The sequence below is a fragment of the Synechococcus sp. PCC 6312 genome (assembly GCF_000316685.1).
Taxonomy (GTDB): Bacteria; Cyanobacteriota; Cyanobacteriia; order Thermosynechococcales; family Thermosynechococcaceae; genus Pseudocalidococcus.
The window spans coordinates 642,644-1,565,389 of record NC_019680.1 but is presented as its reverse complement, the minus strand read 5'-3'; the positions used below and the strand labels follow the sequence as shown (position 1 = coordinate 1,565,389).

Below are 922,746 nucleotides of genomic sequence, written 5' to 3'. Positions count from 1 at the left end.
TGAAATTGTTGTGTGGCATCTACACCAGTGATGGTTAAGGCCGTGCCGCCATCAATGAGTAAAACCGGCCAACCATAGGTTACTCCGGCTCCCCAGGCCCCTAAAGCCCGATCTACCCCCAACGTTGGATAACAATTTTGTAAGGGAACATCAGCTAAGTTTAATAAATGTAAGTGGGGATAATCGAGCCATTTTTTAGTTTCTTGGGGAACAACACTCGCTAACCACAACTCAGGCCATTGGTGAGAATGAGGATCAAGAAGATAGTCTGTATTTTGGGAATATAACGGTTGAAAAGTTTTGGAGAGTTGATTGATTTCTTTCCACGTTTTAATAAGTTTGCGTCCTCTAAATATTGCCCAATAATGATGGGTATTGCCTATGCTGAGAGCTAACCATCGATTATTGAGATTCATAGCGTATTTGTCATTGTCTTATGAACTTAAAATTGAAATAAATCTAGGGTTAAAAATACATTCAGTTTTGATATATATTCTCTTTTTTCTGATTATAACTGCACCTTCAAGTGTTTAATTAAACGGGTATTATTCTATTGCCTTATCAGATTTAAAATTACCAGAATCATAGTAAAAATAGGTGAAGTAACGGGATATTGCCAATCATCAAGTATTGTTGCACGACAGGGGAGGATCGGCAGTCAGATTCCCGAAAGCAGTTATGGTTTTAAGTAGTTTAATCGCAAGCGAGACATCAGCGATGAAGTTGGCGTATTGGATGTATGCAGGCCCGGCCCACATTGGCACCTTACGAATTGCCAGTTCGTTCAAAAATGTTCACGGAATTATGCACGCGCCCATTGGTGATGATTATTTCAACGTCATGCGCTCGATGCTGGAACGGGAGCGAAACTTTACCCCAGTTACCACCAGCGTTGTGGATCGCCATGTCCTCTCTCGCGGTTCCCAAGAAAAGGTTGTGGATAACATCACCCGTAAAGATAGCGAAGAACACCCCGACCTCATTGTCCTCACCCCCACCTGCACCTCCAGCATCCTCCAAGAAGATTTAGAGAATTTTGTCGAGCGGGCCTCCCAAACTACGGTGTCCGATGTCATTTTGGCTGATGTCAATCACTACCGCGTTAATGAACTCCAGGCAGCGGATCGGACGCTTGAACAAATTATTCAGTTCTATATTGCCAAAGCCCGCAAAAATGGCGATCTCGTTACAGCAAAAACTCCCGAACCCTCCGTGAATATCCTCGGGCCAACCACCCTTGGGTTTCATAATCAGCACGATGTCCGAGAATTACGGAAACTGATGGCTGACTTGGGGATTACAATCAACGCGGTGATCCCGGATGGAGCTTCTGTCAATGATCTGAAAACTCTCCCCCAGGCCTGGTTTAATTTAGTTCCTTATCGGGAAATTGGCCCCTTGACGGCCCGTTATTTACAACAGGAATTTAATCAACCCTTTGTGGACATTACGCCGATGGGGGTGGTGGAAACGGCCCGCTGTATTCGCCAGATTCAAACCCTCCTCAACCAACAGGGAGCCACTGTCAATTACGAAGACTTTATCCAGTCCCAAACTCTCCATGTTTCCCAGGCCGCCTGGTTTTCCCGCTCCATTGACTGTCAGAATTTAACGGGTAAAAAGGCCGTTGTCTTTGGGGATAATACCCACGCTGCTGCCATTACGAAAATCCTCAGTCGGGAAATGGGCATTCACGTGGCCTGGGCCGGAACCTATTGTAAATACGATGGGGATTGGTTCCGGGAGCAGGTGAAAGACTTCTGTGATGAGGTGATTATTACCGATGATCATGGGGCGATTGGGGATGCAATTGCCAGGGTTGAACCCGCCGCGATTTTTGGCACTCAGATGGAACGTCATGTTGGCAAACGCTTAGATACGCCCTGTGGTGTGATTGCTGCCCCGATTCACATTCAAAACTTCCCGATTGGCTACAAACCGTTTCTCGGCTATGAAGGCAGTAATCAGATTGTGGATTTAATCTACAACTCCTTTACCTTGGGGATGGAAGATCATCTCCTAGAAATCTTTGGCGGTCACGATACCAAGGAAGTGATTCACAAGGGCATCTCTGCCGATTCGGATCTCAATTGGACCAGCGATGGCCTGGCAGAACTGAATAAAATTCCGGGCTTTGTCCGCAGCAAGGTCAAACGTAATACGGAAAAATTTGCCCGTGAGCGGAATATTAGCCACATTAATGTGGAAGTCCTTTACGCAGCAAAAGAAGCGGTGGGAGCTTAAAAATTGGGGTGGAAAGGCGAGGGTCTTTCATCGTCCTCAGGGCGGCAGCTTTGGCTTGATTGCCATGGACTGAGGTCAACCTTCGCAGAACTAACTCGTCTCCATCCAATCAAAAATTTGATCCAGTTGCTCAATGGAAACCAGGCCATATTTCCACAAGACCACGGGCAATAAATTAATTTTCTCGTCACAATGCTTCAGACCAAGGGCGATGGAAGAACTAGGTAGGGCCATTTCTCCTTGCAGATATTCAATGAGTTGTTTCCAACGGGGGGATTGCATCGCTAAAACGCCAATGGAATTATTTAAGGTTGCCACATTACCCCTTAACCTTAACGGCTATTCTGAGAAAATGCAACACTTCTTTACAAAAGGTGGGGACTTGTTTATATTCCTGAATGGGGAATTGTTTTATCTTGCTCTTTGGCGCACTGGGCTGTCATCCTCCAACTGGGCTAGGCTAAGGGCAAACAACCGCAACGTTAGATTAATTAATTAAAAGTGCAGGAAAAAAATGGTGAGTCTTTGCTTAACCTGGTTAGACCTGAACTCCTGGCTGGTGGAATTGGACAATCAGCGCATCCTCATTGATCCCTGGCTCGTGGGGCCGATGACCTTTGGCTTACCGGCCTGGTTATTACAGTTCACCCGACTCACCTCCAGGCCCTGCCCTGAAAGGATAGACCTAATTTTACTTTCCCAGGGTTTACCCGATCACACCCATGCCCCCAGCTTGCAACAGTTAGACCCCCAAATCCCCCTCCTTTGCCCCCCCAGTGCCTCAGAAATTGTCCAAAAACTCGGATTTCAACAGGTTACAGTTCTAGATCATGGGGACAGGTACTCCTTAGGTGAGATTCACGTTCACGCGACCCTCGGCTCGCCCATTGGGCCACTCCGGCAAGAAAATGGCTATGTCCTCAAATCCCAGGCCTCCGGTTGCTCTCTCTATTACGAACCCCACGGCTACCATGATCCGGCTTTAAGCAACTTTGCTCCTATTGATGTGGTGATTACGCCCATTAGTGATGTCAATCTACCGCTGCTGGGAACAATTATTGCCGGGAAAAGCCATGGTTTGGAGTTAGTGACTGCGGTAAACCCCCAAGTGATTGTCCCCACAGCCCAACCTGGCGAGATTCAAGCTACGGGGCTGCTAGCGAGGTTACTCCATGCCTTGGACATGAGCGAAACCTTAGAAACAGCTCTCGCCCAATTCGCCCACCCGCCTCAGGTTCTGCACCTCAGCCCCGGCCAACGTCATGAAATATCCTTAAAGCCAAGTCCTGCATTGATCTAGGCATGATTGAGTCCCGTTATATTCTTGGCACAAGGGTAGATGTCACCACCTATGACCAGGCCTGGGAGATATTCGGAACTTGGATCGCCCAAGAACAATGGGGCTATGTGGTGGCGGCTAATGTCCATGTCGTGATGTCCGGGGTTTGGCATCGCGCCTTCCAGAGGGTTGTGAATCAAGCGGCACTGGTGACGGCCGATGGAATGCCCTTGGTTTGGGCCTTAAAAGCCTTGGGAGTCAAAAATCCCCAGCGAGTCTATGGGCCGGATTTAATGTTAGCGGGCTGTGCTTGGGCTGCCAAAAATGGAACAGCGATTTATCTCTATGGCAGTGACGAAAATGGCTTAAGTCAACTCCAGGCCCAGGTATCACACCAATTCCCCTCCTTGATCATTGCTGGTAGCCATGCCCCGCCCTTCCAAACCCGATTTCCAGCCAACGATCTAGCCTTAATCCAAGACTGTCAAAGAATTGCGGCCTCAGGAGCCAAAATTGTTTTTGTCGGGTTGGGATGTCCAAAGCAGGAGTATTGGCTGGCGGATTATGCCCCTTTGATTCCGGCAATTGTTCTGGGAGTTGGGGCCGCGTTTGCGTTTCACAGTGGTCAAGTCAAACAGGCTCCCCGCTGGATGATGGGCCGAGGCCTGGAGTGGCTGTTTCGCCTAATTCAAGAACCTCGACGTTTATGGCAACGATATTTATTCAATAACCCGCTGTTTCTAATCCTCCTGGCCTGGCAGTTACTACGGGAAAATCGTCAATAAATCCATAGCTGGTCTGGGGTGTCACTGTACCTGAGATCACAAGATAAATTGAGATGCAGCGACTATTCCAACTGTTAAGCCCCCGTTCAATACCCTAGACAGGCCTGGAATCGGCTTCAATATTTTGACTCTATCGCGTTACGCAGACTGTTCCGAGAGAGTAGAAATCTTAAAAAGACTGCCCATCAAGCATGTTCTGACTTGTGCCAATAAGTGCCCTAAATGAGTAACGCTATAGTTCTAACCTCGATTTGCTACAGATGATTCAGGAGCGGTTACGGCTTGTTGAGCCTCAGCCATGGCCTGGAGCACGACCCCCGGATTCACCAGTTGCCCTTGATGGCGTAATGTCCAATGTAGGTGTGGCCCCGTTGTCCGGCCCGTCATGCCTACCCGCCCAATCCGCATCCCGGTCGCTAAGGTCTGTCCCTGCCAAATTTCTACACCCCCAGCCCGATCCACCATGACTCGCCCCCGTGGTTCTATTTCTACCTGTCCTTTCATGTGGCAATAGACGTGCTGCCAGGCCCCAGATTGTACCCGCACCAAGGTTCCACAGGCCGTATCATCAGAAACCTCAATCACTTTTCCGGCCCACCAATTGCGAATGTAACTACCCTCAGGCGCGGCAAAATCCAGCCCATTGTGAAACTCAGTCCCATACCCTCCAGTCGGCGAGGCCCGATAGCCAAAGGGCGAGGAATAGGTTTGAAAATTCTCCACCGGGAAAGACCCCAGTTCCCACCCGAGGCCAGTTAAATCTTGCGCCACTGAAGGCAGGAGCAGCCCTGGTTTAACCAGCATGAGCATGAGCAGTCCCACAACCATTAGCCCCAAACTTAACGGCCTAACTCGCACTCGAAACCCACCTATCTTGGCCATAACCACTTAACCCAGGACTCTCATTCTCATCAAACTTTCTGACTGAGGTCACTAGTCATGCAAATCTTGACTCAGGCCTGGGGAATTTGTTCTCTAAATGCGGGTTGAATTCGATCCCCAAACCCAAGAATGTGTCGGCGATTTCTTTCTGGTTAAGATACCAACGTTAGCTGACCCGGAGGGAAACTTTGAAATTATAATCCGGCAACATCTCATGGTAGAAGGCTTCTAAGGCATCCACATTGTGACTAAGGCTATATTTTTCCACGACCCGTTGACGCGCCTTTTGCCCCAGCATCGGAATCATTTCTGGATGTTGATGAAACAGGGGCAGCAGGGTTTGCAGTTGGGACTTGACATACTGAGGATTCAAAATTATTCCAGCCCCGTCTAAGACCTCCCCATCCGCGCCCACATCGGTTGCTAAACAGGCCAGACCACAGGCCATCCCCTCCAACAACGATAGAGACAACCCCTCGACAAAGGAGGGCAAAATAAAGACATCCGCCCCGCGCAGGAGTTCAATCCGCCGTTGTTCATCCAAAATCGTTCCCAACCACAGCACATTTTGCTCTGGCCCATAGGTTGAAATCAACGAAGACATCAGGGAGCCCCCCCCGACCATTAACAATTTGCAATTCGCTGGCAATTTGGCTTTACACCAGGCCCGCAATAGGGATTCAACATTTTTCTCAATCGCAATGCGCCCTTGGTAAATATAAATCCGCTCGGCGTTGTACTCTTGTTTAGCCCGAGAGGGGCCAGGAGAATATTTTTGAATATCTACCCCATTGGGAATCACGACCACTCGCTGGGGCGGCACACCTAACCGAATCAATAACTCCCGTTGGGGCTGGGAAAAAATAATGATCCGGTCATAATGGGCTAAAAACGGGGCATACAACTGGTACATCACCAATTGGGTTCCCGAGGACAGGTTCCGATATTTGTCGCTATAGGCCGGATGAAAGGTGGCTACCAGGGGAATCCCCAATTCTTCGCAAATTTCTGGCAATAAAAAATCCAGCGGCGATAGGGTCAAGGAGGCATGGACAATATCGGGTTGTAATTGCCGCAGTGAAGAAGCTAAGACTTTACTGGCCCGTAAGGAGGGAATCGTATACACCTGGGACTTATATAAGCAGGGGAGGGGGACTTCTTGCCCATCGCCAGGATGAAGGGGCCGGTCTAGGGCTTCACTCTCCGTGTCCTGAACAAAATGGAGAAAGCTGACCTGATGCCCGCGATCTTGCAGCGCGTTCGTAATTTCCCGGCTATAGGTGACATTGCCACAGGGGGGAGATTTTTTACCAAGCCAAGCAATATGAAGAGCCAAGGAATTTCGCTGGATGTGAACGGGATGCCTCAAGATTATCCCAAATCTATGGGCCGATATCAGAATTGTTGACGGGGCTGAGGAGCAAGTGTCTCTCACAGGCAGACGGATTCCCACGGACAAGCATGAGCAGGTCGGGAATGCCCCCAAACTTGTTAACCCCGTTATAGCTTTTCCTTAACCTCAGATTGTTAGATTTCCTGTGGGCTTCCACAGCTATTAAGACGGTTCTACAGCCGAGGCAGGCCTGGGGGATGAATGGCACAGCTTCAAGAACTGACTAGTCGGATGAATCAGCATTTAACACCGCAATCCACCTTGAATGTGCTTCCTACCCATGGCAGTTGTTTCACAGGTGATGTGATCGGGCAATCAATTCTGGAGCAGTTCCAGGCCCAACCCGAACTCCCTGGAGTGATCATCCTCGAAAACGACAAACCCCTGGCTCTTATCCCCCAGGCCAAGTTCTATGCCCGCCTGAATCAACCCTTTGGCCGGGAACTTTATCTCAAGCGTCCAATCCGGATTCTCCTGGAGGGCAGTGAGCTAGAGACATTCCCTCTGGTTTTGCCGGATAGTTGCCCAATTATCACCGCAGTTACGACAGCTTTATCTCAAAACAGTGAATTTGTGTATGACCCGATTATCCTGGAAGCGGCGGGGGATTATGTGCTCTTGAGTTGCCATACTCTTCTCTTAGCCCAGGCCCAGATTCTCCAGCAAATTCACCGCTTTATGGCCCAGCAAGAGGATGAGAAACAACAATTGACCCAGGCCCTCACCGCCGCCCAAGCCCAAGCCGAAACCTATGCCCAGCAATTGGCCCAAAGCCAGATCGACAACCACCACCACCAGGAAATCCTTGAACATCAAAATCAGGAATTGCGGGCCCAGGCCAAGGAAATCAGCCGGATGAATCAACAGCTATTGGGAATGGGGCAACTGGTTTCCCAGGAAAGTCAACAGGCGATGCAAGGAACCATAACCTCTGCCAATAACTTGATGCGGGAATTTAATCAGGTGTTGCGCTTAGGTGGAGTTTTAGATCAAGAACTGGAAATTATCGATGGGGCCAGCATTGAGATTGAACATATTAGCCGCCAAGTCAAGCATTTAGCCTTGCAAGCCAGTTTGATTATTGGGCGGGCGGGTGGGCAGTTCAGTGCCTTTGATTTTATTACAACAGAAATTAACAAATTGGGTGAGCAATGCGTCCATGCCAACCAACAAATTGTCGGGATTGCGCAACGATTTCGCCAACGCATCCCAGAGGTGATTCAAGCTGCCCAGACCGGGGAAGCCACCGCCCGCGACCTGATTCAGCACACACGCCCCGCAGAACTGGCCTGGAATCAGTTTGGGAGTTTAGTAAAACAATGGGCAAACCCGACTTAAGGAACTGGGAGAGCCGTTAAGATCAAAAGGCTTTGCCTTCCAAATTGAGGCCAACTGGCTGTGGATAAACCAACCCAACCTATACCGGCGGCCGTGATGGCCTGGGGATTTTTAGCTCCGGCTTTGATTTTTCTAGGAATTTTTGTCTTTATCCCAATTCTTTACCTCGGAGTTTTAAGCTTTACGGGGGGCAGCTTTACCCGTTCCGGTGTCTATGGTGTCGGTTGGCAGAATTATCAACGCCTTTTCTTGAGTCCCGACTTCTGGCAAGTTTTAGGCAACACCGTTTATTTCACCATCGCCACGGTGATTCCTAGCCTCATTCTTCCCCTCCTAATTGCGGTGGGCTTAAATGGGCCAATTTGGGGCCGGACAACCCTAAGAACCGCCTATTTTTTACCTTCTGTGACTTCGATTGTGGCTGCCGGATTGGGGTTTCGCTGGCTCTTTCAAACTGATGGGCCGGTGAATGGGCTATTGGAACACTTCGGGGTAGAGGCAATTTCCTGGTTGGGGAGTACCACCTGGGCCATGCCCGTCTTAATCCTGTTGAGTATTTGGAAGCAACTGGGGTTTAATATGGTTGTTTTTCTGGCCGGCCTGCAAACCATTCCCCTCAGTCTCTATGAAGCCGCCCGTTTGGATGGGGCCGGGGCCTGGCAACAATTTCGCTATGTCACCCTCCCAGGCCTGCAACCCACCCTTGTCTTAACCGCAGTGACAACGACAATTTTCACCCTTCGCAGCTTTGAACAGGTCTATGTGGTGACGGGTGGCGGCCCCCTTAACTCAACAAATTTATTGGTCTATTACATCTATCAACAGGCCTTTGGGATGTTTGATTTTGGTTACGCGGCCGCGGCGGCCATGGTGTTACTCGTGGCTACCTTGGTGTTAATTTGGATCCAACTCAGAACCTGGCAACAATCCTAAGCCTAACGCGATGAAACTTGCCTTCACTAAAAACGACCTCTTGGGAGCAATCCTCACTGCTGGAGCTTTAGTGGTGGTGGCCTGGATGCAACAAGCCTCCCTAAAAACCCTCCAAACCCAGGCCCAGGAGTCCCTATCTCCAGAGGTCTATCAGCGGGAAGTGGCCCAACTGAAGCCGCAACTGGAAATTTTGGCGAAGATGCCCAGCTTTGGCTTTGATAATGTGATGGGGGACTGGAGCTTTCTCCAATTTCTGCAATATTTTGGCGATTGGCGGGCCCGCGATGTCACAGGCTACGATCTTTCTCCTAACTTTTTTCAAGTGACCGTTCCCCGCGACCCCAAATTTGTCCGGGCCTACGTGTTTCTCTCCACCTCCACCACCCTCTTCGCAGGACAACCCCAAATCACCGTAGATTTGATGACTCAAGGCTTAAAAAAACTCGACCCAAAAGTATTTGATCAGGCCTACTTAATTTGGGTTTACAAGGCCATTGACGAACTACTCTATCTTGGGAATCAAAAAGCCGCCCAGCACTCTTATGAGATGGCCGCCCAATGGGTCAGTCTCCAAAACACGGCAAAGGCCAAAGAGTCAGCCGCCTTTTATCAACGAATGGCAAACTTCCTCCGGACTAATCCCGACAGCAAGCAGGCCCAAATTAACTCTTGGCTGATGGTTCTGGGCAATGCTGTAACTGGACGCGGTCAACAGGCTGCCATTGAAAATCTCCGCCGCTTAGGGGTCAACGTCACCATTGATCCAGGGGGGAACGTTAAGGTCGAACCCTAGAACAGGTTAGGATACAAGTAAAATTCCCTTGCCCCCAGCCTTGTTTGGAGTGTTGATTCTATGCCGCCCCGTTGGCCCCGCAAACCCGACCCCCAGGATCCAGCCTATCGTCGTCTCGAAGACCGGATTAACTTTGCGGTCCATGTTGCTTTGTTTGCGGCCACCAATTCCGGAATTTGGTTTTTTGACATATTCCTAGATAAAAATTGGCCCTGGCCGGCCTGGTTAACGGGGATTTGGCTCCTAGGTTTACTCACCCACGCCCTGTATATCTTCAAGCTTTCGGACTACGGCACAACCCCAATGGAAAATAAACCCTAGATCATTGAGTTGCCTCGGCGAAAAATATGGCAATTCCCAGGCCAGGGACTAGACTAGAAAGGAGCAGTCTGGTTCAGTAAACTCGCTTCCAGTTTGGCCTAATGTCCTTTCGGGCCAGTTCAATTATCTAAATTAATCTCTCATCCAGCGGTGATGACATGAGCATCAAATATCCTCCCCAGGCCATTGACCGGATTTTAATTTTCGATACCACGCTGCGTGATGGGGAACAATCTCCCGGCGCGTCCCTCAATGTGGATGAAAAGCTGGTCATCGCTAAACAACTGGCCAAATTGGGGGTGGATATTATTGAAGCCGGATTTCCCTTTGCCAGCCCCGGCGATTTTGAAGCCGTTCAACGAATTGCGGCCATTGTTGGCATCGAAACCGGCCCCGTCATTTGTGGTTTAGCCCGGGCCACCCAGGCCGATATTAAAGCCGCCGCCCAGGCCTTGGCTCCAGCCCATTTCAAACGCATCCACACCTTCATTGCCACCTCGGATATTCATTTAGAATTCAAGCTGAAAAAGAGCCGGGCCGAAGTCCTCAAAATTGCCGCAGAGATGGTGGCCTATGCTAAGTCCTTTGTCGAGGATGTCGAGTTTTCCCCGGAAGATGCCGGCCGTTCGGATCCGGAATTTCTCTATCAAGTCCTCGAAGCTGCCATTGCCGCCGGAGCCACGACGATCAACATTCCCGACACGGTGGGTTATACGACTCCGGCCGAATTTGGCGCGTTGATTAAAGGGATTAAAGATAATGTCCCCAACATTGACCAGGCCATTATTTCGGTGCATGGGCATAACGATCTGGGCCTGGCGGTGGCGAACTTCTTGAAAGCGGCGAAAAACGGGGCCCGGCAACTGGAATGTACGATCAACGGTATTGGTGAGCGGGCCGGTAATGCAGCCTTAGAAGAATTGGTCATGGCCCTCCATGTCCGGCGGCAATACTTCAACCCGTTCTTAGGGCGCGCGATCGATTCCGAAGACCCCCTAACCAACATTGATACCCGCCAAATCTACAAAACTTCGCGATTGGTCTCCAACTTGACCGGGATGTTGATTCAGCCCAATAAAGCCATCGTCGGGGCCAACGCCTTTGCCCATGAGTCGGGAATTCATCAGGATGGGGTGCTCAAACACAAGCTCACCTACGAAATCATGGATGCCCAACTGATTGGCCTGGCGGAAAACCAGATCGTCTTGGGGAAACTGTCGGGACGAAATGCCTTTGCCAGTCGTTTGCGGGAATTGGGCTTTGAACTCTCAGAGTCGGATTTGAATCGGGCCTTTGTTCGGTTTAAGGAAGTCGCCGACAAAAAACGGGAAATTACGGATTGGGACTTGGAAGCTATTGTCAACGATGAAACCCAGGCCAGTGATCCCGGTGGTTATGTCTTGGAATTTGTCCAAGTGGCCTGTGGTGATCATGCCAAACCCACCGCAACCGTGATTGTCCGGACTCCAGACGGAGAAGAACTCACCGATGCGGCTATTGGAACAGGGCCAGTGGATGCGGTCTATCGGGCGATTAATCGGGTAATTGATCTGCCAAATCGCTTAATTGAATACTCGGTGCAGTCAGTGACCGCCGGGATTGATGCCATGGGAGAAGTGACGATTCGGCTGCAACATGAAGATCGGATTTATTCCGGTCATGCGGCCAACACCGATGTGATTGTGGCTTCGGCCCAGGCCTACATGAATGCCCTCAATCGTTTGGCGCGGGGTTTGAAGCAACAGCCCTTGCATCCGCAAACAGTAGCCTCGGCAGGGGTCTAAAACGAAGTCGTCTAGGGAATGTCCAAGGTGTATTTATTTCCCTAAGTAGTGTTCTTAGCCCCCCGCTTAGTCAGTTCCCTTCATTCATCCTGAGACATATATAATTGGCATAATTGGCACTCTCATCCAGTTCAATTTTCTGCACCAGACATTTGCGAGACCATTCATGACAGCCGAATCTACTCCAAAACGGACAAAGCCGAAGTCCAGCTCAGGCGCACCAGAAATTATCAGTATTAAAAAAACGGTATCGCCGCCGCCCCCGCCGCCACCAGCGTCTTCTCCCGATCCCACTCCACCCCCCCCGCCTGGTCCAGAATCCACTGTAACTCGCCTACACCCAATTCCAGCAGTCAGTGAACGGCTTCAGTATCGGGCCATTGGCCTGGTCAAAGGCATTTATAAGCCCGACCCAGAGCAGTTCAATCGTGGCATCCTCGTCACCAGTGACGGTCAGGAAATTGAAACAGTACTCTTGGGGCAGGTTATGAATCTGATCAAGAAATATCTCGATCTCAATGAAGCACATCTTTGGGTCGTTTATCCCCGCACTCGAGATTTGGCAAGAGAAAAGAAAAAAGAAATCAGGAAAGACTCCCGTAGAAGTAGTCAACCCCAGGCCCCTAGCCCAGAAGATATTATCCTACATCTACAAATTGTTGGGGTATGGGAGCCTGACATTCTCCAGCAAGACAGCCCAGTTGCCACAGAGTCAGTCGCTGCGTCTGTAGAATCCGATGATGGCTATTTTTCAATCCGGGGCGAAGTTATTTTCAACTCTCAAGATAAGAAATTCGTCATGGTCAAGATTCAACAGCAACCCCGTAAAAATGCTGACAAAGGTAAAGCTTTTAAGGTGCGTCTTGAAGGAGTTGTGGAAATGAAATCCCCTGGATATTTCTGGGATTTACATGCCCAACGCCAAGGAAACCGCTTAGTGATTCAAGAAGCCAACCCCGTAGGCGTGCTGCCACCTCGGAAAGCCCCCAAATCAGCCCGGCCAGCCCAGCCTCCCTTCCGCAAACGCACGAGTGAGCACCCGACTTCAACCACTCCCGAGCGGCATTCCCTGCCTCCACGCCCCATTCGCCGGACTCCGAGCAACCCGAGTTCGTGATAGCTTAACAACAAAGATCAGGAAGAATATGGTGAACATTGAACTTGGGCGAGGCCGTATAGCCCGCAGAGCCTATGGCATTGATGAAATTGCCCTAGTCCCCGGCCGCCGAACATTAGATCCACAATTAGCGAATACGTCTTGGCAACTCGGGACATTGACTCGGGACATTCCGATTATTGCCAGTGCTATGGATGGGGTTGTGGATGTCGCCATGGCGGTTAAGCTCAGTCAACTGGGGGCCTTAGGAGTCTTAAACCTAGAAGGAATTCAAACCCGTTACCCCGATCCAAATCCCATCTTGGATCAAATTGCGGCGGTGGACACTGCTGAGTTTGTCCCTTTGATGCAATCCCTCTATGCTCAGCCCATTCAACCAGAACTGATTACCCAACGGATTCAAGAAATCAAGGCCCAAGGGGGAATTGCCGCAGTCAGTGCCACCCCAGCTGGAGCCAGTAAGTTTGGGCAGGTGGTTGCGGCGGCTGGTGCAGACCTATTTTTCATCCAGGCCACGGTAGTTTCCACAGCCCATTTGTCTCCCGAAAGCGTCACCCCATTAGACTTAGCTCAATTCTGCCAAGAAATGCCAATTCCGGTGGTTCTCGGCAACTGTGTCACCTATGATGTGGCATTGAGTTTGATGAAAGCAGGGGCGGCGGCGATTTTAGTTGGGATTGGCCCAGGTGCGGCTTGTACCTCCCGCGGGGTCTTAGGAGTCGGAATTCCCCAGGCCACTGCCGTTGCGGATTGTGCCGCAGCCCGCCAAGACTTTTACCAGGAAACCGGCCAGTACATCCCAGTGATTGCCGATGGCGGCCTCGTGACGGGTGGCGATGTCTGTAAATGTATTGCCTGTGGGGCTGATGCTGTGATGATGGGCTCTCCCTTTGCGCGGGCCGCTGAAGCACCAGGCCGGGGCTACCATTGGGGTATGGCCACACCCAGTCCAGTTCTTCCCAGGGGGACACGGATTCGAGTCGGGACAACCGGCACTCTTGAGCAGATTCTCCGCGGCCCCGCCCAACTGGATGATGGAACTCATAATTTCTTGGGTGCTCTCCAAACCAGCATGGGAACCCTAGGAGCAAAAAATATTACCGAAATGCAGCAGGTTGAGATCGTGATTGCCCCCTCTCTCCTAACTGAGGGTAAAGTTTATCAAAAAGCTCAAAAACTGGGTATGGGCCGCTAAGGATTTTGACTGAGTTTGTTATGGAACTCCTGATTTCCTAATTATGTGTAGGAAAAATCAGCAAAATCAACAAATTAAATTAGACCCTGGGAACTAGAGCAGTTCAGCAACCGTCACTTAGAATAGTAGTTAGCGGAGACACATGTTTCCGTTCACTCCTCACACCACACCCCGCCTGGACTTCGGTTTAGGCGGTTTCCTTTTTTATCGGTTCAAAAATGACCTGGGAAAACCAACGGGTCTGGGACTTGGCTGTATTGAAGCACTCCTGAGGGTAGATGTTCCCCACAGGCCAGATGGTGGTCGGAAACCGCAATAAAATGTAACACCCAACGGCCCAGAAACACCGAATCACCCGGTCTGGAGCCATAGAACAGTGTGATAGGATAGACAACGAAAGGGACAGAGAAAGAATAGTCGCTTTTTTGTTTTGCTCGTTTGGATTTTGCCCTATGTCCTCAGCCGTTTCAGTTACAGATGCCACCTTTAAAGACGAAGTTCTCGACAGTGAAGTACCTGTACTTGTGGACTTCTGGGCACCTTGGTGTGGGCCATGCCGGATGGTGGCTCCCGTTGTCGAAGAAATTGCTAATGAGTACGATGGCAAAGTAAAAGTCGTCAAAGTGAATACCGATGAAAATTCTGCAGTTGCCTCTCAATATGGGATTCGCAGCATTCCAACCTTAATGATTTTTAAGGGGGGGCAGAAAGTTGACTTGTTAGTTGGGGCTGTTCCCAAAACTAAGATTGAAGCCACACTGGATCAGTTCCTCTAGGGAGCAATAAACATTAAAAGACCGGGGCTGGGATACACCACCTGATAAAATAAAGGTTCGCTCCCACCAGGCCACCCCATGAGTCAAACATTCGAGGCCCTAGCCTCACTCCAAGCCGATTTAGCCCAACTGATTCCAAAGCTTAATACGGTTACAAATGGGGATTTAATTCAAACCGTATTAGCAACAGTGATTCGATTAGCTGAAGAAGATTTAGACCGACTGGATTGGAAGGTAATTCGCTCCTCCTTACGGGACATGGAACGAGCCTTGCAAGTTTTTGCCCCCTATCGTCACACTCGGAAAATTTCGGTTTTTGGTTCGGCCCGGACACAACCCGATGCCCGAGAATATCAAATGGCCCATGACTTTGCCCACCAGGCCACAGAACAGGGCTTTATGATTATGACGGGGGCCGGGCCAGGGATTATGGAAGCGGGTAATAAAGGCGCCGCGCCTGGACATTCCTTTGGTTTGAATATTGAGTTACCCTTTGAACCCGGTGCTAACAGCTTTATTGAGGGTGATCCCCGCCTGATTCATTTTAAATATTTCTTCACCCGTAAGCTCTTTTTGCTCAAGGAAAGTGATGCCGTTGCCATTTTTCCAGGCGGCTTTGGGACACTCGATGAGGCCTTTGAATGTCTCACCCTCTGTCAAACGGGTAAATCTCCCCCCATCCCGATGGTTTTAGTCGATAGGCCGGGTGGAACCTATTGGCAAAATTGGCATGATTATATTCAACGGGAGCTTAAAGGCAATGGTTTAATCAGTGATGAAGATGATCAGCTTTATACGATTACCGATAGCGTTGAGCAAGCTTTAACTAATCTGGGTAATTTCTATCGAGTTTATCACTCGTGCCGCTATGTCAATGAATATCTCATCTTGCGTTTGAATCAAGAGCTAAACGATGGGCAAATTGCGGTACTCAATCAAGACTTTGCTGATATTTTAGACAGTGGTAGGATTGAAAAAACAACCGCATCCCCCCAAGAACTCCGAGACGAGCAACCGGATCATCGTCCTAACTTTATTCATACGGCCCATTTACCCCGCCTGAAACTCCACTTTAATCAGCGAGACTTTGGCCGCCTCTATCAACTCATTCTGCGCTTAAACCAAATGGGGGCAGGCCATGCCGCAAGTCACCCTGAACGGAAATAGCTTTTTTGATCCCATGCAGTTTTCTGGCCTTTTACCAACCCCTTAGTAACTCTCTATGATTGAACGTTATACCTTGGCCCCGATGGGCGAAATTTGGACAGATGCTTACAAGTTAAAAACTTGGCTACAAGTTGAAATTGCGGCCTGTGAAGCTCAAGCTGAGTTAGGTTTAATTCCAACTGAACCTGTGGAGAGGATCAAAGCCAACGCTAATTTTGATCTCCAGCGGGTGTTGGAAATTGAGGCGGAAGTTAAGCATGACGTTATTGCGTTCTTGACCAATGTGAACGAGTATGTGGGGGATGCTGGGCGGTATATTCATCTGGGGATGACCAGTTCCGATGTTTTGGATACCGGGTTAGCTTTGCAGTTAGTGGCTAGCTTGGCGATTCTTTCGACCCAGTTAGAGCAGTTAATCCAGGCCGTGCGAACCCAGGCCCAGTCACATCGCTACACAATCATGGTGGGTCGCAGTCATGGCATCCACGCCGAACCGATTACCTTGGGCTTTAAGCTTGCAGGCTGGTTAGCAGAACTCTTACGGCAACGGCAACGGCTCTGTCAGCTTCATCAAACCATTGCAGTTGGGAAAATTTCTGGGGCCGTAGGAACCTATGCCAACATTAGTCCCCAAGTTGAGGCTCTCACCTGTCAAAAATTGGGACTCCAGCCCGACCCCGCCTCTACCCAAGTCATTTCTCGGGATCGTCACGCTGACTATGTCCAAGTTCTTGCCCTTCTCGGTGCTAGCTTAGAACGGTTTGCCGTGGAAATTCGCAACCTTCAGCGCACCGATGTTTTAGAGGTAGAAGAGTATTTCTCCAAGGGACAGAAAGGCTCCTCGGCCATGCCCCACAAACGGAACCCGATTCGCTCGGAACGACTCACTGGCCTGGCCCGGCTGTTACGGGGCAATGCGATGGTGGCGTTGGAAAATGTTGCCCTTTGGCACGAACGAGACATTTCCCACAGTGCAGCGGAACGGGTGATTTTACCCGACAGTTCCATTACGGCTCACTTTATGTTGGTGGAAGCCACAGAACTGATTCGGACGCTCCAGGTTTATCCCGAAAACATGGCCCGGAATATGAACCTTTACGGTGGCGTAATTTTCAGTCAACGGGTTTTGTTAGCCCTAGTTGAAAAAGGCCTGACTCGAGAAGCTGCCTATGGCCTCGTCCAACGTCATGCCCACCAGGCCTGGAATCAAGAAGGTGGTAACTTTCGCCAATCCCTGGCAACGGATGCAGAAATTAGCCAACATCTTTCCGAAAAAGAACTAGCTGATTGCTTTGATCCGAAACAACATCTTAGTCATTTAGAGGAAATTTACTCACGGCTTGGCATTTAAATCATGTCATGTCTCAGATATTGATGGCTTGATCTAGGGTGGGGAGATAAGCGCGGGGGGCATGGCAACCACTTTTCCTGCTTTATCCTAAAGTTAGAGGCAGATCGATTAGATTTGATGCAGGATCAAACGATGGCAACCACATCAGCAGAAGTTTGGCAGTTATTGGGAGAACTAGTCGAAGCGCAAAGGCAAACTGAACGCGAATGCCAAGCAACTAGGCGAATCCTGAAAGAGCAATCCCAAGAAACTGAGCGGCTGATGCAAAAACAGTCTGAAATCACGGATCAAAAAATTCAAGCTGTCAGTCAAGAAGTTCGAGCGGTTAGTCAGCAAATTAAGAATGTGAACCAGCAAATTAGCTTTGGGGGGCATCGGTTTGGCGAGTTCCCTGAGTCTCAGGTGCGATTAGGTGTTGTGCCCTTGTTGCGGGCGCGGGTCATTTCTAATTTATGGGTTCAAAGGGGGCGGAACGAGAGTGAGATTGATTTATTCGTGATCAATGGCAGTGATGTAATTGTTGTAGAAGTTAAAATTAAACTAACCCAAGCAGATGCGGACGACCATCTAGAGCGATTACAAACGTTTAAGCCGTTAATGCCCAAATATAACGATAAACGCGCCTTGGGAGCAGTGGCTGGGATGGTGATTGCTCAAGATGTGGATCCCTATGACTATCGCAAAGGGTTATTTGTTTTGGCTCTCTCTGGTGCTCAGGGGGAGATTCTGAATGATGATAAGTTTCAACCCCAGGCCTGGTAATCGTCCCCTCAATTCAATTTATATCAATGGTGAAAGCTATGCTCGCCTCAACTCCTGAATCTTTAACCGATTTACTAGACTCTACTTCTGCTGTCCTGCACAATGTCAGTTGGGAGACTTTTGAAAAACTAATTGCAGAGACGGGAGAGGATCGCAAGGCTCGATTTTTTTATCTTGATGGCAACTTAGAAATTACAGCCCCCCGAATTTTGCATCATGTCAGTTGGGAAACATTTGAGCAGTTAATCGCCGAAACAGGTGAAGATCGCAAAGCTCGATTTTTTTATCTTGATGGTGAACTGGAAATTATGCCGCCACTTGCTTTTCATGAGGGGAGTAAATGCTTTTTAAGTGCTTTGATTAGAACCTTTTGCGATGAACTGGGAATTAATATTCGGGAACTTGGCTCAACTCTCCTAAAAACTGGTGATATTGATACGGGCTGTGAACCAGATTCCTGTTATTACATTCAACATGAACCGATGATCCGCAGCAAAGTCAATGTGGATTTACGGGCTGGGGATCCACCGCCGGATTTAGTTGTAGAAGTTGATGCCACCAGTTCTTCTCTGCCCCGCTTACCTATTTATGCCAGTTTAGGTATTCCCGAAGTTTGGAGATACGATGGAAAGAGTTTGGAATATTATCACCTTGAACAAGAAACCTATGTCTCCAGGCTTGTGAGTTTGACATTTCCTCAGTTGCCTGCTTCAGTCCTAGTTGAATTTCTCCAAAAACGTTTAGTAAGTGGTGAGACGCGAACCCTAAAACAATTCCGGGCCTGGGTACAAGCAAACTATCCATCTTCCCCAGAGTCAGCCCTATGAGTTTAGAAACAATGGCCTTATCAGAACCTGAAATGAGCGAAATTCTCCAAAAGCTCCGCCGCAAAGAAGGGAATTGGCTGGATTGGGCCAGTGATTGTCAACAATTGCAAAAATCAGGCCTCTCACCCCAGGCCATTTTTGAAGCGACAGGCTTTGAACCCATTCATCAAAATCAAATCATTACCGCCATTCAAGTTTTTAAGAGTCTTGAAGCTGGGCCAGCCAATAGCGAAACCCTGGCCTATTTCCAACAGCGGGCCAGTGATTGTCTCTACGAATTACGGATTCTGAATCAACAGGAACGAGTCTGGGGCGCGGAGTTAATTCAAGATCGGGGCCTGGACTCTGATGGGGCCCATGAGATCGCCAATGCCCTCAAAAACGCTGGCCGGATCACGATTCCAGAATCCTTTAGCCAAACTGGGGGAGATCGGGTGGCCGCTTATTACTGGAATTTAGCTCGCCAACAGGTTGATTTAGTAGAGCGGTCTCGCCTAATTGTCCAAGGTCTCAGCTATGCCCAGGCCAGCCCAGCCCGCAAAGCATTGGAAGCCCTCCTCTTAAACACCACCGTTCCCGCGGCCAAAACTGCCCCGCGTCTGCCGTTTTATCGCTTGGAATCAGAAGAGGAAATGCCCCGAATTGTCCCTCTGGTTGGGCAACTGCCCCTCACCGCCCAGGCCCTAGCTCAAGTGCCGCAATTTACAGAAACAGGTGCCTTTGCAACGCTCAAATCAACCCAGGCCGGAGCCTTTGTCCCGATCCCAGGGTGGCAGGTCATTCGCCAAGCCATAGAACCGATGGCCATTTTATCGAAAACGACCAATCTTCCCAATGTCCCGGCGGATCAGCCCTGCGAAGAGGTTTTAGTCATTGTGGATCGGGGGCAGAGGGCCTGGGATCCCGAACGCTATGTTTTAGTGATGGAGGGTGAAGATATCCGCTTGGCCTGGTTAGAGACAGAAGCAGAGGTGGAAATTTTGGGGCAGGTTATCCTCGTTTTACGACCGAAGCGAATTTTGGATGAAACCGCAACCTTTAATTCCTGGCTCATTGATGAGTAACCGGTTTTGGCTTGCTCTACTCTTAGTTGCCTGACTTAAGATTGGGAGGATTATTGGAACATCGGTTGCCTGCTTCTGCGTCTGGTAGTAACCATCAAGACTGGTTTGATTCGTTTTGTTGCGTTACACAGGGGGGGCTAGACCACTAGAAACGTTGAGCAGCCCTGGAGATAATGCCTCGCCTACTTTGCCTTGATTTATCTTTCGTTCATTTATCCTTTGTCCAGCCATCAATGGATCATGCTCCCGAATGACGTCCCCGCCTTTAGTGAGTTCAACCATTGCCTACCAAGTTGGCGGAAGCTTACCCAATTCGGCGCGTACCTATGTGCAACGGGCGGCGGATATTGCCCTCTTGGATGGACTCCTGGCCGGGGAATTTTGTTATGTCCTCAATGCCCGCCAGATGGGAAAGTCGAGTTTGCGGGTACAGGTGATGCAACGGTTACAAGCCGCAGGGGTGGCCTGTGCGGCCGTCGATATTACCAAGATTGGTAGCCAAAACATCAATAGCGATCAATGGTATGCCAGCTTGATTGGGGCTTTAGTGCAGGGGTTTGGCTTGGGAGACCAGTTTCAATTACGGGCCTGGTGGCGTGAACGAGCTTATTTAGGCCCGGTTCAGCGTTTAGGGGACTTTGTTGAAACCGTCTTATTAGACCTGATCACCACCCCACTGGTCATTTTCATTGATGAAATTGATAGCCTCCTGAGTTTGCCCTTCGCCACCGATGACTTTTTTACCTGGATGCGGGCCTGTTACAACCAACGGGTGGATAATCCAGCGTTTAATCGGCTCACGTTTGCGCTCATGGGCGTGACGACCCCTGCCAATTTAATTCAAGATAAGCAACGGACTCCCTTTAATATTGGGCGAGCCATTCCCCTAGAGGGTTTAGCATTACCGGCCGCTGCCCCCCTGGCCCAAGGCCTGGCCGATCTCAGTCCGAACCCAGAAACCGTGCTCCAGGCCATTTTGGATTGGACGGGGGGGCAACCCTTTCTGACCCAAAAACTCTGCCGCTTGGCCCAACAGCACCTTCTAGAACCCATTCCCCCAGGCCAGGAAGCCGCCACAATTTGCCAACTGGTGCAGGCCTGGGTGTTAACCGATTGGGAGCATCACGATGAACCAGAACATTTAAAAACAATCCGCAACCGAATTTTGGCGAATGAGCAACGGGCCGGGCGCATTTTAGGTCTCTATCAACACTTGCTCCAGGCCGGGGCAATTCCTGCCGATGACAGTAGCGAACAAATTGAATTGCGCTTAACGGGCCTAGTGGCCTATCAACAGGGGCAGTTACGGGTCTTTAATCCGATCTATGCCCAGGTGTTTGACTTGGCCTGGGTCGAGTTGCAATTGGGGCAATTGCGGCCCTATGGGATATTACTCCAGGCCTGGGTGGAGTCGGGCTGTAGTGATACCTCTCGGTTATTGCGGGGTGAAAGTCTCAAAGAGGCCTTGAGTTGGGCCAGTGACAAAAGTTTGAGTGACCAGGATTATCAATTTTTAGCCGCCTCCCAAGATTGGCAACAGCAGGAAACCCAGCGAACGCTGATCATTGAACGCCAAGAAAAAGAAGCAATCGTCAGGGCAAATCGAATCCTCGGTCAAGCCAGTCAGCAGGCCCGTCGCCTCGTCCAACGCTCCCTAGTGGGGTTGGGCCTGGTTTCGGTGATTGCGATTGTAGTCGGCACAGGCCTGATTCGCACCAGCCAAGAACTGCAAAGCTCCCAAGCCAGTTTGGGTCTTGAGCAAGACAGCATTAATATCCTCAACCAATTTCCCTCCCAACCCTTATCTTCTCTGGTGGCAGCGATTGAGAATGGGCGTGAACTATTGCGGCTTGTGGGCCAGGAACCCCTGAGTCAATATCCGACCACCCGCCCGATTCTGACTCTGAATACAATTCTCAGCCGCATCCTCGCCCGCAACCAATGGAACATTGCCAAACCCTTAATTGGCAGCAGTCTCACCCAAGATGGACAAGTGCTGACGGTACTGGCAGATGGACAGGTTCAACGCTGGACTAGACAAGGGGAGAAACTCGCCCAGACCCAACTCTCAAACCAGACCCTCGTGGGTATGCGGTTTAATCCTGAACGTGAGCAACTGGCTGTTTTTACCCAGGCCGGCACGGGTGAAGTTTGGAGTCTGGCAGGTCGTCCCCAAAAATTATTTACTTTGGGCAATTTCGCAACAGGCCTGGCTAGCTTTAAGTTCAGTCCGACCCATGCAACCCTTGCTGGACTGACTAATCAGGGCGAAGTGCTGGTTTGGGCTGCCAATGGTCAGGTACAGGCACGATTTTCCACCCAAGCCAGTAGAGGATTCAGTCTTGCCTATGCTCCCAATGGCCAAACCCTCGTCACGACGGGCAGTGATGGCCTGATTCGGGTTTGGACATTATCGGGGCAATTAGTGCGGGACTGGCAGGCGGGTCTGGGTCAACCCGTGATCCAAAAAAGCGTCATCTTTATTGACAACGAGACCATTGCTAGTGTGGGTGAAGATGGGATTCTCCGGCTTTGGACGACTCAAGGCAAGCAAATTAACCAGTGGCGGGTCAGTTTAACCCCAGCTTATTTAGTCGGGGCTAGTCCCTCTGGGGAAACATTATTAACTCTGAGCGAAGACAATATAATTCGCCTCTGGACCGTGAATGGCTTACTCCAAAATGAGCTATCGGGTCATGAACGGTTTGTCACCAGTGTGGATTTCAATCAGCGAACGAAAACACTCCTGAGTAGTGATCCCAGTGGTCGGTTGTTCCTGTGGGATTTTCAACCCCGAGATCAAGTCTGGAGCACAGGCCAGGCCAGTGTGTGGCACGTTAACTTTTCTCCCCAAGGAGATCACCTGGCCACGGCGGGGAAAGATGGCAGCATTAAGCTTTGGCAACTCGATGGACAACTCCGCCAACAGATCCAGGCCAGTTCCCAGGGAATCAATACCGTGAAATTTAGCCCCGCTGGCCAGCACCTCGCCTTTGGTGGTGATGATGGTACGGTTGGAATTTGGCCCCTCCAGCAGCACCCCAATTCTGTTCTATCCCTGCAACCGCCTGGGCCAGCCATCTATGCCGTTGACTTTAGTGGGGATGGCCACTATTTGGCGGCGGCGGGGAAAACAGGGGAGATTCTGGTTTGGTCAGGCCCTCAGTCCCCAGCTTGGCCACCTCAGTCTGCTCGTAAGTTCCACGCCCATACTGGGGCAATTTGGGGGCTACGCTTTTTACCCCAACCTCCGGGGGGCGAAAACTCCCCAGTGCCAACCCTAGTGAGTACAGGGCAAGATGGTTGGGTGCGCTTTTGGAATGTGGAGACCGGCGAGTTAATTCGAGAATTCAACCCCCGGCAAGGTTGGCTCACCAGCTTAAACATCACTCCCGATAGAAAAACCGTGATTGTGGCCGGAGAAGGTGGGATCATTGGCCTGTGGGAACTGAACGGTCGTAAAATCCGTCAATTTAGGGGTCACATGAGTAGTATTCTCAGCTTAGGATTGAGTCAAGATGGCGAAATGATTGTCAGTGCTGGGCAGGATGGAATTGTCAGTGTTTGGGCCTTGAGTGGTCAACCGATTGCAACTGTCAATGATCAGGCCGGTATTTCCTATACCCTCGATGTCAGTCCGGCCGCCTCCCAACACCTAGCGGTTGCCGGCCAAAATGACCAAGTTTATCTGATGCCTCTTTATTCCCTCCCTGACTTGATCCAGCAAGGATGCCGTTGGTTACAAGACTATCGAGTTACCCATATCACTGCCCAAACTGCTTGCCCTGCGCCCCCCAATAGACACTAAAAATGATGTTTTCCCCTACCTTCTCCCCAGTTAACCCTTCTTCAGAGGTCTCTACCATGCCCTATGTAATTGCGATTGTTGTGAGTCTCGTTTGCCTCAGCCTAGCCTGGGGATTTAGCCGCCCCACCTCCGGTTCTCCCCTTGAACAGGCTAACCGGACAACCCCCACCCTGATTGCTGATTCCCCACCCCCAGAAGATCAAGGTACACCCGGCCGCCGTTCTTAGGGTTGAGAAATTTTAGGCGTTTCGGCGACCCATTGGAATTGATTAAATCTTCCTAGAAAATTCTTGTCGGTTTGGGGGAGTTTTTGCAGGATAATTGATTTCCAAACCTAGAAGTTTAATAAATACCATGCATCTATTAATTCCGGCAGCCGGCCTGGGCAAACGAATGGGCAGTCACCGGAATAAGCTCCTCCTAGACCTGTTGGGTCGGCCACTTTTGGCCTGGACGTTGACGGCGATTAGAGCTACCCCAGATATTACTTGGCTTGGAATTATTGGCCAACCTGGAGATTTTTCTGACTGGCAGGTGTTACTGGCGGAATTTGATTTTCCCTACCCCACTGTTTTAATTCCGGGGGGAAACACGCGTCAAGAGTCAGTCTATAACGGTCTGCAAGCTTTACCGAATCATGCGACAAGGGTTTTAATCCACGATGGGGCCCGCTGTTTAGCCACGCCTGATTTATTCCACCGCTGTGCCCAGGCCCTTGAGAACTGCTCTGGCTTTGTGGCGGCAATTCCGGTCAAAGACACGATTAAAATTGTTAACTCGGAAAAAATTGTCACCGCAACCCCCAATCGGGACTTTCTATGGGCAGCTCAAACTCCTCAGGGGTTCTGGGTTAAAGAATTGAAAGACTGCCATCAAAAGGGACAAGACCTAGGCCTGGAAGTCACCGATGATGCGGCCCTCTTTGAAAAATTTGATTTGCCTGTCCAGATTGTCATGGGAGAGGAAACCAACCTGAAGATCACAACTCCGGCTGATTTAGCTCTAGCAGAACTGATTCTCAAAGGCCGCAAAAACCCTTAATTCAGTAATTCCCGAACATCCGTGACCGTTCCAGTTACAGCCGCCGCCGCCACCATTGCTGGACTCATCAACAAAGTCCGTCCTGAAGCCGATCCCTGCCGACCCTTGAAATTACGGTTAGAGGAAGAAGCACTGATTTGGCTGCCTTGGAGTTTATCGGGATTCATCGCCAAACACATGGAACAGCCAGGTTCGCGCCATTCAAATCCAGCGGCGGTAAAAATTTGATCCAGGCCCTCCGCTTCGGCTTGTTGCTTAACTCGTTCGGAACCGGGGACAACAAAAGCTTTAATGCCATCTGCAACCTGACGACCTTGGGCAATTTGGGCCGCTTCCCGGAGATCACTAATCCGGCCATTCGTACAACTGCCGATAAAGCAGACATCAATTTTTGTCCCTTGAATTGGTTGGCCAGGTTCCAAGCGCATATATTGGTAGGCTTCCTGAGCTAGGGCTTGTTCAGAATCCGGCAGATATTCTGGTTGGGGAATGGCTTCATTAATACCAATGCCCTGGCCGGGTGTAATTCCCCAGGTGACAGTTGGGACTATGTCGGCCGCATCAAAGACCACCACATCGTCATAGACGGCATCGAGATCACTTGCTAAACTCTGCCACCAGGCCACGGCTTGATCCCAGGCCTCTCCTTTCGGGGCATGATCTCGGCCTTGGAGATAATCAAATGTGACCTGATCGGGATTGACATACCCACAACGGGCCCCGCCTTCAATCGCCATATTGCACACGGTCATCCGCTCTTCCATTGTCATCTGGGCAAAGGTTGAACCCGCGAACTCGTAGGCATAGCCGACACCGCCCTTAACCCCGAGCTTACGGATAATATGCAAAATCACATCCTTGGCATAGACACCCGGCCGGAGATTTCCATTCACCTCAATCTTGCGGACTTTGAGTTTGGCCAAGGCCAAGGTTTGGGAGGCGAGAACATCGCGAACTTGACTGGTGCCAATCCCAAAGGCAATTGCGCCAAAGGCCCCGTGGGTAGAGGTATGGCTATCCCCGCAAGCAATCGTCATGCCGGGTTGAGTTAAGCCTTGTTCTGGGGCAATGACATGGACAATGCCTTGATTTCCCGAGCCAATGTTGTAAAAGCAAATGTTGTAGTCCTGGCAGTTTTTCTCCAAGGCCTGGAGCATTTCTTCGGCTAAGGAGTCTGCTAGGGGGCGGGCCTGGTTATCCGTGGGGACAATATGATCCACAGTGGCGACTGTGCGCTCTGGAAATAAGACTGGTAAATTCCGCTCTCGAATCATGGCAAAGGCCTGGGGACTGGTGACTTCATGAATTAGATGCAAGCCAATAAAAAGCTGGGTTTGACCAGAGGGAAGAGTCCCAACTGTATGTAAATCCCAAACTTTGTCGAAAAGTGTGCCGCGACTCATGGCGTTATTGCTGTGGGGTGAAGATTAAGTATCCTAAGCTACTAATTATAACCGCTTGGCTAAAATTCCTAGGCCTGGGCTAAATTTTCCTAAAAGTGCCTATGCTTTGGGAAGAGTGTCTGCCTGCCGGTTGCCTTTTGTCGCTGCCCCTTTCTGACGATCTATGACTGGATCAATCTCACCCAATGCCTTTACAGGGCCAACTCTCTATCCCTGGTCAGTTGGGCCGGATGTGGTGGAATTACAGGAATTACTCAAGGCCCACGGGTTTACCCTCAAGGTGGATGGGGATTTTGGCAGTCGCACCGAAGAAGCCCTCAAGCGTTATCAGCGGAAATTTGGCTTGCGAATTGATGGAGTGGCGGGGCCAGAAACATGGTTTTCCCTCAAGGATAAAGTCCCACTGGGAGAGCGGGTTCTACGCCAAGGCTTAACAGGTCGGGATGTCTATCAATTACAAACCTTGCTCCAGGTGAACGGCTATCGGGTCGAACGCCAGGGGATTTTTGATGGGAAGACCAAGGAAGCGGTGGCAGAGTTTCAGCGCAAACATAAGTTAGATATCACCGGGGTGGTTGAGCGGATGACCTGGACGTTATTGTGCAATCGAACAAAATAGGCCTGGCTATGTCATCCCTTTTTCCAGCCACTGGTGTGATTCTCCCTGAGGGGCTTGGGGTAAAATTGACCTAGATTTCTGATTTAAGCAAGTTTATTCAAAATTTTCAGCTTATAGCGTTGTACTCACTGTTTTAAGGGAAAAGTAGCCTAACCCAGGTTTCCCGATTTATTGCTGTCTGGCTTGATCAGGGTGATGCTATAGATTTTCTTTTTTGTCCTGTTTATTGAGGTTGGTATGCCAGAAACGGTTACGCCTAGTCAGCTTTCGCCGGAGCAAATTGGGATATGGTTACGGGGGCTCCTCAGCGTGGCCTGGGCCGATGGGCATTTTGACCCGGAAGAAAAAGACCTGATTGCCAATCTGATGCAGGAACAAATTACCCCAGGCCTGGATTTAGATCATTTTCAACCCCTGACCCCCACGGAACTTAAAAGCGCCCTAGGAGCCGATGGTAGTCTCGCTGAAAATTTTCTGCGTACCGCCGTCATGGTTGGGTTAGCCAATGGTGTGTATTCCCAAGCCGAAGATGATGTAATTCAAACCTACTGCCAGGCCCTCGGCTTAAAAATCCCGGCCCTCAAAAATCTCCGCCTTACTCTTGATGGGCAGCATGAAGATCTGATTCCCAAAGATGGTATTCACCCTCTAGAGCCGATGCGGCATTGGCTAGATGGGATGCAAGTTCATGATCCGAAAGTGGCCAAATTCCTCTGTCGGCTGATTCCGCCCCAATGCCCCTTTGAACGAGACATTAAACTCTTTGGACGTAAAATTGTCCATATCCCACCCTTATGCAAACTCAACCCCCTCTATGACCAATTAGTTGGGCTGCGGTTTCGGGCCTTGAGTTATCTGGCTGATGAGTGTCAAGAGGATATTACCCCCTACTGCTAAACTAACGGGAGAAAACTAGACATCGGCAACGAGCAATGAGGAGAGAACAACGGGGAAATAGCAGATCGTGAAACGAAACAAGTTAATTCCTTGACTCCTAACGACTCAAGCCTCAATCCTTCTGGGAACAAATGACTCAAACCATCGCGCAATTGTTTGTGAATGGCCTGGCCCTGGGTTCGATTATTGCTTTAGCGGCCATTGGTCTTAGCTTGACCTTTGGAATTTTACGCCTACCGAACTTTGCCCACGGTGACTTTATGACCTTGGGAGCGTATTTAATTTTGGTCGCTAACGGAGCCGGATTATCCATTTGGCCAGCCATTGGAATTGGAGCAGTTTTAACGGCCGTGGGGATGGTGATCTGTGAAAAACTCATTTGGTCGCCGATGCGAACCCGCCGGGCCACTTCCACTACCTTGGTGATTATTTCAATTGGCCTATCCCTCTTTATCCGCAATGGAGTCATTCTTATTTGGGGCGGGGAAAATAAATCCCTCCGACTGCCGATTGTCCCAGCTATTGATCTCGGTGGGATCAAAGTTGTCTATTACAATCTCATTGTCATGGGCCTGGCAGTCTTAGCAATTATTGGCATTCACCTCTTATTGCAACGCACCAAAGTGGGCAAGGCAATGCGGGCCGTGGCTGATGATCTGGATCTGGCGCGAGTGACCGGAATAGATGTGGAGCGAGTTGTTCTCTGGACTTGGGGGATTACGGGGGTGCTGACGGGGGTTAGTGGGGGTCTCTATGGCCTGATTACGGCAATTCGTCCCAATATGGGCTGGTTTTTAATCTTGCCGATGTTTGCAGCCGTGATCCTAGGTGGCATTGGGAATCCCTATGGAGCCATTGCAGGGGCCTTGATTATTGGCGTGGCGCAAGAACTGAGTACCTTATTCATTCCAACTGAGTATAAATTAGCCGTGGCTTTGGTTTTAATGATGCTAGTCTTGCTGGTGCGTCCCCAAGGCTTATTTAGAGGCACACTTTAATAGATCGCAAGGATTTTGAGAAATTATTCTAGTGATTCTCTTGACCCAAATTGACTAAAAGGTCTCGACCAAACTCAAGCGATGCCACCTCACAGGCCAGTTTGATAATTTTTTCTATACCTTGCTTACTATAGTTTGTTCCCATCCACCAACCGGAACTTAACTGATGTGCAGAGGATTCACACAGGTCTTGCCGTTCGGGGTAAAGGTCATAACGCGAGCGAGCAATATAACGTCTTTTTTTCCATGTTTCCGGGCGGCAAAACGGTCTAAAAATGTTGGGTCTTTCTCGGACAACATCTCAAAAATCTGGCACATCACATCTCGTCCACTTCTGGCTGGATAGGGGTTTCCGTGTATTGCAAAGCCAATGGGGAGATTGCCTGGACTATTTGACCTAGAAGTTACTGGGGTTGCTTTTGGCAGATTTACTTGAGTTTTTGGGGATCGGTTGGTCAGTTGCAGGTTGGCCTGGGTAAGTTTCACTACGGAACTGCTTTGCCGACTAATGAATTCAGTCACAATCTCAACATTAGGCTTAAAACCACAAAGATTTTCGACCTGCTCACTTAATAAATTGACTAGGGGTTCATCTGCCTCTGCCAATAAACGCTCCCAGGCTCGAGGTAAGGTCAACTCAATTTGGCGTTCCTTGGCAATTCCTTGATAATCTTCCCGTGCGTCCTTGAGAGCTTGTCCCTGGCACCAGGCCTGGTAACTGAGATAACGGCGCAATCGCTGCTCGGACTCGGTAATCTCCCGTTCTAAAATATCCAGCTTATAAACCCGCCGCTCTTGATAATTACCTTGTTCACCCGGTAAATAGAAATGCCATTCTTGCCCATCTGTTAAAACAGCCATCGGCACCCCTTGATGAAAGGCATATTGAAATAGCTGTTGATCGGCTCCTTCACTTTGTCCGACTTTCTTCACCTCAATAAAAACCTGGGACTTGGCCTGGGGATGACAGAGCGCAAAATCAACCCGACCTCCGGCAAGGCTATATTCCGGCGCAACGACCTGGGTATCAAATACCGGCCAGGCCAGGAAATGCAAAATCGGCAAAACAATTCCTTGAGAAACCGAAGCTTCATTGGCAAAGTGACCACCCCTTAATTTTCGCTGGATGTCACTGAGTAGTTGGTGGAGACTCATTGAGGCTAGACAGGCCTGTGATCGAGGTTATTTCAATTTCTATATAGCAATTCTACTGGGTTGCTCGACCGATTAGCTGGCCTGGAAAAACCTAATTCAGAAGCAAGAAACACGATAAATCATTAACCTGGCCTAGGCTTGAGCCGGACATTGCATAAATCATCGCCAGGCCTTTACAGAACTTAAACACCTGTGCTAAAACTTTTTTAGATAACGAACGTTCGAGATAACAAAAAATCTGTTCCTAGAATTGTCCCAATGCCCAAGATTGTTGACCATGACCAATACCGCCGTGAGTTGTTGAATCAGTGCTTTGACTTATTTGCCGAGCAGGGGTACGCCGCCTTAACCATGCGCCAAATTGCCCAGGCCTTGGGGGTGTCCACGGGTACGCTCTATCACTATTTTTCTAGCAAGGAGGATTTATTCGAGCAACTGGTGGCGGACATGGTGGAGCAGGATATTTACAGCTTTGCCGCGGAACTGGAAAAACTCCCCACCTTTGGCGAACGTCTTGAGGCTGCTTTTCGATTTCTGGAGCGCAATGAAACTCGCTGTCGGCAACAAACCCTGATCTCGATTGAGTTTTATCAACAGCAGGGGGCCGATAAAGTCCAACAAAATGCGGCCTTAAAGAAGGTTTCAGACCATGTGGAACAGGCCTTGGTGGATGTGCTCAAACTAGAGGATCGGCGACTGATTCGCTTACTGATGTGCTTTGTGGATGGCCTGTTAATGCACCGAATGTTTGAGGGAGAAGCCGTGTCGATGACTGAACAATTAGCCTTGATGCGCCAAGTGATTACAACCTATCTCGACCAGCAGCAGGTCAGGAGTCCAGGTGATGTTGATTAAATTGAAGCCTAAGGGTTGGAAAGTTCCTGCTTTAGTTGGCAGCCTGTTAGTTGTCACGGGCGGGATTATTGCCTATGGTGCGAGCCAAGTTGCTCAATTTTCCCAGGCCAATGGCACCAGCGAAATGACGGCGACTCCCAGCCCACCCGCCCAAGTTACCGCCCTTGGCCGTTTAGAACCCCTCTCAGAAGTGATCCAAGTTGCTGCTCCCTTGGCTTTGGATGGCGATCGCGTGGCGGAATTACGGGTGAAACGGGGCGATCGGGTCAAAACTGGACAAGTGATTGCAGTGCTTGATTCTGCCCAACGCCTCCAGGCCGCGCTCAACCAGGCCCAGCAGGAAGTTCAAGTGGCCCAGGCCCGCCTCGCCCAAGTTAAAGCCGGAGCCAAATCCGGGGAAATCCAGGCCCAGCAAGCCACCATCACCCGCGTTAATGCCGAACTAGACGGAACCATTGCCACCCAAAAAGCGACCATCGCCCGCTGGCAATCCCAAGTCCGCACCGCCCAATCAGAATATGAACGCTTTAATGCCATCTATCAAGAGGGGGCCATTTCCACCTCGCAATTGGATGCCAAACGCTTGGATTTAGAAACCGCCCAGGCCCAACTCAAGGAAGCCCAGGCCGCCCTGAATCGTTCCATGAATACCCTAGCGGCCCAACAACGGGAAGCCAACGCCACCTTAGATCGGATTGCGGAAGTTCGCCCGGTGGATATTCAAGTCGCCCAGGCCGAAGTCGAACGCGCCATTGCCAATCAACGCCAACTGCAAACCCAATTGGAACAGGCCTATATTCGCTCTCCGATCAACGGTACCGTCTTAAAAGTTCATGTCCAGCCGGGGGAATCCTTGGGAGATGAAGGGATTGTGAGCTTGGGGACGACTCAACAAATGATGGTTGTGGCCGAAGTCTATCAAACCGATATTGCCCGCGTCCGGCCTGGACAAGTTGCCGAAATTACCGGACAAGCCTTTGCGGATCAACTCACCGGAACTGTGGTTGAAATTGGGCAACAGGTGGAACGGCAAGCCATTTTCAGTAACGAACCTGGAGAAAATTTGGATCGGCGGGTGGTGGAAGTCAAAATCCAACTTTCTCCCGAATCTAGTCCCATCGCCGCTCGTTTCAGTAATCTCCAAGTCCAGACCGCGATTCAAGTTTCAGAGCCAGTTTCCCAACTAATTCAATCGAGGTGAGGTAATGATGATCTCTTGGCCCCGGACTAAACTTCAATTGGCCTATCTCTGCTTATGTTTACTCGGAACTGTTTTGCCAGTTGCCCAACTTGTACGCTTTATTAAGGATTATGGCCTGGATGTAGTCCTATTTTTCCAACAGGTTTTTGCTAACCCAGCCGCCAGTATGTTTGGCTTTGATGTGGGAGTCTCTCTCATCGCTCTCTGGGCGTTGATCTTAGTTGAAGGCAGACGGTTAAATCTCTCCTTCCTTTGGTTGCCTTTAGTTGCCAGCGTCACGGTGGGCGTTTCCCTGGGTTTACCTTTATTTTTGTTAATCCGTCAGTCTCATCTTGATTGAGTGAAAAGTCGTATTTTGCCCTGACCTGAAGCATAACGAACATTCGATTTAACAGGTATGACATCATGCCCCTGCATCAAGCCCTGAAGGAATATCTCTTCCCTTGGATCATGCTCTTCACCGCCATCGGTAAACTCCTGTGGCTTGAGGACCCAACCGCCATCCACCAGGAAAAAGCCCGGCTCCTCTATGGCCTGGGGTTGCTCAACTATCTGGAAATTTATGCCTTTATCGAGGATTTACCCTGGTGGTTTTTATAACTTATTTAACTCAAGGAATTAACCTATGACCATCGTTTATCCCTATCTCAACCAGGCCCAGACTACGGCCCACCTGAAGCGTCAAGACCTCCCCGCCGCGATTGATGCCCTGACCCAGGCCTTTGCTGATTATCCCTTTTTGCAATACCTAGTCCCCGATGCCGATGCCCGCCAAAAAGAATCCTTAATTCGTCAATTCTGTGCGACCACCGTCAACTACGCCCTGCCCTATCGCTATACCTACACCACTCCAGAGTCAATTAAAGGCGTGGCGGCCTGGATTCCCCCCGGCGAAAAAGAAATTCATTGGTGGCGGTTTTTACAGGCCGGGTATTACAAAATGCCGTTTTTATTGGGCTGGCAAGGCTGGCAGCGGCTGAACCATTTGATGCAGCTTGATCAATATCGCCATCAAGATTTACCTGAACCCCATTGGTATTTGATGATTTTGGGCGTGGTGCCAGAATTTCAAGGCCAAGGGATTGCCAAACAACTCCTGCAACCGATTCTGACCCAGGCCGACCAAACCGAGCGCAAGTGCTATTTAGAAACGGGAACTCAGGCTGCAGTCAAGTTCTATGAAAAACTCGGTTTTCGCATCCAACGCCAGGAATTTCTTGGTCAGACTGATATTCCCTTTTGGACGATGATTCGCAATCCCCAACCCCTGTGAGGCCCTTAAGATGTTACGCAAATTTTGGAAGAAAACGCCCTTGGCCTGGTTGCAACTAACTCGGCAGAAAAGTCGTTTTTTCGTAGCCCTTGCCGGGATTGCCTTTGCCGATATGTTGATTTTCATCCAAATGGGGTTTGAAGGAGCCTTAATGGATGCCGCCGTGAAGCCCCACATGGCCCTGAATGCCGATTTAGTCCTGGTTAACCCGCAACTGCAAACCCTCTTTTCCGTCCAAAGTTTTGCCCGCGAACATCTCTACCAGGCCCTGGCCATTGAAGACGTAAAATCCGTCAGTCCGCTCTATTTTTCGACGGGGCAATGGCGCAATCCTGAAACCCGCCTCAGTCGCAACATTTTAGTTTGGGGTATTGATCCGGCTCAGTCTCCCTTTAAACTACCGGATGTTAATGCCAACTTGGATCGGATTAAGCCCTTGGGACAGGTAATCTATGACCAGGCCGGGCGACCGGAATTTGGCAACATTGCTGCGTTGTACCAGACTGGAGACCCCTTAGAAACCGAAATTGGTACTAAACGGATTCAAGTCGCGGGCCTGTTTACGATGGGAGCCTCCTTTGCCGCCGATGGAAATGTGATTGCCAGTGATTCGACATTTTTACATTTATTCAATCGCAACCCGGAACAAATTGAAGTCGGCTTAATTCATCTCCGGCCGGGTGCAGATTTGTTAGAAGTTCAAAAAGAATTACGCCAGCATTTACCGAGCAATATTAATGTTTTAACCATTGAGGAATTTGCCAAGATTGAGCGCACCTATTGGGCAGAAGGAACCGGAATTGGTTTCATCTTTGGCCTGGGGGTAATCATGGGCTTTATTGTTGGGATTGTGATTGTCTATCAGATTCTCTATTCCGATGTTTCCGACCACTTACCCGAATATGCCACCTTGAAAGCAATGGGCTACGGCGATAACTATTTACTCGGTGTGTTAATGCAGGAGGCGTTAATTCTGGCAGTTTTAGGATTTATTCCCAGCTTGGCGTTAGCCACTGGCCTGTATCAATTAACCTATGCCGCCACAATGCTACCCATTTTCATGAAAACTGAACGGGCGGTGAATGTGTTTGTCTTAACCGTGGTCATGTGCTTTATTTCCGGGGCAATTGCGATGCGAAAACTGCAAGCGGCAGATCCGGCTGATATTTTCTAAAAACTGATCAGGACAGGGTTTGATTGCTGATTTTGGCGTCTCTAAAAACAGTTCAATGGCTTCTTTGATGTTGGCAAATGCTTCGGATTCTGTCTCCCCTTGGCTGACCACATCAATTTCTAAACACTGAGCGATATACCAATTCTCCTCTTGCCAAATCCCCACCGATAATTGTTGTTTCATGGAGTATTAACCAATGACGACTACTTTAGATTCTAAGGCCTGGCCTGGGGTTGATTCTAATTTGCTTAATCCTGTGATTAAAATTAGTAACTTAGATCATTTCTTTGGCACAGGTAACACCCGCAAACAGGTGCTATTTGAGATTAATTTAGAAATCCAGGCCGGGGAAATTATTATCATGACCGGGCCATCGGGTTCTGGAAAAACAACGCTGCTAACACTCATGGGAGGTTTACGGTCAGCCCAGGCCGGGAGTTTGCAAATTCTCAATCAGGAAATTAACGGAGCCAGTAAACAACAACTGACGCAACTCCGCAACAATATTGGCTATATTTTCCAGGCTCACAACCTCATGTCGTTTCTAACCGCTAAACAAAATGTCCGGATGTCCCTGGAGTTACACGATCACTATTTAGATGGGGATTTAGATCAGCAAGCGATTGCCATGTTAGAAGCGGTTGGCCTGGGGCATCGGGTGGATTATTTTCCCCATGACTTATCCGGTGGGCAAAAACAACGGGTGGCCATTGCCAGGGCCTTAGCCAGTCGTCCAAAAATTGTCTTAGCTGATGAACCCACCGCTGCTTTAGATAAAAAATCAGGCCGGGATGTGGTAGAACTCATGCAAACCCTAGCCAAAGAACAGGGCTGCACGATTTTGATTGTGACTCACGATAACCGAATTTTAGATATTGCGGATCGTTTGATTTATATGGAAGATGGTCGGCTTTCGGAAAACACAGCTACAACTAAGTCCATATCTTGAGTCACTCACTTCGGCATCACTCAGGTGTGTACCTGGTAGCTTCCGAGTACCCATGACGCTTGCCCCAGCCATTTGATAACTGGGACGTAATTACTCTTTTTTGGACATTAAGCAAAGCAACGGGCTGCCTCTGAAGATTGACCATACCAACGCTCAGCCAAGCTATATAAATCTCCCAGAATAGCAATTAATTCTGTTCCTTTAGCCGTTAGCTCGTAACTCACCTGAGGTGGAATCGTGGCCTGGTAATGTCGTTGAACGATCCCCTCTCGCTCCAGCATCCGCAATCGTTCGGTTAACATCTTTGTTGAAATTCCGGAAATCTCTTGCTTCAAAACGCCAAAGCGAGTTGCTCCCTGCTGAGACAATACCCAAATCAAATACAGTGTCCAGGGGCCAGCCAGAACAGTCATTAAGCGACTCAATGGACACACCTTGTCTTCAGAAGCTACTTGTTCCACCACTCAACTCTCCTAGTTACTAATGACATTCTTAGTTACTTTATAGTACCTACTTTACTTTAGTAAGTATGCTTTCTTAAAATCAGACAGATTCTATGCAGTCGTTGCTAGCGAGGTCTTCATGTCAAGTATTGCTATTGTTTATTTCTCTGGAGGGGGACATACCCACCGATTGGCAGAAGCCATTGCCGCCGGAGTCCAAGAAAGTGGTGTCCAAGTTGAATTACTGAGAATTACGGGTGAGCAGATTGTCAATGGTCGCTGGCAAGATCCAGAAATTATGGCCAAGCTGAACCAAGCCCAAGGTATCGTTTTTGGCAGCCCAACCTATATGGGGGGTGTCGCAGCCCAGTTTAAGGCATTTATTGATGCATCTAGCGAGGCCTGGTTTTCTCAACAGTGGAAAGATAAGATTGCGGCTGGGTTTACCCATTCGAGTTCTCTCAGTGGCGATAAACAGGGAACATTGCTATATCTGGCCATTAATGCGGCCCAACACAGCATGATTTGGGTTGGAGCTGGGGATTTACCAAGTCACTACCTCGGCAAGGATGATGGCGTGAACCGTTTGGGGTCATTTCTAGGGGTGATGGCTCAAAGTCCAATGGGGCCTGGTGGGACAGCAGCAACACTCGATCCAGGGGATACAATTACGGCTCACCAGTTTGGGCAGCGTCTAGCCGGGGCAGTAAAACGCTGGAATTCCTGCCCCTAGATATTTGGGTTAAGCCAGGGATACTAATGAACTCACTTTTTTAATCTGAATTCTGTCGCCGACTTGCACCCCCAATATCCCTGCTTGTCCGGCCCCAATTTCCAAAACCGCATCAACGGGGCCTGGAGATGGATAAACAGGACAAGGATTTTCGTGGCAGGGGGGAACATGGGCCGTAATTCCAATGACCTGGCCTTGGCGTAAAAAAATCATATCCAGGGGGATCAAACAGTTTTTCATCCAAAAGCTGACGGGTTGGGGTGGACTAAAGGGAAATAGCATCCCCCGATCCGGGGCTAGTTCTGTGCGATACATCAGGCCTTTGCTTTGTTCCGGTAAGGTGCGGGCGACTTCCAGATTAATGACAGCATTACCAATCACGGCCTGGGCGGTAATTGGTAATGTTTGGGCCTTAACCATTAACACATTGGGGGTAGCCTGGGAGTTGAGGAGCAATATGGGACTGAAGATTGTTAAGGCTAAAAGAGCCAATAGGCAGACTCCCCCAATCCATCCGTTACGCTTCCCGAAGAACATACCCCACCCCTCGGACTGTATGAATGAGCCGTTTATCACTTTCGTCTTCAATCTTGATCCGTAAGTAGCGGACATATACTTCAATCACATTGGATTCGCCCATGAAGTCGTAGCCCCAGACATTTTCTAATATCTGCTCCCGACTGAGAACCTGTCGCGGATGTTCCATGAGGTATTTCAGCAGTTCGTACTCCTTCATGGTTAACTCAATCATCCGCCCATTCCGTTCGGCCCGGCGTGTGGCTAAGTCGAGGGTTAAATTATCAAACCGCAACAGTTCATTACTTTCTTGGGCTGGTTGTAGATAAAACTCCACCAAAACGAGAAAGCTTTGGGGGTTATAGGGCATGAGGATATAATCATCGGCACCCGCAACCAGAGAAGCAACTCGTTCCTCCACTCCATCCCGATGGGTGATAATCAACAAGGGTAGAGTAACTCCCTGTTGACGTAAATCCTGGCAGAGATCCAATCCGCTAGTTTTGCCAACAATCGTATCAATGACAATTAAAGAGGGCTGCCAGTGATCAAGGGCCAATCCACACTCCACCCCTGATGTGGCCACCACCGGATCATAGCCAGCTACTTGTAAGTCATGCCCCATGGACTGGGCCAGAGTCGAGTTACTACTGATCAAGAGAATACGGGGCTGAATATTGGCCGGAGTCGGTTCCATCAGGGCATAACTTCTTTGACGTGAGAGGCCTAAGGTCTAGGGTAGCCTACAAGTTGCCACTCCCTGCCGTTAGTTGCTAAGAGTCAATCAATGGCCTGAGGCAAAACTCAAGTTAGCAACATCAGATGGACTCATTACGTCTGCATTGACTGAAATGATCCGGTATATTTCTTCTTCCTAGTAGAAATCTAACTTTTTTCAGAAGCTCTGTGACTCGATATGCTGGAATGACAAGCCGATTTTCTGCGACTCCCTTGCTGAAAAACTTCACCCAAACCGTCACCCAGGCCCTGCAAGCTGCCCAGGCCCAATTTGATTGGAGTCGGATTCACCTTAAACAGCAGGCTCAAGTTCCGACCCTTGAGGTCTTTGATCCCGAATCTGGCCAGGCCCAACCTTACCCTCTCTTAGGAGATCGCTACATTCTTGGCCGCAGTCAGACCAAGGCAGATATTAAAATTGATAGCTCTATTGTCAGTGGCGTTCATGCCCAGTTAACTCGGTTAGGGCCGGGTAGTTCTGTTTTTCAGATTGAGGATTTAGATTCCAGTAATGGTATTTTTCGCGGTCGCCGCCGAATAGAAGTAGGCGAATTACACGATGGCGATACATTGACCTTAGGCCCCCCAGATGAAGCCCGGGCTGTCCAACTGACTTTTTTAAATCCGCCCCCCTTAGCCGTCAAAATTTTCATTTGGGGCCTGGGTGGAACCGCCGCTTTAGTCAGTCTGGGCCTAATCTGGTTGGGAGTCGAATGGACCAAAATTCCGGTCCGACCTTTACCGGCAATGACCCAAGGGCCAGTGATTATTTTGTCAGCCGATGGCAAACCCCTCGCCCCTGTGGAGCAACACCCCCATGTGGAACTCCGCCAACTTTCCGACTATTCGTCTTACCTAGCCAAGGGAGTGATTGCCTCGGAAGATAGTCGTTACTACTGGCATTTTGGGGTGGATCCGCTGGGAATTTTGCGGGCGGTTGTAACCAATATTGGTGGTGGTGAACTCCGGGAGGGCGCAAGTACCCTCAGCCAGCAGGTGGCCCGGACGCTTTACCGCAATTATGTGGGCAGTGAAGATTCCTTGGGGCGTAAACTCCGGGAAATGATCGTCGCTCTGAAGTTAGAAGCCACCTACAGCAAAGATGAGTTGTTGCTGGCCTATTTAAATCGAGTCTATCTGGGCCTGGGTAATAATGGCTTTGCTGATGCGGCGAGGTTTTATTTCAATAAGCCACCTAAGGATCTAACCCTGGCAGAGGCGGCAACCTTAGTGGGGATTTTACCTGCGCCCAATAGCTTTAATCCGATTCGGGACTATGATGCCGCAATTGATTATCGCAATCGGGTCATCAGTCGCATGGCGGAACAGGGCTATATTTCTGCGGTGGAGGCTGATCGAGCGCGGCGGTCACGCATTGAAGTCAGTCCAGAGGCTGAAAAAGCCCTCGCTATCCAACCCGCAGCCTACTACACGGATCAGGTCTATGCGGACTTGGCAACGTTGTTAGGAAAGGATTTAGCTCAGGAAGGGAATTTGATCGTCACCACGGGACTCAACCCGGCCTGGCAAGAGATTGCCGAAAAGACCCTGAAAGCTAATTTGCAACAATGGGGCCATTCCGCAGGTATCGGCCAAGGGGCAATGCTGACCATTCATCCCGAAACGGGGTTGATTGCGGCGTTAGTCGGGGGAAAAGACTATGGACAAAGTCAATTTAACCGTGCCACCCAGGCCCAGCGACAACCCGGTTCAACCTTTAAGGTGATTTTATTCACGGCGGCCTTAATGCGGGGAATTTCCCTGGGGCAAACCTACTCCTGCGGGCCATTTTTTTGGCAAGGGCAGCAGTTTGCCGGCTGTCGGCATGGCAGTGGTGCTATGGATTTATACCAGGGCCTAGCTCTTTCCGAAAACCCCATTGCTCTACGCTTAGCCCAGCAAGTTGGCTTACAACGAGTGGTGGATTTAGCTCACCGAATGGGAATTAAAAGTCCATTGCAAGCTGTCCCAGGCCTGGTTTTGGGGCAAAATGAAACCACTCTTCTCGAAATGTGTAGCGCGCTGTCCGTTTTAGCGAATCAAGGCCGTTACTTGCCTCCCACAACGATTAGTCGTGTTCAAGATGGTGGAGATTGCTCTAACCCCGATGATTTCCAGACCTGTCGGATCATTTTTGAGCGAGATGCCCAAGACTTACGGGGGGAACCTGTTGTTCCGGCTGATGTGGCGGCAACCATGACCCAGGCCCTAACGGCAGTTGTGCGAGCAGGAACAGGACGGGCGGCGGCGATTGGCCTAAGGGCAGCGGGTAAAACGGGAACCACCAATGACTATCGAGATTTATGGTTTATTGGCTATGTCCCCAGCCGGAATGTCTTAACTGGGGTCTGGCTTGGCAATGATAACAATAGTCCAACTCAGGGCAGTAGTGGGGATGCAGCCGCAATTTGGGGAGATTTTATGGGCCAGATTTTACGTTAGGAGCAGCGGATACCGGCCTGGGAAGGCTTAAACCTGAGGAGAAAAATGTTGCAAATGGTTTCTGGGCCTGGCATATTTCTGGATGCAGTTTGTATGCTAAAGGGGCCTGCTTTTCGGCAAAATTGTCCGGTGAATTTTTAACCTAAGTGTTTGCAAACTATCCCGTGACGCTCCCGAACGCCCATAAGGTTGACCCCGCTGCTCACTACCCTTGTCCCTGTCGCCAAAATGGGGAATTAATCCCAATCGTCTTAACCGAGGCTTTGGGATGTCAACGCTGCCAGCAAATTTTTGTTGTCCGTCCCGATGGCTATTCCATTGAACAATTAGTCGTCACCTATCCTTACAAGCGGATTTGGTATTGGACTGGCTTACAGTGGCAAGCCCTGCGGCGGGGCCTGGGAGATCAGCCTTGGCTTTATACCTTGGGACTACTCATCTTCTTACTTTTGCCGATTTTGCTCTGGGTACCGCTCCTGTTCCAAGCTTCACTAAAACTGGAAATCATGATTTGGGTCGTTCTGGCCATTGCAATGATGCTCTTCCCGGCCCTGCTGATCTGGGTTGCGCTCTCCCGCCACTAGTCGATAATGACAGAATGACCCATTCCTGCCCCGTACCTCTCTCCGTTGCCGAATGCTTTACTGCTGCCCACCAGGCCCAGCCGCTGATTGCCACTTGTTCGGCCGCTGTGCGTGATCAGGTTTTGCACCTGCTTGGGCAACAATTACGGGAGAATGCCTCAGCCATTTTAGAAGCCAATACCCTGGACCTAGAATCCAGCCGCGATTTAGCAACGTCCCCAACCATTTTGGCCTGGTTACGGCTGACCCACGAACGCTTAAAGATGGGTGGGGCCTGGTTAGAGCGACTGTTATCGGCCCCGGATCCACTCGCAGTTTCTCACGGCATGGCTGGGCATATGTTTCCCATTCCTATTGGTCTAGTTGGCCTGGTCTATGAAGGGTTTCCCTTAATGCCATTGCTAACAGCCAGTCTGTGTCTTAAAACTGGTAATGCCTTAATTGTGCGCCCCTCACCAGAAACGAGCTACACCAACCAGGCCTTGCTGGATCTAATCCATACAGCCTTGGCCAAAGCCAACCTCCCGATCACCACCATCCAATCCCTGGCCCCTGAAGTCCCGCTGAAGGAGATTACGGCAGCTCCATCTGGTCTGAATTTGCTAATCCCCTATGGCCGTCCCAGTTTTGTCTGGCAAGTTCAGCAGCAAACTAGTGGCCAAACCCTTCCCATTGCGATTGGAAATAACTATCTATTTTGGGGGGCATCTGGCCAGCCGGAACTAGTCTTAGAAATGATTTACCGGAGTCACCAGGCCGAGCCGGATGCAGTGGTCGCCATCGAAAAAGTTCTAGTCCCGCCGGAGTTAAATCGCTCCCTCCTGGCCTGGCTCTGGGATAGTTTGGGGCAACAAGGCTTTGAGATACGGTTAGGAACGGCATTAAAAGCCGAATTTGGGCAATTCAAGATAGTGGATGCAGAGGAATGGCAAGGGGCTTATCTCAAGAAAATTGTCGCCTTTGAAGCCGTACCCAATTTGGAAGCCGGAATTACTTGGATCAATCAGTATGGTCGCGGCCCAGTTTGTGCCGTTGCCAGTGAATCTTACCGAGAATGTTTAACCCTCAGCCAACGGGTACGCTCACCCCAAATTTGGTTGAATCGGCCCCCAGAGTTTTCTCGTTTAGAAACATTATCCCTAGGGATTTCTGCCCAAGCGGGACTGTATCGGGGCCTGGTCGGCCTGGGGCAATTGGTTAGCCATCAACGGTTATTTTTTGCTTAACTATCCCGATAATCAGTTAGGATTTGGGGCGGAACTGAGGAGTTAACCCTATGGACTTAAAATCGTTAATCCGTGATGTGCCTGATTTTCCTAAGCCTGGAATTTTATTTCGGGATATCACCACCCTCCTGCAAAATGAAGCCGGCCTGCGCTATGTGATTGACCAACTCCATGATCACCATGCTGATGCGGGAATTGACTACATTGCTGGGATTGAGTCGCGGGGGTTTATCTTCGGCGCGCCCTTGGCCTATTGCTTAGGAGCCGGATTTGTCCCAATTCGTAAACCCGGTAAGCTTTGCCAGGCCGTGTATAGTGTCGAATACAGCTTGGAGTATGGCACTGATAAACTCGAAATTCACCAGGATGCTGTTCAACCGGGGAGTCGGGTTCTGATTGTGGATGATTTGATGGCCACCGGAGGAACCGCCGCGGCGGCCGCCCAACTGGTTGACCAGGCCCAGGGGGAACTTGCTGGCTTTGCCTTTATTGTCGAGTTAGAAGATTTAGGCGGGCGGAAATTACTCCCCGATGTGCCGATTAAAACCCTAGTAACTTACTAAAGTAGCTCGTCCAAAATCACATCCCCTTGCCTGTCTCTCCCTGGGTCTGGATCTATTTCTATGAACATAATTAGGATTTTGATGGATCGTAATTAGGGTTTTCAGGAGGGACAGGTTATGATGCAGGCAATAAGTATTTTTACTTCAGGCTCTTAATTTTCGGTTTTTTTAAATGAACATTCTTCTAATTTATCCCCAGTTCCCCCAGAGCTTCTGGTCCTTTGAAAAAACCTTAGAACTTGTCAATCTCAAGGCTCAATTGCCCCCCTTAGGGATGATTACGGTTGCGGCGTTACTGCCCCAGGCCTGGAACTTTAAGCTGGTGGATCGCAATGTCCGAGATGTCACAAGGGAAGAATGGGCCTGGGCCGATGTGGTGATTCTATCGGCGATGATTGTGCAAAAAGCTGATTTCGCCGCTCAGATTCAAGCTGCAAAGGCCCAGGGAAAATTAGTTGCGGTGGGTGGCCCCTATGCAACCGCCTTGCCTGAAGAAAGCCTAGCTGCGGGTGCGGATTTCCTCATTTTGGATGAAGGGGAAATTACCCTACCCCTGTTTGTTGAAGCCTTAGAAAATGGGCAAACTCAAGGGATTTTTCGAGCCAATGGCGAACGCCCGGATGTCACCAGCACACCCATCCCTCGGTTTGATTTACTGGATTTATCGGCCTATGCGGAGATGTCTGTCCAGTTTTCCCGCGGTTGCCCCTTCCAATGTGAATTTTGCGACATTATTGTTCTTTACGGCCGTAAGCCCCGCACCAAAACCCCAGAGCAACTCCTGGCTGAATTGCAATCTCTTTACGACTTAGGGTGGCGGAAAAGTATTTTTGTTGTGGATGACAACTTTATTGGCAACAAGCGCAACGTCAAGCTGCTCCTCAAAGCTCTCAAACCTTGGCTAGCCGAGCACAGATATCCATTTTCCTTTGGCACAGAAGCCTCTGTAGATTTGGCTCAAGATCCTGAATTGATGCAACTGATGGTGGAGGCTAATTTTGGCACGGTGTTTTTAGGGATTGAAACCCCCGATAGTGATAGTTTGGCCTTAACAAAAAAATTCCAAAATAATCGGGATCCTCTGGTGGAATCTGTGTTGTCCATTAGCCAGGCCGGGTTGCGGGTGATGGCTGGATTTATTATTGGCTTTGATGGTGAAAAATCTGGGGCCGGGCAACGGGTGGTCAAATTTGTCGAGGAAACAACCATTCCCACTGCCATGTTTAGTATGCTCCAGGCCCTCCCTGACACTGCGCTCTGGCATCGCCTTAACCGAGAAGGTCGTTTACGCGCCGCCGGGGAGGGGACGGGCAACCAAGTCACATTGATGAATTTCACCCCAACTCGCCCCATCGAAGAAATTGCCCAAGAGTACATTGATGGCTTTTGGCAACTGTATGAACCCCTTACTTTTTTGAACCGCACCTATCGCCACTTTTTAATCTTAGGAGCAGCCCGGAAGCGAAACTATGCCAAGCGGCCCCAGGCCCGAGAAAAATTGGCGATTGATTGGGTAGCCATTCGGGCATTGCTTATCCTGATTTGGCGACAAGGAATTCTCCGCTCCACCCGTTGGCAGTTTTGGTTAAATTTGGTCAGCTTGGCCTGGCAGTATCCCATGGTAGTCGTCAGTTATTTATCAGTTTGCGCCCAGGCCGAACACTTTATTGACTATCGCCAGCGGGTACGGGGAGAAATTGAAGCCCAACTTGCGGCATACCTGGCCCAACAACCCCAATCCCTCGCGACTCCTGTTGCGGCTCAATCTGCTGCCTAGGATTAGACTGAGACTTCTAAGTCGTGAAAGGTATTAGGAAGATGATCTGGTCGTCATGCTTGGCCTGGGTGGCGATCATCGTCTTACCCAGCTGGCTTGAAAACAACACCAGTTCAGCATTTTCTCGGTTGATTGTGTTAGCTTCTGAAGATTTAATTCAACTCCAAAACAAAAAGACGGAAGTGAATACCTCCGCCTTCAAGTTGATTAACTCATTTGGGATAGTTGAGTTTTAACGTTAACTAAAAGTCCCAATTGGGGTCTTAGTAGTCAAAGTCTCCACCCATGCCCGCACCGGCCCCAGCAGGAGCAGCGTCTTTGGGTTCGGGTTTATCGACAATGATACACTCGGTAGTCAAGACCATACCGGCAATAGAAGCCGCATTTTGCAAGGCAGACCGGGTGACTTTGGCGGGGTCAACAATCCCAGCAACAAACATATCGACAAACTCATTGATGGCCGCATCGTAGCCAACATTGAAGTCCTTCTCTTTCACCCGCTCAGAGATGATCGCTCCATTTTGACCGGCGTTTTCGGCAATCCGGCGCAGAGGAGCAGTTAAGGCCCGCTCGACAATGCCAGCCCCAATCAATTCCTCGGCCTGGAGGTTTGCCGCGGCCCAAGTCCCCAACTCTGGGCCCAAGTGAGCCAAGGTTGTCCCACCACCAGGAACAATCCCTTCTTCCACCGCAGCTTTGGTGGCGTTGATGGCATCTTCCAAGCGGAGTTTGCGATCCTTCATTTCGGTTTCGGTAGCAGCCCCGACTTTAATCACGGCCACACCACCAGCGAGTTTAGCCAAGCGCTCTTGGAGCTTCTCTTTGTCGTAGGAAGATTCAGTTTCTTCCATTTGACGGCGGATTTGCTCACAGCGGGCTTTGACTTGCTTCTCATTGCCTTCAGCGACCAACGTGGTATTGTCTTTGGTGATTGTGATCCGGCGGGCTTTACCCAACATTTCCAATTTGGCAGCGTCGAGTTTCAAGCCAGCATCTTCGGTAATTACTTGCCCACCAGTGAGGACAGCAATATCTTCCAGCATGGCTTTGCGGCGATCCCCAAACCCAGGAGCCTTGACAGCGGCCACATTCAGAACACCCCGTAAGCGGTTGACCACCAAGGTAGCCAGGGCTTCTTTTTCGATATCTTCAGCAATGATCACCAAGGGCCGACCAGCGCGGGCAACTTGCTCCAGAATCGGCACCAAGTCTTGGACGAGGGTGATTTTCTTGTCGGTGATCAAGATAAACGGCTCATCTAAAACTGCTTCCATCCGCTCGGTGTCGGTGGCGAAGTAGGGCGAGATGTAGCCTTTGTCAAAGCGCATCCCCTCGGTGACTTCCAATTCAGTCGTCATAGATTTGCCTTCTTCCAGGGAGATAACCCCTTCTTTGCCGACTTTATCCATGGCCGAGGCGATCATTTGACCGACTTCTTCGTCATTACCAGCCGAGATAGCAGCAACTTGGGCAATAGACTTAGAATCTTCCACTTGCCGGGCGTGGGCCGCAATCTTATCCACCAGGAATTGGGTGGCTTTATCAATCCCGCGTTTTAAGGAGATGGGATTAGCACCGGCCGCAACGTTCCGCAGGCCTTCTTTGACCATGGCATGGGCCAAAACGGTAGCCGTGGTGGTACCATCTCCAGCAGCATCATTGGTTTTGGAGGCAGCTTGCCGAATTAAAGCCACACCTGTGTTTTCGATGTGATCTTCGAGTTCAATTTCTTTGGCAATGGTGACACCGTCATTGACGATTTGGGGAGCACCAAATTTTTTCTCAAGGACGACATTCCGACCTTTGGGGCCGAGGGTAACGGCCACTGATTCGGCCAAAATATCCATCCCTTTTTCGAGGGCGCGCCGGGCGTTTTCGTTATAAATGATCCGCTTAGCCATAGGTTTAATCCTGTTTTAACAATTCAACAATGGTTTGATTGAGGCAAAAAGATGTGCAATCAGATGTGTGAGGTGCTCAGGGGAGCAAACTTAGGCCACAACTGCCAGGATGTCTTTTTCGGACAAGAGAATATATTCTTCACCCGCCAACTTAACTTCAGTGCCGGCGTATTTGGAGTAAAGAACTTTATCGCCAACTTTGACATCGAGTTCTTGGCGAGTACCGTCATCACTGCGCTTCCCAGGCCCCACGGCGGTGACTTCTCCCACTTGAGGTTTTTCTTGGGCATTATCGGGTAAAAGAATCCCACCCGCGGTTTTGGCTTCGGCTTCGCTGACCTTGATAAAAATCCGGTCACCGAGGGGTTTTACCGTTGAAACACTCAAAGATACTGCTGCCATACGGACTATGTCTCCCAACAATTAGAGTTGATTGAGTAAAAGGAGGGTGATGAACAAGTTCAGGAAACTGATGCACATCAGTGGCCCCAAACTCGTTAGGATGGAAAGATTAACTGCCAAGTCCCAAAGCTTCATTAAGAGCATCCGTCGAGATTTAGCACTCTCCACCTCTGACTGCTAACTTACCGAGAAACCCCTATCCATAGCAATCACATCTTGAGTACGGCTTCCCGAACTAGGGTCTTGATGGGTGAATTTATTTAGACAAGGGCTTGATACAAGGTCAAGTTCTCGGAAGTTGTACCCAGGGGACTTGAGGACAGATGTCTTTAAGGAATGAGACTTCGATATACTGCAATCATTCACCTGGGCCATGCTTTGTGTCGGTCAATCGCCTGAGGACAACACTGACTACCATGTTTGAAAGCCACACTGGGGTTAGAGACTTAAGTTCATCAGAGTTAGCATTTCGGAGTATTTTCGAGAATGCTGCCGAAGGGATTTTCCAGACGGATTTGGCTGGACGCTATATTCGAGCTAACTATTCGTTGGCAAAAATTTATGGTTATGATTCTCCAGAGGCTTTAATTCAAGATCAGCCTAATGCCAAGGCCGGTTTGTATGTGGAACCCCAGCGGCGGCAAGAGTTTATTACCTTGATGGCCCAGCGGGATACCCTGACTGATTTTGAATCGGCGATTTATCGGCGGGATAGGAGCATTATTTGGATTTCCGAAACCTGTCGGGTGGTGCGTGATCAGCAGGGACAAGTCCAATATTATGAAGGTTTTGTTCGAGATATTACTCAGCAACGGTTGGCCATGGATCAACTGAAGTCCACGGAAGCCCGTCTCCAACAACGAAATCAAGAACTTGCTGAAGCCTTAAGCCAACTCCAAAACACGCAGCGAGAACTTGTTCATTCCGAGAAGATGGCGGCTTTGGGGCAGTTAGTAGCGGGGGTAGCCCATGAAATTAATACGCCCTTGGGGGCCATTCGATCATCCATTGAGACCATTGATTTATTTGCTCAGCGCACTCTCCCAACTCTGCCAGATGTATTGCGGAACCTCTCCCCCGAATTGTTTGCGGCCTTTACATCCCTAAGACAGTCTTGCCTCCAGGATACATTGCAACTCTCCAGCCGCGAGCGACGACAACATAAACGGCGCATTGTTCCGATTTTAGAGGAGTTGGCGGTTGAAAACCCTGATGGTTGGGCTGATACCCTGATTGATATTGGAGTTTTGGGAGACTTAGCCCCGTTTTTGCCCTTACTCCAGGCCCCAACGGGGTTAGAGGTTATCGAATTAGCCCATCAATTAGCCCTATTAGAACGCAGCACCCACACGATTACCACCGCCATTGAACGGGCCGCCAAAGTCGTCTTTGCCCTAAAAACCTATGCCCGTTTTGATCAATCCGGTCAAAAAGTGGTGGCGCAGGTGACGGATGGGATTGAAACCGTCTTAACCCTCTATCACAACAAACTGAAGCATGGAGTCGAGGTAATGCGGGAGTATGAGCCAGTTCCCTTAATTCCCTGTTATCCCGATGAACTCACCCAGGTGTGGACAAATTTAATCCACAATGCGCTCCAGGCCATGGACGAACGGGGCCGCCTCGAAATCCAGGTTAAAAACCAACTCCAGGCCATTGAAATTCAAATTACCGATAGTGGGCCGGGAATTCCCGATGAAGTCATGCCCCGGATTTTTGAACCCTTTTTTACGACCAAACCCATTGGTGAGGGCAATGGCTTAGGCTTAGATATTGTCCGCAAAATTATTGACAAGCACCAGGGAACAATTGCGGTTAACTCCCGGCCTGGGGAAACAACCTTTACGATTACCCTACCTGTTCAGGAGTCTGTCGGCCATGCCTAAGCCGGTAATTTTATGTGTGGATGATGAACGGGTGATTTTGGAAAGTTTACGCACCCAACTAAAAAACGCATTTGGAGACAAATATCTCTACGAAACTGCCGAGAGTGCCGATGAAGCAATGGAACTGATTGATGAACTCCAAGATGAAAATTCTGACGTGATTGTGATTGTCTCCGATTGGCTGATGCCGCGAGTGCGGGGGGATGAATTTTTGATCCAAGTCCATCAAAAATTTCCCAAGGTTGTCAAAGTGATGTTAACCGGCCAGGCTGATGAAGCGGCGGTTCAACGGGCCCTCGAGCAAGCTAATCTCCATCGCTGTCTAAGTAAACCGTGGCATAGTGAAGAATTGGTAGAAACAATTATTTCGGGCCTGGGGCCACAGCCGTTTTAAGGGCGGTAGTTTCGGTAAATCTGCGGTAGTCGTTTGATAGATTAGCCCCTAAGATATTGGATAGACTGAGCCTTTAGTTTTTTGTCCCATTGGAACTTACCCTTGTCTGGCCCACCCCCCCACACCCCAAAACCAGTTGTCATCTGTATTGATGATGAGCCAGCGGTTTTAGAGAGTTTGCGGATTGAACTCCGGCGAGCGTTGGGGGATGAGTGTGTGATTGAAACGGCTGAGGGGGCTGAAGACGCGTTATCCCTGATGGAAGAACTACGTCAGGATGACTGTGAGATTGCCCTTGTCCTTTCGGACTACATCATGCCGGATCTAAAGGGGGATGAGTTACTGGGCCGCATTCATCAGATGTCGCCGAACACCTTAAAAATTATGCTGACCGGGCAGGCAAACTTAGAAGCGGTGAGTAATGCCCTCAAGTTATCTAAGCTTTATCGCTATATTTCTAAACCTTGGAATCCTGAAGACTTAAAGTTAACTGTCTTAGATGCTGTCCATAGTTACTTGCAAGATCGCAAAATTGATGAACAGAACTACCGCTTGATGCAGTTGAATCAGGAACTAGCCCAAGCCAACCAAGAACTTAAACGGCTTGTTGAAGAACAGTCGGAAATTATTGCGGCTCGGACGGCGGAATTGGAACGGGCTAATCAGGAACTTATGCGCTTGTCAATTACTGATAGTTTGACGGATTTAGCCAACCGCCGCCATTTTGATGCCGTCCTCAGTCAAGAATGGTTAAGTGCAATTCGGGAAAAAACGTCCTTGGCCATGATTTTGGCTGATGTGGACTTTTTCAAGCTCTACAACGATCAGTATGGGCATCATGCTGGAGATATCTGTTTGCAACGGGTCGCGCGGGTTATTCAACAGGCGGTGCATCGCCCCCGAGACTTGGTAGCTCGCTATGGTGGGGAAGAGTTTGTGATTGTTCTCCCCAACACCGATATTCAAGGGGCGGCGTTAATTGCTGAGCATATTCGTCAGATCATCTACACCGAGCAAATTCCCCACCAAGCCTCCTTAGTTAAACCCTATCTCACCCTCAGTTTTGGGATTGCTGCTCTACTACCGGCTCCCCAAGAATCTCCCCTTGTCCTGTTTAACGCAGCTGATCAGTCTCTCTATCAAGCTAAACATCAAGGGCGAAATCAGATAGTAACAGCGCAACAGTTTAAGACTCCTTTGGCTTCCTAGGAGATGTAAGAAATTAACACGAACACCCTCAGGATTACTGATACCCACCATTGAGCTTAATGAAGACTGGACTGACGTGCCAAATATCCTGGCAATAGTCTTGAATGGAGCGATCTGAGGAAAATTTACCCATCCGGGCCGTATTCAAAATGGACATGGCTAACCACTGTTCACGGTTTTGATAGGTCTGACTGACTTGCTGTTGGCAATCCATATAACTCTGATAGTCTGCCATTAGATAATATTTATCTTGATTCCAGAGGCCGTTCAAAAGGGGTTGAAACAGACTAGTATCTCCGTGGGAAAAGTGACCACTGGCAATTAAGTCTAAAACACCCTTGAGTTGGGGATTATTGTGAATATAGTCCCAAGGCTGATAGCCCTTTGCCCCCAACGCCTGGACTTCTGGAGTGGTTAAGCCAAAGAGAAAAAAGTTTTCGGCCCCCACCTCCTCCCGGATTTCCACATTTGCCCCGTCTAGTGTCCCAATGGTTAAGGCCCCGTTCATGGAGAATTTCATATTCCCTGTTCCTGATGCCTCCAGGCCTGCCGTGGAAATTTGCTCGGATAAATCTGCGGCTGGGTACACCCGTTGTCCAAAGGTGACGTTATAGTCAGGCAAAAAGACAACCTTTAATCGTCCAGCCACATCCGGATCCCGATTAACCACATCCCCCACCGCCGTAATTAACTTAATCATCAACTTGGCCGTGAAATAGCCGGGTGCAGCTTTGCCACCAAAAATGAAGGTTCGGGGCGTGATATCTAGATGGGGATTATCTTTGATTTGCTGATAAAGGGTAATGATATGCAGAACATTTAAGTGTTGCCGCTTGTACTCATGGATGCGCTTGACTTGAATATCAAAGAGAGAGTTGGGATCAACAATAATCCCCGTTTTGGTCTGGATATGTTCGGCAAGAGCTACTTTGTTGTCATGTTTGGTCTTACCCCAGCAGGAGCGAAAATGATGATCATTGGCGAGAGGTTCTAGTTGCCGCAGTTGATCCAAATCCTTAATCCAGCCATCCCCAATCTGCTCCGAAATCAACCCAGTCAGGCCTGGATTACTGAGGACAACCCACCGCCGCGGCGTTACCCCATTGGTTTTATTACTGAAGCGTTCAGGATAGAGTTTGTAAAAGTCATGTAAAACCGTGGCTTTCAGTAATTCTGTGTGCAGAGCGGCCACGCCATTAATTGCATAACTGCCCACACAGGCCAAATTCGCCATCCGCACATAGCGCTCACCAGACTCATCAATAATGGACAGCCGGGTTAGGGGTTCGCTTTGGCCGGGATAATGCAGACGGACTTGATCCAAGAAACGCTGATTAATCTCAAAAATAATTTCTAGATGTCGCGGTAATAAATACTGAAACAGAGCAATGGGCCATTTTTCCAAAGCTTCCGGTAGCAGGGTGTGATTGGTATAAGCAAAGGTGTGTTGGGTTACATTCCAAGCTGTATCCCAATCCAGATGATGATCATCCACTAACAGCCGCATCAACTCGGCGACAGAAATAGCTGGATGGGTATCGTTTAGCTGTACTGTAAATTTTTCATGGAACTTCGCTAAATCCTGATTGTGCTGGAGATAAATCCGAACCATATCCTGCAACGAACAGGAGGAGAAAAAGTATTGTTGAGAGAGCCGCAGTTCTTTCCCCTGCAGAGGTTCATCGTTAGGATAGAGGACTTTAGTAATATTTTCCGAGGTGATTTTATCCCGAACTGCCCCGTAGTAGTTGCCTGTGTTAAAGGCCTGGAAATCAAAGGACTCAACTGCTTCAGCCCGCCACAGCCGGAGCGTATTGGCCGTATTGACCCGGTAACCCAAGATGGGTGTATCGTAAGCAACCCCTTCCACCACATGATGGGGATCCCAAATCACCCGGTAATGACCCTCACTATCGGTATAGCTGCGGGTATGGCCGCCAAATTTCACCGGCATCCGCACTTCTGGGCGGGGGATTTCCCAAGGATTGCCATAGCGTAACCAGCGATCCGTAACCTCCACTTGCCAGCCATCTCGAATTTCTTGATCAAAAATGCCAAACTCATAGCGAATCCCATAGCCAAAACTGGGAATTTCGAGGCTGGCCATCGAATCCAAATAGCAAGCTGCTAGCCGTCCCAAGCCCCCATTCCCCAGGCCTGGTTCTTCTTCTTGGTTTAACAGTTCTTCAATATCTAGTCCCAATTCATTAACGGCCTCTTCCACCTCCTTGCTAATCCCCAAATTGATCAGGTTATTGCCTAAATGGGGGCCAAGTAGAAATTCTGCCGAGAAATAACAAACCGTGCGACTGCCCTGCTGTAAATAGGTTTCTGCCGTAGAAATCCAGCGTTGAAGCAGACGATCCCGTACCGTGTAGGACAAGGCCATGTAAAAGTCATTGCGGGAGGCCACAGTGGGAAAGCGGGCCTGGAGATAAAACAAGTTATCCATAATTGCCCGTTTGAGAGTTTCCAGGCTTGTGCCAGTCCGATCATCCTCAACGGCAACGATGGGGCAACCTTCAGGAATGAGTGAGGTCATACAACTACCAGCCTAAGTGAGATACAAGGGACTAAACCAGACTAAACCAGAGGAGAAGTAGCAATGAAACTAACTAATCATCACACCTACCTCTTTTTGGTTATACCCTAGAGAGGAAATCTGCATCTAAAACTTAAAGAAATCTTCCAATCACGGGGTTTTGTTAACCATTTCTTAGGATCATAATCATGAAATATATTTCCATAAGTTTATAATATCAAATTTGTCATAGTTAATATTAGATTCATATTCACTTTTTAAGGATTCTATCATGATCAAATCTCTGGTTTTATCTGAGTGATTTTCATACATGACCCTATAGCTAATCTTGCTAGGATGGAGTCTTTTAATCTTTCTCAATTTTCCACACGGTCTAGGTAGCCTAAGCTTGGGATCAGGGAAAACTAAGAAAATCAAGTCATAAAGAGTCTTTAATCAGTTAGGGTATGACACCTTTGCTATTTCTTAATCTTCTTAACTAACTTTCAATACTTGTACGCATAGAGCAAGTAGCAGTGCAATTGAGAATTGAAGGTGATTCCTATGTTTTGCGTTATCAATAAAAGCATCAAACTCTAGGGCTAGGTTTACAAGTGTAGAATTTACCGGACAGGCCTTTTCCCAACACCCAATTCAATTGTTTCAGCTAAGTTTCAAGTTCTTCCTAAACTTAACCTAATCCTAACCATATCTTGAACCAAAGATCAGTTGAAATCCTGTAGGGTCTGTAAGTGGCAATATTTCTCAAGGTTGGCTTTAACTATATTTAAGCTATTTTCCAGAGAAATCTAGAAAGAATCTAGCTTGATAGGGATTTAGATGCTTTCGCTGTCCAAAATTCTAAACTTATCCTTTGCAATGGGGAAATGGGATTTTCCTTAGTTTCCCTCGATTTTAGGCTCGGGTATTTATGAGGAGATGATTCAGGATATGGCAGACGTTTTAACGAAAATTGGCGGTTACGCTAGCAGCAATGGAGCCGAAATTGCCGCCTTTGATCCGGGTAGCGACCGTCTCTTTCTAGTGGCCGGTGATGTGGTAGAGATCCTTAACCTTACTAATCTCACTAGCCCAACTAAAGTTTCTGATCTGCCTCTAGACACCAGTACTCTGCCCAACGGATTTAACCTTGTTCCCAACAGTGTCGCGGTGGGTAAAGTGGGCACTATCAGCGCAGGAATTGTGGCGGTTGCCCTGGCAGTCCGGGATACCCTCAATAACCAACAGGCCGGAGAAGTACAGTTCTTCCGAGCTTCAGATGGGAGCTTCTTGGGCAAGGAGTCCGTAGGATATTTACCTGATATGGTGGCCTTCACCCCCGATGGTACTAGGGTATTAACCGCCAATGAAGGAGAACCGAACGAAACCTACACCAGCGATCCCGAAGGTTCCGTTAGCATTATTGACATTTCTGGTGGCATCGCAACAGCTACCGTACAAAATGCAACCTTCACGGCCTTTAATGCCCAACAGGCCAGCTTAGAAGCCGCCGGGGTTCGTATTTTTGGGCAGATTTTTAATGATGCAGGCCAAGTCGTCCGTGACTCCACCGTTGCCGAAGATGTGGAGCCAGAGTACATCACCTTTAATAAAGATGGCACCAAGGCCTGGGTAACCTTGCAGGAAAACAATGCCTTTGCTGTGGTGGACATTGCCACGGCAACCGTAGAGCAGATTCTTCCCCTGGGTTTTAAAGACCATAGCTTACCGGGCAATGGCCTTGATGCCAGTGATCGGGATGTGGATGGCAGTAGTGGGGCGGGGGGCAAAATCAATATTCAAAACTGGCCCGTGCTGGGAATGTATCAACCCGATGCAATCGCCTCCTATACCGTGGGCGGGCAAACCTTCTACGTCACCGCTAATGAAGGGGATGCCCGGATTCGACCAACGGATAATGAAGCAGCTCTGGACTTATTAGGCCTGGAAGAAGGGGACATTTTCAACGAAGAAACCAGTGTAGGCGATGTCACCCTCGATCCTACGGCTTTTCCCAACGCCGAGACCCTTCAGGAAAATATAAATCTGGGCCGCCTCACCATCACCAACACCCTAGGCGATACCGATGGGGATGGAGATTTTGACCAACTCTATTCCTATGGTGCCCGTTCCTTCTCCATCTGGGACAGCAATGGAAACCTGGTGTTTGATAGTGGCGATGACTTTGAACAAATTACGGCTGCTGCTTTCCCAGACTTCTTCAACGCTAGCAATAGCAACAACACCCTCGATAATCGCAGTGATAACAAAGGGCCGGAACCTGAAGGAGTCACAGTCGGAACGGTCGGTGGGCGTAACTATGCCTTCGTTGGCCTGGAGCGCATTGGGGGAGTCATGGTTTATGACGTAACCATTCCTACTGCCCCCACATTCATCCAGTACCTCAACGATCGAGACTTTACGGCAGACCCGGAAACTAATGCCACCGACTCAGGCCCGGAAGGGTTATTGTTCATTCCGGCTGCGGACAGTCCCAATGGTGAAAACCTGTTAGTAGTCACCAATGAAGTCAGCAAAACAGTGGCTGTCATGGAATTTACCCCTCCACCCTCTCCGTTTACCCTGCAACTGCTCCACGTCACGGATCAGGAAGCCACAACCCCCAACTCGAATATCACCAACCTGTCGGCAGTCCTCAATGCCTTAGAAAATCAAGATGCGGATGGGAATGGTGCGGCTGACTACAACAATACTCTGCGCCTCTCTTCCGGTGATGCCATTATTCCCGGACTCTTCTACGATGCTTCTGGCCCAGTCTTTGGCTCCCGCGGCATTGCAGATATTCAGATTCAGAATGAACTGGGTTTCCAAGCCATTGCTTTTGGCAACCACGAATTTGACTTTGGTACCGAAGCAATTGCGGGCCTGATTAATGGTTCGGCTCCGGGGAATCTTTTCGGGGCTGACTTCACTGGGACAAATTTCCCCTACCTTTCTACCAACCTAGATTTCTCTACTGACCCTAATCTTGCGCCTTTGGTCGTTCCAGGTGGGGAGGCTCCCCAGGCCAAGACAGTCACCTCCTCAGTGATCATTGATGTCAATGGGGAAAATATTGGGGTCATCGGGGCAACTACCCCCACCCTAGCTAGTATCTCTTCTCCGGGTGGTGTCAGCATTTCACCCAGTCCGTTTAACTCCACTCCCACAGATCAGCAAATTGCTGCTCTGGCCGCAGAAATTCAGCTTGAAGTGGATGCCCTGCTGGAAGCAAATCCCAGACTGAACAAGATTGTGCTCTTGTCCCACATGCAGCAGATCGAGATTGAATATCGTCTGGCTCAACTCCTAGAGAACGTAGACATCATTGTTGCAGGTGGGTCTAACACCCGTCTGTTTGATGAAAACGATCGCATCCGGCCTGGAGATAGCAACCAAGGTGAGTATCCTCGCTTCATTGCTAATGCAGGCGGCACTCAAACCGCTGTAGTCAACACCGACGGCAGCTATAAGTATGTGGGCCGTTTAGTAATTGACTTTGATGCTGCGGGTAACATCATCCCTGACAGCTATGATCCGACGGTTTCTGGTGCTTATGCTACGGATGCGGAAGGGGTAGCTGCGCTCAATGCTGCGGGCCTGGTTGACCCTGAAATTCAGGCGATTGTAGAAGCGATTGAAGCCCAGATCATCATCACCGAATCTAACATTCTGGGAATTGCGAATGTATTCCTCAACGGTAACCGCTCTGGTAATGGCACTAGTAGCGATCCTGATGGAGTTCGTACCCAGGAAACTAACTTAGGTAACTTGACCGCTGATGCTAACTTGGCAGAAGCAAAGAAAACTGACCCAACCGTTCTGGTTTCCCTCAAAAATGGTGGTGGGATTCGGGATTCTATCGGTGAGATTATTGTTCCGCCGGGTGGGACTGCGGCCGTGCGTGGGCCTAATCCAGAGCTAGTGGATAGCCAAGGCAATGTGATCAAACCAGAGGGGGGGATCAGCCAAACTGATGTGCAATCAGCCCTGGCCTTCAACAATGACCTCGTATTATTGACCCTGACCAAAGAAGAATTAGTTGCAATTTTGGAGCATGGTGTCGCTGCTCTGCCGAGTGCCAACGGTCGCTTTCCCCAAATTTCTGGTCTCAAGTTCTCCTTCGACCCCGATCAGGAGCAGGGGGAGCAGATTCAGAATGCGGGTATCTTTGACGAAGACGATAATCTGGTGGCCGAACTCGTGCGAGATGGGTTGCTGGTCGGCGATCCAAAAGAAACTTTCCGCATTGTCACCCTAGGCTTCTTGGCAAATTCTAACTTTGACAGCAACGGCAACTTTATCGGTGGTGGGGATGGCTATCCCTTCCCGAACTTGAACACTGACCCAACCAAGGGGGCTGTGGGCGATCCTGCTGTGATTGCACGGGTTAACTTGGTGGAACTAGATGCCGCGGGAACCAAGACAGGTAATGCCACCTTTGCGACCGATGGCACGGAACAAGATGCTCTAGCGGAGTACTTGCTGGCAAACTTTGCTACGGATGACACTGCATTCGATCAAGCGGATGTTGGCCCTGAGTTGGACAATCGCATTCAAAACATCGACTTCCGGGAAGATACAGTATTCGAGGGAACGGCGGAAATTGATTTGGAAAATAGCAATGGAGAGAAGGGAGTCATTGCTTTCACTAGTCCATTACTCCTGAGCTTCCAAACTATTACAACCAACACATCCTTTGTGAATGAGCTAGTGGTCTTCAAGGTTGAGGATAGTCAAGGTCGGGTTGCCAACAGTGATGGCAGTATTGTTGGTCCTGATGCTCAGGGGAACTATTTAGCAGCTATTCTCAATGCCAACACAACCAGGGTTGTCCTTTCATCCCTCAACAGTTCAGATGATTTGCCCAATGACTTCCTCGGTGCGTTTGGGAATTTGGAGGGTTTGAGCAGTGAACTCTTGCTTGACTCTGCCGCTAGACTCGGCTTTATGCTGGTGGTTGATGGCACTTTGGATGACGTGAGGGCAGGGAAGGATCGGGATGTTCTCCTCTCTACCCAAGACGAGGCGCAATTAACTGACCTGAGCAACAACGGATTTTCCTTGACATTTGGTGAAGGTGGTAGTAGCTCTAATGACCTGATCTTTAATGTCAGCACCTCTAACTTTGATAACACGATCAATCTGGCGAATGAAGCTGATCGAGTGGGTCGTAACGTGGCTATCAACGGTGCAACTATTGAGGCAATCGACTTAGTGAACTTGAACTTGGATGCCAATGGAGATGGCATAGCAGATGACCTAACTGGTCTAACAGCTAATGTTGGGCTAACGTTTTATCGAGAAGCTGCTTACGATAACCTGATTGGCTTTTATATTGCGGATGCTGTTACGGGTGCAGTTAATGGAGTTCTTCCCACAGGTGATCCTCTTGCTTATGCTCAGGCTGCTTTTGACAATGCCGTTGCTAGTTTCAATGCGCCTCTTAACGAGAGCAAGCTGGACATTAGTCTCCAAAATCTTGCCTTTGGCAACCTGATTTTGCCTTTTATCATTTCCAATGGCACAACACCTAACGCTGACTTCAGCAATATGTACCTCCCCTTCCTGAATCTTAATCAGGATCGAATAGACCATATTCGTCTGTTGGGAAGTGGCGTGTTTGGCTTTGAGGATTTGCCTGGTGGTGGTGATCAGGACTTTGATGACATCATTGCCCAAATTACAACGGTTACGATTAACCCCTAGGAAGCTTATACCCTAGTCCTGCTTTGGACAAGAGCGTATCAATACGGCGTTTCATGGTGGTGAGATTCCCAATGGCTAATCTACCCACGTCAGCAAAAAACGCCACCGCCGGGGTAAACAAAACTATCCGTGCGTCAACTGTGGTCGTCAATTTGTTTTTTCGTTCGTCCTGTTGCGATTCAAACAACTGCTGTCCCCATTTTGACCCGCCCTACAGACAGATGGGAACGGATTGGATTTCTAGTTTTGCATCTGTTTGCTTATTGTTCGGGCTTAGTGGCTGGGGAAGGAGGTGAATCGGAAAGTAGAACAAACTCAAGATTTTGTGAACGGATTTGGGCGGCGGGTTCATCATAGAAAAAGTTGAGGAGGACATAGCGGCCGCCTTGGGTGACAGGGGTGGCTTCGTGGAGGAGGGAACAGGAAAAAATCACAGCTTCCCCAACGCCAGGCCGATAGAGATGAGGCCCAAATTCAGGAAACCGCAGATACCCCCCTTCATAGTCACCCGTGTTGAGATTGAGGGTCATGGCAAAACGGCGGTGAGCGGTGCCTTTGGTGGTGTCATCTCGATGACGATTAAAAAATCCTTGGCTTTCCTCCTCATAACAGGCCACCAGGTATCGTTCAAAGCGGGTTATGTCAAACTGAAAGGCTTTGCGAATTTCCGGGCGCAGACGGCGGGCCATTAAGGCATTGAGGTGGGCCAGCAATTGCTCATCCGTAATCAGTAAATCTCGTCGCCGCTTAAAGCCATCATCCATAATTTCTACAGTTTTGCCATCCACTTGTCGCATAAATCCAGAGGGCCGACCGCCATCCGCTTCATAGAGGGCAATCAGTTTTTGGCAAAGGCTAGGTTCAAGGAGATGGGGAACAAATAAAACTGGGGCCTGGGGCGTGGCAATGGTTAAGGGCGGGTCTGGGGGGAGTTTCCGGGCAAGATCAACAATTTGGGCTGGAAAATTGGCTTGGCCTTGGATGGGAAAAATTCCGACAATTTGCAGCCGTTGATTCAGGATAAAAGCTTGAGGATGATATTGGTCTTGCCCTTTTTTATCGGTTTGAATCACCCCATATAGGCGGCTCACATCTCGCTCAAAATCCCAAAGAAATTTGCAATAGCTATTGGGATCAACCAGGGACTGAAGGGGCTGATCATGGGGGTCAATACTGATGGCAAAAAGAGGGATGCCCGCAGTGGCTAGTTCGGTTTGGAGAGCCAGAAACCCTTCTAAAACCCGTTTGACTGTTGGCACACTACAGTGACCTAAGAACAGCAAAATTGTCCGATGACCGCCCACTGTATCAATGTTGTATTGGGGATTAACGGAACTGGGTAAGGTAAACCAGGGGGCGGGTTCCCCCAGGAGAAGTCTGGCCATAGTCAACTGCTGCAACCTTAAGACAGGGAGTTACGACCGAACCAGTCGGATAAATCTACATTACCACCGCTTAAAATGACTCCAATTCGTTGTCCAGCCCAGGCCCCAGATGTAGCGAGTTCTAAAAGGGCGGCGGTGGCCAAGGCTCCGGTGGGTTCAACAACCAGTTTCAGATAGGTTCCCAGAAAGCGACAGGCCTGGACAATGGCTGCTTCTGATACGGTTAACATCTGATCCACGGTTTCTAAAACAATGGGAAAGGTATAGGTTCCTAGGCTAGGGGTTCTGGCTCCATCGGCAATTGTGGGGGGATTCAGCACGGTTTGGAGTTGACCACCATAAAAGGAACGGGTCGCGTCATCAGCCAATTTGGGTTCTACACCAATCACGCGACAGGATGGGACAAACTCCTTTAAGACAAGGGCACAGCCAGACAGGAGTCCGCCACCCCCACAACAGACTAAAACAACATCTAAGGCATCAACGGATTGCAAAAGCTCTAGGGCCGTGGTTCCTTGTCCCGCAATCACATGGGGATGATCGTAGGGCGGAATGATGGTCAAGTCGCGTTCCCTAGCCAATTGTTGTCCAAGGCTTTCACGGCTGGTCTGGTTGCGGTCATAGGGAATAATTTCGGCTCCATATTGCTGAGTTGCGGCTAATTTAACAGCAGGAGCATCGGTAGGCATGACAATAGTGGTGGGGATTCCCAAGCGTTTTCCGGCAAGGGCAAGGGCCTGAGCATGGTTCCCGGATGAGTAGGTTAAAACTCCCTGTTCTTGTTGGCTGTCAGTCAGTTGGCAAAGGGCGTTGTAAGCTCCTCGGAATTTGAAGGAACCTGTCCGTTGGAAATTTTCACACTTAAAGAAAACCTGGGCTTGGGTCAGGGTATCAACGGTTTGGGAGGTAATGACCGGGGTGCGGTGGGCAATGGATTGGAGGCGATGACTGGCCTGGAGGATATCGGCGGCAGTAACAGTTTCGGAAATAGGGGCCATGAATGGGTTGGGACTTAATCGGTTGTGCATCCTAGCTTACGATCACATTAATCACCCAAGGTGCGGATATATTTGTGAGCCAAAAAACTGTTGATCAATTGGTGGGCAACTATGGGCGGTTTGGGGTGCGCTTGGGGTTAGAAACCATCCAGGTCTTCCTCAAGGAACTTGGCAATCCCCAGGCCCATGTGCCGATCATTCATGTTGCAGGTACGAATGGCAAGGGGTCGGTTTGTGCCTATCTATCCGCTATTTTGACCGCAGCCGGGTATTGTGTGGGTTGTTATACCTCCCCCCATTTGGTGGATTGGACAGAACGGATCACCCTGAATCAAGTGGCCATTGCTTCCGATGACTTGGTCACGCTCTTGAAGGATGTGATTGCTGCTACCACTGCCTTAGAGGAAAGTCCGACCCAGTTTGAAATCATTACGGCTGTGGCCTGGCTGTATTTTGCCCGTCAAAAGGTAGATATTGCCGTCATTGAGGTGGGCCTGGGGGGGCGGTTAGATGCGACCAATGTGTGTGATTTGCCCCTTGTGACTGTCATTACTTCAATTGGTCGGGATCATTGGCAGCGTTTAGGCAATACCTTGGCGGAAATTGCAACAGAAAAAGCTGGCATTCTTAAGCCCCACCGCCCTGCCATTATTGGCCCCATGCCGACTACGGCCCAAACTGTCATCCTCGAACGCGCCCAGGCCCTCCATTGTCCGATCTTCAGCCCCGCACCAGCCGAATATCTGAGTGGGATCTTTACGCAACAGGCCTGGGGAATGTGGCGCGACTATCGGTTTCCCCTCCCCTTAGCGGGTGATGTGCAACTGGTGAATGCGGCCTTGGCCCTAGCCACGATTGACTGCTTAAAGTCTCAAGGTTGGCAGATTTCTGGCCAGGCCGTCACCACGGGAATGGCTAAAACTCGCTGGCCGGGGCGGTTACAATGGCTGGCCTGGCGGGGACAACGAATCCTCTTAGACGGGGCCCACAACGAACCAGCCGCCCACCTACTCCGGCAATATTTAGATCAACAGGGCCTTGCTCCCGTCACCTGGATGATAGGAATTCTCGCCAGCAAAGATGCCCAGGCCCTTCTCACCGCCCTCTTACGCCCCCAGGATCATCTCCATCTCGTTCCCATCCCAGGCCATGATGCCTTCAACCCACTGGAGTTAAAGACCCTCGCTGAGAGAATTGGCCATGATTTGCCCGTGGTAATGACCCATCCTGATTTAGCCACCGCCCTCCAGGCCACCCTTACCCCAGCCCCCCCACCCCAGCCCCTCGTTTTAACGGGTTCTCTTTATTTGATTGGTGAATTTCTGAGAGAGAAAAATAGGCTTCTCGAATCCATACCCTAACGAGAACATCATCGGGGAAGTTAGCTTAAAATGCTCAACTCCAAGCTCTGTGAGATTTCTTCCAATAGGGCCAAGCTCCAGACAGAATTACCCGTCTCATCCAAGAGAGGACTATACACAGCTATGGCACCGGCCTGGGGAATAATCGCAACCATAGCTCCACTCACCCCTGACTTCATGGGTAGGCCAATGTGGGCCATCATTTGGGCCGAGTCTTCGTACAGTCCGCAGGTGAGCATAATCCCATTCACTAACTGCCGATATTTAGGGCCAATCTGGGGATTTTTTCCCGCCAGAACCAGGCCAAGGGCCGCTAAATCGGTTACCGTTGTCCGTAAACAGCAAATTTGATTGTAGCTATCCAAGACTAACTGGGGATGCTCAAAATGACCCGCCAAATTTAACAGGTGAGTAATTCCCCGATTTTGCCAGTTGGGATGGGCATTGACTTGGGCTAAAACCTGCTGATCAAGGACGAGTTGGGCCCCCGAAACGTGATTCAGCCAATGCCTTAACGCGTCACATTTCGCGGTTGCGGATTCCCCTGGCAATAAACTCGCCAGACAGATGGCCCCACTGTTAATCATTGGATTGCGGGGCCAGCCCTGATCAATTTCCAATTCCACGACCGAGTTATAGGGCCGGGCGGAAGGTTGTATCCCGACTTTCTGAAAAACGACCTCAGCCCCCAAAGTCTCCAGTAAGTAGAGTAATAAAAATGGCTTGACCACACTCATCAGCGGAAAGGTTGCCCCAGTACTGCCCCAGGCCAAGCGATGATCATCGAGGCTGGCAATGGCAATAGTGGCTTCTTGGGGATCACTGGGTAAGCGTTCGAGTATTTTTCCGGAAAGTTTTTTCCCTTGAACGGATTCTGCCCACCTCTCCAATTGCAACAGGTCAAGTTGATTTAACCGATCTCGAGATGTTATGGCCACAAACGTTTAGATCCCAGGCATCAAGTGCGACTCAGTTCTAACATACGCTGAATGGGTTTGCGGGCCGCCGCGGCAATGTCTGGGGGAACGGTAACTTCTGGGGACTGATTCACCATACAGGAATAGAGTTTTTCCAGGGTATTCAGCCGCATATAGGGACACTCATTACAGTTGCAATTACTCATCGAGGGGGCGGGAATATAGGTTTTTTCAGGATTAGCCCGCTGCATTTGATGAATAATCCCCGGCTCAGTGGCGACAATAAAGGTTTGTTCCGGGCTGGTTTGGGTATACTTCAGCAAGGCTGTTGTCGAACCAATATAGTCAGCATGGCGCAGAATGGCGGGTTCACATTCCGGGTGGGCAATGAGCTTGGCATCGGGATAGTCCAGCCCCAGTTCAATGATCCGCTTTTCGGAAAAAGTTTCATGGACAATACAACTGCCATCCCAAAGCAGCAACTCCCGCCCAGTTTGCGCCATGACATAGCGGCCTAAGTTACGGTCAGGGGCAAAAATAATCGGTTGCTCTGCGGGAATCTGCTGGAGGATTTTGACGGCGTTGGCACTGGTGCAGATAATATCACTGAGGGCTTTAACCTCTGCGGTGCAATTGATATAGGAAATGACCAAGTGGTTTGGGTGGGCTGCCTTAAACGCCGCAAATTCTGCCGCCGGACAACTATCCGCCAGAGAACAACCGGCCGCTAAATCGGGAAGTAACACCTGTTTATCCGGATTCAAAATTTTGGCCGTCTCAGCCATGAAGTGTACCCCAGCAAAGACAATCACCTGGGCTGAGGTTTGGGCCGCCTGTTGGGATAACCCCAAGGAATCCCCGATGTAATCCGCCACATCCTGAATCCCTGGCTCCTGGTAGTAGTGGGCCAAAATCACCGCATTGAGATCTGTCTTAAGGGCCTGGATCGCCGCAACTAAGGCATGGGCATCGAGGGTTGGCCTGGGGGGAGCAAGGGTTGCAAACACAGGAGTTGGGGTGGGTAACGTTAACTGTTTTTAATTATAGTAGTTTTTACCATAATCTACCCCCATTGAGTCTGGCCATAAGTCCCCCTAAACCCAGGCCAAAGATTTATCAATCTCAAACATGAAGCTAGGTCAAATAGATTTGTTACTATGACTCTGGGCAAACGATTCCAGGCCTGGGAAACGGTCATCTTTGTAGATGTCAGAGAATTGTCCCCATCCCCCTTGAAGAGACCAGCCCCTAGAGATGATCTCGGCCGAGAATGACTTCACTGGATAGCACCAGCTCGTTTAAGGCTGTTTCAGGGTCGTTCTAGAATTGAGTTGGTGGTATGGCCCCTCCTCGGCATATCGGTAATCGTCATACCCGGTCTCTCGTCTTAGAACAGTCTCTGTAACGTTATATTCTGTGATTAGCCTCTGACTTCATTTCTGCCTCTCCCTTTCCTTAGCTGAGTGAACACCCATGACCAATACCACTGTGCCAACCATTCAGAATCCGATCTCTCGCCCGGAAGTTCCCCAAGAGTTAGGGGAGAATATCATCCTCACCTCCTTAAATGATGTTTATGACTGGGCCAGGCTTTCCAGTTTATGGCCCCTCCTCTATGGCACAGCCTGCTGTTTTATTGAATTTGCCGCCATGATTGGCTCTCGGTTCGACTTTGACCGCTTTGGCTTAGTTCCCCGATCCAGTCCCCGCCAGGCTGACCTGATCATTACCTCTGGTACTATCACCATGAAGATGGCCCCAGCCCTTGTCCGCCTCTATGACCAAATGCCTGAACCCAAATATGTGATTGCCATGGGAGCTTGCACCATTACTGGGGGGATGTTTAGCTCGGATTCCTACTCGGCCGTGCGGGGCGTTGATAAGTTGATTCCCGTAGATGTCTATTTGCCCGGTTGCCCTCCCCGCCCAGAGGCAATTATGGATGCTATTGTCAAACTGCGGAAAAAAATTGCCAACGAGCATCTCAACGAGCGGGGAAATTTCCAACAGGCCCAACGTCTATTTACGGTTAAGCACGAAATGAAAGCCGTTGCCCCAATTTTAACTGGGGAATATCTCAATGCCGCCAGCCGCCAAGCCCCACCTCCAGAACTAGCCGCCGCCCTCAGTCAACCCGTTCCCGCCGCTTTAACCGCTGCCCCTGTGGATGTGCCGGCCCAGGCCTAGGGAGACATCACTGACTTATTTGCTGACTAGTGGCCCATTGGCTTCTGGAGAGGCATAGACCCGCCGATTATCCTGGAGTTAAGGGGTGTATCAGGTCGTTGTGATAGGGGCCGGGTCAGAGATAAACTGAGTTAACTGCAAACCAAAAACTCAGCCCATCCTCTGACAGTGATTCCCTTTGATATTCGCAATCAGGCTGATGGGAGAAGGTGATGTCAAACCTTGCTGATTGTTCCCTGTTCTCAATTATGATGGCTAAGGCGATTGTTACTCCTCGGCATCTTTAGCTAGTCGTCTTTAGGTTAGAGTTTTGTCCTCGCCTGACTTGTTTTCTGTTGCTGTCGATGGGGCTGAATCTCCCCTTAAGTTGTTGTTGTTTGTCGATCAACGACCAGGAATTAGGGAGCGGGTGCAAGAAATTCAAGCCCACCTCCAATCTTTGCCTTCCCCCTATGGCTTTGACCTCAAGGTGATCTCAGTCTGTGAGCATCCCTACTTGGTTGAGCATTTCAAGTTAATTGCGACTCCAGCCTTGGTAAAAATTAGCCCAGAACCCCGGCAAACCCTAGCGGGGCAAAAACTCCTCCAAAAAGTCGATCATTGGTGGCCCCGCTGGCAACAGGAACTAGAGAGCCAGGCCAATCGAGGTAGTGCGGAAACAGGCGCGATGGCCGCGTCCCTGAGCTACACCACTGAATTTATGCGGATGGCCGATGAAATTTTCCAACTCACCCAGGACATTGAAAGCCTCCGGGATCACCTCAAGTTTAAGGATCGGATTATTAGTCTGTTGGCCCATGAATTGCGGAATCCCTTAACTGCGGTCAGTTTAGCCCTAGAAACCTTAGATAATTATTGGCATCCAGAGTCAGAAACCGTTACTAGCGAAATGGAACCCGCCACCCTGGATCGACTGCTTCACCATGCCCGCTATCAGACCACTGTGATTGAGCACATGATCACAGATTTACTCTTGGCCGCCCGTGGCAGTAGCTCAACCTTGCATATTCATCCCCGCAAACTAGACCTCAATCATCTCTGTCGGGGCGTGCTGGCGGATTTACGGGATAGTTTCATCCAAAAGAAACAGAAAATCACGACTGACCTCCCCAGTGATATTCCCCCCGTCCATGCAGATCGGGATCGGGTGCGCCAGGTGTTAGTCAATATTCTGGATAATGCCCATAAATACACACCAGAAGGGGGGCAGATTCACCTCAGCGCGCTCCATCGCACCACCCAAAAAGTGCAGGTTAGTATCTCCGATACGGGGCCTGGGATTCCCCGGGAGCAGCAGGAAAAGGTCTTTGAAGAGCAGTATCGCCTCCACGCCAACCCGGAAGTTGATGGCTATGGAATTGGCCTATCCTTATGTCGGGAAATTATTCGGGCCCACTATGGGCAAATTTGGGTCGATTCAACCGGACAAGGCAGTAATTTTCAGTTTACGTTGCCGGTGTATCGGGGTTAGGACAAGCTATTTTAGGACATTGACGGCCCATGAACTGAGCCTCAGCCTAGAGGTAGTGGGATAGTTGGCCAGCCAGGGCAATCAGGGCTGTGACGATCAGGGCGTAACAATCTGGGCGGGAATCAGTCGGATGATAGGGGGGCACTGTAGAGTGAAGGGCCGTTCCAGAACCGCGGGCGGCCATGGCCTGGTAAATCCGTTCTCCCCGTTCGTAGGTGCGAATAAACAAACTTCCAATGCTATGGCTGATCACTAAACGGATTGTTCCAGGAGTTGTCATTAAGTTCCGGGCCTGGGCGGCGCGATGGGTCGCTTGAAATTCTGAAATTAGCAATCCCAGATAGCGATACATCGCCCCTAAAACCCCGATAAGCAAGGGGGGAACCTTGAGGCGGGCCAGGCCATGGATTAAGTCACTAACGGACGTTGTCAGGGTCAAAATATTCAACAGTATCAGGGATAAAAGCATCTTGGCGGCCACACTGCCCATAATCACCAGGCCTTGGCTAGTCATGCGAATTAGCCCATAACTCCAAACCACATCCCCGCCACTGCGAAAGAGCGTCCCAAGGATAATCATATTTAAAAATAACAACTCCACTGCCAGCCGCTTCCCCAAGTCCCCCAGGTTAATCTGGCTCAAGATCACCAGGCCAAGGACAGCCAAACCATAAACCAACCAAGTCAACCATTGGCCATTGGGGGTTAAGGCAATGGCAAACACACCCAATCCAGCACACAAAATCCGACCGGGAGGCGTTAAAGTTTGCCAGGGGGTTGAGTTTACGGCGGCCTGGATTGGTAAAACCGAATGAATGTGGAGGAGCATGGGCTAGAGCCAGAACAGTTTAGCTTTCAGGAGGGTCAGCGGGAGATTTTTGACTCGGAATCACCAGTTTTCCCAGCCCCCAAGCCAAGCCAAAGGTAACCAGAGTCCCAATTAAACCAGCTAAGGGCGTTGCTAGGCCTGTGGGGACACCCTGTAGGGCATATTCATCAAAGACTTGGGCAAAGGGTAACTGGCGGGCGGGCGGGTTTTCATGGGCTTGGCCATCAAACTTCAAATCCTGGGCCACCCGATCCAACCCATCAGGATTTTGACTGGCTAAGGGAGACATAAATACAGCAATGACCAAAGCTGCCCCCAGGCCGATTAGCCAAGGGAGACGATTTTTAGGCGGAAGATCAGATGGAGTCATAGGGCGTTACACAAACTATTTAGAAAATCTCAGAAAATTTCCCCGGAAATTACAGAAATTATTCATACTGCAAGGCTTTTTTGGGGTGATGGGGGGGATCAAAGAAGAGATCCGGACGAGTTTTCCAGATATAGCTCAGGGCCATGACCGTAATAATGGCTTCTCCAATCCCAATCACGATATGCCACCCCAGCATCGCCACCAGGGCCACCTGTAATTGCACCGTTCCCGATAGGGCCAGTTCCAAAGCCACCACTAAAGCCGCCACCACCACACTGAGCCAGCCAGCCAGTCCAGCCCCAATGGCCAGCCCCCGCCAGCGTTGGAAGCCAAACATTCGCCGTAAAATTAAATACACATAGTAGCCGCCGAACGTACCAATTAAGCCCATATTGACAATGTTGGCGCCCAAAACCGTCAGCCCCCCATCCTGGAAAAACACAGCTTGAACAATAAAGACCACCGTCATCACCAATGTCCCGGCCCAAGGGCCCACCAGTACCCCCGCTAGGGTTCCCCCCAGCAAATGCCCAGAGGTCCCACCGGGAATCGGAAAATTAATCATCTGAACGGCAAAAATGAACGCCGCCACCACTCCCATCAAGGGGACAGTCCGGTCTTGGTAGCTCTCCTTTACCCGCCGCAGCGAAACTGCAATCAACCCCAAGGCAATTCCCCAATTCACCAAACTCACCGGCCAAGAGAGATAGCCATCGGGAATATGCATGGCCAAGGGGCAAGGGAGGGGAAAGGCTAAACCAAACATGAGACATTACTCACAAAATTGAACCAGGCCGGTGGGGGTGTCCCTTTGGGTCGGGGGATCACTCGAGTTGAGACTAGCCATCTCTGGGTAAGATAAACTCTTTCACTCGTTAAATTCAATGGGGGCGGGGGGCATGGCCGGGACGGCGAATCAACAGGCAATGGCGAGTGCCACCGGTGAGAGGGGTTTGCCAGGAAAGAACCTGTTCTAAGGTTGCCTGCCAATGACTGAGTTCTTTTTCCAGATCATGGTTATCACTCGCTTGAAATTGGCCCCGATAAAGGATGACTAAGCCCCCAGGTTTAACTAAGGGTAGGGCGAAATGCAAACATTGCTGAATATTCCCCACCGCTCGTACCAAAGCCAAATCAAAACTGGCCTGGGGGTGATAGTCTTCGGCCCGACTCCAAACCGCGTTCACATTGGTCAGACCTAAGAGTTGGGGCAAGGATTCCAAAAAACTGACCTTTTTGCGGCGGGCCTCTAGGAGGGTAACCTGCCAATCGGGTCGGGCCAGGGCCACGGGGATACCCGGCACACCAGCCCCACTGCCAATATCCACCACCAATGCTCCCGGATTTAGGGTCAGATCCGTTAACCAAGGTTGTATCCCACTGAGGGCATCCCAAAGATGTTTTTCCCAGAAGTCCTTGGCATCGGTGATGCGGGTCAGGTTGAATTGGGAGTTGGCTGTCAGCATGGCCTGGTAAAAGGCGGCAAATTTTTGCTGTTGTTGTTCATTCGGTTGCCAGGCCAAGGTATTTTGCCAAATCTCGGCAGCGTTTGGTAAATCAGAAAACGGCACGATCTTTTCCCTGCATCATGAATATCCTACCCATAGACTTTCCTCTTTAGAAGAGGCTGACAAAGTTTTTGAGAATTTTCAAGCCAGTGGTAGCCGATTTCTCAGGGTGGAATTGCACAGCCATTACGTTATTTTGGGCAATGGCGGCGGTGACGGTCTGTTGGCCATGGGTGACAGTCGCGGCCGTTAATGTCGGCTCTCTGGGGGCAACATAGAAGGAGTGGACAAAATAGAGCCAAGGTTCCGGTTCCAAGCCCTGCCAGAGGGGTAATTGGGGTTGACTCAAATGGAGTTGATTCCAGCCCATGTGGGGAATGGTTAAGTCGGGTTCAGCCTGGAAGCGATTCACGGTTCCGGCAAAAATACCCAGGCCAGGGGCTTGTCCCTCTTCACTCTTTTCAAATAAAATCTGTAAGCCCAGACAAATGCCTAAAAATGGTTTTCCTTGGGCAATGACCTGTGGCAAGAGTTCCCCCAAATTACGACGGTGGAGATGGGCCATGGCTGGATCAAAGGCCCCTACCCCAGGTAACACAACCGCAGCGGCATCAAGAATATCCTTGGCCTGATCCGTCACGATTGGCTCTACTCCGGCAAACTCCAGTCCCTTACAAACCGAGTGTAAATTGCCCATATCGTAATCAATCACGGCCACTGTTTTCATAGATTTTTCCCAGGAATTAAACGCAAGATTTTTTACCCCAACCAGGCCTGGAATGCCGCCAGATCTGGAAAATCCAACAGAGCATCGGCCAACGCTTCCAATTCCGTCACAGACAAGGCCCGCACTTTAGTCATCAATTCTGGAGAAAGCTCACCAAAACGGCGATAGAGTAGGCGGACCACCACCGCAACCTCTCCCTGTTGTAGTCCTTGCTGTACCCCCTGTTTAATTCCTTGGGTGACTCCCTTTTGCAAAATATCCTGATACGTTACCGATTCCTGCATAATCTCCTCCCGAAAGATGGCATGAATCAAGTCCTTCTCAAATCGTAGCCCAGCCAAGACATCACAGCAGGCCATGAGTTGGGCCCGTCCAGATGGAGTTGGGACTTGATTGAGTTTAGTCGCAACCTGTTCTAAAAGTTGGCGAGGATTGCTGGTTTGGCAAAGGGTGGCGAAAGGCAATAAGCCAGGGTTTTGGAGAAAAGGACTTGGCTCTTGTTCCCACATTCGGACAACTTGATACTGATGGCTAAGTTGCGGGTCTTGATAAGTTGTGATTTGGCATCTTGGGTCATTGGTCGGTTTAAGGAAAATTAAAACTTGAACAATCTGGCTCTCAGGATAAAGACGCTTAAGGCGGATATAGTAATCAACCATCCGAAACGGCAAATCAGGTTGGGATTGGGGCAGGGTCTGGAATTCGAGATGGAGGAGAGTATTGGCACGTTGGAGAATGATAATGCTATCGGCACGGATCGGCTCAACAGCTAATTCAGTTTTGAGGGGTTCCCAAAGCGGGTCAACGCCATCAAATTCCCCCAACAGCTAAGTGGCAAAAGCATGGGGATAGGTTTCAGCCAGGAACTTACAGATGTTATCGGCAGCCATGCTCCTTAAACTGTCCAGAAATTAGTGAGTGGCCTGGAGGCGGAACTGCGTGTTGTTATCACTGAGGTCGGGGCAACCCGTAGGAGGCACATGGCTAAAGCTCTCAAAATAAGCCCGAACGGGTTGGGGTAAGTCCGGTAGCTCCACTCTGGCATCACCCGCAGAAACCTGGGCCCAAACCTGTTGCAGTTGGGGGGCCAGACGCTCGGCCTGGACTTGATCCAAACTTAAGGGCGGCAAAGTTAAGTACCAGGCCATAAACCCCAAACTGCGATTAACCAACCACTGGCGAGAATGGGTCTGTAGATCTGGGGCCGTGGGGACGGCTTGGACATAGTGGGTGGTGATTTTGACTTCCGGTTCGAGAGCGTCTAACTGGGGGATTTCAACGAGGCGATAGGGATGGGGATAACTGGCGAGGGAACCCGTTGTGATCTCATACAATCCCTCGGCATAGGCAATATTCTGCACATGGAGGTGTCCGGTAATTAACAAAGGCGCTTGGTGCTGTTTCAGGAGTTGTCGCAAAGGAGCCGCATTGGCCAAAATATAACGACGACTGAGGATATGTTCCGCTTGGTCGGGGAGGTGGGGGATGACATTGTGGTGGATCATCACCATCGTCAGGGTTGGTTCCGGTAACGGTGAGCGTAAGATTTCCTCTAGCCAGGCCCACTGTTCTAAATCAAGGTGGCCAATTTGTTTCCCCTGGTCATTAAAGGTATTGGAATTGAGGGCCACTAAACGTAGGCCTGGGGCCGGGTAGCAACGATAGTAATGCTGATGGGGATCCCCATAACCGGCCTGGAGATAAAACTGGGGAAACTCCGCAAAGCCAATGGAGCGACCATCCGGTTCCGGCACGGGCAGATCATGATTTCCGGGGATGACATAGGAGGGGAAAGGCAGTTTTTGGAGACGCTCCCCCAACCAGCGATGATTTTCTGGCTCTCCATGCTGGGTTAGATCTCCGGGTAATAGGAGAAAATCAATCCCTAACTGGGTTAAATCAGCCAAGGCAACTTCAAAAGCCGGAATACTAAATTCCACTAAGGGAAAGCGGCGACTAGGCTCGGGCAGGGTTTCAGGCAGGGCAATATGGGGATCACTAATAATGCCAAAACGCACCATGATGGCAACCTGGGCTTTAATGCCGGAAATAGCGACGATTCGTGAACACCATCACCAGGCCGAGCTCATTGGCTGCTTGGATGGACTCTTGATCTCGTAAACTGCCCCCCGGTTGAACAATTGCCTTCACTCCGGCGGCGGCGGCGGTTTGGACAGAATCAGCAAAGGGGAAAAAGCCATCACTGGCCAAAACAGCCCCTTGGGCAGCCGCAGCCGCATCGGCCAAGGCAATTTGCACCGAACCAACTCGATTCATTTGCCCAGCCCCAATGCCTAGGGTTTGTGACTGTTTGGCGACAACGATGGCATTAGACTTGACGTGCTTAACCACTTTCCAGGCAAAAATTAAATCCTGCCACTGCTCTGGAGTGGGCTGGGACTGGGTGACAATTCCCCATTCATCAGGGTTTGGCGCATGATCGCTGGCTCCTTGGGCTAAAAATCCCCCAGCAATGGTACGAATGACTACGGGTGGCCCGACTGCCAAATCTGGAGCCACTAAAACTCGGACTTTGGGCTTGTGGGCTAACTGGGCCTGGGCTTCCAGTTCGCAGCTTGGCACAACCACACATTCCAAAAAAGTTTGGGTCAATAATTCACTAGTTTCTGCATCCAAGGGGCGATTCAGGGCCACAATGCCCCCAAAGGCGGAAACACTATCGGCGGCGAATGCTCGCTCATAGGCTGACTTGAGGGTTGAGGCAGTGGCAACCCCACAGGGATTTGTGTGCTTAACAATGACGGCGGTGGGCTGATCGGAAAATTCCGCCACCAGGGAGCGGGCCGCCTCTAGGTCTAAGAGATTGTTATAGCTCAGTTCTTTGCCTTGGAGGAGTCTGGCGGCGGCCCAACCGGTGGGAGTTGTTCCTGTTCGATACCAGGCCGCAGCTTGATGGGGGTTTTCACCGTAGCGCAAGGTTTGCTGAATCACACCACTCAAGGTAAAGCTCGTGGGTAAAGGCTCTTCCAGGTCAGAATCAGTGGCGCTCAGGAGGTAACTGGCAATGGCCTGGTCATATTCGGCGGTGTGGGCAAAGGCGGCCTGGGCACATTTGAGGCGAAATTCTGGAGTAGGGCTGGCTCCTTCTTGCCGCAACTGCTGGAGATAGGCATCGTATTGATTGGGATTGGAGAGAACCGTGACATGGGCATGATTTTTAGCGGCGGCGCGGATTAAAGTCGGCCCACCAATGTCAATATTTTCAATCGCATCCCCAAAGGAGACATCGGCTTTGGCAATGGTGGCTTGAAAGGGGTAAAGATTGACCACAACCAAATCAATAGGTTCGATGGCCTGGGCGGCCAAGTCCGCTAAATCTAGCTCTAAGTTTCGCCGCGCTAGAATCCCCCCATGAATTTTCGGATGGAGAGTTTTGACGCGCCCCCCCAGGATTTCTGGAGATTGAGTATAGTCTGAAACTTTAGTGACGGGGATATTGGCGGCGGCTAAGGTTGCGGCTGTCCCACCACTGCTGAGGAGTTGAAACCCAAATTCTTCAACTAGGGTTTTAGCCAAATCAACCAGGCCAGATTTATCGGAGGTGCTGAGAAGTGCCAGGCGGGTCATGAACGTATCCAATCGCTACCTTCCAGCATAGATAACTTTGGACACAGTAGGATAATACCGTACTTGCCGGAATCAATCAGGGATCGCCTTGCCCCAGCATTATCTAATCTTCTACAAACCCTATGGGGTGCTCAGCCAATTTAGCCCAGAACCAGGATCTTCCCACCCCACCCTGAAGGAGTTTATTCCCATCCCTGATGTCTATCCAGTTGGGCGTTTAGATCACGATAGCGAGGGCCTACTCCTCCTGACCGATAATGGGCGATTGCAGCATTTTCTCAGTGATCCCCGCTACGGGCACCGCCGCACCTATTGGGTGCAAGTTGAAGGGCAACCCACCCCAACTCAACTGCAACAACTGCGCCAAGGGGGATTGAAAATTCAAAACTATTTAACCCGTCCAACCCTCGTCCAACACCTGGCCATTCCCCCGGATTTACCGCCCCGTGAGCCGCCAATTCGCTCTCGAGCCAAAATTCCGACAGCCTGGTTAGAGTTGACCCTTAGGGAAGGTCGCAATCGCCAAGTGAGACGGATGACGGCTGCGGTGGGCCTGCCAACATTGCGCTTAGTCCGATGCCAAATTGAGCACCTCTCCTTAGCAGGACTCACTCCAGGCCAATGGCGACCCTTAACGACCCAAGAGTTACGGTCTATTCAGCCAACACGGTAATATATGCCCCCTAAGAAGTCCGAGCCACCGCGGGTAATTCTTGATTTAACTTGCCACTGCGAAAGCCTTCTAAATCCAATGTCACATAGGTAAAGCCCCATTCCTGCCAGGCCTGGACGAGCGCCTCTAAATCTGTTTCAGCAATAAATTGCTTAATTTGCTCAGGCGGGAGTTCAATGCGGGCGGTTGTGGCCTGGGAACGCACTCGTAATTCTCGCCAGCCTAATTTGCGGAGATATTGTTCAGCCCGCCCCACTCGTTGCAGTTTTTCCAGAGTAATTTCTTCGCCATAGGGAAAACGAGAGCTTAAGCAGGGTTGGGCCGGCTTATCCCACCAGGCCAGGCCGAGTTCTTTGGCTAACTGCCGCACCTCTAACTTGGAAATTCCCACTTCTGCCAAGGGCGACCTCACCCCTCGTTCCTGGGCCGCCTGAATCCCCGGACGATAATCTTGGAGATCATCGGCGTTTACCCCATCTACCACATAGTCATAGCCAAGGGCTTGAGCCAAGGGTTTTAAGGTGTCGTGCAGTTCACTTTTGCAGAAATAGCAGCGATTGACGGGATTAGCCGCATAGCCGGGCCGAGAGAGTTCTTGGGTTTCGACAAGCTTGTGGAGAATGCCAATTTCGGCCGCATGATCCTCAGCCTCGACCAATTCTTCGGGTAATAGAGAAGGAGAAACCGCCGTGACAGCAAGGGCCTTATCTCCCAAAACATCCCAGGCCACCTTGGCGACCAAAGAACTATCGACTCCCCCGGAATAGGCCACCAGGGCCCGGCCCATTTCCGTAAACAGGGTTTTCAGTTGAGTGAGTTTAATCTCAAGAGATGGAGAAACTGTCATGAATTGCACAACCAGCAAAATTATAGAGTTGAAAAATTGAGTCTGGCCCCAGCAGCCTCTCTTCTGCATTTTATCCCGCTCCCTCCAGCTACTCTCACCGAGAGATTGATCCCCAACTTGACCCGGCCTGGTTCAAAACTGCAAGGACTGAGTTAGACTCTAACGTATCAGCCATATATTTTGTCCTGATAGTTTTCTTTATCTTCCTTTATATTCCCCTCATCAACTGCCCATGTTTGGACTTATTGGTCATCTCACCAGCCTCGATCATGCTCAATCTGTTGCCCGAGACTTAGGTTATCCCGAATACGCAGATCAAGGCCTGGAGTTTTGGTGTATGGCCCCGCCCCAGATTGTTGATGAGATTATGGTTACGAGCATCACCGGTAAAACCATTCAGGGAAAATATGTCGAATCCTGCTTCTTGCCGGAAATGCTGGCCCAACAACGGATTAAAGCTGCAACCCGTAAAATTATTAATGCTATGGCCCACGCCCAAAAACATGGAATTGACATCACCGCTTTAGGCGGATTTTCCTCAATTATTTTTGAAAATTTTAATCTCGAAAAAATGCCCCAAGTTCGCAATGTTGAACTAGACTTCAGCAAATTCACCACGGGCAATACCCACACCGCCTATGTCATCTGCCGACAGGTTGAACAAGCCTCGGCCCAACTTGGTATTGACCTATCCCAGGCCACGGTGGCGGTTTGTGGGGCAACAGGGGATATCGGCAGTGCGGTCTGTCGCTGGTTAGATAGTCGGTTAGATGTCGCTGATCTGCTGTTAGTGGCCCGGAACTCCGAACGCCTTCAGTCCCTCCAAGATGAACTGGGTCGCGGCAAAGTCTTACCCCTAGAAGAAGCCTTACCCCTAGCCGACATTGTAGTCTGGGTCGCCAGTATGCCCAAGGGTGTAGACATTCAAGCCGAGACCCTCAAGGAAACCTGTTTGATGATTGATGGTGGCTACCCAAAAAACCTAGGTACAAAGCTTCAACGACCTGGGGTCTATGTCCTTAATGGCGGCATTGTTGAGCACAGCTTAGATATTGATTGGCGCATTATGTCCATTGTGAATATGGATGTTCCCTCCCGGCAGATGTTTGCCTGTTTTGCTGAAGCGATGCTCTTAGATTTTGAAGGTTGGCACACTAATTTTTCTTGGGGACGGAATCAAATTACTGTCGAGGCGATGCAGAAAATTGGTGACGTTTCTCAAAAACATGGATTCGTACCGCTGTTGTTAGGGATTTAGGCGCAGAGCCTGGTTTGTGGTTGGGAAGTTTTGACTGCTTTACCCCAAATAGTGTTGAGAACTGACTCTATCAGACCGATTGTTATGGCTAATGTATAAATTCTAAGGAAACTCAAGACATGGCTCCCCCTGAACGCCGCCTCTTATTGGAGTTTGAAAAACCCCTGGTCGAACTCGAAGCCCAAATTCAACAAGTCCGCGACAAATCCTCTGAGTTAGGGGTAGATGTGGCCGAGCAAGTCCGGCAATTAGAGCAACGGGCCGCCCAAGTCCGGCGAGAAATTTTCAGCCAACTCACCCCAGGCCAGAAACTCCAAGTCGCTCGCCATCCCCGCCGCCCCAGCACCCTCGACTATATCCAGGCCATCAGCGATGAATGGATGGAACTTCACGGCGATCGGCGAGGTACAGATGATCCAGCCATTGTCGGGGGAGTTGGTCGTGTGGATGGACAGCCCGTCGTGTTGTTAGGCCATCAAAAAGGCCGGGACACCAAAGATAATGTCTTGCGGAATTTTGGCATGGCCTCCCCCGGTGGTTATCGAAAAGCCATGCGGTTAATGGATCATGCAGATCGCTTTGGGATGCCCATCTTGACCTTTATTGATACCCCGGCGGCCTGGGCTGGAGTCGATGCGGAGAAATTTGGCCAGGGGGAGGCGATTGCCTGTAATTTGCGGGAAATGTTTCGCCTGAATGTACCAATTATTTGTACGGTCATCGGGGAAGGGGGTTCCGGTGGAGCCTTGGGGATCGGGGTGGGGGATCGGGTCTTAATGTTTGAGCACTCCGTCTATAGTGTTGCTCCCCCTGAGGCCTGTGCAGCTATTCTCTGGCGAGATGCCCAAAAAGCACCCCAGGCCGCAGAAAGTTTGAAAATTACGGCGACAGATTTGCAACGGTTGGGGATTATTGATGAAATTCTGGCTGAACCCGTTGGTGCTACCCACAGTGATCCCGTCCAGGCCGCTGATAGTCTCAAGACAGCCATTCTACGTCACTTAAGCGAACTCCAGGCCATGAGTGGAGCCGAACGTCGCGAATTGCGGTATCAAAAATTCCGCCGCATGGGAGTCTTTACCCAGGCCAGCTAAACTACCCCATTCATTCACTACACCCCCCAGTTTATGTCCTCCTCCTCACCCCAACGCGCCCTCATTACTGGAGCCAGTAGCGGAATTGGTGCTGCCACTGCCTTAGCTCTTGCCCAGGCCGGGATTAACTTAGTTCTCGTAGGGCGTAATCAAGAAAAGTTGGCCCAGGTAGCGGCAAAGGCCATCGCCCTCGGTGTCAAAGCCCCCACCTTTAGCCTCGATTTAGCGGATATCCCCAACGTCAAAGCTGAAATAACAAAGGTTCTAGATCAAGTAGGGCCGGTACAAATTCTGATTAATAGTGCTGGCATTGCTCAAACCGCCCCCCTTGCAGAAATGTCCTTAGAGGCCTGGCAAGCAATTATGAACCTGAATGTCACCAGCGTCTGGCAAATCACCCAGGCCCTGATCCCCTCCCTCCGATCCCAGGGTTGCGGTACGATAATGAATGTGGTTTCTATTGCTGGGCAACAGGTATTTCCGAACTGGGGAGCCTACTGTGCGAGTAAGTTTGCCTTAATGGGACTCACAAAAGCTTTAGCCGCTGAAGAACGTCAACATGGAATTCGCGTCATTGCCCTTTGTCCGGGTGCTGTGGATACTCCCATCTGGGATCAAGGAACCATTGAAGGGAACTTTGACCGCACGGCCATGTTGTCGCCGGAAAGCGTAGCCCAGTCTATTCTCTATGCCATTCAACTCCCGCCCCAGGCCCTTGTGGAAGAACTCGTCTTAATGCCCTTGGGTGGAGCCTTATAAACACTTTGACACGATCTCATCCTTGACTGCGCTTGTTTTTGTTCTTTAACTTATTACTCTCATTACCCTTATCGCCATGACGATTTCTACCAACACGCTTAATTTGCCCGATCCTCCTGCCAACGGAAAACGCCTCACCACTGCCCCGATCTTGCCGGATCGCAATACCCATCAAGGCAAAGAACCCCTGATTCAAGCCCCACCCGCTGATGTAGCCAAAGATGAAATGATGGCTGCTGTCAAAACCATGCTCCTGAGTGTTGGGGAAGATCCGGATCGAGAAGGGCTATTGAAAACCCCGAAACGGGTGGCTGAGGCGATGCAGTTTCTCACCAGTGGTTATTCCCAGTCCCTAGAAGCATTGGTCAATGGGGCAGTCTTTGATGAAGGCCATGATGAGATGGTGTTGGTGCGTGATATCAGCGCCTTTAGCCTCTGTGAACACCATATGCTCCCCTTTATCGGCAAAGTTCATGTGGCCTATATTCCCAATCAACGGGTCATTGGCCTGAGCAAATTGGCTCGGATTGTCGAGATGTATGCCCGCCGCCTCCAGGTGCAAGAACGCCTAACTCGCCAAATTGCCGAAGCCGTGAATGAAGTCCTCGACCCGCAAGGTGTGGCCGTGGTCATGGAAGCCTCCCATATGTGTATGGTGATGCGAGGAGTTCAGAAACCTGGCTCTTGGACGGTAACAAGTTCCATGTTAGGCGTATTCCGGGAAGATCAAAAAACGCGGGAAGAATTTCTCAACCTGGTGCGGCATCAACAAAACTTTTAAGCTCTCCTACAACTGATTCTCGTGTTCCCTGCCGATTCAATAGTTAGACCGCTGAGTTACAGATGAGTTACAAAAATGAAGGGGACGGAAATTACAGCATGTGAGGAATTTAACTGACGTGCTGGTATAAGCCCTAAATCTATTGCACATGAGTGAAACCGTCTATATCGAAACCAGCATTGTTGGCTATCTCACAGCTAGATCAACTAAAAATCTAATTCTCGCTGCGAACACGGAGATTACAAAAGACTGGTGGGAATCTCGTCGAAGTGCCTTCACTCTCTACACTTCAGAGGCTGTTCTAGACGAAGTGGCGCAGGGAGACGAAGAGATTGCCGCTCAACGATTGGAAATTCTCCGCGATTTTCCCTTAGTAGCACTGAACCAAGCTGTACAAGGTTTAGCGGCACAATTCCTAACTCGAAGCAACCTCCCTCCAAAAGCGAGAGTTGACGCAATTCACATTGCCGCCGCAACCATTCACGGCATGGACTATCTGCTAACGTGGAATTGTAAACATATTGCGAATGCTCAAATCCAGGGAAAGCTGGCGGAGATTAGTCTTGATTTCGGCTATGTGCTGCCTATTCTCTGCACACCAAACGAACTGATGGGAGATTAGCTCATGTGGCAAGATGAGATTGTTGAAGAAATCCACCAAATCCGCGAAGCATATGCAAAGTCTTTCAACTACGACCTAGACGCAATATTTGAAGACTTACGCAAGAAGGAAGCTGCAAGCGGTAGAGAAGTTGTGAGCTTATCGCGAAAGCGCGGCCTAAAAACACGTTGGAGTGGACAGACGAGAGATATTGGTAGGGATGTCGAGAGTACTAGCCGCCGTTTAACCTAGCCGCTATGCTGCAAGTCCTCGGTGGAGGTGCAATCGAAAAATTGTCGATGGGACAGTACTTTCAGCGCAACAGTGAGACAAGCAAGGCGAGCACCTATACTGACAGCAAAAGCCCAGCCCCTTTCTTAAGATTATGACTGCCTCTCTCACTCCAGTTCTGACGCTTGAAGAGTTTCTCCGCCTTCCCTATATAGAGGAATCTCCGGCCTGGGAATACATCGATGGGGTTGCGATGCAAAAGCCAATGCCCAAAACTCGACACTCGATTCTCCAAATGCGATTGCTGAGTGAGATTAACCGTCATAGTCAAACTCATACAGCATTACCTGAACTGCGCTGTACGTTTGCTGGGCGATCTGTTGTGCCTGATATTGCCGTCATCCCATGGAATCGAATTCAAGTGAATGAGGTCGGAGAGCCAGAAGATAATTTTATCGTCGCCCCGGATTGGTCAATCGAAATCCTTTCACCTGCACAGAAGGCAAGTCGCGTCATCGATAACCTTTTACATTGCATCAAACATGGCTGTCGTTTGGGGTGGATGCTTGATCCAGATGATTATTCTGTCCTAATTTTTGCCCCAAACAAAGAACCCGCTGTTTGTCGGGGTGTTTCTCAGCTTCAACTCCTAGAGGACGTTCATTTAGAGCTAACCGCCGAGGAAGTTTTTGGATGGCTCAAAATGGATCAGCGTTAATGTATTCAGGAATAAAATAAGGTAGTTGCAGCGGATTGAGTATGTCAGAACAACAACCCATTCATGTTATTGGCGGAGGCTTGGCTGGAACCGAGGCGGCCTGGCAAATTGCCCGTGCGGGTTGGCCGGTGATTCTTTGGGAAATGCGCCCGACTCAGCAAACCCCGGCCCATCACAGCGAACATCTGGCAGAACTGGTCTGTAGTAACTCCTTTGGCGCAATGGCCAGTGATCGGGCGGCGGGGTTATTGCACCATGAATTACGGCAATTGGGTTCCTTGGTAATTCAAAAAGCCGATCAACATCAAGTCCCGGCCGGGGGCGCCTTAGCGGTTGATCGGGGCCAATTTAGCCAAGATTTAACCCAGGCCCTAGAGCAACATCCCTTAGTTGAGCTGCGGCGGCAAGAACTTCCAGAAATTCCCCGATCTGGTATTGTCGTGCTCTGTACCGGCCCGCTGACTAGTCCGGCCTTGGCAGCAGATTTGCAACGGTTCACGGGCCTGGAGTATTTAAGTTTTTTTGATGCGGCCAGTCCGATTGTGGTCGGGGATAGTATTAACCAGGATATTGCGTTTCTCGCCTCTCGCTATGACCGGGGGGAAGCCGCTTACCTGAACTGTCCCTTGACCCAGGCCGAGTATCAAGCCTTTTGGGAAGCCCTAAACTCTGCAGAACAAGCCCCCTTAAAGGATTTTGACCGGGAGACGGCGAAATTTTTTGAAGCCTGCTTACCCATTGAAGAACAGGCCCGCCGTGGGATTGAGACATTGACGTTTGGCCCGCTAAAACCCGTCGGACTCAGTGATCCGCGTTATCCCGATCAGCCCAGGCCCTATGCGGTGGCTCAACTGCGGCAAGAGGATAAGGCCGGGCAACTCTGGAACTTGGTCGGGTTTCAAACCAATTTACGTTGGGGCGAGCAACAACGGGTGTTTCGGATGATTCCTGGCCTGGAAAATGCCGAGTTTGTCCGCTTAGGCGTGATGCACCGCAATACCTTTTTGAACGCCCCAAAACTCCTGACAGCTACGCTTCAATTTCAAGATCAACCCAATTGGTTGGCGGCCGGGCAATTAGTGGGCACAGAAGGGTATACGGCAGCGGTAGCAGGAGGCTGGTTGGCGGGAACCAATGCGGTACGATTAGCCCAAAATCTTGAACCTGTGACATTACCGGAAACTACGATGAGCGGGGCCTTGATTCACTACATTAGTACCGCCGATGTTAAACATTTCCAACCGATGCCGCCAAATTTTGGGATTATGCCACCCTTGGAAAAACGAATTCGTGCTAAACAGGAACGCTATGGAGCCTATCGAAATCGGGCCTTGGCGGATTTGGGGGCCTGGTATGGTGAACTCATTAAGGATCTAGTCCCAGCGAGTTAGTGAAAGAAATACCAGCGGCAATTCTGGATCATCACTAGCCGGACTAGATACTCTATCAGTGAGATATTCCGATTCTTTGACAACGGGCGGGCTGAACTCAAAACACAATCATCTGCCAGGCCGGGTATCAATTCCCCAATCAAACAAGCCTGGAATAGAAAAATCCCATAGAATAGCTATCAGTCTTCACCTCGGCCTCTATGATCCAGTGGCTTGCCCTAACCAGGCCAGTTGAGTATTCCCAGTTGTTTGCACTTCCCCAGGCCCGGCATCGAGAATAAAAAAGACCACGCCACTGCTACAGGTAATATCTTGGACAGCGTGCCATTGCCCCTCTACTAAAATTTTGACCGCTCTGACTGCCCCTCGCCGCCAACTTCGCCAAACTTCACTCGCTGGAGATTCATACAACTGATCTCCTTCTGGAATCGTAATTTGGATGAAGGGAACCAAGGGAGTTTTAAGGGCTTTAATATCAGGAAAAAATGAGAATTGCCCCAAGGTTTGCCGAAGCTCGTCCCAACAATTAATATGGCGTTTGACCGATAGTTTAATTGGGTTTTCCCCAAGCTTTACCGTGGCAATCACACCAGACTTATTATCTACTAATTGCAGTGTCCCAAAGGCCGACTCAACCCGATAACTAGGATTTGAAGCAAGAGTAGATTCTCCTTGAAGCAGGGCTTGAATAAAGGCAGTAAAAAGCTCTTGATCATTCATTATTGGGCTTTGGGAATCTGTATTGTTAATTAGAATACTATAGCGTTATCCAAGTAAAGGGACATTGCAGCGAGGGAGGAATCTATAAATTCCCAGGCCGTGATTTCTCTAACTACTGCAAGCCGTACCTTTGTCTAAGCGAATGGCGCCCAACAAGGTTACAACCCTCACACAACGCTGACTAGCGGTTAAATTACCTTCACGGGGTTGAAACGTAATCCGGCCCGGAACCGTATTTCCAGCACTGACCTGACCATTGTACTCAAAGGTATATTGATATGTGCCAGTTGCTAGGGTGAAGTTAGTGGCCGTGGTACTAATTTGAATCTGATTGGCACTATCTCCTGTTAAGTCTGTCCAATTCCAATCTGTGACCGGGGTTGTAGAGCGATTGGCTGTCCATTGAACCCGATTGTTATTCGTCCGAAATGCCACCGTCCAAGGTAATTTTTCTCGGCGCGCCCCTGCCTGGGCTAGACGAATTGCAGAAACAGCACCGGATTGGGCTACTCGCATTCGCTGGTTACTCAGAAAACCCAACCAACTGGGAATCCCAATTGCTGCCATAATTGCAATGATTGCCACAATGACGAAAATTTCGGCAGAGGAGAAACCCGCATGATGACGTTTAGATAACAGAGAAGTCATAAATTTTTAGCCTAGAAGGTAGAGCAATAATCACCTAATCGTATGGATTGTTATCAGAAACACCTTTACTGAGGATAATAGCTGTAACAACCGGGCGAACCCCGGAATTGGGGGAGGTGAACCCTGGTTTGCCTTGGGTATTTCCCCGTAAGTAAACAAAGGTAGAGGTATTTTTGCCAACCCCGGCATCTGTTGAGGTTGAACCACTTGCTGCCGTATCAGAGCGGTTCAAAACACAGGCATAAAAACTGTTCACTTGGCCAGTAACCGAAGCTAAGGGAGTCCGCACATAGTTGGTTCGGCACGCAACCGGGGTTGCCCCTAAGGAGGCCAAGTTGCCGTCAACATAATCTGCGACCACTGGGGCCAACGCCAAGCTAGCCGAAGGGGCTGTTGCTTGTTGGTTGGTGTTGTTGCCATCGTAGGGCCAGCGCCGAAAAAATGCTGAACCAGCCGTAGCCGGAAAGGGATCCACATAGCCCGTAGTTAAGGAAAGGCTAGATGAAGTTAGGGTTGCATATTTACGAAGCACGTACCGCCGCAACCGGGCCGGGCCTGTAAAGTCAGCACTGGTACTAGTATCCATGTAATAAACAACTAACGTATAGGCTCTCCGGGCACTCTGGAGGTTTTGGCAATCTACTTGCAATGCTCCTGATGGGCAAGTGGTAGGAATCTGCCCCGTAATCCCAAAGTAGGGTACTAAATCCAGCACCCACATCGCCAAAACAGGATAAATATTAGTCCCAAAGTTGGGAATATGATTCACCAGGCCTGGACAGAAGTTGGCATCACTAGTAGTCCCTTGTCCTTGTAAGCAGCTACCGTCATAGACGTAAACGGCCTGACCTAAATCCGAAGTTACATAGTTCAGGGTTGACTGAATATCTTGCTCCACCTCAGTTTGGGAAGTTTGACGCACATCATCACTGAGGATATTAACCAAAATTGAGCCGAGGGTGACAGTAATAAGTACCCCAATCACCAAGGCAACCAATAATTCAACCAGAGTAAAACCTAGGAGCCGTTTCTGTTTTACTCCGTAAGGGAAGCGAGATAGTTTGGATTTAGGCTTCATAAACTATCCTAAGGCGAAGGACTGGGAGAGGGGCTTGGTTCTTGGATTAAGCAACGCAGATCACTGGTAGAGGTGTCTGTGGCTTGACAAAAACTGCCTTTGATAATGTTAGTCGTCAGGACAACCAAAGCACGGCGACTGGCCTCCGGTGATGCAGTCAGTGCAGCCGTTAAAGGTGTTGCCGGATCAGTTGTCACAGGCCCGCCCATTCCCTGCCATAGCCGCCGACTATAAACCCTAACTTGCATATCAAAATTACTAAAGTCTCTGCGGGCAACACCGGAAGTACGAAACTGTTGGACAACATATTCATGACGACCAAGGGTACGAATACAGCCGACCGAAGGACTAGAGGGCATCCCTGAACAATTTTGAATTGAAGTGGGTGGGGCTTGGGCATCCAGACTACCCGTTACAGTAGGGGGTAAGACGGCCCGAAACGCTGCATCCGTGGTAAAAAGTGTAGTGTCGCTGGAGAGGGTCGCAACCTTTACCCCAACGTCATCTATTTCCCCTTGGGCAACAGTTGTAGCTTGCTCAATGCGTTCATTTTGAACTCGGGTGGCCTGGAGCATCAGCACGACAGGGGGTAAAAACGCAATCAAAGCATTGGTGATGATAACAGCTACCAGGGCTTCGGCCATGGTGAGGCCGTGATGACGCAGCCAAAACCGTGAACCCCGATTCGTTGGAAAAATGCTCATAACGACTGTCCTGCGAGCTAGGTTGGACATCCAGTCACCGTTGGGTCAATTCGGCCACCACCAGAACGGGAGGCACATCGGAGGTTAAGAATATAGGGATCGTTGGCTGGTAATTCATTAAAGAAAACACTTCGGGAGTTGAGTTTACGCAAGAACCGTTCCGCCACAGGTCCGGCTGGAGCTAACTGTAAGCCTGGGTCATATCCCCAACGCCGTGTCGGTGCACCGTAATAGTTAATGCGTTCATTACCCTCATCCCCCGCCACGTTGTAGGCCGTTAAAGCAGGTACGCCAGAACTTGACTCCCATTGATCCTGGTCAAAGGGGCCTGTGGCCTGGGTGGAGAAGTTGAGTTGCAAGAAGGAGCCAGAAATCCAAAGGTTTCCCCAGCCTTGGAGAAAGCGGGGGAAGTTGTGCATTCCACCATAGGACTGCCCAGGCCGGGAGGCCACTGTCGCACTAATAATCACCGCATTAACCCGCGTATCTTGCACACCCCCAGCGTTACGGCCATTACTGCCAGTAAAGGCATTCCACCAAGAGCCAGTGGCATTCGTAAAGGTATTCCACAGGCCCGTGGTGTAATCTACCTGCAAAGGTAGCCCGTTGGAATTGATGTAAACCGGAGTACTAGGATCAAAGGGATCTTCCCGCAGCCAAACATTATTAACAGGTAAGCCACCAGTTGCAGTTCCTTCTGTCCCATCACCCCTAGGACGATTAGAGTTCAGAAATGAAGTGACTAAGTTATTAGTATTATTATTGCACTGCAAATAAACTCGGTTGCCTGTCCCAGTATTATTCACTACCTCCCCTGTTCCGGTGCCACTTTTGGGATAGGTAGTCACTAAGTTTTCCGGGGAGTTTGCTGCCAAGTTGACCACTGTCAGATTGTAGGCCTCAGCAAAGTAATCATTGGCTGTTCCTGGACAGAAGTCTTGAGAAATAATGGAGACGGCATCCGCTAAAACTTCCGTTGGTCGCCAGGTGTCCGTTGTCGGCCGGGCAAAGTTAGTGTTTCGAGTGGTTCGATTCGTATAAAACTCGGTTACGTTATACAAACTACCTGTGGGCAGCTTTTGGGTAAACTCTTCGATCCGGTTGCCTTCTGCATTCGTCCCATTCGTGCTATGCCAATTAAAATCCCCTTGAATGTAAGCTGGGTTATCACTTATAAAGGTCAGGCCCCGAATGTTTTTGGAGGCAGCAATCCCGGAGCGATCTACTCGAATCCCATTCCGTAAACGGAACCCATGGGGACGGCGCATCGGATCAGCAAAGAAATCCACAGGTTTAATGGAAATCCCAAAGGTTGCTAGGGTTGGATCTGTGCCTGGGTTCGCCGCTGCATTCATCCAAGTTCCCGCTGGCCGAGCAATCCCATCTTCTCGGAGGGCATCTTCTCGGAAGGCGTAAACCATTCCACTCATCGGCAGCCAGGTATCACCGCCAATGGTTGCTCCCCGCAGCATACCCAAGTTGATATCCATCGTTCGCACAGCCATCTCTTCCCGGCCATTGAACATGGTGTTATCCAGGAAAGCTACGTTATAGACCTGATCCGCTGCTGCCGGGCCAACAATTTGGTTGTAGGTCGTCAGAGCGGTAGCTGTACTGGTTGGCGTTACCCAAGAACCGATGGCGCGAGGGGAGGCGGCAATGTCGTTGGGGTTTACCGCTGTGCCACCAGGGGGATTAAACAAGGGTTGGAGTGCCGTATATTTGCGAGCAGTATTGAAGGTGTAAAGAGGTAAGCGGTTGGTACTGGTACTTCCGGCGGGGGAAGGAGCCTCAATCAAGGCAATTGGGATTGTTCCACTGTTGGGAAAGGTTGGATTAGAAAGAGTACCCGATGTATTGCGGATATCGCTGATTGTCAAGTTTCCACTACCCGTTGGAGATGCAGTAACTACGCCAATATAGTTTGTGCCACTAATCCGAAAACCAACTCGATATTGATTGAGAGTATCAGCACTTTGCAGGCTACTAGGCAACAGATCTCGATTGATCCGAGCTACAGGAATATTAACTGCACCAGAAGTAGCTGTGTAAGAAGTGGCTGCTCCATTGTAGTTAAAGGTGAACCCTGGCGTAACCGTAACCCCAGTTGGTAAGCTACTCCAAGCAAAAGCTCCACTGTAGCCCCCTGTTGTGTTTGACGCACCGAACTGCCCAATTTCCAGGATGGGGCTAGTGGTAGCAGCATCTACAACTAACTGACGAGTCGCCGAGTTCCAACTGACAAAGGGATAAACCCCTCTTCCACTGAGAAAAACAGAATCCCCAGGTGCCAGCCGATCAAGCCAGGCTAAGTCATAGTTATAGTTCAAGTTTGAATCATTGGCCGCAATCGTAATCGTGGATCGAAAGGCACTGGCAACAGGTGTAGTTGCACTGGTGATCACTGCTCCAAATTTTCCGGGCAACCAAGTGGCTTTATTGGTTGCGTTATACCCCACAGCATTCCCTGATCCGGCTGCCCCAACTTCTCCTAAACAGAATAGAGTCCGTAAATTCGGGCGATCAGCGGGAATACCACACTGGTAACTAGTAGGATTGAGGTCGTAGGCGGCTTGCTCACGAATAGCCACAAGTCGGGCTAAACGAGTGTTGTTTTGTTCATTAGCAATTACCCCAGTTGTCCCTGGCCGGGCTGCCCAGTCGGAAACTAACCCGCTCACATACCTCTCTGCTGGAGAATAGCCAGAACTGGTAGCTAGATTAGTACTAATCCCTTGTCGTCTCAACGTCAGCACTGGGCGACCGCTGGCATCAATACTGGCCCTAGCTTCCGGGTTATTGGATGCAATCAATCCATCAAAAAGCAGAGGCACACCCCGATCTGTACTCGATGCAGTGGCATTGGAATCAAGGTTTAGAAGCTGACTACCAGTTCCGTTACCCAAGGTCGTTGTGTAAAAGTCATCAGCAGTTGTGTTGGTGTTATCCGGCCCTTGTAAAATATCAAGATTGTAGGCTAACATTCCCACACCACAGGCTGCTGACTGGATGTAAGATTGATCCGCCATGCTGAGGGTAGAAATATCCCCCAACTGTAAGGCCCGATAGAGATTAGAAAAGTCGCCGTGGGTAATATTGGCAAAGTTGGGATGCACTGTGCCCCCCGCTGCCTCTTGGACAGGTGGGAATGCCCCCATATACCGAGAACCACTGATGGAACGATCTGCCGAAAAACTGGTCAGGTTGGTGAGGGCCTGCAACATATTCGTGTTGATGCTCGGCGGGTTAAATTCCCAGCCATCTGTACCACGGCCGGTTAAAAAGTCAGGGAAAACCGTGTCTGTAATTCCCGTAACACCCCGATATTCATTAAAGCGAATACTCCGCAAGTGGGTTTGGGGTGTACCGCCGTGATGCGTACTAGCAATACAGGCCATCGGCGCATAACCGCCTGTGGTGTTGTTAGTATAAGACCCCCCAATCGGATCAGAGAGAGTTGAATCTGCCGTAGCCGCGCCTGTTACAGCCCCCACCCCCTTGTAGTGATAAAGCACCGTTCCTTGCACTGCCGCCAAATTATCCCGCAAAGCCCGATGTTGCATAAATTCATTGGCCCGCCCAGTTGTCCAGGCATTGGGAATATCTAAGGGCTTACCAACTTCCAACCGTTGTCCAACGATTAATCGCAACCCCTCAGCTCTGGCCCGGCGTTCCCAGTAACCATCCAAGCCAATTTCTTCCTTGGGTTTGTTGTCATCGGCCGCATCGTCCGGATCATTGTAGGGAGTATCCGTTAGAAGCTTCCAATTCGTACCGGGGATTAACTCACCCACCACAGAGCCAGAGGGAATTCTTAAATCTGGATCAGGGGTATTGAGATCCTTTCCATAAACCGGCTTAGGCCCATAGCGATTATCAGCCCGGTAAGTATCATCCACATAGGGCTTGTCACTGTCATCATTGTAAAGACGCTTGTACTGAGTGTAGTATTGGGTCGGCCAAGCAGAGTCCTTGATGGCCTGGTTCAGTAAATCTCCACTAGAGCGGGAAACACTCACATCTTCCGTAATAATTTTGACGGGGTTTAAGGCAATAGAAGCCGCCGTCCGCCCCCCAGGGTTAACTGAGTCACGAGCGGCTGTATAAGTCACATTTTGGGCCGGCGGATTGGCATCTCCAGAGGTAATTAGACCATCACCAGCACCAATAGAGTGAACAACCGTTGTGCCGTTATAGTTGTTGTCCCGTAAGGTACCATTGATAAACTGGCCCAAAAATTTGGTCGAATCATCTAGGCTACCGGGAACTGTAATTTCTGAAGAATCCCGAGAATAAATACAAGATTTTGGCGCGCTGACAAGATATGCGGAAAAGCTACTACCTCCCCCCATGTAAACACTACCTTCTGAGTGCATCGCCCCATTCCAGTTAAAGGCCGGGCCGGGAAAGATTTCTAAATCATTTCTGAACCAAGCTCCCCATTTATTCCCTTGTTCATAGCGGCGTTCCTGCATGGTTTCCACGGTTGCCAAGGCCCGCCCACCTCCGCGCTCAGTAAAGACAAAGGCATCAATCTGAAAGTTCTTGCGAACTTGGGAGGTAATTTTATCCCAGCCTGCCCCTGTCCCCAAACCAGCCCCAACTTCCGTCGAAACTGAGCATTCTCCGGCCCCTTCCGCCGAGGTGCGTAGGGGACGACTCCGAGTCACTAAGGCTGCTGCTTTTTGGGCATCGGTTTGATTGAGTTGAGTATCTGAAGGCCGACCAACTGTAATTGAATAGGCAATGACTGAGCTAGGGTCATCAGTAGGAATAAAATACCAAGCATTATCGAGAGTGCCATCCCCATTTATATCAATCCGGGTCTCACCTGTAAGGGTATATTCTGGGTTGTCCCGCATAATCTCTCGGAGCAAATCTTGGCCCGGAATCCCTTGGGGTAGGCGAGGATCAACCCTAAATAAATATTCCAGTTTTGATTTAGCTCGTTCAATGGCTGGCGTGGCCTGGTTTACCACCTCTAAGTCCTGACGTTGTCCAGAAACCTGGGTTGTCCGATTTAAGCTCCGAATTAAGAGCGCTCCAACAGTAATTGTCACAACTAAAATTACGAGAACCGCCGTCGGTAACACAAATCCTCTCGCTCGCCCTAAACGCAATCCCCGTTGATTTTGGCGTTGACCGCCCTTGAGCCGCCGCCGCATCCACTGGCCGAGCTGCCGAAACAGATGGCGTAACGTCCCCATTAACTTACGATAGGTACGCTTGCTCAGGCCAAATCGGTCATTACGCTTACTCATTAGAACATCAACCTTGGGAAATCAATAAACTGGACTCAATTCTGTCAATCAGCCAAAAAACACACCGGAAATACTTCCATTCTGAACACTCCCATACAAAAAATTTGCACAAGTTGCTAGTTTGATACAAATTCGTAACATTGAATAAAATCCAAAGAAAGATTATGGAGCCATTAAGAAGGCGTCAGCCCTTAATTATCTGTGACTGAACCAGGCCTGGGTGTGATTTTAATCACAATCTTTTCGGACAAAATTGGTCAATAACCAAAATAGTCCGCACTCTACGGAGAGGGGGGGATTCGAACCCCCGGAAGGTGTGACCCTTCAACAGATTTCGAGTCTGCCGCATTCGACCACTCTGCCACCTCTCCAGGCCCTAAGGCATTCTCTATTGTAGGGCGGCGGGCTACCAGAGAATTATTTAATAAAAAGCAGTATCGCCAGCAACTAAAGCCACCAGTCAGAAATCTCTGAGATAATGCCAGTGTTAGCCCCGCACGAAGAAATTTTTATGTCTGCTGCCTCTGATCTAGCTCCAGAATTTGAAATTGATCCGAAACAACTGGTAGCCGAACGGCTGACCCAGGCCGAGTATGTTGAAATCGTCAAACGCTTAGGACGTAAACCCAATCCGGCCGAGTTGGGCATGTTTGGCGTGATGTGGTCAGAGCATTGCTGCTATAAAAATTCCCGGCCCTTACTCAAGCAATTTCCAACCACTGGGGAACGGGTCTTGGTCGGGCCTGGGGAAAATGCCGGCGTAGTAGATTTAGGCGAAGGGTTGCGGTTGGCGTTTAAGATCGAATCCCACAATCACCCTTCCGCCGTAGAACCCTTTCAAGGTGCGGCAACCGGAGTTGGCGGGATTTTACGGGACATTTTCACCATGGGAGCCAGGCCGATTGCTCTCTTAAACTCCCTTCGCTTTGGGGATTTAGCCGATCCAAAAACTCAACGATTAGTGCATGGGGTTGTGGCGGGGATTTCTCACTACGGGAATTGTGTGGGTGTGCCGACAGTCGGGGGTGAAGTTTACTTTGATGCGGCCTATTCCGGTAATCCCCTGGTTAATGTCATGGCATTGGGTCTGATGGAAACCGCAGAAATTGTTAAATCCGGGGCGGCGGGGATTGGTAATCCAGTCATCTATGTGGGTTCAACTACCGGCCGGGATGGCATGGGCGGGGCCAGTTTTGCCAGTGCGGAATTGAGTGAAGAGTCGCAAGCGGATCGGCCAGCGGTGCAAGTGGGAGACCCATTCTTAGAAAAGTCCTTAATCGAGGCCTGTTTAGAAGCCTTTCAAACCGGAGCGATTGTGGCAGCCCAGGATATGGGAGCGGCGGGCTTAACCTGTTCCACGGCAGAAATGGCGGCTAAGGGGGGCGTGGGCATTGATCTGGATTTGGATTTAATTCCGGCCCGTGAATCCGGGATGATCCCCTACGAATATTTGCTGTCGGAATCCCAGGAGCGGATGTTATTTGTGGCCCAGGCCGGGCGGGAACAGGAAATCATTGATATTTTCCAACGCTGGGAACTCCATGCGGTTGTTGCCGGAACTGTGATTGCTGAACCGATTGTCCGCATCCGTCATCAGGGCAAAATTGCCGCGGAAATTCCGGCCCAGGCCCTGGCTGAAAATACGCCGATTTATCACCGGGAATCCCTAATTGAGCCGCCGGATTATGTCAAAGCTGCCCAGGCCTGGTCAATGTCATTGCTCCCCAACGCATCAGAAACAGGGATTGAGGTAGAGTCAGGATTTTTGTCTTGGTCGGAAGTCTTATTACAACTCCTCGCTTCTCCCACGGTGGCATCCAAGGCCTGGGTTTATCGCCAATACGATCACCACGTCCAAAACAATACGGTCAAGGGGCCTGGGGCAGCAGATGCAGCGGTGATTCGATTGCGGCCAGTGACTGGGGACAAACTCGCTAATCCCTATGTCGGTGTTGCGGCAACCGTGGACTGTAATCCCCGCTATGTCTATCTCAATCCCTATCAAGGAGCCATTGCCGCTGTTGCCGAAGCCGCCCGGAATCTGAGTTGTGTTGGGGCCGAACCCTTGGCGGTGACGGATAACCTCAATTTTGGTAGTCCAGAACAACCCTTGGGCTATTGGCAACTATCAGAAGCCTGTCGAGGATTGTCCCAGGCCTGTCGTAGTCTCAATACCCCAGTCACCGGCGGCAATGTTTCTCTTTATAACGAAACCTTAGATGCTGACGGGAAACCCCAGGCCATCTATCCAACACCCGTCGTGGGCATGGTTGGTCGTGTGGAGGATATTCGCAAAACTGTTGGGCAAGGGTGGCAGCAAACGGGGGATTTAATTTATCTCCTCGGACAACCTCTAACCCCCAACATCACAACTGAGAGTATTTCCCTGGGTGGCTCGGAATATCTGGCCACGATCTATAACCAAGTCACAGGTCAACCACCGATCCTGGATTTAGAGCTTGAGCAACTGGTTCAAAAAATTTGTCGTGAGGGCATTACCCAGGCCTGGATCCGGTCAGCCCATGATCTGAGTGAAGGAGGCTTAGCCGTAGCTCTGGCGGAATCCTGTATCAGTGGCAATTTCGGGGCAACGATTACTTTACCTTGGGCCTTGTCTGACACGATCTCCCGTTGGGATGAATTGCTCTTTGGGGAGGGAGGATCGCGGATTTTGGTAGCGGTTGATCCAAGTCAAAAGGGGGCCTGGGAAAAATATCTGAAAACTCAAGGCAATCCTCCAATTCAGGAGATTGGAATCGTGACTGGAACCGCAGCAGAACTGCAAATTTCAACAGCCGATAACCAGGCCTTAATCAAGGTTAGGATTGAGGAGTTACGGGATCAGTGGGCCAATGGGCTAGGAACTTACCTAAGTGCGTAGAACTAAACCCACTGGGAAAGAAAATTAAGGTTGTGATTCTTGGCCTGGAGTGGCATGGGGGAAATGAAACAGTAGGAGATGCGTCACTTGTGAATTTGACTGGAATGCAATATGCGATTCTTAATGCTTATCAGTTTATTGATCTTGTGGAGTATACCTATCGAGATGAAGAGACTGGGGTGTTGTGGGTCTGCCTTGTTGGGCCGCTTACAATCGTAGTAGGGATCGAGTCTGATGGACAGTTAATTCGAGGGGAAAAGGATCGTGTCTGACACTACCACACCCACCACAGAGCAACCACCGCAGCCCTATAGTGAACAGATTCAAATTATATTTCAACTGGGTGAGAAGCGGGCCAGAACAGCAGGACATTTGGGGATTGTTCACATGAATGATTGGCTTTCCAAGGAAGAGCAAAAGCAACTGAGTGCCGCATTGAGGTCTATGCCTGTTATACGCTCACCTAGGCCGCCCCAAGATGTCTAAGATTCAGGGCAATACTTGACGGAAAGGCATCTAAACTCGGAGTGAGACCGGATTCGTCAAAATTTACTTAATTTATTTAGCTGTAGTTTCGTTAATCTTTTCTTAAGCCCATTTTTCCCCTTTTTTGCCTTTTTGTTTGCGATATTTGTGAGCCTTGGTCTTTCTTGTCCCTTCAGCCCGTGCATAGCGGTTAGGTAACTCTCCCAATGTCTGAATCCACCCTTGTCTCTGACTCCAGTCAGATGAACCCTGTTGTTGACTGTGATACTTGTGGCCACCACCTGCTTGAGTCCCCTGACAAACCGGAAGAGGCTTGTGGGGTTTTTGGGATTTATGGCCCAGGCCTGGAAGTGGCTAAACTCACCTATTTTGGCCTGTATGCCCTCCAACACCGCGGCCAAGAATCTGCGGGAATTGCTACTTTTACCGGCGCCGATGTTCACCTCCATAAAGATATGGGCCTGGTCTCCCAAGTCTTTGATGAATCGACTCTCCAACACATGGGCGGTACCTTAGCCGTTGGCCATACCCGCTATTCCACAACCGGGTCTAGTCGGATTGTTAACGCCCAACCTGTCCTGGTTCCCACCGCCCTCGGCCCCCTGGCACTCGCCCATAACGGCAATCTGGTAAATACCCAGGCCCTGCGTCAAACCGTCGCGGCCCAAATGCCTAGCCAGGCCAGCTTGATTAGTACGACCGATTCGGAAGTTATGGCCTGGGCCATTGCCAATCAAGTCAATGCTGGCCTGGATTGGATTGATGCCAGTGTCAATGCCATGCGCCAGTTTCAGGGGGCGTTTAGTTTAGTCATCGGGACACCCAACGGCCTGATGGGCGTGCGGGATAGTCATGGCGTGCGGCCCTTGGTGATTGGCATTTTAGCAGGGGAAAATTCAGGTCAGTCCTATTATGTGCTGGCCTCAGAAACCTGTGCCCTGGATATCATCGGAGCTGAATTTGTCCGAGATGTCCAACCGGGGGAACTGGTTTGGATTGATGACCAGGGCCTGAAGTCCCACATCTGGAGTCCACCAGAGCATAAACTTTGCATTTTCGAGATGATTTATTTTGCTCGCCCGGATAGCCTTATGGAAGGTCATACCCTCTACAGTTATCGCCAACGCCTAGGGCAACAATTGGGGCGAGAGTCAGCCATACCCGCAGATTTAGTCATTGCTGTTCCCGATTCAGGGGTTCCGGCCGCCATTGGATATTCCCAGGCCACGGGAGTTCCCTATGCAGAAGGGCTGATCAAAAATCGTTATGTCGGCCGCACCTTCATTCAACCCACCCAGGCCATGCGGGAAGCGGGGATTCGGATGAAGCTTAACCCCTTAAAGGATGTTTTGGAAGGCAAACGCATTGTGATTGTGGATGATTCGATTGTCCGAGGAACGACGAGCCGCAAAATTGTCCGCGCCCTACGGGAAGCCGGAGCCAAGGAAGTTCATATGCGGATTTCTTCGCCTCCCGTCACTCACCCCTGTTTCTATGGCATTGATACCGATAACCAGGATCAACTGATTGCGGCAACTAAAACCATTGCGGAAATTGCGGCTCAAATCGGGGTAGATTCCTTAAGTTACCTAACTTGGGCGGGGATGATTGCGGCCACTCAAGCTCAGCAGGGGAGTCAATTTTGTTCGGCCTGTTTTACGGGGGACTATCCAATTACGATTCCGGATCCGGTGAAACGCTCCAAACTGGTACTAGAAAAGTCGCTCGCTAATTAAGTTAATCAAGAGTACGTTCCGCTTGTCTTGGGCCTGGCAACAATGGTGACACAGCGTCTACTCAATATTCTGGCAATGGTGCTTCTGGTAAATTCAGCCGTACCTAGAGTTTTAGCCCAGGCCCCGGCCAGGTTTTTTCAGACCCTCAGCCGCCCCACTAACCAAACAACTTGTGAAACGATGGACTGCTGGCTGGAAGCTACTCGATCCTGTACCCCTAGCAAATTCTTAACGGATCTCTCTATCGGGATTGCTGCGACCAATAGTGTTTATGAACTTTGGGGGCCAACGGCCGCGGGGGGGTGCGTTTATTATCAGTTTGTGAAAAGCTTAGAAGCCTTTGGGCAAAATGTTCCTGATAGCACCGGCATGGAGATCCTCTGTGTTTATCCCCAGGCCGATGACCTGACCCTCGAATGGGAAGTATTTTTAGGGAAACGAGATGGCAGCTTTGGCGGAACAGGCGGACTTGTAAATGCCAAAACTCGGATTAGTATTAGTAGCAAAACCTTGAATGATCGCCAGGTAGCCCAGTGCGCTATCAAAAGCCCCTAGAAATTTCCTGAGCTATGGGTTCTACTGCTGGGCTGGTTCGCATCTGGATCTCATCTAGATAATGTGATGACTGGAACTGAACAGAATCCGAATCTGCCCAGGCCCGAAGTACCAGCCTCAATCATCAGTTGCAAAAATGTTTAAGCCGCTTGGGCAATGGTACTCAAGGGTTGCCATTTCACTTCCCGGGCCCCACCAACTTCAACAACGATTTTCAACCGGGGTTCTTGCTGAGTTAGCAATGACAGGTAAGCAAGTTCTTGGCGAGATAGCTTTTTGCCATCAATTAACCAGAGCGCAAGTCCCTTGGCCTGGGGAGGTAAGTTTTCTAGGTGATAGGTGACCAGGGGAGGACGGAAATAGACCCGAATATTTTCTTTCCCTGTATGGGCCGGACGGATGCCATGAACTTGGGTAAGATAGGCAGATAAATCTCCCAGGCCTGGGGCTGACAAATGCAGAGTTGGGTAGCCAGCAGTCCGCAATCGGCGTTGGTAACGTCCTTCAAACCCACCTTCTGGGGGAACATACATGGCCAACGCACCAGCCTGGTCTAGATCTCGGACAAACTGATTACCTGCTAACAATAAGCCCATAACCCCTACCCAAATTGTTGTGATGATGGTGTAAACACACGCACTGCTGCCAACAATATACCAGGCCTCGCTTCGGTTTTTTGTAGATCCGGTGATTGAAAAAATTGCAGCTTAGGCTTAAGAAATTCCTATCAAAGCCGCTTCAGCGCTGCCATTCTCTGGAGTAAAGCAATCCTAACGGCTGTGGTGGGCCAGGAGACGTTCTTCTAAGGCCGCAATTTGGTTGTAAGCCGCGGTGAGTTGGGCCGTCAGGCGTTGAATTTGTACCTCGTTGGTCATGTAACGTTCACCACTGTAGCTGCGGAAGTTGTGGGGTTCGTCGTCACTCAAAATATCTTTATGCTCAAGACTGGTATGGACAGGAGAGGCAAAGGCCTGGGCAGTTCCCCCAACCCAATCAGCCGTTTCATCACAGTCTGGCATGATTTCTGCAACGACGATACTGGGCTTGATTTTACCTTCATTGATAGCCAGGGATAGCTTTTGATTCAGTTGCTCAACAATGACATACAACGAATCAATTTTGCTGCTCAGGGCCGCTATTTGTTGACTTAATAAATCCAATGCCGAATCCTCGCAGCGGGTACAGATACGATCAATACTAGAAATAACATTGCTGACTTAGCCAGATTTTGAACGATATTTAAGCATGAATTAAGATTTCTCAAACCCATGCATTACGATCAGCAATGGCTAAATTCATTACCTACTCTGGGATTACCCAATTTAATCAAAGATACGGCGGAATTAAAATTCACATTGCTTTACATCGTTTTGTTGGCAAAATTCAGTTAATAAGTGCAGCCTGAAGCCAGGGATCGTCAATGTCTTTACTGATGGCAGATATCTTAATTAGGTATAAATAACTAACTCGCTATCTGCAAACTAGCCTCTCTTTAGTATTATCCAGGGAATGAGAATATTACTGTGATGCACAAATTCAAGATTTCAAGATCCAGGCCTGGTGAACTCTGGTGATCGCGGTGGAATATCCTCTCCCTGACCCAGAGCCGCTAGCAGGTTAAGAGATGATTAATTATCTTGTGGTAATTAAAGATACATCTTAGGATGGTTTTACATTTAGGCCCCCTGATTAACTGTGCTGTTCCAAATGAGTCAAACTATCCAGATCGGTGTAACCTCGATTTCTGGTGATGAACTGATCCATTATCTAACTCGGTATCAATTGCTCCCCCAATTTCTGGAAGAATTCACCATTGACCAGGCCCTCCAGGACATTACCCTCACACCCGAAGAAGCCCAGCATTCCCTCAATCACTTTCGCCAAAATCAACAAATTACGACCCCAGAACTAGAAGAACAGTATTGTCAACGCTATCGAATCTCCCCAGAGCAGTTTCAGCAGCGGGCCTACCAACTGGGCAAAATTGAAAAATATAAGCAAGCAACTTGGGGGCGGGGAATTGATCAAGAATTTATGCAGACCAAGCAACAGTATGACCGGTTTGTTTACTCACTCTTAAGAACTAATAATCCAGAACTAGCTCAGGAACTCTATTTTCGGATTAAGGAAGGGGAAACCAACTTTGCGGATGTGGCCCGTCAGTATTCCCAGGGAGCAGAACAGGAGTCTGGTGGTTTAGTCGGGCCGGTAGAAGCCAGAACCTTACATCCCCAATTAGTCCAAATGTTAGCCTCCTCGCCCTTAGGTAAAATCTTGCCACCCACACGTCTAGGAGACTGGGTTGTGATTGTCCGTCCTGAGAAAGTTATTCCGGCCCAACTGGACGAGGGAATGCGGCAACGGCTACTGCAACAATGCTGGCAACGCTGGCTCCAAGCCCAGACCCAGGCCCTAACGGTAAATATCTCGGCCCCAGTCACCCCATGAATACCTTTGATCTCAAAAGTGCTGTCCAAGAATTTTTAGCCCATACCCCGCCCTTTGGGGAACTCTCAGCCGCAACTCAGTTGGCCTTGTCCCAGCAGTTTCAGCCGCAGCGGTTTCCGATGGGCCGGGGAATGTTGGCTCCCAATAAGCGTCCGAGCCAGTTCTACCTGATTTTTCAGGGACAAGTCCGGCTGCTGGGGCGAGACCAAAACCAAGATGTACCGCCAACACTGAAAATGCTCCAACCGGGAGAGGCAGTTGGCTGGAGTGGCCTGGTGCGACAACATGGCTGTGAAGGGGCGATTGCTTCCACGGATACGATTGCTTTGGTTTTAACGGGATCAGAATTTTTGGCCTGGTTAGCCCAGGAACCCCATTTAGATCAGTACTATCGGGAGCGGGCAAGTTTAGCCGAGGTTTATGAACTATTGGGTCATGCCTTGGGCCCCCAGGCCTTGGAACCGCAAAAAATGCGCCACTTGCTGACGGACATTTATCCCCAGGCCCAACTCAAAATTATTCCAGCCACCACATCACAACCCCCTCTCCGACTGGAACTAGAACCGGATTATCGCTGGTTACTCAGTAGTGGCACTTGGCCCGGCCTGGAGATTGGGCAGAGCATTTCCCCGACACTCACCAGCGCGCCCCAAAATAACAACAACCCCGTTCGTCTGATTGGCTTACCCATTGCCGCCCTGCCCCAAATCCAACCTCAAGCCCCTGCCGCCTCACTATCCATCCCTGCGGCCCAGACCACGATCCCCACCACTGCAACAACCCTGGCCTGGGAGATGATTCCGGAAGCCCCCCTCGAACCACCCGAACCGGAATTGACAGACCGGCAAACACCCACTAATTATCCGTTTATTGCTGGAAAAGGCTCTCTAGACGCATCCCAGGCCTGTTTTGCCATGTTGGCTGAGCACTTTAATCTGCCTTTTCGTAAAGATATTATCCGCCGGGTGCTTGAAAATCAACTCGGACAACAGGACAATAAAATCTCCCTGACCACGGCTGGAGTCATTAGTGAACTCATGGGTCTGCGGGCGCAACTGTTAGAGGTTCCCAAAACGGTCATCCAACGGGTTCCGACTCCCTTTCTGGCCTGTTGGGACAGTCAACTCCTCTTGGTTTATGAAATTTCGGCCCAAGGGGTGGTGGTGGCGGCTCCTGAGCAGGGCTTACTCCGGCAAACGTTACCGGTCTTCTTAGCTCCTTGGGATGGCGAGACGATTTCCTTAATTCAACTGGAAAAAACCGGCGATACACCCCAGAAAAAGTTTGATTGGCGTTGGTTTCTCCCAGCAATTCAAAAGCATCGGCGAGTTTTAATTGAAGTTTTTATTGCCTCGTTCTTCGTCCAACTCTTTGGCCTGGCTAATCCCCTCGTCACCCAAGTCATTATTGATAAAGTTCTGGTCAAAAACAGTCCCGATTCTCTCCATGTCTTGGGAATTCTCTTGGTGGTTGTGGCCGTCTTTGAAGCCCTCCTCAGCAGTTTCCGCACCTATTTGTTTGTGGATACCACCAACCGCATTGACTTAACTTTGGGAACTCAGGTTATTGATCATCTGTTGCGCCTACCGTTGAAATATTTTGACCGCCGGCCTGTGGGGGAACTGGCTACCCGCGTCAATGAATTGGAAAACATTCGCCAATTTTTAACCGGAACCGCCCTGACCGTGGTCTTAGATGCCGTCTTTTCGGTGATCTATATCGTGGTCATGATCCTCTATAGCTGGTTACTGACTCTGATTGCCTTAGCCACTGTGCCAATTTTTGGCCTGTTGACCTTTATTTTCTCCCCCGTAATTCGCAATCAAGTCCGCGTCAAAGCCGAGCGCAACGCCGAAACCCAGGCCTACTTTACGGAAGTGATCACGGGCATCCAAACCGTTAAATCCCAAAACATTGAACTCAAATCCCGTTGGCAGTGGCAAGACCGTTATTCCCGGTTTGTTTCGGCTGGTTTTAATGCGGTGATTACCTCGACGACAGCGGGTTCCATGAGTCGGTTTCTCAGTCAGTTGTCTAACTTACTCCTGCTCTGGGTCGGAGCCTATCTCGTCCTTGAGCAAAAATTAACCTTAGGAGAATTAATTGCCTTTCGGATTTTGGCCGGCTATGCCACAAGTCCCCTTTTGCGCCTGATTCAACTGTGGCAAAACTTCCAGGAAACGGCCCTCTCCTTAGAACGGCTCAGCGATATTTTAGATTCTCCCCAAGAAGTCAAGGAAGAAGACCGGGGCAACATTCCTCTGCCAGCCATCCAAGGGGCCATTTGCTTTCAGGATGTTTGTTTCAGCTTTGCGGGCAAAGGCAATCTTCAACTCAAGCATATTCATCTGAACGTTGAGCCGGGAACCTTTGTCGGGATCGTTGGTCAAAGCGGCTCCGGCAAAAGCACCCTGATGAAACTATTAATGCGTCTCTACGAGGTTGATAGCGGGCAAATCACCATTGATCAATACGATGTCAGTAAGGTGGACCTCTATTCCCTCCGTCAACAGGTGGGGATGGTGCTACAGGATAGTTTGCTCTTTGATGGCACGGTACAAGACAATATTGCCCTGGCTCGCCCCGATGCTACTCCTGAAGAAATTGTCACCGCGGCCAAGCTCGCCTATGCCCACGACTTTATTATGGATTTGCCTGTGGGCTATAACAGTCGGGTCGGTGAACGGGGAGCAGCCCTTTCGGGAGGACAACGTCAACGGATTGCCATTGCCAGGGTCATTCTCCAAGACCCGAGGCTATTAATTTTAGATGAAGCCACCAGTGCCTTAGACTACTTGGCGGAACATACGGTCTTTACAAATCTGCGTCAAACCTTTGGGGATCGGACAGTCTTTTTCGTGACCCATCGGCTGCGGAGTTTAGTCGGGGCGGATCGAATTGTGATGATGGATCAAGGCACGGTGGTCGAGCAAGGAACCCATGCCGAATTAATGGATTTACGGGGTCAATACTATTGTCTTTACCAACAACAGGAAGCCGCTGCGGTATAAACCTATGACTGATTTGCCCTCCTTACCTCCATCACCTAAGTCTAATCCGCCCTTATCTCCCACCTTTGACCGGCCGGTAATTTTGCAGCAGGCCCCCACTTGGTCACGGGCTATTGTTTGGGGCATTGTTGGGGTGAGTGGGAGTTTATTGCTTTGGGCGAGTTTCTTCCAAATTGAGGAGGCAGTTCCAGCGATGGGGCAACTTGAACCCGAGGGGGTTGTTAAGGATATTTCCTCTCCCAGTAGTGGTATTTTGAGCAATATTTATGTCCGCAATGGCCAGCAAGTCACAGCCGGAGAACCTCTGTTTCAGTTAGATCCCGCCACATCAGAATCGGAGTTGGCGGCCCAGTTAAGTTTGCGCCAGGCCCTGCAACAGGAAAATCAGTTTTATCAACAACAACTTACCGGAAGTAACACCCAGGCCCCAGCCACCATTCCCGCCACGATGCGTCTTCTCGCCCAAAATCGTCAGGCCCTGCTGGCAGAAAATCAACTTTTTCGGTCTCAATTAGTCGGGAATACTCAGGGAGTCACCTTAACGGACGAACAGCGATTACGTTGGGACTCTAACCAAGAAGAGGCTCGTTCCCGAATTGCGACAGTCCGTTTACAAATTGATCAACTCCAAAAACAACTGACCCAGGCCCAGGGACAACTGAAAAGCCAGCAACAAATTCTCAAGGTGAATCAGGACATTTTGGCCGACCTAGAACCCGTCGCGAAGGAAGGTGCTATTGCCCGTGTTCAATATTTACGCCAAGTTCAGGAGGTGCAACGGGGCCTGGCGGAAGTGGATCGGTTTCAGCAGGATGTGAATCGGTTGCAAGTAGCCATTGCCGAAGCCAAAGAGAAACTGAAAAATACGACGGTGACGGTGACGCGAGACCTGTATGGAGCCATTTCTGAAAACGACAAACGGATCGCCGAAATTGATACCCAGTTTAGTCGGACGATTGTAGAAAATAATAAAAAGCTGGCGGAAATTCTGGCCAAGGTCAAACAACTCCAAACAGGCTTAAATTATCAAACGGTACGCGCGCCTGTAACTGGAACCGTCTTTGATCTCCAGGCCCATTCCCCCGGATTTGTAGTGACACCGGATAAGCCGATGCTCAAGGTTGTTCCCAAAGATGCCCTGGTGGCTGAGGTTTATATTACAAATCGGGACATTGGCTTTGTCAATTCAGGTATGCGGGCAGATGTGCGGATCGATTCCTTTCCCTTCAGTGAGTTTGGTGATATCAAGGGGGAGTTGATTGGGATTGCGGCCGATGCCCTCCCCCCGACCCCAGAGCGAAATTTTTATAGCTTTCCGGCCCGGATCAAGTTGGATCAGCAATATTTGAAAATTAACGATAAACAGATTCCCTTGCAGTCGGGGATGGCGGTGAGTGCCAATATCAAAATTCGTAAACGCACGGTGATGAGCCTGATTACGGACTTGTTTACGCGGGAAGTCGAAAGCTTAAACCATTTACGTTAATGGACATGAAAAAAGAGATGTATTATTTGCTACTTGGACTCTTAATTAAAGACGATGAGGTTGCTAAACTGTCCCTATGCCAATATTGAATCCGCTCTAGCCATAGCCTTTTATCTATTGTCGGAATTGGATTTAGTGGCGTTTCTTGTGTGAGGAGTACGAGGTTTCGGAGTGAATAATTGGCGTAGGTCGTCCTATCGGGAAATTTCGGCCGGTCGGATTGGTGTGTTTGACAGTGGCCTGGGTGGACTGACGGTTTTGAAAGCCTTACAAGCCCAGCTACCCCATGAATCATTTTTATACTTTGGCGATACGGCTCACTTGCCTTATGGGGAACGGTCGGCGGCGGAAATTACTACCTTTGTGCGGCAAATTCTGGCCTGGATGCAGCAGTCAGGGGTGAAGTTAGGGGTGATGGCCTGTAATACCAGTTCAGCCTTGGCCCTTGAGCAAGTGCGCCGTGAATTTGATTTTCCGATCATTGGTTTAATTTTGCCCGCGGCTCAAGTCGCTGTGAAGAAGGGGAAACGCATCGGGATCATGGCGACTTCGGCGACAGTGAATAGTCAAAGTTATCCCCAGGCCCTCCAAGAGCAAAAGCCAACGATTCAGGTCTGTCAAGTGGCCTGCCCAGAGTTTGTCCCCCTCATCGAGCAAAATCGCTGTCAGGATCCCTATCTCCGGCAAGTGGCCCAGGCCTATTTAGAACCGCTGATTGAGTTTGGCCTGGATACCCTCATCTATGGCTGTACCCATTACCCCCATATTGCCGATGTGATTACCGCTCTCCTGCCAGCTCAAGTCAGGCAAATTGATCCAGCCCAGGCCGTAGCTCAAGCCGCGATTCAAGAGCTAGAACTATTGGGTTTGCGTCAATATCGGCGAGGGAGGGGAACCGCTAAGTTTGCAGTCAGTGGCAATCCTGAACAATTCGCCCATTTAGCCAGTCGTTGGTTAGGCTATTTCCCTTACGTTGAAAAAGTTGATTTGACAGCGATTCATCTATCTCAAGTTTCCATGGCAGTTCCCCCAACACCGGCCAGTTAAGCTAGGAAAGCAACATCCGCGGTTGAAGGGTTTATGTCTTTGAAACGAATTTTGTTGGTGGCATTAACGGCCATTGTTGTCTTTTTAGTCTCCGCAGAATTACTCAGTAGCCTGACTGAACCCCAAGTTCAAGGACAGATTAGCCTCTATCAAACAAATCTTGTTCTCCAGGCCAATGAATGGTCAGGATTTCAAGAGTATCCTCAGGCCAAAGCTCTCTTAGGTCGTGATCCCCAGGCCGATGCTCGCCGGGCCTATCAAAAAACCATTCAATCCCTGGGTGAACTCCCCACCATCACAGCCCAACAGTCCCAGCAGATCAGCCAAGCCCAACTGAATTTGGGGATTCTGGAGGCCGTTGGGGCTGAGACTTTAGCTGCGGCTCCTAAAACTTGGGCGGCGGCGGCAACTGGCCCAGACTCAGACCGACAACTGGCCCAGACTCTTCAGCAACTCTGGCAAACACCGCCGATCATCATGCCCCAGGCCGAGATACTGATCACAACCCATCTCACGGGCTGGTTTCAAGCGCAGGCCTTACAAAGACTCTATCAAGTTGAGAATAACTCTGCCCAACTGAGTGCCCTCCAGCAAACCGTGCAAGAATTGGCCCAGGCCGCCGTCATTCGTTTGGCTTTAGTGGCGGTGCTGCCCTTAGCTGGGAGTGTTTTGGGGATTTTTTTATTGGTTGGTTGGGGTGTTAACCAATACCGACAACGGGAGCAAGTTTTACGGCATCTCAATCTAGATATTCCCTGGTCATCAGAAACCACATTAGCCGTCATGGTGGGCTGGTTTGTGGCCTTTTTCGGGATCAGCTTTCTGATTGTGCCCCTAGCTTTAGAGTTAATCGGTGGGCGGGGCCTGGTAGCAACTCCCTTTGGCCAGGCCATTTATGCGCTCATAACCTATAGCTTGATGGTGGTGGCTGGGTTTGGCATCCTCATTTACACCTGGAAGCAATATCCCAAACCCATTTTCCAGTGGCTTTCATTTTCGGGAAAAACCCGTTGGTGGGCCTGGAGCATCGGAGCCTATTTTGTTGCTTTACCCCTTGTCCTCCTCACCTCCCTACTCAGTCAACAACTCCTCAACAATCAAGGCGGTGGAAATCCCCTTTTGGAAGTTATTCTAGCCAGTCATGATTACCGTAGTTTTGCGATTTTGTGGTTGATGGTTGCTGTCATGGCCCCAGTTTTTGAGGAAACTCTGTTTCGGGGGTTTTTACTACCCTCACTGCTGCCGAGAATGCGACCAGTGACAGCAATGTTGACCAGTGGCGGCCTGTTTGCCATTGCCCATTTGAATGCCGCAGATTTATTGCCCCTGGCGGTTTTGGGGACTATCTTGGGCTACGTCTATTGGCGTTCGGGAAATTTACTCGCCTCAATGTTGCTCCACGGGATTTGGAATAGTGGTTCATTCATCGGGCTTTTATTACTTTCACCCTGATTTTAAGGGACAGTTTGGGGCCTGGCCATGGTCGGTTTATGCTGGATTAGGTAAATCGTTATGAACCCAATACCCATGAGCTTAGACTTATCGCGGATTCCGGCTCAACCCAAACCCGGCCTGGTCAATGTCCTGATTGAAATTGTTGGGGGCAGTCGCAATAAATATGAATTTGACAAGGATATGAACGCCTTTATCTTGGATCGGGTGCTCTATTCCTCAGTGCAATATCCCTTTGACTATGGCTTTATTCCCAACACGCTTGGAGATGATGGGGATCCCCTGGATGGCCTGGTGATGATGGACGAGCCAACCTTTCCTGGTTGTGTGATTGCCGCCCGGCCCATTGGTTACTTAGAGATGATTGATGGCGGCGACCGGGATGAGAAAATTCTTTGTGTGCCGGCCGATGATCCCCGCTATGCCGAAGTAAAATCACTCAAAGATATTGCCCCGCACCGATTGGCTGAAGTGGCGGAGTTTTTCCGGACTTATAAAAACCTCCAAAAGAAAGTCACTGAAATTCTCGATTGGCAGGATGCGGAGAAAGTCCAGGCCTTGGTTGATCACGGTATCAAAGCCTATAAAGGTTAATGAATCCGGCCCGGGCACAATTGGGATTGAAAATTAGAGTCATTTTGCTTAGGAATGAAATACAAAAATACTTGAGACCTTTTATGGATAGTAGTTTTGAGTATCTCAGTTTTGGCAGAAATGACTATATAACTGGGGGGTGAGGCAATTTGGCGGCGGATAATCGCTCTAAATATCTGGCTGAAACCTCCCCCCAGGCCTTACCAAAGTTATCCTCATGTCTAGCTTGACAGGAAGTAATAGGTATGTCGCTACAACACACGATTAAGTCCTTCATCCGTCCAGGAGAGCAAAGTGGCTATGTGGCTGAATGCTTGGAGATTTTAGTCGTGACTCAGGGCCAAACACTGGATGAGGTCGTTAAAAATTTACAAGAAGCCATTACCCTGCATTTAGAGGGGGAAGATGCGGCCGAGTTTGGTTTGGTTCCTAATCCGACTGTTCTTGTGACCTTTGAATTACAGCCCACCTATGCCTAGACTTAAACGATTATCCGGTGCTGAAGTCGTTAGAATCCTGGAGAAATTTGGTTTTCAGGTTCACAGTCAAAGAGGGAGTCATATTAAATTGCGGCGAGATCGCGAAACAGGCCAAGAAACCCTTACCATTCCTAACCATCGACAACTCGATACGGGTACTTGTCGAGCAATTTATCGCCAGGCCTGTCGCTATATTCCTGAGACAGACCTCTTTCCACATTTTTATCAAAAGTAAAAAGTTAATTAACAAATTGAGCAGCTAATTATGGTTTTATTAACAGGCCAAACTGTTTTAATCACCGGAGCCAGTAGCGGCATTGGCCAGGACTGTGGGATGGTCTTTGGGGCAGCGGGTTGTCGGTTAATTCTTTTGTCTCGGCGTTTATCTCGCTTGGAGGAATTGGCTGAATCCTTAAAAACTCAATACCAAACCGACTGTCTTTGCTTGGCGGGGGATGTTAGTAACCCAAATGAAATTATCCCCTTATTAAAATCTCTCCCGACAGCCTGGCAAAAGATTGACATTTTGATTAATAATGCGGGCTTAAGTCGGGGCCTGGAGCGATTTGATCAGGCCTTACTGTCTGATTGGGAGGAGATGATTGATACCAACATCAAGGGCTTACTCTATGTCACTCATACCCTTTTGCCAGGAATGTTAGCGCGAGGCCAGGGGCAGATTATCAATATTGGTTCGATTGCGGGGTTACAAGTCTATCCAGGCGGTCATGTCTATTGCGCAACCAAAGCAGCCGTGCAAGCGATTACAGAAGGTTTAAAACAGGATTTATTGGGGACACCGATTCGCGTCAGTTGTATTGATCCCGGCCTGGTGGCAACAGAATTTAGCCAAGTCCGTTTTCATGGGGACACCGAGCGAGCTGAAAAAGTCTATCAGGGCCTGGAGCCACTCACCGGGATGGATGTAGCCGAGGTCATCCTTTTTTGCGCCACCCGCCCGGCCCATGTCAATCTCAATCAAATCGTTTTGATGCCCACGGCCCAGGCCAGCACAACTCGCGTCCATCGAGAAGCCAATCTAAACTAACTCTCTGACAAAATCCGCCAGGCGTTCCAGGCCCCGTTCAATGGTGGTGACATCGGTGGCATAGGATAAGCGAATATGATCATCGGTTCCAAAGGCTTTACCGGGGATTAACGCCACTTGTTTTTCATCCAATAACCGTTCGGCAAACTCCAGAGACCCCAGGCCCGTCTGACTGATATTGACATAGGCATAAAAGGCTCCAGTGGGTTTAACAATGCCTAGGCCAGGGATCGCTGACAACAAACCCATCATCACTTCCCGCCGTTTCGCAAAGGCCGCCAACATCACCGCCACACAATCTTGAGACCCAGATAATGCCGCCATCGCCCCATACTGTGCAAAGGTACAAACATTCGAGGTGCTGTGGCCCTGAACCGTAGTGGTGGCTTTAATTAACTCTAGTGGCCCAGCTAAATAACCCACCCGCCAGCCCGTCATCGCATAGGCCTTGGCAAAACCACTGCTAACAATGGTGTGTTGAAATGCCGCCTCACTGACTGCCCCAATACTTAAATGCTCCAGGCCGTCGTAGCGAATTTTTTCGTAAATTTCATCGGACACAACCCAAATATCCGCAGCGATAATTACCTCAGCCAAGGCCCGAATTTCGTCCGGGGGGTAAATCATCCCTGTGGGGTTGCTGGGAGAGTTGAGGACAAAGAGTTTCGTGCGGGGGGTGATGGCCGCCTTCAGTTGCGCTGGGGTAATCCGATACCCGGTTGCGGCCGTAGTTGGGATAATCACCGGGACACCGCCAGCCAAGTAAACCATTTCCGGATAGCTTAACCAGTAGGGGGCCGGAATAATCACCTCATCCCCAGGGTTAATCAGGGCCATCATTAAGTTAAACAGGGATTGCTTGCCGCCATTGGTGACAATAATGTTTTCCGGCTTGAAGGGCAGATTGTTGTCTCGGTTGAGTTTTTCGGCAATCAGTTCCCGGAGTTTAGGTTCCCCGGCGGCCGGGCCGTAACGAGTTTTGCCCTCTTCCAAAGCCTGTTGGGCGGCGTTTTTGATATGTTCAGGTGTATTAAAATCGGGTTCACCGGCACTAAAGCTACAAATATCAATCCCCGCGGCTCGCATGGCTTTGGCTTTGGAGTCAATGGCCAGGGTAATGGAGGGAGTAACTTGATAAATCCGGGTGGCTAGTTCCATGCCGCTGCTCCAATAACACTGCTGTATTTTAGGCTAAACTTCTCCGCCATCGTTGTTTCTATGCCAGATCTCTGTTTCCACGATACCCTTTGGATTTGCGATGCTCAAAACTCTTGCGTTGGGGAGCACATCAGGTCGGCAAGGGACATAAAACAAATTGGGCCGGTTCTAGGCGATGTAAAAATTGGCGGACATAGGTTAAGGCCTGGCTGGGGGTCAGGGGTTCACAGGTGGTCAAGTTGCAGGGGCAAATTTGTAACCAACGTTTGACTAAAAATTCCACCGATTGGGGCCCGGCAAAGAGGGGCAATAGGCAACTCAGCACCAAGCTATCCACATAAACCGGAGTTGTCGAAGTCAGGCTGAGGAATGTCCCCAAATCCACCACGACTCGGTCTTGAATGTATTGCGCCCACTTGGCCTGGATGGTTTCGGTGCACAGTTGGGGATGCAAATACACCTGAGCCTTGAGGATAACGTTATCCGGCCAATCTTCCGGGAGAGATGGGGACAACTCTGATGGGGTCTGGGGCCTGTGACACCAAAAATCCAAAAGGCGATGCACAGGATGAATGAGTTCGTAGAGTTCCAGTTGGGTTTGTTGGGGCACATCCGGTAAGCTCAAGGCCAAAAAGGAGGGCAAGTTTTCCGGATCTTTAAAGAGGTTTTCCAGTGACCATTGCCGCCAGTTCACCATGGCAATAAAGTCCAGGCCGGCCTGATCGAGGAAATTAAACATATCCCGAACATTAAAGGCCTGATCACCGATCAGTAAATGATTGGCTAACAGCGCTTCGGCAGCATCTTCTTGTTGATATTTGGGATTCCAGGCCCGGGCTTTTAAATCTACTCCATCTTTCAACTCGGCCATAATTTCCTGCACCAGTTTCATTTCCATCTCTTCCGGGTTGTTGTCCATGATGCCCATAATCCGAAAAACAGCCTGGGCCCGGAAATACGCTGCACGTTGGAGATAGCTATGGAGATTGGCGCGGATAATCCCTTGAGGCTTAAGGACAGAACCCATGGCCTGGAGCGCCTTGACTGGATCGGGAACTAAGTATAAGACTTCATCACAATTAATATAGTCAAATGCCAACCCCAGGCCTGGGACTTCCTCAATCGTCATCCTATGGAATTCAACATTCTCAAACTGATGATAAGCCAATCGTTCCTGGGACATTTTGACAGAGGCTTCCGAGAGATCAATCCCGACAATTTTGGCCCCTGGATTCGCAATCGCCAACAACAGGGATTTGTAACCACTGCCACAGCCTGCGTCTAAGATAACCAAATTTTCAGGTTTAATAACCGTTTGATAGGCTAAGTAATAGGCCGTTACAACATTGTGAATAAACAGGCTATTGGTGTCATCTTTGGGAAATTTGTCGAGGGGAATTCGGGGATAGGGGCCAAAATCAAATTGACGACGGATTCGTTCCAGTTCCACAGCGTTTGTTATGGCGGTTGTGGTTGTCATGGTAGCCCCTGATGTTACCCAATTCAAACTGTTTTAGCATACCAGGCCAGGGATAATGGCTCTAATGTTCTTTCGCTAGTTTTTATGGTTGATGTTTTAATTTCCACATCACTCCGGCAGCCCAGTTGGTGAGAGTATGAGCCAGAACCGGAACGAGAAGATTCCCACTGGCCACGGCACTATACCCCAAAATCCCCCCAACCATCGTGGCCCAAATCGCGTAGGGCCATTGCTGTTTACCCCCCATATGAAGGATGCCAAAGCAAATTGCCGAGCCAATAATCCCATACCAATCCAGGCCCAGGGTTGGCAGCAACACACCGCGAAAGAGTAGTTCTTCACTCAGGCCCGGAAGTAGCCCTAACCAAAAGACATCAGCCCAGACGAGGGGACGAATCACCAACTCCAAGTAGAAATCTGCCGCCGCTCGATAGGTGGGCCAAAATTGATAGAGCAAACTGCTAGCCAAGACAATTCCCGTTGCAATTAACGTCCCAACCATGAGGGCCTGGGGTTGCCAAATGAGGGGGAGCAGACCACCTGCAAAAGGAGTTTGTAAAAGAGCTTTAGATAGAATCAGCCAAAGAATTGCCGTCAAACCCATCGCAACTAAAATCTGGGTGCGACTGAGGGGTTCAAGCTCCGGCTGTGGGCTAACAGGTTCCATTAGGACGATGACAGGGGTGGCAATGGGGCAGACAGGATTGGCGCAGAGTCCAGCAGTTGGGCCGCCAGATTCGCAATCTTAGCCGCGGCTCCGGCCTCACCCCGAATCCGTTGGAGGTGTTGACGCATTTCCATAAGGGTCTGGGGTTGGCTTAAGAGGCCGGCAATTTGTTCAGCCAGGCCGAGGGGATCGAGGGGGCCCACTAATTCTGGCACAATTTCCTGGTTCGCCCAAATATTCGGCCAGGCCCGCAAGCCTAATCCCTGCTTAATCAATGTCCAATCCAATGGTTTTTGGGTGAGTAACCGCCAGGCCTGGGCCCTGGTTAATCCCTGTAAGACCATTAACCAAAACATCAAGACCGACCCCCATCGCTGAAGTCCAGGCAGGCCAATCATCAATCCACCCAGGCCATCGGCAACGATCCCCTGCTTGAGTTGGAGTTGTTCTTGGGGTAATAAAACCATCATCGGCACCGCCAAGGCCCCCAATTCCGCCGTGTTGGCCCCCACCGTCGTTAAGCAAAGTTGACAGCGACTGAGGAGATCATAGTTAGGAAGCTTTTGCCAGAGATAGATTTTGGTTCCGGTGGTGGTTTCTAAGTAGGGTAAGCCTTGCTCCGGTTCCAATAGTTGAGCGGCAATTCCATCAATCAGATGAAAATCTGGATTAGTAGTGGGGTTGGCGTAGTTGGCCAAGGTTTGTAGGTTTAGGGTTGGGGCCACAGGAATCACAAACCGGGCCTGGGGTTGGAGTTGCTGGAGATGGGCCGCAATTGTCACCATGAAAGGCACACCCAGATGCAACTTAATCGGCTTAGAACCTGGTAATAATCCAATTAAGGGCGTGGTTGGGCTGAGGTTTAATAATTCCTCAATCTGTGCCTGAGTGGTGGGAGTTAACAGGGCCTGGCTCTCGGTCATCAAATCACCAACTACGGAAATTTTATCTTCATAGGCCTTGGTGACAGGGATAGACCGCCGGGCGGCAAATTGATCAATCTGGGCTAACCATCGGGCTTCCCATTCCGCATAAATCAAACTGCGATAGCCGAGCCGCTTTGCTAAGACAACCGTAAAAAACTGATCGCCGCCCAAAAATAACACCAGGCCCCGCGGTCGCCAATCCCAATTTTCTTGAGTTCGGCCCCAAATTAAGAATGGCCAAAAATGAGCACCCCCTTGAACCCGATCTATCCCCGAAATCTTCGCCCCCGCAACCGCTTCTTGGCCACTGGCATGGGGACAGGGTGAAAGCACCAGGGAAATTCGCACCTGGGTTGTGTCTTGCCCCAATCGCTCTCGGAGGGCCTGCACCACCGGATAAACCCACGTGGCCAACTCCCCCGGCCCATTCGAGAGAATCAAAATATCAAGGGGTGTTGACATGGGCATCATCAAACCTTAGAGAAGCCTCAAAACTAAGTTCTGACTAAAAAAGTTCGCTCTACAATGGTAACGGTTACTGCTAACTTGTCCGATCTTTAGTTCGTTCCCTGCGCTAGATTAGGACAAATTCCGGTTTAATAACTTTAATCACTTTTTCCATCACCCGCTGATTAACCAAAGGTTGCGTCCCGTGAGTCCAATTACTGTTCTTTCTGACTTGTCAGTAACTCATCCCCAAACCCCAGTCCTTGATGCCCCCTACAATCGCAGCGACTTTGATCGGGATGTGATGAACACCTATGCCCGGTTTCCGCTCACCTTAGTCAAAGGCTCTGGCTGCACCGTTTGGGATGATCAGGGTAAAGCGTATTTAGATTTTGTCGCCGGAATTGCCACCTGTACCCTTGGCCATGCCCATCCCGCCCTCGTCAAAACCGTCACGGAGCAAATCCAAACCCTGCACCATGTTTCTAATCTGTATTACATTCCCCAACAGGGCGACTTGGCCACCTGGCTGGTGAATCATTCCTGTGCCGACCGGGTGTTTTTCTGTAATTCTGGGGCCGAAGCCAATGAAGGGGCGATTAAACTGGCCCGGAAATATGCCCATACGGTTTTGAACATTGCCAATCCCGTAATCATTACGGCCCAGGCCAGCTTCCACGGTCGGACTTTAGCTACCATCACCGCCACCGGCCAACCCAAATATCAGAAAAACTTTGATCCCCTCGTGCCTGGCTTTGCCTATGTGGATTACAACGACATTGAAGCCCTAGAAACCAAGATTGCTGAATTAGACAAGGATGAACGCCAAGTTGCCGCGATTCTTTTGGAGCCATTGCAAGGAGAAGGGGGAGTTCGTCCGGGAGATTTACCTTATTTCCAACGGGTGCGCCAGATTTGCGACGAAAAAGGTATTCTCCTGATTTTTGATGAAGTCCAAGTTGGCATGGGCCGCACCGGCAATCTTTGGGGTCATCAAACTCTTGGCGTTGAACCGGATGTGTTTACCTCGGCCAAGGGCCTGGCGGGAGGAGTTCCCATTGGGGCCATGCTCTGTAAATCCTTCTGTGATGTGTTTCAACCCGGTGATCATGCGAGTACGTTTGGCGGTAATCCCTTGGCCTGTGCCGCGGCGTTAACCGTGTGTCAAACCATTGAACGGGATCACTTGCTGAAAAATGCCCAGGCCCGCGGGGAACAGTTGCGTGCTGGCTTAAAAGAAATTCCCAATCAGTATGCTGGCCTGGTGAAAGAAGTGCGGGGTTGGGGATTGATCAATGGCCTGGAAATTGAGGCAGACTCACCGATTACGGCCCCTGACATTGTCAAAGCTGCCATTGCTGAAGGATTGTTACTGGTTCCCGCTGGCCCGAAAGTTGTCCGGTTTGTCCCGCCGTTGATTGTTTCATCTGAAGAAATTGATCAGGCCCTAGCCGCCATTAACCAAGCTTTAGCCGCGTTGCTGTAACAGCCCTTCCTTTCGGTGTTGTCAAAAGCTCTAAGTTTCAGTGAAAAATACCATTCCAGGATTTTTAATAAAAAAATTCCAAAATGACAAGCTTTTCATTATTCTCTCATCCTCCCAAGGGTTAGAAGCATTAAGTTCTTCAAAGGTTACAATTTCTGGCCACCGAACTAGAGAGTGAAGCTCGTCTAACAAGTTTTCAATGGCTTTTTGAACTCATCAGATAAATTAAGGTAATCATTAAATCGCCTTGAGTAAGCCGCTAATAGGTGCGCTCTGATATAAATATATAAAATTAGAATAATATCTATATCTTCTGTTTTAACATCCCACTTTTCCTCAATGCACAACCGTGAATAGAAAGCATATTGACAGGCCATGGTACTGACTGAGCCAATCTGACTCTTGAACGCCACATACTCTTTCCATAACGTTCTTAAATCCTTTTACTATAGTTTTGTCTCATTTTCCGATGGGTCGGGATGATTTCTCCTTTTCTCGAAGTCATCCAACCATGCTTTAAGGTTGCCTGTGAGTATTTACAGTTCAATATCTCGATAAAGCATTTCCGCATAAGTGCGATTAACGGAATTATCAGGCAATCCCAAACTTAGGCAATGTCTTTTTCCTGTGTGGCTGAACGAAACCATCCATCGGGGCATGGTTGAATTTCCTTTGTCCTGAAAAATACTGACTTTGCCCATGTCATACCCCTATTTTGAAGGACAAAAGATGTTAAAAAATGCTCAAATGACGTTAGGAAAATATGGTAAAAGTGATTATTGGCAGGTTAGAAGGTATTTAGTTGAAAACCCCGAAAGCGTTATTTTGCAAGAGTTTCATATCTCAAGCTGGTGACGGGATTTGAACCTGCGACCGGCTGATTACAAATCAGCTGCTCTACCCCTGAGCTACACCAGCAATTCAGCTTCCCTATTTTACTAGACACTTCCGCAAATTGGCCTAATCTTTTCTAATTTCATGATATTTCCCCAGGCCCTCCGAATAGTCCCTTAGGCAAGCTGCAACAAACTTGTAAAAGCTCCAGCCCCTAGGCCCTGTTCAGGACTCAGACGATACCCCCTAAATTGCGGCGATGCCCCCCAAGGAGATTGGTAGTCGGTAAGAGCAGGAACCGCCAAGGATTGAAATGCCGGAAACCGCTGGACAAACCAATCTAAGACTCCTTCATTTTCCTCTGTTGAAAACGTGCAGGTGCTGTAGAGCAAATACCCCCCGGGTCGGACAAGCTGACTCGCAGTGGCAATAATCTTCTTCTGGCGTTGGGCATTGTGATTAATGGTGCGGGGGTGGAAACAACCCAAAACATCGGTTCCCTTTGCCAATAGAGATTGTCCCGAACAAGGTGCATCCACAATCACGACATCAGCCAACTGCCCATATTCCGCCACCAGGCCGGCCACATTTAAATGGGTCACTTTCCCACAGGCCACATGGCAGCGCTTCAGATTCGAGGTGAGCATTCCCAAACGTTTCCCAATCACCTCATTCGCCACCAGTAAGTCGGGTTGCAAACTGCGCCAGGCCAAAATAGACTTTCCCCCCGGAGCGGCACAAACATCAATGACTAACTTGGGAGGCTGGAGAAAGGTCAGGGATTGGAGAGGAACAGCAGCAAACACAGAAGAAAAATCTAGGACGTAATAGGCCCCTTGGTGATGGAGATGATGTTGGCCGGGTTTTGTCCCCAGAGCAAGTCGATCAACCCAGTCCGGTTGCCAAACCACAGGGGCAACAACATCAAAGGGGAAGGGATTAGGGCGCGGCTGGCACCAGAGAATTGCTGGCGGATAGGGCTTGGGGGTAAGTAGGGCTGTTAGAAAGTTCTCCCGATGTACCGGATCAGGATATAACTTCCGACTAAACTTTTCTAGCAAGGCAGAGGGGGATTGTTTGGTTTTCTGCAACTTCAACCTAGCTGATGGTGACCTCCCGCGGTTCACTCTGGTCGGCTTCGGCTTTCGTCGTGATAATTTCTGAACGAGCTTCAGCCACTAAATCTTGAAAGGATTCACTCGCTTCAGCCATGCTGGCCTGGGCTTTTTCATAGGTTTCAAAGGCCCAAACTAAACCTTGCTTGGCTGCATTCCGGGCTGATTCGGTTAGAGAATGTCCTGTCATCGAATCCACGGCCCCAACCACTGGAGCGACCGCTGCGGCCCCAATGCCCACCGCCAAAACGGCCAAAGGCTCAATACCCAACAGGAGTGCTTCAAATTCCATGAGAGAGTTCCTAACTGGAGAACAAAAATTTTCTGAGTCGGCTCTAATGATAACAAACAGCCTTGGGAAATCAAGGGGAATGAATACAAACCGCCCGATCATTATTCGTTTTCCCCTCTGCCTTTATCCAAAAATTATGTTACCGGATCCAACGATTGGGTAAGTTTAGTAGCGTTGTGGCACTCACTCCAGTCCCCAAGCTGCCATGACTTCTCTCCATTTAGATTAGATGACCCTGTCCCCAAGAACGATTTTCTACACAGTCATTGCCCTATCCCTCGTTCTCGCTATAATGGTAAAGCTGCATTCTTAATAAGACCCAAAACTCCATGGCCAAAAAGAGCATGATCGAGCGGGAAAAAAAACGGCAACGCTTGGTTGAAAAATACGCTGCTAAACGTGCTGAACTGAAAGAGCAAATTGCTTACGCTGAAAACCCAGACGAGCAACTCACGCTCCATCGCCAACTCCAACAACTCCCCCGCAACGGTGCCCAAACTCGCTTACGAAATCGCTGCTGGCTAACCGGTCGGCCACGGGGATATTTCCGGGATTTTGGCTTGTGCCGGAACGCCTTACGGGATATGGCTCACCAAGGGTTGTTACCTGGCCTGGTTAAATCTAGTTGGTAATTACATACCAGCCAGATAATAACTTATTTTCATCTGAAGATGCGTGATGAGAGCCTTAGCTAGGCTTCGAATCAATTTGAAAAGGGCTGTCTATGTAGATAGCCTTATTTTTTATTGTTCTATGTTGGAACTTCATCATTGGTGTAGGTGTGACTAATACCCATACCTTATATACGTTCGATCCTCATCCTTGTCGAGCCTTGCTCCAGGGAATTTCAGCCCGATATCGGTAGAGTACTACTTCGATCAATTAAACGGTTATCTGTTGCAGTTCGACCGACATGACTCTGTCACCCCAGTCAATGAAGTTCTATTTTTGCCCACTGGTCATCTCTCAAGGCATAGCATCGTATAGGAGTAAGCTGGCTCAAGTCACGTCTGATCACCGACCCACTTTTGCCCCTTTGTGTCAACTCTTACAATTGATGACAGATCCTAGATCAATAGCCAGATCAAACTCGTCAGTGGATAGGGCATAGAGATCGTAGGTGACTTTCCAGCCATCATTTTTGAGACCATTTTTAACAGTGTCATGGAATAAATCACGGGCTGACATAGCTAAACTCCCTTTAGAATTTGAGTCTATTCCACTTTTCTAAACCAGGCCCTTAAGTTGGTAAAGAATATCGTCTTATAGCGGCCAATAATCCTCCAGGCCAGCAGGATATGATGAAGATTGCTGAGGGTTGTCAATAGTGCATGACCCTGAGACTTCCTGTCTTGAGTTCTAAGTAACGTTACCCTATGTCTGAATCATCTAGCTATCACATCATTACCTTTGGCTGTCAGATGAACAAGGCCGACTCGGAGCGAATGGCAGGCATTTTAGAGGGTCTGGGCTATGGCTGGGTGGAGGATCCCAATCAAGCGGATTTAATTCTCTACAATACCTGTTCCATTCGCGACAACGCCGAACATAAGGTTTATAGTTATCTCGGTCGCCAGGCCAAGCGGAAACAAGAAAACCCTAACTTAAAGCTTGTCGTGGCCGGCTGTGTTGCCCAACAGGAAGGAGAAGCCCTCTTACGCCGAATGCCGGAGCTAGATCTCATCATGGGGCCGCAATATGCCAATCGCTTGGATGAATTACTCGCCCAAGTTGAAAGTGGTCTCCAAGTTGTGGCCACCGAACCCGTGGAAATCATGGAAGACATTACAAAACCGCGGCGAGAAAGCACCGTCACGGCCTGGGTCAATGTCATCTATGGCTGTAATGAACGCTGTACCTACTGTGTTGTCCCTGGAACCCGTGGCATTGAGCAATCCCGCACGCCCCAGGCCATCAAAGCCGAAATTGAAGAGTTAGCCGCCCAAGGGTACAAAGAAATTACGCTCTTGGGGCAAAACATTGATGCCTATGGTCGGGATTTACCCGGAATTTCCCCCGAAGGCCGCCGCCAAAATACCCTCACAGATTTGCTTTACACCATTCATGATGTGCCGGGCATTGAACGGATTCGCTTTGCCACCAGCCACCCCCGCTACTTTACCGAACGTCTGATCCAGGCCTGTGCCGAACTCCCGAAGGTCTGCGAGCATTTCCATATTCCCTTTCAATCGGGCGATAACGACATCCTCAAAGCGATGGCTCGGGGCTACACTCGGGAAAAATATCTGCGGATTATTGAAACCATTCGCCGTTATGTCCCTGATGCTGCCCTGAGTGCGGATGTGATCGTTGGTTTTCCAGGGGAAACCCCGGCCCAGTTTGAGCGCACCCTCGAGTTAGTTGAGATGATTGGCTTTGATTTACTGAATACGGCGGCCTACTCTCCCCGGCCGGGAACCCCAGCAGCCCTTTGGTCAAACCAAGTTCCAGAAGCGATCAAAGATGAACGTTTGCAACAACTGAATGATTTAGTGGGTCGCCAGGCTGCCGAGCGTTCGGCCCGTTATTTAGGGCGTGTTGAAGAAATTTTAGTAGAGGCTGTTAACCCTCGAGATTCCAGCCAAGTCATGGGCCGGACGCGGGGCAATCGTCTCACCTTTTTACCAGGGGATATACAAACTCTCCGGGGACAACTCGTTTCCGTAGAAATTACGACAACCCGGCCCTTTAGTTTGACCGGAACCCTAATCAACACGCCAGTGATGCCTGTCTTAGTGGCTTAACCAGCCTTCGGGTCTGTCATCCATAGATTTTCATGGGTCAGACTAGTTTATTTATCTGATGCCATGCTGATAACTAGGGGCAAAACTAGAGATGAGAATCTATCTTCTTGTGAGTTCAATAATATCAATAATAATTGAGTCATTCCCTCTCCGTCCCCAAATGAGTAGGCCGATGAATCCCCAGAGAATTCCAGGCCACAGAGATTTGATACACTGGTGTTTAATCTTGTTTGATGGGCAAAATTGCCTAGTATTGCTCAATTACACATCCCTTGAAGCTTGTAAGTCCTATGACATCTTCTTCTCAGATTTCCGAACGCGCCCTGCCTGAAATTCTATTGCCGGATGATCTAATTACACGGGAAGAAGGATTCATCCTCTACGAAGATATGGTTCTGGGGCGTACCTTCGAGGATAAATGTGCCGAAATGTATTACCGCGGCAAGATGTTTGGCTTTGTCCACCTCTATAACGGGCAAGAAGCTGTTTCCACGGGTATTACGAAGGCGATGCGCCCGGATGATTTTGTCTGTAGTACCTATCGGGATCACGTTCATGCCCTCAGTGCTGGAGTTCCCGCCCGTCAAGTCATGGCCGAGTTATTTGGCAAAGCCACAGGATGCAGTCAAGGCCGAGGGGGATCCATGCACCTGTTTTCCTCGGAGCATAATCTTTTGGGGGGCTTTGCCTTTGTGGCGGAAGGAATTCCAGTGGCCACCGGAGCCGCTTTTCAGAGTAAGTATCGCCGGGAAGTGATGGGAGAAGCTGGAGCTGATCAAGTCACCGCCTGTTTTTTTGGGGATGGGGCCAGCAACAACGGGCAGTTTTTTGAATGTTTGAATATGGCTTCCCTCTGGAAACTGCCGATTCTTTACGTTGTTGAAAATAATAAATGGGCAATTGGGATGGCGCACCACCGGGCCAGTTCTGAAACAGAGATTTTCCAAAAGGGGAAAGCCTTCGGGATTGTCGGCGTGGAAGTGGATGGGATGGATGTTTTGGCGGTGCGGGCTGTGGCCAAAGAAGCCGTGGCGCGGGCGCGGGCCGGAGAAGGACCAACCTTAATTGAAGCTTTGACCTATCGGTTTCGGGGGCATTCCTTGGCGGATCCCGATGAGTTGCGCTCTAAGGAAGAAAAAGATTTTTGGTTTACTCGGGATCCAATCAAGAAATTAGCGGCCTATATGATCGAGAAAAAGTTAGCAACGGCCGCCGAGCTTAAGGATATTGACAACAAGATTCAAGCGGTTGTAGATGATGCTGTAGAATTTGCCGAGGCCAGCCCGGAGCCAGATACCAGTGAATTACACCACTACATTTTTGCGGATTAAGCCCTTTGGGGGAACCTGGTTGTATCGCCCCTGGCTTGTTTTGGGACTGGGTAGTTTATTTTGGGCGGCGGGCCTGGGGGTGAAGGCACAGGTATTTTCCAATGGACAACTGATTCCGACTTTAATTTCAATTCCTGACTACACCAGTCCTAATGCCTTAATTCCGCCCTTGATTCCCCAACTCATTCCCACGCTGCCTGGGGACACAACTTGTAGCCCATTTCAGCACAACTTAAGTCAGTGCTTGAACCAGTATCGCAATACGACAATCCCGGAACCGGTTTTGCGCTCTATTTTGCCCCGGACGGCTGCCCCTCCCTCGGAGATGCCAACACCCGCCCCCAATCCAGCCCCTCAGGTTGTGAATCGGCCGCCGCCTTTGCCTGCCCCAGGAACGGTGACTGAAGAAAATTGTCCGAGGGGGACGAGTTTGGTGCTATTGCCCGGAGGCTATGCCTGCATACAAGCCCCAAATTAGGATGATATCTGTAGCAGAAGATTAAGGAATAGTGGCCTGGCCTGGGCGACCCCTTACAATAGGTAGAGACGAGGTTGCTGCTTCAAGGGTTGGACTTTGGACATTAAGGCGTAACTTGGTCAGTTTGGTTTTGATGGAGGGATGTCATGATGGCTCAAACCGCACACCCAGACCCAGATTTAAGTGCCTATACGGTGGCGGATGTCTCCCAGCTGGCTCAACGCTTGGAGGAAGATGATTACGAAACTCCCTTTGCGGCCCTAGAGGATTGGCATTTGTTGCGGGCTTTGGCCTTTCAACGCCCTGAGTTAACCCAGTCCTACCTGTATTTGCTTGATTTAGAGGCCTTTGATGAGTCCTAAGTGGCAGTGACCTCTGGCTATTTTGTCCCTGTGATGGTTGTTGTTCAGGCATAGCAACAGTGACTCAGTCCCAGCGAATCTTAGTAGCAGTTGGTGGCGGGATTGCGGCCTATAAAGTCTGCGAAATTGTCTCCTCACTCATCCAGGCCGGTCATTCAGTGCGGGTGATTTTAACGGAAACAGCCCAGAAATTTATTACGCCCCTCACCTTTAGTACCCTTGCCCGCCATCCTGCTTATCCGGATCAAGAGTTTTGGCATCCTGACCAGGCCCGCCCCTTACATATTGAATTGGGGGAATGGGCAGAGGTATTTTTGATCGCCCCCTTAACGGCCCATACCCTCGCCAAACTGAGTCAGGGATTAGCGGATGATTTGCTCACCAGTACGGTCTTGGCATCAACTTGTCCGATTGTCTTGGCTCCAGCGATGAATACAGTCATGTGGTCACAGGCAGTGGTGCAACGGAATTGGGCGGTTCTCACCGATGATCCTCGTTACCATTGGTTGGGTCCGCGGTCGGGTCGCTTGGCCTGTGATGCTGTTGGGCCCGGACGGATGGCTGAACCAGAGGAACTGTTGGCGTTACTGGACTCGCTGCTGCTAACTGGGGGCAAACGGGACTTAAGGGGTAAAAAGATTTTAATTACGGGCGGGGGGACACGGGAGCATTTGGATGCCGTTCGCTTTTTGGGTAATCCGGCTTCGGGAAAAATGGGACTTGCGTTGGCCCAGGCCGGGCAGGCCCGCGGTGCAGAAGTTTTACTTGTCCATGGCCCCCAAGCCTTAGGGATTCCCCCGGAAATTGACCATATGGCGGTGACGAGTGGGTTGGAGATGGCTGAGAGATTAAACCAGGCCTGGGGGAATTTTGACTGGTTAATTATGGCGGCGGCGGTGGGGGATGTCCGGCCCAAGACAAATTCAACGATAAAACTTCCTAAAGACCAGATTCCCAACCCCTTACCCTTGGAATTTATTCCCGATTTAGTCAAACATTTGGCCAGCCAGAAACGCCCGGAACAACAGGTGATTGGTTTTGCGGCCCAAACGGAAGATATTGCCACACCGGCCTGGGCAAAGCTCCAAGATAAGGGTTTAGATTTGATTGTCGCCAATCCGATTGATCGCCCGGAGTCTGGATTTAACAGCCCCACTAACCAGGCCTTGATCTTCCATAAATCCGGTGCAAAAATTACAGTCCCCTTAACCACAAAACTCAGGCTAGCCCATGAACTTTATGATCTGATTCTCCGCTTTGCTGAGTAAGTTTCCCGATGCCCTCTCCTGTTCATTGTCATTCTTTTTCCGGTGCGGAACTCCAGGCCTGGGCTAACTGGGCCAAAACCATGATTCCAGCGGCAGAGATGTCCATAGGGTTAGGAGAATTACGCTATTTACTCCGAGAAGTGACCCATTTGGATGGTCTAAGTTTAGTCCGATACTTACGGCAGAGTGATGCTAACGGGGTCGGGAATGATGACAGTCAAATCAACAGTTTTTATAGCCTGGAGGAACTGACCCACCTCTGGCGACAACGCTGGCAACATCGGGTTCCGCTGCACTATCTCTTGGGTTGGGTCTTTTGGCGAGACTTCAAGCTGACTGTCACCCCTGATGTTCTGATTCCCCGCCCGGAAACGGAGTATTTGATTGATTTGGCCGCACGATTCAATCCGGATCCAGATCAGGGGGGAATTTGGGTGGATCTGGGCACAGGTTCAGGGGCGATTGCCATTGGCCTGGGGGCAGTTTTTCCGAAGGCAACGATTTATGGCGTAGATGTCAGTCCAGCCGCGTTAAGGGTAGCAGCCGCTAATATTCAGCAAAACAATCCTCAAGCCCCGATTAAACTTTTACAAGGATCGTGGTGGCAGCCCTTAGTTGGCTTAGAAGGTCAGATAACGGGACTTGTCAGTAATCCCCCCTATATTCCCCAGGCCGAGATTGCCAACCTGCAACCGGAAGTCCAAAACCATGAACCCCATTTAGCCTTGAGTGGTGGCGCGGATGGCCTGGGGGCAGTTCAGGAAATTGTGGCCGGGGCCAAGACGTTTATCCGACCGGGTGGGATTCTCGTGTTAGAAATCATGGCCGGGCAAGGGGCAGCGGTTAAAAAATTACTAGAGTCTAGCCAGGCTTTTTGTGAGACACACATTTTCACTGATTTAGCTGGCCATGATCGCTATGCCTACGGTCTGAGGAGGGAGTAATGCACTTTAAGGAAGTATCTGTATGGATTGGGCTAGAGCTATTAATCATGGTGAGAGGCCAGTTAGAAGTTAAGGGCGTTTTGGGTGACAGCGGCAATGGCCTGGTCGGTCGCTTTGGGCAGATGATAATATTTTCCCCCGGCCTGGGCTGCTAGTTCTTTACCAAACCCCGTCGAGATAAATTTATTTTCCGTATCCACCACCAACAGCTTTAGCCCCAGGCCCCGGATTTTACCGGCAATGTCCAGTAACTCGGCTTTGATATCAGGTTTTTCCCCTTCTGGAATGGGTTCACCCAAAGATTTTGCTAAGGGAATATTGCCCCGGCCATCGGTAATCGCCACGATCATCACCTGTCCCACGTCCCCGGATTGCTGAGCATTGAGTCCAACTCGGACGGCCTGGGTTAAACCATGAGCCAAAGGAGAGCCACCCCCACAGGGCAAGGTATCTAATCTCCGGCGAGCCGCTTCGATCGAGCGCGTTGGGGGTAACAAGACATCGGCCTGGTCACCGCGGAAGGGAATCAAGGAAATCATGTCCCGATTTTGGTAGGCCTGGGTGAGTAAGCGTAAAACCGCTCCCTTGGCTGCATTCATCCGATTTAAGGCCATGGAACCCGATGCATCCACAACAAAGATAATCAACGCCCCAGATTTGCGCGCCAACCGTTTAATTCGCACATCCCCGGATTCGACAATGACTCGCCGTTGGGGTTGCTTGGCCCGTCGGGATTTTTGATAGGGAGCCGCCGTCCTCAAGGTTGCATCCACCGCAATACGCCCGCCCCGTCCCTTAGGAATCATCGGCCGTACATACCGCCCCCGATCCTGGGAATAGACTAAACTCCGACTTCCCGACTTCCCTTGACGTTGGGCCGATTGGGCAAAATACAAGACCGACTCATCCAAAATTACCCCTTCTGCTTCAAAGACAAACTCTTCTGGGATACTGGGGGGTTCGGCCTGTTGCTCTTCGTTGTCTTCCGGTTCGTCTTCATCTTCTTGGTCGGGTTCCTCCTGATCCTCGGCCTGGTTTGGTTGGGGCGGCGGCGGGGCGAGTTGCTCTGGGGGAATATCAATGAGGGTGGCCCGCGGCACAATCACCAATTCCACGGCCCGGCGCAAATCTTCGGCGGTGACTTCGGAACGACCATTCAGGGCCGCATGAGCTTTGGCCACCCGGACTGCAAACAACTCAGCCCGATGCCCCTCAACTCCCCCCCGGATTGCTTCAGTGACGAGATAGGCAATTTGCTGGCGGTGAATTTTGACATCCTTGAGCCATTCCCGCGCCAAAATAATCTGAGTTTGCAGGTCTTCCAACTCGGTGCCATATTGGGCCATGAAGGCCTGGGGCGAATTGGCAAATTCCGTGGCTTGATCGACGGCCTGGACTCGCTCATCTAACCCCAACACCGCATCAGCACTCAGAGCAATGGCAATTCGATCCAGTAAATGGGGTCGTAGTGGGCCTTCTTCCGGGTTGTAGGTTGCTAATAACAAAGGCTGGCAGGGGTGCTGAAAACTAATCCCTTCTCGTTCAATTTGGTTGCGTCCTTCCGTTAAGACCGTCAGCAAGAGATTGGCAATCTGCTCCTCTAGGAGGTTAATTTCGTCCACATAAAGAACTCCGCGGTGGGCAGAGGCTAACAGGCCGGGTTGAAAAATGGCTTCTCCTTTCTGCACCGATTGACTGACATCTACGGCCCCAATCAGCCGATCTTCCGTAATTCCCAAAGGAATTTGAATAAATGGAGCCGGAATGACCTCGGTTGGGGGAGGAGACTCGATTTCACCCGCTTGAATTTGCTCAATTAACCGTTTATCCCAGGCCCCAGGGTTAGCTGGATCACAATTACTCAGGGAGCCTTTGACGATTTCAATCGGAGGTAACAAGGCATGAATCGCCCGGGCCATGACGGATTTAGCTGTGCCCCGCCGCCCGGCAATGACGACACCCCCCAGGCCTGGATCAACTGCCGCTAATAACAGTGCAAGTTTAATCGCCTCCTGTCCAACAACGGCCGTCAGGGGAAAAGTCGGAGCAATGGGTAAAGCAGCAACCATTGGGATATTGATCAGGCAAAGGACTATCCCCATTGTCACTGTTAGGGTTCATCTTTAGCCAGTCAGAAAAGTTCCCTCATCCGTCCCAAAGAGTTGGCCCCAGGGGAAGACCATAAAGGAGGGTTTAGGCCGTGACCGGATAAGGATTCAGGACAGTTTGCTGATACTGGCGATAGCGTCCCAAGGCCGTGAGGGGGAAATGCTGTTGATAAAGGTGATATTTCAAATAAAAGTGACAAGGGAAGCCAGTCCCAGTGAAATAGTCTTCATTCCAAGTCCCATCGGCTCGTTGGGTGGCAATCAGGTGTTCTACCCCACGTCTAATGGCATCTGTGGCATATTCACCCACTGCTTCTCCAGCCGCCAACAGGCCAATCAATGCCCAGGCCGTTTGGGAGGGGGTACTCTCGCCTTTCCCTTTTAAGCTTGGATCGTTATAGCTGCGACAGGTTTCGCCCCAACCGCCATCTGAATTTTGGACAGAGACTAACCACTTGACGGCCCGCCGTAATCGCCACCGATCATAGGGAGGAGCCACTAAGGCCAATGCCGCCAACACGCCACTGGTGCCATAGACATAGTTCACGCCCCAACGCCCATACCAACAGCCTTCCGGTTCCTGTTCCGTCCGCAAATAGGCTAAGGCCTTGTCAACGCTGGCTTCTCCGGTGGTCATGTCGGTGCGGCCAATCATTTCTAAGACACGGGCTGTGACATCCGCTGTATTGGGGTCAATCATCGCCCGCAAGTCGCCATAGGGAATGTCGTTGAGCCAATCTTGATCGTTATCAATATCAAAGGCCGCCCAACCCCCAGGCTTACACTGCATCGTTGCAATCCAATCCACAGCCCGCTGCATTGCCTCTTGTTTGAGTTTTTCATCGGGGAGTTTGACGGCTTCCAGGGCCATGACCACCACGGCTGTATCATCCACATCGGGGTAAAAGCGATTTTCAAACTCAAAGGCCCAGGCCCCAGGTTTACCGATTTTATTCTTAACCGCCCAATCGCCATAATCGAGAATTTGCTTTTCAATCAGCCAGTTGCCGCCAGTGACCAATGCAGGATGATCCGGCTCCAGGCCAGAATCCACCAACGCCCGCATGACTAAGGCCGTATCCCACACCGGCGAGACACAGGGCTGCACCCGATACCAATCCTCAGTTTCAATGGCAAAGCGATCCACACTTTCCAGGCCCCGTTGGACAATCGGATCATGGGCGTTATACCCCAAGGCCCGCAACGCCAAGAGGGAATTCAACATCGCCGGAATAATGCCACCCCAATCGCCACTAGCTTCCTGACGTTCTAAAACCCATTTTTCCGCCGCTTGGAGTCCTTCTTCCCGCAAGGGGGTTAAATTCCACTCCTCACAAAACTTGAAAACATTATCTAGTTCCAGAAATAAATCAGTCCAATCGCCTTTCCGGGGTAAGCTCCAATTCACATTTGCCCGGCCTTCGAGATAAAGCTCATCCACATTCACGCCCGGATTCGTGACATAGACTGGCTTACGATCCATGACGATCAACAGCGGAACGGTGCTACCGCGGGCCCAACTGGACATTTCATAGATCGTAAATGGCCCCCACTCCGGCAACAACATCACCCAGGGCGGCAACGAGGGAATTCCCCGCCAGTCATAACAGCCAATTAGAGCCAAATGCAGCTTGGTAAAAATCCGGGTTTTGCTGATGCCACCTTTAGCGAGAATAAAATCCTTGGCTCGCACCATATCCGGATCATTCGCCGCAACGCCCAACAGTCGCAATGCCGTATAGGTTTCCACCGAGGTGCTGAGGTCGCCGCCATCCCCATAGAACAGTTCCCAGCCGCCATGTTCCCGTTGTTGGGATTGTAAAAAGGTTTTGGCTTTGGCTAAGGGTCGGTTTTTATCAGTCCCCCAAATTTTGTGGAGCAAGACTGCTTCTGCTGTCATCGTGCAGTTGGATTCCAGTTCTGAACACCAGTAGCCGTCTTTGTATTGTTGGGAGAGGAGATAGTTTTGGCTGGCCTGGATCGCGGCATCAAGGGGAGAGAGGGGAGCAGTCAACGTCTCAGGAATCCGGTCTTGGGTCTGCATAGAGTCTGGGGATCATCTTAAAAGGCTAATTCCGATTTATTATACGCTCTTCGCTTTCCCAGGCCTGGATCAAATCCTCTCGTTATTTGCTGATTGGAGGCTGTCGTCATTAACTCATCTATGAACCTTACTGACTCAACCACGTAATTGTTTCCCGTAACCAGGCTTCGGCATCGGCATTTTTGGCTAAGGCCGTTGATTGTCCAACTGCGTCCAAGGCCTGGCGGATTTCCTGGGCCGTATACCCCAAAGCCAAGAGGGTCATTTCCACATCTTCTTGAATGGCCGCCATTGGCCCGGCAGCGGGAGTAGTCACCAGGCCGGTTTGATCTCGCCAGGCCGCAAGTTTCGTTTTTAGTTCCAAGGCCAAGCGTTCCGCCGTTTTTGTCCCGACCCCAGGAGTCCGACTCAGGAGGCGCGTATTGCCGCTGACAATGGCCTGGATCAACTCTGATAATCCCAAGCTGTCTAAGAGGGCGAGTCCTAACTGGGGACCAACCCCACTGACACTAATCAACTGCCGAAATAAATCCCGTTCTGGCGCGGAACCAAACCCATACAGCAGGAGTTGATCATCGCGCACTTGCAGATGGGTAAACAGGGCCACGGGTTCAGCTACGGGCGGGAGTGCGTTGAGGACACGAGTTGTGATTAAGAGGTCATAGCCTACGCCTTGAACGTCCAAGCAGAGAATAATTCGGTTGACTCCGAGTTTTTGGGTACCAAGAATTGTCCCGCGCAAAAAACCAATCATTAGCGTCTAAGGAGCCGGAGTTGGACTATCAGTTGAGCTAGGGGCAGGGCTGGTGGCGGTATTCGGGGTGTTGGCGGCCGCAAGTCGTTTAATTTGATCCTTGACTTGGGGGGGGGCCAAGCTGACAGCCTGATTAAAGAGGGGGGCAGCATCCGCACTTTTCCCTTCACTTTTGAGCGCAATGGCCTGGCCGAGGATGGGGCGGAAGTCATTCGGGTGATCTTGAGCGAGTTGGGTAAAGTGGGTCAGGGCCTGGGCGTAGTCCTGTCTAGACATATAAATATCCCCCAAAATTAAGTTGACAGCCAGTAAATTTTCCTGAGATTCGGGGGTTTCGGGGGCAGCTTTCAGAGATTGAATGGCATCTTGCACCAGGCCAAGGGCCGCTTCTGGCCGCTCTTGTTTTAGTTCCAGTTGGGCCAGGCCCCGTAAGGCGTTGATATTGGTTGGATTCTTGTCTAATACGGTCTGATAGGTGCGTGCAGCCTCCTCCGGTTTGCCAGCTTGTTCCTGGGCCTGGGCGAGGAGGACAGCATATTGGGGTTGGGTCGGGTTGAGGGTTGTCAATCGTTCCAGGGGGGTAATGATGGTCTCCACCGGGCGTTTACCCAGGCCAATCAGCTGGAGGCGCGCATTGATTAACCCTTCCAAAGCAGCAATATTATCCGGTTCCCGCTCCAAGACGGCCTGGTATCCCGTTTCCTCAGCCTCATACTTTTTGACCGTATCAGCAGCTTGGGCGGTGGGGGAGGGTGTGGTGATGGGCGCGGTTGGGCCAGTCCGAAAAATTGAACCGATCAGGGGTGCAAGGGAAATGACCAAAAACGGGAGAATGCCAATCACCAGAACAATCAGGGTGAACAGTTTCCGCCGATTCATGCCCGCTTTTTCCATGATTTTTATCCTAAATATCTCTGGCGTTCTGCCTAGTAAACTGTTTGGAAATATCCTTCGCCACCTTAACCCAGAGAGGCCCCTTCCCAAAATAGCGACTCGATCATTCTTTTGGTGATTTTTACTTCTCCAGAACAGTCCCAACCACGCCCTATCATCGCATTTTATCTGACTCGTGATCGGCCCCAATCTCCCAGGCCCCACAGATTTGCGTCCAGGCCCCGGAGTTCGTTAAAACTAGAGGGTAGGCGTAAGTTTAAGGCAGTCTTATTTTTTTGGGGAACTAGCCGCATCAGGGGGTGCAATGTGACCACCAAGTTAGTCCAACCACCGTTTAACAAACCGACTCAGGAAAAAACAGCCCGCAAAACTCGACTCAAAAGCCAAATTGCCGATCTTGTCCTCGCTGGCCTGGTGAGTGGCCCGATTGCTGCCCCGTTTTTAGCCGCCAGTGGCTTACCCGTCCTAACCCAGATTGCTGACATTATTTACACGATGGGTTTGTTTGTCTGTCCCCAGCCGGAAATGAGTTTGATGCTCTGGCCCCACTGGTTAATGGCGGTTTGTATGCGCTGTTATGGTACGGTTTTGGCTCTGGTATTTTGTCGGTGGCTATGGAGTCGTAGTTCTGGCCAGGAAGCCTATTGGTTGGGGCAGTATGGGGTTTGGGGCGGTCTGATTGCCGTAGTGATGATGTTGTTCTATCCCCTGGAATGGTGGTTGCAGCAGGTGGGGGTTTGGGATTACATGAATTGGGTTGTGTTTCCCTTTGGTTGGGTTGCGGGCCTGGGCCTGGGATTGTGGGTTGCCCCAGCGTTGTATTCACGCCCCCATGCCTGAATATCGTTTGAGTCCCTTGCGCCACAACCAGCGATTGAGGATCCAGACAATCCCTAACCATAGCAAACTCACCCCAACGGCCTGGAGCCAATTGACGGGTAAACCCACCAATACACTGGCAGGGATATAGATCAGATAGGGAAAGGGAGTCCACATCAGCACCGCAGCTAGGCCGGGGGGATAGAGAGATAAGGGAGCAATCATTCCTGAAAGAAATAGGTAAAACAAGTACCAAAACTGCTCTAGGGCCGTAGCTCGTTCCGTCCAAAACGCCAAGAGAGCCAGGGTGTATTGAATCAGAAAGCGCAGGGCAAAGGTCAGCAAAATTAAGGGGACAAACAGCAAAAGCCGCCCCCCTTCGGGAATCCAAGCTGCTTCGGGGTAGAGAAGAAAAAAGAGGGGAATCAGGGCAAAACTAAAGGGCAAGCGAGCCACCCGTTCTCCTAAATGACCAGCGACATGATGCCAAACCGGGTCTATGGGCTGGAGGAGGCGCGGTGATAATGTCCCCTCAACCACTTCCTTTTCAAAGTCATAAATGACCCAGACCACCGTAAACTGTCGGGTGAGAAATACGGCCAAAAAGTACCGCGCCAAGGCAATGGGGGTCATCCCAAAGTTACCCTGTTCAGCCGCTTGCACCCAAACCCCCATGAGAATTAAAGGTAAGGAACCGGACAGCATCCAGAGCAGTAACTCGGCTCGATATTCGTTCATGTAGGCGTAATAGACCGTGAGCATCACCCAGGCCTGGTGGGCGCGTAGTTTGATTTTGAGGGCCATGAAATTTTTATCTCAGGTTATCTAATCGGATCCGACTGGTTTCATTTTGCCGCTTCAGACGCGATGGTGTTATAGTCCTGCTTAGGCTGGCCTGGAGTTGCAGTTGTGAACAAAATCCCATCTCTCCTTTTGGTACGGCAATTATCGGCTAAATTGGCTGGGTTAAACCCTTTGAGTCAAGTCCGAGTTTGGCTTATCATGGGCCTGGTGACCTTGGTTTTGGGCTTATCAGGATGTGTCCAGGCCGACTTAGCAATTCAAATCAAGGGCCAGGCCGGCGGTGAAATTCAGCAACATCTCCAAGTCTCCCGTTCTGCTCGTCCATTTCTAGAGCAACTCCAACAGCAAGCCGGCAAACTGGGGGGAACGAGCAAACGCCAAAATGGGCAAACCCTTGATCTTCGCATCCCCTTTGAGCGCCCGGAAGATTTAGCCAGCAAACTCAATGGCCTCTTAGCTCCCCTGACTCAAACTGAGGCCCCGAACGTACCGACCCTTCCCGCCCAGGCCGAGGTGACGGATCAAAATCTTTTATTGTTTATCCGGGGACAGTTTGACTACACCATAGATTTACGTGCTTTTGGGATTGCCTCTGGCAGTCGTTCTGATGCGGTTGTCCTCAGTCCCCAGGAATTAGTTGCCTTAACCATTAGCTTAGAAACGCCTTGGGGGGCCAGGCCTGGGCAAGCATCAGCCAAAGATAACAGCCTCACCCTCATCAATCCCCATCTGGTCAAGCACGGACATACCCTGACTTGGACATTAGAACCGGGCTATATCAATCATCTCCAAGCGGTCTTTATTTATCCCAGTTTGGTGGGTTGGGGCGCGCTAGGCATTGTTGGGTTGCTGTCCCTGGCCTGGTATTGGCGGTATCGGCCCTTAGCTCTAGCTGCCCAAAAATTAACTAATCGTAACCCTGCTGCATCCTGATGAATTGGTTAGGGCCACGCCACTCCTTACAACGCTATTTAACCCTAGCGGGCCTGGGGCCGATCATTGCCCTGAATTTATGGGTTTGGCATCAGCTATTTCTCTATTTTGAATATCTCCTGTCTGTACTGATCATTGCCGCAATTTTGGCCTATTTATTGAACGGGCTGGCGGCCTGGTTACAACGCTTTTCCCTAACTCGGCTCCAGGCCATGATTATGGTGTTGGGTTTTGTCCTGATTATTTTTACGGTGGTGGGATTCACCTTAATTCCGGCCATTGCAACCCAGTCCCAGCAGCTCATTGAACGTTTACCGGAAATTGTTAATTCTGGCAATGATAGCTTGCAGGGCGTGATTGCCTTTGGGCATCGGTTTCGGTTTCCTTTTAATTTTGAACAGATAACGGAAGAATTACTAAATCAATTGAAGGTGATTTTGAGTGTTTTACCGGATTTGGCGTTTACAACCTTGGGCCGGTTTGTGGATGCGCTTTTGGTACTGGTCTTAACCGTTTATATGCTGTTCTATGGGGGACAACTGTGGGGAGCTTTAGTTAGTTCTATTCCCCAGCCTTGGGGGCCGATTATTGATCAATCATTGCGGCTGAATATTCAAAAGTTCTTTTCGGCCCAGTTGGTCTTGGGACTATTCATGTTTCTAGCCCTCTTGCCCGTGATGATTTATTTGGGAGTTAACTTTAGCCTCTTGTTTGCCTTAATCATTGGCCTGGCCCAGTTAATTCCAGTCATTGGAGCCACCGTTGGCATTGGCCTGGTGGTTTTGGTGGTGCTGTTTCAGGATGTTTGGTTGGCGGTGAATGTGCTGGTGATAGCCGTCTTTTTTCAGCAAATCAAGGACAACATTCTTGCCCCCCGACTGTTGGGGAATATTATTGGCTTGAATCCCCTCTGGCAGTTTATTGCTCTTTTAATTGGGGGACGAGTTGCGGGATTATTAGGAGTTTTTCTCTCCATTCCCATTGCTGCCACCATCAAAGCCACGATTGAGAAGATTCGTGAACTAGAAGCGGACAGCCTGGAAAAAACAACACCCTAGTTAAGCTATCTCTAATTGACCAGGCCCCGCCCTTGACTGAGTTTTAAGTTGATTAACGATAGGATAAAAATAACCAGGAACAAGACTAAACCAATCGTACAGGCATAACTCACTTCTAAATCCATGAATGCTTTTTCATAGAGATAGTAAACAATCGTTTTCGAGCTATTTAAGGGGCCGCCTTGGGTCATCACATAGACCTCTTCAAAGACTTTTGTGGCCGAAATAGCTGAAATTACCCCCACCAAGAGCAAGTAGGGCCGCATTAAGGGCAAGGTAATATCCCAATGTTTACGCCAGCCATCGGAACCATCTAGGGCGGCCGCTTCATAGAGATCCTCGGAAATGCCCTGTAAGCCAGCTAAATAAATGACCATGTAATAGCCCAGGCCTTTCCAAATTGTTACCGCCATGACGCTAAATAGGGCCAGTTGCGGACTGGTTAACCAAGGGACGGCCGTTTGTACCCACCCTAATTCCTTCAGGAGTTGATTGAAAAGTCCCTCTTGGGCATAGAGCCACCGCCAGGCAATTCCCGCCACCACCATGGAAATAATGACTGGAGTGTAATAGGCTGTCCGAAACCAGTGCATTCCCGGCAGTTTTCGATTGACCAGAATCGCTAAGACTAGGGGCATGAAGACTAGAATCGGCACAACCCCAACTAAATACACCAGGGAATTGCCCAACGTTTGCCAAAAGACCCGATCCTGGGCCAATTGTTGAAAATTTGCTAAACCAACCCATTCCGGGGCCTGGGTGAGATCGTATTCAAAGCGGGTAAAGCTTAAGTAAAACGCCTGAATCGCTGGCCAAAACACCGTCAACCCCATCAGGAGTAAGGCTGGTATCAAGAAAAAATAAGGAGTTCCCCGCTGGAAATATTGCCGGAACAGCCCTGAGCGTTGAGACGAAGACACCTTAGATGCAGGCATGGGTCAGATCAGTAAATTCTTTGAACACAGTTTATCATGCTGCCCTTTACAATAGTCCTAGCTTTGCTTAATGCTCCTTGGTGTATTCATTTTCCCTGAAATTTATGCAGTACTGGTTAATGAAATCTGAGCCAAATACTTTTTCTTGGGCAGACCTAAAAGCCGCTCCAGGCCAGACTACCTGTTGGGAAGGGGTGCGAAATTACCAGGCCCGGAATTTAATGCGTGATGTCATGAAGCAAGGGGATCAGGTCTTTTTCTATCACAGTAATGCCAACCCTCCAGCGATCATGGGCATTGCCAAGGTTGTCCGAGAAGCCTATGCCGATCATTTTGCCTTTGACCCCAGGAGTCAGTACTACGACCCCAAAAGTACCCCTGAAAAACCCATTTGGCTGATGGTAGATATTCAGTACTGGCAAGATATTATCTCGCCGATTACATTACCCGAATTACGCACTGTTCCCGGCCTGGAGTCCATGATGTTATTGCAAAAAGGCAGTCGGCTCTCGGTGCAGCCCGTTACCCCCCAGGCCTGGGAAATTATTCAACAATTGCGGGCAAGGAGCTAATCAATGGGTCAGGGTCAGCCTTGTTCAAAACATCTGCAATTCCTGATTTTGGCTCTCGGTCTTGGGGGGAGTCTTATGGGGGGACATGATCAGGCCTGGGCTGCACCCGTGACAATCTTGCCGGAAAATGTAATTTTTGTCCTCGGTACAGAAACCCAAGGTCAGGTGATTCAGAGTAACGCGCCGTCTGAATTTGGTTTGACCGTACCCAGTTTGTGGTGGGCTGTCCGGCAATTTGGGCAAAACCTAGTGCGCAATTGGGCCGCCTATCCAGCCGCAAATCGAGTTGGGGGACGGGTTGAAGTCTATGTGTCCGGCCAGGCCTGGGGGCAGTTAGACTACTTAAATCGCTATTCCGTATCTAAACGAATGGGTACCGCAGCCAGTGATTTTGGCTATAACCTATTAGTTATGGACAGCTTACGCACCATCCTAGGGGCCTATACCTGTAATTTCCAGGCCTGGCCAACCCCCTTAATTCCAGGGATGAAAGACTTCCAAGGCCAACCCGTACCGGATTTTGTCAGTGGCGCGACCCCCGTTCCCTTGCAATGCCAGGTTTGGATTAACCCTGCGATTCCCGTGAGTGTCTTCTAAATCATTTTCAGTTCTGATTCCCCAGGGGCCAATGAGTTCTACCCTCGATACCGAAACACCAGTTGTTGAGCAAAATCTAGCCCTCGCCTCTGATCTAGATTTAGAGGATGAACCGACTGATCCCAATGATGAGCGACCCTTTGAAGTGGAAATGGGCTTGTTCGACCACCTTGAAGAACTCCGACAACGAATTTTCTACGGGTTTATCGCCGTGGCGGTTGGGATCATTGGCTGCTTCACCCAAGTCCGGCAAATTGTCCAACTCCTGCAGGTACCTGCCCAAGGAGCCAAGTTCTTACAGTTGGGGCCTGGAGAATACTTTTTTGTCTCCTGTAAGGTGGCGGCCTATTGCGGCATTTTAGTCGCCAGCCCGGTGATTATGTATCAGGTCATTCGCTTTGTTTTGCCCGGTTTAACCCGCCGTGAGCAGCGTTTATTGGGCCCGGCTGTGTTTGGTTCAGCGGCTCTCTTTGCGGCTGGCCTGGCCTTTGCCTATGGCTTACTAATTCCGGCGGCATTGCGCTTTTTCATTAGCTACGGGGCGGATGTGGTCGAGCAAATTTGGTCTATTGATAAATACTTTGATTTTGTTTTATTGCTGTTATTCGCCACAGGCCTGGCCTTTCAAATTCCGGTTTTACAGCTATTACTGATTGCCTTAGGTATTGTTTCCGTGCCACAAATGGTATCGGGTTGGCGATTTGTCATTGTTGCAGCCGTGATTCTGGGCGCAGTCTTAACTCCTTCCATTGATCCGATTACCCAAGGTTTGTTTGGTGGTGCGCTGGTGTTTTTATATTTCACCGGCATTGGCCTGGGGATTTTATTTCAACGCTCTACAGGTTTCACCCAGGCCCCCAATTAAATGGCTCTAGAAGGGAGTTTTATCCGCCTGTTTAAACTTTGCCGCCACATTGCCCGATAGCTCCAGATTATCAGGGTCAAGAGTTAACACTGGGGCTCCATTTCTAAGATCGAGCTTATCGAGATCAACCCAAATCACATTCGGGCTTAGGCTTAACTCAAAAAAGTAACGCCGATGGGTCAGGTCAATCGCAGTGCGATATTCCGTGTTGTACAGGGAGCCAGGGATATTATTCGGGGCCCCAAAGGGAACGGAGACATTTCGGGCAATGGCTAAAATACCGGCAATGGCTTCCTGTTGCGTTTTCGGCTCTGGCAGCATCATTTGGTAATAGGTGGCCCGGACAAAGCGATCTTTCGGATCCACATTGCCGGGGAGGGGAGTTTGCCGCGTCGCATTCGTAAAGTCCCAATTCTTCAGAAATGCTAGCTGTTGGTCATAGGGGGGATCATTGGTCATGATCCGATACTCTGGGCCATGGTGGATAACTAGATTGCCGTTAATATATTCCAGAATTGCTGAATCTCCGCTGGCATCCTCAATCGCTAAATGAACAGTTGACTTCATGCCATCAATCGCAACCATGACCGGCTGAATCTGATTCATCAAGGCAATAGCGTCTTTAACCGTGGCGGCATTATCTAATAAATATTGTCCCCACAGGCCGGCCTGCACCCCCGCTTTACTCGGATTCCGAGGCCCAAACTCTGTCGCTGTTAGATAGAGCATATGCATCCCCAGGCCCTTTTCATTCAGGCCATCTGCTGTCCCCATTCCATAGACAGTGGTGACAAGGCTCCCATATTTAGATGTCCATTGAGCCGGATTTTCTGGTACGACTAGGGTTGGCCCCAAAAGTCCGCCATTCCGTTTCATTCCGCGGGGAAAGACCGTCAGGATGGGTTCCGTAGATTCTGGCCAGTCCATGGTTCGCCCCACCACCACAGCCAATTTATTGTTATTCCACAAAATCCGGGTACAGGCCTGGGCTGGAGAAGACAAAAGTGTCGCTTCTAGAACTAGAGCCGAAAGCACCGCCAATAGGGTACTTCCCAGGAATTGAATATTTATTGTCATTGTCCACATTCCTTCGACAGTGTAGGGGATGATACTCTTCACTGTTTATGATGATGACATATTCTTTTTTGTTATCCTAAGTGTGGAGGAGATGGTGTGATTTTGGCTCCTCTCTCTTGCTAAATATAGGAAGTGACCATCAAGCAATCCGGCCTGGTTATAGAACTTTTAAACGTTAGAAATCCTCTTATGTCCAGGTTCTAGGGTTTGGAAATCAAAAAGGGTTGCTATAGTTCTTGATTCAAGATTAATGACGATAGGATTGGGCTTTGCTAACTGAAAACCACCGTGTTATTTCCCTAATTCCCAGTGCGACTGAAATTGTGGCGGCGTTGGGCGGCGAACTCTTCTTAGTGGGGCGTTCCCATGAGTGCGACTATCCAGAAACCGTTAAACAGTTGCCCATTTGTACCGCTCCCAACTTTAATCCTCAAGGGAATAGCCAGGCCATTCATGAACGGGTGACAGAACTCTTAGAAAAAGCTCTCAGTATTTATCGAGTTGATCTAGAGCAATTGAAACAGTTAAACCCGACCCATATTATTACTCAGGCCCAGTGTGAGGTCTGTGCCGTTAGCCTCGGGGATGTCCAGGCCGCGGTGAATCAATTAACCGAAACAGCCCCAGAAATTATTTCTCTCCAACCCCGAACATTGGCCGATGTCTATCAGGATATTCAAACCGTAGCCCAGGCCTTGCATCTTGATCCCAAGCCTGTTCTTGATGACATTGAAACTCGCCTCACAATTGTCAATCTAGAATCTCGAACTCCTGATTTATTTCAAACTCAAACGAATACAAATCCCCTCAAGGTGGCCTGTATTGAATGGACAGATCCCCTCATGGCCGCCGGAAATTGGGTACCGGAATTAGTTGAATTAGCCGGTGGTCAAAACCTGCTTGGACAAGTTGGTGAACATTCCCCTTGGCTCGATTTTCAGGAATTGGTCAAGCATCAACCCGATGTAATCATTTTTATGCCCTGTGGATTTAATTTATTCCAAACCCAAATAGCGGTGCAGGAGTTGTTGAGTCAACCGGCCTGGGTAAATCTTCTAGCAAGAGAACATCCTAAACTCTATGCCGTAGATGGCAATCAATATTTCAACCGTCCCGGCCCAAGACTGGTGGATTCGGCGGAAATTATCGGGGAAATTTTACACGCTGCCCGGAGTCCTGAGGGAAAATTGAATCAAGGCAAATTTGCGTCCCAAGGGGCCTGGGCTACCATCCCAACCGAGGCTGATCGAGTTACTCAGGCGATTGTCCAAGGGTAGAAACTCTGGGTGTTATTGCAGTTCTTTGATCAAAACAGACAGGAAGCCTAAGCCCAGTTACTGGACTCTACTGCTGAAGAGGGGGGATTGGACTGGCTCAATCTCTCCAGGGAAATTTCGGCAGCAGCTTTCACTTGAGGGTGGTCATCCTTAGCTAAGTATTTCAGAGCAGACTCGGCTTTCATATCCCCCAGAAACCCTAGACTTTCTGCCACCCGTTGCCGCAAGAGCCAATCTTCGGCCTGGACAAACTTCAAGATATGGGGCACAGCCGCAGGATTCCCAATTTCCCCTAAAGCAGCAATCGCTCCTTGGAGTAACAACACATCCTCAGATTTCAAGGCTTCAATTAATACGTCATAACCCCGCGGATCCCGCAAGTTCCCCAGAGAGACCGCCGCACTAAATCGGACGAGCCAATCCGTATCCTCATAAAAGGCCCGCGCCAGGGGTTCAAAGGCCCGTCCATCTTCCAGATACCCCAATGCCCCTGCTGCATCGGCCCGAATCCCATAATCGGACTCATTTTCCAGTAAATCAACGAGGATGCCATAACACTCTGGCGTTTGTTTAATCCCCAAGGCAAACACCGCCATTGAGCGAATCTGTAATACCTCATCCTGCAAAACTTTTTTAATCAGTGGCACCGCATCCACCGCCGGGACATCCCGCAACGCCGCCAGGGCCAACATCCGGTCACGGGAATTTTGGCTGTCGAGTTTTTCAGAGATTTCAACCAAGGGGGCATTCATGAGAATCACGTTACATCTGTTTACATTCACCTTTTCATTCTAAGCAACTTTCCCAGGCCTGGATTAATCCCAATCTAAAAATATTTCTGGGGCCTGGAGGTGTGACAATTCTGAGAATTAAGTTAAATTTGATTAAGAACCGTATCATCTCGGTGGCATTGCCCTATGAAATTTCCGTGGAAAACAGCACTGTTATGGCTTTTACCGGCCCTCATTATTGGATTCTTTATTTGGCAGGGGGCCTTTAATGTCATTCCCAGCCAGCAGCAACCCCCGGTAAACACCGCCAGTACCCGCATGAGCTATGGCCGCTTCCTAGATTATTTGGATAATCAGCGGATCAGTAAAGTGGACTTATTTGATGGCGGACGCACAGCGATTGTGGAAGTGTCTGATCCAGAAATTACGGGTGGGCGGCCCTTACGCGTCAGAGTTGATATGCCCGGTGCCAGTCCCCAGTTCATTACTAAGTTACGAGACCAGCACATTGACTTAGATGTTCACCCAGCCCGGAATGACGGTGCGGTTTGGGGGCTGTTGGGTAATCTAATTTTTCCAGTCTTGTTGATTACAGGCCTTTTCTTCTTATTCCGGCGGTCTAATAATATGCCCGGTGGCCCAGGCCAGGCCATGAGTTTTGGTAAATCTCGGGCCCGCTTTCAAATGGAAGCTAAAACTGGCGTGATGTTTGACGATGTCGCGGGTGTCGATGAAGCTAAAGAAGAACTCGAAGAAGTTGTTACCTTCCTGAAAAAACCGGAAAAATTCACCGCCGTTGGGGCCAAAATTCCCAAGGGTGTTTTACTCGTTGGTCCCCCAGGAACCGGGAAAACCATGCTTGCCAAAGCCATTGCGGGGGAAGCCGGCGTACCCTTCTTCTCCATTTCCGGTTCTGAATTTGTCGAGATGTTTGTCGGTGTGGGGGCTTCCCGTGTCCGTGACCTGTTCAAAAAAGCTAAGGAAAATGCCCCCTGTTTGATCTTCATTGATGAAATTGATGCGGTGGGTCGGCAGCGGGGGGCTGGCATTGGTGGGGGAAATGATGAACGGGAACAAACCCTGAACCAACTCCTGACCGAAATGGATGGCTTTGAAGGGAACACTGGGATTATCATCATCGCCGCCACAAACCGCCCCGATGTTTTGGATTCTGCTCTATTGCGTCCCGGCCGATTTGATCGCCAAGTCACAGTGGATGCCCCGGACATTAAAGGTCGCTTGTCAATTCTCAATGTCCATGCCCGCAACAAAAAGCTCGCTGCGGAAATTTCCTTAGAAGCCATTGCTCGCCGAACTCCTGGTTTCACAGGGGCAGATCTGGCCAACTTACTCAACGAAGCGGCAATTTTGACGGCCCGGCGGCGCAAACCTGCAATCACGATGTTGGAAATTGATGATGCCGTGGATCGGGTTGTGGCTGGGATGGAAGGCACGCCTTTAGTGGATGGGAAAAGCAAACGCCTAATTGCCTATCACGAAGTTGGCCATGCCATTGTCGGAACCCTGCTCAAAGATCACGATCCCGTCCAAAAAGTCACCCTAGTTCCCCGTGGCCAGGCCCGTGGGTTAACCTGGTTCATGCCCTCGGAAGATTCAGGTTTAATTTCTCGCTCACAGTTAACCTCTCGGATGGCCGGGGCGTTGGGTGGCCGGGCCGCAGAATATGTCGTCTTTGGGGATTCGGAAGTCACGACAGGCGCGGGCGGTGATCTGCAACAAGTCACAAGCATGGCGCGGCAGATGGTGACTCGGTTTGGGATGTCAGATCTTGGCCCCCTGTCTTTGGAAACTCAAAATGGGGAAGTGTTCTTGGGCCGGGATTTGGTCTCTCGCTCTGAATATTCTGAAGAAATTGCCGCTCGGATTGATGCCCAGGTGCGGGAGTTAATTCAACATAGCTATGAACTGGCAGTCAAAATTGTCCGGGAAAATCGGGATGTGATTGACCGCTTAGTAGATTTGTTAATTGACAAAGAAACCATTGACGGGGAAGAGTTCCGGCAAATTGTGGCGGAATATACAGTAGTTCCTGATAAGGAGCGCTTTGTGCCCCAGATTTAAGCCCTAAATTACTCCTACTAAGCTTCTAATCCCTCATGTCACCAGGCCTGGGGGATTTTTTTCTTGCCTTGATCTCCTCTGGCCTGGACAGGGGGCTACACCTGAATTGGCTTTGGCAGCTTTTCAGCACGAAGGGTCTTAAATGAAGATGCCAGGAACCAGACTTGAACTGGTGACACGTGGATTTTCAGTCCACTGCTCTACCAACTGAGCTATCCCGGCTTAAAAAGGGCTTTATGATTATAACCACAAAACCAAGATTAAGTTAAGGGAAAATAGACAGACAACCAGGCCAACGCTGCTTCTGGGGATGTGACAACTCCATCTAAACAGGCAATTCGTAGAGCTTTGAGGATTTCAGCAAAGATCGGGCCGCGAGGATACCCTAATTGCTGGAGGTCATGGCCGGATAAAGGAGGAGTAAAATCTCGCCACTGATTTAAATATTGTTCAATTAACCCCTGGGCGGGGGGAGTTTGACTGGCTAACAGGATTAAGTTGTCTAAGTTTAAGGCATCCCAGGCCTGGCAAAGTTGGCTCGGTCGAGGGGATGTTGTCATGAGTCCGGCCAAGAGAGCGAGGTGATGGGGTAAACCGGCTAAACGGGCCTGGGCGGGGCCAGAGAGGTGAAGTTGTTGGGCCATCCGCAAGGGGAGATTTTCCAGATCCGAGATCGGTGAGATTGGGCTTAAGGCAGCGAGTAATACCGTTAGTAAGATTTCCCAGGCCCCCTGTCGCTCACTTGGGGATCCGTAGGTTTGGAGGCAAGTCCAGGCCCAGGATAACCGGCCCCATAAATCTGGGGGAAGCATAATTTTGGGATGGAGACATTGAAGCGCATTGAGTTGAGCCAATTGTCGCAGAGCTTTTTCCCCAGGAAAGCAATCGGTTGGGCCCATCTGGAGTTGCAAAATATAGCGCAGTTCGTTGCGGAGGCGACTTTGGAGGGAGGGCCGTTTTTGCTCCCGTTGTGGCATGGCGTCAAACACTCCACTGGTCAGGGCAGATTGAATCAGGTCTTGACTGCCTGGATCCAACTGAAATCCTAAGCGGACGGCAAAGCGGACAGCCCGAAAAATCCGAGTTGGATCTTCAATAAAGCTATTGGGATGTAAAACACGAATTTGCTTAGTTTTTAAATCCTGCCAACCGCCAAAAAAGTCTAAGAGTTCTCCGGCCTGGGGTGATGTTAGCCGAATGGCCAGGGCATTAATCGTAAAATCCCGGCGGTACAAATCTTGGCGGATGGAACTGGCGGTCACTTCCGGGTGGGCGGCGGGATAGGGGTAAAACTCACTGCGGGCCGTAGCAATATCAACGGCAAAGCGCGAATGTTGCGATCCGTGGGGCCAATGGAGAGCCGCCGTTTGAAATCGTCCATAGACTTGGAGTTCCGTTTCGGGATACTGGGCTTGCAAGGCCTGGGCTAAGACAACTCCGGCTCCAGTTTGTTGCATCTGATCCATCCCATCCACCACTAGATCAAATTCTCGGACTGCTGAGGTGTAGCTTGTATCCTGAAGCCGTAAAAAGTAATCTCGCACGGCCCCACCGACTAGATATAACTGCCAGCCGTGAGTTTGGGCTAGGGTCGCGGCGGTGACTAAAATCTCTCCCAGGCCAGGTGGGAATCCAGTTAACCAGTCAGCGGGTAAATGATGGGGCGGTTGATCCACAGGTTGCTTCGGGCGATGGAGTTGATAGAGTTGGCGGAGAACATCAGTCCGGGTGACAATGCCCACCAGGCCCCGCTGTGAATCTACTACAGGAAGCCGGCCAATGTCATAGGTGACCATTAAGCGTTGAATCTCGTTCAGGGGAGTTTCGGGGTTAATGGTACGGACAGGCTTTTTCATATATCCTTTCACTGGTGCGTGACCAAACCCATGATGTAAGGCAATATCCAAGTCGCGCCGGGAAATCACACCCACTAAATCACCGCCATCTGTGACGACTGATAAGCCTGAATGGCCATAGCGCAATAACACCCGCTGGGCCTGGTCAATGGGACTTTCGGGACGAATGGTGCGAACCGGGGCGGACATCAAAATTTGGGCTGTGGGGGCGGCGGGAATGGCAGCTTTGATTTGCGACCAGAGGGTTTTGAGAACGGTTTGGGGATCAGGGGTTTTGACGGTTACGGCCGCGGCCTGGGCATGGCCACCCCCACCGAGGGGTTGAAAGAGTTGGGCCAGGTCTAAGCCAGGGATTTGACTCCGGCCGATGATCGCTAAATGACACCCCACTGCCTGCCAACGATAACAATGGCCCAGCAAACAGAAATCACTTTCACTGGCACTGACCAAGGCTGAAACCAAGGAGGATAGCCCCGGCAAGTAATTCGGTGTTTCTAGGAGGACCCAACTGAGCCGATAGCCCTGAATCGTTTCTTGTTGGAGTTGGGCTAAACCCTCATTCAATAACGGCTGTAAATCCCGTTCCAGGCCAGCCCCGGCAAACTCTTGAATGGTGAGTTGGTTCGCCCCTTGCTGTAATAACCAGGCCAAGGCCGCCGCATCCCGAGGCTTAGTCGCGGCAAAGGTGAGAGACCCCGTATCGGCATGGATTCCCAGAGCTAAAACCGTTGCGATTGAAGGCGTTAAGGCAATTCCCTGGGCCTGGAGAATTTCGCTAATGAGGGTACTGGTGGCTCCTACAGGTTCGATAATCGCCTGATGTGGGGGTAAATCACTCTCTTGGCCAAGATGATGATCATAAACAACAATTTCAACGGTGGGTTGCTCTAGCCAAGATGTTGCACTGCCCAAGAGTTGCCGGGCTTGAGTATCGACAATCCAAAGTTTTTGAATCCGGCGTGGCTCGACGGCGCGGGCGGCAATGATGGGAAACTCGTCCCGATACACAGCCAGAAAATCTCTCACCCGCGGATGGGCCCCACCCGTTAAAACAATCCGTGTCCCTGGATGAAGATAGGCTAATCCGGCCGCTGCCCCCAACGTATCAAAATCTGCGGTGACGTGACACAGAACAATATCCACGCTGAACAAGCCTTTTTAAGGTGAAATAAAAATTTGTTGTTGATAACTTTAAGATACCGTAAAGACCCGAATAAACCCATTAGTGGATGTCAATAACTTAACAATCGAGTACGGTGATCCAAAGTCGGCCTGGGGGTAAAACCGAACTTATTAAACCCAGATGATGGACTAGATTAAGAATGTAGGTTAGCTCAAAAAAGGAGCGTGTTAATTATGGCTCTTGTTCGTTGGCAACCCTTTCGAGAAATTGATGAAATGCAACGAGAATTAAATCGCATCTTTGATAGTTTGTCCTCTAGTCAAACCGATGGTGTTGGCCTGGCATTTTCTCCCAAAGCCGAACTCACCGAAACTCCCGAAGCCTATGAGTTGCGCTTAGAATTGCCGGGGATTAAATCGGAAGATTTGGATATCCAAGCAACCGCTAGTGCTGTTTCGATCTCTGGTGAACGCAAATCTGAAACCAAAGTCGAAGAAGGGGGCATGACTCGGACTGAGTTCCACTATGGCAAATTCCAACGGGTGATTCCGCTCCCCGGCCGGGTCAATCATCAAACTGTGGCGGCTGACTATAAAGATGGGATTCTTCGGCTGACACTCCCCAAAGCGGAAGAAGAAAAAAATAAAGTGGTTCGAGTTAGCTTGCCTCAATCTCAATAATCAAGGTTGTTGCGTTCTGTTTTGATTGTGTTCCCTACTCTTTTCTCATCAATACAGGCCTGTAAAACGATCCTATTCTTCTTGTCTTCACCCAAGTTAAACCTGTTAATGACTGAGAAATCAATTAACCATAGCGTTACTCCATCCTGGCAAAATTCCATAGGGGGCAGTTAGGTTTAACAACTGTTTCCGAGTGAGTATTTTCTAGGGGCTGACCGTTAGCAGCAGGGGTAAGGCTATTTTCTTTAGGGATCAATCATTGCCAGTGTTGTTAGACAGCTAATCAATACCTCTGAGAACCGTCAATATTTGAGTCTTGGCCTTAAAATAACAGTCTGGCAGCGTTAGCCCTACTGGAGATCAACGTGCAAGTCCCCCCCTCTATCCCCCCCCAGGCCTGGCAACGATCCATTGGTCAAGGTTGGGAAAAGCCCTACACCGTCCGTTATGCCAGTAATTTAGACGATGGCCCTTGGCACGGAATGCCCCTAGGTGGGTTTGGAGCGGGTTGTATTGGGCGATCTTCACGGGGAGATTTTAACCTCTGGCATTTGGATGGCGGCGAACATATTTTCCAAACCATGCCCGGCTGTCAGTTTTCTGTGTTTGAACAAGCTGGCGATCACTCCCAGGCCTATGCCCTTTGTACCGAACCGCCGTCAGATGGAACCCTCGGGGCCTGGAATTGGTATCCGACCGCAAAAGGAACCTATGGCGCGCTCTATCCCCGCAGTTGGTTTCAGTATCAGGGGGTGTTCCAGGCCGGTTTAACCTGTGAGCAGTTTTCGCCGATTATTCCCGATAACTATCAAGAGACCAGTTATCCCGTTGCCGTGTTTGTTTGGGCAGCCCATAACCCCACAGATCAGCCGATCACCCTCAGCATCATGCTCAGTTGGCAAAATCTGGTCGGTTGGTTTAGTAATGCCACGCCAGCCTCAGAAATTCGCATCCGGGATGATGGCAGTCCGGTTTATGACTACACGCCACGCTTGGGGCAAAGTCAGGGGAATTACAACAGTTTTCATCAATCCCAAACCCAGGCCAGTTGTTTACTCCAACGTCAGCGGGATCCGCATACAGCCATTAAAGAAGGCGAGGGCGAATGGGCGTTTTCAGTACCCGTGAGAGATGATCTCGAAATTTTCTACCATACCCGTTGGAACCCAGTTGGCGATGGGGGGGAACTTTGGTCATCCTTTAGTCGGGATGGTTCACTCAGTAATCTTGAAAATAATCAACCGGCATCGGATATCGAACAAATTGGGGCGACGTTGGCAGTCCGGTTTACCTTGGCTCCCGGTGAATCCAAAGAAATTCCCTTTGGCCTGGCCTGGGATTTGCCGGTGACGGAATTTGCCCCAAATGTTAATTACTTTCGCCGTTATACGGATTTCTGGAATCGCTCGGGAACCAATGCTGAAACGATTGCTCAAGTTGCTTTAGAAAACTATCAGAAATGGAGTGAACAGATCGGGGCCTGGCAACAACCAATTTTAGAGCATCCCGATTGGCCCGATGACTTCAAAATGGCTCTGATTAATGAGCTTTATGATTTGACCAGTGGCGGCAGTTTATGGACAGCAGCATCGGAACTTGATCCTTTGGGACAATATGCGGTTTTGGAATGTTTGGATTATCGCTGGTATGAAAGTTTAGATGTTCGACTCTATGGTTCTTTTGCTCTACTTTACTTGTGGCCAGAATTGGAAAAAGGGGTGATGCGGGCCTTTGCCAGAGCGATTCCCACGGAAGACCCCAAACTCCGGATCATTGGCTACTACTACCAAGGCGATCCCGAAACAGCCCATAGAGCACCCCGGAAAATTGCCCATGCCACGCCCCACGATCTCGGCGCACCCAACGAACATCCCTGGCAAGCGAGCAATTACACCAGTTATCAAGACTGCAACCTTTGGAAAGATTTAGCCTCGGATTTTGTCTTGTTGGTCTATCGGGATTACCTATTAACGGGCGCAACGGATCTTGAGTTTTTAACCGATTGCTGGCCCGCGATTGTCAGTAGTTTGGATTACTTGAAAACCTTTGATACGGATGGGGATGGCTTACCGGAAAACAGTGGCGCACCGGATCAAACCTATGATGATTGGCAACTCAAAGGAGTCAGTGCCTATTGTGGGGGCCTGTGGATTGCAGCCTTAGAAGCAGCTTTGGCCATTGCCCAGATTTTAGAGAAACAGGGAAATAATACAAAACTCGAACAAGAGAAATGGCAGGCCTGGCTCAGTCAATCCCGCCCCACTTATCAAGCGAAACTCTGGAACGGTCAGTTTTATCGTCTGGATAGTGATAGTAACTCCCAAGTAGTGATGGCGGATCAACTCTGTGGCCAATACTATGCCAGGTTACTCAATTTACCGGATGTTGTCCCGATTGAATGTGCTGAGTCGGCCTTAAAAACCGTTTATGATGTCTGTTTTTTGAAGTTCCATGAGGGTCAATTTGGGGCGGCCAATGGCCTGTTACCCGATGGTTCCCCGGAAAAACCCAATGCCACTCACCCGCTCGAAGTTTGGATTGGAATTAACTATGGCCTGGCTGCTTTCTTGTATCAAATGGGTTTAGAAGACGGGGCCTGGCGGTTAACGCAAACCGTGATTCGGCAAATTTATGACAATGGCCTGCAATTTCGGACTCCGGAAGCGATTACGGCTGTGGGAACCTTTCGGGCCTGTATGTATCTGCGACCGATGGCGATTTGGGCGATGTATGGACAACTTAAGAGTTTACATAAATCACATTAATATAGATTTATCCGTAAAAATATAGTTATTAATTAGCTTTCCATGAGTCTCACATTTCTAGAGTTAGCGCTAAAAGTATTATCAGAGGAGGATACGGCCTTAACGCCTGCAGAAATTTGGAAAATTGGAGAAGAAAAGGGATATGACAAACTTGTAAACTCTTCTGGGAAAACACCAACAGCCACCCTAAGTACAACTCTATATCACTATCTACTAAGGAGTGAAGATTCTGAGATATACATCCACTCTGAAAATCCAAAACGTTATGCCCTAAGTAAACCTGGTGTCACTAAAACATTTGTGAGTGAAATTATTTCAAAACAGTCCAAGCTTGATTTTTTAGAAAAAGATTTACACCCAGTTCTGGCTTACTTTGTTTATAATCACCTCAACGTGTATTCAAAAACAATTAATCATAGTAGATCAACTAAAAAAGGCTTTAACGAGTGGATTCACCCGGATGTTGTTGGCTGTTACTTCCCATTTCAGGAGTGGAGAGAAGAAGTATTTAATGTGAGTACTTTGATGGCAAACTCAGCAATTAAACTATATTCCTTTGAAATCAAAAGAGAGTTATCAGATGCCAACTTACGAGAGTCTTTCTTTCAAGCTGTTTCCAACTCGTCATGGGCAAATGAAGGATATCTCGTTGCCTCTTTGATTGACTCTAATGAAGAATTTCTCAATGAGTTAAAAAGACTCTGCACAGCCTTTGGTATTGGCCTGATTCGCCTTGAGATTGCTGATCCTAATTCATCTAAAATCATGTTTCCTGCAAAGGCAAAAGACTTTGTTGACTGGGAGACTGTCAATAAGCTCGCAAAGTTAAACCCAGATTTCAAAGGTTTCCTGGAACGCATCAAAAGAGATATTGAAACTCGTGAAGTTAGGGAAGAACTATACGACAAATTTAAAATGTAGTTCTCATCTGTTTTGTCTTGCTTAATCAATCCTTAAGACTGACGTTGCTCTAACCAGGCCTGGGCATCTTCTAATTGCGTAAAATCAAAAATTGCCTCAGCTAAATTCTCAAGCTCAGGAATAGCAAGGGTAGATACTTTTTCGACTAAATTCATCGGCAGATCACCCAGCCACCGCCTAAATAATCGCGAAATCACTTGAGACTCTCCCTCTTGCAGTCCTTCCTGTATTCCCTCTGTCAGAGTTTCCTAATAAATGACTGACTCTCGCATCACGCCCTCCCGAAAGATTGCCTGAATTAACTCTTTCTTTTACTTTAACCCAGCCAGTAATTGGGTGACGGTACTCACTTCTTGGCGTAAAGTTTGGGATTCAATCCCGGCAGCTCGTCCAGCCACTGCTTGTTAAGGTTTGGCTGCTTTCACCTTTGGCCAGGCCAAGCCTCCCCCCTCTTCGGGTGTCTGAGCTATGATCAAAGCTACTGCTGGTCTGACTTAAACAATGGGGATCATGCTGCGAATCCTGAACTGCCTTGAAGATATTCGCTCCGAATTGCGGCGCATCTGTGATCGTATCCACGATGATCAGGTGATTCATAAAGAGGCGACCGTTCAGCAAATTCTCCAAACGGTTCAGCGACAAAAAGACCTCGCCCTCATCCATTACACCGCCGAATTTGATCACGTTGAATTGACTGTGGATTCCTTGCGGGTCAGTGGTGCCGAATTGGATGCAGCCTATCAACAGGTCTCCAAAGAACTCCTAGATGCCATCCGCCTTGCCCATCAGCAAATTAAAGCCTTCCATGAACAACGGATTCCCAAAAACTGGATCCAATTTCCTGCCGAGGGAGTCGTTTTAGGCAAACGTTATACCCCAGTAGATGCGGCGGGTTTATATATCCCCGGTGGGCGGGCGGCCTATCCCAGTACGGTATTGATGAACGCAATCCCGGCAAAAGTGGCAGGGGTCAAACGGATCATTATGGTCACTCCCCCCGGAGTCAATACAACAATCAATCCGGCGATTTTAGTGGCGGCCCAAGAAGCAGGGGTGGATGAAATTTATCGGGTTGGGGGAGCCCAGGCCATTGCGGCGATGGCTTACGGAACAGAAACAATTGCCCCTGTGAATTTAATTACCGGGCCTGGGAATATTTATGTGACCTTAGCAAAAAAACTAGTCTTTGGCACTGTGGGGATTGACTCCTTGGCTGGCCCCTCAGAAGTTTTAGTCATTGCAGACGAAACCGCCCATCCTGTCCATCTAGCCGCAGATCTGCTGGCCCAGGCCGAGCATGACCCCTTGGCTGCTTCAATCTTGCTGACCACCAACGCCGCTTTAGCCCAAAAAGTCGCTCGCGAAGTTCTGCACCAGTTGGAATATCACCCCCGCCGGGAACCAACTGAAAAATCCATCGCCCATTTTGGCCTGGTGGGGGTTGTGGAATCCCTAGAAGTGGCGGCTCAGTTGTCCAATGAATTTGCCCCGGAGCACTTAGAACTGCAAATTGCTGCCCCCTGGGACTTGCTGGATAAAATCCGTCATGCGGGAGCTATTTTTCTAGGGAAATCCACCCCCGAAGCGGTGGGCGATTACTTAGCCGGCCCGAACCACACTTTACCCACATCCGGCGCAGCCCGTTACGCATCACCTTTAAGTGTAGAAACGTTTTTAAAACATTCAAGCTTAATTGAATATTCAGCCAATGCCTTAATTAAAATGGCCCCAGCTATCATGACACTAGCCGAGGCCGAAGGACTTCCTGCCCATGGAGACTCTGTCCGCTTACGATTGGAGCAACCCGAACAAAATTCCTAGGCGGAAATGCAAACCTATACTTAGATTAACGACCTAAGGCCCCACCTAAAAGCGCACCCAGGCCCTCCGTCTGACTAAAGAGTTTGGAGATTCCCCGCAGATCAACTTCAATAGTTTCGGCAGGATAGGACTCCAAAAAGCTGAGCAGACCCAACCCATCTTTAGAACCAGCCGCAGTCAGTAACGCACCACTGATAGCAAAAGTACCTGCTTTATCCCGCCGTAAAATGACCGGAGAGACTTTTTCAACCACTTGTTTGCCAATGGGAGAGTTCAGGAGTTTATTGACTTGGACAACGCCAATGGGAAGTTTCAGGCGCAGAGCTTTAAGTAGTTCCTCTTGCTCATTTTTGGGGACTAAGCGCAACAGAGCTTGTAACCGTCCCGTGGCCTGGCCAGTTTCGGCAAAAGAGCTAACTTCTGACATCGGTACTGAGCGTTGAAAGGGGCCATAAACCAAGGAAAGATTTTGGGCAGACCGGGCAGGTAGTGTTGTAGTCAAAATGCCGACGGGCAACGATAGCAATAAGAACCAACGGCTTAAACGGTGTAACATCCTTAAAAACTCCTACTAAAAAATGACAGATGTCATTATCGCTATGAAGTATAACAGCAAAAATCCGTAGGGCGACAATCCATAGATATACCTTTACCTTTGACTTTATCTAGAGCGTTGCGCCAGAGTAGAAATATCGGCAGTATTGAGCATCCATCCTTGTCTAGTTAGATTCTGCTCTCCAAACACCGACAGATCGCCCATCTGGGTAACGCTATAACTTGGGTGACTATATTGAGACTTGGAAGAAACCGATGCAAATTGGGATTGTTGGCTTGGGTCTGATTGGCGGATCTTTGGGGTTAGATTTACGGGGCCTGGGGCATGAGGTTTTTGGACTCAGTCGGCAAAAGAAGACCTGTGAAGTGGCCCGAGAACGCGGCATCGTCAACCAGGCCAGCCCCGATCCAAGAATTTTAAGCACCTGTGATCTTGTTTTTCTCTGTCCACCTTTGGGGCAGATGGTTTCAGTGGCGCAACAGATTCAACCCGTCTTACACCCCCAGGCCATCCTCACGGATGTTGGCTCTGTCAAGGGGGCCATTTGTCAAACCCTGACCCACGTTTGGCCACGCTTTATCGGTGGACATCCCATGGCCGGAACCGCTGCATCTGGGGTTTTAGCTGCTCAAGAACATCTCTTTGATCAACGTCCCTATGTCTTGACCCCCATCCCAGAAACAGATCCCGAAGCCTTGGCACTACTAAGTCAGCTTGTGGATGCCCTCGGTGCGACGCGTTATCTCTGCTCTCCTGAAGCCCATGACCGAGCCGTAGCCTGGATTTCCCATTTACCCGTGATGGTCAGTGCCGCCTTGATTGGAGCCGGTGGTCAAGAACCAGAATTAGCCCAATTAGCCCAGGCCTTGGCCAGTTCGGGATTTCGCGATACAAGCCGGGTGGGGGGCGGGAATCCAGAATTGGGACGGATGATGGCGGAATTTAATCAGGCGGAGTTATTATTCTGTTTAAGGATTTATCAACAGGAATTAACGGCACTAGTTGAGAAAATTGCCGCTGGAGATTGGCCAGGCCTGGAGCAGTACTTAACAATGACAAAAAAATTAAGAGAACAATATTCTCTAGATTGACCAGACAACCGACTTAGATGGCCACCAGTTGACGTTTGGGAAAGCGGCGTTCCAGTTGGCTTAAATCTTGATCAATGGCCTGGGCAAGGGCCGGGTTGTGGGGATCTGCCTGTCGAGCTTGGTTGAGATAATAACAGGCCTGGGCGGATTGTCCTTGTTTGATTAACTCTCGGGCCCAGCAGTGATAGGTAATCCCTTGCCATTGTTTCACCTCTGGATCAGTCGGGAGGGCTTGGCGTAATCCTTCTGTCAAGATAGTAGCTCGTTCAAAGCGCCGATAGCGGAGAAGTTCTTGGAGTTGCTGATAGGAGCGTCTTTTTAGTTGTTGCTCAAAGGGCGTTAGGGAAACCCGATCAGCAGTGGGGGGAGATGACACAGGAATTTTAGGCAACGTTGGCAATTTAGAGCGATCATCAGGGGCCTGGGTTGGGGCAGTGGTTGCTTGTGGGGTAGGGATGGGGAAGGGTTGGGGATTAACCGGGGAATAGGGTTTAGAGGGGCGACGTTGGGGAACTGGGCCTGGGGAAGATGGCACAACGGTAGTTTTTGGGGCCTGTGGGGCTTGGGAGGGGGTGTCCGGAGTCTTTTCCTGCGGGCGTGGGGCTTGATGCACTGGAGAACTGGCTTGAGGAGTCCGATAGGGGGCATCGGGTTGTTTCACCTCTAGGCGGATTGGGGTTGGGGCCGATTGGACAGGTTTGGGTGGGGGGGCCACTTTTCTGTCCGGGGGTAAGACTTGGCGGAGGGTTTGGTAGGCCTGGTGAATTTGGATAAAGTAATCCTGGGACTGTGCCTGATTGCTATCCGGGTGGTACTGCCGGGCTAAACGCCGATAACTTTGCTTGACTTGGGTCAGGGTGGCATAGGGAGGCAGACCTAAAACTCGATAACAATCCGCTAAGTTCATAGGAGATGCTGCACCAACAAGAACGTTTGATCAATTCCTAATGCCTTAACTACCCCAGTTCTGTTTAAGCCATGCAAGATCTTAAGAACCGACCTGAGTCAGCGCAGTTAATAGGTAGCCATGATTTTATCAAGCCAGGGAATATAAAAGGAAACCCGGGTATCGCCAAAAATTTCACCAAAGCTGCCGTTGTTATCAATGCTGTCAATATCGGCAATATTCCCCTTAAAAAAGCCCCGATCACTGTAGCCCCAAGAACTGATTCCAGCGATTTTGCCCCCAATAAACGATGGGCCAGCCGAATCGCCATTGCCTGTGCCAATTTCCATCTCACCCAGGCCTGCATCTGCCAGTTTTGGGAAATGCCGACCCAGGGCATCATGGGTTGAACGACCACTATCAAAGTCAAACAGGAGCTGACTCCCCAACACTAATTCCGAAAAGTCTGATTCGGTTGAGTTCCTGAGAATATCAATCACGGCTTCATAGCGATTTTGCCCAGCATAGCGACGAATTGCAGTATTAGATGAATCATCTTGGCCCTGAGACCCTGTGCCCAGATAGCCGTAGCCCACTTTTGTGAAGACTTGCCCAACTTCATCTTTGCGCCGGTAAAGTTCATACTGTTCAGCATCAGGGGGAGCAAGCCGTTTTAACTTGAGCAGGGCAATATCATGACCAACTTCCGATGTATAGCCCGTCCAGCCCGGATGAACGATATGCAGGCCAACAGGAATTTTCTCAACAGAGCCAGGCAGCTTAAAAACAACGGTCACATTTTCGTCTGGGCTGGTGCGACCCTCGTTTAAACAATGGGCTGCGGTCAAAACATACATCCCACCTTTGAGGAGCGAACCACTACAGGCCACAGGGTCAAGATAAACAACACCCGTGTATTGGTTCAAGGGCAATGGTTTCCGGGTTGGGCTTTGGCCTGTGGCACTAATAATTCCCCAACAGGGCCATTGGAACCCCACAATCAAAACCAGGGTAAAAACAGCTAAACCCAAGCCAGCCCGAAGTTTGGATGTACTAACCATCAAAATCTGCCAAGTTATGGAATGCTCTTACCCTAGACGGGACTAACTCGCCAAGACCCAATTCACCAAGGTCTGCACGCCAAACCCTGTCCCCCCTGGATTGAGGTAGCCATCCTCTTTTTCAACCCACACAGGCCCAGCAATATCTAGATGGGCCCAAGGAGTAGATTGGATAAATTGTTTCAAAAAGAGAGCCGCGGTAATCGATCCCCCGGCCCGGGGCCCTGTATTTTTCATATCGGCAATGGGAGATTTCATCCCCTCAAAATATTTTTCTTCCATGGGCATTTGCCAGAACTTTTCCCCCGCCTGATTTGCTGCGGTTAAGAGATGATCCGCAAGCGGTTGATCTGTCGCCCATAATCCAGCAATACTTTCGCCCAAGGCAACAATACAAGCTCCGGTCAGGGTGGCTAAATCCACAATCGCGTCTACACCCAACTTTTCGGCAAAGATCAGGGCATCGGCTAAGGTTAACCGCCCTTCCGCATCGGTGTTATTAATTTCGATGGTTTTGCCGTTGGCGGCTGTGAGAATATCGCCGGGGTGCATCGCCTTGCCACTGATCATGTTTTCGGTCGCGGCAACAATAAAGTGAACTTCGGCACTGGGTTTGAGTTGGGCAATCACTTGGGCCGCGCCTAAAACTGCTGCGGATCCAGCCATGTCCATTTTCATGGTTTCGATACCACTCCCGGAAACTTTCAGGTTTAGACCACCAGAATCAAAAGTCAGGCCTTTGCCAATAATCGCTAGTTTTCGAGTGGCTGTTCCCTGGGGTCTGTAGGTGAGATGGATAAATTTTGGCGGTAAATCCGAGGCCTGGGCCACTCCAAGGTAAGCTCCCATGCCCAAGGCTTCGCAATCCGCTTGTTCTAAAATTTCTGACTCTAAACCATAGGTGCTGGCAATGGCCTGGGCTTTTTCGGCTAAGGTCACAGGGGTGATCACATTGGCCGGGGCATTGACTAACTCCCGCGCTAGGATCACCCCCTCAGCCCGAATCGCCGCAATGGGTAAGGCCTCTTGAACGACTCCAGGCCCGAGGAGGTCAATGGATTCTGGAAAAGCAAGATTTTCTTTAGCTTCAGGATCAGACTTAAACCGGAGATCCTGATGGAGTCCTAAGTGAATCCCTTCGGCCAAGGCCTGGGTGGGATCGTTGTCATAGATAGGAACGTACAGGCCGACAGTTTTGTCGTGATCTTTACGAGCAGATTTAACAACCGTAGCAGCAGCCCGGCGAAGCGTCTCTAAGGTGAAGTCAGAAGCTGCCCCCAGGCCAACGAGCATGATTTTTTTAACTGGAGATTTAGGACTGAGCCTGACCGTCAATGAAGTTCCCGCTTTGCCTTGAAATTTTGCGTCATGGATTAGCTCAGGTAAGATGCCATCCCAGGCCTGGGGTAACTCAGCTAACTCTGCTGGCCAAACTACCGCATCCGACTCGGTAAAAAATCCAAAGGCAATTAAGTCACCTGACCAATTCAGCACAGCAGTTGTGGGGGCCTGGATATTCATAGAAAACTAAGTACGCATTTAAATGTTTCTATTCTTCAAGCTACTGTAAATCTCCCCATTAGTAAAACCCCAGCATTTTCTTATTTTCCAGTCTGCTCCAAGTGGCGACTCAACCAAGACAACCCAAAACAAAACAGCCAATATAGAAAACCAATAAATAGATAGACTTCCCCATATCGCCCTAGATAATTGGGTTGAGCCAAAATCGCTCGGGCAATCCCCGTCAATTCCAGAAGGGCAAATAAGGATAAGAGGGCCGTGTCTTTCAGGAGCGCAATAAACTGTCCGGCAATGGCAGGCACACTAATTCGCAAGGCCTGGGGCAAGATCACCAAACCAATCACTAGACTGGGGTTCAAACCCAATGCCGCCGCTGCTTCAAATTGCCCCCGCGGAATCGCCTGCCACCCCCCGCGAATATTCTCAGCCAAGTAGGCCGCATTAAAAAGCACCAGGCCCGCCACTGCCCGTAAGAGCCGATCCAACTGCCAAGCTCCCGGTAGTACAAGCGGTAACATCACTTGGGCCATGAATAAAATCCCAATCAAGGGCAACCCCCGCACCAACTCGATATAAACCGTGGCCCCATATCGCCATACTGGTAAAGAACTTTGCCGCCCCACTGCCAAGACAATTCCGAGGGGAAATGCCAAAACAATACTCGCGACCGCGACGATCAACGTTAAAAGCAGCCCTGTCCAAAGATTAGTCGGCACAACCGTTAAGCCCAGGCCCCCGGCAATCAGCCAGCCAGCCAGGCCAAATCCAATTAGGATACCCGCCCAGCGGTTAACATGCCGGAAATATTGGCCAATTCCCCAGAGGCATAGCCCCAGAACAAGCAACAAACCAATCCGCCAGGCCTGGTCGAGGGGATACCGCCCAATTAAAAATCGGAGCCAATTTTGCCCAATGACCTGCCACTGGGCCTGGAACAATAGCCAGTCTAGTAACTGCCACCCTCCCCAAAGGATGCCAATAGCCACAACAAGAGTCAAGCTTGTATCCAACCCAGTGGCAAACAAATTCTTACGCAGCCAGGCCTGGGGAGAAGTTGATCGAGACAATAGCGGCGATGGCATCAGTGGCTTACCAACTGCATCCGGCGATTGAGATAGTTAACTACTGCTGAAATAATTAAACTCAAGCTCAAGTAACTAGCCATAATTAACGCCATCACCTCCAAGGCTCGCCCCGTTTGGTTATAAGTTGTGGAAGCGACAGCATAGAGATCGGGATAGCCCACGGCGATGGCCAAGCTAGAATTTTTGGCTAAATTGAGATATTGATTGCCAAGAGGGGGAATAATTGCCCGCATGGCCTGGGGAATAATCACCAACCAGAGGGTGATAACGCCCGGCACCCCCAAGGAATGGGCAGCTTCCCACTGACCTTTAGGCACACTTTGAATTCCCCCCCGGACAATTTCCGCAATAAACGTACTCGTATAGACCGCCAAGCCCAGCCACAACGCCGAAAATTCCGGTGATAGGATAACGCCAAAGGGCAACCCCAATCCTTGCTGGCTAATCGTAACAATCCCCCCACTACTCCGAGTATTACTCTGGCTCAGAAAAATTGCAAAGTACCAAAAAAATAATTGCAGCAACAACGGTGTATTACGAAGAATTTCTATATAAATGAACGCTAACTGGCGGATCAGCCAATTTTGGGCCAATCGGCCAATGCCAACGGCTAAACCAATCACTGTCGCTAAAATTAAGCTGGCTCCAATCACCCGTAGGGAGTTTAATAAGCCAACCAACAATGCCCGCCAGTAACTTTGGGTTGGACGATAGCTGATGATACTTTCCCCAATTGAAAAGCTGGCCTGGAAATTCAGAAAGCCAAATCCTGGGGTCAGATTTAACCGCTGCAAATTGAAGCTAAGGTTGTCCCAGAGAAAATAGAAAAGCCCCCCGAGACAAGCCAACATCAGGGCCTGGGATACAAGTTGTTTGATTAAGGATTGCTTCATAAAACAAAGAGAGTGCCTCGGATTTGTGAGACACTCCCTTAGATTATCAACTTAAGAGACAAGAGTCTTAGAAGCTGAAGGTTGTCCGAACCACACCTTGAACAATGGCAGGGTTAGAGTTGAAGCCAGCACCACCACTTGTATTCGGGTTGATAATCGCAGAGATGATTGGTGTAATGCTGATATTGTCGCTAACAGGGAAGCGATAAAATCCTTCAACATTAACTTGTTGTGAACCGCCACCATTAATGAATGGAGAACCAGCAGCCACAGCCAAGGTAGAGCCAGGAATAAAGAGGTCTTTATAGCCAATACCAGCCATAAAGGTTCCAACGGTTAGACTACCAGAAGCCGGATCAATAATTACACCGCCAATTTGAGAACCAGGGAGAGGGGTAACAGCGGCATCGCTAATTCCGGCAATACCTCCCCGACCAAAGATGCCAAACTGACCTAAGTTGACTTCAAAGTTGATACCACCGGCATTGGCAGGAACACCAAAGGTGCGAGAGTTGGTGTATTGAGCTTTCACAACATAGTTGTTGGAACCATCACTGTTAATGTTTCCAGCGTACTCAAATTCAACAGAGGCTTGATAAGGATCACCGCCAAAACCACCACTTGTATTAAAGGCCGCAGCGTTAGGATTGGCAAGACCAGCGTTAGCAGCAGCATAGAGGGCGCGAACGGTAAAGCCACCTTCACCCGGGTTCCACTGAATCGCAGCACCAGCCCCACCCAAAAAGTTCATGGCGTAGGGAACAATGAAGGGGTTATTGATGAAGAAGTAGCTGCCGAAGTCCTTAGCAGGAGAGTTAGCCCAGCTATTAGTATCAATGATATCACTGGGATAAAATTGGGCTGCAGCAGTCACGCTGACATCCTCAACTGGCTTAAAGGTGTAGGCTAATCGATACAGACCAACAGTTGGTCCAAAGCCAGCCCAATAGTATTGGCCAGGGTTGAAGTAGGATTGAGTATTAAGGGGACCACCAGAGGCCAAGTTACTGTTTGCACCAATGTTGTACTGGCTGATTGCATCAAGACCACCATTACCAGTGCTCAATGTTGTTTCCAATAAGTCAGAACCCGTAAAGCTAGTGTTTAAGCTAAGAAGAACGCCAGCAATAACAGTTGGGTTCAAGGAGCCAATGGGTCCGTTTGGATTGATGGCATTATTGACAGGACCAGAGGTAGCGCCGCCGTATTGACCCGAAATGGTCACCAATCCAGAAAGTTTAGTGGTGGTAGAGAATTGGGTAGCTTCTAAGGCAGCAGTACGAGCTTCTAAATTATCAACCCGACCCCGAAGTGTGGCTAATTCAGCCGCAAACTCGTCCATCAATTTGCGAAGAGCAGCCAAGTCTTCTTTGGTGGCAAACCGATCGCTAATCACATCCAAGCAAGCATTCAAAGCCGCAGCCATTTCATAACGAGTGGCAGCCCGATTCCCCCGGAACGTTCCATCAGGATAACCGGCAATACAGCCGTACTTCTCAACCAAGGAAGCCAAAGCTTGGTAAGCCCAGTCGGTTGGACGGACATCAGACAATTGGGAGACAGAAGTCACCTGCCCCATGGAGTCTTCTACGGACATCAACTGACTGACGGAGGTGACGTTGGAGTTATCAGCAACAGTTGGGGTCGCAGCAGGCAAAGAAACAGGAGCCGGAGCCACATCATTGGGTTGAGCAGCCAGTAGGGCATCAAATTTAGCTGTAGAAACTTGAGCAGCTTCAGAAGTAGCATTGCTTAGGGAATCTGTTACAGCTTGGGCAGGATTTAAGCCACCAATTACCCCTAAAAGGCTCAAGCTACCTGCCAATAGATAATTCTTGTTCACGATTAATTTACTCCTCACTCACTCGGTTATTAGGAGATACAGAATAGATTACTGATTCTGCCTCATCCTGATGCAAAAGTAGTGTATTTTCAGGCTAGAGATATAGCTTGAGTTATCATTAATACACCATCACCTAATATACTAAGACACGAGCCAATCATCGTCAACCCCTCTAATGAATTTTGCAGCAGCAGTTGATGATATCCGCCCCGCAGCATAGGGGAAGGTCAAGAAATCATGGTCGTATCCTAAGAGATAAAGCTTTAGATAATTAGATTAAGAGCAGATGAACAACATGGTTGAGGCTGGTAAGGATGGCTCTTCACAGGATCATGATTTGGATTTGGAGCAAGCTCTCCAAGAACTTGAACAGTACCAGGCCGACTTAAACTATCACCAGGCCCAGTCTTCTCTGCATCATCTTCTAGAGCGGTTGGATTTAGCCCCCCAGGAAGCCGCAGCACTAGCCGAAACACTTAACAGTTTGGAAGAGATGCTCACCAAGCTCCAAGAAGGGGTCGTGCATATTGCCGTATTTGGGCTGGTGGGACGGGGTAAGTCTTCCTTGCTCAATGCCCTACTGGGACAAGATTGTTTTGCGACGGGGCCAATTCATGGGGTGACGCAAACTAGTTCCCGGGCGGTCTGGGCAACATCGGCGGGGGGAGCATCCGGTAGTTCTCGAGTGGTGTTACCCGGCCTGGGGCAGTCGCGGGTGGAATTGATTGATACACCTGGCCTGGATGAAGTGGGTGGGGAAGCGCGCCAAGCCCTAGCTCAAGGGGTGGCTCAGCAAGCAGACTTAATTTTATTTGTCATTTCTGGGGATATGACGAAGCTGGAGCACCAGGCCTTGTGGGAATTACGCCAAGCCAGCAAGCCGATCCTCTTAGTGTTTAACAAAGTGGATCAGTACCCAGAGGCCGATCGCCAGGCCATTTATGCCAAAATTCGGGATGATCGGGTGAAGGAAATTCTGACCCCCAATGAAATTGTCATGGTGGCAGCGGCTCCCCTCGTTCCCAAATTGGTCAATCATGCTGATGGGCGGATCACGGCTGAGCTAACCCCTGGTCCACCACAAATTGAAGATTTGAAATTAAAGATTTTGCAAGTGCTTCAGGAAGAAGGCAAAGCCCTGGTAGCTTTGAATACACTCTTGTTTGCCGATGGGGTCAATGAGCAAATTACCGAACGAAAAATGGCCATCCGGGACAGCCAGGCCAATCAACTCATCTGGAAAAGTGCGACAGCCAAAGCTCTTGCGATTGCTCTCAACCCGATCACAATGGTGGATATTGTCAGTAGCCTGGTGATTGATCTGACGATGATTCAAGCCTTGGCAAAACTCTACGGCCTGGAAATGACTCGGGAAGGAGCGACCCAACTCTTGCAAAAAATCGCCTTGACCATGGGGGGAATCAGTGCCAGTGAAATGTTAGCTAATCTCGGCTTGAGTTCCTTAAAGGGAATCTTAGGCTTGGCGGCCCCGGCTACTGGCGGCGCGTCCTTAGTTCCCTATGTTTCGGTAGCGATTACCCAGGCCGGGATAGCTGGCTTTTCCTCCTACACGATTGGGCAGGTGAGTAAGGAATACCTAGCCAATGGGGCATCTTGGGGAGTCGCTGGGCCAAAGACAGTCGTGCGGGACATTCTCGCGTCACTGGATCAGTCCGAAATCTTGGGCCGCCTCAAATCAGAATTGCAACAACGTCTGCGCCCCAGCCGAGCTTGATTCATCGGTAGTCTCCTGGGTTAGGGGTCAAAGTCCCGTGCCAGATCCCCTTGGGTAATTTTGTCTAAAACTAACTGCCGGTAGAGTTCTAGTTCTTGAAAGGTCACTTGGCCATCCGCAGCAATTTGCTGTTTAATGCGGGCCATCTCGTCAGCAGAGAGAGAACCATCGGCGATGGCACTTTCAATTAGGGTTTGTAAGCGTTTGAGTTCCGCCATCATTTCCGGTGTTGAGGGAGCAGATTCAGGGCGATAAATATCCATAGCAGTCACCAGAGTAAGGGTCTGAGAAGGAGGCAAAACTTACTTAGCAAAGTAAAATGGTGTTGAGACTATGACTAAGCATGGAACTGGCCATACCTTTAGGCTAAGTCCTGAACCTTTTTTTAGCTTTGATGATTTCTGTGTAAATTGAGGCAACATCCCGTTCCCCCTGGCGAGCCAGGTTGGCATTTAACCTGTGAAATTGCTGCTTGCGGGAGGTTTTAACTTAATAACCATGTCGGTGATGGCTGCTAGGATTTAAGCACTAATTTTACCCGCACTGAGGACAGGGGCAATGGAAAATGTCCAGGACAAGGATCAGCAAACCCTGTTGCCGGAGCCACGCTTGCCGATTGAACCCGTGGATCGCCTGATTGAGCCTTTCTCCCGCTTTCTGCACGTTGAGTCTGCGAGTGGCATCGTTCTGCTTTTGGTGACGGTTGTTGCTTTAATCTTGGCAAATTCGAGCTTTTCTGACTCCTATTTGCGCTTTTGGCAAACTCCCCTGAGTCTTTCTGTTGGCTCCTGGCAGATGAATTATTCCCTCCAACATTGGATCAATGATGGACTGATGGCCGTCTTTTTCTTTGTCATTGGCCTGGAGGTGAAGCGGGAAATTGTTTTGGGGGAACTTAAAAACCTACGGGCAGCAATTATTCCTCTGGTAGCGGCGTTGGGGGGCATGGTGATCCCAGCGGCCTTCTTCCTTCTTCTGCAATGGGGGGAGGCCGGACAACGGGGTTGGGGGATCCCAATGGCCACTGACATTGCTTTTGTGGTGGGTTGTTTAGCCATTTTGGGAACCCGAGTACCGAAAAGTCTCCGAATTTTACTCCTGACCCTGGCAATAATTGATGATATTGGGGCTATTTTGGTGATTGCGATTGGCTACACCGATGAACTGCACTTGAATGCCTTGGCCTGGGGGTTTGGCGGAATTGGCTTGATCGGGTTGTTATTACAAATTGGTGTGCGGAGTTTGCCCCTTTATGTCCTGCTGGGTCTGGGGGTGTGGTTTGGCTTTCATGAGTCGGGTGTCCATGCCACGATTGCCGGGGTTATTTTGGGATTGATTACACCGGCCCAGGCCTGGATCAGTCAGGGACTATTGGCGGAGTTTGTCCAAAAGTTAGGGGATGTTCTCCAGGGAAATAGTGGACTGTTGGGAGATGAACGCCAGGCCCTTGTGGAGTCTGTTACCGTGGCCGCCCAGGAATCTACCTCTCCCGTTGAACGTTTAGAAGCGGCCCTCCATCCTTGGGTTGGCTTTGGGATTATGCCTGTGTTTGCCCTGGCCAATGCGGGGATTCCAATTCAAGGGGCGGGCTTTAGAGAGTCTATTGTGATGGCCTTAATTGTCGGGTTAGCTGTGGGTAAGCCAGTCGGGATTCTCCTCTTCAGCGGCTTGACGGTGTTGCTGGGGTGGGCCAAGTTGCCTGATGACATGACCTGGGGGATATTGGGGGCGAGTGGGATTTTGGCGGGGATTGGCTTTACGATGTCCCTGTTTATTGCTGGGCTAGCTTTAACTGGAGATCTCTTAGATGCAGCCAAACTAGGGATTTTGTTGGGGTCGGCCCTGAGTGCGGTGGTGGGAATGCTGCTGTTGGTGTGGCTCCTCCCCAGGCCTGGGCAAACCTCCTTAAGCAATACCCCATTGACCACATCCTTAATTAACAATCAGTGAATCTCCAGTACCCGTGGGTCAAAATAAAGCAGGAGAGATGTGACGGCTGTAATAGCGATGCGGGAAACCATGACCGGGGCTGAGTTACACCAAAAGCTCCTAGATAAATGGGGGCGTTCCTATGATCTGCAACTACGGCGGACTCAAGGTAAGATTTTTCTGCAAGTTATGTGGCGCTACCTCGAACAGGCCTCGTTTCCCAGTAATGAACTTGAATATCGGCAACATCTGAATGCCATTGTCCAATATCTCCAGGCCTGGGGCTGTGTGGATCAGGTTTTGACCTTTATTGAACGCACCCGCGAAAAACCTCGCCTTGGTAAAGCCGTCAGTATTCCCTTAGATTTGGGCGACCGAACCAGTGAATGGATTTTGGAAGAATTCTCTTAAATTTTGGCATCCCCCTAAATCCAAGAGTAGAGTAGGAATTAGCGGGTGTGAGGGTTTTTAATTCATTGGCCATTGATTCAGACAAGTTATTGATAAACAATTAACACCGGATACAGGTTGGGTTTTCTAAATTTTTGTATCTCGGCCCCTGTTCGCAAGCATATGGCTAATTTCCTGGCCTGGGATAACTTCTGGCCTGCCTGACTTAAATCATTGGTGTGACACGACATGAATACCGCGGAACTTTTAGTTAAATGCCTGGAAAACGAAGGGGTAGAGTATATTTTTGGCCTGCCCGGTGAAGAAAATCTTGATGTCCTCCAGGCCCTGCGCCAGTCTTCGATAAAATTCATCACCACCCGCCACGAACAAGGGGCCGCCTTTATGGCCGATGTTTATGGGCGATTAACCGGAAAGGCGGGGGTTTGTTTATCTACCTTGGGGCCTGGGGCAACCAACTTAATGACCGGAGTGGCTGATGCCAATTTGGATGGTGCGCCCTTAGTCGCCATCACCGGACAAGTGGGAACCGACCGGATGCACATTGAATCCCACCAATACCTAGACCTTGTGGCCATGTTTGCGCCTGTCACCAAGTGGAATGCTCAAATTGTCCGCCCCAGCATTACCCCCGAAATTGTCCGCCGTGGTTTTAAGTTGGCCCAGGCCGAGAAACCGGGAGCCGTCCACATTGATTTACCCGAAAATATTGCGGCTATGGAAGCGATTGGTAACCCCCTGAGGACGACCGATCACGAAAAAACCTATGCCTCCTATCAAGCAGTTCAGGCCGCCGCCGAACTCATTAACCAAGCCCAAAATCCAATTGTTCTGATTGGGAATGGAGTCATTCGGGGCCATGCCTCAGCCGCCCTTACACATTTTGCGACTGAACTCAATATTCCCGTTGCCAATACCTTTATGGGGAAAGGCGGTATTCCCTACGATCATCCCTTGGCTCTCTGGTCAGTGGGGTTACAACAGCGGGACTATATCAGTTGTGGGTTTGATCATACCGATTTAGTCATTGCGGTGGGCTATGACCTGATTGAATATTCCCCCAAACGCTGGAACCCGGATGGGAGCATCAAAATTATTCACATTGCCACCACCCATGCCGAAATTGACAGCAGCTATATTCCTGAAACAGAAGTCGTGGGGGATATTTCCGACTCACTCTATGAAATTCTCAAACGGGCAGACCGTCACGATAAACCCACCCCTTACGCCCTGCATTTGCGGCAAGACATTGTGGCTGACTATATGCAATATGCCCGTGATGACGGTTTTCCGATTAAACCCCAAAAACTGATTTATGATCTGCGCCAAGTCATGGGGCCAGATGATATTGTCATTTCCGATGTTGGGGCCCATAAAATGTGGATGGCCCGCCACTACCACTGCCAACGCCCGAATACTTGCCTGATTTCTAACGGTTTTGCGGCCATGGGCATTGCGGTTCCAGGGGCCTTAGCCGCTAAGTTAGTTCATCCCGATCGGCACATTGTCGCGGTGACTGGCGATGGGGGTTTCATGATGAATTTTCAGGAGCTTGAGACCGCTCTCCGGGAAGGGACAAACTTCACCACAATTATTTTTAATGATGGCGGCTATGGCTTGATTGAGTGGAAGCAACATCGCTATTTTGGCGAGTCGGCATTTATCAAGTTTGGTAATCCAGATTTTGTCAAGTTGGCCGAAAGTATGGGACTGAAAGGATACCGAGTCGAGTCGGCTTTGGACTTTATTCCGATCCTCAAAACAGCCCTCGAACAGGATGTCCCCACCATTATTGATGTGCCTGTGGACTACAGCGAAAATCTCCGATTCAATCAACGCATTGGCGAAATTACTTGTAGCTATGAATAAACTTTTAGGAGGTAGGAGTAGCTGTTAGCTTAAATTCCGCTTGCCAGGCCCCGCCGGTCGGAATCGTTAATAAATCTTCCCCCGTATTTAAGGCATTGCGAGGGGCTGTCCAGGGTTCAACACAGACATAATCTTTGCCAACAATTGTCCAAAATACTAAAGTCGAATAATCTTCGGAAAAATCAAGGGTGAGGGTTGTTCCGGTCGCAGCATTGATCACCTGGGCCTGAGTTTGCGCCAAGGGGCGAAAGGCTAAATCTAACTCTGGGGCCGTCCAGTCAAATCTGCCGTCAAAGGGGGTTGTGATTTGTGCTTTTTGATCCGTGACGGTGGTAGCGGGAATGACGAGTTCTACGGCTGACTTATTGGCAATTTGAAAATAGGGATGAAAGCCGAAACTAAAGGGTAAGTCGGTGGGGCCAGGATTGTGGAGGGTGGTCGCGAGGGTCAGGCTGGTGGCCGTGAGGGTATAGGTCAATTCCAAGCTAAAGGGAAAGGGGTACTGGCTGAGGGTAGTTGGATTATGGCTGAGGCTGAGGGTCAGGCTGTTGGAGGTTGGTTGGTTGACATCCCAGGCCTGGTCACGGGCAAACCCATGCTGCTTGAGGGAGTAAACCTGTCCCTGATGGTGAAATGTGTTCTCCGGTAAGTTGCCACAAATCGGAAACAGAATTGGGATGCCGCCCCGGACACTTAAATTCGGATCTGCAAACCGTTCTTGGTCTAAGTAAAGTAAATCCTGCCCCGACACCTGCCAACGGGTAATGATGCCGCCCCGGCCTGGGACAACTTCTAAATGGGCCTGGTCATGGCTGAGGGTATAGGTTTGAGCAATAGTCATTGGGAATGATCCTAGGGACGGAACTATAGTGTTGTCAGAATACTACCGAGGGCGATTGCCAGAAAACCTCATCGGCCCCCACTCCCCAGTTGGGATAAATGCTGCCCAATAGTAGGTGTTGTTGTACTGTGTACCCTTTACAAAGCTCAACTGTGCCTGCCGCAATGCCTCCCCCCGTCCTTGTCCCCTCAGCAAATTTTCGTAATACTTGATCATCAACTCCTTGGTTCCAGCATCACCTACAATCCACAGGGAGCTGAGTTGACTTTCTGCACCGGCTAAGACAAACGCCCGCCGCAAGCCATACACACCTTCTCCAGTCGGCACATCCCCCAACCCCGATTGACAAGCCGAGAGGACAACTAGCTGAGTTCCCTGCAAATCTAAGCCCGAAACTTCTAGTGCTGTTAAGATGCCATCTTCCTTACCGCTTTGACGAACATTACCTCCCGCCAGCCAAAGACCCGACCGCAACAAGGGATTTTCTACAGGTAAGCCAGAAATTTCTCCCTCAACTCCTCGAATGGCTCTATCTCCAACATTGGTAGGTTTGCGGACGGCATTGCTCTGAAAGAATCCGTGTGTCGCCAAGTGCAAGACAAGGGGCTGAACGCTGGCTTTAAGTTGATTTTCAGTGGCTGTGGCACCTGTAAAAATTTTGGCGGCGGGTAATAAGGCTTTAATTGCTTCAGCTTCGGGACCGGTGTTGGGCAGGCGGCCGAAGGTAAGTTTTGCTAACTCTTGACTGACTTGGTTAACACCTCTCGTTCCACTGGCTGATGATGATCCTTGGGCAAGGAGAGTGGGAGTGCTGCTGGGCACCCCAGGTCGGTCATAGTCAATATTGGCAAAAATCAGGGGCGGGTTCGAGCTAGGGGTACCGGGGCGGAGTAAGTCTCGACCAGAGGTGAGATAGGTAATTTGATAGGTTTCAATTAAATAGCGATTTTGAGCATCGACGAGAGCGGCAAACGGAATTAAGTTGAGTTCGGCATCAGGAGCAATGAGTAAATGCTTCACCTGAGTTCCCAATTTAGCCCGGATGGGTTCAAGGAGGAGGGCATCGGTTTGGCGGGCAACGGGCTTGACGGCACCACTGGGCAAGCGGGGATCGCTGATTTTGTTCATGAATTCTTTGAGTTGCACTTCCAGTCTGGCGGCCTCACCTAAATCTACCCAATGTACGTTTCCTTGGGGCAACAGAATATAGGCAGCATAGCGCGGGGCCTGGAATTGACCTATTTTCGGGTTAAAGGGCTGGTATTGCATAAACTCAATCAGGGCAGCATCGGCTGGAATTTTCTGTTGGAGTGCGGCAATAGTTACAGGTTGAGTTACGGCTTGAAAAGTGGCACTGCGCTGGCTGAGTTCAGTTTCAATTTTGTCGGCATTCGCTTGTAGGTTTTTTAGCGTTGCAATTTGTCCGGGCTTCAAATCCGTGGCAAATGTAATTTGGGCAATTTGCGTCCGAATCGCACTCAAGTCATCTAAGAGTTGGGCAGCGGCGGGGGATAAGTTGCGGCGAAGGCTGAGGCTGGCGTTACTGAGCACATCTAAGACCCGTCCTTTGCGGCGGAGAATTGTTGTTAGGGCCTGTTGGGCTGCTTCAGGGGAACTCGGCATGGCCTGGAGGTGGTAAGTCAAAGCCCCATTAGTTGACTCTGTAAATGTTTTTAAGTAATTGCGTTTGTATTCTTCGGAGCCAATGACTAAGTTTTGCGCCAGATTTGTTTCTTCAATATTCAAGGCTCGGTTGAAGAGGGGGAGGCTTTGGGTTGTGGTATTGTTAGCCCAGTATAAAATGGCCAAATTGTTGAGGCTGGCGGCCAGAATGGGGTCATTGGGGCTCTGAGCTTTTTCCAATATGGCTAAACTACGTTGATAGAGGGGCAGGGCCTGGGCATAGTTCCCTTGATCTTTGTATATTACTGCCAAATTGTTGAGGCTAGTAGCTACATCAGGGTGATCGGGGCCGAGAGCTTTTTCTCGAATGGCTAAACTACGTTGATAAAGGGGCACGGACTGGGCGTAGTTCCCTTGATCTTGGTATATTCCTGCCAAACTGTTGAGGCTGGAGGCTACATACGGGTGATCGGGGCCGAGAGCTTTTTCTCGAATGGCTAAACTACGTTGATTGAGGGGCAAGGCCTGGGCATAGTTCCCTTGATCTTTGTATACTACTGCCAAACTAATGAGGCTATTAGCTACATCAGGGTGATCCGGGCCCAGAGCTTTTTCTCGAATTGCTAAACCACGTTGGTAGAGGGGCAGGGCCTGGGCGTAGTTCCCTTGAGCATGGTAGAGTGCTGCCAAATTATTGAGGCTTTGGGCTACATCGGGGTGATCGGGGCCGAGAGCTTTTTCCCGAATCGCTAAACTTCGTTGATAGAGGGGCAGGGCCTGGGCGTAGTTCCCTTGAGCTTGGTAGAGTGCTGCCAAATTATGGAGGCTGATGGCTACATCGGGGTGATCCGGGCCGAGAGCTTTTTGTCGAATGGCTAAACTACGTTGGTGGAGGGGCAGGGCCTGGGGGTAGTTATTTTGATCTTGGTATAGTCCTGCCAAATTGTTGAGACTATAAGCGACATTGAGGTGATCCGGGCCCAGAGCTTTTTCCCAAATGGTTAAACTACGTTGATAGAGGGGCAGGGCCTGGGCGTAGTTCCCTTGAGCTTGGTAGAGTGCTGCCAAATTGTTGAGACTATAAGCGACATCGGGATGATCCGGGCCCAGAGCTTTTTCTCGAATTGCTAAACTACGCTGATAGAGGGGCAGGGCCTGGGCGTAGTTCCCTTGAGCTTGGTAGAGTGCTCCCAAATTGTTGAGGCCAGTAGCAACATTAGGATGGTTGGGGCCAAGAGCTTTTTCCCAAATTGCTAAACTACGTTGGTAGAGAGGCAGGGCCTCATTGTAACGTCCTTGTTGATAAAGCTTTACAGCTTGCTCATTAAGTTGATTTGCTTCTGCCAGGCCCCCACTTTGACTAATGTATTCAGTCGGCCTAACTTGAGCAATGACTTCTCCGGAAAAAGTTATCGGAGCTCCCCCTAGACACAGTAACAGCCCTGCAATTAGCCCCCTACCGCTTTTCATGATCTCAATTCTCAATAAACTTTGGGGTGATCCTAGCCAAACTTATCTTCTAGAAAACATAATCGTCATAATTTGATAGAAAATTAAAACTTCTGTAACCAGGCCCCCAAATCCGCCACCTCTTGAAACTCTAGCAACGCCATCGCTAATTCTTCTAACTGGGGCAATCCTAAACTCTCTACTTGATTTTGTATCCCGACTGGTAAAGTCCCAAGTTTCAGAGTCAACAGCCGCAGCACCAATGACCGAGCCTCTAACTCTAATCCCTCTTGCCGCCCTCATTGTGTACCAATTCACTCACCTTCTTGTCGCCCCTCTTGCCGTCCTTCGTCCTTGACCTCTTGATAAAAGCGGCTTTGTTGTAATTCGCTGACCGTAAACCCTAACATCGCCTCAACCTCCTGCCGACTTAAGGTTGTGAATTTATAAACCATAATCGTTGTCACTAAGTCTATTATGGCTTGCCTCTTGGGAGTAGATGCCTCGGCTTTGGTTAGAATTACTCCGGCTAATCGCGGCGCACTGGATTCGTATTCAATGGTCAATCGCATCAGTCCTAATTCTGGGGATAAATTCTCTGGCTCTCCTAACTCATCAATAAAAATCCGGTGAACCTTGCCACTATTCAATAATTCAGCATAGGGAGTTAATTCTGCCTGCTCTGTGTTGCGATGGGGATAAATAATCACGGCCTGCCAGTCAGAAAAGTTACCCCGATGACGGTAAAAATAGAGAAATAACTCAGCAAACAGACGTTCATACAGTTGTTCATCTCGTTGGAATTGCACTTCACAGAAATAAATTGTTCCAGGTCCTGCTGTTTCCGGTGGTAAAAAGACTCCATCAATTTGAAACTGAGCTTCCTTGACTGCGACAGACTCAAACCGATAGGCACTAGCATTAGTAGGGGGTGCGTCCACAAGTTGAAACAACAGAGACGGAAATTGCTGAAACAGTTGGTAAAAAATTGAGTCGCGCCGCATGAATTACCCCCTCTCATGGTCAGAATTAGCCGCCCTTGCCAATTTTCATCCGGATTTAGTCAACGGCCCCACCAATGCCCAGGCCCGGCTCCGGTTATTTGGCCAGTCGGAATCAGCAGTGCGGGTGACGCTTTACCGAGATCATCATGCCTGGTGTCCCTACTGTCAGAAGGTCTGGCTCTGGCTAGAAGAGAGGCAAATTCCCTACCGAGTTACCAAAGTCACCATGTTTTGCTATGGCCAAAAAGAGGCCTGGTATAAGCGCAAAGTCCCCTCTGGAATGCTCCCGGCAGTGGAATTAGATGGCCGCTTACTGACGGAAAGTGATGACATTCTCTTAGCTTTAGAAACTACCTTTGGCCCCTTGGGTTGGGGGATGACTGATGCACGGGTGTTGCCATTGCGCCGCTTAGAACGGTTACTGTTCCGGGCCTGGTGTAATTGGCTCTGTTATCCGACCCGCTCTGCTAGAGAAGAGGTCCAAAATAAAGCTCAATTTTTGCAAGTGGTGGCCCAAGTCGAGGCAGCCTTAGCTCAAACTCCTGGCCCATTTTTCCTAGAAGAATTCAGTACCGCCGATGTGGTGTTTGTCCCCTATGTGGAGCGGATGAATGCCAGCTTGTTTTATTACAAAGGATACTCACTGCGGGAGGAAAACCCAAGCTTAGGGGAATGGTTCACAGGCCTGGAAACGCTGCCAACCTATCGCGGCACCCAAAGTGATTTCCATACCCATGCCCATGATTTACCGCCACAGATGGGGGGCTGTTACAGCAATATGGAACCTCAAACCAATGCCTATCAGCAACGGGTGGATCAGGGCCCTTGGTTTGGACTACCGGACGTGACCTACCCTGAACCGGAAACTAGCCGCACTGAAGCCCTCACTCGCGTGCTCAAACATCGTGAAAAAATTATCCAGGTTAATCCGGGCCCACCGACTCTGATTGATCCAGCCCTGCGCGCCGCCCTCACCCATTTGATGACAGGAGCAGCAGTAATACCTCCAGCTCATTCTGATGCGGCATTAAGGTATCTCCGGGATCGAATTAGTGTGCCTCGGGATATGTCTATCTATGCGGCCAAGCGACTGCGAGACTCTTTGGAGTTAACCGCTAGTTTAGTCGGCCCCAATCAAGGCCCCCCGATTCCCCAACAACATCGGCGTGACCAAGACCCTGCGAATTTTGCCCAGTCTTGCCAGTGAACCCTGATTCCTCTTAGACTGAGAGCCATTCCTGGGATGCCCTATATGTTTACCAAAGTTAAACTTCTGCTCTTATCTAGTCTGTTGTTGCTCGTCACACCGCGGGCCGGTCTGGCGGAAACGGTGATGGAAAAAGTCGCTCGGACTGGCATCTTAACGGTGGGGATTAGTCTCAACCAGGCCCCCTATAGCTATATCAACGCTGAAAATGAAATTGATGGCTATTCGGTCAATGTGGTGAACTTAATCCGCAACCAACTGAGCCAAGAACTGGGTAAACCCATCACCCTCCAGGCCGTCCAAGCTGAAGATGCTGCTGCTCAGATTAGCAAGCTCCAAAATCGGGAAGTGGACATTGTTTGTAATACCGCCTTTACCTGGAACCGAGATCAGTATGTAGATTTTTCAACAAGTTACAACATTGTCAATGTCCGGGTATTGGTTCCCCAAGGCAGTAATTTACTGACTTTACAGGCCTTGGCCGGAAAACGCCTGGCAGTGGTTCCCAATACGGTTTTTGAAAAAGCGGCTAAGTTAGCTCAACCCCAGGCCACGTTGGTTCCTATTGCCACCTTTACGGATGCCTTAAAAGCCTTAAAAGCCAAAAAAGTAGATGGAGTAGTTGGGGATAGTCTATTTATTATGGCCCTGAGTCAAAGCTTAGGGATGACAAACCTGGATTTAGCTCCCCAGTCTCCCCTGGCTAGTTATGGTGTGGGTTGTATGCTGCCCCAGGGCGATGCCACCTTTCGCCGCCAAGTCAACTACACCATTGTCAAATTTATGGGGGAGTTTCTGCGGGGTGACCCCCAAGCCACTGAGTTAATTAATACCTGGATTGGCGAGGCGGGACTGGTACAAGTGGATCCAGAGGTGCTGCGGAACTTCTTTCGGTTTACGGTCATGACCCACGAACAAATTCCCTAGCTCTCTCGGTTTGCGCAGTGATTCTTGTCATTCCTACAATGGAGATGGAATACTAACATCCCGGAAAAATTTGAGTGTCCCCAGAGATGCCCCAGATCGCCCGGTAGATGGCCACAACGCTTGAGAAATCACTGCTAAAACGGCGAGGAAATGAATGGTTTGGGTGTCTCTACTGCTTCTGGGCTTGATCCTCTATCTCTTGGTTCAACGCGGGGCGGCCCGAATGAGTCGGACTCCGGCCTGGTTGCTGTGGCTGGTTTTGATGATGCCAGCTTTTTTCATCGTGGCCTGGATGCTCGTCAAGGGACAACAAGCCATTCCCTCCCTGCTGCTGATTATGGTCTTTATTTTTAGCTCGTTCCTATATTGGGTTTTACTGCGCCGAAATTTACCCGCTGCTCCCACCCCCGAAACAAACCCCCAGGCCCAAGCAGAGGCAGAACCAGTTCAAAACCTACTTAACCGGGCTGAAGAAGCACAACTCCAAGGCTGTTTTCCCTGGTCACTCTATTATCTTCAGCAAATTGAATATCGTCCCCAGGCCGTGATTTGTCGGGGGCAGATGCGGGGTCAGGCCGAGAAAGTTTATACCACCGTTCAAGACAATATTGCCCTCCAGTTTGGGGATCGGTTTTTAGTCACGTTTCAAATGGGAGGCAGCGATAAACCCTTTTTTGCCCTAATTCCCAAGCAACGGATTCCTAGCCCTGGCCAGTTAACCCGCCCCCTCGTCACCGGACTTTTGTTTGCATTCACCCTGCTGACCACGACCTTAGCCGGAGCCGCCCTGGCCCAACCCAATCTGACTGTGGCGATGGTAATTCGTTCTCCCCAACTCTTGCTGGCTGGTTTGCCTTATGCCTTGGCGTTGGTGGGAATTTTGGGGGTTCATGAAAGTGGGCATTATTTTATGGCCAAGTATTACCAAATCCAGGCCACGTTGCCCTACTTTATTCCAATTCCCTTTGGCCTGGGGACGTTGGGGGCCTTTATCCAAATTCGCTCTCCGATTCCCCATCGCCGGGCCTTGTTTGATGTGGGCATTGCGGGGCCATTGGCAGGACTCTTGGTGACATTACCGATTTTGGTCTGGGGCCTGGGGCAATCACAACTGGTCGAACTTCCCCAAGACAGCAGCAGTCGGTTGAGCATTGAGGCCCTGAATCCGCGGATTTCGATTTTGTTTGCCTTGTTCTGCCGTTTTGTCTGGGGAGCCGATTTAACGACCCTCTCCGGGATTCACCTACATCCAGTGGCGATTGCGGGGGCCTTGGGCCTGGTGGTGACGGCCTTAAATTTGATGCCTGTGGGTCAGTTGGATGGCGGACATATTGTTCATGCCATGTATGGTCATCGGGCTGGGGCGATCATTGGGCAAATTACCCGCCTCTTGGTCTTAGTCCTGTCCTTTGTGCAACCTTGGCTCTTCTTTTGGGCCATCATTCTCTTTCTGATGCCAGCCTTTGATGAACCCGCCGTCAATGATGTCTCGGAACTTAATTCTTGGCGCGATGGTCTGGGACTGGTGGCATTAGGATTATTGATTTTAATTATTTTCCCGGTGCCAGAACCCTTAGCTGGTTTACTTTTGAGCGCACACCCAACGCCATAGGGGATGACTGCTGCCCTGTAAACGAATTTGCCAAACCCGCCGCTCTAGACGTTTTTGCCAGGCCTGGGGGCGGCCCCATAAGATATTGCGCGTTTGCCACATCAATACCGCCAAGGTCATGCCCAGACACAAGCCCAGGCCAATGGCAGCACCCCGATTAAACGCTAAGGCATAGCGGACAGATGCCCAGGTAAAATGCTCCTTCAAAAGACTTATATCACCCCGGAGTATCCACAGACTAAAGCCCCCGACCGTAATCCACAGCACAATGACCAAGAACCATCGCCACCACAGAGTCAGTTCATGGAGTCGTTCCACCGCGGCCTGGAATTCAGGAGCCAGTAAGTCGGGTTCAGATGGGGACATAAAGCAGCGTATCGTCATCATTCATATCTTGCCTATCTTGATTGTAGGCATCCAGACAAGCCCAAACATGGGTTAAAAGCACTTCCAGGCCAGCTCCAGTCGCGGCAGAAATCGTCAAAATATTTAAGGAATCGGGAAACTGGGCCTGGATTGTCTCTATATCCTCTGGGAGTAGGGCATCAATTTTATTCAGGGCCACAATTTGCGGGCGGCTGGCTAACCCATGACCATAGGCGGCTAACTCGGCCTGGATCGTCTCATAGGCTGCAAAAGGATCATCTCCGGTGGCATCCAGCAAATGAATTAGGACCTTGGTGCGTTCAATATGGCGTAAAAACTCATGGCCCAGGCCGGCCCCCAAATGCGCCCCTGCAATCAATCCCGGAATATCGGCAAACACAGTTCCATCCCCATTCGGTCGGCGGACTACCCCTAAATTTGGGATTAAAGTTGTAAAGGGATAATCAGCAATTTTCGGGCGGGCAGCGGAGAGAATGGAAATTAAGGTAGATTTACCGGCATTGGGCTGACCAATAATCCCCACTTCGGCTAAGAGTTTGAGTTCTAGTCGCAAAAATCGTTCTTCTCCTGCCAGGCCGGGTAGGGCATAATCTGGGGCTCGTTTGCTGTTGCTCAAGAAATGTTTATTCCCCAGGCCCCCTTTTCCCCCTTTAGCGACTAATAACTGCTGGCCTGGCTCGACCAAATCCCCCAACATTTCCCCAGTCTGCGCATCTAAAACCACTGTGCCACAGGGAACTTGAATGATCCGATCCGGCCCACTCGCTCCAGTCATATTACTCGGGCCGCCCCGTTTGCCATCTTCACCCTTAAAAATGCGGGCATATTGAAAATCCAAAAGAGTTTGTAAATGAGTCACCGCCTCCAAAATCACGGAACCGCCATGGCCGCCATTGCCCCCGGCTGGCCCCCCGGCTGGCACATATTTTTCCCGCCGAAAGGCGACAATCCCATCTCCCCCTTTCCCGGCCCGGACTTCAATTTCGGCTTGATCAATAAATTGCATGGTTAACGCTCATGGTCAGTCAGAACATTGCTCAATGGGGCAGAATGGTTTGTCTCTAGTCCCAGGCCCCTTGCTACCATAGGGCGAGAATCACGACAGAACAGTAGGCAAATAGAGTGGATTTCTATCCTAACAAGGCAAGTGTGCATCCGGTTGACGGGCCTGGGGGTTGGCGCATTCGAGGGCAGGAATTTATTTGGGGCCGGAAGACCTATGTGATGGGGATTTTGAATATCACCCCAGATAGTTTCAGTGATGGGGGTGAGTTTGTCAGCCTAGAAGCAGCCTTAAAACAAGCTCAAGGATTAGCTGATGCGGGCGTGGATATTTTAGATGTTGGCGGCCAATCCACCCGGCCTGGGGCTGTTGAAATTTCATTAGATCAAGAACTAGGGCGAGTCATTCCAGTGATTCAAGCGATCCGCCAGGGATTAGACATAGCCATTTCGATTGATACAACTCGCTCCGAGGTGGCCCAGGCCGCTCTGAATGCCGGAGCCGATCTGATTAATGACGTTTCTGGAGGGAAAGATGATCCCAAAATTTTTCAAGTAGCAGCCCAGACCGAGGCTCCAATCATCTTGATGCACCGCCGCGGCACTCCCCAAACCATGCAAACTCTGACCGATTACCGGGATTTAATTGGGGAATTACAAGAGTTTTTCCAGACCCAAATTTCGACTGCCCTAAGTTTTGGTATCTCTAAGTCTCGGATTGTGATTGATCCAGGGATCGGCTTTGCCAAAACAACGACTCAAAATATCCAACTCTTGCAAAACCTCCGGCATTTTCAAACCCTCGGCTGTCCCATTCTGGTCGGAACCTCTCGGAAACGGTTTATTGGCGAAATCCTCAACCAACCAGAGCCAAAGGGCCGGGTTTGGGGAACTGCTGCCACCTGTTGCTATGCCATTGCCCAAGGGGTAGATCTGGTTCGCGTCCATGATGGCCTGGAAATAGTCCAAACCTGTCGCATGGCCGATGCCCTCTGGCGAAAACCCTAAAAACATAAACTAAAAACATAAAAATGACGAATCAAGAACTTAATCTCAATTCGCCATTCCTAAACAATGAGCTTGGAGAGCTTCTGCTTTAGCTTTAATCAATCATCCTTGTTCTAGTACCGGCGAGGAGGGGTGAGAATTTGCTGCTGCATTTGGGGGCTAATGCCTTGGCCTGGGGAGTAGATGTAGCCGTTGGTGGCGTTTTGGGAATCATCCATCACTTTTGGTGTCACCATCACCACCAACTCCCGCCGATCACGGGTACTCGATTCTTGCCGGAACAAACGTCCCAGGATCGGAAGATCACCCAAGATGGGAATTTTCGTCACGGTTGAACGATCCTGATCCTGAATAATCCCTGCCAGAACCAGAGTTTGCCCATCCCGTAGGCGAATCCGCCCCGACTCCATTCGTCGTTGGGATAATAAGGTTCCAGTCGAAGGCAGAGAAACACCTGGGAAAACCACTGAGTAAGTTCCACTGGGGGCACTGACTTCCGGCGACAGTTGCATCGTAATAAAGCCATTATCATCAATCTGGTCAATCGTGACGTTAAAAATGACCCCGGCCTGGCGAATGATGGGCGTAATACTGGTCGCAGCAACGGCGGCTCCACTCCCTGTACCCGTTGTAGAAGCCGTGGAAGTAATCCCCGAAAACACTTCTTGGGTCAAGTTAACCTGAGCCGCACTCCCTTCTTGAATGACTAGGGTTGGATTGGTCAGGATGGTTACATTTCCCGTTTGTACTTGAAGGATGATATTGGCAAAGAAATTACTAACGGTTTGACCGACAGGCAGGCCTGGGATGGCAATGGGCGGAAAGATAATCGCCGTTGTATTTTCCCGATCCGGTGGGATGACAACAGGGGGGCTTTGGCCAGGGGGTTGAGTGCCACTGCTAACGCTTAAGCCATTAGGATCGAAGATTGCTGCTGTCAAGCTATCGCCAAAATTGGTTTGAATATTAGTGTTAAACACTCGGCCCTTGAGGAGGTTCACATCCACAAACTTAACGTTCACCATGGCTTGTCGCTTGCGAACATCCAATTGGGAAATGATACTCATGGCCATTTCCACCTTCCGGGGAGTGCCAATCAAGGTGACAGAGTTTGTCCGCGCATCGGCAATTACGGACAGGCCAGCCAATAGGGTACTTTGAAACTGGGAACCTTGTGGGGTTGTTGCACCTTGGTTTGCCCCATAGGATTGCAACAGTTCGAGGGCCCCGAGTTGATTGATGTTATCGGTAATCTGGGTTTGCCGGTTAATGGAGGTTTGGACAGGGGTAGACGTACCAGCCGTTGTCCCACTGCTAGCGGAGCCAGCAATTGCACCGACACTCCCACCTGTATTGGCCTGGGAAGTGAGGGTTTGTACCGTCTGGGTTTGAATGGTAGCCCACATTTGGTTCAACCGAATGGTGCGGACAATCCGATTTTGGGCCTCTGGGGGAAGTTGGGAGCCAACGAAAATGGTGCGTCCCTGGCGATTAGCCTGTAATCCTGCTACCCGAATCACATAGTTGAAGACATCTTGGACAGACTCATTTTCAATATCTAGGGATATGGTTTGTGGCCCTGCCCCAGGCCCACCACTGTCCTCTGAGTAGGCAATGTTAGCTCCTGCTGCCCGGGCTAAAAGACCTAATACTTCGCGGACTGGGGCTTCCCGTAAGAGGAGGCGAGGAATTCGTTCAGAGGTTCCCAAATCAATCACATCCGGGTCAGAGAGCACCGGGGCAATCACGATATCTCCCACAGGTGGGGCCACGGCGCGGGCTTGGAGTGGTGGCACAGGGTTTGGGCCGGGGAATGTATTGGCGGGCTGTCCAGAAATGGGTGGAGTCGCTGGGCCAGCGGGTTTTTGGGCGGTGATAAAATTCAGAAGTAGCCCGGAGCCATCGGGTTTGCGGACAACCTGAGAGCTTGGGGCCGAAGCAACACCGTTAACTGTAATCCGAATCGTTTTGGGATCAAGCTGGGCAACTTCTAAGGAGGTGATGCCAGGAGCCGGGTTATCTTGGCGGAAGGCTCCTCCTTGGGGTAAGCGGAGTTGACTGTTGGAAATATCGGCAATGGAGGCGTTACCCCGATTGACCGTGAAGACAGGAGGACGCAAATTTCCTTGCACATTAAAGACAACTTGAATCCCATTGGGGGTACTGTTCAACTTAATCCCGGTAATTTCCGTATCTGCCCCAAAAGCCGCGGGTTGGGCTAAAGGCAACAGGAGACTAGCAGTCAGGCAACTGACCCCGATTCGTTGTAACGCTTGAGACTGGTTCACGACTCTACTCCTCACAAAACTTGGCAAAACTCAGAACAATAAAGAAGGATGAATTTCTAGATCACGGGTTGGTCTTAACAGTTGGTTAGTCTCTGGGGCTTAATAATGACTTAGGTACCCTCCGGTTTAGGTTGGCCATCTTTTTGCCCTTCCCCTTCCGGCTTGGGTTCTGGGGGTGGATTGGCCGCCGCCAATTCCTCTGGGGTAAGGGGGACATAGGCAATCATGTTAAAGGTTGACTTGACCAGGCCAGGCTTGTTCGGAACGGCTTCAACCGTTAATCCCCGCACCACCAAGAAATTTTGTTGGCTATCAATGCTCTGCATCACCTTAATCGTCTGTTCATAGGAGCCTTCCATGATCACGTTAGTGACTTGTTGCTTAATTTTGTTATTGAGTTCAGGCCCAAGGGAGCTATCTGAAACAACTGTAGGGGGTTGTGGCTCATACTTGTCTAGGCGGGCTTGGCTAGCATTGATAATCTGATTCAAATCTAGGAGAAGTGTATCCAAGGCTTTTTGATCCGCAAAGAGAGTCCGTACTTGTTGGTTATTCACCTTGGCCTGCTCAAGGTCAGCGACCACTTTGTTAAGTTGCTTGAGGGTCTCCTCCCGCTGCTTCAGGTCATCCTCTTGTTGGGAGAGCTCAAGTTGCAAGGTAGTCGCTTCTTCGAGTTTTGGAGCAACGAGGATTGAGCCAAGGTAAGCGGCCACTAATAAACCACCAACTGCAATCAGAATCCCTGTAACAATGGGCGTGAAAGTAACCCCAAATACGGTGGGATAAGACGGGGGCGGACTGTCTTGAATGGGGGAGCCAAAATCTCCAGTTAGGGTCATTGTGTTACCACTCCTCGTTCTTTCAAAAATTTAATCCGAGAGGCTAAACCGGATGCACCGTTCTGCTCTAAGGCTTGAATCAATTCAGAAGCCGGAACATCATTAACCGTGGTCATGACTCGAAAACAAATAAAAGATGGCTCGCAGTTAGCAACCTGTAGAGGTGAAGAAACGCCAGGACGGGCAGCTGCGACCAACCGGCTAGCATCTTTAACTACAAATGGAGATTTCTGGTTAAGTAAAAGAAGAAAGTCATTGATGCTATCAAAGGAGCTAGCTTGTCCTTCAATAGTTAACTCACTCGTCATGGGTGGCGGCGGGGGTGGGGGTGGAGCCTCTCCTTCTTTGACGGGCGGTGGCGGGGGTGGAGCAGGCGGAGCAGCTTGGGTAATTTTAGTAACCTGAATGCCAGTTGGCGTTACCCGAGTTATATCTTGTAGCAAGGCTGACCAGGGCTTGACCTGATTAAAGATTGTTGTTAAGGCCTTGGTTTCTGCGGTCATATTGGTAACCTGAGTTTTTAATTCTCCGAGTTCCGCTAACTTGGGGGCAACTTCTCCGAGGCGGGCTTCCACTTCAGCTTTCTTGGCTTGGAGTTGGCTTGTCCAGTAGGTGGCTCCAGCAGCTCCCAAAACAACCAGGCCAATGAAAACAGCTGCGGCAACTCCACCAATAATAATTGGGGTATTGTCAGTGCCTCCCCCAACAGTGCCAGAGTCAACTTCGCCGCCAAATTCTGGTCGGTCTCTCAGTAAGTTAATGTCAATTACATACATAAGTCGCTCATCTCCTGCTTAGAGTACGCCGCGCAAACCCAGACCAATGACTGTTCCCAGGCCTGGGCGTTTATCTGGGGAAAGTTCATCACTCACCTGGAGTGAGAGGTTGGCAATCGGATCCATGAGGAGGGTGACATAGTTCAACTTTTCATTAAAAAAGTCATCAATTTGACCAATTCCTGCCCCAACTCCCGCCAAAAGAAGTTGCGAAATTTCTAATGTTTCACCTTGATTTAAGTAGAAATCAATCGAACGGCGGATTTCATCGGATAAATCCCCCAACACTCGTAAGATTGCCGCCGAACTTGGGTTAGCTGGAACACCATCTATTTGTCCCACGGGAACCGATAAACTACTAAGCAGATCCACACCCATTGCTGGCGGTAAATTCATGGCTCGACTAATAGCCTCTTGCATCCGGGCTGTGCCAATGGGGACTTTACGATTAAATTGGGGAATCCCATCCTTAACAATGCTAATTTCTGTACCGTCGTAGCCAATATCCACAATCGCCACGGCTTCCCCAACTAATTGCTGGAGTTGTTCTCGCATCGTCCGCATCAGGGCAAAGCTAGACACTTCTAACGTTGTCAGTTGCACACCGGCCTGGATAAACGTACTGGCGATGGTATCAGTGACAGAGCGCAACGTCCCCACCAGCAAAACTTCCACCCGCTCAATCCCATCATCATCCAGGCTGCTACCCAACTTCTGATAATCAACATCAGCTTCTTCTCGGGGAAAGGGCAGATAAAGGGGAGCTTCTTGGTACAGCACCATTTCCCGAAGCTCGGCATTACTCAATTCCGCAGGGAGGCGAATCAAGCGAATCACCGCATCTCCCATAGGAATAGCACTGATAGCATTTTTGGCCTTGATCTTCTTTTCTTCGAGACCTTGACGAATGGCTTCTGCCACGGTGGCTGTGTCCATGATCCGCCCTTCTTCGATGGCACCTTCGTTGAGGGGAACAGAGACAAAGGAACTTAACTTAATTCCCTGCCGTCCCTGCTCTAAAAGGGCGATATTGACTCGCTCCGGGGTAAGTTCTATGCCCAGGCCTTGTTTTGGTTTGGTAAATAAACTAGCAATCACAACTGCACCTAAATTCCCATATAGGCCGAAAAATTGGACGATAATGAACAATCCAATCAGAAATAAACGAAGAGGAGCAAACCGTCAACTACCAATGCTTTAGGGCTAATTCTCAGGACTTATGCAGAACTGAGTGAATCGGGTGCGCCGCCTCAAAGAAACACAAAATACTGTCTAGCCCTAAGCGAATCCCGACCCTAACCATAGCTGGAGGGTAACAGAACTTTAATATCTGGCCAGACAGTTTCCTGAATGTCACAAAAATGATCCCCATCAAGGGGGATAAAGGCACAAATTGGCACGGGACGGCTACTATCAATTTCCCTAAGGTGGGTCATTTCCAACAATCAGGGCTGGGACTCCCTCACCCTTCATCGTTTCAGGCCACACTCTTTCATCTTAAGTGAATTGATTGCAGGCCTGGGATTCATGACTGTAGATCAGGAGTCTGAAGCAAAACTGCAAGACATCTGCCCTAAACCGACAAGATAAAAGTCATCATCTGTTATAGGTTGGTGTGCTCTTGATAACGACTTTCGCAACCTAAGGGAGGTAGCAATTCTAGGCTGAAGGACGGCGAAACCAAGGGGATAAGAGGGCAATCACCAAGCCCAGGCCAAGGAAACAAACATAGGGGAACAGCACCAAGGCCAAGGTATGCCCGGATTGTCCCGCCGGAATCCCAATGGCCCGAAATTGTAAAAAGCCAATTAACAACCAAATTCCCAAAATCAACCCAAATAGCGTTGCCAACGTGGTAATTGCCAAGCATGATCGCCAGGCCAGGCGTTGACATTCCAATTCCCGATACAGAAACACAACCGCCGCTCCGGCTGGAAAGCCCACAATCGGGATGACCACTGCCAGCACGGGTTCAACCCATAACCCCAACACCATCAGGACAATGGCCATGCCTGAACTTCCCGCCCCTAGCCCAAACCAATTGATCCGACTGCGCTGAGCAACAAAGTATTGAGTGATGAACGCCGCAAAGACCAAGGCCATGATCCAAGGTAGCCAAAACTGATGCAGGGCTGAAAATAAAATGCTAATTGGGAGAAATATCTTCTCGAACTGCTGTTCCAGGCCTGGTTCCATAATCCCTTCAAAGTTCCTGAGAGAATCTCCAGACCGAATGACTACTCCTGGGACTGCACGACTCAACCGTCCGATATAGATGGGTGTAAATACGGCTGCCACCATCGCCATCAAAGCTAAATACAACCCTAGGGAACAAAGGGGTAAACGCTGGCGGGCCTGATACCAAGCAATGACGAGAAAGTCTCGGATTGGATACATCGGCACTTACCTGGATTAGCACGTATCAAACACGCATCAAAAAAGACTGAATAATCCTATGGACTGAACCAATTGGGGTTGGTGAGAAACCAGTTAAAACCCATCTGATGCAATAGTTGAGAAAACAACTGATTAGATTTTTCGAGTCAGAATAGTTTGCCTCAGGCGACACATCTGATTCTCTCATTTCCAAGGGGTAGGGCAGATTCGCTTAATTTGACAACCTTAGAACCATACCGTCTTGACCCAGCCAGTCCCCGTTCCAAAGGCCCATCGGGACGGGTTCGCTAGAATGGCATCGAATAGCGATACTGATTTGGTAGCTTCATGATGAAACGTTCCTCTGTTCTCTGCCTCTCTGCCCTGAGCTTGGCCATGTCCTTAGGGTTAATGACCATGGCCCAGGCCCGTCCCTCTGGCGGGGGGCGAAGTTTTAGCGGAGGTGATATTCGGAGTACCAATGTTCGTCAAAGTGGCAGCTTTTCCCACAATCTCCAAAATTCTAGTAATTTCACCAGTCGCCCCGTCAGTAGCAGTGGCCTTAACTCCAGTTCAACTCGGGTTAACAGCGGCAATTTTAGCAATGATACCGTCAATAACCGCGGCGGTAATACAATCAATACCTACAGCCCAAATCGAACCATTAATACCAACGATCCGAGCCGGAATATCACCAACATCAGTGGCAATACGGTCAATGTGGATGGAAATAACTGGCGTGGCGGTGGCTGGTACGGAGGAGGCTATTATGTCCCACCTGGCTGGGGTTGGGGGGCTGCGGCTTTCGCGGGTGGATTAGCGATTGGGGCAGCTATTAGTCAACCCCCTCCCTACTACACCAACATCTATGTGTCGGGTACGCCCTATCTCTATTCCGATGGAGTTTATTTATCTCCCCAAGGTAGCTCCTATATTGTGGTCGCCCCACCCGTAGGAGCGGTAGTTTCCTATTTACCTGATGGTTGCCAGGCCTTGAATCAAAATGGTAGCCAGTATTTCAGTTGCAGTGGCGTTGTCTATCAACCCTTTTATCAAAATGGGAGTGTTGCCTACCGAGTGATCAAGAGTACAACCTGATCTCGCTGGTAATTCTGCCAAATCTATGCTAGACCCCGACAAGAGAGGGTAATCCGGGTTTAATAGTTGATCTTCTCAATGGTACTGATGCCGTTATAAATCTGCAAGGCCTGGACTAAACGATTCACGGAACTAGCATCTTTTGACTGGGTAGAAATCCTGGGAGTCGCTTCTGTGGATTGTCCTTCCAGGCCTGGGGCGACCGGTGTGACTCCCAATTGCAGCAACTTAGCCGTGAGGTGATGGACATCTGTGGGCGTACCTGAGGCTGGCTGGGGCTGATTGCGATTAGTTTTATTGGCTTTAGCTTTAGCCTGGGTTTTAGGGCTGGCCTGGGGGATCGCGGGTTGAAGGTAGCTAATTTGCTCAGGTAAGTAGTAAATCGGTTGCAAAAGTTCTAGGGGCACTGGGGAAAAACCTTGGGTATCTGGGGGCTGGGCTTGCCAATGTTGAACTAAAGCCGCCCGATCTAAGAAACCTAGTAATTTAGCCCAGCACTGATGCCGATCTAACTCTACGGCCACAGCCAAGTCAGCCTGTAAAACCCCTAAGAATGTTGGACAATGAATCTCAAAACTGCTTTGACCAACCTCGAGAGGATAGAAAGCTAACTGCACTCCCTCCACATTCAAATCGGCCAGATTGATCAGTTCTAAAACCTCTGGTTGTTCACACCAAGTCGTCGTTAAGGATAACTCCCGTTCTAAACCACCGTTGCTGGCCTGCGCATCCTCTTCCCACCAGGCCATAAAGCTATACATTGCCAACAGGTAAGGTAAGGCCGCTTTTTGGCGATGGGGGCTACAGGTTTGCAAGACGGATTGGGCCGCATCCCAGGCCTGCCGAGCAATAGGAACTACAGGGGCAAACATAGAACTCATAAATAGTATCATCCGTACAAGTGAATAGCTTCGGCCAAGTTTGAAATTAGGCTAAATAATAAATGCCATTGCGTAAGCACCATTCCTCTAGCCGCGCCTCAATTTGGTCATCAATCTGCTTTGCCGTAAACACACCACGGGCATAGTCTCCATGAATATCCCGTCGCGCTTGCCGCCGTTGATGGGGACTGGATATGGTTTGGGTATCGTACCATTGCCTCATCCATTCTGGGGTTTGTTGATCTTTGAAGAACTTACGGTAAAGCCAGAGACGATATTCACGGCCGAGACAACGGGAAATAGTGGGTTGGCTGACAAAGAGTTCGGCGGCAATTTCGGCCTGAGTCCGCCGTTTTTCGCACCAATCTCGCACCCAGATAGGTGTTTGCTGATCATTGAGAAATTCCACCATGCAATCTACCCCCTGATTTCCTAAATTAGGCAGGGTACGGGCATCGGGGTAATTATCAATCCATTCTTGATTGCTGTCAGTGGAGGTAATGTTCAGAGAGCGGGTTGACTGGACATAACGCCCCAAAATCCGCCGGACTTGTTGATGAATTTCGCGGGTATATTCAATCGTCCACCCCAAGAGTTGGGCAATTTGTTGACGAAGGCGGGTGGTTGAGGCCCGAATCCGGGGGTCAGTGATTTCCGATTGGACAATTTTGATCAGTTGGCAACAAGCAGCTAAATCTAACTCCTCTTGCACCGCTGCCCCAGCTGCCCCATAGCGCTGTTCAAACATGGGGAGGGCCCGACTTTCATAGAACAGCAGTTCATCGGCTTCCCGCTTGAGGAGCTTCCGTTTTTCATCGGCCAGTTTATTATTGACAACGGTTCGCACCCAGGCCTCAAAGGTTGGCCGCCCATGGCCTGTGGCACTAAACGCCTTGAGGGGGTCAAAGGACTTCATTGCTTCCCAAAGCCAACCGGGGAGATTACTTTGGCAAAGTTCCGGATCGGGGGCTGCCTTACAGACACTCCGGAGTAAATCTCGATAGTCGCGCCTAAATTCATCACTGAATAAAACCACCGAACCCAGTTGTTGACGGAGGGCTTGGATAAAAATGGCTAAAAAACATTCCGCTTCCGTTAAGGTGGGGGGGGTAGCCCGTTGAGCCAAGGTAGGACGACTAAAGGAGAGAACAAGCTGCTTGAGGGGGACGTTATAATGACCCCGGTTGAGACGATCATAATCTTCTTGGATTACCGTCATCGGGATTTGGCTGAGGCGTTGGACGGTTTGAACAAGGGCCTGGTGTTGGAGTTGGCTATTGCTTCCAGATAAACAACTGGCAAATAACTGAGCATAGGCTTCAATTAACCGTTGCAGATAGCCGCCGCGCAAAATCCCGTCTTCTTGGGGGAGGGGCTGCTCCAAAATAGTTTTCAAACAACGAATCAATTCGGTTTGGGCTGGGGTAATCCGACTTGAGCGCGAGCCATTATCACCTGGACGTTGAGGGCGCGCCGCTGCAAACAGGGCCGGTAAACGCTCCACTTGTTCGCCCAGTGAGAGGGGAGGATTGGGGTTGGGACTACGGGGGGGAGCACTCACAGTGGCATAAAGTTGGTAAAAAAAGACAAAAATTGAGCAAGATTGCTATCAGGATAACCTTACTCTGCTCGTCTGTACCAGTACAGGCCAGTTTTTCTTAAATTAATTGGGTTGGGAAACCGGTTTAGCCACAGCCTGGGCATAGTCCCGAAAGGCCTGGAGGGATTCCAGCAGGTTATTTTCTACTGCTTTACCGAGGAACAATCGATCCATAATTTTTCCCAGAACTCCGGGAATGGCATAGGCCACTGACAGACGGACGATACTACTCCCGTGGCGATCATAAAAGCGGATCGCCCCCCGATTGGGCAAGCCATCGACAGATTCCCATTGAATCATTTGATGAAAAATCTGCTGCCGAATCCGAGATTGCCAACTAAATTCCAGGCCTCCGGTGGCCAACTTCCAGCGGGATAAATCTGGATTCTCTTCTAGGACTTTAACGGAGTCAATCCATTTCATCCAAAGGGGCATTTTTTCCAGGTCTGACCAAAGATCCCAAACCAAGTCCATTGGGGCGGCTACTTCAATTTGGACGGTATGCTCAAGCCACTCACTCATGAATTCCACCCTGTCAATATGGCCTGTGCCGCTTGCCGACCGGACATGGTTGCCCCCTCCATACTGTCAATATAATCTTGTTGAGTGTAGCTCCCTGCTAAAAAGAAGTTAGACACTGGGGTAGCCTGGGCTGGGCGGTAGGGATCCATCCCCGGAGCTTCTCGATAAAGAGACTGAGCTAATTTCACCACACTAAACCAAGTCATCGTTAAGTCTCGGGAGGAGGGAAACAGGTCATGGATTTGTTTGAGAACGTGTTGGGCAATCGCTTCATTACTTTGTTTCATAAAGGGATCACCCGGCGTTAAAACCACTTGCATCAGGGAACCTTGCCCCTCTCGGTAATAGTCAGCGGGGCTAGAAAGGGCCAAATCTGAAAAACAGGAAAAATCAGCATCGGCGGTATAAAGGAGGTTGTCAATTCCGCTGGCCTGTTGGAGTTGTTTGCGTTTTTCCGGGTCTTGCAGTTCTGTCACCCAGCCATCAAAGCGGAGTTGAACTGTGGCCACGGGAACGGCATCTAGTTTGAAAATGTTGTTAAATTCTGGCCACTGCCGCCAGGCCTGGGGGATGAGGCGTTGAATTCCGGGGACATCACAGGCACAAAGATAGGCATCGGCGATTATGGTTTCGGTTTCTTCCCCTTTGGCAATCACCAGGCCCTGCACAGTAGTTTTACCCTCTTGCTGATCAAATAAAATCTCCCTGACCCGCCGCCTGGTAAAAATTTCTGTCCCCCGCGCCGTTAAGTAATCCACCAAGGGCTTAAGCAAATAATTATCGGGTGAGCCTTTCAGCATATTCAGTTTGGAGGCTTCAGTTTTGGCGGCAAACATCTGAAAAATCGTCAGCATACAGCGGGCCGACATCTCTTCGACACCAATAAAACCTAAGGCATATGCAATCGGATTCCAAAGGCGTTTGAGGCTGCCTTCAGATCCCCCGTGCCGGCGAAACCAATCGGCAAAGCTGTATTTATCCAGGCCCCGAATTTGTTTCATGGCCCCTTCGTAATCCACCAGGCCGCGGACAATTGGACTTGTGCCAAGGGCAATGGAATTTTGCAGCTTATCTTGGACATTCAGTTGGCTAGTGGTGAAAAATGCCTTCAAGCCATTAAACGGCGCACCGAGGGGAAAGCGAAAATCCAAGCCTCCGGTCATCCCACCCCGATTGATAAAGGTATGGATATGTTCTTTCGGTAAGAGATTTTGCCTAGCCCCGACCTTATCAAGGAGCGCGAACAGGTTGGCGTAGTTGTAAAAGAAAACGTGCAGGCCCATTTCAATGTGATTGCCATCGGGATCGACCCAACTCCCCACTTTGCCGCCAATGAACGGGCGAGACTCGTAAATCGTCACTTGGTGGCCGGCATCCACCAGATCAATGGCCGCCGCTAATCCGGCTAACCCTGCCCCAACAATCGCCACCTGCATAGACGCAACTCGTAACTGGATTCAGAAATGCTTTACATAGTTTAACAAGTTAATTACCCATCAGTTTTGCTTCTGTCTGGGTTGTTCCCTCAAGCGGGCCTGGAGGTTTGTTTTGGTTGGGGGTGATATGGTTTGAAAGACTAAGCAGACCCAGGCCTGGGCTTTTTGCCGCCTTGACGTTCTACCTTTGACGACCCTTCATCTGTCCACCATGTCGGAGCCGCTACTTAAAAATCGGGAGCAGTTAGAAGCTCGCTTAAAAGAATTGCCTCTAGAGCCAGGGGTTTATCTGATGCGGGACAAGACTGATCAAATTCTCTATATCGGTAAATCAAAACGCCTCCGAAATCGCGTCCGATCCTATTTTCGCCAACCTGCCACTTTGGGGCCGCGTTTGGAGTTGATGGTCTATCAAGTCGCAGATATTGAATTTATTGTCACGGACACCGAAGCCGAAGCCCTGGCCCTAGAAGCTAACCTGATTAAGCAACATCAGCCTCATTTCAATGTTTTGCTCAAGGACGATAAAAAATATCCCTATCTCTGTATTACCTGGTCTCACGACTATCCCCGGATTTTTATCACCCGCAAACGCCGCCGCGAAGCCGAAAAAGATCGCTACTACGGCCCCTATGTGGATACAAGGTTACTCCGGCAAACCCTGGGCCTGATCAAACGCCTCTTTCCCTTGCGCCAACGCCCCCAGCCCCTCTTTAAGGATCGGCCTTGCCTCAATTACGATATGGGCCGCTGTCCCGGAGTCTGTCAAAAACTAATTACGCCGGAGGAGTACCGCAAAACCTTGCAACGGGTGGCGATGATTTTCCAAGGGCGGACAGGAGAACTGATTGATACCTTAACAACTCAGATGGATCAGGCCGCAGAAGTCTTAAATTTTGAATTAGCGGCACGGCTGCGGGATCAAATTGCCGGATTGAAACACCTCGGAGCGGACCAAAAAGTTTCCCTCTCGGACGATACGGTGTCGCGGGATGCCATTGCCTTAGCGGCCGATGACCACCAGGCCTGTATTCAGTTATTTCAAATTCGCTCAGGGCGGTTAGTCGGGCGGTTAGGGTTTGTCGCTGATGCCCAGGCCGGTCAACCGGGTTTAATTTTGCAGCGCGTCTTAGAAGAACATTATGCCCAGGCCGATCCGGTCGAGATTCCCCCGGAAATCTTGGTGCAAACCGCCTTACCAGAAGCTGAATTTTTAGCGGCCTATCTCAGCCAGGCCAAGGGGCGCAAAGTCACCATTACCGTTCCCCAACGCCAGGCCAAGGCCGAACTGATTGAAATGGTGGAGCGCAATGCCCTCTTAGAACTAGCCCGTACTCAAAAAGTCAGTGACCGGAATACCGCCGCCCTCAAGGATTTAGCTGAACTCTTAGATTTACCCGAACTGCCCCAGCGGATTGAAGGCTATGACATTTCCCATATTCAAGGCTCGGATGCGGTGGCGTCGCGGGTGGTGTTTATCAATGGTCTGCCCGCCAAACAACATTATCGGCGGTATAAGATTCGCAACCCAGAGGTTAAAACCGGCCATTCCGATGATTTTGCGAGTTTAGCCGAGATTTTACAACGACGATTTCGGACGTATCTTGATGATCCCAACAAAGAGCGGGTCGGGGATGCCAATTGGCCGGATCTGGTCATGATTGATGGCGGTAAAGGGCAACTCTCGGCGGTGGTGAATGTGTTACGAGATGGCGGCATTTTAGAAGATGTCAAAATCGTCAGCCTGGCCAAACAACGGGAAGAAATTTTTTTACCGGGTGAATCCCAACCCCTGCTCACAGAGCCAGACCAACCCGGAGTGCAGCTATTAAGACGCTTACGAGACGAGGCCCATCGCTTTGCCGTCAGTTTCCATCGTCAACAACGAAGTGATCGAATGCGGCGGTCGCGCTTAGAAGAAATCCCTGGCCTGGGCTATCACCGCCAAAAGCAACTCTTAGCCACCTTTCGCTCCATTGATTTTATCCGCACGGCCAGCCTGGCCCAACTCGCCGCTGTTCCCAATATTGGCCCCCGCCTAGCCCAACAAATTTATGATTACTTCCATCCAGTCACCCATGATCGAGAAACTAGTGTGGACTGAAATATTGTGCTGGCCGCAGGATCGACATTACTCTTGACTGCTCTAAAATTTCTATGTCAAGGGGATTCGGGCCTGGTAGGATGAGCAAGGATTTAAGCGCAGTTCCCCAGGTCTGGGGCGTGATTTCAGAAGAGAACACAGAGGAAGCAGTATGGAAGTTGGGCAAAAAGTCCGCGTCTGTCGGATTCGCGATCGGGTTAATCAAGGGGTCGCCAACACACTGGGCAAATTTGGCGTGATTACTGGGTTCAAAATGACCGATGGCAGTGGGGTCGGTGTGGTTGTCAAATTTGAGGGCGAAGGCAGCACTTGGTTTTTTGAAGACGAAATTGAAGTCATCGCTTAACCCTCCCCGGCCTGGGTTTCCAGGTTTTTTAGCCTGCATTGCCGCTCGGATGTATCGAGAGGATCCCCGTGTGATAGGGTTAATGATGGTGCGTTTTCGGGCACAGTAACTTCCCAATTTGCGTAACTTCTCTGTTTAGTTGGGGTTTCGCACTCAGTCAATCATCAAAGGTAAGAAGGCGTAGGTTATGGTCACAACAGTCGAACGAGCCAATGTGGGTTACATTACGCAGATTATTGGCCCGGTGGTGGATATTGAATTTCCCAACGGTAAAATGCCCTCCATTTACAATGCGTTGCGGGTGGAAGGTAAAAACGATGCAGGCCTAGATGTGGCCGTAACCTTTGAAGTCCAGCAGCTTTTGGGCGACAACAAAGTCCGGGCCGTCTCCATGAGTACCACCGATGGCCTGGTGCGGGGGATGGAAGCGGTAGATACTGGGGCCGCCATTAGCGTACCTGTGGGGACAGTCACCCTCGGCCGAATTTTTAATGTCCTCGGCGAACCCGTTGACGAAAAAGGGCCGGTTAGCCAACAAGATACCCTCCCGATTCACCGGAGTGCGCCGAAATTTACTGAACTCGAAACCAAGCCTTCTGTTTTTGAAACCGGGATTAAGGTGATTGATCTCCTGACTCCCTACCGTCGAGGCGGCAAAATCGGCCTGTTTGGTGGGGCGGGTGTTGGCAAAACCGTGATCATGATGGAATTGATCAACAACATTGCGACCAAGCACGGTGGAGTTTCGGTGTTTGCCGGTGTCGGAGAACGGACTCGGGAAGGCAATGACCTCTACAACGAAATGATTGAGTCTGGGGTAATCAACAAAGATGATCCCAATGCGTCCAAAATTGCCCTGGTTTATGGCCAGATGAACGAACCCCCGGGAGCGCGGATGCGGGTGGGTCTGTCGGGTTTGACCATGGCTGAATATTTCCGGGATGTCAGCAAACAAGACGTGCTGTTATTTGTGGATAATATTTTCCGGTTTGTCCAGGCCGGCTCAGAAGTGTCAGCCCTCTTAGGTCGGATGCCCTCCGCCGTGGGATATCAGCCAACCTTAGGGACGGATGTGGGGGAACTCCAAGAACGGATTACTTCTACCACGGAAGGATCAATCACCTCCATTCAAGCCGTGTATGTGCCAGCGGATGACTTAACGGATCCGGCTCCCGCCACCACCTTTGCTCACTTGGATGGAACGACTGTGCTTTCTCGGGGCTTGGCAGCGAAGGGAATTTATCCGGCGGTGGATCCCTTGGGTTCAACCTCAACCATGTTGCAGCCTTCGATTGTCGGTGACGAGCACTACAGTACCGCTCGGGCTGTCCAATCCACACTCCAGCGCTATAAAGAACTCCAAGACATCATTGCCATCTTGGGCCTGGATGAGCTGTCGGAAGAAGATCGGTTAATTGTGGCTCGGGCCCGGAAAGTGGAGCGGTTCTTATCCCAGCCGTTCTTTGTGGCGGAAGTCTTCACGGGTGCGCCGGGTAAATACGTCACCTTGGCTGATACGATCAAGGGCTTCAAACAAATCCTTAGTGGCGAACTCGATGATCTGCCAGAACAGGCCTTCTACTTGGTTGGTGACATCGAAGAAGCCAAAGCTAAAGCCGAAAAACTCAAAGGTTAGGATGCTCTGACTTTCTAGGGGTGGGCCGGCTCATCCCTGCGTTTTAGTTTGAATAACCTGTTGCGCTACTGTTTGCACAAGGAACTCGAAACCTATGGTGATGACTGTCCGGGTAATTGCGCCTGATAAAACGGTTTGGGATGCTCCCGCTGAAGAAGTGATTTTGCCGAGCACTACCGGCCAGCTTGGGATTTTGGCCAATCATGCTCCTTTACTCACGGCCTTAGAAACTGGAGTAATGCGGGTGCGCTCTGGCAAAGATTGGCTCTCCATTGCCTTGATGGGTGGGTTTGCTGAAGTTGAGAATAATGAACTAACCGTTTTGGTTAATGGGGCTGTGCGGGGTGACTCGATTGATCTAGAAACTGCCAAAGCCAACTATGCCCAGGCCAGGGAGCAACTCGCTAAGGCTGAACAAGGGGATAACCGCCAGGCCAAGTTCCAGGCTACCCAAGCATTTCGTCAGGCGCGGGCTAAACTACAAGCAGCGGGTGGCTCGGTTGAGCTTTAGAGTTGAGGGTTGAGAGTAGAAGGCGATGGGAACTTTAATTGGCCTGGTTTTAGTGATTCTCTACTTGACGGGTAGCTGGAAGTTCTGGAATGGGTTTGAGCGCACCAGTTATTCTCAATCCCGGTTTATCTTGACAATACTCTGGCCGGTGATGATTACGAACAAGACCTATCGTCAAAACTTTACGCGAGCCTTAAAAGGTTAGTTGCTGATGATCACGGATGCCCAGCACCAGGCCAAGATGCAACGCCGCAAGGAAGTCCAGGCCCAGCGAGTGGCCGAGCGGAGTTTAGAGAAAGGGCTGATCATTGTCCATACCGGTAATGGAAAAGGAAAAACAACCGCTGCCTTGGGGATGGTGTTGCGTTCTTTGGGCCATGGCTATCGGGTGGCAATTGTCCAATTTATTAAGGGAGCCTGGGAGCCAGCCGAAAAAGCAATTCTCGAAAAATTTTCTCCACAATTGGAATTTCAGGCCCTTGGCGAAGGTTTTACCTGGGAAACCCAAGACCGCCAGCGAGACATTGCCACCACCCAAGCGGCCTGGTCAACGGCCTTGCGCTATGTGAGCGATCCAGAATTTCGGCTCGTGCTACTTGATGAAGTTAATGTGGCTTTAAAACTGGGCTATCTATCCGTCTCACAAGTCCTCCAAGGCCTGGCCGAAAAGCCTGCAACGTCCCACGTGATTTTGACTGGCCGAGGCGCACCCCCAGAACTCATTGCCGAGGCGGATTTAGTGACAGAAATGACCCTCGTTAAACATCCCTTTCGAGAACAGGGAGTGAAGGCCCAAGCTGGCATCGAATTTTAGGGGAGTTTGAGATCCGGAAGGGCTGGGACGAGTCGAGAGGTAGATGCTGGGACTATCCTGGCTTAGGATCAAGATTAGGGCTGACCGGCCATCAGGACACCTGGACTATGGGTTCCCGTTCTTACTTCCCTGGGTAAGTTTATGCTCAAACATTGGTTTTTTAAGTGGCAGCCCCTGGATCGAGTTGCTCTCGGTTTAATAACTGTGGTCATGGTGATGATTGCTGGCTTGGCCTGGGGGGGCGATCAAACATTACCAAGGGTGCGCTATTTTACTTGGCAGGATCGGGATATTGGTGCTGCTGATCGAGCCTTTATCCTCAGCTTTAGTCGGCAAATGGATTGGGAGTTGATCAGCGAGGCGATTACGATTGATCCCCCATTACCCGGTAAAACCAGTTGGTCAGGGCGGCGGCTGGCTTACACCTTGCTTGAGCCTATTCCCTATGGTCAGGGGTTTCAAATCAATGTTGATATTCCGACTGAACCACCAGCCAAGCCCGAAATGGAACCCTTCTCAGGATTTTTCCGCAGTCGCGATCGGGTCATTGCCTATATTGGGACTGGCCCCGAGGCGGGCAAGCTGATTCTCAATAATTTAACTCTGCAACAAAAGCTGACCCTTACCCCGGCTAATCTTAATGTTTTAGACTTTCAACTCTACCCCAGTGGCGAGAAAATTCTTTTTTCTGCTACCCCCAGCGATCAGAGCAATGGTGACCCAGAGCTTTATACCGTCACTACTGGCCTGGTCGTCACCCCCCCAGAAGAGCCAACCCATTCCCCCCGACCACCTGGGGAAGTAACAAAGATTTTAGACAATCGAGACTATCAACTGGTCAAGTTTGAGTTATCCCAAGATGGGCAACGCCTTGTCATCCAACGCATTCAACGGGGCCCCGCTGGCGGCGAAGCCTCTCTTTGGCTGATTGAAGGTGACCAGGCCCCCCAGCAACTCAACCAACCCGCCACTGGAGATTTTCATATTGCCCCGGATAGTGAAAACTTGGTCATGGCCCAAGGACAGGGTTTAGCCATTGTCCCCCTCACCAAGCAACAACAGGCCGAGCTGCTCAGTTTCTTACCCCAGTACGGGATGGTCTTGGCCTTTAGCCCCGATGGTCGAGATGCGGCAATGGTCAAATTCAACCCGGACTTTACCCGCTCCCTCTATTTGGTTAACAGTCAAGGACAGGCGAAGGAACTGCTCAAAACAACGGGTTCACTCCTGAGTGCCGCCTTTGACCCCCGCGGAAAAGTTCTCTATTGCCTAATGACTCGCCTCCGCCCCGATGAACAATTTCGCGAACAGTCTTTTATTGCCATGGTAGATATTCGGGATGGGCATTTAACGCCGATTTTAGACCTGATTGGCCAGAAAAACTTGGGGATTGGTTTAGCCGCCGATGGCTCTGGCCTGGTCTTTGATCAAACCACCCCTGGGCAACAGCAGGATTTTCAAGTCATCCTCTTACCCATTCAAGCCCTCGAACAGGGAGAAGTGATTAAACTGCTACCCCCACAAACTCTTGGGCCGGGTATTCATCCCCAATGGTTTCCCTAGGGAATTGCCCAAGATAAACTCAATCTAAAAAGTTGGAGGAGCGACTATGCTAGTTTTTTATTGTTCACTCTTCGCGCTTGGCCTGGGTGGAGAGAGAAACCTTCAACAGTGGCAACTGTTCTCCCCGAAAAATTTCTAAACTTGCTTTACCGACTGACTGGATCACATCTAAATAAATATCCTGCGCTAAAATTCCGCAAAGTAGGGGGGGGGTCGCTAAACTCACCCATAAAGAACTCATCGGGGAAAATTGGCGAGACATAGGTTAAACACAGTGAATTGCGGCAACGGCTCAGTCGGATTCTGGGGGGTCAGGAGTATTGGGCTCAGATAAGAGTTCGGCTTTGGAGCGCTTGAGCATTTTCCAAAGTTCTTTAATGTCCTTGTAGGCCTGTTGGGGACTAATCTTACCCCCGGTCTCTAAGTTACAAATATAGCCAATTCGTTGGGCAAATTCTTGCAGGTTGGCATTAAAGGCTAAATTTTGGGGGCTAAATTCACCTTGATACCGACTGGTCGGGTAGAGAAATTGCTGTTTCTTGATTTCATCAGGTTCTGCCACAGCCAGGCCCTACCAGCTAGATTTGCCACCTTTATCTTAAGCTAATCTTTCCGGAAAAAAACCTGCAAAAAAAACAGACCCGTGACAGGCCTGGTTGATCTTAAGATTTTTGAGGAAATTAGTCTGAGTAGGCTACAACTCGCCTTAGCCTCTAGAGGCTTGAACCCAGGCCAGCGTAAGCTCCATAAAAGAAAATACTGACAATTGTAATCACACCCATTCCAGCCACAGTTGCGACCACCCAAAGGGGGATCCGACCATTTTGTAACACGGTTAAACCTCCTAAAACTCTATTTTTATTGATCAAAGCAGTGACTCTGGTGGCATTTCAGTCAACGCGTCCAGAGGGACATTAAGGATTAGTTAAAGAAATAGCTCGAGAATAGCAAAGCCACAACAAAAATCAACAACAATCCCAGGTAAAGGGAGGTGCGATTTAGCTCAACGGGCTGACGATTCGGATTTGGTTCCATTGAATACACCCTAAAGTAAAGTCAACAAAAAGACCAACAGGTCAGGAGTTGGACAAAATTACCGTTGAATGAACTGCATCGCCGCAATGGCCCCTAAAAAGAAGATTGTCGGTACACCAAGGGTATGCACAGCTAACCAACGGACTGTAAAAATTGGGTAAGAAATAGGTTCTTGGTTGGGAGTGTTGCTAGTCATAGGGCCTTAGTTTAAATCCTTGAGAAACTCGTTAATTTGTTGTTTGCTTTCAAACCGATCGGAAACCACCGGGGCAGCTTGTTGTTCTTGGGAAAAGTAGGTGTCAGGGCGAGGAGTCCCAAAAATATCGTAGGCCAGGCCAGTGCTGACAAACAACCAACCCGCAATAAACAACGCCGGAATGGTAATGCTGTGGATGACCCAATAGCGCACACTCGTAATAATGTCTGAGAAGGGGCGTTCACCCGTAGTTCCAGCCACTTTTTATACCTCCCAAAAATAAGAAATTAATCACAATCGGCAATGATTCTATATGATACGCAACCAGGGGCTTCCTCACAATCACACATTCGGGATTTTTCCAGTAACTAACTGGCCGGGATCACAGGTGTCGTATTGGCCTGGAGTTCTGAGGCATAGCGCAGTAAAATCCCCTGCTGACCCAGAATGAAGCCTTGATTCGGGCCAAAGAAGCGAACTTTATACAAGTTGGAGGCAACTTCGTTAATATCCCGGTCTTTCTTCCAGGTTTTCCCGCCATCTGTACTACAGAGCAAATTACCACTACCGCCGGCCAACCAAATTTCTTCTGAGGTACGGTATGCCAAGTCCAATAGCCCCACACTCACAGCCACTTGGGGATTCGTCGGTTTTGTCCAGGACTCCCAATCACGGCCTTCGGAAAAACTCAGATTGCCACCATTGATGAGCATCCACAACTGGCCATCTTGACCAAAGCCCATATTTTGAACCCGCCGCGAACTAGTCCGATTGTGGGGTTCCCAGGCCGGTTGTCCCGGAGACCATGTGGAGTAGAAACTTCCCCGGGATGAAACTGCCACATATTGCCCCTCAGGGGAACGGGAAATATTCCGAACGACACCCACGGCCTCTTGAACCAGGGCTTGCCAAGTTTTTCCTTGATCTTGAGTCTGGTAAATAGCACCAATATCAGTTGTCAGTTCAGCGTTCCCATTACCCAAGGCAAAAATTGTATTGGGCGCGCCTGGTAATTTGGCACTGAGGGCTAAACGTTCCCAAGATTGCCCACCATCAGTCGTATGGAGCAAAACGGAAGGCTGGCCGGTGATCCACCCCTCTGAACCAGAAAAACTAACGGAAGCAAATCGATAGTCTTCAGTATCCAGAGCCAAACTGCGCGGTTCCCAAGTCCGACCGCCATCTAGGGTTTCCATCAAAAGGGCATTACTGCCAACAAGCCAGCCATGTTTGGAGTTGATAAAACTGAGGTCTAAGACCGTGGATTTGGTTGGCAGTTGTAGAACTTCCCAGGGATTAAAGTCGAGGGATGGTAGAAATCCACAGCCGGTACACAACAGCACCACCACCAGGCCCATGACTAAAGATTGCCACAGTCGCATCAAACGCCCCATAAGTCTTGCTCAACCTCAATAATTAGAATTAGAACTTAAAAAATATTAGGGATAGGTTACTGAATGCCGTAGAAGCTAATTAAGAATAGGAAGCCCAAAAGCAACACCCCAAAAATCAGTAGGTTTTTCTGGCCGGGTGTCAGGGTATTCACCCCAATGCCGTAGCCCAGGTTTTCCTTAAATCCCGAAGGAGTGCCTACTGGGCCAATATTGCTAAATTGGGTTTTGCGGGCTTTACAAACGGGACATTGCCACTCTTCTGGAATATCCGTAAAGGCAGTGTTGGGGGCAACTTGAGTGGTGTTATCGCCTTTGAGGGGTTCATAGACATAGCCACAGGAGCGACATTCATATCTATCTAAGGCATCGGGAAGAGCTTCAGGACTCATAGGGATCGTCAGAATAACCTCAATAAACAGTGCCGGAATCGGATTTGCGGAATTATTAAGTATTATCACATGACCGGTTACGGCTCCATCTGCCAAATTTACCCCTGCCACCCAGAATGCAGCGAACGAATCGTCTTCAGATGGAGAGCTTTAATTAATGGTTGGCGTAAAATTCAATGACATGGGTACATTAGCTAAAGTCGTGCCATTGAAACAGATCAAACACCTGTAGAGTTGAGAGACCTTGGCTTACCCTTTATCTTTTCCCAAGTAGCATTCGAGAACCTTGCCTTAAAGAACTCATGGGACACCTTTGGCGACAATGGTTAGGGGCAATTGTGTTTTATACAACGCTGTCGTTACCGCGCCCTTGGCCGATTGAATTAGCTGGCATTGCCCGTTGGTGTCCTTGGGTTGGCTTGGTGTTGGGCCTACTCTTGGGGGGAATCAACTGGGGATTAGCCGGCCTGGGTCTAGGGGATAATTTGCGGGCGGTGGCTGTTGTGGGGGCTTGGGTCTGGTTCACGGGAGGTTTGCATTTAGATGGGGCAATGGATACCGCGGATGGCCTGGCCGTCCTAGATCCGAGTCGACGGCTAGTGGTGATGGCCGATAGTCGCACGGGGGCCTTTGGCGTGATGGCAGCGATTCTGATTCTCGGCTTAAAAATTACGGCGTTGGCAGTGTTACCGGCTCCGGGATTTTGGGCTTTGGGACTGGTGATGGCCTGGGGGCGGTGGGGACAAGTTTGGGCCATTGCCTGTTATCCCTACTTAAAAGCGGAAGGAACAGGTGCTTTTCATAAAACAACCTGTCAGTTTCCCCAAGACTTTGGACCGGGAATTCTCGCCCTGTTCCTGGTGATGGCTTACCCGTTGACTAAAACTCTGACGGTTTGGCCCTCCCTACTGTGCTTGTTTGGATTGGGCTTACTGGTTAGTTTTGGGCTGGGGGCCTGGTTGGATCAAAAATTGGGTGGGCACACGGGGGATACTTATGGGGCGATTGTGGAATGGACAGAGGCAATTCTCTTAGGTTGCTTGACGCTGCCTTACTTTCAGTTTTAGGCTCTCAGGGCTTTTACAGTTATTCCTCTGGGGCTGATGGATCTAGGGGATGAGGGCGATGGTGTTGAGCCAATTCTGAAGGGGGGCGATCACTACTCCAGGCCCACCAGACAAACCTACACTGACAGTGATAAAACTCTTGCCATTTCCGTTGATGATTGGCGGTATAAACGGGAGAGCGACGGTTAATCCAGACGGCCTGGGCCTGACTAGGGGCCGCTCCACAACGCGAACATTCAAATCCACGGGCATGGCTGGCCTGGGCAATCCAATCTGGGGGAGTTGGGGCGAGTGGGTTCATTGGGGGGCATTAAACCGAGGTTAATTCCGGTGATACGGTCTCTTTGCTGGCGAGGAGGAGGCCATATTCAAGGCTTTCGGTGACGGCCTGGTAGGAAGCGGTGATGATGTTGGTGGAAACCCCGACCGTTGTCCAGCGTTCATGGCCATTACTGGATTCCACTAAAACCCTGGTATTCGCTGAGGTTCCAGCCAGGCCATCTAGGATCCTCACCTTATAGTCTGTCAGGTGAAAGGTGGCAATTGCTGGATAAAACGTTAAGAGGGCTTTACGGAGGGCTGCATCCAGAGCCGAAACGGGGCCATTTCCTTCTGCTGCGGTGAGCATTTCTGTATTGTTAACTGCAACTTTGATGGTGGCTAAGGATTGGCTTTCCAGGCCCGTTGTGCCCCAATCCCCAGACCGACAGGAGACATCAAACCCCTTTAAGCTAAACCAGGCCGGGCGTTGCCCCAAAGCATCCCGAATCAGCAGCTCAAAACTGGCCTCAGCCGCTTCAAATTGATAGCCTTGGCTTTCTAATTGTTTTAGTTGGGTCAGAATATCGCGACTGGCCGGATGTTGGCGATCCAAACTCAAGCCCAAACTGGCTGCCTTGGCCAAGATGTTGCTGAGTCCGGCCTGGTCTGAGACGACAATCCGCCGTTGGTTGCCGACTAGATGGGGTTCTAGATGTTCATAGGTGCGGGGATTACGCTGGACAGCACTGACATGAATGCCACCCTTATGGGCAAACGCCGATAACCCGACAAAAGGGGCATGATCATCAGGGGCTAAGTTGACAATTTCACTAATTAAGCGACTGGTGGGGGTGAGTTTTTCTAGCTGGGAAGGGGAAATACAGTCATAGCCCAATTTGAGTTGCAGGTTCGGGATCAGCGTACAGAGGTTGGCATTGCCGCAGCGTTCCCCATAACCATTCATTGTGCCTTGGACCATGCGCGCCCCGTTCTGAACCGCAGCTAAGGCATTGGCTACCGCTACCCCGCTATCGTTGTGGGTATGGATGCCCAGGCCTGGTATGGGTTGCGCTGGATTTTGCTGTTGATATTGGTCTAGAAAGGTTGCCACGGCCTGGACAATGGTTTTAATCTCATCCGGCAATGTGCCGCCATTGGTATCGCACAGGACTAGCCACTCGGCCCCACCCTGGATAGCTGCCTCTAAAGTCCTGAAGGCATAGCTGGGGTCATCGCTATATCCATCAAACCAATGTTCCGCATCGTAGATCACCCGCCGTCCTTGAGAGGTGAGGAATTGGAGAGTATCCTTAATCATCCCTAGGTTTTCAGCCAAGCTGGCTTTTAGCCCCTCAGTGACGTGCAGATTCCAGGATTTTCCAAATACCGTGACCCAACGCGTCCCAGCCGCTAAAATCGGTTGCAACATTGGATCTTCAGAGGCCGTTAGATGGGGACGACGGGTTGAACAAAAGGCGACAATTTCCGCCTGAGTCAGTTTAATTTCCTGAAGATGCAAGAAAAACTGGACATCCTTAGGGTTAGCTCCAGGCCAGCCCCCTTCAATAAACGGAATCCCCAGCCCATCCAATTGCCGGACAATCCGCAGCTTATCTTCCAGGGAGAGGGCAATACCTTCCCGCTGCGCCCCATCTCGTAAGGTCGTGTCATAGAGAGCAATCGGTCGGGAGAGGGCAACCATAGTCATTACAAGCAGAGGAATTGGAAAAATGCCAGATTGGGAGGGAGCCGGCCACAACCGAGATGATTACTCTACAGGGTTGATTAACCAGTCGGACTCAAACTCAACCGGGCTAGGGATGAGGACTATTTACCGGGTTGTTCATAGTCTGGGGCATGGCTTTGGAGCAAGGCACTCACTTGACTAAAGACTTCTTTCCCAGAAACCGTAGCAATCGCAGCCCGTTCGGGATGGAATTGGGGCCGGGCTGAGTTGGTTTTAATGGCCTCTTCCACTTGGTTTTTGATCAAATCTGCGAGTTCTTCCTCGGCCCGTTGCCGTTGATATTTGGCCCCTTCTTCTGTGGTGGCATAGAGGGGGGGCAAGCGATTGAGCGCGTAGGCGGCGATATCACCCAAGTCCAAGGCACAGTCCTGCTCCGATTCAATGATCGCAATCCGGGTAATGGCTTCGGTCAAGACTAGTTCTTCCATGACATTAATAAATTGCTTGCGGGGAACCGCGACCACCTGCCCGGTCAACAGGGCCCCCATCAAGCGATCCAGGGCCATGTATTCTTCAACACTGAGTTCGGTGGCTTTGTCACAAATTCGCCCGACCTCTGCTTCCATCGTTGGGGTAAGGTAGCCATTGCGTAGGGCCTGTTCAACGATGTCCTCAATACTCATCCGGTTCTCTCCTAGGGGCTGTTGATGATTATGGATTAGGATGGGGGGTTGCCCAATAATAAGCTAAATAAATCCATGATGGCTAATAATACCTTGTTTAATTTTGGCATACTAGCCCGGCCTGGCAAGAGATGATCAACCGCTAGCAACAATAATTGATAGCTGCCCCCAGTCAATCTTAAGCTGGCCATTGCCCAAGCCCAAATCGCCTAGAGCCGACCAAAGCGGCGTTGACGGTGTTGAAAGTTTCGCAGGGCCTCATGGAAGGCATTGCGATCGAAATCGGGCCAAAGAGTATCGGTGACATATATTTCCGCATAGGCTACTTGCCATAGCAAAAAGTTACTGACCCGCATTTCTCCACTGGTTCGAATCAATAGATCCAAATCGGGCAAGCCAGCGGTGTAAAGATGATGTTCAAATTGTCGCTCATCAATGTCTTCCGGTTGTAGTTCTCCCTGTTGCACCCGTTGGGCGAGACTCCGACAGGCCTGGATAATTTCCCGCCGCCCGCCATAATTAGTTGCTACCACGAACTGAATTTTTTGATTGTGGGCCGTTGCCGCCATCGCCCAGTTAATTTCTTCTTGTAGAGATGCGGGTAAGCAGGCCAAGTCCCCGACAAAGTGAATTTGCACTCCTTCTGCCACCATTTCCGCCAATTCTCGCCGCAGTACCCGCTCAAACAAGGTCATTAAAAATTCCACCTCTGGGACGGGGCGGCCCCAATTCTCCGTCGAGAAAGCATAGGCCGTTAAGGCTTGAATCCCCCAATCTTTGCAGCAGCGGAGTAAATCCTTCAGACTATCTACGCCCCGCTGATGCCCCATGATCCGGGGTAAATGCCGATTCTTTGCCCAGCGGCCATTCCCATCCATGATCACCGCCACATGACGGGGCAAACGCTCTCGGTCTAAATCATCGGGAAGAACAGCTAGGGTTTGGGGTTGGGTGGTCATTGGGGGTTCCAATAGGGGGGAGATCAACGGATGGGCCATACCATTTGCCACCGCCGCCGCTTAGCTGCACGTTGAGGTTGATGGCTATTGCTGTCCCCGGCCTGGTTAAATTGTTGGGCTAATAGCTCCTTTAGTTTACTGCTAGTCAGGGGACGGTTGAGTTCACCCCGTTGGGCTAGGGAAATCGAGCCGGTTTCTTCCGAGACAACAATACATAGACAGTTAGCAACTCGCTCGGTAATGCCCACTGCTGCCCGGTGGCGTGTTCCCAATTGCCAAGGGCCAGTCCGCTGGGAAAGGGGGAGAATTAACTTGGCTGCAACAATTTCCGATCCCCGAATCAGAATTGCTCCATCATGGAGGGGAGTGGCTGGCTGAAAAATAGTCTGTACCAATTCGGAAGTGAGACTGGCGTTGAGTCTGACTCCTGTGGCGGTAAAATCTTGGGCATCGAGCATGGTGTCGGTTTCGAGGAGAATTAAAGCCCCTGTCCGGCTCTGGGATAAGGCTTTGACAGCTTCCACAATCGCATCTAGGGTGGTCTGGCCGCGCTGAGTTGGGGCCGGTTGACGTTTCAAAATCTGGAACACTTTACCTTGCCCAAGTTGCTCTAGGAAGCGGCGAATTTCGGACTGGAGAATGACCGCCATGGCTACAGCCGAGCCAACCACCAAGTTATTCAAGACAAAGGCTAAAAACTGTAAACCCAGGCCCCGACTAATGGACGCGGCAAAAATGAGAAAAATAAAGCCCCGCACCATCCAAAGGGTTCGTCGTTCGGCAATCACTAACAAAACGATGTAAGTTAACCCCAAGACCAGGCCAATGTCCACTAACGTCAAGGCTAACGACCAGGCCCGCGGCGAGACAGCCGGCCAAGTAAAGCCAATCAGGGAGAGGAAGACAAGGCGGGGGGCCATACTCTAAAGAGTCCATTGATTAAGCCAGGCCGGAGGGCAACACATCTTGACGCAACAAATCAGCATAGGTTTCCCGTTTCAGGATCACGGTGGCATTCCCCTCTTTGACCAGCACAGCGGCGGGACGGGTGAGACGATTGTAGTTAGAAGCCATGCTGTAGTTGTACGCGCCTGTGCCAAAAACCACAAGGGTATCGCCAGGTTGAGGGTTGGGGAGTTGAATATCTTTTAAGAGAATATCGCCTGATTCGCAATGTTTTCCAGCTACAGTCACCGTTGTATCCGGAGTTTCCAGGATTCGATTCCCTAACACGGCGGTGTACTGGGCCTGGTAGGTGATTGGGCGTGGGTTGTCGGACATTCCCCCATCTACTGCGATATACGTCCGAATGCCCGGAATATCTTTGCGAGTGCCAATGGTGTAGGCGGTGACAGTACTGGGGCCGGCAATCGAACGGCCGGGTTCGCAAATTAACTTGGGTAAGGGAATATTTTCGGATCTACAGGCCTGGATGACACTGTTGGCGACCCATTTTGTCCACTGTCGAATACTGGGAGGATTATCGGCCTCGACATAGCGCATTCCTAGGCCCCCACCGACATTGAACTCTTGAAAATTCAAGCCAAGACGGGCCGCTTTTGAAAACCAGGCGGCTAAGGTATTTGCTAGATCTTGGTGAGGTTGTAACTCAAAGATCTGGGAGCCAATATGGGCGTGAACCCCAACCCAATCAATTTGAGGGTGTTCCAAGGCAAAGGTAAAGAGGTCGGGAAGGGCCTGGGGATCGAAACCAAATTTGCTATCCAATTGGCCAGTGCGAATATAGTCATGGGTATGGCATTCAATCCCTGGGGTGAGCCGCAACATGACACGGGGCTTGGGTTGATCAGGGGATTGATGCGCCGCTAGTTCTGCCAGCCGAGTCAGTTCCAGCCAGTTATCGGCAACGACCGTACACCCCATCTCGAGGGCCTGGGCTAGTTCTTGGAGCGATTTGTTATTGCCATGAAAATAAATAGTTTCTGGATTAGCCCCGGCCATCAAGGCTGTGTAGAGTTCTCCCCCAGAGGCGACATCAATCCCCAATCCGGCCCGGCTAGCCAAGGCACAGGTGGCTAAACAATTCCAGGCCTTGGAAGCATACAGCACTAAACTCTCCCCTGGATAATGATCGTGCAAACCTTGAACATAATCGCGACAGGCCCGGCGAAAGGTCTCCTCGTCCAGGACATAAAGGGGGGAACCAAACTGGGCTACTAACTCCACCAGATCACAGCCACCCACTTCTAAATGTCCTTGGGCGTTGGTTTCAGCCGTTAAGGGGAGCAATTGTTGATTAGTCGGGGCCTGGGACAGATCGGGGAAAGCAGACAAAGATTGTGTAGCAAGGGTGGCAGGGGTCATGGTAGTAAGACGCTTAGAGAAAGTAAAATCATCAAGAGCCAGGCCGGGATAGCAAACAGCCTAAGGTCACTGGGAACAAGGGTGTAGTTAAACCAGAGAAATACCTTCTAGTTTACTCTTATTCTGGGTAGGCTCTAAAACCCCACTTCCATCCACGAGGAGACCCCCTGCCCAGGCCATGTAATACCCAACCTCAGAACTAGCGCCCCGTTGCCGATCCTGACCCTAGCTCCCCTCACCTTGGCGCAAGTCTCTGCGGCCACTGCTCTCGATCGACAAAGTTTAGGCGGAGTCTGGAACCAATCTCAATACATTTTGGAAATTAATAATCCGATCAGCACCGTTTTGGGATGCTACACACCTGATGCTCAAACGCCATTGAGCGAAACTCCCCTCTGGGGCCTAGGCTGTAGCTGGGGAATTGGGGCAGAAACCCACATTACTCTTTTGGCCGTTTCCCCCGGAAAACAAGGTCAGGGACTTGGGACATTACTTCTCTGGGCTTTGCTGAAACTTGGACTACAGCAGGGGCGGGCCTGGGCTACCTTAGAAGTCGAAGCCGACAATCAAGCAGCCTTGAGACTTTATCAAAAACTTGGATTTCAAGAAGCTGGTCGTCGGCCCAAATATTATCCTTCTGGAGCCGATGCCTTGATCCTGTGGAGCAACGTATCAAAACTAGATTTAAGTCTTTCTCCAACTCAAGGCAAACTTGAAAAATATCAATGGCAACTAGAGCTTGATCCCATTTTAGAAGCCATTAACTCAAAGGGAACCGGATAAGTTCAAGGGCACTGCAAAAGCTATTCAAGCGATTCAGTAACGCATCGTAATAGACGTAAGCATCATCCCGCTTACCTTCAAGACGAGCATACAAGGTGAGTTCTGGCTCTGGGGCCAGGGAGTCTCTGGAAATTTCCAAGCCAGCCTCGGTCAAGCGCGTCGCTGCAACTGCCACAAGCAAGGGCCCGATTGTATTCGATTCACCCTTCTCAATATCTCTTAGGCCTGGCAAGATAAATTCCGCCCCTGACAACTCATCAAGATTCATTAAGAAACTCTCAGGCCAAAGTTTCCGGACAATAGCCCAGGCCTTGGATAAACTGCTTCCGAAACTCTTCAATATCGGCTCGATCCGGCCGGCCGTGGGAAACAATCGCCACCTGATAGCGCCGCATAACCTCAACCATGGACTGCCCAGTTTCCAGAGCCCACAAGGCCATTTTCAAGGAAATACTTGGTGTGTAAGGAAATCCCAACTCATTCAAGTAAGCCCGAAAATCCCCTTCTTGTTGAGCAGTTAAGGGAATTGCCATCGTTACGCGGACAACCCAGCCATCTACCTGATGAATCACAGTCATGAACTGCATCGGCAAATTGGCATATTCATGCAGATATTGAACAATTCTCAGGGTTAGACTTGCATTACTGAGATGATAAATGTAGTCCATAACCCATAACCTCTAAACCCTTGATCTCTATCATCAGGCTCAGGCGGGGATCACTAGTAGGGGATATTCCCGCTCCGGCCTGGGGGTTTCTCCCCAATGATCCCCAGCTAGTCAAAACTTGACATAAAAAAAGAGGCCTGGAGGCCTCTCAAGTTTTAAGTTTTAGCTAGGTCCTAACAAACAATCCCAGATTAGAACTGGAAGGTTGTGCGGATTACCCCGAGAACAATAGGGGCATTAGCCGTATTGTTGTTGGGATTAAAGATGGTAATGATCCCAGGGGCAACGGAGATGTTCCGGCTCATTTGGAAACGATAGAAGCCTTCCAAGTGGTACATATTAAAGGCAGTCACACCATTGTTAACCGTGTAATTAGTGCTGATGGTTTGGGGGGGTTGCCCAAAGATCAAACCAGCCACGTCACCCTTCTGCCACAAATCAGGTGCAGCAGCTGTAATTGCCCAGTTCACTAAGGAAGCATTCCGACCAACGTTGGAACCTTGAGACTGATTCACGCTGGAATAGCCAGCCCAACCAGAAAGGGTGAACTGAGGAATAACCTTGTAGGTGAATTGGAAACCAACGTTATCCGAGGTAACATTACCAACTCCACCCGTAGCAGTAGCGGAACCAGTTGGATTGTTAGCCGCCCCAGTATAGCCAGATGTTCCTGTGCCGCCACTCGGATCAACCCCAAAGGCTCGAACGTAGGTAACACCTAAGGCGAGGTCTTTAATTGGGCGAACAGAAATCTGAGCTAACGCACTAAAGGAGTCACCAAAGAGACCTCCAGGGGGGTTAGGGTTGGCGGGACTACGGTTAAAGCCTGCTGTATTCGTACCACCACCCAAGTAAGCCAAGGTGAAATCAGCACTGGTGCCAGCTTCCTTGTTTTCAGCGAATTTGTAGTTGATTGTAGCCCCAGCAGGGTTAGAACCGTAAATACGATAAATCGGGTTGAACCGCCCAAATCGAGATAAAGCACCCGTATCACTTGATTGGAAAAAGGGGTTGAAGGTGAACATATTATCTTCGTAGGCCCCGGCATTCGCATCAGCGATTACTGTTAGGTTCTTCACCGGCGAGAAGCGATAGAACAACTTGTGTAGCTCAAATCCATTGGTTGTTCCGTCATAAGCCAACCGAGCAGCATTTGTTCCCGCCAAACCAGAGGCATTAAGAATGCCACCACTAGAGCCAGATGGACTCAAGGCTGAGTAGTTGACGACATTACCAGACTGAATACGAATGCGCAGTAAATCAGAACCAGTAAAACTAGTATCAAAGTTTAAACGAACACGATTACTAACAATTGTGTTATCAACAATGTTACGTCCTGCTAAGTTACTGCCACCTGGCCCGGTTCCAGGCGGGTTAGCCACTTGTCCACTCAAGATATCAGAGGTGTTGAAGATGACAGTGGCGTTTAACTTCGTCAAAGTCGCAAATTGAGTGGCTTCTAGGTTAGAAATCCGACCTTCTAGATTATCAACCCGACCCTTGACCAAGGCTAGTTCGTTGGCAAATTCTTGGGCCAACCGTTGTAGGGCTGCCAAATCTTCTTTGGTAGCAAACCGATCACTGACCACATCCAAGCAGGCGTTGAGAGCCGCAGCCATTTCATAACGGGTCAAAGCCCGGTTGCCCCGAAAAGTGCCATCGGGATAGCCTGCAATACAGCCATATTTTTCAACCAAGGAGGCTAAAGCTTGATAGGCCCAATCCGTAGGGCGAACATCAGACAACTGGCTCACAGAGGTGACTTGGGGGATTGACTGCCGTGAGCGGGTGCCAACAGCTGATTGAGTTTGGGCTTGAGTTGATGTGGGTGCAGGGGCCAAACCACCAGACAATGGATCAGCTTCCAATGATGAAACAGAAGGGGCAGAACGCATTGCGGGCAGATTCTGGGCCAGATTAACTACAGGCTGCACTGGCAATGTGGTTAGGTTGGTAGGGGCGGAATTTAATTCCTCAGGGGGCAATTGTAATAAGCTTGAGTTGGTTTCAGCTGCGTAAACACCACTGCTCACACCTAAAGCAAGAACTGGAGTTGTGGCTAGTAGCTTCCACAAAATACGGGACATAGATTTCTCCTTGAACACTCCTCAATACACTCAACTCTTAGGAAAAGAGTTTTATGCAGTAACACCACATAGTCTAAAAAGTCTCGAACTGGGCAAAAAATAATCTACAAGGGTACAGTAGCTTTTATAACATAGTTGATGAGAGTTTTATGCAATAACCCTCTGAAATAAAAATAAATTATTGAGATCATTAGCAGGGGTTATTTGATTGGCTCTCGTCAAAGGGCTGTAATCTAGCTATGTCCCTCTAGTAGATTCACTGTGGCATAGGAGCTTTGCCCAAACTTTACCCACTACACCAAAATGAACTTAGCATCTCCCTGGCTGAGTCAAGGTAATCAGTGTATTAACTTTGGATTAAGTCTCAAAAAGATTTTTCATGATGTTGAGGACAGTAAAGCAAAATGGGACAGGTTCATTTCTCCTGAGAACCCGATAGTAGATTTTCAGGATATTCTTTAGAAAAAACGGTCCTCGGTATGGTGTAAAATGACCTATCATTTGCGAATTGCTGACTTACCATCCAGTGATCGGCCGCGCGAAAAGCTGATAGTTCAGGGTTCTCGCGCTCTGACAGCCGCAGAGTTGATTGCGATTCTCTTGGGCACAGGGCAGGGGCCGGGCAAACTATCGGCAGTGGGATTGGGGCAATATATACTTCAAAAACTCAGCCAGAACCAGCCGGATCCGTTACTGCCCCTGCGGGATATTACACCAGAGGAATTAATGCAGATTCCAGGGGTTGGGCCAGCCAAGGCAACTACAATTTTGGCGGCTCTAGAGTTGGGGAAGCGGGTATTCCAGGCCCGGCCTGGGGAACAAACCATTATTAGCGAACCGAGTCAAGCGGCTGCCGTTTTATCCCAGGAGATGATGTGGGAGACAACCGAACGATTTGGGGTGCTGTTATTGGATGTTCGGCATCGGCTGTTAGGACATCAGATTATTAGTATTGGCAGTGCTACTGAAACCATCGCCCATCCCAAGGAGATTTTTCGGGAAGTCATCCGGCGAGGCGCAAATCGGATGGTGATTGCCCATAATCATCCCTCAGGCAACCTTGATCCCAGTCAGGCGGATCTCAGTTTGACTCGCCAGTTACTCGCAGGTGGACAATTATTAGGCATTCCAATTTTGGATCATTTGATTTTGGGACAGGGAGAATTTTGCAGTCTGCGGCAAACAACTACTCTCTGGCAAGAGTTACCCCAAGGGGATTAGGGGGATTAGAAAGTTGGGCTTGGGAGGCAAACAAAGGAATTATGGAATTATCCCTCCATCCGCTGAGGCAGCAGCTCTAAAAAAATTTGTCCTCAGTAGGATGTTCAAGATTGCCAGGGATTAACAGAGTTCACATCACAGTTGAACACTAAATAAGCGATATTTATTAGAATGATTATTAAGTTTTACAAATAATTCTGATCCCGTTCCCAGGAAATCATGATACTTTAGGGTGAATTAGTTAAGTATTTTGCCTGTTTTGGGGAATCATCTAGCTCTGAGGGGTTGATATCTTTCAGCACTCATAAATTTTTATCCTAATTTGCCGCAGGAATGATGAACTGCTCTTTCCTCAAGGAAGGGTTAGACAGTCGAGCCATGATTTAGGTATCGCTGACATCATCATTAGTGTTTTTAATTAGGGTCATAGATATTAATGCAGAGTGGGAATTAATTTGTGATACCTGCCTTGCGGATGCTTAATGCCTCAGATGGGACATTCAGCACCATCTTCGTTACGACTATCTAACAGTTTGGAGAAGTTTCATGAAACGAGATCACAGTCGGGTTTATAGCGTCACCCTAGTGAATGAAGCCCGGGGCTTGCGGAAAACAATTAAAGTGCCAGCCGATGAATATATCTTGGATGCGGCTGAAATACAGGGGGTTGACTTGCCCTATTCATGTCGGGCTGGGGCCTGTGTCACTTGTGCGGCTCGAATTGTCAGCGGAACGTTGGATCAGTCTGATCACACCTTTCTGAAAGCCCAGGAGTTAAAAGCTGGTTTTGCGTTGCTCTGCGCGGCTTATCCAACCTCCGATAGCGTGATTACAACTCATCAAGAAGATGCCATTTTAAATTTGGGTTATTAATCCGATTTCCATACATAAATAGGGTGACTGTTGGCCTGGAAAGCTGTCTATGTGAGGCTGTGGTGCATTCATATCTCGAAACTTTAATCAATGTCAAGATTGGTTAAGATACTGAAAAATGACCACCATGACTCGCTATATATGAAGTGGTTATTTAGATTCTCTTAATAATTACTTACCTGATTGTCATAAGTGGGGCTAGGTATTGATTAATCCGCCTCTTAGGAAGCCAGGCCTGTTTAAGTCTGGGTTATGCATCAATTTTCCCGTTCTTGTGTGTTTGATGTTGATGAAGTTGGAGTTGGGGGATATGAATTGATCACCCTTCTTGCTTGGGAATAATGACAACGTTACGTCTCTGGTAATTTTCCCTCAGACAAGATGCTGTTTCCACTGAGTTATAGTCTTTTGACTTGGCAATATGCGGTGTTCTGATGGTACAATCTATTCCTAAAAAATCAATGGCAGTTCAGCCAACGAGCTTACTCCAGCAATTACTAGATTCGGGGAGTTCGGGTTGTTTAGCTGTTCAAAGCCAGGGGGTGACATGGTCATTTTATTTCCAGGCCGGGCATTTGTTTTTTGCCACCCATAGCATTGATCCTTTTGATCGCTTGGAACGTCACTTACGCCGTCTCAGTAACACCATCCCCGCCTTGAATCGAGACGTCCGTACCCAGGCCCGCACCCAGTTTGAAGCCTTAGGGGGACCAACAGCCAGCTACGAAGCGATTTGTTGGTTAAATGCCGAGGGATTCTTAGAGCCATCTCAAGCTGGGACATTGTTGCAAAATCTAGCTCTAGAAGTTTTAGAGTCCTTTTTGCTGATTACGGTGGGAAACCATGAACTGATTAACGTCCCATCCTTGCTGATCTTGGCCAGCTTACCCCTGAGTGAGTTAATAACCCAGGCCCAAACAACCCTCAATCACTGGCGGGCCTTTCAGGATAAAGTCACCTCTCCCTTTCAACGACCCTATTTATTCACCCAAACTCGTGGTCATCAACGCTTAACCCTAGAGCAACAACAACGACTGGGGAGCTTACTCCGGGGTTACAGTATTCGGCATTTGGCGGTGCTCACTAACCAAAATGAATTAAAACTCGTTAAAAGTCTCTATCCATTTATTCAGGATGGGACAATTTTCCTGCGGGAACCCCAAGTCCCCTTTGACTTATTACCACGTCTTGATCACCAGTCCCAGGCCATAGTGCCGATTGTTCCCCCAGAGGATATCAGCGAAGGTAGTGATCGCAGCTTGATTAGTTTAGACACCCCCCATAAGCAATTCAAAATTGTCTGTATTGATGACAGCCCAACGATGCTCCAAGAATTAAGTCGCTTTTTGTCCGATCAAACATTTACTGTGACTACGTTGAATGATTCGGTTAAAGCGTTGATGGAGGTGATGCGGATTCAACCGGATTTAATTTTGCTTGATGTCGGGATGCCCAATATTGATGGTTACAAGTTCTGTAGGGTAATTCGCAACCATGCCCAATTGAAAACCACGCCGATCATTATGGTCACGGGTAATACGGGGTTAATTGATCGGGCCAAGGCCAAATTAGTCGGAGCGACAGATTATATGACTAAACCATTTACCCAATCGGAACTCTTAAAAATGGTCTTTCAATATCTCAGTTGATCCAGGGTTGGGATGTTGAATGTTAAGTTGATGGTTTGATGAACCGTTTTGGTTTCTAATTTGTTTTTTTGAGGTTGCGGGAATGAGTACGGTTTTAGTGGTGGAAGATACGCCTTCAGAGATGGAGTTAATTAACAGTTATCTCAAGGAAAGTGGCTATTCTGTGATCAATGCCAGTGATGCCAAAGAAGCCCTCGATAAAGCGACCCAACTCAGGCCAGATGTGGTGATTACGGATGTGGTGATGCCGGGGATGAGTGGCTTTGAACTCTGCCGGAGTCTGAAGAAGAATCCTGGCACTGAGAAACTCCCGATTATTGTCTGTAGTTCCAAAAATCAAGAATTGGATCGGCTGTGGGCGATGAAACAGGGGGCCGATGCCTATGTGACGAAACCCTTTAATCGAGATGACATTGTTAAGGCTGTGAAATCAGTGACCTAAAGGAGAAATTGGGCAAAGCTTATGCAAACTGGGGGAGATACAACGGCATCTGTGAACTGGAGCGGGGGATTAGAGCAATTACCAGGCCTGGGGGAAAAACGCTCCCAACGCCGCCTGGGAGACCCCTACTTGCGCCTGCAATTGACCCCAGATACCACGGCTGTTTTAGCGACTGATGATACCCAAGAAGTGTTAGTCGTGCCGGGTTTTAAGCTCACCGTGATGCCAGATATGCCGAATGTTGTCTTGGGTCTGTTAAACCATCGTAACCGGGTGATTTGGGTGATTGATTTACCCTTGCTTTTGGGCTTACCGGCCTTGAGTTTAGAGGTTCCCCAATTAACGGTCGCAATTATCCGCCCCCAGGGGGAGAAACCCTTAGGTTTAGCTGTGCCACAAATTCGGGGTCTGGTGCGTTTGGAAGCTGAGGCGATTCAATCTCCGGTGGGAACGGTGGCCGCAGGCTTCATTCCCTATCTATGTGGCTGTTGTCTGCACCATCAGGAGATTCTCTTGGTGTTGGCCGCCTCTGCCATTGCCCAATCCCTGCCGGATGCCTCAATTTAAACCCATTGCCCAAACTTATTTCTTAACCCTGACTAGGAACTACTATGACCACCTCGCAACGGCCGACTCCCCAACCCACCGACCTCCCCCAGTTACCCAATTCCGTCCTCAATGCCTATCAAAATGACTTAGAAACAGGCAATGGTCATGGACAAGGTAACCAGAAACCCCCTCGCAGCACCCCATCACCACCGGGACAACCACCATCACCCCCACCACGTTCTCGCGAGCTTGACAAGAGTCGGTCTCCCCGGCGGAGTTTGCGGACAAAATTTACGTTGTTCAGTATTGCTTTGGGAGTCTTACCCGTTTTGGGGGTGGGGATTATTGCCTTTGGCCTGGGGAATCGCACCATTAGCAACCAAACACTGACAACTGAAAAAAATTCAGCGATTAACTTTGCTGACAAGTTTCAGATTTTCCTCAGAGACCGGGTTAGTGATGCTCGGCTTCTCTCCCAAAATCCAGCCCTCACCAATGCCCAACAACGCCGAAATAGTTCTCAACTGGTGGCTACGTTAGATCGTTATGTAACCGCCTATGAAGCCTATGACAGTGCGGCTTTGATTGCAGCAGACGGGCGGGGCACAGTTGTTGCTCAGTCCCAGGGAAGACCTCTGCCCGACAATATTCTCCAAAATCATCAATACTTTAAGTCGGCCCTCGAAACTGGCCAGGCCTTGGTGACGGTTGAGCCGACCCTGTCTTTGCCGGATCGGCCAGTCGGTGTTTTTGTGGCAGCTCCGGTACGGGATTCAGCCAGTAACCGAATTGTGGGTGTGCTCCGGTTGCGGATTCCCCTCGATCGCTTAGACTTCTTTGTGGCAAACTATGCTGGCAATGGCCGTAACTATCTCCTGGTAGATCGGCAAGGCACAGTCTTTGTGTCCTCTCTCGCTGATTTAATTAACCAACCGGCAAGTAAGGCCTTTGCTAACTTTGCTCAGATTCAGGCCACTGGCCAGCCAACCGTTGCCTTGGAAACCCTACGGACGAATCGCACTCCTCAGGTTTTAGCGACCGCGCCCGTGAAAGCCGGGAATTGGCAAGTCGCCCTAGCCACCGACCAAGACGTTGCCTTTGCCTCAACCCGTCAGCTTTTTTGGATCTTTCTGGTTGGGATTGGGGTGACGGCCGTGGGGGTGGGGGTGATTGCGGCCTACTTCGCTCAACGGGGCACGAAACGGATTTTAGAGACAACGGCTGCGGTCGAGAAAATGGGGCAGGGGGATCTGACGACGCGGGTGGCTGTGGCTGGAGATGATGAGATCACTGGCCTGGGGGTGAACATCAACGAAATGGCAGCCCAGATTGCCGAATTACTGGATACTACCGAGGCAGCCCGGCAACAACAAAGCGAAGAGGCCGAGCGGGCAAAACAGTTGCGAGATATTACTCTACGCCTGGCAACCTATACCGAGGAGCCGGAGCTTCTCCAAGCCGCTGTCACAGCAATCCGTCAAGCCCTGAAGACAGACCGGATGATTGTCTATGAGTTTGATGCTGATTATGTCGGGACAGTGGTGGCAGAATCCGTAGATCCAGCCTGGCCCGCTGCCTTAGACACCAGGATTGATGACCCCTGTTTTCGTCAAAATTGGATTGAGGCCTACAGCCAGGGTCGAATTCAGGCTACGCCTGATATTTTGAATGCTGGCTTAACCCCCTGTCATCTCAAACAACTGAGTCCGCTCAAGGTACGGGCAAATTTGGTCGCCCCGATCATCGTTGAGCAAAAGCTGGTTGCGCTGTTGATTGCCCATGAATGTTCTGGGCCGCGGGCCTGGCAGCAGTCGGAAATTGACTTTTTTGGGCAGCTTGCCACTCAGATTGGCCTGGTTGTAGAACGCTTGAACTTCCTGAAACAAACCGAAGTCGCCCGACAAGAGGCAGAGGGTTTAGCCCGGCAGCAGCAACAGCGCACAGAAAGCATTCAATCCCAGCTTATTAACCTCCTGAGTGAAGTAGAAGCTGCCTCCCAAGGAGATCTGACGGTGCGAGCAGACATTACGGCGGGGGAGATTGGCACGGTTGCTGACATTTTTAACTCCCTGATTGAAAGCCTCCGGGAAGTGGTTATCCAGGTAAAAGACTCCACCGCCCAAGTCAACCAGGCCCTCGGTGAAGATGAAACGGCGATGCGGCAATTGGCCGATGACTCTTTGCGCCAGGCCAAGAAAATCAACCGGATGTTGGGTGCGGTTGAAGACATGTCTCGCTCAATCCAATCTGTGGCTGACACCGCCAACCAGGCCGCCGAAGTTGCCCGTAAAGCCTCGGAAACTGCCCAGACCAGTGGCTCAACCATGGACGACACCGTGCAAAGCATCTTGAGTCTCCGGGAAACGGTGGCAGAAACGGCCAAAAAGGTCAAACGTCTGGGGGAATCCTCCCAACAGATTTCTAAAGTGATTTCGTTGATTAACCAAATTGCGCTCCAAACCAACTTACTCGCCATTAATGCCAGTATTGAAGCGGCTCGAGCGGGGGAAGAAGGGCGAGGCTTTGCGGTGGTTGCTGAAGAAGTGGGGGAATTGGCGGCCCGGTCAGCGGCGGCAACCAAAGAGATTGAACAAATTGTTGAGGCCATTCAGCAGGAAACGAATGAAGTGGTCATGGCCATGGAAACGGGAACAAGTCAGGTGGTCACAGGCACACAACTCGTGGAAGAAGCCAAGAAAAACCTGGAAGAAATTGTCACCGTTTCCCAAGCCATTGATGAACTGGTGCAATCTATTTCCCAAACCACCGTCAGCCAAACCCGGACTGCCACGACTGTGAACACCCTGATGAAAGATATTGCCAAAGTTTCTGAGGGGATGTCCGATAGCTCCCGCCAAATTTCCGAATCCCTGGAAGGAACAGTGGCCGTGGCCAAAAAACTCCAGGCTTCGGTGGATACCTTTACGGTGACAGAGGACAGCTAAAGCCATGGTTCCCCCTAAATCCCAACTCATTCCCGCCAATGATGGGCAAGAAATTGTCCGGCAACAGTTTTTGGAAGAAGCCCAAGACTATCTCGAGGCCATGGAAACGGGGCTATTGGGCCTCAGCCAAGACGGGCAAAATCGGGGTCGCGTTGATGGGATTCTCCGGGCTGCTCACTCGATCAAGGGGGGAGCGGCCATGATGGGGTTTACGCAACTGAGTGATCTAGCCCATCGTCTGGAAGATTTCTTAAAAGTGATCCGGGCCGGGACTCCGGTAGAGATAGACTTGGAACAGCAATTACTCCGGGGCGTGGATTGTCTGCAACATCTGATTTCCCTGAATCGGCAAGGGATGATTGCCCCACAAAGTTGGCTAGATACCCAAGTTGATCCGGTGATTGAGCAACTCCAGGCCCGGCTCGGGGATTTGCAACCGGAAAGTGAAATTGCCCTGCTGTCGGAAGATGCCGGGGGCGATATGCGGGCGTTGTTGTTCGAATCAGAAGTGGAAGGCTGCTTACAACGACTTGAGGCAGTTTTGGCCAGTCCCGAACAACCCTGTTTGCTGGAGGAATTGAAAATTGTCGCCCAAGAACTTGAGGGCCTGGGGCAAATGCTGGAACTCCCGGCCTTTGTCAGTTATTGCGCCTCAGTGAGCGATCTCTTAGAACATCAGCCCTACCCATTGGCAGCCATCGCGACCGAAATTGTCCAAGGCTGGAGACGCTGCCAGGCCATGGTCTTAGTTGGGCAATTCCAGGCCTTACCCGAACGGTTTATCTCTTGGTCAAAGACTACCGATTTCATCGATCTCGAAGAACTCCCGGAACTCTCAGATTTAGAACTGGATGCCGAGGCCCTTTTTGCCCCAGATGCAGTCCCAGACTATCCCGCCCTCGAACCCTTAGACATTTCCCACGACCAACCTGAGGCAACCTTACCATTCCGAGAAGTGGGGCCAAAACCGGCCTTAGCAGGCCTGGAAAATCTCTTAGCCGATGTCGAAACCGCACTGGATGACCAGGAATTTGATCCGGTTTTAGAATTTTCTCCCAGCTTATTGCCAGATCATGCCCACCCGACCCTTCCGCCCACTTCTGCATCGACCATTCCGTCTAGGGAACCTGCCCCTTCAGCCCCAGCGGCCTCAGAATCTGCGGGTCATGCCGAAGCCTATAAAACCGTGCGCGTCGCTGTCCAACAGTTAGATGAACTGGCAGACTTGTTTGGGGAATTAACCATCGAACGCAATGGCTTAGGCCTGCACGTTCAACGCCTCCAACAACAGATGCAGGCTCTGAAGGACAAAGTTCGCCGCCTTGAGCAATCCAACTTCCAACTCCGCCAGGGCTATGACCGCGTCACCACTCAAACCTTTGGGATCCCCACTGCTAATCTCCAGCAAAAATTAGCCAAGTCAGAGATTGCCCCCCACTGGCAGGATCAATTTGATGCCTTGGAATTTGACCGCTACAACCCCCTGCACCAGTTGTCTCAGGATGTGATTGAAACCATTGTCCAAATCCAAGAAATTACCAGTGATCTAGAAATTGGCCTGGAAGATACGGAGCGCACCCAGCGGGACTTACACCGCACCGCCAAACAAATGCAAAATCGCCTCACCCAAGTGCGGATGCGTCCCTTTGCTGACCTGGCCAATCGTTATCCTCGGATGGTGCGAGATCTCTGTCATGAATATGGCAAAGGGGTGCAACTGGAGATTAATGGCGGCAATACCCTTGTCGATCGGACCATTTTAGAAGCCCTCACGGATCCGCTCCTCCATCTAGTCCGTAATGCCTTTGATCACGGCATCGAATCCCCCGCGGAGCGCACCGCTCAGGGTAAACCCAATCCGGCCAAAATTACGATTAGTGCGGCCTATCGGGGCAGCCAAACCATTATTCAAATTGCCGATGATGGGCAAGGCATTAACCTGGAAAAAATTAAGCAACGGGGCCTGGAGATGGGCTTAGATGCCATGATGCTAAACCAGGCCAGTGAACGGGAATTGGTAGATTTAATTTTTGAACCGGGATTTACCACTGCCCCTCAGGTAACGGAACTGTCTGGGCGCGGCGTGGGCATGGATGTGGTCCGGACAAACCTGAAAAAAATCCGCGGTGAAATTCAGGTGGAGACCAAACCTGGCCTGGGAACTACGTTTACAATTACCGTACCGTTTACCCTTTCCGTAGTGCGGGTGCTGCTGGTGGAAATTGCCGGAATGTTGGTGGCCGTGCCGACAGATGCAGTGGAAGAAATGACCCTGTTTGAAGCAGAAAACCTGTTACACAGTGCGGGCCAGACTCTCTTGGATTGGGACGGCCTATTGATGCCCCTAATTCAACTGGAGCAATGGTTTAACTTCCCCCGCCCCCGTCCCCGGATTAGCATGGAAGCCGCCCCGATTATTGATCAGCCAACCCTACTCGTCATTGCCCAAGGCGACCATTTGCTTGGGATTCCAACCGAACGCTATTGGGGGGAGCAGGAAGTAACCATCCGGCAAGTGGATAGCGCGTTGCCCTTACCTCCCGGCTTTAGTGGCTGTACGATTTTGGGTGATGGTCGGATTGTGCCCCTAGTGGATACCTATGGCCTCTGGCGCTGGCTCGAAACCCAACAATCCCAAGCCCCAAACTTAAAACCCAAATCCCCAGGCCTGGTCTCCAGCCAACCGCGACAGAGCCGACAAACAACCGTCTTGATTGTGGATGATTCGATCAATGTCCGCCGATTTTTAGCCAACACCCTAGAAAAAGCGGGCTATCGAGTCGAACAAGCCAAGGATGGTCAAGAAGCCCTAGATTTACTCAGCAATGGCCTCTCTGCTCAAGCAGTAATTTGTGATATCGAGATGCCCCGCTTGGATGGTTATGGCTTTTTGTCCCAGGCTAAAAACTTAAAAAACCAGGAAAACTTACCTGTGGTGATGCTGACCTCTAGGAGTAGTGAGAAGCACCGCCAACTTGCGATCAATTTAGGCGCAACTGCTTACTTCACCAAACCTTTCCGTGAAGCTGACCTCTTGGCTACGTTGAAGACTCTAGTCACTTCCCCCCAACCCCAACCTGTTTGATGGTCCTCATTTAAGAGAATGTTATGGCTCTGACTGCTTCCTTAAAATCCCGCCGGAAATCTCGCACCACGGCAGAACAAGCCCCAACCCAGCGGTTGCTCCAGTTTGAGATTGCCCAAGAACAATTTGCTCTACCAATTACCCAGGTCTTAAAGATCATTCCCCTAACAACTATCCACGGTGATCCTGCTGGGCGTGGCATTGGCCTGGCTCACTATCAACAACAGGAAGTTCTTGTGATTAATGTTGAGAACGTTCTGTTGCCCCACAATCTCCCAATTAAGAAAACTATTTATCAATTTCTTCTGATTCTCCAGGCCACTGATATGACTCATCTCGAACTCCTGGGCATTCCAATTCAAACCCCACCCCAGCTAATTCGAATTAACCCAGAGGCCATTACCCCCTTGCCCACTCATTATCGTTCTTTGGGAAATATCCACTGTGTCAGCACGTTGATGATGGATACACAGACTCCCAATACTCAACCGCTGTTTATTATTGATGTGAACCAGATTTTCTCCAGTTTAAATCAGCCTTAAGCAAGGGTAACCGTTTCTTCAATTGGAGTCTTTGCCCCTGGATCAGATGACTCTAAATGCGCCTCCAATTTGAGATTAAAAACCATTTCAAAGGCCTCTTTTTTGTAGTTCAAACTCCACAGTTCGAGTTCACAGGCATCATTGGCATTGCTGGGATGCAAAATTAAGGTAAACTCTTGGGATTCTGATTGCCATCGGCAGGAAATATCTTGAATTGCCCCAACCTGTCGCCGATCAAGGGCAATGGCTAACCTGAGAATGGCACTTAACTGCTCAACAACTACGCGATGTTCCCGACTGGTTAGATTACGGTAGTTTTCATGTTTTTTCTTGGGGGTGTTTTTACGGTGATAGCGGGCCAAGTTGGCAATGAGTTCAATTTCTGTATCCGTGTACCCCAATAGGCCCCCATTACGAATTAAGTAATAGGAATGTTTGTGATGGGCTGAGTGACTGACAAAATGCCCACAATTGTGCAAAATTGCTGCTGCCCAGAGTAGTTCTCGCTCTAGTTCGCCCCACTGATGTAATATTCCTTGGGTCTGGTCAAACAAACTGAGGGCAAAGGCTGCTACTCGCTCGCTATAGGGTAAGTTGACTCGGAACTTTTGAGCCATCCCCAGCGTGCTGCGTTGTCGGACTGAACCTTGATAGCGAAGTCGGTCTTCAATTAAACCGTGGGAGAGCATCCAATCAACAACAATCCCTTCCCGCAAGGCCCGATCACAGATTTGGAGACTGTTGGCTTCCAGTAAGTTCATCACCTCCGAGAGGACAACTGCCCCGGCCAAGATAATTTCAGCCCGTTTTTCCGACATTCCAGGGACTTGGGTGCGCTGGTGGTAGTTGAGGGGGCGGAGTTTTTGAATCAGTCCTTTCAGGTCAGTCTGGGTCAGGGTATAGCCTTGCAGGGAAGCGGGTGCATGACCTAAAGTTTGCCAGACATGGAGGTTCATGAGGCTTTCAATCGTCCCCGATGTCCCGACCAACTTAGGAACTTCCCCCGGCCGTAGATGGGAACGTAATTCCTCCGTAGCCCGATCTAACATCCCCCGCACATAGCCGCGCAACTGCTCAAAATCTCGCTCTGAGATGGGGTCACTCTGGACAAACATATCCGTTAGGCGGACTGCCCCAACTTTGGTGCTACTGAGGTAGCGGGGTTCATGGCCGTCTCCCAGAATCAGTTCTGTTGAGCCACCACCAATATCCACAATCACATGGGGTTGCCCCTGAAATTCCAGGCCAGAGAGGACTCCCAAATAAATCCGGCGGGCTTCTTCTACCCCGGAAATGAGGGCAATCTCCAGGCCGGTTTCATCCCGCACCTGTTGTAAAAACTCCAGGCCATTCGGAGCTTCCCGGACTGCACTAGTCGCCACGCCGATCACGGCTTCTGCCCGGAGACTATCGGCTAATTCGCGACAGCGTCTTAAGGAGCCTAGGGCCCGTTCCATTGCGGCTAAAGTCAGCTGGCCCGTTTGTTCACAGCGTTCCCCGAGGCGAACCGTATCCTTTTGGGCCGCGATAATCTTAAAGCTGGGTAAAGTCGGGTTAATGTCCACCACTACCATGTGAATCGAGTTAGTCCCAACATCAATCGCCGCTAAGATGCGCTGTTCTGGGTTATGACTCCGCCAAAGTTGAAGAACAGGTACGCCTGACATGGGGGAATGCACCTATGGGCTAAACATTTTCATTTCTAGTCTCCCCTGGCCTGGGGCAATCCAGGTTAAAAGCAACCAAATTCCCCAAGATTTTTTACAAGAGATAGTCTTCCAGGCCCCCCCCACCCCCTGCAATGGGTAACACCGCCGCTAAATTCCCTGGTGGATGCGGAATGACTTGCCAGGACTTTACCTCTTGACCAAGATGGCGGGCAGTTTGAACCGAGGCCTGGACATCAGCAACTGTTCCCCGCACTACCACTGTCCAATAGCCACTGCCAATGCCTTCGCAACTGACCAACACAACTTGGGCCGCCTTAATCATCACATCCGCAACATTGAGGGCGGCGGGATACCCTAACACCTGCACCATCCCAACTGCCAGTTCTGCCATCGGTTTTCTCAATCCTTTCCCCAAATTCTATGGCTATGGTACTCGTTCTTGCCCAGATACAGGGGGGGATTGGCAGAAACAGATGCATTACTAGTCTGAGGGCAGAGGGCAGTCTTTTAGAAAACCCCAAAGCGGCCAAGCACTCAAGAGTCTTCCTGGCCTGAAAACAGTTTGGAGAGACCAATAAACGTAATCTTTTTTAACGTTATTAGGTTGCTCAGAACACACGCTACAGATTGGTTTTGGCATAATTTGGCCATGGGCTGAGAATCCTCGCCCCTCGCTTTGGTCTAGTCCCCAAAACATCCCCAAGAAAAAGGAGTGAGCCATGACCGACACGGCAACTGTCAATATTTTACTTTTTATGCAAAAAACTGCCGAAGATGAAACCTTACAAGCTGAGTTAGAGGCGTTATTGGGAGTTGGGGATGGCAATATTAGTTGTGAATCTGAACTAGATTCTGAAGAAGCGGCGGTTCTCAAAGGCTCCCAGGCCCCAGTGGTGGCGGAATTTGCTACATCCCAGGGTTTTGCCTTTACAGCAGCGGATTTGGTGGCAGTGGTTGAGGCCTTTGAACAGCACCAGGCAGGTTCTTTAAGCGACGAGGAGTTTACAGCCTTTTTAGGGACAACACTCCCCGATACAACCCATGATGATCATGCGGCTCAAGTCACCAATCCTCTTAAGCGTCTCAGCCGCTATTTGGGTAAGACCTACCTGGGCCTGGGGGCTAATACTGACGACTAAAGGGCCCCCTCATGTTTTTGTCTGAATCAATCTGGTTTTGGGTAAGGCTGGCCTGGAGCAAGGAGAGGTTCCTGTCATTCTGGTTATGCATTAAAGATAGTGTTGTCGGCTGATTAATTTTACTCTTGCAATTTTTATACCTAGACCTAGAGACGTTTTGCTTGTAAACTATCCATAGGGGCCATTAGCAGATTCTCCAATGGGGCGATTAGCACAGGGGTAGCGCACTTCCTTCACACTGAGGCTAACAGCTTAAGCGGGGTAAGGGTTATAGTCCCTATAGTGTAACACTGAACTAAGATAGGACTAAGTTATACAATAGCTCTTATATACAATTAAAAAAAGTTAGCAATAAAATTTTGTACTTTTTTGTTTGGTAAACTGCTTTAGTAAAAGAGTTTAATAAAAGCTTATGTCTGTTTTGTTTAGTAAAACTTTTTAGTAAAACTCTTTAATAAAAAATTGCCTATATATAAATATATATATATAAATATATATCTATATAAGAGAGTTTATATAGACTTTTCTAAAGGGATAATCTAACTAGGTTTCTTAAATCCGTTTACCAACAGTTTTTAGTAGCTAGTTAGATGTTTTTTCTGACCTAAAGGGTTATCTACCCTTGATAGAATTTACCTTAACAGAAGTATTTTACCTTGTCAAGTATCCCCTATAAAAACTTTTAACCATACTCCTTGTCAAGGTATCTTGTTTTATAATCCTATTTAATCGTATTTAAGTGTACTTTAGTGTGTTACTACCTGGGATATACAGACTTAGAGGAGTTATTGCTAGCTATTGGCTCTAGCAATACCTTAGCTCCTTATCTTCTATACCTTGATTCAAGAACAGGAATAAAAAAGAAGATTAAACTATCTTCTTTAATTGAGTTTATAGATAGCTTATTTAATCAATATCAAGATGAAATTTATGGTCATGAACTATTTGAATCGTTTACAGAGCTTGATTTAAGTGAGTTAGAGGATTTTTTAAGCTATTTTGATAACACTAGAGATTTAATAAAGTCTTTTTTATTAAATTATCAAGATAACCCTTAGATAAAGTGATTCTAAGCCACTTTACTATCTTGAAAAATCTCATCAAGGCTAAAGCCAAGCTCTATAAGTGTTTTAAGCTCTTTAGGGGTTATAGAGTTAACCGAGCCATTCTCAAGCCTATTAACACGCAATCTACTAACCCCTAGCTTTTCTGCAAGCTGAGATTGGGTTAAACCTTGATCTTCACGTTGTTTTTTTAAGCCATAGAGCATAGTCTATAACCCCATAGATAAAAATCATGGTTCAAAATCTGAACTTTATCCAAAATATGATGTAAGTTGGAAGTGTTCAGAATTTGCACATAACTATTATAACACGGTAAAGCTCTATTAAAGGGCTTAAATACCGTCTATATTGCTGTGTCTAAAAATCTGACTCTAAACCAATCTAAAGGAGTTTGTGATGTCTAGTTCCTCTAATTGTGAGATTTCCGTTAACACAGCTAAACGGTATCTAGCCGAGGGCAAGCCTGTTTACGGAACTCTTCCCAGTGGTCTAAAAATTAGGATTATCCATATTGGGACAAAGCTTGCAACAGCCTCAACCGGCCGGATTTGGGACAAATTTGATTTTACCTATACGGCTTCTTAATTAAGCTTTCTTTTCTTTGTTTCTATCAACCCCATCTAATCAAGGAGTCCAAAAGTGAACCCAGAAGATTTTTATAACGCTCAAGTCTTAAATCCTGTGATGAGTGCCGCTTTTTTCCCTACCTTAAACAGGATTTATAAGTCTCTAGCTAATCTCTTTAATACAGTTCAGCTACTGCCAACTGATAGCGGTGTTCAATTCTACTGTTTTCTAGCTAACGGTCTTTGTGTCCTTAAGGTTCACTGTAATCCTGATAGCACGGAGTTAAGGACTAATAGCCTTACCGTCTCTTGTCCTACTGACTCTTTATTCGTAGGTGACTAAACAAAGCAATTAATAAAGGGTTATTAATAACTGATTTAATAACCCTTATCTTTTTATCCATTCATTAACTCAATCAAGGAGCTTTCAGTTATGCCAGTTTATTGTTACTTGCCCAACAAAAAAGTTTACATCAATCTTTCTAATGTGAACACAATAGAAGCAAGTCAAGGGTATTTAGTGATACGTTTTAATACCCAAACTGGATTAGGCGTTACAGATGAAACAGACATAAAGATTCTTTTAGCCGTATTAGAAAACTCTGAACTATTCAGAGAATTGTAAGGAGTTAAAGAATGGGAGATAAAGACGCTGAAATAAGCACTTTAATCTGGTATCTGATTAGTAGAGGCTTTACCTTAAGAGAATTTAGGGAATATCACTCTAATATTACTAACCAACAATGGGGATATAAATTAACAAGGTATAACCCAGAAAGTAACTTAACTCAGGTTTATTGGGTTAATCCTGATAATGTGGATTATTTAACTAAAAGACTTAAGGAGTTAATGAGGAAAAGATTTTAAGTTTTTATTGGGAAGTTACTAACCAAGTTTACCTATCACTTAATTCAAAAGGAGTTCAAACAGTGAAATACAATAGCAATCCTATATTCTACTTAGTAGATAAAGGAATAACGGTTACTAAAAAGTCAGAAGTAAAAGGTAATTACCTTTATTTCCCTTCAACTTTTGAGTATCAGGTTTATAAAACTCTATTAGAGTTAGATACACCTATCGTTAATCAATACCCTATTGACTTAAAGTTTACTTATTGGAAAGTGGACTTTAAGCTACCTAGCTACGATACCCTAGTAGAGGCTAAAGGCTTTGAGACTGAAGCTTATAAGCTCAAACTTAAAGCTTTTCGATATTATTATCCTGATGCAAGATTAGAGATAGTCAAAAACTTATCTCAGGCAAGGGAATTAGTCTCAAGACTTAAACAGCGTCAAGTCTATTCACAGTCAACAAAATAAGGAGTTCAATTATGCCACTGTTATCTAAACCTACCGGAAAATCTAACGTTAGATACTTTAATCCTGCTTATGGTCAAGACGTTTACTTAATCACAGTAGAAGAGGCTACTATTAGCCTTAAGGAAAAGGTTATTAACCTTTACGGCAAATGCAGCCTTAAAAACATTCTTAATGAAGCTGCTTTAATAGCCTGGAATATAAACTCTGATACCTATAAAGGTAAAAGCTACTCTGAAGGTGAATTAGTAGAAGTTGACGTTAATCCAGAAATAGCTGAAGTATCACTATTCACTGAATTAAGAAACTTATTAGGGGATAAGGAGAAAGTCGGCATTAAGGGTACTATTTCTATTGGGATTCAGTCATCAGAAGTTCAGCTAGAAGTTAGTGAAGCTAAGGCTAACAACTCTAAAGGGGGATACAAGAGTAATTGTACCCCTGAGTCTTTCTACGAAAACACTAAAGCCGTATTAGAGGCTAGAAGAGACTTTTACTTAGGTGAATTAAGTCAAGCAATTAAGGCTTTGGGTATTGAGCTAGAGATTAAGTCACTTTTTGACGTTATCGAATTAACCGAAAAGGTTAAAAGTGATTCTAATCTTTCTATTAAGCTTGGTACTATATCAAGTTTGATTAAGTCTTTCTGGATTAACGAAAAATAAGGAGTTTTCTAATGGCAATACTTGAGTTAAATGAAAGACAGCAGCAATGGAGCAATTATTATAAGGATGCAATTTATTCTTATACAGCTACTCTTAACGCTATGAATATAATTGCAATCGCATTGATGAGCAATGAAGCCGACTTAGAAAAGAATCTTCTTTTCATGGATGATCTAGCACAGGTTAGAGAGAGTTTATTACTTTTAACCAAAGAAGCTAACTCTAAAATAGGTGACTTATTGCTAGAGTCCATGAACAAGGTTAATAGTTCTTTCTCTAATGAGGATTAGTTAACCCATTTAATAAAATACCCCTTAGAAACTATCTAAGGGGTATTGTTTGCCGTCATCACACAAACTTAAGGAGTAATAATATGTTACCAGATTTTTTTAGTTCTGAGCTACCACTAGGACAAAGTTTGCTCTTGGTTTTGGATCACTATTTAGCTTTACCTAATCCACAAGATAGCAAGTTATTAGCTTGTTATTTAGCACAAGATTATAGACTTCTTAATAAGTGTTTTATCCTTTATTGTTTAGGTGAATCCCGTAGTGGAAAATCTACCTTTTGCAAAATAGCTTCTAGGCTTACTAATAGCACTATCTTAGGTGCGAATAGTTCAGTCTCAGCAATAAGAAGGACTATAAACGCTCTTAAGTTTAGAAATTACTCTCTAATCTTAGATGATTGGAATAAGTCAACTTTTAGCAATAACCAGCTTTATCAACTATTAAAAAACTCAGTAGATAAGGCTACTGCTAAAGAGTTTTTAAGTAGTAGTGACACAGATAAAGGGGTTATAGAGTTTAGCACTTTCTCACCTAAGATTATTTCTACAACTTTCAATATAACAAGGGAAGTAGATAATTTTATAGAGCTTATTAATAGACTCTATATAATAGACTTTAAGAGAAGTTCTAATAGTGATTTACCACAGATAGACGATGAAGACGATTATGATATTGATTTATCTATCTATTGGGAAGATAAAGAAGAGGACTTTAAGGAACTTTTAAGAAGTCTTAGAAATAAAGGCTTAAATATCTCCCAATGGGAAAGAACTAAGCCACTACTTGCCGTAGGCTTGTTTCAAAAAGTATTCACGAGCGCAAGTGAGGGATGGGATTATTTTAAGGACTACTGGGATAGAGTCAATAAAAAGTTTGATAGCCCTACCTTAAAGAGCGTTATCTTAGAGTTTATAGAAGCTCACAATCTAAACGCTGTAGAAACTAACCGGGATTGGTTAGTAGATAAGATTACTTCAGATACTCTTAACGCTTACGTCAAGTCTTTAATTAAATACGGTTATCTGCCTTTAGATAGACTTACTAACAGTGAATTTTGTAATTGCATGAGTGAGCTAGGTTATAAACAAGAATTAGTGGACAAGATACCTAGATGGGTATTAAAATAAGAATAGATTCAATGATTGAATCTTTTGATTAAACGTTACTTAAGGTGATAACTATGGCTAGAGGCGATACTGTTGGTAAACTCCATACCAAACTTACAAGAGAAATGCTTTTAGGTGAACATGAAAATCCAGAGCTTAACGCTGAGTTTATCTATTGGCGTATTCAAAAAATGCTCATTGAGCCTCTACAGTTAGACAATGCTGAATATATCGAATTGTTTAACAAAGCTTGGGCTTGGCATAGTAACGCTGAAGAGCGTGAAATTAAAGAACAAATTGACAAGTTATCTTCTAAAGTTAGAGATAACCCAGCATTAAAAAAGGAGTTAATGGCAAAATTAAAATAAGTCACTATAACAGGTTTAGAAAACCTTGTAAGGCTACTTTATCTATTCCTGAATTAGTTGATATTCCCTTTTAACCCTTTTATTAAACTCTTATAGTTGAGTCTATAAGAGTTTTTTCTTATTTGGATATACCCCTATAATAATTAACCCCTCACTCAAGTAAAGAGCTTGGGGCAATTAGTAGGTTTGGGATAGCTTGATTATAGATAAAACACCAATTAGCGTCAATAATCCCATCTAATCCTACCGCTACGCAAATCAACGTGAGTAAAGCCTCTGCCGCTACGCTGTCCATAACCTAGTGCCATTGACCATCTTTGGTCTAGCCACTGCTCAAACTGAACACCGTCACGACCAATAGGGTAAATATCGGCTGCACCGCCGTTTAAGTGTTGACTGTTTGGCACACCTCCCACTTGTCTGTTAATCGCAGGTGGTCTATACCAACTTGTTACCCCAATAGGGCCATTCCATTGCTCTCTAATCTTGTCCAGTTCAAGAGCTAATCGGATTACTCTATCTTTTATTTCTTGAGTAGGTGGTATCCTTCTTAAGTCTCGATTAGTAACTTCATATACCTTAAAGTATTTACTAACGTTACTATTAGGGTTATTCCAATCTATTAGTTTGCTGTCCATTAGTATCACTCCTTATTAAGTTTTTGGTGTCAATCAATACTAATAACCTGTTAATATCTACTCCCAAAACTCCCATTAGTAAAATTGACATTAAAATCATTAAATAGTGATTGCTCTTTTTAAGCGAACAAAGGTCATCTTTAATGTGTTTTAGGTTTTCCTCTAACTTATAAAAGAGTTTATAGAAGTCTAAAATAGTAGGCTTACCTTGATTGTTATCCATGACTTTAAGGTATCCATATTAAAGGTTCTTCTAATTCTTCTTCTAACTCTTCTTCTTCTAAAGAATCACTAGAATTATCTCCTAAAATCTGATGAGCCAATTCCTTGTCAAATTCACTAGATTCGTCATCGTTCAGGACGGCTAAAGCCAATTCCTTCTCAGTATCAAAATGTTCAATTAATTGCCCGTTAACCTCTTCTACCTGCATCCCAGTAAATTCGTTTGGTTCAATATAATCAATTAAATAAGAATTTTCCCCAATTTCGTTTAATTCGATAACTCCATCCTTAAATAAGGATTGAGTTTTGGTAAGCTTCTTGCAATCAAGCTTATCTAAACTGTTAAATAGATAACCCTTAAATTCCATTAGTCTAATTCCTCTAACGATAGTGGGATAGGATTTTTATTAAACCTAGTTAAGCTACTTTTTTCAATAACTAAGTCTAATAATTCGTTATTAGGTACTAAAGGAGTTTTTATTAGCCTATCTTTGCTAGTAATCCAAGTTAAAGAGCTAACAAAAGAATCTTTGTAAAATAAAGATAGTCTTAGCCTTTCAAACTTCACAATAGTAGATAGGTTAACAAAGGTATTACTAGGGAAGTTTTTAATAACTCTAGGTGAGTTAGTAATAGTTACCCTAGTAATTACTCCCATCACACTAACCCGCTACAGCGTTAGAAGGTTTAACTTCTTTTTCACTGACAGCGTTAGCTGCACGATTCCGACCGATTGCGTTCTTAGACCCTTTGGTGAGTACGAAAGTATTACCACTACGGGCCTTAAATACCCCTACTTCAGTGAACCTAGCTAAATTGCTGGCCATCTTGGCAAAGCTGAGTCCGGTAGGGATTCCAATTTGGCTAAATCGGGCATCGTTAGGATTGATCGTGAACTTAAGAATAGCGTTATAATCTGCCACCCCAACAGTTTTAATGTGATTGGAAAATTGACGCTGTACTTTTGGCTTCCAAAGATACGTCCGAGTTTTACTGGGTTGCCGTCCGCTGTTTAAGCGTGGCTGCACAGAATCACTATTTCCCCGCCCCGCTTGGCTGGGCTTAGTTTTGAGCAGATAAGCCGCCGGGTAAACAAGTTGCTGTGGACGCAATTTAATCCGATCCACAGTCCCCTGATTAACGTAACTGTATAAGTTCCGAGTTTTAACTTCCCGCCCCGCCCCGGCACGTTGCTTGGGAACTTTTAGACGATAAGCTCCCCACAAAACAGAGCGTTTTACATAAGGATTAGTAGCCATTTTTTGACACCTTGATTAAAAAAAGGGTAAAAGTCAGGCTTATCTAATCAAGTTTTAAGAAACCAATTTAATAAGATAAGCCTTAATCACTGAGTTAAGACTAGAAATTAATCTAGGTATTCACCCGCCGCAATAGACAAGTTAGCACCTGAGCCTGAGATAGTAATTGGTAGGGCAATCGTAACAGTCGCAACCAACCCTTCCAAGTCAATCGCAATCTGGGCGTTATCAGGCCGAGTATCTTCCGGTACTGCTAACTCTAATTCGACAAGTTCACGGGCTACTTCTAAAGCTTGTCCTTCAAGAGAAGTAGCGGTGGTAGTGATAGCTGAAGCCATAGTTTTGATTCCTTTTTAGTTAACTAGGATTATGGCTCAAACAATAAACTATCAGGTTATCTTAAGTTACCAGGGTTAAAGAATAGTAGCTAGGCTTAAGGTTAGCTAACGTTCCCTGAGGTTAATCCAAGGGAAAAAACGCTAAATACAATCTTAAGGATTTAACCCTAGAAAGTAGATTTAGCGTTATTTAGAGTAACCGTGATACTAGGATTAATTTATTAGCTCTTTTCTAATAAGGCTATTAGAACAAATATTCGGTAATTGATTAAGCCTACCTTTTAATAACAAACTTAACTGTTCTTCACTAATAGCACTATTTATAAGAGCTTTATCTAAAAGTTTATGCAACTCTATCCAAGTATCGTTATTATAAAGTTTAACTGCTTTCCGTTTTAATCTTGTGGATTCCATTGTCCTAATACCCCTCTTTTCTTATCTCTTAAAATACAGCGATAAGCCTTAGTATCAACAGTTTGAGCGTTACTATTCTTATTCTCAATATAACTTAGTTTAGGATTATTCATTACTTTAGTATCTATATATTTCTTAAAGAAGTTCCAAACTCTAGTGCATTCACCTTTAGACGCACAATTAACCTGAAATTTAGAATTATCGTCTAGAGTAACTACTAATGCCCATCTACCCTTACGAATATTAGGAAATTTGATATTTTCGCTACTATTAACTGACTTATTCCAATGTGGTACAGTAACGCTATATTGTGACCTATTGCCGCTAGTTCCCCTATAAAGTATTTGTAATTGATTCACAAAAGTGTATTTATTCATAAATCCAGCCGGAACAATACTAGGCTTATTTAATCTGCTATTAGCTAAAGTATTACTAACTGTACTTACTAAATTAGTTTTATTTCCGACTATATAAACAGTTTCATTGTCATCTCCACTTGGTTTAATAGTGACTAGATTAGTTTGTCCCGTTAAATTCTGTTCTAATTCTTTAGAGGCAAAGTAGTTGTCTAATTGATTAGCTACCGCATAAAAAGCGTCTTGGCAACCGTCACCAAAGGCATCGAAAAATTCCTCAAAGAAGCTTCTTTGAATCGGATTAGAAATAGTATCAACAGAACTTTCTACGAAGTCAGCAAAGCTGTAGTGCCTATTTTGCTCTCTTCTTTGTTGAACGTAATTACCCCAAGATAAATTTCCTGGAATAACTTGGTCTAATACGGTTCCTACTGAGTTGTTGTAAAAACTGAAGAAAGCTCGATTAGATTGAAAAATCTTTAGGAATAGCGCATTAGCTCCGGCATAAGTAGCCTCTCTAGCCAAATCGTAAATGTTGCCTAAGGCATCATCTAAAGCCTCTTGTCCTAACTCTAATAAAACTGCCTTAGCTAAACTGGGATTAAATACCGCTATTACTGCCCCCGCAGTCGCACCACAGACAGTAAAACCTAAAGCTTGCCCAAGGGTATCTCCAAGCGTCCCGGCTAAATTCTCTAGGCTATTTTGGATGTTTTGGTTAATCTCAGCATCACTGATATTCCAATTGAAATTCCAAATATATTGTTGATAGGCGATTATTCCCCCGGCGATTCCGGAAAAACTAAAATCTGCTACCCCTTTAATAGCTGAACCCGCTTTCCCTAAAAAACCGAAAATAGAATCCAATAGACTACCTTCCCCAGACTTGCCAATATTTCCTAGGATTCCGTTAGGGCCTGTTATTTGAACTTTTCTAATATTTGCGCCAATAGATTGCTGTAAGAAACTATTATTAATAGCTTTACTTTTGAGATTAGATAACTTTACAGCCGCTACTCTAATTAGTCCCATTAGAATCACCGTTAGTAAGGTTAATAGGCGATATAGTTACCTCGACATCATCGCCATAAAGGTCTTTAATTTGGTCTATTAATTGCTGGGTATTATCCTGTGATTCAAATCCGTTGACTTGCTGCATTACTTGTGAAATAAAATCTGTTAGCGAACCGGGGAGTTTTCTGGTCAGTGAAGCTTTAACAATAGCTGCCCCTTGTAATAAAGACGTTAAAGAAAATTGTAGATTTTGCTTACCTGAATACTCAGTAATAGCAATATCTTTCTCACTGTCTTTAAGAAAATCACTTAAGCCAATATTAGAGCTTTCTCCTTCAGTAGTTGGTAAAGTTGCCAGCATGGGTAACTTAATAGTTTTCTGTTTAATCTCACAAGCTAAGTAATCAATAATTGTATCTATCGCATAATTGGCTACTACTGACTCTTTTTTAGTGTTAATAGTCTCTATTAAATTCCTGGTATTGAGGTTAATAATAGCCTTTAATAAAACGTTAGTAGTCACGTTTTGAGTAAGTATTTCTGACAAAGCATCTGCCACTGAGTGTAAAACGATAGTCTGTGATTGATTCCCTTCAGCTACTAAGTCATTATCTTCTATCTCAATTCTATTGTGCCAATTACCGAGAATTTCATCGAATTGCTGTAAAAACCATTCATTGTAATCCTGAATATCATGTAACTCTATTTGCTGAATAGTAAACGGTAATAGGGTATTTTCGTCTCTCTCTACAATAGTATCCGGTACAGTAGTAGGATATTTCCACTGTCCACTACGGATATAGTTAACTGAGTTAATAGCAGTTATTAAAGACGGTAAGCTTCTACTGATTAGCTCTCTACTTTCTAAAGTAGCAATAGAACCGTTAGACTCTTGGATATTGTAGGAAAGCTCACTAGTATCTCTTAAATATTCTTCTGGGTTGTATTGAGCTTTAGCAAATAGATTGCCGTCTATTGTTTCAAACTCCCAAAAAGTTTCACCTCCCATAATTAAAAATAGCTTTTTAGCCATTTCCGTTCTAATCGGGTCAAGTGCCATTTCAGCCGTAGCAGTTAATCGTGAGATTAACGCACTAGGGTTAGAAACTACCTTAATTGTTTGTTGCTCCAGGTATCTTTCCCCATTGACATCCTCTCTTACCCAAGGAACTGTAATAGTGATAGGTATTAAAGTTTCTCCGGGCTGAAGAGGTTCATCATCTTCCCCAGGCTGAATAAATCTAATATTATTAACAGCGTCTAAAATAGCTTCTAAAGAACTATCTTGATTATTCAATAAGGTGGTGAGCCTATCTAAAGCAATATCTAAATTGTTTTTAATCTCGTTAATATCCGCATCTTCGTATTCTGGCAATCTTTCAGGGTCACTTAAATCTGTTAATGGTTCTGTAGTTTGATAAGGTTCAAATTTAGGTAACTCAAAACTTGGTAATTCAGGTATTTCTACACTCGGTAAATCAGGTAAGTTAATAGTATTATTATTAGTCGTATTGTAATAGTAATTATTGATCGTATTATTAAAGGTTAAATTGCCGCAATTATCTATTCCTGATACTGGCACTATCTGAGTACCAGAAAGCTGTATTACAAAGCTATCAAAACCCAAAGTCTGTCCCAATCCCCTTTGTACTCTCCCATTTGCCCCAATCACCACTAAATTCCAAGTAATTGAATTACCAGTAGAACTAGATTCTAAAAAAACTGACTGAATTGGGCCTTGCGCTGTCACGCCATCATTAGGTGACAAACTGATAACTTCTCTAGTTGTTTCTTTCGAGCCATCTGCAAGAGTCCTGACTTTGGTAGATAGTCCAGTGATGCCTACCTTATAGGCTATCGAACATTGACCGCCAATAAAGCTATTAGCAGGAATAGGAGGAAAATTGTTTTTTTCACGGTTATAGTCCCAAACTGTATCACCAAAATCTGTGTACCAGTTAGGTTGCTGTCCTGGGTTAGCGTCCCTACCTTTCTTCCAGGCACGTGCCTGCGCATTTAATAAAGTATTAGTTACGGCCCCTGCTACTGCCCCAATAGCTACTGCTTGACCTACTGCTAATACTGGAGCTAATTGGATCGCCATAATAGATAACTCCTTAGTTCAGTCTTTGAATAATACTATCTTCATTTGTTTCTATTTCTTCGTTAGCACTACCATATAAAGTCAGTGATTCGTTAGCAGACAAGAAACCGTAGCCTTTATCAATCAATTTAATTCCTAGTTCGCAATCAGGCCCTACACTTGGCACTCTTTGACCAAATAAGAAGGGTAATAAATCAATAGTGTAAGGCACTACTCCAGGACGTAAGTCAAAAGTATTTATTTCTAGAACAGGTGAATTGCTAAATGGTTTAAGGGTTAAGGTTACACTTCGGCCGGAATATTGCTGTACCACAGGGGGATTAGGTAAATTAACCGATAGGATTAAATAGTTAATTAGTCCCGCCACTCTATCCTGTGATTGAGTCCCCGGAATTATTCCGGGCTTATAGAAAGTAACTAAATCACCTCCATTATTGTTATTTAATACGATTCCAAAGCTTCTTATAGTGTTCATAATTGTTGACCAAATAATCTAAATTCTGCTACAGACTGATTAGGTAAAGTATTGTCAGCATTACCACTAAATAAAACAGAAATATCTGAAAAGGAGCTAAAGAAGTTTGAGTTTTCTAATAATTCAAAAGTTTGACTAGCTGTAGTCTTAGTTAGGCTAGAGCTAAAAATAGGATTACCAGTTATAGAACTACCTGAATAAACCTGGAAAGAAGTAGGATTATTAAAATTTCCGTTAAATTGACCAGTGTTAATAGTGATTCTATTTATAAGAACTTGATTAGTAAAGCTTAATCTAATCCTAAAGTCAGTTCCGCCGCCATTTTTTACAGCCCCAACAGTTAGATTACCGTCATTTATTAAATTAAGAGTATTAGAACCCGCATAGGTATAACTAGCTAAAGCTGTAGGGGAATAGCTTAACAAGTTATACAATGGCAATTTTTGTGGATTAGGTCTGTTTGAGTGAGTAACAACCCAACCTATTTGAGAGTCAAAAAATATCAACTCGTGAATTAAGAATTTAATAGTTGTATAACCGTTTAACTCAATTCCGTTTATTTTATTGCTATTACGGTTAAATATAACTGGTTGGTCACCTAACAAAATTGCCCTAACTGTGTCACCTGTCGCAGGATTAGAAGGTAAGGTAACAGTGATTTGATTGGCAGTGTTATTAATTAAGTAATTAGCGTTAGCTACCGCATTAAAATTAGTGTTCTTGCTTTGCCACTCTATAGGGGTTGCTTGAACTATACTCACTAATCCTTCTATATTCCCGGCTGGAATAGTTGTAGATTGAATTAAATTTACTAATCCCGTTATCTGACTTGTGCTTAAATTAACTGATTGAATAAAGTTTAATAAATCGGTTATTTGATTAGCGGTTAATTGGGTATTTTGAATAAAGCTCACTAAGCCTTGAATATCTTCAGCTTCTATATCACCACCAACACCACCACTAGCAGGAAAATTACTAAGTAAGATTCTCTTGGTTCTACCGTCTTTTACCACTAAGACTTGATCGGAATTAGATAAATCCTGTATTAGGGGTATCTGGTCAGTTCCGACAAGGTAAATCCAAGTCACAGGCGGTAGCTCTCAGCAAAGGTTCTAAGAGACTTTAACCTAGCCTAGTAATCCGGTAACTCTAGATCACCCGTGAATCGGGCATAATGCTTGGCCACTGTAACTGAGTTGGTATGTCTCGCTAACTTAGCGGCAGCTAATAACCCTTGTGAAGATGCGACATAACTTAAGGCTGTATGCCTAGTTTGATAAGGGTTTCTATAAACTATATTTAATTCAGTTAAAACAGCTTTCCATTTAACACTGTATTTAGACCAATCTAGATAACCACCTTTTAACCCAGGAAAGATAAGATTCTTACTATTCCTGTTTCCTTTTAAGTAATTAGCATATCTACTTATAAGTAGCTCTCTTAACCTGTTACTTAAAGGAATCTTACCACTAATGCCAGTCTTAGTTTCTTTAAGAAGTTTTCTATTAGAGTAAGGTGATAAGCTTTTATCTTTCCCAATAGCAACATCTATTAGAATGTAGTTTTCTTCAAAGTTTACCTTATCCCAACTCAGAGAAAGAGCTTCTGAGGGTCTAACTCCAGTGATAAATAAAAACTCAGTTAAATCTCTATAGTAAGGGTATTTAGTAGCGAATAAGTCAATTATTTTATTTACTTCTAACTTAGTTAGCGGTTTAATATTATCCTTGCTACTTTTTACAGGATTAAGCTTAATAGACTCTAGAGGATTTTCTTTTAAGTAACTTTCTTTAATGCAGTATTGAAAGAACTTATTCAAGTAAGGCTTATAAGTCTTAATAGTTCCTAGTTTGTATTCACTGAATATCTTGGTCAATCCCTTTTGTAAGTCTTTATACTCACTAGCTCTCTTAATAACCTTACCTACTTCTAAATACTTACCGTTATATTTAGCTGTAGTTAGATTAAGTGATTCTATCCAGACTTGATAAAACTCTTCTAAAGAAAGCTCTTTAATATCCCTTTTAGGAACTTGTTTAATAAGCTTAGAAGGGTTATCTATCTTGTAACGCTCTAATGTAGCGTCAAACTGTCCTAGGGCTAGGTCTGACTGCATCCTTGATTGGATAGCCATGGCTACTGTCTCTGACACCTTACCGAGATAAAGGTATCTGCTATTCCCAAGGTAAATTCTGTAAGCTTGGTTTTCTTTATTAAAAACGATTCTAAAAGTCTCAGCCATAGAATTTGCTCTCTAGTTCACTAATAAAAGTTTATTGACAATCTTCTTAATAAATCCGACTAAAATTGAACTAAATAAACCCTATTTAAGGCTCAATTAGAAAAACCTTTTATAAAAGTCTTACTTAATCGGTTATATTAAAGAAGCTCTATAAACCTTATGGGAACTGCTTTAGCAGTTAGAGAGCGTTAGCGATCGGGCGATTAGCACAGGGGTAGCGCACTTCCTTCACACGGAAGGGGTCACTGGTTCAAATCCAGTATCGCCCATAGGTTAGGGAACCTAGTTATAGTAAGGCTTTTGGGAGTTCCAAGCAACTTCTAAAGATAATCTTAATGTGAATAAGACAAAGAACAAAGACCGTTACAGGTTGTTTGGGGTTGTAAATTCACCCCCGAATTTACCCCGTAGAGCAAAGCTCGTTCGCAGATGTCTAAAGTCACGCTTGAGAAATACCGATCCCGATTACGGCTCCGTTGTAAGTTTTTAGAAATGGGTTACACCCTTGCTGTGGGGACGCCTAACTCTGATTCAAAGCAAAGCAGATTGCGGGTTGGATTGAGCAAGATATAGCCACTGGGCATTTTGACCCAACCCTTTGGCGTATAAACCCCGGAAACTCGGCAAGACTCGAACCGAACTGACGGCGAAAGATAAGGGACTTTTCCCAGATTCATTGGTAAAGTATCGGGCAGTGGTGGGCCATCTCCAATCCCATAAGGTAAAGCTATTCACTGAAAACAAAGTTAAGGCAATTCTGACAGCATTCAAACAAAATTGATTAGTATTCCTCTCACTATTTCCCGATGGTGACATTTTTATTTGGTCTGGGCTGCCGATGTGGGGAAATGGCTGGCCTGCGATGGAAGCACTTACTTAGGCGGGGCCTGGGATTGGGGATCTAGTTCATCCAAGGTTTGAATGAGTAAACGTTTGGCCATCAGTTGCCAGCCTTTGCGTTGAATCAGAATGGCAATACCACCGCCAATGATCGTAGCTAGAAAATCTAAGGGTTGTTGCCAAGAAATCCCCAACAGTAACCCCAGGCCAGCAATGCCCCAAAAGGGTAAGGCGACCGTTTGGCGTTGTTCGAGGATGAGGCGATTGAGAAAATCTGTGGGAAATTCCGCCATTAAAGCGTCTTTAACTTCCCGTTGTTTTGCTAAAGGAACCGAGAGGGCAATTTTGCGCCGGAGCTTTTCAATTTTGCGGGCATCGGTACTGTACTGCGTCAGTTCATCTTCGGCCATCATCAGCAAGCGTTCTTGTTCTGCCATATTGCCCTCGCACCGTTAGTTAAGATTGATGGCCTCGGTTATGACTGATTCAGGCCCAGGCCATGGGTGGCTGCATAGCGATCCATAAAGCGAATAAAGCGATCCCAATCGGCAGCGCTGCGAATGGTATAGGTGGCTTCAATGGCAGTGGCTTGACCGTTGATAAATTTGGCATTGACTTCCCGGGTGACAATTTCACCTTCCTCATCCACCATGTACATCCCGTTAATTTCCAAATTACCTTCTTGAACAATTTTGGGGTTATCAAAGGTAAAGTAAGCCTTGCCGTTAGTGCCATCTTTGGCCCGAGTTAGACGGACATCGGGAACAATTTCTTCATTTATACCCCGAATAAATTGAATATCTGCCATGATGATGCCAACTGATGATTTGTATTCCTTCAGAATACCTGGATTCGGGGGCAGTGTTGTCAGGGTTATTTGCTGATTAAGGGAAGAAAATGGGCTTCTATCAAGGCAATGACTGAGGCAGGAAATTCGAGGTGGGGCAGGACTCCAGTGGTAGGAACGGTGAAAAACCCTTGAATGGCCTGGGGATTGAGAGCGGCGAGGCGGTGGCCCAGTTCAACAGAGTTAAATTTTGAGGCTTCTCCCCAGATAAAGATGCTCGGCACGGCCAGTTGTCCAAGGTAGCGAGACAAATCAAAACATAAATCCCCCCGTAAGGAGGCCAAGGCGGCAAATTCGGCTCCCGGCTCTTGGGCAGAATTCAGATAGGCATTGACAGTGGCGGGGGTGAGGCGTTCCGGTTGGGCAAAAATAAACTGCTCTAAAAAATTCCGCACGGCCAAGGCATTCCCGGCCCCGAGCGTGTAAATGATCTGATCCAGGCCTGGGGTTCCGGCCAACTGAGCCGCTAAACCTTGTCCATAATCATTACCAAAGTCACTAAATCCAGTGGGGCCAACTAAACATAAGCCACTGAATAATTCTGGTTTTTGAATGGCTAAACGCACAACTAATCCGGCAGTCAAAGAAGATGCAATCACCGCAACCGGAGCGCCAATCTTCTCAATCAATAGTTCAACCATCTGCCAGTAGTCCGCGGCATGGTAATCCCGCACCGGATGATCGGACGCACCCCAACCGATTAAATCCGGGACATAAATCCGATAACGGCTGGCAAAGGCTGGATAAATGCCGGCCCACTCGACCTGGGATGAACCACCCCCTAAACTATGGAGAAATAAAAACTTCTGGGAGTGTTTAGGTTGGCCCCAAATTTCAGCATAGGGAGTGTAGTAAATCAGCTTGCCCAAGGGAGTAATCAGGGCCTGGGGTTGAAAGCCAAAGGGAAGAAAGGTCATGGGCCAGTCACAAAAAATTACAGAGAGTAGATAACCTGGGGCTGATCTTTCGCATAACAGGCATTAGATGTTATCTCTCAAAATCAGCTAACAGTTTAGATGGTTCGCCAGGAAAAAATTGCGAGTCTAGAATCTGATCTAGGGCGTAAGGGCAATTTTCAGGAAAATGAGTAGGGGGGAGGTCAGTTTCCTGAATCGCCAGTTCTAATCCCATTACATAAACTCTAGGAATGATCTGTGCCAAGTAGGGTTTGAGACTGGGATTGTCGTCAAGAAGGTCTAGAGTATCAATGCGCTGAATCCGAATCGTAGAGATCCAACTGCGAGTTCTTTTTTCCGGTTGGAAGTGCCACTTCAGGAGATGTCCAGTGAGCACACTAAGGCGATTGCGGAGTTCCTGACGTTGTTGTCTGCCCAAGGATGCGATTTCCTCAATCAAATTCGGTAAGTCCAGATGCTCCCATTGCTGATCCTGGAGGAGTTTAACTTGGGTTTGTGTCCAGGCCCAGAAATCAGTGTCATAAAGGGTAGGGTGGGTTGGGGATTGAGGCAGCAAAACCATTAGGAAGACCCAGACAGAACTGGAATAAAGGCATAGTATCTAGTTTAGGATTTTGGGCAGAAGCTTGGGGCAGGGGTTGGCTGAAATTTGGGGAGGATGCCAGATAAAATAAGGAGGATTCTGAGGCAAGCTTACCCAGGCCCCCAGACGATTACCAACTCCCGCAGTACTTCTGATACAGGAACCCTGGCATGGACTTAGTTACCCTTGAAAACTGGCTTGATAATACGGTTTTTGGCATTTTATTCGTGACGATGCTGATCTATTGGATTGGGGCGGCCTTTCGCGAACAGGGACAATGGTTAGCTGGCCTGGGCCGGACAGGGATGATTCTGGCTAATCTTTGCCTGGTGGGTCTATTAGGAGCCCGCTGGATTGAAGGTGGTTATTTTCCGATTAGTAATCTCTATGAGTCCCTATTTTTCCTCTGCTGGGGCTTGACCTTGATGCACCTAGTCGCGGAGGGAATTAGTGGCAATCGGTTGGTTGGGGTGGTGACGGCTCCCTTGGCGATGGGAATTGCGGCTTTTGCGACGTTAACTTTACCCCCGGAAATGCAGACCTCGGCTCCTTTAGTTCCGGCCCTGAAATCCAATTGGTTGATGATGCACGTTAGCGTGATGATGCTCAGTTATGCCACGTTGATGGTCGGTTCATTGGTTGCCATTGCCTTTTTGATCGTCACTTGGGGTAAATCCGTTGAGCTGAAAGGGAACTCCATTGGCTCTGGTGGGTTTCGCAAACTTGGAACTAAAACAACCCTGGTGTCTCTAACTGGGGCAGATTCTGAGCCGGAATTAGCGGGAACGAAGGCTGGTGGGACTGCGGTTTTAACTCCGACTTTGGCGACGACTCCGGCGATGTCCTTGGGGTTGGAACGACTCACTTTAGCAGAAACTTTGGACAACCTCAGCTACCGGATGATTGGTCTAGGCTTTCCCTTGTTAACCATTGGGATTATTTCTGGAGCGGTTTGGGCCAATGAGGCCTGGGGTGCGCCCTGGAGTTGGGATCCGAAAGAAACCTGGGCCTTGATTACATGGCTAGTATTTGCGGCTTACCTTCATGCCCGGATTACCAAAGGCTGGCAAGGGCGGAAACCAGCAATTATTGCAACCTGTGGCCTGGGGGTGGTTTGGGTTTGTTATCTGGGGGTGAATTTATTAGGGAAGGGGCTGCATTCCTACGGTTGGTTTTTCTAGGGTGACATTGGGACGTAAACCATGAGCCAGGCCTGGGGGGATGTTCATGCCCGTATCCATACCAACCTGCGCCAACGCCTTCTCCTCCCCAACACCGCACGGATTCTAATTGCTGTTTCCGGTGGACAAGATTCCGCCTGTTTACTCAAGCTACTGGTTGATCTCCAACCCCACTGGGCCTGGCGACTAGAAGTGATTCACTGTAACCACCGCTGGCGAGATGATGCTAACGATAATGCAGAATTTGTCCAGGCCCTCAGTCATCGTTTCGATCTTCCTTGTCATGTCCGAGTCACAGAGCAGCCCTTAACCAGTGAAAATCAAGCGCGGGCCTGGCGATACGCAATTTTTGGCGAATTGGCCCGGGAATTGGGCTGTGCCTATGTTGTCACGGGTCATACGGCTACTGACCAGGCCGAAACCTTGCTATTACATCTCTTCCGTGGGACTGGCCTGGGGGGCTTAGGGGGAATGGCCTGGAGCCGGAGTTTAGGTGGTGCTTATCCCGATATCCAATTAGTCCGCCCATTGCTGGATTTAACCCGTCCAGAAACCGCCCAGTTTTGTCAGGAGCGAGGCCTGGACATTTGGCTAGATAGTACCAATGCAAACTTGGATTTACGCCGGAATCGTTTGCGCCTCGAGATCATGCCCCAATTGCGACAGTACTTTAACCCCCAGGCCGACCGAGTCCTCGCCCAAACCGCCACCCTCTGCCAGGCCGAGCAGGATTATTTAGATCAAGAAACTCAAAAACATTATGCAACTGTAGTGAATGAGGAGATTCCCGGCCTGGCCGTAAATCCACTGCAAACCCTGCACCCTGCCCTCCAACGCTGTCTAATTCGGAGATTTCTTCAAGAGATTTTTGAGATTACGCCTCAATTTGCCCATGTTGAAGGGGTTTTAAATCTGATTTTTGCTCCTAAGAATAGCCAATCTTCGCCTCTGCCTAAGGGGATTGTGGCCTGGGTTGATCCTCCCTGGATTAAATTTCCTGATCTTGGCTAAGTCGTTCTTCAAGGGGCATTGGAACTAGTATGCAAAGTTTTCAACAGTTGCTCTGTAATATCAATTAGCCCATATACAAATTCTTGTGTAATTGGGGTTGCTTTAAAGCCATGAGCAACTGCATTTCGTAATGCAAGCGCATCCATCAGTAACTGATACTCTAGACGCGAAATCACACCCTCAACCGCTAATTGTTTTACTAAAAAAAGCGGATCAAGTCTTTTCAAACTCAGTTCCTCATGCTCTGCAACAAGCCTTAAGGTTGCCTCAACAAGAGACCAGGAATAGAGGATAGCTAACTCTGGATTTTCTGTTGTAAGTTGTCTGGCTACTTGGAGTCTTGCTTTGATTTCAGGTTGTTGAAGAGAGTTTTCGGCTGTGGGGGGATACTCAGCATCCTCTGGATTAGTCATCACTAACTCCAATCGCCAACCCGGATACTGTGCTATGGATTGGGCTAGATTCTGTAAATATTGGCCAGCTGAGGAATTAAGTGAATGACGGGACTTTACTTCAATGATCACAGCTTCATCTCTCCGGCGTGCAATCATCAGGGCGATAATTTCGCAAAAAATCCGGTAGGTCTTCAGAATTTGGATGAAACGAAATCTCATACCCTTTGTCACGATATTCTTCCGCTAGTTGCAGTAATCGCTCTCTTTCTAAGTTTGTAGTTTGGGTGACCATCAAATAAGTTCCTCTTGGCCTGGAGCTTCAATTACGACAATGTGCAAGAACTCATTTCCACGAGAAAAACCTTCGGCTAGGGTCGAGGTCATATTTTCTACTTTAAACTTACCTGATAAATTTCGCTTCCTGACAAGAACATCAGTGACTTGATCATCGTCAATATAGGCTAATCCAATTATGGCATCCTGAATTGGTTTGACGATATTGTCCACATCTATTGCAATAGATTCATAGAAATAAATGATTTGCAGCATAATTAGATCACTAGCTGCTTTTAGACTTAGTGGCAAATATTTTTCTGCTTCTTGCCATACGTCAATTTTCCAGGCCCTGAGCCGTTCACGCCTAGGAGTCTATTGTGATACGGGCGTCCATCCACTATGAACTTAAATCTCGTCAATGTGCTTTCAAATTGAATGTATGAGTATTTTATACAAATAAGTGCTATTCGGCTGTAGTCATTTCTGCTAGAAAATGCTAGTACCCTTAAGGATTTCAACTATTTTTGTGTCCCATTCTAAATTGTAATAACCATGCACATATACCTACTTAAAAAAAATCTGTGACGGCGGAACAGGGGTAAAACTATGAAGAACTGCGTGAGATGTCCTGTACCAATGTGTGAGAGCCAAGAAAGTTTAGAGTAGCTTTCAACCCCGTATAAAGTTTAATCAATTTTCAATATAAAAAATTAAATTCTGCTGTCTGTGTATCCACTAAGATATACTGCTGGATAGACAATCACCAGATTGTAAACCTTGAAATAAAGCTAGCAAGTTGAAGGAAATCGCTATGACCATCGCTGAGCAATCAGTTTTGAGCCATTTCTAAAATTGCGGTGGTGATTTAGATGTGTTCAACACCAGTTATCTAAGCTAGCATAGTTACTGCAAACAAATTAACTGGATCGCTAACTGCCATCCACCTTATGCTACTAGCAAAGGTTATAAGCTTGAGTCAGTCACCGGTCAAAATTCCAGAAAAGCCCTCCCCCAGTGCTTGGTATCAGTACCTCTCGCAATCGTTAAGGGTGCAAGGCCCCAGAAAAATTAGCACCAAAGTCTTTATTCGCAGCCTAGGTACGTTGCTGGCAAGTACTCTCATTTTGATCGGTGTAGGCACTTGGCAGAATGAAGTAACTAATAAACAAGCTAAACAAGATCTGGAAGTATTAATTCGGGCTGATCGAGATAGTATTATCCGTGGTGTAATTGACTTGATTGAAGCTCAGGGAGAAGCACTCCAAGAGAAGGTTAATGATGAACTAAAACTTGCCCAGTATCTTATTAACGCTTCGGGCGGAGTTAACTTATCAAAAGAAACAGTTTTCTGGACGGTTACGAATCAATTTTCCCTTAAAACCCAGACAATCCGATTACCTAAAATGTTCATAGGTTCAAAATGGTTAGGTCAAAACTTTAGTTTCGATAAACCTACCCCAATTGTTGATCAAACTCAGGAAATGGCGGGGGGGACAATCACGATTTTCCAAAGGATGAACAAAGAGGGGGATATGCTACGAGTGGTAACCAATGTTCCAACTCGTAACGGACAACGGGCCATTGCAACCTATATTCCGGCCCGGAATCCAGATGGGCAACCTAATCCTGTTGTCTCTACTGTTCTGCAAAAACGAACTTATACTGGCCCTGCATTCGTCGTGAATGCCTGGTATGTGACCGCCTATGAACCGATCCTCAACGATCGGGGGGAAGTCATTGGAATGCTCTATGTTGGCGTACCCCAGAGTAATCTGCCATCTCTGAGTCGGAAACTCCAGGAAACCCGATTTGGCAGAAAAGGGTATGTCTATGTGGTGCGGGGTACGGGCCAGCAGCGGGGTGAAATTATCATTCCGCGTCCTGGTGAGCAGGCAGGGCAATTGGGTTGGGCAGTGAAAGATGCTGACGGAAATTTTGTCGTACAAGATGCCATTGAAACAGCATTATCTGCACCGCCAGGAGAGTTCAGTTCAATTCGTTATCGTTGGATTGACTCTGTATCTAAAAAAGCTGAATGGCGGGTGGATACCTTAAGTTACTACGCCCCCTGGGATTGGGTAATTGCAATTTCCCGTGATGAAGAAGACTTCAAAATCTTTTTCAATCGCCTAGAAACCAACCGAACCATTAACCTGCTCGTCTCTGTTGGATTAGGGCTTGTGGTTGCCATTATAGGAGGACTCTACATTGGCGAGTTTGTTCGCAGGCTAGGTCAACGCCTTGATCCCCTGGTTAAAGCAACAGAGGCAATGGCTACAGGAGATCTAGGTCTACGGATCCAGGATGCTGAACCCGATGAAATTGGTGAACTGGCTTGGGCATTTAATCAGATGAGTGCCAATCTTAGTGATAGTTATACTCACTTAGAACAACGGGTTAAAGAGCGAACCCAAGAGTTAGAAGCCAGCAACCAGGCCTTGGATCTTGCCCGATCTGCTGCGGAAACAGCTAATCAAGCAAAGAGTACTTTTCTGGCCAATATGAGCCATGAATTGCGAACTCCCTTAAACGCCATTATTGGCTATAGCGATATGTTGATCGAAGATTTAGAAGAGAGTGATTATCTATCTGACTTGCAGAGGATAAATTCCGCAGGTAAACACTTATTGGAACTGATTAATGCAGTCCTTGACCTCTCCAAAATTGAAGCTGGGAAAATACAGCTTTATCTGGAGAAGTTTAATATCAATGAACTGGTGCAGGGGGTGGCCGCCCTGGTTAAACCACTTATGGACAAGAATCATAACCATTTCGACATAGAAATTGCCAATGATCTAGGAATAATGACAGCAGATGCCACTAAAGTACGTCAATCTTTATTAAACCTCTTATCCAATGCCAGCAAGTTTACTAAAGCGGGTACAGTAACTCTGAAGGTTGGGATGGATGAACGTCAGCGGGTCTTCTTTCAAATCTCTGATACAGGGATTGGCATGACCCCAGAACAACTGGCTAATCTCTTTCAGGAATTCACCCAGGCCGATAACTCGATTACTCGCAATTATGGCGGGACTGGCCTAGGCCTGGCCATTAGTCGTCGATTTTGCCGCATGATGGGCGGGGATATTACGGTGATCAGCGAACTAGGGGTTGGGAGTGTGTTTACGATCGAATTACCTCAGTTTGTGGGCACTCCAACGTCTGAAATTAGCCGGCTGTCCCTTAATCGGGATCATTGCCAAAATCAGACAATTCTGGTGATTGATGATGATCATGTCAGTCGAGAACTGTTAGCTCGAAGGCTTAAGCGGGAAGGATATGATGTCATCGGTGCTGCGAATGGTAATGATGGAATCGATCTAGCCTGTGAACATAGCCCCTGCTTAATTTTGCTAGATGTGATGATGAATTTTCAGGGGGCCTGGCACGTGTTAATGGCCTTGAAATCAACTCCCGATCTGGCGGTCATTCCTGTGATTATGATTACAACCGAGAGTGAACACAAGATTGGCTTTGCCATGGGAGCGTCTGATTACCTCACTAAACCGATTGATCGCCAGCAATTACTCAACGTTTTGCAAAAATATTACCCTCAAAAAACCTTCCCTCAGGTGTTATTAGTTGAGGATGAGGAACATATTCGTCAACTGTTCAGGCGAACTTTAGAAACGGAAGGATGGCAGGTGACTGAAGCAGAAAATGGGATGCAAGGATTGGAACGGTTGCAGACTTGCCAACCAGATTTAGTCTTATTAGATTTAATGATGCCGATCATGGACGGTTTCTCTTTTGTTCGGGAAATGCGGAAATCTCTTGAATGGAAGGACACTCCGGTTGTGATTTGTACAGCTAAAGATCTGACGGAGCAAGACTATCAACAACTGCAAGGAAACGTGACACAAATTCTGCACAAGAGTTCTGAAGGAATCGAGGGATTAATGACAGAAATTCGGAAAATTGTCCCTCCGCCTATAGATTCTACTTCCAATGTTTAAATTGAAGTCTATAGCAATACGATTTTAGATTCCAAATGCAGAAATTGGTGAAATACTGAGTGTCAATAAATCTTAGATTAGTTATTTGATTTTCCTAAGATCGATAAATACTCATCTTGTTCAGTTCTAGCTTAGCACTGCTATATCTACCAGGCCCTGAGACGTTTACGCCTGTGAGTCTGTTGTGATACAGGGGCCGATTCACGATGAACTCAAATCTTGTCAACGTGCTTTCAAATGAAATGTATGGATTATTTTATACAACTTTCCGCTGTGCAACTATATAGTAATTACAAATAAGTCTTAGAGATTGCGGTTGGCATAGTCTCGAATAATGTCATCAATGGCGGTGTCTGGCGTTGCATACTGTCTTCGTTTCTTCAAGGCAGCAAAATCGTGCTCAATCTTGTTAAAGTCTGGCGAGTATTTGGGTAGGAAGAGCACCTGATGCGCGCATTGGTGGGCAATGTCTCGAATCACATTTTTCCGGTGAATCGGGGCATTGTCTAAAATCAACACGGACGGGACTTGGAGGGTCGGTAATACCCACTCAGACAGCCATTTCTCAAAACATCCGGCATCAACGCTTCCCTCAACTACCATGGGGGCTAATAGAGCATCTTTGCATCTGGCCATGAGTAGATTTTCCCGTTTTTCTCGTTTTCCGGTTCTGTCTGCAAAAAGCTTGGTGCCTCGTTGGGCCCACCCCCAGGGTTGAGAGACTCGGTTGTCAAAGCCACTTTCATCGATGTAAACGAGATGTCTCGACCCCTGTCGCTTCACAATCTCCTGTAATTGCTTGAGATAGACTTGACGTTCCTGAGGATTGCGTTCTCGATACTTTTGCTGTTTTTTTTCGGGTAATTTTCATCTGCTTCAGGGCATACCAAATGGCGTGAATGTTCACCCCGAAATGGGCTGCTCGGTCACAGAGGCGGGCATTGGGGTGGTCTTTAACGTGCTGTTCTAGAACCGCCCAATCGAGCTTGCGCTGACGACGTTTGACAACGGTGGGACGTAAATCCTCTCGGTTCAACCAGTTATAGACCGTTGCCGGACACACCTGAAACCGACGAGATGCCTCTGCTTTGCTGCCACCCTCTTTTACAAAGGTCACGACTCGGGTGCGCAAATCCATGCTGTACGGCATTGACTTTTCATCTTTACTTCTTAATTGAAAGTACTATACATCTCTAACCAAGGGGATTTTGGCCTGAATTGCTCCTCCCTAGATTAAGTTTTCTTCCTTTAGATAAGCGGTGCTGAAAGGAGCAGTAGCCACTTAAAACCAGCAGATAGAGCTTTGCTTGTATCCCTATCAACAACTCAAGACAGCTAACGGTGAGTTTGTGCAGCAGATATCCTTAAAATCTTACAGAGAAGCTCGTTAGCTTGACGTTTGAGCAGAAGATGCCGAACAATTCAGAAATATATGATACATAGCTATCAAACCCCCTGCCATTCGTTCATGTTTGCTAACCCATACATCAGGTATGGAAGATAGAACTTGAGCTTTCTGCAAGAGTTGTATGATATGCAAATCATTGTTTATATCTCCATCGAAGCTTCGCTTTAACTCAGATACCCAATAGCTTGCATCATCACTTTGAACATACCCTACCATTGCTGCTTCTGGGTACTGTGATGCGTACACTTCTTTAACGAAGCATTGCAGCCCGTCTTCACCTACATACTTGCCAATGGGGTAACCGTTTTTTCGTAATCGTTTTGCCTCAAAGATATATTCAGGTCTAATTTCTCGCGGCAAATTACTTTCGACAACAATATCTAACTTTCTTCTACGTTTGCCAGTCCGCCCTTCAACTGCTAAAAGTTTTTCTTCTCCTACATAGTAGCGGTCATAAAATCTTTCAGGGATGGTTGGATCTTTGAGTTTTTCTCGCATCGCCTCTACAATCAGCCCTGTAATTTCTTCTTCCGTAAGATTAAAGTGAATTTGTGATAAGGCTTCCTGATGCCCCCAAGCAAGAAGCTGATGAGCATCCTGTCGAAATCCGTAAAAGTAAGAATCCAGAGTTAATGAATCAACTTTCTCCGCCCCCATAGCTAAATCACCATGTGTAGCTTACGTCTTGCAGAGAGAATTTCTGAGATGATGTCATCAGAGTCATTGAGGGCTTGAGTTCTAGTCCAATCAATCAAACGCGGAGACTTACAGATATAAACCCTTGAATCCTCAAAGATGCGAAGGCTTCGCTGCACATAAACCCATTGACTAAACTGCTGTTTAGCTTTCTCCTGAATACAATTCAGAAGTAAAGATAAATCTCCCTGCGCTCTTTCAACAGTCACATCTAGTGAAGTAGACGCATCTGAACGGACAAACTCTACTGAACATACAATTAATTGTTTTGAGTAGGTCAACCCTACTTTATGCTGAAGTCCGCTTCCTTCAGTAAAGATATCAAGTTCATCTCTCAACTGCAAACCATACTCTAGTAAATTATTCTCTTTCGGCATTTCAGTTGCAGAAACAACAGTTTTACCTTTATTTAAACTAAAATGAACCCCAGTGAAATCTCTTACTAAAGCACTAAGATTCCGAGAAATATCAAGCTCATCTTCCATAGCTTGATCAATTCTATTTTGGATGAACAACGCAGTTTCGCTCTCGGATTCAGATACCTCTAGTAACGCTAATTCTTTTTGAAGTTTTGCCAGACTAGTGATTTGTTTCTGGGAAAAGTGAGGAACTGGTATCTTCTTGATGTCTTTGGCATAGACTGTACTTCTATCAACACCCCATGAAGGACTTTCAAAAAACAAGAAATATTGAACTATATTAGAGTTCATAAAAACAGATAATGCACGAAGAAAATCAGCATCTTCTTGATTTTCTGTAGATAGTCCTGTGTAGGGAGCCGGAATCAAAAAATCTTTGTCACTATATATGCAGTAAGCAGGATTAAATATTAAGTGAGGAGCCTTCATGATTTTCAACCCTGACATACCACTACGCTTACGAATGAAACACATTTCAGGTGGGATATCCTCAAGTACATATTCAGGGATTGATAATTTTCGCCTTTCTTTTGTTAAGGAATCTACATTTAGAAGCTTATGTCCCTCCAATTCTGGGATATGAAAAAGAGCCTCTCTGTCCAAAGAAGAAAAATTTAATCCAACCCTTAATAAGGGTCCTTGATAAAGGTTCCAATTCTTATCCAAGATAAGTTGACCTAGGGTACTGGGAAATAGTCGGCGTATACGATTGAGAGCTTTTCTATCTCTGTAACTTCCCCAAAGAGCAAGTTTCCAGGTTAATGCCTTGCCGATTTCTGCATCACTAGAATTTACTGTCTGTATTTCATTGGAATTAATTGTGATAGTCCATGTTGGATTTTTCTTATCGCGTTTCCAAGGACGATTGGAAACTTGATTGGCAACAAAGGGGCCATAATGAATAATTCCAGGCTTAGCTACATCCAGTAAAGCTTTTCGATAAACAATCGTTGCAGCAGGAGCTTCTCCCCTGCCACCAAAAAGTACATAAGCCAAGTTGGAAAAATTTGTAATTCTTGAAACCTCATGCTGCGTAAAGAACAGCTTTCGGTATTTTTCGGATTCGTGATTAAACAGGCTCTTCGCATGGATAAGCAAACCTACATATCCATTTGGAGTTAGCAGATCAACTACTCGCCAGCTAAACGCTTCACAAACTCGATTTCCTGTAGCAGGTCTTTCCTCAATATTTCTTCTAATCCAAGAACGGGCGAATTCTTCATCAATCGTTTCTGGCTTGAGTTCAATCCAGGGGGGATTACCCACAATCCAATCAAACTTCTTATTCTGCTTCCAGAAATCTGATTCATCATCAAAGAAATCACATTCAAAGATTTGCTTATTGTGAAGTGAAGGAAACTTAAATTGTTTGTTTCGATGCAAATCTGGAGGGTCGATGTAATTTAGTAATGTTAAGATCAAACTGAATTCAGCGACATGGCAAGCCTCTTTATTGCGTTCTATGCCATAGAGACTTTCAAGAATTCTCCGTAGTTCTGTAGGTTTCAATTTATTGTTTGGGCTTTGTGCTAGTGCCAGTTCAATTAGCCTCCGATAAACTAGAACTAGAAATATTCCAGAGCCACAGCATGGATCAAGAATTTTCATGCCACTCTGCAAGGGATTAGATTCGTTTAATTCACACAACAAATAATCTGCTACAGGTTCAGGAGTATAGACTGCACCAACTTTCTTGCCTATCCCTTGTGAATGTAGAAATTGTTCGTAGATCGAGGATAATGTTTCGACGGGAATATAGAAAAAGTTGTAAGCTTTAAAGTCTTTGGAGTCAAGATGTAATTGACCTGAAACAGGATCGTCTCCCTTAAATGTAGAAGCCACTAGAGACACAATCTCATCATTCAAGGTTGCTTCAAGATTAGAAGGTAAGGGAAAGATGGCACCATTGAAGCGGTTTTCTAAAACCTCGGTTAAATGCAGCAATCCGGCTAAAGTTGCGTCCCGGCTTAGTACAGAGTCTAAGCTTAAATTATTTTCTGCAAGCCATTCTTCCGAAAGAATTTCGCGATCGTACAAATAGCGTATATAAACATATTTACCAATCAATGCATGAATGATTGGTAAATCAAGACCTTTCTCTTTTAGTAGGTATTGCTCTAATTTATTTAGATTATTGAGTAAGTGTGTATCTACCCTTTTTTCAGGGGTGACATACTTTGATTGAGTTTCCCAAATTCTTCCAGAATCTATGGAATCAGCGCTAAAATCTGCAAGCTGATCACGAAGACTTTCAAACGTTAGATCAATGATCTCTTTGATTTCTTTGACTAAACCCTTCTTCTCATTAGTTAGGGAAAAGTCAAATCCCGTATAAACTCTAATTTCATTAGGAAGAAGAATGACTATGAAAGGTGCATTCCCCAGGTTCCATAGTTTCTGATGAATTTTTCTCGCTTCATCTCTTGTTTTGGCCTCAGCGACATATACAGCCGGACGAGGCGGAAGAATTTTCTCATCTGGGGGGCTGGTTTGAAAAAGATATGCTCCCTGAACCCCTGCTTTCTTAGCTGCACGGAAAAGATGCTCAGTCAACGGCTCCTGCGAAGGCTCGCTAGCGGAACGATAATTTAATGACTGGGCATATCCAAGTTCATCTAAGAGTTGATCTAGATTCAGAAAAACACCCCCAAAATAGGCTCAAGTCTTTATGGTACAGGCATTACAGTCTTTTGTACAAAACTTTGATTTACGCTATGCCTGCCCAAAAAGCAGTGAATATTGGCGATAAAAAACGGCAGAGTATAAAAACCCTACCGTCTATTCGATAAATTCAAAGTTGCTAGAGCTAGCTTAGATTAGGCAATCGCCGCCATTTTGACTTCAGTGGAATCCAGAATTTCCTGGAGTTCCTCAGCATCAATGGTTTCTTTGGTAATCAGAATCTCGGCGATTTTATCGAGGACATGGCGATTGCTCACCAACACATCCTTAGCCCGGCGATAGGCTTGATCCACCAAGTTGCGGACTTCATCATCAATCGTGGCGGCAGTCTCTTCAGAAAAGTCCCGTTCCGCCATGATGTCCCGCCCTAGGAAGACATTGCCATTTTGCCGACCCAAAGCCACCGGCCCCAACCGATCACTCATACCGAAGCGGGTAATCATCTGCCGAGCGACACGGGCAACTTGTTGAAGATCATTGGAAGCACCAGTCGTGACTTCATCTTCACCAAAGACAATTTCTTCCGCAATCCGACCACCCAAAGCCACCGCCATTTGATTTTGCAAATAGGCCCGACTGTATAAGCCAGAGTCCATTTGCTCTTCGTTGGGGGTAAACCAAGTTAAGCCACCGGCCCGGCCACGGGGAATGATGCTGACTTTTTGGACAGGATCGTAATCCGGCATCAACGCTCCGACTAAAGCATGACCGGCTTCATGATAGGCCACTAGGGTTTTCCGGCGTTCACTCATGACCCGATCTTTTTTCTCCGGCCCGGCCATGACCCGATCAATGGCATCGTTGATTTCGTCCATGGAGATTTCAGTCAAATTCCGGCGCGCGGCCAAAATTGCGGCTTCATTGAGGAGGTTGGACAAATCGGCTCCCGTAAATCCAGGTGAGCGGCGAGAAATTTTATCCAAGTCCACATCTTTAGCCAGGGTTTTGCCACGGGCATGAACTTTAAGAATTTCCAAACGGCCTTTGTAATCCGGGCGATCCACGACAACTTGCCGATCAAACCGGCCGGGACGCATTAGGGCAGCATCTAAAACATCAGGGCGGTTCGTGGCGGCAATAATAATAATTCCGGTATTACCTTCAAACCCATCCATTTCGGTTAGGAGTTGGTTTAGGGTCTGTTCCCGTTCATCGTTACCGCCGCCTAAACCCGCGCCCCGTTGCCGACCGACTGCATCAATTTCATCAATAAAGATGATACAGGGGGCATTGGATTTTGCTTGCTCGAATAAATCCCGTACCCGTGAAGCACCGACCCCGACAAACATTTCGACAAACTCAGACCCAGAGATAGAGAAAAATGGAACTCCGGCTTCCCCAGCAACAGCTTTGGCTAAGAGGGTTTTTCCGGTTCCGGGCGGGCCAACGAGTAGAACACCCTTGGGAATTTTGGCCCCAATTTCGGTGAATTTATCGGCATTTTTAAGAAAATCTACGACTTCAGTCAGTTCCAACTTGGCCTGGTCAATCCCGGCGACATCATTGAAGGTAATTTGGGTTTGCGGTTCCATTTGGACACGGGCTTTAGACTTGCCAAAACTCATGGCCTGGTTACCTGCACCCCCTTGGGCTCGCCGGAGTAAGAAAAATAGCAGGACGAGCAAGGCCACTGGGACAAGCAAACTACTAAGGGCCCGGAACCAAAAGCCATCATTGTTTTGCGGCATAACGGAAATATCCACGTTATTGGCCGTCAAAATGTCAATGAGTTGGGGATCCGGCGGCAGGTTAACGAGAACGCGCGTTCCGTCTTGAGTCACGGCCTGGGCCTGGGTACGATCCGGGCTGATGTTGAGTTTGGCCACCTGATGATTTTCGACTTCCTGAATGAGTTCGCTATATCGCCAAGTCACTTTAGTCGTGGGTTGACGATCAAAGAAGGCCGTGGCCAAGGCTAAAACCACGATGGTTAACAAAACATATAAACCGGCATTGCGCCACCGCTTATTCACTGGGCCCGGCCCTCCTTTTGTGAAAACTGAGTTTGATTTACATAAGTTAATGTTAGCCCATTCTCTGGGAAGCTGTGTGGGTAGGTGGGCTTAGATTATGGCATTTGGCCTGGTAGTTTTGATGCGGAAAGCCGGGTCATCACGGTTTATAGATCCTTGCGTGATGTTTCCTAGCGGCGCGCTGACTGGCTAACGCTATAAAATGTGAGCTATGGATAATGTCCCAGTAATTTTTAACTAAAGTGAGACGGGTTGCAACTGGATGCTAGATTTGGCGGCCTGCTATCGAGTGTTGGAATTGGAGCCGGGGGCAACTCTGGAGGAAATTAACCAGGCCTACAAAGATTTGGTGTTTATCTGGCATCCGGATCGGGTTCCTAAGGATAATGACCGTTTATTAGAAAAAGCCCACGAAAAAATTAAGCAGATTAACCAGGCCCGCGATCATTTGCGCCAACAGCATCGCAATGGCAAAGTCCACACCCGTTCCCAAACTCAGCCTTACCAAAGTTCCCACCAAAACGGTTATCCGCGCTCTACCTATTCAACTCAGTCCCATCAGTCACCCCACTCCACCCACAATCACCAGAGTAATGGCCATCACAATGGTTCTCACAGCCATCATCAAAGCCACAGTCATCGCCAAACCCCAAACCAGGCCCATAGTCAAACCCATGCTGGTTATCGCCACAACCCGGCCCAGGACTATACCTCTAATCCCTATGACTATCGGAGTTATCAAACCCATCGCCCCCCGCAATCTCCTCCCAAGCCTCCCCCGCGACCACCAGACCCCCCCCAACAATCCACTTCCCACCCAGAACCCGATGGGACAAATCATCCCCGCGGCAAAGATCTCAGTGGTGCAAACTTACGGGGAGCGGATTTACGCGAAAAAGATTTTGAAGGTCGTAATTTAAGTTATGCGGATTTAACGGGAGCGGATTTGAGTGACGCGTTTTTACATCGGGTCAGTTTTTACCGGGCTAACCTTTCCCAGGCCACGCTTTTCCGGGCTAACTTACTAAATGCCAACCTCAGCAATGCCAACTTGCGTGATGCTAATTTAATCGGAGCTGATTTTAGTGGAGCCGACTTACGCGGGGCGGATTTACGGGGGGCAAAAGTTGGCCAGGGAGATCGGATTTTAGTCAAACTCACCGGAGCCAAACTAGCTGGGGCGATTATGCCCGATGGTCGGATTCATAGTTAATCTCCTGACTCTCGCAAGGCATTGACAACCCGATCCAAGCCCACCGAATGGGAAGCCTTAAAGAGCAGCCGATCTCCAGGCCGGGTCAAGGTTTTGAGGTAATTGATCAAATCTTGATGTTGGCTAAATTGCTGAGTGGGAGTTGGATTAGCTCCTTGGGCGAGGGCCTGACCTTCTGCCTCTGTATCTAAAATTAATAACTGATCCAGTGCCAAGCTTTTGACCCGTTCCCCCACTTCTTCATGCAAGGCTACCGAGTAATCCCCGAGTTCTCGCATGGGGCCCAAAACCGCAATTCGCCTCGTCCCAGGAGTCTCTGCCAAGATTTGTAAGGATGCCAACATGGACTCCAGGCCAGCGTTGTAGGTTTCATCCAGGAGGACAATATCACGTTCAAGGGTGTAGCGTTTGGCCCGCCCAGGCGGGAGTTGGACTGTGATCCCAGATTGCAAAGGAGTGAGGTCTAAGCCTAGGGCCTGGGTAACTGCAATGGCGGCCAGAAAGTTCAAAGCATTGTGCCGACCAGGGAGCGGCAAGGGAAAAATTTGCCCCTTGATCTCAATCTGGTTGTCGGGTAGCAATCTCCCCCGTAACTCCCCAGTCTCCAGGCCATAGGTGATCGTTTTTTCCGGCCAAACCGTCTGGGCAGTGGCTAGTAATAGGGGTTGTTCGCCGTTGAGAATGGCTGTGCTAGTGGAGGGAAGTTCAGCTAATAGTTCACATTTGGCCTGGGCAATGGCTTCTCGAGATCCCAAGCGGCCGATATGGGCAGTGCCGACATTGGTAATTACTCCAACCGTGGCCTGGGCCATCCGACTTAAGAGCGCAATTTCACCCGGCCCGCGCATCCCCATTTCTATCACCGCAAAGTCATGGTCAGCGGTTAATTGCAGCAGGGTTTTCGGGACACCAATTTCGTTGTTATAGTTGGCCTCTGTTTTGAGAACTTTGCCATAACAGCCCAAGACTGCCGCCACTAGTTCTTTAGTTGTGGTTTTTCCCACCGAGCCGGTAATGGCAATCACGGGAATTGGAAACTGTTGTCGCCACCACTGCCCCAAGATTTGATAGGCCGCCAAGGTATCTTGAACAATAATTTGGGGAATGGGGACTCCGATGGCCTGGTCAACAATGGCTAAACTGGCCCCTTGCTGTTTGGCAACCTCAATAAAGCCGTGGCCATCAAAGGTTTCTCCTCGTAAGGCAAGGAAAATATCCCCTGGTTGTAATGTCCGGGTATCCGTGGAAACAGTCGGGTGAGAGGCTGGAGCAGCGATGAACTCAAAATTTTGGGCAGTGGCACCAAGGGGAGAAAGGATGTTTAATAATTGGGTCGGTGTTGCAAATGGTGTCATCCCCATGCCAGGCCTGTGGTAGTCATTTCCGGCATTGTATCAATTCACCTCAGCAATTGAGGCCCTGGACGCTAATAATGATTTTTCGTGGAAATATATAAACCCCCTGTCCCAAGGGCGATGGGCTTTGGCAGACGTTGAACTATCGCGTTACCCATAGATGGACCCATCAGGGAATTGTTTGGGAATCACATGTTTAGTCGTCATCCCCGTCCACAGCGGCTTGTGTAAGGCAATAAAACTTAATTAAGTGATGAAATCAAGACAGTAATTAGTCATATTTTCGGTCTAAATTCTGCTTTATTTTTAAATTCTTAGCCCTACTGTAACTGAGAGAGATGAAGATTCTTTGCTATCAAGAATGTTTTGACCTGACTCATCATAGGTAAATTGGCCCTGGCCCAGTTTTTTGATAAACTCAGGCAAATTCAATTATATCCCAGCTACCTTGAGAGCCACTGAAACCATGCCCTACCAGAAATTGCTATTGATGCTTTGTGTCAATCTTGGCTGTTTAGCCGGGTTTTCCGCCACTGCCTTTGCCCTACCTAGTTATTATCAGTTACCTGTGGACTTGGCAGTAGAAGCGGGGATGACTGCGGTGCAAACCTGTCAGAAAGAGGGATATAACGTAACTGCAACTGTTGTTAATCGGGATGGTGTTGTTCAGGCAGTCATTCGTGGTACTAATGCGACCCCCCATACCATTCAGATGAGCCATGACAAAGCCTACACCGTAATTACCCTCGGGCCGATTTTTAAGGTTGATTCAACGGCAGCAATTACAGCCAAAATGACCCCCACACCGTTACCGATGGGTACTGTACCATTGCCGCCCAATCCCCTCTATGGCATTAACTTTAGTACAGGGGGAGTGGCGATTAAAGTTGGGGATGAATTGATCGGGGCGATTGGAGTTTCTGGTGGGCCGGGCGGTAACTTTGACCAGGCCTGTGCATTAAAAGGACTCGAAAAAATTACGCCTCGCCTCAAACCCTAACTAGAATTGCCCTAAAATTGCAGTTGATAAAGATTGCCCTTAGCATCAACCACCAGCACAGTATTGGGATTAATAAACTCCACCGAGGCAATAGGAATTTGCCCAATCTGCTGAGCTAAAATTTCCTGTTCATTGGGGATGGAAAATAGTTTGACAATGCCTTGACTATTCCCCGTCACCAGTAGCCCCTCAGGAGTCATATCAATCGTATTCAACCAAAACTCGGCGCGACCCAACACCTGAGATTGCCCCGTACTCAAATCTAGTTTCAGTAATTCCCCCGTAAAATACCCAGCCACTAAACTCTGGCCATCGGGGGTAAAGCGAATTGTATTAATCCGACTTTTAATCGGGCGAAAGACTTGGGGTTTCAGGGCCGGACTGCGAAGATTAGCTTTATTTGGAAAAACAACAATCTCACCCGTGTCATAGCTAATGGCCAGGCGCGACACCGGCCCTCCCAGATCGGGGTAAATGGCAATTTTGCGGGCCACACCAATGGATTTGTAGAGTTCCTGTTGCTCAGTTTTTAGTTCCGCCAGATTCAGAATTTCCGTAATTGTGACGGAGCCATCATCAGAGGTGGAGATCAGGTCATTGTTCACTAAAAACGAGCCTGTAACCGCGGCATTATGGGTTTTGATCCGGTGAATAGCGGAAAAATCATAGATCACACTTTCACCCACATAGACTGGAGAAACCACCATCAGTTGCTGGTTGAAGTAGCCATATTTTGCCCCAAACAAACTCCGACAGTTAGGAATTGCCACCGCTTGGGTAATCTTAAACGTTGCATCAAGAAAGACTAATTCGCAATCCCGAAACGCCACCACATATTGCCCGCCCTGGGGATGCTCATCGAAGGAGACTGGCATACCATAGTTGGAAATGGTCAATACCTTAGTTACCCTGGGGGACAGATCTGCCCAGGCCAAGGGAGAGCCAGCTAGCAACCCGATCAAACTGAGCAAAATCGCAAATGAAACCTGAGAAAAAAGCTGAAATCGGAATTGGTGCATGGGGAAGGTGGGGAAAGTCACGGCAGATAAACAAGCGAAAAAGGCAAAATATAGAGTTACATCACCCTAGGAAAATCGTAAGCCAGTTAATGCCGACAGTTTATCTTTCACTAAGGGTTGGATGAGGGGATTGAGTTGTCCATAAATTGACTGATAGACGTGGGTTAACTTTTGCGGGGCCTGGGACATATCCGGTTGAGTTACAATCATGCCCTTGTCTTGGATTAACTGCTGATAGACTTTTTTATTGAAATCTCTTTGGGCTTGCAAGTTTTTGGCCTGGTAAATGGGCATCAACTCAGTAACGATATCGCGAGTGGATTGAGATAAACTTCGCCAAAATTTAGTATTAAAAAAGATATTGTATCCCGACCAGGCATGATTCGTGAGATTCAAATATTTGGTGACTTTGTATAACTCAAAATTCATCGCCACCGCATAGGGATTTTCCTGGGCCTGGACTAATTGCTTGGCCAACGCCCCATAGACTTGATTCATCGTAAAAGCCTCTGTTTTTGCGCCCAAGGCTTCCATGGTTGCTTTCATGTCGTTGGAGGGGGGAATCCGAATTTTCAAATCCACTAAATCCTGAATGGTTCGGATTGGCTTGGACTCAATCGAAGTAATCACCCGCATCCCATTATCAAAGGTGCCATAGCGGAGATAGGTGAGGTTATAGTTAGCGACTGCTTGATTCAAGGCCGGGGGGAATTGGGGCTGATTAATAATCTGATAGACATCCTCAGCCGACTGATAGAGAAAGGGAAAATTTTGGATACTAATGGCCTGGGGACAGAGCTTATCAATAATGGGGCCGGCCACACTCACCAGTTCAAAGCGTCCCTCCGCGACCAAGCGCACGGCCTGGGGATCTCCGGCGGGCAATGACGCATCATAGTGCAGTGGGGTGACTAGCAACTCGCCGTTAGTTTTTTGAAATACATCCTGCCATAGATCGAGTAAGGATTGGTGCAGTGGACTCGTCAGGGATTGGTTATGGAGATGAAAGGCTTTAATTTTGGCCTGGTTATAGTCTTTGCCATACTGGCCTGGAAAGGGTAACCGTTGATCCAAGGCTTGCTCTAGGGTTTGTCCAGATTCCCCTGCATGTAGGCGCGATGCCCCCATGGCCGTCAATGCGGTGGCGCTGGCAAGGGTCAGAAATTTACGCCGAGAGATATTCGCCACCCGTTTTTTGACTCCTCTAACTCAGACTATGCAAGGCTTGAGACTACCGTGATTGACTTCATCCTGTCAAATAGAATTTAGCGTAATTGTCCATAAAACAATCTCGTGTCGTAAATAAAACTCACTTGATTCTGTTCTTGATACCGAGCAAATAACTGTTCCAAAGCTGCCAGCATTGAGTCGTAATTGAGATCGCCAGACATTGGAATATAAGACGATGACAAAACCCGGCCAAGCAAACCCTCATAGTCAAAAATTTGCTGATTGGGAAAGGTGTACTGTTGATAGTGACTGCTGCCATAAAAGTGACTCAGTATCCGATCATCAACGTTTTTATGATTAATCTGCTGGTAATCGGTGCTAAATTCTTGCAGAAAAGCTTCAAAGGCTCTTAAAAAGGGAGTCGATTCCGTTTGCCGGTCATTCCAAATCAAGACGACCCAGGCCCCTGGTTTTAAGATGCGCTGAAATTCTTGCCGAGATTTAATCCCATCGAACCAGTGGAAAGCCTGGCCAGCGACAATAAAGTCAACAGAATGATTCTCTAAGGTTGTGATTTCAGCAGAGCCATTGATACTGATAAAATTTGGATGGTTTTCTAATAACAACTCAGCCGCTTGGCGCATTTCTAGATTCGGTTCGACCCCATAAACCTGATTGCCGTTGTTTAAAAAAAGCTCTGATAATATCCCTGTTCCCGAACCAATATCGGCAATAACTGAGGTGGGGGATAAGCTTAGCCGTTGGGACAAAAATTCAACTATTTCTGCGGGATAAGAAGGACGATACTTGACATAATAACTAACTCGATTAGAAAACCTGGTGGTGGCATCTGTGGCATTACTGGTATTCATGGAAGATTCTCAAAGTCTCCAGCGAGATGTTTTGATCATTGAAGATTATCTGAACTCCAGCAAGACTCAGTCACACTTCTTAACCTGTGATGGCTAACTTTGGACTCAGGCCTGGGGTAAGCTAACAATAACTTAGGATTATCATATTGTCTCTACACGTTTGATCTGGCATTCGTTGTTATTGATTGTGTCAATTTTGGAGTCGGCAGTTGCAACACTATTTGATTCTTTCATTATTATTGCCTAGAGTTGGCAGCGCAGGGCCGGGATTAGCTAAGGTGATCACGCCCATGCCCCAGCAGATTGCGGTTGCTCAAAGTCCCTTAACCGTTAAAATCCAATTCCAGGGCAGTTCCGTAGGCTTAAACCGCATTTACTTCAGTCCCGATGGACAAACCCTAGTTACCGCCTCCGCCGATGGGGTTGCATCTGTGTGGAATTTACAGGGCGAGGCCTTGGTGAGGTTGTCGGGACAAAAACCCCCCATGTTCAATGCTCGATTTTCTCCAGATGGTAAGGTCATTCTCACAACGGGCTATGATGGCACAGTTTGGCTCTGGAATCTACAGGGAGAGGTGCTGGAAAAATTTGAACCTCACCGGGCTGCGACTGCCGATGCTCTCCTCAGTCCAAATGGGAAGGTTGTTGTCACCGCTTCGGATGATGGGCAAACCCTCATATCAAACCCCAAGGGTACTCGCTTGGCGGGGATCCTTAAACCGGGAACAGCCCGCAATTTGGCCTATTCTCCCACCCGTCCACTGATTGCCAGTGTCTCCGATAGTGGAATGCTGTACTTCTTGAACCCTAATGGCGAAATTCAACGAGAGGTGCAAACTGGCCAGGGGCGGATGAATCATGTCCGGTTCAGTCCAAACGGTAACTTTGTGATTACATCCGGGACAGATGGCTCAGCTAAACTCTGGAGCTTAGATGGTTCCTTTGTGGTGGAATTTAAGGCGGCCAACTCGGGTTGGGTCAATGGCACTGATTTCCATTTTCGAGGGTTCCATGTTGCCACTGCTAGTGATGACGGTATTTTACGGCTTTGGACTGTAGATGGTCGTTTAATCCAAAGTTTGCCCCTTGGAGAAAACAACAAATTAACCAGCTTAAATTTCTCCTCCGATGGCAAGCACTTAGCTGTGACCAGTAATAAAGGGCAAGTGTGGATTTTGGATGTCTCGTTGTAATTGTAATGATGCGGTCAAAACTACCTGTGAATAAAACCGTGAATAAAAAGTTATTAGCAAAATTCGCATTAGGGTTTGGGTTTGGCCTGGGTATGCTGGGGGTTTTGCCTGTTTTGGCCCCATTTCCAGCAACATCAACCCCACTGTTTTTGAGTCGGCGCAATACCCAGGCCAAATTAGAAGTCATAAAACAGTTTCAGGGCCATCAACTGACGGGAGAAGCCATTATTCAAATTCATTACAGTCGGGATGGCCGCTATTTACTCTCTACAGCTACCGATGGCCTGGCCAAGCTTTGGACTGGGGATGGCACATTGGTGCGGGAATTTCCTGGACAGCCTCTAGCCATGCTGTTTAATGGGCAATTTAACTCCGATGCTAGTCGAATTGTGACGGCCAGCTATGACGGGACGGTGCGGATCTGGAGCTTGTCAGGCCTGGTCTTAAAAGAACTCCGGGGCCATTCTTCCGGGGCCACAGATGTCCGATTTGTGGGGCCAGGGGTGGTTTCCAGTTCCGATGATGGCAGCATTAAATTTTGGTCAATGGATGGAACCGCTTGGTCAAGCCTAACCCGGCCTGGGGTGAGTCGCAATATGGATTTGTCTCCCAATGGTGACTTAATTGCTGTAACTCAAGACATTGGCACCATTACATTGCTCAATCCTAAGGCTGAGGTTGTCAAGACCATTCAGACTGGCCAGGGACGCTTAAATAGTGTCAACTTTAGTGCGGATGGTCAACGCTTAGTTACGGCTGGATTTGACGGCACAGCCAGGGTATTTAACTTAGATGGTAGAGAACTTCTCAAACTCAAAGTCCTAGAGAAAGGCTGGGTCACTGGAGCTGCTTTTAGCCGCGATAACTTAATTGCCACTGTTTCAGATGACGGAGTTTTACGGCTTTGGGACGTTCAAGGCACCTTACTCGACAGCTACAATCCCAACTTGGAACGCTTGGGCAGTGTTGCATTTCATCCCAATGGCCATGATCTAGCCGTAGCGGCCTACCACGGGACTATTATTTTGCTCAAACTCAATAACCATAGTCATTTCAATAAATAATGGGACAAACGATAGATAGTTGCATGACCGACTTGGGCGAGCTTTGCTGCACCTCCAGTAGGCTAACCCCAAGGCTTGAAGAAGAGTTTTGCGGCTTGAGTAACCTGGCTGTTGGAGATAGGAGATACCCCTTGGCGTAAATCCAGGCTGTAGCTCATGACGATAGTAGAAGACTAGCAACAATAGTTGAGGTATCGCTCTTGTATTTCCATTGTCTCACGATTAACTGGAATGACCCTATCACAAAAGCAATGCTTGGCCTGTCCAATAACACTCTTACGAGAGCTTGCCCTTATGCACTTAACCGATAGCCTTGGGCCATCATCCAAACCATAAACTCAAGCCAGCTAGCAATCTGATTCACTTAGGCCTGGGCGACCAACCGCACCCCATGGGGACAAGTCTGAGCCAGCCAAATATCCAGGCCCTGATCCGCAAATTGCCCTTGTACCTGAGTTTTGATCATTTCGGCTTGGACTTGAGATTCGGCAATGGCAAAAACGGTCGGCCCCGAACCGGACATCATTGCGGCCATGGCCCCAGCGTCAATAAAGGCCTGGCGTAATTGGGCAACTAAGGGATATTCAGGCAAAACAATCGCTTCAAAATCGTTATGGAGAGCCTGGGCCAAGGTGGGAATGTTTTTCTGACTCAGGGCCTGGAGGAGTTCCCGAGAGCCGTCTTGTTGTCGTTTTTGTTCCTGCTGGGCTACTGTCTGGGCATAACTAGCTCCATAGGTCTGGCGATAGGTTTGATAGGCCCAGGGTGTCGAAACACTGATGTTGGTGAACTTGCCCAGTAATAGCACCACATGGTCTAAATCCGGCAAGGGTGTAAGATCATCCCCCCGACCCAAGGCCAAGGCTGTACCTCCACCAATACAGAATGGGACATCGGCCCCCAACTGCCCACCCAGGCCTTGTAATTCACCTTGGGTTAAGCCTAAATCCCACAGAAGATCCAGACCTACCAAAACCGCCGCTGCATCCGTTGACCCCCCCGCCAGGCCAGCCCCAATCGGAATTCGTTTATCAATATGAATCTCAACCCCCCCGTGGCCGGGAAACTGGGATTGCATCAGGGCCGCAGCTTTGTAGGCTAAATTCATCGAGTTAGTCGGGACTTGGGGATGATCGCAGGTGAGAACAATCACTTCTTGAGACAGGGGGGTGAGGTTAATGCCATCCGCCAAGGTTACAGCCTGCATCACCATGACGAGTTCATGATAGCGGGGGTCTGGGAGATAGGAACCCACAATTTGCAAAAACAGATTAATTTTGGCAGGGGCAATCAGACAATACACGGCAGTTCTATCACACAGATTAGGGGGCGGGCCTGGGGATTCTCCCAGTCATTCCTGGATTATCCTCCCATAGTTGTTGACCGGATCGCATCAGACCAATGGAGGACTGCTTAAATCCGGGCGAGTTTGGTGGAAGCGGCGTAAGTCCAAGTACAACTGCCCTTGGCGATTGCGGACTAAAACATCTTCAAAACGTTGTCCCCAGAGAATCCGTTCTGGTAAGTAGGCGTGGCGAGCATGAATATTATTGACCAGGGTTTCATCAACACCCGTTAAGGTCACTAGCAAAGATAGGCTATATTTTTCCATCCATTCCGGGCTAATGGCAGCGATGGGGCTATCAGCAGTAATCGGGTGAAGAGCCAACCAAGTGAGACCAAAAACTGGCGATTGATGGCGAATCAGGGGCAAATTATAAAAGCGGCGCAGACTTTCTCCTTCTTGGGTGACTTCATTCAGAAGAGCAACTAATTTTATTTGGGCCTCGAGGATATGACTCCCCCGTTGATTGGCCATCCGAAACATTAAAGTTGGCACACCATTGTGATTTGCAATCAAAGCGGCTTGACTAAAAAGTACCCGAGCAGTGGGCCGAGCAAAGCGGGAAAAAACCAGGCCTGTCATGACGGCAAACCCTAATAATCCCGTTAATACCTCCACCGAAACCACAATATGGGCATAGTCGGTGACTGGAGCCATAACCCCATAGCCAACAGTACCAATCGTTTGCACACTAAAGAAAAAGGCATCGCCAAAGTGTCCCGGCCGGGAGTTGCTAATACAATTTCCCCCCAAAAGATACAGTTCAGCAAACAGACAATTGACCAGAAAAAACAAACTGACGGCAAAAACAAAAAAGATCGGCCAGGAAATAGACAGTAACAGATGATAGGGATCTGCCAAGGGAGAGGGTGCACCGCGGCGAGGAATCCGAATTCTGCCATCGGGAGTTAAGGGCGTATTGGTTTGACCGACAATGCTCCTCGTCAACTTGCACCTCCATTACCTGTATCTCTACCGCATCCAATCCCCATAAAAGGCATTCCCAGTCCTGAAACTGGCCTGTAATTTTGCTGCGTTTTGCCTCCCAAGTTAGTTTGTCAGCTTTACCCCTCATTCAGCATCACCTCCTGACCCAATACCTCGGACGAGGACAGGGGCAGTCTGCAAAAATTACTCTACAATACAGGGTTTCACAACCATCTTAGGGATAATTCAAACCTCTATAGGTGCCGTATTAGCTGCTGCCATATCTGCCTTTAAGGTTCTCACTGGCTCATACGCATCTTCCCGCAAAATTGCCTGATCATCTGATATTCATGCCATGCCAGCAGGAGCTTGTAGCCTTAACTAGGGTTATAAAGTTTATACTGCCTTAACTTATCAAGAACTAATACCATAGGGCACATCTCTAGCCGTAGGGTCAGCCCAAAACTCAACCATTTGCCAACCACTCGGACGGACGGAATCTGGGGATAACAGGATACCGACCTTCCTTAAATTTCATTTTCACATAATAAAATATTAATCGCTGCCCACTTACATCAACGCTTTAACCAATGACCTCTTCAAACCATAACCCGTACCGTTGAAAGCCACCAACTTCTTCAGTAAATTGCCTCCATGCCATAATCTCCGGATTCACATAACTCTATTGTCTCTCAACTGAAAAAATGTGAGCATTACCATATTGCCGAGTTTTCCGAAGCATTTGAGGTGTATTTGCCCAATGTTTAGCAATGTGCTTTGAGTCAAGAACTAAATTCATCCACCGCCCCTAAATGGGGTCTGCCAAAATAGATGCTAAATAAAGTCTTTAGGCATTAAAGGTATCTTTGAGAACTGTGCGGGCCGCCAAATGATTCCGGGTTGTGGTCAAAATCTCTGCTTCTCGCTGTAATCGTTCAGCAGTGACTTGCATTTCTAAGAGTTTTTGTTGCTCTCCAGCCACGCCATGAAAATTACTGGCAATCCAGAAGGATAGTTCCCGCGGGAGTTGGGGTAGGTCTGGGGGGAGTTGAATACTCTGCTCGGTTAGTTTGGAAGATAAACGCACCACATCCTCTAGTAACTGCCGCACCTCCAGGCCCAGGGGAGCTAAATCATCCACAACCGGCTCATCTTCAATCCACTCCACCAGGCCAACCCGATAGGGCTTTTCCCGGACATAATCTAAAACTCGAAACCGTTGCTGTCCGAGACATTCAATCACCATTCGATCATCGGGTAATCGCTCATAACGGAGAACCTCAGCACAGCAACCCACACTGGCCGGGCGACCGGATTGTTGATCCCACATTAAAACCCCAAAGCGGCGATCCTCCTCAAGAATAGTGTTCATCATAATTCGGTAGCGAAACTCAAAAATGTGGAGTGGTAGGGGGCGGCCGGGAAATAGGACAACTTCCGGCAGGGGAAATAGGGGCAATTCACGCACAGCAATGGAGGAAAACGCCATACCGAGGATGCGACCGAAAACAGGACAATAGTTCTTACTCTATCGCATTTAATTCAAGGGCATCGGTGGATTTGCATAGACTGAAAGACTGAAGACCCATTGCGGATACCTTGAAAATACTCGCCATTGTGATCACAACCGGGGTGGTAGGATTGCCCCTTAAGAGCCAGCCCTCTAAAGAAGGGAATAAATCAAGATTTTGCCCCATCAGTAATGCTGATAGAGTTCTATGGCTCTCAAAGAAATCTGTGTTATGCCCTACCCATAATCGAGACATTGGCCAAGAGACCAGCTAAACACCGTTACTGTATCTAGCCAGGATCAGAGCCGGGGGTAAGATTCAATTAAACGTCTATTGGCCAAGAACAGTCTGGGCTGGATTTAGGGTCACATCCGGGCAAGAACCGTAACTTTGGTTAATTTATCCTCCTCTAACCCCTTGAGTTCCTCAACCAGCAGCCACCCCTCCTTCACTAGGCGAGCCAGGACAAAGATGAGAACAGAGTATTCATCCTCATATTTCCCTTCGATGTCATAGCGTCTCGCACTTAAAAAGTCATGGAGCTTCCAGAGATCGTCTAGGGTGGTCACGCCATTGGCCTGGTGAGAAACCTCCAACATGAGGGATGCAATTTCTCGCTCACGGGCTAACTTGAGGCTGGCTTGGGCAACTGCTTTCTCCTTCTCGGACCAACCAGTATCTTTTATTTGAAGCATTAATTTTATCGTCCATAAATTGTTTTATATTCAGTCAGATAGCCTGAGTTGTTAAATTATAATAAGTTTTGTCTCATAATTCTATGGTGTTCATAGAGCGCATCTCATCAACATTAAGGCCAGAACCGTTATGAGCCAGGATAAGAATGTCAGTTGCTCCCATAGGTAGCGAGAATTCTAACTACGTTTAAGGTTGAGAGCGGCTGTGTCGAGGAGCCTTTTACTGGTTAACGGTGTTTGTCGTCCTGGCAACTCTTTCTGGCTCAGTACGGACTAAGGGTAGACGATACCAAGGGATATGGGGAGCCTGGTGGTGTTGCGGATGAAAGGTGCCAAAGTGATAGCAGGAAAGAAAAGAGTAAATTAGCCAGGAGGTTTGCTGGAACTTATTAACTGGCCTGGCAGGGAAGATAGCAAGATTATTGGTTGCTGGCCTGGGCAGGGGACTCTGGCGATGGGGGAGATAAGTCCCAAAGTAAAATAACTGCCATGAACTAAGAATCAGGGGTAAACCCCAAAACACTACCAGGTTTAGCCAGGCCACCTGAAACCAGAAATGTAATATTAAGCCAATCCCAAGACTCAGCCCCCCGAAAATCAGCAGTTGCCTACCGGATAGGTATTCGCCAATAAATTTTCGGTACCACTGCACCACATGAACATCAACCCCATTGTGAAAATCTGGGTCTCCAACCTGGCCTGGAGCAGCATGATGTTGCCAGTGATTACCACAACATTGGTCATAGGGCAAAAAGGCATATAAACCAACCGCAATGCGCCCAATCCAGACCTTAAGCCACTGATGCTGTTGGGGGAAAGAACTAGCGTGAATTGCATCATGGGCTGTAATAAATAGGCCTGTATGCAAGAATGTCCGCCCCCAAACAGCCGCACCAATCCAAATCGGTGAGACCTGATCAAGGGGCATCATTAGGGTTAAGCCGAAGCTAGTGAACCAAAGACCAATCAGGCCAATTGCGACAAATAACCCACCTAAATTTTCTTGCATATGGTCTTGTTTTTGTCCTGCTCGGCACTGCTTAATATATTCGAGATATAGTCAGCCTTAATTCTCACTGGTCAAAGCAGCAAAATGATGTAAAAAAAGACGCTCTTCATTCGGAGCGCCCTCTCTGGACTGACCACAATTGATCAGGTCAATTCCCTTACATAGATGACTTCAGATAGGTTTTCACCCAAAACTTATCTAGGCTGATTGTGTTCCTGTCAATTGTGGGTCTTCCGAGAAGATTGGCCTAACGGGACAGGTTTAATAGCTCTTTGGGTGAGGCCAGGAGATCAATCGCCACAAAGAAGATTTTATTATCGGGAGTCAGTAGAAATCGCCAGGCAATATTCATCCCAACTCCAGCCCCAAACCAGGGAGTTTGTACTTTACCTGTGATTTTGATCTGGGTATAGCCTTCATCCGCTGGCTCGGAAACACCACGTTCTGGGAGTAAGACTAGATTTTGGCAGTCTTCCTTAAAGAACCGGAGAATGGCATCTTTCCCCACAATCGGCCGTTGGAAGGGGGGTTGCAGAGCACTGCCTTCAGCAAACAGGTCAATTAAAGCATCAAAGTCATTGGCATTGAGGTTGTTCATGTAAGCTAAAACGACAGGATTATTCACCCCCTCAATTTTGACTTGGCTGCGCTGGGATAGATCTTTGGGGGCTTCAAGTGGCTCAGCAACCCGGGTATAGGTTCCAAGTTTATTGATGTCAAAACCCATATCAACCACGGAGTTGCGCAAAATCGTAATCTGCTGCCCAGAATCGGCTTCCCTGAGGGTTTGCAACACGGCGGCGGCATTGGCAGACAGTTGATACCCAGCCGGAATCGGGGCGACAATTCCTTGCTCCATCCATTGACCGAGTTGGAACCAGAAGCCTAGCTTGATATTGACCGACCAAGTGGCATAGGTGCGGCAGATGGGAGTGTCTGCATGGTTTGCTAAATCAAACATCACCTGGGTTTGTTCCTGAAAAGACATTTGCCGGATTTGGGCCAAGATCGGCTCGGCAAATTGCATTCTGGCAGCCCCTGGAGCAGCAATGGTGACTGTTTTACCCATTTCCAGATAGGCAAACCAAATCCACGCTAGTTGATCTTCGATGCTGAGCTGATTAAACCGAGCAATCGTAGCTGGCACAATATCAGCAGCAAGTGTTTTTGAAAAAATGCCTCGGGCTGAATCAACTGTATATGGCATAACAATAACCTTGATGAAAATTAACTCTTGATAAACCCTAAGCCTCACACTATGTGTATTGTCTCATGGCGACTAGCACAGAACGCCTATAGTCCCAGATAAACTTCTCAGGTGGGATGTGATTGACCTAAGGCTAGAGTTTTCAGGGCAGAATAACTCAGTGATCACCCGATCAGAAATGCCCATCAGAGTTCGATCCTTCTCGAATAGGTTCTAGAGTTCTATGGATCCAAATCTGGTAAAAGACAGTCTTGATCTGGAATGTTATGGATGTTGTTAGCGGCTCAGCCAAAGGCCAGACTGGTTAGTTACGCCCTGAAAGCTCGACATTAATTTCATTAACTGGGCGGGGTTTTAGCTCTAAGGATTGGGTGCGGGGCAATAAATTAAAGACGTCCCGAAACTTGTCATCAATCACGGCAAAGTCAACGTTACCGGCCTGGTTGAACACTATTTTGCCTGTAGCATCTAACAGGACTGTTTGGGGAACCAGGCCTTGGTAGTAATAGCCCGGTTCGCTGGAGTTATAGCTGGTTTGGGGGGGGATTGAATCCACATCAATCGGGATAAAGTCAGCGGCGCGCCCGTAGTAGGACTGTAGTTGGGAAACGACAGTGGTATAGGCTTTACAATCACTACTGTCATTGATGTAATAAACCAGTAAGGTGGGTTGAGCACGTTGTAGAGATTGGGCTAAGGTGACGCGGGGCGGCACAAGGGAGCCATTTCCGCCGTAGAGGGCGAATATATTTCCATCGAAATGATCGTCCGTTAGACCAGCCCAGGCCGGGTGATTTAAGCTCCCCATTCCCCAAAGCACCACACAGATGAGCAAGGTAATCATGACTTCGCCGCATCTACGCCGTAAGGATGACTGTGGGAAAAATTGCCGAAATGCCATAGAATACCCAGTTTTTGGCTACATTATTTCCACTTTACCCCAGAGCTTTGCCGCTTCGGAGCCGGGAGAGCTTTTCTAAGGTAGCTTAGGGTTGATTTGTGAACTCGCTGGGGGGGCCTGGATAAAAGAAAGTAGGCCTGATAGCTAGGTTGATAGGCCGTCATTTGACCTGGTGATCCGAACTCCTAGACTGAATGATGCTTACTCTAAGCTTGGAGCATACTCATTCAGGGATGGACAAGTACAGACTAAATTTCGATCCCCGTAGGCATTGTCAATCCGACTCACAGCCGGCCAGAATTTATAGGTCTTTGTCCACTCGGCTGGGTAAGCAGCTTTTTCGCGGCTGTAGGGCCGATCCCAGGTATCACTAGTCACAACACGGGCGGGGTGAGGGGCAAATTTCAGGACATTGGCCTGGCGGTCGGCTACTCCCGTTTCAATCTCGGCAATTTCGGCCCGAATGGCAATCATGGCCTCACAGAAACGATCTAATTCGGCTTGAGATTCACTTTCGGTGGGTTCAACCATCATGGTGCCAGCTACAGGCCAGGACACTGTAGGAGCATGAAAACCGTAGTCCATCAAGCGTTTGGCAATATCTTCAACTTCAATCCCTGCGGATTTTTTCAGGGGGCGTAAATCCAAAATACATTCATGGGCGACTCGGCTATTGGTTCCGGTGTAAAGAATTGGGTAATAGGGAGCCAAACGGGTTGCCACGTAATTGGCGTTGAGAATGGCAATTTGGGTGGCCTGGGTCAGTCCCCTCGCTCCCATCATTTTGATGTACATCCAAGAAATCGGCAGAATACTAGCACTCCCCCAAGGGGCTGCTGTCACCGGCCCTAAATGACTCCCATCCTGATTTTGAATTAAGGGATGACTGGGTAAAAATGGAATTAAATGGGCCGCAACCCCAATTGGCCCCACCCCCGGCCCACCGCCCCCGTGGGGAATACAAAAAGTTTTATGCAGATTGAGATGACAGACATCGGCCCCAAAATCACCCGGACGGCATAGGCCCACTTGGGCATTCATATTCGCCCCATCTAGATAAACCTGACCGCCGTAACGATGAATGATCTGGCAAATCTGGCGGATTTCCGTTTCAAAAACCCCGTGGGTAGAGGGGTAGGTAATCATCAAGGCGGCTAAGTTTTGCTGATGTTTTTCAGCTTTAGCCATTAAATCTTGGACATCAATATTCCCCTGCTCATCACAATTAACAGGTACAACGATCATTCCGGCCATGACCGCGCTAGCTGGATTTGTCCCATGGGCTGAGGCGGGAATTAAGCAGATTTGGCGATGCTGGGCACCCCGGCTGTGGTGGTATTCCCGAATGACTAGTAATCCAGCGTATTCCCCTTGGGAGCCAGCATTGGGTTGTAAGGAGACTCCGGCAAAGCCAGTAATTTCCGCCAGCATCACCTCCAGTTCCTTAAAAAGCTTCTGATAGCCTTGGGTTTGACTAAGAGGGGCAAAGGGATGAATTTGGGCAAATTCTGGCCAGGTGATGGGTAACATTTCAGCCGTAGCATTGAGCTTCATCGTGCAGGAACCCAAGGGAATCATGGAGGTGGTTAGGGATAGATCCTGGGCCTGGAGGCGATGAATATAGCGTAAAAGTTCGTGTTCAGACTGATAGCGATTAAAAACGGCCTGGGTTAGATAAGGGGTTTGCCGCATCAAATAGTCTGGCCAGGCCTGGTTCTTGACACCTTGGATGAGGGCATCTAAAGAAATACTCTGTTCTGGGGCAAAGATCGAAAGTAAATCCCTAATATCGGCCAGGGTGGTGGTTTCATCTAGGCTAATGGTAATCCAGGCCTGGGAAGTTTCCATGTAGTGGAGATTAATTTCCATCGCCTCAGCCCGTTGTTTAATCCTGTGCAGGTCTGTTGCCGTAGTCGCAATCTGAACCGTGTCAAAAAAGCAGTCATGGACTAATTGAAAGCCAGCTTGTTCTAGGCCTTGAGCTAAAACTTGGGTCAAACCATGAATCCGGGTGGCAATATTTTTTAAGCCTTGAGGGCCGTGATAGACCGCGTACAGACTGGCCATCACCGCTAACAAAACCTGGGCGGTACAGATGTTACTGGTCGCTTTTTCTCGACGAATATGTTGCTCACGGGTCTGCAGGGCCAGGCGATAGGCCGGTTTTCCCGTTACATCATGGGATAGGCCCACCAAGCGGCCGGGAATTTGCCGTTTGTAAGCATCTTTAGTAGCAAAAAAAGCGGCATGGGGGCCCCCATAGCCCAAAGGTACACCCAGGCGTTGGCTACTCCCCACGGCAATATCAGCCCCTAATTCACCGGGTGGGGTCAATAACGTTAGGGCCAGTAAATCTGTGGCCACCGTAACAATGACCCCTTGCGCCTTAGCTTTAGCGATGACGTTCTGATAATCACAAACCAGGCCATCACTGGCTGGATATTGGAGCACCAGGCCAAAGGTAGGAATTTGAAAGTCCTCTGTTGTAGGATCACCGACAATCACCTCTAGTCCGAGGGGTTTGGCCCGAGTTTGGATCACGGCAATGGTTTGGGGATGGCAATTCGCTGCGACGAAAAAGCGATGGCAGTTTTTATGGGGAGACACCGTCAGGCTCAAACTCATGGCTTCGGCAGCGGCGGTGGCTTCATCCAAGAGGGAGGCATTGGCAATATCCAGGCCCGTCAAATCGGTCACGAGGGTTTGGAAATTAAACAAGGCTTCTAAGCGTCCCTGGGCAATCTCGGCCTGGTAGGGGGTGTATTGGGTGTACCAGCCAGGATTTTCGAGAATATTCCGTTGAATCACCGGCGGCGTAATGCAGTTGTAATACCCCAGGCCCATGAAAGACCGCCAGACTTGATTTTGACCCGCAATGGTGTTTAGGCTCTGTAAAGCATCCGACTCAGATAGGGCAGCGGGTAGATTAAGGGGTTGTTGGCGGTAAATATCGGCTGGAATTGTCTCGGCCATTAATTCATCAAGGCTTAAGGCCCGATTTGGACTCACTGTCGCCAGCATAGCTGCAACTTCTGCCTGGGTTGGGCCAATATGGCGGGGGATAAAGGAACTGGAATTTAAACTGATTAACTGTTCTAGAGCCAAAGAATGACGCTGCCTGTGGGGAACCGCTTGTGTCATGGGAGTCGTGAATAGAAGAAAGGAATTGTTAATCTATCGTTACAGTGTAGCTCCCAGGCCTGGAAATGGGCGATGACGAGATCCCAGGATTGCACCTTAGAGTTCTGCCCACTGGCGGAGGAGATTAGCATGGGTTTTGGTCAGCAGATCAAATTCTGGAGTTTTGCCCTCTTTCCCAAACATAGTCCGCCGCACTGTATCCAAATCAAACAAAATTTCCCGGTAACTGGCATCTCGGACTAAACTTTGAACCCAACCAATGGCCGCCAACCTAACTCCTGTGGCAACGGGTTCAACGCGGTGGAGAGTCGAGGCGGGATAAAGCACCATTTGATTGATGTCTAACTTAATGGCCTCTTCCCCCTGGTGGGTTTCAATCACCAATTCACCGCCTCCATAACTAGTGGGAGAATTCAGGAACAGGGTAAAAGCCAAGTCCGATCGCAGGGGCAAAGAATCTCCCATGATGGCATTATCCACATGAAGACCGTAATACATCCCAGGCCCATACCGACTAAACAGCACCGGGCTAATGGTTTTGGGTAGGGCGGCCATTTGAAAAAGCTCATGGCGATTCAGGGCTGTTTTGACCATGGCCTGGAGATTTTCTTGAGCTGGGGCCTGACTAGAGAGTTGAGTATTGTTTTTGACCAAACGGGCATACCAGCCTGCTGTAGTCGCGCCACTGACAAATTCCCCTGCTGTAAGTTGCAAATTTATTGACTCTAGCTCATGCTCCAAAAGCACATTAGCAAGATTAATTATCATAGCGACAGTTCTAGAAAAGTAGATAATAAATATTTTACAGGCGAATTGTAAGTCAAAACCTCTGAAATTGCCCATGGTACTCTCGGCAAAAGGGTTCCGCACAATGTTCAAGTGGAGTCCTGCAAACACAATCTAGGTCTCATGTTGAATTAAATTTTGCAGACATCTATCACCATGTAGATTGACATTGAACACCGAATGAACTCCTAGTCTGGGTCTGCCTTCATTAATTCCTTCCCACAAGGCTCCGCAAGGGAATGACAGTTTACAGACATTAAAGGTTGAGTTATTATTGCAAATAATTCTTACTTAAGAGATGCCACGGCTATTTGTCTCTTATTATTTGTGCTGGAAAATATTATGTCTCGCAAAACAAAGCTATGGTTGGGAGTTGGAACCTATGTCCTGACGGGGCTAACACCCGTTCTGCAACTGCCCCTAGATGCTGCCCTCTCTCCCGTCATGGCCCAATCAGCCCCAGTCACGGTTGATCCCTGTCGCAAGGGCCTGGGCGGGGAAGGCGGCCGAGGGGTTAGTGAAGGGGGAGAAGGGGGAGAATCTGGCAGTCAGTCAGCTACCCTCAATCCCGCGATTCAGCCCCAAGAATTGCAGCAAGCGGTGGATCAATATAAAGCCTATGTTTTGGCAGAAACCAATCGCCTCCTCACGGATAGCAAGGTCTTTACGGAGCGGGTTATAGCTGGAGACTTAGCCGGAGCCCAGGCCATGTATGCACCTTCTCGTTTGGGGTGGGAACGGATTGAGCCGATTGCTGAGTCCTTTGCTGAGTTTGATCGCTCCATTGATGCGCGGGTAGATGATTTTAAGGGTGAAGATGATCCGGAGTTTACTGGCTTTCACCGGATTGAGATGGGCCTGTTCAAGTACAACACCACCAAAGGCTATGCCGGTTTCGCGCAGAAACTCATGACCGACTTAGAAGGGTTAAAAACCTGTATTGTTGCCCTTGAGATTGACCCCAGAGATATGGTGCGGGGGACATCAGAGCTAATTGAAGAAGTTGCCCAAGGCAAAGTTACCGGCGAAGAAGAACGCTATAGCCGCACCGATTTTTGGGCATTCCAGGCCAATGTGGAAGGCTCACAAAAAATTGTCGAGATTCTCCGGCCGCTGATTCAACGGGTTAACCCAACAATTCTGGGGGAAATTGATCAAGACTTTGCCGCGGTCAATCAGGTTTTAGCCAAATATGCTCTGCCCGGCGGTGGCTTTAAGAGTTATGACCAGTTAACTCTCCAAGATAAACAACGGCTGCAAGCGGATCTAGCGCGGCTGGCAGAAAACTTAGCAAAATTACGGGGGGTTATTGGTGTCTAAAGGGTTTACCTCTGGGCCATTGCCCTTAGGGCGGCGGCAGTTTCTTGGGGGCATGGTGACTTTGGCTGGGGTGGGCGCAATGGGGGCTTTTTCTCTCAACTCGGCCCAGGCCAAGACCGTCCCCAGTGACGTAATTCCATTTTTAGGCCCCCATCAAGCTGGGATTGTTACGCCAAATGTGGCCACAGCTTTAGTAGTAGCCTTGGATGTCACCGCCCGCTCAACCCAGGAATTGCAAAAATTATTTCAAATTCTCACCCAGCGGATTGAATTTTTAACCTCCGGTGGAACCTGGCCACCCCTAGAGCCGAAATATCCGCCGACTGGATCTGGAATTTTGGGGCCTGAATTTTCGCCAGATTATCTCACGGTTACAGTTGGGGTGGGAGCCTCCCTGTTTGATGATCGCTATGGCCTGGCGGCTGAGAAACCGATTCATCTCAAGCCAATGCCGAATTTCCCCAATGATCGCCTGGATCCTCAGCTTTGCCATGGGGATTTACTCCTGCAACTTTGCTCTAACCATAATGAAACCAATATTCATGCCTTGCGGGATATTTTGAAGCAGTTGGCAGGCCTGGTGGTTCTCCGTTGGCAAATCTCTGGATTTCAACAACCGGACACCGACCCACACCCGCATCGAACGACCGTCCGGAATTTAATGGGCTTTAAGGATGGAACCGCAAATCCAGACCCCCACGATCAAAACCTGATGAACCGCCTGGTTTGGGTGCAACGCAATAGTAGCGAACCGGCCTGGGCTGTGGGGGGAACCTATCAAGTGGTGCGGGTGATTCGGATGTTTGTCGAGTTTTGGGATCGCACCGCCTTGGAAGAGCAGGAAGAAATTTTTGGCCGGTCGCGGGATTCTGGCGCACCCTTAGGCTACAAACACGAAGAGGATATTCCCGATTACAACCAAGACCCCAAAGGCAAGACTATCTTACTGGATGCCCATATTCGCCTGGCTAATCCCCGAACACCGGCAACAGAGGCAAATCGGATTCTGCGGAAAGGCTTTCATTATTCCCGTGGCGTTGATAAAGCCGGCCAGTTGGACATGGGGCTATTGTTTATGTCCTTTCAGCAGGATTTAGAGCGGGGGTTTGAAACGGTGCAAAATCGCCTCAATGGTGAACCCCTGGAGGAATATATCAAACCCACTGGGGGGGGCTACTTTTTTACGTTACCGGGTGTTCCAACTAAAAACAGTTATTTAGGACAGCCGTTATTGATGGCGTTGGCTTGATTCTGACGATTCCAGATGTCCCATGGGGCCCCAACTCACGGCCGACTACGCTGATAATAGGAGTGCAGTGAGAGATAATGGTCATGCCCAGAACACCCTCAGAATTTTCCGTTCACTTATTTATTGAAGGCGGCCACAAAGAAGAAGTCAGATTTCCCTCTATTCAAGACTTTCAAAAGTGGTACAGCAACGAAGTCATCCCCCGTTCCGACTCCAGTGAGTTTATCTCCGTGCCGATCAAAACCATCCAAGGGGAATATATGGTCATTCGCCCGGCCAAAATCCTCGCCATTCGTGTCGAACCCGTCTTTAGCTCTAGTGTCGATCGCTTCTCCTCTTAGCTCTGGCTAATTTATTCATGATTCTGCCGTAAATGTCCTCCCCCTTCGTTGTCTCTTTTTGTCCGTGAGCCTGTCCTATGTCCGATGTGGTAGTGCGCGGGGTCTCCCATTATTACCAGTGGATTTGTCAAGATGCCTCTGCCAGTTCTGAATACCCCAAACCTGTCATGGTGTTTTTGCATGGGTGGGGTGGCTCTAGTGCCTATTGGCAAACAACTGCAACGGCCTTAGCCCCAGATTTTGACTGCCTCCTCTACGATCTGCGGGGATTTGGACAAAGCCAGTCAGCCCCAAAGGATCAGGACAACCCCCAAGCCTACAATTTGCCTAGTTATGTTATAGACCTCAAGGAATTTTTAGATGGCCTGGGCCTGGAAAAAGTTTATTTGAATGCCCATTCCACCGGAGCCTCCATTGCTGCCCTCTTCCTCAGTCAATATCCCGACCGGGTTTACCAGGCCATCCTCACCTGTAGCGGTATTTTTACCTATGAACCCTTACCCTTCGCCCTCTTTCACCTGATTGGCGGTTATGTTGTCCAGTTTCGGCCCCGCTGGCTCAGTCAAATTCCCGGTGTGGCCCGTTTATTTATGAGTCGGTTTTTAGATCGCCCTATTCCCCAGGCCTGGCAACAGGAGTTTCTAGAAGACTTCCTCCAGGCCAATGGAACGGCCGCCCTTGGGTTAATGTACTCTGCCGTGAGCGAATGGGCTGCGATCCAAATTCCCCAAGCCTTTGCCGGAATCCAAACCCCCACATTGCTCATTTCAGGAGAATTTGATCAAATTATTCCCGCCCCCCTCGGCCAAGCCGCCGCCCAGTTAAACCCCCGCGTCGAGCAAATCGTCATCCCCAAAACCGGCCACTTTCCGATGTTGGAAGATGCTGCAACCTATTTGGCTGTGGTCAATAATTTCCTGAAAGTCCCGCAACCGCACCCCTAAGACAAAATACTTTCCCCACAAATAAATAAATCGGCCCTAGGGAAACAATCAAGCATCTCCCAAAGGTGAAAGGCTTTGCGCCCCCATATCAAATGAAAACGGACTGCCATAGAACTCTCTTAACTCCTAATGATGGCCTTATTATTGACAAGCGGGAAGTCATGTTTCTCAGGATATCAAAATGATCAAAACCACATAATATATTACTAGTCAAGGATGGTGAGTCACCCCGCCGCTTCTGGCATGATGATTAACGTGAGCGTTAAAACTCTGATGATAGATATCAAGTGCTGCCTCATGAACTAGAGTTCTCTTGATGTTCGTTTTCCCCTTAAATGGATTGTTTCTGAAAAGACCATGCAATGCTTAAAATTTCGATTGTCACAGTTTGCTATAATGCCGAGAAAACTATTGAAAGAACAATTCAAAGTGTTATAAACCAAAAAGATGCCAAGATTGAATATTTAATTATTGATGGTGCATCTCAAGATAAAACCCTAGACATCATTCAGTCTTATCAGTCAGGCATTGGCATTGTTGTGAGTGAGCCGGATCGGGGGCTTTACCATGCGATGAACAAGGGAATTGCTAAGGCATCCGGTGATTATGTCTATTTTTTAAATGCCGATGATTATCTTGTTAATGAATTGGTGATTCAGTCTGTCACAAATTTCTTAATCAAGCATCCTGATATTGACGTTGTTTATGGTAATTTACAAGTCCGTTATCCCCATCGTGAGCCATCCTTACACCGACCGCCGCCCCCAGAGCAGATTTTAGATGAATTAATTTGCGGAGCTTTGCCGCACCAGGCCACCTTTGCTCGACGATCCGTTTTAGAGGCAATGGGAGGGTTTGAAGAACAGTATAGAATTGCTGCTGATTATGATTGGTTTTTACGCTTAACCCAACAGCCCAATGTCAAAATTGGTTATATGCCAATTACAGTTGCGTCCTATGCTATCGATGGTCAATCCGCCCAGATGACTAAAGTTCTGCCAGAGGTGTATCGAATTCAAAATCAATTTTCTCCCTATCAAACCCCCGAATGGCAGCAACGCCGGATTCTGGCCTACCAAAAGCAAATCACTGAACTGCGGCAACAGGAGTCCCAGTGGTCAGAAACTTTGGCCCAACTGACAGTGGGAGGCTCTGAAGAGGTTGAGATCCAGACATTAATCGCGAAACTACAAGCGGCACAGGCTACGATTGAAGCGATGAAAACCAGTAAATTTTGGGCCCTGCGGCAGAAGTGGTTTCAAGCCAAAAAGTTTTTGGGATTGCCTGGAGATATTGAGTCATGACCAGCATGGGGCAGGGCTTAGGCAAAATGGGAGTCCCAACTGAGCTACCGATCCACTTTTTTACCATTGTTCTGAATGGCCAACCCTTTATTGAGTACCACCTGCAAGCCTTCCAGGAACTTGAGCTACCCTGGCATTGGCACATTATAGAAGGAGTTGCGGAACTCAAGCATGACACGGCCTGGAGTGTAGCCCAAGGGGGACGGATTGATCCGAGTCTTCATCGCAATGGATTAAGTACTGATGGCACGACCGCGTATTTGGATGTCATCGCGGCTCGTTTTCCTGAGCAAATTACTCTCTACCGTCCCCCACCCGGCCAGTTTTGGGATGGCAAGCGGGAGATGGTTAATGCTCCTTTAAGCTATATCCAAGCAGACTGTTTGTTATGGCAGATAGATGCGGATGAGCTTTGGACAACAGGCCAAATCACCACAGCCCACTCTTTTTTTCTGAATAACCCAGAGATCACGGCTGCTTTTTACTGGTGTCATTATTTTGTTGGCCCGGATCTTGTGGTTGCTTCTCGCTATTGCTATTCCCAAAACCCTGAGCAAGAGTGGTTACGAACTTGGAGATATCAGCCAGGGATGTCTTGGGCCAAACATGAGCCACCTCAATTAGTGAATAGGCAAGGTGAAGATGTCAGCCGGATCAATCCAATTCATCACGATGACACAGAAGCAATGGGCCTGGTTTTCCAACATTTCGCCTATGTTCTGCCTGAGCAGCTTACATTCAAGGAAAAGTATTACGGCTATCATAATGCCCTGAGCCAATGGCACCGTTTGCAATCTGAGTCAGCTTTCCCAGTATTTTTAAGGGACTATTTTGCTTGGGTTACAGATGATACGGTTGTGGATCTCGCCGCTAATTGTGGTGTTATCCCTGTTGCAGTAGTTGATATGACTGAGGAATTTTACCCGGTATGGGACTTTAGAACTGAATCAGAATTGGCAGAGATTGCCCAAGCAAGCTCAAAAGCGACACCCAAGATTGCGGTTGATGCGGTCTTTTTTCAACTGCTTCACAGTGGCATTGGTCGGGTTTGGCGGTCAATTTTTCAAGCGTGGGTAAAGTCAGGATTTGCAGAAAACGTTTTAATTTTAGACCGGGCCCAAACAGCCCCCCGCTTACCCGGCCTGCGCTATCGCCTGATTCATCCCTATAACCAAGAGGCGGCTGGAGAGGATAGTCTCAAACTGCAATCCATTTGCGACCAGGCCGGGATTGAGTTATTTATTTCCACCTACTACACCACTCCCATCCACACCCCAACGGTTTTGCTTGTCCACGATATGATTCCCGAAGTCATGGGCTTTGATTTGACGGTTTCCGGGTGGCGAGAAAAACAATTGGCGATTCTTTACGCATCTGCCTATCTAACAGTATCTAAACATACAGCTAAAGATTTAATCCGATTTTTTCCAGGCCTGGATCAAGCGCAAATTCATATCACTTACAACGGCATTGATGGGATATTTCAACCGGCCAACCAGGAACAAATTAAACAGTTTAGGACGAGTATAAGCCTGGAGAAACCCTATTTCTTAGTCGTCGGGGACAGGGTTGGCTTTGATGGCTACAAAAATATTCGGTTATTTTTTACAGCTTTTAATCAAATACCTAACAAGACAGAGTTTCAGATTTTCTGTGTGGGTGGTCAATCAAAATTAGAGCCGGAATTAGCCCAAATCATTTCCCACGAGTCTATAAAAATGGCCCGCTTAACTGATGCTGAATTAGCTATTGCCTATAGTGATGCCATTGCCTTAGTTTATCCGTCTCGCTATGAAGGGTTTGGTTTACCCGTTTTAGAGGCCATGGCCTGTGGTTGCCCCGTGATTACCTGTCATAATTCGGCGATTCCTGAAGTTGCGGGAACGGCGGCCCTTTATGTCAGTGAAGATGATCCTAGTGACATGATTCAAGCCTTAAGAAAAGTCCAGATCCCTGAAGTTCGAGATGGTTTAGTGCAAGCTGGCCTGGAGCAAAGTCGTCAGTTTTCTTGGACAACTATGGCCCATGACGTTGCGAATGTCCTAACCAGAGTTCGTCAACAACGGGCAGAACAAGGGGAAACACCAGCGTCATTCAAGCAAAAGTTAATTTGGCAGAAATTTCGTCAACTACAAGCGGAATTAGCTAAAACTCAAGCACCAGGCCAAGATTCCTTTGGCTTAGAACATCTTCTCTTTTTAATTCAAGAGATGGAAAGTAGTAAATTCTGGCAACTGCGGCGAGTAACCCACAATCTGCAAAAATTGATCGGTCAATCTGGCCTGGTGGATGAGGTGATCATTGATCCAGCCAAACCCCCAGAGTTACAACTTCTCCAAGCGAAGCAACGAATTAACTGGATTAAAACAAGCAAGTTTTGGCAATTACGGAAACGCTGGCTTAAGCTTCGTCAAAATCTAGGAATTCCTGGCGATGATCCTGATAGCCCATTGTTATGAGCCAGAAGCAGATAGAAAATTAAACTCAATCATGATGATCATCCATGAATATTTACAACAAAGTTATCGGATTGCCATTGATTTAACACCTTTGCTTGAAACAGGTGAAAATGGTGGAATTAATCTGTTCATTGATTTTCTAATTAAATCTTTACTGAGATTAGCACCCGACTGGAAAATCATTCTTCTGACATCAAGTACTAATCATCACCATGTAACCCAAATTTATCAAAAACAAGCCAAAACATATTGTATTAAGCCTAATATTAATCACTTCAATAAAATCTTGACCTATAGTGTGAAACTCTGGCATATTCTTCGGCAAGTCATGGGATGGAACCGAGTACTTCATCAGCTTAATGTAGATTTACTTCTTTGTCCCTACACCAATACCGCCTATCAAGAGTCAGGAATTCCAACCATCACTGTTGTCCATGATCTTCAGCATCTGGCTATTCCCCAGGCCTTTGGTTGGCGAGAGCGACTCTATCGTCAGATGTTTTTTCAAAGACTTAGCTATGGAGCCAGCCAGATTATCTGTATTTCCGAATTTACTCGCCAAGCAATGCTCCAAGCTTTCCCCCAATCGGCTCAGCGATTAACTGTGATTCATCATGGGAATTATCGGCAAGAACTCAGTCTTAACATCGCCGAAGTCCATCAGGTTGTGGATTGCTTTGGATTGCAATTTGAAAATTATTTATTCTATCCGGCAAATACTTGGCCCCATAAAAATCATAAAACTCTTTTGAGGGCTTATCTCCAGTATCGCAATCAATGTGTTGCACCTTTAGATTTAGTTCTTAGTGGAGCCATTATTGGTAATAAGCTGGAACTACAAGATTTTTGCCAGGCCCATGATCTAGAACCCTATGTCCATTTTTGTGGTTATGTGGATCCTTTAAGCTTGGAAGCCCTTTGGCGAGGATGCTATTGTTTAGTGTTTCCCTCTCGCTATGAAGGATTTGGGATGCCAATATTAGAAGCAATGTTTTATGAAAAACCGATACTCTCTAGTCAAGCTGCTAGTTTACCAGAAGTCGGTGGAGATGCTGTTTTATACTTTAATCCTGACGATGTTACCGATCTTGCCGCCAAGCTGAAGAAGATAACAATAGAGCCTCAATTGGGGAACGAACTAGTTAAGAAGGGGAAGCAACGCCTCAGAAAATTTTCTACTGATGATACCGCTCAACGTTATTTAGCGATAATGATTAACTGCTTGGATGAGTCTAATTCAAATAATCCTGGATTATAGTATCAACCTGACAATGAAAATAGCATAATCTTATAACATAGAAACCCTTAAGAAATAGTTAATTAATATTTTAAGTATCAGGATCTATGATGTATGCGGTTTACTGTTGTCACGCCTTCCTATAACCAGGCCCGCTTTATTGAGCGCACTATTACCAGTGTTTATTGCCAAGAAACTGTTGATTTTAACTATTATGTAGGTGATGGCGGTAGTTCTGATCAAACCCTTAATATTCTCCAGGCCTATGCTGAAAAACACCCTAATTTTAACTGGCAATCCAGACCAGACTTAGGCCAGGCCGATGCGGTAAATCAAGCCATTGCTGCAACCACCGGGGACATTATTGCCTGGATCAATTCCGATGATATTTATTATCCGGGGGCTTTTGCCGCAGTTGCCGAAATCTTCATAACAAATCCAAATATTTTAGTGATTTATGGTCAGGCTAATTATATTGATGCTGAGGATCAAGTTTTAGAACCCTACCCCACCCAGGCCTGGAATTATGAAGCCCTTAAGGATATCTGTTATCTTTGTCAACCTGCTGTTTTTTTTCGGCGTACCTGTGTTGGACAATGGGGCAACTTAAATACTGACTTACATTTTTGTTTAGATTATGAACTCTGGTTGCGCTGGGGAAAACAGACTAATTTTTACTACTTACCAAAGGTGCTAGCCGGTTCTCGTCAATACTCCCTCAATAAAACCATCGGTAGTCGAGTCAAAGCCCATGCTGAAGTGAATCAAATGTTGAAGCACCAACTGGGATTTGTACCTGATCGCCATATCATTAACTATGCTCGAGTTAAAACAGAGTCTCAGCTAAACTTACAACTATCCGGTGGCAACCAACTGCTTCACAACCGGCCTGTACCAAGATTTGATTTGAGGTTTTGGTGTATCTTAGTTTTTTTCATATTGCAACAATATTGGGATTGGCATCAGGTTCCATCTTTGTTTAAGGTATGGATATTAATCCGGTTGAAATCAAAAATTTAATACCTGAGAGGCTTAGACCCGTAAACGTCATTTTTCTGGGGTGTTGACTCATTTTCACCTCCTATGACTAGCTCAGTTGTGTCCACATCCTTTGATAAGCCTCCTCTAGATGACGGGTAAAGGTGCGGGTATCCCAGAGGGGAGAGGTTTGCTTGGCCTGGTGGAGTTTTTGGCGCACCTGTTGGCGTAATTTATCATCTTGACCCAATTTAATTCCCCAGGCCACATATTCTGGAGCAGACCAAGCAATCCCTTCTGTAATTCCGGCATTGACCATAAAGGTATAACTATTGCGAGCGGCAAACTGTTGGCCAACCTGAGTCACGAGGGGAATTTCTAGCCAAAGAGTTTCTAGAGTTGTGGTGGCACCGTTATAGGGGTAGGAATCGAGAACAATATCTGCCAGTTGGAGGTTGGCGCGATGGGTCAGTTCATCACTATCAAAATCTACGAATCTTAGCCGCGATAAACTAACCCCTTCTTCTTGGGCAATAGATTCAAATAGTTCCCTTAAAATTCCTTTTTCCCCCCGGAGTTTAATTAAAAAGTAACTGTTGGGCACTTGGGCTAGAATCTGACATTGCTGCTTCAGGGTTTCGGGATGTTGTTTCAGGCCATTTTGAGCCGTGAAATAGATGACAGCATCAATGGGAATATCCAGATCTGCCCGCCGCAGGGTCGGAACCCCAATTTCAAACCCATCCACAGCTAAATAGACTTCGGGTAATCGCCAAATTTTTTCGGCGTAGTACTGTTCTGCCTCTGGGGGTAAAACCTGGGGATCGGCAATAAAGTAATCAACAGCAGGCAGACCCGTGGCATCCCACCCTAACCAAGTGGCCTGAATTGGCGCAGGCTTGTAGGCTAAAACTTCAGCACTGTCTTCATAGGTGCCACCATCTAGGTCAATGAGCAGATCAATTTCATCCTTAAAAATCTGCACCACTGAATCTTCGGGTAAATTGCCCGCCCACCAAGAATCTGCATGGGGTAAAAACCAGGCCTGGGTAAAGGGAGTCACCCCTTGGGCGAGAAAATAGAGATGAATCTTAAATTTTTGCCGATTATGATAGCGAAATAACCACCGACAGAGCCAGCCGACTGAATGTTGCCGCAGGGTATGGGCCAAATAGCCAATATGCAAGCAATCCCCGTGACGGGTTTTGAGGGCAGTGGTGATGGGTTGCTGATGGTAGGAATAGGGAGCTAGGTTTTGGCCGGTTTCGGTGCCAAGAAGATTTTTTTGAGCCAAGGCCGCCAAGGGTTTCTGCCAGGCCCAGTATTGTTCAGGCTGATCTTGGACATAGGGCCAATGGAACAAAGCCACCATTAAAGACCGGGCCTGGCTCCGGGTGAGGGTTGCCGGGGAATCCGTTAATAACTGTTGAATGAGTTGAGCTTGCTCGGCAAAACAGGCCTGGACTTCGGGGCCATGATCTCCTTGTCGCATTAGGGCCCGCATTAAAACCCGTTGGCCAAAGACTTTTTCTGCCAAAGTTTGACAATACTGGTTATAGTTTTGGGCTGCGACCAGGCCGGGGGCAAACTGACCTATATCCGTCTGAAAATCTGCGAGTTGCCGCCAAAGAGTGAGATTTTCCGGACTAAAGACCAGGCAGCGTTGGGTGAGTTGAATTGCCGCCTCATAGTTGGGCAGATAAGTATGGTTGTAGGCGAGATGGGAGAATTTCAGGATCAGGGCCGGAAGATCGGGGACAAACCTTAAGCCAACTTGGATGCATTGGGTAATCATGTCCTGGCTAATATCTTTATCTCCAGATTGCCCAACAGGATAGCAGGGAAACAGAGCTAAGAGAAACTGCTCCAATGTCTCTGGTTTTAGAGTTCCGCCAAATTCCTGGAGTAGCGGGATGAGATCCCAGGCCAAGAGGGATTCCGCTGTTAATTTATTGAGTTTAATGTCTAGTTGAATCAGGGCAATTAAATTTATCAAATTTTCCGGTTGAAACTGCCGATAATATTGACGAACCAGCCAAGCCGCTAAATCCTGTTGTTGGGATTCCAGGTGCAGAGCCATCTCAAATAAACGGTTGAGTAAACTCTCTTGATAACTCTCAGCTTCCCCGTCAGGCAAAAAATCTAAAGGGGTGAACCAGGCCACCTGTGCAGCAACGTCTTCGCCCTGAAGTAGGTAAGCTAGGCCTAAATTTTGATAGCAGGTCAGTTGATCGGGATTCTCAGCAATGAGACATTCATAAACAGCGGCGGCCTGAGAACAATGTCCACTGTCTAGCCATTGATCCGCAACGTCTAGTCCGATCATCGCCGCTACAGTCCTAAGAGGGATAGTTCAGTCAAGCTAGTCACCACCTGCAAGGCAATTCCAGGCCTGGGGAGTGGTTTTCCAGTCCGATTCAGCCAAATGGCCCCTAATCCAGCTTGATATGCCCCGACCACATCCTCCGACCAACTATCGCCAATGTGCCAGGCCTGGACGGGTTCAAGGTTGTAGTGTTCGAGGGCAATATTAAAAATATTCGAGTCAGGTTTAGCTGCACCAACATGGGTGGAAATAGTCACCGAATCAAAAAAGGGGGCCAGATCAAGGGCTTCTAATACTGGATAGAGGCGACTATCAAAATTCGATAAAATCCCTAACCGGATTCCCATTTCTTGCCATGAACTTAAAACTTGCCGGACATCTTCATAAACGTACCAGGGATCCGCGAGGGCAAAATGATCAAACAAGTCTTGAAAAAACCGCGAAAAGTCGGGAAATTTCCCTAATACTCCTACCGCTGCAAAACTCTTGGCGGCCACCGCTTCCCACCAGGCCTGCTCTAAAGCCACTAATGCCTCTCCCATCGCTAAAGAACTATTGAGTTTAGGAGCTTGAGCAAAACTGGTCATAAAGGCCTGGTCTAATTGAGTCGGATCAACGATCACCCCGGCCTGGGCGGCAAAGTTCGCATAAATTTCCCCAACACTCCCCCGAATCCCAAATAAAGTCCCCACAGCATCTAAGAATATGGCCTGGGGCCGCTGATTTTTCCCAATCCCTACCATCGCCAATACCGCCGCCCCCGCCAAAAGACCCCCACCACCAGGCCAATCAGGACATTTTCATTCACATCCAAAAGACCAGCGGGGACTCTCGTTAATCCAGAAATAATCGCAATCACAATCAATGTTAATAACAGGCACAGCACCAGGCCCCAAAGGGTTGCCCCGACAATTCGCCCCGGTGAAAACCAGGTTTCCAAAAACAGAACGGCTAATGCCCCCAAGCCCACACTCAAGAGAATGACAATCAGGAGGCCCCAGGGGGGTGTTAAAACCGTTTGGAGAAAGTCCCGCATCTCTGGAGACTGCCCCGCAGCAACAATTAAACCCATATCAAAAATCTTCGCCAGGGTTAGGGTGGTAATCGCCGCAGACAAAAGAGAACGCCAGGGCAAAAACTTCAAACTCCGCAGGGGATCAAACATAATCAGCGACCTACCCTTGCAAGACAAAGTTGATTAATTTACCGGGGACAACAATGACTTTTTTCACTGTTTGGCCAGCTAAATACCGTTCTCCCACCTCGGAGTTGCGAGCATAGGTTTCCAAGTCATTGGCTTCGGCCTGGGCCGGGACTTGAATCACCCCTCTAGTTTTGCCCATGATTTGAATGACCAACGAGATTTCATCAGCAACTAAAGCCGTTGGATCAACCTTAGGCCAGGCCTGGAGGTGAATAGAAGTTGAATGTTCACGCTTTGGCAACTGTTCCCAAAGTTCTTCCGTAATATGAGGCGCAAAGGGTGAAAGCAGTAATAATAAAGTTTTGATCCCTTCTTGATAGGTTGAGCTGGTGATTAAATCCGCCGCATCTCCAAGGGCATTACTTAATTTCATCAACTCCGAAATAGCGGTATTAAATTGATAATCCTCAAAATCCTCACTGACTTCCTTAATCGCGGTATGAATTGCCCGCCGCAGTTTTTTCTCATCGGGACTCAGTTCGGCATGGGTTGACTTGACTTCAGGATTTTTTTCAACATAGCCCGTCACCAGCCGCCAGACGCGATTCAAAAATCGAAATTGCCCCTCGACATCGGCATCATCCCATTCCAAATCTTTTTCGGGTGGGGCTTTAAATAAAATAAACATCCGGGCGGTATCTGCACCATATTTTTCAATCACATCCCCCGGAGCGACACCGTTATGTTTGGATTTCGACATTTTTTCATAGACCACATCCAAGGCAATGCCGGAGTCGGGATCTACGGGATTATTCGGGTCTTTGACTTGGCTGGGAATCACATACTTTCCGGTCTGCGGATTTTTATAAGTTTTCCCCTGCACCATCCCTTGAGTTAACAGCCGTTGAAAGGGTTCACTGAAGTTAATCAAACCCCGATCCTTGAGGACTTTGGTAAAAAAGCGGGAATATAACAGGTGCAAAATCGCGTGTTCAATGCCGCCCACATACTGATCCACGGGCAACCAATCATTCACAACTTTGGGATCAAACGGGGCCTGGTCATTTTGGGCATCGGCAAAACGGAGAAAATACCAGGAGGAATCAATAAACGTATCCATGGTGTCGGTTTCCCGTTGGGCCGGTTTGCCACAGGTGGGACAGGGGACATTGACCCAATCCTCAAGTTGCGCCAAGGGAGAAGCCCCCCGGCCGGTGAATTCCACGTTTTCCGGCAGCAGTACAGGTAAATCTGCATCGGGAACAGGAACCGCACCACAATCTGGGCAATGAATAATTGGAATCGGCACACCCCAATAGCGTTGGCGAGAAATCAACCAATCTCGAAGGCGATACTGAATCCTGGCTTTTCCCCACCCTTGAGACTCGGCAAATTCAATAATCTTGGTTTTGGCAGTTTGTGATTCTAACCCATCAAAGTCCCCCGAATTAATCAAAATCCCTGGTTCCGTGTAGGCCTGATCCAATTTCACCATCTCAGGATTGGCGGGAATAATCACCGTTTTAATCGGGAGCTGATTCTGTTGAGCAAATTGATAATCCCGTTGGTCGTGGGCCGGAACCCCCATCACAGCCCCGGTGCCATACTCCACCAAGACATAATCGGCAATCCAGATGGGAATTGATTCGCCTGTGAAGGGATTTAATGCTTTCCCCCCCGTGGCCAGGCCCCGTTTGGGTTTATCTTCGGCAGTACGTTCTAGTTCCGATTCATGGCTAATAGATTTGATAAACTCTGCCACCTGGGCCTGGTTTTCGTTCGTGGTTACGGCCTGGGTTAGAGGATGTTCCGGAGCCAACACCACATAGGTCACGCCGTACACCGTATCCGGCCGGGTCGTAAAGACCGCAATTTTTTGCTCGGAACCGACAATCGGAAACTCCAAATAGGCCCCGGTAGATTTGCCAATCCAGTTGGCCTGCATCAATTTCACCCGTTCTGGCCAGTCTGTGAGGGTGTCCAAATCCTGCAACAAGGCTTCGGCATAGTCGGTGATTTTCAAAAACCATTGCCGCAATAATTTCCGCTCGACAATTGCCCCCGACCGCCACGACCGCCCTTCATTATCCACCTGTTCATTGGCTAAGACGGTTTGATCAATGGGATCCCAGTTCACCGCCGCTTCTTTTTGGTAGGCTAACCCGGCCTGGAAAAACTGCAAAAACAACCATTGCGTCCAACGATAATAATCCGGGCGACAGGTGGCTAATTCTCGCGACCAATCATAGGAAAGTCCGAGGGGTTGTAGTTGGGTTTTCATTTGGGCAATGTTGGCTTCTGTCCACTCGGCCGGCGGAATTCCCCGTTCAATTGCGGCATTTTCGGCCGGCAACCCAAACGCATCCCACCCCATTGGATGAAGTACCCGATAGCCCTGCATTCGTTTGACCCGCGCGATCACATCGGGAATCGTGTAATTCCGCACATGGCCCATATGAAGATTCCCAGAGGGATAGGGAAACATCGAGAGGGCATAAAACTTGGGCTTTTCTGGCTCTGTTCCCGTGACATCTAACCCTTGGTCGGCCCAGGCCTGTTGCCATTTGGTTTCAATCTCTTGGGGCTGATACCGAGTGTCCACGCGCGTTAATCCTTATAGTACAGATATCAGAAGGGTCTAGGTTCTAGGGTACAAGGTACAGGGGAATGTTTGAGACAGCCGAGGCCCAGAGCCAGGACATATCCATGAAGGTCTCCGCTTCTAAGCCAGGCCAGATACACTACAATGCCAAAGGGTAAAAATAGCTTGGTTAAAAATCCCAATGCGTCTGCTCCATACCATGCTCCGAGTGGGCAACCTAGAAAAATCCCTTGAGTTTTACTGTGATGTCTTGGGGATGAAACTCCTGCGGCAAAAGGACTATCCGGAGGGAGAGTTTACCCTCGCCTTTGTTGGTTATGGTGACGAGGCCAATCACACCGTTCTGGAACTGACCCATAACTGGGGAACCCAAGCCTACGACCTTGGAAATGGCTATGGCCACGTTGCTCTGGGTGTAGATGATATTTAGAAACCTGTGCCACAATCCAGGCCAAGGGTGGAAAAATAACCCGCGCCCCTGGCCCCATGAAACATGGCTCAACGGTGATTGCCTTTGTGGAAGATCCCGATGGCTATAAGGTTGAATTAATTCAATTGGGTTCCCGGCCTGGGGATGGGGATTAATCCGACTCCCACCCCAATTCAACATCCCTCAGGTTCTATATGGTGGTACAACAGGAAAGGGCCTGGATGATGACATCGGGCAAAAGGATAATTTCTTGAGACAACTTCAAACCCCTGCCGCCCCAACTGCGCTCAACTCGCTGCTTCCCAATTGGCAGCATTTTGCCGACCAGGCCCTATCTGGTATCCCTTTAACCAACGCACAAGCCCTGGCTGTCCTCCAGGCCCCGGATACTGAAATCCTCAATCAATTAGCAGCGGCCTATCAGGTTCGGTATCACTATTGGCAAAATCGGGTACGGCTTCATTATCTGCTCAATGCCCAAAGTGGACTCTGCCCAGAGGACTGTCATTACTGCTCCCAATCAAAAATCTCCACCGCCGAAATTGAGACCTATCCCCTCTTGGCAGAGGAAAAGATATTAGCCGCCGCGGCCCAGGCCGAGCGATTAAAAGCTGGAACATTTTGCTTGGTGCTTTCCGGTCGGAGTCCGAGTCCGAAAAACTTTGAACGAGTTCTGAGTACCATTCGTACCATTAAAGCCAACCATGATCTTAAAGTCTGTGCCTGTTTAGGACTCTTGGATGAAGCCCAAGCCCAAGCATTAGCGGCTGCGGGGGTGGATCGGGTCAATCACAACTTAAATACCTCTGAAGCTCATCACAGCAACATTTGCACCACTCATACCTTTAACGACCGAGCCACAACCATTAATCAGGTTCAAAAGGCCGGCATTACCACCTGTTCTGGGGGCATCATTGGCCTGGGCGAGTCAGATCAAGACGTGGTGGATTTGGCCATGTCCCTACGGGCCTTGAATGTGACCAGTGTCCCCGTTAACTTCTTAATTCCCATTGATGGCACTCCCCTGTCCCTTGCAAAACACCTCAATCCCCGCTACTGCCTGCGCGTCCTTTGCCTTTTTCGGTTTCTGCTTCCCAGTCAAGAAATTCGGATTGCGGGCGGCCGAGAAGTGCATTTACGCTCCCTCCAACCCTTGGGACTGTATCCAGCTAATTCAATTTTTGTCGGGGACTACCTCACCACCCCCGGACAGGCTGCCCACGCCGACTGGCAAATGATTAGTGATGCGGGATTTGTCTTAGAAGCTGCGGATGGCACCCCCCTAGAAGCACCTCTTTTTAATGACCAATAACCCTCCTAATTCTAAACAAAATCTATAGCTTGGCTTAGGTGTATCAACTATGACTAGCCAGCAACATGACAATCTGTTAAACCGGAATGACTAGCTGTTACGGTTAGGAACATTTTGTTACATTCTGTTGATTTACGGGGTGTTATTACCCAGGCCTGGTTATGGATATTCTTGCGAATTCAGTTGCCCTTTCCCGGATGCAGTTTGCATTGACGGCGATTTTTCATATGCTTTGGCCAATTTTAACCACGGGGATGGCTATTTATTTAGTCATTGTCGAAGGCCTGTGGCTGAAAACCCGCAACTCAGATTATTACCACCATGCGCGGTTTTGGTCGAAGTTGTATGTGTTGAACTTTGGGATTGGTGTCGCCTCTGGTTTACCAATGGAATTTCAATTTGGGACAAACTGGGCCCCTTTTTCCGAAGCCGTGGGTGACTTTTTTGGCAGCATTTTAGGGTTTGAAGCCTCCATGGCTTTTATGTTAGAGGCGGGCTTTTTAGGGATCATGCTCTTTGGCTGGGGGCGCGTTCCACCCGCAATTCACTACCTGGCGACAATCATGGTTGCCTTTGGGGCCAACCTCTCCACATTTTGGATTTTAGTCGCTAATTCCTGGTTACAAACTCCGGCGGGCGGAACATTTGTGGCGGGTAAATTCTTGGTGGCTGATTATTTCCAGGCCATTTTTAATCCCTTCATGCTCAACAGTGTGCTCCATATGTTTTTTGCCACACTGGAAACCTCTTTGTTTGTCATTGGCGGGATCAGTGCTTGGTACATTCTTCAAAGCCGCCATGTCGAGTTCTTTAGCCGTTCCTTCAAAATTGTTCTGGCTGCTGCCATTGCCGTTGCCCCGCTGCAAATTTTCATTGGTCACCTCAGTGCTGAGCAGGTCTATCACTACCAACCCACCAAACTTGCCGCCATTGAAAGCCAATGGAAAACGCTTCCGGCGGGACAACCTGCGGATTGGACACTCGTTGCCTTACCTAATGAGAAAACCGCAACCAATGATTGGGAGCTTAAAATTCCCCAGGCCCTCGGTTACATCCTCGAACTCAAACCCAACCTGAGCGCACCCGTTAAAGGGCTTAAAGACTTCCCCCCCGAAAATCGCCCCCGCATGATTGGCTTAATCTTCTATTCCTTTCGGATCATGAGTGGGATTGGCTTTTTCCTGGTGGGGTTAATGCTGGTGACAGTGCTTCAGTGGGGCCTGGGACGGTTAAAACCGGGAGTGATTGCCCAGCAAACTTGGACATTACGGGCCTGGATCTTTGCGGCTCCCTTGGGGTACTTAGCCGTCGAAACGGGCTGGATTGTTCGCTGTGTGGGCCGCCAACCTTGGACAGTCTATGGGGAAATTCGCACCGTGGATGCGGCCTCCCATTTGCCGGCCGGGGAAGTTCTCTTTTCCTTAATTGGGTTTACCGTCCTCTACTCAGCCCTATTTGTCGCTGCCCTGTATTTTGGCAGTCGGATTATTCGTAAAGGCCCCAACCTGTCCTTGCCAATTCCGGGGGTGGAAGTTTTACCCAGTCTGGAAATTCCGGCCCAGCACCAACCGGATCAGCGTCCCATTGAAGCCCAGCAATAACCCTATGACGTGAGGATGACAATGGAACCCTTAGCCCAATTTCTCCCCCAAGTCTGGTTTTTTATTCTCGGTCTTTTTTTATTCTTGTATGTTCTCCTCGATGGGTTTGATCTGGGGATTGGGATTCTCTCCCTAACGAGCTCCAGTGAAGAACGCCGCAGTATTTTGATGACCAGCTTAGGCAATGTTTGGGATGCCAATGAAACCTGGCTAGTGTTGATGGGGGGTGCACTGTTTGGAGCCTTTCCCTTGGCCTATGGCACGGTTCTCAATGCCCTCTATCTGCCAGCGGTGGTGATGATTGTTGGGTTGATTTTACGGGCGGTGGCCTTTGAATTTCGGGAAAATGCCAATCGCAAGTTGTTTTGGAATTGGGCCTTTGGCGTGGGGAGCTTTCTGGCGGCCTTGGGCCAGGGTTTTGCCTTGGGAAGTATTTTTGAAGGGATTGCCGTAGATGCAGCGGGGCATTTTATTGGGGGAATGTGGGACTGGTTGAGTTGGCGGTCAATTTTAGTCGCGTTGACGCTGATTCAGGGCTATGTCTTGATTGGCTCGACCTATTTGATTATGAAAACCACGGGTAGCCTCCAACTGGTTCACTTTAAGACGGCTAAACTTGCGGCCTGGACGACCTTGATTGGAGCGGGTTTTATTACAGTCAGTACGCCGATCTTGTCTGATCACATTCGCCCCACCCTGTTTGAGCCTCCCTTAGTCTTTATCTTTTTGGGAATACCATTGCTGGGAATTTTCTTGATTGGGCTATTGTTGCAAAGCTTGGGCAAGCAGGAAGAACGAATGCCGTTTATTTTGACTATCTTGATTTTTATGTTGTCCTTTGTTGGCCTGGGCCTGGTCATTTTCCCCTACATCATTCCCCCCAGTGTCACCATCTACCAGGCCGCGGCAGCTCCCAGTTCCCTAGTCTTTATGATTATTTTTATCGGGTTCTTAATCCCAATCATGTTGTTCTACAATATCTACAATTACGTGGTTTTTCGGGGGAAGGTCACACTCTCAGGCGAGGTTGAATAAGTTGCCAGACCGGGGTTGAGTAAATTGGATCAAAGTCATCGGATGTTCGCTTTGGGCTGAGATCAACCGGGACTCTTGTGGTTCAGACTAGGACAGGTTCAGGAAGCCTTCAGGTCAAAACCAACTAAGCCGACCCTCACCAGGCCTGAGACTTACTGCATAGCGTAAATCTGATCACCCGTCACAGCCGACTCAGTTAAACCACTGTTGAGAATTTGATCAGACTATCGTTAACGAAAACCCACAGCCGCTTGCCACACAAAGGCCAAAGCTAAGAATAAGACGGGAATAACGGGTAAAACATCTACAAGGGGATCAAAGATGGAGTAGGCTTCTGGGAGTTTAGCCAAGAGCATCATCGCTTCCATAGTCGTTTTATTATCCTCAGTTTGTTGTCGCAGTGTGTAGGCGTATTTTAACATTAGGATTCCCAAATTCCCCCCCTAGTCCTGAAATATGCCCTGAAGCCTTAGCCCCTTTCATCAGGGCGCACTAAACTGACCCGGCCTGGAGGCAAGGCGAAATTATTTTAACCAACCAACATTGCAAGTATCGGATTGCTAGCCTAGGATTCGTCCCAATCTCCCTCAAGGCAACATAGCAATCCTACCTGAGTCAAGAACGATTCAAGGCTGTAACTCTAGCAAAATCAATACCCCATGTTCTAAATTCCAGCAGGATTGCTCTAGCTCTCCGGTAGAAATCATACTGTTCTTCTGGAAGGCTACACCAACATCTAGAAACAGAACAATCAATTGATCGGACTTAATTTCAGGCTCATGCACTCCAATAAACTCTTGAATTTCTAGTGTTTTCTTTAACGAGTTCAAGATTGGTTTTTGGACTTCGCTTCTGGGATTTCTTCCAACTAATTCCAGCATCAGAAAATAGGTCATAATAGCGTTGTTTAGACCGATAAACGACACCATAATTCAGATCTAGATGAGTGAGTAACTCTTCCAGATTCTATTCATTAAATCCATCTCACAAACCATAAAAACCTGTGGAAAACTCTGGGGATAACCGGGGACTGGGATGTTGTTGGGCTTACACCTGCTTAATGACTCCTTAATAGGATGTGTGGAAAGTGCGATTGAATAACATCCAGGTAGCTGTCCCTGGGTCAGTTTGATGAAATTCACGACATAGCCAGAGCCCCAAAGCGTTAACTACGGGTAAAGCGCAGAATCATCCATCGCATCCACCAAGATTTCCCAATTCAGGACAGTCACAATCAGGTGGAAGCCCCCATCTTGGCAATACCCACTCAACAGCAAGGAATATAGCGTTGATCAACTCCATCATCATCAAAGTGCCAACTCAACACCCCTTGCGGCAATCATCCTAATAATTCCACACCAGCGGCTGAAAAATGGGATGTTGTTTGTAACTGCAACGCGGGGTGAACTCATGAGAACCTGAAGATGCAGGCTCAACTTTTTCAAGGGACAAGGCCTGTTTAGCCATCAGTTTTTGCCCCCTTGAATTAAGCAGCAAACTAGAGTGAAGGGGTTAGGGGCCCTTGGCCTGGGCAAAAAACCTTTCCACACAACGGACAAAAATTTCTACTCCCAGGCCCAGAACCGTTTCATCAAAATCAAAGCGGGGGTGATGATGGGGAAAATCTAACCCTAATTCCGAATTCGCTGAACCTAAAAAGAAATAGCAACCAGGCACTTGCTGTAAGAAAAATGACATATCCTCAGCAGCCATGGTTTGACATTCAGGCACAACTCCCAATTCGGTTTCAATCACTGTTGTAGCCACAGAGCGGACTAATTCGGCCATCGTTGGATCGTTAATTGTTGCTGGATACATCCGTTGATAATTCAATTCGTATTTCGCCCCGTGACAAGCGCAAACCCCGGCAATAATTTCCTCAATCCGTTGGGGTAATTTATCCGCCAATTCAGGATTGAAATAGCGCACTGTCCCACTTAGGGAAGCCGTATCGGCAATAATATTTTTGGCCGTCCCCGCATGAAAGGATCCGACAGAAATCACAGCGGTATCCAGGGGGTTGATATTGCGCGCCACAATGGTTTGCAGGGTAGTAACAATTTGGGAGGCCACCAGCACCGCGTCAATGGTTTGTTGGGGAATCGCGCCATGCCCGCCTTTGCCGAATATTTGACAATGGAAAAACTCAGCCGCCGCCATGAAAGGCCCACTCCGTACCCCGACAGTGCCCACAGGCAAAACATTCCAGACATGGAGGCCAATAATCGCATCAACATGAGGATTTTCGAGAACCCCGGCCTGGATCATCGGTTTCGCCCCGCCAGGCCCCTCTTCAGCGGGTTGGAAAATAATCTTCACAGTTCCGGCAAAATCGGGATGTTGGGATAAGTAACGGGCAGTGCCGAGGGCAATGGTTGTGTGGCCATCATGACCGCAGGCGTGCATCACCCCATCATGGCTAGAGCGATAGGGAACTTGATTTTCTTCCTGAATTGGTAGAGCATCCATATCCGCCCGAATCCCTAAGACTGGGCCAGGCCGGGAACCTTCTAGGATCGCAACAATTCCAGTTTCGGCAATTCCGGTTTGATGTGGAATCCCCCATTCCCGCAGTTTCTCGGCTACAAAGCTGGCTGTCAGTTGTTCCTTAAACGCCAGTTCAGGACGTTGATGCAGGTAGCGTCTCCAGACTACCAATTCTGGCTGCAAGGCTTTAATAGTGGGGCGTAGAGGTTGGTGCAGGCTTGTCTCCCTGGCTTGGCTTGGCTGAGATTGTGACAGAGAAAGCGGTAAGGTAGTGGCCATGGGTCTGACTCAACAACAACAATACTGGAGGGGTGTCAAAAAATAGTTTTAATTTCAGTCTATCGCTCAATCCTCTCCCCTAATGAAGCCGAAAACTCTACAGTGGAGATAGCACAACTTCATCGTTCCTTATCTGAGTACCCATGTTCACGATTGATCTTGTTTTGAAAACAACCCCCATCCCCTTGTCCGTGGAGCGTAAAGAAGAATCAGCCGCCCAGGCCCTCTATCGTGAACTCTTAGCTGCGGTGGCCCAGACTCCCGCCCACATGATTGAACTCACCTGCGAAAAACAAACGGAAAAGAAAGTCGCGGTGCTGAGTTCAGAAATTGTCGGGATTCAACTGTCTCAAAAAGGTGCAGCCGGATCCTCAGGGCGGGGCCCCGGATTTTTTGCCCAACTTTTGGAGCAGTCTTAGGAATCCCCGCCCAACCCAATGCCCCAGTTTCCGCTCCTTGCGATACACTGCTGCCATGCCCAATGCCATTGATGTCCAGGATGTAAGTTTTGGTTGGTCATCCCAGGCCCTGCTGTTGAATCACTGTTATCTACAAATTCCGGCGGGAGAGTTTTGGATGCTCTTGGGGCGCAATGGCAGTGGGAAGTCAACCTTGATGAAGCTCTTGGCGGGGCTATTGTTACCCCAAACGGGATATGTTCACATTCATCAGCCAGTTGGGTTTGTGTTTCAAAATCCAGATCAGCAATTGGTGATGCCGACTGTGGGGGCGGATATTGCCTTTAGTCTGACCAATCAGGGCTTAACCTCAGCAGAAGTCCGCTTACGAGTTCAAGATGCATTGGCAACGGTGAACCTCTCTGGCCTGGCCCGCCGACCCATCTATGCCCTCAGTGGGGGCCAAAAACAACGGGTGGCGATTGCGGGGGCGATTGCGAGACATTGCGAGGTTTTACTATTGGATGAACCCACAGCCCTATTGGATCCCGACAGTCAGCAAGAATTATTAGCCAATGTCCGGGAATTGGTGAAGCAACGGGGGATGACGGCTCTTTGGGTTACCCACCGTTTAGAAGAATTAGTGGCCGCTGATGGGGCAGTTGTGATGGAGCGAGGCCAAGTCATTGAGCAAGGGCCGCCAAGTCAACTCAAGCATTTACGAGATTACAAACTCAGCCAGGCCTGTTGTTAGGGGGCGTTGGATTCCGGCAGGCGAGCTTGACGTTTTTGGGCCATAAAACTGGCTTTCACATCCTCTAACCAATCGATTAAAAGTTCACGCAGGGCCTGGCCGACCTGTTGTTGTTGCAATTCATAGCTGAGGGTCGTGCCAAATTTCTGGACAAGTTGACTGGTGAGGAGGGCAGCGGTCTTGTCTGCGGATTCCAGCCGGGTGAGGACTTGATAAACCCGATTGGTAATTTCGGTAGCCAGTTGGGCTGACCACTGTTGGGGAATGGCTTCTAACCCTGGAAAAGTGGCCAATTGGCGATAGGGCGGGGCCTGGCGGAGGGCTTGATCCACGTTGTAGCGAATCAGGGCCTCTAATTCTGGGCGCAGTTGGGGGAGGACTGTTTTGAGGGTAACTTGCAAGACTAGGGCGGCCATTTCGCCAAGCTCATCAATCTCGTTGCCAGAGTGGGGGTGTTGCTGGCCGGATTGTGCCCCCTGACTGGGTAAAAAGCGCATGAACTGGCCCCGGCGAATGGCTGCCTGCATTTGGGAGAGGACTTGGATCACCACAACTTCCGTCACATCATCTGCAATGGTGGCAACGATCCCTTGAGAGGCTTGTTTCCGAATCCGTTGTAGGCTGATAATTTGAGCTTGATCGAGGCGAATTTCCACCGGAATAATCCGTAACCAGGCCCAACTTGGGGCAATCCACCAAAAGGGAAAAAAGAGCAGCCCATCATACCAGCGGATAATCATGGCATCGAACCAGCGCAACCCGGCCTGGTGACGACTCATCCAAAAGGTGCGGGCCAAAAACTCGAGGAAAAAGATCAGCGCAAAGGGAATATCTAAGGCCCCAAAGTTATCAATATATTCCCCGTCTTCTCCTATGCCTCGGTAATAATTGGCAGCAATCAAGGGGCGAATGGTGCTATTAAACCAGGCCAGGTTAGTGGCTCCGGTGACGGGGTTGATGTAGCGGTCACTCCAAAACTGTTCAAAGGCTTCTTTGGAGGAAACATTGCGTTTGGTGCTGAAGACCCGAAGCCGCATTTGGTTTTTAATCCGCTCCAAACTCCCGGACTTATTGGCAATGGCAAAGGGATTGGTCTCTACCATTTCAACACTGCGAGCGCGGAGGTCGGCTAAGATGTTCTGGGTTTCTGAGCTACCATAACCAAGCCCCTCAATGCTGGCTTCTAATTGATTCACTAGTTCCAGATAGGCCTGGGTGTCGCGGTGGGGTTCAATGCCTTTAATCGGGTCGTAGAGTTTGGTGATGTCTAAGGGCATGGGAATGTATAGCACCCGATTCACTAAGGGAATGGAAACACGCCCCTGTAACCAAAAATCTCGCCAGGGAACATAGCTGAGATTGAATAAGACCAATAGTAAATTCCCACTAGCCAAGATGGCCATCAACCGTTCATAGGTGCGATTAACCATTTTTAACCCCATAGTCTCTCCCCAAACCCACTGTTCTAGTGTAGTGATGCAGCCGGGGCAAGAATTTCCGATATTCCGAATTCCTGAACCACAGGCACACTGGACTCAAAATCACAGTTTTCGGGCAGATCAGGTATCAATTCCGTAATCAAACGAGTCTGAAATAGAAAAATCGCCTAAAATAGGTTATCGGTTTTCATCAACGCTCCTGACTCATGTCACTGGCAAATCAACACATCTGACTGGGTTAGGACAATCTTAGATAAATGAAGGGAATCACGTTGCAGCGAGTGAAGGCATGGCTCACCCTCCCCAGCCTGGTGTTTACGGTCATTATGGTCAGTGCGGTAATTGTCTTGGGGAGTTCTCTGATTCCCAGTCGCGCTATGGCCCCCCGTTCAATTTCGTTGCCCACCGTTTGCCAGGCCCCGCTGAAATCCCCGGAAATTTCTTGGCAGCTTCCCCAGGATCTCGAGGGTAATTTACAACAGAAAAATTTGAATGTGGTGCAACGGGCGGCGGATCTCTTTGCTTGGCAGGAATTTATCGCCTTGAATTGGCCAGCTAAATCTGGAGTCCGAGGTGTTCCGGATCAAACCGTAAACATCAATGCCGTGGCCCCGCGTGTTTGGGAAACCTGGAAAGAAACCAGTGAAGTCTATTTGCCCGATGGCCGTGAACCTTTACCCTGGAATGCTGCGGCCCCCTTACCCCCAGGCCTGGGAAAACCCCTAAAAATCCTCTATCGCCAAAGCAAAGTGGATGAAGTCTTGTCCGATGAATTTCAACCCACAAAAGCGGATCTGGCCTTACCCGGAACCTTAACGGATCAACAGGGTCGGATTGTCCGCTACGAAATTCGGATGAACCAAGTGGCTTTTGATTATGTGGTGCAAAACAAACTTTACGATGCCAACCACCAGGCCAAACTGGAACAATTTAACTTTCCCAATGGGGCAATTTTAATCAAAGCGGCCTGGAGAGAAGTAGAGCCGACCGAAGAAGCCAGATTTCATACAGTTTCGGCCTACGTTTCTGATCGTGCTGATCTGACCAAAGCCACCTATCAAGAAATACGCATGGGCCTGGTGGGTTTTCACATCATGCACAAAACCGCCAGCGCGCCTCAATGGATTTGGTCAACCTATGAACAAGTGGATAATGTCCGGGGTGAGCAGCCCTCCTTTTTTAATCCCCACTGTCCCGATTGTCTGGCGAATCATCAAACTCAGGCCCATGTTCCCAATCAAGTCACCCGCTTAACCCCGATTCCCAACCAAAACCCGGATTGCAACCAACCCAACCAGGCCATAGATAATGTCGCGGAACTCAACAAAACCATCCAAGCCGGCCTGAAAAATTCCGTCTGGCAATATTACGAATTGGTCAATACCCAATGGCCCTTACCAAAAGCCAAAATCGACCCGACTCCCAAAACTGTTTTCCAGGTCAAGCCACCCATATTAGCCAATACGACCATGGAAACCTATATCCAGAAAACCTCTTCCTGTATGGGGTGTCATGCCATTGCCCGGGGTGTTAATCCGAATCAATATACCGCCTCAGACTTTACTTTTACCCTGGCCTATGCCCAACCCCAACCTGCTCAGACTCAAATCATTCCCCCGCCTGCTAAACCCGTCTCGGCCTGGGATACAGAACAGTGGAATAGTATTCTCCGGGGCTATCAGTTAACGACCCAAACCTATGAACTCTTGCCGGAAAATGTCCCCGTGGCCAAACTCCACTGCCAAAGCTGTCACTTAAATGGAGGGGGAAATCCGAAAGCCTCGGCCTGGTTAGGGATGATGGAAAAATATGAATATCCCCAAACAACCAACTTACAAAAACGGATCAACCAGTGTTTTGAACATAGCCTGAATGGTAAACCCTTCCCGATTACTGCCAATCAACCGGAATTTAGGGCTTTGATTACCTATATGCAATGGCTGGATGAACAGGCCCAGGTGTTAGACATTCCCCGACCCAAAACACCTTTTCCGCCGATTCCGCAACTGACGGGCAATTCCCAACGGGGGCAGGCCATTTTTCAACAGAAATGCAGTTTTTGTCACAATACCGATGGGCAAGGACGTTATCAAACGGATACCTATTATCGGCCGGCTCTGTGGGGGGAACAGTCTTTTAATAAATTGGCTGGCCTGCATCGCCTGAATACTATGGCTGAGTTTATCCACGGCAATATGCCCTATCAATTTGATGGGAATCTGACTCCCCAAGAGGCCTGGGATTTAGCCACCTTTATTGACAACCAGGAACGGCCCAGTGGTTCAGCCAATTCTGCAAAATAATCAACTTATCGGCAAGCCTGACTTTTCTACCTGGCAGGGTGACTTATGGCTCAATTATCGCTGGCACAATGACCGGACAGAAATTACCCAGGCCTATGCCAAAGCACCCCTGAGAATTCAACGCCCCTTTTATCCTGAATCGCCTCAAGTTTGTCATAGTGTGATGCTGCATACCGCCGGGGGCATGGTGGGCGGGGATCACCTGAATATCCAACTCGATCTCCAGGCCCAGTCCCAAGTTCTGTTAACCACCGCAGCCGCCAGTAAGGTCTATCGCAACCCAAATCACCCTGTCACCCAAACCATTGAACTGAATATTGCCCCCCAGGCCTGTTTAGAATGGTTACCCCAAGACACAATCATGTTTAACCAGGCTCACTATCAGCAATTTATGCGGGTGAATTTAGCGACTGGAGGCTTATGGCTGGCCTGGGATATGACTCGGTTTGGACGCACGGCTCGGGAAGAATTTTTCACAGCAGGAAATTGGCGATCCCATACAGAAGTGTGGCAGGATGGGACTCCTCTTTGGATTGATCGGCAATGGCTACCCGGTACCCCTGAGAATTTTCATGGCCTGCATGGCTTAAATGGCTGTCCCGTTGTGGGAAATTTAGTGTTCATTGGTCAAGAGGTTAGCAGTACCATCATTCAGGACGCCAGAGCATTATGGCCAGGCCCGCTGACGGATATTGGGGTGAGTCGGTTAGCTGCGGGGCTGATTTGTCGCTATCGGGGCCATGATCGGGGGGCAGCCCAGGCCTGGTTTATCGCCGTTTGGGGGCTATTGCGAGTATTATTTTTAGGGCGTGTTGTTTGTGTACCCAGAGTTTGGGGAGTCTAGAAATTAATGCAACTGACACCACAGGAAAAAGACAAGTTACTGATCTTCACCGCTGCCCTGGTGGCCGAACGTCGTCGGGCCCGCGGCCTGAAGTTAAATTATCCCGAAGCCGTTGCCTACATCAGTGCCGCAATTTTAGAAGGAGCCAGAGACGGCCGCACTGTCGCAGACTTAATGAGCTATGGGGCAACCCTCTTAACCCGCGAAGATGTGATGGAAGGTGTCCCAGACATGATTGTTGAAGTTCAAGTTGAAGCCACCTTTCCCGATGGGACAAAGTTAGTCACGGTTCACAATCCAATTGCCTTGTAAAACAAATCCCCCAGGGATGAAGCAATCAGGAAAAGCAACTCGTTAGTCGCATGAAATCTTAGAAGTCCAAGACTCCTTTGTTCTAAGGTAACTCTAGTGGTTCATCCGCCAGAGGAATTACCCAATGAATATGTCCCTAGCTCCCATAGAATCTGATGAGCAGCGTCTTGAGGAAATTCGCCAGGCCGAGCGATCTATTAGTTGTTTAATTCAAGCACAACACGTTAACACCAATCAGGGCAAACTCATTAACCAAGCCAAAGATTGGGGCTGGCAAGTGGTCAAAACAGGAGGCAGACATCCCATTAAAGCCATCCGGCCTGGATATTCACCCGTGGTAATTTGCGGCCATGGCCGGAGTCAAACCTTGAAACGGGGAACGGCCTTGGGGATTTTACAAGCTCTGGCAGAACCAATCCGGGCAGAACTAAATCGAGCCGCCCAAACTATCCTTGAGCAGATCACCCAGCAAAAACTGACGCACCAAGAGGCCCGAATTGCCACCCTAGAAGCTGAACTGATGCATTTCCAGGCCGAAGCAGAAACTGGATTGGCCTTAGCTGCAGAAGTCGAAGCTCGCAATGGGATGCTCAACCGCCAAATGACAAAACTCCTGCATGAGCGGCTGGAGCTAGACGTAACAAAGCAAAAATTGATGGCTATCATCCAAGAACGGCAGCAAATTGAAGCAAAGTTTGCCCTATTTATTGCCGACTTTGAACAGTTAGAAATGATCTTCGATCGGGTTGCTTTGTTTGCCGAGGCTTTGCCTGAGACCTATCAGCGACAACTCTTGCAAATTTTGCACCCCATCAAACCCGTTGCCTAAAATTCACCCCAAAGGATCCATTCAGCCATACCAGACATTGAGGAGAACCAGATGGAACACGACCAGGCCGCCGTCCGGAAAGTTAGCGAAGTTAAAAAACTCCTGCATCAGTCGCAACGAAACCAGGCAGAACTGTTAACGTTAACCGCAAACTTAGTTCAGGCAAGGGAACAGGAATTAACCCAAGACTTACAAACCCTCAGTCATTTACCCAGCATTCCCCAATCGGCCTGGACAATTAGCCTGATGCGGCGGCAGTTTAAGAATTTTCCCACCGCCCGGCGGCATTTTCGCCAACTTTATGACATCAGAGCCAATAACTGGCAGACCTTGATCGAGCGAGTGAATGTGATTGAAACCGCCCTGGTTCATTTAAGGTTGACTATCCGCTAGTCAGAATCCGCATGCAGCCTATAAATTAACCCATTCCTTAGGTTAGGCGCTGGCAGCAGTTTCCCCCTAGCCAATATTCACCTCTGTACCAAGTTCCACCTCTTCAATTTTGTGGCCATTGCCATTTTCAAAATAGGGTTTACTGGCTAGTTTATGGTTTTCTCCGTAGGCTTCAATCAAGCGAATCGTTCGTCCGACTTCACAGGGTAAAACCACGACCAATGCGCCAGGACTAGCTGTCCCCAAGGCCTGGTTAATAGCAGTGACTTCATCGTGAATAATTTCGTATTGACAATGATGAGGAACCCGGATCACTCCCATTTCAATCAACTGAGCTGCATCTCCACGGGGCCGGCCGCGGGTATCGTCATCTTCTTTAATTAGAATCCGGTTGAAAATTTTGGCAGAAAGCTCACCTAACTGGGCTAAGTCTTCGTCGCGCCGATCCCCAGGCCCGCCAATCACCCCAATCCGTTCACCAGGCCATTTCTGGACAAATTCCCCAACGGCTTCATACCCAGCGGGATTATGGGCATAGTCAACCAAGGCACTAAACTCACCTAAATCAATCAAATTCATCCGGCCGGGGGTTTGCTCCACGGACATCTTGAAGCTGGTGAGGGCAGTGCGAATATCGGTAATCGAAATGCCTTGAGCATAGGCAGCTAGACAGGCGGCAAGAGCATTGGCAATCATAAAGTTAGCCCGCGCTCCCATTGTCATCGGCACATTGACAGCCTGCTCAATTCGGAGCGTCCAATCCCCCTTCAAAATTGAAAGATAGCCATTTTCATAGACCGCCGCCAGGCCCCCAGATTCAATGTGCTCCTTAACCAGGCGATTTTGCGGATCCATGGAGAAAAAGGCAACTTGGGCTTTTACCTGTTCGGCCATATCAGCCACGAGGGGATCATCGGCATTCAAGACTGCATAGCCCGCGGGCCAGGCCGACTCAACCACTACGGCTTTGAGATCCGCGAGCTGCTCTACAGTATCAATGTCGCCAATACCCAAGTGATCGGCCTGGACATTAAGCACCACCCCGACATCACAGTGATCAAACCCCAGGCCAGAGCGTAAAATTCCACCCCGAGCCGTTTCTAAAACGGCAATTTCCACGGTGGGATCCCGAAGAATCAGTTGCGCACTTTGGGGGCCAGTGGTATCCCCCTTTTCAACCAGGTAATCGCCAATATAAATCCCATCGGTGGTGGTGTAGCCGACATTTTTGCCCGTTTGTTTACAGATGTGGGCAATTAAGCGGGTCGTCGTGGTTTTGCCGTTGGTGCCGGTAATCGAAAAAATCGGAATCCGAGCAGGTTGACCGGGAGGAAAGAGCATATTCAAAACTGGCTCGGCCACATTGCGGGCAATCCCCCGACTCGGACAGGTGTGCATCCGAAACCCAGGTGCCGCATTGACTTCCACAATCACCCCCCCCACGTCCGGCATGGGCTTAGAAATGTCCGGGGAAACCACATCAATACCAGCAATATCTAAGCCAATCGTTCGGGCCGCCCGCTGACAAATCCACACATTATGGGGATGAATGGCATCGGTGTGATCAACGGCAATCCCCCCCGTACTGAGGTTGGCAGTAAAGCGGAGATAGCAAATTTGGCCTTCTGGGAGCACAGTATCGAGGGTAAAATTCTGGCGGTCGAGAAGTTCCCAACTGTCATGGTTCATCTCAATTTTGGTGAGGACGTTATCATGCCCTTCGCCTCGTTGGGGGTCTTGATTCGTAATATCAATCAGTTCTTGAATTGTGGAGCGACCATCCCCGACCACATGGGCTGGCACTCGCTCAGAAACCGCCACCACTTTGCCATTGATCACCAGCACCCGGAAATCTCGGCCGGGGTGATACCGCTCGACAATCACCGATTTGGAAACACCACTGGCAATTTCAAAGGCTTCTTCGGCCCGCTCAATGGTTTCAATGTCAATGGAAATACCCCGCCCATGGTTGCCATCGAGGGGTTTAATCACCACTGGGAAGCCACCAATATCATGGATTGCATCTTCCAGTTCATCTATGTATTGGATCACCACACCTTTGGGAACCGGGATCCCCACATCGGCCAGTAATTTTTTTGCCCCTTCTTTGTCGCCCGCTAACTCAACCCCTAGAATTCCGGTCAAATCGCTGAGGGTGGCCTGCATCCGATGACTATGAATGCCATAGCCAAACTGAATAATTGAGCGGCTGCTGAGTTCTTGCCAGGGGATATTCCGGGCTTCAGCTTCTTTAACTAGGGTATCGGTACTTGGCCCCAAGGAGGCTTTGGCTTTGAAATCCCGTAAATCCGCTAAATCCTGTTCCAGTTCTCGTTGGGGATAAGTCCCGGTATCAATAATGCTTTGGCACAGTCTGACCGCAGCTCGTCCTGCATACCGCCCTGCCTGTTCGTTTTGGTACTCAAAGACAACTTGATAAATCCCTTCTGTGCCAGTCATTCGGGTGCGACCAAAGCCCGTGGGCATCCCAGCCAGTTCTTGGAGCTCTAAGGCAACGTGCTCGATCACATGGCCTAAAAGTGTACCTTCCCGCAGCCGCATTAAAAAACCCCCTTCATGGCCTGGGGAGCAATGATGTTCGTAAAGACTCGGCAAGACTCGAATTAGACCATCCACAAAGCCAGGAATTAGATTGGTCGTGGTTTCGGCCAACTCTTCTAAATCCAGGCGCAAAATGATCAACTTACCCCGGCGGATACTCCAATAGTTGGGGCCACGCAGCGTTTGAATCTTGAGAATTTTCATAGGAAACCAGGCGCAAGGAGGGTAAAATCTGCCACCATTCTAGTCTTAGAGTTAGGAGGGCGGTAAACTGTTTGTGGTGAACAGTTCGGTTGCAACTAAATCCTAGAGAGAAGGCAAGCTAGAGCTTTGATGCTGAACTTGATGGGTATTCAGGTTGTAGCAATCTTCGTGGCTGAGGATATGCAGTCGTAAATTGTAAATACTTAACGGCGAAGTGACTTCCACTTGGCTGAAATTGGTATAGTTCACATCCCGCGGATCCACAATGGTCACGGCTCCTTTACCCATGACGCGCACCGTTCCATCCGGCTCAAACAGGGCACAGGTATCTTCATCAATCCCAATCCCTAGCTTGTCAGGGTGGGCGGAAATGGCACTGATCAAGCGGGCTAAACGATTCCGGTTGTGAAAATGCTGATCCACAATCACATCGGGAATAATCCCCAGGCCTGTAGCCATATCCACCAAGGAGCGATTGGGGGGTTCATTACTACCACCACTGGCAATCATCACATGGCCCATCACCGCTGCCCCCGCACTCGTTCCTGCTAACACCGATTGACCTTGCCAAACCTGAGTCCGTAATTGCTCCAGGAGTGGGGTTTCATCCAGCAGGGCTGAAAGTCGCAGTTGATCTCCCCCAGACATGAACAAGCCACTACAGCGGGCCATTTTGGTCAGGATTTCTTCCGATTCGGCATCACTGCGATCCGCAACCAAAAGAATTTCGACATCCTTGGCCCCAATTTCCATAAAGATGTCGTGATAGAGCCGCCCCATCGCATCGGGTTCACGAGAGGCCGAGGGAATGACCCCAATTACAGCATTACTTCCCCCGGAGCGTTGGACAAATGCAGTTAAAATTTGTCGCCCCCGAACTTTATCTTCCGCCCCGCCGATGGCCATCACAGCACATTTCATGGCAGGGGAAACCGGGTTCCGAGCAAATAGGGATTCAAGTTGTAGCATAGGCAGGTGAAGGGAAGGAGCGACCAAAATCCAGCCGGGTTCCTCAGCAGGGGGCCGCGCTCGATGTGGTGTGATACAGAGAATGATGCCAGATTATTTAGAAAAACTTAAGGACTTACCTCAATTTAATTTAACTTTTAACAGATGATCATCGCTGAAGTCGGCATTATGGGCTACATTTTGGGGTGGGAGAAGGCCCCAGGCCTGGGATGAGGGCGATGATTTACAATTTCGAGATGATCGGGTTGGGCCTACCGCACCCCCTGCCAAAGGGCCAACACAGAACAATCAGATCGGGCAGGAGCTTCCATTTCACTCAAGCCTAGAATTTCAGAAAGTTCATTAGACAGAGGCAATCTAGTCAGTCAACATTGGGATGGGGTGGAGAGCCTTAGGGAGCATCAAACTGGCAGAGGAAATTATTTGTTTGGGGTGAATTGAGATTCAGACTCGGATGAGACATTAATCAAACCATCAGTATCATCTCATCTCTGAAGGCACTCCACGACCTCGTTATACTGATTGAGAACCGTCTGTCTAGTCCTGTATGTCGCGATTGCGGGCGTTACAAGCTTATATTTTGGTGCGGTTGTTATTGGCCCCACTGATGCTGTTAACAATTGTCACCATTGTGTTTTTGCTCTTGCGGGCCACCCCTGGAGATCCGGTGGATGCCATTTTGGGGCCACGCGCGCCTGCGGCTGTCAAAGAAGCACTTCGGGAACAACTCGGCCTGGCGGCTCCCCTCTGGGAACAATATTTTAAGTATTTGGGGCAGTTACTCCATCTCAATTTAGGCACATCGTTAACCAGCCAAGGGGAACCTGTCGCTAACATTATCCAGGCCCATTTTCCGGCTACAGCAGAACTAGCGCTTTACAGTTTGGGGCTAGCATTTCTGATTGGGATTGGGGTCGGAACCGTGGCAGCGGTGAAACGCAATAGTGTTTGGGATGTGGGCGGTCGCTTATTTGGGATTGTCACCTATGCATTGCCTCTGTTTTGGTTGGGGATGCTTTTACAGTTAGTTTTCGCTGTGGAACTGAGATGGCTACCCTTGGGGACTCGATATCCGGTCACATTACCACCACCTCAAGGATGGACAGGGCTATATACGATTGATAGTCTTCTCAGTGGACAGTGGCAGGAATTAGGAATTTCCATCTACTACCTCATTTTGCCCACATTGAGTTTAGCCATTGTTCTGAGCGGGATTTTCGAGCGGATTGTCCGAGTCAATTTGCAGCAAACCCTCCAGTCCGATTATGTTGAAGCAGCCAGAGCGAGGGGCATCCCAGAAATAAAAATTTTATTCAACCACGCGCTGAAAAATGCCTTGATTCCTGTGATTACGGTCTTGGGGCTAACCTTTGCCAGTTTGTTGGGCGGGGCGGTGTTAACAGAGGTGACCTTTTCTTGGCCAGGCCTGGGCAACCGTCTTTATGAAGCAATTTCGCTGCGAGACTATGCCACAGTCCAAGGAATTATGGTCTTTTTTGCGGTAGTTGTGGTTGTGGTTAGCTTAGCGATTGATATTTGTAATGCCTGGATTGATCCGCGTATCCGTTATTAGAACCAGCCCTTTTTGGCAAGAATGTAGGTGTTATAAAACTCCTGATCTGGCTTGGCAAGATAAATGATCCCTTCAATCAGGCCAATAATGCCCATGACAAAACCCCCAACTCCACAGGTTAGAACGGTGACCAATAGCATCACTAACCCCTCAGTGGTATAGCCCAGAACAAATTTATGGATGCCCAACGCACCCAAGAGGATGCCACAAATTCCAGCAGCAATTTTTTTACCGGAGACATCGGTGCTATTCATCGGCTCACTCCCAACCAAGAAGATTTAAGGCAAAGAAGACACCTATAAACCTAAGAGTAAATGGGGTGGGTTTCAAGAATTATTCGAGTTTCTTAAGATTCCAGGCTGATGCATTCTAACTGGCAATAACGGATAAATTTTCTCCTAGACTATTTTAGGCAGATGATTGGCGGAACCCCCCGTCCAGATTGAATTGGGCTAAAGTTAAAGTTAAGCTATGCTGAGTTTTCTTGCGCTTCTGCCTCGAGCTTTAACAACATTTCTCTATGCAATTGCGGCATTACTGAGGTTTTATGGCAACTCCAGAGACATCCCCATCCCCTGGTTCTCCCTCACCCTCCTCGACTGGAGCCTTTTGGCATTCATCGCTGGGACAACGGCTCTCCTGGTTAATCTCGGCCTTGAGTGGAACAGTGGAAATCGAAGCCGAGACGAGGCGATTGAGGAAAGAGAACGAGCGGCTCAAAGAGCTTATTTACAAAACCGATTTGCTATTCTCCAAATACGGCATCAACTCGACGCCAGCCAACAAACCCAAGCAGCCCTGAGCGATTTTCTAACTTTTTTAGAAGAGTATCAGGATGAGGCCTGAGCCGACCTAGCTCTGATTTCCCAGGCCCTAACTCTTGACCTGGCTTTCAGGATCCATGACAAAGATTGGCTAGAGATCCTCATTCCAACTCCTAGGTAATGTTCCATCCCAATAGCAGTAACGATTTCTACCAGTTTGTTTGGCGGCGTAAAGGGCATGATCAGCTTGGGCAACGAGGGCCTGGAGAGAGGAGTCAGGATCAGGGATATGGGCGGTAATACCAAGGCTGAGGGTCACGGTCTGAGCAATGGCTGAATGGTGATGGGGCAGGTTCAACTGACGAATGTCTAATTGGATTCTATCTGCGACTGCTAAGGCCCCGGCCAGGTTGGTATTGGGTAAAATCAAGGCAAATTCTTCTCCACCGTAGCGAGCCACCAAATCTCCAGCCCGATTGACGGTTTTCTGTAAGGCTAGGGCAACCTTTTGCAAGCAACTATCCCCAGCAATATGGCCATAGTGGTCGTTATAGGCCTTGAAGAAATCAATATCACAGATGATCACGGCGAGGGGCTGTTGTTCCCGGTTCATCCGTCCCCATTCTTGGTTGAGATATTCGTCAAAGTGACGGCGATTGGCTACCTGAGTTAACCCATCGTAGCGAGCCAGATATTCAAGTTCCTGATTAGCAGCTTGCAACTCGCTGTTGGCGGCCTGGAGAGATTCATAGAGTTCGGCCTGTTGAATGGCAATTGCTAGTTGTTGGCAAATTCTGGCGATGAGGCGGCCATCATCATCAGTCCAACTGGAAATAGGGGCTTGGCTTTGAACAATCAAAAGTCCCCAAAGATAAGAATTTTCCCCCCTAGCTTGATTGATCGGCGCAATAATTTTGGCGTGAATATCATCATCTGTGAGGTTGGGAATCCAACAGGTATCACAGCGGGATTGATGCCCGCGATCAACAAGGCGATAATCTCCCATCAAATAATCCGACCAGCAAATACCGGGTAGTTCAAAGTTTAGCCAGCAGCGATTGTGGAGAGACGTTAATCCTGCTTCTAGGGATTCGGCCAGGGTTTCAGCATGGTAGTTTGGGAGAACTCTTAACACCAGAACCCGATCTGCGCGGAGAAGATCGCGGATGTTTTCTACAGCTGAGTCAAGAATTAGATGCAGATCAAGAGAGCGGCGAATGTCATTGGTAATTTCGACAAAAACGCGTTCTTGTGCGGCCTGCTTGGCTAAGGCAAGTTCGGCATCTTTGCGTTGATCAATGTCAATATGGGTTCCGAGCATCCGAGTGGGTTGTCCTTCAGCGTCCCAGGCCACGATTTTGCCTGTAGATAAGACCCATTTCCAATCCCCAGCTTTGGTTTGAATCCGGAATTCCACCCGATAGCGATCCAATTGCCCGCTGAGATAATCTTGCAGAGTTTTTAGGGTTGGGTCTCGATCCTCCGGGTGAAGACTGGCTTGCCAAGAGTCAAGGCTATGAACTAATTCACCGGGGGCATAGCCGAGCATTTCATCATAGCCAAAGTCGGTTTGGGCCTCGCCAGTCACAATATCCAGATCATAAAACCCTTGATTAGAAGCTTCTAGGGCCAGGCGTAAACTGGTTTCTTTATCTCGAAGAGCTTGGCTGGTGCGTTTGCGTTCAGTTACGTCTATATAGGTTAAAACTACACCCAGGCCTGGGATTGGAATTGGCGCGGCGGTGACATCTAACCAAATCAATTCGCCATCGGGTCGCTCATAGCCAACCTCAAGTCCCTGTAGGGCGCAATTTTGATTGAGGGCAATTACAGATGGATACTCATCAGGAGGCAACAAGCTTCCATCACTGCGATAACAAACCCATGGGTTCTGACTTGCACTACCTAGGCCCCGCCGCTTATGTTCCGCTGAGGGCAATTGCAAAATTTGCTCAGAAGCTGGGTTGACTTCGAGGATCTGGCCCTGCTTATCGGTGACGAGAATTCCCACAGGTATGACTTCAAAAAGAGTTTGGTATTTACGGCGGTTGGTTTCCAGTTGAGCTTCTAAAGCTTTCTGTTCAGAAATATCTTGGACAATTCCCATACCACCAACGACACAACCGGAATCATCAAAGATTTTGTTAATGGTTACCAAAACCCAAACTAAGGAACCATCTTTGCGGATATAGCGTTTTTCGAGTGTATAGGAATGGATTTCGCCAGCCATCAGGGCTTGAACTAGTGGTTGTTCTCGGTCTAAATCGGGAGGGTAAGTAATGGTACGAAAGCTGTGGTTTTGCAATTCAACTTCGGTGTAGCCCGTAATGGCCGTAAAGGCTTGATTTACCGATACAAACTCACCGGAAAGTTCACCATAGACAATCCCAAAGACAGCCTGCTCAAACAAAGCTCGGAAGCGTCCTTCACTGGCCTGGAGTGCAAGTTCTGCCTGTTTGCGGTTGCTAATGTCCTTAAAAAAAGCAAAAGCGAATTGAATCTGCCCAGTGGCATCCCGGACAGTCGTGTGATAAAAACTAACCCAGCGAATTTCTCCCGTTTTAGTGAGACACCGCTTTTCGAGTTGGTAATGATCACGGGTTCCAGCTAAACACTCATCAATAAAGGGTTGCTCCAGGCCAAGGTCATCGGGATGGGTAATGTGTTCAAACCCCAAGCATTTAAGTTTCTCTGCCGTGTAACCCAGGAGATTTTGTAAACAAGGATTACTCTGATCAATCCGAAAGTCTGGAGCGCTACAGATGGCAATGCCCAACTCGGCCTGGTCAAAAATGGTCCGAAACCGCAGTTCACTTAACTCTGAGGCGAGGGTGACTTGTTTCCACCGGGAAATATCGCTAACGCGGACAAAGCTGTGGGGGCGGCCAGCAATGGTGACCGGTTTAGCAGCAATATTTCCCCAAAACCGATTGCCTTTCAGGGTTTGATATTCGATTTCCATTGTCCAAAACCCCTGACTGTGCATTTGGGTAACGTTGGCCTCGACTTCTGCAGCAGTGAAGGGGCGGACATGGAGGGTATGGCCGGCTAAACCAATCAGATTTGACTTTTTATCAGCTTCAAATAATTCAACAGCACGGGGATTACAATCCACAATTTGGACAGTGTGGGGATCCACCAAAAACATCGCATCTGTAGATTCGTTAAACAACAGTTCCCGTAAATCCCGTTGATATTGCAATTCCTGTTCCCGGAGTTTTTGCGCCGTAATATCCATGTCCACGCCCGTAAAGCGGACTGGGTGGCCGTGATCATCGTAAATCGCTGTCCCACGGGCCAAAAACCAGCGAATTTCCCCACTGGGTCTGACAATCCGAAATTCAACGGTTCGCTGTTGGTGAGATTGGATAATGTCGTCAATGACGGTTTGAACTCGGGCCCGATCTTCAGGATGTACGAGGCCCATAAAGGTTTCAATCCGCTGGTCAAAGGTTCCTGGAGCCAGGCCCATGAGTTGTTCATAGCCGTCTGACCAAATGAGACGATTGCTGCGTAAGTCCCAGTCACAGTAACCTATTTCGGCAATTTCCAAGGCCAGTTGTAGGCGATCTTTGGCAGCTTTGAGGGTGCGGGTGAAGTTATAGTCAGCCGTGATGTCGCGCCCCGTAGCCTGGAACTCAATAATGGTGTCGTTGTTGTCAAAAAGGGCGATATTTGTCCATTCATGCCAGATCTGACTGCCATCGTGACCAATGCTGGGGTTAATCACAACTCGAAAGGGATGTTTGGGGGTGAGGGTATTCATGGCCCAGAGTTCTTCTCGCATCATGGCCTGGGCATCGGGGGGAATAACTTCGAGAAAATGCCGACCCAAGAGTTCTGCCGCTGGTTTGCCAATCATTTGACAATAGGCCGGATTGACATAGGTAAAGGTGCTATCGGGTAAAAACCGGACAACCATCTCCGTTTGGGTTTCCAGAATGGCCTGGTAGGAAGCCGGGGTTAATTTATCGGGAGAATCAGACTGCCCGGTTGCTTCTTGCCATTGAATCAGTTGGGATGGGGGCAGAATCCATAGAAAACCATTGGCCTGGGCAGTAACACCATAGGTCAGATCAGCGGTTTGGCCATTGGTACGGGTCAGGGTAGTTGTGCCACGAAAATAGGCAGGGCTGTTACCATCTACAACAGAGGTATCATGACTGTGTTGCCACGTATGCCAGGCCGGGTCTTGGGTTACGCCTAAAAACTGATGAAGATTATAGGATTGTGGGGAAGCTGCTGAGTCCAGGCCAAGCATGGTGGCAGCACTATTGTTAATGTGGTGACAAATCCCCAGCCGATCGGTGAAAACCAGGCCCTCCCAAGACAGGGCAAATAACCCTTGCAACGAGGGCGCTAAGGAAACACCCGTCTCAAAGACTGAGTTTTGACTATCCAGGTTGGGGGGATACATTGACCTTTAGAAACCGCGCCTCACAAAACAGATCGGCATTGCATCGGTTAATTTAACTATAAATTTGTTTATCGGGGTGTCAGCCTTTGTGTCTTAGCCCGTAATAAGTCTTTGAAATGGGTAACGCAACCCGTGGAGCCGGGGTTGTCCCTAATCTACTACGGTTTGATGTTCCGTTTTGTGGACAGGATCGGCGGTTGTCTCTTCCTCCAGGCCACTAAAACAGGCCGCAGCCAACAGGAGAAAGGGAGTGCCGGGAATTAGAGGGAGAATAATACCAATCATTCCAATCAGACCGAAAAAGATACCTAGGGCTAGGCGGGCTGTATTTTGTACTTGTTTCATAGTGAGGAATGCTTTAGTTAAGCAGATAGATTCCCCGTGATTCTAGCTTAAGGGAATGACATCCACCCATTGCCGATAGTTCGGTTCTTGCCCGTGGGTAATGGCCTTCAGCAGGGCCTGGAGTTGTTGAGTGATCGGGCGTTCGGTCGGGAGCATATAACTTTCAATTTTTGAAACAGGGACAACTCGCGCCGCGGTTCCGGTCAAAAAAACTTCATCGGCAATTAAGACCTCCGTCCGATCTACCGGCCGCTCCATCACGCTAATCCCCAAATCCCGAGCTACCTGGATCACACTGTTGCGGGTAATGCCTTCCAAAATGTCTTGATCTACCCCCGGCGTAATCAGCACCCCATTCCGGACAATAAACAAATTCATCCCCGAGGCTTCACAGATTTTGCCTTGATCGTTGAGCAGGATTGCCTCATCAAACCCCGACTCCACCGCTTCTGTTTTCGCCAAGGCCGAGACAATATAGGAAGCTGTTAACTTGCCACGCAAGGGAAAACTCCGATCACTCTGTCGCTCCCAGGAACTAATCCGACAGCTCACCCCATCCGGCGACAAGTAATCCCCCAACTCCAGGCCATAGATGAGAAAATCTTTTTCCACCTGATGCAACCGCGGGGCAATCCCTAACCCAGACGTATACACCAATGGCCGAATATAAAACGGGGCCTGGGGTTTGTTGCGTTGCACCCATTCAATCAAGAGATGTTTAATCTGACTAGCCGGTAGATCATAGGCCAGATAGCGGGCGGAATTGCTGAGGCGGCGGGCATGATCCTCTAAGCGAAATAAAAATACTTCCTGGGAGTTATTTGGATTGGGGATTCCCCGTAAACCACCGAGGGCGGCTGTTCCGTAATGGAGGGCATGGGTCGCAACAGAAAGTTTCGCATCTGTAAAAGGAATAAATTCACCCTGGAGGTAGGCAATGGGAAGAAAGGGGGTGTCGCTGCTGACCATAGTGAAGACGCTTCGGAAATGTGCAGATGATGGGGGTATTTTTTCCACTTTAGACGGTTTCGGTGATTTGGTCAGAGTCCCAGGCCTGGGTCTGGTTCAAAACGGTCAGAGTCGGGGTATGTTGGGCTACGACAGACAAAATTAGGGCAGTTCCTCAGTTATTTTGGCGCGTTGTAGAGACTTAGAAGCTAATGATCAACAATCTTTCTGCCCCCATTCGCCGTCAAGTTCTCTATCCACTGCTGGCCATGGGCTTGAGTTTGGTGATTGCCCTGATCTTAGGGGTTGGGAAATTTCAGGGTCAGGTTACCGGTTTTTTTCGGATTGGTGATGTCATACCCGTTTCCCCCTATTTGTCCGCAGAATCAGTCTTTATTCACCAAGGCAAAACAGGCCATGACGGTCAACAGTTCCTCACCATTGCTTTAGACCCAGGCCTGGGGAATCCGCAAACCCTGAAGTCCTTGGATGTGCCGGCCTATCGCTATCGGCGGATTTTTTATCCATTTTTGGGCTGGTTTTTGGGTTTGGGCCAACCGGGCTGGATTCCCTATACCTTAGTGCTGGTTAACATTCTCTGTTTTGGGGTCAGCGTTTGGGGCCTGGGAGAATTATTACCGAAGCAACCCTCCTCCTTACCGCTGCTATTTTTAACCATTCCTGGCCTGTGGATTAGCTTCAGTATTGCCACGGCCGACCTATTGAGTACAACCTTGGTCATTCTAACCCTGCGGCATTATCGGCAGAACAACTCTTGGCTAACCTGGGTTTGGCAGGCCTTGGCCATCTTAACCAGAGAAACAACCCTTTTAATCTGGTTCGCCCTTGTCATGACCAGTGGCCTAAAACGCCGTAAACCGGACTTGGTTCTTGCACCTTTGGCCCTACTGCCTTGGGGATTATGGAATCTCTATTTACGCCAGCGGTTAGGGACAGCCTGGGATAGTCAAAGCTTAGGGACACATTTTAGTTGGCCCTTGACTGGAATTCTGGCCAAGGTACAGGTGTTAATCACTACCCCAATCAGTTTGACCCAGGGTTTAGACATGATTGTGTTTCTACTGCAAATTGCAGTTGTTATTGGCATTGGTTTAGCAGCCAGGCCGGCCTGGGGTAAGCAACCAGAAATTGTTTTAGCGGGTGGGCTGTATAGCCTGATGTTTATCTTGGCAAAGTTACAAATTCTCAATCTATTTACAGACTATAGTCGGGTCTTTTTAGATTTATACTTGTTTTTACTCCTTCTGTGGCCTTACCATCCAGGCCGATATAAAATTGCTGTTTTTAGTCTCCTGGGCCTGGTTAGTGTTGCTTATTTGCTTGGGTTTGCCACAGAACCAGTTTAGTCAACAATGCAGGAGCGAGTAATTTGAAATTATCAGTGATTGTCCCCTGTTATAACGAAGCTGCTACCATTCGCCAAGTCATTGATGCTATTCACAATTCCCCCATTACCAATCAAGAAATTATTGTCGTTGATGACTGCTCTAGTGATGGCACTCAAGAGATTCTCAAGCAGGACATTGAACCATTAGTCTCCCAAGTGATTTATCACCCCCGTAACCTCGGCAAAGGGGCCGCACTTCGCACAGGCCTGGGGCAAATGACAGGGGATATTGCCATTATTCAAGATGCTGATTTGGAATATTCTCCCCAGGACTATCCACTGATGCTCGAACCCATTTTGCAAGGGCGGGCCGATGTTGTTTATGGTTCACGATTTCAAGGGGCTGCGCCGCATCGGGTCGTGTACTATTGGCACAGAGTTGGCAATGGATTTCTAACGACTCTCTCCAATATGTTTACTAACATTAACTTAACGGATATGGAAACCTGCTATAAGGCATTTCGGAAAGAGATTATTCAGCAAATTCGGATTGAAGAAAATCGGTTTGGCTTTGAGCCAGAAATCACGGCAAAAGTGGTAAAACTCAATTGTCGCATCTATGAAGTAGGTATTTCCTATTACGGCAGAAGCTATAAAGAAGGCAAGAAAATTAATTGGAAAGATGGCGTATGGGCAATTATCTGCATTCTCAAGTACAACTTGTTTCGTTAAAAAGCAATTGAGTCTCATCTTTTCTCCCCTCGGTTGTTAATTTCTTCTCCCACTCAGTCGCGCCTTTATCCACAACTGAGCCTGAACCTGGGATATTGGCATCAGAGATTATTCTTAATCCCAACCAACCAGGCCATGTCCGATGCTCAAAATGACTATCCTGTTAACGAAGGGTGTTTTTGGGAGGCGGGTTTGCTTTGAAGTAGGCCTGCATTGTCTGTAGCATCAGGGGCCCGGCCGTTGAGCCACCGCCACCGCCAGAATTTTCTAAGAAGGCTACAACCACAATTTCCGGTTTATCCGCCGGTGCATAGGCGCCGAACCAAGTGTGATGGGGGCGGGGTGGATCTTCGCCTGTGCCGCTTTTACCAGCTAAGGGAGGGATGCTCGGATTATTTAACCCTGACCCTGTGCCATTGGTGATCACTTGCCGCAATCCCTGGCGCAAAACTTGAATGGTGCTGGGCTTAAGATTTAGAGACTCTCGCGCCTGCTGGGGGCTTTTGTTGGGAAGTTGGACAAAATGGGGGCGCACCTTAAACCCACCATTGGCCGGAACCCCAAACATCACTGCCACTTGCAAAGGACTGGTTTGAAGTGCCCCTTGGCCAATAGAAAAAATCAGGGTATCGCCGTCATACCAATCATCCCCATAGGTTTTCCGTTTCCAGGCCAGATCTGGGACTAACCCCGCCGCTTCTCCTGGTAAATCCAGACCCGTTTTTTGCCCGAATCCATAGCGATGGGCCCAGTCAATTAAGGTTTTTTCACCCACACGCCGCCCCACTTGCCCAAAAAAGGTATTACTGCTCCAGGCCATCGCCCCAGCAAAGGTCAACGGCCCAAACCCAGCCCGATTCCAATCATGAAATGCAAAACTACCACTGTTTAAAGCCGAGTAGGTCATGAGAACCGTATCCGGGCTAAACTTACCCGATTCCAACCCCGCCGTAGTGGTGACAATTTTGAAGGTACTAGCGGGTGGAAAGCCTTGGATCGCCCGATTAACAAAGGGATTTTGCCGCTGCTGAAGTTCTTGCCATTGACCTTCTGTCATCCGATTGGCAAACCAGTTGGGATCAAAGGCCGGACGACTCGCCATTGCCAAAATACTGCCATCCCGCGGATCCAGGGCGACAATGGCTCCCCGGCGATTCCCAAGGGCTGCTTCTGCCGCTTTTTGGACATCCAAATCGAGGGTCAGGGTTAAGTCATTCCCCGGCCGGGCTTTCTTTTGGCCTAGGATGCGCAAAACTTTGCCTGCCCCATCCACTTCCACCTGTTGGCCGCCCCAAGTGCCCCGTAATTGCGACTCATAACTGGCTTCAACGCCCATCTTGCCAATCACATCCCCTAGGCGATAGCCCCGCTCTTTATTTTTAGCCAACTCTTCTTCGTCTAATTCACCGATATACCCCAACACATGGGCAGCCACTTCGCCAAGGGGATAAAACCGCTGGGCCTCCCGATCCACCTCCACCCCCGCCAGTTGGGATTTATGCTCCTCTAAGGCGACAATCTGGGCCTGGGTAATCCCTTTGGCAATCCGCAACAGCGAGGGGGAATTATAGCCTGCCTTTTCAATCGTTTTTTCAATCTCCGCGGCCGGGACATTTAAGATTTTTGAGAGCAATTCTAAGGTTTGCGGCCATTCCGCTTTTTTCTTGGCAATCGGCCAGACAAACACAGAGTAGGAAAATTGATTTCCCGCTAAAATCCGCCCCTTGCGATCTAATATCTTGCCGCGCTCTGGTGGTTTGGGAATCAGGCGAATCCGGTTTTCATCGGCCAATTTCCGGTTATGTTGCCCCTCTAGAACTTGTAAATAGGCCAGCCTGGTGCCAATCCCGCCAAACAAGATCAGGGAGACAACAATCATCAACGTCAGCCCCCGCCCATTTTGGCCAAAGGTGCGCTGATAGGGTTGGTAATTAAAGGAGTAGATTCCCTTTGTTATGGGTTTGGACTGCGCCAGAGGCATAAGCAGAAATACTCAAAAAATATCGGAGAAGTATAAAGAAAATGCTATATTCGGTCGTGGGTGAACTTATGTTAAGGTGACGGGCCAACTCATGATTGCATGATGGCGCAAGTTTAGCAGAAGAGTAAGTATTTCTCTTGTGGCCCTTGATCTTAAAGATACCCTGTCTGCCCGCCATCATCTTGACCGACTTGAGGAGTGAGTGATCATGTCTGCGGTTAAATCTACGCCAATTCGCTTTGGTACCGATGGCATTCGGGGCCGAGCGGGTGAATTATTAACTCCCAATTTGGCGATGGAGTTGGGCTACTGGGCCGGGCGAGAATTAGCCGCATCTCAATCCTCTGGGCAGCCATTCATCCTAGGTCAGGATTCCCGCACCTCTAGCGATATGTTGGCGATGGGCCTGGCAGCGGGCTTAACAGCGGCAGGCTTAGAGGTTTGGCAAGTGGGCCTGTGTCCAACTCCCTGTGTGGCTTATTTGGTGCATCACTCCGAGGCGGTGGGCGGGGCGATGATTTCCGCTAGTCACAATCCCCCGGAAGATAATGGGATTAAAATTTTTGATGCCCAGGGCAATAAGCTCCCCCAAGACCTGCAAAAAGCGATTGAAACCCATTTGAATCAGGCCGGGGCCTGGGAAGTGGCCAGTCATTGGGGTCATAACCTGAATCGTCCCGAATTACTCCACACCTATGGCCAGGCCTTGACGAACTCTTTGGGGGCAGATCAACCTCTGGCAGGGATGAAGGTGGTTTTGGATTTGGCCTATGGGGCGGCGGTCTCTTTGGCACCACAGGTGTTTGAGCAACTGGGGGCAACGGTGATTTGTCTCCATAACCAGGCCAACGGAGAAAAAATTAACGTCAACTGTGGCTCGACCCATTTAGACCCCTTACGTCAGGCAGTGCAGACATACCAGGCCGATTTGGGCTTTGCCTTTGATGGGGACGCGGATCGGGTGCTGGCGGTGGATGGCCTGGGGCGGACGATTGATGGGGATCATATTCTTTATTTTTGGGGACAAACCCTGCAACAGGCCCAACAACTACCGGGGGATTTAATCGTCGCGACTGTTATGTCCAATCTGGGCTTTGAACGGGCCTGGGAGCAACGGGGCGGAACCTTAGTGCGGGCAGCGGTGGGCGATCAATACGTTCATGCCGAAATGTTGCGCTACGGGGCGATGTTGGGGGGTGAGCAGTCGGGGCATATTCTCTGTCGGCACTACGGGATTGGTGGGGATGGGCTGTTGACGGCGATTCACTTGGCAGCCTTGGTGAAGCAGGCTGGTTGCACATTGCACCAATTGAAGGATGCCAGTTTTGAGTCCTATCCCCAAATTCTCCGCAATGTCCCCGTGATGGATCGGGAACGCCGCCTGGCCTGGCAAGACTGTCAACCGCTCCAAACCCTGATTGAACAAGCCACCGCTGACATGGGCGATCAAGGGCGGATTCTCGTCCGGGCTTCGGGCACAGAACCGGTCATTCGGGTCATGGTGGAGGCGGTTTCGGCTACCTTGGCTGAGCATTGGACTAGCCAGTTAGTGACCTCCGTAGAAACCCACTTGGCCGCCTAAGCCCTTTTTATAGAATGCATTTGGTATCTCTGGCGGCCTTTGACTCAACGAGGGTTTACCCATCAGGGCCTGGGATGGCTGTCAATCAAACGCGAACTTTATCAGCAAAGATAGTACGAACGTTGAAGCCCCCACAATTTTCTCAGCAATCACCAACGAATCGAGAGACGATAGAATTGACGGATGCAGTGTGCCTTATTCCCCTACATTTCCCAAGTTTGAAAAAGGTTTTAGATCGCAGGTCAATATTGATTCCAATCAATGCTTTTTACCATAGGGGACTTTATGACACACCCGATTGAATTTCAATTATTTGCCCCCTACAACAAAGCAGTCGCCTTGATTGGGTCATTCTCGGCCTGGGAAGATATTCCAATGCAACAAGGAGAAGATGGCTATTTCCGCGCTCAAGTTGAGCTGGAGGATGGCACCTATCACTATAAATTCCGGGTTCAGTCAAAAAGCTGGTTTGTCGAGCCGGATCAATGGTTAGAGGTTGTTGACCCCTATGCCACAGATATTGATAATTCGACTCAAAATGGGGTTGTCCAAATCAAAAATGGCAAAAAAATTGTTGATACCTACATTTGGAAACATGACGATAAACCCTTGCCCAGCGATCGCGAGTTAGTCATTTATGAACTGCACGTGGCTGACTTTTCTGGGGGCGAACCAGACCGCTATGTGCGCGGTAAATATAAACACGTTGTCGAAAAGTTAGATTTTCTTGCTGACCTGGGTATTAATGCCATTGAACTGATGCCGCTCAAAGAATATCCGGGGGATTATAGCTGGGGGTATAACCCGCGTTACTTTTTTGCTGCAGAATCAAGTTACGGCTCAACGGACGAGTTAAAAAATCTGATTGATGAATGTCACGCCCGCGGGATTCGGGTCATCATGGATGGGATTTACAATCACTCAGAATCGTCTAGTCCCCTGACACAAATTGACCATGATTACTGGTACCATCATTCTCCCCGGGATCCTGATAACAACTGGGGGCCAGAATTTAATTATGACTTTTATGATGAAAACCTAGATGTTAAACCGGCCTGGACATTCATTGGTGATGTTGTTCGCTATTGGATTGAAGAATATCATGTGGATGGCATTCGCTACGATGCAGCCCGGCAAATTGCTAATTATGACTTTATGCATTGGATCGTTGCCGAAACTAAAAAAACAGCCGGAGTTAAGCCATTTTATAACATTGCCGAACATATTCCAGAGACAACTAGTATCACAAATGTCGATGGCCCGATGGATGGGTGCTGGCACGATAGTTTTCGTTCTGTAATTACCGGCCACATCTGCGGCGATATGTTTGATATCGAACAGCTTAAGGATGTGATTGACTGCAAGCGAAAAGGGTTTATGGGGACAACTAATGTTGTTAATTATCTAACCAATCACGACCACAATCATATCCTGGCAGAATTGGGCAATCGAAATATCTTTAATGATGAAGCCTTTAAGCGAGCGAAGTTGGGTGCGGCGATCCTGATGACGGCGGTGGGTGTGCCCTTGATTTGGATGGGAGAAGAATTTGGTGAGTATAAACATAACACCCAAGAGCAAGCAAAAGTTGAATGGGCACTGTTAGATAATGATCTAAATGGGGAATTGTTTGAATACTATAAAGGGCTGATTCATCTGCGGAAAAACAATCAGGCTTTGTATGTGGAAAATATTGACTTTTTTCACGAAGATCCTAACTCACAAGTGCTTGCTTACACGCGCTGGAATGAGGAAGGCTCACGGGTTGTTGTTGTTGCTAATTTTTCGGGTAACTTCTGGGCTGGCTATACCGTTCCTCACTTCCCAGCCAATGGAACCTGGCACGAATGGACAGGCGATTATGATGTTGAGTCTGGGGCCGACAACATGATGATTGACTTGGCAGAATACGAAGCCAAAGTGTTTGTCTGGCAGGGCTAATTTCGGCTAAATCTTCAGAAATTTGCCACATAGGGCTAGAGTCCATGTGAAAATCACCACACAGTTTAGCCAAGAACTTATGTTGACGTAGTCTATCGGAGGTGTTGAAAACTCCCGATCATGATCTGGCTAAGCTAAATCTTTGTTTTGTTCAACTCCTCTGACGACAAGTAGCAACACACAGGTTGACCCCAAATGGGTTCTATAAGCCACTCTCCCCAGTATTTTGGTTGGGTAAAAATCGCCCACTGGGTTGCCACTGAACGGCCCCATCTTGACCAGCCCAATAATAAGAAATACGGCGGGATTTCAGTTGATCTTGCACAGCCGGTGGGAGTTGGGCAGTGGTTAAAACGAGGGCCTGGGGTTGGAGAATGTCTAGGAGATTGGGATCAAACTTACGCCCCCACCACCACAGGACATCTGGCCTGGGTAAATTTGCCGACCGTAACCAAATAGATTGTCCCAAGGATCGGGGTGGTTCACTAATAAACAGCCATTTCTTGCCTTTAATCGTCATTTGGATCACAGCCGGATCAGCCCGCAGCAACTTGAGAGCCACATCCCCCAGTTGAGCTTCTTGATCCAAACGGAGCGGCTGTTTGTCACTGGGTAGTTTACTGACCATTTCCCGATAGTCCTCATCACTGCTGGCCGTGGGAATTTCACTGATGCGGGTGATGGGGGTTACTTTGGCTAAATCAGCCCAACCGCCTTGATCTCGACTTTGACGGGTCGTGGCAATAGCCCAATGAATTTGGTTAATCCCTTGTGCCGCCAGAAAAGATCCCAGGGATGTCCCGGCGTTTTTGAGGTCCCCACTATTGATCACGACATTGCCGCCAGGTTGCTGGATCACCATGATTGGGGTTTGGGTGCTATCGAGAACCGTGACCCGAAACGTATTGGTTTGTAATAGTAAAAATGGGACGATTACCAGGCCCAGGCCAGTACCGAGGGCTAATATCCACCGCCGTTGCCACCAGGGATGCAGCCAGACCAGAAGGATTAACCCATAGAGAGCAAAGACTTGCGTCCAGCCCAAGGCTCCTAAGGCCAAAAGACTATAGGGTAAGCTGCCAAAGAAGTTTACAAGCCAGAGCAAAATTAGCGTGGGATAATACATGACCCAGGCCAAGAGTGCCCCCAAGGTTGGCCAAATTACGGCACCCAGGCCACTGATAAAACTGCCCACCGTCATCAGGGACAGCAAAAAGGTCGTAATCACATTCACAATCAGGCCATAGGTGGGAAAGACCCCAAAGATAGCCAGGGCTAAGGGAAATATCCAAATATTGGCGGCTAAGGGAATTGCGGTTAAATTTGCCAGCGGGCCGGGGAGCCAACTGAGCCTTGCTTCAATGGCCGCAGCGGAGACAATCAAGCCCAAGGTGGCCAAAAAACTGAGCTGAAAGCCTAAATCTTCACTCCAGAGGGGATTGACAAGGAGCATGATCACGGCAATGGCTAAGAGTAAGGCAGCAGGTTGGTTTTTACTATCCCCAGCTAAGGCGACCAGGCCTGCTAATCCCATCAGCACGGCTCGCATGACCGAGGGAGCAAACCCACTCAGACCAGCAAAGACAATCAGGGCCGCCCCACCGATTTGTAACTGGCGACTTTTGGGCAAGGGTCGGGCCAGCACCATGACTAACCCCAGGATGATGGAGGTCTGAAACCCTGAGGCTGCCATGGCATGGGATAGGCCCACCCGCCGGAAAGCATCTCCAATAAACGCCGGAACCCCAACGGCCCGACTGCCCAGTAACATGGCACTCAAAAGTGGTCCCAATTCTGGCCCCAGCTTTTCCCCTTGAGCCGTGAAGATCCGCTCTCGTAAAGCCCACAGGCCCCAGGGTGAACCCGGTTTGAGAATTTTTGCATCCCGGCCAGCCAACCCGGCAAAGGTACGTTCCAGTTGTAATTGCCGTTGAAAGTTAAAGGCCCGATAAAAGGCATTCCCGCCCGCTTTGGGTTGATAAAGAAATCCCGTGATAGCAACGGTTTGGCCTGGCCGAATGTCTTGACCCGCCTCCTCTGGCACGGTGACGTATAACCGCCCACTGGCCTGGCCCTGGAGCATTGGTTCTCCTCCATCCCGTGGAAGATGTTGATAGCGTTTGACCCCCATAAAAAAGCGATATTTCCCGGCCCGATTCAGGAGCGGATAGGTTTCCACATGACCTTCAACCATGACTGTGGGTTCAGCCCCCATGGCCGTTAGCCGAGTCACGACCCGACTAATATCTGTCGCCCCAGGGTTAGGGGTTCGTAAAAATAGATAGGCCATGGCTAATAAGGTGATTCCGGTGGCAATTAACCAACTCCGGCCTGGGGGCAAACTCCGCCAAAATTTCGGCCAAATCGGGGCCTGGTTACGACAAACACTGATCAGAAGTCCGAGGACTAATGCAATGATCCACCCCCAAGGCGCCCCCCCCAAGTACAGCCCAACAATGAAGGCTAATCCCCATAAAATGGCATCGGCCTGGATGAACGGCAACGGCATGGCTGGGAGTCTCGCAATCGGCGGCAATGTTGCCCACAATTTAACCACAAGCCGGAAAAATATCTCGGTTATTCAGACTACACGGGGGGCATTTATTTGAGCTACGTTGCCTCTTAAAGCTTTTTCCTACCTTGTTTTAGTAATTTCTAACGATACAAGCGGGCCTCATTTTTACTTACCCCAATAACCTGTTGTAGTCTGCATGAGTACCTACCCAAAACCGAATCACTCTATCTCCCGCTAACTCTCCAACTGCTCGATAGTCTTTGGTGATCCGGACAGAATAAATGGCGAGGTTAGGATGAACTTTCTTAAATCGCAGACTTGGATAGCTCGCATCTTTCTGAAACTGAAGATAGGTGGCAAGAGCTTGTTGTTGAATATGTGGCGGTAAATCAGCAAATAGTTTCCAAAACTGGGCAGTAGTGCGTGACTTCACAAGGTTTCTGGATCTAGTTCTTGGGTTTGACCGGCATGATACTCGAGCATTGCTGAGGCTGCGAGTTTTGCAAGGGTATCTGGGGAGCGAGAAAATGCTTCATCCCACCGCTATTCATCCTCAATTTCCGCCAAAATTATTGTTGCGACTGCATTTTGCTCACTTTCAGGCAGGGTTTGTAATTTAGCTATCGCCTGCTCAAGTAATTCACTCATGGCATCTCCGCTCAAGAATTTCCGATATTTCTTTAAAGCTTATTATCTCAGTTTCTATACGGATTGCGGAGGAAGCCAATCTCCAAATCTGGCCTGGTGTAAATGGCGTAAATCTGCGGGGCGATCAATGTCGGTTAATTCGGGTAACAGAGCGGTGGATAATCCTAAATCTTGGGCAATGGTGAGGGATTTTCTCAGGACTTGATCGCTACCCCAGGCCATGTTTTGAAATAATTCTGGAATGAGCTTTTTCAGGCCAATTAAGTAATAGCCGCCATCTTGGGCTGGGCCAATGACGAGATCATGATTGGTTAATGCCGCTTGGGCCTGGGTGAGGATGGGAACGGTTAATTCTGGGCAGTCCGTCCCGATCACGAAGGCAGGGTGGTCAGTGGTTTGAAAGTGGTGGCCCAAGGCATAGAGCAATCGCGCTCCCAAGTCTCCTTCTGGTTGTGTTTGATAGTTGATTCCGGTTCCTAACCAAGTCTGCATCAGAGCTAAGTCTCCCCCGGTAAACCAAACCATAATTTCCAGAGGTTCAGGGATGGCTTGGGCAAAGGTTCTGGCCTGGTGAAGGGTATGCTCGGCCATTGTTTGATGGAGTTGGGCGGCTCCTGTGGCTCCTAAGGCCGGAATTAACCGGGTTTTGCTGCGGCCGGGTTCAGGGTGACGGGTAAAAATGAGCAGGCCAAGGGTCATTGCTGAGGCGGCGATTATTTAACTGAGGTGATGATCTTGTGGGGCTGTTTGTCAGGATAGAGCCGGTATTCCAAATAATCAAACCCGCGGGCCGCAATCACAGTCATGATCAAGTAAATAATCGCGACAGTGGTGTAAATTTCAAAGGGCCGATACTCATCTGCGACAATTAACTGACCTTTCCGAAACAGTTCTTCATAGCCAATCACCGCCACCAAACTGGTATTTTTGAGCATCGAAATAAACTCATTCCCGAGGGCTGGAACCATTTGCCGAAAGGCCTGGGGAAAGACCACATGACGTAAGGTTTGCCAACCACTAAACCCCAAGGATTCGGCCGCTTCCTGTTGGCCTTTTTCGACCGCTTGGAGGCCACTGCGTAAAATCTCGGCCATGTAGGCGGCTTCATTCAAACTGAGGGCGGCCACAGAGGCGACAAAGCGGTCGGGACTAAAATCTAAGCCCAGGCCTTGGACAATTCCCGGAATCCCAAAGTAGATCATAAAAATTTGGACGAGCAGGGGTGTTCCCCGGAAAAAGTCAATGTAGATGGCACTCAGTCCCAGGCCCCATTTGTTTTGAGATAAACGCACCAAGGCTAAAACCAGGCCCCCCGCAATTCCCAAAACAATGGATGCGGTGGTGAGTTGGAGGGTGATCACAGTGCCTTGGAGCAGGGCGGGAACGGAACGCAGGGCAATTTTCAGACTATCCCACAGTCCTGATTGCGTGGAAACCATTTCTTGTTGGGCTGGGGCCAATGCTGGGAGGGCTGGAGCCGGGGACTCGAACCACTGGGTATAAATTTTGTCATAGGTACCATCTTTAAGGATTTTGTCCAGGCCTTGGTTAATCAGTTTTAGGTAGGGAGATTGCTGTTGGGTGGCGACTCCATAATATTGTCTGGTTTCTTCTTGCCGAAAGACTTGAATTTGGCTGAATCCACCGCGAGCAATGCTGTAAAGCAAGGTCGGTGTGTCGTTAATGATGGCATCGACATTTTTACTAATCAGGGATTGGATACTCAAATCGGTGGAGTCGTAAATAATCACATTGGCGTTGGGGATTTTTTTAGCCTCGTCTGCGGAAGCCGTGCCAATTTGCACCGCAATTCGTTTACCGGCTAAGTCCTTAAAGGTTTTTAGGTTACGGTTGGCCGGTAAAACCCCAATCGCAAGGGTCGCTTCAAAGTAGGGACGGGAGAAATCCACCACCTCAAGCCGATCTGCCGTAATCGTAATCCCAGAGGCCGCCGCTTGAATTTGTCCGACCGCTAAAGCCGGAATCAGGCCATCAAAGTTCATGGTTTTGAATTCCACCGCCAGGCCCACGGCTTGACCCACCGCCCGCATTAAATCGACATCAAAGCCGACGACCTCGCCTCCTCCAGGTTGAAACTCAAAGGGGGCAAAGGTGGGTTCCAGGCCAACTTGCAACACCTTGGAAAGACTTTGATCATTGCGAGTACAGCTAGAAATAGCCAGAAAAATGATCAAAATCCCACTCAAAACAAGACGGGGCCAGGCCTGGAACACAGCGGGATACTCCACAAAACAAGCTCATAATACCCTGTACCATAGCGGGGGGCGGTCACCTGAACAGTAGCCCATGACTCATTTTGAGTTCAATCTAGCCCCAGCCAGGCAGCAGAGTATCAGTCGAATCGGGTAGATTTTGCATTGTTTATTGCAGTCTGGGTCAGGCCATTACCGTTGATTTGCCGTTTTCTGATCACAATGATGCCTGATATAGCAATTCCACCCAGTTATACAACTCCTCAATGCTAAAAATTCTGCTACATCAAGGCTCTGCTATTTGGAAATTAAAAAGGATTGCTATATCCCACGCCTGGGGGCAAGAGCAAGAAGTTTTTAGGATATCCATAGAGCCAATTGTTTTCAGCCTCGATCACACATATCCGCAACTCTGGAATCGCCTAGCTCAAAGCACTCAGATAGCGGTCTCTAAAGTAGTATTGGGATGTACTCAGTGGTTGGTTTAGTTTCAGGAAAAACCAGGATGGTCATCTTAATTTTGGGTACTGGCGCGCCTCTAGGGACAGTAATCCTGATTGGGCTAGTTGCTCTTCTATTTGTTTGTGTTGCCCTTTTTATCCTCATACCGAGGATCAATGAGAAAACTCTGCGCCGTAAAGGACGTTTTATTCAAGCAACTGTTGTAGACGTGCGAGATGATCGAACAGATTTTCAGACAATAGTAACGTATGAATTTTTTGATCCTAACACTGGTAAGAAATATTGCCGGACAGGTGTTTTAGAGCGTAGTCTTGGTCTACCAAGGGAAGGCGGAGATATAGAAGTTATCTATTTGCCCGACAATCCCACGGTATCAAGACTTAAGTACGAAGAAGGGTTTGAAAGCCGTTGAAAAGCTATAGCAATCCCACCGGGTTATAGAACTCCTCAATACTGGAAATCCTGTTACCTCAAGGCTCTGCTGTTCAGAATCAAAAAGGATTGCCGCAGTTGGATGATTGCTTCAGGTAATAGGTTTGACACAAGTTCAAAAACCATTTTGGTAGGGACAAACAGCCGCCAAAGTGCAAATGGACATAGGACGCATAGACATTGAATACCTGCCAGCCTTCTGTTTGGGGCCTGCTCCCGTCATAGTGGGTCAGGTGATAGAGGGGAAGAGTCGGTCGAGTTGTTAAGGTTGAGCGATGAAATTCATGGCCAACTATGATCTGAGCATCGGGAATGAGGGCGTTAACCAGGCCTGGATTGGGTTGGACGTGCCGATAGCCGAGGGTGAGCCGTTTTCCCATTTGGGCCGTGGTGGGTAAAATTCCCAGCATTGGATGAGAATGTTGCTCAAAGTCCACAATCGCCTGGCAGAGATACATTAACCCGCCGCATTCGGCATAGGCTGGCAAGCCTTGGGAAATGAGGTGATGTAATTGCTGGATGAGGGATTGATTGGCACTCAACTCAGCGGCAAACATTTCGGGGAACCCACCGCCCAAATATAGCCCGTGAATATTGTCGGGAAGGGACGTATCTGCCAACGGACTCCAGGCCACGAGTTCAAAGCCCACAGATTCCAAAATATCCAAGTTATCGGCGTAGTAAAAGTTAAAGGCGGCATCTTGGGCAATGGCTAACCGACACAGGGCCTCAGGTTGATATTGGGGTTCAGAACTCAAAAGTTGTAGCTCAGAGGTCAAATGGTGCGGTTCAGAACTCGAAAGTTGTAGTTCAGAAGTCCAATGGTGAGGTTCAGAACTCGAAAGTTGTAGCTCAGAAGTCCAATGGTGCGGTTCAGAACTCAAAAGTTGTAGCTCAGAGGTCAAATGGTGCGGTTCAGAACTCGAAAGTTGTAGTTCAGAAGTCCAATGGTGCGGTTCGGAACTCGAAAGTTGTAGTTCAGAGGTCAATTGTTGAGGGTCAGAACTCGAAAGTTGTAGCTCAGAAGTCAATTGTTGAGGGTCAGAACTCGAAAGTTGTAGCTCAGAAGTCAATTGTTGAGGGTCAGAACTCGAAAGTTGTAGCTCAGAAGTCAATTGTTGAGGGTCAGAACTCGAAAGTTGTAGCTCAGAGGTCAATTGTTCTTGCTTTAAGGCTGAAATTTCCAGCTTAGAGGTTAACGGCTGTAGGATCGGTGGGGCTAAAAGGGGGAGTAACTGATCCCAAGCAAAACTGGCCTGGCCCAAGGTGGCGAGACGCTGAATCAAGGCCGGCAGTTCAGGGAGTTCATCGGTGGGAACCAGGCCCAAATGGCGATCCGGGATGGTGATGTCAGCTTGCCGATAAAACACCCCCAGCAGTGGCATATTCAGACTCGCTAAAGCTCTTGACAATAACTCTAAATGACGTTCACTACTAACTCGGTTGAAGACAACACCAGCAATGTTTAACTGAGGGGCATAGGTTTGATAGCCATGTACTAGGGCCGCAATCGAGCGAGAGGTTCCAGCCGCATTCACGACTAAAAGAATGGGTAACTGTAATAGATCGGCAATATGAGCCGTGCTGCCTCGATCCCAAGGTATGACCGGGTTGATCAGAGTCGAACTAGCCCCATCAAATAAGCCCATTACCCCTTCGATCACGACATAATCACAAGCAGCAGTATGGCGGGTAAAGCAATCTTGAACGTAAGTTTCTGAGGTTAAAATTACATCCAAATTCCGACAAGGGCGACCCGTCAGGCGGCGATGAAACATCGGATCGATATAGTCGGGGCCAACTTTGAAAGATTGAATTATTTTAGAGTTCTGTTGGGCTAAGGCTGCTAAAAGCGCAAGAGTGACGGTTGTTTTGCCAACTCCGCTCCGTTCACCCGCAATAATTAAACTCATAACTTAGTAACCCGGATAAAAACGCGGCGTATAAACCCACTGGCGGGAATTATGCTGCATCACTTTTGTTTGACTCGAACCTACCAATACCACTGTCCGCATATCCACTTGATTAATATCTAAGGTTTCTAAAGTTTGGATGATTACAGTTTGCCCAGGCCGGCCCAAATTCCGCCCTAAAATGACGGGGGTTGCTGGAGTTCGATAGCTTAAGAGAATTTCCTTTGCGGTTTCTAACTGCCAGGTGCGTTGGGAAGAGACGGGATTATAAAAGGCAATCACAAAATCGGCCTGGGCGGCATGGATGATTCGCTGGACAATGATCTCCCAAGGTTTGAGAATGTCCGATAACGAAATTACACAAAAATCATGACCCAAGGGCGCACCCACTAATGCCGCCGCGGCCTGGAAGGCGGAAATCCCCGGACACACTGTAACTTGAATCTGCTCCCAACTGGGTTTAGCTCGTTGCTCCAAGACTTCAAACACCGCCGCCGCCATGGCAAAAATGCCCGGATCTCCCGATGACACTACTGCTACAGATTTTCCCATTGCCGCTAAATCTAAGGCCAGTTCGGCCCGATCCAATTCCACCCGATTATCAGATTCATGGCGGGTAATCTGGGGCAAGCGCAGAGATTCTACTAAATTCAAATAGGTTTTATAGCCGACCCAATCCGTAGCTGCGAGCAAGGCTGTTTTCACTTCAGGCGACATCCAGGCCAGATCCCCCGGCCCAGTGCCAACAATGACTAATTTTCCCGGTTGTGATGCAGCGGTTTCCGGGTGATACCGATAAATTAACTGCTTAGAACTGGGTTTTAGTTCAGATAAGGGTGTTTCTAAGTTAGCAATTTCAATAACAAGATCACTGGCCTGGTCAGCGGCTAAAAAAGAAATTTTACTGTCGGTTAACCAAGGAGCATTTCCTAATAGTTTGATTGAAGCTCCACTAAGTAGGTCAGCTAAAAATTCTTTGGCATCTTCAGGATTAACGAGATGATAGCTTGGGGGTGGTGCAAGTAAGGCAGTTTGAAAGCGAATATCTCCAGTAGTGGTAATAGCGGCGTTAACGTCTAAAATATTGGCAATGTGCCGCGCTAACTGATTGGCCCCCTTTAAGCCCCCCAACAACGGCACAACCGCACTCCCATCTTCCGCCACCGCCAAAACAGGAGGTTCTTGCCATTTATTGCTCAGGAGTGGGGCCAATGTCCGAATCAAAATCCCCGCCGCACAAAACCCAATAATCGGCACTCCAGCTTGAAATAACTCCCGAACCGTCTCGCCAAAATCTGTATAGGCAATATCCGGGGCCTGGGTGCGATTGGCTAATCCATAAATTTTTGCATCGGGTAACTGGGCCGTAATTTTGCGGGCGGTAATGACACTGGCCTGGTTCAAAGTCATCAATGCAATGGTCATCTATCAAACCCCCGAAAGTTGATCAATGGGTTTCAACTCCGACATTCGATATGCAATGTAATCTTCATCGGCTAATTGCCTACGTCGCTTAAAGTGGGCATAAAAAAGATCCCAAACCTCTTGTTGTTTAGTTAAGGCTTCTTGTAAATCTGTTGGATTCCTTAGTGCAAAAATTGGTTGATTGCAAATATCAAATAACGTCAGCTTATCTTCATTTATTTCAAGCCAGTTTGATATAGATGAGAATGCAACAAACTCATAAAGCACTTGATTTAAGGAAAAGCTGTAGATTTTAAGAGGATTTATTGCTAACTTATCTTTATGACAATAACTTTTATTAACACACCATGAATCTCTAAACAAACTCCCCTTTCTTTTTTGAGATTTCAGATACGATTTTTCAATTATTTTACAATCACTATATCCTATAATAATTATGATAGATATTGCTTCATTTAGTTGATCATTTTCATTGATTTCGACTTGATTATAATATCCTAAAACTGCAGATCTATATTTTGGAGAGTTTGTAGCTTTATCAGTAATGATCTTTAATACACGTGTAAATTCCTCATTTGCGCTTAGGTTTGGTCTTGTGTAGTTTCTAACTTTAGTGAAGTTTAGAAATGGCTGAAATTGGTGGATATACTCTGTTTCTTTTTCCTTGAGTTGATAAGTGGGTACTTTTTTCCAATAAATTTGATACTGTCGCCTTGTGTTTGTTCGCTTAAGTTGGTCATGCCGATGATGTTTTCTTCCTTCCCAACGAGAACAAAGATTTGTTGAAAGTCCAACATACCAAACTTTATCAGCAGCATCAACTAGAACATAGATTCCTGATTCTGGCGGCAAGCTTTGTCGTTGCTCAAATTCTACACTTGGCCAAGTTTTCCATTCCATAAGTTCATCAATTGGCAAGGATCAACCTTTATAATCTTTATACCTCAAAGCTCTATCGCTCATTAGCTTCTTGACGATCAAACTTGAATAATGAAGTATTTAATGCAACTTCTTCAAAGACCTTTCTTGAATTTTTGAGATGCTGATTAAGAGGCATTTCATTATCCATCTTGGATTTTGCAAAATTATTTATTACCATGACGCACTGCCTGGCCATAAGCAAGTACCTTTTCAAACTCAGGCTCATCCTTAAAAGACCCAGTAATTTCTTGTAGCCAGTTGATTGATTCAGAGGTTGACACTTGCCTTTGCAATTCTGTAATGGCCTTTTCTGCTAAGGTAAGTCGCTCCTCCAGAGAAGTATGAATTGTCTTGCCCTCAACTGTCATCGCCTTCAACTCCTATTTCCATCTATGGGATGCTAGAGTCATGAACTCTAACGCTAGTTTAACGATGTTATCTCGATCTATTCCCGTCAATCTTCCCAACCAGGCCTACAAAGTCGTGATTCAATCTGGCGGGCAAGCATTCCTAGGGGCAATTCTCCAAGGGCAAGGGCTGATTAAACCCGGTCAAAAGCTCCTGGTCGTCTCAAATCCGCAAATTTTTCAACACTATGGGCCAGAAATTATAGACTCTTTGGTCAACGCAGGGGCGGATGTGGAAAAATGCCTAATTCCGGCGGGGGAACGCTTCAAAACCCCGAAAACCCTCCAGAAAATCTACGATGCAGCCTTAGCCCACAGACTTGAACGCGGCTCGGCCTTGGTCGCCTTGGGGGGCGGTGTGGTTGGGGATATGACCGGATTTGCGGCGGCGACTTGGTTGCGAGGGATTGGCGTGATTCAAGTTCCCACTAGTTTATTAGCAATGGTAGATGCCGCTATTGGGGGAAAAACAGGGGTTAATCATCCCCAGGGCAAAAATTTAATTGGGGCCTTCCATCAACCTCGTTTAGTCCTGATTGATCCCCATACCTTGCAAACCCTCCCCCGGCGAGAATTTCGGGCAGCCATGGCAGAGGTGATTAAGTATGGGGTGATCTGGGATGCGGAATTATTTGACTTGCTCGAAAATGCGACTGCCCTCGATCGTGTCCAGGCCGTGAGTGAAGATCTCTTAGCCGAAATCTTAATCCGTTCCTGCCAGGCCAAGGTAAATGTGGTGACAAAAGACGAGCGGGAATCGGGATTACGGGCCATTCTCAACTACGGTCATACCCTCGGCCATGCCTTGGAAAGTATTACCCAGTATCGCCAGTTTAATCATGGGGAAGCGGTGGGCCTGGGAATGTTAGCGGCGGGGGAAATTGCGGTCAGGATGGGCCTGTGGACAGAAACCAATCAAACACGCCAGATGCAGTTAGTTAAAAAAGTTAAGTTACCCACGGCCTGGCCTGGAGATTTAGATTTGGATATAGTTCTAACCCTGTTAACCAGCGACAAGAAAGTTAAAGATGGTCAAGTTCGCTTTATTTTGCCCCAGGCCATTGGTCAAGTAATCATCCACGATCAAGTCCCCGCAACCATCATTCGGGAAGCCATCCGATCCCTCCAGTCCCATGATTAGGCCCACTCAGATGAGTCATTGACCAAGAGCGTGATCAAAACATAGAGACATCTTTCCCTACCCAACGTGCTTCTGGATAATCAGGTAAACATGATTTTCTGGATGTTGATCATATTCCAAATGCAAACAGGTGCAACCCTGCTGATCAATAATTCTTAAGATGTGGTTAATGCCTAAGGTACTGTACTCAAAATCTTGGGACTGAAAACTACCGCGAATTTCACTGGCATCGGCCCCACCGCCACAGGTCAAAAGCAAAATTCCTTGATCAGCTAAGGCATTACAGAGTTTAGTTAAAACCGGCTCTTGCAAATTCAAGGGTAAATGAAACGTACTATCCCAGGCCGTGATGAGGTTATAAGGTTTAGTGGGTTGCCAGTCAGCCACATTTTGACAATAAAACACCAGGCCTGGATGGAGTTCTTGGGCTAATTGAATCATCTGGGCTGAAATATCCAACCCTTCAACTGTAAAGCCAGAATTGAGTAAGACCGAGATAAAACGTCCACTACTGCCACAACCAATATCAATCGCCAATCCCCTAGGTTGGGTCAATTGAATAGCCCGCCTTAAGGGAGCCAGACCATATTCGGATTGCTGATGCTGCTCTTGCCACCAATGGGCCAAGTCATCATAGGCAATGGCTGTGTCTTCAGGCTGCATAAAACTCCCAACGATCAAAACCAGGGAACAACTAAGAGATCGTAGCTCAAGAAAAGATTGATTCTGCGATCATTATTTCCAGATCAGGATTCATCAGAACTCAAATGTCTTAGTCTAGAAAACTCAATATCACTGGCTTTGATCACCACATTGCGAGATTATCAAAACCTAGCGGATGTATTCCTTCAGAACACTATTGCGGTTGGGGTGGCGGAGTTTACGAAGGGCCTTTGCTTCAATTTGGCGAATCCGTTCCCGCGTCACATTAAAAATTTGCCCAATTTCTTCGAGAGTTTTCATCCGCCCATCGTCCAGGCCATAACGCAGTTTCAAAACATCCCGCTCGCGAGGGCTGAGGGTACATAAAACTGTTTCCAAGTCTTCCCGGAGCAAATGTTTGGAAACCTGATCTTCTGGGGTTTCCCCATCCGACTCAATAAAATCCCCCAATCGAGAATCTTCTTCTTTACCGATGGGGGTTTCTAAGGAAATGGGCAGTTGGGCCGACTTGGCAATAAACCGCAGTTTTTCGATGGTCATTTCCATCCGTTCGGCAATTTCCTCCTCTGTAGGTTTGCGTCCCATTTCCTGGGAGAGGAGTTTGGTGGTTTTCTTGATCCGGGAAATGGTTTCGTAAAGGTGAACGGGGAGGCGGATTGTCCGGGACTGATCGGCAATGGCGCGGGTAATGGCCTGGCGGATCCACCAAGTGGCATAGGTCGAGAATTTATAGCCTTTTTCGTGATCAAACTTTTCAGCCGCCCGAATCAAACCCAAACTCCCTTCTTGAATCAAATCTTGGAAGGACAGGCCCCGGTTCATATATTTCTTAGCGATGGAGACCACAAGTCGGAGGTTCGACTGCACCATTTTTTCTTTGGCCCGTCGCCCGACAAATAAGCGATGCCGAAATGCAGGCAACGTCATCTTGACTTCACTAGCCCAGGGTTCGGGGTGACGCTCTAAATCGTCCGGGTCACAGTCCAATTGCTCACTAATCCGGTCGCGAATCCGTTCTAGTTCCAGCAAGTCGGCAATTTTGCGCGCCAGTTCAATTTCTTCATCAGCCCGGAGCAGGCGAATCCGGCCAATTTCCTGCAAGTACAGACGAATGGAATCTTCGGTGTAGTGTTTTTTCTTGGCCGTGGCCCGCCGCCGTCCCTTAGCTTTACCCGCTTTGCCCTCACCATCATCGGAGGCTTCATCATCTTCTAACTCATCAAGCTCTTCATCCAGTTCATCGTCAGCCTCAATGAGTAATGCATCAAGGGCCATTTCGGCCGCCGGGGTTGCCTCGAGTACAGTGGCCTGGGTCATGCTGGTGTCCTCATCTCTTCTCTCTAAGTGACATTAAAATTGGCGATAGTCGTAAAACTAAGGTTGAAGTAGCTCACCGAGAGTGGGAATTAGCCTGAACTTTAGCGTGATGTAAAAACATCCCAGGCTGGTCAACCCCTAATCCGGTGAGGCTTTCAACATTGTTCTGCAATATTCTAGCTAAAACCTCATTGATTGTAGCCTTTCTTACAAAAATTCGACAACAACCCTGTTTGTTTGGGTTTGGTATTAGTTTGAGCAGGTGAATTGTGGGTCGTTTTGGATCTTTTTAATGGCTTGCCATTCGGCTGGAGTTAAGGGTTCTGAGACTAAGGAGATGCCCAAATCATCCTCTAGGGCCTGGCAGAGGGTTGAGATAATGATTTCAGTATCAGGGAATTGACAGTTAGGCAGGATTAACGGGGCCTGGAATACCTGTTGCCATAAATTTGGATCGGGCCATAGCCGCATTGAACCCTGTTGTAAAACAGTTAACCCACTCCAGGCCTGGGCACTGCCAATTAATTTATAGCCCCCAGAAAGAGGGCATGGCAAAACTAAATCCGCTGTGGTTGCACGACTAAAACAGTTCACAGTCCGCTGATCATGTCCCAGGTCAGACCCTAAGCGCAAGGGTAGCCCCAAACGCCCCCAACCCGTAATCAAAAACTGGCAGAGGGTCTCATAGGCCAAGCGTCGTCGTGGTGCTGCCATCCGAGTCACGATCCCATAGGTCAAATCGCCCTGGTGTAAAACAGCCCGCCCGCCAGTGGGTCGTTTGATTATTTCTAAGGGTTTCCCCCCCCAGGCCAAGGTGCACCACTGGGCAGGTAAATCTTTTTGATGATAACCGTAAGAAATTGCCGCCGACTCCCATTGATAAAACCGCAAACAAGATGTCATCCCGCCCTGTTGTTGTTGTTGCCAAAGCCAGGTATCAATGGCCATTTGGGTTAAACCGGTCGCCGTTATCGGGGGAATATACCGCCAGACCGGGTGAGAGATGTTAACGGTCATAAAAACGGGTCGCAAAGTTCAAAGCTCGGGTGGGGGAGAGTTGACGCGCTTTAAGAATTGTTGCAGTTAGTAACGCATAGGCCAAAATGCCCACCCCGACTAAACCCAAGGGGCCAAAACTGGTTGCCGAAGTATTCCAGAGGGCATGGATTAAGGCCGCCACAAACCAACCCAGGCCGAGGATAAACCAGCGTTGACGCGGGTACAGCACTGCCAAGCCAATGCAGTAACCAAAATAGCCACTGTAGGCCATATGTCCGGCCACCGACCCTAAGACCCGCGGAATCAACACCTGTAAGCCGGTTAAATCTCCCGTTTGGGCAATTAAATTAGGTACATATTGCCCCAGTGTCTCTAACCACGTAAAGCCCAAGGCAGCGGCTGTGGCCAATAAAATCCCATCCAACGGTTCCCAAACCCCAACTTGTTCTCGGCGGGGAGAGCGCAACACCCGGCCCAGGCCCCAAGCGATCAAAACAGGAATTGCTTTGAGTAACTCCTCCATCAACCCCGCCCCAAAAAAGTAACCAATAAACTGCTGCCCAAAATTCATCTGACTTGGATTGACTGTTCCCGGTAACACCTGCCGAAAAAACCAGGCCAGGGCAAGGGTGACAGGACTACGAATTAATAAAATCTCCAGAATTACCGCCGCCGCCAAGACCCAAATTGGTTTCGGTTTGCCACAGAGTTGATAGATAAAGTAATACCCCGCCAGGCCCAAGTAAACCGCCAACACCACCTTAAACAGGGCACCATTAGCAGTGGTCATAAATAGCAAAATTACGGCCAACACCGTCACCATGCCTGGAATCAGATAAGCCTTGCGAGCTAAATCCTGGCCGGCGGCTAACAGAGGCATTAATTGGGACAGGGTTAACGTACTCACGGGCGGGCGGCTGAGGGTGGCGGGGACTGCGCTTGCAGCAATGTAATGAAACTCAAACTCCGGCCCCTCTGTGCCCAACCGAAACCGATCACCAGGAGTCAACACATGGGGGGCAGTAATGCGGCGGTGATTCAAAAATGTCCCGTTAATACTGTTCAAATCCTCAATTTGCCAGAGCCAAGGTTCTGTTGCCCCAGTGCCGGGTCGTAAGGAAACATGATGGCGTGAGACCGCCCCATAGCGTTGGGAATCTAGAGCCACCTGACAACTTTGCGGATCCCGCCCAATCAGGGTTGATTCCGTTTCTGACAACCAAAAGTCCTGGGTTTCTGGAGAAACTTGCCGTAACAGGGGCCCCTGGCCAGGCCTGGGAAACGAGCCAAACGATCCGAGGTTTTCCATCATTTGCGCGCCTAAAGTGCGAGGGAGGGCAAGTTCATCTGCTAAAATTCTGAAGGATTTTGTCACAAGAGTTTAGGAATGACTTGTCCACGGATTGTGGTAGATGCCATGGGCGGCGACTATGCCCCCGACGAAATAGTTGCTGGAGCGATTCGGGCCCAAGCAGAATTGGCAGCAGAAATTATCCTGGTGGGCGACCCTGAGCCAATCCAGCGGTATTTAGATGAACATGAAAGCGGGATTAAGCTCAAAATTGTCCCTGCTACTGATGTTGTGGCAATGCACGAAGAGCCGTTGATTGCCCTGCGCCGCAAACCCAATGCCTCAATCAATGTGGCGATGACCTTGGTGAAGAAAGGGGAAGCCGATGCGGTGGTTTCTGCCGGGCATTCTGGGGCGGCGATGGCGGCTGCCTTGCTTCGACTTGGGAAATTACCCGGGATTGACCGACCTGCCATTGGGGCCATGTTCCCGACCCTCCTCCCCAGTAAATCGGTTTTGATTCTCGATGTTGGGGCCAATGTTGACTGTAAACCCCGCTACCTCGAGCAATTTGCCTTGATGGGTTCCATTTATAGTCAATTTGTTTTAGGCGTTGAAGAACCCAAAGTTGGCCTACTCAATATTGGCGAAGAAGACAGCAAGGGTAATGACCTTGCCCTCCAGGCCCACAGCTTGTTACGGGATAATCCCCGGATTTCCTTTTTGGGTAATGCGGAAGGGCGGGATGTGATGTCGGGGCAGTTTGATGTGGTAGTTTGTGATGGTTTTGTCGGTAATGTTTTATTGAAATTTGCCGAATCCCTCGGAGGCGTGTTAGTTCAAATTCTCCGGGAAGAATTACCCAAAGGCTGGCGGGGTCGCTTAGGAACAGCCTTGTTACGCCCTAACTTACGGAATATTAAGCAACGCATTGATCATGCCGAACATGGGGGCGGTTTGCTCTTGGGGGTGGATGGAATTTGCATCATCAGTCATGGTAGTGCCCAGGCCCCGTCCATTTTTAATGCCATTCGGCTGGCCCAAGAAGCAGTCGAACATCAAGTCTCGCAACGGATTCAGGCCTGTTATCACGCATCCAGTGTTGTCGGAGAGGGAGATTAGTGGATTTGCCTTTTGGCGTTAACTTCATTGGCATTGGTGCCGCAGCCCCACCCACTTCCCTGAGTAATCATGATCTGACTGCCTTGGTGGAAACCTCAGATGAGTGGATTAGAACTCGGACAGGCATTGAAAACCGCCGGATCGCCACACCCGATCTAACCTTGACTGACTTGGCCACCACCGCGGCCCAAGCTGCCCTCACTCAAGCTGATATTGATCCAGCTAGTCTTGATTTAGTCATTTTGGCTACCTCAACCCCGGATGATCTCTTTGGCAGTGCCAGTGTCATTCAAGCTCGGATTGGGGCCGCCCATGCTGTAGCCTTTGATTTAACGGCAGCCTGTTCCGGGTTTATCTTTGGTCTGGTGACTGCCTCGCAATATCTCCAAACCGGAACCTACAAACGAGCATTGGTGATTGGCGCGGATATTCTTTCCCGTTGGGTGGATTGGCAAGATCGGCGCACCTGTATCTTGTTTGGCGATGGGGCCGGCGCGATGATCATCGAAGCTGCTCCCACCCTTGAAAATGCTCTCCTTGGCTTTGAACTGCGCAGTGACGGCCGGCTCAATCACCATTTAACCTTGGCCTACCAACCCAAACCCCAGGCCCTCGCCCACACCCAAATTGGCCAGGGAACCTATCACCCCATTGTCATGAACGGGCAGGAGGTCTATCGCTTTGCCGTCACCCAAGTCCCAGAAGTGATTACCAAAACCCTACATCGGGCCAATTTGACAGCGGCAGATATTGATTGGTTAGTTCTGCATCAAGCGAATCAACGGATTTTAGACTCGGTCGCCCAACGCTTAGAAATTCCCAAAGAAAAAGTTATTAGCAACCTAGCCAACTACGGCAACACTTCGGCGGCTTCGATTCCGTTAGCTTTGGCAGAATCTATTGAAAAAGGCAAAATTAAACCAGGCCATGTCATTGCCACTGCCGGGTTTGGGGCGGGTTTAACCTGGGGTGCAGCGATTTTCCGCTGGGGGTCTGACTTCACAATTTAAAGTTTTACTTTGTGGCTTTAATTTAAGTTAATACCCAAAATTTGAAGTTCCTAATTAATCTATGTTATTGCGGTGGTTTCATCAGCTTCAATTGCTTGGGCTACTCCTGTTTCATGAATTTCAAGTAGTTGTTTAAAATTTGAGCAAAAGTTTTTCTAGTTCCAGAACTAAGGGAGAAAGATCATTTTTTACAGTGTTCCAAACTACATCTTCATCTACGTTTAAGTAGTCATGAACGACCTTACTTCTCATTCCAACGATTGCTTTCCAGGGAATTTCTGGATGAGTATCTCGAAACTCTAAAGAAACTCTTCGAGCAGCTTCGCCAATAATTTGCAATAGATGAGTGATTGCTAATCTCAGTTGCTCATTATTATCAAAGTCTTCTCGGCTTAAACCTGCTACAAAATCAATCGCTTTGTTGGCAGTATCGATCATGTGTCTAATATAAACTAGGTCATCACGTTGCGACATAAAAAACCTTAGCTGTGGCTAAAACGCGATCGCGAATTCGTTGATTGAGAAATTTAGTCGTGATCAGATCAATGGGTCGGTTATCAAATAAAGCTGAAAGTTCCTCTTGAATTTGATATAACTTGAAGAAGCTAGGGGTAAAGCCAGATTCAAACTCAACTAAAATATCGATGTCACTGGTGGGTGAAAAGTCATCTCGCAAAACTGAGCCAAATAACGAAAGTTTAGAAATATGCCATTGTTGACAGAGTGCTGAAATTTGATCAACAGGAATTTCAATATTTTTAAGTTTCATGTCAATTCTATCCCCAAGACTTCTAGCTGCTGGTTAATCCAATTTTTTGCCGTTGCTTCATCTGTTTCGATTGCCCGTTCTACTCCTGTTTTAGCAATTTCTAGCAGTTGTTTGGACTTGTCTTCTGTATCGTAGGATTGAGTAACCTTATGAACAAACTTCTGCTGAACTTCTAACGGAGGGCATGCGATCAGTAAAGATTCAAGCACAGGAATTGTTAAGTTAGTTTGAATCCCGCCTGTATTCGCTTGCTCAGTTTGCAGCTTACCAACCAATGAGTTTATATAAAGGGCAAGATAGGTTGGCAGTATAGATGTTTTATCGGGTCTCGTTAGAATAAAATAACTTCCATAGACAGCATTATTTAAGTATTCGGGAATTACGACAGCAAGCCCCAGTGTTCCACTTCGAGAGATTAGAACATCACCTGTCTTGACATTTGCTTGTTGCTGCTTGGCGGCTTCTTGCGAAATAAATTTTAAGTCTTTTTCACTGAAGCGATACTTCTGCAAATCAGCAATTCTCAGAAAAGGTAAACCTTGATCAAGATATTCAAATGGCTCAGAAGTTCCGTATTTGAAGAGTGATGATAAATCTTCTAGCCTTTTTAGCTCCCACCCTTTCTCTGAACAAGAGGTTTCTAGATGATCATAAAGTTCATCGTATTTAGGCTGGTAATACTCAGCATCGAAGCGACCGGAAGATAGGAACGACTCAGAAAAACTTTTGACTGCAACAGTTTTTTCCGTGGGCTGCCAGGCCTGCAAACCAAGCTCCGACAACAGCAAATTCTCAGCTTGTTGATATATTTTTTTCGATTGCCTTAAAGATGCGTGTGCAAAGTGAACCAATCCTTCAACTGTCTCTTGAAACTTCTCAGAAAGAAGAGGAATTTTAAGGGACTTTATTTTATATATAAAAAGATTGAGTTGAACATTTCCTGTGGATTCTCTAAGAGTCTGAAATTTTCCATACTTAGAAAGAATAAAAGTAGACAAGAAATACGACTTATAATCCTTCTCTATGCGCACAATTCCAACGTGCCTGTCAGAATTTGCCGGAAGAATCGTTTCATCTACTACTGCACAGTTACCAATTGTGCCAACTGTTGAAATAATTACATCGCCTTCTTTGAGTGTGGTACGAGGATTTTTCTTATGTTGTTCATGAGATATACATTCATTTCCTGATAGATCGAATATGTTTTCCTTAGGAGATTTTGCAGAGATTAAATTGATTGAACTATCTTCATCAAATTGAATTGATTCATGAATTCCATCAGTTACATATGCAAATTCTTCAATTTTTTGATAAGGTAATCTTTTGATTTGTCTTAATTTTTCTAGGTACTCAATCTTAAAATACTCGCTGTCAATTCTAAGCAATTCATTATCTTCTAATACATCAGAAAATTTCAACTCAACTGCTTCAAGCCCATCCATTAACTGCTGATACCTCACAGCATCAAACGGTGTTACAGATGGGCCGGGTTCAAAAAAACTGAGATTCTCCTTTTTGGCAAACTCAATAAAGGCTTCGGCAATCCCGTCTTCCGTCAGTCCCTCATGGTTAAACAAATCATGATCCACAATCCAATGATTATGTTCATCGAACCGCAAATCCCCCGAACCGTCAGGCTTCTTGACATAAATCTTTTCACCGGAATTATCCTTGCCCGACTTCCGCATTGTCGCAAAAAAGATATTGTAGTCATCCTTTCGGGGACAGAGTGCGCCAGCTTTGGGGTCATCATTCCACTTCTGCACAAACAACACCGAAGTCTTTGTCCCTGTGTGCGGTTTAAACGTGTTGCTATGTAGCCCTACGACCGCCAAAATTCGACAGCGCGCTGCAATATAATCTCGAATGTTTTTATCAGAAGAGTTGTTAAACCGTCCTTGAGGCAGCACAATCGCCATTCTGCCCCCCGGTTTCAGAAAGTCCAGGTTGCGTTCAATAAATAAAATGTCGCGCCCAACCTTGGTTTCCCATTTTCCATTTGCCTTTTTGGCCAAGTCATAACGGGCAATCATCCGCGGTTCCTTAATATCTCCGGCAAAGGGTGGATTCGCCATCAACACATCAAACTGGAACTCTCGATAGTCCTTGCTGCCTTTGGGTCGTCGCTTCTTCAGTCGCCTAAAACCCTCATGGTAAACATCATCCCAATTCTCCTGCTCCGTCACTTCATCCCACAGTTCGTAGTCCAGCGTATTCAAATGCAACACATTCGTCTGTCCATCTCCGGCAATTAGATTTAACGTCCGGGCCACACGCACAGCCTTTTCATCAAAATCAATCGCAAAAACCTTATCTTCTACATACTCTTTACACCGAGGTGGCTTATCTTCCAAAGAAAATAAATGACTTGCTTCTAAACCCTCATCATCTAAAATCTGTCGCCAGACATAAAAGATTGTATGAACTGGAAATCCAGACGAACCTGCTGCTGTATCAATGATGTACTCATCCTCTTGGGGATTGAGCATTCTCACACACATATCAATGACATAACGAGGTGTAAAAAACTGACCTTTCTCACCCCGACTACTCTTATTAATTAAATATTCAAAAGCTTCATCAATAACTTCAAGATTGGAATTGAATAACTTAACGTTTTCCAAAGACGATACACATACCGATAAATGAGAGCGCGTCAGACTAATCTTGGTATCTTCGCTAAATACACCCTCCCATTTTTTCTTGGCTTTATCAAAAAGAGATTGAATCTTAGTATATAGATCGCTTTCTGTCTGTCCGGTATTGCGGAACTCAAGCGAGTGGCTAGAGCGACGATTACCTTGACCAGCAAACCACTCATCATAGAGTTTAGTAAAAATCAGCTTAAACAATTCCTCAAAAACATCTACCCCAGCATTGGCTAGCACCTCATCTTCCATTTCTTCGATCAAAGTCTTGAGAGATTTGTTCTCCTTTACTAACTTGTCATTAGCAATCAAATCTTCCAGCGTGAACTTGATTTTGAGAATATCAGCCAGGGTTTCATTCGCATTTGGTAACTTAGGGATATCTTCAAAATAATTAGGATCCTTGCGCTGGTAATAGGAAATCTGCGCCCCATTTGTCCAAACAGCAATCTGCGCCCCAGTAGCATTACAGTAAGAGCGAAGCTGTCCTTTGCCATCTTTAAGTTTTGGTTTCTTTAGCTCTACAATCATGTACACTGCATTGGGTCGGTCTTTATCCATTACTACAATGTCTGCCCGTTTCACCTCTGTTCCAAAGTTGACCCCATACTCAACCTGAATGCGGCTGAGAGGATAGTTCAAACGTTCGGTCAAGACTCGTAAATAAAGTTGCCGAATCACCTCTTCTGGCGTAAGTTTGATTTGTTTTTTGCGTACTAAACAATCGGTATAGGGAGCTTCACCACTCTTAGCCTCTTTAAGAATAATGCTCTGCTCTAACTGCTCAATCTCAGCGGTCGTAAACTGCAACAGCTTGTAATTTGAGTCTTTGAGGATATTCGCTAATTTCATTAGGGGTGATTAGGTTGACGCTGTAGGGTACTTTATCTATAAGAGTTTAGAGCTATTTTAGACACAGCCCCATAGATTTTCTAAATCCCATAGGGGTAATTTCTGATTGAGGAGCCATATTTTGACGGGACAGGCTGATTTTTATAAATTGGAGAAAATATGTGCAAGAGTTTTAAACCTAGGGCCAGGATTCCCATAACATTAGCTTCCCAAGGCTTTAAAATCTTCTTCAATTTCTAGTGGTCTTTCTGGTAACAATTTCCCAGGCCAGCCTAAAATCACACTAAAATATTTTCCATCAATCCGATTGATTCGCCAAATACCCCGGGCCTGTGGGATTCCGCTAATTTGGTCATCGGCTTACATCTATGTCATTAGGATATTTCAGGATGAAATCACTTTTATTTAAAACTCTGGTCTTACTTCCGGTTGTGACGGTGGCAGTGACGGCTCTCCCGGCCTGGGCTGAACGGGAAGTGCGGGTGGCCAACAACGGCAAGGGAACCATTTACACCGTGGATATGGATTCTTTAAGTGTCTATGTTGGGAATCAAGGGGTGAAACAGGTCAACTTTAAGCTATCCACGGTTGGCGATGAATATTGGCACGATGCCACAGCCTCCTGTAATCCCTACGATGTCAAAAGTGAATTCTACAACTGGTCTTGGTCAGGGACGCGGAGCTATCCCGCGGGTACAATTGCTGGAGACATTGCCCGAGCTGTTTGTCCTTAAAACCTGAATAACCCATCCACAACACCCGGCAGGATAGTGATTGCTTATCCCACTGCCTAGATTCCGCATTGGGGGAACTGATTCACCGCAGACTACGTCAAAGCCCTGTTAGTGTCCAAGGTTCTAGGGCGGGCAAACTGACAACGTGAGGAGTCTATGGTAGTTAAACAAGTTCGGAATGCTATCTTTGCCGGATTATCAGGGGCAGTGGTGATCATGGCTTTTGCCAATAATCTCCATGATGTAGCCCAGCGGTGGTGGCCTAATCCGTTCCAGGACAGCCTTTCTCCAGATACAAATCCTCATCTCAATGCCATTGCCCAGGCCGCTGATACCCCGCCCAACCCCAACCTACTCGACCGCCTCCAGGCCCTCACAAGCACGCCCACCTTTTATGTTGCTGCCGATGGGACTGATCAATCGGACGGAACCGCCAATGCCCCCTTTCCAACCCTCAGCCAAGCCATAACAGCCGTCACCGCCGCCCAGGCCAAGGAACCCCAAGCTCAATTCATCATCCAACTGGCCGCCGGAACCTACGGGGATGCCAACACCTCCGAACCGCTTTTAATTCCTCCTGGGGTCACGCTGAAAGGACAAGGAACAGCCACCACCGTCAAGCAATCCCTGCAACTCAGTCATAACAGTCGGGTTGAGCAACTTGTCCTCAATGAAACTGGTATCCTAATTCGCCCCCAGGAAAACGCGACTGGCGAGGTATCCGTGGAACAGGTCAGCATTACGCGGGGATTTCTCACCATCAAAGCCGCCGGCCCCTTACCCACGCCGAAAATTCAAGTCAAACACGTCACCATGGCAGATAGCTGCATCCTTGTCAGTGGTGTGGCCAAACCAGAAATTCGCGATGTGCAGATGCGGGGCAATGTGGGTGTTGATGACTTTAGCTTGGCCCATTGCAGTGAAAATGGCTTGCTGGCCAGCGGGGATACAATGCCCTTAATTCAACTCCTGGGAGCCGCTACCTTAGAAAATATTCTCGTATCCAATACCAACTTGGCTATCTTCAACCAGTCCGAGGGCAGTGTCATTAAAAATCTGCGCATTGTGAATAGCTTAAATGGGATTGAAAACAGGGGTAATCTCAGCCTCGATGGCCCCAACTTAGAAAATGTCTCCTACACGGGCATCTGCAATCACGGTAGCCTAACCCTGCAACGCCCCGGATTTGACCCAACAACAGCTATCACCACACCCCAATGTCTGGTTCCCGGCCTGGATCAGCCACCTCCATCTCCGATCAACTTAGCTGGAAACTTAGACACTATCAAAGTGAATTAATTTCTAAGATAGAGTCCGCCGTAACAGGCCTTGAATACTCACCACCACCAGGCCAGCAAACCCCAATAACACAACCATAGATTGCCAGAGGGTAATATGTCCCCAAGCAGCCGCCATAACAACGTCACCAAACGTCCAGGCCGAGTGGAGGTAAAGATACCGAATCGGTTCAATGGCAAAACTGAGGGGGTTTAAACTGGCCACCACTTGCAACCAACCGGGCATAAACTCTAGGGGGACAAGGGCCGTACTCGCAAAAAGCAGGGGCAGGTTGATCACAAAAATCACGGCCAAAAGCTCAATATGCCCAGGCAAGGCAAAGGTCAGCCCCAAGCTCAAGGCCGTCACCCCAAACACCAAACAGAGAATGATTAGCATGACAACCCCCAGGCCAGACCAACTTGGTAAACCACTTCCCAATAAATACCCTGTCCCGACAATGGCCGCCGACTGCAAGACACTCAGGGTGGTAATAAACAGGGCTGAAGCGAGAACAATGGAAAAGCGCGAGACCAGGGGGGCAACCAGGAGCCGATTCAAAAAGCCAAATTCCCGATCAAACATCACCGGCAACCCCGCATTTAAGGCCCCACTAAAGGCGGTAAAGACAATCACCCCGGCGCAGAGGAATTGCCCATAGTCACGGCTGGCCCCGAATAGACCTTGGGGAACGTTTTTGAATAAGGCTCCAAACAGAATTAGCCACATTAAGGGTTGAATAATCCCCGCAATCAGGGTTGAGGGCCGCCGCTGCAGTTGAATAAAGAGCCGCCGGGTTAAGGCTAAAGTCTCCTGAATAAACTCCCCAACGGCTCCAACGTTCTCTTGCATATCTGGTCGTAAACTCAGAATTTCTGGGGATGGGCTAGGCGTGGTAGTCATGGGCAGTTTAATTCCAGGCTGACTTAATTATTCGTAATTTTATCGCAATCACCCACCCGGCAATTTCCCAGCACCGAGTTCTAGTCCACCCGAAAGGTTACCGAAATCACCGCCGTAATGTCCTTGTCAATGGTTTGGGTATCATAGGAGCCACTGCCACTCACATCTGTGGAGTAGCGGGCTGTCACTTGGAACGCATCGGTCTCGGCACTCCGAACTGGCCCCACTCGAGTCCCTGTCACCCCCGCAATGGCATCGGCCCGCTCCTTGGCATCCTTAGTGGCTTCCGTAATCATTTCGACCCGCAATTTGCTGAGATTGGTATAGAGATATTGGGGCGGATCGGAGACAAACGGAATTCCCTCATTAATCAAGTCAGTGCTAGAGCGGGAGATTTTGGCAATCCCATCCACATCCGGCGAACTAATTTCAAAACTCTGGACAAGGCGATAGGCTAAGGTTCTACCCGTAGGATTATTATTGACCATTTCCGGAATGGCCTCGGTACTCACGGCACTCAGGGTAATGGCATCGGCGGGAATAGTTTGGGCTTTGAAATAGGCCTGGACGCGCTCACTATAGCGTTTGACATCTTGGAAGGCCTGGGCTAGGGTGGGCTGCTGACTGGAGACGGAACTGCGCCAAACCACATGATCCGCCCGAATCGGTCGTTTTGCTGAACCAATCACCGTCAAGGTATCGCCACTGCGCAAAGATTTAATCGCCCCCGCCCCGATGAGTGATCCAGTTCCTAGAGCAATAGCAATGGCCACTAAGCCCCAAAAAAGCTGGGGAAAGGGTTTAGTTGTTTCAGGTTTGGCAGGAGCTAAGGCCGATGATCCAGGTTCAGACTCAGGGGGCATAGGATTAGTTCACCAAGAATAATAAAAAGTTGACGATGCCTAAGGACTCATGCCGTAGCGAATGGACTACAGCTTTGATAATGACGCTTTTGAGAGGTGACAACAGGAACTAGAGCAATGTTCCGCTACCCCCGTTCTAATTCACCAATTGCAACGAAAACCGAAAACTTACTTAATACTGACTTAACTGAATACTTACCTAACATTGATGACCCCGCTCAGGAATTCTGCCATCCTTAAAGCTAGTTCTGGATCTAGTCCCAACCGAGATCGCCCTATGCCGACTGCTCACACCCCAGCCAAGTTTGCCCCACTTTATGAACAGCAGACCGAAGCCCCCAATTTTGACCTTGAAACCGATGATATTGTCGCCAAACTCCAGGCCTGGGATGAGCAATATGGGGTTGAGATTCAAGATGTCGAAAATGATGCCCTCACGGTGATGTTTCAGACTTTGCCTGAGGAGCTAGAGAGCCTAGCCGCAGATATTTATGAGTTTTGCCCGGACGTGATTGATCAACACTTTGGCTGTTTTGACTCCATCGTAGAAGACCTAGCCCCCGCAGATATGTCCCCAGAGTTAGCTGAGTTGATTGCTGGGGTTGATTTTACCAATGAAGAGTTTGGGATGACACTCCTAATCAAGTCCTTACAGATCAATAAGGGGGTGGGCTTATGGTGGGATTAACCCTGGAACTTAGTTATCAATCCCGTGAAGAGAATAATTGCCCCCTAGAAAAATAAATGACTCTCAGGTTGGATGTTAATTTCCATGGGCACGGCCTGGGGTTCTGCTTGCAGGGCAAATAGAATGCTCTGGGCCGCAGTGGTTGGACTTAACATTTTGCTGCGATCCACTTTCAAGCTGACCTGATCCCAAAAGGGTGAATCAATCCCACCGAAATAAAACAGGGTAAATTTAATCCCAAATCGCTTCAGTTCATCGGCCATACATTTACTAAAACCCACTGCCCCAAATTTCGAGGCGCAATAGGCTGACCCCATGGCCATGGAGTGTTTGCCCAAAATCCCAATCACATTACAGATATGACCGCCCTTCGTTTCCTTCATCGCCTCTGCCGCAAGTTGACTGGTGTAGAAGTTCCCTTTCAAGTTCAAATCCAGCATCGTATCAAGATCGGCCGGTTCAATTTTGTTGTATTGCTTCAGAATTCCTGCTCCAGCCGCGTTGACTAAGACATCAATTTTGCCAAATTCTGCCTTTGCGGCGGCCATCAGAGCTTGGACTTGGCTGTAGTCGGTAATGTCTGTGGGCTGAATTAACACCGGGCTTTGCGGGGGCAAGGCCATCTCTAAATTCGTGAGTTTGTCAAGATTACGACTAGCGAGAACCAGCTTTGTCCCGAGTTTGGCTAATTCTGGAACCAAGGCCTGGCCAATGCCTCCAGTTGCACCCACCACCACGACAACTTTTCCGTTCACAAACTATCCTGCATGATTGCCTGAGAAGTAACTTTACAATTATTTACGATCTGTGCCTGGCCTGGCAATTCGGAAAGGTTTTGCCTAAATCTGCTAAAATGCGATACCCTAGACAAGGTGCAATCCAATCCCTGCTTTATAGGATAATGATTGACCTGTGGATCCTGATTAGAGTACAATGCAAGATCCGCAACATAGCGTGCCCCTCTAGAGGATATTCATGGCTAGTAATCAAATTTACACGCCACCCGCTTTTACTCTTCCAGACCTTGTCGAGATTCAGCGGGCCAGTTTTCGTTGGTTTTTAGAAGAAGGATTGATTGAAGAATTAGCCAGCTTTTCACCTATTACTGACTATACCGGCAAAATTGAGCTCCATTTCCTCGCCCAGAATTACAAGCTAAAGCAGCCGAAATACTCGGTAGATGAAGCCAAGCGGCGGGATGCCACCTATTCAATGCAAATGTATGTTCCGACTCGGCTGATTAACAAGGAAAACGGCAACATCATTGATCAGGATGTCTTTATTGGCGATCTGCCTTTGATGACCGACCGGGGGACTTTCATTATCAACGGGGCGGAACGGGTTATTGTTAACCAAATTGTCCGTAGTCCTGGGGTCTATTACAAATCGGAAACCGATAAAAATGGTCGCCGCAGTTACAATGCCAGCTTGATTCCCAATCGCGGGGCCTGGTTGAAGTTTGAGACCGACAAAAATGATTTGATTTGGGTTCGGATTGATAAGACTCGGAAACTCTCAGCCCACGTTCTTCTCAAGGCCTTGGGACTCAGTGATGGCGAGATTATGGAGCGGATGCGCCACCCTGAGTACTATCAAAAAACTATTGAGAAAGAAGGCAAGTTTACTGAAGAAGATGCTCTTTTAGAATTGTACCGGAAGCTACGGCCGGGTGAGCCTCCCACGGTTTCGGGTGGGCAGCAACTTTTAGAATCTCGGTTCTTTGATCCCAAACGCTATGACCTGGGGCGGGTAGGACGTTACAAACTCAATAAAAAGCTGCAACTGACGATTCCCGATACCACCCGTGTTTTAACCCCAGAAGATATTCTCGCTGCCATTGACTACCTCATCAACTTGGAATTTGATCTGGGTAGTGTGGATGACATTGACCATTTGGGGAATCGTCGGGTACGGTCTGTGGGTGAATTGCTACAGAACCAAGTCCGGGTAGGTCTCAATCGCCTTGAGCGGATTATTCGGGAACGGATGACCGTTTCAGATACGGACAACCTCAGTCCAGCTTCCTTAGTGAACCCCAAACCCTTAGTTGCGGCGATTAAGGAATTTTTCGGCTCAAGCCAGTTATCCCAATTCATGGATCAAACGAATCCCTTGGCAGAACTGACCCATAAACGCCGCTTAAGTGCCTTAGGGCCTGGGGGTTTGACTCGGGAACGGGCTGGGTTTGCTGTCCGGGATATTCACCCCAGCCACTATGGACGAATTTGTCCCATTGAAACCCCAGAGGGGCCCAATGCCGGGTTGATTGGTTCCTTGGCAACTCATGCCCGCGTTAATGAGTATGGCTTTATTGAAACGCCTTTTTATCCAGTCAAAGATGGTAAAGTTCTCAAAGAACAGGCCCCGCTTTACATGACCGCCGATGAAGAAGATGATAAGCGGGTTGCACCGGGTGATATTCCCACGGATGAACAGGGCTATATTCTCGGTGAAGTTGTTCCCGTCCGTTATCGGCAAGATTTCACGACTACAACCCCGGATCAGGTGGATTTCGTGGCGGTGTCGCCGGTTCAGATTATTTCTGTGGCGACTTCGTTAATTCCATTCCTGGAACACGATGATGCGAACCGGGCCCTGATGGGTTCAAACATGCAACGCCAGGCCGTGCCACTGTTACGCTCGACCCGACCACTCGTGGGAACTGGACTTGAATCCCAGGCCGCCCGCGATTCTGGGATGGTTATCCTTAGTCGGACTGACGGGGAAGTGACCTATGTGGCCGCCAACTTGATTAAAGTTCGCTCTCCCCAAGGCCAGGAAATTAGCTACTATTTGCAAAAATACCATCGTTCCAACCAAGATACCTGTCTGAATCAACGCCCACTGGTGTTTGCTGGTGATCAGGTGAAGGCCGGGCAGGTGATTGCCGATGGTTCAGCGACTGAAGGGGGTGAACTGGCCCTTGGACAAAATATCATGGTCGCCTATATGCCCTGGGAAGGCTATAACTATGAAGATGCAATTTTAATTAGCGAGCGGTTGGTCCAAGAGGATATCTACACCTCCATTCACGTCGAGAAGTACGAAATTGAAGCCCGCCAAACCAAGCTCGGGCCGGAAGAAATTACCCGAGAAGTTCCCAACGTCTCTGAGGATTCTTTACGACAACTCAACGAGACCGGCATTATCCGTGTGGGGGCTTACGTCGAGTCCGGTGATATTCTGGTTGGGAAAGTTACCCCGAAAGGGGAGTCTGATCAGCCACCGGAAGAAAAACTTTTGCGAGCCATCTTTGGGGAAAAAGCCCGTGATGTGCGGGATAACTCCTTACGAGTTCCTAACGGTGAGCGGGGTCGGGTCGTGGATGTGCGGGTCTTTACCCGTGAACAAGGGGATGAGTTACCACCGGGGGCCAATATGGTCGTGCGGGTTTATGTGGCTCAAAAACGGAAAATCCAAGTCGGCGATAAAATGGCCGGGCGGCATGGGAATAAGGGAATTATTTCCCGGATTCTCCCGGCTGAGGATATGCCCTTTTTACCCGATGGCACGCCCGTTGACATTGTCCTCAATCCTCTGGGTGTCCCCTCCCGGATGAATGTTGGCCAGGTCTACGAATGTCTTTTGGGCTGGGCTGGCCAAAATCTGGGGATGCGCTTCAAGATTACGCCTTTTGATGAAATGCATGGCCTGGAGAAGTCTCGAGAAACAGTCCACGAAAAACTGCGCCAGGCCCGGGAAGCAACGGGTCATGATTGGGTCTTTGATCCCGAAAACCCCGGTAAGCTCCAAGTCTTTGACGGCCGCACGGGGGAACCTTTTGACCGACCAATTACGGTTGGAATGGCCTATATGCTGAAACTGGTTCACTTGGTGGATGACAAGATTCATGCTCGCTCTACCGGCCCCTACTCTTTGGTGACTCAGCAGCCTCTAGGCGGAAAAGCCCAGCAGGGTGGTCAGCGGTTTGGAGAAATGGAAGTCTGGGCCTTAGAAGCTTATGGGGCCGCCTATATTCTCCAAGAACTGCTTACCGTTAAATCTGACGATATGCAGGGGCGGAATGAGGCTCTCAATGCCATTGTTAAGGGGCAATCTATCCCCAGGCCTGGGACACCGGAATCCTTCAAGGTGCTAATGCGAGAACTGCAATCCCTCTGTTTGGATATTTCCGTCAAGAAAGTGGCGACTGCTGGAGATGATGACTTTACCACTGTCAAAGTTGATCCTGAAGTCGACCTCATGGCTGATGTGATGCAACGTCGGGCCCCAGCACGGCCAACTTATGAGTCCTTGAATGCCGAAGATTTAGATGAAAGCGAGGTCTAATATCTTTTCTGGCTAGCCATCCGACTCAACACATTCCATTTTGATTTCTGAAGATTCACTTGATTACTCGCAACCAAGAGGTTTTTGACCCTATGCCTAGGCTGGAACAACGGTTTGACTATGTAAAAGTTGCCCTTGCCTCCCCGGATCGGATTACCAAATGGGGACAACGGACTTTACCCAATGGCCAGGTGGTCGGGGAAGTCACCAAGCCCGAAACCATTAACTACCGAACTCTCAAGCCAGAAATGGATGGTTTGTTCTGTGAGCGAATTTTTGGTCCAGCCAAAGATTGGGAATGTCACTGTGGCAAATATAAACGGGTTCGCCATCGGGGTATTGTCTGTGAACGGTGCGGCGTAGAAGTGACCGAATCGCGGGTGCGGCGGCATCGGATGGGCTATATCAAGTTGGCGGCCCCAGTCACCCATGTTTGGTATCTCAAAGGGATTCCAAGCTACATGGCGATTCTGTTGGATATTCCACTGCGGGATGTTGAACAAATTGTTTACTTCAACTCCTATGTGGTTCTCAACCCAGGTAATCACGATGGCCTAAGCTACAAGCAACTTCTCACAGAAGAGCAGTGGCAAGAAATCGAGGAGCAAATTTACAGTGAAGATTCCCAACTCGTTGACATTGAAGTCGGGATTGGGGCTGAGGCGATTCAACGGCTACTTCAAGACTTGGATTTGCCCACCGAAGCGGAACAACTCCGGGAAGAAATTGCAGCATCCAAGGGGCAAAAGCGAGCTAAGTTGATCAAGCGCTTACGGGTGATTGATAACTTCATTGCCACAGGCAGTCGGCCGGATTGGATGGTTTTGGAAGTGATTCCTGTTATTCCTCCAGACCTACGCCCAATGGTGCAACTAGATGGCGGCCGGTTTGCGACCTCTGACTTAAACGATCTCTATCGGCGAGTCATCAACCGCAATAACCGTTTGGCCCGCTTACAGGAAATCCTTGCGCCTGAGATTATCGTCCGCAATGAAAAACGGATGCTCCAGGAAGCTGTTGATGCCCTTGTGGATAACGGCCGTCGTGGTCGCACAGTTGTCGGTGCTAATAATCGGCCCTTAAAGTCTCTTTCGGACATTATCGAAGGGAAACAAGGCCGATTCCGGCAAAACCTTCTGGGTAAACGGGTGGACTATTCGGGTCGTTCCGTGATTGTGGTTGGCCCCAAGCTAAAAATGCACCAATGCGGCTTACCGCGGGAAATGGCGATTGAGTTATTCCAACCCTTCGTGATTCACCGTCTGATTCGCCAAGGGATTGTCAATAATATCAAAGCAGCCAAACGCCTGATCCTGCGGAATGATCCGGTTATTTGGGACGTGCTGGAAGATGTGATTGATGGGCATCCCGTTATGCTCAACCGGGCTCCAACCTTACACCGTTTAGGCATCCAGGCCTTTGAGCCGATCCTCGTCGAAGGGCGGGCGATTCAACTACATCCTCTGGTGTGTCCAGCCTTTAATGCTGACTTTGATGGGGACCAAATGGCAGTACACGTGCCCCTCTCCATCGAAGCCCAGGCCGAGGCCCGGTTGTTGATGTTGGCTTCTAATAACATTCTTTCTCCAGCTACAGGTAAACCCATCGTTACTCCCAGCCAAGATATGGTTTTGGGTTGCTATTACCTCACGGCCGAAAATCCGAAACTGGTGGCGGAAGATCGCTACTTTGCTAACTTTAATGACGTGGTCATGGCCTACCAGGAGCAGCAACTCGATCTCCATGCCTATGTCTGGGTTCGCTTTGACGGGCCGGTGGAGGATGGTGATCGCTCCCAACCAGAAATTGTGACGCAATCCGATGGCACAACCCTAGAAACCTATCAGCTGCGGAAACGCCGTTTAGATGCCGCCGGAAATCTAATTACCCAATATATTCGGACAACCCCCGGCCGAATTATTTACAACCAAACCATTCAAGAAAGCCTTGCCAGCTAAATCCGCGATTACTTGGAGATGTTGCATGACCAGCCCGACTGCCCAAACCAAACCTGTTTTCTTCAACAAAATCATTGATAAAAAAGGCCTCCGCAATCTGATTTCCTGGGCCTTTAGCCACTGTGGCACCGCCCGGACAGCCGAAATGGCTGACAAAATCAAAGACCTGGGCTTTCGCTATGCGACCCGAGCCGGGGTTTCCATCAGTGTGGATGATTTGTTAGTTCCGCCCAAAAAACAGGAACTTCTCCAATCTGCTGAGAAGGAAATTAAATCTGCCCAAGAGCGTTACTCCCGGGGTGAAATTACGGAGGTCGAGCGATTCCAAAAGGTAATTGACACCTGGAATACCACCAACGAGGAACTCAAGAACGAAGTCGTCAAACACTTCCAAGAAACTGATGTTCTGAATTCCGTTTACATGATGGCCTTCTCTGGGGCGAGGGGGAATTTATCCCAGGTACGGCAGTTGGTGGGAATGCGGGGTTTGATGGCCAATCCCCAAGGGGAAATTATTGACTTACCGATTAAGACCAACTTCCGAGAAGGACTGACGGTTACGGAATATATCATTTCCTCCTATGGAGCACGCAAGGGGCTGGTCGATACAGCTTTACGGACAGCCGACTCTGGCTACCTAACCCGGCGATTAGTGGATGTTTCCCAGGATGTGATTATTCGAGAAGAGGACTGTGGCACGCAGCGCGGTTTACCCCTACGCAGTATGACCGTTGGGGACAAAGTTCTCAAGCTCGAAGATCGACTCTTGGGCCGGATGCCCTTAGTAGATGTGATTGATCCGCGTACCCAGGCCGTGATAGTCGAGAAAAATCAACCCGTCTCAGCTGAAATCGCCCAACAAATTGCAGCCGCTGGCGTGGAAGAAGTGGTAGTTCGCTCCCCCTTAACCTGTGATGCCGCCCGTTCCGTCTGTCAGAAGTGCTATGGCTGGAGCTTGGCCCATGCTCAACTGGTGGATATGGGGGAAGCCGTTGGAATTATTGCGGCCCAGTCCATTGGTGAACCGGGAACCCAGCTAACAATGCGGACATTCCACACAGGCGGGGTGTTTACCGGAGAAGTTGCTCGTCAAGAGCGCGCCCCCTTTGTCGGCACAGTTAAATATAAAGCGGGTTTGCGGGCCCGGCCGTTTCGGACACGCCACGGAGATGATGCCTTTTTGGTTGAAACCAACGGTACATTACTGCTGACCGGAGACAAGACCCAGCAGGAATATGAAGTCATCCAAGGCTCAATTCTGTTGGCCAAAGATGGAGCAAAAGTTAAAGTTGGTCAACTTTTAGCAGAAGTCGCTCAGGCCGGTCGTACTACCCGTAAATCAACGGAAAAGGTCACGAAGGATGTCGCCTCCGATCTAGCGGGTCAGGTGAAATTCGTTAACTTGGAACCTGAAGAAAAACGAGATCGCCAAGGCATCATGACCCGGGTTGCTCCCAAGGGGGGATTAATTTGGGTACTGTCTGGGGAGGTCTATAACTTACCGCCAGGGGCAATTCCCGATGTCAACAACGGTGATCGCATTGAGGCGGATTCGGTCTTAGCGGAAACCCGGATTGTTACCGAGCATGGCGGGGTCGTGCGTTTACCCGAACAAACAGAAGGCAAAGGGGGGCGGGAAGTTGAAATCATTACCGCTTCTGTACTACTTGACAAAGCCCAAGTGATCAAAGAAACCTATCAGGGGCGCGAGCATTATGTCCTGGAAACCCAGGCCGGTCAAAAGTTTTCCATCACCGCTGCCCCTGGAACTAAGGTGATCAACAGCCAAGTGGTGGCCGAACTGATTGATGATCACTACCGGACACAAACCGGAGGCATCCTCAAGTATGCGGGCGTAGAGGTTTCTAAAAAAGGCAAGGCTAAACAGGGCTTTGAAGTCATCCAAGGCGGCACATTGCTCTGGATTCCGGAAGAAACCCATGAGGTTAATAAAGATATTTCCCTCCTTCTAGTGGAAGACGGCCAGTTTGTCGAAGCCGGGACTGAGGTTGTTAAAGATATCTTCTGTCAAAGTAGCGGCGTTGTCGAAGTTGTCCAGAAAAATGACATTCTCCGGGAAATTATCATCAAACCCGGTGATCTCCATCTTATTGACGACCCAGAAGTGGCGCGGACCCAAAGCGGCAGTCTGACTCAGCCTGGCCAAGAAGTCATGCCTGGTCTGGAGGTCACAGAATTGCGCTATCAAGAGTTTCTGGAAGATGGCCCAGACGGCCCGGCCCTCTTGTTGCGGCCAGTGGTTGAATATGCCGTTCCAGATGAGCCTTCGATTCCTAGCCAAGAGTCCAGTGATGCCTCTGGGCAATTGATTCGCTTGCGGGCTGTGCAACGGTTACCATTCAAACATGATGAACGGGTACGGTCAGTGGAGGGGGTAGATTTACTCCGAACTCAATTAATCTTGGAAATTGGCACAGAGGCCCCACAACTGGCTGCGGATATTGAAGTGGTCAACGACCAGAGTGATTCCGACATTCAACGGCTACAATTAGTCATTTTGGAATCTCTGGTGATTCGCCGGGATATGGCCGCCGATCAGACCCAAGGAAGTACCCACACCAGCATCCTTGTTCAGGACGGTGAAGAAATCAAACCGGGTGCCGTTGTAGCCCGGACTGAAATCAGGGCTAAGCAAGGGGGCGAGGTTCAGGGTATTCTCCGCAGTGGTGAATTAGTCCGCCGCATCCTAGTTATCACAGAAGCCGATCGTCTGGCAATTCCCATCAAAGGGGAACCAACCGTGGCCGTGGGTGATTTGCTCCGGGCTGGGGAAGACGTGGCTATCGGAGTAATCGCCCCTGAAACGGGGGAAGTGATTGCGGTTAAGGGGGGGGAAGTAATCCTGCGCATCGCCCGTCCCTACCTGGTTTCCCCTGGTGCAGTCCTGCAAATTGATGATGGGGATTTGGTGCAACGGGGGGACAACTTAGCTCTGTTAGTGTTTGAGCGGGCCAAAACCGGAGACATCATCCAAGGGCTCCCCCGGATTGAAGAACTTTTAGAAGGGCGGCATCCCAAGGAAAAATGTGCCTTAGCCATCCGGCCGGGAATTTGCCGGGTCATTTACAACGATGATGACAGTGTCGAAATCAAAGTGGATGAAGGGGATGGCACAATTCAAGATTACCCAGTCATGCCAGGTCAGAGTGCGATTGTTGCTGATGGTCAGACCGTTGATGTGGGTGATCCCCTCACAGACGGCCCCAGTGACCCCCATGACATCTTGAGTATTTACTTTGAGTACTACAAGGGTCCCCAAGGTCATGAGCAGTTAAAAGCAGATCTCAATAAGCTAGATGATCAAGAAATTACGCTTTTAGATGCGGCCCAAGCGGCCCTGCAAAGGGTACAAACCTTTTTAGTCAATGAAGTTCAGTCGGTCTACTTAACCCAAGGGATTGAGATTTCCGACAAACACATTGAGGTGGTCGTGCGCCAAATGACTTCTAAGGTCAGGATTGACGATGGGGGGGATACGGTTTCCTTACCCGGTGAAATGATGGATTTACGCCAGGCCGAGGAATCTAATATTCCCATGTCTGTCACTGGCGGCGCACCGGCCCAATACACCCCCATCCTTTTGGGGATTACTAAAGCCTCCCTCAATACCGATAGCTTTATCTCCGCTGCTAGTTTCCAAGAAACCACTCGCGTTCTCACGGAAGCGGCAATTGAAGGGAAATCTGATTGGCTGCGGGGCTTGAAGGAAAACGTGATTATTGGGCGGTTGATTCCAGCCGGAACCGGGTTCAACATCTACGAGGATACTTTTGGTGTCGATCTGGATCGGGACTATGAGGACGATGTCAATCGCTTAGTAGAAGAGCGGAAAAATCGCCCCTATACCCTGGCCAGTTCTGATGAAGATGAACTGGAAACTCTCCTCCCGGAACCGCCCACCTATCCTCTTTTAGATGATGCCAACCTGTTGATTGATGATCAATTGGCTGGTCGTCTTTTACCCTCTGATAGCGCAGAATCTGATGACGATGAGTACGAAGAGGATGGAGATGAGGACGACTACGAAGATGACTAAGGATTAGCCTGACCCAGCCATAGCCCTGATTGGGAGGTTAGGAAATGCTCGGTTGCCTAGCTTTCGTCTCTGCTTTTTGTTAATTTTGTCAACCCTGCTCATTGATGAGAGGCCCTAGCAATTTCTAAAAGATTAAATCCAGGCCCATGGCACTAAACTCGACCCACTCCAGCTTGCCCTTTTCTCCATCCCAACTAGCTAACCACAAGCCCCTATCCCCACCCAGGGCTATTCCTGTCAGTTCGTCTTTGACCGCAATTCCTCCCAACAACTCCCCAGTTTCCGAAAGACCGACAACTCGCTCCTGATCCGCTACGGCATAGCCCCAGGGGGTTGCGGTTATCCACCGGGGAGAGAAGCTTAAGGTCAGCCGTTGAACTTGCCAAGGTTTGAGCCGCAGCAGAATTAGAGCCTGGGGTTGGTCAGGGGTTAAAGCCAAAAATTGCCAAGGATCTCTGCGGGACTGGGTTACCTGCCTGATCCGAAAGGGTAATCCAGTCATCAGAAGGGCTTGTCCACGGCGATTAAAGAGATGGAGTTGGGTTTGTTGCCCCTTACTAACGCCCACCACAGCCAGGCCATAGCGAGCGTTCACCGAAATTAAATGTTGTAAACGACTCAACTCAGGATTCAGTAATGCACAGGTATAAACTGTCCCTCTGGGCCAATGCATGATCTCTAGGGGCTGAGATAAGTCCGCTGGGGCCTGGACAAGCCATTTTCCCTGGGCTTCAATCCCCAAGACATAATTCTCATGATGTTCAGGATGTCCCAGTGGAATCAAAGCGGAAGCTGATTGCTCTCCCAGATAAAGATGACCTACAGCATCCCGGTAATAGTAGTTAACCTGGCTGGCGTAGAGTTTCTTCGCCGGGGCCTGGATCGCCATGCTGCTTCTGGGACTGCCATCAACTGAGAACTGGAAAATCTGGTGGTCACAAATTCCATAGGCGGCCTCTTCCACAGCAATTAGCTCTGTTAAAGGGTGATCAAGAGGATAAGTAGTCCGGGATTGCCAGGCCTGGAACCAAGTGGCTGATTTTGGAAACAAGGGATAAAATTGCTTTCCCTCAGCCAACAAAACATCATGGGCTAACTTCACGGCCCGAGACATTTCAGCGGCAGTTTGATAGCGTTTTTGAGGCAATTTACTTAAGGCTTTACGCAGAAGAGTTTGGACTAGAAATGGCAGGCCTGGGGAAATTTCTGGGGATTGGCTTAAATGGGCACTCATCAACTCTACCGGAGTCCCTCGAAAGGGTCGCTCCCCAGTCATCATCTCAAACAACAAAATTCCGACAGCATACAAATCAGAGGTGGGTGAATATTTTCCATAAAACCGCTCCGGAGCCATATAGGCCGGAGAACCCGTATGCCCAGCACTTTCCACCTCCGCCTCAATCCGGGCTACCCCCAAATCCGAAATCTGGGCCCGCCAGGCCTGGCGCGTTAACCGTAGTAAGATGTTCTCTGGCTTAATATCACAGTGGATAATTCCCTGTCCATGAATATATTGCAATCCAGCCAAAACCTCCGCCGTTAACTCCAACGCCAATAACAGAGGTAAATGCCGCTCTTGCTCCAATAATCCCCGCAGGGTTCCCCCTTCCCCATAGTCCATGACCAAACAACGCCGCCCCTGCCAATAATCCAAGGTATGACAGCGCACCACTTGGGGATGATTAAAGCCCAGCAAAAACCGGAGTTCTCGCAAAAAATTCCGGGTCGGAAACCGTTGTGGATGCAATGCCTTCAATGCCACCAGGCCCCGCTGCAATGGACTATAGGCTAAATACACCTGACCATACTGCCCCTGCCCCACCAGGCCCAATGGACGATACTGGGACATTAAAAGTCACTAAAGCTGCCGTAAAAAACCATACAAACGCAATAAACCCCTAAGATAGGGGGCAATGGTTAATAAAATATTAGTCTCAAACAAATTTTCTACCACATTAATTTTAGACTTTTCTCCCCAATCTCCGCCCAAAACTTTGAAAATCATCACAGCCCATTGTCAGGACTTGATCGCCAGCTTTAACCCCAACTGCCCAAGAAATTCTGCCAATAGTTTGACACCGCCCCCCCAAACTCGCTACACTAAGAGGTCGGTGAAATATTTGCATCACGGAATTATCATACCCAATGCCCACTATTCAGCAGTTAATCCGCCAAGAGCGTGAACTTCTAAAAAAGAAAACTAAGTCCCCAGCCCTAAAAAGCTGCCCCCAACGGCGCGGCGTTTGCACCCGTGTTTATACCACTACCCCCAAAAAGCCCAACTCGGCCCTGCGGAAAGTAGCTCGGGTACGCTTAACTTCTGGGTTTGAAGTCACTGCCTACATTCCGGGTATTGGTCACAACCTCCAAGAACATTCCGTTGTGATGATTCGAGGTGGCCGGGTCAAAGACTTACCAGGGGTTCGCTACCACATTATCCGGGGTACGCTTGATACCGCCGGAGTTAAAGACCGCAAGCAAGGTCGTTCCAAATATGGAGCCAAACAACCTAAGCCCGGAGCCGCCACTCCCACAAAAGGTAAGAAATAATTTTTAGTACGTTTATTGCAGTGCAACTAGAGTTTTAACCACTATGTCCCGTCGTACCCGCGCCACCAAACGTCCCACGGCCCCCGATCCGGTCTATAACAGCCGCCTAATCAGTATGCTGATTCAACGCATTATGCTGAGTGGCAAAAAGTCTATCGCCGGCCGGATTGTCTATGATGCCATGAAAACCGTTGAGGAACGGACTGGACAAGAGGCCCTGCAAATCTTTGAAAAAGCCATCAAGAATGCGACCCCCTTGGTTGAAGTCAAAGCCCGCCGAGTGGGTGGAGCCACCTATCAAGTCCCGATGGAAGTCCGCCAAGATCGGGGAACAGCCCTAGCCCTACGCTGGTTAGTTCAATTTTCCCGGAAACGCTCTGGCCGCTCTATGGTCAATAAGTTAGCCAATGAAGTTATGGATGCCGCCAACGAAACCGGAAGCACGATTCGGAAACGGGAAGAAACCCACAAAATGGCTGAGGCCAACAAAGCCTTTGCCCATTATCGTTATTGATTTATTCCTGTTTTGAGTAATCATCCAGGCCAATTGGATACAATTAAATTGATTACGTTAACTTTTTTTAACCACGATTGAGCAACTTAAGGAGGTAGCTGTGGCCCGGACTGTCCCGCTAGAGCGCATCAGAAATATTGGCATCGCCGCTCACATTGATGCGGGTAAAACCACCACAACCGAACGCATTCTCTTCTACTCTGGAGTGGTGCATAAAATCGGTGAAGTCCATGATGGTAATGCCACCACCGACTGGATGGCCCAGGAACGGGAACGGGGAATCACCATCACTGCAGCCGCCATTAGTACCTCCTGGAAAAATTATCAAATCAACATCATCGATACCCCAGGCCACGTGGACTTTACCATCGAAGTCGAACGCTCGATGCGAGTTTTAGATGGCGTGATTGCCGTCTTTTGCTCTGTGGGTGGGGTGCAACCACAGTCGGAAACTGTCTGGCGGCAAGCGGATCGCTATAAAGTCCCCCGGATTGTGTTCGTCAACAAAATGGATCGAACGGGTGCCAACTTTTATAAGGTTTATGGCCAAATTACAGATCGCCTCCGGGCCAATGCCGTGCCGATTCAACTGCCCATTGGGGCCGAAGACCAGTTCCAAGGGGTTGTGGATTTAGTCCATCAAAAGGCCTACATCTACAAAGACGATCTCGGTAAAGAAATTCTTGAAACCGAGATTCCGGCAGACATGGTCGACAAAGCCGAAGAGTTTCGCACTAAATTGGTTGAGGCCGTAGCTGAGACTGATGATGTCTTGATGGAAAAATATCTCGAAGGCGAGGAACTGACCGAAGCCGAAATTAAAGCTGGTCTGCGTCAAGGTACCATTGCGGGCACAATTGTCCCCTTGATTTGTGGCTCAGCTTTCAAAAATAAAGGGGTGCAGTTGCTTCTGGATGCGGTGGTTGACTATCTCCCTTCCCCCCTTGAGGTTCCTGCTATTCAAGGCACACTGCCTAACGGCTCCATTGTGGAACGTCACGCCGATGACACCGAGCCTTTAGCTGCTCTAGCCTTCAAAATCATGGCGGATCCCTTTGGGCGACTCACCTTTGTCCGGGTCTATTCCGGGGTGCTGAAAAAAGGCAGTTATGTCCTGAATGCGACCAAAGGCAAAAAAGAACGAATTTCCCGCTTGATTGTCCTTAAAGCCGATGACCGGATTGAAGTGGATGAATTACGGGCTGGGGACTTGGGGGCAACCTTGGGTCTGAAAGACACCTTTACGGGGGATACCCTCTGTGAAGATAATGCCCCCATCATTCTCGAGTCCTTGTTTATTCCTGAGCCAGTAATTTCTGTAGCGGTAGAACCCAAAACCAAGCAGGATATGGAAAAGCTTTCCAAAGCTCTGCAATCCCTGGCTGAAGAAGACCCGACCTTCCGGGTGAGCGTAGATTCGGAAACTAACCAAACCGTGATTGCGGGGATGGGTGAACTTCACCTGGAAATTCTGGTGGATCGGATGCTCCGAGAGTTTAAGGTGGAAGCCAATATCGGTCAGCCCCAAGTCGCCTACCGGGAAACGGTTCGCAAACCTGTCCGTACTGAAGGTAAATTTATTCGTCAAAGCGGCGGTAAAGGCCAGTATGGTCATGTTGTCATTGAGTTAACCCCCGGTGAACCCGGTAGTGGCTTTGAATTTGTCTCCAAAATTGTCGGGGGTACAGTTCCCAAAGAATATGTTGGCCCGGCCGAACAGGGCATGAAAGAAGCCTGCGAATCTGGGATTTTGGCGGGTTATCCTGTGATTGACCTGAAGGTTACGCTGGTGGATGGCTCTTACCACGATGTCGACTCTTCAGAAATGGCTTTCAAAATTGCTGGGTCAATGGCGATTAAAGACGCAGTGATGAAATCTAATCCGGTATTGCTGGAACCGATGATGAAAGTTGAAGTTGAAGTTCCAGAAGATTTCCTGGGAACCGTGATGGGGGACTTGATTTCTCGTCGGGGTCAAATTGAGGGGCAAGTCGCTGAAGGTGGCCTGGCCAAGGTTACAGCTAAAGTCCCTCTGGAGCGGATGTTTGGTTATGCCACGGATATTCGCTCGAATACTCAGGGACGGGGTATTTTCTCAATGGAATTTAGCCATTACGAGGAAGTCCCCCGCAACGTGGCTGAGGCCATCATCGCCAAAAACAAAGGGAACGCTTAGTTACACAAGAGGAATTAAATGGCACGCGCTAAATTTGAACGGACTAAACCCCACGTCAACATCGGTACGATTGGCCACGTTGACCACGGTAAAACCACGCTGACTGCGGCAATCACCATGACTTTGGCCGCGCTGGGCCAAGCCTCAGCCAAAAAATATGATGAAATTGATGCAGCTCCTGAGGAAAAAGCCCGTGGGATCACGATCAACACGGCCCACGTGGAATACGAAACTGAAAACCGCCACTATGCTCATGTGGACTGCCCAGGCCACGCTGACTATGTGAAAAACATGATTACCGGGGCGGCGCAGATGGACGGTGCAATTCTGGTGGTTGCGGCCACCGATGGTGCCATGCCCCAGACTAAAGAGCATATTCTTTTGGCCCGGCAGGTGGGTGTACCCAGCATTGTCGTCTTCTTGAACAAAGTGGATCAAGTGGATGACGAAGAACTCTTGGAATTGGTGGAGTTGGAACTGCGGGAGTTGCTGACCGAATATGATTTCCCTGGCGATGATTTACCGATCATCAAAGGTTCTGGTTTGAAAGCTTTAGAAGCGATGACCGCCAGCCCGAAAACCGCCCGGGGCGAGAACGAATTTGTCGATAAAATCTATGAACTGATGGATGCTGTTGACAGCTTTATCCCCACGCCGACCCGTGATATCGACAAGCCCTTCTTGATGGCGGTGGAAGATGTGTTCTCGATTACTGGTCGGGGTACCGTGGCCACCGGTCGGATTGAGCGGGGTAAGGTCAAGGTTAACGACACTGTGGAATTGGTCGGGATTCGGGATACCCGCAGCACTACCGTGACCGGGATTGAGATGTTCAAGAAGAGCTTGGATGAAGGGATGGCGGGTGATAACGCGGGTCTCTTGCTTCGGGGTCTGAAAAAAGAAGATATCCAACGGGGGATGGTGATTGCCAAACCCGGTTCGATTACTCCCCATACCGAATTTGAAGGGGAAGTTTATGTTCTGACTGAAAAAGAAGGCGGCCGGAAAACTCCCTTCTTCGCAGGCTATCGGCCTCAGTTCTATGTGCGGACAACGGATGTTACCGGAACCATTACTTCTTTTACCAGTGATGAAGGTGAAAATGTCGAAATGGTCATGCCCGGCGACCGGATTAAGGTCAATGTGGAGTTGATCAACCCCATCGCCATTGAACAGGGGATGCGCTTTGCCATTCGGGAGGGCGGCCGAACCATTGGCGCGGGTGTTGTATCCAAAATCGTCAAATAGTTAAGTGAACTTTGGCCGTCAGTTCTCTGCTTTGGGGCCTGGCGGCTTTAGTTTTGGTTGCTTTTGAACCTTGAAAATTTAAGGAGTTTACATGGCTACGTTACAGCAGCAAAAGATTCGCATTCGTTTGAAGGCCTTTGATCATCGTTTACTCGATACATCCTGCGACCGGATTGTGGACACAGCCAAGCGGACAGGTGCTTCAGCAGTCGGGCCAATTCCGCTTCCAACTCGCCGGAAGATATATTGCGTTCTGCGGTCCCCCCACGTTGATAAAGATTCCCGTGAGCATTTTGAAACCCGTACCCATCGCCGGATTATTGATATTTATCAGCCGTCTCCGAAAACCATTGATGCGCTGATGAAATTGGATTTGCCTTCTGGAGTAGATATTGAAGTGAAATTGTAAGGATATATCGGGGCCTGGAAGTGCTAGACCTATGAGTGAGTTTTCCTAGAATCCCAAAAATTGCTAGCAGGGCTCATTTTAGTCTCTCTACCCAGGCTATTTGGGATTGGAAAAAATCCAGATATTTCCCAGGCCTGTCTTTGTGAATTAAAAAACGATCTTCGTTGACATTCTGGCCGGGTAATCTTGGTAGAGCGTTACTGATTTAAGGCTAGATAGGGATCACTCAGGCAATGCTTGATGGGCATCCTTTTAAGATTTAGACTCTCTCAGAGCAATCTGCGTAATCCTAGATTAAATTTTCGGCCCTAGTCAGAGTGTCTTGGGAACTCCCACTGTTTTTACTGGCATCTCAAGGCGTGCTGGAGAGAGATTGAGTGACTTGCCGTAAAGGCTGGACATGAGGGTACTTGACAACCTAATTTAGCTAAGCTTAGCTTCATAGTGTGATCAATAGCCTATGTTACTTGCCTGGTGTTGAAGATTTCGGCTGTTTTTATAGTTCGTGACTAATCTTATACACTTCTATTGCTGAGGGTCGGTGAGTGGAGTGGCTAGGGCATCAGTTTAACCTGGATAAGATGATTCGTAAGGCTTTAGCCACAGCTAGAGAAGAGCACGGCCATGTCAATATCTTAATTGCGGGGCGTTCAGGGGTTGGTAAAAGTACCCTGATTAATGCGGTCTTTCAAGGGGAGTTAGCATCCACAGGGGATGGCCGGCCCGTCACTCCCAACATCCGGGAAATTTGTAAAAGTGGACTGCCTCTGTCTATTTTTGACTCGCGGGGCCTGGAAATGCAGGATTTTCAAGAGACTTTAGGCGCGCTCCAAACCTTTGTGGCTCAACGGCATTTAGAGCGGAACCAAAACCAACATATTCACGTGGCCTGGGTTTGCATTGATGAGGGGCTAAGGCGGGTGGAGGCGGCGGAAAGCGAGTTAGTGAAAATGCTAGCTCACTATTTGCCTGTAATTGCAGTGATCACAAAAGCTAGGGCCGATCAGGGATTTCAATCCACCGTACAAACCCTTCTACCCCAGGCCCGAAATGTGGTTCGAGTCCGCTCAATTCCCGAACTAGATGATGATGGCCACAGGAAAGAGCCGATGGGCCTGCAAGCATTGGTGGCCTTAACCTTTGATTTGGTTCCAGAAGGGCAACAGCGCGCCTTTGTGGCGGCCCAAAAGGTTGATCTAGATCTCAAAAAACAGCAGGCCCATTTAATTGTTGCCACCGCCGCGGCCAGTGCAGCAGCCATTGCCGCAACACCCATTCCCTTTGCAGATGCTATTTTAATTGTGCCAGTCCAAGTGGGAATGTTAGCGAGTGTGGGGGCGGTCTTTGGTTTACCCTTGTCTCAGAGTGTCTTGACGACTTTGCTGGCAAGTTTAGTGACTGGAGCCGGAGCAACGCTGATGGGGCGAGCCATTGTCGGGAGTGCGTTGAAACTGATTCCAGGCCTTGGGGTAATTGCAGGTGGAGCAATTTCGGCCGGGACAGCCGCATCGGTGACGACTTTATTTGGTGAGGCTTACATCACAGTTTTAGAATCCTTCAATCCCCCGCAGCCCGCCCCAATGACCTTACCTTAGGGACACTTCAGGGGTTAGGAGATGGGTTAATTCCAGGCCTGGGAAACAGGAGATGGTTTCGGTGGCACAGGTTGGGGCAAGGAACTGGTAGTCATTTGCCGATGATGGCTGACATTGAGTAGATCAAGATTGAGGCGATAGCCAACATTCCGAATGGTTTGAATAATGCGGGGATGCTGGGGGTCAAGTTCGATTTTCTTTCTCAGGGATAGAATATGGGTATCTACGGTACGTGGATTGTCAATGTATTCGGGCCAGGCCCGCAGGAGTAAATCTTGGCGGCTGAGGGGAACACCACCGGCCTGGGTCAGGACATAGAGCAAGCTAAATTCTTGGGGTGTTAAATCGGCGGGATGTTGACGGACAAAAACACGGCGTTGAATTAGATCAATTTGGAGATCTCCAAAATTCAAGTAGGCAGGCAAGAGAGGGTGGGCGCGGCGACTGAGGGATTCAATCCGGACTAAAAATTCTTGCATCCCAAAGGGTTTAGTCAAATAATCATCGGCCCCAGCCTTGAGTCCGGCAACAATATCTCCTTCCTGGTTACGAGCCGAGAGCATGAAAATTAGCACCTGCTGTTGCCGCCGTAGCCACCGACAGAGTTCCAGGCCACTGCCATCGGGTAAATCTGTATCCAGGACAATCAGGTCAGGATGGCGGGTCTGGAAAAGTTCTTGGGCGTGTTGACAGCCAGAAGATAAATGAACAACAAACCCCGCCTGCTGGAGATGCCAACCCAAAAGTGAGCGCAGATGGGGATTGCTTTGAACAACTTGGATATGGATGATTGCCTGCAAAGTAGCCTTTTGAACACGCAAAATGATGATGGCTAATTTAGCAAATTGACCCTGACCATTCCGTAGCTCTGGCCACAAATTCTTGTAGGCGGGACAACAAATTAGGGTTACAGTTTATTAACGCTCTAGACCCCTTGGAAGATTTTGGGATTAAACATTTCCCGCAAGGCCTGGTAGTAGGGTGTTAAGGCTGAACTGTCGAGGTTGGTTGTCCGAGTTTTGATTTCTGTACCGAGGAGATAGACCATTTGATAGACCAACTCCCAGGTGACATTTAAGGTGGGATAGAGCATGAGGCAGAGGGGAAACAGTTCCCGTTGAATGGCATCTAAACTCCCCTCCAGTAAACAAACCCACAAATAGATTTGAAACATTTCCACATCCCGAATGCTCGAAGTTCTAACTTGAGGATGGTTTAAGGGGCCCGTAAAACAACGGTGACTTTGAAAGGCTGCGGCCACTCGCTGACAGATGGTGGTGGCAATGGCGGTGCTTTCCGGCAAGAGATGGCGGACGAGGGATAATCCAGGGGAATTGTAATCATGGTTGGCCGCCGCTTCGTAGGCTCGGTGTAACGGCATATAGAGGTGATCGTCAATGACCTTAAAAAAGTTTTGCAGAGTTTCCCGCTGGCTGGCTGGGGCATTTTGGAGCAGGATCACTCCCGTATGGTGAAATTGCAGGCTGACAAAACCAATGACGCGGGGGTCTATGGCTGTATGTTTGCGGCGAACTTGGCCGACTGTTGGCCCCACTGTCATTGTCAATTGGTCTGGAGTTTTGCCGTCCCGATAAAGGATTAAGGTTTGCTGGTAGATATCATGGATATCCTTAGAAATATCCCAAGGATCAATCAACTCAGCAGCAATGTCATGGCGGCGAAGTTCTGCCCCTAAAAAGCCTTCAGTCCGATTCCAGGCCTGGACACTTGCTTGACGTAGGTCTGCTTGGAGCTTTTTGGCAACTGTGGCGGGATCATCAATGAGGGCCTGGTTTGGGTCATTGAGATTACGGACATAGCGTTTTGCCCACTCCTGAGCCAATTGAGCCGGAGATGCAGCAGCAGGAGCAGAGGGGGTAAGGGCAACGGGAGACATCGTCAAAAAAAACCTATGGCAAGTATTAAGCTTTGTAAACTATCTTAACGCTTTTCTTAATAACTGGCAAGAACAAAAGACTGCACCTCGACTAGAGAGATTATTGGTCTTGAGCCATCAGGGGTTTTAGCACTATTTTCAAAGTCGTCCCCCAAAGTCATTCCCAGGCCTGGCAAGCGCACTAGAGTAAATTCAGCGAGAGGGTCAAAACAATGCAAGCGACACAAACCCTATACGAAACAGATTATACAAACTGGGGCGCAGAAACCGTAGCCCAATTACAAGCCAGAGATTTTACAGAGCTTGACTTAGAGCATCCTATTGAGGCGGTTGCGAGCTGGGAAAGTTCAGAACGACACGCTCTGGCAAGTCAATGGATTCGGGGTATCAAACATTTACTGAAGTTATCCAGGCAACTTCACACTGATAACTATCATAATAGCTGGGTATCGAGTGTTGTAGAAGGATTAGATCGCTTTAAGCAAAGACTGCGGTGCGATTTCCATAGGCTAAAACCCGTTGTTGCAAGTGCAGATGAACGGCTCTAGCTAAAACGATTCGTTCTAAATCTTTGCCCTTGCGAATCAAATCAGGAACATCATCCCGATGACTAACCCGAACCACATCCTGCTCAATAATCGGCCCTTGATCTAACTCTGGAGTAACATAGTGGGCCGTAGCACCGATGATTTTTACCCCCCGTTCATGGGCCCGTTGATAGGGGTTAGCTCCGGCAAATGCTGGTAAAAATGAATGGTGAATATTGATCACTGGCTTGAATTGAGCGAGAAAATCCGCACTAAGCACCTGCATATATTTGGCTAAAACAACTAGATCAATCCGATAGCCTGCTAGCAGTTCTAGTTCCCGTTCTTCCTGTTCGGCTTTATTTTTCGGGGTAATGGGTAAATAGTGATAGTCAATTTCAAACTGAGTCGCAAGGGCCTGGCAAGTGGAATGGTTACTGATGATGCAAACAATATCGGCGGGTAATTCCCCGGCCTGGTATCGCCAAATTAAATCTAATAAGCAATGATCTTGCTTGCTCACCCAAATGGCCAGGCGGGGCCGGACATCAGAAAAATGCAACTGCCACTGGGCCTGGAGGGGTTGGGCAATGGCCTGGAATGCGGGGCCGATCAGTTCACGGGGGAGATGAAACCCATCGAGTTGCCACTCTAAGCGGGTTAAAAACAGGCCGGCCTGGGCATCGGTGTGGTGATCGGCATGGATGATATTACCGCCGTTGCTATAAATAAATTGGGAAAGTTTGGCCACCAGGCCCCGTTGATCTGGACAAGAAACTAAAAGTGTAGCGGTGGGAATGCTCATGGGTTAGGGCTGGGGGCGGTGATACTCTTTTCTCAAGAGTAAGGCATTGGCTACGACAGAAATTGAACTGAGAGCCATACACGCTGCTGCCAGGCCTGGGGTCAAACTAATCTGCCAAACGGGTAACAACACACCCGCCGCCACCGGAATTGCAATCAGGTTATAGCCACAGGCCCAGGCCAGGTTTTGTTGAATTTTAGAAAATGTCGCTCGACTGAGTTTAATTGCTGCCACGACATCGGCTAAACGGTTATGGGTGAGGACAATGCCAGCAGTTTCGAGAGCCACATCGGTGCCACTGGCTAAGGCAATTCCCACATCGGCCCCAGCCAAAGCAGGTGCATCATTCGTCCCATCTCCAACCATCGCGATGACTTTTCCGGCCGCTTTTTGCTGTTCAATCCAGGCCACTTTTTCAGTGGGTAAGAGTTGGGTTTGGATTTGAGTTTTCTTTAAATTGAGTGGTTCTAAAATTGCTTGGGTTGCTGTTTCTGAATCGCCTGTTAAAACTTGAATCTCCAGACCTATTTCTTTCAGTTTCTCTAGGGTTTGAACCGCATCAGAGCGCAGTTGATCTTCCAGGGCAATTAAACCAATCAGTTTTTGATCCAGGCCAATTCCAATCACACTCAAGTTCTGTTGATTTTGATCCTCAAGAGTCTCAGCTTTCAATCCTTCTTTTGCTAACCAGGCCAAGCTGCCGACTCGTAACACTTGCTCATTCCAAACGGCTTTAATTCCCAGGCCAGGAATGGATTCAGTTTCAGTGATTGGGAGTAAGGTAATGTTTTTATCTTTGGCTTCACTTAACAGGGCCTGGGCGATGGGATGACGATAATTTTGTTCCAGACTAGCCGCTAATTGTAAGAGTTCAGTTTCATCCAAGTTCGCCAAGGGAATACTGTTTTGTACCGTTAATTTGCCCCAAGTCAGGGTGCCAGTTTTGTCAAAGACAACCGTGGTTAAGCGATGCAGGGTTTCTAAAACATCCCCACCCCGAATCAAGAGGCCCTGTTCTGCCCCCAAGCTGGTTCCCACTAAAATTGCCGTTGGAGTCGCCAAACCCAAGGCACAGGGACAAGCCACCACCAAGACCGCCATACCCAATTTCAAACCCAACAGTAAGGCCGCTGTTCCCCCAGCAATTCCCAAAAGCGTCGGAGCCAGGCCCCACCAAAAGCCAATCGTCACCGCCGCTAAGACCAACACGCCATAGGTGAAATATCCGGCAATTAAATCCGCCAGTCGTTGGATTGGAGCTTTCCGGGTCTGGGCCTGGGTGACAAGAGTGAGAATTTGCCCCAAAAGGGTATCGTTGCCGCAAGCCGTGGCCTGGATTGTGATCGCACTGGCCTGGTTCAAACTGCCCGCCATGACCGTATCCCCCGGAACTTTAGCAATGGGTCGTGCTTCTCCGGTTAACACAGCCTCAGTCACAAAGGTTTCGCCTCGGACGACCACCCCATCCACAGGTAATTTATCCCCTGGCAACACCCGCAACCAATCCCCTATTTGAACCTGAGCTACTGGAATTGTTACCCCATCCGTCCGATCTGGATTTGCAACCCATTGGGCTAGGGCAGGTTGGAGGGCAATGAGAGATCGTAAACTTTGGCTGGCCTTGTTTCTCGCCCGTTGTTCTAGGGTGCGTCCCAAAAGAATAAAACCAATAATCATCACCGGCTCATCGAAAAAACACTCCCAGGCCAGACCGGGTACTCGCCAGGCAATCACACTAGCGACATAGGACGACACCGCCCCCAGGCCGACCAGGGTGTTCATGGTTGGATTGCCCCGCCACAAACTTTGCCAGCCATCGCGAATAATGCCCCGGCCTGGCCCGATCAATGCCAAGGTTGCCAGGCCCCAATGCCAAGCCATGGTGTGGAGAATGTGTAAGCCCGGAACATGATGCAGCGACAGACCTAACCAATCTTGAACATGACCCACCCCAGAGAGGAGCAGGAAAACGATGGCTAGAATTAAATCGGTATGGGGAAAGGCAAAAATAACATCGGTGTGGCTGTTGGATTCGCTGACATCTAAAAGGCTTTGGGTAATCGGGAGATCGCTGCTTAAAACCTCGGTAGGAAATCCGGCCTGGGTGAGATGATCCGCAAGGGCCTGGGGTTGAATGGTTTTTGGTTCATAGGCCACCATTGCCGTTGCTGTGACAAGATTAACCGCCGCTGAAGTTACCCCCGGTTGCTGCATCAGTTGCTTTTCAACATTGGCCACACAGCCGCCACATCGCATCCCCTTGACCTTGAGAGCCACCGTTGAGCTACAGGCGAAAAATCGATCAATATCAGACAAAGGAGAAAAAGTTAGCATGGGAGTAGTCGCCATGGTAGGATTTCTATCTGAACCAGAGAACTTATCCTTTGGCGTAGTCATTTTGTATACCATGCAACTTCCAGGAACTGAGGCCAAAATTTGAATTTATCAAAATAAAAATCAACATCAAGCAGAAACCCATAAAATTCCTACTTGAATATATCCATAACTGAAAGCATCGTGGTTATAGCAAGAATATGATTTTTGCAAAAATATTTTCGGTTAAGTAGATTAAGAATATTTCGTTGATATCGCCATGAAGTTTCCTGAGTCTCAACGTGTTAGCTACGATAAGAATCCTCTAGCAGAGGTTATTTGTCAGCTTCGCTTTCCTAAAATTCTACGGATTGAGACTGAAGCTCCGGTGAATTTCCAGGAAGAAATCCGTTCCAAGTATCCAACACTTAATTCTCCTCGTCCTGTAGAATTTCCAGTTTTATCAAGTCCTCAGGCAGGCTCATCTCTTATATTAATGAATCAAGGCTTGAGTTATGAATTTATCGATAAGGATGGGTGTTGGAAGCTTGTTTTATCAAGTGATTTCTTAGCTCTTTCAACTTTACGGTATGAAAATTGGGGAGACTTTAAATCTCGTTTATTTTATGCAACTGATATATTAGTTAAGCATTATTCTCCAACTCATTTCACAAGAATTGGTTTGCGCTATCAGGATTTTATTGTTCGTTCTGAACTCGAGTTAATGAATGAACCATGGCGAAACTTACTTCAGCCTGCTATATTGGGTATCTTCATAGATGATAACTTGCCAGAACAGGATTTTACTGAAGCACTTTCGGGTTTTGCCTGTCGACTTGACTATGCAGATGCAGCTTTGCGAGTTCGATATGGTCTTGCTCGGAAAGAAGAATCTGAAGAATTAGGGTATTTAATAGATGCTGATTTTTATACTGAAAATATTACGGAGATAAGCAATGCTACTGATTCCCTCGATAGATTTAACAGAGAAGCAGGCAACTTCTTCCGCTGGTGTATCACGGCAAAGCTACAACAAGCCCTTCAACCACAATCCGTCTCGTGAAAATCAAGATAAGCTCTACGGTAAAGTGCCTTTTTTAATTTTCTCACCAACACTTACTGATGACAAATCCACAACATTTGAAAGATTTTGTCAAGCCTTAGCTAATCAAGCCTCAATTAGTAGAGACTTACTTCAAAATGAAGCTGTTCGTCAGTTTTTTGTAGGCAGAGATGTTGCAAAGTTTCAATGCTTGCAAGAAACAGGAACGTCTACATCTCCTTCAACTAATTTTATCGATTTTCTATTTCCACGCAATATCTCCATTGTAATTAGAGAATATCTTGGTAGGCTTTTCCGAGAACAAGAGGAAGAAAAGGTGTTATATGATATATCAATTTTAGTGGCAGAGTGGCTAATAAAAGCTTCAAATGAATATCATTCATTAATTTCCACATATATTAAAAATATACCTTTAATTAGTAAGCGAGTTCTATTGTCTGCCTTGAGTGATGCAGAATTTTCAACTACTAATGAACTTTTACTTTCCACCGTAAGTTTATTTTTGAATTCAACTGATAAACGTTTAGCTCAAACGGCAGCCGTTTTTCTGCTTACATGCGGTGGAACCATGGGCAAGAATTGTCTATCTCAAGCCCTTTCTACTCAAGAATTGCCTCACTCACATCTTATTAAGGGCATAAGTGAACTACTGAGTTAAAAATGGCTTCACTTCTTGATTTATTACTGCAATTCAATAAATATTTTAAGAAAGCTAGAATCTCAAAGTCCGGGGAGAATCATCCTGAAAATCTGATTCGTCTTTGCAGAAACCGTGTTGACTTCATTACTATAATTAACGAAACAATTAATTGTTCAAATCAAAATTGGAATAATGAACTTATTAATAGAGTCATTCAATGTGTTTTTGACGGAGTAGATTCAGGAATATCAGTCTATAGCTCAGATACTCTTGATCCTCTAGATTATGGACATGCTTTTGCTGTTATGGCAGAGGGCATATCTCAACAAAATTTTCGTTCGGATAGAGGTTCTAAACGAAAATCTCATTGTACACGTGGGTCTTTAATTATTCCAACATCTTATCTTCCTACAACTACTAATTTTAAATCTACGCCTGAAAATAATTTAGATTTCTCTCCGGCTGATCAATACCATTTTGACTTAACTATTCATGATTTTGAAGAACTAGCCATAACACTTTTAAACGGCATCCAGCAAAGAATTATCAAATGGTCGTTTATGGGGAATGAGGGGAAATTTATTGGAAGCTATAGAATCCAGGCTGCTATTGCTTACTCCCATTGCCTTCAAAAGTTTGGAAAGCTAAATCCTGATATTCCCCCGTCTGATTGGATAAATGGTAAGACAATAACAGCTTCTGAGCAAATTAATACTCTGATGCATCTAGCACAAGTAGATTTGGTAGATAGTCCTTAAAGAGCAATAGCTAATTAGCTATTTTAAAATATTACTGTTTGCTACATAAGCTTATACAAGTCGAGTCTTAAAGATTGAATCATGTATAAAAAAGATGAGATTGTTGCAGAAATTCATAAGTATCGGGAAGAATACGCTAAGTCGTTTAATTATGATCTTCAAGCAATATTTAAGGACTTAAAACGAAAACAGGATGCTTCGGGACGTAAGATTGTTAAACTACCCATTCAGAAAAATATTGATCTAGGTGAGAGCTAGAGTTAAGGCAGTGATGTGATTGCCCTGAGATTTAGTCAGATGTTTGGCCTGGAGCATAAGATTTGGGAGGACTAATATGGTGAGAAGCAAAATTTTTACAACAAATTAGAATCAAGCCGTTTATTTGCCCAAGGGTGTTCAGTTTGATAAATCCGTCACAGAGGTCAACATTCGAGTTCACGGACAAGAGCGGATTATTGCCCCAGTTGATGCGGTTTGGGATAGTTTTTTCTTGGATGGGGCCTGTAGCCAGTGATGACTTTCTCAATGAGTGTCCAGGCCAGGAGTGCAGGTCTAACGCTGATCACGAATATTTTCTCTGAGTTTTGTCGAGTCCCAGGCCTGTTAACTGAGAATTGGGTTTCATCTGAATCTTTATTTTAGATATATGTATAAAATATTGAAATCAGATGTAGAAATGGAAGCTTAAAGGTTGAATCATGTATAAATGAAGATGAGATCGTTGCTGAAATTCATAAGTATCCAGAAGAATACGCTAAGTCTTTTAACTACGATCTTCGAGCAATATTTGAGGACTTAAAACGAAAAGAAAATACTTCGGGGTGCAAGATTGTTAGGCTTCCCATTAAAAGCAATCTTGATCGTTCCTTGGATTCTCCTTAATATTCAATCTTTTTGTGGTTGATCTCAAAATATAAACCCCTACTGCGACATTGAGCAGCCCAACAATTACATTAGACTCCAACATCATTGTTTCTGGCTCACTTACATCAGGTTAATGGACAAGACAGTTTAGCCAAGGTAAGAAATCGTTGCCAATGTTGGGGTTAGCAGCCATCAGAGTTGGATGGGGTTGATTGCTTAGAGACTGGCCTGGAGTTAGGGGAAAAAGTTGCGCCTGATCGAGCCAAATCACTGCACCATTTGCCGCCTTAACAATCGGCCAGGCCGGGGCAATATCCCAGATTTGGGGTGTTTTTTCTACAGCACCCAAGGTAAAACCAGCAGCTACGGTCAGAAAATTGTAACTGGCTGAACCTAACATTCTTATCTTCGCGGGGATAGGGCCAAGATGGCTAAGGCTGGCCTGGCTAATCACGGCGGTACTCCGGGCACATAAACTGAAGAACTCCTGGGGGCCGGGTGAAGCAGAGCTTGTCTGGATCGGTTGACCATTCAAAAACGCCCCATCGGCATAATTGGGAGCCTGCCAAAAACCATGAAAGTTTTGCCCTAAGGGGGGAACTGCCACATAGCCAAAGACAGGATACCCTTTGTAACAAAGTGCTAACGCCACGCACCAAATGGGCAAACCGTGGGCAAAATTAGTCGTCCCATCAATTGGATCAATAATCCAGGCCCAGTCCTCGGCGGGAAAAATAGGGTTGCCTTCTTCACTGAGGATGCCGTGATCCGGAAATGCCCTTTGAATCGCCTCAGTTAATTCTTGGTCAGCCCAGCGATCTCCAGAGGTTACCAAACTCCCATCGGCCTTTTGTTCCCGTTGAACTTGGCTAAACTCCTTGAGTAACGTAGTCCCTACCCGTTCCGTCAGGGCCTGGCAAAAGTCCACCATCTGCGGCCAAAAATCAGGCTGTTCAGGGGTAATCATTGGGAGTGAATTAGCCATTTACCATGACCCATGACAGGGGAAACAGAAATAAGTAAGAACCCAGTTGTCACCATAGCTCCCCCATCCACATCGAGAAGCTTTCAATATTCTCCCTTGTCTAGAACAATTTCTGTCAGGCTATATTTTTGATGGGTTAAATTATCGTGGGGCTGCCAAGCTACTAAATATCCAACAAAGGTAACTGTTCGCCAGGAAATTGATAGTCCAAATGCTGCCAGGCCTGGGGTGTTGCCATCCGTCCACGGGGTGTCCGTTGCAGGTAGCCAATTTGCATCAGGTAAGGCTCATAAACCTCCTCAATCGTTTGAGCATCTTCTCCCGTTGCAGCGGCCAAAGCATCTAAGCCCACTGGCCCACCTCGATAGGTTTCAATTAAAACAGTTAGTAGGCGGCGATCTGTCCAATCTAGCCCCTTGGGGTCAACATTAAAAAGTTCCAATGCCTCCTGAGCAATCAGATCCGTAATCTTGCCCTGATATTTAACGGCCGCATAATCCCGGACTCGCTTCAGCAGGCGATTAGCAATACGCGGCGTTCCCCGGGCCCGGCGAGCAATCTCTAAACAGGCCTCAGGGGTGATAGTTGCCTGCAAAATTTGGGCGTTGCGGTTAATGATTTGGCTTAACTCCTCAGGATTATAAAAACGTAAACGTTGAATCAGTCCAAAGCGATCTCGTAAGGGCGATGTTAAAGCCCCGGCGCGGGTTGTTGCACCGACCAGGGTAAAGCGTTGTAACGGCAAGCTCCGACTCCGGGCACTCTGACCTTTACCAATGGTGATGTCTAGACGAAAATCTTCCATGGCGGGATAGAGTAACTCCTCGGTCATGCGGCTGAGGCGATGTATTTCATCTATAAACAGAATATCCCCTGGCTTTAAGTTAACAAGGAGACCGACAATATCCCGCGGCCGTTCTAAGGCTGGGGCACTGGTAACTTTGCAGGTAACTCCCATTTCTACGGCCAAAATTAAAGCGATGGTGGTTTTTCCCAGGCCTGGGGGGCCGTACAACAACAAGTGATCCAGGTATTCTTGGCGTGACTTGGCCGCTTGAATCGCAATATCTAGCACCTGCTTTAATTCCCCTTGTCCAACATATTCAGCTAACGATTGGGGGCGGATCTTTTCTTCAGGGCGACTGGCACTATCCTCAGGGAGTGGCCTGGCCTGGAGTAAATTGGGGATTGGTTCAGGGTTTGCCGCAGATGAAAGAATTGGCATGGAGACTAATCTGATTAGAAACTTGAGAATAACGGAGGCTACAGGGTAAAACTTAGCTTAGACAGGCTTAGTGAGCTAAAAAACTACAAACTGATTCTGTAAGTATGTTATTTTAATAATCCAGGCCCGTGTGGCTCAGTGGTAGAGCACACCCTTGGTAAGGGTGAGGTCACGAGTTCAATCCTCGTCACGGGCTTCCTAGTTAAACATGATACTTTTCTGATCATCTGTCACCCTCCAAGGGGTTGCTTGACTGCTTCTCGGTCTTAGCTCCATTTCCGCCTAACCTGTGGACTTACACAAATATTTCCCAACCAGTAAGCCCCCTAAGCAGTGTGTTCATCAGGTTTTTTCCAGTCTAGCCTTGTTAGCTTGAGACTATTAACACTACACATCAAGAAATGATTTGGCAATAATTTTATCCCTTTACGAGGCCTGGGGAATCTAAATTCTGGGTCTTGAGGCTTAGAGAGAATGATCATGGAACTCAATCGTGAAATGATAGCATTAGGGGTTGCTCACCTTTGGATTCACCATGGCGTTCTCGAAAATCTTAATTGCTAATCGGGGGGAAATTGCCCTACGGATCTTACGCACCTGTGAAGAGATGGGAATTGCCACCGTTGCCGTCCATTCCACAGTGGATCGCCATGCCCTCCATGTTCAACTCGCCGATGAAGCGGTCTGTATTGGGGAACCACCGAGTAATCGCAGTTATTTAAACATTCCCAACATCATTGCTGCTGCCCTCACCCGTAACGCCACGGCCATTCATCCAGGGTATGGGTTTCTTGCCGAAAACTCCCGCTTTGCCGAAATTTGCGCTGATCACCAAATTACCTTTATTGGCCCCTCACCCGCCGCAATGCAGGCCATGGGCGATAAATCCACCGCTAAAACCACCATGAAATCCTGTGGCGTGCCGACCATTCCTGGTAGTGAAGGGCTAATTACCGATGAAGTCATGGCCCAAATCGTAGCTGGGAAGATTGGCTATCCCTTGATGATTAAAGCCACAGCCGGGGGGGGCGGGCGGGGGATGCGTTTAGTTCGGGCCCCGGAAGATCTCAGTCGCCTGTTGGCCGCCGCTCAAGGGGAAGCCGAGGCAGCCTTTGGCAATCCAGGGGTTTACTTGGAGCGATTTATTGAAAATCCCCGCCACATTGAGTTTCAGATTTTGGCCGATAGCTATGGCAATGTCATCCACCTAGGCGAACGGGATTGCTCGATTCAACGCCGTCATCAAAAGCTGTTAGAAGAAGCTCCTAGCCCCGCCTTAACCCCAAAATTGCGCCAAAAAATGGGCCAGGCCGCCGTGCGTGTCGCCAAAGCCATCCACTATGTCGGGGCGGGAACGATTGAATTTTTATTGGATGGCAGTGATAACTTCTACTTTATGGAGATGAATACCCGTATCCAAGTCGAACATCCAGTGACGGAAATGGTGACTGGCCTGGACATTATTGCCGAGCAAATTCGGATTGCCCAAGGGGAGCGTCTCAACCTGCGTCAAGATGATGTTAAATTGACTGGCCATGCCATTGAATGTCGGATTAACGCTGAGGATCCAGAGCGGAATTTTCGCCCCCATCCCGGCCGGATCAACGGTTATTTACCCCCAGGTGGCCCCGGAGTGCGGATGGACTCCCACGTTTATACGGACTATGAAATTCCCCCCTATTATGATTCCTTAATTGGTAAGCTCATTGTCTGGGGGCCGGATCGGGCCAGTGCCATTCGGCGGATGAGGCGCGCCTTACGGGAATGTGCCATTACCGGACTACCGACAACGATTAATTTCCATCAAAAGATCCTAGAAACCCCAGAGTTTCAGAGCGGCATGGTTTACACCAATTTTGTTGAAAAGCTGATGCGCCATCTCGGTTGGGATTAGGTTCTCTGAGAGGCGTTAAGCTCCGGTATCTTGGGGGAAAAGGGAAGTTGAGCTTGATAAAACAAGAGTGCAGCCCCCACCAGGCCACTAGCTGGTACTAACAAAATTCCCACAATTGGCAATAATAATCCCACCACTTGCGCTAATCCCAGGCCTTGGATTTCCGGCCATAATTGACGAGTTTGCTGCTGGCGTTGGCGGAGGGTCGAATTATGCTTCTCTAATAAATAATCAAAACTGCCCCGCCCCAGAAAGTAGCTATTGATCACCACCATAAATATTGGCTGTCCCGGCCCCAAAAATAGGGAGAACCCTAGGCAGAGTAGCTGTAGTCCCGTATCCCGCAAAGCAAACCAAATCCCCACTAAGGCATTTTTCATATCCCGCTGCCAACCCACTTCCACGGCCTGGCCGGTCAAAATAATTTCTGTTTGATTGAGCAGCGGCCCCAAAAAAGGAATCACCAGCAGGGGCAGCAGGGCCTGGTAGCCAATTAAGGTTAAAAACAGGGCCACCAAGACCGCAATGATTTGGGTCAGAACATCATAGACAGTCAACCAGGCGGGGTTTAAGCCCACAGTCAAAGGGGCCAAGCCATGACGAACGAGCCAAATACTGCCCACTAATAACCCCAAGCCTAGGGCAAAGCTCAAACAAGCTGGTAAAACCAGATACCCCCAAAGCCGATGCCGCGCAATAAACCCCAGGCCACGAAATGCAGCTGTAAATCCTGCCAACATCCGGCCTGGAACTTTCAACAACCCGCCCATTATCTGTATCGTCTCAAGACAATTGCTACCACTGTTGACCCTTAAGAGGCTAAGGCCACAGCCACCATCTCTTGGAGTTCACCTTTTTGGTATAACTCAATTAAGATATCCGAGCCACCGACAAATTCACCATTGATATAAATCTGGGGAATCGTCGGCCAGTTGGAATAGTCCTTAATCCCTTGACGAACTTCATAATCAGCCAGCACATCAAAGGTTTCAAAGGGCGCACCCAGGCTATTGAGGATTTGTACCGCCGTGTTTGAAAACCCACATTGGGGCATTAACTTTGACCCCTTCATAAACACCATAATTTTGTTGGATTTTACCAGGCTGTCAATTTTGGCTTGGACATCAGCACTCATGGGGGGTTCTCCTAACTTCTAGTTGCAATGTGACCCAGTCGAATAGTTGCAATGCGACTCTAATCTCAATTTAAGGGAAAAGGCCGGGCAAATCCCATCCCCCAGGCCTGGCTCAAGGGTCTTAGCTTGGGGTCAAGGAGTGATTTTAATTCATTTGGGCTGAGTCTAGGGCTGGATGTCCTCCCTTGAACCCGTGATGTTTGCAGATTTTATTCAACTACAGGAGTAGAAATGTCTGGCGCAGGGGCGGATAAGAGCGCAACATCAGCAAATTCTCCCTCCTGCCATTCAATCGCAGGCATTCCTTCAAAAGCGTGGCGTAAAGACGCTTCCCAATATTTGCGGATTTTGATCAGGAACGGATCCCGCAACACTAACTCCACCCGATGCTTAATCAAGAAACTGTTGGCCGCATATTTAATCAGGTGCAGGGGTGGGCCGACAGAAATATTCGATTTCATCGTGGAGTCGAGGGACAGCAGGGCATATTTAGCTGCTGCTTCAATGGGAGTGTCGTAGCTTAAGGTTCGGTCTAGGATGGGTTTACCATATTTAGTCTCCCCAATCTGGAGGAATGGCGTTTCCGGCGTGGCCTGGAGAAAATTACCTTGGCTGTAAATTAAGTACAAACAGGTTTCTTCACCCCGAATCTGCCCCCCCAGCAAAAAAGAGCATTGATAGTCAATTTTGTCCTGCTGCAACCAGGCCCGGTGGGTTTCAATCACTTGGCGCACCTTTGATCCCACATAGCGGGCAATTTCGTACATATTGGGCAAGGTGTGCAAACTTACATCGGCCTGAGCCCGCAGATCCCGACGTAAAATCGTCAAGATTTCTTGGGTCATGGACAAATTACCCGCCGTTGCCAACAGGATCACCCGCTCGCCGGGAACAGTAAAATCGAACAACTTCTGATAAGTGGAAATATAATCTACCCCAGCGTTCGTTCGAGAGTCAGCCGCCATTACTAAGCCATACTGCGTTACGATGCCCAGGCAATAGGTCATAAAGGTTATGAGAACCTAAACGGTATTTTGAAATGGACTACAGCTTGAGAGAAATGGTCTAGTTTTTAGCCCACAATCCCCAGTTGAGTTGATCTAGGGCTTGACAATCACGGGCGTTCCTAGTTCCACAGCTTCAAAAAAGGCCCGAATATCATTATTTTTCATGCGGACACAGCCGTGGGAGACTGCCTGGCCAATCAAGGACTCATTAGTGGTGCCATGAAACCCAGCATAGCCCTTATTTCCAATTGGGGTGAAGACGATTAAACGATCACCGAGGGGATTTGCGGGACCAGGGGGAACAACAGTGCCATTAAAGGGATTTTTCCAGGTCGGATTTTTGACCATATGCATGACCTTAAACATCCCCGTAGGGGTTTCCCAGCCCGGTTTACCCACCGCCACCGGATAACTGGCCTGGACTTGTTCACCAACGTAGAGATAAACCCGCCGTTCTCGGAGTTTTAGAACAATTTTTCGCTCTAAATCAGGTAAAAAAGGAGTGGATTCCTGCAGGGGCGGTAATTCGAGCAAAGCCAGGCCAGTCATAGGTATTGAGGTTTCCCCCAGGCCCCTTTGACTGGCAACGTAATCCACGGGAGTTGCTCTAGCCGGAAGAGATAAAATCCCCCAAGCGACTGCAACAATTCCACCGCATAACCACTTCACGATATCCACTCCACGTCCTACACTAACTGATGGCCTTGAAATTAACGGCGATCAATACAAAATTGTCGCGGGAGGAGCAGTGACAGGGGCCGGCGCAGGCGCGGGAATTGGCCGAGAAACTGGGGCCGGGGGCGCGCTAGTCATGGGAACTTTAATGGGTTGGACAGCGACATAGGGAGGGGCTGGCACAATTCGAGTGCAAAGACGCTGAGCCGTGAGAGGAGTTACATCAGGGAAAAGAATAATGGCTACATCCGTTCCCACTTCAAAGGGCCCCCTGCCACAGCGCCGCCGCTTGCCATCAATCACAACCGTAATTTCTTCGCCCCAAGGCTGTTTCAAGGTGAAATTATCCCCATCTATACTAGTAATCACACCTCGGACTGCTTTGGGGGCGGCTGTTACTGTCAAGGGTAAAAATGCTGGGGCTAATGTGCCCAGGGCCAGGGCGGCCAAAAGATGATGACGTAGATTTAACATAGATTGACTCCTAAACAAATTCACCAAAGCAAGATCGTTAACCGGCCGAGAGAAACCCGGCCGAACCCTTAAATTACCTGCTTAACATCAAGGCAATCACGAAATCCAGTAAACATAGACTAAAAAATGAATACTGAATTTTGCATAAATTTTTAAGGACTGACTAACTAGGGTGATTCTAAGTAGCCTGGCTGGGTTGCGTCAAGGAAATCTGGAAAAACTTGATGATTGCTTAACATTTTTCTGCAATGTCCCCTTAATTGTCCTATGCCAGTTGAGGTTTTCCAGTTCAGCATCTCAGTCAGGGGGATTTAAGGTCTGATCAGAGGTTGGTGAGGCAGACAAGAAACCTTGGCCAGTAGGTAATCCCGTTTTAGAGTCCAACTAACCGTTAATAGACCCAAGAAGGCTCAACAGGACTATTAGTAATTAATCTCAATTGAAATCTAATGTTTTCCTCGCCTAAAAAGCTTGAGCCTACACATTAAGCCATTAGTAAGTGGTCCAAATTGATCAGAAATTAGGCTTTGATTTAGCTGGGAAAATCAAGAAATTTCGACAAATTCTTGCCTTCCTCCAGGCCTGAAGCCTCAGACCACTTTGAGCGTTAACTAACTCCTCCCCTATTAACTGGTCTAACCTGCCTCTGGGTTAAATCCTGTATTAGATCTAAGATTGTTAAAGTCCGGTTACAATTCGTTACAATAAAACAATTCAGCGACCATCCTCTCCTCCAACCTGCCCCAAATGCCATTATGATTCCAACTCTAAACCCCCAGGCCCCAGCGAATATACCGACCTATAGCCTGACAGATTGGCAAGGGGGAACTCGTTCACTCCCAGATGAGTATGACTACTGGATTGATGAGGTGACAGGTGAGATTCCCGCCGGCCTGGTTGGCACATTATTTCGGAATGGGCCGGGACTCTTGGACATTGGCGGTGTAGCCCTCAAACATCCCTTTGATGGTGATGGGATGATTTGTGCCTTTACCTTTAAGGATGGGCGGGTGCATTTTCGGAATCGCTATGTCCAAACCACTGGCTACCAGGCCGAGCAACGGGCAGGAAAAATTCTCTATCGGGGGGTCTTTGGCACGCCTAAACCCGGTGGCTGGCTGAACAATTTTTTTGATATGAAGCTGAAAAATATTGCCAATACCCAGGTTATCTATTGGGGCGCGAAACTTTTAGCTCTTTGGGAAGCCGCTTGGCCCTATCAACTCAATCCGGCCACCCTGGAAACCTTGGGCGAAATTAACTTAGATGGCCTGCTGAAACCCGGAGATGCCTTTGCCGCCCACCCTCGCCTTGATCCCCAGCAACAGCGGCTCGTTAACTTCTCCCTCAAACCAGGACTAACCACCGCCGCCCGCCTGTTTGAGTTTGCCTTGGATGGGACTTGTGTCTCGCAGCAGGACTACAGTTTTCCTGGGTTTGCCTTTATCCATGACTTTGCCCTTACCCCCAACTACGGCATCTTTTTCCAAAACCCTGTCCAACTCAACCCAATTCCCTACCTATTAGGGTTCAAAGGGGCCGCTGAATGCTTAAGCTTTAACCCCCAAAACCCCACCCACATTTGGCTCTTACCTCGGTCAGGTGGAACCCCTTTACACTTCACCATGCCCGCCTGCTTTGTCTTCCACCATGCCAATGCCTTTGAACTCGGGGATGACATTGTTGTGGACTCCATTTGTTATGAGAGTTTCCCCGGCCTGGATAGCGACACCGACTACCGCCAGGTGGATTTTGCCAGCCTTCCTCCCGGACAACTGTGGCGGATCCGGATCAACAAAACGAGTCAAGCCGTCACCATGAACCAACTTGATCCCCGCTGTTGTGAGTTTCCCTGTCTGCACCCCAACTATGTTGGTCAACCCTACCGTTATCTCTACACGGCCGCCGCCGACAATCCCACTGGTAACGCCCCCCTCCAAGGTATTTTGCGACTTGATCTAGAAACCCAAACGCAAGAATTTTGGAGTGCGGCCCTACGGGGATTCGTCACCGAGCCAGTTTTTGTCCCCGACCCAACTCGAATCAATCCTGAGGACTCAGCCAGCCAAGAAACCGCGGGTTGGTTATTGGTTTTGACCTATGAAGCCAGTCGGCAAAAATCCGATCTCGTGATTCTAGATGCAGCCAACGTCCGTCAGGGCCCCCTAGCTCGATTACACCTGAAGCACCATATCCCCTATGGCCTGCATGGTACCTTTACTCCCCAGACTTTTATGGATGCCTCAGTCTAATTTTGCAGAGCCTATATCGGGGCCAGTGGCGAAATACCCACTCTGTTAGTGCAACTAGGTCAAGGAAGGGCCGTCCTCTTTTCCGCCTAGTTCCTTAGAACCCTCCTGCCTTAAGTCAGTATTGTCATTATTTTCATTTCCGCTGGCACTGACAGTTGAAAGAGCTTAGGGGGGAAAAGTTAGAGATTGACTGAGAGACTCGCCCAGCAAAGTTCGATACCCCGGAGTTTTGATAAGGTGATAATTGTCGCAGTCGTTTCCCGAACTTCCTCATTGGTTTCGGTAACTACTAAAATTGCTCTACCCTTTACTGATTCTTTTCGAGGCCTTGGCACTATGCAACTGAGTGATCTCACCCATCCGAACCAACTTCATGGTTTATCTATTGCTCAACTCAAACAGGTTGCCTGCCAAATCCGCGATAAGCACTTAGAAACGGTTGCTGCTACGGGGGGGCATCTCGGCCCAGGCCTGGGGGTCGTAGAACTGACCTTAGCTCTCTATCAAACCTTAGATTTTGAGAAGGATCGGGTTGTCTGGGATGTGGGACACCAGGCCTATCCCCACAAAATGGTCACCGGCCGGTTTAACAACTTTGCAACCCTACGCCAGAAAAATGGGATCGCCGGCTATCTCAATCGCAAAGAAAGTTCCTTTGATCACTTTGGGGCTGGCCATGCTTCCACCAGTATCTCAGCGGCATTGGGAATGGCCCTCGCTCGCGATCACCAAGGGGAAAACTACAAAGTTGTGGCCATTATTGGAGATGGAGCCTTGACGGGGGGCATGGCCCTAGAAGCAATCAACCACGCTGGACATTTACCCCAAACCAACTTAATGGTGGTACTCAATGACAATGAGATGTCCATTTCTCCCAATGTTGGCGCGATCCCCCGTTACCTGAACAAAATTCGTCTTTCTCCGGAAGTCCAATTTATTGCCGATAACCTCAACGATCAACTGAAGCAACTTCCCTTTGTGGATCATTCCTTCACCGGCAGCATTAAAGAGGGGATGAAACGCCTTGCGGTGCCAAAAGTGGGAGCAGTCTTTGAGGAACTGGGCTTTACCTACATCGGGCCCGTGGATGGTCATAACATTGAAGAATTAATCAATACCTTTAATCGCGCCCACCAAATTGTCGGCCCCGTCCTTGTCCATGTGGCGACCACGAAAGGGAAAGGCTATGCCATCGCCGAAAAGGATCAAGTTGGCTACCATGCCCAAAACCCTTTTGACCTGACCACTGGGAAAGCCAAACCCTCTAGCAAACCCAAGCCCCCCAGCTATTCCAAAGTCTTTGGGGATACCCTGACCAAATTAGCCGAAAATGATCCCCGCATTTTAGGGATCACAGCAGCCATGGCCACGGGCACAGGCCTGGATATTCTGCAGAAAAACCTGCCCGATCAATATATTGATGTGGGGATTGCTGAACAACACGCGGTGACGATGGCGGCGGGGTTAGCGGCAAGTGGAATGCGCCCGGTCATCACCATTTACTCGACGTTTTTACAACGGGCCTTTGATCAGATTGTTCACGATGTCTGTATCCAAAACCTACCCGTCTTTTTCTGTATGGATCGGGCGGGGATTGTTGGAGCCGATGGGCCAACTCACCAAGGGATGTATGACATTGCCTATCTCCGCTGCTTGCCCAATATGGTTTTGATGGCCCCCAAAGATGAGGCGGAACTCCAGCAAATGCTCGTTACGGGGATCAATTACACCAGTGGGCCGATTGCCATGCGCTACCCTCGCGGGAATGGTTATGGAATGCCGTTGATGGAAGAAGGCTGGGAAGAACTGCCCATTGGTAAAGGTGAACTTTTACGGCAGGGGGATGATCTTTTGCTCCTAGCCTATGGTTCGATGGTGTATCCCGCCATGCAGGTGGCCGAAATTCTCGGTGAGCATAGTCTCCAGGCCACGGTGGTCAATGCCCGCTTTGCCAAGCCCCTGGATACGGAGTTAATTATTCCCCTAGCCAGTCAAATTAAACGGGTCGTCACCTTAGAAGAGGGCTGTTTGCCGGGGGGATTCGGGTCAGCGATACTGGAAGCTTGCCAAGATGCCGGAGTCCTAGTGCCTATCCTGCGCCTTGGTGTTCCTGATCTTCTGGTTGAACACGCCACAGCCGATCAATCGAAAGCAGAGTTAGGGTTAACCCCGCCCCAAATGGCAGAAAAAATTCTGAGTCAGTTCGCTGTGCCTCAACCCATGGGAGTCAGACATTAATGAAGTATGTCCTGACCCTGCCCATGTTTTCGATAGCTTTTCTGATTCCATCTCCCGCCATAGCTGAAACCTACCCAGACGAAGCCGTACAAAGCTTTATCACTGACTGTACAGAGAGATTTGCCACTAAAGCTCCGCCGGGATTTAGCAATCGGGGGCCAACCTTCTGCACGTGCATGATTGAAACGATTCAGGAAAAGATGAGCTTCCAGGCCTATCAACAATTGGGGGATGCTCCAGACAACCCAACCTTAAAACCCATTGAACAGGGATGTATGGTGCGCCTGTTTTAAGTCAACTGAGTCTCTCAAACAACTAGCTTGCCCTCCTCTTTAATCGGTCTGTTGTCCTTGCATTAAGTGATGTGAGGCCTTTTCCATAGGCTTGGAGCGCATTTTTAACCCTCTCACAGGCAAGCTTAAGTTCTGTTTTATCAGTCGTATCCTCAGTCACTTGACCAGAGCATAGGTGGGTTCTCCAAGGCTGCTGCCGCTGGGGGTGTGGCAATCCGAAACTGGCTCCCGGCCTGGTGCGATAAGATAGGACTACGAGTTCAACAAACCTGACTTAAATTCTCGCTTATGTAAAGCTTTTGCGTGGATTCAGCATTGAACTTGCTTTGTCTGCCTATACTGTCAAAGGTGATTCAATTAAACGCTATGAGCGATATCAATCAAGAAATCGAAAAAGCCCGTTTGGAAGCCCGTGCTGCCTGTGATACTGCGGGAGCTACTTCTGGGGAATGTGCCGCGGCCTGGGATGCTCTTGAAGAAATTCAAGCCGAGGCCTCACACCAACGGGAAGCGAAAGTGGAGCCAAAAAACTCCTTCCAGCAATATTGTGATGACAACCCAGAAGCTGCTGAGTGCCGGATTTACGACGACTAAAGCCCAACTCCTCTCGTTCTTTTTTGTCTGCCAGTCCCCACTCATTGCAGTCTCATGTGGTCAGAGATTAACCAGGCCATTGCCAGTGCTATCGGTCAACCCTTTGTTACTGCTGGTGCTCAGGCTGTGGGTGGGGGAAGTATTAACCAGGCCTATGTCCTCACGGATGGCCAGTCACGCTATTTTGTCAAACTGAATCAGCCGCAGCGGGAATTAATGTTCCGCCAAGAAGCCCTCGGACTCCAAGCCCTACATCAGATTAAAGCGATTCGCGTCCCCCAGGTTATTTGTACGGGCTTAACAGAGCGGCATAGTTTTATTGTTTTAGAGTATCTATCCTTATGTAGGGGATCGGCCCAGGCCTGGAAACGGCTAGGTCAAAATCTTGCGGAGTTACACCGTCAGGGCCGTGGTCAGAGGTTTGGTTGGGCGCAAGACAACACCATCGGCAGTACCCCTCAGATTAATCCCTGGACTGATGATTGGCCCGGTTTTTGGCGAGATGCTCGAATTGGCTATCAACTCCAGTTGGCCCGCAAACGCGGCATACATTTAGATCATGCCGATGACTTGCTGCGGAATATTCCCCGTCTTTTAGCCAATCACCCGCCTCAACCCACCCTTGTTCACGGCGATCTCTGGAGTGGGAATGCTGCCTTTACTGAGGATGGGGAACCGGTAATTTTTGACCCGGCCCCTTACTATGGTGATTGGGAAGTAGATTTAGGGATGACGGAGCTATTTGGTGGCTTTCCGGCAGAATTTTACCAGGGCTATGAATCTGTTCAGCGTCTGTCCGTTGGGTATCAAACCCGTAAAACTCTTTACAACCTCTATCACGTCCTTAATCATGGCAACTTGTTTGGGGGCAGCTATTGGCATCAAGCCCAAGGGATGATCAACGCCCTACTTACATCACTGGAATAGGGTTTGCTCCGGCCTGTGGATTCTCAAGCACTGTTACGACTATTGCAATTAGCGAGTCCCGCTTTACCCGTAGGAGCCTATGCCTATTCCGAGGGTCTGGAGTTTTTGATTCAAACTGAACAAATCACCACCGCAGACGCGTTAAAGAATTGGATCACGGCTGAATTAAGGATTGGGGCAATTCGGGTTGATGCCGCCATTGTGATCCGTGCCTATCAGGCCCAAGTCAGGGGAGATTCTACCTCAATTGAATCCTGGAATCACTGGTTAACGGCGGCCCGAGATGGGGAAGCCTTACGCCAACAAAGCCTGCAAATGGGCCGCTCTCTCTGGCAACTTTTTTGTGATTTAGAACCGGAGACGCAAAATTTTAATCCCCAAGAGTTTCATCACTTTGCGGTTGCCTTTGGGCGGGTGGCCGGGGCCTGGCAGATTGAGTTAGGGCCAGCAATCTTAGGCTTTCTCCAGAGTTGGACGAGTAACTTAATCAATGCTGGCGTAAAACTGATCCCCCTTGGGCAAACTCAAGGTCAGCGGCTCTTACTTGCTTTACATCAACCCATCACCCAGGCCTGTGCAGAGATTCTTAGACTTAAAGATGAGCAACTGGATAATTGTAGTTGGGGCCTTTCCCTGGCAGTGATGGGCCATGAAACCCTTTACAGTCGCCTGTTTCGGAGTTAGATACCCCCTATTTTTACGAATCTCAGAGTATAGTCGTTTCCCTTAGGAGTCAAACACAAAGTTACTTGAAACCCTAATGAGTAGTCGTTTTGACTGTCTTAGTTTTGGCAGAAATGACGATAAGACCCAGGCAGAACACCCAAAGAGCATCCCACCTGAGCCACCACCACGATTTACCCTTTTGCTTCTTCAATAGGAACCCATTCCGTGTGGAAATGGCCAGGTTTATCGGTGCGTTCATAGGTATGGGCCCCAAAGAAGTCCCGCTGGGCCTGGGTGAGGTTTTGGGGGAGCCGTGCCCGCCGATAACTATCAAAGTACTCTAAGGATGCGCCAAAGGCGGGAACAGAAATTCCTAAGCGAGTTGCTTCAATTAAGACCTCCCGCCAGGCCGTCTGTTTATCCAAAATGGTTTGCTTGAACTCTGGGGCCAAGAGTAAATTCGCTAAATTTGGGTTTTGATCGTAGGCCTGCTTGATCTTGTTCAAAAAGCCCGCCCGAATAATACACCCCCCTTTCCAAATCCGGGCCGTTTCGCCCAGATCCAGACTGTTGCCAAATAACTCACGGGAGGCTTTACCAATCAAGGCCATTCCCTGAGCATAGGAGCAGATTTTGGAGCAGTAGAGGGCATCCCGGATTTTATTGATAAAGGTTTGGGTATCACCCTCATATTTGCCCGTGGGCCCCGTAATTTGTTGACTGGCCGCCATCCGTTCCTCTTTTATGGAAGACATAATCCGGGCATTGACAGCAGCGACAATTGTCGGAATGGCCACCCCCAACTCCAGAGAGGCTTCCACTGTCCATTTACCTGTGCCTTTTTGGGCTGCCGCATCTAAAACTACATCCACCAGAGGCAAATTGGTTTCCGGGTCAATGTACTTAAAGATGTCGCGGGTAATTTCAATTAAAAAGGAGTTCAATTCCGGGGTTTCATTCCATTGGGCAAACACCTCGTACAACTGCTCATGGTTCAATCCCAGGGTATTTTTGAGCAGATCATAGGCCTCAGCAATCAGTTGCATATCGCCATATTCAATGCCATTGTGCACCATCTTGACGAAATGCCCGGCTCCCCCCGGCCCAATATAAGTCACACAGGGGCCGTCATCGACTTGGGCCGCAATCTTGGTCAGGATCGGTTCGAGGGCCTTGTAAGCATCTTGGCTACCTCCCGGCATCAAACTCGGGCCATTCAGCGCGCCTTCTTCCCCACCACTGACACCCATGCCGAAGAAACAGAGGCCATCTGCTTCCATTTCTTTAACCCGCCGCTCCGTATCGGTGTAGAGGGAGTTGCCACCGTCAATCAGAATATCCCCTGGCTCAAGGAGGGGCTTTAACTGTTGGATAAGATCATCTACGGGTTGTCCGGCCTTAACCATGGCCAAAATTCGTCTTGGCCGTTCTAGGGAAGCCACTAATTCTTCCAGACTATAGGTGGCCTTGAAATTCCGCCCCCCGGCCCGGTTGGCCATAAATTCTTCAGTTTTAGTGGGAGTGCGATTGAAGACGGCGACGGAAAAGCCATTGCGTTCGACATTGAGGGCTAGATTTTCCCCCATTACGGCTAAACCGATCAAGCCAAAATGCTGCTGTGACATATGGGTCTTTAGGGTCATGGACAAGTTACACCCAGCCTAGCTTGATCCCCTCCGAAAGCTTTGGAAGATTAGCTTAAGATATGACAGGCCCCCGCTGTTTGGGTCGCTTGGGGTAATCTGGGCTACAAAAATTCGTGACAATCTAAAATTGTCTTTGCTGAAGAAGGGCTGATCAGCCTACCCAGTGGAGCAAATGGCCGTAGAATTTGGATTATTGTTATCTTTTGTCATCAATAGTAAACCTACCCACCAAAAGACCTATGACTGCTTTGCATGCTTTAATCCTCAACTCTGCCCCCCTGATGACCATTACTCCCTCTTTGAAAGGCTTTTTTATTGGCTTAATTGCTGGAGCCGTGGTCTTGGGTGCCGCCGCTGTTGGTTTATTTGTCCTCAGTCAAATTGACAAGGTTCAACGCCAATCCTAAGGCTTTGGGCCCGGATACCCGAGATATGCAGAAAATACCCCTTGCGGTTTACTCTCTACGCCACAGAGCAACAAGGGGTATCGTTTAATTTAGGCTGAGGGGTTCAAGCTTGCCTAACGCATCAATTTGACGTTGAATCTAAACGTCCGCAACTAATTTCTCCCAGCCAAGATTAGCCAGAGCTTGATTCCGGCGCAAGGGACGAGTCACCAACTCCAAGACATCCCGAGCGTTACTAAATCCGTGAATTTGGGCAAAAGTAAACTCCACCGACCATTTGGTACTGATCCCACGAGCTTCGAGGGGGTTAGCGTGGGCCATGCCAGTGATGACCAAATTCGGTTGCAGGTCTTGAATCCGTTGCAGTTGGTTGTAGTTGTCCGGTTTTTCCATAATGGTCGGCAAGGGAGACCCCATTTCGTTACAGGTGCTTTCCAACAGGGCTAATTCCGCGGCCTGGTAGCGTTTGTCCATGTAGGGAATGCCAATTTCTTGGACGGTCATGCCACAGCGCACCAAAAACCGCGCCAGGGAAATTTCTAAAAGGTTATCACCCATGAAAAAGACGGACTTGCCCCGAATTAGTTGCAGGTAATCTTCCAAGCTCTCCCAAATCTGGGCTTCCCGCTCGGCTAATCCCTGTGGTTCAATCCCTAAGACGGTGCAAATTTTCTCAACCCAGGCCCGAGTCCCATCCGGCCCAATCGGAAATGGTGCGCCGATGAGTTTGCATTTGCGCCGCCGCATCAGGGTGGTTGCTGTCCGAGAGAGGAACGGATTTACCCCCGCCACATAATAGCCTTCTTCAATCACCGGCAGTTCGGTATAGCGCTTAGCGGGCAACCACCCGGAGACTTTAATCCCTTGCCGTTTCAGTTCAAGGGTCAGTTGCGTCACCACCGGATCGGGTAATGAACCAAATAAGACCAGGGGCGCGTGATCTTTATATTCCGTATCAGTAGCGGCAATCTCATCTTTTTTGCGGCCGAAGTTCAGGAGTTTTTGGATCGCATTGCGTTCTTCGGTTTCCGATTCCACGACTTTGGTTGGACAACGGGCGGCCATGGCGGCAAGTACGGTATCTTCCCCTTGGGTAAAAGCATAATCCAGGCCATTGGCCCGAGCCACAACAATCGGGATGCCAATTTCCCCCTCTAGTTTGGGTGCCAGGCCCTCCAAGTCCATTTTGATAATTTCGGTGGTGCAGGTGCCAATCCAGACAATCACACTGGGGTTGCGATCCCGTTTAATTTGCTCACAGAGCCGTTTGAGTTCGTTGTAGTCGTTCAACTGAGCCGAAATATCTCCTTCTTCCAACTCGGCCATGGCATAGCGGGGTTCGGCAAAAATCATCACCCCCATCGCGTTCTGAAGAAAGTAGCCGCAGGTTTTGGTGCCAATCACGAGGAAAAAGCTATCTTCAATTTTTTGATAGAGCCAGGCCACGCAACTAATCGGGCAAAAGGTATGGTAATTCCCGGTTTCGCAATCAAAATTCAAGGCCTGGGGGGCAGCTTCAGCAAGGGTCATGGGCTTCTCCTTTGAGGAATGAGACAAGAGATAATTGGGCAAATTTACAGGATCGGAATGTGGGCTTTTGGTGGGTCAACTCAACAGGGTTAGCCGTTAGGGGGCGTTGCCCGTTCTTTTTTGGCGGTGGCAGTTTCCCGATGTTCCTCAGCCCGGTTACTGACAAAGGATTTCGGGGGTAAGTAGCGGACTTCTTTACTCTCCAGGGCTGGGTCATCCAACTTTGCTAACTCTTCGTCAGGGTTGAAATTCAAGCCTAGGGCCAAAATTAACCGATCTGGATCATTGCTTAAGTCCACAATCACAGGTAACACATAGGTCAACTGGGGTTCTAGCACACTCAACGTGCCGAGAATAAACCCGGCTGAGGGCCGCCGCTTACCTTGATAGTTGACCCACACTGCTAAACGGGAAATCCAATGGCGGTTGTTTTCGTAGTAAGCCAACCACTTGGTTTTTATAGTTTGTCGGAGTTGTTCTGGATTCATAACCTTTGTCCATCATGGAGAAAGCCTTAGCATTTTAAGGGGCTATGATCCTCACCATGAAGTTGTTTGTGCCGCTTGGCCTGTTTAGGTATTCCCCTATACCATCATTAATTCCAACTCATTTTTGGCCTGAACCGGGGCCGGATTGAGGTAGAAGTCGGACAGCAAGGTAAACAATTCCCGATCCGGTGCATCATTGGGAACCACACCTTCTGGGGCCGCCAAAACTTGATCGGCAATGTTCAGGTAGTAGTCACAGACATAGTTCAGGGAAGGATCCGTTTCTGCCATTTCAAACAGGGTTTTGCCCTTCACCCGTGAGACCCGAATATCCTCAATCAAGGGCAGGACTTCTAAAACGGGCATGGGGACAGAATCTACATATTTATCAATCAAATCCCGCTTCGAGGTGCGATTTCCGATTAAACCCGCCAGTCGTAGGGGGTGAGTCCGAGCTTTTTCCCGCACTGAAGCCGCAATTCGGTTGGCCGCAAACAGGGCATCAAAGCCATTATCCGTGACAATCATGCAGTAATCGGCATAGTTTAAAGGAGCTGCGAAACCACCACAGACCACATCCCCCAGCACATCAAAGAGAATTACATCATACTCATCAAAGGCATTGAGTTCTTTGAGGAGCTTGACCGTTTCGCCGACCACATAGCCACCACAACCCGCCCCTGCCGGAGGGCCACCCGCTTCGACACAATCCACGCCACCATAGCCTTTATAAATGACATCTTCCGGCCAAACATCTTCGTAGTGATAGTCCTTCTCTTGCAGGGTGTCAATGATGGTGGGAATTAAAAAACCAGTTAGGGTAAAGGTGCTGTCGTGTTTGGGATCGCAGCCAATTTGGAGGACTTTTTTGCCCCGGCGGGCTAGGGCCACAGAAATGTTACAGCTTGTGGTGGATTTACCGATACCACCTTTGCCATATACTGCCAGTTTCACAATCTACCCTCATTTGCTAATACGGTCGAAACAGTCAGGAAAAATTTCAGCTTTAGGAGCCTTAGGGATGATGACTAGGTAAGATCACTTACTACCCCAATAAAAATCCATCATTGCCCTAAACTGACCTTAAGACCGATTCCGTAATTTAGTGTGGCGTTGTCGTCAATCTTTATAAAAGTCAGAATATTGATAACTTCGGTAACATTTTGGCTCTTATCCTCCACTATCCTCCACACGGTCGGGATGACGCTGATGGGAAATAGGGTCAGAGGATTAATTTGAATAGGGAATGATGGTCAAGGGTTGAGGGGGGCATTGGCCTGGGTTAGAGCAGCTAAGACCTCGGTTTCTGAAAGGTTTGGATTAAAATCACCGTACCATTCACCCACGCTGCGAAAATTGGGTGGAGTCGCAACGGTGACCACAGCATCGGCCCATTGCTGAATTTTACGGACACTGGTAGGACTGGCGACGGGGACGGCGACAATTACTTGGGTAGGGTGGTGCTGACGAACAACCTTAATTGCAGCCCAGGCCGTCAGTCCGGTGGCCAGGCCATCATCCACCACAATGACCGTTTTTCCAGCCAAACTGGGTAATGATTCCCCATGCCGAAAGTCGCGAATTCGCCGTTGAAGTTCTGTCTGAGCCTCCCGTTCTGCCCTAATTATTTCAGGATCGGAAATAGCCATCAGGCCGATTGTCGCTTGATCTAAAACCTTTACCCCCTCCTCCCCAATCGCCCCAAAACTGACCTCAGGAAACTTTTGAGAGGTTAGCCGCCGCGTTAGGACAACCCCCAAAGGAACCTGAAACTGGCAAGCCACCTCCAGGCCAACCATAATACCGCCGCGCGGAATTCCCAAAACAACCGGATTGACTAAAGGAAGATGGCGCAAACAGGCTGCCAGTTGCAAACCAGCATCTTGACGATCTTGAAAAATCATAGTGAGGAGATGGGCAAGTATCCCACCCAGATGCCCGACAGGGGTACTGCTTAGGTCAATTCCTAGCGGATAAAAACAACCCAGGCTCCTGAACATTTAGCAAACCTGTGCCTGACATTAGTTCTATAAGTTAGAGAGTTGCCGAGCTAGGTCAAAATCCAGTTGGGTTAGTCCCCCAGCATCATGGGTCGTTAAGCTAACCGTGACTTTATTCCAGGAAATACAGAGGTCGGGGTGGTGACCCGCAGCTTCCGCAGGCCCAACTAGCTGATTCACAAAGGCAATGGAACCGAGAAAATCATTGAAGGTAAAAATCCGCTCAATGCGATTATTCTTTAATGTCCAGGCCGGGAGTTGGGCAAGTTGCTCTTGAATTTGAGTCGGACTAAGAGGAGTGGCCATAACAATTCCTAGTGAAGCGCGCTACCTCTAATCTAGTCCAAGGATGCGGGAGTACGGTAAATTTATCTTCAAATAGAGTATCTTTCAGGGAGATCAGAAATAAAATGCAATGAAATATAAATAAAACCTTAAAAGGGCAGGAAAACTTCGTTCAGTATTCCGAGTGACAGATTTAGAAATGTTAAGATTCTTAATATATTAGTCATATTTGTTGGCCAGGCTTGAACTTTATACTCCCAACCGCCATTCTGCCCGAATCCCTTGCCACCGCTCTGATGACTGCATTCACCCAGCCGGTAGTAACAACCTATGGATACTATTGATACCTCTAAGGATTTGGTTCGCACTTACCTCCGTGAAATTGGGCGCGTTCCGTTGTTGACCCATGAGCAGGAAATCCTTTATGGCAAGCAAGTGCAGATGTTGGCCAGCCTTAATGAGACGCGTACTGGCCTGGAGACCGCCTTAGGCCGGGAACCCAGCTTAGAAGAATGGGCCAGCCAAGCAAACCTATCCCCAGGGGAATTAAACGAAATTATTCAGGGTGGGGAGCGGGCCAAACGGAAAATGGTCGAGGCTAATTTACGCCTAGTTGTTTCCGTTGCCAAGAAATATATCAAGCGGAATGTGGATTTGTTGGATCTAATCCAGGAAGGTACAATCGGGATGCAACGCGGGGTTGAGAAATTTGATCCGACCAAAGGGTATCGCTTTTCAACCTATGCCTATTGGTGGATTCGCCAGGCCATCACCCGGGCCATTGCCGAAAAAGGACGGACGATTCGTTTACCGATCCATATCACCGAAAAGCTGAACAAAATTAAGAAAGCCCAACGTCAACTCTCCCAAAGCTTAGGCCGGGCTGCCACCATCAATGAACTGGCCGTCGAACTGGAACTGACTCCAGCCCAAGTCCGGGAATATTTGGAGCGAGCCAGGCAACCTCTCTCCCTTGATGTTCGGGTTGGCGATAACCAAGACACAGAACTAGGGGAATTATTAGAGGATCCCTCCCTATCACCGGAAGAATTTACCTCCCAATCCGCCCTCAGAGCAGACCTAGATCGTCTGATGGCCGATCTCACCCCCCAGCAACGACAGGTGATTGCCCTCCGCTTTGGCCTGGAAGATGGGCAACCCCTAACCCTGGCCAAAGTCGGTGACTTACTCAATATCAGTCGGGAGCGAGTGCGGCAAATTGAGCGGGAAGCCTTGGGTAAACTCCGCAAACGCCGGGGTGACATCCACGAGTACTTAGCCAGCTAAGCCCAGGGAGAAATTCAGATTAATCCATCCTGAAGGAGTGATCCACCGGCCCCCCATTGCCCTAATCTAAAGCGAGGAGAGGCTAGTGGAAATCCCTCTCATCTGACCCAGAAAGGAGCCGGAAAATCCCGATGAAAATCTTGTTTATTGCCGCCGAAGCAGCCCCCTTAGCTAAGGTTGGAGGCATGGGAGATGTTGTCGGAGCCTTACCCGCCGTCTTGCGGAAGTTGGGCCATGATGTGCGGATTTTCATGCCCTACTACGGATTCCTGCCGGATAAGCTGACGACTCTACCCCGCCACGTTTGGGATGGGTACGCCATGTTTCAGTCTTTCCAGGTACATGAAACTATTTTGCCTGGAACGGATGTCCCTCTCTATTTGTTTGGGCATTCCAGCTTTCAACCCCGGCGAGTCTATTACGGGGAAGACGAAGATTGGCGGTTTACCCTGTTTGCCAATGGGGCCGCCGAATTCATGTGGAATTACTGGAAACCGGATATTGCCCACTGTCATGATTGGCATACGGGAATGATCCCGGTTTGGTTGAATCAATCCCCGGATATTACTTCGGTGTTTACGATTCACAACTTGGCTTACCAGGGCCCTTGGCGGTGGCGGTTAGAACAAATGACTTGGTGCCCCTGGTATATGCAAGGTCACAACACCATGGCCGCTGCCGTTCAGTTTGCGGATCGGGTGAATACGGTTTCTCCCACCTATGCCGAGCAAATTAAAACCGCCGAGTATGGGGAAAAACTGGAGGGCCTGCTCTCATTTATTAGTGGCAAGTTGTCCGGGATACTGAATGGTATTGACATGAATATGTTCAATCCCGCCACCGATACCGCCATCCCCCACCGGTTCACATCCGATACCCTTGACAAACGGAAACTCAATAAGGTCGCCCTACAGGAAGAGATTGGCCTGGAGGTGAATGCGGGTTCGATGTTGATTGGGATGGTGACGCGCCTGGTCGAGCAAAAGGGCCTGGATTTGATTTTGCAGGTTATGGATCGGTTTTTATCCTATAGCGATGCTCAATTTGTCCTCTTGGGGACGGGAGAGCGCTATTACGAAACCCAAATGTGGCAACTCGCCTCCCGGTTTCCCGGCCGCTGTAGTGTGCAACTTCTTTATAGTGATGTTCTGTCGCGGCGCATCTATGCCGGATCCGATGCGTTTTTAATGCCGAGTCGGTTTGAACCCTGTGGAATTGCCCAAATGATTGCCCTGCGTTATGGGTGTGTGCCAATTGTGCGGCGGACAGGGGGCCTAGTAGATACGGTCTTCCATCATGAGCCAATGGCAGGCACAGGAACGGGTTACTGTTTTGATCGCTATGAACCCCTAGATCTATATACCTGTCTCGTCCGGGCCTGGGAGGGGTATCGCTATAAGGATAAGTGGCAAGAATTACAGCAACGGGGCATGGCTCAAGACTTTGGTTGGGAAAAATCTGCCCTAGAATATAACGCCCTCTACAACTCCATCTATGGCTTACCCCCGGAACAGTTACCGCCACCCCCCTTAAAATCACCCCTGAGTTTGGGCGTTTGAGGAACCCAATCCCTTATCACCCCAATTGACGCAATTTTTTAACCTTGAACTTCTATTTGATTCAAACAAAACTTATCTAGCAGTGGCTGTCTGTAGTATTTGGGTATCTCTATCAGAATTAAGATTAAAACAACTTTAAGGTGGCAACGTTTTTGCCGGGTTGTCTTGCTAGAGTAGTTTCAACTTGCTGACAGGATTTTATGTCTCGCCACCTGGAACGGCTGCTGCAACTGGATTCTCTGATTCGGTCGGAGCAGCGGCAGACGATTGGCAATTTGGCTCTATCTCTGGAAGTGAGTGAGCGGACGATTCGGAATGATCTGGCCTTCTTACGAGATCGGTTTCATGCGCCGTTGAAGTTTAGTCGGGTTAAGGGATTTCACTACACGGACGATACCTGGCGATTGCCGAGTGTTTCCCTCAGTAAAGGTGAACTCTTTGCCTTGATCGTTGGAGCAAGGATTTTGGAGTCCTATCCTGGCTTTGTGCATGCCCAGGAGTTACGGTCTGCGATTGCTCGACTGAGTGAACGATTGCCTGAGCAAGCATGGCTAGATTTACAAACCATTGCCGATGAACGGATTATTTTTCGCTCTGGGGCAGAGATTAATCTCAATCCTGACATTTGGCATTCTTTAGAGGAGGCCTGTCAAACCCATCGGCAAGTCCAGATGACCTACTTCACCGCCAGTCGCAATAGTCTCTCAGAACGTAAGTTGGATCCTTATCTCTTACACATTTATCGAGGCACGAATCCCTATGTGATCGGCTATTGCCACAATCGGCAGGAAGTTCGCTGGTTTCGAGTTGACCGGATTCAAGCCTTAGAACTTTTGGAAACCTCGTTTATTCCAGACCCCACCTTTGATGCTAAAGACCATCTGGAGATGATTTTCCAACATGAGGCGGGCGGACTCCCTCAACCGATTGCGATTTGGTTTGATCCCGCCACTGCCCCCTATATCCGGGAACGACGCTGGCATCCGACCCAAGAGATTGAGGAACATCCCGATGGTTCTTTGACGTTAAATATGGTCGTGCGGGGCCTGAATGACCTAAAGCGGTGGGTTCTGTTCTACGGCAAAGGAGCCATCGTCAAACGTCCACCAGAGTTAGTGCAGATGATTCAAAGTGAGGTTGCCATAATGAATACTTTATACAAAGGAGAAACAAATGCTTGCCACTGAAACAGTAACCTAGCGAACCATCTTTGTTATTGGAGTCTTGATATGGCAACTTTTGTAATTCAATCTGATGAAAGAGTAAAGCAAGTTTATTTTACATCTGAAACAATCAGCGTGGAGTTAATGGATGGTAGAACAATTACTGTTCCGTTAGGTTGGTATCCGAGGCTCTTGAATGGAACATTTCAACAAAGAGAGGCCTGGGAGATATGTGGGGGCGGGCATGGGATTCACTGGGAGGAATTAGATGAAGATCTGAGCATAGAAGGAATGCTGCGAGGCGCACCTGCATGTAGGGCTTATATTTCTACTTCTAAGACTTAGGCGGCTCAGCCACACTAGATTTACCTGATGGGCAAACTAACAACTATTTTTCTTACACCTACACACTCATGTCTCCACCTCCAGCACTTTATCCCCATATTCATAAGCCTGACGGGCAATCTGCCTACCTATTAAGCCACCCACGCATCCGTGTAGCTCACCTTGTCATGGACTATCTGGCTCATGGCTGGTCTGTAGAAGAAATGTGCCGCCAACATCCTTATCTCACCTTGGCAGAGGCTCATGCAGCAATGGGCTACTACTTTGATCATCAGTCTGAAATTGATCAGGAAATTCGGGCTGAGTGGCAGCAGGTACAGGCAGAGCAATCACAAGCAATTCGATCCCCTTTTTATCTGCGGATGAAAGCACAGGGAGTTTTGTAGATGGCAATTGCTCTGTATATGGATGTCCATATCCCCCAGGCCATTACGGATCAATTACGCCGTAAGGGTGTGGATGTGTTAACAGCCGTTGACGATGAGACTAATCAAATGCCTGATGAGCAACTTTTGGGACGATTGCAAGCGTCTGAAGGCAAATTTTGGTTAAACAACTAGGCATTTCTCGATTCGATATACTCAGAAAGCCCTCTTTGATGCCGTTGGCGTTGAGCACTAACTGTTTGAGTGCATATTGGGCTAACCTTAAAATACCTCTGATGCCGTAAGGCGTTGTGTTTCAGAAAAATTCACCTTAGATGATAGAATTTAATCTCTTTGGGTAAATTAACCCCTCCTTAGGCCGGAGTAACAACAGAGGCCTATATTTAGATTCGCACTATCTGTTGTAACTATTTGAATGTAGTTGGGGTCAGGGGTTGACTTTTGACAAATTAAGTGAGTAAGATATGAATGTCTCGATTTAAAGAGTCAATCCATGGAAGCCTTTGAATTTTCCCTACTCCTCAGTGACATCAGGGACAAGCTAACAACTTTAACTAGTGAGGTTTTGAATCTTCGGGAGCAAGTGGCTTCTATTAAGAGCCAGCAGGACTGGATTTTGTCAGCGGAGAATGAGGTCTCTCAACTCAAGCAATTAGCCTATTTTGATGTCTGATGTCAGTTCGGGCGATATCCTATCAATTCAGGATTTTCAAAGCTAGTTGCTGACCGAGCAGCGAATTTATTATCTCTTGATCTCCTGATTAGAAAATATTTGATACCACCAGGCGTTTGACTTTTTTGGGCAATCCCAACCCTATCTCAGTCTTGTTTTTGCTGAACATCCAATGTACTTAGCATCTCAAAACTCACAATTACATTAGGAGAAGTTTAAAATGTTAGCGACTGCGAATATTCCGGCTTCTGTAGAGTTATCGGTTGGCTCGTATGTAGAACTCTGTTTTGCTGTTGTGGGACAAACACTGCCAGCAGATCATGGCTATGGTTTATATAGTGCCATTGTCCATCGTTGCCCTGAAATTCATGAGCGAAAGGGGCTGAGTATTCTCACAATTGCAGGCATACCAGATCGACAGGGCAAGATTTTTTTAACAGCGCGATCGCATTTACGAATTCGATTGCCCTATGACTCTCTACCGATGGTTTATCACCTGGCCGGGAAACAGCTAAGTATTGGCTCCCATGCAATCAGGTTAGGCATTCCTCAGATTTTTATGGTGAGTCCTGCGGATCGTTTACACGCAAGAATTGTGACGATTAAAAATCATCAAGAACCTGAGAGTTTTTTGGAGGCAGCACGATTGCAGTTAGCCGCATTGGGTATTGTCGGAGAGGCGATTGTGCCTTTGGATGCTCAGGGTAAGCCAGACCGTAAAACAATCAAGATTAAGACTTATTCTGTAGTGGGTTTTGGATTAGAAGTTTCGGGCTTGAGTGCAGAGGATTCGATTAGGTTACAAATTTTAGGCCTGGGGGGTAAGCATCGTATGGGTTGCGGTATATTTGTGCCAATGAGAGTATTTTAGATAGTTTAAGGAGCAGACTTATGGAAGCACTGAAATTAAAGGGGTGGGTTGATGTTGATGGGCAGTTGCATCTTCGAGATGCGATCGCTTTACCCGTGGGTGAAGTGGAGTTAGTGGTCTGGCCAATTCCGCCATCAATCTCACCTGTGTCCTCAACAAAAAGGAGGGTTAAATCCTCGGTCAAGGCTCTAGAAGGATGGTTTGAGCAAACGGAGCCTACACCTGAAGATTTTGATGTGGATGAAGCAAGATGGGATGCGCTCAAGGAGAAATACGATCTGTGAAAATCTTGATTGATGCCAATGTTTTACTTGATGTCGCATTAGAAAGAGAGCCATTTTTTAGGGATAGCGATCGCATTTTGACACTTTCTGAACAGAAAACGCTAATCGGTTATGTTTCAGCGTCTAGCTTTAGCGATCTTTTCTACATTCTTCGCAAGAGTAAGGGAAAATCTTTAGCTCTTGATTTCTTGAGGCATATTGTTTCTTTTTGTCAAATTGTCACTGTTGATGATGCAGTAATTCGTCAGGCTCTTACTGGTGATTTCAAGGATTTTGAAGATGCAATTCAATATACGGCGGCGGCCGCATCTCAGTTAGATGGAATCGTGACCCGTAATCCAGAAGATTTTACAGACCAAACTGTTCCCATTTATACCCCACAAAAGCTAATTGAAGCTATCGAGGTTGCAACATGAAAAGATTACTAGCAAAATCCTATGATCACAAAAAGTATAACGAACCTCCACCTTATTCTCTGCTAACTCAACATAGTCGTGATGTGGCTTCTGCTTGCAAGTCACTTGCACAAATTTCAGGAAGTATTGCCCTAAGAAATGCTGAGATTGAAAGCGAGTTGGTTGACTTTGAGAGAATTCTTAGAGCCACTGGATGGCTAGAGGATTTAGGCAAGGCCAGCAGCCACTTTCTAGAGATGCTTACAAATAATGATGGACTACAACTAATTCGTCATGAAACTATTTCTGGCTTACTCGCTTGCTTAGAGCCTCAGTTTCAATCATGGCTAGAACCTCTTGGCAAGTACAGAATAGTTGCTATTTGGGGAGCAATGGGACATCATCGCAAATTTGATGAGAGGACAGAGCCTAATCAGGTACAACGACTCATTTTACATATTTCTCAATCGGATAACCTAGACTTTAATGCAATTTTGGAGGAAATGTCATTAGATTTGGGTTTGGGAAATCCCCCACAATTTGAGCGAAATCTTGTTATTGGTTATGACTTAGATGATGAGTGCGATATTCCTGCGCTTGAGTCTTTGAATGATCTGATGGATCAATTTGAAAAGTATGAGAAGAAAGAATTTGCCAATGAGCAATCACGCCGATTTGTTGCCTTAGTCAAAGGTTATGGTATTGCTGCTGATGTAGCGGCTAGTGCCGTTGCCAAAAAAGAAGGTGAAGACAATCAGCCTTATTCTCTTTCTGATTTTGTCAATAATGATTTATCGATTAAGCTAAGTCCCAAAGATTTAACCCAATTAATTCATTCTTGGGCGTGGCGTAATAGTCAATTCAAAGATAAACCAGACTTAAGCCAATATCCTCCCGGTTTTACCCTTAGAGATTTTCAAGAAAACGTAGCTGCTTCTAAGTCTTATTTGACTCTAGCAGTAGCGGGTTGTGGCTCTGGTAAAAGTCTGGCAGCTTATCTGTGGGCGAGAGATTGGTGTGAAAAACTGACAGATCGAAACTTTCGCCTTTTCTTTTGTTTACCAACTACAGGAACAACAACTGAGCATTTTAAAGATTATGCGCTGGAGTCAGGTATTCCTGAATCACTTATAGCTCTTGCTCATTCTCGATCCTCAATTGATTTACAAACAATGGCTCAAACGTCTCCTCAAGAGGATGCGGAAAGTTCTGATACTGCAAAAGCAGCACAAGAAACCCTTAGAGCCGAACAAGACAAAATTGAATCTCTGGCTTTATGGAGTACGCCACTAACTGTTACCACTGCCGATACTGTTCTAGGGTTGATGGTCAATGCTAGACGCTCGATCTATAGTCTTCCTGCGATTATGCAATCTGCGATTGTTTTTGATGAAATTCATGCTTTTGATGATCAAATGTTTGGTCACTTGCTGGTCTTTTTGAAAAATTTCCCAAAGCTGCCAGTATTGCTGATGACTGCTTCATTATCAGAGGAAAGATTGAGAGCAATTGAAGGAATCCGACCTGATTTGAACCGAGTTCCTGGACTCGAAGAATTTGAAATTTTGCCTAGATACGATCTTCCCTATACGGTTGAACAAGTTAATGAAGAAATAGTATGGCGTGAAGTTCAAAAATGTCTAGAGAATAAGGGCAAAGTTCTCTGGGTTAGAAATCGAGTTGATTGGGCTAACCAAATTTATCAAAAGGCCCAAGATGATTTTCCTGATATTGCGGTTAATATCTATCATTCTCGATTACGTTACAAAGACCGCAGCGAGCGTCATCGTCGGGTTATTGACACTTTTAAGGAAGAAGGTAAAGCAGCACTTCTTGTTTCTACCCAAGTTGCAGAGATGAGTTTGGATTTATCAGCAGATTTATTAGTGACTGATATTGCTCCTGTTCCTGCGCTAATACAAAGAATGGGAAGACTAAACCGCCGTGCGACTCTTGATAATCCTGGCAATCCTAAATCTGCTCTCATTTGTCCATTACCAAATATTAAAGGAGATGCTTATAAGCCTTACGAAAAATCGGACATTGATACTTCTCTAATCTGGATTCAGAAATTGCTGGACTTAAATAAATCTCTATGTCAGCGAGACTTGGCAGATAAATTTTTAGAAGTCAGCGATCCGAAAGAATATGACTATGAAAAAGCTGAAAAAAGAGCTTGCTTCTTTTCGGGTGTATGGCGAACTCGACCAGGAATAACTCGTGGCGAAGGCTATACCATTTCAATTGTATTGGAGGAAGATTTTAAAAAGTGTAATGACTTTAAGTATGGTCAACCTTCACCAAATTGGATACGCAAGCACGAAGTGGCTATTCCTATGAGGCCAGAAGTTCTGAAATGGGAAAGGATTGCTGGTGTTCGCATTGCACCAAAGGAGTTTGTTGCTTATGACTATAACGAAACTACAAAAGAGGGTACAGGAGCATCATGGAAATAGCATCTATTTTCCCGTTAACTTATTGCTTGAGCGATCCGAATTATACGATCTATCATCGGGCGGCTTTGGGTGGTTTAGCTGCAACCATTGAAGCTTGGGATAAGTCTCCTCCACAGGGCATTACCCCAAAGTTAGATCATGATTTTGTAATCATTGAAAAGACAGGAGATTTAACTGATCAAGAGGCTTTTAAACTTATTCTTGATGCTTCCTTTAAGCTAACTGAGGATAAATTAATTGATCTACCTGGTCAGTTTATTAGAGAGGATGCTATCGATTTACGAATCTCAATTCATGAGGGATTATGCTTAACCTTTCTTCAGCACAACAAAATGCGTCCAGGAGAAAAAGAACCGTACAAGTTTCCTTTGAAATTGGCAGATAGTGATGAAAATCAACTTATCACTTATAAGGCTATCAATAGCTTTGCTCACCAAAAAGCTCAGGGAACAGGTCTGTTAGGTGATTCTCCCAAAAATAAAGATAGTGGAAGATTGCCTCAATTTGCTTCAATCCCACAGTCCATGATTCCAGGAGCAATGACAGGCAGAAAGTCTCTACAAGCCCCAGTAAAGGAAGTTATCTTGCTTCACTTTTTGATGGTTGGCTGTGTTACTTTTCTCTTGCGTCCGCGCACTTATAAGGAGAAAGCCCAAGCTTGCATTGTTATTCCAGACATTATTGATTTAGTTGGATTTACTGGCGCAATAAAACGTATTTCTAGCAGAAGTCAAAACTTTGAGAGATTTACTCATACCTATCTTGGGCGTGTTGTTGGTGGTGCAGAAGAGGCAGCTTTCTCTTTTTTGTTAGATATGACTACTCATAAGATTGAACGTGAGAAAAGCATCAAAGGATGTCAGGCAATCGCAATGGGTAAAGTCGCTTGGGATAAGAACCAGATCAACCGAAGTATTAGTGTCAAAGTAGGAGGTGACTATGAAGAGTTAGGAGTATTTCGTGCTGCCAAGCAATATCTTGGCAAAAGTAAGTTTATCAAGCTGAGGGACGGGAAAAGTTTTTCTGTACCTGATACTGCCATTCCTGAACTTATTGCAGCCAATCTTGCAGCTAACCGACATTGGTGCGGTCACTTCAAAGAATTGTTGGCAAAGAAAGAGGATTTTCATAATTTACTTTTTAAAAAAGGAGGGCTACATAAAGTGTCGCAAGCAATCAAAAGCAAAGAGGACATTGCCATTATTCGAGCTTTTCACAAGGCTTGGGAGATGACAATGGCACAAATGGGCAAACGCGCTAGAGATAATAATCTCGATTTTGGTCGATTAGTCGAAGTTCGTCAGGAGAAAATTCGTAACGAAATTCTTAGACTTAAAACTTCTGATGCAGTGGCAAATTGGTTTCTAAAATTTTGTGCGGATGCGACTAAGGGTGGTTCTCTTGCTCCCATTCGAGAAGATGCCGAACTCATTCGAGACTTCATTTTCAATCGTAGAAACTTCGATCGCCTGCAAAATCTCTTGCTCTTTGCACTTGTGAGTTACGAGTCTGACAAAAGCAACAATTAAGCTAACAACAACTAAGATCAACGGAGCAAACTAAAATGCCTACACATTATCTTTACGGAACAATCTTGACCAGTGAAGCTGTTGCGGCGAATAATCGGGGTGATAATATTGGTAACACTACAACACTTCAGAAAGTATTTCACCAAGACGACGTACACACCAGCGTTTCAGCAGAAGCAATCCGCTTTGCCCTTCGCTATCGCTTTCAACTAGAAGCTACTGCCCCCGTCAATCGTAGCTATGATTCATCAACGGGTAAGTTGGAATATCAGGATGAAAAACGTACACAATGGAATCCGCAAGGTGATGTATTTATTGATGATGATTTGATGGGTTTCATGGATGCTGAAGCAGCAGCGAAGGAGAAAGAAGAAGAAGTGGAAACTGAAGAAGAATCTGATGAGCCAAAAGCAAAGCGGAAAAAGGAAAAGCCAAAGGGAAAAACTACAAAACGTCAAAGCCCTCTGGCAATCGGTCGTGCTGTCAGTTTACGTCCCTATCGTGCAGAGCTTTCTTTTAACTGTGTTTCTGGGGAAAAATCAAAAGGGCAACTATCGCTTTACAGTGCAGAAATGCACACAACTGAGTATCAATACTCTTTTGGGCTAAATCTCGGTGATGTGGTGAAGAAGAAGCATATTGCTAGTCTGATTGAGGCAATTATTGACCCACCACAAGTTGCTGGTAATCACAGCCGATTTGCTTATGATTTTTCGCCTGCTTCGATTGTATTGCGCGTTACTAATGCCCATTCTTCTAAAATTCAAAACTGTTTTGAACATAACGAAGAAGAACGCACTTACACAATCGCCCGCCTCATTAATCGCATTGAATCTGGGGATATTCCCGCATCCGAAATAATTATTGGTGGTGAGGTTGCCAACACTGATGAGGGTGAAAAGCTCAAAGAGTTGAAGGTGACTGTACTTTCTGGTGTGATTGCGGCGGCAAATGAGGCACGTAAACGTATTGCTACTTTTGGTCAGGAGTACTCAGAGATCGCTCCTGATACAACGGGAGGTGTCGCTTGATTGCTCTTCATATTGAAGTTCCCTATGCAAGTTTTCGCAAGTCCTATGCACGTTCATTTGCCGAAACATACCCATTCCCACCGCCTGCTACTGTCTATGGAATGTTGCTTTCCCATGTGGGTGAATACTTCAGGGCTTGTCATACTGGTGTTAAGTTGGCCTTTGCTTACAAACAACAGCCTAGAATTGCTACAACACTACGCAAGTTGAGCCGCTATAAGTATGGTGTCGCCAGTAAGCAGTCTAAGGTTGGTAATGCTCCTGACTATATTGAAACTCTCTGTAACATTGAGTTTATTTGTTGGGTGGATAGCAGCGGCGAAAAAAAGCAAACAGGGCGATCGCTTGAACAACGTCTAATTGAAGTGATTCAATCACCTGAACTGATTACTCGCACAGGCTTAGTTTGTCTTGGCTTGAGTGATGATACGGTAGATGATGTGTCTTTGATAAAAAGTATTCAAGGGAAATGGCATTGGCTAAATCCCAGTAATACGGGACAGATTGAATTACCAATTTGGGTCGATCATGTGGGTTCGTATCATACAAGATGGCAAAGATTTGATTTTGAAGTATTACCTTCGTTAATCGATAGTAATCCATCAATAGAGAAGTTTATTGAGATTATCGATCCTAGATAGTGATCGCCCAATCATCGATATTTCTACCGATTAGCACTTGTACATGGACACCTCACTCACCCTAATCACCCACGCTAAACATTAGTTAATTATTATTCGATCTGTATAAATTAGGAGGCATTTGATGAATTCTGTATCAATTTCTGGAAAAATATTAGCGGGTATTACGTCCTTAGCTCAGCAATTTAATTTATCAAGCGAGGAATTTTTAGACTGGATTGCCCAAGGTAAGTTAGCTGTGATTAATGCTGATGATCTAGAAGATTTACTAGATGTAAAGGAAGCCACTCTTGCTGAGTCTAATCCAGAGAACCAACGCCGGGTCACTTGGGATGAGGTTAAGCAGGAGTTGGGTTTGTGAGCAATTATCGCATTGAGTTTTTGAAAACAGCGAAAAAGGAACTCGCTAAACTCCCCAAGGAAATTCAACAGCGGATTGCAAATAGAATAGAGGCTCTTATCGTCGATCCTTATCCTGTCCATACCAAAAAGCTCAAAAACGGAAATGGCCTGCTTCGGATCCGAGTAGGAGACTATCGCATTATTTACCGAGTTGAGGCAGAGAAATTAATTATTTTAGTGATCAAAATTGGTCATCGTCGAGACATCTACACTCAAATCTAAGTAAGTTCAATTAGGAGGGATCGACAAGCATATGACTTGGCTTTATTCGTCAGTCGCACAAGATCCATGATTTATCTGTGAACGCAAGCTACCTTAAGCGTGTTGCCATTCCTCCTCAGATCATGCTTGCACTCCCCACCCAGGCCCCGCCAACTACCCCAACGATCCGAGTCTCTGCCCTCCATGCCCTGGCCTACTGCCCGCGATTGTTTTACCTAGAAGAAGTCGAAGAACTTTATACCCAAGATGCCGCCGTGTTTGCCGGCCGACGACTTCATGTGGAATTGCAAAAACAAGAAGATGAAGATTGGGAAGAACTCAATCTGGAAAGCGAAACCTTGGGGATACGGGGCCGGGTGGATGCCCTGCGAACTCGCAATGGTCAGGTCATTCCCTACGAACACAAGCGGGGACGCTGCTACCGAGATCAGAATAAACAACCCCAGGCCTGGGCCAGTGACGAACTCCAAATCTTAGCCTATGCCTATCTGATTGAAGAGGCGTTAAATATTCCGATCCAGGAAGGTCGAATTCGCTATCATGCCGATAACGTCATGGTAAGAGTTCCCCTCACAACTGCCGGCCGCCAAAAAGTCCTGACCGCCATCCAACAGGCCCAGGCCCTGCGCCAATCTCTCCAACGCCCACCTGTAGCAACCAATGAAAAACTCTGTGCCAGTTGTTCCCTTGCCCCTGTCTGTCTACCGGAAGAAGCCCGTTTAACCCAAGACCCCGACCGTGCCACCTTCAGACTTTTTCCCCGAGATGATGACCGGGAGATAATTCATGTCCTCACCCCAGGCTCGAAAGTTGGTAAATCCGGGGAGCAGATCAAGATCAGCCATCGAGACCAGCCTGAGGAAAAATTACCGGCCCAACGGGTGAGTCAAGTCGTTCTCCACAGCTTTTCGCAAATTTCGACCCAGGCCCTGCACTTTTGTGCCAGTCGCGATATTGGGGTGCATTTTATTACCGGGGGCGGTCGCTATATCGGCAGTTTTGATTCTCGCCAAGGCAGTATTCAACGCCGGATTCGCCAATATCAAGCCCTCAGTGATCCGCAAGTCTGTCTACATTTAGCCAAATTACTCGTCACCTGTCGAGGCCAAAGCCAGCGCAAATTTCTCATGCGGGGCCAACGGGGCAAATCTGATGTTCTGACAACCGTCACCCCGATTATTGAACAAATGCAGGCCGTGCTGAAACAAATCGAGCCAGTCAACTCTTTGGAATCACTTCTGGGCCTGGAAGGGAACCTTGCCTCTCTCTATTTTTCAGCCTTGCCCGCCCTATTAACCGAGCGCATTCCAGCAGAATTGCAATTTTCCGGCCGCAGTCGCCGCCCCCCGAAAGACCCATTTAATGCGCTGCTCAGTTTTGGCTATGCCCTGCTGCTCAAAGATGTCATGAATGGAATTCTCACCGTTGGCCTGGAGCCGGCTCTGGGCTTTTACCATCAACCCCGCTCTCAAGCTGCCCCCTTAGCCCTAGATTTGATGGAAATTTTCCGAGTACCCTTGGTGGATATGGTTGTCGTGGCTTCAATTAATCGCCAGCAATGGGACATCAGTACAGATTTTGAATGTCGGGGTGCTCAAGTTTGGCTGAGTGAGAGTGGCCGCCGGAAATTTATTGATGCCTATGAACGACGCAAGCAAGAAAAGTGGAAACATCCCGTCACGAATTACTCCCTCACCTATCGCCGTTTATTGGAATTAGAAGTGCGTCTGTTGGAAAAAGAATGGATGGGTGAGCCGGGTTTATTTGCCAAACTAGTGGTGCGCTGACATGGCAGAAAAACAAAGCTGGTATCTCATTTGCTATGACATTCGCGACCCAAAACGCTGGCGCAAAGCCTATAAACTCCTCAAGGGTTACGGTGAAAGCTTGCAGTTTTCCATTTTTCGGTGCTTATTAACTCAACGAAATTGTGAGAAACTTCGCTGGGAACTCGAACAGATACTCGAACCTGAAGATGCTCTTTTGTTGGTCGGCCTATGTGAACGCTGTCGGGAACGGCTTTGTAGTTGTAACCGGCCTGGGGCCTGGATTGAACCTAGCGATGCCCATCAAATCTTTTAGCCCATGCAAGGATTAGAGCTTGTTTACGCTTGAGCAATCCCTAATGCGGCGTAAAACCTCTGGAGTCCTCGGTTTTGAGTGTGTTGTTAGTTTCTAGGGTACTTGCATGACCTACAACCCTTATCCAGAAAGCGTTTCATGCTATAATTTAGATAGACTATAGGTTATTTATTGCCTCAGATGCCGTATAGTATTGAGCACCTTGCAAGACTTCAATCCAGGCCTGGCCTGGAGAGCGTTTCAGCAGGTGCCGTTCCTCTACCTTAGATGCCGTAAGGCGTTGAGCACGTCTCTTGGTTAAGCAATCTAACTTGTTTTGTAGAGTTCCTCTACCTTAGATGCCGTAAGGCGTTGAGCACAAAATAAGCAACTCTTCTTTCTGATTCGTCTCTAGTTCCTCTACCTTAGATGCCGTAAGGCGTTGAGCACCCGGGAAATCACAAGAGTACAAACCTAAAGTAGATAGTTCCTCTACCTTAGATGCCGTAAGGCGTTGAGCACCTCTTAAGAATCTATTGGGAGAGGAACGCTATAACGTTCCTCTACCTTAGATGCCGTAAGGCGTTGAGCACTTTTGTATTGGGTCAGGGTTAAGGCCGGTTCAGTTCTAGTTCCTCTACCTTAGATGCCGTAAGGCGTTGAGCACCTTGATTTTCTATGGGTTGGGGGGCAAAGCTATCTGGGTTCCTCTACCTTAGATGCCGTAAGGCGTTGAGCACAGACGCTTGATTTACAACTGCGTAAAGCCTACTTGGTTCCTCTACCTTAGATGCCGTAAGGCGTTGAGCACTTGGCATCCGTTAAGTTGTGGTACAGGCTATACAAGTTCCTCTACCTTAGATGCCGTAAGGCGTTGAGCACAGTGGCAATACTGGTTGGAGCGGCAGAAAGCTGTAGTTCCTCTACCTTAGATGCCGTAAGGCGTTGAGCACATGGCTCCTAATGGGCCTAGAACGGTACAGCAAGTTCCTCTACCTTAGATGCCGTAAGGCGTTGAGCACGGGCATACCGTTATTTGCCCTCATACTAATTCGGGTTCCTCTACCTTAGATGCCGTAAGGCGTTGAGCACGTGCGAGATTGTCCGAGTTCGTAAATTTCGTCTAAAGTTCCTCTACCTTAGATGCCGTAAGGCGTTGAGCACGAACAAACATCAGGATTATGTTTGACGGTGAGAAGGTTCCTCTACCTTAGATGCCGTAAGGCGTTGAGCACCACTTCCACCTGCTATACCCGCACCCGCCATCAGTGGTTCCTCTACCTTAGATGCCGTAAGGCGTTGAGCACATCGCGGGTTTCAGGACATTAGTACCACCGACCAGTTCCTCTACCTTAGATGCCGTAAGGCGTTGAGCACCACAACCGATCCGTCTGGCTGTTCACGGAATACTCGGTTCCTCTACCTTAGATGCCGTAAGGCGTTGAGCACGTAATCAAGACTCAGACTTCCACTTAGACTCAAGTTCCTCTACCTTAGATGCCGTAAGGCGTTGAGCACGTAATCAAGACTCAGACTTCCACTTAGACTCAAGTTCCTCTACCTTAGATGCCGTAAGGCGTTGAGCACGTCTTAAAAACTTTCCAGTTCGCCGTGGCCCCCGGGTTCCTCTACCTTAGATGCCGTAAGGCGTTGAGCACACTCAAGATACTCAAGGCCACACAGTAATCAGGCTAGGGGTTCCTCTACCTTAGATGCCGTAAGGCGTTGAGCACTACTTCGTTAATTGTATATACTAAAAGTAAATTCCCTGTTCCTCTACCTTAGATGCCGTAAGGCGTTGAGCACCTTAAAGATTTTTCAATCTAATAGAGCTTTCTTTAGTTCCTCTACCTTAGATGCCGTAAGGCGTTGAGCACAGGATATTAACGAGATTAGAAACAATTTAGATATAGTTCCTCTACCTTAGATGCCGTAAGGCGTTGAGCACCGATTCGGAACAAGGTGAACTGCGGCGATTGGGGCGTTCCTCTACCTTAGATGCCGTAAGGCGTTGAGCACTGCTGTAAATCGCCTGGGTACGGAGACATGAGTTGGTTCCTCTACCTTAGATGCCGTAAGGCGTTGAGCACTCGAAAACGATACCCAAAACTTGCAAGCTATCTCGAGTTCCTCTACCTTAGATGCCGTAAGGCGTTGAGCACGCCAATGATGCGAGACGATCAGTGCCAACTTTGACGTTCCTCTACCTTAGATGCCGTAAGGCGTTGAGCACCTTCAATGCTTTCCAATGACCTAATTTTTACTTTGGGTTCCTCTACCTTAGATGCCGTAAGGCGTTGAGCACCTTTTTTTGCCCGTGACTCTTGTTGTCTCCAAACCCAGTTCCTCTACCTTAGATGCCGTAAGGCGTTGAGCACAAAATCTGTTCTTAATTTCACGGCAACGGATAGATCGTTCCTCTACCTTAGATGCCGTAAGGCGTTGAGCACCAGATAGAAGAAGTTAACGGAGAAATAATCGAACGTTCCTCTACCTTAGATGCCGTAAGGCGTTGAGCACTAAAAGTTAAAGAAAGCTCTATTAGATTGAAAAATGTTCCTCTACCTTAGATGCCGTAAGGCGTTGAGCACATTCCAATCTATTAGGTTGTTCACTTGTCTCACTCCGTTCCTCTACCTTAGATGCCGTAAGGCGTTGAGCACTCCCATCTGTTGGGCCGCCAAGGTAATGTCAAGCCCAAGTTCCTCTACCTTAGATGCCGTAAGGCGTTGAGCACAGAGTTACAAAGCAAATGCTGTTAACTGATGCGGTAGTTCCTCTACCTTAGATGCCGTAAGGCGTTGAGCACAGTTTTGTGCGTTCGGCTTCTAATTCGTTAATGGAGTTCCTCTACCTTAGATGCCGTAAGGCGTTGAGCACTTTCTTGTTTTACCGAAGTAAAATTAAAAGGAAAGTTCCTCTACCTTAGATGCCGTAAGGCGTTGAGCACACTAAATACATATTTGAAGTTAAAGATACGGCAGGGTGTTCCTCTACCTTAGATGCCGTAAGGCGTTGAGCACATGCAATTACGGTTGCTGCTATAGCCAAATACATAGTTTGTAACGAGTCACGTAATTCTGGATCAAGAAATCACTGATTTTTGGATCATTCTCTCTGACAGATTTGATCCAGAATTAAATGATCACATATAAGCAAAAATTATTAATCAGGACGGGTTGTAGTGGAACGCCGCTTTCTAAACATAAGTAAAAGCGGGGCCTCGGATAGTGCCGCCGCCCTCTTTCGTGTAAAGGGTTCCGGTGTAAGTTCCGGATATGGTACTCCCGCCCAATTCAATAAATGAAAGTCCCCCGCAGTAATACACGTTTCCAAAACTAGGTGAACTGATCATTGTAAAAGTCTGGTTCAGCGCACTGATCAGTCCTTGTCCAAAGGCGAAAAAGCAATAACCACTAGCTCCAGCCGTATTCCCTTCTAGGTGTATGCCGTTGGTGATAATGATTGTGCCTCCGTTGTCGGCCCTTATTTTTGCACTAAATCCAGAGGCACTCGCATTACGAACACGGCAGTTATTCACAGTCAAATAAGCCGCATTAGCCGCCAGTGCTGTCACATTTGTAGCAAGGTTTAGATAAAGGTCTTTGATCGAAAATCCTAAGTAGGGCGAGCGAGTGAATGTGGTACTTCCTAATTGCACTAGAGACCTATCGGAAGTGTTTCCCTGTAACGTCACATTTCCTGAACCTAGGGGGGCTTTGATGACAAGGTCTCCAGCTCCGGTATAATCTCCGTCTCCTCCTTGAATCAAAACATTTTGAATTGAAATATCTAGTCCGGCAACCACATCAATCGCCTTCTGTGGGGTTAAAAACGCGCCCATTGCGTCGTTGGTGGCTCCTGTATTTGAGTCGTTGCCATCCGTTCGGAAATAATAGTCACGATCACTGGTCAGAACGTCACGCCGATACGCCGGAACCATAATTAATCCGTTCCAAACAAACGTATCACCAACCGCAGGAACCGGGTCAAAATCAACATCGGTTAGATCGGCAAAGGCAGAAGCACCGCCAGAACCCGCACCCACCTCAGTTTCAGATCCACTCGCAGGCCGGAAGTAAAGTTTATTGTCAGATTTTGCGTAAAGAATCGTGTTCCCGGCACTTGGGGCAGAGGGTGTTGCAATATGCTCCAGCGTCACACCAGAAGCCGCCGAAACCGTACCCGTAGCACCATCCTCACCCTTCAGACTGAGCAGCAACTCCCATTCACCGTCAATTTGCTTGTATAGATCACCCGTAGAGTCGTCTATATATAAATCGACATCATTTTCCAAGTCAGAAGGCGCGCCAGTTCCGGCATAGATTTGAGAGCCTATAACCCCCGCTGCCCCAATCAGGCTAGTCCCACTGCCCCAGGCCCCGCTTGTTTTCGGGCCATACAAATCCGAGTTTTCGACATCTATATATAAGTCACCATCCCGGCCCAGGCCAGAGCTTGGAACCCCATTACCCGTCAGGAGTTTTGCCCCCTCTGAAGTGAGCCGTTGCCAATAGGTCGGATTAGGTGGTTGTTGATTCGTATGGTTCTGGACGCAAATAAACGACCCCACTCCCGGCACATAAACAATATCGTCCACTTGATACGGGGTTGAATTATCCCACTCCCCCTCAGGACTCCAAGCAATCCGCCCGATCACATTTTGAACAACCCCTGCCAATATCTGTTCGATTTCAAGGGTTTTATTGTCGTATTCGTCTTCCCCGACAGGGTAAGCGACGGGCACAAGTGCCTTTAGGTTTGACACTGTGGCCCTAGCAATACCTGAGATAGGCAGATCTAACTCACTCACAGCAAAATACCTCCATTGTTTTCTTGCAAAATTCTGCCCCCAGATTCCAGGGCTAAGTACCGTTTAACCGTCCCAATCGGGTCGTTGGGCGGCACATCTAACGCCCCTGTCTCCCGTGTCCCCAGCCAGATTCCCGTCACCCCGGCATAAAAAGACCGCAAATCCAGCGTAATCGCCTCCCCCGAGCAAAGATAAACATCGCTGGTTCCATCGCCTCTGGCTACAAAAATCGCCTTGCCTGGAGTCCAATCACTATTGAGTAAAGTGTCGGAAATGGGAAAGACAATCTCCTTAGCCAGCCAATTACCCAAGGTAAAGCGGGCATAGAGCAGTCCCATCCGGCGGCAAGACTCTTGATTGAGGACATAATCCCCCAGGTCAATCGTTTTCGTGCGCTTATTAATCCCCGGCTCCTGATCCGGATAAACAATCTCCTCCTCGGCCATCAATTCCGATTCCTCAATCGTGTTCGGGTCGGGCATTAGGTCAGCTGCCGGGGGTAAGGCCTCAGCATTAGCAAAACTTTGGGACTGTTTTTGCCCGTCCGGGTCAGTCGAAACAACCGATTTGGCGTATTGTTCGGCGTTGATTTTGACGTAAGATTCCGCCTCAGACCCATCAAACAGCAAATCATAGGGCGTTCCCTCCTCGTTATCCACATCCTCAGGCCGGTTATTCAATCCCCTGGCGGCTTTGCGCCCTGTGTTACTGCCTTTAATCGTTTTGTCTAGTTCGTAGTTAACCGTCTTAACCGACAACCTAGCCCGCCGAGGCTGATAGATATTAAACGCCTCCGGGTCAATCAAGCCCGCCGGAATCCAGGTGGTTTCTCGTTCCTCAACTTTGGCTTTATCGGATTTGCGATAGGCGATCACCGAGTCCGCCCGTTCACTGACGATCAACTGATTCCCCACATCTAAATCTGGGAAGACCCGCTTGGCTTGGGTTCGGGTGGTCTTGGTGGTTAGCTTCCGAAAGGTTTGAAGGTCGCTGTCATCACTGCTGTAGAAGGTTGTTGTTGATCCCACCAAGGCCCCATCAGCATCAAATAACAAAACCGTTTGTGGCGGCGGGTCTTCCGTGGGTTTGAGGATTTTGCCCACCCCTGTCACCTTGACCTTACCGGGGAGCTTTTCTTTTTCCTCCCGAATATCCCGATATAACACCAGGGCTTCCGGCAACACCTCGAACAAGGCGGTTTCTGGGGCTAAGTTAATCCGGCTTAACCGCACCCGCTCCAGTTTGTCCACAGATACGGCATAGGCTTCCCGGTCTTGATTGGGGTTGCACCACAGCAATTTATGGGCATGGGCGATGACATTCCCTTTCCCGTCAAAGGTCAGTGGGGCAATCAACGCAGCGGACGGAACAGGGTCGCCTTCAACGGTGGAAAGAGTTAAATCCTTAAATTCCAGGTATCTCTGCACCACGTCTGCCAAGGGGGTTGATTCACCAATTTCAATATCACTGGCATCCGTAGGTGGATCGATCTCACGGGCAAAGCCGAGCTTATCCGTCAGCATCAGCGTAATCTGCGGCGGTTTGCGACCCTCCCCCGGACGGCCCAGGCCATCATCAAAATCAAATTCGTTAATCCTCAGCCTTGCGCCAAAGGGTAAATCCCGCCAGGTTCCTGTGCTGTCTTGAACTTGAATCCATACCAGGTTTCCCGGTGCAAATCGCCCAAAATTCACCCGTGGGTTAAGGCTTTCCCCGCCAGTTCCCCGGAGGGTTAGGGTTCCGTTGACAATCGGCGGCTCCTCCAGTTGGATTTGGTCACGGGTAATCTCAATCCCCTCAGGGCTAACTAAATTGCTCACGTCCCAAGGGCTACCGGAATCACCCTTATATAAAATCACTTTGAACTTACGGGAGGCGGTATTCAGCATCAGCGGGCCTCCAGTTTTTTCACAAAGCCTTTACCGGCCGTGATTCTGACGGTGACAAATTCCCCTAGCCCAAATGAACCGCCCAGGCTTTGGCAACGGATTGGCGGCTGTCCTTGAATGCTGACCCAAACCTTATCGCCCTCCAGTTTAGTGACGGTTCCTTTATAGATAAATCGCCCCTGTTGGACAAGGGTTTCTGCGATCTGGGTTGACCGGGCCTGGTTTCGCAGTTGGGAGAGGAGGGGTGAGGGATCCATTAGCTATCTCCCAAAAACAGTCCATACTCAATGCTCTCGAAATCGCTATTTTCTCTATCTTTCTCGATAATCTTGAAAGGAGAGACCCTTGAAGTGCGTTTATTTTTGCTACTGCCATCAAATTTTTCGGAATACAATTGACGAGCATTAGAATCCCAGTAAGAATACAAGGGCCTCCTATAGCTAAAAACTCTCCTAACGAAAAGCAAATCATTATCAGAAAAGGCGGATTCCTTTGACTCCGCATCCTGAGTCCAGTAAATTTTACTAAGATCTCTCTTGTAAAGGACTACTTTTGGCCCCAAATAAATCCGATCTGCCCCACCATGCCTTGAATCTAGCAGGCTGTCATAATATATCCGAGCCGCAAAGACTTCGCTATCACGCCTTGAAAAATATCCTAGAATTTCTTGACCATCAAGGGATGTAATATCAATCGTGGCCGCCGTTGATATCGTGGCAGTTCCACCTTTTAAGCTTACGGTAGAAAACACAACAGGGAAATTAAAATTAATCTCAGGGTAAGAACGGGTTAACTGAATACTTTCGACCCTTTTGAAATAAATCTCATCCTTTCCGCATCCTATAAAAGTGTGCGTCCATCTATCGCCCACTGTGTAAATATCACCTGGAGATGGGTCTCCGCCTATTCCTGTATTGGCTCTAGGTGGGTAGTTATAAACATAAGTCCATCGTAAATTGCCGTTTACATAAGCCCTGCAAATGAACCTGAAAATCCCATTTCGTGCACCAGTTGGGGCCTGAGTTCCTACTGAGATACATTCTTCGTTAAAGATATAGACCCAAAACTCGCTTCCGGCCCAATAACCTTGTGGTTCATAAAAATTTCGTATTCCCTGGCTTGAACCAGCACTCGTGTCAAGACTTTCAAGAGTCACTAATTCAATAAATTTGCCATTGTCTATTGAACAGTAGTATGTGCGGGCATATTTTGTGCCTCCCGGAATTGTTTGAACTACCTTGATAAATCCAACACTAAGCTCCTTGTCTCGGTTCTGCTCCTCAACCTTGACCCGCCGATATTCCCGCCCATCAAATGGCCCACTATCTACTGAACTGGTGTTTCTTAGCCACGGGTCTAGTTGCCGCATTCGCCGGACAATTTCAGTCGTTGCTACGGTGTCCCGTGTCTTTTGGCGGGTTTGGGCCAGGGACAGCAACATCGAATCCAGGCTCATGCCAGAATCTCCCGCGCCGTCATCTCAAGCTCATAGAGCCGTGCATTACCATCCCAAAAAATCTGATAGCGCGTTCCCATTTCTAGCCGAATTGCGAAGACAGCACAGAAATAGTCCATGCCGGCAATGTCCGGTGCATTCATGACTTCACCCACTTCTGTTCTGGTTTTGGGGGACGGTTCGCTCATGACCAGGCGATAGTCCTCTAGAATAATCGGCTCCTTTTCGGACTGCTGACGGCGGTACATCGCCCACAGGGTCTCGTATTTTTCTTGAGTCAGGAGTTGTAACCGCCAAGCAAACAACTGGGGAATCACAAACGCTGGGCCTTCCCAAACCGCCGCTCCAGAACTGTTTAGCTTGGTTTTTGCGAGATACTCCGGGTCGTCTTGCCTGTCATAACCGAGAAAGTCTAAGTAACCGTCGCCTTGCCCAGCCGCAAACTCAAAATTGGCGGCATCCAATGTCACGGTCAAAGCATCCTCATCCTCACCGTAGCTAAATACCTGAGTCGTGCCAAAGGGGTAATTAACGCTCGTCATAGGGCTAACACTCCCAACTGATTCCCACGGGGTAACTGGGGCGGCGGGTTGTTATTGGTCACATTGACATTGGGTCTGGTGGACACCGCACCGACTTGACCGGAAATCGTTTTGACAATCTCTTCCAGGCTTTTAAGCTGGTTGACGACTTCGGTTTGTGGAATCGCAATCACCGGCCGCACCTGGGACACAGACGGCAACGGCGGCACACCTTCAACCCCCACCAACGGCTGCAAGGGGGCAATCGCTGGGGTTACTGGTGAGCGAGGCAAGGGAGCAACGCCAGCACTTACAGGGGAGGCTCCTAAAGCACCCAAAGGTGAACCCTGAAGCCCAGGACGCTGGAACGGCAACCGCTCTCGGGTTTGGTCATTTTGGAGAGCCTCCCGCCGAATCTGGGCCGTTTGCTGAATTTGCGTTCCCTCTTGCTGGGCGAGAGTGACCAGGTTTTCAGCTTCGGCCGCTTGTTGTCGGGTCAGGTCTAGGAGTTCTTGAGCCTGTTTAATTTGCTCTGGGGTGGCTTCCGGATTGAGCTTCAGTTTTTCCAGGGCGGCTTGCTGGGAGACCACTTCGGACTTAGCCTTGAGTGCGGCAATTTTGGCTTCAATTTCTAAACGTTTATTCGCCCGAATCTCGGCCTGAATCTGGAACTCAAGCTCCCGCTGAGCCGCCAATTGGCTGGCTTGAATGGCTTGGAGCTTCAGGTCTTGGATCTGCTTCTCTTTGCGCTCAATCTGATCCTGAGAAGCCCCCGCCTTTTTCAAGGCCTCCAGTTCAGTCTCAGCCGTAGCCGTGGCCAGATCAAATCGGCTCTTAGTCAGACGGTCTAGGGCCTGTTGCAGCGATACCTGGGATTGAAATACTCGCTCCTGCTGCCCAGCCAGGGTAATCAGTCGTTCGAGGCGTTTGGCTTGCAGATCCGCAGACCTAGCTTGCAACTGTTCGGCTTCGGTGATTTTCTTGATAATCAGGTCACGAAGCTTTTGCTGTTGCTGGAATTCGTTTTCGAGTAACCGTCCCGTAATCTCTGCCAGCTTTTGTTTCTGGGCGGCAATAGCTTCAGCGTTGTTTCCCTCGGCGGCTTCCAGTTTGTCCAGTTTCTCCTGTTCGGCCTTAAATTCTGCCTCAGTGCGCTCACGGGTGGATTGCAACCGTTTACGCTCGGCCTGGTCTTGGCGAATTAAGCCCTGGTTCAGGAGTTCCTGGATTTGGTTTTGTCGCTCCTGTTCTGCTAGTTGCAACCGTTGCAGGGATTCTTTAGTGACCTGTTCGATTTCGGCAATCCCCTGTTTTTGTTGTTGGGCTTCGTTTTCCAATAATTGCCCGGCCAGTTTGGCGGTCTTGAGCTTGGCATCTCGAATCGCTGATTCCCGCTCATCAGGGTCGCCCTGGAGAGCCTCAATCTTAGCCAGGTTTTCCCGTTCAAAGGCAAGTTCCTGTTCAATTCGCTGCCGTTTAGATTCCAGTTTCTGGCGTTCAATCTCGTTACTACTCTCCAGTCCTGCATTGGCTATCTCAGTGATCCGGTTTTGTCGCTCTTGCTCCTCAAGCTCAAGGGTGGTGGAGAATTTCTTGGTCAGCCGTTCAATTTCCTTAAGGGTGCGCTCTTGCTCTTTTTGAAACGACACCAGCACCTCAGTTCCGGTCGCTGCCCCAGCCAAGGCCCGTCTGAGTTCCTCTAGGACGGTGATTTGCCGCTGCACTTCCTCTCGGTTGGCTCTGCCCTCAACAGTGGAACGGCGTAGGGACTCAATTTGAGCGTCAATCTTTTTAATCTGCTCACCAATCTTACCTGAGGCTCCGGCTGCACCACTGGCCAGCTCACTCTGCAAGCGTTCGGTCTCCCTGACAATCGCATCAGTGGCATCCCTTGCCTTTTCCACTATGGGGTCAAAGTTATCGCCCAACTCAGCGATAGAGACTCCCAATAACTTGAGCAACAACCTAATTCTGGGGTCTGAGATACCGTTAACCAAGGCTCTAAAGAACCGATCAACTGATTCCTTGCCAAGCCCAAAGGTGCTGGTGATTGACCGGCCAATGTCAGCAATGAGCCTTGGGAACGAAAGCACCGCATCCACCAGAATCGCAATCCCTCGAACAATGGCCTGTAAGGTCAACGAAATGCCGGAGAGCAATGCCGCCGCCCCTTTCAGGACAAAGGGCAATAGGGTCAGGAGGGTTTGGATTTGCGGCCCAATCAGTTGAGTCAGCAGGGCTTGCCACTCAAAAAATAGTTCGATAATTTGCCCAATCGCCGCCCCCAGGTCACGCAAACCGTTCTGAATCGTGCCATCTGCCCACAGCGCAACCAATCGTTCTTGGATGGGGGCTAGGGCTGCTTCTAACTGAGAAAAACTGTTCCCCAGGCTGTCGCGAATTGAGGCCCCAATATCGTCAAACAGGTTAATCACTTCCCGGAGGAACTCAGTGATTTGCTCGGACTTGCTGTTGAGGAACTCAAAAATATCGGCTAATGGCCCCAGGATTTGCTCTCGCAGTGGTGCACCCAGCTCCAGGCCCAGTAACTCCACAAGCTCTTGAATGTTGCTGGTGATCCCGTCAATACTGTTTGCGGCAAGTGCATTCCCGGCCCGGAAGGCGGCTAATTTCTCCCGCAAAACATCGTAGAGCCGCCCTTGCTCTTTCAGGGTTTTCACCTGATCGTTGGTCAACCCTAGGGTCTTGGCCAGGATGGAGTTTTGGTCAATCGTCCCTTGGGCAATTGAGGTAATCTCTTGGCGGGCCTGGAAGAGCGGAATTCCGAGGGTTCCGAGGGCGGCAGCAAAGTCTAGGGTGAGGTCTGCGGCTTGGTCTAGGTTGATGTCCAGTTCCCCCGTCTGCCCAGCAATAATCTGGTAGCTGTCTACTAACTGCCCAGAGGTGACACCCACCAACTCCAGGGAGCCTTTACGGATTTTGGCTAGGGATTGCTCAATCAAAGGGGTAACGGCGGTAATCGCCTCGGTCGGGTCGGCAATCTGAAACCCGTCCTGAAACACTCGGTTGGTTGCCGAAACGCTGGCGGCTGTGCCTAAGATTTGCTGTTGCAGGCGTTCGTTTTGCCCAATCAGAAGGTCGTAGGCAGGCCTGGCAGCAGCGACAATCCCCTGGAGTGCGCTAATCACCAGGTAATATTTGGCAGCCAACTCCTGAACACTTCCCACCAGACGAGTATTCACTGTGTCCAACTGTTGGATCGATTGCGCTCCTTCCTGCCCGGTTCGCTTCAGTTCGTTCTGGAGTTGCCGGATTTCGCCCACAGTCCGGCCTGTGCCCTCTGCGGAAAAGATCAGCCTGGTTTTCAGGTCAGCCATTGGGCATCCCTCCGGTCAAATCTGCCAAGGCTTTTTCCTGCCAGGCCTTCTGTTGTTTTTTCTTGCGGTATTCGGGGTCTGCGGATTTCTCCAACTCAGAGCGAGCCGTGAGGATTTCCAGCAAATCGTTGGCGGGTAAATTCAGGTCAGAAGCCAGCTTGAGGGCATCACCCAGGCTTTTTTCGTGGGTAGCCAGAGATGCCAGGATTTCGTGGAGCGTGGCGGGTTCATCGGTGGGTTTTGACGACTTGGGTGGCTGGTTTAGCTCAGTCAGCAAGCCAGGCCGGGTCTCTCCTTCCACAACCCTGACAAAAAGCATTTCCTCCAACATGGACATGGTCAGCCAATCTGGGTCTAGTCCGTTAAGAATCAGGCAACGGTCGCAGTAGTGCCGAAAGCGAGTATCGGTATCGTAAAGCTCGGCCACAGTGGAAAGCTCCGGTAATTCCTGAAGTCGCTGTTGAACCTGCTGCAACCGCTCAAAAAACTCCTGCCGCCCAATCAGCGAACACCCCGCCAGGCCACGAATCACGCCACAGCGGTCTTCAAATTCCAGGCGGGGGAAGGTGGCAAACATCAAGACCTCAATCGAGGAGAAAACTAGGGCAAGCGGTAATACTGCACTGGGGTACGGTAGCCACTGGCCACGTTGCAATCAAAGGGAATTTCAAAGGTAGGAACGTCGTCGGTTTGCAAACTGGGGGAGCCAGAGCGGGTCAGGCTAGGAATGTGGATAAACACCCCGTTGGGAAATTCCGGCCCGTAGCCCTTGCCAATAAACGAGACTTCGCCAATCTTGATTGCATCCGGGGCTTTGCCAATACTGGGGATACTGGTAAACGCCTTATCCACCACATAGGTAACACTTGCGCCCGCCAGGCCAGAGTGAAAGGTAATCGAAGTGTCAGTGTGGTCAGCCTCAAACTCCCGTGCCGCCAGTGTCCCGCTTTCCGCGACCAAATAACCCGCCTCGCCCCAACTCCCCCGATCCGTCACATAGGCCTTGACTGAACTGGCAATCCCAGCCGAAGAAATGTCAGCATCCGTAATCTTGAACGGGGTGGCCGGCACTGTCACGGTCTTGTAAATCGGCAAAGTGACGTTGACATTGGTCGCCAGTTCATCTTGGGCTAATTGGAGGTGGAACCAGTCGAGATACTGGAACGCAAGCTGCAAGGTTGTTGTCCGCTTGCCGATTGCGCTGGAAACGTTTTCTTTCACCCCGTCAATCCAGGCCTCGGCCTTTTTGTTTTCCGTCTCCACATTCAAGTTAAATTGACTAAACTTGCCCGGAATCATCAACTCCTGAGCAATCGCAGTCGCAGACAAACTGCGGGTAATTAGGGCTAACCGACCGACTCCACTAAGCATTTACCGCCTCCTTGAGATGAGATTTTTTAACCACTTGAAACCCAAAAATCACGGCATAATGCCAAATCGACTCACTATCCAACTGCAAAAAACCAGACCGGATAAAATACAGCGGCTTGTCTTGCCCTGTGGGGATTAGCCCGTTCACCAACTCTTCCACCTGGTCAATCAGGTTGGCGGCTTTGCGGTGGTTGTCGTCCTGAAGCTCTAAGTGAACCTCAAAGCTCATAGAAAAAGGCTGAATCAGGGGTGTGCCGTGAACAGGCAGTGACAGCGGGGCCTCGGCTGTTTCGCCAGTAAACCCGACAGAAACCTGGCCCACGTCAAACACTTCGCCCGACTTGCGGCTTTCCTCTGGGCAATCCACCACAAACACGCCCAACTCCTGCAAGGGAGCCAAGGCCGCCACAATATCCTGCTCAATCGCGGTTCGCAGCCCCATCTAAAACCACCTCAGGGCTTGGTCTAAGGGTTCTTCGTCCAAAGATTCAGCCGTCCCGTAAACAAGGATTGGCTCGGCCGTGGCCGGTTTTTCTTCAGCATCCGCAGCAATTCCCAGCGTGGCCTCACCCTTGGCTAGTTGCTTCAGAAACGTCATCGCTTCTTCCCGCCGTTGCTTGACCTCTTCCCGTTCCCGTTTATTGTCTAAATCCGAGCGCACCAGGTCGCAACAGAAACTCACCAAGACTGGGGGCACTTCCGGCAAGGGCAACTGGTTTTTGACGGCAATAAACGCATCCATCACCCGGCTTTGTCGCTCAATCGCAGATTCCAGGCGTTCCGAGTTAATTTCGGTTGCCCCTGGCAGTCCGGTATTTGTCAGCCGGATCAACTCAGGCTCACCAAACCGAGCGATTAAGTCCTCAGCCGTGCAGTAGTTCATCGCCGAGCCACCTTATCCTTGAACCCTTGACCCGCCCGAAACACAGGCTTGTGAGTAGCCGATATCTTGATACTTTCACCCGTCTGGGGATTGCGACCCTCACGGGCCTGGGCAAAAATCGGCTTGAACGTACCAAATCCGACCAATTTCACCTCAGAGCCAGCGGCCACGGCATTTTGGATGGCATCCAAGACGGCATTGAGGGCAATTTCCATGTCTTTTTTCGTAAACTCAGCAGCCTCGGCCGCCACTTCGATTAGTTTGGACTTATTCACCGCTTTCTCCTTGGGCTGTTGGTTTGGGGGCTGGCCGTTTCCGGGGGGTGGGCTGTTTTTTGGGCGGGGCTTCGACTGCCATTTCGACCTCGGGTTGTTCAGGGGTTTCTTTTTCTTCGCTTGCAGAATCAGTCCCAAGGGTCTGATTAGCTTCTGGGAGAATTTCAATCACCCCCAATTCCGCTAACCTGGCCTGGATTTCTCGGGGTAGCTCCACTTCCACGCCAGGGGCGTAAAGCGTGCCGTTGTGGTGCAGTTGGCTCAGGACTTTGGAATTTGCCATCTTAGGCCACCGCATCCTGGAAGAAATAGCCACAATCAGGAGCTGCGATCACTTCTTTAACCGATTCGCCGACCCGCTGAATCACGCCACCTTTCAGTCCGATATGGGGGTCTTGAATCGTCCCGGCAACCCGTTGTCCGTGTTGGGCGGTAAACGTAAACGTAATCCCCCTGGTGTAAGCCGCCAACGGCTTGAGATACAGCAGAGCAATATGCTTGCCCCAGAGGCGGGTCATTGATGCGGACTGTCCCCTTTTCGCAGAGTTCAGCCAGCTTGCGCCAACTATCACCCGATCCACTTCCAGAAATTCTGCAACTTGCTGACGAGTGACGGATTCACTGCTGTTTTTGCCATTAATCGCGCTAACCACAGCAGGATTGCGGCGAAACTTAGTCCAGGTATTTTGCCCAAACACCGCTGTATTGGCCCTCATGACCATTTCGTCGAGGGCATTCAGCATCACATCAATCGGCTTGGAGTCGGGGTGGGAAAATTGACTGGAACCAGCTAGGGTCTGTCGCTGGGCGCTGGGGTAGGTATTGAGATTAAAGACCAGATCCGCCACGCGTTTTTCGCGGTCGATCTGAATTAACTCGGTCAGCATCTCGGTTGAATAGGATTGCGGGTCGTAGCCCTTAGGGGCGTTCTCAATATCCTTTTGGGGGATAGGGTCATCTAGCCCGTAATCTTCACAGGAAGACGTTTCTTCTGTGGTTGCGAACTCAACCTGATTTGGGCGAGACGTGCGACCGACACGGGTGTCGACTATCGTCATACCGTCTTCCAGTTTGTGTTTTTGCCACTTAAAAGATTCCTCGGTAACTGGAATCCGGGGGCTAATAATGTCAGCAATCATGGCCTGGTTGGTATAAGCCAGGGCAATCGCCGTGTATTGGGGTTGTTCAACAAAAGGGTAGTCTGCCATTGGTTACTCCTAGGCGAAGGTAATTGCGTTACTAACTTGGATCGACCCGTTGGGGAAGACCACAACCAGGTAAACCGTGGGGGTTCCCGTATCGGTGATGTTGATGTCAAACACCCCAGAGGCATTGGTCACTGCCGTGAAAAATCGGTCAGCCACAGGTTCAATCAGCAGGCCATTGGTGCCAATCGCCACCCCACCACTGGGGGCCGTTGCCAGAGTTGCACCCGTGTTAGCTCCAGACAGATAGCACTGCACCGCTCGCCGGGTTGCCAAGTTGGTGTTGTCGGCATTTCGCAGTTGCACCGAGACGTTGATGATATTGCTGGACTCCGACCCAATCGTGAACACGCAATTCGCCGGGGCATTGTCCAGGACGTTGATTTCAGCAGGGGAAGCCGTCAGGTTAGACCCCACATCCACCCGGCTCGGGTTGATCAGCACATAGCCAATATCGCCGGCCACGCCAGACACGAAGGCCATTCCCACCGAGTAGTCGCCATCCCCAGCCGTTACCGCTTTGCCGTCAGCGTCAGTTGTTAAAAGCTGCCCACGGGTAATCGTCCCGCCATAGTCAACTTCTTCAATCCAGGAAAGTACGACATCGGTTCGTCCGGCTTGACTTCTGCCCCACTGAGACACCCCAATCAACCGCTGCGATGGGGAACTAGCTTGCTCCGCATAGCCGTCAGATGCGCCCATTGCCATTATTCGCCGGGGGGCGACGGGACTGGCTGAGTCGAAATTTTTAATCAGGCCTGGGGTTTTCATGTTTACTTGTCCTTCCCAATAACGTGAGCAACGGCCGTAACAGTCGAAATTTCAATGCCCTTAGACCGCTGTTCTTGCTGGAATTCGATGGCCGCATTGGCAATGGCTTGAGCGTCGTCGGCTCCCACCACAGCCCCATCGCCACCCGCAATTTCCGAGAATTCGATTTGCTCCGGCAACGATTCCAGAAACCGATCGAAAAACGCGACCGGGCTGTAACTGCCTTGGCTAAATTCCAAATCCCCAGGCCCCGCTGCCGCCCCAATCGCCGCTCTAAATTGCACCAGGTCATCCTCCCAGGCCGGGGGAATCTTCTTACCCACCAACGGCTGAATCACCGCCAACGACTCCTGCCGCAACGCAAACGCCAATTCCTTCTCTGCCAGGGCCTGCTCCCGTTCTTGCAGGGCCATACTTTCAATCACCGCCCGGTCGTTTGCGTCCATACCCTCTCCCGTAATCTCAAAGTCCAAATCCTCATCGCCGTCGGCGGCCGCAAATTCTGCGCCCTCATCGTCCACGCCCGAAATCACCCACATATCCCGGTACCATTCCTCACCCTTGGGCATCAGGGAATAACCGAAAACGTCTTTACCCGTCTCGAACGTGCCTTCGATGCCTTCGCCTTTGCGCTGCCAGGTAATGTTCTCGATTGCGTCTCTGTAATTCCGCTCGCCACTCCTCAAGATTTCTTTGACCAGGATGGGGATAATCTTGTTGAGTTGCTCTGGCGTGGGGTTTTCGGGCAGATTAACCATTACTGATTCCTCCCTAAGCGGCGTTCAGCACGACGGTATTCGGCGGCTGCACGTTTAACCTCTGAGCTATTTGCTTGCTTGATCGCTGCCGTGCGGGACTTCTGATTCGCCTTGCTATTTTTCTTGCCAGGCCCTGCAATTAAGTCTTCAAATGCCGCAGCTTCGGTTCTGGACTCCTGCCTCTCGTCTTTGTTTTTGACTCCGATTCGAGAAAGCTGCCGCCTTAAATACCCGGCGTAACTTTTTGCTTCACTCCCCAAGGCACTCGGACACCGCTTCGTCCGGGAAATACACCCCGCCCCGCAACTCCAGCCCTTTTGACACTTCTTCTTCTTGCCAGCACCAGCACCTTTCACGGCAAATTCAATCTCCACAGACGCTTCTCCTTCAGGATTAAATTGGGCAAACTCAGGGCCTGGCAAATTCTCCATCGCCTGGGGACTCACCCCCAACAGGGCAACGTGCCGGAGGTAATATTTCCCCGGCTTGGGATTTTGCGGGTCGGTTGGCGAGAAAAACTTGGCTGAAATCTGCGCAATCCGGCCCTCTTTGAACCAATCCAAAATCTTGGGGACATAACGGTTGGACTTCGCCTTGAGAACGCCGTTTTCCAGTACCACACCTTCAATCAACCCAAACGCCAATTCATCGGACAATTTCTTGTTTTTTAGGATTTCAGCCTCATCCAGGCCCTTCAGGTCGTGGGAAATCACAATCGGGGCCCGGCGCAGGGTGGGGTCGTATTCCCGAATACCCTCAATTTCAGAATCGCCAAACGTATAGGAGCGGCCGTTAGTGGCCGGATGGGTGCCTTTGACGAGAAACGGTAATTTAATCGGCTTCATACCCCTAAAATCCCGCCCCGTCCCCGTTTCAACAACAGGACAAATGTCTAAGGATCGGGGTTTTGCATACAATACATCAACGGAAAATGCCCAAAGCACACCCTTCCATAAGCAACCCTGATCTTTAACCCCTTGACGGTTCTGGGTTTGCGGGTTTAACGTTTAGATATGCAAGGGGACACACCCCGACGCCGGAAACGGCTTCCACGGCTCAGACCGTGACCCTGATAGCCAGGGTGTCCTAGGGAGAGGGGCAAGAAAATCTCCCACCCAACCAAAGCCGGTAGCCAGTCCGCTTGTAAAACCGGGGCCAAGTATTTTCCAAGGGTTCCAGTCACCCGCTCCACAAAACAAACGACTGCCTCTACAGTTTTTGAGATTTTCACCATGTTTGATTTACTCTACGCAGGTATTGATGTCGCCTTCGGCATTGTTGATATTGCTTGCTCCACCGCTCGTTTCGCCATTGCCGCTGCCGTTGTTATTCACGAGGCCGGTCAAGCCACCATCCAAGCCGGTCGGGACGCTCGAGTCGTTTTCGACAATTGGGTTGACACTCTCGAAGCCAACGCCCACGGCTGCACCGCCATCACCGTCGCTCGTTCCGCTATTGATACCGTAGCCATTACCGTCTTTCCCAATTCCTACGCCTTAGCTCCCGTAGCCATCGCTGGGTATCTTCCTGCCTACGAAGAAGAAGCCGTGGCCGTAGATTGCGAAGTGGTTCGTCCCACTCCCAGAACTGACGCTCTCAAAGCCTTATTAGCTGCCGAGCATCACAACTTCTGCGAGTTAGTCGCCACCACTGCCCAATTAGTCGCTACCCAAGAAGCCAATCTCAACGCCCAATACGCCGCCATGAACATTCGGGAATTAAAAGCCGCCGCCAAAGCCGCCAAGGTCAAAGGCTACTCTCGGATGACCAAAGACCAGTTAGTTGCTGCTCTCACCGCCTAATCTCCCACCGGCTGGGAGCCTGATCACCTCTCGGCCCCTTCCCTACACACCACTACCCAAAAGGATTTTCACAATGGACATTCAACAACTCGACAACGAAATCTTAGCCGCCAAAGAAGCCCTGAAAAAACTGCGCCAGTACAAGCGGCTCTTACTCAAAATCGCAGCCGAAAAAGCCGAAATTGCCACCCTTGAAACCGCCCCCTTGGGAGATACCCCACCAGAAGCCCCCATAACCGCCGTCAACGATTTAGACACTACAACCCCCGCCCAAACCGATACAACCGCCCCAGTCCCCGATTCCACCCCAAATCCTGACAATCTGGTTCTTTTTCCCCACGACGACCTAAGCAATCTCACGATTCGCCAGTTAAAAGCCTTAGCCAGTAGCCACAAAATCCCCCGCTATGGCCGCCTTACCAAAGACCAGTTAATCGCCGCTCTTGCCGTAACTTTCCCCCTTGGGGGTTGGGGGTTAGCTGCCTAATTCCAACAATTCACCGCAAATACTTCTCCCTGGAGCAATCTGGGGAGTTTTTGCTATTCGCCCCGCACAACTGCCACAAACTCGGCAGGCAAATTGCAAGACTCGGCCAAATCAGCCCAGGCCTGGCGATCCTCAGTCGTTGCCCCGCCCGCCCCACAAACCGCACCAAACACCAAGCCAAACGCTGTCACACCATTGGTACTCACCTGAGACAGAGCCGCCGGAAGTGCAATTGCTGCCGCTGGAGCCACCGATAACGCCGCCCCTTGAACCTGATTCAGCCGCACATCAGACAAAATTGCCCCGTTGAACCCATCCCAATTTGGCGGTGCGGTTTCAGGCTCCAATCCTGCCACTAAAGTTTCAAAATCTTCTTCGGCTATTGGTGTTTGAAAATCGCCTTGAGGAACGGCGACCGCACCTCTTTCTGGGTTTTCGGGGTCATAAAAAATCACAACAAAACGTCCTCGTAACCGTGGATTTGAAAAGTGGTTTGGGCACTGCCGGATTGATAAGTGCCACTCCGGCGAAAATACAGTTGCCCACTCGTGTTTGTCGTGCGGACAATCTCCGAAACAGTCCCCCCACCCGTCGCAATCCCCGAGTACGAAGCATCCCGGCGATGGCCAACGGTGGCGCCAAATGTGCCCAGGGTTGGCCGGGCATCAGGGATAGTCCCTGTCAGATTACCGCCCAGTACCAGCACCAGTAAATTTGATGAATCCGCAGGCCCGCCGCCCAAGCTGAGTGTACCGTGCGCCCGCACAGAAAGACCTGTGGGAACAGGCAGCACAATCAACTCGCCGCTTGTGCTGACCGCATAGTTGTCGAGGGCGCGAATCCTCGTAGCAAACTGGAAATAGCGCCCAAACTGAGCAAAGGATCTGTTTACGCTGGACACCCGAGTGAAACTGCCCACCCGTCGCCACCAGCCAAACCCAACGGGCAAAGTCGGAGTCAAGGAGTTGCTGAAAATTGCATTGGTCAAGCCAGAAACCGAGTTGAATATCACAAACGCATGGTAAGTGCCATCGGCAACCGAGCCAGCATCCAATCCGCCTTGATTTGTTCCCAAGGCCCAGCTTGCGTCAATCTGCTTGGTAATTGGCGCAGGAAAAACGACGACTCGGCGATCCCCTGCGGCATTTTGCAAGACCGACCGGCCTGCCGAAAAGTCAAGATCGTTGGCAGTGTCGCTGGAATTATTGGAAATCGTGATTCGGTCTGCCTCCAAAAGAGAAAGAACCGGGGACGCAACAATCGGGATACCAAAGCCCTGCATCTATCCCACCCTCAAAAACTGAACCGTGACCCGAGTGTTACTGGTATCCTTGCGCCGGATTTGCCACTCACTTGAGTTCGCTAAACAGGGCAGTAAAACGGAAGAATTGGTCGGCAAATCAAACTCGGTGGCTGCCTCCCCCAGGCGGTAACTAATTGTCGCCCCCGTCACATTTTGCAGGGTAATTTGGCTACAGGCCCCAGCGGCGAGAGCCGTCCAATCTGTTCCAAGGCTGGCGGTTTGAGTGGGGCCTGTGGAAATCAACGAAACAACCGGATTTAGGCTTCGACCCTCGGAATTAACGCGGATTGCCTTAGTTGTTCCCTCTGGTGTAACTCCCTCAAGTAATGTCATACCCTTCTCCAGACTGTTCCCCCAGTCAACTCCCTAATCCTCTGCCCAACAACAGGACAAAAGTCTAAGACAAAAAGTCCCGGACAATCTCGCCGATCTCTGCCTCGTCCTCGGCTGTCACAAACAAAAACGGCCGGGCTGGGATATTTTTGGTTCCAAATTGCTGATACACCGAATGCTTCGCCCCAGAGCCAATTTCTACCTGCTGCGAATTGGCTTGATAGGTAATCGTCCCCAGTAATTCCCCATCCTGCTGCAACTTCCGCTCCTTCTTGCGTTTACGTTGCTTGTGCTTGATGGTCGCCTCTGCCAGTGGGGCCCAGGCCTGCCCATCCAGTGTTGTCACCGCATCCTGGGGTTGTCCGAGTTGTCGAATCCGAGTCCGGGTTTTCATGTCCATGTGGGCCCCAATATCGGCAAGCATTTCTCTGGGGTTCCCTAAGCGGTTGGCCTGTTGATTCAGGGCGTTCTGAACCCCAGAATCTTCAAAGGTGACTCGGATGGTGGTCATTACGCTGCCAGTTGCGGGGGCGTTAAAACCTGATCGCTAAAGCGTTTGCCCACCAGGTCATACTCATCCTCAAGCAAAAACTCCTCAACATCCTCGTAACGATTGCTTTCAAGGATGGACTTATAGTTTTCCTTGGGGTCGTAAATTTTATAGTTGCCTTTTTGATCTGCCACAACCATCAAAACATAGGGAATGCGAGATGTGGCATCGACCCAAGTTTCAATAAAGACCCAATCAGGTGGCAGGCTTGTTTCGAGGGACGGCATGGTATTCTCCATCTTTAACTTTCAGTTCGGCATAATATAGCGATTGCCTCTCCCCATCTGGGGCAATTCTATACCCAATAGGCTCTGGGTAGCCAAGTCCATAGCGGTCATGCCCCCGCACAGTACCAGCAAATTCTCCACGAGCAAGCAGGTCAGACTCAACCCGACTCATTGTGGCTTCATCCAAGAAAACATGGGCCGCCTTCCCTTGTTGCAAAAGTTTTTGAGCATCTCTGCCTTGAGGTAAATGACGGCTTACAAACCTCGAATTTCTCACAATTCCAGGAGGAGGAGTTCTACCAGCCATCGTATTTCCAGCCCGAATCTGTCCCTGATTTGTACCAGATAAATTACTTGGCCCTTGGACTTCTGCCATTATCTGCCCTTGCAACGCCGGGTCTAACCGCTTCAGAACCTGTTGCCGCCGTTGCTGGATATTGGACTGGCCAGGCACATAATCCCAGCCCGCTCCCGCCTCTACCCTTGCCGCCAACATCGTTCCCGTTTTCGGGTCAAAGGCTGACATAATCCCCCCGACAATCGGCGGAATATCCGGCTCGTCCTTACCCAACCGCCGCAAATCCCGCTCTGACAAACTCACCACCTGGCACTGACAGCCCCAGTCCGCGGGAGGGTACATAGTCTGCCAAAACGGGTCGTCAGCCCGAAAAACTTTACCGTCTAACGCCAGGTGCAAGGGCCTTGGGTTGCGAGTATCGCCGTGCTGCCACCCCCAGTAGGGACGGCGTTTTAACTGGCTTGGCTCCGTTTGCTGCTGATGTCGCCCCGCCGCATAAGCCGTTCTCAGGTTCGTCCCGTAAATCAGGTTGGCTCGCCAATCCCGACCGCCTTTATAGTCCCAGCCCCTGGTCGCCACAATCTGGTCAAACTGTTGCAAAAAATCCGCCCGACTCATGCCCTCAGCAATGGCTTTCTCCACCGCCTCTCGAAAATCCTGGAGAATCGCTCCCTTGGCCCCGGCCACCACAAACTGAGTGTCATGCTGCTCCTGCCAAATGTCATCCCAGCGATCCGTATCGGCGTTGACCTTGCCTCGAAAAAACTCAATGGCATCGGCAAAGGGGAGACGGGCGTAATTAACCTCAGGCATCCTGTGCCTCAAACGCCCCGGCCCAACTCGCTGCCAGCATCGCCTCACCCATGACCGCTGTCAATTCCTCCCCCTGCAAATCCGGGTAGAGGTCATAAAGTTTGGCGGCAAATTCCGGCAGGTCGGTGGTGTCTTCTAGCAGTTCCTTAATCTGGTCAGTCCAACCCCCAATCACCTCACCGGCCGAGTCCCGCAACTGGGCTACAAACTGGTCAGCAGTGGTAGGCTCAGGAGCGTCAGGGGCCGCAAATTCGGGTGAGTTAATATCTTCCACCCCAGCAATCGGGCCAAACTCCCGCTGCCACTGCCCCTTTTCTTGCCACAGCCGATAGGTGTAAAGCCCCCGTCCATCCCGAAACTGGCCGGTAATTTCACCATTGGCAACGGCAAACGTCAGGCCATCGGTTTTACCGCCCCAACCGCCAAAACCCTCTGCCAAAATTGCTCGAATCAGCACCGGGGCAATCTGTTGGAACTGTTGGGGCGTGACCGATTCAGGTAGTTTAATCTTCATCCTCGTCCTCCCAATCATCAACAAAACCAGGCTCCTCACCATCGCGGGCAGCCATTCGTTTCATAAACTCCCTGTTTTGGGCATTACGCTTATCAAGGGTCGGGCAACCTAACTTCTGACAAATCTCTTGCTCCACTTGCTTGGGATTTAGCCCGTGGCGTTTCAGCATTGCCTCCACATCCATAAAGTCGTAACCGATAGAATTTAGTCCCATCAAATACTTGCTGGCCCGGCGATTTTCAACAGCCGCCTCTTGTTCATCCAGCATAAAGTTCCAGCACTGGATCAAGGCTCGATAATTCCGCTTCCAGCCCTCAACATCATCATCCGGGGGGGCAACAGTCTCGCCCCGCTGATTAACCAATCCGTTTTCAGCAAAAAACTTTTTTAGATTTGCGTCCATTCATATCTCCTTAAATCGTTTTTCCACGGGGAGAAACCCGCTCATCTTGAATTTTTACCTTGGCGCGATTAAGCAACAGTCGGTAGCTCGAATCATAGGAAACGCCGGAAATATCAACCATGTCGTAGCCTTTAAGAACTGCAAACCGGCCGGAAATGCCGGCACTGCCTTCATCGCCCCACATCACCCGCTCCGCCCATTTCACTTTCTGATCAAAATCAGCTTGGGCTTGGTCAGAGAGCTTATTGCGTTCTTTAGTTGCCCACTTCCCAAACGCCAACTGAGTCCGCTTGGTTTCAGTTTTCAAGAGGCTGTCCTTGACGGTTGCAAAGCCATCCTTGGGCATCATCTTGACAACCCCGTGGCCATCATAGCCAACAGCCGTTGAGTGGGCGTTTTGACGGTCAAGGCTATCATCCCCTTTGGCAATGGCCGTGTAGAGTCCATGCCCATAAATCCCGTGCATACCCAAGGCTTCGCCAGTCTTTAACTGAGTAAATCGAGCATCGAAGCTGGCACGTTCACTTGAGAATCCTCGATAAAGAACGTCCTTACCTGTAGCCAGTTCTCGCTCCATTTCCTGCCTGGATATCACCTCTGGCAAGTCGCCAAAACCCGTTCGGGTCTGCATTAAAACCGAGAGAATCGGGTCGGGCTTATTAAAGTTACCCGGAGTTGTTCCGGCTCTAAAATCAATACCCACATCTCCACGTGCTACGTCAACATAGGTCTTAGCCCAGGCCTTGGCATCTCGATAAATCGCCTCAGACTCGGCCACCACTGTCGCAAAATCGTTGTTTTTAATCGCCTCAGCCAGTCGGTCTGTCCCTGTTACCGGAATAGACGGCGGGGTTGGCGCATTTGTTGCAGCCTTGACTTTCTTGGCTCTCGGCTTCTTCGGCGGTGGAGTTGGAGCAGGGGCAGGTGGAGCGGGCAAGGTCAAAGTAGAGGGTAAATTCTGCCATGCACTCGGGGGTGGGGGAGTTGTGGGGGTCGAAGCGAGTCCAAGCCCTTGTGCAACAGTTATGCCCTGGGCTGCTTGATTTTGGGCAGCACTGAGAGTCCCCCCTGTAAGTGTTTGCGTCAACACCCAACCCGCAAAATCCGAAGCCTGGCCTGGCAAAGGAGACTTACACTTTTTGGTCGTTGAAATACAAGCATTTTTACAGGGATAGCCCTTACTGCACTTCTTCTGGGCAAACTCCGGCTGCTCAACCAACCCCTGAATCTGGTCAATCAAGGCACTGAACGCTGCATCCCCCTGCTGTGGGTCTTGAGGTTGCTGAGTATCTTTCGGGGCAGCGCCATCACCCCCTAACGCCCCCTGAAGCTGAGAATCCAAGCTTTGCTCTTGGGGTGGCTCCTCGACCATTGCTTCAGCCATCTCCGGCGTAATTCCAGGGATCGTATTGACCAGGATTTGCCGCCCCGCCGTAGCTGTAATCTGTCCTCCAGCCACCGCCGTAATCACCTGCACCAGGCTGGGGAGCAACGTCGCTGGCACGCCCGCCCCATCACCCTTCTCACCCGCCCCAATAAAGCCCTCGCCATACTGGTCTTTGACATAATCCAGAGTCGGAGCAAAGCCAAGCCCAATGATTTTGGTATCCCGGTCGGCCTGGGTATTTGGGTCGGGGTCGTTCTCGATTTTGCGATAGACCTGGGGGGGCACAGCACCGGGAAAGTTCCAATGGGTGAGCCACTTCACCACTTGCCTGTTAAACGAGCCACAGACTAAATCGCTATCGGAAATCACCAAGTCCTGCCGGACATCATGCTGCATCTCACCCCGATGCTGGCCTGCCACGCCCTCCGAGGTTCCCACCTGTCCCAGTACCACCTTGGCGATGGACTCATCCATCCGGTCTTGAAAATCACTGTAGGAACTGGCTGCGGCCGAGGCTTGCAAGACCTCGACCATCATCCCCTCAGGGATTGCCGCCCCGCCCCCAGACCGGAGTTGCTGCATCGCTTCCTTCAGGGTTTTTACCTGGGCCAGCGTTGCCCCCGGTGGATATTTGCCGATTAAACTGCCCCCGGCAAACTTATCTAAATACCGCAGTTCCAGCCTGACTTGCTCCCGCTTAAACAGCACAGGCCAATAGAGCCAACTGCCTAAACCACGCCCATTGGGGTCGTCACTGTGGTCGCCGCCGGTATTGAACACCCAAAACTTGCAGGGGGGCAGCGGTTCACCGTAGAGGCTCTTTTCACGGGTGAGCAGCCGCAAGCCAAAATTCTTATCCCAAACAAACCGCTTCCGGTCACGGACTCGAATCCCGTCTTTCGTATCGTCCAGGATGATTTGCTTGCCATCCCGAGCAAACATGCACTCAGCTACAGAATGGCCGTAAAACACGCCGTAGAGTTTCTTATCGGTGATGTCATCCCAGTTGATCGAGTCCAAAACTGCCCGGATAAAGTCCGCCGCCATTTTCTCGGCCCGGCCGGGTTCTTGATTGGGCCTGGAACCGGGAGAAACTTCCCAACGATAGCGAGTCACCGCCCGCCGCCGTTGCTGGAACGTGCTGTGAACCTGCCAATCCTCTAAAACCTTGTCGTAAATCTCCAGCCGCCCGTGCCCCCGCAACCGCACAATCGGGTCTTGAGAGTCGAGCAATTCCCCCAGCCAACTCCGGGTAATGTCCCGCTCGCCGTCAACGGTGGCAATTTCAGAGAAACTAGGGGCCTTGACCTGGACGTGAGGAAACATTACCAACCCCCTCCGATCAGCGACAATTCATCAGCCCAGCCGGTCAAATCCGGGGCATCTGGCTCTAAAGCGTGAAACTCAATCGGAGCCGCCGGGGAACTGGCTGCCTGAATTGCCAAGGCCAACGACCAAAAGCGGTCAGCGTGGCCCTGGCTATCTGAATCGGCATCAAACCGCATCGCTCCTGTTGGGGTGACAATTTTCTTGATTTTGTGCAAGTCTTCCCGCAGTTGCGGGTCAATGGGGATGCGGATTTTGCGGTCTTCAAAGGCTTCCTTAATCCCATTAGCCAGCACCAGCTTATTGGGCGTAGTAAACAAAATCCCCTCGACCCGAAACTCGCCAAACAGCTTCTGATATCGGACAGTAATATCCTCACCCAGCCCCGTCTGGTCAATACACAACCGCCCCACCCGATACCGCTCAAACAGCCCTACAACAATCGCCTCCCGCTCGGCATAACTGGGCCGCCGCTTGGCGACAATTTCCCGAGACCACAGGACATCCCCAACTGGCTCCAGCACCGTGGCCACCCACAAATCCCGGCGCACCGCTAGGTCTAACCCCAGATAAACCGGCTGATGGGTGTAGAGGTCAGGCTTGCCAGCATCCGAATGCTCAACGGCATTGATTAGCTCATAGGTCAGCCACGCACTCGCCTCATCTAGCCACTCCAGTTCAAACTCCTGGCTCCAGGAATCCGGGTCATTCAAGGCTTTGCGGAGTTGCTCAATATCACGGGGCAACCCATCGGCCACGGCTTGATAAATATCAACTCGGTGCAAGCTCCAAGGCGTTTCATCCCGTCTTTCCTCGGCAGCGGTAACTAGCTCGTAGAACTTATTGCCCTTGCCGTTGGGGGTACTGGTGATTCTGAGCTTCAGGCCTGGCTTGGAAATCACCGGAAACAGGGCCTGCCAAATTGCCCGACTGTCTTTATGGAAAGCAAATTCATCTAAGAAACAGTTAGCGGAAAACCCACGGGCCGTGTCTGGGTTAGCCGGGAGAGCCGTAATTTTTGAGCCACCGGGAAGCTCAACCTCCAGAGCCTTAAAACTGCCCTCCCAGTCGTAATCGTGGGCCTCAAATAGGACATTGAGGAGCTTCAAAAACCGCTTCACGCCCTCATCCATCGCTTCCTTGGCCTGGCGTTCTCCCCGGCTAAGGATCACCCATCGGGCCCGCCCCCCTTCTGCTTCCGTTTTCAGGCAGTCCAGCACAATCTCCAGGCAGGTGGTAAACGTTTTGCCAGTCTGACGAGAAAACATCCCAATCTTGAAGCGGCTGGCATCGGTCAACCATCGCTTCTGATAGGGGTAAAGCTCAATCAGGCTAGAGGATTCCAATCAGTTCCTCCATCACCACTCGCAGGGTTTCCGGGTCAAGCTTTTGGCGGGTTTTCTCCAGGTCTGTCAACTTCGCCTCAACCTTATGCTTTAGCTCCAAATCCGTTTTCCGAGAATTACTGAGACCGTTCTTTGCTGCTGCCAAATCTCGCAAGGCCCGCGTTCTATCCTTCGGACTCAAATCTTCCGAGCGGAACTCCTCAGCGGCAAAGAGCAACTCGGCCAGCAAGATTCGCTCACTTGCCTCCAGCAGCCCCTCCGTTTCCCCCGCCGCACAGACCTCCCCCGCAATCTGATAAGCCTCCCGTTGTCGCTCCAGGCGTTCAAAACTGCGAAATTGCCGCCACACCGCCGTTTGGGACGGAAACGGACTGAGGGAATTAGCAAGGAAATAATCACACACGGCCTGGTGCCAATCCTCAACCGGGCGATGGCGCAAATCCGGGAATAGATTGCGAATGGCAGAACGGTGAGTCTCAGGAAGTTGGTCAAACCAAGAACGCTGCATGGCGAATCCCTACAACACAGCGGGGCGGCGAATCCCAGGCGGGCAAGCTACTCGATATTCAGCCACATCCCGGCCATAGGCCCGAATCGAATACTGGCGACGGTCTAACTGGTCAGCCTCGTAGCGGACTAGCCCCAACTCCTCCAAATAATCCAGTTCTGACCGCAATTCGGTATCCGTCACCGGCAACCCAGCGGCAATCAGGTCAAAACTAAGCGTGGACTCTGCCCGGGGCCGAGACGGGACAATGTTGAGGATGGACAACAGCCGCCAGCGAACATCCTCCGTATGGGCATTTTGCAGGGCCTGGTAACTATTAGCCATTTTTGCGCTCCATCAACAGGTCAATCTTGCGGTGCAACCCTTCGAGCTTTGCGTCCACAGCGTTGGTATTGCGGATAAAATCGTCAATTTTCAGGTAGTGGTTGGCAATATGCAATTCCAGTTCCCGGTGCTTCAAGTCCAGGGACGAAACGGACAAATCCAACTTGTCAATCCGGTGATCCACTGACCGCACCGACCGAGCAAAGGCCCAGCTCACCGCCCCCGCCGCTAAAGCACTCACCAGAGAGACAGCAATCCCCACCACTGCCACCTCAAACCCCATCAACTGAGCAGGAGGTACAACCGCCTGGGATGGAGGCACAACCGCAGCAACCAGAATTGTGGACTTCATTCTGCGAGCACCCAATCCTCGGCCAGCAAATCAGACTGCGATGCAACCCACGGCACAAACTGACGATCCGCCGTGAACATCATCAAATAGGGTCTAAACACGCAGACTGTTCCCACGGGCAGGCCAGTGGCATCAGCGGTGTTTTGGTTAATTGCAACCCCCTCTGGATAGCCCGCCTGCAAGCACACAAACATCCCCTTGCCATTCCAGCCTTCACGAGCTAGCCGATATCCTTCTTTCAGGAGTTCCAAAGCCTCGGAAAAATTGTAAATACCACCCATCTTTAGTTACCTCAATCAAGAACGCCAAATTGCCAAGAACGAATAAACTGCACACACTCGGCATAGGTTCGGACTGGCTGCCCGTAGCGTCCAGGCGGCAAACTCGCCCACTCCCAACTGAGCCGATTCAAGGCCGACTCAATCTGGATGCCGGAGTCAATAAGGTTCAAGGCTCCCCGTTTTTTGTCGATCAGCCACAATGCCGCCTGGTCTTGACACTCTGGGGAAAAGCTAGGCAATCCCAAGGCTCGTTTCGCCTCGTCCCAAGTTGTGGAGAGGAACTGATACCGTCCCGCCGCATCTGACCGCAACCGACCACTGCCTTGGATTTGCCGGGGATGGTCAGCGTACCCACTAAATAGCTTGTGAGTAAACATCACCCGATACTGCTCTTCTCCGGGGTGCTTGCCCGTTCCTTCTGCCCACGCAATCAAATCGAGCCAGGCCCGGCGAGTATTGTTTATCGGATACCGCAACCACGGCTTACCCGCAACTCCCGCAGGATTACGAGCAAAGTTCAGGTATTGATAGCCCCTAGCCTTGAGTAACCCTTGTCCATGATCTACGACTAGCCACTTCGGCCGGGCCTTGGCAAATAACCAACCCAGAATAGTTTGGAGCGTGGGCATTTTTTGGGCCACCGGACAACCCGCACTCCCTGGGGAGGTCGCAAAGTTTGAGTCCAAATGAATCCCAAAATCACCCCGGTTATTCACCCGATACTCTGGCAGGACTTCTAGGGGGATCCAAAGCCGACCAATCCCAGGCCCCCAATCCCCTTGCGGGTGCTCTTCTGGTTGCCCAATCTTATAAATACCCTCAGGAATCGGTCTCAGGCTCCCCGAATAATCCTGGCGAGGGTCAACCAACTCTTGCGCCCGAGGTGCGCCGGAAAACACCGGAACTTGATCCACCCGCTTACCGTTATTGACCAAATCCAAAGCAAAAACCCGTAACCGCCCCCGGATGGTGTCTTGCCAACGGTCAGTCGGCTTCAGAATGGCTTCAATTACGTTCATTACACGGCCCCCTGCACCCGTTGGGCCACCCGTTCAGCCAACGCCATCGGGTCAACTGCCAACAATTCCGGGTGAGCTTTTTTTAGCTCCGGGGCTATCCCAGGGTCTTGCAATTCGCTTACGATCAGGCTTTTCAGGACTAACCCAGCTTCGTAGAGTTGGCTACCCGTTGCCGCCTTAGACCCAATCGGAGCCGCCGCCCGGAAACTATAAATCTGCCAAAACTTAACCCCCAGAGCCACCGCCCGTCTCAAGGCTTCTTCCGGCTCCAAACGCAGTCCCACCCGAAAAATGCCGTAGCCACCGAGCAACACCCCGGCTCCCAACCCAATCCCAAATACCAGTGGCAATAAAAACTCTTTCACGCAGCTTGTCCTCTCAGGCTTGCCCCCATCTTGTTCGAGCCGCCCCCGCCAAACAACAGGACAAAAGTCTAAGAACTGCCCTTCAGCCGCCGCAAATGCCGGCGTGACAACCCGTAACGCCGTGACAACTCCTGCAAGCTACAGGTACCAGCCGCCAAATCTGCGGCAATCTCCCGGTTGCGAGAGGCTCGCGTCTCAGACCAAGGAACGTAGATTGTTGTCCCGCCAAAATAGGCTCCCAAACGGGTTGCCGCCTCAACGCCAATCTCCAAACTAATCGAGTGATCAGCGGTCGGGCATTTGGGGATATAAAGCTCCTGCCCCCCAAACGCCGCAAAAAAGGCATCTGCCTTATCCTCCAGCACCCGCCGCAAATCCTCGATAATCACCGCGCCTCCTCCCGTCTCCACGGCTGCCACACCCGCGCCAAACGCCTAACTTCGGACACTTCCCGGGCCAAATCTTCTGGGGAGCAATTTTTCGTTAGCTCAAGGATCATCCGCTGCTCGATCCGCTCATCTACTGCGTCGTTGGCGGCAATCTTGGCATTTAGAATCTGCAACGCAGCCTCAAATTCGCCCACGCCAGCCAGCCCATTCAGAGCCGCAATCGTTAGCCTCAACCACCACTCAAGGCGCACAAACTCTTGCAAAGACGAGCCTGTTAACCGCCGCAACCTTGATCTTTCAAGAACAGCCGCCAGCAGATTCAAACCCTCCGCATCCAGATCATCAAAACCCTGATAGCCGTGTGCCTGACACCAGGCCGTGATCACAAATTCACGCGGACTCAAATCCAACTCCTTTAATCGGAACAAAACCGAATCCAACTCAGGACTCAAATCACGCTGTCCCGAGAAATCGGGTTCAGCATTAGAGCGTTTCAACACCCCATAAACCGCCAACAGTCCATCAATATCCAACCCCTGCAAATTCGCAGCCTTGTATTGGTTGCACAGAATCAGCACCAACGGCGACGACTCCCGCAGTCCCAACCGCCGCAACTCGTGCCGAATCATCGCCAGGCCCTTAGCAATCCGCTCCTGCTCACTCACGCCTGCTTCGCCTCCTCTCTGACCTTCCTCAACCACTTCTCCAACGCCCCAATTGTTTTCTGCTTTTGCCGCCAACTCAAAGCCTGCAGCGGGTCAACCCCCGGCATAACTTTCACATTTGCCCCCAGGAACTTGATCACAAACTCTTGCAGGGCCTGGTGGGAGCGATTTTTGACTGCCCCGGCCTGGTAAAGGTTAATCCACAACGCCACCAATCGGTCGGTCTGGGTTTTCACCGTTTTGTCACGGCTCCTGGGCGACAGCGACTCACTTTGCTTTGCCTTAAACCCGAGTCGCTCCATCTCCGACAGCACCAAGCCCAACTCATCCAGGGTTAGCTCCGAGCAGGACTCAGCCCCGCCCTCGCCAGCCACAATCGCCCGATATTGGTCTTCACTTAGCCCCAACTGCTTCTTGGCAACGTGGATTTTTGCCAGTAGCGACCGCCTCACAGACTCAGCCACTTCCCTCTCCTCCGTACAACACAACCTGCAATCCGACACAGTTGCAACGCCTCCACCACCTCAGCCACCGAGCACTGCAACCGCTTTGCCGCCTTACTCACAGACCCAAACTGGTTGGCTTCCAGTAACTGCAACACTCGATAACTCAATGGCTCCCCGCCTCTCAGCTTGGGCTTTGCCAATCGCATGAGTTCACCCCTTCTGCGAACAACGCAACCCCGTTTCTGGCACATTCGCAACGCCTCTGCCACCTCGGCCGTCGAGCACTGCAACAATAAAGCAGCGGACTTTACAGACCGAAACTCCCCCGCCTCAAGCAGCTTCAGCACTCGAAAACTCAGTGGCTCTTTTGGGCTAGCCATTGCTGCCCCCAAATAAATCACCCTGGGCAACCGTGGAGTCTTCCAACAAAGAGTCAACCAGCCGATCCACGCACCGTTCCTGGTTTTTTGACTCTTGCAAGACCGTTCGAGATCGCCCCACAAAATACCGCTTCTGAAGTACGCGCATCGCCTTTACCTCAGACACAAAGGCCTCAAGCTCGCGAATCTTGCGCCGAGCGTTTGTTAATTCGAGGTCGTAATCCCTCAGCAATTCCTGCTCACGTTTCACCTCAACCTCCCTTGACCATTGCCCGAATCACCGCCTGTCTCGCCTCGGCTAGCTGCGTCATCTGCAACAACCGTTCCTCCAACTGTCCCCGGCTCATTTGCGGAATTTGCCACTTAATTGTCTCAATCAATACCTGTTGCTCCAGGCTCAACTGGATCAAATCCGGGTCTAAATGGGGTAAATTCATAGCCCCTGCTCCTTTTCCTTCACGCTTTTTAGCCCCGCCTGTAACCACTCCCGCTGCGAGCGCATCACCGCCAGCAAATCCCGAATCTTCTCCACCACCACCTGCTTCTCTTCCGGGCTGTAGGCCTGTTGACACAGGACTTCCCACTCAACCCGTTCCGCCGCCAGCCTGTCTAAATACTGCTCAATCAACATCTTGAATCTCCTGTGACAACCTACCTAGCTCAAATCCCCTTTTCACGAAACTCCTGCAAAAGCTTCCGACCCTCCTCAGTGATTTGATAGAGAGTTGTCTTGCGAGGATCAGTAGAGCTATAGCGGACGAGTCCATGAATTATCAGAAGCCAAAGTAAATGGTGAAACTTTTCCACCCCTAAACGGCTGTTGCAGCCCTTGGCTAGCGACCTAAAACCAATAGACCGAGTTTGGCGACTCAGAAAGTCCAGAATTGTAACAGGTGTCGTCCTACTCATGCCCCCTCCTTAAATTTGCTCGTGCTTTTTCAATCGCCGCCGCCGCCTCTGCCCGTTCTGCTTCAGACATTTCGTTTAGGCGCTTGGGTAACTCTTTGCTAGCCTGGGCTTCAGGGTTTTGTTCGCTTTTTCCCACCGAATTAGCCTCCTCTTCCCGTTGCACCAACCAACCCCAATCGCCACCGCGTACCTTGTCCGGGATTATCAAACCGAGCCGCCAAGGGGTCATTCATCCCCCACCTCCTGCCGGGCCCAAATATCCCCGAGTCCCACAAACGCCTCGTAAAACTCAATCGGACTATCACCGACATACACCGCCAACCAGCCGAAATACAGACAAAACAGCCCGTCCCGAAACAGCGGCAACAACTCCCGTAGCAAGCAACTTGGGCCAAATCCAATCCACTGCGGATACAGCGGCCGACCTGCCAAATCCTGAGCCTCAGAGAGATCCCGAAAGTGCAACATCTCCTCACCCACACCCGTCAGCACCAACTGCCCCGCCTCTAGCAACGACAACGGCACTTCAGGCCCGGCCACCCTCGGCCCACTAGCCACATCAGGGGATTGAGGATCATTTCCACCCGGAAGCCGCACCTCTCGCAACCGCTTCACCACCGTCTTGACTAAATCCGCCGTCAACTTGCCCTCACTGGCCGCCGCTTCCGCCACCTCACGCCAGGCCTCGACTTGTCGATCCTCAGGCAGCGTCAAAATCTCCCGAACTTGACTTTCATTCGTTGGTAGAATCACGCCAATTGTACTGATTCTCTCTACAAAGGATGAAGCCGCAATGGTTTTATCGGCATAGTTCCGCCTCAAGTCAAATTTGTCTTCGCAATAGGCCTCAAAGGTTTGGTGGGTTTCTCGGTACAACCGTTGCTCTCGGATTTTCTGGAGAGCTTGGCCCACCTCAACAAAGGTATTCAACCCAGCCCGGATCGTTTGCTCCAGTCGCTCCAAATCCGACCGCTCAATCAAACTCAACTGCTCAAATGTTTCCTTTTGGGGTTTTAAATTACTCATGGATTAGTTCTCCTTCAATGATTTCTTCCGCCAATTCCGCCAACAGGTTAGGGGGCAACACCACCCCTTGCAACGCCAAAAACTGAGCCACCGCTTGCCGAATCAGATCGTCCTGACTCAGCCAAAAGCGGTTTTCCAAATAGGCTTCCACCCGCTCATGCAGGGTGTAGGGCAGCGCAACTTCCAAGGCCACCAATCCCCCGTATTCTGCCCCTGGGGCCCCTTCGGGTACAGGAGGCAATTCCCCAATCACCAACTGCCCTGCCAACAACGGCAACGCATGACGCTGCAACCGCGCCACCTGTCTCAGGCTGCACAACGCCCGACCTCGCAGAAAGCCCAACGCCACCTCCAATTCCTCAGGAGTTTCCGCCCAGTAATAGCCTGTGTTTGGGTGCGCGCAAATTGGGCAGCCTCGCAACCGCAACTCCTGCACTAAATACCGCAACTCTCGCGAGCATCGCCCCAGCGCCAGGGCAATATCAGCCATTTTTTGACCACGGGCCTGGCCATAGCAGTGCTCAAACAAGTAGTTTTTTAGCCGTTCCAGTTCAGACACAATCACCTCCCAGCAACAACGCCTCTACTGCTCCCCCTTGGGGGTCTACCACCGCCTCCAGTCGATCCAACTCCAGACACAACTCATCCAACTGGCCAATAAAGCGGCGAAAATCACGCTCCCGCCCATCCAAGGCCTCAGATAATTCCGCCTCGAAAATCTCGATCTCGTCATAGGCGGACAGCAACATCTTGTGCGTCCACAGCAGTCGGTACCGCAACTCTCGCAGGTTGCAACAACCCAACACTTCCCGGCGAAAGAGTTCGCAAGTTAACTCCCGCTCGATAGTCCCTTCAGGGTGGGGGGCTCTCATCAACCCGCCCTCCGCATTTGGGTGAACCCCGGCAAAACTGGCCCAGACCCAGCCATTAACATCCGCCCCAGCATCCGAGCATCCTCAGGGGTTAGCACCGCATAGCAGACCTCTAATTCCTGCCGAATCTCCATCCGGACAGTGCCGTTCTCCAGCCGCTCAAAATCAATAAGATGGCCGGTCTGGGGCCGAAACACTAACCGAACCGGGCCCATCCCGGCCATCATCCGGGCCGTCATCCGAGCATCCTCAGGAGTCAGCACCCCGTAGCACACCTTCACCCCCTGCTGAATCTCCACCCGGAAAGTGCCGTTACCCAGCCGTTCACAATCAATAAAATGGCCGGCCTTGGGACGAAACGCTAACCGATTACCCATCATTTGCAACCTCCAAAAATTTATTGAGATACACATCAAAAACACCGTGGGGCGTAACAATCGGGCAAATCGGCTGATCTCGCACAATCCGGTATTCAAGCCCATTCCCAGTCCCGACACGACTAACCCGGACAGCCCCAACCCGTTGCCAGGCACTGAGCAATTCAGCTACCCGCTGCACCGACAAATCACACAACGCCGCCGCCTCGGGCTGGGTTAAGACTTTGTTAATCAGCAACGCCACCCAAACCCGGAGCGCGCCCAGCTCAATCGGCCCGGCAGTATTAGGGTCATACAAGCTGCCGTCCTTACGCCGCATTGGGGCCAGCACCCCCGTATGTCGCAGCACCTGAAACCGCCCCCCCCGTCCCTGGCGCAACAAATACCCCGCCCGCGACAACGCCAGCAACCAACTGCGCTGAAGCACCACGGTCGTCCCCACAGACTCAAACAACGGCGCAAAATCCACCACTTCACCCACACGGGGCGCAATTGCCGTCCAAACAATCTGCCTGGGCAAACAAAATCTCATGCGGCCCTCCGAGAATCACCCGTAAAGAGAACAGCGTCTCCCCACTGATCGGCCGTAACCACTTCCCAGCCCTGGGCCGTCGCTTCCGCCTCAATGGTTTCCGCTGCCACCACAATCAACCGGAGCGCGCCCTTAGTTCGTTGGTGGATCACCTGCGACAGGTCAGGCGCGATGCTGACCTTGCAAATCACCTCCAACACCGCCCGCGTGTCTTCCAGGTCTAAATATTCAAAGTCCACCGACCGAGACATCCGACCCAAGACTTGTGGGTAACGGTGGAGTTTCGAGCGAATTTTTTCCATCCCAATCATGATCACCGGCTGCTGAGACTTGTCATGCAAACTGCGAAGCCCCTCCACCAGCCGATTTCGGTCAGAACTGTCAAAGAGAAAATCCGCGTCGTCCACCAGCAGCGACCGCCCCGTGTCCCGCATCCTCTCCACGGCCAACCGAAACGCCTCGGCATTACTCACCCGACCGGGGTTGACGCTTAACTTGTGCAGGATCGCTCCTAGCATCGAGGAGGCCGTCCAAAACGGATCCGCCAACACGTAGATCGCATTTTGCTTGTGGCAAATATGGGTCGCCGCCACCGTCTTGCCCGTCCCGGCCGGGCCGGTAACGAGTCCAAGGCCTGGGATTCGTTCACTGCGGCCAATTAAATCCCCAAACGCTCCCTGAAACCTTTTCAGGTTTTTTGTAATCGCAATATTTTGCACGTTATGATCTCCTGTAGATATAAAAACTGGCCCCGCAAGGGGTTTCTCTTTTTAGACAAACTCCGTCGTACCAGTAGTGAAAGCAATCGAATCCTGCCCAAACTCGTCTGAGATTTCACTCAAAACGTCCTTCAGGGCAACCTCGCTCAGCCCCTCGGGAATCTCGGCAACAAAGCAGGCATTTTGCCAAACAGCGTCACTGTTGCTGTGCCCATCAAAGTGGATCTGGGCGCAATACCGACAAACAACCTCCCGAACACGGGCCCTGAATCTCACCCAATCACGCTGACTTAGCCTGTCGTCTGAATTGCCAATTTGAATAACAACTGTGTTCATAGCCACCTCCTAATGTTTTTTTGAATCAACCTGTCTGCTGGATTCCCTCGCTTAACTGAGCCAGCACCCATCGTCTGAACTTGAAAAAATCCTCCCGGTCACGCACCAAACACTCAACCAGCGTCACGCCGCCGCGATTCAGCTCAAATTGCCGCCCCACAAACGCCAACTCCACCGGATCAACCGGCTCCCCGGCATACCACTGGTTCAACACACGGGGAATCACCACCTCCCGCTCCAGGCGTGGGGCCCCAGGGTTGGGCAACGGCAACGGCGCAGACTCCTTAATCGGGCCAATCCCAATCACCGTGGTGTTCCGAGCAGGTTGCAGATTCGCCGCCGCCTTCAGAGCCGGAGTCTCATGGATTTCACCCTGCCCCTTGAGCAACGCCACCTCCCGGCCTGGGGTCAGTTCTGTTTTCTCCAGCCGCCGCCGAGACAACCGCGCCGCCGCCACCAGTTTTCGGGACTCTTTCTCAGCCCGCCGCGTCGCAATAATCCCCGGCATTGGGTCGTTTCCACTGATTTCGTAACACTCGCAAACCCCCAGATACTCGGTGCAATCCTCACTGTCGAACAGGTGAATCAACGCCGGATTCGGGTCGAGCTTCACAAACACCCGCTCAAACCGCCGTCCCACCTCCACCAAGCACTCGTGCCAGTAATAAGCCGGAGTCCCATCGGGCAAATTTCCCACTCGGATCCCCTTCTTCCCAGCCGTCGCCCGATAGCCACCCTGGGGTGCAGGCATCATCAACACATCCAACGCCCGGACATTCTCAATTCGCTTGGCCGGTTGATTTGCCGCCGCTTCGTAGGGGGTCAAATGCCGTAAATTCCCCGCCCCGTCTCGGATTTGCCCAAGGCCTTCGTGGGGGGTGTTGTGATAATCAATCAACCACTCCTCAATGAAGCACTGCATCTGCCGCAGACTCTTATTGATCCGCACCACCTCAATCTCGCTCTCATCCCCCTTCCGCTTTGCCTTCTCCGGCCACAGTTCCCGGCTTCTGATTTTCTGCCGAGTCACCACGTCATGGCCCAAATATCTGGGGTGCAGCACCATCGCCGCACCGTGATTCAGCGTGTGGTTAAATCTTTCGACGTATGGTTTTTGCTGCGGATTGAATGGCACACATTTCTTATGCTCAATCCCCAAAACACTCAATATATTAAGGATGTGACGACTCAGGTAATCCTTTCCGTTATCGGTTTTGACGCTCTCCGGCACACCCCAATCAATTAGGCACTCCCGCAAAATCGCCGCAATCGCCAAACTGTTACTGGTTCGGCAAACCAATACCCTGGCCATCCGGGAATAGACCTCCACGGCCACCACTAGGGCGTATCGCTGGAAGCCGCCAAACCCGTCGTCCAACTCCCAAACAATGTCAGCCAGGGTGGAGTCAATCTCCCAACGTTGGTTAAACCGAGTTGCCCGATAGCTCCCAAACGCCTTCATGTGTCGGTTTCTCCAGCCTTTCCGTGAGTCTGCAAAATCAAAAATGTCGCTGTTTTCTGCCTTCCAACCCCGGACAAACCGCCGCAATGTCGGCAAACTAGGGCAATCCTCAAACCGTTCGCACATCTCATGCCACATCCCCACCACCGAAATATCTGGGTGAGCCAGCAGCAAATCCAAGCAGGCCTGCTTCAGTTCCGGGGTAGCTTCAATGGTTGTAGTTCGCTTACCCTGTTTCCGGGCTAACCCTGAAACCCCCGCCACATCCCGCTTCAACTCCCATGAGTAAAGGGTTTGATAGCTAATACTTTTGACCTCGCCATACACCCACCAGGGCAGCCTCAGTTCTCCCTTGGGGGCCAGGGGATCGTTATAGGCATCCACAAAGGCCTGGCGGCAATAGCGCACTCTGCCTAAACCGACCGCATTTTGCCGAGTCAAATAGTCCTGCAACGTCAGGAGGATCTGTTGCCGAGCCTCGGCTTGTCTGGTTTTCTTGTCTTTGGGCGCTTCGGTTAATAGTCTCGAAGTAAAATCACAATGCGAATCAACAAAATCGCCGTCAGCACCACAAAGCACAGAATCGAAGCCTGGTAAAGCACTTCCACACAATTCATCGGTTTTCTCCTTATATATAGGTGTGTTTTCGAGTTCCAAAAGCCGGGCCTGGGCCTCAGTTGGCAAACTAGAAACGTGATACTCCTTCCCGCCCCCCTTGCCAGACCGGTTCCTAAACTGCCAGCCCTCTCGCTTGGCTTTTTGATTAATGCTCTGAACAGTGCCAGGGAGTCCCGGCAATCCAGTTAGCTCTTGGGCGGAAAACCACATGGCTAACCCCTAATTCGATTTCAAAAAAAGACGATCCAACGGAATCTCAGGGAAAATTTCCTCTACGGGCTTCCCCAGGATTCTGCTAATTTCAACCTCAACCTTGGCAGAACGCCCTTTGCGCCTGACGACAGAAGAAACTGTACTCCTTGTCAGTCCCAGGTTTCTGGCGATTGACGCTCCAGTAAAGCCTTTTTTCCGTAATTCAGCCTTAATATCTTCTGGGTGCATTTGTCGATCCGACAAGTTCATTTGTCAGTTTAGTTCCGACAATCTTACTTGTCAATATGGCAAGTTCGGTCTCTTTCACTTGCTTTTGTCAGTCTGACAAGTAAGATATAGCTATGCGCCCAGTTCTCTTGGAAGGGGGGTACTTTATGAACGAAAACGCACGCGAACGGTTAATTTGTCTGCTACAGAAAGAGCAGCGCACACGGAATATGAGTCAGCGGGAACTCGCAAAAGAGTTCGGGATTTCCTATACAGCAATACAAAACTGGTACAACCGCACCCACTTCCCCAGCGTTCTCAGCCTTGAGAAGATTGCAAAAGCAACCGGACAGTCCCACTCAGATCTGATGGAATACCTGGAAGGTGCAGCACAGTTCAATGAGGACACCATCATTCGGCAACTTAGCCGTTTACCAAAAGCCTCTCTAGCCAAGGTAATGGAGAAGGGGTTGGAGTACCTCACTGTTGCCTAACTGATAAGTTTCACTTATGCGGGTTTAGCTACCAAACCTTCAAGTTAACGTTCAAGTTAACCTTCAAGATCGTTCAAGTTCATTCAAGTTAGCCTTCAAGATCATTCAAGTTCCTGAAAAACGACATTCAAGTTCCTCTCCTCGCTCTCATGCCTGCCAAGCCCCTCGCCCCGCATATCCTTGCCGAAATCGAGCGGCTGCACCGGGATCATGGCTACGACCCCCAAATCCTTCAAACTTTTGCCCACCTAGTCCTCGCCAAACCCCCCAAACCCCCAAAGGAACCCAAGTCCCCCACTGTCAAGCCCCCCACTGTCAAGCCCCTCACCGTCACCCAACTCAAACAAGCCCTTTACAAAAAATTCAACGTCACCAGCACCGCCGCCCTCCGCAAAAGCGGCAAGTTTCAGATGGCCACAGACGGCATGGATGCCCTCAACTACGCCATCAAAGCAACCTGGGAACAGCTTTACCGAGACCTCATTGGCACACTCCCCGACGAAGAACACCAAGCCGGCCCTGAGTGCATCAACGGCGTGAACATTTTTAACTACTTCCGTCCCTGGCAAGTCTTCAACCTAGACCCTCAAACTGCCACCGAAAAAGACATCAAAGACGCATACTACCGCCTCAGTAAAACCTACCACCCCGACAACACCGAAACAGGCAACAGACGCATCTTTGAACGCCTCGAACAGATGTACCGTAGCCTCAATCAAGCCCCATGAACGAACTTCAAATCAAAGACCAAGACATCGCCATCGCCATTGGTACTCATGTCGCCCATTTCAACGCCACAGTTGACAGAATAAAACTCATTCCAGGTGAGCATTACAAGGTCATCAATCAAGGCAAAAAGATTAGAATTTACCTCGTTCCAGGACTCAAGATAATCTACCAAGCCCTTGCCCAAGGCAAGAATCAAGCCGCTGCCGCCAAACTCAAACAGTTAATTGAGCAAAAGAAAGAAGAACACCTATCCGCTCAGGTCACTCAAGTCGTCATCGAAAACTGCCAAAGCCTCAAGACTATCAACAAATCCAACTACATCACCATCCAAGAAACCATCAGAATCTTTCGCACCGAGTCTAAAACGTTTCAACAAGTCTTAGGCAAAATAAAACAATCAGAAAAACCGTTAAAAGCCGACGAGCATTTTACCTACATAGAAGGAGTCACATATATCTCGCTTTCGGGCATCTATCGAATCGGCGAATTCCTAGCAGATCACCTTAGCAATTCCGCTCGCAAAAAGTGGTGCAACACCGTTGTCATCAACGTCAAACACCTATACCCACAACTAACCGGACTCACCAAAAAACAAATCATCGACAAAGCCAAAGAGCAAGCCCTAGAGCGAGACAAACACAAATGTCAAATCACCGGCTTTTCCGGGCTTAAGGGGCAAATCGAAGTGGACGTTCACCATCTCTATAACGCCAAACACTACCCCCAGCTCGAAGACAGTCTCGATAACCTACTCACCATTAGCACCGCACTCCACTGCGAATTCCACGCCTGGATGGGCGGCACGAACCAGCCCTGCACCATTGACGACCTCATCCGCTTCATCGTCCAACTCTATCCCGAATACCGAACCTCACTAATAACCCTCAACCGCTTCCGCACCAGGCTCTACGCCCCATATCCGCCCACCCCACTGGGCAAACAGCCCGCAGCCTAAGCTCCAGGTGACAAAAACCGCCAAAATCAACACATTAGGAAAATCATGCCACGAGTTTCCTAATGGCCTGGGGAAAACGATTAAGAATGCCGACAGGAAGCAAGGCTTAGAATAGTTAGAAAAATAGAATCACGATGAACCGACAACTCACCACCGACCTCTACGAAGTCTTGGATATGCTCAACGCATCCGAAGACTATGGCTTCCATCCCATGATCATTGAATTCCTCAAAACCCTGGCGACCAACGTCACGGCATCGGAAATCGAAGCCTTTGCCCGAGAGACCTTCCTCTCACAACAAGCCGCAACTGAAGGATACACCCAAGAAGACTATGAATCGTCTATCGAAAGGCTAACAACCCTACTTCTTACAAGCGATTAGCGCCGCCCCAATACAATAAAGCACCCCTCAAAGGTTCACCCATGAGCAACCCAGAGCCACAAAACCAACCCCCCAAAAAGTGATCATTTAATTCTGGATCAACCTCTCTCAGAGAAATACTCTTGTTTTCGTGTTGATCCAGAATTCCGTGATCAGTTCGTTTTCTAGGCAACCGGCCGCCGATGCCTGCAAGTCTCTATTTCACTTAGTCGCGTCACGTTTCGCCCCATTTCACTAAAACCCCCCTGATCCAGAATTAAATGACTGCTTACATAGTTCCTCTACCTTAGATGCCGTAAGGCGTTGAGCACATTGGGGTAGAAATTGACGAGACATCTTCCCAAATTGTTCCTCTACCTTAGATGCCGTAAGGCGTTGAGCACTTTTTTGGCTAACTCAATCACAAATCCATTGATAGCGTTCCTCTACCTTAGATGCCGTAAGGCGTTGAGCACCCAGATAAACCAAAGCAGCTTTTCATAAGACATCCGTGTTCCTCTACCTTAGATGCCGTAAGGCGTTGAGCACATGCTCATGAGCCTTTGATTAGCCAGGATGAACAGTTCCTCTACCTTAGATGCCGTAAGGCGTTGAGCACTTTTTCCATCATTGCCATTATTGCCCTCAAACCCAGAGTTCCTCTACCTTAGATGCCGTAAGGCGTTGAGCACAAAGTAAAACAATACGACCGTACTCGAAAATCGAGGGTTCCTCTACCTTAGATGCCGTAAGGCGTTGAGCACTCTCTGATAACTCAAGTTTATTGCCGATGTCGCTGGTTCCTCTACCTTAGATGCCGTAAGGCGTTGAGCACCTCCAGGCAGAGAATTTGAGAGTTGCTTCCTTAATTGTTCCTCTACCTTAGATGCCGTAAGGCGTTGAGCACACTTTATTCCCTACAAGCTCAATGATGAGATTAACTGTTCCTCTACCTTAGATGCCGTAAGGCGTTGAGCACAAAGTAAAACAATACGACCGTACTCGAAAATCGAGGGTTCCTCTACCTTAGATGCCGTAAGGCGTTGAGCACAAGTGTACGCAGTTAACAAAAATGGAAACCCTTTTGTTCCTCTACCTTAGATGCCGTAAGGCGTTGAGCACAAGTATTAAATTGGAGTTTTCCTGAAGGTTATCTATTGTTCCTCTACCTTAGATGCCGTAAGGCGTTGAGCACTACTTGGTTGATGGCATAGCAATTCTGGCAACCCGCCGGTTCCTCTACCTTAGATGCCGTAAGGCGTTGAGCACGTTAAGTTGCACTTTGATAGAGTTACTAACATTTTGGTTCCTCTACCTTAGATGCCGTAAGGCGTTGAGCACTGATCCGGTTTTGCGCTCGGGTAATGCTGGCCTGGTTCCTCTACCTTAGATGCCGTAAGGCGTTGAGCACGGTGAATAGTTTCCAAATTTCCCCCGCTATCCGGGTTCCTCTACCTTAGATGCCGTAAGGCGTTGAGCACAAGATTCTTTTATTAGCTCTTTAATTTGGGTTACTAGTTCCTCTACCTTAGATGCCGTAAGGCGTTGAGCACAGTTCTGGGGAAGTCAAGATACCCCGGCACTTATTGTTCCTCTACCTTAGATGCCGTAAGGCGTTGAGCACATAATGATGGCGCGTTTTGAAATAGGCACGTTGAGCGTTCCTCTACCTTAGATGCCGTAAGGCGTTGAGCACATAATGATGGCGCGTTTTGAAATAGGCACGTTGAGCGTTCCTCTACCTTAGATGCCGTAAGGCGTTGAGCACTACCTCGATTGGTTATGGGATTAGCATAATTAGTAGTTCCTCTACCTTAGATGCCGTAAGGCGTTGAGCACGTATAAAGTCAGTGATTCGTTAGCAGTCAAGAAAGTTCCTCTACCTTAGATGCCGTAAGGCGTTGAGCACTGGGCAATCAGTTGATCGTCAGTGAGCGAGTGGACTGTTCCTCTACCTTAGATGCCGTAAGGCGTTGAGCACATCCCGCTACCCTATCCTGTGACTGAGTTCCCGGGTTCCTCTACCTTAGATGCCGTAAGGCGTTGAGCACAAGAGTATTAAAAAATCCCTAGACCTTTGTGGGTAGTTCCTCTACCTTAGATGCCGTAAGGCGTTGAGCACTCCTATAAAGTGGAAACACCGATTGGGGTATTGATGTTCCTCTACCTTAGATGCCGTAAGGCGTTGAGCACATCGAGCTTCGTACAAAGAGACTATTTCCCCAGACTGGTTCCTCTACCTTAGATGCCGTAAGGCGTTGAGCACGCAAAAAAGATGATTCACCCATCTGAATTTAGTAAAGTTCCTCTACCTTAGATGCCGTAAGGCGTTGAGCACAAGAGTATTAAAAAATCCCTAGACCTTTGTGGGTAGTTCCTCTACCTTAGATGCCGTAAGGCGTTGAGCACAAGATGACGATGGAAATGCGGCTACCACTGCCACAGTTCCTCTACCTTAGATGCCGTAAGGCGTTGAGCACAAATTGATTTTGTTACCTATCGGTGGCGTGTTCCTGTTCCTCTACCTTAGATGCCGTAAGGCGTTGAGCACTCCTATAAAGTGGAAACACCGATTGGGGTATTGATGTTCCTCTACCTTAGATGCCGTAAGGCGTTGAGCACAGATTGTCACAAATCCAGTCAACCATTTCGGCAAGAGGTTCCTCTACCTTAGATGCCGTAAGGCGTTGAGCACATTTGTTGCCGAGCCTCGGCTTGCCTGGTTTTCTTTGTAACGAGTCACGTAATTCTGGATCAAAAAATCAGTGATTTTTGGATCATTCTCTCTGACAGATTTGATCCAGAATTATGCGACCACATATAAGCAAAAATTATTAATCAAGGCGAAGAGTTGTAGTGAAAAGCTATCCAGACATTGCATCCGTTGACGGTTTCGGGCGTGAGCGGGCTGGTTGTATAGTCCCCATCGGAGTCAGTGGTGGGGAAAAAGAAGACCTGCTCCAGAATATTTGCACAAACAAGCTTGACGATGTCCCTACTCTTGCAGCTTTCGGACTCACCTTGTAGCTTTGGATATGCCGCTCCATAATATCTCTTGATGTCTGGGTTGTAATAAAAGACGCTAGCCGAGGAAGCGGTATTGTTCCAATAAAGATCGGTCAATTCCTCCGCAGCCACAATCATTTGACGCTCATTGCCAAAGACAAATAAGTCGTCCCTGTAGGAATAGATAATTTCAATCCAGTCTCCGGGATTGAAATCTTCGTTGGGTGGCAGGAAAACTTTGCCCGAAAGCCCGTTATTTGAATGAATAATATACGATCGATTTGTGGCGGGCAAAATTAGTATGTCGTCTTCAAAGTTTGGGGCATCGCCAGCTATATAGCAAACATGAATTATTCATGAGAACGTACCATACATATTAACATGAGAAGAATGGAGAACAAAATGGCTTAAAAACAATTCAAACAGCCATTTAGTAATCTTAAACGTCTTTAATAAGTGACACATATTCCTCAAGAAGTTTTTAACTTGCGACCACACTGCTTCAATCGGATTTTGTTTCGGTACGTATGGGGCTAATTTGATGCAGCGAATAGGCCATTCTTGTTCTGGCTTATCTTCATTGACTTGATGTAAATAATTGCGAAAATCATGACTGCTATAATATGCTGCACCATCCCAAATCACAATAACTTTCTGATTGGGATGAATCGCCTTTATCCCTTTGAGAAACTGAATCATATTCTGGCTATTTCCACTCGAATAAGGTTTTACAATTAGGTGACCTGTGACATAGTTAATTGCACCATAATATGTTTGCCTCTCTTTTATATTTTTGATGGGAACCTGTATTCTTTCATCCGTTTTACCTCAAGCTTATCCACAAGTATTCCCGGAAATAAGATGACGCTGATCCACGCAGTAGACAACAGTTTTTCTCTATTCCATTGAAACTCGATTAGTTTATAAATACTGGCAAATCTCTTTTTTTAAAGCAACTTGATCTCGGTCTTTTAAGGGATGAGTGACCTGTGCTTTTTGACAGGATAGGCCCGCTTTATGTAAAAAATTATAATGGCTAGACTTTACAGAATAGACAACGTTAAATGTCTCTAAAATATACTCCTCTAACTCTTCAAGATTCCAATAATTCTGTTGCTTTAACCAATCAAGTACCTGTTGTTTTTCAACCTCTGTCAAATATGCGACTTTACCTTTTTAGCCCAGTTTTAGTCCATTAACGCCTGACAATAAAAAAGCTTACTTCCACTTTGTATAGGACGAAGGTCGTGCGTGGCAAAATCCTGATGAAACTCGGAGGATATTCATAATCTGCTGATGCGTAAATCCTTCTGGTGTCATTTTTGCCGCTAGAGCGCGCTTAGTCTATCTTGAATCTAGACAAGCATCAATAAATTGGTTGAGTTCATCCATAAGACCATCTAAATCATGCTCTAATTATCTCATGTATAAAAATGGATTACTATATCAATCATCTTGCTTCAACAAACTCTCATGAGAATTACTGTTTAACAATTGCGCCAAAATCCCCCAGGCCAGAGGCAGCATTTCTCACTAATCCCAAAAGATTTAACCGATTTTGCCGAATAGTTGCATCTTCATCCATGACTAAAACACTATCGGGGCCATCAAAAAAGCGGCTGACGGTGGGGGAAAGGGCAGTCAAGGCATCCAAAAGTAAGGTGTAGTTGCAAGTGTCTTGGGCGGTTTGGACGTGGGGGAGTTGCTGAGTCAGGGCTTGATAAAACTCGGTTTCGATAGGTTGTTTGAGGGCTTTCAGATTAATCACCGCTTTAACATCCAAACAATCCGCTGCTAAATCTCCTTGACGCGCCAGACGGGTGGCCCGGTTCACCGTTTCATAGATTTGAGTCATCCGGCCATCATGGCGAATAGTTTGTAAGAATTTTGCCCGCACCAGGACATCCACCACATCCCCCAGGCCCCGTTGAATCAAGGTTGGATTATCTTCACCCAAAACCGCATTGACCAAGTCGTAATCAATTCCCTGTTCATCAAGCAGAAGTGAGCGTAATCGTTGCCCAAAAAAGTCTTGGAGTTGGGTGGTTAAGGGTTCAGCTTGGGTGGCTTTCGGGAAGGCCTGGGTAAAGTTGCTAATGGTTTGCTTCAGGAGCTGACCGAGATTTAGGGGTAGTTTCGCACTCCAAATGATGTTAATAATCCCATTGGCGGCTCGTCTTAGAGCGAAAGGATCTGAGGAACCCGTCGGAATCCGCCCCAGGCCAAAAATACTGACTACGGTATCCAACTTGTCCGCAATCGCCACCACTTGCCCGGTAATCGTTGTCGGTAAGGCATCACCCGCACCTTGGGGTAAATAATGCTCAAAAATCCCCTTAGCAACGAGGTCTGATTCTCCCCCGGCCTGGGCATAAATTTCTCCCATCCGGCCCTGAAGTTCGGGAAATTCCCCCACCAGTTGGGTGACTAAATCCGCTTTACAGAGTTGAGCAGTTTTATCAATTATCAATTTTTGGTGATCGTTTAAATCTAAGTTAACGGCGATCTCACTGGCAATGGTTTTAATCCGTTCAACCTTAACCGCCATTGACCCCAATTCATCTTGGAAGGTGACGGTTTCCAGCTTGAGTAAATAGGCTTCTAGGGGTTGCGACAAATCCGCATCATAGAAAAATTTGCCATCGGCTAACCTGGCTCGAATTACCCGTTCATTGCCCAACCGAATCGTCTCGGATGCAGCCGGATCCCCGTTACTGATCGTGATGAAATGGGGCAGGAGTTTGTTATTTTTATCGTAAACCGGAAAATACCGTTGATGGGTCACCATAACCGTTGTGATCACTTCCGGGGGGAGTTGCAAAAATTCCGGTTCAAAATTACCTAACAGCGCGGTCGGCCATTCAACGAGTTGCACCACTTCTGCAAGTAAATCATCTGGAATTTCGGCGGTTCCTTGAACTGTTTTTGCTACGGCCTCGATTTGCTCTTTGATTAAGGTTTCCCGTTGCGTTGGTTCCACTTCGACAAACGCCGCCCGCAGAATTGAGGCATAGTCCTTGGCCTGGGTGATGTTGACGGGGCCTGGATGCAGGACTCGATGCCCATAACTGAAATCACCGCTGACAATTTCTCCGGAACCATTAGAAATTCTGATTGGTAACACTTGCTCTTGCCACAGGGCGACTAACCAGCGAATTGGCCGGGAAAAACGAAAATCCCCATCACCCCAGCGCATCAGCCGTTTACCTTCAAGTTTGCTAATCCAGTCCAACACCCAGGCCTGGAGCAGTTCCCCGGTCGGTTTAGCCGATTTTGTCTGAGTTAAATAAATAAATTCCCCTTTTTCGGTTTGTTTAACTGTAATGTCCTCCAGACTTGCCCCTTTTGACTTGAGAAATCCCAGTAACGCTTTGGTGGGTTCTCCGTCTTTATAGGCCGCAGTAACGGAAGGGCCTTTGATGTCTTCAATTTGGTCGGGGGGATGAATCTCCAGGCCTGGGATCAAAACCGCCAGCCGCCGGGGAGTTCCAAAAATTTCAATCCTGGCCGGGGTTAGCCCTTGAGCCGCCAAATCCGGGGGAATCCGTTGTTGCCATTGAGAAATTGCCGAACTCACAAACGCGGCCGGGAGTTCTTCTGTCCCTACTTCCAGCAAAAAATCAGCCCGCGGGTCGGAGTTAGCAGCCATGTACCTGAATTGAAATCAGCAACTCCTTTATCCTACTGTGACCCCAGGCCCCAGCAAACAACGACTCGCCAAGTCCATACAGTGTTTTGAGGATGATTGTCGTGCCAGCAACCCAGGCCAGCTTCAGTCAGTGCTAAAATCAACTCCAAAATTACCAGATTATCCAGGAGATTGACATGGAAGGTAAGTGTCTCTGTGGTGCAATCACCGTCCAAACACCCGATAAAACAAGCCTTGATGCCTGTCATTGTGGGATGTGTCGGCGCTGGGGTGGTGGGCCAGCTCTGGGAATTTCCTGTGGTACGGATGTGGAATTGGCCGGAATCGAAAAATTAAAGGTCTATCAGTCATCAGATTGGGCTGAACGGGCCTTTTGTGGCGAATGTGGGTCTCATATTTACTACAAGTTACTCCCAACCCAAGAGTATTTCCTACCGGCCGGTCTATTTCCAGATAGCATCAACTTTGAGTTCACAGAGCAAATCTTTATTGACATGAAGCCAAGCTATTATGAATTTGCGAATCAAACTGTCAATTTAACCGAAGCAGAGATCCTGGCAAAATTTGCTAATCTTCTCTAATTCTCCTAAATCCTAGCCATGCGCCTTAACGAAACTGACACCTGTAGGCTTGGGGCTGAAAGGATGAGTGAAATCCCTGTAACCTTGCAATCTGGTAAACCTAGGGAGCCTGTGGGACTCGCGATGGGGGGCTGAGTCTTGGAGAATACCCTGACTTTCTCCTAAATTCCCTGATCCCTATCCCTCTGTCCGGGGCAACTACTTTATACTACTAGCGAGATAGATCTACAAATCTGAGTGGATCCGCCTATCCCCTATTTGGTGTATCAGCGGTAAGGAGTATCGGATTGAAGGACGGAGGCAGCAGCACCCTAATTAGCCGGGAATTTTTAGGGCCGCCGGGAGATTTTAACCCCACTGTAGTCATGTTTATTGCGGCCATCAGCCTTGCCGTCATCTCCACCGTTGGTCACTTTCAATGGGATTGGCCGGCCTGGTGTACCTTTGGTGTCAATATTGTGGCGTTGCATTTGGTCGGAACCGTCATTCATGATGCCTCCCATAACGTGGCCCATCGCAATCCCCTCGTGAATGCCGTCTTGGGTCATGGCAGTGCGCTGATGTTGGGATTTGTCTTTCCGGTGTTTACCCGCGTCCATATTCAACACCACGCCCATGTCAACGATCCGGAAAATGACCCAGATCATTATGTCTCCAAGGGTGGGCCGTTGTGGCTAATTGCCCCGCGCTTTTTCTATCATGAAATTTTCTTCTTTAAGCGGCGGCTGTGGCGGAATCATGAACTGTGGGAGTGGGCCATTAGTCGGGGCCTGTTGATTACGGTGGTGACATTGGCGGCCATGCATGGACATCTGGATTATGTACTGAATTTCTGGTTTTCCCCAGCCGGTGTAGTGGGCTTGATGTTGGGCCTATTTTTTGACTATTTTCCCCACAGGCCCCATGTGGAACGGAATCGCTGGCACAATGCCCGAGTTTATCCCAGTCCGATTTTGAATTTCCTAATTTTGGGGCAAAACTATCACCTCATCCATCACCTGTGGCCCAGTATTCCCTGGTATAAAGTCCAACCGGCTTACTATTCTGTCAAACCCCTTTTAGATGCCAAAGGCTGTAAACAAACCCTCGGGATTTTTGAGCCTGGTAACGTTGGCCCCTTTTTGTATGATGCTCTGATTGGGATTCATTGGCCGCACTCGACTTCGCTTCCGTCCCACACTCAGTTGAACATTCCCGTACCCGAATCCCATCCGGAACCTCAACGTAGTTCCGTCAAACTTTAGGATCGAATTTAACCCGGCATTGCCCCAGGCCAGTTCGCTAGACTCAAGACAGAGTGTCAGTTTTGCGAATCCCTGTTTTGTTATGCGAATCATTCAACAATCAGCCACCCGTTTAGTTTTGCGGCAACGCTTGGTCGGTCTCAGGTATTTGTGCGCGTTTTGTGCCGGCCTGGGATTGTTCTTGTTCTTAGGGTATGAGTCTCCCGTGGATGGCATTGGGCTAATTGGTTTAACGACAGCTGGCCTGGGCTATCAACTGACGGCCCAAGAAGACTGTACCCTTAACCGAGAAACAGGGTTATTAACCTTGAGAAACTCTCTGGGGCGAAAATCCTATCATCTAGAGCAGCTAAAACGCGTCATAGTCAAAAAAGAAGTATTCCTTGGAACAGAGTTTTATCGGGTTTATTTCTACACCCAGGCCGGAGAGCAAATTGCCTTAACCCGTTTTCCAACAACCCATGTGGCACAACAGCAATCCTTAGCCCGCAGTATCCATCAGTTTATGGCTGCAAAGGCGTAACGCTGGATTGACCCCTTGTAACGTTTATCACCGGCCCAAAAATGCCATTACCCGTTGCGCGGCCTGGGCGAGGATTTCTGGCTCTCGAACTAGGGCAAAACGAACATACCCTTCACCTGCCGCACCAAAGCCGGCCCCTGGAGAAGCTGCCACCCCCGTTGCTTGAACAAGTTGCTGACAAAAGCCAATAGAGTCCGATTGCCAAGGCTGCGGGAGTTTAGCCCAGACATACATCGTAGCCAGGGGCATTGGGACTGACCAGCCGAGTTGATTCAGGGTTTGGACAAAGGCATCGCGGCGGTGTCTGAAGATGTTGCGGGTGATTGGCGGAATCTGGTGTCCCTGGCTCAAGGCAACGGTTGCACCCCGTAAAATGCCCAGATATTGGTTAAAATCAACGACGGCTTTAACTTGTCTGAGAGCTTTAATAAGTGTGCTGTTACCAATGGCAAAACCAACCCGAAAACCGCCCATGTTGTAGGACTTGGATAGGGAGAAAAATTCGATACTCACAGACTTATCCAGATCCGCTTGCAAAATGGAAGGTGGCGGGGCGGGGGTAAAGGCCATATCCAGATAAGGAAAGTCATGGGCGAGGACAAGGTTGTGGGCCTGGCAAAATTGGATGGCGGTTTGGAAAAATTCCAGGGGGGCAACTGCGGTGGTGGGATTGTGGGGATAGCTGAGGACTAACAGCCGGGCCTGGTGCAGAATCGCGTTCGGAATAGAACTCAAGTCGGGTAAAAAATGATTTTCAGCCAGTAACGGGAGGGTATGGATTTGTCCCCCGGCTAAATGAACGCCGCCAGCATGGGATGGATAACCTGGGTCGAGTAAAAGAGCATAATCCCCTGGATTCATGATGGCCAAAGGGAGATGAGCGGTACCTTCCTGGGAGCCAATGAGGGGTAAAATCTCTGTCTCTGGATCAACGGCAATTCCGAATTTTTGGCTATACCAGGCCCCAGCGGCGCGACGAAATTCTTGGGTGCCATGAAATAACAGATAACCGTGAGTCGCTGTATCTCCAAGGGCCGCCCCAATGGCCTGGGTAATGAGGGGATCAACGGGTAAATCAGAAGACCCCAAGGATAAGTCAATCATGTCCTGTCCGGCTCGGCGTGCTAAAGCCTTGGCCTGATCCATATCGGCAAAAACATTACTTTGTAAGCCAGTGAGACGATGGGCGAGGGGTAACATCAGAATTTCCAGGGTGATCTATGAGAATAACTAGTCTGATTCCAGCCTAGCAAGGGCAGTAGGACTTCAAACCATCACAATCATCCTCCCAGTGATTAGCCGTGAACCCCTAGAGGAGCAACACCAGGCCTGGAACCAAGGGCATCAATATCCCTTAAACCGTCAAGAGACTGTGGAGTAATACGGCTAAGACAATCGCTGTCACCAAGACATAGGTAAAATCACGCTGACGTAAGAAAATTAGCAGGGAAAGAGCGACCCGGGTAATGGGGGTGAGCAATAAGAGTAGAATTCCAGTTTGAATGATGGCGCGACCGTGAGTTTGAGCATCGGCAGCCAAGAGATCAGGAAGCAATTTTAGATAGGTCGGCTCGCCCTTAAAAACACTTAAGGCAACAGTTTCCTGCCCATTTCTCCAGATATAGATCATGCCACCAATAAAAATAACCGTAGCCGAGAGAACCACCCCGCCCCGGAGAACATTCCCCAGGAGTTGATCCATTTTTTCATCATCCCGATTGCGCTGCTCAAAGGTCATAGTTTTAACCCACTGATTCCTTGCCACAACATTTGTACGGCGACAATCCCTAAAACCACACTGAACACAATGCGTAATAGTTTGACAGGGGCATGGACTAATAATTTCGCGCCAACTAGAGAACCAAACAAGACCCCTAAGACCACGGGTAAACACAGGCCAGGATCAATATAACCCCGACTAAAATAAATGCCTGCACTCGCTGCTGCCGTCACCCCAATCATAAAGTTACTGGTGGTGGTAGAAACTTTGAAGGGCAACTGCATCACCTGATCCATGGCTAAGACCTTGACCATCCCCGAACCAATCCCCAGCAACCCGGATAGAACCCCAGCCACATACATCAAACCAAAACCACCTGGAACATTTTGGGGAAAATAATCTTCCCAGCCCCCGCTAGTCGGGTAACAGCTATTCATCCCTAAGGAGGTAGCCAGAGGATTTGGGCCAACATCACTCAGATGATCCTTATGGGGTTGATTAGTGGCATAAATTGACCAGAGGAGAGCCAGCCCAAAGATGATAGAAATGCCAGCAGTGGGCATCCAAGTGGCAATATAGGCCCCCGAAATGGCCCCAATGGTGGTTGCAACTTCTAAAAACATCCCAATCCGCACATTACTAAAGCCTTCCTTGACGTAGGCAGCGGCGGCTCCAGAAGAGGTGGCAATGACGGAAATTAGGGCGGCCCCAATCGCATAGCGAATATCCACCCCCAGGCCGAGGGTTAGCAGGGGAATAATGACTACGCCACCCCCCAGGCCGGTCATTGCCCCTAATCCGCCAGCAAAAACTGAGCCAATCAAGGTAATACCAGTTAATTCCAGAACTGTCACACAACTATCTCCTTAGTCTTGATTGCAGTCCATTCAAAACCAGGAAAGCGGCTTTCAACTTCTTTGCTTATCGACAATATTAAGGTGTGAATAGTCCTGATTTAATCAGCAATTCCGAAAATATTGGTTAACTGATCATATAAAAAGTAAAAACAAGCAAAACTATCTCAATCATTATTAATATTTATCCAAAAAATAGAGATATTATTAAGAAATCAGGCAGTTCAGCAAGGACAAGATATTAAGCAATGCTGAGATGATTTTGACGCTGGCCAGTTTCGATATTTTCAGGACTTTTCTAGGGAACAAACCAAAAGTAGAATTTACTTCTCCCTTGATAATTCCCAGGCCTGGATATACTAAGAACGAAGCAATGAGTTATCCCCAAGCGTGTTCAAACGGATTTTAGTGGCGGTTGATGATTCGGATATGGCGGCAGAGGTGATCGAGGCCCTGGGGCAGTTAGATCTAGTTCCAGAGAGCTTAGTGGTGCTGACCCATGTTATTTCTCCGGCAGAGTCAGGTCTGGGGCAGTCGGCGGATGTTTCTCAACCCACGGGTCATTGGCAAAACCTAGAGTCACGCCTAGAGGACTATTGCCAAGAGGTGAATGAACTCTTTGAAAATACGGTAGATGTTCTCCTCGAAATAGTGGCAGGGGAGCCCGCTACGGAAATTATCCGCTTGGCCCATATTCACCAGGCCGAGTTAATTCTTTTAGGGAGTCGGGGCTTAACCGGAGTGTCTCGGATTTTAAAGGGGTCTGTCAGTGGTCAGGTTGTGGAGGAAGCCCCCTGTTCCGTCTTTGTGGTGAAATCCAGTCCATCGGGCTAACGCCAATCTTGTTGAGTATTGCCATTATTTCCTTGACGGTATTTTATGACCACCTTGACCGGATTATCTGCTGCTGAAGTTGATGAACGCCGCCGGATTGGCCTGGATAACCAACAACCCCCGGCCACGAGCCGCACCTATAAAGAAATCTGCAAAGACAATTTATTCACGTTCATCAATGGAGTGTTCTTTTTTATCAGCATTGTTTTATTGGGTTTGGGCCGGCCTGGAGATGTGCTGGTCATTGCCATTGTGGTTTTTCTGAATACGATCCTCAGCTTGGTGCAGGAAGTCCGGGCCAAACAACAGTTGGATCAAATTGCCCTCTTAACCCGTCCCCATGTCGCTGTCATGCGCGATAGCCAAGAAATTTCCGTCACCCCCGATGCCATTGTCCAAGATGATATTTTGGTGGTGCGGCCGGGGGATCAAATTATTGCCGATGGGCGGGTGGTCGGAACGGGGCAAATCCAGGTGGATGAATCGCTCCTGACGGGGGAATCGGACTTAATTAATAAAGAACCAGGGGATTTGGTCTATTCCGGCAGTTATTGCGTCCAAGGATTTGCCTACTACCAGGCCGAGAAAGTGGGATCTGCCAGTACCGCCAACCAAGTGACCGCCAGTGCCAAAGCCTTCCGCCGCGAATTGACCCCCTTGCAAAAAGACATCAACTTGATCATTCGGGTGATTCTCGTTTTGGCCATGTTCCTCTGGATTTTGGTCTTGCTGTCCTTGCTAGTGGGCTTGAGTAGTTTTCCGATGGCCGTGCAAACAGCGGCGGTGGTGGCCGGGCTAGTCCCAGTGGGGTTGTATTTAACCATTACCTTGACCTATGCCGTGGGGGCGGTGCGGATTGCCAAACAGGAAGTTTTGGTACAACAGGCCAATGCGATGGAGTCCCTTAGTAATATCAATGTCCTTTGTTTGGATAAAACCGGCACCTTAACCGCTAACGCCCTGGAAGTGCAAACTATTCACCCGCTCCAAGGCTCTGAACCCGAACTACAGCAGTTATTGGGACGTTTTGCCCATAGCCTGACGGTGGCGAATCAAACCAGTGCAGCCATTGCCCAGGCCTGTCCAGCCCCCCCCAGCCCCCCCCGGATCGAAATTCCCTTTGCCTCTAGTCATAAATGGAGTGCCTTGGCCTGGGAGGATTTACCTGGAGCTATGATTTTGGGCGCGCCCGATGTTTTGTTTCCCGGAGATCGCCTATCCCCAGAGATTCTCTTAGAGATTGAAACCGCCATTGCCCACGGCACAAGAGTTTTAATGGTGGCCCACAGTGATGCGGATCCCCACTGGCCCGATCCGACCCAGGCCCCCCAACTGCCTTTAGAGTTAACTCCCCTCGGCCTAGTCCTGTTACGGGATCAACTGCGGCCCCAAAGCCAAGAAGTATTAGAACGTTTTACCCAGGCCGGGATTGCGATCAAAATTATTTCTGGAGATCATCCGAAAACGGTCTTAGCCTTGGCCAAACAGGTGGGAGTGGGGGAAAACTTGGGGGGAGCCTTACGGATTATCTCCGGGGCCGAGTTAGCAAAAATGAACCCAAGCGAATTTCGGCAAGCAGCCCGAGAAACAACCATCTTTGGACGCATTACCCCGGAACAAAAAAGCCAACTGGTCAAAGCCTTACGGGATCAAGGTCTCCATGTGGCAATGATTGGGGATGGGGTGAATGATGTTCTTTCTTTGAAGCAGGCCAATATTGGGATTGCCATGGAAAGCGGTAGTGCGATTACGCGGGGGGTGGCAGACATTATTTTACGGCACGATTCCTTTGCGGCCTTACCGGCAGCGTTTCGGGAGGGACAACGGATTCACAATGGGATTCAAGATGTAACGCGGCTGTTTTTAGTCCGGGTTTTGAGTTTTAGCCTCTTGTTCATGACATCGGTGATTGCCGGGCGGGCGTTTCCCTTGCTGATTAAACAAAACTCGCTCTTGACCCTATTTGGAGTTGGGATTCCCACGATTGGTTTGGCCCTTTGGGCGGTTCCAGGCCCGCGTCAAGAAAAACCCCTGATCCCTTCCTTACTCCACTTTGTGCTGCCGGCCTCCCTGAGTTTGTGTTTATTAGGGCTGTTGGTCTATTGGGGCTATTTAGCCAATCAGATTTTACCCCTAGTGGACTTGTTACAAGGAACAGTTGCCCTCGATCAAATTTCCACCGTCATTGAGCGGAATAAGTTTCGAGAAGGGATTGAAGTCGCTCGGAGTGCCCTAGTGACCGTCTTACTGCTGGCTTCCTTGGCAATGATTTTATTTTTGAAACCGCCACACGGGGCCTGGGTTGGGGGCGCGCCCTTAAGTAAAAATTGGCGATATCCAGTGATGGCGAGTCTCTTACTGCTGGGCTATGTGTTCATCCTTTTAATCCCAGGCCTGCGAAATTTTCTCGAATTAGAATTACTGCGTTGGGAAGACTATGGGATTTGTTTATTAATTGTCATGGCCTGGGCCCTGATTTTACGGTCTATGTGGCGGTGGCGGCTGTTAGATCGCTTTTTGGGAGTGAGCTTGAGCTAATTTCTCTTAGTTGCTGTCCAGCCGAGATGGGTTGAGGCTGACGGGCAGGGGGGTGATCACTTGGGTCTTTTGATCAAATAGAGCATTGTAAGTCTCGCTTTCTGTCCCCATCAGGTGATCCCAAAAGGTGAAATAAAGCCCAAAGTTATAGCGAAATTGACTGTGATGCAGACTGTGGTGGGTGGCTCCAATCAAAAAACGTCCCAACCAATGCCGATTAAAGTGGGCTGGATAAAGCTCTAGGTTCAAATGGTTAATCACGCTGGAGAAGGTCATCACGGTGAGCAAAATAACAATGGCGTAGGGATGGAGGGGTAGCACAAACACTAAGATTGGCAAAAAAAGGGCCTGGGCGAGAGCTTCAAGGGGATGAAAGGAAAAGGCTGTCCAGGCCGAGGTAGTGATGCTTTGATGGTGGACTTTGTGCATCCAAGGGTAAATTTTCGGATGATGCATCCAGCGATGGAGCCAGTAGTAATAGGTTTCATGAACCAGTAACGCAATCAGCAGGCTCAGAACAAAGTAAAGATAACCCCAGCCCCCAATCTCCACATACACCGCTGTATAGCCCCATTGCCAGAGGACGGCCGTAATTGCACCAGTCAAGGCAAAAATCCCCGAAGTGAGTAATGACCAGGCCAGTTCTTGGCAAAATTGATGTTTCTTGTAGGGGCGTAAATTAACCCAACGATGTCGCCAAAAGGTTCGCCGGGCCAAAGCTGCAAAAGCGGCAAAAACTCCAGCCACCGCCAAAAACCGCACCACGACCATGCCAAACATGACCCCGACCATAATTCCAAAAATATCGGGCTGACTGAGGGTATAGGGAATCATGGGGGATTTAACGTAATGGGGTTCAGGCACAGTTCTTGATGATGATTTTACTTGTTTTTATTGACTGATGAGTTAATATTTCCATAATGCTCCCTGCCCAGTTTGGGTGTGTTTGGGGTTGAGGGCAATTCTGATAGGGTTTTATGATCTCCCAGGCCCCGTTTCAAGACTTTATAAGACTGCTGATCGCCGCCGCGCCCCGATAACCCAAGGGATTAATTTTGTCATCCCGAATCAGTTTTATGGCCTGGATCAGAAATATTGAAAGCTGTAATAAGCTAACTTTCAGCACTTCTGCCGTTATTGATATTAATTTCAATGGTAGAATCCGCACAAGTTGGGTATTAGGGTAAACCCATGGCAAATAGCAATTCTAACTTTGGTCACTCTCAGGACACTCTGAATGCCGATCTGACCGCCTATGTGTTGCGACGATGCAGTCGAGTTTCTTTCAGCCTGATTTCGATAGTTTGTGCGACCCGATTGATCAAGCTCAGCCCAGCTTAGATTTTACTCGTAAGCCCTACAGCCAGCCCAAATTAGAATGCTTCGGTCATTGTGGAAATTTAACTCCAAATGATCTTGTCCCTAATGATGATGGTTTCGGCATTGACTTTTCTTGTGGTTCTTCGTGAGACAATAGGGTCACACTAAAGTCATCCTGATAGACTTTGGGAACCTGAGTGTTGATTTGACTCGGCTGACAGCTTTGGCTCCTGCTTGACTCAGGTGAGATTGCGATAGAGGTTAATGCTTGGGGCTGATCAGCTTGATACCTCCGACGAACTCTAACCAGATACCGGAAATTCCACCCTCGCAATGTTGAAGCCCTTCAAAACCTGGTTCAACTTATCACCTTCTCACCGTCTTTTGGTTGTGCAAGCAGGGGTGTTAGTCTTGGGGTTTCGTTTGGGATTGTGGTTTTTGCCCTTTGCTCGATTACGGCGGTTTCCAGACTTTCTCAGTCAACGGTTGCATAAATCTGTCCCATTGCAATCAATTCCCCTCAAAAAGCTGATCTGGAGTATCAAAATTACCGCCAGACGTATTCCAAAAGCCACCTGTCTGACCCAGGCCTTGGCAGCTCAAACCCTGTTGCAAACCTATGGCTATGAAGCTCGGCTCTGTGTGGGGGTAATGTTAGATGAGCAGAAAAAACTTGCAGCCCATGCCTGGATTACCCATCAGCAAGCCGTTGTAATTGGACAATTACCGAATTTAGATTGCTTTAAGCCCCTTCTATAAAACGCCCCCTTTCGGCTTAAACAGGAGTCGGCCAGCACCTAGAGTCTAGAGGTAATGATGGTTAGTTATCGCCATGCCCTGATTGTCACTCAACTGTGCTTACCAATAGAGAGAATCTATCGAAAAATCAATGAAATGTTTCATGAAAATCAAATTAAACTATGATTATTAAAATCTCCGGGATTCAAATAATTATCTTAATAGGCTATTTTACCCTGGCATTTATTAATGATGGTATTGCCCAAGTTCCTGCTCAATGTCTAAATTTTTGGACTAACCCTAAAACAGGACAAGTTGAATGTCTTAACCTTCGTTCACAGCCAATTCCTGTCAAGCCTACAACCAGTCCTACTCAATCAGTCCCGGCAACCAGTCCCAACCGTGTTACTGATAGGAAACTCTATGAACTCATAAAGTTGGGAATGAGCTTAAAGGAGGTTATTTCCATCTTGGGAACTCCAATTACTCAGGAAAGTGGTGTAAATTACACTTGGTTTAGGGCGCGCCAGGCTAACGTAAATGACAGTATTAGCGTGCTTTTAGTTGGTCAAAGAATTGCTGGATCAGACTATTTTTTTGTTAACCCAACGAACAATCGGGGTTCCTTAGAATCGAAGTATAAAGCCATCCAGGCCTTACGCCCCCCTATCACCCTAAAAATGTTGGAGTCAATCATGGATAAGCCAGCGGATACAAGCGAACCATACTCCCAACTCTCGTGGAAAACATCTAAAGGTGCAATTCAAATTGACTTTCAATCTGGCAAAGTTTCCCAAAAAAGTATGTATTTTTAATCAAAGCTCCCTATCCCCATAACCAGGCCAGGCCAAGACTTAATCCCGGTAAAACGTCTGTATCAGATATTGTTGCTGGAGCTTCTAACACCTCTACGGAACTCCCAGGCCGGTAAACCTCCACAGACCGATTCAGCGGATCAATGAGCCACCCTAAGCGCACCCCATTATCGAGATATTCCTGCATCTTGGCCTGGAGCATGGCTAGTCCATCACTGAGCGAGCGGAGTTCCAAAACAAAATCCGGGGCAATGGGGGGAAATTTTTGCTGCTGCTCTAAGCTCAGACTTTGCCAACGCTCAGTTCTAATCCAGGTCACATCGGGAGAGCGCATCGCCCCATTGGGAAATCGAAAACAGGTGGAAGAATCGAACACTACCCCTAATTGAGTCCGCCGATTCCAATTCCCAATATCAATCATCAAGTCAGCATTACGACATCCGCTGATTCCCCCTGTTGGAGCCACAATCACTAATTCTCCTCGGCTTGTCCGTTCAAATTTGAGATCAGGGTTGGCCTGGCAGAGTTTTTCAAATTGCTCATCGGTATAGTGGGGGAGTGGACTCAAATCTAGAGTAAAGGTGGTCATCACAGATACCCCATTGCAGGATGGTTCTAGTTCTACTCTAAAACCTGAGCCAATGTTATAGTTAATTCAGTTTCTTCAAAAATATTACTTTTGTCTTTTGCCTTCCTCCCAAGCCCCCATCGTTGTCACGGGGATCAGTTTAGTTTCTGCCTTAGGACATTCTGCGGAAGCATCTTGGCAGCGACTTTGCTTGGGTCAATCTGGCTTGCAGGTTCAACAACCCTATCCTGAACATCCCCCCTTACCCCTGGGACTGATTTACAGCCAGCCAACCGATTGCTTAACCCTCCTGGATCAACTCCTCCAGGCCCTCCTCACCGATACCAACCTCTGCGCCCCTTTACCCCATTGCGGAATTGTGATTGGCTCTAGTCGCGGCCTGCAACACCAATGGGAGGCCTGGTTACGGTTACGTCATCAAGCGGGGCATGATTTAGATCTTGGGGCCTGGTGGGAATCTTTACCCCAATCCTTAGCCTTGAGTGTGGCCACTAAGCTCCAAACCCAAGCCCCTGTTCTCTCACCAACGGCCGCCTGTGCAACGGGGATTTGGTCAATTGCCCACGGGATATTATTAATTAAATCGGGTCAATGTCAGCAAGTCATTGTGGGGGCCGTGGAAACACCGATTACCCCGCTGACCTTAGCTGGTTTTAAGCAGATGGGGGCCTTATGTCAAACCGGAGTGCATCCCTTTGATCGCCAACGCCAAGGATTTGCCTTAGGGGAAGGGGGGGCATTATTGCTCTTGGAAACCCAAGCCTCAGCCATTGCACGCCAGGCCAAAATTTATGGTCAGATTCTTGGGGTGGGGTTGACCGCCGATGGACTGTATTTAACAGCACCAGATCACCAGGCCGGGGGAATGCTATCTGCCGTTAAAACCTGTTTGACCCAGGCCCGTCTTGCGGCTACCGAAATTGATCATATTCACGCCCACGGCACTGGCACCCAACTCAACGACCAAGCCGAAGCTCTATGGATTCAGCAGCTTTGCCCTGATGTCCCCATTAGTGCCAGTAAAGGATCTACAGGCCACACCCTCGGAGCCGCTGGAGCCATTGCCACCGTATTTTCGCTGCTTTCTCTCCGGGATCACGTCCTATTTCCAACAGTTGGTTTAGGGAATCCGGCGTTTGATTTGAACTTTATCACCAGTCTCCAGGCCAGGCCCTTAGAGAGGATTCTTTGCTGTAGTTATGGATTTGGGGGGCAAAATGCGGTGATTGGCCTGGGGCGATGACTGTTGGGTGAGCTTGAAGAGGGAGATGACAGAATCCAGATCCTAATTGACCTATCTCTCTTTTTAGGGAGGGGAGTTAAGTGAATGTTCATGATCTAAACAATTGACCCAAACTGCCGGATAGTCTCGATAATGCTCTTTTTTCCAGATGGGGAGGCGGGTTTTGATTTGCGCAATGATATATTCGGTTCCGGCAAAGGCGGCCTGGCGGTGACTAGCAGTGGTTCCGACCCAAACGGCAATTTCGCCAATCTCCAAATGTCCATAGCGATGACAGGCCACGGCTCCATGTAACTCAAATTTTTCGGTGGCTTCGACTAAGATTTTTAGGCCTTCATTGATTGCTAGTTCGGGATAAACCTGATATTCCAAAGATGTGACCATTTTGCCTTGATTATGATTGCGCACCCAGCCCTGGAAAACCACTAAGGCCCCGGCCTGGGAATTTACTAATCCGGTTTGTAACTGTTCAGGATCAATCGGAGCCAAGCTAATGGTGAATGTCATAAATCCTAACCTCCAGCAACCGGGGGAATAAAGACTACCTGGGCCTGGTCAGTAATTTGGTCAGTCAGTTGCAAAAAATGATCATTAACGGCCACTTGAACCTGACTTAAGGGTAGAGAAAACCGATACCGACTGGCTAACCATTGATAGAGTTCACCATAGGTTTTTAGATCGGTGGTGATGATTTCTTCGCTCAGTTGGGCTTGCTCTTGTAAGGCGGCAAAATAACGAACGTTAATGGTGTTCATGGCGGACTTGGTGATATTCATCAGGGGTATTAATATTAGCGATTTCTTGAGCCAGGCCTGGGGTGATAAAGTAACAATTACTCATTTGCAGGACTTTGACTGGACAATAAATCTTGGCTGTTTTAGCGCGTTGAAATTGTTTCAGGGCCTGAGGGGTATAAAGGGCGCAAAGGGGTTCAGGAAAACCATGTTCTGGGTTTTGATAACAGGTGGCAACCACCTCATCATGATAATTTTCCAGTAGTTTTTCAATCGTACCAGCGTTCACATAGGCTAAATCACAGGCCATGATCAGCCAACAGGCCTCTGGATGGGTTTCTAAGGCGGTTAAAATGCCCCCCAATGGCCCCAGATCGTCATCATGATCTACAAGGGTCGGTAATGAAGCTAATTCTGTGTTGCACCATTGCTCTCTGCGGGCCGAGAGATAAACGTATTCACAATAGTTACTTAGGAGATCAAAAATGTGCTTAGCATGGGGTTGGTCATAATATTTTAGGAGTGCTTTATCCTGCTGCATCCGTTTACTTTTCCCCCCAGTCAGCACCAGGCCATAGAGGGGTTGCGGCACTCGCTTAAAGTTTGTTTTACCCCCGGTTTTAGTTAAGAGTTTTGTCTGAGAAATAGTTATCTGTGGGGAAACTGCTTTGCACATATCATAAATCGTTAATGCAGCGACCGAAGCTCCACAGAGGGCTTCCATTTCCACGCCGGTTTTATAGCTGGTTTTGACTTCACAGGTAATCATCACCTTCAGGGTTGAGTCAATCTCAATGACAAACTTACAGGACTCGATGGGAATTTGATGACAAAAGGGAATCAGATCACTGGTTTTCTTCACGGCCATGGTTCCCGCAATGATTGCCGTTTGAATCACCGGCCCCTTTTTGAGAATGAGTTCTTCCCCCTGTAAATAGGGTTTTAAAGCCAGCGGTAATTGTATTAAAGTTTGGGCTACAGCTTGCCGTTGACTGTCTGATTTCTCGCTAATATCCACCATTGTTGGCTGATTATTCGGATCAATATGGCTCAGCATTTAGCCTCCAATTTGGTGCATGAGATGGGTCACTTCCGGTGGTCTTAAATAGGGTTTCATTCCTAACAGTTGTTCATAGACTGCGAATCGTTGCTCATGATTTAGTCCCCGGATTGAATGCCCATCAGTTTTGAGTAAACAGGCCCGTAAAATCCCATCAGCGGACAGTCGCCAGCGAGAACAATGACCACAAAAAGGTTGAGATTCTGAGGCAATAAAACCAATGCTGGCCCCACAGTCAGTCCGAAAGTTAAAGGCCGTGGAGTCAAGGGGCATGGCCTGGGCCTGGAGTGTGTATCTTGTTTTGAGGCGATCAATCAGTTCTTGGGCGGCAATAAATTGATCCTGTTGTTGTGGACAGGCCTGGCCAATTCGCATCAGTTCTAAAAACCGGACTTCCACAGCTTCATGTTTGGCATATTCGACAAAATCAAACAATTCTTGATCATTAACGCCCCGCATCATGACCGCGTTGATTTTAATCCGAAAGCCCTGTTGTTTTGCTAAGGTAATATTTGCTTGAATTTGTCGAAGGTTGCGGCCGTGGGTAATTTGGGTAAAAATTTCTGGATTTAAGCTATCTAAACTAATGTTCAAATCTAAAATTTGATGTTGGCATAAGAGTTCTAAATAGCGATGTAACAGGATACCATTAGTTGTCAGAGATATTTTTTTCAGATGACAACGACTAATAGTAGTTAAGATTTCGGGCAGGGCCTGGCGTAAGAGGGGTTCTCCTCCCGTTAAGCGAACTTCTTCCAGGCCCAGCGTGACTAACTCATTAATAATTTCCCCGTATTCTTTCGGTCTGAGATAGCGGTTAACCTCCATAAACTCAGCATGGATTGGCATACAGTAATGACAACGCAAATTACACTGATCGGTGAGTGAAACCCGCAGCTTCCGAATTCGGCGACCATAACTATCAACCAACATACCGATTTACCAAGGAAAGAACGGAAATGATTCACCTGCCTTAAATATCGAGCGATCTGCGGGTAATTCCACAAAGCCATCCGTTGGGGCCAATGCCACAAAATCACCGGAGTTTTTCATAGGATGGGGTTTCGCTAAGATGCGGGCATCAGAACTGAGATGGGATTGCACTGGCAAAAAATAAGTTAGGGGTTTCGGAAATTCAAAATCGGTGGTTAATTGGGCAAACATCGGTCGCTGATTAATAATATATCGATGTAAACAAACTAAACTAGAAACCGGATTTCCGGGGAGGCCAAAGACAGCCGTTTGCTGATCATGATCAACCCCAAACCATAGCGGTTTTCCCGGCCGTTGGGCCACGCCATGAATATAGTTTTTAACGCCAGCTTGAGTCCAAACCGTGGGTAAATAATCAAACTTGCCTTTGGAAACTCCGCCGCAATAAATCAAGAGATCATAATGGGTTGTTTGGGCTTGGTAATGCTTTGTCATTAATTCTGGATCATCGGGAACATAATCAAGGTCAATATGGGGATAACCCTGACGGATTAAAGAAGCTTTGAGGGCATAGGGATTTGACATACGAACTTGGTGCGGTTGCGGGGCCTGGTGGACTGGAATTAACTCTTGGCCTGTGGCAATAATTTTGATCCGGGGATAGCGTTTGATCAGCACTTGGCTTTGACCGACAGAAGCTAAAATTCCCCAGGCCGGCCCGTTCAATTTCACCCCAGGCCGTAACAACACCTCACCTAAACTAAAATCACTCCCTTGGGGATGAATATTCGCCATTGGTGCCCAGGCCTGGTCATGGATGATCTCAGCAATCCGTGACTCCCCCTCAGACGTAATCTCAATTTCTTCATAGGGAATCACCAAATCACAGCCATTAGGTAACACTGCTCCAGTCATGACTTCATAACAGGCCAATGGATCGGTTAATGTTAGTTTCGGTTCACCCGCCGCAATTGTTCCTAAGACTCTAAATGCACGTTGACCGTGATCATAAGCCTTCCAGGCCAGAGCAATACCATCCATCATGATTCGGTGGGCAGCGGGATAGGCTCGATCAGCGGTAATGGTTTCAGCCAAAATTCCCGACCGTACCTGTTCAATGTCAACGGCTTCCCGCCCCCAATCCGGTAAATGGGTTTTGATAATTTCAACAGCAGCTTCAACACTAATCAAGGCTGACATGGGGGTGACTCCGGTTTCACTTTCTGGAGATTGAGCGGCGTATATTGCCCCAAGTAATACAATCCTGTACCGACAACCGTACCAATCAAAAATCCTTGGGGGACACTAAACGCAATCACCGCCACCAACAACGCAATCATCCAATCTTGAGACTCCTGCACCTGATCCCCAATTAAACTCAGCAACCCCCAGGCCTCAAACAGAAGAATCACCCCCAAAATCGGCATTGGGAAAATTCCTAAGACATCATTAAAGACGGCACTAAAGAGCAAGCCTACGATTAAATACAGCCCGCCATACATGACCACGGCTCCCCCGGTTCTTGCACCTAAGGCATAATGCCCCACCAGGCCCCCACAGCCATGACAAACGGGCACACCGCCAAAAAACGGCACAATTAAATTCACCAGGCCATAGGTCAAGCCAATCCGGCGAATACTCAAAGGTTTTTCCGGAAATAAATCTTGGGCGGTTTGTTGCGTCGAAATCACAGCATTGGAAATAGACAAGGGCAATTGAGGTAAGGCTAACAGAAACAGGCCTGGCAGAAGGGCAGCGGGGTCTAAGGTTTGAAATTCCGGTGTTTGCCACTGAATTCCGGTGATAATCCTTGACCAGGGTAAACCAATGCTACAGGCATAAAGCAAGCCTAATCCGATGACGACTAGTCCGGCAGGAATTCCCTTTTGTTTCGGTAAACCCACCAAGATTAAAAAGCCCAGGCCGGCCAGAAGATAGCCCCAAGTATTGCCATCGGGAATATAGGTTTTTAAGGCTAAAGAGGCCAACGATAACCCCAGGCCAAACTGACAGCCTCGCACCACGGGCAAGGGAATGACTCGGGCTAACCAGGACAACGCCCCGGAAAGACTCAAGGCCAGCATAATCAGCGCAATTAAAAATCCTCCTGCCCATAACGTCTGACCCGATAGCTTTTGTGTCATGACAATTACGGCCATGGCTTTCAACGGTTGCAGCGGCATCGGTAAACCATAGATCACCCCGGAAAGCACTTGCCCCAGGCCAAACAGGGTAAACACACTGGCACTGCTTAAATGGGCAACGGTGATCAACCCGACCAACAATGGTAAATCGGTGCCAATATCGCCAAAACTGCCACTGAATTCTTGACAATTAAATCGAAGCCGGGGGTACTGCATAGGGTACTCAGCCAAGTATTGAAATGTTAGGTGTAGTCAAAACTAAGTTCTTAAGATAGCCGAAAACTGCCACAATCTTGAATAAACGGCCACTCTATAACTTTGCCCGTATTCCCTTTTCTATCGTTACGATCATTTATCTTTTTTCTCTCACTTTCCAATTTGATATCCTTGGCAATTTTGATGAGACGACAAACAACAATATCACGAAATAAACTCTATATTTTTTTGAGTTAAAAGTGGCTCAATTCGGTTATTTGCTAACTCAACATAGCTCTTATCTAATTCATAGCCAATGAAGTGACGTTTAGTATTAATTGCTGAAATTGCTGTAGAACCACTTCCAATAAAAGGATCAAGGATGATGTCGTTTTTATAGCTATAAAGCTGAATTAAACGAAATGGTAATTCAGTGGGAAAGGGAGCGGGATGTCCAACTTTTTTAGCTGATTCTGGATTCATCGTCCAAACCGATTTTGTCCACTCCATGAACTGCTCTTTGGTGATGGTATTTTCTCGATGCTCCTTTTTTCGTTCAAAAGTGCCTTTAGAAAACACCAAAATATATTCATGTGTATCTCGCAAGACTGGATTTGAAGCTGACTGCCAGCTACCCCAGGCCATGGAGACACCAGCCCCAGCGCCTTTTTGCCAAATAATTTCTCCTCGCATGAGAAAGCCTATTTCAATCATTATTTGAGAAATATAATCAGATAAAGGAATATAGGGTTTTCGTCCTAAATTAGCAACATTAATACAGGCTCGGCCACCATTCACCAAAACTCGATAGGTTTCCTGAAAAACATTTTTAAGGAATTTCAGATATTCTTCAAGTGAAAAGTCTTTATCATATTCTTTAGAAACATTGTAGGGTGGTGATGTAATCATCAAATGAATAGAATTATCTGGAATCTGTACCATTTTTTCAGAGCTTCCCCAAATAATACTATCTAGATATTCACAAGGAAAATCATTTTCTATTTCAGGAAAAGATGCTATCTTTTTTTTGAATTTTGAATACAGTTTTGAGTTGTAATAATCAGACGAGTCGTGATTAATTCGAGATGTTGAGCCAAACTTACTTGTCTTTGAACCAGATTTCATGTCCAATATCCTGAAAAATAATTTCTAAATACCTAGGTAATTAAAATAAATGGAGGATCCGATTGAAGATAAAACTTAGCTTCTGGAACTCCTTTTAGCTGTCCATGAGAATATCTGCATTCAATTCGCATTCGTACATCACTAAAAACTTTAACGCTTCCATTATCCTGAATATAAAAGTCAAAGTCAATATATATATTTAGTTGAGACACTGGAACATTGGGTACTGCTGGCTTAGTAATTACTTGACAATTGTGTTTTGAGGGAACTTTATAAAGAACAGGATGTTGTTTGTAGCATTTAGCGTAATAGTATTCATAATCATAAATTTGAAACCATTCAAGAATTTTATCCACGTCAGGATTAAGATTTTTATTTATAAACTCAACAACAGCATTTCCAGATTCGATAGCACAACTTCTCTTTAAGTATTCATATCTATTGTCAGTCCCTTCCAGATTATTACTAATCCATTTGCTAAAAGTATGTTCTACAATATCTCCACCAAGACGATTATTAAAAGATTGCTCTCTTACTTTTTCGACAAAAGATATTGAAGCTGATCTTTGTTGATTTTTAAATTCTAGTGAGAAACCATTTTTTTCTACATTGTATATTTGCCCATTGCTCCTTATAAACTGTATTTTTTGGGATCTTCTGATATCTAGTTTTAGCTTGACATAACAATATCTAAACCATTCTTCAAGTTCTTTATGGGAAAAATACCGAAAGATATGAAGTCCTTTCTTAAATCTCGGCTGTATTTGAGTAAGATCATTTATATAGTTATTAAAGCCAGGATTTTTCAAGATAAAACTATCTTCTTTTATTGAAAATCCAATCTGACCAACTTTAATATCAAATGGACATTGAGATTGTGTTTGCGGCCCTAACCATAAAATTGGATCGGATGTCTGTAGAATTTGCTGCTTCTGATTTAATTTGTCAACAATATATCTTCCAAGGATCAAGCCATTTGTGATTGAGTTTTGATATTCATAAATATCTTGGTTGGTTATTCTTGAAATTTGAGTCGAATAACATGTAATATTGTTGCAATATAAATTTGTGTATCGATTGAAATCAAATATACAATCGATGGACTGAACTAAATTATTATTTAATCTACTTCCGATGCCTATAATAACACTTAATTCATTTAAGTTTGTCTTGATAGATGCCATGGTTTATCTATTTTTTATAAAATGTGCACGGATTTAGCTTTATGAGTTAGCCTTACTATACAGTTTTAGTTTTCCTCTTAAATTACTCTAATGCATAATATTTGGAGACTTAATACAGTTAACTGATATTTTAGGCATTTAAGGCTTGCATCAGATCATAACGGGTAATAATTCCCACCAGGCCCCAGCTTTATCTAAAACAGGTAAACGGCTGATGTGGTGATGAATAGTGGCAGATGGCAAAATTGAACTAGCCCCTTACGCCCATGTCCAGGCCTGGATCGAACGGGTGAAACAATTACTGGGTTATCTCCCCATGGCTGGTTTGTAGGAATGTAACCTCTAAATATTAGGAGAGAAACCTGATGACAAATCCTGGTTGGGCCTATCCTGAATCCCCGTTTCATGCCGGTGAATTGGCGATTCAAACTCGCTTGGGTGTCCAGGAGCGCATCGATAAACAAGGGCGGCGGATCATCCGAGATTATTTACCGGAACAGCAGCGGCAATTTTTTCAACAACTTCCCTATGTCATTGTCGGGTTGGTAGATACTTTAGGCAGGCCTTGGGCTTCCATTCTCGTGGGTCAGCCGGGGTTTCTCTCATCTCCAGATGAACGCACTTTGGTGGTTTCAACTCAGCTTTGGCCTGGGGATCCCCTGATTCAAAACCTCGCGACCGGGGTTGATATTGGTTTCTTGGGGATTGAACTCCACAGTCGGCGGCGCAATCGGTTGAATGGGGTGGTGACAGCGGTTTATCCCGATCATTTTGTCGTGGAAGTGGGCCAGAGTTTTGGCAATTGCCCCCAGTATATTCAAGCCCGGACGGTTGAATTTGTGGATCGTGGCTCCAATTCAGCCGCATCAGTCCGTTCCATTCCAGGCCTGGGCCTGGCCGAGCAAACTCTGATTCAAGCAGCGGATACATTTTTCATTGCTACGGCCTATCAGGATGAGTCTGCCGGGCGAGGTCGGGGTGTGGATGTGTCTCATCGGGGCGGAAAACCGGGGTTTGTCAAGATTGAGGGTCGTACACTCACCATTCCTGATTTTTCCGGCAATCTCCAATTCAATACCTTTGGCAATTTAGAGTTAAACCCTCTCGCAGGCTTGATTTTTATTGATTTTATCGGGGGTGATGTGCTCTATCTCACTGGCCGGGCCTGGGTGATTTGGGATGGAGACGAAATTGCCACCTATGAGGGAGCCGAGCGGTTACTCCGGTTTGAGCTTGATGAAGGCTATTACGGAAAGAATACCTTACCCGTGCGTTGGTCAGAGCCAGACTTTTCCCCTTTTTTACAGGATATGGGGCCGTGGGTTGCGCCAGAGGAAAAGGGTTTATGAAGCTCCATGCTGATTTCAGTCAACGGGTAGTTGTGGATACCAATAGCCTGGCCTGGGTGGATTCCCCGCTTCCAGGAGTGCAAAGACGCATGTTAGATCGGGATGGGGATGAAGTTGCCAGAGCCACATCCATTGTCCAGTACGCCCCTAACAGTTACTTTGCCCCCCATACCCACGACGGCGGGGAAGAATTTCTAGTTTTGTCCGGCACATTCTCGGATGAATGGGGAGATTATCCCCCTGGAACCTATGTCCGTAATCCCTGTGGATCGTCCCATCGCCCCTTTAGTCGTGACGGTTGCATAATTTTCGTTAAACTCTGGCAAATGGATCCAGCAGACCAAACACGGGTTGTGATTCAGACATCTGAACAGCACTGGTTTCCAGGCCTGGTTCCGGGGTTAAACGTAATGCCGCTACATACCTTTGGCACAGAAAATGTTGCCCTCGTCAAATGGGAACCGGGAACTCAGTTTCAAACTCATCGACATTGGGGCGGCGAAGAAATCTATGTGTTAGAAGGGGTCTTTGCGGATGAACAGGGAACCTATCCCGCCGGGGCCTGGTTGCGCAACCCACCCAACAGTATTCACACGCCCTTTAGTGAGATGGGCTGTACGATTTGGGTCAAAACCGGACATTTAGATATTGTTGTGACTAAGATTAATTGATAAAACTTTAGTCTTTGTTGGCCATGATGCCAAATTCTCGGAGGGCGGGCAGGAAATTACGGTTTTCATGGCCAGGTTGACTCAGTTTAATCAGGGCAAACCGCTGGAGTGGCGTTAACTTAGCCCAGGCCTCGACTGAGAACAAACTTTCTCCTATTTTCAGGATAAATTCTCCAATCACTTGATCTGGAATTTGGGTAGGATTCAACCAGGCCGGGTTTTCAGAAATTTCTAAGGTTTTGGCAGGCGTTCCTGCATGGGCAGTTACCCAGGCCTGGAGTTTTTCAGCGTAAGCACCAATCTCTTCTGGGGAATCAAACGGGCAATCAATCAAATCTTGTCGTTGGGTCATCGAAAACTGATGCCAATGATTCAACTTCAGCTTCACCCCACAGGTATCCAACCGATAACGAACAATCATCGGAATACAGCGCAGAGAATCAACAAATTCAGTCTCAAATTCAAAGAACATACGAATAACTAGAATGAAAATCTATGTAACCATTTTTGCAGGATACCGTTGCTATTTGGCTGGGTGTTGCAAACAGTTATAGTCCCATTTCATCAATGGATCGAGTTGTTTAAATTGCTGTACAAAGCCTATTTCTGATGGTCATTTTTGCAAGATTTTAGAAAAAAAGGTGAGTGTAACAACGAATAACTGGTAGTCGTCATCCCTATAATCACCTGGACATAGAGAAAATTCTCACAATCTCTATTTATTGCAATCAAGACTTAAAAATTACAACTCTCAGAGCCTTAAGGAAAATATCTGGGTTATCTGAACAAGGCTTGTTCTATTTAAAATCATTAAGAATGTCAAAATAGAGAAAGCCATCAGCCAAAATCCGCGGAGGTGAGGGGAATGACACTGACCACTGACCTGAGAACTCTTACGGTTCAAGAGTATCACCACATGATTGAGGCGGGCATTTTGGCCAGTGATGAGCGGGTTGAGTTGATTCAGGGGCAACTTTACAAGATGACAGCAAAAGGGACAGCCCATAGTGCAGCCGTGACTCGCATTGATCGGATATTCTCCCAGCAATTAGCCAACCAGGCCCTATTACGCTTGCAAGACCCAGTCCAGCTCAGTGATTTTTCCGAGCCAGAACCGGATATTGCCATTGTTAAAGTTGACCCGTTGGACTATGAAGACCATCACCCCACTCCCGCTGAAATCTTTCTACTCATTGAAGTGGCAGATAGTACACTGAGGCGAGACCGTGACCTAAAAGTTCCCGTTTATGGACAGTCTGGCATCAGGGAATATTGGATTTTAGATGTGCAGCAGCGATGTCTTTATGTCTTTCGTCAACCTAGCCCAAGCGGATACCAGGATGAGCAACAATTAACGGAACAGGACACGGTTACACCCCTGGCATTTCCCAACTGTCGAATTGCGGTTAAGGCTTTTTTGAACTCACCCCAGAGTCTTCTAACGTAAGGCAGGAATATTGATATTACCTTGCTCTGCTGGTGTGGCAAGTTGGGACGTTGCGGTTACTGATCTGACCGGAATCAATTGTACGGCACAGGCCTTGAGTTCAGGTTGTAAGGAAATGGGACAGGCTTCGGGATGGGTTAAGGCATTTACTTCGGTATTATCCCCCCAAAGAAATCCCCAATGCATCGGCATAAAAACAGTTCCCGGCGTAATCGCTTTGGTAATCAGCACTGGTAAACAGGCCAGGCCCCGGCGAGATTTAATTTCGACCAGATCATCAGGTTTCAGACCCAGTTGTTTGGCATCACGGGGATGAATTTCTAACAGGGGCCTGGGGTGCATTTTCGTAATTTTGGCAATATGGCCAGTGCGGGTTTGCGTATGCCAATGGCCATAAAGTCGCCCGGTTGTTAAAACAAAAGGAAATTCATCATCCGCAGGTTCTGCCAGGCCCCGAGAATGTTCCAAGGCAAATTTAGCCCGATGATTTGGAGTTAAAAATTGGAAATCCGTATAAAGCCGCTTTGTTTGTTTAGCTATTTCATCACTGGCATTAACATCACAGGGCCATTGCAGCGGGCCTAATTCTTGGAGTCGTTGATGACTGATGCCCGATTGATCACAGACTCGCCCCTGGGTTAACTGGACAAACTCACCATAGACAGCCGCCGCATCAGCAAAATTGAATTTATCGGCAAAGCCCAATCGCCGCCCCACTTCGGCAAAAATCTCCCAATCTGGCCGGGCTGATCCGGGAGGCTCTCTAAACTTTGGGCATAGTGTAACTCGCCGTTCTGAATTTGTCATTGTCCCTGTTTTTTCGCTCCACTGGGCTGCGGGTAAAACCAAATGGGCATAGGCAGCGGTTTCGGTGGGGAAATAGGCATCCTGATAAATCGTGAAAGGGGAACGTAATAAAGCTTTTTTTACCCGTTCTATATCCGGTAAACTCACCGCTGGATTGGTGGCCGCAATCCATAAACAGCCCACATCTCCGGTTTCCAGGCCCCGAATCATCTCCCACACCGAACGGCCAGGAGCAGGAGAAATCTGGCCTGGGGGTAATTGCCAAAATTCTTCCAGGTCTTGCCGATGTTGGGGATTTTTGACGAGCCGATACCCGGGTAAAAGATGGGACAGTCCCCCCGCTTCTCGCCCGCCCATGGCATTGGGTTGCCCCGTCAAGGAAAACGGCCCACTTCCCGGCCGGCCAATTTGCCCCGTCAACAAATGGAGATTAATTAAGCTGCGGGCTTTGGCGGTTCCTTCAGAAGATTGGTTAATTCCCATTGACCAGAGGGATAATACTGCCTTGGCCTGGCCCCAATACCGGGCTGCTTTTTCCAGGTCAGTTACCGTAATGCCACAACGCTCGGCTACCATTTCGGGTGGATATTCGGCCACCACCTGAATATATTGGGCAAACCCTTGGGTACACTCATCAATAAATTCCGCATCAATTAGCCGCCACTTTAAGAGCAAATGCCCCATGCCGTGGAGTAAATCAATATCGGTGCCAGGGTTAATCGCTAAATGTAAATCCGCCACCTCGGCCGTAGGAGTAGAGCGGGGATCCACAACAATCAGCTTCACCTTGGGATTAAATTTATGGTGCTTACGGAGACGATTAAAGACAATCGGATGACATTCGGCCGTATTCGTGCCAATCAAAAACGCACAGTCCGTCAGTTCTAAGTCGTCATAACAACAGGGGGGGCCATCAGAGCCAAAGCTGTTGATATAAGCCGCCACCGCCGAAGACATACAGAGCCGGGAATTGGCATCAAAGTTATTCGTCCCTAAACAGCCCTTAAGCAACTTTTGAGCCATATAGTAATCTTCCGTCTGGAACTGCCCGGAACCATACATACAGATGGCATCAGCCCCCTGGGTAAACCGAACGGATTGAATTCGCTTAACAATGTGATCAAAGGCCTCATCCCAACTAATCCGTTGAAAAGATTGATCCAAGCGGTCTCGCCACAAGGGATAGAGCAATCGCTGCTGATCCACAGATTCGAGAATGGTTGCCCCTTTGACACAAATCATCCCCTGACTAGAGGGATGCTCCCGATCTCCCCGGATTTTATAACCCGTTGCCGATTGGCTGTGAGGAACCGCTTCCAGGCCACAACCAACCCCACAGTAGGGGCAAAGCGTTGAAACATTAGTCGGTGGGTTAATGGGGTCTGGCTTATTCGCCCGAGATGATGAACGAGTCTCTCGGACTAAAAGCTGCTGGCAGGGGATAACCTCGGCAATTTGGTTGGGATGAGCTTGATGGTAAACCTTAACTTCATCGTCTGGATTAGCCCCAAACAATATCTGTTGTCCGGGAAAGACGACCCGCTCCCAGGCCCCATCTTGCACTAACCGGATTACCTGTAATTCTTCAGATATATTGCGGTAATAACAGAGGTGCAGGGGCGTTTGCACAGCCAAGGTGGCCTGGGTGGGAAAGTCATCCATCTTCGTTACAGTTCCCTAATCAGGAGAGTGAGTCAAAATGATTGGATCAGAGTCCAGGCCTGGTTCTAGGGGTAATAACTCTCCTTCGTGATGGGCTGCAAAAGAGCCTTGGGGTTCACGTAAGAAGAAGACACAGAGAAACGTCACGATTAAAGCAGCTACACCAAGAGTTTGGAAGAAAATTTGATTACCCACTGCACCTTCGGGTAACAAACTGTAGAGCGTTGTATAACAGACCGCCCCGACATTGCCATAGGCCCCAACATTGCCGGCAATTTGCCCCGTGACCCGCCGTTTAATCAGCGGCACAATTGAAAAGGTTGAACCTGTACCCAGGTGGACAAAAAAGCCACAAACTGCGGTAACCATCAGAGCAACAGGGAGCCACCAGGTACTATTTTGCCCTGCCATAAATAAATAGCACAGGCCCATCCCCGCAGTCACCAGAACCATTGTCCATTTCCGACTCCCAAACCGATCTGAAATCACCCCACCCCCCGGCCGCGCGATGATAACCATCCCGGCATAGCTCGCTGCAATCATGCCAGCATAAGCTTTAGGTAAGCCATAGGTTGATTCAAAGAAGGTGGGCAGCATGGAAACTACCGCTAATTCAGAGCCGAAATTAACGATGTAGGTCAACTCCAACAAGAAAACTTGACCAAATCGATACCGATCCGTTGCTGGGTAGCGTTTATTTTCGGTAAATAATGCTTTGTTAACATCCCAACATTTGTAGGATTGGAATAAATATAATCCGACTAAACCAATCCAAATCAGGCCCATAGTTGCCGCATCGATCAAGCCGACTTTTTCTAATCGCCAGGCCAGCAGTCCTAAAACGGCATTCAGCGGGATATTAGTGGCCAACATCAACCAAAAATCTCGAATACTCGTGACTTCAATGCCGCCATGTCGCTGGGGTTTTTGGTAAACTTTACCCGCAGGTGTATCAGTAACATTGAGATAATAAATCACCCCATAGATTGCAGCAGCAATTCCAGTCAAAGCAATCGTTAAGCGCCAGTTACCTTCACCCCCCGAGAAAAACGCTAACCCTAACGCAATAGAAGGCAATGCAAAGGCTGCGGCTGCCGAGCCAAAATTTCCCCAACCGGCATAGATACCTTGAGAGACGCCAATTTCCTTGGGCGGAAACCATTCTGAAACCAAGCGAATGCCAATGACAAAACCAGCTCCGACAATACTTAGTAATAAGCGACTAATGACTAGCCAATAAAAGTCTTGAGCCATGGCAAACATCACACAAGGAATTGCGGCAAAGCCCAATAAGCAACTGTAGGTTATCCGTGGCCCATACCGATCCAAAATCATGCCAATGATGATCCGAGCTGGCACAGTTAACGCCACATTACAGATGGCCAACGTCCGAATTTGGCCTGTTGTCAAACCTAAGTCCGCTTTAATCATTGAGGACAAAGGGGCCAAGTTAAACCAGACCACAAAGGTTAAGAAAAACGCAAACCAAGTTAAATGGAGAATGCGGTATCGATCTCGGAATGAAAAAAGCTCTCGTAACATAATCAAGTCCTAAATGACTACAAAGCAAATTGAGAATGGGGGTCAGGAAATCTGGAAAAGCGACTGCAAAACCCCATCAGCCGGTTCACCCAGCCGATTGATAGAGGTTAAATTCAAGTTCCTTAAACGAGAATCAACTTGGGATCTGTTGCTGTTTTGACCGCCGGTGCCCGGGGCCGAGCATCAAACCGTTCAATTAATAGGTCAGCCAAAATGGCCTGGAGTTCATCGCAGGGAATACTTTTGCGGACACAGGTTCCCAACTTTGCATCTTTGCCAACTTTGCCACCGAGATAGAGATCCACCCCGTCCACGGTTTCCCCATTGCGCCGGACTTTTGTTCCCATCAGGCCAATATCCGCCACCTGGGGTTGGCCACAGGAGTTGGGGCAACCTGTCCAGTGAATCCGCACCGGCCGAGATAGTTCCAATTCGGCTTCCAGAGCCGTACTCATAGCCACGGCCCGACTTTTGGTTTCAATCAGGGCAAAGTTACAAAACTGAGCCCCCGTACAAGAGACCAGGGAACGATGTAAAGGAGTTGGGTCAATGCCAAACCGACTCAAAATGGGTTCCGCCAACAGGCCAGGGAGTTGAGCATCGGGAATGTGGGTGAGAATAAAATTCTGTTCGACAGTCAGCCGCACTTCCCCGCTGCCATAGGTTTGAGCCAGCCGCCCCAGTCCCAGAAAATCGGAGGCATACAGCCGCCCCACGGGAATATGGAGGCCGACATAATTGAGTCCTGGTTGCTTCTGCGGATAAACCCCAAGATGATCTCGCTTTTCCCAGTTAATTTCATCCTCAGGGGCAGCATTGAGGAGTGGAAAAGCTAACTTAGCGGCCACTTCTTGGCGAAATTTGGCCAGGCCCCACTGGTCAATCAACCACATCAAGCGGGACTTTTGCCGATTCGTCCGGGGGCCATGATCCCGAAACAGTTCCAAAATTGCCCGGCACAGATCAATCACGGCCTGATCGGGAGTTACCCAAGCATCCAATGGAACCGCTGCTTCACAGCGTCGGGATGAGAAAAAGCCCCCCACCAAGACGTTAAATCCTAAGACTCCTTCTCGATAGGCCGGGACAAAGGCAATGTCGTTGATTTCGGCATGGACAGAATTATCGCGACCCCCCTCAAGGGCAATATTAAACTTGCGGGGCAGATTACTAAACTCCGAGTTGCCTTGGCCGTTATTGGTAATCATGGCCTGGAGTTGGGCCACCAGAGGGCGGGTATCAATCAGTTCATCCCGCTCAATCCCAGCGACAGGCGAGCCGGTAATATTGCGGACATTGTCCATCCCCGATTGGATTGACGTTAAGCCACAGGCCTGGAGACGGTCAAAAATATCGGGAATATCCTCAATCCGAATCCCACGAATTTGCAGGTTTTGCCGGGTGGTAATATCGCCACTGCCACTGTCGCCATAGCGTTGGACAATTTCACCAATGGCCTGGAGTTGGTCACTGGTCAAAATCCCGTGGGGAATCCGCAGCCGCAGCATAAATTGGCCGGGGGTGACGGGGCGGAAAAAGATGCCCAACCATTTCAAGCGCAAATCCCGGTCATCTTCGGGAATATTCTCCCAACCGATGGCGGCAAAATGCTCCAACTCGCTCTGGACTGCCAGGCCATCTTTAACTGCTTTGACCGCCTCAAATTTATTAGCCACAACTGATTGCTAGGTCACAATAGCCGTCACTGTATGAATTTATTTCAGGAGGGTTTTGTAACTTAAACTACATTTTCTTGATATCAATGCAATATCATCATGTCAGTGATGCGGCTTCTGCATAGTGTTATTGAATATACATTTTTCCAACAAGAACCTGATATCGGAATCAAAGGAATGTATCTTATTTTACTAAATCTCATCGAGAAATCCGCTACGGTTTAATCCCTAAGTCATCCCTCAATCAAATGAAATCTTCCCGACAGCCTCAGGAGTCACAATTTTGGCGGTGCGTTTAGAGCAATTACAGGCCTTTTTGGAAGTGGCGGAACGGGGAAGTTTTCAACAAGCTGCCCTTGAATGTGGTGTCAATCAATCAACCATCAGTCGCCAAATTCAAGCCTTAGAAACAGAACTAGCAACTTGTTTATTTCATCGGAGTGCCCAAGCCAAGCTCACCGTATCGGGAACAATGTTTCTGAAGCGGGCCCGTAAAATTTGGCAAGAGTGGCAAACTGCAAATCAAGAACTGAGTGAATTTCATCAAGGCAAACAAACAGAATTATGTGTAGCAGCAATTCATTCCGTTTGCGCGACGGTATTACCCCCGCTATTGCCTCAGTTTTGTCAACACTATCCCCAGGTGCAATTACGAGTAACCGCGTTGGGCAGTGATCGGGCTTTAAAGGTCTTGCGGGATGGCCTGGTGGATGTGGCGATTGTTATGAGTCATCGGAATTTAGCTCAGACGGCGGAGTTGGTGGTTCACCCCCTGTATCACGAACCCATTGGCCTGTTAATGGCGGCGAATCATCCGTTAGTCGAAAAGACAACTATTACTTGGGAGCAGATTGCGGCCTATCCCCATGTGGTTTTTAAAGATGGCTATGGGATGCGGCGGTTAGTAGAAGATGAGTTTTCCCGACAAAATACTCCATTAATTGCGGCTCTTGAACTCAATACACCGGATGCCTTTAATGCCGTAGTTAGTTCGAGTCAAATGTTAGCGTTATTGCCAGAGTCAATGTTAGGCGATGCTGCCAAAAATCCTGAATTAGTTGTCCGTTATTTTAACAAGAAAAACTCATCCGATGGGATTGATTTACAACGAGAAGTCACGGTTGTTACGACTGTTGATCGACTCAAGATTCCCCCGATTGCTGACTTCTTTCACCTGATCACCAAAAAGTTAGCTATCACACCTCAGCTTTTAGCGGTTTAATCATAGTTAATTATTTTGAGAACATCATGAGTCGAGCGTTTCGGGAGTTATTAAAAAAAGTTGGCAGTGGGGCCCATACAAGTAAAGATTTAACTCGCTCTGAAGCGGCCCAGGCCATGACCATGATGCTCACCCAAGAGGCAACTCCGGCCCAGATTGGTGCATTTTTAATTGCCCATCGGATTAAGCGACCTACAGGCGAAGAGCTAGCCGGAATGTTGGATGCGTATGAACAGCTTGGCCCGAAAGTTCCTCCTATCAATTCCGCTCAACCTGTGGTGCTTTTAAGTCAACCCTATGATGGCCGAGATCGGACAATGCCCTTGAGTGTCTTAACGGCGTTAATTTTGGCCGCAGCGGGTTGTCCGGTCTTGCAACATGGGGGGGAGCGGATGCCCACCAAAGAAGGAATACCGTTAATTGATTTGTGGCAGGGCCTGGGGGTGGATTGGTCAGGCTGTTCTCTGGCTCAGATACATCAGATTTTAGAAGCCACAAACCTGGGATTTGTTTATTTACCGACCCATTTTCCCCAGGCCCAGGCCCTGGTTCCCTATCGCGACCAAATTGGTAAACGCCCCCCCTTAGCCACCTTGGAATTGATTTGGTCACCCTATGCCGGGCCTTGTCATGTCGTCGCTGGATTTGTTCATCCCCCTACGGAAACGATGATCCAGGAGGCGTTGACCTTAAGAGGGGTAACGGAATTTACAACAGTCAAGGGCCTGGAGGGCAGTTGTGATTTACCCCAAGAACGCACCGCCATTATTGGCTTACATACAGCCTCCCATGGTCAATTGAATCTAACTCGACTACGCCTTCATGCCCAAGATTATGGTTTAGGGGGCAAGAACCCGGCCTGGGTCAATCTGAATGATGCAATAGTAGCCATGGAAGCAGTTTTAGATGGTCGCTTTAATCAACTTCGTCAAGCCCTGCTTTGGAATAGTGGCTTTTATCTATGGCAGCGTAATAGTTGTGAAAACTTGACGGCGGGGATTCAACTGGCGGCTGAATTATTAGATTCTGGTCAGGTAAAGCAGCAGCTTAAATACCTTAAGCAGGTTTGTGATACTCATTCAAGGCACTGATTGGGCCAAGTTAGGATATGTTCTACTGGCAAAATTTCTAGATTTTCCTAAGCTAGGCGAGCCTAGTTAACACTATATGAAGCTGATCTGGAATAGATGATAAGGCGATGTAATTTTTCTGGTTCAAATTTAACGCGATAAGTTAGCTCATAAAATTACATTTTTTCTTTATAAAATATTTATATTCTAGTTTATTTACCGATATAAATAAGTTCTGTCAGATATAGTATTCCTGATTAAGAGTGCTTATTGGGACAATGTTTTTAGAATAAATACTTCAAGTTGATCTGGATTTTTGTTATTTTTTCTGATACAATAAAAGCTGTATCTGTAAAGCTAGGTGCACGGTTTATAATTCTAGGATTACGCGAAAATCCAAAGCCCTCATTAGGAATTCCAAGGAAGTTAGTATTAAGTTTTCCATCATTATTAAAGTCATGAATAACTGCAACTGCATAACGTCCAGGAACTAACTCTTGAAAGCTAGCTGAGGTTTCTTCAGCTGGGACACAAAGAGAAGCAAGAGCAAGATCACTCTGAGTTGGAAACCCTTTCTCGCTCGAAAATAAACTGAGACACAGAGTTCCGCTCCGATTTTTCAATCCACTAATTTCAATGGTTAACTTACTAGTAGGGGATGCACTTGCAGTTGACAACATTATCTTATTTCCAAAAAATGAAACCAATAGTGTAGCAATCAATAATCCTCTCATCCCAGTCATCATAAAATACTTCTAAAGATTAGTTGCAAACAATTTTTGAAAAGCTTATTCTTTCTGGATTAAGCATCCATCTTCCATCTCGATAATGCGATCAGCAATATCGAGAATGCGATTATCGTGAGTAACGAGCAAAATAGTACAAGCTTGGTTTTTAGCCAGTCGTTGTAGTAGTTCTACAACATCACGTCCTGATTTTTTGTCGAGTGCGGCTGTCGGTTCATCGGCAAGAACAATTTTTGGATTTGTAACTAAAGCACGAGCTATCGCCACACGTTGTTTTTGGCCTCCTGAAAGGTTGTTTGGATAATAGGATATACGATCACCTAAACCTACAATTTCGAGCATTTGTCTTGCCTTCTGTTTACGAACATCCCATGGAATTCTTGGATACAGATCTAGGGACATTTGCACATTCTCCAGAGCCGATAAGCTATCAAGTAAATTATGTGCTTGAAAAATATAGCCAATGTTTTGTCTGATTTGAACTAGCTGAGATTGTGTTGCACCACAAAGCTCTTGCCCAACGACCTTTAAGCTTCCATCTTGACAAGCTCTCAGTCCACCGATTAAGGAAAGTAGTGTTGTTTTCCCAGATCCGGAAGGCCCTGTCATAATAACAATCTCACCTGCTTCAATATCGAGATTGATGTCAGACAAGACAGATTTTTGCAGTCGTCCATCGCCAAAACAATAATTAAGGTTACTAATTGCAATGGGTGGGACTACTTCTAAAGTCTTCAAGGATGATTGTGAAAAAGAGAGTTGCATCATAATAATTTAAAAACGGTAGCCAATTCCTAACAAAACACCAAAATCATTTTCGTTTTCACCAAAACTATAATTGAATCGAGTGGTCGCCATAATTTGATCGGTAACGGGAACATCAACTCCTGTAACGAGTAGCGGATCAACCTCAAAATTCTGGGATGTATTGATGTTGATACCACCTCCAAGGAAAGGATAAGCAACTATCTCAGTGGTATTCTCATTACGAATTGGGATGCCAATAGTCAATGCAGGCATTGACGAGGTCTGATTACCAAAAATGGTAGAGTTATGAATTGAAATATTATCAGTAATCCCAAAACGAGACACAATAGAAATTCCACCATCTGCTAATCCGGTTTCACCCCCACTTAAACCTAATCCTCCACCCAACCCGATATAGCTACGTCGATTTTTCCGAGTTGGTTGTTTTGTTTCGGAATCTTGAGACAGTTGTATCGCTTCTGATCTCAGTTGGTATTGAGGATTCACAATTTCTGCATATGCATGATTACTTGTGATTGTAATAATGCTAATTACTGTTAAAATTCGCTGAATAAGGTTCATACAATTACTCCTAAAAAATATCTGCCGGATCAGCAGATCTAAGTTTTCGCATTGCGATTGCACCAGATAGAGCGCACATTCCAAGAGTCAATAAAAAAACTTCAAGTAATCGAGTTGTAGTGATCAACAATGGTAAATTTGTTGCATTGCTAATTAAGTTGTATAGACCTATTGAGATCAAACTACCAGGAACAAAGCCAACGATTGCAAGAATAATGGCTTCTTGAAATACTACACCCAATAAGTAACTATCATTATATCCAATTGCCTTAAGTGTGGCATATTCTGAAAGATGATCAGAGACATCACTAAATAGAATTTGATACACAATTATTACTCCTACAAAGATTCCAACAATAACTCCAAAGGAGAATACAAAGCCAATTGAAGTGTTTTTTTCCCAATATAATCTTTCACTTTCAATATAGGCTTGTCGAGTAAAGACTTTTACATCACCGGGAAGTTCTTTTTGTAACTTTTCTGCAACTTGATTTGGATTGCTTCCAGCCTTAAGAGTAACTAATCCTAAGCTAACTGCTCCAGCATTGCGGCTATTAAAGATTCTCAAAAAATTCTGATCACTCGTTATCAAACTGCCATCTGCAATAAACGAAGCTCCTACTTGATAGAGTCCAATGATCTGTTTTTTTCTCCCCTGTATTTCTGTATACACTTTTTTACCCTGTTCAATTTGCGCGATAACATTTTCATACTGTCCATTTGAGGCACGATCGAACAGAACTACATCCGGATATTGAATTAATCTTGAACTTTGGGTTAATTCAGGAAGACGAAACGCAGATTGTGCAGGATTAAATCCAAATACCAGGATTGAAGATTCTGAGTTTGTTTGAGGATTCTTCCAAGTGGCTAAGTTCAAGTACAATGGCTCCGCCCTGACTATTTCGGTCAAATTCTTAGCCTGAAACAGTCGACGACGAGAAAAGTCTTTCAATACTCCGAAGTTCTGAGCTTGAGAACTCACGATAATCAAATCAGCATTTAGAATGCTGGGCAGGCGAGTATTACTATCCAACAGCGCACTCTTAAATCCCAACTGCGTCATAATTAAAATATCTGCAAATCCAATCCCAGCAAGAGCAACAAGAAACCGTCCTTTACGGCTCATTAATTGTCGCCAAGCTAGAAAAATTCTACGTTTGATCATGGTTGTAACTCCACGTCGACCTGAAGATTGATCAGATTTGCGACTTTTTTACTTACTTCTCGATCAAGCTGAATCTTAACCTCTATGACTCTCGCATCTGTTGCAGCTGTTGGGTCACTATTCAAAATATCTTTTTTGGCAATTTGAGACCCAATTTGCTGAACTATTCCAAGTATTTTATTTGAAAAAACATTACTAGGACTTGTAATGATTGCTGTTTGACCTTTCTGCACTTTTTTTATATCGCTTTCATAGACTTCTGCAATCACAATCATTTGATCTGTGGCTGCTAGTTCAACAATACCGTCACTACTAGTAATCTCTCCCTCATACGTCTGGATTTTAAGAATCCGTCCAGATTTCGGTGCACGGACATATGATTGATTCAGTTCGGTTTGAATTCGTTTTACTGCTGCAATTGCACGATCAACTTCTGCTTTTGCAATACTTATCTCTGTAGATTGAACTTCTGCAGTTTGAGATAAAATTGCTTTCGCCTTTTGTATTTGAGCTGTCAAGGTACCTTGAGTTCGGTTGGAAATAGAGGTTGCTTCTTTGAGGCGTTTCTGTGCAGTTATAACTGCAAGTTTACGAGTATCGAGAACTGATGCAGCGATCGCACCTTCCTCAAACAGAATTTGATTTCGCTGTAACTCTTTTTCAGCATTCTCCAGCTCAGCTTGTAGGCGATCGATCGTTGCTTGTTGCGTTTCAACCTCACCCGAAAGTTGTGCTTCTAGATTCTGAATTTCAGCTTGTGCTGCTGTGATTTCTCCCCGTTTTGCACCTGCTTTAACATCTTCAAGGCGGGATCGATAGACCTGAACCTGTTTTTGGGCTTCTAGTAAACTAGATTGTAAGCGATCTCGAGAATCCAGAACAGCAAGGATTTGACCAGCTTGGACAACATCACCCTCTTTAACTCGCAGTTCCATAACTTGGCTCCCTCCCATAAATTGACTTGGAGCAGAAACCTTAATCACCTCTCCCTCTGGTTCAAGTCGCCCTAGCGCATTTACTGTGGGCAAAGTCGGTGGGGGTGAAATTGGTGCTGGCGCTGTAGGAATTGAGGATTTTAGACGCAAAGTAATTAGTCCGATTCCGATTAGGCAAGCAATGCCTATCCCAATCAACCATTTACGGTTTAGAGGCTTGAGTTTACTTGCTTCAAATCGACTTAGCATTATATCTTTAGGGATTTAAATAGGTAGTTGCGAATTCATTAGCAGACATCTATTCATTACATTAGGAGAACGGTATTTACGAAAATAGTCTTATGAAGCATAGAAATTTATGACCCAGGTCACTTTTTTCAGTTGGAAGCATGCACTAGAATTTAATGTTTAATACATTAACTACAAAAATTGTTTTTTTATAATGTTTTTCCTGCGATCGTTACCTCAATCCTTCCGTTCATTAGAGTGCGTATTTCTTGCAGCGTACTTAGGTATGTGGCTCAGTGGGTCTGGTTACAATTTGCCACTTGCCTTTGGTTTCTCTATCACACTTTTTCTTATGAGCTGGGTGTTCCCAATCCAATATCCTCGCTGGATACGGTTTATTTACATCGTGCTTGAATTAGCCATCGTCTTATCAGCAAGGAGTCTCAACGTTGATCTGAGTATCTTTAAATTCATTTTTTTTGGCAAAAGCTATTTTCTGCTGGGGCGTTATACTACGATCGCTTTAATCGTTATAACCGCTATTCCTTCTACTCTCAGTGAGTATATTGGCGTTCTGAGCCGATCTCAACAGCTACAAATTGTTGAATCGTTAGGACTTGATCCAACAAACCCAGTACGCTTCGCCCTCTTTTCACTGGCGACGTATACGGCCGCTAGTTTCTTTACCATCATGCTAAGTCAGATGCTGGTAGACCAACAAAGCAGCTATCAAAAGATTAAAGAACTTTCAGAACAAGTTGAAGCATTGGCTACCACATTAGAGCGAACGCGAATTGCACGAGAAATTCATGATTCACTCGGTCATACTCTAACAGATTTAGATACCCAATTAGCTGTTGCACAAACCTTGCGATCTCAGAACCCAACTCAAGCCTTTCAAGCTATTGACACTGCTAAGTTTCTTGCTAGACAGTGCATTGAAGATGTGAGCAAAGCTCTCGATCGAATGCGTCAATCTGATTTCGATCTCAATCAAGCTCTGATTGCCCTACTAGAACAACTGCGGGAGACATCAACTTTACAAGTCCAGTGGACAGTGAATCTCCCAGTCTTACCTATTTATCAGAGCTATCAAATCTATTGCATTGTCAAGGAGGGATTGATGAATATTCAGAAACATGCTCAAGCTTCTCAAGTCAGTTTTTTTTCTCATCAGAAGTCCAAAAGCATCTACTTAGAGTTAAAAGATAATGGTATTGGCTTTGATCTCGCTGCAATTCATCCAGGCTTTGGGCTTCAAGGTATGATTGAACGAGTCCAGTTATTAGGTGGACAACTCGATATTCAAACCGCTTACGCCCAAGGCACTCAAATTCATATCACTCTTCCATTATGATTCGCCTGCTACTTGCAGATGACCAAGAGCTATTTCGACAAGGACTGGCCACAATGCTCTCTGTTGAAGGGGATTTAAATATTGTGGGACAAGCATCGAATGGAAAAGAAGCATTTCATGCGGCAAAGCTATGGCAACCCCAAGTTATTTTAATGGATGTCCGAATGCCTATTTGCGATGGGGTACAAGCTACAAGCGAAATCCATCAATACTATCCGTGGATTCGGATTTTAGTACTGACCACATTCGATGATGACGAATATATTTTACGATCCCTTCAAGCTGGGGCACTAGGCTATCTACTGAAGCGGACTCCTGTATCTGAGATTGCTGCTGCGATCCGGTCTGTGGCTCAAGGTTACAGTCAGCTGGGACCGACAATCGCACCCAAAGCTTTTTCTCAACTTAAGCCTTCAGTTAAAGATATTGCTCCTGATCTCTTGACCAAACGAGAGATTCAAGTGTTAAAGCTTGTCGGAGAGGGTAAAAATAATCTAGAAATCGCTCAATCACTCTTTCTGAGCGAAGGAACAGTTAAAAATCACGTTACTCAAATCTTAAGTAAGTTGGAAATGCGAGATCGGGTTCAGGCTGCATTGTGGGCACATCGTCATTTACTTTAGGACTTTTAAAGTCCCTCGATTGCTCCGATAAAGATAAGTTTAGTAATTTGAATTATGATCACTGAATCTCATATATCGGACTGAAGTATTAAACTCAATACTCATAGACTTTGGCCAGCCTGAAATAACTGATGCTCAGAGGTTGCAGGCACCTGCTAAATATTCTGTTTCGGTAATGAATTTTAGAGTGCTTCATAGGTTTTGAAGTATAGGATATGAATTACTAAATCATTAGCAGCCTTGAGAATGACTTGATACATATAGCAAACACAGATGATTTATGAGCATAGTAAAGTCTAAAAACTCCATTTTGTAAGGATTGCTATCTCATGAACGAAATTATTTTACTATATATCAAGATGATCTGTAATAAATGATAAGGCGATGTAATTTTTCTGATTCAAGACCAACGCTGTAAGCTGTCTCATGAAAATTAGACTTTATTTGCGATAGACATCTCCAAAAACCTGTAATCCATAATGGGTGACCGTTTAAGCTATATTTCAAGAATATTTAACGATGCTCAGAAACAAAGACTTACGGTGCTTTGCAGTCCCTATTACCAGTTCACTAACTTTAAATGTTGGTTATAAACCATAATACTTTTCTCATATGCTTAATGTTTAACTAATCTCAACTCTAAACAGCCCAATCGCAATCTCACTAGTCCACAAACAGTTAGAAAAATTGAATCATATCGAGATATTGGAAGTCGGAATCGCTCTTGCATAATCCTAAATATTTTCACAAAACGAATCAAATGTTCTACGATAATACGTCGTGCTGAAAACGATTTGTTATCTTCTTTCTCTTGACGCGTTAATTCTCCATTCTTAGGCTTTTTCGTTGGTGTTTTAATTTGTCTCTCTCCCACATAAGCTTTATCTCCCATAAAGAACTGCTCTAGGGTAAAGCGAGTTCGACTGTTTCGCCAGATACTAATATCACTTATCCGACCTGGCATCCCCACGACCACATCAATAATATCTAAAGTCACAGGACTTACAATTAACTGATTTTTTAAAGTGAAATTCTTCCTTTTGCCAGAATATGTACGCTTCTGCTCCTGATAGCTCGAAGGTCGCTCTATGACTTGTTCTGTGCTATCTATCACTAACTCTTGATTGACTAATTTGGCCAGAGTTTCAGCCCCAGCCTCCGGGTACTTTTTACTTGTTCTAAAAGACTAGGTGATAGTCCTTCCTCCAGGAGTATTTGCCAATAGTTAAAGACATTATGAGCAGTGGACTCGCTGATGTGAAACATCAAACCAAGCAGCTGAAAAGTTAAATAATGTCTGAGATAGAGTAGCGTTAAGATAATTTGGTTTTCTAGGGTCAAGATAGGAGACTGACCACCGCCCGCTCGAATCACTCGTTTCTTCTGGTTCTCAATCTCCTCTTGTTTTATCTGATGCAATCTTTTACAATGTTCGATTAGCTCTTCTAGTTGCTCAAAGTTAACACCCATCAAGCGTTTACAGTCTTTTGGTTTCTGACAAATCAATTTGTAGATGTCATGACTCATATTAATTAGCTCTATTTTGGCTGTATATTCTTAATTTATACAGTGAAAATCTACCTCTAATTCTATCGTGGAGATATCTGATCTATATTTACGTTCTAGTTTATTTTCTTATAAATATTAAATCAGTTCTGTCAGATATAGCGTTACTCATTTAGGGTTCTTATTGGGACAAGCCTGGAAATGCTTTATGGGCAATCTTGTTAAGATTTCTACTCTCTCAGGACAGTCTGCATAACACTATACTAATGTTCAATACTCTTGAGCCTATTGTGGTGTGTAGCTCCCGTAAAAAACGTATTGATAAAAAAACCTTGGATATCCAAGGCCTTTAAGTGTTTAATTTTAGACTACAAGCTCAGGAGTTAGGGCTTAGACAGGGGCTTTCCACTCCCCATTCACAAACCACTCCTGCACCGCTTCAGCCTTTGCATTCGTCCGCCGGGCTGGGGTTTCTCGAGTGAATTTCATATGGATTTCCCGATTTTGTTCCCCATCAGCCGCCACAGCCTGAATCGGAAAGTCAATCAGACCATCTTGGAAGGACATCTGGAAGCGGAACGTGCCATCAGGACTGAGTTCAATGACTTTGCCGCCAATGGTAACTGTGGCATCGGGTTCAGTCGCCCCATAGACAATCAATTCCGCATCAGCCACTAACCAGAACTGTCGGGGTTTTACAGGGGGAACCGAGGCCGAGAAGCCCACACCTGACATGGTTAAACCAGAAGTCGTTGGTACAGCCCACAGGCCCACACCAGAGGGGAAAACATAGGAACTAATGGCTTGGGATGGTAATAGTTCAGCGGAGGAGGGAATCATTTGCATAGAACCATACAAAGACCCAGCTACCCGTTGGGCTTCCACTCCCTGCGCCATCCCGAAAATGCTGTCGTAAATTGGGCTGGTGGGTACTTCAGTTTCGACAGACTCAGGAGTGCCCAGATTAAAGAGGGTTTTGCCCTGTAAATCTAGATCCCAATCCACGGTAATAAATTGATCCCAGATCCAATCAGAAGGGTAGGTCGGCGGCACACGCACTGGGGCTGAACGGGACAAGGCCAACCAGCGGCCATCGCCACACCGATAACCAATTTCAACCACATAGTCCCGATCACTGACCGGAATCGGTAAATACCACTCCCGCGCCAATTCATCACAGGGATATTCCTGGACGCTGTGGGGAATTTGCTGATCTAAATTAACGTTGGTCGCATCATAAATCCGTAACGCCAGTTGTTGTCCCCCTTGTCGCCGGAGTTCTTCCCGATGTTCGTTGGGAATGTCCCAATAGGTATAAGCCCACTGAGGGTCTCGTGGCATTAAGACAATCCGACTTGCACCATAACCCGCGGGTAAATCTCCCAGGCCCTCATCCACAGTGGCTAGGGTGTCATCTAAATCAACAGCAGGCCCGAGATCAAATTTTGCAGCTTCCACTTTTTCTTGAGACTCCAAACGAGGGGGTACAGGTTGGGTGGCGGCGGGAACAACGACTTGTTTTTCACGGATCGCGTCCAATAGCTGATCTTTACGCATCCGACTGTAACGAGAAACTTGGAATTCGCTGGCCACACGCCGGAGTTGGCGTAATGTCATGTCTTCCAATGGGGGTTGTTCTTTCGGCATCTAACACCTCCTAATTAACCGAGGTCAGATCTGTGTAATGAGTGGGCAGGGAAAAGGAATTAAATCTAAATCTGGCCAACTCACTTCAGAATGAACTCAGTTTGGCCGCTGATCCCCAGGTTCGTCAAGTTCTGTTAAGGATTTGATCCCCAATTGGGTTCATTTTCAGGCCTTGAGTCGAGCATTTGTCAGGAAAATATAACTGAATAAAAATATTGGGGATCGTAATCGAGTCTGTGGCCCTCAGCCTTGCGGGTAAAATTCCCCCCCTAACCGGGCTTATCTCCAGGCCAAAATGCCAAGACCGAGAGTTCACCCCCAGCCAGTCCGGGTCGCGCTTAAAATGAATGTCAGGATTAACTGTGATTTTCAAACAACACTGAGCTATGGTCATTCCAAAATTGAGTCACCTACTGAGATGGTCTGGCTGGATTGTGCTGCCGATTTTGGTTAGCATCTGCTGGCTAGGCCTGGGGGGAAACTTAGTTTGGGCTGAGCCTGAAGTCCCGATTCCCCATAGTTTTGTCGCCGAGGCCGTGGCGCGAGTTGGCCCAGCCGTTGTCCGAATTGATACAGAGCGGACTGTTACCCGGACTGTGGATCCTTTTTTTAGCGATCCCCTGTTTCGGCAATTCTTTCCCGGCCTGGGTCAACTGCCCCCCCAGGAAGATCGGCAGCGGGGCCAAGGTTCCGGATTCATTATTGATGCCAGTGGAATTGTCCTCACTAATGCCCATGTCGTCAGTGATGCAGATACGGTGAATGTCACCCTGAAAGATGGGCATATTTTTGCCGGGGAAGTGCGGGGGGCAGATCCGGTCTCGGATTTGGCCGTTGTCAAACTGAAAGGCGTGAAAGGAGAACTACCCGTTGCGCCCTTGGGCAATTCGCAGGACGTACTAGTGGGGGATTGGGCCATTGCGGTGGGTAACCCTCTAGGCCTGGATAACACCGTCACCTTAGGGATTGTCAGCACTCTCCATCGATCTAGTGCTCAAGTTGGCATTCCCGATAAGCGTTTAGATTTTATTCAAACCGATGCGGCGATCAATCCGGGGAATTCCGGTGGGCCATTACTCAACCAGGCCGGGGAAGTAATCGGGATTAACACGGCGATTCGGGCTGATGCAATGGGGATTGGCTTTGCGATTCCGATTGATAAAGCAAAGTCCCTCAAGGATCGTCTAGTCCGCGGTGACAAAATTAAACACGCCTACATCGGCATCCAAATGACCAACCTGACTCCCAGTCTGGCCGCGGAAAATAATCGCAACCCCAATTCTCCTGTGATGTTGCCGGAAGTCGAAGGTGTCTTGGTCGTCCAGGTCTTTGCCAATACTCCGGCAGCGGGGGCAGGTTTACGATGGGGGGATGTGATTACGGCTGTGGATGGGGAAACAATTACCTCTGCGGATCAACTCCAAGGCCTGGTAGATCAAGCCGATGTTGGGCAGCAACTCAGTCTCAAAATCCGTCGAGGTGAGCAAATCAAACAAATTGCCATTCGCACCGGGGAGTTACCGGGGACAGCTTAGGGCTATATTTGGGAGAATTGCTGTCCCCAGAAATTGAGGAATAGGCTGATTTATGTATGATTGCGTCATTGTCGGAGCCGGGCCGGCGGGTGGATCTGCGGCATATCATTTAGCCAAGCGGGGTCGCTCCGTACTGGTTTTGGAAAAAGAAACCTTGCCCCGTTATAAGCCCTGTGGGGGAGGCGTTTCACCCCAAGTTGCCCAATGGTTTGACTTTGACTTTAGCCCAGCTATTTCTCTCAAACTCAGATCGGTTCGTTACACCTGGAATAAAGAAGATCCGGTTGAGGTAGAGCTGGCTTCCCAAGAACCTATTTGGATGGTGCGGCGGGATGTGTTTGATCACTTTTTAATCAAACAAGCTCAATTACAGGGGGCTGAACTGCGGGATGGTACAGAGGTTTTGGGAATTTCCTGGCACAGTGATCACTGGGAAATTAAAACTTCGGCTGGCTTGATAGAGGGAAAATATCTGATTGCGGCCGACGGGGGTAAGGGCAAACTGGCCCAACTATTGGGATTTAAGGAGCGCAAACGCCGCCTGGCTGGGGCCTTGGAAGCCGAAGCTCCAGTTGAACATCAAGATCATGCCGTACATTTCGAGTTTGGTCTGGTCAAAAATGGTTATATCTGGAATTTTCCCAAGGCAGATGGTTATTCCGTTGGCATTGGCACATTTCGCGGCGGGGAACCCCAAGACTTTAAGAACATCCTCCAGAACTATGCGACTCTGTTTAATCTGGATATTTCCCAGGCCCGCCAGTATGGTCATCCCATTTGTCTGTGGGACGGCAAACAAAAACTCCATACCCAAAATGCCCTCTTAGCCGGAGAAGCCGCCTGTGTTGTCGATCCCTTTTCCGCCGAAGGTATTCGCCCCTCAATGTATAGCGGGATGCAGGCGGGGTTAGCAATTGACCGGGCTTTGGGTGGGGATAGCAATGCCTTGAGTGATTATTCAACCCTCATCAATGAAGAATGGGGAAGTGACATGGCCTGGGCCCAGCGGTTAGCCGGATTATTTTATCGGGTTCCCCATCTGGGTTATAAACTTGGAGTCAAACGTCCCTCCGCCACCCGCCGGATGGGATTGATTCTCTCAGGTGAAATGCGCTATCGAGATATTGCGGACCGGGCGATCAAACGTCTAACGGCAGGGCTTGTCCCAGGCCGGGGTACAACCATTTAGCCAAACTTGATACTGAGGCCTACAGCGAGTCATCAACGCAGGGTTCTCAAGGGGCCGCCATGATGAGGCGAACGCTGTGAGCATCTATTTAGAGTGGCATTGAGTCCTTCCTTTATCCTCTACATCGTGGATGTAACACCAGCATAGAATAAAGGCACATTGCTAACAGGCAGACGAATTCTTGAGAAGTACTAAACCTTAGTTGACATTGCCATCACTTTGACTCTAGGCAAAAGTGGATTAATGATTCGGTCAATGCTTTTTTTCGTCCTTGCTGGGTTATGCGAACTCGGTGGGGGCTATTCAGTGTGGCTATCCCTGCGAGAAGGTAAACCCATCTGGTTAGCGGTGTTAGGCGTGGTGATTCTGGGCCTCTATGGGGCCATTCCCACGCTTCAGCCAACGCATTTTGGGCGAGCCTATGCAGCCTATGGCGGTGTGTTTGTTGCTTTATCCCTTTTATGGGGCTGGCTCGTAGATCGAATCGGCCCTGATAAATTTGATCTGTTGGGCGGGTGGATCGTCCTACTGGGGGTTTTTGTCATCATGTATGCCCCGCTAGGACAACTACCCTAACTCAAAGAACTTAAGGGCGCGCTGATACCTCAGATCTATTGACCAACCGTAAACAGATGATCAAAGCGTGACTTGAGGGCTTCTAATTTACCGATTCGGGCCATGAGCAGGTTTTCGTGGCCGGCCGATTGCAGTCGTTGGGCCCAATAGTGAATCTTCTGGGGATTATTAACCCAAAATTCGATCACCGTACTCACTACAGGCATTGCCTCCCAGCCTTTACTCAGGGCTACCGTTTCCACCGAATCCACAAAGGCATCCAAGGTGCAGTGGTGAACTCCAACATACTCCAAATCAGGACGGCTTTGGATCGCCTGTTGCTGGCTTTGGAATAATTGAATCACTGGGGAAATACCCAGTAGCTGAAAAGAATAGGTCATGGCGGCAACTCCTCATTGAGGCTTAGGATTAAAAAAATCCTTGGGCTGAATTGGAGACCAAAATAACAAAGGTATTCCCGAAAACACAGGGGATTTAGAATAAAACTTAATATTTCTGTTATAAAATTTTCATAAAAACCGAGGAATCTGCCCTTAGTAGTGAGCTAGATCAGTGGACTTTGTTATCTTCCTCACAAATCTCGCCTATTTTTCGGCCTATAGTAAGCACATCATCTCGCAAATTTATGTTTTCTTAATATGCAGATTCGCCGCCGCTCTCCTAACCCCCCCGTCCTAGTGCAAAGCTTACAATTCCAAACCCGTATGGCGGATGCTGACGCACAACCTCGGCACATTTTGGAGGAAATTATTTGGCACAAGGAAACAGAAGTTGAACAACTGCGAGAAACCCTGCCCCTTCGGGATCTACAACGCCAAGTCTTACTGGCCCCACCCCCCCGACCATTTTATGAGGCATTAAAATCCGACTCCTCAAAGTTGGCGTTAATCGCCGAAGTTAAAAAAGCCTCCCCCAGCAAAGGGGTCTTACGGCACAACTTTGATCCAGTTGCCATTGCCCAGGCCTATGCTCGTGTGGGGGCAACTTGTCTGTCGGTCTTAACGGATGAGAAGTTTTTCCAAGGCAGTTTTGAGAATCTGGTTCGGGTGCGGGAGTCCGTAGATCTACCCATTCTCTGCAAGGACTTTATCATTTACCCCTATCAAATGTATTTGGCGCGGGTCAAGGGGGCTGATGCTGTTCTGCTGATTGCCGCAGTTTTGTCGGATCGAGATTTGCAGTATTTCCTCAAAATTGCCAATGGTCTGGGGATGGCGGCCTTAGTCGAGGTGCATACCCTTGCAGAACTGGATCGGGTCTTGCAATTGGATGGCGTGCAGTTGGTTGGAATTAATAACCGGAACTTAGAAACCTTTGAAACTAATGTCAGTACCACCGTTGAGTTAATGCAACAGCGGTATCCAGAAATTCGCGAGCGGGGAATTTTGGTGGTTAGTGAATCGGGTCTTCAGTCCCCCCATGACATCAGTCAAGTCCATGCCTGTGGGGCCAAGGCCGTCCTAATTGGCGAGTCGTTGGTTCGGGAAGCTCCTGAGGAAGTCCATTATCTGGATATTCAGGCCCAAGTCACTGAGCGGGTTAATCGGTTGTTTCCTGAGTCTTACTTGTCAGCGGTGAGTTAATGGCATGGGGTTAGGGGCAGTTTTATTTGACTTTAATGGGGTGATTATTGACGATGAGGCCATTCACACCCGCTTAATTGCCGATATTTTACTGAGCGAAAACCTCCGTCCCCAGGCCGATGAATATCAACAGTTTTGCTTGGGCCGCTCGGATCGGGATTGTTTAGATAATGTGCTCAGTCGGCGGGGGCGTTATGTGAATGGGGCCTATTTGGATAAGCTCTTAGCACAAAAATCCCAGGCCTACCAAGCTGAATTATCCCTATTAACCCCTTTACCCCTTTTTCCGGGTGTGGTGGAGTTTATTCAACAACTGATTGCGGCAGACATTAAGCTCGGTCTGGTAACGGGTTCAATTCGGGCAGAAGTGGAGTTAATTTTGGGGCGCGCTGGCCTACGGGATTATTTCTCGGTAGTTGTCACAGCGGATCAAGTCACAGTCGGCAAACCAGATCCGAGTGGCTATCTTTTAGCTCTTGATCAACTCCAAACCCAATTTCCTGGCCTGGACTTGACCCCACCCCATTGCCTCGTGATTGAAGATACGTTTATGGGGATTGAAGCGGCGCGCCGGGCCGGATTACCCGTGCTAGGCATTGCCCATACCTTTCCCTTCCATATGTTGCAGCGGCGGTGTAATTGGGTCATTGATCACTTTGGCCAACTGGATTTAGAGTATGTCCAGAGAGTTTATGCCCAAAAACAGGTTTTGAAAGCTTCGGCCTGACTTAGTGTTTGTTCAGGGTTCTAACAACGGACTAGAGGGCCTCATCCAGATATGACTCTGTATCCCGGTCTTCCCCATGGCTACTCAATTCGCATTGCTGAAAGCTATCAAGATACATGGACGGTTTTTTTGCATCAGTGCCTCAAAAGGGAAAAAGAGCCTGGAAAAACTAACGATTTGTCATCTCAAAAGAAGCAGTCTTTAGCATTACTTTGGATTGTGATCCTTGGCCTAGGTTTACTATCAGCTTTAGCTATAAATTATATTCTCGAAGAATGGATTTATTTGCTCTGGTTCGTGTTGATCTTTATCGGTTCTTTAACCATTACCTACACTCTGCTATTGAGTTGGATATTCGTTGAAGTTGTAATCAAAAATTACATTCTTATCAAGAAGAGTAAAAGGCGTTTATTAATTGTTCTCTATAAGCATCAGTTTTCTGGCTCTATCCTACTTGAATCTCGAAGAAACTACGGTGTTCTGTTGGGCCTCTATGTTTCTCCTAGTCATCGCAAAAAGGGGATTGGCTCATGTTTGGTAGAGTGTGGTATCAGAAACATTAGAACCCCTATCTACGTCCATGCTATTAAGGGTACAGAGGATTTTTATGAAAAAAATAACTTTACTAAGAGTAATGACAAGCCTGGCTACAATATGATTCTTAAAAGATCATCCATCAGTGATGGCCGCTAAAGATGTGGTGAGCCAAGCAGTTGAGGGGAGATAGAAATTAACTTTTCTTCTTGGCCTTGGCTTTTTTGGCGGCGGCTTTACTGGCTTTGGCAGCGGTGAATTGGGCCAGGCGGGCAGCTTCTTTTTCCTCTGCAACCTTATCTAAATAGTAGTGATAATCTCCCTGATAGACCCTAAATTCACCGTCCCGAATTTCGACAATTTTATTAGCAACTTGGGAAATGAAATAACGGTCATGGGAGACAATCACCACCGTCCCATCATAGGCCTGGAGGGCAGATTCCAACATTTCCTTGGCCGGAATATCTAAATGGTTGGTGGGTTCATCCAAAATTAATAGGTTAGCTGGACGTAGCAACATTTTCGCCAGGGCTAAGCGGGCCTTTTCCCCACCACTGAGGGCTGCCACTTTTTTATAAACTGTGTCTCCACTAAATAAAAATCGCCCAAGCAGGGTTCTGACTTCTTCGTTTGTCCATTGGGGAACTTCATCATGGATCGTCTCCACCACTAACTTATCGAGGTCAAGGGCTTCGGCCTGGTTTTGCTCAAAGTAACCGGGAATGACATTGTGATCCCCTAACTTAACCAGGCCCGATTGGGGGGTTTCCAGGCCCATAATCAAGCGTAATAAGGTTGATTTCCCGGCTCCATTGGGCCCCAGAACGGCCACCCGATCCCCCCGCTCTAGCAATAACTCAGCCCCTAAAAACAAAATCTTGTCCCCGTAGCTATGGACTAGATCTTCAATCATCACCACGTCTCGGCCACTGCGGGGGGCAGGTGGAAATTGAAACCGTAATGTGCGGACGGAATCCACAGGTGCTTCAATCCGGTCAATTTTAGCCAGTTGTTTTTCCCGACTCTTGGCCTGGGTACTGCGGGTGGCACTAGCCCGGAACCGATCTACAAAGGTTTGTTGCTTTTCGAGTTCTTTTTGTTGGCGTTCAAAGGCACTGAGTTGGGCTTCTTGATTCAGGTTCTTTTGCTCAATATAGGCGGAATAATTCCCTAAGTAGGTACTGGAAACCCCCCGTTCTGTTTCGACAATTTGAGTACAGAGCCGATCTAAAAACTCGCGGTCATGGGAGACAATTACCATCGGAGTTACCAGGCCCCGTAAATAGGTTTCTAGCCATTCAATGGTTTCTAGATCGAGGTGGTTGGTGGGTTCGTCTAAAAGCAACAGATCGGGGGCCTGGAGAAGAATTTTCCCCAAACTCATCCGCATCTGCCAACCCCCACTAAAGGAACTCACCAAACGATCGCCATCCCCAGCCTCAAAGCCCATCTCCGGGAGAATTTTCTCAATCCGAGCCTCCAGGCCATAGCCATCTAACCCCTCAAATTGGCGTTGGAGTCGATCCAATCTGTGAATCAGCCGCTCCAGTTCCTCCATGTCCGTTGTGTTCATCTCCTGCTGAACCTCTAACAAAGCCTGCTGGGTTGAGTTGGCCTCGGCAAAGACTGTCCAAAACTCTTCCCGCACGGTTCGACTGGGTTCTACTTCAAATTCTTGGGTTAAATAAGCGATTTTTAGGCTGGCCGGTCGAATCACTTCCCCATCGGTGGGTTCCATCTCCCCCGCAATAATTTTTAGTTGTGTTGATTTGCCAGCCCCGTTCATCCCCACCAGGCCAATCCGATCCCCAGGCTTAACCTCCCAATTCACATCCTTGAGGACTTCCCCGGTGGGATAAATCTTACTGATATGGGACAACCGCAGCATTGCACGACCTAAAAGAATTAACGAAGATACACTCGGTAAATAATCACACGATTTTCAAGGCTATCTAGAGCAACCGTGAATAAAAATATCTCCTTGGCAATGCTAACAAATTCTTGCCCATTTCCCGAGGACTGTTCTTCAATAATCAAAGCTTTGTGCCCTTAAGCCCAGGCCAATTCAGCCCAAGAGTCATCACAATGGTCAGCCTGATGGGTAGGTGACAAGGGGGATTAAAAATCCATGCCATATCTTAAACCAGAGCATTAGTTAACTCCTGCTGACATCCGCCCCACTGTCAATAAAATCAGAAATTGTCTGCCCACAATTTTGAATATTTTTGATATTGTGATCACTCACGCACTATTTGTAATTTCTAGCACTATCTCAAAATGATGTTAATTTCGATTGGCAATCTGAAGACTTTTCCAGGCCAAGTCTAGATCGAGAAGCAAGTTTGAGTTTATAATAGAGGAAATTACCTTTGAATCATAATCAGGGCTTTAGCCAAACTCGTTATGACTGTTTCACCCCCTCCCCTTGAGCCTGAAGATGACCCGGCCTGGGATTATCCAACTGCCGTTGCTCGCGTTGAGGAAACTATTAGTGAAATTGAAGCGGGCCAATTGGATTTAGGGACAGTGTTGGCTAAGTTTGCCGCAGCCGTGAGGGATATCAAACAATGTGAATCCTGGTTAAGCCAGCATCGCCAGGCCATAGATTTACTCATTGAAGAACTGGACGATCCGACCTGGTAAAGTGCTAACTTGGCCAGACAAATATAGATAGTTCTCTATTCCAGAGTTGATCTTCTTTTAAGGGCTTAGGGAGTCAGGCCAATTCCGAGAGATTCTGCCAGCCCCTTATACTAAAGTTGAGTTCTATCTGGGTAAGAGCGATGTCTGAAGAATCCGTAACGCCTGGGACTACCGAGGCTACTCCAACTACACCTGTCAAGAAAGAAAAACCCCCGGCTGTGGAGGCCAAACCTTTTGCTGAGTTTATTCAACAAGACTTTTTGCCAGCCTTAACCCATGCCCTCCAGGCCAAGCAGGTTCAAAATGTATCTCTAGCCTTTACGGACGGACAAATTCAGGGACAATGGCAACCAGGCCAACATCAATTTAACCTATATTTTTTGGACGAAGACATCCAGGGCCGCAAAGCCTTTTCAGAAACGATGGGGGGCGTACCCAGCAGCACCATTGAGCCTTTTCTCTGTGATGAGCGGAAAGTAACCTTAGACTTACTTGTTTTTGGAATTGTCCAACGCCTGAATGCCCAAAAATGGTTGGGGGGTAACTAAGTCCCGATGGCCAACCCCATTAAAGTCGGTGATCCCGTCCCAGATATTAGCCTCCCCGATGCCCAGGGTGAAATCATCCGTCTGAGGGATTTTCAAGGGAAAAAGGCGATCGTTTTATTTTTCTATCCCAAATCAGAGAGTCCGGGTTGTACCATCGAAGCCTGTGCCTTTCGGGATGCCTATGACGTTTTTCAGGACTTGGGCGCGGAGGTGATTGGGATCAGTGATGATTCTGTGGCGGCCCAGGCCCGGTTTACCACCAATCAAAAATTGCCCTTTCTGGTGCTCAGTGATAAAGGTAATCAAGCTCGTCAAGCCTTTGGGGTTCCCGGAGCCTTGTTTGGGTTTTTGCCTGGCCGGGTCACCTATGTCATTGATCAAGGGGGCATTGTCCGCCATATTTTTGACTCCATGCTTAACTTCAAGGCCCATGTGGATGAATCCCTGGCAATTTTAAACGGGTTGGCTAACACCGCCGGATAAGAGAGGAAGATAAAACTACGTCTTCTCTTTGAGTTGCCCGATGTTACCCCTTGCTGGTCAATCCATTCTTGTCACCCGTGCCGCCACCCAGGCCCCAACCTTTAGTCAAGCCCTTCGTCAAGCAGGAGCGACTGTTTGGGAAATGCCCACCTTAGAAATTGGCCCGCCCAGCAGTTGGGATGCATTGGATCATGCCCTGGAAATTCTGGACAGCTTTGATTGGCTCATTTTAACCTCCACGAATGGGGTTGAGGCTGTTTGGTCACGCATGCGGGGCCTGGGGATTGATCCAGCTAAATTGACTCCGCTAAAAATTGCCGTAGTTGGCCAAAAAACAGCCCAATCCCTCCAAACCCAGGGCCGCAGCCCGGATTTTATTCCGCCTCAGTTTATTGCCGATGCCTTGGTTGAGCATTTTCCTGAGTCCATGACTGGGTTGAAAATCCTTTTCCCACGGGTGGAGACGGGCGGACGGGAGATGCTTGTCCAGGCCATGGCCGATGCTGGAGCCAAAATTGTCGAAGTTGCGGCCTATGAATCCCGTTGCCCGCACCAAATTGCCCCGGAAATAGCGGAGTTACTCCAGGCCAAAACCCTAACCCTAATCACCTTTACCAGTGGCAAAACCGTCCAGCATTTCTGTCAATTGGTCGGCGGAGTTGAAATTGCCCAAGCTCTTTTAGAAAGGGTCAAACTGGCTTCAATTGGCCCCCAAACCTCCCAGGCCTGCCGCAAGTATTTCGGGCGGGTGGAGATAGAAGCCGCAGAACATACCTTAGAGGGGCTGGTGAGGGCTATTTTGACTGACAGGGGCGATAACGGGGCGGGTTTCCACGGTTAAGACTTGGGGCGGCGTGGCATCGGGGGGATAGACGAGTTCCACTTTGACAGTGCGCTGAGTTTGGGGAGGCAGATCTAAGGTCAAGAGGGGTTCGCCCATTTGTCCCCGCCGTTGTACCAGATGAAAATACTTCACTTGAGTTGTACCATTCGCTTCGTATTCCAGTCGGATGGGCCCACGAAAAAAGATTTGATTGGCGGGTGTTTGCAGATAGCGTAACCCGGCCTGGGAGAGTTGATCTTCTTTGATCGGAGTTTGAAACCGAATGGCTACTTGCTGGGCCTGGGTTGTGGGGTTTTTGAGGGGTAAGGTTAACTCGTAGAGAACGCCATAATTGCCATGACTGCGATAGGCCGTATCGGGATAACGAACCAGCATCGGCGCGCTTTGAATTTGCCGCGTTCCCAATGTCCCCCGGTCGAGAGTATTGACAACATAGGAAATGGCCTGGTTTTCGGCCGGAATTGTTAAATAAGGAATTTCGGGACGATCTGTCACGGTGGCCCGCCATTGTGAACCCTGGGACACTCCGGCCACCCGCCCATAGATAAATTGCCCACTAGTTTGCGTCAAAGGAGTAGGAGTCCGATCCCGAGGCGTAGAAAGTTGGCCCGTTTGCGCCAGATTTTGCCAGTCTTCTAAGGTCGGAATTTTGTCAGTCCCCGGTTTTTCCCAAAGGGCGAGGCTGGCCAGGTTGACCCGACCATTGCTAAACAGCCGCATTAACAGGGAGCGACCATTTAAGGCCGTGGCAGGGATGGGTAGAACCGTGAGCATTTGGCTGGTTTGGGGCGCAATCACATAGCTTTCCGGGAAAATGGCATCTCGTTCTCGCCGGAGAAAGTCTCCACTGGCACGACTCCCCGGCCCGGCAAAGACCCGATTTCGTTGATCTAAAACCTGGGTCGGCAAATTGACAAAGGGGGCGTGGGTGGTCAAACGAGTGTTGGCCTGGAGCACCAAGATCCGCACAGGGGTTTTGTTGGGATTTTCGACCAAAATACCCAGATACATAACCTGAGGAGCCGGAACTGGGGCTGCCTTGGTGACATGGTGGGCAAAAATATCAAAGCGGTCATTAAAGCTGAAATTCAGATGGGCGGCGGGGTTTTGTTTACCGGCCGGGTTGAGGGTTGAGAGGAGAATTCCTGCCTGTTGAATTTTTTCGGGACTGTTGCTATTAAACACTGGCACCCTATCCAAGGCTCCCGGCAGTGGCCGTACCTCATCGGGGCGAATAATTTCCGCAGGTGGGATGGCCGGGGCCTGGGCCAGCATAAAACTAACTAGGGTGGGGAGGGTTTTTAACACGGCTGCATAAACTTAGGAGTGAATCAACGATTATTCGCTTGGGTTATCTAAGCCATGCAAACTCACGTTTAAGAGGGCCATACTCAGTGTTGATAAGTTTTATTGGCAATCAGTTGAGGATTTTATGCTCGTACGTAGATTTACAGCTTGTTTCGGATTTGATGGGCAGATGAGCAGTCGTAAAATGCTCTCAAATTGATGCTTCCGAAAATTCAGTCGTCCACTCAATCAGAGAGATGGCAAACAGAGATAATTTGTGAGCATAGCAAACCCCAAAGCCCAACTTTATGTGCATCTCCGTCTAAAATAAATAATTTTTTATAAAATAATAGGATAGCAACTTGAGATTCTGTCTATACACTTTAAATAGTGAGTTTAGACGGAATTTTTCTGTCTAATACCAAGTTAGGCACCAATCCAGCTTTCAAGTTGTCGTAAGCATTCGTTGGCACCGCTTTCCAGCCACCCACAACAGGAGATTCCATATGACCCAGCGTGACGCCGTTTTCCCCGCCGGTCGGCATGACCTCTACACGTCACAGACCTATTCCGCAGCGATCAGATCAGATAATCTCCTGTTTGTGTCCGGTCAGGTCGGCAGTCGCAGCGATGGCTCGCCAGAGCCGGACTTTGAGGCTCAGGTTCGTCTGGCATTCGCCAATCTAGAGGCGACCCTGCAAGCGGGTGGATGCGGGCTTGACGATATCGTCGATGTTACGACCTTTCATACCGATCCCGAAAATCAATTCGGCACGATCATGACCGTTAAAAGCGAAGTCTTCCCGGAAGCGCCTTATCCGAATTGGACGGCGATCGGCGTCAACTGGCTTGCAGGGTTCGACTTCGAGATCAAGGTCATCGCCCGTATTCCCGGCTGAGTACCACCAAGTTAGCGTTGCCTTTCCGGGCACCGTTGGTGCCTAAGATCGTGCTGCACCGGAACGTCCCAAAATAGTTGGTTGAGTAACAAAGGTTGTCTGTGTCCGGTGAGCACAACCGTTAGCTGGCTTCGGTTACGGGTGCTGGTAGTAGTTTGAGAGTAGCTGGTTGAGTTGCTTGCGATGAATGTACGGGATACCAGACTACATCACGCAGTACTACAGCGAGGGTAGCGATCGCTTGAAAAATATTTGTAGCTATCCCGATGAGATGGCTGAGCAATTTCTATCTACCCTTAAAGAGAGCGGCAAACGGGCATGGCTGCATCCTGGTTATCTGGAAGAACGTCGAAGAGTCGAAGCGTGGCTCTACAGCGAGTTTGTGAGAAAAGGTAAGAAACCACACCTTCAAAGCCCGCGCTACTTTGTATTAGGTGAGAATGACGATTTCTTTCAAAAGAACGGCTTTTTCAGCGATGCAAATCCGGCTAAGTTGCAGATCCCATTATCTCTATTTAGCAGTGATATGATTTCGTTCACCTACCCAGACAGTATGCCAAGTCTAGCGATTGCAACAGACACAACTGGGCGAGGTGATTCTTATCGCAAACCAATTCATGGTCAAGTATTTACGGCAGAAGAAATCATTGAGGTTATTCAAGAATATGGAATGCCCGGTGATAAATGGAAAACAGAAGAGTATTGGCGATATGACAGGTTTATTGAGGTACAAGTTTGGGATGACCGCCCCATCTGGGAATTTTTAGATGCCGCCCTGAATGGTGACGGGGGGATTAATCAAACGCACAGAAGCCCCCACATCGGACGGGACAGTTAGTAGGGTTTGTTGATAGGTGACTGTTTGCCCAGGCCCCACGGTTGCCGGTTCCGGGATGGCCGAGCCAGTTTGAATCACATTACCTGTATTATCCAAAACCTCAAAATTGACCCCGCCAATGGTGACAGGTTGATTATTCCGATTGGTGAGGGACCCTGAGATTTGGGAAGAGCCCGGTAATTTCAGGATCGGTTGCAGTTGCGGCGCGCCCACTGAGATATTTTGGAGGAGTTTTTGGATCAGAACTTGGGGGTCTGCCGCGGCCTGGGTGGTATCGGTAGAGGGATCAGGAGCCGTAGCTGCCGGAATGGCCCGCCCAAAGACTCCGACTAATTGATTCCAATAGCTTTGATTTTGGGCCCATTGCCGGGGAGAATTGCCAATCACAATGATGTCCCCTGGATTTTTCTGGGCCTGGCTGGGTAAGGTAAAAACAAGGGGTAGGAGCGAACCAACACATAATCCTGAACAGGCAATTTTTATCTGTTTGTGAAGATGCGGCTGAATCCTCATGTCCAATCACTCCCAAATGCTGGCTGGTATCTGCAGTCTTTACGACAATTTTAACGAGTAAATGCGAAATGCAAATGATCATGTCCAGGCCTGGGGAACAAACCACCCTGAATGTTGATCTGTGGCAACTAGAGCTAGGGCAAATCTCGGTTATGGCGGACTGGTTATCGGCTTCTGAACAGGCCTGGCTGGAGAAATTAGGCGTTTTCAATCTGGCTGGACAACAGTTTCGCCAAAGTCGGAGTCTATTACGCTGGGTTCTGAGCCATTATGTCATTGTCCCACCGGCTGCGGTTGAATTATGTTTCAGCCCAACGGGTAAGCCTCACCTCGATAGACGCGTCCATGACCCGGCCTGGCAGTTTAGTTGGAGTCATGCTGGGGAGATGGCCGTAGCCGCGGTTACAAAAAATTGTCCGGTGGGCGTAGATATTGAACAGATTAAACTGAGGCCAAGAGCAAAAAAAATTGCCCAACGTTTTTTTTCCCAAACCGACCAGGCCCGCCTCAAGTTACTACCCGAACCCAATTACACCCAAGAATTTTTAAGCTGTTGGACTGGCCTGGAAGCGAGAATTAAGGCGGTTGGTGGCCAATTGTTTCAGTCGGAGTCTTGCCCCCATCCCTACCAAACCCTAAATTTTATGATTGGGAGTACCTATGTGGGGGCGGTCGTAGCCTTAACGGATCAGCCAGTTTCCCTCAACATGATTTATAAAAAAGTTGCCAGAATAGGCTGATGGTTGGGATCAGGATGAGGGGAGTTCTTTTGCGTCTTGGCCAATTACGTCAGCCCAGGCCTGGTCGCCCAAATACTGCTCTAATCCCTGCAAAATTGCCTTGACCATGCCCGGCCCCTCATAAACCCAACCCGTATAAACCTGAATCAAACTCGCTCCAGCGCAAATTTTCTCCCAGGCCTGGGCCGCATTAAACACCCCACCCACCCCAATAATCGGTAATGTCCCGCCCGTTTGCCGATAAATGTAGCGAATCATTTCCGTGGACTTTTGCCGTAAAGGCGCGCCACTAAGTCCGCCCGCCGCTGTTTCAATTGGTTCTTGGGTGGAGGGGAGAACTGTTGTCTTGAGGCCGTGACGAGAAAGGGTGGTGTTCGTGGCAATAATTCCCGCCAGTTGATAGGCCTGGGCCAACTCTAAAATTTCATCCAAGTCCGACCAGGCCAAATCTGGGGCCACCTTAATCAGCAGAGGTTTGCTGAGGTGATTGCTAGCTTGAAGTCCGGCCAAGATTGGCTCTAATTGGCTCCGAGATTGCAATGTTCGCAGGCCTGGGGTGTTGGGGGAACTGACATTGACAACAAAATAATCTCCCCAAGGCTGAAGCACCTGAAAACTTTGCACATAATCCGCCACTGCCTGTTCTAAGGGGGTGACTTTTGACTTACCCAAGTTAATCCCAATGGGAACTGTGCGTAGGCCCTCTGCCGCTGACTGTTCTAGGGTTCTCGCCATCGCCACCGCTCCGAGATTATTAAACCCCATCCGATTCAGACCCGCCAGATCCGCCGGGAGTCGAAATAAACGGGGTTTGGGATTCCCCCCTTGGGCCTGCCAGGTCACAGTTCCCACCTCAACAAAGCCAAAGCCCAATTCCTGCCAAAAACTACTGGCCAGGCCGTCCTTATCAAACCCAGGTGCTAAACCCAAGGGATTCGGAAAGCTTAATCCCCAGAGTTTTTGGGATAATTTCGGTGCAGAGTACTGGTATTGACTCCGGCAAAGTTGCCGCAACCACTGCCCTTTTTCGCCCCAGGCCTCAATTTGCCCACAAACCCGCAACAGTTGGTGATGAACAGCTTCCGGATCAGCCCGCAACCCAGAAAACACGAAGGGACGCAGAATGTTGGTATAAAGATTCATGCCTTAGATTTTAGCCCCAGCCCCCCTCATTCGCCGATGATGATGCCTGTTTCACGCCGCGCTGCCTTGGAATTATTAGGGGAGATCAGTCGGTGGGGGGTGACTTACCCGGCCTGGAAGGCTTTTGGCCTAGAACATGCGCTCCCCATTAATAACCACCAAAGCAAGACTATGGAAATTCCCAATACCCCGACCACCGCCCTAGATCGTTTACTTGCTGGTAATCAACGTTTTGTCCAGAATAAGTCCCTTCATCCCCATCAAGATGTTCGTCAGCTAGCGGTTGTCACGGAGACACAAACTCCCTTTGCCGCCATTCTCAGTTGTGCCGATGCCCGGGTCATTCCTGAAATTATTTTCGATCAAGGAATTGGTGATCTCTTTGTTGTGCGTGTGGCCGGAAATATTGCCATTACTGAAGAAATCGCTAGTGAAGAGTATGCCGTAACAATTCTAAAAACCCCCTTAATTGTTGTTCTCGGCCATGAACGGTGCGGGGCTGTTACAGCTACCTTGAGCGGCAAAAACCTACCCGGAGTTATGTCTTCTCTAACTACTGCCATTCAACCCGCAATTGCCCTCGCCCAAACCGAACCTGGTGATCTTTTGACCAATGCCATTAAAGCCAATGTCCGACTTCAGGTACAGCGGCTAAAAAACTCTCCGGTGCTTGCCGAGGCCATTCGTGCAGAAGCATTAAACATTGTTGGGGCTTATTATGAGTTGGCCAGTGGGGCTGTCCGGTTCTTAGGCTAACCATGGTTGTAACTCGGGCGAATCTAACACATCAGTACCGGGGCCTGGGTGACTCGCTCAATCACTTGCGGCAGGACTAGACCGACCCAATCAATATCCGCTGCGGTGGTGTGTTTACCCAGGGTCAGCCGTAAACTCGATTTAGCCAGCCCATCGTCATAGCCCATTGCTCTTAAGACCGGACTAGGAATGGATTTACCACTGTTACAAGCCGAGCCAGAACTTACGCCAATACCCGCTAAATTCAGTTGACGCACGAGGGTCTTTCCACTCAGCGGTGTTCCATAGGCATCGATCACTGTAAAGCTCAGGTGGTGGGGCAACCGATAGAGACGATGGCCCGTAGGTTGTAGTTGTGGGCAGGCATAAAGTTGGGCAAAGAGGCGTTCCCGGAGCGTTTGCAAGCGGGCTATTTCCTCCAAGAGTTCTACTTCAGCCAATTCAGCCGCAATCCCAAAGCCAGCAATATTGGGTAAGGCTTGTGTCCCAGCCCGCAGCCCCGACTCCTGCATTCCCCCAGCCAGAAAAGGATGTAATTCGACACCCGGCCGAATGTATAATGCCCCAACGCCCTGGGGGCCATAGAGCTTGTGGCTGGAGAGGGAAAGTAAATCAACCCCTAGGGCCTGGACATCAACGGGTAAACGCCCGGCAACTTGTACTGCATCCGTATGAAACAGAACATCACGATTACGACAGATTTTCGCCAGTTCTGAAATCGGCTGGAGTGTCCCAACTTCGCTTTGCCCGTAAATGACCGAAACCAACACCGTATTGGCCTGGATAGCCTGATCTAAGTCCCTAGGGTTAACTCGCCCCCAGCGATCCACGGGTAGACGGGTCACCTGCCAGCCTTGAGATTCTAAAAAAGCCATGGGTTGACTGACGGCAGCGTGTTCTACAGAGGAAATAATCAAATGTTGCGGGGACGAGAATTGACGGGCTACCCCGTATATGGCCAGGTTATTGGACTCTGTACCGCCAGATGTAAAGACAATGCCGAGGGGAGAACTGTTGATGAGGCTGGCCACCTGCATCCGGGCCTGTTCTAAGACTGTTGCCGCGCGCTGCCCCCATTCATGCAAGCTGGATGGATTCCCCCAGGCCTGGGCCATGACCCGATTCATGCTGGCCATAGCTTCTGGGCGACAGGGCGTAGTAGCACTGTAGTCTAAATAAATTTGCATAGATTAGCCCAGGTACAGTATCAAAAAACACTCTTAATCCCTATTGTGCCTTGCGGAGATCCTTTCACCCCTCTGTCTTGATACAATTCCTTTTTTTGCCCACCCGTTTGCTGCAAAAGATATAAACTTTCTTATCTATCAAAATATAGTCTAGTCAGGATTTTCGCACCTAGGATAGCAGTGGTTCATCTCCCCATTACTTCCCAGATAAGCTTGAGTTTTTTGAATAAGTTTTGATGCCAAGGGATGTTATAGTCATACTAACGGGGCGTAGCGCAGCTTGGTAGCGCACCACTTTGGGGTAGTGGGGGTCGTGGGTTCAAATCCCGCCGCTCCGATAGTGGTTCTAATGTTTAAAGCTTTGACAACACTGGCTTTGTTAGATTTAAGGGTTAGTTACTTTTAGGTCAAGTTAGACTACATTTGACCATAGAACCTATACAAAACTGGTGCGAAATTTGCATACTCTCAAAATGAAGGGAGTTCAGGCAAGTTAATAGCATGGGCATAGTATCGCGCAACCGTTTCGAGACGATTCCCAAGAATTGTAGCCACCTGGGCAATGCTGACTCCTGATCCAGAAGGTGACTCCCCAAGCTATAGCGGGCTGCATAGGTGACTCGGTAAGGAATATTGGCAGCAACGCATAATCCTTTCCAAACCCGCTGAGTGAAATTGCGATCATCAATGGGTTTCCCCTTTAGAGACTTAAAAAATCAATTCATTAGGTTTGGTCTCAGGCGTTGACCGTCCTTGGAACATGGCCAGTAGTTTCGGTTGTAAGGGAATAATTCGCACCTTTTGATTCCTTGTGTCTTTCCGTTGACGGGCATAGCCACTGGTTTTACCGTCCGGGGAACGGCTAAGGCTCTCAGAGATGGTGATATCAGCCCCAATAAGTTCATCATGGCGTAAGTCTTAGGATTAGGGCAGGAGGGGTAAACCCAGTTCCTTGAGAAACTCGTTATGCTTCTTCTTCGCCGCTGCAATTTTCTTCTCTACTTCGACCAGGCTAGAATTTACCGTATCTAGATCAATTTCTGCCTCTGCCACAGCGGTACTGATATAGCGAGAAATATTGAGATTGTAGTCATTGGACTCAATTTCTTTCATCAAGATCCGGCGGGAATAACGGTCTTCTTCCTTACGGAACTGGTAAGTGTCAACAATTTTCTCGATATGTTCTGGCAAAAGTCGGTTTTGGCGTTTGCCTTTCTCGAAATGCTCACTGGCATTGATGAACAGGACATCATCAGGCTTTTTGCATTTTTTCAGGACGAGAATACAGACTGGGATGCCTGTGGAATAGAACAGGTTTGCAGGCAGACCGATCACTGTATCAATGTTGCCGTCTTTGAGAAGTTTGCGGCGAATCTTGTCTTCAGCACCGCCCCGGAATAGTACGCCGTGGGGAAGGATGATTGCCATTGTGCCTTCGGGTTTGAGGTAATGGAAACCGTGTAATAAAAAGGCAAAGTCCGCCGCTGATTTCGGAGCCAGGCCATGGTTTTTGAAGCGCATATCTTCGCCTAGGGCTTCGGTCGGTTCCCAGCGGTAACTAAAGGGTGGATTGGCAACAACGGCATCAAAATAACGTTTTTTGGCTGGATTGGCTTCCCGCAACATCTCCCAATCATTCAGGAGGGTGTCACCGTGGAAAATTTCAAACTCGGAATCTTTCACCCCATGGAGAAGCATATTCATCCGAGCCAGGTTGTAGGTAGTGATGTTCTTCTCTTGTCCGTAGATTTTGCTGATGCCGTGGGGGCCAAGCTGGCGGCGGACATTGAGCAGGAGTGAACCAGAACCACAGGCAAAGTCCATGATGCTATCGAGATGTTTCTTTTTGCCGGTGCTGGGGTCTTGGCTATCGAGGGTGACAATGGCTGACAAAATACTGGAAATTTGCTGCGGGGTATAGAATTCACCGGCCTTTTTACCAGAACCAGAAGCAAACTGACCGATCAGGTATTCGTAGGCATCTCCCAGGCCATCCGTATCGGCTGAGAACTGGTTAAGACCGGCAGCAATTTCGGTAATGATCGTGCAGAGTTTGGCATTGCGGTCGGTGTACTTTTTGCCTAGTTTTTCGGAATCGAGATTAATCTCGGAGAACAGGCCCTGGAAGGTACTCTCAAAGGATTCGGTCTCGATATACTTAAATCCCTTTTGTAAGGTCTCCAATAGTTGACTATTTTGGGTGCGAGCCATTTCGGCAATGCTGGCCCAGAGAAATTCCGGCTTGATGACGTAATGGACTTTGCGGCGCATCTGCTTTTCAAATTCAGCGATGTCATCGGGGTTTTGGTCGTACCAGTGTTGAAGTGGCGTGATGTTGGGCAAGTCTGCGGGATTGGGATAGTCTGAGCCAAGTTCTTTTTCGGCGGCGGTTTCATAGTTATCGGACAGGTAGCGCAGGAACAGAAACGAGAGCATATAGTCCCGGAAGTCATCGGCGTTCATGGCTCCCCGGAGTTGATCTGCAATGTTCCAGAGGAGACTACCGAGTTGTTTTTGGTTTTGTTCGGACATCAGTGTTTTAGTGATTTATTCTCATTAACATATATAAAACCCTGATCAGGATTATGGCGCAACAATGGCCGGGCAACTAGATCAATGTGGTGGCGTAAGGGCGGGTGATTGATCCTGTTGTAGGGAATAATATCGACAGAAAAGGGGAGAGGGCTATCCTGAAACAATGTCCAAAGTCGATCACAGTCTGTTTCCGTAATGTTGCCATACAGAGCTAAATCTAAATCTGAGTTGGGCCGATACTGACCTTGGGCGCGGGAACCAAAGACGGCAACAACCTCTAGGCGCGCTGAAAATGGGGCTAATATCCCTTGAATGATGGCCCGATTCGAGTCGCTCAGGCCAAAGCAATCAGTTCCGGTGTCGCTCATGGTGGGTCTATTTCTAGGCGGCGGGGTGCTAAAAATTCATCGAGTTCTTTGAAGGCGGTGAAGTAGTGGTCTCGGATCTCGGTCAGGACTCGCTCAAAGGTTGCCAGGTTATAGGTGTGGGCCATGCGGTTCCGGGCATCGAGGGCCTGTTGCCATGTGTCACCTTGATGAATGATGCGGGCTTCAAAGGCACTACGGATGATGGTACGGGGGGTGATTGGCTCTAGCACCAGGCCTTCGCTTTCGAGGTAGTCTTTTAGGGTTTTCCAGGCCAGTTCCATTGTGTATTCAAACCGTTGAATTAGGCCTTCTTTTTCCAGTTGGCTTAGGGGACGGTCGAGGTTAATGGCTTCTTCTAAGAGGATGAGGGCGCGGTGGTAGTTATCGAAACGGTAAGCCCAACGGGGGATGGGATCAATCATGGTCAGGATTCACTGATGTCGAAAGTTGATCTAAAGCAGACTCTTGAATGCCATTAGTCCAAATTTCATATTCGCTAATATCAATCTCATCATTCCAAACAATACCGCTGCCCGATGGATCTATTTGAAAGTTCTTAAAGAATGAATATTGTTTAAGTGGTAAAAAAGCTGGATTTTCTGTTAGCTTTTCACAGTTATATTTTCTGGTTTGATGATTGGAGAAGGTTACTAATAGAGTGTAGTTTTCAATGATTTTAGCTGACGTAATTTTAGGACAAATCATAATCTTTATTTCCTATTTTATTGCAGGGGTGGTAGTTTATGGAATTCTTGATTTTGCCACATTTTTAGCAATTCCTGCTGATAAATCGTTGCCCATTCCGTAACGATCTTTATCGCCCTGTTGGGTAAGTCTCCCTCGATCATCTCTAGGGTTTCGATATTGAACAAGGCGTTATATTCTCCATAAATGACATGAAAATGGGGCGGTGGATGATCCGCAAAAAAGATTTTGATGATGATTCCATAAAAGCGACTAATTTCAGGCATACTAACTATTTTCAGATATTTTTCTAAATAAATATAAATACTCATATTCTTCACTGACTACGGTTGGCCATGCGTCCTTTTCTTGGTCAATGAGTTCGGGCCTGGCGTAATGCTTTAGGGAGCCGCGTAAACTTTGCTTTTTTTTCAGTTCTTCCCCTGAAATTCGGACTATTTTGCCATTTTCCATAATCACGATAGCGGTGTTGGTCTGGATTGCGGTTTGAATCGCCAGGCCAGAGGCTCGACGCAGGGCATCCATAGAAGCAGGAAGATCGGGGTTTTTCGCATTAGCAATATCTTTTTTATCCATTAGTTTTCTCCCCATTCGAGTAAGACACGCCCCAGGCCAAGATTATCGTATTTCAGACTAAACCTGAGAACAGAGAAAGGAGCAGATCGGGGGCTGCTGGTCTAAGCTGAAGTTGCCTGGTAGTCCTGTAGTCGCTATCCGTTCCAATGGTCAGATCCACTTCCCCAGGGTGAAATAACGATGACTGATTCTATTTTAAATTCTCCCCTAGACCGTGCTAATTACCTGGCTGATTTGGCTGTAGAGCGAGCTAAAAGTGCTGGAGAGGCTATTCCTTCTGTGAAAATTGAAGTCTGGCTATCTACCGAAGAATATCAAGACTTAGTGGCTAATTTAGGTCAGTTAGACTGGGGCGACTTCATACCCGGTAAATCTATATTTCCAGCCCTTCACCCAGAAACTCAAGCGATGGCGGAATAGAATTAATAGGCTCTAAGCAACGTAGCACGCCCTATTCATGTTCAACCTCCTCAACCGATGGGAATAACTGCTGCATTAACCCTTTTTTATGCAACTTCAGCGCTTCGATTTTTTGCGTTTGGGCGGTGATTAGATCGTCAAGAGACGAGAGGAAATCCGCAATTTTCTGTTGTTCATTTATTGAAGGGATAGTTATACGAATTTCTTTGAAATATGGCAATCCTATTGTTTTTATAGTGCTTCCAGTAGCAATTCTTTCAAAGGTTGGTTTTAATATTTGCAAAAGAAAGTAGAGAAACCAATTTGACAGCTTAGACTTATCACAACACCACGCTATGAAATGTTGGCTTACTGCCATTCCAGAATATAAAACTGCACTTTTTCCAACACCAGCATCACGGCTAATAATTACTGTACCGGGTGGATGAATAACTGCGGATGAGTTTTTAATACCTTCTACTGAAATTTCGACTTTTGTATCATAAATATAACCCTTATCCAACTTATTAGAGTCAGCTAGGGAAACCCATTTAATTCCGCCGTTATAGTAATTTGTGTGACCTTTGTTAGGCGTATGGCCGGATCCTCTTTTAGCTAAATCTTCAATCTTCTTTTCCTCCCAGGCCCCGGCATCTCTAAACTCAGGGAAGCGTAGTTTTGGAATTGTTTCGCCTTCTGCGGGAAAAAGCTGCTGCATTAAGCCTTTCTTATGTGATTTGAGCGATTCGAGCTTTTGGGTTTCAGCGGCGATCAGATCATCTATAGAAGTAAGGCAGTCGGCAATTTTCTGTTGTTCATCTAACTTTGGAATATAGAATTTATACTTCTTGAGATGACCACCATTGATTGAATTAATTGTTGCGCCTAAGTCTGCTGATACTTGTTTTTCGTATGCTTCTGTTTGAAATAACTGAAAAATAAACTTTGCAGTATTAGTTCTAAATACCGTCATAAATGCACCGTGAGTACATAACGGCATTTTTTCAGGGATAAGAGCATTTTTGCCAATTAAGGATTTTGAACCATTCCGCACACAGATCAAAATATCATTTGGACGTGATAAATTTACTCCTTGAATATCTGGTCTTACAAACACACTGTCATCCAATGCAATCATGCCATTCTGAATATTGGACGATCTTAAAACTAACAATCCCTGATCCCGTATATCTTCTGGGCTATATGTTAGACCGGAAACCAGTTCTCCTAATTGACCAAGTTTTTTTATTTCCCACTCTCCTGCGTCCCGAAACTCAGGAAACCGCAACTTTGGTAGTAATGAATGATTATTTTTGGGTTTCATATTTTGGGTTTCTATTATCTTTTATTGAAGAGTCTCATTGCCTTAGAAATTATGAAAATGGGTTAAAAACTTCTACCCCTGTCCCTATAAAATCTCTTTCATTGCGGGTTACAAGAACTAAGTTATGCACCAATGCCGTAGCCGCAATCTGTTTATCTAAGGGGTTTTCTGGATGGGGTACGCGTAATTTTCCCCACACCTGAGCAGTAACATTATCAAACGGTAAGATTGAATTTTCAAAATCTATAAGTAACTTGTTCAGCCAATCTTCAAGTCGTTCAGCCTGAATTAAATCGCCACGATAGCGGATCAAATCTACTCCTCGGCGTAGTTCTCCAACAGTGATCACCGATAGAAAAATTGAGGTTTGTTCTTGTTCTACTTCAGTGAAAAAATTAAGGACACTGGGATTTGCTGAATTGCGTTTGCGTAACTCACTAATAACATTAGTATCAAGTAAATACATCATCTACCTCGTCTGAATCATCTACCCGTTCAAAATCTTCATCTAAGCCAGCATTGGGAATGGTTAATAACCGAGCTGCTAAAGATTCTTTAGTCGTTAATTTAGCCGTGCTGCGGGATGCCAGAAACTCAATAAAATCCAACACCTCGGCCTGTTTATCTGGGGGCAATGCCTGCATCTTTTCAATAAATTGCGCCGGATTCATATTAAACTCCTGGTAAATCACTGATGCAGTTTAATTTAATGATGGGGTGTAATTGTCTCACCACTGACGAGAGTTTTGGCATGGTCTTACATTTTGCCCTTATCTTCATGCTCCTTACTTCCACTTCTACCAGGCAGAGGCCGATCCTGACGTTGTTCACGTTGCCAAGCCACCGGATCAGTAATTTCTGCAAAAGGATTCAATGCCGCTGCTTCCTCTAATGCTTTAGCTAAACATTCCTGGCGTTCTTGCTGACTTAAACTCTGATTACTGCTCATAAGCTGCTAACCCTGAAATCTCCCGCCCTTGGGCCAGTTTATGCAGCAACGGGATCAAATCCGCCATTAAAGCCTCTTCTTTTTGCTTCCGGGCCTTCCATCCCAACTCTAACGGGGCCAACAGATCACTCAGGGCCTGGCCATCAAAAATCATTCGCCGCATAATCCCATCCACAAACGTCTGCAGGGCCGCTGGTTCCAGGCCGTGGGTCGTGGCAATTAGTTCTAGCTCTTGGGTATTCTTCTGGGCCTTAAATGCCTCATAGCCTTCTCGGATCGCCGCCTCATCCAATCCTTCCCCCACCTTCAACGTACTGATATAGGCCGCAATATCCTCCCGGTCATCCATAAACTTGGCATCGGCTTGAATTAACCCAATCAACTCCTCTCGGGTCATCTTTTGTTTGTCCGGCCTGGCCTGGGTATAGTTGGCAATCAGCCCCATGATGTAGTCATAATCCACCACCACCGAAGCAAACAAAACAAACTCAAAATCGAGTTGCTCAATATTGGGATCAGTGGGGCCTGGCCTGCCTTGTTGTTCCTTCAATCGTTGCGCCGTTTCCAGATACACCCCCCGAAACCCTTGTAACTGCTCCTTGGGAATCACCTGCTCAATCGTTGCCGCATCCTCTGGCGTGAGATCCGTATATTGGTCAAGCTGAGTTTTGAGCCGCTGCACTTCCTTAAACAAATTAATAAACTGGCTCCGAGCCGCATCTCCCTTCAGATTAAACACTTCCTCTGGGGCATAGGCCAGGCCTTGGGATTGCATAAACGTATCTAACCTCTGGGCCGCTGTTTCCAGTTTTGAGATCACCACAGGAGCCGGATCCACCAGCCAAATTTCCCTCGCCTTCGCCTTGGAATTGCCCGAAAAAAGCTCAATGGCCTGGTTCACTGCCTCCTGCTGCTGGCGAAAATCAAGAATATTGCCATAGGGCTTGGTGTCATTCAGGATGCGATTTGTCCGGGAGAAGGCCTGGATCAACCCGTGATACTTCAGGTTTTTATCCACATAGAGCGTATTCAGAAACTTAGAATCAAAGCCCGTCAGCAACATATCCACCACAATCGTCACATCTATTTTTTGACTGTGGGGTAAGTCCTGGTTGGCATACTGCTGATCCTTAATCCGTTTCTGCACATCCTGATAGTACAAATCAAACTCATTGATGCTGTGGTTTGTCCCGTACTGCTGGTTATAGTCGGCAATGATGTCTCTGAGAGCTGCTTTCTTCTCATCGGGAGCGACTTGGTTATCCGCCTTTTCTTGGGGTAAGTCCTCTTGAATTTGCTGCACATCCTGATTTCCCTCGGCCGGTGGCGAAAATACACAGGCAATATTTAAGGGACTAAAGGTTGGGTCTGTGGTTTGCTTCTCGGCCTGGATGGTTTGAAACAGTTCATGATATTCAATCGCATCATTAATCGAAGCTGTTGCCAGAATTGCATTAAATTTTCGTCCCGCCGTGGCTGCATCATGTTTGGCTAAGATAGCTTCGACAATCGCTTTTTTGGCTAAGGCCTCACCAGCTTTGGGGATGTGGCTGCCCTCGGGTTTGTAGTAGTCAATATGGAACCGCAACACATTCCGGTCTTCAATCGCATCGGTAATCGTGTAGGCGTGGAGTTGCTGCTGGAAAATATTGTCCGTGGTTTTATAGGAGCCAACTTGCCCTTCAATCTGCTGATAGCTGGCATTGTCCTCAAAAATCGGTGTTCCTGTAAACCCAAATAACTGAGCTTTAGGGAAAAATTCTTTAATCGCCTTGTGGTTCTCCCCAAACTGGGATCTGTGGCATTCATCAAAAATCAAGACAATCCGCTTATCCCGCAGAGGTTCAAGGCGTTGCTTATAACTGCGTTTGTTGCTGGTTTTGTTAGTTTCATCCAAGGCCAGGCCCAGCTTTTGAATCGTCGTCACAATCACCTTATCCGCATAATCAGTCGAGAGGAGCCGCTGCACTAGGGTTTCGGTATTGGTGTTTTCTTCCACACAGCCTGCTTGAAACCGATTAAATTCCTCCCGTGTTTGCCGATCCAAGTCTTTCCGATCCACCACAAACAAACATTTTTCAATGTCGGGGTTATCTTTCAGCAGTGTCGAGGCCTTAAAAGATGTCAGAGTCTTGCCGCTGCCTGTGGTGTGCCAGATATAGCCATTGCCACTATTTTGATGAATACAGTCCACAATGGCCTGGGCTGCATAGATTTGATAGGGCCGCATCATCATCAGCTTTTGTTCACTGGCCACCAGCACCATGTAGCGGCTAATCATCTGCCCCAGAGTGCATTTGGCCAAAAAGGTCTCAGCAAAGCTATCTAAGTGGGTAATTTTCCGGTTATCCTTCCCCGCAAATTGATAGAGGGGTAAGAATTGCTCATCGGCATTAAAGCTAAAGTGGCGGCTGTTGTTATTGGAGAAGTACCAAGTATCACTCCGGTTACTGACAATGAACAACTGGATAAAACAAAGCAGCGTCCTGGTGTAGCCATTGCCCGGATCATTTTTATAATCCACAATCTGCTGCATCGCTCGGCGGGGGCTAATCGTCAGGCTTTTAAGCTCAATCTGGACAACTGGAACCCCATTAATCAAAAGAATCACATCATAGCGGTGGTGACTGCTGGCCGTATTGATCCGCAGTTGATTCACCACTTCAAACGTGTTTTTGCACCAGTCTTTAATATTAACCAGAGTATAGTGTAACCGTTTACCGTCATCTCGCTCAAAGCTGTTCCGTTCTCGCAAATGTTGGGCCGCTGCAAATACATCTGGCGTGATGGCCTGGTCTAGGAGTCGGCTAAACTCGCCATCGCTCAGGTGGACTTGGTTGAGAGCTTCAAACTTTTCCCGAAAATTCTGATCCAGGGCGGCTAAATCTCGAATATCGGGGCGGTAGGTGTACTTCAAGTCCCCCAGTTTTTCGATTAGGGCTTGTTCAATTTGCTGCTCTATCATACAAACACTTGGGAAGTCATTGATTAGACGCGACTCAGTCTAGATTGAACGATAAAATAAGTGGTTTAAGCCTTATTTTAGATACTTTAAAGCTTTGATGTCCCAGGCCTGGATCGGCTGTCCCGACTATCGCTAAATTTCTAGGCTTGATGGGGAAATTATAGAATGAGAGTCAGGGTGTTAAGTTCGTGAGGAAAGTCGGACAATGAGCTTAGTTGGGAACATAATCTGGTTGATTTTCGGTGGCTTTATTAGCGGCGTAGCTTACATTATTGGTGGTATTAGTCTTTGCATTACCATTATTGGGATTCCCTTTGGCTTAAAGGCGATTGACTTGGGACTCAGTACATTCTTACCCTTTGGAAAAGAGGTGATTGAGAAGCCCGCTGCCAACAGTACCCTAGCAATGATTTTTAATATAATTTGGTTAATTGTCTTTGGGTGGGGAATTGCCTTGAATCACCTCGTCTGGGGATTGATTATGGCGATTACGATTGTTGGTTTACCCTTTGCTCGGCAACACTTCAAGTTAATGATTCTGGCTCTCCTTCCTTTTGGGCGTGAACTGAGTTAGTCTGCACGGGGTGGGTGTTGAGCCAAAACAGTTTTTAGGTATTGGCCGGTGTAAGAGTTGGGATTTATGGTCACTTGCTCTGGTGTGCCAGTTGCAACCAATTGCCCACCCCTTGCCCCGCCTTCCGGCCCGAGATCAATAATCCAATCGGAGCAGCGAATCACATCTAAGTTATGTTCAATCACCAAGACGGAATTGCCTTTATCCACCAAGCGTTGGAGGACATCCAGCAGTTTATGGACATCATAAAAAGATAGGCCGGTGGTGGGTTCGTCAATTAAATAAAGAGTTTTGCCTGTCGCCCGGCGGGAGAGTTCCGTGGCCAGTTTCACCCGTTGCGCTTCTCCCCCGGAAAGAGTCGGTGCAGTTTGGCCAACTTTGACATAGCCCAGACCGACATCGACTAAGGTTTGTAATTTACTCACGGCTTTGGGAATATTGATGAAAAACTCCAGGGCTTCGGCGGCGGTCATTTGCAAAACATCGGCAATGGATTTTCCTTTGAATTTGACTTGCAGCGTTTCCCGGTTATATCTGGCCCCTTTGCAGACATCACACTGGACATAGACATCGGGGAGGAAATTCATCTCAATCACGTTCACCCCCTGCCCGCCACAGGCCTCGCACCGCCCCCCTTTAACATTGAATGAGAACCGGCCTGGTTTATAGCCCCTCGCTTTGGCTTCCACGGTTTCCGCAAAGACTTCCCGAATCACGTCAAACACGCCGGTATAGGTGGCCGGATTGGAGCGGGGGGTACGGCCGATGGGAGATTGATCAATCACAATGGCCTTATCTAGGGCGTTCAATCCCTTAATTCCGGTCATTTCTTTCGGCAGCGGAACCTTATGACCAAAATGATGTTGCAACGCTGGATAGAGGAGTTCATTCATCAAGGTAGATTTACCGGAGCCGGACACCCCCGTAATGCAGACCAATTTGCCGAGGGGAATTTCCACGTCAATGTTTTTCAGGTTGTGGCGATGGGCGTTTTTAATTTCGATGCTACGGTTATTCCCCGGCCGGCGCTCTCTGGGCGTTTCAATCGCACTGCGACCCGATAAATAAGCTCCAGTCAGAGATTCGGGTGATTCCAGAATGTTTTCTAATTGCCCTTGGGCGACTATTTTTCCGCCATGCACCCCGGCCCCCGGCCCAATATCAACAAGATAATCTGCGGCGCGAATTGTTTCTTCATCATGTTCCACCACAATCAGGGTGTTGCCCAAGTCCCGTAGCTTGAAGAGAGTGTTGAGGAGTCTGGTATTATCCCGCTGATGCAGGCCAATACTGGGTTCATCCAAAACGTATAACACCCCGGTTAAGCCCGAACCAATTTGCGTCGCCAGCCGGATCCGTTGCGCTTCTCCCCCCGATAAGGTGGCCGCACTGCGATCCAAGGTTAAGTAATCTAAGCCCACATCCAGCAAAAACTGTAACCGGGCCTGGACTTCTCGCAGGGCTAAATCGGCAATCTGGGCCTGGCGGGGGGAGAGCTTGAGGTTTTGCACCCGCTCTTTCGCTTCGAGCACTGAGACACTGGTTAAATCCGGCAAGGCATATTGACCCAAGCGCACCGACAAGGCTTCGGGTTTGAGGCGTTTGCCTTCACAGACTTCACAGGCCTGGTCAACTAAATATTGCTCTAGTTTTTGCTTATACAACTCCGAGGTGGTTTCGTCATATTGATTTTGGAGAATCGCCAACACCCCCGGAAATTTCTTGTAATAGCCCCGCCGTTCCCGATAGCGAGAATCTACTTCGACAAAAATTGGCTCTTTCGTTCCATGCAGAATCATTTCCTGTTGCAGCTTGGTGAGTTTATGCCAGGGGGTTTGAATATCAAACTCAAAGGCCTGGGCCACACTATAAAGCAACGAAAAATAATAACTATTGTCTTTCTCGGCCCAAGGGGCAATGGCCGCATACACCGGCAGTTCCGGGTTGGGGATAATTAAATCCGGCGAAAAACACTTCAACGCCCCCAGGCCATGGCAGTTGGGGCAGGCTCCATAGGGTGAATTAAAGGAAAATAATCGCGGCGACAATTCATCCATGACGGCCCCATGTTCGGGACAGGCAAAATTTTCGGAAAAAACTAGTTGTGTGGGAGTCTGGTACTGGCCTGGGGGTTCCGCCGCCGTTAAGGTGATTAGGTCTTCGGGATTGGGTGACTCCGCAGATTGGGAAACAAGGGATAACTGGGGTTTGCTCTCGGTGATTAAATCAATGATGGCGATCCCTTCGGCGTGTTTGAGGGCGGTGGCCAAGGAGTCGGTGAGGCGTTCCTGAATCCCACCTTTTTTAATCAGGCGATCCACGACAATTTCAATCGTGTGGCTGTGGTTTTTATCCAGTTCAATCGAGTCGCTCAGTTCCCGGATTTCCCCATTAATCCGCACCCGACTAAAGCCTTCACTGGCCAAACTGGAGAGGAGTTTTTTATGAGTCCCTTTCTTGCCCCTGACCATCGGCGCGAGAATCAGAAACTTTTGCCCATCTTCCAGGCCCAGGACTTGATCCACCATCTGATCAATCGTTTGGGGGGAAATCGGTCGCGCACACTGGGGACAATGGGGTTCACCGGCCCGGCCATAGAGCAACCGCAAGTAATCATAAATTTCGGTGACCGTCCCAACCGTTGACCGGGGATTATGGCTGGTGGACTTTTGATCAATGGAAATCGCCGGACTTAAGCCTTCAATTGCATCCACATCGGGTTTGTCCAGCTGACCAAGAAACTGCCGGGCATAGGCACTTAGAGATTCCACATAACGGCGTTGTCCCTCAGCAAAAATCGTGTCAAAAGCCAAAGAAGATTTTCCCGACCCCGAAACCCCGGTAAAGACAATCAACTGATCCCGCGGGAGTTCCAAATCCACATTGTTGAGGTTATGTTGGCGAGCCCCTCGAATCCGGATCAAATTCGGAACAGCAAGTGGAGCAGGTGTGTTCAGGGTTGCGTTGGGTGCGGGTTGAGACTGGCGGTGTTTGGGCATAAGGAATTCTTGGCCAACAAAAGACGCGGCAAAGCTAGAACAGGTCTCTGGGGGTAGGGGGAATATACACGATTTGTAGAATAATTGACTGCGCTCTGTAGATTATAGAGCATTCCCCACGGCGGGCTGGTTTGGGGCGAGTCAAGGAGGGGGGGAAGCAGGCCTGCCTGGGCAAATAAAATGTTTCTGGAGTGAAAAAGCCTCTTAAGTCCGTTAGGGCAAACTCAAACTGAGGCGGATTCCAAAGAAAAGATTGTGACTGCCCTGCTGTGGCCTGGATTGCGGTAGGGTAGCTATGGCATTGCAAGAGGAGCCATTCATGATTCAACTATATGGCGGCAGACAAACCCGGGCAGCAATTGTCCACTGGTATCTAGAGGAACTGGGGATTCCCTACGAATTTGTCGTCATGGACATGAAAGCTGGGGCCCACAAACAAGCGGATTTCTTGGCCATTAACCCAATGGGGAAAGTCCCCGCCCTAGTGGATGGAAACCTAAAGCTATGGGAATCTGGGGCAATTTTACTCTACCTTGCCGATTCTCAAGGAAAAATGCCAGAGGATGCCGGGTTGCGGGGGCTAATTTACCAATGGGTGCTTTTTGCTAATTCCAGTTTGCCCCAGGCCATGACGGGAGAAGCAAAAGAAACTCAACTGCCCAAGCTCCTGGCTGCTGTAGATGGGGCACTGTTGGGGAACGAATTTTTAGTGGCTGACACCTTCACCGTGGCTGATGTGGCAATGGCTAGTACCCTTAGTTATGCTGAGATGCTCTTTCAGATAGATTTTTCTCCCTATTCGGCAGTTCAATCCTACTTGGGGGGGATGACTCAGCGACCAGCATTTCGGAAAGGGATTATGGGGCAAGACTAATGGAGATCCAGTTTCGGGAATTTAACCCCTTTGATGTCTGGATTTGGGTCGAGCTGGTGGATTTTCCTACCCCCGTTGAGCAACAGTACCTAGAAGAGGTCTTTAATTCCTGGTTTTTCCTCGGCAAGTTGGGTGGATTTAATGCCGAAAACTTACAAGTCCAAGATACGGGCCTGGAACTGAGTTTTATGGACTACGACAGCCAGACCCAATCCCATTCCTTGGTAGCCTTAATGCACAATATGGGAGAGTTTGAATATCAAGACCTCTGGGCTAGATGTTGGTTTGATCTCGGCACCAGTGACGCTTTGGCTTTGGATGTTTTGATTAATGCCCTGAATCAGTTTAGTTTAGATTACCTACCCTTAAGGCGACTGATTATTGGGGGTGAAAATGCAGATTGGCCGATTGAAGAACCTCGCTAACCCATTCCCCACCCAGGATTCTCATTGGATCGGATAACGTCTTGGCAACCCCTAAAAACAGAACTGGCAGTGAAACCCATTCGAGCCGACAGTATTATTATTCTGCTTAAAATGCCTATTCCCAGAGTCACATACACCAAGCGTTAATATTCCTCAAACTGACCCAAGACCCCAGAGGGCAAATTACTGACGACTAAGATACCCATCCTTAACGACTTTTGACGGCTTCACTAGCAAACCCAATTGGGGCAATCCGACTTAATTGTAATTTGGGATGATCAGCCTCCATCTGTTGGACATTCCATTCATTTTTGAATAGCAAAACCGGCCGCTCCCAATTATCCTGAACTGTTAAGGCATTAAAAATTCGTCCTGTGGCTTCCAAGGCCGGCCAGCCATCTACAACCCAACGGGCCACGGTATAGGGCAAGGGGTCTAGGCGAGTTTCCACCCCATATTCATTCATCAAGCGAAACTGTACCACTTCAAATTGGAGTTGTCCTACGGCTGCCAAGATGGGTTCCCGTTTCGTTGGATCTGTAGCATACATAATTTGCACTGCCCCTTCCTCTCGAAGTTCATTGACTCCTTTTTGGAATTGCTTGAACTTAGAAGGATTAGGATTGCGTAAATAAGCAAAAATTTCCGGGGAAAAACAAGGAATCCCTTCATATTCCAACTTGGAACCAACATAAAGCGTATCGCCAATGGCAAACATTCCCGGATTATTCAACCCAATCACATCTCCGGGGTAGGCCGTTTCAATGGATTCCCGGCCTTGGGCAAAGAGTTTCTGGGGACGGGATAACCTCAGGTTTTTGCCAGTCCGGGCATGGGAGACGTTCATATCTTTTTCAAACTTGCCGGAGCAAACCCGAATAAACGCCACCCGATCTCGATGTTTTGGATCCATGTTGGCCTGGAGCTTGAAGACAAAGCCGGTAAAGTTTTCAGTGGTCGGTTCAATTGCACCCTTGTTGCTGCGATAGGCAATGGGTTTCAAGGCTTTTTCAAGGAAATGCTCTAAAAACAACTTCACACCAAAATTAGTCATGGCACTGCCGAAAAAGACTGGGGTCATTTTACCCTGATGGATTAGCGCAATATCTAACTCAGCCCCGACACCATCCAGGAGTTCTAATTCATCTTTTAACTGGTGATATAAATGGGGTTCTACTAACTGGTCAATGCGAGGATCACCGAGGGGAATAATTGTTTCCTGGGCTTCTTTGCGGCCATGTTCGCTCCGTTCAAACAGATGAAATTCCTGCCGCAATCGATCATAAACCCCGCGAAATTGATCCCCAATCCCGATTGGCCAGAGGACTGGAAAGGTTTGCAGGCCGAGTTCTTGTTCAATTTCATCAATCAGTTCTAAGGGTTCCCGCCCCGGCCGATCCATCTTGTTAATAAAGGTAAAAATCGGTAAAGCCCGCAACTGACAGACCTCAAAGAGTTTCCGAGTTTGGGGTTCCAGGCCCTTAGCCGCATCCACCAACATCACCGCATTATCCGCCGCCGCCAGAGTCCGATAGGTATCTTCACTAAAATCTTGGTGGCCGGGCGTATCGAGGAGATTGATTTGATAGCCTTGATAGTCAAATTGCAACACGGTCGAAGTAATCGAAATGCCCCGCTGTTGTTCCATTTCCATCCAGTCGGATGTGGCATGGCGTTGGGCGCGGCGGGCTTTGACGGCTCCGGCCTGGTGGATGGCTCCCCCGTAGAGCAAAAGTTTTTCGGTTAAAGTCGTTTTACCCGCATCCGGGTGGGAAATAATCGCAAAATTGCGGCGGCTGGCGACTGCGGCTTGAATTTCCTGGGCTAATTCGCTCATTATCTCTATTTGGGTGCTCTGATCCGGTTGCTACTCTTTCTTGAACCTAACAGATCTGGGGATAGACTTTGCTAAGATGATTTTCTCAGTCTTAATCTTTATCGCCCTAGCCCCAATTGCAATTGGCCTGGGGAAAAAAGGTGATCCTTGATTTGTCATGGGTTAGGATTTAACCTCGTCTAAGCTGATATTGCCGAATCGTCGTTAAATCATGTCGCTGGAACTCCATTAAAGGACTTGTGATTCATGCTCAGTCAAGCAGAAACCATCGATTACCTTGCGCCCAGGCCTGGGGATCGAGTGTTAGATGTGTACTGTGGTTTGCTCGGGTGGTCTGTGTTTTTGGTATCTTGTTTGTCCCAGATATGGTGGCGGTGCAATCGAGGTCTTATCTGCAGTTGCTCAAAAATCTGAATTCGCAAAAAGGACTCAACCGTGATGATTGATATTGGTCTGACTCATATCGCGCTCCCGGTGACTGATGTTGAACAAAGTATTAGGTTTTACTCGACATACGCTGGCATGCAGGTTATTCATCGCCGCATTGATCAGGAAACAGGGGTTAATGTTGTCTGGCTTTCGGATTCCACCCGGCCATTTGCCATTGTGCTGATTCAAACCAACCGATTACAAACGATTTTGTCGCCCCTGGCCCATCTCGGAGTTGGCTGCCCCAGTCGGGAGATGGTGGACTCTCTTTGTTCAAAAGCAAAACAGGAGGGTATCCTGATTCAGAAACCACAAGACTCAGGCTATCCAATCGGATATTGGGCTTTTTTGCGGGATCCGGATGGTCACACCCTTGAACTATCCTATGGACAAGAAATTGGATTGACTACTGAACAATCTTCATAAAAGGATTCTCTAAAGTTGAGTCGCTACATTGATTGGGGTCAACAGGATGCAATAACATTCATGGCCTGCTGGACTGAATTTTTCCAAGTCAGGGCCTGGGCAAGTTGATCCCCTTTGACCCTTAAATCTTGTTGCAATTCTAGATTATTGATCAGTTGTAAAATCCCATTGGCAATGGTTTCCGGGGCCTGGGCCTGGCAGTAGAGGGCCGCATCGCTACAACGCTCAACAAGGGCAGGAATATCCGAGACAATCACTGGACAACCACAGGCCATGGCTTCCAAGGGCGGCAATCCTGAGGCTTCATAAAAAGAGGGATAAACCAGGCCTTGAGCGGCTTTGTAATAACTAATCAAGGTCGAATCATCTACCGTGCCGACAAAATGAACGCGATCTTTTAATGATGCTGGTAGCTCTAACTGAATGGCTTGATAAATACTTGGCCGGCCCCCAACCATAACAAAATCCAAGCTCTGTTGTTGATTGACCAATTCCGCCGCCTTGAGAATGCCGGTTAAATTCTTCCGGGCTGAGAGCGTTCCCACCGCCAACATAAACGGGCGACCGATTGGGTTCATTGGGGCAATCGCTTCTAAATCTAAATCATCGGGCCAGTGACCATTGGGGATGGGGTGTACGCGAGACTTGGCCTGGGGATAGACCTCTAAAATTGCCTTGGCTTCGGTTTGCGACACGGTGAGAATAGCATCAGCTCTAGCCATGATCAGGGGAGTGAGGAGGGTATAGGTCAACTGATATAGCCTTGAGTAGGATTCGGGAAATTTTTGGAAGGATAAATCATGGATGGTCACGACTGTCTTTTGGGGACTCATTAATGAGGGGATCGGTGCCATATTGCCCAAATTAACTAAGACCTGATCACGGGCATAGATGGGCAACTCCAACTGCTCCCATAAATAACCCTTGCTAAACCCGACTCTTTTAATTTGAATGGCTTTGAGGTTTAACTCAGTCAGGGCGGCTTTAACGTGAGCACCTTTAGGGACATAGAGGGTGGCCTGCCAACTGGACCTGACAATTTCTTCAGAGACTAACAGGTGATCGAGGGCTTTGACCCAACAGCGGGCGTAGCGTTGCACCCCTGTTAACGGCTGACTGAGAAAGCGACCATTGATCCCCAGAGAATAGTGCATCTAGTTTTTGAGATATAACATTCAGTTAGCGGGGCAAGGCCTGGCAGAGATCAAGGTTAAAATAGGTGCGCCCTTGGGGATTACCGGCCAAAACTTGAAAAGGCTGCTCTGGTTCACCTAAACAATCCAGCACTAAGGCTGCACCGGAAAAGTTATGGGACTGGGTGTAATCATTCACCGTGACAACCGTGACCAGGCCAGCCTCTTGGGCCGAGATTAACCCATTTTCTGAATCTTCAAAGGCTAAACAATCTTGAGGGGCAAGTCCCATCTTCTCTAGGGCATAGTGATAGATGTCAGGAGCAGGTTTTTTGGCCGGGACAATATCCCCCGCAGCAATGACTTCAAACCAGTTAATACTTTCTCTCCCCAGGGTATGTTCCAATAAAGCGGTGACATTAGCCGGGGTGGTAGTAGTGGCAATCGCTAATCGGTATCCAGCAATGCGGGCTTCAGTTAAGAGACGCTTGACCCCAGGCCGGAGGGGAATGGCTCCCGTGGCCAGTAACTCGGTGTAGTGCTTGGTTTTGGCTTGATGGAGTTGGGCAATTAAATCCGTCAAGTTAGCAGGTTGGGGCCAGTCGCGCCGAAATTGATCCAGATAATAGCGCATCCGTTCTTTGCCACCTGTGACCGCCAAGAGTTGCCCGTAAAGTTCAACTGACCAATCCCAGTCCAGGCCCGCCTCTTGAAACGCCCGATTAAACGCGACCCGATGCCCATCCCGCTCCGTATCTGCCAGTGTGCCATCCACATCAAAAACTAGGGCTTGCCACTTTGTCATGCTTGCTACCCAACCAGAGGTCATCACCCTTTTTATTAAACGATGAAAGTGCTGCCTTCTCCCCTGCCCCACTTGCCGCCACTCCCCCAGCCATTGTTGAATTTAATTACAAGATTAAGAACTCGCAATATCAGCCAACCATCTCCCCTGGAGCCTTTGGGGTAAGATACATTTGACCAACAGTGCAACTCGGAACAACATCCCATGGATCTCACCACCCTAGCGGCTCAACTAAATGTCGGTGCGATTTTGCCAGAAACTATCGTGATCTTGACTCTCCTAGTGGTTTTAGTGACCGATCTGATCATCGGCCGACAGTCAGATCGCTGGACTTCATACATTGCCGTGACTGGCTTACTAGCCTCTGTGGGAGCAATGGTCTTGCAGTGGAACCAAGTTGAAACCGCTTCATTTTTGGGTAGTTTTCGCAGTGATAACCTCAGCTTGCTATTTCGGGGAATTATTGCCCTCTCCAGTGTGGTGACAATCTTGATGTCCATGCGCTATGTCGAACAAACGGGCAGTGCCTTGGGCGAGTTTTTAACCGTTCTCTTAACCGCCACAGTCGGGGGGATGTTCCTGGCTGGTGCAGAAGAACTCGTGATGATCTTTGTTTCCCTAGAAACCTTGAGTATTGCCTCCTACATCATGACGGGCTACATGAAGCGGGATTTGCGCTCGAATGAAGCCTCTTTGAAATATCTCTTAATTGGGGCTGCCAGTTCTGCAATTTTCCTCTATGGTTCCTCCCTACTTTATGGTCTTTCAGGGGGTTCAACCTCCTTGGTGGCCATTGCTGGGGCGATTTCGGGACAATCCCTGGGTCTCCTCATTGCCTTGGTCTTTGTGATTGCGGGGATTAGTTTCAAAATTTCAGCGGTTCCCTTTCACCAGTGGACTCCTGATGTCTATGAAGGTGCGCCGACTCCGGTGGTGGCCTTTTTATCGGTGGGGTCTAAAGCGGCTGGGTTTGCCTTGGCAATTCGCTTCTTAACCTTAGCGTTCCCCAGTTTGGCCGCCGATTGGCAGGTGATTTTTACGGTGTTAGCCATCCTCAGCATGATTTTGGGAAATGTGGTCGCCCTGGCCCAAACCAGCATGAAGCGGATGTTGGCCTATTCCTCCATTGCCCAGGCCGGGTTTGTGATGATTGGCTTTTTGATCGGGACTGAGGCCGGCTATGCCAGCATGATGTTTTATCTGTTGATTTACCTGTTCATGAACCTGGGGGCCTTTACCTGTATTATTCTCTTCTCGCTACGCACAGGAACGGATGACATCGATGAATATGCCGGACTCTATCAAAAAGACCCACTCTTAACCTTGGGTTTAAGCCTCTGCCTCCTCTCCCTCGGTGGGATTCCCCCTTTGGCCGGGTTCTTTGGCAAGCTCTATCTCTTCTGGGCGGGTTGGCAAGCAGGGGCCTATGGCCTGGTGTTGTTGGGCCTGTTAACGAGCGTGATTTCCATTTACTACTACATCCGAGTGGTCAAGATGATGGTGGTCAAGGAACCCCAGGAAATGTCGGAAGCGGTCAAAAATTACCCTGAAATTAACTGGAAAGCCTTTGGGATGCGGCCGTTACAGGTTGGGTTAATTGTCACAGTCATTGCCACCTCTTTGGCGGGGATTTTAGGCAACCCCTTGTTTAACCTGGTCAATGCCTCAATTACCACCATTCCAACCTTTAATGCCATGATTCATCCCCCGGCAATTTCTGTGGCTGCCTTACCTCCGAAAGAAGATATCTATCCTTAAGGGCGATTCTGGCCTGAGGGGCTAATTTGATCAGCTATATCAGCGGCCCGCTCCGGGATCAGCCTTCTTTTCCCATCACGTTAATCTAGTAAGAGCGGAGTTTGGAGCTAGGGCTAGAACAGTTGCCAGAATTCTCATCCTCTTTAGAAACAAGTTATCGGTTCGCCAACCTGCACCTAGAGACTAAAACACAGGCACTTTTAGACTGGCCACGGTTATGTCAACATCTGGCAACCTTTACCGCGACTAAGGTGGGAGCCGAACTGGCCCAGGCCTGGCAACCTGCACCCAACCTAAGGGACTCGCAACAACTCCTGGCCCAAACTGAAGATGCCTATAAACTGACGACCTACTATTTGCGGGAACTAGATTTTAGTCAGATCAAAAATATTCAATCTGGTTTAAATCGGGCGGCTCATCAAGGAGTCCTCACCCCAGAGGAATTATTAGGCATTGCCCAGACCCAGGCCGGGAGCCGGAATTTACGCCGCGTTGTCGATAGTTACCCCGATTTAAGCGCACTTCAAGCCCTCTTAGCAGCGTTACGCACCTTTCCCCAACTGGAGCAGGAAATCCATCGGTGTATTACGGAACAAGGTGAAGTCAGCGAGCGGGCCAGCCCTCAGTTAGCAGCAATCCGGCAACACCAGCAACAAATGCGCGGGCAAATTCACCAACAACTCCAGCAGATCATTCAACGGAAACATTCGTCTCTCCAAGATACCGTGATCACCCAACGGGCCGAGCGTTATGTCCTACCGGTGAAAGCCCCCCAGCGGGATGCCATACCTGGAATTGTTCATGATGTTTCTGTCACTGGCGCCACCCTCTATATCGAACCCCAGGCCATCGTTGAACTTAATAATCGCCTCAGACAATTAGCCCGCCAGGGCGGACAGGAAGAATACCGCATCCGGGAAGTCCTCAGCCAGCAAGTGACCGAAGTTGTCCTGGAATTACAGCAGGGTCTAGAGCTGATCACCCAACTGGATCTGGCCGTTGCCCGCGCCCGCTATGGACTCTGGTTGAATGCCAATATCCCCCGATTTGTCGAACTCGATGAACCGATTCACCTGCGGAATTTAAGACATCCCCTGTTAATTTGGCAGCACCACCAGGAACAGGGCCCCACAGTCGTCCCAATTACCGTTGATATTGCGCCCCCAACAAAAGTTGTCACCATTACCGGCCCCAATACGGGTGGGAAAACTGCAACCTTAAAAACCCTGGGTCTGGTGGCATTGATGGCCAAGGCCGGTTTGATGATTCCGGCGGCTGAACCCGTAGAACTTCCCTGGTTTAGGCAGGTCTTAGCGGATATCGGCGATGAACAATCCTTACAGCACAACCTTTCTACCTTTTCTGGACATATTCGTACCATTAGTGAAATTCTTGAGGCCCTCACAACTGAAGCTAACCCCGACAATGCCGCCCTAGTTCTATTGGATGAAGTTGGTGCCGGCACAGACCCCAGTGAAGGAACCGCCTTAGCCATAGCCCTCTTGACCCACCTGGCAGACCAGGCCCAGATCACCATCGCCACGACCCATTACGGGGAACTCAAGGCCCTGAAATATCAAGATCCTCGCTTTGAAAATGCCTCGGTAGAATTTGACTCTGAGACTCTGGCCCCAACCTATCGCCTTTTGTGGGGGATTCCCGGTCGCTCCAATGCCCTGGCGATTGCCCAACGATTAGGCCTCAACCCAGATGTAATTGCCGCTGCCGCCCAGGCCCTGCCCGCGGATCAAGATCAAGTGAATCAAGTTATTGCTGGCCTGGAAGCCCAACGCCGCCATCAAGAAGCCAAAGCTAGTACCGCCAGTCAACTCCTCAGTGCGACAGAAAAATTGCACCAGGAATTATTGACCAAAACCGAGCAACTCCGGCAACGGGAACTGCATCTTCGGCAACACCAAGCCCAGGCCGTCAATACTGCCATTGACCAGGCTCAGGCCGAGATTGCCCAACTGATCAAAAAACTCCAAGCTGGCCCCCAAACCGCCCAAGCCGCGGCCCAGTCCCAGGCTCAGCTCAGCCAAATCCAAGCGAAATATGCACCACCAGCCCCAAAGCCAATTCCAGGTTATATTCCGCAGATGGGTGAGCGGGTTCGGATTCCTAAACTGCAACAAACGGGAGAAATCATTGGCCTGGAAGACGATGCAATTGCGGTGCGTCTGGGTTTAATGAAAGTAATGGTAAAGCTAACTGATATTGAATCCTTAGCGGGTGAGAAACCCCAAATTTCCCCCAAAGCGACCCAGCCGCCGCCCCAGGCCAGTACTGCCAAAGCCAATGTAACAATTCCTACCCTCAGAACAGAAAGTAATACCCTGGATATTCGCGGCCAACGGGTGGCTGCCGCAGAGATTCTACTCGATGAAGCCTTAAATCAAGGGGGAACTGTTTTGTGGGTGATTCATGGGCATGGGACAGGAAAACTACGGCAATTTGTCCATGAGCATCTGCGCCATCATCCCCTGGTTGAGAAGTTTGAGTTTGCACCTCAGAATGAAGGCGGGCGTGGGGCGACAATTGTTTATTTTCGCTGAAGTTGCACCGTGATTGGCAGTACTCAGGCCCAATCAATCCCCTAAGCTACACTCTGAAGCACAGACCTAGGGGAAGTGTCTCATTAGCTAAATTAGAGTTGAACAGCTTGAACTTCAGTGGCTGTTAGCCGTTCGTAGGTGGCCCGCATTTTCAGACCGGTCAAGACCTGGAATAAGCCCGTTCCATTATCGGAGCCAGGATAATCCCGGTGTTGTAGCAATAGATGGGTCATTTCTCCATAGTGCTTGGTGCTGGTATTGCTCAAATGGCTTTCGATGTAAATGACTTCATCTAACCTGTCAAAGCGACCATCTACTTCCAAAACAGAAACACTATGACCGTAATATTCATCCGGCCCATAGGCTAAACGAATTCCCGGATAGGAACAGGTCAGCTTCCGGCCACAAGGAATCCAAGAAATAGTGGAGCCTTCATCAAACAGATACACCGGATCAAAGCCCTGCACCCCATCTCGCTGTAACATCCGCACCCGGAGAATATTGCCAATTTTCTCTTCTTTCACGAGTTGCGTGGGTAGAATTTGGATGACCACATCGGCATATTGCTTTTGGGGGTCAATATAAGCCATAAAATCAGGACGGCGGGCATTAATGGAGGCTAAAACATCCTCATAGGTGTGGCCCCGCTCGGCCATATCCCGCTTGATTTTCCAGGCAATTTTAACTTCATCACTGATGTCAAGATAAACGCTGAAATCCAGAAGACCGCGCACCCGTTCATCATAGAGGGGATGTAACCCTTCCAAAACAATGACGTGATTGGGTTCGATCAACTCTGGCGGATCAATTAGGCCCGTTTCATGGTTGTAAATTGGCTTCATGATTGACTTGCCATTTTTCAAATCTTTGATCTGCTCATACATCAAATCAAAGTTGTTAGCCCGCGGGTCAAGGGCTGTAATCCCCGTCTCTTTCCGTTGTTTACGATCTAGACTGTGATAGTCATCTAAACAGATTACGGTGAGGAAATCTTCGCCAAACAGATCAGTCAGTCGGCGCAAAAATGTTGATTTACCACAGCCGGAATCCCCAGCTACGCCGATTAGAACCACACGATCTGGCTGAGTGCTCATAGCGAACGGTTTCCTTAATATCCTTACAACAAGCTATAGGGGACAATACTCACTGGATGATCCCTTACTGATATTACCGGAAAACCTGTTCCAAAGCCTTGCCGTTCCCCAGAGACTTTTGATCATGAAAATCTGGCCTGGCCTGAACAATTCACCCACGCAGGCGATCCATAGTGAATGCCCCAACAGCAGTTATTTTCCCCTCCTTTGAGCGGAATCCCATCAGCATCGGATCAGAAAATGGGTCTAACTGGCTCCTAGTTTGCGGGCTTGGTTTCCGGCATCATGCACTTATCGGAATCACAACCTGCGGGGCCCGCTTCCATGGCCGGTTGGGTATAGCGTTGTAAAGCACCATAAAAATCCTCTGTCCGCCGCCGTTGTCGTACCGCCACCACTTCTGTGTCATACCGAGCTTTATCGATTGGTTCAAAGGGCAAACGGGGAAAGGTCTGCAAATCATCAAACCGAGCTAACAGGGCAGCGGAAATATACCCGTGATCCTGTTCAATAGCCTGGTGAATCGCGGCGGCGAGGGGTTCGACTTCATTTTCCCGCAGTTCAATTGTGGCGGACGTATTATGCCGGGTGTAGTGGGTTTGCACCTGCATATAAAAATCAAACTGCGCTAAGGCTGAAAATTGGGAAATATCAATCTGATCCGCTCCCGGGACATCGGCCCAGGCCACGGCCACGGGAATTTCCACGAGCCACTCAGAACAGCGAGGATCAAAGGGATCATTGAGGAGATTTCCGGTTTCGTCCTTATCCGATTGGGAAGGAATCACGTTGTAGCCGTAGTCATAACAGGCCAGGGCGACGGGATCATTTTTGCGGAACGTAATCCGGCGAATGAACCGTTGGGCTTTGGGGGGATGCCAGCCAGGGGATGCACCAGTGAGTAATGATTTTGTGCCAGCGGGTTGAACGGTTGTACAGCGATTGGGGCGGCGTAATCCATGGCGATCACAGTAATCCCACACCGTTTGATGGACAATATCGCGCCAACGCTTGAGATAGGTTGCTTCTTGTTCTTTGAAATCTAAACCTTGCACCGTATCCGGCCGGCCGGCTGTCCACCAATTTAACCATTCCACACCAAGGGCCTGGACAAAGAAATCAAACAGGCCGGTAAAAGATACCCCGACAATCGGATCAATTTCCCGGCTGTAGCGATACCGTGGTTCCTGAAACTGGTGATTTAACAAAGCAGCAACGGATAAGGCCCCGGCTTTGAAGGCTTTTTCTTGGGATTCTAAATCGTTAGGAGCAATTTGATTCAGGTGAACCTCGGCTAAGTTGCATTGTCCGGTTAACGTGCCGCCAAATACTCCTTTATGAAACTCTGGTTCATTGAAGCAAAACGTGTCATGCCGGCCTGGGAGTAACTCCACCGACTGAATCACCTGATGTTTTCCTTTGGCTTTTGGTTGATGCCCCCGCGAGGTATTGAGCCGTTGACAGGGAATTGCGGCACAATCGGTCACTTGGAGATACCAGAGATCTTTTTTCCGAACCCCCAAATTAGTCTTGGTCTCAGCTTTTTGGACGAGATTGACGGAACTGCGAATCCCACACTTCAAAAGCAGTAAATATACCCGATAGGCTCGGTCGTAGTCAGAAATATAAATCCGAATCCCACCACTGGGAACCTCTGAGCCATCCGCATCGGCCAGGCCAGCGATAAAACTCAGAATAGATTCACGATCCCAACTGGCAATGGGGTCAAACGCCGCCGCTGTATCTTTTAATGCCCGGACTTGGCCTGGGTCAAATTGGTTTTGAAAGCCGGTATAGAGTAAGCAGGGAACTTCTTTCGACTCGGTATAGTAGCGTTTCTCCCCCGTGGTACGGCCAGCAATTGCTAATTCTTGATGCCGCTTATGCCCATACAGCCGGAGTTGTAATTGAGGCTTGCCATGAGACTGACAAACTGAGCCATCGCCGACTAGCTGACCGAGAGTATAAGCCCAAGTCGGTTCAACAAATCTGCCCGTATCATAGGCAATCTTGAAGGGTTCGGTGTGGAGTTTATAGGGACTGATTTTAACTTTTTCAGCAAGCTCTAGAGTCGTTAATTCTTCGTAGTCTTGAGCAAACCGATGTTTGGCAAAGAAGCGGTGTTTTTCAGTGACATCCAAGAACGTCCCATCACTAAATTTGACCCGATAGAGTTGCCGATCCTGACCCGTTAAGAACGGTGTGACTGAACTCCAGCGTTGCCCATTCCAAATTTCTACGGATTGTCCGACCAAGTTCTGAATTGGATACATCCCATCACGGGTGATTAACAGGGTTTGCCCAGCGACACAATGAAAATCCGCTCCGATAATTTCGCCGCAGTTATGAGCCACCAGGCCATTGGCATCAAACCGATTCGGCCCAGGCACAGAACAGTCGTAAACGGGAGCTTCTCCATCAGGAATCACCGCCTCAACAACCACTGCAAACCGTTCCCGATTCAGTTGCCGTTGATAGCCACTCAAAAGTTGCTGGAGTTTGGCCTGCTTAGCTGGCTCTTGGAATCCGATTAGCTCTTGAAAATGGGGTAAATTATCTTGGCTAATCACTAACTCGTGCTGGGCCTGGCAGTGATAGAGACTCGTTTGCCGCTGACTGTTGGGTAGTAACCGTAAGCCTTCTGGTCGCCGATTTTGATAGATGGTGGCAATAATTCCCAAACGGGCTAACATTCGCTGCACGGCCTGGAGGGTTTCGAGGTTGCTTTGGGCCAGGCGAACACTCACACCCTTAACTTGACTGCCTTGGACACTACCATCGGCATCGAACAAGCCCTGTAAAAAGCCTTGATAAAACTCATAGCTGGCCTGTTCAATCGCCGGGGTAATAGTTTTATGGACAGGTTTTAAGCCAAATTTTGCTGCCAACTGGGCCAGGCCTGTGGAGTTAATTACCCGATGGTTCAGGGTTTTGTGTTCATGGGCCACAGTAACGCGAGTTTCATAGCCAACAGAAGCCGTTAATAATTCCCGAGCATAGTTACTCATCTCCAGGCGCGAGCCTTGCCAATAGTGGAGAATACCGACATCATGCCATTGAGTTTTGGCTAAACTACCATCGCCCAATAAACTTCCCAACAGCCAACCTTCTGCCCGTGTACCATCCCCATCCCAAGGTTGAATCTCCCGATGGTTGTGGAGCAAAATCCGATCACCTGGTTGTAACTCGCCAACTTCCACCCATTCGCTATATTGCTTTTTCTGGGTCTGGGCCGTAACTTTCAGGACTTGGTGATTGGGAGTGAGCCGTAATGAGAATCCGGCTTTGGTTTGGAGTTTGACAACAGGTTTAATCCCCGTCAAAAAGAAGCCGTCCGGTGTGGTGCTGAAGAGTTCGCCATTGACATAGGTGCTGTGTTGATGTCCAATTAAATCCTTGACTTGCCGTGGCCCCTCGCCCGTATGAATCCAGGTTTCGGCTGTGACACAAGGATTTAAGCCATAACGCCCAATCCGATGTTCCAGTTCTTGTGGTGCTTGATCGGGGGCTAAATTTTTGAGGAATTCTTTAGCTTGCCCTTGATCGTAGGCCTGGATAAAAGCTTTTTTCAGTTCCGGTGTTGTGAGTAAATCGGCATTAGCCCGCGCCACCGCTTCCCCGGCCCACTGAATTGCCCCTTCCCCGGAATAGTATTGTTGCCGTACCGCCGCAGTGGTTTCTTCTAAATTCGGTTTGCGGTGAAAGACACGGGTATGGTTGGCCATCCGCAAAGAGTCGCGCTCAGGATCAATGCGCCAGTTGCCGTTTTCGTCCTGTTGCCAGAGATTTTGTTTGGCTGCCGTAAATTCAGGATCATTATTCCCGCCCTGACGCATCCCCGCTGAACGCCTCACATTACCGGCCACCACCACGACAGCCGCTTCATCAATCAGTAAACAAGACTCGACCGAATTAAGTTGCCGCCCCACAGCTTTGTTGAGGATATTGGCACAGCGTTGATACATTTCGGGGAGTTTGACCGGATTCGCCACACCACCAAAGCCTTTGAGGGATTCCCCTGTGGGCCGAATATCGGAAATGTCCACGACAAAATGAACCGGGCCAGTAAATTGTGGATTTGTAGAAGTTTCTAGGAGGATTTGATAGGACTTGACCCAACCTTGGCGACTATCTCCCACTTTGACGTTGACTTGATTCCCATTAATTTCAACCTGGGTTAGTTCATGGCGTTCGGCCGCAGGAGTTTTGCCAATGTCACCGATGACTGCCACCGTGATCGGATTCCGAATCGCTGGGAGTTGCTGAATATATTTGTCTTCGAGAACAGCCCCAGTCCCACAGCCCTGCATGGCCAAGTCCATCATCAGGCCAAAGGCCCGCCAGTCAACGACATTAGTGCTGGTGCAGTTATAGCCCCCAGAAAAGTTTTCCGGTTTCTTGACCCAATCTGTCCCGCCCACCCAAAGCCAGCGGCCTGAGGTTAAGGCCTTGAGTTCCTGCTGCATTTGCGCGATCAGGGCCACTTCGGCATCGGTCAATTGGCCTAATTCTTGTAAACCCGTCAAGGTACGTTGAGAGACTTCTAGCCAGCTTTCCCTAGTTCCTTCTTCATTGCGGCGGCTATAGGTGCGATAAAACACGGGGTAGGCAGCTGGGGCGGTAGCGGGAAATGTACCGGAAACAGGCCGAGGAAGATTTTGCACCATAGGACAACTGCTGCTGTTCAAAAACTAGCCACAGCATAACATTTATCCAAAGAAAAGATTTATATCTAGTGGTATTTCCTGTAACTCTTAAGATTCAGGCACTACCCCTAGGGTCATCATAGGTTTCCATTAGGCCAAGCAATAGAGAACGCTATAACGAGATAAAATGCCCAGGCCAACCCTTGTTGAAATTGGCGGTGTTGGATTAAGTCGCAAAGGATGTCCCACAACCACAGGTTTGACTGGCATTGGGATTGGTAAACTTGAACCCACCCCCAATCAGGGCGTTACTATAATCCAGTACTAGGCCATAGATGTAGAGCATACTTTTCGGATCCGAGACCACTTGGAAGCCATCGTAGTCATAGACTTCATCATCGGGGCGGATATTGCTGGGGTCTTCAAAATCCATCGTGTAGGACATCCCTGAGCAACCCCCTCCACGGACTCCCACCCGTAAACATAAATCCCGTCCCTGTTTTGCCCGTAATTCGAGGACATGGGCAAGGGCGGAATCCGTCATCAGAATTCCCTTTTGGGGTTGGGTTGCCGGTTTAGTTATAGTTTCGGTAGTCATAGGATTTTTAGGATGTGAATGGATTGGAATTCTGGCGTGTCAGATCGGTAGGTGACAGCTTTGAGGAAAAGATTTGTTTGTACTTAGGCTTTAATACCCCCACTATACTACAGCCATTCTCCAGAGGGACTGACTGACGACATCAAAGGGCTTATCGTCATGATTGATTGCTTGAGGGAGTTGAGCCGCAGGCTATTCTGTCGGGGGATGGAGAGTAATCACGTTAAACTGGGCTGGTATAGTTCTATCTCTCACCCGCATTACGGCTGCGTCAAAAAAAACGATCCATGTCAACCATGCCAATCTGTATTACCTTGGGAACTCGGCCGGAAGCGATTAAGCTGGCCCCAGTGATTCAAGCCTTTCGGCAGCAACCCGACTTTACGACCCAAGTGGTTTTGACTGGGCAACATCGGGAAATGGTCGAACAGGTGATGGCGTTGTTTAATTTGGCCGCCGACCAGGACTTAGAGATTATGCAGCCGAAACAAACCTTGACAGAAATTACCTGTCGCAGCTTGCAGGGCTTAGGAAAACTCTACCAAGAGCATCAACCCAAACTGGTGATTGTGCAAGGGGATACAACAACGGCCTTTGCCGCGACCTTGGCTGCTTTTTATCAGCAAATTCCGGTGGGTCACGTGGAGGCCGGTCTGCGTACGGATAATTTGTTCAATCCCTACCCAGAAGAAGCCAATCGCCGCTTAATTTCCCAATTGGCCGAATTACATTTTGCCCCCACAGGCCTGGCAGTCAAAAATCTGCAGCGGTCAGGGGTGACAGGGGCCATTCATCACACGGGCAATACGGTCATTGATGCTCTATTACAGGTGGCCGGGAAAAATCCTGATTGTCCAATTCCAGGCCTGGCCTGGGAAAACTATCGGGTTATTTTGGCCACTGTCCATCGGCGGGAAAATTGGGGCGCACCCTTGACTGATATTGCCGCCGGATTTTTAGGCATTCTTGAAAACTTTCCCGATACGGCTCTGTTGCTACCCCTCCATCGTAATCCGACTGTGCGCGAACCCCTCCAAGCAGCCCTTGGTGATCATCCTCGCGTCTTTTTAACTGAGCCATTGGACTATACCCAACTGGTCGCAGCCATTCAACGCTGTTATTTACTCCTTACAGATTCCGGCGGTCTCCAAGAAGAAGCCCCCAGCCTCGGAAAACCTGTTTTAGTCCTGCGGGAAACCACAGAGCGGCCAGAAGCTGTCTCAGCCGGAACGGCGAAATTGGTGGGAACGAACCCAGAAACCATCCAATCTGCGGCGGCCCAACTCTTAAGTGATCCAGTGGCTTATGGGGCAATGGCCAATGCAATTAACCCCTTTGGTGATGGAAAAGCGGCCGGGCGGATTGTTGAGATTACGCGTAACTTTTTGCAGTCAGATGTAGCTCCTTAGCCCTTAATCTGTATAGTCATTTCTGCCAAAACGGAGATACTCTGAAGTACCACTTATAAAAGTTTCCAATATTTTTGTGTTTCATTCCCTCGCGAAATGACTATAATTTGCAAATCTCAATTTTGAATCAGTTAGAGTGGGAAGGCTTTGTACCTGATGAGCTTATCCTTTCAACTCTCCCTTTAGCTTAATCGGCGGAAAGCCCCGCTTAACTTCTCTGTCCACTTTTTCCAGACAAGGTCACTATCTGAGTTCTGTTTACTCAACGAAGATAATTGTCGGGAGTTGTCACGGGGAATACCAAAGCACATCCGCTACAGGTTGTCCTCCGCCCAATTGCCAGGCCAGGCCCGGATCAGCATTAAGCAGCACCGTAACTTGCTGGAATTGGGGCATGGCCGATAACCGCCGTTGAACCCGTTGGGGAATGCCATCACCGTAAAGCAGATGTCCCTGACCCACTAAAACGACCAAGGTTTTCTGGGGATGTTGTTTAACATAATTTGCAATCACAGTTGCCATTGTTTCATCCCAGAGGACTTGGGCCTGGAAAAATTTCTCAAAATCTTGGCTGTTACTTTGACCTTGGTGGTGGGCCTGAAAAATCTCGCCGAGGCGTTCACGATAGGCCTGGTTAGTCAGATCAATCTCCTCTAAGGGGGGAATATAGGTAAAATCGGTAGCAGTTAAACTCTCCAACCCATTCCGGGCCACTTGGCGGGTGATTTCTGTTGGGGTATTCAAGGCCAGCAGAGGGAGTTGATGTTCTTTGGCCAACCGTAGAACGGGCGCGTAAAATGACCAGGGAAATCCCCAGCGTTGAGCATACTCACTCTCCTCCTGAAGTTGTACCTCGGTGAGTTGACCGGCCAGATAGCGATCCAAAACCCCTTGGAAGGGACGCTGAAACATCTCCAGGCCCAGGGCAATCCCTCGCTTTTTTGGCAATAGGGCTTGGATAATCTCCATTTGAGCTTGATGATCGGTGGGGCGGTTGTGGGTTTCTCCCAAATAAATGACCTGGGCCTGGGACAGTTGTTTAACCCATTGTTGAAAATTTGGATCGCGGCTGCCTTTGATGGTTTCGATCACTGGAGTTGCTGTGGGAGCGGCCCAAACCGGATAACTTGGCCACCAAAGGAGCAGGACAAGCAGGAATTGGCCCCAGGCCTGGGGGGAAAAACGGCGTGATAAAGAAGGGGACATGGGGAAAGAGGATGTCAAATTAAAAAATATCTGCGAAGATCAGCATTGGGGGTCGGCCCGACTCAAATTTAGTGGGACAATGATAACCTCATCTTTAATTAGGCTATTTTTCGGGCATGATTGCTATTTCATTATTTTTGCCTAAGATAATTAACCATGCAAAGCAGCACCTTGGATGTCTCAGACCTAATCGAATCAGATGTAATCCTATCCACTCCAGTCAGTCCACCGGACGTTAACCAACCGACCCCAACCCATGGTCATGGCAACGGGACGATGATGGTTAATGGTAACGGTCTTCCCCTCACCCCCACCCCAGTTCGCCCCATTGAACGCCCCACAGATCAGCGAATTGAAGCCTTAAAGCAAGTTTTAGAGCATCATCGGCAGTCACGGTTATTAGTCATTCTCCAAGACTTTCCTGATCCCGATGCCCTCTCCTCGGCCTGGGCCCTCAAAATGATTGCCGAAAAGTATGAAATTCAATGTGATATCGCCTATGCCGGAGCCTTAAGCCATCAGGAAAATATCACTTTAGTTCGCTTAACCAACTTGCCCCTGATTCGCTGGAATCCCCAGGCCAGGGGTAAGGATCAACGGGACATTAGTATCTATCAAGGCTACATTTTGGTGGATAACCAAGGCACAACCAGTCAACTTTTAGCCATTGCCAAGCAAGCTAACCTACCCGCCATTGCGATCATTGATCATCATGCCCTCCAAGACAATCTCACGGCTGAATTTACGGATATTCGTCCAAACATTCGGGCCACAGCTACGATCCTCACCCAATACCTCCAGGCCGGGCTACTGCAACTGGATAGTAGTAAAACCGACCATGTCAAATGTGCCACCGCTTTAATGCATGGATTGCGCTCAGATACCGATTGTTTAAAGCAGGCCCGCGAAGAAGATTTTCTCGCCGCTGCCTATTTGAGCAAGTTTTGTGATTGCCAATTGCTAAATACGGTATTACTATCCCATCGTTCCAAGCAGGTCATGGATGTGATTGAACGATCCTTAAAAAATCGCTCGATTCACAATAATTTTCTGATTGCAGGTGTGGGCTATCTACGCTACGAAGACCGGGATGCCATTCCCCAAGCTGCCGACTTCCTCGTGACTGAGGAGAATGTTCATACCGCCGTAGTCTATGGCCTGGTGCATGACGAAGATGAAGAAGTGGAGTTAATCGTGGGTTCCTTGCGGACAACTAAAATTACCCTAGATCCCGATGAATTTATTAAAGAAGCCTTTGGCCAAGATAGTCAGGGTCGCTTCTTTGGCGGGGGACGTTCCCAGGCCGGCGGGTTTGAAATTCCGGTGGGCTTTTTGGCCGGCCTCAATGCTAATCCCGAATATGCCAAGCTGAAGTGGAATGTTTACGACACCCAAATCAAACAAAAACTTCTACATCTAGTGAATCCTAAAAATAACGTTCTCCATACGACTGAATAGACCTGGCTCCCTCAATAAAAGGGCTGCTAAACCGCCTCAGAATAAACCAAAATTTGATACCCAAGAAGCAAGCTTTATAAATTTATTCCTTGCATTAGAGGCAGATAATCTATTCAGTGATAAACGTTTGGGTCGACAAGAAGCCATTCATCTAGGACTTTCAATTATCGGTATTCTGGATATTATAGTTATTGACAAAAGCAGAAATCTCATCTCTCAGATTCAAGCAGTTAAAGATAACTTGGTAAATTTGGCTGGCGTTCTTGTGAGTCCTTCCCTATGTCAATGAGTCTAGCCACAACATCTTGACTTTTTGCCTAAGCTATTGCTGCCTACTTCTCTGCCACAAGTTATTGTTTAGCGAAGGGAGAAGCTATGGTGTAAGATTGTAAAGGTTTGTGGCTAATCGTTGCGGATTTCTCAATCTCTGGCTATCCAGCCCTCACTTTCCTCCTACTCACAGTTTTTGATACTTTTATGAGCCTGCCCATTCGGAATGTTGCGATCATTGCCCACGTTGATCACGGGAAAACCACATTAGTTGATGCTTTGTTGCGTCAGTCTGGGACATTTCGCGAAGGAGAGGACATTCCCGATTGCGTCATGGACTCCAACGACCTGGAGCGCGAACGCGGCATTACGATTCTGGCCAAAAATACGGCGGTGCGCTACAAAGACACCCTGATCAATATTGTCGATACACCCGGCCACGCGGATTTTGGCGGTGAAGTGGAGCGGGTCTTAGGCATGGTCGAGGGCTGTCTGCTGATTGTCGATGCCAATGAAGGGCCGATGCCTCAGACTCGGTTTGTTTTGAAAAAAGCCCTGGAAAAAGGGTTACGCCCGATTGTGGTGGTGAATAAAATTGATCGTCCTCAGGCCGAGCCCTACAAAGCGATTGATAAAGTTTTAGATTTATTTTTAGAACTGGGGGCCGATGATGACCAGTGTGAATTTCCCTATTTATTTGCTTCGGGGTTAGCAGGGTTTGCCAAGGACAAGCTGGAAGACGAAAGCGACAATATGGAACCCCTGTTCAATGCGATTTTGCGCCATGTTTCCCCGCCCATTGGTGATCCGACTAAGCCGCTGCAACTGCAAGTGACGACCCTCGATTATTCCGAATATTTGGGCCGGATCGTGATTGGGAAGATTCACAACGGCGTGATCACCATGGGACAACAGGCCGCGCTAGTCCAGGATGGCGGCAAAATTGTTAAGAGCAAAATTTCTAAACTTCTGGGCTTTGAAGGCTTAAAACGGGTGGAATTGCAAACTGCCTCAGCCGGTCATATTGTCGCCGTGGCCGGATTTGCTGATGCCAACATTGGGGAGACGATCACCTGCCCCAACGAACCCCAGGCCCTGCCCCTGATTAAAGTTGACGAACCGACGTTACAAATGACGTTTGCGGTGAATGACTCTCCCTTTGCCGGTCAAGAAGGGCAGTTTGTCACCTCACGACAATTACGGGATCGGCTCTATCGGGAACTGGAAACCAATGTGGCGTTACGGATTGAAGAAACCGATTCTCCGGATCGCTTTGCCGTCTCAGGCCGGGGTGAACTCCATTTAGGCATCCTGATTGAAACCATGCGGCGGGAGGGCTATGAATTCCAAGTCTCCCAACCCCAGGTGATTTATCGGGAAGTCAGCGGTCAACCCTGCGAACCCTTTGAATGTTTGGTTTTGGATGTCCCGGAAGAAGCGGTGGGGGGCTGTATTGAACGGTTGGGCCAACGCCGGGGCGAAATGCAAGATATGCAGGTGGGGGGTAATGGCCGCACCCAGTTAGAGTTTGTCATCCCAGCGCGGGGCCTGGTGGGTTTCCGGGGCGAATTTATGCGCCAAACTCGGGGAGATGGGATTATGAACCATAGTTTCTTAGACTATCGGCCCTTGGCTGGAGAAATTTCTGCCCGCCGCAATGGGGTCTTGATTGCCTTTGAAGAGGGAGTCAGCACCTTTTATGCGATGAAAAATGCCGAGGATCGGGGTGTATTCTTTATTACTCCCGGAACCAAGGTTTATAAAGGGATGATTGTCGGGGAACATAATCGCCCCCAAGATTTGGAACTCAATGTCTGTAAAGCCAAGCAGCTCACTAACTTCCGTTCTTCGACTGGGGATGAATTGGTGCAGTTGCAGGCCCCAATTGACATGAGCTTAGAGCGGGCGTTGGAATACATTGGCCCGGATGAGTTGGTGGAAATTACACCCCAATCGATTCGGTTGCGGAAGGTGAGTAAAAAACTCGTGCGGCGTTAACGATCAACTCGTTCTCAAAAAGGCAGAAAATTTCTATCTAGCTACCATAATTCGAGGTGTTAGATGGAAGTTTTCTCATTTTTAATATTTATAAAGAACTTAGGTAAGAGCTTGACATTCAGTCTAAACACCTTGATTATTCTTTTAGGTAGAATCTTTCAGCCTAATACCTAGTTAGACTTCAAAAATTTAAAACTCTAAATTGACTGAGGAAAATCAAAATGAGACAAGGCAAGTGTACTGTTTGCGGTAGTATTTTCCAGGAAGAGGAGGTAGTTATTCGACTTAGAGAGTGGAATACTGAAGGAGAACCTGCGGATAATGAATGGGTACATCTTGATTGCGCACTCTATCTTTCAAAAATAGAGAAGAGAAGCCATCCTCCACAAAATTAAAAGCTGGAACAGCATCAAACTTAAAGTTTTTTTGGATTTATTTATGGAGCCTTACAAGAATATTGATGGTGATTCTGGGGTTAGTGCATATGAAATTGGAACAGATTTTATCCGTGTGCAGTTTAGTAGTGGTGCAATTTATTTGTACACCTACACCAGTGCTGGAGAAGCAAACATTGAACACATGAAAGTACTTGCGCGGCAAGGTAACGGACTAAACTCTTTTATCAATACCAATGTCCGTAAGTTGTATGAGCGAAGAGAACGTTAGCAAGCAGCATCTTTAAAAGCCGCCATTTTGATGACCAAAACCAATTCATTTCAATCAAGGAATAGGCAGTCTAACAGGTTGGTGCAGCGGACGGAACGAAGATCTCTAACGTTGTGGCCTATTTTGGCAGACCGCCGCTGACCATTATCGTTATGCATAAAGAGACAAATAGATAGAGGGTTTATATGGCTCGAAAAGTATTTTATAGCTTCCATTACAATCCTGATAACTGGCGAGCATCTCAAGTGCGCAATATGGGAATTGTAGAAGGCAACAGACCAGCATCAGATAATGACTGGGAGACAGTCAAAAGAGGTGGAGACAAAGCAATTCAGAAATGGATTGATGACCAAATGTACGGCAAATCAGTTGCAATTGTTCTTATTGGGCAAAACACTGCTGGTAGGAAATGGATAAAATATGAGATAGAAAAGGCTTGGAAAGATAATAAAGGAGTTTTAGGGATTTATATTCACAACCTGAAGGATAAGGATGGGAACCAGTCGATCAAAGGTAACAATCCTTTTGATGATTTCACAATTGGCGACAAGATTATGTCTAGCATTGTTGCAGCTTATGATCCACCTTTCTTGACTAGCACATACGTTTATAACCACATATACAATAACCTTGCCGATTGGATAGAGAAAGCTATTGAGATTAGAGCTAGATATGGCTAAACAGACATCAAACTCTTCTTTGGATGAAGCATCTCCTTCTGTCCAAACTCACTTAGGTATTCTTCAGTCAGTTATTCAAAGGATGGCAACTAATAGCAGCAATGCTAAGACAGCGTGTATTACCCTAGTCTCAGCGATTCTAGTAATTGTTGCTGATAAAGGGAAGCCTGATTACGCTTGGATAGCCTTAATTCCTAATCTTTTATTCATGGCTCTTGATACATATTATTTGGCTTTAGAGAAGGGTTTTAGATTAACTTACAATAATTTTGTTTCTAAATTACATGGAGGAGAAGCTACATATGCTGACCTCTATTTCGTCTCACCTTCTGGCTGTCAGTCAAAACATCAGTTAGAATCACTAAAGTCCTTCTCAGTATGGGGATTTTACTCAACACTCTTGCTATTAATAACTATTGCAAGAAAGATAGTTATTGGATAGTTTCTGTCAAGCCCCATGCATAACAAATCGCTGCAATTGATAGTAAGCCAAACTATCCACATGACCCAAAGTCAATGACAACGAGTGAGTTAATTCGTTATACAGCAAGATGTCGATTAGAATATTAACTGGAAGCAGATTAGAAGGCCTTAATTTACAATGTCCATTGCTTAAACTCGGTGCTGCAACGAAAATTTTTAACTACAATTGAATACTGTAGCTGCCGTTTAGTCATGGAATATTAATGGGATAAAGTAAAGTATCTTACTAATCTTCATAGGCACGAAATATATTTTCGTGATTTTTCGATATTGAAGAAAAGATGAGGCTGATTCATGGATAGTTATGATGTCGGCTCTATTATGACCAACTCTATCCCTATTGACCCAGATATCCAACAGCAAATAGATAATGCTCGACACCAAGAGGAAGTTCTGGAAAAAAGGGAGCCACGGGCAAAGCGAGCCTGGTTTAATCCGGTCGATAATACAATTGAAATTGAACTCAAGACTGGGGTGAGAGCATCTTTTCCAATTCATTTACTCCAAGGCTTACAAGGTGCAACTTCCGAACAATTAGCTGATGTTGAAATTTCTCCCTCTGGTTATGGCTTGCACTGGAAATCCTTGGATGCGGATTTGGCAGTTCCGGCATTGATGTCTCAGATTTTTGGTTCCAGGGCCTGGATGGCAGAATTAGAGAGAACTGGTCAACTTATCAAGGAAGAGGTCTGAACTTCTTAGTTGTATCATAAAAGTATAAAATCTTTTGACCATGTTTAAAGTCCTTATTAAGATAGCTAATCAGGAGATATCCTATGCCTCAAACCATGAAAGCTATCTATCGAAATGGTGTATTTGTACCTCAAATAGCCTTTGATCTACCAGAGGGTACTGAGGTTGAGTTGTCGATTCAGCCTCCTACAGTTGTGTTACCTCCAATTTCCGAACCAGAAACTAAGAAGCAGTTTCTAAAAATGTTGATTGAACGAATGCAACGCAACCCAATCCCCATCAATGCGCCTCGCTTCACACGAGATATGTTGCATGAACGCCGTTGATACTAATATCCTGATTTATGTCAATGATCCTCGTGATGCAATCAAACAAGAAACAGCAATTTCTCTTGTGGCTTCTCTAACAGATGGTGCTCTACTCTGGCAAGTGGCCTGTGAGTATTTAGCAGCCAGTCGAAAACTTGAATCAATGGGGTATGACAGATTAAAAGCCTACCAATATATTCGTGATTTGCAGCAGGTTTGGTACACCGTACTCCCAACATGGAACGTCATTGATCGTGCAGAAAATCTGATGAGCCGCTTTAATCTATCGCATTGGGATTCCATGATTGTTGCTGCTTGTTTAGAGGCAAACATTCAGATTCTATATACCGAAGATTTTGGGTACTCTAATATCGATAATCTAGAGATTCTCAATCCATTCAAGGTTTTTTGAGAATGTGAAGCATAACAACTAGTGACAATTCAAAGTTGCTTTAGTTATGTGCAGTTGAGATTTATCCATCTGGCTATGGCTTACGTTGGGAATCCTTGGATGCTGATTTGGCGGTTCCGGCGTTGATGTCTCAGATTTTTGGTTCCGGGGCCTGGATGGGAGAATTAGAGCGCACTGGTCAACTCATCAAGGAAGAGGACTGAAATGCCTGCAACCCATTGATCTTTGTATGTACAATTATGCATACAATATTCAAATGGCGTATCAATGGGACAACAACAAAGCTGCAACAAACCTCCGTAAGCACGGTATTGATTTTGCCGATGCAGTTTCTGTGTTCTCCGATGATCTGGCAATCACAATTCCTGATGAACGATTCAATGAAGAGCGGTTCATTACAATTGGTGTAGATGCCCTAGGTCGAGTGCTTGTGGTGATTTATACCTGGCGTGATCAGGAAATTCGACTAATTTCTGCCAGGCCTGCGACTCGGCAAGAGCAAAGACAGTATTTTGAGGGCTAAATTATGGACATGAAAGACGATTCTGAAGCAGTGGAATATGATTTTAGCCAAGGAAGACGTGGGGCCATCGATCCAGTTAGTTCTGGAAAAACACGCATTACCATTCGGATTGATGATGATGTATTGGAATGGTTTCGGGAGCAAGTTCACCAGGCCGGCGGAGGCAACTATCAGACCTTAATTAATGAAGCCTTGCGAACCCATATTCACCAACAACATGAACCGCTAGAGTCAACCTTGAGACGAGTACTGCGCGAAGAATTAGAACGATCAGCGACTAAACTTTGATTGTTATTTTCAAGATCGAGTTAAATTCCATACGGATTTGGTAGCTCCGGCGTTGATGTCTCAGACTTTTGGATCCAGGGCCAGTCTAGGCCTATTTCCGCTTCACTACTTCATTGGTCGCTTTATCCCAACCTTGCTAGCGATTGGTTATCATTAACTTGAGCGAAGCTACTTATGTCGTACTTAGAATAATGAAATATCCCTTACATACTCAATCTATGCCTGTTGTTGGGCATGAAGCTCAAAAACTCTTGAGTGCTATTGATCAAGGTGGGTATGTAGCTAATGATGCCGCACTAGCCACGTCCAAGCGTATCGCTGAACGTCGTAAAGCACGTAAAGGTTCCGCCCGTCATACGGTTAGCGAGTTAGTGGATGCCCAAAGACAGTAAATTTGCAGGTGTAGATTTTTCTGAAGCACAAATAAAGAAGATAAACTCTGTCCAGGAAATTATAGGTCAAGGTTTTCGCTGTCAGAGACGTGAGTTTGTCACATATTGGAAACAAGGCCGAGTTCAGCGTGAAGTAGAAGCCAGTATTTGCCAGTGCTGGATTATTAGACACAAATCTGATTTGGCTGGCTATATAACTCTTTTAGCAGACAAACTTCAAGTTGATACACAGCTACTAGCAGAAGAAGGAGTAAGATATCGCTCGTTTCCTGCAATCAAAATTGGTTTGTTAGCTGCCGATCAACGGGCAAAAGGGGCAGGCTCAGCATTAGTTGAATGGGCTTTAGAATACGTTGCGGTTGAGTTAGCAAGTGCAGTTGGTATCAGGTTTTTGACGGTTGACGCACTTTACGATGCCGATGTCGAGCCTCCCTATGACGCTTCCGGTTTTTATCAGAAGTTTGGCTTTCAATTCGTGAATCCTGATGAAACTGTATCGCCAGAAATTCCATACCGAACCATGTATTTCGATCTCAAGCCGTTAATCGATTTATCACTTGAATAGTTTTTATAAATCATTGCTATGCTTACCAATTTGGCAGTTCCGGCGTTGATGTCTCAGATTTTTGGTTCAGGAGCCTGGATGGGCAGATTTTGAGTGGGAGTTGGAATACACTGGCCTGGGTGAGGCGGAAATTTCCTGCCTTTATCTCTACAAGAAACCTAGACAAAAACTTGACATATGGGATAACGTTGCAAACTAGGTCAGGAAAATCACAAGCCAGAGCTTGGAGGATTGGGATTGACTGTAGCAGCAAAATATGAAGAAATGATTCAATCTCTGCCATGACAAGGTTTGCGATCGCTTTGGGAGAGCATTGAAAATCGTAGCACTCCAGAATGGGGATCAGGAAAAGCTTTTGAATACTTGGTTCTGCGAGCCTTTCAGCTTGATGGAGCAGATGTCAAGTATCCGTTCAGCGTCAGATTATTTGGGGAAGAGGTTGAACAAATTGATGGTGTAATTTACTGCTCAGGCTTATCCTGCTTAGTCGAGAGCAAAGACTTTGCTGATAAAGTCAACGTTGACATTACACCAATCGCTAAATTGCGCAATCAGCTGTTGCGTCGTCCTGAAAGCACGCTTGGCTTAGTCTTCAGTCGGACAGGATTTACTGATCCAGCCCGTCATCTCTCCTACTTTTCATTGCCTCAGACAATTCTACTTTGGAGTGGAGAAGAGCTAAGATATGCCTTAGAGCAAGAATCAATTTGCGAACTGCTTCAGCTTAAATATCGCGTATGCGTTGAAGATGGCCTACCTGACTATGATGTAAGAGAGCGAGGTATTCCATGACGACATATATTGTCTGTGAAGGGGCACGGGACGCACAATTATTGCAGCGGCTTCTGCCAGAAGAATTAGTTAGTAATGTTGAAATTGTTGCCGCGGGTGGTTTATCTGCTGTTAAGTCCTTAGCTCGTTCTTTAGTTGCTCGTCGACAGTCCCCTGTAGTGATCGTGGCAGATGCGGATACAACTATCCCCGAACAAGTTGAGCAACGATTAAAAGATACTGAAGAACTTGTTGGAAATATTGCTGTGAATGCGCCAGTTAAAGTAGTATTGGCTGTTCCTACTCTCGAAATCGTTTTTTTCCAAGACACATCCCTCCTTGCCGATCTACTGGGGTATTTTCCATCTGAAGACATACTTAGATTGGCAACCTACCAGCCTAAGCAAGCTTTAGAAAAATTAATTTCAAAATCTAAAAATTTTCAAAATCAATCTCAAATGGTTGAGAAACTCACAAATGAAGATATTAAAGTTCTGCGTAAAGCTTTAGTTATTCAAGATGTAATTGAGTTTCTTCAGTCTGTGCAGGAAACTGTAGGTGTCTTGTGATACTGCTTCATGACTAGTGATGCTTTCCCGATTGCCCCAGATATCCAACAGCAAATAGATAATGCTCGAAAAGTGGATGAAGTTCTAGAAAAAAGAGAACCTCGGGCAAAACTGGCCTGGTTTAACCCGGTTGATTACACAATCGAGATCGAGTTAAAAACTGGGGTAAGGGCATCCTTTCCGGTTCATTTGCTCTAGGGCTTACAAGGCGCGACTCTCGAACAATTAGCTGAAGTTGAAGTTTCTCCCTCTGGCTATGGCTTACATTGGGAATCCTTGGATGCTGATTTGGCAGTTCCGGCATTGATGTCTCAGATTTTTGGTTCCAGGGCCTGGATGGGAGAGTTAGAGAAAACGGGAAAATTATTTCAGGCCCTAAACGCCCATTCACCCAGGAAGCCCGTTGATTCACAATGAAAATCACCTAAATTCGACACTGTAACTACAATTTGCAACTACAATTGATTACTATAGCTGCCGTTTAGTTATGGAATATCAATGGGATGAAGCAAAACGTCTTACTAATCTTCGTAAGCATGGAATAGATTTTAGCGATGTTCCAGCCGTGTTTGATGGCGATATTCTCACAGTTGAGGATGATCGTTACAGCTATGGAGAGCAGCGTTTTGTTACATTCGGCTTGTCGCGAGGGCGAGTGATTGCCATTGTCTATACTGAATCTGAGGATTCTATCCGTATTATTTCTGCCAGAAAAGCGACCAAATATGAGCAACAAACCTACTTCGAGCAACTCTCAAACTAATTGGGAACGATTGGATGCAATGAACGATGAAGATATTGATTTATCAGATTGTCCAGAGATAACCCCAGAAATGTTTGCTCAGGCGATAGTGCGGCGGGGTTTACCTCTTACTAAAGCTAAGGCTCAAGTGACACTCCGAATTGATCGTGATGTGTTGGAGTGGTTTAAATCACAAGGTCGGGGCTATCAAACCCAGATTAATCAATTACTTCGAGCCTATATGGAGGCACATCATTAAATTTCATAGATCGCTTAGTTGCAATCCTTGGACGCTGATTTGGTAGTTTCAGTGTTGATGTTTGAGTTTTTTGGTTCCAGGGCCTGGCCTGGCAGAATTAGTAAGAATCGAAAAGTTAATACCCTCTCCCAAAACACCCGCAAAACTGAGCGCGAAAAGCTATACATCAGGCCATGTTTGCCAATTCAGGAAAACAGAAATAATGTAAAGAATCACGAAAAACCATTACGGAACATTGAGAAAACCAATTCCAAGTTAAGCTCTTAGGCAGTATCAAAGCCGATGTAACTTTCTCCAGGCCTGGATTTCAGCCATTTGAGATCATTAGGAGAAATCCATCGACCTGTTAAGTCTTTTTGCAGGATTGACCATTACCCTAAGCTGCTGACGTTCAATAAAATTAGTCGGGAATCAAGCCGTGGGTCGAGTCTATGCCAGTCACGTCACAACTCTGTCAACTCATTTTTGATTACTATCGGGAATCCCCAACGGATTTACTCCAGCTTCAGCCCTTAATGCATTGTCAAATCTCGCGGGCCTGGGGAACGCTACGGATCAATTGCCCCGATGCCCCCACCTTGGCCCACGTCAAGCAAATTTTCCCCCTTTGGCAAGACCCCCTCTCCCTACTGCGAGTCTCGAAAAAGGTCAAACTGCAAGTTAATGGCCAACTCGACTCCATTCTGCTCCTCAATGGCCTGCCCCTGACCAAGAATCTATAACACCCATCGGGGACCAAGCCCTTGACGCTAATATTTAATCCCGACTATTTTTATCGGGTATATTTGACAACGTTTTTGGCCTGGTGTTAGCATCAGGGCAATCTTGGAAGAGAGCTTCTCGCACCTATGACTGCAACCATCACCGCCCCCAGCCGCCAAGCCAACTTCACTGGACTTAAATGTAAGGAATGTGGAGCCGAATATGAAGCCCAGGCCATTCATGTTTGTGAATATTGTTTTGGCCCCTTAGAAGTTAAATATGACCTCAGCCAATTGGCTAAAACCGTCACTCGCCAAACCATTGAAGCGGGGCCCAATTCTATTTGGCGATACCGCAGCTTTTTACCGGTAGAAACGAATACCCCCATTGATGTGGGTACGGGCATGACTCCCCTGTTAAAAGCCAATCGGTTAGCGCGGCAATTGGGTCTGAAGCATCTCTACATCAAAAATGACGCGGTGAATATGCCCACCTTGAGCTTTAAGGATCGGGTCGTATCCGTTGCTCTAACTCGGGCCCAAGAACTCGGCTTCACGACGGTTTCCTGTGCTAGCACTGGCAATTTAGCCAACTCGACAGCAGCAATTGCGGCCCGGGCGGGGTTAGATTGTTGTGTGTTTATTCCCTCGGATTTGGAAGCAGGGAAAGTCCTAGGAACCCTGATCTATGGCCCCACGGTGATGGCGGTGCAGGGAAATTATGATCAGGTGAATCGGCTCTGCTCAGAAGTGGCGAATACCCACGGTTGGGGGTTTGTGAATATCAATTTGCGTCCCTACTATTCAGAAGGCTCCAAAACCCTTGGCTATGAAGTGATTGAGCAGTTGGGCTGGGAATTACCGGATCACATTGTGGCTCCCCTGGCTTCTGGCTCCCTGTTTACCAAGATTTATAAAGGCTTCCGGGAATTTGTTGAAGTTGGTTTAGTGGCCGATAAAGCGGTTCGCTGTAGTGGCGCCCAGGCCTTGGGATGTTCCCCGATTGCCTCTGCCTTTGGTGAAGGTCGCGACTTTATCAACCCGGTCAAACCCAGCACCATTGCCAAATCCATTGCGATCGGAAACCCTGCTGATGGCGTTTATGCCTTAGATATTGCGCGGAAGACCAATGGCAATATTGAGTCCGTCAATGATGATGAAATTATCGCCGGAATTAAGCTCTTAGCCGAAACCGAAGGCATCTTCACCGAAACCGCAGGCGGAACCACCGTTGCTGTCCTGAAAAAACTCGTGGAAGCGGGCAAAATTGACCCGGAAGAAAAAACCGTGATTTACATCACTGGCAATGGCCTGAAAACCCAAGAAGCGGTTCAAGGTTATATTGGTGAACCCCTGACCATTGAGCCAAAACTAGATGCCTTTGAACGGGCTTTAGAGCGGTCACGTACCCTAGAACGCTTAGAATGGCAGCCGGTTTTGGTTTAGGTTAAGTCTGAATTTTATTGATTGCATTGAGGTTTGACTAAAAAATGTCCGTTAAAGTTTTAATTCCCACACCCCTGCAAAAACTCACCCGCGACCAGGCCATGCTTGAGTGTCACGCCACCTCCATTAGTGAATTACTAGACTCCCTTGAGGAGGACTGCCCAGGAATTAAAGGGCGGCTCTGTGATGAATCCGGGCAACTGCGGCGGTTTATCAACTTCTATGTCAACAACGAAGATATTCGCTTCCTGGATGGCCCCCAAACTCCCCTCCAAGATGGCGATGAAGTCAGTATCATTCCGGCCATTGCAGGGGGTTAAGCCTCGTCACTGATTGAGTTATTTAGAAAAAATCAGCGCAAATTCAGCATGGCTTAACGGCTCAAACTGAGCAGGGCTCTTTGGCCTGGGAATCATTTCCGTAACTCGAGACTTACAAATTTTCATGGTGGGCAACAGACCTACAGACCCGGCCAGCAACGTGCAAAACTAGAAAAGGACATCCATCAGCAGGATAAAGGAAGGTGGGGATGAGTTTGCATCGGCTGTTGTATTTAAGTACCGGGCGGGCCGACTTAGCCTATCCAGATTTGCGGGACATTATGGCCAAGTCAGAAGTCAACAACGCGCGGGATGGGATCACCGGGATTCTTTGCTTTGGGAATAATCGCTTTGTCCAGGCCTTGGAAGGTGATCGGAAACAAATCAGTGAAACCTATGCCCGCATCTTGAATGATCCCCGCCATACGGATCCAGAGTTAGTAGAATTTGGGCCGATTGATTGCCGGGCTTTCACGAAATGGTCAATGCGTCTGATTCAGTGGGACATTAACGAACCCGCCACGATTCGGGAGATTCGGATGAAGTACTGCTCCGGTGCGTTGTTTGATCCCTCAACGATGAATGCTAAACAATGTTTGAGTTTGTTGATGGATATGCATGCGTTACAAGGTTAGTCAGGGGGATAGCGATCAAGGAGACTGAGGAGAATAAAATCATGGAACTGGCTCCCCTCTCGATTCCGGGCTTAACCAAGCTCCCCCAGCAAACCTGGCGCCAGGACTTTAAGTTCATTTTGGCTGAGTTTGTCAGTTTGACCCCGATTCAAGGCTGGATCACAGTGCAACATCAGAGTTCCTACTTACAGGTCGCCACTGAGGCCAAAACCATCATTAACCTGACCTGTGATCGGTGTTTGCAGCAGTATAACCAGCGAATTTTGTGCCAGGTGGAGGAATTAATTTGGTTGGAATCGGATGACTTAGAGGCAGGGATCGAAACAGGTAGCCAAGAACTGGATTTATTAGAACGTTTACCGGCCCAAGGTGACTTTGATCCCCAAGATTGGCTCTATCAGCAGCTCTGTTTGAGTTTGCCCCATCCCCAAATTTGCCAAGTCGATTGTCGGGGCCTGGAGGTGGAACTCTCGCCAACTTATGGACAATCTGACTTAACTGAACGACCAGAGCGAGTGGATCATCGCTGGGCTAGTTTAGCCGCCTTAAAGCAACAGTTAGAGCCTTAGGGTGAGGGATGGGATACAGATGGGATTTCGAGCAGATTTGGATTTACTCTTACGGGCCAGATACCCCCTATTGTTTATCCCCACAGGTGAAGAAGAACGCTTAGAAGCCATTCTCAAAGATTTGCAACCCCAACGAGCCGTGTATATTTGGGACTTTGTTGAGGGCTATCAAGGTAATCCCAATGATGCGGGCTTTGGGAAACGGAATCCACTCCAGGCCTTGGAATTTGTTGAAAAGCTCCCCACTGCGGCTGCGGCCATTTTGGTCTTACGGGATTTTCAGCGATTTTTAGAGGATGTGGCCATTTCTCGGAAACTACGGAACCTAGCCCGACTCTTGAAAGCGCAACCGAAAACCATCCTGATTATTTCTCCAAATGTCAATATTCCCGCCGACTTGGCCGATGCGATCACGGTGGTGGAGTTTCCCCTCCCCAAAGCCCATGAAATTGAAACCGAAATCCGTCATCTTTGGCAGCAACTCGGGCAAACCATCCCAGAAAAGGGCCTGGGTGCGCTAGTCCGGGCTTGTCAGGGGTTAACCTTGGAACGGATTCGCCGCGTCTTGGGCCAGGCCATTGCCAAAAATAATGCCTTGAGCCTGGAGGATGTGGACTTAATTCTGGCGGAAAAGCGACAAATTCTCCAGCAAACCCAGATTTTAGACTACTCCCCAGCCACAGAAACGTTGGCCGATATTGGCGGCCTGGAAAATCTCAAGGATTGGCTGTTGCGGCGGGGTGGCTCCTTTTCGGAACGGGCGCGACAGTATGGCTTACCTTATCCCCGCGGCTTGCTGCTAGTCGGAATTCAAGGCACAGGTAAATCCTTAACCGCGAAAGTGATTGCTCACCAATGGCAGTTACCCCTGTTGCGCTTGGATGTGGGGCGGCTGTTTGCGGGCCTGGTCGGAGAGTCGGAATCTCGCACCCGTCAAATGATCCAAATTGCCGAAGCTTTGGCCCCTTGTGTCCTTTGGATTGACGAAATTGATAAGGCCTTTATGGGGATGGATGGGCGGGGAGATGCCGGAACCAGTAGTCGCGTCTTTGGAACCTTTATTACTTGGATGGCGGAGAAAACATCCCCAGTGTTTGTAGTAGCTACAGCGAATAATATCCAGGCCCTCCCCCCAGAACTATTACGGAAAGGCCGCTTTGATGAGATTTTCTTCGTTGGGTTGCCTACCAGTGAAGAACGGGAAGCCATTTTCCACGTCCATCTGACCCGACTACGGCCCCAAACTATTCGCAATTACGATCTCCACCGTCTGGCCTATGAAACCCCTGATTTTTCCGGGGCGGAAATTGAACAATGTATTATCGAGGCGATGCACATTGGCTTTAGTCAGGAACGGGACTTCACCACTGAAGATATTTTGACCGCCGCTAGTGAAATGGTTCCCCTTGCCCGCACAGCCTCAGAACAAGTTCATCATCTCCAGGCCTGGGCCGCGGCCGGTAAAGCGAGATCTGCCTCCCGCTATGGCTTGGGGTTGCCGAAATCTCAGCCAGATTAAGGGGTCTCATTTGGCCCAAAGCAGCCGTCATGGACATGGGTAGGGTTGGGAAAGTTTTAATTGAGCATCAAATGGGCCAGTTCCTATAATGAGGCTAATGCTGTTGGGAGTTCTCAAGACTGTGCATCCACCATCTTCAACTACGCCGACAATTCCCTTGCCTTCCCACATCCACTATGAATTATTACTCAAGCTTTTAGAACAACAGTCTCTCCCCAGTTTGCCCCCCGGCAGCCCCAGCTATACCCAAGTTCAGCAGATTATCATTCAGTTACGGAAGGCTTTCGCTGTCCAGAAAAATCTTGAGCATGAATGTGAACAAATCGGCTGGGGCGTGGAGTATCGCTGGTCATTAACCCAACCCACGGGGCGAGCCTCATAAATCCTCAGATCATCTTGTGTCGCTGTTCACCCTTAACACATTGGCCCGTATTCCTTAAGCTGCTCCTAACCTGGAATGGCCTAGATTGGGGGGATATTGGGAGCAAGTCAATTTGCAGGCTGCTTGGTTTTGATTCTCAGTTCTTGTTGGGAATGGGCAGCGTTTTGAAACCTCAGGTTTTTTGGGTGTGGAGGAGTAAGGATGATTGGGATTAGGCAAGCTGGATTGAGTGTTGAACGTCTGACAGTCCCAGTTAAAAATTTGCCCCAGGCCTGGGCAGGAGTGACCATTGCCCAACTCTCGGACTTACATTTTGATGGGGAAAGCCTATCGAGTCAGTTTCTCCAAGCCACCCTTGCCGTGATCAACCAGGCCGAGCCAGATTTAATTTGCCTAACTGGGGACTATGTGACGGACAATCCAGAGCCGATCCATGAACTTAGCCACCATTTGCACCAGTTACAGGCCCGCTTGGGGGTTTACGCCTGTTTGGGCAACCATGATGTGTATTACCCTGAATCCCAAGCAATTGTCACCCAGGCCCTCGAAAATGTGGGCATCCAAGTCCTATGGGATAAAATTGCCTATCCCTTGGGGCCTGGCCTGGCAGTGGTGGGGTTACGGGATTTTTGGAGTTTTCAATTTAATCCAGGTTTGCTCTTAGATGGGTTACCGCCAGACTTGCCACGGCTTGTCCTTTCCCATAATCCTGATAGTGCCAAGGTCTTACAAAACTGGCGGGTGGATTTACAACTCTCTGGGCATACTCACGGGGGGCAAGTGGTGATTCCCAATCTGGGGCCGCTGGTGGCCTGGTTAAAACCCTTAAGAAAAAAACTCCCAAAACTTTGGCGACCCACCTTTAGTGCCATGACCAAGGGGAGTGAGCGGACGGTGCAGTATTGGCAATGGGCTGAGGGCTTACATCAGGTCGGGACAAATTGGCTCTATGTGAATCGGGGCCTGGGTTCCTATTGGCCAGGGCGATGGAACTGTCCCCCGGAAGTGACTCTGATTACCTTAGTTGCTGCCCCTCAAACTGAGCCAGTTTTAGCCTCTGTCCCTGAACGTCTGCAATCCGTTCCCACCTGTGTGTGAATCGCTGAGTTTAAGGTACGGTCAAGGGAATTAGGTGATGCTCTGGAAAATATTCGAGATAACTTCCCTGATTTGCAAGGAGAACCACCAACTGTAACTGCCAATCGGGATGGATATTGGGGAGATTTTGCCAGGGGACAGCTACCTCTAAGCAGCTTTCTAGGGCATAGGTAATGCTATGGGCCTGGGGCTGCCATTGGGAGTTGGGCATGGCTTCTTGAAAAATAATTTTTCCAATCCCTAAATTCAAGCAGACATGATGGTGGAAAAGATAATTGAGGGGGGCCTGGTTCGGTAAATCTGCCAAGGGAATGGGGCTATTGTGCATGGTTTGATGGGGGTAAAACCAGAGGAAATGGAGTTCTTGACAGTCCCCTGTTCCCAAGGCTTGCCCGGCCTGGAGATCAAAGCGAAGATAAAAATTCAGGTGATCCACCCCATACCAAAGTCGCTGCACGGGACTGCTTCGGTGCATGGTTCCCCGCGCGCCCCCCACACTAATTCGGCCGGCATGGTTCCAGTCCTGCTCATTGCCATACCCATCAATCACGGGATGGATAAAACCTTGGGGCGGATAATCGGCCGTGGGGGTATGTTGCTCAAGGGGATGTCGGAGAATATCAGGAATGGGTTTACCGAGGGCCTGGTAAAGGGCGGCTAAATGCTCCCGAAACAGTTGGTCAAACATGGCATCCTGATTCGAGGAATGGCCTTCCCCAAACCACCAAAACCAGTCGGAACCTTCGGCGGCATAGAGGGCTTCCCAGGCCCCAGGGTTAGTTTTTTCAGTGGCTTCTGGGTGCTGGGCCAAGGTGTCACGGGCGGCTTTGAGGAGATTCCAGGCCTTGTTTTTAATTGGCTCCCCAATCCAGGTGGTAAAGTTGCCATCAATCCAAGAACCACTGTGGAGGGCCTGGACAGGAATGGTTTCACGGGGGGGAAATTGGTTCAGGTATTCACTGACGGTGACTAATTTAATGTCTTGGCGGGCATTGAGCCGGGAATAAAGGGCCTCTAAAAAGGGTAAGCCATCTTCCCGATAAAACTCCCAACAGTTTTCCCCGTCTAAGGCAATGGTCACCAGCCAGGGTTGCGCTAGGGCGGTGTTTGGCGCGTCTTGATGATTCTGAAGGCGAGCTGCAATTGCATCTAGATGCTTAATTAAATCCTGGGCAGCCACATCCGGCTCCATCGAACTATAGGTGAAGCCAATCAAATCCGAGAGGCGATGATCTCGAAAGACAATGGCTAAGTCACCGGACTCGGTTTCGAGGCGATAGGGCTGATAGAGAACCTCCGGGGCAATCACATTTCCGGCTTCATCCCGATGGAAAAAGTGATGTTTTGTCCAACCCAAGACCGCTTCATCGGAGCACAGCCAATTAAAGCCATGTTCAGCCACCGTGGGTAAAATCGCCGGACTGACGGATTGCTCAGAGGGCCAGAGGCCACGAGGTTTACAGTCAAAGGTTTGTTCATAGAAATGGACGGCCCGACTTAAATGCCGCCGGACATCTTCGGGATATTGAAACCGGGCCTGGGGTAAGGCCATTTGGGGCACTGCAACGCGACCGGCATGGGTATCCGCTAAAAGGGGCAAAATTGGATGGGTGTAGGGAGTTGTCGTAATTTCAATCTGCCCCGCCAATTGCATCTTTTTATGTTGCGGGATGATCTCGCTCAAGATTTGCCGTTGTTTTGCAATCATCCGTTGACGATCACTCAAACTAAAGTTCCGGCCTTGATCAAACCACTGGACAATTTCTGGTTCATCCCAAAAGAGCGGATCAATCCAGGCCAGGTTATGCCAAGCTAATAAGTCACTGTAATCCTGAGGAGTCCAATGCTCCCAACACCAGGCCGGGCCATGGGTTTGTCGTTGTTGATAGAGTTCATCATAGCGGGGATGGGGGGTAATCATTGTCCGCTGGTGGGCATCAAAAAAATGCTCAATGATAAACCAGCGCTGCTGTTCGCTCAGATTTTCCTCTGGGGTAAGGGCAGCAGTCAAGTAGGGGTCTAAAGCCGTTCCAGCCACATAATCCTGAATTTGCAGAATCAGAGACGGCACCAAATTAACCGTTTGATGCAACTTCGGATAACGGGAGAGAATCAGAATCAGATCCAGGTAATCTTTAGTTCCATGGAGTCTGACCCAAGGCAAGAGGTAACGCCCACTAATCCGGCTTTTGTAGAGGGGTTGGTGTTGATGCCAAATAAAGGCAACGTAGAGCGGGTGACTCACAGGATAGTCCTGGCACGACTTCTTAGTATCTCAAGGGGCACTGGAGCCTGGCAATGAATTGGGGCAGGGCTTCACATCCCGAAATATTTTTCAATAAATAGTTTTTGATAATTCTCTCCAGGCCTGGGTTCTTCGGATATTTCTCTGCCCCACAGAAAGCTGATTCTGAATCCCGAACTTAGAAAACAGAACAATTCCGAACCATATTAGCCTGAAGAAAGTGATTGCTTAGGGGAAATGTTCAGGTGTCAATGGTATCAAAATCACTCTTGGCTCGCTTAGACCGACTCATCCACGCCCCCCGGACTGAATTGGCTTTGGTGGCTTTAATTTTAATCACAGCTATCTTGGTCGTTTATCAAGTCGTCAGCAGCAGACAAGGTCAGCCGATGGCCCCGCTTGTGATTCTTGAGCTAGTTATTCGCCTGACATTTATTGCTGAACTGGTGACGCGCTACTTCATCGCCCGCAAGAAACAACGCTTTTTCCGCCATTACTGGTTAGACTTGATCGCAATTTTACCAATTCCCCCAGGCCTGGGCCTCTGGCAACTGCTACCCCTTTTACGCTTGCCGCGGGCCGCTACCCTGATTAACCGCAATCTGAATCAATTTTCCCCTTGGGCTGCAGCAACTTACCGTTTGCAGATTACGGCCCTCCTGTTAACGGCTCTGATTATTGTGGCGGGGGGCCTGGCAATCTTTATGCTAGAAGGCCACAAGAATCAAGATTTTGCCTCCATCGAGGACTCGTTGTGGTGGAGCTTTTTTTCACTAATTTCAGCGGAACCAATTGGGGGGGATGCACGAACTAGGGCTGGGCGGTTTGTGACAGTTATTGTAATTTTAGGGGGCTTAACTCTCTTTGCAGTTTTTACGGGGATTGTTTCTGCGGTCATTGTCAGACGTTTTCAATCAGGAGTGGGACTGAAAAGCATGGATTTAGACGAACTCAGGGAGCATATTATTATCTGTGGCTGGAATCGCAGTTTACCTTTGGTGCTCCAAGAACTCCAGGCCGATCCTGATATGTATCTTTGTCCGATTGTCATTGTTGCCGAACTCTCTGAACTTCCAGAACTGGAGTTGCGACATATCAATCAAAACCATATTTTTTTCTATAGTGGCGATTATACCAGAATTGATGTTCTGGAAAAAGTAGAGATATATCACGCCTCTCGGGCCATTCTCCTGGCCGATTCTTCTTTACCCCGCAGTGATCAAGATCGAGATGCCCGCACCGTTCTGGCTGCCTTAACGATTGAAAAACTCAAACCCGGCATCTACACCTGTGCCCAACTGCTTGACCGCAACAATAATGTTCAACTACAAATTGCGGGTGTCGAAGATATTGTCGTTGCCGATGAAATGACTGGGCATTTAATTAGTAGCGCAGTTCGCAACTTGGGGGGCATGAATGTGATTTCTGAGCTATTAACGGTACAAGTTGGGAATCAAATTTATCGTCTGAATGTACCCAAAGACTTAATGCAAGCGACTTTTTGGCAAGCCCATGAATATCTGAAATTTCGCTATGATGCCCTCTTGATTGCCGTTGAGACCCTCAATGGTATCAAAGGGAAGCAAACCCTGATAAATCCACCGCCAGAGCATCTTCTCCAGGCCAGCGACTATCTAATTGTGATTGCCCGCCAAGCCCCGCGTTTGTCGGTTTAGGTCATCTTAGTCTTCCTTGAAAGTGGGTTTTATAGTGAAAGATTAAATTTGCTAAAAAGTGATTATTTTATTTTTGCAAATTGAAAACTATTTTATGGCAATGAACTGTTGCTAGCCTAAGGGCTTGGCCGTAAGTTGCTAGGGGAAGTAGGCATTTCCACACTCCCCATCGCCAACACTGTATCGTCCACCAACTCTTGTAATTAGGTCAACGCTATAAAAATAGGATATAAGGCTTGAAATAATTCCACATCCCGTCACATCTTCCCTAAGTCAAAGGAGCAGGGTAAGAAATCTGAATTTTGCAATGCTACTTCTAAGGCTTTACTGACAAACGCCCGACTTTTATCTCCCATTTTCGGTAAGGAGATGCGTTCCTCTGGGGTTAAATCTAATAAAAACGGTAGCTTTTCTTTAATGGTGATGATGGCAGGGTGGATTGCGTCTCGGTCGGACTAGGCTTGATTAAGCAGCGTTATAGCCTTATCTCAATATGTGGATACTCTCGAATTTTCCTGTCCACTGTTACAATTGGGCAGTTGTGAACCCTGGCTGTTGTAACAATGATTGGATCAGCAGGATCTCGATGAAAAGCTCCCAATAATTGAGTTGCTTCTTTGTCTCAACATAAATATTCACGCCACCGCCTCACGTTCAAGCCTCCCTCCCACTGATACAGCATAAAGCCCTGACTCAATTAACCAGTGTTGAGTAGTATCAATTTTCTCAGGTAGCTGATCGGAATAGATGATCTCTCCAAGCCAAGATGCAATGATAAGCTCTAAACTAGCTTCACTAATTTGATCAGCCGTTACTCCTGCCCGGTCAAAGTAGGGTTGAAAAATTGGGGATGCATCAATCGTGTAGGTAGGCTCTCTCGGCTCTAAATCAGCCTCAGCATTAGACCATAGGTAGAATTTATCTGGAAAAACCATCAAAAAATACTGAGCATTTGGAAAAGTTCCATGTGACAAAATATTTCGACGTAGCTTTGCTGCCCACTCTGGGGATACATTAATTTTGCGTTTGACTTCAACAACAAGAACCCGTTGACCGTTACGATTATTAACTGATAAGTCCCAACGAAAATTTTGTGTCATCACCATAATTAGTTCGCCTGCAAATCTTCTACTTACTATAATGATTGCCCCTGTTTCAATCCTAACCTCCCTATCGCTTCCAAACTTAAGCCTTTGCTACAATTAAGTCAAAATTGTGCCGCCCAAAAGTTGTCGGTGTCGGGTATCAAGTTCTGCCAACAACAGCGGCCAGGCCATGGGATGAGTGGATTGGGGCGGATGACCGATTATGATTGGGTTGACATCTGAAACCGCTGTAATTACCAGGCCCCGACTTGGCATTGATCTGTTTCTCGACTACGGCGCAGAGCTTCTTCTAACATCGTAAAGGCCAGGCCTGGTGACATAGTTCGCCTCTGTACTTGATTGATTCAGCATTGAGCTATATCTTTGCTTTTATCAGTGGGGTTAAGTCGGAGTAAGTAATATTTACATCATCATCAAAATTTTAATTCCATCTTCTGTAACACGGTTTTTTTGATCGCCTAAACTGTATCCGTATTTGTCTGGATTGAGATAATTGGCTTTTTCCACCTTAGCTTCTCAACTGCTTTATCTAGAGGCGTACCGGCAATGGAATTTGTATAGTTGCTCATGGTCTTGACTGCAATTCCTAAAATAACCTCAAGTGCGTGTTGATTAGAATAACCTGCTGCAAAAAAGGCCTTTAGCTCGGCTTCAACTATCTTTCCTCGATTTAAGATTAAGGACTTAGTAAACTGCCGCAATACTTCAAGCCTTGGGTCTTCCAATTTTTCTCCCTGTCTTAATGCCTGGATCTCGTTTGGAGCCATACCTGCAATTTGTGCCAGTTTCGTGTGCCAGGGAACGCAGTACTCACATTGGTTCTCAAAGTTTGCAGTTTGATAAACAACCTGGCGTTCGATCGGTGATAATGACGTAGTGTCAAATAGCTCCCAAAGGTGAACATAGCCTTCAAGCAAGGCAGGTGACTCAGCCATAACCCTTTCTAGGTTGGGAATCATACCAAGATTTTTCTTGGCTTGTTCCAGAAGTGGCTTGGAAATCTCTGGTGCAGTCGCTTCGGTGTGAACTTGGAACATTGTTATCTTTTAATATTTCTGTGTGTTGTATTTCGTTAGTCAAGATAACCGAATACTAGTTGCACTTCAAGCAGGTACTTTTTAGTAGTGTAGATACTTTTTAGTTACAAATATGGAACTATCAGTAAAAACCGGTTCGGAAAATTCTTCCAACTTCACGAGCGACTTAATTGCAATGTTTGAGGATTGCCTTGGATGCAAGTGGACAATACATCTGTTGACGCAAATTAGTCTGGGAATTAACCGTCCGAGTGCATTGGTAAAAACCCAAAAGGGATTAACACCAAAAGTACTGAATGAATGTTTGACTCGATTGGTTCAATTTGGCATTGTCGAGAAACTAACCTATCCAGAACTTCCGCCTCGGGTTGAATATTATTTAACTCCTTTTGGCCAGGATTTTGTTGAGATTCTGGATCGGATTGAAGTCTTACAGGATAAAGCAAAAATGGCCAGGGATCACTCTACTAATCACTCTAAACCGCTGTAATAACCAGGCCCCGACTTGGGATTGATCCATAAGTTTATCCGTTCACTACACTGTGGTGTTAGGCTGCTGGCGTTGGGTAATCTGCATCAAAAGGCGTAATGCTTCATTCACGGCGGCATCATTGGGGAAGGCTTGAGCAACATCGGCATCCAGCAGCACTAAGTTTGTCCCTTTGCGGTATCGCTCAACATACTTACCTCGAATACCCCCCTGCATTTGGGCAAAATTGTACTCAGGACGTAATTCATCTTCCATTTCACTCTTAACTTCCTTCTTCATAAAACCTCTTTTCCTGTCGGCTTGCTATTCGGGCACTAATAATTCGGACTTTATTAGCTCGGTCAGTATGTGAAACGATCAAAACTTGCCCAAACCTCGATAGACCAATGATAACGTAGCGGCTTTCTCCAATGGAATGATCAGGATCAGGGAAGGTTACAGATAGAGGGTCGTTAAATACAGTTGCAGCCTCCTGAAAAGAAACACCATGCTTTTGAAGATTGGATTGTGCTTTTTCTGGGCTCCATTCAAATTCTATCATTATGACTTTATGCTTGAAATTGACTCAATAACCAGGCCCCAACTTGGGATTGATCTGTTTCTCGACTACGGCGCAGAGCTTCTTCTAAAACCGTAAAGGCCAGGCCTGGTAATACTTGTGATACTTGAATTCGGTTACTACCTTCATCCGCAATGACATAAGCCGTAATTTCAATTTTTTCGACATCCACCACCCAATATTCCTTAACTCCTAATGACTCATAAAGAAAACGCTTCACACTCAGGTCATCAAACAACGAAGTCTTGGCCACTTCAATGACCAAATCGGGAGCCGGATAAATATTTAGATCAATAATTCCACTCCCAAACGGAACAGCAGCGACCTGATCCCCCACATAACAGGAAATATCTGGCTGACACTCCCTCGACCCAACCTTACGATAGCTACAGTTCGACAATACCTTTAGTGGAATCGTCCGAGCCAGGCCAAATAAATTGATTGACCAAGCCATTGTATTGTCATTTTCAGCATGATCATGACTAACGGGCGGCATTTCTAACCTCATGTGGCCGTTGTAGTAGTAGCATTTTGTTTTGTCATAGCTTGAATCGCTAACCAGAGCTTCAAACTCATCCCAGGCCACGGGAAGCCAAGTATCACTCATCGGTTGAAGCGGTTTTGCGGTTGGAGATAATACTTCTGTTGCTGTCATTTCTTAGACCTCCTGCCAAAATAAAAATTTCTGGGCCTAGCAAAATCAATAAATGCTTGATTACCCTACATTGAATGAGTAATTAGCAAGATTAATATCTTTAAAACCTGGATAATCTAAGAAAGATTGTGTGACTCTAAGGTTAGTGATTGAGCCACCACCTAAGTGTATCAATCGGCGTGCATGAAGTTTGAGGGCATCAACTGGAATAATCCGTGCTATCTCAATTTTTAAGTTTGGATCAAAAATTACTACTGCCAGAAGATCAAATTCTATCTCTCCTCGAAACTGAAGATTAGGCGATTTCCTGCGCTCAGGGTCAAGGAGTATTGTTTTCACCTCGACTAGTTCACCGCTTGTTAATTTCAAGTCTGCGCCTAATCGAGGATCATCAACTATTGAAGCACCTGTAACTTTAGCTACAGCTAATTCGGTTAACTGAGACAGGAGTGGAAGAATGGCTCGCCTTCGATTTGATGGAGGAAGCTGATTCCATAAATCTCGAACAGTCTGTAATTGATCATGTAAAGATTTATCGTTGCATCTATAAGATGACTGAATTTTTAATCCTTGAACTATCTCTGAGTATTCCTTTGTAAGGAACATTGATTTATTATCTTCCAAAAAACGTCGAGACCTAATCACAATATAGTCAGACCCTTCAGATAAGTTTGGGATTGCTGACTGTGCTGCATCCTCGCTATCATAAATTCCCTTCACTGCCACATAATCTTTTAGTCTTACAGCATCCCCGTCGAATCGGAGGATAACCCAAGCATCCGCTTTTTTCATTAGGCTTTCTCCTTCGCGCCCCCAGCAGTCAGGCTACCTAGCAATTCACCTGTGGTGCTATTGTACACTCCCCCAGAAAAGTCGAAAGTGACATTGTCTGCACCCCCTAGCCCATGAATTGTTTTGATGGTGTGTAAGCGTTTGCTGGTTAGATCCCGACTAATTCCACAGAATTTATTGAGATGGCTGACAATGGCTTCAAAGCTTGTAGTAGTGCGAAACTTAAACGTTGCCATAACCTGACTTTTCTCAGCCCAAACTATTTTCAGTACACACTGTTGGCTTGAGCCATTACTCTGATCAAGTTAAAATTGTGCCGCCTAATAATTGCCGGTGTCGGGTATCGAGTTCTGCCAACAACAGCGGCCAGGCCTGGAGGGTTTTATCTTTAGCCATTGTCGTTTCTGCCGCAGTTCGGGCGAGTTCCAAACAATCTTGATCTTCTACCAAACTGGCTAAGGCAAAATCCGGTAACCCTGACTGACGCGTTCCCAAGACTTCACCCGGCCCCCTTAACCTGAAATCCATTTCGGCAATAAAGAAACCATCTTGAGATTGAGATAAAACATTCAACCGTTGCCGCGCTGTATCAGATTTAGAGCTATTGAGCAGTAAACAATAGGATTGATGGCTCCCCCGCCCAACGCGCCCCCGGAGTTGATGTAGTTGCGACAGGCCAAACCGTTCCGCGTGTTCAATTAGCATCACAGTAGCATTGGGTACATCGACACCAACTTCAACAACAGTGGTTGAAACTAACAGTTGGGTATTGCCCTCTCGAAATTCATTAATTGCTGCTTCTTTTTCCGCTGATGACATTTTCCCATGCAGTAATCCGACTGTGAAATTAGGAAAGACCGTTTGCAGATGTTGCTGTTCTTCAATCGCTGATTTTAAATCCAGTTTTTCCGATTCTTCAACGAGGGGTAAGACCACATAAACCTGCCGCCCTTGAGCCACTTCCCGCCGAATCAAATCATAGGCCTGTTGCCGTTCGCCTCGCCCTAAAATTGTCGTTTGAATCGGTTGCCGGCCGGGAGGGAGTTCATCAATTTGGCTAACATCTAGATCACCGTGCAAGGTCAACGCCAAAGTCCGGGGAATAGGTGTCGCTGTCATCGTCAGGACATGGGGAAAGACCCCTTTTTGTTGCAATTTTGCCCGCTGTTCCACCCCAAACCGATGTTGTTCATCAATCACCACCAGGCCCAAGCGATTAAACTCCACGGCATCTTGAATTAGGGCATGGGTGCCGACTAAGACCGCTAATTCCCCGGTTTGTAAGTGGCTATGAATTTGACGACGTTTGGCAGCTTTTGTGGAGCCAGTGAGTAACTCGACAGGTAAATGAAGCTGAGTCAACCAGGCCACGAGTTTCCGATAATGCTGTTCGGCCAAAACTTCCGTGGGAGCCATCAGGGCCGTTTGATACCCGGACTGGATCGCCGCCAACATTGCAATCACTGCCACCACCGTTTTCCCAGACCCCACATCCCCCTGGACTAAGCGATTCATTGGGATCGGCTGCTCTAAATCCTGCAAAATTTCTTGAACGACTCGCTGCTGTGCTTTGGTTAACTGGAACGGCAAAATCTGGTAAAACTCTTCCAGTAAAGTCCCCGTGGGTGTGAGTGGAGAACTTTTTTGCTCAGCCTGTTGTTGCTGTCGCCGCCGTAAAAGTCCCAATTGCAAATAGAAAAACTCATCAAACACCAATCGCCGCCGAGCCAGGCCAAGCATTTCGTGATCATCGGGAAAATGAATCTGATTGAGAGCAGTGGGTAAATCAATCAAATCCTGGGCCTGGCGGAGTTCTAAAGGCAGTGGATCCGACAGTTGTTCTGCGTAAGGTAAGGCTAACTGCACTGATTTACGAATGAGATCTGGGGATACGCCTTCGGTGAGGGGATACACCGGCACAATCCGCCCAATGGTGAGAGATTCAATATTCCCCCCGGCCTGGTCGAGGACTTCAATATCCGGATCCTCCAGCGTCAGGCCATATTTCCCGGCTTTCACCAGGCCCGAGGCGGCAATAATCGTCTGTGGTGCATAGAGACGTTTTTGTTGCTCTTGCCAACCCCGATTCGTAAACCGCGTCCCCATATAAAAGCGACTGAGTTTGAGTTGGCCAGTGCGATCCTGAATGATGATGTCCAAGATCGTGAGTTTTTGATTCTTGGGACTGGTAAACACCTGACAACGGCGCACGGTTCCGACCAAGGTGACGGTTTCTCCGGGAACTAACTCCCGGATCGGGACTTGGCGGGCATAGTCAATGTGGTCACGGGGATAGTAAAACAATAAATCTCGAATGGTGAGTAAACCCAACTTTTGCAGCCGCTCAATTCCCCATTTGTTCAGGCCCGAAAGGGTATTGAGTCCTTGATTTAAAACCTTGGTTTGTTGAAGTTTAACGGGGGGTGGATTGAGAACTTGCTGGGCCTGGTAAATTAAGCGGCGGGTTTCAGCGACTAAATGCTGGCGTTGGGGAATCGATAACTCAGGATAGGTGGCAAAATTCTCCGCGGCTCGCTGCCAGCGTTCTGATAAAGGTTTTGGTAATTCTGGGCGTTCTGGAGTTGAAAGTTGGAGATGGAGGTATTCACTAAACCGATATTCCCGCCCCACCAGATCTCCAAAGCCCCGATCTGCCTCGATGGCCAAGGCCTTTTGGAGTCGTTGCCAATCAACAGACGCAGACATGGGCAGATCTAAACGGGACAGAAAACTATCGGCACTATGGCTATCCTACAAACTTCCTGCTCTTGCCCCCAGGCCTGGGATCGATTGCACCCAAAAATATCGCGTTCTTTGGCAGCAGGGAGTTTGACACTCAAGATCACACCAAGTTTGATATGGGAGTTACAAAACCCTTGAGAACCTGTACAAGAGCAATCTCGATGGACTCCATTAACCAAAAACGACAACAATACGAAGCCGCTGGCCTGGAGTACGAAAAGTACTACTTTGATGAGCGGACAGGTGGGTATGTGCTAATTCATCAGGGGCATAATCGCAACGAAGGTTTTGAATCGGAAGTCTCTGTTGCTAAAGCATTTGCGCGTCGAGGTTATCAGGTGGAGTTGGTCAATGAGCAGGGGGAAGAGGGGCAAAGACAATTTGATGCCCTGGTTAATGGGGAGCCGTGGGAGTTCAAGGAGTTAACCAGTAAAGCAAGAAATGTTAAAAATGCTATTCAGAAAGGCATAAAAATAGCCAAGTACCAAGCTCCAAGGATTGCCTATCATATCAACAGGGAGGCTGATACAAGGCTTATTAATGCTGGGATTAAAAATGCCCTTTTCTGGGATGACGATCAAAAAATCACCTTGGTCGCCGTAGTTAGAAGTGGCACTTTACAGGTATTGAGTCGGGAGGACATAGATAATGGCAAGCTCTTTGGGTGACCTAAATGAAGAAATTTATGACAGCTTTTTGGAGCGGATTGAGATTGCTGTGTCCAATAATATTCCGGCCATGTCTCGGTTTATGATCCTGGGTGAAATTTCCTATGCCGTTGGCCGAGGTGATATTACGATTAAGCAGGGACGCGAGTTAGAAAGGCTTTTGGGGCTGAAGGAAATGATCGATGACTATGCTCAAATTAGGGAACAAGGCTTCTGGGGCGAGCTAAATACCGCAGCATAACCACCATCCCCATCACTGTTGAAGCCCAGGCCCCGCAAACAACTCTCAACCAGGCCATCCAAACAGCCAGTAATCTTTAGGAATGACTTTGATGCCGCCGCAAAAATCGTTTTCCCAAGAAAAACATGATCCCGATCAGAAGGGCAATGCCAACGACCGTTGTAATCGTATCCATGTAATCACTGACTAGATGATATTCTTTACCTAAACTAAAGCCTAAGTAGGTCAAGACGGTTACCCAGGCCACGATCCCGATCAAGGAAAACACAACAAATTGCCCCAAATTCATGGCAGCAATTCCGGCTGGGAGTGAAATTAACGTTCTCACCCCTGGAATTAACCGCCCCCAAAGAACGGCCTTGTTGCCATGGCGTTGAAACCACTGTTGCGATTTAACAATATCTTTGCCGGAAATCCCCAACCATTTGCCATAGCGATCCAACAACCGCCGCAGCCGATCTGCTTTCATCCTGTAGCCCAAGTAATACCAGGGAAGCGCACCTAAAATCGTGCCAGCCACACCGGCAAAAATCACCAGGCCAAGATTCATTTTCCCTTGAGAAACTGCAAACCCTGCTAAAGGCATAATCAACTCAGAAGGGATTGGGGGAAACAGGTTTTCTAAACACATCAAGAGTGCAATGCCAACGTAGCCCAACTGTCCGATTAAACTAACGATCCACTCTGCCACGATTGACCTCACAACTGCTCATAGGATTGATTGAAATAATTGGCTCGAAGATATAGAAAGCAGAACTGCTACTAGCCAGTATTGAGTGATACATTTTTCCTTGGGTATTGGATAGTCTAGCCCAGGCCTGGGGTTGCATAGCTGAGTCAGAATCCGGGTAGGTAATGTTGCGGTAGCTCTCCATCCAGCCCTAAGATTTAACAGAATGCAACAATTCGGTCGCTTCTACGAACGAGCAAAGCTCTATAGGAGATTTTAACCTTGACCGCTGTGGACACCCCTTCGACTCGCTCATCTCAACCTCGGCGTGTTTCTGTTTTAGGCTATCCCTTAGATCTGTTGGACAATTACCCGGCCTGGTTGGCGGCCCATCAGGGAGATGGCTTCCATGTCGTCACGCTCAATGCCGAGATGATTATGCAGGCCGAAAAAGTCCCGCAGTTAGCTCAGGTGATCAAGCAAGCTAGTTTTATCGTTCCGGATGGGTCTGGGGTTGTCCTTTATCTGCGTCTCTATGGCATCAAGGCCAATCGCCAACCAGGGATTGAACTCTCAGAGAGTTTGTTAAAGTTTGCTGCAACCCAAAATCCCCCCCTGAAAGTCTTCTTCTATGGTAGTGCTCCCGGCGTGGCGGCCCAGGCCGCAGAGAATTGGCAAAAACGCTACCCCAATCTGAATGTGGTTGGCATTTATACGGGCTATCAAGCCCCAGAAAGTGAGGCCGAACTTAAAGCCCATTTACAGGCCAGCCAACCGGATATTATCTTTGTCGCCCTCGGAGTCCCCCGCCAAGAATATTGGATTGCCGAAAATCGTTATTTAGCTCCCCAGGCCACCTGGGTCGGGGTCGGCGGTAGTTTTGATATCTGGGCCGGCAAAAAAGTTCGTGCCCCCCAATTTTTCCTGGATCATCACTTGGAATGGCTGTATCGGCTCTATCAAGAACCCTGGCGCTGGCGGCGGATGTTAGTCTTACCTCAGTTTGCCCTGCGGGGACTTTGGCATCGGTTATGGCATTCCCGCATCTAAATTCAGCTAATTTCCCTCTCACCCTTTGAGTCTCTTTTGACTATGCCCTCCATCTCACCCCCTTCTTCCACCCAGCCTCTCCATGCCCCAGAAGCATTAGGGAGCCATTCATCAACTATTCTTCAATTACAGCAAGTCACCAAAAGTTATCGTTCCGGGCGATTTTGCTTAGAGAATGTGGACTTTCAACTGGCGACCGGGACGTTTGCCCTCTTAACGGGGCCATCGGGGGCGGGGAAATCAACCCTTTTGAAACTGTTTTATGGGGCCGAGCAGCCGGATCGGGGGCAAGTTTTAGTCCAGGGTCAATCTGTGAATCGCTTACAGGGGCGGGCGCTGGCGTATTTACGGCGACAGGTGGGGGTCATTTTCCAAGACTATAAACTTTTGGAACGGCGAACGATTGCTGAAAATGTCGCGTTTGTGTTGGCGGCCCGTGGCCTGGCCTGGAGTGAAATTCAGCGGCGAGTTCCGGCAGCATTGTCCTTGGTCGGCCTAGCAGATCGGGGGAATTGTTTTCCCGATACCTTGTCGGGGGGGGAACAGCAACGAGTCAGTATTGCGCGGGCCATTGTTGGACAGCCACGTATTTTATTAGCCGATGAACCCACAGGCAATTTAGATCGCCATAATGCCCTGCAAGTCTTGAAAATCCTCCAACAACTGAACAAAAAGGGCTTAACAGTGCTGATGACGACCCATGATCCCCACCTGGTGGAAATGGCCCAGGCCCCGGTCTGGCAAATTAAATCGGGTCGGTTAAGTCCAGTCAACAATCGAGACATCCTAATTCAACCGTAGAGCTTTGCTCGTTCAAAGAGGACATGATGGGACTAAAGCAATTACCACCGATCCAGCAATCAGAAACCCTCACCAGAGCTAGATATTTAGCACGAGAAACCCAGTTGGGCCTATGGCGGGGGGGCTGGCTAAACGGGGCGGCGGTCTTGACGGTGGCGGTGCTGTTATTTCTGTTTGGTTTTGGCTTTAATATTGCCAGCCAGATTGATACGGCCTTTCAACAGTTGGGGAGCCGTCTCGAGATTACTGCCTATCTGGAACCCGACCAGGCCCCGGAATCAATTCAAACTCAATTACAGCAACTCCCTAATACGGCCCAAGTCATTTTAGTTAGCAAAGACCAGGCCTGGCAGGAACTCTTAAAAGACTTAGGGGCCAGTGACATCACCACCGCTGCTGAAAACCAAGGCCTGATGCAAAATCCCCTCGTGGATGAGTTTAAGATTATTGCTACCCGCGGCGAGGATGTCCCGGAATTAGCCAAAGCGGTGCAAACCATCCCCGGAATTAGCTCCGTTCAATATCTTGACAAAGCCTTGGTCAGCTTACAAACCCTCAGTCAAAGTGCCCAACGGTTGGGGGGAATTTTAGTCATTGCTCTAGCCGTTACGGCCGTGGCGGTGATTGCAACGGTCATGCAGTTATTAGCCGTTGTCCGACAACCAGAAATTGAAATTATGGAACTGGTTGGAGCCACTCCCCGCTGGATTTATTTACCCTTTTTGGTGCAAGGGGCTGGCCTGGGAATGCTCGGCGGACTTTTGGCCTGGGGGGGCATTAGTTTGACAGAACAAGCTCTTCTCCAGTGGTTAGGGCAACAGGGGGATCTCCTCAAACTTTTAGGTCAGCTATTAGCTAGCTCCGTTCTTGGTGGGGCTGGGTTGTTACTAATCCTGTTGCTGTTGGGGGCCGTTGTGGGTCTGATTGGCAGTAGCTTTATTTTCCTGCGCGGGGTTCGGAGGACATTATCCTAATCTGAAAATCAAGCTAGGAAAATGGTCGAAAATCTGTAACGGTTGATACACCAAATTCAGCCCCGAGTTGCCGATGATGCAAATGTCTGTTTTGATTTTTCTTATTCCCTAACATTCCCTAAAACCGAGGAAATTCCCGTGTCCCGCCGCCGTCCTTTGCTTCGCCGTTCTCAGATTAATCTCTGGCTTTCTCGTCCCCCGAAATTGCGCACCTTTGCCGGCCTGGGGGCTGTGATTCTTCTGTTGTCAGCTACGGCTGGTTTAGCCCAAGGAGTTGAGGTTCCCAAGGACTTAAATGAGGTAGCGACGAGCCTCCAATCGTTGCAGGTAGCCGCGAATACGATTTGGGTTCTGTTTACGGCTTGTCTTGTCTTCTTCATGAATGCTGGCTTTTGTATGTTGGAGACGGGATTCTGTCGCCCGAAAAATGCCGTTAACCTATTGGCGAAAAACTTAATTGTCTTTGCCTTGTCTTCGATCTCCTTTTGGGCCATTGGTTTTGCCATCATGTTCGGAGACGGTAACGAGTTTATGGGTAATTCTGGCTTCTTTCTCATGGGGGCCGACAATAGTCCGGCGACTGGAGATGCCTATGAAGGTGTCTATAGTGCCTTGAGTTGGACGGCAACTCCCCTGTTAGCCAAGTTTTTCTTTCAACTGGTGTTTGCGGGTACGGCAGCAACCATTGTTTCGGGAGCGGTGGCCGAACGGATTAAGTTCTACGCCTTCTTTGCCTTTAGCTTGCTGTTAGTGGGAATTTCCTATCCCATTACCGGACATTGGATTTGGGGCGGGGGTTGGCTGGCCAAATTGGGCTTTTGGGACTTTGCTGGCTCCACAGTGGTTCACGCAGTCGGGGGCTGGGCAGCCTTGATGGGCGCGGCATTGCTGGGGCCAAGGATTGGGCGTTACACGGAAGATGGCGGGGCTGTAGCGATTCCCGGCCATAATTTTGCCATTGCGACTTTGGGCTGTTTGATTCTTTGGTTGGGTTGGTTTGGCTTTAACCCCGGTTCTACGATGACAGCAGATGCCAGTGCCATTGCCCACATTACCGTAACGACGAATATGGCGGCGGCCTTTGGGGGAGCGACTGCAACGGTGATTTCCACGCTCTATTTTGGCAAGCCTGACCTTTCGATGATTATCAATGGGATTTTGGCCGGCCTGGTGGCCATTACGGCTCCCTGTGCCTTTGTCAGTATTGAGAGTGCAATTTTGATTGGAATTGTTGCTGGAATCATTATCGTCTTTTCGGTAGTTTATGTGGACAAACTGCGGATTGACGATCCGGTTGGGGCTGTTTCGGTGCATTTGGTGAATGGGACATGGGGAACCTTAAGCGTAGGACTGTTTGCGGCGGGGCCTGGGAAGCTCTATGCCGAGGGACTGGGGCCAGCTAGGGGCCTATTGCTGGGTGGCGGTGCAGATCAACTTTGGCATCAGTTTATTGGGGTGGCGACTGTTGGCCTGTTTACCGTTGTTTTTGCGACAGTGGCCTGGTTCCTGATTGATAAAACGATTGGGATTCGAGTTTCTCCAGATGAAGAGATCGAGGGCCTGGACTTGGGAGAACACGGGATGGAAGCCTATGCTGGGTTTATGTTCCGGGATGAAGTCAAAGGCTTTGTAGATCTGCTGAAAAAAATGTCTGCTGGACGTTAATTGATGAACGAAGCTGGCCAATGGGGATTCCTGAGCTAGGTTAGGGGATGGACTTGATCGGTAGCTTCATTGATAGAGTTGGCCATCTTTGTGAGTAATTATCCATTGCCCATCGATTAAGGTGGCCTGGAGATCATCATTAGGATAGTTAACCTGATCGTTGGGGCTGCGGTCACCAATCTCTAAGTATCTGACAGGTTCTGCTGATGGGTTGACTAATTGATGAGCAATCCCAGTGCCGGCTGGAAACCCATAACAATCCCCAGGCCCCAAGATAAGTTCCCGATCACCCAGAATTAGGGTTGGTGTTCCTTCCAAAATAAAAATGAATTCATCCTGCTGGGAGTGATGGTGGAGCAGGGCGGACTGGGTACCGGGGGCCAAATCGGTTAAATTTACCCCAAAATTTTTCAGTCCAAAAAAGTCCCCTAATTTTCGTTTCAACCGCCCTTGAACTAGAGAGGCATAAGGTTCTGGGTAGATGGTCTGCCCCTGGATGGCGGGGATAGATGTTGCGGAAATTGGTGATTGATTCATGGGCGGTTACTGGTGATATTTAATTATTTATCGAAATATTTTCAACGTTTTGCCAAACTAGAACTTCCCCGACCTGCCCCCCAGCCGCCACTAAACTGCCATCTCTGCTCCAGGCCAGGGTACTAAAACCGACTTTTACTCCTTCAAGAATTTGAATTGGCTCCTGGGCCTGATCCCATAAACAGAGCCAACCCTCTGAACCGGCCGAGGCTAACAGTAAGCTGTTGGGTTGAAAGACAACGGTGATCACGGCCTGCTGATGCAGATCTAAAATTCTGGAAGCCCAACCAATGTCTTGATCTCGCTCCCAAACAACAATGCCCTCGGCACAGCTTGAGGCTAACAAGGGCGCACCAGAGCTAGAGGCCAAATCCGACCAAACCAGTTGTTTAACCTTGCCCGGAAACCCCCGCATTTCCCAGGGACTGATATCTCCCCACTGCCAAACGGAAAGGGTGCGATCAATATTTGCCGCCGCCATAAACTCCCCATTACCCGCCCAGGCCAGGCCAACACAAGCGGACATTAACTCTAAATGTTGAGGTTCTTCATCCCAATCCGCTGCGGTCCAAACCCGAATCCCTTGGTACCCACCCACCGCCAAATAATCTCCCGCAGGATGCCAGTCCAGTCCCAAAATCGAAGACGCAGCAAAATCTAAGGTGGTGATCACCGCTTGCGCAACAACATCCCAAACTTGGACATAATGCTTCAGACCAATGGCCAATTCTGCGCGCGTGGGATGCCAGGCCAGATGATCAATCCAAACTCCCGGATTATGGAGAGTGGTGATTAAGGTTGCCGTGGCCTGAGAATCAAGCTGCCAGATGAAGACATCCCCTGTTTGCCCCGCCGCTGCCAAGAACTGCCCATCGGTCGAAAATAATACCTGACTAAGGGAGTAGCCATCGGCTTGTTTAATTAGCTTAAGGACTTCACCATCAGCAATTCCAACTTCTCCCGCCGCCGAGCAGGCTGCCAATAGCCCCCTAGATGACCAGGCCAGGCCCGTGACATAATCACTCAATTCCCCCGTAAAGACGGGTTGAAACTTGGGCACAGAGTTAGTCATGGAAGAAGGCAGGCCTGGAATCCTTGAGTCAGCATTGCAGCATCTAAGTTTCGGCCAATAAAGACCAGTTCGTTTTTTCGTTCCGCTGGGGATTTCCAAAGTCGGTCAGCCCGGCCATCAAACAACATATGGACTCCCTGAAAGACAAAGCGGTGATCTTCCCCAGCCAGATTGAGAATCCCCTTCATCCGAAAGATATTGGCCCCTTGGGTTTGCAACAGGTGACTCAGCCAACCATCGAGTCGCTCCCCGTCCACTTCCCCGGATTCTCTAATGGCCACAGACCCCACGGTTTCATCATGTTCATGGGCCACTTCATTGAGGAAATTGGGATCAACTTCTAAGGCTCGGTCTAAATCAAAGGCTTGCACCCCCAGAATGGCATCCATAGAGATTTCGGCATTTTGAGTCCGGTAAATTTTAGCCAGGGCATTCATCCCGCGGATTCGTTCTTCCAGTCTTAGCAACTGCTCTGGGGAGACTAAATCGGTTTTGTTTAACAAAATTATATCGGCAAAGCCAATCTGCTCCAGGGCTTCATCCGCATCCCAATGGTGCTCAATATGTTTGGTATCAACCACCGTCACGACCGCATCTAATTGGGCCTGGGAGCGGACATCATCATCCATAAAAAAGGTTTGAATCACAGGAGCCGGATCCGCCAGGCCGGTGGTTTCAATCACCAAGTGGTCAAACTTATCCCGCCGCCGCATCAGATTGCCAATAATCCGAATCAGATCGCCCCGGACTGTGCAGCAAATACAGCCATTGTTCATCTCAAAAATTTCTTCATCAGCATTGACAACCAGTTGATGATCAATCCCAACTTCGCCAAATTCATTGACAATCACGGCCACCTTCTTGCCATGTTCGTAAGTCAAAATTCGGTTCAGTAAGGTGGTTTTTCCGGCCCCCAAATATCCAGTCAAGACCGTTACAGGTACAGATGTAGTGGACATCACCATAAATCAACCTCTTCAAAACGTATCCGACTGTGGAGCGTTGCTTGTTCGGAGAAGATCTACACATATCCGCAGCCAAGCCTAGAATTCTGGCAATCCTAATGTATCCCTTCTAGCATAAGCTGAGTTCAGACACAAAGTTTTAGCTCCTTTAGTTTTGACCACATTGTCCTTGACTAGATTGGGATCAAAACGCAAGTGTTATCGCGGACTGTCAAATAGTTGGCCTGGACACACCTTAAATATCCACATCTGGATAAATAGATGCAGATTTGCAAACGATTGAGTTGGCTTCAGGATTTATGAATAATAGGCTGCAATTATCTGGGTTTCTTAATCTGAATAAACCAGAGGGATTTACCTCCCATGATTGTGTGGCTAAGGTGCGGCGGATTTTTAGACTTAAGCGGGTTGGTCATGGCGGAACGTTAGATCCAATGGCAACTGGGGTGTTACCAATTGCCTTAGGTTCTGCGACCCGTTTGTTGCCCTACTTGCCCACAGAAAAAGCCTATCGAGGGGTGATCCAACTGGGCCTGGTGACCGATACAGACGACATAACAGGAACAATTATTTCTCAGGCCAATGCTAGTGAAATAACTCAAGCACAGGTGAGGCAAAGGTTAGACATCTTTCAAAAGGGGTACGATCAACTTCCACCGGCCTATAGTGCCGTTCAAATTGAGGGGAAACGACTCTACCAGTTAGCCCGAAACGGTCAAAGGATTGATATCCCGACACGCTGGGTTGATATTTTCAATCTTGAGGTTTTAGCTTGGCAACCCGGCCCGACCCCAACATTGGAACTATCCATTCGCTGTGGCCCCGGAACCTATATTCGCGCCATCGCTAGAGACTTGGGTGCAGCTTTAGGTGTTGGGGGAACTTTAGTTAGCTTAGTTCGGACAAAAAGTTGTGGATTTGAGTTGGTTAATGCGCTGACTCTTGGTGATCTCAGCCCAGAATCTACAACTTTAATTTCCCCAGGCCTGGCTCTGCAACATCTCCCAGCCATTAAATTGGACTCAGAAATTGCTAAACGCTGGTGTTGTGGGCAGAAAATGGCGATTGAAACCGTAAATTTAACCACTCCCTATCAAGTGTTGGATCAAGCCGGAACATTACTCGGCATTGGTCAGCTTGAAGACGATATTTTCCGTGCTAAAGTTGTCCTCCCTAGCCACATTGATCATTCAATGGACAACAATGCTTCGACTAGAAACAACTCGCATGATCCTCCGGCCGATGACCTTAGCAGATAGTCATGATTTACTGCTGGTTCTTTCTGATCCCGACGCAATGAAGTTTTATCCTCAGCCCTTTGATGATCAGATGACTAAAACCTGGATCAACTGTAATCGCCAAAGATACCGCGATCATGGCTTTGGCCTGTGGGCATTAGTTCTGAAAAAGAGTGGTCAAGTGATTGGGGATTGTGGCTTAGTTTTACAGGAGGTTAATGGAGTTGAAATGGTTGAACTTGGGTTTCACGTTCAGCGGCAACTTTGGGGCCAGGGTTTAGCCACAGAAGCAGCCCAGGCCTGTTGTCAGTATGGGTTCAGTCAACTAAAACTTAAACGATTAATCTGTCTCATTCATCCTCAAAATCTTGCCTCTAGGCGCGTCGCCGAAAAAATTGGCATGAACTTAGTTGCAGCAGACACAACCTGGCAAGATCGAAAGGTGTGTATCTATGAGATGAACTGTTGTCAGGCCTAACCTGAGAGTCATTTCACTTCGGAATGAAACACCAAAAGACTTGAAGCCATGACGAGCAGCCGCCTTGTTGGTGTAGCCTCCGGGAGGGATAGTGCCCCAGTTTTGGCAGAAATGACTAGACATCACAAAGACTGATTAAGACTGAGATTAGGACTCTTAACGATCGGGTTGGCGAAATTGAAAACATTGAAAACCTTGTCAGAGTTCCTGCGCTAAAACCCGCTCCATAACGCTCTTATAGGCAGCTTCGATATCGCCTAAATCTTGACGAAACCGATCCTTATCCATAACCCGGCGATTGGTATCTGACTCGGCCTGGTTCCATAAACGACAGGTATCTGGACTAATTTCATCGGCTAGTAAAATTTTGCCCTGGGGATTGCGACCGAACTCTAACTTAAAGTCCACCAGGGTAATGCCACAGTCCTGAAAAAAGTGGGTCAAGAGACTGTTGATTTTCAAGGCCTGGCCCCGCAGTTGGGCAATTTCGGCAGCACTGGCCAGATCCAGCAGGCTTAAGCGATCTGGGGTCAGGAGGGGATCACCCAAGGCATCGTCCTTCAGATAAAATTCTACCAATGGAACTGGCAAAACCAGCCCCAATTCCAGGCCCGTTTGTTTGCAAAGACTCCCAGCAGCCCGATTCCGGACAACCACTTCCAGGGGAATAATCTCTACAGCCTGGACTTGCATGACATCGGGGGCAAGCTGATCCATAAAATGACTGGCAATGGCCTGGTGGGCTAAGTAACGAAATAAATGACTGGAAATCTGGCAGTTCATCCGTCCTTTGCCGACAATTGCACCCTTTTTTTGGGCATTAAACGCTGTGGCATCATCCTTGAAATAGGCGAGTAAAACCTGGGGATCTGGGGTTTTGTAGATAATCTTTGCCTTACCCTCATAGAGTTTATGTTCTGGGGCTAGGTCAAATAGATTTGGGTGATTGGTTGCAGTCATAGTCAGGCAAATCAGGACAAAGGGCGTATCCGCTCACTAATCTTATACAAAGGCAGATATTAGCCATTTTGACACCTTTTGCTCAGATCTCCTATTGTTAGCTTGGCTCCTTGTAGAGCTTTGAATCAGAACCGTGAAGCCTAGACCCGGCATAGCATAGCGTTACCCATGGATAGTCGCGTGGTGATCCCCTAGATAATACGAAATAGGCCAGGCTTCTAGAGCTTCAACTCATCTAGTTCTGTCTGCGTAACGCCATATCCCAATCTGGGGCAGTCCCTTAGGCTAAAACAGAAATAGCCAGTTGGTAACTCATCTCTGACTGAACCCCTGATCCGCGCACAGAACCGCTCACTGGAGATGCATTGAGGGGATGAGCCGCCGCCACCAGGGCAATATGCCGATCCGCCACCGCTAAACCATGGGTTGGATCATAGCCCAGCCAGCCAGCCCCCGGTAAATAGACTTCTGCCCAAGCATGTAAATGTCGCTCAGTGCTGTCGGTATCCCCTTCTTGGTAGCCACTGACAAACCGGGCCGCCAACCCCATACAGCGACAGGCTTCCATAAACAAAACCGTTAAATCCCGACAGGAACCGGATTGCTTTTGCCAGGTCAAACAGGGGGGCCAGGGAGAGCCAACTTCCCGAATTTGGTAGGTGCTGTGTTCATAAAGTTTTTGGGTCAGTTGGTTTAGGAAGAGGATGATGTTGCTGTCACAGGCCTGGGCAATATCTTGGGCCAATTGATAGGCAACCGGGTCAAACCCAACGGGGGGTAGGGGTGGGGTGAGATAGGCCTGGAGGCTATGGAGGGTGAGGGTGGGATAATTGAGTGGAAAATGGGTTGCCCAGGGTTCTAAAACAAAATTAAAGGGATTGGTACATAAGGTTTCCACCTCGGCCGTAATTTGAACTTGGAGTTGCTGAGTGGGTTGTCGCCCCCACCAGAGATGAATAACCGAGTTTCCTTCTGCATCTAAGACTAGGGTTTGGTTTTGCGGCAGCGGTAACACTTGACAGCTAAATTGATGCAGCAATTGTGACCCAGAAACCCTTGGCCGGAGGCGGATCGTATGGGGTAAAAGTTCAATGGCCTGGGCGTAATTGTAGGTTGTTTGGTGTTGAATGAAGTAACGCACAAGTATCCTGAAGGTATTTACTGAATTGGATCCAAGTTCCAGGACAATATCCCTAAGCAACGGCCTCCAATGCAAAAAACGTATTAAAGATTTCTTGATCCACTTGGTTAATTTGGGTTTGCAGTTGATCTAGAAATTCATGCATTCCGCGAGAAATGATTTCCTCAATGGTTAAATAATCCAACTCTGAACGCAAACGCCCAATGACCCGTTCCACAGGGAGCTTCCAAGAGCCAATTGGTGTTCCCGTAACTTTATACATATACTGCTCAACATGGAGTAAGCAAGAGCGAATTGCCCGGGGAAACTCAGCATCTAAAATCAAAAAGTCCGCGACTCCAGCAGGTGTAATCCGATGTTGTCCCCGCTTGCGATACATTTCATAGGCACTGGCAGACTTTAGCAGAGCAATCCAACCCAACTCATCAATGGAAGACCCCACATCCTCCACAGAAGGCAAGAGTAAGTAATATTTCACATCCAAAATCCGACTGGTTTTATCCGCCCGCTCTAGCAATCGCCCCATCTGCCCAAAATGCCACCCCTCATTATGGGTCATTGTTGCATCCATCACCCCTGTAAACGAATGGCTGGCCTGTTTAACCTTAGCTAAGAAATCAGCAATATCTCCCTGGGGCTGACTTTTGGCTGCGTCTCGCACAAAGGCATAAAAACTATTCACCTCTAGCCACATCTCCGAGGAAATTACTTCTCGAATGGAGGAGGCATTTTCCCGCGCCGCCCGCATACAGGAATAGATCGAGTTTGGGTAATGACTATCAAAGGTGAGACATTGGATCACGTTCTCAGCGGTAGGATTCCCATAATGCTGTTGGAAAAAGGCCAGATCTCCAGTGGTCAAAACTAAGGGATGCCACTGCTCGCCTACCATGGGTAAATCTAAGAGCAGATTTAAGTTTACATCTACAAAGCGGGCAATATTTTCGGCTCGTTCAATATACCGATTCAGCCAGTAAATAGCATCAGCAACACGACTCAACATAGGGCTGGTTTCCAACAACTTTGGCAAAGGAACAAAATTTCTGCAAGCCTAAAAATAATGTTAGCTAATTTAATCTAGACTATCGCGTTACTTATAATTCTGAGGCATAAACCCCGATAAACCTTTTCAAAACAAGCTTCCTTGATTTATTTTTGTTCAGTTCTAAAGGGATCGGCCCGACTGAACGTTGGCCCATTGGCTCGATACTTACTCCAGTTGGATAGGCTGTTCTCAACAAACAGAAATATTAAGAAGCACCTAGAGATAAAATTAATCCTTCATGGGCTATGGTCGTATTGGGAAAGGCTTGTCGGGCGAGTTGGCAAATTTCATCTAAAAATTCGTCATCATGGGTGGGATCGTGGTGAAACAAAACGAGGTGTTTGACTCGGGCAGTTTGGGCAAGTTTAACAGCTTCTTGCCAAGTGGAATGGCCCCACCCTACTTTGCTCTGGGCAGGGGAGTAATATTCGGCATCGGTATAAGTGGCATCATAGATCATCACATCGGCCTGATTAGCCAAACTAAGCGCGGCGGGGTCTAGCTTGTCTGGATAATGCTCTGTATCCGTGACGTAGCTGATCACTTGGCCGTGCCACTCGATGCGATACCCTACTCCACCGCCAGGATGATTAAGACGTTGATTGGTAATGATGGTATCGGCAATTTTGACCACTTCTCCAGGCCCTAGATCTTGAAACTTCAGCGCGCCCGCCATAATTTGTAAGGGAACTGGGAAGTTAGGATGGAGCATTTGGTCGTTCAGGCATTGCTGAATACTATGGCCATCAACCCCAGGGACTCCATAAATGTAAAAACAGTTACCTGGAATAAACGCTGGCTGGAAAAAGGGAAACCCTTGAATGTGATCCCAGTGGGTATGGGTAAAAAAGACATGGGCAGTGATGGGTAAATGTTTTAATAGTTCCTCACCCAAAACTCGTAAGCCAGTCCCGCCATCAAAAATGAGTCGCTCCCCCCCGGCCTGGATTTCCACACAAGGGGTATTGCCGCCGTAGCGAACTGTATGGGGGCCTGGAGATGGAATACTGCCTCGTACCCCCCAAAACCGGACAATCAAGGGAGACTGAAACATGGAAGGCTTACCAATCAACGAAGGAAATTACTCTAAAACCGATGATGTAACTTATTTAACCTGAACTTAAGGCTCCCACATTCGACTGTGCATCGGTAGTGATCAAGATCAATGTTTCCCCTAGGACAAGGATCACTGCGGAGTGCGACCACAGAGCTTACTGAGGATCTCCAAAAACTGAGAAATGCCAGCCCTTTTCCGCATCACCTGTGAGATCAAACATGACATGCTTGGCAATGGTATATTCCTCAAAAGCATAGCGGGACAGGTCTTTGCCAAATCCAGATTCTTTGAAGCCACCGTGGGGCATCTCGGAACACAGAGGCAAATGATCATTCACCCAAACCGTACCAAATTGTAACGCCGCTGCCACTTTCCAGGCCTGGTGGATGTTCTTTGTCCAAACCGAAGCCGCCAAACCATAGCGAACATCATTGGCCACGGTAATCGCTTCATCAACGGAGTCCACCGGATTAATTATCACCACCGGCCCAAACACTTCTTCCTGCATAATCTCGCTATCTGTGGGGGCTTCAACAAAAATAGTAGGCGGGTAGTAAAATCCTGGGACGGTTGGAACCTCGCCCTGCCAATGACATTTAATCCCAGCGGCCTGGGCCCGTGACACAAATCCAGCCACCCGCTCTTTTTGTGACGCAGAAATCAAGGGGCCCATATCCGTTGCCTCGGAGCTTATCTCCCCGATCCGCACCTGCTTGGAGAGTTCTGTAAATCGGTCTAGGAAATGATGATACTGCTGGCGTTCAACTAAAATCCGCGTCACCGCCGTACAGTCTTGGCCAGTATTGACATAACTGCCGACAATGGCTCCACGCGCGGCGGCCTCAATATCTGCATCAGCCAAAACAATTAGGGGAGCTTTGCCGCCCAGTTCCAAATGCACCCGGGCCATTTTATGGGCCGCTAATCCCATAATCCGTTTGCCGGTGGTGGTGGAACCTGTAAAGGAAATCATCCGGACTTGGGGATGGATGACCAATGGCTCACCGACTTCTGTGCCCCCGGTGACAATGTTTAAGACCCCTGGGGGTAAGCCAATTTCCTGGGCAATCTCTCCCAACTTAAGGCTCGTTAGGGGGGTTTGGGGGGCAGGTTTGATGACAACCGTATTTCCGGCCGCCAAGGCTGGAGCCAATTTCCACACGGCCATCATCAGCGGATAATTCCACGGTGTAATGGAGCCGATCACACCAATGGGTTCCCGCCGTATGGTTGAGGTATAGCCCCCGACCACTTCCCCTGTCCCTAAGCCTTCAATCACACGGGCCTGGCCAGCAAAGTATTTCAAATTATCAATGGCAAAAGGGACATCTCCGTTCCTGACCAGTTTGATTGGCTTGCCCGCATTGGTGCTTTCGAGTTGGATCAGTTCATCGCTATATTTTTCCAGGCCCACTGCCAATTGCCAAAGATAGTGACTCCGTTCTCCAGGGGAAAGGGTTGACCAGGCCGGGAAGGCTCTTTGGGCAGCTTGTACGGCGAGATCCACATCCACTGCATTGGCCTGGGGGGCTTCGGCAATAATCTCTTCTGTAGATGGGTTGATGATGGATTGCCAAAGACCTTCAACGGCGGGGACAAGTTCAGACCCAATCAGCATCCTGTAGCGTGGTGTCATAAAAACCTCAATCGGGGCCTGGACGTAGATAGCGTGCAAGTTGACAGGCATTTAACCAATTTTCAGGATAGACTAAATTTCTGTGAGGTGACAATCCAGATCAAGTGAAGTTTAATAAATAGAATTGTGGTCGAAATACCCTGGCCTGGGCAGAGTAGTTTTGTCAATTCGAGATGAACAATTTCCCAATTTGCGATGTGATCGGTAGAACTGGTGAACGATGCATCAGTAGATCATTACCAAACAAAAAACCAGAACCAATCAAACGAGTTGATTAGCCTGGCCTGTGACAAACCCTTAGTTTTTATCTCCAGTTTTCCTTGGTTTTCAGACAGTCAGAAGGCATGAAATAATCTCACTCCTTCTCACTCAGTCCTTAAGCATCAGGAATTAAACCACTGTTGTAGGCATCCACAACCTCAAACCCAGGTACACGAGTCCCATAGTCGGTTCCTTGCCCCGTGACAGATTTTGCAATTTGTTCAAAGGACTCAGACCGCCAGTTGCGTTCATGAATAGGCTTAGACTGCTCACCGAGAAAATAAGCTTGGGTGCCAATGACGGCCGCCGCAACCCAACCAACAACAAACAATGAAATTAATAAAACCATAATTGTAGCCTCCAAAAAATCGAAAAATTGTTACTCTTCAACGTCAAAATCAGGGAAAAACCATCAAACCAATGAGCCTTAAAACCAAAGCAGAAGTGGGAAATTAAGCTAACAGCCCCAACCGTTTGCCATTGTCACGCGCTAAGCGGATCATGTTCTGGCGATAGTTTCGATCTAGGCCAAGACGGTCACAAACTCGGGAAATGAGTTGAGCGTGGAGAGCAATGGCCTGACCCCGAAAACGGTTGAATTCTTTTGTACCCATCCAAGAACGAACCAATAAGACTAGGGGAGCAAACACGGTATAAACCCTCTTAACATTGAGCTTTGTAACCTTATGTAAACTAATGTAACAGAAGTTTTACAAAATTGCAAATTTTTGTTACAGAATCTCCCGGTCTCGCTCTGTATCCCCAGGCCTGATAAGGATTCGCCCCGCGTGCCTCAACTAGGGGTGGTTGTCCCCGAAAGTTATGGAGAAAGATGGTACGACAAGGGGCGGTTAACCGATCAAGGCTTTTACGACCAGGCCCAAGACAAAGCCAATGCCCGCAAAACGGAGAAACTGCCAGAAACTCTCTTGCTTCAGAATGTCTTGCCAATAGTCTTTAGCCGCATCACCCAAGCTGAGGACAATCGTCAGTGCCAAGTCCAGTTCAAGCTCCTTCAGTTGTTGTTGGAGGCGTTGAACCTCTGCATCTAGGCCCTGGGATTGGGATTGGCTCAGCTTGGCCTGGGTGGCTTGGATTTGGTGATAGCTCTCTTGCCAGGCCTGGAGCCTTGATTGAGTTTCCTCAAAAGCCTGAGCTAGGGCATCCTGGGCGGAATCCTCTCCAGACGAATGGGGTGGGGGCAATGGGGGAGAGGTCATAGGGAAGGGGCAGTGATAATGAACAAGAAGAGAACAAAAGCAGTCCGTTTACTTCAATTAACCGGATCAACTGGAATCATGTTGGGCCATTACCTTGCACCTAGACTCTAAAAACATCTTAAAAGCCAGGGTAAACTCGAATCATGTTTGAACCGCACATCTCTCCAGCTAAGCCTGACCCTAGCAGCCATCCCTTGGAGTTGGCCCAGGCTCTCCTGCAAACCCTGATGATTTCCTCCCAAGACTGGCATCGTCTCAAGAATAATCCCCAGGCCCGCGCCCAAGAACAAGCCGCCGCCGCTTTGGTCTATCTTCTCCAAAGCAATCCTGAGGAAGCTCTGAGTCGGCTCCAACAGGCCGTAGGTTGGCTAGACCGGAGTATTAAAGCCCCACCTTGTCCCGATCATGGGCTAAAAAAGCAGTCTGTGAATGCTGGGGCATTTAGAGAGTAAAACAGTGGGAGTTATCTGAGAACTGGCCATTGCACTTAAGCATCGGTCTCGGGTTCTAGTTCACTGGCCTGGAGGTGAGCTGAAAACTTTGGGGAGAACTTGACACAGTAGGGATAGTTTGCACTAATCGGTCGCCCTTGCCACTCATGTAGTATACCTGTGACATGGCCGACTAAGCCCTGAATGTCAAAGGCTTGCCCACGATGCTCAGGATGGTGATAGACCAACACAGAGTTTTTTACCCGCACTGCCATACCTAAGGTAAAGTTCTCTTTCTCTGACGCAATCATAGGGAATTCTCTGGGTTAGTTAATAAATAGGGCGGTGGATACAAACGTCTTTTCCTAGATTACCGGAGGAGGGGATTCCCCCTACAGTCGAATTACCTAATCCTCAATCCTGAGAATGCTCTATCCTTAGGTCACTGGTTTTCAGAGATGTTACGGAAACCTGAAATACATAAAAATTGACCCATTCCGTCTTGCCCAGAGGAGAAGGCTTTGGTAAAACTAGCTGTATATCCTTGCCCTAGTCGTGAATCGCTGGGGTAGCTGGGACTTAGGTGAGGGCAAGAGTAGTGATGGTCAAGCAGTGGATTTCATGGCAGCAGATTGGCCTGGGGGTGCTTGGCTCTGTCCTCACCATGCCTTTGGCTTTGGCCCAAAACGTCCAGATTATTCCGGCTCCCAATGGCACAGGAACAGTTGTTGAAGTCAATGGCCAGCAGTACAACATCAGGGGTGGGGCATTTTCTGGAGATGGTCGTAACCTTTTTCACCTCTTTCGGGAGTTTGGTCTCAACAATGGACAAATTGCCAATTTTCTAGCCAATCCTCAGCTGCGGAACATTTTGGCGGGGGTCAGTGGCGGTCATCCTTCTGTCATCAATGGCCTGCTCCAAGTCAGCGGCGGAAATCCAAATCTTTATCTACTCAATCCGGCCGGAATTATTTTTGGAGCCAATGCCCAACTGAATGTCCCCGCCGCCTTTGCCGCCACCACAGCCACCGGAGCCGAATTTGGGGGGGGATGGTTCAGCCTGACGGGGAAAAACAATTTTGAAAATTTAGTCGGGAATCCGCTCGGATTTGCTTTTACAGGCAATCAGGCCGGGTCAATTATCAATGAAGGCAACCTCAGTGTTAATCCCGGCCAGTCCCTCCTGCTTTTGGGTGGGAATGTGGTCAACACGGGCAATCTCTCGGCTCCAGGGGGCGAAATTACGGTCGCAGCAGTTCCTGGCCAAAGCTTAGTCCGTATTTCCCAGGCCGGGCAACTCCTAAGCCTTGATGTCCGCACACCCCAACCGGGCGACTCATTACCCAATGATTGGCAATTACCAATTTTAAGTTTGCCGGAACTCCTCACAGGGCCTGGGGCGGGACACGTTGCTCAGGTTTCGGTTAATCCCGATGGCTCAATTCGGCTGGGGACTACGGCGATTCCCTACGCACCTGGCATGACTGCTATAGGTGGTTTTCTCAACGTGGGACAGGCCAATTTGGGCGGCTCACTAACAGTTTTAGGGAGTGAGATCAGTCTAGTGCGGGCTAATTTGAACGCCGATGGCCGATTGGGTGGGGGCACGATTCGGATTGGTGGGGATTATCAAGGCGGCAATACCCTACCCCAGGCCCAGTTTGTGAATGTAGAGGCCAACTCTGTGATTGCGGCCAATGCTCTCAGCACGGGTGATGGGGGACGAGTAATTTTATGGTCACAGGATCAAACCAGGCTTAGTGGGCAAATTACGGCTCGGGGGGGAACGCTTCGAGGGGATGGCGGGTTTATTGAAACCTCTAGTAAAAATATCCTCAGTATTCTGGGTGGCAGTGTTGATGCAGGGGCAAATTTAGGGGCGGCTGGAACTTGGCTGCTAGATCCGACAGCGATTACAATTGTCGCATCTGGGGGTGGAGCGATTGGTACATCTGTAATTGATGTTGGGCTGATCAATTCTGCTTTAAACAGCAATACCAACGTTACCTTAACTACCAATATTGATATCAGTGGCGGTGATATTCTTCAAAACGCCGATGCTAAAATCAACCACACAGCGAATAACCAACCAACCCTCTCAATGATTGCTTCCGGAGCAATTACTTTGTTGGGCGGCATTAACAGTAGCTTTTCCGGCTTAAATGTTTCCTTAAGTGCCGGAGACTCCGCGGGTGGGCCGGTTGATCCTAATGTAAGTCATCAAATTTCCATTGCTGGCCCACAGCAGCTAACGATGAGGACTCTAACCACAAAAACTGATGCTTGGACTCAACTCCAGCAAAGCATTAAGACAAGGGGTAATCAAACCTATAGCAGCTTTGTTAGTATTGCACCTGATAGTAATGCTTCTGTGCCATTTACCTTGGAATCCACCACTGGTTCTTTGATTTTTAATGATCAACTCTCAATTACTAGTAACCTTGTTGCTCTAGTTGCTAACAACTTTCAATTTAATGGGGGTAATGGCAGTATTACAGGGCTTGGTGGTACGATTGCTCTGGCAACAAATGGACTATTTACCGTTAACCAAGACCTGATCAAAAACTTTGCTAGTGGATTTAGTCTCATTGGCCTAGCAAGTCAATCAAATACTGCTGTTGAACTCAGTAGTGATATTACGGTTGCTAGTCCTCTCCAAATTGGCTTTAATCCCCTTAATCCCAGCACAGTTAATAACTTCAAAATTGATACCAAGGGCCACAATATTTCTGTAACTGGCGCGAATAACTCGCTCATCTTACAGGGGCCTGGGGGTGTTACTACTAATAACCTTACTACTACCAATGGGCCAATCATTGCTTCAACTAGTGCCAGCCAAACCGACCCTACGACTAATCTATTAGCCTCTCCAATTGTTGTAAATTCAGTGAATAGTGGCAATAGTCCTTTAGCATTCCTAACCACTGGAACCTTGGCAGCGGGTTCATTAGATACGTCTGGGACTCTCACACTCCAGGCCACGAACGGTATTACTCTCAATGGACAAGTGGGTGGCTCGCTTGCTCCCATTAGTTTAGTTGCCGTTGGCCCAACAACAATTCGGGACTCAATTACAACCTCTGGCAATCAGCTTTATACCGGAGCCGTCACCATTAATGCTAGTAATCCCACCACGTCCACCAGTCCATTAACTTTAACCTCTCAAAACGGCATTTTATCCTTTGGCAATACTCTAGCTGCTGGGGCCAATTACCTAGAGCTGTTCACTAATGGTGCAGACGCAGTGGGGTTTAATGGCGGGACGGCCAGTGTGAGTGGAACCAAGGGAATTACCTTTGCCTCCGATAACTCCTTGGTTGTCAATCAATCGGTCATTACGCCCCTAGCCGATGGGTTTGAATCCATTGCTTTTATCAGTCAGGCCCCGTCCTCAACTCAAGTTACCTTAACAAGTGATCTCACTGTCACAGACCCCCTGGTTTTATTCGGGCCTGGGATTAACACAAATAACTTTACAATTACTGGAACTGGTAATGCATCTCTCACCATTCAGGGGTTTGAAAATCAGTTATTTGTGACTGGTCTAAACACTCAAGGTAGCGATATTACTGTTACAACTGGGACGGATCGCTTTAATCCCAACAGTAACCTCACCTTTTTGACTATTAACACGACTACAGGCCCCATTGTCAGCCCAATTACCAGTAATGGTGGCAACATTAGCTTACTGACTCAAGGCAATATTGATACGGGCAACCTAAATAGTGCAGGTTCAAGCAATTCCGGCAATATTACCCTTTCTGGAGCTAACATCTCCACTGTCTCTGGGACGATTGCAAGCCCAATGGGCCTGGGACAAGTTAATATTACAGCCAACGATGATATCAACTTAGGGGCATTTACCCCAGCAGCGAACAGTCTTTTAGGTGTGGGAGCAATCAATGTAACTAGTACAAACGGTAACATTACCCTGAATGATTTAGCTGATATTGGTAGTAGTAAACTAACGTTAAGCGCTCATCGGAACATTACCACTGAAAATATTACTACTGCTGGACAAGCTATTAATATCACAAGCAATATTGGGGATATTAATACTTCATCTGGAACACTTGCTTCTAATGATGGTGTCATAACACTTCAAAATAATGTGGGTAAAATTTTAACCGGACCAATTAATAGTAGCAATGGCAACCTGACTCTTAGTATTGCCGGTATCGGTGGAGCTATCAATGCTGGATCCCTTGTTAGTCAAAATGGGGCGATCAACATCACCACCAATACAGCAGACATCAACCTTTCTGCCGTGACAACTTTGGCCGGGCCGATTAATCTAGCATCTACGTCTGGCAACATCAGTACTGGTAATCTCAGCAGTACCACAGGGCCAATCCAGGCCACCACGGGTAGCAATCTGACAACTGGTACAATCAATACGATGGGTGCACTCAACCTACAAGGCAGTGATGTTAACCTTAATGGTGCGATCGGTGGAACAACGGCCCCTAGTTCTCTGAGTATCAATGCCACTAGTGCCAATACAACAACCATTACCAATGACATCAAAACCATAGGCAGTCAGGTTTATATCGGTAATGTAGATATTATTCCCACTAGTCCGACAACGGTATTTAATCCGTTAGTGCTGGAATCTACGGCGGGAACACTCACGTTTAATAATAATCTGGATGTAGGTGCAAATAATTTAGCCCTTAAAGCAAATGGATTTAACTTCAATGGCAGTTCAGGGAGTGTGTCGGGAACAGGAAGCATTATTCTCACAGGTAATAGTACATTATCAATTGATTCAACTCTCCTTTCACCCTTGGGCAGTGGTTTTAGTTTGGTTGGTCTGGCCAGCCCAAGTGGTGTTACTGTAACCAATGATTTAACGGTTAGTAACCCATTTCAGATTTTTGCACCTGTTATTAATGTCCAAAATATTACAGCAACAGGTAGTGCTGGGATTACCTTACAGGGACCTGGCGGTATTACAGCGAAGGATCTGACTACAAACACAGGCACAATGATTGTTTCTACTAGTAGCAATATAACCAACCCAACTATTAACTTAATTCCCACCCCGATTACTATCAGAACAGTCACTAGTAACAGTGGGAACATTTCGTTACTCACAGCGGGAACCTTGACAACGGGAGCTTTGAATACTAGCGGAAATGTGACTTTGACCGGTACTCAAGGAATTAATCTTTCAACGGTAGGGAATTCTGTAACTCCTAGTAACCTTATCGCCAATGGCCCAACAGTCATTACCAGTAATATTCGTGTTGATAATAACCTTACGTTTACAAATTCAGTCATCATTAACAGTGCAACACTCAGTTCTCCTTTGCAATTAGATGCCAACCTCATCAGATTTAATAGTACTCTCAACACAGGCAGTGGAGATGTTGTCTTACTTGCTGATGCGTTCCAGGCCAATGGGGGAGCAGGCAGTGTCAGTGGAACAGGAAGCCTAACCCTGGGCACGCAGGGTGCATTAACCATTAACTCTAGTAACTTAACTCCCTTAAGCGATGGATTTAGGCTTCTGGTTTTAGGTACAGGAGGAGGTATTAATTTAGCCAGTGATGTGAGTTTTTCTGATCCCATTGTCTTAGGAACCCTAGGTAATATCAATACTAAAGGTTTTAGTATCATCGGGACTGATAATGCTAGTGTCACTCTTCGGACATTTTCAAGCGCCGCAGACCTACAAATTCTCCTTGCTGGTGGGATCAACCTGAATACTATTGCCCAAATTCCATCAGGCTCCGGTAATATCACCACAGGTAGCATTTCAACGGCAGGTCAGGCCATAATGATTAGCACCAATGGCTTGGTCAGCACAGGCCCAATTAGTAATGCCAGCAACGTAACCCTGAATGGCTTGGGCGGAATCACACTAGGCGGCCCGGTTAATGTCGCAAGTTTAACGGCCACAGGCCCGGTTGCAATTTCAAACAACGTTACAACGACAGGGAATTCCCAAACTTACAATGGGGCTGTCACCATTACTGGACTCACCACCCTCGCTTCTAATGCCGGAAGTATCACCTTTAACAGTACCCTCGATGGGGCAGCAGACCTTATTCTCCAGGCCAGTGCGATTAACTTCAATGGCAACGTAGGATCAATCACACCTCTTACCACACTAACCACAACCGGAAATATAAATGTCGGCGGGACAGTCACCACATCTGGCAATCAAGTCTTCAATAGCCCAGCTACCATTATCGGAAGCAACAGTGCATTCCGCTCCACCAACGGCAATCTGAACTTTAATAGTATTTCCTCTAATGGCCAGGTTATTAACTTACAAGCCGCCAATAACATCGCCACAGGTCCAATCAACTCCAGCAACAGTTCAGGCAATGGCGGCAATGTTAGCTTAATTGGTAATGCCATTCAAGTTAGTTCCATTAACGCTCAAGGCAGCCAGGCCGGGGGGAGCGCTACCGTCAATGCCAATAGTAGGTTCGAGTCCACAAGTACCTTTACCGATCAAAATGGGGTAGATGCCAGCATTTCCGCAGCCGGGGGCATCAGTAACGGCAACATTAGGATTCAAATCAATAGTGCGGCTCCCTTTGTAGTTGGTGGAACAAGTGAAAATGGGACAGCGGGAGCCATTACAACAGGTACGAATAACACCATTAGTAATCAAACCTTCCCAGTCAGTACCACTGTGGGTAACTTTGAGCTAATTACCCTTGGCGCACTAACTCCCGAACAAAAACAACAGGCCAGTGTCGTGCTTCAGGGGCAAGAGAACAGTCAATCAGCCTTATCTCTGGTCAATCCGCCACCAACAACATTAATTAACCGAGACTTTTCCCTTGAAGTGGCTTTGTTTGAAGAACTGCAATGCCAAACCTTCAGCAATTACTTTGGTCGCTCTCTGTGTAAACGTCCGCAATCTTTAGAAGAAGTGAAAGGTATTTTGGCTCAGATTGCTAATCAAACAGGCCAGAATCCTAGCGTAATCTATGTCCTGAGTCGGCCGCAACAGGTGGAATTACTCCTGGTCACGGGTATCCAAGAACCAATCCGGCACGTCATCCCTGGAGTCACACAAGCCCAACTCAACGAATTAGCCCAACAATTTAGCAATCAGGTGCGTGATCCACGCTTTATTGGCACTAATGCCTACTTAAGCAATGCCCAGAAGCTCTATCAAATTCTCATTCAACCGCTGCAAGCCGACCTTCAATCCCAAAAAGTAGATACCCTCCTATTCTCTTTGGATACGGGATTACGCACTATTCCCCTAGCTGCTTTACATAATGGCCAGCGATTCCTGGTTGAGGAGTATGCTCTGGGGTTGATACCCAGCATGAGTCTTATTAATCCCACCTACCGCGATATTCGCAAAGACAAAATTTTAGCGATGGGTGCAGAAACCTTCCCCGATCTAGCTCCTTTACCGGCTGTCCCGATTGAGTTAGCCACCATTACCCAGGATTTGGGCGGAGGTGTGAAATTCCTCAACCAAGATTTTACAGTGCGGAAACTAGAATCCGAACGGGGTCGGCAAGATTTCGCAGTTGTCCACCTCGCAACTCATGGGGAGTTTAATCCGGGTTCGGTCAAAGACTCCTTTATTGCCTTTAGTGATCGGCGCGTCAACTTGGAGCAAATGCGGCGACTCCGGCTCAATTTACCCACTACAGACCTTCTTACTCTGAGTGCCTGTCGGACGGCGGTGGGAGATGAGCAAGCAGAACTGGGATTTGCTGGGCTAGCTGTTCAATCTGGAATTAAAACCGCCTTAGCCAGTCTCTGGTACGTCAGCGATGAGGGCACATTAGGCCTAATGACGGAGTTTTATCAGCAACTGGGCCAGGCCCCCATTAAAGCCGAAGCCCTCCGCCAGGCCCAGCTAGCCATGATTCGCGGGCAGGTTTCCATCAAAAACGGTGAACTAATCTCCGCAAGCCGGCCCAATGCCATTAAACTTCCCCCAGGCCTGGCCAATGTCCCTAACCGACTCCTGAATCACCCCTACTATTGGGCCGCGTTTACAATGATTGGCAGTCCTTGGTAAGAGGAATCGGCTGGGATAGATTTGTTATTCTTAATTTTATCTAGGGACTTTCCTATAGTTGCCAAGAGCATTTAGTTATTGCTTACAATGGCCTTAGCCTGGAAAAGAGGCCGTTTTGTCATTTCTTAGTGAAGGGCAAGGCTCCGCTTTATCACTATTATCCCTATTCAGTTTTAACGCCTGTGGTACTCATCAAAAAAAGCCAGCAAGATCAGCCCAATATCAATGAACGGATTCGTTTTCCTAAAATTCGGGTTGTCGATACAGATGGAAGTCAACTGGGGATCATGGCCCCCTCCGAAGCAATGGTGATCGCCCGTGAGAAGGAACTCGATCTCGTTTTGGTCAGTGATAAAGCGGATCCCCCCGTCTGTCGAATCATTAACTATGGCAAATTTAAGTACGAACAGGAAAAGAAAGTCCGGGAAGCCCGCAAGAAGCAACATACTTCTGATGTTAAAGAGGTAAAAATGCGCTACAAGATTGAGGAGCATGACTACAACGTCCGAGTTAACCAGGCCGAGCGGTTTCTGAAATCCGGGGATAAGGTGAAAGCCACCGTGACTTTCCGAGGGCGGGAAATCCAGCATTCTCACCTAGCCGAGGCCCTCCTGAAACGGATGGCCGCCGATTTAGAGGCAGTAGCAGAATTGCAACAGGCCCCCAAACAGGAAGGGCGGAATATGATCATGTTCTTGGCCCCCAAGCGTTAGACTCCAGGGGCTAATCCCACTACCAGCGGAAAACGTTTAGTCGCAAACCATGACCACAGAAAAACGGGGCCTTCTGGAGGAGATCAAAACCCACGGGCAGTTAATGTTTGGCCTGGTGGGGTTGATGTGGGGGATTGAAATAGCTAATCAACTGTTTTTTCGGGATGGGTTGGATCGCTTTGGAATTGCCCCCCGCAGTCTTCCCGGCCTGGCTGGGATTATTTTCTCCCCCTTTCTCCATGCTGATTTTGCCCATCTTTTGGCGAATACTTTACCATTCTTAGTCTTGGGCTGGTGGGTACTCCTGCGCGGCCTGGATATGTTTATTGAGGTCAGCATGATTGTGATTTTGGTCAGTGGCCTGGGGGTTTGGCTATTTGCAGCTCCCAATACGATTACCATCGGGGCTAGTGGCGTAGTCTTTGGCTATTTGGGGTTCCTCCTGCTGCGGGGCTTTTTTGAACGGAGTTGGGTGGCTCTCTTCTTCTCAGTTATCGTCCTATTGGGCTATGGCAGTTTAATTTGGGGCGTATTACCTATTGTGCCGGGGGTTTCTTGGCAAGGGCATTTGTTTGGCCTGATTGGCGGTGGCCTGGCGGCCCGGATTCTTCCTCAGGGAATGTCCCAGGCACAATAAATTCAGGCTCTAGATTTTGACCTGCCAATGGGTTATGATTAGAGACCGCGAGTTGTAACACGATCATGCACGCCACAGAAATCATTCGTTCCATTGAAGCCGAACACCTGAAGACCGATTTACCCACAATCAATGTTGGAGATCGAGTGCGAGTTGGAGTCATCATCCAAGAAGGGGGAAAAGAACGGGTGCAGCCCTACGAAGGGGATGTGATTGCTATGCGCAACAGTGGAATTAGTAAGTCGATTACTGTCCGTAAAACCTTTCAGGGTGTCGGTGTGGAGCGGGTATTTTTATTGCATTCCCCCCGAATTGAGAGTGTTAAGATTATTCAACGTGGGAAAGTCCGGCGGGCAAAACTCTACTATCTCCGTAATCGGGTTGGTAAGGCCGCTCGGATTGAAGCTCGTTTTGATCGTTCCCTCACCTAGGCAACCTGCGTCCTTAGTTCAGTTGGTAGAACGTCGGTCTCCAAAACCGGATGTCGGGGGTTCAAGTCCTCCAGGGCGCGTTGATTTTTCAAAACATGATGTGCGTTAAATAATTATTTGACACCGTTAAAAACTTAGTGCTGTCTTCACAAAACGTTGTCACCTGAAGCTAAGTACTCCTCATTTGTCACTGAATTAGACTTTTGGATTTGGCGGCATAGTCGGATGAAGACAACAGCGGCACAGAGAGAACATTTAATCCTCGCTCTATCCTGGACTTGACATCAACTGGCTATCTTTCCCACTCTTCTTTGATTCACGACTCTATGAACCCAATCTGCTGTAAATTTACACAGAGGGTGATACAGGCTCGCTTAAGGGAGTCCATATCGTAAAATCCTGATCCATACATCCCCCCAGTCAGATTGACCGGATTGGCTGGATAACTCAGTTGATGATCTTCCCTTTCCTTACATCAGCGGAATATTAGGGCGTTACCCCCGCCTGATAGACTTAATGGTTGATTGCTGTCGGTTTTGCTGGCGATAACAAAGAAACTTTGGAGGTTGAGACGGCGTGGATAATGTCATTGGCTTAGAGATTATTGAAGTGGTCGAAAAAGCGGCCATTGCTTCGGCTCGGTGGATGGGAAAAGGCGACAAAAACATGGCCGACCAGGTGGCAGTGGATGCAATGCGGGCCCGGATGAATCAAGTCCATATGCGGGGTCGGATTGTGATTGGCGAGGGGGAACGGGATGAAGCTCCCATGCTCTACATCGGTGAAGAAGTTGGAATTTGCACCCAAGAAAACGCTGAGGCATTCTGTAACCCGGAAGAACTCTTAGAAATTGACATTGCTGTTGACCCCTGTGAAGGAACCAATCTCTGTGCCTATGGCCAGCCGGGTTCGATGGCGGTATTGGCAATTTCAGAGAAAGGTGGATTATTTGCCGCCCCGGATTTCTACATGAAGAAATTAGCGGCTCCCCCGGCGGCAAAAGGTAAAGTTGATATTTCTAAGTCCGCTACGGAAAACTTGAAAATTCTCTCGGAATCCCTGGATCGGGCCATTGATGAACTAGTCGTTGTCGTCATGAAACGGGAACGCCATGATGAATTGATTAAAGAAATTCGCGAGGCTGGAGCCCGCGTCCAATTAATCAGCGATGGTGATGTTTCAGCGGCCTTGTCCTGTGCCTTTTCCGGGACGAATATTCATGCCTTGATGGGAATTGGGGCGGCTCCAGAAGGGGTAATTTCCGCTGCGGCAATGCGGGCATTGGGGGGGCACTTCCAAGGGCAATTGGTCTATGATCCAGCCATTGTCAAAACCAAAGAATGGGCGGGGAAAACCAAAGAAGGCAATTTAGAGCAACTGAAAGCGGCCGGGATTACTGACCCTGACAAGATTTACGATGCCCATGAACTGGCCAAGGGAGAAACCGTTTTGTTTGCCGCCTGTGGGATTACCCCCGGTGTTTTGATGAAAGGGGTGCGTTTCTTTAATGGTGGGGCCCGGACTCAATCCCTCGTCATCTCCACCCAATCGAAAACAGCCCGGTTTGTGGACACGATTCACATGTTTGAGAAACAGCCGCGCTCGATTCAATTGGTCTAAGTTGACAAAAATCTACTTCGGGGCCTGGGTACAGGATACTTAATTTCTTGGCCTAGGCCTGGTGAGTCGTGATCAACGCTTTCGCTTCAACAAATTTCTACTTTATTGATGAATGCTTGTTAGGATCATTGTTTTGCACTTTAGAAGTTGCTTATGTCCGTAGATGTTCACCGCCTTGGGCCGAATGATCTGGTTCTAATGAACGGACTTAACGATCTTTTCGGTGTGGTATTCAATGACCTGCTCACTTATACACAGAATCGGCCGAGTTTGGCTTATTTGCAGCGATTACTCGCGGATGACTCATTTATTGGCCTGGTTGCGTTGAAAAATGGTGAGATTGTCGGTGGACTAACCGCCTATGAGCTGAAAAAGTATGAACAGGAACGCAGCGAAATCTACATTTACGATCTTGGTGTTGCATCTAGCCACCGCCGCCAAGGCATAGCCACAGCATTGATTACACAACTAAAGCAGATAGCGGCTGACCGTGGAGCCTACGTCATTTTTGTCCAGGCCGACACCACAGACGCGGATCAGCCAGCCATCGCCTTATACACCAAACTTGGCATCCGCGAAGATGTTCTGCATTTTGATATTCCAGTTGAGCACAAGCATGAGGTGGGTTGCTTAGAGAAATTATAGTTGTACAGTTAAATGTCGAATGTCTAGAAATTTGGGCTAGGCTAAGTTTTAGTCGCTTCATCCTCAATCAACATCGGATATATCAGACTATGCGCGCCATTAGCCTACAACCTTTCTTGATGGTTCTATTGATAATCTGTTGTGCTGTTCTGCCTGGCTTGATCGTGCCGCCCCCGGCCTGGGCTGTAGTACAAATGCGTTTGGTAGATGTTGGCTACCAGGACTGTCCTCCAGAATTGGCGGATGGGGCCGTCACCAGTGGCACAATGATGAAGGCTAATTGCTTTTTAATTGTTGGCAAAGTTGAAAATAAATCCGGTAAGACAGTGGTGGATGCGGATGTATTTGGACGAATTTATGATGCCAATGGTAATCCGGTTATGCAAAATCGCACCCGAGTTGGTTCCATTGAAGTTGTTCCCCCAGGCCTGAGTGAGTTTGAACTACGCATTAGTGTCCCGGCTGAACAACCCACCCCACTCCAATTGGAACAATTTAAGGCCAGCGGCTTTACTACCAAGGTTCGTTAGTTGCCTTAAGTAACTGAAATAAAATTTTTCAAGAAATATCTAAATAGTCTTCTGCATTGCATATCCTGGGTCTGAGGTCATTTGCCAATACAGAACTGACTAAAGATGCGCTCCAGCATTGATTCTGTTAACTCTTCCCCGGTGACTTGCCCCAAGGCGGTAATGGCGGCCCGCAGATCGATTGTCCAAAAATCGAGGGGGAGTTGCTCGGCAATGGCCTGTTGAACCTGATTGAGGGATTGCCAGGCCTGGGTCAGGGTCGCCGCTTGGCGTTGGTTGATCGCAATATCCAAATTAGCGGCCGTCACTTGCCCTTGGTGAACCTGCTCCAGAATAGCTTGTTCGAGTTCTGTAATTCCGGTTCCTTGGGCGGCGGCGGTTTTGACGTGGCAAGGAAATTGTTCCAGAATAGCAGTTAAGTCAGGAGTTGCCAGATCGATTTTGTTGACGACTAAGAGCAATGGCCGAGATTTTAGAGGTTCGTAAATGACTTGATCTGCTTGAGTCCACCCGGTCTGGGCATCTATGACCAATAGAACCAAATCAGCGTGACTGGCAGCCTGGCGAGAACGTTCGACCCCAATTTTTTCGACCTGATCCTCAGTATCCCGCATCCCCGCCGTATCCAACACTTGAATCGGAATTCCTCCCACCACCAGGGAAGACTCCACCACATCCCGAGTTGTCCCCGGTAAATTTGTGACAATGGCCCGATCTGTCCGACTCCAGGCATTGAGCAAACTAGATTTCCCCACATTAGGGCGGCCAACAATGGCAATTTTTAACCCCGTTCGTAAGAGTTCCCCCCGATTAGCCGTGCTGAGAATCTCCCCTAGCTGCTGGAGGAGGTGAGCTAATTGGGTTTGAAGGGCTGTTTCCCCAAGCGGTGGCAAATCATCCGCAAAATCAAGCCGAGCTTCAATTTCCGCCAACATATCCAAGCAAGCAGATCGTATTGCGCGGATCGGTTGGGCCAGTTTTCCTTGGAGTCCGGCCAGGGCCATTTGCGCGGTCTGGGGAGATTTCGCACCGACTAGATCCGCAACACTCTCGGCCTGGATAACATCTAAACGACCATTCAAAACAGCCCGCAAAGTAAATTCTCCGGGTTGGGCTAATTTGGCTCCTTGGGCTAGACAGAGTTGTAAGACCTGCTGAACAGGAATTAATCCGCCATGACAGTGAAACTCAATCACATCCTCTTTGGTGTAGGAACGGGGGGCTAACATGACTAGAAGCAAGACTTCATCAACCAGGGTTGCGCTGGCTGGATCAACCACATGACCATACAAAATCCGATGGCTTGACCAGGCCCTGTCTCGTCCGCCCCGAAAAATCTGTTGGGCAATGGCCACCGCTTCTGGCCCCGATAGTCTAACGATGCCAATACTGCCCTGTTCCGGGACAATGGCGGTGGCAATGGCGGCAATGGTGGTTCCCAGTTGGATCATGATTCACCCGGCCTTAGCCAAAGGAGAACACGGGCAACCCAAACACAGCAATGGCAATTCCCAACATTGAGCCAGCAATCACTTGAATGGGGGTATGGCCCAAGAGTTCTTTCAGGCGGGATTGGGCTAACTCGTGATTATCCTCGAAAAATTCCTGGACAATTTGGTTCAAAATCCGGGCCTGTTTCCCAGCGGCCTGGCGCACCCCAGCGGCATCGTACATGACAATGAAGGCAAAAATGATGGCAATGGCGAACTCCACACTTTCCCAGCCTTTTTCCAGGCCCACTCCAGTCGCCAAGGCCGTGACCAAGGCTGAATGAGAACTGGGCATCCCTCCCGTTTCCACAAGGACGCGAAAATTCAGTTTTTGATGACGAATCACATCAATCAATAATTTGAGAATTTGGGCAATTGCACTTGCGGCCAAAGCCAACCAGAGTAAGTCGTTGTGGAGAATTTGCACTAAAACATTCATAGCTGGTTCATCGCTGAGGTGAAGGCTATTGCTGCCCATCCTACCTTAGTGTGTCTTTGGGTCTAAGTCTAGCTTGCTAGTGGGTGCGGGCGGTAATAAAGTCGGCGATGGCCTGGAGAGGAATAGCAGCGGCACCAAAGGGACTGAGTTCGGCCTTGGCTAAATCCACAAGGCGTTGGGCCTCGACCCGTGAGGCTTCAATCCCCCAAAGACTGGGATAGGTGACTTTCTGGGCCTGGATATCTTTACCAATGCTCTTGCCCAGTTCTTCCTGGGTTGAAGTAATATCCAAAACATCATCCACAATTTGAAACGCCAGGCCAATATTGCGGGCATAGTTGGTCAGGCGCTGCACCGCATCCCCCTCTGCGCCAGCTAATAGCCCCCCCGATAAGACTGAGGCCTCGAGTAATGCCCCGGTTTTGTGGGAGTGGATGAAATTCAAGGTTTCGATGGTGATCTCTGTGATCCCCTCCGATTCCAAGTCCACCACCTGCCCCCCGACCAGGCCCGTGGCCGCCACCGCATGACCTAACCGGGAAATGACCTTCAAAAGTTTTTCTGCCTTGACCCCAACGGTGTTTTCCACCACAAATTCAAACGCATAGGCCAGTAAGCCATCCCCGGCTAAAATCGCAATGTCTTCCCCGTAAACCTTATGATTAGTCAGTTTGCCGCGCCGGTAGTCGTCGTTGTCCATCGCCGGGAGATCATCGTGGATCAGAGACATGGTGTGGATCATCTCTAGGGCGCAGGCGGTGGGCATGGCCATTTCAAGGGTTCCCCCCAACAACTCACAGGTCGCCAAACAGAGAATGGGCCGTAACCGCTTCCCCCCGGCTAACAGGGAATAACGCATGGAGTCATAAATTTTTTCGGGATAGGTGATAGTAATGGAAGCCTCAAGGGCCTGTTCGACCAAGGCTTTGCGGTCTTGCAGATAGGTTTTCAGATTAAACTCAACCCCACTTTCCCTGGAGGCCGGTGCGGCTTGAACCTGTAAATTTTCGGCTGAGATCATCACTAACATCCTCTTATCTGCGCCAACTATCACAAACGCCTGGGTTTGGGGCGGCCTGACTTAATAAATCTTGCCTAAAGTAGCCCGTGACGCGCTCGATAGCTCCATACTGTATTGTGCAGCAACATGGCCACGGTCATTGGCCCCACCCCCCCTGGCACTGGGGTTAAAAAGCTGGCAACTCCCTGGAGGGCCTGGAAATCCACATCCCCGATTAAGATTGATTTTCCAGCGGCCCCTTCGATCCGATTGATGCCCACATCCACAACAATGGCTCCGGGGCGAATCATCCCAGCGTTAATTAAATTAGGCTTACCCACCGCCGCAATGACCAGATCCGCCGCCCGCGTCACTGAGCTTAGGTCATGGGTATGCGAATGGGCCATCGTGACTGTGGCATTGGCTGCTAGGAGCATTAAACTCAGAGGCTTACCGACTAAAATACTCCGACCCACGACTACTGCCGAGAGACCCGCAACGTAAATCCCATTGGCATCGAGTAAGCGCATTACGCCAGCTGGTGTACAACTTTGCAGGCCCGGCTCTCCCCGCACCAATCGCCCCAAGTTTTCCGGGTGCAGGCCATCCACATCTTTATCGGGAGCAATTTTATAGAGGAGGGTGCGGTCATCTAAGTGGGGCGGGACGGGCAGTTGCAATAAAATCCCATCCACTTGCGGGTCGTTATTGAGCTGGTCGATTAACAGTTCTAACTCGGACTGGGTGACACCGGCGGGCAAATGGGAACTGAAGGAGACAATCCCCACCCGTTCACAGGCCCGTTCTTTATTGCGGACATAGGCGGCGCTGGCTGGATTATCCCCCACCATGATCACCGCCAGGCCGGGGGGACGACCCACTTTAGCACTCAGATCCTGAATCGTTCCAATCAGTTCGGATTCAAGGGCGGTTGCCAGTTGTTTTCCATCTAAAAGGGTAGTGTTGATGTCAGTCATGGATTGGCCAGCCAGGGAGCCAGGGATTGGGCAAAACAGCTTTTTAATTGTATAGCGTGAACCGTGTTGGCCTGGGACAGAGGGCATCAGCAGGACATTTTGGCCAGCCCTTGAGCTTGTTCATAGCGCAGTTTGCCCTGGGGAGTCCGGGGGAGTTTGGTCACCGCTTGCCATTGTTGGGGATGTTTATAACGACTCAGTTGTCCGGCTAAGGCGGCTTTTAGAACTGCTTCTGTCACTCCAGGCCCCGCGGGGACATACATCGCTGTCACTATTTCCCCCCAAGTTGCATCTGCCTGACCAAAGACATAGACATCCTCCACCAGTCCCGTATTTTGGATGACCACTTCTACTTCTTCGGGTTGGACTTTTTCACCGCCTGTAATGATCAGCCGTTGTTGCCTGCCCTGTAGCGTTAATTGCTGATTCCCATTGAGGCTGCCTAAATCGCCGGTGATCAGGCCTGGGGTCGTTAATCGCTCTGGGTAGTAGCCCACCATTAAGGCCGGAGTTTGCAGTTTTATCGTCCCAATACCGGCCGGATCAGGAGTGAGAATATCTAGAGAAACATCGGGTAAAACTTGATAGGCGGCAGTTGGGGTTTCCTGAAATTCGACCACTGGGATACGCGCAATTAAACCCAAGGTTTCGGTCATGCCATAGCAGGGGGAGAGGGGGAGATTTTGGCTCCGGGCTTGCTCCAAAAGAGTCTGCCAACTGGGGCCACCGCCTAAGAGGATCACCTGCAAGGCCTGGAGAGTTGGGATGGCTTGTCCGGAATCCAATAGTGCTTGTAGTTGTCGGGGGACTAGGGAGAGGATGTGATTTTGAATCGAGTCCGGCGGGAGTTGAGTGATGGTACGCCAATCTGGGAGCAACTTAACTGTCCCCCCCGTGAAGAAACTACGCAGAATCGGCATTAAGCCACTGACATGGTGGAGGGGTAAACAATTAAGTGAATCAATCACATTCAGGCCATAGCCCATTTGAAAACTCTTGATCGCCGCCAACATTGTCTCTTGAGTGTGAATCGCAAACTGAATCTGGCCACTCGAACCACCTGTGGGAATCATTATCCAACCGGGTTTTGGTCGCGGGGCCTGGTCAAAACTGGGTAAGTCTAAATTGACTAGATCCGTCCAAATGGTTACGGGGGACAATAATTGTTCAACTTGCTTCCACTCTTGGGTTTGCCAGGCCGGGTTGGCGATAAAAATTGGCCGTTTGGAGATCAATGCCGCAAAAACACTTCCCAAATAGAATATAGGGTCTTGGGCCTGCAACAAAATTGGTAAATCTGGGGTTGCTTGTAACTTGTCCAACTGATTGGCCGCCATCCGAGCTAAAACGGGGCTAAGATCCGACCAAGCTCCATCTTTCCATTGCCAAATCCAGGCCGAGTTTAACCGTGACCAGTCCATGCCACCTTTCTCCGTCCAGCCCACTATCCCCCCAGGCCCAATGCGCCCCTTTTCTACTGTGATCATAGGAATGTTGTTGTGACTTTTGCCAACTGGATCACCCTCAGTCGGTTGCTGGCGGCCCCGGTGATTATTGGGATTTTGGCGGTGGATAGTCGCCCCTTCAGTCGCTGGTTGTGCCTGGGATTATTTTTAGGAGCAGCCCTTACGGATTGGCTGGATGGCTATGTGGCCCGGCGATTTAACCAAGTGAGTGACCTGGGCAAAATTCTCGATCCGTTGGTGGATAAATTACTCGTCTTAGCACCCCTCTTAGCCCTAGTGCAATTACAGTCAATCCCGGCCTGGACAGTGTTCTTGATTTTATTGCGGGAACTGGGTATTGCCGGTTGGCGGGTAAATCAAGCCCAAATCTCCGGGGCTAATCTCTGGGGCAAGCTGAAGACCGTTAGCCAAATTATTGCCGTCACAGTCCTTTTAGCCCCTTGGGGAGACTCCTCGCTCCTCTGGCGATGGGGGGCCTGGGGAGCCTATGGCTTGGCCATTACTCTCACCTGGATTTCTGGTCTAATTTACCTATGGCCCCAACCGAAATCGCCCCTCTCCCCGAATTAAGCTGCCCCACCGAGCACCCCCACCATGCCCAATCAGCCCGATAGTTCTAACTCCACCCAACCTGGGGATTGTTTGTCTTGGATCCTCCGGCTGGGGACAGGTGTATTGGCGGGCCTGGTTGTGGGTTGCCAAATGCCCCAAAATAATTCTGCGGGGTCAGGATCGACTCAGGTTTCCTTCCCCAGGCCTGCACTCACAACCGCCACCACCTCCGCCAACTTTATTGCCGATATTGTTGCCAAGACCAGTCCCGCCATCGTCAGTATTGACACCAGCCGCACTACTGCCACTAATCCCTTTAACCCCCAGGCCCCCTCTCCCGAACAAACGACTGGTAAAGGCTCTGGGTTCATCTTCAGCAGCGATGGCAAAATCATCACCAATGCCCATGTAGTGGCTGGGAGTGAGAAAGTTTTGGTGACCTTACCCGATGGTCAGACCTTTCCTGGGCAAGTCTTGGGGGCCGATCCCTTAACCGATATTGCTGTAGTCCAAATTGCCGCTAAAAACTTGCCGACACTGCCCGTTGGTAACTCCGATCAACTGATGCCAGGACAGTGGGCTATTGCGATTGGTAATCCCCTCGGCCTCAGCAATACTGTTACAGCCGGAATCATCAGTGCCATGGGCCGCTCTAGTGATCAAATTGGGGCCGCCGATCAACGGGTTAGCTATATCCAAACCGATGCTGCAATTAATCCAGGCAACTCCGGTGGACCATTACTCAACCAAGAGGGGGCTGTGGTCGGGGTGAATACGGCGATCATTCAAGGGGCCCAAGGCTTAGGCTTTGCCATTCCAATCAATACAGCCAAACGGATTGCCGAGCAAATTATCGCCACCGGCCAGGCCCGCCACCTATTTTTAGGGATTCGGATGGTCAACCTTTCTGCGGCCATTCGAGATGAGGTAAATCAGGCAAACCCGGCCTGGCAAATCAAACAAGAGCAGGGAGTCCTCGTCATTGCGGTTGTGGATAATTCACCCGCTGCCCAAGCTGGCGTTCAACCCGGTGATTGGATTGCCAAGATCAATAATCAAGATCGACCGACGGCCCGCCAGATTCAAGAACAAGTGGAATCCACCCCCGAAAATGGGACTGTGAAATTAGAAGTCGAACGCCAAGGCAAGCGGATTAACCTGACCATAACTCCCCAAGAATTACAACCGAATTAGGATGTAATCGCCCAACACGATTGCCCCAGGCCTGCCATGCTGAATGATCCCGTCGAACTTACTGATCTGATCGCCAACACCACCTTAGGAGGGCAACTTGTCCTAGACCTAGAGATTCCTGAGTCTGACCAGAAGGCCCTAGCCATTGCTATTGAATCAGATCAAGATATTGCGGCCTGGCGGTTAATGTACGGCTATCGAGAACAGACGCAGCGATATCCGGTCATTACAACATTGTGGGGAGCCTACTCGCAAAATTGGGCCCAGGATGTGCGGATGGCTGACTTATTTTCTCGTTTTTACTATCAAGAAGAAGCTGAGGCCAGGGGGCACAATGCCATTTCTCCTAATCAGATTATTGCCAGGGTGCCTGAAGTCGATCTAGAACCCTTGTTGTCCAGTGAACCTGCCCTCACAGATCAGGACTGGGAGGCGGAACTGAGTTATGGCCTGGCTACCACCACAAGGGTTCTCGGACAAGCTCCTAGCCCAACCGAACTGCAAGCCTTCCAGGCCAATCTGCCAATCCGCTCCCACAAAGCCCTAGAACAATGGTTATGGAATTGGGAAATTAACTACTCTCTGGAGCAAGAAATAACCCCTGAAATTAACACCAGCTATCTAGATTGGTTTGAATCGGGAATGATGAAAGCTCTGGTACTCTTGCCCACCCCGAATAGTTGGGAATGCCTCGCCTATTTACATTGGTTTGGAGCCTGCCAAGTGGGAAGTGACGTGGCGATGACCTTCTTAAAACGCTGGCAGGAGCAGTATCAAGCAAACCTGGTTTGTCACTATGGCACAATGTTGCAATTCCAAGTCGGTCAGCCTCCCCAAACCCCAGCAGAAGCTTGGCAACTGGCCTGGGAACAGTACACCCTTGCGCCTTATACCTTGGATGCTTCTGGTATTGCCCCCCGTCATCAAGCCCATGCTCTTTTACATCTTGACCGTTGGTTTCTCCATGAGCGTCCCTAGGGATGGCACTAAGAGACGGAACTAACGGGCTGGGCCATTTTTTCGACTTGCTTGGCCTGGTCATCCCGGAGACGTTGGGCATAGAACGAAGCCGCCTCATCGCCGCGGGCGCAATCTTGAGCAAATTGAATCAGGTGATGTCCGACTACGCCCACATGAATCAAACCTTCAATGTCGCCCTGCTTCAAGGCAGGCCAGGCCAGTTTCCAAAAAGTATCTCGATAGCTGCCCGTAATCCCAATATTCCAAAGGATATTTTTCATCAACCGTAAGCCCTTGAGAATATTTTCCCGATTGACTCGGGCTGGGCTGGCCGGAACCGCAATCCGATTCGGATAGGTATGCTCCATTTGATAGGCAAACCGCTCATAGAGAAATTCCGGCTCATAGGCTGTGGTAATCGTCTGCCGCCACATCTCCACCACGTCTTCGTAGGGCATGAGAAACTCGACATTAGATTCCCGCGATTCATCGTCATTGAGCCGTCCCTCTGCTTCTAACCGCCGCCATAAAGGAGTCCGGGGCAGGGCATGGAGCAGGTTAATCGTCAGGGTCGGCATTTGGGAAGCGCGAATAAACTCGAGAATCCGCTCTCCGGTTTGGGGCGTATCCGTATCCAGGCCAATGATGATTCCTGAAACCACTTCCATGCCGTATTTGTTCAGGGTTTGGATGGCCTGGAGGATGGGCATACTCAGGTTCTGGTCTTTATTAATCCCGCGCAGAGCTTCCGGTTCCGGCGTTTCAATCCCACAGAAAACCGTACAGAAATAGGCCTCTCGCATCATCTCCAAAAGCTTGGGACTTTGGGCAATATTGAGGGTCGCTTCACAGGCAAATTGGATTGGATAGCCGCGATCTTTCTGCCACTGGATCAAATGCGGGAGTAATTCCGTCACCGCCCGGCGGTTGCCAATGAAATTATCATCGACAAAATACACAGCCCCTGGATTACCGGAAGCCAGCATATTGTCCAGTTCAGCCGTAATTTGTTGGGGGGTTTTTAGGCGCGGGTTGCGGCCATAGAGTTCGGGGATGTCACAAAATTCACAGCGAAACGGGCAACCACTGGAAAATTGAACACTACCCAAAAAGTAATTCCGCATATTCACCAGATGATAGGCCGGTGTCGGAAACTCGTTCAGGGGCAGCCGGGCTGCGGTTTCTAGAATCATCTGCTCAGTCGGCCGCTGTGAGCCAAATTCGTCAATGTAGGTCAGCATTTTGTCCGTGGCATCCCCCAATTCGCCCAGATGCAAAATATCCACATCCGGATAGTAGCTAGGACAAGCGGAAACTGAGGGGCCACCGAGGCACGTGAGTTTTCCGTGGCGGTGGGCAATAGCGTTAATATTATTAATTTGTGGCCGTTGAATGTGCATCCCGCTGGTAATCACCACATCAGCCCAGGCGTAGTCAGCATCAGTTGCCGCTTGAACATTCTCATCAACCAGGCGGACATCCCAGGACTCTGGCAAATAGGCAGCAACCAGTAAAATTCCCTGGGGTGGCATAAAGGCCCGCACAGTTCCCATCAACCCATAGGCGTAGTGAAAGGTACCAAACGACCGACTGTAGCGGGGAAAGATACAGAGAATCCGGCGATGGTTTTTGGGTGTGAAGGGTACTCTCCCCCCAGTCATTTCGGGAACTAAGCGTAATTCATCATTGACACTGGGTTGTGGGGCAGTGGTAACAGTCATGGAGAACTCCGGCACACAAGAATCAAACGGGCTGGGAAATTAGGCCAAAAACGACCCAAGGCATTGATCAGCAAGGAATCTAACTTATTATGACCATCTCCGGTAAAAAAGATCAGGCTCAGTGGGCGGTTTTCCCTGTTACTCGGCTGCCTAGGTTGCGGGACTGTTTTGCTGCGATTAATGTTTCCCAACCAATTTTTCTTGGCCTGGGCATCTTAGTTTCAAGGCTCTAGCTCTAAACTTGAAGACTGGACTCAAGAATCCAAAGATTCCAAACATTTAAGCTCCACGCATGGATGCTTGACCTATGGCTTTATTTTATAGTCAGATAACAAGATTTTTTCATGAAAAACTTATTGGATCTGGTATCTGGAAAGTTTCTGTATAATCTCTAGTTAGACCTCTGAATCTAGTGACAGGAAATCCACCTTGAGGTAAAAATAGCTACCATCAAAATTTTGTTAAATTTTAAGAAGATAGGGATTGAAGTGATATGCTAATATGCCTAATAGGTGGGATGAGACGTGGCACAGGCTACGTGAGTGGATAAATGGTCAGACTTCCTCGGAGCGATTAGCAGCACAAATCTTACTCCACGAAGGCTATGAAAGCTTGGATCCTAGCCATCCATTAGCCGGTAAAGATGGTAAAAAAGATGCTCTTTCCAAGAAAGATGGTCAGCAGTGGATTATGGCTGTCTATTTTCCAAGAGGTCAGAAAGATTGTAAGGAAATAAAGGACAAATTTCTCAGTGATCTAGAGGGTGTAAATACCAACAACACAGATGCATTGGTATTTGTAACTAATCAAGAACTCCGGCTTGCAGAGCGTCAAGAACTCCACAAATCTGCTGAGAATATATAGCAGTCCGTCTTGATTTGTGAGAATGATTGATCATCGTAGGCCCTAACAAGGAATACCCCCTCATTAAGTCTAGGCTGGAATCAAAAGTTTACAAGCACAAATAATTCCATACTAATCTCACGAATCATTACTTTTGCTATATCTGTTGAGCTATTTCACTTAGAGAGAATCACTGCAATTCTTGAAAAGCCTGAAACGCACAGCATCCGAAAACAGTTTCTCGGCATAGATTTTAGGGATGCATCTACTCCTCAAGTTGTAACTGTATATAACCAGTCAACACCTCAGATTTAAGAGAAGATCAGAAACAGAACTAGAACTACTTATCGCATTAATCCTGTCACTGGAACACGGGAAATTCTTGCTATAGAGCTTGATTATTAATTTCAGTTGAGGTCTAACAACGCCCATGCACCTGACCATTGAAAGTTCATTTATTAGCGTTCTAGGTTATTTGCGGCAGGTGATGGACACCGTTAGATTAACAAAGCCAGAGGAAGCTTATTTTTCTGGATAGATATGGATGTAAATGATGAGCGACTTTTCAAGTTAACGATTAGATTCTTTCTTGGAAACAAGGCTTATCATATTGCCAGTCTGGCACATACAGAAAAATGTAGAAAACAGTGATCCAGAAAAGCTATAAAAAAAGTTATCGGTGAAATTAAGGATATTGATGCCACAACAAGGTATGAAGAGCAAATCGCTTTTTGAATCGTCTTATTGGTCTGTTCTTGGGTTTGGTTACTCTCAAAGCAAGCAATCTTTCTACACGGATTATGAGCCGACTTCCCTCTTTAATGCGTACCACGAATCTCTTAAAGTGCCGCCCCTCTCAGAATTAGGCTGTGTACCGTTGCATTGGTTCAAAGTTGATCAGGGATTGCCCGAATCAATGCCGCCCCATGAGACGTTATTGCTTCATCCATCGTGTTTCCAGGCCCCTCTGCCCGCATGGTAGTTCATCGTAAGGGCTGTAGCGCATATATACTTCGCAAATTATATTAAGTTTTGTCTGCAGGTTGCTCTCATAATTGGCAAACTGTTAAATTAGATACAGAAACAGTCGTTCATCTCCATTTTTGGAAGACGGAAGTAGGGATTATCCCGAAGGAACGCGCCTCATGATTAATAATCTTCCCTAGCATAATTTGAGGTGATTTTATGAAACTGACCTATCGTGGCGTAACCTATGAGGTCAATCCCGCCCACCTGAATGTTAAAGAAACGGCCGCAGTTGCCCACTACCGGGGAGCCGAATATCATCCCCACCAGGCCCTCAACCCTCCTGCCCCCAAAGACCAAGGGATTGTTTATCGGGGTGCAGAATATCATCCCAACCTTACCTTCAGCTTCTAAGGGGTAATTTCCTCCCCGATTTCTGGCGTTACCCATCGACCACTGACTAAAAAGCAGATTAGAACGAACTTTTAATCCCTTTGCGAGTTCAGATCAGTCTGGGTAACGCCATTAAGCTAGGGTTTAACGTCTTCTAGTTGGGTTTTGGGCGATGGGTTGAGGTGACATGGAGTTCTTTGAGTTGTTGACTCGCAACATTCGCAGGTGCTCCCGTGAGTAAACACCGAGCCTGTTGGGTTTTGGGGAAGGCAATGGCATCCCGAATGGAGTCTTCACCTGCCAAGAGCATGACTAACCGATCCAATCCGTAGGCAATTCCCCCATGAGGCGGTGTACCATATTCAAACGCTTCGAGTAAAAAGCCAAATTTGTCGTGAGCTTCTTCGGGCGTTAATCCGATGGTTTCAAAGACCTGTTCTTGTAAGTCTGACTGATAAATCCGCACACTACCGCCGCCAATTTCAAAACCATTCAAGACTAAATCATAGGCCTGGGCTTTCGCAGTTTTGAGGTCTTTAATATCTTCCGGGCGAGGAGCGGTAAAGGGATGGTGGAGAGCCTCTAGGCGTTTTTCCGTTGGGTTCCACTCAAACATGGGGAAATCCACAACCCACAGCAGATTGTTGCGATTGGCATCTATCAGGCCAAATTCTTTGCCAACCACTTGCCGTAAGCGATCCAGGGTTTTATTGACGGTATTGGTTTCCCCTGCCCCAAACAGGAGTAAATGCCCCGATGTGGCTCCAGTCCGGGCGAGAAGTTCTGTTTTTTGCTCTGGACTGAGGTTATCCTTAATCGCGCCAATGGTGTCAATGTCCCCGTTTTCGCGCACCCGGATATAGGCTAACCCTTTGGCTCCAGCAGTTGTGGCTTCTTGGAATAAATCACCACCGGGCTTAATGCGAACATTGGAGATTTGCTCATTTCCGCCAGGAATTGGGAGAATTTTGACGATTCCACCACTGGCCACGGCCTGGGAAAAGACCTTAAATCCCGAATCTTTGAGGATATCCGAGACATCCACTAATTCCAGGCCAAAGCGAGTGTCGGGTTTATCGGTGCCATAGCGATCTAAGGCTTCAGCATAGGTTAGGCGGGGGAAGGGGCGGGGGAGTTTAAGGCCTTTGATCGTTTCAAAAATGTGGCAGACTAGGCCCTCATTCAAAGCTAGAATTTCTTCCTGATCTAGGAAGCTCATTTCCATATCCAACTGGGTAAATTCTGGTTGCCGGTCAGCCCGGAGATCTTCATCCCGAAAGCAACGGGCAATTTGATAATAGCGGTCACAGCCGGACACCATTAGCAACTGCTTAAATAACTGGGGCGACTGGGGCAAGGCAAACCATTCACCGGGATTAACGCGGCTGGGGACAAGATAATCTCTGGCTCCTTCTGGTGTAGAGCGCGTGAGTAAAGGGGTTTCAACTTCTAAAAACTGTTCTTGATCTTCGAGATAACGGCGGATGGCTTTGACGACTTGGTGCCGCAATTGCAGGTTTTGGGCCATCCGTTCTCGGCGCAAATCTAAATAGCGATACCGCAGCCGTAATTCTTCTCGGACTGATTCATGTTCAGCGGTGGACACTTGAAAGGGGAGTTGTTTGCGGACGGGGTTGAGGAGTTCAATCGTTTCAGCATAAATTTCAATCTCCCCAGTGGGTAGTTTTGGATTCAAAGAATCAGCCGGCCGTTGACTCACCCGCCCAACAATTTTGACGACATATTCACTGCGGAGTTTATCGGCCTGGGGGTAAGACTCTGGGGTACGTTGGGGGTCACTGACAATTTGGACTAGGCCAGTCCGATCCCGTAAATCTAGAAAAATAACTCCCCCATGATCTCGCCGCCGATCTACCCAACCAAAGAGGGTCACGGTTTTATCAACATGGCTTAAACGTAAATCAGCACAATAATGGGTTCGCATGATGGCAATGGCCTGGGGGATTGGAACATCCAAAAAAGAACAGCCTTCCCATTATCGCAACTGACCAGGCCAAAAGCTTGCTCTCCTGAGAATTTGTCATCAACATCTTCAGGGTGAGAAATCCGAGCCATAGTGGCCTGCTTAACCAGATGTGCCGAGTTCCTCAGTTTGTTGGGCTAGTTGTTGATCGAGACGGCGTTTACGGGCATAGAGTTGAATGATCACAGCAAAAAGAATGATCGTCCCACCAATCCCAATCACCGTTGCATTCACCGGCAAGGTATTTTTGAAAATCGCCAAGAGAACAATTAAACCCAAAAGAATAGTCGGAATTTCATTGATCCGGCGCATTTGAATGCTGTTAAAGGGGCAGGTATCTGTATTAAGTTGCTTGATCAACCGGCCACACCAATGATGAAACCCCAATAACAAGACCACCAACAAAAGCTTGATATGCAGCCAGGTGTCATGGAGTAAAGAGGTTTGCAGCCCAATCATCCCAATGGCCATTGCAATCGTAAAAATCATCGCCGGATTCATGATCAACTTGTAAAGTCGTACTTCCATCCGGTTATATTCTTCTTTGAGGGCAGATTTAATCGGTTCCGGCTTCTCTTGGGCTTCAATGTGATAGACAAATAACCTGGGTAAATAGAACAGTCCCGCAAACCAGGCCACGAACCCAAGAATATGAAATGACTTAAACCAGAGATAGGCCATAACTCAGCACTCAAATAAACAAAAGCAGGAGTTTATAAATTCGTTGGTTAAAAAGTTACCCTTGGATCCTACCAAACCCGGCCGGGGGGAGTTCACCGCCTCAGCAATTGTTTACAGAGGAGTTTTGGGTGGATGCTTCCGAGAACATATCTCAATGGGTTCAGAGCAGTCCCAACTTGGCCAAGACTGGCTTGGTACTGACAATATGCTTACCCAGGCCCAGTTCAGCGGGTGAGACTCCTAAGGCCAAGGCCACTAATTGGGGTAAATGTAAAATCGGCAAATTTAGTTTTTCGCCAATGGCCCGCTCAATTTCTGGTTGGCGCGAATCCAAGTTCAGGTGACACAAGGGACAAGGGGTAACAATACAATCGGCTCCGGCATTAATAGCAGCTTTGATCCGGGTTCCGGCCATTTCAAATGAGGCCTGGGTGGCGTAGCTAGAGAGGGGCCAACCACAGCATTGTGTCCGGTCGTGATAGTCCACAGGAGTGGCCCCCACCGCGGTAAACACCTGTTCCAAGGACTGGGGATGAATCGGATCATCAAAGGGTAAGGTTTTTTGGGCCCGCAAGAGATAGCAACCATAGAAGGAGGCGCACCGCAATCCAGTCAAGGCCCGCGTGACTTTTTGAGCCAATGCCTCCAGGCCCAAATCCCCCACCAAGGCCCAGAGAATATGCTTGACTTCTGTGGAACCGCGATAGGGACTACAGCTCTGTTCTTGCAGTAAGCCATTAATTTGGGCCACATAGTCCGGTTGGCTGGTTTGCATCTCCTTGAGCCGTTCATCCACATGGCCAATCACCCCTTGACAGGTGCTGCAATGGGTTAGGAGGGGCAGATTTAGGGATTCAGCCAAGGCAATATTGCGGGCATTGACCGTATCTTCGAGGAGCCAGGAGTTTTCTTTGAAAGTCCCAGACCCACAGCAGGAGGCTTGCTTCAGTTCAATCAGTTCAATTCCCAAGGCCTGGGCTAAGGAAAGGGTAGATAAATGCAGTTCTCGACAAGCCCCCTGAGCCACACAACCTGGATAGTAGGCATAACGCAGCGTTACCGCAGTCGGGGCAGTCATCACAATCATAGCTAAGGGCCTGGCAGAGGAATCTTTGATTATCTTAGTCTGGCCGCTGACCTAGAGACTTCAGGATGGGGTGCTAGAGTTCGCCAATATCCTCCGACCACAGCGCGGGATTAGCCGTAATAAAGTCACGCATTAGTTGTTTGCATTCCGATAAGTCCAAATCAATCACCTCAACCCCGTGGGCTTCCATAAACTCTCTGGCTCCCGGAAAGGTGGCTGATTCTCCGGCGATGACTTTTTTAATCCCAAACTGGACAACGGCCCCCGCACAGAGATAACAGGGCATCAGCGTGGAGTACAAAACCGTATCTCGATAATGGCCAATCCGCCCCGCATTTTGGAGACAGTCAATTTCCGCATGAATAATCGGATTGCCCCCCTGCACCCGTTGATTATGCCCCTGGCCAATGATTTCCCCCTGCCGGACGAGGACTGAGCCAATGGGAATCCCCCCTGTTGCTAATCCCTGCCGGGCCTGGTCAATTGCGGCGGCCATAAACTTGTCCATGTCCGTAAACTCCCTCGATAAAGCCAAGATTCCAGTTGATTAGCAGCAAGCAACCCTGAAATTTGTAGGAATATTTTATGACAGTCTGCTCCAACTCGGTGGTCCTTTGGCTAGGGGCGATCTGTAACCAGATTGCCAGGCCTGGAGCCGAACCGATACAACTAAAGTAACCCCTGCATCAACTTTAGTATTCTAGGAAATCATCTGTGTCTGTCACTATCTGCCCTGTCCCCCCGGATCAACGCCCGATCAACGAATTCCAGGCCCTCCAGGAGTCCTGGTTCTTTGGTTGGTCAACCACGGGAGATTGGAAATTTTGGCGGTGGATGCTCTTGCTTTGGGTATTGCCTTGGTTAATTTCCGCGCCCGTAGCCGCCAGTAGTTTCCCCTGGGAAGATTATCCGTTGATCTTTCTGTTAACAGCAGCAGCAGGGGCCAATGTTGCCTTGAGTTTGGTGGTCTTACGGCTCTATTTAGGCTGGGGCTACGTGGGTCAGCGGCTCTGGGGGGAAACGGTTATCTATGAAGAAACAGGTTGGTATGACTGCCAGGCCTGGGAGAAGCCGCCGGAAGAACTGGCTAAGGATCGTCTGATTGTCACCTATCAAGTCAGTCCGATTCTGAAGCGGTTAGGGCAGGTGTTACTGGGCATCGGCGGGGTGACTTTAACCGAAATTGGCCTGGTGATCTGGCTGTATCCTTAATCCCCATTGGCTTGATGAATATGGCTCAAAATATTCTGAGCTAACTCTTTGGCCAGGGAGGGAATTTGGAACCCATCCAGCAATTCCACCGCAAAGGCTCGGATCAGCAAATCTCTGGCTTGTTGTAAATCTAAGCCCCGACTTTGTAGATAAAACACATCATCTTCCGCTAATTGACTCACAGTGGCCCCATGGGAGCATTTGACATTATCGGCCACAATCTCCAGTTGGGGTTTGGTATCAATCCGGGCTTTAGGGGACAGGAGCAAGTTTCGGCTTAACTGTGAAGCATCGGTCATCTGGGCAGCTTGAGGAACAACAATTTTGCCATTGAACACGGCCCGGGCCCGCCCCCCGACAATGTACTTATTGACCTGTTGGCTACTGCAATGGGGTGCAGAAAAGATCAAAGAGGAATGGGTATCAGCCAGTTGGTTAGCGGTGGCGACTGTCAGGCCTTCCAAAATGGTTGTCGTTTCGGGGCCATTGCTGTTGACATCCCAATTGTGCCGTGAGAGTTGGCCGCCCCAGGTGATGGCATGGCCGCTGTATTGACTGTGCTGGGCCTGGGAGATCACTGTTTTACCGATGTGGAGAGCGGTTGGAGCCTGGCGTTGGATGCGAGTGTGATCCAGTTCGGCCTGGTTGCCCAAATAAATTTCTGTGACTGCATTGGTTAAGGCGGTATCCATTTCCCCAGAAATATAATCTTCCACAAGGGTCAAGGAACTGCCAGGCTGGAGAACCACTAAAACCCGTGGACTGATCAGCGTGGCCTGGGGGGCAGTCGTCAAAAATACTAGATGAATCACAAATCCTGGACAGACTTTTGCACCGACTTCAATGGTTAACACATCGCGGCAGGAGGCCGTATTTAGGGCGGTAAAGACTTCCTCACGGCCGGGGAGTTGTCCCAAAAGAGCGAGGGTTTCTGGGCGGGCTTGGGCTAGATTACCGACCATCACTCCAGCATGGGAATTCCCCACATCCGACAAGTCCGGCGCATAAACTCCATTCACTAGCACCATCCGCAGATGTTTCTCAGCAATCCGCTGGGTGGGTAATGTGGCTAAATCTGGGGGGTGGGCCGGGGGGGAAAACGGGGCCTGGGTGATCAAGCTCAAATCCGTAAACCGCCATTCTTCTTGTCGGGTTGTGGGGATAAATTGCTCGTGTAAGGCATCCGCCGCAGTTTGGCGTAATTGCCCGAGGGTGGCCAGGCCTGCTTGCCCCAAAACAACTTCATCTAGCTCTTGCCGAAGTTTTAACAAGTCCCCTAATTGGGTCACGGTTTTATGGGCCGTTGTCACCGGACTGTCGGAATTAGCGATAACGTGCAGCATTAGGACATCACCGCCTCTTCTTCTCGCACCCAATCGTAACCCCGCGCTTCTAGTTCTAAGGCCAGTTCTTTTGGCCCCGTCAGGATAATCCGCCCGGCCTCCATGACATGGACGTAGTCAGGCACAATGTAGTCCAGTAAGCGTTGATAGTGGGTAATCAAAAGAATGCCATTCTCTGCCGTTGCCAGGTGATTCACGCCATTGGCGACAATTCGCAGCGCATCAATATCCAGGCCGGAGTCGGTTTCATCCAAAATAGCCAAGGTGGGTTCCAGGAGAGCCATTTGGAGAATTTCATTGCGTTTTTTCTCACCCCCGGAAAAGCCTTCGTTCACGCCCCGATTGAGGAAACTGGCATCCAATTTGACCACATCTAAGCGTTGGCGCACCAAGTCATCAAAATCAAATACGTCTAATTCTTCCAGGCCCTGATGGTTCCGCTTGGCATTATAGGCAACCCGCAAGAAATCCAGGTTACTGACTCCGGGAATTTCCAGGGGATATTGAAAGGCTAAAAAGACCCCCGCCCTAGCCCGTTCTTCCGGGGGCAGTTCGAGGAGGTTTTGCCCTTGATAAATGACTTCGCCACCCGTCACTTTATAGTCAGGATGCCCGGCAAGAATTTTGGAGAAGGTGCTTTTCCCAGAGCCATTCGGCCCCATAATGGCATGGACTTCCCCAGCTCGGATTTCCAGATTTAAGCCCTTGAGAATCGGGGTATCTTCCACATCTGCGGTTAACTCACGCACAGATAAAATGACGGGACTATCGGGACGAAGCACGGATTAACCTCCAAACCAGGCCTGGGAAATCACTTGGCCCACAAATTAAAGTCAGCGATAATACATTTCCCTTAGATCACTTAGTGTATCCCAAGAGATGGGGGAAGCCTGCGCCCGGCCGGGTTAGTTAATTCCCCAGCCTATCCATAGGTTCTGTCAATAGTTCATGGAGTTATGGGTCGTTAACGGGTTTGAAAATCCCGGATTGTAAACAACGCCTTGAAGGCCAGGCCATAGGAGGCAAATAACTCTTCTCCCCCACAGTCGCGGTCCACAATTCCCAAAACCGCCTTCACCCCATAGCCAGCCTCTCGGAGTCGCTCTACTGCTTTCAGTGCCGAACCCCCGGTGGTGACAACATCCTCTAGCACGGCAATTTCAGTCCCCGCGGCCAAAACCGGCCCTTCAATATAGGCGCGGGTTCCGTGGGATTTTGTTTCTTTACGAATAATCAATGCGGGTAATTGGGCTGCTGGGGGATATTCATAGGCCGAAACCACACTCACCGCCGTCACAATTGGATCTGCCCCAAGGGTTAACCCCGCCACGGCCTGGGTACTGGGAGGTAGTTCTGCCAACAGCAATCGCCCCACTAATAAGGCTCCCCTGGCTGAGAGGGTCACGGGTTTGCAGTTGATGTAGTAGCTACTTTTTTGCCCAGAAGAAAGGGTGAAATCTCCCTCCCGATAGGCCTGGGTGCGGAGAAGATGGAGCAGTTCTAGGCGCAGTTCTGAGGTCATAGCAACGGTTGAAGGCAATTACCCATATCTAGCATGATCCGGTGAGTCACGGCTGGGTTCCGGCAGCTTGGGGATGGCGATCAGAATTTTGGCTTGAGGGTTGCGGCTCTCCCCTAGGGGTCTAAACTACAATAACTTCACTTTTTGGTTTAAACACTATTGCTGTGGGAATCCATCTCCATCTCGATACCCTGGCCTATCAAAATCGTTTACGTTATTTACCACCCCAGCAAAAATTAGGGTTTGGCCTGGGAATTTTAATCTTAGTTCTCCTTTCCCATTGGCCGGTGCAGTTGTTGAGTCTGGCCTGGGTCAGTATTTGGATCCTGGTTTATGGTCGAGTCCCCGGCCGGGTTTATTACCGCTTATTGATCACCGCTTCAGGATTTTTGCTGCTGGGGCTATTGGCCTTGATGGTTAACGTTGTTCCGCTGACGGCCCTCGGTCAGATACATCAAGATGAACTATTGGGAATTCGTTGGGGCGGTTGGTATAGTTATCTGAGCCAGGAGGGAATCGTCCAGGCCTGGATCATTCTTTGTCGTGCCTTGGCCGCTATTGCCGCATTTTTATTTATCCTCTGTACGACTCCCATCACCGACCTTTTGCAGCTATGGCGGGCCTGGCACTTACCAGTGGTGCTGGCTGATTTAATGCTGTTAATGTATCGGTTTATTTTTTTGATGTTTCGGACATTGGAGGAGCTAACCCTGGCCCAACAGGCCCGCCTCGGCTATGGTTCCTGGTCTTGCCAATGGCACAGTGTCAAGCTCTTGGGGGGACAACTTCTCATTCGCTCTTTACAGCATTACCAGGCCTTTTCCTTGGGGTTAGCCACGCGGGGGTTTACGGGCGAATTTCAGGTTTGGACGGGGCGACAGTATCGGTTTTCGGCCCGCTATGGTTGGGAGGCAAGCTTGGGTGGATTAATCTTGATTGGCCTGGAAATTGGCTATCGGTATCATCGGGGGTACGGATGGCACTTTTGACATTTCAGGATGTCTCCTATCGTTATCCCTGTACCGAGGCTGTTATCCTCAAGCACCTAAATTTGGACATTCCTGCCCATAAAAAGACGGTCATTCTCGGCCATAATGGCTGCGGTAAATCAACCTTGTTATGCCTGGCCAATGGTCTTTATCGGCCGCAAACGGGAATCCTGCTCTGGCGGGGGCAACCCTTGGGATATGGTTCACAGGAACTCCGGCAATGGCGACAACGGGTAGGGCTAGCCTTTCAGAACCCTGAACACCAATTGGTCGCGGGCACGGTGGCAGAGGATATTTCCTATGGTCTTTGTAATCTCAAGCTGCCCAAACCCCAGATTGTATCCCGATTGTCCCAGGCCTTGCAGGATTTTGGCCTGGAAGCCCTCAGTGAGCGGCCCTTACATCAACTGAGTTTGGGACAAAAAAGACGGGTCGCCTTGGCCGGGGTGATGGCTTTAGAACCGGAACTTTTGCTCTTGGACGAACCCACGGCCTTTTTAGACAGCCGCCAAATCCGCCTCCTCCTAGGGGAACTGACCCGGATTGCCGAGGCCGGAACGACCATTCTGATGGCGACCCATGATTTACACTTGGCCCAGCGGTGGGCAGATTGGTTGGTGATTCTCCATCAGGGGCAGGTTGCCTTGACCGGGCCGCCCCCAGAGGTTTTCAGCAAAGTTACTGCTTTACCCGAGTTGGATCTATATCCCCCCTATTAATCATGGTCAGGGTATGGCTTAGGCGGCCGTGAGTGCGTTCACCACCTGATGCAGTTCCCCTAATAGGTGCTTATAGTGGCCGTTACTCCGGCTTTCCTGCTCCTGCTGAAGAATTTCTCGCAACCGATTCACTTGCGCTTGGATGTCGGGCACTATCTGGCGATAGACTGTTGCCTGTCCCTGCCGTTCCCAAAACGTGGTTTGATCCTGGTGAAAATTCTTTTCCTGCTCTTGCAGGTGATGATGCCATTGTTCCAATTCTCCTTGGCGTTGGGCGTAATGGGCTTGGAGTTCCCCCAACTGAGCGTGGCTGCTTTGGCATTGTTGATGAACAGCCTCGAATAGGGTCTGGAGTTGCTGGAGTTGCCCCTTCGCTTGCTGGAACAGGGCAGGGAAATCGACTTGATGGAAGTTGGGTTGCTCTTGGCGGCGATGGAGGATGTCTTCGTGTTTTTTCAAGCTATATTGCTTTTCGTAGAGGCGTTGACGTTGGCCAATCAGAGTTTGATTCAGGAGCTGATAGCTTTGCTCCTCCGATTCCAAATCCCCGGCCAACTGTAAGCGTTCAAACTCACTGACATGGCTCATTTTCAGGCGTAGTTCTTCAATGGTTTGGCGGACAACGGCGAGTTCTTCTTCCTGATCATCAACAAAGGAGGTCATGTTTTTGAGTTCTTTGCGGATGACTTCCACCAGGGCCTCAAGTTCATGGAGCGGCATGTGCAGGAGTTCGGCAAATTCAGTCCCCCCCTGTTGCTCGGCGGCTTGCTGTAATTCCTGACTGAGTTGCTCCAAGGTTTGTACCTGAGTTTGCAATCGCTGTTGCCAATCAGTCTGTTGTTGCAGGAAGTCCCCTTGGCTGTGGATTTGCTGTTGGAGTTTAACCTGCTCCGCCTCGGCCTGATGCCAACGTCGCCATTCTTGCTTGAGGGCTTCGCTGCGATGGTGAAGTTCTCCTTGAGCCTGATCCGGGGGGGCACTCTCTTCGAGCCACTGCCAGGCCTGGGTGAGTTTATCCTGCTGCTGTTGAATGATCTCTAAACAGCTATTGAGGGTGGGGGAACTGGTCAAACTGGCCTGGAGTTGTTGCACGACCTGATCGACCTGTTGGATTTGCTCAGAAGATAGGCCGGTTCCTTGACTGGCTTTGAGTTCTTCCCAGCGTTGCCGCTCGGCTTGAAACTCCTGACGGGCATTGGCGAGGGCCTGCTGTTCCCGGCTGATTTGTTCCTGGAGGGGGGTAATTTCTTCCCTGAGGCGATCCAGTTCTTCCCGTTGTTGGACAAATTCTTGGGCCTGCTGCTCGAGATCGTAGAGTTCTTCTTCCCGCCGGGTTAGCTCCTGGGCCTGGTAAACCAAAGACTGTTTCCACCCTTCAATTTCTTCTTCCTGAGTCCGAAACCGCTCCCGCAAGCGAGAAAAGTTTTGGAGAATTCCCACCAAGGGTCGGCCCGCTTCTTGCAGATGCTGGACTTGGCGGTTCGCACTCACCTCAACTAAGACGAGGGCCCCTTGGGCATATTCATTACCACCGTCCACAGGGACAACATCATCACCAGGAACAGGATTCCAACTATGCTCTGCTTGCTGGCGCGCTAAAAGTTTAAGTTCTGTGCGAGTGCCCATGAAACCTGTTTTTTTCTGCACTTCTGCCAGATATAACACGCTCTATCCCTCTGTCATCCAGGTCTGCACGTCCGCTTTGATGAAAATCTCTACCCGTATCATTTAGATAGCAATGGACATTAAAGGTTGCTGCGATCCGTTGGCTTTTGTAGGTAGTGACTTCAAGTTAAGCATCTTCCCCCTGATCCTAACTTAGATGTCAAGACCTGTTAATAGTTCCTTGATGTTTTTAGTAAAAAGTAGTGATGAGGTTTGTCCAGGCCTGAGAGAACCTGAGGTGACCCGCAAGGGAGATGTAGATTGGGTAATTTACTATTGGAAATAAAATTAAAAGATAAGCTCTTGCCATATTTTGTTTTTCGCGGTGGTATTGGAACGAGTCCCTTGCTTAAGCAAATTCGGATTAAGATAAATCCGGCTGATGAGAGGGATGATTGTATGGCGGGAAAAATTGCAGAAAAAATCAAGCAGACCTCTGACACCCCCAAACTAGAGCTATCGTTGGAGTCGGCCCCGGCCTGGACAGTGGAAGACAGTGAAAATCTCTATCGGATTACGGGCTGGGGGGAACCTTATTTCACCATCAACTCGGCCGGTCATGTCACCGTGTCCCCTAAAGGTGATCGGGGTGGGGCCTTAGACCTATTTGAATTGGTCAACTCGCTCCAGCAACGGAATATTGGCCTGCCGATGCTCCTGCGCTTTTCTGATATTCTCCAAGACCGGATTGAACGGTTGAATGCTTGTTTTGCCCGAGCCATGGCCAAGTATGGGTATTCTGGGACTTACAAAGGGGTATTTCCGGTTAAGGTCAATCAGCAACGTCATTTAATTGAAGACCTCGTGCGCTTTGGCCAGCCCCATCAATTTGGCCTGGAAGCAGGATCAAAGCCGGAACTGATGATTGCCCTGGCCACCTTGAATACTCCCGGAGCCTTGTTAATTTGCAACGGCTATAAAGACCAGGCCTATATTGAAACCGCCATTCTGTCCCGCCGTCTCGGCCATACCCCGATTATTGTCTGTGAGCAACCGGAAGAAGTGGAGATGGTGATTGCCGCCAGTCGGGCCTTGGGAATTCCGCCCATTTTGGGGGTGCGGGCCAAACTGAGTAGCAAGGGGATTGGACGCTGGGGAACTTCGGCGGGTGATCGGGCTAAATTTGGCTTAACGATTCCAGAAATTCTCACCGCGGTCGAGCAACTCCGCCAGGCCGGGATGTTGGACTGTTTACAACTGTTGCATTTTCACATTGGCTCCCAAATTTCAGCGATCAGTGTCGTTAAAGATGCCCTCCGAGAAGCCGGACAAGTTTATGTGGAATTGGTCAAGCTGGGGGCCGGGATGCAGTATCTCGATGTCGGTGGGGGCCTGGGAGTCGATTATGACGGCTCCAAAACCAATTTCCATGCCTCGAAAAATTACAACATGCAAAACTATGCCAATGATGTTGTGGCCGAAATTAAAGAGGCCTGTCAAGAGCGGCATATCCCCGTTCCTACCCTCGTTAGTGAAAGCGGCCGGGCGATTGCCTCCCATCAATCGGTGTTAATTTTTGATGTTTTAGGTACCAGCCATGTCCCCCAGGCCCCGCCCACCCCTGCCCAAGAATCCGAGCATCTAATTATCCGCAACCTTTATGAAACCTACCAGGCCATTGATGTCAATAACTACCAAGAAGCCTATAACGATGCCCTCCAATTTAAAGACGAAGCCATTAGTTTGTTTAATTTTGGCTATCTCAGTTTGGAGCAACGCAGCCGGGCCGAATGTTTATTTTGGGCCTGTTGTACCCGAATTTTAGCCATTGCCCGTCAACAGGACTATGTGCCAGATGATCTGGAAGACCTGGAAAAAATGATGGCTGCCATCTATTACATCAATCTTTCTGTGTTTCAATCAGTCCCCGATAGCTGGGCCATTGATCAACTGTTTCCAATTATGCCGATCCACCGCCTCGACGAAGAACCCACTCAACGGGGCATCCTCGCGGATCTCACCTGTGATTCCGATGGCAAGATTGATCAGTTTATTGATCTGCGGGATGTCAAATCCGTCTTGGAACTCCATCCGTTTCAGCCAAACCAGCCCTACTATTTGGGAATTTTCTTAAATGGGGCCTATCAGGAAATCATGGGAAACTTACACAATCTCTTTGGGGATACCAATGCGATCCATATCCGGTTAACCCCGAAAGGCTACGAAATTGAGCATCTCGTCCGGGGCGACACGATGAAAGAAGTCCTTGGCTATGTCCAATATGATGGGGAAGACCTTTTGGAGCAAATTCGCCGCCAAACCGAGCAAGCCCTGGCCGACCAGCAAATTACCTTAGCCGAAGCCCAGCATTTATTAGAACATTACGACCAGAGTTTACGCAGCTACACCTATTTGAAAGTCCAGGCCCCATCCCCGGCAATTGTTGTTAACCCAGAGGTTTAAGGGCATTGGCTGGCCTGGGAGGATGACGAAAGACCTGCAAGAATTGTCAAGTTTTGTGTGTTTTAGCAGCGAAATCTTAAGTTAGGATTTTAGTAATCCCCCCGTTTGCGGCCGCCCCAATGCAGTTTTTTCGTCAATACATTGCGCCCTTTGTTGCTGTCCTGATTTTTGCCCTTGCCTTGGTGATTGTCAGTGCCCGGATTTTCCTACCTGAGGATATGTCTCAACCAGCCCCAGTGGTGGAAACGGAGCCTGTGCCGCAACCTGGGGATAAAATTACGCTCCTTCTCCGGGGGTTACCGCCAGAACCAGCCTGGATTTCTCTCCCCTCAATCTGGCCCTGAGCTCCTGTCCCCACAGCAGTTGAGTCCCATCATTGGCAGGTCGGTCTTCGAGAGATGGTCAGTACGGGTCGGAATCATAAAATCAAATTAGACTAGCTGATTGTTACCCAGGCCACCGAGATTAAAACTTAGGTTAGAATTTATAGGGTTTGACTTCCCTAATGGTGAACTTCAGTGATACCTTAAGACATGAAGCATCACGCATTTTTTCCGATTCACTCAGTTGTCTTAATGCCGAACTTCTATTTTATGCCGATGGTTTTGCCAATTCATGCTTAGACACCACGGCCACAGGTTTTTTTATCTATGAATCGTTCCATAGTTTTTGGGATAGTTCTGGCGGTTTACTGCGGTCAGACCGGGGTAATGCCAAGGTTAAGTTCGACTTGCGATAAATTTATTCTTTAGGATTTACTTTTGGAGGTTTCTTAATCATGTCTATTCGTTTATATGTTGGTAATTTGCCCCGGGAAACGAGTCGGGAAGAGTTAGATTCATTACTCACATCGGAAGTGGGCGATATTGGTTCTGCCAAGTTGATTACGGATCGCAAAACAGGCAAATGTCGTGGCTTTGGCTTTGTCACCGTCGAAACGGAAGATCAAGCTGATACGGTGATTGAAAAGTTGAATGGTTTTGTGTTTAAGGAAAATACCCTCAAGCTTGAGAAAGCCAACGACAAGCCCAAGGCGGAAGAAGACTCTGCCCAACCCAGTGAAGCCTCTGCTAATCCTCGCCCCAGTGGTAATCGCCGCCCCAGCAACAGTAAGGGCAAAAATCGTCGTCCCCAAGCTGGCAACAATGGTCAAGAACTGGAATTTACCAGTAGCAGTACAGGTGATTTTGCGCCAGATCCCCGTTGGGCTGGTGAGTTGGCCAAGTTAAAGGAAATGCTCCTTGCCCAGGCCAGTAGTAAGTAATTTCTCCCAATTGCGTTGACAACCCTCAACTCTGAGTCCTAACCTGCCTAACTAGAATAAAGCTGGTATAGGTTCTGTGATGAAAACTGATTGCTGCATTGTTGGCGGTGGGCCGGCTGGGGTAATTCTCAGTTTACTTTTGGCCCGCCAAGGAATAGATGTGACGCTCCTAGAAAAGCAACGGGACTTTGACCGCGATTTTCGCGGGGATACGCTTCATCCACCCACCCTGGAACTGCTTGATCACCTGGGCCTGGCGACAGAATTGTTGCAGCATCCCCATAGCAAGCTGGATCATCTCGCCTTGCAAACCCCTGGTCACACCATTGAGGTGGTTAGTTTCCGCAATTTAAAGACCCAGTTCCCTTTTGTGGTGATGATTCCCCAGGCCACGGTCTTAGATTTTCTGATCCAAAAAGCCCGAGCCTATCCCAACTTTCACCTTGAATTAGGGGCTAATGTGCAAGAACTCATTCAAACTGATGGAGTGGTTCAGGGGGTGAAGTATCGCCAGGCCGGTCAGAGTCATGAGATCACAGCGTTGTTAACCGTGGCGGCGGATGGACGGTTTTCCCAAGTCCGGCAGTTATTGGGCCTGCAACCGCTTGTTAGTTCTCCGCCGATGGATGTGCTTTGGTTCCGGGTACCGCGTCTGGCCGGGGATGAGGCGATTGGCGTGGAAATTCGCACAGGTGGCGGCAAAATGCTAGTGGTTTTAGAGCGGCTGGATCACTGGCAACTGGGCTTAACTATTCCTAAGGGTAGCTATCAGGCCCTCCGACATCAGGGGATTAGGGCGGTTCATGATGTCGTTAACCAACTGGCCCCCGAACTGGCTGGAGCCCGCTTAAAGGATTTACAAAATTGGTCGGATATTGCCTTTTTAGCCGTTGAGTCCAGTTACTTAAAACAGTGGTATGTCCCAGGCCTGGTTTTAATTGGGGATGCGGCCCATGTCATGTCTCCCGTAGCAGGGGTGGGGATTAACTACGCCATTCAAGATGCGATGGCCTGTGCTAAATACCTGACTCAACCCCTAAAATCTGGGCAGATTACCACCCAAGACTTAGGGGCCATCCAAAAACAGCGGTTTCTCCCCGTGCGTCTAATTCAAACCCTTCAAGCGGTAATTCAAAAACAAATTATCTCCCCTGCCCTCCAACCTGGCCAAAGCGTTAGGCTGCCCTTGCTGCTCAAATTGCCCTTGGTGAAGCAACTATTGGCCCACGTTCTCAGTTATGGCCTTTGGCCTGTCCAGCCAGAAAACTAAGGATTCGTTTTTATCACATTATTTTCTAACGGCAACCCGGCCTGGTCAAAGGATTCATCGGCGGGGAGTCAACCCACTTAAATCATCTCGCCCGCTGGCTAAAAACTAAATTAAACCCTATCCCCTGGTGCTAACATCAGAAATTCTCCCTCTGGTCGCTCTATGCTCTCTGACTCTGGATGGTTAACATAGCCATTTGTAGTTGCAATAGTCATTAGATGATCTAAACAATCTCACTATTCTGATTGAGGAGCCGCCCAATACTAACAAACCGAGGCAAAAGCGGAGATTATCCTAGACTTTCAGCACATAATATTCTCGTAATTGAGGACAGATTGCTTTATAATGGTTATCTTTGTGTTGCTTGATACTAAAATCTTGGATACTCCCGTTAGGAATCAATATGGCCAGTAGTTTTTCCTTTGATATTGTCAGCGACTTTGATCGACAGGAGTTAGTGAATGCCGTGGATCAAACAGTTCGAGAAATTAAAAGCCGCTACGATCTCAAAGACACAAAAACTATCGTAGAGTTGGGCGCAGAGACAATTACCATTAATACCGACAGTGAATTTACTCTAGATGCGGTTACTACAATCCTGCAAACCAAGGCTGCTAAACGCAACTTATCCTTAAAGATTTTTGACTATGGCCCCATTGATCCAGCAGCGGGGGGGCGTGTTCATCAAGATATCCAACTGCGGCGGGGGCTAAGTTCGGAGTTGGCCAAGGAGATTAGTAAGTTAATTCGGACAGAATTTAAAAAGGTACAGCCGAGTATTCAAGGGGATGCAGTCCGGGTTGTGGCCAAATCTAAGGATGATTTGCAGGGGGTGATTCAACGGCTTAGGGAAGAGGATTATCCAGCCGCCTTACAGTTTGTAAACTATCGTTAATGTTAGGCCCTTAGTGGCTGGTATGAGCAAATCTCAGAGTCCCGGTGGGGAGAGGTCTTCATGTTTGGTCGGTTTTCCTTAAGTACGCTGGGCCTGGTGGTGGGTTCCATTTTGACCGTGATTGGATTTATTGCCTATGGTACGGGTAATGCCACCTTAAACTTGGCAGGATTTTTCTATGGCGTTCCCTTATTGTTGGGGGGCCTGGCCTTAAAAGCGGCTGAACTGCAACCCGTCCCCTACAGTCAACCCACGGCCCCAGATGTCCTGGCCTTGCGAGAGACCCAGGCCACGCCGATCCAAACCCAAATCCGGAAAGATGTCACCCGCTATCGTTACGGTCAAGATGCCCATTTGGATAGTTCTCTGAATGCGTTGGGGTTAAGTCCTTCCGATGATGAGCGGCCGATCCTGGCGGCAATCCGGGAAGAACTGATCCATGGAGCCTATGCCTTAATTCTAGAATTTGATTCCTCGGCGATTGAGTTTGAGGTTTGGCAGCAGAAGCACGATAAGATCACCAAGTTTTTTGGCCCCAATATTGCCATTCAATTAACTCAACCCCAGGCCGAACGGGTGGAAGTGGCTTTAATTGCCCAGGCCTAACCTTTTGGTTCAGGAGATGTAGCGTTACACAGGCAGCTTAGGACAAATAGAATGCTAAATGTGTTACGATTCGATGCTTTCCTGCTTGCTCATCACCAGACCCTCATGGGTAACGCTATATTACAGCCTAATGGGCCGGGTCATGTTTGGGTGGCTTGGGGGGCTGATTTGGCCAGGTTTTAGCCTCGGTCTCCAATTCTGAACTGAGGGACTCTAACTCATCAGCTATATTGATTAACTCTGCATTTAAGGCTTGGGCAGTGGCATAGTGTTGGTCAAAGGCCTGGGTGGTGGCATCAAGGTTGGCAAACAATTCCCGATATTCTGGGGGTGGATTGGCGCGCCACTCTTCGTAGCTGAGATTCGGTTCCGCTGGTTTGGATAAGGGGGAGAGTAACTTTAAGGCGGTTTGCCAGGCCTGTTTGCGGCGAAAGTCGAGGGATCTTAGGCTGGGGTATTGGGCTTTAAGTTCCTTCGGGGTTCTGGCCTGGGCCTGGTCATAAACTAGTTGTTTAAGTTCAGAAAGTTTCATCACGTTAACTGCGTCAGGTCTATAAAGATGTCATTGGCCATTGGCTTGGGTGTCCCTCTCTAGCTCGGATGTGGCGAGGGGAGATTTTTTCACTCTGCGTTGAGATTTATTGGGTTCTGAGCGCAAAGGTACCCCCCTAAGCTGATTGAGTTCATTTTGTAACGCCCGATTAATTTGTTCTAGCTTAGTTACTTGCTCTCTGGCTTCATTACGTTCTCGCTTATACCGCTCCGTATGAGCTACTCGGCCGCCTAAACTTTGGTTATTCTTTCCAAGTTCCTCACGTCGTTTTTTCTCCTTTTCAAACTTCTTTCTGAGTGTTTCTACTTCTTTTAACAGTTCTGCATAGGCACTTGATTGATCACTTTCGGCCTGGAGAACTTCTTTTTCAGCTTCTAACAAAGCAATCTGTGCCTTAAGTTGTTTAATTTCAATATCTTTGCTGAACAAAAGCCGTCTGAGTTGTTCAATCCAATTCTTGTTTTCCTGATTTTGATGATTCAGTTGATCGAGTTCATGACGAATTTCTACAGACTTTTGACGAAAATAGCTGGCTCGGCGTTGAAGAACCTTGCTAGTGCATTGATACTTGATGATAGCGTAAACTCGATCTCGTTCCAGTCCCGTCAGTGTTTCAACTTCTGGTAACTTAAGCAAACTATCATAATTTGTGCATTCGTGACGGATTTCATAGGCAGGCAAATGATGATCAGATTCAATTAAATCATGATTGCGAAAGATAACTTTGTGATACCAATAATCAAAGAGCTCTTTTGTGCTTTGAATGTTTGGGACTGATTGAGGTGTGGGCATGATGATGGCAGGCAAACAGACTAATAGGTAATGGACATTTGTGATTGGGGAAATTGCTTGCGGAGGGGATCCAGGGCAGGACAAGGTTTTTTCAGATCGAATTTATAGCTTTGATGCCAATTAAAACTTGCCCAACTGAAGGGGCCATTGATTGCCGCTGACATCCATAACAAACGTTTGGCCCGGGTCATCGCCACATAGAGTAAACGATAGGCTTCGGCGGTTTTGAGCTGATTAGCCTGTTCCCAGGCCCCGTTAATATCTAGAATTGGGCGTTGGTGAACGGCACTGCGAATTTGGGCCCGCGCCACTTCCTCTAGGTTGGCATGACCGAGAAACTTGAGCGAACCCGGAACCCAAGGATTACCCGGAATGACGGTGTCATGCAAAAACGGCAGAAAGACATAATCCCAATCCAGGCCCTTGGCTTTGTGCATGGTCATAATCGTTAATTGCCGTGGTCGAATCAAGTTACTGTCGGGATCCCCTAGCTCCACCGCATCAAATTTTTCTTCACTGACAATCTCCTGCCAAATTGGGCTAATTCTGGTCCAAGTTTGTTGTCCGCCGGCCTGTTGTGCCAATTGGCTAATTAACTTATCAGCGGTGGCCAGTTCGGTTGGGTCGTATTGGAGCACATTGGCCACATAGGCAATCAGGGGATAGAGGGCTAGGTTCAAACGGGCCTGGAGGAGATTTTGACAGAGTTGTTGGGCGGCTTGTTCATCGGGTTGGGGGCCAGGATCGATTGGACTGGGAAATAAAAATAATTCCGGTTGACTGACGAGAGCATTCCAATCTTGGCGGCGGATGAGTTGACGTTCAGTGAAAATATCCAGGGCTGCTTTGAAATAGCCAGGGGAATGGGGGCGATGCAAAAAGAGGAGAATATTCAGCAGTTCAGCCGGAACATGGGAACGCCGGGCCTCGCTGCCTGTGTCGTAAACCGTAATCCCCAGGCCTGCCAAATTGGTTTTTAAGCCAAACTTTTCCGGCTGGGCTAGAACATCGGTCACAAATCGCCCCTGCTTATTTTCCCGCACCAAGACAGCGGCATTGGCCTGGGGATTTTCCGTTAGCAGTTGTCCCACCCGTGCCCCAATCAAGGCCACCGTATGGATCACATCTCTGGGCGCGTAAATTTCCAGGCCCCGGCCGGTCGCAGGTGGATTGGCATCGGGTTGGGGGTCGGCGGGAGAAACTAGCTCAATTTTCTGGGGTTGAAACGGCAATTCTGGCCCAGCCACTTGTGTCCCATTGGCCCAGGCTACGAGATAGTTTGCGGCGTCAATAATGATCTGACTAGAGCGACCGGCCTGGCTCATCGTAAAGAATCGGGATTGATCCGCACAGGCCTGGCAGAATTGGGCAAAGAAGATCGGGTCAGCCGGGGTAAAGGTGGAGTTGATGGCCTGGTTTGGATCCCCCACCCGGACAAGATTCACCAGATCGGGATCAAGCGGGTCTGTGGCTAGGATTTTGAGAAGTTCCGTTTGCAGGGGGGTGGAATCCTGGGCTTCATCTTCAAAAACCCCATAAACTTGAGTTTGCCAGTGGCTGCGGGACTCGGGATCCTCTAGCACCCGTAAGGCAGCTAAAATCATTTCATCATAGTCAATGAGTCCGCGCGCGCTGAGATGGGTTTGATAACGGCCATAGAGGTCGGCGGCAATTTCTAAAATGGGGTAGGCATCGGGATGGCCGGCGGCCAGGTTAGCCAAATCTGCCGGACTCAGGTTAGAACTTTTTGCCGCGGCAATACTGGTTTGGGCGAGTTTGGGTAAGACTTCACTCAAAAGGGTCGTCCGGCGGCGGATCAGTTCTGTTTCCTCGTATTCAGTCGCTTGGCCATCTAATAAGATCTGCCAGGCCTGGGGGTTATCCTGCTGCCACTCTTGGGCACACCGCCGCAAAATCCGACTTTTCTGGACATCAGTAATCAGAGTTGCTTGGGATAAATCCAGGCCGTGGCGGATGTTACTAGCAGCAATGTTCAGGGCTAGACCATGGAGAGTTTGCACCGAAAAACCATAGCGAGGTAGGCCCAAATTATTGAGATGCTGGCGAATTCGACTCTTAATATTCGCTGTGGCCGAGCGGGTAAAGGTGACAATCACCAGTTGCTTTTGACGATGGAGTTGGGCCTGGGCCAAGGTCATCACGGCTCCAATGGCCATCCCGTGGGATTTTCCCGCTCCCGGAACCGCTGAAACAGCCAAGGGGCCATCTAACCAATTTGCTAATTCCCGCTGCCCCGGTCGGAGAGTGTGCCGCAGTTTGGCCAGGCCAAGCTCCAATTCCCCTAAACTCGGCACAGGAGTGACTAATGTATTCACCATGATCAGGGGCCGGGTACAAGGATCACGTCTATCTTAAATCTGCCAGCCATATATCGGGCGATTGATCCGAAAAGTCTCTTTTTATATTTTGAAAGCGAAATCTAGTCCTCTCCGGCCCCGAGTTATCAAAATCCACTTAGAGTAACGTAAAGGATAGCGGTTGGCGATGGGAATGGCGCGGAGATGATTCAACGTTTGAATCGGTGGTTAGAGCAGCAATGGGTGACTCCGGCCTTTGGGGCATTACTGCTGGGCGGCCTGGCCTTGTTCTTCTTTGGGGCGGCAGTCAATTCGATGTCCGGCTGGCTCTATGTGATCACTGGGATTATGCTGGCCTTGCTGATGGTCGGGGCATTAACACCCGTAGGAATGATTCGGGGCCTGGTGATCACGCGCTTGCCGATCCGACCCGTCAGTGTTGGGGATGCCCTCACCCTAGAGCTAGAACTCTCTAATCCCAGCCAAACCCCGCGCGCCCTGATCACCCTTGAGGATCATCTGCCCCCAGGCCTGGCCAGTCAAACCCCACCGCCCCATGTCATTGCCGACTTGCCCACCCAAACCCAGAGTCGCTATGTCCACAAAATAACTCCGACCCGGCGCGGCATTTATCATTGGGAAAAAGTAACTCTCCGCACGGCGGCCCCCCTGGGTTTATTTTGGTGTCAGCGGGCCTGGGATGTGCCAGCAACAGCCGTAGTTTATCCGATTGTTTTACCCCTGCAGACCTGTCCGCTTTTGGATCAACTGGGTCAAGAAACCTCCCAACGCTGGGTTGACCGTCAATATCAACGGCAATTGGCCACGGAAGGCTTAACCCGTTCCCTCCGGCCCTATCGTTGGGGAGATGCTCTGCGCTTGGTGCATTGGCGGACGAGTGCCAGGTATGGGGAATTACGGGTGCGAGAGTTGGATGCCTTGAGTGGTGGTATAGCAGTGATGGTTGGCCTGGATGTCAGCAGGGCCTGGATTCCCGATGAATTTGAACAGGCCGTCATGGCGGCGGCGGCTATTTATTTCTATGCTCGTAAACAAAATATTCCCGTTGAGCTTTCCCTGGGGGATGTGGAGCATTTGAGGAACGAAACCGCCATTCTCCGGGCCTTAGCCGCCATTCAACCCCAGTCTATCCGCCCCGGCTCCCCCCCTTCTGTCCAGACTCCAATTCTTTGGCTCACCACTAATGCGGCCAGCTTATCTCAGTTATCCCCAGGCAGTAGTTGGTTGCTTTGGCCTGGCCTGGATCCAGTCGAGGGAATCAATAACCTCCCGATGAATCAGCTAACTCCCGGCCGACTCATTAACCCCGGATTACCCCTCCAGCCCCAACTGGAACGTCAACTAGAGAATGCTTGGGTTAGTTCCCTTTAAGCAACGGGTTATGAGGCAGTCGCAATCGGATCAGGAATGGTGGCACTGGGGGCCTGGAACTCTCCGGTGATCACAAACTCCAAACGTAGCTTCAACCACTGAATAAATTGGGGATTAGTAGAAATAATGGCTGCGGCGGGTTGGGGGCATTGATTGCGCTGGGGAGATAACTCAGGAGCAGTTAAAAATGCGGGTTCTGACACCAGCCAAAAGTCAATTTCTTTCCCTGTTTCTTGATAATGCCGCCGCCGTTCCTTCAACACTTCTTCTAAAGGTTCTTCCTCGACGAGAAATTTACGACTGGCGAGGACATAATAGTAGGTCTGCATAGGTTAGTCAAAGAACTTTAGTTAAGGTGGGCGAATCTCAAAAGCTGAATATCTGCGCTTTCCTATGCTACCAAGGCCTGGGAAATCCAGAGAAACCCTCAACTCTCAGACATCAGCACCATTAGCCTAGAGTGAATTGGGAATCTCAGCGGCAAAGCTTTCGGTACGGGTAAAATAAAACGGCCCAGCTACAGAACCCCAAATATGCTCATCGGTTTGCGGATCCCGACCCCGGTCATGGCTAATGAATTTTTCAGCATCGATCTCAAAGGTGCTGTCTAAGTAGGTGGTTTTCCCTTTGCGAATTACAGTACAGGCCTTGCCCGGTTCGACTTGCCCCTGAAACCCTGTCCCTGTCCAGGCCACGATCATGTTACAGCCCGGCAAAAGCTCTAAATCAACTTCTGTTAGCTCTTGGAGACGATGGGGATTGCGGGCGGCTCCGTAGAATTTTTTCTCATCCTTGAGGGTGTAGTTCTTAATCGCAATCTGATCCGACCTCACCAACAACTCTAAAACCCGCACCCGATAGGGCACAGAGAGTAAATAGTCATAGGCTTGTTCGACATATAACCCCAGGCCAGGGACGACTCCTTTGGGCAAGGGGCGCATACAAACCCGAATGTGAGCAAAAAAGGGTGGGTTTTCAAAGGCCTGGGCCTGGTTACTAAAATCAGCGGCCATCCAGCGGGCTAAGGTCAGAACATCAGTAGCATGGGACATAGGAAAAATTGCGGTGGAGCGACTTTTGGGCCTGGAATTCATGGACTTTATGATCCAGCCTACAGGAGAATCTACCCAATGAATATAGCCTGTCTTACTACCTCCAATATCGCCTTGTCATCTTATATGGTCGCTTTTAATGGTGTCATAGATATAAGGGTCTGCATCCCATCCTAACCATGTAGAAGTCAAAGATTTAACGGTTGAGGAAATTAAGCTCTTAACCTAAGAAACTGTGGCTGAAATCCTTCAAACTCTACGATTGATCCTGATGCCGTTCAATCAAAAATGTGGCCATAAAAATTGAGCTGTCTTGGTGATGATCTGTAGCGACTATTGGATAATTTCATCAATATTCATATTATTTTGATCGTCAGCTTCTTTGTGATTCCGCATTTCAGTCAGAAAATCATTCATGGAAGGTTTGTCACGCCGTTCATAGCGGTCTTTGGTGTAGTTTCCACAGCCAGGCCTGAAATGTTGAATAAACCGAATGACATTAACCACACCCAGGGAATCAACTCAGACCTTATATCCCCAACAAGGACTTTAGTAATCAAGCAACCAACTTTCATCTAACACTTGCTCAATTGTTGCAATAGAAACTTGCGGAAATATTTCTATGTCTAAGCCAGTCTTTAAGCTGGTAATTTGTCGAGCATCATCATAGATTTCTTGATGGATTTCTAATATGCTGAATTTTCACACAACTATCTGGAAGTAACCTGATTTTAGCCTAGTCAACTGGATTGGAAGAGAGAATATGACATTGGGCCTGATCTCGTAGCAGATGATCACACAAAACCAATGCCACCATCGCTTCTACCATTGGGACAGCCCGCGGCAAAACACAGGGATCATGACGACCTTTAGCGGCTAAAACCGTTGCTTCCCCGGCCTGGTTGACGGTGTTTTGAGGTTTACCGATAGTCGCTGTAGGCTTAAAAGCAACCCGGATAATGATATTTTCACCGTTAGAAATACCCCCTTGTATCCCCCCAGAGCGATTAGTGGTAGTCCGAATATTGCCCTCTGGATCGGTATAAAACTCATCGTTATGTTCCAGGCCTGTCAACAACGTTCCCGCAAATCCTGAGCCAATTTCAAACCCTTTAGTGGCAGGGAGTGACATCACAGCCTTGGCTAAATCCGCTTCTAACTTGTCAAAGACGGGTTCACCCAGGCCCCGCGGAACATGACGCGCCACACATTCAATCACCCCCCCCACGGAATTAGCCTGCCGCCGAATTTCATCAATCAGAGCAATCATTTTCGCGGCCGCATTGGCATCTGGGCAACGGAGGATATTACTTTCAATTTGCTCCAGGGTCACCGTGGCCGGATCAATGTGGGCTTCTAACTCTCTAATCCGGCAAACATAGGCCAAAACTTCTACGCCAGCGACTTGTTTGAGAATTTTCTTGGCAATCGCCCCCGCCGCCACCCGACCAATGGTTTCCCGCGCCGAAGACCGGCCACCCCCCTGCCAGTTGCGAATCCCATATTTTGCGTCATAGGTAGCATCGGCATGGGAAGGACGGTACACTTGGGCCATCTCGGCATAGTCCTGGGCCCTTGTATCTTTATTGCGTACCAGGATCGTAATCGGGGTTCCCAGGGTTTGCCCTTGAAAAACACCGGAGAGAATTTCACAGGTATCGGCTTCTTGGCGCGGGGTGGTAATCCGGCTCTGGCCGGGGCGGCGGCGATCTAACTCAAACTGAATATCAGTCACATCTAGGGCTAGTTTTGGTGGACAGCCATCTATGACAACACCAACCCCTCCCCCGTGTGATTCGCCAAAGGTGGTGATCCGAAATAGATGTCCAAAGGTGTTGCCCATGATAGATAAAGATGCGTCAGGATAAATGACTGGAATATTGTGCTTTTCTAGCTTCTCAGATTGAGGGATAATGCTTAACAGGTTCTAGCCAATTTGGGTTAGATTCCCCATCCCCTTGGATACCGCTGGTTTTATTGCTACCGAAGTTTAGGAGATTGACGGAGTTATAATTATGTCTATTTTGTTTCAACTGGCTTTAGCGGCGTTAGTCATTTTGTCCTTTGTCATGGTGGTGGGTGTGCCGGTAGCCTATGCTTCACCTCAAGATTGGGATCGGTCTAAACAGTTACTCTACATTGGCTCCGGGGCCTGGATTGTTTTAGTGCTTTTGGTCGGTGCCCTTAACTTTTTAGTGGTTTAAGCGTTCATGGCTGTTTTTGAGGGGACATTCCATCAACTTAGTGGCTCTCGGTTTGCCATTATTATTGCCCGGTTTAATGATCTAATCAGTGCCAAGTTATTGGAAGGCTGTCAGGATTGTTTACGGCGGCATGGGGTCGATCCAGATCCAAATGGGACTCAGGTGGACTACATTTGGGTTCCGGGAAGTTTTGAAGTGCCCCTCGTTGCAGCCCAAACCGCAGCTAGTCGCAGATATGCCGCCGTCATTTGCTTGGGAGCCGTGATTCGCGGGCAAACCCCCCACTTTGATTATGTTGCGGCAGAAGTCACCAAAGGGATTGCCACGGCCAGTATGCAAACCGGGGTTCCAATTATTTATGGGATTTTGACGGCGGATACGATGCAGCAGGCCCTAGAGCGGGCTGGAATTAAGAGCAATAAAGGCTGGGATTATGCCCTGAATGCCTTGGAAATGGCCAGCTTAATGAAACAACTCCAACAGGGACTGGCTGGAACGACGGCAAATTTACCCCCCAATCGGGAACACGCGCCCCAATTACCCTCTAGCTAGACCAAGGGATTGACGGCCCGGTGCGAGAGAGTTGTTAGGAGATATATCCCAATTAAGCGGTGGGAATTTATTGCCGAGGCTTAGCCTTGTTAACTTTCAGCGTCCGTCCTAACCACATCGCCCCGTCAAATTCGGCAATAGCGGCTTCTTCTTCCGCATCGGCTGCGAGTTCTACAAAGGCAAATCCGCGCCGCTTTCCAGTTTCCCGATCGACAGGTAGAACAACCCGCTTAACCGTACCGTGCTTGGCAAAGATTTCCCGTAAGTTTTCTTCGGTTGCATCGTATGATAAATTGCCTACATAAAGAGTCATAGCCCAGACCAGAAGCATCCTTGAAGAAGATCATAGCTTGACCACTTTGATTACCATGCGTTCCATGCTACAAAATCAGTTTCTTGGAACAGAGTTTTAGTTTAAGATCATTGATTCTTAATTTATTCTTAACTATAAAATCTTAGAGACGATAGCTTGTGCGGGACGGAGTTCACCCCTGCTGAAACGGCCTGGATCGCTCTAGTTTTCTAAGCTGTTGCAGTAAATCTCGGGCAATGGCCTGGCTCCCCCCAGAGTGACCGACTCGTTCTCGCCCATTCACCTGACAGGCCTGGAGATAGGTGGGGTTATTCCAGGTTGCTTTGACCCAGGCCCCGACCTGCTTAATTTGCTCATCCCGGTCTAAATTTGGAGCTAGGGTTTGGACAGAGAAACCAAGAAGTCGGTTTTGAGCCTCAGCAAAGCGATACGTGAATTGAGGCCCAGGCCCAGGAATTTGTAACACAGGTTTCCCCAGGCCAACTGCTTGTTCAACGGCTGTCCCCGCCATCCCCCAAATGAGGTCACAGGATTGGAGAATATCGGCAAAGGCCTGGTAGTAGCAATGAACTGTCACGTTGCTTTTAGAGAGCGTCAGATGGTGGAGATTCTTTAGATCGAACTGTAGATGCCATCCTTCAAGTTGACTGATCTCCTCCAGCATTTTCGGGGTTAGTACCGCAACTAAAGCGACTAAAAACTGAGCCGGAGTTATGCTGCCTACACCAAAACATAAACTCAATAGTTGTTTCAAATTATGAGCCGCTTCTGGGACACGACTTCCCGGAAAGAGGGCAATAAGGGGTTGATTGCTGGCATGATCCTCACGGGTAACGACTAGGCTCTGGGGTTGAATCGCATCCATAATCGGATACCCCAAGAATTTAGCTTTTGTAATTCCTTTGCTTTGTAATTCCTTGGCGGTAAAGGCATCGCGGGTATAAATTGCTTGACAACGCTGAGAACGCAAGCAAGCCCAGGCCAAGACGGGAATTTTCAGATGTCCTTCATAATAGCTAGACGTTGAGACAATAAACCCGCAAAACGGTCGCCCCGTCAACCAGGCCAAACCCAAGACCACAATATCCCCCGTAGCTAGAATCAACTCACAGGTAGGCGCAGCCTTTAGGGTGGCCTGGAGTTGTCGCCACGTCAGCAGAATTAAACCCGAAACAATATCCCGCAGAAAAAAGAGAGGATTCATATAAAAAATTCCTCCTGATGGCATGGTTTGAGTTGGCCCAATAATGGGAATTTTTCGGGCTTGATAGGCTGTTCCGGCTCCGGCAATGGGCATTGCTAATATTTCAACATCTGGAGCTAGTTCTTGGAGAGCATCTAAAATCAATCCCGTATTCAGGTCTTCACCATGACCATTACTCAAACACAATAAGCGAACCACAGACTTACCCTGCCTCCGACTGACTACAGTAGAGAGTTATTCTTATTCATAATGTGTCCACATTCTTATAGCTTTAATAATCTTCTCGGATTCAAGTACTTGATAGATTAAGCGGTGTTGAATATTAATTCTGCGTGAATATGCTCCAACCAGGTCACCAGCTAATTTTTCATACCGAGGTGGACTCTGAAATGGATTCTCTTTAATGATATTTAGTAACTCACAAACATTTTTTTCAAATGACTTGCTGCAATTTTCTTGGCATCTTTTTAAGCCTGCTTTGTATAGACAAGTCTCCACTCAGACACCTTACCACTCCAAAGTCTGACTGCACTCACTGACAGGAGTTAAGAGGCCATCCTGGATTGACTGTCCTAATTGTGGGATGGAGAGTAGGTAAATTGTTTCTTGAATGGCTTGCCAATAATCTGCCGAAATCAACACAGCATTGCCGATTTCTCCTGAAATAACGAGTGTTTCCTGGGACTGAGCAATCTGATCAATCAATTCAGGTAGGTTGGTCTGGGCATCAACTAAAGATAAGTTAGACATCTTTTTTGTTCTTGCAGTCACAATTTGTTCTTTCTCGACCGAGAGGGCATTTATAGATTAATTATATAGAATAATCACGTGATGAAGGATATAGTCATTTCACTTAGGAATGAAACAGGAAAATACTTGAAACCCGTTTGAATAGAATGTTTGAATGTCTCAGTTTTGGTACAAATGACTATAAATTAAGATATTAAAAAAGGGTAGAAATTAAGTTCCACCCTGAGACAACAACAATTAAGTGATCTTGATTTACGATTCTCACTAAGCAATGGACAAGTCTATCAAAGAGCAAAAAAGATTAGGCTAAATTGTCTTCGATGACTACACCCTGGATACTTAAAGGGGATGAAACAGTAAATCCGGGAAAAAGCGATTAAATTCAATTAACAAGCCAGCGGTAAATGCCATCCAAACAGCAGCCAACACTGGAGCTGTGGAAAGATAGGTAAGTAAATATTTCACTTGCATGGGTGTTTGTCCTTTATAGTCGGAATACGTGAGGAATTAACGAGGAGAAACCGTAATGTCGCTATCAGCCGCAGTTAGTTCCCCAGACAAGAGTTCTTTGACGGCCAAGAGGGGCCAGAGAACACCGGGTAACATGCATTTGATTGCTAAAGGGACATCAATAACGATTTCTTTTTGAGTTGCTTCTCCACTCTTCCGGGCTGCAATCAGATAAGCCCGACCAACCCAGCCAATCCAACCGGCGATATACAAGAACAGAGCACTGGGAATTAAAAAGTCACCGGCCCGATCTAACCGACCATCAACGATTAAATGGGGTAAGCCGTCTTCGCCACACAGGGCCTGGCTATAGCGTTCAAAACGTTGCTGCCCAGAGGTGGGATCAGCGGTGGTGTTGCGGGCAGTCGCGGCCCGTTTTTGGAAGGCCGGTGAATCTTTGCACGGCACTAAACCAGCGACATCAGCAGACGCAATCGGAGTAAAGCCAATCCAGAGGCAAAGAACCAGCACAAGGGCAAACAATCGGCGCATGAAATTGTTTTCCTCAATTCAATACAGAACATGGGGTGCATCAAAGTAACGGTTAGACTTGACAAAGGGAACGGCTATATCAATTTCAGCCCGTAATTCTCTGCCAATGAGTTTACTCTGAGGCAATAACTGTTTAGAACCTTAGCAGCTAATGGCGATTATTTTAGGAATTGAAACGAGTTGTGATGAAACTGCAGCAGCTGTCGTAAACAATCGTTACATTCTCAGCAATGTGGTCGCATCTCAAGTCCTTGCCCATCAACCCTATGGGGGAGTTGTACCAGAGGTGGCCTCGCGCTGCCATTTAGAAACCATCAACCTCGTCATTGAAGAAGCCCTCGATAAGGCCGGATTGACTTGGGCAGAACTTGATGGGATTGGGGTCACCTGCGCGCCCGGCCTGGTGGGTTCTTTGCTGATTGGGGTGATGGCTGCCAAAACTTTAGCCCTTGTCCATCACAAACCCTTGATTGGGGTGCATCATCTTGAGGGTCATATTTACGCTTCTTATTTGGCGAACCCAGGCCTGGAGCCACCCTTCTTATGTCTCTTAGTTTCCGGGGGGCATACCAGCTTGATTCACGTCTATGGCTGTGGCGAGTATGAAATTCTTGGACAAACGCGGGATGATGCAGCAGGGGAGGCGTTTGATAAGGTGGCGCGCCTTTTGCAGTTGGGTTATCCGGGTGGGCCAGCGATCGATCGAGTTGCCCAAGAGGGTAATTCACAGGCCTTTGTTCTTCCAGAAGGGAATGTATCTACCCCAGAGGGCAAAATTCATCCCTATGACACCAGTTTTAGTGGTCTGAAAACTGCCATGGCCCGCTTAATGACAAAACTTCAGGACGAGAACGGTTCATTACCAACGGCTGACTTGGCGGCCAGTTTTCAAGCAACTGTGGCTCGGGCATTAACAAAACGGGTGATTAAGGCAGCGCTAGATCGGGGCCTGGGGCAAATTGTGATTGGGGGTGGAGTTGCGGCAAACTCAGAACTGCGGATGCAATTGATGGCGGCAACCACGGTTCATGGTCTGGACGTTACCTTTCCCCCTTTAGCGCTCTGTACAGATAATGCAGCGATGATTGCAGCAGCAGCGGCTGAACACTACCAAAACAATCAAGTCTCTGGGTTAAATCTGAGCAGTCAGTCTCGTCTAGCGTTGACTCAAGTTAACTCTCTGTACTCAGCTAGTTGATCTGGTTAAGATTTGTTTGTCGTTGGGCCTAATCTCGAGATAAACTTATAAAGTTGGACGCATAGCTCAGTTGGTTAGAGCACCACGTTGACATCGTGGGGGTCACTGGTTCGAGTCCAGTTGTGTCCATAAGGGTTTCAGGGTTTCCCTGATTCTGTCTTGCACGTAACTTGCACGCATTCTATAGCTAGAAATAGCTAATGAACTATGGGTGTAGGTACGAGTAAGGTGTATTTCGACTGGCTCTATCAGCGTTTGCCTAAACTTTCATCCCTATGTTGAATATTCGGTGAACAAACTAGAATATTCACTCCACAAATTTAATCTGTATATCAAGAGTCGATTGCGGTTAACCGCAATTTGGCTTAGGGGATGAACGACTTGCCAGACCGCAAATCCTTCACCGTCTGGCTGTCTTCACCCAAGACCTGAGCCTGACGGTCAATATATTCTTTCTTCGCTTCTTCACTGGGCGTAAATTCCACATGACCCATCACCCAGATCAGGGTGTCAACGTCTTTGAAATAGCTCTCATCGGGCTTATCCGACTTGACATACGAGTAGGCTAACCGCTCTACCTCGGCATCACTGATCGGCTCGTCCATCAGGTATTCCATAGCCTCTTTGACCATTGCCCGATGACGGTCGGTGACAATAATGCTCCCTTCCATAATATTTTTCCTTTTCTTGATCCATATAGCTTAAGTTGGATTGCGGTTAACCGCAATCGGTGGTTCTTGTAGTCTGAGTTACTCGTTATTGTTAATCTGGGTAACTACGGCATGGGATGTTCGATGAGAACAGGCCCCTCTGGAGCAAACTGGGGGGCATAAAGCCTTGTAGAGTTCAGCCCCATCAGGGTTCCAATCGGAATTGAAGTTCTTAGTTTCTCTAGTCCTTCGACCTCCCAAAAGATGGCCCATTGTGGTGAGTCAGTCTTCGTTGACTCTGGGCGGTACTTTTTATTACCTGGGTAGTGTCCCCGCCGTGACTCAACATGACCGATATAGGTGGCCTTCCACGTCACCATCCGGTCTAAGGACTGATCTTCCTGGGAATGTGAGGCATAGATGAAGACATCAACTAACTTGCCATCCCTTAACTTGTCAACTTCCCTGAAAACCTCAAAGGCGTTGCTACCAAAGGCTATCTTTGGCTTCAAGTCAGCATCAAGTTGTATTGAAACAGCCTCTAACCCAGAAGCTAGGTGCATTTCAGGTACAGGAGCTAGGATTGCAAAGGCATGAGTCGAAGTCACGGTCTTGCTCGTCATTTTGTCGAAACAGAAGTAGGTAAATATAAATTCTACTCAGATTTTATCTGGATTCCCCACCTTGTTCCTGCCTGATGCTCGTCAGCGGTGATTAGCCGGCCAACATAATAACAATGACCTGAAGCATAAAAGGGGAAGTCCAGCATGGAGTCTGACATTCCCCTCCGTTTGAAATCGGGAACTAAAACGGTTTCACCTTACCACCTGGGACAGAAGCAAACCCCTAGGGATGCCGCCTCCGCTTCCGAAGCCGTTGAGGGCCAACCACCGACATTTTCAAACTTGCAGTTTTCAAGACGGTACTCACCAAGATGGAAAGATCCGCCTCTCCCCGAAGCTGACGGTAGTAGAGGTAGGCATGAGGCTGATCGGGAAACGCCAAAGTTAGCTCTAGTGTTTCAAGAGTCGTAACCTCCATGTCCCGTTTACCTTGTAGCCACCGAGAAAGCTGGGCTGAGTCCATTACACGACCATGGCCGTACATATTCAAGAACGTGACCCGCTGACAGATTTCCGCTTGCGGAATGTTATAGAACTCAATCGTCTGCTTGAATGCTTCTCGATGCGTCAGTAACTTCCGCCCGTTGATGACAGCGTGAATCTCTCCACTGCCTACTTGCTTATTTTGAGTCATAGCAATTCCTCCCAAGGAGTTATATATACTTTTATCGAAGCATATTAAAAGCCAAATATGTACGTAGAAAGCAAAATATCGAAAATTTATCCAAAAGTCTTCTGGTTCAGGGCTTTGGGATGTCTGAAGTAGCTCTTGTTTGTCTCATTCTTCTATTGAGATTCGAGCCTTATCGTCTGACTGCTTAGGCGTAGCAATTCTTGCTAACTGTAGTTGCAAGCTGTGTCCTTCACCATAAATCCGTGGTGTGAGGAGTTCTTATTAGCTAAGAACGCCACATAGTCTCACTCATAACGTCTTAGGGGTGAACATGATAGGAAGTGTTTAAGGCTGAGTTATTGAGTGTCGTAATTGTCCTAAACCTTCCGTGAGAGGCGATATGAACTGAGGACTAATCTTACAGGTCTGCTGAGATTAGATTTTGCTACTAATCATAAAAAAATAGGACATTCTAGTAACAAAGCTCATTAAGCTGTCGGGAGTCCCTATTTTTATATTCAAGAAGCGTTACATTTGAGAAGTTTTGGGTATCAAGTGCATGGATAAAACGTCCTAAAATCTGCAAGATATGGGTCGTAAAAGGTAGCTTTCCTCCAAAAGTCAGCGACAAATTAGGCATCCCTCATGTTTAAGGTGTTATCAGTAATTCCTTGAGGCGAGTAAACCGGAGCTTGTCTTTCGTTTCTCGGACTGCCAGCCCGATTGCTTTTTTGGGGCCAACTAAGATCGCCAGCTTCCTGGCCCTGGTCAGTCCTGTGTAAAGCAAGTTGCGGGAGAGCATCAGATAGTGCTGCATATACATCGGCAGAATCACAACCGGAAACTCACTCCCTTGGGACTTGTGGATCGTGCAGGGCCAGGCCAAGGTAATTTCATCGAGGTCTGCCCAGTCATAGGTGACAGAACGATTACCAAAGCAGACGGTGGTTTCTTGTTCCTCCGGGTCAATCGCCTCAATCCAGCCCAGGTCGCCGTTGAATACGTCACGGTCATAGTCATTCACTCGCTGCAAGACTCGGTCGCCAACCCGTAAGATTTGCCCGCCCCGTTGAAGTGCAGGCTTCGTTAGGTCTGACGGGTTCAGCACCGACTGAAGTACAGCATTGAGGTTGCGAGTACCCACAACACTGCGGGTCATTGGGCAGAGAACTTGCACATCTCGTCTGGGGTCAAAGCCCAGGGTGGGGATAAACTCCGAGACGATGCTGGTGATGGCAATCACGCCTTGCTCGGCTTCTTCTGCCCCATGCCACAGGCAGTCTGACTCTGGCGTATCTGACATCGGCTCCAGCTTAGGATACTGCCCCTGGTTGATCCGGTGGGCTTCCGTGACAATGGCACTGGTCTGGGCCTGACGGAAGACTTCAGTCAGTCGGACGACTGGTACGGCTTGAGAGTTAATCAAATCTCGTAAGACGGCTCCTGCTCCCACGCTGGGTAGTTGGTCTGCATCCCCAACTAGAAGGACTTGGACTGTTAAGGGAATGGCTCGCATCAAGCTGTAGGCCAAGAACAGGTCTAACATCGAGACCTCATCCACAATGACGGCATCAGCCTCTAAGGGGTTATCCTCATTCCGTTGGAACTGCATGCTCTTGGGCGAAAACTCTAGGAGCCGGTGCAACGTAATCGCCTCTTGTCCGGTGACTTCACTCAGACGTTGGGCGGCCCGTCCCGTGGGGGAAGCGAGTAATACCTTTTTGCCCATGGCCCGCCAGAGGGTGGCAATCGTGCGGGTGGTGAAGGTTTTACCTGTGCCTGGCCCACCTGTGAGGATAAGTAGTCGTTGACTCACGGCTTGGCGCACCGCTTCGAGTTGCTTCGGGGCCAGGGGCAGTCCCACCCGCTCGCTGTATCGCCTCAGCCAGTTATCGACTCGTTCCATATCCACACTGACGCTGCTGGCAGTCAAGGCTTGAATCGCTTTGGCTAATCCCATCTCGGCTCGGTAGAAGGGGGGCGCATAATAGACTCCTTCTCCGTTCACCTCGGCTCGCATGATCTGTTTCCCTCTGACCATTTCATTGAGCAGAAATTCAACCTGGTCTGCCTTAGGAACGTGGTCATCCAGGGTGAGGCGTTCAATCACGGTGCTGACAAGTTGGCTGAGGGGTAAGAAGCAATGCCCGTCTTCTCCCGCCGTATCTAAGACATGACGAATCCCGGCCTGGTAGCGATACTCGCTGTTCGGGGTAATCCCAATCTTGCGGGCAATGGCATCAGCGGTGACAAAGCCAATGCCGTAGATGTCGGTCGCCAGCCGATAGGGGTTGTCAGTGACGACCGTGACTGACTGCTCCCCATACTGCTTGAAGATTTTGACGGCATGGGTGGGACTCACCCCATGGCCCTGTAAGAAAACCATGACATCTCGAATTGTCCGCTGGTCATTCCAGGCCCCTTGGATTTGCTTGACCCGTCTTTCACCCAGGCCAGGGACTTCAATTAATCGGTCAACTTGACTTTCAATGATTTCTAGGGTTTCTAGCCCGAAGTGGTTGACGATTTTGCGAGCGGTTTTCTGTCCAACTCCCTTAATCAAGCCACTGCCCAAATATTTTTCGATGCCGTTGAGGGTGGCGGGCTTCAGTTCTTCATATCGTTGCACCTGGAGTTGGGAGCCGTACTTGGGATACTCTCGCCACTGCCCCCAGAGTCGGATGGTGGTTCCTGCCTGAAGTTGTGGAAAGCTGCCAATGATAGTGACTAGCTCTTGATACCCCTTCACATCGAGCCGAGCTATGGTGTACCCACTATCCGGTGAGTGAAAGGTAACTCGCTCTACTGTGCCTTGGATTTCTTCGACTGTTGGGGAGGCCATACCGTGATGGTTGCGGGTGACGACAACCACTGAACAACTTAGTCCTATTTTCCGATCAAGGATAAGAACGCCCTATTGTGAAGCAAACCAAGACAGGCGAAGTGAACTGGCTGCCGTTGATGCCTACGATTCGGGCTGCCCTGGAAAAGCAGTACAAAGAACCCTTTGCCAAGGCGAAATTCTGGGGTCAGGAACTGGAGCATCCTAAACCCAGTGCCTTAGTCTTTCCTGGGCATCAGGGCGGGGCATTAGACATTCGGCGGTTCAGTATTACCTGGAAGGCGGTACTGACAGGGTTGACCATTCCGCACAGGTATCCTGATCGCCAAAAAGATGAGTTTAATTCTTTGAATGTTTTACTTAGCTCATCCCTAAAGCTTTCATAGCTGCGGTCATCGGATCTGAGAAAAATATTGGGTCAACCCTCTCCATAATCTCACCGGCTACTTCTAGAAAATTACGCTTATTCTCAAGGGGAACTAATGCTCGACGCGCCCCATTATCCATGCTTACCTGTAATGGTTCGACAAGTGTTCGTACTGCTTTAATATTTCCTTGAATGCTCAAGTCACCAAGAACGACTAGACTCGCCAAGACTGATTGCTTTTTGAGGGCCGAATAGATTGCCACCACCAAAGCAATTCCTGCTTCACAGGGAATATGGTTGCTTAATAGATCTATGGCTTCAACATAAAAATCAGTAGTATCAAACTGCTGCCCGATGCCTATCTTTCCTTTCTGGCTTTGTAAGTAGGCAAAAGCTCTCTGGAGAGATTCTTTCATCAAACCTTCTATCCCTCCTGACAGCTTTAACTTCCCCGTTCCAGGAGAGCAGCCAACTTCAAAGCGGTATAGTCCCACCTTACCTTGGTCATCAACGGAAGCAGTATAGACGGAGCCAGGCGCGAGCGGATCAGTAGCAATCATATCCCGCCCCCCCTGTTCAGGAACCCCAACAAATCGCTCCTCACAGGTTTCTCCATTTATATAAGAGAAGGATGTTTGGTGGTACTCAAATGAACCCATTTTTTTAAGTTGTTCTTTCACTCGTCGTCGACCTTCAATTGCTAATTCCAGAAGTTCGCCTAGCTCACTCTTGGGCACTTCTCCGTGGGGATAAATCAACTTAATTAACCCTGATACTGATTTTCGTACCGCTTTGACATCTCGAGCATTTAAGTGGGATCCAAGTGAAAAATAGCGGTCGATTATCTCGGTAAAATTGTGCTTGCGGAGTTCCCTTAAGGCCTCTGCTAAATAATCGACTACAAAGCCATAGCTATTTGTGAAGAACTCCATGCGCATTTTTGGGAGTTCCCAACCCGGAATGTAGAAGTGAATGCGGTCGAGGAATGCCATATCTTCCCTGATTACTTCGGGCATTGGCATAAACAGGTGTGATGACCGAACCATGACATCGACGGGTTGATTAGTGTTACCAAACATTGCTATCGATGCCATACCTGAAAGCGAATCTTTGCCACGGGCAAAAGTGCCAGACTCGCAGTAGGTCTTCAATGTGGTAACCACTTCTTTAGGCATTTTTTGTAGATCAGCCACCTCGTCAAAAGCTACCGCATCCCAAATACCAACTAGACCCATCTTGCCACTAGCTATGTTGTAGAAGAGGTTAGCCGCTGTTGTAGGGCCAGTAAGAAGAATGGAGTAAGGAGTCAATTCCTGATACCCATAACTTTTGCCCGTTCCTCGGGGGCCCAGTTCTACTAGGTTAAAATTCTGCTCGCATAAAGGTATTAACCTTGCAAGGAATAGTAGCTTACTCCGTTTATCAAAGTGCGACGGCTCCAGTCCAATACTACGAAGCAGAAGGTCAATCCACTCTTCAGAGGTGAACTCTGCTCTGCAAGAACGGTAATCATCAAGATCAAATGTGGCTAGTTGAATCGGCTTGAGGTTGTCAATCCAAAAGGGGCTGCGTTTGCCCTTTTGCTCCTCGTCGTACTGGTGCCGAATATCCAGTTGTGCCCAAACTCCCCCCATCAGTAAGCGGTCGTAGTCCCGCAAGTAATGTTCAGGGATATGGACGAACTTATGGCCAAAGTTCTTCAGTTCAGCCCAATGTTTGTCATCTTCAGAGAGGTAACGTACCTGCACTTTATCGATTAAGGTATATCTTCCCTTATCTTTGACCATCGATTGTGCTTTGTTAGATTCATCGGGTCGGACAAAGTTAGATGATAAAGTGTTATTCACAACTTTTAACCCGGCTTCAATCGCTACAGGGTCATCCGTAGCGCAATATTTTCCCAGCAAATACTCAAGTACAAAGACAGGGATATTTGCTCCGACTTTTACCTTACGAACCAAGTCCTTGCGAACTACCTTGCCTGCAAATACAGATGCTACTTTACGATCTAGCTCAGACACAGTTTATCCTCACATTGAAATAGCAACGTCTATCGTCAGGGGTTCTGCCAATTCTACTCCTGATGTAGCATCTAGCAAGTAGACCCCTACTGTCTTCTGAGAAATCTCTTCCAATAACATTAGTGTGATTGTATTCGGCTCAATTTGTTTGTTGTCATGATCTGCAATCTTTAGCTTCACTTCGCCTGTGGCATCTTCAAATCCATAGGAGGCACTAACAGGGCATGAGACACATTTCTTATTGGCACGTAATTCAAGCTTTACGTTGGGTGGGGTAAATCCAAACAAACTTAGCTCACTCTGTATCCCAGATATCTGAACGGAGAAAAATCGTGTCGTTAACTTTGGTGTACCGGGGGTTAGTATCCACTGCACGCCTGTTGATTGGAGTTGGGGTTTTACTATCGAATTCAGAACCACAACAGGAACAATCAGTTCTTGGGGAGATAACCCGCCGTGGAAATAGGCCCGCCCGCCTCCTTTTGACTTGAAACAAGCAAATGTCCACGGAGTTGCGATGTCGAATTCGCTGTCTACTCCCAGAGAGGCTAAAGAAGTCCGAAGATAGGAGAGCTCTGATGTCCCTCCCAGCCCAACCCACACTCGGCGGTGGAGGTCTTTTACTTCGCCCCCTGGAGCCTCGATTTTCATATCTTCCCCAAGTTCATCCGCAAATATGTGTCCGTGATCTGCTGTGAGCACAATGGTTTTTATGCCGAGGTCGGCTAGCAACCGTATTCCCCGACGCAGTTGGCTTAACACACCATCAATTTGAAGACGAGCTTGTGAGATGTTGTCCTGCTCGCCCAGTTCATCAATTTCCTGAGAGGTTATCAGGATCAATTCGGCATTTTGAATACTGTCTCTCACTTTCTTAGTCGGTTTAGGAAGAAGATCATCTAGCTTGGCATCGAAGACGGATACACCAGCTTGCTCTCTTAGAAATTTGATTCGATCCTTGCGATCTTTAATTACTTTGCCTGCGATCTCCAGCCCAAGCTTGCCCCCTCCCACTGATACGACTTTGGCTGATTCATCAGCATTTGGTAATAAAGCTGCCATTCCAATCTCGGTGATGGTTGGCATCATAGCAATGGCTGGCTGGATCTCGAAAGTGAAGTCTTCTTTAAGTACTCGACATAGCTCACTGGCCATCTCGAAACGCAATGCATCAACCCATAGGTAGGCTACCTTGCCATCACTAAGATGAGGTTTGACTCTTTTCTTAAAAACTTCTCTCTGCTGCAATAATCCTTTGATGGGATGTTCTGCTTGTTGGTAGTGGGTGATAAAGTGTTTAGCTAATTCTGAGCCAACTTCGGTGTAACGTTGTTCTGCCCTAATGAGCAGCTTTTCTAAACACTCGTGATCGTTGCTACCGGCAAACTCAAAGTTATACTTCCGACTCTCCATGTGTCGATGGTGGGTATCTAATGCACACCAAGGTTCATCGTCATCAGAGTAGGATTTAACTAGATCCAAAACCGAACTTGGCGCTTTCTTAATAGCCCGACCCACCCGATCAGCTTCAATTAAGACTTCAGCCGCAGATAAGATAAGTGCCCACCGAGCTTGAATCTCGGGTATCACGTTAGACCAGAAACTGGATAGTCGATACTTGGCAAGTTCGACTAAAGCTAAATTTGCAGCCTTGATCAATTCACTTTCGACATACTCCAGCAATGCAAGTTCAACACACAAGAAGGTTTCATTTTCCTGGAGAGACTCGACTGGAAGTTGTAGTTGATTGAGGGCTAGCTCCTTCTCAATCTGCTTAGATACAGTGACATAGCTGTCTCGCATGTTTCGGCTGTTCCGCCATGTTTGTGTCAACCGTACACAAGCATCGATGCTGCTTTTCGTATTGGCAATGGGAACTGAAGCAAGAGATGAGGGTAATTGCTTGAGGCTGGCAAACAAATCAGTCAACAATATATATTGTCCCAACTTTTTTCGCCAACTTGCTAAGGACTGACTAGCAGATAATTCAACGTCAAAACTAACTTGAAAGAGATGTTGTAATTCCTGTTCAGCAGCTTTCTTGACCACATTGTTATCATGCCGATCACTATGCAAAAAGTCTAAAGCTACTTCTTGGGGGTTTGCTGTACCGAAAATCAGGGTTAGGATACCCGTTGAAATATCCTTACCTTTATCTGCTAAGGAGTTGAGATCATCTAAGGATAGCTTTCCTGCCTCCACTTGGTGTTCGATTTCAGAAACCTGTTCATCTCCCAGAATAGGCTTCAGAGCGTTTCGGGCCACGACTGACAAACGGGTATTGCATGATGGAGGTTGTTGTTTGGGTTGCATAATGACACCAGCACAATCAAGTTCAATCAATGCATGATGTGTCTCCATTCGATCCATTGGCACATACACGACCAGACGTGGGGGATGGTTATCGTTGAGCAAGTGATCAATGTCCTCGCGTAATTTGAAGAAGCTACCCTCGAAGAGAGCCACAGTGGTATTGGGGAGTGAGAGTTCTACCGCAACCGATTCATAAGCTTGCTCCGGGTCATACCAGACAACTAGACCCTTTTCATCAACCTGCTTGGTGATCAATTGCACCAGATAGTCACTGACAACTCCCACCATTAACGAGCCTCCACCATTAAGTGCTCTGGAAAAAGCTCACACAGTACGTTGCAGAAGTCGTTGAGTTGGAGTTCTGGGCGACAGTATGGGCTTTCACGCATACGGAGCATTCCTTTACTGCTCAACGTTGAGAAATATTGCTTCGTAATTTGAGCCGCTTCCAAGATATACCCATTATTTTGATGTAGTTCTCGGAGTTGGCAGGCGCGAAGCCATTCCTCCTCGCTAGTCAGTGCCAGGATCGTATAGATATCCAGTGCATGGTAGCTGCCGAACTCTTTATTCATGTCGTCAATCCGATCCCGAAAGGCAAACAGTTTCATCATAGTGAAGGTCAACGGATGCGGGAGGTAGACTTCCGCTTCAAATGGTGAACCGTTGCTGGTTGTTCCATCAATCGTGATCGGCAACAGATCATCCTCTAGTGTGAAGGCTTCATCGACCGGATGGGCATGGAGATCGATTGACGGATTCGGGCGTACCCGACGGTTATTCACCTGCACAGTAGTATTCTGAAATCGGCTTTGTGGCCCAGTCAGTAGGTCGATTTTTAGACTTCCCTCTGGGCCACCATCCGGGCCAGGCCTTGCAAACTGGTATTTTTCTGCTCCTGGAATGACCTGATATCCCAAACGGCGAAGCGTCTTCGACAAAGGCTTCAACTTTGCAGAGTCAATGAGTAACTCAGGGCGCAGGAAGAGATCAAGGTCGTTAGTGGAACGCGCTTCGGGCCACTCTGTTAACAGTGTTCGCATTCCAAGTTTTCGGATGTGTTGCTGTTTTAAGTAAATCCCATAGCCACCCCCGATAATAAGCGATAGGTTCTCGTTCCGTATCTCAAAGAGCAGATCAAGCAGCGCCGTGTGAAGAGTGGGCATTGTGTTCATCATTGACTCTCCCGGGTATGGCGGAGAATGTAACTTCTAACTTGATCGGCAGTCTCGCGATCCCGTTTGTCCCCATGCATCAATTCCAACCAAGTTTGCACAGGTGATGCCCAATAGAATCCATCCTTTGGACGGGCATCGAAGTACAGTGGTTGATCAGTGGTTTCAATGAGCTTCACGTTGGGAAAGCGGTCAGTTTCTCGACCATTCAAGAGGGATTGGATACGCCTTGCGTCTGGACAGTAAAGGCTCAGGATTTCCTCTCGCTGCATTGACGCATAGCGGGAGACTGACGACAGACCAGTCGCGACCCATGGCCCTGCTTTCATTTCGACTTTTGCACTGATTAATTGCGGTAACTGGTCAAATGCACAGTCAACCTTGAGGCGTATCGGCTGAGATTTTGGCGGTTCGTAGTTTTGTTGGAGCAGGTCAAGTAACTTATCGGCTTGAAGGAGTCGGGTATTTTGTCCGCGCTCAATGATCAAGTCCTCTTCAAGTTGTTTGAGGGCTTTGGAAATGGTTCCCATCCTCACTGGGGTTTTCCCGGCAAACTGAGCTAAAACATCACGACGATTTACTTCAGCCTCGATAGCATTGAGATCGTTAAATTTAGGCAGCACCAAAAACACTCGGGCCACCATTGATGTGTTCTTACGGTAGATGTTTTTGATTGGTGACGAGGTGGCAAACTGATTCGAGGCACCGCTGCGAAAGACGCAGAATTTGTTCGGCACGATCACCACGCCGTTCCCGCACCAATCCACACCACTGATTCCACTGGCTTCTAGTTCCTCAAGGTGTGATGCGCTTAAGAAAGGCAGCATGACAAGCGGATAGCAATTTTTGGGAAGCTTTGACATACCGATGCGGCATAGAATAAGGGCTGCGTAAAAAGCCTTGGGAGTGAACAGGGGCTTGTACCCTACAGCGAAGCTGACAATTTGATCATCCCATCGAGTCTCAATCTCAAAGTCCCACCCCTGACCGCTCAAGTATGTTGGCTTCACTTCCCGAAGTTTAAAACTAAGCGGGGGTAGGCTAAGCTGGTCGTCTTTCAGCCAGCGTATGACTTCATTCTTAGAGGGTGGTTTCCTATTTTTCATAACTTTCCTGATCAGGAAAATAGCATATTTTAGGAAAGTCCAGCAACAACTTGACGGCTATAGCTCTGAGAAACCTGCCCAAAGGCTCTAGCCTTCCACTAATCCTTTTTCCCGCAGTTGCTTGCCGATGGATGACCACTCGTATTTGCCTGCCATTAATTCATCCCAGTATTTCTTGGCTTCTTTCCACGGCACAAGTTCGTGAAGTGGGGCAATGTTCAGGACGACGCCATCGTTGAGGTCAGGTTCGAGATGCAGGTTCGCCGCCCTCCGTAGTTTGTCCTCGAAGTCTTGCAGTTCGGAGAGGAAGTCTTCCTGCTTTTCGACTTCTTTCGCAAGTCGCTTGGCCTCTTTGCCGCTGTCACCCGCTGCGGCCTTCTGGGACTGGAGCGATTCGAGGCGGCTGGTTTCCAAGCGAATCTTCGGCTCGACGTAGTTCACCAGCGCCTTGAACAGCAGGTCTTTGTCGAGCCGGTGGTAGTAGAGCCAAATGGCGTAGTTCTTCTTCGAGGATTGCAGTAGCCAGTAGATCGGCGCCTTGCGGCTACTTTGTGAATATGTGTCTACATGAGCCTGCCAGAATCCACCCGTGGGCGCTTTTCGCAAGTAGTCTCTGAGGCTGTCAGTCCCCAATCGCTGCGTCATCTCTTCCAGTGCGTTTTCTGACCCTTTATCGAAGAGTACGTCTAGGCACCGCTGGATAGCGGTCACGATGTCGTTGTCAGATTCTGGGTCGTCTACAAGAATGCCGCTGGTACACACAGCAATTGGATAGTCGCCACCTGTTCCTACTTCGTTCACTTCCAAAAGCGTTGCTAACGGATGTTGAGGAAGCTCCCCAAATGGCTCAGGAACGCAAGCGACTTTACTACCAATGGCGAAACGGACATCCCATCTCCCATACACGATTCCAACGCAATAGGAAGTCATCTCAAGGGACAACCTCATGCCCATCTCTTTCAGTGACCTGATCGACGTGTCATAAGCAGTCCTATCCACCGGGCGATTTGCCGTTCGTGCTACAAGTTCTCGCACGTCAGAATCTGTGACCTTGTAGGCGTCTGAGACGATCTCTTCTATCCGAGCATCTGCAGCCTGAATCTCTGTGTCCCACGCCTCCAATTGATTGAAGATGCTGTTGACTGACTTGGCGAAAGAGTCGGTTCGCTCACAAAGCATGACGTGCGGCGCGACGAAGAGAAAGTGCGTCTCGTCTCCTCTAGCCCACATTTCTTTCAGGCTGTAAATTCGCTTCGCAAGGTGCGACAGTTCATCGCCAGACTTGAGCAAGGCCGGAGCGAATGGAAAGAGATTCACATAACCTGAGTGCTTGTGCTGTCCACAATAGCAATTGACCCCATGCTGAAATAGCCGGGAGTTCATCAGGCAGAGCGCAGCCCATGCAACATGGCGTCCCAGATTAGGGAAGGCATGTCCTTCGTGTGTAAAGATTTGTCCAGCCAGCAACACTTGCGAGTCGAGGTATTCTCCTCGCTTGCCATAAGCGATTCCGGGCAGTGTGTGCAACGATTTGTTGCGCAAGACATTTGCAGTGCTTTTCGGTACTAGCGATCCGTCTCGCCCGTATAGCGCAATGTGATGCGTCTTCAGGAAGAATGGGCTGTAATCACCGCCCTTAAATGCACCGATCCATCGACGGTTTGGGCCAATTGGCTCAAGAGGACTGACCTCCCAGAACGCTCGGTAGTGGACTTCTGATTTCAGTGCGTGTCCTTGAGCTGCAGTGATTCCCGATTTCTCCAATGATGAATATGCCGTAAAGGCCCGGCGTAGATATTCAGGGAAATCATAAGCCAACACGGCATTAGGCAAGTGCAGGAAGGTCTTGGGTCGAACCCATGTAGAAGTGGGGACATCGCTGGCTGACTTAAGAGACTGCTCAATGAAGCCGCCTTTCTCCTCAACACCTACGGCCCTTGCGTCAACAAAACACGATGGATCGGACGTGGAACGATGCAGTACAGCGGTCGTGACTTCCACATTCGCATCTAGCACGCCCCAGCCAAGATCAGCAACTGCCAAAAGGCGATTATCGGGCAAGAGTGAACACCGGCGAAAATCTTCATAGGTGCTTTTAATGGCGGCGGTTCTGTCATAAATTACCCCAACCGATCCGTTGCCGCACGTGATTGCCCATGCACGAGCAACAAATGCGCACAGCAGGTTGGTGTTCCAGTCCGGGTAATATGAAGCAAGGATAGAAGCGGTAAGTTGAGAGCATTCTCCAAATGGCGGATTCATCAGCACTACGTCATAACGGTTTCGGCAAAGGTCTACGAAGGAAAACCCTCGAACAGCGTCTTCGGTAAAAAGCCGCCGTTGCAGACGTTGACCATTCTGAGCCTTCTCCGCATAGAAACGCAGTGCTTCGATCACTCGCCCTTCCGCCTGCTCGAAGAACTGGTTGTCCGTGATGTCGGAGAGATCAAAGAGGGAGGGTTGATCGGGCTTCCCGGTGATGCGATCCATTGCCACCTGAGTAAACAGAAGTGGCTGGCCTTTGCGATCCGTGGCTTGGGTCGTCTCTCTGACATACTGCTTCTTGGCAGCGGCCACGGCATCCCGAATCTCCTCCTCGATTTTGAGCAGCGAACCAGCTTCCCCCGCCAGCTTCATCTTGTCAAAGACGACCTCCACCACCTGGCCGAGGACTTTTGGCTCAAGCTGGTCAACGAACTCCTTGCGCATCGGCTCTTCACCCGGCATTGGTTCGGCACAAACAAAGTTCGACCGGGTGATCTTAGGGCGATCCTTCTTCAGCCCCATCTCTTGATAGGCCCGCTGGCAACGCAGCCACAAGGCGAGGGCCGCAATTTGGCTGGCCCGTAAGTCAATATCAATGCCGTGCAGATTGTAGGCGAGGATCAGCCGGGGAACATCTCGCTTGAGGGCATCGAGCGTTGGGTAGTCCTTTTTGAGCGCTGGGCCGAGGTCGGGGTCGGAATAAGCTTCCTCGTAAATCGTGAGCAACAGGTCGAAGCAGTACAGCAAGAAGTGACCACTACCACAGGCTGGGTCGAGAATCTTGAGTTCCCGTGGGTCTTTCTTCGGGCGGTGCGGAATGTGAACTGGAAGCTTGAGCAGTTCTTCCTGGGAAAGATCATCCTTTCCTTCGGCTGCATTATTGGGCGACTGCTCGCCTTCCTTCAGAAAAATTTCGGTAGGGCGGCGAACCATATACCGGCACTGGTCTTTAATCGTGGTGTCTCCCTTCCGCATTTCATACCAAATGCGGCCCAGTGTGTTGTCGGTGAGGAACTCGACCACATAGCGAGGCGTGAAGAACTGGTTGCGAAAGGCCAGTTCGTAGGAGTTACGGGGAGCTTGACTTTCCTTACGAGCCTTGTCCCGGAGTTCTTTAGGCGTGAAATACTGGTAGACCCAGCCAATAGTTTCGTCCTGCGACCAAATCTGTGGCCATTGCTCCCGGAGTTCTGTTTCCTCGGTCTTGATCCCGCCGCCGTTGAGCAAATCGAGAACTTCATCGAGCGTCTTCTGCCGAGGGTAGAGGCGATTGGCCGGATCGTTGGGATTGAACAACACACCGATCTCTTCGGATAGTGCCCCACCCAGCCAGTCCAAGAAGTGCCGATAAGCAATATCTTGATGGCCGGTGTTAAAGAGTCGTTCGTCCTCCTCATGCTCGGCCAGATAGAACTTCACACCATTAGAGTTCACCCCCCGACTGACCGCTTCCCGAAATTTCTGTCCACCAACGTAGACCTCACGCGCCTCCATCATCTTGTAGGCACAAAGCCGATTGAGATGCGTGAAGGCAATTTCCCGAATCAACTGGTCAAGGGCATCTTTGGGCTTAAACCCACGGGCCTTAATGTGGGCAAAGTGATCGAGAATATCCCTGCGCGCCGCCCGATCCTCTTCCATCAAGTGATTCATGGGAGCATCTGGGTCGGCAGTCACCTTCTCCTTCCTAGCGAAGATGTTGTACTTACCCTCAAGCTCCTGTGAAATGGAGTCTTCGAGCAGCTTTCGGCACTTCGTTACAACATTACGAAGCTTATTGCGAATCTCCTGATCCATGTCAGTTCACTCCCTGCGGCACCACCGCTGCTTGAGATTGAAGCTCCTTAAGTCGACTCGTCACTAAATCATCGAGCGCAAGACACACAACCCGAATCGTTTCAACTGCTTGCTTGGCCCACGGATACCTGATTTCTTGGGCACAGCCACTGGGATCATCCTGTGAGCGGTCAGCCCGATGTACGATGTCGTTCCGGCGTTTTACCGTGGAGTCAAGGAACTTCTTGATTTCGCTCTCATCGCGACCTAGTTGCATGGCGATTAATCTCCAGGGGTTGTCGAGGGCTAACAACGCTCCCGTGACGTGAATACCCCGCTTGCCACTGAGGTAGGAGAAGTTGAGGCTCCTAATCATCTTGTTAGCAACGAACAGTGGGTCTGGGTCTGCTAGTATCCGAACCGCATCACCCAGATCGAACGTGAGGCTCTTGAATTGATTCTTGATTTCTTCATCATTCTTGGGCACGAAATCCTTGCCCCGTAACCGAATTACCTCCGGCAGATTGTCCCGCAAGAGGATCGGCAAGTACGTCTCCAAGGCAGTGCTTGCTGTGACCACTGATTGACGCAGCAGGTTGCATAAAGCACTTCGCTTGATAGAAGCTGGTGGAACTTCAGCCCGTTCCCGAATCAGCCCCAAAAAGACTTCGTTGTAGATAACCATCAGTCCTTCATCATGTTCAGCATGGACCAGATCACGGAGTGTCCGAACCATCCCTTCCTCGGTGTTAGGTGCATCGTGTTCCAGCAACCGATAGACCTTTAGTAGTAAGTCCGCTGGACGGATGTTGTCTTCAAAGATTTGACGAGGACTGAGCATCGTTCACTCCAAAATGATGATGGCACCTTCGTCGATGCACTTTTGAAGTGTTTCTTCAATTAGTTTTATTGCTGTTTTCAGATCATCCTGAGTCTGAATGGGCCGATTAAAGAATTCCGATACCCGCACCTTTCGCACGGGGGCTTTCTTATCGCTGCCAATGGAGAGTTCCTGCAACTTGACTAGTACCGATGATTTCAACCCATCAACAGCGGCGAGGTCTGACTCCATTTGGGACAGGCTGGCTTTACCAAGTGAATGCCCTTGCTCGACGGCTTCTTTGTCCTCATCGGAGCCCACCCGTGCTTGCATCTGCGACAGGAGCGACGAGGCCATACCGGGGTTATTAACTTTTAGGGGAGCCCATTCGGATCGGTTCTGAATCTCGTCAATGGCTGATTCGTAGGATTTTTTGCGGCGCTCAAATAGTTCGCAATAGGTGGTGCGATAGGCATCCAACACCATTTCTGTACTGGCTGCGATCTCATCCCATGAGTCGATAAACTGCTCAGAGGTCAGCAGCGTTTTTAGTTCTGCAACCGTAGTTTCCAGTTCCGGGGAAGGAGCGTAAGTCAATAAGGACTGCCAGACTTGTTCAGTGGCTTGTCGAGCTTGTCGAAGAAGGTCAATAGTCTCAGTACCAAACGATTCTCGCAACTTGCGAACTTTGTCCCGTGTTTCTCCAAAATCTTCTCCATTTTCGGTAAGGATGCGAACACAATCGTCGGATGTCGAAGACTGAATGCCCACTAAGGTTTGCTGGTACTCGGAGAGCATTGTTAGTATCGGCAACTGATGAGCCTGGGCAGTAGCCTTGAGCGGGTGGAGCTTTTCAAGCTCATCGGCAGCAACCTTCTTAAACGCCGTGGCGATGGCTCCTTCTTCGACATCAACTTCTTCCCCAGTTAGGTCTTCTAGTTTTTGGACGGCTTGTGTGAGTGTCTTTAGACCAACCGATTGCCGAGGCGAAAATAGCGAGGTGCGGAATGCCGGGTTGTTAGTAAAAGGTGTGCGAGAAGTTGGGTCTTGGTAATTGTGGTAGCGGTTGCCTTGGTAAGTGACTTCAATTTCGCCTGCTCGGAACAGCGTGGCGAGGACCAACCGCAGCATGTCACGTTCCCAACCATAAGGCGTGCCGCCAAAGCGTTTTTCCAGGGCCTTGCCCATGCGCGTGTCTTTGTTGCCGTAGCTATGTTCGCTCTTGAGGTAGTCCAGTACTTCTTTGGACACTTCGGCATTGGTGTGGATGACAAGTTTAGCCCCATCCTTCACCACCAGAGCCAGCCCCTGTTCTCCTTCGTAGAAGACCTTAGGTAGCACCTTTAGATCAGCAGTCTTGAGGATTTGTTCAGCTTCATCGCCCTTGAGTGAGGAAGAACCCATTTGTAGCTTGGGATATAAATCCGGCACAATCTGCCCAAAGAGCTTCTTAAGGATTTCACCTAGTGATTTGCCCAATGCTGATGCATCATTCTGTACGCCTCGGAACATGCCAGTGCCTCGCTCCATGCCCTGAGTAAGCTTGTCTCGCAGGCGGTTTTCGTAGATGACCTTAGAGTTCTTTTCATCTTGCAGGCAGGTTGCCTCATCGGGGCTGATCTTTTGTTGAGCACTCAACTGGTTGTACTTGTCTACCATCTTTCGTGATGCATGAAGCTGGGCAACCAGATCATCAATTTCAGGTGTGAGGCAAAACAGCCAGTACAAATCGTTCTCGTGTAACTTCTGCTGGCTTTCGGTACGAATCTGCTCAATGCGATTGGTGAGTTCGTCGGCATCGTCGGAAACACATAAGCTCAGCAGCAATTCCCCTTCATCTCCGATGCTACTGCCATCAATACTGATACCAATGCGAAAAGAGCGGTTCTGGTAGCGGTAGGTCTTAAAATCTGGCTCATTGAAGATTTGCTGAAGGGCGGCACGGGTGAGTTCGTTCCGTTCTCGGGGCTTGGGATCAAGGTAACCGCTGCGTTCGTTTGTCCAGTTCTTTTCTTGGGCTGTTTGAAGCTTCCAGCCTTCTTCGGTATTGCGAATAAACTTGGCGGCTTCCAACCGTTGTACCGCAGCTTTAACCTCAGCGAGTGGCGTAGCCTTACCGACTTCATCCACCAGCACGGCGGCGAGATTAGCTTCGGTGCGTGGGAGATCGCGAATGAACTCCAACAAGCAGATCGCCTTGGAAACCCGGAGCGCCCAGCCATGGTCTTCAGGCTCATTCTTGAATCGTTCAGCAATCTGATGGATGTCGGTGCGTTTCTCGTTTGAGAGGTTGCCTTCTACCAGTTCGAATACTTTATCCAGCGTCACCATTGCCCCAATGAGCTTATTGGCAAAAGCTGTGCGTTCCGAAACAAGCATCTCATAAGCCTGCTTGATGATGGTGCGGTTGCTGCCCCCGTAATGACGAGGCGCACCTGGTTGAAGCCGTATGCCCGACATGATGCCAATGCACAGGTCGATGTAGTGCGGCGGATAGGGATAGAAGTGAATGAAGTCGCTCTCGCTGATGTCGGTACGGCGGGTGGTACGTTCCAACCGCAATGCAGTGTTTAGCTGGCCTTCATTCTTCTTGAACAACTCCTTGAGTGGGGTTTCGGCTTCTGCCTTCTTGGCCAACACACGCTTGGTAGCAACTTCCCGAATGTCAGACGGCGCGAGGTCTACCCGGTAACGGAAACGATCTTGCAGCTTGGCCAATTCGACCCGTTTGGAGTCGATGGCAGCAACGACTTCATCGAGCTTTTCTTGAGATGTGACAACGATCCAGCAAGGAGCCGTGATCTTGCGGGCCTTGAGCAAGTTCTTGCTAGCCTTGCCGAACTCTTCGATGGTTGCCCGGAGGTCTTCGATCTTGTCGCCGCTACGGGCAACGTGCTGACCCACTTCGTCAATGATGAATACCAGTCCCTTCCCAGGGCGACGACGTCCCCACAGATCGAAGGTTCGCTCCACAACCTTGCTGACAGAGATTGAAGCATCCCGATTACGTTGAGAGTGTGCCCAAGAGTCGGCCGAAGGATATGTCTTCGGGTCAAGATTGTGCAAGATTAAACTAGCACGAGAAATTTTCTGTGCACCGGCACGCACTGTTTCCCAGTCCTTTTTCAATTCCAACTTGCAAATTTCAATGAATTGATCAAGCTTTCCCTCAGCCTCAAGCTCTATTTCCAATTCAGCTACATCGAAATCTTCCGCGTAGCTAAGCTCTCGCAGTAGAACTGTGTAAATCAACTCGGCAATCCGCTGTGTGACCTTGCGCGTATCAACCTCTTTCGCTACCTCAAACAAAATGACTTCAGTGGGTGTCTTAACGTTGATGAGATCAAGAAGGTCGCTTATTCGATTGTCGTCAATCTGCTGTTTAAAGAAATCAGCAAAGCTCCGACTCATAACACTACGGTTTTGCAGAGCATAGCCTAGGTTTTTAGCGAATGAACTCTTACCAGAACCAAAGAAGCCAGATATCCAAACGCCAATACTTTCGTGTGGTTCAGACGGAGCCTCCGCCATAGCTTTGAGTAAGTCGTGGTATTGCTCACGAATACTATCAGTGGCGACATACTCAGAGATTTCAGCGTAAACGGATTGCTCATCCGCCTGATCGACTTGAATGATTTCCTCGATCTTACGGGTGAGGTCGCGAGTCAGCAGGTCGCCAATGGTTTTCATAAAACTATTCCTTATCTCAGCCGTATATTTTTACCCGGTAGTTACCTAATGCATCATGATCTTTCAGTTCCATAAACCGAAGCCCCGTTGTGCCGTCAATGGAGCCAGGGTAGAACAGGATGGTTGGAACTCTGGTCTTGCCATGCATTTTATCGAGCAGCGTTGACATATGGAAAATACCTGGGGACATGACTGCAATGCGAGTGAGAAAGACCACAGAGTTATCAGGGTTGATGGGTGTAAGCTGTTCAGCCAATAAGTCCCAGAGCGGTATCCAGACTTTGTTTGAGAGGTATGTTGTGACCTGCTGTTGAGCCTCAACGTATCCCCGATCTTTTTCTAAGCTGAAGATCGCATCCAAACCCTCGTCTTCATCTTTCTGATTAACCCTTTCCATCGCAGTCCAGAACAATTCAGACATCGAGATTGTGTGGACTGTCTTGCCAAATGCTTCAAGGCGAGTGGCTAGCAACTTAATTTCCCGACGAAGCTCCCATTCGTCGGTTGGGTTGTATCTAAAGATCGCAAATGGGAGATCATGGTAAACATTGATACGCGGGGGATCAGACTTAAAGTCGCTTTCGAGAGGAGCAATGCTATCTTTGAGCGAGGACATCCGCATACTCTTCAAGTGTTTTCGCAGGGAATGTTAACCGGGTGACACTTCCAGCAACATGATACTCCAGCATTTTCCTCTGGTGACATTCAAAGAGGAGTCTCTCGACATCATCTTGGAACAATAGGAAAAGCCTCCAATCGGCGAGCTCTAGAAGTTTTACTCCAGATGCTTGACTCTGCTTTAGGTAGAAAATAATATATGCAAAGGACTCTATTGGCAAGTAGGCAGGAGAAATTTTCTTGTTAACGCATCCTTGAAGCACTCCAAAATCTCGGAGCGTTGAGAGCAACCCACTTGAAAGACGGTTAAATGTATTTTCAGACCAGAGGCTCGCCATCTTTCCTTCCTTAACCATTTTCGTTAAGGAATATTGAAATTCTCGTCGATTTATATCTACTAAACCTCTTTTATACATTGGAAATATAATATTTGTTGCAACATCAAAAAGTAATCTATCGGCAAGTGATGAATGGAAATACAACAAAGGAATAAGTGAACTAGTTGAAAACTTACTTCTTGCAAATAATATTAATGCTTTAGTGACAGACTCATTTGAAAGATATCGCTGCCTAAAAATTGCTAGTATGTCAGCCACCCGAGAGCGAGAGGATTTTCCAAATATGTTCTCTCGATGGAATTGTTTTATATTCTCGGCTGTCGAGACAGATAAATTCCAACTACAAAGGAGTTTTTTAGTGTCTGCCACTAATGCACCAGCTTTAATAATTCTTGAGGAATATTGAGCCTTGGGTTGATACTGATGATTGAAAGTCATTTTCTATAATCCAGTATTCTCAATTTCATGAACATCGCAATCACTGATATCAGAGCGACCTGATGATAGAAGAATTTTCATATAAATTGATTTTAAAATTTCTCTCATTCGTTTGTTATTTTATGTTGTAACGTTACTTAATTTCAACCAAAATTAAAGGAGTAACTCGTTTTTTTGTAATCATCAATACTTGTTTTTTTGGCAATCCTATCTCCGAAAGCATTGAGAATACAATGGTAGTGCTTAAGGGGGCACAGAGAAAGTATGCCAGCTTTTGGTGTTTCACTCTCACTCTCTATCTCCAACAAGTTGAGACCCTCGGCTTTGATCTAGAAACCGAAGAAACCCTTGAAGATGGCACCGTCGGAGTCGTCATTGGCAAGTGGGCTTAGTATAGCGAGTAGGGCAAGGAATAAAGACAGCCTGAGATCTATTTCTTCGAGGACTGAGGCGTGCGTCTATTGTCTGGGCAGAGGTGAAGTCATGGATCAATCCGATAGCTGCTGCAAAGTCATGGCAGAGCTAGTCGCTAATATCCTGAATCTATCAGCTACAGTGTCACCTTTTAGGGAAGTTCCCCCACTATCTCCTGTCAAGCAGTGGAAAGAAACAGAAGCACTTGAGATTGACAAGAATGGACATCGAGAACAGTACAGAAAACCATAGACTAATCTAGATGCGGGCAGTTTAGGGGCGATTCATCTGTCTATAGGGGAGGATGGGACTCAGCGGGACAGCAAATCTCGGCAGTGGCAGGGCAGGACTTACGAAGTCAAAAAGGAGGCAAGCCATGTGGATTTTTACGAAGTATGGATTTTTTAGCGCAGTCTGCGCCCGTCAGGGCGAGGGAGAGTATTACCAGCCCGTTAACCTTGGCTCGGATCATGATCCGGGCCAGGGTTCATAAGCATTTGGAGAACCTAAAGCAGCGGTTTCCAGATTCAATCGGGTCGGTGAGTATTGTGGAAGGAAGCAGGACAGACTACGACAACTTCAAGTCAGAGGTAGCTGCTTACCAAGGCAAGGAAGGGCGAAACTACGAACATTCACTTCATAAAGTATGGGTGTTATGCACGACCTCCAGACTTCTCGGTAACTCCGGCGCTACCTAACGGAGCATGGACTAACCGCAGCAGCAGTAATAGCCAGACCCGCAAGCACCATCTACGGTCTATGGGTAACAAGGTGAGGCTATTGCTGTCGCCCGCAATTCAGAAAAGAAGCCCCCCTAGACAGAATCATTCATCCACTCACACTTCGGGCAATCCCAGTGAGCTGGAGGCGAAGATGCAGGGGGAAAACGTCATCACATCTGGGACAACAGCCCGAAATAATGGATGTGACTCTAATAAGTGGAGGCGGTTTTCAGCGGACACGACACGGCGAGTGACAACCAACTCCCCGTTGTAGTAGGCAGCCCCAACAGGTTCCCATAGATCGGTGTCATAACCTGGCTCCGGGGCATAATCTGGGCAGGCATCACTGCTCGGCCCACAGGGATGAATAGCACAGACCAAATACTGGCTGTGGGCGTTCATCTGACAAGACTCACACTGCTGAGATTTAGGCACCTGCATCTGTTTCAGCTCTTAGCACACCATCTAAGTCCCCTTCTTCGCCCCCCATTTAGAGTTAATCCTAGTAACAACAGCAAACTAAGTGTGACCACATCCCTTAGTGGGAACTAAACCCCAGGAACTATTTAAGTTAGTTTCACCTGCTTTCGCATAGGCGGAAAGAGCATGGAACCATACGGTCTCAAGCAGGTGTCTTCAACAACACTGGTTTCAGCCGGTGCATCCTCAGTCCGCACCCAATGAAGTAGAGGTGTTTCATGGGGTTTGCAATAGTAATAGTCAGGAAGCCAGCGTCTTTTTGATGTTATCCACACCTCCACTCTCTGTCCCTCGGTGTAACTGGCTCTTGGCCGAAAGAGCCTCTTTGAGCCTGGCATCTGAGACATTGCCACTTCCTCGGAAGTCTCCCACCTACAGATTGCAGAAGGATTGACATCAAACAAAATACCATTGTGGTTCTCTACGGTAATGGAGCCTTTGCTCACATCTACAACCCGATAAGCTACCCCTAACTTTCCGTAAACCATAGAACCAACAAGATGAAGATTTTCCATAAAGACCTCCAGAACAACCTTTAGAATTGGCGGAACAGATAGAAGGGAAAAATATCGTCACAATCGTCACAACCGTCACAGAATGCCTAAAAGCCTTGTCTGGAGGCACTTGTAGCTGTGACGATATTTGTGACGATACTCATAATCCGTGACGATACTTGAGCAGTTTGTGACGATGACGTGACGATACTCTTTGAAATATCGTCACAGCCACAATCCTTACCAAGCAGGGATTCTCCCAACAGAGATAGAAGATGTGACGATTGTGACGATACTTTCATCAAACTTTCTGGTTAGGGATGCTGAAAGAGGGTGCTAGAACTCGTTGAGGCGCACCTTGATTTCAATCAAACGAGTCCCAGTTCCAGCTCCCCGTTCGGCAGAAATCAAAATGCCAACAGCAGCCAAGTCAGGCTTGAGGCGATTCAGTTGGCGGGATAGAGAGTTTGTCGCCTTGGGCCAGACCCGTGACCTGACAACTGAATCCTCAACGTAGTTTTCCAACTGCCTCAAAAGTTCAGTGGCCGTTCCCTTGAAGTTGCCCTGATCCGCAACCATCAGCGAAATTGCCTCTGCCAGGGGCGAAGCCTCTAAGACTACTTGCCGAGAGAGTTCACGGTTTTTCTCAAACACTTCCAAGAAACCCTCATCTTTAGCAGGGTTAATCCCTAGTGCCTGTTCTGCTGCCATGGCCAGCTTGCCGTAATCAGCCAGTCGGGGTAAGTCCTTATCAGGCAACGTTTCCCGAATCGCTAAGGATTGAGAGGGAAGGGTAAGCAATGCGCCTAGAATTGCAGGCTGCATGGCTTCTAGCTTGGCTTTAAGCTGCTGCTTGGTCAGTCGCTTGGACTTGTCAATCTCTGGCAACTGCACCATCAAGAGACGGTCTGCAAGGTCATCACGGGTGACCACATGATCAATAGCGGTAATGATTTGGGGCCTGGAAAACTCGAAGTTAGTTTCGCCGTCCGTCTCGAATAAGGTACGGGTTACGTGTCCAAAGCCTGTCGCAACCCGGCAGACGATGTCCGACTCTGCTTCAGAGATAAAGGAGACGTTATCGTAGCCCATGAGCCACCGCCGAGACCCTGTGATCCCAACCTTATGAGCATCCCCAGAAATATGAATCAGGGAAGCTTTGGAAGGGTCAATGGTGCTTTTCAGAAACTCTGCCAGGGTTGTTTTCCCACTACCCCGACACGCTACCAACAGCAACACTGGATAGTCGCCAAATGGGGTCAAACAGTAAATCCAGAAGGTAACGATCATGAGCCAAGTCCTTTTAGCCTCGGGAGTCTGAGCATCTAAGCCCATTAGGGTTTTGAAGTCATTGAGGTCGCCACCTTCGACAGGAATGGGTAATGGCAGCATGGAGGATGGCCGCCAAAAACGCACAGGAGGACGATCCACAATGCGCCAGCCTTGAGCATCAATCTCCACGGCTTGCCATTTATCATTGCCCAAGTCCAAATAGATTTTGCCTTCATGCTCGGCAACTCGGAGCCAGACTTTAATCTCAGGCCCTTCATGGTTCGCCAAGGCTTCCAACGTGGTGCGGGCAGCGGTAAAGCCGTCAGAGTTGAGGCATTTACCACTCATTTCGTATATCCGCCGAGCGACCCATCGCTTAAATTCAGGCGAGCGCAAAGGGTAGGTGTGACGGCAATCCTCCACAATCACATCGACATAGGCTACCTTTACAGAGTCATGGAACAAGTAGCACTCCTTCTTGCACAGGTTTACCACCAACTCAGCGACAGATGACTCCTTCTTCTGTTGCCCGGCCTGGGATTGGTACTTTTTCAGTGCGCTCAAGTCTGTCCCAGTTGGCTTGAGCACCTTGTCATAAAAACCGTTGTTCCGAAGATCAGCAACGCTAAAGTGCTTCAACAGTTCAGAGAGAATTGCTTCCTTGACGATGCCAGCAATTTTCGTTGCTTCGGTATCAATATGACCCCGCTCTTTCAGCCAGTCCACATGATTAGGGAGCAAGGTAGCCAGCCATTCAAACACCCCCATTGCATTCTCAGAAACAAGAGCAGCTAGGGCTTCTGCCGTGGCAAGAGGATTCTGATCCAACCACTCATCAAATCCGACTTTTTCTTTACTGGTAGAAGGAAAGCCACCAATCCTCACCTTGAGTAAAATACCTGTACGAACCAGAGCAGCAGCAACAGAGGGCTTTTCAATACCGTCAGAGTCGGTTAGGTACTCTTGGAATTTACCTGCGAGTGGGTGCTTAAAACCCGTTTTTTGGCCGGCCTCAATATCTGCCTTCGTTCCTAGCCAAACACCAAATGTTGAGACAACCCGAATCCCCCGAAGTGCTGCCTTTGCCGCACCAATCACGTCCTCAGTGCCTAGAATGACAGGCTGCTCAGTGTCAGGGTCTAAAACTGTTGTGGGGTCATAGACCAGACCCTTTGCCTTATCACGTAAAGGCAGAATGTACTTACCAGTGTGAGTGAGAGGTGGAAGGTCTTTAGATGCCCGATGTTCATTGATCTTGGTTAGGTGTGCCTGCTCAGATTCTTTAGAGTCATACCAGTTCCGGGCAATTCCGAGCGTTCCCCCTTTAGAAAAGGGGAAAAAAGAACTCCATCGGGACTGGCAGCCACTTTACCAAAGCCGTAAGCCTTGCTTGTAGCTTCATCGTAGGACAGGTGACGGATTCCGAGTAACTCACAGTCTTCAGAGGTTAGACCCCGATTTGCCAGATAGGACTTGGTTTTTGTTAGATGCATAGTTTTTTGCTCCTTGTAATTTTTACTTGGAGCCAAAGGCGGTTAAACTCTTTTGTACATGAGGTTTTTGCCGCCTTTGGCAAAGATTTTTGAAGCCCTCACAGATGGCACTCCGTGGGGGTTTCATGCGTTTAGGGCAGCCCTCCCATCAAACTTGCCTGATAGTCCAGTGCGACCTTACACGCGAACAGGTTCAGGTATGCCTGGATGGTTCATTCTCTGAATGGCTAGATGTGACAACAGATAGATGGGTGGCAAAAAATGAACATCTGTGCAGTTGACCCTGGCTTAAGTGGGGCAATGGCCATTCTCCAAGATGGGGAAGTAACAGCCAAACCATTGCCCATTGGCGGGAAAGATTTAGACTTGGCTACCTTGGCAGATTGGCTTAAGTCAGCATCCCCAGGCCTGTTAGTGATCGAGAAAGTTCATAGTATGCCAGGCCAGGGAGTAAGCAGCACATTTAAATTTGGGCAAGGCTATGGAGCCATTCTGGGCATTGCCGCAGCTCTATCCATTCCGACTGAGTTGGTAACTCCCCAGGCCTGGAAGAAAACCGTTTTAGCGGGTACAGCCAAGGATAAGGATGCAGCGATTGATTATTGCCGGAGGATGTTTCCGCAAGTGTCATTACTCCCAGGCCCCAGGTGCAGAAAACCGCATGATGGCCTGGCCGATAGCTTGTGCATTTTGGAATATGGGCGGCGTGTTTTAGTTGGGCAACTATCTGGATAATTCGCCAGGTATTCAAGACTGTTTTGGTAAATTCAAGTTAGCGAGGTGAAAATTATGTCGAATCAAACTCCTTGGTCAAAAGAGCAATGCCGTAACCGCTATGTGCATGACTCCAAGATTGGATTACGGGCGTTGGCAGTTGAGTCGGGCGTATCGTTTAAGACATTAAGTGAATGGAGTGCCAAAGATGATTGGCCGGGACAACGGCAACAGTTTCAGGACAATCTCAGGACACAAACCGATAAGAGGGTTGAGTCTAAGTTAGCCATGAGTCGGGCTGAGTTAAGCGTTGAGCATTTTGAATCCCATCGCCAGGCCAGGCGGGTCGCTCAATGTTTACTGGGAATCATTGAGGATAAAGCCCAACAAGTTCAATCCAATCATCCTGAGTTAGTTGACCCGGAACAGTTGCAAGAAACCGTTAAACAACTTTTTCTCCATGTGGGTAACATTAACCAGTTGAGTATGGTTATTGACAGGGCGGTTGAGGGAGAACGCAAAGCTGCAGGCCTGGAGTATGAGGATTTACACAAGGCAGCAGCTATCCTCAGACGGCGTGGGTTTGATGTGGTTGTAGCCGATAACACAGAGCTTGTCACCCTAAAACCTGGAACTTCTGTAGTGGGCTAGACACTTTACAAGGTTGATTAAGTCCAGGCCTAGGTTAAGTGGGAAATTACCCAGATATGGCTTGGAGTGTTTCATAGGTTTGTTTGTACCGTTCAATCCGGGCATAGTCCTTCGCTGTGGGTTCTGCAATCCGGCGCAAATCCATGTTGTGACTTAAGTCTGCCAGTTTGACCCTGATGGCAATGGGGTTAGATTTCACCCGTTCTAGGTAATCGTCCAGGGGTTCACCATCTCGCTTGGTGATGGCATCAACCGCCGCTAAACACTCTGCACTAAAGCCCTCAGCCGCTAAGTCATTCAAGCTGATCGGGGTATCTTCTACAACATCATGTAGAACAGCCACAATCTTTTCAGACTCTCCCTCGACCAGGCCCATGACTGCTAAGGGGTGGGAAATATAGGGTTTGCCCGCTTTATCTACTTGCCCGTGGTGGGCCTGGGTGGCAATCTCAATCGCTTTGCTGAGAGTGGGCATTGTTCCGGTGTTCTAAGCTGCATTTCTATCCTAACCAGGCCTGGAAGTGGGTAATTACCCAGATGGAGTGGCCACAGATTCTAGTTGAGTTACAACTTCATCCAAGTTTTTATCAAAGATTAGTGAAAATTATTTCTCATAAATTAATGTTAAAGAAGCAGATATTGGTAATTTTAATGAATTATCATTCACTCACAGATTTTCTAGACAATCGATCTGAGCATGGACAAATATCGAGGCGTTGTTTTACTTCCCCTTACCATTAAGGACACTGGAACTAACCCTGTAGGCTATACCATTAATAGTCTTTGAATCAGATCCTAATTTTCTCAAAGGAGAAAGAAGCACTCTTAGGTACGAGGGGCAGGGGCACTACATAGACTTCAATGCTCTTGTTGTTAATCGTTCTGAGTATCAAGAAGACGGTATTCGCGTCATTGCATATTTATTTGAGGTAGAAGATAGGGACTTGGCTTTACAAATAGCAAAGATTGTTAAGAATCAAAATCCTGGCATTTTTGATAAAGATAATCTTGTTTAGCAGAACGAGCTAACAATCCGGTTGGAGCGGGTTTTTGAGAAACTTTAAAATCGTAAACCAAAGGCTTTTAATAACCACTCGATGGGGTTGTTACCAGGCCAACTGAGTGATCGCCTTCTCTACTTGCCCAGGCCCAGATGCTTCAAGACTCAAAGCACTTTGAGCTATCCTTCAGAAATATTGAGACTTTCAGAGCTTTCTCGGAGTTGTCATGCCTCGTTCTGCTGTTACCCCTACCCCTGCTGGAGCTAACCTCGGTTACGAAGCGGAGCTATTCAAAGCAGCGGACAAACTGAGAGGCAACATGGAGCCATCAGACTATAAGCACGTTGTCTTGGGGCTGATTTTTCTGAAGCACATCTCAGATCGGTTTGAGGCAAAGCAGCAGGAACTGGCCGCAGAATTCCCCGATGATCCCGAAATTCTAGAGGACAAGGACGAATACACCGCCGAGAACGTCTTTTGGGTGCCGAAAGAGTCCCGCTGGTCTTATCTCCAGGCCAATGCCAAGCAACCAACTATCGGGAAGTTAATTGATGAAGCCATGCTGGGCCTGGAGAAGGTTAACGATTCGCTCAAGGGGGTGTTACCCAAAGAATATGCCAGGCCAGCGTTAAATGCTGTCATGTTGGGCGAACTGATTGACCTGATTTCCAATATTGCCTTTGGGACTAGCCACGATAATGCCAGGGATGTGTTGGGGCGAGTCTATGAATATTTCCTAGGTCAATTTGCCGGGTCAGAGGGTAAGCGTGGCGGTGAATTTTATACCCCCCGGTCAGTGGTGCGGGTGATGGTGGAAATGCTGCAACCCTACCAAGGGCGTGTCTATGACCCCTGTTGTGGCTCCGGTGGGATGTTTGTTCAGTCGGAAAAGTTTGTCGAAGATCACGCCGGGCGGATTGGTGATATTGCTATTTACGGTCAAGAAAGCAATTACACCACTTGGCGGTTATGCAAGATGAACTTGGCCGTGCGGGGGATTGATTCGGATATTCGCTGGAACTCTGAAGGAACCTTTCATAAAAACGAGTTGCCAGATTTGCGAGCCAATTTTATTCTGGCGAATCCACCGTTTAATATCTCGGATTGGGGTGGGGATCGGATTCGAGAGGATGCCCGCTGGAAGTTTGGGATTCCGCCCGTAGGCAATGCCAACTATGCCTGGTTACAACATATTTGGCACCATCTGGCTCCGACAGGAACAGCGGGGGTGGTCTTAGCCAATGGCTCCATGTCATCGCAACAGAGTGGGGAAGGGGACATTCGCCAGGCCATGATTGAGGGAGATGCGATTGACTGCATGATTGCCTTACCAGGCCAGCTTTTTTATTCCACCCAGATTCCGGCCTGTTTATGGTTTTTGGCCAAGGATAAGTCCAACGGCATTGCCCGAGATAAAAAACTAAGAGACCGGCGTGGCGAGATTCTGTTTATTGATGCTCGGAAGTTGGGCTACATGGTGGACAGAACCCGGCGAGAGTTCAGTGATGAAGATGTGGCTAAAATTGCAGAAACTTACCATTGCTGGCGGGAAGGGGCAGGCTATGAGGATATACCGGGATTTTGCAAGTCTGCCAATTTAGAGGAAATCCGGGGGCATGGCTACGTTTTAACCCCAGGCCGGTATGTGGGAGCCGCCGCCGCCGAGGAAGACGACACCCCCTTTGCCGAAGTCATGCAGCAACTCACAACCAAGCTGGGGCAACAGTTCCAAGAGTCAGCCCGTTTAGAATCCGTGATTCGGGAAAATTTGCAGGGTCTGGGGTATGACTTTTGATTTGTTACCGTTTGGATAAGGGAGGGTAAGGTCATGGTTGCAGCCCAAGAGAGAGAGCCGTATTTTTCACCGGATGAGTATTTCATTTGGGAGGAAGGGCAGTTAGAAAGGCACGAATTGATTGATGGTCGTGTGTATGCGATGACGGGTGGCACGCAAAATCATAGTGCGATCAAGCTGAATATTGGTAGCCTCATTAGGGCGCAGATGCGGGGAAGTCAGTGTAGAGTTTTTGATTCAGATTTAAAAGTCAATATTCTTTATACCTCGAACTATACTTACCCCGATTTGAGTGTGACTTGTGATGAGCGAGATCGCCAGAATCAGTATTACATCAGCTACCCCTGCCTGATTGTTGAGGTGCTTTCCCCCAGCACCGAAGCCTATGATCGGGGCAAAAAGTTTGAACATTATCGCCACAATCCAAATTTGACGGATTATGTTTTAGTCAGTTCAGATGAGATAGCGATTGATATTTATCACAAGAATGATGCGGGGGAATGGCTAATTTTGAGTTATAGACCTGGTGATCAAGTAGAGCTTAAAAGTATTGGCTTGTCCCTTCCTATTGAGCAGTTCTATGAGGATGTTATTTTCGAGTCTCAGAAATAGGAATATTTCGGAAGAGTTTCAAGTCCTAGATTTTTGTTGCAGGTGAATCATCATGCTAAAAGCAGTTGAAGCCATTATTGAACCGGATGGGACAATTCGCATCTTAGAACCTTTGAGTGTTCAGGTCTCAACTAGGGCAATCTTAACGTTACTAACGCCTTCTTTTGATGCCACAGTTGATAACGAGACTGAGCAGCTAATTACCCCTAAACGTCAATTCCCTATTCCAGAACTGGCAGGAACAATCAAAACTATCGGCGATATTGTTAGTCCGATTGTTGAAGAAGAAGACTGGGAGTGTCTGAAGTGATTGTTCTGGAGGAATACCCAAAACTGATCAATCGCTTAACGTCTGACGAAGGAGGCAGTCAATGAGCAATATAAAGGAAAAATTAAATCTTAGGTTTCTCCAACAGAAGCGTGAGGATATTCTTGCTATTGCCCAAAAACATGGAGCCAAGAATATAAGAGTTTTTGGGTCTATAGCGCGGGGGGATGCAGACGAGAAAAGCGATATTGATTTTCTGGTGGAGATGGAAGTAGGCAGAAGCTTATTCGATCTGGGTGGATTGCAATATGATTTAGAAATTTTATTGGGCTTGCAAGTGGATGTAGTGAGCCAAAAGGGGCTAAAAAAAAGCATTCGGGATCGAGTTTTAAGTGAATCAATTGTCCTATGAGAGAACCTCAAAAAAAGGTAAAAGATATTCTCTTGGCAATCGAAGCAATCGAGCGTTATCAACATCTGAGTCGTGAAGACTATGAGGATAATGAACTGGTTCAGGTTTGGTTTCTGAGGCATCTACAAATTATTGGAGAAGCCACCCGAACTCTGCCGCAGGATATACGAGACCTAGCCCCAGAAGTTCCTTGGTCAAAAATTATCGGAATGCGAACTATTCTGGTTCATCTCTATTTTGAGATCGATCTGGATATTGTTTGGGAGGCTGTGCAGGTAGATATTCCTAATTTAAAACCGCAAATTGTAGAGCTTTTGACTCAGCTAGGGGAGGTGGCAATCGATGAGTGAATGGACACGAAAAACAATTGCTCAGTGTGCTGCTGATGAGCCATACTCTACACAAATTGGCCCATTTGGAAAAGCTTTAACTCCTCAGGAGTACACATCATCAGGCGTACCACTTTTGCGAGGAGTAAATGTAAATAGCGGAAGATTTTATGACGATGGCTTTGTCTTTATAAGTGAAGAGACTGCTGACAGACTGTCTAAATTTGAGTCTTTCCCTGGCGATGTATTACTTGTTCACAAAGGAACACTTGGTCAGATAGGTTTAATGCCCAAGAATAGAAAGTTTGATCGCTACATAATGGGCAATAGTATGTTGCGTGTTAAATGCGATCCAGAAAAACTATTACCTGAATATCTTTATTACTGGCTTTCTTCCTCTGAAGGACAACATTATCTTTTCAGTCGAGTATCTCAAGTTGGCGTTCCTCAAATTCAACAACCGCTAACTACTTTGAGGCAAGCTTCTCTGCCTGTTCCCCCGCTCTATGAGCAAAAGGCAATCACTAATATCCTCGGCTCTCTTGATGACAAAATCGAACTGAATCGGCAGATGAACGAAACCCTAGAGGCTATGGCCAGGGCAATTTTCAAAGATTGGTTTATAGATTTTGGCCCCACCCGCGCAAAGATGGCAGGCCGCCCCCCTTATCTCCCAGGCCAGGTGTGGTCACTTTTTCCAGACACGATTGATGAAGAAACAGGCTTACCGCAGGGGTGGAATGTAGGCAATATTTTAGAATTTGCTGATTTACTAAGTGGTGGCACGCCAAAAACATCTGAACCTAGCTATTGGGACGGTGATATTGATTGGGTCTCAGCAAAAGATGTAAAAAATGCTAATGGGTCTTTCTTATTAGAGACAGAAAAGAAAATCACTCAAACAGGAATTGATAAAAGCAGTACTAAGCTGTTACCACCAAAAACCACTATTATTACAGCCCGTGGCACAGTCGGAGAGCATCGAATACTAGGTCGCCCAATGACAATGAATCAGACTAATTATGGTCTTAAGGCAAAGGATCATTTTGGAGATTATTTCATCTATTTTATGCTCAAAAATTTAATAGAAGAGTTACGACAGCAATCATACGGCACTATTTTTGACACAATAACAACAAAAACTTTCTTAAATACCACTTGCACTAAGCCATCGAAGATGATGGTTCAAAAATTTGAAGATCAGGTTGTCCCCTTTATGGATACTGTTTTATGTAATCAGGTGATTTCTAGCACGCTAGCTGAACTACGAGATCGACTCTTACCTAGGCTCATGTCTGGTGAAATCCGGGTAAAAGAAGCTGAAAAAATGGTTGAAGAGGTGATGTAATGAGAGTTTATCTTGACACCAGTGTTTTTAATCGCCCATTCGACGACCAATCCCAGGCCAAAATCTTTCTGGAAACTCAAGCTGTTATCTTAATCTTTCAAGCTATCGAGAGCCAACAAATAGAACTGGTTTTCTCTGATGTATTGGAATATGAAAGTAGCCGCAATCCCAAACAAGAACAAGCAATTTTTGTTTTGACCTACTCTCAGTTTGCCATCCATAAAGTAACGCTCACGCAATCAATTATAGATCGAGCTAAAACCCTACAAGAAATTGGAGTTAAAGAACTAGATGCCTTACACGTGGCCTGTGCCGAAGCTGCAAACTGTAGCTATATGTTAACTTGTGACAAACGACTAATTAACCGTTGTAAAAACTTAATTATTTCCGTCATTAACCCAGTAGATTTTATTTTGGAGTTTGATAATGAAAATTAACATGATCTCTGATCGACAAATTTTAGAAGAAACCTTAAAGGTCTTAGTTAAAGAAATGGAACCCTGGAAAGTTGCCCGATTTATTGCCTCTTGTGGTTTAGGGAGTGGCGACTATCTCCAAGCCAAAGAAGAACTATTTGCTGACGAAACCGTAGATAGTTTATCTGAAAAAATCCAAGCCTTCAACCAAAGTCAACAAAACCATGCTGGCTGAACTGTGCAATCATTCACTACTTGAAAAGTATTAGGAAAAAACTATGTGGAATGATCCGATTATTGAAGAACTACACAAAATCCGGGCTAATCGTAGTGCTGAGTTTAATCATGATCTGCGATTAATGGCTAATGCACTCAAATCATTAGAGCAAGAATGGCTATCAAAACATCCCGAACTTGATTATCGCCTTCTGTCCAACGCCAAAATGTTTGCCATAAATAAATAGAGCCGCCCATCCCATGAGTTTTGTTACCGAAGACGACATTGAACAGGTACTCATCGAGCAACTGCAACACCTCGGTTATCATTACCTGCCCGATAGTGTTGCTAACCCCGATGGCACAGCCCCCGAGCGGGAATCCTATGCCGATGTCATTCTGCCTCAACGGTTGCGGGATGCCCTAGATCGCCTAAACCCTACCATTCCCGCCACTGCCCGCGATGATGCCTTCAAAAAACTAATTGCCACCGAAAAGCCCAACCTCATCGAAGAAAACCGCCGTCTGCATCAACTCCTCATCGAAGGCATTGATGTTGAGTTCTACAGTGACGATGGCACCATTCGCGGCGATAAAGTGTATGCCATTGACTTTGCCCAGCCTGAACAAAACGACTGGTTAGTGCTAAACCAATTTACCGTCATCGAAGCAGGCCAGAACCGCCGCTCAGATGTCGTGGTCTTTGTGAATGGCTTGCCCCTGGCAGTGATTGAAATTAAAAATCCTGGCACCGAAACCGCCACCCTCGCCGCCGCCTATAACCAACTGCAAACCTACAAAGCCCAAATTAGCTCCCTGTTCAGAACCAACGCCGTTCTGGTCACAACCGATGGCCTCATGGCTCGCATTGGCTCCCTAACCGCAGACTTAGAACGGTTCATGCCCTGGCGTACCACGGATGGCGAAACCATTGCCCCCAAAGGCACACCGGAAATGTCCACCTTAGTCGAAGGGGTATTTACCAAACGCCACCTCCTGAACCTGATCCAAAATTTCACCGTCTTTGGCGACGATGGCACAGGCATTACCAAAATCATTGCGGGCTATCACCAATTCCACGGTGTCCAGAAAGCCATCGCCAAAACCATAGCCGCTACCCATCAAACCGGAGATCGCAAAGCGGGGGTCATCTGGCATACCCAAGGGTCAGGCAAAAGTTTACTGATGGCCTTCTATGTGGGGCAACTGGTTCGCCGTCCTGAGCTAGAAAACCCCACCATTGTCGTGATTACAGATCGCAATGATCTAGACGATCAACTCTTTGCCACCTTTGCCATGTGCCGGGATTTGATTCGCCAAACACCCCAACAGGCCAATAGCCGGGAAGACCTGCAAACCCTTCTTAATCAGGTATCCGGCGGCGTCATCTTTACCACAATCCAAAAATTCGCTCCCCCCACTGGAGAAACCCGCTACCCCGTTTTAACCGAGCGGCGCAACGTCATCGTCATCGCAGATGAAGCCCACAGAAGCCAGTATGGATTTAAGGCCAAAGTGGATCAAAAAAGTGGGGTGATTGCCTATGGCTTTGCCAAATATTTGCGGGATGCCCTACCCCATGCCTCCTTTATTGGCTTTACTGGAACCCCCATCGAAGCCAGTGATGTGAATACGCCCGCTGTCTTTGGGAACTACATTGATATTTACGACATCAGCCGGGCTGTAGAAGATGGGGCAACCGTGCCAATCTACTATGAAAGCCGTTTAGCCCGGATTGAGCTACCAGAGGATGAAAAACCGAAAATTGATGCCGAAATTGAAGACCTGATTGATGATGAGGATTCAGACCAGGCCCGCCTCAGTCAAAAATGGGCCACCGTGCAAGCCCTCGTCGGAGCCGAAAAACGGTTAAAACAAGTCGCCAGAGATTTAGTCACTCATTTTGAAAACCGAATCACCGCCCTGAAGGGTAAGGCCATGATCGTTTGCATGAGCCGGGCCATTTGCGTCAAACTCTACAACCATATTATTGAACTGCGACCCGATTGGCACTCAGACGATGAACAAGCCGGAATCATCAAAATTGTGATGACCGGGGCAGCGTCCGACCCTCCCGAGTGGCAACCCCACATTGGCAATAAAGCTCGCCGGGATTTGATGGCTAAACGGCTGAAAGACCCCACCGACCCCTTGCAACTGGTGATTGTCAGGGATATGTGGCTAACCGGCTTTGATGCCCCGGCCCTGCACACGATGTATGTGGATAAACCGATGAAAGGCCATGGTCTGATGCAAGCCATTGCCCGTGTGAACCGCGTCTTTCGGGATAAGCCTGCTGGCCTGGTGGTGGACTATATCGGCATTGGTCAACGGTTGCGGGAAGCCCTCCGTGATTATTCAGCCCAAGACCAACGCCAGACCGGGATTGATGAAGCCGAAGCCGTGGCCCTGATGCTGGAAAAATACGATGTTGTCCGGGCTATGTTTCATGGGTTTAATTACCAGCGGGGCCTGGATGGAACACCCCAAGAGCGATTGGTGGTTATGGCTGAGGCGATGGAGTGGATATTAGACCAGCAACACCAAGCTGCCCTCCAAGAAACAGAACCAACCAAGCAAAAACAGGCCCGCCGCCGTTATCAGGATGCAGTCTTAGCTCTCTCCAAAGCCTTTGCTTTAGCCGCCGCCAGTGATGAAGCTCGGTCAATTCGGGATGAAGTGGGACTATTCCAAACCATTCGGGCAGCTTTAGTGAAATCTACAACCGGGCCTGGGCAGTCAGCCGCCGAGCGAGAATTTGCTGTCCAACAAATTATTGATCGGGCTGTAGTCTCTACCGAAATTGTTGATATTCTCAGTGCCGCTGGGCTTTCTTCTCCTGATATTTCTATTCTATCCGATGACTTTTTATTAGAAGTGCGGCAAATGGAGAAAAAAAACTTGGCGATTGAGGCCTTAAGACGATTACTCAATGATGAAGTTCGCTCCCGCAGTGCCAACAATATTACCCAGCAGAAAAAGTTTTCAGAGCGGTTAGAACAAGCCATCGCCCGGTATCACACCAATGCCCTCAGTACCGTTGAAGTGATCCAAGAGTTAATTAATCTGGCCCAAGACATCAAAGCAGCCAAAGCACGAGGGGAAAACCAAGGGCTATCAGCGGATGAGTATGCCTTCTATGACGCTCTAGCCGAAAACCAAAGTGCAGTCGAAGTCATGGGAAATGAACAGTTAAAGATCATCGCCCATGAGTTGCTGGTCAGTTTGAAGTCTAATGTCACGGTTGACTGGGCCCACCGTGAAAGTGCCAGGGCCAGGCTTCGGACAATCGTTAAACGTATCCTTAAAAAATATGGTTATCCCCCAGATATGCAAGCAATGGCCGTCCAAACTGTCCTCCAACAGGCCGAAGCGCTTTCTGCCCATTGGGACAGAGCTTAACCTAACTCTCTAGCCAAGTGGAAATTAGGTAGCAACTTTGCCAGATGGAGTCACCACAGACTCTAATTCAGTCACAACCTCATCCAAGGTTTGCAGAAGGGGTGAATCACCGTGTTCTCTGAACGCTTCAACTAGACTGCGGTAATACCAAAGGGTTCCCTCTTTACCCGCATTAAATCGGTTCCACAGTTCATCACCGAGGGTTTGATAATCACGGCGGATAGATTGGGCATTGTGGAGCTTATCCGATGCTGAAACGAGCCGGACTGAGGGAGAGGCGGTTTTGATGTGGTCAAGATAAGCTAGCTTTCGGTCTTTCCAGGGTAATTTCTCTTCCCCTTGGATAGTATCGGCAATGGAATCTGAACAGGCCTGGACAATTTCAGCGACCCGTTCCCCAAACTCATTGCGAATGTAGTCTAGAGTCTGTAACCCGCCTTGATCCTCCACTGCATCATGGAGCAAGGCAGCAATGGCTTCATCCTCATCGGCTCCATAGTGAATCGCAATCGTAGCCACAGCAGCTAAATGGGAAATGTAGGGAATATCTGTGCCTTTGCGAGTTTGGGCTTTGTGTAGAGTCGCCGCATACTCTAGGGCATCAAAGTAACGCTGAGTGGGTTGGAATTTCATTCTTTTCTATCCTCCTTCTGAATCTTATAATCACAGGGCACAAGCCTGATAGCCCCAAGGCATAATTCGTGGATATTCATATCTATCATTTGAATTTTTAGGTACAACATCTTCAATACACTTAAAAGCACTAAATTTACCATTGACCTCGCCAAACTGAACGTGAATTGAACTTGCATCCATTCCAAATACTACTGAGCTTACGTTGCTATCTTTGCAGTTTATAAATACATCTTTCGCTAAATCCGTTATCAACTTAGGAGAGTACAGAATATCTCTCCCGGCTTGTCTATAAGATAAAACAAAAAAAATCGTATAGCTATTAAAGTATTCAAAATGTTTTTCCTGTTGTATAGAGCTTCGATTTAAGACAAATCGGTTAATTAAATCATCTTCCACTCGCATAATGGCAATCAAACAATTTCGAGAAACTCTATTTCTATGCTGCAACCGAATCAACTCAGCTTCCTCAGCGAAGACTGATTGCATTACAAAACTATTGAAGATAATTGTGAGTGTTGTGATTATGCCTAAATTCCGCATAACAAAAGCCTAAGATTCCTAATATTAGACATTATATTAACCAGAGGGAATAGAGAAGAGACTGGAATTAAAAATCGGCTCAAGCTCTGAATGGGTTAGATTTGCTGATTACGTACTATCGAACATCCGTTTTTGGACGGTCGGGGATGAGTAATGTTATCGGTAGAACTTAGGACGAAGAAAGCGATGTCCACATGGCACCCGTTTCATTTGCAGTAATGTCCCTGGTGGCTGATTACAAATCATTTGGACGAGCGATTCCTTGTCCTTGTAACCAAAGTGGTAAAGCTGCATCTGCTTCATGATGGTGAATAATTCTTCTACAGTCTTTTGCTCCAACCAGGCCCGTTTCTCGACTTCACTGGTCGCAGTTTGCAACGGTTCAGGGATGATGGGGGTCGGACAGCGGCGGGGTAGTGGGCCTGGGGGGATGGGGTAGCTCACAGATTAAAATCTCCAAGCGGGTTCAGGAATCCGGTCAGTGCGGAGAGGATGACCGCCAAACTGGTGATACAAGTCCATCACATCAGCACTTACCGGATAGTGGTGAAGTAATTTAGCAGTGGTTTCTGCCACCAATTCAGACGGGTCAGAAGCTACATACTGGCTCAGGATGCGCCGGATATGGCGTTGAGTCGGCTTATCATCAGTCGTAAATTTACGCCAATACTGTGACTCATCCATACTGGGACGGGTTGCAACCTCATACTTGTGATGAAGGGCATGGCCAAGTTCGTGGGCAAACGTAGCCTCTGGTAACGATAACCATCCCCTTTTGCGGGGCATCACCTTGGCCTGGTTCTTTTTGATAGTGACGCGGTTGTTGGCTTCTAGCTGAGAGTTTTCATAGTCCTTAAACGATTCCAGTTTCTCGCCAGAAGCCAAATTGGGATTGTGGATATGGATAGTGTGGGTATCACTGTCATAGACCGCAGAGGCTTTCATCGTTTCAGGGTTACGATGCCACTTAAAACTAACCGTTAGCGGTTGGGGATTAGACAACAAAGTGAGTTTGCCCCAATCTGGCGATTCATGGTCAATGTTGCGGTGACGATGGGCGGCAAAGTTGGTGACTCCCAGGCCCTTGGCATTGTCCAAAATCTCTCGGAAGTGATTGAGAAAACCCGCATGGGCTTCTTTACTCATCCAATAGGGCGTTTCGTGGCTAGTCGGGACAATGACACCATGCTCCCGCTTAACTAGGTTGGCCACTTGACCAATGTAGCCATCGAGTTGGGCATCCCGTTCTGCCCGTTCTTGGAATGTTTCATCTTCCCACTGCTGACGGTATTGTTTGGGGATTGGATACTTGGCTTTGTATTTCTGATAGATACCAGTCCCGGCCGGGATACGCTCTACAACTTTTCTTAATCGTCTCGGTGTTAGTTCCAGGCCTGTAACTTCTGCCACTTTATGAAGATTTAAGTCACACTCCATCCGATAATAAGCATTCCCAATTTTCCATAGTGTTTTAGTCATAATAATTACTCAACTTTCCTCCATGTTTATCGCTTCGGTTTTGATTGAATTGTCTTGTAGCTGAAAATAGGCAATTAACGCATTTTCTACTACTTCAGAACAAGTACAATTTTCATCTATCGCTTGATGTCGTAGGCGGCGATCCAATTCAATCGGCAAAAGTATGGAGATTTTTCCCCTTTCCTGTTTATCTTTTATTCTCATAACGTACTCAAAGTGATGAATGAACCTGGTTAGTCACTCCCCAGGCCATGACGGGAAACAAGTTAATCAAGCATTTAAGGCTTTTTGAGCTTTGCTTAACTCAGCAATGGCTTGGGCAATCTCAGCGTGGATGATTTTGAAATACTGACAGCTTGGATCCAACTCATCATCAGCCATCGCATTTACAGACAACTCCAACAACGTCAATCGAGCATAAACAGTGTTCAGTAATTTTGATGCAGTGTTATCAGTGGTGCGCGGTAAGGTTGCGTTCATTAAATAATCCTCTTGGTGGTGGTAGCCCGGTTAGTTACCTCCCAGGCCTGGGTGAACTTAAACAGTGGCTAACTCCTTCAAGAGAGCGGCTTTGGATTTGCGGGAATACTTAGTAATGCCTTTAGACTTGGCGAGATTCCGTAAGTCCCGAATCCCTAAGTCGTTGTATTGAGCAGTTAAATCCTCCTCTTTATCGGCTACAAGATTGGCAGTAACGGTGATTAACTCGGCCATGTTGGCTTGATGGGCGGTCAATAACTCCTTGAGAGCATCAGTCTTGGGAGTGGGAGAAACATCCAGGCCTGGGGGCAAATAACCCGCAATGGCCATAGGAGCTAATAAGTGGGGCATAGCGGGATAAGGAATGATGTTATTGGCTACTGGAGCTTCACCGTCCCAAGGATCGGGAATGTTAACGGTGGGAGTGGTGACAGATTGGACAGTCTCAGCTTGGGGAGCTTCGGCATTGGCAATCACTTCATCCATCCACTGACGGGTGGCTTTTCCGGCGTTATAGGTAGCCTCAGCAGCTTGACGGGTTACAACACCCAAACAGTAGGCAAATTGAGCAACGGATACGAATAACTTGGCCGAGTTGACGGCAACATCTAAGCCAGCATTGATGAGAGAAACTGTAGCGTTCATAGTGCTAAAAATCCTTTTATTCCTTGTGCTGTAGCGGCATCCGTTTTCTTGGAAAGCAGGGGGATGAACCTGTTACGGAAATGCTTTGCTGCCTTTTACAAGTGGCCTGGCTACCAGCTTTGGGGGCATTGAGGCGGTTTTGTTCTCACCTCTTTAGGTACTATATCCGAGTCAACCCGTGATTACAACTCTTTTAAGATTGATTTCCATAACCATTTGCACAGTGAGCTATAAATATCACTCTATCCTTGTTGACTGTGATAAGTTGAGAATAGTGATAGCAGGTGATGAAATGGGAAATCCTAATCCGGTACAGACTCAAGAGTTCAAGGCAAAGCAGTACAAACGGCAAGATGATTCAGAAGAGATGTTATCGAGTAAGGTGCTATCAGTGCGCGTCCCGGTGAGTGTGTTTTGGAAGGTCTATAACTTGCCAAATAAGGGGGCCTGGCTTAGGAGAGTGATTGTGGAAGCCGCTAAACGGGAATTGTTCTAAGTCTCCCAGGCCTGGGGGTTAAAACGAGAGAGCTAGTATCGTTTGCTGAATGGCCTTGGCTTCTGCCAGTTCGTTAAATTCCTGTTGCAGCCGTTGTATTTGTTCAGTATTCGTTAAGGCTTCAAGCTCAGTTTGCAGTGCTTTGATTGCGGCCTGTTTGGCTTCAATGTCTGCCTGATATTTCTGAACTTGGGCATCATGTAACCGCTTAATCTCCAAATCCAGAAACTCCAATTCGGGATCATCTTTGGGTTTGGCCGGTAGGGTCTTAAATCGCAGTTGAACTTTAACACCATCCACATCAAAGGTCTTTCTCTCAGTTTCAGAAATTGCAGTCATTGCCTCATCTATGGCCTGGGGTTCTAAAGCTTTGATTTGGGTGGCAAGCTGCTCCTGTTGACGGCGTAACTGGATTAACTGACTGAGTGCTGACATTTTGATTCTCCATACAACATGGCATTATTTGTCCAGATATATCCGAATCTGTTTCTGTAGGTCGGCTAATTGTTTTTTTGTAAATTCTAAGCATTGGTGTTCAATAATTTCCAATGGCTCATTCCAAGACACTTCTACAATAGAGGCGTAAAAGGGTTGACCAAGTTCTTCGATATCCATGAATCTTTTATCGGAATCACATACCCGTTTATCTTCAGTAATATGGCTAACACAAAAAATGGCGTTTTTCGTGAGATCGAGAAAGCAACCAATTTGGACTAAATAGCCAGAATGATCAGAGCCATATCCAACACATTCATAATGAGGTTCTAACTCCGTTTTACCAACCCTGGTCGGACAATAGCTTAATCTAATTGACTCCAGGTCATCTATTTCTACAGCCAGAAAAGTTCTATAACTGTCATAAAGAAATTCTCGAAATTGTATTAACTTATCCATTACTCAACCTTCAAATAGTTGTTCTCAGATTATGGCCTGGTTAGTTACCCCCCAGGCCCCATGTGGCTGCTTATCGTAGAGGTACAAACCCAGGCCAAACTTAGCGGCACAGCGGCGGAAAGCCATAGACTCAGCATTGCTTGATGGATATCCATAGGATGAGCAGTCCAAATCCTCACACCCACTGGCAGAACGGACTACCAGGCCATCACTGGTTAAAACGGATAGCTCCCCAACTAAAAACAGTTGTTTGGCCGTCAACTCCATGCGGACAATCTGCCAATTCCATCCGGGGCAATATTTATCCAGAATCCGGTTGGCCACATACCAAGGGATATAGAGAATGTCGTTCCCTTTTAGCTTTTTAGTGGCTAATAAACTCTGAGGCAATGGGCGAGATAAAGCAGCCTGGATTTGTTTAAGGCTCCATTCCCCAGGCCGGGTAGGTGGCTCAAGTTGATCGCCGGTGGTGGTGGCCACAACAGTATTTTTGACGGATATCGGGGCGGGGCCTGGGGAGTTGACTTGCTGCGTAATCGTGATGTCGTGGTGAACTTTGCCCTTCTCATCCAAGCAAGGCGTTAATTTCACAATGTCCCCGACTAGATAACAGGTGGCATCAACACTGGGTAAATTCTTCCAATATTTTCCCGACTCATCATCATCGGCCGTGGCTAAGTCCTGAAACAAGATAGCGTTGTAATGCCCATTCCCATATTTGGATGGCTTAGGCTCACTGATATAGGCGACACGGGCCTGAATGGGGGCGGTGGCTGTTGTTGCATTCATTTCGTTTTCTCCGGTTTCGTAGTCAAACATCCAGTACGGTTTTTCGTAAATCAATTCGTGAACAGTTGGCATATCTCTCCAGGCAGTTAATGGGGCAATGGGCGGGGGATTGAGGCTCCCCCAGGCCTGGCAATTACTGTGGGCAATCTTCTAAAACTTCACGAGGGGCATCAATTTCTAAACAGTCCCAATACTCATCTTCAGTGAGTTGATTAAGCTCCCATTGCTCACGGTCATCATCGCAATGTTCACGACTCTCAATCTCATACAGCCATTCTTGATAGTTATCCATTTTGTGTTACCGTTCCTATCTAATTCTAACGTTAATTACTGTTACTTGAGAGAAGCTATAAACCAATCCTGTATAGCGTTTAGGCTCTTAGATAATCCGCCAAGCAGTTATAGCCGAGATGGTTTAGGACAGCGTAGCCATGCTTACAGACTCCTTTACCCATTGCATCATATTGGGCGGTGTAATCTTCACAGCCACAGGTGATATGACGGTCAATGATCAACACATCGTAGGCTGTCCCTTTGGTTTCATTCCGTACTTTGTAGGTATTGGGAACGAATAAGTTAGCAGTGACGGTTAAGGCCTTGGCTCCGGCTTTACGGAACTCTACAAACATTTGCTTAAAGGCAGTTTTAGAAACGAAGCGAGAAATTTTAGAACCGTGGAGATAGACGACGTTAGCCCAGATTTCGATAACCAAGTTAGAGAACCGTTTACCCAAGATACGAGCGGCGTTGGCGGCAGTGTAAATGAGGTCAGTAGCGGTTTTGGTAGTCATAATAGGGATGCTCCTAGAGAGTGTGGGAAGGATTACTTTAGTCGGTGTTCCTTCCCTCTACAATTTCCAATATAAGCTAGTTAACAAGCAAACACGAGCATTTTGTGATTAGTATTTTGCTAGTTAACAAGCAATGATGATAAGATTTGCTTATCCTTGTTAACCTGTGTATGATTTTGGTTAACAAGCTAAGAGGTGATTTGTGGCTAATCCTAATCCGGTGATGCCTCCCAAGTTCATAGAGGCAATGCGAAAGCGTTACGGGGATGTTCCAGGTGAGTTATCCCGCAAGGTGACAGGGATTAAATTGCCTGTGGACGTTGATACAAAGTTGAGGCAACTACCAGATAAAGACCGGGTGATATGGCTCCGGGGTGTGATTCTGGATGCCTTTAGGCGTGATTTTGGCAATGCCCCCCAGGCCGGCCTGGAGATTTCCGGAAAAGCGGAACTGGATGATGCCACTAGTGGGCCTGGTGATGCAGCTCTCCCAGTTCAGAAACGTAGAGGGCGTAAACCCAAAGGTGAAAGCTAAATGAGTGAACCGATTACAGCGTCAGAGGCTAAGGAGATACTGGATACCCTCAAATCCATGCAGTCTGACATCCAGACCCTAACGATTGAGATAAAGGTCACACAGGCACAGCTAAAGTCTCTTGATGACAAAGTAGATGAGCTTCGGGATAGGCAACGGGACACCGATAAACGTCTATGGAGCTTCATTGTGGCCTTAATTCTGTTGCTCACCGGTGGCCTGGTGAAGCTCACTCTGTTCGACAAGGTGTAAAAAAAAGACCCAAGCTGGCCGGCCTGGGTTAATCAATCAATTAAATTTCTTCACTGGTAATCGTCCCATGACTTGAAAAGACGTGCTCAAAACTAAATAAAAAAGCTGACATCTTACTGTCCATACCAGTTCTGAGGCTGGCAGATGAAACGCCAATGACAGGGAATTTAACCCCGGCGGTATCTTAAAAACTCATGTCTAATTAGCTATGGCTAGATAATCAATACCGTGCAACTACCGTGTAAGACTCAAAAAACAGCCTTGAAACTATTGAAAACACTAGGTCGAGCACCACGTTGACATCGTGGGGGTCACTGGTTCGAGTCCAGTTGTGTCCATAAAGCTAAAACTCCTATTCGGCAAGGCTTTCAGGGATTGAAAAATTTACTCCCAGGCCTGAGTTTGGTTGCAATAAGGTATGGAGTTTCGGAACTTTTCCAAACATTTCTGATGAATTTAGGTACATTTTAGGGATGGAGTTGCATACCCAAAGTGTCCATAGCTGTGAAAGTAGAGCCGCAAATTCAGAGGAAAGCAAGAAGCCCCAAAGGAATCGTGTCTGTAGAGGACTTTAAGGGATAGGTGTGATTACGCTGGCTCTGTGCGGGTAAACGATACTGTCTGGCGACTAGCTTCCCCATTTCTAAGGCGAATCTTGCTCATGGGGCTGGCCTGGCCAAACGGATTGAGCTAGACATGGCAGCAGGGGTATTTGATGCGACCTTAGAGAAATATAAGCCCCCTTCCATTAATAAGTCGAATCGGCTGCTTGGTACTCAGATAAACCTATTCATCCAGGCCAAGCAAAGGCAGGTTTACCATCGGACACTAGAAAAATATGAGACGACTGGTAAGCAAATTCTTGAGTATTTTGGGAATATTGCCATTGCTCAGATTGACATAACGAAAGCTGAGGGATTTGCGGCCCGGCTCGAAACGCCGTTTGGCAGATATTACCTACAAAGAGCGACTGACTTGTGCGGCGGCGATTTGGGAGGCTGCTATTGTCGATGGTGTGATTGAATTGAATCCCTGGCCTGGGCTGAAAAAACAGGTGAAGATTGCTTCTAAGCCGTTCACCAAAGATGAGATTGTCCTGATTATTGAGGGGTTTCGGTCAGACCCCTATTCCTCCCATTACACGGATTTTGTCTGTTTTCTGTTTGGTACTGGTGTCAGAACTGAAGAGGCGATTGGGCTACAGTGGCAGCACGTTTCCGAGGGCTGTAGCCATGTTTGGATTGGTGAGTCTATCAGTCGAGGTGTGGAGAAAACTACCAAGACTAACAAGGATAGAACAAGGAAGTTTGATATTCCCCAGCCCCAAAGGTTTGCCGATTGATGATCGTAATTTTCGGAACCGGCCTGGGTATCGGTTCTAAAAAAGGTGGGTGTGCCATACCGCAAACCTTACAACACCCGACCCATCTTTATCAATCATTGCCTTGAAGCAGGTATGAATCCGGCAGTTGTATCCCAAATTACTGGACATAACTTAGAAACGCTGTTTAAGAATTATGCCAGAGTCGTTAATTCAAAGCCTGTTGTTCCAGGTTTCTTCTAAGAGAAGTCATGTCTGATTTAGATTTGACACCCATAGTTGAAGCATTTGATTTGGAAGCCCAAAGGCGAAAGAGAACACAACAAAGGGAGTTAAATACATTCAAAGCCTATGTGACTGCAAAAAAGCTAGACCATCTGATTCCGCTGATTCAGAAAAGTCAGTCCGTGATGCTAGATTTACTCCTACCTAGTCGGGGCAATGAATGGAGGATTCAACAGTTAGAAGCTCAATACTAAGCAAACCATTTGCGCCAGAAAGTTGAAAATGCATTGAAAGGGCGCAACAAAGATCAGCTAGAAATTTTGAAGCAACTTGCCCATCATGTTCCCAATGGCGCCCCAATCAGGGGAAGGGATATCCTCACTTCACAGACTAAAGACTGCAAGAGTAACTCAATTCGAGGTCTGGAAGAAGCTGGCCTGGTTAATAGGCTAGACAAGAATAAGGAAAAACTATGCGACCATGGCAAAATATACAAGCTGTTTATATTTTTCTTGCCTTACTGGGACAAGCCGCAGTCAAACTGCCAACGTTTTGAACTGAATTTAAATAACTTTTCAACGTTTTAAAACTAAGATTTCTGTTTCATTGTGAAGGTATCTAGAAGTTTTGGAATATCACAAATGATTACTGAACTTATAGATAAATACGAGGCAGCTAAAATTCTTGGGTTAAAGTCACCCGATGGACTCAAGTACCTTGAGAAAAAAGGTGTGATAAAGCCAGATCTGATCAAGCATCCGAGCTCCAGGGTTAAAAAGTTTGTTCGGATTCTGGTAGAAGATTTAGCCTGTAACTTCGATGATCCGGTCGCCCGTCAATGGGGAATTGAGAGGTTCTATGCTGAATTGAATTTGCTCAGTAATCACTCAGGCATTCCTTCCAGTTCCGACAATTTCTGAAATTGCAAGAGGATGAAGAGGACATTATAAAGGCTCCATTTGTAATGGATGTCTTTTTGTTAGATGTAATGATAGAAATGTTACAATCGCCATTGTATTTCTTGAGTTATGTAAATAGATGTGTATCTTACAATAAAAGATTTTTTCACTCATGAATTAAATATTCTCTAGTTATCATTTAAAACACAATTTATGGTGGGATGATGAATATGGGCTAATTTATGTGGCGGATAACATAGGTGTATATCTTGACCTTGCAATGCTTGTAAGGCGAGATAACTTTCTTGGCTCAGATACTCCAGAAGGTATATTAACAAGGTATAAAGATACAGGATATGACTGAATAATAAAAGACATAGAAGAATTAGAGTCGCCTGAGACTATAGATTTAGGCTTCATTTTGCTTTCACTCAGTTCAGATACTATTGAGGAATTAAAGATTGGAATTAGTAAACTAATTGCGCAAGTAAGAATCGTCAGCCCCATGATTTGATTCTTGTAATGACTAGTGACTTTGGATCGGGTTTAACAATTCATTTTGATGATTATCATGAATCTATTTCATTTCCTCGCTTAAGTCGACATTGTGAACTTAGAAAATATGAACAAAGAGCAAATTTGTGGTTTGGTATTTGTCTGGGACAAGTAGTTCCAAGCTTGAGATTTGGAGTGAATAAAGAATATGAATGGATTCAGTCGGATGAAATGGATAAGCTGCTAGAAAATTTATTTAAACCTCAGACCTTCAAAGAGAAAAATAATATTAACTCTGCTACTATAACGAAGAAAACAAAAAAGAAGATAGGGCGAAATGAAATATGTCCGTGCGGGAGCGGGAAAAAGTACAAAAAGGGTTGTTTAAAGCAAGCTTGGAGAATGTGAAGTAGCCTAACAATCGTGCAACACCGAACATCACGATATGGTTGGTTGAGTCGCAAAGTTTACCTGCACAGGGAGCTTATTCCTTAGGTAGTAAAGCGGGGTTTGGAAGCGGGCGGCGGCTTCAGACTGGTTGAATAATATGGCAATCCTTTTGATTTCCAAACCCCAGAACCTTGAATTATCGTCATTTCGCTTAAGATTAAAATACTTGAAACCAATACGGGTGGTAGGGTTGAATGTCCCAATTTTGGCAAAAATGACGATAGGACTCAAACTAGGGGAATCACATGACCTATATTGACTTTTACCTGGTACCCGTTCCCTGTGAAAACAAGTCTGCCTATGAAGAATTAGCAAGAATCTCAGCACAGGTTGTGAAAGAGTATGGCGCGCTGTGTGTTGTTGAATGTTGGTTGGATGAATCTGGCCCTGATGTCTCGTCATACCACAGTGTGGGGGCACGCCAGGAATCTGAGGAGTATGGGAGTTTTGTGAGAGCTGCTGGTGCCGGTAAGGGTGAAACAGTTGTCCTCTCCTTCGTCGAGTGGCCAGACAAATCCACGCGGGATATCGGTATGGCAAAGGTGACAAGTGATCCACGCATGCAGTTCCAAGATCGACCGCCAGTCTTCGATGGTAAGCGACTGATTGCATCAGGGTTTAAGCCCATGTTGAATGAGTTGAGCGAGGCCTAACACATCGCTGGAGAAGGGTTGAAGGATATGAAATCACCGAAAGAAGTTGTGCAAGATTGGGTTGCGGCATACAACGCTCGTGATCCACAGGCCCTGATTGAGCTTTATCACAATGATGCCGAAAATCTTCAAGTCGCTTTTGGTGCTCCACTTTATGGCCGTGAGGCTTTGTTAGAGAGTTTCGTTTCATTTTTCACGGCATTTCCAGATAACTATACGCACCCCCTGAATGTATTTGAAGATGGCGAATGGGCGATTGTCGAATGGCAAGGCGGCACATTTATAGGTCAACTGGGCGATAATGCGCCAAATGCTAAAAGTTTTACCCTACAAGGCTGTGGTTTCTTTCATGTCATTAACGGCAAAATCAAGTTTCAGCGGGGCTACATTGACAAGTACACATGGCACTCTCAGCTTGGCATACCTGTTGTGTAAGTCGTCAACGGCTGCTAACTTTGAGAACTTCTGCTGTTTTGGTGAGGGATTTTATTTTGGGATATTGCTGATTTCCTGCATACCCACGAGAAGAATGGTGGAAAGGATTGATAAGGCTGGAAAAATGATTTGGAGAAGTCAGAAGACTGCAAAGGAGCAACGAAGAGGGGTAGTCCTAGGTAATGAGACAAAGCTAGGTACTCAAGGAATTAATATCGGCCAGGATTTGAGTTGGATGAGTTTCCGGTTTAACCTTTTGATAAATTTTGGCAATGTTGCCCTCAGGATCAATTAAAAATGTATTTCGGTAGATGCCAGTGAACTCTTTACCCATGAATTTTTTGGGTCCAAAGCTTTCGTAGGCAGTGGCAACTTGGGCATCTGGATCTGATAGCAGTGGGAAGGGTAAACTTAACTTTTCTGAAAATTTCTTGTGGGACTTTGTATCATCAGCACTAACACCTAAGACGATCACATTGCGGCGTTTCAGTTCGGCAAAAATATCTCGAAATCCACAGGCTTCTTTGGTACAGCCAGGGGTGTTATCACGGGGATAAAAGTAAAGCACGACCCAACTTCCCCGTAAATCTGCAAGTTTGACGAGGTTGCCATCGGTATCAATCAGACTAAAGTCAGGGGCGGGTTGGGCAGTTACCAGAGCCATAGAACAGGTATTCAAAGGAAGAACTACTCTAGATCATAACGAGGGTGTCAAGGCCTGGAGAATTTCCCCAGCAGCCCGCTGTCCAGTTTCAATGGCTCCATGAACGGTGGCCGGATTACTGTGAGTGACGGTTGCCTCGCCCGCAAAATAGAGGGTTTTCTCCAGGGGTTGAGCCAGGTGATCGCGCAGGCCAAAGGCTCCGGGAGGAACCGAACTATACCCGCCTCGGGCCCAGGGATCGGTTGTCCAGTTGATGTTGCGGGCTTTTTGAAAGAGGTGGCGGGGTTGCTCATTTCCAAAGATTCGACATAAATCTACCAGGCCCTGTTCAATGAGTTCGGCTTCAGTTTGGTTAAATAAATGAGTCGCCCGTTCTCCACCAATAAATGCCGTTAAAACTGGCGGAAACCCAGGCCGGTGATAACTTGAACTCCACCAAACCATCATTGGCCCTAAGGACATGAATAAACTGGTCTCAGGTTCCCAAAACATCTCTCGAAAGATCATTTGCAGCTTCATGGCTGGGCCAACATAGAGGGACTGAATGGCCCGTTGTTTGTCCGGTGGCAAGGGAGGATGAAACTGGGGAATACCGTTTTGGAGGAGAGCTAAGGGGATGGTAATAATAACGTGCGGGGCCTGGTAGGTTTGGGTGTTGGTTTGGATGGTGACGTGATGGGGCCGCCAAGTAATAGCTTCCACGGCCTGGTTGTAATGAATATCCAAGCCTTGAGTTAATTGCTGAATTAAAGTTTGATAGCCCGCCTTAATCCGAAAATTATCATCTCCAGCATGATGCACCCGACATTCATGGATCAGTTCTTGTAAGCTGAGTTTGTCAGCCGAAGTCAAATATAAATGCCCTTGAAATTGATCAGCAAATTCTTTGGCAACTGGAGGCATTTTAATTTGATTTAACCAGGCCCGTAAGGAGCAATCGGGTTCTGGCCAAGGCAACTCGGGAAAATCTTGGTACTCTAAATCAAAGAATCGCTGAAACCCTGGCCAGTTCTTGATCGTTTCGTAGGGATACAGTTGGTTATTAACGTCAAAGGCATAGGTTTGATAACGGGGAATTTGAATCGTTTCTGATCGGGTAATCCAATCCCAGGTGATGGCTTGATCTCCATGAATAAATTCGGCCCCATTTTCAATCGGAACCCCTAACCAATCGGTATCTGTCCAAACCCGTCCCCCAGGCCTGTGTCGTGCTTCTAAGATTAAAATCTGTTGCCCAGCCCCTTGTAATTTTTGGGCCGCTGCCAAACCTGCCACTCCTGCCCCAATGACAATAACATCCGCGTCCTTTAAATCTGTCATAGTCTAGAGGGGTGAGTAAGAACTTGAAATCGCGGGCTGAGTCTCTGAGATGGGCTTGGCCTGGGCTGATTCTAACCATTCTGCCGGAATTTGGGCAATTTTCTCTTGACCACTCGGCTGATGAATCGGCTTACCAAGGGGACGGATTTTTAGCGTACCGGATTCAAAAGCGTCCAGGCGTTCTTGGGCAATGGTGAGATAGTCTAAGTCGCGATCAATAATCATCCCGCGCCGTTGATGGTTTAGGGCCGCAATTAAACTGGAACCAACCCCAGCAAAGGGATCTAAGACCCAATCCCCGACATTGGTTAATGCCAGCACACATCGTTCAATCAGTTCAATTGGGAACTGACAGGGGTGAATGGTTTTTTCGGGATGATTTGATTTGACATTGGGGATTTCAATGCGTCCTGTCTCCCATTCCTGACAGATCAATGTCCAGTAATCCGATGGATTTTTGCCGAGGGGATTGCCACTGAGTTGGCCAATTTTTTTGCCTTTGTAGTGGCGTTTGCCGGGATATTTAGCCGGAACTCGCACCGGATCTAGATTAAAAGTATAGTCCTTTGTTTTGGTAAACCAGAGCAAGACCTCATAACGACCGGAAAACCGCTTCGAGGCGTGTAAACCATGATCAAAATGCCAAATAATTCGATTTCGCAGTTGTAAGCCGAGGGTTTTAAAAATGGGATAGAGATAAATATCGAGGGGGAATACTTCACCTTGATCGACATAGTTTCCCACTTGCCAAACAATACTCCCATCCTCTCGGACGAGGCGAACTAACTCTTGAATAACTTCTGTTTGCCAGGCCAGGTATTGGGTCAATTCAACTTGTTGTTCATAGGCTTTGCCCATGTTGTAGGGAGGAGAGGAAACAATTAGCTTAAAAGTCGAATCAGCTAGCTTTTTTAGTTCAGTTAAACTATCACCGTGCTTAATCAAATAATCTTGTTCCTGATTCATATTTATTGAACGATACTGATCACACATAGGTTGATACTTGGGCGGCGACTTGGGGAAATAAATCCGCTAAAGTCTCTTCCTCCCAGGCCTGTCCGGCGGGTTCTCGGGGATAAGTTAAGGCTTTGGTAGGCATCGCCTCTCCGACTAGGGCTTCATAGGCAGAGTGACTAGCATAGATCAAAGACTCACACTCAATCTCTGTGTCTTGATCAATATAATTCAGAATTGCTTCTGGGTTGGCGAGTACTTGATCATAGGCCCCTACCCCTTGGCCAATTAACCAATACCGGAAATAGTCAAAACTGTCATCGGAGCAACCGCCATTGACCAAATAGGCAATTCCCCATAAATCCCAACGATAGGCGGCAATGACCTTTTGACGAAAGAGAAAATCAAACTCAATGATGTCCGAAGGGGGTAATGCAGATAAGATAGCCTCTAATCGTTGGGCCTGGGATTCGCAATCACCCGACTCAGTTTGACTAGCTGCTATGATGGCCCAAAATTCTTGTTCTTCCATATTTTCCCTGAACGACTGTAGTTGAGAATGTGCAGGTCATTAACTTATGTTTATATCTCTAAACTGCCCAAAAGGATCACCCAGGATATAGGACTATCCCTGTCTTCGTGACATAATGGTGATTCTGAAGGAGAAGTATCAAAGAAATTAGAGCAGTAGCAAATTTTGAGTTGAATAAACAGAGGGAGTGGCCTTAACACGTTCTACAACTAATATTAATTCAAAAAAATAGATTGATTCAGCAACAATCGCCCCCCTGGATACAATTTACTGAGAATGGTTCTTACTGGCTTAAATTCTTTGTTTGATTGATGTCTGATCACTTTGGCAAAAAGAAGAGAGTTAGAGTCATATTGCCATTTATTATTCTCCACGACTGTTATCAGTGACGACCTCTTTCGGACTTGCCAACACTGCCTAGGTGATTGAGACGGGGGGATATCTCGGTTTATGGTGGTGATGCAGCGGTCGCTGTTGCCCAGGCCCCGATCCGAGAACTCCCATGACTGATCCTGCCCACAACTCATTCAATCCTTCGGGATGGCAAAACTCGATTCAAAATTTACGGGGCCTGGTGCAGCAGTCGGTTCAAACGGGGTGGCAAATGGGGAACGGGGCCTGGTCTGCCTTGGAAGCTAATGATCCCCTTCAGTGGAGAGCACAACCCCTAGTAACGTTGAATGAAAAAAACCATCTGGCCTGGGATGGGGGGCGAGAATCCCGCTGGTTAGGACAAGTTATCCAGGTACCCGAACAATCAGAGTATGACCTAACGGGCCTGGTGGTGCGGTTGGGGCTGACCTGGTGGGCTGAAGTGGCCTCGGTTTATGTCAACGGGGAGCTTGTCCAGGCCGGGGATTTATTTGATCATTCTGCCCGGATAGTATTAACACCAACAGCCCAGGCCGGGAATCGGTTTTGGGTGACATTGCACTTAATTAGCCCCGGCCATGATCCAGGAGCTTTAGTCAGATCTAACTTGATTTTTGAATCTGCCACCGAGATTGACCCAGGATTTGTTGCCGATGAGTTAGAAACTGTGAGTCTCTTTGCCTCAGAACTAGAGCCGGATCGTTTACTAGAAATTAACTCTTATTTACAACGATTAGATCACTGTAAAACTCGAAGCGAATATGACTCCCAATTAGATGTTCTTCATAAACTGTTAGTTGGAATTAGTCAACCCATTCATACTTATCAAATTAATCTCACTGGTCATGCCCATTTGGATTTGGCTTGGTTGTGGCCCATTACTGAAACTTGGGAGGTGGCCGAGAGAACATTTCAATCCGTATTAAAACTACAAAGCCAATATCCAGAATTGATCTTTAGTCACTCCAGCCCTGCTTTATATGAGTGGATTGAAACCCATCGCCCTGAGTTGTTTGCCCAAATTAAAGAAAAAATCCAGACCCAACAATGGGAAGTGGCTGCCGGGATGTGGGTTGAGCCAGAGCTGAATTTAATTAGTGGTGAATCCATTGCCCGACAAATCCTCTATGGTCAAGCCTATGTGCAATCAAAATTTGGCCAAATTAGTCGCGTGGCCTGGTTGCCCGATAGCTTTGGTTTTTGTCAGCAACTCCCCCAACTCTTAAAACAAGGGGGAATGGATTACTTTGTGACGCAAAAACTGCGCTGGAATGATACGACCGAGTTTCCCTTTGAGTGGTTTTGGTGGCAGGCCCCCGATGGCAGTCGAGTCCTTAGTTATTTTTCCGCCCCAATTGGAGAAGCCATAGACCCCGTCAAGATCAGCCACTATGCCCAGGCCTGGGAGCAAAAAACCAACTTAAAACAATCTTTATGGCTGCCAGGTGTCGGGGATCATGGCGGTGGGCCAACCGAGGATATGTTAGAGATTTTGCGGCGGTGGCAACGGTTGGCGGGTGTGTCTCCCCAGTTAAAATTTAGCTCTGTCATTGATTACTTAGATCAGTTAAAAGCAAGTTCTGATTTAACCGAATTACCCGTTTGGGCAGAGGAATTATACCTAGAATTTCATCGGGGTTGCTACACCAGCCACAGTGATCAAAAACAGGCCAATCGGCAATCAGAAATCCAACTTTACCAGGCCGAGCTTTGGTCAGCATTAGCCACATTGATTTTAGATATAGATTATCCCCAGGCCGAGTTAGAACATCTTTGGAAACTCATGCTCTTTAATCAATTCCATGATATTTTACCCGGTTCGGCCATTCCCGAAGTGTATCAAGAGGCAAACCAGGCCTGGACAGAGGTGATTGAAACCGCAACTCATCTCTTAGAAATCGCCCAAGTGCAAATTCTTAACCAGATTCAACTGCCAGAACCACCTGTTCCCGGAGCCTATGGAGTTGTTGTTTTTAATAGTTTGAATTGGCCACGTTCTGAGGTTGTCACATTAGAGCTAGGGGAATTAGGAACCCAGGCCTGGACGATTCAAGATAGCGCCGGTTATCCGATCCGTTGCCACCAAGCCGAAACCGTGATCACTTTTTGGTTATGGGATGTCCCCAGTGTTGGTTATAAAGTAGTTTGGCTTTGTCCCCAAGCATCGTTCTCCCCCCCTGCTAATCCTCCCCTCGGTTTTGTGATCGAAAACGGTTTTCTCCAGGCCGAGATCAATCCCCAAACCGGTGAAATTAATAACCTCTACGATAAGTTAAACCAACGGGCTGTGTTTAATGCACCGGGGAACCAACTGCAACTGTTTCGAGATCAGGGGCAATATTGGGATGCTTGGAACATTGATCCCCACTATCAAGATCATCTCCTGGTCAAGCCAGAATTAAAAGACATCAAATGGCAGGCCTGGAACGATATTGAACAACGTATCCGTGTCCGCTGGCAGTGGCGTAATTCGACCATTCAACAGGACTATTGCCTCGTGGTGAATACCCCGATTTTGAAAATTGAAACTCAACTGGATTGGCAAGAGCATCATGTTTTATTGAAGGCCGCCTTCCCTCTAGCCCTGAGTGCATCTGTGGTTACCTATGAAACCCCCGCTGGTGTAACTGAACGACCCACCTTACCTAACCCGGAAAACCCCAATCTTACCCCCCACGACCAGGCCAAATGGGAAGTCCCGGCTTTGCAATGGGCCGACCTAAGCGAATCCAACAACCAGTATGGGGTTAGCCTCCTCAACAACTGCAAACAAGGGTATGATACCCAACCGCAGCAACTGCGCCTGACCCTCTTGCGCTCTCCCACCTGGCCCGACCCCCACGCTGATCTTGGCCACCATCAATTTAGCTATGGCCTTTACCCCCACTATGACAACTGGATTGGGGCCAAAACCTGGCAAAGGGCGGCCGAATTTAACCAACCCCTCATCGCAAGAATCATTACCCCCCAGCAACAGAGGGATCTGCAACACCCCTTACCGACCCAGGCCAGCCTTTTAGACCTTGGCTCCGATACCTTCATTCTCATGGCCCTTAAACAAACCCAAGATCAATCGGGCTGGATATTGCGCTGCCTTGAAACCACAGGCCAGGCCACAGAGTTAAACCTCCAATCTGATTTAGATCTATTTCCTGCTGACCTAAGCCGAGTTAATCTCCTGGAAGTTCCTGATTCCGAGACCCACAATAATCCGGTTAAGCAAGTCGGGGCCTGGGAAATTTCCTCTTGGCGGTTTTCAAAATAATTTCTCCCCTACAGTTGCCAAACCACCGTCCCGGATAAGACTAAATCTAGGGGGTACTCCACAGACCGGATTGCCAGCAATGCATTGGACTCCGCAGACTTGGCCTCGGGTTGCCGACTGAGAGTGATATGCAAAATTCCCCCATCCCAGGCCCGGACTGAAGAACCTTGCCCACTGGGAGAAGCAGCCTGAATTTCCACCTGCATGGCCTGGACTCGGCCATCCGCCACCCACCCCACCGCCCGGAGGTTCACCCTATCCCCAACCCCATAGCCATAAAGCCAGGCCGGATTAAGGACTTCATCTACAGCCGTTTCTAAGCTATCCAGATAAGCCAAGGTGACATGATCCCCCCGGATTATTGGATAAATGGCCAGGGGATGGAGGCGGGCCTGGGATTCAGGATCAAGGGCAATTGCTAAGTAGGCCATGATGGAGTCAAGCTTCAGCCTGCAAAAGAAAAGTGTCCGCTAAGTTAGGATCAGAATCAATCTAAGTCGAGTCATTATCATGCGTCATCTCAACCGGGCCGGGAAACTCCTCCTCATCTTCTCAATTGGGATCCCTGGAGCTATTGTCAGCCACACTTTAGCCCAGGCCAATCCCGCTGTCATCTCCCAACTCCAGGCCCAGGCCAATCCCAACACCACCAACCTCGTCAAACATCTGAACAAAATTGGCGCAAAGATGTATGGGGCCTACTGGTGCAAATTCTGTAAACAGCAAAAAGAAATCCTCGGAACCGCCGCCAAACAAGTCAACTACATCGAATGTGACCCCGCTGGCCAAAACCCCCAACCCGCACTCTGCCAAAAAGCCCAAATCAAAGGCTACCCGACCTGGGAAATCAATGGTAAGCTCTATCCGGGAATGCTGACCCTGCAACAACTGGCCCAACTATCGGGTTATAAAGGGCCGCTCTAGGATTTGAAATTTCAGGGATAGTCAAGGCTCAGGGATTATGACCAAATTTGTCTTTGTTACTGGTGGGGTGGTTTCCAGCATTGGGAAGGGGATCGTCGCGGCCAGCTTAGGGCGACTATTAAAATCACGGGATTATTCCGTCTCCATTCTCAAACTTGATCCCTACATCAATGTGGATCCAGGTACCATGAGTCCCTTTCAGCATGGAGAAGTCTTTGTCACCGATGACGGGGCCGAAACGGATTTAGATTTGGGCCACTACGAACGCTTTACTGACACCCCCATGTCCCGGCTCAATAGCGTCACCACGGGATCCATTTACCAGGCCGTACTGAATAAGGAACGGCGCGGCGATTATCAAGGTGGAACCGTTCAAGTCATCCCCCACATCACCAACGAAATTCAAGAGCGAATTTTACGAGTGGCCAAAGATACCAATCCCGATGTGGTGATTATTGAGATTGGCGGCACAGTCGGGGACATTGAATCTCTTCCTTTTCTGGAAGCAATCCGGCAATTTCGCACCGAAGTGGGGCGGAAAAATGTGATTTATATGCACGTCACCCTGGTGCCTTGGATCCCATCGGCCGGGGAAATGAAAACCAAACCCACTCAGCACTCGGTTAAAGAACTCCGCTCCATCGGGATCCAACCGGATATTTTGGTTTGTCGCTGTGATCGCCCCTTGCAGCCTGGTATCAAAGAAAAAATGTCCCAGTTTTGTGATGTGGCAGTCAATTGCGTCATTCCAGCTCCCGATGCCAAGAGTATTTATGAAGTCCCCCTGATTATGGAACGAGAGGGCCTGGCCCAAGAGGTGTTAGAACTCCTGCATTTGGAACAACGACAACCTAATTTGACCCGCTGGCAAGAACTGGTGGATCGCCTCTATCGTCCCCAACATACGGTGGAAATTGCCATTGTCGGTAAATATGTCCGGCTTTCCGATGCCTATCTTTCGGTGATGGAAGCTCTCCGCCATGCGGCCATTGGTTTGGAAAGTGATCTACAGGTGCGTTGGGTTAACTCGGAAGAAATTGAAAAAGATGGGGCGGCCAAATATCTAGACGGTGTAGCGGGGATCATTGTCCCAGGTGGGTTTGGGATTCGGGGGGTAGATGGTAAAATTCTTGCGATTCAATACGCGCGCGCGTCGGGAATTCCCTTTCTTGGCCTGTGTTTGGGGATGCAATGCTCTGTGATTGAATGGGCCCGCCATTTAGCCAATCTCCCCGATGCCCACAGTGCCGAATTTGATCCCGAAACGCTAAACCCGATTATTCACCTGTTACCCGAACAACAGGATGTGGTGGATTTGGGGGGCACAATGCGCTTAGGTCTCTATGCCTGTCGGTTACAACCCGGAAGTTTAGCAGCCCATCTTTACGGCGAAGAAGTCATTTACGAACGGCATCGGCATCGCTATGAGTTTAATAATGCCTATCGGAGCTTATTCATTGAGACAGGCTACAGCATTAGTGGCACTTCCCCCGATGGGCGGTTAGTGGAAATTATTGAACTCCCCAGTCATCCTTTTTTTATTGCGGTGCAGTTTCACCCGGAATTTCTCTCGCGTCCCAGTGCACCCCACCCCCTCTTTTCCGGACTTCTCCAGGCCGCGCTCAAAAAATCTCTGGGACAAGAACCCGTAGCGGTCTGAAGAAAAATTCCTACTTTTTTGATCACTTCCGTTTTGGTTTATACATTTTATTGTGTGTTATCCCAACTGATTTAAGATTCCTATGGATGTGTTTGCAATATCCATCATAATTTTCCGCATTTCATCCTCTTTCCAAGGTTCGCATCTTGCATAAATGGAAGCGGCTTGAAGCATTATTGACGAATTCTTATGACCTATAAAAAAATTCTTACAGTAATTACAATTAATCTTCATACAATAATTTGCTGCTGTTACCCTGTCAATTCTATTCATTGCACCTGAATCATGTCTAATTTCCACGAAAGAACCGTCGGGTTTAAATACCTGAACTGTTTCGGTTGCAAAGTTTGAGCCTTGCAAGAATACTGCATACGGGAAATGATATTCGTCGAGCATGAAGTTCCTGATTTCATTAATGTTTTTGTAAACTCTTTCGATAGCGTTTCCTGCTACCATTAATTCTTGATCTTTCTTCTTCCCAACAAGTACGCCTGCCTTAATATTTTCAACGTCTTTTCCTTGAAACTTTGCTTCACTAACTAAAACTACCCTCCATCTTTTATCTTTGTCCTGAACCTCAATAATTCCTCCATCGGGTTTGATTTTTGACTCTTTTACGAAGAGAGTTTTTCCCAATCGCTTGTCAATTGAGTTTAGCTTCTCATTTATTTCCTGTTTGCTGATCGCTTGTCTGAATCTAAATTGATACCTTGGATATTCTCGCTTAAGTTCCTCAAATACACTCGTACTTGCACAACCAACAGACTGATCATGTACCTGGGCCTCTTCGCCAAAGATGCCGCTTACGCCTCCTGAGGATATGTGCTGCTTGGTTAGCCGTTTTGCTTGTCCTTTACTCATTTAAATAGTCCTTATCAAGAATATTTTGCGGAAGTTGTTGATTCACCCAAGAAATTTCTTCAAGTACGGTATTAATGTTTGTGTCTTTCATCAGACGATATTCGGGCAAAAACAAATTCGGTTGAATCTGACTAATGTGTTTGTCTAAATAACCGTACAGTTTATTATCTGAATCTACCAAGAGTGAATGCCGTCGTTCTTCTATGCAAACACGCCCTGTTGTTCCAGAACCGGCAAAAAAATCAAGGACTATCGAACCTTCAAAGGACAGAGCTTTAACAAAACGCCGGATAAGTTCGACTGGCTTTTGCGTTAGATGGCCAACTCTTTCGGTTGAATTGCCATTTAGCCTCCCTATTTCCCAAACATTTGTAGGGTTTTTCCCCTTGTCAATACTTTCGGGATTGAGACGCTTGTCTTTTTTGTACATCTCTTTTGTCGCATCATCAAATGGAACCCTAACAGAGTCCAGATCGAAATAGTATTTCTTCGTCTTGGAAAGCCAAACTGCTTCTTCATGCCTGTTGGCAAAAAAGCGATGCGCACTCATACCGTTCTTGTAGTACCAAATGATAAGGTTGACAAATCGTAAAGCTGTTTTATGGCGCGTATAATGAAGGACTTCAAGGAGGTCTCCCTTCTTTAAATCTTGATATTGAAAGCCTCCAAAAATGACACAGTTACCTGAATCAGATAATACACGACAGATTTGATCCAACCACCCTTTTGCCCAATCGAGATAGTTATGGAAACTATCCCAGTTGTCTAAGTCAAGATTATATGGCGGATCTATCAGTATTAATTGAACTGATGAATCAGGCAATGCTTTCAAAAAGTCAACTGCATCTTGAATAAAGACACCATGAACCGTGTGTGGCGTTGAAATTCCTGTGATCGTTGAACTATGCAAAGCCCCATTCTTTTTCAATTGATTTATTGCCATGTGTCCACTATTGAAATGCGATTTATTGGCCATTTAGTGCTCCTTTACTTCGTAATGGTTGTTGACTGTATCAGTTTCTTCGTCCTAGTGCCGCCTAGCTAATGGATTAGACAGAAAGTTTCCTTCTAAAAGAACTATTAAGGTGTTTAGGCTGAATGTCAAGTTTCTTCCTAAGTTACCTATAGGGACTAAAAAGCAGAAATCTCCGCGTAATACCCCAAATTAGTTTAAGTCACAGTCTTCCATATCGATCACCGTAAATTTATCCGATTAGGATATTAACTCAGAAAGCTAGGGGTAGTGTGTATCTCCTCTAGAAAGCTCAGCGACCTAACACAAACTTTTGCGAAATTCCGTTAACCAGGCCTGGAACTGACGACGATCAAAACTGCGCGGATCCTGTTTACCAGCGGCCCGATCCACAGCTTTATGGGTCGTAATCCGGTCATCCCCCAAGCGAGTTTGAGCCACCAACCAGGCCAAAGACCGATACTGAGCATCTGTATAACCGCGATGACGGGGAGCATTGTTATAGCCATCCGGTGGAGTTTCCAGACTAAAATGCAGGGCAAAATTATTCACTGATGAGGGTAAGTTGGGATTTGTTTGCACCGCCTCGCCCCGGAATTCAGAATTACCCGCCCCAAACGCCCGCTTTCCCCAGTCCAACAAATGCACAATCGTTCCGTCTAACAGGATCAGATCATGATAACTACGCTGATCCTCATCGCGGGGGTGATTTGTCCGAAAGGTGTTGATGGCGGCCAACCCAGAGCTAACGGTTTCATGTAAAACAATCAGGTATTGATTTGCGACTGGTCGTCCCTGGGCATCCTGACGAAAGCGTTCTCCATAATTACTGGGATCAATCGGGACATTGAACCAGCGCGGGGTCGGTAAGGTCGCAGTACAACTAGGAGGCAAATTTGAAGATGGTGTAGGGGCCTGGACTACTGCGGGAGTGGGGTCTGTGACATTGGCCTGGGTGCTGATTAGGGCCGGGGCATTTGCGGTTGGAGAGGGAGGAATGAGGGACAAATTGGGAATGGTCTGATCGGGCTTGAGGGCGGCCAAGCTGGATAAAGAAGATGTTGCGGAAACTGAGGGAGTTGGCATGGACGCAGAAACTCTTACCCAATGAATTGCCGCAAAAATCACCAGGCCTGCCAATCCCAGAGAGACAAGATACCGCGTAAACTGTAGCTGTAAAATTTTCTTGACCATCACTAATGCCTGCTCACACCCATGTTTTTACCATCAATCGGGAAATTCCGCCTAGAGATTGGTTTGTTAGGCCACCTGCAAACCCGTCAAAAAAGCAGGCAAATCAGTAAATCAGGATAAACCGCAAAACTCTGGCCACAAGGGCCACTAGACAGGCGATGACAATTTGCCCAGGTAACGGATAAAGAGAATATTGCTGGACTAAGGCCCAAAGTGGTAGGGGTAAGCGGTTGCCCAGGGCCAGGGCCAGCAAATAAAGCAGCCCACAGGTGTGAATCATTCCTAGTCCAGCCAGACAACTGAGAAAAAATTGCTCAATTCGGGGGGATTGGCAAAACGCAAGCATCCCACAGACCCAAGCCGCCGGAATAAACCCCGCCAAATAGCCAAAGGTTGGCTCCTGCCAATAATTCAATCCACCGCCGTGGGAGAAAATTTGCCACCCAGCTAATCCCAGGCCCAAATAGGCGATCTGAGAAATCATGGCCGGATACTGCCCCCCCATACAGCCCACCAACAGCACTGCCGCCACCTGCATTGAAACAGGAAGAGGGTGCGTACCTAAAGCCTGCCAATCCGTGGGAAGTTGCCATTGTCCCTGACGATTAAAGAATTGGGGCAGAGCCACCACCGCTTCCACAAAGGTTCCCACCACCGTCAGCATCAAGCCCAACACGGCCCAAATCAACTGATCCAGGAGGGATAGACTGTTGCCCTTGGGACTGTTGGATTTGCTAGTTGCCATGTTCTGCCTCAGTTTGGGATGAATTATAACGATTCTCGCAGGCCTGGATGCCTACAATAGAAAGCGACACATCGGGTGCAGCCTGTCCCAACACCATGCAGAGCCAACAACCCTCACCCCAGCAGGTTTTCAATCCAGTTCCAAGCTACGATCCACACCAGTTGTCTGGCTTATCTGCCGCAGAACTTGTCGCGATTATCTTAAAACAGCAAGAGAAGCTCAATGCCCTCCAAAATCAGGGTGTTACTCCTGCTGAGGTTCTCGCCCCCCCTCTTGCGCCCCCCAAAAGTCCCTATCTGCTCCTGCGCACCGAAGACGGCAATTGTTACTTTACCCTTACCGATAGCAGTTGTTGGACAATTGGCCGTGGAGACGATAATTCCATTCCCCTCCCGGATCGGTGGATGTCCCGCAACCATGCCATGATCCAAGCGATGGCCCCCAACGAGTTTTATTTAATTGATCTGGGGAGTCGAAATGGCACCTTTCTGAACAGTCGGCGGGTGAATGTCCCAGTCTCGTTACGACATGGGGATCACATCACTTTCGGACAAACGGAGTTAGAATTTTTTGCCCAGGCCCCTGTCAGCCAGCCCCACGAAGATAGTGCCACCCTCGGCTTAAATCCCGATCATCCCCCCGAAAAGCACGAAGGATCTGCAACGGTTTTACTCCATGTCCGCCGTCTTCTCTCAGTTTTAGTCGTGGATATTCGCGGCTTTACGGTGTTAGCTCGCCAGTTAGATGAGGCACTGCTTTCGGAGGTCATGGGCACGTGGTTTCACCAGGCCGGAAATATTATCCGTCAGTATGGAAGTTGGGTGGATAAATACATTGGCGATGCGGTCATGGCCGTTTGGATCCACAGCAGCACAGAAATTTCAGAGCAGGATATGCAGCGGGTGCTCCTGGCCCTCCATGATCTCCACCAAATGACGAGTCGCCTCCACCTTGAGTATGGCCTGGATAAACCGATTCGCGTTGGGGCAGGATTAAACACAGGCTATGCCATGGTCGGCAATACAGGCAGTGGGGATCGCCCAGACTATACGGCCTTGGGAGATACAGTCAATGCCGCCTTTCGCTTAGAATCGGCCACTAAAGAACTGGCTGTGGATGTGGCTCTGGGAGCAACCACCTATGGCTACCTTGCCGGGCGGGATGGCGATCCCAAAGTCATTCCATTTCGTCTCCAACTGGCTAATTTAAAAGGCTACGAAGCCCCAGTCCCCATCTACACCGGAACCTTTGGAGATTTACAACAATTCCTCGCAATGAGGATCAAGCGAGATGATACGCTCTACTAATGAGGGTTTTTGAATGGGGCGATCTCCCATTTCTAGCGACTTGCTGGGAGTCTTTGGGGCTGATTTGTCAATTTAATGACCCACTGAACACATTTGACGTTGATCGCTGATTTTCATATTGTGCTGCATCTATATGAAACATATTGAGAGGGAGAGAATTATGCAACGCTTTGGCCGCTGGTTCAGTCTGGGCTGTCTGCTTGTCGTCCTGTCATTGGGCTGGATGGGTTGGGTGATGCCAGTCACGGCTGCGGAATCTACAGAACCGATTGTCAATGTCGTCGATGAAAAGTTAGGCAGTGCCTATGGTCAGAAAATTGACCTGAATAACACGAACATCGCCGCCTTCATCGAATATCGGGGCTTGTATCCCACCTTGGCCCGGAAAATCATCCAGTATGCTCCCTATCAGTCGGTAGAGGATGTCTTGAATATTCCTGGCCTGTCGGAACGGCAAAAAGAAATATTACAAGCTAATTTTGATAATTTTACAGTCACAGAAGTAGAGACAGCCCTCGTTGAAGGGGGAGATCGCTATAATAACGGCCTGTATAAATAAGTCTGATTGGGTTTGACTGGCCTGGGCTTTTTCGCGATGGACTAATCACAAGTTTTTAGTCTCAGTTCCTCCTCTCAACTCCAGGCCAGCTACCATGCCCTCTATCTCGATTCCTCCTGTCCCCGTTACGGTTCCTTTTATCTTTGATGTCCTCATCATTGGCTCTGGGGCGGCCGGATTGAGCGCGGCATTAACCCTATCTAAGGCCTATCGGGTTGGGGTTTTAACCAAAGATACCCTGGATCAATCGGCCAGCATTTGGGCCCAAGGCGGGATGGCGGCGGCGATTGCAGCTGAGGATTGTCCCCAATTTCATGCTAGGGATACTCTTAAAGCAGGGGCCGGTCTTTGTGATCCCGAATCTGTTAACTTTCTGGTCTCCCAGGCCCCGGCCCAAGTCGCAAAACTTTTAGCAATGGGGGTCGCCTTTGATCATGCGAATCAGCAACCGGCCCTCACCCTAGAAGCTGCTCATTCCCATCCCCGCGTCCTCCATGCCGCCGATACCACTGGCCAGGCCCTTGTCACAACCCTCCTGAAACAAGTCCGCCACTCCCCCAACATTACCCTCTTGCCAGCCTGGCACGTTTTAGATCTGTGGTTAAATCCGGAGGGAACCGCTTGTATTGGGGTCTGTGTCTTGGGGCCAGGCCAACTGCAATGGCTACCGGCGCGGTTAGTCGTTTTAGCAACTGGGGGCGGGGGTCAAGTCTTTGCCCAAACCACAAATCCAGCCATTAGTACCGGGGATGGGGTGGCAATGGCCTGGCGGGCGGGGGTGACAGTGCGCGACTTGGAGTTCATTCAATTTCATCCCACGGCCTTAAAATTGCCTCAGGCCCCGCGATTTTTAATCAGCGAAGCAGTCCGGGGGGAAGGGGCCCATTTGGTCGATGCTGAGGGTCGCCGCTTTGTCTTTGACTATGATCCAGCCGGAGAACTGGCCCCCCGGGATGTCGTCAGTCGGGCCATTTACCACCATCTCCAAGCCACTAAAACAGAACAAGTCTGGTTAGATTTACGCCCCATTCCGCCCGCACGTCTTCACTATCGGTTTCCAAAAATTATTCAGGTCTGCCAGGCCTGGGGCATTGATGTTAGCCAAACCCCGATTCCCGTCTCCCCAGCAGCCCACTATTGGATGGGAGGCGTTGTCACCAATCTTTACGGGGCAACGGACTTACCCGGCCTGGCCGCTGTTGGGGAAACCGCCAGTACAGGGGTGCATGGGGCCAATCGTCTTGCCAGTAATTCTTTGCTTGAATGCTTTGTTTTTTCCGAGCAGTTAGCCACCCTCCAACTTCCCGCTGCCACTCACCCCGATAGTCTGCCCCAATGGCCTCCCTTAGACCCCCTAGAAATTCCTCATGTGGATGCTGACTGGTGCCAAGACGTTCGCCGCCAACTCCCCCAATTAGTTTGGCAAAGTGCTGGTATTTCCCGCCATGAAACCCCATTGACAGCCGCAATCGAGAAAGTCCAGGCCTGGCGAGCTACTCTGCATCAATTCCCCATCGGTCAATATCTAGTCCACTGCCAACCTCACACTCAGGGAATTAAGGTCAACCCAAACCAGGCCAAGGCTTTACAGCAATGGATTGAACTGCGAAATCTTTTGGATATTGCTTACCTGATTCTCAAAAGTGCCCTATTTCGCACCGAAAGCCGCGGCGGTCATTTTCGCTCAGACTACCCGGAAACCAACCCGGCCTGGCAACAACACACCCTCATCCGTGGGGAAACCTGGCTACAGCAACCCATTAACCAGGCCAAACCCTAACCCTAACCCTCAGAAGACTATAGTACTTTCAATTAAGAAGTAAAGATGAAAAGTCAATGCCGTACAGCATGGATTTGCGCACCCGAGTCGTGACCTTTGTAAAAGAGGGTGGCAGCAAAGCAGAGGCAGCTCGTCGGTTTCAGGTGTGTCCGGCAACGGTCTATAACTGGTTGAACCGAGAGGATTTACGTCCCACCGTTGTCAAACGTCGTCAGCGCAAGCTCGATTGGGCGGTTCTAGAACAGCACGTTAAAGACCACCCCAATGCCCGCCTCTGTGACCGAGCAGCCCATTTCGGGGTGAACATTCACGCCATTTGGTATGCCCTGAAGCAGATGAAAATTACCCGAAAAAAAACAGCAAAAGTATCGAGAACGCAATCCTCAGGAACGTCAAGTCTATCTCAAGCAATTACAGGAGATTGTGAAGCGACAGGGGTCGAGACATCTCGTTTACATCGATGAAAGTGGCTTTGACAACCGAGTCTCTCAACCCTGGGGGTGGGCCCAACGAGGCACCAAGCTTTTTGCAGACAGAACCGGAAAACGAGAAAAACGGGAAAATCTACTCATGGCCAGATGCAAAGATGCTCTATTAGCCCCCATGGTAGTTGAGGGAAGCGTTGATGCCGGATGTTTTGAGAAATGGCTGTCTGAGTGGGTATTACCAACCCTCCAAGTCCCGTCCGTGTTGATTTTAGACAATGCCCCGATTCACCGGAAAAATGTGATTCGAGACATTGCCCACCAATGCGCGCATCAGGTGCTCTTCCTACCCAAATACTCGCCAGACTTTAACAAGATTGAGCACGATTTTGCTGCCTTGAAGAAACGAAGACAGTATGCAACGCCAGACACCGCCATTGATGACATTATTCGAGACTATGCCAACCGCAATCTCTAAGACTTATTTGTAATTACTATATTTCATCGGACAGGAGCGCGATTAGTTTGCCATAGGTGAGTCCCTCAGTTCCCGGCCAGCTTTGATAATTTCTGGTTCTCTAGGCAAAAGATCAACAAACCGCGACAATAGGTAAGGACTTGTTTCAGTTATTCACCGTGCAAATCACCCGAACCGTTTCCGACACTAAAAAAGCCTTCTACGCAGCCCACACTCGCCCCATCCACTCAATTTTTCGGCGGTTTGTGGAAGAACTTTTGGTGGAAGTGCATCTCCTGCGGGTTAATACCAATTTTGTCTATAGCCCCCTCTTAGCCTTAGGAATTGTCACGGCCTATAACCACTTCATGTCCGGGTATCGCCCCGAAACTGACCGGAACTCTATTTTTACCTCCTTTGCGATTGCCGAGGAATTTGATCCTCAACAACTCCAGGCCGATGCGGCTCGCTGGGAGGAATTGGCAGGCTTAGAACTAGAGGAATTACAAACTCGGCTCCAGGCCTGGATTAGTGAAGGGGGCGACCCATGGCACAATTCTCTCCGGGATGCGGTGAATAATCCCCAGACCAAGTACAGCCGCTTACAGGCCATTGGGCTATATCATCTCTTAGAGCAAGCGGCGGGTAATCTCACCCAAGAGTTAACGACCCTAGAGGCCAGTCTTGAGCAACTGTCCCCTGTGGTGAATCTGCCTGTGGATAAGGTTAAAAAGGATTTAGAACTTTACCGCAGCAATCTGGATAAGATGATCCAAGCCCAAAAGATCATGGCGGAATTAGTTGAAGTTGAACGGAAACGGCGGGAACAAGCAGCCAATGAAGCCAATGCCCCTACTCCCCCAGCGAGTGAGAGTCTAACGAATCCAGAATCCACCTCCGCCGAAGCCTCAAGTTAGGTTCCTGATTTTTCAGCGATAGCATACAACACGTCAACATCGAGGGACTGAGTCTGATGGCTGCGGAGGAAATCTACATTGGCCTGGTGCACCCGTTCTTGGACTTCTGGCTCTAGTTGATTGACGATACCCCTGAGACCACCCCCCAAAATCATCGTCCACCAGTCTTCCGGTGTGGTCAGTTCGTGGCCGCCAATATCGGTCAAAACCTGCACTTGAGTTGCGCCCCCGGCTTCGAGCAAGGCCTGGAGTGTCTCGGGATGACGAATTCGTTCCCAGGGTGTAACTGTCTTGGCTAAATCTGGGCGTTCCGCTGCCAGTATCTCCCAGAAGGCCTCGTTTGCGGGTTCAAAAACCTTCTCTCCCCAAGACGTAATTGCCAATTTTCCCCCAGGCCGTACCATCCGCCATAGTTCTTGAATCGCTGCTTCCATATCCGGGACAAAGAAAATCCCAAAGACACAGACAATGGCATCAAAACAGCCATCGGGCAAACCCAGATTTTCAAAATCGCCACAGCGAAACTCAATATTCTTCAACCCCTTCGCCTGGGATTTTTGCCGAGCTAGTTCCAGCAGAGATTCCGCTAAATCAACCCCCATGACCCGGCCTGTGGGGCCAACCCTAATCGCCGCCGGAATCGCCGAAGCCCCACTGCCACAACAGACATCTAAAACCTGATCGCCCGGCCGCAGAGAAAGGTGATCAATGGTTTGCTGGCCATAGCGGTTCCAGAAGGATAAGGCCGGGGCATCAAAGTAATCTGAGGCAGCATTAAAAACCGTTTTAGCCCTGGTGAGCATCTCTTCTTTTTGGCTACTCATGGATGGTTTCACTCCCGCTTTGGTCTTAATTATGAGCTAGCTTGCCGAAAATCATGACTCTTGGCAAGGAGTTTTACTAGAAATTCTGACCTCTGAGCTAGAGCAATTGACCTTTAAGAATTTTTATTCCATGCTTAGACTACTCAGATTTTATTTTTCCTAACGTTGCGGCTGAGCGGCCGTAAGTAGCCTACATATCCACATTAGAGGTCTTAGCTAGTTCGCTCCAGCCAAATTGTTAGACCTAACACAATACTCACCTGACAGCAGGATTCAGCACAGAATCAAAAATAATTTTTACTCAACTTTTTATATTTCTATCTTAGCCATTGGATTTCTTTTCCGATTTCTCCTGGTAAACACTCTTTTACATTCTGTATTCGATCCAGAAATTTCCTTGGGTTGTCGTGTTCGCCATCAGTTACGATCAAAAGCTTAGTTGGTAGTCCGAAAAGCGATTCGATGTCTAACAGAGCCTTCCCAAGTTGTGTTCCTCCACTCGTCGTAAGGTTTTGTGCCATTGCTGTATCAATATCTCCTCCCGCAATCAAACCATCGTTAAAACGAAAAATCTTTATCCAAGGAATAGCTAGAAGTTCGCACAAGTACTTTTGGACTTCACTATCTTGGTACAAATATCCCATGCTTGATGAAACATCTAGAAGAACTACAGTCTCTTCAGTCATGGGAATTAAACCAGCGTCCTCCAGGATTTTTAATAGCTGCTGCTGGAATTGTTTTACATTATTTGGGTTTTGAGGATGCACTCCTTCTATGAGATATGCTCTAGGCGGAAGGGAAACAGGTGTGTCTGTCTTGTCATAATTCAGGATTATGACTCCTCCACTCTTTGGGCAACCTCTTGAGTAAGCAATGGCCATTTCTTCTAATTCTTTTCTATTAATTTTCCATCTCTGCTTGAATTCGACCACGCCTGCAGTATTGTCTATCAATTTCGGATTGTCGAAACAAACTCTTAGATCAGGTTTGATTGCTTTTCGTTTTCCCCGCTTGAAAGGTGTTTCAACCTGAACAGCTAGGCACGCTGAACTATGATCACTAGCTTTTAGGTCAGCAACGACTGCTGCTGAGAATCCGTCGAGAGCAACATGCCCTTTTTCAATTCTCAGGGTAGGTCTGTAAGCTTTGAGAGACTGCAATGTCAGCACACTAGCCCAAACTTCGTATGTATGCCACCGATGACGCCAAAATGGAAGATCAAGAATGTCGAGAGCTTCCCAAAGCACAGATTCAGTGATACTCTCCTTCGATAAAAGGAGTGGTTCTACGCTATTTTTGTATTCTTTAAGAGCAGTATCTTTCGCACTGCTTTTGATTTCAGGATATCTATCTAGTATGTAAAACCATACGGGAAGTAAGTCTGTTAGCAAGTAAGTCGATAATCTTAAAGACATCTGCTCCTCAGATTCTTTCGTATTTCCTTTAAGTTCTGGGAGTTGTCTTGTTGTCCGTTGGTGTTCCTGTTCAACTACATAACTGTCGATGATGCACTTGAAAACCTCACTGATGTCCTTGATAATCTTGTCAAAAGGATGATCAATGGAGCTTACAATAGGCAATTTGTAAGATTTTCCAGGCTCATAACGTCCATGTTCATTATAAAGCTTCCGTGTTGGCTCATTTGCTTCATCAATCAACACATTACCAAGATGGAATAGCCTATTGAGAGCTTCACGGGGCCAAAGTTGGGTAGTAACAGTGGATAAAAATCGTTCAATAGTCTCAACATATCGACGAAATTGTTCTAGATCAACCGAGCATTGGTCTTCCGAGTCCTCAAAACCAAAGCGAACGGAAATAGTTTCTGTAGCATTCGGTGCATATTGGCTGTTCAAGTAATGCCATATTTCCTTAAACATGCAAGCAAATGGGGCAGACAGTTGTAGAAAATTCTTCAGAAAGACTTCAGCAGATAAATCTGTTGTATCGAAAAATTCCTGTAAGCGTAGATTTTCGCACCCAAGCTTATTTTTAAGCTCCTGAAGTAGTGAGTTGTCCCGTCCGTTTTCTTTGCGAAGATGAAGCCCACGTTTCTTGATCTCGCGATAAAGTTCACTTGCAGTTTCGATTGGTTTCATTCTATTGCTTCTCTGCATGAAATAAAAATAGACTTCTAATTAAGGAAGTAGTTTTTTTGAAAAAATAATTGTCTAACTATCTATTAGGTGGAAAAATTCTGTCTAAAAGTATCCTTAAGGTTTTTAGGCTGAATGTCAAGTTGTCACTCAATAGTTGCACGGAAAAATAAAGGAAGTTTCGGCCCGGCTTGAATTTGGCAGGGTTATTTATCCCACACTCATCTGATCCTCACCCTTCGAGTGTTCGACCTATGAACTTGAATAGTTGACCTCTGAAAGTTTTTTATTTCATGCTGTATGTATTCAGGATTTACTTCATCTAAGGGTTATGTGGGAATTTTTTCATACTTTACCTCTGGAATACCCACTCTATCTTTGGCGTGTTCAATGGTCATTCCACAAAGTTGTCCGCCTTCGTCTAAATCTAGTAGAGTATTCTCGTCAATTTCTCTTGTCTCGTTTGGAATCTTCTGAGAAAAGGTTATGTATAACGTGTCAGTATCTTCAAAGTATTGAATTTTCATTTTTCTCTTCCTTAAATCCCCTATCAAAAAAAGCGTTGTGAACTGTTTCCCCATCTTTTAACAAAATAACCCTTAAATACTTATCTTTCTCTCTTATTTTTGACCAGCATTTGATCCTTCCATCTAATTGAATCTCTCTTTTTATCGGACTTTCAATAGTACTTTCTATCCACTCTATCTTGAGCTCCACTCGATCAGGCCTGAGGCAAACAGATTTAAAGTACTCGGTGACTTTCACTGACGCTCACTCGTTTTGTACTGCTACTTATTTTATGGCCTAACAAGGAATTGGGCAGAAGGTTCCCGTGTCAAAGAACTACTAAGGCGTTGAGGCTGAATGTCAAGTTTCCAGTCAATAATTACACAGAAAAATAAAGGAAGTTTTTGCCTGGTCTGGACTTGGCCTGGCTACTTCAATCTAAGGTACTACCCTCGAATGATTGACCTTAGGAAAGGATAGACGATATTGTAATTTTTCTCATCCACCCTCCAACTATGCAACGCCCATAACCAGGCCTGGCCAAATCTGATTGCCCCGCAAATTGCTGCTATGTTCTACCCAAAATTTGAATGGGCCTGTTAATTATTTGCGATCTGGTTCATAGATCAGTGCCACAACACCTGAGCTGAATAGCTGTGATTCCAAAAGCTTTAAAGACACGGTAGTGCTTTCTTTAAACAAGTGCTTACCTTTGCCCACCACCACCGGGTAGACCAGCAGTCGGTAGCGATCCACAAGATCATGTTGCATGAGTATATGCACAAGCGTGGCACTGCCGTAAACTAGAATGTCCTGACCGTCCTGCTGCTTGAGTTTGGCGATTTCCTCTACAACATTGTCTTTAATCAGCGTTGAGTTGCTCCACGTCAACATGCTTAGGGTTGTTGACACCACGTATTTGGGTACGTTGTTCATATAGTCTGCCCCTTCATCCTTGCTCGTTGGCCAGGCTGCTGCAAACCCTTGATAGGTCACACGCCCCAACAACAAGGCATCGCTGGTATCTTGCTCCTCGCCTTTAAACTTCGCGATTTCATCATTCCAGTAGGGGGCAGTCCAGGCGGGTTCTTCTATAACGCCATCTAGGGACAAGAATTCGGTGACGACAACTTTTCGCATATTGTTCTCCTTTTGCCGCTCGCTGTCTGTAATTGCAACTCTAGTACGGCAAAAGGGCAGAGTCTTGGAAAAAAACGCAACCTATTTAACCGCACGTTTATGAGCAACTTGTGCAGGCGTTTTTCCAATGAAGCGTTTTAGTGAATTGGTTAGATGTGCCTGATCGAAGTAGCGTAGCTCTAAGGCAGTGTCACAAATAGGCGTACCTTGCTCAAGCAGCAAAACGGCACTGCGGGCGCGTTCAATTTGCTGAATCGTCTTGTGGGTTAATCCTGTTGCCTGCAAGAAGCGATACTGTAGAGAACGTCTGGACAGATCGGGCATATGTCCCTGGATTGCTGCCGCGACCACTGAATCGCGCACGAGCATCTTCTGATGGATAAGCCTGTTGACGAACACGTCCGCGTTTTCAAAAGTCGGAAACTCCCACGCCAAGCCATGTAGCCAGAAGGACTTGCTTGACGCTTTAGGAAAAGTCACATCCTGTCTATCCAGAAGGGTTTTTACAGGGAGATGGGGCATGAACGTGCCAAGTTTGAAAGTGATGCCAAAGAACTCAGCGTTGGCGGGAAAATCAGCTTCCGATGCTTTCGTCTCTGGACCTCGTGCGGTGATCCTCGTTTTGCCGTTGAAGGTCGTGATCACCATCTCCCAATTGCTGACAGCTACCGAAGTAAAAGTACCAGCGCAATCGCTAGTAGTCTGCCAGATCATTTCGACAAAAGACGAGTTTACCGACCTTGTGTTAAATACAAATTCCATACAAGCTCAACCGCCTACTGAATCAGTCGCAACTTTAGCAACCCAACGTTTGACATAAGCAGCCAGTGGAGGTTCGCTCGGGCGAGGGGTTAGGCATCATTGAGTGCTTCACTCTTGCGGCTCAGTATGCTAGGGCTAGGGCAGCACTCGCCGCCGACACGACCGAGGCTACGGTACGCACATGATTCCACATGAGCCACTCCCGCACGTAAACTGGCCAATATGTAGCGGTTTCAACGGATTCGGGAGATAAGCCTGCCAAGTGTTCGTTTAGCGGTACGTTGAACGCCGCTGTGACACCGAAAGACCCAATCAGATAGCTCAAGCCAGCTGTGAGGAGTAGCAGGGACTTCACTGTGCCCCAGGGGTAGAATGCAACGAAGATGCAGATCGCTGCGAGGATCGCCGCGCTGACAAATATGCCGAGAAACAGCGGATTGAGAACAACAACGTTGATACGTTGCATGGCGGCGGCGCCTTGTTCGGCGGGTATCTCGGTGAGTGCTTTCATCACAAAGTTTGAGAAGGCCAGAAACACACCCGCAATTAGCCCGGCCCCGAGGCAGAGAAGAAGTGAAAGAGATGTGAGCATGAGCAGCTACGTTGAATGTGGGGTTTCCTGTGATGCCCAACAAGTTCATCTACAGCAAAACGCTAGATATCTAGCTCTAAGTTCTATGTTATCACTCACTTTTCTTGAAAGGGCATTGCATAATTGGAAGATGGGTGAGAAAAGTTACACTATTGTCTGTCCTTTTAAAGCCTTAGAAAATCAGCAACTTTAAGTGGCCAGCTTCAAGCACATTTTTTCGCTCATCTCTGAAATATGTAATGCCTGATTTAGTCGTTTTAAACGTAAGATCGCTCTGTAATTAGGGTTCAATCTGATACCAATGAAGTTGTTTACAATTTTGTGGCTAACAGGCATGACAGGTGTTGTCTCTCTTTTGTGGATGAACTTACCTATTCCTGAAAGTGAAAAACCACAACTCTCGGCCTGGGGGATCAAGCTTCTTTCCTTGATTCAGCCAACCTTGCTTTTATCTGTTGCTGTATTAATCGGTGTTATTCTGGCTGATAAAGTTGGGTTATCCGCACCTTTCGCTGAGGCAGTCGCCAATGGAACTTCAATCAGCCTAGCGATTCAACCCCAGGTGCTTCCAGGGATTATTGGCGGTTTGGGTGGCGGTATTGTACTGACTGCTATTCAATTCAGGGCTAAGTTCTTTCTACCCTCAGACTTTGTCATGAAGGCGGATGCACTAGCGAACAATACCTCACTTTTCACACGCATTCTCTATGGAGGCATGACTGAAGAGTTATTGCTGAGATGGGGAATGATGACGCTTTTCGTCTGGCTAGGTTGGCGCATTTTTTCACAGGGGCAGGGTGAACCCGCTGCATTTATCTTTGTGGCTGCAATCGCCCTTTCAGCTTTCTTGTTTGCCTTGGGGCATTTACCCCTTGCCTTCGCCCTAAAAACGCAAGTTACTTGGTCAGTGATTGCCTATGTGCTTGTTGCTAATTCAGTTTTTGGTTTAATCGCAGGTTATCTCTATTGGCGTAAAGGTCTTGAAGCTGCGATGATTTCTCACATTATGGTTCATCTTGTCATGGTCACAGCGACCCGTTTAGCCCGATAAGAGAATGCTCATGAGGTTATCTATGATGGATGATTGGGAGTGATTAACTTTGGAGCTTGGATAATTGGCCACGGAAAAGTTTTTCTTTCATGCTTTGACTACTCGGAGTTTATTTCACCTAGCAGTCGTGCTTAGTGGCGACAAGTAAGCTCGAATGAAGCAAGAAGAGTCTCCTAGCTGCTCAAGTGCTGTGTTAGGTGGCTGGTAACTATCAACAAGTTTAATCCTCAAGCCAAAAACTCTAAAACTAGCTGATTGAATTTTTGTGGATGCTCGATTGGACTCCAATGACCACACTCATCAAAAATCTCCAGTCGGGCATTGGGGATGAGTTTAGCAGCCTTCTGACCATGACTTACAGGAACCATTGTATCTTGTCTGCCCCAGATGATTAAGGTTGGAGCAGTAACGGTCTGCAATCTCTTAAGAATCGGCTGATAAAACTGTCCCCAAATACTGAAGTTTGAACGACCAAGGTTCAATGTTGCTTCTGCTGCACCAGGAAGTGTCGCCATTTGATAAAACTCCTCGACAATTTCATCGGTAATGAGATTTGAGTCATAAACCGCCTGTTTACACAACATCGCCACACCCGATTTGCTTGGCGCACTAAATAATTTGCCTAAACCCGGAAGCGTTGTGATCCGCAGCAGAAAATTGATGTCTTTACCTAAGCCAGCACTGCCAACCAGAATCAGTCGATCGACTAGCTCTGGAAAGTTCAGCGCAAAGGTGAGTGCTACTCCACCACCCGCAGAAGTTCCAATCAAACTCGCTTTCGGGATGTTTAAAGCCTTCAGGAAATCTCGCGTGAAATGAGCCATAAAATCAAAGGTATAATTCGCATCGATTTTATCTGAGCGACCCGCACCAACCATATCAAACGCATAAACACGATGATGTGTGGCTAATTCAAAGATATTGTGCTTCCACAACTCAATATAACCGCCGCCACCATGAAGCAAAATGACTGTGCTGCCTGAATCACCAGTTTGCCAATATCGGGTATTAACTGAACCGACCTTGACATATTGATCTTGCAATTGCTCATTTCTATTCATCTCGACTCTGCCAAACTTGTAACGCTCAAGCCCGATTGTACGCCTTTACTGAATCTTCTCAAGATCGTCTTAATCTCAAACACCAACGGAGAATCTCTCAACCGTGCCCTCACCGAAAATTTAAGCCACCTAACTATGGATTAGACAGAAAGTTTCCGTTTAAAAGAACGATACGATAAGGTGTTTAGGCTGAATGTCAAGTTTTCACTCAATAGATTATACAGGGGAGAAATCCAGTAAGTTTCCACACAACCTGGACTTGGCCTGGCTACTGGGTCAGAAGTTAAAGTATTTTTTAACCCTCAATTTCTGGAAAGAGGGGTTCTAGATAATCGTCCTTCCCAGGATTGGCTGTTTTGGGTTGGCGCAGTGTTTTGAGTCATCCAGAGGATGCTTCCGTAGCGGGACGGTCGCCAACGGCATCATAATCTTGGGCCCCGAAGATTGCTTCAGGGTGTCGATAATATTTGATTTCAATTAGGTTGTGAAATGGATCCGCTAGGAAAAAGGTTTTGTGCTCTAACAGAGAATCCTGAAAGCGTTTTTTGGGGGGGTGAAAAAATCCTAATTGCTGCTGTTCTACCCGGTTGCGCAGTCTTTCCCAATCAGCTTCGGCACTAAAAATCAAACCAAAATGACGGGGATAAATGCTTTTGGGCGGCTCAAGGAGATCGTGAGTAACATGGGCAACCAGTTGATGACCATACAAATTCAGGATCAAACAATGGGCATTCTCACGACCTGAGGTACACCCCAGGCCCTCAACATAATAGGCTTTGGTATCGCTGATATTGGAGACCGGGAAGGCCAGGTGAAACAATACAGTTGATGTGAGCATCGGACTTGCCGAGGTTCTTCCTGTTGGTGTTTCAATGATCTTTAGGTTGCTCATGATTTAAGATGTCCTCACCCATTAGACCCCTCAATTATCGCGATTGTTTAGGAATCAGGAGTTGCCCAGGCCATCAAGCTGAACAGATAAACCCCATTCGCTAGAAATGATCCCTTGACTACCTTGATTTTTAGGTTGCATCGTCTAAGCTATCCAATAAGGCATTTGTCCCAATAGGAAGTTTTGATGAACGTCGTTGCCCCCAATTCCCTAGTTTCTTCCCAGGCCCCCACTACCCCCATCAATCCGCACCTCGCTGGTCAAGCTCCCCAAGTTAAATTTCAAGTTGTTCACTGGATTGCCGGCCGCTTTCGGATTCGGATTCCTCGCCTCGGCTATGACGTGGAATATGGGGAAAAATTGCTCCACGTTGTCAGCCAAATTAACGCCGTTACCCGTGTGCGTGTGAATCCTCCCGCTCGTTCCCTAGTTGTGGAATATGATCTCAAAGTTTTGGGCTACTCCATGGCTGTGATCCAGGCCGAGATCTATCAATCCATTGAATTAGCCGCTGTTTTACCCGATGTTCCCCTCCTTGCGGCCGAAGTCGATAGTTGCCAACCCGAAGCCGAAACAGTCAATCTTTGGGAACGGATGGGATTACCGGCCTTGAGTTTAGGTTTAAGTTTGGCGGCCTTGGTCGGTGTCCCTATTCCTGGGGTTGTCATTGGTGGGGTGGTGATGGCAGCGGCCCTTCCAGCAATGAAGCGGGCCTGGGATTCGATGGTCAATGATCGGGAGCTAACCATTGATTTTCTCGATGCCCTGGCCATTTCACTCCACACGGCCCAAGGTCATTATTTTGCGCCGGCCTTTATGTTGGGCTTAATTGAAGGGGGCGAGGCGATTCGAGATTTGACGGCCCGCGGTTCAGAACGGGCTTCTTTAGATTTATTGGATTGTCTGGGTAAAACCGCCTTTGTGGAACGGGATGGGATTGAAGTCGAAATTCCGGTTAAAGATGTTGTGGTCGGGGATCGGGTCGTTGTCTATCCAGGCGATCAAATTCCGGTGGATGGGATGGTAATTAAAGGCATGGGCCTGGTGGATCAATGCAAACTGACGGGGGAATCAGTTCCGGTAACTCGGACTGAGGGGATGGAGGTCTTTGCTTCGACGCTCTTAGTTGAAGGGCAGATGGTAATTTTGGCGGAACGGGTCGGCAACCAAACGCGGGCCGGGGTGATTGTCGGTTTAATGCAGGCTGCTCCCGTCCATGATACGCGGATTGAGAATTATGCCGGGATGATTGCCAACCAGGCCGTGATTCCAACCTTAGGCATTTCGGCAGCGGTGGGCTTACTCTCTGGGGATTTGAACCGCGCCATTGCCCTTTTGACTTTAGATTTGGGCACTGGGATTCGGGTTTCGGTGCCAACAACCATTCTTTCGGCCTTAACCTATGCAGCCCAACATGGGGTTTTAATTCGCAGTGGCCGGGCGATTGAACTCTTGGCTCGGATTGATACGGTCGTCTTTGATAAAACCGGAACCCTGACCCAAGGTCATGCCGGTGTCACCGATATTGTCGTTATGAATCCTGACTATACCGGGCCGCAAATTTTAGCCATGGCTGCCAGTGCTGAACAGGGGTTAACCCATCCCGTCGCCACGGCCATTGTCCGCCAGGCCCAGCATGATCATCTGGAATTAACCGACTGTGAAGATTGGGAATATAAAGTTGGCCTGGGGGTTGTCACACGGGTGGCCGGGGTGAATCTCTTGGTCGGTAGCCGCCGGATGATGCAGGAATATGGGGTTAATTTAACGGAGCTAGAGCAAAAACATCCAGAGCTACAAACAGGGCGGAACTCCTTGGTCTATGTCGCTGGGGATGGGCAGTTAATTGGGGTGATTCTCTACAGTGATCCAATTCGGGCTGAAAGCAAAGCAATCATCCAAGAACTGCAAGGGGCCGGGATTACCCCCTATATGCTCAGTGGTGATGTCGGTCGGGTGGCCCAGGCCGTGGCGGGAGAGTTGGGCATCCATAAAAACCACATTTATGCCGAAGCCTTCCCCGAGCGCAAAGTCGAAGTGGTCAAAGGGTTGCATGAATCCGGTAAGGTTGTGGCCTTTTGTGGGGATGGCATTAATGACTCGGCAGCCTTGGCCTATGCGGATGTTTCGATTTCCTTTGCCGGAGCGACTGATATTGCCCGTGAAACGGCGGATGTGGTGCTGATGGAAGATGATTTGCGGGGCTTAACCTTAGCGATTCGGATTGCCAAACAGGCCATGGACATTGTCTGGCAAAATACAGCGATTGTGGCGATTCCGAACTTAGGGGCAATGGTGTCCGGGGTTGTTTTCGCCTTGGATCCGATTCTGGCAGTGGTGATCAATAACGGGACGGCAATTTTAGCTGAACTGAATGGTTTGCGTCCCCTGGTGGGCCCTGGAGGAGCATTACCCTTGGCGGCGGCGAAAGACCCCCAGCAATTCTTGGAGGAATGGGAAGCGATTCACCCCAGCCAGCCCGTGCATCATAATTCCCATCATGAGTCTGAACAGTCTTCAACGTCCATTGAAGTGACTCCTGCTGCGGTTTAAACCAGGTATGGGATTGCATCATGTGTCAATTCGGACGGCCCAGATTCACCAGGCCCTGGCGTTTTATCAACTCTTGGGCTTTGAGGTAGAAGTTCGATTCACGACGGGGGAAACCTTGGCCTGTTGGATAACCGGATTCGGATCACGGCTTGAACTGATCCAAATTCCCAAACCTGCGCCACCGCCTGATGCTTTTTTTGACCCCCATTATGTCGGCTACTACCATCTTTCCTTTGATTTAACGGATCACTTGGAACCCGGCCAAACCTTGGGAGATTGGTTAGCTAGTTTGGAAATTAAGGTGAAAGAGCAGGGCCTGGTCTGGAAGTTGCTATTACCTATTACGGAACAGGTGATTGGGGATCAGGTTTATGATGTTGCCTTCATTCAAGATCGGGATGGCCTGCCTCTGGAATTCTTAGAGCAAAAATCTCCCCCTGTATAAACTACTCTGGGTGGTTGATGGGCCAATAGTCCCCGTATTTTTCCCGCAGCGTTTCCCAGGCCTGGACTTGTCCCGGAGCATATTCCCCTGGTTTGCCCCACTGTAAAAACGCACTTAAGGCCGGTTTGTCCTCGGTTTTCATAAAGCGAATTGCATAGGTGGGAAAGTTGCCCCGCTTGGCCTGGCCTGCTTCAAACTTAACCCCGATCACCTGATCCAAATTCAAATGAAATTCAAAATCACCCGCATGCATATTGGCGTATCGGCCTTGGGGGAGGTCGGCGTAAAATACTTTGGTCAGGGGAGACTGGATTTCCAGAACAGCTACATCATTGGTGACGACTAAACGCAATCGCCCCAGAGACTCGCAATCTGCCAAAAAAGCATCTAATACACCACTCGATTCGGTCATAGCCTGGTTTTCCTTTCCTGATCCACTTTCCCCATTGTTTCACACCCAATTCTCACCGCAACAACCTAAGTCATCATCCGCAGAGATTGGGAGATGGCCGGCCTGGAGATAAAGTTTTAAAATTACCAAAATATAAATATTTTTTATCTATGATGGGTATAGTAGTTTCGGGTTGGTTATGGACGCGCCTTCAATACACCAGGCCTGGCTTGTTTTGTACCAGAAAGGGGAGGTGGTTGCTAAACATTCATTAGAGGGTCAACTGGCCTGGAATATTGGCCGCAGTAAAGAGTGTGACATTACAGTTCCTGACCAATATGTTTCTCGCATCCAAGCTGTTCTGAAATGTATTCCCGGAGAGCCACTGCCAACATACACCATTCAAGATATTTCTAGTCGCAATGGCACTTTAATCAACGGTGTCAAAAGTCAAGGAGCAGCCTGTCTATATCACGGGGACATCATCATGATGGGAGACACAGATATGGTGTTCCGTTGCCCAGCCTTAACAAAATCTATTCTTGAAGAACTCCAGGCCCAGTCAGAAGAAGGCTCTGCTCCAGACTAAACAAAAATTGATCAGGACTCTTGAATTAGATCTATAGCAAATAGTTGCTTGTTCCAATTTATTCCTCCCTGACCGACTTAACCTTCAGATTCATCAATTCCCTGAATTCATCCCCGTCATGTGCTGCTCAAGTAGAAGTGATTATGTTCTTCCATTGTCACAATTAACTGCATATTATTCACGATGGGAAGGTTTTATGCAGCACTCTATTACCGACTAATTTTCAACATTTGATTCCCACCCTTTTGAAACTCATAAGCTACAAATTGAACCTGCACATCATAGCCTTTGTTGGATAAATCTTCTAAAACATGATCAAGGTATAAGGATAGTTCACCGGCAAGATTCAGCAATGGGAAAATTCTCGTCTCTGGGGCAATTCGCATCAGTTCATAAATCGAAGCTAAGTGGAAATCAAGGGATAACTGTTCTGAATATAAGAAGAGCAAATGAGAACATAGACACAATTGAAATTGATCATCAGAAAATTCTAGGTTTGGCAAGGATTGGCATACATACCGCCCTGAACCTCTTCCTGATTCATAGTCTAATAAAAACTTTTCCATTGCGCCGAGACGGGACTTGCCAAGCTCATCAGCATTTTGGAAGTTCTTCCAGATGTAGTGACCAGAGTTTTGCTTCACCTGTGAAATAACTAACTCGTAAGTAGCTCGAACACGCTGCTCAATTTCTTCAGTGGAAAATTGATAAATTGGATCAATAGACACAACAGAGTGACCTAGAGCCGTCATCTCAGCATTGAAACTGGCTGGGCCATCGCCGCACCCCAAAATTTTTAGGTTTAAATCTCTTTCTGATAGATTAAACATCAACGTATATTCTTCTAATGTTCTGCCCCAAGGAACAACTTCTTCGAGTTTCATTTATAAAAAACCTCCAGACATCTCTTCTGTCCCAAATTCAAACCAAATAATAGGTAATTATATCGAAGTTTTTCGCATATCCCCCATATATGGATGAAAATTTAAGTCGATGTCAGTGAGTAACTTTACTTCATAAACTTCTTGTTGATACTATAGTTTTGTAGTCATAATGATGGAGATAATAGTTTTCAAGCATGATCACTATATAAGCAACACTGTTTTATCCATTAATCCAGTCTCCTAAGTGTTGACAACAGGGTAAAAAGTAAGCAGCTAAAACATCATCAATAGCCCAAAACTCTTCATAACAATTTTGAGAACAGTAACAGCCAATAAAGATCAACAGTAGATCACGCAGGGGAATTTCTGATTGGGCAATGGGATGAAGATAGAGACTGTTTACCACATTTTGTAAATAGACTAAATTACAAATCATGGCCGCAAATATCCCTGTGGGTTGGTGAAGATTGGGAGCATAGGCCTGGAACTCCTGAAAAAAAAGTTGATAGAGTTCTGCAATCGCTGACTTAAGGGCTAGCTCATTGATAGATTCAGCCTGGTCTGGGCTTGAAGACTGTTGCCATTCTTTCCATAGTTCTGTTTCCAAAAGACTGGTTTGAAAAATAGATATGGTGATCTCTAGGAGGGGTTGCAATACTCGCAAAAAGAGAAAGTCAATATCTAAGAGGGATAAATCTAACTTAGTCGGGCTATTGGCAAACACCGATGAGCTTTGTAAACAATCTACTTCATTGGGAAAATGACAAGCGAACTTAAATTCAGCCACATCAGCTAGCATTTCACCAAGCAAATGGGTAAAGAGAAAGCCTAAGCGTTGTTGAACTTCACCATGAAAAAATAACCTTGCCCGCTCCTGATCTAAATGGACTTGCCCCTGATGCCAATGAAATAACTCGCGACAGGCCAGGGGGCCATAGGGTGTATAGGCTGTTTCCCCAGGCCAGAGGGGTGCGCCACAATCACTTAAAAATTCATAATCATTCAAGAAACTGGTCAGCCAAAGTTGCCAATGGTGTCCCCAAATATCATGAATTAAAAAGGCTTCTGCTTTAGCCGTGGGTAAGATGCTGACGGAACGGGTTAAAATTCCGACAACTTGACTCGGTGGCAGGGCAAGATCTGCGGCGAACTCTTGCAGCCAGGCCCAATTGACTTGACTGCCCTCACAGGCCCCGAAAATTGGAAAGCGATCAAATTTTTCGTAGTTAAATTGATTGAGTTTGTCCAAAAATGTTTGTATTTCAGTCCGGGCCTCAGGAGTGAGTTGATTCCAGGCCTGGAAATTAGGATGTCCTTGCTGGTTCCAGGTACAGAGACAACTGTTTTCGTAACTTAAACAAAAATAGAGTTGCCAATCGGTACTGCCCCAGGCCAAGCATTCCGCCGGAATGGGTAACTCACCAAAAATGGCCTGAAAAAACCTCAATACCGAGGTTTCCTGGATGGCCTGGCGGAGTCGTTTCATGACTTGATGATGTTGGCTAAATTGGTTCTCTAACTCACTGAGTTCCTGTTTAAACGCCTTCAAGGTTTCTGCGGGTAAGTCAAACCAGGCCCAGAGTTCTGTAATCCCATCAATCCTGGTTAAGGCTGACGGAATGGGTTCCGGTTGAAATCGCTGCAGCGTCTTGGGAATGATCGTGCCATACCACTGGGCTGCCCCAAGATGAGGATAGTGACTCAGGAGAATACAGGCCTGGGCGAAGGTTAAGCGCACCCCTACGGGAATATCTTGCATCTTGGGGAGATGAGATTGGAGGGGATGGGCCAACCGATTCAATTGGGAGCGAATTTCTAGGAGCCGTTTCTGCCGGGCCTGGGATAGGTGGGGGTCTTCAGCTAATTCCGCCTCAGTCGGGACTGCTTTGGCTAATTTGAGTGCTTCGGCTAACAGGCTTTGTTCCAAATGGGTTGGGTGGGGCAAGGTCGGCGTAACCACAGCGGGGCATCACTCTAGATAATGACCTAATTGTAGTTTTCCATGGAGAACCCTGAATCTCTGCCTAACTGATTAAACAGGGAACGACTTAGCCGCAAAATAAGCCCGAAGAGCTTGAAAGTTCTGCCATTGTTCTCTCCCCATAGGATTCAGTCGTCAAGCAAAAACTAATTTTCCTAACGATCAGGGATAAACCTACAGGAAGACCTGAGGGCCTGGGCAAGTAGGCGTTGATATTGGTCATTCTTAATCGTATAGCTGCCAAATCGAGCCAGGTGCGGATTATTTAATTGGGCATCAAAGAGCATAAATCCCTGCTGTCGGAGATGGTTAACTAGCTGAACCAGGGCCACCTTCGAGCCATCAGTAATCCGATAAAACATAGACTCCCCAATAAAGATTCCTCCAATCGCAATTCCCAAAATTCCCCCGGCTAGTTCATCCCCTGCCCAGGCCTCGAAACTATGGGCCCAACCGGCATCATGGAGGGCAAAATAAATCTCAATTAACTCTGAGGAAATCCACGTGACCTCTCGATTTGCGCACCCATAAACCACTCCGGCAAAATCTTGATTGATTGCGATCTGGAACTGGCATCGATTTAAGACCCGCTGTAATGAACGTGGATAATGAAACCGATCATCAAGGGGAATTAAGGTACGTTGAGGTGCTGTGTACCATCCCAGGACACCCGCTTCATCCATGAGAAAATGACCACTAGCATATCCTTGAATAATTTTTTTAATGAGTGGGGAGTCTCCCGTCATGTTTAGATCATTGGATGGTTTCTCGGTTTAAGCCAAATTAGCAATTTAAGGACTCAGTTTCAGGCATAATTCTGGAGAGATTAACTCATCAATGGTTTCAGTCAATGTCCAGGCCTGGGGTAACTCCACATCAGGATAATTGGCTTTAACGTCAACAATCGCATCGCTCCAGGCCTGGTCAAAAATCTGTCGTGCATACCCCTTTAAGCTAGGAGAGTCTTGAAAAATACGCCGGAGTTGCTTTTGTTGTTCACGAATTGTATTTTCCCACCCTCGATAATCAGGCGTAGAAGGAACATAAAGTCGTTTCAGGAGGTGGGACAGGAGAACATCTAATCGACTTAATACCTCCCGCCGATTTCGATTGGACAAACTGAGAATCTCCTCAATTAAATGATCCACATCTAAATGTCTAAAATCGCGTTTCTGGAGCGTTGTGGCAGTTTCTTGATACCAAAGATCTAAATCTTGTCCATATAGATTAAGAGCAACATCAGTCGGAGTCATAGGGCCTGGCCTGGCTTAAGATAAGAGTCAACCGTAGGGCTATTGCCGATCATATCTTGTTTACTTGCCCGTGATTGATGCCTCTATCCTAACCATTGACAACTCCCCGATCTGGCGGCCCTTTACCCAAATGAAAACCGCAGATGCCCCCCTCCTCGTCAAGAAAGGGGATGGGATGACCTTAGAGTTAGGAGATGGGCGGCAAATTTTAGATTGCATTTCCAGTTGGTGGGTCACGATTCATGGACATAGCCATCCCGTCCTGGCCCAGGCCCTTGCCGAACAGGCCCAACAACTCGAACAGGTCATTTTTACCGCCTTTACCCATGAACCAGCGGAAACCCTAGCCCAAAAACTGTTAGATCATCTACCCCAGCATTTGCGGCGGGTCTTCTTTTCTGATAATGGTTCCACAGCCGTTGAAGTCGCCCTCAAAATGGCCTATCAATATTGGCAGCGACTCGGAGAACCCCAACGCACTCGCTTTCTGGGCTTTACAGGCGGTTATCACGGCGACACCCTTGGGGCCATGGCCATGGGACAAAGTTCTCCTTGGTGGCACCCCTTTCAACCCTTGTTAATGTCCTTAGAAACGATCCCTTTTCCGGCCACATTTGATCACGATCCAGAGGTAAGTACCAAGGAAAACCAGGCCCTTGAGATATTGTCCCAACGATTAACGGCCCATCCCCAAGAGTATGCAGCTATTTTTATTGAACCACTGGTGCAGGGGGCCGGCGGAATGCGGATGTGTCGCCCGGAGTTTTTACAACGCTTACAAGCCCTAGTCCATGAGTTTCATGTGCTCTTGGTCTATGACGAGGTGATGACGGGTTTTGGACGCACTGGCGAACTTTTTGCAACCCTGAAATCTGCCACTCAACCCGATTTAATTTGCCTCTCCAAAGGCCTGTCGGGGGGCTGTTTACCCTTGGCTGTCACCGTTGCCACCGAGGCGATTTACCAGGCCTTTTATGATGATGCCCTCGAAAAAGCCTTTTTCCATAGCCATTCCTACACGGGCAATCCCTTGGCCTGTGCAACGGGTGTCGCCTCCCTAAAACTGTTAGAACATCAGCCGCAGATCTATCAGCGTTTGGAATCCCTCCACCGTCAGTTGGCAGCCCATTATCTCCAGGAGCAACCCGGAGTGGAAAAGCTGCGATTTTGCGGGACAATCATGGCTTTTGACCTTAAAACTAACACCCAGGAGGACTATTTTAGTGATTTGGGGCCTTGGTTGCGACAGGAGTTTTTAGCGGCTGGCTTACTGTTACGTCCCTTGGGGAAGACGATTTATTTACTGCCGCCCTATTGCGTTACAGAATTGGAACTGGAGAAAATTTATCAAACCCTGCCACAGGTTTTAGCCAAACTCGCAAAGTTGCACTCACTCATTCCCACTTAATGAATGCTGTAATTTGTCGTGTAGCCAGTCCCAGGCCTGGTGAATGGTGTTGACCTGTTCGCATTCAGGAATGCCAGGACGTTGAATCATAATCACCGGCAGTTGCAGTTGGCGGGCGGCGATGATTTTGCTGTAGGTTGCTGCTCCACCGCTGTTTTTACTCACCATCAGGTTAATACGGTATGCGGCCAAAAGCTCTAATTCATCCGCCAAGGCAAAGGGGCCCCGTTCTAGCCGTAATTCTCCCTTGGGTATCTCAGAGCCGGCGGCCGGTGGGTCAATCATTCGCATTAAAAACCAACCCGGCACAGCCTGATAGTGATGGAGTTCTTGCCGGCCAATGGTCAGAAAAATCCGATTCCCCCGGCCTGGGATTTGTTGGGCGGCCTCGGTGTGACTGTGAGCAACCAGCCAATGATCCTCTGCTTCAGGTTGCCAGGCCGGGCGCGTTAATCTGAGATAGGGAATCTGGGCAGCTTGACAGGCCTGAATGCCATGCTCCGTTATTGTGCTGGCAAAGGGATGGGTTGCATCAATCACGGCTGAGATATTTTGCTGGCCTAGATAGTCCCGCAGGCCCGAGATCCCCCCAAACCCACCAGAGCGCACTAAGCCCAGTGGCATCTGCGGCATTTCTGTCCGGCCCGCCAAGGAGGAAATCACCACCAGGCCTGGCTTTGTCACCAGCAACCCGGCTAAGTCTCGGGCCTCACCCGTGCCACCTAAAATTAAAATCCGCTTGAGCAAGTTTTGGGCTAACTCCATATCCGTAACTTCTCTGTATCTTAGGGGCTGCAATTGTCAATAAATTGGATTGTTGCGACTCGCTGACAAATTTAGTAAGATGACTATCAATAACCCTGGCTAATTGCGAGGTAAAAAATGGCTGCCTATACCGCAACTGCCCTCAAAGCCGAATTAAACGAAAAAGGATGGCGGCTAACTCCCCAGCGGGAAACAATTCTCACGGTCTTTCAAAACCTCCCCAAGGGAACCCACCTGAGTGCAGAGGATTTGTACGAACGCCTGCAACAGGAAGACAGCCCCATTAGCCTCTCGACCATCTACCGCACCGTCAAACTCATGACCCAAATGGGGATCCTCAGAGAACTAGAGCTAGCCGAGGGTCACAAACATTATGAACTGAACCAACCCCATCCCCACCATCATCACCACTTAATCTGCATTAAATGTAGTCGTACCATTGAATTTAAGAATGACTCAGCCCTGAAAATTGGGGCCAAAGTGGCTCAGAAAGAAGGCTATCATCTCCTCGACTGTCAGTTGTCTATTCATGCCATCTGCCCTCAATGTCAACGGTCTTTGATTCCCTAATGGGCCTATTTACAGATCTCGCAAACAGGATTAACGGGATTGGCTCCTTGACTCAGGTTTTGGGCCTGGGAATAGTTGGCAGTCTCTTGATCCGATTGGGGGCTGGGGCTGTGGAATTTCCCGATGGTCGTGTTGCCTTTGATGTGCCGCCCTACTTTAATGACGCTTCGACCCCCTATCCAACGGTTTTTTACCCCGACCCGATCTATTATTTTGTCCTGTCCCTATCGCCCCAGGCCGGGGAACCCCTCCAACGGGTTGTGATTAAGCCCCTCACTAATCAAGAAACCATTTACTTTGTCCCCGAACGCACCCAGGCCTTTGGCAAACAACCCCGTGGCCCGCAATTTTCCTTGGGAGCCGTCACCGTAAACCCCAATACCTACGATTTAACGATAAACTTTCAGCCGCCCATTCCTCCCGGTGAAGTCGTCACCTTGGCCCTGTCCCCAATCCGCAACCCGGCCTTAGATGGAGTCTATCAATTTGGGATAACAGCGTTTCCGGTGGGTGGGGAACAGGCCATCGGTCAAGACATTGGCACGGCCCGTCTCACGTTTTATCGGGGTGGAGATTCTCGCTAGTGGCCTGGCAATCCCCAATGCTTCCACCCCCCTTAAGGCCTGGGGATAGATTAGCGGTGATTCTCCCAAGTGGGGCCTTACGGGAGACAACTGGATTCCAGGCCGGGATTGAACTCTGGCAACAACAGGGGTATCAAGTCCATCTCCATTCGCAATGCGCACAAACCTGGGGCTATTTAGCCGGAACCGACATCCAACGCCGGGCAGGGTTACGAGAGGTTTTACTCGATCCAGACATTAAAGGGATTCTCTGTGGGCGGGGCGGCTTTGGGGCGACGCGGTTACTTGAAACCTGGGCCTGGCCGGAACATTCCCCCAAATGGTTAATTGGCTTTTCGGATATTACCGCTCTCCTCTGGAGCTATGCCAGTTATGGCGTGGTTGGAATTCACGGGCCGGTCTTAACCACCTTGGCGGCGGAACCCCTTTGGACACAACAGCGCCTCTTTAACCTGGTTCAACATCAATCCGTTCCTCCCCTCCGGGGCGAGGCCTGGGTGGGTGGGGTTGTCCAGGGGATGCTTTGGCCGGGTAACTTGACAGTGACCACCCATTTATTGGGAACTCCGCAACTACCGGCCTGGTCGCGGGTGATCTTAGCCCTAGAAGATGTTGGAGAAGCCCCCTATCGGCTGGATCGAATGTTGACCCAATGGCGACAAACTCCAGCATTTCAGCAGGTGGTTGGCCTGGCCTTGGGCCGCTTTAGCCAATGTGATCCGTCCGGCCCAAGTCCGAGTTTAGCCGTGGTAGATGTTCTGAAGGATCGCTGCTGTGACCTAGGCATTCCGGTGGTGGCTGACCTTCCCTTTGGCCATGATGGCGAAAATGCCGCTTTGCCCGTGGGGGTGCCGGTGGAGTTGGATGGCAACCAGGCCCGCTTATCCCTGCTTTAGGTCAGCAGCCCCTAGATGTAGTACATGATGTCAAGTTGGCGTTTAGCAAGACGGCGTTCACACAAATCTTGCAAAGTATAGTCCTGTAGTACCTGATTCGCCGCCCCCCAGGCCTCGCGCCAAATTTCCCGGACTACGCCTTGATCTATGGTTTCTGGGGTTGCGTTGGAGCCTTTATTTTGATTTTCTAGGCCCTCAATGCAATCCATGACCTCAAACAGGGAGGTTTTCCAAGGTTCTTTGGCCAAAATATATCCCCCCTTCGCCCCCCGAATACTGCGAATAATCCCCCGCCGCCGCAAAGTTGCCAGTAATTGTTCTAAATAGCGATCAGGAATGTCATGGAGGGCCGCAATTTGGCGAATTTGCAACGGTTCTTGTTCGCGGTAGGCTGCTGCAAGCTCTAAGACCGCTAGAAGCGCATATTCACTTTTACAGGAGAGTTCCATACCAATTTGGTGCTCAAGGGGGGGTTCTCTACATTAAATTATAGACCGGATACCCCAGTTCTCTACCGGAAATTAGGAGATTAATCTGCTAGGCCATGCCCAAGAACTTGGAAAACCTGCTTTTGTTCAAAGAGAAGGACGAGATCTCGGTTGATTTGGTTGGATTCGGCCTCTTGGTGCAGAATTTTCAGGGCAATCGGGACAGGCAAGCTTTTTTTGTAGGGGCGATCTGCCGCAGTTAAAGCATCATAAATATCGGCGATGGTCAACATTTGAGTCTGTAATGGAATATCTGCAATTCCCAAGGGATAACCTGTGCCATTCAAACGTTCATGGTGACCATAGGCAATAATGGGTACGTCTTTGAGGGAACTCGTCCAGGGAATCCGCCGCAGAAATTCATAGGTATGGGTGACATGGGATTCAATCGCCAGCCGCTCTTGGGGGGTGAGGTTACCGCGCCGGACGAGGAGTTGCTCCAGTTCTGCTATCGTCACGAGGGGCTGTAGGTGGCCATTAATATCTTTGTAATGCCAACTGGTCAGTTCTTGTAAAATCCCTAGGGGTTCTTCAGCGAGGACTTTGGGTTCATTGGCAATCTCAACCACCTGCCAATAGCGATCTAGGTTCTGGAGTTGGGCTTGTAGTTGTAAATCAAATTGCCGCAGTTGTTGGCAGTGATCGCAAGTCCCAGCGTCAGGGTCGTGGTGGGGATTGGCCTGAAGATAGTCCAGCTTGGCCTGGTTACATTCCAACTCTAAGGTGCGGCGAACAAAATGAAAGCGTTGGCGAATGATTTCCAGTTGCAAGGGATAGAGTTTTTTCTCCTTGCTTAAAATGACTTCGGGAACCCCAACTTTGCCAAAATCATGCAGTAGGGCCGCATAGCGCAGTTCTTGCAATTGCCGCTGATCAAAGCCAACCCCAACAAAGGCCCCAATCCCTGCCTGATCATTGACTTCGGCTGCCAAACGTAAGGTTAAGTCTGCAACCCGTTCCGAATGTCCAGCGGTGATTTTATCCCGAGCTTCAATGGCCTGGACAGATGCCGTGACAAAGCCTTCAAAGAGCTTTTCAATACTTTCTAAGAGATGATTACGCTCAATGGAGACAGCGGCCTGGCTGGCGAGAGACCGTAGAATGGCTTCTTCCCAATGACTGTAGGGAACGGTCACGTCTGTGGCATTATCGGGCGTAATTTTAATATCGGCACGGATTTTTCGGTTCAGAAGTTGTAGCACGCCAATAATCTCCCCCTCGGCATTTTGCATTGGAATCACTAGAACCGAGCGAGTGCGATAGCCCAGATTGTCATCAAAGGAACGATTAAATTGATAGGTCTCGGCCTGGGGGATTTCATAGGCATCCGGGATGTTGAGAATTTCTCCGGTCAGGGCCACATAGCCGACTAAACTTTCTGCATTTAAGGGAATGAAAAACTCATGGAGAGACAGTTCCGGATGGGTATCATTTTGGGCCGTCTTAAACCAGAGGTTGGGGGGATGGGCCTGGCGATCGACTAAAAAAACGCTCCCGGCATCACTACAGGTAATTTCTCGGCTTTTGGTCAGAATGAGGGTGAGTAAGTCGCTTAAATTCTCGGTGGCGGATAGGGCTGTACCGACGGCCAGAAGTTCTGTGACCAGGCCCCGCGGATCATGGCTCAAAACATCTACTGGGGGAAGAGTCGTTTTCGGGGAGGGGTTCATCGGCCTGAGCTTGATCGCCGCGCCTTGGACACAGATTTGCTGCACATTCCAAGTATATCCCCTCAATTTCAGCCCTTGATTGAGAGGATGGATTGGGCTCCTTTAGCAACGGGAATGAAAAGCAGAATTTATGTCTGACGGCGGAGGGCCTGGAGCAGTTGGGCAAAAATAGGTGGCAGGGGGGCTGTTAGGGTTAATTGCTTATTCGTCAGCGGATGATGGAGGGTTAATTGGTAGGCATGGAGCAGTTGTCCGGTTAAGGCCCGACCCACAACTTTCCCGGTGGAGCCATAAACCGGATCGCCAACAATGGGCCAACCCGCATGGGCCGCATGGACACGGATTTGATGGGTACGCCCAGTGTCCAACTGAAATAAGACTAGGGTGTAATGCCCCAAACGTTCTTGCACTGACCAATGGGTGATGGCCGCGCGCCCCCGCTCAAGTTCAGTCACAGCCATTTTTTTGCGGTGGGTGGGATGGCGGCCAATGGGGGCATTAATCGTCCCAATTGGAGTGGGGGGGACACCTTGCACCAGGCCTAAATACTCGCGCCTTGCCGTTCTGGCTTTAATCTGGGCTTGGAGATGTTGGAGGGCAGATTCGGTCTTGGCCACCATCATCACGCCACTGGTATCTTTATCGAGGCGATGGACAATTCCAGGCCGCAGTTGCCCCCCAATTCCCGGTAAGTCTGGACAATGGGCCAACAATGCATGAACTAACGTGCCAGAATCATGGCCAGGGGCCGGATGAACGACTAATCCCACGGGCTTGTTAATTAGAATAATTTGGTCATCTTCATATAAGACATCAAGGGGAATCGCTTCTGGGACTAATTCACAGGCCTGGGGTTTAGGTAACTCGGCTTCAATCACATCCCCAACTTTGATGGGTAACTTTTTCAGATAAGTCGTAACGCCATTAACCTGCACCTGGCCTTGTTCAATTAGCTGTTGCCACCGAGAGCGGGAAATTTCAGGCTGGGCCTGTCTAAGACATTGATCTAAGCGGGAAAAAGCTGCTGGGGCCTGGAATGTGAGAATGTGGGGCAACTCATCTTGAACAGTGATTGGAACCATAGAACATGAGGTGACTGAAAGTGGATGAGTATTAAAATGCTTTCCTTAAACCAGCTTGTTTCAAGACAGCATTTGCTGTGTGTCTCGATTTAATGGCGTTATCAACTACAAAACGACGTTTCGTAATGGGACTATACCAAATTTCATGATCTCCCTTCCCTGATCTCTCGAAGAGGCAGTGAGCCGCAAGTAATCGTTTTTTAACCTCAGGCGTGAAGGATTTTGCTATGAATACTTAAGCTACGGAGATGTATTCTTCCCGTCTGGTTGTGAGTTCAAATGTAATACTCTGCCTGGTATTCGGCGTAATAAGATGATTTGCTACCAGTAACTCCGGGATCATCTGCTTGAGTTTGAGGGTTAATTCCTCCAAGGTTGGGGACTCCGTGACTAAACCAGCAACATCCTCACTTTGGGCGATCCAGACTTCGGCATCCTGATCCCAAAAAGCTTCAACTTTATACCGATGCGGGTTAACCATAGAAACGTTCTTAACGACTCTCTCCATGAGAATGGCTAGTTAGACGGCTTAAAAACTCAAAGACCGATTCATTCATGATAGGATAGAGAACGCTGAAAAATTCACACATCTAGGGCCTGGGGTGTCTAGGCTTGTTCCTTAGATCCACCTAGATGGCGGTTAAACCCACAGGAGAAAACTGAATGTCTGTTTTAAGTCTGGCTCAACTCTTAGAAGCCGGGGTTCACTTTGGCCACCAAGCGCGCCGCTGGAATCCCAAAATGTCTCGCTACATCTTCACGGTTCGTAATGGGGTTCACATCATTGACCTCGTGCAAACGGCCCAACTGGTGGATGAAGCCTATAACTATGTCCGGGAAGCCTCTGAATCTGGCAAGAAGTTTTTGTTTGTGGGTACGAAACGGCAAGCCGCTGGAATTGTCCATCAAGAAGCCGCCCGTTGTGGGGGATATTTCATCAATCAACGCTGGTTAGGGGGAATGCTGACCAACTGGACAACGATTAAAACGCGGGTGGATCGCCTGAAGGAACTGGAACGGATGGAAGAAACCGGCCAGATTGCCCTCCGTCCCAAACAAGAGGCAGCGGTGCTCCGGCGGGAATTAGCCCGGTTGCAGAAATATCTGGGTGGGATTAAAAATATGCGCCGCTTACCCGATGTGGCTGTGATTGTGGATGTGAAGCGGGAATATAACGCCGTCCAAGAATGCCAAAAACTGGGGATTCCGATTGTGGCCTTGCTCGACACCAACTGCGATCCAGATCAAGTGGATATTCCAGTTCCGGCTAATGATGATGCCATTCGTTCGATTAAGCTGATTGTGGGCAAGTTGGCCGATGCGATCTATGAAGGGCGGCACGGGCAAGTGGAAGAGGCAGATCTCGGTGATGGGGCCGAGGAGGACTATCCTGATGCTGAAGATGAAACCCTTGACAGCTTGCCCAACGTTGAGGAAGAGTCAGACGCAGACGGTGATTCCAAGGATGAGAACTAAGGAACTAACACGAGGCAGCAGATTATGGCAGAAATTTCAGCAAAGCTAGTTAAGGAACTTCGGGATAAGACCGGGGCGGGGATGATGGACTGTAAAAAGGCCCTCACTGAGTCCGATGCCGATATGGAAAAGGCGATTGAATGGCTGCGGCAAAAGGGCCTGGCCTCTGCGGGCAAAAAGTCGGGTCGGGTGACAGCCGAGGGCCTGGTAGATAGCTATATTCACACCGGTGGTCGGATTGGTGTCTTGGTCGAAGTCAACTGCGAAACGGACTTTGTCGCCCGGAATGAAGCCTTTAAGGAGTTAGTCCAAAATATCGCTAAACAAATTGCCGCTTGCCCGAATGTGGAATATGTAGCGATTGAGGACATCCCCGCTGCCGTAGTAGAAAATGAGCGAAAAATTGCCATGGGCTCGGATGCCTTGGCCGGAAAAAAAGAGGAAGTCAAAGCGAAAATTGTCCAAGGAAAATTGGATAAGACCTTGCGGGAAATGTGCCTCCTCGACCAGGCCTACATTCGGGATCAAAACATCAGCGTGGCCGAGTTGGTGACTCAATCCATTGCTCAGTTGGGTGAGAACATCAAGATTCGCCGGTTTCAACGCTTTATCCTCGGAGAAGGGATTGAGAAAGTCGAATCCAACCTTGCCGCTGAAGTTGCTGCCCAAACCCAGGCCAAGCCTGAACCGGCCCCTGCTCCTACTCCAGAACCCGAACCCACTCCAGAACCTGCCCCAAAAGCCACGAAGGCCAAAACAACCCGTTCCAGCCGGAGCAAGGCCAAATAGGCAGTTTTGGAGACTCGATGGAGATTGGGTCAAGATGGGTCGAAATCGAAGTTAAGTTGTAAAGAGGCGGTCTTGCTGTAGGCCGTCTTTTGTTTTTGGAAGTTAGACTAAATGTTTCTTGAGCCAGTGTTGAACCAGGATTGTTGTGACGTTACAGGATACAAGTGGTGGCTAACTTAGAGCAAATCCAGCAGGAATTAACGGTGCTTCATGACCAGGCCCGCCAGGGATTTGCACAACTGCATCAGGCTTACCGCCGCTATCTTACCCTCTTGGCCCCCATTGCCCAGCAACAACTGATCACTGCTGCCTATCAAGTTTGCACGCAGATCGTCCCAGAACGATTTTTAAAGCTAGAGCCAGGAGCGCGGGAAAGACTACAGCGGAAAATCCACTTACTGGGGGAAGACCTGCGCCTCAGCTTGGGGGAGTTACTCCCTGAACAACCGGTGCTTGAACAAAGCAAGACTCCAACAGTAGAGGATCAAGGAGCAGAAAACAGCACTGAAGCAGATGAAAATCCAGAAAGCTCTCCAGAATCTCCCCAAACAGAAGACAATCAAGCCAAGGACATTACTCCAAGTCCCAAATCATTGTCAGAGCCGAATTTGGAGATGGCCATTGCCAAGCTTTTGCACCAGGCCGCCTATGGAGTCAATCGAGCCTTGCAAAAGGTGGATATCTTACCGGAGTTTCCTTGGGAACAGATTCTCGAAATTGCCTTAAAAGCCCAAGGTCGCCCCCTCAGTCGCCTCCCTAACATCATGATGGTGATGGTCGCAGGCCCGGAGGATCGGTCTGAAGATCACCCTACTGCTCGCCCGCAAAAGTCTAACCATAACCCCCCTTCCGATAGCGAATCTGGTCAATTGGCCGAGGCTCCCAGCCAGGATACAGAAGCTCAAGAGGATGCCGAAGAAACAGAAAAACGAGACAACATTGATATTGCGGCATTTTTCCAGGCCCTGATGAATCGGCGTATTCAAGAGGCTGATGCAGAGGATGAAGACCAAGCTGATGAGAACGAAGAAGATGAAAATCAATTTGATGCCGAAGATACTTCCACGCGCGACTCAACATTGGCCGAAGAGGTGTCCCGCTTGCAAGCCCAGTTAAATGAGATGGATGTTCCCCCAGCGGATGATCGACCAATTCCTCTGATTGCCATTTATTTACATTTGGAAGACCTAGATTTCAACCACCCCGGCCTGGGTAGTCAACGGCAACAAATTCGGCAACTGAAAATTAAACTCGCCCAACTCCATGAAAAAATTGCCGAGAAATTCCGACAGCGATTAGTTTTAGAGGCAAGCCGGGCCTGGCGGGAAACCTGGCCGAGGGAATCCCTGTCAAAACTACCAGAATCTTGATTTAGGGCTAGAGAATAATCTATGGGTATGTTTACCAGCCAGTTAAGGAATGAACCGTTTTTTCTGCCAGGTCGCGATCTCAACCGAGCCTGTTTAATGCTCCATGGCCTGGGGGCTGGAACCTATGAACTGCAAATCCTGGCGGAACATCTGCATCAACAAGGGAACACCGTCAAAGCTATTCTCTATCCCGGCCATGATCAGCCCCAAGCCAATATGCCCAACTCCACCTGGCAACAGTGGTACAAAGCGGTAGAAACGGCCTATTTAGGGTTAAAAGAGACCTACTCGGAAATTGATGTGATTGGCTTTTCCACAGGCTGCCCCTTGGGGTTATATCTAGCGAGTCATTATCGGATCCGGAAATTAGTCTGTCTGTGTCCATATCTGTCCTTAAAACAACCTCCGTATTCTCCAGTTCCTTTGGAATCTCTGATCAAATCCGTTGGCTATCTCCTACCCCAAGTTCCCCGTCTCGACTTACCTTTCCGAGACCCAACTTTGAAAGCACAGGTTAATCGAGTGAAGTTTTATAAGACATTTAACTTGGTTGCGGTTCGCAGTGCAATGGAGCTAATTGAGACAGTCAAGCCCTTGATTCCAGAAATTACTGTACCGACACTGATTATCCAGGCCCGCCATGATACGGTTGTGAATCCTCAAGGAGCGGTTTACCTCTATGAAACGCTGGGGGCAACAATCAAAAAACTGGCCTGGTGCGAAAATTCTGATCACATTGTTACTCTTGACTATGATCGCGACCAAGTTGCTGCGGAAGTGACTGCATTCTTGAACTAGAGTAGGAAATGCACCTCCAAACCCCTTAGAAATTGTGATTCTCCCATGATTAAAAATGACCGCTGGATTGTTGAGCAGGCCCGTTTGGGGATGATTACACCCTTTGAAGCGGCCCAAGTTCGCAAAGTTGATCAGGATGGGACTTTAATCCCTGTCATTAGCTATGGGGTTTCCAGTTACGGCTATGATATTCGCCTATCGCCCCAAGAGATGTTGGTGTTTAAGCATATTCCCGGAACCGTTGTGAATCCGAAGAATTTTAATCCCGGCAATTTGGAGCCAGTGGAATTACAGACAGACCCGTATGGCAGCTATTTCATTATTCCCGCCAATTCCTATGGCCTGGGAGTTAGCTTAGAGTCTATCCAGATGCCCCCAAACGTTACAGCCATTTGCCTGGGGAAAAGTACCTATGCTCGGGTTGGCCTGATCGTCAACATTACACCTCTAGAAGCAGGGTGGGCCGGCGAGGGAATTACCTTAGAGTTTTCCAATGCCTCGAGTGCCGACTGTCGGGTCTATGCCAATGAGGGAGTCGCCCAGTTACTCTTTTTTGAGGGTGACCCTTGCGAAACCACCTATGCTGACCGTCAAGGCAAATATCAAAACCAATCCGGTCGGGTTACGCTGGCTAAGGTTTAGTTGTAATTAATCAGAATACAGTCGAGCTATGGGGTTCGTTCATGTGGGCAAAGCTGACGGAAATGGTCGCCCCGTTCTTCAAAGTTTCGATATTGGTCAAAGCTGGCACAGGCCGGGGAAAAGAGAATCGTTTTTGCCTTGACTTGGGGAGCGAGTTCCTTGGCTTTGATCATGGCTTGATCCAAGGTTTGCACATTTTCCCAGGCCCCGTAACCAACCCCTGTTAAGAGTTCGCTAAATTCTCTGGCTGCGTCCCCAATCAAAAACACTTGGACGACTTTTTGTTGAATTAACTGTAACCAGGCCTGGGCTTCTCCTTTTTTACTTTGTCCTCCAGCAATCAAAATGACTGGCCCAGAAACCGCCGTTAAGCCAATTTCCGCAGCGTCATAATTGGTAGCTTTACTGTCATTAATAAACTCAATCCCTTGCCACGTCACAATATGCTCTAATCGATGGGCGACTCCAGGAAAATGACTAATCCCCGTCAACATCGCTTCTGGTGAAATACCCGCCAAATGGGCCGCTGCAACCGCTAATAATAAATTCTGTTGATTGTGAACTCCAGGCATTTTCAGGGCAGTCGCCGGGAATAGTTTTTCGCTCCCTGTCATCACCCATCCCCCTTGGATATAAACCCCCCGCTCTCCCCCATTGGGTAAATCGCCTACCCCCCTTGTACTGGTCCACCAGGCCTGGGGATACCGTTCAACTAGATTTCGGCGTAAATAGGGGTCATCACCATTGAGGACTTGATACTGGGCCTGGTCAAGTAATATGCATTTAGCAGCACAGTAATTATCTAAACTGCCGTGTCGTTCCAGATGATCTGGGGTTAAGGTTGTCCAGATAGCAATTTTAGGGACAAGGGTTGGCTTCGATTCCAGTTGATAACTACTAATTTCGGCAATCACCCAATCCAGGGTCTGGTGTTGAAATTTTTGCGACCGAGCCACATCACAAATGGAATAGCCAATATTGCCACAGGCTGGGGCTTGGAGACCTGCTGCTTGGAAAATGGCCGCCGTTAAGGCTGTGGTGGTGGTTTTGCCATTAGTGCCTGTAATCCCGACCCAAGGAATATCCCGCAAGGTTTGCCAGGCCAATTCCACTTCCCCAATCACTGGAATCCCTGCTTGACGGGCCGCCACCAGGCCTGGGTTATGCCAAGGAACTCCCGGACTAATCACCACTAATTCAGGGGGTATAAGCTTGGGTTCAGGCGCAAGAGGCCAGGTAAAACTGTAATTGAGCAAAACTTGAATCCCTTGGGACTGAAGTTGCTTGGCCTGGGCTTCTAAGGTTGCGGATTGTCCCCGATCGCTCAGGATAACTTGCCATCCTTGCCCCTGGAGGAGTTGGGCCGCTGCTATTCCCGACTTGCCCAGGCCAATCACATGCGCAACAGGGAGCGGCGAATCAGGCATAAAATTAAGGCAACCGTATGATTATTTTGTCGCTATCAACTTTACCATAATGGGGATCACTCCCTTGGCGGCTCCTGTTGTTCATGTTGAGGACTAAACCTAAATGTTGCCCTATTTGACTGCCTTCCTGTTGCTGAGTGGGTTGCCTCCGGAGCCTCAAGCTTTCCCGTCTCTATCTGTGCAAGGACCTGGGCCGAAAATTAAGCTAGCGGCGGAGAAAGAATCAAACGCCAAAATTGTCCGAGTTACTGCGGCTCAAATTCAAAGTGAACAAATTGCCGGGGCCTGGTTCTATACCTTGAAGGTAAATGCAGTCAATAATACCAGTGGCACCGTTAATAAAGTCTTTATCAATTACGAAATTTACGCCCCCAACAGTCAAAAACTTCTCTTTGCTGGGAAAGCCGCGCTCCAACCCCAAAATCTACTCACCGGGGAAGAAGGCCGGGCCCAACTCATGGTGAACCAAGGCGGGCGGGTCAAAGTCACCTTAGTTGAGTGGGTTAGTCCCGAAAAAGGCTACAAAACCTATGAACAAATGCAAGAGTTTCCCTAAGCCTTGGCCATCAATAACCGTGGGGGTCATGGATTAAAGTACAGGCCTGGGGCGAATCACCCAGTTCAATTTGTAACGTGGCATGGTCAATCCCAAAATGAGCCTGGAGTTCCGCCGTAGTCTCATGCAAAAAGCAATCCCCTGGATACCCCGACTCCATGACGAGGTGGGCCGTCAAAGCCGTTTCAGTTGTGCTCATTGCCCAAATATGGAGATCATGGATTTGTCCGACTCCAGGCCTGTGATTGAGATAGTCCCGCACGGCCTGGGTATCAATGGACTTCGGCACACCATCTAAACTGAGGGTCAAAGCATCCCGCAATAAATCCCAGGTTGTATAGATAATCAAGATGCCAATCAGTAATGTCACCAGGGGGTCTAACCAAAACCAACCTGTCAGGAGAATCAAAACTGCGGCGACAATGACCCCCAAGGAGACCAAAGCATCGGACATCATGTGCAGAAACGCCCCCCGAATATTCAAATCTCCCTTTCGCCCTGCCGCAAACAGCCAGGCCGTGCCGCCATTAATGACCAAGGCTAAACTGGCCACCCAGATCACCGTAATCTCTTCCACTGGGCCAGGGTTCATTAACCGTTTGAGAGCCTCCCAGGCCAGGCCTCCTGTCACCACCATCAAAAAAATGGCATTAAACAAGGCAGCCAAAATCGAAGCCTTCCGCCAACCGTAGGTTTTTTGCGCCGAGGTTTTCCGCCGGGCCAAATAACTTGCTCCCCAGGCCAGCACCAAGCCCAAAACATCACTCAGGTTATGACCCGCATCACTCAGCAGGGCCAAGGAATTAGACCACAAGCCAGCCACAACTTCTAGAACCACCAGACTTATATTTAAGATCAAGCCAATCTGAAAGGCCTGGGTAAACTGCTTGGGAGTATGGGAATGTCCGTGATGGTGATGATGGGAATGGCTCATAGGGGAGGAGATTGCAAGGGATTAGGGAGTCGGTTGAGCGTGATGGACTATGGAGGGATCTTAAAGGGTAAAGCGCAACCAGGCCCCGCAGTTGTCCCACCAATTTCAAGACATTAAGTGTTAAATAAATCCGTTGAATACCTTGGTCGGGGGATGGGCGCACTACCCTAGAAAAAGAAACTATGGATCAAGAGAGCGAGAGATGCAACGGGATGATGCTCAACTGACAACCCCAGACCCGATCAAAGCCTATCTCGCCCACTGGTTCCAATTGGGAAAAAAACTGTATATCAAATCTGGACAAGCCCAACTCTGTCCCAGTCTGATTCTGGTGCCTGGAGGTTATAGTCAGGAATTTGAAGCCTGTTGGGCCTATGTTAACTCTGGCCAGGCCGGGGATTGCTACTTAGAAGGCACTCAGGAAACCATCGCCCAACTTCAGCAACAGCAGTGGGACATTACCCCTTGCGCCCGCTGTTCTATGCCCATTGCCCTACCCCAAAATGGTTTACCGCCCGCGAGTTGCCCCTGTGCTGGCCTGGAGAATTGGCCAAATCTAGACCTCCCCTCTCCTCATAGCCCCGCCAACAATCAAACGGAGTTGAGGAATATGCAAGCTCGGCTAGAAGACTTAGGGACACACAGATCATAGGAAAAGAGTAAAAGAGACCTTGAGCCTCCTCAGATTAAAAGCTTCAGAGCGCATCACATACCCCTTGACATTGACCTCAATAAAATTATTTCTCTAAATTTATTATCTCGAAATTTCAAAGTAACGAAAAATATTTGCGCTGAGGAACATCCCCCTTAGGATGTACTTATGTGTCGCATATCTGGCTGGCCTGAGAATCTATGCAAACTCTCTCTCCCCCTGTCTCCACAACTCCCCCGGAAACCACTGAAGTTGGTATTGTTCGGCGCAAAACTCGCCCAGTGCCGGTCGGGTCAATTACCATTGGTGGCGGCTATCCCGTGGCGGTTCAGTCCATGATTAACGAAGATACCTTGGATATTCCGGGAGCAGTGGCCGGAATTCGGCGGCTCCATGAAATTGGCTGTGAAATTGTCCGGGTGACCGTTCCCAGTATGGCCCACGCCAAAGCCATGGCCGAGATTCGGGCAACCCTAGAAAAAACCTATCAACCCGTGCCCCTAGTCGCAGATGTTCACCACAATGGGATGAAAATTGCCCTAGAAGTTTCTAAATATGTGGATAATGTGCGAATTAACCCCGGCCTGTATGTCTTTGAAAAACCAAAAGCCGACCGCACCGAATACACCCAGGCCGAGTTTGATGAAATTGGCGAAAAAATCCGGGAAACCCTCGAACCATTAGTGATTTCTCTGCGGGATCAAAATAAGTCCATGCGGATTGGGGTAAATCATGGCTCCTTGGCGGAACGGATGCTCTTTACCTATGGGGACACTCCCGCAGGCATGGTGGAATCGGCCCTCGAGTTTATCCGCCTCTGTGAGGACATGAATTTCTATAACCTGGAAATTTCCCTGAAAGCCTCTCGTGTCCCCGTGATGATTGCGGCCAATCGCCTCATGGTCAAACGGATGGATGAATTGGGCATGGATTATCCCTTACATTTGGGTGTCACCGAAGCTGGCGATGGGGAATATGGCCGGATTAAATCTACGGCCGGCATTGGCACCCTTTTAGCAGAGGGGATTGGGGATACGATTCGGGTCTCCTTAACAGAAGCGCCTGAAAAAGAAATCCCGGTTTGCTATGGGATTCTCCAGGCCTTGGGGTTACGCCGGACTATGGTGGAATACGTGGCCTGTCCCTCCTGTGGCCGCACCCTCTTTAACCTTGAGGAAGTCCTCCAAAAAGTTCGGAATGCCACCAATCACTTAACCGGCCTGAATATTGCCGTCATGGGGTGCATCGTCAACGGGCCGGGGGAAATGGCCGATGCGGATTATGGCTATGTGGGCAAACAACCGGGTTATATTTCGCTCTATCGCGGACGAGATGAGGTGACAAAAGTTCCCGAAGATCAGGGGGTCGCCGCCTTAATTGATCTGATTAAATCCGATGATCGCTGGGTTGATCCCTAGTCTTCTCCGGCCGACCTGGCCGTCCCAAATTCCCTATGCTAGATTGGATCCCAACCAGTGCTAGGAAAATATCATGGGTCTAAAAAAGCAAGGACTTGTTGTTGGAGCCACCGCCTTGTTAACCGTAGCTGTTGCCTTAGCTGGGGCAGAGTTACACCCGTCTAAAAGTTGGGCCGGGTTCCGCCAAAGTCCCAAAGAACTGGTGGATGAAGTCTGGCAGGTGATTGATCGTGAGTATGTAGATGCCACCTTTAATGGGCAAGATTGGCGCGCCGTTCGCCGGGAGTTTCTCTCCAAAACCTATACCACTCCCGATCAGGCCTACACAGCCGCTCGGGAAATGCTGGAGAAACTCAATGATCCCTACACCCGCTTTATGGATCCAGAGCAGTTTCGCTCAATGCAGATTGAAACCTCAGGGGAATTAACCGGGGTCGGGATCACCATTACCCAAGATGAGAAAACTAAGGATATTACGGTGGTTTCTCCCGTTGAAGGCAGTCCCGCCGCCGAAGCCGGAATCCTTGCCAAAGATATTATTCTCAAGATTGATAATAAACCCACTAAAGGCATGGATTTGAACGAAGCGGTGGGCATGATCCGGGGGCAAGTAAACACCAAAGTGACCCTCACCATCAAACGGGGTAACGAAACCTTTGATAGGGTCTTGACTCGGGCCCGGATTGAAATTCACCCCGTCAAAGCCAGTATCCGCCAAACCCCCAATGGCCCCATTGGCTATATTCGCCTTGTTCAGTTCAGTTCAAATGCGGCTGGGGAAATGCGGAATGCCATTCGGGAACAGGAAAAACAGGGGGTAACGGGCTTTATTCTTGACCTGCGCTCGAATCCAGGCGGACTCTTGTTCTCCAGTGCAGAAATTGCCCGGATGTTTTTACCCCAAGGTACGATTGTTTCGACGATAAATCGCCAGGGAGAAGCCGATCGCTTGCGGGCGGGGCGGGGCTTTTTAACGGATAAACCTTTGGTGGTGCTGATTGATGGAGGTTCTGCCAGTGCCAGTGAAATTTTGGCCGGTGCATTGCAGGACAACAAACGGGCGGTCTTGGTGGGAACAAAATCCTTTGGGAAGGGCTTGGTACAGTCGGTGCAGCCAGTGGGCGAGGGGTCTGGGATGGCCGTCACCATTGCCAAATACTATACCCCCAGCGGCCGAGACATCAATAAAAAAGGGATTGAGCCGGATGTGGAGGTGAAGATTACCGAGGCCCAACGGGAAAGTCTCACCCGAGATGACATTGCTACCCCTAAAGATCCCCAATATGCCAAAGCCCTGTCTATCCTGAATCAGGAAGTTTTAGCCCAACAAAAACAGGCTCAAAAACCTGCCCCTGCCAGTTCTACACCCTAGTCTATTTCCCACTTCTGTAGGCTATGGATGTACTTTTTGGGAGTTGATCTCGGTTGGGTATCGGGTGCGTCAGGATTATGTTCCTTGGCCTGGGATTCCTCTCAGTTGCGACTGATGGATCTCCGCTGTGAGATTGATCTAGAGGCCGTCTTGGCCTGGGTTGAGAGTTGGTTGCCGGATAATGCCCCAGGCCTGGTTGCAGTTGATGCCCCGACCCTGATTCCGAATGCCACGGGAATGCGTACCTGTGATCGCCAGGCCCATCAACGTCTAGGGCGGTACAATGCTGGCTGTTATCCGGCCAATCAAGGATTATCCTTCGCAGCCCGAACGGTCGGGTTTTCTGAATTGCTCCGAGAGCGGGGGTTCAATCATGCCCCAATCATCCAGGCCAGAGAACCCGGACGCTACCAGATTGAAGTCTTTCCCCATGCAGGTACAGTGCAGTTATTTAACCTCAATCAAATCATCAAGTACAAAAAGGGCCGGATTGCAGCACGCCAGGCCGGGTTAAACCAATTGCGAAACCTCATCCTCGAAAAATTTCCTCAGTTGCATCCACCTCTGGAGATTGCTGAACTACCCGAGATTCCGGCGCAAGTGTCACTTAAACAACTCAAAGCCATTGAAGATCAACTGGATGCCCTCATTTGCGCCTATATGGGAGCCTATTGGTGGGCCTGGGGCCTAGAAAAAAACTGGGTTCTCGGTGGTCAAGAATTTCGGCCCCAGCCAACTCAGAGTCAGGATTACTTAGATACTGGCTTTATCGTGATTCCCCAACCGCAGGGATAGACCTGATCAAAATTTTCGGAATCCACTCAGCCAAATGCTTGCAATCCCAGGGGCCTGGATCACACCCCAAATTACGGTAATATGCACTCATCTTAAGAATTTCTTCAGTTTTGTAACGTTTTCAGGAGCCGGTTTTGACGATTGCCTTAGAGTCTCCCCCCCTTCAAGATGCCATTTTGCCCCACGGCGGTGAACTCATTAACCGGATTGTTGCCCCAGCAGAAACGCAAGAATGGCTAAACAAAGCGGAGCACTTACCGCGTTTGTCCCTGGATGCCCGGGCAGTGTCTGATTTGGAGTTGATTGCCATTGGCGGGTTTAGCCCCTTAACCGGATTTATGTCTCAGGCCGATTATGATGCAGTCGTTGAAACCATGCACTTGGCTAATGGCCTGCCTTGGTCAATTCCGGTCACTCTCTCCGTCACCCCAGATGTAGCAGACCCGCTCAAGATTGGCCAGTGGATTCGTTTAGATGATGCCGCTGGGGAATTTATGGGGGTTATGCAACTCGCCGAAAAATATACCTATGATCCCCAGAAAGAAGCCCGCCTCGTCTATCGAACCGAAGATGCAAAGCATCCGGGTGTGAAAGTAGTCTATCAGCAGGGCAGTGTCAATTTAGCTGGGCCAATTTGGCTGCTCCAGCGTCACCCCCATCCACTGTTTCCCAGTTATTGCATTGATCCTCAGGATAGTCGGGCCGCATTTCGGCAACGGGGCTGGCGGACTATTGTTGGGTTTCAAACCCGAAATCCCATCCACCGGGCCCATGAATATATTCAAAAATGTGCCTTAGAAACCGTAGATGGGTTATTTTTACATCCGCTGGTGGGCGCAACCAAAGAAGATGATATTCCAGCCGATGTGCGGATGCGCTGTTATGAAATCATGATGGAGCATTATTTCCCTCAAGATCGGGTTATTTTAGCCATTAATCCTGCGGCGATGCGTTATGCCGGGCCTCGAGAAGCGATTTTCCATGCCCTCGTGCGGAAAAACTATGGGTGTACCCATTTTATTGTTGGGCGGGATCATGCTGGGGTGGGGGACTACTACGGAACCTATGATGCCCAATACATTTTTGCCGAATTTGATCGGGATGAGTTGGGAATTACCCCGATGATGTTTGAACACGCCTTTTACTGTACCCGCACCCAATCCATGGCCACTACCAAAACTAGCCCCAGCAAACCCGAGGAGCGTATTCATTTATCAGGAACTAAGGTGCGGGAAATGTTACGTCGCGGTGAATTGCCTCCGCCAGAGTTTTCCCGCCCAGAAGTGGCTGCGGAATTGGCCCAGGCCATGCAGGTTCCTGTCTGACGTTATCTCTCGTGAAAAATCTCTGGGCCGGGATTGGGTTTCAGGCGGGCGTGACTGGCACTGATCTAGAGACTGCTCTCCGGAACGTCTTCCAGGCCCATGCACTTTCTTTTCAGGCCTTGATTGGGATTGCCAGTTTAGATCGCAAACAAAACTCTCAAGCTTTGCAGGACTTGGCCCAGGCCTGGCAGTTAGAGTTACAGTTCTTCAGCAAGGAACAACTTAATTCTCTCTGGACACCCCACCCATCTGAGAAAGTCTTTACTCAAGTCCAGGCCGGGAGTGTGGCCGAAGCGGCGGCCCTCTTGGGAGCTAAGTCAGCCCAGTTAATTATCCCCAAGCAAATTTATCGAACAGCTAGCCAGCGCGCCATTACCTTAGCCATCAGCCAAGTTGGGCATGACCTGCCTGAGATTGATCGCCATAGCCTGGTTGTCTGATGATCCAAGGCTATCTTCTTCTGGACTAGGTGATTTAGTCCCAATTCTCCAGTTAATATCGTCATGGGTTTGATTTATGGCGGAACCAATACCGATGTCTGCTTCTTTATTACTACAGCCTTGGCGAAAAATTACCCTAACGGCCTTGCTCGCGGCCTGGACAGTATGCCTAGTTGGAGAAGTAAAAGCCGAGACGGTCTTGGAAAAGATTCAGCGCACAGGGGTGATCACCGCCGGGACACGGGAAGATGCGGTTCCCTTTGGCTTCAGGCAGAATGGCCAAGTGGTGGGCTATGCCGTGGACTTATTGGGGTTAATTCGGGCCCGGGCCGAACGAGATCTGCAAAAACCCATTCGCCTCGAACTGGTTCCCGTCACGCCCAGCAATCGCATTTCCCTTGTGCAAGCGCGCACAATTGATATCGAATGTGGGGCTACCTCACGCACCTGGAATCGGGCTAAGTTTGTTGATTTTTCTGTACCCTTCTTTTTAGCTGGCACACAACTGCTCGTGAAAGCTGGCAACCCGGCCCAAGGGCCTGCGGCACTGGCGGGCCAAAAAGTTGGAGTTATTAAAGGCACCACCAATGAAGGGGCAGTGCTGAATCTCCGACCCGCGGTGGATGTGGTTTATGTCCCAGATCGGGACGCGGGAGTAACAGCCGTAGCTTCAGGAAAAATTGCCGCCTTTGCCAGTGATGGGGTACTCCTGGAGGGAAATCTCAAGGTCAATAATACAGCGGAAAATTTTCGGATCATCCCGCCTGTACCCATTCAGTCAGAGGCCTATGCCTGTATGGTTCCCCCTAATCAGTCGGGGTGGCGGAATCTGGTTGATATCACCTTATTGAGCTTCATGGAGGGCCTGGTCAGCCAGCAACCCGCACCGACCCAACTCTATAACCGCTGGTTTGGGCCGACGGGTTTTGTTCCCTATCCCGAACAAATCAATATCCAGTTTTTCAAAGGGATTCTTAATACCCAGGAAAGACCCCCCCGCTAGAGTCTGGGAAATGCCCTGTGGTGAAGTCTAACTCCGCCAGCGTAGAATTTGGGACTTAACTGGGTTGGTAAATGCTCGCCCCTCGGCCTGAGCCTGGGAAAACTCTTTTTTAACTTGGTAATACCAACGGACTTGCGCGTCTCCATCCCCAACTAGCATTAAATTGGGGTCATACCTAAGTCCCTCCTGTTGCTTGGCGACCATAGCTAAGTCTTGATGGACAAAGGTATTCACAAAGGGCAACAAAAACGGCTTGAGCCAAGTAATCCAGGGAGTTGTCCAGTAAAAGAGGGTGGTAACTTCGGTTTGGGTGGCCGTGATTGGAGTCATGGTTGTTAAGTTACACAGGGTATTGGGGCCTGTAAAGGTGGCTTCGATCCGCACCCCAGGTAATTGAAAACTGATTTCAACTTCCGGTGTGCCCCCCAAGAGCCGATAAAAAAAGGTGGTTTTCAAAAGACGATGGCGGCGCATCGTAAAGCCTAAGGGAGCGGGATCAAAGGCCTTAGCTTTTTCAAAGAGGGGAGCATTGGTACGCCACCACCAGGCCCGATGGACAAAGGGAACGTGTTGCGGATCCACCAAGCCACTGATGGCATAATCCACATGGCAAGGAAACTGAAACTGCTGCCAGGCCTGGGCAACACAATCTGGGGCAAATTCGGGAACCATGGGAATTTCTAAATCTGGGGGGGGCTGGTCTCCGGGTTTGGCAGGCATAAAAATCCAAATATTCCCTTGGACTTCCCGCACTGGATAGGATTGAACACAAATTTTTTCGGTATTAAACTGCTGTTCTGCCACCAGGCCAGGAATCAGGGTACATTCTCCTCTCGGATTAAATCGCCAGCCGTGATAGGGACATTCCACCTCCGTCCCAACTAACCGCCCATAGCGTAAAGGCACACCTCGGTGGGGACAGAGATCTCGAATCGCAAAAACCTGCCCCGCTTCGGTACGGCCAAACAAGATGGGGTCTTCCAACAGGGTTTTACCCAGGAGTTGGCCGGGTTGAAGCTGCTGCCCCGGTAGAGCGTAGTACCAAAGGTTGCGGAGAAAGTATAAATCACGCTCCCCACTCATAACCTAGAAATCGTCCTCCCCAAACTCATCGGGTTCTAAGTTTTCTTCCAGAGGTTCTGGGGGTTCACCGGGGGTTTGTAACTCGGCTTCCGTGGCCTGATCCCCACCACTAATCACCACTAAGTCCACCTGCTGGCGATAGGAATCCACACTCTTAATCTGGACTTCGACGCGATCTCCTAAACGATAGCGCAGGCGATTCCGCCGCCCAGTTAAGGTTTGGGCCTGGGAGCGATACTCATACCAGTCGTCTTTGAGGGAACTGACATGGACAAGGCCCTCGACTGAGAACTCAATTAACTCCACGAAAAAGCCATAGGATTGAACCCCCGTAATGATCCCGGGCCGGACTTCCCCAATACAGGCCTGGACTTGCCGCACCCGCTCTAAGCCTTGTAAGTCTTTTAGGGCCTGGAAGGTGGTTTTCTCTCGCTCTTGGAGTTGGGACATGATCTCACTGGCATGGGTTTCTAAATCCCGTTGACTTTCTGCGGGTAAAACGTTCCAGTTCACCTGCCCTAGACAAGAACTATGGCGCAAATTGACAGTTTCTTTGGTTCGGGCAGAACGGCGATCTCGACCTTGGCTAAAGAGAGCATACCAGACCCGCTGATTAAACCCATCGCCGTACCGTTGCAGGGGGGCACTAAATTGGGCATAGCCATTGAGAAGACCCAAGCTAAAGTGGGGGCCAGGTACAAGCTGATTGGTGGGAGATTTCAAGGTATCCAGAAGAGATTCCACCAATACCGGGGCCAGGTCTGCACTTAAAAGCTGAGTTCCAAACCGTTGATAATCACTAGCATTGACCCCATCGGGAATTGTCAGTTCCAGGGGCAAGCCAAGGTTACGGGTCAACTTGAGAAAATCTTGGATAGCATAGAGTTCTGGGGAGAGTTGCACCCGATAAATGGCCGGTAGCCCCAACCCTTGTAGATGAGTTCCCAGGAGTTGGTTGACCAAAACCGTAATCTCCGAGATGGCCAGGCCAGACCCCGTCACCATCGCCCCTAACACGCCTTCATCAGGATATAAATGGGGAACTTGCCGACTTAAGGTCAAATCTACACTGCCCCGTGCCCGCCGTTTTATCCGTAGAGCTTGGGTTAGCTGGGTCAAATTTGCCAGAATGGGGCTGAGTCCTTTGCTGGCTTTTTTCTCGCTCAGGGTCTGGGCTTCCTCAGGAGTAATCTGGTGTTTAACCTGGATCAGGGTAGGTTGAACCTCATAGGCCTGGACATCGCCACTGGCATCAAGGGTCAAAATCACAGAAAATGCCAGCCGATCTACGCCTGGAATTAGCCGTAACACCTCAAGCTGGGGCGGATAAAGAGGAATGGTTAACCCGACTGCACTGACCGCCAGACCCCGCCGTTGCGCCTCCCGATCTAAAGGGGAATTTAAGGGAACTTGACTGGCAATATCGGCAAAATGCACCCCTAGCTGCCAAGTCTGACTACCGATAGGAACCAAGGAAAAGGCTACTTCCGGTTCTTGGCCAGGGGCAGCGATCACAACGGTTTCTAAGTCTCGTAAATCTTGGCGGGTTAGTTCCGGATCAGGGCTGGCGAGGAGGAGTTCCGAAGGGGCCTGGAGGGCAGGGGGAAAGGGGCGATTTAAATCATGTTTACAGCAGACTAGGTCCACCACATTTGCAGATTGAGCATCGGATCCGAGGAGCCGGACAACTTGCCCCAAGGGTAAATAGCCCCCCAAGGGATAGCGAATAATTTCCACATGAACCAGTTGATCCACTAAGGCGTTTAAGTCCGGGGCAATCTCGCTGGGAATGAGTTCGATTTCAAAGAGCAACCGATCATCTAAGGGAACCCCCCGCAGGCCAGCTTCCGTTTGCCGAATCCGAGCCATGACCGAAGGATTATTTCGCTCCAGGATGAGTTTAACTTCTCCCTCGGGTGATTTTTTCCGCCGTCCTTCCCGTGTCACCTTGACCAGCACCCGATCCCCATTCCAGGCCGTGCTGAGTTGATGTTCCCGGACAAAAATATCTTCCCCCGCCCCATCTTCTTGAATCGCAAAACAAAATCCTTTACTGGAGCAGCGTAATCGGCCTTCAATCACCCCAGTTTCGACAACCCGCCGATATTTACCCCGCTCCTTGACCAAGATGCCAATCTTTTCCAGGGCATCCAAGGCAATTTGCAACCGTTGGAGAGAGTACTCATCTTCGCAACCGAGTTTTTTTTCAAGGGCTTTAGGGGCGACTAATTTATCATCACTGAAGTTGGCCAACAGACTGGCAATTGAAAGCTCCATGCGTCGTCTCGTCAAAGAAAGGGTAGGTCATTGATTGTCAGGGGATCGAACCCGGCCAGGGTAAATTGAACCACTCATCAATTCCGGTTGTGGGGTTGGCGACTCAGGCCAAGACATTCAGGGATTCTCGTTCCGGGGTCTGGGACAACTTGGGAAGATACCGGATCGCCAGGATTAACCCCAACTGATTGCCACTCCATCAAGTCCCACAATGGCTCGTCAACTTAACTGGCACAAACTCAATCACCATCATCATAAAGGCAGTTGCGTTGCTTCTGTGCACGAAAAGCCCTAGATTTGAGGAATGGCTTTTGATAGGCCTGGTTCAGTTCCACAGTCGGTAATGGTAGTAAGGTATGACAGAGGCAGAAATTTTCGAGCAAGTGAAGAAGATCGTTGCGGATCAACTGAGTGTCGATACCGAGAAGGTGACTCCCGAAGCTGATTTTGCCAATGATCTCAGTGCCGACTCCCTAGATGTGGTTGAGTTAGTCATGGCCTTGGAAGAAGAGTTTAGTGTAGAAATCCCAGACGAATCTGCCGAGAAAATTAAGACCGTCCAAGATGCAGTTGACTTCATTAGCGGTAAAGTAGCAGCCTAAGGCCTTCGGACTATGACACAGGGTGACGTGAGACGGGTAGTGGTGACTGGCCTGGGGGCAATTACGCCCATTGGCAATACCCTCCAAGACTACTGGCAAGGATTAATTGCTGGAAAAAACGGGATTGGCCCGATTACCCTATTTGAGCCATCACGTCATGCCTGTCGAATTGCCGGGGAAGTCAAGGGGTTTGATCCGGAAGTCTTCATGGATCGCAAAGATGCCAAGCGGATGGATCGGTTTGCCCAGTTTGGGGTGGCTGCCAGTAAACAAGCCCTGGCCGATGCTGGGTTGATTATTGATGACCGGAACGCGACCCAAGTTGGCATCATTATTGGTACGGGTGTTGGTGGCCTGAAGGTGATGGAAGATCAACAAGAGGTCTATCTCACCCGCGGCCCCGATCGCTGTAGCCCGTTCATGATTCCGATGATGATTGCCAATATGGCGGCGGGGTTAACGGCCATTCATACGGGTGCAAAAGGGCCGAATTCTTGCTCGGTGACGGCCTGTGCCGCAGGTTCCAATGCCATTGGGGATGCCTTTCGCCTGATTCAACATGGCTATGCCCAGGCCATGATCTGTGGTGGGGCTGAAGCGGCCATTACTCCTCTTTCCGTAGCTGGATTTGCCTCGGCCCGTGCCTTATCAACCCGCAATGATGACCCGGCCCATGCCAGTCGCCCATTTGATATCAATCGCGATGGCTTTGTCTTGGGCGAAGGAGCCGGAATCGTCATTTTAGAAGAATTAACTGCGGCCCAGGCCCGGGGAGCAAGAATTTATGCTGAGATTGTTGGCTACGGTCTCACCTGTGATGCCTACCACATGACGGCCCCCTCCCCTGGTGGAGAAGGAGCAGCCCGCGCCATTGAATTTTGCCTGAAAGATGCGGCCATTACGCCGGATCAGGTGAGTTATGTCAATGCCCACGGCACCAGTACTCCCGCCAACGACAGCACGGAAACCGCCGCCATCAAGCGAGCCTTGGGCGATAATGCCTACAACATTGCCATCAGTTCAACAAAGTCCATGACGGGGCATCTACTGGGTGGATCGGGAGGGATTGAGGCGATTGCGGCCATTATGGCAGTCTATAATGACATCATTCCCCCGACAATTAATTTAGAAACCCCAGACCCGGCCTGTGATTTAGATTATGTGCCCCACAGTAGTCGCCAGGCCCCGGTGGAAATTGCCCTCTCTAATTCTTTTGGCTTTGGTGGCCATAACGTGACCTTGGGATTCCGTAAGTTCAAGAGTTAGTTTGCCGATCTTTTGTTACTGGTTCTATCAGTAGTTTCAAAGAGGTTGGTATCGGATTAGCGATTAAATCTGCATTGAGATTTTCAAGAGAGATTAACAAGCCACAATATTCTTCGCCACATAGTTAGGGAATTACCTAAATTGAGGATGAATCTCAGGGAAACTCAGTTTTGAGCGTTTTCCAAAGTTTAAGGGAAGAAGCGATCTTGAAAATAGGCAAAGACTGGCACAGAACTCAATGCACATTGATTGCCCGAATGCCCTCTGAAAGTCTGACCGATCTGCCCAGGGAAACAGTTTTGACGGCCATCCACCCAACCCTAAATCGGTCAGGCCATAGCAAATAATCTAGTTCTCTTAAGTCTTCAATAACCAATTGCGATACCCTATCCCCCAGGCCTTGTGTCACCATGTAAAGAAAGATGACTGAACAAGACAGAATATCTTTCATTTCAGCGCAGGAGGTTATCTATGGTCGTTGCATCTGCCACTCGCCCCGCCCGGTTGACCCTGGAAACCCAGGCCATTGCCCCTGATACGACGGCCTTGAGATGTTTAGATTGGGATCGAGAACGGTTTGATATTGAGTTTGGCCTGGAAAATGGCACTACCTACAATTCCTTTATTATCCGTGGTGAAAAACTGGGCCTCGTCGATACATCCCATGCCAAATTCCGGGATATTTACCTGGAAAAACTCTGGGAACTCATTGACCCCGCTGAATTGGATTACTTGATCATCAGTCATACGGAACCGGATCACAGTGGCCTGGTGAAAGATGTTTTGGCCAAAGCCCCGCACATCACCGTCGTTGGTTCTAAAGTTGCCCTGCAATTCCTGAGTGGGTTTGTCCATCAACCATTTCAACAACAGGTTATTAAAAACGGCGAGCAAATTGACTTAGGCAACGGCCACATCATCGAATTTGTCATGGCCCCCAACCTCCACTGGCCCGACACGATCCTCTCCTATGACCACGGGACGCAAACCCTTTTTACCTGTGATGTTTTCGGGATGCACTATTGCAACGATGACACCTACGACAGCGACTCAGAACTGATTGCCCCCGACTTTAAGTTCTACTACGACTGCCTCATGGGCCCTAATGCGCGCTCGGTGTTATCTGCCCTCAAACGCATGGGAGATTTACCAGAGATTAAATTAATTGCCACTGGCCACGGCCCCCTATTGAAAGAGCATTTGACAGATTGGGTGGAAAATTACCGGACATGGAGCCAGGCCCAGGCCAAAGCAGCGGCAACCATTGCTCTGTTCTACCAACCCGGCTATGGCTACAGTGATGTCTTAGCAGAGGCGATTAACCGAGGTGCCAGCAAAACTGGAGTAGTTGTTGAACCTGTTGACCTGACTACCACAGATCAGCAAGAAGTCCGGGAAATTGTCGATATTGCCGCCGGAATTATTATTGGCATGCCCGATAGTACCGCCCAAACCAGCCTCAGCACCATCCTCGCCACTGCCCATAACAAGCAAGCCATTGGGGTCTTTGAAACCGGTGTTGTCGGCAGTGAAGCCGCGTATCCTCTCTTCAATCAATTTCGAGACTTGGGCCTAACCCCATCTTTTCCGGTGATCCGCGTTGCCGAAGCTCCCAATGAAGCCCTGCTCCAACAGGCCGAGGAAGCCGGAACCGATATGGGGCAATGGTTACTTCGAGATCGCACCGTTAAGCAAATGAAATCCTTGGATACGGATCTAGATAAGGCATTAGGCCGACTCAGTGGCGGACTTTATATCATCACTGCCCAAAAAGGGGACATTAACAGTGCCATGTTGGCTTCTTGGGTGGCCCAGGCCAGTGTTGAACCCCTTGGCGTGACGATTGCGGTGGCTAAAGACCGGGCCATTGAATCCTTTATGCACGTGGGCGATACCTTTGTCCTGAATGTCTTGGAAGAAGGGAACTATCAACCCCTAATGCGCCACTTCCTCAAACGCTTCCCCCCGGGAGCCGATCGCTTTGCCACGATCAAAACCTATCCCGCAAACAATGGCAGCCCAATTTTGGCCGATGCTTTAGCCTATGTGGAATGTACGGTGATCAATCGCTTGGACTGTCATGATCATTGGTTAGTCTATAGCACCATCGAAACCGGCCGGGTCTCAAAACCAGATGCCTTAACTGCCGTCCATCACCGCAAAGTGGGGAATCATTACTAAGTTAAATCCATCCTGATTATTACTCAGTTCTTATCATCCTTAATGCGAGGTATGAGATGCTTACTACCCAGTCAATATTCACTTTTGAAGAGTATCTCACCTATGATGATGGCACTGATTCCCGCTATGAACTGGATCACGGAAAGTTAGTTCTCATGACTCCAGCAATTGGGCAACATTACTTTATTACTCATTTTATATTTGAAACTTTTTTGCAAGAAATTAGACGCTTAAAATTACCTTGGATGGTTGTGTTTGAACCCGGTCAACAAACTGGCCCCAAAACCTCACGCTTATCGGCTCTATTAGTCATACCCAAAACAAATATGGAAGCGATGCGTTATCAGTCCTTAGTTTTAGAGGTTCCAGCGTTATTGGCAGTTGAAGTAGTCAGTCCTAGTTCAATTCAAGATGACTATATTACCGAACGAGACGAGTACCAGGCCATAGGAATTCCTGAATATTGGGTGGTCGATGCCATCAGTGAAAATCCCAGGATTGCAATTCATACCCTGACCGATAATGTTTATCATCTAAACATATTTTCCAATGCTGAATTATTGATTTCTCCGACATTTCCTGAATTAAAAATTACTGCCGAACAAATTCTCAACGCCTAACGTGAGTTATAAAATGCTGATCACCACCACCCAAAACCTGACCTTTGAAGAGTACCTAACCTATGATGATGACACTGACACGCGCTATGAATTAGTAGAGGGTCAGTTAATTCCGATGACTCCACCAATTTTACAACATTATTTAATTGCTCGTTTTTTAATGCTCATGTTTGAATCAGCAATAAAACGTGCTAACTTACCCTATCTAACTTTATTAGAGGCTGGTCAGCGAACAGGTATAAGAAACTCAAGACTTCCTGATCTTCTGGTGATCCCAATAACAGTAATAGAAGAATTGCGATTTCAGCCTGCCATCTTTGAATCTGCTGCTTTACTGGCTGTTGAAGTGGTTAGTCCTAGCTCGGTTGAAGATGATTACATAAGCAAACGCGATGAATACCAGGCCATAGGAATTCCTGAATATTGGGTGGTCGATGCCATCAGTGAAAATCCCAGGATTACAATTCATACTCTGACCGATGATGTTTATCATCCAAACATATTTTCCAATGCTGAATTATTGATTTCTCCGACATTTCTTGAATTACAAGTTACTGCCGAACAAATTCTCAACGCCTAACGTGAGTTACAAAATGCTGATCACCACCACCCCAAACCTGACCTTTGAAGAGTACCTAACCTATGATGATGGCACTGACACGCGCTATGAATTGGTTGAGGGTCGTTTAGTTCCCATGACTCCGGCAATCTGGCAGCATTATTTCATCACTCATTTTATCTTTGAAACCCTGTTACAAGAAATTAGGCGATTAAACGTACCTTGGATGACTTTTTTAGAACCAGGCCAGCGAACGGGGATGAGTACATCCAGAATTCCTGATCTTGCGGTAATTCCTAAGCAACAACTAGTAAACTTGAAATCTCGTCCAGCGATCTCGGAATTTCCAGTATTGCTTGCTGTTGAAGTCGTTAGTCCTAGTTCTATTGAGGATGATTACATAACCAAACGAGACGAATACCAGGCCATAAGAATTCCTGAATATTGGGTGGTCGATGCCATCAGTGAAAATCCCAGGATTACAATTCATACCCTGACCGATAATGTTTATCATCTAAACATATTTTCCAATGCTGAATTATTGATTTCTCCGACATTTCCTGAATTAAAAATTACTGCCGAACAGATTCTCAACGCCTAATGTGAGTCATAAAATGCTGATCACCACCACCCCAAACCTGACCTTTGAAGAGTACCTAACCTATGATGATGGTGCTGATACGCGTTATGAATTAGTAGAGGGTCATCTAATTTCCATGACTCCCCCTAAGATTCGACATCAACTGATCGTGAGATTTTTAGAGTTGCTATTTGAAGCAGAAATTAAACGCAAAAATCTCCCCTGGGTAACTCTCCATAATGTTGGTGTGAGAACTGGACTGAGAACCTCTCGTTGTCCTGATTTATGTGTGACCACTATTGCGCAAACCGAGGCGATCAAAGATTTATCTGGAGTTTTTGAAACCTCACCCTTACTGGTGGTTGAAGCAGTCAGTTCTAGTTCAATTCAAGATGACTATATTACTAAACGAGACGAATACCAGGCCACGGGAATTCCTGAGTATTGGGTCATATATGCCATCAATGAGGATCCGAGAATTACAATTTACACGCTTAAGAATGAAGCTTATGATCCACAGGTTTTCCGCAATGAACAGCAACTGATCTCATCTACGTTTTCAGAATTACAAATGAATGCTAGCCAAATACTTAATGCTTAAACTCAAGATGATTTCTAGAGCATTTAAATTCAAAATCTATTTTTGATGGTTGAATCTAGTGAAGAAGAAAAAACTACTCGATAAGGCGATACGAAATCCCAAGAACATTTCCTTTAGCGATATGGTCACATTATTAGAGGCTTTTGGCTTCAGGCTTGATAGAATTAACGGAAGTCATCATATATTTAAGCATTCATTTATACCAGAGATCATTAACATTCAAAACCGTAAAGGATTTGTTCAGCCCTATCACGTTCGCCAATTTCTAGACCTAATTGAAGAATACAAACTTAAATTTGAGGAGGATTAATGAAGGATTATCACATTAACATTTTCTACAGCGATGAAGACAAAGCCTATATTGCGGATATTCCAGACTTAAAGTACTGTTCTGCAGCGGGTGATAGTCCAGAAGAAGCCCTCGATGAAGTCCTCTTAGCCAAGCAGGCCTGGTTAGAGACGGCAAAATCATCTGGTAAACCTGTTCCTGAACCAATGTACAAGCCATTTAGTCAAACTGTTGCTTAGGTAATTTTTGTAACTTGTGCCCTTTATCCCAAGGACGTTTTCTATGACTCTGACGCAAACCCGCCCCCGTGATGTCCAAGTTACCGAAATTGGCCCCAACACCATCGTTCTTAGATCTCGCACCTGGGATCGACTCAAGTTTGAAGTTGAGTATGGACGACAACAGGGGACGACATCTAATTCCTATCTGATCCAGGCCGAGTATAGTGCCTTAATCGATCCGCCGGGTGAATCATTTACGGAACTCTATTTGGCCGAACTATCGCAACATATCTATCTGCAAAAACTAAACTACATTATCCTCGGGCATCTCAACTCCAACCGCCTCGCCACGCTGAAAACCCTGCACCAACTCGCCCCCCAGGCCATTTTTGTTTGTTCTAAACCCGGTGCTGTCACCCTCAAAGCCGCCTTTGCCGATGAAGTTGAGCCACTCCAGGTTTGGGTACCGCGTAATGATGCTGTTTTAGATTTGGGCCAGGATCATCAACTGCAATTCATTTTTGCCCCGACTCCCCGCTGGCCTGATGGCTTATTAACCTATGATCCGGTGACGCGAATCTTATATACGGATAAATTTTTTGGGACTCATGTCTGTGGGGATGCGGTCTATGACGAGGCCTGGAAAAAGCTGGATCAAGATCGGCGGTATTACTTTGACTGTCTCCATGCGGCCCAATCTCGCCAAGTAGAAACAGCCCTCGATAAAATCGCCACCCTCACCCCAAAAATGTATGCCCCGGCCCACGGCCCCCTTGTTCGCTTCAGCCTCAGTCGCTTAAATCATGATTATCGGCAATGGTCCCAAGAGCAAAAGGAACAAGATACAACGGTGGCGCTCCTCTATGCTTCGGCCTATGGCAACACGGCGATTATGGCCCAGGCCTTGGCGAAAGGCTTATCTGATGCTGGGATTAAAGTCGAATCCATTAACTGTGAAGCTACACCGCCCAGCGAAATTCAAACCATTGTCAGTGAAGCCGATGGCTTTTTGATTGGCTCTCCCACTCTCGGCGGCCATATGCCCACCCAAGTCCAAACCGCTCTGGGCCTGGTGCTCTCCCATGCGGCCAAAACTAAGCTGGCCGGAGTCTTTGGCTCCTATGGCTGGAGTGGCGAGGCCGTGGATGAAATTGAAAGTAAGCTCCAAGATGCCGGGTATGCCTTGGGATTTGAAACCTTGCGGGTGAAATTTACGCCGACTGAGCAAGATTTATTGGCCTGTGAAGCTGCCGGAACTGAATTTGCCCAGGCCCTGAAAAAAGCCCGCAAAAGTCGCACTGTCCGGCAACCGGTGTTATTGGATGTGCAAGCGGATCGGACAGAGCAGGCCGTCGGGCGGGTGGTTGGCTCGTTATGTGTGTTGACAACGCCTAGCCCCGCTGCCCATGATTTAACCCAGGCCGAATCTATTTTAGTGTCATGGATTTCGCAGGCCTCGTTTAATCCGCCGGGGTTGACCGTGGCTCTCAAGCGGGATTGGGCGGAAAATACCTGCCAAATTGGGGATGTTTTTGTCCTAAATATTCTCAAAGAAGGCTTAAATATCCGCCGTAGTTTTCAACAACCCCTCAAACCCTGTGAAACTCCCTTAGCCGAGTTGGCCTTAAAAGCAGCCAGTAACGGTTGTCCAGTGATTATCGATGCCTTAGCCTATCTTGAATGTCAGGTAGAATCCCGCTTAGAATGTGGCGATCATTGGTTAATTTATGCCGTTGTCCAGGCTGGGCATTTACTTGAAGATAATGGCTTAACGGCAATTCAACATCGCAAATCCGGGCAACAATATTAAGAGAGCAGCCAAACAACCTCTAACGTTGGTTCCCATGAGAACGATGGGTTTTGCTGAGGCTGAAAACAGGACGATCATTAGGGTGTTAGCCCCTCATTTCAGGCTAAAAAATTTAGTTATCTTAGCTGTTTTATCGGAACCTTGACGCTCTCTGCTCCTTTAAAAATCGTCAGTGGATAACAGCAGTGGGTCAAAACTCACCGGACAATACAAAGGTATGGTGTAAAGTCCTGGAGCGGTGGGGGTCAAGCAGGAGTGTTATGAGCACAACATCTGGCAAATTAGTGGTGATCACCGGCCCGAGTGGGGTTGGTAAAGGGACATTGTTACGCAAGTTCTTGGCAAAATATCCAGACACCTATTTCTCTGTCTCAGCTACCACTCGCGCCCCCCGGCCTGGAGAAATAGATGGCCAAGATTACTATTTTGTCTCAACTGATAAATTCCAGGCCATGATCCAAGCCAACGAACTTTTGGAATGGGCCGAGTTTGCTGGAAATTTTTATGGCACCCCCCGAGAGCCAGTCGTGACGCAGGTTGCCGCTAGCCGGTTAGTCATCTTAGAAATTGAATTGGCCGGAGCTAGACAAGTCCGCACCACCTATCCCCAGGCCTGCCAAATCTTCATTGCCCCCCCATCTCTGGCTGAACTCGAACGCCGGATTCGTCTGCGGGGCCAAGATTCAGAACCAGCTATCAGCCGCCGCCTCGAACGGGCCAAAATTGAACTAGAGGCTGCCCATGAGTTTGACTATCAAATCATTAACGAAGATTTAGAGATTGCCTTACGAGGCCTGGAAGCGATTGTCTGCTAAAGATGTAAAGCCCCAGTCAAAAACCCCCAGGCCAGGAGCGTGAGGGCTAGCGTAGATCAATGAGTTTAAAATGTTGAGAAACTTAGACGGTGGCTAAATTTTGAGCAACAAAATCCCAGTTCACCAACTTGCTCAAGAAGTTCTCAATAAACCCAGGCCGGGCATTTTGGAAATCTAAGTAGTAGGCGTGCTCCCAAACATCCAAAGTCAGCAAAGGCACTTGCCCATGCACGAGAGGGTTTTCGGCATTAGGGGTTTTGGTCACTTTGAGGGTGCCACCTTCGGAAACCAACCAGGCCCAGCCACTCCCAAATTGGGTTGCCGCTGCGGTGGAAAATTGCGTCTTAAACTCATCAAAGCTGCCAAAGGCACTCTCTATCCGAGCCGCTAACTCTCCCGTTGGCACGCCCCCACCCGCAGGCTTGAGGGAATTCCAGAAAAAGGTATGATTCCAGACTTGAGCCGCATTGTTAAAAATTCCGGCTTTACTGGGATCACTGAAACTAATCCGAATCACATCTTCTAAAGACTTATCGGCTAATTCCGTATCTTGGGTGAGTTTGTTGAGATTATCCACATAGGCTTTATGGTGCTTGCCATAGTGAAATTCAAATGTCCGGGCCGACATCCCATAGGGTTCTAAGGCACCAAAATCAAAGGGTAGAGGTGGTTGCTGAAATGCCATACGTGTTCAAGACCTCTTGTCAGAATCTAAGGTGAAAAATGACTGGACAGAAACTGATGTGACGGCTCAAGCCAATTTTTGCAAAACCATCAAGCCAGCTTTAACAATTCTCAATGATTCTAACACTCACCCGCAACGGGACTAAATGCTAGAGCTATCGGAGGACGGAACCACTGCTTGCTGTAACCCCCTGCGATGCCGCCAGGCCGAGAAAGCGACCCAAGCCCCCAGGCCTGCCAATGCCAACAAACTAAACTGGGCCACCCAAGTGACTAAGGTTTCTAAGGAGACTAATCGCCCAGCAAAATAGGCCAAGGAGACCATCACACTCGCCCACAACGCCGCCCCCGCCACATTACAGAGCAAAAATTGACCATAGGGCATCTGGGAAATTCCCGCCAAGGGTCCGGCAAAAATCCGTAACAAGGCGACAAACCGGCCCAAGAAGACTGCGCGGGGGGCATTAAAACTAAACCGATTGCGCAAATCTTCCAACTGAGCCACATCTAGTTTGAAAAATTCCCCAATCTTGACCAGTAACGGCCAGCCCCCCAGTCGCCCCAACCAATAGCCAAAGTTATCCCCCAAGGTCGCCCCAAGAATCGCACAGCCCAAAACCACAGGAAAGCGCATTTCCCCACTCCCCGCCAAAAATCCCCCCACAAGCACAATCGTTTCTCCAGGCAAGGGAATCCCCATATTTTCCAGCATGATCCCACCGAGGATTGTCCAATAACCATACTCACGGGCAAAATCTTGAACTACATCGAGGGAAATTTCCGGCAAGAGCATAGGAGTTAGGGGTGAAAAAGGGGAAAGAGTTGCGGGCTAGAGCTATTTTTTACTGTAGCGGGTTTCTGAGTATGAAGAATATTTTCGTGAGATTTTTTAATCCTCGGAAATGTGATCGGGAATTGCTCAGGTCCAGGCCAAGTTCCTTAGAATTAAGGCAGGTTAATTTTTATTCCCGACTTCAAATTTTCTTTTCCTTCATTGTTCTGCCTAAATGCTCAGTCCAGGCCCACAACCCACTTCGGGGGGATTTCTTTCCCTGCTCCACAACCGCAACTTCCTCAAACTCTGGAGCGGGCAGATCATCTCCCAATTAGGCGACAAAATTTTCTTAGTGCTTTTAATTACCCTTGTGGTCAATTACCAGGCCCCGGCCTACTTAGCGACCTCGATGGCTTCGGCGGTGATGGTGGCGAATACGTTACCCGCAGTTTTTTTTGGGTCGGCGGCCGGAATTTTTGTCGATCGCTATCCAAAACGCACCATTCTCAGTGTCACTAATATTTTGCGGGGGCTGCTAGTTTTAGCGATTCCCTTTTTACCTAATGAGTTTGCGCTACTGTTGCTAGTGGCTTTTTTAGAGTCCATTTTGACCCAGTTTTTTGCCCCGGCGGAACAAGCGGCGATTCCCTTGCTCGTGGATGAAAAAAATCTCCTCTCCGCCAATGCCCTGTTTATTACCACCATGATGGGATCCTTGGTGATTGGGTTTGCCATTGGGGAGCCGGTGTTGAGTTGGGCCCAGAGTTGGGGCAAGCTTGGCCGGGAGTTTTTTGTCGGGGGGCTGTATATTTCGGCTGGCCTGGTCTTGAGTTGGATTCGTGTTCAGGAATCTGTAACCACCCATGACCAAAAATGGCAGTTCATTGGGGATCTCAAAGATGGCTTTGGCTACTTACGGAAAAATAAGGTACTCGGCCAGGCCATGCTCCAACTCACGGTTTTGTATTGCGTCTTTGCAGCCTTAACTGTCTTAGCCGTTGGTCTGGCCCAGGAAATTGGCCTGAAACCAAATCAGTTTGGCTTTCTTTTGGCGGGTTCTGGAGTGGGGTTAATCTTGGGGGCTGGAATCTTAGGGCAGTGGGGAGAACGTTGGTCAGATCGGCCCTTACCCCTCTATGGCTTTCTAAGTATGGCGTTTGTCCTACTAGTTTTTGCCTTTGTGGATCGCCTCTGGCTGGGCCTGGGTTTAAGTGTGTTTTTGGGAATTGGAGCCTCGTTTATTGGTGTACCGATGCAAACCCTGATCCAAATTAAAACTCCCCCCGAAATGCGCGGGAAAGTCTTTGGTTTTCAAAATAATATTGTCAACATTGCCCTGAGTGTCCCCTTGGCTTTGGCTGGCATTCTTGCGGATTTAGTGGGTTTGCAAGCAGTGTTAGTGGGTTTAGGGATTGTCGTGGCGGTAGCGGGCATCTGGGCTTGGCAAAAAGGGCAACAGATTGTCGAAGAGAGCATTTGAGATTGAGCAACCCAGCAGAGTTGTGCCCTTGATTTAGCTATTTTTGCGCCACCAAAACCAGGCCTGGCGATTCAATATAAACGGCTCTCTTGGGAAGAGGGTGATAGGTTCAGCTTATAACCCCCGACATCAAAGGCTTTCAGCCATTATCACTTCAATAAAATGTATCGTCATATACAGTTTTAATCGCAAATCCAAAAGAGCCAGTTTGTTAATAGTCAACATAAATGTTCAAAGGAAATATTCTTGTCAAAAGTCCCTCGAAAAATCTTCAGTAATAGTTGTTTCAATTTTGACATTAGGGAAATTATCGCAAAGACTTAAGCCCCCGAAGCGGCCGACTCTCCATGCACAGTTTTGACCCACTTCAACCGCTTGGCCCGCACCGACATCCGTAACGTCACCCCGGCCACCACCGGCAACCAATGGAGCATATAAACCGTGGCCCGAATCGCTGAAAATACTAAATGAAACAGATGCATCGGCATGGCTTGGGTGCGGGGAATGGCCCGTAACATCCCAATCACAGAGAGGGTCAAACTCAGGCTAGTCAGGGGGATTAACAGGGGAGATTTGGCCCGTAAGGCTGCCATCAGCAGGTCGGGAATCGTGGCCGTAGGAATCCCATATTTAATCATCAGCCAAAACAACATATCTAGGCTTTTGCGGGTTCCGAGGCGATTGCGGACTAGCTCTGACCAATAATCGAGGTAACTTTGATAGCCTCCTTCGGCCCAGCGATTCCGTTGATGCCAAAGGGCTTTTGCAGTCGTCACTCCTTCTTCAGAAACTGCCGGATCCATGAGCAGATCAATATCCCAGGCCTGGAGGTGGAGCTGTAAACTTAAGTCCAAATCATCGGTAATTGTGGATTCATTCCAACCGCCACAATCCGCCAAGGCCGCCCGCCGGACAAACTGCCCATTCCCCCGTAACTCGCCCAGACCCCCGACCGCAATTCGTTGTTGTTGAAAATAGGCATCTAAGGCCATCTCCGCGGTTTGCCCCTCAGTCCAGAAATTAATATCACTGTTGCTAATGGCTTTACGGACTTGAACGGCCCCAACTCTTGGAGCTTGAAAACGGGTGATTACGGTTTTAACCAGGCCTGGGTCAATCACCGCATCGGCATCAAACACGCCAATAATCTCGCCTTTGGTCAACGGTAATACTTGATTCAATGCCCCCGATTTGCCCCCAGTCGCCCCCGGCCCCCGCCGTAAAACATTGAGATGTTGGTATTCGGTTTTGAGTTCTTTAAGAATGGCTCCAGTTTCATCGCTGCTGTTGTCATCCACAATCCAAACATCCAGTAAGTCTGCCGGATAATTTACCCCACAGAGTGACTTCACCAAACGGGCAATCACTGCCGCCTCATTTTTGGCCGCAACAACCAAGGAAACAGACGGGAGTTGAATTGCCTCAGCTAATTCCGGATCCGCTTCAAGCGGTAATTCAAGCCCAGATTTTGGGCGAGTTGTTACTAACCGAACACCATGCACCGTCATCACCGTGGTTAAGGCCCAGATCAACCAAATCCCATGGGCCATGAGATGCAAACTAATCACCACCGCCCAGACCGCAGACAAAACCATCGCCGCCTTAATCCGCCGCCCATCTAAAATGGGTTGGGGCGTGAGCGCGGCCTGATCGGTTTCATCCACCCAATCGGTCAACAGGGCATCAAGCGGATCAAGCTCGTTGTAGGAATCGCTTTCGGGCCAGGAATTCTCCGGCATAAGACATTTGATTTAAGAACCAGTACTTGTCAACACCTTTGAAAAAGCTGGGAATGAGGTAGCACCACACCGTACAGCCTTCACAAACCGATAACCGCCCTTGGGATTGCCGATAGTCTTCCACCACGTCCGACTGCTTATACAGATCATAGAGTTTCCCCTCAATGGGGACTCCTTTTTGGGCAAAGTGGTAGCAGGGCAGCAATAACTCGTCATTGGGAGAAATTGCAATTACCGCATCAACCGCTTTACAGCGGGGATTTTGGGTATCATTTCCTCCGGCGCGAATTAAGGCTAGGGCTGCTTTATTGTAACCAACGTTACTATACTTCCTGGCATTCTGTTCAATGCTGTCGGCGATCGCAGGCGTTGGGTTCTTCTTGCTGTTGTAATGGTCATGGGCCGTAAAAGCGGGATTCAACCAGACTCGCACTCCTAAGCGTTGCCCCAGTTCCGCCACTTCCCCGATGCGATCATAGTTTTGGGCAGTAACAGTGTGGTTGAGTACCGGATATTCGCCGAGGTCTTTGGCAATTTTGACCGAGTCCACCAATGTCTCAAAGATTTTCACGCCCCGCGAGTGATCGTGGGTTTCGGCATCAGCCCCATCCAAGGAAAAGTTGAGAAAATCCACCAGGCCATGGATCTCTTTTGCCCGCTTGGGATAGAGGATCGTATTGGTGGTCATGCTGGTGACAAAGCCCAGACCCTTGGCCGTGCGGTAAATGTCCGGGGCATCGGCCCGCAACAGGGGTTCACCGCCCGTAAAGTCCACATACTTCACTCCCAGTCGCCGCAGATCCTGGAGGTTTTTCTGAATGGCTGCAAAATCCGCCTCCTGACCCGGTTCCAAGGCCCAAATATCACAAAAATGGCAACGGGCATTACAACGATAGGTGAGATAGTAGTTGGCAACCAATGGGGCCATAATGATAGTCCTGACGGGGTAAATGGCAAATTGGGCAAGTCAATAAATATAGGCTTCAGCCCGGCATCAAGATAGAAAATAGTCAAGGAATAGCCTTTGCAGGGCGATGCTTGCTCAATAGTTTAAGCCAAATCTAGGGAAAGAATACAGCTAAAATAACTGAGGATAGTTCTTTATCTGCAAAAATAAGTTCCGAAGATTCGCTTGACCTGTTTGAGACATTACCCATTATGTTGTTCGCCCGCCTGAGGAATTATTCATGGCTGTGAATCTGGATCTACTCAAACCTGCCCCGCCCAAAGATGTCAACATTTTTACACCCTATATTCCCAGTGGGAAGCGGGCCTTTTTACCCTTGGGGATTGCTCTCTATCAGCGGGGAACCTTGGAAGGACAACGGGGAATTGAGGGGGGAGACAATATAGATTTTGTCGCGAGTTGGAACATTTCAAACCTACCGGCAGATTTGGCCCGCTGTAATGTGGTTTTTGATGGTAATCCAGAATTAACCTACGAAATTACCATGACAACTTTTGAGTTGGTGGATCACTTGATTGATGTCCTAATTAGTTATCGGCGGGCCCGAGTGGCGGATTTTTCCAAAACGTTTTATCGGAAACTATTACGATTAGAGTAGCGAGAACCTTCGGCCTTGGGCTTTGTTTGCCCCCACCCTAACCCTCCTCCAGGCCATCGGAGAGATCGCTATAGTTTCGCCAGGAGTATTTTAGCTGTGCCCCATCATTTAATTATTGGTTCCATCACTCCCTATAGCGGCAAATCGGCGACAGTCCTCGGCCTGGCCCAGCAACTTCAAAAACGTAAACTTCCGATTGCCTTTGGAAAGCCCATCGGGACAGAGTTGGGGGAGAGTGGCTTAGATGCTGATGTTGCCTTTATTCAAACCACCCTTGGCCTGAGTAACCAGCAGATTCGCCCCAGCATTTTAACCTTAACCCCCGATTTAATCACTCAACGGTTGCGGGGCCTGGATATTCATAACTATGCCGATAAGCTCTCTGCCTATCAAGAACTGGGGAACCTCGATGAATTAGTCCTTTTAGAAGGCCCCAGCACCCTCGAAGAAGGCCGGCTTTTTGGCTTATCTCTGCGCGAGATGGCCATGGCTCTTCCAGCTAAAATTCTCCTGATTGCCCGCTATCTTTCCCCCCAAGTTGTTGAATCCCTGCTCCTAGCCCAGTCGGAATTAGGCGAGCATTTGCTGGGTATCTTGATCAACGACATTGCCCCGAATTATTGGGAATCTGCCACCCTTGCCAAGGAATTTCTTGAAGCCCAGGGAATGCCAGTTTTAGGGTTACTGCCGCGCAATCAACTCCTCCGCAGTGTCAGTGTGCAAGAATTGGTGCGACAACTTGGGGCTGAGGTTTTGTGTCGGGGAGATCGATTAGATTTACTAGTGGAAGAATTAAGCATTGGGGCCATGAATGTCAGCGCGGCACTTAAATATTTTCGCAAGGGCAACAACATGGCAGTGATTACGGGAGGCGACCGGACAGATATTCAATGGGCGGCCTTGGAAACCTCGACCCACTGTTTGATTTTGACGGGTCACTTGCCCCCCACACCTGCCTTAATGGCCCGGGCTGAAGAACTGGAAATTCCAATCCTCTCAGTTGATTTGGATACCTTGACCGCCGTTGAAATTGTGGATCGGGCCTTTGGGCAAGTACGACTCCATGAAGCGGTCAAAGTGGATTGTGTCTATCAACTGATGGCGAAACATTTCCAAACTGAGCGACTCTTGAGTGCGCTGCAATTACCGTTGCCGGCCTGAGCAGAGACTAATTTCTCAAGTCAATCCATGGCGTTGACTATCTACTAACGTGGGATGACCTGTTATGTCTGAGTTGCCACAGTTGCATCGAATCCCCCCAGGGCCTGGTCAAGAGTCGGTTTGGGATTATCCCCGTCCGCCGAGACTGGAAGCGGCTCATCACTGCTTGCTCGTGATATTTAATGGGGCAACAATTGCGGAAACCCAGGCCGGCTATCGCGTCTTAGAAACCAGTCACCCGCCTGTCTATTATTTTCCACCTCAAGATGTTAAAGAGGTTTATCTCCGGCCTGTGCATAAGCAGACCTATTGTGAGTGGAAAAGCTGGGGGAGCTACTGTGACGTTGTTGTTGGTGAGAAATCTGCCCCCCAGGCCTGTTGGTTCTATGCCCAGACCACGCCTGCGTTTGCCCCTATTCAAAACTATCTCGCCTTTTATGCGGGCCCGATGGATGGCTGCTATGTCAATGGAGAATTAGTCACCCCACAACCCGGACAGTTCTATGGCGGCTGGATTACGAAACAGATTCTTGGGCCCTTTAAGGGTGAGCCAGGAACTTGGGGTTGGTGAGGCTGGGCCGACGATCAACAGCCGGAAAAGTGGTAACAGGATTTTGAAGATATGTTATGAAGTAATAAGTTAATGCTGCTCGCTTTTTAAAAAATATTAGGCAGTTTCCCTTTGAGTCATTTTTCTCTACTGGTTAAACCAATTTGGCAGCCATGGCTGTTTTGGGGAGGGCTGACCTTACTCTTGGCTCTGGGTATTAGTCTGACACTGTGGCAATTACCGATGGCTGAACCCTATGTCCGCTCGGTCATGGTTTTGTCGGGAAATATTGACCAGGGAGAACAAATATTCCTGCTCAATTGTGCCAGTTGTCATGGGGTGGCGGGGATTGGGCAGGTGGGGCCAAGTTTGGTAAATGTGGCCAGTCGCCGTTCCCAGGCCGGGATTATTCATCAAATTACCAGTGGTCGCACCCCGCCCATGCCCAAATTTCAGGCCACGCCCCAGGAAATGGCAGATCTGCTGAGTTATTTGAATACCCTTTAGCTGGCCGGCTGGAATTACTGTTGACATACTCCCCCACCCCATAGCTTGCGTGCCTGGCAGGACGATTTTTTCAAACGAGCAAGCTCTACAGACCCAGGAATTTTGGCTGACTTTGACCGGACAGGCCTGGAGATCAACCTATTTTGACGACTTAGCCAAAGACATTCCGGCGGGTCTGTTGGAGCTTTTCCAGGATTTGTGGCTTGCACTTTTCTAATTCCGTTTTCAGTAGGTTGCGGCTGACACTGGGGGGCGCAGCAGAGGGGAGGGATTTACTGGTTTGAACCCAGTCGCGCAAGAGTTGACGTTGAAAGGTGGCAATGGTGAGGGTAATGACGTTGGTGCAATGCTCTGGGTCTTCGAGGGCAAAAAACAGGAGGGGATAATAGCCATTAGAGGCCAACAACAGCGCCACTTCTTGATTGCGGGGAATCTTCAGGTCTAGGTAGCAGGGTAGCCAGCGGGCCCCTTGTTCCGGGTCATAGAGGGCCGTAATCCAGAGCATCATCGGATGGGGGGACATGGTGAACAAAAACTGGTTGTAGCGGGTATTTAACATCCGGCGGTCAATTTCATTTCGGGGTAGCATGACCCATACCGTTGCGGCCGATTCCCGTTGGGCATGGATAGTACTGGCAAAAACAATTTCGGCCCGGGGTTTATCAGTCGGCCATTGGGCCTGCCAGGCCGTTTCTTCCACTGACTGGAGGGCGGCTTGGGGCATGGATGGGGCAGTGGGTAGGGGAGTGGGAACAGAGAGATTTTCCGGGTTGGACGTGCGATTGAAGCCATAGCGTTCCTCTAGAAACTCCAAAACAGCGATCATATCTGCCACCCGCTGCGGGCGTTCTTCCCGAGACTTAGCCATACAGGCCATAATCAGTTCATTCAGTTCTTTAGGGATTACTAAGTCCGGGGCGGCCATCCCTAGGGGAATAGGTTGTTGAAAGTGATGGGCCTTAAACCAACTGCCAATGGAGTGACTCTCGGCCTGGAGGGGCATTTTGCCCGTGAGCATTTCGTACATGGTGATGCCCAAACTGTAAATGTCCGAGCGACCATCCAGCTCCCGCCCTTCAATTTGCTCTGGCGAACAATAGGCCAATGTCCCCATAAAGGATTGGGTTTGACTGCTGCCGAGATTATCACTGAGAAACTTAGCAATACCAAAATCTAAAACCTTGGCGAGTTCTCCCATGCTGGCATCAGGCACAACTAAAGCATTACTGGGTTTAATATCCCGATGAATAATGGGACAGTTTTTTCCCTCCAGCATCACCCCCTCATGGGCCACCTGTAAGCCCAAGCAGATATGTCGCATCAACCGGATGAATCTGGGGATCGGCAGAGGTTCGATCATGATCATGTCACTCAGATTTTCCCCTTTCAGATATTCCATGACATAAAAAGGGACTTCATCTGCATTAACCCCGTAGTCAATCACCCGAACCACGTGAATTGTTTTTTGGCCGAGCAACGCTCCCGCCCGTGCCTCTTGAGCAAACCTCACCTTCATCCGCTCATTCATTAAGGATTGGGAAAGGAACTTAACGGCAACAGGAACTCCCCCCAACAAGGTATCGGCGGCCAAATACACCCGCCCCATTGACCCCTTGCCAATGAGTTCTGTCAGGCGATATCGGTTCATTAATATCTGCCCAATATTGGCATCGGAGTTGGTGTCGGCCATGGCTACTTTCCGAGAATAAATCACTGGGATAAATGAGGGCTTAGTTTCTATCCTAGCCCCTTCTCCCAACCTCGCTGGGGGGCCTTGAATCCGTCCTGCTTAACTATCTGAGTCAAGGCGAACTTTATGCTCAATGGAGTCGAGTTTAGCCCTCATCTCTCTTGCCCAGGCCGTTGCCTATCTAATGCGGGACTTGCTCCAAATCTGTTTGCGGGGATGGAACCGATTGTCCCAGTTTTGGCTCCGTTCCCTGCCAGAGACGCTGAATATTGCTCTGATGCCGCCAAATGACAAACAGGCCCATGCCGACCCCCAGGCCAATGTAAGGAGCAGGCTGACCAAAGACCCAAAACCAAATCGGGAGGGAAAGGGCGGCAATCATCGATCCCAGGGAGACAATCCGACTCAGACCCAAAACCACCAAAAAGACGGCCAAAGTGGTTAACCCCGTCGGCCAATTGAGCGCCAGTAAGACCCCTAAACTCGTGGCTACGGATTTGCCGCCGTTGAATCGCAACCAAACCGGCTGACTATGGCCGATCACCGCCAGTAACCCCAAAAGGATAAACACCCCGGCCTGGGCTAACCCATCCAAGTCACTTCCCCAGCCAGTTTGGAACCAACGACCCACCCCAATTGCGACCGCTCCCTTGCCAATATCCACAATCAGCACCGTTAACCCCGCTGGCCAGCCCAAATTCCGTAATACATTGGTGGCCCCAGTCGAACCCGACCCACAGTCGCGAATATCAATCCCTTTGAGCCATTTTCCCAGTAAGTATCCGGTGGGAATGGATCCGAGAAGATAGCTGACCAGACCCAGGCCAACAATCCAGGCGATTGGGCTACTATTCATAGACGGCACCTCAAAGCTTGGCTTAAATTCTTAGGAAAATCGAACTCTCCCCCATTAAAAACTGTCTGGGGCCTGGAGAGGACTATGGCACAATGGAAAAGCCCCATTTTGTTGAAGCAACGCCTGTGACTGCCACTGCCTTGACCCGCCGTCCGGTTTTTCCCTTTACAGCTATTGTTGGGCAAGAGGAAATGAAACTCTCCCTCCTTTTGAATGTCATTGACCCAAAAATTGGCGGGGTGATGATCATGGGCGATCGGGGCACGGGCAAATCCACAACCATTCGCGCCCTAGCAGACCTTCTCCCGGCCATTGAAGTAGTCGCCAATGATCCCTTTAATAGCAGCCCCACCGATGCGGATTTGATGAGCGATGAGGTGAAGTTAGCCATTGCCGCCGGTCAAGAGCTACCCATTATTAGCCAAAAGGTGACGATGGTGGATTTACCTTTGGGGGCCACGGAAGATCGGGTTTGCGGCACGATTGATATTGAGAAAGCCCTCGGTGAAGGGGTTAAGGCCTTTGAACCGGGCCTACTGGCCAAAGCGAATCGGGGAATTCTCTATGTGGATGAAGTGAACTTGCTGGATGATCACCTGGTTGATGTGTTGCTAGATTCGGCGGCCTCTGGTTGGAATACGGTGGAGCGGGAAGGCATTTCGATTCGGCATCCGGCCCGATTTGTCTTGGTGGGATCGGGAAATCCAGAAGAGGGAGAACTCCGGCCACAGTTGTTGGATCGGTTCGGGATGCACGCGGAAATTCGCACCGTTAAGGATCCCAGTTTGCGGGTAGAAATTGTCGAACAACGTACCCAGTTTGATCAAGATCCGGAAGGCTTCTTAAATCAACATCGGGCCGAGCAAGAAAACCTCCAGGCCCAGATTATTGTCGCCCAGGCCCGTCTGCCCCATGTCACCCTCGACCATGAACTGCGCGTCCAGATTTCCCAGGTATGCTCCTACTTGGATGTGGATGGCTTGCGGGGAGATATTGTCACCAATCGGGCCGCCAAGGCCATTGCCGCATTGGAAGGCCATCAGGATGTCACTGTAGATGATATTCGCCGAGTAATTGTCCTGTGTTTACGGCATCGTTTACGCAAAGATCCCCTCGCTTCGATTGATTCTGGGGATCGGGTGGCCCAAGTGTTTGGGGAAGTGTTTGGGGTTGAACTAGCGGCTTAGGAACTGGTAGCGATGTCGACAAAAATACCCTTATTCCAAGTCAATGCCTTTACAAATCGGCCCTTTTCCGGGAATCCCGCCGCGGTTTGCTTGTTACCGGAAGAGCGAGACCAGGCCTGGTTGCAAGGGGTAGCGGCCGAGATGAATTTGTCGGAAACGGCGTTTTTGCTGCCTCAAGGTCAAGACTATCAATTGCGCTGGTTTACCCCGACTGTGGAAGTGGATTTATGCGGCCATGCCACCCTGGCCTCCGCCTATGTTCTCTTGAGTCAACAGCTTGTCCCGCCAGATCAGCCGATTACGTTCCAGACTCGCAGTGGCCCCTTAATGGCTCGGCAAACAGATAATGGCTTAGAGTTAGATTTCCCGATCCAACTCATTACCCCCAGCGAATGCCCAGAGTTGGTGTTACGGGGCCTGGGAATCACCGTTGCCCATCTCAACTTTGCTGGCAAGACACCCAAAAATTATTTTATTGAATTAGATGCCAATACCTTACGCGGCTTGCAACCTAATTTCCCAATCTTGGCTCAGGTTCCTTGTCTCGGTGTGATTGTCACAGCCAAATCTGATGTATCCGAGGCAGACTTTATTTCCCGATTTTTTGCGCCGGCCGCTGGCATTGATGAAGATCCGGTGACGGGTTCGGCCCATTGCAGCTTATATCCCTACTGGTCAGAAAAACTAGGTAAGCAACAACTAACAGGATTCCAGGCCTCGGGGCGGGGTGGGTGGGTCACAGTTCGGGGAGAAGGAAATCGGGTCTACTTAGGGGGGCAGGCCGTATTGATTTGGCAGGGAGAATTATTAGTCTAGGGTAGCCAGGGATAGTCTTGGAAATTGGCTGGGCGTTTTTCTAGAAAGGCTTGTTTGCCCTCTTGGGCTTCTTCGGTCAAGTAGTAAAGCAAGGTGGCATTCCCCGCAAGTTCCTGTAACCCGGCCTGGCCATCACAGTCGGCATTAAAGGCAGATTTTAAGCAGCGGATCGCCAGGGGGCTTTTACTGAGAATTTCTTCTGCCCAACGAATGCCCTCCATTTCCAACTGCTCCACAGGCACAACACAATTCACCAGGCCCATATCTAACGCAGCTTGAGCATCATATTGCCGACAGAGAAACCAAATTTCCCGCGCTTTCTTTTGCCCAACCACCCGAGCTAAGTAACTGGCTCCAAACCCGCCATCAAAACTGCCCACCTGGGGGCCTGTCTGTCCAAATATGGCATTATCTGCCGCAAGGGTTAAATCACAAACCAAATGCAGCACATGACCGCCGCCAATGGCATAACCAGCAACTAAGGCAATCACCACCTTGGGCATTGTCCGAATCAATCTTTGTAAATCTAAGACATTCAAGCGCGGTATCCCGGCCCCATCCACATAACCCGCCAGGCTCCGAATACTTTGATCGCCCCCAGCGCAAAAAGCATATTTCCCATCCGTATGGGGCCCAGCACCTGTGAGAAGCACAACACCAATTGCGGTGTCCTCCCGAGCATCCGTAAACGCTGCGATTAATTCCGAAACAGTATGGGGACGAAAGGCGTTGCGCTTGTGGGGACGGTTAATGGTGATTTTGGCAATGCCATTGGCTTTGTGATAAAGAATATCTTCGTAGGAATTGACTGCTTGCCAGGCCAGGGCCATGTTTACCTCAAGGGGGATCCAACTGCCATGATCATAGCTAATGACGATCCTTAGAAAATCCTAATCAAACAGGGCGGCTGAATCATAGGCCGAGCCACTGAAATCCCCCTATAATCAGCAAGTGACGTTACCCCAAGGTCGGCTTGTGTTTGTCCTCAGTGGTTATGAATATTTTCTCGGCTTTTTGCTGATCTGTGGCCTCGTCCCTGTTATTGCCCTGGTGGCTTCTAAACTGCTCCGGCCAAAATCCCAAACCCTGGCCCGGATTACCACCTATGAATCGGGGATGGAACCCATTGGCGGGGCCTGGATCCAGTTCAATATTCGCTACTATATGTTTGCCCTAGTCTTTGTCATTTTTGATGTAGAAACCGTATTTCTTTACCCTTGGGCGGTGGCCTTTAATCAACTTGGTGTTTTAGCGTTTATTGAGGCCTTGATTTTTATCGCCATCCTTGTCATCGGCCTGGTCTATGCCTGGCGTAAGGGTGCTTTAGAGTGGTCTTAAACTACCTCTAGGTTGCCTAAGACTAACCCATTCCTTAACTTAAACCTGTAACTTTTACCTGGGTAATTGTGAAATGACCGAACCAACCGCAGCATCTACCCCTGAAACGGCCATTATTGAAGCAAGTCCCACCTCGCGATTATTAACCCAAGCGGGCCTGCCTCACGAATACCTGGGCCTGGACAGCTCTGGGGTACAAATGATCAAAGTTGAGCGGGAAAATTTAATTGCTGTTTCCCAGGCCCTTGTGGCGGCCGGATTTAACTATCTTCAATGCCAAGGCGGTTATGACTTAGGGCCGGGTCAAGAACTCGTCAGTTTCTATCATTTAGTCAAATTAACCGATGATGCTGTCCAACCGGAAGAACTACGCCTGAAGGTCTTTTTGCCCCGCGATGATGCCCGGATGCCCTCTGTCTATTGGATTTGGAAAACCGCCGATTGGCAAGAACGGGAAACCTATGATATGTACGGCATTATCTATGAAGGCCATCCCCACTTAAAACGGTTGCTGATGCCGGAAGATTGGGTTGGCTATCCACTGCGGAAAGACTATATTACTCCCGATTTCTACGAGCTTCAGGAAGCCTACTAGTTCAGATTTTTAGTAACTTATCAATAATTGAGACTATTAAATCTGGCTCTTTAGGAAATTTTTTGAGCGGCTTTTACACTTAAGTATGCTGTAATTGCCTCCGAAACATCCTCTTCGGGTTGATAGACTGGGGCATTTTTATTTTCAGCATTCCATCTATTCCAGTACGTTTGTAAAGATTCCTCGTCATTCCGATGGGACAAGACGTAATTACGTAATTCGGATTTTGTTAGCGTTGTCAAGTCTGGCTTTAAGTTCATACAAACCTCCATTTTCCATTAGGTCTAACTTTCAATATTCATTTCTTCTTTTTCTAAGATAATTATGTTTCCAGTTCTTTTATCAAAGGCCACTAGATCGATAGAGCAATATCTACTAGTCAGATCACAGCAGAGTTGAAGACGTTTAAGCACTTGCTCTGTCGTGTACATACCCTTGATTATGCTCCATTCTAGTTATTCCGGTTAAGAATGAGACATTAGGCAGCACAATAGTTACGGATAATTTCATCAATAGAAATTCCGGGTTTTGCGCACATTCTGGCTCGCTTTAGGGCATTGAAATCATGCTCTATCTTGTTATAGTTATAGACCAACGGTCGTGCGCAGCATCACTGCCTTTCGGTGTATTGAGGCATTATCCAGAATCAGGAGTGAGGGTTGGTCTAACTCGGGCAAGCAATAACGGCTCAACCACCCGGCAAATCCCACTGCATCCAAAAAGCCATTAAAAATCATCCGTGCAATAAAATCCTTCATGTGAGTTCGCCGAGCAGCAACTAGACTCTCTCGTTTCCGTCGTTTCCCCTGTTGGTCTCCAAATAATGTGGGAAGTTGAAGCATCAGAACTCTTAGCCTTTACACCCCTCTGTCCCCTGGCAATTCTGGCCAAAACCGCAAATGCCGAAACCCTGTTAACTGAGGTAGCCCAGCGATTAGAGGAATTAGAAAACCGAGAAGAACGACTGAGTTTAACCACTTACACCTATCTTTTGGGTGGGCTAAAGTTTAGGAAAGAGGTATTACAGCAACTACTGCGGGAGGAGATTATGCGTGAATCTGTCACCTATCGGGATCTAGTAGAAACTAGCGAACAACGGGGACTTCAACAAGGGATTCAGCGGGGGCGACAAGAAGGTGAGGCTTTGTTAACCTTGCGGCTACTCCAGCATAAATTTGGCCCTCTGTCGGATGATCTCAGTCAGCAGATTCGCGATCTTCCTGTTTCGGAACTGGAGAACTTGGCAGAAGCCCTTTTAGATTTTCAAACCCCTATGGACTTGACCACATGGCTAACCCAGGCCCCAAACTAAATCCAATCAAGAAATTCATTCATCAGACTATTTTTTTGAGGAATAAAGTTGTCCTGCCGCCCACCTTAGGACTGACTTTTCGAGGGAAGTTCTGAAGCACAGGCCCGGCATTTGATCGCAGCAATGGGGACAAGTTCCAAACAGTAGGGACATTCCCGTTCAGAAACTGGGGTTGGTGGGGGTGGGTTTTGGCGAATCACGACGCGAATGATCAAAAACATAGCCAGGGCAATCACAACAAAATCCAAGACATTGCCCGCGAAACTGCCAATCTTTAGCCCCGGCCCAATGACAATCTCGCGCCAATTGCCACCCGGAATCAAGGGGTTAATTAGGGGCATTAAAATATCGGCCACAAAGGAGGAAACAATTTTCCCAAAGGCACCCCCCACAATGACGGCTACGGATAAATCAATCACATTACCCTTGACTGCAAAATCCCGAAACTCCTGCCAAAATTGCCGCCCCCCGCGTTTGACCCGTCGCGAAACCATTACGCCTCTGTTCTCCATAATTTCTAAGAAGGCTGACCCTATCCTACTAGATCAGTGATTTACGGGTGTAGGTGCGCAACAGTTGCCCATAGGCAGGGCTATCAAACCAATTTAGGAGTTCCCAGGCCCGCAGCACGGGTAAAGGATGGGTGAGCTGGGCTGTTTGGACATCTTTATAAAGATCACCCCATTGATCTCGATATTGACTGTAGGCTTTGGCCTGGGCGAGAAAGGCATCCAAGTTCAGTTGGTTCTGATAGGTGCGACTTCCCCCACAGAGTTTCATCAACACCGAAGCTACAACTCGCGCATCCTGAGCCACCAAAAGTGCTGCCCGGTCACAGGTTAATTCCGCACAGCGTAACCACTGCATGAGTTGGGTTTGCATCCCCTGGGCCAAAATGGTTCCCCAGGGACTCAATTGTCCGGCGGCTAGGAGAATTAAGTTAGCCAAGGTGAGGTAAACCCCATGCTCACATTTGAGGTGGCCAAGTTCATGGGCAATCACGGCCTGGATTTCGGCTGGAGTGAGTAAATCTAACAGCGACGTGTGTATGACGATAAAGGGTTGCTTGCCGCGCATGGCCAGGGTATAGGCATTGGGAACTGGATTTTGGCGGACATAGAGTTGCGGCACTTCCACATCTAAAATTTGACAGGCCTGGAGCAGGAGCTGGTGGAGTTCTGGGAGTTGCTTCGGGCTGACTAAGAGGCTAGAGCTAATATTTTCCAAATAAAAAACGGGTTCAGCCACTGGGGCCAGGAGGTTTCGCACCAAGATATCCATGCCAGGGAGTTGCTTCAGGGCCTGGGTTGCCTGCTGATCAAGGGGGTGGCGAAATTGATCTGCTTTTAAGCCAACTAAGGAGACTGGTGCGGCCATGGAACTCATCTCGCAGTGGATTACTGCCCATTCTAACGAACTGAGTTTTCTGCTTTTTCAGAATAGAGAGAATTTCTGTAATAATCCCCCTACGGACTTAGTGTAAACCTTTGTAAAACCTAGGATTTGACATTAAACTATGGGGAGTTGATTCTTTTCTTAACGGTAGGTGGCGGTATGGGGTTATTTGATGGGTTGTTGGGGGGTAAAAAAGCAGCCAAGGCGGCCGCTCCTAAACCAGAAAAGCCAAACCAAGAGTTTTTTCTAGATCCGGATGAAGCAAAAACCTTTGGCAATATTGACTATATGCGGACGGCTAAGGCAGTACGGAAGACCTTTCCAGCCACAGGGGGAGCCAAAGAGGGGGCCGAAGTGATTGAAGTGGTTTCATCTTTAGAAAAAGTTGATATTGAGGCTAAAAATCGGGCTGCTATTGAACCTACCCTAGAAGATGTGAACCAACCCGCCCCAGAAGTATCGGAACGGCGGCAACGGGATAACAATTTGGATATATTCCGCAATATGGCTAAGGACTTACGCAAGTCTTAGACTCGTTTTATGAATCTGTTTCGCTCCCCAACTCAATCTTGGTTAATTATTACCCTCAGTACCCTCGCTGCTGGCACCATTTCAACCCTGGCCTTGACGTTGAAAGACCCAGTGGCAATTATTTTAAGCAGTGGCCTGGGGGCATTGGGGGGCAGTGCGGTAACACAGTCACGGAAGCAGCAAGACTCAACGACAAAAGCTGACCCGGCCCAGGAGAAAGACACACTTAGGGTTGACTTAGCAGTATTACAATCCCAACTCCAGGCCCTCGGCCACACCTACCAACAGACTCAGACCCAGTTATTAAAGACCCAGCAGCAGGAACTCAGCAAAATCCACTCCACCTTGGCCGCCCGAATGGATGAGATCCAGGCCATGCTGCCAGTGGTTTCCAGTCCACGCCTGGTGGCATTACCGTCCCTTAATCGAGACACAATTTCCCTCTCTACCAACTCTGGGAAGCTCAAGACCGTTATTTTATTTGATATTGAAAACCTGACGGAAGGATACAAAAATCGCAATGGGCATATTTCTCGCGTTTCGATCAAGGACATCTTAGAGCAAATCAAATCTGTTGAAATTGTCGGGGAAATTGTCGGGCAATATGCTTATGCGGATTGGAGTAATAGTGCCCTCAAACCCATTCGTCAAGAAATTAGTCAGTTAGGGATTAAGCCCGAGCAATTTATTAACTTTGAACATGACATCAAGAAAAATGCTACGGATATTCAATTGTCTGTAGATGCGATTCACTTAGTTCAACAAAACCCCATTGTTAGCTGTGTGGTGATTGTCTCTGGGGATGGTGGTTTTGCTTCCCTTGCTGAGAAACTCCGTTGGTATGGAAAACTGCTGGTTGGGTGTGCCTATGACAATTCTGCCAGTAAGAAACTCCAGGCCATGTGTCATCACTTTATTCAGATTCCCTATCCCGTTGACAACCGTAAGCAGGCCCTCTCTGGTACGCTTGGGGAGACTCAACCATCCGCCACTCCCCGCCCCATCCTCCGCAGCCAAGTTCTCCCTGACTCTCCCACTCCTGCTATGCCAGAGGTTTCGGTTACTGCCGCTGATGTAGCTGAGGAAGAGTCAACGCCACCCCCCCCATTGAACCCGACAGATAGCGATCCCGCCAACAGACGCAGAAGAAGACGGAAACGCCCCACCTCAGAACTCCCTCAGCCTCAAAACTCTAATACGGTCATGAGTCCTAGAAAAGCGATGCTGGAGTTTGCCGATGGCCTGGCCAGTAAAATTTCACCCCTAACCTCCGTTGATCCCATTGAGGCCGCCAAGAAGATTCAAGAAATCCTGAACGCGTATTTTTATGCCTCACCCAAATCGGCAGCTTTTCAAACGGAAGGAATATTCCCCAGCCTCGTTGAACCTAACATTTACGTCATCATTCCCAACCTGAAGCAAATCTTTCTCCCCTTGGGTATCGTCAGATTTAACGAATACCTGCGATTGTCCTGTCGGGATTCAGAGTTTTGTCTTGCGCGGGCCGGCAACTGCCTCAAATTGTTTCTCCGTGCCGATATTCCGGAGCCTTTTACCCTTGAGCCGGATGTCCTCCCCAAACCCCTCCATGATCCGGAAACCTATCGTCAGATTCTAGCTGCGGACTTTGGCGAACTTGTCAACCCCAATGGTTACCAATTTAAGGAGAGCTTGCCCAGCCCCTCTGTTCTAGAAAAAGTTGGCCTGGAGTTAATCCAGTTACGCCCCCTGAATGTGGCAATGAATGATCTAGTTAAGAAAATAATGCTTGTATTGGATCATCAAATCATCGAAAGCGAGGTGAGGCGGGCCTTGTTTGTATTTCGTTCAGCGGGGGTTTTACATTTCGGGATTGATCCAGTGCAGCCGAGTGAACGGATGGTGAGCCTAAACCCAGAGATTAACTCCCCTTCTGATCTACACCAGGCCCTCCTGTGCGCCCTCCAGGCCAAGTTGATACCCATCCTCACCACGGTGGCAGAAACAATCAATCAGGAAATGTTGGCATCGCTTCTATTTAGTTTGGAACAGTAATATTTACCTGTACTTTGGGAAACTATAACTGTACTTAGCCCCCGCCCTAAAAACTGAGTCACCCTCAGGAGATTTTGCTGTGGAATTAGCCCAGGCCCTAATTGTTTACAAAGCTGGAGATGCCTTTAGCCAACGTTGGGCAGAAACCCTGGGCCATATCCTCGAACAGGAAGGATGTCGCATCCTCGTTGGCCCCAGCGGCCCCCAGGACAATCCCTATCCCGTGTTTATGGCTTCGGTGAATCGCCCGATTGATGTAGCTTTTGTTCTGGGGGGAGATGGGACGGCCCTAGCGGCAGCACGGCATTTGGCTCCAGAAGGGATCCCGATGTTGGCGGTGAATGTGGGGGGGCATTTGGGTTTTTTGACAGAACCCTTTGAACTCTTTCAAGATACGACTACCCTGTTACAGCGACTTCGCCGTGACCAATATGCCATGCAACAACGGATGATGCTTCAGGCCCAGGCCTATGAAGGGCCGCGACCCCAATCTGAACCCGTAGGGGAAAAATACCTAGCCCTCAACGAAATGTGCATCAAACCCGCTTCGGCCGACCGGATGCTCACAGCCATCTTAGAAATGGAAATAGATGGGGATGTGGTGGATCAATATCAAGGCGATGGGATGATTGTCGCGACTCCAACCGGATCCACCTGCTATACGGTTGCAGCCAATGGGCCGATTATTCATCCGGGGATGGAGGCGATTGCGGTGGCCCCGATTTGTCCTTTGAGTTTATCCAGTCGCCCGATTGTTTTACCGGCCCGCTCGATTGTTAGCATTTGGCCCCTCGAAGATCGAAATTTAACAACCAAACTTTGGATGGATGGAGTCTTGGCCACCTCAATCTGGCCAGGCCAGCGGGTAGATGTCTCCATGGCTAACTGTGAAGCCCGATTTATTGTTTTGAAAGATCATTACTCTTTTTATCAAACTCTGCGGGAAAAACTGCACTGGGCCGGAGCAAGGATTCACTACAACAATCACTATGTCCAACGTAACGGCAAAAGCTAAATTTAATCGGAGCCAGGCCTGGGGATGAAAATGCTAAGGTGTGGGGTAATCGTGATCAAGAATTTTTGTCAGGGCTGTTAGGGAGAAGAACAATGATTGCCCAACCAGATGTTAAGTACTACAGTCCCGAAGAATATTTAGCTTTGGAGGAAATTGCCGAGTTTAGAAATGAATATATTGACGGAGAAATTATCCCCATGACCGGCGGGACGACCTATCACAACCAAATTGCGCTCAATTTTTGTCGGCTTTTTCCCCTAACCATTGATGGTCAAGACTATTACACCTATATCAATGACGTTAAAGCCTGAATTGAACCCTGTCGAGTCTATACTTACCCCGATGTTTTGATTGTTAAGGGTCAACCCATTTATCAAGGTAACAATCCGGTGGTGGTGACGAATCCCAAGGTGATTATTGAAGTGTTATCGGACTCTATAGCAAATTATAACCGAACTCGGAAATTTGGGTTTTACCGCCTCTTGCCCAGCTTGCAAGAATATATTTTGATTTCCCAATCCGCCTATTATGTGGAGCAATTTAGTAAACGGGATGATGGGCAATGGTTATTCCAGCCGCTTGAAGGTCAAGAGAGTGTGTTGGCTTTAATGTCAATTAATTTCCAGATTTCGATACAGTCTTTGTATCAACGGGTCGTATTTTAGGGCAGTCCCATGACACTTAAGCAATCATTATACGAGCAGGACTTTTATACTTGGGCACATCAACAGGCCCAGGCCTTGAGTCAGCGTCAAATTGAGCGATTAGACTGGGAACATTTGGCTGAGGAATTATCAGACTTGGGGAATCGTCATTATGATCAACTCAGTTCCCGTCTGGCAGTTTTAATTGGCCATCTTTTGAAGGGGAAATATCAACCTGAACACCAAGGAAATTCCTGGCGGGCAACCATTCGCGAACAACGTCGTAAAATCAGTCGCCTACTGTACCGAAATCCTGGTCTTCAATCTCGTTGGGAGGAAGCCTTAGCCGAGGCCTGGTTGGATGGGCGTGATTTAGCCATTCGGGAGACTGGATTAACAGAATCTATCTTTCCAGAAAGTCCTTGCTTTGATTCTCAACAGATTCGAGATGAAAATTTTTGGCCTTAATTTTAAGCTTTGTGTTCTTATGGATATGCTGGTCAAACTGTATCAATTAGAGGTTAATTCCGCCCTTCTTTTAAACCATAAGCAGCAAGGCATAATTTATCGGCAGCCCCTCGGTTCTGAAACTCATTTAATTTTAGATTGGGTCAAAGCAAGATTTAGTCTAGGTTGGGTTAGTGAAGCCGAGATTGCCCTGTACCAGCGACCATCCCGCTGTTTAATTGCCGTCCAGAATGGAAAACTTTTGGGATTTGCCTGTTACGATACGGCGGCATTAGGGTTATTTGGGCCGATGGGGGTGGATGCGGATTCGCGGGGCCTGGGAATTGGCACAATTTTAACCCAGCTAACCCTTGAGATGATGAAAACCCAAGGTTATGCCTATGCGGTGATTGGTTGGGTCGGGCCGGCGGAATTTTATCAACGGGTGGTGGGCGCAATACCGATTCCTGACTCCTTCCCAGGCCTGTGGGCTAATCGCTTACAACTGTCTCCATCGTGACTCGCCTACTTCCCTTTTCCTAAGAGTTGCTCCCAAAGCTGAAGTATCCGCTCTCCTAGGGCCTCAGGGCCAATCCCAAAGAAAACCTGTAGGGCAAAGAGAATAAGGGCAATTTTCAAGGCCGTTCCTACCGTCACCTTAAGCAATCGCACCAGGCCAGTAAAGACAAACCAAGAAATTAATAGGGCCCCCACCGTGATGACTAACTCCAGTGGCATTTCTCTCTATCCTCAGTGTGTCTTGGTACGGGGTTGTGGTTCGGTAGACGCTTAATCTCCTGCTAATTGAGAGATATAGCCCTGTTTACCGAGGTGTTGTCCCGCTACTGCCCAAGACTAAATCTCGGAGTCGGGTCAACCGCTGCTGATTCAGTTCCGCCAATTGTTGCCGCTGGGCTGGAGTTAAAACGTCTTTAATTTCGAGGGCTGCTTCCAAACGTGTCACCTCTAACTGCCGCCGATAATTTTGAATCACTTGGTGCTGGGCGCGGATATCCTCATTGCTCGCTCCTTTCACCAAAAGAGATTCCAAGAGGGATTCAGCCTGATTCAGTTGGATTTGTTGGCTCCTGGCCTGGGGTTTGAACTTTACTTCAATGGCCTGGACTTTTTGAATTTGATCGGGGGATAGTTTTAAGGCCGTGATCCAAGCTGGAATTGGGGCTGGAGTCACCGCAGTGGGGGGAGGAGTGGCCGCCTTTGCAACTGCCCCGTTGACTGTCATCAATCCTAATAAAGCCATTGCCCCTAGAGCACTACTAGTCAGCCCAGGTTGAACGACCCTCAACTGCCCCATAGAACCTAACATGACGACTACTCTCCCTTAAGGTAAATACTTTGGCCCAAAATTTAGTTAAATAGGCTAAACCCAATACCCTAGACTTAGCATACTTTTTAAGCGGCCGATCAGGTGTTCAAGGGATCAAAAACTCTTAAATCTTTAAGATCTAAGGAATCCAGTCAAAATTGGCCGGATCTGTCACCTCTAGATGCCCAATTGGGGAGGCCAGTATTTATTATTTGTCGCTAATTAAAGTTGGCCAGGCCTGGGCAATTACTAAAATCCTTGAGAAAAACTTATCATCACCCTTAACTTCTTCCTTGATCGACTGAGCCGATGTGTTAAGGTTTTCCTGTCAAACCTCGAGGAAATATAAAATTTTTCTCACTAATTAGTAATCAAGATCACAACTTCTGCCTATCCATCTGCTATAACTGACTGATATTCAGCCTAACCCTGAATCCTCTGAGTAGTTTTGATTTTTCTAGCTTTGCCTATGTCTTACAGCCATCTCAAACCACCCTTGACAGCCACTCTGACCCAATTTTTTGTTTTAGCAACTGTTGGCTTATCAGTCTTGGCAGCAGAATTTAGGGTATTGGCACAAGCCTCCAGTCCAGCCCCAAACTATCGTCCCAACCCTGGCCTGGCTCCGGCAACAGACAGCATGAATGTTTACTTACTGGGGCCTGGAGACTCAATACAAGTTTCAGTCCTAGGATTTGATGAATATAAAGGTCTTCCTCCTCAGATCATTCTTCCAGATGGTACTATCTCTATTCCACTAGTTGAACGCTTTGTTGTCTCTGGTAAAACGGTCACTCAAGTTAAACAAGAACTGACTCGTCGTTTAAGTGAATATCTAGTTGACCCAACTGTGGAAGTTCAACTAACAAGCTTACGTCCACTTACTGTAACGGTTGCGGGAGAAGTCCGCCGGCCCGGCCCTTTACAACTCCAGCCTATTCCTCTTGGAGAATCAGGCTCGGGAGGAGATGAAACAGCCCGCTCCAGAATCATTCCTACTCTCGCCCAGGCCATTGCTGCTGCTGGGGGTGTAACCAAGGAAGCCGATGTTCGTGACATTATCATTAATCGAATTGGTGTTAATGGTATTTCTCAAACAATGACCGTAAATTTATGGAATTCTATTCAAGCTAGTAGCAGTAATCAAGATATTTCTTTGCGGGATGGTGACTCAATTTTTATTCCTAAAGCAACCGCATTGAGCCAAGGTGATCAAAAACTATTAGCCCGATCTGCATTTGGCTCTCCCACTGTTAAAGTCCGTGTTGTGGGTGAAGTTAAGCGGCCTGGTGAGATTGAAGTGTCTCCGGACAGTACCCTAAGTAGTGCTATCGCAGTAGCGGGTGGCCCAACAGATAAGGCTAATTTAACTAGGGTTCGTTTTTATCGCTTACAAGCTAATGGTACGGTTAATGAGAAAACTCTCAATATCGAGAAATTAACTGAGCCAACCCAGGTTGAAGATGGCGATGTCATCATGATTCCTAAAGGTGATGGCTACCGTTTCCTCGATGCAATTGGAACAGTTCTTGGCCCTCTTGGCGCAGCAGCTGCCTTTATTCGCATTTTTCAGTAGTTCTTAATTATCATTTATATTTATGACTCAAGAAAAATCCTTAATCTCAGAAAATTTTTTGGTCAACAAACCTAAAGAGGGTGATGTCGATATCCAGTCTTATTTAGGTTTAGTTAGGCGGCATTGGCTGGGGTTTACACTGACATTTAGCAGCGTCTTAGTGCTTTCAGGTCTATATGCAGTTACCCGGATACCAGTTTATGAAGCCAATGGTCTAATTTGGATACAGAAGCAAAACCAAGCATCAGCCCTCATCGGTATTCAGGGAGTGCCAGGCGGTGACTTGAGTAGTGTCGCTGGTAATCCCTTGAATACGCAGATTGCGATCTTTCGAACGGATAATGTGCTTGAGAAGGCTGCCAAGTTATTTAACATAGACTCAACTGGCATCAGCCCTTCTACTAGTGCTTCTAAGTTAGGTAGTGGCATGTCTGTAAGCCAAGTTCCCCGAACAGACTTGTTAAATGTCTCATTTCGTAGTCCAGATCAAGCAGTAGCAGTCAAAGCTGTTGATAACTTAATGAGTAGCTTTATTGCCAATAGTATTCGCTTAAGTCAAATCCAGAAAACAGCCGCTCGGGAATTTATTGAGTCTCAGTTACCTAATGCGGAAAAGAATCTCATTGCAAATCTCAATAAACTTACTAGTTTCAAACAAGATTTCAATATTGTCTCTTTAGATGCTCAGACTGGCTCACTGATTCAGGAGTTAGCCAATTTACAACAAAGCATTCAAACTACTCAAGTACAGCTAGTAGGATTACAAAATACACAGGTAGGACTGGAAGCATTACTTGGAGTTTCTGCTGTCAAAGCCAATCAATTAAAGCTACTTGCAGAGTCAGCGGGTATCCAAGCTTCAGTTGTTGAGTTGCAAAAGACAGAGGCAGAACTAACGGCTTTAAGTAGTCGCTACAGACAGAACCACCCTGAGGTGCTGTTACTGAAGCGGCAAAGAGATGCTCAAAGTAATGCTCTTCAAAACCAGATATCTGAACTTTTGGGTAATCAAGAAAATTCAGTTAATCAAAGTCCAGCCCAAATTCAACTAGGAAGCTCTACCATTTCACTGCTAACTCAGGTCGTGACTAATGAATTTCAAATTAAGAGTTTGATAAAACAGGTTGATTTATTAAAATCCAAAATTGATGAGAAAAACAAAGTTGTTGAACAGTTACCCAGCCTTCAAAGGCGATTGTTACAGCTACAACTTGAATATGATGTCTCTAGTGCTAGGTACTCCGCTCTACTAAAGTCACTCCAAGATGCTCAACTATCTGAAAATCAAGATGTTGGTAATGCAGTTATTGTTCAACAAGCTAAAATTAGCCCCATTCCTGTGTCAGTAGACCCCGAACGAATAATTTTTCTGGGAGGAGTTTTTGGATTGCTGATTGGATTTGGAATTGCTTTTTTGTTGGAACAACTTGATAATTTCGTGCACTCGGAAAATGAGATTCAAGAAATCTTTGCATCTATGCCAACTTTAGCAACAATTCCAGTTTTATATGAATCAGAGAAGAAAGTAAGTCCATCATCAGGTTAGGAATTTGAGAATAGCGGGAAGCTCGTTGTTCGGGATGATCCCCGCTTGCCAGCAAGTGAGTCTTTTCGAATGTTACTGGCTAATATTAAATTCTCTAACTCTGACGGAAAGTTGAAGGTTATTACGATCACGAGTTCTACGCAAGGTGAAGGAAAGAGCACAGTAACCGCAAATCTGGGTTTGGCTATGACTGAGATTGGTTATCGAGTTGCTATTATCGATTGTGATTTACGCAGACCTGCTCAACATCACTGCTGGCAAATTCCAAATCAGATTGGATTGAGCAATATTCTAGTTGAAGATTTACCATATCAAAAATTTATGCATCATGAAAATAGTAATCTAGACATTATTACATCTGGATTGACTCCACCAAATCCAATAACAATTATTAACTCATCTAGCTTCTTATCTTTCTTAAATAAATTAAGGGTAATTTATGATTATGTTTTAATCGATAGCCCTCCTTTAAATGCTGCCGCCGATGCTTTATTTTTAGGGAAAATATCAGATTGTATTTTATTGGTAGCAAGACCAGATATACTAATTCGACCATCGGCTCAAAGAGCAAAAGATATGCTAATTCAGTCTGGACAGAATATTATAGGTTTGGTTGTTAATGGTGTTAGACAATCTCAGGCTCATTATTACTACTATTATCACTCTGATTCAGATAAATATTATCACTCTGATTCAGATAAAAAAACTTATGAAAATAGTTTTATTGACAAAGTATTAAACCTCATGAGAAAGTAACACTCCAAGAATAATGATTTAAGTATATAAATCAACCTCCAAATAGTTTCAATATTCCATTAGATTACAAATTATAAAGACTTGAGAAATAAGTGTTCTATTTGAGTAATTCCAACAACCGTAAAAGCTTAGGTCAGGGAGAATTTAAATTTTGAAAAAAGAAAATATTGTCAAGCAGTACTCAAATAAAATTCTGATTGTATTCTCTCTATTATCAAAGAAGCGTAAAAAGCAGCTCTTGTTACTGCAGCTCCTGTCTCTAGGATCGTCAATTGCAGAAGTCAGTAATCTGGCTACGCTAGTATTTTTTCTGAATGTATTAGCTGACCCTAGTAAAGGTGCAGAAAAATTAGCAATCTACTTGCCCTTCGTTTCAGACCTAAATACATCTGTGTTAATGCTACTTCTAGGTAGTACTTTTACTGTTGCAGCAGTATTGAGTGCGGTTCTAAGAATTGCTGTAATTGCCGGACAGCTGAGATTAGCGGCTCTGATCTCTAGTGATTTATCATCCTTGGTATTTCGAAATGTTTTATATCGTCCCTACGCTTGGCATTTAGAGCAGAATAGTAGCTATATTCTGGGATTAATATTCCAGGATGTTGAAACCGTATCAGCTTTTATTTCAGGTTTATTAGGCCTTTTTTCAAATATTTTGATCGTTATCGCTTTAGGTATTTCCCTAATTAGAATATCACCTTCTATTATGCTGAGTTTAATCCTCATCATGTTTGTGGCATATTGGGCAATATATCAAAAAACACGAGCAACACTCTATCTAGATGGCCTCGCAAGAACTCAAAACTTTCGTAAGAGTATGCAAATTGCTCAAGAAGGGTTTGGAGGAATTCGTGACATCATCATTGATGACACCCAAGAAATCTTCTCCAAAAGCTTTAACAACTTATATCGCTCATTTAGGATGAATGGTGTATCCCTGAATTTTAAGGCACAATATCCACGCTATGTTATTGAGTCATTATCGATGATTTCGATTGTATGTATTTCACTGTTTTTGTTCTTTCAGGGTGAGGGTATTGAGTCACAGTTGCCTATTCTTGGGTCTATTGCCCTTGGTGCTTATCGCATACTACAACCTCTGCAAACTTGCTTTGCCAGTATTGCTGGCATTAAAAGTTCCCAAGCTTCAATTCATAAGGTTGCACCATTTGCTAACAAAAGTCTCAAGGCTAAAGAAAAGTCTCTATTGGGTTTTTTAGACCCATTACCTGATAAGTCGGTTCGCTTAGTAAATGTTTTTTTTCGCTATCAATCTGAGCAAACTTGGACTTTGCAGGATGTGAGCTTGATGATTCCTGAAGGCAACCGAGTTGCATTTGTGGGCACTACTGGTAGTGGTAAGAGTACAACCATTGATTTAATTCTAGGCTTGCTTAAACCTAGTCAAGGTAAAATTCTGATTGGAGATTCTGATTTACAAGATGACTTCATACTCCAGGCCTGGCAGTCACAGCTAGCTCATGTACCTCAGTTTATCTATTTACGAGATGCGAGCTTTACAGAAAATATTGCGTTTGGTGTTCCTTTAAATTTGATAGATCAAGAGCGAGTTCGATGGGCCGCAACCCAGGCTCAGGTTGCTGAATTAATTGAGTCACAACCAGAGGGGTATGAGCAATTGATCGGTGAACGGGGGGTAAAACTATCTGGGGGACAGCGTCAACGGTTAGGAATTGCCCGGGCACTATATAAGCAAGCATCAGTTTTAGTATTTGACGAAGCGACAAGTGCCTTGGATAATGAAACTGAAGCCAGGGTTATGGATGCCATAACTCAAGCATCTCAAGCAAGAACCATTATTATGATTGCTCATCGCCTCTCGACGGTAAGAAACTGCGACCAAATCTTTTTGCTGAGCCAGGGATGTTTAATCGCCCAGGGTACTTACGAAGAACTTTTGCAGACTTCACCGAACTTTATTAAATTAGCTCAGATGAGCAAAGATGTCTCTTAATATTTATATTTTTTAAATTAAATCTGGCAATCAAATATTTAAAACTTCTTGCTTATGTACTAGACTAAGACATTCAATTTTATCTTGAGACATTCACAAGGTTCACTTCTCATTATTAAACAGTTAAATAATTTAAGGCTATTATTTTATGAAGGCAGTGATATTGGCTGGTGGATTGGGGACAAGGATCAGTGAAGAAACACATCTTAAACCTAAACCAATGGTAGAGATAGGAGGTCGGCCAATACTATGGCACATTCTCAAGATTTACAGCAATTTTGGAATTAATGATTTTATTATTTGCTGTGGTTATAAAGGTTATGTAATTAAGGAATATTTTGCAAACTATTTTCTTCATATGTCGGATGTCACGTTTCATATGGACTTGAACTACATGGAGGTTCATCGAAAAAAAGCTGAGAAATGGAAGGTTACTTTAGTTGATACTGGAGATTCTTCAATGACTGGTGGGCGGCTTAAGCGAGTTCAATCTTATGTTGGGCATGAAACATTCTGCTTTACTTATGGTGATGGTCTTGCCAATATTGATATTCGGGAGTTAGTAAACTTTCATCATCAGCATGGTAGATGGGCCACATTGACTGCTGTTCAACCTCCAGGTCGATATGGTGCTCTTCAATTAGGTGAACAGGACGGCATTACTGGGTTCAAAGAGAAACCTCAGGGAGATGGTGGTTGGATTAACGGGGGGTTTTTTGTTCTGGAGCCTCAAGTCTTTGACCTGATTGAAGGAGATGCTACGGTTTGGGAGCAACAACCCCTCAACACTTTGGCAGAAAAAGGACAGTTGGCAGCCTACAAGCATCAGGGATTTTGGCAACCCATGGACACGTTGCGAGATAAAAATCATTTAGAAGAACTGTGGCAGGCCTGGAAGGCTCCCTGGAAGGTATGGTCATGACCGAATTCTGGCAAGGAAAGCGAGTTTTTCTAACCGGCCATACTGGCTTCAAGGGAAGTTGGTTAACACTTTGGCTAATGTCATTGGGGGCCGTGGTTTATGGTTATAGCCTAGAACCTGAAACTAACCCCTCTCTTTTTGTGCAACTTTCACTTGAGAAGGAGATTGACTATCACCTAGGAGATATCCGAGATGCTGAAACCCTTGTTCAGAAAATTATTTCGTTTCAGCCTGACATCGTCCTCCACTTAGCAGCTCAGCCTCTTGTCCGCCGGAGTTATATAGAGCCGTTACAAACTTGGGACGTTAATGTTCTCGGTACAATCCATGTTTTAGAAGCTCTCAAGAAATTGGCTCATCCCTGTGCTGCGGTCTTTATCACGACAGATAAATGCTACGAAAACCGAGAGTGGGTTTACAGCTACCGAGAAGAGGATGCCTTAGGTGGCTACGACCCTTATAGTAGTAGCAAGGCTGGGGCCGAGATTGCCATTGCTAGTTGGAGACGTAGTTTCTTTAATTCTTCTCATATCAACATCAAGATTGCTTCCGCACGGGCTGGAAACGTTATTGGTGGGGGAGATTGGGCTGAAGACCGAATTGTTCCTGATGCGATGCGTTCCTTGCATGCTCAACAGCCTATTCCGGTCAGAAACCCGCAAGCTACTCGTCCTTGGCAGCATGTTTTAGAACCTTTAGGAGGATATTTACTCTTAGCTAAGAAGCTCTACTACCAAATTCTTGAGCCGAAAGCCTCAGTAAATCTTTTTGACACTGCATTCAATTTTGGCCCAAACCTGAGTTCAAACCGCCCTGTAAAAGAACTTGTGACCACTATCCTCAACTATTGGCCAGGCCACTGGCAAGATTGCTCAAGCCCAACTGCCCTCCATGAAGCCAAACTCTTAAACTTGACAACAGACAAGGCGTTTCATACATTGGGGTGGCAGCCCGTTTGGGGCTTTGAGCAAACTATTGAAAAAACAGTTCATTGGTATCGCCAGGCCAGTCAACTTGATTCAAGCCAGCAATATAGTGATCTTCGAAAGCTAACTCTTGATCAGATTCAGGACTATTCCCGAGACCAAGTTAGGCCGCAGCACAAAGAATCTTCAGATCGCTCAGTTACGTTATAGGACAAAAATCATGACCCAGACCCCAATTAAACCCTCTGGAATACCTGATCAAGAAGAGTCCTTGCGGGAAAAAGTTTTTGATACTGTTAAAGAGTTCTATCAATATAAATTTGCCAAACGAGAGTTTCATCCAGGCCAAACCTATGTTCCGGTTTCTGGTAAGGTTTTTGATGAGCATGAGTTAGTTAACCTTGTAGATTCCTCCTTAGATTTTTGGTTGACCACAGGCCGGTATGCCGCAGAATTTGAAGCCCGTTTTGCTGAATGGATGGGTGTCAAGCATTGTCTTCTGGTCAATTCAGGTTCTTCCGCTAATTTAGTAGCCCTTTCTACTCTGACCTCAGAGAGATTAGGTGATAAACGGCTCCGGCCTGGTGATGAAGTTATTACCGTGGCCGCAGGTTTTCCCACTACAGTTAATCCTATTTTTCAAAATCAACTAAAGGCAGTTTTTTTAGACATTCAATTGGGAACTTATGATATTGATGTTTCTCAACTAGAAGCGGCTTATTCTTCCCAAACCAAGGCTATTATGGTTGCTCACACATTAGGGAATCCGTTCAATCTAGATGCAGTTATGGCATTTGCCGAAAAATATGATCTCTGGGTAATTGAAGATAATTGTGATGCGGTTGGTAGCGAATATAACGGACAGAAAACCGGCAGCTTTGGACATTTAGCCACCGTCAGTTTTTATCCAGCGCATCACATGACCATGGGCGAAGGGGGGGCTGTCTTGACTAATGACACTCGCCTAAAAAAAATTGCTGAATCTTTCCGAGATTGGGGGCGGGATTGTTGGTGTCCACCAGGTGTAGATAATACCTGTAACAAGCGGTATGGCTGGCAATTAGGCACTTTACCTTTTGGGTATGATCACAAATATACCTATAGCCATGTGGGTTATAACTTGAAAATGACTGATATGCAGGCTGCTGTTGGTGTAGCCCAGCTAGAAAAGTTACCTCAATTTATTGCCCAACGCCAGGCCAACTATCAATTTTTGTATGAGAAATTGCAAGACCTAACGAACTATTTAATCTTGCCAGAACCTGCACCTAATTCGACCCCAAGCTGGTTTGGTTTTTTACTCTATGTCAGAGAAGATGCACTGTTCTCTCGTAATGAGCTAGTCCAATACTTGGAAGAGCAGCGAATTGGGACTCGGTTATTGTTTGGGGGGAATCTTGTTCGACAACCAGCTTATAAGAGCTTAGATTATCGGACGGTGGGGAATCTGAAACATACGGATGATGTGATGGAGCGGAGTTTCTGGATTGGACTGTATCCAGGACTAACTACGGAAATGTTAGATTATGTTGTGAGTGTTATCAAAGACTTTTGTTGGAGATATTAGGACAAAAATTATGATTGTGCAACTACACACTAGGAGCTATACTTCTCAAGACTATCTGATCAATATCTTCATTTTGCAACCTGCTTATTATGTGGAGAGATTTAGTAAGCAGGAAGATGAATAGCGATTATTTCATCCCATTCTAAGAATTAAAAAGCAGCTAACTTTAAGTTCTATTAATTTTCAGATAACAATGCAAACGGCTATGTCAACAAGTTAAATTTTAAGCTAAATTAATGATGTCCAATTCATCAGAGTATAAACAAAACTTTTACACTTGGGTTAGCAAACAAGCCCATGCTTTAGCTAGTCATGGGATCGAGTGTTCGAACTGGAAATATCCGGCTCAAAGGCTAGTCTCGGTGGAGATTAGTCAAAAAAATGAAATTAAGAGTTGGTTAGTCACTTTATTAGCTCATTTGTTGAAATGGCAGTCTCCATCAGGTCATCGCTCAGTTGGCTCCCTCACTGCTCTTGCTTACCAGCGAGATGATCTTCAATATGTGTTAAAAGAGAATGAAAGTTTACGTCAGTATGATTTCCCTTATATGATTGAGAAGGTTTTAGATTCCGATTTCCTCTGTAATTCAACATTGGGTTTTGAATCGATAATAGGTAAAGGCAATAATCTATGACTACGGTTTTAGTTACTGGCGCAACAGGTTTTCTTGGCAGTCATTTAGTTAGTGCCTTTCTTGACCAGGGCCATCAGGTTGTCATCTTAAAGCGAAGTTTCTCAAACGCAACTCGTATTAAAAATATACTATCTGAGTGTATTATTTATGATATCGATCAATGTGAGTTGCACCAACCGTTTCAAGATCTGAAGCAGATTGATATAGTGGTTCACACGGCTACCTGCTATGGAAGGAATGCTGAGTCAGCAGCAACAATCCTAAAGTCTAATATAGAATTTCCTCTTGACTTACTTGAAACCGCAATTTATTTTAATACCACTACCTTTTTTAATACTGATACTATTCTTGACTCGCATTTAAATTACTATGCATTGAGCAAGAAACATTTTCTTGACTGGGCAAGGCAATTATTAAAAAACAAAAAGATACAATTTCTTAATATTAAACTACAACATATTTATGGTCCTGGTGATGATGACTCAAAATTTGTAACCAGTATCATGAAAAAGTGTCTCCAAAACCTTAGGTCTATTGACCTTACTCCTGGAGAGCAAAAAAGAGACTTTATTTATATCGATGATGTCATTTCCGCTTACTTGTTTCTGTTTAATAACTTAGAAAAAATTTATAGTGATTTTCTTCAAGTTGAAGTAGGGACAGGTAATGTAATTTCGATTCGTGAATTAGTTGAAATGATTCATCGAATTACACTCTCCAGCTCACATCTTAATTTTGGTGTAATACCCTATCGAGAGAATGAAATAATGATTTCGCAGGCCAAAACTCAAGTACTAAACTCTCTTGGATGGTATCCTAAGCACTCCTTAGATACTGCCCTGCAGTTAATGCATGAAGCGGAATTAGTAAATAGCTATACGAACGAGGTAAGACCATGAAAGTTCTGGTTACGGGTGGCTGCGGTTTTTTGGGTAGTAATCTTGCCTCGTTTTACTTAGATCAGGGTGCCGAAGTATTGATTATTGACGCTCTTTTTCGTCTCGGCTCTGAGAAAAATAAGGAATGGCTCAATCAAAAAGCAGCTAAGAATCAGTTAACTATTGAGGAATTTGATGTTGCTAATAAAACTGATGTTGAGCACTTTTTTAAGACTCATGGCAGATTTGATCGAATTGCTCATTTGGCTGGTCAAGTTGCGATGACAACTTCAATGACAGATCCTTACAGAGATTTTTTAACTAATGTTGTTGGCACATTTAATATCCTTCAGGCAACTCGACACTTTGCTCCAGATGCAACTCTCATTTACTCAAGTACCAATAAGGTTTACGGAGAGTTAAAAAATTTAGCTTTTATTGAGGGAGAAACTCGATTTATAGCTCCTGATTATCCCCATGGCTTAGATGAGAATTACCCCCTTGATTTCTCAAGTCCCTACGGTTGTTCTAAGGGAGCAGCAGATCAATATGTGCGAGATTGGCATCGAAATTTTGGTCTAAAAACAATTGTGTTTCGTCACTCTTCGATTTTTGGTGGCCGTCAGTTTTCTACATTTGATCAAGGGTGGGTGGGATGGTTTATTGCCCAAGCTCTCGAACAGGAAAAGCGGATGAAAGAGGGCTTATCCGTTGATTCATTTACTATCGCAGGAAATGGCAAGCAGGTGCGAGATGTTCTTCATGCAGATGATTTGGTTAGACTATATCATCAAGCATTTGAAATTGGAGATCGAATTCAAGGTGAAATATTTAATATCGGTGGTGGGATGGATAATAGCTTATCCTTGCTCGAGCTATTTCATCACTTGGAAGAGATATTGGGGATCAAGTTATTGTACAAATCATTAGACTGGCGGCACTCTGATCAAAAGGTTTTTGTCGCAGATACAGGTAAGGCAAGGACTCTAATCCAATGGTCACCTCAACTAAGTAAAATTGATGGTATAGTAAAACAACTTGTTTGGGTTAAAAACCAACATCAAGTATAAAGGTTTTATATGCTCCTAGAAATTCTTATCCCAACATTTAATCGAGAAGAGTTTTTAATTAAAAATCTTGATTTATTAAACTCTCAAATTTCCAAGCTGCCCAACCCTACTCAAGTTGCAATTATTATTTCTGACAATTGCTCAAGTGATAATACAGTCAAAGCAGTCCAAGAATATATTGCGAATTCATCACTGAAAATTCATTTGCTACAGCAGGATTACAATAGGGGCTTAGAAGTAAATGCTGTTAATGCTTTATCTGCTGCAACTGCTCCATGGGTGATGTTTTTGGGAGATGATGATTATCTGCCTGACGAATATTTGAAATTTATTATTGAGCAAATTTCAACAAGGCGTGACTTAGGCTGTATTGTTCCTGGGTCTTCTCGTCTATACTCCGATGGAACAATAAGAATTATTCATGGAGATGAAGGCAAGCTAACTTACCTAAAACCAGGGTTTAAGTCCGTTCTAAAAATCTCCTATTTTGGCCATCAACTCAGTGGTCTCACATTCTTAAAAGATGAGACAATGATTGAAAAATACACAGCTAGTAAATATAGAAATATTCAATTGTTTATTTACTTTATAGCGTTCAATATAGATAATAAAAGCTCCATCTATGCCGAAAAATATAAGGTACTTGTTTCTCACTTTAATCACAGGCATTGGAACTTCGATGAATCAGGGCTACTAATTGATAATTACTTAAATTATTTATTACTGTATGAAAATAATATAATCAAGAGAATTATTTCTTGTGTCGTATTTACGGATAAACAAAAATGGAGACTTAGAATTGGAAGTATTAAAAAGTCACTTAGAAGTTTAAATAATATTTTGCATAGTAATAAACTCCCCATAAGCTTAAAGGCAACGCTAGTGGTCTATTACATATACGCATCTTCCTATAGCTTGCTTCAAAGAGCTTTAAGATAAAACCGTGAATATTTAAGATATTCTGAGGACGTTAAAAAATATCTGCCAGAAAATTATATTTTTGTATGGCAAAATTTAGAACTCCATGGTTCTTAAAGTTCGTGCCGGATTGCCAACGACAATTGTATTTGACGAAATATCTTTTGTAACAATGGCTCCAGCCCCAACAACAGAATTATCGCCAATATGCACCCCTGGTAAGACAATCACCCCAGCCCCAATCCAAACATTTTGACCAATAGTAACAGGCTTGCGAATACACTCTGCATTAAATCGATCAGTGGTGTCAGTCGGGTGGGTCACGCTGACAATAACACAATTACTGGAAATAAGTGTCCCCGAACCAATTATTACTCCCCCACCAGCAAAAATATTTGTATATGAATTTATGATAACGTTACTCCCAATTTCAACTTTTGGCCAAGGAGTAATTGTTACATTATTAATTTCAACATTATTACCACAGGACTTAAAACAGCTTTTCATCCGTTTAATTTTAAACTTTTCATAATCTCGCATGAATCTGTCGAATATTCTAAATACAAAATTTAATAATGATTGTGACATAAATGCGTATTCTATTATTCTTGTGTTGAATAAACTATAGCATTATATAAATTATTCTGAACAAATTTAAATACTGAAAGCTTTGTTTGTTGGCTTTTCTTCATGCTTTTCTTTGTGGCTTCTAAATACTACATATAAATTATTTTTGCCCCCTACTTGGAATTAATTGAAATTGATTAAAATCGTAAAACCGAAATGTTAGTGTTGTGGTTTTTTCAAACAATAAAGACGGTCTAAACCTAAGCTTTGTTTATTGTCATAGAAAGTGAAAAAATGTGTCGTGTATGGTATCATTGTATGAGCTAAAACAAAATTTAGTACCCCCAATTCAGTAATTATGATCAAGCTATTGGACTGTACCTTAAGAGATGGTGGATACTACAACTCTTGGAATTTCTCACAAAATTTAATTCATAAATATCTCCAGTCGATGGCTGCCATTTCTGTAGATTACGTTGAGCTGGGCTTCCGTGGATTTCCTCAGGATGATTTTTTGGGTGGGTGTGCATATACTACCGATACATTTATCCATAGCTTGGCAATACCAGAGAACTTAAAGATTGGGGTAATGGTCAATGCGAGTGAGTTGCTTAAGTATCCAGATGGAATAATACCTGCCCTTAATTTGTTGTTTAAGCCAGCTAGTGACTCTCCAGTTTCATTAGTCCGTATTCCTTGTCACTACTATGAATTTGAACAAACTTTATTGGGATGTGAATGGTTGAAAGATCAAGGCTATCAGGTAGGCATTAACTTAATGCAAGTTGCAGATCGTTCATTAGCTGAAGTTCAACAGTTGGCCCAAATTGCTAGCCGTTATCATTTAGATGTGCTCTACTTTGCCGATAGCATGGGTAGCATGAATCCTAAACAAACATCGGAGATTATCCAAGCTCTGCGCGAAGGCTGGTCAGGAGAGCTAGGGATTCATACCCACGATAATATGGGGCGAGCACTATCTAACTGTGTGCAAGCAGTTAATGACGGTGTCACCTGGATTGATGCAACTGTAACAGGTATGGGACGTGGAGCCGGCAATGCTAAAACTGAATATCTTGTTATTGAACTAGCTGAAATTCGCCCTGACGTGCCATGCAACATCATACCTTTGATGGGACTGGTTGCAGATTACTTCAGCCCACTGCAACATGAGTATGGTTGGGGAACAAACACATACTACTACTTGGCTGGGAAGTATGGTATTCACCCGACTTATATTCAAGAAATGCTAGCAGATAATCGCTATCTGGATGAGGATATTCTGGGTGTAATTGATCATCTAAAATCATCAGGTGGGAAGAAGTTTAGTCTTAATGCTCTTAATTCAGCACGACATTTCTATACCGGAGAACCTATCGGAACTTGGTCTCCAAAATCATTGATTACTGGTAGAGATGTTCTAATTCTAGGAACCGGTCCCGGAGTAGAAGCTCATCAGCATGCTTTAGAGAACTATATCAGTTCTCAGCATCCCATTGTGATTGCTCTAAATACGCAGACTCATATTGCCTCAGATTTAATTGATTTAAGGGCAGCATGTCATCCGGTTCGCTTATTAGCTGATTGTCAAGAACACTTAAATTTACCTCAGCCTCTAGTGATTCCATATTCAATGTTATCTAAAGATATTAGGAACGAACTAGAAGGCAAAAAGCTTTTAGACTTTGGCTTGGTAGTACAATCTGAAACCTTTAAGTTTGAAGACAACTATTGTATATTACCTACTTCGATGGTTATTGCCTACTCCTTGGCAATTGCTACTAGTGGAAGGGCTAAAAGAATCTTATTGGCGGGCTTTGATGGTTATGGGTCGGATGATTTGCGAAATCATGAAATGGATTACCTGTTGAATCTTTACAACTCAACTTTAGGAGCATTACCTCTCGTTGCTATTACCCCGACTAAATATAGAATTAAGAGAGCTAGTGTTTACGAAGTAGGTTAAGAAAATGACTGTGACATGCTTTTTACCCTGTCGGCAAGGGAGCGAACGAATAAAAAATAAAAATATAAAGCCATTTGCTGGTTTCAATCACGGACTCATCGAAATTAAAATTAATCAACTTGCAAATGTAAATTTAATTGAGAAAATAATATTATCAACTAATGATAATAATATTATTGAGTTTGCTAAGACTCTTAGCCTTGAAAAGCTTGTGATCGATAAGCGTGATGATTCCTTATGCACTAGCCAAACTAAAACAGATGACTTAATTCGCTATGTTTCTAAAATTATCACTCAAGGACATATTCTCTGGACACATGTGACATCTCCATTTTTGACTTCTAATTCTTATACACAAATAATTGATCTCTACTTCAAATGCCTTCATGAAGGCTATGATTCACTGATGACGACTACTGAACTGCGATCTTTTATATGGAATCAAAATGGCCCAGTCAACTATGATAGGTTTTTTGAAAAATGGCCTAGAACACAAACAATTAACCCACTGTATGAGGTTAACAGTGGTGCCTTCTTATGTGATGCACATATTTATAAAAACTATAATGATAGGATCGGGGAAAATCCTTTTCTTTATACTTTAGATAAAATTAAGGGATTTGATATTGACTGGGACGAAGATTTTGTTATTGCTGAATCTCTTCTGAACAAAAAGGTGGCGTATGTTTGACTTAGGTAGATATAAGACCTTTATTTTTGATTGTGACGGTGTAATACTGAATTCAAACAAATTAAAAACTGAAGGTTTTTATCATGCGGCTTTACCCTATGGACAAAAAGCTGCTCAAGCTCTAAAAACATACCACATCAATCATGGAGGAGTTTCACGTTATCGTAAATTCAACTATTTTTTTCAGTCGATTCTTAAAACTCCTATTGATCAAGAACAACTGAGTCTGCTTTTGACAGCATATGCTACACATGTTCGGGAAGGGTTATGTTCCTGTGAAATGGCCCCAGGTCTAAGTGAGTTTCGAAAAGCATTACCTAATGCTAAATGGCTAGTTGTATCAGGTGGTGATCAAACTGAGCTGCGGGAAGTATTCGAGCGTAGAGGAATTCATCGGTTTTTTGATGGTGGTATATTTGGGAGTCCAGATGACAAAAAAACAATCCTTGAACGAGAGTTAAGGGCAGAAAAAATCTTTTTCCCAAGCGTATTCTTTGGAGATAGTAAGTATGATTACGAAGTAACTGCTAATACTAAAATCGATTTTATTTTCTTATCGGAGTGGAGTGAACTAGAGGATTGGAAAAGTTTTGTTGATTTTCATAAAATTCAATCCGCTAAATGTATTTCAAGTCTCTTGCCGTTACTCTAGATTATGGGTTGACAGATGGTTAATAATCCTTTTTCATATCAACGTAAAAGTATTAATCCGTATCGTATCTTTCTAAGAAGTTGCTTAGAAGTAAGTAGAAGGATGTTCTGGGATATTTATCCTCTTTCCTGGGTATCTAGAACTCGATTATTAAATCTTAAAGATAAGTATGCGAATGAAAAAGCTGTAATTATTTGTAATGGGCCTTCACTTTTAAAGAGTAATTTGTCAAACCTGGATGGTATATATACTTTTGGATTAAACAAGATTAACCTTTTATTTGATAAATCATCTTTTCGTCCATCATCTATTGTCTGTGTTGATCCGATAGCTTTTAGTCAAAATCTAGACTTTTTTAATACGACTGAAATATCTTTATTTCTTCATCACAAATTTCACAAGGACATGCTGCAATCCAAGAATGTTATTTATTTGTACTCATCATATTTAAACGCATTTTCATTTGCACAAGACTGTTCATGGAACATTGGTACATCCGGAACAGTTACTTATGTTGCGTTACAGTTAGCTTTGCATATGGGTTTTAGGGATGTTGCAATCATTGGCTGTGATCATAGCTATAAAACTCAAAAAACCTTTGGCTCGATAGAAATAACTACAGAAAAAGACATTAATCATTTTGACCCAAGCTATACTAAAACTGGTGACAAGTGGCAAGTTTCAAATATTGCTGGAATGGAGCTAGGTTACTCAATAGCGAAGGCTGCATATGAATTTAATAATGGTCGAATTATAAACTGTACAGAGGGTGGATACCTTGAAACTTTTCCAAGAATGTCTTTAGAAGATTGGTTAGCAGATTGATGGTATTTTTACTCTATATTTGCACTTCTTTAAGCATTTTTTGAAGAACTCCTTAATTAACTATTTATTGCAAGAATAATTTATTTTCAAGCTAAGATGGAATTGTTATTTTTTAATGTGATTTGTCAGTATTACTTATTTGTCCAGGTATTATTTTGGTCAGATTATTACAAATAATTCCTGATTTACCACCATCAGTTAATGGTCTTGGTGATTACGCTCTAAATCTTGCTAGACCGCTGTATAACGATTATAATATCCTCACGGAATTTGCTGTCGGCAATCCAAGCTGGAAAAACGCTGACAAACCTGGATATGTCGAAAACTTCAAAGCAACACCCGTTCAATCTCGGAAAGCTGATGCTCTAGTGGAACTGATCAAAGGTCATGAGGTCATTATCTTACACTATGTGGGCTATGGATACGCAAAACGAGGATGTCCTTTTTGGTTAGTGCGTGGCCTGGAAAAATGGAAAAAACAAGAAAACGGTAAGCTAATTACCATGTTTCATGAGCTTTATGCTTCAGGTTCAATTCAAAGTAGCGCCTTTTGGCTACATAATATTCAAAAAAATCTGTGTAAGAGTATCCTATCTATTAGTCAAACTTCTATAACAAGTAAGAGTTATTATGCAGAACTACTCCACAAACTAAGAAATAATAGGGAACTCCAAACATTGTTACTGCCTGTATTTTCAAATGTAGGCGAAGCTACTCATAATAAACCCCTTACTGAAAGGGACAGACATTTAATAATATTTGGCGGAAGGAGTAAAAAATATTCAATATACACAAATTTTGTGAATCAATTAAACTCTGTTTGTGACAATCTCAATATAACTAAGATTATAGATATTGGCGAACCAATAAGTGGAGTTAGTTATGATAATATAACCGTTGATGTAATGTGTATTGGAAAACAAGAATGTAATACTATATGCAATTACCTAACCAACTCAATCGCTGCTTTTTTAAGTTATCCAAGTAATTTCTTAGCAAAATCAACCGTGTTTGCAGCATACTGCTCTCATGGTGTTGTTCCAATACTAGCAACAAATCATCAACAAGTTGAAGATAATATTGAGCATGGGACTCATTACTTAACTCCATCTAGTAACTTTAAAAATTTGCATGAACTTCAGAAAATTTCAAATCAAGTTTTTGAGTGGTATCAATCTCATACTTTAGAGAAGCAAACAAAAGTATTTTCTGATATAATTAGGGACTAAGCAGTGAAGAAAAAATTTACGTTACTCATGAATTTATTTAAATAAATTCGAATTGTGTTCATATTTATTTGTGCTAATTCTTTAAATTTTAAAATATCTAGACAAGTTAGAAAGTTCTTCACTTAATTGAAACAGTTTTGAATAATGATGATTAACAGTTGCTTATGAAAATACTACTTGTTTCATATACTTTCTTTCCAAATATTGGAGGTATCGAAGCAATATCTGAACTATTAGCTACAAATTTTGTTGCTTTTGGACATGAAGTGATTCTAGTTACGCATACATTAGAGTCGGGAACAAATTGCTCTAAGAAGTTTGACTTCCAAGTAATTCGTAGGCCAAACTTAAAAAGAATGCTTAATTGTCTTAAGTGGTGTGATGTTTTTTTTCAAAATAATATATCTCTTCAGTACCTCTACCCCAACTTTTTTTATCAAAAACCTTGCGTGATAGCCGTACGTACTTGGATTCAGAGATCAGATGGTCGAGTTCGATTGATCGATAAAATTAAACTTACTTGTTTAAGATTCTCAAATGTTATTTCAATTTCAAAATCTGTTGCTGACAGTATAAAAGTTCCCTCTGTCATCATTGGTAACCCCTACAATAACAAGCTATTTAGAGTGATTGGAGAGTGTAATGAACGAACTAAGGATTTGGTTTTTCTGGGGCGCCTTGTTAGTGATAAAGGGGTTGATACACTAATTTCTGCCCTTAAGCTAGTTCATGATTATGATATAAAAGCTCATTTATCTATTATTGGAGACGGGAGCGAACGCTCTATTTTAGAATCACAGGCTAGAGATCTAAACTTACAAGAATATATAACCTTCGAAGGTGCTAAATCTGGTGAAGCTCTAATTAATTTACTTAATCAATTTAAGATAATGGTAGTACCATCAAAGTGGGCAGAGCCATTTGGAATCGTAGCCCTCGAAGGCATAGCCTGTGGCTGTGTTATCGTCGGTTCTGAAAGAGGCGGATTGAAGGATGCAATTGGTCCTTGTGGGTTAACTTTTCCTAATGGTAATGTTGCGGCTCTCTCCAATATCCTAATTAGCTTGCTATCTGATAATAAATACCTTCAAAGCTTTAAAATCTACAGGGAAGAACATCTCAAACAGCATTCATCAAGTTATGTTGCTCAACGATATCTTGACGTTCTGATTAACTCACTTATTAAAAACTAATGTTTATTATTTCTCATCCTACCGGTAACACATTCTCTAAGTCTCTGCTAAAAAAACTGGAGTCCGAGAATCTTGATTTTTTATTTTTTACGACGCTGAGTGTAAATGAGCAATCATTCTTATTATCTTTTTTACCATCTTTCGTAAGGAGTGAATTATTAAGAAGAAACTTTGGTATTACACCTCATCACATTCATACTAGGCCGTTTCGAGAAATAATTAGGTTGATAGCTCCAAAACTTGGGGCACAGTTCTTAATCAAACATGAAACAGGTTTTGCCTGCATTGATGCCGTATACCAGGATCTAGATCAGAGTATTAGTGAATATCTATCCCAAGATACAAAAGTAGGCTCCATTCAAGCTGTTTATTGTTATGAAGATGGTGCGTTACAAACGTTTAAGACTGCGAAACAAAAAGGGATAACCTGTTTTTATGATCTACCCATTGCCTACTGGGAAACCAGCCTAAAATTGTTGCAAGAAGAAGCAGCTCGATATCCACAATGGGAGCCTACATTAATCGGGACTCATAATTCTCCGGCCAAGTTAGAACGTAAAACCCAAGAGCTACAATTAGCTAACTATGTAATTTGTCCCAGTAAATTTGTCAGAGATTCTCTGCCACAAGATATTGTTAACCCTCAAAAAGTTATTGTCTCTGAATTTGGTTCCCCTCAACTTGATCTATTGCAACGCGATTTTCAATGTTTAGACAAAGATGTGCCTTTAAGAGTTCTCTTTGTCGGCTCAATGACTCAACGCAAGGGGTTAGCCGATATATTTGCTGCGTTTAGGCTCCTCAAACGTTATGACATAGAATTATTAGTCTTAGGCTCTCCTATTGTTCCAATGGAATTTTACAAAGAAGAGTTTCCAAATTTTCAATATTTTTCTCCTCGTCCTCACTCTGAAGTCTTAAAACTTATGCGTAGTTGTGATGTTTTTCTGTTTCCCTCCATTGTCGAAGGTCGTGCCCTAGTTCAACAAGAAGCAATGAGCTCTGGTCTTCCGTTGATTACAACTTATAATGCTGGAGCCGATGATCTGGTTGAAAACGGCGTTACAGGTTTTTTAGTCCCAATCCGTTCACCGGAGAGTATTGCCGAAAAGTTGGCCTGGTTCGCTGACAATCGCGATAAAATACCTAAAATGAGCTATGCTGCGTTTAATAAAGCGAAAGTCTTAACGTGGGAAAAGTATTCTAAAAAGATAGTTAGCTTAGTCCTTTCTGCCATGTAGTTGACATTAATAAGTTAGCATCCATGAATTCTCTAAATAAAAATTTAAAGTTTGTTAAGCTGGCAATTTGGTTATATTTTTGGCTGCTAATTTTTGAAGGCGCAATCCGCAAGTGGATTTTTCCAGGTCTTTCTGGGCCTTTATTAATTATTCGAGATCCTGTGGTGCTAGCAATTTATTTCTCGGCTATGCGTACTGGCTGCTTTCCCAAACGATTTATAATGAATTTGATTCTATTTCTTGGTTTTCTATTCATTATCCTTGGTCTTTTACAGCTCCTTACAAATCCTGAAGCTAACTTGTTCATCACAATTTTTGGTTGGCGGGCTTACTTTTTGCATTTACCATTAATTTACATAATTCCTACAATCTTCACAATATCTGATGTCAAGAAAATGGGCAAATGGGTTTTACTACTGTCACCTGCTATGGCAATCATCATGATAATGCAATTTTCCTCACCATCCACAGCCTTTATTAATGCAGGGACAATGGGGGATGAAGTTGGACAAATAGTTGGAGTAGGTAACAGAATTAGACCCCCGGGCCTGTTTTCTTTTATTTCGGGTGCGGCTCAGTTTTTGGCTTTTGCAACATCTTTTATGCTTTGGGGCCTTCTCACATCTAAAATTTACTCTAAATGGTTACTTCTTTGTGCTGTGATATCTATTCCCTTAGCACTGGGCGTATCAACAAGTCGTACCTCAGTCATTGGTTGTTTACTTGTTTTTATGGCGTTACCAATCCAGTTTATACTAAACCCGGCATCAGGTAAGCGAATTCCAATGATTTTTATTTCTGCTTTTGCTAGTCTTTTTTTCCTAAGCTACATTCCAGCTTTTTCGGAAGGTTTAGATATCTTTAGCCAACGGTTAGAAAATGTCTCGCGCTCTTATAATGCAGATCCTGGTGCTGATTTACCTTCACGAATCGCCGAGGACTTCCTAGGCGTATTTGATGTAATTGACTTGGTGCCTTTGTTGGGATATGGAATGGGGATGGGAACTAATTTTGCCTCTATTTTTTTAACAGGTGAGGCAACTTTCTTATTGGCAGAAGGAGAGTGGTCCAGGGTGGTTTTAGAATCTGGCATCTACTTTGGCTTTGTGTTCATTCTCTTAAGGGTCCTAATTCTTTTGAATATGGCTTGGTTGTCTCTTAAAGCTAGTGCAATTGGTAATTCCTTGCCGCTTTTACTCTTTTTATTTGCTGCACCTGGCATTCTCAATGGGCAGATTGGTCAACCAACAACCCTAGGATTTGTGGCTTTAGGGGGGGGATTATGCCTAGCTGCTCTAAACAATATGAATGAGGAAAGGTATGATGAACTCAGAGCTATACAGGTTGATTCTAAGACCTTATGAAACATGCTTTAGTCTGTGGAATAGCTGGTCAAGATGGATCATATCTAGCTCAACTTTTATTAAATAAAGGTTATAAAGTTTTTGGAACCTCTCGTGATGCTCAAATTAGCACACTTGGTAATCTGGTTAAGTTGGGCATAAAAGATAAAGTTTGTTTATACTCTATGTCACTGAATGACTTTAGAAGTGTTTTACAAGTTTTGAGTCGGGTACAGCCTGATGAAATCTACAACCTAGCTGGACAAACATCAGTTGGCTTGTCTTTTGAGCAACCTGTAGAGACAATGGAGAGTATTTCCTTGGGAACTCTTAATTTATTGGAGGCTATTCGCTTTTTTAACCCAGAAATCAAGCTCTACAATGCAGGTTCTAGTGAATGTTTTGGAGATACTGATCAATTCCCTGCAAATGAAATAACCCCCTTTCGGCCTCGCAGCCCCTATGCTGTAGCTAAGTCTGCTGCATTTTGGCAGGTTGCAAATTATCGTGAGGCTTATCATCTTTATGCTTGTTCAGGGATTTTATTTAATCACGAGTCACCCCTTCGCCCCAAGCGATTTGTCACGCAGAAAATTGTTCAGTCTGCTTGCGATATTACTCGTGGAACATCAGGAAAACTAAGATTAGGTAACCTAAAGATTGTGCGTGATTGGGGGTGGGCACCTGAATATGTCCAGGCTATGTACAAAATGCTACAGCAAGCTGAACCAGAAGATTATGTGATTGCTACTGGAAAGAGTCACTCATTGGAACAATTTATTACCTATGTTTTTGAGTACTTGAATCTGGATTGGCAAGAGCATGTGATCAGTGACCCTGATCTATTTCGTCCAACAGATATTGCCTACAGCTGTGGTAACCCAGCCAAAGCAGCCGCAAAACTCAATTGGCAGGCCCAAACACCTCTCAAGGAAATTGCAAAACGCATGGTAGATTCAGTTCTGTAATTATCAATTTATGTGTAGAACACTAGCATGAAAATTGTCCTCATTAGTAACTATATCCCTGACGGACAAGAGAGTATGTTACGTTTTGCTCGCTTACTCTACAAAAATTATCAGGATATTGGTCATGATGTTAAACTTATTCATCCACCAATAATTTTGGGTCGTTTTGGTAAGCCTCATCAAGGTTTAGGTAAATGGTTAGGATACATTGATAAATTTTTTCTATTCTCACTAAAACTATTTTATATAAAGGCAGATATTATTCATCTTTGCGATCATGGAAATGCCATGCTTATCCCGTATATCAAACATAAAAAGCACTTAGTAACATGTCATGACTTATTAGCTATACGTTCTGCATTAGGTCTAGTTCCGGAGAATCCTACATTAAGAAGTGGTCGTATATTTCAGGATTTGATTGTCAATGCTTTATCACAAGTAAAGTTTGCTGTTTGTGTCTCTGAAGCAACCCGACAAGCCTTGATATCGATAGTCAAATTAAATTATTTTCAAACACAGGTAATTTACTCTGGACAGAACTTTGATTATCATAAGATTGAAAAAGAAAATATTCAATATCGATTAAGTGAACTATCTTACTTAACCCTATTCCCTTTTATTCTTCATATTGGTGATGAGAAGTGGTATAAAAATCGCCCAGGCTTGCTCCGAATTTATTCTCTTTACCTTAAACAGAATCCAGCGTCTCAAGTTAAACTGGTGTTAGCAGGCAAGCCATTATCAAACTCTTTAAAGCAATATATTCATGAATTGGAACTAAAAGAAAAAGTAATTGAATGTATCAAACCCACCAATGAACAACTTGAAGCCTTATATTCAGCCGCCCAGGCCCTATTATTTCCATCTCTTGATGAAGGCTTCGGTTGGCCAGTGATTGAAGCTCAGGCTTGCGGATGTCCGGTTGTGTGTAGTAATAATGGTTCCCTAGCAGAAGTTGCTGCTTGCGGAACATTGACAGCACCTGCTGAGAATGAGAATGAGTTGGCGCGATTACTTGAAAAAGCAATACATAATCAACAAACTCGAGAACAAATGATTAGGGAAGGGTATGAAAATACAAAAAAATTTACTACAAAAAGAATGATAAATGAATATCTGGAACTGTATCAAAAAATTATTGATGATCAAGTTTAAGTAAACAACTCAATAAAAAGTTGCAGACAGTATGATTACGTTTGTTTACAAAACAACATGAAAATCCTTCACTGTATTCGCTCAGTTAACCCCAAAGGTGGCGGTCCAATTTCCGGAGTTATTGCTCGTAGTTTTGTCCTTAAGCAGTGGGGACATCTTATCGAAATTGTCAGTTTAGATGCACCTAATGGAGACTTTTTAGTCAACTTCCCGCTGAAGGTTTATCCTCTTGGCCCAGGCCTAACTGGTTATGGATATAGTCCTAGACTGGTTCCTTGGTTAAAAAGGAATGCGGTGAATTACGATTGTGTAATTGTCAATGGCATTTGGCAGTTCAATAGTTTTGGAACTTGGCTGGCTTTGCATCGTAGTTCGGTTCCTTATTTTGTGTTTACTCATGGAATGCTAGATCCTTGGTTTAAGCGCACCTATCCATTAAAACATCTGAAAAAATGGCTGTACTGGCCCTGGGGAGACTATCAAGTTCTACGAGATGCCAAGGCTGTCTTTTTTACATCTGAAGCCGAAAAAAATCTCGCTCGACAATCATTTTGGCTTTATCAATGCCGAGAGAAAGTTGTCGCCTATGGTACTGCTGCTCCCAGGAAAGAATCAATTCTTCAATCACATTTATTTTTTCAAAAATTCCCTCATTTACTCCATAAAAGATTAGTCCTTTTCTTAAGCCGGATTCATATTAAAAAAGGCTGTGATTTACTCATCCAGGCCTTTGCTAGAATTTGTGAACACGATGAGAGATTACATTTAGTAATGGCTGGCCCCAACCAAACAGGATGGCAATCTCAGTTAGAGGAGCTAGCTAAAAGTTTGGGCATTGCAGGTCGCATCACTTGGACGGGAATGTTAGAGGGAGATTTAAAGTGGGGAGCATTTCAAAGCGCCGAAGTTTTTTGTTTACCTTCCCACCAAGAAAACTTTGGTCTAGCTGTTGTAGAGGCTTTAGCCTGTCAGTTACCTGTATTAATTTCGGATCAAATTAACATCTGGCAAGAAATTGAAGCAGACCAAGCCGGGTTTGTTGCTCCAGATACATTAGCAGGCACTATAGAGCTTTTATCTCGATGGATTAATCTTCCTAATGAGCAGAAATTACAAATGTGTCAAAATGCCCAGGCCTGTTTTATATCTCGGTTTGAAATTCACCAGGCCACAGAATCATTTCTAAAAACCATCCAGTCCTGTCTTCTTGAACCATAATACAATGCTCCAATAAATTGTGATGTCCAAGGCTAAAACACAATTGAATACTGAGATTTAAAATCCTTAAAAATATTTAAGAAAACCCTAAAGTTTGGACAATTAGATTAGACAAACTGAGGCTGAGATTAAAATCTTGAGTTGAAATAGAATTTTATAAAAATTATAATTTTTGTACTTTTTAAGTACTTAACCTAGAATAAGTGAATGAATTGAATTTCAGCATAACTATATATGAGTGATACGCTTACAAGTAATGATCCTTATACACAACCTAGCTTTTCACTTAGAAATCGGCTACTTCGATTAATTTGGAATATATTTTACCAGCTATTATTTCGGTTTTCACCGCGACCTTTACACGAATGGAGATCGCAATTACTCCGTCTATTTGGAGCCAAAATTGGTAAGCATTGCCATGTTTATCCCAGCGCTAAGGTTTGGGCCCCTTGGAACTTAGTTATGGAAGACTACTCTGGTATGGCTGATGATGTTATCTGCTACTCAATGGCTACTATCCACCTAGGAAAAAGAGTTGTTATTTCGCAGGGAACTTATTTATGTAGTGGTTCTCATGACTATGAAAGTCGCAATTTTCAACTTTATGCCAAGCCAATTTATGTTGGAGACCAGGCCTGGGTGTGTGCACAAAGTTTTATTTGTCCGGGCGTTACGATTGGTGAGGGGGCAGTTGTTGGAGCCAGATCCGTTGTTACCAAAGATGTCCCGGACTGGATAGTTTGTGCTGGCAATCCATGTAAATCGTTGAAAAAAAGAATTATTCGAGAGTATTAACCTAGTCTAAATATATAAATTAAATTATGAATAATAAAGAGATGACTCAATTACACCTCAAAGTTATTATCTTAACATTCAATTCTGAAGATTCTATTGCTCAGGTTCTTGATTCATGTTTGCAAATATCTTCTGATTTTCTAATTGTTGATTCATTTAGTACTGATAAAACACTGGATATTGCTCAGGCCTATAATTGCCAAATTGTTCAACATGAATTTGAAAATTATGCTCAACAGAGAAATTGGGCTCAAAGTTATGCTAACCTGGAAGATAATCAATGGGTTTTACACCTAGATAGTGACGAAATTATATCAGAACAATTAGTGATCAGCATTCAAAAAGAATTTAGCGATAAATCTCAGGACTTTGACGGCTATTTATTCCGAAGATTGCCACACTTTTTAGGGCAGCCGATTAGATATGGCCATCTACATCCAAACTGGCATTTAAGGTTATTTAAAGCTGGAAAAGGTAAATGTGAGAATCGGCTTTACGATCAACACTTTATTGTTAATGGCTCAATCAAGCACTTATCTGGTTGGTTGCTAGATTTACAACTGACTTCTTTAGAGCGTTGGACGGCAACTCACAATCGTTGGTCTAGCTTAGAAGCTCGAGAAATATTTAACCGTACTAAACATCAGTCAAATGATTCTACCCTCCAGGCTAAACTTTGGGGAGATTCTAGAATGCAGAAAAGATGGCTGAAAAATAAAGTATGGTATCGCTTACCTTTATTACTTCGACCTTTTTTATTTTTTGTATATAGTTATTTTATAAAGCTTGGCTTCCTGGATGGTAGGATAGGCTTGATCCACTCTGTTTTGCAGGCATTTTGGTTTAGATTTCTGGTCGATGTGAAAATCTTAGAGTTAAACAAGAAAAGTCGATGGACTAATTTATGAAAGATAAATTAACGATATTAGTTTCCGGCGGTGCAGGTTATATTGGTTCCCATACTGTTAATTTTTTGATAAAAAATAAATATACAGTAATTATTCTTGATAATCTTGTTTACGGACATCAAAACTTAGTCGATCAAGTTCTTAAAACCAAACTTATTATTGGTGATTGTAACGATAGAACGTTTCTAGATCAGATATTTGCTAATTATTCTATTGATGCTGTGATTCACTTTGCCGCCTATGCCTATGTAGGAGAATCAGTAACGGATCCAGCTAAGTACTATCGGAATAATGTGGCTGGAACCCTAACACTTTTGGAAGCTATGGTTAAAGCTGAGGTAAAGCGTTTGGTCTTTTCTTCAACTTGTGCCACCTATGGAGTTCCCCAACTACTGCCCATTCCCGAAACCCACCCCCAGGCCCCGATCAATCCCTATGGCAAAAGTAAGCTCATGGTCGAACAGATGTTAGCGGACTTTGACCAGGCCTATGGGTTAAAATCGATTATTTTTCGCTACTTCAATGCTGCCGGAGCGGACCCCAGTGGTGAATTAGGGGAAGATCATAACCCAGAAACCCATTTGATTCCCTTAGTTCTGCAAACGGCCTTAGGAAAACGAACGGCTATTTCGGTCTTTGGCACAGATTACGACACGCCCGATGGTACTTGTATTCGCGACTATATTCATGTCAATGACTTAGCCGAAGCCCATGTCTTAGGGTTGGAATATCTGCTAGAGCATAACGAAAGTCAAGTTTTTAATTTGGGCAATGGCAACGGATTTTCGGTCAAAGAAGTGATTGAAACGGCTGAAAAAGTTACAGGTAAATCCATTAAAGCCATTCATTGTGATCGTCGCGAGGGAGATCCGCCAATGTTGGTGGGTAGTGCCGAAAAAGCCCGGAAATTGTTAGGCTGGAATCCCAAATACCCAGGCCTGGAAGATATTATCGCCCACGCGTGGAAATGGCATCAAAAACGGCATGGTGAATAACGCCTCATAACCGATGAATGGTTAATAGATACTCATGGACAATCTCCCCAGCGAGAAGATGCTCCTGAATGATTCTTTCGATTACCTCCGGAGTTGCTGAGTGATACCAAACCCCATCGGGATACACCAAGAGAATGGGCCCCCGCTGGCAAATCCGCAAACAGTTAGCTTTAGTCCGAAAAATGCAGTTATCCCGTTGCTCTGAGGGTTGATCCAGGCCTAATTCTTTTAATCGCTTTTTCAGATAATCCCAGGCCTGTAAACCAATGCCTTTGTCGCAACAGAGGGGTTTGGTCTGATCCGCACACAAAAATAGATGACGGTGAATTTTGGGAATCTCTAACGAATGAATGACTTGCTTAAGCTCAGATGAGATGGGCATTGGGAAAGTTTTAAATCACAGTAGCATGGCTTCTACCTAGTCTAGTCCATATTATTTCGTTCCAAATGTACCTCAACTTCCCGCTCTACATAGTCCCATTCCTTGGTGGCGCGCATCCGGGCTAATAATTGTTCAAAGGATTGGGTGTATTCCGGGGCAAATTCAAACCAGGTTAAAAAATCAAAGGGTTCACCTAAATCTCGACAATGATGTAGTTGTCGGGCCACTCCTGGCAAATACTCTAAACCCACGGCTGTATGATGGGATACCTCCTCAAAAATTGCCCGCCGCTCATCTTGGGCCATCCCCCACCATTGGGCAGACTTTTTAATGGGAATTAACACGGCAAAGACGGCATCAACCCGATTCAGAGGGGGCTGAATGGCTCGCAACATGGTTAATTCTTGACGATTGGCATAGCGAATATTACTGACAAAACTCTGGAGCATCCAAGCACTCTCTGAGGGTAATTCTCGAACACTCTCATTGGCAATCTGGATACGGGCTACTGCCGCCAAACCTGTACCTGAAATTTCCCGGATTTTTCTAACATTCCACTGCCCCTGCTGCCCCCCAATAAATGAGTATCTATTGTTCATCATCAACCGTTACCAGTATTGCCAGATAAATTTCTCCTGACTCACACTTGTCTACTCATTTAAGAGTAGGAGCATGGGTTTAAAGTAACACTCAGGAGCCAGCTTAAAGCATTAATCTGAGTTTTAGCTGAGAGAGAGCTACGGGCCTGATCGTCAATGGGATAATTTAGTGGATTGAATCAGAACCATTGTGGTTGTGGAATTGGTTTGAAAGCCAAAGCGTTCATAAAAGGCCTGGTGATGGGTCGTCATTAAATAAATCCGTTCGACCCTCTTTAATTCTGGCGTTTCCAAAAGGGTTTGTACCAGTTGTTTCCCTAATCCTTGCCCTCGATACTGCGGTAAGACCACGACATCCCAAACAGTGGCTCGATAAACCCGATCCGACAGAGCCCGAGCCATGCCAATCAATTTTGCCCCATTCCAGGCCGTTACCACAACATCACTGGCTAAAATCGCCTGGGTCAGTCCAGCCAAATCTCGCCCTTGGGCCCAAAACGTACCTTGCTCGAATAGGGCCTGGACTTGCTGGACTTCAGTTGGGCTAGGAATCGTTCCTTGGGAAAAGCCCAGGCAAATTTTCAGGGGATGGGAGAACGCCGGAGATGGGGAAAATTTACTCAAGAGCATCAATTAGGGACTAGGGGGAGCGGTGGGAGCAGGAGAGGTTGCCGGTTTGATTGGGGATTCTTGGCGGGGAGTGGGAACAGGGACAAAAAAGAAGATCGTGGCAGCCATGGCTAAACTAATGGCTCCCAGGCCAATGGGGGTGGCTTGTGCGGCTAGGGTGATGGTGGGGGCCACATCCCGGCGGGGAAGAGAGGCAAGTTCTAACTGCAAGCTGGGCAAGGTCAATTCGTCCTGACAGAGTTGATCCAACGCTTCTACCAAATCAAACATTTGCACCGTGGACAGTTTGAGCTCTAGAAAGTCCTGAGTCTCCGGGGCTGGGGTATCCGGAGTAGTGGTATCGGTGATGGTGGGAACCAGGAGTTGCTTGGGGATCAAAATTAAGAATGAGTCGGCATCGGGGGTTTGGGCCTGGACATGGATTTTGGTGACTTGATTTTGATCCGGCAACTGAAACCAATGTTTTAAGGGCTTAACCCCACTCAGCCAAGTCTGAATCACGGGATTGATCGCGGCGAGCAAGGCTTCTAAAAATTCCCGACCGCCTCTGAGGGGTTCCGACTCCCCGATAATTTGAATTTGACAAGAGGTCACCAAATCCAGCAGAACACTATTCCCGGCCTGGCTACTCATCCCCTCCAGGGTAATGACACAATTGGGCAAACTATAGTGGCGTTGATTGAGCATAATCGAGTTCCTAGGCCTCAATTTCCCCGTCAAACAAACTAAACCATAACCGCTCCAGGCCAGCCGTTCCCGTACAAAACAACAACTGGGGCAAGAGTTTGATGGCTAATTCATCCAACTTGGCGGTATCCCGATAGATCAACAAACTGGAGCGATTTAAGTTCATCCGTTTGCGAAAGTTCCGGCGAAACCGATCTAAATATTCAGCCAAGGGAGCATAGTCCGTATAACCTAGGTTTTGTTGTTTAATTTGGGGAATCACAAAGACAAGGTGACGCAGATTTGCAGTTTGGCGGCGGGCTAAATCACAAACAATCATAGCCAGAACCTTACCTTCATCCAAGGGCATGGGCAGCCGTTGGGCTAAGTTCCGAAATGGATTGGTCGAGCGCAACAACCAAAACACAACCCGGTTGGGAATCATGACGGTTAGGTTTAAGTCTTTAACAATTTGCAGCATTGTTTCTGCCGCCGTTAAATCCAACGACTCAAGGGCCATTAGCATTAAGTCCAACTGCCAACGGGCCCGGCGCGGACAGGTTTCCAGGCCGGGGGGATTAGGTAATTTTGCCAGTAGGGGTACGGGACTGGATTCCAGGGGTGGGGGCAAAGCCGTAGTGGGGTTCTGTGTCTCCATCAATTCATTTCAAGCCTAAAAAACCCTAAATACGCCAGATCAGTGCGGCCATCGGTAAAAACCACCCCAGCCTTAATGATGTTACACCACAGACCATAGCCTTAGACATGGAGTTTAGGATCACTGTCCGGTTCAGAGGTAATAACTTGGATCCTGGGGTTCACCATTAATTCGCACTTCAAAGTGTAAATGGGGGCCTGTGGACAAACCCGTGGAACCCACCAAGGCCACCACCTGTCCCCGCTGCACCACATCCCCTTCTGCAACCACTAGGCGACTCGCATGGGCATAGAGAGTCGTTGCGCCATTGCCATGATCCACAATCACCGCGTTTCCATAACCTCCATACCAGCCGGCATAAATCACCCGTCCCCGTTCTGCTGCTTGAATGGGTGTTCCGGTGGGCGCGCCAAAGTCCAGGCCATTGTGAAAGCGTTGGGTGCCTAAAATTGGATGAATCCGCCAGCCAAAGGTGCTTGTAATCGGGGCCCGAATTGGATAACTTAATCGCCCAGTGCCAGTAATCGGGCCAGGTTGGGGGGTCACGTAGCCGAGGCGTTGTTGGATCAGCAGGGTCAGGGTTTGAGCATCTTGATCGAGTTGGGCTTCAGCGTTTTCGAGGATTTGTCGATCTTGGCTGAGTTTATTCACCATCTGATCTTGGCTCTTGGCCTGGGTGGTGAGGGTGGTTTTTTGGACTTCCAATTGACGTTTTAGGTAGGCAATCTGCTGTTGTTTGGTGGTAATCAGTTGTTGTTGCCGTTGAATTTGCTCTTGCTCGGCCTTGAGGGTAATCAGTTGGCGTTGGTCGGCCTGGTAGAGCTGCTTTAAGCGCTGCCTCCGGGTCAGAAATTGATTCAAGCTGCCACTGTCGAGGAGAAAAGCCCAGGTATTTTGGCTGCGTTGTTGTTGTAAAAAGCGCAGGCGCACGGCTGTCATGTCAAATTGGGCTTGGTACTTAGCAGCTGTCTGTTTTTGCTGGGTTTCCAAATCCTGGAGTTGGGCAACGGCTGTGGCAATGTTGGCTTCGGCTGTGGCGATTTGGTCATCGGTTAACTGGATGCTGGTTTGCAGGGCCTGGAGGCGTTGGCGGGCGGCGGTTTCAATCCGTTCTAGTTCTTCCTTTTTTTGACTCACGCCGACTTGGTACTGTTTGATGGTTTCTCGCCATTGCTGCAGTTGCGGGGTGGACGGGGGGGCTTTGGTGCCTGTGGCCCATCCGGCGGAGCCAACCCAACCCAAAATTATAGATAAACCCAGACCTAAGCCCAGGCCCCAGGCCAGCCAATGGCCCTTAATTCGTTTGCTCTCCACCCAATTCAGCACCGGTTATTCAACTCACTTGGCCCATCTGCCTTGACGATCCCACCATCCCCAACATTACAGGCCCCGTGCAAGTTTTGGGGCCGCCCTTCAGTTTTACCGAATTACAGGGACGATTCATGCAGTTCAGGGCCGGACTGGGGCTTAATGTTGCCAGCACTACGCCTTAGAGAAGATGGAGGGTATCGGGACGACCGGCCTGGATGCGATAGAGGTGGGCATAAATTCCATCCCTGATCAATAATTCATCATGGGAGCCGACCTCCTGAATCCTGCCTTGATCCAAGACAATAATTTGATCCGCATCGCGGACAGTACTTAAGCGGTGGGCAATAATCAACATCGTCCGTGTTCCGGCAATCCGGTGTAAGGCCCGTTGAATTTCTTGTTCCGATTCATAGTCCAAACTCGAGGTGGCCTCATCAAAGACTAAAACATCGGGATCCGCTAACAAGGCGCGGGCAATGCCTAACCGTTGCCGTTGGCCCCCAGACAGTCTCACCCCCCGTTCCCCGACCATCGTGCCGTAGCCATGGGGTAGGTGATCAATAAAGGCATCCACTTGGGCGATCTCGCAAGCCGCCGCAACGGCCTCGGGACTGGCATTGGGGTTGGCATAGGTGAGGTTTTCTAAAATCGTGCCATTAAAGACATCGACTTCTTGATGGACAATGCCTAGCCGTTGCCGATAGGCCCTGACTTCTAAGTCACGAATGTCTTGGCCATCGATTAAAATCCGCCCCGATTGAGGTTCAAAGTAGCGAAACAGGAGTTTAATCAGGGTTGATTTGCCCGAACCCGACCGGCCCACCAAAGCCACCGTACTACAGGCGGGAATGATCAAATCAATCGCGTTGAGGACGGGACGCTGCGGGTCATAGCCAAAACTAACGGCAGCAAAATGGACTTTGCCGGTGAATTTCAGAGGGGTGATGAAATTCGGGGCCTGGGGATCACTGGCATCGGCACCACTGGGTAACTCCATCAATTCATGGAACCGCAACATGGAGGCATACCGCCGGGCAAACACTTCCATCAAGTTACTCATTGGGCTGAGTTCGGCATAGGCCATACTGGCCAGGGTATAAATCGTGATGAAATGCCCCAGGGAAATCCGGCCGCCGATGGTATTGACCAGGGAAAAGCCCAACACCGTAAATAAACAAAACTGAATTACCGAGGACTGCCAGGTAATGAGCCAAACATAGCCCCGATGGATGCGTTCAATGACGAGGGTTTGTTCTCGGTCTAAGCGTCTGGCCTGGCGCTGGAGTTCACGATTTTCGGTGGCAAAGGCTTTAACGGTTTTGATGTTGGTAATAATTTCTGAAGTGCGACTTTCGGTGTTTTCGGTGTAGGCATCTAAAACGGCCTCTCGCCCCATCAGATAGTGGAGGGTGCGGACTGTGAAAGCTAACACAAAGACAAAAGAAAGAAAAATTCCCAGAGCTACCGGCCATTCCAACCAGGCCAGGCCGAGGACAATCCCCAAGACCCGAACGAATTTGGGAATTAACTGCCCCGCCACTTCTGGATAGGTCCAGGTGTGATTAGAGAGGCCCTTCGCTACCCTGGCAGCAATTCGGCCGGGATTATGTTCGTCATAAAACTCCAGGGGCAAACTGAGAATTTTCACCAGGGCCTGGTAGGAGGCATCGCGGCGGACTCGTAACGAAATCCACCAGTGATACCACACCCCTAACCAAGGCTGAATCGGGGCGCGGGCAATGGTGGCGATAAAAATCATCCCGACTAAGACCCCCAAGGCCAGAGATTGATTCACCGGCCAACCTGTGATCCCGGAGATGGTCTGGATCAGGGCCTGGATCGGCAGGTCAAGGGGTTGCTGGGAAAGGACATTCAGGATTTGCCCAATGGCATAGGGAATCAGGAGATCTAGCAACTCAAAGCCACTGGTCGCGGCAATGCTAAAAATCGCCACCCACTTGTAGCCGCGGTAATAGCTGAGGAGGTCGCGAAAATTAGCCATAGAACGCTTGATTGAGAGTGAGAAAACCTTAACGGAGGGTGACAAATTCCTCAGCGGTGGAGGGGTGAATCCCAATGGTGGCATCGAAGTCTTTTTTCGTCGCGCCCATTTTGACCGCAATCGCCATCCCTTGGATAATCTCGGCGGCGTGATCGCCAACCATGTGTACCCCCAGGATTTTCTCGGTGGCAGCTTCTAAAATTAACTTGACCATTACTTTTTCTGCTTTACCCGTAAAGCTGTGATACATTGCCCGGAATTTAGCTCGATAAGTTTTAATGTTGTCTGCACCGTAACGATCTTCGGCCTGGGCCTGGGAGAGTCCGACACTGGCGGCTTCCGGTTGGGAAAAAACAGCCGAGGCAATGTTTTCATGGCTAATAGTCCGCGGTTGCTGGCCAAATTCTGTATCGGCAAAGGCTCGGCCTTCCGCAATGGCGACTGGGGTTAAATTGACTCGATCCGTGCAATCTCCCACGGCGAAAATATGGGGCTGGCTGGTGCGACTCCATTCATCGACCGCAATGGCCGGAAACCGACCGCTGGTATTCAAGTTCACCCCGGCTTGCTCCAGGCCGAGGCCCTGCAAATTCGGCGCGCGACCAATGGCACAAAGCACCGCATCCACCGTGAATTTTTGGATTTCCCCGGCCTGGGTATAAACGACCTTGATCCCTTTTTTCGTTTTTTTCAGTTCCAGGAGTTCAATGTCGGGAATCACCTTGATCCCATGGTTGAGCATGCCCTCATACACCCCGTCCTGAATATCCCGATCAAAGCCCCGTAACGGCCGCTCGCCCCGAATTAAATGAGTTACCTGTGTCCCCAGGCCCTGCATGATGCCGCTGAACTCGACACTGATATACCCCGCCCCCAGCACTGCCAAGGTTTTTGGTTGTTTGGGCAGCAAGAACATCTCCCGTGAGGTAATACTCAACTCCAGGCCTGGTAAATCTGGTTTAATTGCTTCCCCACCCACGGCAATCAGGATTTTCGCAGCCCGAATTTGCCTATCTCCGACTTGCACTGTATGAGGGTCGATGAACGTTGCCTGTTGGGAAATCAGTTCAACATTAGCTTTGGCGAGTAAGTCCGTGTGGAGTTGACTAAGACGGTGAACTTCCTTTTGGACATTGGAGATTAGGGTTGGCCAGTTAAACTTCGACTTAACCGCTTTCCAGCCATAGCCCACGGCATCCTCATAGAGATGGGAAAACTTGGAGCCATAGACTAAGAGTTTTTTCGGGACACATCCCCGGACAACACAGGTTCCCCCCACATCTTCCCCTTCCGCAATGGCCACTCTTGCTCCATAGGACGCGGCCCGTTTTGAGGCAGCTAACCCACCCGAACCCGCCCCAATCACAAACAGGTCATAGTCAAAGTCCACAGGTTTACCTCGCTTTGTCGGATGTGAACGTTCTGTATTCTTTGACCCATTCTAACCAAGCACATTCACCACGGGCAGTCACTTTTTTCCTGGGCCTGGATACAACTAAGTCCAGACTCGCGCCATAAACATTGGACTTCCCTCTGCCACAAAAATATTGCTTGTTTTCCACAGCACCACTGGCCTGGAGCAAGAGTTTATTGGCTTTTAATGGTGAAAAGTTTATTTCCTGCAATGTAAATAATCCGTATAGATGACTATCTCGCAAATACTAAATAATTACTAAGATTGGGGTATTTTTAGGCAAAATATATGATAAACAGGCTATATGGTGAGTTATCTGGCGTTTTGCTGTAGAAGCACTAGTTCCACAGACGGCGATTCAAGATATTTCGTTAGGATAATCGAGAGATGTTCTAAATGACAGCGAAAGAGCTTGGAGGAATCGGGCCGTCTGTATAAAAAATGTGTTGTAGCCGACTGCAACTAGTATGTTTTGTGTGTGTCCAAGTTATTTGGCAGTGACTAAACTTACTGCCGTTATGTGCAAGAGTAGTCCCTGAATGACTTTGCAAAAAAACTCCCTTGAGTGGGCTATTGAATTTTTAGAAAAACACTCTGACGGAGACTTGTTTCCGAAGATACTGGAGTTGGTAGCAATTTATGAAAAACGGGATGACTTCATTGCCTTAGTTGAGGGGAAGCAATTATCTGAATTTGAACCTAAACCTTGTAGGCGATTCATAGTTCCAAAAGATGAAATATCATATAGACAAGCCACTCAACTTTATCCACAAGACTCAATTCTCTTGTCGGCTCTTGTACATCAATTTGGTCAAGGCATTGAGGATAGAAGGCTAGATTCGTCACAGGTTTTTAGCTATAGGTTCTCTCCATCAATTGACGAAGGATTATATAAAGCTAAAACAGCTTGGAATGAATTTTGGAGCAGTGCCTATAATAAAAGCCAGAATTCATCGACGATTCTTTACTGTGATATAGCCGATTTTTACAATCAGATTTATCATCACTCAGTTGAAAATCAATTAATCGAATCAGGTTTTCCTAATCAGGCAGTGAAATGGATAGTTTCGCTACTTGAGTCAACCACTGCTGGAGTTTCCCGAGGTGTTCCTATTGGACCACATGCAATTCATTTAATTGCTGAGGCAACCCTGATCCCAATTGACAACAGCATGAAGACGAACGGGCTAAATTTCTTAAGATACGCTGACGACATCATAGTTTTCTGTGATTCTGATAAGGAATCTAAATCGGCATTGTCACTAATTGCATCTGTTCTAGACAAACAGCAGCGATTAATGCTTCAGAGACATAAAACGAGATTCTATAAACCAGAAGATTTTAAGGTACTATGCGCAAATATGATTGAAGATCGTCCAATCAATAAGAATGAAGAAAGACTGTTAGGAATAATCCAAAGATATACTGGGGGAAATCCTTACGCAAGCATATCTTACAATTCCATAAACCTAGAGGATTGGAAGCAGTTTTCGGAAAGTGTAGTTAGTAATATAATCAAGGAGTATCTTTCTAAAGACGAAGTTGATTATATTCGGCTTCGTTGGTTCTATCGTAGACTGTCACAGGTTGGACATCCAGGAGCATTAGATGTATCGATTAAAAATCTGGAGAGGTTAGGTCCATGTCTAGCAAATATATGCACGTATATTGCTTCAATTCAATCGATTGATCCCGAAGAGTGGAAAAAGGTGGGAGGCAAGCTTATAGCATTGCTGAATACAGAAGAAATTGAAAGTAATGAGTTTTTCCGACTTTCAATACTAAGCCTATTTACAAAAAACAAACATATCAATCACTTTACTTCTCTAGCATCAAGATTCCAATGTAGTGATCCATTTGCACGAAGAGAGATATTGCTGGCGGCTAGTCAAAACGAAGCGGTTGATTGGCTCCGAGAGTACAAGGAAGCATCCATTAGTATGGATCCATGGCAAAAAATGGCATTTCTCTACTGTGCCGCTAGATTCCCGACTGATGAAAAAAAATATTTTATAAATAATCGTTTCAAACCTGAGGGGCCTTATGATGTAACACTGGCAAAGTGGAGCAAAAGCACATAACAAGCGCTTGCACACAGAACGGTAGCAAACTCCATTGCCGTCCGGTGAAGCACATGACGTTATGCTGCCTCAAGGCATTGATGGAGACACAAGCAGAAATCTTTTGTAGAATGCGATTCTCCATTCTGAGCAGACGCAATAGACAAGGAGGAGCATGAGGATTGCAAGAACTAGCAAGCAACCTCCATAACCATTGAAGGCTCTGCTCCGAATGGTTGTTTACTACCATAGGGTTTAGAAACCTGGAAATATCTATGGCTCTAGCAATTGCCCTTGAACCTGCGCCTATAGAGACTGATGCTTATGGTGTTGTGCGAGTGTCTAGAACTCGTGTAACCCTAGATACTGTCGTGACGGCTTTTTTAGAGGGATGTACACCAGAGGAAATAGGAGAGCAGTATCCATCGCTTCAACTACCAGATATATATCTTGTTATTGGTTACTACCTCAGACATCGGGATGAGGTTCATACCTATCTTTCAGAACGCCAGCGTCAGGCGAATATAATTCAGCAAGAGGCTGAACAGCGGTTTAATCCTATTGGAATACGTGATCGCTTACTTGCTAGGCGAAATCAATCCAGGTGATCTGCAATGGCTCGATTCCTGGCTGATGAAAATTTTAACAACCAAATTGTGCGGGGTGTTCTTCGTCAAAGTCCAGATGTTGATATTGTGCGTGTTCAAGGTGTTGGTTTGTCCGGAATAGATGACCCAACCGTTTTAGAATGGGCAGCCCAAGAAGAACGAATTGTCTTGACCCATGATGTTGCTACCATGACAACTTTTGCATATGAGCGCATTCAATCTGGATTACGTATGCCTGGATTATTTGAGGTGAGCCGTCGTGTTCCAGTAGGGTTAGCAATTGAGGAAATTATCTTGATTGCCGAGTGTAGTCTTGAGGGAGAATGGGAGGGTCAGGTAAGGTTTCTTCCTCTTCGCTAAAACCAGCAGTGAGATCGCTACCTAACAACTGCGCTGCTCCAGAACGTACACGCTGGTCGGTTGATTTACAAAGGTTATCCGCGTCCGGTGAGCTATGCTGGCATATTGCTTAAAGAGATCGATGCAGACACAAGCATAAATCTTTTCTGGGATGCAATTTTCCATTCTGGGCAGACGCAATACGAAAATAAGTGGAGAGATACAATTTCGACTAGGGTCTTTTTTTCGTCAGAGCTTGGGTTAATGCAGCAACAAGAAGCCCTTGTGGTTCTAGCAAATCATTAGAACGCGCTGAAAGGTTTTGGTGTCAAATCCCTGATGCTTTTGGGTTCTGTAGCTAGAGATGAGGCACAACCAGATAGTGATATCGAACGTGAACATTGGCGCTGCACCGTCACCAACAGCATTAAGTATCCAGGGATTTATGTTGCCGATATCAGCTATTGGGAATAATCCTTACCAGAGCCATACTTCCAACTATTAAGCTTGCAGGTTAGAGCGTACTGATGTTCGGGTAAAAGATTGGCTAAAAAGGGTTTTAGATTGTGGCCAAGACGATCACCCAAATCATAGCTACCCAACAGGATAAAGTGTTGCAGCCAACTTAGCAGGCTAGGTAAACCAACTTGAATGGCAATTTTGGAAACTAGAATTGGATCTACTAGCACCATGCCCCATAGGGTCTGAGTTAGGGCGGGGAACTGCACCACATCTTGCAAAAATGGCTTAAGAATGGGGTCACCTAAATTATTCATAACAGCAAAGGTCACTGCTAAAAGTTCATTTACCGCTTCAGGATTATAGATACGTCCAATTTTGATCCGCATTGCTTCTTGGAACAGCCAAGTTACAGAAAGGTTAGGTTGGTAGGGCTGCAACAAGCTTAAATCCGAGCGACTCAATAAATTCCATCGCAACGCCATGTCAATTCCTGCCACTAATCGGGGGAGATGTCTCACCAAAGCCCCAAATCCACCAAAACTTAAGGGCGACTGACTCCCACTACTATCACCCACCTGTAAAATTCGATCCCACGCTGTCTGCAAAGGTGAACGCTGATAGGAAGGAAAAAATCCATACAAAGCTCGTTGAAGCTTGATTTCTTGAAGATCTGTATTTTGATACTGCGGCAAATAACTAAAATATTCACGGAAAAGTTGCTTAAAACTGAGGCGATCGGGATGCAAATCCGCGTAGGTGAACATATAAGTCGTTCGACCATCCTTGGCCGGGAAAGCCTCCCAGAAATATTGACAGGCGTTTTTAATTGGTGTGAAAGAATAGAACAAATCCCCATATTCTTGTTGGGGCAATCCTTGAGCACAGCTACCCACCACTAAACAAATACCATCGGGGCGATTACCTTGCCTTGCTTGGGCAGCGATTGGTGAAAAATGTCCCATCATGTCCAGTAATAGTCGCGCTTGAATCCTCTGACAAGTTGGCTGGAGATTACTTCTGATATGAATCTCAACCCCATTGGGATGCACAATTGCCTGCTGAAGTTCTGTTTGCTCTAAAGTATAACCACCCGCATTTAGGAATTTTTGCTTGAGTAAATCCAACAAAATAAGTGGACTTACCCCTAAATTCAACACATCCCGCACCCAAATATCTTTGCCACCCTTAAAGCCAATGCGACTCGGATTGTATTCCGTGGCGATGGTTGACTCTAATTCACAAGCAGTCAATAACTCTAATTCCAGTAAAACCTCTAATTCTTTCCGAGAAATATTCCATTCCTGTACTCTTCCCTGTAAAACTCCTTTCTCAACTACGATCACTCGCCAACCGAGTTTTTGCAGAGCATAGGCAAGAATAATTCCTAGAGTTCCGCCTGCGATTGCTACATCATAATTAATATCAACTAACTGACTAGAATTTTCTGTTATTAATTGAGGAAATGACGGAGGGGATAAGCGATAGTTAGTCCAAAACTGATCAAACTGCTCTAGCTTATCCAAGGTTTGAGGGGGTAGTTTTAAAAGGCTATCTGTCATGACTTATGGTGAAGGGAATCTGTGATAGCATTTTAACAAATTGCTACAGATGCGATCGCCTAAGCATATAGACTAAATAGAGTAAAGTTATGAATCTGATCGAAGTTGTAAAGCAAGACTACAGTAGATTTCCCCAGGCCCAGTCCTATGAGATTTATGCCTCTGATGTTTTTTTTAAAGACCCAGTTTACGAGTTTCGAGGCATAGATAAATATCAAAAGATGATTGGGTTTATTACCTACTGGTTTTCTAATCTCAAATTGGAACTCCATGACATTCACCAAAAAGATGCAATTATTCATACTCAATGGACAATGAGTTGGAATGCCCCTTTACCTTGGCAGCCCCGGATTTCTGTTACAGGCCGCAGTGAACTAGAGGTAAATGCTGAGGGCTTGATCATTTCTCACATCGACTATTGGCAATGTTCACGGTTAGATGTGGTGAAACAGCACTTTAAATTTTAGGTTCCAAAGATACAGTTAACATCCAATGAATTTAGCTTTAACAAAAATCATCTTATTGGCAATTTTAGTAACAATTAATTAAAAGCTTGAGCCAAAATCCTTAAAAAAGAGACTGATTCCCCAAAGGATTATAAATAACGATTAAATTCTCCAAATAAACTCTCAAACATCTATGGCAAATGGTGATGATCAATTACTCTCACAAATCAAGACAGACCGCCATATCCGAATTAGTTTATTTAGAGATTACTGATGGAGAGTAAAGGTCAGTCCTTGGTTAGGCCCCGTGCTGCTTATATCCATATTCCCTTTTGTCGGCGGCGGTGTTTTTATTGTGATTTTCCCATTTCAGTGATTGGTGAGAAAGCCTACGGCGATACAGCCCAGGCCATTCATCAGTATGTGGCGGCACTCATCCGGGAAATTGAACTCACCCCAGGCCTGGGTTTACCCTTAAACACAATATTTTTTGGTGGTGGCACTCCCTCATTATTGTCTCCAGGCCAAGTTACTCAAATCCTGACTCAATTAGACAAAAAAATGGGGATTGATCCTGCTTCTGAAATTTCCTTAGAAGTGGATCCGGGCACGTTTACAAAGTCACAAATTCAAGGCTATCGAGAGTGTGGCGTAACGCGTTTGAGTTTGGGGGTGCAAGCGTTTCAAGATGACTTACTCAAAGCCTGTGGGCGGTTTCATCGAGTTAAAGATATTCAACAAGCCGTTGGGATCATTCAAGAGATTGGCTTTGAAAATTGGAGCTTAGATCTAATTTCTGGCTTACCAGGCCAAACTCTGAGGGATTGGGAAAACTCATTAACAGCGGTTATTAAACTCCAACCGACACACGTTTCAGCCTATGACTTAGTATTGGAACCCACCACAGTTTTTGGTAAAAAATTTCACCCAGGCCAAACCCCCCTCCCGGATGATGACACCACTGCCGAAATGTACCTGTTAGCGGATCAAATCCTCACCAGTGCCGGATATGACCATTATGAAATTTCTAACTATGCCAGGCCGGGGTTTCGCTGTCAGCATAATCAAGTCTATTGGCGCAATGAATCCTATTATGGCTTTGGCCTGGGAGCAACCAGTTATGTCGATCATCGCCGTTTGAGTCGCCCTAAAACCAGAGCTACTTATTATGAATGGTTAGCAAATTTACCGAATAACTTAACGGCAATTGAACCCACGTCTCAATTAGATCGATGGTTAGAAACCTTGATGTTGGGATTACGCTTAAGAGATGGAGTTGATTTGCGTCAACTAGAAAAAGAGTTTCCTAGGGCCTGGGTTAAACAACTAATCAATTTGACTGAAATCGAGCCGAAATTAAAAATAAAAACTAATAGAATACACTTAACTGTTCCTGATGGGTTTCTTTTTTCCAATCAAGTCTTGGGAAAAATCTGGGAAATTTTCGATGAGAGTGAGATGTAGCTGATTAAAATACGAATGAAATATTAAACAGCACCTGAATCTTTATTAAAAACCACAAATATTGTTTTTAAAATCAGCTTTATATCATAAATCAGACTCCATTTTTCCTGATAATCCAAGTCAAGTTGAATTACATCATCCAGACTACGGATTTTGGAACGACCATTGACCTGCCACTCCCCACTCAGGCCTGGTTTTACGTCCAGACGTTTCCACTTTAAGATGTCATAGAATTTGATCTCATCGAGGGTTGGGGGACGAGTACCAATTAAACTCATATCCCCACAAAGCACATTCCAAAACTGGGGCATCTCATCCAAGCTATATTTACGCAAAAAGCTGCCAACGCGGGTCACTCGCGGATCATGATCGTTCTTAAACCAGGCCCCTTTAGCTTGATTGACGATCATATCTTTCAAGTCCTCAGCATTAACAATCATGGAGCGAAACTTCCAGATGCGAAATCGTTTGCCCAACAACCCACACCGAATTTGACTGAATAAAATTGGGCCTGGGCTATCGAGTTTAATGGCAATTGCAATTGGAATAAATAGAACTGCCATGATCAGCAAACCAACGATGGCCCCTAAAATATCAATGACTCGCTTTCCCCAAGAATTAACAGAGGGGTGAGGTTGGATACTCTGAGTATTGTTCACACTACTAATATCTGAGTACCATTCGCATTGCAAGCCAATGTTTTCTAAAAGTGACCGCAGGCCAGGATTTGCATTCCAGCCAGTGATGACAAAGTTAAGGCTACTGGCCAGTTTCTGAATTTCCAGCAGCACCGCAAGCCCTTTCCCAGAAATCGCCTCTGTATGGCTAAAGTCTAGGGTCAGATTAGTCATGGTCGTCTCTAGTAAAAATTCTTGCGATAAAAATGGGTGACAGAGCTTAGAAAAATCAATCGCCGCCGCCCCGACTAAATGGCGTGGAACCTTCATCCAGGCCCCCGAACCGAGGTGAACAATATCTGACTCTGGAGAGACAAGCATTTTATCAAGGAGTTCCAAGTCTTGAACAAGTTGTGCCATTATTCTATCCAAACCGTTGAGTTAACATCTGACTAATAGATTCCGAAGGTAGATTAACCAGGCCAGGCATCTGAGGATCAGCCAAAAATCGGACTAAATCCGCCAGTTCCCAGGCCACGGCAATGCCTTGTTTTTCTAGCATCTTGGCCCATTCTTCCTGATGGTTATCCACATGCTCCTGATACGCGTGGTGGCGGGGAACCAAAATATAGGGATTTCCAGAAGCCGCTAGGGCATACACACTCCCCTCACCACAATGGGAAATAATCACCCGCGCTTGTTTGATGTAGGTCTTAAAAGAATCTTCCGGAAAAACAGCCGCAGCCTGAACCCCCTTAGGCACAACCTGGCAACTGCCGTACTGCACCAGAATCTCCTCAACGGCAGGATCAAGAAATTTCTGCTTAATGAGAGCGTTAATCCAAGACATTAAGCGATCAAAGGGAAATTGCTCAGTTCCGACTGTGACTAGAATCATGTGACCTCTTGGGCCTGAGAACGAGATGTAATCGCTTCTGCCTTGGGGTATTTAGCAGCCAATTCTGGCCAGCAAACATACAGAGCATCCAACAGTGGATAGGCTAGCCGGGCTGACAAACTCAAGTCATCCACTCGCGTGATCGATTCCACAAACGCAGTTTTAATCCCCAGGAAATGCCCCAAAACAATAAACGGAACCGCAACCCCAGCCCCCGTTGACAGAATCAGATCAGGCTTTTCTGACCGCACCACCTTCCAGGCCAGGCGTAAATTCCGAATTAAGTTGGGCAAATGGCGATTGGTTGGCGACCAGGCCCAGAAGACCTTCTCATCCTTGAGCAAGATTTGGGAACTGGATGTTTCAAAGGTCACCCAGACTCGTTCATGAGAAGCCCAAAAATGCTCCAATTCCCTCATCACCTTGAAGTGACCACCTGCGGAGCAAACTAATAAAATTTTCATCCTTAATCACCAGGGGCAAAATTTGAAGCCAGAGAAAAATAAGTGGCTCGACTGTAAATAAAACTGAATGAATTCTAATGATCTTTGGCGTTTCTAAATTAAGATATGCTCTGATTAAGCTGTTGACTTATCTTTTTTCGTATAAGCCTTAGTTTGTATGGATTGAGATAGGTCGGACTAAATTGGACTTTTCTCATTTTATCGCAGGATTATCTAGTTGCTAGTCTTTATTGTCCAATGAATCATTGTTCTTCACAACAGTAGAATTACGGATGTCTTTGGGTTTCTGGTGCAGCCCTTTTTTTGGGGGTGGTTCCAGTCATCATCACCGCCTGATTTTCTAACCACAGGTAAATGAATGCTGGTAACGCCTTGACAAAATAGGATGCAGCGAGGGTCAATAATGTCCGCTTCGGTTCTTGCCAGAGGATCCGCGCATCGCTTTGGAGGGCCCGCTTGACTAAGTCCACCGCTGTTTCCCCTGCCCGCATTCTCACCGCCCATCGGGCCAAATATCGCAGTTGATAGGCACGGGCCAGACTTTCCCATTCAGCAATGAAATCCGGGGCATAGTTACGAGTTTTAGTCATCACCCGTTCCCAGGCCGCCAGTTGGTTCTCGATGTTGGCCGATAGCCCGCCGATGTTAACTCGATAGAGGGTGAGCACTTCCCCCAGTCCGACAATTTGCCAAGTCGTCGTCAAGGCAATCCGTAACCAGCATTCAATATCTTCCGACTGTCGAAAGGTTTCATCAAAATAACAGGTGGCAATTTCGCCGTTGATGGTTGCCGGAAAGCCAATTTCATTAAAAACTTGTCGCCGAATTACGGGGGTTGAGCCATTGCTGATCGGGTTGCGACAAATGACTTGGGGGGGATCAATATTGGTTAATTGTGGGGTTTGATAGATGCCTAAGGGCTGACCGTCTTGATCAATGAACGCCGAATAACTGAAGCTGATCCCGACATTTTGGTTTGCATCGAGATGGGCCACATGGCGGGCTAATTTCTCTGGTAACCAGAGGTCATCCCCATCCAGAAAGGCGAGATAGTCCCCTTGGGCCTGACGAATACCGGTATTTCTGGCCCCAGCTAACCCCCGATTGGCCTGGCTAATGATTTTAATTCTTGGATCAGTAAAGCTACGGCAAATTTCGATACTCCGATCCGGGCCGCCGTCATCCACAATCAGGAGTTCAAAGTCGGTAAAGGTTTGTCCAAGGATAGAGCCAATTGTGTCGGCAATATAGGCTTCGACTTGATACACCGGAACAATAACTGAAACTTTGGGCATGGCTGGTTTAACTTCCCTGAGTGAGTTGCAAAATCCGTAATAAGTCTGGGTCCGCCTGATGCTTTTCGCGATCCACTAAGCCAAAGCCGCCCCGATAATCCCAGAGGGCATAGCCCATTTGATTTTGCTTGAGTAGTGTGATGACATCTTGATACCAGCGATAGCGATCTGCGGGTAGTACAGAGCGTTTATAAACCCCCAATTCCCCACAATAGATTGGGACTTGATAACGGGCCTGGAACTGTTTCACGGGGTGTAAATCTTGCTCTAATCTGGAGAGATTGTATTGATCATGTTTGTACCAACCCAGCCATTTTTGGGCTTCTGGGTCAGGGGTGGCGGCTTTGACTTGGGCGAAACGTTGGGCATCAAAGGGATAGGGTAAGCCTCGAATATGTTTTAGACCCTCAATCCAGTCTGCTCCTTGGCTAGTAAAGGCCATGGGATTGTAAAAATGGAAGCTGTAAATGGCTTTTTTATCCGCTATAGGATGAATCTTGAGCAAATCTTCCGGGCCACCCCAGTTTGGGCCAGCAATAATAATTGAATGCTCTTGATCCTGTTGACGAATCACCCGCACTAATTTTTCGACAATCCGTTGCCAGGCCTGGGGATCTTTGACTTGAGGTTCATTCAGGAGTTCATAGACGAGAAAATTGGTCTGGGATTGATAGCGGTGAGCAATTTCTGACCAAAGATGGGAAAGTCCATCCAATACTGGCACATCTGAAGTTAGGGGTAGAGCCGCATTGGGATGAAGATCAAGCACCAGGCCAAGGTGAGACTGCTGGGCCCAGGCCAGGGCTTGATCGAGAATCTTAAAATGTTCAGATTTAATCTTGTAGGGCGGTTGTAAATCCTGCAAAAACTCTGGATCAACGGGGAGACGGACATGATCAAACCCCATCTGGGCAATCCACTGAAAATCCGTTTGATTAATCCAAGATTCAAGATGCTTCTGACCATACCCGACTGGAGATTGGGACAGCCAATGACTGAGATTGATCCCCTGCTGCAACGGAGTTTGACGAGCCGTAACACTGGCCAAACTGAAGCCCAGGCTCAAAACCAAACCGAGGAAAATAATGATAACTCGCCTTAAAATAACCATTTTTTTCCATAAAGTGCAATTAAGGTCAACAGGGTTTGCTTGGGTTCTTGTTGCCAGAGCCGTTGATCGGTCTTGATTGCCCGTCCAATAAAATCTAGGCCCACTGTTGGGGGTAAACCGAGCCGTAAGGATCGCCGCGCTAAATAACGCAGATGAGTTGCCCGAGCTAGAGAACCATCGGCCTGGATCAACTCTGGGGCATAAACGCTGGCTTTTTCCAGAAAAATTTCCCAATCGACTTCCATTTGGTACAGATCACTGGATAGTCCGTCAGAGGCAGTCCGGTAGCTGATCAAAACCTGATCAATGCCTTCAATCTGCCATTTTTGGGAGCAACTGACCCGTAATAACCACTCCAGGTCTTCGGCATAACTCATATCTAGGGCAAAGCCACCCATCTCAGCCAAGGTATCACGTCGGACTAAGAGGTTAGAACTGGTTGTTGTCGGATTGCCCAGCAAAAAATCTCGGGGTCGCAAGTTAATTAGAGGCGAGTTGGATACTTGTCCCAGAGATTGCCCCTCTTTGGTTACAAAATTAACCCGCCCAAAACTCACACCCAGGCCGGGATTGCTTTGGAGGTGCTTGACTTGCAGAGCTAGTTTATCGGGATACCAAAGATCATCCGCATCGAGAAAGGCAATAAACTCTCCTGTTGACTGGGCAATACCATGATTACGGCTCGCCGAAACGCCCTGATTGGCCTGGTAAAAGTAGTGAATGCGCTGATCCCGCTCCACCCAGGCCTGGGCAATTTCTCTTGTATTATCAGTAGAACCATCATCAATGATCCAGACCTCAAAATCCGTCAAGCTTTGCTGAATAACAGATGTGAGGGTTTGCTCTAGGTAATGAGCCGCATTGAACGCTGGGATAATGACCGAAACTAAAGGCATAGGGAACCCTAAAACCGCTTTGAAGAAGACGAGGAGTTTTTAATCCCTGAAGTAATAGCACCAAAAAAACGTTAGTTGATGGATTCGATAGTGACCGGCTTGGCTAGATTCAAGGTTGTTAATCGCTGTTCATAAACTTCAAAATACAGGGGCGAATATTTCTCTGCACTTGCGGTTAATTCAGCTAGGGTTAACGATTCGGCCTGAGACCGTGACTTACGTCTAACCTCTTTGAGATAAGAAATGACCATCCTGAAAGGTAAAATCAGAGAGAGAAAATTGATTAAGATATCTTTATAAAACTGCGATCGCTTCAGCACCACAGGCGGATCTAAAAGCATAGCCTGCCAATAAAAGGACAACGAGCCGAGGTAATCTCCACATTCTTTTCTCCGGAAGCCAAGCCAGTAGTATATTCCGGCCTGGGACCAGCGAAAAATAACTCCAGGAAATTCTGGATGACGCTGGCGAGTTGATTGCAAAAGAATATTTAAGGATCTCTCCATTGTGCCGACATTATAGGACATACTTCCAGACACTTGGCGATACCCAACCATAAATTCCGGCACAACCTCAAACTGATAATATTCAGCCAAACGTAGGCAAATATCATAATCCTCAGCTCCTTGGGCTGCTTGAGCGCGTAACTCCTCGTTATAGAGGCCAACTTTTTCCAGACAACTCCGCCGAATCAGGGGAACACTAGCATTACCCAAGAAAAACTGACAAATTAAGGCGGGTAAAACATAGCCCCTCTGATTACCGATGAAATAGCCGCCCGTAAACTGCCCCTGTTCATCAATCATGGCCGACCAGCAATAGACTACACCCACAGCCGCACTGCTCTCCAGCATTTTCCTAACTTGTTTGGCCAGCTTTTCGGGATACCAAATATCGTCCGCATCAATGGGGGCAATGAACTCACCCTTGGCCTGGAGAATTCCGGCATTCCGGGCCGCCGCAACCCCCGCATTTTCTTGCTGAATTAGAATGATCCGGCTGTCCTGTTGGGCTAATTGCTCAATAATATTGACGGTGTTATCGTTAGAGCCATCATCCACCACCAGCACTTCCAGATTTTGATACGTTTGTCCCAACACCGACTCCAGGGTTTCTCGGATGAAGCGAGCCGCATTGTAGGCCGGGATAATCACGGATACTAGAGGGAGAGTATCATGGCTGGGCGATGAGGTCAGTTCCATACAATTGCCACTACTACGCTGAATCAATACCCGAATGTTTGAATTAAGTTTATATTCTCTAAGTCACTTTATTCTAGGTCGGTTACTCTCATGCGTCCCTGTAATTTTGAAGAGAACGTGGTTTGGTACACCATTCTTGGTACCTATCTCTTCTACTTTATGGGCATTCTCTATTTTGTTCCTACCCTAGTGACTTGGGGCTTGACGCTGTATTTATGCAAAAAGCTGTGGCAGCAATCCGATTCTACGCCAGCCGATCAGCGGATTAGGATTCCCTGGATTATCTGGGCCTGGTTAGCGGCAATGTTTGTGATGCTGGTTAGCCTCGTCATGGCTCATGTTGATTTTGATCTAGGAACAGCAACTCTGCTTAAATCTATCTTGGGCTGGGCTAGGGGTTGGGCCTTGTGGGCCTTGTTGCCTCTGGTGGGATGTTTATCCATTCGCCCCCAACTCATCTATCGAGCCATTTGTATGCTTGGTTTGCAGTCCCTGGTGATCTTTCCTGTTTTTGTGGTTGGTTTTTTACTCCGCTTGCCGGATCCACTTTATACCGTACCCTGGAACGTATTTGGCGGCCCTATCGGAGCGTTTCAAATTAGCTTTTACACCATTGATCCTGAAAATCGGCTGATTCGGATTGGACTTTTTGCTCCTTGGGCCGCCGCAATTGGCTATGTGAGCAGTGTCTTTTTTCCCCTCAGTCTGGCAGAAACAAACCGATGGTGGCGATCTATTGGCATAGCGGCGGCAGTTCTCATGGCCGTTATTTCTGGTTCTCGTTTAGCGGTGTTGGCTCTACCGGCGACTTGGTTGTTAACCCAAGTTCTCTCACGACTTTCACGGCCATCTGTTCTAATCGGGTTGTCTGGTGTCAGTCTTGGGGCTGGCCTGACTGCTCCTCAACTTATTGATTTAGTCCAGAACTTTATCGCCCAATTTAGAAGTTTTCGCTCGTCCTCTAGTGATCTCAGAGCCACCTTAGATAATATTGCGTTGCAACGCTGGCCTGAGGCACTGTGGACGGGGCATGGAATTGTTGAGCGCGGGCCAAAATTGGTGCAATTTATGCCGATTGGCTCCCATAATACTTGGGTAGGTTTGCTATTTGTGAAAGGACTGGTCGGCTTTCTCGCTCTTTGTTTAGCAATGGCAACGACCTTTGGCCTATTAATTTTCAAAGCACAAACCATACCCTTAGCCCGAGTTGCTCTGCATCTTTTTTTAGCACTGTTCCTCAATACCTTTGGTGACAGTATCGAAGTCACGGTTTATCTGGTCTGGCCTGGGTTGTTGCTTCTGGGTCTTGCCTATAATGCATCGGTGGATCAACCTCGAAAACCCCAGTTAGTGACCGCCCTGGAAGTAGCCCCATCTTGACTAAGTTACTTTTGAAGCTGAAACAAAAACTTTCTAGTCAATTTATTCGTAATATTGGCTGGTTGGGCGCGGCTCAAGTATTAATTCGAGTTTTCCGGCTTGGGACAACGATCACAACTGCCAGACTTTTAAGCCCAGAAGATTTTGGACTGGTCGCTATCGTCCTCTCTCTTGATCAATTTATTGTTGCCTTTAGCCAGTTTGGGATTAGTGAAAAGTTAGCCCAGGTGGAAGAAGAATTATTAGAAGACTATTGTCATACGGTCTTTTGGCTAGGATGGTTGATCAATATTAGTCTTTGCCTCATACAATGCTTACTAGCTTTTCCCCTGGCCCACTTCTATGGTGATCCTCGCTTAGTTTTGCCAATTTTTATTCTGTCAATTACTTATTTGATTCGGGCCAACTCGATTGTCCAAGGGGGCTTAGTTTTACGAGAAAATAGATTACAAGTGTTTGCAATTAGTGATGCGGTTGGGAATATAGCAACTAACTTAATGACTATAGTTCTGGCCCTTTTAGGAGCGGGTTACTGGTCACTTCTGATCCCACAGGTCTTGCTAGCCCCTCTCTGGGTCATCATCATTAACAAAAGTCGGCCATGGCAACTGAAGCAGGGCTTTAGTATTCCATATGTTAAGGAAGTATTTAATTTTGGATATAATATTTTTGGCTTACAAGTCCTTTCGACATTGAGAGGCAATATAGATAATCTCCTCATTGGTAGATTTCTCGGCATTGAGGCTTTGGGAATGTACTATTTTGCCTTCAATTCTGGCCTGGGGATTAGCCTCAGTCTATTGGGCATCTTTAATACGGCTTTATACCCTCACCTCTGTGCGGCCCAAGGTCAGATCACTGAGTTAAAGGCACGGTATTTTGAGGGGTTAAAAACCATTGCCTTGGTCGCTTTCCCGTTGATTTTATTGCAATCTAGCCTTGCACATTTTTATATCCCAATTATTTTTGGGCAGAAGTGGATTCCTGCTATCCCAATTGTGGTTCTTATTTGCTTGTCAGCCTTACCCAGGCCCTTTGCAGATGCAGCTTCCCGGTTACTTTGGGCTGTGGGAAAACCTAATATTGATCTCGGTTGGAGTGTTGTTTTTTCAATCATCCTGACGATCAGTATTGTGCTGGGCTTACCGGCCGGGATTATCGGAGTCGCCACCTCAGTCTTGCTGGCTTGCGTCATATTTTTACCCCTGTTTACCCTCTGGGCTAGCCACTATGTTTTTAAGTCCTCTCGAGTCTCTCAAGCCTGATATCGCAATTTCACCTGTTTTTAGAACTCTTTGAGGTGATCAATCTAGTAATGTCAATTTTATTCACGTCAGAAGTCAATTAGGATTGTTATATGCCAGTGGTCTGTTATTTACTACAAACTCATAATAATCCTGATCAAATTCATCGACTGGTAAATGCCATTATCTCCACTAGCTCCAGGCCATTCGTCTTAATTTGCCATGATCCCCGTTTTTGCGAGTTGGATGTGAATCGGTTTAAACAACTTGGACAAGTAGAGGTGATTTTGGCTGAGGGGGGCCGGGGAGATTTCAAAATTGTGCGGAGTTATTTAGACGCAATTGGCTGGTTGTTACAAAATAAAATTGACTTTGATTGGTTAATTAACTTATCAGGCCAAGATTATCCAACTCAATCTCTTTTTGATTTAGAGAAACGCATAGAATCTAGTCCCCATGATGGCTACATGGAGTATTTTCCAGTTGATAAGACTCAGCCATGGATCAGATTTACTGGAGAGGATCGCTACTTTTACCAGTATTTGAGATTAATCCCAAACCTTAATCCTCTAATTCGAGGAATAATAAGCCCTTTCAAAACCCTTATTAATGCGAGCCAACCTTTAATTCGTCTGAATCTTTCCTACGGGTTAATGTTGGGACTAAAGGCTCAATCTACGCCCTTTAATGACACCTTTAGTTGCTATGGAGGTTCTTTTTTTAAAACGCTCTCTCGGGCCTGTATTGAATATCTCTACAGTCATTCTCTTGATCATCCTGAGTTGGTTAGTTATTACGAACGGACAGTCATTCCTGATGAATCGTATATTCAAACTGTTTTAGTGAATAGTCATTTATTTAAATTTTGTAATAATAACCATCTCTATGTTGATTTTTCAGGTTCGCTTCGTCATGGTCGTCCACGCATTCTCACCAGTGAGGACTACTCTAATCTGCTAAGTGATAATATTTTCTTTGCACGTAAGTTTGACCCTGCTGTGGATACAAAAATTCTGGATCAATTGGATCAACGTATTTTCAAAAATTACTCCTTAGAATAGATAGACATAGAAAAATTAGCAGTTTTATGTGAAATATAAACACTAAATTCAGCATACTTAAAGATGCAAAAAGTAAATGTAAATATGAAGAACTTCTGGGTGTCTGGTTATAAGACAAAATCTTTTCAACGCGGATGTGGAAACTCCTTGATTCTTTCTTAAACGTGCAATTTCTTTTTAGACTTTTCTTATAACATCGTTTCTCTGATTTTACTAGAGCAGATAAATATTCTAGATATTCTGTTCTAAGCTAGGACTAGTATAGATTTACACCAGCCATTGACAACAAGATTATATTTTGGAGATATTTCATGAAAGAAGTCATTTCAGTGAATCATATCCTGCCCTATGAACCCTATGGCTTTACCAACTGTGTCCGTTACGGCGATACGCTTTACCTCTCCGGCATTAGTGGGCTAAATGCAGATGGTTCCCTAGCAGGCCAGGATATTGAGTCTCAAACTCGGAAGACCTATGAAAATATTGAGATCATTCTCCAAGCAGCCGGTTCGGGCCTGGAGCACATTCTGCAAATGACTAGCTTTATAGTGAATTTGGCCGACAATGGCTCAATTTATGTCGCAACTAGGAAGAAAATCCTAGCATCACCAGCCTATACCAGTGCCACCATTGGCGTTGCTGCTCTCATGATTCCCGGACTTCTTTTGGAAGTTCAATGTATTGCCGGAATCACTCCGTAGGTTATTGAGAGTTTAGTATGTTCCTCCAGATAAATCGCTGAGGTGGTGGTTGATGTCACTGTAGAGCTTGCTTGTTTGGAGATGACACGATCTAGAATTATTCTTCAATAAATTAATTTGAAATACGTTTACGCATTTTTTTTGAAAATACCTTAAGAGGCTTTTGGTAATTATTGTAAGTAATTTATAATGTAACTAGGCCATTTTACTTAGCCATCAAGATGAACTAAGAAATATTTACTTTGAGTTATCTCTAATGCCTATTCCTTTTAGGATAGTCATATTCAGTTTTGCTGAATCGGCCGAGCCAGTTTAGATTGGCCGTGTGCGAGATATTCTACAGCAAAAAATCCTGGAGAGAGGGAAATTAACTAAAGTCATGAATCGTCCAATGTAAGGGACTGGAGGTAACGGCAGTGTAGGGAATATACCAGTGGGCTGAGATAGCCGGAAGAGCCTAAGATTTGGGGACATGTTGATCAATCACTGCCCACCTCTGAGTGTAAGCATTATTAGTCAAGGTATGCATCCGATTACCATGACCTAAGAAAATAGCAGACATCAGAGGATTCGATACAGTACACTCCTGAGTAATTTTCTAATATTAGTAGGTTGCCTTAAACTTCAATTATCAACAGCTAGCTCACAGGAACTAATCTTCTTTCATACTCTGAACCCATGAACGACTTATCTACAGCAATAGCCACTCTTTCACTTATGTCAGTTGCAATAGCAAGCATTAATCTTTACGGATATTGGCAACCATTTGGAATTAATCCTATTCCATATCTTTCATTTCAACAGCTTGTTGCATACTCTGTAGTCCCACTATTCGACTTGACTGTGATAGGCTCTCTCCTTATTTTAGGTCTGAACTTATCATTATTTTATAGTCCAAATGCTATTAGGAAGCGAGAAACTGAGCCTGAATCTTATGAACTTTCAAGAAGTCTCATCTTTGGATTTGTTCTTATTACATCAATTATATTGACTATCATTCGTGGTGTTAGGGGTGATACTGGATGGTGGTATTTTCTGGTCATCTTGATTTTTTTGGGGTACATTCATTTTAGTGATAGGGGTATTTTTACACCTCTACCATTCAAGAATCAGTTTCAAGCCTTATTGGTTATATTTGCGTTTATCGTTCTTTTTCAAGGTTATATTAGTGGGAGTGCCGATGCCAATAAACTTCTCGATCTCTCTTCTCCATCGAATGCAACCCTGATAGTGGAGAAAAAAATTGAAGAAGTTAAGCTAATTGGTAAGCTTGATAATATGTATTATATTCTTGACAAAGATATATCTGTAATAGCTATTCCTGAAAAAGAAGTTTCTAGGGTGAAATACAAAAGTGGATTACGCATTCGCCCCTAAAAATATTGCATAGTTCTGATGACGGAACTAATTCAAATCTTACTAAATGGGCTTTCTCTTCTGGAACGGGTTGACGATCATCGCTATTCCCCGGTGCGCCCTCGATATTGAGCAACTCACTCTTCAAAAAAAATAATTTGAAGTACTTTTACGCATTACGCATTTTTTGTTAAAAAAACCTCAAGAGTCCTTTAGTAATCATTGCAATTTATAAAGCCTCTATACTAGAGGGATTTCCCTACGTTACCCTAGGCATCAAGCAAAACTTCCTCCGTTACCAAATTAAACCTCTAGGGGATAAGTCAATCATGGGTGAGCAACCAAAGCAAACTGAACTAAAAGCAGATGTTCCCCCCGGCCCAGATAATCCTGCTGCCACATCCCTCAATCGTCGTTCCCTGATCCAAATTGCGGCCACCAGTGTTTTAGGAATGGGTTTGTCCCGGCCGGCCATTGCCGCAGAAACAACACCAACATTGCCCGCCCAAGGTGTGGCCCTGGAACCGGGATATAGCCCCAATCAACCGATCCACCGCAAAGTCTCTAATATTGATGACTATTTATTTCGCTTGCCCAATGGCGATGTGATTGGGGATTATATTCTCCTTTGTCCTCAAAAAATGGGCGGTGGCACTCATGCTCTCGACTTAAAAACCGGCACGGTGATGGCTTCCATCTGGTACTGGAACTATGGCGATTATTGCCCCATCTCCCACCACATCCAGGCCTTTCCCTCCAGCAATCCCTATGAAGGTTTTGAATTTATCAACAGTTGCCAGGGGGGTAAGGATGCCTTGATCTTTGGCATTCCCACACCGATGACGGAGCCAGCCGAGGGCTTCAATATGTATAAGGTCAAATATGACGGCAATATGATGGTTTTGGAAGATAATGTCGCCGCCAGTACAGGCCTGGGCCTGGGCGTGCATACCACGATTAAGCCGGATGATGCCCAATCCTACTGGATTACGGATGGACAAAAAGATATTGCGGCCTGGTTTGATCGGGGTAGTTCCCAAGTTAAGGTAGCCCTGAAATATGACTGGGTGCCGAATGTGCCGGAACTTTCCCAGGCCTGGCGACAAGGGGGAACGCTCAAAGTCCGACGAATTTATCCCGATGCCAGCACTGGCCTGTTTGATTACCGAGGCACTAAGGGGCTGAAAATTGACTGGGAAATGGTTCCGTCCGGGGAATTACTCGTGGAAGAAGGACAAATCCCAGGCCAAGATGTCTTAGGGTTGTGTGGGGCGGATGGGACAATTTGGCATCCTTCCGGACGGTGGGCCGCCACCTTAATTCGCTTATGCGGGGGCCTGGTGGTGCTGGATGCCCAGAAAAATATGGAGCCAGTGACATTCTGCTCGTTTAATTCCCAAACCCCAGATCACTACCCGGTCACCAAAATTGATAAAGACACCTGGGAAATCAAACTGGATCAAGTCGGGTCGCCCGGCCATGAATCGGGATTTTCACCGGATGGCAAGTATTTCTGCTTTATGAACAATGGGCGGGAAAATGCCTTGGGGGTCTTTGACAGTAGCGATCCCGATCCGAAGAAGTGGAAGAAGTTTGCCGAAATCCGGGATCCCCTGTGGTACGGCCGCTATCCCGAACCCTTCCATATGGTGTTTACGCCCGATGCCAAAAAGCTCTATCTGGTGATTCTCTATCCGGCTCCGGCCAAATCGGGTGTCATGGTCATTGATACGGAAACCTGGAAAATCCGTAAAGAAATCCAAAATATTGCCCCGGATGTGGAAAGTATCACAATTACCCCGGATGGCCGCTATGTGGTCGGGATTACGGGGGGCTTTCAACGCTATCGCAGCATGGTGTATTTCATTGATACTCGCACCGATGAGTTAGTTGGGTTTATGCCCAGTCCTGGTGGTCATCATGATCTCAGCCTCGTGCCCCGCTCTGTGGATGAGTTACGTTGGTCTCGCTCTTGTATGTTGTAGAAGTCAGTAACCCCTAAGCCTGGGAGAACCTCATTCGCCACCGTCATGGATGCTAGTGCAACTCGTACCTTAGTCATCATTCAAGACTTATTGGCCCCATCGGTGATGTTGATGTCCCAGGCCCTGTTTCTTTTGGGCTTGAGTGGGCGGCGGGCGTTGGTGTTCAACAATATCAGTGCCTTAGAGCAAAATAAGATTGGGTTGCAAGCTCTGATTTCGACCCCGGCTGAGCATCACTTATCCCCCCAGGCCTGGCAAGAGCAACTCGAACGGTTTGCCCATCTGCTCCAGCAACGGAATCGGTATGTTCTCTATTCGGTCTGGAGCCATATCGCTGCGATTATCTGTTTTGTCTTCACATCCTTAGCTATTGGTCTCAATCTTTATGCACCGAACCCGTTGATTCAAGATTTAACTTGGGGCTTGTTTGTGGCGGGCCTGGTGTTTACGGTGCTTGGCCTGGTGGCTCTAGGAGTGGATGAGTGGCTCTCTCACTGCATGATTGGGGTGCATCTCACGATTGCGCTTCTGGTAGGTTCACCCGGAGTAATCTGCTTGGAATCAAACCGTCCCGAGCCAATGCGCTAGGAGTAGTGTTTAACCCTTATATTTTAGCCTCGGGAATTATACTGAAATTTTCTGCTCTTTAGTCCTTGTAGGGTACTTATGAAAAAACTTGACATTCAGCCAAAACACCTTAATAGTTCTTTTAGACGGAAACTTTGTGTCTAATCTATAGTTATATTACTCAGCTACTTGTAGTGACTTACTTGATGATGTAATGCTTTTTAAATTGCAATTGAATAATAAAGTAAGCTCTTATGCTCAGTTATTGCAGCAGCAACAGCATACGATTCTGGAAATGTACTTTTTGGTCTAAATAATGCCCAAATATAACCTTTATAGAATCCCCAAAGATAGAGAAGAAGATTTGCTTAGGAAACTAAGTCATTCTGGTTTAGAGCAGATTGGTGAGCAAACCTTAGATCGCTTCTATCTGAAATTTTTCTTCTCTAGCCAACCTGATGAAATTAATATTTGGTGGGTTGAAACATACAGAGAATTTTTAGGAGAATTAGAAACCCCGAAGAATTTAATGCACTTTGGAGTTTTGCTAATCTCAGGGAACGAGATTTGTTACGCAATTAGTTTAGGCAAAGCACACTTTTATTTAAGTCAGTTTTGTGATACTGAATTTGGACTAAATTTGGCAGAAAGAATTATTGACGAAAATGACCTAAAAATCAAGAATTCTAAATATTATAAGAGTGCTAAAAGCAAAATGATAACGACCTATCAGCAAGGTAGTCAAATAATGTTTGATGGTGGGGAGTCCATGCACTATATCAAAGCCAAGACTGTCGATCCAAATACTTGGGGAAGAATGGTAAGTTTCGGAGCTTCAGTACATTTAAATATATCAAAAAAGCCATTAGAAATTGCAGACTTTATCAATCATATTGAAGATGTTCTTAGACAGGAAATCAGGGTCAAATTACCAAAAGTAGATATTGTCAAAGATAGTAATGTGATCAAACGCTTGGATAGATTTTTAGCTAGGTCAATTCTAAGAACTCGAGAAGACTCTAGCATTAACATCGAAGAGTTTACTATGTCTGGAGTAGATTTTATTTTTTCTGATACCCATGAGTATAGTCTTTACTTAAAAGGCAAAAGTGATGAAGCTGTCCGCTTGAGTGAACTAAGTCTAGACTCCTTGATTGATTTCCTGAGAAGCAAAAGTATAAATCTTGAAGATAAAATTAATGATTTAAAACTAAAGATTCACAACGAGTATGGACGTGACCATACAAAACCACTCAAGTTTTATCTTGATTTTATTAAGGAAGATGAACGATATTGCCTTATTGATGGTATCTGGCATAAATTTAATAAGTCATATGTAGATTTTTTAGAAGAAGAGGTTGATAAGATTGAAATAAATTATGAAGCTAGATTCGATATCGATTCTGATACTGATGAAGTTCAATTCAATCGAGACCGAGTAAATGATGGCTATCTAAATTACGATCGAGAACTAGTAAGTTTAAATGGTCGTTATAAAGTTGAAAAATTAGATTTATACAAAGATGGTATTTTATACTTTGTTAAGAAAGGAACCCCGCAAAAGCTTTCATATATTGTGGATCAAGCCATAAATACTGTAAGAATACTTCAAAATAATGCTGATCGAATCGAAATAGATGGAGAAATAATAGATATAGAGGGAATTTGCCTATGGATCATTCTTAAGCGACAGTCATCTATTGAAAAGCTTTCAGATATTAATTCCATCATCCTTCATATGAAACTTGTAGAGTGGAGAAAAACCCTTATAGATGCTGGCTTTAAACCCATAATCAACATCAACTACATTAGGACATAACCCGATAATATTGCTATCTTTGAGATGAATACAATACAACAATTCGGGTGCAGCGGATTGAACAAATTCATTGGTATTAGGTTTAAGGGGGGCGGTGACCGCTGGCTGCAACCGTTATCCCAAGAGGATTAATCAGAGAAAAATAATAATTTCTAGTTGCGTAGAAAATATTGACTTTTTTACAGTTTTAAGGATGAAGATGCAATTAACAGTAGGAGAGAAAAGTTGATTCAGTTTGCCATAGATCAATGACAGGATTTACAACAGCAAAATCGTTTATAGATTAAATAATTACTATGGAAACCAAAACGATCACAATTCGCGTTAATGCTAAGGTTGCCCGTGCTTTTGAGGCAGCCTCTGAAGAGCAGCAACAGCATTACTCAGTCTCAAACTTGGTGATGCGACTCGATGCAAAAGACCTCTGGAAGAAGTGATGAGTGATATTAGTCGGAATGCTCAAGAACGAGGATTAACCCCAGAAATTTTGAACTCAATTTCAACAGAAATGACTTTATCAATCCTAAATAATTTCTGAAGTTCAGAACCATGACGGCACCGGATTTGCCACATCAGAGAGTTCTGAAGCCAGATAGGATTGCTATAGACTTCATACTTTGCCAACTAATTTGAGCTACATCCTGACCAAGAATAGACTGACTTATACTTGAACTATGCCCAAATTAGACATTATCCACAATGCGGTAAAAAACGCACTGATAAAGGATGACTGGGTGATTACAGATGATCCTTACGTCATTCAATATCGAAGAACTGTGCTGTACGCCGATCTTGGTGCAGAGCGGCCGATTGGAGTTGAACGAGATGGGCAAAAGCTAGTTGTGGAAGTAAAAAGTTTTATTGGCGCATCAAAAATACAAGACTTGAAAGAGGCTCTCGGTCAGTATGATATCTATCGCTATCTTCTCGAGGAAACAGCCCCAGACCGAAAGTTGTACATCGCTATCAGCAACGTTGCATACAATACTTTTTTTACTCAGGACGTAACTCAGCTCATTCTCAATAAACATCAACTTCCAATCATTGTTGTAGACATAGAGATAGAGGAGATTATGCAATGGATAAATTAATTGAGTATCCAACATTAATTAAGCGCATTTTGACTGAGTATGTAGAACTGAGTAACCGCCATCCTAACCCAGATATTGAGACTTTTTTGATTGTAGATGATGCAAAAGCTCACTATATTTGGATGAATCTTGGTTGGCAGAATGGAGAGCGTGTTACTGGGATGACAGTCTATGTTCGGATTCGGGATGGTAAGTTCTGGATTGAAGAGGATTGGACTGAAGACGGCATTGCGAATGATTTAGTGCTTGCAGGGGTTCCTAGAGAAGATATTGTGTTGGCATTTCATGAGCCACAAATGCGCCAGTACACAGATTTTCCAGTTGCGTCGTAGTGGCTCAGGCTAACAATACTTTGGTGCGGATCATCGAAATCCTTTGATGTAAATTTGGCAATCGCTCAACTGATCTGTCAGGCGTTCAAGGAACTCACCCATTTTTTAAAGGCAATATCAGTTGTTAACTAGTGTCGGATTGGCTAGTATGACAATGTAATCCTACTAAACTACCGTGGATAGCTTACAGCCATGAGCAAAAAAGTCAGCATAACCTTAGATGACGACGTTCTGGATTTTGTCGATCGGCTCGCCAGCAACCGTAGCAGCTTTATCAATAATGTCCTCTGGCAAGAGAAGAGAAGGATTTTGATGAAAGAGCTAGAAGAGGCTTATAAAGATCAGGCTAATGACCCAGAATTACAGGAAGAAATCTCGGCCTGGGATGTTGCAGTGGGTGATGGTTTAAATGCCTAACGGAAACTTAACCTACAAGCGAGGAGATATCTGGTGGGTTGATCTGAAACCTGTTATTGGCCATGAAACCGATAAAGAACGCCCTTGTCTAATTTTGCAAAATGATGTCGGCAATCAAAATGGTTCAACAACAATCGTTGCTCCCTTATGGCCTGGAACAAAGACTTATCCGTTTGTTGTCAACGTTGTACCAACTCCCCAGAATGGACTCGATAGAGAGCGTCACATTAACTTAAGTCAAATGAGGGCTGTAGATGCTCAGAGAATTAAAAATAAACAGGGTGTTTTAGAAGATGTTTATTGGGGCGAAATCGAGAAGGCAATATGTATTGAACTTGGTTTCAGTTTAGCGTTTAAGTCCTTTGCAATATAGTTATTTCTGCCGAAAATGAGACATTATCCCTCCGAGAGGCTACGCCAAAAAAACAAATGCCTGTAAGGGTTTCAAGTCTTTTAGTGTTTAACTCCTAAGCGAAATCAATATATAGTCTCCTTGTTCTTGCAGCTCTGGTATGACTGGGGTATAACAAACTATAAGACTTTAAGAAAAGGTCACTATGAAAACTGCAATTTCACTGGCAGATTCAATCTTCCTTAAGTCTATTGGAGCACTACCATGAGCACGTTAAGCATCCAGCTACCCGACTCCTTGTATAAAAGCTTGCAGAGATTAGCAGAGCAAGATGGGGTTTCGCTAGACCAATTTATTGTGCTGGCAGTTGCCGAAAAAATCTCAGCACTAACGACTGAGGGGTATTTGCAAGAGCGCGCAAGCCGTGGTGATAGAACGAAATACGAGGCTGTGTTGGCTAAAGTCGCTGATGTTGAGCCAGAGTTGCATGACCAGTTGCCGCCAGCATAATAACCCAAATGCAAGCCAACCGCCGGGAGGATGCCTGTGAGTATCAGAGATCATTTGCAGCGGATGATTTGATCAGGAACGTGGATTACTCAGGGCAGGATAATTATTCTAGTTCTGTAGAGAAGAAATGTTGACACTTCACAGGTTTAGTAACTTGAGTTCGGGATGATGAAACAGGCCTGACATGAGTAGTAGAAATTGGATATTCTTGCGGCTGGCTCTGCAAAATCTGGGACGGCGAAAAACTAGAACCCTATTGTTGATCGGGGCAGTGGCAGTGGCGACGGGGGCTATTTTTGCCATAACAACCCTGCTCTGGGGTGTACAAAGCAGTATGATCGTGGGGTTTTCCCGCTTGGGTGCAGATTTGCTCGTGGTTCCCCAGGGGACATTGGTTAACATTACCTCCGCTCTCCTGACTGCTGCACCGACTGATTTGACCCTCGACTCCAGCCTGGCCTCTGAAATTGCTACCATACCCGGCGTGTCACAGGTGGCCCCTCAATTGATTGTGCGAACCGATCAATCGGGATATCACTGGCCTGGAGATATGAATCATCCAGTCGATTTAATTGCCTTTGACCCAGGCCATGACTTTACGGTGAAACCCTGGTTAGTAGAGCAGTTATCTCGTCCATTTCAAACCGGGGATGTGATTGTCGGCGGTGGACATTCTGAACAACTCAATCAGGAGCTTTATCTCTATGGGCAGCGGTTGATTGTCTATGGTCGGTTGGCACCAACGGGGGTGGGAACCCATGAGCAAGGCCTGTTTGTTGATTTTGAAACGTTGCAGCACCTCTCAGAAGCAAGTCAAACTGGGAAAAATCCACTCCAGAACCAACCAGGCCAGTATTCCGGGTTATTAGTCAAACTCAAGCCCGGAGCCACATCCCAACAAGTCCAGTTTGCGATTCTGGCCCAGGCCCCCCAGGTTAAGGTGATTATCGGTGCAGCTATCTTAACCACTGTTCGGCAAGGGTTGACGGCTTTATTGGGCGGGATTCTGCTCTTGATGCTGGGGATGTTGGTGGGTTTGGCCTTAATGATTAGTGTGATTTTTAGTGCCATTGTCAGCGAACGGCAACAGGAATTGGGCCTCTTAGCCGCTATCGGGACAAAACCAGGGCCATTGATCGGCTTAGTCTTGCTCGAGGCCACGCTCATGACCGGCTTGGGTGGATTCATCGGAACAGGCCTGGGCCTGGGGCTAATCCGCCTCTCGCAACGAACGTTGATTTATGACTTAAACAGTCTCGGTGTCTCGTTTCTCTGGCCGGGAGCCTGGGCCATGGCAGCGTTAGGACTGAGTTGCATTCTCGGGGCTGCCTTGCTAGGGGGCCTGGGTGCTCTAGTGCCGGCCTGGAAAATGAGTCGCCATGATCCCTATGAGTTGATTGGATAATATGGCGGCATGAATGCTCTCACCCCGATTTTAAGCGCCCAAAACCTGAGTAAAACCTACGCCACGGCCTGGGGAACGGTTGATGCGGTGCAAGATGTGAGTTTAAGCCTGTTACCCGGGCAATTTACCGCCATCATTGGTCGCTCGGGGTCAGGAAAGTCGTCGCTGTTGGCCATGATCAGTGGCTTAAGTCGGCCGACTCGGGGCCTGGTTCAAATCCATGACACCAATCTCTGGGAACTATCGCCTAACCAGCGGGCGGAAATGCGGAACCGCAGCTTTGGGTTTGTGTTTCAATTTGCCAGTCTGTTACCCACCTTACGCGCCATTGATAATGTTGCCTTACCTGGATTACTGGGAAAAGAAATCAATGCAACCCAGGCCTATGGTCGAGCCAACCTATTACTGGAGCAGGTGGGATTAGGACACCGTTTGCAAGCTTACCCCGGCCAATTATCGGGGGGTGAACAACGCCGGGTTGCTATTGCCAGAGCCTTAATCAATGCTCCACCGCTGCTTGTCGCCGATGAACCCACCGGAGACCTAGACGAAACCACAGAACTAGAGATCATGGCGCTGTTACTCCATATTTGTCGTTCTCAGAACATCAGCTTAGTCATCGTCACCCATAACCTCAGCCTCACCCAATATGCCGATCAGGTATTGCACTTAGAACGGGGAGTATTAACCAACACCCAACAACAATTTGAGGCCAGTCCAAAAGAATATCCCCTATCCCGCTCACCCTCAGAGTTGCCGTCACGATCACCCACGCCAGTCCCCATATCCTTAGGGACAAATCTAGGCATTGATCGGCGAAAATTCCTGTGGTTATTACCTATTTTTTCAGTGGTCTGGGGCCTGGATGCGGGCGTGGCCTGGTATCAACGACGGTTAGCAACAGCCAAGAAACAAGCATTTGCTCAGCTTGACCAGGCCACTCATGGCTACCTCTATATTGATCTGCAGAATGTTGCCTATGAACCGGATGGCCAGTCCTATCGCTTAACCCTGGTGATGCAAAACCTGGATCGAGAGCATCCCCTCTACATCCAAATCCTCCCAATGCGAGCCTTTGTCCAAACTGGCTTTACCTGGCAAGAAATACCCACCGAGAGGCCTCCAGACTTAGGGAATAGCCTAATCAAACTGACCACAGAAACTACCGTGACCACAATTTTTACGCCTAATGTTGCTGAACCCACAGAGTTAATTCCGGGGTATATGCATGTTCGCATCGATACAGATTTATTGATCAGCCAGCGGCCCCAGCCTGAGGATGACCTGATCCAACGCAGCGACCCCTATTATTTTTATCTCAAGCCCCATAATGCTGATGATGCTGAGATTTTGCGCCATAGTCACTATCCAGGCCCCCCGCCCATTTATATTTCCATGCCCCCTCACTAACTCAAGCCTGAGAGAAAATAAGATGAGCCGATTCGCTGCCTCAGGTAAATAAGATTGCTGATTTTCTAGGTCTTTAGCAAGATAGAGAATATTGTAATTTTCCTAAGGTCATAAACTGTCCCATAAAAAAGCACTAAAGGCCTTGATATGGTTTTCCCATGCGTTTATAACGGATGCCCGACCCTGATTTCCCCATTGCTCTAATTGGCTGGGAGATTGCTTGGTTAAGGATTGAAATGCTGCGGCTAAGGATTCTATGTTGTCTGGCTGAACTAAAATTCCACAGTCATTCATTTGTTCACTCAAGCCATCAACATCGCTGACAATCACAGGCCGGGCCGCAGCTTTGGCTTCCACACAGGCCAGGCCCCAAGGTTCCCACCGTGATGGAATAATAATGGCCTGGCAGGATGCCATAAAGCCTGATACGTTTGTTGTGGCTGGACTTATTTTGACGTTACTTAAGCCCTCAGCCAATCCGTGTAATTGTGCTGCATCTGGGCCATCGCCGACTAGGTTGATTGTGATATTTAATTCCGGATATTTTTGCAGCGTCCTCAGTAAGATATCAAACCCTTTCTGCTGGGTAAACCGTCCATAGGCACCGATGTTCAAAGGTAATGTCCATGATTCCACAGGCAAGATATTCAATAAAGGCTGAAGATTGGGGATAGGGGGGAGGACATACAGTTTTTCCGGTGCCACTAAATCATTCTTTAACATCCATTGACTCTGTCCTTGAGAAACAGCCACAACTCGATAGGCTAAACGATAGCTCAACCTCAGCATCAAATGTAAACGAAACTTAGAGGGAACCGTCTTTTCAAATCCAGAACAGTAATGATGGTCAAAAATGATCAGCTTAGTTTGCTGTCCTAGCAGTCGCAAGAGTTTTGGCAACATCTGACGTGAGCAAGCACTGTGTAAAAGAACAAGCTGAGGTCGAAATAAATTGAACGCTGTTTCCAGTTGAGTAATTTCAGCAACTAAAAAGTTAAATTCTGTGCTTAAAGATGACTGTTGCCAATTTTGAATCAGTGTATTAATGCCCCCCAAGTTTAAATCTGTGACAATATGTAAAACTTTAGGTTTCATGGGCAAGAAATGATCATTGAGTTTCTTAGGTAGAAGTCATTGTGGTATTTTTTTTGATCTTAAACCAGTAAAGTGTTAATCCAGCGGTTAGTAACAGAGAACTACAAACAGCACCTAGTAGAGCTAACTTGGGATTTGGTGAGCTGGGTTCTTGCGGTAAAATCGGCGGAATCAAGATCTGAACCTGAGGATAGTTAGCAAAGATATTGGACTGTCCTAGATCATTTTGAGCCAATGTAGAAGAAAATACGGCCTGGGCAATCTGCACCTCTCGTTGATAACTCTCCAAAACAGCCTGCTTTTGAGCGAGAAGACGCAATCGCTGCTCTAGTTGTAAAATCTGTTGGCTCATTCCCTGGGCCTGGGCCGTGAGCCCCTGCTGCTCAGCTTGTAAGGTAATTAACTTAGTAAAGAGAGCCTCTCGGCCTGCTCCCGGTGCTGTTTGGCTAATATTAATTTGAGCCACCTGATCCGGGGAAATGGGAAATCCAAGTAGCGCAACACTTCGCTGAATCAGGGCTGCACGAGCTTGTTTTTGTTTAGACATTTGGGTGACAACAACGGGATGATTTGGGCCCCATTTTCCGAGTAAAACTGCTAGTTGGGCACTGCTTTGACTATAGTCCCGTAAATTATCTTGAAAACGTTGATCGGCCTGAAGCACATACGCAAAATTTGCCTCTTGGGGGGATAGTCCGAGCGTTTTAGAGAGTTGTGCCCGCTGATTAGCCACTCGTTGACGGTCCCCAATCGCTTCCGAGCGCAATCGCCTTAATTCTTCAATATTGCTTGAGAGGCTATTCAATTGATCTTCAGAACTGAGACCAGACTTCGACTTGTAGTTTGATAAATTCTGTTGGGCTATTTCCAGTCTAGTCCGGGCGGTTTTGAGTAATCCCTGTATGCCGACATCCTGCTGAGCAATGACTTTTGAGCGCAGGGTATTTAACTCTTGCATAAATTGGTTATAGAGGGCCCATGCTTTTTCCTGAGCCTCTGCAGGAGTTTTGCCACTTAGTTCAACTTCGATGATGCTGGTGGTATCCAGAAGCTTAATTCGGGGAACACCAAAGCTCTGGGATGTCAAATTTTGACTTTTGGCAGCCGCATCAATGACCTGATTTCCCATGAGAATATATTTATAGTTAGCTCGAGGGTCGACCTGAACATTATTAAAGGGCGAAGTCGGCACGGTAGACGCTTGACCAATATTGGGTAGAGAGACACTAACCCCTGGAGTACTGCCCGGCAAAATGAGAGATAGCTTACTGGTGTAACGTGCTGGGGACAGGAGTAGATAAAGTCCGGCAATCCCCCAAACTAAGGAGTTCCCAAGGACAAAAAACACAACATAACGCCACCAATGGGATTGGTTAGATGATTGATCAGAAATACCAGTTGATGCGAGAGTCGAAGCCATAGGATTTCTTCTAGATTTGAGTGAATTGCTCGGGTGAGTAAGTTACATGAATTGGATGCATTTATCTATATTTATGGATTGATAATTGTGGTACTACTATTTCCACGAATTAAATTGTTGAGTAAATTAAAGGGCGATATGAGATTGCTGAGGAAACCCAAAACAGCACTGATATTTGTCACCGTTGAATCATAGCAAGCCACTGAGTCATAGGGCATTAAGAACGGGTTGTTCTCGTTATCTGTCGAGTTACGGATTAAACTTTCTACGGAACGTTGGATGTAGGTCGTTTTACCGGTGAGGCGATCGGTGCGAACTAGAACACCATATCTGAGGGCATTGGTTGTTTGTGTCCCGCCCACACAGTTAGCAAAAACAATGGCTTGGGAGAAACGAATCCCATAAGCGAAGCTGTTATTCTGTGAACTCAGATTAGATGAGGCATTACTCGTTGCTGGGACAGTTAGGTTAGAAAGATTCACGGCAATGCCTGGAGGTGTAATCTGGCTGGGGCGCACATAGTCATTTTGGAATTTCTCTTGGGATGGCACAATGATTTGATCCCCAGCTACTAACGGTACATCTGTAATCTCTCCTCCTAAGAAAATAGGGGATAAATCCACGACGCTCTCTTGTCCATCCCGAATAATTCTGACATTCTGTAAATCTGCGTAGGGAGTAATGCCTCCACCAGCTTGGAGTGCCGCAGTTAAATAGCGATTGGGAGGATAGCTACCAGAAATACGACTGGATGCCTGATCCGTTGCTTGAGCTTCAGCAGACAGAGAGTTAATCATTCGTTGCCCAGGCTCAAAAGTTGCCCCAGAGATGTTAATTAGAATCGGCCCCCATTGTCGAATGGCAACACTAACTTGGACAAATTTGGGATTGAATAGTCCAGCTTGAACTAAGGAGCGAGTGAGAATCTGCTCAACTTGGGCAATGTCGAGTCCGACCACCCGAATTGGCTGAAGATAGGGAATATTGAGAGTGCCATCTAAGCTCACTTCATAAATTCCACTAAAGCCTTCTCCTTCACGAATTTGAACATTTAGGCGATCCCCAGGAGAAAGGGGCATTCCGACTGTCTTACTGAAATTAGAGGCCAGTGATGGCTGGACAAAAACACCAGTAGCAGGAATGGCTAAAAGGCTTAACAGGAAACTAATTACTTTATCTTTAAGTAAAACTGACATGAACTATCCTGAAACCTGGAAAGTTGCAAAAACACTCAGGAAATTATAGGGCTGTACTATCGTGACTTATGCAAATGGGAGGTACTCTATCAGTACCTGCAGAATTTGGCGATTCGCAGGAACTCACTATACCATAAAATTTCTTGGTGGTTTTTCCTAGAGCCATACTTTAACAGTGGTCAATCTTGTACTGCAACTTAACTCATCATTTTCAAGTTGGAGTCTAATGGGCGCAAACCCCAAGTCGCTGAACTCCGTCAGAGGTATTCTCAGAATGCTGTTTTTCGGCTGAAAGTTTTTGCCCAGGCCAAAGCAGCTTTCATACTCTCACAGCGGGCGATTCCTTGACCAGCAATATCAAAGGCGGTGCCATGATCGGGAGAGGTGCGCACAAAAGGTAGGCCAATCGTACAGTTCACGGCCTGGTCAAAAGCCAACATTTTTACTGGAATGAGTCCCTGGTCATGATAGAGGGCAAGGTAGGCATCATAAGCAGTTGGACATGGGGAATCCTGCCACCAGGCCAAGCCCGCTCCCACCCATAGCGTATCCGGTGGGACTAGACCCATTAACTCAACCTGCGAATATTTAATCTTCATTGACTCTAACCAGGCCTGCATCCACTCAACTTCCTCCCCTCCCAATTTGCCTTGTTCGCCGCTGTGGGGATTTAAGCCAGCAATCGCGATCCGGGGAGTCTCCAGGCCAAAATCCTGTTTTAAGGTTTGAATCAGTAGCTCCAGTTTTTGAGTTAATAAATCCGGGGTGAGGGCCTGGGGCACTTGGGCGAGGGGAATATGGGTCGTTGCCAGTAAGGTTCTCAAGACCCAACCGGTCTGGGGTGAGCGGCCAACAAAAAACATCCCCGTTGACGTGCTTTGGCTTTGAGTTGCTAAAACTTCGGTCTGGCCTGGGTAATCGTAGCCCGCCTGCTGCCAAATGGCCTTGCTAATCGGCCCAGTCACAATCCCAGAAACTTGACCAGACAAGGCTAACTGAATCGCCTGTTCCAGATAGGCAAAACTCGCTGCGCCAGTTTCAGGATTGGGTTGGCCGGGGGTGACATGAATAGCCGGGAATGAATCGAGAATATTCAGCTGGCCTGGGTCAAAGCACGTGCATCCTAAGGCGATTAATTGCGCATAGGTTTTATCTAAAACAGATTGACTCCCCACAACCACTAACTCGGAGCAGTCCAGAGAGCCAACTTGATTTAATTGAGCTATGGCCTTAAGAATCACTTCCGGGCCAATCCCGGCTGGATCCCCCAGCGTAATCGCTAACCGAGATGCCAGAGCCTAGGCCTCCTGTAGGGCAACTTCTTCTTCTACATCCTCTCCATCACCCGCATCAGTCGCAGCAACGGCCTCGTAGGATTCTTCACTAGCCTCTGCAACGACACCACCATTCAGGAGTGCTTCTTGTTGAGCCAGCTGTTGCTGCCGGTATTTTTCAGCCATTTCTTCGGCTTTTTCATAGACCAGTTGCGGATTCTTGACCATATCCCCTGGTTCGGGTTCCAGTTGCTTGGTAGAAAGGGAAATCCGGCCCCGTTCTGCATCTAGATCAATGATCATCACCTTGAGTTGGTCATTGACATTAAAGACACTGTGGGGCGTATCAATATGGTCATGGGAAATTTCGGAGATGTGAAGTAGGCCGCTGACCCCGCCAATGTCAATAAAGGCCCCATAGGGTTTGATGCCGCGCACGGTGCCAATGACGACTTCGCCCACTTCCAGCTTGTTCATCTTCCGCTCAACTAAGGCACGGCGGTGACTCAATACGAGACGGTTGCGCTCTTCATCCACTTCCAGAAACTTCAGGGGCAGTTCTTCACCGACTAATTCTTCTTTATTCACCCGCGTGCTGATGTGAGAGCCGGGAATAAAACCCCGCAGCCCTTCAATCCGCACTAAGGCCCCACCCCGATTGGTGGCAAAAACTTGGGAGCGCACGGTGGCATCTTCTGCCTGTAATTGCCGTACCCGTTCCCAGGCCCGCATATATTCAATCCGGCGAATCGAGAGGGTTAACTGCCCTTCTTCGTTCTCATCAGCCAGAATGAAAAATTCCCGCACTTCATTGGACTGCAACACCTCATCAGGGTTATCAATCCGGTTAATTGACATTTCCTGGATCGGAATGTAAGCAGCGGTTTTCGCGCCAATGTCAATCAGTGCGCCTTTGGGTTCAATGCTGAAGACCGTCCCTGCCACCACATCACCGGGATTGAAGTGGTAATCGTATTTGTCCAAGAGGGCGGCAAAATCGGCGTGGGTAAACCCAATATCAATAACCTTTTCCTGATTGACCATGCGACTAATTTTTTGACTCCTTTGGGGTAAGGGAAATTGAAAAACAAAGGTATAGTTCAAAACCAAGTTAGTTTAAGGCAACCAACCGGCTAGTCCAGCCCAACATTGACTGAATGGATCTCTAATCTTAGCTTAGGCGGCATCCATTTACCAGGCCTGGATATTTTTATCCCCGCTGCCCAGTGATTGGGATTATCAATTTCTTGTATTTGGGGTAACAATAGCATCTTCGGATAGCCAACTCATCCCCTCCCTCCTTAGCACAGGCCACCAATAGCCATCTTTAGGTTTGGAGAATTAGGGAATTCTTCACTAGTTCTCGATTGCTGGCTTGAACCGACACCGGATCGGCACCGGACTGGACTAACCCTTGGAGATTGTGGAGTTCCTGGACAAAGTCATCAATACCCTGAAACTGTCGATAAACGGAAGCAAATCGGACATAAGCCACTTCACTGATGCCCCGTAACTGTTGTAAAGCGGCCTCCCCAATTTCTGCGCTGGGAATTTCCCGCTCTTCCCGTAACTGCAACGAGGCTTCAATGTCATCCACTACGGACTCAATCATCTCTAGGCCAACTCCAGTTTTCCCACAGGCCGTCACCAGGCCCCGCAGGAGTTTAGACCGATTAAAAGACTCTCGCCGCCCATCCCGTTTAATGACCGTAATGGGGACAAATTCAATCCGCTCATAGGTGGTAAATCGCCGCCCACATTGCAGACATTCGCGCCGCCGCCGAATACTATGACCCCCCTCAGCTGAGCGGGACTCTAAGACACGACCATCAGGATGTTGACAGGCGGGGCATTGCATAACCACCCCCAATAGAATCAATAGTTAAAGCAAATTAATCTTTATTGTAATTGAACCCCATGACGTTGAAAGCCCAGGCCTGGGGAAAACCACCCGGACAGAGCGGTTAGACTTTTCTCCGCAGGCATCTAAACCTCAAAAACAGAATACTCCCGCAGCTGATTTCGCGAATCAAGATCCCGCTGGCCTGGCCGCCATAGCCCTAGGGAATTAGACAGAAGGACTAACCAGAATTTTCAGGGGCACAGGTGGCAGGGGTGAAAAAATTAGGTATATTCAAGGTCGAGAGCCTATCGCGTGGGCCATGAGTTAAGACCGAGAAAAGCTAGAATCACGTTTTACGGATTCATCCTGGCTAGAGATGGCTAACAACGAGGAGTGAAGTTTGTGAATCTGCATTGGAAACCCGGATTATTCAACCCAGTTAACCCCGGATTGTTAGGGAGTTTTGGGCTAGCGGCTGGTTTGATCGGGCTAATTATGCCAGTAACAGTGGCCCAGACTGCGGCTCCGATGCCCTTGCAAGCCCCTCAGTCAAGTAGTAATGGCAATGCGTTTCCGAATCTTCCCCCCACAGGTGGCCCAGCTCCAACAGCTACAGCAGAATTAGTGCGCCTTAATCCCAGCCCTGATCCCCTCAATCTGCCCACCCGCCCGGAAGAAGTCAAAATTGATTTGAATCAACCCCTGACCTTAACCCAGGCCGTAGAAGTCGCTCGGCGGAATAACCCCCAACTGCAAGTGATTGAGCAACAACTGCGCCAAAGTCGGGCTAGTTTACGCCAATCCGAAGCGGCCCTGTATCCCAACCTGAATTTTTCTGCAAGCATTGGGGCGAATGATTCAGCCTTATTGAAAATCTCCAACCAAGAAATTCAAAATCAATTTAACAGCCTCCCTCCCCTTCAACAATTTCTTCAGGGTAGTCCCAATACGGTTGATACCTTTAGTGCCCCCGCCAACGCCTCAATTCAATTGAGTTATAACGTCTTTACCTCTGGGCAACGGGATGGCTCAATCAAAGTGGCTCAGGAACAGGTTCGCAATGCCGAGTTAGACCTCCAACGCCAACTGGAACAACTGCGGTTTGATGTTACTAACAACTACTACGACATTCAACAGGCTGATGCCCTTGTCCGAATTGCCCAGGCCGCGGTGGAAAATTCTCGCATTAGTCTCCGGGATGCGGTGGCCCGAGAAAAGGCTGGCCTGGGAACTGTCTTTGAAGTCCTTCAGGCCGAGGTGCAACTGGCCAACAATCAACAACAGTTAATCCAGGCCCAGAGTCAGCAATCCACGGCCCGCCGCCAACTGGCCCAAACCCTGAATGTGGCCAATAGGGTTAATCTTTCCGCCGCTGATCCGATTCAAGTGATTGGGGAATGGCAGTTGTCCCTCGAACAAAGTATTGCCTTGGGATTTCGCAACCGAGTTGAATTAGCCCAGCAAATGACCCAACGGAATGTCGCTCTGCAACAACGGCGGGTGGCTCTCGGCAACTTGGGGCCGCAAATTTCTATCTCTGCTACGGGCAATGGGGCTGATGATTTGAGTGATAGTTCCGACCCCCAAGTGGGCTATGCCGTGAATGGGCAACTGAGTTTGGTGCTGTTTGATGGGGGAGCCTCCAAGGCGAGTGCCGCCCAACAGGAGGCCAGTGCTGCTATTGCCGAAGCCCAGTTCTCCAGCTTTCGGAATTTAATTCGCTTTCAAATTGAACAGGCCTATTACACCTTGCAATCCAGTGACCAAAATATCCGCACGAACCGGGTTGCCGTCCAACAGGCTACAGAGGGGTTACGCTTAGCTCGGTTACGGTTCCAGGCCGGGGTGGGAACCCAGCTCGAAGTCAGTAATGCCGAAACCTCCTTGACGCAGGCCCAAAGTAATCTTCTCAGTGCCACCGTGGACTATAACCGGGCCATCTCTGCTCTGCAACGTTATGTGAGTGGTCTGCCCTTAAATCCCCGGAATATTACCGCTACCCCCTAATTGCCGAAGCTCGCGATTTTCTGCTAGGCCTGGGATGAGCGATTCCTCCACCTAGTTCATTTGTTGAGGTCAAGTCTAAAGTTGCGTTGGAGTTTGCGGCAAAAAACCTTAGCGATTACCGGAGCAACCTTGGTGGGCCTGGTGAGCATTATCTATGGAATTTCCGTTTCTGTCCTCAATCACAACATTCATGCCGACACTCAGGCCCGGGCCAAAAGAGGGGCTGATGCAATTTTTAACTTGGTGGAACTGAAGAAAGAAGACTTTACTAGGGATTTTCAAAGTTGGTCGGCCTGGGATGAGACTTATCAGTTTGTGGTGGATCGGAATACCGCCTATTTGCAGGCCAATCTCATTCCCGCCACCTATCAAAATCTGGATATTAACCTGATTGCTATCGTCAACCAGCGGGGGGAAGTGGTCTATGGGGGCACATTCTACCCCAACAATATTCAGGTGCAGGCCCTGCCGAAAGACTTTCTCCCCTACATCGCATCGGGACGATTAATGGCTAAATGGCCGGGCGATCGCCATGTGGGTTTAATTCATCTCCGAGAAGGGGTCTTAATGTTTACGGCCCAGCCAATTCTCAATTCTCAAAACCAAGGGCCAGTTAGGGGCACCGCAATTTATGGTCGGTTCTTAGATAGTAACTTTAGTGAACGCATTTCCCATGTCATTCAGGCCCCAGTGACCCTGATTCCAATAGCCAGTGGTCTGTATCTGCCTGATTTTAGCGATACAGAGAACAGAGTCAGAGAACAATATCTTGATCTTGATTTTGCTCATCCGGTGATCACCCCCCTCAAAAATGGTGATCTAGCCACCTATGTCTTCTTGATGGGGATTAATCAAAAACCGGCGGCCATTTTGCGCCTAGAGGTCAGCCCCAGTATCCCCCTCTTGGCCGAAGAAAGTCGTTGGGTCTTGGTGGGAGCTAGTGCTGGTGTGGGTCTCATTTTTGGCGCAATTATGCTCCTGTTGCTGGAGCGGTTGGTGCTGGCCCGGTTATCAACGATGAGTGCGGGGGTGAGTCAAATCCGCCGTTCGGGAGATGTCTGTCAACGTTTACTGGTGCGTGGCGGAGATGAGTTATCAGCCCTAGAGCGGAATATTAATGGGATGCTGGCGGCATTGGAGTCTTCACAAAAACAACTCACCCAGGCCCTGCAAGTGAAAACCAGCTTTATGGCCACCATGAGCCATGAAATTCGCACCCCCCTCAACGCGATTGTCGGGATGACCGGCTTACTTTTGGAAACGCGACTGGATGCGGAACAGCGGGACTATGTGGAAACCGTGCGGCTTGGCAGCGAAAACCTGTTGACGGTCATTAATGAAATCCTTGATTTTTCCAAGCTAGAAGCCCATGAAATGCAGTTGGAGATGGTAAATTTTAACCTCCAGGCCTGTGTGGATGAAGTGGTAGACCTGTTAGCGGGGAATGCCCATCGCAAAAATTTAGAACTGGCGGCTCTGGTGGAGTATGATGTCCCGGCCTGGCTACAAGGGGATGAAAGTCGCTTACGGCAAGTGTTAGTGAATCTGGTCAATAATGCCCTCAAGTTTACGGCTGTGGGGGAAGTGGTGATTCGGGTCAGTTTGGCGGCTCCCCAAGCCGGAGAAGATTTAGGCCCAAGTCCCATTGGAGAGGAGCAGACGCGTTTGCAGTTTAAGGTGCAAGATACGGGCATCGGGATTCCGGCGGCGGCTTTACCCAAACTCTTTCAACCCTTTACCCAAGTGGATGCCTCAACAACCCGGAAATATGGGGGGACTGGCCTGGGTTTAGCCATCTGTCGGCAAATTGTCGAAATGATGGGTGGAGAAATTGGGGTTGAGAGTACGGAGGGGGTGGGGTCCTGTTTTTGGTTTGAAATTCCTTTTCCTCTCGGAACAGCGGCAGACCCCCTCGTGGCTCCCCCTGGCCTGGTTGGAAAACGGGTGCTTTTGGTGGATGATAACCAAACTAACTTAGAAATTAGCCGCTATCATCTGCGCCACTGGGGCCTGGAGGTTCTGACTGCCATGAGTGCCCAAGCTGCCCTAGAGGTTCTGACCCACAACCATGCTTCTGGCCTGGGGGTTGATATTGCCCTTTTGGATATGCAGATGCCCGATGTTGATGGTCTCACCCTCGGCCGCCAAATTCGCCAACTGGCCTGGACTCAAACCATCCCCCTCGTGATGCTCACCTCCCTCGGACAAACAGATCCCCAATGTCGGGCGGAATTTGATGCCTATTTAGTCAAGCCTGTGCGCCCCTCTCGCTTGTTTAATACCCTCATTGCCCTTCTGACTCCCCCGGCGGCGACCCTGTCCCCCACCCCAATTTCTGAAGTTCCGATCACCCCCTCTGAGCACTCCCTGAGAATTTTAGTTGCGGAAGATAATATCACGAATCAAAAGGTAGCCCTCCGGCAGTTAAATAACCTCGGCTATCACGCGGATGTGGTGAGTAATGGCCTAGAAGCCGTGCTGGCCTGGGAAACAGTCGGATATGACCTGATTTTTATGGATTGCCAAATGCCAGAAATGGATGGGTTTGAAGCCACTCGCCAAATTCGGGCGAAGGAACAACAGACCGCCACCCATGTGCCGATTATTGCCCTCACTGCCAATGCCATGCCGGAGGATCGCCAACGGTGCTATGGGGCGGGGATGGATGACTACCTGAGTAAACCTGTCCGTAAGCAGGACTTAGCTGCTAAGTTACAGCAGTGGGGACAACGCCCACCCCTAGATTTACCCGTGCAGTCCCTATTTTCCTAAGCCAGATTTCCCGCCCCTATCTGCCCGTGATCTCGACCTATGTCCCCTTCCGTTTCCGCCACATCTCCCAACCTAGCTTCCCCAGCCACTCCTGACCAATGTTTGGGGCAACAACCCGGCCTGGAGTTTGTGATTGGCTTTCCGCAGCCTTGGACGCATTTATTTGAAGTTATGTTTACGGTGACGGGCTGGCAGCAGGATGTCTTGGATATTAAAATGCCCGTCTGGACTCCTGGCTCCTATCTGGTGCGTGAATATGCCCGTCATGTCCAAGATTTTGTTGCCAGTTCCCCTGGGCAGCCCCTCCAGGCCTGGAAATGTGCAAAAAACCACTGGCAAATTGCCACCCCGGAAATTACCATCATCACGATTGCTTACCGCGTCTATGCCCATGAACTGACGGTGCGCACCAATCATTTAGATGCCACCCATGCCTATTTCAACCCAGCGGCCCTTTGTGTGTACGTCCCAGGCCTGGAATCACTCCCGATTACCGTCAAAGTTCAGCCCCCCCCCGACTGGCACATTACCACTGCTCTCCCCCCCGTTCCCTCAGAGCCACAGACGTTTCTGGCCGCCGACTACGACACCCTTGTGGATAGCCCCTTTGAAATTGGAACCCATACAGTTTATGACTTCCAGGTGTTGGGGAAAGACCATCGCCTTGCAGTTTGGGGAGAAGGGAACTTTCGGGCGGATCGGGTTATTCCAGATCTAGAAAAGATTATTACTCTGGAAGCAAAACTCTTTGATGGGCTGCCCTATCCCGATTACACCTTTATCCTCCATCTGACGGGACAAGGGTATGGGGGCCTGGAGCATCAAAATTCCTGTTCCCTCATCTATAACCGCTTTGGTTTTGGCCAGCCTGAGGCCTATCAGCGCTTTTTATGTTTGGTGGCCCATGAATTTTTCCACCTTTGGAATGTAAAGCGGATTCGCCCCCAGGCCCTGGCTAGTTTTGACTACGAGCATGAAAACTACACGCCCTCCCTCTGGTTTTGTGAAGGGGCCACCAGCTACTACGACCAACTCATTCCCCTCTGGGCCGGTCTCTACGATCAAACGGTTTACTTCAAGCTTTTGTCTGATGATATTTCTCGGTACCTGACCACCCCCGGCCGGCGAGTCCAACCCCTGAATGACTCCAGCTTTGATACTTGGATTAAGCTTTACCGCCCCGATGCCAACAGTCCCAACTCGCAAATGTCCTACTACCTAAAAGGGGCGTTGGTGACGCTGCTACTGGATCTGAAAATTCGGGCCAAGTTTCACAATCAACGCTCCTTTAATCAGGTGATGCAACAACTGTGGCAAGACTATCGCCAGGCCGGATCTGGGTTTAGCCCCGCTCAGCTCTGGCGGGTCATTAGCGATGTAGTCCAGGAGGATTTACAGGAGTTTGCCCAAGCCTACATCGAAGGGACTGCGGAACTGGACTTTAATGCCTATTTGGCTCCCTTTGGCCTGGAGTTACGACCGAATCAAAGCAAATCCATACCTTATACCGGTATCAGCTTAAAAACAGACCGGGGCCTGGTGACGATTAAAACCGTAGATTACGATTCCCCTGGACAACGGGCGGGCCTGGCGGTGGGGGATGAACTGGTGGCCCTCAATGGGTGGCGGATTGCAGCGGAAAAATGGTCAGAGCGGCTCCAGGACTGCCGGCCTGGGGATGAGGTGGCGATCACGGTGTTTCATCAGGATCAGTTGCTCGAAACCACCTTGACCTTAGCGGCCCCTCAACCCAGCCGTTATGACCTCAGCCTGGTTCAAAATCCGACTCCCACCCAGCAAACCCTTCTCCAAGGTTGGCTAACGTTTGCCTGACCACCAAAGCCGTTCGTCTCGGGAAAGTTTCACCGTATAGAGGGTCATAACACCCACTGCGCCCACATCCAGGTTTTTGACCCAGTAGCAGGGATGTCCCGATGCGGCCAAATCTCCAATGAACCGCCGCCCCACCCGCCGCCAACTGGGTTCCTTACTCCGCCAGGCCAGTCGACAACAGGGCCAAGGTAACTGCTCTCGGTCAAACAGCCGACAACAGGCCCCCAAGACTTCATAGCGAAACAGGCCCCCAGGGCTATAGAAAACATATCCCGCCGGCCAAGGATGGGGGAGCGGGGCATCTAACCAGGATGACTCAGATGGATCCAGCAAGGTCAGTACAACTATTCAATACAACCATTCAATCGTTAATAATTTGTCCTTAACGGGTGAGGAGTTCCTTGATTTTGGCAATTAAATCATCGGGATTAAAGGGCTTGGTAATGTAAGCATCTACCCCTTGCTTTTTACCCCAGTGAATATCAAAGGGTTCCCCCTTAGTGCTGCACATAATCACAGGCACATTCTGAGATGCAGGTTCATTTTTGACCCACCGACAAAACTCATAGCCATTCATCCGGGGCATGACCACATCTAAAACAATTAAATCGGGAACTGTTTGACTCACCTTGGCCTGGGCTTCAATCCCATCACCTGCTTCCGTCACCTCTAAACCCAGACTCAGTATTGTTTCTACAATCATGGCCCGCATAGTCGGACTGTCATCCACAACTAAGACTGTTGTCATACTCTCCCCAAAAGTTCTAAAGCAACTCAGTGATGGGTAAATTGCTGATTAGCCTGATCATACCCAGTCTCCGAGAGCAAGACTTCAACTTGCGATAAAAAACTAAAAACACGGTCATTAAAGCCCTTGAAGTTTGCCGATTGCCCCACAGATTTTTATGAGCATCAACTAAGGCCGTTGGCTTGGCTATGAGGCATTCAGACGCGAGGCTTGGAGACAACTAATGTCCAAGGATTCTTTGGCTAGGATGTCCTCAATGTGGGCCGCAGATAGGGGTGGGGCAAACAAATAGCCCTGGGCATAGGTACATCCCATCCGTTGCAGGGCCTGGCATTGGGCTTCGGTTTCAACCCCTTCGGCCACGACATTCAGGTGTAAGGATTTTGCCAGGGTGAGAATGGTTTGGACAATGCCGCCCCCTTGAATATCGGGGTGAAGGAGCGGGCTAATAAAGCAGCGATCAATTTTGAGAGTGTCAATGGGAAAACGGTGGAGATAGCTCAGAGACGAGTATCCCGTCCCGAAGTCATCCATGTAGATTTGAATGCCGCGGGTGCGGATGGATTCTAGGGCTTGCACCGCCAGTTCCGTATTTTCCATCAAAATGGTTTCGGTCACTTCCAAGCGCAGTCGGTGTGGGGAAAATTGAGTTGCAGTCAGAATATTATCTAAGCGGGAAACTAAGTCGGGTTGGGCAAAGTGCTGGCCCGTGAGATTGACACTGATGGCCAGGCCCTGAGAGGTAGGAAATTGGCGTGACCACTGTTGCATTTGTTCACAGGCCGTTTCTAGAACCCACCAACTCATGGGTAAAATCAGCCCCGTTTCCTCGGCAATGTCCATAAATTCTCCTGGGGTAATCACACCGCGCCGAGGATGCTGCCAACGAATCAGCGTTTCAAAGCCACAGATCCGGGCCTGGGCCAAGTCCACAATTGGTTGGTAATAGACCATAAATTCCTGTCGCTCCACCGCCCGCCGTAGTTCTGTTTCCAGTTGCAGGAGGGCCAAAACTTCCACCCGCATGGCGGTACTGAAGACTTCATAGCGATCTTTCCCCAAGGATTTAGCCCGATACATGGCGGTATCCGCATCCCGCAGGAGGTCTTCCGGTTGGAGATGCTCTTGGGTATTAAAGGCAATGCCAATGCTCACCCCAGTAAATACCTCATGGCCCTCTAAAATAAACGGTCGGCGCAATTCCGTCAGGATCCGCTCCGCCACTTGGCAGGCATAGTCCACTGTCCCCACTTCATCGAGGAGAATTGCAAATTCATCCCCCCCTAGCCGTGCAATGGTATCTTCAGCCCGCAGACAACTGACTAGACGCTGGGCAATCCCAATTAAAAGTTGATCGCCGACCAAATGCCCCAGGCTGTCATTGAGAACCTTAAAGCGATCTAAATCTAAAAATAAGATGGCAAATAAATAACCAGGCCGCCGTTTGGCCCGCTGCATGGCCTGGCCGAGTCGATCCATCATCAAGATGCGATTGGGTAGCCCGGTCATGGCATCGTGAAGGGCATCATGGAGAATTTGCTCTTGGATCAGGCGATACTCGGTAATATCGGTGAGGGAGCCGGCCATCCGATAGGGTTGCTGACGCTCATCTCGTAGGCCCAGGCCCCGGACGCGCATCCAACGCAGGCCTCCATCCGGGTGTAAAACTCGAAACTCGCACTCTAAATGGGGGGTCACGCCAGATAAATGCTGTTCAATTTCAATTTGGACATGGGTTCGATCCTCGGGATAAATCGCCTCAAGCCATGTCTCTGGGCTTGGAGAAGTCTCAACATTAGCCAGGCCAAGCATCTGTTTCCAGCGATCTGAAAAGTAGATTTCGTTAGTCCGTAAATCCCAATCCCAAAGACCATCATTGGCACCTTGGGCCGCAATGGCATAGCGTTCTTCACTTTCTTGGAGGGCTCGTTGGGCCAGTTTACGCTCCGTGATGTTGGTAATGTAGCAACGGACTAAGTTGGCTTCAGGGAGGGGTTGAATGACTTGTTCGTAATGGGAATGACCCAGTTGGACTTCCCGGATGCGGAGGGGTTGGGCCTGGGATTCCGTTGGTAAAAGCAGATCCATCAGCAGGGGGTGTTGGGAATCATTGGCCTGGATGTCCTTAAACTCCCGAATGGCCGCCGGATTGAGATAGGTAATTTGCCCGGTTTGATCCAATTCCAGGATGGGGTTGGGGCTTAATTCAGGAAAGGAGGAAAGACGTAAGATGGCCGCATCACTGAGCATTTTGGCCTGGGCAACATCCAGGGAAGAGGGTTGATAGGGTAAGCTATCCCGGACACTCACGGGCATACTCGCAAACTGGGCCTCTTGGGTATAGCGGGAAAACCCAGTATCCGAAAGGTTAGAAATGGCATGATAGCGGGCGCGGACATCTCCCCCAAAGATAATTAAATCTCGATGCTTCAAAATATGGGAGTGACAGGTCTTGCCGTTCACCTTCAGGCCATTGGCACTCCGCTTGCCCTGGAGATCTCCATCCAGTAAGCGAAAGAAAAAATTACCCGTTTGCGGATCAGAAACTCGTAATAAAACGGCGTGCTGCCGAGAGACCATCCGGGAATTAACAACGATGGTATTGCTGGGGTGACGACCAATGGAGTAAGTTCCCGCCTCAAGGGGAATGGTTCGGCGGCCATTTTTATCTTGAATCACCAAGAGGTGGCGAATTTGTTCTTCGGGACTTTTCACGGAATCACGGTCAAGCTGGAATGATTACCCAAGACGTTTTGGCTGAATGTTGACTGTTGAGTTGTCATACACAAGCCAAAGGTAGGCGCGGATTAGTAACGATTAGACTTCTCGGCAGACTTGAACCCTATGCTGATGCACCCCATTTGTCCCCCCTATTTCCAGATGCCGCATTTACCCTAACATTTTTCCAAATCAGCTTCAGTATTGAGATAGACATAGCATCAAGACAATTCTAGGAGCAAGTCAAGCCTAATTTTATTGAGAATCTGCTGTGATTCCGACTTTGTCCGTGGCACTGGTTTTGCTCCTGCCCCCTGGCAGCCCAAGGTCATAAAAGCCTCCCCTCTGGTTAGACAAGTTGTTCCCTAGACGTAAAAAACTTAGGGATAATGCCCATGAGCTATGCCTTTCTAGTTTGCAAGCGGTGAAATCCTATGTTCTTGTCCTCGCCCCGGTCAGAAATTCTCGCCTATGTTGCCACCGCCAGTCAGATGCAGCAGATCGAGGCTTGGCTTTTTGGCTGTGGGATGCCTGTGGCGGCGTTGATGGAAAAAGTTGGCCTGCTCCTGAGTCAACGGATGCAAGGGTTATTTCCCCGGCAGTTGTTTCCTCGAGTTGGGGTATTAGTTGGCCCAGGCCATAACGGTGGTGATGCCCTAGTGGTCGCGCGCGAATTACAACAGCAGGGGTATCAGGTGACGGTGTTTCATCCCTTTACGCGCCGCAAAGAACTGACGGGAGATCATGCCTATTTTGCTACCAGTTTGGGGATTCCCTTTGCTAATAATATTGCGGAGTTGCGGGACTCAGATTGGCTTGTCGATGGTTTATTTGGCTTTGGCCTGGATCGGCCCCTCACCGATATAGCCCTCAGCACTGTCCAAGCGGTGAACATCTGGAATCGCCCTGTGGTCAGTATTGATCTGCCCAGTGGCCTGCATACGGATTCGGGGGAGATTTTGGGCGGGGCCATTCGGGCTAGTCATACCCTTTGTTTGGGCCTGTGGAAGTTGGGCTTGATGCAGGATCATGCCTTGGCCTGGTGTGGGGAGTTGGAACTCCTAGATTTTGGCTTACCCATTGTGGCCATTGAAGCAATTCTAGGTCGAGTGCCAAAACTCCAATGCCTCACCCCCCAGGCCATCGCCAGTCATCTTCCCTTAGAACGTCCCCCCGCTACCCATAAATATCAACAGGGACATTTGCTCCTCGTGGGTGGCTCCAAAACCTATGGTGGCAGTATTGTTTTAGCGACTCTTGCGGCAAAATCTACTGGAATTGGGATGTTGTCGGTAGCGGTTCCAGCGCGGTGGCAGGAGTTAGTTTTACAGCAGGCCCCAGATGCGATTGTGATTCCCTGTCCAGAAACTCCAGAAGGGGCAATTGCCGGACTCCCCCAAGGGATGGACTTGAGTTCCTTTGATGCCATTGCCTGTGGGCCGGGATTAACGATGTTTGCAGAAGCTGTTGTTCGGCAAGTTCTCGACAGTGATTGCCCCCTGATTTTGGATGCCGATGGGTTAAATATCCTCGCGCAATTAAATCCAGTCTCAGGTCTATCAACCCGCAAAGCCCCCACAATTTTGACTCCCCACCCCGGTGAATTTCGGCGACTGTTCCCCGGCCTGGTGGTGGTCAAGGCTAACTCAGAGGGTTCACCCGAAAAGACGACCTACCCCCCTGCCGAAGCGGCCCCTAATCTCAATCGCTCAGTAATCACCCCCCAGGCCGCCAGGCAAACCGGAGCCATTGTGCTTTTAAAAGGGGCTAGAACAGTGGTTGCGACACCCGATGGCCGGGCCTGGATTAATGGGGAAAGTACGCCTGGATTAGCTCGGGGGGGCAGTGGGGATGTATTAACGGGGTTAATCGGGGGTCTGTTGGGGCAAATTCCACCCGTCGAAGCCACCTTAACGGCAATGGGATGGCACGCCCAGGCCGGGAGATTAGCGGCTAAACATCGCTCGGTGTTGGGAGTAGATGCCCGGAGCTTAGGAGATTTTTTAATCCCAGCGTTGATGAACCTCCAGGGCCTGAGGAACCTCCGAGCCGGAAATGATCAGGGGTGAGGAATCTGGATCAGACCTGACTATGGGCTGTTTCTCATCTCTAAATTCAGCGGCTCTGTAACGGAATGTGACACAATTTGGGCAGAAAGCGAACCGTCAAACGATAACTGTCAAATAACAAAGGGGCCGGGTGGTATGCGTCTGTTAATCAGTAATGATGATGGCATTTTTGCGCCGGGGGTGCGGACGTTGGCCAATACTCTTGCCCAGGCCGGTCATGGGGTAACGGTAGTCTGTCCAGATCGGGAGCGGTCGGCCACAGGGCATGGATTAACCGTTTTTGATCCAATTCGGGCTGAGGAAGTTCCCCACTTATTTGAACCAGGGATCCGGGCCTGGGCCTGTTCAGGAACGCCTTCCGATTGTGTCAAGCTGGCGTTGGGTGCCCTGATTGATCCTTGGCCCGATTACGTGGTTTCTGGGATTAACCAAGGGGCTAACTTAGGCACTGATATTCTCTATTCCGGTACGGTCTCTGCAGCCATGGAGGGGGTGATTGAAGGGATCCCTAGCATTGCCATGAGTTTAGCCAGTTTTACAGTCCGGGACTTTGAACCAGCAGCCCAGTTTGCCAATGATTTGCTGAAGGCCCTCGGCGAAAATCCCCTCCCCCAGGCCACCCTCTTAAATGTCAATATCCCCCCCTTGCCTGAAGCAGACATTGCCGGAGCCGTGATTACCCGTCAGGGCCTCCGCCGCTACCATGATCAGTTTCAAAAACGGATTGATCCGCGGGGTAAAACCTATTACTGGCTGGCGGGCGAAGTCATGGAAGATATTTCCCAGGCCGATGGTGATTTTTTGACCGATGTTCAGGCCTTACAACAAAATCTGATTAGCATTACGCCCCTGAACTATAACCTCACCGATCAGGCCGGACTTACACCCCTGGGGGCCTGGTTCCGACAAACATCAATTCCCATTGCCTAGGTCCCAACCCCAAGACAAATTCTGAGGAACTCATGGGAATCTGAGATGGCCTGACCCATTGAGGAGGCTGACTCTAGTAAGCCAGACCATGCTTTGAAGATTTCTATGGTTTGGGGATCCTTAGAACAAGGTAATTAATGAGTTAGCGGGATACCCCCCTAAAAAAAGCAATACCCTCATCACGAAAGTATTGCCCATATTTAAGTTAATGATGTTTGTAAAGCTTGTGCTTCTGGATCAATCGGTTAAAGAAATGAGGGAAATGTCTCGGTTGTGAGAAAATAGCTCCTAGAACAATGTCCAGACTTTTGCTGGCAGAAGATCCCGCAGCTTGTATTCCACCCCCCGATATTTCACGGTTACATCAGTCACAACAGTATCAGGATGAGCTGTGTTTGCTTCGTAGTTTTGACCGCGGTAGGTAAGTTTCATGGTGTCGCCTCTCAATAAAGTGTGAAGAACTGAGGGCGCGTTCCTTCGGGTTTGACCCTACTTCCGTCTTCTTGATTAGAGAGAAGATGAACGTTTTGTTGATAGTTTTAGTATGGCTGAGTGTTTCAGGTAGTTGCATCCCCCAGTTGGGTGAGTTTAGTAGCCTCCGACACAAACTCAGTGATCAGTCCCTAGCTCATCCGAAGGAGGTTTCGCCATGACAGACAAATCCTGTAGTCGCCGCCAGGCCATGGTCTGGTGTAGCACAGCCTTGGCTAGCTGGGCCCTATTTCCCCCTAAAACTCTGGCTGCCTCATCCCCGACTGGTGTTTATGTCCTGCCTCCTTTACCCTATGCCTACAATGCCCTTGAGCCTTACATTGATGCTGAAACCATGGAATTTCACCATGATAAGCACCATGCAGCCTACGTCAACAATCTCAACGCTGCCCTACAAAAATATCCCCAGTGGTCTGGCTTGCGGATTGAAGAACTCCTGGAAAAACTAGACCAGCTTCCCAATGACATTCGGCAAACGGTCAGAAATAATGGCGGCGGTCATGCCAATCACAGTTTATTTTGGGAGAGCATGAGTCCGGCGGCAGGGGGCAAACCCAGAGGGAAATTAGCTACGGCAATGCAAGCCCGCTTTGGCAGCTTTGAGGATTTCCAGGCCCAGTTCAATAGCGCAGGTCTAAAGCAATTTGGCAGTGGTTGGGTTTGGCTAGGGTTGGGCCAAGATGGCACATTACAGGTTTTCACAACCCCCAATCAGGATAGCCCCCTCAGCCAAGGCATCACCCCGTTGTTGGGCAATGATGTTTGGGAGCACGCCTACTATTTGTCCTATCGGAATCGCCGGGATCAATATCTCCAGGCCTGGTGGAATGTGGTGAATTGGGACAAAATCGGAGAACGCTATGAGCAAGCTACGGGATAACCAGACAGAAACGCATTGAAGGCCAGACATTAGGGACATGAGAAAATGCTTTGCTAGAGTCTCCCGTAGATTTGCTGAAGTCAAAACCAGTCTGTCCCGTTCCCTCTCCCCAAAAGTGATTGACCACTAGCTATTTTTAAGACTTAGGGCAATAATTAGGGCACGCTTGACTGGACTGGAAGGCAAAATTTCCCCCTGCTCTTTATCTCCATTATGTAGTTATGGTCAACTCTGGACACAATGCCGTCACCAAAGCGGCAGAACGACTCCTGCTTCAGTATGGATTTGACTTGGCTGGGGATAGAAGTCAAGAACTCTTTGATCAATGGTTACGGGTGTATCCGCCCCGCTGGATTCGGTTGGCAATTATTGAGGCGTTGTACCAGGGCCGCTATAAGGCGATTTCTGTTGAGCAACTCCTGGCCTTTTGGTTACGGCGGGGGGAAGCCCAGACCCACTTTAATAGTGAGTTTGAAGCGATGATCTGTCGGAACTTACCCCGAGACTTGACGACCCCAAACTTAGACATGGCAGAACCCATAACAATGCTGGCCTGGGGCAAGCTCAATCAAAATAGCCCAGATATCACTCCTAGCCCTGAACGAAAACCCCAAAATATTGACCAGTTCCAACCCCAGGCCCCAAACGACCTGACAACACACTTTGCCGAAAAGTTAACGGCCATTGCCCAGGCCTGGAAAGCCAGCCAAAATCCCCTCGCCTCTGCGACTCTTTCCCCCAATTCCGCCCTGACCAGTTTGGTGAACTCCCAAGAATTTGGCCTTGGACAGGGAACTCCTGAATCCAGTACCATCCTGCCCACATAACCCCTTAGGTCTCGGCCCCCCGGATATCCACGGCCCAACTGCCATGTTCTGAGCTTGCTAATTCAGCCTTTAATGGGGAACGCCGATTTGTTAGCTTTTGAGAAGTGGCTGGCCAATTTTGCACATTGGGTCAAGTCCCTCCCAATGCTTGACGACTACAGTGAGCTTTATCGGCCATATCACTGCTCAAGCAAATAAATAGTCCGATCTTGAGGTTGTTGCCTGACCTATGCCCCTACTGGACGAACCCTTGACCACTGATCCTCTTGTTGAGACACCGGGCCTATCCCTGACCCAAAGCTCGCTCCAAGCCCTGGCCTATTGTCCCCGCAAGTTCCAATATCTCTATTTAGATCAGTTGGGGTTGCCAAATTTCCAGGCCAAAGCCACGGCCAACTTAGGGGTAGATTTACCGCAAGACCTGGGGACTTGGTTTCATCGGCTGCTGCAACAACGGGAACTGGGTTTAGACATTACCCCACTCTTGCAGGGAAATGAGCCACTGCCGTCATGGTATGAGGCCTTCCAAGCAGCACCCCCGCCAATGATTTTAGGGCAACGGGATAGTGAACATCGGCGGCAAGTCATATTGGGGCCTGTCACTCTGGTGGGTATCTATGATTTAGTCATTTGGGGTAAAAGCCAGGCCCAGATTTTAGATTGGAAAACCTATCAACGCCCCCAAACACCCCAATATTTGCAGCACCACTGGCAAACGCGGCTGTATCCCTATTTATTAGCCGCCACCACAGATTATCCCCCCGAGTCAATTGTCATGACCTACTGGTTTGCCCTTGGGGATGATGGCCAACATAGTTTGAGCTTTCGCTATAGCCAGGCTCTCCATCGACAAACCCAGCAGAGATTGGAGCAGTTCGTCCAACGCCTGGAAGCTTGGTTATTGGCCTATGACCAGGGAAACCCCTTACCCCAAGTTGATCCCCTCCAAGGTCGCTGTCCAAGCTGTGAATTTGCCTATCGCTGCCACCGACAAGTTCCAGCCAACACCACAGATACAGGATTTGAGCCAGAAATTTTGTTGCAGTCTGTCCAGAGTTACCCGGAAATTTCTCTATCCCTCTGGGATGATGGGACTGTTGACTGAGTTACCCCAATAAATTTTCCTTATTAGCTACAGAAATGGCATCATCGCCATACACAGACCGAGATACGCGCGATATACTGTCGGCCATTAGCCTTTTTAGGGGAATTCGTTCTATGTCTGAAACAACGCCGGAAATCTCTACTGTAAGTCGGGTCTCCCAAGCCGCCCAAGAGTTACTGGCCGCTATCCAGGATTTAGCCAAAGAACAAATTGCGACGCTCCCCAATTCTGTCCAAGAGACTCTCAAGCAAACGGTTGCGAGTTTGGAGAAGGTAATCAGTGATCTCCAGGCCAATGCCAGCCATGTTACAGAGCAAGGAAAGGAACAGGTCAAAGATCTTGAAGCCCGCCTCGCCAAGGCCTGGGAAGTTTTATCGGCCCCTAAATCTGAGCCGAGTGAGCCACCCACTGAATAAGCTAAACTAACAATTCTGACTCTTACGCCCAGATCCTGCTCTCCTTGTATGCCCCTTGCCCCCATTGATCGGGTTTTAGTCCGTCTCCAGGAGGATCCGGCCTGGTCTGAGCCGCAACGGTTTTGGTTTATTCTCCAGGCCTGGAATGAAATTGTCGGAGAGGTTGTCGCCCGCCAGGCCCAGCCCGTAACCATTCTGCCGCCCCATCGTCTCCAAGTTGCGGTGGCCAATAGCGTTTGGGCCCAGACTTTGAGCTTTGAACGGCTGCGAATTTTGGCCAAACTGAATCAACGGCTCCCTGTTCCCCTCCAAGATATTCACTTTTCCAGTCGGGATTGGCCCATTAAACGGCCGCTGCAAAAATTGACTAACCGCTCCGAATTGCCACTAGTTCGGAGTCAACCCCGCCTCCACAAGCCTGCTCCCCCCTCAGCCCAAGCCGCTTTTAGTCAATGGTCAACCGCTGTCCAGAAATTTACGGCCCGCCTTCCCTTATGTCCCCAGTGTCAATGTCCCACCCCCCGTCCGGAACTGGATCAGTGGAAAATGTGCGGACTCTGCCATGCCCGTCAAACCGCTTAGGGATTGTTCAAGTTGAGGCGAATTTCATACTCTTGACTCCAGCTATTGCGGACTCGGCCAGCAATTCCCAGGCCTTGAAAGGGTTGTAGAGCTTGTTGGAAGGGGGGAGCGAGTTGGGGGAGGATGGGACTGTTTTGGGTTAAGGAAAATGTTCTATTAAAGTCCACAAATAATTGACTACTGCCGGGATTGGGTAGGGTGGCTCGAAAGAGGGGGCCTTGGCTTAAGGGGGGATTGGGTCGCGGCAAAAGGGCCTCGGTCAAGTTCGGGCCGAGGGCAATAAATAGGGTGTCCTGATCCAACCAGCCATGTTGACCGAGGGGAATTCCGGGGGGCATTGTCCAGGTGGTGGTTTGTTTCTCCGTATCTTTTGTGACTTGCCAGGCCCGCTGTTGGGCGGTTTGATCTAGCTTTTCCAGGGTTGCAACCGCTTTAGGGCGGTCTTTGGTTTGGGCCACCACCACCAGGCCAACCACATTTAAGCGGGCATTGGGGACAGGCACAATCGCGAGGGCAAACTCCCCCTTAAGCCAAGGTAAAACCTCTTGCTCCAGATTCAGGCCAGATAGTTGCTGGAATCCCTGGCTAATACTGTTTTGCCAGTCTTGGGGGGCGTTCTGCCAACTGGCTTGAAAATTACTGGTGGTAAAGGTGGCCAGGGTAGTCCCAGGGAGCTTTTGGGGTATCTGACTGACATTGGCTTCCGGGAGGAGGGCGCGTTCACTTTTTTCCGGTAGCCACGTTATAGCCTTAATCCGCAGTTGGTTATCCTGGAAGCGCAGGGCCGCCGCCAGACCGGCCAACTCAGAATCTGGTGGGGTTGGGGAGGGAGTATTTTGGGCTGTGTAGGCTGGGATATTGAGATAAAACTGGGCCTGGGGGCCTTCGCCGCCTGTGGCAATCACAGCATCTTGGTAACGGGAGACTTGGGCTAAGGCTGGTTTGCCTTGGGCGGTATCAATCACCTGTTCCAGGGCTGCGTTGATGTTGCTCCAGGCCAGGTATTGTTTCTCACCTTGAGTGATCAGGGTGATGCCTTGACCCGCAACTTCGCCCAAAGGCCCAGGGACGTTATAAATTGGTACCCCGTTGTAATCGCGTTGGGTTTGTTGCTTGAGGGTATTCAGGAGAGGCTCAATTTTGGCCTGATCGGGAATGGGTAAAATCCAGGCCACAGGCGAATCACTGGACTGGAGGGCCGTGGCGGGGGTGATGGGTAAGCCGGTAAACGTGGCCTGCGCGCCTAACCAAGGCAGAATATCCCTGGTGAAATCCAAGTCCCCGATTTTAATCCCCTCCGGTGAGACTGGCCCCCATGGCCCCCGTAACCAGGCCTGGGATTGAAATAAACCTGCTGCCTGTACCCATTGCCAAGGGGGAGCTTCCGTAGTCACCGTGATGGTATAGAGGGCTGATTCGGGAATGAGAGTCACACCATCCGGTAATTGGCCCAACTTGGCCTGGGTTTGCCACCACCAGATTCCGGCTCCGGCTACTCCCACCAAGACCATACCACCTGCTATCCAAGCCAGGGAGCGGGGATTTTTCTTAGCCAAGCGAGCCATGAATCGGGTCTCCTAGGGGTTGATAGAGGGTGGTGCGTTGTTGGGCCGGCCGCCCAAGACTGGTAATGGCCACTTGAAGTTCCTGGGGAGTTAAGCCTGTACCGCCTTTGGCCCCGGCCATGGTCGTAATGTGTTCTTCCATTAGGGTGCCACCGAGATCATTACAGCCCCAGGTCAAGGCCATTTTTGCCCCCTCCAGGCCAAGTTTGACCCAACTGGGTTGATGATTGGGGATCCAATCGCCTAAATACAAGCGAGCCACGGCGGTTAAAGCCAGCGTCTGGAGTAAATCGGGTTGTGAGCGGCCGACTCGTTTCCGTAATGCTAGAGGAGCCTGTTCTCCCACATAGGGCAGCAAAATAAATTCCGTAATCCGGCCAGGGTAGTGGTTTTCAAGGGCGGTTTGTTGGAGTTGGCGCAGATGTTCCAGGTGTTGAATTTGCTCGGCTGGGGTTTCAATGTGGCCGCAAAGCATAGTGCTAGTGGTGGGTAAACCTAAGCGGTGGGCAGTGGTGACAATCTCGAGCCAAGTTTCAGTTTTGAGTTTTTCTGGGCAAATAATTTGACGCACCCGATCCACCAACACTTCGGCCGCTGTTCCGGGCAAGGAATCCAAACCCTGGGCCTGGAGATGGGCGAGAACATCCACAAATCCCCGGTCATCTTGGCGGGCAATAAACTCAATTTCTTGGGGAGAAAAAGCGTGTAAATGGAGGTGCGGGAAGGCAGATTTAAGTTCTCGCATAATTGTGGCGTAATAGTTGAGGGTTGAACCATTGGCCTGGGCCTGGGGATTCAAACCGCCCTGGAGACAAATTTCCGTCGCTCCCAACGTAACGGCTTCCCCAGCTTTGCGTAAAATTTCCTCTAAATCTAACCAGTAGGCTCCGGGTGTATACGCATCGCGGCGAAAGGCACAAAACCCACAATGTTGCTCACAGATATTGGTGAAGTTGATATTCCGATTAATTACATAGGTCACGGTCTCACCCACCCGTTTGGCCCGGAGTTGATCCGCCGCGGCTTGAATTTGACCCAGGCCTGGGGGAATAACAGCTAAATCTGAGGTGGGGAATTGACTGGCAACCTTGAGTAAACATTCTCCGGCCTGGGGTGTCAAAGATTTACCATCTAGGACTGGCCCTAAAATCTCCGCAACCTGTTCTTGAGGAGTGGGTATGGTGATGGATTCTACTGGCGGCATCGCACATCCAATGTCTGGCTCTCTCTGGATTATCGGGTCTGGGTTATCACTCGCGGGTCAAAAAAGGCCTGGGCAACCTGAATGTGACCGTCAGAAATTTCAAACCATTCCAGAATCTCAATCATACCCAAGGTTGTCTGGGCATCCCAACGGGTAACGACTCGGTTTTGATCTTGCACATGGTAATGAATTGTGATGGCCTGGAGAATCGGTAAAACATTGCTCAAAAATGCGACCACCGCCGTCTGACTGGTTAATGTCCCTGCCAATGGATCCGTAAAAATGATCGTGTCTGCTAACGGGAGTTTCTTTAAGTCCTTGGCCTGGAGAGCAGTGAAATAATTTTCAACAACCTCAACTGGGGATGCTGACATTCGATTCTCCTTTAAAGTTAAAGTTCTCACCAGTTGTGGGTCTATTCATGGCTCTATTCTCCCCCGAAACCTCGCGTCTGGAGAAGTACAAACTAAACCGTCTCTCCTTGTCTCGATCTCCAGGTGCGAGTTGACATAATTTCGCCTCCGAGAGCTAACTAAAGAAAAGACTCCATCGGGATTTGTGTAAATTTTGACAAGTTAACTTTGTATCTATGACTGGTTCTTGGTTCATGCTTGCTGCCCATTGGCGATCCTCACTGCGAAGTTTAATCTTGATTAGTCTTTTGGGGCTAAGTCCGTCTTGGGGAATAGAGGCGGCCCAAGCCAACCAACCGGCCTGGCAGGAGTGGGCGATTCAATCGGGACAAATTGCCACCCAATCCATCGCAACTAACCTCTGGCTAGAATTGAACATCACTCGCCGCCGTTTAACGCTTTATTTAGGTAATCAAGCCCTGAAGACCTATCCCGTGGCGGTGGGGAAACCAGGCTGGGAAACCCCTGTGGGAAAATTCATGGTTAAGGAAATGATCCGGAATCCCGATTGGGCTAATCCCTTTGATGGCAGAGTGATTCGGGCTGGACATCCCCGCAACCCCCTTGGCCGGCGTTGGATTGGCTTTTGGACCGATGGCGAGGATTGGATTGGCTTTCACGGGACTCCAGATCCGCAATATGTTGGCCAGGCCGTGTCTCATGGCTGTGTACGGATGAAAAACCAAGATATAGAAGAACTCTTTGAAAAAGTTGCCCTTGGGACTCCCGTCAAAGTCGTTCGCTAAAAAGACAAAAATCAACTCTGCCAAAAATCCGTAACTTGATAGCCCAGTTCTTGGAGCATTTGGCGCAACAGCGGCAGACTTAAGCCAATGACGTTACTAGGATTGCCCTTAATTTCACTGACAAATAGGCCGCCCCGGCCATCCAAGGCAAAACAACCGGCACAGGCCAGGGGTTCTTCACTCTCGACGTAGGCCATAATTTCGGCATCGCTAACCGGGGCAAAGGTGACTTCCGTACAATCCACATTGACCAAGGATTTCTGTTGATAGCTATCTAATAAGGCGTGCCCCGTTAAGAGTTGTCCGGTTTTGCCCCGCATCTGTTGCCAACGCAGAATTGCTTCCTGTGCATCTTGGGGTTTGCCATAAATTTCCTCCTCAAGCACTAACACTGAATCGCAACCGAGCACCAAGGCTGGGCTGTGGAGACGCTGGGCAATAACGGTGGCTTTGGCCTGGGCCAGGGCTTGGACTAACGCATGGGGATCCCTATGATTAAAGGCCGACTCGTCCACATGACTGACTTGGACTTGGGCGGAAATTCCAGCATTGGCCAAGAGTTGGCGGCGGGCTGGGGAAGCAGAGGCAAGAATCAGGGTGGGCATAAACAGGTAGGCTAGAGGGTAAGAGGATGAATGGATTCGTTTTCATTCTTTTTAGATATATTTAAAGTACCTTTTTCTGCCAACCTAACCTAGAGCGGCTATGGAAACCGGAGATTTTAGTAAGCTTTTCCCCCTGTTTGATACAGGTTCAGCAGAGGCCCTCGGAGGGATGTTAGGCGTGGCCTGGCAAAATGAGTATCCCGCTAACCGGGCAATTTTGATTGAAGATGCCTGGGGGAATGCCGTCTATTTCATTTTGGAAGGCTGGGTCAAAGTCCGCCGCTTAGGGAGCAATCAGACTGAACATACGCTGGCTATTCTCGGGCCTGGGGATTTCTTTGGGGAGATGGCTATTTTAGATGAAGCACCGCGCTCGACCGATGTTGTCGCTTTGACACGGGCAGAAATCATGGCAGTACCTTCACAAAAATTTACCCAAGTCTTGTTGCGGGAACCAAAGTTAAATTATCGAATGTTACAACTGATGGCCCAGCGGTTACGCCAGACGAACTCCCGTATCGAAGCCATGACCTATCCGCCGGCCGTCAAGTTGGCCAATGTCCTGGTGGGGTTAGGGCAGCGCTATGGGCAACCCAGTGGTGGAATGACAGCGACCCTCTGTAATGTCCCGGCCAAAGATCTGGCAGATATCGCTAGTATTGGAACAGAGGAAGCTGAGAAGTTGATGGAACGGTTTGCGGCTAAAGGCTGGCTAAAAGTTGACCCCCAGGCCCAGACCCTTAACATCCTCAACTTGTCGCAGCTACGGCAATTAATTGAACAGCAAATTCTCGCTGCCGGTCATGGGTAGTGTGCAAGTGGGGTCAGCATCATCTTAAGTGGCACTCACGGACTACCTGGGAAAACTAGATTGGGTTAGGCTGTACACTATAGCTTTATAATGCCTGCTCTACAAAATTTTCATGTTTTCAAGGAATTTTTGGTTTCTATGTGTTCTTAATTGATTAGCTGATTATGATTAATACCGAAAGCCATTCCAGCTCTAAACGCTCCCCGGAACAAGGACAACTTGATGATCGTGAGGTGATTCAGGAGTTTGCTGCCGGTATTGTCAGTGGGCAACCCAAGATGGTGTGTAATCGAAATTTAAAAGTGGATGTCGTATTCCGGGAAGCACAATTACTTGCACAGCGGGAAGGGATTATCGCTCGGGTTAATTTGGAAAGTCCCCAGGCCTGTTTGGATGTTCGGGAAAAGTCTCCTTACATGGGGTTAATTCAGGAAGCCCTTATCCCTTATGACATCTTTTTAATGGGTAAGTCTAGCGTGCCTGGATTTGCGCGATTTGAGTACCGAACTGTCCCCGATGGCTATGTTGCCCAATACACAGAGGCAGGGATTCTCTGGAAAGATCGCTGGAGACAAGGCAAACGCCGTCCCGTCAATACTTTGGGGGCTATGTCTGGTGTAGATGCAATGATTCTACATCGCGGAACTTGGTACCCAATCCAGAGTGTGAGTGCGGCTAACGGTTTTGTGGTGATTCGGACGCTTGGCCATGAAGCAACCCTAAGTGCCGCCGATTTTGTCCTTTGGCTGAAGAAAGAGGATGGAAGGTCAGGATCTGATGCAGCTAGTTCCCACGAAATTGGTGAGCGAATGTCCACAGTTGCCAATTCCCCGACTCAAGTGCTGCCCCCCGCTCCCAAAGAATCGCCCCATCCGGCCCCAATCTCCCCAGTATCCCCAGAGCCAAAGGCCGAGGATGTCCAGCATGATGACGAATCCACGGTACTACAGTTTGTGCCCCGCCAAGATGTGCCTGATTTGCCAGAGGATTCCCAAGTTTTTGTCCGAGACCGATCTGAATTTCAAGATATAACAACCTTTGAGGGAACGCCGATGAATGACCCCAATGGCGATGCCAGAGCATTACAAACGCCAACCTACCAGGCCCCGCAACCTGACTATGGCTATGATCCAGAGAATTCTGGGGTCTTCAACATGGATGCCAATGCCCAAATGGCACTCACCTATTTGCAGTCGAGTTTGGCTTATTTACTTCAAGTTGAAAATAAAAGCCCCCAAGTCCACCAGGCCATTCGAGCCACCAGTATGGCGATCCAAAACCTCTTAACCATTTTGAATAGCTAAACGAATTGATCCCTAGGGATATGACTCAAAGTCCAAAATGAGCGCGGACTTCGATAAGTTTTTCTGGTTGTTTCCCCCGGCCTGGGCAAAATTGGGACAACCACTGCCACAATAACAGAGATTTTTAGGCCTGGTTCCGACTCTACCCCTCACCCTTGATTAAAGTTAAAGCCTGTTGCTGAATTTCAGTGGGGTTGATTTTCTCTAAAAGTTGCTGATCTGAATAAACCCCTTCAAACGCTTCCAAAGCCGCCTTTCTTAAGGCCGTATCAAACGCATCCTCAATAATTTCAAGCAGTTGTGCTTCGTTGGCATAGACTCCACCGGATTTACGCCGCTGATTAACCCGTTTAATACTCTTGATACTGTTATAAATCAAAAACTCCCAAGACCGGGTTGTACGTTCCTCGGCTGCTTGTTTGATTAAATAAACTAACAGCACCACAGCGTAACTATAGATTTTGGTTAACTTGTCTTCCCGCGACATTTCCTCAAGTTCATCAATCAGAGCTAGGGCTTTTTCGTAGTCGTGATTTTGGACTAAGGCCCGCAACTCTAGTAATTCTTCCATAGGCTTTTTCCCAATCCTAAATCTCTAGGAGAGTCCGCGCTAAGTTTAAGGCTTCTGCGAGTTTTTCCGGTTGTTTGCCACCGGCCTGGGCAAAATTCGGTCGGCCACCGCCACCACCACCACAGAGTTGAGCCAGTTCTTTAATTAAATTCCCGGCATGATGCCCCTGTTTAATTGCTTCCGGACTCATAGCTGCAACCAGACTAACTTTCCCCTCCGAGGCAGAGCCCAACACCACCGCACCTTGGGGGAGTTTTTGGAGGAACCATTCCGCTGTCGTTTTCAGGCCATTCGCATCCATATCCGGCAACTCAGCCACGAGAATATTTAGATCGTTAATGGCCTTGGCCTGGGTGAGGAGGTCTTTGGCTTTCAGGAGGGCGAGTTCGGCTTTCAGGATTTCCCGTTCTTTTTGCGTAGTTTTCAGTTCCGTTTGCAGGCCGGTGATCCGTTCAATAATTTCCTCGGGTTTAACTTTGAACCGCTCCATCAATTCCCGCACGACCTGATCCCGTTGATTGAGGTAATCCCGCACCGCAGGCCCGGCAATGGCTTCAATCCGGCGAATTCCAGAGGCGACCCCGGTTTCGGCAATGATTTTGAACAGGCCAATTTCCGCCGTATTGCCCACATGGGTGCCGCCACAGAGTTCCATTGAAACCCCCGGTACATCCATCACTCGGACTTCTGCCCCGTATTTTTCCCCAAACATGGCAATCGCACCCTTGGCTTTGGCCTCGGCAATGGGGAGAACTTCAGTTTGGGTGGCGTGGCTTTCTGTGATCCAAGTGTTGACTTGGTCTTCAACTTGTTGAACTTCGGCAGCAGTTAAGGCTCTGGGGCAATTAAAGTCAAACCGCAACCGATCAAAGGCGACCAATGACCCGGCCTGGGAAATCGAGTCATCAATCAGTTTTTTCAGGGCTGCTTGCAAGAGGTGGGTGGCGGTGTGGTGGGCTTGAATCCGGCGGCGACTGGTGAGATCAATTTGGGCGGTAACCGTATCCCCGGCCTGGAGACTGCCCCGTTCAACCCGGCCATAGTGGACAAAGATGCCGTTTTCCTTTTGGACATCCTCAATTTGGACGAGGACATCACTTCCCGCTAAGTAACCCCGGTCACCAATTTGACCTCCAGATTCGGCATAGAAGGGAGTTTCGGCCAAAATCACCTGTACTGAAGTCCCAGGCCCCGCTGATTTGACAATGTCCCCATCCACGAGTAGCGCGGCAATTTCAGTCGTCAAAGCAAACTGGTCGTAGCCAATAAACTTGGTTGGGTGAATGTCTTCCGCCAGTTGATCTAAACTCCCTTTCACCGTTAAATCAATGGTTTCGTGGGCGGCCTGGGAGCGTTGACGTTGGCTCTCCATTTCTTGATCAAAGCCTTTTTCATCCACCGTTAAGCCCTGTTCGGCGGCAATTTCCTGGGTCAACTCAAAGGGAAAACCATAGGTGTCGTAGAGCGTAAAAGCATCCAGGCCAGAGATCATCGCCGTTTTAGCTTTTTTCCCGGATGATTTGGCTTTGGCAATAATTTCAGCCAGGAGTTTTTCACCCCGATCCAAGGTTTTGAGGAAATTCTCTTCTTCCCGTTCCAGTTCTGCCAAAATCACCGCTTGCCGTTGTCGCACCTGGGGATACACCACCTCAGACAGTTGAATTGCCACTTCCGCCACGCCCGTTGTAAAGGGTTTGGTAATCCCGACTAATCGCCCATGCCGAACTACCCGCCGAATCAGCCGCCGCAAGACATAGCCCCGCCCAACATTACTGGCACTCACCCCATCACTAATTAAATGCACCACGGCCCGGAGATGATCGCCAATGACTTTTAAGGAGGTTTGGACGGATTCGGTTGTCTCTGCGTAGTTGATGTCAGCTAAGTTAGCCGTGGCCTGGATGATCGGGAAAATTAAATCAGTTTCGTAATTGTTGGGAACGCCTTGTAATACCTGCGCCATTCGCTCCAGGCCCATGCCAGTGTCAATATTTTTGGCTTGTAAAGGAGTCCGGTGCTTATTGGCATCTTGATTAAGCTCCATGAAGACCAGGTTATATAGCTCAATGAAGCGGGAATCATCCTCTAAATCAAGGCCATCTGTGCCAAGTTCGGGGTGAAAGTCGTAATAAATCTCAGAACAGGGGCCACAGGGGCCAGTCGGGCCAGCCGTCCAAAAGTTGCTATCTTCGCCCATCCGACAAATTTTTTCTGGGGGAATCCCAATTTTGCTGTGCCAAATCTCCCAGGCCTGGTCATCGGATTCAAACACACTCACAACTAAGCGATCTGGGGGGAGTTGATAAACCTCGGTTAACAGTTCCCAGGCCCAGCTAATTGCTTCGGTCTTGAAATAATCGCCAAAACTAAAATTGCCCAACATCTCAAAAAACGTATGATGGCGCGCGGTTCGACCCACATTTTCAATATCATTAGTGCGAATACACTTTTGTGAGGTGGTGGCTTTGGGAACCGTCCGGGCCTGTTGTCCGAGAAAAATTGGCTTAAACGGTAACATCCCGGCAATGGTGAGCAGGACTGTCGGATCCTCAGGAATCAGAGAAGCACTGGGGAGAATTGTGTGTCCCTTGGCGGCATAAAACTCTAAGAACGTTTGCCGAATTTGATCACCCGTTAAGGGCGGGGCAGTTAACCGAGGGGCAGTGGAGGTCATGGGACTTGGGTTAAGAAGCATTAAGAGACTTTTTCTATCTTAACCAGGCCTGTGTCAACAAACCCTAGTTAGCTCCATAACGCCTAATTAGCGGATGAAGTACAGCGAACCCTAAGTCTCTCTCGATTAGGAATAGATTTAGAGCAGATTTCTTTCATTAAGTTCAACTTGTTTCACACTTCCTCAACTAGCAGGAATTATGCTTTTAGTCTAAAACCCTTTAAATCCCACCTGATTTTCCAAGCGTTGTTTAATCGGTAATGAATGTGTCGTCATAGCCTTCGCTTCCAGAGAGAGTTGCCGCCGCAGCCCCATTTGCCCCAGGCACACGCCAAGAAAAATAATTCCCCCACCTAAATATTGGGCTGATGTTGGTGTTTCCCCCAGGAAAACATAGGCGGCCAGGATGCCAAATATTGGCGTAAAAGAAGCTACCAAGGATGCCGCAACAATACCGTTAGACTCTAAACCCCAAATCCAAAGCAATTGACCAGCCACAACAATCACGGCACCATAAAACAGCATCCACTGCCAAAGAAAGGGAGATAAAACATCCATAAAGTGGACTGCACCATACAAATACAGAGCAGTAAATAAGAAAATAACACTGCCAAGAACAGTCCGAAATAAACTGTAGACTCCCACCGTCACTTGGGCTAAATATTGCCGCCCTAAAATTGTCGCTACGGCCAAAGCAAGTGCTCCCATCATGGCTAATAATTCGCCTGCACCAATGTGAAAGCTGCCAATGTGCATCATGCCTGGAGTCGGTGCTTGCAACAACAGAGTCAGGGTTGTTCCTATAACAGCCAATCCCGCTCCAGTGATGTCCCAGAAATGAATTTTTTCCTTTAGCCACCAAACTGACAATCCCAAAGTTAAGGGCGGTTCTAAGCGGCCAATCAAAATCACATTACTAACATTGGTTAACTCCAAGGCCTGGAAGATGACCGCCGGAGCCACCGCACCTGCCAAAATGGCCACCAGAATTAAATACACCCACTGCTGCCGGGATAATTGTCGCCAGATGTTGCAATGGAGTTCCTGCCAGTAGAGCCACCCCAGCATCGGAATTGCACAGAGATTGCCCACAAAAAGGATATTACACAGGGAAACCGGATTCCGTCCATCAATTAAGTTTTCCGCCCCTAATTCAGTCAGTTTTCGGGTAACTGGATTTGAGAGTCCAAAAATCATCACAGCCAGCCACAAGAAGGTTGACCGAGGTAATTTGTGAAACCATCCAGCCAGTTGAAATAGATTAATCACGACTCTAATGAATCATCTGGTAAATCATTTTATTAGTTTTCTTAAACCTAGTTAACAATAAAAATCCCCTGTATTCTCTAAGAACAAAGGGGACATTCGATCGACTGAACTAGCAATCAATAACTTTATTTCACTTCGCTAGGGTCAAACATCGTGATTTTGCCTTTTTTAACGGCGACAATAACATCGTAGGTGGCACAATAAGAGAATGTAACATCATTAGCTTTGTTATAGAGATTGACAACCATGCCCGCCCCGCCCGGTTGCACACCCAAAGGCAGTAAGTCACCAAAGAAGAATCGCCGTAATTGATCGCCGCTTCCCACTTGTCCTTTACTTTTAACAATGAGAGTAATTTGTTCCGCCGGAGTTTGAGCGGGGGCTGCCACTGCTACTGATTGCCATTGGGGGACTGCTGTTTGTAATACAAGATCTCCCACACCGATGAAACCCACCACAGCACCAATTGTGAGGAGTGAGTTAAGAGGCTTGATTCCCATGAGGTCTTTATTCCTTGAATCGGAAAGTTGTTGCGTCCATCATGGCTGATTTAATTTGGGTTGAGAAGGGGGCAAACTAGAATATAGTTTATACCGATCTGGAATAGGGATGGAATGGATCGCCTGGCCTGGATGAAGAGTTTTGTCAGGGCGGTAGAAACCAACAGTTTCTCTGCGGTGGCCCGAGAACAACAGACGACACAACCGACAATTAGTAAACACATTGCAGCGTTAGAAAGATACTTAGGGGTGCAATTACTGATTCGCTCAACCACCTATCTCAGTTTGACGGATGAAGGCAAACAATTTTATACCTATTGCCAGCACATTCTTGAAACCCTGGCGGAAGCTGAGGCCAATCTCCAGGCCCCGCAAAATCCAGTTGGAATGCTTCGGGTTGGCTGTTCCGTCTTGTTTGGGCAAATGCAGATTGTGCCGCGATTGCCAAAATTTCTGGCCCAATACCCCGATGTTAAGGTCAATTTACAGATGGCCGATCACCATGTTGATTTGGTTGAGGAAGGCCTGGATGTGGCGATTCGCATTGGTGGGATTGAGGATGACTTATTAGTGACGCATCGGATTGGCACAACTCGCCGAGTAGCCATTGCCACAGAAACCTATTTCAAGCAAGCGGGCATCCCCCAGGCCCCAGAAGAGTTACAAGACCACAACTGTATTGTTTATACCAATTTAGCCACGGGCAACGAATGGTATTTTCTTCAGCAAACAGACTGCATCAAGGTTGAAGTTCAAGGGCAATTTCAAACCAATAGCTCTGTTGCCGTCCGGGCCGCTGTGGTCTCTGGGATGGGGATTGCGATTGCCCCAGTGTGGATGTTTGGCGATGAAATTTACCAAGAAACCCTGAAAATTGTTTTGAAAGATTATGAACCAACGCCAATGCCCATTCATGCCGTTTATCGCCGCAGTCGTTTTACTTCTGCCAAAGTGCAGTGCTTTATCCAGTTTTTAACCGATGAGTTTATCCGGGATCGGTGGGTCTGTCCCTAGGAATGCGAATGGTGATACTTGGAAAAATGACTGGCTGCGCTTCTGTCGTCAAGCTAGCTCCAATAACAATTTGCAAATATTTTGCTGAGTTTTGTTACAGAAGGACATCAAGATTCACCGCGGCTTCACCCCTCATGGAATCCTAGAAACTGTCCTTGCATTAGGCATCACCGGGAAGTTAAAGGATTATGGCAGAACAATATACCCCTACAGTCGTGATTACCGGAGCCTCTTCTGGCGTTGGGTTACAAGCTGCACGGGCCCTGGCCGAAAAAGGGTGGCACGTTGTTATGGCCTGTCGCGATTTGTCCAAAACCGAAACCGTCGCCAAATCCGTGGGGATGAAACCCGAGAATTACACGATCTTGCCCCTAGATTTAGCCGACTTAAGTAAGGTGCGGCTGTTTGTGGAAAAATTTCGGGCCACCGGAAAACCCCTAGATGCCCTAGTCTGTAATGCTGCCGTCTATCTACCCCTCCTGAAAGAACCCCTCCGCAGTGTCGATGGCTATGAACTCAGCGTTGCGACCAATCACCTGGGGCATTTTCTCCTCTGTAATTTGATGCTCGAAGACCTGAAAAAATCCACCTATCCTGATCGCCGTCTTGTGATCTTAGGAACCGTAACTGCTAATCCCAAGGAACTGGGCGGTAAAATTCCGATTCCGGCTCCCCCTGACTTAGGTAATCTGGCTGGATTTGAGGCCGGGTTTAAGGCCCCCATTTCGATGATTAACGGCAAACCCTTCAAACCCGGAAAAGCCTACAAAGATAGTAAATTGTGTAATGTCTTAACCATGCGGGAGTTGCATCGGCGTTACCATGACTCAACGGGCATTACCTTTAGCTCCCTCTATCCAGGCTGTGTGGCCGATACACCCTTGTTCCGCAATCACTATCCCCTGTTCCAAAAGCTTTTCCCCTTGTTTCAGAAAAATATTACCGGCGGCTATGTTTCCCAAGAGTTAGCTGGAGATCGGGTGGCGGCTGTGGTGGCGGATCCAGAGTTGAAAGAATCGGGTATTTACTGGAGCTGGGGGAATCGGCAACAACCCGGCCGGCGTTCCTTTGCTCAGGAAGTCTCTAATGAAGCCCAAGATGATGCCAAGGCCCGCAAGTTATGGGATTTGAGTGCCAAACTCTGTGGTCTGAGCTAAATTCTTCCCTCTCTAAGTTGTGCAGGGACGATTATGCCGCTGAACTCTAAGCTGAACTCTAAATTAAGGGTAAATTTCCCCAGGGATTGATCTTGTAGGATAGGGAAGGTCTATGATTCTGGCGGCTGGGTTTGTCGGTTAACTTCTATGACCATTTTGACCACCGCACCTCATTCTCAACACCGTAATTATCCCCATGAAAGTCGTCTGTCCTCAAAATTCCCTCAGTAGTAAGTTGTCCCTGCTCAGTCGGGTTGCCCCCACCAATCCTTCCCATCCGATTTTGGCGAATATTCTCCTGAATGCTGCCGATGACTACCTGAGCTTGACGGTGTTTGACTTGAGTTTGGGCATGCAGGTGTGGCTACCCGCGACGGTAAAAGTTCCGGGGACAATCACCGTTTCCGCTAAGTTATTTAACGAAATGGTCTCGCGGTTACCAAATCAGGACATTGAAATTACGGCTGAAGATACGCAAGTTATCCTGGATTATGGCTCTGGACATTACCAAATGCAGGGGATTACCGCCGAAGAATTTCCTGCCTTACCGAGCCTCGAAGAAGTTGCCTCCTTGCAATTAACCGCGACGACCCTCCGGGATGGGTTACAGAATAGTCTCTTTGCCGCCAGTAGTGATGAAAGCAAACAGGTGTTGACCGGACTCCATGTCAGTTTTAAGCCCGATGGCCTGGAATTTGCGGCTACGGATGGGCATCGGTTAGCAGTGGCAGCAGCGATTCAAGACATTCCCAGTACCCTATCGCCAATTACAATTCCGGCGAAGTCCTTGCGAGAACTGGAGCGGCTGTTGAGTAAGCAAGAATCTGACCTGACCATGCGCTGTGATACCTCCCAAGTTGTTTTTGAAATTCCTGGTGAGGCCTGTTTAACCAGTCGGCTCCTAGAAGGGCAATATCCCAATTACACCCAACTCCTCCCCCGTCAGTTTGAGCGGCAAGTGACTGTAGAACGGGCTTTATTAGTGGCGGCTTTAGAACGGGTCGCAGTATTGGCGGCTCAGAAGAACAATGTTGTCAAAATCATTCTGAACACCGAGAAACAACAATTGGAGTTATCGGCGGAAGCGCCACAATTAGGGAGCGGTCAAGAACTAATCCCTGCCCAAATTTCGGGAGAGTCTTTGGAAGTGGCGTTTAATGTCAAATATGTTTTGGATGGCTTGAAAGTCATGGCCGCCGCAGAAGTCCAACTGCAACTCAATGGGCCGACGACCCCAGCCATTTTGACTCCCTTGGGCGGGATGAAGCTCACCTATTTGGTCATGCCGATTCAAATCCGTAATTAGGCTATCTGGCTTGGACATTCCTGTGACCTGCTTGTCCCCAGGCCTCTCGGTAGATTTACGGGGCCTGCTTCTTTGGGCAATTCTATCCAGCAAAAGATGCGTAATTTTACGGTAGAGGTCTGATTCCAACTATGGCAGGATACTAGTTATCAAAGGTTAAGTAACTTGATCCAAGTGAAAACCCACTGAGAGATAAGGTTCCCTGGATGGCAAGGATAATGAACTAAAACAGGAGTTTTTCATATTCCCCGTTGTTGTCAGTTCCCTTCTATTCAAAGTAATCTGACTCTGGTGTTCTTGAGTCTGGATTTGAGTTCTCAAGATTGAATGTTTGGCTTGTTGTGTGTCCAGTGAAAATTCCTGATAGCCCCCTTCCTATTGGGTTCTGCGCCTTCAGGTTTGATTTTAATCCTTGTGATGCTCAAGATTAGAGTGTTCCCTTTTTTCTGTGTTTTCCCTCGGGTTGAAAGTCGTAACTGTTTCTTAGGCGTAGAGTATTGGAATTCCAAAACTTACCAAATTTAACTAAGTTGCCTGTTGTGTATTGATGTTCCCCTAATTAAGGCTGCGGCTCGTTTGTTTCCCTGTGGTTACTTTTGTGTAGATTCGGACTACTCTGTATATTTTTTTGGACCACTCAGTCACTTTGGCTTTGATTGAGTTCCTGTCTGCCCATTGATTTCATTAACTTAACTGTTCCCGCAGCCACTTAATTGTTTGGGCCCGGCTGATAAAAGTCAGTCGATCGGGGTTGCGCTGAATGATGATTGGCCCAGTAAACAGGCTTCTCCAAAAAGAAGGACGGTAGATTTCAAGGGTTGGGGGGTTCGCCGCAGTGGACGGTTTGTTCCTCCCAGCCATTTTTTCTTTAGAACTGTCTTCAGGTTTTGCTGCATCTTCGAGATTAGGTTCCTGCTGGGCAAGAGAATATCCAGTTTCAGCCAGTAGGGTTGTGATTTGAATATCCAAGGCCTGGGGGTTTGTAGCTGTTAAGGAAAAGGTAGCTGTGTGATTAAAGTAGGCTCCTAAGACACCACCCACCACACCAAAGATTAAGCCAATCCGATAGGGCTGAGGCGTGAGTAAGCTCAGGTGAAGTAATTGACTAGCGACAAGGGCGGCAATCATTGTTGTGCCAGCACAGTAGTAGATAAAGGTGGTACTCACTTCCATTTGCCCAACTTCTGTTGCCGGCGGAGGGTCTGATTTTGGCTGGGACTGGGATGGGTTTGGCTGTGAATCAGATTTTGAAGGGGCAGGCATGGCGGCTTATCCGAAAATTCTCCCCCCAGTGTAGCGGTTTACCAGTTCCACATCACAGGCCGGGCGGGGATAGTGGCAATGACAGCTTGACTGAGTTGATCAATGGTGGCAAGTTCCTCTGGGGATAGCTTAATTTGGCTGGCCTGGGCGTTTTCCTGGGCTTGCTGGGGGTATCTAGCTCCGACTATGGCTGAGGTTTGGGGTTGGGCAATGAGCCAGGCTAAGGCAAGATTTCCCAGGGTTGTGTGATGATTTGCGGCAATGGGTTTGAGTTGTTCAAGGGTGTTGAGGGCCTGGATATAGGTTTCTCCCTGAAAAAGAATGTTAGCCCGCCGATTGTCTCCTGTGGGAAATTCATGGCCTGGGCCATATCGTCCGGTGAGCAACCCTTGAGCCAGAGCAGAGTAAGCCATAATAGTCAGATTGTGTTCGATGCAATAGGGCTGGATATCCGCTTCCACCCATCGCCAAAACAGGGAATAGGGAGGCTGGATACATTCAATGCGACCACAGGCCATCGCGTCTTCAAGTTGCTGCCGAGAAAAATTAGAGACCCCGATTGCCCGAATTTTGCCTTGTTTTTGAAGTTCCAGTAAGGCCGCCATCGTCTCGCTAATCGGAACTAAATCACTATTAAAAGAGCCAGCCGGCCAATGAATTTGATAGAGGTCAATGTAGTCGGTTTTTAGGTTTTTCAGAGAGCGTTGACAGGCCCGGATTACTTCAGCATAACGGAGATGATTAGCAAAGACTTTAGTGGCATAGACGCAATGCTGACGGACATCCCCCAAGGCCTGGGCGACAATTTGCTCCGAGTGACCTTCCCCATAAACTTCAGCCGTATCAATGGTGGTAATGCCCGCATCATAGGCAGCCCGAATCGTTTGAATCGAGTCCTGATCCTCAATCCCTACCCACCAGCGTTTACCAGCTTGCCAAGTTCCCATAATGATGGGGGTAATTTGCATATCGGTTTGTCCAAGGGGCCGAGTTTCCATAGCTTTAGATCAGTTATTAATTTTTAACTTAGAGAATTACTGACTTAAGTCTAATATTACAACTCATTAGCCTGATCTAAAGCAAATTCAATCACAGTATGACTCAAGCGAATTTTGTGGGCTAACATTCTCGAAATCGCCTGACGCATAGAAAAACTTTGGTCTTATTGCTTGAGCTTGAGTAAGATGCCGATTGAACCAGTCACATTTAGGCCATTTAGACGCGCAATCCGCCGTCCACTGGTTTCATCAATGCAGACAGTCTGAATATTTTGATTTAAAGCCAGTTGAATTACAGCCGCTTCCCCCGAGTCGAGACTATTCAGTAGATAAGGAGCCACTTGTAGCGGGGTTACTTGTTTATTTAACCAACTGGCCTGCTCAAACTCGGAAACTGCAAAGTACTAATTCCCACCTTGGAGAATTTCCTGGCAAACTTCAAAGGGAACTAGGACACTGTCGTAAAGAGATTCGAGAGGACATAAGTCTCCCCAGGCTGCGACTAAGGCAATGATCGGAGACGTGTTAATAACTAACTGCTGGACTTTAAGCATTGGAAAGATCAGAGAGTAGTTCTTCTTCAGTGAGATCAATCATGGCTACACCATAGTCATCAAGTTTAAGAAGAAAAGTTATTCGCTCTACCCCTAATAATGTTGCAGCCATTCCTGAAGATAAACGCTTTAACTCAAACAGTTTTACTGCCATGGCCCATTTTGCTTCTTGCTCAAATTCTTCGGGCGTCCGGCTGAGGGCATCGGGCCAGGTATCAGGATAACTAATGTTCAGTTGGGTTGACATGGCTTTGTGTATTTATTTTCTCGTTGCTAGTCTTGATTATTACGGGTTTATACGGAGACTGCTATAGTTAAGCTTTGTAAATCCTGTCCCTCCGCCTATGTCCCGCCCGACACTTTATGTTGCCATTACCAATCATGGGTTTGGTCATGTGACTCGTACTGCGGCTGTGATTGCGGATTTACAACAACAACTCCCAGATTTACTGCCTATATTTGTCACCGGCGCGCCGCGTTGGTTATTGAATGCCTATCTTCCTGGGGAATTTATTCATCGGCCCCGCAGCTTAGACTTAGGGGTTGTCCAATCCGATAGTTTAACTATGGACTTGGGGGCAACATTAGCTCAATGGCAACAGATACAGTCCAAGGCCCCAGATTTAATTGCTGCCGAAGTCAGTTTTATTGAGCAAAATGAAGTTCCTTTGATCCTGGCGGATATTCCCTGTCTAGCCACGGCCATTGGCCAAAAAGCGGGGATTCCTTGTTGGATGAGTAGTAATTTCGGCTGGGATTTTATTTACCAGGCCTGGGGTGAGCCTTTTCAAGACCTCGTGAGTTGGATTGCCGAGCATTTTAGCCACTGCGATCGCTTGTTTCGGTTGCCCTTCCATGAACCCATGGCGGCGTTTCCGGTGCTTGAAGATGTTGGTCTGACGGGGAGCCGGCCGCGCTTTAGTACACCAGAGTTAAAGGAAAAATTGAACCTCGACCATCCCCTAGAAAAAACGGTGTTATTGACCTTTGGGGGCCTGGGCCTGGAGCAAATTCCCTATGCAAATCTTGATCGTTTCCCAGATTGGCAATTTATGACGTTTGATCCCAATGCCCCCGCTGGCCTCGCCAATTTACTCAAGCTTTGTGGTCGCACCTATCGCCCTGTAGATATCATGCCTATTTGCGGTCGGATTGTCAGTAAGCCTGGATATGGCACGTTTTCCGAGGCCTTACGCTTAGGCTTGCCCATTAGCAGTTTAACCCGAGATGATTTTGCTGAGGGCCGGCTGCTCCTAGAGGGACTGCGGAGTTACGGCTATCATCAAATCCTGACTCCGGCGGACTTTTATCAAGGCTCTTGGGATTTTCTGAGGGCAGAACCCCAACCTCCCCAAACAAACCTTCCTCTCCCCAGCAACGGCAATCAGGTTATTGTCCAAGCCATACAGGATTTTTTCAGGAAAGCGTCATAAACTATCCCAACTTGTATCAGGATTATTTGTCCGACTTAGGATAGATTCACACTAAAGACCAGGCCTGCATCAACCAAAATCCAGCAAAATCTTCCCGCTCAGGACTAGCTTGGACGGCCAAGAAATGGAGGTTTTTTACTTGAGCTTGGGCCGCCATAAACGCTTCTGCCGCAGTGATTAGGTCTTTATTGGGCAATGTTACGAGTGTCCAGCGGTCATCGGCTCCTGTTTCCAACACCAATTGCGGATCAGGGCCCAGTTCTAAGCTTAAGCAAGCTGGTTCCAGTCCCGACATCCAGGCCGCCAGAGGTAATGCTCGCTGCGAATAAATGATAATTCCGGGAATTAATGACTCAGGATCGAGGCCAGACAAGGAAAACACCTCGCCAAACTTAATCTCCCACTCAGTTGCGTTGGCAAATTCGCCCGCGGGTAGACTGACAAATTGCCATTTCTGACCTTGAAGGGCATCTGGTAATGGTAGGGCTTTGGCCTGGGGTAGTTCGGGGGGTGGGGCAATCAAGGGCTGATAGCCGGGGGTTTGGGGATAGACCTGCTCTTGGCGTTCTGCTAACCACTCATAGAGACCAAAGGTGCGGCGACTCGCCAATCCGGGAATTCCAGCCGCTTCACATCCCCGCAGAATAATGCTGTTCATGGGGCGGCGAAAAAAGCGAATCCGCTCCGGTCGTTCTGACTCTGGCAAATTAAATTCCTGCTGCCACTGCTGAACGGCCTCCTGAATAGCGGACATCAACCAGCGAGCATTGGCTTCTGCTCCAGAGCAATATTTGGCAAATTGGAATGTTAACTGACGGTTACAAATTAAAACTTCCCAGAGTTTCTTTTGTTGTGCATCTAAAATAGGGCGCGAATAAAAATCTAACTCCCAAATTGTCCCCATGCCACCCTATCCCAGTTGGTGAATAATTGACCCTGTTACTACCCCAAAGTCTCTAAGAAGTAATTTGTAGTTGAACCCAGGCCACTTCTAGGTTAGACCCTAGCCGCCCTTTGAGCAAATGTATAAGAAAATACAGATTTTCCGAACAAATAACTGATGCAATCTAGGGTTAAAAGCAGGTAAACAGGTTCACTATCTGAAACTACCGGCATCTGAACGTCCAATTTTGTTTCTGTCTAGATTATTGATCGGACAGATAAATAACAAACCCACTTAGGGGCGGTCACTCACTCACACTCCGTTGAAGTTCAGTGTTTAAGCACGAGACTTTAATTCTTGTTCAATTTATTTAGAGGAATCTCGAAGCGTGATGTTAAAGCTGAAATCGAAACAAGGGAGGCGGGCAAAACGGCCGGGAGTGAGGCTGAGGCTTAATCGCAACTTATTTGCCCAAGCTTTGCCCGCCATTAAATTATCTCCCGCCTGGTTTGCCTGCATTCCGGCGGCTTTGTTCATTTTCTTGGGCTGGGAATTCTCGGCCTGGGCGGCGGATGAACCATTGACGGTGGAAACACTACAAGGGTACTTGAATACAACCTTTGTCTTTATTGCCGCTGTTCTGGTTATTTTCATGAACGCCGGGTTCGGGATGCTGGAAGCAGGCTTCTGTCGTCAGAAAAATGCCGTTAACATCTTGGCCAAAAACTTAATTGTCTTTGCCCTGGCAACGATTGCTTTCTGGGCCCTTGGGTTTTCTTTCATGTTTGGAAAAGAAGGAGGAAATGGCTTTATTGGCCTGGGTGGTTACTTCCTGAGTAGTGAAAGCCCCGATACCTACGAAACCTTTGGCTTACCCATTCCGGTCTTTTTCCTGTTCCAGGTTGCCTTCGCTGGCACTGCGGCCACGATTGTCTCCGGAGCAGTAGCTGAACGGATTAAGTTTGTGGACTTCTTGATTTTTAGCCTATTGTTGGTGGGGATTTCCTACCCGATTACTGGCCACTGGGTTTGGGGTGGCGGGATGCTTGGCTCCATCGGTTTTCTGGGCGAAGGAGTGGCTTTCAAAGACTTTGCTGGCTCTACTGTTGTTCACATGGTTGGCGGCTGGGCAGCTCTGATGGGAGCGGCTTTCTTGGGGCCTCGGATTGGTAAATACAATCCCGATGGCACTCCCAATGCAATCCCCGGCCACAACATGGGCTTTGCGATGCTCGGCTGCTTGATCCTCTGGATCGGCTGGTTTGGGTTTAACCCTGGTTCCCAGTTGGCGGCTGATGATGCTGTCCCCTATATTGCTGTCACCACAAACTTAGCCGCTGCCGCTGGTGGAATTACCGCCACCGTGACTGCTTGGCTTGTTATTGGTAAGCCTGATCTCTCGATGATCATCAACGGAATTCTGGCTGGCCTGGTGGGGATTACGGCTGGGTGCGCCGGTGTGTCCTACTGGGGAGCTGTGATCATTGGGGCTATTGCGGGAATTATTGTCGTCTTTTCTGTGTTGTTCTTTGACAAAATTAAGATTGACGATCCCGTTGGGGCCACCTCGGTTCACCTGGTTAATGGAGGTTGGGGAACTCTAGCTGTGGGTCTGTTTGACAAGGACTTAGGCTTGCTCTACGGTCACGGTGCTACCCAGTTGATTGCTCAGATCGTCGGTATTCTCACCATTGGTGGCTTCACCGTTGTCCTGACCTCTATCTTCTGGATGATCTTGAAAGCTACCCTCGGCATTCGGGTGCATGAGGAAGAAGAACTTAAAGGCTTGGACATCAGCGAGCATGGGATGGAAGCTTACAGCGGGTTCTTGAAAGAGTAGTGTTTCGGGAACTGAGTTAACTAAATATTCCATAAACGGGCTAGTCTCTCATAGGGGCAGCCCTTTTTTCTTAGGTAGGATAGGAGAGGCCAAACCAGGAAAAAGAACAGATGGCAGCAATGCATGGCAGTGGGGAGCCAGACTTAGCACAGTTTCATCACCGGTATCCGACGGGTAGTTTGACGGCAGATTTATTACAAATTCATGATGGCTTGTTTATTGTCCAGGCCAAGGTGCAAGTGGGAGGGACAACCTTAGCCACCGGCCTGGGAGCTGCCCCCGCCATTGAACAGGCCGAGGACTTAGCCCGCCAACGGGCCCTTGCTGTTCTGGGAATTGTGATTACGACCTATGAACCGCCCGCCCATTTAATCGGTACAGTTTCCCAGGCCCTGCTAAATCCAGCTCGACCTCAACCCCTTCCGGAAAGCACCTATTCCTTCCCTGAAGCTGAAGCCCCTCAATCCTGGCAAAAGCCGGAGGACCCCCAGTCCAGCCTATTCATGGATGACACCCCACCACCCAGCCCACCTAGCCGCCCCTCTCGTCCCCCTGCCCGCCCCCAATCCGAACCAACCCCGCCGCCGTTAGATTTGTCCGATGTGATTGCCCAAACAACTGTAGAACTAAAGCGACTAGGTTGGACAGAAGTTCAGGGACGCAGTTACCTACAACGAACCTATAAAAAACGCTCCCGCCAACAACTCAGTGACGATGAATTGTTAGAGTTTCTTGACTATTTACGGCAACAGCCCGGATCTGGAGAGCCGGATTTTTAGGCAACTGCACCAGCCAGACCCTCTGAGAATTCATAATTTTTATAATTCGAGAAGGTTTTGTTATCCTAAAATGAGTTGTTGCTTGGCCTAGAAATTTTCGTTACTGCTGTGCAATGATTCCGAGGCTTGAACTTGACCGATGCCGTCAGCCCTTTACCCGAATCATGGATTGTGACCAATGAGCGAACAGCCCTCTCCCTACGAGCAACTGCAGGTTTCGCAGGAGGCCACCTTTGAAGAAATTCAGGCGGCACGGGACACACTACTCCAAACTCATTTAAATGACGACCGTTTCCGGACCACAATCGAGGCGGCCTACGATGCCATTTTGATGGATCGGTTACGACTACGCCAAGAAGGAAAAATTAAAGTTCCCGAGCGGATTCGCTTTGCGGAACGATTAGCCGAGCAGCCCCCCAAAAAAACCGCTAAACCCACCCACCCTCGCTTCAATCTTCCTTGGCAAGAATGGATCGATAAGCCTCCAGTCATGTCCTTCGTGATTACGACTTTGGTCTATGGCAGTTTGGCTGGCCTGGGCCTGGTGGCCAATACTGATTCCTTGGCCTTATTGCTGGCCTTGGGAGTTGGCTTTAATTTAGTTTGGTTGAATCGCAAGGAACAACGACTGGGACGAGCATTTTTGATCACCTTAGTCGCCTTACTGATTGGGGCAGCTATTGGCGGGGGTCTGGCTAGTTTGGGAATTTTTGGCTTTGCTGGTAATGTAGAAGGCCTGGTGAGTGTCTTTATTTACTTTATCTTTTGGATAGTGAGTAACTTTCTCCGATGAACCCGAATGATCCCTTTGCCTCATCCTGGGGACAACTTCTCCAAGACCTGGATCAACGCCTAACTCGCTTAGAACAGATGATCCACTCCAATGCTCGTTCCATTGCGGCCAATAGCCAGATCATCGCCGAACTCAAACAACAACAGTCCCAAACAGATACCCATGTGGGCCGGCTCGTGGAATCGGTCTTAAAGTTGGCAGAACATTTAGAAGCGGATCAGGAGCGGCGGCATCGCATCTTGGAAATTCTTCTCCAACAGGCCGAGCGGGAAAACCAAGTTCTAGACTCCTTAAGTACAGCCCAAGAGCGGCAAGCTGAAATTCTCTGTCATTTAGTTGATTTTGAGCGAGAAAAAAATTCCTAAGTCTTGGCGATGGTTGAGGATGCAGATAGTGCCTCAAATTTCAGGGCGAGGGAAGCAAACCCAGCAATTTTTCGATGTTGTTGTTGGGGCAGTTGTCCTTGGAATGTTGACTTGGGCCTGGGGCCTGGGCATACCTGTCCATGGAGCCATCCTACAGCCAACAACTGAACCCTATGTGGAGCGGGCCATGCATCAGGTGACGGAATTTAGCCTTAAAAATGGAATGCGCTTTATTGTCATGGAGCAGCACCAGGCCCCGATCATTTCTTTTCTGACCTATGCCGATGTCGGGGGAGTCGATGAACCAGAGGGACAAACTGGAGTTGCCCACTACTTAGAACATCTCGCCTTTAAGGGAACCCAGAAAATTGGCAGCCAAGATTTTCAGCAAGAAGCCCAGTATTTGGATCAATTAGATCACGTGTTTGCCCAGATCCAGGCCGCCAAACAAGAGAATCAGATCGAGCAACTCAAAAGCCTTCTAGACAAGTTCAATCAGATCCAGGCCCAGGCCAGTCAATTTGTCGTTTCTAACCAGTATGGGCAAATTGTCCAACAGGCCGGGGGCGTGGGCTTAAATGCGACAACCTCTGCAGACGCAACCCGCTACTTCTATAGTTTTCCAGCCAACAAACTTGAACTTTGGATGTCCTTAGAGTCAGAACGCTTTTTAGAGCCAGTCTTCCGAGACTTTTTTACTGAGAAGCAGGTGATCTTAGAAGAGCGGCGCATGCGGACAGAAAACTCGGCCACAGGCAAACTCTTTGATACGCTCTTAAGCACCACCTTCCAACAGCATCCCTATCGCCGGCCTGTGATTGGCTATGAAGCGGATATTGCTAACTTAACCCGCCAGAATGTTACAGACTTTTTTCAGCAGTATTATGCTCCCGGCAACTTGACAATGGTTCTGGTGGGAGATGTAGAACCGAAGCAAGTCAAACCCCTTGCTGAACGTTATTTTGGTCGTTATCCAATGCGTCCCTTACCCCCCAAGGTGACAACGGCCGAACCACTCCCAACTGCACCGCGCCAAGCCCAGATTCAACTGCCCAGCCAGCCCTACTATGTTGAAGCCTATCCCTGCCCCCCCCTCAAGAATGCTGATTATCCACTGTATGAACTCCTGGCCCAAGTCCTCACTGAAGGGCGTACCTCCCGTTTGTACCAGGCCCTAGTTTTGCAGTCTCAAATCGCCCTCAACGTCCAGGCTTTTACGGGTTATCCAGGAAATAAATATCCGAATCGGTTTGTGATTTATGCTTTACCGGCTCCTGGACATAGCCCAAAGGAAGTCGCCCAGGCCATCCAGACCGAGTTAAGCCGCCTCCAAAACACCCCGATCAGCACTACCGAACTCAACCGCCTCCAAACCCAGGCCCGCATGGATCTACTTCAAGCCCTAATGTCCACTGAAGGCATGGCGAAACAACTGGCAGAATATGCGGTCAAAACTGGAGATTGGCGTAATCTATTTCAGCAGTTAGACATCATTGAAGCCGTCACCCCAGCCGATATTCAGCGGGTAGCCCAGACCTTACGCCCAGACCAACGGACAACGATAGAAGTGATGAGTGAGGCATCCCTAGGTTAAGTCAGTTCATGAAATCTGGGCTCAAGCTTATTGAGGAGATTTTCCAACGATTCAACTAATTTGCAAGCATGTGTATCTAACAACGTGTACAGTCCATCAGCCAGTTAATCTAGCAGGATATATTAACCATGGATCTGACTCAGAAAAATTTCAGAAATCTTGTCAATCAGATCCTTGCTAGTTTACTTCTATTCTACAAACTTAAATGGGTCAGGCCATGGAATTATTCAAGGCTGTAACTAAACCAAGATCAAGGCTCTAAGCATAAGTGTGAATTGATATTGATCAGGTTCAACTGGAACTAATTAGAAATCAGTTGGCAGCTAGTATTGGTTGAATCTTACACCGTCTAGAACGGGTTGTCTAACAGGATAAATCATTGTTTGCGCCTTATCCTAGATCCATAGGCTTATGAATATTGGTTGACTACAGCTGTTAAACCGCGGCATTTTTGAGGAGCAAACATTATGGCGATTGCCTCGATTAACCCCACAACGGGAGATGTGATTCAAGAATTTACAGCCTTGTCAGATGGAGAACTAACCGCAGCGGTGGCCCAGGCCCAAGGAGCATTTGAATTCTATCGCCACACGACCTTTGAAGAGCGGGCCACTTGGATGTTGAAAGCAGCCGCCCTATTGGTAGCCCATCGGGAAGACTATGCCCGTTTAATGACTTTAGAAATGGGAAAGCCGATCACAGAAGCGATTGCGGAAGTTGAAAAGTCGGCCTGGGTTTGTCGATTCTATGCCGAAAATGCCGAAACTTTTTTAAGTCCAGAGACCATTGCTACCGATGCTCACCATAGCTATATTGCCTATCAACCCTTGGGCGTAATTTTAGCCGTGATGCCCTGGAACTTTCCGTTTTGGCAGGTCTTTCGGTTTGCGGCTCCAGCCCTGATGGCCGGAAATGTTGGATTACTCAAACACGCTTCGAATGTCCCCCAATGTGCGCTCAAAATTGCCGAAATTTTCCAGGCCGCAGGGTTTCCCGATCATGTCTTTCAAACGTTACTGATTGGGGCAAATCAAATTGCTCCCCTGGTCAGTGATCCCAGAATTAAAGCCGCAACTCTGACTGGCAGTGAACCCGCGGGGATGAGTTTAGCCCAGGCCAGTGGCCATGAACTGAAAAAAGTTGTCTTAGAGTTGGGCGGCAGTGATCCCTTCATTGTTCTGGAAAGTGCAGATCTAGAATTGGCCGCCCTGACCGCCGCCAAAGCCCGGATGATTAACAATGGTCAATCCTGTGTGGCCGCCAAGCGATTTATTGTCGTCGAATCCGTGGCCGATGAATTTATTAGCCACTTCCTTGCCCACTTAAAAAATTGGCAAATTGGGGATCCCCTGGCTCCGACTACCCAACTTGGGCCCCTGGCAACACCCAACATCCTTGCCGAACTGGATCAACAAGTCCAAGTTGCTGTTGAACATGGGGCAAAAATCCTCTTGGGCGGTACAACCCTCAAAGGCAGTCAGGAATTACCCGCTCCAATTCGCCAAGGACATTACTATTCCCCCACGGTACTCACCCGAATCACCCCCCACAATCCCGTTTTTGCCCAGGAGTTTTTTGGCCCAGTCGCCCTGATTTTCCAAGTTAAAGATGTCGTAGAAGCCATTAAATTAGCCAATGCCACCCCCTTTGGTTTAGCGGCCAGTGGTTGGACAAATGACCCTCAAGAGCAAACCCAACTGATTCGGGATATTGAAGCCGGAGCCGTGTTTATCAATGGGATGGTTAAATCCGATCCTCGCTTACCCTTTGGCGGCATTAAACGCTCTGGTTTTGGGCGGGAATTGGGCCGGCCTGGCATTTTAGAATTTGTCAATATTAAAACAGTTTGGATTAAATAAACTCCTATGGTTGCGACTCCCTCTCTTCCAACTCAAGAAGAACTCGAGCTATCCCCAGCCGCAGTTGTTAATCCCGAAGTCATTCCTGTGTACCGGCCTGGGCAGCAAGTTTCTTTGGCGGAGTTTCTAGCCCATCCTCCCGACCAATGCGAATGGATTGATAATTTTATAGAAGAAAAAAAAGGTATGACACTCAATCATGCTGCGACTCAGGCCAAGCTCGCATACCTCTGGCAGCAGTACCTATTTCAGGCGCAGTCAACAGGACGAGTTTTAGTCGAAGCCCTTTGTCGAACCCAAGCTCAGGGTCGGCGGCCCGATGTGGCCCTAATCACGGCTGAGTTACTCGATCAAATCCCTGGAAAAGTCGCATTAGAACAGAGTTTTCCCCTTATTGCTGAGATTGCCTCTCCCGATGATTCTGGGGAAGGATTGTTGGCCAAAGCGAAGGAATATTTAGAGTCTGGGGCCCAAGAGGTGTGGATTATCTTTCCCGAAAATGAGCTTGCTTTAACGGCAATTATGGCTTCAGACGCAGTGCAGTGGCAGATATTTGATCGGACTACCCCGATTGTCACTAGGGCCATTCTCCCAGGCCTGGAGGTCAATCTTGGGGAACTGTTGCCGTAGGTTTTTCCGGTTTTGCTTCCCCGGTTAGCCCCTACACGAACCGCCCCTTCCTCAACTCTCAATTGCTTGGGTTGAGGCTAAAAATGTTTCTCCCCAGTCATGCATACTCTTAAGCACCGGATATAGAGTCTGTCCCAAGGCTGTCAGGGAATATTCAACCCGCGGCGGCACTTGTTGATAGACTTGGCGGTGGACAATTCCATCCTGTTCCAGTTCCCGCAATTGTTGAGTCAGCATCTTTTGGGTAATTCCTGGCAAAGCCCGATTTAAGGCACTAAACCGTTGTGTCCCACCAAATAACGCTCGTAAAATTAGCACTTTCCAGCGTCCGCCGATGACTCGCAAGGTGGCCTCGACCGCACAATGAGACTCCTGAGACATTTCGGCAAAATCACCGACTAATTTGTCCATAGTATTCTTTTGGTAAGTATCTTACTTTTTAGTATGTACTTCACATTTTATCCGTTTAATCGCTACAGTAAGGGTAAGGATTAAGAAGTGCAATCTCTCAGGAACTCTCCCCTATGGAAAAACTAGCGGTTACCCAATATCCAATTCATGAGCTAATTCAACGCCGCTGGAGTCCGCTTGCCTTCAGTCAGCAACCTGTGGAACCAGAAAAAATTGCCAGTTTATTAGAAGCCGCCCGTTGGGCCTCCTCCTCTTTTAATGAGCAACCCTGGTTATTTTTAGTGGCCACCCAGGCCCAAACGGAAGACTATCAACGTCTCTTTAGCTGTCTGGTGGAAGCAAACCAGGCCTGGGTTAAAAATGCTCCCGTACTGATGATTGGGGTTGCTAAACTCACCTTTGATCATAATAGTAAGCCCAATGCCCATGCCTATTATGATTTGGGAGCCGCCGTGGCCCAATTAACCGTTCAAGCCACAGCCAGCGGTTTATTTGTCCATCAGATGGCCGGGTTTGATACTGCCAAAGCGCGGGAAGTCTGTGAGATTCCAACGGGATACGATCCGGTGGTTGCTATCGCCTTGGGATATTACGGAGACAGACAGCAACTTGGTGAAAAACTGCAAGAACGGGAAGCCTCATCACGGGCCCGTAAGGCCTTTCCCAATTTTGTTTTTACCAGTCATTGGCAACAGCCCTATCCCCTACCCTAAACATTGATTAATCACAGTCTTAATTGTTAGTAATACTTGTTCTTTATCCCTTATTTGAGGTGTCTTCTATGTCAACGCTAACGGCCTTAAAAACTAAACTCTATCCCGCCAAAGGACGGGGCCATGTGCGCTTGGGTTGGCTAGAAAGCTACCACACGTTTTCGTTTTCTAATTTCTACGACCCGCAACGGATGGGATTCAGCCAACTCCGGGTGATCAACCATGACTATATTGCCCCCCAAGGCGGATTTCCCAATCATCCCCATCAGGATATGGAAATTCTCACCTATGTTCTCAAGGGAGCCTTAGAGCATCAGGACAGTTTAGGCAATGGCGCAATTATCCAGGCCGGCGATGTGCAAATCATGAGTGCTGGGACAGGCATTATTCATAGCGAGTTTAACCCCTCTAGCACTGAGCCTGTGGAGTTACTCCAAATCTGGGTACATCCGG

900 protein-coding genes, 8 tRNA genes, 11 pseudogenes, 2 CRISPR repeat arrays and 2 riboswitches (2 of these 923 only partly in view) are annotated in these 922,746 nt (G+C 48.1%); of the genes and pseudogenes, 466 read left to right on the top strand and 453 right to left on the bottom strand.

The window, feature by feature from the left end:
* A protein-coding gene (locus tag SYN6312_RS07635) for a pantothenate kinase (protein ID WP_015124288.1) crosses the window boundary here: on the bottom strand, positions 1-416 show its 5' portion. 355 nt of this gene lie to the left of the window's left edge; only the first 416 of its 771 coding nucleotides appear in the window; its start codon is at positions 414-416; its stop codon lies off the left edge, out of view.
* A 301-nt stretch (positions 417-717) separates the two neighbouring features.
* On the opposite strand from SYN6312_RS07635, the gene bchB reads away from it, so the two are divergent.
* Complete coding sequence (gene bchB / locus SYN6312_RS07630; protein WP_015124287.1) at positions 718-2,244, top strand: ferredoxin:protochlorophyllide reductase (ATP-dependent) subunit B; 1,527 nt, start codon at positions 718-720, stop codon at positions 2,242-2,244.
* A 90-nt stretch (positions 2,245-2,334) separates the two neighbouring features.
* Here bchB and SYN6312_RS07625 read toward each other — a convergent pair whose 3' ends face one another.
* Complete coding sequence (locus SYN6312_RS07625) at positions 2,335-2,562, bottom strand: DUF2949 domain-containing protein (protein WP_015124286.1); 228 nt, start codon at positions 2,560-2,562, stop codon at positions 2,335-2,337.
* Positions 2,563-2,758: 196 nt separating this feature from the next.
* Between SYN6312_RS07625 and SYN6312_RS07620 the strand changes: the two genes are divergently transcribed.
* Entirely contained in the window at positions 2,759-3,544 is a 786-nt protein-coding gene (locus SYN6312_RS07620; protein ID WP_015124285.1) for an MBL fold metallo-hydrolase, read from the top strand.
* 2 nt (positions 3,545-3,546) lie between these two features.
* Entirely contained in the window at positions 3,547-4,308 is a 762-nt protein-coding gene (locus SYN6312_RS07615; RefSeq protein WP_015124284.1) for a WecB/TagA/CpsF family glycosyltransferase, read from the top strand.
* A 240-nt stretch (positions 4,309-4,548) separates the two neighbouring features.
* On the opposite strand, the gene SYN6312_RS07610 is transcribed toward SYN6312_RS07615, so the two are convergent.
* Together SYN6312_RS07610 and SYN6312_RS07605 are read right to left on the bottom strand one after the other, a co-directional pair.
* On the bottom strand, positions 4,549-5,190 hold the full coding sequence (locus SYN6312_RS07610) for a M23 family metallopeptidase (RefSeq protein ID WP_015124283.1): 642 nt from the start codon (positions 5,188-5,190) through the stop codon (positions 4,549-4,551).
* 166 nt (positions 5,191-5,356) lie between these two features.
* Complete coding sequence (locus SYN6312_RS07605) at positions 5,357-6,559, bottom strand: glycosyltransferase family 4 protein (protein ID WP_015124282.1); 1,203 nt, start codon at positions 6,557-6,559, stop codon at positions 5,357-5,359.
* 225 nt (positions 6,560-6,784) lie between these two features.
* Here SYN6312_RS07605 and SYN6312_RS07600 point away from each other — a divergent pair, with 225 nt between their 5' ends.
* The 17 genes from SYN6312_RS07600 (at position 6,785) to ispD (ending at position 24,860) form a co-directional block, all read left to right on the top strand.
* On the top strand, positions 6,785-7,921 hold the full coding sequence (locus tag SYN6312_RS07600) for a hypothetical protein (protein WP_015124281.1): 1,137 nt from the start codon (positions 6,785-6,787) through the stop codon (positions 7,919-7,921).
* A 60-nt stretch (positions 7,922-7,981) separates the two neighbouring features.
* Positions 7,982-8,854, top strand: coding sequence for a carbohydrate ABC transporter permease (locus SYN6312_RS07595; protein ID WP_015124280.1), 873 nt, complete (start codon positions 7,982-7,984; stop codon positions 8,852-8,854).
* Positions 8,855-8,864: 10 nt separating this feature from the next.
* Positions 8,865-9,647 (top strand): hypothetical protein, encoded by a 783-nt coding sequence (locus SYN6312_RS07590; RefSeq protein ID WP_015124279.1) that lies wholly within the window; start codon positions 8,865-8,867, stop codon positions 9,645-9,647.
* 60 nt (positions 9,648-9,707) lie between these two features.
* Positions 9,708-9,968, top strand: coding sequence for a 2TM domain-containing protein (locus SYN6312_RS07585; protein ID WP_015124278.1), 261 nt, complete (start codon positions 9,708-9,710; stop codon positions 9,966-9,968).
* A gap of 158 nt (positions 9,969-10,126) precedes the next feature.
* Entirely contained in the window at positions 10,127-11,752 is a 1,626-nt protein-coding gene (locus SYN6312_RS07580) for a 2-isopropylmalate synthase (protein ID WP_015124277.1), read from the top strand.
* 166 nt (positions 11,753-11,918) lie between these two features.
* Positions 11,919-12,869, top strand: coding sequence for a hypothetical protein (locus SYN6312_RS07575; protein ID WP_015124276.1), 951 nt, complete (start codon positions 11,919-11,921; stop codon positions 12,867-12,869).
* Positions 12,870-12,900: 31 nt separating this feature from the next.
* A complete protein-coding gene (locus SYN6312_RS07570; protein WP_041431291.1) occupies positions 12,901-14,064 on the top strand; it encodes a GuaB3 family IMP dehydrogenase-related protein in 1,164 nt (387 codons plus the stop codon).
* A gap of 142 nt (positions 14,065-14,206) precedes the next feature.
* Complete coding sequence (locus SYN6312_RS19750) at positions 14,207-14,383, top strand: hypothetical protein (protein ID WP_156804760.1); 177 nt, start codon at positions 14,207-14,209, stop codon at positions 14,381-14,383.
* A 133-nt stretch (positions 14,384-14,516) separates the two neighbouring features.
* The gene (gene trxA, locus SYN6312_RS07565) at positions 14,517-14,840 is read left to right on the top strand and encodes a thioredoxin (RefSeq protein ID WP_015124274.1); all 324 of its coding nucleotides are present in this window, start codon (positions 14,517-14,519) and stop codon (positions 14,838-14,840) included.
* Positions 14,841-14,918: 78 nt separating this feature from the next.
* On the top strand, positions 14,919-16,007 hold the full coding sequence (locus SYN6312_RS07560; RefSeq protein WP_015124273.1) for an LOG family protein: 1,089 nt from the start codon (positions 14,919-14,921) through the stop codon (positions 16,005-16,007).
* 55 nt (positions 16,008-16,062) lie between these two features.
* Positions 16,063-17,358 (top strand): adenylosuccinate lyase, encoded by a 1,296-nt coding sequence (purB, locus tag SYN6312_RS07555; RefSeq protein ID WP_015124272.1) that lies wholly within the window; start codon positions 16,063-16,065, stop codon positions 17,356-17,358.
* A 132-nt stretch (positions 17,359-17,490) separates the two neighbouring features.
* Positions 17,491-18,120, top strand: coding sequence for a nuclease-related domain-containing protein (locus SYN6312_RS07550; RefSeq protein ID WP_015124271.1), 630 nt, complete (start codon positions 17,491-17,493; stop codon positions 18,118-18,120).
* 38 nt (positions 18,121-18,158) lie between these two features.
* Positions 18,159-18,947 carry a Uma2 family endonuclease gene (locus SYN6312_RS07545; protein ID WP_015124270.1) on the top strand — a complete coding sequence of 263 codons (789 nt, stop codon included), beginning with the start codon at positions 18,159-18,161 and terminating at the stop codon, positions 18,945-18,947.
* Positions 18,944-20,011, top strand: a complete 1,068-nt coding sequence (locus SYN6312_RS07540; RefSeq protein WP_015124269.1) for a RuBisCO accumulation factor 1 — start codon at positions 18,944-18,946, stop codon at positions 20,009-20,011. Before SYN6312_RS07545 ends, SYN6312_RS07540 begins: the two co-directional genes overlap by 4 nt.
* Before the next feature lie 250 nt (positions 20,012-20,261).
* The gene (locus tag SYN6312_RS07535; RefSeq protein ID WP_015124268.1) at positions 20,262-23,819 is read left to right on the top strand and encodes an AAA-like domain-containing protein; all 3,558 of its coding nucleotides are present in this window, start codon (positions 20,262-20,264) and stop codon (positions 23,817-23,819) included.
* A gap of 56 nt (positions 23,820-23,875) precedes the next feature.
* Positions 23,876-24,046, top strand: a complete 171-nt coding sequence (locus tag SYN6312_RS19745) for a hypothetical protein (RefSeq protein ID WP_015124267.1) — start codon at positions 23,876-23,878, stop codon at positions 24,044-24,046.
* Positions 24,047-24,173: 127 nt separating this feature from the next.
* Positions 24,174-24,860, top strand: coding sequence for a 2-C-methyl-D-erythritol 4-phosphate cytidylyltransferase (gene ispD, locus SYN6312_RS07530; protein ID WP_015124266.1), 687 nt, complete (start codon positions 24,174-24,176; stop codon positions 24,858-24,860).
* Here the strand turns inward: ispD and leuC are convergent.
* On the bottom strand, positions 24,857-26,263 hold the full coding sequence (gene leuC / locus SYN6312_RS07525; protein ID WP_015124265.1) for a 3-isopropylmalate dehydratase large subunit: 1,407 nt from the start codon (positions 26,261-26,263) through the stop codon (positions 24,857-24,859). The two genes, ispD and leuC, sit on opposite strands and share 4 nt — an antisense overlap.
* Before the next feature lie 163 nt (positions 26,264-26,426).
* On the opposite strand from leuC, the gene SYN6312_RS07520 reads away from it, so the two are divergent.
* The 3 genes from SYN6312_RS07520 to SYN6312_RS07510 all read left to right on the top strand — a co-directional run bounded on the left by SYN6312_RS07520 (position 26,427) and on the right by SYN6312_RS07510 (position 28,777).
* The gene (locus SYN6312_RS07520) at positions 26,427-26,882 is read left to right on the top strand and encodes a peptidoglycan-binding protein (RefSeq protein ID WP_015124264.1); all 456 of its coding nucleotides are present in this window, start codon (positions 26,427-26,429) and stop codon (positions 26,880-26,882) included.
* Between the two features lie 237 nt (positions 26,883-27,119).
* Positions 27,120-27,779, top strand: coding sequence for a Mo-dependent nitrogenase C-terminal domain-containing protein (locus SYN6312_RS07515; RefSeq protein ID WP_015124263.1), 660 nt, complete (start codon positions 27,120-27,122; stop codon positions 27,777-27,779).
* Between the two features lie 131 nt (positions 27,780-27,910).
* Positions 27,911-28,777, top strand: a complete 867-nt coding sequence (locus SYN6312_RS07510) for a branched-chain amino acid ABC transporter permease (protein WP_015124262.1) — start codon at positions 27,911-27,913, stop codon at positions 28,775-28,777.
* Positions 28,778-28,936: 159 nt separating this feature from the next.
* Here SYN6312_RS07510 and SYN6312_RS07505 read toward each other — a convergent pair whose 3' ends face one another.
* Positions 28,937-29,932 (bottom strand): hypothetical protein, encoded by a 996-nt coding sequence (locus SYN6312_RS07505; RefSeq protein WP_015124261.1) that lies wholly within the window; start codon positions 29,930-29,932, stop codon positions 28,937-28,939.
* A gap of 258 nt (positions 29,933-30,190) precedes the next feature.
* Between SYN6312_RS07505 and SYN6312_RS07500 the strand changes: the two genes are divergently transcribed.
* The 6 genes from SYN6312_RS07500 (at position 30,191) to devC (SYN6312_RS07475) (ending at position 34,435) form a co-directional block, all read left to right on the top strand.
* Positions 30,191-30,787, top strand: a complete 597-nt coding sequence (locus SYN6312_RS07500) for a TetR/AcrR family transcriptional regulator (protein WP_015124260.1) — start codon at positions 30,191-30,193, stop codon at positions 30,785-30,787.
* Positions 30,777-31,988: an HlyD family efflux transporter periplasmic adaptor subunit gene (locus SYN6312_RS07495; RefSeq protein ID WP_015124259.1), complete on the top strand. Its 1,212-nt coding sequence runs from the start codon at positions 30,777-30,779 to the stop codon at positions 31,986-31,988. The genes SYN6312_RS07500 and SYN6312_RS07495 overlap by 11 nt, the downstream gene beginning before the upstream one ends.
* Positions 31,989-31,992: 4 nt before the next feature.
* Entirely contained in the window at positions 31,993-32,328 is a 336-nt protein-coding gene (locus SYN6312_RS07490; protein WP_083853503.1) for a DUF2834 domain-containing protein, read from the top strand.
* A gap of 65 nt (positions 32,329-32,393) precedes the next feature.
* Positions 32,394-32,588 carry a hypothetical protein gene (locus SYN6312_RS07485; RefSeq protein WP_015124257.1) on the top strand — a complete coding sequence of 65 codons (195 nt, stop codon included), beginning with the start codon at positions 32,394-32,396 and terminating at the stop codon, positions 32,586-32,588.
* Positions 32,589-32,613: 25 nt separating this feature from the next.
* Complete coding sequence (locus SYN6312_RS07480; RefSeq protein WP_015124256.1) at positions 32,614-33,261, top strand: N-acetyltransferase; 648 nt, start codon at positions 32,614-32,616, stop codon at positions 33,259-33,261.
* Positions 33,262-33,271: 10 nt separating this feature from the next.
* The gene (gene devC, locus SYN6312_RS07475) at positions 33,272-34,435 is read left to right on the top strand and encodes an ABC transporter permease DevC (protein ID WP_015124255.1); all 1,164 of its coding nucleotides are present in this window, start codon (positions 33,272-33,274) and stop codon (positions 34,433-34,435) included.
* Here devC (SYN6312_RS07475) and SYN6312_RS19740 read toward each other — a convergent pair.
* The gene (locus tag SYN6312_RS19740; RefSeq protein ID WP_015124254.1) at positions 34,355-34,618 is read right to left on the bottom strand and encodes a type II toxin-antitoxin system HicB family antitoxin; all 264 of its coding nucleotides are present in this window, start codon (positions 34,616-34,618) and stop codon (positions 34,355-34,357) included. The genes devC (SYN6312_RS07475) and SYN6312_RS19740 overlap by 81 nt on opposite strands.
* Positions 34,619-34,631: 13 nt before the next feature.
* Here SYN6312_RS19740 and SYN6312_RS07470 point away from each other — a divergent pair, with 13 nt between their 5' ends.
* Positions 34,632-35,384: a DevA family ABC transporter ATP-binding protein gene (locus SYN6312_RS07470; protein ID WP_015124253.1), complete on the top strand. Its 753-nt coding sequence runs from the start codon at positions 34,632-34,634 to the stop codon at positions 35,382-35,384.
* Between the two features lie 107 nt (positions 35,385-35,491).
* Here the strand turns inward: SYN6312_RS07470 and SYN6312_RS07465 are convergent, their stop codons facing one another.
* On the bottom strand, positions 35,492-35,848 hold the full coding sequence (locus SYN6312_RS07465; protein ID WP_015124252.1) for a helix-turn-helix domain-containing protein: 357 nt from the start codon (positions 35,846-35,848) through the stop codon (positions 35,492-35,494).
* A gap of 118 nt (positions 35,849-35,966) precedes the next feature.
* Here SYN6312_RS07465 and SYN6312_RS07460 point away from each other — a divergent pair, with 118 nt between their 5' ends.
* Entirely contained in the window at positions 35,967-36,560 is a 594-nt protein-coding gene (locus SYN6312_RS07460; RefSeq protein ID WP_015124251.1) for a flavodoxin family protein, read from the top strand.
* A 9-nt stretch (positions 36,561-36,569) separates the two neighbouring features.
* Here SYN6312_RS07460 and SYN6312_RS07455 read toward each other — a convergent pair whose 3' ends face one another.
* Positions 36,570-37,097, bottom strand: coding sequence for a DUF192 domain-containing protein (locus tag SYN6312_RS07455; RefSeq protein WP_015124250.1), 528 nt, complete (start codon positions 37,095-37,097; stop codon positions 36,570-36,572).
* Positions 37,078-37,773 (bottom strand): response regulator transcription factor NblR, encoded by a 696-nt coding sequence (gene nblR / locus SYN6312_RS07450; protein ID WP_015124249.1) that lies wholly within the window; start codon positions 37,771-37,773, stop codon positions 37,078-37,080. The genes SYN6312_RS07455 and nblR overlap by 20 nt, the downstream gene beginning before the upstream one ends.
* A gap of 209 nt (positions 37,774-37,982) precedes the next feature.
* Here nblR and SYN6312_RS07445 point away from each other — a divergent pair, with 209 nt between their 5' ends.
* The 6 genes from SYN6312_RS07445 (at position 37,983) to SYN6312_RS19735 (ending at position 44,642) form a co-directional block, all read left to right on the top strand.
* Entirely contained in the window at positions 37,983-40,256 is a 2,274-nt protein-coding gene (locus tag SYN6312_RS07445; RefSeq protein ID WP_253276433.1) for a transglycosylase domain-containing protein, read from the top strand.
* 146 nt (positions 40,257-40,402) lie between these two features.
* Positions 40,403-40,840 carry a hypothetical protein gene (locus tag SYN6312_RS07440; RefSeq protein ID WP_253276432.1) on the top strand — a complete coding sequence of 146 codons (438 nt, stop codon included), beginning with the start codon at positions 40,403-40,405 and terminating at the stop codon, positions 40,838-40,840.
* A 14-nt stretch (positions 40,841-40,854) separates the two neighbouring features.
* A complete protein-coding gene (locus SYN6312_RS07435) occupies positions 40,855-42,066 on the top strand; it encodes an aldehyde dehydrogenase family protein (protein WP_015124246.1) in 1,212 nt (403 codons plus the stop codon).
* A 50-nt stretch (positions 42,067-42,116) separates the two neighbouring features.
* Positions 42,117-42,629 (top strand): adenine phosphoribosyltransferase, encoded by a 513-nt coding sequence (locus SYN6312_RS07430; protein WP_015124245.1) that lies wholly within the window; start codon positions 42,117-42,119, stop codon positions 42,627-42,629.
* Positions 42,630-42,801: 172 nt separating this feature from the next.
* Entirely contained in the window at positions 42,802-44,406 is a 1,605-nt protein-coding gene (locus SYN6312_RS07425) for a B12-binding domain-containing radical SAM protein (RefSeq protein ID WP_015124244.1), read from the top strand.
* Between the two features lie 41 nt (positions 44,407-44,447).
* Positions 44,448-44,642, top strand: coding sequence for a hypothetical protein (locus tag SYN6312_RS19735; RefSeq protein WP_015124243.1), 195 nt, complete (start codon positions 44,448-44,450; stop codon positions 44,640-44,642).
* Between the two features lie 27 nt (positions 44,643-44,669).
* Here the strand turns inward: SYN6312_RS19735 and groL are convergent, their stop codons facing one another.
* On the bottom strand, positions 44,670-46,307 hold the full coding sequence (groL, locus tag SYN6312_RS07420) for a chaperonin GroEL (protein ID WP_015124242.1): 1,638 nt from the start codon (positions 46,305-46,307) through the stop codon (positions 44,670-44,672).
* Positions 46,308-46,397: 90 nt separating this feature from the next.
* Positions 46,398-46,709 (bottom strand): co-chaperone GroES, encoded by a 312-nt coding sequence (gene groES, locus SYN6312_RS07415; protein WP_015124241.1) that lies wholly within the window; start codon positions 46,707-46,709, stop codon positions 46,398-46,400.
* Between the two features lie 416 nt (positions 46,710-47,125).
* On the opposite strand from groES, the gene SYN6312_RS07410 reads away from it, so the two are divergent.
* From SYN6312_RS07410 to SYN6312_RS07400, 3 genes are all read left to right on the top strand, one after another.
* Positions 47,126-48,595 carry a sensor histidine kinase gene (locus tag SYN6312_RS07410; protein WP_015124240.1) on the top strand — a complete coding sequence of 490 codons (1,470 nt, stop codon included), beginning with the start codon at positions 47,126-47,128 and terminating at the stop codon, positions 48,593-48,595.
* Positions 48,588-48,989 (top strand): response regulator, encoded by a 402-nt coding sequence (locus tag SYN6312_RS07405; RefSeq protein WP_015124239.1) that lies wholly within the window; start codon positions 48,588-48,590, stop codon positions 48,987-48,989. The genes SYN6312_RS07410 and SYN6312_RS07405 overlap by 8 nt, the downstream gene beginning before the upstream one ends.
* 102 nt (positions 48,990-49,091) lie before the next feature.
* Entirely contained in the window at positions 49,092-50,198 is a 1,107-nt protein-coding gene (locus SYN6312_RS07400; protein ID WP_015124238.1) for a diguanylate cyclase domain-containing protein, read from the top strand.
* Positions 50,199-50,232: 34 nt separating this feature from the next.
* Here SYN6312_RS07400 and SYN6312_RS07395 read toward each other — a convergent pair whose 3' ends face one another.
* Entirely contained in the window at positions 50,233-52,740 is a 2,508-nt protein-coding gene (locus SYN6312_RS07395) for a glycogen/starch/alpha-glucan phosphorylase (RefSeq protein WP_015124237.1), read from the bottom strand.
* A gap of 930 nt (positions 52,741-53,670) precedes the next feature.
* On the opposite strand from SYN6312_RS07395, the gene SYN6312_RS07390 reads away from it, so the two are divergent.
* Positions 53,671-58,428: a choice-of-anchor I family protein gene (locus tag SYN6312_RS07390; protein WP_015124236.1), complete on the top strand. Its 4,758-nt coding sequence runs from the start codon at positions 53,671-53,673 to the stop codon at positions 58,426-58,428.
* A gap of 260 nt (positions 58,429-58,688) precedes the next feature.
* Here the strand turns inward: SYN6312_RS07390 and SYN6312_RS07380 are convergent, their stop codons facing one another.
* Positions 58,689-59,813, bottom strand: coding sequence for a 2OG-Fe(II) oxygenase (locus tag SYN6312_RS07380; RefSeq protein ID WP_015124235.1), 1,125 nt, complete (start codon positions 59,811-59,813; stop codon positions 58,689-58,691).
* Positions 59,814-59,830: 17 nt separating this feature from the next.
* Positions 59,831-60,811: a threo-3-hydroxy-L-aspartate ammonia-lyase gene (locus SYN6312_RS07375; RefSeq protein WP_015124234.1), complete on the bottom strand. Its 981-nt coding sequence runs from the start codon at positions 60,809-60,811 to the stop codon at positions 59,831-59,833.
* A gap of 74 nt (positions 60,812-60,885) precedes the next feature.
* On the opposite strand from SYN6312_RS07375, the gene SYN6312_RS07370 reads away from it, so the two are divergent.
* A complete protein-coding gene (locus SYN6312_RS07370; RefSeq protein ID WP_015124233.1) occupies positions 60,886-62,172 on the top strand; it encodes a folylpolyglutamate synthase/dihydrofolate synthase family protein in 1,287 nt (428 codons plus the stop codon).
* Positions 62,173-62,192: 20 nt separating this feature from the next.
* On the opposite strand, the gene SYN6312_RS07365 is transcribed toward SYN6312_RS07370, so the two are convergent.
* A complete protein-coding gene (locus SYN6312_RS07365; protein ID WP_015124232.1) occupies positions 62,193-63,110 on the bottom strand; it encodes a glutaminase in 918 nt (305 codons plus the stop codon).
* A gap of 20 nt (positions 63,111-63,130) precedes the next feature.
* A complete protein-coding gene (gene nadA / locus SYN6312_RS07360) occupies positions 63,131-64,096 on the bottom strand; it encodes a quinolinate synthase NadA (protein WP_015124231.1) in 966 nt (321 codons plus the stop codon).
* Between the two features lie 466 nt (positions 64,097-64,562).
* On the opposite strand from nadA, the gene ndhK reads away from it, so the two are divergent.
* Both ndhK and SYN6312_RS07350 read left to right on the top strand, forming a co-directional pair.
* Positions 64,563-65,276 (top strand): photosynthetic/respiratory NAD(P)H-quinone oxidoreductase subunit K, encoded by a 714-nt coding sequence (gene ndhK / locus SYN6312_RS07355; protein ID WP_015124230.1) that lies wholly within the window; start codon positions 64,563-64,565, stop codon positions 65,274-65,276.
* 310 nt (positions 65,277-65,586) lie between these two features.
* Positions 65,587-66,747, top strand: a complete 1,161-nt coding sequence (locus SYN6312_RS07350; protein WP_015124229.1) for a histidine kinase — start codon at positions 65,587-65,589, stop codon at positions 66,745-66,747.
* Positions 66,748-66,793: 46 nt separating this feature from the next.
* Here the strand turns inward: SYN6312_RS07350 and cbiQ (SYN6312_RS07345) are convergent, their stop codons facing one another.
* The 8 genes from cbiQ (SYN6312_RS07345) to purH form a co-directional block, all read right to left on the bottom strand.
* On the bottom strand, positions 66,794-67,576 hold the full coding sequence (gene cbiQ, locus SYN6312_RS07345; RefSeq protein WP_015124228.1) for a cobalt ECF transporter T component CbiQ: 783 nt from the start codon (positions 67,574-67,576) through the stop codon (positions 66,794-66,796).
* A 19-nt stretch (positions 67,577-67,595) separates the two neighbouring features.
* Entirely contained in the window at positions 67,596-67,946 is a 351-nt protein-coding gene (locus SYN6312_RS07340; protein WP_015124227.1) for a PDGLE domain-containing protein, read from the bottom strand.
* Positions 67,947-68,004: 58 nt separating this feature from the next.
* Positions 68,005-68,712 carry an energy-coupling factor ABC transporter permease gene (locus SYN6312_RS07335; RefSeq protein ID WP_015124226.1) on the bottom strand — a complete coding sequence of 236 codons (708 nt, stop codon included), beginning with the start codon at positions 68,710-68,712 and terminating at the stop codon, positions 68,005-68,007.
* A 115-nt stretch (positions 68,713-68,827) separates the two neighbouring features.
* On the bottom strand, positions 68,828-69,517 hold the full coding sequence (gene rsmG, locus SYN6312_RS07330) for a 16S rRNA (guanine(527)-N(7))-methyltransferase RsmG (RefSeq protein WP_015124225.1): 690 nt from the start codon (positions 69,515-69,517) through the stop codon (positions 68,828-68,830).
* A gap of 46 nt (positions 69,518-69,563) precedes the next feature.
* Entirely contained in the window at positions 69,564-70,181 is a 618-nt protein-coding gene (gene hisH / locus SYN6312_RS07325; RefSeq protein ID WP_015124224.1) for an imidazole glycerol phosphate synthase subunit HisH, read from the bottom strand.
* A 32-nt stretch (positions 70,182-70,213) separates the two neighbouring features.
* Positions 70,214-71,005 (bottom strand): DUF4351 domain-containing protein, encoded by a 792-nt coding sequence (locus SYN6312_RS07320; RefSeq protein WP_015124223.1) that lies wholly within the window; start codon positions 71,003-71,005, stop codon positions 70,214-70,216.
* A gap of 87 nt (positions 71,006-71,092) precedes the next feature.
* Positions 71,093-72,202, bottom strand: coding sequence for a metallophosphoesterase (locus tag SYN6312_RS07315; protein WP_015124222.1), 1,110 nt, complete (start codon positions 72,200-72,202; stop codon positions 71,093-71,095).
* Between the two features lie 16 nt (positions 72,203-72,218).
* Complete coding sequence (gene purH, locus SYN6312_RS07310) at positions 72,219-73,769, bottom strand: bifunctional phosphoribosylaminoimidazolecarboxamide formyltransferase/IMP cyclohydrolase (protein WP_015124221.1); 1,551 nt, start codon at positions 73,767-73,769, stop codon at positions 72,219-72,221.
* 88 nt (positions 73,770-73,857) lie between these two features.
* Between purH and SYN6312_RS07305 the strand changes: the two genes are divergently transcribed.
* On the top strand, positions 73,858-74,442 hold the full coding sequence (locus SYN6312_RS07305; RefSeq protein WP_015124220.1) for a pseudouridine synthase: 585 nt from the start codon (positions 73,858-73,860) through the stop codon (positions 74,440-74,442).
* A 10-nt stretch (positions 74,443-74,452) separates the two neighbouring features.
* Here SYN6312_RS07305 and larE read toward each other — a convergent pair whose 3' ends face one another.
* Complete coding sequence (gene larE / locus SYN6312_RS07300) at positions 74,453-75,289, bottom strand: ATP-dependent sacrificial sulfur transferase LarE (protein WP_015124219.1); 837 nt, start codon at positions 75,287-75,289, stop codon at positions 74,453-74,455.
* Between the two features lie 232 nt (positions 75,290-75,521).
* On the opposite strand from larE, the gene SYN6312_RS07295 reads away from it, so the two are divergent.
* From SYN6312_RS07295 to trmFO, 8 genes are all read left to right on the top strand, one after another.
* Positions 75,522-76,547 (top strand): long-chain acyl-[acyl-carrier-protein] reductase, encoded by a 1,026-nt coding sequence (locus tag SYN6312_RS07295; RefSeq protein ID WP_015124218.1) that lies wholly within the window; start codon positions 75,522-75,524, stop codon positions 76,545-76,547.
* A gap of 119 nt (positions 76,548-76,666) precedes the next feature.
* On the top strand, positions 76,667-77,641 hold the full coding sequence (locus SYN6312_RS07290; protein WP_015124217.1) for an acetyl-CoA carboxylase carboxyltransferase subunit alpha: 975 nt from the start codon (positions 76,667-76,669) through the stop codon (positions 77,639-77,641).
* A gap of 33 nt (positions 77,642-77,674) precedes the next feature.
* Positions 77,675-78,400: an SDR family oxidoreductase gene (locus SYN6312_RS07285; protein WP_015124216.1), complete on the top strand. Its 726-nt coding sequence runs from the start codon at positions 77,675-77,677 to the stop codon at positions 78,398-78,400.
* Between the two features lie 76 nt (positions 78,401-78,476).
* Positions 78,477-79,181, top strand: a complete 705-nt coding sequence (gene folE, locus SYN6312_RS07280; protein WP_015124215.1) for a GTP cyclohydrolase I FolE — start codon at positions 78,477-78,479, stop codon at positions 79,179-79,181.
* Between the two features lie 148 nt (positions 79,182-79,329).
* Positions 79,330-79,803, top strand: a complete 474-nt coding sequence (locus tag SYN6312_RS07275) for a type II toxin-antitoxin system VapC family toxin (RefSeq protein ID WP_015124214.1) — start codon at positions 79,330-79,332, stop codon at positions 79,801-79,803.
* A 3-nt stretch (positions 79,804-79,806) separates the two neighbouring features.
* Positions 79,807-80,034 (top strand): hypothetical protein, encoded by a 228-nt coding sequence (locus tag SYN6312_RS07270; protein WP_015124213.1) that lies wholly within the window; start codon positions 79,807-79,809, stop codon positions 80,032-80,034.
* Positions 80,035-80,167: 133 nt separating this feature from the next.
* Complete coding sequence (locus SYN6312_RS07265) at positions 80,168-80,731, top strand: Uma2 family endonuclease (RefSeq protein ID WP_015124212.1); 564 nt, start codon at positions 80,168-80,170, stop codon at positions 80,729-80,731.
* A 41-nt stretch (positions 80,732-80,772) separates the two neighbouring features.
* Positions 80,773-82,122 carry an FADH(2)-oxidizing methylenetetrahydrofolate--tRNA-(uracil(54)-C(5))-methyltransferase TrmFO gene (gene trmFO, locus SYN6312_RS07260; protein ID WP_015124211.1) on the top strand — a complete coding sequence of 450 codons (1,350 nt, stop codon included), beginning with the start codon at positions 80,773-80,775 and terminating at the stop codon, positions 82,120-82,122.
* Between the two features lie 198 nt (positions 82,123-82,320).
* Here the strand turns inward: trmFO and SYN6312_RS07255 are convergent, their stop codons facing one another.
* From SYN6312_RS07255 to SYN6312_RS07230, 6 genes are all read right to left on the bottom strand, one after another.
* Entirely contained in the window at positions 82,321-82,842 is a 522-nt protein-coding gene (locus SYN6312_RS07255) for a hypothetical protein (RefSeq protein ID WP_041430699.1), read from the bottom strand.
* A gap of 108 nt (positions 82,843-82,950) precedes the next feature.
* A complete protein-coding gene (locus SYN6312_RS07250) occupies positions 82,951-83,490 on the bottom strand; it encodes a hypothetical protein (protein ID WP_015124210.1) in 540 nt (179 codons plus the stop codon).
* A 34-nt stretch (positions 83,491-83,524) separates the two neighbouring features.
* Positions 83,525-84,568: a hypothetical protein gene (locus SYN6312_RS07245; RefSeq protein ID WP_015124209.1), complete on the bottom strand. Its 1,044-nt coding sequence runs from the start codon at positions 84,566-84,568 to the stop codon at positions 83,525-83,527.
* An 8-nt stretch (positions 84,569-84,576) separates the two neighbouring features.
* The gene (locus SYN6312_RS07240) at positions 84,577-85,272 is read right to left on the bottom strand and encodes a hypothetical protein (RefSeq protein ID WP_015124208.1); all 696 of its coding nucleotides are present in this window, start codon (positions 85,270-85,272) and stop codon (positions 84,577-84,579) included.
* 17 nt (positions 85,273-85,289) lie between these two features.
* Entirely contained in the window at positions 85,290-90,533 is a 5,244-nt protein-coding gene (gene hpsA / locus SYN6312_RS07235; protein WP_015124207.1) for a hormogonium polysaccharide biosynthesis protein HpsA, read from the bottom strand.
* A 284-nt stretch (positions 90,534-90,817) separates the two neighbouring features.
* Positions 90,818-90,904: transfer RNA gene (locus SYN6312_RS07230), tRNA-Ser, on the bottom strand.
* A gap of 140 nt (positions 90,905-91,044) precedes the next feature.
* Here SYN6312_RS07230 and purL point away from each other — a divergent pair.
* The 4 genes from purL to SYN6312_RS07205 all read left to right on the top strand — a co-directional run bounded on the left by purL (position 91,045) and on the right by SYN6312_RS07205 (position 96,191).
* Positions 91,045-93,414, top strand: a complete 2,370-nt coding sequence (purL, locus tag SYN6312_RS07225) for a phosphoribosylformylglycinamidine synthase subunit PurL (RefSeq protein ID WP_041431274.1) — start codon at positions 91,045-91,047, stop codon at positions 93,412-93,414.
* Between the two features lie 264 nt (positions 93,415-93,678).
* Complete coding sequence (locus SYN6312_RS07215) at positions 93,679-93,900, top strand: hypothetical protein (protein WP_015124204.1); 222 nt, start codon at positions 93,679-93,681, stop codon at positions 93,898-93,900.
* 206 nt (positions 93,901-94,106) lie between these two features.
* Entirely contained in the window at positions 94,107-95,636 is a 1,530-nt protein-coding gene (gene purF / locus SYN6312_RS07210; protein ID WP_015124203.1) for an amidophosphoribosyltransferase, read from the top strand.
* 42 nt (positions 95,637-95,678) lie between these two features.
* On the top strand, positions 95,679-96,191 hold the full coding sequence (locus SYN6312_RS07205; protein ID WP_015124202.1) for a hypothetical protein: 513 nt from the start codon (positions 95,679-95,681) through the stop codon (positions 96,189-96,191).
* 140 nt (positions 96,192-96,331) lie between these two features.
* On the opposite strand, the gene SYN6312_RS07200 is transcribed toward SYN6312_RS07205, so the two are convergent.
* Both SYN6312_RS07200 and SYN6312_RS07195 read right to left on the bottom strand, forming a co-directional pair.
* On the bottom strand, positions 96,332-96,787 hold the full coding sequence (locus SYN6312_RS07200; protein WP_015124201.1) for an NAD(P)H-quinone oxidoreductase subunit N: 456 nt from the start codon (positions 96,785-96,787) through the stop codon (positions 96,332-96,334).
* 174 nt (positions 96,788-96,961) lie between these two features.
* Entirely contained in the window at positions 96,962-97,351 is a 390-nt protein-coding gene (locus SYN6312_RS07195) for a hypothetical protein (RefSeq protein ID WP_015124200.1), read from the bottom strand.
* 547 nt (positions 97,352-97,898) lie between these two features.
* Here SYN6312_RS07195 and SYN6312_RS07190 point away from each other — a divergent pair.
* The 9 genes from SYN6312_RS07190 to SYN6312_RS07150 all read left to right on the top strand — a co-directional run bounded on the left by SYN6312_RS07190 (position 97,899) and on the right by SYN6312_RS07150 (position 107,756).
* A complete protein-coding gene (locus SYN6312_RS07190; protein ID WP_015124199.1) occupies positions 97,899-98,639 on the top strand; it encodes a peptidylprolyl isomerase in 741 nt (246 codons plus the stop codon).
* Positions 98,636-101,650, top strand: a complete 3,015-nt coding sequence (locus SYN6312_RS07185; protein ID WP_015124198.1) for a peptidase domain-containing ABC transporter — start codon at positions 98,636-98,638, stop codon at positions 101,648-101,650. The genes SYN6312_RS07190 and SYN6312_RS07185 overlap by 4 nt, the downstream gene beginning before the upstream one ends.
* Positions 101,651-101,654: 4 nt before the next feature.
* Positions 101,655-103,136: an HlyD family efflux transporter periplasmic adaptor subunit gene (locus SYN6312_RS07180; RefSeq protein WP_015124197.1), complete on the top strand. Its 1,482-nt coding sequence runs from the start codon at positions 101,655-101,657 to the stop codon at positions 103,134-103,136.
* 171 nt (positions 103,137-103,307) lie between these two features.
* Positions 103,308-104,183 (top strand): glutamate racemase, encoded by an 876-nt coding sequence (gene murI, locus SYN6312_RS07175; RefSeq protein ID WP_015124195.1) that lies wholly within the window; start codon positions 103,308-103,310, stop codon positions 104,181-104,183.
* 33 nt (positions 104,184-104,216) lie between these two features.
* Positions 104,217-105,635 (top strand): CPBP family intramembrane glutamic endopeptidase, encoded by a 1,419-nt coding sequence (locus SYN6312_RS07170; RefSeq protein WP_015124194.1) that lies wholly within the window; start codon positions 104,217-104,219, stop codon positions 105,633-105,635.
* A 60-nt stretch (positions 105,636-105,695) separates the two neighbouring features.
* The gene (locus tag SYN6312_RS07165) at positions 105,696-106,229 is read left to right on the top strand and encodes an inorganic diphosphatase (RefSeq protein WP_015124193.1); all 534 of its coding nucleotides are present in this window, start codon (positions 105,696-105,698) and stop codon (positions 106,227-106,229) included.
* 245 nt (positions 106,230-106,474) lie between these two features.
* Entirely contained in the window at positions 106,475-106,708 is a 234-nt protein-coding gene (locus tag SYN6312_RS07160) for a type II toxin-antitoxin system HicB family antitoxin (protein WP_015124192.1), read from the top strand.
* The gene (locus tag SYN6312_RS07155; RefSeq protein WP_015124191.1) at positions 106,701-106,943 is read left to right on the top strand and encodes a type II toxin-antitoxin system HicA family toxin; all 243 of its coding nucleotides are present in this window, start codon (positions 106,701-106,703) and stop codon (positions 106,941-106,943) included. Before SYN6312_RS07160 ends, SYN6312_RS07155 begins: the two co-directional genes overlap by 8 nt.
* A gap of 30 nt (positions 106,944-106,973) precedes the next feature.
* Complete coding sequence (locus tag SYN6312_RS07150; RefSeq protein WP_015124190.1) at positions 106,974-107,756, top strand: SDR family NAD(P)-dependent oxidoreductase; 783 nt, start codon at positions 106,974-106,976, stop codon at positions 107,754-107,756.
* Here the strand turns inward: SYN6312_RS07150 and SYN6312_RS07145 are convergent.
* From SYN6312_RS07145 to SYN6312_RS07130, 4 genes are all read right to left on the bottom strand, one after another.
* Entirely contained in the window at positions 107,748-108,914 is a 1,167-nt protein-coding gene (locus SYN6312_RS07145; protein WP_015124189.1) for a pyridoxal phosphate-dependent aminotransferase, read from the bottom strand. The two genes, SYN6312_RS07150 and SYN6312_RS07145, sit on opposite strands and share 9 nt — an antisense overlap.
* A gap of 130 nt (positions 108,915-109,044) precedes the next feature.
* Positions 109,045-110,394: a class I SAM-dependent methyltransferase gene (locus SYN6312_RS07140; protein WP_015124188.1), complete on the bottom strand. Its 1,350-nt coding sequence runs from the start codon at positions 110,392-110,394 to the stop codon at positions 109,045-109,047.
* 82 nt (positions 110,395-110,476) lie between these two features.
* A complete protein-coding gene (locus SYN6312_RS07135) occupies positions 110,477-111,061 on the bottom strand; it encodes a CPBP family intramembrane glutamic endopeptidase (RefSeq protein ID WP_015124187.1) in 585 nt (194 codons plus the stop codon).
* Positions 111,061-112,449, bottom strand: coding sequence for a lipid-A-disaccharide synthase (locus SYN6312_RS07130; protein ID WP_156804758.1), 1,389 nt, complete (start codon positions 112,447-112,449; stop codon positions 111,061-111,063). The genes SYN6312_RS07135 and SYN6312_RS07130 overlap by 1 nt, the downstream gene beginning before the upstream one ends.
* A gap of 217 nt (positions 112,450-112,666) precedes the next feature.
* Between SYN6312_RS07130 and SYN6312_RS07125 the strand changes: the two genes are divergently transcribed.
* Positions 112,667-113,920 (top strand): aspartate aminotransferase family protein, encoded by a 1,254-nt coding sequence (locus SYN6312_RS07125; RefSeq protein ID WP_371257396.1) that lies wholly within the window; start codon positions 112,667-112,669, stop codon positions 113,918-113,920.
* 846 nt (positions 113,921-114,766) lie between these two features.
* On the opposite strand, the gene SYN6312_RS07115 is transcribed toward SYN6312_RS07125, so the two are convergent.
* The 3 genes from SYN6312_RS07115 to SYN6312_RS07105 form a co-directional block, all read right to left on the bottom strand.
* Positions 114,767-114,838: transfer RNA gene (locus SYN6312_RS07115), tRNA-Thr, on the bottom strand.
* Between the two features lie 92 nt (positions 114,839-114,930).
* On the bottom strand, positions 114,931-115,845 hold the full coding sequence (locus tag SYN6312_RS07110) for an RsmB/NOP family class I SAM-dependent RNA methyltransferase (RefSeq protein ID WP_015124183.1): 915 nt from the start codon (positions 115,843-115,845) through the stop codon (positions 114,931-114,933).
* 7 nt (positions 115,846-115,852) lie between these two features.
* Positions 115,853-116,161: a hypothetical protein gene (locus tag SYN6312_RS07105; protein ID WP_015124182.1), complete on the bottom strand. Its 309-nt coding sequence runs from the start codon at positions 116,159-116,161 to the stop codon at positions 115,853-115,855.
* 329 nt (positions 116,162-116,490) lie between these two features.
* Between SYN6312_RS07105 and rpsN the strand changes: the two genes are divergently transcribed.
* Entirely contained in the window at positions 116,491-116,793 is a 303-nt protein-coding gene (gene rpsN, locus SYN6312_RS07100; RefSeq protein WP_015124181.1) for a 30S ribosomal protein S14, read from the top strand.
* A 409-nt stretch (positions 116,794-117,202) separates the two neighbouring features.
* Here rpsN and SYN6312_RS20950 read toward each other — a convergent pair whose 3' ends face one another.
* Positions 117,203-117,349, bottom strand: coding sequence for an element excision factor XisH family protein (locus SYN6312_RS20950; RefSeq protein WP_083853500.1), 147 nt, complete (start codon positions 117,347-117,349; stop codon positions 117,203-117,205).
* Positions 117,350-117,537: 188 nt separating this feature from the next.
* Between SYN6312_RS20950 and miaB the strand changes: the two genes are divergently transcribed.
* From miaB to prmC, 6 genes are all read left to right on the top strand, one after another.
* On the top strand, positions 117,538-118,905 hold the full coding sequence (gene miaB, locus SYN6312_RS07095) for a tRNA (N6-isopentenyl adenosine(37)-C2)-methylthiotransferase MiaB (RefSeq protein WP_015124180.1): 1,368 nt from the start codon (positions 117,538-117,540) through the stop codon (positions 118,903-118,905).
* 290 nt (positions 118,906-119,195) lie between these two features.
* Entirely contained in the window at positions 119,196-120,236 is a 1,041-nt protein-coding gene (pdhA, locus tag SYN6312_RS07090; RefSeq protein WP_015124179.1) for a pyruvate dehydrogenase (acetyl-transferring) E1 component subunit alpha, read from the top strand.
* Entirely contained in the window at positions 120,205-120,714 is a 510-nt protein-coding gene (locus tag SYN6312_RS07085; protein WP_015124178.1) for a hypothetical protein, read from the top strand. The genes pdhA and SYN6312_RS07085 overlap by 32 nt, the downstream gene beginning before the upstream one ends.
* A gap of 146 nt (positions 120,715-120,860) precedes the next feature.
* Entirely contained in the window at positions 120,861-121,076 is a 216-nt protein-coding gene (locus SYN6312_RS07080; RefSeq protein ID WP_015124177.1) for a DUF2555 domain-containing protein, read from the top strand.
* Positions 121,077-121,135: 59 nt separating this feature from the next.
* Positions 121,136-122,344, top strand: a complete 1,209-nt coding sequence (gene coaBC / locus SYN6312_RS07075) for a bifunctional phosphopantothenoylcysteine decarboxylase/phosphopantothenate--cysteine ligase CoaBC (RefSeq protein ID WP_015124176.1) — start codon at positions 121,136-121,138, stop codon at positions 122,342-122,344.
* An 8-nt stretch (positions 122,345-122,352) separates the two neighbouring features.
* On the top strand, positions 122,353-123,288 hold the full coding sequence (gene prmC / locus SYN6312_RS07070) for a peptide chain release factor N(5)-glutamine methyltransferase (protein ID WP_015124175.1): 936 nt from the start codon (positions 122,353-122,355) through the stop codon (positions 123,286-123,288).
* 62 nt (positions 123,289-123,350) lie between these two features.
* Here prmC and bchD read toward each other — a convergent pair whose 3' ends face one another.
* The 5 genes from bchD to SYN6312_RS19730 form a co-directional block, all read right to left on the bottom strand.
* Positions 123,351-125,357, bottom strand: a complete 2,007-nt coding sequence (gene bchD, locus SYN6312_RS07065) for a magnesium chelatase ATPase subunit D (protein ID WP_015124174.1) — start codon at positions 125,355-125,357, stop codon at positions 123,351-123,353.
* Between the two features lie 124 nt (positions 125,358-125,481).
* Positions 125,482-127,440 (bottom strand): squalene--hopene cyclase, encoded by a 1,959-nt coding sequence (shc, locus tag SYN6312_RS07060; protein ID WP_015124173.1) that lies wholly within the window; start codon positions 127,438-127,440, stop codon positions 125,482-125,484.
* Positions 127,441-127,567: 127 nt separating this feature from the next.
* Positions 127,568-128,194: a Holliday junction branch migration protein RuvA gene (ruvA, locus tag SYN6312_RS07055; RefSeq protein ID WP_015124172.1), complete on the bottom strand. Its 627-nt coding sequence runs from the start codon at positions 128,192-128,194 to the stop codon at positions 127,568-127,570.
* Positions 128,195-128,200: 6 nt separating this feature from the next.
* Positions 128,201-129,088: a lipopolysaccharide assembly protein LapB gene (locus SYN6312_RS07050; RefSeq protein WP_015124171.1), complete on the bottom strand. Its 888-nt coding sequence runs from the start codon at positions 129,086-129,088 to the stop codon at positions 128,201-128,203.
* Between the two features lie 164 nt (positions 129,089-129,252).
* Positions 129,253-129,402, bottom strand: a complete 150-nt coding sequence (locus SYN6312_RS19730) for a hypothetical protein (protein WP_156804757.1) — start codon at positions 129,400-129,402, stop codon at positions 129,253-129,255.
* On the opposite strand from SYN6312_RS19730, the gene SYN6312_RS07045 reads away from it, so the two are divergent.
* Positions 129,395-129,928, top strand: a complete 534-nt coding sequence (locus SYN6312_RS07045) for a DUF2085 domain-containing protein (RefSeq protein WP_015124170.1) — start codon at positions 129,395-129,397, stop codon at positions 129,926-129,928. The two genes, SYN6312_RS19730 and SYN6312_RS07045, sit on opposite strands and share 8 nt — an antisense overlap.
* On the opposite strand, the gene SYN6312_RS07040 is transcribed toward SYN6312_RS07045, so the two are convergent.
* Positions 129,911-130,711, bottom strand: a complete 801-nt coding sequence (locus tag SYN6312_RS07040) for an ABC-2 family transporter protein (protein WP_015124169.1) — start codon at positions 130,709-130,711, stop codon at positions 129,911-129,913. The genes SYN6312_RS07045 and SYN6312_RS07040 overlap by 18 nt on opposite strands.
* Before the next feature lie 105 nt (positions 130,712-130,816).
* Between SYN6312_RS07040 and SYN6312_RS07035 the strand changes: the two genes are divergently transcribed.
* Together SYN6312_RS07035 and SYN6312_RS07030 are read left to right on the top strand one after the other, a co-directional pair.
* Positions 130,817-131,644, top strand: coding sequence for a DUF3153 domain-containing protein (locus SYN6312_RS07035; RefSeq protein ID WP_015124168.1), 828 nt, complete (start codon positions 130,817-130,819; stop codon positions 131,642-131,644).
* On the top strand, positions 131,644-132,702 hold the full coding sequence (locus SYN6312_RS07030) for an AI-2E family transporter (protein WP_015124167.1): 1,059 nt from the start codon (positions 131,644-131,646) through the stop codon (positions 132,700-132,702). Before SYN6312_RS07035 ends, SYN6312_RS07030 begins: the two co-directional genes overlap by 1 nt.
* 11 nt (positions 132,703-132,713) lie before the next feature.
* On the opposite strand, the gene SYN6312_RS07025 is transcribed toward SYN6312_RS07030, so the two are convergent.
* Positions 132,714-133,637, bottom strand: coding sequence for a carbohydrate ABC transporter permease (locus tag SYN6312_RS07025; RefSeq protein ID WP_015124166.1), 924 nt, complete (start codon positions 133,635-133,637; stop codon positions 132,714-132,716).
* A gap of 119 nt (positions 133,638-133,756) precedes the next feature.
* Between SYN6312_RS07025 and SYN6312_RS07020 the strand changes: the two genes are divergently transcribed.
* From SYN6312_RS07020 to tatC, 3 genes are all read left to right on the top strand, one after another.
* Positions 133,757-134,209 carry an EVE domain-containing protein gene (locus tag SYN6312_RS07020; RefSeq protein ID WP_253276430.1) on the top strand — a complete coding sequence of 151 codons (453 nt, stop codon included), beginning with the start codon at positions 133,757-133,759 and terminating at the stop codon, positions 134,207-134,209.
* 75 nt (positions 134,210-134,284) lie between these two features.
* Positions 134,285-134,806: a hypothetical protein gene (locus SYN6312_RS07015; protein WP_156804756.1), complete on the top strand. Its 522-nt coding sequence runs from the start codon at positions 134,285-134,287 to the stop codon at positions 134,804-134,806.
* Between the two features lie 31 nt (positions 134,807-134,837).
* Positions 134,838-135,671 (top strand): twin-arginine translocase subunit TatC, encoded by an 834-nt coding sequence (gene tatC, locus SYN6312_RS07010; RefSeq protein ID WP_015124163.1) that lies wholly within the window; start codon positions 134,838-134,840, stop codon positions 135,669-135,671.
* A 6-nt stretch (positions 135,672-135,677) separates the two neighbouring features.
* Here the strand turns inward: tatC and SYN6312_RS07005 are convergent, their stop codons facing one another.
* On the bottom strand, positions 135,678-136,748 hold the full coding sequence (locus SYN6312_RS07005; RefSeq protein WP_015124162.1) for a linear amide C-N hydrolase: 1,071 nt from the start codon (positions 136,746-136,748) through the stop codon (positions 135,678-135,680).
* 269 nt (positions 136,749-137,017) lie between these two features.
* Between SYN6312_RS07005 and SYN6312_RS07000 the strand changes: the two genes are divergently transcribed.
* A complete protein-coding gene (locus SYN6312_RS07000) occupies positions 137,018-138,025 on the top strand; it encodes a cobalamin-binding protein (protein ID WP_015124161.1) in 1,008 nt (335 codons plus the stop codon).
* A gap of 47 nt (positions 138,026-138,072) precedes the next feature.
* Here SYN6312_RS07000 and SYN6312_RS06995 read toward each other — a convergent pair whose 3' ends face one another.
* Positions 138,073-138,777: a HEAT repeat domain-containing protein gene (locus SYN6312_RS06995; RefSeq protein WP_015124160.1), complete on the bottom strand. Its 705-nt coding sequence runs from the start codon at positions 138,775-138,777 to the stop codon at positions 138,073-138,075.
* A gap of 165 nt (positions 138,778-138,942) precedes the next feature.
* Between SYN6312_RS06995 and ftsH2 the strand changes: the two genes are divergently transcribed.
* A complete protein-coding gene (gene ftsH2, locus SYN6312_RS06990) occupies positions 138,943-140,838 on the top strand; it encodes an ATP-dependent zinc metalloprotease FtsH2 (RefSeq protein ID WP_015124159.1) in 1,896 nt (631 codons plus the stop codon).
* 149 nt (positions 140,839-140,987) lie between these two features.
* On the opposite strand, the gene SYN6312_RS06985 is transcribed toward ftsH2, so the two are convergent.
* Positions 140,988-141,060: transfer RNA gene (locus SYN6312_RS06985), tRNA-Phe, on the bottom strand.
* A 38-nt stretch (positions 141,061-141,098) separates the two neighbouring features.
* Positions 141,099-143,837, bottom strand: coding sequence for a CBS domain-containing protein (locus SYN6312_RS06980; RefSeq protein ID WP_015124158.1), 2,739 nt, complete (start codon positions 143,835-143,837; stop codon positions 141,099-141,101).
* Positions 143,838-144,050: 213 nt separating this feature from the next.
* Between SYN6312_RS06980 and SYN6312_RS06975 the strand changes: the two genes are divergently transcribed.
* The 3 genes from SYN6312_RS06975 (at position 144,051) to SYN6312_RS06965 (ending at position 148,183) form a co-directional block, all read left to right on the top strand.
* Complete coding sequence (locus SYN6312_RS06975) at positions 144,051-144,497, top strand: Hsp20/alpha crystallin family protein (protein WP_015124157.1); 447 nt, start codon at positions 144,051-144,053, stop codon at positions 144,495-144,497.
* Between the two features lie 365 nt (positions 144,498-144,862).
* On the top strand, positions 144,863-147,262 hold the full coding sequence (locus SYN6312_RS06970) for a GH116 family glycosyl hydrolase (protein ID WP_015124156.1): 2,400 nt from the start codon (positions 144,863-144,865) through the stop codon (positions 147,260-147,262).
* A 42-nt stretch (positions 147,263-147,304) separates the two neighbouring features.
* Entirely contained in the window at positions 147,305-148,183 is an 879-nt protein-coding gene (locus SYN6312_RS06965) for an HTH domain-containing protein (RefSeq protein WP_015124155.1), read from the top strand.
* A 32-nt stretch (positions 148,184-148,215) separates the two neighbouring features.
* Here SYN6312_RS06965 and SYN6312_RS18800 read toward each other — a convergent pair whose 3' ends face one another.
* On the bottom strand, positions 148,216-148,401 hold the full coding sequence (locus SYN6312_RS18800; RefSeq protein WP_256377496.1) for a DUF4351 domain-containing protein: 186 nt from the start codon (positions 148,399-148,401) through the stop codon (positions 148,216-148,218).
* 292 nt (positions 148,402-148,693) lie between these two features.
* On the opposite strand from SYN6312_RS18800, the gene hisD reads away from it, so the two are divergent.
* On the top strand, positions 148,694-150,004 hold the full coding sequence (hisD, locus tag SYN6312_RS06955) for a histidinol dehydrogenase (protein WP_041430686.1): 1,311 nt from the start codon (positions 148,694-148,696) through the stop codon (positions 150,002-150,004).
* A gap of 25 nt (positions 150,005-150,029) precedes the next feature.
* Here the strand turns inward: hisD and SYN6312_RS06950 are convergent, their stop codons facing one another.
* Positions 150,030-150,560: an alpha/beta hydrolase gene (locus SYN6312_RS06950; RefSeq protein ID WP_015124153.1), complete on the bottom strand. Its 531-nt coding sequence runs from the start codon at positions 150,558-150,560 to the stop codon at positions 150,030-150,032.
* Positions 150,561-150,814: 254 nt separating this feature from the next.
* Here SYN6312_RS06950 and SYN6312_RS06945 point away from each other — a divergent pair, with 254 nt between their 5' ends.
* Positions 150,815-151,651, top strand: coding sequence for a prephenate/arogenate dehydrogenase (locus SYN6312_RS06945; RefSeq protein ID WP_015124152.1), 837 nt, complete (start codon positions 150,815-150,817; stop codon positions 151,649-151,651).
* A 13-nt stretch (positions 151,652-151,664) separates the two neighbouring features.
* Here the strand turns inward: SYN6312_RS06945 and SYN6312_RS06940 are convergent, their stop codons facing one another.
* The 6 genes from SYN6312_RS06940 to SYN6312_RS06915 all read right to left on the bottom strand — a co-directional run bounded on the left by SYN6312_RS06940 (position 151,665) and on the right by SYN6312_RS06915 (position 158,940).
* Entirely contained in the window at positions 151,665-152,558 is an 894-nt protein-coding gene (locus tag SYN6312_RS06940) for a J domain-containing protein (RefSeq protein WP_015124151.1), read from the bottom strand.
* 107 nt (positions 152,559-152,665) lie between these two features.
* Positions 152,666-153,598, bottom strand: coding sequence for a trypsin-like serine protease (locus SYN6312_RS06935; RefSeq protein ID WP_015124150.1), 933 nt, complete (start codon positions 153,596-153,598; stop codon positions 152,666-152,668).
* A gap of 42 nt (positions 153,599-153,640) precedes the next feature.
* The gene (locus SYN6312_RS06930) at positions 153,641-155,119 is read right to left on the bottom strand and encodes a leucyl aminopeptidase (RefSeq protein ID WP_015124149.1); all 1,479 of its coding nucleotides are present in this window, start codon (positions 155,117-155,119) and stop codon (positions 153,641-153,643) included.
* Between the two features lie 80 nt (positions 155,120-155,199).
* Positions 155,200-156,201 carry an amino acid ABC transporter permease gene (locus SYN6312_RS06925; RefSeq protein WP_015124148.1) on the bottom strand — a complete coding sequence of 334 codons (1,002 nt, stop codon included), beginning with the start codon at positions 156,199-156,201 and terminating at the stop codon, positions 155,200-155,202.
* Complete coding sequence (locus tag SYN6312_RS06920) at positions 156,201-157,097, bottom strand: amino acid ABC transporter permease (protein ID WP_015124147.1); 897 nt, start codon at positions 157,095-157,097, stop codon at positions 156,201-156,203. Before SYN6312_RS06920 ends, SYN6312_RS06925 begins: the two co-directional genes overlap by 1 nt.
* Positions 157,098-157,164: 67 nt before the next feature.
* A complete protein-coding gene (locus tag SYN6312_RS06915) occupies positions 157,165-158,940 on the bottom strand; it encodes an iron uptake porin (RefSeq protein ID WP_015124146.1) in 1,776 nt (591 codons plus the stop codon).
* 295 nt (positions 158,941-159,235) lie between these two features.
* Here SYN6312_RS06915 and SYN6312_RS06910 point away from each other — a divergent pair, with 295 nt between their 5' ends.
* On the top strand, positions 159,236-160,675 hold the full coding sequence (locus tag SYN6312_RS06910) for a GTP-binding protein (RefSeq protein WP_015124145.1): 1,440 nt from the start codon (positions 159,236-159,238) through the stop codon (positions 160,673-160,675).
* A gap of 20 nt (positions 160,676-160,695) precedes the next feature.
* Here the strand turns inward: SYN6312_RS06910 and SYN6312_RS06905 are convergent, their stop codons facing one another.
* Positions 160,696-160,938: a hypothetical protein gene (locus SYN6312_RS06905; protein ID WP_015124144.1), complete on the bottom strand. Its 243-nt coding sequence runs from the start codon at positions 160,936-160,938 to the stop codon at positions 160,696-160,698.
* Between the two features lie 295 nt (positions 160,939-161,233).
* On the opposite strand from SYN6312_RS06905, the gene nhaA reads away from it, so the two are divergent.
* The 3 genes from nhaA to SYN6312_RS06890 all read left to right on the top strand — a co-directional run bounded on the left by nhaA (position 161,234) and on the right by SYN6312_RS06890 (position 164,884).
* A complete protein-coding gene (nhaA, locus tag SYN6312_RS06900) occupies positions 161,234-162,625 on the top strand; it encodes a Na+/H+ antiporter NhaA (RefSeq protein WP_015124143.1) in 1,392 nt (463 codons plus the stop codon).
* 69 nt (positions 162,626-162,694) lie between these two features.
* The gene (locus SYN6312_RS06895) at positions 162,695-163,015 is read left to right on the top strand and encodes a DUF3067 family protein (RefSeq protein ID WP_015124142.1); all 321 of its coding nucleotides are present in this window, start codon (positions 162,695-162,697) and stop codon (positions 163,013-163,015) included.
* Between the two features lie 228 nt (positions 163,016-163,243).
* Positions 163,244-164,884 (top strand): acetolactate synthase large subunit, encoded by a 1,641-nt coding sequence (locus SYN6312_RS06890; RefSeq protein WP_015124141.1) that lies wholly within the window; start codon positions 163,244-163,246, stop codon positions 164,882-164,884.
* Positions 164,885-164,888: 4 nt separating this feature from the next.
* Here the strand turns inward: SYN6312_RS06890 and SYN6312_RS06885 are convergent, their stop codons facing one another.
* The 4 genes and pseudogenes from SYN6312_RS06885 to SYN6312_RS06875 form a co-directional block, all read right to left on the bottom strand.
* Positions 164,889-165,725, bottom strand: coding sequence for a galactose mutarotase (locus SYN6312_RS06885; RefSeq protein ID WP_015124140.1), 837 nt, complete (start codon positions 165,723-165,725; stop codon positions 164,889-164,891).
* Positions 165,726-165,767: 42 nt separating this feature from the next.
* Positions 165,768-168,818, bottom strand: a complete 3,051-nt coding sequence (locus tag SYN6312_RS06880) for a CHAT domain-containing tetratricopeptide repeat protein (RefSeq protein ID WP_015124139.1) — start codon at positions 168,816-168,818, stop codon at positions 165,768-165,770.
* 83 nt (positions 168,819-168,901) lie between these two features.
* Positions 168,902-169,078: pseudogene (locus tag SYN6312_RS20540) on the bottom strand (DUF4351 domain-containing protein); the annotation flags it as partial.
* Positions 169,079-169,111: 33 nt separating this feature from the next.
* Complete coding sequence (locus SYN6312_RS06875) at positions 169,112-169,801, bottom strand: Rpn family recombination-promoting nuclease/putative transposase (RefSeq protein ID WP_253276428.1); 690 nt, start codon at positions 169,799-169,801, stop codon at positions 169,112-169,114.
* Between SYN6312_RS06875 and SYN6312_RS06870 the strand changes: the two genes are divergently transcribed.
* The 3 genes from SYN6312_RS06870 to SYN6312_RS06860 all read left to right on the top strand — a co-directional run bounded on the left by SYN6312_RS06870 (position 169,800) and on the right by SYN6312_RS06860 (position 173,547).
* Positions 169,800-171,008 carry a glutathione S-transferase family protein gene (locus tag SYN6312_RS06870; protein WP_015124138.1) on the top strand — a complete coding sequence of 403 codons (1,209 nt, stop codon included), beginning with the start codon at positions 169,800-169,802 and terminating at the stop codon, positions 171,006-171,008. The two genes, SYN6312_RS06875 and SYN6312_RS06870, sit on opposite strands and share 2 nt — an antisense overlap.
* Positions 171,009-171,053: 45 nt before the next feature.
* The gene (grrP, locus tag SYN6312_RS06865; protein WP_015124137.1) at positions 171,054-171,935 is read left to right on the top strand and encodes an extracellular substrate binding-like orphan protein GrrP; all 882 of its coding nucleotides are present in this window, start codon (positions 171,054-171,056) and stop codon (positions 171,933-171,935) included.
* 154 nt (positions 171,936-172,089) lie between these two features.
* Positions 172,090-173,547, top strand: a complete 1,458-nt coding sequence (locus tag SYN6312_RS06860) for a site-2 protease family protein (RefSeq protein ID WP_015124136.1) — start codon at positions 172,090-172,092, stop codon at positions 173,545-173,547.
* Here the strand turns inward: SYN6312_RS06860 and SYN6312_RS06855 are convergent.
* Both SYN6312_RS06855 and obgE read right to left on the bottom strand, forming a co-directional pair.
* Positions 173,518-173,913 carry a hypothetical protein gene (locus tag SYN6312_RS06855; RefSeq protein ID WP_015124135.1) on the bottom strand — a complete coding sequence of 132 codons (396 nt, stop codon included), beginning with the start codon at positions 173,911-173,913 and terminating at the stop codon, positions 173,518-173,520. The genes SYN6312_RS06860 and SYN6312_RS06855 overlap by 30 nt on opposite strands.
* Positions 173,900-174,940, bottom strand: a complete 1,041-nt coding sequence (obgE, locus tag SYN6312_RS06850; protein ID WP_015124134.1) for a GTPase ObgE — start codon at positions 174,938-174,940, stop codon at positions 173,900-173,902. Before obgE ends, SYN6312_RS06855 begins: the two co-directional genes overlap by 14 nt.
* Positions 174,941-175,158: 218 nt before the next feature.
* On the opposite strand from obgE, the gene folP reads away from it, so the two are divergent.
* Positions 175,159-175,944, top strand: a complete 786-nt coding sequence (folP, locus tag SYN6312_RS06845) for a dihydropteroate synthase (protein WP_156804964.1) — start codon at positions 175,159-175,161, stop codon at positions 175,942-175,944.
* 113 nt (positions 175,945-176,057) lie between these two features.
* Here folP and SYN6312_RS06840 read toward each other — a convergent pair whose 3' ends face one another.
* The 5 genes from SYN6312_RS06840 to SYN6312_RS06820 all read right to left on the bottom strand — a co-directional run bounded on the left by SYN6312_RS06840 (position 176,058) and on the right by SYN6312_RS06820 (position 182,244).
* Positions 176,058-178,232 carry an AMIN domain-containing protein gene (locus tag SYN6312_RS06840; protein WP_015124132.1) on the bottom strand — a complete coding sequence of 725 codons (2,175 nt, stop codon included), beginning with the start codon at positions 178,230-178,232 and terminating at the stop codon, positions 176,058-176,060.
* 110 nt (positions 178,233-178,342) lie between these two features.
* Positions 178,343-179,071 carry a hypothetical protein gene (locus tag SYN6312_RS06835; protein WP_015124131.1) on the bottom strand — a complete coding sequence of 243 codons (729 nt, stop codon included), beginning with the start codon at positions 179,069-179,071 and terminating at the stop codon, positions 178,343-178,345.
* A complete protein-coding gene (locus SYN6312_RS06830) occupies positions 179,068-179,847 on the bottom strand; it encodes a PilN domain-containing protein (RefSeq protein WP_015124130.1) in 780 nt (259 codons plus the stop codon). Before SYN6312_RS06830 ends, SYN6312_RS06835 begins: the two co-directional genes overlap by 4 nt.
* 18 nt (positions 179,848-179,865) lie before the next feature.
* Positions 179,866-180,945 (bottom strand): type IV pilus assembly protein PilM, encoded by a 1,080-nt coding sequence (gene pilM, locus SYN6312_RS06825; protein WP_015124129.1) that lies wholly within the window; start codon positions 180,943-180,945, stop codon positions 179,866-179,868.
* 561 nt (positions 180,946-181,506) lie between these two features.
* Positions 181,507-182,244 carry a hypothetical protein gene (locus tag SYN6312_RS06820; protein WP_015124128.1) on the bottom strand — a complete coding sequence of 246 codons (738 nt, stop codon included), beginning with the start codon at positions 182,242-182,244 and terminating at the stop codon, positions 181,507-181,509.
* Between the two features lie 327 nt (positions 182,245-182,571).
* On the opposite strand from SYN6312_RS06820, the gene SYN6312_RS06815 reads away from it, so the two are divergent.
* Entirely contained in the window at positions 182,572-183,321 is a 750-nt protein-coding gene (locus SYN6312_RS06815) for a DUF6515 family protein (protein ID WP_015124127.1), read from the top strand.
* Between the two features lie 59 nt (positions 183,322-183,380).
* Here the strand turns inward: SYN6312_RS06815 and SYN6312_RS06810 are convergent, their stop codons facing one another.
* The 4 genes from SYN6312_RS06810 to zds all read right to left on the bottom strand — a co-directional run bounded on the left by SYN6312_RS06810 (position 183,381) and on the right by zds (position 187,760).
* On the bottom strand, positions 183,381-184,193 hold the full coding sequence (locus tag SYN6312_RS06810; protein WP_041430678.1) for a hypothetical protein: 813 nt from the start codon (positions 184,191-184,193) through the stop codon (positions 183,381-183,383).
* Between the two features lie 55 nt (positions 184,194-184,248).
* The gene (locus SYN6312_RS06805; protein ID WP_015124125.1) at positions 184,249-185,763 is read right to left on the bottom strand and encodes a hypothetical protein; all 1,515 of its coding nucleotides are present in this window, start codon (positions 185,761-185,763) and stop codon (positions 184,249-184,251) included.
* 102 nt (positions 185,764-185,865) lie between these two features.
* Positions 185,866-186,324 carry an SRPBCC family protein gene (locus SYN6312_RS06800; protein WP_015124124.1) on the bottom strand — a complete coding sequence of 153 codons (459 nt, stop codon included), beginning with the start codon at positions 186,322-186,324 and terminating at the stop codon, positions 185,866-185,868.
* Complete coding sequence (gene zds / locus SYN6312_RS06795; RefSeq protein WP_015124123.1) at positions 186,321-187,760, bottom strand: 9,9'-di-cis-zeta-carotene desaturase; 1,440 nt, start codon at positions 187,758-187,760, stop codon at positions 186,321-186,323. Before zds ends, SYN6312_RS06800 begins: the two co-directional genes overlap by 4 nt.
* Before the next feature lie 211 nt (positions 187,761-187,971).
* Here zds and uvrC point away from each other — a divergent pair, with 211 nt between their 5' ends.
* The 7 genes from uvrC to SYN6312_RS06760 all read left to right on the top strand — a co-directional run bounded on the left by uvrC (position 187,972) and on the right by SYN6312_RS06760 (position 194,734).
* Positions 187,972-189,864, top strand: coding sequence for an excinuclease ABC subunit UvrC (gene uvrC, locus SYN6312_RS06790; RefSeq protein WP_015124122.1), 1,893 nt, complete (start codon positions 187,972-187,974; stop codon positions 189,862-189,864).
* 151 nt (positions 189,865-190,015) lie between these two features.
* The gene (locus SYN6312_RS06785; protein WP_015124121.1) at positions 190,016-190,210 is read left to right on the top strand and encodes a DUF2862 domain-containing protein; all 195 of its coding nucleotides are present in this window, start codon (positions 190,016-190,018) and stop codon (positions 190,208-190,210) included.
* 187 nt (positions 190,211-190,397) lie between these two features.
* The gene (gene atpD / locus SYN6312_RS06780) at positions 190,398-191,846 is read left to right on the top strand and encodes a F0F1 ATP synthase subunit beta (protein ID WP_015124120.1); all 1,449 of its coding nucleotides are present in this window, start codon (positions 190,398-190,400) and stop codon (positions 191,844-191,846) included.
* 94 nt (positions 191,847-191,940) lie between these two features.
* Entirely contained in the window at positions 191,941-192,357 is a 417-nt protein-coding gene (gene atpC, locus SYN6312_RS06775; RefSeq protein WP_015124119.1) for an ATP synthase F1 subunit epsilon, read from the top strand.
* Positions 192,358-192,382: 25 nt separating this feature from the next.
* Positions 192,383-192,562 (top strand): hypothetical protein, encoded by a 180-nt coding sequence (locus SYN6312_RS06770; RefSeq protein ID WP_015124118.1) that lies wholly within the window; start codon positions 192,383-192,385, stop codon positions 192,560-192,562.
* A gap of 6 nt (positions 192,563-192,568) precedes the next feature.
* Positions 192,569-193,171, top strand: a complete 603-nt coding sequence (gene cobO / locus SYN6312_RS06765; RefSeq protein ID WP_015124117.1) for a cob(I)yrinic acid a,c-diamide adenosyltransferase — start codon at positions 192,569-192,571, stop codon at positions 193,169-193,171.
* 141 nt (positions 193,172-193,312) lie between these two features.
* Entirely contained in the window at positions 193,313-194,734 is a 1,422-nt protein-coding gene (locus SYN6312_RS06760) for a hypothetical protein (protein WP_015124116.1), read from the top strand.
* A gap of 64 nt (positions 194,735-194,798) precedes the next feature.
* Here SYN6312_RS06760 and SYN6312_RS06755 read toward each other — a convergent pair whose 3' ends face one another.
* The 8 genes from SYN6312_RS06755 to SYN6312_RS06725 all read right to left on the bottom strand — a co-directional run bounded on the left by SYN6312_RS06755 (position 194,799) and on the right by SYN6312_RS06725 (position 197,748).
* Positions 194,799-194,996 (bottom strand): hypothetical protein, encoded by a 198-nt coding sequence (locus SYN6312_RS06755; RefSeq protein WP_015124115.1) that lies wholly within the window; start codon positions 194,994-194,996, stop codon positions 194,799-194,801.
* 30 nt (positions 194,997-195,026) lie between these two features.
* On the bottom strand, positions 195,027-195,296 hold the full coding sequence (locus SYN6312_RS06750) for a hypothetical protein (protein WP_015124114.1): 270 nt from the start codon (positions 195,294-195,296) through the stop codon (positions 195,027-195,029).
* Positions 195,297-195,447: 151 nt separating this feature from the next.
* Positions 195,448-195,567: a photosystem II reaction center protein J gene (locus tag SYN6312_RS06745; protein WP_015124113.1), complete on the bottom strand. Its 120-nt coding sequence runs from the start codon at positions 195,565-195,567 to the stop codon at positions 195,448-195,450.
* Positions 195,568-195,655: 88 nt separating this feature from the next.
* Positions 195,656-195,769, bottom strand: coding sequence for a photosystem II reaction center protein L (locus SYN6312_RS18795; protein WP_071880525.1), 114 nt, complete (start codon positions 195,767-195,769; stop codon positions 195,656-195,658).
* A gap of 58 nt (positions 195,770-195,827) precedes the next feature.
* A complete protein-coding gene (gene psbF, locus SYN6312_RS06740) occupies positions 195,828-195,965 on the bottom strand; it encodes a cytochrome b559 subunit beta (protein ID WP_015124112.1) in 138 nt (45 codons plus the stop codon).
* Positions 195,966-195,971: 6 nt separating this feature from the next.
* Complete coding sequence (psbE, locus tag SYN6312_RS06735) at positions 195,972-196,226, bottom strand: cytochrome b559 subunit alpha (RefSeq protein ID WP_015124111.1); 255 nt, start codon at positions 196,224-196,226, stop codon at positions 195,972-195,974.
* A 107-nt stretch (positions 196,227-196,333) separates the two neighbouring features.
* Positions 196,334-197,359: a photosynthesis system II assembly factor Ycf48 gene (locus SYN6312_RS06730; RefSeq protein WP_015124110.1), complete on the bottom strand. Its 1,026-nt coding sequence runs from the start codon at positions 197,357-197,359 to the stop codon at positions 196,334-196,336.
* Positions 197,360-197,415: 56 nt separating this feature from the next.
* Positions 197,416-197,748: a rubredoxin gene (locus SYN6312_RS06725; protein ID WP_015124109.1), complete on the bottom strand. Its 333-nt coding sequence runs from the start codon at positions 197,746-197,748 to the stop codon at positions 197,416-197,418.
* 302 nt (positions 197,749-198,050) lie between these two features.
* Here SYN6312_RS06725 and cobS point away from each other — a divergent pair, with 302 nt between their 5' ends.
* Positions 198,051-198,815 carry an adenosylcobinamide-GDP ribazoletransferase gene (gene cobS / locus SYN6312_RS06720; RefSeq protein ID WP_015124108.1) on the top strand — a complete coding sequence of 255 codons (765 nt, stop codon included), beginning with the start codon at positions 198,051-198,053 and terminating at the stop codon, positions 198,813-198,815.
* Between the two features lie 19 nt (positions 198,816-198,834).
* Here the strand turns inward: cobS and SYN6312_RS06715 are convergent, their stop codons facing one another.
* From SYN6312_RS06715 to lysA, 6 genes are all read right to left on the bottom strand, one after another.
* Positions 198,835-199,116 carry a hypothetical protein gene (locus tag SYN6312_RS06715; protein WP_015124107.1) on the bottom strand — a complete coding sequence of 94 codons (282 nt, stop codon included), beginning with the start codon at positions 199,114-199,116 and terminating at the stop codon, positions 198,835-198,837.
* A gap of 9 nt (positions 199,117-199,125) precedes the next feature.
* Positions 199,126-200,778 (bottom strand): citramalate synthase, encoded by a 1,653-nt coding sequence (gene cimA, locus SYN6312_RS06710; protein ID WP_015124106.1) that lies wholly within the window; start codon positions 200,776-200,778, stop codon positions 199,126-199,128.
* 125 nt (positions 200,779-200,903) lie between these two features.
* The gene (locus tag SYN6312_RS06705) at positions 200,904-201,446 is read right to left on the bottom strand and encodes a late competence development ComFB family protein (protein WP_015124105.1); all 543 of its coding nucleotides are present in this window, start codon (positions 201,444-201,446) and stop codon (positions 200,904-200,906) included.
* A 209-nt stretch (positions 201,447-201,655) separates the two neighbouring features.
* Positions 201,656-202,405: a polyprenyl diphosphate synthase gene (gene uppS / locus SYN6312_RS06700; RefSeq protein WP_015124104.1), complete on the bottom strand. Its 750-nt coding sequence runs from the start codon at positions 202,403-202,405 to the stop codon at positions 201,656-201,658.
* Positions 202,406-202,428: 23 nt separating this feature from the next.
* Positions 202,429-203,325 (bottom strand): diadenylate cyclase CdaA, encoded by an 897-nt coding sequence (gene cdaA, locus SYN6312_RS06695; RefSeq protein WP_015124103.1) that lies wholly within the window; start codon positions 203,323-203,325, stop codon positions 202,429-202,431.
* A 19-nt stretch (positions 203,326-203,344) separates the two neighbouring features.
* A complete protein-coding gene (gene lysA / locus SYN6312_RS06690) occupies positions 203,345-204,730 on the bottom strand; it encodes a diaminopimelate decarboxylase (RefSeq protein ID WP_015124102.1) in 1,386 nt (461 codons plus the stop codon).
* 210 nt (positions 204,731-204,940) lie between these two features.
* Between lysA and SYN6312_RS06685 the strand changes: the two genes are divergently transcribed.
* A complete protein-coding gene (locus SYN6312_RS06685; protein WP_015124101.1) occupies positions 204,941-205,513 on the top strand; it encodes a GNAT family N-acetyltransferase in 573 nt (190 codons plus the stop codon).
* Here the strand turns inward: SYN6312_RS06685 and SYN6312_RS06680 are convergent.
* From SYN6312_RS06680 to SYN6312_RS06670, 3 genes are all read right to left on the bottom strand, one after another.
* On the bottom strand, positions 205,491-205,781 hold the full coding sequence (locus SYN6312_RS06680; protein WP_015124100.1) for a hypothetical protein: 291 nt from the start codon (positions 205,779-205,781) through the stop codon (positions 205,491-205,493). The two genes, SYN6312_RS06685 and SYN6312_RS06680, sit on opposite strands and share 23 nt — an antisense overlap.
* A gap of 10 nt (positions 205,782-205,791) precedes the next feature.
* Entirely contained in the window at positions 205,792-206,181 is a 390-nt protein-coding gene (locus tag SYN6312_RS06675; protein ID WP_015124099.1) for a hypothetical protein, read from the bottom strand.
* Between the two features lie 191 nt (positions 206,182-206,372).
* Complete coding sequence (locus SYN6312_RS06670; RefSeq protein ID WP_015124098.1) at positions 206,373-208,268, bottom strand: iron uptake porin; 1,896 nt, start codon at positions 208,266-208,268, stop codon at positions 206,373-206,375.
* Positions 208,269-208,757: 489 nt separating this feature from the next.
* Between SYN6312_RS06670 and radC the strand changes: the two genes are divergently transcribed.
* From radC to SYN6312_RS06630, 8 genes are all read left to right on the top strand, one after another.
* Positions 208,758-209,489: a DNA repair protein RadC gene (gene radC / locus SYN6312_RS06665; protein WP_015124097.1), complete on the top strand. Its 732-nt coding sequence runs from the start codon at positions 208,758-208,760 to the stop codon at positions 209,487-209,489.
* Positions 209,490-210,035: 546 nt separating this feature from the next.
* Positions 210,036-210,362, top strand: coding sequence for a 2Fe-2S iron-sulfur cluster-binding protein (locus SYN6312_RS06660; protein WP_015124096.1), 327 nt, complete (start codon positions 210,036-210,038; stop codon positions 210,360-210,362).
* 461 nt (positions 210,363-210,823) lie between these two features.
* Positions 210,824-212,011, top strand: a complete 1,188-nt coding sequence (locus SYN6312_RS06655) for a response regulator (RefSeq protein ID WP_253276427.1) — start codon at positions 210,824-210,826, stop codon at positions 212,009-212,011.
* An 82-nt stretch (positions 212,012-212,093) separates the two neighbouring features.
* The gene (locus tag SYN6312_RS06650; protein ID WP_015124094.1) at positions 212,094-212,453 is read left to right on the top strand and encodes a PleD family two-component system response regulator; all 360 of its coding nucleotides are present in this window, start codon (positions 212,094-212,096) and stop codon (positions 212,451-212,453) included.
* Between the two features lie 21 nt (positions 212,454-212,474).
* On the top strand, positions 212,475-213,020 hold the full coding sequence (locus SYN6312_RS06645) for a chemotaxis protein CheW (RefSeq protein WP_015124093.1): 546 nt from the start codon (positions 212,475-212,477) through the stop codon (positions 213,018-213,020).
* A gap of 44 nt (positions 213,021-213,064) precedes the next feature.
* Positions 213,065-215,947, top strand: coding sequence for a methyl-accepting chemotaxis protein (locus SYN6312_RS06640; protein WP_015124092.1), 2,883 nt, complete (start codon positions 213,065-213,067; stop codon positions 215,945-215,947).
* A 4-nt stretch (positions 215,948-215,951) separates the two neighbouring features.
* The gene (locus SYN6312_RS06635) at positions 215,952-219,032 is read left to right on the top strand and encodes a response regulator (RefSeq protein WP_015124091.1); all 3,081 of its coding nucleotides are present in this window, start codon (positions 215,952-215,954) and stop codon (positions 219,030-219,032) included.
* Between the two features lie 23 nt (positions 219,033-219,055).
* On the top strand, positions 219,056-219,574 hold the full coding sequence (locus tag SYN6312_RS06630; RefSeq protein ID WP_015124090.1) for a chemotaxis protein CheW: 519 nt from the start codon (positions 219,056-219,058) through the stop codon (positions 219,572-219,574).
* Here SYN6312_RS06630 and SYN6312_RS06625 read toward each other — a convergent pair.
* Both SYN6312_RS06625 and SYN6312_RS06620 read right to left on the bottom strand, forming a co-directional pair.
* Positions 219,571-221,241 (bottom strand): Ppx/GppA phosphatase family protein, encoded by a 1,671-nt coding sequence (locus SYN6312_RS06625; protein WP_015124089.1) that lies wholly within the window; start codon positions 221,239-221,241, stop codon positions 219,571-219,573. The two genes, SYN6312_RS06630 and SYN6312_RS06625, sit on opposite strands and share 4 nt — an antisense overlap.
* 94 nt (positions 221,242-221,335) lie before the next feature.
* Positions 221,336-221,635, bottom strand: a complete 300-nt coding sequence (locus tag SYN6312_RS06620; protein ID WP_015124088.1) for a BMC domain-containing protein — start codon at positions 221,633-221,635, stop codon at positions 221,336-221,338.
* Between the two features lie 328 nt (positions 221,636-221,963).
* On the opposite strand from SYN6312_RS06620, the gene SYN6312_RS06615 reads away from it, so the two are divergent.
* Entirely contained in the window at positions 221,964-222,383 is a 420-nt protein-coding gene (locus tag SYN6312_RS06615; protein WP_015124087.1) for a hypothetical protein, read from the top strand.
* 788 nt (positions 222,384-223,171) lie between these two features.
* Positions 223,172-223,441, top strand: coding sequence for a hypothetical protein (locus SYN6312_RS06610; RefSeq protein ID WP_156804753.1), 270 nt, complete (start codon positions 223,172-223,174; stop codon positions 223,439-223,441).
* 11 nt (positions 223,442-223,452) lie between these two features.
* On the opposite strand, the gene SYN6312_RS06605 is transcribed toward SYN6312_RS06610, so the two are convergent.
* Entirely contained in the window at positions 223,453-223,653 is a 201-nt protein-coding gene (locus SYN6312_RS06605; RefSeq protein WP_015124085.1) for a helix-turn-helix transcriptional regulator, read from the bottom strand.
* A 190-nt stretch (positions 223,654-223,843) separates the two neighbouring features.
* Between SYN6312_RS06605 and SYN6312_RS06600 the strand changes: the two genes are divergently transcribed.
* From SYN6312_RS06600 to SYN6312_RS06570, 7 genes are all read left to right on the top strand, one after another.
* A complete protein-coding gene (locus SYN6312_RS06600; protein ID WP_015124084.1) occupies positions 223,844-224,032 on the top strand; it encodes a hypothetical protein in 189 nt (62 codons plus the stop codon).
* 617 nt (positions 224,033-224,649) lie between these two features.
* The gene (locus SYN6312_RS06595; protein WP_015124081.1) at positions 224,650-224,880 is read left to right on the top strand and encodes a hypothetical protein; all 231 of its coding nucleotides are present in this window, start codon (positions 224,650-224,652) and stop codon (positions 224,878-224,880) included.
* A gap of 62 nt (positions 224,881-224,942) precedes the next feature.
* Positions 224,943-225,332, top strand: a complete 390-nt coding sequence (locus SYN6312_RS06590; protein WP_015124080.1) for a hypothetical protein — start codon at positions 224,943-224,945, stop codon at positions 225,330-225,332.
* An 11-nt stretch (positions 225,333-225,343) separates the two neighbouring features.
* On the top strand, positions 225,344-225,994 hold the full coding sequence (locus tag SYN6312_RS06585) for a hypothetical protein (protein WP_015124079.1): 651 nt from the start codon (positions 225,344-225,346) through the stop codon (positions 225,992-225,994).
* Positions 225,995-226,005: 11 nt separating this feature from the next.
* On the top strand, positions 226,006-226,284 hold the full coding sequence (locus SYN6312_RS06580) for a hypothetical protein (RefSeq protein WP_015124078.1): 279 nt from the start codon (positions 226,006-226,008) through the stop codon (positions 226,282-226,284).
* A gap of 83 nt (positions 226,285-226,367) precedes the next feature.
* Positions 226,368-227,411, top strand: a complete 1,044-nt coding sequence (locus SYN6312_RS06575) for a hypothetical protein (protein WP_015124077.1) — start codon at positions 226,368-226,370, stop codon at positions 227,409-227,411.
* Between the two features lie 53 nt (positions 227,412-227,464).
* The gene (locus SYN6312_RS06570) at positions 227,465-227,758 is read left to right on the top strand and encodes a hypothetical protein (protein ID WP_015124076.1); all 294 of its coding nucleotides are present in this window, start codon (positions 227,465-227,467) and stop codon (positions 227,756-227,758) included.
* A gap of 224 nt (positions 227,759-227,982) precedes the next feature.
* Here the strand turns inward: SYN6312_RS06570 and SYN6312_RS06565 are convergent, their stop codons facing one another.
* The 10 genes from SYN6312_RS06565 to SYN6312_RS06520 form a co-directional block, all read right to left on the bottom strand.
* On the bottom strand, positions 227,983-228,396 hold the full coding sequence (locus tag SYN6312_RS06565; protein ID WP_015124075.1) for a D-Ala-D-Ala carboxypeptidase family metallohydrolase: 414 nt from the start codon (positions 228,394-228,396) through the stop codon (positions 227,983-227,985).
* Positions 228,397-228,623: 227 nt separating this feature from the next.
* On the bottom strand, positions 228,624-228,986 hold the full coding sequence (locus SYN6312_RS06555; protein ID WP_015124073.1) for a hypothetical protein: 363 nt from the start codon (positions 228,984-228,986) through the stop codon (positions 228,624-228,626).
* Positions 228,986-229,276, bottom strand: a complete 291-nt coding sequence (locus SYN6312_RS19725) for a hypothetical protein (RefSeq protein ID WP_156804752.1) — start codon at positions 229,274-229,276, stop codon at positions 228,986-228,988. The genes SYN6312_RS06555 and SYN6312_RS19725 overlap by 1 nt, the downstream gene beginning before the upstream one ends.
* Positions 229,277-229,280: 4 nt before the next feature.
* On the bottom strand, positions 229,281-229,877 hold the full coding sequence (locus SYN6312_RS06550; RefSeq protein WP_015124072.1) for a hypothetical protein: 597 nt from the start codon (positions 229,875-229,877) through the stop codon (positions 229,281-229,283).
* A gap of 107 nt (positions 229,878-229,984) precedes the next feature.
* The gene (locus SYN6312_RS06545) at positions 229,985-230,215 is read right to left on the bottom strand and encodes a hypothetical protein (protein WP_015124071.1); all 231 of its coding nucleotides are present in this window, start codon (positions 230,213-230,215) and stop codon (positions 229,985-229,987) included.
* A 395-nt stretch (positions 230,216-230,610) separates the two neighbouring features.
* Positions 230,611-232,017, bottom strand: coding sequence for a hypothetical protein (locus tag SYN6312_RS06540; RefSeq protein WP_015124069.1), 1,407 nt, complete (start codon positions 232,015-232,017; stop codon positions 230,611-230,613).
* A complete protein-coding gene (locus SYN6312_RS06535; protein WP_015124068.1) occupies positions 232,004-234,103 on the bottom strand; it encodes a hypothetical protein in 2,100 nt (699 codons plus the stop codon). Before SYN6312_RS06535 ends, SYN6312_RS06540 begins: the two co-directional genes overlap by 14 nt.
* Positions 234,104-234,116: 13 nt before the next feature.
* Complete coding sequence (locus SYN6312_RS06530) at positions 234,117-234,578, bottom strand: hypothetical protein (protein ID WP_015124067.1); 462 nt, start codon at positions 234,576-234,578, stop codon at positions 234,117-234,119.
* The gene (locus SYN6312_RS06525) at positions 234,575-235,666 is read right to left on the bottom strand and encodes a hypothetical protein (RefSeq protein WP_015124066.1); all 1,092 of its coding nucleotides are present in this window, start codon (positions 235,664-235,666) and stop codon (positions 234,575-234,577) included. The genes SYN6312_RS06530 and SYN6312_RS06525 overlap by 4 nt, the downstream gene beginning before the upstream one ends.
* Positions 235,667-235,710: 44 nt before the next feature.
* A complete protein-coding gene (locus tag SYN6312_RS06520; RefSeq protein ID WP_015124065.1) occupies positions 235,711-236,820 on the bottom strand; it encodes a tyrosine-type recombinase/integrase in 1,110 nt (369 codons plus the stop codon).
* Positions 236,821-237,017: 197 nt separating this feature from the next.
* Here SYN6312_RS06520 and SYN6312_RS06515 point away from each other — a divergent pair.
* Positions 237,018-237,089: transfer RNA gene (locus SYN6312_RS06515), tRNA-Val, on the top strand.
* Between the two features lie 603 nt (positions 237,090-237,692).
* On the opposite strand, the gene SYN6312_RS06505 is transcribed toward SYN6312_RS06515, so the two are convergent.
* The 4 genes from SYN6312_RS06505 to SYN6312_RS06490 form a co-directional block, all read right to left on the bottom strand.
* Positions 237,693-238,097, bottom strand: a complete 405-nt coding sequence (locus SYN6312_RS06505; protein ID WP_015124064.1) for a hypothetical protein — start codon at positions 238,095-238,097, stop codon at positions 237,693-237,695.
* A gap of 38 nt (positions 238,098-238,135) precedes the next feature.
* Complete coding sequence (gene psb28, locus SYN6312_RS06500; protein WP_015124063.1) at positions 238,136-238,468, bottom strand: photosystem II reaction center protein Psb28; 333 nt, start codon at positions 238,466-238,468, stop codon at positions 238,136-238,138.
* A 65-nt stretch (positions 238,469-238,533) separates the two neighbouring features.
* Positions 238,534-239,424, bottom strand: coding sequence for an alpha/beta fold hydrolase (locus SYN6312_RS06495; RefSeq protein WP_015124062.1), 891 nt, complete (start codon positions 239,422-239,424; stop codon positions 238,534-238,536).
* A 70-nt stretch (positions 239,425-239,494) separates the two neighbouring features.
* A complete protein-coding gene (locus SYN6312_RS06490; protein ID WP_015124061.1) occupies positions 239,495-239,986 on the bottom strand; it encodes a DUF29 domain-containing protein in 492 nt (163 codons plus the stop codon).
* A 191-nt stretch (positions 239,987-240,177) separates the two neighbouring features.
* Here SYN6312_RS06490 and ccsB point away from each other — a divergent pair, with 191 nt between their 5' ends.
* Positions 240,178-241,188, top strand: a complete 1,011-nt coding sequence (ccsB, locus tag SYN6312_RS06485) for a c-type cytochrome biogenesis protein CcsB (RefSeq protein ID WP_015124060.1) — start codon at positions 240,178-240,180, stop codon at positions 241,186-241,188.
* 21 nt (positions 241,189-241,209) lie between these two features.
* Entirely contained in the window at positions 241,210-242,199 is a 990-nt protein-coding gene (gene tilS / locus SYN6312_RS06480) for a tRNA lysidine(34) synthetase TilS (protein ID WP_015124059.1), read from the top strand.
* 8 nt (positions 242,200-242,207) lie between these two features.
* Here the strand turns inward: tilS and SYN6312_RS06475 are convergent.
* Positions 242,208-242,886: pseudogene (locus SYN6312_RS06475) on the bottom strand (hypothetical protein).
* Positions 242,886-243,143 (bottom strand): RusA family crossover junction endodeoxyribonuclease, encoded by a 258-nt coding sequence (locus tag SYN6312_RS06470; protein WP_041430668.1) that lies wholly within the window; start codon positions 243,141-243,143, stop codon positions 242,886-242,888. Before SYN6312_RS06470 ends, SYN6312_RS06475 begins: the two are co-directional and overlap by 1 nt.
* Positions 243,144-243,841: 698 nt before the next feature.
* On the opposite strand from SYN6312_RS06470, the gene SYN6312_RS06465 reads away from it, so the two are divergent.
* Positions 243,842-246,826, top strand: coding sequence for a Cache 3/Cache 2 fusion domain-containing protein (locus tag SYN6312_RS06465; RefSeq protein ID WP_156804751.1), 2,985 nt, complete (start codon positions 243,842-243,844; stop codon positions 246,824-246,826).
* A gap of 303 nt (positions 246,827-247,129) precedes the next feature.
* On the opposite strand, the pseudogene SYN6312_RS19320 reads toward SYN6312_RS06465, so the two are convergent.
* The 4 genes and pseudogenes from SYN6312_RS19320 to ftsH3 form a co-directional block, all read right to left on the bottom strand.
* Positions 247,130-247,976: pseudogene (locus tag SYN6312_RS19320) on the bottom strand (IS630 family transposase).
* 237 nt (positions 247,977-248,213) lie between these two features.
* A complete protein-coding gene (locus tag SYN6312_RS06455; RefSeq protein ID WP_015124057.1) occupies positions 248,214-248,891 on the bottom strand; it encodes a hypothetical protein in 678 nt (225 codons plus the stop codon).
* A 2-nt stretch (positions 248,892-248,893) separates the two neighbouring features.
* The gene (locus tag SYN6312_RS06450) at positions 248,894-251,902 is read right to left on the bottom strand and encodes a class I SAM-dependent DNA methyltransferase (RefSeq protein ID WP_015124056.1); all 3,009 of its coding nucleotides are present in this window, start codon (positions 251,900-251,902) and stop codon (positions 248,894-248,896) included.
* Between the two features lie 263 nt (positions 251,903-252,165).
* Positions 252,166-254,004 (bottom strand): ATP-dependent zinc metalloprotease FtsH3, encoded by a 1,839-nt coding sequence (gene ftsH3 / locus SYN6312_RS06445; RefSeq protein WP_015124055.1) that lies wholly within the window; start codon positions 254,002-254,004, stop codon positions 252,166-252,168.
* Positions 254,005-254,266: 262 nt separating this feature from the next.
* Here ftsH3 and SYN6312_RS06440 point away from each other — a divergent pair, with 262 nt between their 5' ends.
* The gene (locus SYN6312_RS06440) at positions 254,267-255,217 is read left to right on the top strand and encodes a pentapeptide repeat-containing protein (protein WP_015124054.1); all 951 of its coding nucleotides are present in this window, start codon (positions 254,267-254,269) and stop codon (positions 255,215-255,217) included.
* On the opposite strand, the gene murF is transcribed toward SYN6312_RS06440, so the two are convergent.
* Entirely contained in the window at positions 255,214-256,578 is a 1,365-nt protein-coding gene (murF, locus tag SYN6312_RS06435; RefSeq protein ID WP_015124053.1) for a UDP-N-acetylmuramoyl-tripeptide--D-alanyl-D-alanine ligase, read from the bottom strand. The genes SYN6312_RS06440 and murF overlap by 4 nt on opposite strands.
* A gap of 460 nt (positions 256,579-257,038) precedes the next feature.
* Between murF and SYN6312_RS06430 the strand changes: the two genes are divergently transcribed.
* On the top strand, positions 257,039-257,572 hold the full coding sequence (locus tag SYN6312_RS06430) for a heme-binding protein (protein WP_015124052.1): 534 nt from the start codon (positions 257,039-257,041) through the stop codon (positions 257,570-257,572).
* An 11-nt stretch (positions 257,573-257,583) separates the two neighbouring features.
* On the opposite strand, the gene SYN6312_RS06425 is transcribed toward SYN6312_RS06430, so the two are convergent.
* The 3 genes from SYN6312_RS06425 to SYN6312_RS06415 all read right to left on the bottom strand — a co-directional run bounded on the left by SYN6312_RS06425 (position 257,584) and on the right by SYN6312_RS06415 (position 260,633).
* A complete protein-coding gene (locus SYN6312_RS06425) occupies positions 257,584-258,612 on the bottom strand; it encodes a WD40 repeat domain-containing protein (protein WP_156804750.1) in 1,029 nt (342 codons plus the stop codon).
* A gap of 45 nt (positions 258,613-258,657) precedes the next feature.
* Entirely contained in the window at positions 258,658-259,779 is a 1,122-nt protein-coding gene (locus tag SYN6312_RS06420; RefSeq protein ID WP_015124050.1) for a DctP family TRAP transporter solute-binding subunit, read from the bottom strand.
* Between the two features lie 77 nt (positions 259,780-259,856).
* On the bottom strand, positions 259,857-260,633 hold the full coding sequence (locus tag SYN6312_RS06415; protein ID WP_015124049.1) for a class I SAM-dependent methyltransferase: 777 nt from the start codon (positions 260,631-260,633) through the stop codon (positions 259,857-259,859).
* Between the two features lie 290 nt (positions 260,634-260,923).
* Between SYN6312_RS06415 and SYN6312_RS06410 the strand changes: the two genes are divergently transcribed.
* Positions 260,924-261,826, top strand: a complete 903-nt coding sequence (locus SYN6312_RS06410) for a WD40 repeat domain-containing protein (protein WP_156804749.1) — start codon at positions 260,924-260,926, stop codon at positions 261,824-261,826.
* A gap of 5 nt (positions 261,827-261,831) precedes the next feature.
* The gene (locus tag SYN6312_RS06405; RefSeq protein WP_015124047.1) at positions 261,832-262,890 is read left to right on the top strand and encodes a WD40 repeat domain-containing protein; all 1,059 of its coding nucleotides are present in this window, start codon (positions 261,832-261,834) and stop codon (positions 262,888-262,890) included.
* A gap of 364 nt (positions 262,891-263,254) precedes the next feature.
* Here the strand turns inward: SYN6312_RS06405 and ispE are convergent, their stop codons facing one another.
* The 9 genes from ispE to SYN6312_RS06360 form a co-directional block, all read right to left on the bottom strand.
* The gene (gene ispE, locus SYN6312_RS06400; protein ID WP_015124046.1) at positions 263,255-264,193 is read right to left on the bottom strand and encodes a 4-(cytidine 5'-diphospho)-2-C-methyl-D-erythritol kinase; all 939 of its coding nucleotides are present in this window, start codon (positions 264,191-264,193) and stop codon (positions 263,255-263,257) included.
* A 90-nt stretch (positions 264,194-264,283) separates the two neighbouring features.
* Positions 264,284-265,183, bottom strand: a complete 900-nt coding sequence (locus SYN6312_RS06395; protein ID WP_015124045.1) for an ion channel — start codon at positions 265,181-265,183, stop codon at positions 264,284-264,286.
* Positions 265,184-266,009: 826 nt separating this feature from the next.
* The gene (locus SYN6312_RS06390; RefSeq protein ID WP_015124044.1) at positions 266,010-266,651 is read right to left on the bottom strand and encodes an LON peptidase substrate-binding domain-containing protein; all 642 of its coding nucleotides are present in this window, start codon (positions 266,649-266,651) and stop codon (positions 266,010-266,012) included.
* Between the two features lie 387 nt (positions 266,652-267,038).
* Positions 267,039-267,368, bottom strand: coding sequence for a hypothetical protein (locus SYN6312_RS06385; protein WP_015124043.1), 330 nt, complete (start codon positions 267,366-267,368; stop codon positions 267,039-267,041).
* A gap of 220 nt (positions 267,369-267,588) precedes the next feature.
* Entirely contained in the window at positions 267,589-268,377 is a 789-nt protein-coding gene (locus SYN6312_RS06380; protein WP_015124042.1) for a fatty acid desaturase, read from the bottom strand.
* Between the two features lie 247 nt (positions 268,378-268,624).
* Complete coding sequence (locus SYN6312_RS06375; protein ID WP_015124041.1) at positions 268,625-269,584, bottom strand: orange carotenoid-binding protein; 960 nt, start codon at positions 269,582-269,584, stop codon at positions 268,625-268,627.
* A gap of 304 nt (positions 269,585-269,888) precedes the next feature.
* The gene (locus tag SYN6312_RS06370) at positions 269,889-270,485 is read right to left on the bottom strand and encodes a thylakoid membrane photosystem I accumulation factor (RefSeq protein WP_041430665.1); all 597 of its coding nucleotides are present in this window, start codon (positions 270,483-270,485) and stop codon (positions 269,889-269,891) included.
* Positions 270,486-270,686: 201 nt separating this feature from the next.
* Positions 270,687-273,626, bottom strand: coding sequence for an aminomethyl-transferring glycine dehydrogenase (gene gcvP / locus SYN6312_RS06365; protein WP_015124039.1), 2,940 nt, complete (start codon positions 273,624-273,626; stop codon positions 270,687-270,689).
* 96 nt (positions 273,627-273,722) lie between these two features.
* Positions 273,723-274,394, bottom strand: coding sequence for a Fe2+-dependent dioxygenase (locus tag SYN6312_RS06360; protein ID WP_015124038.1), 672 nt, complete (start codon positions 274,392-274,394; stop codon positions 273,723-273,725).
* 360 nt (positions 274,395-274,754) lie between these two features.
* Between SYN6312_RS06360 and efeO the strand changes: the two genes are divergently transcribed.
* From efeO to SYN6312_RS06320, 8 genes are all read left to right on the top strand, one after another.
* On the top strand, positions 274,755-275,732 hold the full coding sequence (efeO, locus tag SYN6312_RS06355; protein WP_015124037.1) for an iron uptake system protein EfeO: 978 nt from the start codon (positions 274,755-274,757) through the stop codon (positions 275,730-275,732).
* Complete coding sequence (gene efeB / locus SYN6312_RS06350; RefSeq protein ID WP_015124036.1) at positions 275,725-276,981, top strand: iron uptake transporter deferrochelatase/peroxidase subunit; 1,257 nt, start codon at positions 275,725-275,727, stop codon at positions 276,979-276,981. Before efeO ends, efeB begins: the two co-directional genes overlap by 8 nt.
* Before the next feature lie 83 nt (positions 276,982-277,064).
* Positions 277,065-277,322 (top strand): hypothetical protein, encoded by a 258-nt coding sequence (locus tag SYN6312_RS06345; RefSeq protein ID WP_041431235.1) that lies wholly within the window; start codon positions 277,065-277,067, stop codon positions 277,320-277,322.
* Between the two features lie 77 nt (positions 277,323-277,399).
* Entirely contained in the window at positions 277,400-278,266 is an 867-nt protein-coding gene (locus SYN6312_RS06340; protein WP_015124034.1) for an alpha/beta fold hydrolase, read from the top strand.
* 362 nt (positions 278,267-278,628) lie between these two features.
* Complete coding sequence (locus SYN6312_RS06335; protein WP_015124033.1) at positions 278,629-279,570, top strand: glycosyltransferase family 2 protein; 942 nt, start codon at positions 278,629-278,631, stop codon at positions 279,568-279,570.
* The gene (locus SYN6312_RS06330; protein WP_015124032.1) at positions 279,567-282,029 is read left to right on the top strand and encodes a glycosyltransferase family 1 protein; all 2,463 of its coding nucleotides are present in this window, start codon (positions 279,567-279,569) and stop codon (positions 282,027-282,029) included. The genes SYN6312_RS06335 and SYN6312_RS06330 overlap by 4 nt, the downstream gene beginning before the upstream one ends.
* Positions 282,004-283,287 carry a glycosyltransferase family 1 protein gene (locus SYN6312_RS06325; RefSeq protein ID WP_015124031.1) on the top strand — a complete coding sequence of 428 codons (1,284 nt, stop codon included), beginning with the start codon at positions 282,004-282,006 and terminating at the stop codon, positions 283,285-283,287. The genes SYN6312_RS06330 and SYN6312_RS06325 overlap by 26 nt, the downstream gene beginning before the upstream one ends.
* A gap of 93 nt (positions 283,288-283,380) precedes the next feature.
* The gene (locus SYN6312_RS06320; protein ID WP_015124030.1) at positions 283,381-284,286 is read left to right on the top strand and encodes a glycosyltransferase family 2 protein; all 906 of its coding nucleotides are present in this window, start codon (positions 283,381-283,383) and stop codon (positions 284,284-284,286) included.
* A gap of 67 nt (positions 284,287-284,353) precedes the next feature.
* Here SYN6312_RS06320 and SYN6312_RS06315 read toward each other — a convergent pair whose 3' ends face one another.
* From SYN6312_RS06315 to leuS, 4 genes are read right to left on the bottom strand one after another with little or no spacing between them, the layout of a single operon-like run.
* A complete protein-coding gene (locus SYN6312_RS06315; protein WP_015124029.1) occupies positions 284,354-286,570 on the bottom strand; it encodes an O-linked N-acetylglucosamine transferase in 2,217 nt (738 codons plus the stop codon).
* A 5-nt stretch (positions 286,571-286,575) separates the two neighbouring features.
* Positions 286,576-287,337, bottom strand: coding sequence for an HAD-IA family hydrolase (locus SYN6312_RS06310; protein WP_015124028.1), 762 nt, complete (start codon positions 287,335-287,337; stop codon positions 286,576-286,578).
* The gene (locus SYN6312_RS06305) at positions 287,307-287,735 is read right to left on the bottom strand and encodes a hypothetical protein (protein WP_015124027.1); all 429 of its coding nucleotides are present in this window, start codon (positions 287,733-287,735) and stop codon (positions 287,307-287,309) included. The genes SYN6312_RS06310 and SYN6312_RS06305 overlap by 31 nt, the downstream gene beginning before the upstream one ends.
* 10 nt (positions 287,736-287,745) lie before the next feature.
* Positions 287,746-290,316, bottom strand: coding sequence for a leucine--tRNA ligase (leuS, locus tag SYN6312_RS06300; RefSeq protein ID WP_015124026.1), 2,571 nt, complete (start codon positions 290,314-290,316; stop codon positions 287,746-287,748).
* A 181-nt stretch (positions 290,317-290,497) separates the two neighbouring features.
* On the opposite strand from leuS, the pseudogene gloA reads away from it, so the two are divergent.
* The 4 genes and pseudogenes from gloA (at position 290,498) to cydB (ending at position 294,694) form a co-directional block, all read left to right on the top strand.
* A pseudogene (gene gloA, locus SYN6312_RS06295) lies at positions 290,498-290,901 on the top strand (lactoylglutathione lyase).
* A gap of 95 nt (positions 290,902-290,996) precedes the next feature.
* Positions 290,997-292,058, top strand: a complete 1,062-nt coding sequence (bioB, locus tag SYN6312_RS06290; RefSeq protein ID WP_015124025.1) for a biotin synthase BioB — start codon at positions 290,997-290,999, stop codon at positions 292,056-292,058.
* 161 nt (positions 292,059-292,219) lie between these two features.
* A complete protein-coding gene (locus SYN6312_RS06285; protein ID WP_015124024.1) occupies positions 292,220-293,659 on the top strand; it encodes a cytochrome ubiquinol oxidase subunit I in 1,440 nt (479 codons plus the stop codon).
* A 21-nt stretch (positions 293,660-293,680) separates the two neighbouring features.
* The gene (gene cydB / locus SYN6312_RS06280) at positions 293,681-294,694 is read left to right on the top strand and encodes a cytochrome d ubiquinol oxidase subunit II (RefSeq protein WP_015124023.1); all 1,014 of its coding nucleotides are present in this window, start codon (positions 293,681-293,683) and stop codon (positions 294,692-294,694) included.
* Positions 294,695-294,924: 230 nt separating this feature from the next.
* On the opposite strand, the gene SYN6312_RS06275 is transcribed toward cydB, so the two are convergent.
* From SYN6312_RS06275 to SYN6312_RS06265, 3 genes are all read right to left on the bottom strand, one after another.
* On the bottom strand, positions 294,925-295,062 hold the full coding sequence (locus tag SYN6312_RS06275) for a photosystem II reaction center protein K (RefSeq protein ID WP_041431229.1): 138 nt from the start codon (positions 295,060-295,062) through the stop codon (positions 294,925-294,927).
* A gap of 258 nt (positions 295,063-295,320) precedes the next feature.
* Entirely contained in the window at positions 295,321-295,623 is a 303-nt protein-coding gene (locus SYN6312_RS06270) for a hypothetical protein (RefSeq protein WP_156804748.1), read from the bottom strand.
* Positions 295,624-296,206: 583 nt separating this feature from the next.
* A complete protein-coding gene (locus SYN6312_RS06265) occupies positions 296,207-297,460 on the bottom strand; it encodes a M20 family metallopeptidase (protein ID WP_015124021.1) in 1,254 nt (417 codons plus the stop codon).
* Positions 297,461-297,603: 143 nt separating this feature from the next.
* Between SYN6312_RS06265 and SYN6312_RS06260 the strand changes: the two genes are divergently transcribed.
* On the top strand, positions 297,604-297,879 hold the full coding sequence (locus SYN6312_RS06260) for a hypothetical protein (protein ID WP_015124020.1): 276 nt from the start codon (positions 297,604-297,606) through the stop codon (positions 297,877-297,879).
* A gap of 55 nt (positions 297,880-297,934) precedes the next feature.
* On the top strand, positions 297,935-298,612 hold the full coding sequence (locus SYN6312_RS06255) for an energy-coupling factor ABC transporter ATP-binding protein (protein ID WP_015124019.1): 678 nt from the start codon (positions 297,935-297,937) through the stop codon (positions 298,610-298,612).
* Here SYN6312_RS06255 and SYN6312_RS06250 read toward each other — a convergent pair.
* A complete protein-coding gene (locus SYN6312_RS06250; RefSeq protein ID WP_015124018.1) occupies positions 298,609-300,054 on the bottom strand; it encodes a hypothetical protein in 1,446 nt (481 codons plus the stop codon). The genes SYN6312_RS06255 and SYN6312_RS06250 overlap by 4 nt on opposite strands.
* A gap of 254 nt (positions 300,055-300,308) precedes the next feature.
* Between SYN6312_RS06250 and SYN6312_RS06245 the strand changes: the two genes are divergently transcribed.
* From SYN6312_RS06245 to SYN6312_RS06225, 5 genes are all read left to right on the top strand, one after another.
* Positions 300,309-302,354 (top strand): c-type cytochrome, encoded by a 2,046-nt coding sequence (locus SYN6312_RS06245; RefSeq protein WP_015124017.1) that lies wholly within the window; start codon positions 300,309-300,311, stop codon positions 302,352-302,354.
* Positions 302,329-303,198: an urease accessory protein UreD gene (locus tag SYN6312_RS06240; RefSeq protein ID WP_015124016.1), complete on the top strand. Its 870-nt coding sequence runs from the start codon at positions 302,329-302,331 to the stop codon at positions 303,196-303,198. Before SYN6312_RS06245 ends, SYN6312_RS06240 begins: the two co-directional genes overlap by 26 nt.
* A 6-nt stretch (positions 303,199-303,204) precedes the next feature.
* On the top strand, positions 303,205-303,510 hold the full coding sequence (ureA, locus tag SYN6312_RS06235) for an urease subunit gamma (protein ID WP_015124015.1): 306 nt from the start codon (positions 303,205-303,207) through the stop codon (positions 303,508-303,510).
* Positions 303,511-303,634: 124 nt separating this feature from the next.
* Complete coding sequence (locus SYN6312_RS06230; RefSeq protein WP_015124014.1) at positions 303,635-304,339, top strand: hypothetical protein; 705 nt, start codon at positions 303,635-303,637, stop codon at positions 304,337-304,339.
* A gap of 51 nt (positions 304,340-304,390) precedes the next feature.
* Positions 304,391-304,732, top strand: coding sequence for a hypothetical protein (locus SYN6312_RS06225; RefSeq protein WP_015124013.1), 342 nt, complete (start codon positions 304,391-304,393; stop codon positions 304,730-304,732).
* 66 nt (positions 304,733-304,798) lie between these two features.
* On the opposite strand, the gene cphA is transcribed toward SYN6312_RS06225, so the two are convergent.
* Together cphA and SYN6312_RS06215 are read right to left on the bottom strand one after the other, a co-directional pair.
* The gene (gene cphA / locus SYN6312_RS06220) at positions 304,799-307,498 is read right to left on the bottom strand and encodes a cyanophycin synthetase (protein WP_015124012.1); all 2,700 of its coding nucleotides are present in this window, start codon (positions 307,496-307,498) and stop codon (positions 304,799-304,801) included.
* A 102-nt stretch (positions 307,499-307,600) separates the two neighbouring features.
* Positions 307,601-308,467, bottom strand: coding sequence for a cyanophycinase (locus SYN6312_RS06215; protein ID WP_015124011.1), 867 nt, complete (start codon positions 308,465-308,467; stop codon positions 307,601-307,603).
* Between the two features lie 547 nt (positions 308,468-309,014).
* Between SYN6312_RS06215 and SYN6312_RS06210 the strand changes: the two genes are divergently transcribed.
* Positions 309,015-310,040 (top strand): ABC transporter permease, encoded by a 1,026-nt coding sequence (locus SYN6312_RS06210; protein WP_015124010.1) that lies wholly within the window; start codon positions 309,015-309,017, stop codon positions 310,038-310,040.
* Here SYN6312_RS06210 and SYN6312_RS06205 read toward each other — a convergent pair.
* On the bottom strand, positions 310,037-310,294 hold the full coding sequence (locus SYN6312_RS06205) for a TM2 domain-containing protein (protein WP_015124009.1): 258 nt from the start codon (positions 310,292-310,294) through the stop codon (positions 310,037-310,039). The two genes, SYN6312_RS06210 and SYN6312_RS06205, sit on opposite strands and share 4 nt — an antisense overlap.
* Positions 310,295-310,511: 217 nt before the next feature.
* On the opposite strand from SYN6312_RS06205, the gene SYN6312_RS06200 reads away from it, so the two are divergent.
* Positions 310,512-310,886: a hypothetical protein gene (locus SYN6312_RS06200; protein ID WP_015124008.1), complete on the top strand. Its 375-nt coding sequence runs from the start codon at positions 310,512-310,514 to the stop codon at positions 310,884-310,886.
* 69 nt (positions 310,887-310,955) lie between these two features.
* On the opposite strand, the gene SYN6312_RS18255 is transcribed toward SYN6312_RS06200, so the two are convergent.
* The 3 genes from SYN6312_RS18255 to SYN6312_RS06185 all read right to left on the bottom strand — a co-directional run bounded on the left by SYN6312_RS18255 (position 310,956) and on the right by SYN6312_RS06185 (position 316,535).
* Positions 310,956-315,221 (bottom strand): PAS domain S-box protein, encoded by a 4,266-nt coding sequence (locus SYN6312_RS18255; protein ID WP_015124007.1) that lies wholly within the window; start codon positions 315,219-315,221, stop codon positions 310,956-310,958.
* Between the two features lie 150 nt (positions 315,222-315,371).
* Positions 315,372-315,566, bottom strand: a complete 195-nt coding sequence (locus SYN6312_RS06190; protein ID WP_015124006.1) for a DUF454 family protein — start codon at positions 315,564-315,566, stop codon at positions 315,372-315,374.
* 42 nt (positions 315,567-315,608) lie between these two features.
* Positions 315,609-316,535 carry a branched-chain amino acid transaminase gene (locus tag SYN6312_RS06185; RefSeq protein ID WP_015124005.1) on the bottom strand — a complete coding sequence of 309 codons (927 nt, stop codon included), beginning with the start codon at positions 316,533-316,535 and terminating at the stop codon, positions 315,609-315,611.
* A gap of 191 nt (positions 316,536-316,726) precedes the next feature.
* On the opposite strand from SYN6312_RS06185, the gene SYN6312_RS06180 reads away from it, so the two are divergent.
* Together SYN6312_RS06180 and SYN6312_RS06175 are read left to right on the top strand one after the other, a co-directional pair.
* Positions 316,727-317,881 carry an AZOBR_p60025 family cell surface glycopolymer formation protein gene (locus SYN6312_RS06180; RefSeq protein ID WP_015124004.1) on the top strand — a complete coding sequence of 385 codons (1,155 nt, stop codon included), beginning with the start codon at positions 316,727-316,729 and terminating at the stop codon, positions 317,879-317,881.
* A 23-nt stretch (positions 317,882-317,904) separates the two neighbouring features.
* Positions 317,905-318,594 (top strand): glycosyltransferase family 2 protein, encoded by a 690-nt coding sequence (locus tag SYN6312_RS06175; RefSeq protein ID WP_015124003.1) that lies wholly within the window; start codon positions 317,905-317,907, stop codon positions 318,592-318,594.
* 163 nt (positions 318,595-318,757) lie between these two features.
* Here the strand turns inward: SYN6312_RS06175 and mrdA are convergent, their stop codons facing one another.
* Positions 318,758-320,575, bottom strand: coding sequence for a penicillin-binding protein 2 (gene mrdA / locus SYN6312_RS06170; RefSeq protein ID WP_015124002.1), 1,818 nt, complete (start codon positions 320,573-320,575; stop codon positions 318,758-318,760).
* Positions 320,576-320,783: 208 nt separating this feature from the next.
* Here mrdA and glmM point away from each other — a divergent pair, with 208 nt between their 5' ends.
* Together glmM and SYN6312_RS06160 are read left to right on the top strand one after the other, a co-directional pair.
* Positions 320,784-322,157 (top strand): phosphoglucosamine mutase, encoded by a 1,374-nt coding sequence (gene glmM, locus SYN6312_RS06165; protein WP_015124001.1) that lies wholly within the window; start codon positions 320,784-320,786, stop codon positions 322,155-322,157.
* Positions 322,158-322,442: 285 nt separating this feature from the next.
* Positions 322,443-324,098 (top strand): alpha-amylase family glycosyl hydrolase, encoded by a 1,656-nt coding sequence (locus tag SYN6312_RS06160; RefSeq protein WP_015124000.1) that lies wholly within the window; start codon positions 322,443-322,445, stop codon positions 324,096-324,098.
* A 202-nt stretch (positions 324,099-324,300) separates the two neighbouring features.
* Here SYN6312_RS06160 and SYN6312_RS06155 read toward each other — a convergent pair whose 3' ends face one another.
* The 4 genes from SYN6312_RS06155 to SYN6312_RS06135 all read right to left on the bottom strand — a co-directional run bounded on the left by SYN6312_RS06155 (position 324,301) and on the right by SYN6312_RS06135 (position 329,510).
* Positions 324,301-326,655, bottom strand: coding sequence for a ComEC/Rec2 family competence protein (locus SYN6312_RS06155; RefSeq protein WP_253276426.1), 2,355 nt, complete (start codon positions 326,653-326,655; stop codon positions 324,301-324,303).
* A gap of 127 nt (positions 326,656-326,782) precedes the next feature.
* Complete coding sequence (locus SYN6312_RS06150) at positions 326,783-327,046, bottom strand: hypothetical protein (RefSeq protein WP_015123998.1); 264 nt, start codon at positions 327,044-327,046, stop codon at positions 326,783-326,785.
* 269 nt (positions 327,047-327,315) lie between these two features.
* Positions 327,316-327,960: a TIGR04282 family arsenosugar biosynthesis glycosyltransferase gene (locus SYN6312_RS06140; RefSeq protein ID WP_015123997.1), complete on the bottom strand. Its 645-nt coding sequence runs from the start codon at positions 327,958-327,960 to the stop codon at positions 327,316-327,318.
* Positions 327,961-327,974: 14 nt separating this feature from the next.
* Positions 327,975-329,510 (bottom strand): ABC transporter permease subunit, encoded by a 1,536-nt coding sequence (locus SYN6312_RS06135; protein WP_216594186.1) that lies wholly within the window; start codon positions 329,508-329,510, stop codon positions 327,975-327,977.
* A gap of 469 nt (positions 329,511-329,979) precedes the next feature.
* Here SYN6312_RS06135 and SYN6312_RS06130 point away from each other — a divergent pair, with 469 nt between their 5' ends.
* A complete protein-coding gene (locus SYN6312_RS06130; protein WP_015123995.1) occupies positions 329,980-330,348 on the top strand; it encodes a DUF3592 domain-containing protein in 369 nt (122 codons plus the stop codon).
* A 79-nt stretch (positions 330,349-330,427) separates the two neighbouring features.
* On the opposite strand, the gene SYN6312_RS18250 is transcribed toward SYN6312_RS06130, so the two are convergent.
* The 4 genes from SYN6312_RS18250 to SYN6312_RS06110 form a co-directional block, all read right to left on the bottom strand.
* Positions 330,428-332,281 carry a cobyrinate a,c-diamide synthase gene (locus tag SYN6312_RS18250; protein WP_015123994.1) on the bottom strand — a complete coding sequence of 618 codons (1,854 nt, stop codon included), beginning with the start codon at positions 332,279-332,281 and terminating at the stop codon, positions 330,428-330,430.
* A gap of 3 nt (positions 332,282-332,284) precedes the next feature.
* Positions 332,285-333,706, bottom strand: coding sequence for a precorrin-3B C(17)-methyltransferase (gene cobJ, locus SYN6312_RS06120; protein WP_015123993.1), 1,422 nt, complete (start codon positions 333,704-333,706; stop codon positions 332,285-332,287).
* Positions 333,707-333,709: 3 nt separating this feature from the next.
* Positions 333,710-334,624 carry a GIY-YIG nuclease family protein gene (locus SYN6312_RS18245; protein WP_156804746.1) on the bottom strand — a complete coding sequence of 305 codons (915 nt, stop codon included), beginning with the start codon at positions 334,622-334,624 and terminating at the stop codon, positions 333,710-333,712.
* A 167-nt stretch (positions 334,625-334,791) separates the two neighbouring features.
* Positions 334,792-334,995, bottom strand: coding sequence for a hypothetical protein (locus SYN6312_RS06110; RefSeq protein ID WP_015123990.1), 204 nt, complete (start codon positions 334,993-334,995; stop codon positions 334,792-334,794).
* Positions 334,996-335,059: 64 nt separating this feature from the next.
* On the opposite strand from SYN6312_RS06110, the gene aroB reads away from it, so the two are divergent.
* On the top strand, positions 335,060-336,175 hold the full coding sequence (gene aroB, locus SYN6312_RS06105) for a 3-dehydroquinate synthase (protein ID WP_015123989.1): 1,116 nt from the start codon (positions 335,060-335,062) through the stop codon (positions 336,173-336,175).
* Positions 336,176-336,232: 57 nt separating this feature from the next.
* Here aroB and SYN6312_RS06100 read toward each other — a convergent pair whose 3' ends face one another.
* The 4 genes from SYN6312_RS06100 to SYN6312_RS06085 all read right to left on the bottom strand — a co-directional run bounded on the left by SYN6312_RS06100 (position 336,233) and on the right by SYN6312_RS06085 (position 340,529).
* Positions 336,233-336,838, bottom strand: coding sequence for a trans-aconitate 2-methyltransferase (locus SYN6312_RS06100; protein WP_015123988.1), 606 nt, complete (start codon positions 336,836-336,838; stop codon positions 336,233-336,235).
* Positions 336,839-337,006: 168 nt separating this feature from the next.
* On the bottom strand, positions 337,007-338,155 hold the full coding sequence (rpoD, locus tag SYN6312_RS06095; RefSeq protein WP_015123987.1) for an RNA polymerase sigma factor RpoD: 1,149 nt from the start codon (positions 338,153-338,155) through the stop codon (positions 337,007-337,009).
* 249 nt (positions 338,156-338,404) lie between these two features.
* The gene (locus SYN6312_RS06090; protein WP_015123986.1) at positions 338,405-339,172 is read right to left on the bottom strand and encodes a lipoate--protein ligase A; all 768 of its coding nucleotides are present in this window, start codon (positions 339,170-339,172) and stop codon (positions 338,405-338,407) included.
* On the bottom strand, positions 339,162-340,529 hold the full coding sequence (locus SYN6312_RS06085; RefSeq protein ID WP_253276425.1) for a PrsW family glutamic-type intramembrane protease: 1,368 nt from the start codon (positions 340,527-340,529) through the stop codon (positions 339,162-339,164). The genes SYN6312_RS06090 and SYN6312_RS06085 overlap by 11 nt, the downstream gene beginning before the upstream one ends.
* A gap of 12 nt (positions 340,530-340,541) precedes the next feature.
* Between SYN6312_RS06085 and plsX the strand changes: the two genes are divergently transcribed.
* A complete protein-coding gene (gene plsX, locus SYN6312_RS06080; protein ID WP_015123984.1) occupies positions 340,542-341,567 on the top strand; it encodes a phosphate acyltransferase PlsX in 1,026 nt (341 codons plus the stop codon).
* Complete coding sequence (locus SYN6312_RS06075) at positions 341,567-342,577, top strand: beta-ketoacyl-ACP synthase 3 (RefSeq protein WP_015123983.1); 1,011 nt, start codon at positions 341,567-341,569, stop codon at positions 342,575-342,577. Before plsX ends, SYN6312_RS06075 begins: the two co-directional genes overlap by 1 nt.
* A 132-nt stretch (positions 342,578-342,709) precedes the next feature.
* Here the strand turns inward: SYN6312_RS06075 and SYN6312_RS06070 are convergent, their stop codons facing one another.
* The 3 genes from SYN6312_RS06070 to SYN6312_RS06060 are packed head-to-tail and all read right to left on the bottom strand — an operon-like array spanning position 342,710 to position 346,846.
* Positions 342,710-343,051, bottom strand: a complete 342-nt coding sequence (locus SYN6312_RS06070) for a DUF86 domain-containing protein (RefSeq protein ID WP_015123982.1) — start codon at positions 343,049-343,051, stop codon at positions 342,710-342,712.
* Entirely contained in the window at positions 343,038-343,346 is a 309-nt protein-coding gene (locus SYN6312_RS06065) for a nucleotidyltransferase family protein (protein WP_015123981.1), read from the bottom strand. The genes SYN6312_RS06070 and SYN6312_RS06065 overlap by 14 nt, the downstream gene beginning before the upstream one ends.
* Positions 343,343-346,846 (bottom strand): N-6 DNA methylase, encoded by a 3,504-nt coding sequence (locus SYN6312_RS06060; protein ID WP_015123980.1) that lies wholly within the window; start codon positions 346,844-346,846, stop codon positions 343,343-343,345. Before SYN6312_RS06060 ends, SYN6312_RS06065 begins: the two co-directional genes overlap by 4 nt.
* A gap of 389 nt (positions 346,847-347,235) precedes the next feature.
* Here SYN6312_RS06060 and SYN6312_RS06055 point away from each other — a divergent pair, with 389 nt between their 5' ends.
* Together SYN6312_RS06055 and SYN6312_RS06050 are read left to right on the top strand one after the other, a co-directional pair.
* Complete coding sequence (locus SYN6312_RS06055) at positions 347,236-347,580, top strand: hypothetical protein (protein WP_015123979.1); 345 nt, start codon at positions 347,236-347,238, stop codon at positions 347,578-347,580.
* A gap of 156 nt (positions 347,581-347,736) precedes the next feature.
* Positions 347,737-348,879, top strand: a complete 1,143-nt coding sequence (locus SYN6312_RS06050; RefSeq protein WP_015123978.1) for a DUF1565 domain-containing protein — start codon at positions 347,737-347,739, stop codon at positions 348,877-348,879.
* 3 nt (positions 348,880-348,882) lie between these two features.
* Here the strand turns inward: SYN6312_RS06050 and SYN6312_RS06045 are convergent, their stop codons facing one another.
* Both SYN6312_RS06045 and SYN6312_RS06040 read right to left on the bottom strand, forming a co-directional pair.
* Entirely contained in the window at positions 348,883-349,761 is an 879-nt protein-coding gene (locus SYN6312_RS06045; RefSeq protein ID WP_015123977.1) for an ABC transporter permease, read from the bottom strand.
* Between the two features lie 80 nt (positions 349,762-349,841).
* Complete coding sequence (locus SYN6312_RS06040; RefSeq protein ID WP_015123976.1) at positions 349,842-350,624, bottom strand: SIMPL domain-containing protein; 783 nt, start codon at positions 350,622-350,624, stop codon at positions 349,842-349,844.
* A 277-nt stretch (positions 350,625-350,901) separates the two neighbouring features.
* Here SYN6312_RS06040 and SYN6312_RS06035 point away from each other — a divergent pair, with 277 nt between their 5' ends.
* The gene (locus SYN6312_RS06035) at positions 350,902-351,312 is read left to right on the top strand and encodes a DUF4253 domain-containing protein (protein WP_041430654.1); all 411 of its coding nucleotides are present in this window, start codon (positions 350,902-350,904) and stop codon (positions 351,310-351,312) included.
* A 44-nt stretch (positions 351,313-351,356) separates the two neighbouring features.
* Here the strand turns inward: SYN6312_RS06035 and SYN6312_RS06030 are convergent, their stop codons facing one another.
* Positions 351,357-352,067, bottom strand: coding sequence for an SDR family oxidoreductase (locus tag SYN6312_RS06030; protein ID WP_015123973.1), 711 nt, complete (start codon positions 352,065-352,067; stop codon positions 351,357-351,359).
* A gap of 220 nt (positions 352,068-352,287) precedes the next feature.
* Between SYN6312_RS06030 and rpoB the strand changes: the two genes are divergently transcribed.
* The 3 genes from rpoB (at position 352,288) to SYN6312_RS06015 (ending at position 361,617) form a co-directional block, all read left to right on the top strand.
* Positions 352,288-355,602 (top strand): DNA-directed RNA polymerase subunit beta, encoded by a 3,315-nt coding sequence (rpoB, locus tag SYN6312_RS06025; protein WP_015123972.1) that lies wholly within the window; start codon positions 352,288-352,290, stop codon positions 355,600-355,602.
* 92 nt (positions 355,603-355,694) lie between these two features.
* Positions 355,695-357,560, top strand: coding sequence for a DNA-directed RNA polymerase subunit gamma (locus tag SYN6312_RS06020; RefSeq protein ID WP_015123971.1), 1,866 nt, complete (start codon positions 355,695-355,697; stop codon positions 357,558-357,560).
* A gap of 25 nt (positions 357,561-357,585) precedes the next feature.
* Complete coding sequence (locus SYN6312_RS06015) at positions 357,586-361,617, top strand: DNA-directed RNA polymerase subunit beta'' (RefSeq protein WP_015123970.1); 4,032 nt, start codon at positions 357,586-357,588, stop codon at positions 361,615-361,617.
* A 124-nt stretch (positions 361,618-361,741) separates the two neighbouring features.
* On the opposite strand, the gene SYN6312_RS18780 is transcribed toward SYN6312_RS06015, so the two are convergent.
* On the bottom strand, positions 361,742-363,466 hold the full coding sequence (locus tag SYN6312_RS18780; protein WP_015123969.1) for a serine/threonine-protein kinase: 1,725 nt from the start codon (positions 363,464-363,466) through the stop codon (positions 361,742-361,744).
* A 296-nt stretch (positions 363,467-363,762) separates the two neighbouring features.
* Here SYN6312_RS18780 and rpsL point away from each other — a divergent pair, with 296 nt between their 5' ends.
* The 6 genes from rpsL to SYN6312_RS05980 all read left to right on the top strand — a co-directional run bounded on the left by rpsL (position 363,763) and on the right by SYN6312_RS05980 (position 370,109).
* Positions 363,763-364,167 carry a 30S ribosomal protein S12 gene (gene rpsL / locus SYN6312_RS06005; protein ID WP_015123967.1) on the top strand — a complete coding sequence of 135 codons (405 nt, stop codon included), beginning with the start codon at positions 363,763-363,765 and terminating at the stop codon, positions 364,165-364,167.
* A gap of 43 nt (positions 364,168-364,210) precedes the next feature.
* On the top strand, positions 364,211-364,681 hold the full coding sequence (gene rpsG, locus SYN6312_RS06000) for a 30S ribosomal protein S7 (RefSeq protein ID WP_015123966.1): 471 nt from the start codon (positions 364,211-364,213) through the stop codon (positions 364,679-364,681).
* Between the two features lie 100 nt (positions 364,682-364,781).
* Positions 364,782-366,857: an elongation factor G gene (fusA, locus tag SYN6312_RS05995; protein ID WP_015123965.1), complete on the top strand. Its 2,076-nt coding sequence runs from the start codon at positions 364,782-364,784 to the stop codon at positions 366,855-366,857.
* Positions 366,858-366,875: 18 nt separating this feature from the next.
* Positions 366,876-368,105: an elongation factor Tu gene (tuf, locus tag SYN6312_RS05990; protein WP_015123964.1), complete on the top strand. Its 1,230-nt coding sequence runs from the start codon at positions 366,876-366,878 to the stop codon at positions 368,103-368,105.
* 91 nt (positions 368,106-368,196) lie between these two features.
* On the top strand, positions 368,197-368,514 hold the full coding sequence (gene rpsJ, locus SYN6312_RS05985) for a 30S ribosomal protein S10 (RefSeq protein ID WP_015123963.1): 318 nt from the start codon (positions 368,197-368,199) through the stop codon (positions 368,512-368,514).
* 581 nt (positions 368,515-369,095) lie between these two features.
* Complete coding sequence (locus tag SYN6312_RS05980; RefSeq protein ID WP_156804745.1) at positions 369,096-370,109, top strand: YcjF family protein; 1,014 nt, start codon at positions 369,096-369,098, stop codon at positions 370,107-370,109.
* A 26-nt stretch (positions 370,110-370,135) separates the two neighbouring features.
* Here the strand turns inward: SYN6312_RS05980 and SYN6312_RS05975 are convergent, their stop codons facing one another.
* Positions 370,136-370,909, bottom strand: a complete 774-nt coding sequence (locus SYN6312_RS05975; RefSeq protein ID WP_051021093.1) for a response regulator — start codon at positions 370,907-370,909, stop codon at positions 370,136-370,138.
* Between the two features lie 125 nt (positions 370,910-371,034).
* Positions 371,035-372,006: a hypothetical protein gene (locus SYN6312_RS05970; RefSeq protein WP_015123960.1), complete on the bottom strand. Its 972-nt coding sequence runs from the start codon at positions 372,004-372,006 to the stop codon at positions 371,035-371,037.
* 212 nt (positions 372,007-372,218) lie between these two features.
* Between SYN6312_RS05970 and SYN6312_RS18775 the strand changes: the two genes are divergently transcribed.
* Positions 372,219-372,554 carry a DUF29 family protein gene (locus SYN6312_RS18775; RefSeq protein WP_015123959.1) on the top strand — a complete coding sequence of 112 codons (336 nt, stop codon included), beginning with the start codon at positions 372,219-372,221 and terminating at the stop codon, positions 372,552-372,554.
* Here the strand turns inward: SYN6312_RS18775 and purU are convergent.
* Entirely contained in the window at positions 372,484-373,338 is an 855-nt protein-coding gene (gene purU / locus SYN6312_RS05965) for a formyltetrahydrofolate deformylase (protein WP_015123958.1), read from the bottom strand. The genes SYN6312_RS18775 and purU overlap by 71 nt on opposite strands.
* A gap of 3 nt (positions 373,339-373,341) precedes the next feature.
* On the bottom strand, positions 373,342-375,687 hold the full coding sequence (locus SYN6312_RS05960) for a cation-translocating P-type ATPase (RefSeq protein ID WP_253276424.1): 2,346 nt from the start codon (positions 375,685-375,687) through the stop codon (positions 373,342-373,344).
* 244 nt (positions 375,688-375,931) lie between these two features.
* Here SYN6312_RS05960 and SYN6312_RS05955 point away from each other — a divergent pair, with 244 nt between their 5' ends.
* From SYN6312_RS05955 to SYN6312_RS20715, 5 genes are all read left to right on the top strand, one after another.
* Entirely contained in the window at positions 375,932-376,714 is a 783-nt protein-coding gene (locus SYN6312_RS05955) for a TIGR04255 family protein (protein ID WP_015123956.1), read from the top strand.
* Entirely contained in the window at positions 376,608-377,372 is a 765-nt protein-coding gene (locus tag SYN6312_RS19720) for a hypothetical protein (RefSeq protein ID WP_156804744.1), read from the top strand. The genes SYN6312_RS05955 and SYN6312_RS19720 overlap by 107 nt, the downstream gene beginning before the upstream one ends.
* A 2-nt stretch (positions 377,373-377,374) precedes the next feature.
* Positions 377,375-378,112 carry a hypothetical protein gene (locus tag SYN6312_RS05950; protein ID WP_015123954.1) on the top strand — a complete coding sequence of 246 codons (738 nt, stop codon included), beginning with the start codon at positions 377,375-377,377 and terminating at the stop codon, positions 378,110-378,112.
* A gap of 81 nt (positions 378,113-378,193) precedes the next feature.
* Positions 378,194-378,370 (top strand): hypothetical protein, encoded by a 177-nt coding sequence (locus SYN6312_RS20070; RefSeq protein ID WP_015123953.1) that lies wholly within the window; start codon positions 378,194-378,196, stop codon positions 378,368-378,370.
* 124 nt (positions 378,371-378,494) lie between these two features.
* Complete coding sequence (locus tag SYN6312_RS20715) at positions 378,495-378,626, top strand: hypothetical protein (protein WP_256377489.1); 132 nt, start codon at positions 378,495-378,497, stop codon at positions 378,624-378,626.
* Positions 378,627-379,106: 480 nt separating this feature from the next.
* Here the strand turns inward: SYN6312_RS20715 and SYN6312_RS05940 are convergent, their stop codons facing one another.
* The gene (locus SYN6312_RS05940; RefSeq protein WP_015123952.1) at positions 379,107-379,961 is read right to left on the bottom strand and encodes an inositol monophosphatase family protein; all 855 of its coding nucleotides are present in this window, start codon (positions 379,959-379,961) and stop codon (positions 379,107-379,109) included.
* A gap of 163 nt (positions 379,962-380,124) precedes the next feature.
* Positions 380,125-381,186 (bottom strand): Holliday junction branch migration DNA helicase RuvB, encoded by a 1,062-nt coding sequence (gene ruvB, locus SYN6312_RS05935; RefSeq protein ID WP_015123951.1) that lies wholly within the window; start codon positions 381,184-381,186, stop codon positions 380,125-380,127.
* A gap of 124 nt (positions 381,187-381,310) precedes the next feature.
* On the opposite strand from ruvB, the gene SYN6312_RS05930 reads away from it, so the two are divergent.
* Positions 381,311-381,382: transfer RNA gene (locus SYN6312_RS05930), tRNA-Thr, on the top strand.
* A 339-nt stretch (positions 381,383-381,721) separates the two neighbouring features.
* Positions 381,722-383,080: an acetyl-CoA carboxylase biotin carboxylase subunit gene (gene accC / locus SYN6312_RS05925; protein ID WP_015123950.1), complete on the top strand. Its 1,359-nt coding sequence runs from the start codon at positions 381,722-381,724 to the stop codon at positions 383,078-383,080.
* Here the strand turns inward: accC and SYN6312_RS05920 are convergent.
* From SYN6312_RS05920 to SYN6312_RS05900, 5 genes are all read right to left on the bottom strand, one after another.
* Positions 383,077-383,850: an EI24 domain-containing protein gene (locus tag SYN6312_RS05920; protein WP_015123949.1), complete on the bottom strand. Its 774-nt coding sequence runs from the start codon at positions 383,848-383,850 to the stop codon at positions 383,077-383,079. The two genes, accC and SYN6312_RS05920, sit on opposite strands and share 4 nt — an antisense overlap.
* A 41-nt stretch (positions 383,851-383,891) precedes the next feature.
* A complete protein-coding gene (gene grxD / locus SYN6312_RS05915; RefSeq protein ID WP_015123948.1) occupies positions 383,892-384,215 on the bottom strand; it encodes a Grx4 family monothiol glutaredoxin in 324 nt (107 codons plus the stop codon).
* Between the two features lie 209 nt (positions 384,216-384,424).
* Positions 384,425-385,222 carry a proteasome-type protease gene (locus SYN6312_RS05910; RefSeq protein ID WP_015123947.1) on the bottom strand — a complete coding sequence of 266 codons (798 nt, stop codon included), beginning with the start codon at positions 385,220-385,222 and terminating at the stop codon, positions 384,425-384,427.
* Between the two features lie 93 nt (positions 385,223-385,315).
* Complete coding sequence (locus SYN6312_RS05905) at positions 385,316-385,891, bottom strand: L,D-transpeptidase (protein ID WP_253276423.1); 576 nt, start codon at positions 385,889-385,891, stop codon at positions 385,316-385,318.
* A gap of 51 nt (positions 385,892-385,942) precedes the next feature.
* Entirely contained in the window at positions 385,943-386,371 is a 429-nt protein-coding gene (locus tag SYN6312_RS05900) for a hypothetical protein (RefSeq protein ID WP_015123945.1), read from the bottom strand.
* 755 nt (positions 386,372-387,126) lie between these two features.
* Between SYN6312_RS05900 and SYN6312_RS05895 the strand changes: the two genes are divergently transcribed.
* The 6 genes from SYN6312_RS05895 to SYN6312_RS05870 all read left to right on the top strand — a co-directional run bounded on the left by SYN6312_RS05895 (position 387,127) and on the right by SYN6312_RS05870 (position 393,359).
* Positions 387,127-388,623, top strand: a complete 1,497-nt coding sequence (locus tag SYN6312_RS05895; protein ID WP_015123944.1) for a carotenoid oxygenase family protein — start codon at positions 387,127-387,129, stop codon at positions 388,621-388,623.
* A gap of 336 nt (positions 388,624-388,959) precedes the next feature.
* Positions 388,960-390,861 carry a 1-deoxy-D-xylulose-5-phosphate synthase gene (gene dxs / locus SYN6312_RS05890; RefSeq protein WP_015123943.1) on the top strand — a complete coding sequence of 634 codons (1,902 nt, stop codon included), beginning with the start codon at positions 388,960-388,962 and terminating at the stop codon, positions 390,859-390,861.
* Positions 390,861-391,154 (top strand): hypothetical protein, encoded by a 294-nt coding sequence (locus SYN6312_RS05885; protein WP_015123942.1) that lies wholly within the window; start codon positions 390,861-390,863, stop codon positions 391,152-391,154. Before dxs ends, SYN6312_RS05885 begins: the two co-directional genes overlap by 1 nt.
* A gap of 366 nt (positions 391,155-391,520) precedes the next feature.
* A complete protein-coding gene (locus SYN6312_RS05880) occupies positions 391,521-391,748 on the top strand; it encodes a Calvin cycle protein CP12 (protein WP_015123941.1) in 228 nt (75 codons plus the stop codon).
* Between the two features lie 54 nt (positions 391,749-391,802).
* Positions 391,803-392,675: a fructosamine kinase family protein gene (locus SYN6312_RS05875; protein WP_015123940.1), complete on the top strand. Its 873-nt coding sequence runs from the start codon at positions 391,803-391,805 to the stop codon at positions 392,673-392,675.
* A gap of 15 nt (positions 392,676-392,690) precedes the next feature.
* Positions 392,691-393,359, top strand: a complete 669-nt coding sequence (locus tag SYN6312_RS05870; protein ID WP_015123939.1) for an urease accessory protein UreF — start codon at positions 392,691-392,693, stop codon at positions 393,357-393,359.
* 173 nt (positions 393,360-393,532) lie between these two features.
* On the opposite strand, the gene gndA is transcribed toward SYN6312_RS05870, so the two are convergent.
* Positions 393,533-394,966, bottom strand: a complete 1,434-nt coding sequence (gene gndA / locus SYN6312_RS05865) for an NADP-dependent phosphogluconate dehydrogenase (protein ID WP_041431203.1) — start codon at positions 394,964-394,966, stop codon at positions 393,533-393,535.
* 260 nt (positions 394,967-395,226) lie between these two features.
* On the opposite strand from gndA, the gene SYN6312_RS20710 reads away from it, so the two are divergent.
* Positions 395,227-395,394 (top strand): photosystem II reaction center X protein, encoded by a 168-nt coding sequence (locus SYN6312_RS20710; protein WP_015123937.1) that lies wholly within the window; start codon positions 395,227-395,229, stop codon positions 395,392-395,394.
* A gap of 138 nt (positions 395,395-395,532) precedes the next feature.
* Here SYN6312_RS20710 and SYN6312_RS05855 read toward each other — a convergent pair whose 3' ends face one another.
* From SYN6312_RS05855 to SYN6312_RS05835, 5 genes are all read right to left on the bottom strand, one after another.
* Positions 395,533-396,924: a ferredoxin:protochlorophyllide reductase (ATP-dependent) subunit N gene (locus SYN6312_RS05855; protein ID WP_015123936.1), complete on the bottom strand. Its 1,392-nt coding sequence runs from the start codon at positions 396,922-396,924 to the stop codon at positions 395,533-395,535.
* An 89-nt stretch (positions 396,925-397,013) separates the two neighbouring features.
* Positions 397,014-397,412, bottom strand: coding sequence for a DUF5331 domain-containing protein (locus tag SYN6312_RS05850; protein WP_015123935.1), 399 nt, complete (start codon positions 397,410-397,412; stop codon positions 397,014-397,016).
* A gap of 96 nt (positions 397,413-397,508) precedes the next feature.
* Positions 397,509-398,366 carry a ferredoxin:protochlorophyllide reductase (ATP-dependent) iron-sulfur ATP-binding protein gene (bchL, locus tag SYN6312_RS05845; protein ID WP_015123934.1) on the bottom strand — a complete coding sequence of 286 codons (858 nt, stop codon included), beginning with the start codon at positions 398,364-398,366 and terminating at the stop codon, positions 397,509-397,511.
* 299 nt (positions 398,367-398,665) lie between these two features.
* Positions 398,666-399,412, bottom strand: coding sequence for a phosphoribosyltransferase (locus SYN6312_RS05840; RefSeq protein WP_015123933.1), 747 nt, complete (start codon positions 399,410-399,412; stop codon positions 398,666-398,668).
* 27 nt (positions 399,413-399,439) lie between these two features.
* Positions 399,440-399,718 carry a 4a-hydroxytetrahydrobiopterin dehydratase gene (locus SYN6312_RS05835; protein WP_015123932.1) on the bottom strand — a complete coding sequence of 93 codons (279 nt, stop codon included), beginning with the start codon at positions 399,716-399,718 and terminating at the stop codon, positions 399,440-399,442.
* 309 nt (positions 399,719-400,027) lie between these two features.
* Here SYN6312_RS05835 and SYN6312_RS05830 point away from each other — a divergent pair, with 309 nt between their 5' ends.
* The 18 genes from SYN6312_RS05830 to cas2 all read left to right on the top strand — a co-directional run bounded on the left by SYN6312_RS05830 (position 400,028) and on the right by cas2 (position 415,023).
* Complete coding sequence (locus SYN6312_RS05830; protein WP_015123931.1) at positions 400,028-400,984, top strand: RNA polymerase sigma factor, RpoD/SigA family; 957 nt, start codon at positions 400,028-400,030, stop codon at positions 400,982-400,984.
* 131 nt (positions 400,985-401,115) lie between these two features.
* Positions 401,116-402,543, top strand: a complete 1,428-nt coding sequence (gene glgA, locus SYN6312_RS05825) for a glycogen synthase GlgA (protein WP_015123930.1) — start codon at positions 401,116-401,118, stop codon at positions 402,541-402,543.
* A gap of 200 nt (positions 402,544-402,743) precedes the next feature.
* A complete protein-coding gene (locus tag SYN6312_RS05820; RefSeq protein WP_015123929.1) occupies positions 402,744-403,730 on the top strand; it encodes a YafY family protein in 987 nt (328 codons plus the stop codon).
* Between the two features lie 42 nt (positions 403,731-403,772).
* The gene (locus tag SYN6312_RS05815) at positions 403,773-404,051 is read left to right on the top strand and encodes a DUF2442 domain-containing protein (protein ID WP_015123928.1); all 279 of its coding nucleotides are present in this window, start codon (positions 403,773-403,775) and stop codon (positions 404,049-404,051) included.
* A gap of 68 nt (positions 404,052-404,119) precedes the next feature.
* Positions 404,120-404,437 (top strand): DUF433 domain-containing protein, encoded by a 318-nt coding sequence (locus SYN6312_RS05810; RefSeq protein ID WP_015123927.1) that lies wholly within the window; start codon positions 404,120-404,122, stop codon positions 404,435-404,437.
* Positions 404,438-404,611, top strand: coding sequence for a hypothetical protein (locus tag SYN6312_RS19715; RefSeq protein ID WP_015123926.1), 174 nt, complete (start codon positions 404,438-404,440; stop codon positions 404,609-404,611).
* Positions 404,612-404,930: 319 nt separating this feature from the next.
* The gene (locus SYN6312_RS05805; protein ID WP_015123925.1) at positions 404,931-405,110 is read left to right on the top strand and encodes a hypothetical protein; all 180 of its coding nucleotides are present in this window, start codon (positions 404,931-404,933) and stop codon (positions 405,108-405,110) included.
* A 220-nt stretch (positions 405,111-405,330) separates the two neighbouring features.
* The gene (gene cas6 / locus SYN6312_RS05800) at positions 405,331-405,981 is read left to right on the top strand and encodes a type I-MYXAN CRISPR-associated protein Cas6/Cmx6 (RefSeq protein WP_015123924.1); all 651 of its coding nucleotides are present in this window, start codon (positions 405,331-405,333) and stop codon (positions 405,979-405,981) included.
* A 20-nt stretch (positions 405,982-406,001) separates the two neighbouring features.
* Positions 406,002-406,265: a hypothetical protein gene (locus tag SYN6312_RS05795; RefSeq protein WP_015123923.1), complete on the top strand. Its 264-nt coding sequence runs from the start codon at positions 406,002-406,004 to the stop codon at positions 406,263-406,265.
* Entirely contained in the window at positions 406,262-406,681 is a 420-nt protein-coding gene (locus SYN6312_RS05790) for a PIN domain-containing protein (RefSeq protein WP_015123922.1), read from the top strand. The genes SYN6312_RS05795 and SYN6312_RS05790 overlap by 4 nt, the downstream gene beginning before the upstream one ends.
* The gene (gene cas3 / locus SYN6312_RS05785) at positions 406,678-409,116 is read left to right on the top strand and encodes a CRISPR-associated helicase Cas3' (RefSeq protein WP_015123921.1); all 2,439 of its coding nucleotides are present in this window, start codon (positions 406,678-406,680) and stop codon (positions 409,114-409,116) included. Before SYN6312_RS05790 ends, cas3 begins: the two co-directional genes overlap by 4 nt.
* Positions 409,107-410,645: a type I-MYXAN CRISPR-associated Cas8a1/Cmx1 gene (gene cas8a1 / locus SYN6312_RS05780; protein WP_015123920.1), complete on the top strand. Its 1,539-nt coding sequence runs from the start codon at positions 409,107-409,109 to the stop codon at positions 410,643-410,645. The genes cas3 and cas8a1 overlap by 10 nt, the downstream gene beginning before the upstream one ends.
* 35 nt (positions 410,646-410,680) lie before the next feature.
* Positions 410,681-411,676 (top strand): DevR family CRISPR-associated autoregulator, encoded by a 996-nt coding sequence (locus SYN6312_RS05775; protein ID WP_015123919.1) that lies wholly within the window; start codon positions 410,681-410,683, stop codon positions 411,674-411,676.
* On the top strand, positions 411,673-412,317 hold the full coding sequence (gene cas5, locus SYN6312_RS05770; RefSeq protein ID WP_015123918.1) for a type I-MYXAN CRISPR-associated protein Cas5/Cmx5/DevS: 645 nt from the start codon (positions 411,673-411,675) through the stop codon (positions 412,315-412,317). Before SYN6312_RS05775 ends, cas5 begins: the two co-directional genes overlap by 4 nt.
* A gap of 124 nt (positions 412,318-412,441) precedes the next feature.
* A complete protein-coding gene (locus tag SYN6312_RS05765) occupies positions 412,442-412,678 on the top strand; it encodes a hypothetical protein (RefSeq protein WP_015123917.1) in 237 nt (78 codons plus the stop codon).
* Positions 412,675-412,941, top strand: a complete 267-nt coding sequence (locus SYN6312_RS05760; RefSeq protein ID WP_015123916.1) for a type II toxin-antitoxin system RelE/ParE family toxin — start codon at positions 412,675-412,677, stop codon at positions 412,939-412,941. Before SYN6312_RS05765 ends, SYN6312_RS05760 begins: the two co-directional genes overlap by 4 nt.
* A gap of 77 nt (positions 412,942-413,018) precedes the next feature.
* A complete protein-coding gene (locus SYN6312_RS05755; protein ID WP_253276422.1) occupies positions 413,019-414,728 on the top strand; it encodes a type I-MYXAN CRISPR-associated endonuclease Cas4/Cas1 in 1,710 nt (569 codons plus the stop codon).
* Between the two features lies 1 nt (position 414,729).
* Positions 414,730-415,023, top strand: coding sequence for a CRISPR-associated endonuclease Cas2 (cas2, locus tag SYN6312_RS05750; protein ID WP_015123914.1), 294 nt, complete (start codon positions 414,730-414,732; stop codon positions 415,021-415,023).
* A 252-nt stretch (positions 415,024-415,275) separates the two neighbouring features.
* Positions 415,276-418,025: a CRISPR direct-repeat array (repeat unit 36 nt; unit sequence GTTCCTCTACCTTAGATGCCGTAAGGCGTTGAGCAC).
* Positions 418,026-418,201: 176 nt separating this feature from the next.
* Here cas2 and SYN6312_RS05745 read toward each other — a convergent pair.
* The 16 genes from SYN6312_RS05745 to SYN6312_RS05670 all read right to left on the bottom strand — a co-directional run bounded on the left by SYN6312_RS05745 (position 418,202) and on the right by SYN6312_RS05670 (position 433,127).
* A complete protein-coding gene (locus SYN6312_RS05745) occupies positions 418,202-419,749 on the bottom strand; it encodes a hypothetical protein (protein WP_156804743.1) in 1,548 nt (515 codons plus the stop codon).
* Between the two features lie 62 nt (positions 419,750-419,811).
* Positions 419,812-421,704 carry a hypothetical protein gene (locus SYN6312_RS05740; protein WP_015123912.1) on the bottom strand — a complete coding sequence of 631 codons (1,893 nt, stop codon included), beginning with the start codon at positions 421,702-421,704 and terminating at the stop codon, positions 419,812-419,814.
* Positions 421,704-421,961 carry a hypothetical protein gene (locus SYN6312_RS05735; protein WP_015123911.1) on the bottom strand — a complete coding sequence of 86 codons (258 nt, stop codon included), beginning with the start codon at positions 421,959-421,961 and terminating at the stop codon, positions 421,704-421,706. Before SYN6312_RS05735 ends, SYN6312_RS05740 begins: the two co-directional genes overlap by 1 nt.
* Positions 421,961-423,160 carry a hypothetical protein gene (locus SYN6312_RS05730; RefSeq protein WP_015123910.1) on the bottom strand — a complete coding sequence of 400 codons (1,200 nt, stop codon included), beginning with the start codon at positions 423,158-423,160 and terminating at the stop codon, positions 421,961-421,963. The genes SYN6312_RS05735 and SYN6312_RS05730 overlap by 1 nt, the downstream gene beginning before the upstream one ends.
* A complete protein-coding gene (locus SYN6312_RS05725) occupies positions 423,157-423,702 on the bottom strand; it encodes a hypothetical protein (RefSeq protein WP_015123909.1) in 546 nt (181 codons plus the stop codon). Before SYN6312_RS05725 ends, SYN6312_RS05730 begins: the two co-directional genes overlap by 4 nt.
* Positions 423,699-427,019 carry a hypothetical protein gene (locus SYN6312_RS05720; RefSeq protein ID WP_015123908.1) on the bottom strand — a complete coding sequence of 1,107 codons (3,321 nt, stop codon included), beginning with the start codon at positions 427,017-427,019 and terminating at the stop codon, positions 423,699-423,701. Before SYN6312_RS05720 ends, SYN6312_RS05725 begins: the two co-directional genes overlap by 4 nt.
* The gene (locus SYN6312_RS05715; RefSeq protein ID WP_015123907.1) at positions 427,012-427,596 is read right to left on the bottom strand and encodes a hypothetical protein; all 585 of its coding nucleotides are present in this window, start codon (positions 427,594-427,596) and stop codon (positions 427,012-427,014) included. The genes SYN6312_RS05720 and SYN6312_RS05715 overlap by 8 nt, the downstream gene beginning before the upstream one ends.
* A 23-nt stretch (positions 427,597-427,619) precedes the next feature.
* The gene (locus SYN6312_RS05710; RefSeq protein WP_015123906.1) at positions 427,620-428,390 is read right to left on the bottom strand and encodes a hypothetical protein; all 771 of its coding nucleotides are present in this window, start codon (positions 428,388-428,390) and stop codon (positions 427,620-427,622) included.
* Positions 428,383-428,832, bottom strand: coding sequence for a Gp37 family protein (locus SYN6312_RS05705; RefSeq protein WP_015123905.1), 450 nt, complete (start codon positions 428,830-428,832; stop codon positions 428,383-428,385). The genes SYN6312_RS05710 and SYN6312_RS05705 overlap by 8 nt, the downstream gene beginning before the upstream one ends.
* On the bottom strand, positions 428,833-429,273 hold the full coding sequence (locus SYN6312_RS05700) for a DUF1320 domain-containing protein (RefSeq protein WP_015123904.1): 441 nt from the start codon (positions 429,271-429,273) through the stop codon (positions 428,833-428,835).
* Positions 429,270-429,548, bottom strand: coding sequence for an HU family DNA-binding protein (locus tag SYN6312_RS05695; protein WP_015123903.1), 279 nt, complete (start codon positions 429,546-429,548; stop codon positions 429,270-429,272). The genes SYN6312_RS05700 and SYN6312_RS05695 overlap by 4 nt, the downstream gene beginning before the upstream one ends.
* Positions 429,541-429,831 carry a hypothetical protein gene (locus SYN6312_RS05690; RefSeq protein WP_015123902.1) on the bottom strand — a complete coding sequence of 97 codons (291 nt, stop codon included), beginning with the start codon at positions 429,829-429,831 and terminating at the stop codon, positions 429,541-429,543. Before SYN6312_RS05690 ends, SYN6312_RS05695 begins: the two co-directional genes overlap by 8 nt.
* 1 nt (position 429,832) lies before the next feature.
* Entirely contained in the window at positions 429,833-430,756 is a 924-nt protein-coding gene (locus tag SYN6312_RS05685; RefSeq protein ID WP_015123901.1) for a hypothetical protein, read from the bottom strand.
* Positions 430,757-430,765: 9 nt separating this feature from the next.
* On the bottom strand, positions 430,766-431,524 hold the full coding sequence (locus SYN6312_RS18240; RefSeq protein ID WP_015123900.1) for a hypothetical protein: 759 nt from the start codon (positions 431,522-431,524) through the stop codon (positions 430,766-430,768).
* 2 nt (positions 431,525-431,526) lie between these two features.
* On the bottom strand, positions 431,527-432,282 hold the full coding sequence (locus SYN6312_RS05675) for a hypothetical protein (protein ID WP_015123899.1): 756 nt from the start codon (positions 432,280-432,282) through the stop codon (positions 431,527-431,529).
* Positions 432,282-433,127 (bottom strand): hypothetical protein, encoded by an 846-nt coding sequence (locus SYN6312_RS05670; RefSeq protein ID WP_156804742.1) that lies wholly within the window; start codon positions 433,125-433,127, stop codon positions 432,282-432,284. The genes SYN6312_RS05675 and SYN6312_RS05670 overlap by 1 nt, the downstream gene beginning before the upstream one ends.
* 387 nt (positions 433,128-433,514) lie before the next feature.
* Here SYN6312_RS05670 and SYN6312_RS05665 point away from each other — a divergent pair, with 387 nt between their 5' ends.
* Positions 433,515-434,084, top strand: a complete 570-nt coding sequence (locus SYN6312_RS05665; protein WP_015123897.1) for a Rho termination factor N-terminal domain-containing protein — start codon at positions 433,515-433,517, stop codon at positions 434,082-434,084.
* A gap of 73 nt (positions 434,085-434,157) precedes the next feature.
* Positions 434,158-434,571: a Rho termination factor N-terminal domain-containing protein gene (locus SYN6312_RS05660; RefSeq protein WP_015123896.1), complete on the top strand. Its 414-nt coding sequence runs from the start codon at positions 434,158-434,160 to the stop codon at positions 434,569-434,571.
* A 53-nt stretch (positions 434,572-434,624) separates the two neighbouring features.
* Here the strand turns inward: SYN6312_RS05660 and SYN6312_RS05655 are convergent, their stop codons facing one another.
* From SYN6312_RS05655 to SYN6312_RS20945, 33 genes are all read right to left on the bottom strand, one after another.
* Positions 434,625-435,026 carry a hypothetical protein gene (locus SYN6312_RS05655; protein WP_015123895.1) on the bottom strand — a complete coding sequence of 134 codons (402 nt, stop codon included), beginning with the start codon at positions 435,024-435,026 and terminating at the stop codon, positions 434,625-434,627.
* Entirely contained in the window at positions 435,023-435,853 is an 831-nt protein-coding gene (locus SYN6312_RS05650; protein WP_041430644.1) for a hypothetical protein, read from the bottom strand. The genes SYN6312_RS05655 and SYN6312_RS05650 overlap by 4 nt, the downstream gene beginning before the upstream one ends.
* The gene (locus SYN6312_RS05645; RefSeq protein WP_015123894.1) at positions 435,854-436,207 is read right to left on the bottom strand and encodes a hypothetical protein; all 354 of its coding nucleotides are present in this window, start codon (positions 436,205-436,207) and stop codon (positions 435,854-435,856) included.
* A 64-nt stretch (positions 436,208-436,271) separates the two neighbouring features.
* Positions 436,272-436,718, bottom strand: coding sequence for a phage virion morphogenesis protein (locus SYN6312_RS18235; protein ID WP_015123893.1), 447 nt, complete (start codon positions 436,716-436,718; stop codon positions 436,272-436,274).
* On the bottom strand, positions 436,718-436,984 hold the full coding sequence (locus SYN6312_RS05635) for a hypothetical protein (RefSeq protein WP_015123892.1): 267 nt from the start codon (positions 436,982-436,984) through the stop codon (positions 436,718-436,720). The genes SYN6312_RS18235 and SYN6312_RS05635 overlap by 1 nt, the downstream gene beginning before the upstream one ends.
* Entirely contained in the window at positions 436,953-438,095 is a 1,143-nt protein-coding gene (locus SYN6312_RS18230) for a phage minor head protein (RefSeq protein ID WP_015123891.1), read from the bottom strand. Before SYN6312_RS18230 ends, SYN6312_RS05635 begins: the two co-directional genes overlap by 32 nt.
* Positions 438,088-438,609 carry a DUF935 family protein gene (locus tag SYN6312_RS05625; protein ID WP_041430642.1) on the bottom strand — a complete coding sequence of 174 codons (522 nt, stop codon included), beginning with the start codon at positions 438,607-438,609 and terminating at the stop codon, positions 438,088-438,090. Before SYN6312_RS05625 ends, SYN6312_RS18230 begins: the two co-directional genes overlap by 8 nt.
* Positions 438,599-439,012 (bottom strand): hypothetical protein, encoded by a 414-nt coding sequence (locus SYN6312_RS05620; protein ID WP_041430641.1) that lies wholly within the window; start codon positions 439,010-439,012, stop codon positions 438,599-438,601. The genes SYN6312_RS05625 and SYN6312_RS05620 overlap by 11 nt, the downstream gene beginning before the upstream one ends.
* A gap of 10 nt (positions 439,013-439,022) precedes the next feature.
* A complete protein-coding gene (locus SYN6312_RS18225; protein WP_015123890.1) occupies positions 439,023-441,725 on the bottom strand; it encodes a DUF935 family protein in 2,703 nt (900 codons plus the stop codon).
* Entirely contained in the window at positions 441,725-443,071 is a 1,347-nt protein-coding gene (locus SYN6312_RS05610; RefSeq protein ID WP_015123889.1) for a terminase large subunit domain-containing protein, read from the bottom strand. Before SYN6312_RS05610 ends, SYN6312_RS18225 begins: the two co-directional genes overlap by 1 nt.
* Positions 443,058-443,579 (bottom strand): hypothetical protein, encoded by a 522-nt coding sequence (locus SYN6312_RS05605; RefSeq protein ID WP_015123888.1) that lies wholly within the window; start codon positions 443,577-443,579, stop codon positions 443,058-443,060. Before SYN6312_RS05605 ends, SYN6312_RS05610 begins: the two co-directional genes overlap by 14 nt.
* Before the next feature lie 9 nt (positions 443,580-443,588).
* Entirely contained in the window at positions 443,589-443,903 is a 315-nt protein-coding gene (locus SYN6312_RS05600; protein ID WP_015123887.1) for a hypothetical protein, read from the bottom strand.
* Positions 443,896-444,255, bottom strand: coding sequence for a hypothetical protein (locus tag SYN6312_RS05595; protein ID WP_015123886.1), 360 nt, complete (start codon positions 444,253-444,255; stop codon positions 443,896-443,898). The genes SYN6312_RS05600 and SYN6312_RS05595 overlap by 8 nt, the downstream gene beginning before the upstream one ends.
* The gene (locus SYN6312_RS05590; protein WP_041430639.1) at positions 444,252-444,536 is read right to left on the bottom strand and encodes a DUF2829 domain-containing protein; all 285 of its coding nucleotides are present in this window, start codon (positions 444,534-444,536) and stop codon (positions 444,252-444,254) included. The genes SYN6312_RS05595 and SYN6312_RS05590 overlap by 4 nt, the downstream gene beginning before the upstream one ends.
* A gap of 11 nt (positions 444,537-444,547) precedes the next feature.
* On the bottom strand, positions 444,548-445,555 hold the full coding sequence (locus SYN6312_RS18220; RefSeq protein WP_015123885.1) for a glycoside hydrolase family 104 protein: 1,008 nt from the start codon (positions 445,553-445,555) through the stop codon (positions 444,548-444,550).
* Positions 445,555-445,920, bottom strand: a complete 366-nt coding sequence (locus tag SYN6312_RS05580) for a hypothetical protein (RefSeq protein ID WP_015123884.1) — start codon at positions 445,918-445,920, stop codon at positions 445,555-445,557. The genes SYN6312_RS18220 and SYN6312_RS05580 overlap by 1 nt, the downstream gene beginning before the upstream one ends.
* 68 nt (positions 445,921-445,988) lie before the next feature.
* Positions 445,989-446,339, bottom strand: coding sequence for a Mor transcription activator family protein (locus SYN6312_RS05575; protein ID WP_083853496.1), 351 nt, complete (start codon positions 446,337-446,339; stop codon positions 445,989-445,991).
* Entirely contained in the window at positions 446,306-446,974 is a 669-nt protein-coding gene (locus SYN6312_RS05570) for a hypothetical protein (RefSeq protein WP_015123882.1), read from the bottom strand. The genes SYN6312_RS05575 and SYN6312_RS05570 overlap by 34 nt, the downstream gene beginning before the upstream one ends.
* Positions 446,971-447,438, bottom strand: coding sequence for a regulatory protein GemA (locus SYN6312_RS05565; RefSeq protein ID WP_015123881.1), 468 nt, complete (start codon positions 447,436-447,438; stop codon positions 446,971-446,973). The genes SYN6312_RS05570 and SYN6312_RS05565 overlap by 4 nt, the downstream gene beginning before the upstream one ends.
* Positions 447,423-447,800 (bottom strand): hypothetical protein, encoded by a 378-nt coding sequence (locus tag SYN6312_RS20330; RefSeq protein ID WP_041430637.1) that lies wholly within the window; start codon positions 447,798-447,800, stop codon positions 447,423-447,425. The genes SYN6312_RS05565 and SYN6312_RS20330 overlap by 16 nt, the downstream gene beginning before the upstream one ends.
* A complete protein-coding gene (locus tag SYN6312_RS05555; protein WP_015123880.1) occupies positions 447,793-448,050 on the bottom strand; it encodes a hypothetical protein in 258 nt (85 codons plus the stop codon). Before SYN6312_RS05555 ends, SYN6312_RS20330 begins: the two co-directional genes overlap by 8 nt.
* A gap of 1 nt (position 448,051) precedes the next feature.
* A complete protein-coding gene (locus SYN6312_RS05550) occupies positions 448,052-448,237 on the bottom strand; it encodes an NblA/ycf18 family protein (protein WP_015123879.1) in 186 nt (61 codons plus the stop codon).
* Positions 448,234-448,431 carry a hypothetical protein gene (locus SYN6312_RS05545; protein ID WP_015123878.1) on the bottom strand — a complete coding sequence of 66 codons (198 nt, stop codon included), beginning with the start codon at positions 448,429-448,431 and terminating at the stop codon, positions 448,234-448,236. Before SYN6312_RS05545 ends, SYN6312_RS05550 begins: the two co-directional genes overlap by 4 nt.
* A gap of 270 nt (positions 448,432-448,701) precedes the next feature.
* Positions 448,702-448,938 carry a hypothetical protein gene (locus SYN6312_RS05535; RefSeq protein ID WP_015123876.1) on the bottom strand — a complete coding sequence of 79 codons (237 nt, stop codon included), beginning with the start codon at positions 448,936-448,938 and terminating at the stop codon, positions 448,702-448,704.
* Complete coding sequence (locus SYN6312_RS18215) at positions 448,935-449,735, bottom strand: hypothetical protein (RefSeq protein ID WP_015123875.1); 801 nt, start codon at positions 449,733-449,735, stop codon at positions 448,935-448,937. The genes SYN6312_RS05535 and SYN6312_RS18215 overlap by 4 nt, the downstream gene beginning before the upstream one ends.
* Positions 449,728-450,294: a hypothetical protein gene (locus SYN6312_RS18210; protein WP_015123874.1), complete on the bottom strand. Its 567-nt coding sequence runs from the start codon at positions 450,292-450,294 to the stop codon at positions 449,728-449,730. The genes SYN6312_RS18215 and SYN6312_RS18210 overlap by 8 nt, the downstream gene beginning before the upstream one ends.
* Entirely contained in the window at positions 450,287-450,607 is a 321-nt protein-coding gene (locus SYN6312_RS19705; RefSeq protein ID WP_015123873.1) for a hypothetical protein, read from the bottom strand. Before SYN6312_RS19705 ends, SYN6312_RS18210 begins: the two co-directional genes overlap by 8 nt.
* Entirely contained in the window at positions 450,607-450,987 is a 381-nt protein-coding gene (locus tag SYN6312_RS05515; protein WP_041430633.1) for a hypothetical protein, read from the bottom strand. The genes SYN6312_RS19705 and SYN6312_RS05515 overlap by 1 nt, the downstream gene beginning before the upstream one ends.
* A complete protein-coding gene (locus tag SYN6312_RS05510; RefSeq protein WP_156804740.1) occupies positions 450,977-451,504 on the bottom strand; it encodes a hypothetical protein in 528 nt (175 codons plus the stop codon). Before SYN6312_RS05510 ends, SYN6312_RS05515 begins: the two co-directional genes overlap by 11 nt.
* Positions 451,505-451,512: 8 nt before the next feature.
* Positions 451,513-452,235 (bottom strand): AAA family ATPase, encoded by a 723-nt coding sequence (locus SYN6312_RS05505; protein WP_015123870.1) that lies wholly within the window; start codon positions 452,233-452,235, stop codon positions 451,513-451,515.
* Positions 452,236-452,286: 51 nt separating this feature from the next.
* Entirely contained in the window at positions 452,287-452,571 is a 285-nt protein-coding gene (locus tag SYN6312_RS05500; RefSeq protein WP_015123869.1) for a hypothetical protein, read from the bottom strand.
* 25 nt (positions 452,572-452,596) lie between these two features.
* Positions 452,597-454,861, bottom strand: coding sequence for a DNA-binding protein (locus SYN6312_RS05495; RefSeq protein ID WP_015123868.1), 2,265 nt, complete (start codon positions 454,859-454,861; stop codon positions 452,597-452,599).
* Between the two features lie 9 nt (positions 454,862-454,870).
* Complete coding sequence (locus SYN6312_RS20945) at positions 454,871-455,092, bottom strand: helix-turn-helix domain-containing protein (protein WP_015123867.1); 222 nt, start codon at positions 455,090-455,092, stop codon at positions 454,871-454,873.
* Between the two features lie 146 nt (positions 455,093-455,238).
* Here SYN6312_RS20945 and SYN6312_RS05485 point away from each other — a divergent pair, with 146 nt between their 5' ends.
* From SYN6312_RS05485 to SYN6312_RS05470, 4 genes are all read left to right on the top strand, one after another.
* The gene (locus tag SYN6312_RS05485) at positions 455,239-455,565 is read left to right on the top strand and encodes a helix-turn-helix transcriptional regulator (protein ID WP_172636038.1); all 327 of its coding nucleotides are present in this window, start codon (positions 455,239-455,241) and stop codon (positions 455,563-455,565) included.
* A gap of 149 nt (positions 455,566-455,714) precedes the next feature.
* On the top strand, positions 455,715-456,293 hold the full coding sequence (locus tag SYN6312_RS05480) for a J domain-containing protein (RefSeq protein WP_015123865.1): 579 nt from the start codon (positions 455,715-455,717) through the stop codon (positions 456,291-456,293).
* Complete coding sequence (locus tag SYN6312_RS05475) at positions 456,290-457,249, top strand: hypothetical protein (RefSeq protein ID WP_015123864.1); 960 nt, start codon at positions 456,290-456,292, stop codon at positions 457,247-457,249. The genes SYN6312_RS05480 and SYN6312_RS05475 overlap by 4 nt, the downstream gene beginning before the upstream one ends.
* A gap of 134 nt (positions 457,250-457,383) precedes the next feature.
* Positions 457,384-457,632 (top strand): hypothetical protein, encoded by a 249-nt coding sequence (locus SYN6312_RS05470; RefSeq protein WP_015123863.1) that lies wholly within the window; start codon positions 457,384-457,386, stop codon positions 457,630-457,632.
* A 275-nt stretch (positions 457,633-457,907) separates the two neighbouring features.
* Positions 457,908-460,306: direct repeats of the CRISPR family, unit length 36 nt; unit sequence GTTCCTCTACCTTAGATGCCGTAAGGCGTTGAGCAC.
* Between the two features lie 143 nt (positions 460,307-460,449).
* Here SYN6312_RS05470 and SYN6312_RS05465 read toward each other — a convergent pair.
* The 4 genes from SYN6312_RS05465 to glyS form a co-directional block, all read right to left on the bottom strand.
* Complete coding sequence (locus SYN6312_RS05465; protein ID WP_041430630.1) at positions 460,450-460,911, bottom strand: hypothetical protein; 462 nt, start codon at positions 460,909-460,911, stop codon at positions 460,450-460,452.
* Positions 460,912-460,971: 60 nt separating this feature from the next.
* The gene (locus tag SYN6312_RS19310; protein ID WP_371257395.1) at positions 460,972-461,415 is read right to left on the bottom strand and encodes a transposase; all 444 of its coding nucleotides are present in this window, start codon (positions 461,413-461,415) and stop codon (positions 460,972-460,974) included.
* A 123-nt stretch (positions 461,416-461,538) separates the two neighbouring features.
* A complete protein-coding gene (locus SYN6312_RS19305) occupies positions 461,539-461,775 on the bottom strand; it encodes a winged helix-turn-helix domain-containing protein (protein ID WP_051020969.1) in 237 nt (78 codons plus the stop codon).
* 322 nt (positions 461,776-462,097) lie between these two features.
* Entirely contained in the window at positions 462,098-464,266 is a 2,169-nt protein-coding gene (glyS, locus tag SYN6312_RS05450) for a glycine--tRNA ligase subunit beta (RefSeq protein WP_015123862.1), read from the bottom strand.
* Between the two features lie 176 nt (positions 464,267-464,442).
* On the opposite strand from glyS, the gene SYN6312_RS05445 reads away from it, so the two are divergent.
* The 3 genes from SYN6312_RS05445 (at position 464,443) to SYN6312_RS05435 (ending at position 466,614) form a co-directional block, all read left to right on the top strand.
* Entirely contained in the window at positions 464,443-464,847 is a 405-nt protein-coding gene (locus tag SYN6312_RS05445) for a GFA family protein (protein WP_015123861.1), read from the top strand.
* Between the two features lie 287 nt (positions 464,848-465,134).
* Positions 465,135-466,091, top strand: a complete 957-nt coding sequence (gene crtR / locus SYN6312_RS05440; protein WP_015123860.1) for a beta-carotene hydroxylase — start codon at positions 465,135-465,137, stop codon at positions 466,089-466,091.
* Positions 466,092-466,173: 82 nt separating this feature from the next.
* Entirely contained in the window at positions 466,174-466,614 is a 441-nt protein-coding gene (locus tag SYN6312_RS05435; protein WP_015123859.1) for a hypothetical protein, read from the top strand.
* A 27-nt stretch (positions 466,615-466,641) separates the two neighbouring features.
* Here the strand turns inward: SYN6312_RS05435 and SYN6312_RS05430 are convergent, their stop codons facing one another.
* From SYN6312_RS05430 to SYN6312_RS05420, 3 genes are all read right to left on the bottom strand, one after another.
* Complete coding sequence (locus tag SYN6312_RS05430; protein ID WP_015123858.1) at positions 466,642-467,814, bottom strand: LL-diaminopimelate aminotransferase; 1,173 nt, start codon at positions 467,812-467,814, stop codon at positions 466,642-466,644.
* A 154-nt stretch (positions 467,815-467,968) separates the two neighbouring features.
* Complete coding sequence (locus SYN6312_RS05425; RefSeq protein ID WP_015123857.1) at positions 467,969-468,352, bottom strand: DUF1634 domain-containing protein; 384 nt, start codon at positions 468,350-468,352, stop codon at positions 467,969-467,971.
* Complete coding sequence (locus tag SYN6312_RS05420; RefSeq protein ID WP_015123856.1) at positions 468,349-469,188, bottom strand: sulfite exporter TauE/SafE family protein; 840 nt, start codon at positions 469,186-469,188, stop codon at positions 468,349-468,351. Before SYN6312_RS05420 ends, SYN6312_RS05425 begins: the two co-directional genes overlap by 4 nt.
* 390 nt (positions 469,189-469,578) lie before the next feature.
* Between SYN6312_RS05420 and SYN6312_RS05415 the strand changes: the two genes are divergently transcribed.
* Together SYN6312_RS05415 and SYN6312_RS05410 are read left to right on the top strand one after the other, a co-directional pair.
* Positions 469,579-470,022 carry a universal stress protein gene (locus SYN6312_RS05415; RefSeq protein WP_015123855.1) on the top strand — a complete coding sequence of 148 codons (444 nt, stop codon included), beginning with the start codon at positions 469,579-469,581 and terminating at the stop codon, positions 470,020-470,022.
* 45 nt (positions 470,023-470,067) lie between these two features.
* The gene (locus tag SYN6312_RS05410; protein WP_015123854.1) at positions 470,068-472,560 is read left to right on the top strand and encodes an HAD-IC family P-type ATPase; all 2,493 of its coding nucleotides are present in this window, start codon (positions 470,068-470,070) and stop codon (positions 472,558-472,560) included.
* Positions 472,561-472,566: 6 nt separating this feature from the next.
* Here the strand turns inward: SYN6312_RS05410 and SYN6312_RS05405 are convergent, their stop codons facing one another.
* A complete protein-coding gene (locus tag SYN6312_RS05405; protein WP_253276421.1) occupies positions 472,567-473,424 on the bottom strand; it encodes a sterol desaturase family protein in 858 nt (285 codons plus the stop codon).
* Between the two features lie 789 nt (positions 473,425-474,213).
* Here SYN6312_RS05405 and SYN6312_RS05400 point away from each other — a divergent pair.
* The gene (locus SYN6312_RS05400) at positions 474,214-474,639 is read left to right on the top strand and encodes a lasso peptide biosynthesis B2 protein (protein WP_015123852.1); all 426 of its coding nucleotides are present in this window, start codon (positions 474,214-474,216) and stop codon (positions 474,637-474,639) included.
* Between the two features lie 161 nt (positions 474,640-474,800).
* A complete protein-coding gene (locus SYN6312_RS05395; protein WP_015123850.1) occupies positions 474,801-475,433 on the top strand; it encodes a hypothetical protein in 633 nt (210 codons plus the stop codon).
* A 10-nt stretch (positions 475,434-475,443) separates the two neighbouring features.
* Here SYN6312_RS05395 and SYN6312_RS05390 read toward each other — a convergent pair whose 3' ends face one another.
* On the bottom strand, positions 475,444-476,022 hold the full coding sequence (locus SYN6312_RS05390) for a Uma2 family endonuclease (RefSeq protein ID WP_015123849.1): 579 nt from the start codon (positions 476,020-476,022) through the stop codon (positions 475,444-475,446).
* 97 nt (positions 476,023-476,119) lie between these two features.
* Here SYN6312_RS05390 and SYN6312_RS05385 point away from each other — a divergent pair, with 97 nt between their 5' ends.
* The gene (locus SYN6312_RS05385) at positions 476,120-477,265 is read left to right on the top strand and encodes a beta-ketoacyl-ACP synthase (protein WP_015123848.1); all 1,146 of its coding nucleotides are present in this window, start codon (positions 476,120-476,122) and stop codon (positions 477,263-477,265) included.
* Positions 477,266-477,328: 63 nt separating this feature from the next.
* On the opposite strand, the gene SYN6312_RS05380 is transcribed toward SYN6312_RS05385, so the two are convergent.
* The 8 genes from SYN6312_RS05380 to SYN6312_RS05345 all read right to left on the bottom strand — a co-directional run bounded on the left by SYN6312_RS05380 (position 477,329) and on the right by SYN6312_RS05345 (position 484,640).
* Positions 477,329-477,772, bottom strand: a complete 444-nt coding sequence (locus SYN6312_RS05380; RefSeq protein ID WP_015123847.1) for a molybdenum cofactor biosynthesis protein MoaE — start codon at positions 477,770-477,772, stop codon at positions 477,329-477,331.
* A gap of 5 nt (positions 477,773-477,777) precedes the next feature.
* Positions 477,778-478,020, bottom strand: a complete 243-nt coding sequence (gene moaD / locus SYN6312_RS05375; RefSeq protein ID WP_015123846.1) for a molybdopterin converting factor subunit 1 — start codon at positions 478,018-478,020, stop codon at positions 477,778-477,780.
* Positions 478,007-479,056: a cyclic pyranopterin monophosphate synthase MoaC gene (gene moaC, locus SYN6312_RS05370; RefSeq protein ID WP_015123845.1), complete on the bottom strand. Its 1,050-nt coding sequence runs from the start codon at positions 479,054-479,056 to the stop codon at positions 478,007-478,009. Before moaC ends, moaD begins: the two co-directional genes overlap by 14 nt.
* A complete protein-coding gene (gene moaA / locus SYN6312_RS05365; RefSeq protein WP_015123844.1) occupies positions 479,057-479,992 on the bottom strand; it encodes a GTP 3',8-cyclase MoaA in 936 nt (311 codons plus the stop codon).
* Between the two features lie 6 nt (positions 479,993-479,998).
* A complete protein-coding gene (locus tag SYN6312_RS05360; RefSeq protein WP_015123843.1) occupies positions 479,999-481,192 on the bottom strand; it encodes a molybdopterin molybdotransferase MoeA in 1,194 nt (397 codons plus the stop codon).
* Complete coding sequence (locus SYN6312_RS05355) at positions 481,180-482,352, bottom strand: putative sulfate/molybdate transporter (protein ID WP_015123842.1); 1,173 nt, start codon at positions 482,350-482,352, stop codon at positions 481,180-481,182. The genes SYN6312_RS05360 and SYN6312_RS05355 overlap by 13 nt, the downstream gene beginning before the upstream one ends.
* A 204-nt stretch (positions 482,353-482,556) precedes the next feature.
* Complete coding sequence (locus SYN6312_RS05350; RefSeq protein WP_015123841.1) at positions 482,557-483,456, bottom strand: site-specific DNA-methyltransferase; 900 nt, start codon at positions 483,454-483,456, stop codon at positions 482,557-482,559.
* A 32-nt stretch (positions 483,457-483,488) separates the two neighbouring features.
* Entirely contained in the window at positions 483,489-484,640 is a 1,152-nt protein-coding gene (locus SYN6312_RS05345; protein ID WP_015123840.1) for a hypothetical protein, read from the bottom strand.
* 365 nt (positions 484,641-485,005) lie between these two features.
* On the opposite strand from SYN6312_RS05345, the gene SYN6312_RS05340 reads away from it, so the two are divergent.
* Positions 485,006-485,989 carry a pyridoxamine 5'-phosphate oxidase family protein gene (locus SYN6312_RS05340; RefSeq protein WP_015123839.1) on the top strand — a complete coding sequence of 328 codons (984 nt, stop codon included), beginning with the start codon at positions 485,006-485,008 and terminating at the stop codon, positions 485,987-485,989.
* On the top strand, positions 485,986-486,660 hold the full coding sequence (locus tag SYN6312_RS05335; RefSeq protein ID WP_015123838.1) for a cupin domain-containing protein: 675 nt from the start codon (positions 485,986-485,988) through the stop codon (positions 486,658-486,660). Before SYN6312_RS05340 ends, SYN6312_RS05335 begins: the two co-directional genes overlap by 4 nt.
* Before the next feature lie 7 nt (positions 486,661-486,667).
* Here SYN6312_RS05335 and SYN6312_RS05330 read toward each other — a convergent pair whose 3' ends face one another.
* Positions 486,668-487,132 (bottom strand): nitrate reductase associated protein, encoded by a 465-nt coding sequence (locus SYN6312_RS05330; protein ID WP_015123837.1) that lies wholly within the window; start codon positions 487,130-487,132, stop codon positions 486,668-486,670.
* Between the two features lie 393 nt (positions 487,133-487,525).
* Here SYN6312_RS05330 and SYN6312_RS05325 point away from each other — a divergent pair, with 393 nt between their 5' ends.
* On the top strand, positions 487,526-488,107 hold the full coding sequence (locus SYN6312_RS05325; RefSeq protein ID WP_015123836.1) for a Uma2 family endonuclease: 582 nt from the start codon (positions 487,526-487,528) through the stop codon (positions 488,105-488,107).
* Here SYN6312_RS05325 and SYN6312_RS05320 read toward each other — a convergent pair.
* The 3 genes from SYN6312_RS05320 to SYN6312_RS05310 form a co-directional block, all read right to left on the bottom strand.
* On the bottom strand, positions 488,099-490,576 hold the full coding sequence (locus SYN6312_RS05320; protein WP_015123835.1) for a molybdopterin-dependent oxidoreductase: 2,478 nt from the start codon (positions 490,574-490,576) through the stop codon (positions 488,099-488,101). The two genes, SYN6312_RS05325 and SYN6312_RS05320, sit on opposite strands and share 9 nt — an antisense overlap.
* Before the next feature lie 15 nt (positions 490,577-490,591).
* Positions 490,592-492,118 (bottom strand): NarK family nitrate/nitrite MFS transporter, encoded by a 1,527-nt coding sequence (locus tag SYN6312_RS05315; protein WP_015123834.1) that lies wholly within the window; start codon positions 492,116-492,118, stop codon positions 490,592-490,594.
* Positions 492,119-492,240: 122 nt separating this feature from the next.
* On the bottom strand, positions 492,241-493,794 hold the full coding sequence (locus SYN6312_RS05310) for a ferredoxin--nitrite reductase (protein WP_015123833.1): 1,554 nt from the start codon (positions 493,792-493,794) through the stop codon (positions 492,241-492,243).
* A gap of 289 nt (positions 493,795-494,083) precedes the next feature.
* Here SYN6312_RS05310 and SYN6312_RS05305 point away from each other — a divergent pair, with 289 nt between their 5' ends.
* Both SYN6312_RS05305 and SYN6312_RS05300 read left to right on the top strand, forming a co-directional pair.
* Positions 494,084-495,016, top strand: a complete 933-nt coding sequence (locus tag SYN6312_RS05305; RefSeq protein ID WP_041431182.1) for a LysR family transcriptional regulator — start codon at positions 494,084-494,086, stop codon at positions 495,014-495,016.
* A gap of 26 nt (positions 495,017-495,042) precedes the next feature.
* Positions 495,043-496,107: an anthranilate phosphoribosyltransferase family protein gene (locus SYN6312_RS05300; protein WP_015123831.1), complete on the top strand. Its 1,065-nt coding sequence runs from the start codon at positions 495,043-495,045 to the stop codon at positions 496,105-496,107.
* 263 nt (positions 496,108-496,370) lie between these two features.
* On the opposite strand, the gene SYN6312_RS05295 is transcribed toward SYN6312_RS05300, so the two are convergent.
* From SYN6312_RS05295 to SYN6312_RS05275, 5 genes are read right to left on the bottom strand one after another with little or no spacing between them, the layout of a single operon-like run.
* Positions 496,371-496,832 carry a DUF2141 domain-containing protein gene (locus tag SYN6312_RS05295; RefSeq protein WP_015123830.1) on the bottom strand — a complete coding sequence of 154 codons (462 nt, stop codon included), beginning with the start codon at positions 496,830-496,832 and terminating at the stop codon, positions 496,371-496,373.
* A gap of 42 nt (positions 496,833-496,874) precedes the next feature.
* Positions 496,875-497,600: a DevA family ABC transporter ATP-binding protein gene (locus SYN6312_RS05290; protein WP_015123829.1), complete on the bottom strand. Its 726-nt coding sequence runs from the start codon at positions 497,598-497,600 to the stop codon at positions 496,875-496,877.
* A 6-nt stretch (positions 497,601-497,606) separates the two neighbouring features.
* Positions 497,607-498,161, bottom strand: coding sequence for a hypothetical protein (locus tag SYN6312_RS05285; protein WP_015123828.1), 555 nt, complete (start codon positions 498,159-498,161; stop codon positions 497,607-497,609).
* A 10-nt stretch (positions 498,162-498,171) separates the two neighbouring features.
* Positions 498,172-499,329: an ABC transporter permease DevC gene (gene devC, locus SYN6312_RS05280; RefSeq protein WP_015123827.1), complete on the bottom strand. Its 1,158-nt coding sequence runs from the start codon at positions 499,327-499,329 to the stop codon at positions 498,172-498,174.
* Entirely contained in the window at positions 499,326-500,357 is a 1,032-nt protein-coding gene (locus SYN6312_RS05275; protein ID WP_371257394.1) for an ABC exporter membrane fusion protein, read from the bottom strand. The genes devC (SYN6312_RS05280) and SYN6312_RS05275 overlap by 4 nt, the downstream gene beginning before the upstream one ends.
* A gap of 448 nt (positions 500,358-500,805) precedes the next feature.
* Here SYN6312_RS05275 and SYN6312_RS05270 point away from each other — a divergent pair, with 448 nt between their 5' ends.
* Positions 500,806-501,849 (top strand): sensor histidine kinase, encoded by a 1,044-nt coding sequence (locus SYN6312_RS05270; protein ID WP_216594183.1) that lies wholly within the window; start codon positions 500,806-500,808, stop codon positions 501,847-501,849.
* Entirely contained in the window at positions 501,846-502,472 is a 627-nt protein-coding gene (locus SYN6312_RS05265) for a response regulator transcription factor (protein ID WP_015123824.1), read from the top strand. The genes SYN6312_RS05270 and SYN6312_RS05265 overlap by 4 nt, the downstream gene beginning before the upstream one ends.
* Positions 502,473-503,088: 616 nt before the next feature.
* Here the strand turns inward: SYN6312_RS05265 and SYN6312_RS20325 are convergent.
* The 3 genes from SYN6312_RS20325 to SYN6312_RS05250 form a co-directional block, all read right to left on the bottom strand.
* Positions 503,089-503,586 carry a transposase family protein gene (locus tag SYN6312_RS20325; protein ID WP_071880523.1) on the bottom strand — a complete coding sequence of 166 codons (498 nt, stop codon included), beginning with the start codon at positions 503,584-503,586 and terminating at the stop codon, positions 503,089-503,091.
* Positions 503,587-503,600: 14 nt separating this feature from the next.
* A complete protein-coding gene (locus SYN6312_RS20320; protein WP_071880522.1) occupies positions 503,601-503,999 on the bottom strand; it encodes a transposase family protein in 399 nt (132 codons plus the stop codon).
* A 369-nt stretch (positions 504,000-504,368) separates the two neighbouring features.
* On the bottom strand, positions 504,369-505,625 hold the full coding sequence (locus SYN6312_RS05250) for a DUF4912 domain-containing protein (RefSeq protein WP_015123823.1): 1,257 nt from the start codon (positions 505,623-505,625) through the stop codon (positions 504,369-504,371).
* A gap of 386 nt (positions 505,626-506,011) precedes the next feature.
* Here SYN6312_RS05250 and SYN6312_RS05240 point away from each other — a divergent pair, with 386 nt between their 5' ends.
* From SYN6312_RS05240 to SYN6312_RS05230, 3 genes are all read left to right on the top strand, one after another.
* On the top strand, positions 506,012-507,160 hold the full coding sequence (locus SYN6312_RS05240; RefSeq protein WP_015123822.1) for an HhoA/HhoB/HtrA family serine endopeptidase: 1,149 nt from the start codon (positions 506,012-506,014) through the stop codon (positions 507,158-507,160).
* 52 nt (positions 507,161-507,212) lie between these two features.
* Entirely contained in the window at positions 507,213-508,349 is a 1,137-nt protein-coding gene (locus tag SYN6312_RS05235) for a geranylgeranyl reductase family protein (RefSeq protein WP_015123821.1), read from the top strand.
* A 243-nt stretch (positions 508,350-508,592) separates the two neighbouring features.
* On the top strand, positions 508,593-508,925 hold the full coding sequence (locus tag SYN6312_RS05230) for a YnfA family protein (protein WP_015123820.1): 333 nt from the start codon (positions 508,593-508,595) through the stop codon (positions 508,923-508,925).
* A 35-nt stretch (positions 508,926-508,960) separates the two neighbouring features.
* Here the strand turns inward: SYN6312_RS05230 and SYN6312_RS05225 are convergent, their stop codons facing one another.
* Entirely contained in the window at positions 508,961-509,305 is a 345-nt protein-coding gene (locus SYN6312_RS05225) for a hypothetical protein (RefSeq protein WP_015123819.1), read from the bottom strand.
* Positions 509,306-509,563: 258 nt separating this feature from the next.
* On the opposite strand from SYN6312_RS05225, the gene trpC reads away from it, so the two are divergent.
* From trpC to SYN6312_RS05210, 3 genes are read left to right on the top strand one after another with little or no spacing between them, the layout of a single operon-like run.
* Complete coding sequence (trpC, locus tag SYN6312_RS05220; RefSeq protein WP_015123818.1) at positions 509,564-510,508, top strand: indole-3-glycerol phosphate synthase TrpC; 945 nt, start codon at positions 509,564-509,566, stop codon at positions 510,506-510,508.
* Between the two features lie 4 nt (positions 510,509-510,512).
* Positions 510,513-511,235: an HAD family phosphatase gene (locus tag SYN6312_RS05215; RefSeq protein WP_015123817.1), complete on the top strand. Its 723-nt coding sequence runs from the start codon at positions 510,513-510,515 to the stop codon at positions 511,233-511,235.
* A gap of 51 nt (positions 511,236-511,286) precedes the next feature.
* Entirely contained in the window at positions 511,287-511,928 is a 642-nt protein-coding gene (locus SYN6312_RS05210) for a GNAT family N-acetyltransferase (RefSeq protein ID WP_015123816.1), read from the top strand.
* A gap of 37 nt (positions 511,929-511,965) precedes the next feature.
* On the opposite strand, the gene SYN6312_RS05205 is transcribed toward SYN6312_RS05210, so the two are convergent.
* A complete protein-coding gene (locus SYN6312_RS05205) occupies positions 511,966-513,657 on the bottom strand; it encodes an ABC-F family ATP-binding cassette domain-containing protein (protein WP_015123815.1) in 1,692 nt (563 codons plus the stop codon).
* Between the two features lie 515 nt (positions 513,658-514,172).
* Here SYN6312_RS05205 and xseB point away from each other — a divergent pair.
* From xseB to SYN6312_RS05185, 4 genes are all read left to right on the top strand, one after another.
* Positions 514,173-514,412: an exodeoxyribonuclease VII small subunit gene (xseB, locus tag SYN6312_RS05200; RefSeq protein ID WP_015123814.1), complete on the top strand. Its 240-nt coding sequence runs from the start codon at positions 514,173-514,175 to the stop codon at positions 514,410-514,412.
* 140 nt (positions 514,413-514,552) lie between these two features.
* A complete protein-coding gene (locus tag SYN6312_RS05195) occupies positions 514,553-514,960 on the top strand; it encodes a DUF2996 domain-containing protein (RefSeq protein ID WP_015123813.1) in 408 nt (135 codons plus the stop codon).
* Positions 514,961-514,966: 6 nt separating this feature from the next.
* Positions 514,967-515,443, top strand: coding sequence for a peroxiredoxin (locus SYN6312_RS05190; protein WP_015123812.1), 477 nt, complete (start codon positions 514,967-514,969; stop codon positions 515,441-515,443).
* A 40-nt stretch (positions 515,444-515,483) separates the two neighbouring features.
* Positions 515,484-516,284: a uroporphyrinogen-III synthase gene (locus SYN6312_RS05185; RefSeq protein ID WP_015123811.1), complete on the top strand. Its 801-nt coding sequence runs from the start codon at positions 515,484-515,486 to the stop codon at positions 516,282-516,284.
* On the opposite strand, the gene SYN6312_RS05180 is transcribed toward SYN6312_RS05185, so the two are convergent.
* The gene (locus tag SYN6312_RS05180; RefSeq protein WP_015123810.1) at positions 516,219-517,595 is read right to left on the bottom strand and encodes a DUF3370 domain-containing protein; all 1,377 of its coding nucleotides are present in this window, start codon (positions 517,593-517,595) and stop codon (positions 516,219-516,221) included. The two genes, SYN6312_RS05185 and SYN6312_RS05180, sit on opposite strands and share 66 nt — an antisense overlap.
* Positions 517,596-518,080: 485 nt before the next feature.
* Here SYN6312_RS05180 and SYN6312_RS05175 point away from each other — a divergent pair, with 485 nt between their 5' ends.
* Both SYN6312_RS05175 and SYN6312_RS18740 read left to right on the top strand, forming a co-directional pair.
* Entirely contained in the window at positions 518,081-518,473 is a 393-nt protein-coding gene (locus SYN6312_RS05175) for a RidA family protein (RefSeq protein WP_015123809.1), read from the top strand.
* 241 nt (positions 518,474-518,714) lie between these two features.
* A complete protein-coding gene (locus SYN6312_RS18740; RefSeq protein WP_216594182.1) occupies positions 518,715-519,311 on the top strand; it encodes a hypothetical protein in 597 nt (198 codons plus the stop codon).
* Here SYN6312_RS18740 and SYN6312_RS05165 read toward each other — a convergent pair.
* Positions 519,237-519,824, bottom strand: a complete 588-nt coding sequence (locus tag SYN6312_RS05165) for an FxLYD domain-containing protein (RefSeq protein WP_015123807.1) — start codon at positions 519,822-519,824, stop codon at positions 519,237-519,239. The two genes, SYN6312_RS18740 and SYN6312_RS05165, sit on opposite strands and share 75 nt — an antisense overlap.
* Positions 519,825-519,892: 68 nt before the next feature.
* Here SYN6312_RS05165 and SYN6312_RS18195 point away from each other — a divergent pair, with 68 nt between their 5' ends.
* The gene (locus SYN6312_RS18195; protein WP_015123806.1) at positions 519,893-520,564 is read left to right on the top strand and encodes a 4'-phosphopantetheinyl transferase superfamily protein; all 672 of its coding nucleotides are present in this window, start codon (positions 519,893-519,895) and stop codon (positions 520,562-520,564) included.
* Between the two features lie 9 nt (positions 520,565-520,573).
* Here the strand turns inward: SYN6312_RS18195 and SYN6312_RS05155 are convergent, their stop codons facing one another.
* Entirely contained in the window at positions 520,574-521,707 is a 1,134-nt protein-coding gene (locus SYN6312_RS05155) for a quinone-dependent dihydroorotate dehydrogenase (protein ID WP_015123805.1), read from the bottom strand.
* Positions 521,708-521,743: 36 nt separating this feature from the next.
* Here SYN6312_RS05155 and SYN6312_RS05150 point away from each other — a divergent pair, with 36 nt between their 5' ends.
* Positions 521,744-522,463, top strand: coding sequence for a carbonic anhydrase (locus SYN6312_RS05150; protein WP_015123804.1), 720 nt, complete (start codon positions 521,744-521,746; stop codon positions 522,461-522,463).
* 23 nt (positions 522,464-522,486) lie between these two features.
* On the opposite strand, the gene SYN6312_RS05145 is transcribed toward SYN6312_RS05150, so the two are convergent.
* On the bottom strand, positions 522,487-523,650 hold the full coding sequence (locus tag SYN6312_RS05145; RefSeq protein WP_015123803.1) for a cysteine desulfurase family protein: 1,164 nt from the start codon (positions 523,648-523,650) through the stop codon (positions 522,487-522,489).
* 264 nt (positions 523,651-523,914) lie between these two features.
* Here SYN6312_RS05145 and SYN6312_RS05140 point away from each other — a divergent pair.
* Positions 523,915-523,988 (top strand) — tRNA-Pro (locus SYN6312_RS05140).
* Between the two features lie 586 nt (positions 523,989-524,574).
* Here the strand turns inward: SYN6312_RS05140 and SYN6312_RS05135 are convergent.
* From SYN6312_RS05135 to SYN6312_RS20060, 6 genes are read right to left on the bottom strand one after another with little or no spacing between them, the layout of a single operon-like run.
* Positions 524,575-526,182 (bottom strand): type I restriction-modification system subunit M, encoded by a 1,608-nt coding sequence (locus tag SYN6312_RS05135; RefSeq protein WP_015123802.1) that lies wholly within the window; start codon positions 526,180-526,182, stop codon positions 524,575-524,577.
* Complete coding sequence (locus SYN6312_RS05130; RefSeq protein ID WP_015123801.1) at positions 526,182-526,553, bottom strand: nucleotidyltransferase family protein; 372 nt, start codon at positions 526,551-526,553, stop codon at positions 526,182-526,184. The genes SYN6312_RS05135 and SYN6312_RS05130 overlap by 1 nt, the downstream gene beginning before the upstream one ends.
* On the bottom strand, positions 526,550-526,975 hold the full coding sequence (locus SYN6312_RS05125; RefSeq protein ID WP_015123800.1) for a nucleotidyltransferase substrate binding protein: 426 nt from the start codon (positions 526,973-526,975) through the stop codon (positions 526,550-526,552). Before SYN6312_RS05125 ends, SYN6312_RS05130 begins: the two co-directional genes overlap by 4 nt.
* On the bottom strand, positions 526,968-527,258 hold the full coding sequence (locus SYN6312_RS05120; protein ID WP_015123799.1) for a DUF2442 domain-containing protein: 291 nt from the start codon (positions 527,256-527,258) through the stop codon (positions 526,968-526,970). The genes SYN6312_RS05125 and SYN6312_RS05120 overlap by 8 nt, the downstream gene beginning before the upstream one ends.
* 17 nt (positions 527,259-527,275) lie before the next feature.
* Positions 527,276-527,524: a DUF4160 domain-containing protein gene (locus SYN6312_RS05115; protein WP_015123798.1), complete on the bottom strand. Its 249-nt coding sequence runs from the start codon at positions 527,522-527,524 to the stop codon at positions 527,276-527,278.
* Position 527,525: 1 nt separating this feature from the next.
* Positions 527,526-527,834, bottom strand: coding sequence for a hypothetical protein (locus SYN6312_RS20060; protein ID WP_015123797.1), 309 nt, complete (start codon positions 527,832-527,834; stop codon positions 527,526-527,528).
* A gap of 180 nt (positions 527,835-528,014) precedes the next feature.
* Here SYN6312_RS20060 and SYN6312_RS05105 point away from each other — a divergent pair, with 180 nt between their 5' ends.
* Complete coding sequence (locus SYN6312_RS05105; RefSeq protein ID WP_015123796.1) at positions 528,015-528,254, top strand: hypothetical protein; 240 nt, start codon at positions 528,015-528,017, stop codon at positions 528,252-528,254.
* Between the two features lie 31 nt (positions 528,255-528,285).
* Here the strand turns inward: SYN6312_RS05105 and SYN6312_RS05100 are convergent, their stop codons facing one another.
* The 5 genes from SYN6312_RS05100 to SYN6312_RS05080 form a co-directional block, all read right to left on the bottom strand.
* Complete coding sequence (locus SYN6312_RS05100) at positions 528,286-529,557, bottom strand: restriction endonuclease subunit S (RefSeq protein WP_015123795.1); 1,272 nt, start codon at positions 529,555-529,557, stop codon at positions 528,286-528,288.
* A gap of 49 nt (positions 529,558-529,606) precedes the next feature.
* A complete protein-coding gene (locus SYN6312_RS05095) occupies positions 529,607-530,026 on the bottom strand; it encodes a type II toxin-antitoxin system VapC family toxin (protein WP_253276420.1) in 420 nt (139 codons plus the stop codon).
* Positions 530,010-530,228, bottom strand: coding sequence for a DUF2281 domain-containing protein (locus SYN6312_RS05090; RefSeq protein ID WP_015123793.1), 219 nt, complete (start codon positions 530,226-530,228; stop codon positions 530,010-530,012). Before SYN6312_RS05090 ends, SYN6312_RS05095 begins: the two co-directional genes overlap by 17 nt.
* 86 nt (positions 530,229-530,314) lie before the next feature.
* Complete coding sequence (locus SYN6312_RS05085) at positions 530,315-530,506, bottom strand: hypothetical protein (RefSeq protein WP_015123792.1); 192 nt, start codon at positions 530,504-530,506, stop codon at positions 530,315-530,317.
* Positions 530,496-533,471: a type I restriction endonuclease subunit R gene (locus SYN6312_RS05080; RefSeq protein WP_015123791.1), complete on the bottom strand. Its 2,976-nt coding sequence runs from the start codon at positions 533,469-533,471 to the stop codon at positions 530,496-530,498. The genes SYN6312_RS05085 and SYN6312_RS05080 overlap by 11 nt, the downstream gene beginning before the upstream one ends.
* 205 nt (positions 533,472-533,676) lie before the next feature.
* On the opposite strand from SYN6312_RS05080, the gene SYN6312_RS05075 reads away from it, so the two are divergent.
* A complete protein-coding gene (locus SYN6312_RS05075) occupies positions 533,677-534,045 on the top strand; it encodes a YccF domain-containing protein (protein ID WP_015123790.1) in 369 nt (122 codons plus the stop codon).
* Here the strand turns inward: SYN6312_RS05075 and uvrA are convergent.
* On the bottom strand, positions 534,042-537,002 hold the full coding sequence (gene uvrA / locus SYN6312_RS05070) for an excinuclease ABC subunit UvrA (protein WP_371257393.1): 2,961 nt from the start codon (positions 537,000-537,002) through the stop codon (positions 534,042-534,044). The two genes, SYN6312_RS05075 and uvrA, sit on opposite strands and share 4 nt — an antisense overlap.
* Before the next feature lie 361 nt (positions 537,003-537,363).
* Here uvrA and SYN6312_RS05065 point away from each other — a divergent pair, with 361 nt between their 5' ends.
* Both SYN6312_RS05065 and SYN6312_RS05060 read left to right on the top strand, forming a co-directional pair.
* The gene (locus SYN6312_RS05065) at positions 537,364-537,918 is read left to right on the top strand and encodes a glutathione S-transferase family protein (protein ID WP_015123788.1); all 555 of its coding nucleotides are present in this window, start codon (positions 537,364-537,366) and stop codon (positions 537,916-537,918) included.
* Positions 537,918-538,343, top strand: a complete 426-nt coding sequence (locus SYN6312_RS05060) for a DUF3531 family protein (RefSeq protein WP_015123787.1) — start codon at positions 537,918-537,920, stop codon at positions 538,341-538,343. The genes SYN6312_RS05065 and SYN6312_RS05060 overlap by 1 nt, the downstream gene beginning before the upstream one ends.
* Before the next feature lie 208 nt (positions 538,344-538,551).
* Here the strand turns inward: SYN6312_RS05060 and SYN6312_RS05055 are convergent, their stop codons facing one another.
* Entirely contained in the window at positions 538,552-540,180 is a 1,629-nt protein-coding gene (locus SYN6312_RS05055; protein ID WP_015123786.1) for a peptide chain release factor 3, read from the bottom strand.
* Between the two features lie 438 nt (positions 540,181-540,618).
* On the opposite strand from SYN6312_RS05055, the gene SYN6312_RS05050 reads away from it, so the two are divergent.
* The gene (locus tag SYN6312_RS05050; protein WP_015123785.1) at positions 540,619-541,035 is read left to right on the top strand and encodes a VOC family protein; all 417 of its coding nucleotides are present in this window, start codon (positions 540,619-540,621) and stop codon (positions 541,033-541,035) included.
* Positions 541,036-541,073: 38 nt separating this feature from the next.
* On the opposite strand, the gene SYN6312_RS05045 is transcribed toward SYN6312_RS05050, so the two are convergent.
* Together SYN6312_RS05045 and SYN6312_RS05040 are read right to left on the bottom strand one after the other, a co-directional pair.
* Entirely contained in the window at positions 541,074-542,189 is a 1,116-nt protein-coding gene (locus tag SYN6312_RS05045) for a glycosyltransferase family 1 protein (protein WP_015123784.1), read from the bottom strand.
* A 25-nt stretch (positions 542,190-542,214) separates the two neighbouring features.
* On the bottom strand, positions 542,215-542,973 hold the full coding sequence (locus SYN6312_RS05040) for an HAD family hydrolase (protein ID WP_015123783.1): 759 nt from the start codon (positions 542,971-542,973) through the stop codon (positions 542,215-542,217).
* 204 nt (positions 542,974-543,177) lie between these two features.
* Between SYN6312_RS05040 and SYN6312_RS05035 the strand changes: the two genes are divergently transcribed.
* Positions 543,178-544,731, top strand: coding sequence for an NAD(P)H-quinone oxidoreductase subunit N (locus SYN6312_RS05035; protein WP_015123782.1), 1,554 nt, complete (start codon positions 543,178-543,180; stop codon positions 544,729-544,731).
* Positions 544,732-544,853: 122 nt separating this feature from the next.
* On the top strand, positions 544,854-547,286 hold the full coding sequence (locus tag SYN6312_RS05030) for an endonuclease MutS2 (RefSeq protein ID WP_216594181.1): 2,433 nt from the start codon (positions 544,854-544,856) through the stop codon (positions 547,284-547,286).
* A 92-nt stretch (positions 547,287-547,378) separates the two neighbouring features.
* On the opposite strand, the gene SYN6312_RS05025 is transcribed toward SYN6312_RS05030, so the two are convergent.
* From SYN6312_RS05025 to SYN6312_RS05015, 3 genes are all read right to left on the bottom strand, one after another.
* A complete protein-coding gene (locus SYN6312_RS05025; protein WP_015123780.1) occupies positions 547,379-548,380 on the bottom strand; it encodes a phosphoribulokinase in 1,002 nt (333 codons plus the stop codon).
* A 257-nt stretch (positions 548,381-548,637) separates the two neighbouring features.
* Positions 548,638-553,047, bottom strand: coding sequence for a ribonucleoside-triphosphate reductase, adenosylcobalamin-dependent (gene nrdJ / locus SYN6312_RS05020; RefSeq protein ID WP_015123779.1), 4,410 nt, complete (start codon positions 553,045-553,047; stop codon positions 548,638-548,640).
* A gap of 205 nt (positions 553,048-553,252) precedes the next feature.
* Positions 553,253-553,624 carry an iron-sulfur cluster assembly accessory protein gene (locus SYN6312_RS05015; RefSeq protein ID WP_015123778.1) on the bottom strand — a complete coding sequence of 124 codons (372 nt, stop codon included), beginning with the start codon at positions 553,622-553,624 and terminating at the stop codon, positions 553,253-553,255.
* Between the two features lie 287 nt (positions 553,625-553,911).
* Here SYN6312_RS05015 and wecB point away from each other — a divergent pair, with 287 nt between their 5' ends.
* Positions 553,912-555,033, top strand: coding sequence for a non-hydrolyzing UDP-N-acetylglucosamine 2-epimerase (gene wecB, locus SYN6312_RS05010; RefSeq protein ID WP_015123777.1), 1,122 nt, complete (start codon positions 553,912-553,914; stop codon positions 555,031-555,033).
* A gap of 288 nt (positions 555,034-555,321) precedes the next feature.
* Here the strand turns inward: wecB and SYN6312_RS05005 are convergent, their stop codons facing one another.
* Positions 555,322-556,239 carry a ChaN family lipoprotein gene (locus SYN6312_RS05005; protein ID WP_015123776.1) on the bottom strand — a complete coding sequence of 306 codons (918 nt, stop codon included), beginning with the start codon at positions 556,237-556,239 and terminating at the stop codon, positions 555,322-555,324.
* Between the two features lie 156 nt (positions 556,240-556,395).
* Between SYN6312_RS05005 and SYN6312_RS05000 the strand changes: the two genes are divergently transcribed.
* From SYN6312_RS05000 to SYN6312_RS04880, 27 genes and pseudogenes are all read left to right on the top strand, one after another.
* The gene (locus SYN6312_RS05000; RefSeq protein WP_015123775.1) at positions 556,396-557,697 is read left to right on the top strand and encodes a bifunctional oligoribonuclease/PAP phosphatase NrnA; all 1,302 of its coding nucleotides are present in this window, start codon (positions 556,396-556,398) and stop codon (positions 557,695-557,697) included.
* A gap of 477 nt (positions 557,698-558,174) precedes the next feature.
* A complete protein-coding gene (typA, locus tag SYN6312_RS04995) occupies positions 558,175-559,965 on the top strand; it encodes a translational GTPase TypA (protein WP_015123774.1) in 1,791 nt (596 codons plus the stop codon).
* A gap of 438 nt (positions 559,966-560,403) precedes the next feature.
* Positions 560,404-560,631 (top strand): hypothetical protein, encoded by a 228-nt coding sequence (locus SYN6312_RS04990; RefSeq protein ID WP_015123773.1) that lies wholly within the window; start codon positions 560,404-560,406, stop codon positions 560,629-560,631.
* Positions 560,632-560,816: 185 nt separating this feature from the next.
* Positions 560,817-561,311 carry a TIR domain-containing protein gene (locus tag SYN6312_RS04985; protein WP_015123772.1) on the top strand — a complete coding sequence of 165 codons (495 nt, stop codon included), beginning with the start codon at positions 560,817-560,819 and terminating at the stop codon, positions 561,309-561,311.
* The gene (locus SYN6312_RS04980; protein WP_015123771.1) at positions 561,304-561,753 is read left to right on the top strand and encodes a hypothetical protein; all 450 of its coding nucleotides are present in this window, start codon (positions 561,304-561,306) and stop codon (positions 561,751-561,753) included. Before SYN6312_RS04985 ends, SYN6312_RS04980 begins: the two co-directional genes overlap by 8 nt.
* Before the next feature lie 335 nt (positions 561,754-562,088).
* Entirely contained in the window at positions 562,089-562,487 is a 399-nt protein-coding gene (locus tag SYN6312_RS04975) for a DUF2442 domain-containing protein (protein WP_015123770.1), read from the top strand.
* Positions 562,488-562,570: 83 nt separating this feature from the next.
* Positions 562,571-562,813 (top strand): antitoxin family protein, encoded by a 243-nt coding sequence (locus SYN6312_RS04970; RefSeq protein WP_015123769.1) that lies wholly within the window; start codon positions 562,571-562,573, stop codon positions 562,811-562,813.
* Entirely contained in the window at positions 562,800-563,207 is a 408-nt protein-coding gene (locus SYN6312_RS04965) for a PIN domain-containing protein (RefSeq protein ID WP_015123768.1), read from the top strand. The genes SYN6312_RS04970 and SYN6312_RS04965 overlap by 14 nt, the downstream gene beginning before the upstream one ends.
* Positions 563,208-563,263: 56 nt before the next feature.
* A pseudogene (locus tag SYN6312_RS20705) lies at positions 563,264-563,410 on the top strand (DUF2442 domain-containing protein); the annotation flags it as partial.
* Positions 563,411-563,463: 53 nt separating this feature from the next.
* On the top strand, positions 563,464-563,730 hold the full coding sequence (locus SYN6312_RS04960; RefSeq protein ID WP_041431160.1) for a BrnT family toxin: 267 nt from the start codon (positions 563,464-563,466) through the stop codon (positions 563,728-563,730).
* 9 nt (positions 563,731-563,739) lie between these two features.
* Positions 563,740-564,018: a BrnA antitoxin family protein gene (locus SYN6312_RS04955; protein ID WP_041431159.1), complete on the top strand. Its 279-nt coding sequence runs from the start codon at positions 563,740-563,742 to the stop codon at positions 564,016-564,018.
* 158 nt (positions 564,019-564,176) lie between these two features.
* Positions 564,177-564,410: a hypothetical protein gene (locus SYN6312_RS04950; RefSeq protein WP_253276419.1), complete on the top strand. Its 234-nt coding sequence runs from the start codon at positions 564,177-564,179 to the stop codon at positions 564,408-564,410.
* A complete protein-coding gene (locus tag SYN6312_RS04945; RefSeq protein WP_015123764.1) occupies positions 564,394-564,975 on the top strand; it encodes a GNAT family N-acetyltransferase in 582 nt (193 codons plus the stop codon). The genes SYN6312_RS04950 and SYN6312_RS04945 overlap by 17 nt, the downstream gene beginning before the upstream one ends.
* Positions 564,976-565,266: 291 nt before the next feature.
* Entirely contained in the window at positions 565,267-565,767 is a 501-nt protein-coding gene (locus tag SYN6312_RS04940) for a restriction endonuclease (protein WP_156804738.1), read from the top strand.
* On the top strand, positions 565,764-566,315 hold the full coding sequence (locus SYN6312_RS04935; protein WP_015123763.1) for a hypothetical protein: 552 nt from the start codon (positions 565,764-565,766) through the stop codon (positions 566,313-566,315). The genes SYN6312_RS04940 and SYN6312_RS04935 overlap by 4 nt, the downstream gene beginning before the upstream one ends.
* A 9-nt stretch (positions 566,316-566,324) precedes the next feature.
* Positions 566,325-566,513, top strand: a complete 189-nt coding sequence (locus SYN6312_RS20315; protein WP_015123762.1) for a hypothetical protein — start codon at positions 566,325-566,327, stop codon at positions 566,511-566,513.
* A 15-nt stretch (positions 566,514-566,528) separates the two neighbouring features.
* Positions 566,529-566,732 (top strand): annotated as a pseudogene (locus SYN6312_RS20940) (DUF2442 domain-containing protein); the annotation flags it as partial.
* A gap of 70 nt (positions 566,733-566,802) precedes the next feature.
* On the top strand, positions 566,803-567,078 hold the full coding sequence (locus SYN6312_RS04925; RefSeq protein ID WP_015123761.1) for a BrnT family toxin: 276 nt from the start codon (positions 566,803-566,805) through the stop codon (positions 567,076-567,078).
* A gap of 19 nt (positions 567,079-567,097) precedes the next feature.
* Positions 567,098-567,316, top strand: coding sequence for a BrnA antitoxin family protein (locus tag SYN6312_RS04920; RefSeq protein WP_253276418.1), 219 nt, complete (start codon positions 567,098-567,100; stop codon positions 567,314-567,316).
* Positions 567,317-567,747: 431 nt separating this feature from the next.
* A complete protein-coding gene (locus SYN6312_RS04915) occupies positions 567,748-568,038 on the top strand; it encodes a hypothetical protein (RefSeq protein WP_015123759.1) in 291 nt (96 codons plus the stop codon).
* A 126-nt stretch (positions 568,039-568,164) separates the two neighbouring features.
* The gene (thrC, locus tag SYN6312_RS04910; RefSeq protein ID WP_015123758.1) at positions 568,165-569,463 is read left to right on the top strand and encodes a threonine synthase; all 1,299 of its coding nucleotides are present in this window, start codon (positions 568,165-568,167) and stop codon (positions 569,461-569,463) included.
* Positions 569,464-569,507: 44 nt separating this feature from the next.
* Entirely contained in the window at positions 569,508-569,783 is a 276-nt protein-coding gene (locus SYN6312_RS04905; protein WP_015123757.1) for a MoaD/ThiS family protein, read from the top strand.
* 209 nt (positions 569,784-569,992) lie between these two features.
* The gene (locus SYN6312_RS04900; RefSeq protein WP_015123756.1) at positions 569,993-570,418 is read left to right on the top strand and encodes a BLUF domain-containing protein; all 426 of its coding nucleotides are present in this window, start codon (positions 569,993-569,995) and stop codon (positions 570,416-570,418) included.
* Positions 570,419-570,459: 41 nt separating this feature from the next.
* The gene (locus SYN6312_RS04895; protein ID WP_015123755.1) at positions 570,460-570,987 is read left to right on the top strand and encodes a DUF177 domain-containing protein; all 528 of its coding nucleotides are present in this window, start codon (positions 570,460-570,462) and stop codon (positions 570,985-570,987) included.
* A 19-nt stretch (positions 570,988-571,006) separates the two neighbouring features.
* On the top strand, positions 571,007-572,506 hold the full coding sequence (locus SYN6312_RS04890; RefSeq protein ID WP_015123754.1) for an AAA family ATPase: 1,500 nt from the start codon (positions 571,007-571,009) through the stop codon (positions 572,504-572,506).
* Positions 572,507-572,627: 121 nt separating this feature from the next.
* On the top strand, positions 572,628-572,888 hold the full coding sequence (locus SYN6312_RS04885; protein WP_253276417.1) for a DUF5340 domain-containing protein: 261 nt from the start codon (positions 572,628-572,630) through the stop codon (positions 572,886-572,888).
* 201 nt (positions 572,889-573,089) lie between these two features.
* The gene (locus SYN6312_RS04880; protein WP_015123752.1) at positions 573,090-573,986 is read left to right on the top strand and encodes a metallophosphoesterase; all 897 of its coding nucleotides are present in this window, start codon (positions 573,090-573,092) and stop codon (positions 573,984-573,986) included.
* Positions 573,987-573,996: 10 nt separating this feature from the next.
* Here the strand turns inward: SYN6312_RS04880 and SYN6312_RS04875 are convergent, their stop codons facing one another.
* Complete coding sequence (locus tag SYN6312_RS04875; protein WP_015123751.1) at positions 573,997-576,231, bottom strand: alpha-amylase/alpha-mannosidase; 2,235 nt, start codon at positions 576,229-576,231, stop codon at positions 573,997-573,999.
* A gap of 251 nt (positions 576,232-576,482) precedes the next feature.
* Here SYN6312_RS04875 and SYN6312_RS04870 point away from each other — a divergent pair, with 251 nt between their 5' ends.
* Positions 576,483-577,907, top strand: a complete 1,425-nt coding sequence (locus SYN6312_RS04870) for an ion transporter (RefSeq protein ID WP_015123750.1) — start codon at positions 576,483-576,485, stop codon at positions 577,905-577,907.
* 635 nt (positions 577,908-578,542) lie between these two features.
* Here SYN6312_RS04870 and SYN6312_RS04865 read toward each other — a convergent pair.
* The 3 genes from SYN6312_RS04865 to SYN6312_RS04860 form a co-directional block, all read right to left on the bottom strand.
* Complete coding sequence (locus tag SYN6312_RS04865; RefSeq protein WP_015123749.1) at positions 578,543-579,013, bottom strand: hypothetical protein; 471 nt, start codon at positions 579,011-579,013, stop codon at positions 578,543-578,545.
* A 96-nt stretch (positions 579,014-579,109) separates the two neighbouring features.
* Positions 579,110-579,268 (bottom strand): hypothetical protein, encoded by a 159-nt coding sequence (locus tag SYN6312_RS19680; RefSeq protein ID WP_156804737.1) that lies wholly within the window; start codon positions 579,266-579,268, stop codon positions 579,110-579,112.
* A 203-nt stretch (positions 579,269-579,471) separates the two neighbouring features.
* Positions 579,472-580,050, bottom strand: coding sequence for a carboxymuconolactone decarboxylase family protein (locus SYN6312_RS04860; RefSeq protein WP_015123748.1), 579 nt, complete (start codon positions 580,048-580,050; stop codon positions 579,472-579,474).
* Positions 580,051-580,162: 112 nt separating this feature from the next.
* Between SYN6312_RS04860 and SYN6312_RS04855 the strand changes: the two genes are divergently transcribed.
* Entirely contained in the window at positions 580,163-580,540 is a 378-nt protein-coding gene (locus tag SYN6312_RS04855) for a helix-turn-helix domain-containing protein (RefSeq protein ID WP_015123747.1), read from the top strand.
* A 45-nt stretch (positions 580,541-580,585) separates the two neighbouring features.
* On the opposite strand, the gene SYN6312_RS04850 is transcribed toward SYN6312_RS04855, so the two are convergent.
* The 6 genes from SYN6312_RS04850 to recG all read right to left on the bottom strand — a co-directional run bounded on the left by SYN6312_RS04850 (position 580,586) and on the right by recG (position 585,252).
* Positions 580,586-580,819: a hypothetical protein gene (locus SYN6312_RS04850; RefSeq protein WP_015123746.1), complete on the bottom strand. Its 234-nt coding sequence runs from the start codon at positions 580,817-580,819 to the stop codon at positions 580,586-580,588.
* Positions 580,803-581,081 (bottom strand): BrnT family toxin, encoded by a 279-nt coding sequence (locus SYN6312_RS04845; RefSeq protein WP_015123745.1) that lies wholly within the window; start codon positions 581,079-581,081, stop codon positions 580,803-580,805. The genes SYN6312_RS04850 and SYN6312_RS04845 overlap by 17 nt, the downstream gene beginning before the upstream one ends.
* A 7-nt stretch (positions 581,082-581,088) precedes the next feature.
* A complete protein-coding gene (locus tag SYN6312_RS04840; RefSeq protein WP_015123744.1) occupies positions 581,089-581,754 on the bottom strand; it encodes a Uma2 family endonuclease in 666 nt (221 codons plus the stop codon).
* Positions 581,755-581,814: 60 nt separating this feature from the next.
* Entirely contained in the window at positions 581,815-582,546 is a 732-nt protein-coding gene (locus tag SYN6312_RS04835) for a hypothetical protein (RefSeq protein WP_015123743.1), read from the bottom strand.
* On the bottom strand, positions 582,546-582,782 hold the full coding sequence (locus SYN6312_RS04830) for a hypothetical protein (RefSeq protein WP_015123742.1): 237 nt from the start codon (positions 582,780-582,782) through the stop codon (positions 582,546-582,548). The genes SYN6312_RS04835 and SYN6312_RS04830 overlap by 1 nt, the downstream gene beginning before the upstream one ends.
* A gap of 64 nt (positions 582,783-582,846) precedes the next feature.
* Complete coding sequence (recG, locus tag SYN6312_RS04825; RefSeq protein ID WP_015123741.1) at positions 582,847-585,252, bottom strand: ATP-dependent DNA helicase RecG; 2,406 nt, start codon at positions 585,250-585,252, stop codon at positions 582,847-582,849.
* A 197-nt stretch (positions 585,253-585,449) separates the two neighbouring features.
* On the opposite strand from recG, the gene SYN6312_RS04820 reads away from it, so the two are divergent.
* Positions 585,450-585,956 carry a hypothetical protein gene (locus tag SYN6312_RS04820; RefSeq protein WP_015123740.1) on the top strand — a complete coding sequence of 169 codons (507 nt, stop codon included), beginning with the start codon at positions 585,450-585,452 and terminating at the stop codon, positions 585,954-585,956.
* Positions 585,937-586,197: a hypothetical protein gene (locus SYN6312_RS04815; RefSeq protein WP_015123739.1), complete on the top strand. Its 261-nt coding sequence runs from the start codon at positions 585,937-585,939 to the stop codon at positions 586,195-586,197. Before SYN6312_RS04820 ends, SYN6312_RS04815 begins: the two co-directional genes overlap by 20 nt.
* A gap of 76 nt (positions 586,198-586,273) precedes the next feature.
* Here the strand turns inward: SYN6312_RS04815 and SYN6312_RS04810 are convergent, their stop codons facing one another.
* Positions 586,274-586,888 (bottom strand): DedA family protein, encoded by a 615-nt coding sequence (locus tag SYN6312_RS04810; protein ID WP_015123738.1) that lies wholly within the window; start codon positions 586,886-586,888, stop codon positions 586,274-586,276.
* 270 nt (positions 586,889-587,158) lie between these two features.
* Between SYN6312_RS04810 and SYN6312_RS04805 the strand changes: the two genes are divergently transcribed.
* From SYN6312_RS04805 to SYN6312_RS04790, 4 genes are all read left to right on the top strand, one after another.
* Positions 587,159-587,917 carry a WecB/TagA/CpsF family glycosyltransferase gene (locus SYN6312_RS04805; protein WP_041431143.1) on the top strand — a complete coding sequence of 253 codons (759 nt, stop codon included), beginning with the start codon at positions 587,159-587,161 and terminating at the stop codon, positions 587,915-587,917.
* Positions 587,918-587,959: 42 nt separating this feature from the next.
* Complete coding sequence (gene ftsE, locus SYN6312_RS04800; protein ID WP_015123735.1) at positions 587,960-588,718, top strand: cell division ATP-binding protein FtsE; 759 nt, start codon at positions 587,960-587,962, stop codon at positions 588,716-588,718.
* 23 nt (positions 588,719-588,741) lie between these two features.
* Entirely contained in the window at positions 588,742-589,692 is a 951-nt protein-coding gene (locus SYN6312_RS04795; RefSeq protein WP_156804736.1) for an ABC transporter permease, read from the top strand.
* Between the two features lie 138 nt (positions 589,693-589,830).
* Complete coding sequence (locus SYN6312_RS04790) at positions 589,831-591,357, top strand: ammonium transporter (protein ID WP_015123733.1); 1,527 nt, start codon at positions 589,831-589,833, stop codon at positions 591,355-591,357.
* 66 nt (positions 591,358-591,423) lie between these two features.
* Here SYN6312_RS04790 and SYN6312_RS04785 read toward each other — a convergent pair whose 3' ends face one another.
* The 3 genes from SYN6312_RS04785 to SYN6312_RS04775 are packed head-to-tail and all read right to left on the bottom strand — an operon-like array spanning position 591,424 to position 593,931.
* Complete coding sequence (locus tag SYN6312_RS04785; RefSeq protein WP_015123732.1) at positions 591,424-591,894, bottom strand: cupin domain-containing protein; 471 nt, start codon at positions 591,892-591,894, stop codon at positions 591,424-591,426.
* A gap of 19 nt (positions 591,895-591,913) precedes the next feature.
* Positions 591,914-592,966: a WD40 repeat domain-containing protein gene (locus tag SYN6312_RS04780; protein WP_015123731.1), complete on the bottom strand. Its 1,053-nt coding sequence runs from the start codon at positions 592,964-592,966 to the stop codon at positions 591,914-591,916.
* Entirely contained in the window at positions 592,963-593,931 is a 969-nt protein-coding gene (locus SYN6312_RS04775; protein WP_015123730.1) for a GTP-binding protein, read from the bottom strand. Before SYN6312_RS04775 ends, SYN6312_RS04780 begins: the two co-directional genes overlap by 4 nt.
* Positions 593,932-594,230: 299 nt before the next feature.
* Between SYN6312_RS04775 and truB the strand changes: the two genes are divergently transcribed.
* Together truB and SYN6312_RS04765 are read left to right on the top strand one after the other, a co-directional pair.
* Entirely contained in the window at positions 594,231-595,190 is a 960-nt protein-coding gene (gene truB, locus SYN6312_RS04770) for a tRNA pseudouridine(55) synthase TruB (RefSeq protein ID WP_015123729.1), read from the top strand.
* Positions 595,135-595,647, top strand: coding sequence for a GNAT family N-acetyltransferase (locus SYN6312_RS04765; RefSeq protein WP_015123728.1), 513 nt, complete (start codon positions 595,135-595,137; stop codon positions 595,645-595,647). The genes truB and SYN6312_RS04765 overlap by 56 nt, the downstream gene beginning before the upstream one ends.
* Before the next feature lie 198 nt (positions 595,648-595,845).
* Here the strand turns inward: SYN6312_RS04765 and purC are convergent, their stop codons facing one another.
* The 8 genes from purC to SYN6312_RS04725 all read right to left on the bottom strand — a co-directional run bounded on the left by purC (position 595,846) and on the right by SYN6312_RS04725 (position 602,967).
* Positions 595,846-596,607, bottom strand: a complete 762-nt coding sequence (gene purC, locus SYN6312_RS04760; RefSeq protein WP_015123727.1) for a phosphoribosylaminoimidazolesuccinocarboxamide synthase — start codon at positions 596,605-596,607, stop codon at positions 595,846-595,848.
* A 280-nt stretch (positions 596,608-596,887) separates the two neighbouring features.
* A complete protein-coding gene (locus SYN6312_RS04755) occupies positions 596,888-597,748 on the bottom strand; it encodes a transglutaminase family protein (RefSeq protein WP_015123726.1) in 861 nt (286 codons plus the stop codon).
* 52 nt (positions 597,749-597,800) lie between these two features.
* On the bottom strand, positions 597,801-598,751 hold the full coding sequence (locus tag SYN6312_RS04750) for an alpha-E domain-containing protein (protein WP_015123725.1): 951 nt from the start codon (positions 598,749-598,751) through the stop codon (positions 597,801-597,803).
* Positions 598,752-598,998: 247 nt separating this feature from the next.
* Complete coding sequence (locus tag SYN6312_RS04745) at positions 598,999-599,847, bottom strand: MBL fold metallo-hydrolase (protein ID WP_015123724.1); 849 nt, start codon at positions 599,845-599,847, stop codon at positions 598,999-599,001.
* A gap of 157 nt (positions 599,848-600,004) precedes the next feature.
* The gene (locus SYN6312_RS04740; protein ID WP_015123723.1) at positions 600,005-601,537 is read right to left on the bottom strand and encodes an aminobutyraldehyde dehydrogenase; all 1,533 of its coding nucleotides are present in this window, start codon (positions 601,535-601,537) and stop codon (positions 600,005-600,007) included.
* A gap of 325 nt (positions 601,538-601,862) precedes the next feature.
* The gene (locus SYN6312_RS04735) at positions 601,863-602,096 is read right to left on the bottom strand and encodes a photosystem II protein, Psb35-related (protein ID WP_015123722.1); all 234 of its coding nucleotides are present in this window, start codon (positions 602,094-602,096) and stop codon (positions 601,863-601,865) included.
* A 103-nt stretch (positions 602,097-602,199) separates the two neighbouring features.
* Complete coding sequence (locus SYN6312_RS04730) at positions 602,200-602,397, bottom strand: hypothetical protein (protein ID WP_015123721.1); 198 nt, start codon at positions 602,395-602,397, stop codon at positions 602,200-602,202.
* 201 nt (positions 602,398-602,598) lie between these two features.
* Positions 602,599-602,967: a hypothetical protein gene (locus SYN6312_RS04725; protein WP_015123720.1), complete on the bottom strand. Its 369-nt coding sequence runs from the start codon at positions 602,965-602,967 to the stop codon at positions 602,599-602,601.
* Between the two features lie 143 nt (positions 602,968-603,110).
* On the opposite strand from SYN6312_RS04725, the gene SYN6312_RS04720 reads away from it, so the two are divergent.
* Positions 603,111-603,419 carry a DUF6439 family protein gene (locus SYN6312_RS04720; protein WP_015123719.1) on the top strand — a complete coding sequence of 103 codons (309 nt, stop codon included), beginning with the start codon at positions 603,111-603,113 and terminating at the stop codon, positions 603,417-603,419.
* A gap of 35 nt (positions 603,420-603,454) precedes the next feature.
* On the opposite strand, the gene SYN6312_RS04715 is transcribed toward SYN6312_RS04720, so the two are convergent.
* Positions 603,455-603,709 carry a ferredoxin-thioredoxin reductase variable chain gene (locus tag SYN6312_RS04715; protein WP_015123718.1) on the bottom strand — a complete coding sequence of 85 codons (255 nt, stop codon included), beginning with the start codon at positions 603,707-603,709 and terminating at the stop codon, positions 603,455-603,457.
* A gap of 290 nt (positions 603,710-603,999) precedes the next feature.
* Here SYN6312_RS04715 and SYN6312_RS04710 point away from each other — a divergent pair, with 290 nt between their 5' ends.
* The 8 genes from SYN6312_RS04710 to SYN6312_RS04675 all read left to right on the top strand — a co-directional run bounded on the left by SYN6312_RS04710 (position 604,000) and on the right by SYN6312_RS04675 (position 615,982).
* On the top strand, positions 604,000-611,406 hold the full coding sequence (locus SYN6312_RS04710) for a CHAT domain-containing protein (protein WP_015123717.1): 7,407 nt from the start codon (positions 604,000-604,002) through the stop codon (positions 611,404-611,406).
* Between the two features lie 182 nt (positions 611,407-611,588).
* Positions 611,589-612,119 (top strand): translation initiation factor IF-3, encoded by a 531-nt coding sequence (gene infC, locus SYN6312_RS04705; RefSeq protein WP_041431135.1) that lies wholly within the window; start codon positions 611,589-611,591, stop codon positions 612,117-612,119.
* 49 nt (positions 612,120-612,168) lie between these two features.
* Positions 612,169-612,756, top strand: a complete 588-nt coding sequence (locus SYN6312_RS04700; protein ID WP_015123715.1) for a rhomboid family intramembrane serine protease — start codon at positions 612,169-612,171, stop codon at positions 612,754-612,756.
* A 65-nt stretch (positions 612,757-612,821) separates the two neighbouring features.
* On the top strand, positions 612,822-613,187 hold the full coding sequence (gene rplS, locus SYN6312_RS04695) for a 50S ribosomal protein L19 (RefSeq protein WP_015123714.1): 366 nt from the start codon (positions 612,822-612,824) through the stop codon (positions 613,185-613,187).
* Positions 613,188-613,194: 7 nt separating this feature from the next.
* A tRNA-Trp gene (locus SYN6312_RS04690) sits at positions 613,195-613,267 on the top strand.
* Positions 613,268-613,763: 496 nt separating this feature from the next.
* The gene (gene glpX / locus SYN6312_RS04685) at positions 613,764-614,807 is read left to right on the top strand and encodes a class II fructose-bisphosphatase (protein ID WP_015123713.1); all 1,044 of its coding nucleotides are present in this window, start codon (positions 613,764-613,766) and stop codon (positions 614,805-614,807) included.
* Between the two features lie 153 nt (positions 614,808-614,960).
* Entirely contained in the window at positions 614,961-615,452 is a 492-nt protein-coding gene (locus SYN6312_RS04680; RefSeq protein ID WP_015123712.1) for an AAC(3)-I family aminoglycoside N-acetyltransferase, read from the top strand.
* 89 nt (positions 615,453-615,541) lie between these two features.
* Positions 615,542-615,982 carry a hypothetical protein gene (locus SYN6312_RS04675; protein WP_015123711.1) on the top strand — a complete coding sequence of 147 codons (441 nt, stop codon included), beginning with the start codon at positions 615,542-615,544 and terminating at the stop codon, positions 615,980-615,982.
* A gap of 77 nt (positions 615,983-616,059) precedes the next feature.
* Here SYN6312_RS04675 and mnmE read toward each other — a convergent pair whose 3' ends face one another.
* The 5 genes from mnmE to SYN6312_RS04650 all read right to left on the bottom strand — a co-directional run bounded on the left by mnmE (position 616,060) and on the right by SYN6312_RS04650 (position 621,375).
* The gene (gene mnmE / locus SYN6312_RS04670) at positions 616,060-617,430 is read right to left on the bottom strand and encodes a tRNA uridine-5-carboxymethylaminomethyl(34) synthesis GTPase MnmE (RefSeq protein ID WP_172636075.1); all 1,371 of its coding nucleotides are present in this window, start codon (positions 617,428-617,430) and stop codon (positions 616,060-616,062) included.
* Positions 617,431-617,446: 16 nt separating this feature from the next.
* A complete protein-coding gene (locus tag SYN6312_RS04665) occupies positions 617,447-617,911 on the bottom strand; it encodes a divergent PAP2 family protein (protein ID WP_015123709.1) in 465 nt (154 codons plus the stop codon).
* A gap of 76 nt (positions 617,912-617,987) precedes the next feature.
* Entirely contained in the window at positions 617,988-618,932 is a 945-nt protein-coding gene (gene crtE, locus SYN6312_RS04660) for a geranylgeranyl diphosphate synthase CrtE (protein WP_015123708.1), read from the bottom strand.
* 74 nt (positions 618,933-619,006) lie between these two features.
* Complete coding sequence (gene folD / locus SYN6312_RS04655) at positions 619,007-619,879, bottom strand: bifunctional methylenetetrahydrofolate dehydrogenase/methenyltetrahydrofolate cyclohydrolase FolD (protein WP_371257392.1); 873 nt, start codon at positions 619,877-619,879, stop codon at positions 619,007-619,009.
* A gap of 95 nt (positions 619,880-619,974) precedes the next feature.
* Entirely contained in the window at positions 619,975-621,375 is a 1,401-nt protein-coding gene (locus tag SYN6312_RS04650; protein WP_051020964.1) for an AMP-binding protein, read from the bottom strand.
* Between the two features lie 12 nt (positions 621,376-621,387).
* Here SYN6312_RS04650 and pgsA point away from each other — a divergent pair, with 12 nt between their 5' ends.
* Genes pgsA through SYN6312_RS04635 form a run of 3 tightly spaced genes read left to right on the top strand, consistent with a single transcriptional unit; the run spans position 621,388 to position 624,078 of the window.
* Positions 621,388-621,924, top strand: coding sequence for a CDP-diacylglycerol--glycerol-3-phosphate 3-phosphatidyltransferase (gene pgsA, locus SYN6312_RS04645; RefSeq protein WP_015123705.1), 537 nt, complete (start codon positions 621,388-621,390; stop codon positions 621,922-621,924).
* Between the two features lie 24 nt (positions 621,925-621,948).
* Positions 621,949-623,100: a trypsin-like peptidase domain-containing protein gene (locus SYN6312_RS04640; protein ID WP_015123704.1), complete on the top strand. Its 1,152-nt coding sequence runs from the start codon at positions 621,949-621,951 to the stop codon at positions 623,098-623,100.
* A gap of 36 nt (positions 623,101-623,136) precedes the next feature.
* The gene (locus SYN6312_RS04635; protein ID WP_015123703.1) at positions 623,137-624,078 is read left to right on the top strand and encodes a DUF4253 domain-containing protein; all 942 of its coding nucleotides are present in this window, start codon (positions 623,137-623,139) and stop codon (positions 624,076-624,078) included.
* 8 nt (positions 624,079-624,086) lie between these two features.
* Here the strand turns inward: SYN6312_RS04635 and SYN6312_RS04630 are convergent, their stop codons facing one another.
* Positions 624,087-625,781, bottom strand: a complete 1,695-nt coding sequence (locus tag SYN6312_RS04630) for a B12-binding domain-containing radical SAM protein (protein WP_015123702.1) — start codon at positions 625,779-625,781, stop codon at positions 624,087-624,089.
* 612 nt (positions 625,782-626,393) lie between these two features.
* On the opposite strand from SYN6312_RS04630, the gene SYN6312_RS04625 reads away from it, so the two are divergent.
* A complete protein-coding gene (locus SYN6312_RS04625) occupies positions 626,394-626,645 on the top strand; it encodes a hypothetical protein (protein WP_156804735.1) in 252 nt (83 codons plus the stop codon).
* Between the two features lie 1,065 nt (positions 626,646-627,710).
* A riboswitch (Glutamine riboswitch) is annotated at positions 627,711-627,767 on the top strand.
* A 42-nt stretch (positions 627,768-627,809) separates the two neighbouring features.
* Positions 627,810-628,004, top strand: coding sequence for a DUF4278 domain-containing protein (locus tag SYN6312_RS04620; protein WP_015123699.1), 195 nt, complete (start codon positions 627,810-627,812; stop codon positions 628,002-628,004).
* Positions 628,005-628,137: 133 nt separating this feature from the next.
* On the opposite strand, the gene aspS is transcribed toward SYN6312_RS04620, so the two are convergent.
* The 4 genes from aspS to SYN6312_RS04600 form a co-directional block, all read right to left on the bottom strand.
* Complete coding sequence (gene aspS / locus SYN6312_RS04615) at positions 628,138-629,928, bottom strand: aspartate--tRNA ligase (RefSeq protein ID WP_015123698.1); 1,791 nt, start codon at positions 629,926-629,928, stop codon at positions 628,138-628,140.
* Positions 629,929-630,069: 141 nt separating this feature from the next.
* Positions 630,070-630,648, bottom strand: a complete 579-nt coding sequence (gene hemJ, locus SYN6312_RS04610) for a protoporphyrinogen oxidase HemJ (RefSeq protein ID WP_015123697.1) — start codon at positions 630,646-630,648, stop codon at positions 630,070-630,072.
* Positions 630,649-630,808: 160 nt separating this feature from the next.
* Positions 630,809-631,735 carry a CoB--CoM heterodisulfide reductase iron-sulfur subunit B family protein gene (locus SYN6312_RS04605; RefSeq protein ID WP_015123696.1) on the bottom strand — a complete coding sequence of 309 codons (927 nt, stop codon included), beginning with the start codon at positions 631,733-631,735 and terminating at the stop codon, positions 630,809-630,811.
* A 73-nt stretch (positions 631,736-631,808) separates the two neighbouring features.
* Entirely contained in the window at positions 631,809-632,243 is a 435-nt protein-coding gene (locus SYN6312_RS04600) for a nucleoside deaminase (protein WP_015123695.1), read from the bottom strand.
* 206 nt (positions 632,244-632,449) lie between these two features.
* Here SYN6312_RS04600 and SYN6312_RS04595 point away from each other — a divergent pair, with 206 nt between their 5' ends.
* Positions 632,450-632,947 (top strand): CGLD27 family protein, encoded by a 498-nt coding sequence (locus SYN6312_RS04595; protein ID WP_015123694.1) that lies wholly within the window; start codon positions 632,450-632,452, stop codon positions 632,945-632,947.
* On the opposite strand, the gene sufD is transcribed toward SYN6312_RS04595, so the two are convergent.
* The 3 genes from sufD to pyrE form a co-directional block, all read right to left on the bottom strand.
* Positions 632,944-634,290: a Fe-S cluster assembly protein SufD gene (gene sufD, locus SYN6312_RS04590; RefSeq protein WP_015123693.1), complete on the bottom strand. Its 1,347-nt coding sequence runs from the start codon at positions 634,288-634,290 to the stop codon at positions 632,944-632,946. The genes SYN6312_RS04595 and sufD overlap by 4 nt on opposite strands.
* Complete coding sequence (gene sufC / locus SYN6312_RS04585) at positions 634,290-635,072, bottom strand: Fe-S cluster assembly ATPase SufC (RefSeq protein ID WP_015123692.1); 783 nt, start codon at positions 635,070-635,072, stop codon at positions 634,290-634,292. Before sufC ends, sufD begins: the two co-directional genes overlap by 1 nt.
* Before the next feature lie 182 nt (positions 635,073-635,254).
* A complete protein-coding gene (gene pyrE / locus SYN6312_RS04580; protein WP_015123691.1) occupies positions 635,255-635,812 on the bottom strand; it encodes an orotate phosphoribosyltransferase in 558 nt (185 codons plus the stop codon).
* 164 nt (positions 635,813-635,976) lie between these two features.
* Here pyrE and cbiQ (SYN6312_RS04575) point away from each other — a divergent pair, with 164 nt between their 5' ends.
* Together cbiQ (SYN6312_RS04575) and SYN6312_RS04570 are read left to right on the top strand one after the other, a co-directional pair.
* Positions 635,977-636,801 (top strand): cobalt ECF transporter T component CbiQ, encoded by an 825-nt coding sequence (gene cbiQ / locus SYN6312_RS04575; protein WP_015123690.1) that lies wholly within the window; start codon positions 635,977-635,979, stop codon positions 636,799-636,801.
* On the top strand, positions 636,789-637,520 hold the full coding sequence (locus SYN6312_RS04570; RefSeq protein ID WP_015123689.1) for an energy-coupling factor ABC transporter ATP-binding protein: 732 nt from the start codon (positions 636,789-636,791) through the stop codon (positions 637,518-637,520). The genes cbiQ (SYN6312_RS04575) and SYN6312_RS04570 overlap by 13 nt, the downstream gene beginning before the upstream one ends.
* A gap of 18 nt (positions 637,521-637,538) precedes the next feature.
* Here the strand turns inward: SYN6312_RS04570 and hmpF are convergent, their stop codons facing one another.
* On the bottom strand, positions 637,539-639,185 hold the full coding sequence (gene hmpF / locus SYN6312_RS04565) for a pilus motility taxis protein HmpF (RefSeq protein ID WP_015123688.1): 1,647 nt from the start codon (positions 639,183-639,185) through the stop codon (positions 637,539-637,541).
* Positions 639,186-639,584: 399 nt separating this feature from the next.
* Here hmpF and speA point away from each other — a divergent pair, with 399 nt between their 5' ends.
* The 7 genes from speA (at position 639,585) to SYN6312_RS04530 (ending at position 645,623) form a co-directional block, all read left to right on the top strand.
* Positions 639,585-641,588 (top strand): biosynthetic arginine decarboxylase, encoded by a 2,004-nt coding sequence (gene speA, locus SYN6312_RS04560; RefSeq protein WP_015123687.1) that lies wholly within the window; start codon positions 639,585-639,587, stop codon positions 641,586-641,588.
* Between the two features lie 119 nt (positions 641,589-641,707).
* Positions 641,708-641,932, top strand: coding sequence for a hypothetical protein (locus SYN6312_RS04555; protein WP_015123686.1), 225 nt, complete (start codon positions 641,708-641,710; stop codon positions 641,930-641,932).
* A gap of 161 nt (positions 641,933-642,093) precedes the next feature.
* Entirely contained in the window at positions 642,094-642,327 is a 234-nt protein-coding gene (locus tag SYN6312_RS04550) for a hypothetical protein (RefSeq protein WP_015123685.1), read from the top strand.
* 39 nt (positions 642,328-642,366) lie between these two features.
* A complete protein-coding gene (locus SYN6312_RS04545; protein ID WP_015123684.1) occupies positions 642,367-642,852 on the top strand; it encodes an RNA-binding protein in 486 nt (161 codons plus the stop codon).
* Positions 642,853-642,931: 79 nt separating this feature from the next.
* Positions 642,932-644,122 (top strand): FAD-dependent oxidoreductase, encoded by a 1,191-nt coding sequence (locus tag SYN6312_RS04540; protein WP_015123683.1) that lies wholly within the window; start codon positions 642,932-642,934, stop codon positions 644,120-644,122.
* Positions 644,123-644,525: 403 nt separating this feature from the next.
* Positions 644,526-645,017 carry a YajQ family cyclic di-GMP-binding protein gene (locus SYN6312_RS04535; RefSeq protein WP_015123682.1) on the top strand — a complete coding sequence of 164 codons (492 nt, stop codon included), beginning with the start codon at positions 644,526-644,528 and terminating at the stop codon, positions 645,015-645,017.
* Positions 645,018-645,077: 60 nt separating this feature from the next.
* Positions 645,078-645,623, top strand: a complete 546-nt coding sequence (locus SYN6312_RS04530; RefSeq protein ID WP_015123681.1) for a DUF2854 domain-containing protein — start codon at positions 645,078-645,080, stop codon at positions 645,621-645,623.
* A gap of 127 nt (positions 645,624-645,750) precedes the next feature.
* Here SYN6312_RS04530 and SYN6312_RS04525 read toward each other — a convergent pair whose 3' ends face one another.
* Genes SYN6312_RS04525 through SYN6312_RS04515 form a run of 3 tightly spaced genes read right to left on the bottom strand, consistent with a single transcriptional unit; the run spans position 645,751 to position 649,307 of the window.
* Positions 645,751-646,155 carry a hypothetical protein gene (locus SYN6312_RS04525; RefSeq protein WP_015123680.1) on the bottom strand — a complete coding sequence of 135 codons (405 nt, stop codon included), beginning with the start codon at positions 646,153-646,155 and terminating at the stop codon, positions 645,751-645,753.
* Between the two features lie 30 nt (positions 646,156-646,185).
* The gene (locus SYN6312_RS04520; RefSeq protein ID WP_015123679.1) at positions 646,186-646,968 is read right to left on the bottom strand and encodes a hypothetical protein; all 783 of its coding nucleotides are present in this window, start codon (positions 646,966-646,968) and stop codon (positions 646,186-646,188) included.
* A 20-nt stretch (positions 646,969-646,988) separates the two neighbouring features.
* Positions 646,989-649,307 (bottom strand): ATP-dependent helicase, encoded by a 2,319-nt coding sequence (locus tag SYN6312_RS04515; RefSeq protein WP_015123678.1) that lies wholly within the window; start codon positions 649,305-649,307, stop codon positions 646,989-646,991.
* 183 nt (positions 649,308-649,490) lie between these two features.
* Between SYN6312_RS04515 and SYN6312_RS04510 the strand changes: the two genes are divergently transcribed.
* Entirely contained in the window at positions 649,491-650,678 is a 1,188-nt protein-coding gene (locus SYN6312_RS04510) for a DUF58 domain-containing protein (protein ID WP_015123677.1), read from the top strand.
* A gap of 8 nt (positions 650,679-650,686) precedes the next feature.
* Here the strand turns inward: SYN6312_RS04510 and SYN6312_RS04505 are convergent, their stop codons facing one another.
* From SYN6312_RS04505 to aroC, 5 genes are all read right to left on the bottom strand, one after another.
* Positions 650,687-651,007 carry an MgPME-cyclase complex family protein gene (locus tag SYN6312_RS04505; protein WP_015123676.1) on the bottom strand — a complete coding sequence of 107 codons (321 nt, stop codon included), beginning with the start codon at positions 651,005-651,007 and terminating at the stop codon, positions 650,687-650,689.
* A 126-nt stretch (positions 651,008-651,133) separates the two neighbouring features.
* The gene (locus SYN6312_RS04500) at positions 651,134-651,730 is read right to left on the bottom strand and encodes a chromophore lyase CpcT/CpeT (RefSeq protein WP_041431125.1); all 597 of its coding nucleotides are present in this window, start codon (positions 651,728-651,730) and stop codon (positions 651,134-651,136) included.
* A gap of 333 nt (positions 651,731-652,063) precedes the next feature.
* Entirely contained in the window at positions 652,064-652,237 is a 174-nt protein-coding gene (locus SYN6312_RS18715; RefSeq protein ID WP_216594179.1) for a hypothetical protein, read from the bottom strand.
* A gap of 42 nt (positions 652,238-652,279) precedes the next feature.
* The gene (locus SYN6312_RS20935) at positions 652,280-652,414 is read right to left on the bottom strand and encodes a DUF29 family protein (RefSeq protein WP_371257391.1); all 135 of its coding nucleotides are present in this window, start codon (positions 652,412-652,414) and stop codon (positions 652,280-652,282) included.
* Positions 652,415-652,466: 52 nt separating this feature from the next.
* On the bottom strand, positions 652,467-653,573 hold the full coding sequence (gene aroC, locus SYN6312_RS04490) for a chorismate synthase (protein ID WP_015123674.1): 1,107 nt from the start codon (positions 653,571-653,573) through the stop codon (positions 652,467-652,469).
* A gap of 172 nt (positions 653,574-653,745) precedes the next feature.
* Between aroC and psbZ the strand changes: the two genes are divergently transcribed.
* Positions 653,746-653,934 (top strand): photosystem II reaction center protein PsbZ, encoded by a 189-nt coding sequence (gene psbZ, locus SYN6312_RS04485; protein ID WP_015123673.1) that lies wholly within the window; start codon positions 653,746-653,748, stop codon positions 653,932-653,934.
* Between the two features lie 6 nt (positions 653,935-653,940).
* Positions 653,941-654,486, top strand: coding sequence for a 6,7-dimethyl-8-ribityllumazine synthase (gene ribH, locus SYN6312_RS04480; protein ID WP_015123672.1), 546 nt, complete (start codon positions 653,941-653,943; stop codon positions 654,484-654,486).
* Between the two features lie 67 nt (positions 654,487-654,553).
* Here the strand turns inward: ribH and SYN6312_RS04475 are convergent, their stop codons facing one another.
* The 6 genes and pseudogenes from SYN6312_RS04475 to SYN6312_RS04455 all read right to left on the bottom strand — a co-directional run bounded on the left by SYN6312_RS04475 (position 654,554) and on the right by SYN6312_RS04455 (position 657,755).
* Positions 654,554-654,799, bottom strand: a complete 246-nt coding sequence (locus SYN6312_RS04475; protein ID WP_015123671.1) for an RNA-binding protein — start codon at positions 654,797-654,799, stop codon at positions 654,554-654,556.
* A gap of 172 nt (positions 654,800-654,971) precedes the next feature.
* Positions 654,972-656,201 (bottom strand): lipid-A-disaccharide synthase-related protein, encoded by a 1,230-nt coding sequence (locus tag SYN6312_RS04470; protein ID WP_015123670.1) that lies wholly within the window; start codon positions 656,199-656,201, stop codon positions 654,972-654,974.
* A 42-nt stretch (positions 656,202-656,243) separates the two neighbouring features.
* Positions 656,244-656,455 (bottom strand): annotated as a pseudogene (locus tag SYN6312_RS18705) (Txe/YoeB family addiction module toxin).
* Between the two features lie 55 nt (positions 656,456-656,510).
* Positions 656,511-656,753, bottom strand: coding sequence for a type II toxin-antitoxin system Phd/YefM family antitoxin (locus SYN6312_RS04465; protein ID WP_015123669.1), 243 nt, complete (start codon positions 656,751-656,753; stop codon positions 656,511-656,513).
* A gap of 339 nt (positions 656,754-657,092) precedes the next feature.
* The gene (gene psaJ / locus SYN6312_RS04460; RefSeq protein WP_015123668.1) at positions 657,093-657,224 is read right to left on the bottom strand and encodes a photosystem I reaction center subunit IX; all 132 of its coding nucleotides are present in this window, start codon (positions 657,222-657,224) and stop codon (positions 657,093-657,095) included.
* Between the two features lie 36 nt (positions 657,225-657,260).
* Positions 657,261-657,755 (bottom strand): photosystem I reaction centre subunit III, encoded by a 495-nt coding sequence (locus SYN6312_RS04455; protein WP_015123667.1) that lies wholly within the window; start codon positions 657,753-657,755, stop codon positions 657,261-657,263.
* 151 nt (positions 657,756-657,906) lie between these two features.
* On the opposite strand from SYN6312_RS04455, the gene tsaD reads away from it, so the two are divergent.
* Positions 657,907-658,953, top strand: a complete 1,047-nt coding sequence (gene tsaD, locus SYN6312_RS04450; protein WP_015123666.1) for a tRNA (adenosine(37)-N6)-threonylcarbamoyltransferase complex transferase subunit TsaD — start codon at positions 657,907-657,909, stop codon at positions 658,951-658,953.
* Between the two features lie 55 nt (positions 658,954-659,008).
* Positions 659,009-659,082 (top strand) — tRNA-Val (locus SYN6312_RS04445).
* Between the two features lie 236 nt (positions 659,083-659,318).
* Here SYN6312_RS04445 and SYN6312_RS04440 read toward each other — a convergent pair.
* From SYN6312_RS04440 to SYN6312_RS04425, 4 genes are all read right to left on the bottom strand, one after another.
* Positions 659,319-659,624: a hypothetical protein gene (locus SYN6312_RS04440; RefSeq protein ID WP_015123665.1), complete on the bottom strand. Its 306-nt coding sequence runs from the start codon at positions 659,622-659,624 to the stop codon at positions 659,319-659,321.
* A gap of 104 nt (positions 659,625-659,728) precedes the next feature.
* The gene (locus tag SYN6312_RS04435) at positions 659,729-660,211 is read right to left on the bottom strand and encodes a hypothetical protein (protein ID WP_156804929.1); all 483 of its coding nucleotides are present in this window, start codon (positions 660,209-660,211) and stop codon (positions 659,729-659,731) included.
* 238 nt (positions 660,212-660,449) lie between these two features.
* Positions 660,450-660,860 (bottom strand): hypothetical protein, encoded by a 411-nt coding sequence (locus SYN6312_RS04430; RefSeq protein ID WP_015123663.1) that lies wholly within the window; start codon positions 660,858-660,860, stop codon positions 660,450-660,452.
* 628 nt (positions 660,861-661,488) lie between these two features.
* Complete coding sequence (locus SYN6312_RS04425) at positions 661,489-663,711, bottom strand: ATP-dependent RecD-like DNA helicase (protein ID WP_015123662.1); 2,223 nt, start codon at positions 663,709-663,711, stop codon at positions 661,489-661,491.
* A 47-nt stretch (positions 663,712-663,758) separates the two neighbouring features.
* Here SYN6312_RS04425 and SYN6312_RS04420 point away from each other — a divergent pair, with 47 nt between their 5' ends.
* Positions 663,759-664,067, top strand: a complete 309-nt coding sequence (locus SYN6312_RS04420) for a hypothetical protein (RefSeq protein WP_041430590.1) — start codon at positions 663,759-663,761, stop codon at positions 664,065-664,067.
* Here SYN6312_RS04420 and brxL read toward each other — a convergent pair.
* The 9 genes from brxL to SYN6312_RS18190 all read right to left on the bottom strand — a co-directional run bounded on the left by brxL (position 664,042) and on the right by SYN6312_RS18190 (position 680,608).
* Complete coding sequence (gene brxL / locus SYN6312_RS04415; RefSeq protein WP_015123661.1) at positions 664,042-666,069, bottom strand: protease Lon-related BREX system protein BrxL; 2,028 nt, start codon at positions 666,067-666,069, stop codon at positions 664,042-664,044. The genes SYN6312_RS04420 and brxL overlap by 26 nt on opposite strands.
* 9 nt (positions 666,070-666,078) lie before the next feature.
* Positions 666,079-668,670: a PglZ domain-containing protein gene (locus tag SYN6312_RS04410; RefSeq protein WP_015123660.1), complete on the bottom strand. Its 2,592-nt coding sequence runs from the start codon at positions 668,668-668,670 to the stop codon at positions 666,079-666,081.
* A complete protein-coding gene (locus SYN6312_RS04405) occupies positions 668,670-669,560 on the bottom strand; it encodes a hypothetical protein (protein WP_015123659.1) in 891 nt (296 codons plus the stop codon). The genes SYN6312_RS04410 and SYN6312_RS04405 overlap by 1 nt, the downstream gene beginning before the upstream one ends.
* Positions 669,557-670,663, bottom strand: coding sequence for a helix-turn-helix domain-containing protein (locus SYN6312_RS04400; protein ID WP_015123658.1), 1,107 nt, complete (start codon positions 670,661-670,663; stop codon positions 669,557-669,559). The genes SYN6312_RS04405 and SYN6312_RS04400 overlap by 4 nt, the downstream gene beginning before the upstream one ends.
* Before the next feature lie 87 nt (positions 670,664-670,750).
* The gene (gene pglX, locus SYN6312_RS04395; protein WP_015123657.1) at positions 670,751-674,725 is read right to left on the bottom strand and encodes a BREX-1 system adenine-specific DNA-methyltransferase PglX; all 3,975 of its coding nucleotides are present in this window, start codon (positions 674,723-674,725) and stop codon (positions 670,751-670,753) included.
* 1 nt (position 674,726) lies between these two features.
* Positions 674,727-675,545 (bottom strand): HEPN domain-containing protein, encoded by an 819-nt coding sequence (locus tag SYN6312_RS04390; protein WP_015123656.1) that lies wholly within the window; start codon positions 675,543-675,545, stop codon positions 674,727-674,729.
* A gap of 3 nt (positions 675,546-675,548) precedes the next feature.
* Positions 675,549-679,214 (bottom strand): BREX system P-loop protein BrxC, encoded by a 3,666-nt coding sequence (gene brxC / locus SYN6312_RS04385; protein ID WP_015123655.1) that lies wholly within the window; start codon positions 679,212-679,214, stop codon positions 675,549-675,551.
* Positions 679,215-679,230: 16 nt separating this feature from the next.
* Entirely contained in the window at positions 679,231-679,830 is a 600-nt protein-coding gene (locus SYN6312_RS04380; RefSeq protein WP_015123654.1) for a BREX protein BrxB domain-containing protein, read from the bottom strand.
* Complete coding sequence (locus tag SYN6312_RS18190; protein ID WP_015123653.1) at positions 679,811-680,608, bottom strand: DUF1819 family protein; 798 nt, start codon at positions 680,606-680,608, stop codon at positions 679,811-679,813. Before SYN6312_RS18190 ends, SYN6312_RS04380 begins: the two co-directional genes overlap by 20 nt.
* A 233-nt stretch (positions 680,609-680,841) precedes the next feature.
* On the opposite strand from SYN6312_RS18190, the gene SYN6312_RS19675 reads away from it, so the two are divergent.
* Complete coding sequence (locus tag SYN6312_RS19675) at positions 680,842-681,000, top strand: hypothetical protein (RefSeq protein ID WP_015123652.1); 159 nt, start codon at positions 680,842-680,844, stop codon at positions 680,998-681,000.
* An 858-nt stretch (positions 681,001-681,858) separates the two neighbouring features.
* On the opposite strand, the gene SYN6312_RS18185 is transcribed toward SYN6312_RS19675, so the two are convergent.
* The gene (locus SYN6312_RS18185; protein ID WP_253276375.1) at positions 681,859-682,146 is read right to left on the bottom strand and encodes a hypothetical protein; all 288 of its coding nucleotides are present in this window, start codon (positions 682,144-682,146) and stop codon (positions 681,859-681,861) included.
* Positions 682,147-683,054: 908 nt separating this feature from the next.
* Positions 683,055-685,088, bottom strand: a complete 2,034-nt coding sequence (locus tag SYN6312_RS04355; RefSeq protein ID WP_015123648.1) for a hypothetical protein — start codon at positions 685,086-685,088, stop codon at positions 683,055-683,057.
* A gap of 656 nt (positions 685,089-685,744) precedes the next feature.
* Here SYN6312_RS04355 and SYN6312_RS04345 point away from each other — a divergent pair.
* Both SYN6312_RS04345 and SYN6312_RS04340 read left to right on the top strand, forming a co-directional pair.
* Positions 685,745-686,218 (top strand): Holliday junction DNA helicase, encoded by a 474-nt coding sequence (locus SYN6312_RS04345; protein ID WP_041430587.1) that lies wholly within the window; start codon positions 685,745-685,747, stop codon positions 686,216-686,218.
* Positions 686,219-686,272: 54 nt separating this feature from the next.
* Entirely contained in the window at positions 686,273-686,848 is a 576-nt protein-coding gene (locus SYN6312_RS04340; RefSeq protein WP_015123645.1) for a hypothetical protein, read from the top strand.
* 46 nt (positions 686,849-686,894) lie between these two features.
* Here the strand turns inward: SYN6312_RS04340 and SYN6312_RS04335 are convergent, their stop codons facing one another.
* Positions 686,895-687,323 carry an HD domain-containing protein gene (locus SYN6312_RS04335; protein ID WP_015123644.1) on the bottom strand — a complete coding sequence of 143 codons (429 nt, stop codon included), beginning with the start codon at positions 687,321-687,323 and terminating at the stop codon, positions 686,895-686,897.
* Between the two features lie 752 nt (positions 687,324-688,075).
* On the opposite strand from SYN6312_RS04335, the gene SYN6312_RS04330 reads away from it, so the two are divergent.
* The 10 genes from SYN6312_RS04330 (at position 688,076) to SYN6312_RS04285 (ending at position 696,647) form a co-directional block, all read left to right on the top strand.
* Positions 688,076-689,644, top strand: a complete 1,569-nt coding sequence (locus SYN6312_RS04330; RefSeq protein WP_015123643.1) for a class I SAM-dependent DNA methyltransferase — start codon at positions 688,076-688,078, stop codon at positions 689,642-689,644.
* A gap of 33 nt (positions 689,645-689,677) precedes the next feature.
* Entirely contained in the window at positions 689,678-690,256 is a 579-nt protein-coding gene (locus tag SYN6312_RS04325) for a Uma2 family endonuclease (RefSeq protein WP_015123642.1), read from the top strand.
* A 52-nt stretch (positions 690,257-690,308) separates the two neighbouring features.
* Complete coding sequence (locus SYN6312_RS04320) at positions 690,309-690,566, top strand: hypothetical protein (RefSeq protein WP_015123641.1); 258 nt, start codon at positions 690,309-690,311, stop codon at positions 690,564-690,566.
* A 61-nt stretch (positions 690,567-690,627) separates the two neighbouring features.
* On the top strand, positions 690,628-690,936 hold the full coding sequence (locus tag SYN6312_RS04315; RefSeq protein ID WP_015123640.1) for a nucleotidyltransferase family protein: 309 nt from the start codon (positions 690,628-690,630) through the stop codon (positions 690,934-690,936).
* Entirely contained in the window at positions 690,933-691,286 is a 354-nt protein-coding gene (locus SYN6312_RS04310; protein ID WP_015123639.1) for a DUF86 domain-containing protein, read from the top strand. Before SYN6312_RS04315 ends, SYN6312_RS04310 begins: the two co-directional genes overlap by 4 nt.
* Positions 691,279-692,613 (top strand): restriction endonuclease subunit S, encoded by a 1,335-nt coding sequence (locus SYN6312_RS04305; RefSeq protein WP_015123638.1) that lies wholly within the window; start codon positions 691,279-691,281, stop codon positions 692,611-692,613. Before SYN6312_RS04310 ends, SYN6312_RS04305 begins: the two co-directional genes overlap by 8 nt.
* The gene (locus SYN6312_RS04300; RefSeq protein WP_015123637.1) at positions 692,613-693,050 is read left to right on the top strand and encodes a PIN domain-containing protein; all 438 of its coding nucleotides are present in this window, start codon (positions 692,613-692,615) and stop codon (positions 693,048-693,050) included. The genes SYN6312_RS04305 and SYN6312_RS04300 overlap by 1 nt, the downstream gene beginning before the upstream one ends.
* Positions 693,040-693,264, top strand: coding sequence for a hypothetical protein (locus SYN6312_RS04295; RefSeq protein WP_015123636.1), 225 nt, complete (start codon positions 693,040-693,042; stop codon positions 693,262-693,264). The genes SYN6312_RS04300 and SYN6312_RS04295 overlap by 11 nt, the downstream gene beginning before the upstream one ends.
* 43 nt (positions 693,265-693,307) lie before the next feature.
* Entirely contained in the window at positions 693,308-693,493 is a 186-nt protein-coding gene (locus tag SYN6312_RS04290; RefSeq protein ID WP_015123635.1) for a hypothetical protein, read from the top strand.
* 13 nt (positions 693,494-693,506) lie between these two features.
* Positions 693,507-696,647, top strand: a complete 3,141-nt coding sequence (locus SYN6312_RS04285; RefSeq protein WP_015123634.1) for a type I restriction endonuclease subunit R — start codon at positions 693,507-693,509, stop codon at positions 696,645-696,647.
* A 24-nt stretch (positions 696,648-696,671) separates the two neighbouring features.
* Here the strand turns inward: SYN6312_RS04285 and SYN6312_RS04280 are convergent, their stop codons facing one another.
* The 7 genes from SYN6312_RS04280 to SYN6312_RS04250 form a co-directional block, all read right to left on the bottom strand.
* Positions 696,672-697,280, bottom strand: coding sequence for an HD domain-containing protein (locus SYN6312_RS04280; RefSeq protein WP_015123633.1), 609 nt, complete (start codon positions 697,278-697,280; stop codon positions 696,672-696,674).
* 30 nt (positions 697,281-697,310) lie between these two features.
* Complete coding sequence (locus SYN6312_RS04275; RefSeq protein ID WP_015123632.1) at positions 697,311-697,823, bottom strand: hypothetical protein; 513 nt, start codon at positions 697,821-697,823, stop codon at positions 697,311-697,313.
* A 156-nt stretch (positions 697,824-697,979) separates the two neighbouring features.
* Entirely contained in the window at positions 697,980-698,267 is a 288-nt protein-coding gene (locus SYN6312_RS04270; protein ID WP_015123631.1) for a hypothetical protein, read from the bottom strand.
* A 3-nt stretch (positions 698,268-698,270) separates the two neighbouring features.
* Positions 698,271-699,302 (bottom strand): hypothetical protein, encoded by a 1,032-nt coding sequence (locus SYN6312_RS04265; RefSeq protein WP_015123630.1) that lies wholly within the window; start codon positions 699,300-699,302, stop codon positions 698,271-698,273.
* Between the two features lie 9 nt (positions 699,303-699,311).
* Complete coding sequence (locus SYN6312_RS04260) at positions 699,312-699,506, bottom strand: hypothetical protein (RefSeq protein ID WP_015123629.1); 195 nt, start codon at positions 699,504-699,506, stop codon at positions 699,312-699,314.
* Between the two features lie 66 nt (positions 699,507-699,572).
* Positions 699,573-699,782: a hypothetical protein gene (locus tag SYN6312_RS04255; RefSeq protein WP_015123628.1), complete on the bottom strand. Its 210-nt coding sequence runs from the start codon at positions 699,780-699,782 to the stop codon at positions 699,573-699,575.
* A gap of 57 nt (positions 699,783-699,839) precedes the next feature.
* On the bottom strand, positions 699,840-700,427 hold the full coding sequence (locus tag SYN6312_RS04250) for a hypothetical protein (RefSeq protein WP_015123627.1): 588 nt from the start codon (positions 700,425-700,427) through the stop codon (positions 699,840-699,842).
* Between the two features lie 292 nt (positions 700,428-700,719).
* Between SYN6312_RS04250 and SYN6312_RS04245 the strand changes: the two genes are divergently transcribed.
* Entirely contained in the window at positions 700,720-700,923 is a 204-nt protein-coding gene (locus SYN6312_RS04245) for a hypothetical protein (RefSeq protein ID WP_015123626.1), read from the top strand.
* A gap of 18 nt (positions 700,924-700,941) precedes the next feature.
* On the opposite strand, the gene SYN6312_RS04240 is transcribed toward SYN6312_RS04245, so the two are convergent.
* From SYN6312_RS04240 to SYN6312_RS04225, 5 genes are all read right to left on the bottom strand, one after another.
* Positions 700,942-701,358: a hypothetical protein gene (locus tag SYN6312_RS04240; protein ID WP_015123625.1), complete on the bottom strand. Its 417-nt coding sequence runs from the start codon at positions 701,356-701,358 to the stop codon at positions 700,942-700,944.
* A 24-nt stretch (positions 701,359-701,382) separates the two neighbouring features.
* Positions 701,383-701,817, bottom strand: coding sequence for a hypothetical protein (locus tag SYN6312_RS04235; RefSeq protein ID WP_015123624.1), 435 nt, complete (start codon positions 701,815-701,817; stop codon positions 701,383-701,385).
* Between the two features lie 24 nt (positions 701,818-701,841).
* The gene (locus SYN6312_RS19290; RefSeq protein WP_015123623.1) at positions 701,842-702,678 is read right to left on the bottom strand and encodes a hypothetical protein; all 837 of its coding nucleotides are present in this window, start codon (positions 702,676-702,678) and stop codon (positions 701,842-701,844) included.
* 61 nt (positions 702,679-702,739) lie between these two features.
* Entirely contained in the window at positions 702,740-702,898 is a 159-nt protein-coding gene (locus tag SYN6312_RS19670; protein ID WP_015123622.1) for a hypothetical protein, read from the bottom strand.
* Positions 702,899-702,977: 79 nt separating this feature from the next.
* On the bottom strand, positions 702,978-703,397 hold the full coding sequence (locus tag SYN6312_RS04225) for an SWIM zinc finger family protein (RefSeq protein ID WP_015123621.1): 420 nt from the start codon (positions 703,395-703,397) through the stop codon (positions 702,978-702,980).
* Between the two features lie 202 nt (positions 703,398-703,599).
* Here SYN6312_RS04225 and SYN6312_RS19665 point away from each other — a divergent pair, with 202 nt between their 5' ends.
* The 9 genes from SYN6312_RS19665 (at position 703,600) to SYN6312_RS04170 (ending at position 708,662) form a co-directional block, all read left to right on the top strand.
* Positions 703,600-703,932, top strand: coding sequence for a hypothetical protein (locus SYN6312_RS19665; protein WP_015123620.1), 333 nt, complete (start codon positions 703,600-703,602; stop codon positions 703,930-703,932).
* Positions 703,933-704,184, top strand: coding sequence for a hypothetical protein (locus tag SYN6312_RS04215; RefSeq protein ID WP_015123619.1), 252 nt, complete (start codon positions 703,933-703,935; stop codon positions 704,182-704,184).
* Between the two features lie 919 nt (positions 704,185-705,103).
* Positions 705,104-705,526: a tyrosine recombinase XerC gene (gene xerC, locus SYN6312_RS18180; RefSeq protein WP_172636037.1), complete on the top strand. Its 423-nt coding sequence runs from the start codon at positions 705,104-705,106 to the stop codon at positions 705,524-705,526.
* Positions 705,527-705,756: 230 nt separating this feature from the next.
* On the top strand, positions 705,757-705,984 hold the full coding sequence (locus SYN6312_RS04195; protein WP_015123618.1) for a hypothetical protein: 228 nt from the start codon (positions 705,757-705,759) through the stop codon (positions 705,982-705,984).
* A 9-nt stretch (positions 705,985-705,993) separates the two neighbouring features.
* The gene (locus SYN6312_RS20305; protein WP_041430581.1) at positions 705,994-706,317 is read left to right on the top strand and encodes a hypothetical protein; all 324 of its coding nucleotides are present in this window, start codon (positions 705,994-705,996) and stop codon (positions 706,315-706,317) included.
* A 54-nt stretch (positions 706,318-706,371) separates the two neighbouring features.
* Positions 706,372-706,650, top strand: coding sequence for a hypothetical protein (locus SYN6312_RS18175; protein ID WP_015123617.1), 279 nt, complete (start codon positions 706,372-706,374; stop codon positions 706,648-706,650).
* Positions 706,651-707,151: 501 nt separating this feature from the next.
* Positions 707,152-707,532 carry an SEC-C metal-binding domain-containing protein gene (locus SYN6312_RS20530; RefSeq protein WP_083853487.1) on the top strand — a complete coding sequence of 127 codons (381 nt, stop codon included), beginning with the start codon at positions 707,152-707,154 and terminating at the stop codon, positions 707,530-707,532.
* 287 nt (positions 707,533-707,819) lie between these two features.
* Positions 707,820-708,227: a DUF1428 domain-containing protein gene (locus SYN6312_RS04175; protein WP_015123616.1), complete on the top strand. Its 408-nt coding sequence runs from the start codon at positions 707,820-707,822 to the stop codon at positions 708,225-708,227.
* A gap of 27 nt (positions 708,228-708,254) precedes the next feature.
* Positions 708,255-708,662 (top strand): ester cyclase, encoded by a 408-nt coding sequence (locus tag SYN6312_RS04170; RefSeq protein WP_015123615.1) that lies wholly within the window; start codon positions 708,255-708,257, stop codon positions 708,660-708,662.
* 193 nt (positions 708,663-708,855) lie between these two features.
* On the opposite strand, the gene bcp is transcribed toward SYN6312_RS04170, so the two are convergent.
* From bcp to SYN6312_RS04150, 4 genes are read right to left on the bottom strand one after another with little or no spacing between them, the layout of a single operon-like run.
* The gene (gene bcp / locus SYN6312_RS04165) at positions 708,856-709,326 is read right to left on the bottom strand and encodes a thioredoxin-dependent thiol peroxidase (RefSeq protein ID WP_015123614.1); all 471 of its coding nucleotides are present in this window, start codon (positions 709,324-709,326) and stop codon (positions 708,856-708,858) included.
* Positions 709,327-709,359: 33 nt separating this feature from the next.
* Entirely contained in the window at positions 709,360-710,646 is a 1,287-nt protein-coding gene (locus SYN6312_RS04160) for an NAD(P)/FAD-dependent oxidoreductase (protein WP_015123613.1), read from the bottom strand.
* A 3-nt stretch (positions 710,647-710,649) separates the two neighbouring features.
* Positions 710,650-711,612 carry a site-specific DNA-methyltransferase gene (locus SYN6312_RS04155; RefSeq protein ID WP_216594178.1) on the bottom strand — a complete coding sequence of 321 codons (963 nt, stop codon included), beginning with the start codon at positions 711,610-711,612 and terminating at the stop codon, positions 710,650-710,652.
* 19 nt (positions 711,613-711,631) lie between these two features.
* Positions 711,632-712,132 carry a DUF4240 domain-containing protein gene (locus SYN6312_RS04150; protein ID WP_015123611.1) on the bottom strand — a complete coding sequence of 167 codons (501 nt, stop codon included), beginning with the start codon at positions 712,130-712,132 and terminating at the stop codon, positions 711,632-711,634.
* Between the two features lie 502 nt (positions 712,133-712,634).
* Here SYN6312_RS04150 and SYN6312_RS04145 point away from each other — a divergent pair.
* Positions 712,635-715,769, top strand: a complete 3,135-nt coding sequence (locus SYN6312_RS04145) for an alpha-mannosidase (protein WP_015123610.1) — start codon at positions 712,635-712,637, stop codon at positions 715,767-715,769.
* 8 nt (positions 715,770-715,777) lie between these two features.
* On the opposite strand, the gene SYN6312_RS04140 is transcribed toward SYN6312_RS04145, so the two are convergent.
* A complete protein-coding gene (locus SYN6312_RS04140; RefSeq protein ID WP_015123609.1) occupies positions 715,778-716,200 on the bottom strand; it encodes a hypothetical protein in 423 nt (140 codons plus the stop codon).
* A 79-nt stretch (positions 716,201-716,279) separates the two neighbouring features.
* Here SYN6312_RS04140 and SYN6312_RS04135 point away from each other — a divergent pair, with 79 nt between their 5' ends.
* Together SYN6312_RS04135 and SYN6312_RS04130 are read left to right on the top strand one after the other, a co-directional pair.
* The gene (locus SYN6312_RS04135) at positions 716,280-716,693 is read left to right on the top strand and encodes a hypothetical protein (protein WP_051020959.1); all 414 of its coding nucleotides are present in this window, start codon (positions 716,280-716,282) and stop codon (positions 716,691-716,693) included.
* Positions 716,694-716,730: 37 nt separating this feature from the next.
* On the top strand, positions 716,731-718,353 hold the full coding sequence (locus tag SYN6312_RS04130; protein WP_015123608.1) for a CTP synthase: 1,623 nt from the start codon (positions 716,731-716,733) through the stop codon (positions 718,351-718,353).
* Between the two features lie 57 nt (positions 718,354-718,410).
* On the opposite strand, the gene SYN6312_RS04125 is transcribed toward SYN6312_RS04130, so the two are convergent.
* From SYN6312_RS04125 to SYN6312_RS04110, 4 genes are all read right to left on the bottom strand, one after another.
* Positions 718,411-719,214, bottom strand: a complete 804-nt coding sequence (locus SYN6312_RS04125) for an EcoRI family type II restriction endonuclease (protein WP_015123607.1) — start codon at positions 719,212-719,214, stop codon at positions 718,411-718,413.
* Positions 719,207-720,190, bottom strand: coding sequence for a site-specific DNA-methyltransferase (locus SYN6312_RS04120; protein ID WP_015123606.1), 984 nt, complete (start codon positions 720,188-720,190; stop codon positions 719,207-719,209). The genes SYN6312_RS04125 and SYN6312_RS04120 overlap by 8 nt, the downstream gene beginning before the upstream one ends.
* Before the next feature lie 297 nt (positions 720,191-720,487).
* Positions 720,488-721,381 carry a peptidoglycan recognition family protein gene (locus tag SYN6312_RS04115; protein WP_015123605.1) on the bottom strand — a complete coding sequence of 298 codons (894 nt, stop codon included), beginning with the start codon at positions 721,379-721,381 and terminating at the stop codon, positions 720,488-720,490.
* A 103-nt stretch (positions 721,382-721,484) separates the two neighbouring features.
* Complete coding sequence (locus SYN6312_RS04110) at positions 721,485-722,126, bottom strand: biotin transporter BioY (RefSeq protein WP_015123604.1); 642 nt, start codon at positions 722,124-722,126, stop codon at positions 721,485-721,487.
* A 47-nt stretch (positions 722,127-722,173) separates the two neighbouring features.
* Here SYN6312_RS04110 and SYN6312_RS04105 point away from each other — a divergent pair, with 47 nt between their 5' ends.
* The 5 genes and pseudogenes from SYN6312_RS04105 (at position 722,174) to psb29 (ending at position 727,571) form a co-directional block, all read left to right on the top strand.
* A complete protein-coding gene (locus tag SYN6312_RS04105) occupies positions 722,174-723,433 on the top strand; it encodes an adenylate/guanylate cyclase domain-containing protein (RefSeq protein ID WP_015123603.1) in 1,260 nt (419 codons plus the stop codon).
* 160 nt (positions 723,434-723,593) lie between these two features.
* Entirely contained in the window at positions 723,594-723,992 is a 399-nt protein-coding gene (gene psbU, locus SYN6312_RS04100) for a photosystem II complex extrinsic protein PsbU (protein ID WP_015123602.1), read from the top strand.
* A gap of 94 nt (positions 723,993-724,086) precedes the next feature.
* Complete coding sequence (nadB, locus tag SYN6312_RS04095; protein WP_015123601.1) at positions 724,087-725,772, top strand: L-aspartate oxidase; 1,686 nt, start codon at positions 724,087-724,089, stop codon at positions 725,770-725,772.
* A gap of 56 nt (positions 725,773-725,828) precedes the next feature.
* Positions 725,829-726,675, top strand: a pseudogene (locus tag SYN6312_RS19275) (IS630 family transposase).
* Positions 726,676-726,815: 140 nt separating this feature from the next.
* Positions 726,816-727,571, top strand: coding sequence for a photosystem II biogenesis protein Psp29 (psb29, locus tag SYN6312_RS04080; protein WP_253276416.1), 756 nt, complete (start codon positions 726,816-726,818; stop codon positions 727,569-727,571).
* Here psb29 and SYN6312_RS04075 read toward each other — a convergent pair.
* From SYN6312_RS04075 to SYN6312_RS04050, 7 genes are all read right to left on the bottom strand, one after another.
* The gene (locus SYN6312_RS04075) at positions 727,568-728,395 is read right to left on the bottom strand and encodes a class I SAM-dependent methyltransferase (RefSeq protein ID WP_015123599.1); all 828 of its coding nucleotides are present in this window, start codon (positions 728,393-728,395) and stop codon (positions 727,568-727,570) included. The genes psb29 and SYN6312_RS04075 overlap by 4 nt on opposite strands.
* 317 nt (positions 728,396-728,712) lie before the next feature.
* Positions 728,713-730,494: a VWA domain-containing protein gene (locus tag SYN6312_RS04070; protein ID WP_015123598.1), complete on the bottom strand. Its 1,782-nt coding sequence runs from the start codon at positions 730,492-730,494 to the stop codon at positions 728,713-728,715.
* A 326-nt stretch (positions 730,495-730,820) separates the two neighbouring features.
* Positions 730,821-731,018, bottom strand: coding sequence for a DUF2283 domain-containing protein (locus SYN6312_RS04065; protein ID WP_015123597.1), 198 nt, complete (start codon positions 731,016-731,018; stop codon positions 730,821-730,823).
* A complete protein-coding gene (locus tag SYN6312_RS18695; protein ID WP_015123596.1) occupies positions 730,999-731,256 on the bottom strand; it encodes a hypothetical protein in 258 nt (85 codons plus the stop codon). Before SYN6312_RS18695 ends, SYN6312_RS04065 begins: the two co-directional genes overlap by 20 nt.
* Positions 731,257-731,601: 345 nt before the next feature.
* Entirely contained in the window at positions 731,602-732,138 is a 537-nt protein-coding gene (locus SYN6312_RS04060) for a dihydrofolate reductase family protein (protein ID WP_015123595.1), read from the bottom strand.
* 81 nt (positions 732,139-732,219) lie between these two features.
* Positions 732,220-732,786, bottom strand: coding sequence for an AraC family transcriptional regulator (locus SYN6312_RS04055; RefSeq protein ID WP_216594177.1), 567 nt, complete (start codon positions 732,784-732,786; stop codon positions 732,220-732,222).
* A 235-nt stretch (positions 732,787-733,021) separates the two neighbouring features.
* A complete protein-coding gene (locus tag SYN6312_RS04050; RefSeq protein ID WP_015123593.1) occupies positions 733,022-733,492 on the bottom strand; it encodes a DUF1772 domain-containing protein in 471 nt (156 codons plus the stop codon).
* Positions 733,493-733,826: 334 nt separating this feature from the next.
* Here SYN6312_RS04050 and SYN6312_RS04045 point away from each other — a divergent pair, with 334 nt between their 5' ends.
* Positions 733,827-734,543 (top strand): CPBP family intramembrane glutamic endopeptidase, encoded by a 717-nt coding sequence (locus tag SYN6312_RS04045; RefSeq protein ID WP_253276415.1) that lies wholly within the window; start codon positions 733,827-733,829, stop codon positions 734,541-734,543.
* Positions 734,544-734,770: 227 nt separating this feature from the next.
* On the opposite strand, the gene SYN6312_RS04040 is transcribed toward SYN6312_RS04045, so the two are convergent.
* Positions 734,771-735,604, bottom strand: coding sequence for an alpha/beta fold hydrolase (locus tag SYN6312_RS04040; protein WP_015123591.1), 834 nt, complete (start codon positions 735,602-735,604; stop codon positions 734,771-734,773).
* Positions 735,605-735,983: 379 nt separating this feature from the next.
* Positions 735,984-736,442, bottom strand: a complete 459-nt coding sequence (locus SYN6312_RS04035; protein WP_041430573.1) for a VOC family protein — start codon at positions 736,440-736,442, stop codon at positions 735,984-735,986.
* A 240-nt stretch (positions 736,443-736,682) separates the two neighbouring features.
* Here SYN6312_RS04035 and SYN6312_RS04030 point away from each other — a divergent pair, with 240 nt between their 5' ends.
* Entirely contained in the window at positions 736,683-739,049 is a 2,367-nt protein-coding gene (locus SYN6312_RS04030) for a heavy metal translocating P-type ATPase (protein WP_015123589.1), read from the top strand.
* Between the two features lie 13 nt (positions 739,050-739,062).
* Positions 739,063-739,494 carry a VOC family protein gene (locus tag SYN6312_RS04025; RefSeq protein WP_041431103.1) on the top strand — a complete coding sequence of 144 codons (432 nt, stop codon included), beginning with the start codon at positions 739,063-739,065 and terminating at the stop codon, positions 739,492-739,494.
* Between the two features lies 1 nt (position 739,495).
* Here the strand turns inward: SYN6312_RS04025 and SYN6312_RS04020 are convergent, their stop codons facing one another.
* Positions 739,496-739,906: a ChuX/HutX family heme-like substrate-binding protein gene (locus tag SYN6312_RS04020; protein WP_015123587.1), complete on the bottom strand. Its 411-nt coding sequence runs from the start codon at positions 739,904-739,906 to the stop codon at positions 739,496-739,498.
* Positions 739,907-740,084: 178 nt separating this feature from the next.
* Between SYN6312_RS04020 and SYN6312_RS04015 the strand changes: the two genes are divergently transcribed.
* Complete coding sequence (locus tag SYN6312_RS04015; RefSeq protein ID WP_015123586.1) at positions 740,085-740,474, top strand: FHA domain-containing protein; 390 nt, start codon at positions 740,085-740,087, stop codon at positions 740,472-740,474.
* 209 nt (positions 740,475-740,683) lie between these two features.
* Here the strand turns inward: SYN6312_RS04015 and SYN6312_RS04010 are convergent, their stop codons facing one another.
* The 4 genes from SYN6312_RS04010 to SYN6312_RS03995 form a co-directional block, all read right to left on the bottom strand.
* Positions 740,684-741,358, bottom strand: a complete 675-nt coding sequence (locus tag SYN6312_RS04010; protein WP_015123585.1) for a hypothetical protein — start codon at positions 741,356-741,358, stop codon at positions 740,684-740,686.
* A 220-nt stretch (positions 741,359-741,578) separates the two neighbouring features.
* Entirely contained in the window at positions 741,579-743,318 is a 1,740-nt protein-coding gene (locus SYN6312_RS04005; RefSeq protein WP_015123584.1) for a hypothetical protein, read from the bottom strand.
* 176 nt (positions 743,319-743,494) lie between these two features.
* Entirely contained in the window at positions 743,495-744,085 is a 591-nt protein-coding gene (aat, locus tag SYN6312_RS04000) for a leucyl/phenylalanyl-tRNA--protein transferase (RefSeq protein WP_015123583.1), read from the bottom strand.
* A gap of 45 nt (positions 744,086-744,130) precedes the next feature.
* Positions 744,131-744,592, bottom strand: a complete 462-nt coding sequence (locus SYN6312_RS03995) for a DUF29 domain-containing protein (RefSeq protein WP_015123582.1) — start codon at positions 744,590-744,592, stop codon at positions 744,131-744,133.
* A gap of 70 nt (positions 744,593-744,662) precedes the next feature.
* Between SYN6312_RS03995 and bioA the strand changes: the two genes are divergently transcribed.
* Positions 744,663-746,000, top strand: coding sequence for an adenosylmethionine--8-amino-7-oxononanoate transaminase (bioA, locus tag SYN6312_RS03990; protein WP_015123581.1), 1,338 nt, complete (start codon positions 744,663-744,665; stop codon positions 745,998-746,000).
* On the opposite strand, the gene SYN6312_RS03985 is transcribed toward bioA, so the two are convergent.
* Positions 745,983-746,765, bottom strand: coding sequence for a cobalt-precorrin-6A reductase (locus tag SYN6312_RS03985; RefSeq protein WP_015123580.1), 783 nt, complete (start codon positions 746,763-746,765; stop codon positions 745,983-745,985). The two genes, bioA and SYN6312_RS03985, sit on opposite strands and share 18 nt — an antisense overlap.
* A 117-nt stretch (positions 746,766-746,882) precedes the next feature.
* Here SYN6312_RS03985 and SYN6312_RS03980 point away from each other — a divergent pair, with 117 nt between their 5' ends.
* The 3 genes from SYN6312_RS03980 to SYN6312_RS03970 are packed head-to-tail and all read left to right on the top strand — an operon-like array spanning position 746,883 to position 748,815.
* Positions 746,883-747,335, top strand: coding sequence for a transcriptional repressor (locus tag SYN6312_RS03980; protein WP_015123579.1), 453 nt, complete (start codon positions 746,883-746,885; stop codon positions 747,333-747,335).
* Between the two features lie 47 nt (positions 747,336-747,382).
* The gene (locus SYN6312_RS03975) at positions 747,383-747,919 is read left to right on the top strand and encodes a DUF2808 domain-containing protein (RefSeq protein ID WP_172636036.1); all 537 of its coding nucleotides are present in this window, start codon (positions 747,383-747,385) and stop codon (positions 747,917-747,919) included.
* A 17-nt stretch (positions 747,920-747,936) separates the two neighbouring features.
* A complete protein-coding gene (locus SYN6312_RS03970) occupies positions 747,937-748,815 on the top strand; it encodes an LD-carboxypeptidase (RefSeq protein WP_051021084.1) in 879 nt (292 codons plus the stop codon).
* 11 nt (positions 748,816-748,826) lie between these two features.
* Here SYN6312_RS03970 and SYN6312_RS03965 read toward each other — a convergent pair whose 3' ends face one another.
* From SYN6312_RS03965 to SYN6312_RS03950, 4 genes are all read right to left on the bottom strand, one after another.
* Positions 748,827-749,264 carry an Rrf2 family transcriptional regulator gene (locus SYN6312_RS03965; protein WP_015123576.1) on the bottom strand — a complete coding sequence of 146 codons (438 nt, stop codon included), beginning with the start codon at positions 749,262-749,264 and terminating at the stop codon, positions 748,827-748,829.
* 80 nt (positions 749,265-749,344) lie between these two features.
* A complete protein-coding gene (locus SYN6312_RS03960; RefSeq protein WP_253276414.1) occupies positions 749,345-751,018 on the bottom strand; it encodes an HD family phosphohydrolase in 1,674 nt (557 codons plus the stop codon).
* An 83-nt stretch (positions 751,019-751,101) separates the two neighbouring features.
* Positions 751,102-752,055, bottom strand: coding sequence for an RluA family pseudouridine synthase (locus SYN6312_RS03955; protein WP_015123574.1), 954 nt, complete (start codon positions 752,053-752,055; stop codon positions 751,102-751,104).
* Positions 752,056-752,290: 235 nt separating this feature from the next.
* Complete coding sequence (locus SYN6312_RS03950; RefSeq protein ID WP_041430566.1) at positions 752,291-752,536, bottom strand: DUF1902 domain-containing protein; 246 nt, start codon at positions 752,534-752,536, stop codon at positions 752,291-752,293.
* 182 nt (positions 752,537-752,718) lie between these two features.
* Here SYN6312_RS03950 and rpsB point away from each other — a divergent pair, with 182 nt between their 5' ends.
* From rpsB to dcd, 5 genes are all read left to right on the top strand, one after another.
* The gene (gene rpsB, locus SYN6312_RS03945; RefSeq protein ID WP_015123572.1) at positions 752,719-753,531 is read left to right on the top strand and encodes a 30S ribosomal protein S2; all 813 of its coding nucleotides are present in this window, start codon (positions 752,719-752,721) and stop codon (positions 753,529-753,531) included.
* Between the two features lie 24 nt (positions 753,532-753,555).
* Positions 753,556-754,320 carry a translation elongation factor Ts gene (gene tsf, locus SYN6312_RS03940; RefSeq protein WP_015123571.1) on the top strand — a complete coding sequence of 255 codons (765 nt, stop codon included), beginning with the start codon at positions 753,556-753,558 and terminating at the stop codon, positions 754,318-754,320.
* 167 nt (positions 754,321-754,487) lie between these two features.
* Positions 754,488-755,690 (top strand): hypothetical protein, encoded by a 1,203-nt coding sequence (locus SYN6312_RS03935; protein WP_015123570.1) that lies wholly within the window; start codon positions 754,488-754,490, stop codon positions 755,688-755,690.
* 21 nt (positions 755,691-755,711) lie between these two features.
* Entirely contained in the window at positions 755,712-756,488 is a 777-nt protein-coding gene (locus SYN6312_RS03930) for a carboxylesterase (protein ID WP_015123569.1), read from the top strand.
* 45 nt (positions 756,489-756,533) lie between these two features.
* A complete protein-coding gene (dcd, locus tag SYN6312_RS03925; RefSeq protein WP_015123568.1) occupies positions 756,534-757,130 on the top strand; it encodes a dCTP deaminase in 597 nt (198 codons plus the stop codon).
* A 26-nt stretch (positions 757,131-757,156) separates the two neighbouring features.
* Here the strand turns inward: dcd and murD are convergent, their stop codons facing one another.
* Positions 757,157-758,557, bottom strand: coding sequence for a UDP-N-acetylmuramoyl-L-alanine--D-glutamate ligase (gene murD, locus SYN6312_RS03920; protein ID WP_015123567.1), 1,401 nt, complete (start codon positions 758,555-758,557; stop codon positions 757,157-757,159).
* Between the two features lie 103 nt (positions 758,558-758,660).
* Between murD and SYN6312_RS03915 the strand changes: the two genes are divergently transcribed.
* The gene (locus SYN6312_RS03915; RefSeq protein WP_015123566.1) at positions 758,661-759,113 is read left to right on the top strand and encodes a hypothetical protein; all 453 of its coding nucleotides are present in this window, start codon (positions 758,661-758,663) and stop codon (positions 759,111-759,113) included.
* A 10-nt stretch (positions 759,114-759,123) separates the two neighbouring features.
* On the opposite strand, the gene SYN6312_RS03910 is transcribed toward SYN6312_RS03915, so the two are convergent.
* Positions 759,124-760,047: a cation diffusion facilitator family transporter gene (locus SYN6312_RS03910; RefSeq protein ID WP_015123565.1), complete on the bottom strand. Its 924-nt coding sequence runs from the start codon at positions 760,045-760,047 to the stop codon at positions 759,124-759,126.
* A gap of 202 nt (positions 760,048-760,249) precedes the next feature.
* Here SYN6312_RS03910 and SYN6312_RS03905 point away from each other — a divergent pair, with 202 nt between their 5' ends.
* The 7 genes from SYN6312_RS03905 to SYN6312_RS03875 all read left to right on the top strand — a co-directional run bounded on the left by SYN6312_RS03905 (position 760,250) and on the right by SYN6312_RS03875 (position 767,052).
* Positions 760,250-760,699 carry a hypothetical protein gene (locus SYN6312_RS03905; protein ID WP_015123564.1) on the top strand — a complete coding sequence of 150 codons (450 nt, stop codon included), beginning with the start codon at positions 760,250-760,252 and terminating at the stop codon, positions 760,697-760,699.
* A gap of 200 nt (positions 760,700-760,899) precedes the next feature.
* Complete coding sequence (gene ispG / locus SYN6312_RS03900; protein WP_015123563.1) at positions 760,900-762,117, top strand: (E)-4-hydroxy-3-methylbut-2-enyl-diphosphate synthase; 1,218 nt, start codon at positions 760,900-760,902, stop codon at positions 762,115-762,117.
* A gap of 73 nt (positions 762,118-762,190) precedes the next feature.
* Positions 762,191-763,489, top strand: a complete 1,299-nt coding sequence (ctpC, locus tag SYN6312_RS03895; RefSeq protein ID WP_015123562.1) for a carboxyl-terminal processing protease CtpC — start codon at positions 762,191-762,193, stop codon at positions 763,487-763,489.
* Positions 763,490-763,516: 27 nt separating this feature from the next.
* The gene (locus SYN6312_RS03890) at positions 763,517-764,284 is read left to right on the top strand and encodes a DUF429 domain-containing protein (protein ID WP_041430564.1); all 768 of its coding nucleotides are present in this window, start codon (positions 763,517-763,519) and stop codon (positions 764,282-764,284) included.
* 134 nt (positions 764,285-764,418) lie between these two features.
* Positions 764,419-765,609, top strand: coding sequence for a sulfate adenylyltransferase (sat, locus tag SYN6312_RS03885; RefSeq protein WP_015123560.1), 1,191 nt, complete (start codon positions 764,419-764,421; stop codon positions 765,607-765,609).
* 11 nt (positions 765,610-765,620) lie between these two features.
* The gene (locus tag SYN6312_RS03880) at positions 765,621-766,049 is read left to right on the top strand and encodes a cobalamin biosynthesis protein (RefSeq protein ID WP_015123559.1); all 429 of its coding nucleotides are present in this window, start codon (positions 765,621-765,623) and stop codon (positions 766,047-766,049) included.
* A 76-nt stretch (positions 766,050-766,125) separates the two neighbouring features.
* Positions 766,126-767,052: an amino acid ABC transporter substrate-binding protein gene (locus SYN6312_RS03875; protein WP_083853485.1), complete on the top strand. Its 927-nt coding sequence runs from the start codon at positions 766,126-766,128 to the stop codon at positions 767,050-767,052.
* A 27-nt stretch (positions 767,053-767,079) separates the two neighbouring features.
* On the opposite strand, the gene SYN6312_RS03870 is transcribed toward SYN6312_RS03875, so the two are convergent.
* From SYN6312_RS03870 to SYN6312_RS20700, 3 genes are all read right to left on the bottom strand, one after another.
* Positions 767,080-768,135 (bottom strand): Rieske 2Fe-2S domain-containing protein, encoded by a 1,056-nt coding sequence (locus SYN6312_RS03870; RefSeq protein WP_015123557.1) that lies wholly within the window; start codon positions 768,133-768,135, stop codon positions 767,080-767,082.
* A 3-nt stretch (positions 768,136-768,138) separates the two neighbouring features.
* The gene (locus SYN6312_RS03865; RefSeq protein ID WP_015123556.1) at positions 768,139-770,412 is read right to left on the bottom strand and encodes a ribonuclease R family protein; all 2,274 of its coding nucleotides are present in this window, start codon (positions 770,410-770,412) and stop codon (positions 768,139-768,141) included.
* Between the two features lie 77 nt (positions 770,413-770,489).
* Positions 770,490-770,612, bottom strand: a complete 123-nt coding sequence (locus tag SYN6312_RS20700; RefSeq protein WP_256377486.1) for a hypothetical protein — start codon at positions 770,610-770,612, stop codon at positions 770,490-770,492.
* Between the two features lie 156 nt (positions 770,613-770,768).
* On the opposite strand from SYN6312_RS20700, the gene acpP reads away from it, so the two are divergent.
* From acpP to gmk, 11 genes are all read left to right on the top strand, one after another.
* Positions 770,769-771,014 (top strand): acyl carrier protein, encoded by a 246-nt coding sequence (gene acpP, locus SYN6312_RS03860; RefSeq protein ID WP_015123555.1) that lies wholly within the window; start codon positions 770,769-770,771, stop codon positions 771,012-771,014.
* 12 nt (positions 771,015-771,026) lie between these two features.
* Positions 771,027-772,280 carry a beta-ketoacyl-ACP synthase II gene (fabF, locus tag SYN6312_RS03855; protein WP_015123554.1) on the top strand — a complete coding sequence of 418 codons (1,254 nt, stop codon included), beginning with the start codon at positions 771,027-771,029 and terminating at the stop codon, positions 772,278-772,280.
* A 471-nt stretch (positions 772,281-772,751) separates the two neighbouring features.
* A complete protein-coding gene (locus SYN6312_RS03850; protein ID WP_015123553.1) occupies positions 772,752-774,461 on the top strand; it encodes a diflavin flavoprotein in 1,710 nt (569 codons plus the stop codon).
* 56 nt (positions 774,462-774,517) lie between these two features.
* Positions 774,518-775,081: a Uma2 family endonuclease gene (locus SYN6312_RS03845; protein WP_015123552.1), complete on the top strand. Its 564-nt coding sequence runs from the start codon at positions 774,518-774,520 to the stop codon at positions 775,079-775,081.
* A gap of 13 nt (positions 775,082-775,094) precedes the next feature.
* Entirely contained in the window at positions 775,095-775,661 is a 567-nt protein-coding gene (locus tag SYN6312_RS03840) for a Uma2 family endonuclease (protein WP_015123551.1), read from the top strand.
* 13 nt (positions 775,662-775,674) lie between these two features.
* Entirely contained in the window at positions 775,675-776,241 is a 567-nt protein-coding gene (locus SYN6312_RS03835) for a Uma2 family endonuclease (protein ID WP_015123550.1), read from the top strand.
* A 13-nt stretch (positions 776,242-776,254) separates the two neighbouring features.
* Positions 776,255-776,821: a Uma2 family endonuclease gene (locus SYN6312_RS03830; protein WP_015123549.1), complete on the top strand. Its 567-nt coding sequence runs from the start codon at positions 776,255-776,257 to the stop codon at positions 776,819-776,821.
* 121 nt (positions 776,822-776,942) lie between these two features.
* Positions 776,943-777,131 (top strand): type II toxin-antitoxin system HicA family toxin, encoded by a 189-nt coding sequence (locus SYN6312_RS20930; RefSeq protein ID WP_083853552.1) that lies wholly within the window; start codon positions 776,943-776,945, stop codon positions 777,129-777,131.
* Complete coding sequence (locus SYN6312_RS03820) at positions 777,131-777,349, top strand: type II toxin-antitoxin system HicB family antitoxin (RefSeq protein WP_015123548.1); 219 nt, start codon at positions 777,131-777,133, stop codon at positions 777,347-777,349. Before SYN6312_RS20930 ends, SYN6312_RS03820 begins: the two co-directional genes overlap by 1 nt.
* 43 nt (positions 777,350-777,392) lie before the next feature.
* Positions 777,393-779,141 carry a diflavin flavoprotein gene (locus tag SYN6312_RS03815; RefSeq protein WP_015123547.1) on the top strand — a complete coding sequence of 583 codons (1,749 nt, stop codon included), beginning with the start codon at positions 777,393-777,395 and terminating at the stop codon, positions 779,139-779,141.
* Between the two features lie 260 nt (positions 779,142-779,401).
* Positions 779,402-779,956: a guanylate kinase gene (gene gmk / locus SYN6312_RS03810; RefSeq protein ID WP_015123546.1), complete on the top strand. Its 555-nt coding sequence runs from the start codon at positions 779,402-779,404 to the stop codon at positions 779,954-779,956.
* 82 nt (positions 779,957-780,038) lie between these two features.
* On the opposite strand, the gene SYN6312_RS03805 is transcribed toward gmk, so the two are convergent.
* Positions 780,039-780,641, bottom strand: coding sequence for a superoxide dismutase (locus SYN6312_RS03805; protein ID WP_015123545.1), 603 nt, complete (start codon positions 780,639-780,641; stop codon positions 780,039-780,041).
* A gap of 141 nt (positions 780,642-780,782) precedes the next feature.
* Complete coding sequence (locus SYN6312_RS03800; RefSeq protein ID WP_015123544.1) at positions 780,783-781,433, bottom strand: DedA family protein; 651 nt, start codon at positions 781,431-781,433, stop codon at positions 780,783-780,785.
* 214 nt (positions 781,434-781,647) lie between these two features.
* Between SYN6312_RS03800 and SYN6312_RS03795 the strand changes: the two genes are divergently transcribed.
* The gene (locus SYN6312_RS03795; RefSeq protein WP_015123543.1) at positions 781,648-782,895 is read left to right on the top strand and encodes an MFS transporter; all 1,248 of its coding nucleotides are present in this window, start codon (positions 781,648-781,650) and stop codon (positions 782,893-782,895) included.
* A 320-nt stretch (positions 782,896-783,215) separates the two neighbouring features.
* On the opposite strand, the gene SYN6312_RS03790 is transcribed toward SYN6312_RS03795, so the two are convergent.
* Positions 783,216-784,634, bottom strand: a complete 1,419-nt coding sequence (locus SYN6312_RS03790) for a glycosyltransferase family 2 protein (protein ID WP_015123542.1) — start codon at positions 784,632-784,634, stop codon at positions 783,216-783,218.
* Positions 784,588-785,562, bottom strand: coding sequence for a radical SAM protein (locus SYN6312_RS03785; RefSeq protein WP_015123541.1), 975 nt, complete (start codon positions 785,560-785,562; stop codon positions 784,588-784,590). Before SYN6312_RS03785 ends, SYN6312_RS03790 begins: the two co-directional genes overlap by 47 nt.
* 259 nt (positions 785,563-785,821) lie before the next feature.
* Between SYN6312_RS03785 and ebsA the strand changes: the two genes are divergently transcribed.
* The 4 genes from ebsA to SYN6312_RS03765 all read left to right on the top strand — a co-directional run bounded on the left by ebsA (position 785,822) and on the right by SYN6312_RS03765 (position 788,417).
* Positions 785,822-786,199: a type IV pilus biogenesis protein EbsA gene (ebsA, locus tag SYN6312_RS03780; RefSeq protein WP_015123540.1), complete on the top strand. Its 378-nt coding sequence runs from the start codon at positions 785,822-785,824 to the stop codon at positions 786,197-786,199.
* A gap of 96 nt (positions 786,200-786,295) precedes the next feature.
* Complete coding sequence (locus SYN6312_RS03775; protein ID WP_015123539.1) at positions 786,296-787,360, top strand: phosphotransacetylase family protein; 1,065 nt, start codon at positions 786,296-786,298, stop codon at positions 787,358-787,360.
* A gap of 64 nt (positions 787,361-787,424) precedes the next feature.
* Complete coding sequence (locus SYN6312_RS03770; RefSeq protein WP_015123538.1) at positions 787,425-787,931, top strand: DUF427 domain-containing protein; 507 nt, start codon at positions 787,425-787,427, stop codon at positions 787,929-787,931.
* Positions 787,932-788,042: 111 nt separating this feature from the next.
* Positions 788,043-788,417: a cytochrome c gene (locus SYN6312_RS03765; RefSeq protein WP_015123537.1), complete on the top strand. Its 375-nt coding sequence runs from the start codon at positions 788,043-788,045 to the stop codon at positions 788,415-788,417.
* Positions 788,418-788,568: 151 nt separating this feature from the next.
* On the opposite strand, the gene SYN6312_RS03760 is transcribed toward SYN6312_RS03765, so the two are convergent.
* The gene (locus SYN6312_RS03760) at positions 788,569-790,107 is read right to left on the bottom strand and encodes a serine/threonine-protein kinase (RefSeq protein ID WP_015123536.1); all 1,539 of its coding nucleotides are present in this window, start codon (positions 790,105-790,107) and stop codon (positions 788,569-788,571) included.
* A 181-nt stretch (positions 790,108-790,288) separates the two neighbouring features.
* A complete protein-coding gene (gene plsY, locus SYN6312_RS03755; protein ID WP_015123535.1) occupies positions 790,289-790,963 on the bottom strand; it encodes a glycerol-3-phosphate 1-O-acyltransferase PlsY in 675 nt (224 codons plus the stop codon).
* Between the two features lie 92 nt (positions 790,964-791,055).
* Here plsY and bchI point away from each other — a divergent pair, with 92 nt between their 5' ends.
* Both bchI and SYN6312_RS03745 read left to right on the top strand, forming a co-directional pair.
* Positions 791,056-792,150 carry a magnesium chelatase ATPase subunit I gene (bchI, locus tag SYN6312_RS03750; RefSeq protein WP_015123534.1) on the top strand — a complete coding sequence of 365 codons (1,095 nt, stop codon included), beginning with the start codon at positions 791,056-791,058 and terminating at the stop codon, positions 792,148-792,150.
* Between the two features lie 12 nt (positions 792,151-792,162).
* Positions 792,163-792,966: a PhzF family phenazine biosynthesis protein gene (locus SYN6312_RS03745; protein ID WP_015123533.1), complete on the top strand. Its 804-nt coding sequence runs from the start codon at positions 792,163-792,165 to the stop codon at positions 792,964-792,966.
* On the opposite strand, the gene menB is transcribed toward SYN6312_RS03745, so the two are convergent.
* Positions 792,963-793,796: a 1,4-dihydroxy-2-naphthoyl-CoA synthase gene (gene menB / locus SYN6312_RS03740; RefSeq protein WP_015123532.1), complete on the bottom strand. Its 834-nt coding sequence runs from the start codon at positions 793,794-793,796 to the stop codon at positions 792,963-792,965. The two genes, SYN6312_RS03745 and menB, sit on opposite strands and share 4 nt — an antisense overlap.
* Positions 793,797-793,941: 145 nt before the next feature.
* Here menB and ndhC point away from each other — a divergent pair, with 145 nt between their 5' ends.
* Positions 793,942-794,304 (top strand): photosynthetic/respiratory NAD(P)H-quinone oxidoreductase subunit C, encoded by a 363-nt coding sequence (gene ndhC / locus SYN6312_RS03735; protein ID WP_015123531.1) that lies wholly within the window; start codon positions 793,942-793,944, stop codon positions 794,302-794,304.
* Between the two features lie 73 nt (positions 794,305-794,377).
* Entirely contained in the window at positions 794,378-794,899 is a 522-nt protein-coding gene (locus SYN6312_RS03730; protein WP_015123530.1) for an NAD(P)H-quinone oxidoreductase subunit J, read from the top strand.
* A gap of 50 nt (positions 794,900-794,949) precedes the next feature.
* Here SYN6312_RS03730 and SYN6312_RS03725 read toward each other — a convergent pair whose 3' ends face one another.
* The 4 genes and pseudogenes from SYN6312_RS03725 to SYN6312_RS20915 form a co-directional block, all read right to left on the bottom strand.
* Entirely contained in the window at positions 794,950-795,159 is a 210-nt protein-coding gene (locus SYN6312_RS03725) for a hypothetical protein (protein WP_015123529.1), read from the bottom strand.
* Between the two features lie 24 nt (positions 795,160-795,183).
* Positions 795,184-795,330 carry a hypothetical protein gene (locus SYN6312_RS20925; RefSeq protein WP_015123528.1) on the bottom strand — a complete coding sequence of 49 codons (147 nt, stop codon included), beginning with the start codon at positions 795,328-795,330 and terminating at the stop codon, positions 795,184-795,186.
* A gap of 47 nt (positions 795,331-795,377) precedes the next feature.
* A pseudogene (locus tag SYN6312_RS20920) lies at positions 795,378-795,479 on the bottom strand (IS630 family transposase); the annotation flags it as partial.
* Between the two features lie 31 nt (positions 795,480-795,510).
* Positions 795,511-795,723 (bottom strand): annotated as a pseudogene (locus tag SYN6312_RS20915) (IS630 family transposase); the annotation flags it as partial.
* Here SYN6312_RS20915 and SYN6312_RS03715 point away from each other — a divergent pair.
* Positions 795,723-796,211, top strand: coding sequence for a DUF4351 domain-containing protein (locus tag SYN6312_RS03715; protein WP_015123527.1), 489 nt, complete (start codon positions 795,723-795,725; stop codon positions 796,209-796,211). The pseudogene SYN6312_RS20915 and the gene SYN6312_RS03715 overlap by 1 nt on opposite strands.
* A 65-nt stretch (positions 796,212-796,276) precedes the next feature.
* Here the strand turns inward: SYN6312_RS03715 and mscL are convergent, their stop codons facing one another.
* Positions 796,277-796,705 (bottom strand): large conductance mechanosensitive channel protein MscL, encoded by a 429-nt coding sequence (gene mscL, locus SYN6312_RS03710; RefSeq protein WP_015123526.1) that lies wholly within the window; start codon positions 796,703-796,705, stop codon positions 796,277-796,279.
* A gap of 46 nt (positions 796,706-796,751) precedes the next feature.
* Positions 796,752-797,588, bottom strand: a complete 837-nt coding sequence (locus SYN6312_RS03705; protein ID WP_015123525.1) for a M48 family metallopeptidase — start codon at positions 797,586-797,588, stop codon at positions 796,752-796,754.
* A 177-nt stretch (positions 797,589-797,765) separates the two neighbouring features.
* Here SYN6312_RS03705 and SYN6312_RS03700 point away from each other — a divergent pair, with 177 nt between their 5' ends.
* The 6 genes and pseudogenes from SYN6312_RS03700 to SYN6312_RS03675 all read left to right on the top strand — a co-directional run bounded on the left by SYN6312_RS03700 (position 797,766) and on the right by SYN6312_RS03675 (position 802,797).
* Entirely contained in the window at positions 797,766-798,137 is a 372-nt protein-coding gene (locus SYN6312_RS03700) for a hypothetical protein (protein ID WP_015123524.1), read from the top strand.
* 9 nt (positions 798,138-798,146) lie between these two features.
* Positions 798,147-800,171 (top strand): NYN domain-containing protein, encoded by a 2,025-nt coding sequence (locus SYN6312_RS18165; RefSeq protein ID WP_015123523.1) that lies wholly within the window; start codon positions 798,147-798,149, stop codon positions 800,169-800,171.
* Positions 800,172-800,250: 79 nt separating this feature from the next.
* Positions 800,251-801,186: an NAD(+) kinase gene (locus tag SYN6312_RS03690; protein ID WP_015123522.1), complete on the top strand. Its 936-nt coding sequence runs from the start codon at positions 800,251-800,253 to the stop codon at positions 801,184-801,186.
* Positions 801,187-801,278: 92 nt separating this feature from the next.
* A pseudogene (locus SYN6312_RS20525) lies at positions 801,279-801,851 on the top strand (Uma2 family endonuclease).
* A gap of 9 nt (positions 801,852-801,860) precedes the next feature.
* Positions 801,861-802,298 carry a DUF29 domain-containing protein gene (locus tag SYN6312_RS03680; protein ID WP_015123521.1) on the top strand — a complete coding sequence of 146 codons (438 nt, stop codon included), beginning with the start codon at positions 801,861-801,863 and terminating at the stop codon, positions 802,296-802,298.
* Positions 802,279-802,797, top strand: coding sequence for a GNAT family N-acetyltransferase (locus SYN6312_RS03675; protein ID WP_156804731.1), 519 nt, complete (start codon positions 802,279-802,281; stop codon positions 802,795-802,797). The genes SYN6312_RS03680 and SYN6312_RS03675 overlap by 20 nt, the downstream gene beginning before the upstream one ends.
* 5 nt (positions 802,798-802,802) lie before the next feature.
* Here SYN6312_RS03675 and SYN6312_RS03670 read toward each other — a convergent pair whose 3' ends face one another.
* Both SYN6312_RS03670 and SYN6312_RS18160 read right to left on the bottom strand, forming a co-directional pair.
* Entirely contained in the window at positions 802,803-803,015 is a 213-nt protein-coding gene (locus SYN6312_RS03670) for a hypothetical protein (RefSeq protein ID WP_015123519.1), read from the bottom strand.
* A gap of 85 nt (positions 803,016-803,100) precedes the next feature.
* Entirely contained in the window at positions 803,101-803,604 is a 504-nt protein-coding gene (locus tag SYN6312_RS18160; RefSeq protein ID WP_015123518.1) for a Spy/CpxP family protein refolding chaperone, read from the bottom strand.
* A gap of 469 nt (positions 803,605-804,073) precedes the next feature.
* On the opposite strand from SYN6312_RS18160, the gene SYN6312_RS03660 reads away from it, so the two are divergent.
* From SYN6312_RS03660 to SYN6312_RS03610, 11 genes are all read left to right on the top strand, one after another.
* Complete coding sequence (locus SYN6312_RS03660; protein ID WP_015123517.1) at positions 804,074-805,180, top strand: polysaccharide biosynthesis/export family protein; 1,107 nt, start codon at positions 804,074-804,076, stop codon at positions 805,178-805,180.
* Positions 805,181-805,202: 22 nt separating this feature from the next.
* Positions 805,203-806,726 (top strand): GNVR domain-containing protein, encoded by a 1,524-nt coding sequence (locus SYN6312_RS03655; protein ID WP_041430557.1) that lies wholly within the window; start codon positions 805,203-805,205, stop codon positions 806,724-806,726.
* A 69-nt stretch (positions 806,727-806,795) separates the two neighbouring features.
* The gene (locus SYN6312_RS03650; RefSeq protein WP_041430556.1) at positions 806,796-807,482 is read left to right on the top strand and encodes a CpsD/CapB family tyrosine-protein kinase; all 687 of its coding nucleotides are present in this window, start codon (positions 806,796-806,798) and stop codon (positions 807,480-807,482) included.
* Positions 807,483-807,633: 151 nt separating this feature from the next.
* Positions 807,634-809,457 carry an ABC transporter ATP-binding protein gene (locus SYN6312_RS03645; protein ID WP_015123516.1) on the top strand — a complete coding sequence of 608 codons (1,824 nt, stop codon included), beginning with the start codon at positions 807,634-807,636 and terminating at the stop codon, positions 809,455-809,457.
* 148 nt (positions 809,458-809,605) lie between these two features.
* Positions 809,606-810,379, top strand: a complete 774-nt coding sequence (gene rfbF, locus SYN6312_RS03640) for a glucose-1-phosphate cytidylyltransferase (protein WP_015123515.1) — start codon at positions 809,606-809,608, stop codon at positions 810,377-810,379.
* On the top strand, positions 810,376-811,515 hold the full coding sequence (gene rfbG / locus SYN6312_RS03635; protein WP_015123514.1) for a CDP-glucose 4,6-dehydratase: 1,140 nt from the start codon (positions 810,376-810,378) through the stop codon (positions 811,513-811,515). Before rfbF ends, rfbG begins: the two co-directional genes overlap by 4 nt.
* 10 nt (positions 811,516-811,525) lie before the next feature.
* Positions 811,526-812,872 (top strand): lipopolysaccharide biosynthesis protein RfbH, encoded by a 1,347-nt coding sequence (rfbH, locus tag SYN6312_RS03630; protein ID WP_015123513.1) that lies wholly within the window; start codon positions 811,526-811,528, stop codon positions 812,870-812,872.
* A 236-nt stretch (positions 812,873-813,108) separates the two neighbouring features.
* Positions 813,109-813,507, top strand: a complete 399-nt coding sequence (locus SYN6312_RS03625; RefSeq protein ID WP_083853484.1) for a DUF29 family protein — start codon at positions 813,109-813,111, stop codon at positions 813,505-813,507.
* Positions 813,504-814,406, top strand: a complete 903-nt coding sequence (locus tag SYN6312_RS03620) for an NAD(P)-dependent oxidoreductase (RefSeq protein WP_015123510.1) — start codon at positions 813,504-813,506, stop codon at positions 814,404-814,406. The genes SYN6312_RS03625 and SYN6312_RS03620 overlap by 4 nt, the downstream gene beginning before the upstream one ends.
* The gene (locus tag SYN6312_RS03615; RefSeq protein ID WP_015123509.1) at positions 814,403-815,455 is read left to right on the top strand and encodes an NAD-dependent epimerase/dehydratase family protein; all 1,053 of its coding nucleotides are present in this window, start codon (positions 814,403-814,405) and stop codon (positions 815,453-815,455) included. Before SYN6312_RS03620 ends, SYN6312_RS03615 begins: the two co-directional genes overlap by 4 nt.
* Positions 815,456-815,464: 9 nt before the next feature.
* The gene (locus SYN6312_RS03610) at positions 815,465-816,394 is read left to right on the top strand and encodes a glycosyltransferase family 2 protein (RefSeq protein WP_015123508.1); all 930 of its coding nucleotides are present in this window, start codon (positions 815,465-815,467) and stop codon (positions 816,392-816,394) included.
* A gap of 75 nt (positions 816,395-816,469) precedes the next feature.
* On the opposite strand, the gene SYN6312_RS18155 is transcribed toward SYN6312_RS03610, so the two are convergent.
* Positions 816,470-816,961 carry a DapH/DapD/GlmU-related protein gene (locus SYN6312_RS18155; protein WP_015123507.1) on the bottom strand — a complete coding sequence of 164 codons (492 nt, stop codon included), beginning with the start codon at positions 816,959-816,961 and terminating at the stop codon, positions 816,470-816,472.
* Between the two features lie 430 nt (positions 816,962-817,391).
* Here SYN6312_RS18155 and SYN6312_RS03600 point away from each other — a divergent pair, with 430 nt between their 5' ends.
* The 14 genes from SYN6312_RS03600 to galE all read left to right on the top strand — a co-directional run bounded on the left by SYN6312_RS03600 (position 817,392) and on the right by galE (position 832,119).
* Positions 817,392-818,906, top strand: a complete 1,515-nt coding sequence (locus SYN6312_RS03600; RefSeq protein ID WP_253276413.1) for an aldolase — start codon at positions 817,392-817,394, stop codon at positions 818,904-818,906.
* A 4-nt stretch (positions 818,907-818,910) separates the two neighbouring features.
* Positions 818,911-819,597, top strand: coding sequence for a cytidylyltransferase domain-containing protein (locus SYN6312_RS03595; protein ID WP_015123505.1), 687 nt, complete (start codon positions 818,911-818,913; stop codon positions 819,595-819,597).
* A complete protein-coding gene (locus SYN6312_RS03590; RefSeq protein ID WP_015123504.1) occupies positions 819,590-820,249 on the top strand; it encodes an HAD family hydrolase in 660 nt (219 codons plus the stop codon). Before SYN6312_RS03595 ends, SYN6312_RS03590 begins: the two co-directional genes overlap by 8 nt.
* Before the next feature lie 15 nt (positions 820,250-820,264).
* Positions 820,265-821,074, top strand: coding sequence for a 6-hydroxymethylpterin diphosphokinase MptE-like protein (locus SYN6312_RS03585; RefSeq protein ID WP_015123503.1), 810 nt, complete (start codon positions 820,265-820,267; stop codon positions 821,072-821,074).
* 155 nt (positions 821,075-821,229) lie between these two features.
* A complete protein-coding gene (locus SYN6312_RS03580; protein WP_015123502.1) occupies positions 821,230-822,303 on the top strand; it encodes a hypothetical protein in 1,074 nt (357 codons plus the stop codon).
* A 164-nt stretch (positions 822,304-822,467) separates the two neighbouring features.
* Positions 822,468-823,496 carry a glycosyltransferase family 4 protein gene (locus SYN6312_RS03575; protein WP_015123501.1) on the top strand — a complete coding sequence of 343 codons (1,029 nt, stop codon included), beginning with the start codon at positions 822,468-822,470 and terminating at the stop codon, positions 823,494-823,496.
* Positions 823,496-824,737 carry a glycosyltransferase family 4 protein gene (locus tag SYN6312_RS03570; protein ID WP_015123500.1) on the top strand — a complete coding sequence of 414 codons (1,242 nt, stop codon included), beginning with the start codon at positions 823,496-823,498 and terminating at the stop codon, positions 824,735-824,737. The genes SYN6312_RS03575 and SYN6312_RS03570 overlap by 1 nt, the downstream gene beginning before the upstream one ends.
* A gap of 23 nt (positions 824,738-824,760) precedes the next feature.
* A complete protein-coding gene (locus SYN6312_RS03565) occupies positions 824,761-826,101 on the top strand; it encodes a hypothetical protein (protein ID WP_015123499.1) in 1,341 nt (446 codons plus the stop codon).
* On the top strand, positions 826,098-827,048 hold the full coding sequence (locus SYN6312_RS03560; RefSeq protein ID WP_015123498.1) for a GDP-mannose 4,6-dehydratase: 951 nt from the start codon (positions 826,098-826,100) through the stop codon (positions 827,046-827,048). The genes SYN6312_RS03565 and SYN6312_RS03560 overlap by 4 nt, the downstream gene beginning before the upstream one ends.
* Positions 827,049-827,075: 27 nt before the next feature.
* Positions 827,076-828,203: a glycosyltransferase family 1 protein gene (locus tag SYN6312_RS03555; protein WP_015123497.1), complete on the top strand. Its 1,128-nt coding sequence runs from the start codon at positions 827,076-827,078 to the stop codon at positions 828,201-828,203.
* A gap of 57 nt (positions 828,204-828,260) precedes the next feature.
* A complete protein-coding gene (locus tag SYN6312_RS03550) occupies positions 828,261-829,421 on the top strand; it encodes a glycosyltransferase (RefSeq protein ID WP_015123496.1) in 1,161 nt (386 codons plus the stop codon).
* Between the two features lie 234 nt (positions 829,422-829,655).
* The gene (locus tag SYN6312_RS03545) at positions 829,656-830,216 is read left to right on the top strand and encodes a WcaF family extracellular polysaccharide biosynthesis acetyltransferase (protein WP_015123495.1); all 561 of its coding nucleotides are present in this window, start codon (positions 829,656-829,658) and stop codon (positions 830,214-830,216) included.
* 26 nt (positions 830,217-830,242) lie between these two features.
* Complete coding sequence (locus SYN6312_RS03540; protein ID WP_015123494.1) at positions 830,243-831,124, top strand: glycosyltransferase family 2 protein; 882 nt, start codon at positions 830,243-830,245, stop codon at positions 831,122-831,124.
* On the top strand, positions 831,121-832,119 hold the full coding sequence (gene galE, locus SYN6312_RS03535; protein WP_015123493.1) for a UDP-glucose 4-epimerase GalE: 999 nt from the start codon (positions 831,121-831,123) through the stop codon (positions 832,117-832,119). Before SYN6312_RS03540 ends, galE begins: the two co-directional genes overlap by 4 nt.
* A gap of 4 nt (positions 832,120-832,123) precedes the next feature.
* Here the strand turns inward: galE and SYN6312_RS03530 are convergent, their stop codons facing one another.
* The 8 genes from SYN6312_RS03530 to gor form a co-directional block, all read right to left on the bottom strand.
* On the bottom strand, positions 832,124-832,501 hold the full coding sequence (locus SYN6312_RS03530) for a ferredoxin (protein WP_015123492.1): 378 nt from the start codon (positions 832,499-832,501) through the stop codon (positions 832,124-832,126).
* Between the two features lie 41 nt (positions 832,502-832,542).
* A complete protein-coding gene (locus SYN6312_RS03525) occupies positions 832,543-833,103 on the bottom strand; it encodes a chlorite dismutase family protein (protein WP_253276412.1) in 561 nt (186 codons plus the stop codon).
* Between the two features lie 150 nt (positions 833,104-833,253).
* Positions 833,254-833,730, bottom strand: coding sequence for a GNAT family N-acetyltransferase (locus tag SYN6312_RS03520; RefSeq protein ID WP_015123490.1), 477 nt, complete (start codon positions 833,728-833,730; stop codon positions 833,254-833,256).
* Positions 833,731-833,733: 3 nt separating this feature from the next.
* Entirely contained in the window at positions 833,734-834,417 is a 684-nt protein-coding gene (locus tag SYN6312_RS03515) for a DUF4335 domain-containing protein (RefSeq protein ID WP_015123489.1), read from the bottom strand.
* Between the two features lie 10 nt (positions 834,418-834,427).
* A complete protein-coding gene (locus tag SYN6312_RS03510) occupies positions 834,428-835,054 on the bottom strand; it encodes a DUF3038 domain-containing protein (protein WP_015123488.1) in 627 nt (208 codons plus the stop codon).
* Between the two features lie 132 nt (positions 835,055-835,186).
* Complete coding sequence (locus tag SYN6312_RS03505) at positions 835,187-836,380, bottom strand: murein hydrolase activator EnvC (protein ID WP_015123487.1); 1,194 nt, start codon at positions 836,378-836,380, stop codon at positions 835,187-835,189.
* Positions 836,381-836,543: 163 nt separating this feature from the next.
* Positions 836,544-838,367: an ABC transporter ATP-binding protein gene (locus SYN6312_RS03500; RefSeq protein ID WP_015123486.1), complete on the bottom strand. Its 1,824-nt coding sequence runs from the start codon at positions 838,365-838,367 to the stop codon at positions 836,544-836,546.
* A 28-nt stretch (positions 838,368-838,395) separates the two neighbouring features.
* Positions 838,396-839,757, bottom strand: coding sequence for a glutathione-disulfide reductase (gor, locus tag SYN6312_RS03495; protein ID WP_015123485.1), 1,362 nt, complete (start codon positions 839,755-839,757; stop codon positions 838,396-838,398).
* 563 nt (positions 839,758-840,320) lie between these two features.
* Here gor and SYN6312_RS03490 point away from each other — a divergent pair.
* The 3 genes from SYN6312_RS03490 to SYN6312_RS03480 all read left to right on the top strand — a co-directional run bounded on the left by SYN6312_RS03490 (position 840,321) and on the right by SYN6312_RS03480 (position 842,809).
* Positions 840,321-841,862 carry an RNA-directed DNA polymerase gene (locus SYN6312_RS03490; protein ID WP_015123484.1) on the top strand — a complete coding sequence of 514 codons (1,542 nt, stop codon included), beginning with the start codon at positions 840,321-840,323 and terminating at the stop codon, positions 841,860-841,862.
* Between the two features lie 254 nt (positions 841,863-842,116).
* Entirely contained in the window at positions 842,117-842,449 is a 333-nt protein-coding gene (locus SYN6312_RS03485) for a DUF433 domain-containing protein (RefSeq protein WP_015123483.1), read from the top strand.
* 6 nt (positions 842,450-842,455) lie between these two features.
* The gene (locus tag SYN6312_RS03480; RefSeq protein ID WP_015123482.1) at positions 842,456-842,809 is read left to right on the top strand and encodes a DUF5615 family PIN-like protein; all 354 of its coding nucleotides are present in this window, start codon (positions 842,456-842,458) and stop codon (positions 842,807-842,809) included.
* Between the two features lie 440 nt (positions 842,810-843,249).
* On the opposite strand, the gene SYN6312_RS03470 is transcribed toward SYN6312_RS03480, so the two are convergent.
* Positions 843,250-844,809, bottom strand: a complete 1,560-nt coding sequence (locus tag SYN6312_RS03470; RefSeq protein ID WP_015123481.1) for a flavin-dependent dehydrogenase — start codon at positions 844,807-844,809, stop codon at positions 843,250-843,252.
* Positions 844,810-844,898: 89 nt separating this feature from the next.
* On the opposite strand from SYN6312_RS03470, the gene SYN6312_RS03465 reads away from it, so the two are divergent.
* Both SYN6312_RS03465 and hemW read left to right on the top strand, forming a co-directional pair.
* Positions 844,899-845,276 carry a DUF2358 domain-containing protein gene (locus tag SYN6312_RS03465; protein WP_015123480.1) on the top strand — a complete coding sequence of 126 codons (378 nt, stop codon included), beginning with the start codon at positions 844,899-844,901 and terminating at the stop codon, positions 845,274-845,276.
* Positions 845,277-845,528: 252 nt separating this feature from the next.
* Entirely contained in the window at positions 845,529-846,719 is a 1,191-nt protein-coding gene (hemW, locus tag SYN6312_RS03460) for a radical SAM family heme chaperone HemW (protein WP_015123479.1), read from the top strand.
* 23 nt (positions 846,720-846,742) lie between these two features.
* Here hemW and SYN6312_RS03455 read toward each other — a convergent pair whose 3' ends face one another.
* The 7 genes from SYN6312_RS03455 to SYN6312_RS03425 all read right to left on the bottom strand — a co-directional run bounded on the left by SYN6312_RS03455 (position 846,743) and on the right by SYN6312_RS03425 (position 853,202).
* Complete coding sequence (locus SYN6312_RS03455) at positions 846,743-847,756, bottom strand: sugar transferase (RefSeq protein ID WP_015123478.1); 1,014 nt, start codon at positions 847,754-847,756, stop codon at positions 846,743-846,745.
* 4 nt (positions 847,757-847,760) lie between these two features.
* Positions 847,761-848,234, bottom strand: a complete 474-nt coding sequence (locus SYN6312_RS03450) for a glycosyltransferase (RefSeq protein ID WP_015123477.1) — start codon at positions 848,232-848,234, stop codon at positions 847,761-847,763.
* Entirely contained in the window at positions 848,231-848,698 is a 468-nt protein-coding gene (gene pssD / locus SYN6312_RS03445) for a PssD/Cps14F family polysaccharide biosynthesis glycosyltransferase (protein ID WP_015123476.1), read from the bottom strand. Before pssD ends, SYN6312_RS03450 begins: the two co-directional genes overlap by 4 nt.
* Positions 848,699-848,964: 266 nt before the next feature.
* On the bottom strand, positions 848,965-849,993 hold the full coding sequence (locus SYN6312_RS03440) for a glycosyltransferase family 2 protein (protein WP_015123475.1): 1,029 nt from the start codon (positions 849,991-849,993) through the stop codon (positions 848,965-848,967).
* A 7-nt stretch (positions 849,994-850,000) separates the two neighbouring features.
* Positions 850,001-851,104, bottom strand: a complete 1,104-nt coding sequence (locus tag SYN6312_RS03435; protein ID WP_015123474.1) for a glycoside hydrolase family 5 protein — start codon at positions 851,102-851,104, stop codon at positions 850,001-850,003.
* Positions 851,092-852,000 (bottom strand): glycosyltransferase family A protein, encoded by a 909-nt coding sequence (locus SYN6312_RS03430; protein WP_015123473.1) that lies wholly within the window; start codon positions 851,998-852,000, stop codon positions 851,092-851,094. Before SYN6312_RS03430 ends, SYN6312_RS03435 begins: the two co-directional genes overlap by 13 nt.
* Positions 852,001-852,071: 71 nt before the next feature.
* Positions 852,072-853,202, bottom strand: coding sequence for a glycosyltransferase family A protein (locus tag SYN6312_RS03425; protein ID WP_015123472.1), 1,131 nt, complete (start codon positions 853,200-853,202; stop codon positions 852,072-852,074).
* Positions 853,203-853,292: 90 nt separating this feature from the next.
* Between SYN6312_RS03425 and SYN6312_RS03420 the strand changes: the two genes are divergently transcribed.
* The 16 genes from SYN6312_RS03420 to SYN6312_RS18680 all read left to right on the top strand — a co-directional run bounded on the left by SYN6312_RS03420 (position 853,293) and on the right by SYN6312_RS18680 (position 868,832).
* Complete coding sequence (locus tag SYN6312_RS03420; protein WP_015123471.1) at positions 853,293-854,582, top strand: hypothetical protein; 1,290 nt, start codon at positions 853,293-853,295, stop codon at positions 854,580-854,582.
* On the top strand, positions 854,579-855,847 hold the full coding sequence (locus SYN6312_RS03415; RefSeq protein ID WP_015123470.1) for a lipopolysaccharide biosynthesis protein: 1,269 nt from the start codon (positions 854,579-854,581) through the stop codon (positions 855,845-855,847). The genes SYN6312_RS03420 and SYN6312_RS03415 overlap by 4 nt, the downstream gene beginning before the upstream one ends.
* 227 nt (positions 855,848-856,074) lie before the next feature.
* On the top strand, positions 856,075-856,887 hold the full coding sequence (locus SYN6312_RS03410) for a beta-1,6-N-acetylglucosaminyltransferase (RefSeq protein WP_253276411.1): 813 nt from the start codon (positions 856,075-856,077) through the stop codon (positions 856,885-856,887).
* 311 nt (positions 856,888-857,198) lie between these two features.
* Entirely contained in the window at positions 857,199-857,588 is a 390-nt protein-coding gene (locus tag SYN6312_RS03405; RefSeq protein WP_015123468.1) for a Rid family hydrolase, read from the top strand.
* Between the two features lie 678 nt (positions 857,589-858,266).
* Positions 858,267-858,965 carry a hypothetical protein gene (locus SYN6312_RS03400; protein ID WP_015123467.1) on the top strand — a complete coding sequence of 233 codons (699 nt, stop codon included), beginning with the start codon at positions 858,267-858,269 and terminating at the stop codon, positions 858,963-858,965.
* Between the two features lie 308 nt (positions 858,966-859,273).
* The gene (locus tag SYN6312_RS03395) at positions 859,274-860,929 is read left to right on the top strand and encodes a hypothetical protein (RefSeq protein WP_015123466.1); all 1,656 of its coding nucleotides are present in this window, start codon (positions 859,274-859,276) and stop codon (positions 860,927-860,929) included.
* 45 nt (positions 860,930-860,974) lie between these two features.
* Positions 860,975-861,517, top strand: coding sequence for a DUF2721 domain-containing protein (locus tag SYN6312_RS03390; protein ID WP_015123465.1), 543 nt, complete (start codon positions 860,975-860,977; stop codon positions 861,515-861,517).
* 295 nt (positions 861,518-861,812) lie between these two features.
* Entirely contained in the window at positions 861,813-863,315 is a 1,503-nt protein-coding gene (locus SYN6312_RS03385; protein WP_015123464.1) for a DUF6119 family protein, read from the top strand.
* 296 nt (positions 863,316-863,611) lie between these two features.
* The gene (locus tag SYN6312_RS20285) at positions 863,612-863,752 is read left to right on the top strand and encodes a hypothetical protein (protein WP_015123463.1); all 141 of its coding nucleotides are present in this window, start codon (positions 863,612-863,614) and stop codon (positions 863,750-863,752) included.
* Positions 863,753-863,989: 237 nt separating this feature from the next.
* Positions 863,990-864,406 carry a XisH family protein gene (locus SYN6312_RS03375; protein ID WP_015123461.1) on the top strand — a complete coding sequence of 139 codons (417 nt, stop codon included), beginning with the start codon at positions 863,990-863,992 and terminating at the stop codon, positions 864,404-864,406.
* Entirely contained in the window at positions 864,394-864,738 is a 345-nt protein-coding gene (locus SYN6312_RS03370) for a XisI protein (protein ID WP_015123460.1), read from the top strand. The genes SYN6312_RS03375 and SYN6312_RS03370 overlap by 13 nt, the downstream gene beginning before the upstream one ends.
* A gap of 192 nt (positions 864,739-864,930) precedes the next feature.
* Entirely contained in the window at positions 864,931-865,155 is a 225-nt protein-coding gene (locus SYN6312_RS03365) for a hypothetical protein (protein WP_015123459.1), read from the top strand.
* On the top strand, positions 865,148-865,528 hold the full coding sequence (locus tag SYN6312_RS03360) for a type II toxin-antitoxin system PemK/MazF family toxin (protein ID WP_015123458.1): 381 nt from the start codon (positions 865,148-865,150) through the stop codon (positions 865,526-865,528). The genes SYN6312_RS03365 and SYN6312_RS03360 overlap by 8 nt, the downstream gene beginning before the upstream one ends.
* Before the next feature lie 243 nt (positions 865,529-865,771).
* Positions 865,772-866,017: a hypothetical protein gene (locus tag SYN6312_RS03355; RefSeq protein WP_015123457.1), complete on the top strand. Its 246-nt coding sequence runs from the start codon at positions 865,772-865,774 to the stop codon at positions 866,015-866,017.
* Between the two features lie 184 nt (positions 866,018-866,201).
* The gene (locus SYN6312_RS03350) at positions 866,202-867,422 is read left to right on the top strand and encodes an ABC transporter permease (protein ID WP_015123456.1); all 1,221 of its coding nucleotides are present in this window, start codon (positions 866,202-866,204) and stop codon (positions 867,420-867,422) included.
* 9 nt (positions 867,423-867,431) lie between these two features.
* Positions 867,432-868,832 (top strand): ABC transporter ATP-binding protein, encoded by a 1,401-nt coding sequence (locus SYN6312_RS18680; RefSeq protein WP_015123455.1) that lies wholly within the window; start codon positions 867,432-867,434, stop codon positions 868,830-868,832.
* Between the two features lie 108 nt (positions 868,833-868,940).
* On the opposite strand, the gene SYN6312_RS03340 is transcribed toward SYN6312_RS18680, so the two are convergent.
* The 6 genes from SYN6312_RS03340 to nrdR form a co-directional block, all read right to left on the bottom strand.
* Positions 868,941-869,927 (bottom strand): glycosyltransferase family 4 protein, encoded by a 987-nt coding sequence (locus SYN6312_RS03340; protein ID WP_015123454.1) that lies wholly within the window; start codon positions 869,925-869,927, stop codon positions 868,941-868,943.
* A 25-nt stretch (positions 869,928-869,952) separates the two neighbouring features.
* Positions 869,953-871,347 carry a hypothetical protein gene (locus tag SYN6312_RS03335; protein WP_015123453.1) on the bottom strand — a complete coding sequence of 465 codons (1,395 nt, stop codon included), beginning with the start codon at positions 871,345-871,347 and terminating at the stop codon, positions 869,953-869,955.
* A 71-nt stretch (positions 871,348-871,418) separates the two neighbouring features.
* Complete coding sequence (locus SYN6312_RS03330) at positions 871,419-872,543, bottom strand: polysaccharide biosynthesis/export family protein (protein ID WP_015123452.1); 1,125 nt, start codon at positions 872,541-872,543, stop codon at positions 871,419-871,421.
* A 269-nt stretch (positions 872,544-872,812) separates the two neighbouring features.
* Positions 872,813-873,838: a 4-hydroxythreonine-4-phosphate dehydrogenase PdxA gene (gene pdxA, locus SYN6312_RS03325; RefSeq protein ID WP_015123451.1), complete on the bottom strand. Its 1,026-nt coding sequence runs from the start codon at positions 873,836-873,838 to the stop codon at positions 872,813-872,815.
* Between the two features lie 3 nt (positions 873,839-873,841).
* Entirely contained in the window at positions 873,842-874,861 is a 1,020-nt protein-coding gene (locus SYN6312_RS03320; protein ID WP_015123450.1) for a 30S ribosomal protein S1, read from the bottom strand.
* Positions 874,862-875,144: 283 nt separating this feature from the next.
* Positions 875,145-875,675 (bottom strand): transcriptional regulator NrdR, encoded by a 531-nt coding sequence (nrdR, locus tag SYN6312_RS03315; RefSeq protein ID WP_015123449.1) that lies wholly within the window; start codon positions 875,673-875,675, stop codon positions 875,145-875,147.
* Positions 875,676-876,062: 387 nt separating this feature from the next.
* Between nrdR and SYN6312_RS03310 the strand changes: the two genes are divergently transcribed.
* The 3 genes from SYN6312_RS03310 to SYN6312_RS03300 all read left to right on the top strand — a co-directional run bounded on the left by SYN6312_RS03310 (position 876,063) and on the right by SYN6312_RS03300 (position 882,272).
* Entirely contained in the window at positions 876,063-877,667 is a 1,605-nt protein-coding gene (locus SYN6312_RS03310) for a TolC family protein (RefSeq protein ID WP_015123448.1), read from the top strand.
* Positions 877,668-877,748: 81 nt separating this feature from the next.
* Positions 877,749-880,439 carry a response regulator gene (locus SYN6312_RS18145; RefSeq protein WP_015123447.1) on the top strand — a complete coding sequence of 897 codons (2,691 nt, stop codon included), beginning with the start codon at positions 877,749-877,751 and terminating at the stop codon, positions 880,437-880,439.
* Positions 880,440-880,478: 39 nt separating this feature from the next.
* Entirely contained in the window at positions 880,479-882,272 is a 1,794-nt protein-coding gene (locus SYN6312_RS03300) for a M61 family metallopeptidase (RefSeq protein ID WP_015123446.1), read from the top strand.
* Here the strand turns inward: SYN6312_RS03300 and SYN6312_RS03295 are convergent.
* From SYN6312_RS03295 to SYN6312_RS03285, 3 genes are all read right to left on the bottom strand, one after another.
* On the bottom strand, positions 882,258-882,605 hold the full coding sequence (locus SYN6312_RS03295; protein WP_015123445.1) for a hypothetical protein: 348 nt from the start codon (positions 882,603-882,605) through the stop codon (positions 882,258-882,260). The genes SYN6312_RS03300 and SYN6312_RS03295 overlap by 15 nt on opposite strands.
* A gap of 49 nt (positions 882,606-882,654) precedes the next feature.
* On the bottom strand, positions 882,655-883,020 hold the full coding sequence (locus SYN6312_RS03290; protein ID WP_015123444.1) for a response regulator transcription factor: 366 nt from the start codon (positions 883,018-883,020) through the stop codon (positions 882,655-882,657).
* 186 nt (positions 883,021-883,206) lie between these two features.
* Positions 883,207-885,735 (bottom strand): EAL domain-containing protein, encoded by a 2,529-nt coding sequence (locus SYN6312_RS03285; RefSeq protein WP_015123443.1) that lies wholly within the window; start codon positions 885,733-885,735, stop codon positions 883,207-883,209.
* 437 nt (positions 885,736-886,172) lie between these two features.
* Here SYN6312_RS03285 and SYN6312_RS03280 point away from each other — a divergent pair, with 437 nt between their 5' ends.
* Positions 886,173-887,807: a bifunctional ADP-dependent NAD(P)H-hydrate dehydratase/NAD(P)H-hydrate epimerase gene (locus SYN6312_RS03280; RefSeq protein ID WP_015123442.1), complete on the top strand. Its 1,635-nt coding sequence runs from the start codon at positions 886,173-886,175 to the stop codon at positions 887,805-887,807.
* 135 nt (positions 887,808-887,942) lie between these two features.
* A complete protein-coding gene (gene surE, locus SYN6312_RS03275) occupies positions 887,943-888,737 on the top strand; it encodes a 5'/3'-nucleotidase SurE (RefSeq protein ID WP_015123441.1) in 795 nt (264 codons plus the stop codon).
* 288 nt (positions 888,738-889,025) lie between these two features.
* Here the strand turns inward: surE and SYN6312_RS20910 are convergent, their stop codons facing one another.
* Positions 889,026-889,169 carry a DUF4278 domain-containing protein gene (locus SYN6312_RS20910; RefSeq protein ID WP_015123440.1) on the bottom strand — a complete coding sequence of 48 codons (144 nt, stop codon included), beginning with the start codon at positions 889,167-889,169 and terminating at the stop codon, positions 889,026-889,028.
* A gap of 34 nt (positions 889,170-889,203) precedes the next feature.
* Positions 889,204-889,264, bottom strand: a riboswitch (Glutamine riboswitch).
* A gap of 122 nt (positions 889,265-889,386) precedes the next feature.
* On the opposite strand from SYN6312_RS20910, the gene SYN6312_RS03270 reads away from it, so the two are divergent.
* The 5 genes from SYN6312_RS03270 (at position 889,387) to SYN6312_RS03250 (ending at position 893,039) form a co-directional block, all read left to right on the top strand.
* On the top strand, positions 889,387-890,109 hold the full coding sequence (locus SYN6312_RS03270; RefSeq protein ID WP_172636034.1) for a superoxide dismutase: 723 nt from the start codon (positions 889,387-889,389) through the stop codon (positions 890,107-890,109).
* Positions 890,110-890,330: 221 nt separating this feature from the next.
* Positions 890,331-890,936 carry a hypothetical protein gene (locus tag SYN6312_RS18140; RefSeq protein ID WP_015123438.1) on the top strand — a complete coding sequence of 202 codons (606 nt, stop codon included), beginning with the start codon at positions 890,331-890,333 and terminating at the stop codon, positions 890,934-890,936.
* A 229-nt stretch (positions 890,937-891,165) separates the two neighbouring features.
* A complete protein-coding gene (locus SYN6312_RS03260) occupies positions 891,166-892,041 on the top strand; it encodes a PD-(D/E)XK nuclease family protein (protein ID WP_015123437.1) in 876 nt (291 codons plus the stop codon).
* 113 nt (positions 892,042-892,154) lie between these two features.
* Positions 892,155-892,457, top strand: coding sequence for a hypothetical protein (locus SYN6312_RS03255; RefSeq protein WP_015123436.1), 303 nt, complete (start codon positions 892,155-892,157; stop codon positions 892,455-892,457).
* 48 nt (positions 892,458-892,505) lie between these two features.
* Positions 892,506-893,039: a DciA family protein gene (locus SYN6312_RS03250; RefSeq protein ID WP_015123435.1), complete on the top strand. Its 534-nt coding sequence runs from the start codon at positions 892,506-892,508 to the stop codon at positions 893,037-893,039.
* Here SYN6312_RS03250 and SYN6312_RS03245 read toward each other — a convergent pair.
* Genes SYN6312_RS03245 through SYN6312_RS03235 form a run of 3 tightly spaced genes read right to left on the bottom strand, consistent with a single transcriptional unit; the run spans position 893,036 to position 896,182 of the window.
* Positions 893,036-894,604 carry a DUF3352 domain-containing protein gene (locus tag SYN6312_RS03245; protein WP_015123434.1) on the bottom strand — a complete coding sequence of 523 codons (1,569 nt, stop codon included), beginning with the start codon at positions 894,602-894,604 and terminating at the stop codon, positions 893,036-893,038. The two genes, SYN6312_RS03250 and SYN6312_RS03245, sit on opposite strands and share 4 nt — an antisense overlap.
* On the bottom strand, positions 894,588-895,808 hold the full coding sequence (cofH, locus tag SYN6312_RS03240; RefSeq protein ID WP_015123433.1) for a 7,8-didemethyl-8-hydroxy-5-deazariboflavin synthase subunit CofH: 1,221 nt from the start codon (positions 895,806-895,808) through the stop codon (positions 894,588-894,590). Before cofH ends, SYN6312_RS03245 begins: the two co-directional genes overlap by 17 nt.
* 29 nt (positions 895,809-895,837) lie before the next feature.
* Complete coding sequence (locus tag SYN6312_RS03235) at positions 895,838-896,182, bottom strand: nuclear transport factor 2 family protein (protein WP_015123432.1); 345 nt, start codon at positions 896,180-896,182, stop codon at positions 895,838-895,840.
* Positions 896,183-896,415: 233 nt separating this feature from the next.
* Here SYN6312_RS03235 and SYN6312_RS03230 point away from each other — a divergent pair, with 233 nt between their 5' ends.
* Complete coding sequence (locus tag SYN6312_RS03230) at positions 896,416-896,967, top strand: L,D-transpeptidase (protein WP_015123431.1); 552 nt, start codon at positions 896,416-896,418, stop codon at positions 896,965-896,967.
* An 11-nt stretch (positions 896,968-896,978) separates the two neighbouring features.
* Here the strand turns inward: SYN6312_RS03230 and SYN6312_RS03225 are convergent, their stop codons facing one another.
* A complete protein-coding gene (locus tag SYN6312_RS03225) occupies positions 896,979-897,572 on the bottom strand; it encodes a nucleoside triphosphate pyrophosphatase (protein WP_015123430.1) in 594 nt (197 codons plus the stop codon).
* A 100-nt stretch (positions 897,573-897,672) separates the two neighbouring features.
* Between SYN6312_RS03225 and SYN6312_RS03220 the strand changes: the two genes are divergently transcribed.
* Positions 897,673-898,383: a Crp/Fnr family transcriptional regulator gene (locus SYN6312_RS03220; protein WP_015123429.1), complete on the top strand. Its 711-nt coding sequence runs from the start codon at positions 897,673-897,675 to the stop codon at positions 898,381-898,383.
* Positions 898,384-898,547: 164 nt separating this feature from the next.
* Positions 898,548-899,687: a hypothetical protein gene (locus SYN6312_RS03215; RefSeq protein WP_015123428.1), complete on the top strand. Its 1,140-nt coding sequence runs from the start codon at positions 898,548-898,550 to the stop codon at positions 899,685-899,687.
* Between the two features lie 142 nt (positions 899,688-899,829).
* Here the strand turns inward: SYN6312_RS03215 and SYN6312_RS03210 are convergent, their stop codons facing one another.
* The 4 genes from SYN6312_RS03210 to SYN6312_RS03195 all read right to left on the bottom strand — a co-directional run bounded on the left by SYN6312_RS03210 (position 899,830) and on the right by SYN6312_RS03195 (position 904,701).
* Positions 899,830-900,258, bottom strand: coding sequence for a DUF29 family protein (locus SYN6312_RS03210; RefSeq protein WP_015123427.1), 429 nt, complete (start codon positions 900,256-900,258; stop codon positions 899,830-899,832).
* Between the two features lie 16 nt (positions 900,259-900,274).
* Positions 900,275-902,932, bottom strand: a complete 2,658-nt coding sequence (gene alaS, locus SYN6312_RS03205) for an alanine--tRNA ligase (RefSeq protein WP_015123426.1) — start codon at positions 902,930-902,932, stop codon at positions 900,275-900,277.
* 210 nt (positions 902,933-903,142) lie between these two features.
* The gene (locus tag SYN6312_RS03200; RefSeq protein ID WP_083853551.1) at positions 903,143-904,129 is read right to left on the bottom strand and encodes a DMT family transporter; all 987 of its coding nucleotides are present in this window, start codon (positions 904,127-904,129) and stop codon (positions 903,143-903,145) included.
* A gap of 197 nt (positions 904,130-904,326) precedes the next feature.
* A complete protein-coding gene (locus SYN6312_RS03195) occupies positions 904,327-904,701 on the bottom strand; it encodes a hypothetical protein (protein WP_015123424.1) in 375 nt (124 codons plus the stop codon).
* A 114-nt stretch (positions 904,702-904,815) separates the two neighbouring features.
* On the opposite strand from SYN6312_RS03195, the gene SYN6312_RS03190 reads away from it, so the two are divergent.
* The 3 genes from SYN6312_RS03190 to dnaN all read left to right on the top strand — a co-directional run bounded on the left by SYN6312_RS03190 (position 904,816) and on the right by dnaN (position 908,178).
* Positions 904,816-905,715, top strand: coding sequence for a LysR family transcriptional regulator (locus SYN6312_RS03190; protein ID WP_015123423.1), 900 nt, complete (start codon positions 904,816-904,818; stop codon positions 905,713-905,715).
* A 188-nt stretch (positions 905,716-905,903) separates the two neighbouring features.
* Positions 905,904-906,872, top strand: coding sequence for a protochlorophyllide reductase (locus SYN6312_RS03185; RefSeq protein WP_015123422.1), 969 nt, complete (start codon positions 905,904-905,906; stop codon positions 906,870-906,872).
* 196 nt (positions 906,873-907,068) lie between these two features.
* Positions 907,069-908,178 carry a DNA polymerase III subunit beta gene (gene dnaN / locus SYN6312_RS03180; protein ID WP_015123421.1) on the top strand — a complete coding sequence of 370 codons (1,110 nt, stop codon included), beginning with the start codon at positions 907,069-907,071 and terminating at the stop codon, positions 908,176-908,178.
* A 684-nt stretch (positions 908,179-908,862) separates the two neighbouring features.
* Here dnaN and SYN6312_RS18135 read toward each other — a convergent pair.
* The 5 genes from SYN6312_RS18135 to SYN6312_RS03160 form a co-directional block, all read right to left on the bottom strand.
* On the bottom strand, positions 908,863-909,351 hold the full coding sequence (locus SYN6312_RS18135) for a hypothetical protein (RefSeq protein ID WP_051020954.1): 489 nt from the start codon (positions 909,349-909,351) through the stop codon (positions 908,863-908,865).
* Positions 909,352-909,479: 128 nt separating this feature from the next.
* Positions 909,480-910,439, bottom strand: a complete 960-nt coding sequence (locus tag SYN6312_RS03170; protein ID WP_015123419.1) for an aldo/keto reductase — start codon at positions 910,437-910,439, stop codon at positions 909,480-909,482.
* Positions 910,440-910,603: 164 nt separating this feature from the next.
* Positions 910,604-910,780 (bottom strand): hypothetical protein, encoded by a 177-nt coding sequence (locus tag SYN6312_RS20280; protein ID WP_216594172.1) that lies wholly within the window; start codon positions 910,778-910,780, stop codon positions 910,604-910,606.
* Positions 910,781-910,843: 63 nt separating this feature from the next.
* Positions 910,844-910,993, bottom strand: a complete 150-nt coding sequence (locus SYN6312_RS20275) for a hypothetical protein (RefSeq protein ID WP_216594171.1) — start codon at positions 910,991-910,993, stop codon at positions 910,844-910,846.
* The gene (locus tag SYN6312_RS03160; RefSeq protein ID WP_015123418.1) at positions 910,986-911,240 is read right to left on the bottom strand and encodes a UPF0175 family protein; all 255 of its coding nucleotides are present in this window, start codon (positions 911,238-911,240) and stop codon (positions 910,986-910,988) included. The genes SYN6312_RS20275 and SYN6312_RS03160 overlap by 8 nt, the downstream gene beginning before the upstream one ends.
* Before the next feature lie 97 nt (positions 911,241-911,337).
* Between SYN6312_RS03160 and SYN6312_RS03155 the strand changes: the two genes are divergently transcribed.
* The gene (locus SYN6312_RS03155) at positions 911,338-912,426 is read left to right on the top strand and encodes a hypothetical protein (RefSeq protein WP_015123417.1); all 1,089 of its coding nucleotides are present in this window, start codon (positions 911,338-911,340) and stop codon (positions 912,424-912,426) included.
* A gap of 46 nt (positions 912,427-912,472) precedes the next feature.
* Here the strand turns inward: SYN6312_RS03155 and SYN6312_RS03150 are convergent, their stop codons facing one another.
* Entirely contained in the window at positions 912,473-913,330 is an 858-nt protein-coding gene (locus SYN6312_RS03150; RefSeq protein WP_015123416.1) for a Tab2/Atab2 family RNA-binding protein, read from the bottom strand.
* Positions 913,331-913,700: 370 nt separating this feature from the next.
* Here SYN6312_RS03150 and SYN6312_RS03145 point away from each other — a divergent pair, with 370 nt between their 5' ends.
* The 7 genes from SYN6312_RS03145 to SYN6312_RS03115 all read left to right on the top strand — a co-directional run bounded on the left by SYN6312_RS03145 (position 913,701) and on the right by SYN6312_RS03115 (position 921,169).
* On the top strand, positions 913,701-915,149 hold the full coding sequence (locus SYN6312_RS03145; RefSeq protein ID WP_015123415.1) for an ammonium transporter: 1,449 nt from the start codon (positions 913,701-913,703) through the stop codon (positions 915,147-915,149).
* Positions 915,150-915,259: 110 nt separating this feature from the next.
* Positions 915,260-915,928 (top strand): hypothetical protein, encoded by a 669-nt coding sequence (locus SYN6312_RS03140; RefSeq protein ID WP_015123414.1) that lies wholly within the window; start codon positions 915,260-915,262, stop codon positions 915,926-915,928.
* 178 nt (positions 915,929-916,106) lie between these two features.
* Positions 916,107-916,721 (top strand): CPP1-like family protein, encoded by a 615-nt coding sequence (locus tag SYN6312_RS03135; protein WP_015123413.1) that lies wholly within the window; start codon positions 916,107-916,109, stop codon positions 916,719-916,721.
* Positions 916,718-917,086, top strand: coding sequence for a hypothetical protein (locus SYN6312_RS03130; RefSeq protein WP_015123412.1), 369 nt, complete (start codon positions 916,718-916,720; stop codon positions 917,084-917,086). The genes SYN6312_RS03135 and SYN6312_RS03130 overlap by 4 nt, the downstream gene beginning before the upstream one ends.
* Before the next feature lie 28 nt (positions 917,087-917,114).
* Positions 917,115-918,680 carry a pitrilysin family protein gene (locus tag SYN6312_RS03125; protein WP_015123411.1) on the top strand — a complete coding sequence of 522 codons (1,566 nt, stop codon included), beginning with the start codon at positions 917,115-917,117 and terminating at the stop codon, positions 918,678-918,680.
* Positions 918,681-919,147: 467 nt separating this feature from the next.
* Entirely contained in the window at positions 919,148-920,539 is a 1,392-nt protein-coding gene (locus SYN6312_RS03120) for an NAD-dependent succinate-semialdehyde dehydrogenase (RefSeq protein ID WP_015123410.1), read from the top strand.
* A 6-nt stretch (positions 920,540-920,545) separates the two neighbouring features.
* On the top strand, positions 920,546-921,169 hold the full coding sequence (locus SYN6312_RS03115; RefSeq protein WP_015123409.1) for a Uma2 family endonuclease: 624 nt from the start codon (positions 920,546-920,548) through the stop codon (positions 921,167-921,169).
* Positions 921,170-921,220: 51 nt separating this feature from the next.
* Here the strand turns inward: SYN6312_RS03115 and SYN6312_RS03110 are convergent, their stop codons facing one another.
* On the bottom strand, positions 921,221-921,580 hold the full coding sequence (locus SYN6312_RS03110) for a helix-turn-helix domain-containing protein (RefSeq protein ID WP_015123408.1): 360 nt from the start codon (positions 921,578-921,580) through the stop codon (positions 921,221-921,223).
* Positions 921,581-921,693: 113 nt separating this feature from the next.
* Between SYN6312_RS03110 and SYN6312_RS03105 the strand changes: the two genes are divergently transcribed.
* A complete protein-coding gene (locus tag SYN6312_RS03105; RefSeq protein WP_015123407.1) occupies positions 921,694-922,293 on the top strand; it encodes a nitroreductase family protein in 600 nt (199 codons plus the stop codon).
* Positions 922,294-922,361: 68 nt separating this feature from the next.
* Positions 922,362-922,746 carry the 5' portion of a pirin family protein gene (locus tag SYN6312_RS03100; protein WP_015123406.1) on the top strand. The gene runs 341 nt beyond the window's last position, so only the first 385 of its 726 coding nucleotides appear in the window; it begins with the start codon at positions 922,362-922,364; its stop codon lies beyond the right edge, outside the window.

Coding starts and splice junctions, on each gene's coding strand:
- bchB (WP_015124287.1), top strand. CDS start 718: ATGAAGTTGGCGTATTGGATGTATGCAGGCCCGGCCCACATTGGCACC.
- SYN6312_RS07620 (WP_015124285.1), top strand. CDS start 2,759: ATGGTGAGTCTTTGCTTAACCTGGTTAGACCTGAACTCCTGGCTGGTG.
- SYN6312_RS07615 (WP_015124284.1), top strand. CDS start 3,547: ATGATTGAGTCCCGTTATATTCTTGGCACAAGGGTAGATGTCACCACC.
- SYN6312_RS07610 (WP_015124283.1), bottom strand. CDS start 5,190: ATGGCCAAGATAGGTGGGTTTCGAGTGCGAGTTAGGCCGTTAAGTTTG.
- SYN6312_RS07600 (WP_015124281.1), top strand. CDS start 6,785: ATGGCACAGCTTCAAGAACTGACTAGTCGGATGAATCAGCATTTAACA.
- SYN6312_RS07590 (WP_015124279.1), top strand. CDS start 8,865: ATGAAACTTGCCTTCACTAAAAACGACCTCTTGGGAGCAATCCTCACT.
- SYN6312_RS07585 (WP_015124278.1), top strand. CDS start 9,708: ATGCCGCCCCGTTGGCCCCGCAAACCCGACCCCCAGGATCCAGCCTAT.
- SYN6312_RS07580 (WP_015124277.1), top strand. CDS start 10,127: ATGAGCATCAAATATCCTCCCCAGGCCATTGACCGGATTTTAATTTTC.
- SYN6312_RS07575 (WP_015124276.1), top strand. CDS start 11,919: ATGACAGCCGAATCTACTCCAAAACGGACAAAGCCGAAGTCCAGCTCA.
- SYN6312_RS19750 (WP_156804760.1), top strand. CDS start 14,207: ATGTTTCCGTTCACTCCTCACACCACACCCCGCCTGGACTTCGGTTTA.
- trxA (WP_015124274.1), top strand. CDS start 14,517: ATGTCCTCAGCCGTTTCAGTTACAGATGCCACCTTTAAAGACGAAGTT.
- SYN6312_RS07560 (WP_015124273.1), top strand. CDS start 14,919: ATGAGTCAAACATTCGAGGCCCTAGCCTCACTCCAAGCCGATTTAGCC.
- purB (WP_015124272.1), top strand. CDS start 16,063: ATGATTGAACGTTATACCTTGGCCCCGATGGGCGAAATTTGGACAGAT.
- SYN6312_RS07550 (WP_015124271.1), top strand. CDS start 17,491: ATGGCAACCACATCAGCAGAAGTTTGGCAGTTATTGGGAGAACTAGTC.
- SYN6312_RS07545 (WP_015124270.1), top strand. CDS start 18,159: ATGCTCGCCTCAACTCCTGAATCTTTAACCGATTTACTAGACTCTACT.
- SYN6312_RS07540 (WP_015124269.1), top strand. CDS start 18,944: ATGAGTTTAGAAACAATGGCCTTATCAGAACCTGAAATGAGCGAAATT.
- SYN6312_RS07535 (WP_015124268.1), top strand. CDS start 20,262: ATGACGTCCCCGCCTTTAGTGAGTTCAACCATTGCCTACCAAGTTGGC.
- SYN6312_RS19745 (WP_015124267.1), top strand. CDS start 23,876: ATGCCCTATGTAATTGCGATTGTTGTGAGTCTCGTTTGCCTCAGCCTA.
- ispD (WP_015124266.1), top strand. CDS start 24,174: ATGCATCTATTAATTCCGGCAGCCGGCCTGGGCAAACGAATGGGCAGT.
- leuC (WP_015124265.1), bottom strand. CDS start 26,263: ATGAGTCGCGGCACACTTTTCGACAAAGTTTGGGATTTACATACAGTT.
- SYN6312_RS07520 (WP_015124264.1), top strand. CDS start 26,427: ATGACTGGATCAATCTCACCCAATGCCTTTACAGGGCCAACTCTCTAT.
- SYN6312_RS07515 (WP_015124263.1), top strand. CDS start 27,120: ATGCCAGAAACGGTTACGCCTAGTCAGCTTTCGCCGGAGCAAATTGGG.
- SYN6312_RS07510 (WP_015124262.1), top strand. CDS start 27,911: ATGACTCAAACCATCGCGCAATTGTTTGTGAATGGCCTGGCCCTGGGT.
- SYN6312_RS07505 (WP_015124261.1), bottom strand. CDS start 29,932: ATGAGTCTCCACCAACTACTCAGTGACATCCAGCGAAAATTAAGGGGT.
- SYN6312_RS07500 (WP_015124260.1), top strand. CDS start 30,191: ATGCCCAAGATTGTTGACCATGACCAATACCGCCGTGAGTTGTTGAAT.
- SYN6312_RS07495 (WP_015124259.1), top strand. CDS start 30,777: ATGTTGATTAAATTGAAGCCTAAGGGTTGGAAAGTTCCTGCTTTAGTT.
- SYN6312_RS07490 (WP_083853503.1), top strand. CDS start 31,993: ATGATGATCTCTTGGCCCCGGACTAAACTTCAATTGGCCTATCTCTGC.
- SYN6312_RS07485 (WP_015124257.1), top strand. CDS start 32,394: ATGCCCCTGCATCAAGCCCTGAAGGAATATCTCTTCCCTTGGATCATG.
- SYN6312_RS07480 (WP_015124256.1), top strand. CDS start 32,614: ATGACCATCGTTTATCCCTATCTCAACCAGGCCCAGACTACGGCCCAC.
- devC (WP_015124255.1), top strand. CDS start 33,272: ATGTTACGCAAATTTTGGAAGAAAACGCCCTTGGCCTGGTTGCAACTA.
- SYN6312_RS19740 (WP_015124254.1), bottom strand. CDS start 34,618: ATGAAACAACAATTATCGGTGGGGATTTGGCAAGAGGAGAATTGGTAT.
- SYN6312_RS07470 (WP_015124253.1), top strand. CDS start 34,632: ATGACGACTACTTTAGATTCTAAGGCCTGGCCTGGGGTTGATTCTAAT.
- SYN6312_RS07460 (WP_015124251.1), top strand. CDS start 35,967: ATGTCAAGTATTGCTATTGTTTATTTCTCTGGAGGGGGACATACCCAC.
- SYN6312_RS07455 (WP_015124250.1), bottom strand. CDS start 37,097: ATGTTCTTCGGGAAGCGTAACGGATGGATTGGGGGAGTCTGCCTATTG.
- nblR (WP_015124249.1), bottom strand. CDS start 37,773: ATGGAACCGACTCCGGCCAATATTCAGCCCCGTATTCTCTTGATCAGT.
- SYN6312_RS07435 (WP_015124246.1), top strand. CDS start 40,855: ATGACCCATTCCTGCCCCGTACCTCTCTCCGTTGCCGAATGCTTTACT.
- SYN6312_RS07430 (WP_015124245.1), top strand. CDS start 42,117: ATGGACTTAAAATCGTTAATCCGTGATGTGCCTGATTTTCCTAAGCCT.
- SYN6312_RS07425 (WP_015124244.1), top strand. CDS start 42,802: ATGAACATTCTTCTAATTTATCCCCAGTTCCCCCAGAGCTTCTGGTCC.
- SYN6312_RS19735 (WP_015124243.1), top strand. CDS start 44,448: ATGATCTGGTCGTCATGCTTGGCCTGGGTGGCGATCATCGTCTTACCC.
- groL (WP_015124242.1), bottom strand. CDS start 46,307: ATGGCTAAGCGGATCATTTATAACGAAAACGCCCGGCGCGCCCTCGAA.
- groES (WP_015124241.1), bottom strand. CDS start 46,709: ATGGCAGCAGTATCTTTGAGTGTTTCAACGGTAAAACCCCTCGGTGAC.
- SYN6312_RS07410 (WP_015124240.1), top strand. CDS start 47,126: ATGTTTGAAAGCCACACTGGGGTTAGAGACTTAAGTTCATCAGAGTTA.
- SYN6312_RS07405 (WP_015124239.1), top strand. CDS start 48,588: ATGCCTAAGCCGGTAATTTTATGTGTGGATGATGAACGGGTGATTTTG.
- SYN6312_RS07395 (WP_015124237.1), bottom strand. CDS start 52,740: ATGACCTCACTCATTCCTGAAGGTTGCCCCATCGTTGCCGTTGAGGAT.
- SYN6312_RS07390 (WP_015124236.1), top strand. CDS start 53,671: ATGGCAGACGTTTTAACGAAAATTGGCGGTTACGCTAGCAGCAATGGA.
- SYN6312_RS07380 (WP_015124235.1), bottom strand. CDS start 59,813: ATGGCCAGACTTCTCCTGGGGGAACCCGCCCCCTGGTTTACCTTACCC.
- SYN6312_RS07375 (WP_015124234.1), bottom strand. CDS start 60,811: ATGGCCCCTATTTCCGAAACTGTTACTGCCGCCGATATCCTCCAGGCC.
- ndhK (WP_015124230.1), top strand. CDS start 64,563: ATGACCAATACCACTGTGCCAACCATTCAGAATCCGATCTCTCGCCCG.
- cbiQ (WP_015124228.1), bottom strand. CDS start 67,576: ATGCTCCTCCACATTCATTCGGTTTTACCAATCCAGGCCGCCGTAAAC.
- SYN6312_RS07340 (WP_015124227.1), bottom strand. CDS start 67,946: ATGACTCCATCTGATCTTCCGCCTAAAAATCGTCTCCCTTGGCTAATC.
- SYN6312_RS07335 (WP_015124226.1), bottom strand. CDS start 68,712: ATGTTTGGTTTAGCCTTTCCCCTCCCTTGCCCCTTGGCCATGCATATT.
- hisH (WP_015124224.1), bottom strand. CDS start 70,181: ATGAAAACAGTGGCCGTGATTGATTACGATATGGGCAATTTACACTCG.
- SYN6312_RS07315 (WP_015124222.1), bottom strand. CDS start 72,202: ATGGTGCGTTTTGGCATTATTAGTGATCCCCATATTGCCCTGCCTGAA.
- purH (WP_015124221.1), bottom strand. CDS start 73,769: ATGACCCGCCTGGCACTTCTCAGCACCTCCGATAAATCTGGCCTGGTT.
- larE (WP_015124219.1), bottom strand. CDS start 75,289: ATGACAGTTTCTCCATCTCTTGAGATTAAACTCACTCAACTGAAAACC.
- SYN6312_RS07295 (WP_015124218.1), top strand. CDS start 75,522: ATGTTTGGACTTATTGGTCATCTCACCAGCCTCGATCATGCTCAATCT.
- SYN6312_RS07290 (WP_015124217.1), top strand. CDS start 76,667: ATGGCTCCCCCTGAACGCCGCCTCTTATTGGAGTTTGAAAAACCCCTG.
- SYN6312_RS07285 (WP_015124216.1), top strand. CDS start 77,675: ATGTCCTCCTCCTCACCCCAACGCGCCCTCATTACTGGAGCCAGTAGC.
- folE (WP_015124215.1), top strand. CDS start 78,477: ATGACGATTTCTACCAACACGCTTAATTTGCCCGATCCTCCTGCCAAC.
- SYN6312_RS07275 (WP_015124214.1), top strand. CDS start 79,330: ATGAGTGAAACCGTCTATATCGAAACCAGCATTGTTGGCTATCTCACA.
- SYN6312_RS07270 (WP_015124213.1), top strand. CDS start 79,807: ATGTGGCAAGATGAGATTGTTGAAGAAATCCACCAAATCCGCGAAGCA.
- SYN6312_RS07265 (WP_015124212.1), top strand. CDS start 80,168: ATGACTGCCTCTCTCACTCCAGTTCTGACGCTTGAAGAGTTTCTCCGC.
- trmFO (WP_015124211.1), top strand. CDS start 80,773: ATGTCAGAACAACAACCCATTCATGTTATTGGCGGAGGCTTGGCTGGA.
- SYN6312_RS07255 (WP_041430699.1), bottom strand. CDS start 82,842: ATGAATGATCAAGAGCTTTTTACTGCCTTTATTCAAGCCCTGCTTCAA.
- SYN6312_RS07250 (WP_015124210.1), bottom strand. CDS start 83,490: ATGACTTCTCTGTTATCTAAACGTCATCATGCGGGTTTCTCCTCTGCC.
- SYN6312_RS07245 (WP_015124209.1), bottom strand. CDS start 84,568: ATGAAGCCTAAATCCAAACTATCTCGCTTCCCTTACGGAGTAAAACAG.
- SYN6312_RS07240 (WP_015124208.1), bottom strand. CDS start 85,272: ATGAGCATTTTTCCAACGAATCGGGGTTCACGGTTTTGGCTGCGTCAT.
- hpsA (WP_015124207.1), bottom strand. CDS start 90,533: ATGAGTAAGCGTAATGACCGATTTGGCCTGAGCAAGCGTACCTATCGT.
- purL (WP_041431274.1), top strand. CDS start 91,045: ATGTCTGCTGCCTCTGATCTAGCTCCAGAATTTGAAATTGATCCGAAA.
- purF (WP_015124203.1), top strand. CDS start 94,107: ATGTCTGAATCCACCCTTGTCTCTGACTCCAGTCAGATGAACCCTGTT.
- SYN6312_RS07205 (WP_015124202.1), top strand. CDS start 95,679: ATGGTGACACAGCGTCTACTCAATATTCTGGCAATGGTGCTTCTGGTA.
- SYN6312_RS07200 (WP_015124201.1), bottom strand. CDS start 96,787: ATGGGCTTATTGTTAGCAGGTAATCAGTTTGTCCGAGATCTAGACCAG.
- SYN6312_RS07190 (WP_015124199.1), top strand. CDS start 97,899: ATGAGTCAAACTATCCAGATCGGTGTAACCTCGATTTCTGGTGATGAA.
- SYN6312_RS07185 (WP_015124198.1), top strand. CDS start 98,636: ATGAATACCTTTGATCTCAAAAGTGCTGTCCAAGAATTTTTAGCCCAT.
- SYN6312_RS07180 (WP_015124197.1), top strand. CDS start 101,655: ATGACTGATTTGCCCTCCTTACCTCCATCACCTAAGTCTAATCCGCCC.
- SYN6312_RS07170 (WP_015124194.1), top strand. CDS start 104,217: ATGTCTTTGAAACGAATTTTGTTGGTGGCATTAACGGCCATTGTTGTC.
- SYN6312_RS07165 (WP_015124193.1), top strand. CDS start 105,696: ATGAACCCAATACCCATGAGCTTAGACTTATCGCGGATTCCGGCTCAA.
- SYN6312_RS07160 (WP_015124192.1), top strand. CDS start 106,475: ATGTCGCTACAACACACGATTAAGTCCTTCATCCGTCCAGGAGAGCAA.
- SYN6312_RS07155 (WP_015124191.1), top strand. CDS start 106,701: ATGCCTAGACTTAAACGATTATCCGGTGCTGAAGTCGTTAGAATCCTG.
- SYN6312_RS07150 (WP_015124190.1), top strand. CDS start 106,974: ATGGTTTTATTAACAGGCCAAACTGTTTTAATCACCGGAGCCAGTAGC.
- SYN6312_RS07145 (WP_015124189.1), bottom strand. CDS start 108,914: ATGGAACTAGCCACCCGGATTTATCAAGTTACTCCCTCCATTACCCTG.
- SYN6312_RS07140 (WP_015124188.1), bottom strand. CDS start 110,394: ATGACAACCACAACCGCCATAACAAACGCTGTGGAACTGGAACGAATC.
- SYN6312_RS07135 (WP_015124187.1), bottom strand. CDS start 111,061: ATGGAACCTGTTAGCCCACAGCCGGAGCTTGAACCCCTCAGTCGCACC.
- SYN6312_RS07130 (WP_156804758.1), bottom strand. CDS start 112,449: ATGTCAACACCCCTTGATATTTTGATTCTCTCGAATGGGCCGGGGGAG.
- SYN6312_RS07105 (WP_015124182.1), bottom strand. CDS start 116,161: ATGGAATTTGAAGCACTCCTGTTGGGTATTGAGCCTTTGGCCGTTTTG.
- rpsN (WP_015124181.1), top strand. CDS start 116,491: ATGGCCAAAAAGAGCATGATCGAGCGGGAAAAAAAACGGCAACGCTTG.
- SYN6312_RS20950 (WP_083853500.1), bottom strand. CDS start 117,349: ATGTCAGCCCGTGATTTATTCCATGACACTGTTAAAAATGGTCTCAAA.
- miaB (WP_015124180.1), top strand. CDS start 117,538: ATGTCTGAATCATCTAGCTATCACATCATTACCTTTGGCTGTCAGATG.
- pdhA (WP_015124179.1), top strand. CDS start 119,196: ATGACATCTTCTTCTCAGATTTCCGAACGCGCCCTGCCTGAAATTCTA.
- SYN6312_RS07080 (WP_015124177.1), top strand. CDS start 120,861: ATGATGGCTCAAACCGCACACCCAGACCCAGATTTAAGTGCCTATACG.
- prmC (WP_015124175.1), top strand. CDS start 122,353: ATGCCCTCTCCTGTTCATTGTCATTCTTTTTCCGGTGCGGAACTCCAG.
- bchD (WP_015124174.1), bottom strand. CDS start 125,357: ATGGTTGCTGCTTTACCCATTGCTCCGACTTTTCCCCTGACGGCCGTT.
- shc (WP_015124173.1), bottom strand. CDS start 127,440: ATGCAGACCCAAGACCGGATTCCTGAGACGTTGACTGCTCCCCTCTCT.
- ruvA (WP_015124172.1), bottom strand. CDS start 128,194: ATGATTGGTTTTTTGCGCGGGACAATTCTTGGTACCCAAAAACTCGGA.
- SYN6312_RS07050 (WP_015124171.1), bottom strand. CDS start 129,088: ATGGAAAAAGCGGGCATGAATCGGCGGAAACTGTTCACCCTGATTGTT.
- SYN6312_RS07040 (WP_015124169.1), bottom strand. CDS start 130,711: ATGGCCCTCAAAATCAAACTACGCGCCCACCAGGCCTGGGTGATGCTC.
- SYN6312_RS07030 (WP_015124167.1), top strand. CDS start 131,644: ATGAATTGGTTAGGGCCACGCCACTCCTTACAACGCTATTTAACCCTA.
- SYN6312_RS07025 (WP_015124166.1), bottom strand. CDS start 133,637: ATGCCTGCATCTAAGGTGTCTTCGTCTCAACGCTCAGGGCTGTTCCGG.
- SYN6312_RS07020 (WP_253276430.1), top strand. CDS start 133,757: ATGAAATCTGAGCCAAATACTTTTTCTTGGGCAGACCTAAAAGCCGCT.
- SYN6312_RS07015 (WP_156804756.1), top strand. CDS start 134,285: ATGGGGGGACATGATCAGGCCTGGGCTGCACCCGTGACAATCTTGCCG.
- tatC (WP_015124163.1), top strand. CDS start 134,838: ATGAGTTCTACCCTCGATACCGAAACACCAGTTGTTGAGCAAAATCTA.
- SYN6312_RS07005 (WP_015124162.1), bottom strand. CDS start 136,748: ATGACAATAAATATTCAATTCCTGGGAAGTACCCTATTGGCGGTGCTT.
- SYN6312_RS06995 (WP_015124160.1), bottom strand. CDS start 138,777: ATGAATGCCCCCTTGGTTGAAATCTCTGAAAAACTCGACAGCCAAAAT.
- ftsH2 (WP_015124159.1), top strand. CDS start 138,943: ATGAAATTTCCGTGGAAAACAGCACTGTTATGGCTTTTACCGGCCCTC.
- SYN6312_RS06975 (WP_015124157.1), top strand. CDS start 144,051: ATGGCTCTTGTTCGTTGGCAACCCTTTCGAGAAATTGATGAAATGCAA.
- SYN6312_RS06965 (WP_015124155.1), top strand. CDS start 147,305: ATGAGTCTCACATTTCTAGAGTTAGCGCTAAAAGTATTATCAGAGGAG.
- hisD (WP_041430686.1), top strand. CDS start 148,694: ATGCTGCGAATCCTGAACTGCCTTGAAGATATTCGCTCCGAATTGCGG.
- SYN6312_RS06950 (WP_015124153.1), bottom strand. CDS start 150,560: ATGTTACACCGTTTAAGCCGTTGGTTCTTATTGCTATCGTTGCCCGTC.
- SYN6312_RS06945 (WP_015124152.1), top strand. CDS start 150,815: ATGCAAATTGGGATTGTTGGCTTGGGTCTGATTGGCGGATCTTTGGGG.
- SYN6312_RS06940 (WP_015124151.1), bottom strand. CDS start 152,558: ATGAACTTAGCGGATTGTTATCGAGTTTTAGGTCTGCCTCCCTATGCC.
- SYN6312_RS06935 (WP_015124150.1), bottom strand. CDS start 153,598: ATGGTTAGTACATCCAAACTTCGGGCTGGCTTGGGTTTAGCTGTTTTT.
- SYN6312_RS06930 (WP_015124149.1), bottom strand. CDS start 155,119: ATGAATATCCAGGCCCCCACAACTGCTGTGCTGAATTGGTCAGGTGAC.
- SYN6312_RS06925 (WP_015124148.1), bottom strand. CDS start 156,201: ATGCCATCGCCGCTATTGTCTCGATCAACTTCTCCCCAGGCCTGGCTG.
- SYN6312_RS06920 (WP_015124147.1), bottom strand. CDS start 157,097: ATGAAGCAATCCTTAATCAAACAACTTGTATCCCAGGCCCTGATGTTG.
- SYN6312_RS06910 (WP_015124145.1), top strand. CDS start 159,236: ATGGTTGAGGCTGGTAAGGATGGCTCTTCACAGGATCATGATTTGGAT.
- SYN6312_RS06905 (WP_015124144.1), bottom strand. CDS start 160,938: ATGGATATTTATCGCCCTGAATCTGCTCCCTCAACACCGGAAATGATG.
- nhaA (WP_015124143.1), top strand. CDS start 161,234: ATGGAAAATGTCCAGGACAAGGATCAGCAAACCCTGTTGCCGGAGCCA.
- SYN6312_RS06895 (WP_015124142.1), top strand. CDS start 162,695: ATGACCGGGGCTGAGTTACACCAAAAGCTCCTAGATAAATGGGGGCGT.
- SYN6312_RS06890 (WP_015124141.1), top strand. CDS start 163,244: ATGAATACCGCGGAACTTTTAGTTAAATGCCTGGAAAACGAAGGGGTA.
- SYN6312_RS06885 (WP_015124140.1), bottom strand. CDS start 165,725: ATGACTATTGCTCAAACCTATACCCTCAGCCATGACCAGGCCCATTTA.
- SYN6312_RS06880 (WP_015124139.1), bottom strand. CDS start 168,818: ATGAAAAGCGGTAGGGGGCTAATTGCAGGGCTGTTACTGTGTCTAGGG.
- SYN6312_RS06870 (WP_015124138.1), top strand. CDS start 169,800: ATGAATTACCCCCTCTCATGGTCAGAATTAGCCGCCCTTGCCAATTTT.
- SYN6312_RS06875 (WP_253276428.1), bottom strand. CDS start 169,801: ATGCGGCGCGACTCAATTTTTTACCAACTGTTTCAGCAATTTCCGTCT.
- grrP (WP_015124137.1), top strand. CDS start 171,054: ATGTTTACCAAAGTTAAACTTCTGCTCTTATCTAGTCTGTTGTTGCTC.
- SYN6312_RS06860 (WP_015124136.1), top strand. CDS start 172,090: ATGGTTTGGGTGTCTCTACTGCTTCTGGGCTTGATCCTCTATCTCTTG.
- SYN6312_RS06855 (WP_015124135.1), bottom strand. CDS start 173,913: ATGTCCCCATCTGAACCCGACTTACTGGCTCCTGAATTCCAGGCCGCG.
- obgE (WP_015124134.1), bottom strand. CDS start 174,940: ATGCAATTTATTGATCAAGCCGAAATTGAAGTCCGGGCCGGGAAAGGG.
- folP (WP_156804964.1), top strand. CDS start 175,159: ATGGGGATTTTGAATATCACCCCAGATAGTTTCAGTGATGGGGGTGAG.
- SYN6312_RS06835 (WP_015124131.1), bottom strand. CDS start 179,071: ATGACCCTAACTGGAGATTTTGGCTCCCCCATTCAAGACAGTCCGCCC.
- SYN6312_RS06830 (WP_015124130.1), bottom strand. CDS start 179,847: ATGTATGTAATTGACATTAACTTACTGAGAGACCGACCAGAATTTGGC.
- SYN6312_RS06820 (WP_015124128.1), bottom strand. CDS start 182,244: ATGTATCCAATCCGAGACTTTCTCGTCATTGCTTGGTATCAGGCCCGC.
- SYN6312_RS06815 (WP_015124127.1), top strand. CDS start 182,572: ATGATGAAACGTTCCTCTGTTCTCTGCCTCTCTGCCCTGAGCTTGGCC.
- SYN6312_RS06810 (WP_041430678.1), bottom strand. CDS start 184,193: ATGTTTGCCCCTGTAGTTCCTATTGCTCGGCAGGCCTGGGATGCGGCC.
- SYN6312_RS06800 (WP_015124124.1), bottom strand. CDS start 186,324: ATGAGTGAGTGGCTTGAGCATACCGTCCAAATTGAAGTAGCCGCCCCA.
- zds (WP_015124123.1), bottom strand. CDS start 187,760: ATGCAGGTGGCGATTGTTGGGGCAGGGTTAGCCGGATTAGCGGCGGCC.
- uvrC (WP_015124122.1), top strand. CDS start 187,972: ATGTCGGAGCCGCTACTTAAAAATCGGGAGCAGTTAGAAGCTCGCTTA.
- SYN6312_RS06785 (WP_015124121.1), top strand. CDS start 190,016: ATGGAAGTTGGGCAAAAAGTCCGCGTCTGTCGGATTCGCGATCGGGTT.
- atpD (WP_015124120.1), top strand. CDS start 190,398: ATGGTCACAACAGTCGAACGAGCCAATGTGGGTTACATTACGCAGATT.
- atpC (WP_015124119.1), top strand. CDS start 191,941: ATGGTGATGACTGTCCGGGTAATTGCGCCTGATAAAACGGTTTGGGAT.
- SYN6312_RS06770 (WP_015124118.1), top strand. CDS start 192,383: ATGGGAACTTTAATTGGCCTGGTTTTAGTGATTCTCTACTTGACGGGT.
- cobO (WP_015124117.1), top strand. CDS start 192,569: ATGATCACGGATGCCCAGCACCAGGCCAAGATGCAACGCCGCAAGGAA.
- SYN6312_RS06760 (WP_015124116.1), top strand. CDS start 193,313: ATGCTCAAACATTGGTTTTTTAAGTGGCAGCCCCTGGATCGAGTTGCT.
- SYN6312_RS06755 (WP_015124115.1), bottom strand. CDS start 194,996: ATGTCTCGCCAATTTTCCCCGATGAGTTCTTTATGGGTGAGTTTAGCG.
- SYN6312_RS18795 (WP_071880525.1), bottom strand. CDS start 195,769: ATGGAACCAAATCCGAATCGTCAGCCCGTTGAGCTAAATCGCACCTCC.
- psbF (WP_015124112.1), bottom strand. CDS start 195,965: ATGACTAGCAACACTCCCAACCAAGAACCTATTTCTTACCCAATTTTT.
- SYN6312_RS06730 (WP_015124110.1), bottom strand. CDS start 197,359: ATGGGGCGTTTGATGCGACTGTGGCAATCTTTAGTCATGGGCCTGGTG.
- SYN6312_RS06725 (WP_015124109.1), bottom strand. CDS start 197,748: ATGAGTCCTGAAGCTCTTCCCGATGCCTTAGATAGATATGAATGTCGC.
- cobS (WP_015124108.1), top strand. CDS start 198,051: ATGGGACACCTTTGGCGACAATGGTTAGGGGCAATTGTGTTTTATACA.
- SYN6312_RS06715 (WP_015124107.1), bottom strand. CDS start 199,116: ATGAACCCACTCGCCCCAACTCCCCCAGATTGGATTGCCCAGGCCAGC.
- cimA (WP_015124106.1), bottom strand. CDS start 200,778: ATGGTTGCCCTCTCCCGACCGATTGCTCTCTATGACACGACCTTACGA.
- SYN6312_RS06705 (WP_015124105.1), bottom strand. CDS start 201,446: ATGAGTATTGAGGACATCGTTGAACAGGCCCTACGCAATGGCTACCTT.
- uppS (WP_015124104.1), bottom strand. CDS start 202,405: ATGACCACCCAACCCCAAACCCTAGCTGTTCTTCCCGATGATTTAGAC.
- cdaA (WP_015124103.1), bottom strand. CDS start 203,325: ATGGCCCCCCGCCTTGTCTTCCTCTCCCTGATTGGCTTTACTTGGCCG.
- lysA (WP_015124102.1), bottom strand. CDS start 204,730: ATGACCCCTGCCACCCTTGCTACACAATCTTTGTCTGCTTTCCCCGAT.
- SYN6312_RS06680 (WP_015124100.1), bottom strand. CDS start 205,781: ATGAATCTTGATGAGTTGTCAGGGGCGGAATTTATCTTGCCAGGCCTA.
- SYN6312_RS06675 (WP_015124099.1), bottom strand. CDS start 206,181: ATGGACTACATTTATCATCTCAGTAATGCAAGTCTAACCCTGAGAATT.
- SYN6312_RS06670 (WP_015124098.1), bottom strand. CDS start 208,268: ATGTCCCGTATTTTGTGGAAGCTACTAGCCACAACTCCAGTTCTTGCT.
- radC (WP_015124097.1), top strand. CDS start 208,758: ATGACCTATCATTTGCGAATTGCTGACTTACCATCCAGTGATCGGCCG.
- SYN6312_RS06660 (WP_015124096.1), top strand. CDS start 210,036: ATGAAACGAGATCACAGTCGGGTTTATAGCGTCACCCTAGTGAATGAA.
- SYN6312_RS06655 (WP_253276427.1), top strand. CDS start 210,824: ATGGCAGTTCAGCCAACGAGCTTACTCCAGCAATTACTAGATTCGGGG.
- SYN6312_RS06650 (WP_015124094.1), top strand. CDS start 212,094: ATGAGTACGGTTTTAGTGGTGGAAGATACGCCTTCAGAGATGGAGTTA.
- SYN6312_RS06645 (WP_015124093.1), top strand. CDS start 212,475: ATGCAAACTGGGGGAGATACAACGGCATCTGTGAACTGGAGCGGGGGA.
- SYN6312_RS06640 (WP_015124092.1), top strand. CDS start 213,065: ATGACCACCTCGCAACGGCCGACTCCCCAACCCACCGACCTCCCCCAG.
- SYN6312_RS06635 (WP_015124091.1), top strand. CDS start 215,952: ATGGTTCCCCCTAAATCCCAACTCATTCCCGCCAATGATGGGCAAGAA.
- SYN6312_RS06630 (WP_015124090.1), top strand. CDS start 219,056: ATGGCTCTGACTGCTTCCTTAAAATCCCGCCGGAAATCTCGCACCACG.
- SYN6312_RS06625 (WP_015124089.1), bottom strand. CDS start 221,241: ATGTCAGGCGTACCTGTTCTTCAACTTTGGCGGAGTCATAACCCAGAA.
- SYN6312_RS06620 (WP_015124088.1), bottom strand. CDS start 221,635: ATGGCAGAACTGGCAGTTGGGATGGTGCAGGTGTTAGGGTATCCCGCC.
- SYN6312_RS06615 (WP_015124087.1), top strand. CDS start 221,964: ATGACCGACACGGCAACTGTCAATATTTTACTTTTTATGCAAAAAACT.
- SYN6312_RS06605 (WP_015124085.1), bottom strand. CDS start 223,653: ATGCTCTATGGCTTAAAAAAACAACGTGAAGATCAAGGTTTAACCCAA.
- SYN6312_RS06600 (WP_015124084.1), top strand. CDS start 223,844: ATGTCTAGTTCCTCTAATTGTGAGATTTCCGTTAACACAGCTAAACGG.
- SYN6312_RS06595 (WP_015124081.1), top strand. CDS start 224,650: ATGGGAGATAAAGACGCTGAAATAAGCACTTTAATCTGGTATCTGATT.
- SYN6312_RS06585 (WP_015124079.1), top strand. CDS start 225,344: ATGCCACTGTTATCTAAACCTACCGGAAAATCTAACGTTAGATACTTT.
- SYN6312_RS06580 (WP_015124078.1), top strand. CDS start 226,006: ATGGCAATACTTGAGTTAAATGAAAGACAGCAGCAATGGAGCAATTAT.
- SYN6312_RS06575 (WP_015124077.1), top strand. CDS start 226,368: ATGTTACCAGATTTTTTTAGTTCTGAGCTACCACTAGGACAAAGTTTG.
- SYN6312_RS06570 (WP_015124076.1), top strand. CDS start 227,465: ATGGCTAGAGGCGATACTGTTGGTAAACTCCATACCAAACTTACAAGA.
- SYN6312_RS06565 (WP_015124075.1), bottom strand. CDS start 228,396: ATGGACAGCAAACTAATAGATTGGAATAACCCTAATAGTAACGTTAGT.
- SYN6312_RS06555 (WP_015124073.1), bottom strand. CDS start 228,986: ATGGAATTTAAGGGTTATCTATTTAACAGTTTAGATAAGCTTGATTGC.
- SYN6312_RS19725 (WP_156804752.1), bottom strand. CDS start 229,276: ATGGGAGTAATTACTAGGGTAACTATTACTAACTCACCTAGAGTTATT.
- SYN6312_RS06550 (WP_015124072.1), bottom strand. CDS start 229,877: ATGGCTACTAATCCTTATGTAAAACGCTCTGTTTTGTGGGGAGCTTAT.
- SYN6312_RS06545 (WP_015124071.1), bottom strand. CDS start 230,215: ATGGCTTCAGCTATCACTACCACCGCTACTTCTCTTGAAGGACAAGCT.
- SYN6312_RS06540 (WP_015124069.1), bottom strand. CDS start 232,017: ATGGGACTAATTAGAGTAGCGGCTGTAAAGTTATCTAATCTCAAAAGT.
- SYN6312_RS06535 (WP_015124068.1), bottom strand. CDS start 234,103: ATGGCGATCCAATTAGCTCCAGTATTAGCAGTAGGTCAAGCAGTAGCT.
- SYN6312_RS06530 (WP_015124067.1), bottom strand. CDS start 234,578: ATGAACACTATAAGAAGCTTTGGAATCGTATTAAATAACAATAATGGA.
- SYN6312_RS06520 (WP_015124065.1), bottom strand. CDS start 236,820: ATGGCTGAGACTTTTAGAATCGTTTTTAATAAAGAAAACCAAGCTTAC.
- SYN6312_RS06505 (WP_015124064.1), bottom strand. CDS start 238,097: ATGGCAGAACAAGAACGCTTGCTGATGATGGCCGAAGATGAACTGACG.
- psb28 (WP_015124063.1), bottom strand. CDS start 238,468: ATGGCAGATATTCAATTTATTCGGGGTATAAATGAAGAAATTGTTCCC.
- SYN6312_RS06495 (WP_015124062.1), bottom strand. CDS start 239,424: ATGACCTTTCTTCCCTTTGGCTTTCAACCCCAGGCCCTGATTACTCCC.
- SYN6312_RS06490 (WP_015124061.1), bottom strand. CDS start 239,986: ATGGTTTTGCTGCCTCAATCCCCAACCCACCCTACCCTTTATGACACT.
- ccsB (WP_015124060.1), top strand. CDS start 240,178: ATGGACTTAGTTACCCTTGAAAACTGGCTTGATAATACGGTTTTTGGC.
- tilS (WP_015124059.1), top strand. CDS start 241,210: ATGAGCCAGGCCTGGGGGGATGTTCATGCCCGTATCCATACCAACCTG.
- SYN6312_RS06470 (WP_041430668.1), bottom strand. CDS start 243,143: ATGCTGCAAATCATTTATTTCTATGAATCTATTGCAATAGATGTGGAC.
- SYN6312_RS06455 (WP_015124057.1), bottom strand. CDS start 248,891: ATGGGGGCGGAGAAAGTTGATTCATTAACTCTGGATTCTTACTTTTAC.
- SYN6312_RS06440 (WP_015124054.1), top strand. CDS start 254,267: ATGCTAGATTTGGCGGCCTGCTATCGAGTGTTGGAATTGGAGCCGGGG.
- murF (WP_015124053.1), bottom strand. CDS start 256,578: ATGGGGATGACACCATTTGCAACACCGACCCAATTATTAAACATCCTT.
- SYN6312_RS06430 (WP_015124052.1), top strand. CDS start 257,039: ATGCCCTACCAGAAATTGCTATTGATGCTTTGTGTCAATCTTGGCTGT.
- SYN6312_RS06415 (WP_015124049.1), bottom strand. CDS start 260,633: ATGAATACCAGTAATGCCACAGATGCCACCACCAGGTTTTCTAATCGA.
- SYN6312_RS06410 (WP_156804749.1), top strand. CDS start 260,924: ATGCCCCAGCAGATTGCGGTTGCTCAAAGTCCCTTAACCGTTAAAATC.
- SYN6312_RS06405 (WP_015124047.1), top strand. CDS start 261,832: ATGATGCGGTCAAAACTACCTGTGAATAAAACCGTGAATAAAAAGTTA.
- SYN6312_RS06390 (WP_015124044.1), bottom strand. CDS start 266,651: ATGGCGTTTTCCTCCATTGCTGTGCGTGAATTGCCCCTATTTCCCCTG.
- SYN6312_RS06385 (WP_015124043.1), bottom strand. CDS start 267,368: ATGCTTCAAATAAAAGATACTGGTTGGTCCGAGAAGGAGAAAGCAGTT.
- SYN6312_RS06380 (WP_015124042.1), bottom strand. CDS start 268,377: ATGCAAGAAAATTTAGGTGGGTTATTTGTCGCAATTGGCCTGATTGGT.
- SYN6312_RS06375 (WP_015124041.1), bottom strand. CDS start 269,584: ATGCCATATACAGTTGATTCAGCCCGAGGCATTTTTTCAAAAACACTT.
- SYN6312_RS06370 (WP_041430665.1), bottom strand. CDS start 270,485: ATGGCATTTCGGCAATTTTTCCCACAGTCATCCTTACGGCGTAGATGC.
- gcvP (WP_015124039.1), bottom strand. CDS start 273,626: ATGACACAAGCGGTTCCCCACAGGCAGCGTCATTCTTTGGCTCTAGAA.
- SYN6312_RS06360 (WP_015124038.1), bottom strand. CDS start 274,394: ATGATAATTAATCTTGCTAATGTGCTTTTGGAGCATGAGCTAGAGTCA.
- efeO (WP_015124037.1), top strand. CDS start 274,755: ATGTCTCGCAAAACAAAGCTATGGTTGGGAGTTGGAACCTATGTCCTG.
- SYN6312_RS06345 (WP_041431235.1), top strand. CDS start 277,065: ATGCCCAGAACACCCTCAGAATTTTCCGTTCACTTATTTATTGAAGGC.
- SYN6312_RS06340 (WP_015124034.1), top strand. CDS start 277,400: ATGTCCGATGTGGTAGTGCGCGGGGTCTCCCATTATTACCAGTGGATT.
- SYN6312_RS06335 (WP_015124033.1), top strand. CDS start 278,629: ATGCTTAAAATTTCGATTGTCACAGTTTGCTATAATGCCGAGAAAACT.
- SYN6312_RS06330 (WP_015124032.1), top strand. CDS start 279,567: ATGACCAGCATGGGGCAGGGCTTAGGCAAAATGGGAGTCCCAACTGAG.
- SYN6312_RS06325 (WP_015124031.1), top strand. CDS start 282,004: ATGATCCTGATAGCCCATTGTTATGAGCCAGAAGCAGATAGAAAATTA.
- SYN6312_RS06320 (WP_015124030.1), top strand. CDS start 283,381: ATGCGGTTTACTGTTGTCACGCCTTCCTATAACCAGGCCCGCTTTATT.
- SYN6312_RS06315 (WP_015124029.1), bottom strand. CDS start 286,570: ATGATCGGACTAGACGTTGCGGATCAATGGCTAGACAGTGGACATTGT.
- SYN6312_RS06305 (WP_015124027.1), bottom strand. CDS start 287,735: ATGTTTGATCCCCTGCGGAGTTTGAAGTTTTTGCCCTGGCGTTCTCTT.
- SYN6312_RS06285 (WP_015124024.1), top strand. CDS start 292,220: ATGGATATTCTTGCGAATTCAGTTGCCCTTTCCCGGATGCAGTTTGCA.
- cydB (WP_015124023.1), top strand. CDS start 293,681: ATGGAACCCTTAGCCCAATTTCTCCCCCAAGTCTGGTTTTTTATTCTC.
- SYN6312_RS06275 (WP_041431229.1), bottom strand. CDS start 295,062: ATGGAAGCGATGATGCTCTTGGCTAAACTCCCAGAAGCCTACTCCATC.
- SYN6312_RS06270 (WP_156804748.1), bottom strand. CDS start 295,623: ATGGTGTCGTTTATCGGTCTAAACAACGCTATTATGACCTATTTTCTG.
- SYN6312_RS06265 (WP_015124021.1), bottom strand. CDS start 297,460: ATGGCCACTACCTTACCGCTTTCTCTGTCACAATCTCAGCCAAGCCAA.
- SYN6312_RS06260 (WP_015124020.1), top strand. CDS start 297,604: ATGTTCACGATTGATCTTGTTTTGAAAACAACCCCCATCCCCTTGTCC.
- SYN6312_RS06255 (WP_015124019.1), top strand. CDS start 297,935: ATGCCCAATGCCATTGATGTCCAGGATGTAAGTTTTGGTTGGTCATCC.
- SYN6312_RS06250 (WP_015124018.1), bottom strand. CDS start 300,054: ATGGGGTTAAAAATGGTTAATCGCACCTATGAACGGTTGATGGCCATC.
- SYN6312_RS06245 (WP_015124017.1), top strand. CDS start 300,309: ATGAAGGGAATCACGTTGCAGCGAGTGAAGGCATGGCTCACCCTCCCC.
- ureA (WP_015124015.1), top strand. CDS start 303,205: ATGCAACTGACACCACAGGAAAAAGACAAGTTACTGATCTTCACCGCT.
- SYN6312_RS06230 (WP_015124014.1), top strand. CDS start 303,635: ATGAATATGTCCCTAGCTCCCATAGAATCTGATGAGCAGCGTCTTGAG.
- SYN6312_RS06225 (WP_015124013.1), top strand. CDS start 304,391: ATGGAACACGACCAGGCCGCCGTCCGGAAAGTTAGCGAAGTTAAAAAA.
- cphA (WP_015124012.1), bottom strand. CDS start 307,498: ATGAAAATTCTCAAGATTCAAACGCTGCGTGGCCCCAACTATTGGAGT.
- SYN6312_RS06215 (WP_015124011.1), bottom strand. CDS start 308,467: ATGCTACAACTTGAATCCCTATTTGCTCGGAACCCGGTTTCCCCTGCC.
- SYN6312_RS06210 (WP_015124010.1), top strand. CDS start 309,015: ATGTCGCGATTGCGGGCGTTACAAGCTTATATTTTGGTGCGGTTGTTA.
- SYN6312_RS06205 (WP_015124009.1), bottom strand. CDS start 310,294: ATGAATAGCACCGATGTCTCCGGTAAAAAAATTGCTGCTGGAATTTGT.
- SYN6312_RS06200 (WP_015124008.1), top strand. CDS start 310,512: ATGCTGAGTTTTCTTGCGCTTCTGCCTCGAGCTTTAACAACATTTCTC.
- SYN6312_RS18255 (WP_015124007.1), bottom strand. CDS start 315,221: ATGTATCCCCCCAACCTGGATAGTCAAAACTCAGTCTTTGAGACGGGT.
- SYN6312_RS06190 (WP_015124006.1), bottom strand. CDS start 315,566: ATGAAACAAGTACAAAATACAGCCCGCCTAGCCCTAGGTATCTTTTTC.
- SYN6312_RS06185 (WP_015124005.1), bottom strand. CDS start 316,535: ATGGTCAGCAGCGACACCCCCTTTCTTCCCATTGCCTACCTCCAGGGT.
- SYN6312_RS06180 (WP_015124004.1), top strand. CDS start 316,727: ATGATCAACAATCTTTCTGCCCCCATTCGCCGTCAAGTTCTCTATCCA.
- mrdA (WP_015124002.1), bottom strand. CDS start 320,575: ATGCCTCTGGCGCAGTCCAAACCCATAACAAAGGGAATCTACTCCTTT.
- glmM (WP_015124001.1), top strand. CDS start 320,784: ATGTCTGCGGTTAAATCTACGCCAATTCGCTTTGGTACCGATGGCATT.
- SYN6312_RS06160 (WP_015124000.1), top strand. CDS start 322,443: ATGACACACCCGATTGAATTTCAATTATTTGCCCCCTACAACAAAGCA.
- SYN6312_RS06140 (WP_015123997.1), bottom strand. CDS start 327,960: ATGACCCTTGGCCTGCTCATTTTTACCCGTCACCCTGAACCCGGCCGC.
- SYN6312_RS06130 (WP_015123995.1), top strand. CDS start 329,980: ATGGTCATCTTAATTTTGGGTACTGGCGCGCCTCTAGGGACAGTAATC.
- SYN6312_RS18250 (WP_015123994.1), bottom strand. CDS start 332,281: ATGAGTTTAATTATTGCGGGTGAACGGAGCGGAGTTGGCAAAACAACC.
- cobJ (WP_015123993.1), bottom strand. CDS start 333,706: ATGACCATTGCATTGATGACTTTGAACCAGGCCAGTGTCATTACCGCC.
- SYN6312_RS06110 (WP_015123990.1), bottom strand. CDS start 334,995: ATGACAGTTGAGGGCAAGACAATTCATACTTCTCTGGAGGAGCGACTT.
- aroB (WP_015123989.1), top strand. CDS start 335,060: ATGTTATCTCGATCTATTCCCGTCAATCTTCCCAACCAGGCCTACAAA.
- SYN6312_RS06100 (WP_015123988.1), bottom strand. CDS start 336,838: ATGCAGCCTGAAGACACAGCCATTGCCTATGATGACTTGGCCCATTGG.
- rpoD (WP_015123987.1), bottom strand. CDS start 338,155: ATGACCCAGGCCACTGTACTCGAGGCAACCCCGGCGGCCGAAATGGCC.
- SYN6312_RS06090 (WP_015123986.1), bottom strand. CDS start 339,172: ATGACCGTTAACATCTCTCACCCGGTCTGGCGGTATATTCCCCCGATA.
- plsX (WP_015123984.1), top strand. CDS start 340,542: ATGACTTGTCCACGGATTGTGGTAGATGCCATGGGCGGCGACTATGCC.
- SYN6312_RS06070 (WP_015123982.1), bottom strand. CDS start 343,051: ATGTCGCAACGTGATGACCTAGTTTATATTAGACACATGATCGATACT.
- SYN6312_RS06065 (WP_015123981.1), bottom strand. CDS start 343,346: ATGAAACTTAAAAATATTGAAATTCCTGTTGATCAAATTTCAGCACTC.
- SYN6312_RS06060 (WP_015123980.1), bottom strand. CDS start 346,846: ATGAAATTAGCGAATATCCTCAAAGACTCAAATTACAAGCTGTTGCAG.
- SYN6312_RS06055 (WP_015123979.1), top strand. CDS start 347,236: ATGAAATCACTTTTATTTAAAACTCTGGTCTTACTTCCGGTTGTGACG.
- SYN6312_RS06050 (WP_015123978.1), top strand. CDS start 347,737: ATGGTAGTTAAACAAGTTCGGAATGCTATCTTTGCCGGATTATCAGGG.
- SYN6312_RS06045 (WP_015123977.1), bottom strand. CDS start 349,761: ATGACTACCACGCCTAGCCCATCCCCAGAAATTCTGAGTTTACGACCA.
- SYN6312_RS06040 (WP_015123976.1), bottom strand. CDS start 350,624: ATGCCCCCTGAGTCTGAACCTGGATCATCGGCCTTAGCTCCTGCCAAA.
- SYN6312_RS06035 (WP_041430654.1), top strand. CDS start 350,902: ATGCCGACTGCTCACACCCCAGCCAAGTTTGCCCCACTTTATGAACAG.
- rpoB (WP_015123972.1), top strand. CDS start 352,288: ATGGCTAGTAATCAAATTTACACGCCACCCGCTTTTACTCTTCCAGAC.
- SYN6312_RS06020 (WP_015123971.1), top strand. CDS start 355,695: ATGCCTAGGCTGGAACAACGGTTTGACTATGTAAAAGTTGCCCTTGCC.
- SYN6312_RS06015 (WP_015123970.1), top strand. CDS start 357,586: ATGACCAGCCCGACTGCCCAAACCAAACCTGTTTTCTTCAACAAAATC.
- SYN6312_RS18780 (WP_015123969.1), bottom strand. CDS start 363,466: ATGTCCCAGTATCGTCCATTGGGCCTGGTGGGGCAGGGGCAGTATGGT.
- rpsL (WP_015123967.1), top strand. CDS start 363,763: ATGCCCACTATTCAGCAGTTAATCCGCCAAGAGCGTGAACTTCTAAAA.
- rpsG (WP_015123966.1), top strand. CDS start 364,211: ATGTCCCGTCGTACCCGCGCCACCAAACGTCCCACGGCCCCCGATCCG.
- tuf (WP_015123964.1), top strand. CDS start 366,876: ATGGCACGCGCTAAATTTGAACGGACTAAACCCCACGTCAACATCGGT.
- rpsJ (WP_015123963.1), top strand. CDS start 368,197: ATGGCTACGTTACAGCAGCAAAAGATTCGCATTCGTTTGAAGGCCTTT.
- SYN6312_RS05980 (WP_156804745.1), top strand. CDS start 369,096: ATGATTCGTAAGGCTTTAGCCACAGCTAGAGAAGAGCACGGCCATGTC.
- SYN6312_RS05970 (WP_015123960.1), bottom strand. CDS start 372,006: ATGTCTCCCGTTGCCCTTACCCCCTCTGCTCCTGCTGCTGCATCTCCG.
- SYN6312_RS18775 (WP_015123959.1), top strand. CDS start 372,219: ATGCAAGCGACACAAACCCTATACGAAACAGATTATACAAACTGGGGC.
- purU (WP_015123958.1), bottom strand. CDS start 373,338: ATGAGCATTCCCACCGCTACACTTTTAGTTTCTTGTCCAGATCAACGG.
- SYN6312_RS05960 (WP_253276424.1), bottom strand. CDS start 375,687: ATGGCGACTACTCCCATGCTAACTTTTTCTCCTTTGTCTGATATTGAT.
- SYN6312_RS05955 (WP_015123956.1), top strand. CDS start 375,932: ATGAAGTTTCCTGAGTCTCAACGTGTTAGCTACGATAAGAATCCTCTA.
- SYN6312_RS19720 (WP_156804744.1), top strand. CDS start 376,608: ATGCTACTGATTCCCTCGATAGATTTAACAGAGAAGCAGGCAACTTCT.
- SYN6312_RS05950 (WP_015123954.1), top strand. CDS start 377,375: ATGGCTTCACTTCTTGATTTATTACTGCAATTCAATAAATATTTTAAG.
- SYN6312_RS20070 (WP_015123953.1), top strand. CDS start 378,194: ATGTATAAAAAAGATGAGATTGTTGCAGAAATTCATAAGTATCGGGAA.
- SYN6312_RS05940 (WP_015123952.1), bottom strand. CDS start 379,961: ATGGCTAATTCACTCCCAATGATTACCCCTGAACAGCCTGATTTTTGG.
- ruvB (WP_015123951.1), bottom strand. CDS start 381,186: ATGCCAATTCTTTCATCTGCGGCAAACCCTGAACCAATCCCCAATTTA.
- accC (WP_015123950.1), top strand. CDS start 381,722: ATGGCGTTCTCGAAAATCTTAATTGCTAATCGGGGGGAAATTGCCCTA.
- SYN6312_RS05920 (WP_015123949.1), bottom strand. CDS start 383,850: ATGGGCGGGTTGTTGAAAGTTCCAGGCCGGATGTTGGCAGGATTTACA.
- grxD (WP_015123948.1), bottom strand. CDS start 384,215: ATGAGTGCTGATGTCCAAGCCAAAATTGACAGCCTGGTAAAATCCAAC.
- SYN6312_RS05910 (WP_015123947.1), bottom strand. CDS start 385,222: ATGACCTATTGCCTGGGCATCGTAACGCAGTATGGCTTAGTAATGGCG.
- SYN6312_RS05900 (WP_015123945.1), bottom strand. CDS start 386,371: ATGTTAAATCTACGTCATCATCTTTTGGCCGCCCTGGCCCTGGGCACA.
- SYN6312_RS05895 (WP_015123944.1), top strand. CDS start 387,127: ATGATTCCAACTCTAAACCCCCAGGCCCCAGCGAATATACCGACCTAT.
- dxs (WP_015123943.1), top strand. CDS start 388,960: ATGCAACTGAGTGATCTCACCCATCCGAACCAACTTCATGGTTTATCT.
- SYN6312_RS05885 (WP_015123942.1), top strand. CDS start 390,861: ATGAAGTATGTCCTGACCCTGCCCATGTTTTCGATAGCTTTTCTGATT.
- SYN6312_RS05880 (WP_015123941.1), top strand. CDS start 391,521: ATGAGCGATATCAATCAAGAAATCGAAAAAGCCCGTTTGGAAGCCCGT.
- SYN6312_RS05875 (WP_015123940.1), top strand. CDS start 391,803: ATGTGGTCAGAGATTAACCAGGCCATTGCCAGTGCTATCGGTCAACCC.
- gndA (WP_041431203.1), bottom strand. CDS start 394,966: ATGTCACAGCAGCATTTTGGCTTGATCGGTTTAGCCGTAATGGGGGAA.
- SYN6312_RS20710 (WP_015123937.1), top strand. CDS start 395,227: ATGACTGCTTTGCATGCTTTAATCCTCAACTCTGCCCCCCTGATGACC.
- SYN6312_RS05855 (WP_015123936.1), bottom strand. CDS start 396,924: ATGACCCTTGCTGAAGCTGCCCCCCAGGCCTTGAATTTTGATTGCGAA.
- SYN6312_RS05850 (WP_015123935.1), bottom strand. CDS start 397,412: ATGAATCCAGAACAACTCCGACAAACTATAAAAACCAAGTGGTTGGCT.
- SYN6312_RS05840 (WP_015123933.1), bottom strand. CDS start 399,412: ATGTTCAGGAGCCTGGGTTGTTTTTATCCGCTAGGAATTGACCTAAGC.
- SYN6312_RS05835 (WP_015123932.1), bottom strand. CDS start 399,718: ATGGCCACTCCTCTTAGTCCGACTCAAATTCAAGAGCAACTTGCCCAA.
- SYN6312_RS05830 (WP_015123931.1), top strand. CDS start 400,028: ATGGATACTATTGATACCTCTAAGGATTTGGTTCGCACTTACCTCCGT.
- glgA (WP_015123930.1), top strand. CDS start 401,116: ATGAAAATCTTGTTTATTGCCGCCGAAGCAGCCCCCTTAGCTAAGGTT.
- SYN6312_RS05820 (WP_015123929.1), top strand. CDS start 402,744: ATGTCTCGCCACCTGGAACGGCTGCTGCAACTGGATTCTCTGATTCGG.
- SYN6312_RS05815 (WP_015123928.1), top strand. CDS start 403,773: ATGGCAACTTTTGTAATTCAATCTGATGAAAGAGTAAAGCAAGTTTAT.
- SYN6312_RS05810 (WP_015123927.1), top strand. CDS start 404,120: ATGTCTCCACCTCCAGCACTTTATCCCCATATTCATAAGCCTGACGGG.
- SYN6312_RS19715 (WP_015123926.1), top strand. CDS start 404,438: ATGGCAATTGCTCTGTATATGGATGTCCATATCCCCCAGGCCATTACG.
- SYN6312_RS05805 (WP_015123925.1), top strand. CDS start 404,931: ATGGAAGCCTTTGAATTTTCCCTACTCCTCAGTGACATCAGGGACAAG.
- cas6 (WP_015123924.1), top strand. CDS start 405,331: ATGTTAGCGACTGCGAATATTCCGGCTTCTGTAGAGTTATCGGTTGGC.
- SYN6312_RS05795 (WP_015123923.1), top strand. CDS start 406,002: ATGGAAGCACTGAAATTAAAGGGGTGGGTTGATGTTGATGGGCAGTTG.
- cas3 (WP_015123921.1), top strand. CDS start 406,678: ATGAAAAGATTACTAGCAAAATCCTATGATCACAAAAAGTATAACGAA.
- cas8a1 (WP_015123920.1), top strand. CDS start 409,107: ATGGAAATAGCATCTATTTTCCCGTTAACTTATTGCTTGAGCGATCCG.
- SYN6312_RS05775 (WP_015123919.1), top strand. CDS start 410,681: ATGCCTACACATTATCTTTACGGAACAATCTTGACCAGTGAAGCTGTT.
- SYN6312_RS05765 (WP_015123917.1), top strand. CDS start 412,442: ATGAATTCTGTATCAATTTCTGGAAAAATATTAGCGGGTATTACGTCC.
- cas2 (WP_015123914.1), top strand. CDS start 414,730: ATGGCAGAAAAACAAAGCTGGTATCTCATTTGCTATGACATTCGCGAC.
- SYN6312_RS05740 (WP_015123912.1), bottom strand. CDS start 421,704: ATGCTGAATACCGCCTCCCGTAAGTTCAAAGTGATTTTATATAAGGGT.
- SYN6312_RS05735 (WP_015123911.1), bottom strand. CDS start 421,961: ATGGATCCCTCACCCCTCCTCTCCCAACTGCGAAACCAGGCCCGGTCA.
- SYN6312_RS05730 (WP_015123910.1), bottom strand. CDS start 423,160: ATGAGCCTGGATTCGATGTTGCTGTCCCTGGCCCAAACCCGCCAAAAG.
- SYN6312_RS05725 (WP_015123909.1), bottom strand. CDS start 423,702: ATGACGAGCGTTAATTACCCCTTTGGCACGACTCAGGTATTTAGCTAC.
- SYN6312_RS05720 (WP_015123908.1), bottom strand. CDS start 427,019: ATGGCTGACCTGAAAACCAGGCTGATCTTTTCCGCAGAGGGCACAGGC.
- SYN6312_RS05715 (WP_015123907.1), bottom strand. CDS start 427,596: ATGTTTGCCACCTTCCCCCGCCTGGAATTTGAAGACCGCTGTGGCGTG.
- SYN6312_RS05710 (WP_015123906.1), bottom strand. CDS start 428,390: ATGCTTAGTGGAGTCGGTCGGTTAGCCCTAATTACCCGCAGTTTGTCT.
- SYN6312_RS05705 (WP_015123905.1), bottom strand. CDS start 428,832: ATGGGGCTGCGAACCGCGATTGAGCAGGATATTGTGGCGGCCTTGGCT.
- SYN6312_RS05700 (WP_015123904.1), bottom strand. CDS start 429,273: ATGAACTACTGCACGGCTGAGGACTTAATCGCTCGGTTTGGTGAGCCT.
- SYN6312_RS05690 (WP_015123902.1), bottom strand. CDS start 429,831: ATGGCAAATTCCAAAGTCCTGAGCCAACTGCACCACAACGGCACGCTT.
- SYN6312_RS05685 (WP_015123901.1), bottom strand. CDS start 430,756: ATGGCAGACTACCCTTTTGTTGAACAACCCCAATACACGGCGATTGCC.
- SYN6312_RS18240 (WP_015123900.1), bottom strand. CDS start 431,524: ATGAAAACCCCAGGCCTGATTAAAAATTTCGACTCAGCCAGTCCCGTC.
- SYN6312_RS05675 (WP_015123899.1), bottom strand. CDS start 432,282: ATGGTTAATCTGCCCGAAAACCCCACGCCAGAGCAACTCAACAAGATT.
- SYN6312_RS05670 (WP_156804742.1), bottom strand. CDS start 433,127: ATGAAGCCGATTAAATTACCGTTTCTCGTCAAAGGCACCCATCCGGCC.
- SYN6312_RS05665 (WP_015123897.1), top strand. CDS start 433,515: ATGTTTGATTTACTCTACGCAGGTATTGATGTCGCCTTCGGCATTGTT.
- SYN6312_RS05660 (WP_015123896.1), top strand. CDS start 434,158: ATGGACATTCAACAACTCGACAACGAAATCTTAGCCGCCAAAGAAGCC.
- SYN6312_RS05650 (WP_041430644.1), bottom strand. CDS start 435,853: ATGCAGGGCTTTGGTATCCCGATTGTTGCGTCCCCGGTTCTTTCTCTT.
- SYN6312_RS05645 (WP_015123894.1), bottom strand. CDS start 436,207: ATGACATTACTTGAGGGAGTTACACCAGAGGGAACAACTAAGGCAATC.
- SYN6312_RS18235 (WP_015123893.1), bottom strand. CDS start 436,718: ATGACCACCATCCGAGTCACCTTTGAAGATTCTGGGGTTCAGAACGCC.
- SYN6312_RS05635 (WP_015123892.1), bottom strand. CDS start 436,984: ATGCCGTCCCTCGAAACAAGCCTGCCACCTGATTGGGTCTTTATTGAA.
- SYN6312_RS18230 (WP_015123891.1), bottom strand. CDS start 438,095: ATGCCTGAGGTTAATTACGCCCGTCTCCCCTTTGCCGATGCCATTGAG.
- SYN6312_RS05625 (WP_041430642.1), bottom strand. CDS start 438,609: ATGAAGATTAAACTACCTGAATCGGTCACGCCCCAACAGTTCCAACAG.
- SYN6312_RS05620 (WP_041430641.1), bottom strand. CDS start 439,012: ATGGACGCAAATCTAAAAAAGTTTTTTGCTGAAAACGGATTGGTTAAT.
- SYN6312_RS18225 (WP_015123890.1), bottom strand. CDS start 441,725: ATGTTTCCTCACGTCCAGGTCAAGGCCCCTAGTTTCTCTGAAATTGCC.
- SYN6312_RS05605 (WP_015123888.1), bottom strand. CDS start 443,579: ATGCAGCGTTCTTGGTTTGACCAACTTCCTGAGACTCACCGTTCTGCC.
- SYN6312_RS05600 (WP_015123887.1), bottom strand. CDS start 443,903: ATGGCTAATAGTTACCAGGCCCTGCAAAATGCCCATACGGAGGATGTT.
- SYN6312_RS05595 (WP_015123886.1), bottom strand. CDS start 444,255: ATGAAGTCCACAATTCTGGTTGCTGCGGTTGTGCCTCCATCCCAGGCG.
- SYN6312_RS05590 (WP_041430639.1), bottom strand. CDS start 444,536: ATGGGTGGTATTTACAATTTTTCCGAGGCTTTGGAACTCCTGAAAGAA.
- SYN6312_RS18220 (WP_015123885.1), bottom strand. CDS start 445,555: ATGAACGTAATTGAAGCCATTCTGAAGCCGACTGACCGTTGGCAAGAC.
- SYN6312_RS20330 (WP_041430637.1), bottom strand. CDS start 447,800: ATGGCTAGCCCAAAAGAGCCACTGAGTTTTCGAGTGCTGAAGCTGCTT.
- SYN6312_RS05550 (WP_015123879.1), bottom strand. CDS start 448,237: ATGAATTTACCCCATTTAGACCCGGATTTGATCCAGTTGAGCCTGGAG.
- SYN6312_RS05545 (WP_015123878.1), bottom strand. CDS start 448,431: ATGTTGATTGAGCAGTATTTAGACAGGCTGGCGGCGGAACGGGTTGAG.
- SYN6312_RS05535 (WP_015123876.1), bottom strand. CDS start 448,938: ATGACCCCTTGGCGGCTCGGTTTGATAATCCCGGACAAGGTACGCGGT.
- SYN6312_RS18215 (WP_015123875.1), bottom strand. CDS start 449,735: ATGAGTAATTTAAAACCCCAAAAGGAAACATTTGAGCAGTTGAGTTTG.
- SYN6312_RS19705 (WP_015123873.1), bottom strand. CDS start 450,607: ATGAGAGCCCCCCACCCTGAAGGGACTATCGAGCGGGAGTTAACTTGC.
- SYN6312_RS05515 (WP_041430633.1), bottom strand. CDS start 450,987: ATGATGGGTAATCGGTTAGCGTTTCGTCCCAAGGCCGGCCATTTTATT.
- SYN6312_RS05500 (WP_015123869.1), bottom strand. CDS start 452,571: ATGAACACAGTTGTTATTCAAATTGGCAATTCAGACGACAGGCTAAGT.
- SYN6312_RS05495 (WP_015123868.1), bottom strand. CDS start 454,861: ATGTGGTTTTCCGCCCAAGAGCTAACTGGATTGCCGGGACTCCCTGGC.
- SYN6312_RS20945 (WP_015123867.1), bottom strand. CDS start 455,092: ATGCACCCAGAAGATATTAAGGCTGAATTACGGAAAAAAGGCTTTACT.
- SYN6312_RS05485 (WP_172636038.1), top strand. CDS start 455,239: ATGAACGAAAACGCACGCGAACGGTTAATTTGTCTGCTACAGAAAGAG.
- SYN6312_RS05480 (WP_015123865.1), top strand. CDS start 455,715: ATGCCTGCCAAGCCCCTCGCCCCGCATATCCTTGCCGAAATCGAGCGG.
- SYN6312_RS05475 (WP_015123864.1), top strand. CDS start 456,290: ATGAACGAACTTCAAATCAAAGACCAAGACATCGCCATCGCCATTGGT.
- SYN6312_RS05470 (WP_015123863.1), top strand. CDS start 457,384: ATGAACCGACAACTCACCACCGACCTCTACGAAGTCTTGGATATGCTC.
- glyS (WP_015123862.1), bottom strand. CDS start 464,266: ATGGCTGCTAACTCCGACCCGCGGGCTGATTTTTTGCTGGAAGTAGGG.
- SYN6312_RS05445 (WP_015123861.1), top strand. CDS start 464,443: ATGGAAGGTAAGTGTCTCTGTGGTGCAATCACCGTCCAAACACCCGAT.
- SYN6312_RS05435 (WP_015123859.1), top strand. CDS start 466,174: ATGCGAATCATTCAACAATCAGCCACCCGTTTAGTTTTGCGGCAACGC.
- SYN6312_RS05430 (WP_015123858.1), bottom strand. CDS start 467,814: ATGTTACCCCTCGCCCATCGTCTCACTGGCTTACAAAGTAATGTTTTT.
- SYN6312_RS05425 (WP_015123857.1), bottom strand. CDS start 468,352: ATGACCTTTGAGCAGCGCAATCGGGATGATGAAAAAATGGATCAACTC.
- SYN6312_RS05410 (WP_015123854.1), top strand. CDS start 470,068: ATGACCACCTTGACCGGATTATCTGCTGCTGAAGTTGATGAACGCCGC.
- SYN6312_RS05400 (WP_015123852.1), top strand. CDS start 474,214: ATGTTGAAGCCCTTCAAAACCTGGTTCAACTTATCACCTTCTCACCGT.
- SYN6312_RS05395 (WP_015123850.1), top strand. CDS start 474,801: ATGATTATTAAAATCTCCGGGATTCAAATAATTATCTTAATAGGCTAT.
- SYN6312_RS05390 (WP_015123849.1), bottom strand. CDS start 476,022: ATGACCACCTTTACTCTAGATTTGAGTCCACTCCCCCACTATACCGAT.
- SYN6312_RS05380 (WP_015123847.1), bottom strand. CDS start 477,772: ATGACATTCACCATTAGCTTGGCTCCGATTGATCCTGAACAGTTACAA.
- moaD (WP_015123846.1), bottom strand. CDS start 478,020: ATGAACACCATTAACGTTCGTTATTTTGCCGCCTTACAAGAGCAAGCC.
- moaC (WP_015123845.1), bottom strand. CDS start 479,056: ATGCTGAGCCATATTGATCCGAATAATCAGCCAACAATGGTGGATATT.
- moaA (WP_015123844.1), bottom strand. CDS start 479,992: ATGTTGGTTGATAGTTATGGTCGCCGAATTCGGAAGCTGCGGGTTTCA.
- SYN6312_RS05360 (WP_015123843.1), bottom strand. CDS start 481,192: ATGTCAGCCTTGATTAGTGTTGAAGCTGCTGTTGAAATTATCAAAACC.
- SYN6312_RS05355 (WP_015123842.1), bottom strand. CDS start 482,352: ATGCAGTACCCCCGGCTTCGATTTAATTGTCAAGAATTCAGTGGCAGT.
- SYN6312_RS05350 (WP_015123841.1), bottom strand. CDS start 483,456: ATGAAATCTGGTTCAAAGACAAGTAAGTTTGGCTCAACATCTCGAATT.
- SYN6312_RS05345 (WP_015123840.1), bottom strand. CDS start 484,640: ATGGCATCTATCAAGACAAACTTAAATGAATTAAGTGTTATTATAGGC.
- SYN6312_RS05340 (WP_015123839.1), top strand. CDS start 485,006: ATGACAAATCCTGGTTGGGCCTATCCTGAATCCCCGTTTCATGCCGGT.
- SYN6312_RS05335 (WP_015123838.1), top strand. CDS start 485,986: ATGAAGCTCCATGCTGATTTCAGTCAACGGGTAGTTGTGGATACCAAT.
- SYN6312_RS05330 (WP_015123837.1), bottom strand. CDS start 487,132: ATGTTCTTTGAATTTGAGACTGAATTTGTTGATTCTCTGCGCTGTATT.
- SYN6312_RS05325 (WP_015123836.1), top strand. CDS start 487,526: ATGACACTGACCACTGACCTGAGAACTCTTACGGTTCAAGAGTATCAC.
- SYN6312_RS05320 (WP_015123835.1), bottom strand. CDS start 490,576: ATGGATGACTTTCCCACCCAGGCCACCTTGGCTGTGCAAACGCCCCTG.
- SYN6312_RS05315 (WP_015123834.1), bottom strand. CDS start 492,118: ATGTTACGAGAGCTTTTTTCATTCCGAGATCGATACCGCATTCTCCAT.
- SYN6312_RS05300 (WP_015123831.1), top strand. CDS start 495,043: ATGAGTCGAGCGTTTCGGGAGTTATTAAAAAAAGTTGGCAGTGGGGCC.
- SYN6312_RS05295 (WP_015123830.1), bottom strand. CDS start 496,832: ATGATGACTGGGATGAGAGGATTATTGATTGCTACACTATTGGTTTCA.
- SYN6312_RS05290 (WP_015123829.1), bottom strand. CDS start 497,600: ATGATGCAACTCTCTTTTTCACAATCATCCTTGAAGACTTTAGAAGTA.
- SYN6312_RS05285 (WP_015123828.1), bottom strand. CDS start 498,161: ATGAACCTTATTCAGCGAATTTTAACAGTAATTAGCATTATTACAATC.
- devC (WP_015123827.1), bottom strand. CDS start 499,329: ATGATCAAACGTAGAATTTTTCTAGCTTGGCGACAATTAATGAGCCGT.
- SYN6312_RS05265 (WP_015123824.1), top strand. CDS start 501,846: ATGATTCGCCTGCTACTTGCAGATGACCAAGAGCTATTTCGACAAGGA.
- SYN6312_RS20320 (WP_071880522.1), bottom strand. CDS start 503,999: ATGAGTCATGACATCTACAAATTGATTTGTCAGAAACCAAAAGACTGT.
- SYN6312_RS05250 (WP_015123823.1), bottom strand. CDS start 505,625: ATGCCGAAAGAACAACCCCCATTGGAAGACATGACATTACGCCAACTC.
- SYN6312_RS05240 (WP_015123822.1), top strand. CDS start 506,012: ATGGTCATTCCAAAATTGAGTCACCTACTGAGATGGTCTGGCTGGATT.
- SYN6312_RS05235 (WP_015123821.1), top strand. CDS start 507,213: ATGTATGATTGCGTCATTGTCGGAGCCGGGCCGGCGGGTGGATCTGCG.
- SYN6312_RS05230 (WP_015123820.1), top strand. CDS start 508,593: ATGATTCGGTCAATGCTTTTTTTCGTCCTTGCTGGGTTATGCGAACTC.
- SYN6312_RS05225 (WP_015123819.1), bottom strand. CDS start 509,305: ATGACCTATTCTTTTCAGCTACTGGGTATTTCCCCAGTGATTCAATTA.
- trpC (WP_015123818.1), top strand. CDS start 509,564: ATGCAGATTCGCCGCCGCTCTCCTAACCCCCCCGTCCTAGTGCAAAGC.
- SYN6312_RS05215 (WP_015123817.1), top strand. CDS start 510,513: ATGGGGTTAGGGGCAGTTTTATTTGACTTTAATGGGGTGATTATTGAC.
- SYN6312_RS05210 (WP_015123816.1), top strand. CDS start 511,287: ATGACTCTGTATCCCGGTCTTCCCCATGGCTACTCAATTCGCATTGCT.
- SYN6312_RS05205 (WP_015123815.1), bottom strand. CDS start 513,657: ATGCTGCGGTTGTCCCATATCAGTAAGATTTATCCCACCGGGGAAGTC.
- xseB (WP_015123814.1), top strand. CDS start 514,173: ATGACTGTTTCACCCCCTCCCCTTGAGCCTGAAGATGACCCGGCCTGG.
- SYN6312_RS05195 (WP_015123813.1), top strand. CDS start 514,553: ATGTCTGAAGAATCCGTAACGCCTGGGACTACCGAGGCTACTCCAACT.
- SYN6312_RS05190 (WP_015123812.1), top strand. CDS start 514,967: ATGGCCAACCCCATTAAAGTCGGTGATCCCGTCCCAGATATTAGCCTC.
- SYN6312_RS05185 (WP_015123811.1), top strand. CDS start 515,484: ATGTTACCCCTTGCTGGTCAATCCATTCTTGTCACCCGTGCCGCCACC.
- SYN6312_RS05175 (WP_015123809.1), top strand. CDS start 518,081: ATGACCCAGCGTGACGCCGTTTTCCCCGCCGGTCGGCATGACCTCTAC.
- SYN6312_RS05165 (WP_015123807.1), bottom strand. CDS start 519,824: ATGAGGATTCAGCCGCATCTTCACAAACAGATAAAAATTGCCTGTTCA.
- SYN6312_RS18195 (WP_015123806.1), top strand. CDS start 519,893: ATGCAAATGATCATGTCCAGGCCTGGGGAACAAACCACCCTGAATGTT.
- SYN6312_RS05155 (WP_015123805.1), bottom strand. CDS start 521,707: ATGAATCTTTATACCAACATTCTGCGTCCCTTCGTGTTTTCTGGGTTG.
- SYN6312_RS05150 (WP_015123804.1), top strand. CDS start 521,744: ATGATGATGCCTGTTTCACGCCGCGCTGCCTTGGAATTATTAGGGGAG.
- SYN6312_RS05145 (WP_015123803.1), bottom strand. CDS start 523,650: ATGCAAATTTATTTAGACTACAGTGCTACTACGCCCTGTCGCCCAGAA.
- SYN6312_RS05135 (WP_015123802.1), bottom strand. CDS start 526,182: ATGTCCGAACAAAACCAAAAACAACTCGGTAGTCTCCTCTGGAACATT.
- SYN6312_RS05130 (WP_015123801.1), bottom strand. CDS start 526,553: ATGAGCGACACCGGAACTGATTGCTTTGGCCTGAGCGACTCGAATCGG.
- SYN6312_RS05125 (WP_015123800.1), bottom strand. CDS start 526,975: ATGATTGATCCCATCCCCCGTTGGGCTTACCGTTTCGATAACTACCAC.
- SYN6312_RS05120 (WP_015123799.1), bottom strand. CDS start 527,258: ATGATTTGTCCTAAAATTACGTCAGCTAAAATCATTGAAAACTACACT.
- SYN6312_RS05115 (WP_015123798.1), bottom strand. CDS start 527,524: ATGCCTGAAATTAGTCGCTTTTATGGAATCATCATCAAAATCTTTTTT.
- SYN6312_RS20060 (WP_015123797.1), bottom strand. CDS start 527,834: ATGGATAAAAAAGATATTGCTAATGCGAAAAACCCCGATCTTCCTGCT.
- SYN6312_RS05105 (WP_015123796.1), top strand. CDS start 528,015: ATGACTGATTCTATTTTAAATTCTCCCCTAGACCGTGCTAATTACCTG.
- SYN6312_RS05100 (WP_015123795.1), bottom strand. CDS start 529,557: ATGAAACCCAAAAATAATCATTCATTACTACCAAAGTTGCGGTTTCCT.
- SYN6312_RS05095 (WP_253276420.1), bottom strand. CDS start 530,026: ATGATGTATTTACTTGATACTAATGTTATTAGTGAGTTACGCAAACGC.
- SYN6312_RS05090 (WP_015123793.1), bottom strand. CDS start 530,228: ATGAATCCGGCGCAATTTATTGAAAAGATGCAGGCATTGCCCCCAGAT.
- SYN6312_RS05085 (WP_015123792.1), bottom strand. CDS start 530,506: ATGAGCAGTAATCAGAGTTTAAGTCAGCAAGAACGCCAGGAATGTTTA.
- SYN6312_RS05080 (WP_015123791.1), bottom strand. CDS start 533,471: ATGATAGAGCAGCAAATTGAACAAGCCCTAATCGAAAAACTGGGGGAC.
- SYN6312_RS05075 (WP_015123790.1), top strand. CDS start 533,677: ATGAGCTTAGTTGGGAACATAATCTGGTTGATTTTCGGTGGCTTTATT.
- SYN6312_RS05065 (WP_015123788.1), top strand. CDS start 537,364: ATGATTCAACTATATGGCGGCAGACAAACCCGGGCAGCAATTGTCCAC.
- SYN6312_RS05060 (WP_015123787.1), top strand. CDS start 537,918: ATGGAGATCCAGTTTCGGGAATTTAACCCCTTTGATGTCTGGATTTGG.
- SYN6312_RS05055 (WP_015123786.1), bottom strand. CDS start 540,180: ATGAGCGAATTAGCCCAGGAAATTCAAGCCGCAGTCGCCAGCCGCCGC.
- SYN6312_RS05050 (WP_015123785.1), top strand. CDS start 540,619: ATGATTGATATTGGTCTGACTCATATCGCGCTCCCGGTGACTGATGTT.
- SYN6312_RS05045 (WP_015123784.1), bottom strand. CDS start 542,189: ATGCACTATTCTCTGGGGATCAATGGTCGCTTTCTCAGTCAGCCGTTA.
- SYN6312_RS05040 (WP_015123783.1), bottom strand. CDS start 542,973: ATGACAAAGTGGCAAGCCCTAGTTTTTGATGTGGATGGCACACTGGCA.
- SYN6312_RS05035 (WP_015123782.1), top strand. CDS start 543,178: ATGGATCTCACCACCCTAGCGGCTCAACTAAATGTCGGTGCGATTTTG.
- SYN6312_RS05025 (WP_015123780.1), bottom strand. CDS start 548,380: ATGAGCACTCAGCCAGATCGTGTGGTTCTAATCGGCGTAGCTGGGGAT.
- nrdJ (WP_015123779.1), bottom strand. CDS start 553,047: ATGGTGCAAAATCTTCCTCGGCCTGTTTCCGGTACATTTCCCGCTACC.
- SYN6312_RS05015 (WP_015123778.1), bottom strand. CDS start 553,624: ATGACTACCGAAACTATAACTAAACCGGCAACCCAACCCCAAAAGGGA.
- wecB (WP_015123777.1), top strand. CDS start 553,912: ATGTCAACCATGCCAATCTGTATTACCTTGGGAACTCGGCCGGAAGCG.
- SYN6312_RS05005 (WP_015123776.1), bottom strand. CDS start 556,239: ATGTCCCCTTCTTTATCACGCCGTTTTTCCCCCCAGGCCTGGGGCCAA.
- SYN6312_RS05000 (WP_015123775.1), top strand. CDS start 556,396: ATGCAAAGCAGCACCTTGGATGTCTCAGACCTAATCGAATCAGATGTA.
- typA (WP_015123774.1), top strand. CDS start 558,175: ATGAGCCTGCCCATTCGGAATGTTGCGATCATTGCCCACGTTGATCAC.
- SYN6312_RS04990 (WP_015123773.1), top strand. CDS start 560,404: ATGGAGCCTTACAAGAATATTGATGGTGATTCTGGGGTTAGTGCATAT.
- SYN6312_RS04985 (WP_015123772.1), top strand. CDS start 560,817: ATGGCTCGAAAAGTATTTTATAGCTTCCATTACAATCCTGATAACTGG.
- SYN6312_RS04980 (WP_015123771.1), top strand. CDS start 561,304: ATGGCTAAACAGACATCAAACTCTTCTTTGGATGAAGCATCTCCTTCT.
- SYN6312_RS04975 (WP_015123770.1), top strand. CDS start 562,089: ATGGATAGTTATGATGTCGGCTCTATTATGACCAACTCTATCCCTATT.
- SYN6312_RS04970 (WP_015123769.1), top strand. CDS start 562,571: ATGCCTCAAACCATGAAAGCTATCTATCGAAATGGTGTATTTGTACCT.
- SYN6312_RS04965 (WP_015123768.1), top strand. CDS start 562,800: ATGAACGCCGTTGATACTAATATCCTGATTTATGTCAATGATCCTCGT.
- SYN6312_RS04960 (WP_041431160.1), top strand. CDS start 563,464: ATGGCGTATCAATGGGACAACAACAAAGCTGCAACAAACCTCCGTAAG.
- SYN6312_RS04955 (WP_041431159.1), top strand. CDS start 563,740: ATGAAAGACGATTCTGAAGCAGTGGAATATGATTTTAGCCAAGGAAGA.
- SYN6312_RS04945 (WP_015123764.1), top strand. CDS start 564,394: ATGCCCAAAGACAGTAAATTTGCAGGTGTAGATTTTTCTGAAGCACAA.
- SYN6312_RS04935 (WP_015123763.1), top strand. CDS start 565,764: ATGACGACATATATTGTCTGTGAAGGGGCACGGGACGCACAATTATTG.
- SYN6312_RS20315 (WP_015123762.1), top strand. CDS start 566,325: ATGACTAGTGATGCTTTCCCGATTGCCCCAGATATCCAACAGCAAATA.
- SYN6312_RS04925 (WP_015123761.1), top strand. CDS start 566,803: ATGGAATATCAATGGGATGAAGCAAAACGTCTTACTAATCTTCGTAAG.
- SYN6312_RS04920 (WP_253276418.1), top strand. CDS start 567,098: ATGAACGATGAAGATATTGATTTATCAGATTGTCCAGAGATAACCCCA.
- SYN6312_RS04915 (WP_015123759.1), top strand. CDS start 567,748: ATGCCAGTCACGTCACAACTCTGTCAACTCATTTTTGATTACTATCGG.
- thrC (WP_015123758.1), top strand. CDS start 568,165: ATGACTGCAACCATCACCGCCCCCAGCCGCCAAGCCAACTTCACTGGA.
- SYN6312_RS04905 (WP_015123757.1), top strand. CDS start 569,508: ATGTCCGTTAAAGTTTTAATTCCCACACCCCTGCAAAAACTCACCCGC.
- SYN6312_RS04900 (WP_015123756.1), top strand. CDS start 569,993: ATGAGTTTGCATCGGCTGTTGTATTTAAGTACCGGGCGGGCCGACTTA.
- SYN6312_RS04895 (WP_015123755.1), top strand. CDS start 570,460: ATGGAACTGGCTCCCCTCTCGATTCCGGGCTTAACCAAGCTCCCCCAG.
- SYN6312_RS04890 (WP_015123754.1), top strand. CDS start 571,007: ATGGGATTTCGAGCAGATTTGGATTTACTCTTACGGGCCAGATACCCC.
- SYN6312_RS04880 (WP_015123752.1), top strand. CDS start 573,090: ATGATTGGGATTAGGCAAGCTGGATTGAGTGTTGAACGTCTGACAGTC.
- SYN6312_RS04870 (WP_015123750.1), top strand. CDS start 576,483: ATGGTATCAAAATCACTCTTGGCTCGCTTAGACCGACTCATCCACGCC.
- SYN6312_RS04865 (WP_015123749.1), bottom strand. CDS start 579,013: ATGGTGATGACACAAAATTTTCGTTGGGACTTATCAGTTAATAATCGT.
- SYN6312_RS19680 (WP_156804737.1), bottom strand. CDS start 579,268: ATGCCAAGTCGGGGCCTGGTAATTACAGCGGTTTCAGATGTCAACCCA.
- SYN6312_RS04860 (WP_015123748.1), bottom strand. CDS start 580,050: ATGTTCCAAGTTCACACCGAAGCGACTGCACCAGAGATTTCCAAGCCA.
- SYN6312_RS04855 (WP_015123747.1), top strand. CDS start 580,163: ATGGAACTATCAGTAAAAACCGGTTCGGAAAATTCTTCCAACTTCACG.
- SYN6312_RS04850 (WP_015123746.1), bottom strand. CDS start 580,819: ATGAAGAAGGAAGTTAAGAGTGAAATGGAAGATGAATTACGTCCTGAG.
- SYN6312_RS04845 (WP_015123745.1), bottom strand. CDS start 581,081: ATGATAGAATTTGAATGGAGCCCAGAAAAAGCACAATCCAATCTTCAA.
- SYN6312_RS04840 (WP_015123744.1), bottom strand. CDS start 581,754: ATGACAGCAACAGAAGTATTATCTCCAACCGCAAAACCGCTTCAACCG.
- SYN6312_RS04835 (WP_015123743.1), bottom strand. CDS start 582,546: ATGAAAAAAGCGGATGCTTGGGTTATCCTCCGATTCGACGGGGATGCT.
- SYN6312_RS04830 (WP_015123742.1), bottom strand. CDS start 582,782: ATGGCAACGTTTAAGTTTCGCACTACTACAAGCTTTGAAGCCATTGTC.
- recG (WP_015123741.1), bottom strand. CDS start 585,252: ATGTCTGCGTCTGTTGATTGGCAACGACTCCAAAAGGCCTTGGCCATC.
- SYN6312_RS04820 (WP_015123740.1), top strand. CDS start 585,450: ATGGACTCCATTAACCAAAAACGACAACAATACGAAGCCGCTGGCCTG.
- SYN6312_RS04815 (WP_015123739.1), top strand. CDS start 585,937: ATGGCAAGCTCTTTGGGTGACCTAAATGAAGAAATTTATGACAGCTTT.
- ftsE (WP_015123735.1), top strand. CDS start 587,960: ATGCCCTCCATCTCACCCCCTTCTTCCACCCAGCCTCTCCATGCCCCA.
- SYN6312_RS04795 (WP_156804736.1), top strand. CDS start 588,742: ATGATGGGACTAAAGCAATTACCACCGATCCAGCAATCAGAAACCCTC.
- SYN6312_RS04785 (WP_015123732.1), bottom strand. CDS start 591,894: ATGAATCAATCACCAATTTCCGCAACATCTATCCCCGCCATCCAGGGG.
- SYN6312_RS04780 (WP_015123731.1), bottom strand. CDS start 592,966: ATGACTAACTCTGTGCCCAAGTTTCAACCCGTCTTTACGGGGGAATTG.
- SYN6312_RS04775 (WP_015123730.1), bottom strand. CDS start 593,931: ATGGTGATGTCCACTACATCTGTACCTGTAACGGTCTTGACTGGATAT.
- truB (WP_015123729.1), top strand. CDS start 594,231: ATGAATAATAGGCTGCAATTATCTGGGTTTCTTAATCTGAATAAACCA.
- SYN6312_RS04765 (WP_015123728.1), top strand. CDS start 595,135: ATGCTTCGACTAGAAACAACTCGCATGATCCTCCGGCCGATGACCTTA.
- purC (WP_015123727.1), bottom strand. CDS start 596,607: ATGACTGCAACCAATCACCCAAATCTATTTGACCTAGCCCCAGAACAT.
- SYN6312_RS04750 (WP_015123725.1), bottom strand. CDS start 598,751: ATGTTGAGTCGTGTTGCTGATGCTATTTACTGGCTGAATCGGTATATT.
- SYN6312_RS04745 (WP_015123724.1), bottom strand. CDS start 599,847: ATGTTTCAGTCTCCCTTGATTGTCCGGTTTTGGGGGGTACGAGGCAGT.
- SYN6312_RS04740 (WP_015123723.1), bottom strand. CDS start 601,537: ATGCCTGTCAACTTGCACGCTATCTACGTCCAGGCCCCGATTGAGGTT.
- SYN6312_RS04735 (WP_015123722.1), bottom strand. CDS start 602,096: ATGGTTTTATTAATTTCATTGTTTGTTGTTGGTTGGGTTGCGGCGGCC.
- SYN6312_RS04725 (WP_015123720.1), bottom strand. CDS start 602,967: ATGACCTCTCCCCCATTGCCCCCACCCCATTCGTCTGGAGAGGATTCC.
- SYN6312_RS04720 (WP_015123719.1), top strand. CDS start 603,111: ATGTTTGAACCGCACATCTCTCCAGCTAAGCCTGACCCTAGCAGCCAT.
- SYN6312_RS04715 (WP_015123718.1), bottom strand. CDS start 603,709: ATGATTGCGTCAGAGAAAGAGAACTTTACCTTAGGTATGGCAGTGCGG.
- SYN6312_RS04710 (WP_015123717.1), top strand. CDS start 604,000: ATGGTCAAGCAGTGGATTTCATGGCAGCAGATTGGCCTGGGGGTGCTT.
- SYN6312_RS04700 (WP_015123715.1), top strand. CDS start 612,169: ATGACCACAGAAAAACGGGGCCTTCTGGAGGAGATCAAAACCCACGGG.
- rplS (WP_015123714.1), top strand. CDS start 612,822: ATGCACGCCACAGAAATCATTCGTTCCATTGAAGCCGAACACCTGAAG.
- SYN6312_RS04680 (WP_015123712.1), top strand. CDS start 614,961: ATGTCCGTAGATGTTCACCGCCTTGGGCCGAATGATCTGGTTCTAATG.
- SYN6312_RS04675 (WP_015123711.1), top strand. CDS start 615,542: ATGCGCGCCATTAGCCTACAACCTTTCTTGATGGTTCTATTGATAATC.
- SYN6312_RS04665 (WP_015123709.1), bottom strand. CDS start 617,911: ATGAATGTTTTAGTGCAAATTCTCCACAACGACTTACTCTGGTTGGCT.
- crtE (WP_015123708.1), bottom strand. CDS start 618,932: ATGATCTCAGCCGAAAATTTACAGGTTCAAGCCGCACCGGCCTCCAGG.
- SYN6312_RS04650 (WP_051020964.1), bottom strand. CDS start 621,375: ATGATCACAGTAGAAAAGGGGCGCATTGGGCCTGGGGGGATAGTGGGC.
- SYN6312_RS04640 (WP_015123704.1), top strand. CDS start 621,949: ATGCCCAATCAGCCCGATAGTTCTAACTCCACCCAACCTGGGGATTGT.
- SYN6312_RS04635 (WP_015123703.1), top strand. CDS start 623,137: ATGCTGAATGATCCCGTCGAACTTACTGATCTGATCGCCAACACCACC.
- SYN6312_RS04630 (WP_015123702.1), bottom strand. CDS start 625,781: ATGACTGTTACCACTGCCCCACAACCCAGTGTCAATGATGAATTACGC.
- SYN6312_RS04620 (WP_015123699.1), top strand. CDS start 627,810: ATGAAACTGACCTATCGTGGCGTAACCTATGAGGTCAATCCCGCCCAC.
- aspS (WP_015123698.1), bottom strand. CDS start 629,928: ATGCGAACCCATTATTGTGCTGATTTACGTTTAAGCCATGTTGATAAA.
- hemJ (WP_015123697.1), bottom strand. CDS start 630,648: ATGGCCTATCTCTGGTTTAAGTCATTTCATATTCTTGGGTTCGTGGCC.
- SYN6312_RS04605 (WP_015123696.1), bottom strand. CDS start 631,735: ATGATTGTGATGACTGCCCCGACTGCGGTAACGCTGCGTTATGCCTAC.
- SYN6312_RS04600 (WP_015123695.1), bottom strand. CDS start 632,243: ATGGACAAGTTTATGGCCGCCGCAATTGACCAGGCCCGGCAGGGATTA.
- sufD (WP_015123693.1), bottom strand. CDS start 634,290: ATGCTGCACGTTATCGCTAATTCCGACAGTCCGGTGACAACGGCCCAT.
- pyrE (WP_015123691.1), bottom strand. CDS start 635,812: ATGACCTCAGAACTGCGCCTAGAACTGCTCCATCTTCTCCGCACCCAG.
- SYN6312_RS04570 (WP_015123689.1), top strand. CDS start 636,789: ATGGCACTTTTGACATTTCAGGATGTCTCCTATCGTTATCCCTGTACC.
- speA (WP_015123687.1), top strand. CDS start 639,585: ATGGCGGGAAAAATTGCAGAAAAAATCAAGCAGACCTCTGACACCCCC.
- SYN6312_RS04555 (WP_015123686.1), top strand. CDS start 641,708: ATGCAGTTTTTTCGTCAATACATTGCGCCCTTTGTTGCTGTCCTGATT.
- SYN6312_RS04550 (WP_015123685.1), top strand. CDS start 642,094: ATGGTGAACTTCAGTGATACCTTAAGACATGAAGCATCACGCATTTTT.
- SYN6312_RS04545 (WP_015123684.1), top strand. CDS start 642,367: ATGTCTATTCGTTTATATGTTGGTAATTTGCCCCGGGAAACGAGTCGG.
- SYN6312_RS04540 (WP_015123683.1), top strand. CDS start 642,932: ATGAAAACTGATTGCTGCATTGTTGGCGGTGGGCCGGCTGGGGTAATT.
- SYN6312_RS04535 (WP_015123682.1), top strand. CDS start 644,526: ATGGCCAGTAGTTTTTCCTTTGATATTGTCAGCGACTTTGATCGACAG.
- SYN6312_RS04530 (WP_015123681.1), top strand. CDS start 645,078: ATGTTTGGTCGGTTTTCCTTAAGTACGCTGGGCCTGGTGGTGGGTTCC.
- SYN6312_RS04525 (WP_015123680.1), bottom strand. CDS start 646,155: ATGAAACTTTCTGAACTTAAACAACTAGTTTATGACCAGGCCCAGGCC.
- SYN6312_RS04520 (WP_015123679.1), bottom strand. CDS start 646,968: ATGCCCACACCTCAATCAGTCCCAAACATTCAAAGCACAAAAGAGCTC.
- SYN6312_RS04515 (WP_015123678.1), bottom strand. CDS start 649,307: ATGGTGAATACATTAGTCACTCCTGTGCCGAGTTTAGGGGAATTGGAG.
- SYN6312_RS04510 (WP_015123677.1), top strand. CDS start 649,491: ATGATTCAACGTTTGAATCGGTGGTTAGAGCAGCAATGGGTGACTCCG.
- SYN6312_RS04505 (WP_015123676.1), bottom strand. CDS start 651,007: ATGCAGACCTACTATTATGTCCTCGCCAGTCGTAAATTTCTCGTCGAG.
- SYN6312_RS04500 (WP_041431125.1), bottom strand. CDS start 651,730: ATGTCCCATGCTACTGATGTTCTGACCTTAGCCCGCTGGATGGCCGCT.
- aroC (WP_015123674.1), bottom strand. CDS start 653,573: ATGGGCAACACCTTTGGACATCTATTTCGGATCACCACCTTTGGCGAA.
- psbZ (WP_015123673.1), top strand. CDS start 653,746: ATGTCTATTTTGTTTCAACTGGCTTTAGCGGCGTTAGTCATTTTGTCC.
- ribH (WP_015123672.1), top strand. CDS start 653,941: ATGGCTGTTTTTGAGGGGACATTCCATCAACTTAGTGGCTCTCGGTTT.
- SYN6312_RS04475 (WP_015123671.1), bottom strand. CDS start 654,799: ATGACTCTTTATGTAGGCAATTTATCATACGATGCAACCGAAGAAAAC.
- SYN6312_RS04465 (WP_015123669.1), bottom strand. CDS start 656,753: ATGTCTAACTTATCTTTAGTTGATGCCCAGACCAACCTACCTGAATTG.
- psaJ (WP_015123668.1), bottom strand. CDS start 657,224: ATGCAAGTGAAATATTTACTTACCTATCTTTCCACAGCTCCAGTGTTG.
- SYN6312_RS04455 (WP_015123667.1), bottom strand. CDS start 657,755: ATGCGCCGATTGTTTGCCCTTGTGCTGGTTCTTTGCCTCTGGATTGGC.
- tsaD (WP_015123666.1), top strand. CDS start 657,907: ATGGCGATTATTTTAGGAATTGAAACGAGTTGTGATGAAACTGCAGCA.
- SYN6312_RS04440 (WP_015123665.1), bottom strand. CDS start 659,624: ATGGAAGGGAGCATTATTGTCACCGACCGTCATCGGGCAATGGTCAAA.
- SYN6312_RS04430 (WP_015123663.1), bottom strand. CDS start 660,860: ATGACTCAAAATAAGCAAGTAGGCAGTGGAGAGATTCACGCTGTCATC.
- SYN6312_RS04410 (WP_015123660.1), bottom strand. CDS start 668,670: ATGGTGGGAGTTGTCAGTGACTATCTGGTGCAATTGATCACCAAGCAG.
- SYN6312_RS04405 (WP_015123659.1), bottom strand. CDS start 669,560: ATGATGAACACAATGCCCACTCTTCACACGGCGCTGCTTGATCTGCTC.
- SYN6312_RS04400 (WP_015123658.1), bottom strand. CDS start 670,663: ATGAAAAATAGGAAACCACCCTCTAAGAATGAAGTCATACGCTGGCTG.
- pglX (WP_015123657.1), bottom strand. CDS start 674,725: ATGGATCAGGAGATTCGCAATAAGCTTCGTAATGTTGTAACGAAGTGC.
- SYN6312_RS04390 (WP_015123656.1), bottom strand. CDS start 675,545: ATGCTCAGTCCTCGTCAAATCTTTGAAGACAACATCCGTCCAGCGGAC.
- brxC (WP_015123655.1), bottom strand. CDS start 679,214: ATGAAAACCATTGGCGACCTGCTGACTCGCGACCTCACCCGTAAGATC.
- SYN6312_RS04380 (WP_015123654.1), bottom strand. CDS start 679,830: ATGTCCTCGCTCAAAGATAGCATTGCTCCTCTCGAAAGCGACTTTAAG.
- SYN6312_RS18190 (WP_015123653.1), bottom strand. CDS start 680,608: ATGACTTTCAATCATCAGTATCAACCCAAGGCTCAATATTCCTCAAGA.
- SYN6312_RS19675 (WP_015123652.1), top strand. CDS start 680,842: ATGGTAGTGCTTAAGGGGGCACAGAGAAAGTATGCCAGCTTTTGGTGT.
- SYN6312_RS18185 (WP_253276375.1), bottom strand. CDS start 682,146: ATGAACGCCCACAGCCAGTATTTGGTCTGTGCTATTCATCCCTGTGGG.
- SYN6312_RS04345 (WP_041430587.1), top strand. CDS start 685,745: ATGAACATCTGTGCAGTTGACCCTGGCTTAAGTGGGGCAATGGCCATT.
- SYN6312_RS04340 (WP_015123645.1), top strand. CDS start 686,273: ATGTCGAATCAAACTCCTTGGTCAAAAGAGCAATGCCGTAACCGCTAT.
- SYN6312_RS04335 (WP_015123644.1), bottom strand. CDS start 687,323: ATGCCCACTCTCAGCAAAGCGATTGAGATTGCCACCCAGGCCCACCAC.
- SYN6312_RS04330 (WP_015123643.1), top strand. CDS start 688,076: ATGCCTCGTTCTGCTGTTACCCCTACCCCTGCTGGAGCTAACCTCGGT.
- SYN6312_RS04325 (WP_015123642.1), top strand. CDS start 689,678: ATGGTTGCAGCCCAAGAGAGAGAGCCGTATTTTTCACCGGATGAGTAT.
- SYN6312_RS04320 (WP_015123641.1), top strand. CDS start 690,309: ATGCTAAAAGCAGTTGAAGCCATTATTGAACCGGATGGGACAATTCGC.
- SYN6312_RS04315 (WP_015123640.1), top strand. CDS start 690,628: ATGAGCAATATAAAGGAAAAATTAAATCTTAGGTTTCTCCAACAGAAG.
- SYN6312_RS04310 (WP_015123639.1), top strand. CDS start 690,933: ATGAGAGAACCTCAAAAAAAGGTAAAAGATATTCTCTTGGCAATCGAA.
- SYN6312_RS04305 (WP_015123638.1), top strand. CDS start 691,279: ATGAGTGAATGGACACGAAAAACAATTGCTCAGTGTGCTGCTGATGAG.
- SYN6312_RS04300 (WP_015123637.1), top strand. CDS start 692,613: ATGAGAGTTTATCTTGACACCAGTGTTTTTAATCGCCCATTCGACGAC.
- SYN6312_RS04295 (WP_015123636.1), top strand. CDS start 693,040: ATGAAAATTAACATGATCTCTGATCGACAAATTTTAGAAGAAACCTTA.
- SYN6312_RS04290 (WP_015123635.1), top strand. CDS start 693,308: ATGTGGAATGATCCGATTATTGAAGAACTACACAAAATCCGGGCTAAT.
- SYN6312_RS04285 (WP_015123634.1), top strand. CDS start 693,507: ATGAGTTTTGTTACCGAAGACGACATTGAACAGGTACTCATCGAGCAA.
- SYN6312_RS04280 (WP_015123633.1), bottom strand. CDS start 697,280: ATGAAATTCCAACCCACTCAGCGTTACTTTGATGCCCTAGAGTATGCG.
- SYN6312_RS04275 (WP_015123632.1), bottom strand. CDS start 697,823: ATGCGGAATTTAGGCATAATCACAACACTCACAATTATCTTCAATAGT.
- SYN6312_RS04265 (WP_015123630.1), bottom strand. CDS start 699,302: ATGACTAAAACACTATGGAAAATTGGGAATGCTTATTATCGGATGGAG.
- SYN6312_RS04260 (WP_015123629.1), bottom strand. CDS start 699,506: ATGAGAATAAAAGATAAACAGGAAAGGGGAAAAATCTCCATACTTTTG.
- SYN6312_RS04255 (WP_015123628.1), bottom strand. CDS start 699,782: ATGAACGCAACCTTACCGCGCACCACTGATAACACTGCATCAAAATTA.
- SYN6312_RS04250 (WP_015123627.1), bottom strand. CDS start 700,427: ATGAACGCTACAGTTTCTCTCATCAATGCTGGCTTAGATGTTGCCGTC.
- SYN6312_RS04245 (WP_015123626.1), top strand. CDS start 700,720: ATGGGAAATCCTAATCCGGTACAGACTCAAGAGTTCAAGGCAAAGCAG.
- SYN6312_RS04240 (WP_015123625.1), bottom strand. CDS start 701,358: ATGTCAGCACTCAGTCAGTTAATCCAGTTACGCCGTCAACAGGAGCAG.
- SYN6312_RS04235 (WP_015123624.1), bottom strand. CDS start 701,817: ATGGATAAGTTAATACAATTTCGAGAATTTCTTTATGACAGTTATAGA.
- SYN6312_RS19290 (WP_015123623.1), bottom strand. CDS start 702,678: ATGCCAACTGTTCACGAATTGATTTACGAAAAACCGTACTGGATGTTT.
- SYN6312_RS19670 (WP_015123622.1), bottom strand. CDS start 702,898: ATGGATAACTATCAAGAATGGCTGTATGAGATTGAGAGTCGTGAACAT.
- SYN6312_RS04225 (WP_015123621.1), bottom strand. CDS start 703,397: ATGACTACCAAAACCGCTACTGACCTCATTTACACTGCCGCCAACGCC.
- SYN6312_RS04215 (WP_015123619.1), top strand. CDS start 703,933: ATGAGTGAACCGATTACAGCGTCAGAGGCTAAGGAGATACTGGATACC.
- SYN6312_RS04195 (WP_015123618.1), top strand. CDS start 705,757: ATGTCTGATTTAGATTTGACACCCATAGTTGAAGCATTTGATTTGGAA.
- SYN6312_RS18175 (WP_015123617.1), top strand. CDS start 706,372: ATGATTACTGAACTTATAGATAAATACGAGGCAGCTAAAATTCTTGGG.
- SYN6312_RS20530 (WP_083853487.1), top strand. CDS start 707,152: ATGACTAGTGACTTTGGATCGGGTTTAACAATTCATTTTGATGATTAT.
- SYN6312_RS04175 (WP_015123616.1), top strand. CDS start 707,820: ATGACCTATATTGACTTTTACCTGGTACCCGTTCCCTGTGAAAACAAG.
- SYN6312_RS04170 (WP_015123615.1), top strand. CDS start 708,255: ATGAAATCACCGAAAGAAGTTGTGCAAGATTGGGTTGCGGCATACAAC.
- bcp (WP_015123614.1), bottom strand. CDS start 709,326: ATGGCTCTGGTAACTGCCCAACCCGCCCCTGACTTTAGTCTGATTGAT.
- SYN6312_RS04160 (WP_015123613.1), bottom strand. CDS start 710,646: ATGACAGATTTAAAGGACGCGGATGTTATTGTCATTGGGGCAGGAGTG.
- SYN6312_RS04155 (WP_216594178.1), bottom strand. CDS start 711,612: ATGAATCAGGAACAAGATTATTTGATTAAGCACGGTGATAGTTTAACT.
- SYN6312_RS04150 (WP_015123611.1), bottom strand. CDS start 712,132: ATGGAAGAACAAGAATTTTGGGCCATCATAGCAGCTAGTCAAACTGAG.
- SYN6312_RS04145 (WP_015123610.1), top strand. CDS start 712,635: ATGACTGATCCTGCCCACAACTCATTCAATCCTTCGGGATGGCAAAAC.
- SYN6312_RS04140 (WP_015123609.1), bottom strand. CDS start 716,200: ATGGCCTACTTAGCAATTGCCCTTGATCCTGAATCCCAGGCCCGCCTC.
- SYN6312_RS04135 (WP_051020959.1), top strand. CDS start 716,280: ATGCGTCATCTCAACCGGGCCGGGAAACTCCTCCTCATCTTCTCAATT.
- SYN6312_RS04130 (WP_015123608.1), top strand. CDS start 716,731: ATGACCAAATTTGTCTTTGTTACTGGTGGGGTGGTTTCCAGCATTGGG.
- SYN6312_RS04125 (WP_015123607.1), bottom strand. CDS start 719,214: ATGAGTAAAGGACAAGCAAAACGGCTAACCAAGCAGCACATATCCTCA.
- SYN6312_RS04120 (WP_015123606.1), bottom strand. CDS start 720,190: ATGGCCAATAAATCGCATTTCAATAGTGGACACATGGCAATAAATCAA.
- SYN6312_RS04115 (WP_015123605.1), bottom strand. CDS start 721,381: ATGGTCAAGAAAATTTTACAGCTACAGTTTACGCGGTATCTTGTCTCT.
- SYN6312_RS04110 (WP_015123604.1), bottom strand. CDS start 722,126: ATGGCAACTAGCAAATCCAACAGTCCCAAGGGCAACAGTCTATCCCTC.
- SYN6312_RS04105 (WP_015123603.1), top strand. CDS start 722,174: ATGCCTACAATAGAAAGCGACACATCGGGTGCAGCCTGTCCCAACACC.
- psbU (WP_015123602.1), top strand. CDS start 723,594: ATGCAACGCTTTGGCCGCTGGTTCAGTCTGGGCTGTCTGCTTGTCGTC.
- nadB (WP_015123601.1), top strand. CDS start 724,087: ATGCCCTCTATCTCGATTCCTCCTGTCCCCGTTACGGTTCCTTTTATC.
- SYN6312_RS04075 (WP_015123599.1), bottom strand. CDS start 728,395: ATGAGTAGCCAAAAAGAAGAGATGCTCACCAGGGCTAAAACGGTTTTT.
- SYN6312_RS04070 (WP_015123598.1), bottom strand. CDS start 730,494: ATGAAACCAATCGAAACTGCAAGTGAACTTTATCGCGAGATCAAGAAA.
- SYN6312_RS04065 (WP_015123597.1), bottom strand. CDS start 731,018: ATGAAAATTCAATACTTTGAAGATACTGACACGTTATACATAACCTTT.
- SYN6312_RS04060 (WP_015123595.1), bottom strand. CDS start 732,138: ATGCGAAAAGTTGTCGTCACCGAATTCTTGTCCCTAGATGGCGTTATA.
- SYN6312_RS04055 (WP_216594177.1), bottom strand. CDS start 732,786: ATGGTGATCACGACCTTCAACGGCAAAACGAGGATCACCGCACGAGGT.
- SYN6312_RS04050 (WP_015123593.1), bottom strand. CDS start 733,492: ATGCTCACATCTCTTTCACTTCTTCTCTGCCTCGGGGCCGGGCTAATT.
- SYN6312_RS04045 (WP_253276415.1), top strand. CDS start 733,827: ATGACAGGTGTTGTCTCTCTTTTGTGGATGAACTTACCTATTCCTGAA.
- SYN6312_RS04040 (WP_015123591.1), bottom strand. CDS start 735,604: ATGAATAGAAATGAGCAATTGCAAGATCAATATGTCAAGGTCGGTTCA.
- SYN6312_RS04035 (WP_041430573.1), bottom strand. CDS start 736,442: ATGCTCACATCAACTGTATTGTTTCACCTGGCCTTCCCGGTCTCCAAT.
- SYN6312_RS04030 (WP_015123589.1), top strand. CDS start 736,683: ATGAACGTCGTTGCCCCCAATTCCCTAGTTTCTTCCCAGGCCCCCACT.
- SYN6312_RS04020 (WP_015123587.1), bottom strand. CDS start 739,906: ATGACCGAATCGAGTGGTGTATTAGATGCTTTTTTGGCAGATTGCGAG.
- SYN6312_RS04015 (WP_015123586.1), top strand. CDS start 740,085: ATGGACGCGCCTTCAATACACCAGGCCTGGCTTGTTTTGTACCAGAAA.
- SYN6312_RS04010 (WP_015123585.1), bottom strand. CDS start 741,358: ATGAAACTCGAAGAAGTTGTTCCTTGGGGCAGAACATTAGAAGAATAT.
- aat (WP_015123583.1), bottom strand. CDS start 744,085: ATGACGGGAGACTCCCCACTCATTAAAAAAATTATTCAAGGATATGCT.
- SYN6312_RS03995 (WP_015123582.1), bottom strand. CDS start 744,592: ATGACTCCGACTGATGTTGCTCTTAATCTATATGGACAAGATTTAGAT.
- SYN6312_RS03985 (WP_015123580.1), bottom strand. CDS start 746,765: ATGGAGTTAGCCCAAAACTTGCTCAAGCGGATTTTAATTTTAGGTGGC.
- SYN6312_RS03980 (WP_015123579.1), top strand. CDS start 746,883: ATGGCTGCCTATACCGCAACTGCCCTCAAAGCCGAATTAAACGAAAAA.
- SYN6312_RS03970 (WP_051021084.1), top strand. CDS start 747,937: ATGCTTCCACCCCCCTTAAGGCCTGGGGATAGATTAGCGGTGATTCTC.
- SYN6312_RS03965 (WP_015123576.1), bottom strand. CDS start 749,264: ATGGAACTCTCCTGTAAAAGTGAATATGCGCTTCTAGCGGTCTTAGAG.
- SYN6312_RS03955 (WP_015123574.1), bottom strand. CDS start 752,055: ATGGTTCCAATCACTGTTCAAGATGAGTTGCCCCACATTCTCACATTC.
- SYN6312_RS03950 (WP_041430566.1), bottom strand. CDS start 752,536: ATGGTTAACCCGCATCGGTATAAAGTTGAAGCTTTTTGGGATCAGGAT.
- rpsB (WP_015123572.1), top strand. CDS start 752,719: ATGTCTGTTTTAAGTCTGGCTCAACTCTTAGAAGCCGGGGTTCACTTT.
- tsf (WP_015123571.1), top strand. CDS start 753,556: ATGGCAGAAATTTCAGCAAAGCTAGTTAAGGAACTTCGGGATAAGACC.
- SYN6312_RS03930 (WP_015123569.1), top strand. CDS start 755,712: ATGGGTATGTTTACCAGCCAGTTAAGGAATGAACCGTTTTTTCTGCCA.
- dcd (WP_015123568.1), top strand. CDS start 756,534: ATGATTAAAAATGACCGCTGGATTGTTGAGCAGGCCCGTTTGGGGATG.
- murD (WP_015123567.1), bottom strand. CDS start 758,557: ATGCCTGATTCGCCGCTCCCTGTTGCGCATGTGATTGGCCTGGGCAAG.
- SYN6312_RS03915 (WP_015123566.1), top strand. CDS start 758,661: ATGTTGCCCTATTTGACTGCCTTCCTGTTGCTGAGTGGGTTGCCTCCG.
- SYN6312_RS03910 (WP_015123565.1), bottom strand. CDS start 760,047: ATGAGCCATTCCCATCATCACCATCACGGACATTCCCATACTCCCAAG.
- SYN6312_RS03905 (WP_015123564.1), top strand. CDS start 760,250: ATGCAACGGGATGATGCTCAACTGACAACCCCAGACCCGATCAAAGCC.
- ispG (WP_015123563.1), top strand. CDS start 760,900: ATGCAAACTCTCTCTCCCCCTGTCTCCACAACTCCCCCGGAAACCACT.
- ctpC (WP_015123562.1), top strand. CDS start 762,191: ATGGGTCTAAAAAAGCAAGGACTTGTTGTTGGAGCCACCGCCTTGTTA.
- SYN6312_RS03890 (WP_041430564.1), top strand. CDS start 763,517: ATGTACTTTTTGGGAGTTGATCTCGGTTGGGTATCGGGTGCGTCAGGA.
- SYN6312_RS03875 (WP_083853485.1), top strand. CDS start 766,126: ATGGCGGAACCAATACCGATGTCTGCTTCTTTATTACTACAGCCTTGG.
- SYN6312_RS03870 (WP_015123557.1), bottom strand. CDS start 768,135: ATGAGTGGGGAGCGTGATTTATACTTTCTCCGCAACCTTTGGTACTAC.
- SYN6312_RS03865 (WP_015123556.1), bottom strand. CDS start 770,412: ATGGAGCTTTCAATTGCCAGTCTGTTGGCCAACTTCAGTGATGATAAA.
- SYN6312_RS20700 (WP_256377486.1), bottom strand. CDS start 770,612: ATGGAGTGGCAATCAGTTGGGGTTAATCCTGGCGATCCGGTATCTTCC.
- acpP (WP_015123555.1), top strand. CDS start 770,769: ATGACAGAGGCAGAAATTTTCGAGCAAGTGAAGAAGATCGTTGCGGAT.
- fabF (WP_015123554.1), top strand. CDS start 771,027: ATGACACAGGGTGACGTGAGACGGGTAGTGGTGACTGGCCTGGGGGCA.
- SYN6312_RS03850 (WP_015123553.1), top strand. CDS start 772,752: ATGGTCGTTGCATCTGCCACTCGCCCCGCCCGGTTGACCCTGGAAACC.
- SYN6312_RS03845 (WP_015123552.1), top strand. CDS start 774,518: ATGCTTACTACCCAGTCAATATTCACTTTTGAAGAGTATCTCACCTAT.
- SYN6312_RS03840 (WP_015123551.1), top strand. CDS start 775,095: ATGCTGATCACCACCACCCAAAACCTGACCTTTGAAGAGTACCTAACC.
- SYN6312_RS03835 (WP_015123550.1), top strand. CDS start 775,675: ATGCTGATCACCACCACCCCAAACCTGACCTTTGAAGAGTACCTAACC.
- SYN6312_RS03830 (WP_015123549.1), top strand. CDS start 776,255: ATGCTGATCACCACCACCCCAAACCTGACCTTTGAAGAGTACCTAACC.
- SYN6312_RS20930 (WP_083853552.1), top strand. CDS start 776,943: ATGGTCACATTATTAGAGGCTTTTGGCTTCAGGCTTGATAGAATTAAC.
- SYN6312_RS03820 (WP_015123548.1), top strand. CDS start 777,131: ATGAAGGATTATCACATTAACATTTTCTACAGCGATGAAGACAAAGCC.
- SYN6312_RS03815 (WP_015123547.1), top strand. CDS start 777,393: ATGACTCTGACGCAAACCCGCCCCCGTGATGTCCAAGTTACCGAAATT.
- gmk (WP_015123546.1), top strand. CDS start 779,402: ATGAGCACAACATCTGGCAAATTAGTGGTGATCACCGGCCCGAGTGGG.
- SYN6312_RS03805 (WP_015123545.1), bottom strand. CDS start 780,641: ATGGCATTTCAGCAACCACCTCTACCCTTTGATTTTGGTGCCTTAGAA.
- SYN6312_RS03800 (WP_015123544.1), bottom strand. CDS start 781,433: ATGCTCTTGCCGGAAATTTCCCTCGATGTAGTTCAAGATTTTGCCCGT.
- SYN6312_RS03795 (WP_015123543.1), top strand. CDS start 781,648: ATGCTCAGTCCAGGCCCACAACCCACTTCGGGGGGATTTCTTTCCCTG.
- SYN6312_RS03790 (WP_015123542.1), bottom strand. CDS start 784,634: ATGCCGGAGAATTCCTGGCCCGAAAGCGATTCCTACAACGAGCTTGAT.
- SYN6312_RS03785 (WP_015123541.1), bottom strand. CDS start 785,562: ATGGCCCCATTGGTTGCCAACTACTATCTCACCTATCGTTGTAATGCC.
- ebsA (WP_015123540.1), top strand. CDS start 785,822: ATGGCTGTGAATCTGGATCTACTCAAACCTGCCCCGCCCAAAGATGTC.
- SYN6312_RS03770 (WP_015123538.1), top strand. CDS start 787,425: ATGTCTGAGTTGCCACAGTTGCATCGAATCCCCCCAGGGCCTGGTCAA.
- SYN6312_RS03760 (WP_015123536.1), bottom strand. CDS start 790,107: ATGGCCGACACCAACTCCGATGCCAATATTGGGCAGATATTAATGAAC.
- plsY (WP_015123535.1), bottom strand. CDS start 790,963: ATGAATAGTAGCCCAATCGCCTGGATTGTTGGCCTGGGTCTGGTCAGC.
- bchI (WP_015123534.1), top strand. CDS start 791,056: ATGGAAAAGCCCCATTTTGTTGAAGCAACGCCTGTGACTGCCACTGCC.
- SYN6312_RS03745 (WP_015123533.1), top strand. CDS start 792,163: ATGTCGACAAAAATACCCTTATTCCAAGTCAATGCCTTTACAAATCGG.
- menB (WP_015123532.1), bottom strand. CDS start 793,796: ATGGCCCTGGCCTGGCAAGCAGTCAATTCCTACGAAGATATTCTTTAT.
- SYN6312_RS03730 (WP_015123530.1), top strand. CDS start 794,378: ATGACCGAACCAACCGCAGCATCTACCCCTGAAACGGCCATTATTGAA.
- SYN6312_RS03725 (WP_015123529.1), bottom strand. CDS start 795,159: ATGAACTTAAAGCCAGACTTGACAACGCTAACAAAATCCGAATTACGT.
- SYN6312_RS20925 (WP_015123528.1), bottom strand. CDS start 795,330: ATGTACACGACAGAGCAAGTGCTTAAACGTCTTCAACTCTGCTGTGAT.
- SYN6312_RS03715 (WP_015123527.1), top strand. CDS start 795,723: ATGTGGGAAGTTGAAGCATCAGAACTCTTAGCCTTTACACCCCTCTGT.
- mscL (WP_015123526.1), bottom strand. CDS start 796,705: ATGGTTTCGCGACGGGTCAAACGCGGGGGGCGGCAATTTTGGCAGGAG.
- SYN6312_RS03705 (WP_015123525.1), bottom strand. CDS start 797,588: ATGGCCGCACCAGTCTCCTTAGTTGGCTTAAAAGCAGATCAATTTCGC.
- SYN6312_RS03700 (WP_015123524.1), top strand. CDS start 797,766: ATGGGGTTATTTGATGGGTTGTTGGGGGGTAAAAAAGCAGCCAAGGCG.
- SYN6312_RS18165 (WP_015123523.1), top strand. CDS start 798,147: ATGAATCTGTTTCGCTCCCCAACTCAATCTTGGTTAATTATTACCCTC.
- SYN6312_RS03680 (WP_015123521.1), top strand. CDS start 801,861: ATGACACTTAAGCAATCATTATACGAGCAGGACTTTTATACTTGGGCA.
- SYN6312_RS03675 (WP_156804731.1), top strand. CDS start 802,279: ATGAAAATTTTTGGCCTTAATTTTAAGCTTTGTGTTCTTATGGATATG.
- SYN6312_RS03670 (WP_015123519.1), bottom strand. CDS start 803,015: ATGCCACTGGAGTTAGTCATCACGGTGGGGGCCCTATTAATTTCTTGG.
- SYN6312_RS18160 (WP_015123518.1), bottom strand. CDS start 803,604: ATGTTAGGTTCTATGGGGCAGTTGAGGGTCGTTCAACCTGGGCTGACT.
- SYN6312_RS03660 (WP_015123517.1), top strand. CDS start 804,074: ATGTCTTACAGCCATCTCAAACCACCCTTGACAGCCACTCTGACCCAA.
- SYN6312_RS03655 (WP_041430557.1), top strand. CDS start 805,203: ATGACTCAAGAAAAATCCTTAATCTCAGAAAATTTTTTGGTCAACAAA.
- SYN6312_RS03650 (WP_041430556.1), top strand. CDS start 806,796: ATGTTACTGGCTAATATTAAATTCTCTAACTCTGACGGAAAGTTGAAG.
- rfbF (WP_015123515.1), top strand. CDS start 809,606: ATGAAGGCAGTGATATTGGCTGGTGGATTGGGGACAAGGATCAGTGAA.
- rfbG (WP_015123514.1), top strand. CDS start 810,376: ATGACCGAATTCTGGCAAGGAAAGCGAGTTTTTCTAACCGGCCATACT.
- rfbH (WP_015123513.1), top strand. CDS start 811,526: ATGACCCAGACCCCAATTAAACCCTCTGGAATACCTGATCAAGAAGAG.
- SYN6312_RS03625 (WP_083853484.1), top strand. CDS start 813,109: ATGATGTCCAATTCATCAGAGTATAAACAAAACTTTTACACTTGGGTT.
- SYN6312_RS03620 (WP_015123510.1), top strand. CDS start 813,504: ATGACTACGGTTTTAGTTACTGGCGCAACAGGTTTTCTTGGCAGTCAT.
- SYN6312_RS03615 (WP_015123509.1), top strand. CDS start 814,403: ATGAAAGTTCTGGTTACGGGTGGCTGCGGTTTTTTGGGTAGTAATCTT.
- SYN6312_RS03610 (WP_015123508.1), top strand. CDS start 815,465: ATGCTCCTAGAAATTCTTATCCCAACATTTAATCGAGAAGAGTTTTTA.
- SYN6312_RS18155 (WP_015123507.1), bottom strand. CDS start 816,961: ATGTCACAATCATTATTAAATTTTGTATTTAGAATATTCGACAGATTC.
- SYN6312_RS03600 (WP_253276413.1), top strand. CDS start 817,392: ATGGCTGCCATTTCTGTAGATTACGTTGAGCTGGGCTTCCGTGGATTT.
- SYN6312_RS03595 (WP_015123505.1), top strand. CDS start 818,911: ATGACTGTGACATGCTTTTTACCCTGTCGGCAAGGGAGCGAACGAATA.
- SYN6312_RS03590 (WP_015123504.1), top strand. CDS start 819,590: ATGTTTGACTTAGGTAGATATAAGACCTTTATTTTTGATTGTGACGGT.
- SYN6312_RS03585 (WP_015123503.1), top strand. CDS start 820,265: ATGGTTAATAATCCTTTTTCATATCAACGTAAAAGTATTAATCCGTAT.
- SYN6312_RS03575 (WP_015123501.1), top strand. CDS start 822,468: ATGAAAATACTACTTGTTTCATATACTTTCTTTCCAAATATTGGAGGT.
- SYN6312_RS03570 (WP_015123500.1), top strand. CDS start 823,496: ATGTTTATTATTTCTCATCCTACCGGTAACACATTCTCTAAGTCTCTG.
- SYN6312_RS03565 (WP_015123499.1), top strand. CDS start 824,761: ATGAATTCTCTAAATAAAAATTTAAAGTTTGTTAAGCTGGCAATTTGG.
- SYN6312_RS03560 (WP_015123498.1), top strand. CDS start 826,098: ATGAAACATGCTTTAGTCTGTGGAATAGCTGGTCAAGATGGATCATAT.
- SYN6312_RS03555 (WP_015123497.1), top strand. CDS start 827,076: ATGAAAATTGTCCTCATTAGTAACTATATCCCTGACGGACAAGAGAGT.
- SYN6312_RS03550 (WP_015123496.1), top strand. CDS start 828,261: ATGAAAATCCTTCACTGTATTCGCTCAGTTAACCCCAAAGGTGGCGGT.
- SYN6312_RS03545 (WP_015123495.1), top strand. CDS start 829,656: ATGAGTGATACGCTTACAAGTAATGATCCTTATACACAACCTAGCTTT.
- SYN6312_RS03540 (WP_015123494.1), top strand. CDS start 830,243: ATGAATAATAAAGAGATGACTCAATTACACCTCAAAGTTATTATCTTA.
- galE (WP_015123493.1), top strand. CDS start 831,121: ATGAAAGATAAATTAACGATATTAGTTTCCGGCGGTGCAGGTTATATT.
- SYN6312_RS03530 (WP_015123492.1), bottom strand. CDS start 832,501: ATGCCCATCTCATCTGAGCTTAAGCAAGTCATTCATTCGTTAGAGATT.
- SYN6312_RS03525 (WP_253276412.1), bottom strand. CDS start 833,103: ATGATGAACAATAGATACTCATTTATTGGGGGGCAGCAGGGGCAGTGG.
- SYN6312_RS03520 (WP_015123490.1), bottom strand. CDS start 833,730: ATGCTCTTGAGTAAATTTTCCCCATCTCCGGCGTTCTCCCATCCCCTG.
- SYN6312_RS03515 (WP_015123489.1), bottom strand. CDS start 834,417: ATGCTCAATCAACGCCACTATAGTTTGCCCAATTGTGTCATTACCCTG.
- SYN6312_RS03510 (WP_015123488.1), bottom strand. CDS start 835,054: ATGGAGACACAGAACCCCACTACGGCTTTGCCCCCACCCCTGGAATCC.
- SYN6312_RS03500 (WP_015123486.1), bottom strand. CDS start 838,367: ATGGCTAATTTTCGCGACCTCCTCAGCTATTACCGCGGCTACAAGTGG.
- SYN6312_RS03490 (WP_015123484.1), top strand. CDS start 840,321: ATGACTTTGCAAAAAAACTCCCTTGAGTGGGCTATTGAATTTTTAGAA.
- SYN6312_RS03485 (WP_015123483.1), top strand. CDS start 842,117: ATGGCTCTAGCAATTGCCCTTGAACCTGCGCCTATAGAGACTGATGCT.
- SYN6312_RS03480 (WP_015123482.1), top strand. CDS start 842,456: ATGGCTCGATTCCTGGCTGATGAAAATTTTAACAACCAAATTGTGCGG.
- SYN6312_RS03470 (WP_015123481.1), bottom strand. CDS start 844,809: ATGACAGATAGCCTTTTAAAACTACCCCCTCAAACCTTGGATAAGCTA.
- SYN6312_RS03465 (WP_015123480.1), top strand. CDS start 844,899: ATGAATCTGATCGAAGTTGTAAAGCAAGACTACAGTAGATTTCCCCAG.
- hemW (WP_015123479.1), top strand. CDS start 845,529: ATGGAGAGTAAAGGTCAGTCCTTGGTTAGGCCCCGTGCTGCTTATATC.
- SYN6312_RS03455 (WP_015123478.1), bottom strand. CDS start 847,756: ATGGCACAACTTGTTCAAGACTTGGAACTCCTTGATAAAATGCTTGTC.
- SYN6312_RS03450 (WP_015123477.1), bottom strand. CDS start 848,234: ATGATTCTAGTCACAGTCGGAACTGAGCAATTTCCCTTTGATCGCTTA.
- pssD (WP_015123476.1), bottom strand. CDS start 848,698: ATGAAAATTTTATTAGTTTGCTCCGCAGGTGGTCACTTCAAGGTGATG.
- SYN6312_RS03440 (WP_015123475.1), bottom strand. CDS start 849,993: ATGCCCAAAGTTTCAGTTATTGTTCCGGTGTATCAAGTCGAAGCCTAT.
- SYN6312_RS03435 (WP_015123474.1), bottom strand. CDS start 851,104: ATGGTTATTTTAAGGCGAGTTATCATTATTTTCCTCGGTTTGGTTTTG.
- SYN6312_RS03430 (WP_015123473.1), bottom strand. CDS start 852,000: ATGCCTTTAGTTTCGGTCATTATCCCAGCGTTCAATGCGGCTCATTAC.
- SYN6312_RS03425 (WP_015123472.1), bottom strand. CDS start 853,202: ATGGAACTGACCTCATCGCCCAGCCATGATACTCTCCCTCTAGTATCC.
- SYN6312_RS03420 (WP_015123471.1), top strand. CDS start 853,293: ATGCGTCCCTGTAATTTTGAAGAGAACGTGGTTTGGTACACCATTCTT.
- SYN6312_RS03405 (WP_015123468.1), top strand. CDS start 857,199: ATGAAAGAAGTCATTTCAGTGAATCATATCCTGCCCTATGAACCCTAT.
- SYN6312_RS03400 (WP_015123467.1), top strand. CDS start 858,267: ATGAACGACTTATCTACAGCAATAGCCACTCTTTCACTTATGTCAGTT.
- SYN6312_RS03395 (WP_015123466.1), top strand. CDS start 859,274: ATGGGTGAGCAACCAAAGCAAACTGAACTAAAAGCAGATGTTCCCCCC.
- SYN6312_RS03390 (WP_015123465.1), top strand. CDS start 860,975: ATGGATGCTAGTGCAACTCGTACCTTAGTCATCATTCAAGACTTATTG.
- SYN6312_RS03385 (WP_015123464.1), top strand. CDS start 861,813: ATGCCCAAATATAACCTTTATAGAATCCCCAAAGATAGAGAAGAAGAT.
- SYN6312_RS20285 (WP_015123463.1), top strand. CDS start 863,612: ATGGAAACCAAAACGATCACAATTCGCGTTAATGCTAAGGTTGCCCGT.
- SYN6312_RS03375 (WP_015123461.1), top strand. CDS start 863,990: ATGCCCAAATTAGACATTATCCACAATGCGGTAAAAAACGCACTGATA.
- SYN6312_RS03370 (WP_015123460.1), top strand. CDS start 864,394: ATGGATAAATTAATTGAGTATCCAACATTAATTAAGCGCATTTTGACT.
- SYN6312_RS03365 (WP_015123459.1), top strand. CDS start 864,931: ATGAGCAAAAAAGTCAGCATAACCTTAGATGACGACGTTCTGGATTTT.
- SYN6312_RS03360 (WP_015123458.1), top strand. CDS start 865,148: ATGCCTAACGGAAACTTAACCTACAAGCGAGGAGATATCTGGTGGGTT.
- SYN6312_RS03355 (WP_015123457.1), top strand. CDS start 865,772: ATGAGCACGTTAAGCATCCAGCTACCCGACTCCTTGTATAAAAGCTTG.
- SYN6312_RS03350 (WP_015123456.1), top strand. CDS start 866,202: ATGAGTAGTAGAAATTGGATATTCTTGCGGCTGGCTCTGCAAAATCTG.
- SYN6312_RS18680 (WP_015123455.1), top strand. CDS start 867,432: ATGAATGCTCTCACCCCGATTTTAAGCGCCCAAAACCTGAGTAAAACC.
- SYN6312_RS03340 (WP_015123454.1), bottom strand. CDS start 869,927: ATGAAACCTAAAGTTTTACATATTGTCACAGATTTAAACTTGGGGGGC.
- SYN6312_RS03335 (WP_015123453.1), bottom strand. CDS start 871,347: ATGGCTTCGACTCTCGCATCAACTGGTATTTCTGATCAATCATCTAAC.
- SYN6312_RS03330 (WP_015123452.1), bottom strand. CDS start 872,543: ATGTCAGTTTTACTTAAAGATAAAGTAATTAGTTTCCTGTTAAGCCTT.
- SYN6312_RS03320 (WP_015123450.1), bottom strand. CDS start 874,861: ATGGTCAATCAGGAAAAGGTTATTGATATTGGGTTTACCCACGCCGAT.
- nrdR (WP_015123449.1), bottom strand. CDS start 875,675: ATGCAATGCCCCGCCTGTCAACATCCTGATGGTCGTGTCTTAGAGTCC.
- SYN6312_RS03300 (WP_015123446.1), top strand. CDS start 880,479: ATGTCCCCTTCCGTTTCCGCCACATCTCCCAACCTAGCTTCCCCAGCC.
- SYN6312_RS03290 (WP_015123444.1), bottom strand. CDS start 883,020: ATGACAACAGTCTTAGTTGTGGATGACAGTCCGACTATGCGGGCCATG.
- SYN6312_RS03280 (WP_015123442.1), top strand. CDS start 886,173: ATGTTCTTGTCCTCGCCCCGGTCAGAAATTCTCGCCTATGTTGCCACC.
- surE (WP_015123441.1), top strand. CDS start 887,943: ATGCGTCTGTTAATCAGTAATGATGATGGCATTTTTGCGCCGGGGGTG.
- SYN6312_RS20910 (WP_015123440.1), bottom strand. CDS start 889,169: ATGAAACTTACCTACCGCGGTCAAAACTACGAAGCAAACACAGCTCAT.
- SYN6312_RS03270 (WP_172636034.1), top strand. CDS start 889,387: ATGACAGACAAATCCTGTAGTCGCCGCCAGGCCATGGTCTGGTGTAGC.
- SYN6312_RS18140 (WP_015123438.1), top strand. CDS start 890,331: ATGGTCAACTCTGGACACAATGCCGTCACCAAAGCGGCAGAACGACTC.
- SYN6312_RS03260 (WP_015123437.1), top strand. CDS start 891,166: ATGCCCCTACTGGACGAACCCTTGACCACTGATCCTCTTGTTGAGACA.
- SYN6312_RS03255 (WP_015123436.1), top strand. CDS start 892,155: ATGTCTGAAACAACGCCGGAAATCTCTACTGTAAGTCGGGTCTCCCAA.
- SYN6312_RS03250 (WP_015123435.1), top strand. CDS start 892,506: ATGCCCCTTGCCCCCATTGATCGGGTTTTAGTCCGTCTCCAGGAGGAT.
- SYN6312_RS03245 (WP_015123434.1), bottom strand. CDS start 894,604: ATGGCTCGCTTGGCTAAGAAAAATCCCCGCTCCCTGGCTTGGATAGCA.
- cofH (WP_015123433.1), bottom strand. CDS start 895,808: ATGCCGCCAGTAGAATCCATCACCATACCCACTCCTCAAGAACAGGTT.
- SYN6312_RS03235 (WP_015123432.1), bottom strand. CDS start 896,182: ATGTCAGCATCCCCAGTTGAGGTTGTTGAAAATTATTTCACTGCTCTC.
- SYN6312_RS03230 (WP_015123431.1), top strand. CDS start 896,416: ATGCTTGCTGCCCATTGGCGATCCTCACTGCGAAGTTTAATCTTGATT.
- SYN6312_RS03225 (WP_015123430.1), bottom strand. CDS start 897,572: ATGCCCACCCTGATTCTTGCCTCTGCTTCCCCAGCCCGCCGCCAACTC.
- SYN6312_RS03220 (WP_015123429.1), top strand. CDS start 897,673: ATGGAAACCGGAGATTTTAGTAAGCTTTTCCCCCTGTTTGATACAGGT.
- SYN6312_RS03215 (WP_015123428.1), top strand. CDS start 898,548: ATGATTAATACCGAAAGCCATTCCAGCTCTAAACGCTCCCCGGAACAA.
- SYN6312_RS03210 (WP_015123427.1), bottom strand. CDS start 900,258: ATGGAAGAATTACTAGAGTTGCGGGCCTTAGTCCAAAATCACGACTAC.
- alaS (WP_015123426.1), bottom strand. CDS start 902,932: ATGACCTCCACTGCCCCTCGGTTAACTGCCCCGCCCTTAACGGGTGAT.
- SYN6312_RS03200 (WP_083853551.1), bottom strand. CDS start 904,129: ATGATTTTTGGACTCTCAAATCCAGTTACCCGAAAACTGACTGAATTA.
- SYN6312_RS03195 (WP_015123424.1), bottom strand. CDS start 904,701: ATGGGAATCAAGCCTCTTAACTCACTCCTCACAATTGGTGCTGTGGTG.
- SYN6312_RS03190 (WP_015123423.1), top strand. CDS start 904,816: ATGGATCGCCTGGCCTGGATGAAGAGTTTTGTCAGGGCGGTAGAAACC.
- SYN6312_RS03185 (WP_015123422.1), top strand. CDS start 905,904: ATGGCAGAACAATATACCCCTACAGTCGTGATTACCGGAGCCTCTTCT.
- dnaN (WP_015123421.1), top strand. CDS start 907,069: ATGAAAGTCGTCTGTCCTCAAAATTCCCTCAGTAGTAAGTTGTCCCTG.
- SYN6312_RS18135 (WP_051020954.1), bottom strand. CDS start 909,351: ATGGAAGTGAGTACCACCTTTATCTACTACTGTGCTGGCACAACAATG.
- SYN6312_RS03170 (WP_015123419.1), bottom strand. CDS start 910,439: ATGGAAACTCGGCCCCTTGGACAAACCGATATGCAAATTACCCCCATC.
- SYN6312_RS20275 (WP_216594171.1), bottom strand. CDS start 910,993: ATGCTTAAAGTCCAGCAGTTAGTTATTAACACGTCTCCGATCATTGCC.
- SYN6312_RS03160 (WP_015123418.1), bottom strand. CDS start 911,240: ATGTCAACCCAACTGAACATTAGTTATCCTGATACCTGGCCCGATGCC.
- SYN6312_RS03155 (WP_015123417.1), top strand. CDS start 911,338: ATGTCCCGCCCGACACTTTATGTTGCCATTACCAATCATGGGTTTGGT.
- SYN6312_RS03150 (WP_015123416.1), bottom strand. CDS start 913,330: ATGGGGACAATTTGGGAGTTAGATTTTTATTCGCGCCCTATTTTAGAT.
- SYN6312_RS03145 (WP_015123415.1), top strand. CDS start 913,701: ATGTTAAAGCTGAAATCGAAACAAGGGAGGCGGGCAAAACGGCCGGGA.
- SYN6312_RS03140 (WP_015123414.1), top strand. CDS start 915,260: ATGGCAGCAATGCATGGCAGTGGGGAGCCAGACTTAGCACAGTTTCAT.
- SYN6312_RS03135 (WP_015123413.1), top strand. CDS start 916,107: ATGAGCGAACAGCCCTCTCCCTACGAGCAACTGCAGGTTTCGCAGGAG.
- SYN6312_RS03130 (WP_015123412.1), top strand. CDS start 916,718: ATGAACCCGAATGATCCCTTTGCCTCATCCTGGGGACAACTTCTCCAA.
- SYN6312_RS03120 (WP_015123410.1), top strand. CDS start 919,148: ATGGCGATTGCCTCGATTAACCCCACAACGGGAGATGTGATTCAAGAA.
- SYN6312_RS03115 (WP_015123409.1), top strand. CDS start 920,546: ATGGTTGCGACTCCCTCTCTTCCAACTCAAGAAGAACTCGAGCTATCC.
- SYN6312_RS03110 (WP_015123408.1), bottom strand. CDS start 921,580: ATGGACAAATTAGTCGGTGATTTTGCCGAAATGTCTCAGGAGTCTCAT.
- SYN6312_RS03105 (WP_015123407.1), top strand. CDS start 921,694: ATGGAAAAACTAGCGGTTACCCAATATCCAATTCATGAGCTAATTCAA.